The organism is Agromyces sp. CF514 (assembly GCF_900113185.1).
Classification (GTDB): Bacteria; Actinomycetota; Actinomycetes; order Actinomycetales; family Microbacteriaceae; genus Agromyces.
Genome location: NZ_FOZD01000001.1, coordinates 2,116,327 through 2,861,451, shown reverse-complemented (window position 1 = coordinate 2,861,451; position 745,125 = coordinate 2,116,327). Strand labels below are relative to the sequence as shown.

Sequence of the window (745,125 nt, the reverse complement as noted above, 5' to 3'; positions counted from 1 at the left end):
ACACATTCCGAACCCGGAAGCTAAGACTCGCAGCGCCGATGGTACTGCAGGGGGGACCCTGTGGGAGAGTAGGACACCGCCGGACAACCATTACCGAAGAGCCGCCCACCACGTGGGCGGCTCTTCGCATTTAACACACCAACCGCTCAGAAGCAGCACAGTACGGTTGGATGACACCGAACTTCACAGATGACGGGAATATCGTGAGCGACACGAACGACGAAACCAACCGGGGAGAGGCGCGCAACCGCGCCCCCCGTGGCGAAGGGCGACCGCAGAGCAGCGGACGTGGCGCATCCGGTTCCCACCAGTCCCGACCGTACGGTGACCGTCAGCGGTCCGGCAGCTCCGGTCAGCGACCTTCGTACGAGAAGCGCGACGGCGACAAGCGTCCCTACGAGAAGCGCGACGGTGCGCCGCGATCGTACGGGGACCGCGACGGGAACAAGCGTCCGTACGAGAAGCGCGACGGAGAACGTCGGCCCTACGGTGACCGCCAGGGCGGCCAGAGTCCGTATGAGAAGCGTGAGGGCAATCAGCGTCCGTACGGCGACCGCGAGGGCAGCCAGCGTCCCTATGCCGACCGTGAGGGCAGCCAGCGTCCGTACGGCGACCGCCAGGGCCATCAGCGTCCGTATGAGAAGCGTGACGGTGCTCCGCGTTCGTACGGCGATCGCGACGGGAACAAGCGCCCGTATGAGAAGCGTGACGGTGCTCCGCGTTCGTACGGGGACCGCGATGGGAACAAGCGTCCCTACGAGAAGCGCGATGGCGACAAGCGACCGTACGAGAAGCGCGATGGCGACAAGCGACCGTACGAGAAGCGCGACGGTGCGCCGCGTTCGTACGGGGACCGCGACGGGAACAAGCGTCCCTACGAGAAGCGCGATGGTGCGCCGCGTTCGTATGGGGATCGCGATGGGAACAAGCGTCCCTACGAGAAGCGTGACGGTGAGCGTCGTCCGCACGAGAAGCGTGACGGCGACAAGCGTCCCTATGAGAAGCGCGATGGTGCGCCGCGTTCGTACGGTGATCGGGACGGGAACAAGCGTCCCTATGAGAAGCGCGATGGTGCGCCGCGTTCGTACGGGGACCGCGATGGGAACAAGCGTCCCTATGAGAAGCGCGATGGTGCGCCGCGTTCGTACGGCGATCGCGACGGGAACAAGCGTCCCTACGAGAAGCGCGACGGCGACGAGCGTCACTACGGCGACCGCGACGATCGTCGCGGGTCGGGTGCACCGCGCGAGGAGTACCGACGCGAGAGCGACGGAGCCTCGAGCCTGGCGATCCGTCCGCGTCACGACGATCCGTACATCCCCGAGGACATCGAACCCCGTCAGCTCGACAAGGGCGCTCGCGCCGAGCTCAAGACGCTGAGCAAGGAGAACGCGGACTGGGTCGCTCGACACCTCGTCGCGGCATCCCTGTACCTCGATGACGACCCCGAACTGGCGCACCAGCACGCGCTGTCGGCCGGCCGTCGTGCGGGCCGCGTCGCCGTCGTGCGTGAGACCCTCGCGATCACGGCGTACGCCACCGGCGACTTCGCCCTCGCGCTCCGCGAGCTGCGCACCTACCGCCGGATCTCGGGCAGCAACGACCAGTTGCCGCTCATGGTCGACAGCGAGCGCGGCGTCGGCCGTCCCGACCGCGCGCTCGAGGTGGGCCGTGCGGTGGATCGCTCCGAGCTTCCGGCAGCGGTGCAGGTCGGACTCGCGATCGCGATGTCCGGCGCGCGCCTCGACCTCGAGCAGCCCGAGCTGGCCCTGGCCGAGCTCGAGATCCCGCAGCTCGACCCCGATCGCGCATTCACCTACAGCCCGGCGCTGTTCTCCGCCTACGCGGAGGTCCTCGACGAGCTCGGACGGTCGACGGATGCCGCTGAGTGGCGCGCACGTGCGGCCCGCGCCGAGGACGCGCTCGGCGGCGCAGAGCTCGATCTCGTCGAGATCTACGAGGTCGAGCTGGAGTCAGCGGAGTTCGACGTGCCTGCAGGCGAGATCGAAGACGCCGACGAGGCATCCGACTCGGTCGATGTCGACGACGCCGATGCGGATGTCGAGGTCGAAGCTGAGGACGTCGTGGACGAGAAGGCTGATGAGACCGAAGTCGAGGCTGTCGACGAGGTGGAGGGCTCCGGCGACCCGGCCGACGTGCTCGAGGACGACGTGCGTGCCGTGCTCGCCGAGGGCGACGCCGACGACGAGGCCCAGGCCTGAGGGTGGGGCTGTTCCGCCAGAAGTCTGAGCTTCCCGCGCCGCTCGACGGTGCCGACGCGGTCTTCGCCGACCTCGACGGCGTCGTCTACGCAGGTGCCGGTGCGATCCCGCACGCCGTCGAGAGCCTGAACCTCGTCAAGGAGCGGATGCCCGTCGGATACATCACGAACAACGCGTCGCGAAGCGATGCATCCGTCGCCGCGCATCTCTCCGAACTCGGCCTGGCGGTGCAGCCGACGGATGTCGTGACCAGCCCGCAGGCGGCCATGCGCCTGCTCGAGGAGCAGGTCGCACCCGGTGCACTGGTGTTCGTCGTCGGCGGCGAGGGCATCGTCGTCGAGCTCGAGAAGCGCGGCTACCGCGTGACGCGTTCGGCGGATGACGCGCCGGACGCGCTCGTGCAGGGGTTCACGCCCGAGGTCGGCTGGAAGGAACTCGCCGAGGCGTCGTTCGCGCTCAACTCGAACGGCGGACCCGGGTCGGAGACGCCCGGGATCCCGTGGATCGCCACCAACACGGACTGGACGATCCCGGTCGCGCGGGGCATCGCACCCGGCAACGGCACGCTCGTCTCCGCGGTGCATACGGCCGTCGGTCGTCTGCCGCTCGTGGCCGGCAAGCCCGAGACGCCCATCTTCGACGAGGCGAAGCGCCGGTTCGATGCCGCGAGCCCGCTCATGATCGGCGATCGGCTCGACACCGACATCCTCGGGGCGAATCGGGCGGGCATGACCAGCGTGCTCGTTCTGACCGGCATCGACCGGGCGAAGCAGGTGCTCGCAGCGGACGCCTCGAGCCGTCCCGACTTCCTCGTCGGGGACCTGCGCGCACTCCACGAGCCGTACCCGGCGACGGAGGAGGTCCGCGGCGCGATCCGCGTGCGCGGCGCGCGCGTGCGGGTCGACGGCCGACGTGTCGTCATCGAGTCCGAGGGCGAGGACCGCCTCGACCTGCTGCGCGCGGCGTGCGCGGCGATCTGGCGGTCGGGTACGGCGATCCACGTGCTCGACGTGCCGCCGTCGCTGTACAGCTGACGCGCGGGTTCCCGCGGGCGTCGGCGGCCTCGGGTAGCGTGGTGGACGTGACGAGTGAAGACGAACAGGGCGCGCCGTCCGCAGAGACGCGCGACGCGCTCGAGGCGATCGAGTCGTTGCCGCTCGAGGAGCGTGCCGCGGGCTACCTCGCCCTCGCCGAACGGCTGCGCACCGAACTGGAGCACTCCGACCCGTCACGGCAGTCCGACTGACGCATGGCATCCCGACGTCTCGACGCCGCACTCGCCGACCGCGGGCTGGCCCGTTCGCGCACGCACGCGGCGACCCTGATCGCAGCCGGAGTGGTCACGATCGACGGCCGGCCCGTCGTGAAGCCCTCGACGAAGGTCGACGACGACCAGGTCGTCGAGGTCGCGGCATCCGATCACTACGTGTCGAGGGCTGCGCACAAGCTCATCGCCGCGCTCGACGGGTTCGACGTCGACCCGGCCGATCGAGTCGTGCTCGACGCCGGCGCGTCGACCGGCGGTTTCAGCCAGGTGCTGCTCGAGCGCGGCGCCCGAGTCGTGCTCGCGGTCGATGTCGGGCACGGCCAGCTCGCCGCCGAGCTCCTCGGCGCGCCCGGGCTCGTGCTCGTCGAAGGCTGCAACGTGCGAACACTCGATCGGGCGACGTTGGCGAGCCTCTCGGGCGTCGGCGAACCGCCGTCGCTCGTCACGGCCGATCTCTCGTTCATCTCGCTGACGACCGTGCTCCCGGCGCTCGTCGCGACCGCCGCCGACGACGCCGAATTCGTGCTACTCGTGAAGCCGCAGTTCGAGGTCGGTCGTGCGGGCGTGCGCGAGGGCATCGTGCACGACGCGGCGCTCCGGTCCGAAGCCGTCGCCGGGGTACTCTGGGCCGCGCACGATCTGGGCGTCGGCACCGCCGGGGTCTTGCCCTCCCCAATCGCCGGAACCCGCGGAAACCATGAGTACCTCGTGCACCTCACCGCCGCGCGCGGAACCAATCCGACAGAATGGTTGCCCGCCATTGAGCGGCTCACGGGTTCCGCCTAAAAACTAGAAATAGCGGGATGCCTCCAGGGATCAGGCTAGTGTCCCGTGCCCCGATTTGGGCATGAATTTGGGCATGAAGAAGCCCCCGGCGTCTCTCATCCCGAAGTATCCGCCGAGGGCACTTCGATTCTAATTGAGAATCGTTGTCACCAAGAGTTTTCCAATATGGCTTACTCTGGCCGGGACGTTCGGGATGCAATAGCTGAACATCTGGCGCAGGGCCAGTAGGGACCACCCTCAGGTGGGGGACGTTGAGAAATCCGCCCCTGCGCCAGAAAACAAAACGCCCCCAAATACGACCAAGCACGGGGAGCGTTTCAAGAAGGATCTCTAATGTCCAACGTAGTGGGCTTCGTCCTAGCCGCCCCGGCTCTCGAAGAGCTGACGACTTCTCGCTCAGGGGTGTCAAATAACGTACTCCACCCGGAGGGTGGTCCATCAGGATCGATACACGCGTGGGTGAGCACAGAGCGCTATCAAACACCCAAAGGCTTCAAGACTCGACGTGCGCCAGATCCGGCGAAGCCGGTGAATGTGCGATACGAGCACGGAAGGAAGATCCGAGAGGACTACACCTACCGGCTCAATCGCTACCTCTGTCGTGTCGGTCAGGATGTCCTGAACTACCAGTTCCATGTCGTCGGATCAGCTCTGCCTCCAACACTCGATGAGTTCACTCGAACGCTGCTCGAAGTACTGGAATCCAAGGCCCGGATTCAGGATGACTACACGAGGGCCACGAGCGGCAAAGACCCGCTGTCGATCTCGTACGCGACTGCCGAAAGGTTGAGTCGAAGCGCAGCGGAATACGTCTCGGAAATGTGGGATCCGGCGTTCTATTCGAAGGCAGCCGCACGGGGTCACTCCGGGGGCCTGAAGAGCCGCCGAGGGCCGAAGTACACCCCTTCCGACCTCGCACGCGTTGAAGGCCTCACGAAGGCGCAAGCAGCAGTGGAGCTGGGGTGCTCGGAAAGCACGATTGCCAGACTCCGGCGAGCCCCGCGCTCTCTCGATTGAGTAGCCGATTCTCGATTTCGCGATCCGGCGTAGAGACGCGATCTCAGAAGTTGAAATGACCCTCTGACCCGTTCTCGAAACGGATTTCGTGAACATTTCTCTCTTTGTACGACAGTAGTAAGAGAGCAGGAAACACGAGGGATTCAGCATGGGACGACCGAGCACAATCGAGAGCCACGAGCGGTTCAACGATATCTCCCACGCACTCGACCGTGGGGACACCCTCACCGAGGTAAGTAGCCGATTTGGTGTGTCCGTTCAAGCGCTCAGCCGGTGGAACATTTCTCGTAAGTCCCAGCTCGCCGCACAACTGGACGACGACGCACTAAACGTTCCGGATCTCCTGCAGCGTCTGACCGACGTAGCCGACGATGCCCGCCTTGCACGACGCGAGTCGAAGCACTTCACCCCTGCTGCACGTAGCCGTGCCATCGAAGCCGAGAGCCGGGTTCTCGCAGGGATTATTGACCGACTCGGGATCGACGATCTGACCATCTCGGACGCGCTCACGGTGAACGCGATGTTCACGCAGACAGTCGCGGCGTGGGTGCAGGCGGAACCAGAGCACTCCCGTTCGCTTGTGAGGCAGCTCCAACGACATGACCACGACCAGATCAGCGCGGCGGGAAACACCCTCGCCGCTCGACTTCCGGAGGAAAGACGATGACCCGTAACCTTGCCGATCTCATCGATTGGGACGCGATCAATAGAGAAGACCAGGCGGATGAACCGGGGTTCTCTCCTGGCAAGCTCGTGCCGGGAGACAGAATCCACTTCCTCGCGACAACAACGGTGGTTGTCCGCGACAGCTTCGCAGGCGGCGAACTGGTTGAGCGAGGCCAGACCGTGACCATCACTCAGGCGATTCTTGATTTGAACTCAGGGCGCGACGGGTTTTCATGGCTCGCACTTGTGGATGACGAGGAGGCACAGGAAGCCCGATGGGGCCACGTGCTGTTCCGTCGTGGCCCATGGCCGGAGGGGAAGCGCAAGACGATCCCCGGCACGCTAGAAGCGCTGTGGGAGGCCCAGGTCGCGCACGACGCGGCATCTCGTATCGCGGACGAGACAGAACGGGCCAAGGCGATGTCGGAGCTTCGAGCGGTCTACGGCGTGCGTTCGACGCAGACGAGCACGGAGTACCGAAGATGACCCCCACAGCCGCTGTAGTGGCTTCTGAGGCTCTAGCGAAGCCCGTTTCGACCGTCACTCTTCCCGAGGCGCTAGAAGCCGCCCTTGGTCTTCTCGAAAAGATCGACCGGCGCGAGGTGCGAGCGACGAAGGAGCAGCGAGCTGTCATCGCGGACGCGCTACACGTGATCTCAGAACTCGCGCTGTTGGACGCACTGTCCTCTTAGCAGCACAGAGCTTCCCCTTCGACTCCGGCTGATTTCGGAGGGGAAGGCCGGGGATCTTGTCCACGTGCGCAGCCGAGATCCCCGGGTCAACAACTTCACACAGACTCCGCAACGAGTTTCTTCTTCTTCCATTTACTCTTTGCGGCCCGTCTCAAGCTCAGAAACGCCTTCCATGCCCGGGGTGTGCTTGGTCGGGAACCGAAAGCCCTCGCGCTGTACCTGCCAAGTCCGCGAGGGCTTTCGTTGTTCTGTTTAACGTCCTACCTGTATCGGAGACTTCCAATGTGTGCGTGCCCGATATGGTGAGGCGTAGCTAGCGTTGAGAGAGGCATAGATGGCTCACATCAGGTCGTTCACCGTGGTCAACCTCGCAGGACGGGGCGGGCGGGTGCATCAAGTCTTGGATCGGCACGTCAATGTCTTTTGGGGATTGAACGGCACCGGGAAAACCACGTTGCTGAAGATCCTGGACGCCGCGTTGGCAAACGAAACGGACGGTCTGGAGACGCTGCCGTTTGATTCTGCTGAGGTGGTTTTCTACGCCGATCAATGGGACGCGTACATTAGGCGGACCTTCCAACAGGTCCACGCGACGGATGCTGACGACCTTGACGATGAGATTCTCTTTGAGCTTCTTGAATCACAAGAGATTGAGGTGCAGCGCGAGATGCGCGGCATCGCTCGCGAGAGCGGTGAGTGGGTAACCCAGATCATCAGGGGAGAACTGCCAGCGCGAGCACACGAGCAGTACTACTCGCACTCCTACTTGCCAATTTCACGGGTGGTCGATCCCCGAGGTCGTAACCGATACCGCGACCCATATCCGCCGAGTGCACAGGCGGTCGGACGGCCTTCCCCAGATCGCAGCTTCGTTCAGCAAGTCCGGCAGGTGTGGGGGAGTTATGTCGCCCGCAGCAATGCGCAGATTCGTGCCGTGCAACAGCAGGGCCTGGCTTCCGTGCTCGCGACGCTGTTCGGCGGTGCATCGGGTGCGGGTGTCGAACGTGCCGATGTGGTCGGCCCCGGCGAGGCTTACGAGGTCGTTACTCGATTCCTACGAGAGCAAGAGCTCGTTCTAAGGGTCGGGCGGGCCGACTTCCTCAAGCGATACGACGAGTCCGCCGAGAATCGGATGGTGGTATCCCAGATTCAGGAGGTCTACGAGCGCGTCGAAGCTATTCTTGCCCCGCAGCTTGAGCTGCAGGCCGTAATTGACGAGATGTATCTCGGCAACAAGCACCTCGTGCTAAGCCAACGCGCCGACGCTCTGCAAGTGATGCTCGCTGATAAGCAGATTCCGCTCGCATCCCTCTCATCGGGTGAAAAACAACTCTTGCAGGTCTTGCTGGCGGTTCTTGCTGTCGGTGGCTCTACCGTGATGATCGATGAGCCGGAGTTGTCCCTTCACGTGGACTGGCAGCAAAGGCTCGTCGCGTCAATGCGCAGGATCAATCCACGCGCTCAGCTCTTGCTTGCCACCCACTCTCCCGAGGTGATGGTGGACGTGCCGGAGGAGCATGTGTTCGAGCTATGAGCAAGTTGCGACAAGATGCCCGTGCCTTCAGGCAGCGGGTGAAAATGGGTCGCACCCGTCTTTGGGTGATCGTGGAGGGGGTGGGTCATGATCGAGCCTTCTATGACGACGTTGTTCATGCAGCCACACAACCAGCGGTGCCCAAGTACTCGATTCGGCTTGCAGAGAGCATTTCGTTGGATGGCGTCTCAGCGGGTGGGAAAGCCCATGCGCTTTCGCTTTACCAGTACTTCGAGAAATCAAACGCATTGGTCCAGGAAAATGCCGAAGTCCGGGTTGCTGTTTCGTTCTTCCTAGACCGCGACGACGACGAGTTCGCAGGGAGCCTGGTGAAGAACGACCATGTCGTCTATACGAAGCATTCGGACGTCGAGGCTGAAATCTTCGCGAATGGTGATGCGTTCCGCGCCGTCGGCAACGCCTTTGGCGTCGGACGCACACTGGTCGATCCAATTCGAGACGCTACGGGCAGTCCGCTCAACGCCCTGGCAGAGGTGTGGCGAGACTGGATTCGCCTGAGGCTGCTTGCGATTGCCTGTGGGGCCGTTCAAGGCAACCGATTCTCGCAAGGGTCAAAAATCAACGAACAGCAGTACGGCGTTCTTGATCAAGAGGCAGCTCAAGACCTTCTCGACGCGATGTCGCGAACAGTGGCGGACGGCAGTTGGGAAGCGCGAGTTGCCGACGTGGATGCGTACCTGGAGCAGGTGTACTCGCGTCAAACGGAGGCCACCCTTGTTCGGGGGAAATGGCTCGCCGGATACCTAAGGCACTTGTTGAAGACGGGACTACCCAAAGAACAATTGCCCGCCAATGTGACTGATCACGCCATCGTTGTTGCTTGCCTCGCCTCAATCGATTTTGGAGAGCCTTGGGTCGATCACTACCGCGAAGGAATCAGTCGAATCCTCACTTCGTGATCCTCCAGAGCGGAGTGGCCTCGAAGTTTGAAACAGAACATCCGCGTACGTAAACGATCATTTTCGGTCGCCGCTCTTGAGACCTCAGAAACGGCCTGAACTGGCGTCCAAAACCCGTGAACGAAATCTATTCACACAAACCTCCGTTTTCGTTACACTCGGAACATGACCACTCAGCGCATTTCCTATGGCCGCGTTTCGACCACCGACCAGAACCCGGACAGTCAGCGTGACGCACTCACCAAGGCTGGGTCGGATCAGACATTCATCGACTTCTACACAGGCACCAAGAGCAGCCGCCCGGAGTGGGACAAGGTGAAGACCATTCTTCGCAAGGGTGACACTCTGGTGATCACCCGACTGGATCGACTCGGGCGCAGCTCCAAGGATCTGCATGAGATCGCGGCATGGCTGGAGCAGCAGGGCGTAAATCTTGAAGTGACTGAGCAGAACATCGACACGAGCACGCCCGAGGGGCGTCTCTTCTTCTCGATTGTCGCCGCGTTCGCTCAGTTCGAACGGGATCTGATCGTTAGCCGCACTCGTGACGGTCTGGCAGCGGCTAAGGCCCGGGGTCGTGTCGGCGGTCGTAAGTCCAAGCTGACTCAGAAGGACAGGGACGGCATCCGCCACCTGTACAACGTCGGACAGATGAACGTGCAAGAACTCGCGGCAGCGTTCAAGGTCTCCCGTCCGACGATCTACCGGGCGTTGGAAGAGGCCTGAGGCCATGCGAGAGTCGGAACCGGAGTGGGTGCACGAAGTTGACTACGGCGCACCGGCATTCGGAGGCGTGATCGTCGGCTTAGCGCTCATCGTCTGAGCCATCGTGGTGGGAGCAGTGAAGCTCGTTCGCCGCAGGATTAGAATCAAGCCGCCTGGTAAGCCGCTCTCAGGATTCGGAGACGAGGTCTGCGGAATCGATCCACCTGGATAGGAGACTGAACGCTGCGAGCGCTTCAAGTGCTTCGGCTTCACGGATGTTGTGCTGGCTCGCATCGACGTGGTTGAGCGTGTTCCGAACGGCCGAGTACAGGCCCTTTCCGAACAGTGCGGCTCCGACGTGCATGTCCTTGAACAGATCAGGATTGGAATCGTCGCACAGCCGGAGCCTGGGCTTCCCCGCCTCTGGCACGCTTGTGCTGAATGCCTGTTCAAGCAGCTTGCTTTCGCCCAAGTCCCTCCGCCCCACCTTTTGCTGGAGCCGGGAGTTCACGTTGACCGCTGCGGCCCAGACCGCCGCGTCATGATTGCCGCTCTCCCAGTGTGGTTGAGCAGCATCCCAAACCCACGGGTGGAGTTGTTTGCCGGTGAAGCTGGGTGGAGGATCACCCATCCCCAGCTTGGCTCGCACACTGTCGCCCTCCTTCAGTTCCCAGAGCAGGCGTTCGGCCCAGTCCGCGTTCACCCATCGCGGTCGCCCGCCTTGAAGCACCACCTCGGCGATAGTGGCCACGGTGTGCTCACTCCGTCGAATCTCGTCATCTGTACCGCGTCGGCGGGTCTTCCTATTCGGTCTGACTTCCTCGGGTGGGAGCGGTACGCGCTCTAGGAGACGCAGATAGTTTTCGAGCTGCTCCACTGCCCACTCAACATCCATGTCGAGAGCGTATGGGCTGGGGAGGTCTCAACAACGACGAGACATGCGAAAGGGTGGGCCACCGATCACACCATCAGCAACCCACCCCGGGCGATCTCAGCGGCGATCTAGCGTGCCGCAGTCCTCGCAGTAGTACCCGGTTCCCAGCTCGGTACGAGACCAGACAGCAGGGGCAGGGCAGTTCGAACAGGTGATCTCATCCGGTACCGGAGAGATCGGGGAGTGGAACGGCACGTGAAGCTTGTCGGCTTCAAGGCCCGCGACCGCAATCAGCAGGTTGTCGCGGTCTTCAACGGGGTCACCCGGGAGTACAGTTCGGCTCTTTGAATTGCCGGATCCGGGACGAATATGTGCGAAACTTGGAATCAGAACGTTCTCCTCATCTGCCAGTGAACATGTGTTTTGTGGTGATTCGCAGTCTACTAGCGGTGGGCGACGTTCGGCCCGTGAGACAGCCCCCTCCATGTGAGGGGGCTTCTCTTTTGGGTGGCAGATGTCCAAGGTTGGACCGCGTTTGGATTCGTTCGGATTCGTTTGGATTCGGTTGGCAGCATTTCGATTCTGTTGAAAGAAATCTTCTCGACACGGCGTGTCGCCTGTGTTCTAGGGAGATGTGCGAGGCCCCTAGATCGCGAAAGAAGATTCTGCAAAGCAGTCAAACAAGAATTTGAAGACTCAAAGAAGAATCCAAGTCCTGTCGAACTGAAGCTGTGGAAACACTTGTGGCACGGAACTATCCACAGGTCTCCACTGGCCCAGCGAGCTATCAATCTAGATTGTTCGGATGCCCGACGAGCTAGCCTCACCCAACTGCCTGTCGTGCCTCATTCCGATGGCTCCTGTCGGCTCCGGCGAGCGCGTCAGATGGCTCTGTCCGGAGTGCCGTTCTATCCGCCTCTCCTAGGCCGTGTTGCTGAACAAGGTGTTTGGCAACACGGCCCTAAGCGGCTGTGGCTGCGGTGGGGGCATCGATGGCGTTGTGGGGTTGTCGGTTGAGCACCTTGGCGACGCTGGATGGTCTCGCGTTGCGCCTCCAGGCCGAGGCCAGATGCCGCCTGCTCATTGGTGGACACACGCAGGTATCCGATCATCGTGGTCATCTCTCGTCCTCGCTGTTTCGGTGGAAGGGACTCCTGAAGGTGTAGGTGACTCCGTGAACCGAGGCCCCTGACGGTGGTGACCTCTTTTATACGATTGCTCCAGTCCGCCGCATCCGCTCACCCATGGCCGCAGAGATTGCTGCATCTCGCTGGAGGTTGGTGTGTTGGTACCGCATCATGCTTCGCGGGTCGGTGTGACCGGCACGGGCCATGGTGTCTTTCTCGTTGGCACCGGCTCGAAGGTATTCGGTCAGCGACGTGTGCCGGAGATCGTGGACGTGTGCCCACTCCAGCCCTGCCGCTCCTCTCAGGGCATCCCACTTATCCCAGACCCAGCGACGCGAGAGCCGTCGTCCGAAGGAGTTCTGAAAGATCGGCACATCACCGATGGCGGGATTTTTCTTCAGATAGGTAGCAAGGGCTTCGGTCACGTCCGGTGAGAGAGTGATCTGTCGTCCTGCTCCGGTCTTCGTTCCCTCAGCCAGCACCATGCCACCCGGTTCCACCTTGAACTGCTGCTCAATGGTGACGGTTCCAGTCTTCGCATCGAAGTGCTTGCGGTTTAGTCCGGTGATCTCGCCCGTTCTCATCGCGCTGCCGACCATCACGAGTAGGAAAACTTTGAACTGCTCGTCAGCGAGGTCGTAGAGCGCGTAGAAGTCCTTCATCGTCAGCTCAGGGCGTGGCTTGCTAGCGTCCTTTCCAGCGCCCTTTACACGGCAGGGGGACTTCACCACGATTTCGTCATCGATGGCGTGCTTGAAGATCGAGCTGAGCACCATGTACGCGTTGCGTCGAGTCGGCGTCGCGGGCATCTTGCCCCACCACGCCTTCACGGAGGTGGCCCTGATGTTCTTCATCTGCATGTCGCCGAACGCCGGGTTCAGTCGAAGCCTGATGTGCGTCTCGAAGTTTCGCAGGCTTGACGGCGTGAGTTCCCCGCGTCGCGCTTCGAGAACCGTTGCCGCGTAGTCTCGGAACAGAATCTTTCCAACGTCTTCGTTTGTCCACACACCACGGGAGATATCTGCGATGGCCTTTGCGATGGCACCCTGTGCTTCCGACTTCAGCCTGTAGGTGCCAGCGCTCTTGCGGGTTCCATCCGGTGCTGTGTATCGCGCCTGCCACCTGCCGTTCGGCAGCTTCCGTGGTGTCTCCATGATTCCTCCTCTACGTCGGCTTCGAGGTGGTGCCTCTACTTGCCTCATACGGCGAAATTCGGGTCAAAAGCACATGCGGCCCAAACTGGTTGTTGGGCATGAATGGGCACGAACCGAAACTCCGGGAGGTGGATCCGCGCTATTGCTGGGATGCAGCGAAATCCGTATTCAGCCGACAGAATGGATGCGACAGGTCGAGCAGATGACGGGAGGCGAGACGCCGTGAACGACGCACGACACTTCCTCGTGGTCTCGCACACGGGTCGCCGCAACGCCCTCGAGGCGACCGGTGAGGTCTGCACGCAGCTGCTCGCGGCCGACGCGGTCCCGGTGATCCCCGACGACCAGTGGGAGGACGTGCACGACTTCGTCCCAGAACTGAACGGCCGCGTGGCGCGGCTCGAGTCGATCGACCCGGCGCTCATCGAGCTCGTGATCGTGCTCGGCGGCGACGGCACGATCCTGCGCGCGGCCGAACTCGTGCGCGAGCTCCCGGTCCCATTGCTCGGCGTGAACCTCGGGCACGTCGGGTTCCTCGCCGAGAGCGAACGCGACGACCTCGGGTACACCGTGCAGCGCGCGCTGGCGCGCGACTACGCGGTCGAGGAGCGCATGACGCTGTCGGTGCGAGCCAAGATCGACGACGAGACCGTGTTCGAGAGCTGGGCGTTGAACGAGGTCTCGGTCGAGAAGGCCGAGCGCGAGCGCCTGATCGAGGTCGTCATCGAGGTCGACCGCCGGCCGCTCTCGTCCTTCGGTTGCGACGGCGTCGTGATGTCGACGCCCACGGGGTCGACCGCCTACGCGTTCTCGGCGGGCGGTCCGGTCGTCTGGCCGGGCCTCGAGGCGTTGCTGCTGGTGCCGCTCAGCGCGCACGCGCTGTTCGCGCGACCGCTCGTGGTCGCAGCCGATTCCTCGCTCGCGGTCGAGGTGCTGCGCCGCACCGAGGCGTCGGCCGTCATCTGGTGCGACGGTCGCCGGACCTTCGACCTTCCGGCCGGTGCCCGAGTCGTCGTGCGGCGCTCGCCCGTGCCGGTGCGACTGGCGCGGCTGCACGAGGCGCCGTTCACCGACCGGCTCGTGAACAAGTTCCAACTCCCGGTGACGGGCTGGCGAGGACCGGTGGGCCATGATTGACGAACTCGGCATCCGCGACCTCGGCGTGATCGCCGAGGCGACGCTTCCGCTTGGCCCAGGCTTCACCGCCGTGACCGGCGAGACGGGTGCTGGCAAAACCATGGTCGTCACGGCGCTCGGGCTGCTGCTCGGCGCGCGCGCCGACGCCGGTGCGGTCCGTTCCGGGGCCAAGCAGGCCTGGGTCGAGGGCCGCTGGCTCGTCGACGACACCGGTGCCGTCGCCGAACGCGTCGCCGAGACCGGCGGCGAGATCGAGGCAGGCGAGCTGCTGCTCGGGCGGTCGGTTTCCGCAGAGGGGCGCAGTCGTGCGGTCGTCGGCGGCCGGAGCGCGCCCATCGGCGTGCTCACCGAACTCGGCGACGAACTCGTCGTGGTGCACGGGCAGGCCGACCAGCAGCGGTTGCGATCCGCCGTGGCCCAGCGCGATGCGCTCGACCGGTTCGCCGGCGCCGAACTGCAGGCCGCCCTCGCCGAGTACCGCGCCGCCTTCACCTCCTGGCATGCCGACGTCGCCGAGCTCGAGCGACTCACGCTCGCCAGAGACGACCGCCTCCGCGAGGCTCGGTCGCTCCGCGAGGCGCTCGACGAGATCGAGGCGGCAGACCCCCAGCCCGGCGAAGACGTCGAGCTCGCCGAACGAGCAGACCGGCTCTCGAACCTCGAAGACCTCCGTCTCGCGGCGTCGCAGGCGCACATGCTCGTCTCGGCCGACGAGATCGTCGACGACGCCCCAGACGCGGTGACGCTCGTCGACGGCGCCAAGCGGCACCTCGAGCGGGTCGTCGAGCACGATGCGACGCTCGCGCCGATCACCGAGGCGCTGCAGAGCGCGGCCTTCGTGCTCGCCGACGCGGCCGCCGAACTCGGCGCGTACCTCGCGAGCCTCGATGCCGACGGTGCACGAGAACTCGAGGTGGTGCAGGAGCGCAGGGCGCTGCTCATCTCGCTCATCCGCAGGCACGGCACGACGCTCGACGACGTGCTCGACTTCGGTCGAACGGGCGGGCTGCGGCTCGTCGAACTCGACGGCGACGACGAGCGCATCGAGCAGCTCGCGGCATCCGTCGACGAACGCGCCGTCACGGTCGACCGGCTCGCGAGCACCCTCACCGAGCTGCGCACCGACGCCGCCGGCCGGCTCGCCCATGCCGTCACGATCGAACTCGCGGCGCTGGCGATGCCCGACGCCCGCCTAACCGTTACCGTGGACTCCGAGCACGAACCCGCACTGCACGGACGCGATCATGTCGCGATCCTGCTGCAGCCGCACCCGGGCGCGGAGCCGAGATCGGTGTCGAAGGGCGCTTCGGGCGGCGAGCTCTCGCGGGTCATGCTCGCGATCGAAGTGGTCATCGCGGGCAACGACCCCGTGCCGACGTTCGTGTTCGACGAGGTCGATGCGGGTGTGGGCGGTGCCGCGGCCATCGAGATCGGACGGCGGCTCGCCCGGCTCTCCGATCGGTCGCAGGTGATCGTGGTCACCCACCTCGCTCAGGTCGCGGCGTTCGCCACGAATCACCTGAGCGTGGTCAAGGGCACCGACGGTCGCGTGACCGAGTCCAGCGTGCGGCGACTCGAGGGCGCTGATCGCGAGGCCGAGATGGCTCGACTGCTCTCGGGTCTCGCCGAATCCGAGAGCGGGCTGGCGCACGCCCGCGAGCTGCTCGGACTCGCGGCCGAACGGGCGACGGCGGGCTGAACCGAGGCCGAGGCAGGGTGGGAGAAGTCCGGCGGGAATCCGCCGGGCGAACGACGAAGGGGGAGCTCGTGCAGGGTGTCGGGGAGAGTTCGCAGAAACGTGGCTTAGACTATAAGCCCGTGGTGGAAGATCGCGGACAGGCGCAGAGCGCAGACAATTCAGACCCTCAGTCGACCAACGACGTGACCAAGCACATCTTCGTGACCGGTGGCGTCGTTTCCTCGTTGGGCAAGGGCCTCACGGCGGCCAGCCTCGGCAACCTGCTCACGGCGCGCGGGCTGCGCGTCGTCATGCAGAAACTCGATCCGTACCTCAACGTGGATCCCGGAACGATGAACCCGTTCCAGCACGGCGAGGTCTTCGTCACCGACGACGGCGCCGAGACCGACCTCGACATCGGGCACTACGAGCGGTTCCTCGACATCGACCTGAGCCAGGCGGCCAACGTCACGACCGGCCAGATCTACTCGACGGTCATCGCCAAGGAGCGTCGCGGCGAGTACCTCGGCGACACGGTGCAGGTGATCCCGCACATCACCGACGAGATCAAGCGACGCATGCGCCTCCAGTCGACCGAGTCGCCCAAGCCCGACGTCATCATCACCGAGATCGGCGGCACGGTCGGCGACATCGAGTCGCAGCCGTTCATCGAGTCCGCGCGCCAGGTGCGCCACGAGCTCGGCCGCAAGAACGTGTTCTTCGTGCACGTCTCGCTCGTGCCCTTCATGGGCGCCTCGGGCGAGCAGAAGACCAAGCCCACGCAGCACTCCGTCGCGACCCTGCGTTCGATCGGCATCCAGCCCGATGCGCTGGTGCTCCGCAGCGACCGCCCCGTCACCGAGGCGAACAAGCGCAAGATCGCGCTCATGTGCGACGTCGACGAGGGCGCCGTCGTGAACGCGGTCGACGTGCCGTCGATCTACGACATCCCCACGATGCTGAACGACCAGGGTCTCGACGCGTACATCATCGACACGCTCGGCCTCGGGGCGAAGGCCGGCGAGGTCGACTGGTCGGGCTGGAGCGGTCTGCTCGACGTAGTGCACGACCCCAAGCACGAGGTCACGATCGGGCTCGTCGGCAAGTACATCGACCTGCCCGACGCGTACCTGTCGGTCACCGAGGCGCTGCGGGCCGGCGGCTTCGCGAACGACGCCAAGGTCAAGATCGAGTGGATCCCGTCCGACGAGTGCCGCACGCCCGAGGGCGCGAAGAAGCACCTGTCGCACCTCGACGGCATCTGCGTGCCGGGCGGCTTCGGCGTTCGCGGCATCGAGGGCAAGCTCGGCGCGCTGCGCTACGCCCGCGAGAACGGCATCCCGACGCTCGGCCTCTGCCTCGGCCTGCAGTGCATGGTCATCGAGTACTCGCGCAACGTCGCGGGCCTCGAGGGGGCCTCGTCGAGCGAGTTCGACCCCGACACCGAGTTCCCGGTCATCGCGACCATGGAGGAGCAGGTCGAGATCATCGCCGGCGGCGACCTGGGCGGCACCATGCGCCTCGGGCTCTACCCGGCCGCCCTCGCCGAGGGGTCGATCGCCGCAGAGGTGTACGGCTCGACGCTCGTCTCCGAGCGCCACCGTCACCGCTACGAGGTCAACAACTCCTACCGCGACCGCATCGCCGAGGCGGGACTCGTGTTCTCGGGCACCTCGCCCGACCGGCACCTCGTCGAGTTCGTCGAGCTGCCGCGCGACGTGCACCCGTACTACATCGCGACGCAGGCGCACCCCGAGCTGCGCAGCCGCCCGAACAACGCGCACCCGCTGTTCCGCGGGCTCGTCGCGGCCTCACTCGACCGACAGAAGGCCAGCCTGCTCTTCGACGACGCGAATGCCTGAAGCCCTCGCGGGTGACCGCGAAGCCGAGCCGCTCGCCGATGAACGGGTGCTGGTGCCCGTCACGGCGAGCGAGCTCGTCTTCGAGGGGCACGTCTGGGACGTTCGTCGTGAGACGTTCGACCTCGGCGACGGGCCGATCGTGCGCGACTTCATGGACCACCCTGGGGCGGTCGCCGTACTCGCGCTCGACGACGACGACCGGGTGTTCCTGATCCGCCAGTACCGGCACCCGGTACGGCTGCGCGAGTGGGAGATTCCGGCGGGCCTGCTCGACGTGTCCGGGGAGGACCCGCTGGCGGCGGCGAAGCGCGAGCTGGCCGAGGAGGGCGACCTCGAGGCATCCGAATGGTCGGTGCTCTCGGACTTCCTCACCACGCCGGGCGGCAGCGACGAGGCGCTGCGCATCTACCTCGCACGAGGAGTTCGGCCCACGGCGCAGCCGTACGCGCGCGAAGACGAAGAGGCGCACATCGAGACGCGGTGGGTGCCGCTCGACGAGTGCGTCGACGCCGTCCTGGCCAGACGCGTGCAGAACCCTTCGCTCGTCATCGGCGTGCTCGCGGCCGACGCCTCGCGTTCGCGGGAGTGGCGGAGTCTCGGCGAGGCGGATGCCGCGTGGCCGACGAGGTCGACCCCGCGCGGCACCGCGGCCCACCGATCCGCAGTCGGCAGCGGGTCATCCGGCGGCAGCCGACCGCACGACGCGACGGCCGAAGGCGCCGCCGGAGCATGAGCGCAGAGCGGTGACCGCAAAGACGGAGGTCGACGCCTACCTCAGGCACCTCACGGTCGAGCGTGGCCTCGCCCGCAACACGATCAGCTCGTACCGTCGCGACCTCGCGATCTACACGGGGTGGCTCGGCGAGCGCGGATTCGACGGTCCGGGCGCGGTCGCGGAGCAGGACCTGTCGGACTTCATCCGCCATCTCGGCGCCGAGCGCACGCCGACGCTCGCCCCGTCGTCCATCGCGCGCGTGCTGTCCGCGGTCCGTGGCCTGCACCGCTTCCTGGCAGACGAGGGCACGCTGCCGGCCGACGTCTCGCGCGAGCTGCGTCCGCCGAAGCTGCCCATGCGCCTGCCCAAGGCGATCTCGGTCGCCGATGTCGAGGCCCTCATCGCGGCGGCCGCGGGCGAGGAGGCCGACCGGTTGCGCGATGCCGCGCTGCTCGAGGTGCTCTACGGCACGGGCGCGCGCGTGTCGGAGGCGATCGGCCTGAACGTCGACGACCTCGTCGACGACGAGGTGATCCGCCTGTTCGGCAAGGGCGGCAAGCAGCGAATCGTGCCGCTCGGCTCGTATGCGCGACGCGCGGTCGACGCGTACCTCGTGCGCGCGCGGCCGCTGCTGTCGGTGCGGGGCACGGCGACCCCGGCGCTGTTCCTCGGCATGCGAGGGCGGCGGATGTCGCGACAGGCCGCGTGGGAGGCGATCCACGGTGCGGCCGAACGGGCGGGGCTCGCGGCATCCGTCTCACCGCATACGCTGCGTCACTCGTTCGCGACGCACCTGCTCGAGGGGGGCGCCGATGTCCGCGTCGTGCAGGAGTTGCTCGGACACTCGTCGGTCGCGACCACGCAGATCTACACGCTCGTCACAGCCGACACACTCCGGGAGATGTACACGTCGGCCCACCCGCGTGCTCGCTAGAATCGACCAAGCAACTCGCACGACGAGGGGCCGGCAGGCCGGAGGAGAGACCACACGTGACCCAGCAGACGCACGAGGCGGCGAACGCCATCGGTTCGCTGGAAACGGAACTCGGTCCCACGGGGCGCCCCCATCGCGAGTTCCCCGAGCCGAAGCCCCTGCGATCGCACGGGCCCGCCCGCATCATCGCGCTCTGCAACCAGAAGGGCGGGGTCGGCAAGACCACGACCACGATCAACCTCGGCGCGACGCTCGCCGAGTACGGCCGCCGCGTGCTCGCGATCGACTTCGACCCGCAGGGCGCGCTCTCGGCCGGTCTCGGCGTGCAGACGCATGAGGTGCCGACGATCTACGACCTGCTGCTCTCGCGGGCGATCGACCCGAACGACGCGATCCAGAACACCAGCGTCGACGGCCTCGACGTGATCCCCGGCAACATCGACCTGTCGGCCGCTGAGATCAACCTCGTCAACGAGGTCGCGCGCGAGCAGATCCTCGCGGGCGTGCTTCGCAGGGTGTCGGCCGACTACGACGTGATCCTCATCGACTGCCAGCCCTCGCTCGGGTTGCTCACCGTCAACGCGCTGACGGCCGCGCACGGCGTCGTGATCCCGCTCGAGTGCGAGTTCTTCGCGCTGCGCGGCGTCGCCCTGCTCATCGAGACCATCGACAAGGTGCGCGACCGCCTGAACCCGGCGATCACGCTCGACGGCATCCTCGCGACCATGTACGACTCGCGCACGCTGCACTCGCGCGAGGTGCTCGAGCGCGTCGTCGACGCGTTCGGCGACGACGTGCTCGAGACCGTGATCACGCGCACGGTGAAGTTCCCTGACGCGACGGTCGCGGCGACGCCGATCACGCAGTTCGCGCCCGAGCACCAGGCGTCGAAGTCGTACCGGCAGCTCGCGAGGGAGCTGGTCTTCCGTGGCGCGGTCGCCTGAGGCCGTTCCGGTCTCGGGGGAGCAGACGCCGGCGGGCGGCACCGAGCCGTCGAGCGAGGCCGGCGCGTCGGACGTCGGCGACGCCACGACCGATGCACCGACCGATGCACCGACCGACGGTCGTGCTGGCGCGCCCGGCGGAGTGCCGGATGACGCGCCCGCCGAGGCCGGGTTCCGCGTCGCGCTGACCAACTTCGAGGGCCCGTTCGACCTGCTGCTCTCGCTCATCGCGAAGCACGAGATGGACATCACCGAGGTCTCGCTCTCGGCGGTGACCGACGAGTTCATCTCGTACCTGCGCGGTCTCGACTCTGCCGAAGAACTCGACCGCGCGTCGGAGTTCCTCGTGGTCGCGGCGACGCTGCTCGACCTCAAGGTCGTCGGCCTGCTTCCGCAGGGCGAACTCGTCGACGCCGAAGACGTCGCATTGCTCGAGGCGCGCGACCTGCTCTTCGCACGGCTGCTGCAGTACCGGGCCTTCAAGGAGGCCGCGCGCTGGTTCGCGTCCAACCTCGACGCCGAGGCGCGGCGGCACTCGCGCACGGTTCGCCTCGAGGACAAGTTCCGCCAGCGGGCGCCAGAGTTGCGCTGGACGCTCAGCGCCGACGACTTCGCGGCACTCGCGGCACTCGCCCTCGCGCCCCGCGAGATCCCGACCGTGGGCCTCACGCACCTGCACGCCCCGCTCGTGTCGATCCGCGAGCAGGCGGCGCACGTCGTGGCGGTGCTGCGGCGCGGCGAGCCCGTGAGCTTCCGCCAGCTCATCGCGGGCGTCACCAGGCCGGGCGTCGTCGTGGCGCGGTTCCTCGCGGTGCTCGAGCTGTACCGGCACGCGGCGATCGGCTTCGACCAGGTCGAGCCGCTCGGCGAACTGACCTTGCACTGGGCCGCGGCGACGTGGTCCGACGCCAACCTCGAAGCCCTGGGGGCCGACTATGACGAATGAGATCGACGAGACGGATGTCGCGGCGAACGCGCTCGACGACGAGACCGAGGGCCCAGAGCTCTCGGTCGTGACGCCGCTCGACGTGCCCGGGCAGCCGCACCTCGACCTCGATCGGGCGCTCGAGGCGATCCTGTTCATCGCCGACGAGCCGCAGAGCGTCGTGCACCTCGCGGCCGCCGTCGCGCGTCCGGTGGCGGAGGTGCGTGCGGCGATCGCACGCCTGCGTGCCGACTACGACGGCACGGGCGTCTCGGGGGAGCCGCGCACCGACGCGGCCGAGGCGGACACCGAGGCGAGCGGCATCCGTCGTGCCTTCGAACTGCGCGAGGTGGGCGGCGGATGGCGGTTCTACGTGCGCGGCGAGTACGACGCGCTCGTCTCGGATTTCGTGATCGCGCAGACGTCGACGAGACTTTCGCAGGCGGCGTTGGAGACGCTCTCGGTGATCGCGTACAAGCAGCCGATCTCGCGTTCCCAGATCGCGTCGATCCGTGCCGTGAACGTCGACTCGGTCGTGCGCACGCTGCTCGGCCGCGGGCTCATCACCGAGGTCGACACCGACGCCGAGACGGGCGCGCTGCTCTACGGCACGACCGAGCTGCTGCTCACCAACCTCGGCATCAACTCCCTCGACGAGCTGCCCCACATCTCCCCGTTGCTCGACGACGGCCAGGAAGGATTCGATCGTGACTGACAAGCATCGCGGCGGCGGCCAGGAGCCCGCCGCCTGGTTCACCGAGCCCGAGGGCGTGCGCCTGCAGAAGGTGCTCGCCGCCGCAGGTGTCGCGAGCCGCCGCGTGGTCGAGCAGTACATCGTCGAGGGGCGCATCGAGGTCAACGGCGTCGTCGTGACCGAGCTCGGCCGCCGCGTCGACCCCGAGCACGACCTCGTCGCGGTCGACGGCGTCGCGGTGCAGCTCGACCCCGGCAAGCGCTACTACATGCTCAACAAGCCGCGCGGCGTGGTCTCGTCGATGCGTGACGAGAAGGGCCGCCCCGACCTCCGGCAGTTCACCGACGACCTCGAGGAGCGCGTCTACAACGTGGGCCGCCTCGACGGCGACACGAGCGGCCTCCTGCTGCTCACGAACGACGGCGACCTCGCGCACGTGCTCGCACACCCCTCGTTCGGCGTCGAGAAGACGTACATCGCGAAGGTGCAGGGCCGCGTGTCGCCGCAGACGCTGCAGAAGCTGAAGCAGGGCATCGAGCTCGAGGACGGCCCGATCAAGGTCGACCGTGCGAAGATCCGCCAGCACCAGGGCGACGACCGGCACTCGATCGTCGAGCTCACCCTGCACTCGGGCCGCAACCGCATCGTGCGCCGCATGATGGCCGAGGTCGGGCATCCGGTCGTCGAGCTCGTGCGTCGCAGCTTCGGGCCGCTGCACCTCGGCACGCTCCGCGTCGGCGTCATGCGCGAGCTCACCGACAGCGAGCGAGGCCTGCTCCTGACCATCTCGCGTGAGGCGGATGCCGCGCGCGGGCGCAGCGATGCGGCATCCGGTTCGTCCGCGGCCGAAGCCGACAGCGCCGCCGAAGCCGACGGCGAAGAAACCGACGGCGCTGCCGAGGGGGAATCGTGACCGATTCGCGTGCGACCGAGGCCCGCGTCGCCGGGCCCGTGCGCATCGTCGGCGTCGGGCTGCTGGGGGCCAGCATCGGACTGGGCCTGCGCGCCAAGGGCGTCGAGGTCGTGCTCGCCGATGCCTCGCCGACGCACCTCGCGATCGCGGCCGACTACGGTGCCGGGCGCCCGGCGACCCCCGACGACGTCCCGCAGTTGGTGGTGGTGTGCGTACCGCCCGACGTCACGGCCGATGTGGTCGCGGCCGAGCTCGCGGCGAATCCGACGGCGATCGTGACCGATGTCGCGAGCGTGAAGCTCGCGATCTACGACGACCTCGCGGCGCGCGGCGCCGACCTGTCGCGCTACCTCGGCACGCACCCCATGGCCGGCCGCGAGGTCGGCGGACCGATGTCGGGTCGCGCCGACCTCTTCGTCGGGCGCCCCTGGGTCGTCGCCGCGCACGAGGGCATCTCGTACCGTGACGCGTCGGTCATCGACGACCTCATCCTCGACCTCGGGGCCACGCTCATCGAGCTCACTCCCGAGCAGCACGACCGCGCGGTCGCGCTCGTGTCGCACGTGCCGCAGGTCGTCTCGACGCTCATGGCGCGACGCCTCATCGATGCCCCGCACGCGTCGGTGAACCTCGCCGGTCAGGGCATCCGCGACGTCACGCGCGTCGCCGCGAGCGACCCCGAGCTGTGGGTGCAGATCCTCGGACAGAACGCGTCGCCCGTCATCGAGATCCTCCGCGGCTACCGCGAGGACCTCGACCGGTTCATCTCCGCGCTCGACGACCTCGACGCGCCGGGCGCGCGTCGTCGCATCGCCGAGGAGCTGTTCGGCGGCAACACCGGCGTCGAACGCCTGCCGGGCAAGCACGGCGTCGATCGCCGCTACGCGAGCCTCATCGTGATGGTCGACGACCGGCCGGGGCAGCTCGCCAAGCTCTTCAACGACGTCGGCGACGCCGGCGTCAACCTCGAGGACCTCCGCCTCGAGCACTCGCCGGGCGCCCAGGTGGGCCTCGCCGAGATCTCCGTGCTCCCCGAGGTGCTCGAGCGCCTCACCGACGAGCTGGCCGCGCGCGGCTGGCGGATTGCAGGCTGAACGTGTCGACCCCCGTACATCCCGTCGTCGTCGCGATCGACGGCCCGGCCGGCAGCGGCAAGTCGAGCGTGTCGAAAGAGGTCGCCAAGCGCCTCGGGTTCGGCTTCCTCGACACCGGTGCCGCGTATCGGGCGCTCGCCTGGCACGTGCAGGCATCGGGCATCGATACGGATGACGCGGCATCCGTCATCTCGTCGCTCGCGACCTTCGACTACCGCATCGGCACCGACCCCGCCGGATACGCCGTGCACGTCGGCGACGTCGACGTGACCGCGGCGATCCGCGACCCTGCGATCTCGGCCGTCGTGAGCCGCGTGGCCAGAGTTCCCGAGGTGCGCACGCACCTCATCGAGTTGTTCCGCGGCATCATGGCCGCCGAGCCCCGACCCGGCGTGGTCGTCGAGGGACGTGACATCACCACGGTCGTCGCCCCCGATGCGCCCGTGCGGATCCTGCTCACGGCCTCGCCCGAGGTGCGGGCCTCGCGCCGATCGGCGGAGCTCGTCGGGTCGGCGACCGCGGCCGTCGGCGACGCACTGCGAAAGCGCGACGAGGCCGATTCGAAGGTCGTCGACTTCATGACGGCCGCCGTGGGCGTCACCACGGTCGACTCGACCGAGCTCGATTTCGAGCAGACGGTCGACGCCGTGATCGAGGTCATCACGGTTCACACAGCCCGTGACTGATTGAATAGAGCGGGGCACGTGTCGATCAGACGCGCCCGAAGACTTGAGGAGACACCCATGACCGACCAGCGCGACGAGTACGACGACGAGTCCGTCGTCGACGACCGCCTCGCCGAACGCCTTTCAGACGTCGACGACGAGCTGGCAGATCAGCGCGCCGCGGCGCTGCGTTCGGGGCTCTCCGACTACGACCTCGACGACGACGACCTCGACGTGCTCGAGCACTCCGAAGACGGCGAAGACGCCATCCGCTACCTGCCGGCCCTGCCGGTGATCGCGATCGTCGGCCGACCCAACGTGGGCAAGTCGGCGCTCGTGAACCGCATCCTCGGCCGCCGCGAGGCCGTCGTCGAAGACACCCCGGGCGTCACGCGCGACCGCGTCTCGTACAAGGGCGAATGGCTCGACCGCCGCTTCACGCTCGTCGACACCGGCGGATGGGAGCCCGATGCGAAGGGCATCGACGCCTCCGTCGCCGCACAGGCCGAGGTCGCGATCGAACTCTGCGACGTCGTGCTGTTCGTCGTCGACGCGACGGTCGGGGCGACCTCGACCGACGAGCACGTCGTTCGCCTGCTGCGCAAGACCAACCGGCCCGTGTTCCTCGTGGCCAACAAGGTCGACGATGCCCGTCAGGAGTCCGAGGCCGCCGCGCTCTGGAACCTGGGCCTCGGCGAGCCGCATCCGGTCTCGGCCCTGCACGGCCGCGGCGTGGCCGACATGCTCGAAGCCGTCTTCAAGGTGCTGCCGCAGGTCTCGGCCGTCGCGAAGGACGAATTCGGCGGACCGCGCCGTGTCGCGATCCTCGGCCGCCCGAACGTCGGCAAGTCGAGCCTGCTGAACAAGACCGCCGGTGAAGAGCGCGTCGTCGTGAACGAGCTCGCGGGCACCACGCGCGACCCGGTCGACGAGCAGATCGAGCTCGGCGGCAAGATCTGGCGCTTCGTCGACACCGCCGGCATCCGCCGCCGCGTGCACCTGCAGCAGGGCGCCGACTTCTACGCGTCGCTGCGCACCCAGGCCGCCCTCGAGAAGGCCGAGGTCGCCGTGGTGCTCCTCGACGTCTCGCAGCCGATCTCCGAGCAGGACGTTCGCATCATCGACCTCGTGCTCGAGTCGGGCCGCGCGCTCGTGCTCGCGTACAACAAGTGGGACCTGCTCGACGACGACCGTCGTCGCTACCTCGAGCGCGAGATCGAGAAGGACCTCCACCACGTCGCCTGGGCGCCGCGCGTGAACATCTCGGCCAAGACGGGGCGTCACCTCGAGAAGCTCGTGCCCGCCCTCGAGACCGCACTCGAGTCGTGGGACACCCGCATCGCGACGGGCAAGTTCAACGCGTTCCTCACCGAGCTCACGCAGGAGCACCCCCACCCGGTGCGCGGCGGCAAGCAGCCCCGCATCCTCTTCGGCACGCAGGCCGCGAGCCGCCCGCCGACATTCGTGCTCTTCACGACCGGGTTCCTCGACCCCGGCTACCGCCGGTTCATCCAGCGGCGCCTGCGCGAGATCTACGGCTTCGAGGGCTCGCCGATCGTCATCAACATGCGTGTGCGCGAGAAGCGCCAGCGCTAGTTCGTCGTTGCGTCGCCTCGGCCGCGCATCGGGATCTTCGGATGCCGGTGCGCGGCCGTCGTCGTCTGGGGCCGGGGCGGTGCCCGGTGCTGGTGCCGTCCAGTGCCGTGGCGCGGCCGGTCTGCGCCCCCTCCGCGACGGGTGGACGGCGCGTGCCGCCAGGTCAGTCGAAGCGCACCTGCATCACCGCGCGGCTCGGCGTCGGGCGCGCCACCTCGATGAACCCGGCGCGCTCGAACATCGAGACGGTGCCCGGGAAGAGGTCGGCCGCGGGCACCTTGGCCCGGGCGGTCGGATCGACGCCGTACGCCTCGAGCACTCGGGCGCCCTGCTCGCGCGCGTAGGCGACCGCGGCCTCGGCCAGCGCCCCGCCCACACCCTGCTTGCGGTGGGCGCGGGGCACGACGAAGCATGTGACCGCCCAGACGGACTCGTCGTCGAACTCGTGCTCGAGACTGCCCGTGGTGACGATGCGCTTGCGCTGCAGGCGGGGGAGCGCGGGTCGCGGTTCGACGGCGCACCAGCCGACCGGTGTCTCGCCGTCGTAGGCCACGAGACCGGGGCCCCCGTGCTCGGCCGTCTCGATCTGCCGCTCGAGCTTGGCCGCGAGTTCGGCGGGTTCGTCGCGCCAGTCGCTGCCCGGGATCTTGTACCACTGGCACCAGCAGGTGGACGGATCGCCTCTCGTGCCGAACACCGCCTCGATGTCGGCGAACGGCGCCTGCTGCGCAGGGACGATGCGGAGTTCGGACGGATGGGCGTCGGCGCCGACCTGGGACTGCATGCGGGCCACGATAGCGGGCCGGTGCGACATCCATCCGTCCCCGAATATCGTGAAGAGAGGTAATGATGAAGTACGATCACGATATGCCCTCGAAGATGCCGTCGCCCACCGTGCTCGATCGCCTGCTCGAGATCGGCGAGCTGTTCCAGCACGACATGGCGACGGCATTCGACGGCACCGGCCTCACCCCCGCACGCGTGCGCGTGCTGTGGGTCGTGCAACACAGCGGCCCCATGACCCAGCAGGCGCTCGCTTCGGCGCTCGAGGTCAGCGCACGCAACATCACCGGGCTCGTCGACGCCCTCGAGCAGGGCGGGCACGTCGCTCGATCCGCTCACCCCACCGACCGACGAGCGACCCTCGTGTCGCTCACCCCGGCCGGGGCGCGGCGCATGGCGCAGATGCAGCGCGACCACGCCGAACTCACGGCCGATCTGCTCGGCGCCGTCGATCCCGCCGATCGTGCGGCCCTCGAGCGCGGCGTCGACGCCATCGCCGAGCGCCTTCGCGCGCTCATCGCGGCGGACGCAGCACAACGGGCCGCGCGCGCGGAGGAGCGCAGCGCGTGAGCGTGACGAGCGAACGGCGCGCCGCGGCATCCGCCCTGCCTCGTTTCGGTCGCATGCTCCGGCGCGCGCTCGTCGTCGAACTTCGCATCTACGCGAACATCGGCAGGTTCATCGCGCGGCGCCCGGCGATCGCCCCGGGCGCCGTCGGGTTCAGCACGCACAAGCCCGTCTTCACCGTGCTCATGATCTTCATCGTGCTGTCGGCCGTCGAGATCCCGATCGTCGACCTCGTCGTGCATCGCTGGCCCGCCGTGCGCATCGCGTTCCTCGTGCTCGGCATCTGGGGCGTGACCTGGATGTTCGGGTTGCTCTGCGCCCACCTGATGAGGCCGGTCACGGTCGGTCCCGACGGCATCCGCGTGCAGCAGGGGCTGGAGCTCGACGTGCACCTGACGTGGGACGACATCGCGTCGGTCGCGCGCCGCAAGGTGGTCGACGAGCCCAAGTCGCTCCGCATCGTCGAGACGGATGTCGCGCGCACCCTCGCGCTGCGGATGCACGACGAGACCAGCATCACGATCGAACTCGAACGACCCACCGTCGTGCGCCTACCCGGAGAACCGCCGAAGGGCGGCGATCAGGAGATCACCGCCCTTCGGCTGTGGGTCGACGACCCCGCGGGGTTCCTCGACGAGGTGCGTCGGCACCTCTGACGCCCATGCGGGCGTCCTCGTGCGTCAGGCCTTGGGAGCCTCGGGCGCGGCCGGCGCCTCGGGGGCCTCGGGAGCGGCGGGCGCAGCAGGGGCTTCGGCAGCGGGAGCCGCGGCGGCGGGAGCGGGGGCGTCGACCGGCACCTCGACGTCGGCCTCGTCGACCACGAGGTCGAGCTCCTCGAACTCCTCGTCATCGATGTCGCCGAACACGGCGTCGAACTCGGCGGCCGCAGCCTGTGCCTGGATCGCGGCGGCGCGGTTGCGGGCCTGCGTCGCGAGCGCGAGGAGGATGCCGACGACACCGGCCGCGAGCAGCAGGCCGCCGATGGTCGACTGCGAGATGTTCGCGAGGTACAGGGCGTACTCGGAGCCCTGCGCGGTGTAGAACGCGACCTGGGCGGCGTTGCCGGCGAGGAGGAGGTACGCGCCGATACCGGTCACGATGACCGCGACGGCCCAGAGCAGGATGAGGGGGAGGTTCAGCGTGGACTGCTTCGCGGCAGTGGCGGTGTTCGACACGAGATTCCTTCGGAGGGTTGGGCTGGGATGGATCCCGCGATGCGGGGCGGGTCGCCGTCGAAGACCGCGACTCGTCGAGCCTAGGGGAATCTGCTATGAATCGGTTATGTGCTGGTCGGACGGTCGATCGTGGATCGCCGTCGGACGACGACGGCCCTGATGGTCAAAACAGCTCTTCGGATGGCGCTATGATTGACAAGTTGCCTCGGCGGGTTCGCCGGAGCATCGGGCTGTGGCGCAGCTTGGTAGCGCACTTGACTGGGGGTCAAGGGGTCGCAGGTTCAAATCCTGTCAGCCCGACCGAGTGAAAAAGTCCCGGTGAGAAGCTATTTCTCGCCGGGACTTTTCTGTTTCCGGCAGCATGGTCGAGAGCGCTCGACGAACAGCCGGCGACAGAGTGAAATGGTCGGACACGGGGCTGATAGGCGCCGCGGATCCGCGTGATTCCGGGGGAGTTGGCGCCTACCAGCTCGTCGGCCGAGGCGTCAGGGCGCCTTGATCGGGTGGCATTAGATTCGTAAGTCGGCGGGTCGCAGGTTCAAATCTGAAGTAAATGGCGCTGACCGGGCTTTTTCTCGGGTGGGGCGGCGCGAAAGCGGTGTGCGACTGACCACTGCTCGCGCGTCCGGTTGAGATCGCCATTCGCGCCTCGACATTCGATGCGAGGGGAGAGAGTCGTGGGCTCGTTCCCACGGACGATCGGAATTCCGGGCCGCAGACTCCTCTCTTGCACCCTGCCAGCAGAAGACACTGCTAAATGATCGAGGTTCAATTCTTGTCGCGGAAAGGGCACCGTCACCGGGCAGTAACGCGGGCGGGCCATGCGGGAATCGATGCCGGCTGACTGTCGTCGGAGGCTCTGACTAGATCGCAGCATCGGTGGGGGACCGGCTTGCGGGCGGCTGCGCTATCGGAGCGTGAGCTCGCGCTCGGTGCTGTCTTCCTCATACGTGACTCTGACGGTCACGGGTCTCCCGGTCACCTCGGGTGGGAGATCGAACACGTGCGTGGTCGCCGCGATGTCTGCAGTGCACGGGTCATGCGGCGAAGGTCTGAGCACGATGCTCACGTCATCGGAGTCGATCACCTTCAGTTCGTCGGCAACTACTGGGCAGCTGCTGCTACCGAACGTGACCAGTCCGAGCTCGGTCTCGCCCACCCAACCAACGATCGGGTCGCCGGTGCGTAGGTCTGGGTTCGGTCCGTCCCAATCGTCAGGAAGCCCGCGCACCGCCCTGGGGGCTTCTGAGTCAACGTCTGATGGACGTCTCTCTTGCTCAGCCGGAGCGCAGCCCGTCAGGATCGTCACGCTCGCCAAGACAACGACGCCCGCCATCTGAAAGTGTCGTGAGGGCTCGCTGCGCACTCGAACATGTTCAACACGGAGATCGGCCATACCTGATCTCATCGCACCAACCGGCGGACGTGTGAAGTGCACGCATTCTGTTGCCGAATTGGTTTCCAAACGAGCTCGAACCGAGATCGCACCGACACAACGTCCCATCACGCTCACTCGTCCGCGATGTTCGCGATGGCCGATCCTCTTGCGGATTTGGGATCGGTCTCGGCTCATCCGGCGTCGAGACATGCCTTGGCTGCGTCGACGCCGGGTTCGTTTTCGGTGAGTTTTATGCCGTTGATCTCGTTGGGCCAATCGGTAAAGAGGTCCGCGAGCGGATCCACCGCGAGAATGGGCGGCGCCTCAGAGCTGTCGAGCGAATCGACCGCCCAGACGCCAACCTTCGTCCCGCCATCGGCGATGTCCACCGAACTGAACTCCATCGCAACCACGTAGCTGCCGTCCGGATGAACGTCGGTGAAGTCGTCGACCTCGACTGCAGCGGCCGCGACTGGTTCGATGGGCGTCATGTTTGCGCCCTCGGCCAGCGTGGCCATGAGCTCATCGTCGACGCCATAGCATTCAGTCTTCGAGCTCGACTCAGAACCTGCACTTGAGTTCGAGCATCCGGCGAGGCCGATCGCTGCTAGCACGAGCAGCACAGCCGCAATGATCTTGTGTTCCCCCATGCGGGTGAGCGTAGCGCGAAGCTCAGTGTAAGCGGCCGGGTTTGCCGCCGGTAGCCCGTGGTGAATCCCGCTGGACGTGAGGTTCGGAGTCCGGGGGCACTATCGAAGGGGCCGCAGGAGGAGTGTCGGACGGTTTGGGTCGGCTTCGCTCTCAGTGTCGGCACTGATGTGTCAGCATTGAGTGAGGTCCAAGGTCAGCAGCATGAACAGGCTGACGAGGGCCGGGTTGATCGTTGGTGTGATGCTGCTGTTCACAGGTTGCGCCTCGAGTGGGCCAGGCGATGCCGCAGAGTCTCCATCACAGACTCCTACTCCGACGCCTGAGTTCGCGACTGAGAATCAGGTTGCGTCGGTGATTGCTGGATACGAGGCGGACTGGCGTGCGGTGATGGATGCTGCAACCTCTTGCCGTTCTGATTGGGTGTTCAGTCCCGGGAGCATCACGGGCATGACATGTTGGATCACTGAGCAGACGATGTCGATCACTACGGAGACCGCGTTGCGGGATCTGGATGCGCTCGAAGTTCCTCCGTCGATGGTCGACCTGGTCACCGATACCAAGACGGACTTGAAGGGGATCGTTGCAGTAGATGTGACATCGGTGTGTGGTGACGCACCCGAGGGTCCGGTCGAGAGTGACGCGTGCAACGCTGCCTTGGGGCAGTTGAACATGTTGTACGTCGGCTTCGAGTCCACACTCGACAGCTGGGGTCCGTACTTGTAGCAGCGCAACATACTTGCACGGTGGACGATCCACCTGCGGGCATCCAGGCCTGCGCGACTACGTTCCCCCCGGCCGAGTTCAGGGACTAGGTTGTTGCCGGATGAAGCTAACTGCGATTGGCGACAGCGGAGCAGACCTTCCAGACGGCGCCCGCTCCGCCTACCACTCGCACGAAATGACGAGATATCGACTTGTAGTCGGCCGCACGTACAGCCCATTTGCGATGGCGCTGATCCGGCAGATGGGCCTCAAAGTCCTCATTCTGGACGAATCTGGCCGGCCCAATTGGCTCCCACTTCCCTTGTTCGCTGTCAATGGGCACAGCCTCCCCGATTCCTGGCTCTTCGCCGTGACGGAAGTCTTGAACGCACCCGCAGTGGCTGCGATTTGGGGGTACCGGGATCTCGTGATGGATCCTGCCCATTTCGAGGCACTGATTGAGCGAAAGCTTGAAGCGTGGGAGGCGTTTCTCGATGCCGCCGACGGCAGGAGCGATCTTGAGCCTCACGAGCGAGATGCAGTATCAGTTGCTCGCGCAGAGGTCGAGAAGAGCCGTCAATCGCACCATGACAGCCGCCCTTAGGCCGGTCGGTTATTGATCAGCGAAGGATCCAACCCAAACGTTCTGCGGCTCGGCAGTCAGGGGGGCATCAGAACTCTGACCGAGTCCTAGGTTCCCCAACCGCCGAGCGTTCCGCTTCCTGGTTTGGTTCAAGATCTAGGACCTGCGCAACCGTAGGGTCGTGGCTGATCACGTGGCCGATACCGACGACTCGGTACGAGTTCGCCTTGTCTGGATGACCGTCGCCACAGAGTGCGCACCAGTCCCGATCTGGGCGGGTCACGTAAAGAACCGGGCGGCTCCGGTCAAAAACGTGGGTGCACACGTATGACTTCGTCTCAGCTGAGATCTCGGGGTATGAACCTCGAAGGGTCACGGGCATCCAATCGGTCGGATCTGGGCGGCTTCAGGGCCCTCTACGCCAGGTGCCCGAGAGCCTTGAGAAGGTCGCCCAGCCACACCAGTTCGAACGTGATGGTGGAGTCGAGGTCTTTGCCGTGGAGGTTGGCCCATGATTCGGTGAGTTGACCGATTGTCGGGGACGGCGGGCCGTTCAGAATGTCGTAGATTTCCGGATACGGCATCGAGTAGAAGTAGTCCTCGTGCAGTGTGACGGAGGTACCTTTCGTCTGCTCCAGGTGAGTGACCAACCGCTCGAACACCTCGCGGAGTTGGCCGGTGTCGATTATCAATCCGTTCCACGGTTCCATACACCGACGCTAGTGGGCCCGCGACTCCATTACGGCTGACCGCAAGCCGGTCCCCGAATGGGCGCGAAAAGGGCACCGTCATCGGGCAGAATCTCGGGCGGGCCATACGGGAATCGAGGCCAGTTGACTGTCGTCGGAGACTCTGACTCGATCGCAGCATCGGTGGGGGACCGTTTTACGAGCGCCCGCGCGCGGACTCTCAAATCGGGCGTCGGGCTCTGCGCTGCGGCAGCCGTACTATGACGGCCTACGCTGGCATTTAGTATCGCCTGGTGGACCGATTTGCGTTCGTGAATTGCGCGGGGTTCGGCTTAGGTGCCGCCGTCTCCTTCTTCATGTATGTGCGCATTCGGGCAGGTCGGTTTCACCCGAATCCGTGGCTCGGTGTCGCGACGAGCGTGACCCGGCGCAACGGAAACGTCTGGGAACGTGCGCACAAGGCTGCCGCACCTTGGATTCGCCGCGCCGGCGTGGTGGCCCTGCTGGCGTCCGTGCTTTCAGGGGCTGGTCTGATTGCAGGAACTGAAGGCGGGCTCGGTTGGTGGTTCACGATCGCGGGCGCCGGGATCGGGTCCGTGGCTGTGCTGATCTTTAAGTTCGGCGCAGAGAGTTCGGCCCTCGATGCGGCCGGCCGCGGTCGCGACTAGGGAGCAATCCGCGCCTGCTTTGGAGGACCGCAAGCGGACCGGCTTGCAGGCTCAGGAACCGAACGACCAAAGCGCCGCACTGAAGGTGTCGGGGTCGGCTCGGGTCTCGTCAGTCACGAGCAGGGCATGCGGGCCGATCACTCTGGTGAATGAACCGTGACACGGGATCGTCACGATCTTCGTTAGTCCGTGCCGCCACGCATTTACGAGTGCGTCAAGGGACTGCCGCTCGGGTTGCTTCTCGGCCGAGGTCGAGCGTGTGGCCGCCCGCCGCTCGAATTGCAGCGCCTGCCAATGCTGAAAAGACTCGAGGCCGGCGTTGCCGAACCGATCCTCCCAGGAGGGTCCGGTGAGCTGGGCAAGCAACGTCATGCGTTCCGGCGAGTAGCCAGCTGTGTCGCGGAGCGCGTCGAAGAGCGCGGGGTCCTGGATCATGCCAGCGTGCCGCAGTGTGGCATCCCAGAGCGCTGGCCAAGTCCCTCGCCAGGCTTCGAGATCGATCTCGACCGCTCTGTCTCTCGGCCGGCCGGGTGAGTCGACAAGCTGTGGCGGAGCATCGTCATGGTCAGGATGCAGGCCCCAAGCGTCGCGGATCCACAGCAGCTCGACCAGCGCAACGGGATCGTCATCGACGGTGATCAGCATGTCGTGCGGCCACGGATCCCCGGGAATCGGCACGGATGAGCGCACAGACACCTCCACAGCTTGTAACCCACGTCTGTCAGACCGTCTCACAACATGACCCGAGCACGCCACAGCTGGAATGCTCCGCGCGTCCAACATGTCAGGATCCGCCTGCGGGCGCTCACCAGGTGACGCGAAGAAGCCTCCAGTCGATCAGTGTTCGGTGCGCTGCCCGTGTCAGGCTTGAGGTATGACCAACGCGGTGCTCTTCGATGTCGACGGCACGCTCATCGACGCGATCGAGGGCCAGCGCCGGATCTGGGGGCAGTGGGCGCGCGAGTTCGGCCTCGACCCGGCCGTGGTCTACGAGATCGCGCTGCGCACCAGGCCTATCGATACTGCGGCAGCGGTCTTGCCTCACCATGATCCGCGGGCTGCGGCTGCTCGCTTCGACGAGCTCGAAGACATCGATGCGGCGCACGGCAAGGTCAGCGCGATGGACGGTGCCACGTCGCTACTCGCCGCATTACGAGGGCGTCAGTGGGCGCTCGTGACCTCAAATGCAGAGCGTCGCGTCGTGCAGCGGTTCGAGCGGCTCGGCCTCGCACTGCCCGACGTCATCGTCGACAACGCAGCCACCTCGCGTGGCAAGCCCGCGCCCGATCCGTACCTCAGGGGCGCCGAGCTGCTCGGCGCGGACCCCGGCGACTGCCTCGTGATCGAGGACTCGCCGTCAGGCGTCACTGCTGGCGTGGCTGCGGGCATGACCGTGTGGTGCGTGAATCGGGCCGACCCGGTGCCCGGTGCCGAACGGTGGTACCCGACGCTGCGCGATGCGGCATCCGACATCCTTAGGTTTGCCGCGGGGTAACGAAACGCGAAACGCACCGCGCCGAGGCGGAAGGCTATCGCTCAGAACGATCCTTCAGCGTGCGAGTCGCACGCCTTTCCCGGTTGCGCCGCGGCGAGGGTGTGGGCGTCGTCAACCTAGACTTCGGGCGTGGAACAACACGAGACCCGGAGCGCCCGAATCGAGCACCGGTGGCCAGCGGTCCTTGCGCTCGTCGTCGCGCTCGCCATGTACGGCGCGCTGCCGAACGATCTCATCACGGTCCAGCGGTACGTGACGGTCGCGATCGGCATCCTGCTGCTGATCCCGCTGATCATCCTCAACCCGCACCGCTTCAACAAGCAGACGAAGTGGTCGCGCATCGCCTCGCTCACCCTCGCGATCATCGTGGTGCTCTCGAACCAGATCACGCTGGTCTCACTGGTCCTGGTCCTCGTCCGCGGGAGCGGCGACGGCCCGTCATTGCTGCAGTCCGCCCTGCAGGTCTGGGTGGTGAATGTGATCGGCTTCGCCCTGCTGTTCTGGGAGATCGATCGAGGTGGACCAGTCATGCGGACGATGGCCAAGCGGTCGGACCTGCCGACCGCCGACTTTCGCTTCCCGCAGGACGAAGATGACGACACCATCGTCGAAGTCGCGGCAGGCTCATCGCTCAAGTCGGACTGGACAGCCGGATTCGTCGACTACTTCTACTTCTCGCTGTCCAACTCGATGGCGTTCAGCCCAACCGACACCATGCCCCTCACCACCCGCTCGAAGCTGCTCATGTCACTCGAGTCGTTCGGCGGATTCGTCCTGCTCGCCCTCGTCATCGCACGCGCCGTCAGCCTCATCGGATAGGGCAGACCCGTCCGGCCCGCGAGCGCATCGAGCGGGGCATTGAAGCCGTCGTTCGTCGATGGAAATCGAAAACACATCGAGAACGCTTCCTGGACACCATGGCTCAGCTACTTGCGGGTCAAGAAGGCGAGCTCGACGATCCAGTGATTCTTCCGCTTCTCCGTTCGGGGATCGGTGACGTAGATCTCGCAGCGGGCGGCGAAGAACTCGCCACCCGGATCCGGGCGGGAGTCGAGCGTGATCCCTTGCTCGATCACCCAGGCATGCAGACGTCGGTTTGCCGCCATCGACTTCGCCCGATAGGCCAGCACGGCATACTCGCCGGACGGAAGCACCCCCGATTTCACCCGTCTATCCGCGGCGTCGTTCGAAGCGACAACCCCGACCTCGATCTCCATGAGTCCCTGCATGTCGACGACGTGCAGTCGCAGGAAGAACGGCCCCGGCGGTTGCACTCCGTGCACCGATAGCCAGTCGATCAGTTCGGCCAGCAGTCGGTCCCGGTTCGAGAGCATCGTGCGAAACGGGACAGACTCCCGTATCCCGAGCGTCGCGACTTCCGGGCGGCTCTCCAGCCGCGGTCCGCTCACGATGTCGAGCTCGTCTGCGATCACGACAGCATTCTGACAGGCAGGCGATCGGCGAGGGTATGTCTTCCAAATGGTTGAGCAGCGGGCGACTTCGGGTCGAAGCATCCGCACGGGTCGGTCCGGGTGTCAAGCCGTTGATGACACGGACGAGTCGAGGTGGGCTTGCAGGATGAGCGACGCAGGCAAGCAGAACACGCATGGCACTCCGGGCGAGAACGAGGAAGCCGACACGGCATCCGGCGGCGCACCCGAGAAGCCCGACTCCAGCGAGCACGAGGACGATCCAGACGGTGAGGGGGATCAGTAGCGTCGGGAACCGAGGCCGTCCGCTCTGCTTCGCACGGCGTCGCGGGGCGGCCGCCACTGATCGCACAGATCGCCGAACGGCAACATCGATCGAAGGAGGGGCTGATGCCCGACACCCAGAAGACCGAGCAGGATCGCATCATCGAACTCGCCCGCGGCATCCCGTACGGGTGGCTGACGACGGTGAACAGCGGGGGGCACCTGGTCGCCCGCCCGATGGCACCGCGTGAGGTCACGGATGCCGGCGAGCTCTGGTACTTCGCCGAACGCGACTCCCGTGATGCGAGCGAGATCACGGCGAACCCGAATGTCGGCGTGACGCTCAACTCCGGTTCGACGTTCGTGTCCTTCGCCGGCACCGCCGAACTCGTCGACGACCCGGCGAAGAAGGACGACCTCTGGGATGCCGCAGTCGAGGCGTGGTTGCCCGACAGCCCGCAGAGTCCGAAGGCCGTGCTCATCAAGGTCACCGCAGACTCGGGTGAGTACTGGGACACCCCGGGCGGCCGCATCGCGACGCTGATCAGCTTCGTGAAGGCGAAGGTGACGGGCGAGCGCTACGACGGTGGCGAGAACGAGACGGTCGACCTGTGACTCCGCGACCGCTCCGAGCCGTGGCGTTGGTCTGCACGCTGAAGACCTCCGGCACCGAGTCCAGCAGTGAGAAGCTCGCCGGCGAGGTGCTGCTCGAACTCGCCCGCCATGAAGTCGTCGGACAGGCCTTCCGCGTCGCGGACTACGACGTGCGACCGGGAGTGGCCGTCGATGAGGGCCACGGCGACGAGTGGCCCATCCTTCGCCGCCACATCGTCGACTCCGACATCGTGATCCTCGCGACGACGTGCAACAGGCGTTGAACGACATCGGCTTCACCCTGCCCGCGCAAGGCTGCACCTACTGGAACGGCGAGGCGATGGGTTCCACCGACTACCTCGACCTGCCGGAGACTCCCGCGTCGACCGCATCGGCAACCGCGACCGCCGCCGCGAACGCCGTGCACCTCGCGCGCCTACTCGCCGACACGCCGTACCCTGCGCCTGAGCAGTGACCCAGCGCCCACGACTTCGGCGCGTCGGCACTGTCCGGCGACGTCGTCGGATCCACGCTCCACGTCGACGGCGGCAGGCCTCCGTGAGGCACATCCATTCGGTGCCCGATCGACCCGCACATCCCCCGAATGGGGGTGCTTGAAGGTAGCGTCGAGCATGTCTTCGACCCTCGGCACCGGATCGTTCGACGGAACCCGTGCTGACGTGACGTGATCGTCGATGCAGCGAAGTCAAGCCCTGCCACGAACGCGCGTTCGACCGTAGCTTGAGACTGCCACCCATAACTGAATCGAGGCAGTGACATGAACAACGGCCCTGACCCTACGCAACGGGACGAGCAAGACATGGCCGACGAGGCGCTCGCCGCTGCCGAACAGCATCAGCAGGCAGAAGAAGACGCCGACGAGCATGAACAGGTCGTGCTCCGCGACTCCCATCGCGGCGGCACCGACGAACGACCCGCCCAATGAGTTCACTCATCGAGGACCCGCACCACCAGCGGACATCCCAGCTCACCAGGTTGCCGCCGATCGGCCTGTGGTGGCCCATGCTGGAACCCGTCCTTCGAAGCGAGATCCTCGAGAATCCGCGGGCCAGATTGCGCCCGGTCGTCGTACGCCGCATCTTCGATCTCTGCGAACTCGATCCGATCGTCCCCCCGCGGTCCGGCGTTCACCTCACCGAGAACGAACGGGCGTACATCGCAGGCTGGTCGCACTCGATCGACTGGCGCTGACGATTCGGTCGTGCAGGCCGCCCCGCTCGGGGGCATGCTCATGCGCCTCGCGCGACACGGTTCTCGGCGCTGACCATCCACGCGTACTGCTCGAGCTTCTGGAGGATCGCGTGCAGGATGTCGGCGCTGGCGGGGTCTTCCTCGTCGACCGCATCGTGCACCTCGCGACACGTCGAGACCGTCGCCTCGAGGCGTTCGGTGACCAGGTCGATGACCGCAGCGGTGTCGAGTTCGCCCGGCGGGAACTCGGGAAGCGTGGTGGTCTCCGCGATGGTGTCGCTGCGTCCGTCGGGCAAGGCGTGGAGGGCGCGCATCCGCTCGGCGACGGTGTCGCTGAACTCTCGCGCGGAATCGATGATCTCGTCGAGCTGCCGGTGCGTGTCGCGGAAGTTGGACCCGACGACGTTCCAGTGCGCCTGCTTGCCCTGCGAGGCGAGCTCGATGAGGTCGACGAGCACCTTCTGCAGGTTCTCGCTGAGCGCCTTGGACGCCGTGAATCCGCTCTCGGCGTTCTGCTCGTCGGTCAGGCTCGCGCCGCGAGCGGGACGGCGCTTGTTCCGGGTGGCGGACGAACTGTTCGAACTGCTCTGCTTCGCTGGCATGTCCCGAGGCTACGCAGCGGGAGGACGGCGGTCACCGGATTGCCCGGGGCTCGGCCGTGTGCTAACCGCGATTCGACCGCGCGCCCATACGGCACTGCGAACGCCAACAGCCGCAACCGCGCGGACTGACAGGGGCCCGGACCATCCGGGGTTGCGCTAGGGAATCGAGAACCGACCGGCCTTGCGATCGATGCGGAGTTGGTCGTCTCAGCTCGCCGTGACAGCCCGGCCTTCGGAGCGTGCCCGTCTGACCGGGTCGGGTGCGAATTCGAGGCGACGGATGCTGCCATCGGGCCAGAGGAGCTTCAGGTAGACGAAGACGAGTGCCACGATGAGCACGCGGGCGAGCATGCCCGGGATCCCGCCCTCTGGGCCGTACGCGCCGCCGTTCAGGAGTTCGTCGCCGATCGACGTCGAGGTGACCCATCCGGGCCATTCGGTGAGTCCGCTGACCGGGAACCCCCAGAGCGCTTGGCTCAGGTTCCACGACACGTGCAGGAACAGGGGCAGCCAGATCGTGCGGGTCGCAAGGTAGGCGATGCCGTAGATCACGCCGCCGAGCGCAGTGCCGAACGCGCCGATCAGGGTTGCGCCGTCGTTCGCGAGGTGGGCTGAGCCGAACACGAGGGCGGCGGAACCGACCGCGATCCAGCGGCCTGCGGGGATGCGGCGGAGCAGGATCACCAGGGCGCCGAGCATGAAGACGCGGAAGACGATCTCCTCGATCAGGGCGAACCCGAGCACCTGGCCGATCACGCCCGCGATGCCCGACCAGTCGTCTGCGCCGCCGGTGACCTCGATCGCGCCCAGCGCCTGCTCGACGAGGAAGACCAGGGTGATCGCGACGAACGGAACCACGAGGCCCACCGCGATGTCGGGCAGGGTCCACCGGTTCGCGGTCAGGCCGAGGCTGCGCCACACGGGTCGGTGGTGGCGTCGGTACCAGACGATGACGAAGATGCCGGACAGGAGTCCGACGACGTTGAGGATCAGGCTGATCATGGGCAGACGCCGACCGGCTCAGATCAGTTCTCGGCGGACGCGGAGTCGGACGCCGATGCCGGCACCGCGGGCGCCGTGGATTCCGGGCTGCGCGCGGCATCCCATCGCCGGAAGACGACGAATGCGACCGCGGTCGCGATGAGCAGCACGATGACCGCCGGGACGCTCGCCTCGGTGCCGAAGTCGCCGCCGGTCAGCCAGTCGGGTGAGCCCTCGGTCGGCTGCAGGTAGATCGCCGATGTCGTGAGCGGCGGGAGGCCGCTCACGGGGATGCCGTAGAGGTTGCCCATCGCGAAGTTCCAGCCCGCGTGGAACCCGATCACGATCCACAGGGCGCCCTGGCGCAGCACGATGAACGTCGCGAACAGCGCGTAGAGAAGGATCATCGAGAACGGCAGTGGATGCAGCAGCACGCCGTGGATGAGCGTGAAGATCACGGCCGGCAGCAGCACCGCGAGCCAGCCCGGCAGTTTCAGCGCACCGTTCTGCAGCAGGAACCCGCGCACGAGCAGCTCCTCGGAGCCGCCCTGCACGAAGAAGGTCAGCGCCAGCAGCACGAGCAGGCCCGTCGCGGCCGCGCCCGACGTCGACTCGGCGGGGGCTTCGACCTGCTCGTAGGCGCCGATCGCCCAGAGGAACAGGGCCGGGATCGAGAGCAGCACGATGCCGCCGACGAAGCCCAGCAGCATCGTGACCACCCCGCGGCCCGGCCGACTGAACCCCAGCGTGCGGATCGCACGCCGTTCGAACAGCATGACCCACAGGATGATGAACAGCCCGGCTGCGGCGAACGAGATCGACTGCTGCAGCTGCGCCTCTGGCGAACCCGTCGGCACCTTCCAGACGCTGATGAGCACGCCGAGCACCGCGGACTGCACGATGAAGATCCCGCCGAGGAACACGAGGATGTACGCCAGCCACCAGGGCGTCACGCGCTTGCCGGTCGCGGCATCCTGGACGAACTGCGTACTGCGAACCGACATCGGGCACTCCTCTGAAGGGAAGGGCGGGAAAGCGTCGCATCCACGCTAGCGGGATCACTGACCTGAGAGTTGGAGCGGCGAATCCCGGCGCGTCCGACCGGGCTGGTCGCTCTCACGTGGGCACCCGTCCTGACTCGAGGCCGGGATTGGTACAGCGATGAGGCGCATGGGACGCTCCACGCGAAAGGTTGGCCACGGCGTAAGAGGCGGCTCCCCATTCCTATTCGACCGAATCCGTCGCACTCACCGGCGCGCATGCTATGCGCATCGAGAACGGGACGTGGCAGTGTGAGGGGTCCAGTGCGGCTCATGGTGCCTCGATGTCTTCACCCTGAACAGGTCACGCCGGATTCCGGGGGAGAGGCCGCTCCATGAGCCGCCGAATCGACCCGATTCGGCGGGCGTTTCGTGCTCGGTTTCACGCGCCCCCGGACGGGGGCTGATCGGCAGAAGCGGTTCACCTCGGTCGCCTGGGCCCGCTCGATGCTCGCGACGGCGAGATCGGCCTCGAGGCGGCCGGCTCAGGCTATTGGATCGCTCGCTTGCTCTCCGCCCCCGAATGGGGGGTCTTTTATCAGGTTCTCTCTACGACCGCAGTGTCCCCGGGCACTTTGGTGGAAAAAGGTGAGGATTCGTCCAGAAAGCCCCTGCAAACTGCCCTCTACGCTTCGGCGGTTCCCCCTGTACTTCGAGTGAATCGAGATCGCGCCCCGCACGACCAGCAGCGTGCGTCGGCGCCAGAGAGCCTATGCAGACCCCAAACCCCAACCGACACGCACACCGAACCAATACAGAAACCATCCCCATCGATCGATCCCGACGCACGAACGTGCGGATCGGACTCGTGCTCAGTGCCGTCGTCGCCGCTGCGGCGATGATCGGGGCCGATGGTGCCGCTCAGTCCGCGCTCGCAGCCTCGTCCCAGACGGCGGCTCCGGCAGGCTCGGTCCGGGCGGCCGCGACCGCGTTCTCCGGGTCGGCATCGCCCACGATTTCAGGCACGCCGTCGGTCGGTGCGCCGCTGACGATCGTCGACGGTTCGGATTGGGCGCCGTCTCCGGATGTCGCCTGGTACCAGTGGTACCGGTCGGGCTCCGCCAAGCCCGGCGGGAACTGGGTGATGGTCGACGAGGGTGCCTCGTCGAAGTCGTACACCCCGACGGCAGCGGATGCCGGCAAGTACCTCCACGTCGGCGTCGTCTACGCCAAGGCAGGGTACGCGAACCGGGTGTGGTCGGGCGGTGCCCCGGTGAAGGTCGCCGCGGTGACCACTCCGACCCCTGCGGCCGGGACGTCGTTCTCGGGTTCGGCGTCGCCGAGCATCTCGGGGACGCCGTCGGTCGGTGCGCCGCTGACGATCGTCGACGGTTCGGATTGGGCGCCGTCTCCGGATGTCGCCTGGTACCAGTGGTACCGGTCGGACTCCGCCAAGCCCGGCGGGAACTGGGTGATGGTCGACGAGGGTGCCTCGTCGAAGTCGTACACCCCGACGGCAGCGGATGCCGGCAAGTACCTCCACGTCGGCGTCGTCTACGCCAAGGCAGGGTACGCGAACCGGGTGTGGTCGGGCGGTGCCCCGGTGAAGGTCGCCGCGGCGACCACTCCTGTCGCGCCGACGCCGACGCCGACCCCGACGCCGACGCCGACGCCGACCCCGACGCCGACCCCCACCCCGACCCCGACGCCGACGCCTACGCCCACGCCCACCCCGACCCCTGGTGGCACGGCCGGTGCGCCGGCGTCCGTGTCGAGCCTCGAACCCGATGCCGGCGCGGCGCCGCTCGGGAGCACCGACTACGCGATTCCCGCGGGTGCGAAGTTCGTCGACCCGAAGGCGTCGGCTGGAGGCGACGGCAGCATCGGCAAGCCCTATCAGACGCTCAACGCGGCGCTGAGCGGCACCGCGGCCGGCGGCACGATCGTGCTCCGCGGCGGCGAGTACCACGAGTCGGTCGCCGTCTACAAGGCGGGCATCACGATCCAGGCGTATCCGAGCGAGACCGTCTGGATGGACGGCACCGTTCCCGTCGACGGCTGGGTGCGTGACGGCTCGGCCTGGCGCCATACCGGCTGGACCGTGTCGCTGGATTCCAGCCCCACCTTCACGCGCGGGGCAGCGGACAACACCGAGGGCAACTGGGGCTTCGTCAACCCGTCGTACCCGATGGCTGCCCACCCCGACCAGACCTACGTGAACGGCGTGGAACTCCAAGAGGTGCAGAACCGCGCCCAGGTGGTCGCGGGCACGTTCTGGGTCGACGACGCGAACGACGCGCTCGTCGTCGGGACCGACCCGAGCGGCAAGTCCGTGCGATCGGGTGACACGACCCGCGCGATCTCCGTCCGCGCCGACGACGTGACCGTCCGCGGCATCGGCATCCGCCGCTACTCGACCCCGAACCCCGACATGGGCTCCGTCACGCTCGAGTCGACGAACGCGACGCTCGAGAACGTGATCATCTCCGATTCCGCCACGACCGGACTGTTCGTCGGCAACTCGGGTGCCACGATCAGGAACGTCACCGTCGAGGACGCCGGCATGCTCGGCGTGAACTCGAACAAGTCCGATGACCTGCTCATGGACGGGGTGAAGGTCGACGGCAACAACACCGAGCACTTCAACATGGCTCCGAGTGCGGGCGGCATCAAGCTGAACCGGGCTCGCGGCGTCACGATCGAAGGGTCCGACGTCACCGGCAACGGCGGAACGGGCATCTGGTTCGACGTGTCGTGCTTCCAGGTCGCCGTGAGCGGCACCCGCGTGAGCGACAACGGCAACCACGGCGTCTACTTCGAGATCTCGTCGCGCGGCGTGTTCGCGGGCAACCTGATCGAGGGCAACGCCGGGAACGGCATCCGCATCAATGACGGGACCAAGTCGATCATCACCCGCAACGCGGTGTCCGGCAACGGCAACGGCAACGTGGTGATGCTCCAGGACAACCGCGTTCCCGTGCCCGGGCACTACGGCGTCGACAGCCGGTTCAGTGCGCCCGACCCCACCATGCCGTGGTTGAACACCGAGATCCAGGTCATCGGCAACACGATCGTCGGCGCGAACGCGACGCCGCTGATCTGGTCCGAGGACTACACGAGCGCGCGCAGCTGGGCGGATCAGGGCAACGTGGCGAACGGCAACCTGTACGTGCGCACGAACGGGGCTCCGGCTTCGCCGTTCAAGTTCAATACCACGAGCCGCGGGACGGTCCTGTACGGCACGCTCAGCGCGTTCCGGGCTGCGACCGGGCAGGAGAGCGCCGGCGCCGAGGCGGGCACGCCGCCGGCCGCGGGCAAGGCGAAGGTCGCCTGGCCGGATTGGGCGCTGAAGGCCTTCCCGGACATCGCGGTCGATTGAGGTCCTGGCGCCGGCCGTTCACCGCACGCGGTGAACGGCCGGAGCCATGTTCGGCGGTGCCAGTGATGGGACACGTTCGGAGGATCGCGAGTCAGGGATATCACCGATTCGCCCGGAGGGCGCCTGGCGCTACTCTGGGTACCCGCATCGACGAAGGCATGAAATTCCCGTGCCGTGGAGCGGAACCACGTCGTTTCAGGGAGGACGAAGATGTCGGACAGCACGCCCGCTCAGGACCGGCCGTTGACTGCACGTCCGATCTTCTGGGTCGTCGTCGCTGCGGGAGCCGTGATCCTCGCGCTGCTCGCGGTGATCGTCACCTTGCTCTCAGCGCCGCCTCGAGGGGATGCGGCGGCGCCCACGTCGACCCAGTCCGCGGCGCCGAAGACGCCGCTGCCGGCCACTCCCACCCTCGCCGCGGTCGACGACTCGACTGCCGCGCCAGAACCCGCGGTCATCCCGGCCGTCTGCGATGACCTCTACACGCACGACCTCACCGATTCCTTCGACGGGCTCGTCCTGAACCCGGCCTGGACCACCGAGGACCTCGACCACCGCATGTGGAGCAGCAACGAGGCCGCGAACGGAGTCCTCGCGAGCGAACGGGCCGTCACGTGCATCTGGGGCAACCCGGCCGGCGGCAGCGACCGATCGCTCGTCACGGTCGTCGCACCGATCGACGTGCCCATGGAGGCTTCGATGCCCCTGAGCCTCGCTTCGGACGGATTCGAGTGCTACGAGGAACTCGACGGCGTCCGATGCGTCTCCGAGACCCCGCCGTCAGACGACGGGCAGAGCGGCGAGTCGCACTTCTTCCGAGACGGCGTCTGGATCGCCACCAGATGGTCCAACGCCGGCCCCGACGGGTACACGCACGACATCGTGACCGCGATCTTCGGCTGACGCCGGCCCTCCTGCAGAGACGGGCATCGATGCCGACATCGAGGAGCTCATCGGCATGGACCCCCGCGGGGCACGGGTGATCGGCGCGGCGGCGAAGGTTGCGACGGCGACGAGCGCGACCGCGGTCCCGATGGCGCACACCACGGTCATGGCGCGGCCCGTTGTCGTGCCGAGTGCGCGTCGCAGCAGGACGGCGAGCGCGAACCCGACCAGCCCGCCGGATGCGTTCATGATGACGTCGGTGAGGTCCGAGCGCCCGATCGCGAGCGCGAACTGGGCGGCCTCGAGCATCGCGCTCGTCGCGGCGACGACCGCCGTCGCCTTCCACCACGGCATCCTCGGCGCGAGCAGGCCCAGGTAGAGCCCGAACGGGATGAAGGCCAGCAGATTGCCGGTCACCTCCCACATGGCGCTGGCTCCTGCGCTCGCCGTGGAGACGAACGGCACGAGCTTCACCACGCGCTCCACGCCGCCGACCGACGGCACCTGGAGCTTCCAGAGCACCAGCCAGACGAGCAGGAACAGGTAGATCGCGAACAGCAGCGACAGCGCAGTGCGGGTCGTCGAGGTCGTGCTCGTCGACGCCCCGATGGGCTCGGCGCGGGTCATCCCTGCATCCGCGGATCGAAGGTGGGGTCGAAGTACAGGTCGGGGCACTCGCCCTCGACGGCCTCGGGGCGCAGCTCGAAGTGCCACGGCTCGTTGTCGTAGATCTGGCACAGCCCGTAGTCGGCCCCGTGCTCGGACAGCCACTCCGCGGCATCCCATGGACCGATGTCGATCGCGTCGCCGTGCACGTGCGGCGAGGTCTCGGGCGTGGCGACCCACCGCGCCGCCTCGGCCTCGGAGCCGTATTCGACCACGGCCTCGTGCAGCAATCGCTCCTGGTACTCGGGGGAGCGCCAGCCGTCGTTCACCTCGAATGCGACTCCGTCGAGGGACGCATCGGCGGCAGCACGTCGAATCGCGTCGAGCAGGCCCGGTTCGAGGTTCGTGACGGCCGCCACGTCGTCGAAGACGGTCGTGCCTTCTGCGACGTCTCCGTCATCGCCGGCCGCCCGATCGGCGAGGGCCGGTGCGGCGGGCGAGGCCGACGACGGGGATGCCGCCGACAGGCGCCCGACGAGCACTGCGACGACGGCTGCGGCGGCGAGCGCAACGACGACGAGCAGCACGGATGTCGCACGGCGGGTCGTTCGTGAGGGTTCTCTGAGCATGGTCCCAGCCAACGCGAGCGCGTGTTGCCGGGGCGTTCGCGTTTTCCGATACGCCGGCGATATGCGACGGTTCGTACCATGGGGGAGTGCGAGTGCTGATCGTCGAAGACGAGCCCTTCCTGGCGGAGGCGATCCGCGACGGCCTGCGCCTCGAGGCGATCGCCGCCGACATCGCGGGCGATGGCGACACCGCGCTCGAACTGCTCGGCCTCAATGCGTACGACATCGCGGTGCTCGATCGCGACATCCCCGGGCCCTCGGGCGACGAGGTCGCGGCACGCATCGTCGCGTCGGGCAGCGGACTGCCGGTGCTCATGCTCACGGCCGCCGATCGGCTCGACGACAAGGCCTCGGGGTTCGAGCTCGGTGCCGACGACTACCTCACCAAGCCGTTCGAGCTCCGCGAGCTCGTGATGCGGCTCCGGGCCCTCGCCCGCCGGCGCGAGCACGCGAGGCCGCCCGTGCTCGAGGCGGGCGGATTACGCGTCGACCCGTTCCGGCGCGAGGTGTACCGCGACGGACGCTACGTCGCGCTCACCCGCAAGCAGTTCGCCGTGCTCGAGGTGCTCGTGGCGGCCGACGGCGGCGTGATCAGCGCCGAGGAGCTGCTCGAGCGCGCGTGGGACGAGAATGCCGACCCGTTCACGAACGCCGTGCGCATCACCGTCTCCGCGCTGCGCAAGCGGCTCGGCGAGCCCTGGCTGATCGCCACGGTGCCGGGCGTCGGCTACCGCATCGATGCGGGCACGGATGCCGCGGCCGAGGCCGGATCCCATGCATAGGCAGCCAGGGCCGAGCGTCCGACTGAAGCTCGCGCTCAGCTATGCGGGGTTCCTGTTCGTCGCCGTCGTGCTGCTGCTCGCGGTCGTGTGGGCGTTCCTGCTGCGGTACGTGCCTGCGGAGGCGATCGCCACGATCGGCGGATTCGTGCCCGGCCGTGACGACCTCGTTCGCGCGTTCGCGCCTGCGGCGACCTGGGTCATCCTGTTCCTGCTGGTGTTCGGGCTGCTCGGCGGATGGATCCTGGCCGGTCGCATGCTCGCCCCGTTGACCCGCATCACGCGCGCGACCCGCAGGGCGGCCGACGGCTCGCTGTCGCATCGGATCGAGCTCGCCGGGCGCCGCGACGAGTTCCGCGAGCTGGCAGACAGCTTCGACGCCATGCTCGGCCGCCTCGAGGCGCAGGTCGACGAGCAGCGACGGTTCGCCGCGAACGCATCGCACGAGCTCCGCACCCCGCTCGCGACATCTCGGACCCTCCTCGAAGTCGCCCGAACCGATCCCGGGCGCGATGTCGACGTGCTGCTCGAGCGGCTGCAGGCGGTCAACGCCCGTGCGATCGAGCTCACCGAGGCACTCCTGCTGCTCAGCCGGGCCGACCAGCGGTCGTTCGATGTCGAGCAGGTCGACCTGTCGCTGCTGGCCGAGCAGGCGGCCGAGACGCTGCTGCCGCTCGCGGAGCGGCGTCGTGTCGCGCTCGAGGTCTCGGGCGAGCTCGCGAGAACGGTCGGTTCGCAGCCGCTCCTGCTGCAGCTGATCACCAACCTCGTGCACAACGCGATCGTGCACAACCTGCCGACCGGCGGCGTCGTGCGGGTCACCACGGTGCACCGTGCGGATGCCGCCGCGCTCGTCGTCGAGAACACCGGCCCCGAGGTCGCTCCCGAGCTGCTGTCGACGCTGACCGAGCCGTTCCGCCGTGGCACCGACCGCATCCGCAGCGATGACGCGGGGGTGGGGCTCGGGTTGGCGATCGTGCAGAGCATCGTCCGTGCGCACGACGGCGCCCTGATGCTGGCGCCGCGCGACGGCGGCGGACTGCGGGTCGAGGTGAGGCTGCCCGTCGGGTGAGGCAGCCTGTCGGGTGAGGCGGGACGAACGGATGACGTGATCGCGCGACGCCGGACGTATCGTCGGCGTCGGCGTCGGCGTGTCGGCGTCGCTCTGAGATCACTCCGTCGGAGTGTGCGACCCCTCTGCCGGGGCGGGAAGCGGCTCCACGTCGTCGTGGTCTTCGACGGCGACGAGCATGCCGGTCAGGAACCGGGCGATGGTGGAGATCTCCTCGGGCTCGAGCTCGTCGACGACGGCGATCATGCGTCGGTGCATCGCGCCGAGCGTGGCCCGCACCTCCTGATCGGTGTCGACGGTCGGCACGACGATGACCGCGCGCCCGTCGGTCGGATGGGGTTCGCGTGCGACATGGCCGCTCTTGGCCAGGCGATCGACGAGGGCGGTCGTCGACGCGGCGGAGATGCCGAGCAGGTTCGCGAGGTCGCGCTGCACCATGGGTCGTCCTTCGCGCTGCGCTCTGAGGAGGTAGCGGAGCGCGAGCAGGTCGGTCTCGCCCATGCCCATGTCGGCCCTGGTTCGCACGCGCATCGCCGCCTCGGCGTTGCGGTAGCGCCTGAGCAGGTTGAGGACGTCGACATTCTCCGCGGCGTGACCGGATGGATACCAGTAGCCCGAACTCTGCTTGGATTCCGCGGACTGGTCCATGCGTGTGCTCCTCTCGAGGTCCCCGCCTCGTCGTCGTGCCCACTGAGGCGGTGGCGCCTCGCGAGGAGGCGCCACCGACCTCAGGCCGCTGAGCTCGCCCCCGCGAGCGCAACGCCCCTATTCGCATCGATACCCACCGATCGATACGAACTTCTCTTCCGCCCGGATGTCGCGATGACGCCGGCGGCAGTCGTCGGTTCCGGTCCGTCGTCTTCGTCGACGATGCGCAGTCCGGCGCCGCTGTTGGCGGTCATCATGAGGCGCTCGAGCCAGGCGGGATTCATCTGCTCGGGCTCGGTGCTGTCGAACCTGAACCGGATCGGGATCGTCGGGTGGAACCACAGGGACTCGGGTACTCCGTCGCTCACCCACGTGAACAGGAAGGGCTCGTTCCGTCGCAGCTTCGTGATGATGACGACCTTCAGGTGGGCGAGCGTGCGATCGTCGAAATCGATCCGAACGCCGGCCGGGCTGTAGGTCAAGGTGCCCATCATCCGCTCCATTCGTCTCGACCGTCGGCACGGCTGCTCATATAGGTAGTTTATCTAACTAACTGAATCCCGCAAGCCGACCTTCCTGGAGCAGCGAAGGTCATCTCACGCGGAGTGCGGACGGTTGGATCTCGACGGTGATCCCCGTCGCATCGCCGATCTCCTCGCCGTCGACTTCGAAGGCCCTGGCCTCGGGCAGGGAGACGTGGAGCTTCTGCGCGCGTCCGTGGGTGATCGTGTCCGAGTCGGATGCTTCGCCGCCGGTGATCATGCGCCGGAGACCGTTGTCCCAGACCATGGTCTTCAACGTTCCCAACCACTGCGCCAGTCCTTCGGCGCTCAGGAGGACGAAATCCAGCTCGCCGTCGGCCGGGTCCGCGTCGGGCAGGAGGGCCAGCCCGCCCTGGAGGGTGCCGCAGTTCGCGACGAGCAGCGTGTGGCCCTCCTCGTCGTGAGACGGCCCATCGTCGATCGCGAGGCGGAACGGCAGGACGTCGGTCGCGGCCACCGCGCGGCCGAGCGACTCGACGTAGGCGAGCCAGCCCGCCTTGTCCTTGAGGTCGTCGTCGGTCTCGGCGATCATGTGGGCGTCGATGCCGAACCCGATCATCACCACGAAGGCGTGGCGCTCGGTGCCGTGCTCGAGGTCGACGTCGACCCAGCCGACGTCGACCGGTCGCCCGTCGCCCGTCAGCGCACGCTCGACCGCTGCCGGGATGTCGTTGAGGGGAACGCCGAGGTTTCGAGCGAGCAGGTTCCCGGTGCCCAGCGGGACGATGCCCAGGTCGACCCCTGCTCGCGCTTCGGCGAGGTGCTCGGCGACCGCCCGCACGGTGCCGTCGCCGCCCGCGACGAGCAGGAGATCCGGGGCCGTGGCCAGCGCACGTGCTGCCGCACCCTGGCCCGGGTCCTCGACGCTGGTCTCGAACCAGCTCACGTCCGACCCGGGGTCGAGCGAGGCGATGAGCGGCTGCTCCAGTTCCCGCCGGTCGGTCTTGGACGGGTTCCAGACCACTGCGGTGCGTTTCGACATGATGCCGTTCCCCTCGAAGGTGTTCGTCGGTGCGTTGCTCTGAGCGACCGGGTCGCGACCGTTCACTCGGGGGCGAACGGGATCCACGACTCGTCGTGACCGACCGAACGGGCCTCGAGATAGGCGCACAGCTCGGCCGCGACCTGGAGTTCCGACGCCAGCGCGTGGAGCTGATGGCTGCTCAGCGAGGTGATGTCGGGCCGCGGTTCGAGCGTGATCCGCCAGGCGGCACCGCCGAGATCGACCGGCTCGATGTAGATCGAGACCGTCGCGTGGGTGAGCGGCACGACGACCAGGCCGGTGTCTCCGCCGTCGGAACCGTCTTGGAGGGCCACGCGGATCAGCTCACCGGCGCCACGCGCCTCTTGGAACTCGTCGAGCCAGCGCTCGAGAGTCCTCTTGCTTCGAAACGGCATGCAGTTGATCGTAGGCAACCCATCGGCGGCGTCCGGGGGGTTGTCAGCCGCGTGCACCTGTAGTAGCCGGCGGCGGCGACTGCGGCCGATCGGCGACCCGCTCCGTCACGAGCCGACGCCGTGCCTGATGCTCTCGAGCTGCGCTCGATTCGGGGGAAGTGGCCCCCAACCGTCGACGTCGTGGCGATGCTCCCACGCCTGCAGGGCGAAGAACACGGCGAAGCAGGTGAGGCCGATCGCCTCGACCGCGAACACCCCGGTCGGGGCGAAGGCGGGGTCGAACCACTTCTGCCGGACGATCACGACGACCGCCGCCGCGATGTCGAGCGCGAGGGCGACCGCGATGATCGCATACGCGATCGCGAGCGCCCGCGACCCATGCTCCTTGTCCTCGGCATCGCCCAAGATCGTCGACCGCGGTCGCCATTGCCGCACCGCCTCGATCCACACCACGGTCGCGACCAGCACGAAGAAGGCTCCGGCGATCAGGAAATGCGCCGACGCGTGGAACCACGGCTGCGCCAGGAATCCGGTGACCAGGAGCACGGCCCACACGCCCGCCGCCACGAGGAGGGTCGCCCAGCGCAGGGGAGGCACCGGCCTCTGCTGCCTCGGATGCCGCCGAGCCAGGACCGCGCGCCGCACCGCCTGAACGATGCCGAACGCGATCGCGAGGCCCGCGATCCACAGCCAGACCTCGAAGCCGAGCCGCACGTCGCCGAAGTCGCCCGGCGGGATGCACGCGTCGTCGGGCCGGCCGCACTTGGGATCGAACGCCTCGATCTGCGCCAGCCGCACGGGGGTGGGGATCAGGGCGATCAGCGGTGCGAGGAGCGCGGCGATGTCGAGGATGTAGCTCTGGATGCCGGCTCCGGCGAGGGCGAGCAGCGCGAGGGATGCCGCGCAGAGCGCACCCACGAACACGATCTTGGCCGGCGTGTAGTAGTAGTGGCTGATCGAGCTCAGCGCGCCCTGGCCCTTCGGCAGCAACGCCGCCGGCGTGAGTGCCACGGCGAGGCCGATGGCGATCACGGCGCCGACGAGGCCCGTTCGCAGGTACAGGTAGGTCTGCGTCACCGCGGCCGCGTTCTCGCCCCCGAGACGGGCCGTCGGCTCGAGGGTCGGAGTACGGGAGGTGTCGACTGTGGCCACACAGCGGAACCTAGCGCGGCATCACTCGCCGGCGCAACGACCGCGACGACGTGGGTGCTGGGCGCCGATGGGTGGCCGGACCGGGGCTCAGGCGCCCCAGAACCCGCGGTGCACGTCGGCCGCCTCGGCGATGAGCGCGGGGCCGGCCACGTGGACCGCGCGACCGCCGCGGGCGAACACCTCGCGGCACGGCAGGTCCATCGTGGGCTCGCCGTCCTGGCTCGGCACCATGGCCGCGAGCTCCTGCTCGGGCAGGGCGTAGACGACGCGCCCGATGCCCGACCAGTAGATCGCGCCGGCGCACATCGCGCACGGCTCGGTGCTCGTGTACAGGGTGCTGAGCGCGAGCCGCTCGGCCGGGATCCGAGCGCTCGCCAGCCGCACGAGGTTCGTCTCGGCGTGGCCGGTCGGGTCGCCCGCGGTGACGACCGAGTTGAGGCCCTCGAGCACCGTGCCGTCGGGCGCGACGAGGATCGCGCCGAACGGGTGGTTGCCTTCGGCGCGCGACCTGCGGGCGACCTCGATCGCGTGCAGCAGGCGGGTCTCGTCTTCGACTGAGACGCGTGTCGGATCGGTGGTCACGGCATCCATGGTGGCACGGCCCGGCAGGAGAGCGGATGCCGGTGCCCGGGGCCCGTGCGCCGGGGGAGGGAGCGGCAGGCCTTCGCTGCCATGGTTCCAGCCTGGTCGAGGGCCTCGGATGCTCGGGGGTCACGGATCGCACAGCTCGAACCGATGGGCCGGGTCGCCGGGCACGGTCAGGTCGCGATCGCGGAGCACGAGCGACGCCGGCGCATGGGGATCCGCGCACATCTCGGCGAACGGGCGGGGGAGCTCGTCGGGGTACTCGATGGCGATGACGCGGTCGCCGTACGCCTCGGTGTAGGAGTCGCACTCGTCGTAGGCCATGCACTCCTCGACCACGGCGAAGTCGAAGCCCGCCTCGTCGTGCAGGCGCTCCGTAGCCTCGGCGGCGTTCTTCTGGCCCGCGGCCAGCCCTTCGGCGTGCGCGATCCCGACCAGTGTCGTCGCGAGCGCGAGGTTGTCGTCGAGCGTCAGCGCGCCGCCCGAGCGCGTGTACGAGTCGAGGTTGTCGAACTCGACGGCGTCGAATCCGTCGTCGGCGCAGCCACGGATCCACGGGCCGACGGTGGTGGCGATGGTTGCCCGCCGTGCCGCGGTCGAGGTGTCGAGCAGCGCCTCGTCGGGCCAGTCGGGGTCGACGACATCCGTGCCGTCGCTGGTGAGCACGACGCCGTCGGGCCAGAGGCCGCGCTCGCCCGGTTGCGTCTGGAAGCCGTTGACGTAGCAGATCGAATAACGCTCCGGGTCCGGATCGCTCGTGCGGTCGCGGGCCACGATGCCGACGGCGGGGTCGGGTTCGTAGGCGCCGCCGAGCTGGTAGTCGGGTGCTGCGCCCGCAGGCGGCGGCGTCACCTCGGCGGCATCGTCATCGCCGGTCGACGAGCAGCCGCAGAGGAGCGTGGCGGCGAGCGCGACGGCGAGCGCGCAGCGTGCGAGGCGTGGGCCGGCTCGGTGGGTCATCGTGACCCATGCTCGCACGCGCGGGTGCTCAGGCGGCGAGGGTCGCCGGAGCGGTCGCCGCCACCGGGACGACCGGACGGGCGTCCGCCTCGTCGCCCTGCGATGCCGAGGGGGGCGGCATGCGGCATCCGTCGTCCGGCGCGATCGCCCTGCGGTGGCCGGGCGCATTGAAGACGAGCACTCCCGACACGATGATCGCCATCGCCACGACGATGCCGGCCGTGATCGGCTCGCCGAGCAGCGGCACGGCGAGGCCGGCCGCCACGACAGGGCTCAGCGCGCCGGCCGTCGCGGCGATGCCGCTGCCGAGCACCCGGACGGCGTGGGCATAGGCGATCGTGGAGACGACGCCCGTGCCGATGCCCTGCAGCACGGTGAACAGCACGACGTCGCCGGGGCGAGCGGACCCCGCGAGCAGGTTCGAGGGCATCGCCCCGGTCACGGCGAGTGCGCCGGCGATGAGCGCCGACGGCGCGCAGATCACCAGCACGGTGCTGGTCAGGCTCAGCGAACTGCGCTTCAGCCCGAGCGTGTAGACCGCCCAGACGAACCCCGCGGCCAACAGCGCGGCGAGGCCGAGCGGCGGCACCGAGTCGGCCATGAGCAGGGCCGCAGCAGCGACCCCCGCGACGATGAGGGTGACGGATGCCGCCTGCCGCACGGGCATGCGGCCGCGCAGGGTCGCGAACGCGATCACGGTCACGAACAGCGGCACCGTGCCGGGGATGATGAGTCCCACGAGCGCCGCGGGCGCGAGGTGCCCGCCGAGCGCCGAGACGAGGAAGTGCGGGAGGCCGCCGACGAGCAGCAGCACGAGCGTCGCCCGCCGTTCGGCGCCGACCTCGCGGACCGCCCGCGGGATCCAGGGCGCGAGCACGACCACCGGGGCTGCGAAGCGCAGCATGCTCAGGTCGACGGTCGTGAGCGACGAGCCGCCGACGCCGCGGAGCGTGAGCGCGAACGAGGCCCAGAGCAGGATCGCGGTCGCCATCGCGACGACTCCGACGATGAGGTCGCGGCGAGCAGGGTGCTGGGGCATGCCGCAACGATAGGAAAACCCCCGGCGCAGCCGATTGCCGATCGTGCTGCGAATCGGGCCGGGCTTGGCAGAATATGCCAATGCGCACCCTCGACGCCATCGATCGCCACATCCTGCTCGAACTCCAGCACGACGGCCGGCTCACGAACCAGGAGCTCGCCGACCGCGTCGGCCTGTCGCCGTCGCCCTGCCTGCGCCGCGTGCGCCAGCTCCAGGACGACGGCATCATCACGGGGTACACCGCGGAGATCGCCGCGGGCGCCGTCGGCCTCGCGATCACCGCGTTCGTGCGCCTGCGGCTCTCGTCGCACGCGACCGACGTCGTCGACGCGGTCGAGGAGCGGCTGCGCACGATTCCCGAGGTCGTCGAGGCCTACCTGCTCGCGGGCGACGACGACTACCTCGCGAAGGTCGCCGTGGCCTCGTTCAGCGAGTACGAGGAGCTCATGCGCACGCAGCTCCGAGCGATCCCCGCGATCGCGGGCATCACCACCACGTTCGCGTTCGGGGTCACGAAGCCGCGCTCGCCGCTGCCGTTGGGGTGAGCCGGCAGCGTGGCCGTAGGGGACGGCCGACGGCGGCCCGCGGCATCCGCTCGCTCACACGTGCAGGGTCGTGGCGCGCTGCGATCGCTGCCGCTGGGCCGCCAACTGCTCGTCGAACTCCGCCCGCCAGTCGGGGCTGATCGCGATGCCACGCGTGCGGGCCTCCTCGGTCGAGAGCTCGACCGGGAACCCGAACGTGTCCGAGAGCAGGAACAGCTCACGACCGCTCACCCCGGTGGCGCGGTAGGACTCGAGCTGCCTGAGGCCCTTGCGGAGCGACCGTCGGAACGCCTGCTCCTCCTTGGCGAGCACGGCCGTCACCTCGTCGACGTGCGCACCCACCTCGGGGTAGTGCTCCTCGTAGATGCCGGCGATCGTCGGCACGACCTCAGTGAAGAAGTCCTGCTCGAGCCCGAGATCCGAGGCGAATCGGATGGCGCGGCGGATGAGGCGGCGCATGACGTAGCCCTGCGCCTTGTTGCTCGGCCGCACGCCGTCGACCCCGAGGAACACTGCTCCCCGGAGGTGGTCGGCCACGACGCGCATCGCCCGCGTGTCGTCCTCGTACGAACGCCCCGTGAGCTCCTGGAGGCGCTCGATGATCGGCCAGAGCAGCGTGATGCGGAAGACGTCGGGGCTGTCCATCGCGGCGGCCGCTATGCGCGCGAGCCCACCTCCGTAGTCGACGTTGCGTCGCGGGAGGTGCTCGAACCCGGTCTCGGTGCGGCGGTACTCCATGAACACCGAGTTGCCGAGCTCGATGAAGCGGCCGCAGTCGCAGTTCTGGTGGCAGTGCTCGCCGTAGGAGCGGTCGTGCTCGACGTTCGGGAAGAGGTAGAAGATCTCGCTGTCGGGACCGCCGGGCTCGCCGACCGGCATGTCGGCGGCCGAGCCGCCCCGGCACCACCAGTTCTTCTTGCCGTAGAACGCGATACGGGCGCCATCGGTGCCGACGGCCGCGGCGTGCTCCTCGGTGCCGACATCGACGCGGTCGGCCGAGACGCCGGCCTCGTCGAACAGGCGCGTCCAGACGTCGGCGGCCTCCTCGTCCTTCGGGATGCCGTGCTCGGGGTCGCCGCTGAAGCACGACACGTAGATGCGGTCCGGGTCGAGCCCGACTCTCTCGGTCAGGAAGGTCCAGATCTGCGGGATCTGCTCATCCTTGAAGTAGTCGCCCAGGCTCCAGTTGCCGAGCATCTCGAAGAAGGTCGTGTGCCGGTTGTCGCCGACCTCCTCGATGTCCTGCACCCTGAGGCAGGTCTGGCTGTCGGCGAGGCGGCTGCCCGCCGGATGCTCGGCGCCGAGCAGGTAGGGCAGCAGCGGCTGCATGCCGCTGCCGGTGAACAGGGTCGTCGGGTCGTCCCGTGGAATGAGCGGTGCGCGGGGGATGACCTCGTGGCCGCGCTCGGTCATGTAGTCGAGGAACGCCTTGCGGATCTCGTCTGCCGTCACGAGCCCATTCGACCTCAGCGGCGTGCCGACGCGGGCGCGGCGCGCCGTCGGTCGCCGTTCGCCCTGCTTCGTGCCCTTCAGGCGGGCCGGATCAGGCGCCGGCCCACACGTCGCCGATCGGGAGTTCGCGGCCGAGCACGTTCGACGCCGCCCGATGACCGGAGAGGAGCGCGGCGGGCACCGTCGCCGGGTCGTCGGTCCAGGTCGCCTCGCCGGCGAGGTGGAGCACCCCGCCGATCGGCGTCGCGAGATCATCGTGGTCGGCCGTCGTCGAGCCCACGGTCATGTACGCGTAGGAGCCCAGTGCGAACGGGTCGCCCTGCCAGTCGGTGCGGTGCACGCGGGTCGGCTGCTCGACGCGGTCGCCGTAGAGGCGCCGCAACTGCGCGAGGACCGAGTCGACCAACTGCTCGTCGCTCCAGGCGCGCGTCTCGTTGCCGGTCGGGCCCGCGGCGAACGTCAGCAGGGCGGGCGAACCGTGCAGGGCGGTGAGGTCGTACCACGAATGCCAGCGACGGCTCTCGGGGCCCTGCTGCCGGATCGCGTAGACGCCGTCATCCCAGAACTTCGTCTCGAAGCGCAGGAAGACCTTCTCGAACGCGTTCATCTCGAGTCGGCCGAGCGCGCCGGCCACGGGCTCGGGCAGCGGCGGCTCGATCGCGAAGTCCGGCGACTTGAGTACGCCGACGGGCACGGTCACCACCGACGTGTCCGCCGCGAACGGGCCTCGATCCGTCGTGACGAGGACGCCGTCCGCCGACCAGCGCACCTCGGTCACGACGTGCTCCAGGCGGATGTCGAGACCCGCCGAGAGGTGGTCGGGCAGGCGGTCGTAGCCGTCGGGGAACACGACCTCGTCGCCGTCGATCGAGTCGTCGTCGAGGCCGTGCGCCGCGAGGTCCTCGATCCAGGCGCCGTACTGCTCCTCGGAGCGGTGCTCGAGGTACTCGCGCACGCGCTGCGCGCGATCCTCGTCCCAGCCCTGCGCGACGAGCGCGGCCTCGGTCACGTCGCGGTACGACGCGTCGGGCGCCGAGGCGGCGACCACGTCGAGCAGGGTGGCGTCGACGGCGTGCACGTCATCGGCGAAACGCCGTGCCGCGGCATCCGAGAGCCGTGCACCGTCGGGGCCGTAGTACGCGATCGGCCTGCTGTCGGGCTGGTAGCCGCCGACCGTGAACTCGACGGTTCGCATGCCGAACGCGTCGGCGGCCGCCGCGACCGGACTGTCGACGACGCCGTGGATCCACGAGGCGCCGAGGTCCGTGACGAAACCGTCGGCTCGATCGGTCCAGACCCTGCCGCCGACGCGGTCGCGCGCCTCGAGCACCACGACGCGCCGCCCGGCGCCGGCGAGTAGTCGTGCCGTGGTCAGCCCCGCGACCCCGGCGCCGACCACGATCGTGTCGAAGCGTTCCATGTCCGTCACCCTCCATCGTCGGCTGCCTCGCGCACCCACTCCGACGTTACCGTCCGCAGTGCCGCACCCCTATCGCTCGCGGTCGCTCGGATATATCGTTGAGTATCGTTCACGTTGCGGAAGAGGTCATCATGAGCAGCTCGTATCCCACCGGCGGATTCGGCGCAGGGTTCCCGACCGAGGGCATCTGGCAGGCCTTCGAGCAGTTGCGCTCGACATTCGAGAAGCGTGCGGGCAGCCGCGTCGCCCGGGGCGACGTGCGCGCCGCGGTGCTCGCGCTGCTCGCCGAGCAGCCGATGCACGGCTACCAGATCATCAGGGAGATCGAGGAGCGCAGCGGCGGCACCTGGAAGCCGAGCGCCGGCTCGGTGTACCCGACCCTCCAGCTGCTCGCCGACGAGGGCCTCATCAGCGCCGAGGAGTCGAACGGTCGCAAGACCTTCTCGCTCACCGACGCCGGACGGGCGGCGGTCGACGAGGCCGGCGGCGCCGCGCCGTGGGATCCGCAGAGCTCCGGCGACGGCAGCGGCACCGGGTACTCGGCCCTGCCCAAGGCCGGGTTCGAGCTCGCGCAGGCCGCCGCCCAGGTCGGCCGCACCGGAACCCCCGAGCAGGTGCAGCAGGCCGTGGCCGCGCTCGACGAGACGCGCCGACGGCTCTACGCGATCCTCGCCCAGGACTGACGCGGGTGGCCACCGATCGTCGGGTTCGAGGCGACTCGACACCCGGTGCCGGCAACACGCGCGCCCGCTACCGCCGCATCCTGCGGTTCGCGGGCCGCAACCTCGCCGTCATCTGGTGGTACGAGCTGTTCCTTCCCCGCATCGGGCTGGCGAGTGTCGCCGAGCGCACCCGATCCAGGCGGATGCGGCGCTTCGCCCAGCGCTTCCACGCGCTCGCCGTCGATCTCGGCGGGCTCATGATCAAGGTCGGGCAGTTCATGTCGTCGCGCCTCGACGTGCTGCCGCCAGAGATCACGGCCGAGCTCGCCGGCTTGCAGGACGAGGTGCCCCCGGTGCCGTTCCCGGCGATCCGCGCGCTCGCCGAGGCCGAGCTCGGCATGCCGCTCGACCGGGCGTACGCCTCGATCGACGAGTCGCCCATCGCGGCCGCATCGCTCGGGCAGGCCCACCGGGCGGTGCTCGGAGCACTCGACGCGGCCGACACCGGGCTCAGCGACGTGGTCGTCAAGGTGCAACGGCCGGGCATCGATGCGATCGTCGACGTCGACCTCGCGGCGCTGCGCAAGGTCGCCGGGTGGCTCAGCCACGTGCGGATCGTCGCCGATCGGGTGAACACGCACGCCCTCGTCGAGGAGTTCGCGCAGACGAGCCTCGAAGAGATCGACTACTTGCACGAGGCCGCGAACGCCGAGCGCTTCGCCGCCGACTTCGCCGACGACGACCGCGTCGCGGTGCCGGTCATCGCGTGGGAGCGCACGACCCGGCGCGTGCTCACGCTCGAAGACGTGACCGCCATCAAGATCACGGATGCCGCCGCGCTCGCCGAAGCCGGCATCGACCCCGCCGAGGTCGCTCCCGTGTTCGCGGCCGTCATGTTCGACCAGCTGTTCACGAACGGGTTCTTCCACGCCGACCCGCACCCGGGCAACATCTTCGTGACGCCCGTCGCCCTACCCGTCACGATGGGCGCGAGTGCGGGCGACGGCCCGGCCGAGGCATCCGCCGGGCCGGCCTGGAAGCTCACGTTCATCGACTTCGGCATGATGGGCGAGGTGCCGCCCGGCACCCGACGGGGCCTCCGCAAGCTGCTCATCGCGGCCGCCTCGCGCGACGGCAAGGGGCTCGTCGACGCGGTGCGCGACGTGGGCGTGCTGCTGCCGTCGGCCGACACCGCCGAGCTCGAGCGGGCGATGACGCAGTTGTTCGCCCGCTTCGGCGGCATGGGCTTCGCCGAGCTCCGCGAGGTGGACCCGCGCGAGTTCCGCGAGTTCGCGGTGCAGTTCGGCGACGTGGTGCGCTCGCTGCCGTTCCAGCTGCCCGAGAACTTCCTGCTCATCATCCGCGCGATGTCGCTCACGTCGGGCGTGTGCAGCGCGCTCGATCCGGGGTTCAACCTCTGGGACTCGATCGAGCCCTACGCGACGAAGCTCCTGAAGGACGAACGCGGCAACGTCGTGCAGGATCTCGCGAAGCAGGCGCTCGAGACGGCCGGCATCGCCTGGCGGCTGCCCAAGCGCCTCGACGACCTCGTCACGCGGGTCGACGAGGGGTCCGTCGTCGTCACGAACCCGACGCTCGACCGCCGGGTCGCCCGGCTGGAACGCACCGCGCGGCGCACGGTCTCGGCCGCGATCTTCGCCGGCCTCCTCGTCGGCGGCGCCGTGCTGCGCGCCGACGAGGTCGTGTTCGGCACGGTGCTCATGGCGGCTTCGGCGGTGCCGTTGCTGCACGCCCTGTTCGCGGGGCGCTGGGGGAGATGAGCGTGCGAGGGCGTCGAGTCGGCGTGATCGTCGCGGCATCCGTCGTCGCCCTGCTCGGCGCGCTCGTCGCCGTCGAGCTGATCCGCGTGGCGGGCGACGCGGCCGAGCAGCCGGGGCTCGCCGACTTCTACGAGCAGCCGGCCGGCGCCGCCGACGGCGAACCGGGCACCCTGGTGCGCAGCGAGGCGCTCGAGGGCGTGCCCGCGGCATCCGAGGCCTGGCGCATCATGTACCGCTCGACCGACCTGCACGGCGACCCGATCGTCGTGACGGGCATCGTGGTGACGCCCCTCGGGCCGGCGCCGGAGGGGGGCCGCACCGTGCTCGCGTGGGGGCATCCGACCACGGGAACGGATGCCTCGTGCGCGCCGTCGCGCGCCTTCGACCCGTTCATCGGCATCGAGGGCCTGCGGCTCATGCTCGACCGCGGCTACACCGTCGTCGCGACCGACTACGCCGGCATGGGCACCGACGGGCCAGACTCCTACCTCGTCTCGCAGACCGCGGCGCGGAGCGCGCTCGACGCCGTGCGCGCCGCGCAGCACCTCGACGGCGCCGCCGCGGGCGACCGCGTGGTGCTGTGGGGGCACTCGCAGGGCGGGCAGGCCGTGCTCGTCGCCGCCGAGCAGGCCCCCGACTACGCGCCGGAGCTCACCGTCGCGGGCGTCGCGGCCGCCGCGCCCGCCGCCGACCTGACGGCGCTCATGGGATCCCACCTCGACGACATCTCGGGCGTCACGATCGGCTCGTACGCCTTCCCGGCATTCGCCTCGGTGTACGGGCCGACCGTGCCGGGTGCCGAGCTCGCCGACATCCTCACGCCGGCCGCGGTGGCCGCGTCTCCCGAGATGAACCGGCTCTGCCTGCTGACGAACCTCGACCGGCTGCACGAGATCGGGCAGCCGCTCATCGGCGACTTCTTCGCACACGACCCGACGAAGACCGAGCCGTGGGCGACCCTGCTCGCGGACAACTCGGCCGGACAGCGCGCCGTCGAGGCGCCCGTGTACCTCGCGCAGGGCGCCGACGACGCGCTCGTGCTGCCGGCAGACACCGCGAAATTCGTCGAGCACGTGCGTGCACTGGGCGACGACGTCACCTACGAGGTCGTGCCGCTCGCGACCCACAGCACCATCGCCTACCTCGCGCTCCCGACGCTCGAGGGCTGGCTCGACTCGCTCGACTGACCCGCAGCGGGGCGAGGCCGCCGGTCCGGGCCCCCTCCACAGGGGCCTCACGCCGACGCGCGGCATCCGGCACACTGTGTGCATGTCAGCGTTGACCACCATCGGCCTTCCCGTGGCCCTGGGCATCATCATGTTCGGTCTCGGGCTCAGTCTGACCCTCGGCGACTTCGCCAGGGTCCTGAAGCAGCCGAAGGCGGTGATCATCGCCCTGCTCTGCCAGCTCGTCGTGCTGCCCGTGATCTGCTTCGGCCTCGTGCTCGCGTTCCAGCTGCCGCCCGTGCTCGCCGTCGGCATGATGATGCTCGCGGCCTCGCCGGGCGGCACGACCGCGAACCTCTACAGCCACCTGTTCCGCGGCGACGTGGCCCTGAACATCTCGCTCACCGCCGTCAACTCGGTGCTGGCCGTGTTCACCCTGCCGATCATCACGAACCTCGCGATCCTGTACTTCAACCCGTTCGACGACCAGCTCGGCCTGCAGTGGTCGAAGACCCTCGAGGTGTTCGCCATCGTGCTGCTGCCGGTCGCCCTCGGCATGCTCGTGCGGCGCTTCGCGCCGACGTTCGCCGACCGCATGGACAAGCCCGTGCGCATCGCCTCGGTCGTGATCCTCGTGGTCGTCATCGCGGGGGCCGTGGCGTCGAACTGGGCGCTGCTCGTCGCGAACTTCGCCCAGCTGGCGCTCGTGACGGTCGTGTTCTGCCTCATCAGCCTGACGATCGGCTACCTCGTGCCGCGCTGGCTGCGGGTCGGCAAGCGGCAGGCCATCGCCTCCTCGTTCGAGATCGGCATCCACAACGCGACCCTCGCGATCGTGATCGCCCAGACGGTGCTGCTCTCGACCGAGCTGAGCCTGCCCGCCGCGGTCTACGGCGTGCTCATGTTCTTCATCGCGTTCGGCTTCGGGTTCCTCATCCGCGATCGAGCGGATGCCGCGGCCGGCGCCCGCGACGATGCGGCCGAGGAGCGGGCGACCGTCTGAGTCGGGCAGCGCTCGGGCGGCGCGGGGCGGTTCTGCGGTGCAGGCCGGTCGCCCCGCCCGGCGACCGCGCGTCCCGTAGCATCGCACGGGTGACCGGCGCAGCCTCCGACCAGTACCACGATGCCCTTCGACCGCCCGTGCTCCGCCTCGACGAGGTCGTGTTCGTGCGCGAGGGCCGTACGATCCTCGACCGGGTGAGCCTCACCGTCGAGGCCGGGGAGCACTGGGCGCTGCTCGGCCCGAACGGCGCGGGCAAGAGCACGATCCTCGGGTTCTGCGGTGCGGTGACGCACCCGACGTCGGGGTCGGTCGAGGTGCTCGGCGGTCGGCTCGGACGCGTCGAACTGCAGGCGCTGCGACGTGAGATCGGGCATGTGAACCCGAGGCATCCGCTGCGCTCGCCGCTCTCGGTGCGCGAGGTCGTGCTCACCGGGTTGACGGGCACGATCGAGACCGCCATGCGCTGGGGGGCTTCGGCCGACGAGACCGCCCGTGCCGACGCGCTCATCGAGACGCTCGGCCTCGGCGGCAAGGCCGACTCCGTCTGGCCGACGCTGTCGCAGGGCGAGCGGGGCCGCACGCTGATCGCGAGGGCGCTCGTCTCGGAGCCGAGGGTGCTGCTGCTCGACGAGCCGTCGACCGGTCTCGACGTCGCGGCCCGCGAGCAGCTCCTCGAGACGATCGACCTGCTCGAGCAGACGCATCCCGAGGTCGCCTCGATCCTCGTCACGCACCACCTCGAGGAGCTCCCGAGCACGACGACGCACGCCCTGCTCATCGCGCACGGGCGCGTAGTCGTGAGCGGCGATGCACGAGAGGTCATCACGAGCGAGCACGTCACCGCCGCATTCGAGCATCCGATCGACGTCGAGTACCGCGACGGCCGCTGGGGTGCGCGGGCGCGACGAGCCGTGCGGGCTCCGCGCGCGCCTCTTCCGCGGCAGGTCGGGCGGCGATAGGTTGAGCGCCAGAGGCACGGCCGAGTACGTGTCCCGATCGAAAGGGCTCGCAAATGGGGATGTTCGCCACCGTATGGGACTGGATCTGGTTCAGCTTCTGGATCTTCGCCTACGTCGCCTACCTGTTCATCTTGATCTACATCGCCGTCGACATCTTCAGGTCGCGCGACATCGGCGGGTGGATGAAGGCGCTGTGGATCGTGCTGCTCGTCTTCCTGCCCTTCCTCACCGGCGTCGTCTACCTCATCGTGCGAGGGCAGGGCATGGCCGAGCGCTCGGCGGGCACCCGGCCCGACATCGTCGAGTACTCCGACGACGAGGTGCGCAAGGTGTCGTTCGCGAACCCGTCCGACGAGATCGCCAAGGCCGCAGCACTGCGTGACCAGGGCATCATCACCGCGGGCGAGTTCGACGCGATCAAGGCGAAGGCGCTCGGCGAGAAGTACTGACCCGTGTCCGCGCCGTTCGACGTCCGGGGTTTCGCACGCACCGCGCAGGGGAGCCTGCGCGACGGGCTCGACCTCGAGGCGGCGGCGGCCGCGGGCCTCGCACCCGAGGTGCACCGGGTGGTCGCGATCCTCGCGGCGCTCGAGGGCGCCACGATGGAGCACCTGCGCAACGTGCTCGTGACGCCGACGCACAAGGACGCCAGGGTCACGGCGTTCCTCGTGTCGTGGGCGTACGAGAAGTACTGGATCGCCGACGCGATGCTGGCGATCGCAGATGCGACCGGCGGTCACGGGTCGACGGATGCCGCGGCGCACGCCCGCGCCGCGGCATCCGCTGCGCCGGCCCGCCGGGGCTCCACCGGCCGCGGGCCGATCCGTCGGGCGCTGGCCGGCTTCGCGCAGGGCTTCGACGTGATCGGTGCGCATCTCGCGCTCGGCTACGTCGACGACCTCGTGCTCGACCTCGCATACGCGCGGCTGGGGGCGATCGCCGCGGCGCCCGCCGCTGCGAACGACGTCGTGCGCCCGAACCCCGCCCTCGCCGACGCGGTCGCCCGCATCCGCGACATCAAGTCCAGGCACACGGCCTTCTTCGAGGGCGAATGCGCTCTGCGGCTCGGCTCGTCGGTCCGCGCGGCCCGGCTCGCCCGTCGTGAGCTCGCCCGGTCCGCGTGGCCGCTCGGCGCGGCGGTCGTCGGCGTCGACGAGCGGCGGGCGTTCGCCCGGTTCGCCCTGCCCGACGGCGACGCGCGCGCCTCGCTCGTCCGCGGCATCCGCTCGCTTCCCGGCATCGACGAGCGCACCGCGACCGCGGTCCTGCGCCGCCTCGGGTCCTGACGAGGGAAGGGAGCGCTCCGCATGGCCTTCGACATCGACCGCTACACCGCGACGTCCGTGAGCGTGGCCTGGGGCGATCTCGACCTCGAGGTGTTCCGCGACGATCCGTTGCCCGAATCGTCGCTGCGGACCCTTCGGTACATGGCCGACGTCGAGTACCACACCGTCTGCTACACGCGCGACCTGCTGACGACGCCGTCGCACCGCGAGGCCGACGTGAGCGCTTTCATGACGATGTGGAACCGCGAGGAGTTCTGGCACGGCGAGGCGCTCGCCGCCGTGCTCGCGGTGCACGACATCACGGTCGACTACGACGCCCTGAAGGCCAACCGCATGAAGCTCGGCTGGAAGGACCGCCTCGACCCCATCAAGCAGTCCGTGCTCGGAGGCCTCGTCGGCCAGGACTTCGTCGCGGTGCACATGTCGTGGGGTGCGGCCAACGAGTGGTCGGCGATCACCGCCTATCAGCGCATGGCCGAACTCGAGGAGCATCCCGTGCTCGCGGAACTCCTGCGGCGTATCGCCAAGCAGGAGGCCAGGCATGTCGCGTTCTACACGTCTCAGGCGCGTGAACGGCTCGCGGCGAGCACGAAGGCGCAGAAGGTGACGCGGTTCGCGCTCAGCCGGTTCTGGGCGCCCGTCGGGTCGAGCATCTCGACCGAGGACGACGTGCGGCACGTCATGACGCACCTCATGAGCGGCCCAGAGGGCCGTCGTGCGGCTCGCAAGGTCGACGACAGCATCAGCGGCATGCCGGGGCTCGCCGACCTGACGATCGTGCAGGACGCGCTCGACCGCCTCGGCGTCAGCTGAGCAGGGCCGCGATGAGCGTGCCGATCGCCGTCAGCGCGATGATGGCGACCAGCCCGTAGCGGCGAAGCTGCACGGACAGCAGCGCGACCGAGACGGGCCGGCGGCGACGCCGCCTGCGTCGCGGGGGAGTCGGCTCGGTCATCACGCCTGCGGCGAATCGTCGTGGAGCACGTGGAAGCGACGGTCGCGGTAGACGAGCGACGGCGAACGCTCGCCGAGGTGCACGTCGAGCACCTCGGCCACGACGAGGGCCGAGCCGCCGACCGGCAGGGTGTGCGCGATGCGCGCGCGGAGCGCCACGGGCGCGGCGGCGAGCCACGGCTCGCCCGTGGGCAGCGACGACCAGCCCTGGTCGGGCGTGAAGCGGGGTGCGCCCGAGCGGGCGAAGGCGCGCGCGACCTCGACCTGCTCGGCCGAGAGCAGGTGCACGACGACGGCCTCCGCGGCGAGCAGGCCGCCGGCGGAACCCGTGGCGCGCGTGACCGAGAACGAGAGCGCCGCAGGCTCGGCCGACACCGAGGCTACGCTCGAGGCCGTGAGCCCGACGGGTCCGAGCGGGGTCATCGCCGTGATGAGCGCCACACCGGCGGGGTGGTCGCGGAACGCGGCCTTGAAGGCCTCGGCGTTCGCCTCGAGGAGGGTCGGCGGCGCGGCATCCGTCGGCAGGGAGTCTGCGAGGGGATTCGGATCGGGCACGGCCATGACCTCAAGCCTACGTTCGCGAAGCTGCGCGTCGGCACCACGCGGAGATGACGGATGCCCCGCCGAACCGGGGTTCGACGGGGCATCCGCTCGGATCAGGCGCTACGCGACGGTCTCGGCGTCGCGCTTGGGCAGCTTCCACCCCGGGCGCACGTAGTGGCACGTGTAGCCGTTGGGGTACTTCTCGAGGTAGTCCTGGTGCTCGGGCTCGGCCTCCCAGAACGGGGCGGCCTCCTCGATCGTGGTGACGACCTTCGCCGGCCAGAGGCCCGACGCGTCGACATCGGCGATCGTGTCGAGCGCGACCTCCTGCTGCTCGAGGCTCTGCGGGAAGATCGCCGACCGGTAGCTCGTGCCGATGTCGTTGCCCTGACGGTTCAGGGTCGACGGGTCGTGCACCTGGAAGAAGAACTCCAGCAGCTCGCGGTAGCTCGTCACGGTCGGGTCGTAGACGATCTCGATCGCCTCGGCGTGGCCCGGGTGGTTGCGGTACGTCGGCTCGGCGTTCGTGCCGCCCGTGTATCCGACGCGCGTGGACTCGATGCCCGGGCGCTTGCGGATCAGGTCCTGCATGCCCCAGAAACAGCCGCCGGCGAGGATCGCGGTCTCGGTGTTCGTCATGATGCGTTCTCCTTCTCGGATGCCGCGGCCGCGCCATCCGTCGTCGTGAACAGGCTGAGGAAGTCCCCGTAGCCCTGCTCCTCGAGCTCGGCGACGGGCACGAAGCGCAGCGCCGCCGAGTTCATGCAGTACCGGAGTCCGCCGGCGTCGGCGGGCCCGTCGTCGAAGACGTGGCCGAGGTGGCTGTCGGCACCCGACGAGCGTACCTCCACGCGCTTCATCCAGAGCGTGCGGTCGACATGCTCCGTCACGGCGGTGGCGTCGAGCGGCTTGGTGAAGCTCGGCCAGCCCGACCGGCTGTCGTACTTGTCGGTCGAGGAGAAGAGCGGCTGGCCCGACACGACGTCGACGTAGATGCCCTCGTCGTGGTTGTCCCAGTACTCGTTGCGGAATGCCGGCTCGGTGCCGTCGCCCTGGGTGACGCTGCGCTGCAGCGGCGTGAGGCGGGCGATCGCCTCGGGAGTGCTGCGGTAGTCGTTCGACATGTCGTTCCTCCTTCATGGGGCACCGCTGGCTGCGGCATCCGCTGGGTCGGTGGTCGCGGTGCGAAGCGCGACATAGAAGAAAACCATCGGGACGCGCGTGCTGTTCCGGATGTCGCGCCTGCACGCTGTGACTTCGCTGTGAGCGAGTGCGGGCACGCGGCCGACTGGTCGTGACAGGTCGCCGACCGTGCGCCAGACTTTCCCCAGCGTCGCGTGTCGGACCTCGCATCGGGCCGGCGCGGTGGGTCGGACCGGCGCGGTGGATCGGGCCGGCGCTGTGGAGGGAGGGCCCGTGGAACTGCTCATCGTGGCCGTGCTCGGACTGCTCGGCATCGCGGCCGCCGCCGTGTTCGGCCCGCGGCTCGGGGTCGCCGCACCGCTGCTGCTCGTGATCGTCGGCCTGTTCGCGAGCCTGCTGCCGTTCGTGCCCGACGTCGAGATCGACCCCGAGTGGATCCTCGCGGGGGTATTGCCGCCGCTGCTCTACTCGGCCTCGGTCTCGATGCCGGCGATGGAGTTCCGCCGGGAGTTCAGCGCCATCGGCGGGCTGTCGGTCGGACTCGTGGTCGTGAGCTCCGTGCTGCTCGGACTCCTCTTCGTGTGGCTGATCCCCGGCATCGGGCTCGCGGCCGGCATCGCGCTCGGTGCGATCGTGAGTCCGACCGATGCGGTCGCGACCTCGATCGTGAAGCGCATCGGGGTGAGCCCGCGCATCGTCACGGTGCTCGAGGGCGAGAGCCTGCTCAACGATGCGACCGCGCTCGTGCTGCTGCGGTCGGCGATCGTCGCGGCCGGGGCATCCGTCACCTTCTGGGACGTGCTGGGCGACTTCGTCTTCGCCGTGGTCGTGGCGCTCGCGATCGGCTACGTGGTCGGCAAGGCGAACCTCTGGGTGCGCGAGCGCGTCGTCGACCCGACCGCGAACACGGTCATCTCGTTCACGGTGCCCTTCCTCGCGGCGGTGCCGAGCGAGGCGCTCGGCGCGTCGGGCCTGGTCGCGGCCGTGGTCGCCGGCCTGGTCACCGGGCGCGGCGCGCTGACGCGGCTCTCGCCGCAGCACCGCGCATCGGACACGCAGGCCTGGCGCACCGTCGAACTGATCCTCGAGGGCGCGGTGTTCCTCGTGATGGGTCTCGAGATGTCGGCCATCGTGGCCGACGTGCAGGGCGGGCGCTCCGGTATCGCCTCCGGGCTCCTCATCGCCGGCTTCGCGCTGCTCGCGGTGATCGCGGTGCGCGCGCTCTACGTGCTGTCGACGCTGAGCCTGCAGCGGAGTCGAGCGCGGCGCGGCGCGGAGGTGCGTGCACGTCTCTCCGCCATGCAGCATCGGCTGGACGGCGTCGGCCGGCGGCAACCGCCCGGGTCCGAGTCCGGGGGAATCCCGCAGCCGGCCTCGTCGCCCGGCGTGCAGGGCGCCGGCACCCGGGGCGTCGGACGGTCCACCGATCGGCTCGCGATGTTCCGTACGAGGATCCGACGCAAGGTCGCCGACATCGACTACTTCACGGCCGAACCGCTCGGGTGGCGCGAGGGGAGCGTCATCGTCTGGGCGGGCATGCGCGGCGCCGTGACCCTCGCGGCCGCGCAGACGCTGCCCTCGGCGACGCCCGAGCGGTCGCTGCTCGTGTTCGTGGCGTTCGTGGTGGCCGCCGCCTCGCTCATCGTGCAGGGCAGCACGCTGCCGATGCTCGTGCGCTGGGTCAAGCCCGCGCTCTTCGACCGAGCGGCCGCCGACGCCGACCGCGAGGAGATCGACGACCTGCTGCGCGACATCGCACGGCGGGTGGCGGCCGAGACCGCCGCACAGGAGGCCGCCGGACGCGCCTCGGACGCAACCGCGGAAGCCACCGCCGAGGAGGCGCTCGCGCCTGCCGGAACGACCCCCGCCGAGGCATCCGTCGCCGTGGACGACGCGGGCGCTGACCGTGCCGAGGACGCGAGGGCGCGCACGGCGCGCGGTCTGCGTCTGCGGTCTCGGTTGCGCGCGATCGACGAGCAGCGCGCGGAACTCTCGCGTCAGCGCGATGAGGGTCGATTCAGCTCGACGGCGCTCACCGAGGCCCTGCAGACGTTGGACGCCGTGCAGATCAGCCTCGAATTGCGCCTTCCATCAGGCGATGTTTCCAAAACGTGATCATTGAGGTTTCGTCAATACCTCTGATGACATTCACAGGAAGAAGTGAGGGGTTGTTCAGAACCTCTCGGCAGACTGGCGACTTCGCCCGGCCGCCTCCGCGACCGTGGAACGCCGAGTACAGGTTCGAAGCGCCCCCCCGGTGCGACGTTCCGCCCGTGTGAAAGACATGCAGAACCAGACTCCTTCCCCCGAAAACACCCAGATCGTCGAGACCGAGGCCAAGCGCAGCGGTCGACGTGCAGCAGGGACCGTCCGCCGGTTCAAGGCCCCGCTCATCACCGCAGGCGCCATCGTCGCCGTCGGTGCCCTCGTCGGCAGCGGCTACGCCGTGCAGGGCGAGGCGACCGCGAAGGCGCAGCGCGTCGAGGAGACGGCCGCCCTCTCGCTCGCCGCCGAGCGGGACTCGCGACAGGGCCTCGCCGTCGACCACGGTGCCGTGCTCGACGTCCGCGCGGCGAAGCAGGCCGAGGACACCCTCACCGTCGCGACCAAGGCCATCGCCTCGGCCGCCGGCAAGGCCGACGCCTCTGCGCTCGCCACGACCGTCGCCGCGCTCGACTCGTACGAGCGCCTCAGCCCGAGCAAGGTGTTCGAGCTGGTCGACACGACGAAGAGCCAGACCGATCAGGTCGTCAAGGCCGTCGCCGAAGCAGACCGCGTGGCCGCCGAGAAGGCCGCCGCCGCAGCCGCCGCCAAGGCGAAGGCCGAGGCCGAGGCCGCAGCCGCCGCCGAAGCGGCCGCCGATGACAGCGCCTCGTCGGGCTCCACCGGCGGCGGGACTCCGAGCGCCCCCGCGAACCCGAGCGAGGCCCAGGCAATCGCGCGCGACATGATGGCCTCCCGCTACGGCTGGGGCGAAGACCAGTTCGGCTGCCTCGTCGCGCTCTGGAACAAGGAGTCGGGCTGGAACGTCTACGCCTCCAACCCGAGCGGCGCCTACGGCATCCCGCAGGCTCTGCCCGGCAGCAAGATGTCGTCGGCCGGTGCCGACTGGGCCACCAACCCCGCCACGCAGATCTCGTGGGGCCTCGGCTACATCGCCGGCCGCTACGGCAGCGCCTGCGGTGCCTGGAACACCTCGGAGTCGCAGGGCTGGTACTGACCGCCCGCTGATCCGCGCGATGGCGTCCGAGCTGCGGCTCGGACGCCATCGGCGTCTCCGGCGACGGGTCGCGCGCGCGTCGGCCCCGCCGCGGTTCGACGAGCACCCGGCGCGCCCGACGTCAACCGCCTGCGCCGCGGCATCCGCGCTCGATAGCCTGACCGCATGGGTGGTGCAGACTCCGAGCCGGAGCGGATGCCGGCGACGACCGGGTTCATGGCCCGCGTGCGCGGGGCGATCGAGTGGGCGACGGCGCGCAAGCCGGTACGCGCCTACATGCTGTACCTGCGCTACCACGGCGCCGTGCTCGCCGACAGCGTCACCTACCGCACGCTGTTCTCGGTCTTCGCAGGCGTCTTCCTCGGCTTCGCGATAGCCGGGATCTGGCTCGCCGGGAATCCCGACGCGATGGATGCGCTCGTCGCGACCGTCGAGCACGCGATCCCGGGACTCGTCGGCGAGGGCGCCCTCATCGATCCCGACGACCTCGTGCAGCCCGTCACGCTGAGCATCGCCGGTGCGATCGCGCTGATCGGTCTCGTCACCGCAGCGATCGGTGCGATCGGCTCGATGCGCGTGGCGATGCGCCGGCTCGGCGGACAACCCGACCCGCAGGGGTTCTTCGTCTGGGTGATGCTTCGCGACCTGCTCCTGGCCATCGGGTTCGGCGCCGCGTTCGTCGTCGCGGCCGCGGTCACGTTCTTCAGCACCGCCGCCCTCGACGTCATGTTCGGATGGCTCGGCATCTCGACGCAGGAGGAGGGCTACGCGTTCCTCACCGGCGCGCTCTCGATCGTCGTGATCTTCGCGATCGACACGCTCGCGATCGTCGGCATGTTCCTCATGCTCTCGGGCCTGCGACCCCGCGCTCGCGAGCTCTGGATCGGGGCGCTGATCGGCGGAGTCGGACTCACGGTGCTGCAGGAGCTCTCGGGGCTGTTCGTCGGCGGCGCCACCTCCAACCCGCTGCTCGCCTCGTTCGGCGCGCTCATCGCGCTGCTGCTGTGGCTCAACCTCTCGGCCCAGGTGATCCTGCTGGCGTCGTCGTACATCATCACGGGCATCGAGGACCGGCGCACGCGCGAATGGAGCCGTGAGCAGCGGCGCGTGCTCGAACGCGTCCGCACGCGACGCGTCCGACGTCCGAGTGGCCGAGGCGACGGGCTTCCGGCGGAGCGGCGCCCGTCGGTCGTGCTCAGGGTCGTGCGCGGCGTGGTCGCGCCCATCACGAGGACCAGGGCGTTCCGGGCGACCGCGCCGGTCGTGCTCCCGCCGGTCGAGGCGTTCCTCGGGTGGATCACGGGCGGACGCGTGCAGTTGAGCGCGCTCCTCGTGCCCTCGCTCGTGCTCCGCACGGTCGGCGCGAAGTCGGGGGAGCCGCGTGAGACCTTCCTCATGTACACGCCCGACGGCCGCGGCCGCGCCATCGTCGCCGGCACGACGTTCGCGATGGAGCACCACCCGGGCTGGACCTACAACCTGCTCGGGCATCCGGATGCCGAGATCACCGTCCGGGGTCGCGCCCTCGCCGTGCGGGCCACCCTGATCGACGACGACGCGGAGCGCGAGCGCGCGTGGGCGCTCATCCAGGCCCAGTGGCCCGGATACCGGGCCTACGAGCGCGACTCGGGCCGCGTCGTGCGGCTGTTCCGACTGCAGCCGGTGCGCGGCACGGCGAGCCCGGTCGAACCTCCGCACCGCGACGCCCAGACGACTCGGTGACCTGGGCCCGGCGTCCTGGGGTCCCTGCGTCCTGGTCCATGCGTTCGGCCGTCCTTCGCCGTACGCTGGTCGCATGACCCGACGACGCGCCAGTGAGCCTGTCTACAGCACGGCGATCGCGGCGGGCCTCGGGCTCTTCGCGGGGCTCGGCATCAAACGCCGCGTCATCGGCGCCGAGCACGTGCCCCTCACCGGTGGCGCGGTGCTGGCGATGACGCACTTCGGCTATCTCGAGTTCGCGCTGGTCGAATGGGTCACCTGGCTCGCCACGAGGCGACGCATCCGGTTCATGGCGAAGCAGAGCGTCTTCGACAAGCCCGTCGTCGGTGCCCTCATGCGCGGCATGCGGCACATCCCGGTCGACATGAAGGCGGGCGCCGCGGCCTATGCGAAGGCCGTCGAGGCCCTCCGCAGCGGCGAACTGCTCGGCGTGTTCCCCGAAGCGGGCGTCAGCGCCTCGTTCACGGTCCGCGACTTGAAGACGGGGGCGGCCCGGCTCGCGGCCGAGGCCGCCGTGCCCATCATCCCGGTGGCCGTCTGGGGCGGTCAGCGCCTGCTCACCAAGCGTCACAAGGTCGGGTTCTTCGAGCGGTTCGGGGTGCCGGTGCACTTCGCCTTCGGCGCCCCCATCACCGTCGGCGCCGATGAGGACCCGCACGCCGTCACCGACCGGCTGCGGCTGCGCATGCAGGGCCTGGTCGACCGCCTCCAGCGCGAGTACCCCGTCGACGGCACGGGCGCCTGGTGGCAGCCCCGGTCGCTCGGCGGCACGGCCCCCACGCCAGAGGAGGCCGCCGCCGCCGATGCCGAACGGGAGCGCGAACGCGAGGCGCGCCGGCCGTAGGGTAGCGTCGCACGCATGGCAGGCGAAGCCGCACAGCTCACCGTTCCCGGACCCGAGGGCGAGCGCCAGGTGCGCGTCTCGTCGCCGTCGCGCGTGCTCTGGCCCGACGTGGGCATCACGAAGCTCGAACTTGCCGAATACCTCGTCGCGGTCGGCGGGCCGTTCATCGAGGCCAACGGCGATCGCCCGGTGTCGCTCCAGCGGTTCCCCGAGGGGGTCGACGGCGAGCAGTTCTTCTCGAAGAACCCGCCGCGCGGCGCCCCCGACTGGCTGCGATCCGTCACCGTGACGTACCCGAGCGGCCGCCGGCATCCGCAGGTCGTGCTCGATGAGCCCGCTGGCGCGGTCTGGGCCGCGCAGATGAACACGGTCGTGTTCCACCCCTGGGCCTCACGCGCGGAGAACACCGACAACCCCGACCAGCTGCGCATCGACCTCGACCCGCAACCGGGTACGGGGTTCGCCGAGGCGGTGCCGATCGCGCTCGCCCTGCGCGACCTGCTCGACGAGGTCGGGCTCACCGGATTCGTGAAGACCTCGGGCAGCCGCGGCATCCACGTGTTCGCACCGATCGAGCCCGAGCACGAGTTCCTCGACGTGCGGCACGCGGTCATCGCACTCGGCCGCGAGCTCGAGCGGCGCCTGCCCGACCTCGTCACCACCAACTGGTGGAAGGAGGAGCGCGGCGACCGCATCTTCATCGACTACAACCAGGCCAACCGCGACCGCACCATGGCGGGCGCGTACAGCCCTCGACCCCTCGCGCACGCGCCCGTCTCGTGCCCGCTCGAGTGGTCCGAGCTCGAGACGACCGATCCCGCCGCGCACACGATCCGCACGGTGCCCCGGCGACTCGCCGAGCGCGGCGACCCGTGGGCGGGCATGCACGATCGCCCCGGCCGACTCACGACGCTGCTCGGGTGGTGGCAGCGGGACCTCGACGACGGGCTCGGCGAGCTCCCGTTCCCGCCCGACTTCCCGAAGATGCCCGGCGAGCCGATGCGCGTGCAGCCGAGCCGGGCCAGGCACGACGACGCCGCCGAGCCCGGCGGAGCGGACTGACACCGCCGCTCCGGTCGCCCGGAGCGGCGGCGGCGTGCCGCGCCTCGTCGTTCAGTCGTTCGTGACCACGAGGTTGCCGAGCGTCGAGCGTCCCCACGCGCCGGTCGCCTCGTGCACCCGGTGCAGCGGGTACTGGCGATCGAGGAGCACCTCGAGCTCTCCGGATGCGGCGAGCTCGGCGAGCGCCGCGAGGCCGGCCTGATCCGGGTAGGCCGCGATCGGCGCGAACTCGAGACGTTCGTCGCCCAGTTGTTCGGCCGACATCAGGATGGGCGACACGAACACCCCGCCGTCGCGGACGAGCGGGGCGATCTCCTGCGGGTCGCCGGCGAGGTGGATCGCCGCGTCGACGCCGTCGGGTGCGAGAGCGTGCACCGGGCCGGCCAGTCCGCCCGTGTAATCGACCGGCTCGGCGCCGAGGCCGGCCAACCGCTGACGCCCGGCCTCGGTGCGGCCCGTGGCGATGACCCTGGCGCCCGCGCGGGCCGCGAGCTGGATCGCGAGGGTTCCGACGCCGCCGGTCGCTCCCACGATCAGCACCGTCGCGCCGGGCAGGTCGATGGCGTCGAGACAGGCCAGCGCGGTCGTGCCGGTGTGGCCGAGCGCCGCCGCCTCGAGGTCGGAGAGGTCGTCAGGCGTGTGGGTGACCGCCGAGAGCACGGGCACGGTGGTGAATTCGGCGAACGTGCCGTCGGCGAGATGCGCACGGGAGACCACGCCGAACACGCGGTCGCCGGTGGCGAATCCCTCGATGCCGGGCCCGATCGCATCGACGGTGCCCGCGAAGTCGCGCCCGATGACCACCGGGAACCGGTACTCGAAGTACGGGGCCATGTACCCTGCGGCGACCGCGAGGTCGAACCCGTTGACGGAGGCCGCGGTGACCCGCACCCGGACCTCGCCGACACCCGGTTCTGGGACGGGGAGTTCATGGAGCTCCGGAGCGGCTCCGGATTCGTGGATGGCGAATGCCTTCATGTGTCGTGCTCCTCATTTCTCGGGATGAGGATGCGAGATGAGGAGGCGTGGAGCGCGAAGGGCGCCGTGAACTCGCACCGATCATCATTGGCCCGGGCTAGCCAAGTGGTATCGCGTCGCCGTGGTCGTGCGCAAGGGCGGAATTCGCGTCGGCCTGCTCGGACCCGTGCGCGGCGTCGACGTCGAGGTCCACGAGCGCCGCCGTCTCGGCGTACGACGGGATCGTTCCCGTCCTCGCGCCGGAGTCGAACATGCTGCCGAGCGCGTCCTCGATCGCGCCGAGGGCGGCGCGGAAGAGGGCCGAGCCCGTGCTCACGCGCGCCACCCCGGCCGCGGCCAGTCCGGCGAACGGCACTCCCGGCTGGGGCAGCACGTTGAGCGGCGCAACCACCTCGCCGGCGATCCGCGCGATCACCTCGATCGGCATCGTGCCGGGCACGAACACGCCGGAGGCTCCGGCGGCGACGTAGCGCTTCGCGCGAGCGATCGCCGACGACTCCCGGTCGGCCTCCGAGTCTCCTGCGCCGAGCCAGAACACGTCGGTGCGCGCGTTCACGTACAGCTCGGGCGCGGCCGCGACGACGGCTGCCACCTTCGCCGCCGCGAGTTCGGGATCGATCAGGGCGCCGGTCGCGTCGGCATCCTCGAGGTTCACGCCGAGCACGCCGAGCTCGCTGAGGCGCCGCACGAAGCGGGCGACCTCGTCTGGATCGTCGGAGAAGCCGGACTCGATGTCGACCGTAACGCCGATGCCCGCGGCGGTGAGCCGCTCGGCGAGGCGCATCGTCTCGGTCGCCGCCTCGCCCGCTCCGTCGTGCAGGCCGTTCGCGACCGCGACGCCGAGGCTCGTCGTGGCGATCGCGTCGTACCCGAGGGCGACGAGCCGGTAGGCGGATGCCACGTCCCACGCGTTCGGTAGCAGCAGCGGAGTGCCGGGCCGGTGCCGCGCGGCGAATTCGGCCGGCGTGATCACCTGGTGCTCCCGTCGGCGGTGTCGTCCGTGGCGGCGGAGCCGGCGGGAGCGGTCCGCAGCACCTCGACGACCGCCGAGGCGATCGCCAGGGCGTGCACCGGCGCCGGACAGGCGCGTGGGCCCGCGCCGAACGCGAGCGACTCGGTCGACGTTCGGATGGCATCGGCATCGGCATCGGCATCGGCATCGGCATCGGCATCGGCATCGTCGTCGGGGGTGGCGAGCGAGAGCACGACGAGCGTCCCGTCGGGGGCGACGCGCCTGGTGACCGGCACGGGCGGATCGCGGTGCAAGGCCCGGGCGAGCGCCTCCCGGGTGGTCAGCGAGGAGGTGTCGTCGAGCGCGCGCATCGCCGACCCGATGAGGGCCGCGGTCGCGAGATGCGCCTGCACGAGCAGTTGCGCGGTGAGTGCGCCGTCGGCGTCGACGGGCACCGCGGCGAGCAGGGAGCCCGCCGCGTCGTCGGTCGCCTGCGACGCGCTCCCCGTCGGGTAGTCCCGGGCGACGTCGGCCACGAGGTCAGGCATCGCCTCCGGATCCGCGAATCCGAGGTGACGGGCGAGACAGGCGACCGGCACGTTCCGGGCCACGAGCGCGATCACGTCATCCGTGCCGCCGCCCGTCGTGCCGCCGCCCGTCGTGCCGCCGCCCGTCGTGCCGCCGCCCGTCGCGCGGACGGCCCGGTCGAGCTCGCTCCGCGCCAGGCGGCCGGCCGTCTCCGCCAGCCCCGCCGGATCGAGCGCCGCGAGCCGGCGCTCCAGGATCGCCCGCCGCTCGGCATGCGCGCGGCCGTTCACGAACCTCGAGGCGGCGGCGCGGAACCGCTCCGCCGGGCGGTCCGACGCGGCATCCGCCTCGGGGACGAGATGATCGGGGGCGGCGAGGCGCCGTCGCACCTCTGCGGGTTCGGTGGTCGTGGTCGTGGTCGACATGCTTCGACGCTATGCCAGCGAAGGTTCGCCCGGCGGCGAAACGTGCCCGGCGTACGCTGGCCACGTGGACGGCGACGCGGATCTCTCGTACCCTGCCAGGCTCATGGGCGAACCGGCCAGGGCGGCGATGCTCGTCGCCCTGCTCGACGGCGGTTCGCGTCCGGCCGGCGAGCTCGCGGCCATCGCCGGGGTCGGGGCGCCGACCGCCAGCGCGCACCTCGCACAACTGGTCGAGGGCGGGCTGCTGGTCGATCGTCGCATCGGCAGGCACCGGTACTTCTCGCTCGCGGACGCCGACGTGGCCGACGCGGTCGAGGCGTTGCAGCGCATCTCGCCGCGCCAGCGGATCCGGTCGCTCCGCCAGTCGACGACCGCGCTGCGCCTGGCCGAGCTGCGCTCCTGCTACGACCACCTCGCCGGCCGGGTCGCGCTCGTCCTCGCGGACGCGCTCGTCGACGAGGGATCGGTCGCGCCGCTCGTGGCCGGGCGCGTGGGCGAGATGACCGGCGAGGGACCGGTCGCACGGCGACTCGGGCTCCGTGCCGCTGCGCCGACGGGGCGTCGACCGGCCGTGCGCGGCTGCCTCGACTGGACCGAGCGTCGTCCGCACGTCGCGGGCGCGATCGGCGCGCAGGTCCGCGAACGCTTCCTCGAACAGGGCTGGGCGACCGCGATGGCGCACGATCGCTCGCTCAAGCTGACCGATGCCGGACGAGACCTGCTCGCCGGGTTCGCCTGAACGCAGCGCCGGCCGAGAGGCCGAACGCCGTCGGTCTCACACCGCGACCGGTCGGCTCCCGGTCGATCGGTTCGAGCCGCCGCCGTGCAACTCGCGGTGCAGCCGCTCCATGCGGGCGTCGAGTTCGGAGGCCGTGCGCGCGGCATCCGTCAGGTCCTCGAGTAGCGCCGCCGGAACCTGCCGGTCGTACTTGTAGTAGATCTTGTGCTCGAGGCTCGCCCAGAAGTCCATCGCGATCGTGCGCACCTGCACCTCGACGGGCACGAGGTGCGTTCCCGTCGAGAGGAACACGGGCACCTCGACGATCAGGTGCAGGCTCTGGTAGCCGTTCGCCTTCGGAGAGGCGATGTAGTCCTTCTTCTTCAGCACCCGGATGTCGCCCTGCGCGGTGAGCAGTTCGGCGACCCGGTACACGTCGGAGACGAAGCTGCACGTCACGCGCACGCCGGCGATGTCGGTGATCGTCTCGCGGATCGAGTCGAACGTCGGGTCGACGCCCTTTCGGTCGAGCTTCTCGATGACGCTGTCGAGGCTCTTCAGTCGACTCGAGATGTGCTCGATCGGGTTGTACGCGTGGGTCTGGCCGAACTCCTCGCGGAGGATCGAGAGCTTGGTGATCACCTCGTCCATGCCGAACTTGTAGCGCTGCATGAACCGCTCGGTCTCGTCGCGGAGGCTGCGCATCTCTTCGAGGGTGCTGCCGTCGATGCCCTCGATCGCGCGCTGCGCGCGTTCGGTGAGGCCACGGGAGCCGGCGTCTCGGTCGGCGGTGGGTTCGATCGCAGTCACGTCGACCACGCTACGAGGCGAACCTCTGCATTCCCTTTGATCGTGTCCGAGCCGGCCGAGCCGGCCGAGCCGGCCGAGCCGGCCGAGCCGAGCCGAGCCGAGCCGAGCCGGGCCGCAGGTCGGACCCCTCCGGCTCGCGGCCGTCGCGTTACGCTCGATCCATGCCGACCTGGACCCTCGTCGCCGAAGGCGTGCATCAGCGCCGCGGAGGCCCGTTCGACCTCTCCGTGGTCGTCGTCGAGGGCGACGCCGGCGTCCTCGTCGTCGACGCGGGCGGCGACCCGGGCGAGGGCGCCGAGATCCTCGCCGACGTGCGTGCGCGATTCGACCGGCCGATCCTCGGGCTCGTCAACACCCACGCGCACTTCGATCACACGTTCGGCAACCAGGCGTTCCGCACGGCGGGGGCGGATGTCCCGGTCCATGGCCATGCGTCCATCGCCCGCCACTTCGAGCGCTACGAGGGGCCGAGGCTCGCCGCGTGGCGCGCCGACCCGTCGCGCGAGCCAGAACGCGCGTGGGCGGATGTCGCGCTCGTGGCGCCGACGCATCCGGTGCGATCCTCGACGGAGCTGGATCTCGGCGGGCGCACGGTGCTGCTGCTGCCGCAGCCGCCCGCGCACAGCGACACCGATCTCGTGCTGTTCGTGCCCGATGCGCGGGTCTGGATCCTCGGCGACCTCGTCGAGGAGTCGGGGCCGCCGATGTACGGGTCCGGCTGCTACCCGCTCGAATGGCCCGCAGTGCTCGACACGCTCGTCGCGGACATGCGCGAGGGCGATCTCGTGGTGCCCGGGCACGGCGCGGTCGTCGATCGCGCGTTCGTCGCCCGGCAGTCCCGCGATCTGCGGACGATCGCCGATCGACTGGTCGATGCGCACAGGCGCGGCGTGCCGGCCGAAGACGTGCTGGCGGCGGACGCCGACTGGCCGCTCCCGGTCGACGGGCTCTCCGGCGCCGTGGAGCGCGCGTTCCTCGCGCTCGACGGAGCCCCGCTCGAGACGGGCGGCGTCGACGACGCCTGAGCGTCCGGGTCGCGACGCGTGGATCCGCGCGAGGGCGCGAGCCGACTGATCAGTCGAGCGCGGCGACGTAGAACCACCGGCCCGCTTCGCGCACGAACGTGCTCACCTCGTGCTGCACGCCGCGCTCGCCGTCATGGCGGTAGGACGCCTCGAACTCGACGACGCCCGTGCGGTCGAGCGGCCCGCCGAGCTCGGTGCGCAGGATGTCGAGCCGGAACCATCGGAGCCCCGGATCGAGGTCGAGCCCGGTCGGCCTGGTCGACGTATGCCAGGTCGCGAGCAGGTGGGCCGGGAGGCCGATCGCGAACGCCGTGAACCGGGATCGCATGAGCTGCACCGCGGTCGGCGCAGGCCGGATTCCGCGGACGACCGGGCCGCAGCACTCACCGAAGACGAGCCCGCTCGTGCACGGGCACCGGCCGTCGTCGGCCGGGAACTCAGGGGATTCGGAGGTTTGCGCCATCCCCCCAGTATTCCGGGGGATGCGCGGGTGCGGTCATGCTCCGCACAGGCAGAAGTGAGGATCCGTACAGAAATCCTCGGCAGAGTTTGTGCCTTGTGCCCCGAGCTCGGCGGGCGCCCCCCATTTCCCCCGATCTCCGAGCACTCAGGATTCATGCGCACCACTACGAACTCGACCTCGATGTCAGAACGCTCGAATACCACCCCCGAACCCACCACCCGCCGCGGCAACCGGTCGCGCCGCATCGGCCGTCGTCGCCTCATCGCGGCCGGCACGATCGCCGCACTCGGCCTCGTCGTCGGCACCGGCTTCGCCGTGCAGGACGCCGTCAAGACGCAGGAGCGCATCGACGCGACCGCGCAGCTCACCGCGTCGACCGGCCTCAGCCGCGACGGCCTCGGCGTCTACAAGGGCATCGCCGCGGCGAAGGCCGCCGACCAGGCCGAGGACACCCTCACCCTCGCGAACGCGACGCTCGCCGCCGCCGACGGCAAGGTCGACGCCTCCGGCCTGCAGGCCTCGGTCGCCTCGCTCAGCGAGTACCAGATCATCCCCACGTCGGACGTGGTCGACCTCACGAAGCAGACCAAGGCCGAGGCGGCCAAGACCGTCGCCGCGACGAAGGCCTACGACGAGCAGCAGCGCGCCGCCGCAGAGAAGGCCGCAGCCGAGGCCGCGCAGGCCCTCGCGAACGCGAACACGCCCGACGGCGCCCGCGCGACCGCACGCTCGCTCGCCGCGTCGATGTACGGATGGGGCGACGACCAGTTCCAGTGCCTCGACAGCCTGTGGGCGAAGGAGTCCGGCTGGTCGTACACCGCCTACAACGGCTCGAGCGGCGCCACCGGCATCCCGCAGTCGCTGCCCGGCAGCAAGATGGCCACGGCCGGCGCCGACTGGGAGACCAACGCCGCGACCCAGATCAAGTGGGGCCTCGGCTACATCGCCGGGTCGTACGGCTCGCCGTGCAGCGCCTGGTCGCACTCGCAGTCGGTCAACTGGTACTGATCATCCGGTTCTGACCGTGCAGGGTCGCGGTGCGCAGACCGCACCGCGACCCGCAACCGCATCCTGCTCCGCTCGGTGCCCGGCCGTCAGGCCGTGCGCGGGCGGAGCAGTGCCGTCCGCTCGGGGTGCCGATCGAACCACTCGGCCACGTACCAGCAGCTCGGCACGACGTGCCGCGACGACGTCGACTCAACGTCGTCGACCGCGAAGGCGACGAGTTCGCCCGCGAGGCCGGATCCACGAAGGCGCGGATTCGTGAACGCTCGCGTCATCGCGATCGCGTCGCCCAGGAGCCGGTAGTCGAGCACGCTCGCGATCTCGTCGCCGAGGCGCAGCACGTAGCGGTCGGCATCGGGCTCGTGACTGAACTCCTTCTGCATCCGTTCAGGCTACGCCTCGTTCAGGCGTCGCGCCCGCGAAGCCGCTCGAGGTCGCGACGCTCGCGCTTCGTGGGGCGGCCGGCGCCGCGGTCGCGCACCGGCAGGATCGCGATCGTCTCGCGCGGCGGCGGCGGGGGAGTGCGGTCCTCGACCGCGGTGGCCGCGATCGTGGCCGACACGCGCTTCACGAGGGTCTGCCGCACCACGAGCTGACGGTCGAACCCGTCGACCCTGACGCGCACCTCGTCGCCCGGCCGCACCGACTGGGCCGCCTTGGCACGCTCGCCGTTCACGCGCACGTGTCCGGCGCGGCACGCGGCCGTGGCGGCCGAGCGGGTCTTGTACTGTCGCACCGCCCAGAGCCAGGCGTCGATGCGCACGGGGGCGTCGGAGATCGGCGTGGGCATGCGGCAAGCCTACGCGCGCACCGCCGCCCACCAGATGAGGAGCATCGTGACGAGGAACCCGACCGCGTAGTTGAGGGCGATGAACCGCCGCCAGCCGCGGTTCGCCTCGCCCGAGTGCTCGTCGTCGACCGAGCGGAACGGCCACACGACCACGAGGTACGGCAGCACGAGCAGGCCCGCCAGGGGGCCCGGCCATTCCGTCGCGAGCATGAGCAGTCCCGCGAGGGCCCAGAGCGCCAGCGCGAGGCGGACCGTCGCCCGCGCGCCGAACGCCGTCGCGATCGACGCGATGCCGGCCTCGCGGTCGGGCGCGACATCCTGCACCGCGCCGAATGCGTGGCTCGCCATGCCCCAGCAGAAGAACGCGGCGAGCAGTGCGGCCAGTTGGGGGGTGGCCGCCGCGCCGGCCACCGCGAGCCCGTAGAGCGCCGGGCTCACGAAGTGGAAGCTCGAGGTGATCGAGTCGAGCACCGGGCGCTCCTTGAAGCGGAGACCCGGCACCGAGTACGCGAAGACCGCGAACAGGCTGAGCGCGAGCACGACCCAGGACCACGGATGCCCCGTGCCGGCCGACCACAGCATGACGACGAGGCACGGGGCCGCCGTCACGATGCCCGCCCAGACGACCGTGCGGTGCAGCGAGGGGTCGAGCAGCGCACCCTCGGCGCCGCCCTTGCGCGGGTTGCGCAGGTCGGACTCGTAGTCGAACACGTCGTTCACGCCGTACATGAGCAGGTTGTAGGGCACGAGGAAGAACAGCGTGCCTGCGATGAACGTCGCATCGACGAGCCCGGTCGTGAGCAGGAACGCGGCCGCGAACGGGAACGCCGTGTTGATCCAGCTGACGGGGCGCGACGACAGGACGACCTGCGCGACGCGCGACCGAGCCGCCGACCCGGCGTTGCTCGCGGCCCCGGCCCCGGCCGCCGCGCTCACGACGACTCCTCGCCGACGCTCCGCGGTCCCTGTGCGCGCCGCGATGCGCGTCGACGCCCGGCGACGATGGTGAACACGGCGGGCACGAGCAGCACGGCTGCGAGCGGATACGCGAAGTCCTCGACGGGTGCGAGGCCGACCGTCGGCCCGAGCCGCGTGCCGTCTGCGTATCCGAAGAGTCCGGCGGAGATCATGATCGAGTCGAACACGGCCGTGAGCACCAGCAGCACCGCCGCGCCGATCGCCGTCGCCAGGATCCGACGCGAGCGGGCGGGCGCCGGCATCCGTCGCAGGGAGATGAGTGCCGTGATCGCCGCGACCAGCACGAACGGGATGCAGATGAGCAGGTAGGTCATGCGCGCACCTCCCGCTCGGGAGCGGTATCCCGGTCCGCCGCCTGCGCGGGGTCGTCGTCGTTCGAACGGACGGCGAGCATGCGTTCGGTTCCGAGCACGGCGACGAGCGCGAGGTAGCAGAGGAAGGCGAGGAACACGGGCTCCTCGACGGGCAGCTCGGGCGCGAGGAGCACTCCCGTCGCCCAGATCGACTCGCCGCGGAAGAACACGCCGAACCCGATGCCGACGAGGTCCCATACGAGCAGCAGCGCGGTCCCGGCGCCGACCGCGGCCGCAGCGCCGAGCGGATGCCGCCAGAACGCCAGGCGCCAGCGGAAGTCGACGAGCGCCATCGCGCCGATCGACGCCAGCAGGGCACCGAGGTACACGAAGCCGGTCACCGCACGGCCCCCGCCCGACCGGAGGCCCGGGCCGCGTGGGGCGGCGAGCCCGAGCCGGCCACCGGTCCCTCGGGTTCGGCCAGGGGTCCGCTCGTCCGATCGCCGCGGACGCGCTTGACCACGTTCTCGGCGCTGATGAGGCACATCGGCAATCCGACGCCGGGCACGCTCGACCCGCCCGCATAGAGGAGCCCGCGCACCCGCCGAGACCGGTTCGAGCCGCGCAGGAACGCGCTCTGCTTCAGCGTGTGGGCCGGTCCGAGCGCCCCGCCGCGCCATGAGTTGAGGTCTGCGGCGAAGTCGGCGGGTCCGACGGTGCGCCGCACGACGATGCGCGACGCGAGATCGGGTGCGCCGGAGGCATCCGCGATGCGTGCGATCGCCCGGTCGGCGGCCTCCTCGACGAGCCGGTCGCCGCGGCCGTGCTCGCCGCCGCGACCGATCGAGACGTCGGCGGGCACGGGCACCAGCACGAACAGGTTCGTGTCGCCCGGCGGTGCGACCGAGGCATCGGTCGCGCTCGGCATGCAGACGTAGAACGATGCGGGGTCGGGCACCGACGGGTCGGCGCCGAAGATGCGGCCGAAGTTCTCGCGCCAGTCCTCGGTGAAGAAGAGCGTGTGGTGCGCGAGCCCCGGCACGCGGCCACGCACGCCGAGCATCGCGAGCACGGCGCCCGGGCCCGAGGTGCGCCGGTCCCACCAGCGCTCGGGATAGGTCTGCGCGTGCGGCGGCAGCAGCTCGGTCTCGGTGTGATGCAGGTCGGCCGCCGAGACCACGCGGTGCGCGGGCACCCTGCGCACCGCGCCCGACGCCTCGCGGAACCGCACGCCCGTCACCGCGGGGTCGGCGTCGCCCGTGATCTCGATCTGCTCGACCCGCGCGTCGCAGACGATCTCCACGCCCGCGTCGGCGGCGATCGAGGCGATGGCCGCGATGAGCGCCGAGAACCCGCCCTGCGGGTAGAAGACGCCCTGCTCGAGGTCCATGTGGCTCATCAGGTGGTACATGGCAGGCGTCATCGACGGCGAGGAGCCGAGGAAGACGGCCGGGTAGCCGAGCACCTGCCGCAGGCGACGATCGTGCACGGCGCGAGCGGCGAACCGGTCGAGCGGCGTCGTCAGCAGTCCGGTGAGCCGCACTGAGCCGCGCAGCACCTCGGGGGAGAGGATGCCGCGCAGGCCGTCGAAGTTCGTGTAGAGGAACCTGCGCCGCGCGATGTCGTACGTCGAGGCGGCGGAGTCGAGGTAGCGCTCGAGCGCTGCGCCCGACCCGGGTTCGATCGACTCGAACAGCGCGACGTTCTCGGCCCGCGTCGCCCGGATGTCGATGGGGTCGTCGTACCCGTCGGCGTACACGCGGTACCCGGGGTCGAGCCGGGTCAGCGAGAGCACCCGATCGGCGCTCGTGCCGAACAGGCGGAAGAAGTGGTCGAACACCTCGGGCATCAGGTACCACGACGGCCCCGTGTCGAACCGGAACCCGTCGCGGCTCCAGGAGCCGGCACGGCCGCCGACCGTGGGGGAGGCCTCGAGCAGCGTCACCCGGTGCCCGTCGCGTGCGAGCAGCGCGGCGGTCGCGAGCCCGGCGATGCCGCCGCCGATGACGGCGATGCGTTCCGAGCCGTCGATCATCGCGTTCCTCCACCCTGGCCGGCCGCGGCGATCATCGAGCGGGCGACGATCGCGAGCTTCGCGGCATCCGGAACCCTGATGCGCGTGGACATGAGGCGATCGGCCGGCGTCGCACGGCAGCGCGCCGCGAGCCCGGCGAAGAGCCCATGGGCCGCGAGCACGGCACCGCGAGCACGGCGGGGCAGTTCGGGGATCGACCGGCCCGCGAGATCGAGGTCGTGGTCGATGTCGTCGAGGATGCGCGCCTTGTCGGACTCCGTGAACGCCTCGGGGTCGCACCAGGGGAAGTAGTTGCGACCGAGGGTGCGCCAGTCGGTCTCGAGGTCGCGCAGGAAGTTGATCTTCTGGAACGCCGCACCGAGGTGGGTCGCCCCGACCTCGAGGCGTTCGCGCCTGGCCGCGTCGGGCGCCGCAGCCGCTGCGGGACCCGAAGCCCCTGCAGGCGCCGAACCAGGCGCCGAACCCGGCGCAGACCCTGACCGCGAGGCCGCGGCCTCCTCGGCCAGGAACACCGCGAGGCACATGAGTCCCACGACCTCGGCCGACCCGTGGATGTAGGGGCCCACCTCGTCGGCCCGGATCGGACTGGGGTCGAGGTCTCGTCGCATCGACGCGAAGAACGGACGCGTGAGCGTCTCGTCGATGCCGGACGCCGCCGCGGTGTCCGCGAACGCATGCACGACGAGGTTCGTCGAGAACCCGCGTGCCATGGCCGTCTCGGTCTCGGCCTCGAGCTCGTCGAGCAGCGCGTGCAGCTCGGCCCTCGACAGGCCCGCGTCCTCCGCCGTGCCGTCGACGAGCTCATCGGCGACCCGCACGAGCGCGTAGATCGAGCGGATGCCTCGTCTCGTCGGGGCATCGAGCAGGCGGGCCGCCGCGCCGAACGAGGTCGAGTACCGGCTGATCACCTTGGCCGCGCTCGCCGCGGCCGCGTCGTCGTATCGCTCGAGCAGCGCGGATCGGGCCGGAGTACGGGTCGTGCGGCTCATCGGGCCCGCTCCACGGCGCGCCGGGCGATGGCGCCGAGTCCGGCGGTGAGCTCGGCCGGCAGGTCGGCGTTGTCGAGTTCGAAGCGAGCGAGCGTGACGTGCTCCTCGGCCAGGGCGAGCGAGGCGTCGAGCGCGCCGCATGCGCGAAGCGCCTCGCGGAGCTCGTCGGCCTCGGCGTCGTCGAGCGAGGGGTCGCCGAGTCCCGCGGCGATGCGCGGCCACTCCGCGGTCGTCGCAGCGTGCGCGATGAGCGCGGTGCGCTTGCCCTCGCGCAGGTCGGATGCCGCGGACTTGCCCGTGACGGCGGGATCGCCGAAGACGCCCAGCACGTCGTCGGTGATCTGGAAGGCGATGCCGATGAAGCGCCCGAAGCGCTCGAGTGCGGCGATCGACGCCTCGTCGGCGCCCGCGAGCACCGCGCCCGCCGCGAGCGGGCATTCGAAGGAGTACACGGCTGTCTTCTGCTCGAGGGTCGTGAGCACGCGCGGCATGCTCGTCGGTTCGGGGGCGCCGGCGTTCACGACGTCGGCGAGCTCGCCGGCGGCCGAGACGAACACGGCCCGGTCGAGGATGTCCAGCAGCCGCTCGCGTCGCCCCGGCTCGATCGGCAGCAGCGCGATCTCGCGATGGGCGAGGCTGAGCGCGAGATCGCCCGCGAGCACGGCCGCGGTCTCGCCCCACACGGCGCTCGTGCGTTCGTCGGTGCCGTTCCGCAGGGCGCGGGCGGCGAACCGCGCGGCGATGTTCGGGTCGCCACGGCGCACCGTGTCGCGGTCGATGACGTCGTCGTGGATGAGGAACGCCGTGTGCAGCAGCTCGAACGCGACCGCGACCCGGGTGACGAGCCCCGTGTCGGTGCCGCCGAGCCCGTCGTAGGCGAGGCGCACGAGCTGCGGGCGGATGCGCTTGCCTCCGGAGCTCTGCCGAGCGAGCGAGTTCCACAGCGCGGCGTAGTGGGGGTCGAGATCGCCGGCCCGGCGACGGGCGTCGGCGAACAGCGCGCCGAGCTCGTGCTCGACGCCGGTGTCGACGACGTCAGTCACGGTAGAGCTCCAGCAGGCCGACCTGCAGGGTGAGCCACGGGCTGAAGGCCCACGGCGCTGCGGCGATCGCCCGTCGGAGGTCGTCCGGGCGCACCCACCGGTACTCGGCGACCTCGCGAGGGTTGGGATCCGGCTCGCCGTCGACAGTCGCGAGGTACACCGGGCAGATCTCGTTCTCGACCGTGCCGTCGGCGTCGACCGCCCGGTAGCGGAACGTCGGCAGCGCGAGGTCGAGGGCGATCGGCTCGAGCCCGAGTTCGAAGTCCGCGCGGCGGCGCACGGCCGCGGTGAGCGGCTCCGACGGCCGGGGGTGCCCGCAGAACGAGTTCGTCCACACGCCGGGCCAGGCCTGCTTGCCGAGTGCGCGACGCGTGACGAGCACCTCGCCGTCGGCGTTGAGCACATGGCACGAGAAGGCGAGGTGCAGGGCGGTGTCGGGGCCGTGCGCCGCCGTCTTCGGGGCGGTGCCGATCGGCGTGCCGTGGTCGTCGAGCAGGACGACGTGGTCGTCGATCAGTTCGATCGCGGTGGTCATCGGGCCTCCCGGGGGTCGCGGGCCAACAATCACTAACTTGGTTAGTGAAACTGACGTTACCATTGCAGGGTGCCTGACGGAACAATCGAAAGTTCGACTCACGAGCGCTACTGGTACGGCGACGGCGACGACCGCACCGTGGCGCTCCTCGAGGCCGTGCGCCGGCACCGTGCCGCCGAGGTCGAGATGCGCCGGCGCCTGCGTGTCGACATGGACATGGGCGACACGGATGCCGCGGCCCTCCGCTGGATCGTCGCCGAGGAGCGCGCCGACCGCCGCGCGACGAGCGCCGGCCTCGCCCGGGAGCTCGGCGTCACGACCGCCGCCACCGTGAAGATCGTCGCGAGGCTCATCGCGAGCGGCGACCTGGTGCGGGAGCCGCACCCCACCGATCGCCGCGTCCTGCTGCTGCGTGCCCTGCCCCAGGCGCACGCACGACTGCGCCGCACGCTCGGCCGGATGCACGAGCGCATGCGCGGCGTCGCCGAGTCCTTCGACCCCCGCGAGCAGCTCGTGCTCATCCGATTCCTCGACGACCTCGCCGCAGCCATCGCGCCGCCGGTCGAGCCCGACGCCGAGCACGATCCCGCGCCTGACGTCGCGTCCTGAGCACCGTGGCGCCCCGGCGTCGTGCGGCGCACCGGCATCGCGCGCCACCCGGCGTCACGGAATGGCCGGCCCGGGGCATCCGTGGGCCATGCTTGGAGCATGAGCGGAGCGAGCGGGGACGGCTGGGTCGAGGGGCCCGACGGGGCGAGGTACTGGGGGCGCTTCGGCGCGGCAGGACTGCTGGTCGTGAGCCCCGATCGCGAGGTCCTGCTGCAGCATCGCGCCGAGTGGAGCCACTTCGGCGGAACGTGGGGCATGCCGGGCGGTGCGCGCCACGAGCACGAGAGCGCCCGCGAGGCCGCGTTCCGCGAGGCCGGCGAAGAGGCCGGCGTGCCGGCCGACGCCCTCGCGGTGCGCTTCTCGAGCGTGCTCGACCTCGGCTACTGGTCGTACACGACCGTCGTCGCCGACGCCGGACGCCGCTTCGAACCCGTCATCGGCGACCCGGAGTCCATCACCGTCGCGTGGACCCCCATCGACGAGGTCGACGCGCTGCCGCTGCATCCGCGGTTCGCGGAGGCCTGGCCGGGCCTGCGCGCACGGCTCTGAGCGAGGGTCGTTCGGGCTATCCCTCGGCCGAGACCGACGCGCCCGCGCGCACCGCCTTCGGGAACCAGGGCACGATCGGCGACACCCGCGCCCGGTAGGCGTCGTAGTCGGGGTGACGACCACGCGAGATCGACTCGGTGAAGACCGTCGACCCGACGAACAGCACCGTCAGGAGCACCGCGCCGGCGATCGTCCAGTGCAGCCAGACCCCGGTCGCCGCGATCGCGAAGCCGTAGAACACCCACCACTGCGCCTGTTCGAAGAAGAAGTTCGGATGCCGCGACACGCCGAACAGGCCGGTCTGCAGGAAGCCCGGGGTCGGCGTGCGCCCGGCCGCCCGCTCGGCGGCCTTCCACTGGTGGAACCGCCACTGCTGCTCGTCGGCGACGGTCTCCCCGACGAGGAAGGCGACGAACACGACGGCGAGCACCGCATCCCATGCGCCGAGCGGCATGCTCGCCTCGTCGGCGACCGTGAGCGCCGGCAGCGTGATGAGCAGGATCAGCGCGTTCTGGTAGATCGAGATGAAGAACAGGTTGAACGCCTCGAAGCCGAGCCGCGGCATCCGCTCGCGCAGGATCGCCCACCGGTAGTCCTCGCCGCCCGAGCGATAGCCGCCCTTTCGAGCGAAGTTGAACGTCAGGCGTGCACCCCACAGGGTCACCAGGACCGCCATGAGCACGAGGCGTGCGTCGAACCCGGTCGATGCCGCGAACACCCACGCGTACGCGATGGGCGCGATCGACCAGATCCGATCGACCCACGAGTGCTCGTTCGTCAGGAGCGAGAGGATCCAGGTCGCGGCGGTGATGGCGGCGCAGAGCGCCAGACACACGGCGAAGGCAGTCATGGCTGGATTCTAGGGGTCGATAGGATCGGCCTGTGGCTGGGCGGAGCGCGGGGGCGGTCGGAACGCAGGTGTGGACGATTCCGAACGTCCTCAGCATGCTCCGACTCGTGCTGGTGCCCTTCTTCCTCTGGGCCGTCGTCGCCGGCGACTACGTGACGGCGCTCGTGGTGCTCGTCGCGGCGAGCCTGACCGACCTGCTCGACGGGTACCTCGCGAGGCGCCTGAACCAGGTCACCCGCCTCGGGCAACTGCTCGACCCCGCGGCCGACCGGCTCTACATCTTCGCCGCGCTCGTCGGCCTCGCCGCGAACTCGCTCGTGCCGTGGTGGATCGTGATCGTCATCGTCGCGCGCGACGTGTTCCTGCTCATCCTCGGAGTCGTGCTCGCGAATCACGGCTACGGCCCGCTGCCCGTGCACCAGCTCGGCAAGGTCGCCACCTTCGCGCTCTTCTTCGGGCTGCCGGTCATCATGCTCGGGCTCGCCTTCCCGGCCGTCGAACCGGTGAGCGCTCCCGTCGGCTGGGCCATCACGATCTGGGGCGCGTTCCTCTACTGGTGGGCCGGCGTCATCTACGCGATCGAGACGGCGCGGGTCATCCGCATTCCACGGGTAGCGGATGGGTCTCGATCCGATACGCTTGAAGAGGGAGGCTAGCGTGGCGGATACCGATTTTTCAGAGGCTGGCGGCGTCGAGGGCGACCGCAGCACGTCGAGCGGCGAGTTCGGCGACAGCAACACGGCCGGAACGACGATCGGCTTCAGCCGTGAGGCCGCTGCGCAGCTGTCGATCGTCGATTCCGACATCACGGCCGAAGAGCAGGAGGCGATCGCGGCACTGCCGTCCGGTTCCGCACTGCTCGTGGTCCGTCGCGGGCCGAACAGCGGGGCCCGGTTCCTGCTCGACACCGACGTCACGACGGTCGGCCGTCACCCCGATGCCGACATCTTCCTCGACGACGTCACGGTCTCCCGTCGGCACGCCGAGTTCCTCCGCCACCGCACGGCGTTCGAGGTGAAGGACCTCTCGTCGCTGAACGGCACCTACTTCGACGGCGTCCGCATCGAGACCGCGCTCCTGAGCGACGGCGCCGAGGTGCAGATCGGCAAGTTCCGGCTCACCTTCTACGCCTCGCGACGCGACCTGGCTCCGCTGGCGAGCAGCTAGTGTCGGGCCACGCCGCCTCCACGCACGCGAGCGGCTCGGCCCCCCTGCTCGGCATCGGTCAGGTTCTCGCACGCCTGCAGCCCGAGTTCCCCGACCTGACGCCGTCGAAGCTGCGCTTCCTCGAAGAGCAGCGACTCGTCTCCCCGGCGCGCACCGCGGCCGGGTACCGCAAGTTCTCCTCCGGCGATGTCGACCGCATCACGCTCGTGCTGTCGATGCAGCGCGACCACTACCTGCCGCTCAAGGTGATCCGCGCCCACCTCGACTCCATCGACGCCGGCGAGACGCCCGCCCTGCCGGGGGCGACCGACGCGAGCGGCTTCCTCGGCGCGAGGCGGTACTCGCGCGATGAGCTCGTCGCGACCGCCAAGGCTCCGCGATCCCTCCTCGACGACGCGGTCTCCGCGTCGCTCATCACGGCCTCCGATTCGTACGACGCCGAAGACCTCGGCGTGCTCGAGTCCCTCGTCGCGCTGCGCGAGGTCGGCATCGAACCGCGGCACCTGCGGGCGTTCCGGGCCGCGGCCGAGCGCGACGCCGCCCTCATCGAGCGTGCACTCGCGCCGTCGAGGCGAACGGATGCCGCGGGCAAGGCGCGTGTCTCCGAGCATGCCGCCGAGCTCGCCGCCCGACTCGAGGTCGTGCGCGCCGAGGTCGTGCGGGCCGCCCTGGCGAGGCTCGCACGCTGACCCTGCGCTGGGCGTCGCCTGTGCACGATCGCGACACGCCGAGACGTTCGGCCGGATGTGTTTGGTCGCACCGGCTCCGCTCGATAGCGTGGACGATGCCCGTCAGGGTGACGAGCCGAGAGTGAGGGGATCGCATGAGTGAGCTCGACCGGAGCGCGCGCGATCGATACGACCTCGGTCTGCTGTTCACCGACGGCATGCCCGCGCACGAAGACGGCACCGGGTACCGCGGTGCGGTCGCCGCGGGGGCAGCGGGCATCAGCTACCGCCAGCTCGACTACTGGGCGCGCACGCAGCTCGTCGAACCCACCGTTCGCGGCGCCGCCGGCTCCGGGTCGCAGCGCCTCTACGGCTTCCGCGACATCCTGGTGCTCAAGCTCGTCAAGCGGCTGCTCGACACGGGCATCTCGCTTCAGCAGATCCGCACGGCGGTGACGCAGTTGCGCGAATCGGGCGTCGAGGACCTCGCGCAGACCACGCTCATGAGCGACGGCGCGAGCGTGTACCTGTGCACGTCCGACGACGAGGTCATCGACCTCGTCAACCGCGGTCAGGGCGTCTTCGGCATCGCGGTCGGCAAGGTGCTCCGCGAGGTCGAGAACTCCCTCGTCGAGCTCGACACGCAGCCGGTCGATGCCATGGACGAGCTCGCCGCCCGTCGCGGCGCGAAGTCCCGCCGCATCTCCTGACGCCGCCGCCCGCATCGACGGGATCTTCTGCCCGTCTTCTGCACGCGGCATCCGTTTGCTGCATCGATCGGTTCTGCATCGGTCGCTCGAGGTGACGGGCTTCGAGGCTCGCGCCGCGGCTTCGCCGATGCGAACCCGCTCGGCGCGAACTGGCCCTGCGCGAGCTAACACCGCGCGACCGGGTTCAGCGAACCCGGGCCCGGATCAGAGCGTCGGCGACTCGAGCTCGTACGGTGCGGCGCCGGCGAAGTCGCCGATGCGAGCCGTGCGCAGCACCCGCTCGAGCAGCTGGTCGAAGTTCGCCGACATCTCTTCGGCGGACTCGCCCGGCCACATGTGCAGCGGCTTGGCCGCACCCTGAGCCTGCTGCAGCGACGTGCGCTCGGGCAGCTGCGGGGAGAGCACGAGCGGCCCGAACATGTCGCGCAGCTCCTTGATGCGGAACTGGTGTTCGAGGGACTGCACGCGGGCGCGGTTCACGATGATGCCGAGCGGCTGGAGCCTGGGGGAGAGGCCTCGCCGGATCTCCTCGATCGCGCGCAGGGCGCGGTCGGCGGCGGCGACCGAGAACAGGCCGGGCTCGGTGACGACGGCGACGCGGTCGCTCGCGGCCCACGCGGTGCGCGTGAGCGCGTTCAGCGAGGGCGCGCAGTCGATGAGCACGAGCTCGTAGTCGGACTCGACGTTCGCGAGGGCCTCTTCGAGCTTCCAGATGTCGCGGATCGACGGATGCGGGCCGTCGAAGTTGATGGCCGACGGGCTGCCGATCATGACGTCGATCGTGGACTGCGGGTTGGAGCGCGCCCAGCCGCTGGGAGCGATCGCCGAACGGACGATCTTCTCCTTCGGGGAGGCGAGCACGTCGGCCACGTTGAGGTGGCCTGCGACCTGGATGTCCATGCCCGTGGACACGTCGGATTGAGGATCGAGGTCGACGACGAGGGTCCGGACGCCGCGGGCGAACGCCGCCGACGCCAGTCCGAGGGTGACGGTCGTCTTGCCGACACCGCCCTTGAGGGAACTGACGCTGAGTACGTGCACGAACAGATACGCTACCTCTATTGCTTGGGCGAAACCTAAACGTTCGCTGTGCGGAAACCCCCACCGAAAGGCCTGCATGTTCTCGAAGATTCTGGTAGCCAACCGCGGAGAGATCGCCATTCGGGCGTTCCGTGCCGCCGTCGAACTCGGTGCGAAGACGGTGGCGGTGTATCCCTTCGAGGACCGCAACTCGCTGCATCGGCTGAAGGCCGACGAGGCGTACCAGATCGGCGAGCCGGGGCATCCGGTGCGCGCCTACCTCGATGTCTCGGAGATCATCCGCGTGGCCCGCGAGTGCGGCGCAGACGCGATCTACCCGGGATACGGGTTCCTGTCCGAGAACCCCGAGCTGGCGCAGGCCGCCGCCGAGGCGGGCATCACCTTCATCGGGCCGCCCAAGCAGGTGCTCGAGATGGCGGGCAACAAGGTCACCGCGAAGGAGCATGCGATCGCCGCGGGCGTGCCCGTGCTGAAGTCCACCCCGCCCTCGCGCGACATCGAGGCGCTCATCGCGCAGTCCGACGAGGTCGGCTTCCCCATCTTCGCGAAGGCCGTCGCGGGCGGCGGCGGTCGCGGCATGCGCCGCGTCAACACGAAGGACGACCTGCGCGCCGCGCTCGAAGAGGCCATGCGCGAGGCCGACAGCGCCTTCGGCGACTCGACGATGTTCCTCGAGCAGGCCGTGCTGCGCCCCCGTCACATCGAGGTCCAGGTGCTGGCGGATGCCTCCGGCGAGACCGTGCACCTCTTCGAGCGCGACTGCTCGGTGCAGCGTCGTCACCAGAAGGTCATCGAGATCGCGCCGGCGCCGAACCTCTCCGACGACGTGCGGGAGTCGCTCTACCGCGATGCGATCGCGTTCGCCCGGTCGATCGGCTACGTCAACGCGGGCACGGTCGAGTTCCTGCTCGACACGGCGGGCGATCGCGCGGGCCAGCACGTGTTCATCGAGATGAACCCGCGCATCCAGGTCGAGCACACCGTGACCGAGGAGGTCACCGACGTCGACCTCGTGCAGTCCCAGATCCGCATCGCCGCCGGTGAGACGCTCGCCGAGCTCGGACTCGAGCAGGGCGACATCCGCCTCCGCGGTGCGGCGCTGCAGTCCCGCATCACGACCGAGGACCCCACCGCGGGGTTCCGGCCCGACACGGGCCGGATCACGACCTACCGCTCGCCCGGCGGGGCGGGCATCCGCCTCGACGGCGGAACCGTGAACCCCGGCGCCCAGATCAGCCCCCACTTCGACTCGATGCTCGCGAAGCTCACGTGCCGCGGCCGCGACTACCCGGCCGCCGTCGCACGCGCCCGTCGCGCCCTCGCCGAGTTCCGCATCCGCGGCGTCTCGACGAACATCCCGTTCCTGCAGGCCGTGCTCGACGACCCGGCATTCATCGCGGGCGACCTCAGCACGTCGTTCATCGACGAGCGTCCGCAGCTGCTGCGCGGTCGCGTCTCGAAGGATCGCGGCACCAAGATCCTCAACTGGCTCGCCGACGTCACGGTGAACCAGCCGAACGGCGCCGCGCCCACGACGGTCAGCCCCGCCGAGAAGCTGCCGGCGATCGACCTCGCGGCGCCGGCGCCGGCGGGTTCGCGGCAGCGACTGCTCGAGCTCGGCCCGGTCGGCTTCGCCGCCGAGCTCCGCGCGCAGACCCCGCTCGCCGTGACCGACACGACCTTCCGCGACGCCCACCAGTCGCTGCTCGCCACTCGCGTGCGCACGAAGGACCTCGTCGCCGTCGCGCCGTACGTCGCGCGCATGACCCCGGAGCTGCTCTCGGTCGAGGCGTGGGGCGGCGCGACCTACGACGTCGCACTCCGCTTCCTCGGCGAAGACCCCTGGGAGCGGCTCGCGGCCCTGCGCGAAGCCCTGCCGAACGTGAACATCCAGATGCTGCTCCGCGGCCGCAACACGGTCGGTTACACGCCGTACCCCACCGAGGTCACCGACGCGTTCGTGCGCGAGGCCGCCGCGACCGGCGTGGACATCTTCCGCATCTTCGACGCCCTGAACGACGTCGACCAGATGCTCCCGGCGATCCAGTCGGTGCTCGCGACCGGCACCGCGGTCGCCGAGGTGGCCATGTGCTACACGGGAGACCTGCTCGATCCCGCAGAGGACCTCTACACGCTCGACTACTACCTGGGCCTGGCCGACGAGATCGTCGCTGCCGGCGCGCACATCCTCGCGATCAAGGACATGGCGGGGCTCCTGCGACCCGCGGCCGCCGAGAAGCTCGTGGCCGCGCTGCGCGAGCGCTTCGACCTGCCCGTGCACCTGCACACCCACGACACGGCGGGCGGCCAGCTCGCGACGCTCCTCGCCGCGAGCCGTGCGGGCGTCGACGCGGTCGACGTCGCGAGCGCTCCGATGGCGGGCACCACGAGCCAGCCGTCGGCCTCTTCGCTCGTCGCCGCGCTCGCCCACACCGAGCGCGACACCGGCATCTCGCTGCAGGCCGTCTCCGACCTCGAGCCCTACTGGGAGGCGGTGCGCCGCGTCTACAAGCCGTTCGAGTCGGGTCTGCCGGGCCCCACGGGTCGCGTCTACCACCACGAGATCCCCGGCGGACAGCTCTCGAACCTCCGTCAGCAGGCGATCGCGCTGGGCCTCGCCGACGACTTCGAGCTCATCGAGGACATGTACGCGGCAGCCGACGCCATCCTCGGCCGCGTGCCGAAGGTGACGCCGTCGTCGAAGGTCGTCGGCGACCTTGCCCTGCACCTCGCGGCGGTCCGCGCCGACCCGGCCGACTTCGCCGCGAACCCCGAGAAGTACGACGTCCCCGATTCCGTCATCGGCTTCATGGCCGGCGAGCTCGGCGACCTCCCCGGCGGGTGGCCCGAGCCGTTCCGCACCAAGGTGCTCGCGGGCCGCGACGTGCGCATCGGCGTCACCGAGCTCACCGACGAGCAGGTCCAGGCGCTCGGCGCCGACAGCGTCACGCGTCGCTCGATGCTGAACAACCTGCTCTTCCCGGCGCCGACGCGTCAGTTCGAGCAGATCCGCGAGCTCTTCGGCGACCTGTCGGCCGTCGACACGCTCGACTACCTCTACGGGCTGCGTCAGGGCTCGGAGCACGTGGTCGAGATCGACCGCGGCGTTCGCCTCTACGCGGGCCTCGAGGCCATCGGCGAGGCCGACGACAAGGGCATGCGCACCGTCATGACCATCCTGAACGGCCAGCTCCGGCCCGTCTTCGTGCGCGATCGCGGCATCGAGGTCGACACGCGCGCGGCCGAGAAGGCCGACGCATCGCAGCCCGGGCACATCGCCGCGCCGTTCTCGGGCGTCGTCACGCTGCAGGTCGAACCCGGCGCCGAAATCGCCGTCGGACAGAGCATCGCGTCGATCGAGGCCATGAAGATGGAGGCCGCCATCACGTCGCCCGTCGCGGGCGTCGTCGAGCGCGTCGCCATCCCGAAGACCCAGCAGGTCGAGGCCGGTGACCTGCTCGCGGTGGTCCGACCGCTGTAGGCTGAGCGTGAGCTCACGGTAACGTGAGCTCACGTTCGCACTGAGGAGGGGTTATCGGTGGCTGACAACAGGGGAGAAGATGTCGCGGGGTCGAGGCGTGAGGGTGGTCGCACGACGGCGATGGATCGATCGGTCCTCGACGCATCGGGCGGCGCACACGCTGCATCGGCCGTTCCCGACAGCCTGAACATCAGGGTCGACCTTCCGCCGTCGCCGCGCCCGATCATGCCCGACGACGAAGTCGCCGTGGCGATCGACGATGTCGCCGTCGACCCCGGCGGACTCGTCGCCGGTCCGACGACGACCTCGGTCGAGGTGATCACGCCCCCTCTCGCCGGCGCTGCCGCCCGATCCGGAGCCCACGCCGACCCGTCGCCCTACGGCGCACTGCTCGCCGCCGACGCCTCTCGACTGCGTCGCGAGCGGGTCAGCACCGACACCGGCAGCCATGTCGCCATCGTCGACGTGCCGACGGATGCCGCGACTCCTGCCGAGGTGCCCGAGACGTCGGAGTCCCTCACCGCCGACCGCCTCATCGACCTCAACCGCACGACGAGACCGGCGCCGCACGGCGGCTTCAACCGCTTCGTCTACGAGGCGTCGCTGCACCTCGTCAACCTCGGCGACTCCGCCAAGGCGCGCGCCTACAAGGAACTGAGCGCCCGCATCCAGCGCCGGTTCGACGGCGGAGCCCGGTTCGTGCCGGTGCTCACGCGCAAGGGCGGCGTCGGCAAGACGACCATCACGACGCTGCTCGGCATGGCCCTGGCCGACGCTCGCGACGACCGCGTCATCGCGATCGACGCGAACCCCGACCGTGGCACGCTCGCCGAGCGGGTCGACCGCCAGACACGCGAGACCGTGCGCGACGTCGTCACCCGGGCGTCGTCCATCGGCGGCTACACCGACTTCTCGGCCTTCGTGTCCCGTGACGAGACCCGTCTGGACATCCTCGCGTCCGACACCGACCCGACGCTCTCCGAGGCGTTCAACGATGACGACTACAACGTCGTCGCCGGGCTCGCAGCGCGCTACTACTCGCTCGTGCTCACCGACTGCGGCACCGGCATCGTCCACTCCGTCATGCGCGCCACCCTGCAGCGAGCCGATTCGATCGTGATCGTCTCCGGGGGCAGTGTCGACGAGGCCAGACTCGCCTCCGAGACGCTCACCTGGCTCGAGGCGAACGGCTTCGGCGAACTCGTGCGCAACGCCATCGTCGCGATCAACCTCGCGACGCAGGGAACGCACCTGGTCAAGGTCGACGAGATCGAGGCGCACTTCCAGTCGCGGGTCCGCGAGATCGTGCGCATCCCGTACGACCCCCAACTGGCCGCCGGATCCGTGGTGCACTGGGACGAGCTGCGTCCCGTCACGCGTCACGCCGCACGCGAGCTCGCCGCGCTCGTCGTGGAGGGGCTGCCCGTAGACCGCGGCGGCCATTGAAACGGAGCGGCATTGCCGGAACGACCCATTCGCCTGTTCGGCGACCCCGTATTGAAGACCGTGTCAGCACCCGTCGAACAGGTCGATGAGCGCGTGCGTTCGCTCGTGACCGACCTGCTCGACAGCGTCCGGGTGCCCGGGCGCGCGGGCGTCGCCGCGTCGCAGATCGGCGTCAACCTGCGGGCCTTCAGCTACAACGTCGACGGCGAGGTCGGCTACATCATCAATCCCGTCGTCGTCGAGACATCCGGCGACCTCGAGCTCATCGACGAGGGCTGCCTCTCGGTGCCGGGCCTCTGGCAGAAGACGCCGCGCTACCCGTTCGCGCGGGTTCGCGGCATCGACCTCGACGGCAACGAGATCGAGCTCTCGGGCGAGGGGCTCATGGCGCAGGCGCTCCAGCACGAGTGCGATCACCTCGACGGGCTGCTCTACCTCGACCGCCTCGAGAAGGACGAGCGCCGTGCCGCGATGCGCGCGGTGCGCGAGTCCGACTGGTTCTGATCGCCGGGCACGGCGCAACGGGCAAGGGCCTCGCGGATGTCTCCGCGAGGCCCTTGCCCGTTCGTCGCCCGATCGTCAGCGGATGATCGAGTGCCCCTCGGTGGCGGGGGCGCCGGAGTACATGCCTTCGATCTGGCTCGCGAAGTCCTGGAGGATCACGTTGCGCTTGATGCTGAGCTTCGGCGTGAGGTGACCGCTCGCCTCGGTGAGCTCGCCCGGGAGGATCGCGAACTTGCGAATCGACTCGGCGCGGGACACATGGTCGTTCGCGACGTCGATCGCACGCTGCACCTCTGCGAGGACGGCCGGGTTCAGCGCGGCCTCCTCGACCGACATGGCGGCGTCTTCGCCGTTGTTGTTCAGCCACACGGGCAGCATCTCGGGGTCGAGCGTGATGAGGGCCGAGATGAACGGCTTCTGGTCTCCGACGACGACGACCTGGCCGATGAGCGGGTTCGCGCGGATGGGGTCCTCGAGCATCGCGGGGGAGACGTTCTTGCCGCCGGCGGTGACGATGATCTCCTTCTTGCGGCCCGTGATGGTGAGGAAGCCCTCGTCGTCGAACGAACCGAGGTCGCCCGTCTTGAACCACTCGCCGTCGAACGCCTCGGCGGTCGCCTCGGGATTGTTCCAGTACTCCTTGAAGACGTCGATGCCCTTGACCTGGATCTCGCCGTCGTCGGCGAGGCGGACCGAGACGCCCGGCAGCGCGGGGCCGACGGTGCCGATCTTCGACCGGGTCGTGAGGTTGACCGTCGCCGGAGCGGTGGTCTCGGTGAGGCCGTAGCCCTCGAGGATCGTGATGCCGAGCGCGTGGTAGAAGTGGCCGAGACGCGGGCCGAGCGGGGCGGAGCCCGAGACGGCGTACTTGACGTTGCCGCCCATGGCCTCGCGGAGCTTCGAGAACACGAGCGCATCGAAGAGCCTGAACTTGAGCTTCAGGCCGAGGGGGATGGCGGTGCCGGCTTCCTTCGCCGTCGAGTACGCGACGGCGGTCTCGGCCGCGGCGCGGAAGATCTTGCCCTTGCCGCCGGCCTCGGCCTTCTGCTCGGAGACGTTGTAGACCTTCTCGAACACCCGGGGCACCGCGAGGAGGAAGGTCGGCTTGAAGCTCGCGAGCGACGGCAGGAGCTGCTTCGTGTCGGCCTGGTGCCCGACGCGCACGCCGGCGTGCACGCTCAGCACCGCGATGAAGCGCGCGAAGACGTGCGCGGTCGTGATGAAGAGCAGCGTCGAGGCGCCGTTCGGGTCGGCCACGACGTCGGAGAGCGCCACACCCGCGTTGCGGGAGAGCTCGACGAAGTTCGAGTGCGTCAGCACGCAGCCCTTGGGCTTGCCCGTGGATCCGGACGTGTAGATGAGCGTTGCGATGTCGGAGCCGACCGCGAGGTTGCGGCGGCGCTCGATCTCCTCGTCGGGCACGTCGACGCCGGCGGCGGCGAGCTTGTCGAGGTCGCCGAGGTCGATCTGCCAGGTGTTGCGGATCGCGGGCAGGTCGGGGTGCACCTCGTCGAAGCGGGTGAAGTGGTCGGGCGTCTCGAGGATCGCCGCGATGGCGCCGGAGTCGCTGAGGCTCCAGCGCACCTGCGCGGGCGAGTTCGTCTCGTAGACGGGCACCAGGATGCCGCCGGCGAACCACATCGCGAAGTCGATGAGGGTCCACTCGTAGCGCACCTTGCTCATGAGGCCGACCTTGTCGCCCGGCTGGATGCCGGCGGCGACGAAGCCCTTGGCGAGGGCGATGACCTGGTCGTAGAACTCCCGCGTGGTCACGGGCGACCAGCCGCCGTCGGCGGTCGGCAGGGAGAACAGCACGGAGTCGGGGGTCGCCGCGACGCGCTGGACCAGGAGGTCGGTTGCGTTCGCTTCGGGATCGGCGGGAACCACGACGGGGGTATCGAACTGAATCACGGTAGCTCCTTCGGCACCGGGGTCGAGCGGGGGGCGTCCGAGCGCGGGTAGGGACACGTCCGGGTCCACTACACTCTAGTGGTTGCCCTCGGATCTCAGCGGCCGTGCGGCCAGCACCCCTCCCCGAAGCCCAACGGAAAGGCGCTCCAGCGTGCACGCGATCGGCATCGACATCGGCGGAACCAAGATCGCGGGAGCGGTGGTCGACGAGGCCGGCGGCATCGTCCGCAGCGAACGGGTGCCGACACCCGCAGGCGACGCGCAGCTCCTCGAAGACGCGGTCGTCGAGATGATCCGCACGCTCGCCGACGGCGCGACCGAGGAGGTCGTGGTCGGCGTCGCCGCCGCCGGGTTCATCGACGCCGCGCAGTCGACGGTCTACTACGCGCCGAACATCGACTGGCGCAACGAGCCGTTCCGGGCGAAGCTCGAGGCCAGGGTCGGCGCGACGGTCGTCGTCGACAACGACGCGAACGCGGCCGGGTGGGCCGAGTTCCGCTTCGGAGCGGGCCGCATGGTGAGCGACATGGTCATGCTGACGATCGGCACCGGCGTCGGCGGGGCGATCGTGGCGGGCGACCACCTGTTCCGCGGCGGATTCGGCGCTGGCGCAGAGCTCGGCCACCTGCGCGTGGTCCCGGGCGGCCTGCCCTGCGGGTGCGGGCAGCGCGGGTGCATCGAGATGTACGGCTCCGGCCGCGCACTGCTCCGCATGGCCAACGAGATCGCGGATGCCGGTGGCATCGGCCTGCAGCTGGCGCGCGCCCGCGAGGCGAACGGCGCGCTCGACGGCCGCATCGTCGGCGAGATGATCCAGGCCGAGGATCCCGGAGCGATCGCGGCGCTGCGACAGCTCGGACACTGGCTCGGAGAGGCCGCGGCGTCGATCTCCGCAGTGCTCGACCCGCAGCGCTTCGTGTTCGGCGGCGGCGTCGCTGCGGCGGGCGAGCTGCTGCTCGGCCCGATCCGCGAGGCCTTCCTCGAGCACCTCCCGGCGCGCGGCTACCACCCCGAGCCCGATTTCGTGATCGCGGAGCTCGTCAACGACGCCGGCGTCGTCGGCGCCGCCGACCTCGCGCGCGTCTGGGCGGCCGAGCACGCCTGAACCCCAGCGGCGGTAGGGTTGAGCGGTCGAGCGGAAGGAGACACGGCGCGGTGTTCTACTGGATCATGAAGCACATCGTGGTCGGACCGATCCTCCTCGCGATCTTCCGGCCATGGGTCGTCGGGCTCGAGCACGTTCCGAAGGACGGCCCCGTGGTGCTCGCCAGCAACCACCTGTCGTTCATCGACTCGATCTTCCTGCCGCTCATCGTCGACCGTCCGGTCGTGTTCCTCGCGAAGAGCGAGTACTTCACCGGCAAGGGACTCAAGGGCTGGGCGACGAAGATGTTCTTCCAGGCCGCCGGCCAGCTGCCGATCGACCGTTCGGGCGGCAAGGCCTCCGAGGCGTCGCTCGAGACCGGACTCCGCGTGCTCGGCGGCGGGGGCATCCTCGGCATCTACCCCGAGGGCACCCGCAGCCCCGACGCCCGGCTGTACCGCGGTCGCACGGGCGTCGCCCGCATGGTGCTCGAGGCGGGTGTGCCGGTCATCCCGGTGGCCATGATCGACACCGAGAAGGTCATGCCCATCGGCACGCGCCTGCCGAAGGTGCGCCGCATCGGCATCATCATCGGACCGCCGATCGACTTCACGCGCTTCGAGGGGCTCGAAGGCGACCGCTTCGTATTGCGGTCCGTGACCGACGAGCTCGTGCACTCGCTCCGTGCGTTGAGCGGGCAGCAGTACGTCGACGTGTACGCCAGCTCGGTGCGCGAGCAGCGGGCCGCGCAATCGGGGTAGGCTCGATCTGCGGTGGCGCGCTCGCGTCGCCGATCGTCATTTCACGGCGCAACAGCGCCCCGAACCCCTCAGGACATACCCGTGGTACAGCTCGTCGAGCCCGTCGTCAATGCAGATCCCTCCGTGATCGACGGCCTCGACTATTGGCGCACACTGCCGATCAAGCAGCAGCCGCAGTGGCCAGACGCCGTCGCGGCCGCTGCGGCATCCGCCGAGCTCGCCTCGCTGCCGCCGCTGGTGTTCGCTGGCGAGGTCGACAACCTGCGCGACCGCCTGGCCGCGGCCTCGCGCGGCGAGGCGTTCCTGCTGCAGGGCGGAGACTGCGCCGAGACCTTCGCGGGCGCCACGGCCGACCAGATCCGCAACCGCGTGAAGACCGTGCTGCAGATGGCCGTCGTGCTCACGTACGGCGCGTCGATGCCGGTCGTCAAGATGGGCCGCATGGCAGGGCAGTTCGCCAAGCCCCGATCGAGCGACACCGAGACCCGTGGCGACGTCACGCTGCCCGCCTACCGCGGCGACATCGTGAACGGCTACGACTTCACGCCCGAGTCGCGCAACGCCGACCCGGCCCGGCTCGTGCGCGGCTACCACATGGCCGCGTCGACCCTGAACCTCATCCGCGCGTTCACGCAGGGCGGCTTCGCCGACCTGCGGCAGGTGCACTCCTGGAACCAGGGATTCGCCGCGAACCCGGCGAACGCCCGGTACGAGACCATGGCGCGCGACATCGATCGTGCCGTGCGATTCATGGACGCGTGCGGCGCGGACTTCGAGGCGCTCAAGCACACCGAGTTCTACACCGGCCACGAGGGCCTGCTCATGGACTACGAGCGCCCGATGACGCGTATCGACTCGCGTACGGGCACGCCGTACGACACGTCGGCGCACTTCATCTGGATCGGCGAGCGCACGCGCGAACTCGACGGCGCGCACGTCGACTTCCTGTCGCGGGTGCGCAACCCGATCGGCGTGAAGCTCGGCCCGACGACGTCGCCCGAGACGATGCTCGAGCTCATCGACAAGCTCGACCCGAACCGCGAGCCCGGCCGCCTCACCTTCATCACCCGCATGGGCGCCTCGAAGATCCGCGACGGCCTGCCGCCGCTGCTCGAGGCCGTCAAGGCGAGCGATGCCACGCCGCTCTGGGTCACCGACCCGATGCACGGCAACGGCATCACCACGCCGAACGGCTACAAGACGCGTCGTTTCGACGACGTCGTCGACGAGGTCAAGGGCTTCTTCGAGGCGCACCGCGCTGCAGGCACGTACCCCGGCGGCATCCACGTCGAGCTCACCGGAGACGACGTCACCGAGTGCCTCGGCGGCTCCGAGCACATCGACGAGGCGACCCTCGCCACGCGCTACGAGTCGCTCTGCGACCCTCGCCTGAACCACATGCAGTCGCTCGAGCTCGCGTTCCTGGTGGCCGAGGAGCTGTCGGCTCGCTGATCGGGCTCGCGAAGGGCGCGGTGCATCCTCGGATGCCCGCGCCCTTCGTCGTCGGTCGGCCGGACGCGAGAGCGCGCAGCGGCCCCCTTGCCCGAGACCCTCGCCCCGAGCCGCGGACAGCCTGGAGCCGCGTGCCGGACCAGGGATGCGTCTCTCCGGACCGGCTGCCGGCAGCCGGGCTCAGAAGCCCGAGAAGTTGACCGTGACGGTCGAACCGCGGCGCGGGGGGTCGTCGGTCGCCGCGGGACTCGTCTTGGAGACGACGAACGCCGCGGGGGCGACGTCGGCGATGATGTTGTAGTCGAGCTCGAAGCCGGCGTCGCGCAGCAGGGGCCCGGCCTCCGCCCAGTTCAGGCCGACGACGTCGGGCACGGCGACGACATCGGGACCCTTCGACACCGTGAGCACGACCTTCGAACCGGGGACCATGGGGTCCTCGGTCCAGTCGGCGGTCTTCACGTGGTCCTTCGGCACGGCGTCGTCGAACACGGCTTCGGCGTACTCGACCGTGAGGCCGGCCGCGGTGAGCTCGGCCTCGGCGTCGGTCGCGAGGTCGCCCTCGACCGGCGGCACGGGGCCGACTGAGACCACGAGGCTGAGCTTGCCCCGCTCGGGGTACTCGCCGGGCACGGGTTCGCCCTCGGAGGTGAGCACCGCGATGACCGAACCGCTCGGCACGTCGCCCGAGAACTGCTCGATCGACTTCTCCGCGACCGCGAACCGGGCGAGCTGGGTACGGGCGTCGGCCTCGGCGGCGCCGACCACGTCGGGGACGGCGATGATCGCGGGCCCCGTCGAGACGTACATCGTGACCTTCGACCCGCGTTGCGCCTGCTCGCCGGGCGCTGGATCGCTGCCCGAGACCTTGCCTGCGGCGACCTCGGGGTCGGCACGTTCGGCCTGCTCGACCGTGAATCCGGCGTCGACGAGCGCCGCCTCGGCGTCGGCGGGCGCGGTGTCGACGATCTCGGGCACGGTCGCGTAGGAACCGGGACCGGCGCCGAAGTACCACCCGGCGCCGCCGGCGACTCCGGCGAGCAGCAGCACGAGTGCGAGCAGCCAGTAGCCGCGTCGACGTCGTCGGGACGCGGCGGCGGTGAGGGCTGCCGCGTCGGGGCCGTCGCCGTCGGCGTCGGACGGCGGGAACTCGGGCGGCGCGAGCGGGCTCGGTGGCGCGATCGCGCCGGAGAGCACGGTGGTCGCGGCCGTCGGGCTGCCCATCGCGGATGCCCCGAACCCTGCACCGATGAGCACGGTCGTCGCCTGCGTCACGTGGGCTTGGCCGCCCCGGACTGCCGGCTCGATCTGCCGGAGCCGGTCGAGCATGTCCTTGGCATCGCGAGGGCGTGCCTCCGGATCGCGCGACGTCGACCAGAGCACGAGCTCGTCGAGCTCGACGGGCACCGAGGGATTCTTGGCGCTCGGCATGGGCACCTGGTCGTTGGCGTGCTGGTAGGCGATCTGCATGGGCGCCTCGCCCACGTAGGGCTGCTCTCCGGTGAGCATCTCGTAGACCATGATGCCGACGGCGTAGATGTCGCTCCGGGCATCGGCGATGCCGCGGGTGACGAGCTCGGGGGAGAGGTAGGCGATGGTGCCGAGCAGGGCCTGGCCCGTTGCGGTGTTCGCGCTCGCGGCCCGCGCCAGCCCGAAGTCGCCGAGCTTGATGCGGCCGTCGTCGGCGAGCAGCACGTTCTCGGGCTTGAGGTCGCGGTGCACGATGCCGGCCTTGTGCGCGGCGGCCAGCCCGGCGAGCACGGCGTCGAGGATGTCGACGGTCTGCTCGGGGGTCAGCTTCTTGTAGTCCTTCAGGAGGTCGCGGAGCGTGATGCCGGGCAGGTACTCCATGACCAGGTAGGCCATGTCGGAGTCCTGGCCCTGGTCGAACACATTGACGACGTTGGGGTGAGCCAGTCGTGCGGCAGAACGCGCCTCTTGCACGAAGCGCGTCTTGAACGTGTTGTCGTCGGCGAGGTGGCCGTGCATGATCTTGATCGCGACGCGCCGTTCGAGCCGGAGGTCGGTCGCGAGGTACACCGTGGCCATGCCTCCGCGCGCGATGCGCGAGCGCACCTGATACCGGCCGTCGATGAGACGTCCGATCATGGGGTCGGCGGGCGCAGTGGTCACCAGACGAGTGTACGAACTCGTTCATGCCTCTTGCTGACTACACACCGTGCGCCCGGCGATCGAAACCGCTTCGTGATGCGACCCGAGGGGTCAGCGGGAGGCGGTCGGGCCGGGGCGACGGCCTCAGCCGAGTTCCGCGAGCCAGGCGCGCGCCGCCCGCTCCCACTTCGCGTACTTCTCGGGATGGGCCGACTTCTGCACGGCCTGAGCCGCGGCGGCCACGGGCATGGCGTCCCATGCCTCGACGTCGAGCAGGCCGGGGGCGCGGCCGACGTTCGGGCCGTCGGGTCCGCCGTAGAAGGATCGCGCGGCGTGGGCGGGGTCGGAGACCTCCTCGACCGTTCCCCAGCCCTGGCTCGGCCGTTGCTGGAACAGTCCGAGCGAATCGAGGTCGCCGGAGTCCACGTCGCTCAGGCCGCTCTCCTGTGCGGCTGCGACGAGGGCCACCACGATGCCGGCGTCGGGCACGCCGAGCGACCTGCCGACATCGATCACGACCTGCGCGTTCGTGCGCATCTCGTCGGTGAGCGTGGCGGGCCGATCCGCCTCGGGCTGCACCTGCGCGACGGGTTCGGCCGCGACGGGTTCCGCGGGCGCCGGCGCTGGAGCAGGAGCAGGAGCAGGAGCAGGAGCAGGACCCGGCGCGGGAGCAGGAGCCGCAGCCTGCGCCGCGGCATCCGTCGTCCCGATCGCGTTCGGCAGCACGATCTGCTCGCCCGGGAAGATGAGGCTCGACGCGCTCAGCCCGTTCGCGCTCAGCACCTGGGCCGTGTCGAGACCGTATCGCGCCGCGATGCCGCTGATCGTGTCGCCGGAGGCGACCGTGTGGCGACGGATGTCGGGTTGGGCGGTTGGTTTCGGGGCCACGGGCGTCGACGCCCCGGGCAGCGCAAGTCGTTGCCCGGGGAAGATGAGGCTCGACCATCCGAGCCCGTTCGCGGCCAGCACCTCGGCGGTCGCGAGCCCGTAGCGTTCGGCGATGCCGCTCACCGTGTCGCCCTCGGCCACGACGACCTCGGCCGGGGGAGCGGATGCCGCGGCCACCGCCGTGCGGCGCACGTCGGCGCCGGTCGCACGGTCCTTTGCCAGGCGCTTCGGGGTCTGCGGGGCGGCCTCCGCCGGCTGCACGATGCCGAGCGACACCGCGATGGTGCCGACGATCGCGATCGGCAAAGTGGTCAGTCGACGGATGCCGCGCGGTCGCCGTGCGCGGGCGAGCTCCCGCCTGGTGGCGGGCGCGCCGGTGCCGCCCGGTTCCCCCTCGACCGCTGCGTCGCGGTTCGTCATGTCGCCCCCTCGTCCGACCCCCATCGGCTTGGCGACACCGTTCCACAGCAGGGTGGACGTGTCAACGACATGCGCGCGTGTCCGTCGGAGCCGTCCGCGGAACCGGCAGCGCGGCGTGCGTGCATCGATCGGCGGGTACCGCGTCGATGGGCGCTCTGGCTAGGCTGGAGCGGTGACCGATGCGACTTCGACCGATCCGACCGCGACCGAGTGGCTGACCGTGCCCGACCTCGTCGAGCTCTTCGATTCGACCCCCAGCCGGGTGCGTCGGCTCATCGACGACCGGCACCTGCTCGCCGCCCGCATCGACGGCGTGCTCAAGGTCCCCGCCGTGTTCATCAAGGACGGCCACCCGCTGCCCGAGCTCCACGGCACGATCATGGTGCTCGGCGACGGCGGGTTCAGCGACGCCGAGGCGCTCGACTGGCTGCTGAACGAAGACGACAGCTTGGGCGTCTCGCCCATCGCGGCGCTGCTCGCCGGACGCAAGGCCGAAGTGCGGCGCGTCGCCCAGGCGCTCGCCTGATCAGCTGCTGCGGCGGCTGACGGTCGTCGCGAGCGAGGCGAGCTCGGTGCGAGCCGCGGCGCTCAGCGGCGCGTCCTCGAGCGCGGACCGGGCCTGACCGACCTCGGCGGCGATCATGGACTCGATCTCGTCGACCGCGCCGGTCTCGGTGATGGTGCGCTGCAGCATCCGGATCTGGGCCTCGCTGAGCTCGGGGTCGCCGAGCAGTTCGTCGAGCAGGTTGCGCGGGCCGTGCGCGAGCCGCTCGCGCGCGATCGCGACGAGCATGGTGCGCTTGCCCTCGCGCAGGTCGTCTCCGCTCGGCTTGCCGGTGACCGCGGGGTCGCCGAACACGCCGAGGAGGTCGTCGCGCAGCTGGTAGGCCATGCCCAGCGGCAGCCCGAACGCGCGCAGCGCGTCGATCTGCGCCGCCGTGCCGCCGCCGATGAGCCCGCCGAGCGCGAGGGGCGACTCGACCGAGTACTTCGCGGCCTTGTAGGTGATGACGCGTTCGGCGGTCGCGCGCTGCTCGTCGTCGCGACGCGTGTGCCAGGACTGCTCGGCGAGGATGTCGAGGTACTGGCCGGCGGTCACCTCGGTGCGCATACGCACGAACTCCGCGCGAGCGGCCCGTGCGGCGACGCGATCGGGGAGCGCGTCGAGGCCCTCGTCGAGCAGCTCGTCGCTCCACCCGAGCAGCAGGTCCCCGAGGAGGATCGCCGACGCGCGTCCGAACTCGTCGCTGCTGCGGAGCCAGCCTGCCTCGGCGTGCAGCGCCTCGAACAGTCGGTGCGCGGCCGGGGCTCCGCGGCGGGTGTCGGAGTTGTCGATGATGTCGTCGTGCACGAGGGCCGCCGCGTGGAACACCTCGAGCGCCGAGGCGGCCGAGACGACCGGGAACGCGTCGCGTTCCGCCTCGCCTCCGAACGGGTCGAATCCCTGCCCGACCACGGCCGCCCAGCCCCAGTAGCAGAACAGTGCCCGGAAGCGCTTGCCCCCGCTGAGAAAGCGCCTTGAGAACTGGTCGAGCGGCGCCAGCTCGGTCGTGATCGAGCGGAGAATGGTGCTGCGCTCGTCGACGAACCCATCGATGCGCGCTTGAACCAGATCGACGAGTCGAGAACCTTGAGCCACCCGCCTAGCCTACCGAGGCCGCGCGGCGCTAGAATGGCCACGGATGCGTCGGTCCCGAGCCTGAGGGGAAAGAGATGCCGCTTTCAGAGCAGGAGCAACGTCTTCTCGAGGAGATGGAGCGGAACCTCTACCGCAACGATGCGGACTTCGTACATGCGGTCGGGGGAGGCCGTGGGCGACGCCCGAACTACCGAGCGATCGTGCTCGGTGTCCTGCTCGCCGTGGTCGGCGCCGGTGCGTTGATCGCAGGGGTGGCGCTGCAGATGCTCATCGTCGGCATCATCGGTTTCGCGATGATGTTCGCCGGCGTGCTCGTGGCCATCACGCCCGGCAAGCGCGGGGCAGCCGCTCCGGCGCCCGAGGAGGGCGCATCGAAGTCCGGCAAGCCCCAGGGCGGCCAGTCCGCCGGGTTCATGGACCGCCTCAACGAACGATGGGACCGCCGCCAGGAGCGCGGCGACTAGTCCTCCACGTTCCTCCACCGTCGACGGGTCGATCTTCGGATCGGCCCGTTTTTCGTGCGCCCTCCGGCGAGATCGTGCTGATCGGCGGTCCTCCCGGTCGTCGGCGGCGCTGACGACGCGCGGCTGAAGGCGGCATCCGGCGCGTTCAGGGCGCGCGGACGACGTGATTCCTCCTCGACGCGCGCATATCCCTCCACCCTCCTCCACGCCCGGAATCCCCGTCCTTCCGGGGGTTCGAGGCACCGATTTCTCATCGATCGTCGGCCTGTCGTTGTCTGGGGGATGGGAGTGGAGTAAAGTGGGGCTACCTGGATCCTGGTCGGAGGAAAGGGGGTGGTGCGGTGTTCCTCGGGACCTACGAGCCGAAGCTCGACGAGAAGGGCCGCGTCATTCTTCCGGCCAAATTCCGGGACGAACTCTCGACCGGTCTCGTGCTCACGCGCGGGCAGGAGCGCTGCATCTACGTGTTCAGCGCGAGGGAGTTCGAGCAGATGAACGAGAAGATCCGCCAAGCCCCCGTGACGAGCAAGCAGGCGCGCGACTACATGCGCGTCTTCCTGTCGGGCGCCTCAGCGGAGACCCCCGACAAGCAGCACCGGGTCACCGTCCCAGCAGCGCTTCGCAGCTATGCGGGCCTCGGCCGAGACCTCGCGGTCATCGGTGCGGGCAGCAGGGTCGAGATCTGGGATGCCACGGCGTGGCAGACGTACCTCGCCGAACAGGAGGCGGCCTTCGCAGAGACGGCGGAGGAGGTGATTCCCGGGCTCTTCTAGCCCGACGGGTTGCGACTCCCAGCCGTACGCGCCTGCTGCACTTCCCCGCAACAGGACGAACGGATGGGCATCGGAATCCGTCGGACACGATCCCGGAGGCATCATGGACATCGAACGCATCCACACACCCGTCATGCTCGAGCGCACGCTCGAGCTCCTCTCGCCGGCGCTCGGACGCGACGGCGCGGTCGTCGTCGACGCGACGCTCGGCATGGGCGGCCACACGGCTGCGATGCTCGAGCGCTTCCCGTCGCTCACGGTGATCGGCCTCGACCGCGACACCGACGCACTGGCGATCGCGCGCGAACGCCTGGCCCGCTTCGGCGACCGCGCACGATTCGTGCACACGGTCTACGACGGCATCCTCGACGCGATCGCCTCCGAGGGATTCGACGAGGTCGACGGCGTGCTCTTCGACCTCGGCGTCTCGTCGCTGCAGCTCGACCGCGCCGAGCGCGGGTTCGCGTACTCGAAGGACGCGCCGCTCGACATGCGCATGGACGGCACGACCGGACGCACGGCGGCCGACATCATCGCCACCTACAGCGAGACCGAGCTCCGCCACATCTTCCAGGACTTCGGCGAGGAGAAGCTCGCCGGGCGATACGCGAAGGCGATCGTGAAGGCCCGCGAGACCGAGCCGATCCTCCGATCCGCCGAGCTCGTGTCGATCATCCACGACGCGACCCCGGTGGCCGTGCAGCGGCAGGGGCACCCTGCCAAGCGCGTCTTCCAGGCGCTGCGCATCGAGGTCAACGAGGAGCTGTCGGTGCTGCAGCGGGCGATGCCCGCCGCACTCGACGCGTTGAGCGTCGGGGGCCGGATCGTCGTGCTCGCGTACCAGTCGCTCGAGGACCGCATCGTCAAGCGCGTGCTGCAGGCCGCCTCGACCTCGTCGGCACCCGCCGACCTGCCGATGGAGCTGCCCGAGCACCGTCCGCAGTTCAAGCTGCTGGTGCGTGGCGCCGAACTCGCGAGCGAGGCCGAACAGGCCGAGAACCCCCGGGCCAAGCCCGTGCGCCTGCGCGCGGCCGAGCGAGTGAGGAGTGCGACGTGAGCGCCCTTCCCGCGCAGAGTGCACCGAGTCCGATCCGGCGGCGCGCCTGGATCCCCGAGGTCCTGCGCCCCGCTCCCGATCGCGCAGCCAGGTCGAAGCCGCGACTCGCCTACGCGGTCATCGCGGTGGGAGGTGTGGCGGTCATCGCGCTCGCGCAGCTCATGCTGTCGATCGCCGTCACCCAGGGCGCCTACGAGATCGACGGATACCAGCTCAGCCAGGCGAAGCTCTCCCGGCAGCAGCAGACGCTCGCAGAGGACCTCGACCGCGTGCAGTCCCCGCAGTACCTCGCCGGCAACGCCGAGGCGCTCGGCATGGTGCCGAACGCGAACCCGGTGTTCCTGCGACTCAGCGACGGTGCCGTGCTCGGCCAGCCGACGGCCGCGGGCGGCGGGGTCGCGGCATCCGCAGCCCTGGTTCCCAATTCGCTGATCAGCGGCGTGCCGCTCGTGACCGAGCAGCCGGCGGGGGAGACTGCACCCGTGGGCGGTCAGGGGGCTGGACTCGGCGGGGCCGTGGCCGTCGACCCGGTCGAACCCGCGACGCCCCCGATCACCGACTCGCTCCCGACGCCGACGACACACTGACGATCAGCAGACGACCGACGACGCCCCGAAGCCCCCGACGAACCGACGTACCGACCGTGTTGAACCGAACCACCGGAGGGGGATCCAGGTGAACCGCATCAGTCGTCACCCGATGCGGAGGATCCTCGCAGCGGGCTTCGTGCTCGTCGTGCTCGTCGGGCTCTTCGTGGTTCGCCTCGTCGACATCCAGGTCCTGCGGGCGTCGGCGCTCAACGAGCAGGCCGACGAGGTGCGCTCGACCGCGCCCATCACCGTGTACGGCGCCCGCGGCGACATCCTCGACCGCAACGGCGCCGTGCTCGCCGACAGCGTCATGCGCTACGACGTGGCCCTGTCGCCCAAGAACGCGAAGAAGGGCGATGTCGTACGCGAGGAGCCCGATCCCGCCGACCCGACGAAGACCGTTCGCGTCGAGGTGCCGCTCGAGCAGATCGCGGCCGAGCTGGGCGCGGTCGTCGGGCTCACCGCGGACCAGGTGCTCGGCATCATCGCGTCGGCGCTGGCCGAGGACCCCGACTCCGACTTCGCGTACGTGGCGAAGCTCGTCGACGTCGACACCTACGAGAAGGTCGATGCGCTCGGCATCCCCTGGGTGGTGCAGTCCCGGCATCCGAGCCGCAGCTACCCGAACGGCGCGGTCGCCGGAAACCTGCTGGGCTTCGTCGGCGAAGACGGCGGCGCCCAGGCCGGACTCGAGCTGGGCCAGGACGCCTGCCTCGCAGGCGAGGACGGCGAGGTCACGTTCATCCCGAGCCTGCAGGACTGGGTCGAGATCCCCGGAACCGAGGTCGTGCACAAGCAGGCGAAGGACGGCGGCACGCTGAAGCTCACCATCGACGCCGACCTGCAATGGGAGGTGCAGCGCATCGCCCAGGCCCAGCGGCTCGCGGTGGGCGCGCAGTGGGCGACCGTGACGGTCATGGAGGCGAAGACCGGCAAGCTGCTCGCCGTCGCGGACGTGCCGACCGTCGATCCCAACGACCCGTCGGCGACCGACGCCGCCGACCGCGGCTCGCGCACGTTCACCGCGCCGTTCGAGCCGGGCTCGACGTTCAAGGCCATCACCGCGGCATCCCTCATCGACGCCGGAAAGGCGAACCCGCTGAGCCAGGTGATCGCCCCCTACTCGTACGACGCACCGAACGGCGCGAACTTCCGCGACAGCTTCTACCACGACGACACGCCGTACACGCTGACGGGTGCGCTCATCGACTCGTCGAACACCGCCACGGCGAAGTTCGGCGAGCAGATGGACGACCAGGCGCGGTTCGAGTACATGCAGAAGTTCGGCTTCGGTCGCGTCAGCGAGGTCGGGTTCCCCGCCGAGGAGTCGGGCGACCTGAACGGCGGTCCCGACGAATGGGACAACCAGACGAAGTACACGACGATGTTCGGCCAGGGGCTCACGACGACCGCCGTGCAGATCGCGAGCGCCTACCAGACCATCGCGAACGACGGCGTGCGCATGCCCGTGCAGCTCGTCGAGAGCTGCACCGATGCCGACGGCACGGTCACCAAGCCGTCGGCCAAGGGCACGCGCGTGATCAGCGAGCAGGCGGCGAACGAGACGAGCCAGATGCTCGAGAACGTCTACACCAAGGGCTGGCTCGCCGACGAGTGGAACATCCCGGGCTACCGGGTCGCCGCGAAGACCGGAACCGCCCAGGTCGCCGACGGCAACGGCGGGTACCTCACGGGGTATCTCGTGTCGGTGTCGGGGTTCGCGCCGGCCGACGATCCCGAGTTCGTCGTTTCGGTGAGCATCATGGATCCCGTTAAGATGAATTCGTCCGCCGCATCGGCTCCCGTCTTCCAACAGGTCATGAGCCAGGTGCTGAAGAAGTATCGGACCATTCCATCCGGCGCTGCGGCGCCTGACCTGCCAGCAAACTGGTGAGAAAGTTGGGTTCGTGACCGGATCGCCTCCCACGGCCCTCCGGCCGCAGCACCCCGCGCCGCGATCGCTCCGCGGCCTCGCCGACTCGTTCGGCCTCGAGGTGCGCGGCGAGCTGGGCGAACTCGAGGTCACCGGCGTCGTGCTCTCGTCGAACACGGTGCGCCCGGGCGACCTCTACGTCGGCGTGCCCGGGCGCAACGCGCACGGGGCGCAGTACGCCGCCGCAGCTCGCGACGCGGGCGCCGTGGCCGTGCTGACGGATGCCGCGGGCGCCGAGCTGGCCGCGGAGTCCGGCCTGCCGGTGCTCGTCGCCGATGACGCCCGCGCCGCGCTCGGCGACGTCGCGGCCTGGATCCACCGCACCGACGAGAACCCGGCGACCCTCTTCGCGGTCACGGGCACGAACGGCAAGACCAGCGTGGTCTACCTGCTCTACGGCATCCTGCGACAGCTCGGCGTCGTCGCCGGACTCACGTCGACCGCCGAGCGCCGCATCGGCGACGAGGCGGTCACGAGTTCGCTGACGACGCCCGAGGCGAGCGAACTGCACGCACTGCTCGCACGGATGCGCGAGGTCGAAGTCCGTGCCGTCGGTGTCGAGGTCTCGGCGCAGGCGCTGTCGCGGCACCGCGTCGACGGACTCGTGTTCGACGTCGCCGGGTTCACGAACCTCACGCACGACCACCTCGACGACTACGCGTCGATGGACGTCTACTACGAGGCGAAGCGCGACCTGTTCCAGCCCGAGCGCGCCAGGCGCGGCGTGGTCACCGTCGACTCCGCATGGGGCCGCCGGCTGGTCGAAGACGCGCGCGTGCCGGTGACCACGCTGACGACGAAGCCCGACATCGAGGCCGACTGGCGCATCACCGTGCTCGACGAGCAGCCGGCGTTCACGGCGTTCCGCCTCGACGGGCCCGACGGGCGAAGCCTCGAGACCCGCGTGCCGCTGCTCGGCTGGTACATGGCCGCGAACGCGGCGCTCGCGATCGTCATGCTCGTCGAGGCAGGCTACGACCTCGACCGCATCGCGGCGGCGCTCGGCACCGAGGGCATCGACGCGTACATCCCCGGCCGCGCGGAGCGCATCTCGGGCGACCAGGGCCCGATCGTCTACATCGACTACGGCCACAGCCCCGACGCGTTCCTGCAGACGCTCGACGCGATCCGCCGCACCACCACGGGGCGCGTCATCATGGTGTTCGGCGCCGACGGAGACCGGGACACCACGAAGCGCGCCGACATGGGCGCCATCGCCGCCCGCGGCGCCGATGCCGTCGTGATCACCGACTTCCACCCGAGATGGGAGGACCCGGCGGCGATCCGCGCGGCGCTCATCGAGGGTGCGCGAGCCGCGGTACCCGACCGCGAGCTCCACGAGATCGCCGATCCGCGCGCCGCGTTCCGCGCCGCGCTCGCCCTCGCGGGCGACGGCGATGCGATCCTCTACGCCGGCCCGGGCCACGAGGACTACCACGAAGTGAAAGGCGTCAAGATCCCCTACTCAGCACGAGACGATGCGCGCGCGGCCCTGCGCGAAGCCGGTTGGCCTGCATGATCTCCCTCAGCCTGCACGAGATCGCCACGGCGATCGACGGGTCCCTTCGACTTCGTTCGACGGATGCCACGGCGGACACGATCGTCGACGGCGCCGTGACCACGGATTCGCGGGAGATCGCCTCCGGCGACGTCTTCTTCGCCAAGCGAGGCGAGTTCGACGACGGACACCGCTTCGCTCCGGCCGCCGCTGAGCAGGGTGCGGCCCTGCTGGTCGTCGAGCAGGAGCTCGACCTCGAGGTCCCGCAGATCGTCGTCGACGATTCGGTCGTCGCGCTCGGCGCCCTCGCGACCGAGGTGGTCGCACGCGTCCGCGCGGCGGGGGACCTGAAGATCGTCGGAGTCACGGGTTCGAACGGCAAGACCACGACGAAGAACCTGCTGCGCGCCGTGCTCGAACGCGTCGGCCCCACGGTCGCCGCGCGCGCCTCGTACAACAACGAGGTCGGCGGACCGATCACGATGCTCGCCCTCGAGGCCGACACGAAGTACCTCGTGGCCGAGATGGGCGCGTCCGGCGTCGGCGAGATCGCCCGACTCGTGCGCATGGCCCGGCCCGACATCGGCATCGTGCTGAAGGTCGGACTCGCCCATGCGGGCGAGTTCGGCGGCATCGAGCAGACGGTCCGGGCGAAGTCCGAGATGGTCACGGACCTGCTGCCGACGGATGTCGCGGTGCTGAACCTCGACGACCCTCGCGTGGCCCCGATGGCCCGGCTCACCTCGGCTCGCGTCGTGACCTTCGGCCTCGGCTCCGGTGCCGACGTGCGCGCGACCGACGTCCAGGTGCACGCGCGCGGCACCGAATTCACCGTGCACGTGCCGGGCGGCGAATCCGCATCGGTGCGCTTCGGCGTGCTCGGCGAGCACCACGTCATGAACGCGCTCGCGGCCGTCGCGGCATCCGTCGAGCTGGGCGTGCCGCTCGCAGACATCGTCGCGGCGCTCGAGCAGGTCACCCTCGCGGAGCGATGGCGCATGCAGGTCATGGGCGGCCGAGACGGCATCACCGTGATCAACGACGCCTACAACGCCAGCCCCGACTCGATGAGCGCGGCGATCAAGACCCTCGCCCAGGTGAAGGCGCCCGGCACGCAGACGATCGCCGTGCTCGGCGAGATGAGCGAGCTGGGGGAGTTCTCTGGCGAGGAGCACGACCGCATCGGATTGCTGGCCGTGCGGCTCGGCGTCTCGCAGCTCGTCGTCGTCGGCCCCGGTGCGCGTCGGCTGCACATCACGGCGATCAACGAGGGATCGTGGGACGGCGAGTCGGCCTACGTCGAGACGGCCGACGAGGCGTACGACCTCGTCGTCGCGTCCGCCCGGCCCGGTGACACCGTGCTGGTGAAATCGTCGAACTCGGCGGGTCTGCGCCACCTCGGCGACCGACTGGGAGAATGGTTCTCGTGAGAGCACTTCTGAGCGCCGGCGCCTTGTCGCTCGCCTTCACGCTGTTCCTGACCCCGCTGTTCATCCGGCTCTTCGTGAAGTTGGGCTGGGGCCAATTCATCCGCGACGACGGCCCGCAGAGCCATCACGTCAAGCGCGGCACGCCCACCATGGGCGGCATCGTCTTCATCCTGGGCACGCTGTTCGGCTACTTCGTCGCGACCCTGCTGCTCAGCAACGAGAAGCCCACGGCTACCGGACTCCTCGTGCTGTTCATGATGGTCGGGCTCGGGTTCGTCGGCTTCCTCGACGACTTCCTGAAGACGCGCAAGAAGCAGAGCCTCGGGCTCGGCGGCTGGGCGAAGGTCGCCGGGCAGACCGCGGTCGCGGCCGCGTTCGCCCTGCTCGCGATCAACTTCCCGAACGCCGAGGGCGTGACGCCCGCGAGCACGAGCATCTCGTTCATCCGCGACCTGCCCCTCGACTTCATGGTCTTCGGGACGGTCCTCGGCACGATCATCTACGTCATCTGGATCTGCCTGATCACCGCTGCCGCCTCGAACGGCGTCAACGTGACCGACGGTCTCGACGGCCTCGCCGGGGGCGCATCCGTGCTCGCGATCGGGTCCTTCATCATCATCGGGTTCTGGCAGTTCAACCAGTCCGCGTTCGGACCGAACCTGAATCCGAGCGACGCGTACCGCGCCTACGACGTGCGCGACCCGCTCGACATCGCGATCGTCGCGTCGGCGATCGTCGGAGGCCTCATCGGGTTCCTGTGGTGGAACACGAACCCGGCGAAGATCTACATGGGCGACACGGGCTCGCTCGCCCTCGGCGGTGCACTCGCGGCGCTCGCGATCGTGAGCCAGACCGAACTGCTCCTCGTGCTCATCGGCGGCATCTTCGTCATCGAGACCGGCTCGGTGATCGTGCAACGCGCGTACTTCAAGCTCACCGGCGGCAAACGCATCTTCCTGATGAGTCCGATCCATCATCACTTCGAGTTGAAGGGCTGGGCGGAGGTCACGATCGTCGTGCGCTTCTGGCTCATCGCGGGCATGTTCGTCGCCGCGGGCGTCGGCGCCTTCTACTTCGAGTGGCTGCAACGATGACCGGAGCGGATGCCGGTGGCGGCCGCCTCGACTCCCTGACGAGCTGGCACGCCGACTGGAGCGGCCTGCGCGTGCTCGTGCTCGGCGCCGGCGTCACCGGCTTCGCGGTCGCCGACACGCTCGCGGAGCTCGGCGCCGAGGTGCTGCTCGCTGCGACGAACGTCGACGACGAGCGCGGCCGGATCCTCGACGTCATCGGCGTCCGGGTGCTGCGGCATCCGCTGGACTCGGTGCCCGACGACATCGTCGGCTTCGCGCCCGAACTCGTCGTCGCCTCGCCGGGGTTCCACCCCGACAACGCCGTGCTCGAGTGGGCCGCGTCGTCGGCCGTGCCCGTCTGGGGCGACATCGAGCTCGCCTGGCGCGTGCGCGACAAGGTGAACGCGGCCGACTGGATCCTCGTCACCGGCACGAACGGCAAGACGACGACGACGCAGCTCGCCGCGACCCTGCTCGCGGCGAACGGGCTGCGTGCTGCGCCATGCGGCAACATCGGCGTTCCGGTGCTCGACGCCGTGCGCGATCCCGGCGGGTTCGACGTGCTCGTCGTCGAGCTCTCGAGCTACCAGCTGCATGCGCTGCCGATCGAGGGGCCGGGCGCGCTGCATCCGCTCGCGAGCGTGTGCCTGAACGTGGCCGACGACCACCTCGACTGGCACGGCTCGGCCGACGCCTATCGTGCCGCCAAGGCGAAGGTCTACGCCAATACGCGCATCGCCTGCGTGTTCAATCGCGCCGACGAGGCGACGCGTCGCATGGTCGAGGACGCCGAGGTCGAGGAGGGAGCCCGCGCGATCGGCTTCGGACTCGACGTGCCGGGTCCGAGCGACTTCGGCCTGGTCGAGGGCATCCTGTGCGACCGGGCGTTCCTCGACGAACGGCACTCCACGGCGCTCGAGATCATCACGGTCGACGAGCTCGAGCCGCGCGGGCTCGCCGCGCCGCACATCGTCGCGAACATCCTCGCCGCCTCGGCCCTCGTGCGAGCCGCGGGCGTGCCGGTCGGCGTCATCCACGACGCGCTCGGCGAGTTCACGCTCGACGCGCATCGCATCCAGACGGTGGCCCTGTCGGGCGGCATCCGCTGGGTCGACGACTCGAAGGCGACCAACCCGCACGCGGCGGAGGCGTCGCTGCGGGCGTTCCCACGCGTCGTGTGGATCGTCGGCGGCCTGCTGAAGGGCGTCGACGTCGACGGGCTCGTCGCCGCGCACGCCGGGCGCCTCAGGGCCGCAGTCGTGATCGGCGTCGATCGGCAGGCGCTCGTCGCCGCGTTCGCCCGACACGCGAGCGACGTGCCGCTGTTCGAGGTCGATGCCGATGACACTGGAACGGTCATGGCACTGGCCGTCGGATTCGCCGAGTCGATCGCCGAAGACGGGGACACGGTGCTGCTGGCACCGGCCGCCGCGTCGATGGACCAGTTCGCCGACTACGCCGATCGGGGCCGGCGGTTCCAGCAGGCGGTACGAGCACGATTGGATGGTGAGGCGGATGCCGACTCCGCCCCGCACGGCCCGCACGAACCCGATACCCGAGGCTGATCGCGGCGGCGTCGCGGCCCGCATCCGCCTCGGCCGGGTACTCAGGGTCGAGTCCAAGGACTACCTGCTGCTGCTCAGCACGGTCGTCTTCCTCGTGCTCTTCGGCCTGGTCATGGTGCTCTCGTCGTCCACGGTGGAGTCGCGCCTCGAGGACGGCGGCTTCTTCGTGCAGGCGACCAGGCAGGGGATGTTCGCCCTGATCGGACTGCCCGTCATGCTCATCGCGAGCCGCATGCCCGAACGATTCTGGATGCGGATGGCCTGGCCGTTGCTCATCGGGGCCTGCGTCCTTCAGGTGCTCGTCGTCGCGACGCCCCTCGGCGTCGAGGTCGGCGGCAACACGAACTGGCTCGACCTCGCCGGCGTGCAGTTCCAGCCGTCCGAGATCATCAAGGTCGCGCTCGTCATCTGGCTCGGCCTCATCGTCACCAAGAAGCAGGCGTACCTGGGCGACTTCGGTAAGGGCGTCCTGCCGATCCTGCTCGTCGGCGGCGGCGCGATCGGCCTCGTGCTGCTCGGCGGCGACCTCGGAACCGTCATGATCATGGGTGCGATGCTGCTCGGAACGCTGTTCCTCATCGGCGTGCGGTTCCGCCTGCTCCTGCCGCCCGTGCTGATCAGCGCCGCGGTGTTCGTGATCGTGGCCGTCTCGAGCGACAACCGCATGCGCCGCATCACCGCGTTCCTCCAGGAGAACTGCGAGCAGGGATCCGGCGACGACTGCTGGCAGATCCAGCACGGACGCTTCGCGCTCGCGAACGGCGGGATCTTCGGCGTCGGCCTCGGCAACTCGACGGCGAAGTGGTCGTGGCTGCCGGCAGCGGACAACGACTTCATCTTCGCGATCATCGGCGAGGAACTGGGCCTGATCGGGGCCATTGTCGTGATCGCGCTGTTCGTGCTGCTCGCGGTCGCGTTCGCGCGCGTGCTGCGCTCGGCGCAGACGCCGTTCGCGAAGACCGTCACGGCCGCCGTCATGGTGTGGGTCATCGGCCAGGCATGTGTCAACATCGGTGTCGTGCTTGGTGTCTTCCCCGTCCTCGGCGTTCCGCTCCCGCTCGTCTCAGCGGGCGGAACGGCGCTCGTCACGACCCTCTTCGCGATCGGCGTCGTGCTCTCGGTCGCCCGCGATCCCGCCGCGACCGCGCGCGCGGCCGCACGGTTCGCAGCCCGGTCCGCCGCTCGCGCCGGGCGCACGCGATGACCGTCTACCTGCTGGCCGGCGGAGGCACCGCCGGCCACGTGAACCCGCTGCTCGCCGTCGCCGATCGGCTGCGCGAGCGCGACCCGGGTGCCGAGGTGCTCGTGCTCGGCACGGCCGAGGGTCTCGAGGCGCGGCTCGTGCCGGCTCGCGGCTACGAGCTCCTGACGATCGCGAAGGTGCCGTTCCCGCGTCGTCCGAACGGGGCGGCGGTCCGGTTCCCGAAGCGCTTCCGCGACTCGGTCGCAGAGGTGCGCGAGATCATCACGCAACGGGGCGTCGACGTCGTCGTCGGATTCGGCGGCTACGTGTCGACGCCGGCCTACCTCGCGGCGCGACGTCTGGGCGTGCCCGTCGCGATCCACGAGGCCAACGCGAAGCCGGGCCTCGCGAACCGGCTCGGTTCCCGGTGGGCCGAGACCGTCGGCGTCGTGTTCAGCGGCACCCCGCTGCGGCACGCCGAGGTCGTCGGCATGCCGCTGCGCCGCGAGATCGAGCAGCTCGACCGCGCCGCGCTGCGGGGCACCGCTGCGGAGTTCTTCGGCCTCGATCCCGACCGGCCCGTGCTGCTCGCCACCGGCGGATCCCTCGGCGCACGGCGCATCAATCGCACGATGACGGCCTCGGCCGAGGCGGTCACGGCTGCGGGCTGGCAGGTGCTGCACATCACGGGTGCGAACTCCGACGTGAGCGATCCCGGCATCGCCGACTACCGCATGCTCGAATACGCCGATCGCATGGACCTCGCGCTCTCGGTCGCCGACGCGGCCGTGTCCCGAGCTGGCGCGGCGACGGTGAGCGAGCTCGCGGCGCTCGGCATCCCGTCGGTGCTCGTTCCCTACCCCGTGGGCAACGGCGAGCAGCGGTTCAACGCGGCCGACGTGGTCGCCGCGGGCGGGGCCGTCCTCGTCGACGATGCGGACTTCACGCCAGAATGGGTCGCCGAGACCGTGCTGCCGCTGCTCGCCGACGAGGGGCGCGTGGCCGGTATGGCGGCAGCGGCGGCATCCGTCGGCCACCGCGACGGCACCGATCGCATGATCGACCTCATCGACGCCGCGTCGGGTGCGAATGCCGGCGGCACCGCCGCAGACGCGTAACGTGGAGGTGTCGGATGCCGCGGCATCCGACGCTTAAGAACCTTCGGCCGCAGCCCGATGACGCCGGCCCGTGCAGCACCGCCCAGAGCCCAGAGAAAGCAATGCCGTGACCATCAAGCCCGACCTGTCCACCTCGATCCCGTCCGAGCTCGGCGCCGTGCATTTCGTCGGCATCGGCGGTTCGGGAATGAGCGGCATCGCGCGCCTGTTCCTCGGCGCCGGACACCGCGTCACAGGCTCTGACGTGCGCGACTCGGCGAACGTGGGCGCGCTTCGCGAGCTCGGCGCGGAGATCGCGATCGGGCACGATGCCGCGAACCTCGGCGACGACATCGACACCGTCGTCGTGACGGGCGCGCTCTGGCAGGACAACCCCGAGTACCGGCTCGCGCTCTCGCGTGGGCTGCCGGTCCTGCACCGGTCGCAGGCGCTGGCCGCGCTCATCGCCGGGCAGCGCCTCGTGTCGGTGGCGGGCGCGCATGGAAAGACGACCTCGACGGGCATGATCGTGACCGGCCTGCTCGCGCTCGGCGCCGACCCGAGCTTCGTGAACGGCGGCGTGCTGGCCGACCTCGGACTGAGCGCGGCCTCGGGCGAGGGCGAGCTCTTCGTGGTCGAGGCCGACGAGTCCGACGGCTCGTTCCTGCTCTACGACACGTCGGTCGCGCTCATCACGAACGTCGATCCCGACCACCTCGACCACTACGGTTCGCGTGACGCGTTCGAGCAGGCGTTCGTCGAGTTCGCCGACCGGGCACGCGAGTTCGTCGTCATCTCGAGCGACGACGCCGGCGCCGTGCGCGTGCACGAGCGACTGTCGCACGATCGCGTCGTCACGTTCGGCGAGGCGGCCGACGCGACGGTCCGCGTGCACTCGGTCGTCACCGACGGCCCGGTCGCGTTCGCCGTGGACTACGAGGGGGCGACCTACGAGGCCCGCCTCGCGATCCCCGGGCACCACAACGCCATCAACGCCGCCGGAGCGTTCGCCGTGCTCACGGGCCTCGGGTTCGACCCCGCAGCGGCCCTCGCGGGCATCGCGCGCTTCGCCGGAACGGGCCGCCGGTTCGAGCTGCACGGCGAGGTCGGCGGCGTGAGCGTCTACGACGACTACGCGCACCACCCGACCGAGGTCGCAGCGGCCCTGGCCGCCGCGCGCACGGTCGTCGGCGACGGACGGATCATCGCGGTGCACCAGCCGCACACCTACAGCCGCACGCAGGCGTTCGCGAAGGAGTTCGCGGAGGTGCTCGAGCAGTACGCCGACGAGACGGTCGTGCTCGACGTCTACGGTGCACGTGAGGACCCGGTCCCCGGTGTCACGGGTGCACTGGTGAGCGAGCGCTTCGCGCACCCCGAGCACGTCGCGTTCATCGCCGACTGGCAGGCCGCCGCGGACCACACGGCGCAGATCGCGCGGTCGGGCGACTTCGTCATCACGCTAGGGTGCGGCGACGTCTACCGCATCGTGCCCCAGCTGCTCGGCTCGCTCGAACGCGAGCTCGGATGAGGGCGCCCACCGCGTGAAGCGGCCGCAGGGGTTCGAACGCCCGGCGCAGCCGCGCCAGGCGGCTCCCGACGCGGCGCAGCGCAAGGCGCAGGCCGACGCGAGGCCGACGGCGCCCCCTGCGTCGAACGAGTCCGCCGCACGTCGTCGGCGAGCGGATGGCGCGTCCCGACGGCCCTCGACGGCCGCACCGGGCGCCGGTTCCGATCCGGCCTCCGCCTCGGCGCGCACCGAGCGCATCGAGCCGCTCCGGGCACAGAGACCACTTCGCGCGAGCGACCCGCACGAGGATTCCGAACGACCCGTCGGCGCCGACACTGCGGCCGGCACGGCCGGAGCAGACCCGATCGGGGCGGCATCCGTCGGCGCGGAGACGGCCCGTGCGACCTCTGCGCCACCGTCCGGGACGCCCGGCGGCTGGGCTGCGCGGCGCGCACTGGCGAAGGCGACTCGGGCCCGACGCCGGTACGAGCGGGCGGAGGTGCGCCGCTTCACGGTCAGGTCGAGGCGGCGAAGGCTCGCGTGGGGCGTCTCGCTCGGTGCGGTCGGCCTGCTCGTCGTCGCCGTGCTGATCGGCGCCTACTCGCCGATCATGGCGCTGCGCGACGTCCGGGTCGAGGGTGCTTCGAGGGTGCAGGCGGCCGACGTCGCCGCCGCGTTCGAGCCCATGCTGGGCACGCCGCTCGCCCTCGTCGATCGCGCGAGCGTGCAGGAGGCGATGTCGGGGTTCCCGCTCATCGAGACGTACCAGACCGAGGCGGTGCCGCCCGGCACGCTCGTGGTGCGCATCGTGGAGCGCACGCCGGTGGGCGTGATCGAGACCGACGACGGACTCGCGCTCGTCGACGCCGCGGGCGTCGTCATGGATCGGCCCGAGTCGAGGCCCGAGGGCCAGCCGCTCATCACGGTCGACGGGGGCGTCTCGGGCGACGGGTTCCGCGCGGTCGCGAGCGTCGTCCGTGCCCTGCCGGCCGACGTCAGGGCCCAGGTCACGGCGGCCTCGGCCGAGACCGCCGACGATGTCACGCTGCAGGTCGGCGACGCGAAGGTCGTGTGGGGGAGCGCCGAGGAGTCGGGCCTCAAGGCCGACGTGCTGGCCGCGCTCCTCGCCGCCGCGCCACCGGGGTCGGTGTCCCTGTACGATGTCTCAGCGCCGACGAGTCCGGTCACGATGTGATCGGGGGTTCGCTCGTGCTTCCGCTTCGTCGTGCGCGTCAATCGAGCGAGGGTGTTCGCGACACGCCCGCGTGCCTTGCCGCACGAGGTGCGCGATCCGCTTACCTTCGAAACCAGGAATTGCATACTCGGCAAGACTTTAACCTTCGACTTGAGGTTCAAAGTTCAGAGTTCGCACGGAGGGCCGGAGATGTCGACTAACCAGAACTACCTCGCCGTCATCAAGGTGGTCGGCATCGGCGGCGGCGGCGTCAACGCCGTCAACCGCATGATCGAGCTCGGCCTTCGCGGCGTCGAGTTCATCGCGATCAACACCGACGCGCAGGCGCTGCTCATGAGCGACGCGGACGTCAAGCTCGACGTCGGTCGCGACCTGACCCGCGGCCTCGGCGCAGGAGCCGACCCCGAGGTCGGTCGCCGGGCTGCCGAAGACCACGCCGAGGAGATCGAGGAGGCGCTGGCCGGCGCCGACATGGTCTTCGTCACGGCCGGAGAGGGCGGCGGCACCGGCACGGGCGGCGCGCCCGTCGTCGCACGCATCGCCAAGTCGATCGGCGCGCTCACCATCGGTGTCGTCACCAAGCCGTTCGGCTTCGAGGGCAAGCGCCGACAGACCCAGGCCGAGCAGGGCGTCGCCCGCCTGAAGGAAGAGGTCGACACCCTCATCGTGGTGCCGAACGACCGCCTGCTCGAGATCAGCGACCGCGGCATCTCGATGCTCGAGGCGTTCGCGACGGCCGACCAGGTGCTCCTCGCCGGTGTGCAGGGCATCACCGACCTCATCACGACCCCCGGTCTCATCAACCTCGACTTCGCCGACGTCAAGTCGGTCATGCAGGGCGCGGGTTCCGCGCTCATGGGCATCGGGTCCTCGCGGGGGGCCGATCGAGCCATCAAGGCGGCCGAGCTCGCGGTCGCGAGCCCGCTACTCGAGGCCTCGATCGACGGCGCGCACGGCGTGCTGCTCTCCATCCAGGGCGGTTCGAACCTCGGCATCTTCGAGATCAACGACGCCGCGCGGCTCGTGCAGGAGGCCGTGCACCCCGAGGCCAACATCATCTTCGGTGCCGTCATCGACGACACGCTCGGCGATGAGGTGCGCGTCACGGTCATCGCCGCCGGTTTCGACGGCGGCGAGCCCAACGCGAAGCCGGTCGAGGTGCGACGCGAGCAGCTCGTGCCGGCGGCCGCCTCGGTGGGGGTCGGTGCAGGCGCTGCTGCGGGCGGCGGAGCCGATTCCGCAGACGTCATCGGCGAGATCGACATCGACGAGCTGGTGGAGACCGCGAACTGGGGCGGGCCCGAGACCTCGACGGCCGACCAGATCGTCTCCGACCCGGCGTTCGACTCCGCCGACGACGACCTCGACATCCCCGACTTCCTGAAGTGACCGACGAGCGCTCCGCGGGAGTCGACGACCTGCGAGCGCGACTGCGGGCCGTCGCGTCGCGCGTCGGCGAGGCCGCCCGCCTCGCCGACCGCGACCCGGCCGGCATCCGGACCATCGTGGTGACGAAGTTCCATCCCGCCTCGCTCGTGCGCGACCTCGCGACCCTGGGCGTGACGGATGTCGGCGAGAACCGGCATCAGGAGGCGCAGGCGAAGGCCCTCGAGCTGGCCGACCTCGATCTCAGCTGGCACTTCATCGGACAGCTGCAGAGCAAGAAGGCCCGCCAGGTGCGCGCGTACGCGGATGCGATCCACTCGATCGACCGTGCCGCCCTCGTCGACGCGCTGCGCTCCGACGAGACCTCGATCGACTGCTTCGTGCAGGTGAACCTCACCGACGACCCCGGCCGCGGAGGCGTCGCCCCCGACGAGCTCGAGGGGCTCGTCGAGCACGTGCTCGCGACGCCCGGCCTGCGGTTGCTGGGCCTCATGGCCGTCGCGCCCCTCGACGAACCGGCTCGTCCGGCCTTCGCACGTGTGCGCGAGCTCTCCGAGCGATTCGTCCTGCCGATGGCGCCCGAGGCCCGTTCGCTCTCGATGGGGATGAGCCACGATCTCGAGGACGCCGTCGCCGAAGGCGCGACACACCTGCGGATCGGCACCGCAATCACCGGCAATCGGCCGATCGCCGGTTAGCCTCGAAGAGACGGAACACAGACGGAGGCAGCGATGTCCAACCCGCTCAAGAAGACCATGGTCTACCTCGGCCTCGCAGACGAGGAGTTCGAGGCCGAGCCCAGAGAGTCGCCGGCACCGGCGACGCCGGTCGTGCACGCAGCGCCGGCCCCGAAGACCGGTGCGGCCGTCACGCCGCTCCGCAAGGCCCACATCCAACCGAGCACCCCGCAGGCGGAGATGAACGAGATCCTCACCGTGCACCCGCGTCAGTACCGCGACGCGCAGGTCATCGCCGAGTCCTTCCGAGAGGGAGTCCCGGTCATCATCAACCTCTCCCAGATGTCCGACGGCGACGCGCGTCGACTCATCGACTTCGCCAGCGGCCTGTCCCAGGGCCTGCACGGCAAGATCGAGCGGGTCACGAGCAAGGTCTTCCTGCTCTCGCCGTCGCACGTCGTCGTGTCGGGCGAGACGGGTGAGGCCGAAGGCGACGTCGATGCGTCGTTCTTCACGCACGCGTAGTCGTCGGTAGGCGTGTTGTCCGTCGTCTGGAACATCCTCTACTCGTTGCTCGTCCTCTACTTCTTCGTGATGTGGGCGCGCTTCGTGCTCGACCTGATCCGCACCTTCAACCGATCCTGGCGTCCCCAGGGCGGTTGGCTGGTCGTGGTCGAACTCGTGTACACCGTGACCGACCCGCTCGTCCGGCTCTTCAGGCGGTTGATTCCTCCGATCCGGATCGGGCAGGTCGCACTCGACCTCGGGTGGTCGCTCGCGATGCTCGTGGTCATCGTCGCGATGACCGTGGTCTCCTGGCTCGCGGCCGTCGCCTGACGATCTCCTGCGAACCCGGTGCAACGCCTGTGGGCGGCACTGGGGGAACCGGGTGGACTTTGCTACCGTTTAGCAGAACGCAACGAACAGTTCGAAGATGTGAGGGTGAGAAGCCATGGCGCTAACTCCGGAAGATGTGGTCAACAAGCGCTTCCAGGCGACGAAATTCCGCGAGGGGTACGACCAAGACGAGGTCGACGACTTCCTCGACGAGGTCGTGGTCGAGCTTCGTCGGCTGAATCAGGAGAACGAAGAGCTGCGCCAGCGCGTCTCGGCCGCAGAGGCACGGGCCGCAGAGGCAGCCAAGGCCGCAGCGTCCGCGCCGGCCGCAGCCGCACCTTCGTTCACGGAGCCCGCACCGCAGCCGCCGACCGTCGCCGTGGCGGTGCCCGCACCCGTCGTGCAGTCCGAGATCGACGAGCAGACGAGCACCACCAACCTGCTGCAGCTCGCGCGCCGCCTCCACGAGGAGCACGTGCGCGAGGGCATCGAGAAGCGCGACGCGCTCATCGCCGAGGGCCACGCGACCGCGGCCCGTGTCGTCGCCGAGGCCGAGGCCAAGCAGCGTGCGCAGATCGGCGTGCTCGACCAGGAGCGCCAGGCGCTCGAGAAGCGCGTCGACGGCCTTCGCCTGTTCGAGCGCGAGTACCGCCAGAAGCTGAAGAGCTACATCGAGGGCCAGCTCCGCGACCTCGACACGGCCGCACCGGTGCAGGTCTCCGACAACCAGGGCTTCCAGTCCCCGTCGGGCATCTCCAACGAGCAGGCACCCACGCCCACCTTCCAGGGCTTTGGAGTCTGAGCGGGGCACCAAGGCCGGAACCTCGACCGCACTCGTCGTTCTCGCCATCGGTGCCCTCTCGGTCTACGGGCTCGATCAGCTGGCGAAGTTCCTCGTCGTCTCCAACCTCACCGAGGGCGAGACGGTGCCGGTCCTCGGCGACCTGCTTCAGTGGCATTTCGTACGCAATCCGGGAGCTGCCTTCTCGCTCGCGAGCGGCATGACGTGGATCTTCACGATCCTCGCCGCAGGCGTCATCACGTTCATCATCTGGTTCGCCCGGCGCATCCGCTCGAAGGCATGGGGGCTCGTGTTCGGCCTCCTGCTGGGCGGCGTCCTCGGCAACCTGACCGATCGCCTGTTGCGTGAGCCGAGCTTCGGCCTCGGGCACGTGGTCGACTTCATCTCGACGCCGTGGCTCATCCCCGCCATCTACAACGTCGCCGACATGGCGATCGTGTCGAGCATGGTGCTGTTCATGATCCTCACGATCCGGGGCGTCGGCCTCGACGGCACGCGCGAGGTGAAGGGCGGCGCGAAGGGTGCCGAGGCCGATGAGGCCGCTGCATCCGAAGACGCACCGCGGGGCGATGCCCCCGAGCGCGGGGTCGCCGAGGGCGGAACGCCCGCAGGCGGCGTCGCGCCCGTCGTCCGCGAGGCCTGAGCGTCATGGAGTCCCGTTCCGTTCCCGTCCCCGACGGGCTCGAAGGCATCCGCGTCGACCAGGGCCTCGCGAAGCTGCTCGGCTTCTCCCGCACGCAGGCGGCCGAGATCGCCGCGGCCGGGGGCGTCGTGCTCGACGGCCGCACGCTCGACAAGTCCGATCGGCTCCGCGCGGGCGGCTGGCTCGAGGTGAGCTGGCAGCCGCCGCGCACGGTCGAAGTCGTCGCGATCCCGGTGCCCGACCTGGGCATCGTGCACGACGACGACGACCTCGTGGTCGTCGACAAGCCGGCGGGCGTCGCAGCGCATCCGTCGCTCGGCTGGGAGGGTCCGACCGTGGTCGGCGCCCTGGCCGCCGCGGGCTTCCGCATCTCGACCTCGGGCGCTCCCGAGCGCCAGGGCGTCGTGCATCGGCTCGACGCCGGCACGAGCGGCCTCATGGTCGTCGCGAAGTCCGAGCGCGCGTACACCGAACTCAAGCGGCAGTTCCACGACCGCGAAGTCGAGAAGGTCTACCACACGGTCGTGCAGGGGCACCCCGATCCGCTGGCCGGCACGATCGACGCGCCGGTCGGCCGGCATCCGCGCTCCGAATGGAAGTTCGCGGTGACCGCCGACGGCAAGCACGCGGTGACCCACTACGAGACGCTCGAGGCGTTCCCGTTCGCCTCGCTGCTCGAGGTGCACCTCGAGACCGGGCGCACCCACCAGATCCGCGTGCACATGGCCGCACAGCGGCATCCGTGCGTGGGCGACGCCATGTACGGCGCCGACCCCACGATCTCGGCACGCCTCGGACTCACCCGGCAGTGGCTGCACGCGCACCGCCTCTCGCTCACCCATCCGGCGACGGGCGACTGGGTGACGTTCGAGTCCGAGTACCCCGCCGACCTCGCGGCGGCGCTCGAGACACTCCGCGGCGAGTGACCGGGCCGTGTCGACCGGGCCGTGCTGACGGCGGGTCGGCCTAGACTCGAACCACCCCCGAGAACCACCCCGCAGCATCCGAAGAGGAGCCCAGTGGCCACCGATTCCTTCGTCCACCTGCACGTGCACAGCGAGTACTCGATGCTCGACGGTGCGGCCCGGGTCGGTGAGCTCGTCACCGCCGCCGCGGAGCAGGGCATGCCGGCCGTCGCGGTCACCGACCACGGGAACGTGTTCGGCGCCTACGACTTCTGGAAGCAGGCGACCGACGCGGGCATCAAGCCGATCATCGGCACCGAGGCGTACATCACCCCCGGCACCCACCGCGGCGACAAGACGCGCATCCGCTGGGGCAACGGCGGCGGAGACGACGTCTCCGGCTCGGGTGCCTACACGCACATGACCCTCCTCTCGCAGAACACCGAGGGCATGCACAACCTGTTCCGGCTCTCGAGCCGAGCCTCGATCGAGGGCTACTACTTCAAGCCCCGCATGGACCGCGAACTGCTCTCCACGTACTCGTCGGGGCTCATCGCCACGACGGGGTGCCCGTCGGGCGAGGTGCAGACCCGTCTTCGGCTCGGGCAGTACGACGAGGCGTTGCGCGCGGCATCCGACTACCGCGACATCTTCGGCAAGGAGAACTACTTCGCCGAGATCATGGACCACGGGCTCGGCATCGAACGTCGCATCATGAGCGACCTGATCCGGCTGTCGAAGGAACTCGACCTGCCGCTGGTCGCGACGAACGACCTGCACTACACGCATGCGCACGACGCCAAGAGCCATGCGGCGCTGCTCTGCGTGCAGTCGGGATCGACGCTCGACGACCCCAACCGGTTCAAGTTCGACGCCGACGAGTTCTACCTGAAGACCCCGGCCGAGATGCGGCAGGTGTTCCGCGACCACCCCGAGGCCTGCGACAACACGCTGCTGATCGCCGAGCGGTGCGACGTGAAGTTCAACACGAGCGCCAACTACATGCCCCGGTTCCCCGTGCCCGACGGTGAAGACGAGCAGAGCTGGTTCGTGAAGGAGGTCGAGCGCGGTCTCCACGTGCGCTACCCGAACGGCATCCCCGACGCGGTGCGCAAGCAGGCCGACTACGAGGTCGGCGTCATCTCGCAGATGGGGTTCCCCGGCTACTTCCTCGTCGTCGCGGACTTCATCAACTGGTCGAAGAACAACGGCATCCGCGTCGGCCCCGGCCGTGGCTCGGGTGCGGGTTCGATGGCCGCGTACGCGATGCGCATCACCGACCTCGACCCGTTGCAGCACGGCCTCATCTTCGAGCGGTTCCTGAACCCCGACCGCGTCTCGATGCCCGACTTCGACGTCGACTTCGACGAGCGCCGGCGCGGCGAGGTCATCCGCTACGTGACCGACAAGTACGGCGACGAGCGCGTCGCGCAGATCGTCACGTACGGCACGATCAAGGCGAAGCAGGCGTTGAAGGACTCCGGCCGAGTGCTCGGTTTCCCGTTCTCGATGGGCGAGAAGCTCACGAAGGCCATGCCGCCGGCGGTCATGGGCAAGGACATCCCGCTGACGGGCATCTTCGACACGAAGCATCCCCGCTACAAAGAGGCCGGCGACATCCGCGCGATCGTCGAGACCGACCCCGAGGCGAAGACCGTCTTCGAGACCGCGCTCGGTCTCGAGAACCTGAAGCGCCAGTGGGGCGTGCACGCGGCAGGCGTGATCATGTCGAGCGATCCGCTGATCGACATCATCCCGATCATGAAGCGCGAGCAAGACGGACAGATCGTCACGCAGTTCGACTACCCGGCGTGCGAGTCGCTCGGCCTGATCAAGATGGACTTCCTCGGGCTCCGCAACCTCACGATCATCGACGACGCGCTCGACAACATCGAGGCGAACCGCGGGATCCGCCCGGTGCTCGAAGACCTCGAGCTCGACGACGCGGGTGCGTACGAGCTGCTCGGCAGGGGCGACACGCTCGGCGTGTTCCAGCTCGACGGCGGGCCGATGCGTGCGCTGCTGCGCCTCATGAAGCCAGACAACTTCGAGGACATCTCGGCCGTCATCGCCCTGTACCGCCCCGGCCCCATGGGTGCGAACTCGCACACGAACTACGCCCTGCGCAAGAACGCCCTGCAGGAGATCACGCCGATCCACCCCGAGTTCGCGGAGTCCTTGAAAGACATCCTCGACACCAGCTACGGCCTGATCATCTACCAGGAGCAGGTCATGGCGATCGCGCAGCGCGTCGCCGGGTTCTCGCTCGGTCAGGCCGACATCCTCCGTCGCGCCATGGGCAAGAAGAAGAAGTCGGAGCTCGACAAGCAGTACGAGGGCTTCGCAGGGGGCATGAAGGCGAACGGCTACTCCGAGGAGGCGATCGGCAAGCTCTGGGAGATCCTGCTCCCGTTCTCGGACTACGCGTTCAACAAGGCCCACTCGGCCGCCTACGGCGTGCTGAGCTACTGGACCGCGTACCTGAAGGCGCACTACCCGGCCGAGTACATGGCTGCGCTCCTCACGAGCGTCGGCGACGCCCGCGACAAGCTCGCGCTCTACCTCAACGAGTGCCGACGCATGGGCATCAAGGTGCTGCCGCCCGACGTGAACGAGTCGATCGGCTACTTCGCCGCCGTCGGCGAGGACATCCGCTTCGGGCTCGGCGCGGTGCGCAACGTCGGCTTCAATGTGGTCGACGCGATCCGCGGCGCGCGCGAGACCAAGGGCCGATTCGAGTCGTTCCAGGACTTCCTCAAGAAGTCCCCGCTCCAGGTCGCGAACAAGCGCACGGTCGAGTCGCTCGTGAAGGCGGGGGCGTTCGACTCGCTCGGCCATACGCGTCGTGCGCTCGTCGAGATCCACGAGGGCGCGGTCGAATCGGTCGTGAAGGAGAAGCGCGCCGAGGAGGTCGGCGACTTCGGCTTCGACTTCGACAGCCTCTTCGACGACCACGAGCGCGACGCCGCGCCGTCGCTCGTGCCCGATCGCCCCGAGTGGCCGAAGAAGCAGAAGCTCGCGTTCGAGCGCGAGATGCTCGGGCTCTACGTCTCCGAGCACCCGCTCGACGGTCTCGAAGCCCCGCTCGCGAAGCATGCGTCCACCACGATCCTCGACCTCACCAGCTCCGACACGACGCAGGACGGCGACACCGTGACGGTCGCCGGCCTCGTCACGAGCGTGCAGCACCGCATCGCGAAGGCCTCGGGCAACCAGTACGGCATGATCACCGTCGAGGACTTCTCGGGCGAGATCACCGTGATGTTCATGGGCAAGGCGTACCAGGAGTTCGCGCCGGGACTGCAGTCGGACTCGATCGCGGTCGTGCGGGGTCGAGTCAGCATGCGCGACGACGGCATGAACCTGCACGCGTACAGCGTCATCACCCCCGAGCTCGGTCAGGACGAGGACACCGGCATCGTGCGGATCACGATCCCGGACCATCGGGCGACGCACGAGACGACCCAGGCCCTGCGCGACGTGCTCGTTCGCCATCAGGGCGACACCGAGGTGCGCATCACGCTGACGAAGGGGCGCACCGGGCGCGTCTTCGAGGTCGGCCAGTATCCCGTCAAGGTGACCGCCGACTTCTACGGCGAGCTCAAGAGCCTGCTCGGGCCCGGCTGCCTCCTGTGACGATCGGGCCCGGCTGCCTCCTGTGACGATCGGGTCGGGCGCCGCCCGGCCCGATCGGTACGCTGGTGGGATCATGCTGCGCACCATCGATCTCCGCGGATCCCGTCCGACCCCTGCCGAGCTGCTCGCGCTCGTCCCGCGCGCCGAGACGGATGTCACGGCCGCCCTCGCGCCGGCCGGCCGCATCATCGACGAGGTGCGGGAGCACGGCGAACAGGCGCTGCTCGAGCAGGCAGAGCGCTTCGACGGCGTGCGCCCCGCGGCGATCCGCGTGCCCGCCGACGAACTCCGGACGGCGCTCGAGTCGCTCGACCCCGAGGTGCGCGCAGCCGTGGAATCCACGATCGCGCGCGTGCGCGCGGCCAGCGCCGCCCAGGTGCCCGCACCGGTGCGGACCGTGCTCGCGCCCGGTGCCGTCATTGAACAGCGCTGGCAGCCCGTCGAGCGGGTCGGCCTCTACGTGCCGGGCGGTAAGGCCGTGTACCCGTCGAGCGTGGTCATGAACGTCGTTCCCGCGCAGGTCGCGGGCGTGCGGTCGATCGCCTTGGCCTCGCCCGCGCAGGCCGATCACGGGGGTCGCATCCACCCGACCATCGCCGCGGTCGCCGCGCTGCTCGGCGTCGACGAGGTCTACGCCATGGGCGGGGCCGGGGCGATCGGCGCCTTCGCCTACGGGGTGCCCGACCTCGGGCTGCTGCCCGTGCAGCGCGTGACCGGGCCGGGCAACGTGTTCGTCGCCGCGGCGAAGCGCCTCGTCGCCGGAGTCACCGGCATCGACGCCGAAGCGGGGCCCACCGACATCCTCGTCATCGCCGACTCGAGCGCCGACGCCGACTTCGTGGCCGCCGACCTCGTGAGCCAGGCCGAGCACGACGAGCTCGCGGCATCCGTGCTGGTGACCGACTCGGCCGACTTCGCCGAAGCCGTGAGCGCCAGGCTCGAGGCGCGCGTGGGCGCGACCAAGCACTCGGCGCGCGTCCGGGCCGCGGTCGAGGGTCCGCAGTCGGCGCTCGTGCTGGTCGACGACCTCGAGCAGGCCGCGGCCTTCGCCAACGCGTTCGGCGCCGAGCACCTCGAGATCCAGGTCGCCGACGTCGACGCGACGCTCGCGCGCATCGAGAATGCCGGCGCGATCTTCATCGGTCCGTACTCGCCCGTGAGCCTCGGCGACTATGCGGCGGGTTCGAACCACGTGCTGCCGACCGGTGGCACGGCGCGGCACGTGTCGGGGCTCTCGGCGGCGACGTTCCTGCGCCCGCAGCAGGTGGTGCGCTACGACGAGGCCGCACTCCGCGAGGTCGCTCCGGTGATCGCGACGCTCTCCGACGAGGAGGACCTGCCCGCCCACGGCGAGGCGGTCACGGCGCGGTTCGAGCGGTAGCCCGGCCGACCGTCGGCGCCGGTGGTCCGTGCTGCGGGCTCTCGCCCGCACGCTCCGGGCGACCGCCTTGCGTAACCGGCTCGGGTTCCTGCTCCGCCGGCCCCGCTAGGCTTGGTCCACCATGTACTGTCCGTTCTGCCGTCACCCGGATTCCCGAGTCATCGATTCCCGCACGAGCGACGATGGGCTCTCGATCCGCCGTCGTCGCCAGTGCCCGGAGTGCGGCGGGCGGTTCTCGACCACCGAGACGGCGAGCCTCTCGGTGATCAAGCGCAGCGGCGTCACCGAGCCGTTCAGCCGCGAGAAGGTCGTGCTCGGCGTCAAGAAAGCTTGTCAGGGGCGCCCGGTGACGGACTCCGACCTCGCGCTGCTCGCGCAGACGGTCGAGGAGACCATCCGGTCGACCGGCACCTCGCAGATCGAGGCGAACGACATCGGCCTGGCGATCCTGCCGCCGTTGCGCGATCTCGACGAGGTCGCCTACCTGCGGTTCGCGAGCGTGTACCAGGCCTTCGAGTCGCTCGACGACTTCGAGGCCGCGATCGACCAGCTGCGCGAGGTGCACGGGCGCCTTCCGGCCCGCCCGGTCGAGTAGGGCGCGTTCGACGGGTCGCGAACTCCGATAGCCTGTCAGGCGGTATGTACCGACTCCTCTTCTCCCTGTTCCTGTCCAAGATGGATCCCGAGAACGCGCATCACCTCGCGTTCCGGGTGATCCGCGCGCTGCCCACGCTCGGATTCGGGCGGGTGGTCGAGCAGTTCACGAAGCCCGACCCATCACTCGCGGTCGAGGCGCTCGGCCGCTCGTTCCCCTCGCCGTTCGGCGTCGCGGCGGGGTTCGATAAAGACGGGTTCGGCGTGCGCGGCCTCGGCAACCTCGGCTTCGGCCACGTCGAGGTCGGCACGATCACGGCCGTCGCGCAGCCGGGCAACGAGCGCCCGCGACTGTTCCGCCTCGTCGGCGATCGCGCCCTCGTGAACCGCATGGGCTTCAACAACGGTGGTGCGGATGCCGCGGTCGGCCGCCTCTCGCGGCTCGCGCGCCGGCGGCACCGGCCGGTGCTGGGCGTGAACATCGGCAAGAGCCGCGTCACGGCCGTCGAGGACGCCGTCGGCGACTACGAGCGCAGCACGCGCGTGCTGGCGCCGTACGCCGACTACCTGGTCGTGAACGTGAGCTCGCCGAACACGCCGGGCCTGCGCGGCCTGCAGGAGCTCGACGCGCTCGCACCCCTGCTCGAGACCGTCCGCGCGGCGGCCGGGCAGACGCCGCTGCTCGTGAAGATCGCACCCGACCTCGTCGACGACGAGATCGCGCGCATCTGCGAGCTGGCGACGCGCCTCGGCCTCGACGGCATCATCGCGACGAACACGACGATCTCCCGCGAGGGCCTTCGCGCCTCCGCGGCAGAGGTCGAGCGCATCGGCGCCGGCGGGCTGTCGGGCGCGCCGCTCGCGGCACGTTCGCTCGAGGTCCTCCGCCTCGTCCGCGCACACGTGTCCGACGCGATGTGCGTGATCTCGGTCGGCGGCGTCGAGACGGCAGACGACGTGCAGGAGCGCCTCGACGCGGGGGCGAACCTCGTGCAGGGCTACTCCGCGTTCATCTACCGCGGGCCGCTCTGGGGTCGGCAGGTCAATCGCGGACTCGCGCGCATCCGCCGCGAGCGTGCAGCCGAGGCATCCGTCACCGTCTGATCGTCACGTTCGGGCGCTGATCGTCACGTTCGGGCGCCCTGGCACTGGTCGTGCCGGTGCCGTGCGTCGCGACGCGGCTAGAGGATGCCGGCCTCGGCGAGCTGGTCGGCCATGGTCGACCCGTCGCTCGCCGACACCCACGGCACGCGGACCTCGACCTGCGAGGCCTTGCCGCGCCCGCCCGCGAGCACCGCTTCGCCCTTGGAGAGCTGGCGGATCGCGATCGCGGCGACGTTGTCGGGGTGCTCGGCCGCGAAGTCGGCGTAGATGACCTCGTCGTGCTGCCCGTCGTCGCCGATGAGGAGCCACTTCACGCCCGGGAACTCGCCCGCGAGGCGGCGCAGGTTCTCCTCCTTGTGGGCGCGGCCGCTGCGGAACCAGCGGTCGTGCGTCGGACCCCAGTCGGTGAGCAGCAGCGGCCCGCTCGGGTAGAGGTTGCGCGAGAGGAAGCGGTTGAGCGTCGGAGCGACGTTCCATGCGCCGGTCGAGAGGTACAGCACGGGGACGCCCGGGTGTGCGCGCACGAGGCGCTCGTAGAGCACCGACATGCCCTGCGTGGGCATGCGGGCGTGCTCGTCGAGCACGAAGGTGTTCCAGAAGGCCACGAACGGCCGGGGGAGTGCGGTGACCATGACCGTGTCGTCGACGTCGGAGATGATGCCGAACGAGACCTCGGGGTCGAGGATCTGGATCGGAGCAACGACCTGTTCGGAGCCCGGCGTGCTGAGCGTCGCCTGGTGCCAGCCCGGTGCCAACGAGACCGGGATGCGCGTATCGACCACGCCGCCTCGGTCGGTGCGGACCTCGATGCGCTGCCCGCCGACCTCGATGGTCACCGGCACGTCGCCGACCGGGGCGCTCGTGAAGCTGCGCCAGCCGCGGATGCCCTGCTCGCGCCGCTTGCGGCGGCGCGGCGACGTCTCGTCCGCCGAGATCTGCCTGCTGAGCAGCACGCGGCAGAGCACGCGCACCCACTCGGTCGAGCCGTAGCCCGTATACGGGACCACCGTGGGCACCTGCCCACGGCGGCGAGCCCAGCGCACGTGCAGATCGTGGACCCAGTCCTCGACGCGCGCGGCACGGTGCCGGACCTGGCGCTCGGGGGATCCGGCCGGATCGGGGGGATTGGCCGGCATCCCCTCAGTCTGTCATGCCCAGTGGAACGTACGTGAAACGCACAGCTTGCGTGGTCATCCGACGCCTTCGACGGCCGGTAGAGTTGAGCCCGCAAACTGAGGAGGTTCCGTGCCGAATGTCGACCTGATCCTCGGGGCCGATTCGAGCAGGAAACGCTCAGTCCGCACCGAGCCCACGCAGCGACGCAGCTCGCAGCGACTCGACGCCCTGCTCGACGCAGCTGCCGAGATCGTCGACGAGTCCGGCTTCGAGCGCCTCACGACCCAGATGGTCGCCGAGCGCGCCGGCGCCTCGATCGGCACGGTCTACCGGTACTTCCCCGACCGCGTCGCGGTCGTCGACGCCCTGCGCGAACGGGCCATCCAGCGCTTCCGCGAGCGCGTGGCCGACGAGCTCGCCAGGCAGGCGCCCGCGACCTGGTGGGAGCTCATCGACATCTCGCTCGACGCGTGCATCGCGCTGTATCGCGACGAGCCCGGGTTCACGGTCGTGCACGCCGGACGTCGCGATCGCGGCGACGACCACGAGCCCGAGTTCGCAGCCCGCATGGCCGAGCTGATCGCCGACGAGTTCGAGATCGACCTCGCGCCCGACGAACTGCGGTTCCGCATCGGCATCGCGCTCGAGGTCGCCGACTCGCTCATCAATCGCGCGTTCGAGCGCACGGTCGACGGCGACGAGCGCTACCTCGACGAGGCACGCGCGCTCGTGCAGTCCTACCTCCGCGAGCACCTCACGGCTCCGCGCGCGGCCAGCAACGCCGCCTGATCGGAGCCTGACGGCCGCGGCCGCCTGCCGCGCGCTTCGCCGACCATGCGCGCCTCGACGTCGCCGTCGCCGGACGCGTGCGCCCGCCGGATGCGTCGGCCGCCGGCATCCGTGACGCCGTCTTGCGACGCGCGCGCCCTTCGCGTTGCCTGACTCCGCATTCGGTGCTTGGCTGGTGGCTTGAGGTTCGAACGATCGTTCGAACAGGGTGTGAGGCGGCCATGATCGAGTTCCGCGGTGTCACGAAGCAGTACCCCGACGGCACGCTCGCGATCGAGCACGTCGACATCGTGATCCAGCCCCGTACGACGACCGTGCTCGTCGGGTCGTCCGGTTCGGGCAAGACGACGCTGCTGCGCATGATCAACCGCATGGTCGACCCGACCGCCGGACAGGTGCTCATCGACGGCACGGATGTCGCGACGCTCGATCCGGTGCGACTGCGCCGCGGCATCGGCTACGTGATGCAGAACTCCGGCCTGCTGCCGCATCGCACGGTCGCGGAGAACGTGGCGACCGTCCCGATGCTGACGGGCGTCCCGAGGCGGCAGGCCCGCGGCCGGGCGCTCGAACTGCTCGACACGGTCGGGCTCGACCGGTCGCTCGCCGACAAGTACCCGTCGCAGCTCTCGGGCGGGCAGCAGCAGCGCGTCGGCGTGGCCCGTGGGCTCGCGGTCGACCCGAACATCCTGCTCATGGACGAGCCGTTCGGCGCCGTCGACCCGATCGTGCGCGCCGAGCTGCAGCAGGAGCTGCTGCGCCTGCAGGCCGAGCTCGGCAAGACGGTCGTGTTCGTGACGCACGACATCGACGAGGCGTTCCTGCTCGGCGACCAGGTCGTGATCATGCAGCAGGGCGGGCGCATCTCGCAGGCGGCCTCGCCTGCCGAGATCCTCGCCTCGCCGGCCGACGCGTTCGTCAGCGACTTCGTCGGTGCCGATCGCGGCAAGCGCGCCCTGCACCTGACCGAGGTCGAGGGCCGCCAGGTCGTGGTCGACGGCGACGGGCGACCCGCAGGGGTGCTCGCCTCGTGACGTGGTTCTGGGCGAACCTCGACCACGTCGGCGAGCTCATGCTCGTGCACCTCGCATTGTCGGTGCCTGCCATCATGCTGAGTTTCGTGATCTCGATCCCGCTCGGGTGGGTCGCGCACCGGTACGCCTGGTCGCGCGGCGTGCTGCTCTCGGTCGCGGCGGTGCTCTACGCGATCCCGTCCCTCGCGCTCTTCGTGTCGCTGCCCGCCATCACCGGGTTCGGCGTGCGTTCGCCGCTCAACCTCGTGATCGCGCTGACGATCTACGGCGTCGCCGTGATGGTGCGCACCGCGGCCGACGCGTTCGACTCGGTCTCGCGCGACGTGCGCCAGTCGGCGACCGCGCTCGGCTACGCGGCATCCGGGCGGTTCTGGGGGGTCGAGCTGCCGCTCGCCGGGCCGGTGCTGCTGTCCGGGCTGCGGGTCGTGATCGTGAGCACCGTGAGCCTCGCCACGGTCGGCGCCGTCATCGGCGTGCCGAGCCTCGGCAGTCTCTTCACCGACGGGTTCCAGCGAGGCATCCAGGCTGAGATCATCACGGGCATCGTGGCGACGATCGTGCTCGCGGTCGTGCTCGATCTCGCGGCGGTGCTCCTCGGGCGAGTGCTGCTGCCCTGGACCACGACGCCGAGGGTCGGGCGGCGCGGGCGGATGCCGCGGGCGGCCGCGTCCTCCGCTGCGGCCGGTTCGGGGCAAGCCGACTCCGACACGGCCGGCTCCGAGCCGGCCCGCACCTCGGGGGCGGGCGTCGCATGAACTACTTCGCCGAGGGGTTCGCCTGGATCCTCGACCCCGTCAACTGGACGGGGCCTGGCAGCATCCCGCAGCGCCTGACCGAGCATCTCGCGGTCTCGGGCGTCGTGCTCGTGATCGCCGCGCTCATCGCCCTGCCGGTCGGCGCCCTGATCGGGCACACCGGCCGCGGGCGAGAGGTCGCCGTCATGGTCTCGGGCGGGCTGCGCGCGCTTCCGACGCTGGGCGTGCTCACGCTGTTCGGGCTGTGGATCGGCATCGGGCTCACGGCGCCGATCCTCGCGCTCGTGATCCTCGCGATCCCGCCGCTGCTTGCCGGAGCCTATGCGGGGTTCGAGTCGGTCGACCGCCGAACCGTCGACGCGGCGCGGGCGATGGGCATGCGGGAGATCCAGATCGTGGGCGGCGTCGAGCTGCCGCTCGGCCTGCCGATCCTCGTCGGCGGCATCCGCTCGGCGTCGGTGCAGGTCATCGCGACGGCCACGCTCGCGGCCTATCTCGCCGACGAGGGGCTGGGGCGTTACATCTTCGAGGGGCTGAAGACAAGGGATTACGCCGAGATGCTCGGCGGTTCCATGCTGGTGATCGCGCTCGCACTCGTGGTCGACGGCGTCTTCGCACTCCTCCAACGAAGCGTCGTCCCCGCTGGTGTGCGGGCGACGCGAACCGCAGAGCTCCGTTCGAGGCCGGCCCGGCCCCGAACGGTCACGGGGTGACCCGAACCGAAGGGAAATGCAATGTTCACAGCAGGAAAAGGCCGGCTCGCCGCGCTCGCGGCGGTCGCGGTCGGGGCGACAGTGGCCCTGGCAGGGTGCTCGTCTGGTGATCCGCTCGACAGCGGATCAGGAGATGCGAGCGACTCGCCGACGATCGTGATCGGCTCGCAGGACTACTACTCGAACGCGATCATCGCCGAGATCTACGCGCAGGCCCTCGAGGCGAACGACATCACGGTCGATCGCCAGTTCCGCATCGGCCAACGCGAGGTCTACATCCCCGAGATCGAGGGCGGGTCGATCGACCTGTTCCCCGAGTACACCGGAAACCTCCTCCAGTACTACGTGCCAGACACCACCGCGAAGACGAGCGACGACGTCTATGCGGCACTGGCCGACGCGCTGCCCGAGGGCCTGCGCGTGCTCGACCAGTCGCCCGCGACCGACCAGGACTCCTACAACGTCACGAAGGCGTTCTCCGACGCGAACGGCGTCACGAGCCTCGAGGACCTGGCCGGCGTCACGACTCCGATCACGCTCGGCGGCAACTCCGAGCTCGCGACGCGGCCCTACGGGCCCGAGGGCCTGAAGTCGGTGTACGGGGTCGACGTGGCGTTCACGCCCATCGAGGACAGCGGCGGACCGCTCACCCTCAAGGCGCTCGTCGACGACCAGGTGCAGATGGTGAACATCTACAGCGCCGACCCGAACATCGGATCGAACGACCTCGTGACGCTGGCCGACCCGAAGGGCCTGTTCCTCGCCTCGAACGTCGTGCCGGTCGTCAGCGACAAGGTGACCGACGACATCGCCGCGATCATCAACACCGTGAGCGCGGCGCTCACGCCCGAAGACCTGGTCGCGCTGAACGGGCTCAGCGTGAACGAGCAGCAGTCCGAGGAGCAGATCGCGTCGGACTGGCTCGCCGAGAAGGCGCTATTCTAGGGGTCGCGTCCGTGTCGGCGCCTAGGCGCTGAGCGACGGATTCGGAGGGTCGGATGCTGCGGCATCCGGCCCTTCGTCGTCTGCACCGTCGGGCCGCGCGGCGTCGTCTGTCGCGATCGACGACGGGTCTCCCGCGCCGGCTTCGGCAGGGGCGGCATCCGTCATGTGACGCGCTTCGGAACGGAGGAGCCAGCGCTTGACGGCCCACGCGACCAGCAGGAACGCGACGATGACCGCGACGAAGAGGTAGCCCGCCCAGTGCAGGTCTCGGCTGATCTCGCGGTAGCCGCCCGCAGCCGCCGAGCCGACGGAGACGTAGGCGAACGCCCAGAGCACGCATGCCGGCACGGTCCAGGCCATGAACTTGCGGTAGCGCATGTCGCTCATGCCGACCGTGAGCGGGATGAGGGAGTGCAGCACGGGCAGGAAACGGGACACGAAGACCGCCGGACCGCCGCGGCGTGCGAGGTAGACCTGCGCGCGATGCCAGTTCTGCTCGCCGATGCGCCGGCCGAGCCGCGAGCGCTGGATGTGGGGGCCGAACCAGCGGCCGAGCGCGAAGCCGATGCTCTCGCCGACGAGGGCGCCGACGATGACCGCGAAGGTGAGTGCGAGGTACTCGACGACCCCGTCGACGGCGGTCGATGCGACGAGCACGATGGTGTCGCCCGGAACCACGAGCCCGACGAGCACCGAGGTCTCCAACATGATGCCCAGGCCGGCGAGCAGCGTGCGTGCGATCGGGTCGACGCTCTGCACCGTGCTGAGGATCCAGTCGAGGATCTCGTTCATCGTTCGAGCGTATCCGCGGGCGCTGAACGGTGCATCAGACTACGGGGTGATTCCGAGGCGCGCGAGGCGCGCGTCGAGCATCGCGCGATCGGGCGCGACGCCGCCCGAGTCGGCGTAGGCACCGGGCTCGCCCGACGTGCCGACGAGCACCATCGCGGAGTACAGCGTGGGGTCGCCGACTTCGCGCCTGGCGACGTCGTCGGCGAGCATCTCGGTGAGCAGCGCGACGGCGCGTTCGGCGCGGTTCGCGATCGGGAACCACGGCAGGGCGCTGTGCCAGGCCCGGAACGAGAGCAGCACGAGGTGGTGGAACTGGTCGAGGTGCGCGCGTTCGTGCGCGATGACGGCGGCGAGCTCCTCGGGCCGCAGTGCGTCGACGAGGCCGTCGGTGATGACGGTCGCGGTGCGGATGCCGGGCACGCAGTAGGCGAGCGGTTCGGGGTGGGCGAGCACGCGCGTGCGGGGGACGCCGGGCATCGGGTCGCCGAGGAGTGCGACGAGCTGGTGCTGCCGGCGGCGCTCGCGTTCGGCCCGCACCATGGTCTGGCCGAGGTTGAGCAGCAGATGCATGGCGAGGCCGATTGCCAGGGTGATGGCCGCGAGGTGGATCACGGCGTACTCGGGCGGGATCGAGCCGTGCAGCAGCGAGGGCACGAGATGTCCGACCGCGGCGCCGAGCGAGCCGGCCGGGGATGCGCCGAAGGCGAGCAGCGAGCCGATCATCGAGAGCGCACCGGCAAGGGCGATCGCCTGCCAGAGCGCGAGCGCGAGTGCGGGGGAGCGGGCCGGCCACGCGGCGCGCGAGAGCGCCACCGGCACGGGCCAGGCCAGGGCGACGGCGAGCGCGCCCAGCGCAGCGGCGAGGGCGAGCACGATCAGTGGTTCGCGAGCTCGTCGAGCAGGCGGCGCAGGGTGGCGGCCTCTCGCGCGCTGGCGGTGCCGACGAATCGGGCGAGTGCGGCATCGCGGTCGCTCGAACGGTCGAGCACCTCGTGCATGAGTTCGGCGGTGTGCTCCTCGCGGGAGAGCAGTGCGCGGTAGCGGTGCGGTCGCTGCTCGCGGGTGCGGGAGACGAAGCCCTTGCGCTCGAGGCGCGAGAGCACGGTGAGCACGGTCGTCGTCGCGACCGCCCGGCCCGAGGCGTCGGCGCGGAGCGCCAACGCGTCGCGGAGTTCGTTCGCGGACAGGTCGGCGTCGGTGTTCCAGAGCATCTCCATCACGGATCGCTCCAACTCGCCAAGACTCGCCATGGGTCAAGGCTACCGCCGACTGCCTGAATGTTCTACGCTCTGTAGAAGAACGACCCGCGAGGTCGACTCCCGTCGAAAGGGGCATCCGTGAACGACCTGCTCGATCCGCTGCTGTTGGCCAGGTGGCAGTTCGGCCTGACGACGGTCTACCACTTCCTCTTCGTGCCGATCACGATCGGCCTGGCGACGAGCACCGCAGTCTTCCAGACCGCGTGGTTCCGCTCCGGCAAGGCGGAGTACCTGCGCATCACGCGGTTCTTCGGCAACATCTTCCTCATCAACTTCGCGATGGGCGTCGTCACCGGCATCGTGCAGGAGTTCCAGTTCGGCATGAACTGGTCGGAGTACTCGCGGTTCGTCGGCGACGTGTTCGGCGCGCCGCTCGCGATGGAGGGGCTGCTCGCCTTCTTCTTCGAGGCGACCATGATCGGCCTCTGGATCTTCGGCTGGGACAAGCTGCCGCGCGGCATCCACCTCGCCACCATCTGGGCGACCGCGGTCGGCACCATCCTCTCGGCCTACTTCATCCTCGCCGCGAACGCGTTCATGCAGAACCCGGTCGGCTTCGAGCTCAACGCCGAGAGCGGTCGAGCCGAGCTCGTCGACATCGGTGCGCTGCTGACGAACCGCGTGGCCCTCGCGGCGTTCCCGCACACCATCGCCGCGAGCTTCATGGTGGCCGCCGGCCTCATCATCAGCGCCGCCGCCTGGCACCTCGCGCGCAACCAGCACATCGACACCATGCGGCCCGCGCTGAAGTACGGCCTCTGGCTCATGGTCGGGTCCGGCGTGCTCACGACGCTCTTCGGCGACCAGTTGAGCCTCGCGATGGTCGCGACCCAGCCGATGAAGATGGCGGCGGCCGAGGCCACGTTCGACACCGTGTGCGGCGCCGACGCCTCGTTCTCGATCTTCACGCTCGGAACGCCCGACGGCTCGAGCGAACTGTTCTCGATCCGCATCCCGTACCTGCTCTCGTTCCTGTCGACGCACACGTTCGACGGCTGCGTCGAGGGCATCAACGACCTGCAGGCGGAGTACACCCAGCAGTTCGGCCCCGGCGACTACACGCCGATCCTCTGGGTCACCTACTGGGCGTTCCGCTGGATGATCGGCCTCGGCCTCGCGCACGTGCTCATCGCGGTCGTCGGCCTCTGGCTCACGCGCAAGGGCCGCATGCCGAAGCAGGCATGGGTCTGGAAGGTCGCGATCTGGAGCTTCCCGCTCTCGCTGCTCGCGATGAGCGTCGGGTGGGTCTTCACCGAGATGGGCCGGCAGCCCTGGATCGTCTTCAGCCTCATGAAGACCGAGTCGGGCGTCTCTCCGTACGTCACCGGCCTCGACGTGCTCATCTCGCTCGTGGCGTTCACGCTCATCTACGGCATCCTCGCGGTGGTCGAGGTGCGGCTCATCATCCAGGCCATCCGCAAGGGGCCACCCGAGGTCGGCGATCCCGATCCCGAGACCGGCAAGATCGAACCCGCGACGACGGTGTACTAGGAGGCGATGGAGATGGATCTCGCAACACTCTGGTTCTGGATCGTCGCGTTCCTGTTCGTCGGGTACTTCGTGCTCGACGGGTTCGACTTCGGCGTCGGCATGTCGCTGCCGTTCCTCGGCAAGGACGACACCGATCGTCGCGTGCTCATCAACACCATCGGCCCCGTGTGGGACCTCAACGAGACGTGGGTCATCGTCGCGGGCGCCGCGCTGTTCGCGGCGTTCCCCGAGTGGTACGCCACGCTCTTCTCGGGCTTCTACCTCGCGCTGCTGCTGATCCTGCTCGCGCTCATCGCCCGCGGCGTCTCGTTCGAGTACCGGCACAAGCGCCCCGACTCGAAGTGGAAGGCGTGGTTCGACGGCATGATCGTCGTCGGGTCGGCGGTGCCCGCGCTGCTCTGGGGCGTCGCCTTCGCGAACATCGTCGCCGGCGTGCCGCTCGACGCCGACCACAACTTCACGGGCAACCTGTTCACGCTGCTGAACCCGTACGCGCTGCTCGGCGGGCTGACCACGCTCCTGCTGTTCTTCACGCACGGCGTCGTGTTCGCCTCGCTCAAGACCGAAGGCGACCTGCGCGAGCGTGCGCAGAGGCTCGCGGTGCGCTCGGGCCTCGTGACGATCGTGGTCGCCGCGAGCTTCCTGCTCTGGACGGGCCTCGCGTTCGGCACGTTCTGGTTCTGGGTGTTCGCCGCGGTGGCCGCGCTCGCGCTCATCGGCGGCTGGCTCGCGAATCTGCGGGGTGCTGAGGGCATCGCGTTCACCTTGCTCGCGGTCACCGTCGCGACGGCCGTGCTCGCCCTGTTCTCGGCGCTGTTCCCCGATGTCATGCCGGCGTCGAACGACCCCGCGAACAGCCTCACGATCGAGAACGCTTCGAGCACCGAGTACACGCTCACGGTCATGAGCTGGGTGGCGCTGTTCACCCTGCCGATCGTGCTGCTCTACCAGGGCTGGACGTACTGGGTGTTCCGCAAGCGCGTGTCGCGTGCCTCGGTCGAGGCGGCGGTCGCGCACTGACGTGAAACCCCTCGATCCACGCCTCGTCCGGCGTTCGCGCGCCGCCCGCAGGTTCCTCGTCGTCGGCGCACTGCTGGCGCTCCTGCAGGCGGCCGCGACGATCGGGCTGGCCTACGCGCTCGCCTCGCTCGTCGCGGGCCTCATCGACGGCGAGCGGATGTCGCAGGCGTGGCCGTTGCTCGTGCTGCTCGTTGCCGCGGCATCCGTTCGCGCCCTCGCCTCGTGGGCCTGGGAGCTCGTCGGCTCGGCGGGCGCGATGCGGGTGAAGCAGGAACTCCGGCGCGACGTGCTCGAGGCGACCGAGTCGGCGCCCACCGGGGTGCCGGGCTTCCCGAGCTCGCGCATCGCGACGCTGCTCGGCCCGGGGCTCGACGCGCTCGACGCGTACTTCGGCTCGTACCTGCCCCAATTGGTACTGACGGTCGTGGCGACCCCGATCCTCATCGCGGTGGCCTGGATCGTCGACCCGCTCTCCGGCCTCGTCTTCGTCATCGTGCTGCCGCTCATCCCGGTCTTCATGGCGCTCATCGGCATGGCGACCGCGGGCGTGCAGCGACGCCAGTACGACACGCTCGCGTCGCTGTCGCACGGCTTCCTCGAGGTCGTGGGCGGGCTCTCGACGCTCATCGTGTTCGGCCGGGCGCGCCGTCAGGTCGAGCGCATCCGCGCAGTGACAGACGACTTCCGCAAGCGCACGATGGCCGTGCTGCGGGTGACGTTCCTGTCGGGCTTCGTGCTCGAGATCGCGGCGAGCCTGTCGGTCGCGATCGTCGCGGTCTCGATCGGATTCCGGCTCGTGTGGGGCGAGATCGACCTCATGCCGGGCCTGCTCGTGCTGATCCTCGCGCCCGACATCTTCCTGCCCGTGCGGAACGTCGGCGCGGCGTTCCACGCGTCGTCGGCCGGGGTCACCGCGTCCGACGATGCGTTCGAGCTGTTCGAAGCCGCCGCGAAGGCCGCGCCGGCACCTGGCGCTCAGACGGCCGCCGATGACAGAGTTCCGGATGCCGCGGCCGACCCGGTGGCGTCCGCCCCTGCCGTCGGCGCCTCGGCGGCCGGCCTCAGGCTCGCAGGCGCGCGGGTGCGGCGCGACGGCAGGGTCGTGATCGACGGGGTGGACCTGGCGGCCGCCCCCGGAGACCTCGTCGCGATCACCGGACCCAGCGGTATCGGCAAGTCGAGCCTGTTCGCCGGCCTGCTCGGCTACGCGCCGATCGAGGGCGAGGTGCTCGTCGAGGGTGAGCGGCCGGGGCCGACCGCTCGCGACTCGATCGCGTGGGCGCCGCAGGCGGCGACGCTCTTCGCCGGAACCGTCGCCTCGAACGTGCGCCTCGGCACCGAGGACCTCGTCGATGCCGACGGTGCCGTGCTCGCACGCGCGATGCGGCTCGCGGCGGTCGACCTCGATCCGGCGACGCAGATCGGACCCGCCGGCACCGGACTCTCCGGCGGGCAGGCGCAGCGCGTCGCGATCGCACGCGCCCTGCATCGCTCACTCGCGGCAGGGGCCCGCATCGTGCTGCTCGACGAGCCGACCTCGGCGCAGGATCCCGCGCGCGAAGCCGCGATCGCCTCCGGCCTTCGGGAGCTCGCCGACGACGGCCGCGTCGTGATCGTGGCGACCCACCGCGGCGGGCTGGCGGCCGCAGCCGATCGCACGCTCGAACTGGCGGTGGCGCATGTCTGAGCGCGGCATCGCCACCCTTCGGGCAGCCGTCCCGTCGGCCGGTCGACTCGCGCCTTCGGTGCTCGCCGGCATGGCGTCGGGCCTGTCCGCGATCGCCCTGCTCGCGTGCTCGGCGTGGCTCATCGCGCGCGCCGCGGAGCAGCCGCCCGTGCTCTACCTCTCGGTCGCCGTCGTCGGGGTGCGCGCGTTCGCACTCGGCCGTGCGGTATTCCGCTACCTCGAACGGCTCACCGGCCACGACGCGTCGTTCCGGCAACTCGCGTCGATCCGCACCGGGGTGTTCGAGCGCATGCTCCCGCTCGCGCCCGACGGGCTCGTGGGCACGCGGCGCGGCGACCTCCTCGCCCGGTTCGTCGACGACGTCGACGAACTCCAGAACGTGCCGCTCCGGGTCGTGCAGCCGCTCGTCAGCGCGGCGATCGTGCTCGTCGCGGCGATCGTCGGCGTGGCGCTGCTCGCTCCGGCCTCGGCGCTCGCGGTGCTCGCGTGCCTCGTGGCGGGCATCGGGCTGACGCTGCTGGCGCAGCGTGCGGCCGCGGTCAGGGCGCAGCGCGAGCTCGCCCCCCTCCGCGGCGACCTGCAGGCGGCCGTCCTCGAGCACGTGCAGTCGGTCGACGTGCTCGTCGCGTTCGATGCGGCCGACGCGAGCCGCGCACGCATCGAGCAGCTCGGCGAGCGGCTCGCCCGGGCGACCAGGTCGCGGGTCATGGCGGCGGGCGCGGCGTCCGCGTCGATGACCGCGATCGGCGGGTTCGCCGTCGCCGCGAGCCTCGCGGCAGCCGCCCCGTTGCTCGAAGCGGGACGCATCGACGGGCCGACGTTCGCGGTGCTCGCGCTCGTGCCGCTCGCGATCGCCGAGGTCGCCGCGGCGATCCCGCTTGCGGCGACAGCCTGGCGCCAGGCCCGCGCGAGCGCGGCGCGCGTCGAATCCGCGGTGCCGCAGCAGGTGCCCGCGTGCATCCCGGTCGCGCCGACGCACCCCGTCAGCCCGGCCGGTGGCCGCGTGCCTCCGAGCATCCGACTCCGCGACGTCCGCGCGTCCTGGCCCGCAGCGGTCGACGGGCGCGACGAGGCGGTACCCGGTGTCGAGTCGGAACGGCGGACCACCGCGACATCCGGGACCGCGCTCGAACACGTCGACCTCGACCTCGAGCCGGGGGAGTGCGCGCTGCTGCGCGGGCCGTCGGGCGCGGGCAAGACGACGCTCGCGCACGTGCTCGTGCGCTTCCTCGACTACGACGGCTCGTACCGGATCGGCGACGTCGAGGCGTCGCGGCTCGACCCCGACGCGCTGCGCAGCCTCGTCGGGCTGGTCGAGCAGCGACCGTGGCTCTTCGACGAGTCGGTGCGCCAGAACCTGCTCTTCGCCCGCGACGACGCGAGCGACGCCGACCTGCTCGACGCGCTCGACCGCGTCGGCCTGCGCGAGTGGGTCGCCGAACGCGGCGGCCTCGACGCGATGGTGGGCGAGCGTGGATCCCTCGTCTCCGGCGGGCAGGCTCAGCGCATCGCCCTCGCGCGTGCGACCCTCGCAGGCTTCCCCGTGCTCGTGCTCGACGAGCCGACCGCGAACGTCGACGCGGCGCAGGCCGATGCGCTCATGCACGACCTCGTGTCGGCTGCACGCGGGGCCGGGCGCACCGTGCTCGTCATCTCGCACGCGCCCGTCGACGAGCGTCTCATCGACCGCACGTTCACGATGGCGGAGGGGCGCGCCGACGGTCGCTCCACGACGTAGGCTGAACGGATGCCGCGCCGAATCCGACGCCGCCGGCTCGACGGGTGGCTCGATCCGCACCTGCTCTTCCGCGCGCACTGCACCGAAGCCACCCATGTCGTCTGGCTCGACGGCGGCGCCGACGCGACCTCGGGCATCAGCGTCATCGCGGTCGCGCACGCCGGCAGCGAGCTCCTGACGGCGGATGTCGCGGCCGGCACGATCAGCACATCGCGGCCCGTGGCGATCGACCATGCGGCGCGGGTGCGGCCCGCCGTCGTCGGCGAGGTGTTCGAGGTGCTCGCCGAGCGCCTCGCGGAGCACCGGACGAGCGGACATGGTGGCGCGCGATCGGACGACGCCGACGCCGACGCCGATGCCGGGCCGCTCGGCTGGTTCGGCTGGTTCGGCTACGAGCTCGGGGCCGAGCTCGTGGGAGTTCCCGCGGCCGTGGCCGAGACGCCCGACGCCGCGTTCCTCTGGATCGACCGGGCCGTCGTGTTCGACCACGCCCAGCGCACGGCCCAGCTCGTGTGGCTCGACGGCGACGGCGACGCCGACGGTGACGGCGCCTCCGACGCGGGCGTCGAGGCCTGGGCCCACGACCTGGTCGCCGTCTGGGAGCGCCTCGGCCGCCCGGACCCCGAACGGGGCGGGGCCGCCGCGCCGGCGCAGCCGGAGGCATCCGCTCGCCCGTCGTCGGCCCCGACGCCGGCACCCGCGACCGCGCGCTGGCGTCACGACGCGGAGACCTACACGCGCCTCATCGGCGAGTGCCAGCAGGCGATCCGACGCGGCGACGCGTACCAGCTGTGCCTCACGAACCGGGTCGACGTCGACGTGGCGCCCGACCCTGCGAGCACGTACCTCGCGCTGCGGGAGTCCAGCCCGACGCACCACGGCGGCTACCTGAGGCTCGGCGAGCACGCCCTGCTCAGTGCCTCGCCCGAGCTGTTCCTGCACGTCACGCCCGACGGCGTCGTCTCGACGAAGCCGATGAAGGGCACGCGCCCGAGGCATGACGATCCCGAGCACGACCGCCGCCTGCGCCGCGAACTCCACGAGAGCGACAAGGAGCGCGCCGAGAACCTCATGATCGTCGACCTCATGCGCAACGACCTCGGTCGCATCGCCGAACTCGGCACGGTCGAGGTGCCGAGCCTGCTCGCCGTCGAGGAGTATCCGCACGTGCACCAGCTCGTGTCGACCGTGCGCGCTCGCCTGCGGCATCCGCTCACCGCGGTCGACGCGGTGCGCTCGGCCTTCCCGGCGGGCTCGATGACGGGCGCGCCGAAGCACAGCGCGATGCGCATCCTGCACGACCTCGAGGGCGGCCCGCGCGGCGTGTACTCGGGGGCGTTCGGCTATCTGGCGGTCGACGGATCGCTCGACCTCGCAATGGTCATCCGGTCGATCGTGCTCGGTCCGACGGGCGCGTCGATCGGCACGGGCGGCGGCATCACGGCCCTGTCGGTGCCCGACGAGGAGGTCGAGGAGACCCGCGTCAAGGCCCGCGCGCTGCTCGCGGTGCTCGGCGCGAACGACGCCTGAGCGGGTCGACGGCGACACGCGGAGCGCGACGCAGGAGGGCTCGATTCGCGTGAGGCGAGCGCCCAGCGCGAGTGAGTAGGCTTGATGCTCGGTGCGCCGACGTCTGGCGCGCCCCGAACGCAGTGCGGGCAGCCCGCATATCGACACGAATGAGAGTCACGTGGCACACGAGCAGCACGAGGTCGACCCCGGCGCATACGACTTCGCCGCCATTCAAGAGAAGTGGCTGCCGGTATGGGACGAGGCGAAGCCGTTCGCGGCAGGGCGCCCCGGTGACACGAAGCCGCGCAAGTACATCCTCGACATGTTCCCGTACCCCTCGGGCGACCTGCACATGGGCCACGCCGAGGCGTTCGGCTACGGCGACACGGTCGCGCGCTACTGGCGCCACCAGGGGTTCGACGTGCTGCATCCCATCGGCTGGGACTCGTTCGGCCTGCCCGCCGAGAATGCGGCCATCAAGCGCGGTGTCGACCCTCGCGGCTGGACCTACGAGAACATCGACCAGCAGAAGCGGTCGTTCCGCCAGTACGCGCCGTCGTTCGACTGGTCGCGCGAGCTGCACACGAGCGACCCCGAGTACTACCGCTGGAACCAGTGGCTGTTCCTGAAGCTCTACGAGAAGGGCATCGCGTACCGCAAGGCCGGCCAGGTCAACTGGTGCCCCAACGACCAGACCGTGCTCGCCAACGAGCAGGTCGTCGACGGCCACTGCGAGCGCTGCGGCGCCGTCGTCACGAAGAAGGCCCTCACGCAGTGGTACTTCCGCGTCACCGACTACGCCGACCGCCTCCTCGACGACCTGAACCAGCTCGAGGGCGCCTGGCCGTCGAAGGTCATCTCGATGCAGCGCAACTGGATCGGTCGTTCGGCCGGCGCCGACGTCGAGTTCGAGATCGAGGGGCGCGACGCGCGCATCCCGGTCTTCACGACCCGCCCCGACACGCTCTTCGGCGCGACCTTCATGGTCGTCGCGCCCGACTCCGAGCTGGCCGCGGAACTGGCCGCCGGGGCGACCGACGAGGTGCGGGCCCGCTTCGAGGGCTACCTCGAGTCGGTGCGCACCGAGAGCGACATCGACCGCCTCTCGACCGAGCGTCCCAAGACGGGCGTGTTCCTCGAGCGGTACGCGATCAACCCCGTCAACGGCGAGCGCATGCCGATCTGGGCCGCCGACTACGTGCTGGCCGACTACGGCCACGGTGCGATCATGGCCGTGCCGGCGCACGACCAGCGCGACCTCGACTTCGCGCGTGCCTTCGACCTGCCCGTGCGCGTGGTCGTCGACACGAACCAGCCCGTCACGGGCGTGATCCCGGTCATTCCGCTCGACGAGAACGGCGTGCCGTACCTGCCCGACGACCTGCCGCCGCTGAACCCTGCCGAGACGGGCCTCGCGCTCACGGGCGAGGGCCGCCTCATCAACTCGGGCCCGCTCGACGGCCTCTCGAAGTCGAACGCGATCCGTCGGGTCATCGAGCTGCTCGAGCAGCGGGGGCTCGGCCGCGCCGCGAAGAACTTCCGCCTGCGCGACTGGCTCATCTCGCGCCAGCGCTACTGGGGCACGCCCATCCCGATCATCCACTGCGCCGACTGCGGCGAGGTGCCCGTTCCCGAGAGCGAGCTGCCGGTCAGGCTTCCGGATGCCGCGGGCCTCGACCTCAAGCCGAAGGGTTCGAGCCCGCTCGGCGCCGCCGAGGACTGGGTCAACGTCTCGTGCCCGAACTGCGGTGGGGCCGCGCGACGCGACTCCGACACCATGGACACCTTCGTCGACAGCTCGTGGTACTACCTGCGCTACCTCAACCCGACCGACGAGGGCGTGGCGTTCGACCCGGCCGAGGCCGAGAAGTGGGCGCCCGTCGACCAGTACGTGGGCGGTGTCGAGCACGCGATCCTGCACCTGCTGTACTCGCGCTTCATCACGAAGGTGCTCTTCGACGAGGGCTACCTGGGCTTCACCGAGCCGTTCACGTCGCTGCTCAACCAGGGCATGGTGCTCATGGACGGCTCGAAGATGTCGAAGTCGAAGGGCAACCTCGTCGAGTTCGCGTCCGAGCTCAAGGCGCACGGCACCGACGCGCTGCGCGTGACGCTCGCGTTCGCGGGCCCGCCCGAAGACGACATCGACTGGGCGGATGTCTCGCCGACCGGTGCCGCGAAGTTCCTCGCCCGTGCGTGGCGCATCGCCGGCGAGGTCACTTCGAGCCCCGACGTCGAGTGGAAGAGCGGCGACACGGCGCTCCGCCGTGTCACGCATCGCCTGCTCGCCGACGCGCCCGGCCTCATCGAGGCGTACAAGTTCAACGTCGTCGTGGCGCGTCTCATGGAGCTCGTGAACGCGACCCGCAAGACCATCGACTCTGGCGTCGGCGCCGGCGATGCGGCCGTCCGTGAGGCGGCAGAGGTCACGGCGATGATCCTCGACCTGTTCGCGCCGTACACGGCCGAGGACATGTGGGAGCGCCTCGGCTACCAGCCGACGATCGCCCTCGTACCGTGGCGCAAGGCCGACCCGGCGCTGCTCATCGAGGAGTCGGTCACGGCCATCGTGCAGGTCAACGGCAAGGTCCGCGACCGCATCGAGGTCTCCCCGAAGATCTCGGGCGACGAGCTCGAAGCGCTCGCGCGCGCGTCGGAGGCCGTCGTGCGCACCATCGGCGACCGCGAGATCGTGAAGGTCATCGTGCGCGCACCGAACCTGGTGAACATCGCCATCAGGGCCTGACCGCTTCGGTCGCCCTCGGCGCATCGGCATCGGCCGGTCGGACTCGGTCCGGCCGGCCGATGCGTCAGGCCAGACCCATCGCCGCCAGGACGTCCGTGTGGGTGCGCGTGTTCGCCTGCACCTGCACGTCGTCGCCCCACGCCTCGGTGACCGAGTACTCGCCCGATGCGCCCAGGACCGGGGGCGCGCCGAAGAGCGACGTCGCCGCAGGCTCGAGATCGGCTTCGAGCCACGTGATGTCCGAATCGGCGTCGCCGTCCTGAGCGATCTCGTCGTCGGAACGACCTGGTACGACGCGCACCACGACGCCCTGCTGCTCGCCGACGGGCACGACGGCGACGAGCACGTCGCGGAGCACCTGTTCGGGCACCGGGACGCGCCCGGTGTCGTCGACGGCCGCCTGCAGGGCGTCGACCGCGCCCACCGGCACGATCGCGACCTCGACGCGCAGCGAGCAGGAGCCTTCGCAGTTGTTCGAGCCCGAGCGTGCGTCGTACCTCCACGCGCCGTTCGCCGTGTCGACGTCGTCGAGGGCGGACTGCACCTCGGGGAGCGCCGCCGTGATGTCTGAGCGACTCGTTCCGAACGGATCGTCGAACGGCGACCGGCCGTCGAGCAGCGGCACCATGAAGCATCCGGACAGCGCGATCGTGGTGACCGCCGCGATGACGGCGGCGGTGGCGGCGCGCGTGAGGAACCGGAGGTTGTCGGGCATTCGTGAGTTCCACTCTCGATCAGCGGGCGTTCGACGCGCCTTCGAGCTGCGCGACCTTCACCCTAGCCCGACCGGCGACGGCGAGACGACGGCGCGGCGGGTCCGGGTCGGGATGACGAGACCTCCTCCCCAGAGCCGCCATGCGCCGGTCGCTCGGACCTCGCCGCACGCGGCGCGAGAGACCTGCCGGAGGACAGTACCGTGCGGGCATGCCCGCCGACTCAGCTCCGCACCCAGACGCGCTCGACCCGCTCGATCACGATGCCTTCGACGCCCTCGACCCCGCCGCGCGACGAGCGGGGCCCCGAGTGCGGCTCGCCGTGGGCGCGGCGGTCGTGCTCTTCGTCGCGGCGGTCGCCGTGGCCGCCGTCCTGTCGTTCGCCTCGGGCGGGGGCGGGGCGCAACAGGCCATCGGCGGAGCCGGGGCGTCGTCCGGGGGCGTCGGCGATCGCGGGGGAGCCGATGGTGCCGGCCTGTCCGGCGCGGCGGGCGACGCTGCCGCCGGGTCCGGCGGCGGCGTCGACGAACCGCTGCCGCTGCTCGTGCACGTGCTCGGCGCCGTCGCGCGCCCGGGGCTCGTCGAGCTCGATCCGGGCGCCCGGGTGGTCGACGCCGTCGCCGCGGCGGGCGGGTTCGGTGCCGACGCCGATCCGGCCGGCGTGAACCTCGCCCGCCCGGTCGTCGACGGCGAACAGCTCGTCGTGTACGCGGTCGGCGAGGCTCCGGTCGCAGGCGGCGCCGGTGGGGGCGGCGGCGCCGCGGCATCCGACGGGCTCGTGCACCTGAACACCGCGGGCGTCGCCGAGCTCGACACCCTTCCGCGCATCGGACCGGCGCTCGCGCAGCGCATCCTCGACTATCGCGACGCGAACGGCCCGTTCACGAGCGTCGACCAGCTGAACGACGTCACCGGCATCGGCGATGCGGTGTTCGCGGGTCTCTCCGACCTCGTGGCGCTCTGAGTGCACGACCTCCGCATGCTGCTGCCCGCGTGCGCGACGTGGGCGACGGCGTGGGTCGCGGTCGTGATGCCAGCTGCGGGTGCCGAGGCGTCAGCGATCGCGTTCGTACTCTGGACCCTCGCGGTCGTGGCCCTCCTCGTGCTCGGCTGGTCGGTGCTCGCCCATCGTCGCGGCATCGCCGGAGGCGCCGCCCGACTCGCTCGCCGCGATCGCACGGTCGGCCCTTCGACCTGCGGCCGCGGTCGACGGACTCGGGCCGTCGTCTCGAGCGTGGCCGCCATGCTGCTCGTCGTGCTCGCCGGGGCGGCCCTTGCCGCGACGAGCGCTGCGACGGGGCTCGCCTCACGCGAGCGGTCGCCGCTCGTCACGATCGCCGAGACCGGGGGCACCGTCGACGTGGTGATCGAGGCCACCACTGCGCCCCGGCCGATGCGCGCCGCCGTCTGGGCAGCCGACGAGCCGATGGTCCGCGTCGACGGCGCGCTCGTGAGCGTCGACGGCGTGGCGTCCGCCGTGATCCCCGTCACGGTCGGATTGCCGGCATCGACCGACGTCGAGTGGGGCACGCGCCTGGCCCTCCGTGCGAGGGCGCAGCAGCTTCCGGCCGCGGAGCCGAACGCCTTCCGACTCGTCTCGCCCGATCAGGTCGAGGTGGTCGGCGCGCCGCCGCCGTGGCTCGAGTGGGCATCGGAGCTCAGGCGTGGATTCGCCGATGCCGCAGCAGGCCTCGACGGCGACGGTGCGGCGCTCGTGCCCGGACTCGCGATCGGCGACACGTCGGCGGTCGGCGCCGAGTTCGACGCCGCCATGAAGGCGAGCTCGCTCACGCATCTCACGGCGGTCTCGGGGGCGAACTGCGCGATCGTGACGGCGGCCGCGTTCGGCCTGGCCGCGGCGTGCGGCCTGGGCCGGCGCACACGGGTCTTGGTCGCGCTGCTCGCCCTCTCGGGCTTCGTGGTGCTCGTGACGCCGCAGGCCAGCGTCATCCGGGCCGGGGCCATGGCTGCGGTGATCCTGGTGGGCGTCGCGTCCTCCCGGCGCTCGGGCGGCGTCTCGGCGCTCTCCGTCGCCGTCACGGTCCTGATCGTGCAGGATCCCTGGCTCGCCCGCGACTACGGCTTCGCCCTGTCGGCGGCGGCGACCGCGGGGCTGCTCCTGTTGGCCGGACCCCTCGCCCGCCGGCTGTCCGACCTCATGCCCGTGCCGCTGGCCGTCGTGCTCGCGGTCCCGGTCGCGGCGCAGCTGGCGTGCCAGCCGGTGCTCATCCTGTTGGATCCCGCCGTGGCGGTCTACGGTGTTCCGGCGAACCTGCTCGCGGCTCCTGCGGCGCCGGTGGGCACGATCGTCGGCATGATCGGATGCCTCGTGCTGCCGTTCCTGCCGTCGGTCGGCTTCGCCTTCCTCCAGGTCGCCTGGCTGCCGGCCACGTGGATCGCGCTCGTCGCGCACGGTGCCGCGGCGATGCCCGGGGGGCGACTGCCCTGGCTTCCCGACGCACTCGGCGCGGTCACGATGCTCGCAGCGACCGCGGCCGGACTCTGGCTGCTCCTCGGACGTTCCCTGAGGCCGGCGCTGCGCCGAACGGTGACGGCGTCGTTCGTGCTCCTGGTCGCCGTGCCGCTCGGCCTCGTGATCGGGCCTTCGGTCGTCGCGAGGGCCACGCACCCGGCGGACTGGGATGTCGCGGACTGCGACGTCGGGCAGGGCGATGCGGTGCTCGTGCGCTCCGAGGGGGCGACCGCGCTCTTCGACACCGGACCCGACCCCGCGGCGTTGGACAGGTGCCTCGACCTGCTCGGCGTCGAGTCGATCGACGTGCTCGTGCTCACGCACTGGGATGCCGATCACGTCGCCGGCAGCCCCGCCGTGGTCGGCATGGTGACGACGGTCGTGCACGGCCCGCTCGACGGCGATCGGTCGGCCCGCGTGCTCGACCCGCTCGTCGCTGCGGGGGCGGATGCTGTTGAGGTGACCGCCGGTCGCCGGGGCGGGCTCGGCGACTCGCGCTGGCGCGTGCTCTGGCCGCCCCCTGAGACCGCGCCCGGCAACGACGCGAGCGTCGTCCTCGAGATCGAAGGCCGGCTCGGTCGGGCGGTGTTCCTCGGCGACCTCGGCGAAGAGGCCCAGGCCCGCCTCCTCGGCTCGAACGCGATCGGGCCGGTCGACCTCGTGAAGGTCGCGCACCACGGCTCGGCCGACCAGAGCGAGCGGCTCTACGAGGAGCTCTCCGCGACGGTCGGCGTCATCGGCGTCGGCGTCGACAACGGCTACGGGCACCCGACCGATCGACTGCTCGACCTGCTCGTTCGGGTCGGCACGGTGCCGGTGCGCAGCGACCGCGCCGGCACCGCCCTGCTCACGGCGACGGGAGACGGGCGGTTCGCCCTGTGGACCGAGCGCGACTCGGGCACTGTCTCACCTCGCCCGTAGACTTGAGCGGAAAGGGAGGTGCCGTGGCAGCTCGAACCGGTGGCGCTGGGCGCGGCAACGCGCGAGCCAAGGCGGCGGCGATCCCGCAGCTGACGTACGACCAGGTTCGCCCGGCGCCGATCGTGCTCGTCTCGGGCCCAGAAGACGTGCTGGCCGAGCGTGCGTCGAACCGGCTCCGTGAGCTCCTCCGTGCCGAGGACCCCGCGCTCGAGGTCAGCGAGATCTCGGGCGACGCGTACCAGCGCGGCGAGCTCCTCACGCTCGCGAGCCCCTCGCTCTTCGGCGAGGCACGGCTGATCCGCATCGACGGCGCCGAGAAGGCGACCGACGACCTGATCCTCGACATGGTCGACTTCGTCGGCCAGCCCACCGAGTCGGTCACGGTCGTCGTGCGGCACCGCGGCGGCGTCCGCGGCAAGAAGATGCTCGACGCGATCCGCTCCGGCGAGGGCTCGGCGATCGAGATCGTGTGCGCCGAGCTCAAGCGCGAATCCGACAAGCAGGCCTTCGTGCAGACCGAGATCCGGGCGGCCGGCCGTTCGATCGCGCCCCGGGCCCTTCGCGCGCTCGTCGCGGCCTTCGCTGACGACCTCGCCGAGCTCGACGCCGCATGTCGGCAGTTGCTGGCCGACACCCCGGGCGACATCACCGAGGCGGTCGTCGCCAAGTACTATGGCGGCCGCGTCGAGACGAACGCCTTCGAGGTCGCCGATGCGGCGATCGCGGGCCGATACGGCGACGCGCTCGTGGCGCTCCGGCACGCGCTCGACAGCGGCGCAGACCCGGTGCCGATGGTCGCGGCGTTCGCGATGAAGATCCGCACCATGGCGAAGGTCTCGGGCGTTCGCGGTGGCGGCCCCGGGGTGGCGTCCTCGCTCGGGCTCGCGCCGTGGCAGGTCGACCGTGCCCGGCGCGATCTCGCCGGCTGGACCGACGAGGGCCTCCAGCAGGCCATCGTGCAGCTCGCGCGCACCGACGCCGCGGTCAAGGGTGCTGAACGCGATCCGGTCTTCGCGCTCGAGCGGCTCGTCGGCGTCATCGCCGCACGCGGCCGCAGCTGAGCACGCAGCCTGACGGACAGGGGCACGCCGGCCGCGGCTCGTCCGATCGCCCGACCACGCACCGCGAGAAGCCCGCCCGACCGCGCACTCCGAGAAACGACGAACGCCCCGCACGACGCGCGTGCGGGGCGTTCGATCAGACGCTGCGCCTTAGAGGGCGGCGACCTGCTTCGCGATGGCCGACTTGCGGTTCGCGGCCTGGTTCTTGTGGATCACGCCCTTGCTGGCGGCCTTGTCGAGCTTGCGACCTGCGACGCGGACGGCGGCGGTGGCCTTGTCCTTGTCACCGGTGGCGATGGCCTCGCGAGCAGCACGGACGGCGCTCTTGACCTCGCTCTTGACGGCCTTGTTGCGCTCCTGAGCCTTCAGGTTCGTCTTGATGCGCTTGATCTGCGACTTGATGTTTGCCACGTGGTTCGTCTTTCGTTCTTGTGCGGGTACCGGATGTGCCGAGCGAAGGTAGAGGGGCCTCGCGCGGCGAATCGTGCGGGGTGGGACCCACACGCAAGCCAACAGACAACGATACCAGCAACGCGCGCATGGCACCAATGCGGTGGCCGCGGCATCCGATCGGCCCGATCCGGGGAGTCGGAGCTGCTGAGTCGGTGGGTCGGGTCGGCGTCGGTTCGCTCAGTTCGAGCGGATGATGCCGAGGTCGCGCGCCCGTGCGACGGCGGCCGTGCGCGACCCGACCTCCAACTTGGCGAAGATGTGTACGAGATGCGACTTCACGGTCGCCTCGCTGAGGAAGAGCGCCTTGCCGATCTCGCGGTTCGTGTAGCCGCTCGCGACGAGCCCGAGCACCTCGGCCTCACGGCCGGTCAGACGCTCGAGGCCGCCGTTCGCGTCGAGTCGGGACGACACCCCCGGCGCGAACGCAGGCTCGCCCGTCGCAGCGGTCCGGATCGCCGCGACGAGTTCGGCGGGCGGCGCGTCCTTCAGCAGGTAGCCGCTCGCGCCCGCCTCGATCGCGCTCAGGATGTCGGCATCGGTGTCGTAGTTGGTGAGCACGAGCACGCGCGGCGCATCGGCGTGCGAGCGGATGTGCCTCGTCGCCTCCGCGCCCTGCATGGCGGACGGGAACTGCAGGTCCATGAGCACGACGTCGACCCCGCCCTCTGCGGCGCGCCTGACCGCGGCATCCGCCCGGTCGACGTCGGCGACGACCTCGAGGTCGGGTTCGGCCTCCAGCATCGCGCGTACGCCGGCGCGCACCACGGGGTGGTCGTCGGCGATCACGAGCCGGATGCCGCGGCGCACGCCCGCGCGGTCGTCGCCCGCGTCGCCCGCCTCGCCCGCGGCGCTCACGCGGTCACCACGGGGATGCGCACCGACACGGCCGTGCCGTCGCCGTGATGGGACTCGACCTCGATCGACCCGCCCTCGCGTTCGGCGCGTTCGCGCATCGCCCGCAGTCCGAAGCGGAGCTCGGATCCGGGCTCGTTCGCGATCGCGGCGGGGTCGAACCCGATGCCGTCGTCGACGACGTCGAGCGCGATCTCGTCGCCCAGGTAGCTGAGCGTCAGCTCGGCCCGGGTGGCGCGCGCATGCCGCAGCACGTTCGCGAGTGCGCCCTGCGCGATGCGCAGGAGCGTGGCGTCGATCGACATGGGCAGGGTCACGGGGTCGCCGCTGGTGGCGAACGAGACGCGGGTGGCCGACCCGGCCTGCGCTGCCTGCTCGTCGACGGCCGCCGCGAGTCGCCGCAGCGCCGACGGCAGCGTCTGCTCGTCGAGCGAAGGCGGGCTCAGCTCGCGGATGAACCGCCGCGTCTCGGCGAGGTTCTCGGAGGCGGTCTCGCGGGCGAGCCGCAGCTTCTCGAGCGTGCGCTCGTCGGCCACGTCGCGTTCGGCGGCGTGCAGCAGCATCTGGATGCTCGAGAGCCCCTGGGCGACCGTGTCGTGGATCTCGCGGGCGATGCGCTCGCGCTCGGCGAGCGTGCCGGCCTCGCGGCTGGCCGTCGCGAGCTCCTCGCGCGTGGCGATGAGGTCGAGGATGAGGGCCTGGCGGTCCTTCGTCTCCTGCGCCATGGCCCGGTATCCGAGGCCGATGACGATCGCGACGCCCGCGCTGATGAGCGGGCCGAGGATCGTGCCGACCTCGAATCCGAGGTGGGTCGCCGTGCCCCACACCGAGAGGCCGAACGTGACGATCACGAGCGGCACGGCGAGCGGGGCGGCGAGCACGTGCAGCTCGAGGAAGAAGAGGGGGAACGCGAGGAACGCGGCATCCGGGGTCAGCGCGGACATGGCGGCCCAGAGCGCGAGCAGCGCCGTGAGCCAGAGCACGCGCGCCCACTGCGGCAGGTTGCGGTGGGCGGTCGCGACGCCGGCGCCGTAGCAGGCGAGGAACGCGATCGTGAGGATCGTGACGGGCACCTCGTTCGCGCCGTCGGCGAGGAGCGCCCGGATCATGACGAACAGGGCCAGGCCGACGACGAGCACGTGCAGCCCGAATCGGAGCGTGACGAACACCGGTCGGAGCGCCGACGGCGACACCCTCCCGAAGTCGAGGAGGGGGAGCGGTGCGGGTGCTGCTGACGCGGTCATGGTGCGTGTCAGCGTAGTCGCGGGCACCTGCGCGCGGCATCCGTCGAAAGTGCGAAGGAAACTCGTGGGAGAATCGTCGGGATGTCTCCGAGAGCCCATACCCCGCCGGTGCCCGCCGCCACCGACCCCGCGCTGATCCGCAACTTCTGCATCATCGCGCACATCGACCACGGCAAGTCGACCCTCGCCGACCGGATGCTCGGCATCACGGGAGTCGTGAGCGACCGGGACATGCGCGCGCAGTACCTCGACCGCATGGACATCGAGCGCGAGCGCGGCATCACGATCAAGAGCCAGGCGGTCCGCATGCCGTGGCAGGTCGGCGACACGTCCTTCGCGCTGAACATGATCGACACCCCCGGTCACGTCGACTTCAGCTACGAGGTGTCGCGTTCGCTCGCCGCGTGCGAGGGCGCGATCCTGCTGGTCGACGCGGCGCAGGGCATCGAGGCCCAGACGCTCGCGAACCTCTACCTCGCGCTCGAGAACGACCTCGAGGTGATCCCGGTGCTGAACAAGATCGACCTCCCGGCGGCCGAGCCCGAGAAGTACGCGCGCGAGCTCGCCGACCTCATCGGCGGTTCGCCCGAAGACGTGCTCAAGGTCTCGGGCAAGACCGGGCTCGGCGTCGAAGACCTCCTCGACCGCGTCGTCGAGCGCATCCCGGCGCCGGTGGGCGACGCCGACGCGCCGCCGCGCGCCATGATCTTCGACTCGGTCTACGACAGCTACCGCGGCGTCGTCACCTACGTGCGCATGGTCGACGGCCAGCTCAACCCGCGCGAGCGCATCCAGATGATGTCGACCAAGGCGACCCACGAGATCCTCGAGATCGGCGTGAGCGCGCCCGAGCCGACCCCCACCAAGGGTCTCGGCGTCGGCGAGGTCGGCTACCTCATCACGGGCGTGAAGGACGTGCGCCAGTCGAAGGTCGGCGACACGGTGACCACGGCCGTGAAGCCGGCGACCGAGGCGCTCGCGGGCTACACCGAGCCGCTGCCGATGGTCTTCTCGGGCCTCTATCCGATCGACGGCAGCGACTACCCCGAGCTGCGCGAGGCGCTCGACAAGCTGAAGCTCTCCGACGCGGCGCTCGTCTACGAGCCCGAGACCTCGGTCGCGCTCGGCTTCGGCTTCCGCGCCGGGTTCCTCGGCCTGCTGCACCTCGAGATCGTCACCGAGCGACTTCGCCGCGAGTTCGGGCTCGACATCATCAACACCGCGCCGTCGGTCGTCTACGAGGTCACCACCGAAGACAAGAAGACCGTCACGGTCACGAACCCGAGCGAGTTCCCGACGGGTGCCAAGATCAGCGAGGTGCGCGAGCCCATGGTGCGCGCCGCGATCCTCGCACCGAAGGACTACGTCGGCACCATCATGGAACTCTGCCAGTCGCGTCGCGGCGCGCTCCTCGGCATGGAGTACCTCGGCGAGGACCGCGTCGAGATCCGCTACAACATCCCGCTCGGCGAGATCGTGTTCGACTTCTTCGACCAGCTCAAGTCGAAGACCGCTGGCTACGCGTCGCTCGACTACGAGCCGGTCGGCGACCAGGCCGCCGACCTCGTGAAGGTCGACATCCTGCTGCAGGGCGAGCAGGTCGACGCGTTCAGCGCCATCGTGCACCGCGACAAGGCCTACGCGTACGGCGTGCTCATGACGGGCCGCCTGCGCGAGCTCATCCCGCGCCAGCAGTTCGAGGTGCCCATCCAGGCCGCGATCGGCGCGCGCATCATCGCGCGCGAGTCGATCCGCGCCATGCGCAAGGACGTGCTCGCCAAGTGCTACGGCGGTGACATCAGCCGCAAGCGCAAGCTGCTCGAGAAGCAGAAGGAGGGCAAGAAGCGCATGAAGATGGTCGGCCGGGTCGAGGTCCCGCAGGAGGCGTTCATCGCTGCCTTGAGCGGCGACGTCGAGAAGAAGGACAAGAAGTAAGCAGGTTCCCGATGACCCGACGCAGCACCTTCACCGATCAGTCCGTCACCTACGGCTCGATCGGCGCGACGCTCGAACCCGACCTCATGCGTTATCCGCCGACGGGCTATCGCCCCGCCGAAGACGCGGTTCGGCTCGGCAGCGGCGTCGAGCGCTTCCAGCGTGCGGCCGAGGCCCTCATGACCTGGGGCATCCAGCGCGGCGCAGGGTACGAGGTGACGGATGTCTCCGCCGGCACGGGCGCCCAGTATCCGGGCATCGTGTACGACGCCGAGGGTGCACCGCTCGCCGAGCAGCCGGGCCCGCGCACCGAGGACCGCTTCGGCGAAGACGGAACCGCGTACATCGCGTCGGGAATGCAGGCGACGCTCGTGCGACGCGGCCGGTTCCGCTCGCACCCGACGCCCGTGCTCGTGGTCTACGTGATCGACGAGCCCGACCGCGTGGGCTACGCGTTCGGCACGACGGCCGCCGGTCTCGAGAGCGGCGAGGAGTCGTTCGTGCTCGAGCGCCGCGACGACGACACGGTCTGGCTCACGATCCGCTCGTTCCGCGCGACCGCGGGCGGCTCGAAGCGCGTCCTCGCGCCATGGGTGCGCCGACGTCGTCGCGAGCTCACGCGACAGCAGCTCCGGGCCCTGCACCCCGCCGGCGGCGTGTAGGCGTGGGTTCCGCGCTGCCGCTCGGCGAGCCGGCGCCGCTCGACGGCCTGCTGCCCGCCTCCGCGGCCGACGGCGCGCAGGAGCGCGCGCTCGGCGTCTACGTGCACGTGCCGTTCTGCCGCGTGCGCTGCGGGTATTGCGACTTCAACACCTACACCGCGAGTGAACTCCGTGGTGCCCGGCAGGTCGACTACGCCGACCAGGCCATCGACGAGGTCCGGATGTCGCGGCGCGTGCTCGCGGCATCCGGCGTCGTCGCGCGCGAGGCCGAGACGGTCTTCTTCGGGGGCGGCACGCCCACGCTGCTGCCCGCCGACGACCTCGTGCGCATGCTCGGGGCGGTCCGCGACGAGTTCGGCCTGGCGCACGGCGCCGAGGTCACGACCGAGGCGAACCCCGACTCGGTCGGCCCCGACGACCTGCGTCGCCTTGCCGAGGGCGGGTTCACGCGCGTCTCCTTCGGCATGCAGTCGGCGGTGCCGCACGTGCTCGCGGCGCTCGACCGCACGCACGACCCCGCCCGGGTGCCGCTCGTGGTGCGCTGGGCGCGCGATGCCGGGCTCGACGTGAGCCTCGACCTCATCTACGGAACGCCCGGAGAGTCGCTCGACGACTGGCGTCGCAGCGTCGAGGCGGTCGTCGCCGAACGGCCCGACCACGTGAGCGCCTATGCGCTCATCGTCGAGGACGGCACGAAGCTCGCGCGGCAGATCCGCCGCGGCGAGCTCGCCCAGCCCGACGACGACCTCGAGGCCGACATGTACGAGCTCGCCGACGAGGCGTTCGCCGAGGCCGGTTTCGAATGGTACGAGGTGAGCAACTGGGCGACCGATGCGGCCCACCGCTCCCGGCACAACCTCGGGTACTGGCGCGGCGACGACTGGTGGGGCGTCGGACCCGGAGCCCACAGCCACGTCGGCGGGGTGCGCTGGTGGAACGCGAAGCATCCGGCCGCCTACGCCGAGCGGCTCGCCGCCGGGCACTCGCCGGCCGTCGGACGCGAGGTGCTCGACGCGCCCACGCGCGAGACCGAGCGCGTGCTGCTGCTCACGCGCATCCGCGAGGGCATCGACATCGCCTCGTTGCACACGGGCGGCCGGCACGCCGTGGCGGGCCTCATCGCCGACGGCCTCGTCGACGCGAAAGCCGCCCTCGCCGGTGGCTTGACGCTCACCAGGCGAGGACGGCTGCTCGCGGACGCCGTCGTACGGCGCCTGCTCGAGGACTGAACCCCGTTCGAGGACGAAGCCCCGGTCAGCTCACGAACTTGATCGAGAGCGGGTACGTGTACGCCTCGCCCTGGTTCGCCTTGACGGCCGCGATGATGCTGAACACGATCACCACGATCGCGACGGCGATCGAGAGGAAGATGCCGATGACGACGAGCCAGAGGATGCTGCTCACGATCGCGGCGATCGTCATCGTGATCTGGAAGTTCAGCGCGGTCGCGGTGTGCGCGCGCACGAACGGGCCCTTGTCCTTGAGGACCAGGTAGCCGATCAGCGACGGGATGAAGCCGAAGAAGATGCCGCCGATGTGCACGAGCGTGGCCCAGAGCTTCTCATCGTTCGGGCTCAGCTGCGGGCTCTGCTCGTAGGGGTTCTGCGGCGGCGGAGGGGGAGGGGGCAGGTCGGACATCGTCTTCTCCTGTTCGGATGCGCCGATCCGGCGCGGTGACTGCGGACGCCTTCATGCTGGCACAGCAACGCCCGCCGCGGGAGGTGACGCTCCCACGGCGGGCGATGTGCGCGCGCTCCGACTACTTGATGAGTCGGATGGCGAAGGGGTAGCGGTAGTTGCGACCCTCCTTCGCCTGGAGGAAGGCGATGATCGAGAAGACGACGCCCACGATCCACACGGCCCAGGAGAGCAGGACGAGCACGCTGCCGAGGCCGAAGGTGACCACCGTGATGATCGAGGTCAGGATGAAGATCGCGATCTGGGCGAACACGAGCGTGATCTGGAAGTTCAGCGCCTCCTTCGCCTCGGTGTTCGTGAACGAGCCGCGGTCCTTGAAGACGAGCCAGATGATGAGCGAGGGCAGGAAGCCGAGGATTCCGCCGAGGTGGGCGAACGAGCCCCACTGGATGTCCTGCTCGCGCGAGAGGGGTGCGGCGGGCGCGCCGGGCTGCGGTGCGGCCGGCTGCTGCGGCGGCGTGGGAGGCAGGTTGGGATCTGCGGGGCCTGCGTTGGGATCTGACATGGTGCGCGCCTTTCGGGGTCGGGGGTATCGTCCGCTGCGGCGAGGGGGTGGCCGCAGTTCTCTTGCGGAACAAGCCAAAGCTAGCGCTGGCGCCGAGTGTCGGCAATGGGGATTACCCTGAGTTCCGCGGTATGATTGGCACTCAGGTCGAATGAGTGCTAACCGCACGGCGAAAGCGAGGAACATGGTCTCCGAACGCAGCCTCGCCGTGCTCAGGGCGATCGTCCAGGACTACGTCGCATCACGCGAACCGGTCGGGTCCAAGGCCATCGTCGAGCGGCATTCGTTCGGGGTCTCGGCGGCGACGATCCGCAACGACATGGCCCTCCTCGAAGAGGAGGAGCTCATCGCGGCGCCGCACACGTCGTCCGGCCGCATCCCCACCGACAAGGGCTACCGCGTCTTCGTCGACCAGCTGACCGAGGTCCGCCCCATGACGCGTGCGCAGCGGCACGCGATCGAGACCTTCCTCGGCGAATCCAGCGACCTCGACGAGCTGCTCGCGCGCACGGTGCGCCTCGTCGCGCAGCTCACCAAGCAGCTCGCGGTCGTGCAGTACCCGAGCTTCGGCAGCGCGCGCGTGCGTCACGTCGAGCTCGTCTCGCTCGCGCCCGAGCGCGTCATCTGCATCCTCATCACGGACTCGGGGCAGGTCGAGCAGCGTGTCGCCGAGCTGCCCTTCCCCGTCGACGAGGCGACCCTCGCCGCGCATCGCGCCCGCCTCAACGAGCTCGCCGGCGGTCGGGCCATGGCGGATGCCGCGGAGTCGCTGTCGACCGGGTTCGCCGACGTCGCCCCGGCCGATGCCGCCGTGCTGCACACGCTCGCGGCGACGCTCGCCGACCAGGCCCGCGCCCAGCGCCAGGATCGACTGGTCGTCGCGGGCGCCGCGAACCTCGTGCGCACCGAACAGGACTTCGCCGGCTCGATCCTCGGCGTGATCGAGGCCATCGAGGAGCAGGTGGTGCTGCTGCGCCTGTTCGGCGAGATGGCCGCAGACGAGCACGCCGTCGCCGTGCGCATCGGCCGCGAGAACGCGTCGTTCGGACTCGGCGAGACGTCGGTGCTCTCGAGCGCGTTCGAGATCCCCGGGCGCGACGTCTCCAGGCTCGGCGTCGTCGGTCCGACGCGCATGGACTACTCCCACAGCATGGCCGCCGTCCGCGCGGTCGCCCGATACCTCTCCCGCACCCTCGGCGAGAACTGAGCAGCCGGCCCCCACCGGCATCCGCTATCGAAAGGACACGCCCTCCGTGGCAGACCACTACGAGGTCCTCGGCGTCGCACGCGACGCATCCCCCGACGAGATCAAGAAGGCGTACCGCCGCCTCGCGCGCGAACTGCACCCCGACGTCAACCCGGGCGCCGAGGCGTCCGAGCGGTTCAAGTCGGTCACCCACGCGTACGACGTGCTCTCCGACCCGAAGCAGCGCCAGCAGTACGACCTCGGTGACCAGGGCGGGTTCGGCGGCGCCCAGGGCTTCGGCGGCTTCGGAGACATCTTCGAGACCTTCTTCGGCGGCGCGCAGCAGAGCCGCGGACCGCGCTCGCGCCGCGAGCGCGGTCAAGACGCGCTGATCCGCGTCGAGGTCGGGCTCGACGAGGTCGTCTTCGGCACCCACCGCGACATCGAGGTCGACACCGCGGTGGTCTGCGGCACGTGCAACGGATCCTGCTGCCAGCCCGGCACGTCGCCCGTCACCTGCGACATCTGCGGCGGCACCGGATCGATCCAGCGGGCGGTGCGATCGCTGCTCGGGAACGTCATGACCTCGAGCCCGTGCGGCACGTGCCGCGGCTACGGCACCGTCATCGCGACGCCGTGCGTCACCTGCCAGGGCCAGGGCCGGGTGCGCGCGCGCCGCACGGTTCCCGTCGACATCCCCGCCGGCGTCGACACCGGCGTTCGCCTGCAGATGCCCGGATCGGGCGAGTCCGGCCCCGCCGGCGGACCGAACGGCGACCTCTACCTCGAGATCAAGGTCAAGAACCACGACGTGTTCAGCCGCAATGGCGACGACCTGCTCGCGACGCTCTCGGTGTCGATGACCGACGCGATCCTCGGCACCACGGCGAAGATCGAGGCGCTCGACGGCGACGTCGAGGTCGAGATCAAGGCGGGCCTGCAGAGCGGTGAGATCCTCACCGTGAAGGACCGCGGCGTCTCCAAGCTCCGCGGCACCGGCCGCGGCGACCTCCGCATCGGAGTGCAGGTCGTCACGCCCACCAAGCTCTCGACGAAGGAGCGCGAGCTCGTGCAGCAGTTCGCTGCAGCGAAGAAGGCGCCGTCGCCCGAGCTCGCCCACTTCCAGCAGGGCCTGTTCGCGCGGCTGCGCGACAAGTTCCTCGGCTGACGGACCTCGCGATGAGCCACCTCTACCTCGACGAGAGCCTCGACCTGGCCGGTGCCTCCGCGGGCGAGCTCGTGCGCCTGACCGGCGACGAGGCGCGCCACGCGGTGACGGTGTCGCGCGTGCGCGTCGGCGAGCAGCTCTCGGTCGGCAACGGGCGAGGCTCCCTCGCCGCGGCGACCGTGGTCGAGACGGCTCCCCGCGAACTCGTGCTCGAGCTCGGCGCCGTCGTGACGACGCCCGCGCCCAGCCCGCGCATCACGCTCGTGCAGGCCCTCGCCAAGGGCGACCGCGACGAGCTCGCGGTGCAGGCGGCGACCGAGCTCGGCGTCGACGCGATCGTGCCGTGGTCGGCGAGCCGGTCGGTCTCCCGCTGGGACGGCCCGAAGGCCGAGAAGGGCCGCGCCAGGTGGGCGAGCATCGTCCGCGAGGCGACCAAGCAGTCGATCCGGCCCTGGATGCCAGAGGTCGCGCCGCTCATGGCGACCGCCGGCCTCGCGAGGCTGCTCGACGGCGTGCGCGTGCTGCTGCTCGAGCCGACGGCCACGACGCCGCTCACCGGCATCCGTACCGACGGTGACGGCGACGGCGACGCCCGCGACCTCGCCCTGGTGGTCGGACCCGAGGGCGGCATCGCGCCGGCCGAGATCGAGCGGCTCGTCGCCGCCGGAGCCGAGACCGTGCGCCTCGGCGACTCGGTGCTGCGCACCTCGACGGCCGGTCCGGCGGCGATCGCCGTGTTGAACGCCCGACTCGGGCGGTGGTGAGGCATCCCTCGCTACGATGGAGACATGACCGCAACCGCCGAGCCGACCCTGTTCGAGCGCATCGCCGCGCGTGAGATCCCCGCGAGCATCGTCGCCGAGACGGCGAACGTGATCGCGTTCCACGACATCGCGCCGAAGGCCCCGGTGCACGTGGTCGTGACGCCGAAGTCCGGCGCCTATCGCGACGTCGTCGAGCTCGCAGCCGGCGATCCCGCGCTGCTCGCCGAGCTCGTCGAGGTGGCCAGAGGCATCGCCGCCGACCTGTCCGACGGAGATTTCCGGCTCGTGTTCAACACGGGTGCGGGCGCCGGGCAGACCGTCTTCCACGTGCACGCGCACGTGCTGGCCGGCGGACTCGAGGAGGCGTCGCTTGGCGGCTGACCCGCAGGGCGAGCACCCCGACCGCAGCGACCACGACGTGCGTCCCGCAGAGGCCGCACCCCACGACCGACGCACTGACCAGCCCGTCGACGAGGGCACGACCACGCGCGCCGACGAGGAGCATCTGCGCATCGACGGCATCGCCATGGTGCGACTGCTCGGCCCCCAGGACCGCCTGCTGACCACGATCCAGCGCGAGTACCCCGACGTCGAGGTGCACGTGCGCGGGAACGAGATCGGCATCCGCGGCGAGGCATCCGAACGCCGCAGGGTGCGCAGGCTCATCGAAGAACTCCTGGAGCTCGTGCGAGCCGACCAGGATCCCACCCCGACCGAAGTGAGGAGTTCGGCCCGCATGCTCGAAGCCGATCCCGATTCCCGACCCTCCGAGCTGCTCGGACAGGTCATCGTCGCCTCGCGCGGCAAGACGATCCGCCCCAAGACCGAGGGGCAGCGCGCCTACGTCGACGCGATCGACGAGCACACGGTCGTCTTCGGCATCGGCCCCGCCGGTACCGGCAAGACCTACCTTGCGATGGCCAAGGCCGTGCAGGCGCTCCAGCGCAAGGAGGTCAGCCGCATCATCCTGACGCGACCGGCCGTCGAGGCGGGTGAGCGCCTCGGGTTCCTCCCCGGCACGCTGACCGACAAGATCGACCCCTACCTTCGGCCCCTCTACGACGCGCTCAACGAGATGATGGACCCCGAGATGGTGCCGAAGCTCCTCGCGTCGGGCACGGTCGAGGTCGCACCGCTCGCGTACATGCGCGGCCGCACGCTGAACGACTCGTTCGTGGTGCTCGACGAGGCGCAGAACACGACGCCCGAGCAGATGAAGATGTTCCTGACGCGCCTCGGATTCGGCTCGAAGATGGTCGTCACGGGCGACGTCACCCAGGTCGACCTGCCGGGCGGCGCGAGCGGTCTGCGCCTCGTCACCCGCATCCTCGACCGCATCGACGACATCCACTTCGCGCACCTCACGAGCGCCGACGTCGTCCGGCACACGCTCGTCGGACAGATCGTCGACGCGTACACCGAGTACGACCAGCGCTCGCAGGCGCAGCGCTACGAACGCGACCAGGCGCGCGAGTTCGCGAACCGCGCCGAGCGGCGCGGGCACGCAGGCCCGCGCGACCACCTCCCTCGAAAGGGCATCAACTCGTGAGCATCGAGGTCAACAACGAATCCGCCATCGAGGTCGACGAGGCGGTGCTGCAGCGCCTCGCCGTCTACGTGCTCGACGCGCTGCACGTGCACGCCGACGCCGAGCTCGCGATCGTCCTCGTCGACGAGGGCGCCATGGAGCAGCTGCACGTGCAGTGGATGGACGAGCCCGGCCCCACCGACGTGCTGAGCTTCCCGATGGACGAGCTCCGCCCGGGCAGTGAAGAGAACCCGGCCCCGCCCGGGCTGCTCGGCGACGTCGTGCTCTGCCCGCAGGTCGCCGAGGCGCAGGCGCGAACCGCGGGGCATCCGCTCATCGACGAACTGCTGCTGCTGACGACGCACGGCATGCTGCACCTGCTCGGCTTCGACCACGCCGAACCCGAAGACGAGAAGGAGATGTTCGGCCTGCAGCGCGACCTCCTCGTCGGCTTCACGATGCAGGAGCGTCGTCGCTGAACATGCAGCCCTGGCTCTTCCTCATGGCCGCGTTCGCGTTCGTGGCCTTCGGCGGCCTCATGGCGGCCGTCGACGCCGCGCTCGGCGCGACGAGTCGTGCGGATGTCGTCGAGCTCGCGTCGGGCTCCCGTGCGCGTCGCTCGTTGCTGGCGATCGCCGACGACACGGGCGCGCACGTGAACGCGGTGAACTTCGTGCGCATCATCACGGAGACCACCGCGGCGGTGCTGGTGACCCTGGCGTTCGTCTCGTTCCTCGACAACGTGTGGTGGGTGCTGCTCTGGTCGGCGCTCATCATGACGGCCGTGTCGTTCGTGCTCGTCGGAGCGAGCCCCCGCAGCGTCGGCCGCGCGCATGCGGCGGTCGTGCTCCGGCTGACCGCACCGGTCGTGCACTTCCTGCGGGTGCTGCTCGGCCCGCTCGCCAACGCGCTCGTGTCGCTCGGCAACCGCGTGACGCCGGGGCGCATCAGGTTCGCGGGCGTGTCGAGCGAGGAGCAGCTGCTCAGCATGGTCGACGAGGCGACGGAGCTCGAGGTGCTCGAAGAGGGCGACCGCGAGCTGATCCACTCGATCTTCGAGTTCAACGACACCGTCGCCCGCGAGGTCATGGTGCCGCGCACCGACATGGTCACGATCGAGTCGACCGCGCACCTGCCGCAGGCGATGGCCCTCTTCCTGAACGCCGGGTACTCGCGCATCCCCGTGATCGGCGAGGACGCCGACGACGTCGCCGGCATCCTGTACCTGCGCGACCTCGCGCGACTCGGGTTCGAACGGCCGCTCGACGCCGCCGACCTGACCGTCGGCGAGCTGGCGCGCCCAGCAGTGTTCGTGCCCGATTCGATGAAGGCCGATGCCCTGCTGCGGCAGATGCAGCTCGCCTCGAACCACCTCGCGATGGTGGTCGACGAGTACGGCGGCATCGCGGGCCTCGTGACGCTCGAAGACGTGATCGAGGAGCTCGTTGGCGACATCTCCGACGAGTACGACCGCGCGGCCGAGCAGATCGAACAGCTCGACGCCGGCCGGTTCCGGGTGAACGCGCGCCTGCCGATCGACGAGCTCGGCGACTTGTTCGGCCTGGAGCTCGACGACGAAGACGTCGACTCGGCCGGCGGCCTGCTCGCGAAGGAGCTCGGCCGTCTCGCGCAACCGGGCGAGCAGGCCGTGGTCTCCGGGCTCGTGCTCCGCGCGGAGCGCACCGAGGGCCGCAGAAAGCGCATCTCGACGATCCTCGTCGAACGCGACCAGTCGCTCATCGACGCCCAACTGGCGTTCGATTCGGGCGATGCCGAAGGAAGGAAGCACCGTGGCTGAGTACCGCGCAGGATTCGTGTCGTTCGTCGGGCGCCCGAACGTGGGCAAGTCGACGCTCACGAACGCGCTCGTCGGCGAGAAGGTCGCGATCACGAGTTCGAAGCCCCAGACCACGCGCCGCGCGATCCGCGGCATCGTGCACCGCGAGCACGGCCAGCTCATCCTCGTCGACACGCCGGGTCTGCACCGCCCGCGCACGCTGCTCGGCGAGCGCCTGAACTCGTTGGTGCAGTCGACCCTCGGCGACGTCGACGTCATCGCCTTCTGCGTGCCCGCGAACGAGCCGATCGGCCCGGGCGACCGGTACATCAACGAGCAGCTCGACCAGTATCCGCGCGCGAAGAAGGTCGCGATCGTCACGAAGACGGACGCCGCGGGCAAGGCGAAGATCGCCGAGCAGCTGCTCGCGGTCTCGCAGCTGCGCGAGTGGGATGCCGTCATCCCGGTGTCCGCGCCGCGCGGCGAGCAGCTCGACGTGCTCGTCGACGAGTTGCTCTCGCTGCTGCCGGTCTCGAGCCAGCCGCTGTATCCCGCCGAGATCCTGACCGACGAAGACACCTCGGAACGCATCGCCGAGTTCATCCGCGAGGCCGCCCTCGAGGGCGTGACCGACGAGCTGCCGCACTCGATCGCGGTCGTCGTCGACGACATGGTCGAGCGCGAGGACAAGGACCTGCTCGAGATCTACGCCAACCTCTACGTCGAGCGCGACAGCCAGAAGGGCATCATCATCGGCAAGGGCGGTGCGCGCCTTCGCGAGGTCGGCGCGACCGCGCGTGCGCAGATCGAGGCACTGCTCGGCCGCAAGGTCTACCTCGCCCTGCACATCAAGGTCGCGAAGGACTGGCAGCGCGACCCGAAGCTGCTCGGCCGGCTCGGCTTCTGACGCCTCGCCCGGGTCCCGCACCGGGCCGCCCGTACGACTCGAGGATGATTCGGGCGCGCTGACGGGGCATCCGGAGCACGCAGCGCGTACGGTGGATCGGTGCCCGAGTACCGAATCAGCCGCGCGAAGCTGACGACCGACATCGTGCTGGCCGTGGTCTTCGGCCTGATGTCGCTGCCGTTCGCGCTCATGGGCAACGGGGCCGATCTCGCGGCGATGGTGCTGTTCGTCACCGCGCTCGCGGTGCGGAGACTCGCCCCGGCATGGGCGCTCGGCATCGCCTGGGCGGCCGCGACCGTGCAGATGGCCGCGCTCCGCGACCTGCAGTTCTACGACTTCGCCGTGCTCGGAGTGCTGTACTCGACGGCGGCCCACGGCGGCCGACTGGTGAAGTGGCTCGGGCTCGTCTCTGCGGGCGCCGGCGCGCTGATCGCCACGCTGTACCTGCAGGTCGTCATGCCCGTCTTCGACGGCGTGGGCGGCCTCGGCCCCGAGAACCTGTTCGCCGCGGCGTTCATCTTCGTCGCATCCGTCGCGGTGCTCGTGCTCGCATGGACCGCCGGGCTCCTGGCGCGTTCGGTGCGCGACGGCCGCGAGGTGCGCAGGCGCGAGGAGGTCGCGAACCGCGAGCGGGCGCTGGCCGAGTACCGCTACACGGTCGAGCAGGAGCGCAATCGCATCGCGCGCGACATGCACGACGTCGTCGCGCACTCGCTCGCGGTCGTGATCGCGCAGGCCGACGGCGCGCGGTTCGCCGCACGAACGAGGCCCGACGCGGCATCCGAAGCGCTGTCGACGATCTCGGGCGTGGCCCGAGGCGCGCTCGGCGACGTGCGGGTGCTGCTCGCCGAGCTGCGCCACCGCGAGGGCGGCGCGCCGCAGCCGGTGCTCGACGACCTCGGCGGCCTCATCGCGGGCGTCGTCGATGCCGGGCTCGACGTGCGGCTCGTCGAGACCGGCGAGCGCCGCGAGCTCGGCACCGGCCACCAGATCGCGGTCTACCGCATCGTGCAGGAGGCGCTCACGAACGCGCTGCGGCACGGTGACACGACGGCTCCGGTCGACGTGCGGCTCGACTGGGCCGACGACGGCATCGGTCTTGCGATCTCGAACCGCATCATGGCGGATGCCGCGGGCAGCGCGGCGGCTTCCGGCGCCGGGCTCGCCGGGGCGGCCACGACCGCGACGAGGCACGGCATCACGGGCATGCGCGAGCGCGCCCAGCTCGTGGGCGGTGCGCTGACCGCAGAACCCGGATCCGACGGCGTGTTCCGCGTCGTCGCGCGCATTCCCGCACAGCCCAGGACCCCCGAGCCGAGGAGCACCCCGTGAACGCCATCCGCGTCGCGCTGATCGACGACCAGGCCCTCTTCCGTTCGGGGGTGCGCATGCTCGTGGAGTCGCAGCCCGACCTCGAGGTCGTCGGGGAGGCGGGCGACGGGCTCGCCGGTGCCGCCCTCGCGGCCACGACCCGCCCGGATGTCGTGCTCATGGACGTGCGGATGCCGCTGCTCGACGGCATCCAGGCGACCGAGCGGATCCTCGCGGAGGCCGAGCGCGACGGGCGACGTGCTCCGCGGATCCTCGTGCTCACGACGTTCGACCTCGACGAGAACGCGGCCAAGGCGATCCGGGCGGGTGCGAGCGGATTCGTGCTCAAGGACGCGGATCCCGAGTTCCTGCTCGCGGCGATCCGCACGGTGCACCAGGGCAACCAGGTCATCGCGGCGAGCGCGACGCGCGAGCTGTTCGCGCATCTGGCCCGGGGGAGCGGCAGGCGGCCGGCGCCCGCATCGTGGGCCGAGCTCACGCCGCGCGAGCGCGAGATCTTCGGGTTCGCGGCGCGCGGCATGTCGAACTCCGAGATCGCGGCCTCCGAGTTCCTCTCCGAGGCGACCGTCAAGACGCACGTGAGTCGCATCCTCGCGAAGCTGGGGCTCCGCGACCGCGTGCAGCTCGTCGTGTTCGCCTACGAGCACGACCTCGGCGCGACCGATCATCCTGGGGGATGACGCGAGGCCATCCCGTGGCCCGATGACCGCCGCCGGGTGCGTCCGTAGCGTCGAAGGCATGCAGATCCAACCTTCAGACCTCGGACTCATCGCGCGCGTCACGAACCTCGGCAAGCGGTACGGAACCGGAGCGGGCTCGGTCATTGCGCTCGACGACGTCTCGCTCGGCCTCCGCCGCGGCGAGTTCACGGCGATCATGGGCCCGTCGGGTTCGGGCAAGTCGACGCTCATGCACATCATGGCCGGCCTCGACTCGCCTTCGTCGGGTCGTGCGTGGCTCGGCGACACCGACATCACCGAGCTGCCCGACGGCGAGCTCACCGTGCTCCGGCGTCGGCGCGTCGGGTTCGTGTTCCAGTCGTTCAACCTGGTGCCGACCCTCGACGTGCGCGCGAACGTGATGCTGCCGTTCGAGCTCGACGGCCGCCGGCCCTCGAAGGACGAGCAGGCGTGGATCGACGAGCTGCTGGACGCGCTCGGCCTCGCGGGCCGCATGAAGCATCGCCCGCACGAGCTCTCCGGAGGTCAGCAGCAGCGCGTCGCGATCGCCCGCGCACTCGGGACCCGCCCCGACCTCGTGTTCGCCGACGAGCCGACCGGCAACCTCGACTCGCGCACCGGGCGCGAGGTGCTGGCGTTGCTCGCGTCGGCGTCGTCGCGGTACGGCCAGTCGATCGCGATGGTCACGCACGACCCCGTCGCCGCGAGCCACGCGGACCGCATCCTGTACCTCGCCGACGGCCGCATCGTGCGTGACACGGCGCGCTCGACCGCCGAGGAGATCGGCTCGTACATGCTCGCGATGGAGACCGCGGCATGACCCGCGTCAAGGACCTCCTCCCGACGCTGCTGGTGGCCACGCTCGCCGCGGCGTTCGGCGTCGCGCTGCTCCAGGTCACCGGCATCCTGACCGCGGCCATCACGGCCGAGAACGGCCTCGCCGAGAGCGGCACCGTGCAGCTCATGCTCGGGCTCGTGGCCGGGGTGTTCATCACCATCGCGGTGTACGTCAGCGCCGTGGTCACGGCGAACACGGTCGCGACCGTCGTCGCCGGACGCACGCGTCTCATCGCGCTGCTCCGGCTCATCGGCTCGAGCGCCCGGGCTCAGCGCGCCGCGATCGCGCGCGAGGGCCTGCTCATCGGCCTCGTGGGTTCGGTGCTCGGCGCATTCGTCGGCTCGGCCGTCGCGTGGGGGCTCGGCGAGATCGGCATGGCCCAGGGCACGATTCCGCGCGTCGAGTACTCGCTGCTCGACCCGCTGCTGCTCGCGCCCATGGGCGCGGTCGTCGTGACCACCTGGCTCGCGGCGTGGACCGGCTCGCGGCGGGTGCTCTCCGTCCGCCCGGCCCAGGCGCTCGGCAACGCGACCGAGGCGGACTTCGACGAGGTCTCCTCGCGCCGGGGCCGTGCGATCGCGGCCTGGATCCTGGGCGTGCTCGGCATCGGCCTGCTCGGGCTCGGCGTGGTCGTCGGACTCGTGCGCCCCGAGGGCGTGCTCATCGGCCTGCTCGGGGGCATCCTCTCGTTCACCGCCATCGTGCTCGCGGCGCACCGCGTCATGCCGCCCGTGCTGCGGCTCGTCGGGCGGGCCTTCGGCGACCGTCCGGCCGCTCGCCTCGCCGCCGAGAACGCCGTGCGGCACCCCGAGCGATCGTCGCGCATGACCATCGGGCTCGTGATCGGCGTGACGCTCGTCACGACCTTCGCCGTGACGATGGAGACCTACCGCGAGATGCTGCTCATCGCCACCGAGGACCGGCCCGAAATGCAGGCCGCGCTCGGCCCCGTCATCGACGGCACCATCGCGGTCTTCTCGACGCTCATCGGCTTCAGCGCCGTCATCGCGGCCGTCGGCCTGGTGAACACGCTCTCGATCAGCGTCATGCAGCGCACGCGCGAACTGGGGCTGCTGCGCGCGCTCGGGTTCGACCGCCGTCAGATCCGGGTCATGGTGCTCGTCGAGGCTGCGGCGCTGACGGTCGCCGCGACGCTCACCGGGCTCGTGCTCGGCATCGCGTACGGCTGGGTCGGCGCCCAGTCGATCCTCGGCTCGGTGGGCAGCGGCCCTGGCATCGTCGCGCCGGTGGTGCCGTGGCCGATCGTCGGCATCGTCGTGGGCGCCGCCGCACTGCTCACGCTCGCGGCATCCGTCGCCCCGATGCGGCGCGCGGCACGCGTGTCGCCGGTGGTCGCGCTCGCGATCGACTAGCAGGCACCTCCGGCGGCCGGGTGGGAGGGCGGACGGATGTCTCGGGGGAGCGTCCGTCCGCCTCGTCGTGCGCGCCACGCCGCAGCAGTGTTAGCCTTGGTGTGTGTCTTACGGCCTGCTTCTCCTTAGCTGCCGCAGCGAGTCCTAGTTTCCAGGCCTCCCTCGCTGCGGAGTTCGTCGTCGGCTGAACGCATCCGAGAAGCGAGAAGAGCACCTCATGAAGAACACCCAGAAGCCCTCGGCGATGCCCGTCCACCGGTATCGCCCGTTCCACCAGCAGATCGCAGTGGACCTGCCCGACCGCACTTGGCCGTCCAAGCGCATCGAGGTCGCCCCGCGCTGGTGCGCCGTCGATCTGCGTGACGGCAACCAGGCGCTCATCGACCCGATGAGCCCCGAGCGCAAGCGCATCATGTTCGACCTGCTCGTCAAGATGGGCTACAAGGAGATCGAGGTCGGGTTCCCGAGCGCGAGCCAGACCGACTTCGACTTCGTGCGCAGCCTCATCGAAGAAGGCGCGATCCCCGACGACGTCACCATCCAGGTGCTGACCCAGGCGCGCGACCACCTCATCGAGCGCACGTACGAGTCGATCCAGGGCGCGAAGCAGGCCATCGTGCACCTGTACAACTCGACGAGCATCCTGCAGCGCGACGTCGTGTTCCGCACCGACCGCCAGGGCATCATCGACATCGCGCTGCACGGCGCGCGCAAGTGCCGCGAGATGGAGTCGACCGTTCCCGGCACCGACGTGTTCTACGAGTACTCGCCCGAGAGCTACACGGGCACCGAGCTCGAGTTCGCGGTCGACGTGTGCAACCAGGTCATCGAGATCTTCGAGCCGACGCCCGAGCGCAAGGTCATCATCAACCTGCCCGCGACGGTCGAGATGGCCACGCCCAACGTCTACGCCGACTCCATCGAGTGGATGAGCCGGCACCTGGCGCACCGCGAGAACGTCATCCTCTCGCTGCACCCGCACAACGACCGCGGCACCGCGATCGCCGCCGCCGAGCTCGGCTACCTGGCCGGCGCCGACCGCATCGAGGGATGCCTGTTCGGCAACGGCGAGCGCACGGGCAACGTCGACCTGGTCGCGCTCGGCATCAACCTGTTCACGCAGGGCATCGACCCGCAGATCGACTTCTCCGACGTCGACGACGTCAAGCGCACCGCCGAGTACTGCAACCAGTTGCCCGTGCACGAGCGCAGCCCGTGGGCCGGCGACCTCGTCTACACGGCGTTCAGCGGATCGCATCAAGACGCCATCAAGAAGGGCTTCGAGGCCATGGCCGTCGAGGCCGAGCGTCGGGGCGTCACGGTCGACGAGCTCGAGTGGGCGGTTCCGTACCTGCCCGTCGACCCGCGCGACCTGGGCCGCAGCTACGAGGCGGTCATCCGCGTGAACTCGCAGTCGGGCAAGGGCGGCGTCGCCTACCTGCTGAAGAACGACCACGCGCTCGACCTGCCGCGCAAGCTGCAGATCGAGTTCTCGGGCGTCGTGCAGGCCAAGACCGACGAAGAGGGCGGCGAGGTCTCGAGCGACGAGATCTGGAGCGTCTTCACCGACGAGTACCTGCCCGCGCCCACCGAGCGCCCCGACGACAAGTGGGGTCGCTTCGAGCTGCTCTCGCTGCGCACCGAGAGCGATCTCACCGGCGAGGTCCGCGTGCGCGTCGGGCTGCGCGACGGCGACGAGCGCGTCGACGCCGAGGGCAGCGGCAACGGTCCCATCGCGGCCTTCCTGTCGGTGCTCGGCGCCGAGGGCGTCGACGTGCGTGTGCTCGACTACAGCGAGCACGCCATGTCGGCCGGCGGCGACGCCGTGGCCGCGGCCTACGTCGAGTGCCAGGTCGGCGACCGCACCCTCTGGGGTGTCGGCCTCGACGCCGACATCTCCACGGCATCGCTGAAGGCGGTCGTCTCGGCCGTCAACCGTGCGATCCGCGCCCGCGTCGCAGTCGACGAACTCGAGTCCGTCGGCGTCTGATCCGAACGGCGACCCAGCGGAACGGCGGATGCCGCGTGCTCACCCGGCACGCGGCATCCGCCGTTCCCGGGAGTTTCGAGGCAGTGGCCGATGGTCGGTGCCGGCCCGTCAGTTGCGGATGATCGGCAGCATGCCGGTCTCGGTCGCGACCTTGCGCCGGTAGAGCATGCGCTGCTCGGGCAGCGACACGTCGAAGATCACGGCGAGCCACCGGATGACGGCCGTCACCGCGACGCAGACGATGCCGCCGATGAACAGCGGAACGCCGAACAGGTCGAGCACCGCGAGCGCGATGCAGCCGGCTCCGGCGGCGACCGCGTAGAGCGATCCGACGTGCATGATCGCGATGGGCAGGCCCATGAGCATGTCGCGCAGCACGCCGCCCCCGGCGGCCGCGGCCACGCCGACGAACACGGCGGGCAGGATCGGGAGCCCGAGGGCGAGCGCCTTCGACGTGCCGAGCGCCCCGAACATGCCGATCACGATCGCGTCGAGTCCGACGATGAGGCCGTTGACCTTCGTGAGCGGCCCGGCCAGGAGCATGCCGATGAGCGCGGCGGCGATCGCGACGATCAGGTACCAGTTGCTCTGCAGCGCCCGCAGCGGCTCGTTCAGCAGCAGGTCGCGGATCATGCCGCCGCCGAACCCCATGACGATGCCGACGAGGGCGACGCCGAGCAGGTCGAGGCGACGTTGGCCCTGGAAGCCCGAGGCGAACAGGGCGCCCTGCACGCCGCCGAGTCCGACCGCGGTGAGATCGAGCCAGAGGGGGATGAAGAACTGCTGGGTTTCCACGAGGCAAGTGAACCAGACGGATGCCGCGTGCGGGCCATCCGCGCGGTGCGCCGTGCCGTCGCCGGCGGGTGGGAGAATGAAGGGTGCCCGTCTACCGAGATGAAGCCGTCGTGCTGCGCACCCACAAGCTGGGTGAGGCCGACCGCATCGTCACGCTCCTGACGAGGCGGCACGGCAAGATCCGCGCGGTCGCGAAGGGCGTGCGGCGCACGGGCTCGAAGTTCGGAGCCAGGCTCGAACCGTTCATGGTCGCCGACCTGCAGCTCTACGAGGGCCGAACCCTCGACGTCGTGACCCAGGCCGAGTCGCTCGGCTCGTATGGCGCCGAGATCAGCGCCGACTACGCGGCCTACACGGCCGCGAGCGCCATGGTCGAGGCGGCCGACAAGCTCACCGAGTCCGAGGGGTCGCTGCAGCAGTACCTGCTGCTCGTCGGCGCCCTGCGCTCCCTCGCGCGCGGCGAGCACGGGGCGACCCTCACGCTCGACTCGTACCTGCTGCGCGCACTCGCCCTCGCCGGATGGGCGCCGAGCTTCGACGACTGCTCGCGGTGCGGGCGCCCAGGCGAGCACACCGCGGTCGTCGTGCAGCTCGGCGGCGTCGTGTGCGACGAGGAGTGCGCGCCGCCGGGAACCCCCCGCATCGCGCGGTCGACGGTCGCCCTGCTCGGCGCGCTCCTCGCTGGCGACTGGGCGTTCGTCGACGCCTCCGCACCGGGCGACCGCAACCAGGCCAGCGGCATCGTCGCGGCCTACACCCAGTGGCACCTCGAACGGGGACTCCGTTCGCTGCCGCACGTCTCGAGAGAACCCACCGCACCGTGACCCCCAAGCCCTACACGCACCGCGACGCCGTCGCCTACAAGCCGCTCGACTGGACCGGCGTGCATCCGCCCGCGTTCCCGAAGGGCGCCGTGCCGAACCACGTCGCGATCGTCATGGACGGCAACGGCCGGTGGGCGAACCGCCGGGGGCTCACCCGCATCGAGGGGCACAAGGCGGGCGAGGCCGCGCTGCTCGACGTCGTCGCCGGGGCGATCCAGGCCGGCGTCAAGCACCTCTCGGTGTACGCGTTCTCGACCGAGAACTGGAAGCGCAGCCCCGACGAGGTGCGCTTCCTCATGGGCTACAACCGCGACGTGCTGCACCGCCGACGCGATCAGCTCAACGAATGGGGCGTGCGCATCCGCTGGGCCGGCCGCAAGCCGCGACTCTGGGCGTCGGTCATCAACGAGCTGCAGTTCGCCGAGAAGCTCACCGCGGGCAACGACACCCTGACGCTCACGATGTGCGTCAACTACGGCGGCCGCAACGAGATCACCGATGCCGTGCGCTCGATCGCCGACGACGTGGCATCCGGTCGCATCAGGCCGTCGGCGGTGTCCGAGAAGCTCATCGCCAAGCGCCTGTACGTGCCCGAGATGCCCGACGTCGACCTGTTCGTGCGCAGCTCGGGCGAGCAGCGCACCTCGAACTTCCTGCTCTGGCAGTCGGCCTACGCCGAGATGGTGTTCCTCGACCAGCTGTGGCCCGACTTCTCGCGCACCGACCTGTGGCAGGCGATCGAGCTCTACGCGTCGCGCAACCGACGCTTCGGCGGCGCGGTCGACGCGCCGACGACCGCCTGACCGGCCTCGAGCCAGCGCTCGGCTTCGCGCGGGCCAGCGATGCGCACGACTTCGAGCGAGGGATGGCGGGTGGCCACCTCGGAGTACTGCCACTCGATGACCCACTCGGGTTGCCGGGTGAAGGCGTCGACGTCGTCGAGGAACGACGCGCGAGGCTGCCATCCCGGGCCGTGCCTGAGCGCATCGATCTCCTGATACGGCAGATCGGATGCTGCGGCGATCCGCCGGGCCAGCGTCGACTTGCCCGAGCCGCTCGTGCCCGCGACGAGGACGCGGCGCGGGGTCACCGCGGCGTCCGGGTCGCGCGCACCTGGTCGTGCAGGAGCCGCGCAGCGTGACCGAGGGCCTGCTCCGCACCCGGTTGCAGGCGCGCGGGCACCGAGGACTCGCTCAGCACGGCGATCGCGAACACCCCGCCGTCGGCGTGCTCGAGCACGCCGACCTCGTGGCGCAGGTGCAGGAAGGTCCCCGTCTTCGAGAACCAGGCGGCGTCGTCGGACTCGAGGTCGGGCGCGAGGCGATGCCGCATCAGGTTCATGCCGAGCAGGCGTCGGAGCGGGGCGCGCTCGCGGGCGAGCCGCGGGTCGGTCCAGATGCGCTCGAGCAGGTCGACGACCGCGCGGGAGGTGCCCGCGTTCGCATGGGTCACGTCGAGCTGCGGCACGAGGTGGCCGCCGCCGCGGGTGGAGGCCTGGATCGCGAGGGCGAGGGCCTGCGGCATCTCGTCGGGCGTCAGCCGCGCGGCGAGCGTCTCGTGCAGGTCCTGGATCGAGTGGCGTACGGTGATCTCGGCGATGCCGAGCTCCCGCAGCAGCGCCGTGACCTCGGCGGGCGGGAATCGCGCGAACAGGGCGTCGGCCGCGGTGTCGTCGCTCACGCACATCGCCAGGTAGAGCAGGTCCTCGACCGCGACGCGGGCCGGGTGCTCGAACCGGCAGAGCCCCGTGAGCCCCGGAGTCCGCGCCGAGGGGTCGAGTTCCACGGCCGCGTCGAGGGCGCGCACGTCTCCGCCGTCTCCGTCTGCGCCGTCTCGGGTGCTCGCACGGCGCAGCACGGTGAGCGCCAGCGGCAGCTTCACGACCGAGGCCAGCGGGTACGCGACATCCGGATCGAGTGCCAGCTCGCGGCCGGTGCCGAGGTCGCGCACCGTGATCGATGCGGTCAGCCCGGCGTCGTCGAGGGTCTCGGCGGCGTCGCGCAGCACGAGACGGTCAGGACGCATGCGTGTCTGTGGTCGGTGCCGCCGTGCCGAGCAGGCCGGGAAGCAGGGCGCCGGTCGTCTCGAGGAACCGCTCGGCGAGGTCGCCGTCGCGGTACACCAGCGTGTAGCCCCGCATGAGGTGCAGGTCGCCGAGCGGATGCCACGCGAGGTCGGCCTCATCCGCCTCGGACCGCGTGCACAGCACGAGGTCGCCGTTGCCGATGGCCTTCGCGATGGCCGTGACGAGCGAGGTCGCCAGCCGCAGGTGCCCGGCGGCGAGCCCGGCCCCGTTGCGGACGCGCTCGAGGCGGTCGCGCACGTTCGGCACGTCGTCTTCGGGCTGCAGCCAGAGCAGGCGTCGCTCGGGGGTGCCGCGTCTCGGACGGAGCTCGGCGAGGTAGAACGGCTCGTCGCCGCTGTCGGCGCCGCGGGCGAATCCGACGCCGAGCGGCGTCAACCAGTCGGCCCGGTCGGGCTCGACGTGCTGGAGGGCGAGCTGGGCGCGTCCCGAGCTCATCCAGTCCGCGCGCTCGCGCGGGGCGCCCTCGAGCAGTTCGACCGTGAGCGCCTGATCGGCGGCGGCCGCGCACACCCGTGCAGCCGCGGCGGGGGAGAGGTGGCGGGGAACCGCGACCGTGACGGGCAGGGCGCGGGCGTGGTCGGCGTCGTCGGTGAACTCCTGTGCGGCGACGACGAGGCGCGTCGCACCTGGCAGCACGCTGCGGCCGAACGCCGTGAGCGCGACCCGCCGGGACGAGCGTTCGAAGAGGCGCGCGCCGAGGTGCGCTTCGAGTGCCGCGATGCGACGGCTGGCGACGGATTGGGTCACTCCGGTGCCCATCGCCCCGGCGGTGAAGCTCTCGCGCTCGGCCACGGAGACGAAGGCCTCGCAGGCCGAGAGGAGGTCGAAGTTGCGGGCCATGGATGCGATTCTGGCATGGATAGGGCCGTTTCGTGCTTTGCCTGCATGCGACCTGCATCGCAAGACTGCGATGCATGAGTCCATCACCTGAATCCACGTCGTTCTCCCGCCGATCACTGCTCGCGCTCGGAGGTGCGACGACCGCCGGCGCGGCTCTCGCGGCCCTCTCCGCATCGCCCGCCCTCGCCGCGCCGACCGAGGCATCGGCCGACGCCTCTCCGACTGCGGCGTCCGGCCGGATTGCACGGGAGCTCGCCGCGCTCGAGCGCGAGACCTCCGTCACCGTCGGCGTCGTCGCGCGCACCCACGGCGATCGGCGCGCGTTCCGGTACCGCGCCGACTCGGTCTTCCCGATGTGCTCGCTCTTCAAGACGCTGGCCGCCGCCGCGCTGGTTCGCGAGCGCGGATACGACGAGGTCTACTGGTCGACCCCGATCCCGTTCGCGGATGCGGTCGTCGACTCGCCCATCCTCGGCCCGAAGGCACCGGGCCGGGCGACGCCGGAGGAGATCGCCGATGCGGCCCTCCGCTACAGCGACAACACGGCCGGCAACCTGCTGCTGGGCGAGCTCGGCGGCCCGCAGGCGATCACGGCGTTCGCGGCCTCGCTCGGCGCGACCCGCACCCGCCTCGACCGTTGGGAGCCCGACCTCAATGCAGCAGTTCCCGGCGATGCGCGCGACACGACCACGCCCGACGACATCGCTGCGCTGTACGAGGCGCTGCTGCTCGACGATGCGGCCGGCGTGCTGGCCGGTGCCAGGCTCCGCGAGTGGATGCTGCGCAACACCACGTCGAACGCGCGCATGCGGGCCGGACTGACCCCGCCGTACGAGCTCGCCGACAAGACGGGCGGCGGCGAGTACGGCGTCGTCAACGATGCGGGCGTGCTCTGGCGCGAGGGTCGGGCCCCGGTGACGCTCGTCATCCTCACCCGCACCGATCGGCCCGATGCGGTGCGCAACAACGAGGTGGTCGCTCGGGCCACGCGCATCGTGATCGGCGACTGAGGCCGCCGTGGGCGTTACGCTGGCCGCGTGACCGCCTCGACTTCGCCAGCCCGCCCAGCCGCTGCCGCCCCGAAGCGGGCCTTCGCACTCGTCTGGGCGGTGCTGCGCGTCGTGATGGCCGTCGCGATCGTCGCAGCGACGATCGTGACCTACCAGGGGTCCTACGGCTTCTGGATCGAGCAGGGCTTCGACGACCTGGTCACCCTGAACGTGAACTTCTTCAGCTACTTCACGATCGAGTCGAACCTGCTCGCGGCGTTCGTGCTGGTCGTCGGCGCCGCGTTCGCGTTCGGCGGACGACTGCCCGACCCCACGTGGTTCGCGGTCGTGAGAGGCTGCGCGACCACGTACATGGCGATCACCGGCATCGTCTACAACCTGCTGCTGCGCGGGCTCGCCGTCACGGGCGGCGGCGACTCGCAGCCGTGGACCAACGAGGTCATGCACGTCATCGCGCCGGTCTTCCTCGTGCTCGACTGGCTCCTCGCCCCTGGTCGCCTGAGGCTCGAATGGCGCCGTGTCTGGATCATCCTCGCGTTCCCCATCGCCTGGGTCGCCTACACGCTCCTGCGCGGACCGTTCGTCTACGACCAGGTCAAGGCCGTGCAGACCTGGTACCCCTACCCGTTCCTGAACCCCGAGCGGCAGGAGAACGGATACCTCGGGGTCGCGTTCTGGGTGCTCGTGATCGCACTGGCATTCGCCGTGGTGGCCACGCTGGTCGTCTGGGTGTCGCGCCTCGGCGCCAAGGATCCGAGCGATACGGATGCCGCGGCATCCGCTCGTTCCGAATCGCGAACCGAGGTCGGGAATACCGATGCGTCCGCATCGGTTTCCCCTCACCGTGAGTGAACCCATCAAGATCGACATCTGGTCCGACATCGCCTGCCCGTGGTGCTACATCGGAAAGCGCCACCTCGAGGCGGGCATCGAGGCGCTCGGGGCCGATGCGCCCGACGTCGAGATCGAGTACCACTCGTTCGAACTCTCTCCCGACACCCCGCTCGACTTCGAGGGTTCGACCGTCGAGTACCTCGCCGAGCGCAAGGGCATGCCGGTCGAGCGCGTCGAGCAGATGCTCGAGCACGTCACGGGCGTCGCGGCGAACGCCGGTCTCGACTACCACTTCGAGAAGGTCGCGCACACGAAGACGCTGAAGGCGCACGAACTGCTCCACTTCGCGAAGTCGCATGGCAAGCAGCTCGAGCTGAAGGAGCGCCTGCTGAAGGCGTACTTCGTCGAGGGCGGTCGCGTGAACCGCATCGACGAGCTCATCGGATTCGCGACCGACGTGGGCCTCGACGCCGACGCCGCCCGCGAGGCGCTCGAGTCGGGCCGCTACGCGACCGCCGTGCAGGCCGACATCGCCCAGGCCGGTGCCTACGGCATCCAGGGCGTGCCGTTCTTCGTCATCGACGGCAAGTACGGCATCTCGGGCGCGCAGCCAGCCGAGGTCTTCTCGCAGGCGCTCGCGCAGGTCTCCGGCGAGCGCGTCGCGTGAGCGACGTTCCCGCGAACGCCGTGCCTGCGGCATCCGACTCGGCGATCCAGTCGACGGATGCCGCGGCGTCGCCGTTCACGATGGTGACGGGCGACCCGACGGCCATGGTGTGCGAGGGCGACGTCTGCTTCATCCCGGGCGCGTCGACCGAGTAGGTCCGGCGCTACTCGGGGTCAGAGGTGGTCATCGATGATCCTCAGGTAACAGCTCCCTCCTGGATGCGGCGAGGAAGTCTGCTCGCGCGATCTGGAAGCCGCGAAGCGCATCGAGGTAGTCCGGGCTGCCGTATGGGGCTCGAGCGTCGATCGTCGACTTGAACGACCGAAGCTGATCGAGCACCGCACGTGCGGAATCACGGAGACGGTCGTCGGCGATCAGTTCAAGCCGACGGAGCGAACGGGCGACCTCGCTCTCTGATAGCCAGTAGGCCGCCGACGCATCCGCCAGGGGGTGTGGGCAACCCGGGGCGGTTCGACCGAGCAGATGGGCCGCGTTGTGTGCGGCGTCCAGGAATTCCCGGCAGGAAGCGGCAAGCTCGACGAGCAGTGCATCGCTTCTCGTCTCCTTGCGGTCACGACGATGTTTGGCTGCGTCCGCCAATGCCGCCAAGCCGGCTCCGAGTAGGAGCGTCCCGATCGGCAGCAGCGTTTCGAAGGTGTCCACGCGCCGATTCTGTCAGGGGCCGAGATGTCTCGTTGTTGCGTGGCGCTACTCCGGGTCGCTCAGGTCGGCGACGATCGCATCGAACGCCTCGATGAGCCGGTCGGCGTCGACGAAGAGGCTCCGGCCGTGCTCGCCGGCGCCCATGGACACCCGGCGTCCGACGACGGACTCGTCGATGTAGACGGGCCACGCCGTGGTCGACCCGAGCGGCGTGATCGTGCCGCGCTCGTAGCCCGTCGCGGCGAGCGCGAGCGAGGCGTCGGGCAGCTGCAGCTTGTTGACGCCGACGAGCGCGCGGAGCTTCGGCCACGAGATCTTGCGGCCGCCGGGCACGAGCGCGAAGAGGTAGGTGTCGTCGCTGCGCTTGACGACGAGCGACTTGACGATGTCGGCGGGCGTGATGCCGAGCAGTTCGGCGGCCTCCTCGAGGCTGCGTGCGGCCGGTCGATCGATGATCTCGACCTCGAGGCCGCGCGCCTCGGCATCGGCCCGAACCCGCTCGGAACCCGTGATCGTCTCGCCCATGCTCGTCCTCCCCAGGTGGTCTGATGGCGATCCTAGGCGGGCCGATCGCGCTCCGGGCGGGATGTCAGCGGATTCTGGGAGAATCGATGCTGATGTCACTCACTTCAACGACCCCTGCGGGCCCGCTTACCATCGGCGGGCTCGAGCTCGACGTGCCCGTCGTGCTCGCGCCCATGGCCGGAATCACGAACACGGCCTTCCGCCGGCTCTGCCGCGAATTCGGTGCCGGCCTCTACGTGTCCGAGATGATCACCTCGCGCGCGCTCGTCGAGCGCACGCCCGAGTCGATGCGGCTCATCACGCACCACGAGTCCGAGACACCCCGTTCGATCCAGCTCTACGGCGTCGATCCCAAGACGGTCTCCGAGGCGGTCACGATGCTCGTCGCCGAAGACCGCGCCGATCACATCGACCTGAACTTCGGATGCCCCGTCCCCAAGGTCACCCGCAAGGGGGGCGGCTCCGCCCTGCCATGGAAGACCGGGCTCTTCCGCGACATCGTCGAGGGCGCGGTCACGGCTGCCGGAGACATCCCGCTCACGATCAAGATGCGCAAGGGCATCGACGCAGACCACCTCACCTACCTCGAGGCCGGGCGCATCGCCGAGGGCGCCGGCGTCGCCTCGATCGCGCTGCACGCCCGCACCGCGGCCGAGTTCTACTCGGGTCAGGCCGACTGGCCCGCGATCGCGAAGCTCAAAGAGACCGTGACGGGCGTGCCCGTGCTCGGCAACGGCGACATCTGGTCGGCCGACGACGCCCTGCGCATGGTCGCCGAGACCGGGTGCGACGGCGTCGTCGTCGGTCGCGGATGCCTCGGTAGGCCATGGCTCTTCGGCGATCTCGCCGCCGCCTTCCGGGGCGAAGAGCAGAGCTTCCGCCCGTCGCTCGGGCAGGTCGCGCAGACCTTCCGGCGCCACGCAGAGCTGCTCACCGAGTTCTTCGACAGCGAAGAGCGCGGCTGCCGCGACATCCGAAAGCACGTCGCCTGGTACTTCAAGGGCTATCCGGTGGGCGGCGACCTGCGGGCCCGACTCGCGACGGTCGAGTCGCTCGCACAGCTCGACGACCTGCTCGGCACGCTCGACTGGTCGATGCCCTACCCGGGCGAGGGCGCAGAAGGCCCTCGAGGCCGCGCGGGCACGCCCAAGAACCCGGCACTGCCCGACGGCTGGCTCGACTCGCAAGAACTCGCCGGTCACGAGGCCGTCACCCTCGTCGACGCCGAGCTCGACACGAGCGGCGGCTGAGGTGGCATCCGAGCGACTGTTCGGCGGCTACCACGACGTCGACACCGAGCGCCTCCTGCCTGAAGAGCACACCAACCGCCGCAGCGACTTCGCGCGCGACCGCGCGCGACTGCTGCATTCGAGCGCCCTGCGCCGACTCGCAGCGAAGACGCAGGTGCTGAGCCCGACCGCGGGCCTCGACTTCGCGCGCAACCGCCTGACGCACTCGCTCGAGGTGGCGCAGGTCGGGCGCGAGCTCGCGTCGTCGCTGGGGCTCGACCCCGACGTCGTCGACACGGCGTGCCTCGCGCACGACCTCGGCCATCCGCCGTTCGGCCACAACGGCGAGAAGGCGCTCAACATCTGGGCGGCCGACATCGGCGGCTTCGAGGGCAACGCGCAGACCCTTCGCATCCTCACCCGGCTCGAGCCCAAGGTCTTCGACGGCGAGGGGCGCGGCTACGGCCTCAACCTGACACGCGCCAGCCTCGACGCGAGCTGCAAGTACCCGTGGCCCGAGGCGACCTCGGTCGCCGACCCGAGCGGCCGTGCCAAGTTCGGCTTCTACCGCGACGACCTCGACGTCTTCACCTGGCTCCGCCGCGGCGCGCCCGAGCGGCGGCTCTGCATCGAGGCCCAGGTCATGGACCTCTCCGACGACATCGCCTACTCGGTGCACGACTTCGAAGACGCGATCGTCAACGGCTACCTCGACGTCGAGACCCTCGGCGAGCGCGTCGACCACGACGCCCTCGTCACGTCGATGTACGAGTGGATCGGCGGCGCCTACTCGCACGACGAGCTCATCGCGGCGTTCGACCGACTCGACTCTCTCGACGGCTGGATGGACTCCTGGAGCGGCAGCCGACGCGACCAGGCGCAGCTGAAGAACCTCACGAGCCAGCTCATCGGCCGGTTCGCGAGGGCGGCGACCGAGGCGACGCGCTCGGCGTTCCCGCTCGCGAGCCTCATCCGCTTCGACGCCGACGTCGTCGTGCCCCGCGAGGTGCAGGCCGAGATCGCCGTGCTCAAGGGCATCGTCGCGGCGTTCGTGATGTCGCGCAACAGTCGGCAGCCGATCTACACGCAGCAGCGCGAGGTGCTCATCGAGCTCGCCGACACCCTGCTCGAGACCGAGGCCCGCGACCTCGACCCCGGGTTCGCCGAAGACTGGGCCGCCGCGTCAGACGACACCGCCCGCCGACGTGTGGTCGTCGACCAGGTCGCGAGCCTGACCGACCAGTCCGCGCTGGCTTGGCACGAGCGCCTCGTGCGTCGGTGACGCGTCTCGACCGGCGTCGGTCGAGACCTGTCGACCGACGCACCTCCCCGTCGGCGTCCCGGTCCGGGTGCCGGTCCGCCCGAACCGGCCGCACCTCGCTCTCGGCGATCTAGGATGAGAGCCATGGCCGGCCGTATTCGACAGAGTGACGTCGATGAGGTGAAGGCCCGAACGAACATCGCCGATATCGTCGGCGACCATGTCAGCCTGAAGTCGGCCGGCGTCGGCTCGATGAAGGGCCTCTGTCCCTTCCACGACGAGCGCAGCCCGAGCTTCCACGTGCGACCCGCGCTCGGGTACTACCACTGCTTCGGCTGCGGCGAGTCGGGTGACGCGTACACGTTCCTCCAGCGCATGGACCACGTCTCGTTCACCGAGGCCGTCGAGCGCCTCGCGGGCCGGCTCGGCTACGAGCTCCACTACGAAGACGGCGGTCAGGCGAGCGACCACGGCAACCGTGCCCGCCTGCTGGCCGCGAACCAGGCCGCATCCGAGTTCTTCGTCGAACAGCTCGGCTCGGCAGAGGCCGAGGTCGGCCGTCGCTTCCTCGGCGAGCGCGGCTTCGACGCCGAAGCTGCGCGGCGGTTCGGCGTCGGCTTCGCGCCGAAGAGCTGGGACACGCTGACGAATCACCTCAAGGGCCGCGGCTTCTCGACCGAAGAGCTGAGCGCAGCGGGGCTCGTGTCGCAGGGCGACCGTGGCGTCTACGACCGGTTCCGAGGGCGGCTCGTCTGGCCCATCCGCGACGTCACCGGCCAGACCGTCGGATTCGGCGCGCGGCGCCTGCTCGACGACGACAAGGGCCCGAAGTACCTGAACACCCCCGAGACCGCGATCTACCACAAGGCACAGGTGCTCTACGGCCTCGACCTCGCCAAGCGCGAGATCTCGAAGTCGCACCGCGTCGTCGTGGTCGAGGGGTACACCGACGTCATGGCGTGCCACCTCGCCGGAGTCACGACGGCGATCGCGACGTGCGGCACGTCGTTCGGCGTCGACCACATCAAGGTGCTGCGGCGCGTGCTCGGCGACGACTCCGGCGTGGGTGAGGTCGTCTTCACGTTCGACGGCGACGCCGCGGGCCAGCAGGCCGCGATGCGCGCGTTCGCCGAGGAGCAGCGGTTCGCCGCGCAGACCTTCGTCGCGGTCGCCCCCGACGGGCTCGACCCGTGCGACCTGCGCCTCGCGCGCGGCGACGGCGCCGTGCGGTCGCTCGTCGAATCCCGCACACCCCTCTTCGAATTCGTGCTCAGGCACACCGTCGAACGCTACGACCTCGAGACCGTCGAGGGGCGGGTCGCGGCGTTGCGGGCCGCGGCTCCGGTGATCGCCGACATCCGCGATCCCGCGATGCGCCCGGGCTACACGCGCGAGCTCGCGCGCATGCTGGGCGTCGAGCTCGCCGAGGCGACACGCGCCGTTCGGCAGGCGCAGTCGCGATCGCGCGACGGCGCCGGGTCGCGAGGCCAGGGCCAAGGCGCCCAGAGCCGCGACGGCGCTCCTCGTGACGGCGGGGGCAGCGGTGCGCAGCAGCAGGGCGCGCGGGTCGCGCTCGACTCGGGCCGGCAGGTTCCCGAAGCCGCCGAGCGGCCGTTCTCGATCGTCGACCTGCCGAGCGACCCGGCGACGCGGCTCGAGCGCGACGCGCTGCAGGCCATGCTGCAGTACCCGTCCGAGATCGGCGACGACCTGTTGCGCCATGCGGTCGACTGCCGCTTCACGAACCCGTCGCTCTCGGTCGTGCGCGACGGCGTGGCCTCCGTGCTCGCCTCGGGCGATGCCGTCGTTCGCGTCGATCGCGTGGTCGACGAGGTGCCCGCACCGTTCCAAGGGGTCGTGCACCAGTTGGCGGTCGCGCCGGTGCCGCAGCGCGGCAACGCCGAACTGACGGTCTACCTGCGCGGGGTCGTGAGCGCGCTCATCGATCGCGAGCTGCTGCGGCAGAAGTCCGAGCTGCTCGGGCGACTGCAGCGTACCGACCGGGCCGACACCGAGACGTTCCAGGCGCTCCAGCGCGGACTCGTCGAGCTCGAACGCGAACGTCGAGCGCTTCGCGGCGACTGAGCGGCACCCGCGCGCACGTCGGGTTCGCGGCGTACCACGCCGACTCCTGATGGTGCGTTCCCTCGCCGGGCAGGTGCGCGGCCAATCACGGTCGCGTTGCAGAACGATAAACATTCAGGCACGAAATCTGCAGACCCTGCGACATGCGCGCATGCCTGTGCTACTTCTGAGGGAATACGCACACGCGACGCGGTTCTTCCGCGCCCGCGTTTCCTGACAGGAAGAGGTAGACGGATATGTCATCCGCATCCACGAACCGGCGCCGCACGCTCATCGCGGCAGCCGGCGTCTCGGTCGCCGCGCTCGCGCTGGCCGGTTGCACCGCGTCGTCCGGCGGCGACGACTCGACCGGCGGCACGCTGACCATCGGCACGACCGAGCAGGTCACCGCGCTCGACCCGGCCGGCTCGTACGACAACGGCTCGTTCGCCGTGATGAACCAGGTGTACCCGTTCCTGCTGAACACCCCGTACGGCAGCCCCGACGTCGAGCCCGACATCGCGGAGTCGGCCGAGTTCACCTCGCCGACCGAGTACACGGTCAAGCTCAAGTCGGGCCTGAAGTTCGCCAACGGCAACGACCTCACGGCCTCCGACGTGAAGTTCACGTTCGACCGCCAGACCGCGATCGCCGACGAGAACGGCCCGTCGTCGCTGCTCTACAACCTCGAGTCCACCGAGGCCGTCGACGACACGACCGTCGTCTTCCACCTGCTCAGCGAGAACGACCAGATCTTCCCGCAGATCCTGTCGAGCCCGGTCGGCCCGATCGTCGACGAGGACGTCTTCTCGGCCGACTCGCTGACCAGCGACGACGACATCGTCGCCGGCAACGCGTTCGCCGGCCAGTACGTCATCACGAGCTACGACTTCAACAACCTGATCTCGTACAAGGCGAACGCCGACTACGACGGCCTCCTGGGTGCCGCGAAGACCGACACGGTCAACGTGAAGTACTACACGGATGCCTCGAACCTGAAGCTCGACGTGCAGGAAGGCAACATCGACGTCGCGAACCGCACCCTGAGTGCGACCGACATCGAGGACCTCCGCGGCAACGACAAGGTGAAGGTCGTCGACGGCCCCGGCGGCGAGATCCGCTACCTGGTCTTCAACTTCAACACCATGCCGTTCGGTGCGACGACCCCCGAGGCCGACCCGGCCAAGGCGCTCGCCGTCCGCCAGGCGATCGCCGACCTCATCGACCGCGACGCGATCTCGGAAGACGTGTACAAGGGCACCTTCACCCCGCTGTACTCGTACGTTCCCGAGGGCCTGACCGGTGCCAACGAGGCCCTCAAGGGCCTCTACGGCGACGGCAACGGCGCACCCGACGCCGACAAGGCCGCGGCCACGCTCGAAGCGGCCGGCGTCACGACGCCGCTCGACATCTCGATCCAGTACGTGGCCGAACGCTACGGACCGTCGTCGAGCGACGAGTACGCGATCATCAAGGAGAACCTCGAGGAGAGCGGCCTGTTCACCGTCGACCTGCAGTCGACCGAGTGGGTGCAGTACTCGAAGGACCGCGTCGCGGACCTCTACCCGGCCTACCAGCTCGGTTGGTTCCCCGACTACTCCGACGCCGACAACTACCTGACGCCGTTCTTCCTCAAGGAGAACTTCCTCGCCAACCACTACGACAACCCCGAGGTGAACGACCTCATCCTCGAGCAGGCCGTCACGGCCGACCCGGCTGCGCGTGCCGAGCTCATCGGCGAGATCCAGGACAAGGTCGCGGCCGACCTGTCCACGATCCCGTACATGCAGGGCGCGCAGGTCGCGGTCGTCGGTGCGGATGTCGAGGGTACCGAAGACACCCTCGACGCCTCGTTCAAGTTCCGCTACGCGGCGCTTTCGAAGGGCTGATCCGACCGTCTAGGCTCGGTTGAAGCTCTTCGACGGGGACGACCTGCACCAGCGGGTCGTCCCCGTTCCCCTGTACCCCTGAGGAATCCATGAGCACTGTCAACACCCTCTCCACCGCGGAGGGGCCGGCGATCCCGCGCCCCAAGCCCAAGGCGCAGGGCGGCGGCTTCGCCCGCTACCTGCTGGTCCGCTTCCTGCTGATCTTCCCGACGATCTTCATCCTCGTCACGCTCGTGTTCTTCCTGATGCGCACGACCGGTGATCCGATCACGGCGGCGCAGGGCGGACGCCTGAGCCCCGAGGCGCTCGCAGAGCTGCGCGCCGCCGCCGGGTACGACCGTCCGCTGCTGATCCAGTACCTCGAGTACCTGGGCCGCATCGCCGTCTTCGACCTCGGAACGACGGTCACGACGAACCGTCCGGTGGTCGAGGTGCTCGCGACGTACGGCCCGGCGACCTTCGAGCTGGTGTTCTACTCGCTCATCGTCGCGTTCTGCGTCGGCATCCCGCTCGGCCTCGCCGCCGCGTACTACCGCGACAAGGCGCCCGACGCGTTCTTCCGGGTGCTCGCGATCTTCTGGTACGCGATCCCCATCTTCTTCGCGGGCCTGCTGCTGAAGCTCATCTTCGCGGTCTGGCTCAAGTGGCTGCCGGTCGCGGGTCGCGCCAGCGTGGGCGCAGAACTGCAGTTGCAGACGCTGCCGAACAAGACCGGCTTCTACACGATCGACGCCCTCATGACGGGCGATCCGGCGGTGCTCGGCGACGTGCTCGCCCACGCCGTCCTGCCTTCGATCGCGCTCGGTCTCCTGACCGCCGGCATCTTCCTCCGTCTCGTGCGCACCAACGTCATCGGCACGCTCTCGACCGACTACGTGGATGCCGCCCGTTCACGCGGCGTCGCCGAGTCGCGACTGCTGCGCAAGCACGCCTACCGGCCGGCGCTGATCCCGATCATCACGGTCATCGGCCTCCAGATCGCCCTGCTGCTCGCGGGCGCCGTGCTCACCGAGACGACCTTCGAATGGAAGGGCCTCGGCTTCGCGCTGGCCGAGTTCCTCGAGTCGCGCGACTTCGTGGCCGTGCAGGGCATCGTGGTGCTGCTCGCGATCATCGTGGCGCTCACCAACTTCATCGTGGACATCATCGCCGCGTTCATCGACCCGAGGGTGAGGTTCTGAGATGACCGCGACTTCCGCGACGTCCGTCCCTCCGGTGCCGAAGCGCCGGCTTCGCGACCGCCTGCCGGTCGTGCACCAGCTCCGCCAGAGCGTCGGCCTCCAGCGGGGCATGCTCGTGGCCGGCCTCGTCATGATGGCCGTGTTCATCCTGTCGGCCTTCCTCGCGCCGGTGTTCGCGCCGTACGGGTTCGCCCAGCGCAAGGAGGACGGCGTCTCGTTCGGTACGCAGCAGCCGCCGTCGATCGAGCACCCGTTCGGCACGACGGTGGGCGGCTACGACGTGCTCTCCCGCGTCATCTGGGGTACCCAGACCGCGATCCTCGTGATCGTCGTCGCCGTGCTGCTCTCGATCTTCATCGGCGTCGCGCTCGGCCTGTACTCCGGCTACTTCGGCGGCTGGCTCGACCGCGTGCTCGTCGTCGTGTGCGACGCGATCTACGCGTTCCCGTCGCTGCTGCTCGCGATCGTGCTGTCGATCGTCATCTCGGGCGGCCAGTCCGACCTGTGGGGCGGCGTCCTCGCCGCGGCCGGCTCGATCACGGTCGTCTTCATCCCGCAGTACTTCCGGGTCATCCGCGCCGAGACCGTGCGCATCAAGGCCGAGGCCTACGTCGAGTCCGCGAAGGTGCTCGGCGCGTCGAACTCGCGCATCGTGTTCCGGCACGTGCTCCGCAACGCCACCCGCACGCTGCCGCTCATCATCACGCTGAACTCGTCCGAGGCGATCCTCACGATGGCCGGACTCGGCTTCCTCGGCTTCGGCATCGAGCCGACCGCGGCCGCCGAGTGGGGCTACGACCTCAACAAGGCGCAGTCCGACGTCACGAGCGGCATCTGGTGGACCGCGCTGTTCCCGGGCCTCGCGATCGTGTTCACCGTGCTGGGCATCACGCTCGTCGGCGAGAGCCTCAACGACCTCGCCGACCCGCGCCTGCGCGGCCGCCGCCGAGTGGCGAAGGCGGCCGGCCAGGTCGCCGAGACCTCCGTCGTCCCCGGCGGCACCCTGTCCGCCGGTCCCGGAGGCCTTGCGGGCCTCGAAGACGGGGAGACGTTCGACGAGCACGGAATCGAGGTCAAGTCATGAGCACGGTGGTCGACATCAGGAACCTCGGCGTCTCGTTCGCGACCGACGCCGGTGCGGTGAAGGCCGTCGACGACGTGTCGCTCACCGTGAAGCGCGGCGAGGTGCTCGCCATCGTCGGCGAGTCGGGCAGCGGCAAGACCGTGACCGCCAAGACGATCCTCGGGCTCCTGCCCGAGACCGCCACGACCAGCGGCGCCGTCGTGCTCTCCAACCGGGCGGGCACGCACGAGAACGACGTCATCTCGGTGTCGAAGCAGCGACTCCGCGACATCCGCGGCACCGACGTCGCGATGGTGTTCCAGGAGCCGTCGACCGCATTGAACCCGGTGTACACGGTCGGCTGGCAGATCATCGAGGGCCTGCGTGCGCACGGCGAGATCTCCAAGGCCGATGCGCGGGCGAAGGCCATCGAGATCCTCGGCCGCGTCGGCATCCCCGACCCGGCCGAACGCATCGACCACTTCCCGCACCAGTTCTCAGGCGGGCAGAAGCAGCGCATCGTCATCGCGATGGCACTCGTGCTGGAGCCCGGCCTCATCGTGGCCGACGAGCCGACGACCGCGCTGGATGTCACGGTGCAGGCCGAGATCCTCGACCTGCTGCGTCGGTGCCGCGACGAGTTCGGCGCGGCGATCGTGCTCATCACGCACAACATGGGCGTGGTGGCCGACCTGGCCGACCGGGTCGCCGTCATGTACCAGGGCAACCTCATCGAGCAGGCGCCGGTCGACCAGCTGTTCGCGAACCCGCAGCGGGACTACACCAAGGCGCTGCTCGCCGCGGTGCCCTTCGTCGGACACGGAACGGTGCGCGCCGAGGCGCGTGCCGCCGCCCGCCCCGAGGGCTGGGCCGAGCAGACGCCCGTCGTGCAGGCGACCGGGCTCGAGATCGAGTACCCGGGCAGGTTCGGCCGATCCGGCTTCCGCGCCGTGCAGGGCGTCGACCTCGTCATCCGTCCGGGCGAGGTGCTCGGGCTCGTGGGCGAGTCCGGCTCGGGCAAGACGACGATCGGGCGCGCGATCGCGGGGCTGACGAAGGTCACCGGTGGCTCGCTCAGCGTGCTCGGCGCCGAGATGAACGGCATCCGCGAGCGCGAGTTCCGGCCGCTGCGCAGCCGCATCGGCTTCGTCTTCCAAGACCCGGCGTCGAGCTTCAACCCGTTGCTCACGATCGCCGAGTGCGTGGCGGAGCCGCTCATCATCCACGGTCGGGCGCGCGACGCGCGAAACGCCAGGCACCGCGTCGACGAGCTGCTCGAGGCCGTGCAGCTGCCGCGGGCGTACGGCGACCGCTACCCGCACGAGCTCTCGGGCGGCCAGCGTCAGCGCGCGAGCCTCGCACGCTCGCTCGCGCTCGAACCCGAACTGCTCATCGCCGACGAACCGACGTCGGCGCTCGACGTCTCCGTCCAGGCGCGTGTGCTCGAGCTGTTCGCCGAGTTGCAGCGCGAGTTCGGGTTCGCCTCGCTGTTCATCAGCCACGACCTCGCGGTCGTCGACATCCTCGCCGACCGCATCGCGGTGCTCTACCACGGCAGGCTCGTCGAGGAGGGCACGGGCACCGAGGTGCTGGGGTCGCCGCAGCAGCCGTACACGCAACGCCTGCTCGCGTCGTTGCCGGTGCCCGACCCGGTCGCGCAGGCCGAACGACGCGAGCAGCTCCGGCGTCTTCGAGAGGCGGACTGATGGCGCCCGCCGAACACGGCTACCCGATCGTCGTCAGCGATCTCTCGCTCGAGTACCCGGCGAAAGGGCCGAGCCCCGCGCACGTCGCCCTGCACGGCCTCAGCCTGACGATCGCGCCCGGCGAGGTCGTCGGACTGCTCGGCAGCGCCGGCAGCGGCAAGAGCACGCTCGCGAAGGTGCTCTCGGGCGCGGCCTTCGATCCGCGGTCGGCCGACGCGCGGCCGGTCATCACGGGCGGCGACGCCTCCGTGCTGGGGCACCGGCTGCGCGGGCTCCCGAAGCGCAAGCTGCCCGAGCTGCAGTTCCACGTCGGCTACCTCGCCCAAGACGCGGGGTCGCGCCTCGCCGCCGATCGCAGCGTCGCCGAGATCATCGCCGAGCCGATCCTCGAGCGTGATCGCCGCTACAACCGGCGCGCCCTCGAGACCCGGGTCGCGACGATGCTCGACAGCGTGCGGCTGCCGCTGGGCTACCTGCAGAAGTACCCCTACGAGCTGAGCGGCGGGCAGCGACAGCGCGTCGCGCTCGCCCGGGCGCTCGTACTCGGCCCGTCGGTGCTCATCGCCGACGAGCCCACGGCGGGCATCGACCTGACCGTGCGCGACGCCGTCGCCCAGCTCATCGGCGAGCTGCGCGAGCGGCAGCGGTTCTCGGCGCTGCTCATCAGCCACGACCTGCCCGTGCTGCGCAGCACCGCCGACCGCATCGCCGTGCTCGATCGCGGCAGCCTCGCCGCGATCGGCACGATCGACGAGGTGTTCCACGACCCGAGCCACCCGTACGTCGCGGCCCTCGCGGGCGCGCTCGACGACGGGCACGCGATCATCGACGAGCTCGACGGCGGCCTGGGCCGGTGACGGATGCCGGTGGCGCGGCGCCGCTGGTCGGCGCCGTGTCGGTGCTCCCGCACGCCGACCCGTCCGTCGTCGCCGCAGTGCGCCGGGCGGGCGGCGAGGTCGTGCCGCTCGGCGTGCGCACGCGCGGGCTCGTCTGGGTCGCCGCCTCGGGGGCGGGCGAGCTCGAAGACGCGCTGACGCGGCATCCGCAGGTCGAATGGGTGCAGCTGCCGTGGGCGGGCGTCGATGCGTTCGCCGGCATCCTGGCTCGATACCGCGACGACGGACGGGTCTGGACGAGTGCCAAGGGCTCGTACGCGCGCCCGGTCGCCGAGCACGCGCTCATGCTCGCCCTGAGCGTGCTCCGCGAGGTGCCGCGTCGGGCCCGCGCGACCGCGTGGGAGGCCGACGAGCGGGGGCGGAGCCTCTTCGGCATGCGCGTCGTGATCGTCGGCGGCGGCGGCATCACCGAGGAGCTCCTGCGCCTGCTGGCGCCGTTCGGCGTGCACGCGACCGTCGTGCGCCGCCGCGCGGAGCCCGTCGAGGGTGCTGCACGCACGGTGACGGATGCCGACCTGCACGAGGTGCTCGTCGACGCCGACCTCGTGGTCCTTGCCGCCGCGCTCACCGAACGCACGCGCGGCATGATCGGCGCGCCGGAGCTCGCGTTGCTGCCCGACGGCGCATTCCTCGTGAACATCGCCCGGGGCGGCCTCGTCGACACGGATGCGCTCGTCGCCGAGCTCGGGAGCGGGCGGCTCGGGGGAGCGGGGCTCGACGTGACGGATCCCGAACCCCTGCCGCCGCTGCATCCGCTCTGGGGGCTCGACAACGCCCTCATCACGCCGCATGTGGCCGACACCGAGGCCATGACCGTGCCGCTCTTCGCGGAGCGCGTGGCGGCGAACACGGCGGCGTTCCTCGGCGAGGGCGACTGGGTCGGTCGCGTCGACCTGCACGCCGGCTACTGATCGCTCCGACCAGTGGTCGGTCGACGGACGAAGCCTCCGGAGACCAGCCGGCGTTCAGGTGAGAAGGCTAGGGTGAAATCACGTCTGGTCAGGGAGTCCGCCGCGGATCCACGACCTGCGCATTGTCGAGGGTCTCTCGAATTGGTGAGACGCCCGCTTCTTGCTAGAGTGAATCCGCTGCGAAACGCAGAAATGATCCTCCATAGCTCAATTGGCAGAGCAATCGGCTGTTAACCGGTAGGTTCTTGGTTCGAGTCCAAGTGGGGGAGCCAGCGAGGCCCCGCATCCGTCAGGATGCGGGGCCTCTTCGTTTCCGCGACGCGTCCTCAGGCGGCGTGCTCAGCGCGAGACATCCGCCGCGAGGTACGCCCAGGCGTCGCGGCCCGATCCGAGCACGACCGGCGTTCGCACGTAGTCGTCGACCTCGTACGCGTCCGTCGCCGCGAGGTCGACGTCGTCCAGCTCGAGGTACGCGCCCTCGACGACGTCGTGTCGGGCTCCTCGGCGGAGGATGGGATGACGGTCCGATCCGCTCGTGGCGATGACCGCGGCATCCGTGATCCGGATCCAATCGAGCCGGTACCCCGGAAGCGTGTCGGCGATCGTGGGCACCGCCCGTCCGTAGAGCGCCGCCTGCACGTCGGGCTGGCGGAGGGTGCCGTACGAGAACACGCGGTGGGTCATGCCAGCAGCCTACGGGCGGCCTGCTCGGGCGATTGCGGACCTGCCCTAGGCTTACGCGAGGTGTCGTTTCGGCTGGCCGTCGTCGACACCGCGCCGGTCGAACGGGTCGTCCGGTCCGAGTCGCGGGAGGCGCACGTGCACGACGATCGCGCCGACGACGCGGCCGGAGCCGCCGCCGAGACCGGACCCGCAGGAGCCGACGCCGGAGCCGCCGCCGAGACCGGACCCGCAAGCGTGTCCGCATCCGCGGCCGGTCCCAGGAACGCCGTCGTGCGCGACTCGCTCTCGGTCGGGCTCGCGACCGCCGCCTACGGCATCTCGTTCGGGGCGCTGTCCGTGGCATCCGGCCTCGACGTCTGGCAGACGATGTTCCTCAGCCTCGTGATGTTCACGGGCGGCTCGCAGTTCGCGCTCATCGGCGTGCTCGCTGGCGGTGGCGCGGCATCCGCGGGCCCGGCGATCGCCGCGGCCACCCTGCTCGGCGTGCGCAACGTCGTCTACGGCATGCGCATGAAGCCGCTCGTCGACCGCGGCGGCCCCGTGCGACGTGTCGCCGCTGCCTGGATCACCATCGACGAGTCCACGGCCGTTGCGCTCGCGCAGTCCGAGGAGCGCTCGGCGCGGCTCGGGTTCTGGCTGACGGGCGCGATCGTGTTCGTCGGCTGGAACATCACCACGCTCGTCGGAGCGCTCATCGGCGACGCGTTGGGCGACACGCGTGCGTGGGGGCTCGACGCGGCCGCCGCGGCGGCGTTCCTCGGCCTGCTCTGGCCGCGACTGAAGCGCGTGCAGGCGGGGGCGGTGGCGGTCGGCGCTGCCGTCGTGGCGACGATCGCGACGCCCGTGCTCGTGCCCGGGCTGCCCGTGCTCGTCGCGGCCGTGGTCGCCCTGATCGTGGGCTGGTTCGACCTCTTCGACCGGAAGCGGCCGGCATGACCACCTGGCACGTGATCCTCATCGCGTCGGCTGCGACGCTCGCGCTGAAGCTCGGCGGCTACGTCGTGCCCGCCGGGTTCCTCGAGCGCGAGCGCCCCGCCCGCATCGCCGACCTGCTCACGGTCGCGCTGCTCGCGGCGCTCATCGCCGTGCAGACGCTCGGCGCCGGCCAGGCGATCGTGGTCGACGCCCGCGTGCCGGCCGTCGTCGTCGCCGCCGCGCTCTACGCGCTGCGCGTGCCGTTCGTGATCGTCGTCATCGTGGCCGCGGCGGTCGCCGCCGGCATCCGCGCGTTCACCTGAACGACCAGGAGAGCGGATGCCGCGGGCGGCCGTCGCGTCGAACGGCGCCGGCGCGCGACATCCGCAGTCTGAAGCCTGCTACCGGCTCAGCCCTCGAGGTCGTCGACGCCGGGCATCCACGAGACGCCGGGCTCGCCCCAGCCGACCTTGCGGCAGATCTTCGCGACGATGCGCTGCTCCTTGTCGGTGAGCCGGTCGGTGTAGAGCGTGCCGTCGAGGTGGTCGAACTCGTGCTGGAAGATGCGGGCGAGCCACCCCTCGGCCTGGATCTCGAACGGCTCGCCGTCGAGGTCGGTCGCGCGGAGGATCGCGCGCTCGGCTCGCCGGAGCGGGAACCGTTCGCCCGGGAACGACAGGCAGCCCTCGGACTCGAAGTCGGGATCGGGGTGCCCAGGCTCGAGCGGGGTGATCCACAGCTCGGGGTTGATCGCGACGCCGCGCCACGACGCGCCGGCCTCTTCGTCGGCCCACGTGAACGTGAAGATCCGCAACGGCACCCCGACCTGCGGGGCGGCGAGGCCGACGCCGGGCGCGGCATCCATGGTCTCGTACAGGTCGCGCACGAGCGTGCGGATGTCGTCGTCGATCGTCTCGACGGGGAGCGCGGGGGAGTGGAGCACCGGTTCGCCGGTGATGCGGATGGGAAGCACGGCCATTCGCCAAGGATATCGACGCCGGGAGGGTAGGGTCGTTTCGTGGATCCAGACCTGAGCGACCTGACCGAGCAGATCGCGCTCGACCCGACTCAGTTCATCGGCATCCCGCTGGCGCTCGTCGGCGCCGTGTTCCTCTCGCTCGGCGCCCAGTTCCAGCACCGCGGGGTGACCAAGGTCGAGGCGCACACGGCCGACGCACTCGGCAAGGGCCTGAACGTGGGCCAGCTCTGGCTGCTGCTCTCGCGCCCGTCGTGGGTGATCGGCACCGTCATGCTCGGGTTGGCGATCGTCTTCCAGCTCGCGAGCCTCTCGTTCGCGCCGATCATCGTGGTGCAGCCGCTCGGCGCGATCGCGCTCGTGATCACGTCGATCCTGAACTCGCGGGTCAACAAGGTCAAGCTGAACTCGAAGTCGATCACGGCGATCTTCATGTGCGTCGGCGGCGTCTTCCTGTTCGTCGGCGTCGCGGCCTTCACCGCCGTCGACAAGCCTGTGACCGACCGGCAGCTCATCACCATCCTGACGCTGCTCGCCGTCGTGCTCGTGGCTGCCGCACTGGCGTTCTGGTTCTTCCGCAGCCGGATCCGTGCCACCTTCTACGTCATCATGGCCGGCCTGCTCTACGGCTTCGTCGCCACGCTCGCCAAGGTCGTCATCGGGCGCGTGCAGCAGGGCGAGTTCGAATGGCTCACCTTCACCTGCGTCATCGGGCTGCTCGCCGCCACCGCGCTCGGCGCGTACTTCGTGCAGAACGCGTACGCCTCGGGCCCGCCCGACCTCGTGATCGCGGGCCTCACCGTCGTCGACCCGATCGTCGCGGTGCTCATCGGCATCGTCGTACTCGGTGAGGCGTCGCAGGCCGCGCTCTGGGCCAACATCACGTTCGCGATCGCGGGGGCCATCGCCGTGTGGGGCGTGTTCCTGCTCGCGCGCAACCATCCGCAGACCCGGCTCTGACCGCCTTCACCGCCCCGCCCGGCCGATTCGAGCGACGGATGCCGGCGGCGGGCCGGTTCTCCACAGGCATCGGCGCCCGGCTGCACGACATGCCCGATGAGCCGCCCACGACCCCGCCTGCGTAGACTATCTTCGAACTCAACGCCCGCGCCCACGTACAGCGTCGCGCCGCGCTCGGCCGACACGGCCGCCCCCGAACTGTGAGGAACATCTCCACGTGTCTGACACTCCCGGTGCGTCATCTCCCGATGGCGCCGACCGCGCAGAGCCGGAACGCCCGCTCAGAATCCTGATCGGTGCCGACACCTTCGCCCCGAACGTCAACGGCGCCGCCCGCTTCGCCGAGCGCCTCGCCGCAGGCCTCGTCGAGCGCGGGCACGAGGTGCACGTCATGGCGCCTGCCGCGAACCGCAAGAGCGGCACGTGGCGCGAGGTGCACGAGGGCCAGGAGATCACGGCGCACCGCCTCTACAGCTGGCGCTGGTACCCGCACGACTGGCTGCGCTTCGCGCTGCCCTGGCGCATCAAGCAGAACAGCGCCCGCATCATCGACGCCGTCAAGCCCGACGTGGTGCACTTCCAGTCGCACATCATCGTCGGCCGCGGTCTGTCGATCGAGGCCGAGAAGCGCGGCATCCGCATCGTCGGCACCAATCACTTCATGCCCGAGAACATGCTCGAGTTCACGCTGCTGCCGAAGGCCTGGCAGGACTGGGCCGTCGGGCTCGCCTGGAAGGCCGCCGGTCGCACGTTCGGCCGCGCCGAATCCGTCACGACGCCCACGCTCAAGGCCGCGCAGTTCCTCGAGAAGCACACCGGCCTCGAGGGCGTGCACGCCATCTCGTGCGGCATCGACGCGCACAAGTACTCGCCCAACTGGGAGCCGCGCACCGAGAACCGCATCCTCTTCGTCGGCCGGGTCACGGGCGAGAAGCAGATCGACGTGCTGCTGCGCGCCCTCACCCTGCTGCCCGCCTCGCTCGACGCCAAGGTCGAGATCGTCGGCGGCGGCGACCAGTTGAAGAACCTGCAGAACCTCGCCGTCGAGCTCGGCATCGCCGACCGCGTCACCTTCACCGGCTACGTGACCGACGAGCAGCTCCGCGAGGCATACCACCGCGCATCCGTGCTCGCGATGCCCTCGATCGCCGAACTGCAGAGCATCGTCACCATGGAGGCCATGGCCTCGGCGCTCCCCGTCGTGGCCGCGAACGCCATGGCGCTGCCGCACCTCGTGCACGACGGCCAGAACGGGCACCTCTTCGAGCCGAGCAACCCGCAAGACCTGGCAGACAAGCTGCGTGACGTGCTCGAGGCCTCGCCCGACGTCTACAACGCGATGAAGGCCTCGTCGCTCAAGTTCATCAAGGCCCACGACATCACCCGCACGCTCGACACGTTCGAGAGTCTGTATCGTGGTGAGCGCGTGACCGATCCGGTCACCGAGTCGATCCCGGTCATCCTTCCCGACTGAGGTCGCTCGCGGGGCGGTAGCTCAGCCGGTTAGAGCAGTGGACTCATAATCCATCGGTCACGGGTTCAAGTCCCGTCCGCCCTACAAGATAGATATTGCTTCTGATCAGGCATTTCTCATTCTTTTCCGAGCCCGGCATGTTTGCGGAGAGAGTGTATTCGAGATGCCGCATATCGGCTTGATCAGGGGTTTTTCGTTGGACTTGAACCCAAGACCAGAAGATTCACGCATCAAGTGCCGGCCGTTCGGATTCGCATCTTGATCTGCGGTTTTTCAGGAGCATTTCCACCGGATCGGGTGCGTTCACGTTTATCCAACGTTTATTCGGCGGCTGCCACCATGCTGAGGCGCTCGGTTGCTGACTGGGTTCCTTGTGAACGAAGCCGGGTCTGCGATCGCGTCAGCCGGCGACGGCCAACTCGTGGAGCGCTTCTGTAATCGAGATGCGTTCCTGTTCGATCCGGCGGAAGGCCACGTTGCCCGTGGTTGCGATGGCTGCGTAGGCGTCGTTCTCGGCAGCGGTGAGATTACCTAGTCGGATGCTGGACGGCTTGAGGGCGGCGCCGTGCTTGTCGCGGATGACGCCGAGATGTGCGAATCGCGTGAGCGCGTTGAAGTCCATGAGGATCGACTCGAGTCGGATTCCCGAGGTTGCGAAGGCTGCCCGAAGGTGATCGAGGATGGCGTAGCCGTCAGCGTCCATGTCACCCCAGTAGTAGACCCTCTCGGCCGCTCGGATCCATGCGACGTCTGCGAGCAGCGACGATGCCGCCTTGCCGCCGCCTTCGACGACGATGGTGCCCGGGGCGTGCGGGAACCAGAGTCGGCAGTCACGGTTCTCGACGATGAGCACGGTCTGAGGGGCGTAAGCGGGTTGATGGGTGTCGCCGGTGGTCCAGGCGTCGTGGCGTCGTTGTTCGGTTGCGAGGTAGTCGGGGTCGACGTAGGTGAGGTGGGCGACGGCAAGACGCGGGCGGGTCTCTCCAGAGATATCGCGCCCGAGCAGATCTCGTAGGAGCGCTCGATGTGCGTCGAGCCACTTCGTGTGCATCTCAGGGATCGGAAGTTGCCGTGTCGTCCATTCACCCAGATCAGGATGCGCGGCAAGCCACGTGATGGCGCTGATGACCACCTCGACGTCGGCGTCGTCGAGTCGAGCAGTCCGCGCCAGGGCGTTCGCGGTGAGGGCGGCTCCTACGGTGCTGAGACGACGCCCAATGCTGCGGGCCCGGTCGATGTCGACGCCGAACGGCGCACCGCCGAGGCGTTCGAGCACTTGCGTCGCAGCCTGCAGCGATCGAACCCTCAAGCGGAACGGCGCCTCCTGGGGGACACCTGCGACGGTCACCGCGCGAAGCTCGACCTCGGCGCCCGAATGGTCGAGCTCGACGCGACTCCAGGCCTGGCGCCAGTCATTCCAGGCGCCGTGTCCGAGGCCCGCGACGTCGTGCGACCGGCTGACTCCGGGCCTCAGGCTGATCTCCTTCGGTTCCTCAGCGGAGCGTGTCAGTTCCGCGCAGAGCCGGCTGGCCCAGGTATCCGTCAGGTGGGCCCTCAGCGTGGTGGCTGCGTCGTCGGGCCAGACGAGCCGCGGACTCATTCGTGAGCCTGGGGCAGGGCGACTTTCGGCTTGGCCCAGGAGCGCCCGAGGGTGTCTTTGAGGATGTCGTATTCGACGTCGACGTGCGGTTCGATCGCGCTGTACTTGTCGTTCGGAGCGCCGATAATGAGTTGGAAGCCGAGGCCGCGCCACGCGCCGATGGCGCGTTTGGTGAAATGCGCGTCGGCCTTGATCAGTGCTTCGTCGAGGAAGACTGGCGCGTAGCGGGGTCGCTCCGAGCCTGCGTCGCCGAGCTGGTAACGGAGTGCAGCGCCGACGATGAACGCGATGAGTTCCTGCGATTCGCCGCCTGACTTCTCGCCGATGTGGTCGTAGAGCGCGACATGCTGCTTCGTCTGCGCGTGGATGCGTTCGGCGCTGACCCGTACGTGGTTTCGCACATCGACGACCTCAGCGAACTCTGGTGCGTGCCGGCGGAGCCGTTCGATCAGGCGGGACATCCGGCGGTAGATGCGCTCGCGATCCTCTTCGCTTGTGGCCGCCTCGATCTGGGCGCGGACTTCGCGGAGGTCCCGTCGGAAGCGGCGGCGGACCTCGGATTGGTTCTCGCGCAGGGTGATCTGCAGCCGGTGTTCGTCGTCGTAGAAGGGGAGGTCCTGCATGATCTGGTTGATCGGCGTGATGCGATCGCGGATTTCTCGAAGTGCCCGACTGAGTGTCGAGTCGAGGTTCGTCAGGTCATTTCCCGAGAGCTTCAGCAGGCTGTCGCGCCATTCGGTCTCGAGTTCGTGGAGCCCGCTCGTTTCGAGGTCGATGAGGGTCCGTTCGAAATCGGCCAGTGATCGGTCGGGGTCGGCGAGCAGGTTCGGATTCGGCCAGTGGTCGAGGAATGAGGTCATGGTGTGCCGGACGCGTTCGCGCTGCTCGACGAGGGCCTGTTCCGCATCGCGCTGATCGTCGCCGAACCGTCGCGCGGCCGAGTCGAGCTCGGCGTCGAAGCGAGCGAGCACATCTGCCCTCGTGGACGTGTCCTCATGGTCCAGCGCCGTGATCTTGCCGTCTAGATAGGTCGCCTGTTCCGTGGTGAGTGCGCGTGATGCGGACTCGGCCGCATCGATGACGCTCTGTGCTGCGTCGACTTCGTCGGTCGTTTCGGTCCAGGTATCAGCGAGGCGCTTCTTCTCGGCCTTGATCTGGCCGATCTGTTCACGCAGTGCGGCGGTCTGTGCGCGCTTCTGATCGATCTGAGTCTGGATGCTCGCGAGATCAGGGTTCTCGGCGGTGACCTCGAGGATGACTGCCTCCCATCGCTCGCTCTCGGACACGATGGAGGCGACGTCGACCTGTTCCCAGGAGAGATCCCGAAGGGTACCGAAGGCGGCGAGCCGTGCGTCGACAGCATCGAGCTCGGCCTCGGCGCTTTCAGCCTCGGCAGTAGCCGTCACGTGGGCGGTGCGCGCGTCGCGTAGCAGGACCGCGAGCTCGCCGAGCCGTCGCTGTGTCGAGAACCCGAGGACATTGGCACGCCCGTGGCCGCCGTGCGCGCCGCGAGCGCCCTGGGAGATCTGGCCGGAGATCGTGAGCGCCATCCGGTGGGCGCTGAGTTGATCGGGTGAGTCCACGCAGACGAAACCGAACCGCTTCTCGAGTTCGTCCTCGAGCCACCCGGTGAAGGGCGACGCCTTGTAGTCGAGCCGGCCGGGCAGCGTGTGCGGGTCGGCGGCGTTTCGCGGTCGAAGTCCGGTGTGAACGCCCTCGAAACGAAGGCGCTCTCTGATCGACACGGTGTTGATCGCCGCCCGAAACGACGGGAGGTGCGCGGTATCGATCAGCAGGGTCGTCGCGAAGCCGCCGAGTGCGAGGTTGAATGCCTCGCGCCACGGTTCGAACTCGGTGCGTACCTCGATGAGTTCTCCGACGAACGGAACTTCGCCCGGTTCGAGGCCGGCGGTGTGCGCGAGGAGGTCGCGTGCGGCGCGAAGCGGCTCGGGGATGTTGTCTTGGCGGCCCTTGATTTGTTGCTCTTCGGTTTCGAGGGAGTCGACCGCCCCCTTCGCGGTCTTGAGGGCGTTCAGCGCCGTTGCATACTTCGTGCGTGCGGTCTGCTTGGCTTCTGGGTCGGCGAGCTCTTCGACCACGCGGGCGGACAGGTTGTGGAATTCCTCCGCCGTCGTGACCGTGTCGTTCAGTATTTCGAGCGCGGCGTCGAGCTTTCGGCGCTCGCGTGCTGCGCCTTCGAGTCTCGGCGTCAGTGCCCGGAGTTCGCGCTTCGCGGTTTCGAGGCGGTCGCCTCCGGCGGCCCGGCGCACTTCGAGCAAGCCTTCGTACTCGGCCTCGGCAGCATCAGCCAACGCCGCGGCTTCGCTCGATCTCGCTGCGGCGTCATGCGTTTTCGATCGGAGTTCGGTTTCGAGGTCGCGGAGGAGTTCCAGGCGCTTCGATGCCCGCCACAGCGACGCGAGCGAATCCGGGTCGGTGAACCGACCGACTTCGTCCAGCACTCGGAGTCTGTCAGCGGCCGCTTCAATGCGTTCGCGGGCGGTCCGGATCGGTTCGAGCGCGCGTACCTGCTGCTGGGCGGTGAGCATGCGCGTGCGGGTGCTTTCGAGGCTGTCGAAGTGGGTGACCACGTCGTCTGCGGCGGCAAGCGTTGCCGGCTCCTCGAGGACCATCCGCTTGTAGAGGTCATCGACCGTCGTGATCTGCTGGCCCGCCTGAATGCGGGCGAGCAGACTCATCGCTTTCGCCCCGGCACCCGCCGCACCGATGCCGAGCACGTTGTGCAGGCGTGCCGAGAATTCGCGATCGGTCGGCAAAGTGTCGAGCCCGGTCGCCTTCACCGATGCGTCCGTGAGTCGCTGCTGCGCTGCGCCCTCGAGGCCGCTCAGGTCGAACGAGCCGCCGACGGTCGCGCGGACGCGGACCGCGTCTTCGAGGACGCGGGCATTCGCAGGGATGTACCACGCGCGGACCGCGGTGAACTGCGAACCATCGTGGTCGAGCCAGGTCATGGAGATCGCGGTCCACGTGTCAACGCCATCGCCGCGGAGCACAGTGAGCTTCGTGCCTTCGTCGGTGCGGGTCTCGTCAGTCTTGCCGCGCCCGTACGAGAGGATGTTGCGCTGGTCCTGACCCCGCGGGCGACCGATCACGGCACCGTTCGACGCGCCGTTGAAAGGCGTGGTGTGCGGCATCATGAGTGCAACGTAAGCGTCCATGAGTGTGGATTTCCCCGAGCCGGAGCCGCCGCAGAGCAGGGTCGCAGTGGGGGAGAAGCGCACCCGGTGGTGGCCGTCGTATCCGCCCCAGTTCACCAGTTGCAGGTCGCCGGCGACCCACTGCTGCCCGCGGGAGGCGGCCGGGATGAGACCGAAGAGAGTGTCGAGCATCGTCATCGGATGACCTCCGTACCATCAGCGTCGAAGTCGTCGGCGGCGGCCTCGTCTGATTCTTCGGCGTCGAGGTCGAGCGCTCCCGCCTCACCGGCTTGGCTTCGCTCTTCGAGCCAGTCCTTCAGTTCGTTCAATCGCGGAGAACTGAGCACGATCTCCACGAGCGGGCTGATGCGGTAACGGCCCTCTGACTCCTCGTCGAGGATCCCGTCCTGTCGAAGACGGTTGACTGCGCCGCGAATCGTCTTCTGGCGGCGGGCGGTGTCGCCATCGGCTGCGGTGAAGTACGTCAGGGCAGTCTGTTCGATCTCTTCGATGTCGACGCGTGCCGAACCTTCGCCTGCCGTCGTCTCGCGCTGGTAGACGGTGCGCAAGTGGACCAGCACGAGGGTCTCGGCACGTGAGTACGCCTCGTCACGGAGCAGGATGGGGATCTCCAGTTCGTCGGAACGCACCTGCTCCTTGTAGGCGACACCGCGATCGTGATCGACGACGAGGCGCACGAACAGGTCGTGCAGCCTGGATTCGATCATGTGCTGGTTCTCGAGCAGCACCGCCCACTCCGAGCGACTGCGATCGGCGAGTAGGAATCGCCGCTGCAGGAGCCGGACGAGCACACGGCGCACCTCGGGATCAAGGACGCCGCGGTCACCCGCGAAGAGCTCATCCGCGTCGTTCTCCATCGCCACGGGTGCGATGAAGGCCGCATCGGCCGTCGCATCCACGTCGTCCCTCGGGTCCAGCTCATCTTCGAACTCGCGACGATCGAATTCAGTGGTGGGTGCGAGGTCAGTCATTCTCGAGTTCCTTCTGACGCTGGACAGTGATGGAGCCGAAGGCGAAGCGTCGCCGCGTGCCATCCGGACGCAGCGCCTCAACGACGGAAACGGACTCGCCTTCCGTCATGCCAGCGCGATGCGCAATTTCAAGCAGGCCGAGGAGATCGACCGGGCGCCGGTTCGCGTCCTCGATGCCCTCGAACGCGGCCGCGAGGTCGAACTGGTCACCGAGTGTCGCGGTGTAGTCCTCGAGCTCGGCGTAGTGAGGCCCGCCCCAGGCCCGGGTATCGGCGTCCACGAACTCGGCATCCTTCGAGGTCGACAGTGGCTCAGGTGCACCGGGCGGGCGAAGATCGCTGAGCGACTGGCGAAGATGCCCCACATCCGCGACCGGCAGGGTGTGCAACGGCTCGACGCGTTCGCTGGATCGGGAGACGCGCATCCAGGCATGCATTCCGGACATGACGCCGCGAAGCAGGTCGTCCACTTGGCGGTCGCGAATCGGGTCGTGGGTGCGGACCTGCGCGGTGATGATCTGGGAGGCTCGTCGCTGCGCGGTGAGTACGTCCGCGACGCCCTGCTCGACCTGCCTGCCGATCGCGTCGAGGTCTGCACGCTGCGCCGGCGCCATCAGGTGAGAGAACGGCTGAGCGAGCAGGGTGGCCAACTGCCCGGTCAGTCGATCGATGCGTTCAGGATCACCGAGCAGCCGCAGAGCTCCCTCGAACGCGCGGCCTTCAGGCGTCGACTGCATCACGTGCTTGCCGCGCTGCAAGTACTCGCGCAGCACATCACCCGTGGGGCGCTCGTCGCGCCGCAGCTCGGCGACCACATCGCGCTGCATCGCCTTGATCGACTCCGCCACACGGGAGAAGTCGGCCGGCAACTCACGCGAGAGGTGGAGTACGTTCTCGGCTTCCTCAAGAAGTTGCTCGTCGTCGATCGGGGCAGCGCCATCACGCTGCAGTCGTTCGATCTCGGCATCGAGCGCAGCTCGCTCATCGAGAAGCCGCTCGAGCCGCGCGGCGGGGTCGGATTCGGCATCCATAGCCAAGCGGTCGACAGCCTCGAGCAAGGTGCGAACTCGCGACCGTGAGACGCGAGCTCGCCCACCACCAGTACGACCGGCGATCTCGAGCGCACCCACCGCGTGCGCGGTCAGGCGATACACCTCGACGTCGCCCTCGAGCTGTGGAGCGAGCCACCCACCCCGAACCCATTGCCGGCAGATCTCACGCGCACTGCCCACTGGGAGCCGGCGATCATCCTCGTCGTACCCAGCCGCCCGAAGCTCGTCGAGGGCCTCGCCAATCTCCGCGTGTGCGTCAGCAACCGCGACAAAGGGACGATCGGTAGCAAAGACCAGAGAGAGGACCGCGACGACGAACGGTGCGAAGCGGCCATGCAGAAGGTCGAGCGTGGGGTCTCGGAAAGTCGCGAGGGCGCGTTGGTACGCCGCTTCAGCTCGGGTGCTTGGCATCGGATCGACTTTAGCCACCACCTCAGACACGCCTGTACGAATCGCCGCACACGGTTGCAGACCCACGCCTTGGCCGACCTGGAAGAGCTCCCACTTGCTTCGGGGGGAGCCGGGATGACACCTCACCCGACGCCAGCACGGCCTACGGAACCGCGCCTCCGTCGGGAATGGTGCTCAGAAATCTCGGCTCAGGTATCGCAGCCGATGCCGTCACCGTCGCGGTCGAATTTGGACTGCCACCCGGGGTCGCCCGGGTGAATCGGCGCAGCGCCTGCAGCGCGGACCGCGTCGCAGTTCTGGTAGTACGGTGCCGGTGCCGAAACCCCGACGCCGCACGCGGTCAGGTAGTCGGCGGTCTGCACGGTCTCGGTCGTGTAAAAACGGAGACTGCTCCTTCAGTCCAGCATCACAGTCGTTGAGCCACGTTTCGGTCAGTCTTCGACACCACTTCGGGGGCAGAACTGCGAGCGAACTCGCCGGCCGCGGGGGACCCCAATCGACTGGGCGTAGATCAGCGGACAGGGGTTAGGGCATGTCGGATGCGAGGGATTGCCGGGCGCTTCTCGGGAGCCCGGTTGGGACGAACCGCGACTCGTGATCGTCTGAGCTTCAGTTCGTGCGGCTCCGCAAGACCCTTGAAGTTCCGAACCCAACTGCGCCGGCCGACAGCAGCGCGATCGCGACCAACACCCACGGAAGCGGCTGTGCTCCCGCCGATGGCAACGAACCAGACACCACCGGTGTCGACCGGGAGGCGCCTGTGCCAGCCGCTCCAGTCACTGGGCCAGGCGCGGGTGTCGGTGGAGGGTCCGTCGCTGGAGGCGTAGCTGCCGACAGGACCTCCAGTTCGTACGTCACCTCCGTGAACCCGCCGTTCGCGCCTGGTCCGTAGAGGACGAGTTCGTGCGTCCCGGGTTCCGCGTCGGTGGGGATCGTGACAGTTGCCTCGAGGGTCCCGTCCGCGGTCGTTGGCACCGCCCCCAGCGGCCTCGGTGTCGAGAACATCGTGAGTGAGATCAGAGTCAACGGGCCGAAACTGAGCGGGCCCACCCTGACAGTCGAGCCGGCCATCACCTCACCAAGCGACGGCCCGTCAACGTACACCGCTTCCGGGTGTGCCTTCACGGTCGGGTTCGCAAGCGGGTGCGGCCCAGGGGGACCGGTGGTGTCCTTCAACAGCCCGACGCTGCCCCACGCTCCTCCATACCCGTACCAGGCTGTGTCTTCCACATTGACGAGGTTCTGCCAGGTTCGCCAGTTCGCCCCGTTTTCAGAGCAGTCATCGAGTGTCTGCATGCTGGAGTCCTCGGTCGAGACGAAGAAGTTACAGTCCAGCGACCAGTACGAGCCGTGCCCTTCCTCCGCGGCGTACACGTGCGGATGGGTTCCGCCGAGCTTGGTCACTTCGCCCCACGGGACAACGTGGGACCAGTGATGGAAGAAGTACTCGACGGCTAGCGGTTCGTTCTCCGTATCGAGCCTGACGACGATGTGCTCCCAGTCGCCTTGGTGCTTGATGCCGGCGACACCGGCCGCGCCGGACCCGGGGACACTGTTCGGGAAGAAGAACCAGTACGCGATATAGCTCCCCGGGACGTACTGTGTGTACACCGGCACGCCCCCGGACTCGACTTCGAGGTCGGTCGCACCGGCCAGGATCCCTGAATCGAGCGCACTATCGGTCAGATCGAGGTAGAACCCTTCGGCTTTATGCCCGATGTCCGGGCTCTTGCACTGGCCTGTCGGTGAGGCCGGGGACTCGCAGAGCGGCATCCGTGGTCGGGTGACCTCGTTCGAGCTGAACGCGCGTGTTGCCTTCCCTGGGACAGCGTCAGTGGCGGGGTCGTACAAATACCCGCCATCGCCGAGCGTCACAAGGTTCGGCGGCCCGAATGAGTAGTACGGCGCTTCGGCCTTCTTCGCCCACTTCAAGATGGTGTTCGCAGCGAACTTCTCGGCGGGCATTGGGTTGGAGTCCTCGTTGTCGTGGATGAACACGAGCGGGGCGTAGCAGACGACCGGGTTGTCCTTGCAGGGATCTTCGGGGCATCCATCGACCGTGCCCGGAGCAGGGACGGTAGGGCAGTCGTCCCGGTGATCCGGGACGGCGTCACCGTCACTGTCAGGGCATCCCGTCATAGATCCTCCGCCAGGAGTGGTGACGCATTCGTCTCGGGTGTCAGGGACACCGTCGCTGTCGGTGTCGACCTCCTCGCAGTCATCGCCCGGGACGATGGGGCAGAGGTCGACATCGTCGTCGATCCCGTCGTCATCGGTGTCGACGTCTGACGGGTCGGTCCAGATTTCATACTCCAGGCAGTCGCCGAGGCGGTCGCCATCGGAGTCGACTGTGGTGTCGCAGTCAGCGCGTTGGTACCGGAAGAAGTTCTCCTCAACATAGAACCCCGGCTGATCTCCGTCGACCTCGTAGTAGAGGTAGCAGTGGCCGACGGCAGCTTGCGCCTCTTCGGACGCGACTGGGTAGCCAGGAGTTGGCCGGCCGGGTTCGTAACACGAGTTCGGGATCCATGTCTGGGCTTGATCGAACGTGGTCCCGGTGCTGTCGTTTCCACATCCCACAGTCTTGTGCTCTATCGCGTAAGGGTAGGCGTCGCTCTTGAACCAGGCATCGACGAACAACCCGTCGATGTCCATCGTGAACTCTCCGAACCCGCCAGCGAGTGCGTCGATAGTGTCTGTCTCAACCTGTGTGCAGGGTGGGCCGTGGAACACCACCCGATAGTTGCCCTTCACCGCACCGCTGTAGCGTGCTTCGCACACCCCCTCGCCGGAACCGGTCGTCACCCACGTCCTCACCTCGGAGCGATCCGATGTCCAATTCGAGGTCGGTCGTTCCTCGTAGGAGAAGGCCCACATCTGCCCTTCGCCGTACCACTCGCACCCCTCGCCAGGAACGGGTTCCGGGAGTTCTCCCGGTGTCGGCCACTGATACGGGGCAGGGAGCGGTTTCGGTGCTCGACCTGCCGATGTGCTGGCAGCAACGGAGAGCTCGGCCGCAGCTGCAGCCGACTCGCCTGCGACATCGCCTGCCGGTGTGACCGTCATGGAGAGTCCTGCGACCATCGCCAGTACCGCGGCCGCAGCGAACAACGTTTTCAGCCGCACGAGGGCTCCGGAGTATCCGCGCAGATGGTCCGGGTTCGGGGTCTCGGGTTGTGGGTTGACCTCACGGTGGCACACCTCAGCCGCTCTGGTCGGGTCACCCCCATGGTCGCAGAAAGCCCTCCGATTGGAGCACCCCCAGAACTGGTTGCTTCCCCGGCTTATCACGATCGCTTGGGTGGTCACACGGGCGAGACGGTGCGCCGCATTCCTCACAGGAGACCCCACCCCGCCGCTGCTCGAATTCCGCGCGACATTAGCCATCGGTATGGTCGACTTGTGCACCGCATCCTTCCCGAGTACCCCTCACTCAGTCGGTCGGAGGTTGCCGAGGGTGCGGCGAAACGCCTTGCCAAGTCGCGACGCAAATTCATAGGGCAGGGCAGCCGATACCCCGCAGAAGAGCCGTGGATTATCGACGCCGTCGGTCGCGCTGGTGCATTTGATCATGCCTCGACTTCAGTGATTCATGAATGGCTCAAGGGTTGGCGAATTCCGACTCGGGATCCCGCCATCCTCGACGTCCAAACATCGTTGGCGGTGTTTGTGGGTGTGATCGAATCGAAGGGGATGCCTGAGACAAGCCCATTGCAAGGTGGTGCACCGTTTGTCACAATCAGTTCTCACTTCGTTGAGATCTGTTCTCGGATTGCGGATTTATTCCCGTTCTTCGCGTCATTGGTGGCTCGAGGCCCGAACGTCGATCAAATGAATACTGCTCGTTGGTTGCCTGCGGAGTACCTCGATCCTGAGGTGTCTGCTTCGAGGGAGGCGCTCGAACTCATTCGTGGGCACAAAGATGGGCTGTTCACCGCTCGGACAACTGCAGCCGCGGTTCGATGGGCTATCGCCCACGAGATGGCGCATGCGGTGGCATCCAAAGCGGAGCGGCGCGAAGCTTACGAGCAAACAGCGGTTCTGTGGTCCGGTCTGGAAGAGGAGCAGTGGTTTCCCAAGCGTCACCACCTTGCCAATTTCAGGGAGTCCATTGAGCGCTACCGCGATGAAGTTGCCTGCGACCTCCTGGCGAACAAGTACGTGCTCATGTCGCCATTTGGCGTGGATGATCTCGTGACGCAAGTCTCTGGTGCACTACTTGCGCTCGAGGCGATCAAGTGGGACGGCTGGACACAGGACGGCTCTGCGATTTCCCAGACGCATCCGTCACCCGCGCTGCGGTTCAAACTCATCTGGCTAAGTTGGCTCGACACACTCCAGGATCCGGAGACGTGGGCTGGCCGTGACGCGCCCGGTCCATTGGGTCTGCAAGACTTCGCACACTGGCGAGCCTATGAGAAGTGGATTTCTGGCGCGTACCGCGATGGCCGCGAGGGCGCGGCGTGGGATCGCGACATCAGTGAGACGCTAGATTTCCTGCGGATGCGTGAGATCCCCGTCGCAGCTGACCCCGTTTATGTTCGAGACCACAATGGCGCGGTGCAACTGGTACGTCCAGGTTGACCGAAATCAGAGCACACCACTGCGCGGGCCGCCGCTCCTTCTCATAGACGGATGCCGATCTCCAGAGTTGGTTGATTCACGCGACGCCAGCGCCCGCGAGCGCCGCGGTCCCGTGTACGACCCATACCCCAAGCCGTGCCCGCGTCGCGGTCTGGGGCGTTCAGCACGTTTTCTGCAGCAACGCGAGCGAATGAGACCCAGACCGCCCTACGGTGCGGTCGTCAGAGCATCCGGTTCGACGGCCGAAGGTGTTGCTGCGCGCCCTACGCCATCGTTTTCCAAGGCGGTCAATCATCCGCGTCGGCATCTGGCAGGTCGAACATGGGAGACCGGTAGGTGCGCTCGCCGTCGAGGACGCCAATATCGCGACGCATGAGCTCGTACACGGCAGACCTCGCCGATTGAACCTCGTTGGAGGTCGGCATCGTGTGACCTAATGCCCATGCCTGCTGAATCTCAGCCATGCTCCAGTTGAATAGCTCCCGTGCGGCAACTAGGACGTCGGCGCTACTGACGAGGCTGAGTCGAGCCGTTGACCTCGCCCATTCGTCCCGGAGGCCCTGCTCGATCGTTCGCAGCGCGTCTCTTTGCGCGTCGATCGCGTGAGCTTCGACCTCCGCCCCGTCGCGGTGTCGCAGGATCCGCTGGGTGGCGAAGGCCCGCACGTCCTCTCGGAGGTCGATCCAACGATCGAAGCAATCGAGGTATTCGGCGTACACGACACGTCGCGCGTCCCGGATGGCTTCGAGGGAGGCGTGCGCAAGTTGAGCCTGAAGCGATCGACGTTGACTGCGTGCGCTCACCATGGCGACCACCACGGCGAATATCGCGGTGATTAGCGCGCCTGCCAGGGTGCCGACAACTGCCACCACGGACGAAGTGGCCCCCGCCGACTCTGCGCTCAGCATGACGGAACGCTAGCGCTATATGCGCCCCGGAGAAAGGAGGACGTCATAGATGGGGCCCAACGGGCCCTCCATCGCCGGGCTCAGTGCGCCTGCTGGATGCGGTTGAAGCGCTCGGCCTTCCCGTTCTGCCATGGGCGCTGGACCCGTGAGTTTCCGCCTCTGCGTCAACCCCGCGAGGGTGACCAGAATAGATGTGTCATAGGGGCGAATACCTGGCCGACTCCGACCAAGAAGGGAACGACTATGTTGCCGTCGCGCCTCATCCGCTGCGCCTGCTGCCAGGCGTGGTCTAAACGCTAGGCTCTGGCCCGTGGAGTCTATCGAGTGGGGCAGTATTGCTGATTGGTTTGCAGCGGTCGGAACAGTGGGCGCTCTATTCGCAACTCTCTATGTCATTAGGTCCGACCAGAAGTCGAAGCGGCGGCAATTAGCTGATCAGGTAGTGACGACGCTCAATCTGGCGGGCCGATATAACGGATCGACTACCGAGTACAGTCTCCTCTTCAACGTCTCCAATTTCAGCCCGCTTTCCGTTATCGGTATTGCTCTCATCGGACCGAACGTGGATGTACGGAACGACGGAACAGAAGAGCATGCAGAGGCGATGTACTTCGAGGCCATCGTTCCTGACCACGAGGAAATGGATCGTCAGCTCGAAGGTGAGGCCGATACCAATGCCCATGGACTTCCTCCGGGGGAGTCTCGGTCGCGCACTTTCGTATCCACGTTTCGGCCTCCATTTGAGGAGTTCTACGTGATGATCGTCGATGGCCAGGGACGGCGATGGATGCGGTCAACCCTCACAGCGGAGTACGTCTCTGGCCGCAAGTCCAAGAGGATCGTTCAACGCGCAATGGATAACCAGTTTTAGGGCCATGGATTCATCTGAGTGGGGAGTTGTCGCTGACTGGTTTGCAGCGATTGGAACCGTTGGTGCGTTAGTAGCCACGCTCATTGTGATACTTCGTGACCAGAGGTCTCGCAAGAGAGAACTCGTGGATCAGGTCGTCACTGAGCTGAGCGGAAACTACAACAGGCAGTCCGGTCACGACATCAGCATCAACGTGGCCAACTACAGCCCCATGGCGCTGCTCAGCGTGTACCTGATAGGCCCGGACTTAGATGCGAGGGTTCGACTAAAGGACGCTGAGGAGGATTGGTCCGAGGCGATGCTGTACATCCAGGCTGTCCCCGATCCGTTGCGAGAGATTGAGCACAAGTCTGGTTTCCACGTCCTTCAGCCAGGCAATTCAGCGAGGCAGGAGATCTACCAGAAGCACTACTCAGACTTGACTGACTTCTACATCGAGCTACTAGATGGTCGTGGTCGGCGTTGGGTGCGAGGCGCATTGTCTCGTGAGTATGTGAGCGCACGCAAAGCTCGGAAGGTCGTAAAGCATGCCCGAGACAATGCGACCTAGAAGGGCCAGCTAAGGTCCTGCTCTCTACTCGTCTTGTTCGTGCGACGTTTGCAGCATGAGCACGAGGAGAAACACGAGGCCGCCGAGCAATGCCCCGACGAGATACGGAGCCAACGAGTTGTCGAGGAATGGGGCGACCAACTGACATGACACCGTACTGAACGAAGAGAGATCGCCGTGGGCGGGATTCGTCGATGAGATCTGCAACCCGGCGATCGGCGGTGTCGTGTCGCCCGTGCAGTACCAGAGCGTCCGAGCGAGGAAAGCCAGCACTGCCGCACCAGCGGCTGAGGCGAGGCCGAGGAAAGTTACGCCGCCGTGGCGGCTCGCTTTGTCCCAGCTGTCTCCATGGTCTGCTTGGTCCGTTCTGTGCTGACGGGGTTCACCGGATGCCCGGAAGGGTGGTCCTGGCCGCTTCTGACGGCACCATACTGAATTGCGCTGACGCCGAAGCTCTGTTTGCGCGTTTGGTCTGTCGCTATCTGCCCGAACGGGCGGTTCGATTGGGGAGCGAGCTGTGAGATGAGTGCGCGTCTGACTCTCAGCCAAGCGTGACGACCCCTGCGAGCCGGTAGCACAATCATCTCCGTCTCCGAATCAAAAGGCTCAATCACCTTCACAATGTGGAGTAGTCATGCTGCGAATCCACCTTCTGGGACATACCTTCGGTGGGCGTAGCGCAGCATCGCGATCTGATCAACGTTCCAACGGTCCAGGAACTCCATCGCAAACATCGCCTCGTCCGCGGTCCGCACCTTCTCATTGCATGTTCGCATTCGTCTTCGCGATCGTTCAGCGTGCGCTGCACGGGCCGATGCCGACCAACATCCTGCTCGAAGCGATCACACCCATCGCGGACTCAGGTCGGGCGTCCCGGCGACGCTGGTCCCGGTGCGGTGTGGCCCGGCATGATTCGGCCTGGGTTTCGTTCCTATCAGAACGAAATCCAAGCCGCTTCAGATTGAACGCCAACCGCAAGCCGACCGATTCCAAAGGTCTTGATAGTCCGGGATAGAGTCGCGCACGTGATGACGGAACTCGTGCCCGCGTGGTCGTGAAAGTTGAGGAGTCCTGGTATTCACAGCTGCGAGAGCGGTGGAGGCCGCAACATGTCAGGCTGCTGATGATCGCCGAGAGCCCGCCCGACGATGGCGGGGACCTCCTTCATCGGCGATTCTTCTACGCGGACAGGCTTGGTGCTGACAACCTCTTCCGTGGCGTCGTCGATGCTATCTTTGGGACCACGAAGGATGAGCTGAAGCGAACGGGGAAGCGCCCATGGCTGGAGCGCCTTCAGGCTGAAGGGTTCTTCTTGATCGATCTGGCACCGTACCCGGTCAACGGTCTCAGCGGTGCAGCACGTCGGCGTGCCCTGCTTGACGCTGTTCCCGGGTGCGTGTCCCGCGCAGCGAGACTTTCGCCCGACGGCGTTGTCGTAATCAAGGCAGATCTGTACCCGATGCTCGAGGGTCCCCTCCGCGACGCCGGCCTCGCGCTCCTGCAAGACGGCCCGATCGCGTTTCCCCTTGGGAACACACGTGCCGAGTTCGTCGACGGGTTCAACCGGGCTCGGTCGAATCTCGGGGCGTGAACCCGTAGACGCGAGGTCAGCGGGCTGCCTGTCGTCGACCGCTGCCGCGTTTTTGCACGGTTCGATTTGTCAGTGATGGTGGGACTGCCGTCCGCTACAAATCCGTGACCATGACCAACGAAGGAGCAGCTGTGACAACCGAGTCGATCTACGCGAACACCCTGGATAATTCCGCCCGCTTCCTGCTCGGCACAGAGGGCGAGAACCCGCTCATCGTCGTCGGTGTGAACCCGAGTACCGCAGCGCCTGGTGATCTCGACCTCACGGTCACCAAAGTGACAGAGTTCGCCAGGCGCAACAACTTCGATAGCTGGGTAATGCTCAACCTCTATCCGCAACGTTCGACCGATCCGACGGATATGCACGACGTACTCGACCCCGCGCTGCAGGCCGAGAATGAGCGACACATCGCCGCGTTCATCAACGGCCGTCCGCTGACGATCCTGGCTGCGTGGGGCGAGCTGATGGACTCCCGGCCCTACCTGCCTACGCTGCTCGCTGGGATCCTCACCTTGCCCGAGCTATCGAACTGCACCTGGATGTCGATCGACGAACTGACTGCGACGGGTCACCCGCGCCACCCCTCACGCGCGGGCTATGACTGGCCGCTTCGACCCTTCGACGTCGTGCCCTACCTCGCAATCGTCACGGCCCGAGCCGAAGCCAAAGCGAAGAGAAGATCCGGCCGTGCCGCGACGTTGCCGCGGACATGAACCACACGCCGCCGCCAGTACGCTGCTGGCCCCCCGGAGTAGTCGTGGCGTGTTTCGCGCGCCGAATCACGCAGTTCACTAGTGGCAAGGCGACTGTGGATAGCTTGGAGGTCAGGTCGGCTCGGCCGTTCGCCTCTTCGCCCGACCGTCACCTTCCCAGGCTGTGGGCGCTTGCCCAATCGGTGCGGCCAAATTCTCTAGGAGCGTGGCACAAGCGCTATCCGCGACCGTCGCCCATGCTTCGATAGACGGGGTAGCCCAAACGAGCCGATCTCGAGCGCTACCCTGTGCACATGCCCAAGTACGAAGCCTCCCCTGAAGAAGCCGAAGCGAGCCTGCGTGAGAGCGGTGAAGCAATCTTCACGCTGGAGAACGCACTCGCCGTAGCTGAGGAACGCTCTGAGCAACTGGAGCAAGAGATTGGTGATGCCTTCGACATCGGGGACTCCGGGCGACAGGCAAGCCTTGAAGCAGAGATGGAGCGGGTGCAGCAGGAAATCCAGAACATCAATACTGACCTCGAGGGCGCGAACCAGCACCACATCGACAACCAGACGTTCTGGGGCTTCTGAGCCGGCCGGGGGAACGTAATTGGAGGGCTCTGTCTCGAGCGATCCGATTCACGAGGGTAGTGAGTGACGTTCAGAACACCCATCGACGGCGAGTCGATTCTTCCCCAGGACGTGCCAGATTTTCGAACGCAAGCTAGGCACGATCCATGGCCGACTGATGCCGGCCACCCGGAGTTGCCATTGGGAGTCTCGCCGACAGGTTGAATTCTGGCGCGAAATTCAGGTTCGAGTCCACGTATAGGGTGCGGGACTTGATGCGTCAACGTTTATCCAACGTTTATTCGATCCGAGCCTGGTCGAGAAGCTTCGAGGCATCCTGGGTAATCTGGAGTCGTAGTTTCAGGATCGGCGAGAAATCCCCGGTCATGTCGAGATCGATCGAGCCGTAGCCGAGATTCCGAGGCAGGCCAAACGAGCCTGGGCGAGTCCATCGGTCACGGGTTCAAGTCCCGTCCGCCTACTCGTCAGATTAAGCCTTTGATCAGGGGTTTCTCTATTTGTGCCGTCGCGGGCATGCGCTTAGATGAACTAGATCAAGGTTTCAGAACATTGCCCTGATCAGGTTTTTTGACTGGGACTTGAACCCAAGTCCAGAAGATTCTCGCATCAAGTCCCGTCCGTTCGAATTCACCATTCGATCTGGGGTTTCTCAGCATCGTATTGACCGCTTCGCGCGCGTCAACGTTTATCCAACGTTTATTCGGTGCACGCCACACGGAACTACTCGGTGAGTACACCGTCCGCTGCTCGCGCGAAACCCCCGACTAGGGCAACTAACGAACCCAGTGATGACCGGAGCGTGGATTGGCTGCTTCGATGACTGCCGGCGGGACTCGCCCCGACTCACGGCGCGCGCGACGTCGGGCAGCAAGCGGAATCGGGCCCAACCGCGGCGCGCACTTATGTTCCACCTTCAGGCACGTGCGTGCCACCTTCCGTCGATCCGCCGGACCAGAGCGCACGCCCACGGTCCATCCACCCTTCACGGCGCGGAAACGCTCACGGCTGCTCGCTGCCGTGAGCACCCCTCATCATCGAGACCGTGAGGGCGATTTCCTGTGCTCGGGTCTGCGCGCGCTGCTCAGTGCCGCCCGACGGGGACCGGCTGGCGCGCCGGGACGGTGCAACCGAACTCGTGCGCCCCACTAGTGACCTCGTGCGTCGACCCGTCGGGCAGCACGACCGTGCAGGTCGTCGAGACCGGAACCTCGACGCGCAGCGCGAAGGCGTCGCCGTCACGGGTCCACGAGGACGATGCGCGGCCGTACGGCGTCTCGACGATGCCCTCGGCCGAGGTGAGTCCGCCGCCCATGAGCGGTGCGACGTGGAAGCTGCGGTATCCGCCTGAAGTCGGCTCGATGCCCGCGATGCGGGTGTAGAGCCAATCGCCGACCGCGCCGGCGGCGTAGTGGTTGAACGAGACCATACCGCCGGTGTCCTTGCCGGTATTTAGGTCGATGGTGTTGACGGTGCCGTCGGGGCGCAGGGCGTCCCATCGTTCCCAGATCGTCGTGCCGCCAGCATCCACCATGTAGAGCCAGGAGGGAGGACCGGTCTGCAGCAGCAGGTCGAACGCTTCGTCGATGCGGCCGTGGTCGGAGAGGGCGAACAGGATGTAGGGCGTGCCCGGGAACCCGGTCGCGAGATGGCCGCCGTTGCCCTCGATGAGGCGCACGAGGTTGGTCGCCATCGCCTCGGTCTCGGCGCCCACGGTCATGCCGAAGTACAGCGGCAGCACGTAGGCGGTCTGGAAGTCGCCCTTGCCGGTGAGCGTGCCCGCGCCGTCGGTGAAGACGTTGCGGTAGGCGCGGATCGTGTCCTCGCGCAGGGCCCGATAGCGAGCCGCGTCGGCATGCTCACCGAGGAGGTCGGCGATCTCGGCGACGATGCCGCAGGAGTTTGCGAACGCGGCGGTGCCGATCCACTTGCCCTTCTGGATCCACTCCTTGGCCGACCCGTCGGGCGAGGTCCAGTCGCCGAAGTGGAACGGAAACTGCCAGATGTGTCGGTGGTCGCCGATCGAGAGCAGGCCCGACCACCAGTCGGCGGCCTGGAGGAACTTCCGCATCATCGGGTACGTGCGCCGCAGCAGCCCGAGGTCGCCGCGCGCACGATACTCGGCCCAGGGTGCGAGGACGCACGCGTCGCCCCAGAACGACGTGGCCATGATCGGGAAGCCGTTGCCGGAACGAGGGACGACCATCGGGATGCCGCCGCCGCGGGCCTGCTCGGCCGCCATGTCGCGCAGCCACTTGTCGACGAAGCGGCCCATGTCGAAGTTGTAGCTCGCGGTCGTGGCGAAGACGGCGTAGTCGCCCGTCCATCCCTCGCGCTCGTCGCGCTGGGGGCAGTCGGTCGGGATGTCGACGAAGTTCGAGCGGCCGCCCCACTCGATCGCGGATTGCAGTTTGTTCAGCCGCTCGTTCGACGAGGTGAAGGTGCCGGTGCGGTGCAGGTCGCTGTGCAGCACGAGCGCGGTGAGCTCGAGGTCGTCGGGGTCGATGCCCGTCACGCCGACGTATCGGAAGCCCATGTACGTCAGTCGGGGCGAGTACACCTGCGAACCGTCGACGCACGTGTAGGTCGCGGTGGCCTTCGCGGTGCGGAGCGACTTCACGAACAGCTCGCCGTCGACGAGCACCTCGGCGTGGCGGAACACGACGGTCTGCCCGTCGCGCCCGAGCAGGCGCGCGTGGATGACGCCGGCGAAGTTCTGCCCGAAGTCGTAGACGACCTCGCCGCTCGGCGCGACCGTGCGCGAGACCGGTTCGAACGTCCGCTGCACGCGCACGGAGGGGCCGTACTGCGCGAGCAGCTTCGGCGTGCCGCGCGGAGCGGTCACGTCGGCCGTCTTCCATGTCATGTCGGCGCCGGTGACGCGTGCGTCGACGGTCTCGCCGTCGTACCACTCGGCCATGCGTACCGGGCCGTCGGTCGAGACCTCCCAGTTCGGTCCGGTCGCGATCACGTCGCCCGTGCCGTCGGCGTACTCGATGTGCAGTTCGGCGAGCAGGGCCTGCCGGTCGGCGTCGATCTTGTTCTTGCGCGCGAAGGTGTACGAGCCGACCGCCCAGCCCCCGGCAACGGTGGCGGCGAGCTCGTTCGAGGATCCGAGTCGGTCGGTGACGTCGTAGGTCTGCACCTGGATCTGGTGCGCGTACGACGTGAATCCGGGGGCGAAGTACTGGTCGCCGACTTTGGTGCCGTTCAGCTCGAGCTCGTAGACACCGAGCGCGGTGGCCTCGATCCATGCGCGCCGCACGGGTTTCGCGGCCGCGAAGCGGGTGCGGAACACCATCGGCACCGGGGAGGCATTCTTCGGTGTACGGTACGCGGCATCCGTGATCCAGCGCGCCACCCAGGGGCGGTCGAGCCGGGCTGTGCGGAAGGATGCCTCCGCAGTCGCGACCGCGCCGCTCGTACCCGTCGCGGTGACCTCGACGCGGTAGTCGGTGTAGGGCGCGAGCGGGCCGTCGTAGCTGATGCCGACCTGGTCGGACGTCTCGACCGACCAGTCGCCGACGCGGACGGTCGCCGTCGCGAGGGCTTCGCCCGCGACATCCGACGCGAGCGCGAAGGCGAACACGGGTGCTTCGTCGGTGATGCAATCCGACTCGAGGCCGTCGACGGTGAGGCGGGTGATCTTCATCGGGTCTCCTGGTCGGTGCGAGCGGTCGCGGTGCGTGGCGTCGAGGGACGGGCGAGCATGCGCCGGATGCCGCGGATCCGGTGCCCGTTGTCGAGATCGGCGAGCGCCTGCGCGATGTGATGGGCGAAGCCCCCCGAGGAGGCCATGGCCATCGCCCGCAGCGACATCGACGGCATCATGCGCGCGACGAAGTTGGAGCTCTTCACCTTCGCGTCACGCTCGAGCGAGTCGGGCAGCGCGAGCGCCGAGTCGAGGTCCTTCTGCACACGCCCCACGACGGTGCGGAGGAAGACGCGGCCGAGCCAGGTGCCCTGCGCATCGCCGAGTCGGGTCTCCATGCCGAGCCGGCCGGTCGACGTGGGCGACGGCACCGGCCGCCCCAGGAGGTCGGCGAACTCGGCGGGCACGCCCGTCGGAGGAGTCGCGTACGCACGGTCGACGGCGGGGGAATACGGCGAGCGCGATTCCCGTCCTTGCGTGACGGTGAGGGGGGCGGTGAGGCGGATGTCCGCGGCCGATGCCGCGGCGATCACCTCGTAGTCGCCGTTCTCGAGCACCCAGTCGTGCTCGGCGACATCCCAGTACGAGAGGTCGGCGAGGGCGAAGGCGAGGTCGACGCGCTCGGCTGCTCCGGCCGCAATGCGCAGCTTGGCGAACGCGCGCAGTTCCTTGTCGGCCTTGAACACGCGGCCTCGGTTGTTGCGCACGTACAGCTGCACGACCTCGGCACCGTCGCGGGTGCCGGTGTTCTCGATCGTGAGGCTCGCGCGCACCTGATCGCCGTCGAGCTGTACGTCGAGGTCGCGGTAGACGAAGGACGTGTACGAGAGGCCGTGCCCGAACGCGTGCGCGAGGTCGGTGCCGGTGGCGTCGTGGGAGCGGTAGCCGACGTAGATCGACTCTGCATACCGGGCGACCTCGCTCGTGTTGTAGTCGAGCGCGCTCTGGTCGGCGGCGCTGCGCGGCCAACTCTCGGTGAGCTTGCCCGACGGGTTCGCCTCGCCGAGCAGCAGTCGTGCGGCCGCTTCGCCGCCGTGCATGCCGGGAAGCGAGAGCAGCAGCACGGCCGCCAGTTCGCCGGCGCGCGGGATCTCGATGGGTGCACCCGCGGAAACGACGAACACCACCTTCGCGCCGGTGCCGACGAGCCGCTCGAGCAGGCGCACCTGGGCTGGCGCGATCGCCATCGTCGTGCGGTCGAAGCCCTCGCTCTCCTCGAGATCGCCCAGTCCGCCGAAGAAGAGCACGGTGTCGGCGTACGCCGCGGCTGCGAGCGCTTCGCGTTCGAGATCGGCATCGGGGGTAAGGTCGAGGCTGCGGTAGCCGCGCGCATACGAGTAGCGGATGCCCCGACGGTCGAACGCGTCCTTCGGGGAGGTGGTCTCGGGCGGGCTGATGAGCGACGAGCCGGCACCCTGGTACCGCATGCGCTCGAACTGCTCGCCGACGACGAGCAGGCCGCCCGCGGCATCCGCCCTCTGGTTCTGCTGGGGGATCGCGTCGATCGGCAGCGTGCCGTCGTTCGCGAGCAGCACCGCCCCCTCGACGGCGACGCGCGTCGCGAGCTCGGCGTGGGCTTGCGGGTCGACCGGCCCAGCGGGATGGATGAGGCCGTGCGAACACTGCTGGACGAGCTCGAGCACGCGGGTCACGGCCTGATCGAGCAGCTCCGTGGGCAGGCTGCCGTCCTGCGCGGCGGCGACGATCGAGGCGCGGTTGTGTGCGACCTGCCCGGGCATGTCGAGGTCGCAGCCCGCGATGATGCCTGCGACGCGATCGTTGGTCGCACCCCAATCGGTCATGACGAGCCCGTCGAAGCCCCACTCCTCGCGCAGGATGCCGGTCAGCAGGTCGCGGTCGTCGGAGCAGAACGTGCCGTTGAGCTTGTTGTAAGCGCACATGACCGTCGCCGGCGCTGCCTCCTTCACGATGCGCTCGAACGCGCGCAGGTACAGCTCGCGCAACGCGCGCTCGTCGACGACGCTGTCGCCGACGAAGCGGTAGTCCTCGTTCGAGTTCGCGGCGAAGTGCTTGACGCTCGTCGCGACCCCTTCGGACTGCACGCCCTGCACGAACGCGCTGCCGAACACGCCGGAGACGAGCGGGTCCTCGGAGAAGTACTCGAAGTTGCGCCCGCAGAGCGGGCTCCGCATGAGGTTGACGCCGGGCGCGAGCAGCACGTCGACGCCGAGCGCTGCGCTCTCGCGGCCGATCGCCGCGGCGACGGCGTACGCGAGTTCGGGATCCCACGTCTTCGCGAGCGTCGTCGAGGTCGGGAACGCCGTCGAGGGCTCGGCTTCGGCCAGGCCGAACGCGCCGAGGTTCTGCCGCACCTTCCGCACGCCGTGCGGCCCGTCGGTGAGGAACAGTCGGCGGATGCCGAGGCGTTCGACGCCGTTCGTGTTCCAGGCGTCGACGCCCTCGAGCAGCAGCGCCTTCTCGTCGAGCGTGAATTGGGCGACGATGTCGGCGGCGGGCCGCGCGGTGACGGTCGGTGCGGGGGTGGTCATGTCAGCGGATACCTCGGACGAAGAATGTGGTGAAGCCCGTGCCGAGCGCGATGACAGCGCCGGCCAGGAAGAGTGCGGTGTAGTTGCCCCCGGCGGGATCACCGAGCAGCAGGAGTGCGGAGCCGATCAGCGGGGCGATCGCGCTCGGCAGTGTGGCGGCGATGTTGTAGATGGCCATCCATCGGCCGGCCTGCTCGCGGTCGGGCACGAGGTCGCTGGCCATCGCGACGTCAGAGGCGCCGAACATGCCGGCGGCACCGAGCACGAACAGTACCGCGGCGAAGAACAGGCCAAAGCCGTCTGCGAACGCCATGAGGGTGAGACCGATCGCGGTGAGCGCCACCGAGCCGATGACGAACGGCTTGCGTCGGCGGAGCTTGTCCGACACGATCCCCGTGAACATGGCGAAGGACATCGTGACGAGGATTCCGATGCCGCCGACGAGCGCAAGTTTCTGGCCCGCCTCCTCAGCGGTGAATCCGAGGCGGTCCGAGAGGTAGTAGAGCTGGTAGGTGGTGAGGAAGGCGAGTGCCGTCTGCATGAGCAGCTTGCCGAGCCAGACGAGCGAGAAGTCGGGGTGCTTCCGAGGGTTGAACACGAGTGATGCGAACGTCTCTCGGATGCCGACGTGCTCTGCGGGAGCGACGGAGTCGGGGAACTTGAGCGAGTAGATGAGTGCGAAGACCGCGAGCACGACGACGGGCAATGCGAACAGGAGGACGAGGTTGCCGGTGAGCATGCCGCCGATCGTGTACCCCATGACGCCTCCGAGCTGGGTGGCGACGCCGCCGATGGCGGCTGCGGTGCCGCGCTGGGCCTCCGGCACACGTTCGGCGACGATCGGGGCGGTGGCGGCGGTGGTGCCTGCGCCGCCGACGCAGACGACGACCCACGCGCCAATCAGCAGCGGCACCGACGGTGCGATCGCGACGAGAATCGAGCCGACGAGTGCGACCACGATGCCGCCGAACAGCCACGGGCGGCGTCGACCCCAGCGAGAGGTGGTGTGGTCGCTCAGCACGCCGGCGACCGGACCGACGACGATCGAGACGATGGCGCCGACCGTGGCCACGATGCCGAGCGTGAGGGCCTTGTCGTCGGGTGCGAGGAGCTGGATCTTGTACGGGAGGCTGAACAGCGCCGGCATCATGACGAGCAGGAACTGCCCGAAGATCATGAGGCCGTAGAGCGTGTAGAAGAGCCCGTTGACCTTCTGGGGTGCGTCGGCGGCTGGGGCGGTGGGTTCGACGACGGTCTGCGTCTCGTCGGTGGGGGCCATGGGGACTCCGATGTCTCTCAAGGGTTCGCGCTAGCGCGCGCTAATTGCCAGCGTACGCGGCATCACTAGCGCGCGCAAGTGACCGCCCGGGAAAGTACCTGTTTGCGGCCCGCGCACACTGCCGAGCTCGGGGTGCGGGTCCACTCGGCGTCCGCTCATCGTGCGCCAGTACGAGGAGGTCGCGATCAGGCCTTCGAGGTCGATGACGCCGCGTACAGCAGCAGTCGCATGAGTGACTCGATGTCGTCGTTCTCGAGGCCGCCGGCGATGTCGGTCAGCCTGACCGATCGGTGCCGACCGGTCACCCACTCTGCCGCTGGACCGGCCGCGTCACGTGGTCTCGCGGGCGATGATCTCGCTCGTGGCGCGCGGTCGGTCGGTTGGCACCGGTGCGCCGTCGGCGGCGTTCAGCGCCATCTGGGCGAAGAAGCGGCCGAGGCCCGCGATGTCGATGCGCACCGTCGTGAGGGAGGGCACGATCAGGCTCGCGACCGGCGTGTCGTCGTGACCGACGATCCCGACTCGACCCGGTATGTCGATACCGGACCGGAGTGCTGCACCCAGCAACCAGGCGGCGACGTCGTCGTTGTACGCGACGATGGCGTCGGCGCCGGCTTCGAGGAACTCGTGCAGGCGCTCGGTCGCGCTCGCGGCGTCGAGATCGGCGGAGGCCACGAGCTCGATGCCCGGGGTGCGTTCGATCTCGGCCCGCGCGATCGAGCGGCGGAGCTCCCGCAGATCGGCCAGACGCGGATCGGATGGCCCGGCGAGCGCCAACCGGGTGCGGCCGCGTTCGACGAGGTGGCGCACTTGCTGGGCGGGGCCGTCGCTCAGGTCGTCGAGCGCGGTGCCGTCTTCGAGCGGGATATCGGGCACGATGTGCTCCACGCCCGCGGCACGGAATCGTGCGATCTGCTCACGTGTGAACGGCGTGAGGCCCATCACGACGTCGGGGTTCAGCGTCTCCCACAACGGCTGAGCCTTGCCGCCGGCGTGGGGCGTCATGGTGACCAGCGAGTACCCTGCTTCGTCGAGTGCGAGGGAGGCCTCGTCGAGGTTCGTGCGCAGGTTGTGGTCGAGCGGCCAGTCGGGCATCACGAGTAGCACGATCCGGCTGCGGCCGCTCGCGAGTGCGCGTGCGGCGTTGTTCGCGCGGTAGCCGAGCCGCCTGGCCTCGGCGATCACGCGGTCGCGCGTGGCGTCGGAGATCTTCTGGCCGGGTGTGTCGTTGAGTACGAAGCCGACCGTCGCGCGCGAGATGCCGAGCGATCTGGCGACATCTGCTGCGGTGACCCGCTTGGCGGTGGTGGTGGTGGGCACGGAGGCGACTCCCGTCTTGACTTGCACGCGCTAGTCAATTCAACGTAGCATCGAACTCAAAACTAGCGCGCGCTAGTTTCTGTGACGAAGGAGTCCGATGACCGCCGACCGCGACCACGGTGCGAACCCTTACCTGCCCGAAGGCGTCTACATCCCCGACGGAGAGGTGCACGTATTCGGCGATCGCGCCTACCTGCTCGGCAGTCAGGACCGCTTCGGTGGCCCGCTGTTCTGCATGGAGGACTACGAGGTGTGGTCGGCGCCCGTCGGAGACCTCACCGAGTGGACGCGCCACGGCGTGGCATACCGCAAGGAGCAGGATCCCTACAACGACGGTTCCCACCCGAATCCGTCGAACGACGCCGAAGGCGGCATGCACGATCTCTACGCCCCTGACTTCTGCCGAGGGCTCGATGGACGCTACTACCTCTACTACTGCCTCGCCGAGATCTCACGCGTCGGAGTCGCGGTGGCCGACGAACCGATCGGCCCCTACGAGTTCCTCGACTACGTGCGCGACGCGTCCGGGGCCATCGTCGGGGAGCGCCCCGGCGATCTCTTCCAGTTCGACCCGGCGGTGCTCGTCGACGAGGGCCGGGTGTATCTCTACACCGGGTGCGGGCCGATGAACCGCGCGCAGCGCTGGTTCCAACCGTCTGCCGAACGACACTCCATGGTCACAGAGGTCGCGGCAGACATGATCACCGCGATCGGGGACCCGCACCGACTCATCCCGAACATCTTCGACAGCCTCGGAACCGGATTCGAGGGGCACGAGCTGTTCGAGGCATCGTCGATCCGCCGCGTCGGCGATGCCTACTGCCTCGTCTACTCTGACGTGCACCTCCACAATCTCGTGCACGCGACCGCCGATCACCCCATGGGCCCGTTCACCTATCGCGGGGTCCTCGTCTCGAACGGTGATTTCGGTCTCGACGGGCGGAGCGGCCTCCTCGGCGGATCGATGCCCTACGGGAACAACCACGGCTGCGTCGAGCAGATCGACGGCCGCTGGTACGTCTTCTCGCACCGGCACACCGACGGCAGGCAGGCCTCACGTCAAGCCTGGGGCGAGCCCATCGACCTCCTGTCCGACGGTTCGTTCGCGCGCGTCAGGCTCTCGAGTTCCGGGCTTCGAGGCGCGCCGCTTCCGGGTGTCGGTCGCTACAGCGCCCGCATCGCGAGCAGGCTCACCGCCTGGTGGGGCGGCAGCACCTTCTCGATGCTCAGGGAACGGCTGCAGCCGCGACTCACTCAAGAGGAGGGGCCGGACGGCCCCCGCCAGTACATCGACGGGTTGACGAGCGGGTCGACGGTCGGATTCCGCAGCTTCACCGAGCTCGGGTCGGCCCTGAGCGTCGCGTACCGAGGCACCGCACGCGGGCGGATCGACGTCACCTCGCGCGGAGGCGACCTGCTCGCCCGTATCCCGGTTGCACCGTCAGAGCACTGGATCGACAGTGCACCGCAGGTGATCGATCAGCCGAGCGGGGAGGTCGAGCTCGAATTCACCTTCCGAGGCCGAGGCCGGTTGGCTTTCGTCGCCTTCGAGCTGACGGGAGAACCGGGTTCATGATCGAGCGAACCGAAGATCATCTCGGTGCCTACCGACGAGTCCGCACGGGCCGCGGCCGCGCGCGACGACCGTTCGTCGACACAGCCGGACTCGATATCCGCCACGACACCGTCGACGGCAGTACCGGCGCGGTTCCGGTCCGCCGCTACCGCACGTCAGGCGTTGGCGAGGGCTCGGTCGCCCCGACTGTCGTCTGGGTGCACGGCGGGGCGTTCTCGCACGGCGGCCTCGACCAACTGGAGTCGCATGCCGTGGCGGTCGCGCTTGCACGCGGAGGAGTCGACGTGGTCGCGGTCGACTATCGGCGAGTGCCACCGTGGAATCCGTTCCGCGACGCCGGCCCGGCGCCGCTTGCCGGCATCCGCTACCCGCTCCCACTCGACGACGTCGCCGCGTCGTTCGAGGCGGTCCTCGCCGCTGTCGATGCGGCCGGCGGCGCGGTGTTCCTCGGCGGCGCGAGCGCTGGTGCATGCCTCAGCGCCGCGGCATCCCTTCGCGCTGTCCGAACCGGCCGACGCGTGCCTGCCGGCCTCCTGCTCGCCTACGGCACCTATCATGCCGAACTCCCCCCGATCACGTCGGAGTTGCGCTCCCGAATCCGCGGCCGCCACAGCCTCGTGCAATTCCGTCCCGCGACCGTGCGCCGCATGAACCGCAACTACGCCGGAACCGTTGAGGCCGTCCGTGACCCTTTCGCGTTCCCCGGCGGGCACGATCTCACCGGAATGCCGCCCGTGCTGATGCTCGACGCCGACCGAGACTCGCTACGGGCATCCGGCGACGCGTTCGCCGATGGACTCGCCGCCGCGGGCGTACCGGTCGAGCGGCACGTGATCGCCGGATCGACCCACGGATTCCTCGACCGACCAAGAACCGACGGCTTCGACGAGGGCATCGACCGAATGCGAGCCTGGCTCGCCCGACCCACCGAACGGACCGACTCCGCATGACGACCTTCAGACGAACCGCACTGCTCACCGGCGCCACCGGCAACTGGGGTCGCGCGACCCTGCGCGAGTTCCGCGCGCACCCCCAGGTGCGGGTGCGCGCCTTCGCGCAGCCGACCGCACGCGATCGGGTGGTGCTCGCCGAGTTCGCCGACATGCCGAACCTCGAGGTCTTCTGGGGCGACCTCACCAGATACGAGGATGTCTCGCGCGCGATCGACGGCGTCGACATCGTGCTGCACGTGGGGGCCGTCGTCTCACCCCTCGCCGACGAACGGCCGAAGCTCGCCCAACGTGTCAACATCGGGTCGATGCAGCACCTCATTCGTGCGGTTCGCGCTCTCCCCGACCCATCGTCGGTCGCGATCGTCGGCATCGGCTCGGTCGCCGAGACAGGCGACCGGCAAGCGCCCGTGCACTGGGGCCGCATCGGCGACCCGATCCGCGTGTCGCAGTTCGACGAGTACGGCCAGACCAAGGTCGTCGCCGAGCGATTGCTCGTCGACTCGGGCCTGCCGAAATGGGCATGGCTACGTCAGACCGGCATCTTCCACCCCGGCATGCTCGAGATCCGCGACCCGATCATGAGCCACTCGCCGTTCCACGGCGTCATGGAATGGGTGTCGGCCGAGGACTCGGCGCGCCTCCTCGCCCGCATCGCCGACGGCGACGCGCCCGACGAACTCTGGGGCGGCATCTACAACATCGGCGGCGGCGAAGGCTGGCGGCTCACGAACTGGGAGCTGCAGCTCGCGATCGGCGGCGCCATGGGCGTGCGCGACGTGCGCGCCTGGTACGACCGCAACTGGTTCGCGACCCGCAACTTCCATGGGCACTGGTACACCGACAGCGACCGGCTGGAGGAACTCGTGCCGTTCCGCGAGGACACCTTCGATGTCGCGCTCGCCCGTGCGATGGCGGCGGCGCCCGCCTCCGTGCGCTCCGCGGGCAAAGTGCCCGCGTGGATCGTGAAGCACCTCGTCATGAAGCCGCTCACCCGCAAGCCGCGCGGCACGATGCACGCTGTGCGCAACGGTCTCGACGACGAGATTCGGGCCCACTTCGGCTCGATGGAGGCGTGGCAGGCCATCGAGGGCTGGTCGAGGTTCGAACCACCCGCACCCTCCAAGGTGCCGATGTCGCTCGATCACGGCTACGATGCGGCCATTTCGCCGGATGCCTGGGACGCCGACGTGTATCGCGATGTCGCCGGATTCCGCGGGGGAGAGCTCCTGAGCGCCGGCGTCGAACGCGGCCGTCCGGCCACACCGCTCGTCTGGCGATGCGCCGTCGGCCACACGTTCGCCGGTAGCCCGCGCCTCGTCCTCACCGCTGGACATTGGTGCCCGGACTGCGTACGCGACAGCGCGGCGTACGAGGTGCAGGCCGAGCGGAACCCGTTCCTCGCGCAGCTGTACTCCGGCGTGGGAACAGCCGTCATGTGATCGTGCGCGGGTGTTGAGTCGGCATCAGACTTGATGGGTCAACGTTTATCCAACGTTTATTCGATCCGAGCCCGGTCGAGATGCTCCGAGGCATCCCGAGTAGTCTTGAAGCCACAGTTTCAGGATCGGCGAGAAATCCCCGGTCATGTCGAGATCGGTCGAGGAATCGCCGCGACTCGGACGTCGGGGGAGTTGACCCGGGTGAGTCCATCGGTCACGGGTTCAAGTCCCGTCCGCCCTACTCGCCTTGTATTTCCCCGATCAGGCTTTTCTCCTTGTTCCGCCGATCGCATGCGTTCACGAACGCGTGATTGCACATTGCCGTATATCGCTCTGAACTGGGGCTCTTCCGCGGACTTGAACCTGAATCCAGTGATTCATGCATCAAGTCCAGGTCGTTTGAATATGCCCTTGATCTGGGGTTTTCAGGATCATTTCTCCTGGCTCTGTCGCGATCACGTGTATCCAACGCTTATTCAGCTGGTGCCACCAGTTCCGATGCGCTCGGCGCCACTTGAGTTTCTGTCTGAACGAAGCCGGAGCGATCCTCTCGGTCAGGCGGCGCGGCAAGCTCGCGGCGCCGCTGCGAACCCATAGCGCTGCGAGCGGCGCGGATCAACGAGACAGCTCAGTCTTCGGGACATGAGACTCCGCGAACCGGTGCCCGCCCCCGTCCTCCCATGACAGCGCCACATTTATGCCGTGCTGCAACCCGGTGTCGTACGTGAAGTAGATCACCTCGGTCTCCTGGCCTGCCGCGAGCTCAGCCGTGACAGCGCGATCGGCGGTGACAGAGAAGTACTCGCTCTTGGTGCCATCCCGATCGATCAGCATCGGCTCGTCCGGGCCGCGTCTCGGCGAGAGCCTTTCGCCGAGATAGATCCGGGTCGCGGGAGCAGGGCCGAGGTTCACGAGCTTCATCCGAACCTGTTGGGAGCCTCCGTTTGTTCCCCGGGCGAGCACGACCATCTCGGACGGTCTGACGTCGGCCCGGGAAGCGGACGCGAGTGCAAGGTCCCTGGCTTCGACCTCGTCACCGCGACGCGCCTCCTCGATACTGGTGAGCCGGTCGGAGTTCGTCTTCTGGGCACGGTGGGAGAGAAAGGACACCAGGAGTGCGCCGACTGAAACCAGGAACGCGGCAACGGCGACAATGAATCCGGCCCAATCAGCACCCATCGTCCACTCCACCTGTTGCGTCGGATGGGCTCACGGTATCCCCGCCAGACGGCGGCGTCTAGCCGCATCGTTCCGCTGCGCGCCGAAGCTCGCAGGCGCACACGTGAACACGAGGAGATTGAGCGAGGCGCTGACGATGAACAAGACGAGGGTGCCGACGATGGCGCCGAGGGTCATGATCAGTCGGGCCCGCGATCATCGAGCCACCGGCCGACGAGGATGCCGGCTACTGCCGACGCGATGAGCCCGCCAGAGAAGCACAGGGTGATCGCCGCGATTCCCCAGCCGGTCGCGTCGGCAACAACGGGGCGGCGACGATCAGGGCGTAGGAGAGGATGCCCCAACTGATGACCTGACCGATGGAGAGTGCAGCGAGCCGTGCGCCGAGCGGATACCGCGACACAGCCGGCGTCGGGCTGCGGTCAGCGGGACGCGGTGACGTCGAGCAGCCGCGAGAGCTCCCCGAGGGCGCCGGGCAGCAGCTTGTAGTACGCCCACGTGCCGCGCTTGCTGCGTGACAGGAATCCGGCATCCATCAGGATCTTCAGGTGGTGGGACACGGTCGGCTGACTCAAGCCGACTGGCTCGATGAGGTCGCAGACGCATGCCTCGGCTCCCTCGGACGAGGCGACGATGGAGACCAGTCGAAGTCGGGTCGGGTCCGCCAGGGCCTTGAGCTTCTTCGCGAGGCCTTCCGCACGCTCGGCGTCCATGGCTTCGCTGGTCAGCGGCGTGCAGCAGGATGCGGCATCGGGCTGGATCATGGGCAGGAGCGTGGTGGACATGCCACCATCCTATCTAAATATTGACAAACATCGATGAACTGGGCACGATCAATATCGAAGTTCATCGATGCCTAGGAGGCGCACACCATGACGCTGATCGATCTGACCGCCCCGAGCGTGCAGCAGCGCCGGTTCGACACCTTGCCTGTCGCGATCATCGGCGCAGGCCCGGTCGGACTCGCGGCGGCCGCGAACCTCGTCGAGCGGGGCATCGACTTCGTGGTCTACGAGGCCGGCGACCAGGTCGCGTCCAGCATCCGTCAGTGGGGGCATACACGGCTGTTCTCGCCGTGGAAGCACGTCGTCGACCCGGCATCGCGTCGCCTTCTCGAAGCGACCGGCTGGCAACTGCCGGCACCCGAAAGCCTCCCCATGGGCACCGAACTCGTCGAACGCTACCTCGAGCCGCTCGCCGCGCTCGACGAGATCGGAGGGCGCATCCGCACCGGAGTCCAGGTCGAAGCCATCACGAGACAGGGCATGGATCGCACTCGAACCGCACGCCGCGCGTCGACGCCGTTCCTGCTCAGGGCCCGCACGGTCGCCGGCGTCGAGGAGTTCACCGCACGCGCCGTGATCGACACCTCGGGCACCTACGCGCACCCGAACACCCTCGCCTCCTCCGGACTGGACCCGCTCGGCCTCGCCGACGTGGCCGACCGTGTCAGCCATGCCCTCCCCGACGTGCTCGGACGCGAACGCGACCGCTTCGCCGGCCGCCACACCACCGTCGTCGGGGCCGGCCACTCCGCTGCGAACACGCTCCTCGCGCTGGCCGAACTCGCCGAACAGGAACCGGACACACGCATCACCTGGCTGATCCGCAACGCCGGCGCCGTCCGCGTCACCACCTCCGAGGACGACGGACTGGCCGCCCGCGCATCCATCGGCCGCCGCGTCGATGCGCTCGTCGCCGCCGGTCGCATCGCCGTCGTCGACCGGTTCGAGATCGTGCGACTCGGCCGTACCGACGATGGTGTCCGCCTGATCGGTGCGCGACGCGGTGAACCGGTCAAGCACCACACCGACGTCGTCGTCAGCGCCACAGGGTTCCGACCCGACCTGGACATGCTCCGCGAGATCCGCCTCGAACTCGACGAGATCGTCGAAGCACCCAAGCGCCTCGCACCGCTGATCGACCCGAACGTGCACACGTGCGGAACCGTCGAACCCCATGGCTTCGCCGAGCTCACCCACCCAGAACCCGGGTTCTTCCTCGCGGGCATGAAGAGTTACGGTCGTGCGCCGACCTTCCTGCTCGCCACCGGCTACGAGCAGGTGCGTTCCATCACCGCGTGGCTGGCCGGCGACCTCGCCGCGGCGAGCGACGTCGAGCTCGTCCTGCCCGAGACCGGCGTGTGCTCGACGAGTCTCGCTCCCGACGGATCGTCGTGCGGCACGAGTGAGGGCACGAGCGCGGCCTCGAGCTGCTGCTCATGACGAGCATCCGGCCGATGGAACCGTCGGACTGGCCGGCAGTGCACGCGATCTACGCTGCGGGCATCGCCACCGGCAACGCCACCTTCGAGGCGGAGCCGCCGACTTGGCAGGCCTTCGATGCCTCCCGCATCGACGACGTCCGGTTGGTGGCGTCCAGTGGTGACGGGCAGGTGATCGGGTGGGCCGCAGCCTCCTGGGTGTCCGCGCGCGAGGTGTACCGGGGTGTCGTCGAGCACTCGATCTACATCGCCCCCGACGCGCAGGGAACCGGAATCGGACGGCAGCTCCTCACGGCGTTCCTCGAGGCAGCGGACGCGGCCGGGTACTGGACGATCCAATCCTCGATCTTCCCCGAGAACCTGCCCAGCCTCGCCCTCCATGAACGAGCCGGCTTCCGCACCGTCGGCCGCCGGGAACGCATCGCTCGCATGGGCTACGGCCCGCACGCCGGCAGCTGGCGGGACACCATCCTGATCGAGCGTCGCCGGGAAGATGGCGCCGATGTGGGGGAGGCCACGTCGAGCTGACGGGCGATCGCGCCAGCATGCGCCTTAGATAGACTTTGGTCTATGGATGCTTCGGCGGACTCCGCGCGCGAACTGCGACTCGTTGCAGATCCCACCCGAGCGCACATCCTGCGCAGCATCCTCGAAGCCTCCGACGGTCGGGTCCTGGTGGGGCGTCTCGCAGAGGAACTCGAGCTGCGTCAGCCGACCGTGAGCCATCACATGAAGGCGCTGCTGGACGAGGGTCTCGTCACGAGGCGGCCCGACGGACGACGCACCTGGTACTCGCTCGCAGACGGGCATGCCGACCGCCTCGCGGAAATCCTCCGCGCCGAGAATCCACCCGTGCCGGTCGACCCTGTGCTGGAGCGAATCGTTCGGGACCTCAGCGACCGGTACCGCGGCACCTTCGGCCCTGAGACGGTCGAGCGCTACGTGCGGGAAAGCTACGACCTGCTCGCAGAGCGGCCGGCGCCTGGCCGGCGCCTGCCCTCGCTCACGGCCCAGTTCGCCGCCGATCGACTCGATGCGCTCGCCCGCGTGGCACCGACCTCGAGCCCGGCCGTTCCCGAGGTGCTCTTCGTCTGCGTGCAGAACTCCGGCCGATCGCAGATGGCCTCGGCCATCCTCCGGCACCTGGCCGGCGACCGGGTGCACGTCCGGACCGCGGGCTCGGACCCGGCCGGCGAAGTCCGCAGCTCCGTCCTCACCGCGCTCGACGAGATCGGCGTGCCATTGGCGGGCGAGTACCCCAAGCCCCTCACCGATGAAGTCGTCCGCGCGGCAGACATCGTGATCACCATGGGCTGCGGCGACGCCTGCCCGATCTACCCCGGGCGCCGCTACCTGGACTGGGACCTGCCTGACCCCGTGGGCAAGCCGCTCGCCGAAGTACGACAGATCCGCGACGACATCGAGCGCCGCATCCGCGACCTCCTCGACACGCTCTGATCCCGAGCCCTCGCCTGGCTCGACATCTCGAACGACGCATGTGGAGGGTGAAGAATCTGCTTCAGGTAGTCAATTGATAGATAACCATCTATCATTTGACCATGAGCACTGAGAAGCCGTCCGTCTTGTTCGTCTGCGTCCACAATGCCGGGCGTTCCCAGATGGCCGCCGGCTACCTCCGCGAGCTCGGAGGCGACCGGGTCGAGGTCCGGTCTGCCGGGTCCGAGCCGAAAGACCGGATCAACCCTGTCGCCGTCGAAGCCATGGCTGAAGCCGGAATCGACATCACCGGCAACATGCCGAAGATCCTCACCGTCGATGCGGTGAAGGAGTCCGATGTCGTGATCACGATGGGCTGCGGCGACGCCTGCCCGATCTTCCCCGGCAAGCGCTACGAGGACTGGGTGCTCGAGGACCCGGCCGGCCAGGGCATCGAGGCGGTCCGCCCGATCCGTGACGAGATCCGCCGTCGGGTCGAGGAACTCATCGGCGAACTGCTGCCAGCCCGAACGGGCGTCTGATGTTCCCAGACCGCCGCCGCTCCTGACATCCGATCCCACCGTCAGCGCGGTCGTGAATCGCGCTGTGCTCACGCCGATCCGCTGGCCGCCTGCTGGCTTCGGATTCCTTGAAGCATCGACCGGAATCCGTCGCGGGCGGCCGCGACGATGCTGTGCGGCCGGGTCGCGGTCATGCGCCATGGCCGCCTGGTCGAGATCGGCGACTCCCGTGCCGTGCTCACGGAACCGAGGGACGAGTACACCCGTCGCCTGATCGCGGCGGCACCCGTGCCCGACCCGATCGTGCAGCGAGCGCGGGTGCGCAGCGACGGTTGACCGGTCACTGTTCAGAGCGATCCCGAGATCGAATTGGACGACTGAAGGTTCGATCGGCGCCATCGCCTGCATTGCCCGTAGCGCGGATCATTTTCGCGGGAATCGGCCGGATGCAGCCACCTGAGCCAGGACGACTAGGTCGTCACCGCTTCGTCGACCGGCTCCTCCTCGTTCGCGACGATCTCGGCGGGGAGATGTCGCGACAACAGCAGCGAGAGCACGAGCAGGGCGAGGACGATGAAGAGCGCCTGCTTGAGCGCGACGATCTGCGAGTCGGCGTATTCCTGGGCGACTGCCGCCGCGGATTCCTCGGAGCCTCCGGCAGCGACGATGAGATCTTCGGCCTGCTGCTGCGAGATGATCGGCACTCCGCCTTCGATGTAGGCGCTCACCGCCTGGCGCTCTTCGGGGGTGATCGTGGCGTTGTTCTGGACCGCCGTCGTGAAGCCCGAGGCGAGGAGGAGGATGAACATCGATCCGACGATCGCCGTGCCGAACGACGAGCCGAGGTTCTGGAAGGTGCCCTGCAGTCCGCCCACCTCGGAGGTGTCGTCCTTGTCGACGGCCGACATGTTCACGTTGCCGAGCTGCGAGGCGAGCAGGCCGAAGCCGCCGCCGATGATGAACATCCCGATCGCGAACGGCCAGCCCTGGAGTTCGGGCTGGATCGCCACGAGCACGAACAACAGTCCCACGGCCATGGTGATCTGGCCGATCTGGGCGATCCGCTTGGCGGACCGGCGCGACGTCGCCCACGAGCCCAAGGCCGAGAAGACGACGAGCCCGGCCGAGAGCGGCAGGATCTTCAGCCCCGTCTCCAGCGCGTTCTGGCCGAGCATCGTCTGCAGGTAGACCGGAATCACGAAGAAGAGGGCGGCGATCGCGAAATACTGCACGAGGAACCCCGAGAGGCCGCTTCGCAGCGCACCGATGCGGAAGAGGCTCACCTTGAGCAGCGGCATCCGTCCCGCTGCGATGAGCGAGCGCTGGCGCTGGACGAACCACCACAGCACCACGATGCCGAGGATGATCAGGTACGTGACGGGGGAGATGCCGAGCGGCGCGAACTCGACCCCGTTGATCTGGGGCGGATTGAGCGGCACGAACCAGCCCCACGTCTTGGACTGCAGCACGCCGAACACGAGCATCGCCATGCCTCCGGCCGAGAGCACCACGCTCAGGATGTCGATCTTCACGTTCGGGTTCGCCGCGACGTCCTTGATGCGACCCGAGAAGACCAGGACCACGATCATGACGATGGTCTCCGCGACGAAGACGTACCTCCACGAGGAGTACGTCGTGACGAGACCGCCGATGAGCGGTCCGGCCGCAGCGGCGAGACCCGTGGCGGCTCCGAGGATCGAGAAGGCGGCGACGCGGGCCTTGCCCGTGTAGTTGATGGCGGCCAGAGCGGCGATCGCAGGGATCACGAGGACGGCGCCGAGCCCTTCCACGAGCGACCACCCGAACAGCAGCACCGTCAGGTTGGGGCTGATCGCCGTGATGAGCGATCCGAGCCCGTAGATCACGGCGCCGATCTTGAGGGCGCGCGATCGACCCCACTTGTCGCCGAGCTTGCCGCCGGTCAGCATGAACGCAGCCATCGTCAGCGTGTAGAAGGTGATCGCGGCCTGCATGCCCGTGATCGTCGTGTCGAGGTCGGAGGCCACCTGCGTGATCGACACGTTCATCACGGTGCTGTCGAGGACCATCACGAACTGGGACACCGCGAGGAGGACGATCACGAGCCAGTTCTTCTTCATGGCCGGAGCATAGACCCGGATGACTCCGCGGACGTGGATCGCAACTCGTGCAAGCAGCAACGAGGTTTGCGATCAGCGAGTTCAGGCGGTCGGCTCGTCGATCACGCGGACGGCGGTGAGTACTTGCAGGGCGTGGGCACCCCCGTGGCGCGAAAGCGCTTGATGCACGGGCAGGAATCTCGAGACAATCTCGCATCCGCGGGCTGGGCGGGCATATTCTTCGGGTGACAGTACCCGCATCGCCGCGGTCGGCACGTCGGCCGACGGGTGTACGACCACCGACCTGGAGGTCCAGTGTCCCGCCCCCGCACTCGCCCCCGCACCGCTCGCCGGACGCTGTCGGCCCTCACAGCGCTCGCCGTCGGCGCGGCGCTCGCCCTCGTGGCAGCGCCGCTGGCAGCATCAGCCGACGGCCCGACGACGTTCACCAGCACCGCATCCATCGCTGTGCCCGCGACCGGTTCCGCGAATCAGATCGGTCCGGCGAGCCCGTATCCCTCTGACATCACCGTCTCGGGGATGTCCGGAGCGGTCTCTGCGGTGACCGTCACGCTCACCGGGCTGACGCATGGCGCGCTCAACGACGTCGATGCGCTCCTGGTCGCCCCGACGGGCGACAACCTGATCGTGCTCTCCGACATCGGCGACCCGAACCAGCTGGCCACGGCGTCGAACGCCGACTTCACGTTCAGCGACGGCGCGGCATCGAACGTGCCGCCCCAGGTCAACGTGCCCTCAGGCACGTACAAGCCGACGGACGTCGATCCGGGCGGCGCGGCGGACGCCTTCCCCGCACCGGCTCCGGCGCCGTCGACCCAGACGACGTTCGCGGGCGCGTTCTCGGGTATCGCCCCCAACGGCTCGTGGAGGCTCTTTGTCGTCGACGATGCGACCGGAGACATCGGGTCGATCTCGGGCGGCTGGAGCCTCACGCTCACGACCACGGCGGCGGATGTCGCGACGACAACGGTGATCACGACCTCGGCCACGCCCAGCCAGACCGGCGCCCCGGTCACGTTCACCGCGACGGTCGCAGCAGCGGGCGGGCCCGTCACCGCGGGCTCGGTGCAGTTCTCCGATGGAGTGACGAATCTCGGAGCGCCCGTTGTGCTGAACGGTTCAGGACAGGCGAGTCTCACCACTTCGGCGCTTGCGGAGGGCACGCACCAGATCCGTGCCGTCTACAGCGGGGCGACGGGCTTCCTGACCAGCAACGGCGCACTCGCGCAGCGCGTCGACAACGTCACGGTCGTGACCGGCAACACGTACTGCAACACGGGCGTCATCACCGTTCCCATGGTCGGCACCGCGTCGCCGTATCCCTCGAACGTCTCCGTGACGGGACTCACGAGTGCGGTGACGAAGGTCACGGTCGCGCTCAAGGGGGTGTCCCACACGTCGCCCGTCGATCTCGACATCCTGCTGTCCGGACCGGTCCCGACCACGAACGCCGTGCTGATGAGCGACACCGGGGGCACGACTCCGATCTCCTCGGTCGATCTCACCTTCGACGACGCTGCAGCGAGCCTCGTGGGCAGCGCTCCGGCCACAGGCTCCTACAGGCCGACCGATGTCGAACCCGGTGATTCCTTCCCGGCACCGGCGCCCGCGGCGAGCGGTGCGACCGCGCTCTCGGTCTTCGCAGGCGGGAGCAGCAATGGAACGTGGAGCCTCTGGGTCGTCGACGACGCGACGGGTGATGCCGGGTCGGTCTCAGGCGGTTGGTGCCTCACGATCGAGACGCAGGTCGCGACCACCACCGCGGTCACCTCCAGCGCGAACCCGTCCACGGTCGGCACCGGCGTGACGTTCACCGCCGCGGTCACGGCAGGGGGTGCTCCCGTGACCGCCGGGACCGTGCAGTTCAGCGACGGTGCGACGCCGCTCGGCGGCCCGGTCGCGGTCGCCGCCGACGGGACCGCGACCTTGACCACCTCCGCGCTCGCCGCGGGCGTGCACCCCATCTCCGCAGAGTATGGAGGCTCGCCCGCGTTCGGCGCGAGCTCGGGATCGCTCACGCAGACGGTGGGCACGCTCGCCACTGCCACGACGCTCACGGCGGCTCCAGATCCGTCCACGGTCGGCGACAGCGTGACCTTGACCGCCACCGTCGTCGCCGGCGGCGCTCCGGCTTCGGCCGGGACCGTGCAGTTCAGCGACGGTGCGACGCCGCTCGGCGGCCCGGTCGCGGTCGCCGCCGACGGGACCGCGACGCTCACCACTTCGACGCTCGCCATCGGCTCGCACGCGCTCACCGCGGCGTACGGCGGCACTGCCGCCCTCGGCGGAAGCAGTGGATCCACGACGCTCGAGGTGCTCCCGGTCGTCGACGCGGGCGGGCCGTACGCGGTCGCCGAGGGTGCAGGCCTCTCCCTCGACGGCAGCGGCTCGACGCCGGGTGCGGCCTACGCCTGGGACGTTAACGGCGACGGCGACTTCTCGGATGCCACGGGGACATCGCCGACGCTGGCCTGGGCGCAGCTGGAGGAACTCGGCATCGACGACGGTCCGACCACCGTCCCGCTGAGCCTGCGCGTCACCGTCGACGGGGTGAGCGCCACCGCGGCCACCACGCTCGACGTGACCAACACCGCCCCGACGGCCGTCAACACGGGCTCCCTCGACGCGATCGCGGGCACGCCGTTCACGACCAAGGTCGGTGCCGACGACCCTTCATCGGCCGACCTGGCGGCCATGTTCACGTACACGATCGACTGGGGCGACGGATCGCCCGTGGAGACGGTCACCGGACCGGCCGACCCGCCGGTGACCCACACCTACTCCACGGAGGGCACGTTCGCTGCCGCGTTCACCGTAGAGGACAAGGACGGCGGCAGAAGCAGCGTGACCACCGTGAACGTGCGGGTCGCGCCGGCGGCGGTCACGCCGACGCCCACTCCGACACCCACGCCCGAGCCCGCGCCGACCCCGAGTCCGACGCAACCGCCGCTCGCGGTCACCGGCGGAACCGTCTCGGCGGTGCCTGCACTCCTCGGCGCGCTCGCGGTCCTGGCGGGCGTGGCCGCCCTGTTCCTCGAGCGACGTCGACGCGCGAGCTGACCCGACGATGTGCGGTCCTGCGGTCGGGTCGTCGTCGAGGATTCGGGCCTCAGGTGGCCCTGGGCGCGCGTCGGGCCTCGCACCGGTCAGGCCGAAGGTGGCGCACAGCGCACCGCCGGCCGGAATGCCGCGGCCCGAATGCGTGCGGCCGAGGGCCGCGGCATCCGTGTCAGATGACGGCCTGGAACTTCGGGCCGGCGCCGGCCCCCGCAGGGCGCTCGCCTGCGAGCAGGGGTGCGAGGTCCTCGAGTTCGACGGTCGCGGCGATGAGCGGGCGAGGATCGACGGCTCCTGAGGCGTACGCCTCGATCGCGCCCTCGAGCCCCCCCGAGGCGCTGAGGATGCCGACGGCGGTGACGTCCTTGATGGCGATGGTCCGGGTGTCGACGAGGCTCGGGCTGCCAGCGAGCCCGATGAAGACGACGCGCCTGCCGGGCTCGACGAGGTCGACCGCCTTGGCCGGCAGCGCCGGGTCGTTCGAGGCGTCGATCACGGCATCCCACGGCAGGTCGGGCAACTCGTCGGCCTGACCGACGTGCTCGAATCCCAGCGCGCGGGCGAAGTCGAGCGAGCGAGTGCTGCGGCCCACGAGGTGCACCTCGGCACCGCCGGCCCTGGCGAACATCGCGGTGAGCAGGCCGATCGTTCCGGCGCCGAGCACGAGCGCCCGATCACCGGGTCGGAGCGCTGCGCCTCGCACCGAGCGGAGCGCGTTGCCGCCCGGCTCGATCATGGCGCCCATCGCGTCGTCGACGTCGTCGGGGAGGGCGTGGAGCGCGCGCGCCGGGATGGCGACCCGCTCGGCGAGCGCGCCGTGTCGGCCCCCTCGGATGCCGACCTCCGCCCGGAACTCGCAGACGTGCTGCCGGCCGTCTCGGCAGCGGGGGCAGACGCCGCAGCCGAGCATGGTGTCGCCGGTGACTCTTCGCCCGAGCCAGCCGCGCTCGACGCCGTCGCCGAGTGCCGACACGGTGCCGGACCACTCGTGTCCGATGCGCATGGGAAATCCGGCGTGGCCCTCGTGGAGGTACTGCATCTCGCCGGTGAAGAACTCGACGTCGGTGCCGCACACTCCAGCACGGGCGACGTCGACGACGACCTCGCCAGGGGCCGCGACGGGCGGCGGAACGTCTTCGACGCCCGCATCATGCGGCCCGCGGATGACGAAGGCCTTCATCGCGGTGCGCGCGGGTGCGGTCGTGGCGGGCGGCTCATGAGGTCCCTTCCCGGGCCGGTGGCAATCGACCGGACCAGAGCGGCTGAGGAGCACCGGCGACGCCGGGACGGACGGTGAAGAGCCGGCCTGAGTCCGGGTACCTGGTTCGGCCGACGTCGTCGAGGTCGCGGTACGAGGTCGTGATGACGAGCGTCGCGAGGTCGGCGCCGGCGAAGGCGACGCTCGAGGTGAACGGCGCAGGCACGTCGATCACGCGCACGAGGTCGCCGGCGGGGGAGTACCGGTGCACCTGGCCGAGTCCCCACACGGCGATCCAGAGGTGATCTTCGGCATCGATCGTCATGCCGTCGGGGTGGCCGTGGGTGAGGGTCACGTGCACCTCGCGCGTTCCGGATGCGCCGGTCGCGACATCCCACGACCGTCTGAACACCGTGCGCCGGCCGGTGTCGATGCTGTACAGGGTGCCGCCATCGGTCGACCATGCCAAGCCGTTCGAGAGGCTGAGGTCGGCATCGAGCGTGCGGATGCCACGGTCGTCGACGACGACCAGCACCTCCGACTCCGATGCGCCGTCCATGCGCAAGGAGCCGACCACGTAGCGACCGGCGGGATCGGGCCTGCCGTCGTTGAGCCGGCGGCCGCTGCCTGCGGCGACCACTTCGACGCCGACCGCGACCTCCCCGGTCGGACGCCGTCGCACGAGCCGGCCGTCGAGCGCGACGATCCAGTCGCCGTTCTCCGCAGGAGCGACCGCGCCGACCCTGCCGTCGAACTCGACCCGGTGGACGACCCCGAGGGTGCCGTCGTCGGCCAGTTCGCCGCAGAGCACCAGGCCGGATTCGATGTCGACCCAGAGCAGTCGCCCGCGCCGGTCATCCCAGCAGGGCCCCTCCGCGAGCACGTACGCGTCGGTCGTGGCGACCTGCACGGCGGCGATTTCGGTCACGACATCCTCGTTCTCTCGGTCGACGGCGACGAGACTGGGGGATCGAGGGGATCTCGATGCGTCATCCGATATCGATGCCTCCGGAACATATGCTTAGCACGGTTCCAAGTACTCGTCTCGAGGTTGCGAGGGGTGCAGCATGACGAACGGCCTCAGGAGCTCGGAATGGTATGCGGGCGATGATCGCAACGCGTACATCCACCGGGCGTGGATGCGTCGCGGCGCGCCCGAGAGCGCCTTCCATGGTCGCCCGCAGATCGCGATCGCGAACACCGCGTCCGACCTGACGCCCTGCAACGCCCACCTCGACGAGGTCGCGCAGTCCGTGAAGAACGGCATCTACGAGGCGGGCGGGATCCCGCTCGAGCTGCCCGTGGTCTCCCTCGGTGAGACCCAGGTGCGCCCGACGGCGATGCTCTGGCGCAACATGGCCGCGATGGCCACCGAGGAGATGCTCCGCGCGAACCCCATCGACGGCGTGGTGCTGCTCGGCGGATGCGACAAGACGATCCCGTCACTGCTCATGGCCGCGGCATCCGTCGACCTGCCTGCCGTGGTGGTGCCGGGCGGGCCGATGCTCACCGGCCACTTCCGCGGCGAGGCGCTCGGCTGCGGCACGGACGTGTGGCGGCTCAGCGAAGAGGTGCGGGCCGGAACCCTCAGCCAGGACGACTTCCTGAAGTCGGAGTCTGCGACCATCCGGTCGAAGGGGCACTGCAACACCATGGGCACCGCCTCGACGATGGCGCTCGTCGCGGAGGCGCTCGGCACGATCGTCCCGGGCTTGGCCGGAACACCCGCTCCCGACGCCCGACTGCTCGAGGCGTCGCACGAGACCGGTCGGCTCGCCGTGCAGTTGGTCGCCGATGACCGACGGCCGTCGACGTTCCTGACGAAGGCGAGCTTCCACAACGCGATCGTCGCGCTCGCCGCGATCGGCGGGTCGACCAACGCCGTCGTGCATCTGCTGGCGATCGCCGGTCGGCTCGGCATCGACCTGGAGCTCGACGACTTCGATCGCATCGGTGCCGAGGTGCCGCTGCTCGTCAACCTCCGGCCCGCCGGTGCGTACCTGATGGACGACCTGCACCGCGCAGGCGGGTTCCTCGCGGTGCTCCGCGAGGTCCGCGACCTGCTCGATCCCGACGCGCTCACCGTCACCGGGCGGCCGTTGGTGTCGTACCTCGACGAGGCGCGCATCTGGGATGCCGACGTCATCACGCCGCGCGACGCCCCCCTGCAATCGGCGGCCGGCATCAGCGTGCTGCGTGGATCGCTCGCGCCCGGCGGGGCGATCATCAAGCCGTCGGCGGCGTCGCCCCACCTGCTGAAGCATCGCGGCCGGGCCGTCGTGTTCGACTCGATCGAGGACTTCCACGCCCGCATCGACGATCCGACGCTCGAGATCGACGCCGACAGCGTCATGGTGCTTCGCGGATGCGGCCCCAAGGGCTACCCGGGCATGCCCGAGGTCGCGAACCTGCCGCTGCCGAAGAAGCTCCTCGAACAGGGTGTGCGCGACATGGTGCGCATCTGCGACGGCCGCATGTCGGGCACCGCGTACGGCACGGTCGTGCTGCACGTGACGCCCGAGGCCGCGGTGGGGGGCCCGCTCGCCCTGGTGCAGACGGGCGACTGGATCACGCTCGATGTGCGCGCCCGCAGGCTCGACCTCGAGGTCGCCGCCGCCGACCTCGCCGCGCGCACGCCCAATCGGGCGACGCTCGAGGGCTTCGCGAAACCCCGGGGCTGGGAACGCCTCTACGTCGACCACGTGCAGGGCGCCGACACGGGCGCCGACCTCGACTTCCTGGTCGGCGGGAGCGGTTCGAGGGTCAGCCGCGAGTCGCACTGACCCGATGCGACGGCCGTTCGCGGCAGCCCATCGTGATCACCACGTCGGATCCCCTCACCGCATCGACCGTGAGGATCTTCGGCGTGCTGCCGGTGATGTCGATTCCCGCCTCGGCCATGGCGACGACGGCGACGGGGTTGATCTGTTCTTTCGGCTCGGACCCGGCGGAACGGACCTCGATCCGATCTCCTCCGAACGCTCGGAGGATGCTGCGCAGGATATGCGCTCGTGTGGGATCGGCGACGAGCCGCAGTTCGCGAGCAGAATCCACCGAGACATCCAGAGACCAAAGTCATCTAACGGGCATCGGAGGCGGCGGCGCCGGTGTCTACGGGCTGAAGGCGAACTCGATGAACTCGGCCGTCGGCACGCCGCCGTCGACCACGAAGTAGATCGCGTGCCTGCCGGACACCGGGGCGGTCGTGGCCGAGAACGTCGCCGCCTCGTCGCGCGACGAGACGCCCAGGGGGATCTCGGCGATGCGCTCGCCGTCGGGCGCGTCGAGACGCACCTCGATTCGACCGCCCGCGGTGGCGCGCATGCCGACCGCGACCGTGGCGGGCGCTGCCCGCCCCGAGCCGAAGTCCAGGTACTTGACGCCGATGACCGCCCCGGGCGTGAGGTTCGTCACGACCTGGGTCACGGGATGCCTCGAATGATCGTCGATCGCGCCTTCGGCGTACCGGACCTGTTCGATGCGCGGCGCTGCGGACCGCTTCGCCGGCCGCCGTCCCCTGCGGTCGGTGAGCACGCAGGCCATCGCCGCCGGCCAGACGCGGAACGCCGGAAGCGCGTCCTTCGTGAAGCCGAGACTCGTGTACTCCGCATGCCCGAATCCGGTCGGGGTTCGCTCGAGTGCGACCGCGGTCGCCTGACGGCTGCCCGGGAGTCGACCGGTCTGGCGGTGGTACATGAGGTACCACGTGTCGCCGAGCTGCACGAGGCCGCCGTGCGTGTTCCCGACCTTGTCGGTCGGGCGCTTCTGGCCGCCGTGGCGCACGTTGCCGAGCGAGACGAGGATGCCCTGATACTCGAACGGCCCGCGCGGATCCGTCGCCGTCGCGTAGCACATCGCGTTCGTCGAGCCCGGACCGACCGCGTAGTACACGAGCACGTAGCGGCCGTTGATCCGGCGGATGCTCGGGCCGTTGGCCATGGCCATGCCGCGGGTCCTGATGAGCCCCGGCCAGGTGGACGGCACCATCATGCTCGGCACCAGGACGTTGGACGCGTATCGGCCGGTCTCGGGATCCGCGAGCACCGTCCGCATGTCGCGCACGTCGAGTTCGACGACGCGGCAGGAGGCGAGGCCGAAGTAGAGGAAGAGCCGTCCCTGATCGTGGATCACGGACGGGTCGTACATGAAGTGCTTGGCCTTGCGCGGGCGGATCCGCAGGCCCCTGCCGTTCGGGCGTTCGATGACCGCGATCCCGCCCCCGAACGCCATGTCGCCGTCGTCGATTCCGTCGTGGTCGTCGATCCAGCCATCGGGCTTCTCGCTGTCCGGGTAGCGCACGCGCCCGAGGTATTCGAAGGGCCCGACGGGGGAGTCCGCGACCGCCACGCCGATGCCTGCGGACGAGAGTCCGACGCCGTAGTACAGGTAGTAGCGGCCCTTGACCTCGATGACGTCGGGGGCGAAGAGGGAGTGCATGAGCGGGTCGACGGTGCCCGCCGCGAGTGCGGCCGCGAGGAACGGGTCCTGGTCGCGGCGGTAGATGATTCCCTCGTACCGCCAGGTCGACGGGTCGTCGACGGATGCCGACCAGGTGACGTAGTCGCCTTCGCACATGCTGCCCGTGCCGACGAGGTCATGGGAGCCGTAGAGGTAGACCCGATCGCCGAACACGCGGGGCTCGGGATCCGGGACGTACTCGAAGCTCGGCAGCACCGGGTTGATCGAGGAGGTGTCGGGCCCGTAGTCCACCTCGGTCGGGTCGATACCGCTCATGTCCGTCGTCGTCCTCTCCACGGCTGCCTCATTGCGTTACCTACATTAGCGTAGGTAAGCCGAGCTCGTGGACCGACGATCCAGTCAGGGCATGCGGTGGAATGCGACCGTCGTCGCGCCGCCGTTCACGACCGCACCGCCGTTCTCGGCGCGATCGCCGTCCGTGGCGCGTCGGCGGGTGAAGAGGTCGTCGGCGAAGGCCGCCCACTGTTCGAGGAAGTCGATCGAGGGATCGCGCAGCCAGTTCTCCTGCAGGCCGTCCATGAACGAATGGATCTCGATCGCGACCTCGCGGGCCGGTCGCTCGAACCCCTCCAGGAAGTCCGTGAGGTACCCGATCGTGCGCACCCAGCGCTCGATGAAGTAGTCGTGCGCAGGGTGCTCCGGATCGAGCGCTTCCGCCGAGAGCACGGTGTACAGCCGGATGATCTCGGGCTGGGCGAAGTTGCGCCGGACGAGCGTGTCGAGCATCGCGCGGACATCGCGTGCAGGCATCCCGGAGCTCTGGAGCACGGCCTGTGCGTCGTTCTCGTCGCGGGCGGCGAGCACCGCGAGGAGGATCTCCTCCGCGGATGCGAAGTGGTGGAGCACGCCGGCCCTCGTGATCCCGCATGCACGGGCCAGGTCCGTGATCGTGAATCGGCGGAAGCCGACCTCGGAGATGAGCCGGCTCGCCTCCTCGACGAGCTGCGCTCGCCGCTCGGCCGGGAGCATTCTTCTTCGCGCGATCTCGGTCACCCCTTCAGCATCCCATCCCGGGCCATTCCCGTGCCCGCTTCGGCGCCGGGCGGCGCGGCATCCGCACGCGGTGGAACGGATGCCGCGCCGGATTCAGCGGGTCGCCTTGATCGGCCACACGGCGAACGCGCCGAGGATGCCGAGGACGATCGCGATGGGGAACAACCCCGCGTAGCCGAACGTCAGCACGATCACGCCGGCGAGACCGGGTGCGAGCGCCTGCGGGAGGGTCGCGGCGATGTTCACGACGCCGAGGTCCTTCGCGAACGACTTCGCCGACGGCAGCACCTCGCTCATGAGTGCCGTGTCGACGGCCTGGAACATGCCGAAGCCGAAGCCGGCGATGAAGGTCATGATGAACCACGAGGTGATGTCGGGCCAGATCCACGGGAGCAGGAATCCGAGGCTCACGACCGCGGCGGACGCGAAGACGAAGGGCTTGCGGCGCCCGAACCGGTCCGACAGCGGACCCGAGACGACCGTCGAGATAATGATGCCGACGAGGCTCAGGATGCCGAGGATCGGGATGACCTGCTCCGGGTGCTCGATGTGGAAGTAGTCCGTGAGCAGGAACAGCTGGTAGCCGGTGACGGCGAAGTAGCCGGTGTAGAGCAGCAGTCGGCCGGTGAACGCCCAGAAGAAGTCGGGGTGCTTGATCGGGTTGACCCAGAAGGTCTTGAGGAAGTCGACGAACTTGAACGGCTCGGGCTGCATGTCCCTGCTCGAGTAGTCCGGATTGAAGATCACGAACGAGGTCAGGATGGCGACCGAGACGACCGCGAGGAGGACGTAGCCCGCCGCGATGTCGTTGAAGAACATCGAGCCCAGGATCTGGCCGCCGAGCGCGCCCACCATGAGGCCGACCCCGCTCAGCGCGGAGAACGTCCCGCGACGCTTGAGCGGCACGCGGTCGGGCAGCACCGCCGACAGGGGGCCCTGGGCGAAGTTGTAGCAGATCTGCACGAGCGTGGCGGCGATCACGACGCCGACGTACGACGTCGCGAACGCGAGTCCGACCAGGCACAGGGCCCCGGCAAGGGACCCGATGATGATCCAGGGCGCGCGGCGCCCGAACTTCGACCGCGTGCGGTCCGACACCTGGCCGGCGACGGGCTGCGCGATGAGCGCCGAGATCGCGCCGATGGTCGAGGCGATGGCGAGGTTCTGGACCTTGTTCTCCTCGCCGAACATCATCGTGATCTGCTGGGGCAGCATGATGAACAGGAACGCGCCCCAGATCATGAAGATCCCGACGTTCGCCGGGACGACCCAGACCATCAGGCGACGCAGGCCCTTGATGGGTGTGGGCGGGTCGTCGTTGCCGGCGGCCTCGGCGATGAAGGTCGCCTCGGTCATGGGCTCGACGAGGGGGCTGGGGGTGTCGGACATCGTCGTCGCGTCTTCCTTCTGGCATTCGGGGATGCCCTCGGCAAGGCCGGGCGTCGCCCGGACCGCTCGTTGGATCCCGTTCGAGGTCTCTTCGGGTCGAGTCCGGCGAACGGGTTACCTACGTCGATGTAGGTAGGAGGGATGCTAAGCGCAGCGTGCCCCCGACGCAAGTCGCCTGCCGCCGGTTGCGCAGCGGATGCGACGGCTTGCGCGGATCGCGGGGGCGTGCGTACCATCGCTTACCTACGTTGATGTAGGTAAGCACTTGGAGGACACATGTCGATGACGTCAGAACAGGTCCGGACCTTCGCGGATTCCGTCGCACGAATCCGCGAGGGCGAGGATCTCGCCGCCGAGACGGAGGCGCTGCTCGCACAGCTGACGCCGGAGGAGAAGCTCTGGTTGCTCGACGGCGACGTCGACTTCTGGCCCGGCATGGGTTCGATGATGCAGGACGGGTACAACCGGCGCCCGATCGAGATGGGTCGCATCGATCGCCTTGGGATCCCGGGCCTGAGGTTCAGCGACGGCCCGCGCGGCGCCGTGGTCGGGGCCTCGACGGCCTTCCCCGTCGCGATGGCCCGCGGCGCGACCTGGGACGTCGACCTCGAGGAGCGCATCGGCGTGGTGATCGGGCGCGAGCTCCGCGCGCACGGTGCGAACTTCTTCGGCGGCGTCTGCATCAACCTCCCGCGGCATCCCGCGTGGGGCCGTGCGCAGGAGACCTACGGCGAGGACCCCTACCTCCTGGGCGAGTTCGGTGCGGCGCTCGTGCGCGGCATCCACCGCAACGCGATGGCCGTGGCCAAGCACTATGCGCTCAACTCGATGGAGAACGCGCGCTTCAAGGTCGACGTCCGAGCAGACGACGCCACGCTCCACGAGGTGTTCCTGCCCCACTTCCGTCGGGTGGTCGAGGAGGGCGTCGACGGCATCATGACGTCGTACAACGCGGTCAACGGCGAGTGGGCCGGCCAGAACGAGCAGCTCATGGAGGGCATCCTGCGCAGCCGGTGGGGGTTCGAGGGCGTCACCGTTTCGGACTTCATCTTCGGGCTCCGCGACGGCGCGACCTCGCTCGCTGCGGGCCTCGATGTCGAGGAGCCGTTCCGCCAGCAGCGCGCGCAGCACCTCTCCGAGGATCTGGAAGCCGGACGCGCGTCATGGGATCACGTCGATCGCGCCGCGCGCCGGATCCTGCGCACCCAGCTCGCATTCCACGCTCGCGAACTCGAAGCCGAGCCGGGCCTCGACACGGTGTTCAGCGACGAGCACCGGGCGCTGGCTCGCGAGGCGTCCCGTGCGTCGATCGTGCTGCTCCAGAACGAGCGCGTCGACGGCACGCCCGTGCTGCCGCTCGAGGCCGACGCGCTCGAGTCGGTCGCGGTCATCGGCCGCCTCGCCGACCTGCCGAACACGGGCGACGAGGGCTCCTCCAACGTGCGCTCGCCGCACGTCGTGACCGCGCTCGAGGGGCTCACCGCCGCGCTGCCGCACGCGCGCATCACGAGCGTCCTCGAAGACGATCCGGATGCCGCGGCCGAAGCGGCGGCCTCGGCCGATGTCGCGATCGTCGTCGTCGGCTACACAGCCGCCGACGAGGGCGAGTACCTGGGCGCCGAGTCGATGGCGGATCCCGCCCTGCTCTCGCTCTTCCCGCCGCTTCCAGACGGCGCCCCGGCATTCGACCTCTCTGGCGCCGCCGGCGGCATGGGCACGGCGGCCGGCGGAGACCGGGAGAGCCTGCGTCTGCGGCCGATCGACGTCGAGGTCGTCCGCGCGACCGTCGCGGCCAATCCCCGGACGATCGTCGTCGTGGTGACGGCGGGCGCGGTCATCACCGAGGAGTGGCGGCACGAGGTCCCCGCGCTCGTGGTCGGCTGGTACAGCGGTGCCGAGGGCGGGCACGCCCTCGCCGACGTGCTGCTGGGCGAGTCGGATGCCTCGGGGCGTCTGCCGTACTCGATCCCGACGACCGAGCAGCACCTGCCCTTCTTCGACCGCGATGCGGCGAGCATCGTCTACGACCGCTGGTTCGGCCAGCGCCTCCTCGACCGCGACGGTCGCGCCGCCGCCTTCCCGCTCGGATTCGGGCTGTCGTACACCTCCTTCGCCATCGAGGAGATCACCCCGCCCCAGATCGCCGGCGAGTCGTTCGAGACGACGGTGCGCGTGACCAACATCGGCTCGCGCTCAGGGCGCCAGGTCGTGCAGCTCTACGGAGTCGTCGACGCCGAGGACTTCCCCCGTCGGGTGCTCCTCGGCTTCGCACCGGTCGAACTCGCGGCCGGCGAGACCGTCGAGGTCGTGGCCGAGGGCTCGCTCCGACCCTTGCAGCGGTGGACCGACGAGGGCTTCGTGCCCGCGGCCGCCACGGCGGTCCTCGAGGCCGCGTCGCACGCAGGAGATCCGGATGCCGCGGTGACGCCGCTTCGACTCCGCTGATCGCGACCGGCCGACCGACCGACCGGACCGGAGGTTCGTTCGCGGGAGCGCGCCTGCGAACGGACCTCCGGCTCGTCGACGATCGGTTCGTCAGTTCCTCGCGGCGAGCGAACCGAGGGCAGTGATGCACACGGCCACGGCACCCACCCCGATGGCGAGCGCAGGCCAGCCGCCGATGGCGAATGCCGAAGCGCCGAGCACGCCGAACACGCTGGCGCCGACGTAGTAGACGACCGAGTAGAGCGCGACGGCGTGCTGGCGCCCCTCACCGGCCACCCGGGGGACCGTGCCGCTGGCGGTGGCGTGGGCTAGCGAGACGCCCATGGTGAGCAGGGCGATGCCCGCGACGACGAACCAGAGCGCCCCGAGCAGCGTCACCGCGATGCCGGCCGCGATCGCCGCACCGGCGACGGCGAAGGTCCAGCGCGGGCCCATCGCGCGGGAGGCGGCGCTCGACAGGCGCGAGGCGAGCGATCCGCCGAGGTAGCAGAGGAACACGAGCGACACCACGCCGGGCGCGAGCTCGTACGGCGCAGCCTCGAGCCGGAAGACGACGCTGTTGTACACGGCGACGAGCACGCCGATCGCGAGGGCGCCGATCGCGTACAGCGGCCAGGCGGTGGTCGAGCGGGATTGGCGGGCGAGCAGGCGGATGCTGCGTGCCAGCGGCTCCCGACGGATCGGCGTGCGGGGGAGCAGGAGCGCCAGCGAGCCGCACAGCACCGCGGCGACGGATCCGACGACGAGCAGCGACATCCGCCAGCCGAACGCCTCGGCGAGCGGGGTGACCGCGAGGCGCCCGATCAGGCCGCCGGTCGTGGTCGCGGCCACGTACGCCGCGGCGAGCGCCGCCGACCGCTGCGGCGCTGCGGCCTCGTGCAGGTAGGTGATGGCCAGCGCCGGGATGCCGCCGAGTGCGGCCCCGAGCAGCACCCTGCCGACGATGAGTCCCGCGAATCCGGGAAGGAGGGGGCCGGCGACGGCCAGCGCGGCCGCGAGCAGGAGTGCGATCTGGAGTGCTCGGTGGCGGCCGATCCGATCGGACAGCAGCGCCCAGGGGATCACCGACGCGGCGAGGCCGAACGTCGCCGCGGCCACGACCCAGGAGGCGTTCGACGAGGCGAGGCCGAAGTCGACGGCGATCTGCGTCAGGACTCCCTGCGGCGCGTAGAGCAGGGTGAAGGTCGCGATGCCGGCGCCCCAGGCGACGACCCGCATGCGCGCGCCGGAGTCGGCACGGGGATCCGTGACCGGGGGAGAGGCGATGAGCGTCGACACGGAACGACCTTACGAATCGAGATTCATGCCTGTCCAATACCATTTCACCAGTTCCGATATCATTTGCGCATGAATGATCGACGCGTTCGAGCGCTGCTCGCGCAGCTGCCGCTCCTGGTGTCCCTGGCCGACGAGGAGCACGTCACTCGGGCCGCCGAAGAGGTCGGCATGCCGCAACCCGCCGCGAGTCGCGCGCTGCGGAGCCTGTCGGAACGGCTGGGCGGGCCGGTGACCGCGCAGGTCGGGCGCGGCATCCGCCTGACCGACGCGACGCGTGCCCTCGTGCCGTTCGCGCGCATCGCGCTGCGTGCCGTCGAAGACGGGCTTGCGGCGTGGGACGCGCAGACCGAGCGCGCCGCGTCGACGGTCAGGCTGGCGTTCCAGACCTCGCTCGGCTCCCGCATCGTCCCCGAGCTCATCCGCGACGTGCGCTCATCGCACCCGGACATCAGGTTCGAACTGCATCAGGGTTCGCGCGGCATGTGCGCGGCGATGTTCGAGGACGGGCTCGTGGACATCGCCGTCGTGTCCGACTACGAGGCTGCGGCAGCCGGGGTCGACGTCCATCTGCTGTTCACCCAGCGCCTGATCGCGATCGTGCCCGACTCGTCGCCGCTGGCCGGACGCGCGTCGATCCGGGCGGACGCACTGCTCGACGACGACCTCGTGGCGCTCAAGCCGGAGTACGGCCTGCGCAGGTCGGTCGACGAGCTGTTCGCCGTGTACGGTCGCCGCCCGTCGATCGCCTTCGAGGGGCAGGATGTCACGATCGTGGGCGGCCTGGTCGCAGCCGGCGTCGGCGTCTCCATCGTGCCGGAGGGCACGGATCTCCCCGACGGCTGCTCGCCGATCGCGCTTGAGGACGCCGGGGCGGTCCGCCGCATGGTCGCGCTGTCGCGCCCCGCGGTCGCCGCTCCGTGGGCGCGCCTGGTGGGCGACTCGCTCGAGGCCGCCGTGTCGCGGGTCGGGGTGGGGGAGCCCGCGCGACGCGGCTGAGGCGGCTCGCCGAGCGCGGCGGCCCGCTCGCGCTCGTGGCGAAGCCGATCGGTCGGGAGATCGACCGGCCGGGAGTTACTCGTGCGGGAGGAACGGCTCGTGGTGATACCCCGTGTCTTCGAGGATCACGGCGGTCGACTCCGGTACCTCGAGGAACGCTCCGGGCAGGTCGTTGAGCGGCTCCGAGACGACCACGCGCGCGTGATCGCCGAACGTCGAGAGCCGCTCCACATCGGGATACATCTCCCGGAGGGTCGGGATGTCGGCCGAGTGGAACAGCGAGCGGGTGCGGCCCTGGCTCGAGTACCGGAACGCCCACAGCGTCGCCCCGTCCGAGACGGCGACGGTGCCCTGCATCGGGAAGGCCACGCCGGAGGCATGGCCGGTCTCCTCGACGAATCCGATCGCCTTCCGCATTCCCTCGACGGGGTCGTCCCGGAGCCCGAAGGTCAGGGCCAGATGGAAGAGCACCTCCGAGTCCGTGGTCCCTCTGATGCTCGGGTAGAGCGACGGATCGACCGCGAACGTGAGGTCGCGCTTGAGCAGGCCGAACTGGGCGATCGTGCCGTTGTGCATGAACAGCCAGCGGTCGTGGCGGAACGGATGGCAGTTCGTCTGCTGGATCGGCGGGCCTCCGGCCGCTCGGACATGGCTGAAGAACAGCGGGCTCTCGATCGCCTGGGTGAGTTCGCGCAGGTTCTCGTCGTTCCACGCCGGCTCGGTGCTGTGGAAGAGGGAGGGCAGGCCGCCCTTCGCCTTGTCCTTCGGGTACCACCCGAAGCCGAACCCGTCGCCGTTCACCGTCTCGGCGCCGAGCGGTGAGTCCAGCGACTGGGCGACCAGCGAGTGCTGCGCGTCGAGCACCAGGATCGACGGTTGGAGCGGTTCCCCTGAGTAGGCCAGCCATCGACACATCTCGCGACCCCCTGAACGTCATCGTCGGGCCGCGGCGCCCGCGACGAGCGCCGCGCACAGCGCAAGCGTAGACCCGCGCGCGACGGCCCGCATCCATCCGGGCGCAGGCCGTGCGGCCCTTCCGGAACGGGGCGCCGGAGGTGACAATGGGCAGGAGGCGCAGACCGGTGCGGATCGATCAGGCGGACGGACCGGGCGCCTCGGTGACCAGGGAGTCCCGATGAGGACGTTCGGCATCGAAGAGGAGTTCCAGTTCCTCGAACCGAAGGCGCTTCGGCCCGCGGACGTCGGAGCCGAGGCCTTCAGGCGCCTGACCTCGCTCGACGCGTGGCGCGAGGTCACGCATCGGGAGTTCCTCGCATCCCAGGTCGAGCACGCGTCCCGGGTGTTCGACCGACTCGACGTCGCAGAACACGCGCTCGCCGGATTCCGTCGCCTCGTCGCACGGATCGCCGCCGACCTCGGCGTCGTCGTGGGAGGCACGGGCACCCCGCCGGACACGACGCCGTTCCCGTCCGTCGCGGACGTCGATCGCTATCGGTCGATCGTCCGCGAGATGGACGGCATCATCGCCGACCACCAGCTCAGCGGGCTGCACGTGCACGTGGGCATCCCCGATCGCGAATCGGGGGTGGTCGTGCTGAATGCGGTCCGTCCGTGGCTGCCGCTGCTGACCGCGATCACGGCGAACTCGCCGTTGTGGCGCGGGCACGACACCGGATACGACAGTTGGCGCACCGTGCTCCTTCGACGGTGGACGACGTCGGGCGCTCCGCCCGCCTTCGTCGACGCGGCGGACTACGACCGACGCACGTCGAAGCTGCTCGGCATCGGCGGCACGGTCGATCTCGCGGTCATCATGTGGGATGTCCGGATCTCGGCGCACCTGCCGACGGTCGAGTTGCGCATGGGCGATGCCCAGCTCGACGCCGACACGACGCTCTTCGTCGCAGCGCTGTGCCGAGCGTTCGTCGCGCATGCGCTCGAGCGATCGGATGCCGCGCACGCGGCAGCAGCGGATTCGGCACGGATGCCCGCCGAACTCCTGTCGGCCGCCCAACTGCACGCGGCCCACTCCGGCATGCGCGGGTCGGTCTTCGATCCGATCACCGCCGGGATGCAGTCGGCCGGTGAGACGCTCACCGGGTTCTTCCGCATGCTCGAGGCTTCGCTCGCCGCGACCGGGGACCTCGAGCGGGCGGGCGAAGCGCTCGATCGCATGCTGGTCGACGGCACCGGCGCCGGGCGCCAGCGGGCCGCGTTCGAGCGGGGCGGCACGCTCGGCCTGCGCCGCCTGTACGACGGCACGATCGCGGGTGGGCAAGTCGACTAGCCTCGGAGCATGAGCCGCACCGTCTGGACCGTACTCGGCGTGATCGCCGCCGTCATCATCGCGTGGGTGCTGGTCGACGTCGTGTTCAGCGTGGTGTGGTTCCTGGTGAAGGCCGTGATCGTCGCGCTCGTCGCCGTCGTGGTCTTCTTCGTGCTGCGCTCGCTGGTGCGTCGCGGCGAACGCGACGGGTCGACCCGCTTCTGACGATCCGTCAGGCCTGTTCGGGGTCCTCTTCGGGGATCCCGAGTCCGCGAGGGAACACGCTGTGCCGGAGCGGTGTCTCCATGGCTGCGACGATGTCGGTGAGATCGACGGCGCCGAGGTCGGCGGGCCGCCATTCGGGCAACGTGTCCTGATGCAGCGTCTCGGTGTTCTGGGCGACGAGCGCCTGCACGCCGGTGAACAGGTCGGGGTGGGTCGTGAACCACCGGGCGAGGCGAAGCTCGCGTTCGAGGGCGTCGCGCAGGTCTTCGCCGTCACGGGCGGCGCGCACCGAACGAAGGGTCGCGACGAGGGCGGTCGGCGAGAGCCTCAGCAGCGTGTCGGCTGCGGACGCGGCGTTCGCCGCGGCCTCGGGGTCGTCGGAGTCGGCCGCGCGAAGGCCCGCGACCTCGTCGCCGTTCGAGAACGCCCAGAGGCGCTCGAGGATGGCCTCGACGGTGTCTGCGGCGTAGCACGCATCGATCCAGTCGCGACGCGCGAGCACCGGCGACGGGCCGGGGTCGACCGCGAATCGGCGCACCTTCTCGTCGGGTGCGGCCTCGTCGTCGGCGTCGAGGAGCGTGGCCTTGAGTTCGTCGATGCGCTCCGACGGCACCATCACGTCGGCGAAGCCGAGCGCGATCGCGTCGGCGGCGGTCAGGTCGATGGAGTTGAGCGCCACATGCGTGCCGATCTCTCCGGGCGTGCGGGCGAGTCGCCAGGTCGCGCCGCCGTCGGGCGCGAATCCGTATCCCGTCTCGGGTTGTCCGAGCTTGACGCGGTCGGTGACGACACGGGTCGTGACGTGGCCGGCGAGCGAGATTCCGCCGCCCATGGTCATGCCGTGCATGATCGAGACGACCGGCTTGGGGAACTCCGCGAGCTTCGCGATCAGCCGGTACTCGTCGCGGAAGAAGACCGTGCCGATGGTCATGCCCTCGGCTGCGCGCTCGAGGATCTCGCGGAAGTCGCCGCCGGCGCAGAATCCGTAGTCGCCCACGCCGTCGAGCAGCACGGCCGAGACGGCAGGGTCTTCGGTCCAGGCGTCGAGGGTCTCGGTCATGGCATGCATCATCTCGAGGTCGATCGCATTGATCGACTCGGGACGATTGAGGCTCAGATGGCCGATTCGGCCGACGACGGCGGTGTTGACAGTCGAGTGCACCTGCACAACGGTATCTGGTGCGAGGGGGTCGCGATGACGCACGCGAATGTCGCGCCCCTGAGCACTGGTGCAAATTGTTCAACAATCCTAGAATGGAGTCGTACCCGGAACCACCGATCCGGGCGAACGACCCACCTGACACACCTTGGGGGAATCGCAATGTCCGACGCCACGACCATGAAGGCAGCCGTCGTCCACCAACTCGGAGCACCGCTCTCGGTCGAGAGCCTCGAGGTGCCTGTGCCCGGACCGGGCCAGGCGCTCGTCGAGAACCTCGCGACGGGTGTGTGCCACACCGACCTGCACGCCGCGCGAGGCGACTGGCCGGTTCCGCCGAAGGCCGACCTCGTCCCCGGCCACGAGGGCGTCGGCCGCGTCGTCGCCGTCGGCGAGGGCGTCACCACGCTCGCCGTGGGCGACCTCGTGGGCAATGCGTGGCTGTGGAGCGCCTGCGGCGTCTGCGAGTTCTGCCGCAAGGGCATGGAGACGCTCTGCCCGAACGCCCAGTACGGCGGGTACACGATCAACGGCTCCTTCGGCGAGTACATGCTCGTCGACGAGAAGTTCGCCGCGCGCATCCCCCAGGGGGCCGACCCCGTCGAGGTCGCCCCGGTCCTCTGCGCGGGCGTCACCGTGTACAAGGGTCTCAAGCAGGCCGAGGTCCGCCCCGGCGAGTGGGTCGTCATCTCCGGCATCGGCGGTCTCGGCCACGTCGCCGTGCAGTACGCCGTCGCCATGGGAATGCGAGTCGTCGCGGTCGACGTCGCAAACGACAAGCTCGAGCTCGCCGCGAGGTTCGGGGCGGAGGTGCTCGTCAACGTGACCGAGGGCGACCCGGTCGCGAAGGTCGTCGAAGCGACCGGCGGCGGTGCGCACGGCGTGCTCGTGACCGCCGTGCACCCGTCGGCCTTCGGCCAGGCGATCGGCATGACCCGCCGGGCCGGGACCGCCGTCTTCGTCGGCCTGCCGCCCGGCGACTTCCCGGCCGCGATCTTCGACATCGTCCTCCGCGGCATCACGGTCCGTGGATCGCTCGTCGGCACGCGTCAGGACCTCGAGGAGGCGCTCGACTTCTACGCTCGCGGACTCATCCACCCCACCGTGACCGAAGACCGGATCGAGAACATCAACGAGATCTTCGAACGTCTCGAGGCGGGCAAGGTCGACGGGCGCATCGTCGTCACCTACTGACGCGGCCCGAACGTCCGCGGGGTCCGGCATCGCCGGGCCCCGCGTCTCATGCGCCGAGCGGATGCCGCGGACCCGATCGCCGGTGACGCAGCCGGGGAGGCCTCGCGCTCCTGCGGGGCGACCCGATGCGCGTCATCGGTGGCGCATCGATCGCCTGACGCTCGAGGCGTAGTCGTCGAGCACGTCGAGGATGCCCGCGTGCTGCCAGACGCGGTTGCGCGCACGGCCCGATCGCTCGACGAGGACGCCGCGCTCCACGAGCGTCTCGATGGTGCGCTTGGCCGTGACGTCGTTGTACCCGAGCTGCCTGGTGAGGTACCTGCTGTTGATGATCGGCTGGGCGATGAGCCGCGGCAGGAGCGACCACGCGCGTGAGACCGAGCGGACGCCCGCGAGCTTCTCGCGCGAGGCCTCGAGCTGGTCGGAGAGTGCGTCGACGAGACGGCGGCCCGAGACCGCCGCGAAGCGGGAGGCGTCGGCGAAGCTGTGCGTGATCGGGCCTGCGTCGCCGTCGCGGAAGGCGCCGAGGGCCTCGAAGTAGCGGCCCACGTCGGTCAACAGGCCGGCCGACAGCGGCACCGTCGTGTGGGTCGCGAGCCCCTTGTTGCGCAGCATCGCATGCGCGAGGGCGCGGCCGGTGCGGCCGTTGCCGTCGACGAACGGGTGGATGGACTCGAACTGGGCGTGGGCGACGGCGATCTGCAGGATGGCCGGAAGGTCGACGCGATCGGCGAACGCGACGAGGTCGGCGATCGCAGGCCGGATGTGCTCGGGTTGCGGGGCGATGTAGTCGGCGCCGCGCGGACCGGCGTTGTCGCGCCCGCCGATCCAGACGAGCTCGTCGCGGAACCTTCCGGCCTGGTCTTCGAGGCCCGCTTGACTGCGCAGGAGTTCTCGGTGCATCGACAGGATGCCCGCCTCGTCGAGGTGCTCCGAGAGCGCGAGCGCCGCCTCCATCGCGCGGACGTTGCCGATCACGGTCGCGGAGTTCGCACGATCGCCCTCGTCGAGCTCCGCGAGTGCCAGCTGCCGCGCCGACGCGGTGAGCTGCTCGATCTGGCTGCTCGAGGCGCTCTCGGTGCGCAGCAGGATCGCCGACATCGGTCCGAGCGCGGGGTGGTCGGCGCCGAGCGTGATGAGCGCGTAGCGGTCGAAGTCGGCGAGGGCGAGGGCCGCCTCCTCGGCGTCCGCGGTGTCGATCGCGGACAACCGAGGCGTCCAGTCCGAGAGCGTCGCGGTGCGCGACGACTCGTACGTGCCCGTCTGGCGTCGCACCTCGGCGTTGGAGAAGCCCGCCGGGTTGCGCGGCGTCCAGGCATGCAGTTGCTGCCGGACCGGCGGAATCGGGATGCCGTCGGCCGGCAGGTCGTCGCTCGCGTCTGCAACCATACGAGCATCTTACTGACATTCAGGCGTTTATGTGTAAGTAACTTTGCAAACGGCCTCAGATTGCAGCAGGTGCACCCATCGATGGCGGGGGCTGCCGGAGGCGTTCGTCGTGAACGACGAAGCGTCGGATGCCATGGGCCGGCATCCGACGCTTCGGGGAGGTCGCGGGGCCGGCGGAAGACCGGCGGAGACGGGGAGTGCTACTTGACCGCCTCGCTCGACTTCACCAGCTGCCCGCCGGCGAGGCCGGAGAGGATCGAGCTGACGTCGAGCCCGGTGAGCGACTTGACGACCTCGGTGCCCTCGCCGAGCACCTGGCCGACCGTCTTCGTGATGGCACTCGCGCCATCGGTCGAGACGACGGTGAGCTTGTCGATGTTCGAGATCGGCTCGGCCGCAGCACGCACGATGTCGGGCAGGCGCGAGATGATCTCCTGCGCGAGGGCGGCCTCGCCGTACTTCTGCAGGGCGAGGGCCTTCGCATCGGTGGCGGATGCCTCGGCGAGGCCCCCCGCCTCGATGGCGGCGGCGCGCGCCTCGCCCTCGGCTCGCACGCCCGCGGCGAGGGCGACCTGACGGTCGCGCTCGGCCTCGCCGGCGAACCGGACCGAGGTGGCCGCCGCCTCGGCGTCCTGCACGGCCGCGACCTTGTTCGCCTCGGCGATCTTGGTGCGCTTGTACGCCTCGGCCTCGGTGCTGGCATTCGCGGCGTCGCGCTTGGCGGTGGCGCGCTGCACCTCGGCGTAGGCCTCGGCCTCGGCCGGCTTGCGGATCTCGATGTCGAGGCGCTCCTGGGTCACGAGCGCCTGCTCCTGTAGGGCGTCGCGCTCCTGCACGGCGACGAGCTTGTCCTGCTCGGCGGTCGCGAGCTGGCCGGCGGCCTGCGCCTCGGCGTTGGCGCGGTCGGTCTCGGCCTTGATGCCCGCCTGCTTGAGGCTCAGGGCCTTCTGGCGCTCGGCGATCTGCTCTGCGGCCTCGATGCGCGCGAACTCGCTCGCGCGTGCTGCTTCGGCCTCGCTCACCTCGGCGACCTGACGGGCCCGTGCGGCCTCTGCGCGACCGAGGTTGGCGAGGTAGTCGCTTCCGGGCGTCGAGATGTCGGAGATGTTCAGCAGGTCGACCTGGAGGCCCTGCTCGACGAGGTCGGTCTTGGTCTCGGCCACGACCCGGTCGGACAGGCTCTTGCGGTCGGAGATGATCTGCTCGATCGTCATGTCGCCGACGATGGAGCGCAGGGAGCCCTCGAGGGATTCCTTGATGATCTCGGTGAGCAGCTCCTGCTGCGAGAGGAATCGCTGGGCGGCGCGACGGACGCCGTCTTCGGTGCCGCTCACCTTGAAGTTGATCGAGGCCTTGATCGCGATCTTGATGCGGTTCTTGTCGACGCCTTCGACGGTGATGCCGATCTGGCGCTGCTCGAGCGAGATCGAGAAGCCCTGCTGCAGGATCGGCCAGACGAAGGTGCGCCCGCCGATCACGACGCGCTGGCCGATGCCGGCCTCGGCGTCGCGTCGGCCCGCGCCGCGCCCCACGATGACGAGCGCCTCGTTCGGCGGCACGCGGCGGATGCGACGGGCGATGAAGACGAGCAGGGAGAGCAGGGCGATGACGATCGCGAGGATCGCGATCACCTGGATCGCGGTCGGGTCCAGCAGCAAGATGGTGCCTTTCGGGTGCGTGGGCGGAGCGTTCGGAGCAGGGTGCGCGAACGGGGCGTGCTCGAGGGCGTGCGATCGGGCGGGCGGCCTCAGCCGACGGCGACCTTGACCCGGGTTCCGACGTGCTCGACGACGACGATGCGGGAGCCCTCGGGGATGGCGTCGTCGGAGTACGCGAGTCGGCGTTCGATCTCGCCGGGGCCGTCGAGGCTCACCTCGCCGCCCGCGGCGGAGACATCCGATCGCGTGACGCCCGAGAGTCCGACCGCCGAGGCGGGCACCCCGTCGGACGAGTTCGTGAGGTTGCGCACGACGAGCGCCGAGAGCACGTAGCCCGCGAGGCCGAGCACGATCGCCAGCGCGTAGGCCCAGACGAGGTCGAGCCCGGTCGTCGCGGTGAGGGCCCCCGATGCGCCGAAGACCACGAGGCCGACCGAGAGCGCGGTGCCCGAGATCGCGCCGTCGCCCACGTCGAAGTGATCGAGGATGTCTCCGAGCACCAACGAGATGAGGAGCAGCACGAGGCCGACTCCGCCGACGATGAGAAACGGGAGGAGCATCCGCTGGCCCTTCTGCGCGCGCGAGACCGCGCGGGAAGTGCACGGGTCTCGCCACGCTATCGGGTTGCGGGCATCGGTGCGGGGATTGTCCACAGCTGCGCCATGGATCGCCGCCGACCGCGGCGAGTCAGGACGCCGCCGAGCCGACGACCGAGATCGCGTCGACGGCCGCATCGCCGCGCAACGCACGCATGCGGGCGACCACGGCATCGACGACGGCGGGGGAGAGCGCACGGCACACGACGCTGTTCGGCCCGAGCGACGCGAGTCCGCCGGCGCGGATGCGGATCACCTCCCACCCGACCTCGGCGAGCGCCTCGTCCTTCTCGAGGTCGGAGGCCTCCTTCATGCCGAGGTGCGCGCGTCGTGAGCGCCCCGGGTCGTCGTACTCGACGGCGATGCGCAACTGCGGCACCAGCACGTCGGGCCACACCTCGCTCCGCCCGAAGAACGTGCGGGCGATGTGCACCGCGTTCACCCGGTGGTGCAGCCGGATGCGCTCGCCCAGCATCGTGCGCAGCCGCTGCTCGGTCATCGAGGTGCGCGTGCGCAGCCCGGGCTTCATGAACGCCAGGCCGGCTTCGCGCAGCGCTGCGGGCGCTGCGGCGTTCGCACGGCACTTCGCGCAGCCCGTGCCGGTGAGCACGTCGTTGACGGTCGCGGGATACCGGTCGTGCCCGCGGGGGCACTGCCACTGGTACTCGACGCCGATGCGGGTCTCGACGGCGAGCGCCGCCCGCTGCGGGGGAGCGACCTTGCGCAGCAGTTCGGCTCGCGAACGCTGGGTCTCGGCGATGAGCATGCAGAGGGGGCAGACGCGGCGCAGGGCGACCACGGCGGGGTCTGCGGGGTCGGCGCCGTGTCCGCAGTGGAACCTCACGGCGACCACGGCGACTCCTTCGGATCTGGCATGTGCCGATGCTGCACGCACCCACCGACACCGTCGCTCGGCCGGACGCCATCCGGTGTCGGTGCCGGGCACGAGAATGGGGGCATGCAGATCGCCGTGGGCATCGGCGACGACGGTCGTGTCGAGTTCGTCGACCCCGAGCACCCTGCTGAACCGGTCGCAGAGGCCGAGTACACGGCATCCGCCCCCGTGTTCGCACGACTCGAGCGCGAGTTCGCCCCGCGCTGGGTCTGGGCCGACACGCGGCAGTGGTACCCGGGGCTGCTCGCGAGCGGCGTGCGCCTCGCCCGATGCCATGACCTGCGCCTGTGCGGGGCGATCCTCGACCACTCCACCTCCACGGCCGAGATGCGCACGCGCGGCGGGCACCCCGCGCCGGCCTGGCTGCCGCCCGGGCCGACCATGGTGGAGGCCGTCGTGACCGCCGGCGCGCCGGCGGGCGCACAGCACGAGACGCTGTTCGACCTCGATCTCGACCTCGAGGGCCCGTCGGCCGATCACGCCGAGGTGCACGGGCGGGCGGATGCCGCGGGCGGCCGCGTCTCCGCGTCATCCGTCGCCGACGAGTACCGCCGCCAGATGGCGCTCGTCGAGGGCGGCACGGCTCCCGCGGCCCTGCGCCTGCTCGTCGCAGCGGAGTCGGCCGGGGCCCTGATCGGAGCCGAGATGCGCGCCGCGGGCCTGCCGTGGAGTCGGCTCGTGCACGAGTCCGTGCTCGAGGCGACCCTCGGCGCACGCCCGGCACCCGGCCGCAAGCCCGCGCGTATGGAGGAGATCGCCGCAGAGGTTCGAGCCGAGCTCGGGGCGCCCACGCTCAACCTCGACTCCCAGGTCGATGTCCTGCGCGCGCTCCGCACGGCGGGCGTGCCGACGTCGTCGACCTCGCGCTGGGAGCTTCGCGAGCACGATCACCCGGCGATCGAGCCGCTCATCGCCTACAAGAAGCTCGCGAGGCTGCTGAGCGCCAACGGATGGACCTGGCTCGAAGACTGGGTGCGCGACGATCGATTCCGCCCCGAGTACGTTCCCGGCGGCACGGCGACCGGTCGCTGGGCGACCTCCGGCGGCGGGGCGCTGCAGCTGCCCAAGCTCGTGCGCAGCGCGGTCGTCGCCGACGCCGGGTGGACCCTCGTCGTCGCCGACGCGGCACAGCTCGAGCCGCGTGTGCTCACCGGCATGTCGCGCGACAAGGCGATGGAGCGGGCGGGCCACGGCCGCGACCTCTATCGGGGGCTCGTCGACTCGGGCGTCGTCGCGACGCGCGACGAGGCGAAGGTCGCGATCCTCGGCGCCATGTACGGCGCCACGACGGGCGACAGCGGGCGCCTCGTGCCGCGCCTGGCCCGGGCGTTCCCGCACGCCATGCGGCTCGTCGACGCCGCGGCACGCGACGGCGAGCGAGGCCTGCAGGTCACCACGCTGCTCGGCCGCTCGTCGCCCGTGCCGCCGGCCGAATGGCGGGCGACGCAGGCGAGTGCGAGCCAGCCCGACGCGACGCCCGCCGACGAACGTCGAGCGCGCTCGAGCGCACGCGACTGGGGTCGCTTCACCCGCAACTTCGTCGTGCAGGGCAGCGCGGCCGAATGGGCGCTGTGCTGGATGGCCGACCTGCGCACGCGGCTCGACGCGATCGGCCGCACGGTGTCAGAGGGGGTGCGCCCGGCCGCGGCATCCGGTCCCGTCTTCGACCGTGTGCCGCACCTCGTGTACTTCCTGCACGATGAGATCATCGTGCACACGCCGGTCGAGCACGCCGAGGCGGTCGCCGAGGCCGTCCGCGCGTCGGCGGTCACGGCGGGCAGGCTGCTGTTCGGCGGATTCCCCGTGGAGTTCCCGCTCGATCTGGCCGTGGTCGACAGCTACGCGTCGGCCGACGCCTGACTCGCCGCGCCGAAGTCCGCCGAAGCCGAGCCCGACGTCGAAGCTGCCGTCGAGGCCGCAGCGGACACGCTCGTCGTCGCGTCGGCGAGCAGGGTCGCGGGCGTCCGGCCCGGCCGGCGTCCCCGTCGCGGACGCGTCGTGCTCGGCTCGAACACGAGCCGAGCGTCGCGGGCGAGCGGCTCCGAGGAGACGAGCCAGGTGACGGCGGCCTCGGCCCGCACGAGATCGGCGGATGCCGCGAGGCGGGCGAGTCCGGCCATCGCCGCCGATCCGGGCCGGGCGTCGTCGCCGATCGGGACCGAGGCAGGCGTTCCATCCACGTCCGAGTGCACGGAGGAGTCGCCGTCGTGCGCGGAGCCGGACTGGCTACGGGCGAGATCGAGGCGCTCGCGCCAGCGTCGTGTCTCGGCCGCGATGACGGATGCCGCGTCGAACCCCGGCAGCGACGCCGCGATGAGCACCCGGTCGACGGTCTCGTCCCACGGGTCGGCGCCCGCGGCATCCTGGCCGTCGAGCCACGCCTCGACGGCCAGGCGCCCGGTGTCGGTGAGTCGATGCAGGGGGAGCCCGTCGTCGGTCGTGCCGGCGGGCTCGACGAGGCCCTGCCTGGTGAGCCGTTCGAGCGTGGCGTAGGTCTGGCCGACGTTCACGGTGCGCCGCCCGCCCGTGCGCTCGGCGAGGCCGCCGTGCAGCGCGAAGCCGTAGGCGGGGCCAAGGGTGAGCAGTGCGAGCAGTGCGTCGCGCACGGCCATGGCGCCTCCTTCGGCGATCGATCGCAAGCGGGCGACTCGGAACGTTTCACCGAGCATATAGTTCTCCTGCGCCGCTGACCCGGACCCGCGGCGCGCGGCGCGAATCTTGTCAGGCGCCCGGATCCGCGGCATAATCGCCCGTGACGGTCACGTCGATAATCGAACACCAGCCATCCGGGCTCCCGAGGTCGTAGGGGAAGACGCACCTCGAGAACGGAGACGGAGATGGCCGAGAAGCTGACGCGGGTCGTGCGCCCCGCGCAAGGAGTGCTGTTCGTGCACTCCGCACCGCGCGCGCTGTGCCCGCATGTCGAGTGGGCTGCTGGTCGCGCCCTCGGTGTTGCCGTGAACTTCGACTGGAGCGACCAGCCGGTCTACCGCGGTCTCCTGCGCGCCGAGTTCCACTGGGAGGGCGAAGCCGGTTCCGGTGCGAGGATCGCATCCGCACTCCGCGGGTGGGAGCAGCTGCGCTACGAGGTGAGCGAGGACCCCACGCCCGGTTCCGACGGTGCGCGCTGGATGCACACGCCCGAGCTCGGCGTGTACTTCGCGCAGACCGACGTCGCCGGCAACACCCTCATCGGCGAGGACCGCATCCGCTACGCCATGGAGGTCGCCGGCACCGACCCCCACGAGCTGCACCGCGAACTGCGACTCGCCCTCGGGCAGGCGTGGGACGACGAGCTCGAGCCCTTCCGCCACGCGAGCGACTTCGCCCCCGTCGTCTGGCTGCACCAGGTCGGGTGAGCGCCGTGACGTGACAGACCTCGGCCCGCGCGCTGGCGCCCCGCGATCGTCGGAGAGGAGCTCCCGGTGGACGCACGGACGAAACCCGCTGGCCGTCGACGAAGAAGACCCCGGTGTCGTGCGACACCGGGGTCTTCTTCGTGAGCGGATGCCGCGGCATCCGCGAGCGGACTACACCGAACGGAAGACCGCGACCGCGTTGTGGCCGCCGAACCCGAACGAGTTCGAGATGGCCACCTGGGGGCCGTCGCCGAGCGGCTGGGCTTCGCCCGAGATGCGCAGCGGGATCGCGGGGTCCTGCGTCGTGAGGTTGATCGTCGGCGGTGCGAGGCGGCTCTCGAGCGCGAGCACGGTGAAGACGGCCTCGAGCGCACCCGTGCCGCCGAGCAGGTGACCGGTGGAGGCCTTGGTCGCCGACACGGGGATCTCGTGCACGCGGTCGCCGAACACGCTGAGCAGTGCCGTGTACTCGGCGATGTCGCCGACGGGCGTGCTCGTGGCGTGCGCGTTGATGTGCGTGACCTCGTCGGGCGTCGCACCGGCCTGCGCGAGCGCATCGAGCACGGCACGGCTCGCGCCCCGGCCCTCGGGGTCGTTCGCGGTGATGTGGTACGAGTCGGCGCTGACCGAGCCGCCGGCAAGTTCGGCGTAGATGCGGGCTCCGCGTGCGAGCGCGTGCTCCTCGGTCTCGATCACGAGGCTCGCAGCGCCCTCGCCCATAACGAAGCCGTCGCGGTCGACGCTGTACGGCCGCGAGGCGTGGGCGGGGTCGTCGTTGCGCTTGGACAGCGCCTGCATCGACGAGAACGACGCGAGCGTGATGGGGTGCACGGCCGACTCGGAGCCTCCGGCGATCACGACGTCGGCGAGGCCGAGCTGCAGGTGCTCGTAGGCGTTCGCGAGCGACTCGGTGCTCGATGCGCACGCCGAGGCGACCGTGCGCGCGAAGGCGCGGGCCTCGAAGTGCATCGAGATCGCCGCCGAGGCCGCGTTCGGCATGAGCATCGGAACGGTCATGGGCAGCACGCGACGGGGACCGCGCTCGCGCAGGGTGTCCCACGCGTCGAGCAGGGTCCAGATGCCGCCGATGCCGGTGGCGTAGTCGACGCCGAGGCGCTCGGGTGCGACGTCGGGGGATCCGGCGTCGGCCCAGGCCTCCATCGCCGAGATCAGGGCGAACTGGCTCGAGGGGTCGAGTCGCTTGGCGACGGGACGCTCGAGCACCTCTTCGGGACGCACCTTGGCCGAGGCCGCGAAGTGCACGGGCAGGTCGTATTCGGCGACCCAGTCGTGCTCGAGCGTGCGAGCACCGGATTCGCCGGCGAGCAGGGCATTCCAGCTGTCGCGTGCGGTGCCGCCGAGCGGCGAGGTCGCACCGATGCCGGTGATCACGATCTTCTTGGTCATACGAGAAAGACTCCGATGGGGAGGAAAACGATCAGGCTGATCGAGCGGGCCGGGCGTTCGCACGCCGGCCCGCTCCACGCATCGACTAGGCGGAGGCCTTGACGATGTAGTCGACGGCGTCGCCGACGAGCTTGAGGTTCTTGACCTCTTCGTCGGGGATCTTGACGTCGAACTTCTCTTCGGCGTTGACGACGATGGTCATCATCGAGATCGAGTCGATGTCGAGGTCGTCGGTGAACGACTTGTCCAGCTCAACCGTCTCGGTCGCGATGCCGGTCTCGTCGTTGATGAGCTCGGCCAGGCCGGCAAGCACTTCTTCGGTGGACAATGCCATGGTTCTTCTCCTTGAGGGTGTCTCGTTTGACCGAGAGTCAGTCTAGATGGACAGAGGTCGGCGGTTCAGGGCAGAACCACCACTTGGGCGCCGAACACGAGGCCGGCGCCGAAGCCGATCTGGAGGGCGAGGCCCCCGGAAAGTTCAGGGTGCTCCTCGAGCAGGCGGTGCGTCGCGAGCGGGATGGATGCCGCGGAGGTGTTGCCCGTCGTGGCGATGTCGCGTGCGATCGCGACCGTCTCGGGCAGTTTGAGCTGCTTGGCGAACTCGTCGATGATGCGCATGTTCGCCTGGTGGGGGATGAACGCCGCGAGGTCGGCGCTCGTCACGCCGGCGGCGTCGAGCGCCTGCTTGGCGACCTTCGCCATGTCCCAGACCGCCCAGCGGAACACGGTCTGCCCCTCCTGGCGGAGGGTCGGCCACTCGGCCGTGCCGTCGCGGAAGTCGACGAGCGTGCCGTTCATGCCAACGGCGCCGGCCTTCGAACCGTCGGAACCCCAGATGGTGCGTGCGATGCCCGGGAAGTCGCTCGGGCCGATCACGACCGCGCCCGCGCCGTCGCCCAGCAGGAACGAGATCGAGCGGTCGGTCGGGTCGACGACGTCGGAGAGCTTCTCGGCGCCGATCACGAGGGCGTAGTGCGCGACGCCCGTGCGGATGAGCGCGTCGGCCTGCGCGACGGCGTAGGCGTATCCGGCGCAGGCCGCGTTCGCGTCGTAGGCGGCCGCCGGGTTCGCGCCGACGCGGTCCGCGACGACGGCGGCCATCGACGGCGTCTGCTGCACGTTCGAGATCGTCGCGACGATGACGAGGTCGATGAGCTCGGGCGCGACGCCGGACTTCTCGATGGCTTCGCGTGCGGCATCCGTCGCCAGGTCGAGGGCCGACACGTCGGCACCGGCGCGCGTGCGCGTGATGATGCCGGTGCGCTGCTGGATCCACTCGTCTGAGGAGTCGATCGGGCCGATGAGGTCCTCGTTCGGCACGGCGTTCTCGCCGCGCGCGGCTCCCACGGCGTAGATGCGCGTGTAGGCGGGGCCGTGGGACTGCTGCAGGGTGGGCTTGGTCATGTTCGACATTCTCTCGGTGCGTCGGGCGATGCCGCGAATCAGGCGGACTGCTCGATGAGCTCGATGGCGGCGGCCAGGTCGTCGGGGGTCTTCACGGCGACCGTCGGCACGCCCTTGAGCGCGCGCTTCGCGAGGCCGACGAGTGCGCCGGCCGGCGCGACCTCGATGATGCCGGTGACGCCCGCATCGGCGAACGAGGCCATGCAGAGGTCCCAGCGCACCGGAGACGAGACCTGGCCGACCAGCAGGTCGACGAACTCGGTGCCGGATGTCACGACGCGGCCGTCGTTGTTGGTCCAGAGCGTCTGCGCGGGGTCGGCGGGGTTCAGCGTCGCGGCGACTTCGGAGAGGTGGGCGACGGCCGGAGCCATGTAGCGCGTGTGGAACGCGCCCGCGACCTGCAGCGGGATCACGCGGGAGCCGGCTGGCGGCTCGGCCTTGAGCGTCTCGAGGGCGTCGAGCGCTCCGGCGACGACGATCTGACCGCCGCCGTTGAAGTTGGCGGGCTCGAGTCCGAGTTCGGCGAGCCGTGCGAGCAGTGCGGACTCGTCGCCGCCGAGGACGGCGCTCATGCCGGTCGGCGTCTGCGCCGCGGCATCCGACATCGCGCGACCGCGCTCACCGACGAACCGCATGGCGTCGTCGGCGGAGAGCACGCCCGCGCCGGCGGCGGCGGCGATCTCTCCGACCGAGTGCCCGGCGATGCCGCCGATCTTCTCGGCGCGGCCGTCGGCCAGCAGCGCGTCGAGCGTCAGCAGGCCGGCCGCGACGATGAGCGGCTGCGCCACCGCGGTGTCGCGGATGGTGTCGGCGTCGCTCTCGGTGCCGTGCAGACCGAGGTCGACGCCTGCGGCGGCGGAGTACGAGGCGAGGCGCTCGGCGCGCGAGGCGTCCTCGATCCAGGGAGCGAGGAATCCGGGGGTCTGGGAGCCCTGACCAGGGCAGACGACGACGATCACGTCCCTAGTCTGCCAATCGCACGCCACGGGCGTGTGTGCCGATGCGACAAGCTCTCACGAAAAGGCTTGTGCGCGTCCCACAGCGGCGATCGCGTCAGGGGCGGCGTCGCGGCGGGTGCTCGTGATCGCTCATCGATCCGATGATGAGGGCCGACTGCAGGATCAGGGCCTCGCGCGCACCGGTGGCATCCCATCCGATGACGTCGGAGACGCGCTTCAGGCGGTACCGCACCGTGTTCGGGTGCACGAACAGTTCGCGGGCCGTTGCCTCGAGCGAGCGGCCGTTGTCGAGGTAGCTCCAGAGCGTGGTGAGCAGCTCGGTCGAGTGCGCCTGGAGCGGACGGTAGATGCGGTGCACGAGCGTCGCGCGTGCGAGCGGGTCGCCAGCGAGCGCGCGCTCGGGCAGCAGGTCGTCGGCGTGTACGGGCCGGGGCGCATGCCGCCACGACCTCGCGACGGCGAATCCCGCGAGCGCGGCCTTCGCGCTCTTCGAGGCATCGACGAGGTTGGGCACCTCGTGTCCGAGCACCAGGTGCCCGGGGCCGAAGTGCCCCTCGAGGGCCGTGGCGAACTCCATGAAGGTCATCGCGGGGGAGGTGCCGACCTCGTCGGGCTGGCGCCCGAGCTCGGACCGGCCGATGACGAGCACGAGCCGATTGCCCTGCACGCCGATCAGCACGTCGGCCTGCATGTGCCGGGCGACGCGGCGGACGTGGTCGACGTCGAGCTGCTTCGGCGCCGTGCCCACGAGCACGGCGACCTCGCCATGACCGTGCCATCCGAGCGCGGCGATCCGGCTCGGCAGCTCGTCGTCGTATTCGCCCGAGAGGATCGAGTCGACCACGAGCGCCTCGAGTCGCGCGTCCCAGAGACCGCGGGCCTCGGCCGCCCGCGCGTAGACGTCGGCGGCCGCGAAGGCGATCTCCCGCGAGTACAGCAGGATCGCCTCGCGGAGGGGCTCGCCGCCGTCCTTCACACGGTCCTCGACGACCTCGACCGTGACCCGGATGAGCTGCAGCGTCTGCTGCAGGCTCACCGACCGGAGGAGCTCGCGAGGTGCCGCGCCGAACACGTCGGCGGCGATCCACGGCGTCGAGCGGGGGTCTTCGAACCAGGCGATGAACGACGAGATGCCGGCCTGGGCCACGAGCCCGACCGCCGATCGGCGGCTCGGCGGCATGTCCCCGTACCAGGGCAGCGTGTCCTCCAGACGCTTCAGCGTCTGCGTCGACAACTCACCCGCGATGGTTCGCAACCATGCGAGCGTCTCTGCCTTGGTACGGGGCTTCGCCACCTCGGGTCAGCTCTCGCCGCCGGCGGAACCGGTGGTTCCGGCGTTGACGTCGTGCAGACGGTACTTCGCGATCGCCTGGGCGGGCACCGAACGGTCGATCTCGCCGCGCGCGACGAGCTGCTCGAGCGCGCGAACCACGACCGAAGGGCCGTCGATCTTGAAGAAGCGACGGGCGGCGGCACGCGTGTCGGAGAACCCGAAGTCGTCGGCGCCGAGCGTCGCGAAGTCGCCCGGCACGTACGCGCGGATCTGGTCGGGCACGGCGTGCATGTAGTCGGACACCGCGACGAAGGGGCCGTTCGCGCCCGCGAGCTTGCTCGTGACGTACGGCACGCGCGCCTCGGCGTCGGGGTTGAGGAAGTTGTGCTCGTCGGCGGCGAGGCCGTCGCGGCGGAGCTCGCTCCAGCTCGTGACCGACCAGACGTCGGCGGAGACGCCCCAGTCGTCGGCGAGCAGCTGCTGCGCCTCGAGGGCCCACGGCACGGCCACGCCGGAGGCGAGGAGCTGCGCCGAGGGACCGCTGCCGTTGCCGGCGGCGACCTTGTGGATGCCGCGGAGGATGCCGTCGACGTCGACGCCCTCGGGCTCGGCGGGCTGCACGATCGGCTCGTTGTACACCGTGAGGTAGTACATGACGTTCGGGTCCTGGTGCTGGCCGCCGTACATCCGCTCGAGGCCGGCGCGCATGATGTGCCCGATCTCGTAGCCGTACGCGGGGTCGTAGGCGAGCACGGCCGGGTTGGTCGACGCGAGCAGCGGCGAGTGGCCGTCGGCGTGCTGCAGGCCCTCGCCCGTCAGCGTGGTGCGGCCGGCGGTCGCGCCGATGATGAAGCCGCGCGCCATCTGGTCGCCCGCGGCCCACATGGCGTCGCCGGTGCGCTGGAAGCCGAACATCGAGTAGAAGACGTACACGGGGATCAGGGGCTCGCCCTGCGTGGCGTACGACGTGCCGATGTTCGTGAACGCCGCGAACGCGCCGGCCTCGTTGATGCCGACGTGCACGATCTGGCCCTGCGGGCTCTCCTTGTAGGCGAGCAGTAGTTCGCGGTCGACCGACGTGTAGTGCTGGCCATTCGGGTTGTAGATCTTCGCGGTCGGGAAGAACGCGTCGATGCCGAACGTGCGGGCCTCGTCGGGGATGATCGGCACGATGCGGTGGCCGAAGTCCTTCGAGCGGATGAGGTCCTTCAGCAGGCGGACGAAGGCCATGGTCGTGGCGATCTCCTGCGTGCCCGAGCCCTTCTTCGCGATCGCGTAGGCCGAGTCGTCTGGCAGCGAGATGGCGACGTGCTTCGAGCGGCGCTCTGGCACGTACCCGCCGAGCGCACGGCGGCGCTCCTGCAGGTACTGGATCGCCTCGTCGCCCTGGCCCGGGTGGTAGTACGGGGGCAGGTACGGGTTCTCCTCGAGCTGCGCGTCGGAGATCGGGATGCGCATCTCGTCGCGGAAGCCCTTGAGGTTGTCGAGCGTGAGCTTCTTCATCTGGTGGGTCGCGTTGCGGCCCTCGAAGCTCTTGCCGAGGCCGTAGCCCTTGATGGTCTTCGCGAGGATGACCGTGGGCTGGCCCTTGTGCTCGGTCGCGGCCTTGAACGCGGCGTAGATCTTGCGGTAGTCGTGGCCGCCGCGCTTGAGACCCCAGACCTCGTCGTCGCTGAGGTGCGAGACGAGCTCGAGCGCGCGCGGGTCGCGGCCGAAGAAGTTCTCGCGCACGTAGGCGCCCGACTCGGTCTTGTACGTCTGGTAGTCGCCGTCGGGCGTGACGTTCATGAGGTTGCGCAGCGCGCCGTCGTGGTCGGCGGCCAGCAGCGAGTCCCACTCGCGGCCCCAGACGACCTTGATGACGTTCCAGCCGGCGCCGCGGAAGAAGCTCTCGAGCTCCTGGATGATCTTGCCGTTGCCGCGCACGGGACCGTCGAGACGCTGCAGGTTGCAGTTGATCACGAAGTTGAGGTTGTCGAGGCCCTCGTTCGCCGCGACCTGCAGCTGGCCGCGGCTCTCGACCTCGTCCATCTCGCCGTCGCCGAGGAACGCCCAGACCTGCTGGTCGGAGGCGTCCTTGATGCCGCGGTTGGTGAGGTACTTGTTGAGCTGGGCCTGGTAGATCGCGTTGATCGGGCCGAGGCCCATCGAGACGGTCGGGAACTGCCAGAACTCGGGCATGAGTCGCGGGTGCGGGTACGACGAGAGGCCGTGCGGCGCACGCGACTTCTCCTGGCGGAAGCCGTCGAGGTCGGCGTCGCTCAGGCGGCCCTCGAGGAATGCCCGGGCGTACATGCCGGGGGAGGCGTGGCCCTGGAAGAAGACCTGGTCGCCGCCGCCGGGGTGGTCCTGGCCGCGGAAGAAGTGGTTGAGGCCGACCTCGTAGAGGGACGCGGCGCCCGCGTACGTGGAGATGTGGCCGCCGACCGCGATGTCGGGTCGCTGCGCGCGGTGCACGAGCACGGCGGCGTTCCAGCGGAGCCACGCGCGGTACCGGCGCTCGATGTCCTCGTCGCCGGGGAACTCGGGCTCGTTCTCGGGAGCGATCGTGTTCAGGTAGTCGGTGGTCGGAACCATCGGCACGCCCAGGTGCAGCTCCTTCGAGCGCTTGAGCAGGCTCAGCATGATCTCGCGACCCCGCTGGTGGCCCTTCTCGCTCACGAGCGCATCGAGGGATTCGGCCCACTCGGATGTCTCGTCGGGGTCGGAATCCATGGCCTCGACGGAGTAGGGGTCCTGGTCGTTGACAGTCACAGTCGACCTTTCTCTACGGCAGATCTGCCGGGCGCATCTGTTGCGCGCGCGCGACGAACGGCCGGGTTTCGACCGATCACACTTGGCCATACTAGTGACATTCGCACAACGTTTCGGCTCGGTACGCTGTGCCTTCGCTCACCGTTCCACAACGCAGAGGAGAGAACGGATGCCGCTGCCCGCCGGTGCCCTCGCCCCCGGGTTCGAGCTGGTCGACCAGCTCGGCCGGACCGTGCGCCTCGCCGACCGCCTGCACGCCGGCCCGGTCGTGCTCGTGTTCTTCCCGCTCGCGTTCTCGCGAACGTGCGAGGGCGAGCTGTGCGCGCTCCGCGACGACTTCTCGGTCTTCGAACAGGCGGGCGTGCAGTTGCTCGGCGTCTCGGTCGACTCGAAGTTCGCGCTCCGCGCCTGGGCCGAGGAGCAGGGCTACGGCTTCCCGCTCCTGTCGGACTTCTGGCCGCACGGCGAGGTCGCCCGTGCCTACGACGCGTTCCTCGACGACCGCGGGTACGCGGCCAGGGCCACGTTCGTGATCGACGCCGAAGGGGTGGTCCGCGCGAGCTTCGCGACCGGTCCCGGTGAGGCCCGCAGCCTCGATCAGTACCGCGAGGCGCTCGCGGCGCTCGGCGATCGCTGAGACCGGCCGGGCCCCGCGCGAATGTCGGGCCGACGATGCCCGCTCGCCCGCGGCATCCGTCCCGAGCACGTCGGCACGCGCGATAGCATTGCGGATGCGTCGCTCGCGCGGCGGGCCTTTAGCTCAGTTGGTAGAGCGCCACGTTTACACCGTGGATGTCGTCGGTTCGAGCCCGGCAGGGCCCACTCCACGTCGGACTCCGCTCGATCCCAGTCCACTCCAGGTCATCGGGTTCCGCTTCCGCGGGTGTGCGGCAGGCGCACGAAGGCGGCCACGAGCACGGCGGCGACTCCCGCGATGACGGCGTTCACGCCGATCGCGACCTGGAGACCGGGCAGCAGCGCGGTGGTGGCGGCTGCCGTGACGATCGCCGACATGAGCGGCGTGCCGAGGGCGATGCCGACCTGCTGGCTCAGCGTGACCAGCCCGGTGGCGAGTCCCTGCTGCTCGGCGGGGACGCCCGCCGTCGACGTCACGGTGTAGCCGACGATCGCGACGAGGTTGGCGACGCCGCCCGCGAAGGTCAGGACGAGCAGCGGGATGAGCCATCCGCGGCTCTCCGAGACGAACGCGAGCGGGATCGTCGCCGCCGCCTGCACGGCGAGGCCGATGACGATCGCGGTCTTCGCGTTCGTCCGGCCGATGATCCTCGGTGCCATCAGGCCGCCCAGCACGGTGCCGATGCCGAGGACGCCGAGCACGAGCCCGGCGGCGATCGCGCCGGAGCCGAGGACCTCCTGCAGGTACAGGCTCAGCAGGAACACGAGCGACGTCTCGGTGGCGAAGGCGAGGAGACCGGCGGCGTTGCCCCACACGACGCTGCTTCGCCTGAGGAGCGCGGGCTCCACCAGGGGCTCTCGCACGGAGGACTCCACGGCGAGGAAGACCCCGAAGAGCGCGAGGGCGGCGACGATCGGACCCCAGACGCCCGGATGCGTCCAGCCCGCATGGCCCGACATGTCGATCCCGTAGACGAGCGCGACGAGGGCGAGGGTGATCAGGATCGCACCGGCGACATCGAGCCGCGGGCGCGTGCCGCGCGCGGGTTCGCGCAGCACCAGCGGGCCGATGACGAGCACGGCGAGTGCGACGACGACGTTGACGAGGAACGCCCAACGCCACGACACGGTGCCGGTCAGCAGCCCGCCGAGCACCGCGCCTGCGGTGAATCCGGCGGCCATGAGCGCGCCGTTGAATCCCAGTGCCCGAGCGCGGGCGGGGCCCTCGGGGAACATGGTCGTCATCAGCGCCAGGGCCGCGGGAGCGACCATCGCCGTCGCGATTCCCTGTCCCGCCCGAGCGGCGATGAGCAGGGCCGGATCCTGTGCGAGGCCTCCCGCGAGCGACGAGGCCCCGAGCAGCGCCATGCCGATCAGGAAGAGCCGGCGGCGGCCGAAGAGATCGGCGACGCGGCCGAAGAACAGGGTGAATCCGGCCGCGCAGAGTGCGAGTGCGGTGAAGACCCACTGCAGCCCGGAGACCGTGAACCCGAGGTCAGCCCCGAGGCGGGGCAGTGCGACGTTCAGGATCGAGAAGTCGACGGCGAGCGTGAGGTTCGCGGTGAGCAGGACGGCCATCGCGATGGTCTGCGCCCGGGTCGGGCGGCGGCCGGCGGGCGACGCCGGCGACGCGGGCAGAGGTGGACGGGACGGGGTCGACGAGGCGGTATCGGTCATGGGATCGACGTTGGCCCGGACGATTCCGGTGAGCCAGTACCCCCGTTCGACGACCCTGCGCATGCCTGGCACCGGCAGGGACAGGCTCCGGCGAGGCGGGGAGGACGACAATGGCGTCATGGATGCTCACGGAATCGATGTGCAGCCGGCGGACGCGGATCGCCCGGTGACCGAACTCGGCGAGTTCCTGCGCTCACGCCGCGACCGGCTCACGCCGCGCGAGGCCGGAGTCGACAGTTATGGTCGTCGCCGCGTCCCCGGGCTGCGCCGAGAGGAGCTGGCCCAGCTCGCCGGGGTGTCGATGACGTATCTCACACGCCTCGAACAGGGGCAGTCGCAGAACGCCTCCGACTCGGTGATCCATGCTCTTGCGCGGGCGCTGCAACTCGACGCCGATGAGCGAGCGCACCTGTTCGTGCTGGCCCGCCCGGCCCGACCGAAGCGACCCCGCGCGTCGGAACCCGAGTCGGCGAAACCGGGAGCGGAACAGCTCCTGCACGCGATGGGCGAGGTGCCGGCGGTCCTGCTCGGCCGGTTCAACGATGTGCTGGCGTGGAACCGTGCCGGACACCTGCTGCTGGCCGGGCACCTCGATGCCGACGCGCCCGCCCGGCCCGAGGAGCGACCGAACCAGTTGCGACTCCTCTTCCTCGATCCGCACACCCGCGATCTCTACGTCGACTGGGACGACGAGGCGGCACTCGCCGTCGCGTCGCTGCGATACGTGGCCGCGCAGTTCGCCGACGACCGTCGCCTGGCCGAGCTGGTCGGCGAGCTGAGCGTGAACAGCCCCGACTTCGCCCGGCTGTGGGCCGGGCACGATGTCCGGCTCTGCACGAGCGGCGCGAAGCGATTCCGGCACCCCGAGGTCGGCGACCTCGAACTCGACTACGAGGTGCTGCACCTGCCGGAGGGCAACGGGCAGCGCATCCTCGCCCACAGCGCCCGGTCGGCCAGCACGTCGTCGGCCGCGCTCCGCCTGCTCATGACGGCATCCTGACGCCCGGGCGCCCGTGCAGGCGAACTCCGAAGAGCAGGCTCGAGCGCATCCCCGAACGCACGGCATCTCGTCGGCGGGCCGGTGCCCGACGGTAGGCTGGGCACGTGCCAGCTGCCCTCGCCGACGTCCTCGCCACGATCGAACGCCTCTGGCCGGTCTCCGGTGCGGAGTCGTGGGACTCGGTCGGCCTCGTGGCCGGCGACCCGCGGGCGCAGGTGCGGCGCGTGCTCCTCACGGTCGACGCCGTCGGCGACACGGTCGACGAGGCGCTCGAGTGGGGCGCCGACCTCGTGATCGCGCACCATCCGCTGCTGCTGCGCGGGGTGACGACGGTCGCTGAAGACCGCTACAAGGGCTCGATCCTCTCGCGGCTCATCCGCGCCGACTGCGCGCTCGTCGCCGCGCACACGAACGCCGATGTCGTCGATCGCGGCACGTCGGCGGTGCTCGCCGAGCGCCTCGGCCTCGTCGACGCACGCCCGATCGTGCCGAGCGCGGGTCCGGGCGCCGAAGCCGGCCACGGCCTCGGGCGCGTCGGCCGTCTCGCGGAGCCCACCACGCTCGGCCGCCTCGCCAGACAGCTCGCCGAGATCCTTCCGCCGACGGCGACGGGTGTCCGCGCCGCGGGCGGATTCGACGACCCCGTCGAGACGGTGGCGCTCTGCGGCGGCGCCGGCGATTCGCTGCTCGGCGACCCTGCAGTCCGCGGGGCCGACGTCTACATCACCGCCGACCTGCGCCATCACCCCGCGTCCGAGTCGCGGGAGCAGTCGAAGCTCACGGGCGGGCCTGCGCTGATCGACGTGTCCCACTGGGCGAGCGAGTGGCTGTGGCTGGAAGCCGCGGCCGCCCAGCTGGGCGACGCCCACCCCGAACTCGAGCTCCGCGTGAGCGAGCTCCGCACCGACCCCTGGGACTTCCAGGTCGTGCAATGATGACCATCCGCACCGCGAATCCCACAAGGAGCACCACGTGAATGCAAGCCCCGCCGACCAGCAGCAACTTCTGCGCCTCCAGGCCGTCGACACCCGACTGCAGCAGATCGCGCACCGGCTCGGAAGCCTGCCCCAGTCGGCTCCCATCGCCGAGCTCGCGACCCGCGACACCGCGGTGCGCTCGCGCCGTGCCGAAGCGCAGGGCGCGCTCGAAGACGCGCGCGCCGAGCTCAAGCGCATCGAGTCCGACGTCGCAGTGGTCGAGGCCCGCATCGCCCGCGACAGCGACCGGCTGCAGCACACGTCCTCGACGAAGGACGTTGCGGCCCTCGACTCCGAGCTCGTGTCGCTCCGCAAGCGCCTCTCCGACCTCGAGGACCAGGAACTGATCGTCATGGAGCGCGTCGAGGGCGCCGAGGGCGTCGTCGCCGGCATCGACGGCGAGCGCGCCGCGATCGCCGCCGAGACGGCGGCCCTCGAGGTCGAGCGCGACGAGGCATCCGCCGGCCTGGTGGTCGAGCGCGACGGCACCGAACGCGACCGCGTCGTCGTCGCGGGCGAGATCCCCGCAGAGCTGCTCGCGTACTACGAGCAGCGTCGTGCCCGCGGGGCCGGCATCGGCGCCGCGCTGCTGCGCCAGCGCACGTGCGGCGGCTGCACGATGACGCTCACGGGTTCCGACCTCGACGTCGTGCGTCGCGCCGCGCCCGACGAGGTGCTGCTCTGCCCCGAGTGCGACCGCATCCTCGTGCGCACCGACGAATCGGGCATCTGAGCCGAGCGGATGCCGCGTGCCGGGCCCCGGGGCTCGCACGCGGCCGTTCGGCCCGGTCGCGGCCTGTACGCTTGGCGTGTGAGCGGGTCGGCAAGACGGCCGCGTCATCCGAGCGATCGGATGCCGAGGAACGTCCGGGCTCCGCAGGGCAGGACGGTGGGTAACACCCACCCGGGGCAACCCGCGAGACAGTGCCACAGAAAGCAGACCGCCCGGTGCGCGAGCGCCGGGTAAGGGTGAAACGGTGGGGTAAGAGCCCACCAGCGGCCGCGGTGACGCGGTCGGCTCGGTAAACCTCGTCCGGAGCAAGGCCAGACAGGGAACGATGGGGCTGCCCGTCCCGTTCCCGGGTAGGCCGCTGGAGGGGCACGGCAACGTGTCTCCGAGAGAGATGGTCGTCCAGCCGGTGTCGCGCAAGCGCCCGGTGAACAGAACCCGGCGTATCAGCCGGCCCGCTCACACTCCGACGCCCGATGGCGTCCGGCACACCACGCCCGTGCGCGCGGAGCGCTCAGTCGAGCGCGAGCGCGGCGGCGCCGATGATGCCCGCGTTGTTGCGGTGCACGGCGGGCACGATGGGCGTGCGCAGGTCGAGCAGCGGCAGGAAGTGCTCCTGGTGCTTCGACACGCCGCCGCCGACCACGAAGAGGTCGGGCGAGAAGATGAACTCGACGTGCGAGTAGTAGCGCTGCAGGCGCTTCGCCCAGGCCTCCCAGTCGAGGTCCTCGCGTTCCATGGCGGAGTACGCCGCACGACTCTCGGCGTCGTGGCCGTCGATCTCGAGGTGCCCGAGCTCGGAGTTCGGCACGAGCACGCCGTCGTGGATGAGCGCCGAGCCGATGCCCGTTCCGAGCGTCGTGAGGATCACGAGCCCGTCGACGCCGGCCGCGGCGCCGTAGCGCAGTTCGGCGACGCCGGCGGCATCCGCGTCGTTGATGAAGTGGATGTCGCGGCCGAGCGCCTGCTCGAAGAGCTCCTCGGCGGGCAGCCCGATCCACTTCTTCGAGATGTTCGCGGCCGAGAGCGTGTGCCCGCGCTTGACGATCGCGGGGAAGCAGACGCCGAGCGGGAGCCCCTCGAGGTCGAAGTCGCCGCCGACCTGCTCGAGCAGTTCGGCCGTCGACGCGATGATGCCGTCGGGTTCGCCGCCGTCGGGAGTGAGGACCTTGCGTCGCTCGGTCACGAGTGCACCCGTCGCGAGATCGACGACCGCCCCCTTGATGCCCGTTCCGCCGATGTCGATCCCGATCGCGTGCTTGGTCGCCATGCGGCCACACTATCGCGGGCGGCTGCGAGGTCGGCTCAGGGAAGCGTGAGGATCTCAGCGCCGCGTTCGGTCACCACGAGCGTGTGCTCGAACTGCGCCGTGAGCGAGCGGTCGCGCGTGACGACGGTCCAGTCGTCGGCCCAGACATCCCACTCGACGGAGCCGAGCGTGAGCATCGGCTCGATCGTGAAGACCATGCCCGGCTCGATGACCGTGTCGAACTGTGGGGCGTCGTAGTGGGGGATCACGAGACCCGTGTGGAATGCGCGGCCGACCCCGTGGCCGGTGTAGTCGCGCACGACGCCGTAGCCGAACCGCTTCGCGTACGCCTCGATCGCCCGGCCGATCACGTTCACCTGCCGACCAGGGGCGACGGCGCGGATGCCGCGGGCGAGCGCCTCGCGCGTGCGCTCGACCAGTAGCGCCGCCTCCTGGCCCGCGTCGCCGACGAGGAACGTGTGGTTGAGGTCGCCGTGATAGCCGTCGAGGTACGCGGTCACGTCGATGTTGACCAGGTCGCCGTCTTCGAGCGCGGTGTCGTCGGGGATGCCGTGGCAGATGACCTCGTTGATCGACGTGCACGAGGACTTCGGGTATCCCCGATAGCCGAGGGTCGACGGGTACGCGCCGTGCGAGACGACGAACTCGTGCGCGACCCGGTCGAGCTCGTCGGTCGTGACGCCCGGGCGGATCGCGGCCGCCGCGGCCTCGATCGCACCGGCGGCGATCCGCCCCGCCGCGCGGATGCGCTCGACCTCGTCGGGGGAGTACCGGTCGCCCTCGGTGTTCTGCGCGGGCGCCGCACGCCCCACGTACTCGGGTCGGGCGATCGTGGACGGCACCTGGCGCGTGGGCGAGAGTCGTCCGGGAATCAGGTGGCCAGCGGCATCCTTCGGCATAGGATCAAGCCTATGACCGAGGACATCGAACACCGGTTCTGGTACAACCTCAAGACGGGCGCCGTCGAGCAGGGCTTCCAATCGCCGTCGATCGATCGGGCCGGCCCGTTCGACACGCGCGAGGAGGCCGAGCACGCGCTCGAGAAGCTCCGCGCGAACAGCGAGAAGTGGGCTGCGGAGGACGCGGCCGACGACTGAGCCCGGCACGCGTCGCGCTCCGCGTCTGCGGTGGTGCGCCGCAGCGCCGCGCTACTCGTAGCTGTGCTCGGCGCTCGGGTACTCGCCCTTCGCGACGTCGTCGCGCCATTCGACGGCGGCCCTGCCGAGGATGCCCGCGAGATCGGCGTACTGCCGCACGAACTTCGGCACGCGGCCCGTCGTGAGGCCGGCCCAGTCGGTCCAGACGAGCAGCTGCCCGTCGGTGTGCGGGCCTGCGCCGACGCTGATCGTCGGGATGTCGAGGCGCTCGGTGACCTGGCGCGCCGCGTCGGAGGGCACCATCTCGAGCACGACGGCGAACGCACCGGCATCCTGCACCGCCTCGGCGTCGGCGAGCAGTTGCGCGACGCCCTCGCCGCGACCCTGGATGATGTGCCCGCCGAGGCCGTGCTCGCTCTGCGGCGTGTAGCCGATGTGCGCCATGACCGGGATGCCGGCCTGCACGACGCGGCGGATCTGCTCGGCGCTGCGCACGCCGCCCTCGAGCTTGACCGCGTGCGCGCCCGTCTCCTTCATGAAGCGGATGGCGGTGTGCAATGCCTCCTCGGGGCCAACCTCGTAGGAGCCGAACGGCATGTCGGCGATGACGAACGCCCGCTTGACCGCGCCCGCGACGGCGCGCGTGAGCGGGATCAGCTCGTCGACCGTGACGGGCAGCGTGGTCTCGTACCCGAACACGTTGTTGCCCGAGGAATCGCCGACGAGCAGGAAGTCGATGCCGGCCTCGTCGAAGATGCGGGCGGTGAGCTGGTCGTAGCTCGTGAGTCCCGTGATCTTGATGCCGTCGCGCTTGGCGTTCTGGAAGTGCCTGGTGCGCACCCGCTTGGGGCCGCCGGCCGCTGCGCCCCCGTACGGTGTCGTCTCGGTGACCGGTTCGGACCGCCCCGCCGTGTTCGGCGCGTCGGGGGCGGCGGGAGTTGCAGGCTGCTCTGACATGTCGAAAGTCTCCCATACGTGCCGCGGCGAACGGCCCGACGTGAGCCCGCTTACCGCTACCCTGAGTAGAGCGAGAGAGGGTGTGGATGGACAAGCAGCGTGACTTCGTTCTTCGGACGATCGAAGAGCGGGGGGTCAAGTTCGTCAGGCTCTGGTTCACCGACGTCGTCGGCACCCTCAAGTCGGTGGCGATCGCCCCGGCCGAGGTCGAGGGCGCGTTCACCGAGGGCATCGGCTTCGACGGCTCGGCCATCGAGGGGCTCAGTCGTACCTACGAGTCCGACCTGCTGGCCTACCCCGACCCGACCACGTTCCAGACGCTCCCGTGGCGCGGCGACATCGATCCGACCGCGCGCATGTTCTGCGACATCACGACGCCCGACGGCGAGCCCGCCGTCGCAGACCCCCGCAACGTGCTCAAGCGCACGCTCGCGCGCGCCGCCGACCGCGGCTTCACGTTCTACACGCACCCCGAGATCGAGTTCTACCTGCTCAAGTCGTCGAAGTTCGGGCCCGAGGGTCCGCAGCCCGTCGACTCGGCCGGCTACTTCGACAACGTTCCGGGCGGCACGGCCCACGACTTCCGCCGCCGGTCGGTGCGCATGCTCGAAGACCTCGGCATCTCGGTCGAGTTCAGCCACCACGAGGCCGGCCCCGGCCAGAACGAGATCGACCTCCGGTACGCCGACGCACTCACGACGGCCGACAACATCATGACCTTCCGCACGGTCATCAAAGAGGTCGCGATCGAGCAGGGCGTCTACGCCACCTTCATGCCGAAGCCGTTCTCGCAGTACCCCGGCAGCGGCATGCACACGCACCTCTCGCTCTTCGAGGGCGACGCGAACGCCTTCTACGAGGCGGGCTCCCAGTACCAGCTCTCGAAGATCGGCCGCCACTTCATCGCCGGTCTCCTCCGGCACGCCAACGAGATCTCCGCGGTCACGAACCAGTTCGTGAACTCCTACAAGCGGCTCTGGGGCGGCGACGAGGCACCGAGCTTCATCTGCTGGGGCCACAACAACCGCTCGGCCCTCGTTCGCGTGCCGCTCTACAAGCCCAACAAGGGCCAGAGCGCACGCGTCGAGTACCGCGCCATCGACTCCGCGGCCAACCCGTACCTCGCGTTCTCGCTGCTGCTCGCGGCAGGCATGAAGGGCATCGAAGAGGGCTACGAGCTGCCGGCCGAGGCCGAAGACGACGTCTGGGCCCTGACCGACAGCGAACGCCGCGCGCTCGGCTACAACCCGCTGCCCGCGAGCCTCGACCACGCGATCGAGTACATGGAGGAGTCCGAGCTGGTCGCCGAGACGCTGGGCGAGCAGGTCTTCAACTACGTGCTCGCCAACAAGCGCGCCGAATGGCGCGACTACCGTTCGCAGGTGACCCCCTTCGAGCTGCAGCGCAACCTCGAGATCCTCTGACGCGCTCCGGATGTCACGCCAAGCACCAACCCTCGGTCGTCTTGCGCGTGCCGGGTTCGACGACCTCTCCGCCGCGGCGGCACGACTCGAGTCGCTCGCGACCCTGACCGGTCTCGACGAGGAGCACCTGCTCGTCGCCTTCGCGAACGCCGCGGATCCCGACGAGGCGCTCGTCGCCACCGAGCGGTTGCACGCCCGTGCGCCGCACGAGGTCGCCGCGGTGCTCGCGCCCGAGGCCTCAGCCGACCGGTTCGCCCGTCTCGTCGGGGGCTCACGGGGATTCGCGGACTTCCTGCTGCGGCATCCGTCGGAGATGGCGCTGCTGCAAGAGGTCCCCGGCCCGCCTCTGTCGGCCGACGAGGCGCGCGGCCTGCTGCTCTCGACGGTCGAGGGCGCATGGTCCGCGGCGCCCGGTTCGCAGGATCGCGTCGCCTCGGCACTGCGCGTGCGCTACCGCAGCCTGCTCGCACGCATCGCGGTGTACGACTTCACGAGGGTCGACGCGGTCGACGCCGTCGAGACCGTCGCCGCCGGACTCGCCGACCTCGCCGGTGCCACGCTCGATGCGGCGTTGGCTGCGGCGCGCCTGGTCGCCTCGCGCGTCCCCGGCACGCCCGCGGCGCCGGGCATGTTCCCGGCGGCCGAGGTCGAGGCATCCGCGCTGGCGATCATCGGCATGGGCAAGGCAGGCGCCCGCGAGCTCAACTACGTCAGCGACGTCGACGTGATCTTCGTGGGGGAGTCGGCCGACGACGCGGTCGTCTCGAGTGCGCGTGCGATCGAGATCGCCACTCGCCTCGCGATGCTCACGATGCGCATCATCTCCGAGCCCGGCATCGAGCCGCCGCTCTGGGAGGTCGACGCCAATCTCCGGCCCGAGGGCAAGGACGGCGCGCTCGTGCGCACGTTGGAGTCGCACCTGCAGTACTACGACCGGTGGGCCAAGAGCTGGGAGTTCCAGGCCCTGCTGAAGGCGCGACCGCTCGCAGGCGACCCCGACCTCGGCGCGCGCTACGCGGCGGGGGTTGCGCCCAAGGTCTGGACGAGCTCGGGCCGCGACGGATTCGTCGAGTCCGTGCAGCGCATGCGCGAGCGCGTCTCCGAGCACATCCCGGCCGACGAGGTCGGCGTGCAGCTGAAGCTCGGTCCGGGCGGCCTTCGCGACATCGAGTTCACGGTGCAGCTGCTGCAGCTCGTGCACGGGGCATCGGATGACGCCATCCACCAGCGGGGCACGCTGCCCGCCCTCGAGGCGCTGGCCGACAACGGCTACGTCGGACGCGAGGAGGCCGCCGAGTTCTCGCGGGACTACCGACTGCTTCGCGTGCTCGAGCACCGCCTGCAGATGGAACGCCTGCGCCGCACCCACCTCATGCCGCGCGACCCCGCCGGCCTCCGACGGCTCGCGCGCGCTTCGGGCATCGCGCCGGACGCGGCGCGCCTCACCGAGGTCTGGCAGGCGACCCGCCAGCGCGTGCGCGGCCTGCACGAGCGCCTGTTCTACCGGCCGCTGCTCTCAGCGGTCGCCGCTCTGCCGGCGTCGGGCCTCGAGCTCACGAGCGCACAGGCCGAGGCGCGCCTCGCCGCGATCGGGTTCCGCGATCCCAAGGGTGCGCTCGCGCACATCGGCGCGCTGACCTCCGGGGTCTCACGGCGCGCTCAGATCCAGCGCAATCTCATGCCCGTGCTCATCTCGTGGTTCGCCGAGGGCACCGATCCCGACTTCGGCATGCTGTCCTTCCGCCGTCTGAGCGACACGCTCGGCACGACGCACTGGTATCTCGGGCTGCTCCGCGATTCATCCGATGCAGCGCTCAACCTGACGAAGGTGCTCACGGGTTCGCGATACGCGGCGAAGCTCCTCGAGCGCAGCCCCGAGGCCGTGGCGTGGCTCGAAGACCTCGACGAGCTGCGCCCTCGCTCGCTCGACGCACTTCGCGCCGAGACCGGTGCCGTGCTGCAACGGCACACCGACCCCGAGGCCGCGGCCAAGATCTTCCGCGCGATCCGTCGACGCGAGGTGCTCCGGCTCGCCCTGGCGGCGATCCTCGACGTCTGCACGGTGCAGGAACTCGGGTGGGCGCTGAGCGACCTCACCGAGAACCACATCGCCGCGCTCGTGTCCGCGATCCGCGGCGAGGCGCCCGACGGCATCGAGTTCGCCGTGATCGGCATGGGGCGGTTCGGCGGTCGAGAGCTCGGCATCAGCAGCGACGCCGACATCATCTACGTCTATCGGGCGACGGATGCGGCACCCGACGCCGCGCACTCGCGGGCGTTGCGCATCGTCGCCGACCTGGTGCGGCTGAGCGAAGACGCACGACTGCCGTTCGAACTCGACGCCGACCTGCGGCCGGAGGGGCGCAACGGCGTCGTCGCGCGCTCGCTCGACGCCTATCGGGCCTACTACGCGCGCTGGTCGCTCACCTGGGAGGCCCAGGCGCTGCTGCGTGCGCGGGGGGTCGCGGGCGACGCCGCGCTGCTCGCCGACTTCGCCGAGCTCGCCGACACCGTGCGGTACCCCGAGCAGATCTCCGAGCGCGACGTGCGCGAGGTCAAGCGCATCAAGGCCCGCGTGGAGAACGAGCGCCTGCCGCAGGGCGCTGACCCCACGCGCCACCTCAAGCTCGGACGCGGATCCCTGAGCGACGTCGAATGGTACGTGCAGTTGCTGCAGCTCGAGCACGCCGCAGAGGTGCCCGCGTTGCGGACGACGTCGACGCTCGACGCCCTCGACGCGGCCGTCGAGCAGCACCTCGTCACCGCCCCCGACGCCGAGACGCTGCGCAGCGCATGGGTGCTCGCGTCGCGAGCGCGCTCGGCGCTGACGCTGTGGCTCGAACGCACGAGCGACGTGCTGCCGGTCGAGCGCACCCAGCTCGAGGGCGTGGCCCGGATCATGGGCTACCCGCCCGGCTCGGCATCGCAACTCGAGAGCGACTACCTCGGGGTCACGCGACGTGCGCGCGCGGTGTTCGAGCGCGGCTTCTACGGCGAGGAGCAGCAGCGACGCGAGCCCACCACCGGCTGAGCACGAGGCCCACCCCGTCCCACGACTGTCACGGGGCGCCCGCTTCGGCTAGGCGTACTTCGAGACCTGCGGGCGGAATCGTGACTCTGACGGCCCGAAGTCGATGCGCTTGACTGCCTCGAGGATCTTGGCGGCTCGTTGTGCTTCACCTTGAGCGTGTGCGGCGGCCGTGTCGTCGAGTGCGCGCTGTTCTGCGCGAGCTCGAGTGCCGATGTCGAACAGCACCTCACCGATGAGCGAGGCGAGCCCCCCGGAGAGCTCCGCGAGACTGGTGTGCCCGATGACGAGACGCCGATCGACCGGCTTCAGGGTCACGTGCGCATAGCCTTCGTCGCGCAAGGTCGCCCCCACGTTCGGCGCAGCCAGCATCGTCAACTCCGCCGGTGTCGGCCGCCGACTGAAGACGGCTGAGACGCTGTAGTGGTCGGGCTCCTCGGGCGTGCCGAGCGTGGAAGGCAGTTCGTTGACCAGGACGTGCGTGACGCAGAAGTGATCGTCAACGGCGGGATGCGAGGTGGGGGACATCATGACCTGGTCTCGTGCGAGGTTGCAGCCCATGACACACGGGCGCGGTCTGCCCGGGGGGTTCCGCTGTCGGGATCATCTCCGACGTGCGTCCAGAACCGGTTGTCACGAACTCCGGCCTGCAGTGCTCTGCGGCGAACAGCAGACGCGCGAGGCGCCGGGCTTTGCTGAGTGTCCTTCATTTTCAGAGCATGGACGCCCAACATGTGCTCGCTCACAGGTTGAACCCCACAAGGCAGGCGGCGGGCCCGAGACGGCGCTGAAGAAACCATCCTCGATGCTCGCCACTTGCCGAGCGTAGACGCAGAGAACCCCCGCCGGGGCGACCTGGCGGGGGTTCTCGTGGGACTCGTGCGGACTATCTGCGGACGAGGGGGAGGGGGGTTCGCAGAAACACCCGGTCAGAGCCGCTTCTTCATCAGACGCCGTAGTAGAGCTCGAACTCGAACGGGTGCGGACGCTGAGCCAGCGGCTTCAGCTCCTTCTCGCGCTTGTAGTCGATCCAGGTCTCGATGAGCTCCTTGGTGAACACGCCGCCCTCGAGGAGGAAGTCGTGGTCGGCCTCGAGCGCGTCGAGCACGGCGTCGAGCGAACCCGGCACCTGGGGGATCGTCTTGGCCTCCTCGGGCGGGAGCTCGTAGAGGTCCTTGTCGACGGGCTCGTGCGGCTCGATGCGGTTCTTGATGCCGTCGAGGCCGGCCATGAGCTGCGCGGCGAACGCGAGGTACGGGTTGCCCGAGGCATCCGGCGCACGGAACTCGATGCGCTTGGCCTTGGGGTTGGTGCCCGTGATCGGGATGCGGATCGCAGCCGAGCGGTTGCCCGCCGAGTAGACCAGGTTGACGGGGGCCTCGAAGCCGGGCACGAGGCGGTGGTACGAGTTCACCGTCGGGTTCGTGAAGGCGAGCACGGCGGGAGCGTGCTTGAGGAGGCCGCCGATGTACCAGCGGGCCAGGTCGGAGAGGCCGCCGTAGCCGGCCTCGTCGTAGAACAGCGGCTTGCCCTCGCTCCAGAGCGACTGGTGCGTGTGCATGCCAGAGCCGTTGTCGCCGAAGAGCGGCTTCGGCATGAACGTGGCGGACTTGCCCCACTGCTCGGACGTGTTCTTGACGATGTACTTGAACTTCAGGATGTCGTCGGCCGCGTGCACCATCGTGTCGAAGCGGTAGTTGATCTCCTGCTGGCCACCCGTGCCGACCTCGTGGTGCGAGCGCTCGAGCACGAAGCCCGCCTCGATGAGGTTCAGCGTGATGTCGTCGCGCAGGTCGGCGGTCTTGTCGATCGGGCTGACCGGGAAGTAGCCGCCCTTGTAGGGGGTCTTGTTGCCGAGGTTGCCGCCCTCTTCGGTGCGGCCCGAGTTCCAGGCGCCCTCGTCGGAGTCGACCGAGTAGAAGCTCGAGTGCTGGTTGACCTCGTAGCGCACATCGTCGAAGATGTAGAACTCGGCCTCGGGGGCGAAGAACGCGGTGTCGGCGATGCCGGTCGAGGCGAGGTACTTCTCGGCCTTCTTGGCGACCTGACGCGGGTCCTTCGAGTAGATCTCGCCGTTGCGCGGGTTGTAGATGTCGAAGATCATCACCAGCGTGCGCGCAGTGCGGAACTGGTCGATGTACGCGGTCGTCACATCGGGGATGAGCTGCATGTCCGACTCGTGGATGTTCGCGAACCCGCGAATCGAGGAGCCGTCGAAGAGCTGGCCGACCGTGAAGAACTCCTCGTCGACAGTCGACGCCGGGATGTTGAAGTGCTGCTGCACACCCGGGAGGTCGGTGAAGCGGATGTCGAGGAACTTGACATCCGTCTCCTTGATGAACTTGAGCACTTCAGAGGAATCACTGAACATGGGGTGGTATCTCCAAGGGGGCGAGTTGAACCGGCGAGGCCGGACGGACGTGCACAGCCGTAGTCGACCGTACCGAGTGGTGGTTACCCGGCCGTGACGCCATTGTTTCAGACGTGTTACGCAGCGCACGGCTCGGTAGAATCGACGGATGCCTGACGCGACGCCCACGACCTTCGGCCAACTCGAACCCAGCCGGTGGCCGGGCGAGCGGCTCGGGCTCCCCGACGAGGGGCCGAACTCGGTCGCGCGCGTCGGTCGCCGCATCGCGGCGATCGTCATCGACTGGGGCGTCGCGATCCTGATCGCCCTGCTCTTCGCGCCCTACAGCTCGCTGCTGCACTCGTGGCTGACGCTCGGCATCTTCGTCATCATGCAGGTCCTGTTCATCCCGACCATCGGCGGCAGCGTCGGGCACCGGCTCATGGGCCTGCGCATCATCCCGATCGCCGGCGGATGGGTCGGCCTCTGGCGCCCGGTCGTGCGCACCCTGCTGCTCGCGATCGTCGTGCCCGCGCTCGTCTGGGACTCCGACCAGCGCGGCTTCCACGACAAGGTCGCCGGCACGGTGCTCGTGCGGGCCTGAGCCGCATCGACGGAGACCGGGCCGCCGCACATCGCTGAAGCGCAGCTCCGACGAACGGCTCCGACGAACGGCGGCTCGGGGCATCCGGAGTCCGAGTCCTCGCCTGAGACCACGAACGCGGTACCCGACCAGGTCGGATGCCGCGTTTCGGCGTGGGTGGGTACGGTCAGCGCATCTTGCCGCGCTGCGGGCGCGCCTTCATGGGGTCGATGCCCTTCGGGATCGGCAGGGCGCTCTGCAGCGAGTTGAGGCGGTTGGACACCGCGAGCACCTCGGGCTTGGTCAGCGAGCGCTTGATCTTGCGCAGGGCGGCGGGCAGTCGGTGCAGCTCGACCTCGCCTTCGTCGTGGCCGACGGCGATGAGCGTGATCGGCACGTTGGGCAGCACGCGGGCGATCTTGCGCTTCTCGTCGTCGAGCATGCGCTGCGTCCGGGTCTGCGGGCCCTCGCTGATGAGCGCGACGCCGCCGCGGCCGACCGAGCGGTACACCGCGTCCTGGGTCTTGCCGTTCACGGCGACGGGCATCTCATTGCCGATCCAGCCCCCGCGGAGGCCGCTGCGGAGCACCGCGCCGACCGCACCCGGCTGACCGTCGATCTGCGCGTAGGCGGCACGCTCGGCACGCCTTCCGAGGACGATGAGGGCGAGCAGCAGGCCCGCGAGCACGCCGGCCACGATCCAGAGCGCGATCGTGAAGCCGTTGCCCTCGCTCAGCCAGAGCGCGAGCCCGAGCCCGACGATCACGGGAGCGAGGAACACGAGCAGCATGAGCCACTGCGCGTTCGGGTCGTAGCGGCGGGTCATCTGGAAGACCTGCCACATCTGCTTCAGACGCCCGGGCTCCTTCGGAGTGGACGAATCCTTGGTGCGTGCCATGTGCACAAGGATACCGGCGCGCGGGGCAGCCTCCGACCGCGTTCTCGGAGGGCGGAGGCTGCTTCCGGATGCCTCAGCCGACCGCCTGCGCGAAGCCCAGCGACGGGTCGGCCAGATGCGCCAGTTCGTCGGGCAGGGGGCGCCCCTTCGCGTGCATCGACTGGGCCCAGAGACGACCGGCGCGGTAGGAGGAGCGCACGAGCGGGCCCGCGAGCACGCCGAGGAACCCCATCTGCTCGGCCTCGGCCTTGAGCTCGACGAACTCCTCGGGGCGGACCCACCGCGCCACGGGCAGGTGCCGCGGGCTCGGCCGGAGGTACTGCGTGATCGTGATGATGTCGGTGCCGGCCTCGTGCAGGTCGCGCAGCGCCTGGGAGACCTCGGCGCGGTCCTCGCCCATGCCGAGGATGAGGTTCGACTTGGTGATGAGGCCTGCGTCGCGACCCTGGGTGATGACGTCGAGCGACCGCTCGTAGCGGAACGCCGGCCTGATGCGCTTGAAGATGCGCGGCACGGTCTCGACGTTGTGCGCGAAGACCTCGGGCGCGGCGTCGAAGACCTGCCGAAGCAGGTCCGGCTCGCCGTTGAAGTCGGGGACCAGGATCTCGACCCCGGTGCCCGGCGACTGGCGGTGGATCTCGCGGATGGTCTCGGCGTAGAGCCAGGCGCCGCCGTCGGGAAGATCGTCCCGCGCGACTCCGGTGACGGTCGAGTAGCGCAGCTGCATGCGCTCGACCGATTCAGCGACGCGACGCGGCTCGTCGACGTCGTAGTCGGCCGGCTTGCCCGTGTCGATCTGGCAGAAGTCGCAGCGACGCGTGCACTGCGAACCGCCGATGAGGAAGGTCGCCTCGCGATCCTCCCAGCACTCGTAGATGTTGGGGCAGCCCGCCTCCTGGCAGACGGTGTGCAGCTCCTCGCTCTTCACGAGCGTCTGAAGTTGGCGGAACTCGGGCCCCATCTTCGCCCGGGTCTTGATCCACTCGGGCTTGCGTTCGATCGGAGTCTGGGCGTTGCGGACTTCGAGGCGCAGCATGCGGCGCCCGTCGGGTGCGGTGCTCATGCGGCGATCGCCGCCTCGAACTCGGCGCGGAACCGGGCCGTCACGGTGTCGATGACGTCGGCGGGGGAGACCTCACGACCGAGTTCGCGCGAGATCGTCGTGACCCCCGCATCGCGGATGCCGCACGCGACGATGCGGGTGTAGGGATCGAGCGAGTTCGAGCAGTTGAGCGCGAAGCCGTGCATGGTGACCCCCTCGGCGACCCTGATGCCGATCGCGGCGATCTTCTCTTCGAGCCCGGCCGGGCCGACCCACACCCCCGATCGACCGTCGACCCGGTGGCCGTCGATGCCGTGGTCGGCGAGCACGTCGATGAGCACGGCCTCGAGGCGGCGCACGTAGCCGACGACGTCGATCGGCTCCGCCAGGCGCAGGATCGGATAGCCGACGAGTTGCCCTGGTCCGTGCCAGGTGATCTTGCCGCCGCGGTCGACATCGATGACGGGGGTGCCGTCGGTCGGCCGCTCCTCGGGAGCTGTTCGCTTTCCCGCGGTGTAGACGGAGTGGTGCTCCAGAAGGAGGACGGTGTCGGGGCGTTCGCCCCCGACGACCGCGCGATGGACGGCGCGCTGAAGGTCGAGACCCTCGATGTACGGCACGGAGTTGGCGCTTAGCCCCGCGACGACGAAGTCGAGCATGACCCCAGTGTAGGCATGGATGCCGCGTGGTGCCGCTCATGGTCGGGTGCGGCCTTCGTGCGACTCGTCCTCCCCAGCCGACGGTCGGCGCAGGACCGTGCGGTCGGACAGCGGCCGCGGCGTGACACGCCGCTCGCACGGGCGACGGTGGAGGGATGAGCGGATGGCTGATGCGCGGGCGTGCAGGGCGGGACGAGGGGCGTGCGGATGTCGACGCCGATCCGCTCGCGACCGTGGGTTCCGGCGTCGCCGGGTACCGCATCATCCGCCGGATCGGCAGCGGGGGGCGGGCAGAGGTGTTCCTCGCCACCCTCCGGCAGGCGGAGACGTCGACCCACGACCGGGGTCCGGCCGACATCGGCCACCCGGACGCCCCGTCGGCGACGCCTGTCGAATCCCCGCTCGTGGTCGTGCGGATCTACCGCGACGAGGTCGACGATCGCTCGATCGCCTGCGAGCTCGATGCGATGCACGCGGCTCCTGAATCCGGCATGCCGGCGCTGTTCGACGTCGCGACGTCGGCTGCGGGGGAGCGGGTCGCGGTGGTCGAGCGCATCGGAGGGGTCGGCGTCGCGCAGCTGATCCACGACCGACGTCTCGAGCCTGGCGAAGCGGTGACCCTCGTCGCGCCGGTCGTCGCCGGGGTCGCACGGCTCGCCGCCGCCGGCTTCGTGCACACACGGTTGTCGCCGGGCGACGTGCTGCTCGACGCGACCGGACGACCTCGCCTGCTCGGCCTCGGAGCGCTCCGGCGCCTGCCGTCCGACGACCCGGCTGCGGCCTACGCGTTCCGTCGCGACGGCCTCGCGGCGCTCACCGACTACATCGATCAGGTCGTCGCCGCAGTGCGGCCGGCCGGCGTCTTCGACGGAGCCCTCCGGCTCGCCCGCGCCTCGCTCGAGGCGCGCCCCTTCGTGCCCTTCGAGGCGGAGCTCGAGCGCGCACTGTTCGCCGCCGCCTCGCCGGCCCCGGTTGCCGGACTCCCGCCCGTGCGAGAGGCCCGGCTGCCGACGCGCATGCTCGCGCCCCTCCGATCCGATCCGGCCGCACCCGAACCGGCGCCTCGCGTCGGCGTGCGCAGCGCCGCGCGATCGGGCGTCGCGGGCAGCATGATCGAGCTCGCAGAACTGCCGCCGACGGTGCTCGAGCAGTTGGCCGAGTCGGCGGACACCGACCGGATCGGCGAGGTCCGACGTCGAGCATCGAGGTGGTTCTCGGCCCGTCGCCGACCGCTCGTGGTCGCGGCGCTCGTCGGTGCCGCCGCACTCGTGCTCCTGCTGACGGCCGTGCCGTCCGACGAGGCGGGCGGCGTCGGCGGAGGGGCTGCGGGTGAGCCGGATCCCGGCTCGGCGTCGGCCGGGGTCCCGTCGGACGATGGCGCACTCCTCGAGGAGCCAGCGGCTGCTGCGGCCGGGGATTCCGCGGAGGACCCCGCACCCGATGACACCGGCACGCGCGACGCGCTCGACGGCGCCGCGGGTGACGACCCGGTGCTGGCGGCGCGCGGCCTGCTCGAGGCGCGCGAGGCGTGCTTCGCCGACCTCGATCCGGCATGCCTCGCGACCTACGTGCAGGCGGGTTCGCCGCTCGAGGACGCGGACTGGAACCTCATGCTCGCGGCGCGCGACGGCGGCAGCGGCATCCGCGCACTCGATCTCGACCGCATCGAGGTCGTGACCGAGATGGGCGCGGCCGTGCTCGTGCGCGTCGCGGGGCCCGCAGATGCAGAACCGGCCTCGCTCCTCATGGTGAGGAACGAGGCCGGTTGGCGTCTGCGCGAGATCTTCGACTAGATGCCGAGGTCGGCCTCGAAGTCGCCTGACTCGAGACGGTCCTTGACGGCCGTCAGGAACCGTGCGGCGTCTGCGCCGTCGATCGTACGGTGGTCGTACGAGAGGGCCAGGTAGACCATCGACCGCACGGCGATCGCCTCGGAGCCGTCGGTCGTGACCACGACCGGTCGCTTGACGACGATGCCGGTGCCGAGGATCGCGGACTGCGGCAGGAAGACGACGGGAGTGTCGAACAGCGCGCCGCGCGAACCGGTGTTGGTCAGCGTGAAGGTGCCGCCCGAGAGTTCGTCGGGCTTCAGCTGGTTGTTGCGCGTGCGGTCTGCGAGGTCGGCGATCTGCGCTGCGAGGCCGGCGATGTCGAGGTCGCCCGCGTTGCGGATGACCGGCGTGAGCAAGCCGCGCTCGGTGTCGACCGCGATGCTCAGGTTCTCCTGGGCCGGGTAGACGATGGCGTCGCCGTCGACCGTCGAATTGATGATCGGGAAGGCCTGCAGAGCCTCTGCGGTCGCGAGCGCGAAGAACGGCAGGAAGCTGAGCTTGTTGCCCGTCTTCGCGAGGAAGTCGCCCTTGACCTTGTCGCGCAGGCGCGCGACCTTGGTCACGTCGACCTCGACGACCGAGGTGAGCTGTGCGGTCGACTGCATCGAGACGACCGCGCGCTCGGCGACGACCTTGCGCAGACGCGTCATCGGAACGGTCGTGCCGCGCAGCGGCGAGGGCTCGAGCGGCGTCCGTGCCGGTGCCGCAGCGGCGGCCGGTGCGGCGTTCGCCGAGATGACGTCCTGCTTGCGGATACGGCCGCCGACGCCCGTGCCGGTGACGCTGGCGAGGTCGACGCCCTGCTCGTTGGCGAGCTTGCGCACGATGGGCGTGACGTAACCGGGTGCGCCGGCGTGCGATCCGGGCGCAGCCGGAGCGGCGGGTGCGGCAGTGGGTGCCTCGACCGGTGCCGGTGCGACAGGTGCTGCCGGAGCGGCTGCGGGGGCTTCGACGGGTGCCGGTGCGGCGGGCGCTGCCGGAGCGGCAGGCGCAGCAGCGGGTGCCTCGACCGGTGCCGGTGCCGGTGCAGCAGGTGCTGCCGGAGCCTCGACGGGTGCCGGTGCGGCGGGTGCTGCCGGTGCGGCTGCGGGTGCCTCGACCGGTGCCGGTGCGGCGGGCGCTTCCGGGGCAGGCGCGGGCGCCTCGACGGGGGCGGGGGCCTCGGCGGCGGGCGCCTCGGCGGGTGCCGCAGCGGCGGAGCCGTCGCCGATGGTCACGAGTGCCGTGCCGACCTCGACGGTCTCGTCCTCCTGGACGAGGATCGCCTCGATGACACCGGCGACCGGCGACGGGATCTCGGTGTCGACCTTGTCGGTCGAGACCTCGAGCAGCGGCTCGTCGACCTCGACACGGTCTCCCACGTTCTTCAGCCAGCGGGTGACCGTGCCCTCTGTGACACTCTCACCGAGTGCCGGGAGGCTGACGGATTCGCTCATGCGCTTGTCTCCTTCACAGCGTTGGGACGCTTCTAGCTTATTGCAGTCGTATTGGGGGTTGCAGGATCAGAGCGCGTGCAGCGGCTTGCCCGCGAGCTTCAGGAACGCCTCGCCGAGCGCCTCGTTCTGCGTGGGGTGCGCGTGGATGAACGGGGCGACGTCTTCGGGGTAGGCCTCCCAGTTCACCGCAAGCTGCGCCTCGCCGATCAGCTCGCCGACGCGGCCGCCGATCATGTGCACGCCGACGATGGGACCGTCGTTGACGCGGACGACCTTGATCGACCCGCTCGTCTCGAGGATGTGGCTCTTGCCGTTGCCGGCGAGGTTGTACTCGTAGGACGAGACCTGGTCGGCGCCGAACTTCTCGCCGGCCTTCGCCTCGGTGTAGCCGATGGAGGCGATCTCGGGCTCGCAGTACGTGACCTTCGGGATGTTCACGTCTTCGACGACGATCGGGGCGAGGCCCGCGATCTCTTCGGCCACGAAGATGCCCTGCTGGAATCCGCGGTGCGCGAGCTGGAGGCCGGGCACGATGTCGCCGACGGCGTAGACGCCGGGCACGTTGGTCGCGAGGCGCTCGTCGGTGAGCACGAAGCCGCGGTCCATGGCGATGCCGGCCTCTTCGTAGCCGAGACCCGCGGTGACGGGGCCGCGGCCGACGGCGACGAGCAGCAGCTCGGCCTCGACGGTGTCGCCGTTCTCGAGCGTCACGACGACGCCGTTCTCGTGCTGGGTGACCGACTGGAAGCGGACGCCGAGCTTGTAGTCGATGCCGCGCTTGCGGAACGCCCGCTCGAGCTGCTTGGAGATCGACTCCTCCTCGTTCGGGACGAGGTGGGGGAGCGCCTCGATGATCGTGACCTCGGCGCCGAACGACTTCCAGACGCTCGCGAACTCGACGCCGATGACACCGCCGCCGAGCACGGCGACCTTGCCGGGCACGAAGTCGAGCTCGAGCGCCTGCTCGCTCGTGATCACGCGGCCGCCGATCTCGAGGCCGGGGAGCGAGCGGGAGTAGGAGCCCGTCGCGAGGATCACGTTCTTGCCGATGATGCGCTGGTCGCCGACCTGCACGGCGTTGGGCGCGACGAGTCGGCCCTCGCCCTCGATGACGGTGATGCCGCGAGCCTTGACCAAGCCCTGCAGACCCTTGAACTTGCTCGAGACGATGCCCTCGCGGTAGGCGGTCACGCCGGCGACGTCGATGCCCTCGAACGTCGCGCGCACGCCGAACCTGGCGGACTCGCGCGTGTGCTCCGCGATCTCGGCCGCGTGGAGCAGGGCCTTGGTGGGGATGCAGCCGCGGTGCAGGCACGTGCCGCCGAGCTTGTCCTTCTCGATGAGGCCGACCGTGAAGCCGAGCTGTACGGCGCGCAGTGCGGCCGCATAGCCGCCACTGCCTCCACCGAGGATGACGATGTCGAAGTTCTGCTCGGACAAACCGGATTCTCCCTTGCGCGCCTGTTCTGCGACACGGACTGCCCCGGGAGCGTGACCTGGGGCAGAGTGAAGGGCGAGGATCTCGCCCATACGACCTTACTACCCGGCGGCGAGGTCCTCGCCCAGCGCGACGAGCGTGCGGACGCCGATCGCGGTGCCGCCCGATCCGGTGTGCCCCCAGGCTCCACCCGTGTTGAACGAGGGGCCCGCGATGTCCAGGTGCGCCCACGGGATCCGCTCGGCCGAGTCCTCGCGGCGACCCACGAACTCGCGCAGGAACACGCCGGCGACGAGCATGCCGGGGATGGTCGTGCCGAGCCGGGTGTTGGCGAGGTCGGCGACATCCGACTTCAGGTTCGCCTTCAGGTAGCCGGGCAGCGGCATCGGCCAGAAGGCCTCGTCGACCGACTCGGCCGCATCGCGCACGCGCGCGACCAGGGCGTCGTCGCCCATCAGCCCGCCCAGCCGATGGCCGAGCGCGACGACCTGCGCGCCCGTGAGGGTCGCGACGTCGACGATGGCGTCGGGCTGCTCCTCGCTCGCGGCGACGAGGCCGTCGGCCAGCACGAGGCGGCCCTCGGCATCCGTGTTCAGCACCTCGACGGTCTTGCCGCCCCGGATACGGAGCACGTCGTTGGGGCGGATCGCCGTGCCCGAGGGCATGTTCTCGGCGAGGCACAGCCACGCGGTGACCTTGACCGGCGTCTCGAGCGCGGCGAGTGCGAGCAGTGCGGAGAGCACGGTCGCCGCGCCCGCCATGTCGGACTTCATGCCGACCATCGAGTTGCCGGGCTTCAGCGAGAGGCCGCCCGAGTCGAAGGTGATGCCCTTGCCGACGAGCGCGAGGTGCTTGGCGGCTCCGGCAGGGGCGTACTCGAGGCGCACGAGCCGCGGGCCGCGGACCGATCCCTGCCCGACCCCGAGGATGCCGCCGAACCCGTCGGACTCGAGCGCCTCCTCGTCCCACACGGTCGAGGTCACGCCGGCGGCGTCGGCCGCGTTCACCGCGATCTCCGCGAGGCGCGCGGGGGAGAGGTCGGCCGGCGCGGTGTTCACGAGGTCCTTCGTGCGGTCCACGGCTCGTGCGATCACGCGCACGCGTTCGACGTCCACCAGTGCGGCGGATGCCGCGGCGTGCAGGGTGACCACCGCGACGGGCGTCTTCGGCTCGGAGCGGTACGCGGTGAAGAGGTAGGCGCCGAGCGCGGCGCCCTCGAGCATCGCCTCGGCGGTGGCCGTGGCATCCGCGTCGTCGGGGATCGGGATCGGGACGACGACGGCGACGTGCCCGACGCCGGTGAGCTGGCGGACCGCGCTGCCGACGGCCAGGCGCAGCGCCGCGGCATCCGCTCGCTCGCCGGCACCGGCGACCGCGACGACGGCCGGGCCGTCGACCGACGACGGCAGGCGCACGAGGTCGTCGGCGGCGCCCGTCGCACCGAGGCCCGCGAGCAGCGGCCCGACCCATTCGTACCCGTCGATCTCGAGGAGCCGCGGGCCGTCGGCGGTGCTGACGGCCGTGAGGAGCACGACGTCGGCCTCGGAGGCGGTGGGCGGGAGATCGGTGACGCGGAGTTCGGGGACGCTCATGCTGCGAATGGTACGTGTTCGCTCTGAGCATCCGGTGGGATCGCCGAGACGGGCGGGAGCGTCGGGCCCGCTCAGTAGGCTTGACGTATGCGCGATCCACGTTCCCTCTACGAGCTGAACCCCGGCGTCGAAGTGCCGGCCGGGCTGCCGCTCGTCGCGGGTCTCACCGGGTTCGCCGATGCCGGAGCGGCCGTCGCGCAGACGACGGAGTTCCTGCTCGCCACGCTCGAGAACGTCGAGGTCGCCGTGTTCGACGCCGACGAGCTGCTCGACTATCGTGCGCGTCGTCCGATCATCCTCTTCGAGGAAGACCACATCACCGAGTACCGCCCGCCGCGCCTGCTGCTGTCGCTCGCGCGCGACGAGATCGGCCAGCAGTTCCTGCTCCTCACGGGCTACGAACCCGACTTCCAGTGGGAGCGGTTCGCGGCCGCGGTGCTGCAGGTGATCGAGCGCTTCCAGGTCTCCTCGACAACGTGGATCAACTCCATCCCCATGCCGGTGCCGCACACGCGCCCGATCAGCATGACCGTGAGCGGCAACCGCGCGGAGTTCGTCGAGGCGATGTCCGTGTGGCGGCCGACGACCGAGGCGCCGGCCAACGCCCTGCACCTGGTCGAGGTGCGGCTGCAGGAACTCGGGCACCCGGTCGCCGCGTTCGTGCTCCTCATCCCGCACTACCTGGGTGACACCGAGTATCCGGCTGCCGCGGTCGCGGCGATCGAGGCGGTCTCCGCGGCGACCGGCCGCATCCTCCCGACCGACAGCCTGCGCGAGGCCAACCGCGACTTCGTCTCCCGCATCGACGAGCAGGTCGCGGGCAACGGCGAGCTGGGCAAGCTCGTCGGCACGCTCGAAGAACGCCACGACACCTACATGCAGGAGAACTCGTTCCGGTCGCCCCTGACCGACGAAGGCGGCGAGCTCCCCTCGGCCGACGAGATCGCGGCCGAACTCGAGAAGTTCCTCGCGGTGCGTCGCCGGCACGACGACGAGTCTCCGCTCGGCGGCTGATCCGCCCGGTTCTCGTCGCCTGCATGAGCCATCCTCGGGAATGCGGATGCCGCGGCCGGCGTTGTCATGAGGGAGTCTGCGGGTGCCCGGGGCCGCGATCCGGGAGAAACGCGATGCCCGCGTGGACGTGAGGCGCAGTTGACGGCTGTATAATGGCAGAAGGACCCGTTCTGGTCCGCGGGCACGTTCGCGTGCCGAGGTCGCGGACTTGACATGGGTCCTCATAGTGTCCGAAAACGATCGGACCCACCACGAGCCGCGACCCCTGCCGGGCATGCGCCGTGCGATGTAGGAGAGGTTCAACCAATGGCAACGACGAAGGCTGCGACGTCCGCGAAGGACGAGGCCGAGAAGCCCGTCGCTCGTGCGACGGCTGCGAAGTCGACCACGGCCAAGGCCGGTGCGAAGACCACGACCGCGAGCAAGACGCCGCGGAAGACCACCGCGAAGGCGGCGACGAAGACCCGTGGCGCTGCGAAGGGCGCTGACGACGAAGGCGACGAGGAAGAGCTCGAAGTGGTCGACGTCGACGTCGACGTCGAGGTCGAGGGGGCCGAGGGCGGCGACGCCGCGGCATCCGACGACGACGAGAAGCCCGTCGCCGTCGAGCCGCACCCGACCGGTGCGCTCGTGCTGCGCGCGGTCGACGACGAAGACGAGGTGCCGGTCTACTCGAGTGCCATCACCGGCGCGACGGCCGACCCCGTCAAGGACTACCTGAAGCAGATCGGCAAGGTCGCCCTGCTCAACGCGGCCGAAGAGGTCGAGCTGGCGATGCGCATCGAGGCGGGCCTCTTCGCCGAAGAGAAGCTCTCGCACATGACCGACGCCGAGAAGCGCTCGCAGCTCGGTCGCGAGCTGCAGTGGGTCGCGAAAGACGGCCAGCGCGCGAAGAGCCACCTGCTCGGCGCCAACCTGCGCCTCGTGGTCTCGCTCGCCAAGCGCTACACGGGCCGAGGCATGCAGTTCCTCGACCTCATCCAGGAGGGCAACCTCGGCCTCATCCGCGCGGTCGAGAAGTTCGACTACACCAAGGGCTTCAAGTTCTCGACCTACGCGACGTGGTGGATCCGCCAAGCGATCACTCGCGCCATGGCCGACCAGGCGCGCACCATCCGCATCCCCGTGCACATGGTCGAGGTCATCAACAAGCTCGCCCGCGTGCAGCGGCAGATGCTGCAGGACCTCGGTCGCGAACCCACGCCCGAGGAGCTGAGCCGCGAACTCGACATGACCCCCGAGAAGGTCATCGAGGTGCAGAAGTACGGCCGTGAGCCCATCTCGCTGCACACGCCGCTCGGTGAAGACGGCGACAGCGAGTTCGGCGACCTGATCGAGGACACCGAGGCGGTCGTCCCGGCCGACGCGGTGGGCTTCACGATGCTGCAGAAGCAGCTCGAGTCGCTCCTCGACTCGCTCTCCGAGCGCGAGGCCGGCGTGATCCGCATGCGCTTCGGCCTCGGCGACGGCATGCCGAAGACCCTCGACCAGATCGGCGACACGTTCGGCGTCACGCGCGAGCGCATCCGCCAGATCGAGTCGAAGACGATGGCGAAGCTGCGCCACCCGTCGCGGTCGCAGTCGCTGCGCGACTACCTCGAGTAGGCCGCCGGTGTCCGCTGGTTCTCTTCGTTACGGGCCGGCGATCCTCGCCGGCAGACTCACCCGATTCGCCGCACGGCTGCGCAAGCCGGGCGGCGGATCGGCCGTTCCGGGGCTGGTCGTCAACCGCCTCGCGCCGGGCTACCTGAAGCGCACCCTGTCGGGCTTCCCGCAGGGGCTCGTGGTGGTGTCCGGATCGAGCGGCAAGTCGACGACCACGAAGATGCTGGTCGCGATCCTCCGCGCCCATGGCGTCGACGTGTTCACCAACCCCTCGACCGCCAACATCAGCCAGGGCCTCACCTCGGCCTTGCTCGAGCGCGCCGACTGGCTGGGCCGCGTACCCGGCGAGATGGCCGTGCTCGAGATGGACGAGGGCCACGGCGCGCTCGTCATGCAGGGGGTCGACGCCCGCACCGTGACGCTCATGAACGTCATGGTCGACCAGGTCGACCGCTTCCACGACTCCGAGATGGTCGCCGGCATGCTCGCGCGGATCGCGGCACGCGCGCAAGGGTCGGTCATCGTGAACGCCGACGACGCCTACCTCCAGCAGCTCGCGGCACGAGTCGGGGCGGATGTCGCGGTCGAGCGGTTCGGCGCCTCCGAGGCGGTCGTCGCCGCTGCACCCCGCGGCCTCGGCTACGCGAAGACGGCCGAGGCGCGGCTCGCCGAGGGCGAAGGCGTCCGGCTCGAGTCCGTCGACGGCCGGTCCGCGGTGATCGACGATCACGGCACTGCCGTGGCGATCACGCTTCCGGCTCGCGGCACCCACTACGGGGTCGATGCGACCGCGGCCTACACGACGGCGAAGTCGGTGCTCGGCGCCGGGTTCGACCGCGACGTCGCGGCGGCGGCGCTCAGCGCGATCCCCGCGGTCTTCGGGCGCGGCGAGCGCGTGCAGGTGCGCGGTCAGGAGGTCGATTTCGTGCTCGTGCAGAACACGGCGAGCTACCAGCTCAACGTCGACAGCATCGAGCCCGGCACCTCCGACATCCTCTTCGCGATCGGCTCCGACGTGCGCGACCCCTCGTACTTCTGGCCCGCCGACGCCTCGTCGCTCGGCCGGGTCTCGATCGTCAGCGGGTCCAAGGCCGCCGAGGCGGCGCTCATGCTCGCCTACGACGGCGTCGGGATCGACCGGGTCGAACCCGACCTCGCCCGGGCGGTCGACGAGTTCCTCGCGGCTCCCGCCCCGGCATCCGGAACGAAGACGATCGTCTTCTCGGCCGACTCGATGCGGCGCACGCGTGCGCACCTCGGACTCACTGGAGCGGAATGACCCTCACGATCGCGACGCTGCTGCCGTCGCTGCAGAACACCAACGGCGACGCCGAGAACGCAGCGGTGCTCGCGCAGCGCGCGACCTGGGCGGGCCTCGACGCGCGCGTGGTCGCGGTCGAGTCCCGCGACGACCTGCCCGACCACGTCGACGCGGTCGTCATCGGCTCGGGCACGGATGCCGCGCTCGAAGCCGCGCGAACCCGACTGCTCGAACTGCACGACGAGCTGCGCCGATGGGGCACCGAGGGTGTGCCGATCCTCGCCGTCGGAACCGGGTGGGAACTGCTCTCGTGGGGCATCGAACTGCCCGACGGCACGAACATCGAGGGGCTCGGCATCCTGCCGGGCCGCGCCGTGCCGCATCGCGAAGGGCGCATTACCGGCGATCTCGTCGTGGCCGAGCGCGGATCCCGTGAGCTGCTGGTCGGCTTCGAGAACCACGCGCGCGCCTACGTCGGCGCCGAGGGGTCGCCCCTCGGGAGGGTTCGTTCGGGTCAGGGCAACGCGCAGGGTTCCGGGCAGGAGGGCGTCGTCATGGGCGAGGTCATCGGCACGCACCTGCACGGACCCGTGCTCGCGAAGAACCCGGTGCTCGCCGACCGCATGCTGCGGGCCATGGCCGAACGCGCCGGGCTCGACTACTCGCCCGGAGAGCAGACGCTCGTCGTCGACGGCTACGCAGACGACGCGCGGCGTGCGCATCTGGCGGCAGCGGGCGTCGACACCGAATCCGTCGTGGCGTCATCCGTCGTTGCGCCCTCGTCGGCGAACGAAGCCTGACCGACGCGCACCATCGATCGCGTCCGCACGAACGACGAACGCCCCCGGGAGTCCTCCCGGGGGCGTTCGCGTTTCGAAGGCGTCGTGCTAGGCGCGCTCGTCCAGCCGCGACGACTCGTCGTGCCAGCTGTGCGCGATCTGCGAGAGCTTCTCCTGGTGCTTGCGCCCGTGGTGGGCGCAGAAGAGCAGCTCGCCGGTGCCCACCACCACGCGGATGTAGGCCTGGGCGCCGCACGCATCACAGCGGTCGAGGGCCGTGAGCTCGTACGGGGTCTCGAGTGCATCGACCGCACCGTCGGTTTCGGTGTACTGCGTCATGGCTCCTCCTCCTGGCTCACTGCGCGAAATCCGTTCATCAATGTAAACACGTCTTCGGCGGTGATCCTTCCGTTCCGTCGGGCATTTCGCTCACCGCGTAGCGCCTGCACGCGAGGGTCGGTGGCGCTCAGTAGGCTTGTGCGACGTGAGCTCCGACTATTCCGCCCGCCATCTCTCCGTGCTCGAGGGCCTCGAGGCCGTGCGCAAGCGACCAGGCATGTACATCGGCTCGACCGACTCCCGCGGTCTCATGCACTGCCTCTGGGAGATCATCGACAACTCGGTCGACGAGGCGCTCGCCGGGCACGGCAGCGAGATCGGCGTGCGCCTGCACCCCGACGGCAGCGTCGAGGTGCGCGACCGCGCCCGCGGCATCCCCGTCGACATCGAGCCGAAGACCGGGCTGTCGGGCGTCGAGGTCGTCTTCACCAAGCTCCACGCGGGCGGCAAGTTCGGGTCCGGCTCCTACGCGGCATCCGGCGGCCTGCACGGCGTCGGCGCCTCGGTCGTGAACGCCCTGTCGGAGCGCCTCGACGTCGAGGTCGATCGCGACGGCAAGACCTGGGCCATGTCGTTCCACCGCGGTGAGCCCGGCATCTTCGCCGATTCGGGGTCGCCGTCGCCCGACGCGCCGTTCACGCCCTTCGAAGACCGCAGCGAGCTCCGCGTCGTCGGCAAGGTCGCCAAGGGCGTCACGGGCACGCGCATCCGCTACTGGGCCGACCGGCAGATCTTCACCAAGGGCGCCGAGTTCCAGTCCGACGACCTCACCGCGCGGGCACGTCAGACCGCGTTCCTCGTACCGGGGCTCGCGATCGACGTGACCGATGAGCGCGGCGAGGTGCCCCACACCACGTCCTTCCAGTTCGAGGGCGGCATCTCGGAGTTCGTCGATCACCTCGCGGCCGACTCGGCGCTCACCGACGTGTGGCGACTCACGGGCGTCGGCTCGTTCACCGAGACCGTGCCGGTGCTGACCGAGGGCGGCGCGATGGTGCCGACCGAGCTCAAGCGCGAGTGCGCCGTCGACATCGCGTTGCGCTGGGGCACGGGCTACGACACCGTCGTCAAGTCCTTCGTGAACATCATCGCCACGCCCAAGGGCGGCACCCACCAGACCGGGTTCGACCAAGGGCTGCTCAAGTTCCTGCGTCAGCAGGTCGAGCAGAACGCGCGCCGCCTGAAGGCCGGCAGCGACAAGCTCGAGAAGGACGACGTGCTCGCAGGGCTCACCGCGGTCATCACCGTGCGCTTGCCCGAGCCGCAGTTCGAGGGCCAGACCAAAGAGGTCCTCGGCACGCCCGCAGTCCGAGCGATCGTCTCGAACGTGCTCTCGAAAGAACTCGGCCTCCGCTTCACGTCGACCAAGCGCGACGACAAGGCGCAGTCCGCGCTGCTGCTCGACAAGGTCGTCGCCGAGATGAAGTCGCGCATCTCCGCCCGCGCCCACAAAGAGACCCAGCGTCGAAAGAACGCGCTCGAGAGCTCGTCGCTCCCGGCGAAGCTCGTCGACTGCCGGTCGACGGATGTCGCGCACAGCGAGCTGTTCATCGTCGAGGGCGACTCGGCGCTCGGCACCGCCAAGCTCGCGCGCGACAGCGAGCACCAGGCGCTGCTGCCGATCCGCGGCAAGATCCTCAACGTGCAGAAGGCGAGCGTCTCCGACATGCTCGGCAATGCCGAGTGCGCGTCGATCATCCAGGTGATCGGAGCCGGTTCGGGTCGGAGCTTCGACATCGCGACCGCGCGATACGGCAAGGTCATCCTGATGGCCGACGCCGACGTCGACGGCGCGCACATCCGCACCCTGCTGTTGACGTTGTTCTTCCGGTACATGCGCCCGATGATCGAAGAGGGACGCGTGTTCGCCGCGGTCCCGCCGCTGCATCGCGTGATCGTGATGAATCCTGGCTCGAAGCCCAACGAGACGATCTACACCTACTCCGAGGCCGAGCTGAACGGCGTGCTGACCGGACTCGATCGGCAGAAGAAGCGGTACCAGGACCCGATCCAGCGTTACAAGGGACTCGGTGAGATGGACGCCGACCAGTTGGCGACCACGACCATGGATCGGCGTCAGCGCACGCTCCGTCGCGTCGGACTCGGCGATGCCGAGGCGGCCGGACGCGTCTTCGAGCTTCTCATGGGCAACGAGGTCGCGCCGCGCAAGGAGTTCATCGTGTCGAGCGCGGACGCGCTCGAACGCGATCGCATCGACGCCTGACCGACTGGCCAGGTGAGACGAACGAACGCGGCGGCCGTGAGGCCCGCCGCGTTCGTTCGTTCGGTGGTGTCTACTCGATGCGCGTGCCGATCGCGGCGACGTGCGCTTCGAGCGGCTGGCCCGACGCATCGCGCTTGGCGCCCGAATCCGGCAGCTGACGGGCCGAACCGTCTGCGGCGACCGCGAGCGCCGGCGCCGGGCCGACCCAGGCGAGGTGCAGGGCGTCCTCGCCCTTGAGGAACCGTTGCGCCCGCACGCCGCCGGTCGCGCGGCCCTTGCCGGGGAACTCCGCGAACTCGCTGACCTTCGCGCTGCCGGAATCGACGCCGAGGAGGGTGTCGTTGCTCGCGGCGATCGTGACCACGACGGACGTGTCGAGGCGCTCGGCGGGCAGGCTCGTGAAGTGGATCGCGTGCGCGCCTGCGCTGAGCTTGACACCTGCCATGCCGCCGGCTGGGCACCCCTGGGGGCGAACGGACGCGGCCGCGAAGTGCAGCAGCTGCGCATCGGAGGCGACGAAGACGAGTTCGTCGGTCTCGCCGCCCTGCACCGCGCCGATGACCTCGTCGCCGGCCTTCAGGCCGATGACCTCGAACTCGGGCTTGTTGGGATACGCGCCGGTGGAGACTCGCTTGACGATGCCCTGCTTGGTGCCGAGCACGATCGAGCGATCAGAGGTGAGCGACACGAGGGCGAGCACCTTCTCGTCGCGGTTCGGCAGCGCGAGGTATTCGCCGATCTTGACGCCGGCACCGAGCTGGACCGAACTCGGCGGCAGCATGGGGAGTTCCATCGGCGTGAACCGGATGAGCCGGCCCAGGTTCGTGACCGCGCCGATCTCGGAGCGGCTCGTCGTCTCGAGCGTCGAGCGGATCGCGTCGTGCTTGCTGCGTCGCGCCGGCACCGTGATCGCGGGAACGCCGTTCTCTGTGGGGGAGAGGTCGACGCGGGCGATTCGCCCGGTCGCCGAGAGGAACAGCTTGCACGGTACGTCGGCGAGTTCGAGCACCGCTGCGGCCCGCTTCGCCGCCGCGGTCGTCGCGATGGGTCGGGCATCGGTCAGGAGCGTGCGACGCGGGGTTCCGTACTTCTCGGCGATCTCGCCGAGCTCGTCGGAGACGAGGAGCTCGATGCGATGGCGGCTCGCGAGCAGCATCTCGAGCTCCGCGATCTCGGCCCGCAGCTTGTCGCGCTCGGCCTCGAGTTCGATGCGCGAGAACTTCGTCAGGCGACGCAGCTGCAGCTCGAGGATGTAGTCGGTCTGCACGAGGCTGAGGTCGAAGACCTCCATGAGGCGCGTGCGTGCGGCCGCCGTGTCGTCGCTCGAGCGGATGACCTGGATGACCTCGTCGATGTCGAGGATCGCGATCAGCAGGCCGTCGACGAGGTGGAGGCGCTCCTGCCGCCGTGCGAGGCGGTACTGCGAGCGACGCGTGACGACCGAGATGCGGTGGTCGACGTAGACCTGCAGGAGCTCGCGCAGACCGAGGGTCTGCGGCCCGCCGTTCACGAGTGCGACGTTGTTGATGTTGAAGGAGTCCTCGAGCGGCGTGAGGCGGTAGAGCTGTTCGAGCACCGCGTCGGGACTGAAGCCCGTCTTGATGCCGATGACCAGCCGCAGGCCGTTGGTGCGGTCGGTGAGGTCGGTGACGTCGGAGATGCCGCTGATCTTCTTGGCGTTGACGCCGTCCTTGATCTTCTCGATGACCTTCTCGGGGCCGACGAGGTAGGGCAGCTCGGTGACGACGAGCCCGGTCTTGCGGGCGGTGATCGACTCGATGCTGACCTTCGCGCGCGTCTTGAAGCTGCCGCGGCCCGTGGCGTAGGCGTCGCGGATGCCAGCGAGGCCGACGATCGTGCCGCCCGATGGAAGGTCGGGCGCGGGCACGAACTCCATGAGCTCGTCGAGCGTCGCGTCGGGGTTCGCGATCAGGTGGCGAGCGGCCGCGACGACCTCGATGAGGTTGTGCGGCGCCATGTTGGTCGCCATGCCGACGGCGATGCCGCTCGCGCCGTTCACGAGCAGGTTCGGGTAGGCGGCGGGCAGCACGGCCGGCTGCATGAACTGGTTGTCGTAGTTCGGCACGAAGTCGACGACGTCCTCGTCGAGGCCGTCGTTCATCGCGATCGCGGCCGCGGTGAGCCGCGCCTCGGTGTAGCGGGATGCAGCCGGGCCGTCGTCGAGCGAACCGAAGTTGCCGTGCCCGTCGACGAGCGGGACGCGAAGGGTGAAGGCCTGCGCCATGCGCACGAGCGTGTCGTAGATCGCGGTGTCGCCGTGGGGGTGGTACTTGCCCATGACCTCGCCGACGACGCGCGAGGACTTGACGTGCCCGCGGTCGGGGCGCAGGCCCATCTCGTTCATGCCGAAGAGGATGCGTCGTTGCACGGGCTTGAGTCCGTCGCGCGCGTCGGGCAGCGCGCGCGAGTAGATCACGGAGTACGCGTACTCGAGGAACGAGCCCTGCATCTCGGTGGCGACGTCGACGTCTTCGATGCGTTCGACGATCGGTTCTTCAGCGGGCGGGTTCTTGGCTCGGGTCATCCGTGTTCTCTGCTGCTGGCGGCGTGGGGTGCACGCGGGAACGAAGGGCGCGCCCTGCCTGTGCGAGACTGGGCGCGATGCCTGCCATGCTACCGGTGCCCACCGACGCCGTTCCGCGCCCCACCGGGGTGATGGGCAGTTCGCTCGCCAGCCTCACGGGCGTCGGGAACCCGTTCGGGCTGCCCGCGGCATCCGGCGTCGTGGTCGTGGTGGTCGACGGGCTCGGCGCCTCGAACCTGCAGGCGCGGGCCGGGCACGCCCGGTTCCTGTCGTCGCGCATGGCCAAGCGCGACGTGATCCGCACGGTGCTCCCGTCGACCACCGCCGCGGCGCTCGCGAGCCTGACGACCGGTCGGCTGCCCGGGGAGCACGGACTCGTCGGCTACCGGGCGCTCGACGCCGCCAACGATCGACTCGTCAACCAGTTGAGCGGGTGGGATGCCGCGATGGTGCCCGAGACGTGGCAGCGCTGCCCGACGATCTTCGAGCAGGCCTCCGACCGCGGCATCGAGACCTTCGCGATCGGTGCCGCGCGGTACGCCGACTCGGGGTTCACCCGTGCCGTGCTGCGGGGCGCCGAGTACCGGGTCGCGGCGTCGATCGAGGACCGCTTCGCCGAGGCGCTCGACCTGCTGAACGGCGGCCCCGAGCGACTCGTCTACCTCTACGTGCCCGAACTCGATCAGGCGTCGCACGCGCACGGCTGGGAGTCCGACCGCTGGTTGGGGCTGCTCGAACAGGTCGACGCCGAGATCGCCGCCTTCGAGCAGCGGATGCCGCGGACGGCCGGACTCCTCGTCACGGCCGACCACGGCGTGGTCGACGTGCCGGCCCACCGCCACGTGCTGATCGACTCGCGACCGGACCTCGTCGACGGCGTCCGGCACGTCGGAGGCGAGCCCCGGTTCCTCTCCCTGTACCTGGAGCCCGACCTCGGCGCGGGGGAGCGGGCGGCCATGCTCGACCGATGGCGCGAGGCCGAGGGGCACCGTGCGTGGGTGCTCTCCCGCGACGAGGCGATCGACGCGGGCGTGTACGGACCCGTCGACGACGACGTGCGGCCCCGCATCGGGGACATCCTCGTCGCCGCCCGAGCCGGCATCGCCTATTACGACGCCCGCGAGCCCGATCGCAGGGCCGAGTCGATGATCGGGCAGCACGGCTCGCTCACCGATGAGGAGACGCGGGTGCCGCTCGTCAGGGGCGGCGCGTTCCGACGGGCATGACGACGCGTGCACCGGGCGTCGCGACATCCGCTCGGTGATGCCGAAGACGGCCGGGGCATCCGCCGCCGGCCGTCCTCCGTGCATTCGCGTCGCGACGCGTCGAGCTTCGATCAGCTCGGGTACTGCCCCCGCTTGACCTGCGGCTTCGGCAGGCGCAGCACGCGCAGCTGCAGCGCGCGCATCGCCGCGTACCACCGCACCTTCTCGACCTTGTCGCCGTAGCGTTCCCGGAGCTTGCGGCTGAGCACCGCGCCGAGGATGATCACGTCGATCACGGCGACGAGGAAGAAGGACCACAGCGCGATGATGCCGATCGCCTGCACCTGGGCGCTCGGGATGAACGTGAGGATGATGACCAGGAACATCACCGGGATCAGGATCTCGCCGATGCTGAAGCGCGCGTCGACGTAGTCGCGCACGAACTTCTTCTGCGGGCCGCGGTCGCGCAGCGGAAGGTAGCGCTCATCGCCGGCGGCCATGCCGACCCGCGCGCGCTCGCGCGCCTCGGCCTCCTTGGTGCGCGCCGCCTTCTTCGCCTCTTTGCGGTCGTCGGGCACGAGCGGCCGCTTGCGCGCGGCCTCCTGCTGGGCGCGACTGGGCGTCGGAGCGCCCTTGCCGGACTTCAGTCGCGCCTGCGTCTCTTCGAGCGTCTCGGCGCTCGGCTGTTCGCTGTTGGTGGGGTTGTTGGCCACGGGGATCCCTCGAATCGGTTCCCCTTAAGATTACCGGCATGACCGAGCACCAGCCCACCGATCACGAATCCTCCGGCACCGTCGATCTCGTCGCCGCGATCCGCGACGCCGTCGACGTCGGCTTCCCATCCACCGTCGCCGACCTTGCGAACCTCGTCCGCATCCCGTCCGTCTCCTGGCCGGCGTTCGACCCGGCCCACGTCGCGCAGAGCGCAGAGGCCGTGGCCGCGCTCCTCCGCGACACCGGCGTCTTCGACCTCGTCGACATCCGCCGTTCAACCGTCGAAGACGGCTCGGAGCTCGGCCAGCCCGCGGTCGTCGCGAGTCGACCCGCCAGGAACGGGCGGCCCACCGTCCTGCTGTACGCGCACCACGACGTGCAGCCGCCCGGCAAGGAGGGCGACTGGGAGACCTCGCCGTTCGAGCCCACGCAGCGAGGCGACCGCCTGTACGGGCGCGGCGCCGCCGACGACAAGGCCGGTGTCATGGCCCACGTCGGTGCGATCCGAGCCTTCGCCGAGGCGGCCGGCGACTTCGATCTCGGCATCGCGGTGTTCATCGAGGGCGAGGAGGAGTGGGCGTCGCGTTCGTTCGCGAACTTCCTCCGCGACAACCGCGACCTGCTGGCCGCCGATGCGATCGTCGTGGCCGACTCGGGCAACTGGGATCTCGAGACGCCGGCCATCACGGTCGCCCTTCGCGGCGCGGTCGCGTTCAACGTGCGCATCCGCACGCTGGCGCACGCGTCGCACTCCGGCATGTTCGGCGGTGCGGTTCCCGACGCGATGCTCGCGGCGATCCGCCTGCTCGACACGCTCTGGACCGCCGACGGCTCCGTTGCCGTCGACGGGCTCACGAGCGCCGACCTCGAGCCGCCGGCCTACGACGAGGCGCAGCTCCGGTCCGAGACCGGCCTGGTCGACGGGGTCACGCCGATCGGCGACGGCCCGATCCTCTCGCGCATCTGGGCCAAGCCCGCGATCACGATCACGGGCATCGACGCACCGGATGTCGCGAATGCGTCGAACACGCTCGTCCCCGAGGTGCTCGTGCGCGTGAGCGCCCGAATCGCCCCCGGCCAGGACGCCGCGACGGCGTTCGACGCGATCCGCTCGCACCTCGAGGCCAATGCGCCGTTCGGCGTGCAGCTCGGCTTCGAGGGCGTCGACCTCGGGCAGGCCTTCCTCGTCGACACGAGCGGCTGGGCGGTCGCAGACACGCGTGCCGCGATGACGGATGCCTGGGGCCGGCCGCCGGTGGACATCGGCGTCGGCGGCTCGATCCCGTTCATCGCCGAGCTCGTCGACGAGTTCCCGGAAGCCCAGATCCTCGTCACGGGCGTCGAGGACCCCGACTCGCGCGCGCACAGTCCCAACGAGTCGCTGCACCTCGGCGTCTTCAAGCGCGCACTGCTCAGCGAGGCGCTGCTGCTCGCACGCCTCGACGCGCGGGGGAGTGAGGCATCCTGATTCCGGGCCTCTTCGCAGCACGCGGGGTTAGACTTCACCCAGACATGAGGCGTTCTTCGACGCACCGAGGAGAGACATGAGCGACACGATCACCGAAACCACGCACGGCGTGAAGCTGAGCGAGCCCGCGGCCGACAAGGTGCGCAGCCTGCTCACGCAGGAGGGTCGCGACGACCTCCGCCTGCGTGTGGCTGTGCAGCCCGGCGGCTGCTCGGGCCTCATCTACCAGCTCTACTTCGATGAGCGTCTGCTCGAGGGCGACGCCGTCGTCGACTACGACGGCGTCGAGGTCATCGTCGACAAGATGAGCGTGCCGTACCTCGACGGCGCCTCGATCGACTTCGAGGACACGATCCAGAAGCAGGGCTTCACGATCGACAACCCGAACGCCGAGGGCAGCTGCGCCTGCGGAGACTCGTTCCACTGAGGATCATTCAAGACCCCGCGAAAGGGAGGCTGCCGCTGGCAGCCTCCCTTTCTTTCTTTGCGCAGATGGTGACCGAATTCTGCGCGCTCGAGGGCCCGAAACGGACCCGGGATGCACACTGGCGGCGCTGAGTCGGAGTAGGCTGTCCAACGATCATGCGCTTCGCTGTGAAGCGCCTTCGAGTCTCCCGAAAGGTCACCGGTGCGCCACAACCGCCGTCTCCGATGGGCTGCAATCCCGATCGCAGCGTCACTCAGCCTCGTTCTCGCGGGGTGCACGCAGGCACAGCTCAACGGGTTCCTGCCGGGCTTCGAGGAGGGGCAGCCTCCCGTCACGAACCACACCGAGCGCGTCTCGGGCCTGTGGGTCACGTCGTGGATCGTGCTGCTCGTCGTCGGTGTCATCACCTGGGGCCTGACGATCTGGGCGGTCATCGCCTACCGTCGCCGCAAGGGCCAGACCGGCCTCCCAGTGCAGCTGCGTTACAACATGCCGATCGAGGTGTTCTACACGATCGTTCCGCTGATCCTCGTGCTGGGCTTCTTCGCCTTCACCGCACGCGATCAGGAGGCGATCGAGCAGCGCTTCGCCGACGACGACATCGACGTCAAGGTCGAGGTCATCGCCAAGCAGTGGGCATGGGACTTCAACTACGTCAACGAAGACGTGTACTCGCCCGGCATCCAGGGCCAGCTCGACGACGAGGGCCCCAACGGTTCGCTCGTGCAGTCCGAGCTCCCGACGCTCTACCTGCCGGTCGGCAAGAATGTCGAGATCGAGCTCGAGTCGCGCGATGTCATCCACTCGTTTTGGGTCGTGGACTTCCTCTACAAGAAGGACATGTTCCCCGGCAAGACCAACTACATGTCGTTCGTCCCCGAACGCGAGGGCACGTACGAGGGCAAGTGCGCCGAGCTCTGCGGTGAGTACCACTCGCTGATGCTCTTCAACGTCAAGGTCGTCTCCGAAGCAGAGTACGACGCGTACATCGACTCGCTGCGCGACCTGGGCCAAGAGGGCCAGCTCTCGAACGAGTACGACCGCAACCAGAACCTGCCCGGTACGGGCGCGCCCGAATTGAAAGAGGAGCACGAAGGCGAATGAGCACCACGACCGCACCGGCTCGGCCGCAGTCGAGCAGCCTTCCCTTCGGAGCCTCGAAGGTCGAGCGCAAGGGCAACATCCTCGTCAAGTGGGTGACGTCGACCGACCACAAGGTCATCGGGTACATGTACCTGATCGCCTCGTTCATCTTCTTCTGCATCGGCGGCGTCATGGCGCTGATCATCCGAGCCCAGCTCTTCGAGCCCGGCCTCGAGATCGTGCAGACGCGCGAGCAGTACAACCAGCTGTTCACCATGCACGGCACGATCATGCTGCTCATGTTCGCGACGCCGCTCTTCGCCGGCTTCGCGAACGTGCTCATGCCGCTGCAGATCGGCGCCCCTGACGTGGCCTTCCCGCGACTGAACGCGTTCGCCTTCTGGCTGTTCTCGTTCGGCTCGCTGATGGCGGTCGCGGGCTTCCTGACCCCGCAGGGCGCGGCGTCGTTCGGCTGGTTCGCCTATCAGCCGCTCGCCTCGACGACCTTCTCTCCAGGCGTCGGCGGCAACCTCTGGATGCTGGGACTCGGCCTGTCCGGCTTCGGCACGATCCTCGGTGCGGTCAACTTCATCACCACGATCATCACGATGCGCGCGCCCGGCATGACCATGTTCCGCATGCCGATCTTCACGTGGAACACGCTCGTGACCTCGATCCTCGTGCTGATGGCGTTCCCGGTGCTCGCCGCCGCGATGCTGGCAGCCGCAGCCGACCGCGTCTTCGGAGCCCACATCTACGACCCCGCCAACGGCGGCGTCATCCTGTGGCAGCACCTCTTCTGGTTCTTCGGCCACCCCGAGGTCTACATCATCGCCCTGCCGTTCTTCGGCATCGTGTCCGAGATCTTCCCGGTCTTCAGCCGCAAGCCGATCTTCGGCTACACGACGCTCGTGTATGCGACGATCGCGATCGCCGCCCTCTCGGTCACGGTGTGGGCCCACCACATGTACGTCACCGGTTCGGTGCTCCTGCCGTTCTTCTCCCTGATGACCATGCTCATCGCGGTTCCAACGGGTGTGAAGATCTTCAACTGGATCGGCACGATGTGGCGAGGCTCGATCACGTTCGAGACCCCGCTCGTCTGGTCGGTCGGCTTCCTCATCACGTTCGTGTTCGGCGGCCTGACCGGCGTCATCCTCGCGTCGCCGCCGCTCGACTTCGCAGTGTCCGACACGTACTTCGTCGTCGCCCACTTCCACTACGTGGTGTTCGGCACCGTCGTGTTCGCCATGTTCGCCGGCTTCTACTTCTGGTGGCCGAAGTGGACCGGCAAGATGCTCAACGAGACGCTCGGCAAGTGGCACTTCTGGCTGCTCTTCATCGGCTTCCACACGACCTTCCTCATCCAGCACTGGCTGGGTGTGGTGGCCATGCCGCGTCGGTACTACTCGTACCTTCCCGAAGACAACATCACCTGGATGAACCAGCTCTCGACGATCGGCTCCGCGATCCTCGCGATCTCGCTGATCCCGTTCTTCCTGAACGTGTACATCACGGCGCGACGCGCGCCCAAGGTCACCGTCAACGACCCGTGGGGCTACGGCCGCTCGCTCGAGTGGGCGACCAGCTGCCCGCCGCCGCGCCACAACTTCACCTCGATCCCGCGCATCCGCTCGGAGTCCCCGGCGTTCGACCTCAACCACCCCGAGGCCGGCATCCCCGTCGGCATCGGAGCGGGCAAGGACGCTCCCGACGCGCCCGTGTTCGATGTCGAGACGAAGGAAGTCAAGTAGATGCGCGCCAATGTGGTCCTGTTCTGGATCCTGTCCGGGTTCTTCGCGGTCGCGGCCGCCATCTACATCTTCTGGACGACCCTGAGCGGCATCGAGCCGAACGGGGGGCCTGAATGGGTCGGCCTCGTCGCGATCTCGCTGAGCGCGGTGCTCGCTGCGTTCATCGCGTTCTACCTCGGCCGCGTGCACAAGGCGCAGGGAGCTGAGCTTCCTGAAGACCGCCTCGACGCGAACATCGACGACGGCGACCCCGAGCTCGGCTTCTTCAGCCCGTGGAGCTGGTGGCCGATCCTGCTCGCCGCCTCGGCAGCGCTGCTCTTCCTCGGACTGGCCGTCGGCTTCTGGATCTCGTTCATCGCCGTGGGCGTGGGCGTCATCAGTCTCGTCGGGTGGGTCTACGAGTACTACCGCGGCAACTTCGCGCGCTGATCCGCCACCGAAGCGGCCCCTGCATTCGTGCAGGGGCCGCTTTCGTGTGCCGGGAGCTCAGAGACACCGGCAGTCGACTCTGGACATGGCGCCCCCCGACTGCACGCCCGCCGCAGCGAGCCTCGAACGATGGCGCGACTGGACCGGTCCGAGCGCGCGTCAGCGGCGCACTGACGGGTCCACGCGGCCTCGACGACTTCCGGGTCGTCTCGAGGCGCACGCGGGCCCTGAGGGCACTTCGGTGGCTGATGAAGGTCGATCCAGGAGCTCGACGCGAGCGAGCTGGCTGTCTCGTGCCGCTAGAGCGTCGCGGTGCGGCGGAATGCCAGCACGTCGACGGAGACGGTCACCTGTCGCGGTGCGGATCCGTCGTCGTCTGAGGCCCGCTCGCGCAGGTGGTGCGCCGAAGGGCCCATCGCGACGAGCATGGCGCGCTGTTCGGTCGTGACGGATGCCTCGTACTCCACGTGGTCACGAGCCGCCACCTCGAAGCCGGCGGCAGTGAGCGCCTCGGCCACGACGCGCTCCTTGTCGGGCGGTACCGACAGCACCGATCCGTCGCGTCGAAGTTCGGCGAGATGGGTCTCGCGGGGCACGACGACGATCAGCGCACCGCCTGGCCGGAGCACGCGGGCATACTCGGCCGGGTTGCGCGGAGCGAACACGTTGAGCGCGAGATCGGCCGAGCCGTCGCGGAGGGGGAGTGGTTGCCAGATGTCGAGGACCACGCCCGTGGCGCCTGCGACGCTCCGCGTCGCCATGCGGACGGCGACGGGTGAGCGGTCTGCGAGCAGTACTGAAGATGCGGAGGTCGCGTCGGCGACTCGCGATGCGTAGTACCCGGTGCCGCATCCGAAATCGACCAGGCGCGGACCGGGTACGTCGTCGACGTCATCGGAGCCGGGCCGGGAACCGGACGTCGCGAGCGTCGCGACGGAGTCGACGATCGGCAGGTACAGCGCCGAATCGAGCAGCGTCGCTCGAGCTGTCAGCATCTGATGGTCGTCGCCGATGGTGCGCGGGGAACGCGGGGGGAGCAGGGTGACCGTGCCCTGGCGTCCCACGTCGAATCGATGACCGCTCTCGCAGCCGAGCACCAACGGCTCGACCGGCGCGAGCGGCGAGAAACAGTTCGGGCACCGGAACCAGGTCGCGTCGAACGACATGGTCACGGTGCCCGAACCGATGAACGGTGAATCAGTGGTGGCCGTCGTGGCCGGACTCGAGCTCGCCCTTGGTCACGGGAGCGATGCGGTCCTCGAAGAACCAACGTGAGATCGAAGCGCGGAAGCGCTGGCCGATCGTGATCTTGCCACGAGCATTCGGGCGGATCATGAGCGGCTCGTACGTGTCGAAGCTCACCAGGCGCCAGCGGTCGTACTCGTCGAGCTGCTCGTGGACCTCGATGAACTCGCCGCCGGGGAGGCGCACGATGCGACCCGACTCGAAGCCGTGCAGGACGATCTCGCGGTCCTTCTTCTGGAGTGCGATGCAGACGCGCTTGGTGATGAAGAACGCGACGAACGGTCCGAGGATCACCACGGCCTGGAGGAAGTGGATCACGCCCTCCATGGTCAGGTGGAAGTGCGTCGCCAGGATGTCCGAGCTCGCCGCGGCCCACAGGCCCGCGTAGAACGTGACGCCGGCGGCGCCGATCGCGGTGCGGGTCGGAGCGTTGCGGGGACGGTCCGCGATGTGGTGCTCGCGCTTGTCTCCGGTGATCCACGCCTCGATGAACGGGTAGAGGAGCACCAGGACGATGAAGATTCCGATGGCGATCAGCGGCACGAGGATGTTGAACGACCACGTGCGGTCGAGCCAGACGAACTCCCATCCCGGCGGAATCAGGCGGAGCGCACCGTCGGCGAAGCCGATGTACCAGTCGGGCTGGGTACCGGCCGACACGGGGGACGGGTCGTACGGGCCGTAGTTCCAGATCGGGTTGATCGTGAACAGCGAGGCGATGAGCGCGATCACGCCGAAGATGATGAAGAAGAATCCACCGGCCTTGGCGGCGTACACGGGGAGCACGGGCGGGCCGACGGCGTTCTGCTGCGTCTTGCCGGGACCTGCGTACTGCGTGTGCTTGTGCACGACAACGAACACGAGGTGCAGGGCGATGAACGCGATGACGAGTGCCGGCAGCAGCATGATGTGCAGCGAGTACAGGCGGCCCACGATCTGCGTGCCCGGGAACTCGCCGCCGAAGAGCAGGAACGAGATCCAGGTGCCGACGAGCGGGATGCCCTTGATCAGGCCGTCGATGATGCGGAGGCCGTTGCCCGAGAGCAGGTCGTCGGGAAGCGAGTAGCCCGTGAAGCCTTCGGCCATCGCGAGGATGAAGAGCGTGAAGCCGATCACCCAGTTGAACTCGCGCGGCTTGCGGAACGCGCCCGTGAAGTAGATGCGCAGCATGTGCAGGCCGATGGCGGCCACGAAGAGCAGCGCGGCCCAGTGGTGCATCTGGCGCACGAACAGGCCGCCACGGATGTCGAACGAGATGTCGAGGGTCGACGCCATGGCGACCGACATCTCCACGCCCTTCAAGGGCACGTAGGAGCCGTCGTAGTGGACCTCGGCCATCGATGCCTGGAAGAAGAACGTCAGGAACGTGCCCGAGATCAGGATGACGACGAACGAGAAGAGCGCGACCTCGCCGAGGAGGAACGACCAGTGGTCGGGGAACGCCTTGCGACCGAGCTCCTTGATGAAGCCGGCGACGCTGGTGCGCTCATTGACGTAGACGGCCGCCGCGGTCGTGAACGAACGCTTCTGCGTGCCGGTGGTGGGCGATGCGGTGCTCAATGACGCTCCCAGAAGCTCGGGCCGACGGGTTCGGTGAAGTCGCTCTGCGCGATGAGGTAGCCCTCGTCGTCGATGGCGATCGGCAGCTGCGGCAGCGGTCGCTTCGCCGGGCCGAAGATGACCTCGCAGTGGTTCGCGACGTCGAACTGCGACTGGTGGCACGGGCAGAGCAGGTGGTGCGTGTGCTGCTCGTACAGGGCCACGGGGCATCCGACGTGGGTGCAGATCTTGGAGTACGCGACGATGCCGTCGTAGGACCAGTTCTCGCGCTCGGGGAGCTGGTTGAGATCCGCCGGGTCGAGGCGCATGAGGAGGACGGCGGCCTTGGCCTTCTCTTCGAGCTTGCCGTGCTCGAGCTCGGCGAGGCCCTCGGGAATCACGTGGAAGGCGCTGCCGATGGTGACGTCGGACGCCTTGATCGCGACGCCGCTCGGGTCGAGGGCGAGGCGCGTGCCCTTGCGCCACATGGTGTGGCTGAGGAGCGGCACGGGCAGTTCGTCTTGAGGCGCGAAGCCACGGAAGAGCACGACCGCCGGAAGCGGGAAGACCACCAGTGCACCGATGAGGCTGTTGCGGATGACGGCACGGCGCGTGAAGCCCGATTCGCGGTCTGCGTCGGCGAACACCTTGGCCGCTGCGGCCTGGGTCTCGGGCGAGCCGCCGACCTCGTGGCGCTCGTCGACGAGCTCGACGTCGACCATGACCGCCTTGCCCCAGTGGACGATGCCGATACCGAGCGCGAGGAGCGCGAGCGTCGCGCCGAGTCCGATGAACAGGTTGTTCAGGCGCACGTCGCCGACGTTGTTCGACTCCATCGGGAACAGCATGTACGCGGCGACCGCCCACAGGCTCCCGAGGAGGGAGAGGTAGAAGAGCGTGTAGACGGTGCGCTGCGCGCGCTTCTCACGCTTGGGGTCTTCGTCGGTCACACGGGGGCGATGCGGCGGGAATCCGGGGTTCGTGAAACCGTCCTGAACGATCAGCGCGGTGCCGGGCGAGGCATCGGATTCGTGCTCGGCATGCGACGAGTCGGCAGCGGCGAGCTCAGCTCCGCTGTGGTCGTCCTGGGCCATGGTTCTCCTTCTTCAGGTACTTCGGTACCGACGTGCGCTTAGTTGGACTTCGCCGTGATCCACACGGTGATCGCGACGATCGCGCCGAGACCGAAGATCCAGATGAACAGGCCCTCGGCGACGGGGCCGAGCGAGCCGAGCTCGAATCCGCCGGGGGAGCGGTTGTCCTGCACGTACTTCAGGTACGTGATGATGTCGCGCTTGTCTTCGGGCGAGATGTTCAGGTCGCTGAAGACGGGCATGTTCTGGGGGCCGGTGACCATGGCCGCGTAGATGTGGGATCCGCTGGTCTCGGTGAGTGCGGGGGCGAACTTGCCCTCGGTGAGCGCTCCGCCGGCGCCGGCGACGTTGTGGCACATCGCGCAGTTGATGCGGAAGAGCTCTGCGCCGTTCGCCGCATCGCCGCCGCCGTCGACGAGGTGGGCGGGCGCGATGCCCGGGCCGGGGCCGAGCGAGGCGACGAACGCCGCCAGCTGCTTGACCTGCTCGTCGGTGAACTGAACCGGCTTGACCTGGGCCTGCGGGCCCTGCATCTGCATGGGCATGCGGCCGGTGCCGACCTGGAAGTCGACCGAGGCAGCTCCGACGCCCACGAGGCTCGGGCCGGTCTCGGTGCCTTCGGCCGAGAGGCCGTGGCAGGTCGCGCAGTTCGCCTGGAAGAGCTTCTTGCCTTCGTCGATCGTCTGCTGCGAGGTGAGGTCGGTCTCGGCCTGCGCGGTCGTGCCGGCGCTCAGGGCGGCGTAGGCGCCGCCGGTGAAGACGAGGCCGATCGCAAGCAGTGCGACCGTCGCGAGCGGGTGCCGGCGGCCTGTGCGTCGCTTCTGGCGGTTCATGGGGTTCTTCCTGTTCACGGGCATGCTGGGTTGGCGCTCCTGCTTGCGTTTACTTGAGGACGTAGATGACCAGGAACAGGCCGATCCAGACGACGTCGACGAAGTGCCAGTAGTACGACACGACGATCGCGCTCGTCGCCTCCTTGTGGCCGAAGTTCTTCACGGCGAAGACGCGGCCGATGACGAGGAGGAATGCGATGAGGCCGCCGGTCACGTGCAGTCCGTGGAAGCCGGTGGTGAGGTAGAAGGCCGACCCGTAGGAGTCGGAGGAGAGCGAGATGCCCTCGGAGACGAGCGTGGCGTACTCCCAGACCTGGCCGGCGACGAAGACCGCGCCCATGGCGAAGGTGAGGAAGAACCACTCGACCATGCCCCACTGCGTCGGCTTCCAGCCGGTGGCGTAGGGCTGCATGCGCTCGGCCGCGAAGACGCCGAACTGGCAGGTGACGGACGAGAGCACGAGGATGATCGTGTTCGTCAGCGAGAACGGGAAGTTCAGCACGTCGGTCTGCGCCGCCCACAGTTCGGGCGACATCGACCGAAGCGTGAAGTAGATCGCGAACAGGCCGGCGAAGAACATGACCTCGCTGCCGAGCCAGACGATCGTGCCCACCGCAACGGTGTTCGGTCGCTTGATCACCGGCGCGCTCGCCTGAAAAGTCATAGAGGTGCTCGTCACGATGACCATTATGGCTGAAATCAGCACTGAGTTTTCGTCATCCTCGGGACTCGTGTCCTGCTCGGCCCGGTAAGGCAAACCTAACTCAACGTGTGAAGAGCCCGTGAATCGGCCCTGAATCGATGGCTAGGATCGTCACCATGTCCGCCGAACAGACCTGGCCCGCGATCCTGACCGCCCTCCTCGACGGAGAGGACCTCAGCGTGTCGGATGCCGCGTGGTGCATGGAGCAGGTCATGACGGGGGTCGCCACCGAGGCGCAGCTCGCCGCGTTCCTCGTCGCGCTCCGCGCGAAGGGCGAGACGGTCGACGAGGTCGTCGGATTCCGCGACGCCGTGCTCGAGCACGCCGTTCCGCTCGACGTCGATCCCATGGCCCTCGACATCGTCGGCACCGGCGGAGACCGGTTCGGCACGGTGAACGTCTCGACCATGGCCTCAGTCGTCGCCGCGGCATCCGGCGTCCCGGTCATCAAGCACGGCAACCGAGCGGCGAGTTCTGCATCGGGCTCCTCCGACGTGCTGGCCGCTCTCGGCATCGACCTCGCGCTGCCCGCCGAACGGGTCGGGCAGGTGCTCGACGAGGCCGGCATCACGTTCGCCTTCGCGTCGGCGTTCCACCCCGGCTTCCGCCACGCCGGGGCCGTGCGCGCCCAGTTGGGCGTTCCGACCGTCTTCAACTTCCTGGGCCCGCTCTGCAACCCGGCGCGGCCCGAAGCCTCGGCGGTCGGCGTCGCGCACCTCGACCGGGTTCCGCTCATCGTCGGCGTGTTCCAGACGCGCGGCGCGACTGCGCTCGTGTTCCGGGGCGATGACGGTCTCGACGAGCTCACGACGACCGGGCACAGCCATGTGTGGGAGGTCTCGCGCGGCACGGTGAAGGAGCACGACCTCGACCCGCGCGACCTCGGCATCGCCCGCGCGAAGATCGACCAGCTGAAGGGCGGCGACGCCGCATTCAACGCCGAGGTCGTGCACCGCGTGTTCGCCGGCGAGACCGGGCCGGTGCGCGACATCGTCGTGCTGAACGCGGCCGCCGGACTCGTGTCCTACGCACTCGCGAAGGATCCCGCGCAGGTGCAGCGCTCGATCCTCGACCGGTTCGCCGAGCAGATGCTCGTCGCGGCCTCGACGATCGACAGCGGGGCTGCCGCCCGCAAGCTCGAGGAGTGGATCGCCGCGACCAAGCGGTGAGCGCGGCACGGCCGGACGCACGACTCGGGCCCCGCGACATCCGCGGGGCCCGAGTCGTTCATCGGACGGCGATCAGGTCACGTCGCCGTCGACCCAGTCGAAGGTCTTCGTCACGGCCTTCTTCCAGAGGCGGATCTGACGGTCGCGCTCGTCGGCGTCCATCTTCGGCTCCCATCGCGAGTCCTCCTGCCAGTTGGCGCGGAGCTCGTCGAGGTCGGACCAGAATCCGACCGCGAGGCCGGCGGCGTAGGCCGCGCCGAGCGCCGTCGTCTCGGCGACGACCGGACGCACGACCGGCACGCCGAGGATGTCGGCCTGGAACTGCATGAGCGTGTTGTTGGCGATCATGCCGCCGTCGACCTTGAGCTCCGTGAGGTCCACGCCGGAATCGGCGTTCACGGCGTCGAGCACTTCGCGGGTCTGGAATGCGGTCGCCTCGAGCGCCGCGCGCGCGATGTGGCCCTTGTTGACGAATCGGGTGAGGCCCACCAGTGCGCCGCGCGCATCGGATCGCCAGTACGGTGCGAACAGGCCCGAGAATGCCGGAACGAAGTACGCGCCGCCGTTGTCCTCGACCGACTTCGCGAGCTCCTCGACCTCGGGAGCGCTCGAGATGAGCCCGAGATTGTCGCGCAACCACTGGATCAGGGATCCGGTGACCGCGATCGAACCCTCGAGCGCGTAGTGGGCCGGCTGGTCGCCCAGCTTGTAGCCCAGCGTCGTGAGCAGTCCGTTCTTCGAGTGCACGATCTCGGTGTCGGTGTTGAAGATCAGGAAGTTGCCCGTGCCGTAGGTGTTCTTCGACTCTCCGGCGTCGAACGCGGCCTGGCCGAAGGTCGCGGCCTGCTGGTCGCCCAGGATGCCGGCGACGGGGACCTCGCGCAGGAGGCTCGAGGGCTCGACGGTGCCGTAGACCTCGGAGGACGACCGGATCTCGGGCAGCATCGACTTCGGAACCCCGAACGCCTCGAGGATGTCGTCGCGCCACGAGAGCGTCTCGAGGTCCATGAACAGCGTGCGGCTGGCGTTCGTCACGTCGGTCGCGTGCACGCCGCCCTCGACGCCGCCGGTCAGGTTCCAGAGCACCCAGCAGTCGGTGGTGCCGAAGAGCAGGTCGCCGGCCTCGGCCTTCTCGCGTGCGCCCTCGACGTTCTCGAGGATCCAGACGATCTTCGTGCCCGAGAAGTAGGTCGCCAGCGGGAGCCCGACATCCTGCTTGAAGCGCTCGACGCCGCCGTCGGCCGCGAGCCGGTCGACGATCGGCTGCGTGCGGGTGTCCTGCCAGACGATCGCGTTGTAGACGGGTTCACCGGTGTTCTTGTCCCACACCACGGCCGTCTCGCGCTGGTTGGTGATGCCCACTGCGGCGATGTCGTGGCGGGTGATGTCGGCCTTGCCGAGGGCCTGGCCGATCACCTCCCGGGTGTTGTGCCAGATCTCCATCGGATCGTGCTCGACCCAGCCGGCCTTCGGGAAGATCTGCTCGTGCTCCAGCTGCCCCGTGGCGATGATCGACCCCTGCTTGTCGAAGATGATCGAGCGGGTGCTCGTGGTTCCCTGGTCGATCGCCAGGATGTAGTCGGCCATGACTTCCTCTCTGCGTGCGGCCCCGTTCCGCGAGGCGCGCGAATACGTGATCGCGGGCCCGCGCCGGGTCGGCGCGGGCCGCCCTGTTCACCCGCTCGCGAGGAGCGGGCGCCGCTCAGCTGAGAACGGGCAGGAGGACCAGCGCGGCCCAACCTGCGATGAGGCCGCCGATGATCGGACCGACCACCGGGACCCAGGAGTACCCCCAGTCGCTCGCGCCCTTGCCCTTGATGGGCAGCAGGGCGTGCGCGATGCGCGGGCCGAGGTCGCGCGCAGGGTTGATGGCGTAGCCGGTCGGGCCACCGAGGGACGCGCCGATCGCGATCACGAGGAACGCGACGGGGATGGCGCCGAGCTCGGCCGGAGTGCCGCCGTAGGAGAAGCCCAGGATGACGAACACCAGCACGAACGTGCCGATGATCTCCGTGATGAGGTTCCAGGCGTACGAGCGGATCGCCGGGCCGGTCGAGAACACGCCCAGCTTGTTGGCGGGCTCGGGTTCGGCGTCGAAGTGCTGCTTGTACGCCAGCCAGCAGAAGACCGCTCCGATGAAGGCGCCGACCAGCTGCGCGCTGATGTAGGTGAGGATCGACGCCCCGTCGACGGGGATGCCCGGAACGAACTCCGTGACGCCCTTGCCGAGGTAGTTCGCCGTGAGGCCCAGCGTGACGGCCGGGTTCAGGTGGGCACCCGACGCGTAGGAGACGATGACGCCGGCGAAGACCGCGAGGCCCCAGCCGATGTTCACCATCAGGAACCCGCCGTTGTGTCCCTTGTTCTTCGCGAGCGCAACGTTCGCGACGACACCGGTACCGAGCAGGACCAGCATGGCCGTGCCCACCATCTCCGAAAGGAAGATGATCCCGAGATTCATTGCTACCCCCTTCGCGTGCGCCGCGGCGTTGCGGTGCATTGTCACCATATCCCCGTGGCCCGTTCGCGGGGAATGCCCGCGCGCGAGTTCGCAGACCCTCTTCCACGCCGTGCGCCTGCTGGCGTAGGTTTGCGAAGGGAGTGCTGCGTCGGGGCCGATGCACAGTCGCTCGGCATCCTGCAGCCCGGGGGAGAGGATGAGCGTGAAGAAGATCATCAACGATCCGAGACGGGTGGTCGAGGAATCGGTCGCCGGATTCGGACGGGCGCATTCGGACCTGGTGCGAGTCGAACTCGACCCGGTGCACGTGGTGCGGGCGGACGCCCCCATCGCCGGCAAGGTCGGCATCGTCAGCGGCGGCGGCAGCGGGCACGAACCCCTGCACGCGGGCTACGTCGGCTTCGGCATGCTCGACGCAGCCGTGCCCGGCGCGGTGTTCACGTCGCCGACGCCCGACCCGATCCTCGCGGCGACCAAGGCAGTCGACGGCGGAGCCGGTGTGCTGCACATCGTGAAGAACTACACGGGTGACGTGCTCAACTTCGAGACCGCGGCCGAGCTCGCCGGCATGGACGGCATCACGGTGCGCGCGGTCGTCACCGACGACGACGTCGCCGTGCTGGACTCGCTCTACACCGCCGGCCGTCGCGGCGTCGGAGGCACCGTGCTCGTCGAGAAGATCGCCGGCGCCGCTGCCGAGCGAGGCGATTCGCTCGACGAGGTCGCCTCCATCGCCGAACGGGTGAATGCGAACGCGCGCTCCATGGGCCTCGCGCTCACGGCCTGCGTCGTGCCGCACGCCGGAGAGCCGAGCTTCGACATCGGCGACGACGAGATCGAGATCGGCATCGGCATCCACGGCGAACCCGGACGCGAGCGCATCGGCCTCGAACCCGCCGATCGTCTCGTCGACCGACTGCTCGATCCGATCCTGGCCGACCTGCCGTACGGCGAGGGCGACCGCGTGCTGCTCTTCGTGAACGGTATGGGAGGCACGCCCCAGGTCGAGCTGTACCTGGCGTACCGCCGCGCCGACGAGGTGCTGCGCGAGCGCGGCATCACGGTCGAGCGTTCGCTCGTGGGCAACTACATCACGGCTCTCGAGATGCAGGGCATGTCGATCACGCTGCTGAAGCTCGACGACGAGATGATCGGTCTCTGGGACGCGCCCGTTCAGACTGCGGCGCTGAGATGGGGGCGTTAGGCGCGTGGGACTCGACATCACTTGGGCGGTCGACTGGGTCAGGCGAAGCGCCGACGTCATCGCCGAGCATCGCGTCGAGCTGATCAGGCTCGATCGCGACATCGGCGACGGCGACCATGGTGAGAACCTGGACCGGGGGTTCACCGCCGTGGTCCCGAAACTCGACGACCTCGCCGCCGGGTCGACGCCGGGTGACGTGCTGAAGCTCGTCGCGATGACCCTCATCTCGACGGTCGGCGGTGCCGCTGGTCCGCTGTACGGCACGGCGTACCTGAAGGCCGCGGCGTCGGCGGGTTCGGAGTCCTCGCTCGACGGGGAGGCGGTCGCCGGGCTGCTGACCGCCGCACGCGACGGCATCGTCTCCCGGGGCAAGGCCGAGTCCGGCGACAAGACCATGGTCGACGCGTGGACGCCCGCCGTGGATGCCGCGACGGCTGCCGCGGCATCCGGTGCCGATGCGACCGCCGTGCTCGAGGCGGCGGCTTCGGCTGCCGAAGCTGGCGCGGTGGCGACGGAGCCGCTCGTGGCCCGAAAGGGGCGGGCGAGCTACCTGGGCGAGCGATCGGTCGGCCATCGTGATCCCGGCGCCCAATCCACCGCCCTGCTGCTGCGAGCCGCGTCCGACGCCGCGTCGGACGCGACGGGTGCCTGAGGTGGCCGACGGGGAGCGCGTCGGACTGGTGTTCGTCTCGCACTCGGCGAAGATCGCCGAGGGGCTCGTCGACCTCGCCGCGCAGATGGCACCGTCGGTCGCCCTCGTCGCCGCGGGCGGCACAGACGACGGACGCATCGGCACGAGCTTCGACCGGGTGAGTTCCGCGATCGGCGAGGCGGACGCAGGTGCGGGCGTCGTCGTGCTCTGCGACCTCGGGTCGGCGATCCTCACGACCGAGACGGCGCTCGACTTCCTCGACGACGAGGTGCGGTCGCGTGTCGTGGTGGCCGACGCACCGCTCGTCGAGGGTGGCGTCGCGGCGGCCGTCGCGGCCGAGGCCGGCGAGGCTCTCGACGCCGTGGTCGCGGCCGCGCGATCCGCAGTCGGCCCCGGGGGCGACGGCGGCGCAGCGGATGCCCCTGACGGGCGAGGCGACGGCGGCGCAGCGGCATCCGTGGCCCCGTCCGACGCGATCAGCGCCTCGACCGGTCATGTGCGGCGCGAGACCATCACGAACGACGACGGACTGCACGCACGACCCGCCGCGGAGCTCGTGAAGCTCGCAAGCACGTTCGACGCGCGCGTCACCGTGAACGGCACCGACGCACGGAGCCTGCTCGCGATCATGGCGCTCGGGCTCACGAAGGGGGCGACGATCGAGATCGCGAGCGACGACCCCGACGGCGGCGCGGCGGTCGACGCGGTCGCCGCCCTCGTGCAGAGCGGGTTCGGCGAGCACTGACGGACCGTACGCGGCCTGCGACACGACGTGGCATCGTCGGGTCGCCGGCCGCGTCGGCATCCGTGCCGGCAGTGGTGCCGGGTGCGCACGCCCGCTCTGGGAACCGCCGAGCGGCTCAGTTGCCTCCGGTGATGCGGATGTCGGCGCCCGACGTGTAGGAGGCGTCGTCGGAGAGCAGGTAGGCCACGGCGCCCGCGATCTCGTGCGGCTCGCCCGGGCGGCGCATCGGGATGCCCGGTGCACGCTCGTCGGGCGCATCCGGCCGGCCGGCGGCCGCGTGGATCTCGGTGCGGGTGGTGCCGGGCGACACCGTGTTGACGCGCACCCCGACGGGGCCGAACTCCTTCGAGGCGCCGATCGTGAGCGCGTTCAGCGCGGCCTTGCTCATGGCGTACGTCACGTAGGTGTTCGGCGATCCGCTCGTCGCCGCGCCGGAGGAGATGTTGACGATGCTTCCGCCCACGCCCCCGCGGTCGGTGGCCATGTGGGCGACGGCCGCCTGCGTGAGCAGGGTCGGCGCCAGCACGTTGATCCGGAACACGCGCTCGGTCTCCTCGATGGGTGCGTCGAGGAACGGTCCGATGCGCGCGGTGATGCCCGCATTGTTCACGAGATTCGACACGGTGCCGAACCGGGCGATCACGGCGGGGAGGACGATCGCCGCGGCATCCAGGTCGTTCATGTCGACCTGGAGCAGCATGACGGTCGCACCGTGCGACTCGCACTCGGCCTGGACGGCCTCGGCTTCGGCGCGGCGATCGCGGTAGGTGAGGGCGAGGTCGTGCCCGTCTGCGGCGAGCCGGGTCGCGATCGCGGCGCCGATGCCGCGGCTGGCGCCGGTGATGATGGTGACCGGGCGACTGGTGCGCGCGTCGGCAGGCGTTCGAGTGGGCATGCCTCCCAGCGTAGAACGGATGTCCCGGGGGTGCTGGCGGCCGCAGGCGGGCAGGCGTAGCATCCGCGCATGGTGCGCACAGAGGCGAGCCCGCCTGAGGGCAAGACCGGAAACCCGTTGTCCCGGATGGTCGATCGGGTCGGCCATTCGATGGCCGGGACGCTCGGCGGCACGCAGGCCGCCGATGAGAATCCTGAAGACCCGCGACCGATCGCCGAGCGACCGTGCCCACTGTGCGGACATGCGATGGGCGAGCACTTCGTCGACCACTCGACGCCGAACTCGATGCTCGTGTGCCCGACCTCCGAGCGCCTGCCGGAGCGGGCGATCGACACGCCGCTGAACGAGTTGGGGATGCCCATCGATCGGTGAACGGAGGCGAGCGGCATCCGTTCGCGTTCCGCACTGGCGTTCGACCATTCATGTGGTCGTTGCATGAGTGCGCGCTGTTCAATTCCCGGAAAGCGATGATCGGAGCGCGCGATCTCCCTGATGGTCACCGGATGCTGGCGAGGGGTAGAGTGCTCGACGAACGTGACACGATCCGAGGAGGTGAGCCCGATGCACGCACTGTCCATTCCGGGCGCTCCCTCGAGTTCACGATCGCGCGACTGACGTAGCCGTCGCAGGGGAGTGCTGCACGCACGCTCAGAAAGCGATCACGATGAACCACTCACTTCAGTCCCACCGCGAGACGACACCGGATGTCTCGGCCCACCCCGCTCGAACGGCCCTCGTCCTCGGCGGCGGCGGCTCGACGGGCAACGCCTGGCTGATCGGCGTCATCGCCGGCCTTCACGAGGCCGGCCTCGACGTGACGGACGCCGACCTGACCGTCGGCACCTCCGCCGGCGCGACGGCCGCGGCCCAGATCGCGGGGGCGGGACCCGGCGACCTGTACACCGCGGCCCTCGCCCCGATGTCACCGCGGCCGCCTCGGCCTGTTCGGCCCGCGGGAGACGCCGGGTCGAGTACGGGCTCGGGCTCGGGCGGCGCCGACGGCCCCACGGGCACCGGACGCCTCACGGTGAACCACCTCGCCCGCCTGCAGGCGACGATCGCCGAGGCCGACTCGATCGACGACCTCCGCCGCCGAATGGGTCGCCTGCTCGAGGCGGATCCGGCCTCGAGCCCCCAGGCGGGGGTGCAGTGGCGTGCGACCGTCGCAGCCAGGCTGCCCCGCAACGCATGGCCTGACCGGCGGGTCCTCATCACCGCCGTCGATGCGACGAACGGCGAACCCGTCGTGTTCGATCGGGGGAGCGGCGTCGACCTGGTGGACGCCGTGGCCGCGAGCTGCGCGGGCGGATTCGCCTATCGAATCGGCGAGGGCCGATTCATCGACGGCGGGTATCGATCGAACGCCGAGAACGCCGATCTCGCCGTCGGATACGAGCGGGTGCTGGTGCTGTCGCCGCTCGGGGGCAGGTCGCTGCATCCCTTCGCATGGGGCACCCACCTGTCGACGCAGGTCGATGCGCTGCGCGCGGAGGGCAGTCTCGTGCAGGTCGTCGTGCCGGACCCTGCCTTCGAACACCTGTTCGGTGCCAATGCGATGGTTCCGTCGTTGCGGCCGGATGCCGCCCGTGCCGGCTATCAGCAGGGGAGTGCGCTCGCGGAGGCGCTGGCCGGGCACTGGCGCTGACCGAAGGACCCGGCGGGTACGTCACCCGGCGCGCGTCGACGGCCCGGCGAAGGCTGGCGGCCCGACGAGGGCTGGACGGAGTCGCCGCGCGGCGGTTCAATGAACGACGTGCGCGAACTCGATGCCGGATCAGGGGATCCTGGAGGAGGCGCACCGAAGCAGGGGAGCACCTCGTGGGCAAGGTCGTCATGTACAGCTCGGTGTCGGTCGACGGATTCATCGCCGATGAGGACGGCCAGCCCGGACCTCTCTTCGACTGGTTGTTGAACGGCGACGTGCCGTTAGACGAGAGCGGTGTGTTGCAGGTGTCGCAGGCCTCGTTCGACTACACCAGGCCGTACTGGGACGCGATCGCGGTGACGATCGTCGGCCGCGACGTCTTCGACCTGACGGACGGATGGGACGGGAAGCCTCCCGCGGGGGTCGATCACGTGGTCGTCGTGACGCACCGCCCGGCCCCCGAGGGCTGGGATCCCGAGGCGCCGTTCCACTTCGTCGACGGCATCGAGGCGGCCGTTGCCACGGCTCAGGAGCTCGCAGGGGACCGCATCGTCGAGGTGGCTGCCGGCGAAGTCGGGGGCCAGGTGCTCGCAGCCGACCTGGTCGACGAGGTACGCATGGATGTCGCACCCGTCGTGTTCGGGACCGGCAAGCGCTTCTTCGGATCGGTCGATGCGCAGCACCTGCTGGAGGATCCGGACGTGGTGATCCAGGGTGATCGGGTGCTGCACCTGAGCTTCCGCGTGCGCCGCTGATCGGTCAGACGGACGGATCCCAGTCCGCGAGCTGATCGAAGATGCGGCGGTCGCCTTCGAACGTCAGCGAATCCAGCGAGATTCGGCCGTAGAAGAACAGCACCAAGTCGCTGGCCGTGCCACGGGCGGTGGCATCGGCGGTGCCGGGGCCCTCGCCGGCGCCGGCACTGACGCCCGGGGTGAGGCGGGTGACCTGTGCGCCGTGGTCGGAGAGCCGGAGGCGCCAGGAGCGGCCCTCGGCGGCGTGGTAGTCGACGATGGCGGGGTCGTGCGGCCAGGCGACCGTCGTCGCGCAGAGGGTGAACTGGCAGTCGTCGAACCCGTCGAGGGCGATCTCCTCGGGTATCGGCTGCGGTGCGCCGACAGCGAGCTGGACATCGGAGGTGTGCACCGCGATCTCGTGAAGCTGGCGTCGCGCCCAGGCCCCGGATGTCTGCGGTGACGGCGAGTCCTCCCACCAGGTCCAGCACTCGCGATCGGGGCCCGCCTCACGCAGCACGCGCACGACGTGCTCGACGGACTCGTCCCACCAGGCCAGGAGCGCGTCGCGTTCCCGCGGCGCCCCTGCGCCACCGGCCCATTCGGACTCCGCCGGGGGAGCGTCCGCCGGTCCGGCGATGACGATGGCGGCGGTCTTGCGGCGGCCCATGCCCACGTGCTGCACGTGATCGAACAGCGTCCGCTCGGGATTGGTCGGCATCCGGATGTCGAGGCCGGGTGCCGAGGCGACCGCGGCGCGGAAGGCGGCCGACCGTTCGTCGATCAGCCGCAGCTGATCAGGGAACGCGAGGATGCTGCTCACCCCGGCTTTCTACCACAGCGCTCCGGTGACCGGGCGGCATGCTTCGATGCGAACGCGTGAGGGCATCGGCCCGCACGGACGGAGGGGCGGAGGAGTCCCTGGTGTCGGCGCAACGCGCGGGATCTGACCGAGCCATTTTCCTCGATCGGACATAATGCGCATTATCGGCGCAATGTCCAGAATCGCGACCTCCTGATCAACCGGCATTTCCAGTCGACGCATGCGAGCCCAGCACACGGCTCAGGATCGACCTCAGTGCAACCAGGTCCTCCGAGTCGACGGCATGGAACACGTCGTCGGCGACCCGTCGTGTGTGCAGCTGCGCCTCGCGCAGCGCATCTTCGCCGGCAGCCGTCAGCCTGAGTATCGTGACGCGTCGGTCGCTCGTCGACGGCGTCCTCGAGACGTACCCGAGCCGATCGAGATCGTCGACCATCCGGACCATTCCCGTCTTGTCGGTGTTCAGCCGGGCGACGAGATCCCGCTGCGTCTCGACGCCGTCTCGGATCAGGAACATCACCGCCGCATGGCGGCTGTTCAGGTTCATCGGCTGCAGTGCCGTGTTCAGGCGTTCGGTCGCCGCCGAGTGGACCTGGTTCAGCAGCACTCCCACCTCGATCGAGATCTGGGCCCGGTCTTCGCTCATGGCTCGATTCTCCCCTAATTAGATCCAAATGCAATTGATTCATTTGGATCTAATCGGTATGGTCCCCCTATGACCCTCTCTGATGAAGCAAGCCGCGACCCGCAGCGATGGCCTGATCGGCTCCTGCGCGTCTGCCTGATCGCGACCGCTGTGCTCATGTTCATGCAGTCAGTGCTGGCAGGACTGTTCATGGGCGGGATGCACTGGGCCTTCGCGGCACACCGCGAACTGGCCACGATCGCCGGCGTCGCCGTGATGGTGAGCATCGTCGCGGCGATCCTCGCCCGACGGTTCGGGCAGGCGCCGAGGTGGCCGATCGCTGCGACGATCGGGATGCTGGCGCTCATGTCGTTGCAGGCGTTCGCCGGGTTCCGGTCCCTGACCGCGCTCCATGTTCCACTGGGCGTGATCGTGATCCTGTTGTCCGTCCTGTTCGCCGGCTGGTCGCTGCGCGCCCGCGTGCCGCATCCGGCTCGCAGCGCACCTCGCCGACCGGAAGGCCTCCCGTCGGAACGTGCGGGCGTGCTCGAGTAGCGCCTTCGGTGCGGTGCGGTGTGGTGTCCGTCGGCGGCTGCGTCACGCGTGCAACGACGCCCCCTTCACGAGGCGATCGACGGCGTTCCGAGGGCCGCGCAGGGCGATGCCGACGAGATCGAGGTCACCGGATGCCACCGCGGCGACGGCGGCCCGGTTCGCCTCGTCGTGGCCGGTGGCGAACAGGTCCTTCGTGTAGACCGCGAGCGGGATGCCGCGGGCGACGGCCTTCGTCCGGATCGAGCCCAGGCGCTCGGCGTCGCCGGTCATGACGACGACCGGCTGCCGCAGCATCGGCAGGTAGGCGTTTCCGTCGCGGTCACGGTACGGCTCCCCCGTGACGCCTGCTTCGCTGGTCGCGATCCCGCTCATGAGGAACGCGGTCACATTGAGCTCCTGCCATGCCGCGAGGTCGTCGCGCAGGACCACCACGATCTTCGTGTCGAAGCGAGGGGCGGTCGCGGAGTTGGTCGGATCAGCGGCGGCGGCGCTGGTCGACGCGGTCGGGGTGTGCGGGTCTTCGAGCGCGAGCGCGCTCCCGGCGGTGTGAGGCATGATCCCAGTCTTCGCCGAGGCCCTCAGGCGCGTCTTGTACGTTTCTTGCATGGTCGACTCGGTTCGCGCATGGCATCCCGACGTGCCGTCGGTGCGCGAGGTGCTGCACGCCAGCTTCGACCACCACGCCTATCCGGCGCACACGCATGACGACTGGACCGTGCTGCTCATCGACGAGGGCGCGGTCGCCTACGACCTCGACCGGGTCGCGCACCACGCGAGTCCGGCCTCGATCACCTTGCTGCCGCCCGGCGTTCCCCACGACGGGCGTTCGGCGCTCGACGGTCGGGGCTACCGCAAGCGCGTGCTCTACTTCGAGTCCGGCTGGCTGCCTGCGAACGCTCCGGATGCCGCGGCGCGGCGTCCCACGATCGGAACCGCCGACGCGGTCGCCGCCGTCCGTCGCGTTCACGCGGCGCTCCGCTCCCCCGGCGACGCCCTCGCCGCCGAGCACTGGGCGCTCGAGTTCCGCCGCCATGCGCTCGCGAGTCTCGGTACGCCGCCGCCCGGCCTTCCTGACGCACCGCTCGCGCGGCGACTCCGCAGGCTCCTCGACGACCGTCTCACGGAGTCGTTCACGATCGCCGAGGCCGCGATCGAGCTGGGTGCGCATCCGAGCCATCTCGTGCGGGTGTTCTCGCAGGCGTACGGCATCGCACCGCATCGGTATGTGACGGGCCGCCGGGTCGACCTCGCACGGCGGCTGCTGGTCGACGGCCACTCGCCCGCCGAAAGCGCGGCGATCGCGGGGTTCCACGATCAGGCGCACCTGACCCGTCACTTCCGTCGGATCCTGGGCGCGACGCCCGGGGCTTTCGCAGCCTGATCGGTCAGCACCCGCAGCAGGCGGCACCCGAAGCCACCCGGCTCGAGGCGGTGCAGGAGGCCGAGCGACGGACCCGCAACCGGATGGACGGCTACCCCTGAGCGAGGCGCGACTCGCGCATTCGGTCGGATCCGATCCGCTTCACGCGCCGCACTCACCGCCTGCCGGCTGCTGCTGCGGCGGGTCGCCGGTTCCCTGCGCGATCACGAGCCGGTGCAGGCGAGCGGCGTCCCGGCGGTACATCGCAGCATGCTGCGGAAGGTCGTCGCGCCCGGTCTCTCCAGCACGGGCGTCGGTGAACACGGCGAGCTCGACGAGTCGGTCCGCGGCGGCGCGCAGCACCGTCGCCGTGTCGTAGGCGATGCCGTAGGCCTCGATGAGGCGCCGCAGCCGTGCGAGGCGTTCGTCGGGCGTCGTCGCACTCTCGTCGAGCGCGTCCTCGGCGAACGGCGCGATCCGATACGCCAGGTAGGCGAGGTCGCGCACGCGCGGCCCGGGTGACGCGAAGTCGAAGTCGATGACGCCGGTGAGCCGATCGCCCCGTACGAGCAGGTTGTACGGGGCGAAGTCGTTGTGGCAGACGACCTCGACCGGTTCACGCGTCGGAGATCGCCAGGTCAGGTCGTCGAGCTCGAGTGCCGTGCTCGCATCGTGCACGCGGCGCAGGAGCGCACCGGCCTGCTCGAGCATCGACGTCGACCAGCGCTCCGCCGCCGGGACGTCGTCGAGGACGGCGCCCGGCAGGTAGGTCAGCACCTCGCGTCCGAACTCGTCGAGGCCGAGCGGGCGCGGCGCCTCCGCCACTCCCCCGGCCTTCAGCACGTCGAGCAGCGCGTGCACGGCGGGGGTCCACGGTCCTGCGATGCGGCGAACGGTGCCTCCGACCCTCACGACCGCCTGCATGTTGCCCCCGGTCAGCGCCTCTTCGGGCTCGGAGGCCTCGAATCGGACGTCTGGCACGTCCCGATCATGGCATGCCGGCTAGAACGCCCGCTTCGAGGCTCCGGCTGCGTGCGCCGCGGCGATCGCCTCGCTGTTGAGGCGGTCGCCGGGCATCGAGGCATCGGCGTCGCTCGGCGCCTGACGGGTGCGACGTTCGCGTAGCACGACGATGGTCGTTCCCGCGACGAGCATCGCCGCGACGACGACCGATCCGATGACGAACTCCATGGCGACCTCCTCGGTTGCGCACTGCGATGCGTACGGTCAGCATGGCAGGGCGTCGGGCTCGTGTCACGGACGCCCTGCCGGCGGCATCCGATTCGATCAGTTCGGCTGCTGGATGCGGACCATGTTGCCTGCGGGGTCGCGGAAGGCGCAGTCGCGCACGCCGTAGGGCTGGTCGATCGGCTCCTGGGCGACTTCGGCACCGCTCGCGGCGACCTGCTCGAACGCGCCATCGACGTCGGTCGTCGACAGCACGATGCTCGCGTACGTGCCCTTCGCCATCATCTCGGCGACGATGCGGCGCTCGTCGGCGGTCGTGCCGGGGTCGGGCGTGGGCGGCGTGAGCACGATCGACGTCTCGGGCTGGCCGGCGGGCCCGACGGTGATCCACCGCATCTGCTCGTATCCGACGTCGTTGCGCACCTCGAAGCCCAGCGTGTCCCGGTAGAACGTCAGGGACTCCTCGGCATCGGTGTGCGGGAGGAACGTGTACTGAATCGTGATGTCCATGCCGCCACGCTACGGCGCAGGCGTCGTCGGCGCTTCTCGATTCCTGACCGGTCTCGCGACCCGCTTGGCGAGCACCGAGGGCACGCCCTCGAAGATGCCGTCGGGCTGCTGCCGGTAGACGCTCGGCGAGACGCCGACGAGCTCGGTGAACCGGGTGCTGAAGGTGCCGAGCGACGAGCACCCGACCTCGAAGCACACCTCGGTGACGCTGAGGTCGCCGCGGCGCAGCAGCGCCATGGCGCGTTCGATGCGCCGGGTCATCAGGTAGCTGTAGACGGACTCCCCGTAGGCCGCCTTGAACTGGCGGCTGAAGTGCCCGGCCGACATGTTGACTCCGCGCGCGAGCTCGTCGACGTTCAACGGCTGGGCGTACTCGCGGTCGATGCGATCGCGGGCCCGTCGCAGCAGCGCCAGGTCGCGCAGCCGCTGCTCTCCCCCGGAACCGCTGGTCACGTTCCGATCCTGCCACAGCGTCGACCGCCCCGGCCCGCCTGTGGACGGCGACGGATGCCTCGGCGCGGCCGTGACGAAACGCGGCGTCAATCGACGAGACTCGCCGTCACGTCCGCGCCGGCGCCGGGATCTGGGAATACGCTGAGCGTGCCTCACCTGTCGTCCATCGAAAGGATTCCCCATGTCGTCGCCACAGCAGTCCGCGGTCTTCGCGGCATTTTCGCTCGATTCCGAGAACCTGTCGAAGTCGGGCATCAACACGGTGCGCACGGCGCTCGGCGTCTCGGGCGCCGTCGCGCTCATCATCGGCATCTTCATCACGTTCTGGCCCGAGAAGTCCGCCATCGCGTTCGTCTACCTCATCGCGATCTACCTGATCATCGCGGGCATCGCGTACCTGGGCCTCGGCATCTTCTCCCGCGGGATCTCGGGCGGTGCGAGAACGCTCGACATCATCCTCGGCGTGCTCTTCATCATCGGCGGCGTGCTCGCCCTGGCCAATGCGCAGGGGGCGGCGACGGCGCTCGCGATCTTCCTCGGCATCCTGATCGGCGTCCTGTGGATCATCGAGGGGATCGTCGCGCTCGTGCAGTCGGGCGACGCGCCGTCGCGCGGCTGGGCGATCTTCTTCGGCCTGCTCAGCATCCTCGCCGGCATCGTGCTGCTCTTCAGCCCGCTGTACGTGGTGGTGCTCTGGTGGATCCTCGGCATCGCCCTGATCGTGCTCGGCCTCATCCAGATCGTCCGCGCGTTCCGGTTCGGTCGTGGAGCGGCTGCCGCGGTGGCCTAGCACCTCGGATCCGACGACGGAGGCCCGGTCGCGAACGCGCATGCGCTTCGCGGCCGGGCCTCTCTCGTGGCGGGTTCAGGCCTCGGGTGCGAAACCCGAGGTGTCGCCGACGTAGCGCGTGTGGTCGGCGGGGATCTGGTCGACCGCCGCGGCCGCGACCTCTGCCGCGAACTCGGCCACGTTGTAGAGCTTGCCCGCGTCCTCCTTGCGGGCGGCGATCGCACCGGGGTTCGCGCGCTCGAGCAGCGTCGCCGTGATGGTGCCTTCGATCATGTCTCCGGACACGACCACGAACTCGACGCCCGCTGCCTCGAACTCGGGGAGCTTGGCGCGGAGCGCGTCTTCGCCGGCGCGCTTCGACAGGGCGACGGGCACGTACTCGGCCATGGTCGGCGTCGTGCGGATGAAGTGCGCCTGGTGGCTCGTCACGAAGACGATGCGTGCGCCCTCGGCGAGGTGCGGCAGTGCGTTGTCGACGACGTTGACCTGCGCATCGCGGTTCAGGCGCATGGCGTAGTCCTCGCCCATGCCGGTCTCCATGCCGCCGGAGGCGTTCAGCACGAGCACGTCGACCGGGCCGAAGGCGGCCACGGCCTGCTCGAACATGGCGGTCACGGATGCCGCGTCGGTGAGGTCTGCGCCCACGGCGATCGCCCGGCCTCCCGCGGTGGCGATCTCGGCGACGACCTTCTCGGCGCGCGGAGCCTTGCTGCGGTAGTTGATGACGACGGCAGCGCCGGCGCCCGCGAGGTACTTGGCGGTGTCGGCGCCGATTCCGCGCGACGAACCCGTCACGAGAGCGACCTTGCCGGTCAGGGATCCAGGGGCGAGTGGGTTGGTCACGTTCGAGGCTCCTCGGGAGGTCGGATCGGACCGTGCGGTCCGCGGCGTAGCGCCGCACCGAGGATATCAACTCCCCCGTGGCATCCCTCGCCCTGCTAGTTTCGAAGGTGGGGCCCGTGCGAAGGAGAACGAAGTGGATGTGCTCACCCAGTACGCGTGGATCGCCTGGTTGGTGCTCATCCTCGTCTTCGCCACGATCGAGGTGTTCACGCTCGAGATGACGTTCCTGATGCTCGCGCTCGGCAGCGTCGCGGGGCTCCTCTCCGGGCTCTTCGGCATTCCGTGGTGGGCGCAGTTCGTGGTCGCCGCGGTGGTGGCGATCGGCCTCATCCTCACGTTGCGGCCCTCGTTGCTCAGGGCCCTGCAGCGCGGAGCCGATCCGGCCCGCAGCAACATCGACGCGCTCATCGGCGTCGACGGCAGCGTCGTGCGCACCGTGAGCCCCGTTGGCGGCCAGGTGCGCCTGCAGAACGGCGAGGTGTGGACGGCACGCCTCTCCCCCATCACCGAACAGGCCGATGTCGCGGTCGGCGAGCGTGTGCTCGTCACGGGCATCGATGGCGCGACCGCCGTCGTCGTGCCGCTCGAGAGGAGCACTCCCCAGTGAATGTCGCATCGGTGATCTCGACGGTCATCGTCGTCGCGATCGTCATCTTCGTGATCGTGGTGATCGCGCGGTCGATCCGCATCGTGCCGCAGGCCTATGCGGGCGTCGTCGAACGGCTGGGTCGCTACCACAAGACGCTCACGCCGGGCCTGAACCTCCTCGTGCCGTTCATCGACCGGCTGCGCCCGCTCGTGGACATGCGCGAGACGGTCGTCTCGTTCCCGCCGCAGCCGGTGATCACCGAAGACAACCTCGTCGTCTCGATCGACACGGTCGTGTACTTCCAGGTGACCGACGCGCGCGCTGCGACCTACGAGATCGCGAACTACCTGGGTGCCGTCGAGCAGCTCACGACCACGACCCTCCGCAACGTCGTCGGCGGGCTGAACCTCGAAGAGGCACTGACCTCGCGCGACAACATCAACGGCCAGCTGCGCGTGGTGCTCGACGAGGCCACGGGCAAGTGGGGCATCCGCGTCTCGCGCGTCGAGCTCAAGGCGATCGACCCGCCCCTCTCGATCCAGGACTCGATGGAGAAGCAGATGCGCGCCGAGCGCGATCGTCGCGCGCTGATCCTCACGGCAGAGGGCACGAAGCAGTCGGCGATCCTCACGGCAGAGGGTCAGCGGCAGGCCGCGATCCTGCAGGCGGAGGGCGACGCCAAGGCCGCTGTGCTCCGCGCACAGGGCGAGGCCGAGGCGATCCTCACGGTCTTCGACGCCATCCACAAGGGCGACCCCGACCCCAAGCTGCTCGGGTACCAGTACCTGCAGATGCTCCCCCAGCTCGCCGAGGGGCAGGCCAACAAGCTCTGGATCATCCCGAGCGAGCTGACCGAAGCGCTGAAGGGCATCGGCAAGGCGTTCACGCCGCCCGCGGGTCCCACCGCTCCCGATGCCGGCGGGGTGCCCGGCGCGAGCGGCACGACCTCGTTCGGTCGCAGCTGACGGCGACGGTGGCGTCGCACTACCTCGATGCGCCGAGGCCGCGGGTGTTCGCACACCGCGGCCTCGCGCTGGAGGCCCCCGAGAACACGCTGCTCGCCTTCGAGCTCGCGCTGGCGGCCGGCGCCGCGTACCTCGAGACCGACGTGCGACTGACACGCGACGGCGTCGTCGTCATCGCCCACGACGCGACGATCGATCGTGTCGCCGGCACCTCGGCCGTGGTGGCCGACCTGACCATGCCCGAGCTCACGGCCGTCGACCTCGGCTTCGGGCAGACCTTCTGCACCCTGGCCGAGGCACTCGAGCGCTTTCCCCGAGCACGGTTCAACATCGACGTCAAGGTGGCCGAGGCGGTGCTGCCCGTCGCCGAGGTGATCCGTTCGGCCGCGGCATCCGATCGGGTGCTGCTGACGAGCTTCTCCGATGCACGACGCCGTCGTCTCGCCGAACTCGTGCCCGGCGTCGCGACCTCGGTGGGCCAGGCCGGCGTGATCGGCGCGCTGCTGGCGACCTGGCTCGGCTCCCCCTCGCTCGTACGACGGGCGCTCCGCGGCGCGGTCGCGTTGCAGGTGCCCGAGCGCTTCGGCCCCGTGCGCATCGTCTCCCGGCGATTCGCGAAGGTCGTGCATGCGGCCGGAGCCGAGGTGCACGTGTGGACCGTGAATGATCCGGCCGACATGGAACGCCTGCTCGATGTCGGCATCGACGGCCTCGTGAGCGACCGTGCGGACCTCGCCGTCGCGGTGGTCGCCCGCCGAAACTGAGAATTCCCCGGGATTCACCCAGCCTCCGGAAGGGGAACGCACAGCTTGATCGTTTATACCTATAGACGATCGAGAGGAGTACGCCATGGCGGACCGGAGCCTACGAGGCATGCGCATCGGCGCTCAGAGCCTGCAAAGTGAAGACGGCGTGATCTTCGCAGACCGCGCGCAGTACACGTACCGCTGCGAGGCATGCAACCACGAGACGGTCATGATCTTCTCGACCGAGGCCGAGACTCCCGAGGAGTGGGAGTGCCGCAACTGCGGCGCGTCCGCAGTGCTCCTCGTCGACTCGAAGCCGGTCGAGATCGACCGTTCGGGCGAGAAGGTCGCCCGCACCCACTGGGACATGCTGCTCGAGCGCCGTACCCGCGCCGAGCTCGAAGAGCTGCTCGAGGAGCGCCTCGCGTTCCTCCGTGCGCGCCGCGGGCAGAAGCAGAGCGCCTAGTCGCGCTGCACCATCCATCGACGCCGTCTCCCTTCGGAGGCGGCGTTCGTGGTTTCGGCGGCGACGCGTCGCCGAGGTCAGCCGCGGTCGCGTCGGCGTGCGAGTACGCCCGCTGCGAGGAGACCGAGCACGGCACCGCCGACGACGAACCACGGCACCCACTGCCCGAGCACGACCGCGGGCGTGCGCCCGTCGCGCAGCGCGACGTCGGTCACCATCGCGCCGGGCTCGTACGCCGGAAGCGAATCGATGGTGCGCCCGGCCGGGTCGATCACCTGACTCGTGCCGACCGTCGAGATGTTCACGACCGACCGACCCGTCTCGATCGCGCGGAGCCTGGCGATCGCGAGCTGTTGCTCGTTCTCGTCGGTTCCCCGGAAGTCGGCGTTGTTCGTCTGGAACATGAACACCTGCGCGCCGTCGTCGATGCCCTCCCAGATGAGGTCGTCGTAGATGACGTCGAAGCAGATCGCGAGTCCGGTCACCGCGTCGCCGAGGTCGAACACCGGCGGGTTGGTGCCGGGCGTGTATCCGCGCTGGACGAGTCCGATCAGGTCGGGCGCGAGCGCGTACCAGAAGTCGCGATCGGGGATGTACTCGCCGAACGGCACCGGGTGGCGCTTGTCATAGGTCGCGACGGCGCCTTCGCCTGAACGCCACAGCATCGACGTGTTGAAGTACTGCGCGCTCGCCTCGTCGTCGCCCTCGACCGTCACGGTGTTCAGCAGCACGGGCGCGTCGAGGTCGTCGCTCAGCCGGTCGAAGACCCGTGCCACGCGATCGGATCGGAGCGGGTCGATGTCCGAACCGCCCTCGGGCCAGAGCAGCACGTCGATGCCCGGCTCGTCGAGCACGGGCTCGGTGGCCTCGAGCTGGGCGAGCAGCACGTCGCCCTGCTCGCGCTCGTCGAAGTAGCCCGCAGGTCCGTTGCCCTGCACGCTGGCCACGCGCAGCGTGCCGGCATCCGTCGTCTGCCATTGGGGCACGAGCAACGCGACGAGCGCGACGGCCACCACGGGGATCGCCGTACGCAGGTCGCGCCAGCCGGCCGCGCGCACCCACTCCACGATCGCGGCCACGAGGAAGACCATGACGAAACCGAGGCCGGTGCTGCCGGCCCACGAGACGACCTCGGCGAACGGGCTCTCGGACTGGCTGAGCGCCGCACGTCCCCAGGGGAACCCGCCGTACGGGAACGATCCGACGACCGCCTCGCGGAGGCACCAGAGTCCCGCGACGAGCGCCGGGAGCACGTACAGGCGCACCCAGCGCGCGTCGCTGGCCCGCGGAACCCAGCGATACGCGAGCGTGATGAGCACGGCGCCGCCCGCGACGAAGGCGGACTCGAGCACCGAGAGCGCGAGCCACGGGACCGGTCCGAGGTAGAGGGCCGTCCACGAGACCTGCTGCAGGTAGAAGGCGAGGCCGAACGCGAAGCCGACGAGCAGGGCAGCCCACGTCGAACGGCCGATGAGGCTCAGGAGCGCGAGCGCGATGCCGACGAACGCGAGCGGCCACCACGAGACGCCCGGGAACCCGAGGTCGTAGATCAGGCCGCCGGCGACGGCGGCGACGACGGCCGCCCACAGCGGCATCAACGGTCTCGGGGCGGGCACCAGATCAGCCTAGGCGACGCGACCGAGCCCGGATGCGCGGCCGGATCCGAGGCTCCGACGCCGATCGGGCCGGCAACCCGGCACAGCCGGCCGGTTCAAACGGTCGAGCCGTACGCGACGACGCCCCGGCGCACCGCATCGATCGCCGCGCGAGCCGTGGCGCCGAGCTCGGCGTCGGCCACGATCGACACCTGGTCGAGCAGGTCGACGACCTGCTTGGCCACCCGCACGAAGTCGCCCGCGGCGAGATCGGTGTCGGAGAGCACGGCGCCGAGGCCTGCACCCGAGGCCCACGCGTGCATGGCCATGGCCAGCGCGGGCGAGGGCACGTCGCTCCCCTTCAGGCGGTTGTCGCGCTCGAGGTCGTCGAGCTCGCTCCATACATCGGTCGTGCGGTCGAACGCGTCGCGGAACCGGCCGCGCGGCAGGCGGAACTGCTCGCCGCTGTCGTCGCGTCGCGGCTCGTAGACGAGCGAGACCGCCATCGCCGCGACCGACGGCACGTCGAGGCCGTTCCAGAGCCCGTGGCGCAGGCACTCGGCGACGAGCAGGTCTCGTTCGCCGTAGATGCGCTTCAGGATGCGCCCGGCGGCCGTGGAGACCATGCCCCCGTCGGCGGTGCGCTCGAGGTAGCCCAGATGCTCGAGCACGTCGGCGACGCGATCGAACTGCTTCGCGATCTGGCCCGTTCGCGAGTGGATCTGCCGGGAGAGCTGCTCGTGCTCGCGGTGGAGCCGCCACCATCGCTCCGCCCAGCGGGCGTGCTGCTCGCGCTCGGCGCAGCCGTGGCACGGGTGGGCGCGCATCTGCTTGCGGGCTGAGGCGAGGTCTCGCTGGATGCGCTCGCGCTGCGTGTGCGTCGGATTGCCCTTCGAGTTCGACCGTTCGAGGTCGCCGATGCGCCGGCGGATCGCCGCGTACTCCGCGAAGTCGCCCAGGTGACAGCGCATGGCCTGCTCGAAGCCCGCCATCGACTCCTCCTGCTTGCGCAGGGTGCGCGCGAGGTCGACGACCGCCCGGTCGGCCTGGAACTGCGCGAACGAGAGTTCGAGCACCTGACGCGTGCGCTCGCGCCCGAACTGGTCGACCAGGTTCACGGCCATGTTGTAGGTCGGCTTGAAGCTCGAGTTCATCGGGTAGCTCCGCCGGGAGGCCAGCGCCGCGACGGCCTCGGGGTCGAGTCCGTCGACCCACTGGATCACCGAGTGACCCTCGACGTCGATGCCGCGTCGGCCGGCACGGCCCATGAGCTGGGTGTACTCCCCCGGTGTGATCGGCACGCGCGCCTCGCCGTTGAACTTCTCGAGCTTCTCGAGCACGACCGACCTCGCCGGCATGTTGACCCCGAGTGCGAGCGTCTCGGTCGCGAAGACGACCTTTACCAGCTTGCGCTGGAAGAGCTCCTCGACGACCTCCTTGAACGCCGGGAGCATGCCGGCGTGATGCGCCGCGACCCCGCGTTGCAGGCCCTCGAGCCAGTCCCAATAGCCGAGCACCGCGAGGTCCTCGTCGCGGAGCATCTGCACCCGCGACTCGACGACGGCTCGGATCTCGTCGCGCTCGGCGGTCTCGGTGAGGCGGATGCCCGACCTGAGCACCTGGCGGACGGCCTGGTCGCACCCGGCACGCGAGAAGATGAAGAAGATGGCGGGCAGCAGGTGCTTGCCGTGCAGCAGGTCGACGACCTCGGGCCGGTCGATGCGCCCGGTGCCCTGCGCGCCGCCCTGGTGGAACCGCCCGCGGTCGCCGCCGCGTCGACCGCGGGCCGATCGCGACGAGATCGAGCGGCCGCCTGCGCGAGCGAGCTGGATCAGCTCGGGGTTGACCCGATTGGTCGCCGCATTGCCCGACGAGTCGAACAGGTCGACGAGCTTCGCCTTCACCAGCACGTGCTGCTCGAGCGGCACGGGGCGGTCCTCGGAGACGATGACGTCGGTGTCTCCTCGCACGGCCTGGAGCCAGTCGCCGAACTCCTCGGCGTTCGACACGGTCGCCGACAGGGAGACCAGTCGCACGTCTTCGGGGAGGTGGATGATGACCTCCTCCCACACGGCACCGCGGAAGCGGTCGGCGAGGTAGTGCACCTCGTCCATGACCACGTAGGCGAGGCGGTCGAGCGTGGGCGACTCGGCGTACAGCATGTTGCGGAGCACCTCGGTGGTCATGACCACGATGCGCGCGTTGGAGTTGATGTTCGTGTCGCCGGTCAACAGGCCCACGTCTTCGGCGCCCCAGGTCTCGACGAACTCCTGGTACTTCTGGTTCGAGAGCGCCTTGATCGGCGTCGTGTAAAAGACCTTCGCGTCCGCCTGCTGCATCGCGAGGTACACGGCGAACTCGGCCACGACGGTCTTGCCCGCCCCGGTCGGCGCCGCGACGAGCACGCTCCTGCCTTCGTCGAGCGCACCGCACGCGGCATGTTGGAAGGCGTCGAGGTCGAATCGTTGGGATGCCGCGAAATCCTGGAGTCGGGGACGTCGACGCTGTTCGCGCGACATCGCATACCGTTCCGCCGGCGAGAGGCTCATCACCCTCTCAGCCTAGACAGCCGCGCCGAACTCCTCGCTGTTTCGACGCTCGACACGGCGGTCGTGCAGGTGCGCGATGAACCACGCCAGGAAGTAGAGGCCGATCATGGGGATCGCCAGCATGAACATCGACACGATGTCGGCCGACGGCGTGGCGATGGCGGTGAACAGCACGATGACGAGGATCGCGACGCGCCACGACTTGATGATCGACGCGGCGCTGATGACGCCCGCGAAGTTCAGCAGCACGATGAACACGGGCAGCACGAATGCGATGCCGATCGCGAGCACGAGCTTCTGCACGAAGTCGAGGTACTCCTTGGCCGTGAGCAGCGTCTCGCCGCCCTCTGGCACGAAGCTCGTCATGAGCTTCACGATGTTCGGCAGCACGAACCAGCCGGCAGCGCAGCCGGCGAGGAACAGCGGGATCGCCGAGAGGAAGAACCCGAGCGTGAACTTGCGCTCGCGCGTGTTCAGCCCCGGGACGAGGAACGCGAAGATCTGGTAGAGCCAGACCGGGCTCGAGATGACGAGGCCGATCGTGAACGCCAGCTGCAGGCGCAGGTCGAACGCGCTGGAGATCGTCGGGAAGACGATGCTGGCAACCTGCGGGACGTCTTCGCCGGGGTGCGCTGCCGCATACGCCTCGGCCTGCGCCTTGGCGACGCTGACCACGGGTTGCTGGATCGCGTCCCAGACGAACCATTCCGTGAGCAGCCACCCGGCGATGCCACCGACCACGATGGCGATCGCCGCGATGAACAGCCGCTTGCGGAGTTCGATCAGGTGCGCCCCGAGCGACATCCGCCGCTCGTGGTTCTTCTCACCGCGCGCCGTTGTCGCGGTCATGCGTCAGGCGCCTGGAGTGGAATCGGGCTTCTTCGCGGTGCCGTCGGTCGCGTCTGCGCCGTCGGCGCCCGTGCCGCCTGCGGCCGGGTCGCCCTTGCCGTCGGTGTCGCGCACCTCGGTCTTGAGGATCTTCATCGACTGCCCGAGGCTCCGCGCGAGCGCCGGGAGCTTGGGCGCGCCGAAGAGCAGCAGGATGATGACCAGGATGATCAGGAAGTGCCATCCGGTGAGGTTTGCGAACATGCGGCGTCCAATTCTGACGGGGATGTGGAGGTCAGTCTAACCGGTCGACGCGAACGCGAACGCGCTCAGCGGACGGATGCCTCGTCGTACCCCTGCAGGCCGGCCGCGGCCCACTCCGCCACGACCTGTCGTGCATCGGCCGGCGCGACGACCGTGACGAGGCCGGGAAGCCCCGCGACCAGTCGCTTCAGCCCGTGCACGTGGGCGAGTCGCAGCGTCACCCGGAGGCGTCCGTCGACCTCCTGCGTCGACGAGTCGGCCAAGTAGTCGGAGAGCAGGGGCAGTGCCTCGGCGGCGACGTCGACGACCACGTCGAGATCGGATGAGGATCCCTGGAAGAGCGTCTCGGGCACGTCGAGGTCGTCGTGGTCTCCGACGGGCAGGTCGAGCACGTCGAGCGCGCTCATGCGGTCGACGCGGAAGTTGCGCACGTCTTCGCGGGTGTGGCAGTAGGCCTGGAGGTACCAGTCGGCGTCTTGGGAGATGAGGCGCAGCGGATCGGTGCGCCGCCGTCCTGCCTCGCCCCTGGCGTTCAGGTAGTCGAACTCGAGCTGCACGCCGCCCGTGATGGCGCGTCGGATGAGCGCGAGCGAGGCATCCGCCGCGGGTTCGGCGATCGCGAGTCCGGACGGCGCGGAGGAGGCGCCCGCCCTGAGCTTGCCCATGAGCGAGGCGAGCGCCGTGCTGTCGGCGTTCTCGGGCAGGGCCGCGAGGTACTGCAGGCCGGCGATGAGCGCGGCGGCCTCGCGTGCGGCGAGCCGCGGCGCCTCGTCGATCGCCACGTGGTGCACGATGACGATCTCGTCGTGCTCCTCGAAGGCGTCCCAGTCGATGTCGAAGAGGTCGTTGGACTGGTAGGTGCCCGTGTCGCCCGGCAGTCCGGACATGGCGATCAGGCGCACCGCATCGCGGATCTGGTCGTCGGTCGCGCCGAAATGCGTCGCCGCCTCGGACACCGTGACCACCTGCTGCTCGATCAGGTAGGGCACGAGCGAGAGCAGGAACACGAGCTTGTCGGGAGCGCGCAGTGCGGCGCGTCGCTGGGTCATCTCGAGCCCTCTGTTCGCGGAGCGGAAGGAGTGCCGTACGCGTTCGGCCGAGCGTCTGCGTTCGGGCCGGCCGCGTGCGCCTCGGCGACCATGCGCAGCCGGTCGCGCACGGCGTCGCGGAGGTCTGCTGGGCCGAGCACGCGCACCTCGGGACCGTAGGCGGCGAGCTCGTCGGCGAACACCGCGACATCGGTGAAGTGCAGGCGGATGACGCCCGCGTCTTCGTCGCCGAGGACTGCTCGCTTGCCCAGGCGGACCTCGGCGTCGCTGCCGGCCGTCACGGCGAGGTCGGCGACGTTGCTGAGGCGCAGCTCGTCGAGCTCGGCGAGGATCCGGTCCTGCACGCCCTCGGCGGGCGGCTCGAACGTGGCGCCCGCGACGACCTCGACCCTGCCGATGATGCGCGAGAGCAGGAACGTGCGGAGGCCGTCCGCGTCGACGTCGCGGCCGTGCAGGTGCCACCGGCCCTCGTGGAGCACGACCGCGTACGGATCGACGCGGCGCTCGCGCGGGGCAGTCTCACCGGGCTTGAGGTAGGCGAATCGCACGCGCTGGCGACGATCGAGCGCGGTGCGCAGCGGTTCGAACGCCGCATCGCGCACCCGCAGCCTCGGCGCGTAGCCGATGACCGGTTCGCGCGGTTCGATGCCGAGCCCGCGGATCTTCGTGAGGGCCCTGCGCGAGTCCTCGGAGAGCGAGGCGCCGCGCCAGACCTCGCCGGCCAGCGCCAGCAGGGCGAGTTCGTCGGGCGTGAACCGCACGGCGTCGGGCAGGTCGTACTGGCCCTTCGGGATGCGGTAGCGCAGCGCCTGGTTGTCGCCCGGGCGGTCTGGCGACTCGACGGTCTCGAGCGGGATGCCGAGCTCGCGCACCTCGTCTTTGTCGCGCTCGAACTGCCGCTCGAGGTTCGCGTTGCCGCCGTGCGGATCGTAGCGCTCCGCGTACCCGCGAACCGTCGAGAGGATCTCGGCCTTCAACAGTCCGGTCTCGGTCGCGAGGAGCGCGAGCACGAGACTGAACAGGCGGTCTTCGACCGGGATCTTCACGTCTCTTCGTTCGCCGCCGGTCACAGGAGCGATCCTACCCATGCCGGTGCGACCGGTCGCCGGATCGAGGCGAGTCGGGACGTCAGACCACGCCCAGGATGTCGATGACGAAGAACAGCGTCGAGTTCGCGGGGATCGCACCCTGCGCCTGGTCGCCGTAGCCCTCGGACGGCGGGATGATGACGCCGATCTGCGAGCCGACCTTCTGGCCGACCACCGCGGTGGAGAAGCCGGGGATCACCTGGCCGCCCGTGCCGACGACGAAGGTCGCAGGCGTGCCGTTCTCCCAGCTGGAGTCGAACACGGTGGCCTTGCCGTCGTCGCCGAGCTCCCACAGCACGCCCGTGTACTGGACCACGACGGTGTCACCGTCTTCGACGACCTCGCCGTCGCCCTGGAGCAGGGTCTCCTGCTGGAGCGACTTCGGCGGGTCGATCTTGGGCACGGTGATGCCGGGGCGGCCGTCGGGTGCGAGCACCACGGCGGGGAACCTGTCGCGCGTCAACTGCGGCGTGCCGTCGGCGCGCGACGGGAATGCGCGCTGCACGTCGACCACGAACACGATGCTGTCGCCGGGCTCGATGCCGAGCGACTGGTTGCCGTTCGGGCCGAAGCCGTCCTTCTCGGGCACCACGACGACGACCCGCGAGCCCTCGCGCGCGCAGGTGAGACCCTTGGCGATGCCGGGCATGGTCGCGGAGGCGTTCACGTTCAGCGGCACGGCGTCGTCCTTGCCGAAGCCGGAGACCTGCAGTTCGTCGCCCGTCGCGCCGTTGAACGCCGCGAGCCCGACCATGGCCAGCTGCCCCTCTTCGAGCACCGGACCCGTGCCCACGATGATCTCGGTGCACTGGGTCTCTTCGGGAGCCAACGGCGTCGGGAAGGAGACCTTGGGCTCCTCGCCGAACTTTCCGGTCACCACGACCGCGGCGGACGAGTCGCCCGGGGTCGCCTCGGGCACCGGGGCCGAAGCGGCGCATCCGGTGAGGGCGACGGCGACGAGGCCGGCGGTGGCGATGAGCGCGAATGACGAGCGCACTGATCCTCGATTCTTCGTGGGGTCGCGTGGGGGCGGGAAAAGCCTACTCGGCTTCGGCCGGGGGTTCGGTCGGTGCGTCGTCGGTGGCCGCACCCTCGCGCGAACGCGCGGCTGCGGCATCCGCGAGCCTCGCGCGCTTGCGCAGCACCTTGTCGCTCACCTGGCGTTCGCCGAGCGCGCCGGGGGTCCAGAGCTCGACGTCCTCGTCGCTGAACTCGGTCTTCGACGGACGGCGCTTGAGCTCCGGCAGCACGGTGTCCGGCGCGAGCCGGCGTGCGGTGAGCAGGAACCCGGTGTGCGCGATCATGCGGTGGTCGGGGCGCACGGCGAGGCCCTGCACGTGCCAGCCGCGCACCATCGTCTCGGACGACTGCGGCTCGGTGTACTCCCCCGTGGCGCGGATCGCCTCGGCGACGCGCGAGAGCTGCGTGACGGTGGCGATGTAGCAGAGCAGCACGCCGCCCGGCTTCAGCGCGGTCGACACGGCGCCGAGGCACTCCCAGGGTGCGAGCATGTCGAGCACGACGCGGTCGACGGATGCCTCGGGCGCGACCTCGGGCAGCGCCTCGGCGAGGTCGCCCAGCGTGATGGTCCAGTTCTCGGGGTCGGCGCCGTGGAACGTCGCCACGTTGCCGCGGGCGACGGCGGCGAAGTCGTCGCGGCGCTCGAACGAGTGCAGCCGGCCCTCGGGGCCGATCGCCCGGAGCAGCCAGAGCGAGAGGGCGCCGGAGCCGACGCCCGCCTCGACGACGGTCGCGCCCGGGAAGATGTCGGCCTGGGCGAGGATCTGCGCGGCGTCCTTCGGGTAGACGATCGCCGCGCCGCGCGGCATCGACATGACGAAGTCGCTGAGCAGCGGGCGGAGCGCGAGGTACTCGATGCCGACCTGGTTCGCGACGACCGATCCGTCGGGCAGGCCGATGATCTCGTCGTGGGCGATGATGCCCTTGTGGGAGTGGAACACCTTGCCCGGTTCGAGGGTCACGGTGTGCATGCGACCCTTCGGGCCGGTCAGCTGTACCCGGTCGCCGACCTGGAAGGGGCCGCTGCGTTCGCCGCGGGACTCGCTCATGCGCTCGCCTTTCGTGAGTGGGCGAGCGCGGCGACGTCGGCCACCGTTCGCCCGTGGAGGCTCGGCCAGAGCACCGTCGCCGGCGTCTCGTCGAGCGAGAGGATGTTGGGCACGCCCACCGTGATCGCGCCGGCGGCCGCCGCCGAGGCGACGCCGGTGGGCGAGTCCTCGAACGCGACGCACTCGGCGATGTCGACGCCGAGCTCCGCCGCTGCGGCGAGGTACGGCTCGGGATGGGGCTTCGCGTTGGTCACCGAGTCGCCCGTCACGATCGCATCGAACGCGTGGAACGGGATCGCCCTGATGACGTCGTCGGCCATGGAACGCACCGACATGGTCACCAGCGCCGTGGGAACCGACGCGTCGCGCAGCGCCTCGAGCAGTTCGCGGGCACCGGGCCGCCACGGCAGCCCGAACTCGTTCAGCTGCTCGCGTACGCGCTCGGTGAGCCACGCGACGATCGCGTCGGCGTCGAGGTCGACGCCGTGCTCCTGGAAGATGCGCGCCGACTCCCAGAGCCCGCTGCCGACCAGCTGGACGGCGTCGTCGTGGGTCCAGGTGCCGCCGAAGGATCCGACGAGCTCCTCTTCGGCTGCCATCCAGTAGGGCTCGGTGTCGACGATCGTGCCGTCCATGTCCCAGAGGACTGCGGCGGGAAGGCGAGTGGTCACAACCGTCAAGTCTACGGGCACGGCCTATTGTGGAGATGTCCGGGCGCTTTCCCCGGCGGAGAGCGGGGCACCGAGCGTGAATCAGGCGGCCGGATTCGAGGGCGGCAGACTGCTGGTCGTCGCGTTCGAGGGGTGGAACGATGCGGGCGAGGCGGCGACGGGAGCGGCGAAGCTGCTCTCCGAGCGGCTGGGGCTCGTCGAGATCGCCGCCGTCGACCCCGAGCTCTACTTCGACTACCAGTTCACTCGGCCCAGCATCGTGCAGGGCGACGACGGCTCGCGCCGCATCGAGTGGCCGGGCGCCGCGCTGAGCGGGCCGGCGACAGCGGCCTCGTCAGAGGCGGATGCCGCGGCATCCGTCGTCGAGATCGGCGACGACGAACGCGTCACCGGGCCGGGGGCCGACACGCTGCACGTGCTGCTCGGCGCCGAGCCCGCCCGCAGCTGGAAGAGCTTCGCCGCCGAGCTCGTCGACCAGGCGCTCGCCGCCGACATCGAGGGCGTGATCCTGCTCGGCGCGATGCTCGCCGATGCCCCGCACACGCGCCCCCTGTCGGTGTTCGCGTCGAGCGAGAACCGCGAGCTGCGCGACCGCCTCGGCCTCGACCGCTCGACGTACGAGGGGCCCGTCGGCATCCTCAGCGTGCTCGCCGATCAGGCCGAGCGCGCCGGCATGCCCACGATCTCGCTCTGGGCGTCGGTGCCGCACTACGTGCACAACGCGCCCTCCCCCAAGGCGGTGCTCGCCCTCCTCGGCAAGCTCGAGGAGCTCACGGGACTCAGCATCCCGCGCGGCACGCTCGAGGAGGAGGCGAAGACGTGGGAGTCCGGTGTCGACGCGCTCGCGGCCGAAGACGAGGACATGGCCGGCTACATCGAGCAGCTCGAGCGCGCACGCGATGCGGTCGACGCACCCGAGGCGAGCGGCGAGGCGATCGCGCAGGAGTTCGAGCGATACCTGCGTCGGCGCGGCGATGGGCCCGACGGTCGCGACGGCCGGGGCGAGCCGCCGCGCGGCGAGGGCCCGCGCGACGAGCCCTGGCGCCCGCGCGACGCCTGAGCGGGCTGCGGCCGCCCGGCCGCGGCATCCGTCGTCCGGCTCGTCAAGGCGAGCGGATGCCGCGTGGCCGGCGGGTCAGGGCTGGATGACGCCCATGCCGAGGAGCACGAACAGGGTTCCGCCGAGCAGCACCCGGTAGATCACGAACGGCAGGAAGCTGCGCTTCGAGATGTAGCTCATGAAGAACGCGATGACGGCGAGCCCGACGAGGAAGGCGACGACGGTCGCGGCCCCCGTCTCGACGAGGGAGTAGACCGACGGCTCGCCGAGGCTCTTCGCGAGCTGGTAGAGGCCGCTGCCGAAGACCGCGGGGATCGCGAGCAGGAACGCGTACCGGGCGGCGGCGGCGCGTTCGTAGCCCAGGAAGAGGCCGGCGGTGATCGTGCCGCCCGAGCGGGAGACGCCCGGGATGAGCGCGAGCGCCTGCGCGAAGCCGAAGACGATGCCGTGCCCGACCGTGAGGTCGTCGAGCTTGCGCCGCTTGGCGCCGGCCCAGTCCGCGAGCCCGAGGATGAGGCCGAAGACCACGAGCATCGTGGCCGTGATCCACAGCGAGCGGAGCGTCGTCTCGATCGCGTCCTGGAAGACCAGGCCGAGCACGATGATCGGCAGCGAGCCGACGATGATGAGCCAGCCCATGCGGGCGTCGGGGTCGTTGCGGGGCACTCGGCCCGTGAACGAGCCGAACCAGTGCGAGACGATGCGCACGATGTCGCGCCAGAAGAACACGATGACCGCGGTCTCGGTGCCGAGCTGCGTGATCGCGGTGAACGCCGCCCCGGGGTCTTGAGCCCCCGGCAGGAACTCGCCGAGGATGCGCAGGTGGGCGCTCGAGGAGATGGGGAGGAACTCGGTGAGTCCTTGGACGAAACCGAGGATGAGCGCTTCGATCACGTGGCTGGGCCGCCTTTCCGCTCCGGCTACCCGGAGTTCAGACCGTCAGTAGTCGAGGAGGAGGTCGCGGAGGACCTGTCTTCCGAAGAATAGTGCGTCCAGCGGCACCCGCTCGTCGACGCCGTGGAACATCGCAGGGAAGTCGAGCCCTTCAGGCAGGCGCAGCGGTGCGAAGCCGTAGCCCGTGATGCCCAGCCTGCTGAGCGACTTGTTGTCGGTGCCGCCCGAGAGCAGGTACGGGAACACCGGCGCCCCGGGATCGTGGGCGTGGATCGCCGCGTGCACCGCGTCGACGAGCGCACCCGACGTGGGCGACTCGAGGCCGACGTCGCGATGGACGATCTGGATCTCGATGTCGTCGCCCGCGATGCGCGCGATCTCGGCGAGCACCGCGTCCTCCTCGCCAGGCAGCGTGCGGATGTCGACGAGCGCCTCTGCGCGGTCGGGGATCACGTTGTGCTTGTAGCCCGCCTCGAGGCCGGTCGGGTTCGAGGTCGTGCGCAGGGTCGCCGTGATGAACCCCGACGCGGAGCCCGTCGCGAGGGCGAGCTCGTCGGGCGAGACCTGCTGCGGGTCGACGCCCAGCACGTCGGCGACCCGGTCGAGCAGTTCGCGCGTGGTGCCGGTGAGGCGCACCGGCCACTCGGTCGATCCGATGCGCGCGATCGCGCCCGCGAGCTTCGTGATCGCGTTGTCGCGGATCAGGCGCGAGCCGTGCGCGGCCGTGCCGCGGGCGACGAGCCGCACCCAGAGCAGCGACTTCTCGCCAGTCTGCAGCAGGTAGGCGCGCGTGCCGCCGACCGTGATCGAGTAGCCGCCGACCTCGCTGATGGCCTCGGTCGCGCCCGCGAACAGTTCGGGGTGGTCGTCGACGAGCCGGCTCGCGCCCACGCCGCCCCCGGCCTCCTCGTCGGCGAAGTACGCGACGACGATCTCGCGCTCGGGCAGTCGGCCCGAGCCCAGGATGTCGCCGAGCGCCGTGAGCATCATGGCGTCCATGTCCTTCATGTCGACGGCGCCGCGGCCCCACAGCATGCCGTCGCGGATCTCGCCCGCGAACGGGTCGACGCTCCAGTTGCGGGCGTCGGCCGGGACCACGTCGAGGTGCCCGTGCAGCACGAGCGCGGGCTTGTCGGGGTTGCGTCCGGGAACCCGGGCCACGACGCTCGTGCGGCGCGGCTCGGGTTCGAACATCTGCGGCGAGAGGCCGAGCGCCGACAGGCGCGCCTCGACGTACTCGGCGGCCTCGCGCTCGCCCTTCGCCTTGCCCTCGCCGTAGTTCGACGTGTCGAACCTGATCAGGTCGCGTGCGATGCGCGCCGTCTCCTCGAGCTCGGGTTCGAGGTCGCGTTCGGGTGCGGGCTCGGCGCGGTCGCGTGCGGGGTCGGACTCGGACTGCGGTGCGGATGTCTCGGCCATGCCCTTCACCGTAGCCGCCGTGTCCGATCGGGGCGACGGATGCCGCGACACGACGACATGCGAAAATCGGAACATGCCGCTGATCTGCGGTTCGGGTCCGCGAGGTCGCCGTGAGCCGCGTTCGATCGGCCCCCGTGGTCAAAAGCACGCTCGGAACCGTGATAGTGTTTCATCTCGTTGCCGAGCGAGAAATCGCAAGGCGGACACAAGCGCGGGTGGCGGAAATGGCAGACGCGCTAGCTTGAGGTGCTAGTGCCCTAACGGGCGTGGGGGTTCAAGTCCCCCCTCGCGCACGCTTGTGTCGGGAAGGCCCGGATCGGTTTCGATCCGGGCCTTCTTGCATTTCCGGGGGCGTTTCGGTTGTCATTCGCGGCGGTCACGCGATTGCGGACGATCGGCGCATCCGACTTGCCGTGTTCGAACATATGTTCGAAACTGGAACGGTGACCATGACCGCTCCCCTCGACGATGCCTCGCCAGGCGTCGGCGCCCCACGGGCCGACGCGCTTCGCGCCCAGGCATCCCGTGGTCAGGCACCCCGTGCGGCGCGCGTCGAGGAGCTGCAGGCCCGTATCCGGGGCATGCAGAGCACGCGTCTCGAGACCAAGGCCGTGCCGACGCATCCGGTCTTCGCCGACGTGCTCCCGGGCGGCACCCTCCGCGAGGGCACGATCGTGCAGGTCGAGGGGTCGATGACCCTGCTCATGGCCCTGCTCGCGGGTCCCAGCGCCGACGGACGCTGGGCGGCGATCGTCGGCATGCCCGAGTTCGGCGTCGAGGCCGCCGCGAGGTTCGGCATCGCGCTCGAGCGGCTCGCGCTCGTGCCCGATCCGGGCGACCAGTGGCTCGCCGTCGCGGCTGCGCTCGCAGACGTCATCCCGGTGGTGGCCGTGCGGCCGACCGGGCAGGTCTCCCCCGCCGAGGCGAGTCGCCTGCAGGCGAGGCTCCGCCAGCGCGGCACGACGCTGCTCGTCACCGGCGCCTGGCCGGGCAGCGACGCCAGGCTCGGGGTCGAGGCGAGCGAGTGGCACGGGCTCGAACGCGGGCACGGCCACCTCGTCGATCGCGAGGTCGTCGTGCGGGTCGCGGGTCGCGGCGAGTTCGTGCGCCGTGCCGGGTCGCGTCTTCGGCTGCCGGGGCGGCACCTCGAGTTCGCCTCGATGCCCGAGCCCGTCGTGCCGGTCGTCCCCGTGCGTGCGAGCCCGACGTCCATCGACCCCCGCTCGGGTCCCGGTCGGGCCGCCCCGCCGCTCGGCCTCGTCGGCGAAGCGCGCCGGAGGGCCGGATGATCCCCGAACCCGGCCGCACGATCGTGCTGTGGTGCCCCGACTGGCCGATCCGCGCCGCGCGCCGCGAGGCGGGGCTCGACGAGGGCATGCCGATCGCGCTCATCGCGCAGGGGCTCGTGTTCGCATGCTCGGCCGAGGCGCGCAGGCACGGCGTCGCGCGCGGGCTGAAGCTCAGGGAGGCGCAGCTGCGCTCCCCCGGCCTGCTCGTGCTCGACTACGACGCCGAGCTCGACGTGCGCGTCTTCGAGCCGGTCGTGCGCCGGGTCGAGCAGACCGTGCCCGGCGTGCAGGTCGTCCGGCCCGGCACGCTCGCCATGCGGGCCCGCGGCCCGGCGCGGTACTACGGGAGCGAGCGGGCGGCGGCGTCCGCCCTGCTCGCGACGCTCGACGAGCTGGGGCTCGTCGGCGCGCGCGTCGGCATCGCCGACGGGCCGTTCGCGGCCGAGCAGGCGGCCCGTGTCGGAGTCTCCGGGGCTGATGCCGGGGCCGGCGACGGCGTGCACGTGGTCGACCCCGGGGCATCCGCCGCCTTCATCGCGCCGTTGCCCGTGGGGCTCGTGACCGACCAGCGCACGACGATCCTGCTGAACCGGCTCGGGGTGCGCACGCTCGGCGAGTTCGCCGCGCTGCCAGAGGCCGACGTGCGGCGCAGGTTCGGCGCGGCCGGCGCCTTCGCGCACGACCGGGCCGCGGGCCGTGAGCAGGCACGCGTGCTCGCGCGGACTCCACCGCCCGAGTTCGAGGTCGAGCAGCACTTCGAGCCGCCGCTCGACCGCATCGACCAGCTCGCGTTCGCGTTCCGCGTGAACGCAGAGGCGTTCATCCAACGCATGCGCGACGTGCGTCTCGTGTGCACGGGCCTGCGCATCGAGCTCGACGACGAACGCGGGGGGCACTCGAGCCGCAGTTGGCTGCATCCGCGCTGGTTCACCCCCGCCGACGTGGTCGACCGGGTGCGGTGGCAGCTGCAGGGCTCGGGCACGGCCGACGCGGGGCTCGCGTCGCCGATCGTGCGGCTCCGCGTGATCCCCGAGCGCATCGACTCCACGGGCAACCACGAAGACGGCCTCTGGGGCGGCGGACCCGACGAACGCGTGCACCACGGCCTCACACGCGTGCAGAGCATGCTGGGTCACGACGCCGTCGTGACCGCCTCGGTCGGCGGCGGTCGCATGCTCGCCGACCGGCAGGTGCTCGTACCCTGGGGCGACCGGGCGCCCGAGCGCGCGGCCGGGCGGTCGGGCGACGCCCCGTGGCCCGGCAGCCTGCCGGCCCTCGCACCCGCGAGCGTGTTCCGCGAACGCCGCCCGGTGGCGCTGCTCGATGCCAGGGGCGTCGAGGTCTCGATCGACGCCCGCGGAGCGATCTCCGCGGTGCCCGAGCGGTTCGCGGTCGGTGACGGCGGGTCGGGCGCCGCCCGTCGCACCGACGGCTTCGGAGCCGTGCCCGTGCGAGCCTGGGCGGGTCCGTGGCCCGTCGTCGAGCGCTGGTGGGATCCGAGCGCGGCCAAGCGCGTGCACCGCTTCCAGATCGTCGACGACGACGGCTGCGCGTGGCTGCTCGTGCGCGACGGCGACGGCTGGTGGGCAGAGGCGAGGTACGACTGATGGTGCGACGGATCCCCAGCCGGTCGATCGACGGGCCGTCGAAGGGCCGGTGCCGCTGATGGGCTGGAACAATCCGGGCATCCCGTGGTCGGAGCTCGAACGCAAGCTCTCCGACCGACGGCGGCCGGGGGCGCCCTCGCTCATCGCCGACGGCGGCGACGGTCCGGCGTTCAGCCGCAAGCGGCATCCGTACCGCCCGTCAGCCGACCTCGAAGCGCCGACCGGGCCGGTCGTGCCGTACGCCGAGCTGCACGCGCACTCGACGTACAGCTTCCTCGACGGCGCCTCGGCGCCAGAGCAGCTCGTCGAAGAGGCGCACCGGCTCGGGCTCACGGGGCTCGCCGTCACCGATCACGACGGCTTCTACGGCGTCGTGCGCTTCGCCGAGGCAGCCGAGAGCTTTCCCGAGCTCGAGACCGTGTTCGGCGCCGAGCTCTCGCTCGGCCTCACCGAGCCGCAGATGGGCGCCGCCGACCCCGAGGGCGAGCACCTGCTCGTGCTCGCGAGGCAGCAGGAGGGCTACCACCGCCTCGCGAGCGCGATCACCGAGGGGCAGCTCGCGGGCGGCGAGAAGGGTCGACCCGTGTACTCGCTCGAGGCGCTCGCCGAGCATTCCGGCGGTGAATGGATCATCCCCACCGGATGCCGCAAGGGCATGGTCCGTCGTGCGCTCGCGAGCGGAGGAACGGATGCCGCGTGGCGCGAGCTCGATCGGCTGATCGCCCTCTTCGGGCGCGACCACGTGGTCGTCGAGCTGTTCGACCACGGGCATCCGCTCGACCAGCGGGCGAACGACCAGCTCGCCGCGCTCGCCGAACGTGCGCGCCTGCCGCTGCTCGCGACGAACGCCGTGCACTACGCCACGCCGGGCGAGCACCGGCTCGCGTCGGCGCTCGCCGCGGTGCGCGCCCGGCGCAGCCTCGACGAGCTCGACGGGTGGCTGCCGGCATCCGACGGCCTGCACCTGCGCTCGGGGGCCGAGATGGCCGAGCGGTTCGCGCGCTACCCGGGCGCCGTCGCGCGTTCGGCGACGCTCGCGGCCGAGCTCGGGTTCACGTTGCGCAGTGCCAGGCCGCGGCTGCCGAAGCAGAAGGTGCCAGACGGGCATACGCCCATGAGCTGGCTGCGCGAGCTCACCTGGCGAGGCGCCGCCGAGCTCTACCCCGGCGTGCCCGAGCACGTGCGCGAACGCCTCGCGCGCGAGCTCGACGTGATCGAGCAGAAGGACTTCCCGGGCTACTTCCTCATCGTGCACGACCTGGTGCACGAGGCCCGACGGCGGGGCATCCTCTGCCAGGGGCGCGGGTCGGCGGCGAACTCGGCGGTCTGCTACGTGCTGCGCATCACCGCGGTCGACTCGATCTTCTACGACCTGCCGTTCGAGCGGTTCCTCTCGGCGCTGCGCGACGAGGAGCCCGACATCGACGTCGACTTCGACTCCGACCGGCGGGAGGAGATCATCCAGTACGTCTACGAGAAGTACGGGCGCATGAACGCCGCGCAGGTCGCGAACGTCATCAGCTACCGGCCGAAGGCCGCGGTGCGCGACATGGCCAAGGCGCTCGGCTTCTCGACGGGCCAGCAGGATGCCTGGAGCCGGCAGGTCGAACGGTGGGGCGCCGTGGTCGACAGCGACGACCACGACATCCCGGCACCAGTGGTCGAGCTCGCCTCGCAGCTGCTGAGCTTTCCACGTCACCTCGGCATCCACTCGGGCGGCATGGTGCTCACCGACCGGCCGGTGGGCGAGGTGTGCCCCATCGAACACGCCCGCAAGGAACGACGCACGGTGCTCCAGTGGGACAAGGACGACTGCGCGTGGATGGGCCTCGTGAAGTTCGACCTGCTGGGGCTCGGCATGCTCGCCGCCCTGCAGTACACGTTCGACCTCGTGCGCGAGCACACCGGCGAGACCTGGGAGCTCGCGACCATCCCCAAAGAGGAGGCCGCGGTCTACGACATGCTCTGCCGCGCCGACTCGATCGGCGTCTTCCAGGTCGAGTCCCGTGCGCAGATGGGCACGCTCCCCCGGCTTCAGCCGCGCTGCTTCTACGACCTCGTCGTCGAGATCGCGCTCATCCGCCCCGGCCCCGTGCAGGGCGGCGCCGTGCACCCCTACATCCGGCGTCGCACCGGCGAAGAGGCGGTGAGTTACCTGCATCCGAAGCTCGAACCCGTGCTCGAGCGCACGCTCGGCGTGCCGCTCTTCCAGGAGCAGCTCATGCAGATGGCCGTCGCCGTGGGCAACTGCAGCGCGGCCGACGCCGATCTGCTGCGCCGCGCCATGGGCTCCAAGCGCGGGGTCGAGAAGATCGACCGGCTCCGCGCGAAGCTCTACCAGGGCATGGCCGAGAACGGCATCGAACCCGAGGTCGCCGACTCCATCTACGCGAAGATCGAGGCGTTCGCGAACTTCGGCTTCGCCGAGAGCCACGCGCTGAGCTTCGGCCTGCTCGTCTACGCGAGCTCGTGGCTGAAGTTGCACCACCCGGCGGCGTTCCTCGCGGCGCTGCTGCGTGCGCAGCCCATGGGCTTCTACTCGCCCGCGACGCTCACCGCCGACGCCCGTCGCCACGGCGTCGAGGTGCGCCGGCCCGACATCCTGCGGTCCGGGGTGCATGCGGGACTCGAGCCGCTCGCGCCCGCCGGCGTGCACGGGGCGCCCGCGGCATCCGGACCCACGAGCGACGACGGACGCCGCGAGCCGACCGGCATGCACTCGTGCGTCGACGCCGTGCAGCCGCCCGTCGAGAAGTTCGTGCGCGAGGCGCCCGACCGCTCGGCCGAGCACCGCCGCGACGGCGCCTTCGCGGTGCGACTCGGGCTCGCCGACGTCTCGTCGATCGGTCTCGCCGTGGCCGAGCGCATCGTCGCCGAGCGCGAGGCCAGGGGCCCGTACCGGGACATGGCGGATGTCTCGCGGCGGGCGGCGCTCTCGGCCGAGCAGCTCGAGGCGCTCGCCGCGGCGGGGGCGTTCGCGGGCTTCCGCCTCGGGCGCCGGCAGGCGCTCTGGATGGCGGGCGAGGCCGCGCAGGACCGCGAGGAGTTCCTCGCAGGCTCGGTGGTCGTGGTGCAGCCGCCCCTGCTGCCGATCCTCTCCCCCGCCGAGCAGGTCGTGTACGACCTGTGGGCCACCGGCATCTCGCCCGACGACCACCCGATGCGACACATCCGCGAAGGACTCGACGCGCGCGGCGTGCTGCGCAGCGACCTGCTCCGCACCACCGAGAACGGGCGACGCATCGAGATCGCCGGCGTCGTCACCCACCGTCAGCGTCCGGCGACCGCGAGCGGCATCACGTTCATGAACCTCGAAGACGAGTCGGGCACGGTCAACGTGATCGCGAGCGTCGGCGTCTGGCAGCGTTACCGCAGGGTCGCGAGGGAGGCGCCCGCGATGATCATCCGCGGCATCCTCGAACGCTCGGAGCAGGGCGTGGTGAACCTCGTCGCCGACCGGTTCGAACGGCTCACCGTGTCGGCGCCGTTGCGGTCGCGCGACTTCCGTTAGCCTCGTCCGGTGCCGAACCCGACCCACACCTCCAACGGACCCGACCGCTACGGCGACGACGTGCTCGCCGGCGACTGGCGGGCACGTGGCCGCAAGGTCATCCCGACCGTCGAAGCCGAGCGCGACCTCGTCGTCGAGCTCGCGTCCGACGGATTCTGCGGCGCGGTCGTCGCGGTGAACGCGCAGCACGTGACGCTCGAGGACCGCCTCGGCAAGACCCGCCTGTTCCCACTCGGGCACGGGTTCCTCGTCGACGGCGAGGCCGTGCAGCTCGTGCGCCCCAAGCCCAAGGCCCCGGCCGGTCGGCTGCGCACCGCGTCGGGCTCGTTCGCCGTCGACCCGGCGCAGGCCAAGGCCAGGGTCGCGCTGCCGAGCCGCATCTTCGTCGAGGGGCGGCACGACGCCGAGCTCGTCGAGAAGGTGTGGGGCGCCGACCTCCGCGTCGAGGGCGTCGTCGTCGAATACCTCGAGGGCGTCGACGTGCTCGCCGAGCACCTCGACGAGTTCCGGCCAGGGCCCGGGCGTCGCGCAGGCATCCTCGTCGACCACCTCGTACCCGGCTCGAAGGAGCAGCGCATCGCCGACGCCGTCATGCGCGGCCCCCACGGCGCGAACGTGCTCGTCGTCGGCCACCCGTACATCGACGTCTGGCAGGCCGTGAAGCCCGCGCGGGTGGGCCGCGAGGCCTGGCCGGTCATCCCCCGCGGCACCGAGTGGAAGCACGGCATCTGCGAGGCGTTCGGCTGGCCGCACGCCGAGCAGGCCGATATCGCACGGGCCTGGCAGCGCATCCTCGGCCAGGTGCGCGGCTACGGCGACCTCGAGCCGGCCCTGCTCGCCCGCGTCGAGGAGCTCATCGACTTCGTCACGGCGCCCGCCTGAGGCATCCGCTCGCCTGAGCGACGGCGGGTCTAGACCGAGTACCCGCCGTCGCTGTGCACGAGCTGCCCCGACACCCATCGCCCCTCGTCCGAGACGAGCCACCGCACGAGCCGGGCCACGTCGTCTGGCGTGCCGAGCCGGCCGGTCGGCTGCTGCGCGGTGATCGCGGCGCGGGTCGGGCCATCCATCCATCCCGTATCGACCGGACCCGGATTCACGAGGTTCGCGGTGATGCCGAGGTGCGCGAGCTCGCGGGCCGACGCCGTGATGATGCGATCGAGGGCTCCCTTCGACGCGCCGTACGGCACGTTGCCGACCACGTGGTCGCTCGTGAGCGCGACGATGCGGCCTCCCTCGGCCGGCACCTGCTCGGCGAACGCCTTCACGAGCAGCCACGATCCGCGGGTGTTCACGGCGAAGTGGCGGTCGAAGCTCTCGAGCGAGGTGTCGAGCACGCCGGAGTCGACGCTCTGCGCGTGCGAGAGCACGAGCGCGCTCACGGGCCCGAGGGCCTCGGATGCCGCGGCGACGAGCCGTGCCGGGACCTCGGGGTCCGCGAGGTCCGCGTCGAGCCCGATCGCCCGTGCGCCGAGGGCGCGGAGCTCCCGCTCGAGCGCGGCGGGGTCGCGATCGGGGTCGCCGCCGAGCGGCATCCGTCGGTCGTAGTCGCCGAGGTGGCTGAACGCGACGTCCCAGCCGTCGCTCGCGAGGCCCGTCGCGATCGCCCAGGCGATCGTGTTGCGTCGGCCCGCTCCGGTGATGAGTGCGACAGGTCTGGTCATGCTGCTCCTAGGCGAGGCTGGTGCCGAACGCGAGGCCCAGCACGTAGGTGACGGCCGCGGCGCCGAGGCCGATCGCGAGCTGCCGCAGCGCCCGCTTCAGCGGCGAAGCGCCCGACAGCAGGCCCACGATCGCACCCGTCGCGAGCAGCGCGATGCTGACGAGCACCGTCGCCGTGGCGATCGCGGCCAGCCCGGTCATGCCGAAGAGGTACGGCAGCACGGGGATCAACGCGCCGGAGGCGAAGAAGCAGAAGCTCGACAGCGCGGCGGCGAGCCCGGTGCCGACCGCCTCGTCGTCGTGATCGACGACCGAGAGCGCATCGGTGGGTGCGTGCGCCTCTTCGGCCGCGTGCACACGCGCCACGACGAGCGCGGCGTGCTCGACGGCCTCCTGGGGCTCCATGCCGCGGGCCCGGTAGACGAGGGCGAGCTCGTTCGCGTCGACGTCGAGGTGCGGCAGGGCTTCGCGGGCGGTCGGGTCGGGGGCGGATGCCTCGAGCAGCTCGCGCTGCGAACGCACCGACACGTACTCGCCCGCGCCCATCGAGAGGGCGCCAGCGAGCAGGCCCGCGATGCCCGTGAAGAGCACGACGCCCGGGGCAACGCCCGTCGCGCCGATGCCGAGCACGAGCGCGAGGTTCGAGACGAGCCCGTCGTTCGCGCCGAACACCGCGGCGCGGAACGTGCCGGCCAGGCGGCGTCGGCCTCGCGCCGCGAGCCCGCGCACGACCTCGCCGTGGATGCGCTCGTCGGCGGCCATCGCGGCCGTGGCGTCCGGGTCGGTCGCGTACGGGGAGCGGGCCTCCGCGCGCTGCGCGAGCGCGAGCACGAAGATCGAGCCGAACCGTCGCGCCAGTGAGGCGAGCATGCGGGTGCGCAGGTCGGCGCGGGGCACGCCGCCGTCGTCGCCGCCCAGCAGCTCGAGCCAGTGCGCCTCGTGCCTGCCCTCGGCGGCGGCGAGGGCCAGCAGGATCTCGCGTTCCTCGCCCTCGCGGCGGGCGGCGAGCTCTCGGTAGACGGCGGCCTCGGCGCGCTCGGCGGCGAGGTAGCGGCGCCATCGCGTGCGATCCGCGGAAGTGCCCTTGATCGGCTCGTCGGTCATGGGTGCTCTCCTCCGTCGTCACGGGCGCGCGGGCGGGGTGGAGGCCGCCGGGTCCCGCGCCATCGCGCGGCCGCGGTCGCGGCCGACGTTCACGCTATCGGTCGGTCCGGCGCGATCGGCGTGATTCCGCGGGATTGACAGCATTTCGGAGCGCCGAACGGCGGATGCCGCCGCAACCGAACGGCGGATGCCGCCGCAACCGAACGGCGGATGCCGCCGGCAACCGAACGGCGAGGGGACTCAGCCGACGAGCTTGTTCCATCCGTCGCCGTCGACGTGCTCGAAGATGAGGTTGGTCTCGGTGTGGGCGACGGCGGGATGGCCCGTCAGGTGCGCGAGCACGAACTCGCGCAGCTCTTCGGCATCGCGCGCGGCGACATGCAGCAGGTAGTCCTCGGCACCGGCCATGTGGTACACCGACAGCACGCCGGGCAGGTGCGGCACCTGCTGGCGGAACGCGTCGATCTCCGAGCGGTCGTGCTTGACGAGTCGGATCGCGATCAGCGCCTGCAGTGAGACGCCGAGCGAGGCGAGATCGACCTCGACGCGGTATCCCCGCACGGTGCCGAGGCTCTGCAGTCGGCGCAGGCGCAGCGAGACCGTGGACTCGGCGACCCCGACCTCGGACGCGAGTGCGGCACCGGAGGCGCGGGCGTTCGTCGAGAGCGCCTGCAGCAGGGCTCGGTCGACGCGATCGAGTTCGGGCTTCTCGGCCATGGGGGTGCCTCCAAGGGTCGGGTTGCCGGACCTCTCGCCGAGCGGCCCGTCCCCGAATCATACGAGGCCGTGCGCGCGCGGCCCGCCAGATGACGGCGCGACGGGCGCTCGCAGCGGGCGCCTCCGTCTACACGCGCGTCGCGGGCGGGGCATCCGTCACCGGCTCGACGTGCGGATTTCGGATGCCGAACCAGGACACCAGCCCGCCGATCACGAGCGACACGGCGACCGCGAGGGCCGTGCGACGGTACCCCGCGACGTCGAGCTGCGACCCCGCCACGACGCCGATGCTCGCCACGGCCACGAGCCCGGCGATACGTGCGACGGCGTTGTTCACGGCCGAGCCGATGCCGGCGTGCACCGGATCGACGGCGCCGAGGATCGCGGCCGTCAGGGGTGCCACGGTCATCGCCATGCCGAGCCCGATCACGAGGATTCCGGGCAGGAACTGCCACCAGTAGACGAACGCGTCCTGCACCGCGAGCGTCAGCAGGTATCCCGCGCCGACGATGATCGGTCCCGCGGTCATGAAGAGGCGCGGGCCGAGCCGCCCCGAGAGATCGCCGAACCTCGAGCCCAGCAGCACGAGCATGATCGTCGGCGGGAGGGTCGCCAGACCGGCCATGGTCGCGCTGAGTCCGCCCGACTCCTGCAGGAAGATCGTCATCGCGAACGGGCCGAGCGTGAACGAGGCGTAGATGAACACGGTGGCCAGGTTGCCCGCGGCGAAGTTGCGTCGGCCGAAGAGCCCGAGCGGGAGCATCGGATGCCGCGAGCGACGCTCCTGCAGCACGAACAGCACGAGCGAGACGAGTCCGACGACGAGCGGCACGGCCACCACGGGCGACGCCCACCCGTAGCGCGACTGCTCGATGAGTGCGAACACCGTGCCTGCGAGGCCGATCACGCCGAGTGCCGCACCCAGCCAGTCGATGCGGACGCGTTCGGTGCGGGGCTCGTCGCGGCCGAGCGGATGCATGAGCACGAGGGCCACCGCGATCGGCAGCACGTTGATCCAGAACACGAGTCGCCAAGATGCGAGGTCGACGAGCACGCCGCCGAGCAGCGGGCCCACGAGGAATGCGGCGGTCGTCCAGGCCGTCCAGCGACCGATCGCATGGCCCTGGGCGGCCGGCGCGAACGTCGCGATGATCAGGGCGAGCGAGCTCGGCACGAGCAGGGCCCCCGCCGCCCCCTGCAGCGCGCGCGAGACGATGAGGAACTCGCCCGTGGGCGCGATCGCGCACAGCACCGACGTGACGGCGAAGCCCCACAGTCCGATGCGGATGATGCGCAGCCGTCCGAACGAGTCCGAGAGCGAGCCCGCGAGGAGGATCAACGAGCCGAGGGTCAGGAGGTACGCGTCGACCGCCCACTGCTGCAGGGCGAGACCGCCGTCGAGGTCCTCGGCGATCGACGGCAGTGCGACATTGATGACGGCGCCGTCGAGGAACGCGATGAACGAGACGATGATCGCGACCGTGAGCACGCGCGTGGTGCGGTCCATGCCGCCATGCTGGCAGATCGAGGGCGGTTCGCGCTCGCGCGGCGCCGCGAGGGCTCAGTTGCGCCCGAGGCGCCGACGCAGCAGTTCGATGCGCGCCTGCAGCTGCGTCACGGTCGCCTGCGCGACCGCGGGGCCGCCGCACACGCGCCTGAGTTCGGCATGCACGAGCGAGTGCGCCTCACCGGTGTGGCGCGCCCAGAGCCCGACGAGGCTGTTCAGCAGCGCCCGCTGCTCCTTCAGGGTGCGGTAGAGCGCGACCGGCTCGGGGTTCTCCTCTTCGGTGACCTGCTTGCGCCGCTCTCCGGCACGCCGCGACTGCCGCGCCTGGCGGTGGCGGAGCAGCTCGGAGACCTGTTCGGGCTCGAGCAGGCCGGGGATGCCGATGAAGTCGAACTCCTCGTCGCTGCCGGGCTCGGCGAGCGTGCCGAACTCGGTGCCGTCGTAGAGCACGCGGTCGAACGAGGCATCCGACTCGATGGCCTGCCAGGTGCCGAGCTCGAGTTCTTCGGAGGCGCGCTCCTCGCGGTTCGCCGATTCGAGCAGGCTGTCGTCGAGCCCGTCGTCATCGGCGTCGTCGCCGCCCCGCCGGTCGAGGGCGTGATCGCGCTCGAGCTCCATCTGCGAGGCGAGCGCCATGAGGATCGGCACGTTCGGCAGGAACACGGATGCCGTCTCACCGCGCCGGCGAGCACGCACGAAACGCCCGATCGCCTGTGCGAAGAAGAGCGGGGTCGAACTGCTCGTGGCGTAGACGCCCACGGCGAGGCGCGGCACGTCGACGCCCTCGGACACCATGCGCACGGCGACCATCCACCGACGGGTGTTGCCCGAGAACTCCTCGATGCGCGCGCTCGCCTCCTTCTCGTCGGAGAGCACGACCGTGACCGGTTCGCCGCAGATGTCCTCGAGGATCTTCGCGTAGGCGCGCGCGACGGTCTGGTCGGTCGCGATGACGAGTCCGCCCGCGTCGGGGATGCCGTGTCGCACCTCGGTGAGGCGCCGATCGGCCGCGGCGAGCACCGCGGGGATCCACTCGCCCGTGGGTTCGAGTGCCGTGCGCCAGGCCGACGAGGTGATGTCCTTGGTGTTGTCCTCGCCGAGCCTCGCCTCCATCTCGTCGCCGGCCTTCGTGCGCCAGCGCATGTGGCCCGCGTAGACCATGAACAGCACCGGACGCACGACGCCGTCGGCGAGGGCCCGGCCGTAGCCGTAGGCGTAGTCCGTCTGCGAGAGGCGCACGCCGTGCGCGTCCTGCTCGTACTGCACGAACGGGATCGGCGCGGTGTCCGAGCGGAACGGGGTTCCCGTGAGCGAGAGGCGCTTGGTCGCGGGATCGAAGGCCTCGCGGATCGCGTCGCCCCATGACAGCGCGTCGCCGCCGTGGTGCACCTCGTCGAGGATGACGAGCGTGCGGCCGGAGACTGTGAGCTCGCGGTGCAGTGCGGGCCGCATCGCGACCTGCGCGTACGTCACCGCGACGCCATGGAAGTGCCGCGCGATGCTGCCGTGCGCGTTGCGGAACCCCGGGTCGAGTCGGATGCCGGCGCGCGCCGCGGCGTCGGCCCACTGCCGTTTCAGGTGGTCGGTCGGGGCCACGACCGTGATGCGGTCGATGATGCGCCGGGAGCGCAGCTCGGCCGCGAGGCGCAGGGCGAAGGTGGTCTTGCCTGCGCCCGGTGTCGCGGCTGCGAGGAAGTCGCGGGGCAGGTCGGCGAGGTACTGCTCGAGGGCCTCGGCCTGCCAGGCGCGGAGCTTGCTCGCAGTGCCCCACGCCGCGCGTTCGGGGAAGGACGGGGAGAGGTGCTCGGCGGCCGAGGTACCCGGCTGGGCACCGGAAGGGGTCGCTGTGCTCACTGGATTCGAGGGTAGTCGAGCCCCCCGACATCTTCGAAACCGAGGTTCAGTCGACGGTGCCCGACTGCCGCGCGCCGAGGGCCGCCCGACCCGGATACGCGAGTGCCGCGGCCGCGCCGATGAACGCGATGGCCGCGAGCACGGCGAACGCGGCATGCAGGCCGGCGAGCTGCCCGGTGGAGGCGTCGCCCGAGCCTCGGCCGATCGCTGCCGCGGCACCGGTCGAGAAGGCGACCGCGACCGAGGTCACGATCGCGATCCCGAGTGTGCCGCCGATCGTGAACGACGTCTCCTCGAGCCCAGAGGCGGCACCGGCATCGTCGTCATGCACGCCCGTGACGGCGGCGATCTGCCCGGCCACGAACGCACCGCCCATGCCGGTGCCGAAGACGAGCAGTCCGCCGACCAGCAACGGCAGGGCCGACCCGTCGGCCGGCAGCAGGGTGAACGATGCGCACGAGACGCCCAGCATCGCGAGGCCGACGACCGCGACGGGCCGTGGACCCGCGCGGGACACCAGCGACTGGCCGACGGCTACCGCCACGATCGAGCTCACGGTCATCGCCGCGAGAGCGAGGCCGAAGACCATCGCCGAGAGACCGAGCGTCCGCTGCAGGTACACGGTCGTGAGCGCGAGCAGGCCGTCGACCGCGATGCCGCCCGTGAGCACGACGACGTTGCCGATCACCACCCCGCGTGCGCGCAGCAGCCGTGCGGGCAGGATCGGGTCGTCGCTCCGCCGCTCGACGACGCCCAGCACGGCGGCGAAGGCCGACGCGCCGACGAGCAGCGCCCAGGTCTGCGCGGCCCATCCCGCCCGCGAGAGCTCGAGCAGGCCGGCCGTCAGGAGCACGAGCGTCGCCGACACGAGGAGCCCGCCCGGCAGGTCGAACGGGCGGCGCTCGCCGCGGCGCGACTCGGCCAGCAGCCGCGGCGCGAGCACGACGACCGCGGCGCAGACGGGAACGTTCACGAGGAACACCCACGGCCAGCCCGCGGTAGCCGTGACGAGTCCTCCGAGCAGCAGTCCGACGGTCGCGCCGAGCCCCCCGAGGCCGCCCCAGATGCCCAGCGCACGGTTGCGCTCCGGCCCCTCCGGGTACATCACGAGGAGCAGTGCGAGGGCGGCCGGGGTCAGGGCGGCGGCTCCGAGCCCCATGACCGCCCGGGCGGCGATGAGGACTCCCCCGGTCGTCGCGAGGCCGCAGACGAGGGACGCGAGTCCGAACACGGCGACGGCGGCGATGAACGTCCGCCGGCGACCGAACACGTCGGCCATGCGGCCGAACGGGAGCATGAACCCGGCGACGACGACCCCGGAGACGGTCACGACCCAGACGAGGGCGGCCGGGTCGAGGCCGAGATCGTCGCCGATCCGGGGAAGCGCGGCGAACAGGCTCGTCGAGTCGAGCACCCCGAGGAAGAACGCGGCGCACAGGAGCGCGAGCGCGAGCGGGCGCCGCACCCCGACGGTCCCTCGAGGATCGGACATCAGCCCGCGCCCGCGGCGCCCACGGTCGGGTCGGGCGTGCGATCGGCGTGCGGGTGGACGGGCTCGGGCAGCGGGAAGCATCCGATGATCCGCGGCAGCAGCTCGCGTCGACCGTGCACGGTCAGCACGCCCTCCCGTCGGGCATCGTCCACGGGTCGGCCGAGGTAGAACACGGGCGCGAGCGAGGCGCCGGCACCGACGCCCGTGCCGGCGCCGAGTTCGAGGTCGACCTCGGCATCGTGGTCGCGTTCGACGCTCAGCGTACGGTCGGCGATGGCGCCGACGAACCGCTCGCCGCCGACGGTCACGGCGAATCGAGCCACGACCCCTTCCGCCGACGCGGGGTCGAAGTTCGTCAGGAGCGAGAGCGCGAACGACGCCGGACTGAGCGGTCGTGACGGATCGATCGGCGTGCGGGCGCCCCACCTGCCCAAGCCGAGCACGACCTCCCGGAGTTCCGCACCCCAGGGTGTCAGCTCGTACACGTCGACCGGCGTCGGGGGCGGCAGGCGCCGCTTCCGGATCACTCCGCTGTCGCCGAGCTCGGCCAGTCGGGCGCCCAGCACGTTGGTGCTGATGCCGGGCAGCGCGGTCGCGAGGTCGGCGTACCGCTTCGGGCCGAGGAGCAGTTCGCGCACGACGAGCAGGGCCCAGCGCTCGCCGACGAGGTCCATCGCCCGGGCGACGCCGCACGAGTCCGAGTAGGTTCGCATACCCGTGAGTCTTGAAGAACAAGTGACCACTTGCAAAGAAAGAGTGCCATTCGTCCGCATCGATCTCGCCACCGGCGCCCCACGAGGTGCTCGACGGGTTGGCAGAATGGAGGACATGGTCACGCAGCAGCACCCCTGGTCCAGGTACGTCGCGATCGGCGACTCGTTCACCGAGGGCATCGGCGACCCCGAGCCCGGCGTTCCGGGCGGCAACCGCGGCTGGGCCGACCGCGTGGCCGAGGTCCTGAGCCAGGGCACCGAGGACTTCGCCTACGCGAACCTCGCCGTGCGCGGCAAGCTCATCCGCCAGATCATCGACGAGCAGCTCGAGCCGGCCCTCGCGCTGCGACCCGACCTCATCACCATCTCGGCGGGCGGCAACGACGTCATCCGCCCCGGCACCGACCCCGACGAGATCGCCGCACGGTTCGAGTACGCGATCGACCGGCTCTCGCGCGATCACGCCACGATCGTGATCTTCACGGGGGTGGATGTCGGCTTCTCCCCCGTGTTCCGGAGCCTCCGCGGCAAGGTCGCGATCTACAACGAGAACCTGCGCATCGTCGCGAAGAAATACGACTGCATCGTCGCCGACCAGTGGGCCCTCACCGAGATCCAGGACCAGCGCATGTGGGCGCCCGACCGCCTGCACCTGAACTCGCTCGGCCACCACACCGTGGCGCGCATGGTGCTCGAGGCGCTCAACGTCGAGAACTCGCTCGAACCGTCGAGCCCCGAACCCGTGCCCGACTCGACGTGGCGCCAGGCGCGCGTCGAAGACCTGTCGTGGGCACGCGAGTACCTCGTGCCGTGGGTGCTCCGCCGGGTGCGGCACCAGTCCTCCGGCGACTTCATCACGGCCAAGCGACCGGATGCCGGTCCCTACTCGGTCTCGGACTGAGCCGACTGCTCGTCGAGCGCCCCGGGGTTCGTGAGCCGCCACCAGGCTCCGGGGTCGGTGAGCGTCGCGTCGAGCACGAGCGGCACCGTGATCTCCTGGGATCCGGCGCGCACGATCGCCGTGCCGACCTCGTCGCCGCGATCGGCCAGCGTGATCGGTTCGGAGTGCACCTCGACATCGACGGGCGTGTCGTTCCAGACGACGAGCGTGGCCCCGTTCGCGGCGCGTGCGCGTGCGGTCTCGCCCCACGGCGTGTCGTACTCGGCGAGCACCTGGTTCGCCGCGAGCGGGGCGACCTCGTGGAATCCGGGGGCGATGGAGTCGAGCATCGCGGCGATCGCGTCGTCGATGACCGCGTGGCTCTCGCCGCCGAGCAGCACGCCGACCACGGTGACCGTCGACGCCCCGACGGCGTAGTCGGCCGTGAAGAGCAGGTTCGCCGCGTCATCCGTCGTGCCGGTCTTCATGCCGTCGACGCCGTGCGTGCCGAGCAGCTTGTTCGAGTTCGTCAGCGTGCCGAGCTCGGGGATGTCGACGCTCTTCGAGGCGACGATGGCGGCGATCGTCGGGTCTTCGAGGGCGATCTCGCCGAGCCGCACCATGTCGGCGGCGGTGCCGACGTTGTCGTCCGAGATGCCGCTCGAGTCGACGACGTGGGTGTTCGCCAGCCCATGCTCGGCGAGCCACGCATTCGCCTGCTCGGCCAGTGCCGCCTCGGAGCCGAACGCCCAGTTCGAGAGCGAGACGCCGTAGTTGTTGCCCGACGGGATGAGCAGGGCCTCGAGGCTCTCCTTCAGCGTCAGCGTCGCGCCCGCCTCGACCGGGGCGACCGAGCCGTTCTGGGCGATCATATCCCAGTAGATGTCGACGTCGGCGTCGGTGTATTCGATGTCCGGCCCGTTCTCACCCTCGGGGATCGGATGCTCGCCGAGGATCGTGAGCGCGGTGATCACCTTGGTGATGCTCGCGAGCGCCATGGGCGTCTGGTCGTTGCCCGCGGCGAGCAGCCCGTCGAAGCCGACCGCTCCGACCGCGTAGGCGCCGAATCCCGGCAGCACGAGTTGCTGGGCGGCTGCGGCGACCGGTTCGGGGTCGTCGACCAGCGGCGAAGCGGCCGGGATCGGCGCGCCGAGGGCGTTCGAGGTGTAGACGCCCGCCGTGGTGAGCAGGCCGAGGAGCACGGCTAGGGTCGTGAAGACGACGATGCGCCGCCTGCGGTACACCCGCGCGCTCGGGCGCTGCTTCGCCTCGGTCTCAGTCATGCTCGCCCCGGGGGTGCGCGGGCAGTGCGTAGAGCACCACGGCTGCCGCGGCGGCGACGTTCAGCGAGTCGACACCGTGCGCCATCGGGATGCGCACGACTTCGTCGGCAGCTTCGAGGGCCGTGCGGCTGAGGCCGTCGCCCTCGGCGCCGAAGACGAGCGCGAGCCGTTCGGGCGCCTCGGCCGCGAGCCGCTGGAGCGGGATCGAGCGGTCGGCGAGGGCGAGGGCCGCGATCGTGAAGCCCGCGCCGTGCAGCAGGTCGACCGCCTCGCCCCACTCGGGAAGCCGGGTCCACGGCACCTGGAAGACCGTGCCCATGCTCACGCGCACGCTCCGTCGGTAGAGCGGGTCGGCGCAACGGGGGCTCACCAGCACCGCATCGGCGCCGAGCGCCGCGACCGAGCGGAAGATCGCCCCGACGTTGGTGTGGTCGACGATGTCCTCGAGCACGACGACGCGTCGTGCGCCCGCGAGCAGTTCGGCGGGGTCGGGCAACTCGGGCCGTTCGAACGCGGCCAGGGCGCCCCGGTGCACGCGGTAGCCCGTGATCGCCTCGAGCTGATCGGCGTCGGCCAGATGCACCGGCACGTCGAACGGCGCGAGCTCGGCTTCGAGGCCGGCGAGCCACTTCTCCTCCATGAGCACCGAACGCGGACGGTGACCGGCCCGGATCGCTCGCGTGATGACCTTCGCGGACTCGGCGATGTACAGGCCGTTCGCGGGCTCGTGCGCGCTGCGCAGCGTGACATCCGTCAGGCTCGCATAGTCGGCGACGGCGTCGGATGCCGCGTCGCGGACTCGTTCGATGTGCATGGTCCTCCCAGACTGCCAGTCGCCGAAACAATCCCGAAAACCGACGCGAATAGAATCAGACGATTCGAAGGGAGAACCGGTGACATCCGACCTCGAAATCCCCGTGCGCGGCGACGCGGCCATCGACCGAGCCATCGAGGTGCTGCGCGGAGCGCGTCTGGCGGTGCTCACGGGCGCCGGGCTCAGCACCGACTCGGGCATCCCCGACTATCGCGGCGAGGGCGCACCCGTGCGTACCCCGATGACCTTCCAGGCGTTCCTGGCTTCCGAGGGCGCCCGCAAGCGGTACTGGGCCGGCAGTCACCTCGGTTGGCGGGCCTTCGGCGCGGCTCGGCCGAACGACGGCCATCGGGCGCTCGCGGCCCTGGAGTCCGCGGGCATCGTGAACGGGCTCATCACCCAGAACGTCGACGGCCTGCACCGCAAGGCCGGCAGCCGACGGGTCGTCGAACTGCACGGAGGCATGGACCGGGTGCTCTGCCTGACCTGCGGGCAGCAGTTCGCCCGCGAGGCCATCGCCGACCGGCTCGCCGCGCTCAATCCCGATCTCGAGGTCGAGGGGGCGATCCGCACGAACCCCGACGGCGACGTCGAGGTCGACGACGCCGCGTCGCTGGTCATCCCAGAGTGCACGGTGTGCGGCGGCATCCTGAAGCCCGACGTCGTGTTCTTCGGCGAGTTCGTGCCCGTCGAGGTGTTCGAGGCTGCGGCTTCGATCGTGCGCGGGTCCGACGTGCTGCTCGTCGCGGGCTCCTCGCTCGTGGTGAACTCCGGCATGCGGCTCATCGAGCTCGCACGGCGGCGGCGCATGCCGATCGTCGTCGTGAACCGCGGCATCACGAAGGGCGACAGCCGCGCAGCCGTCAAGGTCGACGCAGGCACGAGCGAGACGTTGACCGCGTTCGCCTCAGCGCTCATCGGCTGAGAAGCCGACGGGCAGACGCGCCGGCGCGCACCGACAGGGCCGTCGCGTGCGCGCCGATCGGCGTCATGGCTCGTCGTCATCTGCCAGAGTGTGAGGATGACGAACGCCGCACTCCCCCGCACCGCGTCGACCCGACTCGCGCTCGTGCGTCACGGCGAGACGGACTGGAACGTGGCGCGCCGCATCCAGGGCGCGACCGACATCCCATTGAACGACGCCGGCCGTGCGCAGGCCGTCGCCGCCGCGATGTCGCTCGACGAGGTCGAGTGGCGGGCCGTCTACTCCAGCACGCTCTCGAGGGCGGTCGAGACCGCCGAGATCATCGCCGCCGAGCTCGGGCTGCCCGACCCCGTCGAGGTCGCCGAGCTCGCGGAGCGCAGCTACGGCGTGCTCGAGGGACTCGACCACGGGGGCCGCGCCGCGGTCGAGGCGCAGGCGGCGACCATCGACGGCCTCGAGCCGCGATCGGCCGTGATCAGCCGCGCACGTGAGGCGCTCGTCGAGATCGCGGCCGCGCACCCGGGCGACGACGTGATCGTCGTGACGCACGGCGGCGTGATCCACGCGCTCATGCTCGACCTCAGCGGTTGGACCCTGCCGACGGCCGACTACGTGATCGGCAACGGCTCGGTGCACGACGTCGTGGTCGACGGTGCCGAGCTCACCCTGGTCATGCCCGGTGCGGTGTCCGGCACCGAGGGCTGAGCGCCAGACCAGGTTCAGCGACGCCGGCGGGAGCGCCGTCTGCGCGAGCCGGGCGTCGCGGTGCGGCGCATGAGATCGAGCAGTCGTTCGGCCGAGGCCGCCCAGGTGTACTTCGCGGCCACGTCGACGGATGCCGCCGATCGCCGCTCCCACTCGTCGCCGCGTTCGAGCGCCCAGAGCGCCGCGACCAGCGACTGCGGCGAGTCGGCGTCGAAGTACATGGCCGCGTCACCACCGATCTCGCGGAAGATCGGGATGTCGCTCACGACCACTGGGGTTCCGAGTCGCATGGCCTCGACGAGCGGGATGCCGAAGCCCTCGGCCCGTGATGCGTGCACGAGCGCGGTCGCGCCGCCCAGCAGTTCGGCGTACTCGGCATCCGTCACGCCGTTGTGGAAGACGAGCCGGGCCTGCGGGGCGAGCCGCGTGAGCCTGGTGCGCTCGTCGCGGCCGATCTTGCTCAGCAGGTGCAGTTCGTGCTCGGGCAGCGCGCCGACCGCCCGAACGAGCGTGTCGACGTTCTTGTAGGGCATGTAGGAGCCCATGTAGACGAGCCGGTGGCCGGTCGGCCTGACGCGCGGCAGGTCGGGCACGGCGAGGTCGTCGGCGGCATTCGGCACGACGGTCACCGGGCGGTCGGTGAGTTCGTGTTCGCGGATGAGCCCCGCGGTCGTCTCGGAGACCGTGACCACGGCGTCGGCGCGGTTGAGCAGCAGGCGCTGCGGCCACCACGCGAGGTGGTAGAGCCGCCAGAGCACGCGCACCGGAAGCGGCAGGTCGCGCGGCGGGGTGGGGTTCTCGTAGTAGATGAGGTCGTGCAGCGTGAGCAGCAGCTTGTAGTCGCGACCCCACGAGCCCATGGTCTGCATGGGCGAGAAGACGATGTCGGGGCGCAACCGTCGCACCTGCAGTGCGACGAGCGGCTCGCGGATGCTCGTCGGCGAGCTCACGAGCTGCCACGGCAGGTCGGGCAGCATCTCGAGCTGTCGGTGGTCGTTCACGAGCATGGTGAGCGGATGCCGCTTGGCGAGCTCCGTGACGATGCCCGCGGTGAAGCGGCTGATGCCGTCGTGTCGCCCGATGCGGGTGTAGCGGCAGTCGACGACGATCTTCACGCGCGAGCCTCGGAGTCGAGATGGTCGGAGCCGAGGAAGTCGAGGATCATCGCGGCGGCCGCCTGCGGCGTCTCGTAGTGGATCAGGTGGCCGACGTCGGGGATCACCTCGAGTCGGGCGTCTGGGAAGAGCGTGACGAGGCGGCGCTGCGCGGCGAGCGGGGTGACGTCGTCGCGTTCGGCCGCGACGAGCAGCGTGGGAACGCGGATGTCGGCGGCGACCTCGCTGACGTCGTGGCTCACCGAGGTCGTGAACCCCTCGAGCACGGAATCGCGAGTGCCGAACGCCGAGAAGTAGGTGTCGTGCTGATCGTGGATCCACCGGCGGAGGGGCTTCGACTTCGTCTTGGCCATGGTGACGCTCATGACGCGCACGATCGCGCCGTTGCGCAGCAGGGCGAAGCCCGGGCGCTCGGGCAGTGCTGCGGCCGCGCGGTAGTAGAGCACCGCGAGCTTCGTCATGACGCCGCGGGGGCCCTCGAGCGCCGGTGCCCCGATGGGGTTGACGAGGATCAGGCGCTCGGGCGCGAGACCGCGGGCGACCGCGGCCGAGGCCACGATCGAGCCGAACGAGTGGCCCAGTAGCGTGTAGGGGCCGTCGATGCCGACGGTGCGGATGAAGGCACCGAGCCAGGCTGCGTACGCGTCGAGGTCGTGCTCGCCGGTCGCGAACGTGTCGGATGCGCCGAAGCCCGGAAGGTCGGGCGAGACGATGCGGAAGCCCGGCAGTTGCGCGACGACGGGCTCGAGGCCGTGGTGGTCGCCGCGGAACCCGTGCACGAGCACGATCACGGGAGCATCGGCGGGGCCGTACTCCCACCAGGACGTGGCAGTGCCTTCGACGTCGAGCCGGTGCTCGCGGACGGGGATGCGCGCGAGTTGCTCGGCGTACGGGGAGGGGATCATGACCTCGACAGTCTACGGCGCCGCTCCCGGGAGCTCGCCGCTGTCCACAGGCGGTCGAGCGCGCCGACCGCGTCGCCGTCCCCCGCGGCTCGGATCACCGGGCGATCGGCGGGACACGCGTCGCGCTCCCCCGTCGATGTCGGTGCGCGACCGTAGCCTTCGAGCATGGATTCCGCGAACGCCGCCAGCTGGGCCGACACCCTCGCCGTCTTCGACCTCGAGACGACGGGCATCGACGTCGACACGTGCCGCATCGTGACCGCGCACGTCGGCGTCATCGGCGCCGACGGTCGCGAGCTCGAGCGCCGCCAGTGGATCGTCGACCCGGGCGTCGAGATCCCGACGGCGGCCACGCTCATCCACGGGGTGTCGACCGAGCGCGCCCGCCTCGAAGGCGCGGCCGCGCCCACGGCCGTCGCCGAGATCATCGCCGCCCTGGCGGATGCCGCGGCTCGCGGCCTGCCCATCGTCGCGTACAACGCCGCCTACGACCTGACGGTGCTCGCCCGCGAGGCCGAGCGGTATGCGCTCGTCGGGCTTCCAGGTCCCGACGCCGTCATCGACCCGCTCGTCATCGACAAGGCCGTCGACAAGTACCGTCGCGGCAAGCGCACGCTCACGGCGACCTGCGAGCACTACGGCGTGCGGCTCGACGATGCGCACGACGCCGGCGCCGATGCCGTCGCGGCGGGCCGGGTCGCCCAGGCGATCGCACGCACCTTCCCAGAGCTGGCGGCGGTCGCCGTCGCCGACCTGCATTCGCGCCAAGTCGACTGGAGCCGCGAGCAGGCCGAGAGCTACCAGGCGTGGCGCCGTCAGAACGGCGAGCCCGAGTTCACGACGTCGGGCGCCTGGCCCGTCCGCTGACGCGCCACCCGCGCGCACCGGGCATGACGAAGGGGCGGTCGACATGAGTCGACCGCCCCTTCGTGCGGCAGGGTTCCTTGCGGAACTTACTTGCCGAAGTTCTTGAAGCGCTGGTTGAACTTCTCGACGCGGCCGGCCGAGTCCATGATGCGCTGCTTGCCCGTGTAGAACGGGTGCGACTCCGACGAGATCTCGACGTCGATGACCGGGTAGGTCTCGCCGTCGAGCTCGATGGTCTTGTCGCTGGAAACCGTCGAACGGGTGAGGAAGGTGGCGCCCGAAGCGAGGTCGCGGAAGACGACGGCGGCGTACTCGGGGTGGATGTCGGTCTTCATGGAGACTTCCTTGCTGATCGGATGGATTTCTACAGAATCCCGCCGGCGACGTGTGCAGCACGGCAGGAAAGCATGAATGGCCCGGGGGCCAGCTATCGATTCTAGCAGAAACGAGAGCGGTTGCCGGTCAGGCGGTGGCGCGCGCCGTGTACCGGCCGTTGGCCTCGCTGAGCTCGATCGGGATGCCGAACGCGTTCGTGAGCGTCTCGCCCGTCAGCGCCTCGGCGAGCGGACCCGCCGCGACGACCTTGCCCTTGGCGAGCAGGAGCGCGTGCGTGAACCCGTTCGGGATCTCCTCGACGTGGTGCGTGACCATGACGATGGCGGGCGAGGCCGACGACGACGCGTAGCCGCCGAGCAGGCCGACGAGCTCCTCGCGGGCACCGAGGTCGAGGCTCGCGGCCGGCTCGTCGAGCAGCAGCAGCTCGGGGTCGGTCATGACCGACCGGGCGATCTGCACGCGCTTCTGCTCACCGTCGGAGAGGCTGCCGAATCGGCGGTCGGCGAAGCCCTCGAGGCCCCACTCGGAGAGCACGCGCTGCGCACGACGGACGTCGATCTCCTCGTACTCCTCGTTCCAGCGGCCGGTGACCGAGTACGCGGCCGTGAGCACCGAGTCGATGACGGTCTCGTTGCGCGGGATCTTGCGGGCCATCGCCGTCGAGGCGAAGCCGATCATCGGGCGGAGCTCGAAGACGTCGGCCTTGCCGAGCTGCTCCTCGAGCACGGACGCCTCGCCGCTGGTCGGGTGCATCGCCGCTGCGGCGATCTGCAGGAGCGTGGTCTTGCCGGCGCCGTTCGGTCCGAGCACGACCCAGCGTTCGTCGGATCCGACGCTCCAGGTCACCGAATCGAGGATGGGATTCCCGTCGCGAACGACCGAGACATCCCGGAACTGCAGCACCGTACTCGCCATGTCGACCATGCTATCGGGCGCTCGGACCCTCGAAGCGCACGTGCCCTCGGCGAAGGCCCGTGCTCAGCGCGCGAGCACCCGGTCGTAGACCTCGCGCGTGCGTGCGGCGATCGCGTCCCACGCGAAGTGCTCCTGAGCACGGATGCGTCCGGCCGCGCCCATCTCGGCGGCGCGCGCGGGATCCGACACGACCGCGATGAGCGCCGCGGCGAGATCGGCGACGTACCGCTCGGGGTCCGTCGGGGTCCCGGTGCCGTCGTCGGCCTGGTCGATCGGCACGAGCACGCCCGTGACGCCGTCGTCGACGACCTCGGGGATGCCGCCGGTCGCCGTGCCGACGACGGGCGCACCGCACGCCATGGCCTCGAGGTTGACGATGCCGAGCGGCTCGTAGATCGACGGGCACACGAACGCGGTCGCGGCGGTGAGCAGCGCGGTGAGCTCGGGCCGGGGCAGGTGGCGGTCGATCCAGACGACGCCGTCGCGTTCGGCGCGGAGCTCTTCGACCAGTCCCCTGACCTCGGCCATGATCTCTTCGGTGTCCGGCGCCCCCGCGCAGAGCACGAGCTGCACCTCGGGCGGCAGCAGTCTCGCCGCGCGCAGCAGGTAGGGCAGGCCCTTCTGCCTCGTGATGCGGCCGACGAAGATGATCGACGGGCGATCGGGGTCGACGCCGAGGCTCCTCGCCAGTCCGGCGTCGGGGTTCGGCTTCCAGTCGTCGAGGTCGATGCCGTTGTAGACGACCTCGACCTTCGCAGGGTCGATCGCCGGATAGGCGCGCAGGATGTCGCGGCGCATGCCCTCGCTCACGGCGATCACCGCGTCGGCGTCTTCGAACGCCGTTCGCTCGACCCACGACGACAGTCGGTAGCCGCCGCCGAGCTGCTCCGCCTTCCAAGGCCGCAGCGGCTCGAGGCTGTGCGCCGTGACGACGTGCGGGATGCCGTGCAGGCGCTTGGCGGTGAAGCCGGCGAAGTTCGCGTACCAGGTGTGCGAGTGCACGAGGTCGGCGCCCTCGGCATCCGCGGCCATGAGGAGGTCGACGCCCATGGTGCCGACGGCCGCGTTGCGCCCCTCGAAGTCTTCGGGGGTCGCGTAGCCGTGCGTGCCGGGCTCGTCGCGGGGACCCCCGAACGCGCGGACGACGACCTCGATGTCGTGCCGCAGCGCGCGCACCAGTTCGGCGACGTGCACCCCCGCGCCACCATAGATCTCGGGCGGGTATTCACGGGTGAGCAGGTCGACGCGCATGCAGCACACGCTAGCGCAGCGGCATCCGACATGCGTCGACTTCCGCGCCCGCGAGGGCCCTGCGCCTGACTACGCTTGGGGCATGGTCACGCGCAAGGTTTTCGGCATCGTTCTGGCAGGCGGCGAGGGCAAGCGCCTCATGCCCCTCACCGAGGACCGGGCGAAGCCCGCGGTGCCGTTCGGCGGGCAGTACCGCCTCATCGACTTCGCGCTGTCCAACCTGTTGAACTCGGGCCTGCGGCAGATCGTCGTGCTCACCCAGTACAAGTCCCACAGCCTCGACCGGCACGTCTCGCAGACCTGGCGCATGAGCGGGCTGCTCAACTCGTACGTGGCCTCCGTGCCCGCCCAGCAGCGCCTCGGCAAGCGGTGGTTCTCGGGCTCGGCCGACGCGATCCTGCAGAGCCTGAACCTGATCTACGACGAGCAGCCCGACATCATCGTCGTGGTCGGCGCCGACCACGTGTACCGCATGGACTTCAGCCAGATGATCGACGCGCACATCGCGTCGGGCGCGGCGGCGACCGTCGCGGCCATCCGGCAGCCGATCTCCCTCGCCGACCAGTTCGGCGTCATCGAGGTCGACCCGAAGAATCCCGAGCACATCCACCGGTTCCTCGAGAAGCCCACCGACCCGGTGGGCCTGCCCGACTCCCCCGGCGAGGTGCTCGCCTCGATGGGCAACTACGTCTTCAACGCCGACGCGCTCATCGACGCGGTGCTCCGCGACGGCGAGCTCACCGACTCGAGCCACGACATGGGCGGCGACATCATCCCGGCGTTCGTCGCGCAGGGCGCGGCCGGCGTCTACGACCTGCAGCGCAACGACGTGCCCGGCTCGAACGATCGCGACCGCTACTACTGGCGCGACGTGGGAACGATCGACTCGTTCTTCGAGGCGCATCAGGACCTGATCTCGGTGATGCCCGTCTTCAACCTGTACAACCGCGAGTGGCCGATCTTCAGCCAGCAGCTCAACTCCCCGCCCGCCAAGTTCACGCGTGACGCCCGCGGCACGCTCGGCACCGTCATCGACTCCATCGTGTCGCTGGGTTCCGTGATCTCGGGGGCGCACGTCGAGCGAAGCGTGCTCGGGCCGTGGGCGGTCGTCGGCTCCGGCGCCCACGTCGCGGACTCGATCCTGTTCGACCGCGCGCGCATCGACGCCGGCGCGACCGTGCAGCGCGCGATCCTCGACAAGGAGGTCGTCGTCGAGGCGGGCGCGCGCATCGGCGTCGACCGCGCCGAAGACCTCGCGCGCGGCTTCATCGTGACCGACAGCGGCATCACGGTCGTCGGCAAGGGCTCCCGGGTTCGGGCGGCCGGCGCGTGAGCGTCGCAGCACCGGGCCGCCGGCTCGGCGGCCCGCTCGTCGTGCTCGACGCCGACTCCACGCTCATCCGCGAAGAGGCGATCGAGCTGCTCGCAGAGGCGGCCGGCAGCCTGCCGCTCGTCGCCGAGGTCACCGAGCGCGCGATGCGAGGAGAGCTCGACTTCGCCGCCAGCCTGCGCGAACGCGTCGCGACGCTCGCGGGCCTGGATGAAGACGACCTCGCGCTCGCACGCACGCGCATGACCCCCACGCCCGGCGTGCAGGAACTCATCGACGGCGTGCACGCCGCGGGCGGCGTCGTCGGCGTGGTCTCCGGAGGCTTCCACGAGCTGCTCGACCCGCTCGCCGAGCGCCTCGGCCTCGACTTCTGCCGTGCGAACCGACTCGAGCGCGACGCCGACGGGCGCCTCACGGGCGAGGTCGACGGGCCGATCATCGACGCCGAGGCCAAGGCCGTCGCGCTCGAGGAGTGGGCGGCCGCGGCATCCGTTCCGCTGAGGTTCACGATCGCGGTCGGCGACGGCGCGAACGACCTGCGCATGCTCGCGAAGGCCGGGCTCGGCGTCGCCTTCTGCGCGAAGCCCGTCGTGCGCGCCCGGGCCGACGTCGCGATCACGACGCCCGACCTCGCCCAGGTGCTCGCACTGCTCGGGCTCCGAGGCTGAAGGCACCGAGGCCCGAGGCGCCGAGGCATCGACCCTGATCGCTCGACTTCGGGGCGAAGACCGGACCCTGGCGACGAAGGCCGCGGCACCGAACGGTGCGCGCGGCCTTCGCGGTCTGCGAGGTGACCCGGCGGTCAGTGCCCCATGCCGAGGCCGCCGTCGACCGGGATGACCGCGCCCGAGATGTAGCCCGCGTCGTCGCCGGCGAGCCACGCGACGACCCGCGCGACCTCGTCGGGCGAGGCGAACCGGCCGAGCGGGATGTTCTTCTTGTACTCGGCCTGCTGGGCCTCGGGCAACTCGTCGGTCATGTCGGTCTCGATGAATCCGGGGGCGACGACGTTCGCCGTGATGTTGCGGGCGCCGAGCTCGCGCGTGAGCGAGCGCGCCATGCCGACGAGCGCGGCCTTCGACGCCGAGTAGTTGACCTGCCCGGGCGACCCGTAGAGGCCGACGACGCTCGAGATGAAGACGACGCGGCCGAAGCGGGCCTTGAGCATGCCCTTCGATGCGCGCTTGACCACGCGGAACGAGCCGGTCAGGTTCGTGTCGATGACGCTGGTGAAGTCCTCTTCGGTCATGCGCAGCAGCAGCGTGTCCCGCGTGATGCCCGCGTTCGCCACGACCACCTCGACCGGGCCGAGCGCGGCCTCGATCTCTCCGAAGGCACGGTCGACGGATGCCGCGTCGGTGACGTCTGCGCGGACCGTGAGCGTTCCCTCGGGGCCCTCGCCCGAGCGGGCGGTCACGGCGACGCGGTGCCCCTGGGCGACGAACTCGCGGGCGATGGCGTAGCCGATGCCGCGGTTTCCGCCGGTGACGAGGACGGTGCGGGGCGTGGTCATGCGGGGACTCCATTCACGTGGGATCTTGGTCTCGAGACGAGCCTGTCTCAGCATAGTGAGGCCCGCATGCCGCGCCGGGTCCGCGACGGCGGCGGCCACCGGCATCCGCTCGTCTCATGAGGCGAGCCGTGCGTCTTCGCCATGCAGCCGCAGGGCGCCCGGCGACGTAGGCTTGACCGAGAGGAGCGCCGCACCGACCTGCGACGACGTTCATGAAGCAGCAATCGATCACGAGTCTGCCGCCCTCCCCCGAGGCGGAGCGGCGTTCGCGCATGATCAAGTACTCGATCGCCATGTCGGTGCGCCTGCTGTGCATCTTCGCGATGCTGTTCGTGCAGGGCTGGTGGCTCGCCGTCTGCGCGGTCGGCGCGATCGTGCTGCCGTACATCGCGGTCGTGATCGCCAACGTCGGCGGTCCCGGTCTGGGTGGCGCGGTCGAGCGCCCCGGCGGCATCGTGCCCGTGTCCGGGCCTGGATCCGCATCGCCGGGCGCCGCGTCGCAGGGATCCCCGTCCCAGGGCGCTCCCGGCCCCGCCACGCCGGAGGGCGCAGCGCCACCCGCAGGAGATCCGACGGACGAATCGACGGGCGGTTCCGAGCGGATGCCCCGGCACGACGACGATCGGCACGCCGCGTGATCGGCGGCATGCAGCCCGACGGCGCGGTGTGCTCGCGCGCGGCGTGCCACGAGGCCGCGACCTGGCGCATCGACTGGCAGAACCCCCGCATCCACACGGGCGAGCGGTGGAAGACCTGGCTCGCGTGCGACGAGCACGTCGAGTACCTGCGCGGCTTCCTCGAGGCGCGCTCGTTCCCGGTCAGGGTCGACGCGTTCACCGGCTCGCTCGACGAGGCGGCGGAGGTCGACTCGTGACCGACTGGTCGTTCCTGCGATCGCGGCGGTGGGCCGGATACCTCGCGCTCGTCGTGGTGTTCGCGATCGTCTGCTGCGCACTCGGCATGTGGCAGTTCGCGCGTCGCGCCGAGGCGCGCGCCGAGATCGCGCGCATCGATGCGAACTACGACGCGCAGGCGATCCCCGTCTCCAACGCATTGCCCGAGCTCGGCGGGTTCGACGTCGACCAGCGCTGGCAGGTCGTCGCGCTGTCGGGCGAGTACCTCGCAGGCGACGAGGTCGTCGTGCGCAACCGCCCCGGGCAGGGCGGCAGCGGCTACGAGGTGCTGACGCCCATGCTCCTCGACGACGGCAGCGTGTTCGTCGTCGATCGCGGGTGGGTCGCGCAGGGTTCCGACGGCCGCCCGAGCGAGTACGCGGCTCCCCCGGCCGGACCGGTCGACGTCGAGGCGCGGTTGAAGGCGGGCGAGGGGCAGATCAACGGACGCACCTCCGCCGGCGACGAGTTCGCGACGATCGACCTCGACGAACTCGCCGGGCGACTCGACGAACCGACCTACACGGGCGCGTACGGACTGCTCGTGCAGTCCGGAGCGGATGCCGCGGAGCCGCCGATCGCCGCGACGCGACCCCTTCGCGACGAAGGCCCGCACCTGTCGTACGCGTTGCAGTGGTTCGTCTTCGCGATCATGGGATTCATCGGCCTCGCCTGGGCGGCGAACCGGGAGCGCAAGGCGATCGCCGAGGCATCCGGAGTGCTGCCCGACCGCCGACGCCCCGTGCAGCGGCAGGTGAACCGCACGCAGCGTCGGGACTCCGACGCCGACCTCGAGGACGGCGTGCTCGACCGGCGCTGATCGCCAAAGCGCTGCGCTGATCGTCGAGCGTCGCGCTCTCAGGCCAGCTCGATGAGCTCCTGGTAGTCGGCGCTCCAGTGGTCCTCGGTGCCGTCGGGCATGATGAGCACGCGCTCGGGGTTCAGCGCCTCGACCGCGCCCGGGTCGTGCGAGACGAGCACGACCGAGCCCTCGTAGTGCGCGAGGGCGTCGAGGATCTCGGCGCGGCTCGCGGGGTCGAGGTTGTTCGTGGGCTCGTCGAGGAGCAGCACGTTCGCGCCTGACACGACGATCATCGCGAGGGCCAGTCGCGTCTTCTCGCCGCCCGAGAGCACGCCTGCCGCCTTGTGCACGTCGTCGCCCGTGAACAGGAACGAGCCGAGCACCTTGCGCGCCTCGGTCTCGGTGAGGTTCGGCGACGAGCTCACCATGTTCTCGAGCACGCTGCGCTTGACGTCGATGGTCTCGTGCTCCTGGGCGTAGTAGCCCACCCGCAGGCCGTGCCCGGCCTCGACCGTGCCCGTGTCGGGCTGGTCGACGCCCGCGAGGATGCGGAGCAGCGTGGTCTTGCCCGCACCGTTGAACCCGATGATGACGACCTTCGAGCCGCGGTCGATCGCGAGGTCGACGGCCGTGAAGATCTCGAGCGAGCCGTAGCTCTTCGACAGGTCGCTCGCCGTGATGGGCGTGCGGCCGCAGGGCGCGGGCGTCGGGAACCGGAGCTTGGCCACCCGGTCGACGGCGCGCACCTCGTCGAGGCCCGCGAGGAGCTTCTCGGCACGGGCGACCATCTGGTGCGCGGCCGCGGCCTTCGAGGCCTTCGCGCCGAAGCGGGCGGCCTGCATCTGCAGCACGCCTGCCTTCTTCTCGGCGTTGGCGCGCTCCTTCTTGCGGCGCTCCTCGTCGGCGGCGCGCTGGCGCTGGTAGTGCTTCCAGCCCATGTTGTAGATGTCGATGACCGAGCGGTTCGCGTCGAGGTAGAAGACGCGGTTGACGACCTCGTCGACGAGCACGACGTCGTGCGAGATGACGATGACGCCGCCCTTGTAGCCCTTCAGGAACTCGCGGAGCCAGACGACCGAGTCGGCGTCGAGGTGGTTCGTCGGCTCGTCGAGGATCATCGTGCCGGCGTCGGAGAAGAGGATGCGCGCGAGCTCGATGCGACGGCGCTGGCCGCCCGAGAGGGTCTTCAGCGGCTGGTCGAGGATGCGGTCGGGCAGGTTCAGGTTCGAGGCGATCGAGGCGGCCTCGGCCTCGGCCGCGTACCCGCCGAGCGCGTTGAAGCGGTCGGTGAGGTTGCCGTACTTCTTCATCGCCTTCTCGGCGGTCGCGGGGTCTTCGCTGCCCATGTCGATCGACGCCTGATGCATGTCGAGCACGATCGACCCGAGGCCGCGCGCGTCGAGGATGCGCGTGCGGGCGAGCATCTCGGGGTCGCCCGAGCGGGGGTCCTGCGGGAGGTAGCCGATCTCGCCGGAGCGGTCGATGCGGCCGTCGGTCGGCAGCGTCTCGCCGGCGAGGGTCTTCGTGAGCGTCGTCTTGCCGGCGCCGTTGCGGCCGACGAGGCCGATCTTGTCGCCGTCGGAGACGCGGAAGTTCACGTGCTCCATCAGGACGCGTGCGCCGACGCGGATCTCGAGATCGTGAACGGCGAGCACAGGGAGCCTCCGGCGGAAGTGGTGGTGGGATCGTGCCGACGTGGCACAGCCGCCCAGTCTATCGTTCGTCGAGGCCCTTCGAGGCCGATGTCGGCGGTGCACGGCAGACTCGCAACATGACGACGGATGCCGCGGCCGACACCTCGACCCGCGCCCTTCGGGCTGCCCGGCTCGCTGCGCAGGGCCTCGGCGACGGCTTCGACGCGCCGGGCGACGCCGTGCAGCGCCTGGTGTGCGTGCAGGCGCAAGACCTGGCCGCGGCGAAGTGGGTGCTGGGGGCGAGGGTGCCGGGCTCGGTCGAGGCGACCATCGACGGGGCCATCGAAGATCGCTCGTTCGTGCGGTCGTGGCCGATGCGGGGCACGCTCCACTTCGTCGCACCCGGCATGCTGCGCCCGATCCTCCGTCTCACGGCGGCTCGACTCATGCAGCGCGCGGCGAAGAGCCATCGCGACGAGGGCATCGATGACGAGGTGCACGCCGCGGCGCGCGCCGTGGCGATCCGCGAGCTCGAGGGCGGCCGGTCGGCGTCGCGCGAGCAGCTGCAAGACGCATGGCAGGCCGCGGGCATTCCGACCGCGGGCCAGCGCGGCTACCACCTGATCTGGCGGCTCGCGGTCGAGGGACTGCTGTGCTGCGGCCCGGTCGAGACGCGCGCGAGGCAGCGGTTCGTGCTGCTCGACGAGTGGTCGCCCGCCGCGCCCGACGAGCCCGAGACGGCCGAAGAGACCCTGGCACTGCTCTTCGCCGGCTACCTGCGCGGCCACGGGCCGGCGACGGTTCGCGATTTCGCGTGGTGGACCGGGCTCACGCTCACCCAGGCGCGAACGGCCGTCGATGCCGCGGGCGATGCCGTCGTCGCCGTCGCCGACGGTCGGTTCGTCGCGGCGGATGCCGCGGATCCGGTGGTGCGCGCGGCATCGAGCCGGCACGTGCTGGCCCCGTTCGACGAGTACTTCCTCGGGTACGGCGATCGCACGGCGTTCTGCTCGCCCGACGACGCGCTCCGGGTCGTGCCGGGCAAGAACGGATTGTTCCTGCCGATCCTCGTGTCCGCCGGTGAGGTCGTCGGCACCTGGCGGCGCTCCCCCGAGCGGCGCGGCGCGACATCCGTCGCCGTGGCGTCGTTCACGGGCGCCGTCGATCTCGACGCGTTCCGTCCGGCGTTCGAGGCCTGGGCCCGATTCTGGTCGACCGACCTCGGCGACCTGTCCGTCGCCGATCGCTGAACCCGACGGCCGCGCGAATCGCTCCCGACCTGTCGGCCATGTACGGCGAAGGGCCGGATGTCGAGGCATCCGGCCCTTCGTCGATCGCTCGCTCGCGGGGAGCCTACTGCTGCAGGGCCGCCTGCAGCTCGAGGGTGATGGTGACCTTGTCGCCGAGCAGCACGCCGCCGGTCTCGAGGGCTGCGTTGTAGGTGAGGCCGAAGTCCTCGCGGTTGACGACGGCCTTGGCCGTCGCGCCGCCCTTGTAGTTGCCGTAGGGGTCGCCGCCGAAGCCGCCGAACTCGAAGTCGAAGGTGACGGGCTTGGTGATGCCGCGGATGGTGAGGTCGCCGTCCACCTTGAAGTCGCCGTCCTCGACGCGCACGCCGGTCGAGACGAAGTCGATGGTCGGGTAGGTCTCGGCCTCGAAGAAGTCGCCGGTGCGGAGGTGGCCGTCGCGGTTCGGCTCGTTCGTGTTGACCGAGGCGACCTCGGCCGAGGCGGTCACGGTCGAGTCGAGGGGGTTCTCGGCGGTCACGAAGGTCGCCTCGAAGCGCTCGAACTTGCCCTTGACCTTGCTGATCATGATGTGACGGATGCTGAAGGCGACCTCGCTGTGGGTGGGGTCGATGATCCAGGTGCCGGTGCGGTAGCCGGGGATCTCGATGCCGGTGGCGGTGTTCGTCATAGTGTGCGTTCTCCGTGTGTTCGATGTCGTTGTGGCGCGCATGCCACATCAATGCGAACGCATGGAAATGCGCGGGTATTCCGGAGTTCAGGAACTTTCTTCGACGAGCGTGCGACGCAGGGTCAGCACGCGCTCGACCGCATCGTCGAGCCGTTCCTGCGGGATGCGGCCGGATTCGACAGCCCCCGCGATCGCGCCGACGAGCCCGTCGACCGAGATGCCGGAGTCGGCCGGGTCCGCCGGCAGCACGTACAGCAGCAGGTCGGAGCCGGAGGCGACGGCGCGTATCGCGTTCTCGTTCGGGTCGGCGTACTCGGGCAGCCCGTTGGCGCCCAGCATGAGCATGTCGTCGGTCACGACCACGCCGTCGAAGCCGAGGTCCTCGCGGAGGATCCGATGCCACTCGGGCGAGAGCGACGCCGGAAGCGGATCGACCGCCGGGTACGCGAGGTGTCCCGTCATCACGAGATCGGCGCCCGTCTCGATGCCCGACCGGAACGGCGCCGCCGGGCCCGTGCTCCACTCGTCGAGCGTGAGCGGAGCGCTCGGCACGCTCGAATGCGAGTCGCCCGGCGCCGCGCCATGCCCCGGAAAGTGCTTGAGCGTGCTGAAGACGGTGCCGCGCTCCCCCACGACCGCCGCCGCGACGCGTTCCGAGGCCGAGGCCGGGTCGGTGCCGAGCACGCGCGACCAGATGAACGAGTCCGGGTCGTCGGTGACATCCGCGACCACGCCGAAGTTCAGGTTGACGCCGGATGCCGCGAGCGTCGCCGCCCTGGTCGCGAACGCGTCGGTCGTGGCGGACGCCGGCTCGGCACGCAGCGCCTCGGCGCCGGGCGCGGCATCCCACGGCAGGCGCTGCACGTCGCCGCCCTCCTCGTCGATCGCGACGAGGGCGGGCAGCTCTGCGTCGACCTGCGTCCCCTCGGTGAGCGCGGCGAGCTCCTCGGGCGTGCCGGGCACGTTGTCGCCCATGAGGATCAGCCCGGAGGCCCCTCGTTCCACGTAGGCCCGCAGCGGCGCCGGATCGAGGCCCGGGGCGTGCAGCATGAGCACGGCGGCGGCCTTCTGCTCGAGGCTCAGCTGCGACATCCGGGAGGCGACGAAGGCCGCGACCGGATCGGTGGGCGCGGGCGTCGGCGACGGAGTCTCTGGCGCGCTGGGCGCGGATGTGCGCTCGACGGCCGGGGCCGCCCCGGAGCATCCGGAGAGGATCGTGATCGCGAGCACGGCCGTGGTGCCGAAGAGGAGCCGGGTGCGCATCCGGGCGAGTCTACGCTGCGTGTCCAGCCGCCGACTGGGGAGACGCTGGGTAGACTCGCCGGGCTCGAAGGGGGTGTTCGTGCGTGTGATCAGGCTGTTGGCCGTCGTGTCGGTCGTCGTCGCTGCCGTCCTCGTGCCGGTCGGCGGAGCGAGCGCCGAGGACTACCCCACCTGGGACGAGGTCGAGGCCGCGAAGGCCGAGGTCGGTGCGAGCGAGGCCGAGACGAAGCGCATCACGGCCTTCGTCGACGAACTCGAGGCCGAGGCGGGTCGCCTGGGCGATGCCGCGGTCGCCGCGGCTGCCGCGTCCGCCCTCGCAGAGCAGGCCAGGGCGGATGCCGCGGCCAGGGCGTCGGCGCTCGCGACGCAGGCCGAGGCGGCCGAAGCCGATGCCGAGGCGGCCTCCACCGCGCTCGGGCGCACCGGCGCCGTGCTCGCGAGGTCCGGAGGGGCGGATGTCGGGCTGAAACTGCTCCTCGACGGCGACGAGACCGGCCGACTCCTCATGGGGCTCTCCCGCGCGGCGCAGCTGGCCTCGGTGATCGGCGGGGTCGCCGCGAGGGCCGAGGCCGCGCAGGCGACGGCGGCATCGGTGCGCGACCAGGCGGATCGGGCGGAGACCGAGCGAACGCGGCTCGCCGCCGAGGCCGTCGTGGCGGCCACGGCCGCAGAGGCGGCGCACGAGGCCGCGCAGGCGCGCGTCGCCGAGCAGCGCTCGGCGCTCGAGACGCTCTACGCCCAGCTCGCGAGCCTGCGCGACCGATCCGTCGAGGTCGAGCGGCAGTTCCGCATCGGCGAGCAGGAGGCGCGCGAGCGCGCGGCCCGGGAGGCCGCTGCCGCCGCAGCAGCCGAGGCCGCAGGCGAATCCTCGGGCTTCACCCCTGCTCCCCCGCCGGGAGTCGAGGTCGACACGGCGGGAGCCCAGGCGTACGCCGCGGCGGCCGTGAGTCGATACGGATGGGACTCCGGGCAGTACCAGTGCCTGTACCTGCTCTGGATGCGGGAGTCGAGCTGGCGCGCCGACGCCTACAACGCCTCGAGCGGCGCGTACGGGATTCCGCAGTCCCTCCCGGGCAGCAAGATGGCCGTCGCCGGCGCCGACTGGCGCACGAACGCGGCGACGCAGATCGAGTGGGGCCTGTCGTACATCGCGTCCCGCTACGGCAGCCCGTGTGCTGCCTGGGCGCACTCCGAAGCCGTGAACTGGTACTGACCTCGCCGCCGAACTGGTAGTGATAGGACATGGACGCCGCCCACGATGACCATGCGGTCTTCCGCGCTCACGGGGCCGAGGCCGTGCTGCTCCTCGGCGGCGCTGCGGCGATCCTGCTGCAATTGGCCGATCCGCGCGTCGCGCGCGGCGTCGCCAGGCACAGCGATTTCGCGACCCGTCCACTCGATCGACTGATCGGCACGCTCGATTACGTCTACGCGGTCGGCTTCGGCGACGACGAGATCGCGGCGGCAGCGGTGCGGCGGGTCAACGCGCGACATGCGCCCGTGCGCGGCGGGGGCGAGCGCCAGCATGGGCGTGCGCGTGGGCGTGACGACGCCGCCGATGCGAATGGGGACGATGCACGAGTCGGCACCGACGGTCCGTCATCGGATGGCGCATACAGCGCGTTCGACGCCGACGCGCAGCGATGGGTCGCCTCGACGCTGCTAGCCGTCGCCCTCGACATCCACGAACGCGTGTACGGTCGGCTGCCGATCACGGAAGCCGATGCCATCGTGCGCGGATACGCGCCGCTCGGGTCCCGGCTGCAGGCCGGCCGCGAAGGATGGCCCGACACCCGCGCGGAGTTCGAGGCGTGGTGGAACGCCCGCCTCGCGACGCTGACGGTCGGCGAGGAGGCTCGCCACGTCGCGCGGACGCTGCTCTCGACATCCGACGCCCTGCCCGGCCTCGCGATCCTGCTGCCGCCCGTGCGGCTCGTCACCGCCGAATTGCTGCCCGCGTCACTGCGGGCCGCCTACGGGTTCCGGTGGACGCCCCGCACCGCACGCGTCGCCCACGCCTGGCTCGCAGGCATCGGCGCGATCTGGCCGTGGCTCCCCCGACCGCTGCGCCACGCCCCGATGCGGATCTCGCTGCACCGGGCCCGGCGCCGGTACGCTGAGGATGAGCACCGAGGACGATGATGACCGAGCATGCGGCACACCATGGCGAGGCGATCGACAGCATCGATCGTCGCATCGTCGCGGAACTCAGCCGCGACGGCCGGCTTTCGGTGCGAACGCTCGCAGAACGCGTCCACATCTCCCGCACCGCCGCGCACAATCGCGTGCAGCACCTCGTCGACCGCGGCGTCATCACAGGGTTCGGCGCCAAGATCGATCGCACGTCGATCGGCCTGCGCATCTCGGCGTTGGTCGTCGTGCGCACGGCACCCGACGCGGACTGGGAAGCCGTCGCGTCGCGCCTCGCCGAACTGCCCTTCGTCGAGAAGGTGCAGGCCGTCTCCGGCGACATCGATCTCATGCTGACGGTCAGCGCACCCGATCACGATCAGCTGAGCCAGGCCATCCTCCGCGACATCCACGTGATGCCCGGGGTCGTCTCGACCCGATCCCACCAGATCCTCGCCGAATTCGACGGGCGGCCCCCGGCGCAGTCGCTGGACATCTGGCGTGCGTGATGCTGCGCTGATCGCGGCGCCCGGCCGCGATCAGCGCGACATCCGCTCGATCAGTCGCTCAGAAGAACTCGTCGGGCGTGCCCGCCGCGCGCTCGACATCGCTCGTGCCGATGCCCGCGCCCTTCAGCTTCGAGACCGCGACGCGCAGGCCGGACTCCATCTGCGCCGCCCAGGCATCGGAGTCGTGGGCGCTGGACTCGGCGGCACGTGCGCGCGCCTCAGCGGTCACTGCGGCATTGCGCGCATCGGCCACCTGCCTGAGCGCGAGCGAGATGCCGTAATAGGCCGCGACCATCGTCGCGATCGGCGCGGCGATGACCGCGAGGGCGCTGATCGCCGCACCCGTGGGGCTGAACGCGATGAGGAGGGCGAAGGCGAGGAACAGCGCCGCGATCGCGGCCAGCACGACGAGCATGAACCGGAGGTCGCGGCTCCAGGAGCGACGTTCGGGGTCTTCGGGCAGCGGGTCGGTCGGGGTGACGGTGTCGGAATCACCCTGTTCGACCGCCTCAGGCGCCGGATCCCCGAGCGGATCCTCCTGGCTGTACACCGGACGAGTGTTCGCGTCGCTCATGTTCCCCCTGCTTCCTGCGTTGTTCGACACCCAATTGTGGGCCGCACCCGGAAGGGGGTCAAGGAACCGCGCCGTGCAGCGGCATCCGCCCGCCCGGCCGATCGGACCGCAGCTCGGACGGCTCCTCGGACGGCCGCGGATCAGCCGTCGGCGTCACCGGACGACGGCCGCGGGCGCAGCGCCGGCGACACCCGGTGCAGCACGTGCGTGACGAGCGGTGCGGCGAAGAGCAGCAGCACCCACAGCATGCCGACCGCCGGCACCAGGTACGCCAGCACGCCCGCGATCACCAGCACGGCGAGCACGGCGACGGTGCGGCCCAGGTCGAATGCCGCATCTTCGTCGATGAGCTCTGGATGCCTCAGCAGTTCGATCTCGATGAGCAGCATCGCCGTCGTGGTCACGAACATCGTGGCGATGTAGACCGCGTCGAAGCTGCCGTTGTCGGTGTCCATCGACGACACCGCATTGGCGGCGAAGGGCAGGAACACGATGCTGGCCAGCCAGAGCATGTTGACCCAGACGAGACGCGCCGAGTAGTCGCGTACTGACTCGAACACGCGATGGTGGATGACCCAGAACCGTCCGATGACGGCGAACGTGACCACGAAGGCGATGAACGCGCCGAAGTTCTCGGCCGCGAACTCGTCGAACCGGGCTCCCTCGAGATCGCCCGCCAGATCGACGAGCGGCAGGATCAGGAGGGTGATCGCGATCGCGACGGTCGCGTCGGAGAAGTTCACCAGGCGGTCGAGGCCGCGTTCGGTTCTCGCGTGCATCACCTGCACGCCGTTCGAGTCGCCGACGTCGAGCGGCGCGGACTTCGCATCATCCGACGATTGTGGCGCAGGAGCACCGTCGAGCGACAGGTGCACCTCGAATTCGAATCGTTCGCCGGAACGGGAAAAGCCCCGGTGAACTCTCGTTCACCGGGGCTTCTCGGTGGATCTGAGGGGACTCGAACCCCTGACCCCCTGCATGCCATGCAGGTGCGCTACCAGCTGCGCCACAGACCCGGATCGGCTCTCACCGACTCGTTCTCGCCGTGTCTCAGGCGATGATTTGAGCTTACACCAGCCTCCCGCCACAAATGAAATTGAGGGATGCTCCGCCGGTGCGGGGCCCGTTCAGCCCGCCAGGAGCGGCGCCACGGGCACGGCCGGGCAGTCGAGCCAGAGTCGCTCGAGGCCGTAGTACAGGCGGTCTTCGGGGTGGAAGACGTGCACCACGAGATCGCCGAAGTCGAGCAGGATCCAGCGGCCGGTGCTGTGGCCCTCGCGGCGCAGCGTCGAGATGCCGGCCTCGCGCAGGGTGTCCTCGATCTCATCGGCGATCGCGACGACGTTGCGTTCGGAGTTGCCGTTCACGAGGAGGAACACGTCCGCGAACGGCAGCGGCCCTGAGACATCGAGCGCGACGAGGTCGTCACCGCCCTTGGAGTCCGCCGCGCGTGCTGCGAGGGCGAGGGCGTCGAGTGCCTGGTCGGATGCGGTCATTCGCTCATTTCCGGTCGTCGTGCGGGGAATCGAAACTCAGAAGAGGCCGGTCAGGGCGCCGACGACGAGCGTCGCCACCACTCCGAGAGCCAGGACGCCCGCGGTCACCGCGAGCACGAGGGGCACGTTCATGCCCTCTTTCGAGGGCGGGGCGACGACGGCCTTCGTCGCGCTCTGCGTGCTGATCGCACGGGTCGCAGCGATCGGTGCGCCGACGCCGGCACCGTCTTCGACCTGGTCGAACAGGCGGTCGACGTCGGAGGAGTCGATCTGGCTCGGGTGCACGCCCGTCGCGCCGTAGCTCCGCGGCAGGTCGATGGAACCCGTGACGATCACCTCGCCGTTGCCGTTGTTCGTGAGCGGGGTCGGAAGCCCGGCGTGGTCGGGCAGCGACGGCAGGATGAGCGCGTTCGTCGTGGTCGGAACGCCTCGACCGACGCCGCCGCGGGAGAGCATCTGATCGAACGGTTGCGCCTGCTCGACCGGTGCGTCGAGCTGCGCGGTCCAGTGACCGACCGGCTTCGGCGCGGCGACGGGCTGCTCGGCCAGTGCGGCGGATTCGGCCTGGTGCGGCGCGGCCTGGCGGTGCGGGGGCTCACCCTGCGTCGGCGCGGCCGGCTGCGTCGGGAACGGGGCCGGCGGGCGCGGGGCGCCCATCGCCGAAGCGCCGGCGATCTCGTGATCGAGGTCGTCGAGGTCATCGCCGTCGATGGGGGCGTCGATGTCGAGCATCGCCCGCAGTTCGCGGCGGGTGAGCGTTCGTTCGGGGGTCGAAGCCTGGCGCGGCGTCGGGGCCTGCTGGGGCGTCGGGGCCTGCTGGGGCGCAAGTTGCTGTTGCGACGGCGCGGGCGCGACCGGAGTGGACCCCTGCGCCGGCTGGGCCGGCGGAACCGGGGCGGCCTGGAAAGGGGGCGCAGGCGGGGCGACCGGAACCTGGGGGCTCTGCGTCGGCACGACCGGCACCGGAGCGAACGCCGAAGGCTGGCCTACGGGCTGCTGGGGGTTCGCGGGGTACGGGGCCGACACTGCGAACCCGGTTGCCGGAGCGGGCGAACCGAACGGGGATCCCTGAGCGGGTGCAGGAGCCGCGGGCGTCGGCGCCGTAGCGCTGTAGACCGGTGCGGGTGCAGGGACGGGAGCAGGCGCGGCCGGGCTCTGCGGCTCAGGAGCGGGGGTCGGCGAAGCAGCCTGCTCCTGCAGGCGTTCGCGCTCGCGCATCTCGCGGCGCGTCAGCTGTGGTTCCTGCGACGACGTCATGCGACACTCCGATAAAGATGGTGCTTGGAGATGTACTGGACGACCCCATCGGGCACCAAGTACCACACCGGGAAACCCCGGCGCACCCTTTCCCGGCAATCGGTCGACGAGATCGCCAGAGCCGGGACTTCGAGCAAGCTTACGTCTTGCTCCGGCAATCCGCGAACGGACAGCACATGTCCCGGCCGACTCACAGCAACGAAGTGGGCGAGATCCCACAACTCCGAGACGTCCTTCCACGAGAGGATCTGCGCGATGGCGTCTGCACCCGTGATGAAGAAGAGGTCTGCGTCGGAGCGTTCGCGACGCAGGTCGCGCAAGGTGTCGATGGTGAAGGTCGGCTTGGCGCGGTCGATGTCGACCCTGCTCACGGTGAACCGCGGATTCGAGGCCGTTGCGATCACCGTCATGAGATAGCGGTGCTCTGCCTGCGTGACGTTCGACTTGTAGCTCGGCTGCCCGGTCGGCACGAACACGACCTCGTCGAGATCGAGCGACTGGGCGACCTCGCTCGCCGCCACGAGGTGACCGTGGTGGATCGGGTCGAACGTGCCGCCCATCACCCCGACACGCGGTCGGCGCCGCTCAGCCTCGGTCACGGTGCGCTGACTCCGCTCAGTGCCCGCCGTGCTCTTCGGCGCCGTGGCGTGCCGCGTAGGCCTCGGCCTTGGCGCGGTGGCGGTTGGCGACGTCGCGGTAGGAGGCGGTCACGAATGCGAGCGCGCCGAAGATGATGAGCGCTACGAGCCCGTAGGCCCACGTCGCCATCGGCAGTTCGACCGCGTGCACCGACTCCGACGTGAGGATGCCGGTCAGTGCCGTGCTCGTGAAGCTCATTCGTGTTCCTTTCGAAGCCTGCTGTGTTGCTCGTGACAGTCTAGCGAGGTCACGCTCGCACGTGCCCGGCGCCGCGCACGATCCACTTGGTGCTCGTGAGCTCCGGAAGCCCCATCGGGCCGCGCGCGTGCAGCTTCTGCGTCGAGATGCCGACCTCGGCTCCGAACCCGAACTCCGCGCCGTCGGTGAACCTGGTCGACGCGTTGACCATGACGGCCGCGGAGTCGACCTCGTTGAGGAACCGCTCGGCGTTCGAGAGGTCGTTCGTCACGATGGATTCGGTGTGCTTCGTCGAGAAACGACGGATGTGCTCGAGCGCATCGTCGAGCGAGTCGACGACCGCGACGGAGATGTCGAGGCTCATGTGCTCGGTGGCGAAGTCCTCGTCGGTGACCGGAAGCACGTCGGGGCGGATCGCGCGCACCCGTTCGTCGGCGTGGATCGTCACGCCGGCGTCCGTGAGCCGGTCGAGCACCGCCGGAAGCAGGCGCTGCGCGGCATCCTGATGGACGAGCACGGTTTCGAGCGCGTTGCACACGCTCGGGCGCTGCACCTTCGCGTTGTGCACGAGCTCGACGGCCCATTGCTCGGGGGCCGAGGCATCGAGGAACATGTGCACGACACCCGCGCCCGTCTCGATGACGGGTACGCGCGCCTCGTCGACGACGGCGCGGATGAGGCCGGCACTCCCCCGCGGGATCAGGACGTCGACGTAGTCGCGGGCCTGCATGAGGTGTCGCGCGCCGGCTCGACCGAAGTCGTCGACGGTCTGCACGGCCTCGGCGGGAAGCCCGACGGCGTCGAGCGCCTCGCGGAGCACGTCGACGAGCACCCGGTTGGTCTGCTCTGCCGCGGTGCCTCCGCGCAGGACCACGGCGTTGCCGCTCTTCAGCGCGAGCACGGCGATGTCGATCGTGACGTTCGGCCGAGCCTCGTAGATGGCGCCGACCACGCCGAGCGGCACCCGGATCTGGTCGATGCGCACGCCGCTCGGGAGCGTGCGGCCGGACAGCGTCTCGCCGATCGGATCGGTCAGGCCGATGACGTCGAGCACCGCGTCGGCCAGGGCGTCGATGCGGCGCGCGTCGAGCGCGAGGCGATCGAGCAGCCCCTCGCCGAGACCCGCCGCACGACCTGCCTCGAGGTCGAGCCCGTTCGCCTCGATGACCTCAGCGGCACGCGCCCGCAGATCCGACGCGATGCGCTCGAGCGCCGCGTCCTTCTCGGCGGTCGTCGCGCGCGCGAGGCGGTAGGACGCCTCTTTCGCCGCGGCGAGCCGGGCGTCGATCACGGACGTGTCGAGGTCGGGCTGCTCCATGGCATCAGCCTAGGCGAGCGGTACCGCTTCGTCGGCCGTGTGACGTTCGGGGGCCGACTCGAACCAGGTGCCGACGTGCTCGCCGCCGAGGGCCTGCGCGACCAGCGGCGTCGCCGTGATGAGCACGGCCGCGCCGGAGCTCGCAGCGATGCGCGCCGCGGACACCTTCGTCTCGGCTCCCCCGGTGCCCACGCCTGCGCGTCCGACCGATCCGATCTCGATTCCGGCCAGCTCGTCGCCGAAGGGCACGTGCTCGATGCGCTCGGCACCGTCGAGGTGGGGCGGCTTCGTATAGAGCGCGTCGACGTCGGAGAGCAGCACGAGCAGGTCGGCGCCGATGAGCTCGGCGACCAGGGCCGCGAGCCGGTCGTTGTCGCCGAACCGGATCTCGTGGGTCGCGACGGTGTCGTTCTCGTTGACGATCGGCAGGATCCTCAGCGCGAGCAGACGATCCATGGCCCGCTGCGCGTTCGAGCGCGGCGTCGCGTTCTCGAGGTCGCCGGCGGTCAGCAGCACCTGTCCGGCGAGCACGCCGTATCGGTCGAGACTCGTCTGGTAGCGCCACATGAGCACGTTCTGCCCGACGGCCGCCGCTGCCTGCTGGGTTGCGAGGTCGGTCGGGCGCCCGTCGAGGCTGAGGAACGGGATCGCGGTCGCGATCGCTCCGGACGAGACGAGCACGACCTCGGTGCCGCGCGCGTGCGCGGCTGCGAGCGCGTCGACGAGCGGACCGATCTGCTCGGCGTTCTCACCGCTGATCGACGAGGAGCCGACCTTCACGACGATGCGCTGCGCCGACGGGATGTCGGCGCGGGTGCGCAGCGTCACCGGTCGTCCTCCGCCTCCGCCGAGGTGGACGACGACGGCGCGGGGGCGTCGACGGGCTCGTCGTCGGCCCAGAGGCCGGCCTCGCGCTCGCGATCGAGCTCGGCCCGTGCCTCGGCCTTGGCATCCATGCGGTCGTGGTAGTCGCTGCGACGCTCGGCGCGCGTCGCGCGTCGGTTCTCGTCGAGGCGCAGGTCGGTGCCGCGGGGTGCGGTGATGAGCTCGGCGGTGGAGGTGAGCGTGGGCTCCCAGTCGAACACGACGCCCTGGCCCGGCCCGATGACGACCGTGGATCCGGCGACGGCGCCCGCGCGCACGAGTGCGTCTTCGACACCGAGTCGTGCGAGGCGGTCGGCGAGGAAGCCGACGGCCTCGTCGTTGGCGAAGTCGGTCTGCTGCACCCAGCGTTCGGGCTTGCCGCCGACCACCCGGTAGATGGTGCCGTAGCTGCCGCCCTCGGCCTTGACGACGTAGTCGACCTCGTTGACGGCCTTCGGGCGCATCACGATGCGCGGGGCCTCGACCACGGATGCCGCAGCCTTGCGCTCCTCTTCGACGAGCGCGCCGAGCGCGAACCCGAGCTGGCGGAGGCCTTCGTGGCTCACCGTCGAGATCTCGAACACCGTGAAGCCGCGCGCCTCGAACTCGGGCTTGACCATCTCGGCGAGGTCGCGCGCCTCGGGCACGTCGACCTTGTTGAGCGCCACGAGCTGCGGGCGCTCGAGGAGCGGGGTCTGCCCTTCGGGCACCGGGTAGGCGGCGAGTTCGCCGAGGATGACGTCGAGGTCGCTGATCGGGTCGCGGCCCGGCTCGAGCGTGGCGCAGTCGATGACGTGCAGCAGCGCGGAGCAGCGTTCGACGTGGCGCAGGAACTCGAGTCCGAGTCCCTTGCCGTCGCTCGCTCCCTCGATGAGGCCGGGCACGTCGGCGACGGTGAAGCGGTGATCGCCGGCCTCGACCACGCCGAGGTTCGGGTGCAGCGTCGTGAACGGGTAGTCGGCGATCTTCGGCCGAGCGGCGGACATGGCGGCGATCAGGCTGGACTTGCCGGCCGACGGGTAGCCGACGAGTGCGACATCCGCGATGGACTTGAGCTCGAGCCGGATCTCCGTCTCGGTGCCGAGCGTGCCGAGCAGCGCGAAGCCCGGGGCCTTGCGCTTCGTCGACGAGAGGGCCGCGTTGCCGAGACCGCCCTGTCCGCCTGCGGCCGCGACGAAGCGCGTTCCGGGCTCGGTCAGGTCGGCGAGCTCGACGCCGTCGGCGTCCTTCACGACGGTGCCGACCGGGACGGGCAGTTCGAGGGGCTCGCCGAGCGCGCCCGAGCGGTTGTCGCCCATGCCGGGCTGACCGTTGCCGCTCGACCGGTGGGGCCGCCCGTGGTAGGCCAGCAGCGTGGTGACCTGGGGGTCTGCCACGAGCACGATGTCGCCGCCGTTGCCGCCGTTGCCGCCGTCGGGCCCCGCGAGGGGCTTGAACTTCTCTCGGCGGACCGAGACGCATCCGTTGCCACCGTGTCCGGCGCGCAGGAACAGCGTCACCTCATCGACGAAGCTGACCATCGACGTGCCTTTCTGTTCTCGAAACACGTGAGGGCGAGCCGAAGCCCGCCCTCACGAAGAAACCTGTCGGTCGACTATTCGCCGGCCGCCACGATGTTGACCACCTTGCGGCCGCCCTTGGTGCCGAACTGCACCGAGCCGGCCTCGAGTGCGAACAGCGTGTCGTCGCCACCGCGACCGACACCCGCACCGGGGTGGAAGTGGGTGCCGCGCTGGCGGACGAGGATCTCGCCTGCGCTGACGACCTGGCCGCCGAAGCGCTTCACGCCGAGGCGCTGTGCGTTCGAGTCACGACCGTTGCGAGTGGAGCTCGCTCCCTTTTTGTGTGCCATGTCTGATTCTCCTTGCGAGCCGCAGCTGTTACTTGATGCCGGTGACCTTGACGCGCGTGAGCTCCTGACGGTGGCCCTGGCGCTTCTTGTAGCCGGTCTTGTTCTTGAACTTCTGGATCACGATCTTGGGGCCGCGGAGGTCGTTGAGGACCTCGGCCGTGACCGTGACCTTTGCAAGCGACTTGGCGTCGGAGGTGATGTTCTCGCCGTCGACGAGGAGGACCGCGGCGAGCTGGACGTTGCCGTCCTTGTCTGCCTTGATGCGGTCCATCGTGACGATGGTGCCGACTTCGACCTTCTCCTGCCGACCGCCGGCGCGCACTACTGCGTAAACCACTACTCGTACCTATCTTTGGGGAACCAAGGGGGTTCCGACTGTCTGATGGGATGTCACTGCGCGGTCGCCCCAGCGGGAAGAAGGGTGGTGACTGCCAGAAAACTGTGTGGGCACGCCGTGATAAGCGGCGGCACCAACGGTCGAGTTTACCGGATGAGAGGCACTCGGTCAAACGGGCGGCCCCCGGCGCGTCGCGCGCCGTCCCGCCTAGGATCAGGGCATGACCGTACTCATCGACACGCCGCTCTGGCCGAAGCACGGCACGGTGTGGGCGCACCTCGTGAGCGACGAGTCGATCGCCGAGCTCAAGGCCTTCGCCGACGCGGCAGGCCTGCCCCCCAGGGGCTTCGACCTCGACCACTACGACGTCCCGGTCGAACGGTACGACGCGCTCGTCGCAGCCGGTGCGGTGCCCGTGCCCCCGCGCGAACTCGTGCGACGGCTGGCCGCGAGCGGCCTGCGCGTGCTCCCCCGTGACCGCCGGATCCGTCGGGAGCGCGATCGGGCCGGCACCGACTGACGCGGATGCCGACCCGATCGAGCGCTGCTACTCGGAGTCGGACTGCTCGCCGGAATCGGCGGGCGACCCATCGGCGCGCGTGATGACGGGGGCTCCGCCCGCGGGCGACAGCGCGGCCGTCGAGACGCGGCGGCTGCGCGAACGGCCTTCGCCGGCCTTCTTCGGAGCGGGCAGGGCGTCGAGCACCGAGTCGAGCAGCTCGGCGGTGCCGGCCGCCGGTTCGGGGCGGGTGCGCGGCGCGGACACCACGGGCAGATCGAAGATCGCGGCGACCGCGGGCGTCGGCTCGGCGGCCGAAGGACTCGCATCGGCGGCCGAGGCCTCGACGGCCGGTGCGGACTGCGCGGCAGGAGCCTGATCGGTCGGCGCGGCATCCGACACGGCCTGCTCACGCGGTTCGGCCGAGGCCGCCGACGGCGAGTCGGCACCGGACTCGGATGCCGCGGCGCCGGCCTGCTCGCGCGATGCACGACGCCCGCGCCCGCGGCGTCGACCCTGCCGGGGTGCAGCCGCCTCGTCATCGGACCTGGCCTCGACGGCGGGTGCCGCGACGGGCGTGGACTCCGTGGCCGGCGCGTCGCCCTCGCGGTGCTCGGTGTGCGGGATCGTCGATGCGGCGATCTGCGCGAGCGCGTGCTTCACGTCTTCGGTGATGGCGTGCGTGCCGGTGTGGGCCTTCGGCTCGGTCGGGTGCGCATGCTGCGAACCGCCGCCGGTGCTGCCACCGCCGCCGTTGCCGCCGGTGGCGCCGCCGGTGCCGGAGCCCTGAGGTGCACGGCCGCCGCGACGGCGGTCGGACTGCGGCTGCTGCGGTGCACTGCGGTGCTTGAAGACCGGCTCGTGGTGCACCACGATGCCGCGACCCGCGCAGACCTCGCACGGCTCGCTGAAGGTCTCGAGCAGGCCGAGGCCGAGCTTCTTGCGCGTCATCTGCACGAGGCCGAGCGAGGTGACCTCGGCCACCTGGTGCTTCGTGCGGTCGCGCGACAGGCACTCGATGAGTCGGCGGAGCACGAGGTCGCGATTGGACTCGAGCACCATGTCGATGAAGTCGACCACGATGATGCCGCCGATGTCGCGCAGACGCAGCTGGCGCACGATCTCTTCGGCTGCCTCGAGGTTGTTCTTCGTGACGGTCTCCTCGAGGTTGCCGCCGGAGCCGACGAACTTGCCCGTGTTGACGTCGACCACGGTCATGGCCTCGGTGCGGTCGATCACGAGGGAGCCGCCCGAGGGCAGCCAGACCTTGCGGTCGAGCGCCTTCTCGATCTGCTCGCTGATGCGGAAGGAGTCGAACGAGTCGCGATCGCCCTCGTAGGCCTCGACGCGCTCGAGGAGGTCGGGAGCCACGGCCCGGAGGTAGCGCTCGATGGTGCCGCGCGCCTCGTCGCCCTCGATGATCATCTTCTGGAAGTCCTCGTTGAAGACGTCGCGGACGATCTTGATGAGCAGGTCGGGCTCGGAGTGCAGCAGCGCGGGCGCCTGCGCCTTCTCGAGCTGGGCAGAGATGTCGGCCCACTGCGCGAGCAGGCGGTTGACGTCGAGCGTCAGCTGCTCCTCGGTGGCGCCCTCGGCGGCGGTGCGCACGATCACGCCCTGGTTCTCGGGCAGCACCTCCTTGAGGATCTTCTTCAGGCGGGCGCGCTCGGTGTCGGGGAGCTTGCGGCTGATGCCGTTCATCGAGCCGTTCGGCACGTACACGAGGTATCGGCCCGGCAGGGAGATCTGGCTCGTCAGGCGCGCGCCCTTGTGCCCGACCGGGTCCTTCGTGACCTGCACGAGCACGCGGTCGCCGGGCTTCAGCGCGAGCTCGATGCGGCGCGGCTGGTTCTTCTCGCCGTTCTCGGCTGCCGCGTCCCAGTCGACCTCTCCGGAGTAGAGCACGGCGTTGCGGCCGCGGCCGATGTCGACGAAGGCTGCCTCCATGCTCGGCAGCACGTTCTGCACGCGGCCGAGGTAGACGTTGCCGATGAGCGATGCGTCCTGATTGCGGGCGACGTAGTGCTCGACGAGCACACCGTCTTCGAGCACGCCGATCTGGATGCGCCCGCTCTTCTCGCGGACGATCATCGAGCGATCGACCGACTCGCGACGGGCGAGGAACTCGGACTCGGTGATGATCGTGCGGCGACGACCGGCATCGCGGCCGTCGCGGCGGCGCTGCTTCTTCGCCTCGAGGCGGGTCGAGCCCTTGACGCGCTGCGGCTCGGTGATGAGCTCGGGTTCGCGGGGCGTGCGCACCTTGACGACGGTGTTCGCGGGCTGGTCGCCCGTCGACCGGGCCTCCTCGCCGCTGCGGCGCCGAGTGCGGCGACGTACGCTCGAACCCTCGTCGTCGCTGTCGGTGCCCGGGAAGTCGCCGCGGTCGGAACGCTCACCGCGCTCGGGACGATCGGGCTGCACGAGCACCGGCGGTGCGTGGAAGATCAGCGACGTGGTCGAGAGGTTCGCCGGGATCGGCGAGGCTGCGGCCTCGGCCTGGATCTCCGCGGATTCCGCATCGACGTCGTCTGCGGCGGGGCCGCCGACGTCGGCGCCCGCCCCGGTCACCGCGACGTGGCGGCCGGCATGGTGCGCTGCAGCCGACACGGGTGCGGGCACGTCGACGACCTCTGCGGGCGTCTCGGTCGCAGGTGCGGCCTCGACGGCGTCGGGGACGGTCGCCTCGGGCTCCTGCTGGGCCGCGCGGCCGCGGCCGCGGCGTCCGCCGAAGAGGCCGCCGCGCCGCTTGGGCGTGGCCTTCGGGTCGGGTCGGTTCTGGTGCTCGTTGCCTTCCACCATCTCTGGTGCACTCCTACACAGGTCGGGGCGGCCGCGCCGTCCCTTCCGTACTCTCAGGTGCGGTTCCGCGTCGTACGCAGAACCGCCAATTCTCAGCTCGCGACCGGCAGGGTTGCCCTGTCGCCACATCGTGCGGTGCGTTTCACCGCTCAGTCGGATGCGCGGCATCCGGGAAGTTTCGTCTGTCGCCGTTTCCGGGCCCGGCCCGGTCGGCTTCCTCGATTATCGCACGACCGGCGCCGAACCCGCCGATTCGCCGTGTCAGAATCGAGTCATGTCGGATGCCCGCGCTCGCCCGAAGCCCATCGCCCTCGCCGTCAGCCTCGTCGTGCTCGGCGCTTTCGGACTCCTCGCGGCGTGGGAGCTCTCGGTCGAGAAGGTGCTCGTGCTGATGGATCCGTCGCACGTCCCGAACTGCAATGTCGGCGTGCTCGTCGGCTGCAGCACGAACCTCGCGTCGTGGCAGGGCTCGGTGTTCGGCTTCCCGAATCCCTTCGTCGGCATGATGGCCTGGCCCGTGGTGATCACGATCGGCATGGCCCTGCTCGCGGGCGCGACGTTCTCCCGTTGGTTCTGGATCGCCTTCAACGTCGGCGTCGCGGGCGCACTCGTCTTCGTGGGCTGGCTGATCTACCAGAGCATCTACGTGCTCGACGTGCTGTGCCCGTGGTGCATGCTCACGTGGGCCGTCACGATCCCGACCTTCTGGCTCGTGACGCTGCACAACCTGAGGTCGGGCAACCTGCCCGCCTCGGTACGGGTACGCCGCCTCGCCGGCGCCTGGTACGGCTGGATCCCGGTCATCACGGTCGTCTGCTACGCCGTCGTGATCCTGCTCGCGCAGGCGCAGATGAACGCGATCCCGCGGGTGCTGATCGACCTCCAGAACGCCTGGCGCTGATCCTCAAGGTCCTCCGAAACGACGGATGCCGCGTCGACGCGAGGTGCGTCGACGCGGCATCCGTCGTTCGGCCGGTGTGCGGCCCGCGGCTCAGGCGAACCAGAGGCCGAGCTCGCGCTCGGCGGACTCGACCGAGTCGGAGCCGTGCACGAGGTTCTGCTGCACCTTGAGGCCCCAGTCGCGGCCGAAGTCGCCGCGGATCGTGCCGGGGGCTGCCGTCGTCGGGTCGGTGGTGCCGGCGAGCGAGCGGAATCCCTCGATCACGCGGTTGCCGGCGACGCGGATCGCGACGACGGGGCCCGACTCCATGAACTCGACGAGCGGCTCGTAGAACGGCTTGCCCTCGTGCTCGGCGTAGTGCTCGGCGAGGAGTTCGCGGTCGGCCTGCACGAGGCGGATGTCGACGAGCGAGTAGCCCTTGGCCTCGATGCGGCGGAGGATCTCGCCGGTGAGGTTGCGAGCGACGCCGTCGGGCTTGACGAGCACGAGGGTCTCTTCGATTGCGGTGGTCATTCGTGTTCCTTTCGGTAGTCGGCGAGGGCCGCCGACTTCTCTCGGTCGATGCGTTCGCCGACGATCATGCAGTAGGTCCAGATGCCGCCGAAGAGTGCTCCGATGAAGAACATCCCGGCGTTCAGGAACCCGGCGAGGAGGATGAGCGCCTGCACGGCCCAGCCGAGCGCGTACGCCCAGCGGTGCTTGAGCAGGCCGATGGTGGCGATCATGAGCACGATCACGATGCCGCCCGCGACGAGCGACGACCAGCGCGGCAGTCCGAACGCGCCGCCGTCGTCGGGCGTGAGGCCCCAGATGACGAGCGAGGCGAGGAAGACCACGAGCAGCTCGAAGCCGAGCACGATCGAGGCGAGGCTCGCGCGCACCGAGCGAGGGGCGGATGCCGCGGCGGCGGCCTGCGCCTCGGCAGCGGTGCTCTCGTCGGACGCCCGGTCGCTGGGGGTCGCCTCGTTGTCGGGAGTCGGGTCGCCGGGCAGGCCGCTCATCGGGCTCCCCAGCCGCGGTCGGAGGCGATCGCGATCGCCTCGCCGACCAGCAGCACGGATCCGGTGACGACCACCGCGCGCTTGTCGCCCTCGGTGGCCCAGTCGCGGGCCTCGTCGAGGGCGTCGTCGAGCCGGTCGATGACGGTCACGCGGTCGGAGCCGACCTTCGCCGCCACGATGCCCGCGAGGCGCTCGGCGTCGGTCGCGCGGTCCGAGTCGGGAGTCGTCACGATGAACTGCGCGTCGAGGCCCGCGAGCACGTCGACGATGCCGTCGGCGTCCTTGTCGCCGAGCACGCCGAGCACGATCGCGACCTCGTCGAAGTCGAACGATTCGCGGAGGGAGGCGACGAGCGACCTCGCGCCGTGCGGGTTGTGCGCGGCGTCGACGATCACGGTCGGGCCGGATCCGACGATCTGCAGCCGGCCGGGCGACGTCACGCTGCCGAGGCCGACCTCGACGACCTCGTCGGCGAGGCGCACGCTGCCGCTGCCGATGAACGCCTCGACCGAGGCGACCGCGACCGCGGCGTTCTGTGCCTGATGGCTGCCGAACAGCGGCAGGGCGAGGTCGTGGTACGACCCCGCGAGCCCCCGGATCGAGACGAGCTGGCCGCCGACGGCGACCGTGGTCGAGATGACCGAGAACGCGTCGCCCTCGACGGCGAGCGTCGACTCGGTGAGGTCGGCCGCGTACTCGAGCACCTGGAGCACGTCGTCGCGCTGCTGCGCGGAGACGACCGAGGCCGACGGCTTGATGATGCCCGACTTCGTGCGGGCGATCTCGACGACGTCCTTGCCGAGTCGGCTCTGGTGGTCGAGGTCGATCGGCGTGATCACGGCGACCTGGCCGTCGGCGACGTTCGTGGAGTCCCACTCGCCGCCCATACCGACCTCGAGCACCATGACGTCGACGGGCGCGTCGGCGAAGCAGGCGAATGCCAGCACCGTGAAGGCCTCGAAGAAGGTCAGCGGGGACTCTCCGGCGCCCTCGAGCTCGGCGTCGACGATCGCGATGAACGGCTCGATCTCCTCCCAGTTGCGGGCGAGCGCCTCGTCGCTGATCGACTCGCCGTCGATGCGAATGCGCTCGGTGAATCGCTCGAGGTGCGGGCTCGTGAGCAGGCCGGTGCGCAGGCCGGAGGCGCGCAGCAGGCTCTCGATCATGCGGCTCGTCGAGGTCTTGCCGTTCGTGCCCGTGAGGTGGATCACCGGGGCCGAGCGGTGCGGGTCGCCGAGGAGCTCGACGGCACGCCGGGTGGGCTCCAGGCGCGGGCGCGGGGACCCCTCGCCGACGCGCCCGAGCAGGTGCGCGTAGACCGCGTCGGCCGCATCGCGGGCCTCTGCGTCGAACGCCTCGTCGGCCTCGGACCCGTCGATGCCGTTCGCCTCGGCGCCTGCGGCTGCCGCGGGTTCGCCGTCGTCGGACAGGCCGAGCGCGTCGAGCGCCTCGCGCGCGTCGAACGGCTCGTCGTCGGGATCGGGAGTCTGGTCGGGTGCGTCGGTCATGCCTGCTCCACTCCGATGGTCGCCTTGGTGCCGCCCGCGAGCGGCTGGATGCCGGAGGCCGCCGCCTCGTCGAGCTCGACGAGGTCGAGCGTCACGGCGAGCGTCTCCCGGGTGATGAGTTCGCGGTGGGTCGCCGCGGCTGCGAGCGATGCGGCGTCGAGCGCAAGCGTCAGCGCGATGCGGTCGCCCACCTCGAGCCCGGCGCCCTTGCGGGCCTCCTGCACGGCGCGGACCAGGTCGCGCGCGATGCCCTCGGCCTCGAGCTCGGGCGTGGTCTCGGTGTCGAGGATCGCGAAGCCGCCGTCGGCGAGCAGCGCGAGTGCGCGCGAGCCGGCGCCCGCTCCCCCGGCCTCGAGCACGAGGTCGTACTCGCCGGGCTCGAGCGCAATGCCGCCCGCGACGACCGTGTCGCCTTCGAGGTTCCAGTCGCCCGAGCGGGCCGCCTGGATCGCCTGCTGCACGGTCTTGCCGAGACGGGGTCCTGCCGCACGCGCGTTGACGCTGAGTCGCTTGGTCACGCCGTACGTCTCGGCGCTCGAGGCGTCGAGCTCGACGAGTTCGACGGCCTTGACGTTGAGCTCGTCGCGCAGGATCGCCTCGAACGGCGCCAGCGCCGCGGCATCCGTCGTCACGACCGTGAGCGATGCGAGCGGAAGCCGCACGCGCCGGGCCGCCTGCTTGCGCAGGGCGAGCACCGAACCGCTGATCTCGCGCACCGCGTCCATCGCGGCCACGAGCGCGTCGTCGGCCGGGTAGTCGGAGGCCTCGGGCCAGTCGGTCAGGTGCACGCTGCGCCCGCCGGTGAGCCCGCGCCAGACCTGCTCGGCCGTCAGCGGCAGCAGCGGCGCGGCGAGACGCGTGAAGGCCTCGAGCACCGTGGAGAGCGTGTCGAACGCCTCGCTCGAGGTCGCCTCGGCGTCGACGCCCGCCCAGAACCGGTCGCGCGAGCGGCGCACGTACCAGTTCGTGAGCACGTCGGCGAAGTCGCGCAGCTTTGCGGCCGCGAGGGTGGAGTCGAGCTTCTCGAGGTCGGTGGTCACGCCCTCGACGAGGTCGCGCAGCTTGGCGAAGAGGTACCGGTCGAGCACGTCGGTCGAGTCGGTGCGGGCAGATGCCTCGTAGCCGCCCTCGCGCGCCGTGTTGGCGTAGAGCGAGAAGAAGTACCACGTGCTCCAGAGCGGCAGCATGACCTGGCGCACGCCCTCGCGGATGCCCTCCTCGGTGACGATGAGGTTGCCGCCGCGCAGCACCGAGCTCGACATGAGGAACCAGCGCATCGCGTCGGAGCCGTCGCGGTCGAACACCTCGGACACGTCGGGGTAGTTGCGCAGCGACTTCGACATCTTCTGCCCGTCGCTGCCGAGCACGATGCCGTGGCTGATGACGTTCTTGTACGCGGGGCGGTCGAACAGCGCGGTCGAGAGCACGTGCATGACGTAGAACCAGCCGCGGGTCTGCCCGATGTACTCGACGATGAAGTCGGCCGGGTGATGCGTGTCGAACCACTCGCGGTTCTCGAACGGGTAGTGCACCTGTGCGAACGGCATCGACCCCGAGTCGAACCAGACGTCGAGCACGTCGGGGATGCGGCGCATCGTCGAGCGGCCGGTGGGGTCGTCGGGGTTCGGCCGGGTGAGGTCGTCGATGTACGGCCGGTGCAGGTCGGGCTCGCCGGCGGCGTTGCGCGGCAGGCGGCCGAAGTCGCGTTCGATCTCCTCGAGCGATCCGTAGACGTCGACGCGCGGGTGCTCGGGGTCGTCGCTCTTCCAGACGGGGATCGGCGAGCCGAAGTAGCGGTTGCGGCTGACCGACCAGTCGCGGGCGCCGGCGACCCACTTGCCGAACTGCCCGTCCTTGACGTTCTCGGGGACCCACGCGATCTCCTGGTTGAGCTCGCCCATGCGGTCGCGGAACTCGGGCACGCGGATGAACCAGCTCGAGACCGCCTTGTAGATCAGCGGGTTGCGGCAGCGCCAGCAGTGCGGGTACGAGTGCTCGTAGCTGGCCTGGCGGAGCAGGCGCCCCTCGGCCTTCAGCAGCTGCGTGAGCGGCTTGTTCGCGTCGCTCCACAGCTCGCCCGCGACATCCGTCACCTCGTGCTTGAACCGGCCGCCCTCGTCGAGCGAGAGGATCACCGGGATGCCGGCGGCTTCGCCGACCTTCTGGTCCTCTTCGCCGTAGGCGGGTGCCTGGTGCACGATGCCGGTGCCGTCTTCGGTGGTGACGTAGTCGGCGACGAGGATCTGCCATGCGTTCTCGAGGCCGTACGCCTCGACGTCGGCGTAGTAGTCGAACAGGCGGTCGTACGTGACGCCCTCGAGCTCTGCGCCGCGCACGGTGCGCGAGATCGCGGCACGCGCGTCGTCGACCGAGTCGTAGCCCAGGTCCTTCGCGTAGCCGCCGACCAGGTCGGTCGCGATGAGGTACTCGCCGCCCAGGACCTCGGTGTCGGATGCCCCGCCCGCCGCCTTCTCGCGCAACACCGTGGCGTCGGGCGTGCCGTTGGGTCCCGCAGGCACCACGGCGTACTCGATGTCGGGTCCGACCGCGAGCGCGAAGTTCGTCGGGAGGGTCCATGGCGTGGTCGTCCAGGCGAGCGCGCGCACGGCGGTGAGCCCCAGCGTCTCGGCCTTGGCGCCCGTGAGCGGGAACGTCACGGTGACCGTCTGGTCTTGCCGCATCTTGTAGACGTCGTCGTCCATGCGCAGCTCGTGGTTCGACAGCGGCGTCTGGTCGCGCCAGCAGTACGGCAGCACGCGGTGGCCCTCGTAGGCGAGCCCCTTCTCGTGCAGCTGCTTGAACGCCCAGATCACGGACTCCATGTAGGTCGTGTCGAGGGTCTTGTAGTCGTTGTCGAAGTCGACCCAGCGCGCCGAGCGGGTGACGTACTCCTGCCACTCCTTCGTGTAGCGGAGCACCGACGAGCGCGCGGCCTCGTTGAAGGCGGCGATGCCCATCTCCTCGATCTGCGCCTTGTCGGTGATGCCGAGCTGGCGCTCGGCCTCGAGCTCGGCGGGCAGGCCGTGCGTGTCCCAGCCGAAACGGCGGTGCACCTGCTTGCCGCGCATGGTCTGGAAGCGCGGGAACACGTCTTTGGCGTAGCCCGTGAGGAGGTGGCCGTAGTGGGGCAGGCCGTTCGCGAACGGCGGGCCGTCGTAGAAGACCCACTCGGGCGAGCCCTCGCGCTGGTCGATCGACGCCTGGAAGGTGCCGTCGGCGTTCCAGTACGCGAGCACGTCGCGCTCGCCTGCGGGGAAGTCGGGCGACGCGGCGACGCCGGACTCGTCGGGGGTACGCGGGTACACGCGGGCTCCTTGGATGACGGATGCTTCACGAGGACGCCGGCTGCTCGTCGAGCCACCGCCGCGGTACCACCTCGCTTGTCGCGCGACCTGCGCCGCACGACCTCTCTGACGGCTGTGACGGGCCGACCCGTTCGGCTCTACTGACGAGCGGCGGCCGTGGCATCCGTTCGCGTTCTTCCGAAGACTCCCCGGTGATGGCCGGATCGATGTCTGTCACACGATTGTACGCGTCGCGACGCCGCGATAGGCTCCGGGTTGGTGGTGAGAGCGCTCTCACGCATCCGCCCGCCGCACCGACCCACGCTGCTCGACTTCGACGACGAACTCCGGAGCCCCGATGACCGACTCCCCCGCACGCCCGGCCACGACCATCGCACGCCGCGGATTCCTCGCGCTGAGCGGATCGGCGGTCGCCGCGGCCCTCGCCGCCTGCACCGCGTCGCCCTCGCCGACGGGTGCGACGCCGACCCCGACGCCGTGGACGCCGCCCGCCGAGCCCATGACGTTCCCGTCCGACTACGTCTGGGGCACGGCCACGAGCGCGTACCAGGTCGAGGGTGCGACGACGCTCGACGGGCGCGGGCCGTCGGTCTGGGACACCTTCACCGCGACGACGGCCAACATCAAGGGCGGGGCCACGGGCGAGCCGGCGGCCGACCAGTACCACCGCTACGAGGCCGACGCCGACCTCATGGCCGACCTCGGGGTCGGCGCCTACCGCTTCTCGGTCTCGTGGTCGCGGATCCTGCCGACCGGGTCCGGAACGGTGAACCAGGCGGGCGTCGACCACTACCGGGCGGTGGTCGACGCGCTCGTCGCCCGCGGCATCCGTCCGGCGATCACGCTCTTCCACTGGGACCTGCCGCAGGCGCTGCAGGATGCCGGCGGCTGGACGAACCGCGACACGACGGCGCGGTTCGCCGAGTACGCGCGCGTGCTGTTCGACGCCCTCGGCGACGTCGAGGCCGACTGGTTCACGATCAACGAGCCCAAGACGCACGCCTTCGTGGGGCACTGGTACGGCGTGCACGCCCCCGGGCTGACCGATCCGGATGCCGCGGCCGCAGCCGTGCACCACCAGCTCCTCGCGCACGGGCTCGCGGTGCAGGCCTTCCGAGCCTCGGGCGCGAAGGGTCGCATCGGCATCGCGTTGAACCTGCTGCCCGCGTACCCGACGGATCCGGATGCCACCGGCGGCGCCGAGCGCGTCGACGCGAGCGAGAACCGCCTGTTCCTCGATCCGGTGCTGCTCGGCGCGTACCCGACCGACGCGATCGGCCCGTACCCGGGCTCGCTGCCGGCCGATGCGACGGCCTTCGAGGCGCTGCAACTGACGGGCGACCTCGACGTGATCTCGGAGCCGTGCGACCTGCTCGCGATCCAGTACTACGGAGTCACCGGCGTGGACGCGAACGGCAACACCGTGACGATCGAGCCGACCTCGGCCGCGAGCTGGCAGCAGATCCGCGCCGACGGGCTCTACGACCTGCTCACGCGCCTGCGCGACGACTACCCGCAGATCCCGATCCTCATCACCGAGAACGGCATGCCCGACCCGCTGCCGGCCGTCACCGTCGACGATCCGTACCGCATCGACTACCTGCGCACGCACTTCCAGCAGGCGGCCCGCGCGATCGGAGACGGCGTGCCCCTCATCGGGCATTTCGTCTGGTCGCTGCTCGACAACTTCGAGTGGGCCGAGGGCTACGCGCAGCGCTGGGGCATCGTCGCGGTCGACTTCGTCACGCAGGAGCGCCTGCCGAAGGCCAGCGCCGGGTTCTTCTCGGACGTCATCGCGGCGAACGCGGTCTCGCCCGACTGACCTGGCCGCCGGGAGGGCGCCCGGACTCAGTCAGCGGGTGCGGGGTCGAGCAGGGTCGCGAAGCCGCGGCACACGGGGCCTGCTGCCCGCGCGACCTCGGCCGCGAGGTCTCCGCGCTCGACGCCCTTCAGTGCCCACCCGCCGGCGGCGGTAGCCGCAGCGGCCGTCGCCGCGTTCGCGGCCGCGCGCACGATCGTCGGGTCGACGCGGTCGTCGACCCGCTCGGTCAGGAACGCGGCCAGCGCGTGCCCGACCGCGAGGTACCGGCCGAGGCCGGCCGAGAGGAACTCGTCGTAGGTGGCCATGGGCTCGCGCTGGCTGAGGGCGATGGGCACGGCGCCATGCGGATGCCTCGCGGCGAGCGCCGTGAGGGCGTGCTCGAGGGCATCCGATGGGTGCACGTCTTCGGGTGCCCGCTCGAGGATGCCGGGCAGCGCCGCGATGGTCTCGTCGGCGTCGAGCCAGAGCAGGTCGGACTTCGCGGCGAAGTAGTTGAAGAAGGTGTTGCGCCCGACGCCCGCGCGCTGCGCGATCTGGTCGATGGTCGTGCGCGCGTACCCCTGCTCGAGGAACAGCTCGCTCGCGGCGTCCTCGAGCGTGCGGCGCGAGGAGGCGCGAGGGCGGCCGCCGCGGGCGCGCGGGGCCGGTTCCGCGTTCGCGGCGATTCCGGGGCGCGTGCCGAAGGGCTCGGAATCCGTCATAGACTCATTATGGACCGAGTACCGAAACTCCTCCGTCCACTCCCCCATCGTCGCCCCACCAGAGGAGTCGCGCCCGCATGACGTCGCGCCCAAGCATCCGCCCCCTGACCCTCGCCGCACTGGCCGTGGCGAGCGCGCTCGTGCTCGCCGGCTGCACGCCGTCGGGCGACGCAACCGAGGCCTCCGGCGATCCGGTGACCGGCGGCACGCTCGTCTACGCGTCCGGCGATGCCGAGCCCAGCTGCCTCGACCCGCACGTGGGCGGCAACTACCCGCAGGCGCTCATCGCAGGGCAGTTCCTCGAATCGCTCGTCTCGCTCGACGAGTCGGGCGAGGTGATCCCGTGGCTCGCGACCGAGTGGACGGCGAGCGACGACGGGCTCACGTGGGACTTCACGCTCCGCGACGACGTGTCGTTCACCGACGGCACCCCGTTCGACGCCGAAGCGGTCAAGGTCAACGTCGAGCACCTGAAGGACCCGGCGACGCAGTCGTCGACCGGCTACCTCGCGCTCGGCAAGGTCGAGTCGGTCGAGGTCGTGAGCGACACCGTCGCACGGTTCCACCTCAGCGCCCCCGATAGCGCGCTGCTCGAGTCGCTCACGCAGCCGTGGAACGCGATCGAGTCGCCCGCCGGCATCGCCAGGGGCATGGAGGAGAACTGCGCAGCGCCCATCGGCACCGGCCCCTTCATCGTCGACGAGTGGATTCCCCAAGACCACGTGTCGCTCGTGCGCAACGACGACTACGTCACGGGCCCCGCCGATCGCGCACACGAGGGCGCCGCCTACCTCGACGGCATCGAGTGGAGGTTCATCCCCGACTCCGCCTCGCGGTACGCCGCACTGCAGGCCGGTGAGGTCGACATCATCGACAACGCCCAGCCCGACACCCTCGACCAGGCCGCGAAGTCCGGCACCCTCGTCGAGATCGACGCGCCGCGGCCCGGCGCCTCGAACCGCATCGAGCTGAACTCGGGTCAGGCGCCCTTCGACGACGTGCGCGTGCGCGAGGCGTTCATCCGTGCGGCCGACGTGAACGACGGCATCGACGCACTGTTCTTCGGCACCGCCGAGCGCTCGTACTCCGTGCTCTCGAGCGTCGAGCCGCTCGCCTTCTCCGACGACTCGCTCTTCGCGACCGACCTCGACCAGGCGAACGCCCTGCTCGACGACGCCGGCTGGACCGAGCGCGACGCCGACGGCATCCGCTCGAAGGACGGCGTGCCCCTGACCGTGCGCTTCCCCGTCTCGACGAACCAGTCGATCCCGGCCGAGCAGTCGCTTTTCGAGCAGATCCAGGCGACGGCGAAGGAGGCCGGCTTCGACGTGCAGCTCGAGCCGCTCGACCTCTCGGGCTGGTACGGCGCCCTGTTCGCCCACGAGTACGAGGCCGTGAGCGCCCCGTACACGAAGGTCGGTCCCGACGTGCTGCGGATCCTCTACCACTCCGACAGCATCACGCCCGCGCCGAGCGGCTACTTCGCGAACCTCGCGCAGCTCGACGACCCCGAGCTCGACGCGCTGCTGACCGAGGCCGCGTCCGAGTCCGACCCCGATGCACGCGCCGACCTGTACGAGCAGGCGCAGCAGATCATCCTCGGCGGCTTCTACGCCCTGCCGCTCTACGACCAGCAGAACCACTTCCTGCACTCGCCGAAGCTCGAGGGCGCGCGTGCGATGCCGACCGTGTCGACGCCCACGTTCGCCGACGCCTGGCTGGCAGACTGAGCGGATGCCACGAAGCCGAACGCTCCGGCGGGTCGCACTGCGACTCGCCGGAGCGCTGTTCGTGCTCTGGGCCGTCGCGACGCTGACCTTCTTCGCCGTGCACCTCGTGCCGGGCGACCCCGCGCAGGCGATCCTCGGCGGCCCGGGATCGCAGGCCTCGCAGGAGGCGCTCGACCAGGTGCGCGCCGACTACGGCCTCGACCAGCCGCTCGTCGTGCAGTACCTCGCCATGCTCGGCAGGCTCGCAGCGGGTGACCTCGGCGACTCCTATGCACTGAAGACGCCCGTCGCCGACCTCATCGCCGGCCAGCTGCTCGGCACGCTGACGCTCGCGTTGATGGCCCTCGTCGTCGCGTGGGTGCTCGCGATCGGGCTCGCGCTGTGGTCGACGTCGGCCGGTCGCATCGGCCGGGCGATCGCGGCGGGCATCGAGCTCACCGCGGCCGCCCTCCCCCACTTCTGGCTCGCGACCGTGCTCATCGCCGTGTTCTCGACCTCCCTCGGCTGGTTGCCGCCCGTCGCGAACGACCAGCCGTCGGGGCTGGTGCTGCCCGTGCTGACGCTTGCGGTTCCCCTGGCCGGGTTCCTCGCCCAGCTCATGCGCGAGCAGATGCTCGAGGCGCTGGAGCAGCCCTTCACGACCTCGGCGCTCGCGCGCGGCGAGTCCGCGGCCGGCATCCGCCTGCGGCACGCCCTGCGGCACGCGGCGCTGCCGGCCGTGAACCTCTCGGGCTGGGCGGTCGGCTACCTCATCTCGGGAGCCGTCGTGGTCGAGACGATCTTCGCGAGGCCCGGCCTCGGTCGCACGCTCCTGCGCGCGACCGAGCTGCGCGACGTGCCGGTGGTCATCGGCGTCGTGCTCGTGGTCGCGGTCGTCTACGTCGCCATGACCGTGCTCACCGATGTCGTCTCGCGAGCCGTCGACCCCCGCATCGTCGTGGAGGAGCGCGCATGAGCGACCTCGAGCTCTCCAACCGTGCGGTCTCCGGGCGCGCGCTGCCGCGGCCGCCCCGCGCCGGGACCGTCCTCGCCCTGGCGTTCGTGGCCTTCCTGGCGGTGGCGACGATCGCCCCCGGCCTGCTGCAGACCGCCGATCCGCTCGCCATCGCACCGCGCGAGGCGTTCGAACCGCCCTCGGCCGCCCACTGGTTCGGCACCGACGAATCCGGTCGCGACGTCTACAGCCGCGTCGTCGAGGGCACGGGCACCTCGCTCCTGATCGGCGTGAGCGCGACCGCGATCGGACTCGCGCTCGGCCTGCTGCTCGGCGCACTCGCCGGGCTCGGCGGGCGCGTGCTCGACTTCGTCGTCGGGCGCGCGAACGAGGTGCTCTTCGCCTTCCCCGGCATCCTGCTCGCGTTGCTGATCATCGTGCTCTGGGGACCGGGCCCGGTCACGGCGACGATCGCCGTCGGGCTCTCGACCGCACCCGGCTATGCACGCATCATCCGCGGCGAGCTCGTGACCGTCCGCTCGTCGGGCTACGTCGAGGCCGCGCGCGTGCTCGGCCACGGCCGCACGCGGATCCTCGCACGGCACATCCTGCCGAACGCGCTCGCGCCGATCGTCGTGCTCGCGACGCTCGGCATCGGACAGGCCGTCGTCTGGGCCTCGGCGCTCAGCTACCTCGGCCTCGGGGCGCAGCCGCCCGCGCCCGAATGGGGCGCCATGCTGTCGGCCGGACGCACGTACATCACGACCGCATGGTGGCTCACGGTCTTCCCGGGCCTCATGATCGTGCTCACGACCATCACGACCACGGTGCTCGGCCGAGGGCTCGCCGCGCGCGACGGAGCCCGCCGATGACCCCCCGCGTCCCCGTCCCCGCGCCCGAGCCCGCCGCGCCCGAGCCCGGCGTGCCCGAGCCCGGCGTGCCCGCGGCGGCCCCGTCGGTGCTCGACGTGCGGGGGCTCACCGTGTCGTTCCCGGGTGACCGCGCCAGCGGACGACGGGAGGTCGTGCGAGCCGTCGACCTCACCGTCGAGCCCGGGCAGTGCGTCGCGATCGTCGGCGAGTCCGGGTCGGGCAAGTCCGTCACTGCCAGAGCACTGCTCGGCCTCGCCGGGCCGGGGTCCCTGGTGCGGGCCGATCACCTCGTCGTCGCCGGCGCCGATCGACGCGGCGCGACCGAGCGCGACTGGCGGCGCACCCGCGGCGTAGGCGCCGGACTCGTGCTGCAGGACGCCCTCGTCTCGCTCGACCCACTGCGCACCATCGGCCGCGAGATCGGCGACCCGCTCCGCATCCATCGGCGGATGTCGCACGCCACCGCCCGTGCGCGCGCGATCGAGCTGCTCGAACTCGTGGGCATGCCGCACCCGACCCTCACGGTCGACCGGCGCTCCGGCGAGCTCTCGGGCGGCATGCGCCAGCGCGCGCTCATCGCCTCGGCGCTCGCGCTCGACCCGCCCCTGCTCATCGCCGACGAGCCCACCACCGCGCTCGACGTCGGCGTGCAGGCCCGCGTGCTCGGCCTGCTCGACGAGGCCCGCTCGCGCGGCACGGGCGTGCTGCTCATCAGCCACGACCTCGCCGTCGTCTCGCGCATCGCCGACCGCGTGATCGTGCTCGACCAGGGAACCGTGGTCGAGCAGGGGCCGACGGGCGAGATCCTCGGCGCGCCACGGCATCCGATCACGCGTGCGCTCATCGCGGCCGTGCCGACCGAGGTGCCGCGAGGGCGGCGACTGGTCGTCACGGAACGCCCCGAAGCGCCAGGCGCCGTCCGGGAGCACGGGCAGACGGATGCGACGGCGACGGCGACCGCGGAGCCGACGACCGCGAAGCCGACGACCGCAGATGCCGTGCACGACGCGCTCGGGTCCGCGGGAGGGGCTGCGCCGGCCCTCGAAGGCATCGGCCTCTCGAAGTCGTTCCGTGCAGGCGCGGGCACCACGCACGCCGTGCAGGACGTCTCGTTCCGCGTGGAGGCCGGTCGCACGCTCGGCCTCGTCGGCGAGTCGGGCTCCGGCAAGACGACGCTCGCCCGCCTCGCGCTCGGCCTCACCGCACCCGACGCCGGCGAGGTGCGGCTCGCGGGCGAGCCGTGGGCGCCCCTGCCCGAGCGCGACCGCACGTCGCGGCGATCGCGCATCGGCGCCGTCTACCAGGACGCGTTCGGCTCGTTCGATCCACGGTGGAGCGTGCGGCGCATCCTCGGCGATGCGCTGGCCGCCGCCCGGCACGAGGCGACGGACGCCGCGATCACGGCCCTGCTCGACCAGGTGCACGTTCCCGCGGACGCCGCCGCGCGGCATCCGCTCGCGCTGTCGGGAGGGCAGCGCCAGCGAGTGGCGATCGCCCGCGCCCTGGCCGGATCGCCCGAGGTGCTCGTGTGCGACGAACCCGTGTCGGCCCTCGACGCGACGGTGCAGGCGCGCGTGCTCGACCTCCTCGACGAACTCCAGCGCGAGCACGGCCTGGCGCTGCTGTTCGTCTCGCACGACCTCGGGGTGATCCGGCACATGAGCGACACGGTCGCCGTGATGCGGAACGGGCGCATCGTCGAGCACGGCGAGACCGAGCGTGTCTTCACCGCACCCGAGCACGAGATCACGGCGGCGCTCATCAGGGACGCGCCGAGGCTCGTGCGCGGCGGGGGCCCGGCCTCGTTCCGCTAGGCTTGAGCGTCGCACATTCAGGCACCTCACCACGGACTCGGTGCCGCAGATATCGAACCGGAGCATCATGACCGACACGTCGCGCATTCCCGACAAGCCCGCCCTCGAAGGGCTCGAGACGGTCTGGGCCGACGCGTGGGAGCGCGACGGGGTGTACACCTTCCCCCGTTCCGAGGCCACCCGCGAGACGATCTACTCGATCGACACGCCCCCGCCCACGGCATCCGGCTCGCTGCACATCGGGCACGTGTTCTCGTACACGCACACCGACGTCATGGCGCGGTTCCAGCGCATGCGCGGCAAGAAGGTCTTCTACCCGATGGGCTGGGACGACAACGGCCTGCCCACCGAGCGACGCGTGCAGAACTACTACGGCGTGCGCTGCGACCCGACGCTCCCCTACGAGGCCGGCTTCGTGCCGCCGTTCGAGGGCGGCGACGGCAAGTCGACCAAGGCCGCCGACCAGAAGCCGATCAGCCGCCGCAACTTCATCGAGCTGTGCGAGCGGCTCACCGTCGAAGACGAGAAGCAGTTCGAGGCGCTCTGGCGCACGCTCGGCCTCTCGGTCGACTGGAAGCAGAGCTATCGCACCATCGCCGACGAGGCGATCTTCACGTCTCAGCTCGCGTTCGTGCGCAACGTCGAGCGCGGCGAGGCCTACCAGGCGCTCGCGCCGACCCTGTGGGACGTCACGTTCCGCACGGCCGTGGCGCAGGCCGAGCTCGAGGACCGCGAGCAGCCCGGTCACTACCACCGGGTGTCGTTCCACCGCCCCGACGGCGGAACGATCGAGATCGAGACGAGCCGCCCCGAGCTCATCGCCGCCTGCGTGGCCCTCGTCGCGCACCCCGACGACGAGCGCTACCAGCCGCTGTTCGGCACGACCGTGACGAGCCCCGTGTTCGGCGTCGAGGTGCCCGTGCTCGCGCACCACCTCGCCCAGAAGGACAAGGGCACCGGCATCGCCATGATCTGCACCTTCGGCGACGTCACCGACGTCGTGTGGTGGCGCGAGCTCGACCTGCCGAACCGCGCGATCATCGGGTTCGACGGTCGCGTGATCGCCGAGGCGCCCGCGGCCATCACGAGCGAGGCCGGCCGCGCCGCGTTCGCCGAGATCGCCGGCAAGACGACCTTCTCGGCCAAGCAGGCCGTCGTCGACCTGCTGCGCGCATCGGGCGACCTGCTCGGCGAGCCCAAGGCCATCACGCACCCCGTCAAGTTCTTCGAGAAGGGCGACCGCCCGCTCGAGATCGTCTCCACGCGACAGTGGTACATCAGCAACGGCGCCCGCGATGCCGGCCTGAAGGAGCGCCTGCTCGAGCACGGCCGCGGCATCGACTGGCACCCCGACTTCATGCGCGTGCGCTACGAGAACTGGGTCGGCGGCCTCTCGGGCGACTGGCTCGTCTCGCGCCAGCGCTTCTTCGGCGTGCCGATCCCCGTGTGGTACCCGCTCGACGAGGCCGGCGACCCGAAGTTCGACGAGCCGATCGTCGCGACCCGCGAGCTCCTGCCCGTCGACCCGTCGTCGGCGCCCGCGCCCGGGTTCGACGAGGCCCAGCGCGGTGCACCGGGCGGCTTCATCGGCGAGCACGACGTCATGGACACCTGGGCGACCTCGTCGCTGACCCCGCAGCTCGCGGGCGGCTGGGAGCGCGACCCCGAGCTCTTCGACCTCGTCTACCCGTACTCGCTGCGCCCCCAGGGCCAGGACATCATCCGCACGTGGCTCTTCAGCTCGACGCTGCGCGCCGAACTCGAGCACGGCACGGCGCCGTGGACGAACGCCGCGATCTCGGGCTTCATCGTCGACCCCGACCGCAAGAAGATGTCCAAGTCGAAGGGCAACGTGGTGACCCCCGCCGGCCTGCTCGAGCAGCACGGGTCCGACGCGGTGCGCTACTGGGCCGCGTCCTCGCGCCTCGGCACCGACGCGTCGTTCGACCCGCAGAACCCGACGCAGGTCAAGATCGGCCGTCGTCTCGCCATCAAGGTGCTGAACGCCGCGAAGTTCATCCTCGGCTTCGAGGGCGCAGCGGATGCACCCGTGACCGAGCCCGTCGACCGCAGCATGCTCGCCGAGCTCGCCGAGGTCGTGGCCAAGGCGACGAAGTCGCTCGAGGCCTACGACCACGCGCGTGCGCTCGAACTCTCCGAGACCTTCTTCTGGACGTTCTGCGACGACTACCTCGAGCTCGTCAAGGAGCGCGCCTACGGCGAGGCCAGCGCCGAGCAGGCTTCGGCGGTGGCGGCGCTCAAGACCGCGCTCGCGGTGCTGCTGCGCCTGTTCGCGCCCGTGATCCCGTTCGCGACCGAAGAGGTCTGGAGCTGGTCGAACGAGGGCTCGGTGCACCACGCGTCGTGGCCCGGTGCCGATGAGCTCGCCGCACGCGGCGAGGCCGGCACCGAGCTGCTCGTCATCTCGAGCCTCGCGCTGACCGGCATCCGTCGTGCGAAGACCGCCGCGAAGGCGTCGCAGAAGACGCCCGTGACCCGTGCGGTGATCGCCGCACCCGCCGCGACCGTGGCTCTGCTCACGGCCGTGGCATCGGACCTGCGTGCGGTGGGGCGCATTGCAACGCTCGAGTTCGTCGAAGCCGACGAGTTCGAGGTCCGAGACATCGAACTCGAAACGCCGGAGGCATAGGGGGCCACATGACACACGAGATCCGACTCGCCGCCGAAGAGGACTTCTTCGGCTGGCTGCCGCTGTTCGAGGCGTACTGCCGGTTCTACGAGACCGAGCTCGACGACGCGAAGGCGCTCATCGTCTGGAACTGGATCAGCGACGAGCACGACCCGCTGCACGCCGCCCTCGCCGTCGACGAAGACGGCAAGCCGGTCGGGCTCGCGCACTTCCGGGTCGTTCCCGACAGCCTCTCGGCGACGAAGGGCATGTACCTCGACGACCTGTACGTCGACGAGGAGGCACGCGGCTCCGGCCTCGGCCGCGCGCTCATCGAGTTCGTGCACGCGCGTGCGGCAGAGGTCGGCACCGGCGGGGTCTCGTGGATCACCGCCGCCGACAACGAGCCGGCGCAGCGCATCTACGACGAGGTCGCCACCCGCACCAGCTGGGTGACCTACGAGATGCACGCCTGATGCAGCTCGGCACACGATGGACGGTCGGCGCCGAGCCGCCCGCTTCGGTGCCCGGCGACCTCCGCGAACTCATCGCCGCAGTCGAGGCGGAGCGAGCGGATGCCTCGGGCCACTGGACCCTGACCTGGCTCGAGGGGCGGCCGATCGCCGAACTCGACGACGGCACCCGGGTCACCCTCGCCGGCGTCGTCCCGCCGCAGTCGGCCGACGACTCCGACGACGAGTGGTGATCCAGGCCGAGTAGGCCGTGAACCCAGCCCGCGGCGCGACCAGATCGCGCCGCGGGCTGTTTCGTCGATCACGCGCGAGCGATGACCTCGGCGTGCGGCATCAGCATCCAGCCGTCGGAGTCGGCCGTCCATTCGCGCCATCCGGCCGAGATGCGCTGGAGCTCGCCGACATCCGAATGCCCGGATTCGATCGCGTGGGCGGCGAACGCGGACTCGGTGGCACGCAGCGCCCACGACTCGCCCCACCATTCGCGCTCGGCGTCGGATGCGAAGACCCAGACGGATCCCGTCGCGGTCACCTCGGTGAACCCTGCGGCGCGCACCCAGGACTTGAGGTGGCGCCCCGCATCGGGCTCGCCGCCGTTCCATGCATGCACCGCATGGTAGAGCTCCAGCCAACGCGTGAGCGCATCGCTCGCGGGCGAGGTGAGCACGCCGCCGTAGTCGACGTCGCGCACGGCGAGCACGCCGCCGGGGCGAAGCACCCGACGGAATTCCTTCAGTGCATCGATCGGGTGCGCGAGGTGCTGCAGCACCTGGTGCGCGTGCACCACGTCGAACGAGGCGTCGTCGAACTCGAGCGCGTACGCGTCGCCCACACGGAACTCGACGTTCTCGACGCCCGAGCTCGCCGCCAGGCCTGACGCCTGGGCGACGATCTCAGCGGAGGCGTCGACCCCGATGACCTGTCCGGGGCGAACACGGCGCGCGAGGTCGAGCGAGATCGTGCCGGGTCCGCTGCCCACGTCGAGCACCGCGAGTCCCTCGCGGAGGTGCGGCAGCAGGTAGGCGGCCGAGTTCTCGACGGTTCGCCAGGTGTGCGAGCGCAGCACGCTCTCGTGGTGACCGTGCGTATAGGCGTCGCGGGCGGTCGGGTCCTTCGGGGTGGTGGCGGTCATGTTCCGACTCTATGCCGGTAGGGTCGGCGGATGGCCGACGCGACGAACCCCCTCCTCGAACCCAGTCCCCTGCCCTACCGGCTGCCGCTGTTCGGCCTCATCCGCCCCGAGCACTTCGCCGAGGCGATCGAGGCCGGCATGTCCGCCCAGCGCGCGGCCGTCGACGCGATCGTGGCCGATGCCGATGCCGCGACGTTCGCCAACACCATGCTGCCGTTGGAACGATCCGGACTCGCGTTGGATCGCGTGCTGGCGGTGTTCGAGAATGCGAGCTCGGCCGACACGAACGACGAGCTCGAGGCCCTCGACGCGCGGTTCGCTCCGCTGCTCGCGGCCCACTCCGACACCATCCGCCTCGACCAACGGCTCTTCGCACGCGTGCAGTCGCTGTTCGACCGGCTCGATGAGCTCGATCTCGCGCCGGACGAGCGATACCTCGTCGAGCGCACCCACCACGACGCCGTGCTCGCGGGCGCTGCACTCGACCATGCCAGCCGAGCCCGGCTCGCCGCGATCAACGAGCGGCTCTCCGTGCTGACCACCGCATTCCAGCAGCACCTGCTCGCCGACACGAACGACCTCGCCCTCCGGTTGACGGATGCCGCGGCCGTCACCGGACTCGACGCGGGCGCGCGCTCCGCGGCCCGTGAGGCCGCAGCGTCGCGGGACCTCGACGGATGGCTGCTCACGCTGGTGCTGCCGACGGGGCAGCCGGCCCTCGCCTCGCTCGAGGACCCGACGACGCGCGACGCCCTGCTCGCCGCGTCCCGTGCGCGCGGGATCCGCGGCGGGGCGCACGACACCCGCGCCGTGCTCCTCGAGATCGTGAGCCTGCGGGCCGAACGCGCCGCACTGCTCGGGTTCGACTCCCACGCCGCTGCGGTGACCGCCGGGCAGACCGCGGGCACTCCGGAGGCGGTCGCCGCGCTGCTGTCCGAACTCACCGGTCCGGCCATGCGCAACGTCGAGCGCGAGCGGCGGCAGCTCGCCTCCCAGGCGTCCGCCGCGGGCGCGCGCGGGCTCGCGGCCTCCGACTGGGCGTTCCGGGCGGAGCGGGTCGCGGCCGCCGAAGACGCATTGGACCCCGCCGAGGTGCGCCGCCACCTCGAGTTCGAGCGCGTGCTCGTCGACGGCGTGTTCCACGCGGCGCACCTGCTCTACGGGCTCACGTTCACGGCGCGGCCCGACCTCATCGGCTTCCACCCCGACACGCGCGTCTACGAGGTGTTCGAGCACGACGGCGAGCCGGTCGGGCTGTACCTGCTCGACCTGTACACGCGCGACTCGAAGCGCGGCGGCGCGTGGATGAGTTCCCTCGTCGAGCAGTCCGACCTCACCGGCGACCTGCCCGTCGTCGTCAACAACCTCAACATCCCGAAGCCCGCGGCCGACGAGCCGACCCTGCTCACCTTCGACGAGGCGGGCACGCTCTTCCACGAGTTCGGGCACGCCCTGCACGGCCTGCTCGCGCGAGTGCGCTACCCGTCGCAGGCCGGCACCAGGGTCTTCCGCGACTTCGTCGAACTGCCGAGCCAGGTGAACGAACTCTGGCTCATCCGACCCGAGATCCTCGCGAACTTCGCCGTGCATCACGAGACGGGCGAACGGATGCCGCAGCAGATGCTCGATCGGCTGCGGTCCACGGCCGGCATCGAGTCCGGCTTCTCGACCGCCGAGTACCTCGCTGCGGCGGTGCTCGACCAGGCCTGGCATCGCGTCACGGCCGGAGCCGCCCCCGATCCGGGCGATCTCGAGGCCGTCGCCGCCTTCGAGGAGGCGGCCCTCGAGGCCGCAGGACTCGCACACCCGCTCGTGCCGCCGCGCTACGCGAGCACGTACTTCGCCCACGTGTTCGCCGGAGGCTACGACGCCGGCTACTACTCGTACATCTGGAGCGAGGTGCCCGGCGCCGACATCATGGCGTGGTTCGAGGAGCAGGGCGGCGCCACGCGCGCGAACGGCGACCGGTTCCGCAGCGAGATCCTCGCGCCAGGCGGCTCGCGCGATCCGCGGGACTCGATCCGGGCGCTGCTCGGGCGGGAGGCGTCGATCGAGCCGCTGCTCGCACGGCGCGGCCTGGCCTGAGCTGGAGCGCCCGGCGCCCGAGGGCGGCCCCGGAACGACGGATGCCGCGTGCAGCCGAGCTGCACGCGGCATCCGCGATTCGAATCGATGCGCCTCAGATGGCGAAGCCGAGCGCGCGCATCATGTCGCGCCCGTCGTCGGTGATGCGCTCGGGGCCCCACGGCGGCATCCACACCCAGTTGATGCGGAACGCCTCGACGACCCCGTCGAGCGCTTCGGCGGTCTGCTCCTCGAGCACGTCGGTCAGCGGGCAGCCGGCGCTCGTGAGCGTCATGTGGATGATGAGCGCGTTGTTCTCGTCATCCCAGCCGAGGTCGTAGATGAGCCCGAGGTCGACGACGTTGACGCCGAGTTCGGGGTCGACGACGTCTTTCAGCGCCTCTTCGACCTCGTCGTATCGCTCAGGTGCGAGTGAGGTGGCCATGAACGGGAGTCTACTCGCGCTTACTCGGCCGCCGACTCGGCGACCTGGTAGCGGTCGTAGCCTTCCTCTTCGAGGCGGTCGGCGAGCTCGGGGCCGCCCTGCTCCGCGATGCGGCCGGCGACGAACACGTGCACGAAGTCGGGCTTGATGTAGCGGAGGATGCGCGTGTAGTGCGTGATCAGCAGGATGCCGAGCCCGGTGCTGGCCTTCGCGCGGTTGACGCCCTCGGAGACGATCTTCAGCGCGTCGACGTCGAGGCCGGAGTCGGTCTCGTCGAGCACGGCGAACTTCGGCTTGAGCAGCTCGAGCTGGAGGATCTCGTTGCGCTTCTTCTCGCCGCCCGAGAAGCCCTCGTTGACGTTGCGCTCGGCGAACGCGCTGTCCATCTTGAGGTTCTTCATCGACTCGCGCACGTCCTTGACCCACGTGCGGACCGAGGGGGCCTCGCCGTCGATCGCGGTCTTCGCGGTGCGGAGGAAGTTCGTCACGGTGACGCCGGGGATCTCGACGGGGTACTGCATGGCGAGGAACAGGCCGACGCGCGCACGCTCGTCGACGGTCATCTCGAGCACGTTCTCGCCGTCGAGGAGGATCTCGCCGCCGACGACGGTGTACTTGGGGTGACCGGCGATCGTGTACGCGAGGGTCGACTTGCCGGAGCCGTTGGGGCCCATGATGGCGTGGATCTCGCCCTCGTTGATGACCAGGTCGACGCCGCGGAGGATCTCGCGGGTGCCCTGGTCGGTCTCGACGTTGACGTGCAGGTTCTTGATCTCGAGCACGGACATGGTGATGGGGATTCTCTTTCGTTGATCGGCCGCGCGGGCCGGAAGCTGATTCAGACGGTCAGGGTGACCGCGGGGTCGATGTGCACGTCGCCGTCGGTGATCTGCACCTGGTAGACGGGCACGGGTTCGTAGGCGGGGAGCGTGAGCGGCTTGCCGGTCTTCAGCGAGAACTTCGACCCGTGCGCCCAGCACTCGAGCGTGTCGTCTTCGACGAACCCCTCGGCGAGCGAGATGTCGCCGTGGGTGCAGGTGTCGCCGATGGCGAACACCTCACCCGCGGAGTCCTTGACGACGGCGATCGGAACGCCTTCGAGCACGAAGCGGGATGCCTCGTTCTCGGCGAGGTCGGCGACCGAGCAGACACGAACGGAGGTCACGTCAGCGCCCTTCCAGCTCGGCCTCGACGGCGGCCGTCAGGCGCGCCTCGAGCTCGGGAGAGCCGATCTTCTGCACGATCTCGGTGAGGAATCCGCGCACGACGAGTCGACGCGCCTCGGCCTCGGTGATGCCGCGGGCCATGAGGTAGAAGAGCTGCTCGTCGTCGAAGCGCCCGGTGGCGCTCGCGTGGCCTGCGCCGGCGATGTCACCGGTCTCGATCTCGAGGTTGGGCACGGAGTCGGCGCGCGTGCCGTCGGTCAGCACGAGGTTGCGGTTCTGCTCGTAGCTGTCGGTGCCCGGCGCGCTCTGCGCGATGAGCACGTCGCCGATCCAGACGCTGCGCGCGCCCGCACCCTGGAGCGCACCTTTGTAGGTGACCCGGCTGCGCGTGTGCGGTGCGTCGTGGTGCACGAAGACCTGCTGCTCGAGGTGCTGGCCGGCGTCGGCGAAGTAGAGGCCGAGCGCCTCGATGTCGGCGCCCTGCTCGGCGAGGTGCGTCGACGGGTTCACCCGCACAACCTTGCCGCCCAGCGAGACGACGATGTGCTTCAGGAACGCGTCGCGCCCGATGCGGGCGAACTGGCTCGAGAGGTGCACCGCGTCGTCGTTCCATTCCTGGAGCGAGACGACGGTGAGCGATGCGCCCTCGCCGACGATGATCTCGACGTTCTCGGTGAGGCGGGCGTCGCCCTCCCCGCCGAACACGATGAGTGCGCGGCTGTTCGGCGTGATCTCGATGACGGTGTGCGCGCCGCGCGGTGCCGTGCCGAGGGCGGTGCGGGTGATCACCGCGACCTTCTCGTCGTCGCCGGTCACGCGGATGAGCAGGGCCTCGTCGAAGCTGGACCAGGCGTTGGCCGACGCGCGCTCCTCGGGGACGCCGGCGCGACCGATGCGCTCGTCGTCGCGGGCGATCCACGAGAGCTCGACGCCGTCGACGGCATCGGTGCGCAGTTCGAGTCGACCGCCGTCGAGCTCTCCGGCGGTCAGGTCGGCGAAGGCGGCGACGGGCGAGAGCTTCCACTCGTGCTCGCGGCCGGTGACGGGGGCGAAGTCCTCGACGTGCACCGAACGGAAGCGCTCGGAGCGCGTCTGCACGGGCACGAATGCGCCGTCGGAGTGCGCGACGAGTCCGTGCTGCTCAGCCGTGGGCAGGGCTGTGCTGGTCATCTGGGCGGTCACTGCTAGCCCACCGATCCTTCCATGCCCATCTCGATGAGCTTGTTGAGTTCCATCGCGTATTCCATCGGCAGCTCGCGCGCGATCGGCTCGATGAAGCCGCGCACGATCATGGCCATGGCCTCGTCTTCGGGCATGCCGCGGCTCATCAGGTAGAAGAGCTGCTCCTCGCTGACCTTCGAGACGGTGGCCTCGTGCCCGAGCACGACGTCGTCGACGCGGATGTCGATCGCGGGGTACGTGTCGGACCGGGAGATCGTGTCGACGAGCAGCGCGTCGCAGCGCACGGTGTTCGCCGAGTGATGGGCGTTCGCATCGACTCGGACCTCGCCGCGGTATCCGGCGCGACCGCCGCCGCGGGCGATCGACTTGGAGACGATCGAGCTCTGCGTGTACGGCGCCATGTGGATCATCTTGGCGCCGGCGTCCTGGTGCTGGCCCGGGCCCGCGAAGGCGACCGAGAGGGTCTCGCCCTTGGCGTGCTCGCCCATGAGGAAGATCGACGGGTACTTCATCGTGACCTTCGAGCCGATGTTGCCGTCGATCCACTCCATGGTGGCGCCCTCGGCTGCGGTGGCCCGCTTGGTCACGAGGTTGTAGACGTTGTTCGACCAGTTCTGGATCGTCGTGTAGCGAACGCGGGCGTTCTTCTTCACGATGATCTCGACGACGGCCGAGTGCAGCGAGTCGCTCTTGTAGATGGGAGCCGTGCAGCCCTCGATGTAGTGCACGTAGCTGCCCTCGTCGGCGATGATCAGCGTGCGCTCGAACTGGCCCATGTTCTCGGTGTTGATGCGGAAGTAGGCCTGCAGCGGGATCTCGACGTGCACGCCGGGCGGCACGTAGACGAACGAGCCGCCGGACCAGACGGCCGTGTTCAGCGCGGCGAACTTGTTGTCGCCCGCCGGGATCACGGTGCCGAAGTACTCCTCGAAGAACTCGGGGTGCTCCTTCAGGGCGGTGTCGGTGTCCATGAAGATGACGCCCTGGCGCTCGAGCTCTTCGTTGATCTGGTGGTAGACCACCTCGGACTCGTACTGCGCGGCGACACCGGCGACGAGGCGCTGGCGCTCCGCCTCGGGGATGCCGAGCTTCTCGTACGTGTTCTTGATGTCGTCGGGCAGGTCTTCCCAGGTCTGGGCCTGCTTCTCGGTCGAGCGCACGAAGTACTTGATGTTGTCGAAGTCGATCTCGCTGAGATCGGCACCCCACGTCGGCATGGGCTTGCGCTCGAAGAGCTGCAGCGCGCGCTGGCGTCGCTGGAGCATCCATTCGGGCTCGTTCTTCAGTCCGGAGATGTCGGCGACGACCTCCGGCGAGATTCCGCGTCGCGCGGATGCTCCTGCTGCGTCGGAGTCGGCCCACCCGAACTCGTACGTGCCGAGCCCTTCGAGTTCCGGCCGGTCGATCAGTACGTCCGTCATGCTCTCCCTCTTCTCCTCCCGTGCAACCGGCTATCAGTCCGGCCCATCGCCTCCCGTGAGTCGAGGCGCTCTTCGAGTTGGTGATGATGTGCGGGTGGCGTCTCTGCGAACCTAAGATGGCTGGGTACCCGCATCGCGCGTTCTCGCGCGCCTCGCGGAGCCTCCCAACCCATCAAGTCTATAGGGTCGCGCCGCCGCTCGGTCCGTACTCCCAGCGGCGGCACAGCAGATCCGGAGCAGGACCTCCCAGCGTGAACCGCTTCATCGCGTGGCTCCCCCAGCGCGTCGACCGCCGCATCCGCATCTTCGCCTGGCTCTCGTTCGTCGCGCAGACGACGATCATCGCCACGGGCGGCGCGGTGCGCCTCACCGGTTCGGGGCTCGGCTGCCCCACCTGGCCCACCTGCACGCCGGGCTCGCTCGTGCCGACCGAGGAGCTGTCGTACCACTCGCTCATCGAGTTCGGCAACCGCCTCATGACGGGCGTCGTCGGCATCGTCGCACTGATCCTCTTCATCCTCGTCTGGCGCATCCGCGCCGAACGTCGCGACCTGTTCACCCTCTCGTTCATCGTCGGCGCGGGCATCGTCGCACAGGCCCTCGTGGGCGGCATCACGGTCTGGACGGGCCTGAACCCGTTCATCGTCGGCTTCCACTACGTGACCTCGCTCGCCCTGGTGTGCGTGGCGGCCGCCTTCCTCGTGCGCATGGACGCGGTCCCGGGGCCGCGTGAACGAGCCGTGCCCGGCTGGTACCTCGGGCTCGCGCACGCCACGAGCGCCGTCATGGCCGTCTCGATCGTGTTCGGCGTGCTCACCACGGGCGCCGGCCCCCACTCGGGCGATGCCGAGGCCGGGCGCAACGGCTTCAACGCCGAACTGCTCGAGCATGTGCACGCCTGGCCCGGATACGCGTTGTTCGCGCTCACCGTCGCACTCGTCATCGGCGCGTGGTCGCAGAAGCTGCCGACGCTCCGATGGACCCTCGTGCTGTTGGCCGTCGAGCTCGTGCAGATCGGGGTCGGGCTCTACCAGGCCCGCAACGGCCTGCCGCCGCTCGCCGTGGGCATCCACATGGTGCTCGCCGCCCTGAGCGCGGCCGCGATGACCGTCGTGATCCTGCACCTCAAGCGCCCGGTGGCGACGGATGCCGAGGCAACCGCCTCGCCCGTCGCGGCTTCCGCTCGCTGATGCTCGTCCGCCATCGTGGTCGCGAGCCGTTCGTCTCTCCAGCGGCCACGGTGGCTCCCGGCGCGATCCTCTCGGGCGACGTGGTCGTCGAGGCCGGAGCGCGCATCATGCACGGCGCGGTCCTGACGGCCGAAGACGGCGAGGTCCGCATCGGGGCGGAGACCGTTGTGCTCGAGCATGCCGTGATCCGCGGCCGATCCGGACATCCGGCCGTGATCGGCTCCCACGTCATGATCGGCCCGCACGCGCACGTCAACGGGGCGTCGATCGCCGACGACGCATTCATCGCGACGGGCGCTTCGGTGTTCCCCGGCGCGGTCGTCGGCGAGGGTGCCGAGGTGCGCATCAACGCGGTCGTGCACGTGAACACCGTGCTCGCACCCGGGCTCGTCGTGCCGATCGGCTGGGTCGCGGTCGGCTCGCCTGCACAGTTGTTCAGCCCCGACCGCCACGACGAGATCTGGGCGGTGCAGCGGACCCTCGACTTCCCCGGCACCGTCTACGGCGTCGCGCGCGAGGACGGCACGGCCGAGATCCTCCGACGGCAGTCGGCCTTCTACGCGGCCCACGACGACGACGTGATCGTCGACGAGGCGGACTGACGCGACATCCGACATCCGCCCGCTCCGATGCGCAGCGCCGCAGACGGCGCCGAGCGGCCTCAGAAGGGCAGCAGCGGGTCGATGCCGACCGCGAGGAAGACCAGCGTCAGGTAGGCGATCGAGCCGTGGAACACGCGCATCGGCGAAACCTGCTCGTGCCGGATCGACAGGTCGTAGAGGCGGTGCGTCTCGTAGATGAACCACACGCCCGAGACGAGCGCGACGCTCGTGTACAGCAGCCCCATGCCGGCGATCGGCACGAGCAGCAGCGAGCACGCGACGGTCGCCCATGCGTAGAGGATGACCTGCAGGCCGACCTGGGCGCGACCGCGCACGACGGCGAGCATCGGCACGCCGGCCGCCGCGTAGTCGTCCTTGTACTTCATCGAGAGCGGCCAGTAGTGCGGCGGCGTCCAGAGGAAGATGATCAGGAACAGGATGAACGGCGGCCAGCTCAGGTCGCCCGTCACCGCGGCCCAGCCGATGAGCACGGGCATGCAGCCGGCGATGCCGCCCCAAACGATGTTCTGCGCCGTGCGGCGCTTGAGGATCAGGCTGTAGAAGACGACGTAGAGCAGGATCGCGGCGAGCGAGAGCGCCGCGGCGACCCAGTTCGTGAAGATGCCGAGCCAGACGATCGACGCGATGCCGAGTCCGTAGGCGAAGACGAGCGCCTCGCGGTCGGTCAGCTCGCCCGTGACGAGCGGGCGTCCCTGGGTTCGCTTCATCACCCGGTCGATGTCGCGGTCGATGTAGCAGTTGAACGCGCCGGCGGACCCGGCGCTCATCGCACCGCCGATCAGGGTCGCGATCATGAGCCAGAGGCTCGGGAGCCCGTTCTGCGCGAGGATCATCGTCGGAGCGGTGACCACGAGCAGCAGTTCGATGACGCGCGGCTTCGTCAGCGCAACATACGCCGCGAGCTTGCGCTTCAGGGTCGGTCGGGCGGTCTCTTGCCGCGTCTCAACTGCTGCCTGCATCGCTCCTCTTCCGCGCGCGGGCACGCCGAACACGACGCGGCCCACACGGCATTCTATGTCATCCGGCGTCATCGGCATCGTCGACCCGAGGGCGGCCGGTTTCGGGGCCTGAGCCGACCTCACACGTCTGTGCACGAGCCGTGAACCCGTCGTCACGTCCGCGAAACTGAGCCTTTCCATATACTTTGAGCATGCGGGCCACCCCGCGTTGTTCACGACCCACACACTCCCCCGGAATGTGGTCGTGCGCGCAAGTTGGCAACGTCGCCGCGTGATTTCCCTGGCCGACCGAGAATCTCGGGGCCGCTCACCATCGGAAGGAACACTCCACTCGTGACTCACCTGAACTGGGAGACCATCGACGACCGCGCTGTCGACACCGCCCGGATCCTGGCGGCCGACGCCGTCGAGAAGGTCGGCAACGGCCACCCCGGCACCGCGATGAGCCTCGCGCCCGCCGCCTACCTGCTGTTCCAGAAGGTCATGCGGCGCGACCCCGCCGACCACCAGTGGCTCGGACGCGACCGCTTCATCCTCTCGGCGGGCCACAGCTCGCTGACCCAGTACGTGCAGCTCTACCTCGCGGGCGACGGCCTCGAGCTCGACGACCTGAAGTCGCTGCGCACCTGGGGCTCGAAGACGCCCGGCCACCCCGAGTACGGCCACACCGACGGCGTCGAGATCACCACGGGCCCGCTCGGGCAGGGGCTCTCCTCGGCGGTGGGCTTCGCCTACGCCTCGCGCTTCGAGCGCGGCCTGTTCGACCCCGATGCCGCGGCCGGCACGAGCCCGTTCGACCACTTCGTCTACGTGGTCGCCGGCGACGGCGACCTGCAGGAGGGCGTGACCAGCGAGGCCTCCTCGCTCGCCGGCCACCAGCAGCTCGGCAACCTCGTCGTGATCTACGACTCCAACCAGATCTCGATCGAGGACGACACCAACATCGCCTTCACCGAGAACGTCGCCGAGCGCTACGCGGCCTACGGATGGCACGTGCAGACCGTCGACTGGAAGAAGACCGGCCAGTACGTCGAAGACGTCGCCGAGCTGAACGCCGCGATCGAGGCCGCCAAGGGCGAGACCTCGAAGCCGTCGATCATCATCCTCAAGACCATCATCGGCTGGCCGTCGCCCGGCAAGCAGAACTCGGGCAAGATCCACGGCTCGGCACTCGGCGCCTCGGAGTTGGCCGCCACCAAGGAGGTGCTCGGCTTCGACCCCGAGCAGACCTTCGTCGTCGCCGAAGACGTCATCGAGCACACCCGCGGCGCCCTCGAGCGCGGCGCCGCCCTCAAGGCGGAGTGGCAGGTCGGCTTCGACGCCTGGGCCGCCGCCAACCCCGAGCGCAAGCAGCTCCTCGACCGCCTCGAGGCGGGCGAGCTGCCCGAGGGCCTCGCCGACGTCCTGCCCGTGTTCGAGTCGGGCACCGAGGTGTCCACGCGTGCCGCGAGCGGCAAGGTCATCAACGCGCTCGCACCGCAGCTCCCCGAGTTCTGGGGCGGATCGGCCGACCTCGCGGAGTCGAACCTCACGACCATCAACGGGGCGGCCTCGTTCATCCCGGCCGAGTGGTCGACGCACGAGTTCTCGGGCAACCCCTACGGCCGCGTGCTGCACTTCGGCATCCGCGAGCACGCCATGGGCGCCATCCTGAACGGCATCGTCCTGCACGGAAAGACCCGCCCGTTCGGCGGCACGTTCCTGATCTTCAGCGACTACATGCGCCCCGCGGTGCGACTGGCCGCACTCATGAAGGTGCCCTCGATCTTCGTCTGGACGCACGACTCGGTCGCGCTCGGCGAAGACGGCCCGACGCACCAGCCGATCGAGCAGCTCGCGACGCTCCGCGCGATCCCCGGCTTCTCGGTCGTGCGTCCCGCCGACGCCAACGAGACCGCCGCCGCCTGGCTCGAGATCCTGAGCCGGCGCGACGCCCCTGTCGGCATCGCGCTCACGCGCCAGAACATCCCCGTGTTCCCGCGCGGCGAGGGCGAGGCTTCGGGTGACGTGTTCGCCTCGACCGCTGGCGTCGCCAAGGGCGCGTACGTGCTCGCGGATGCCGCGTCGGGCACGCCCGACGTGATCCTCATCGCCACTGGCTCCGAGGTGCAGCTGGCCGTCGCGGCCCGTGAGCAGCTCGCGGCGGAGGGCATCCAGGCGCGCGTCGTCTCGGCGCCCAGCCTCGACTGGTTCGCGGAGCAGGATGCCGCGTACCGAGAGTCGGTGCTGCCCGCAGCCGTGACCGCACGCGTGTCGGTCGAGGCCGGCGTCGCGCTCAGCTGGGCGAAGATCGTCGGCGACCGCGGTCGCTCGGTCTCGATCGAGCACTTCGGCGCGTCCGCCGACTACAAGACCCTGTTCCGCGAGTTCGGCATCACGACCGAAGCCGTCGTCGCCGCTGCCAAGGAATCGCTCGCGTCGGCCTGACGAGAGCACGAAGGAGATTCGAGAATCATGACCACCACCCCCACCGCAGACCTCTCCGCCGCCGGCGTGAGCATCTGGCTCGACGACCTCTCGCGCGAGCGCATCGCCTCGGGCGGGCTCGAGAAGCTCATCGCCGAGCGCAACGTCGTCGGCGTGACCACCAACCCGACGATCTTCGCGGGCGCCCTCACCAACGGCGCCGCCTACGCCGAGCAGGTCGCAGCGCTCGCCGCCGCAGGCGCCGACGTCGACACCGCCGTGTTCGAGATCACCACCGACGACGTGCGTGCGGCATCCGACATCTTCCGCCCGGTCTACGACGCGAGCAACGGCTACGACGGCCGCGTCTCGATCGAGGTCGCACCCGACCTCGCGCACGACACCGCGGGCACCATCGAGTCGGCCAAGGCGCTCTGGGCGAAGGTCGACCGCCCGAACGCGATGATCAAGATCCCCGCGACCGTCGAGGGCCTCGACGCGATCACGGCCGCGATCGGCGCCGGCATCAGCGTGAACGTCACGCTCATCTTCAGCCTCGACCGCTACCGGGCCGTCATCGCGGCGTACCTCGCCGGCCTCGAGATCGCGAAGGATGCGGGCATCGACCTGTCGACCATCCACTCGGTCGCGTCGTTCTTCGTGTCGCGCGTCGACTCCGAGATCGACAAGCGCCTCGAGGCCATCGGCACCGACGAGGCGCTCGCGCTCAAGAGCAAGGCCGGCGTCGCCAACGCGCAGCTGGCCTACGAGCTCTTCGAGCAGGAGTTCGCGGGCGAGCGTGCCGCGGCCCTCCTCGCGGCCGGTGCGAACAAGCAGCGCCCGCTGTGGGCCTCGACCGGCGTCAAGGACCCGTCGCTGCCCGACACGCTGTACGTGACCGGCCTCGTCGCCCAGGGCGTCGTCAACACGATGCCCGAGAAGACCCTCGAGGCGACCTTCGACCACGGCGTGGTCGAAGGCGACACCGTCACCGGCGCCTACGCCGCCGCCGGCGCCGTGCTCGACGCACTCGCCGCCGTGGGCGTCGACTACGACGACGTCACCGCGCTCCTCGAGCGCGAGGGCGTCGAGAAGTTCATCGTCTCGTGGCACGAACTCCTCGACACCGTCACCGGCGCACTGGAGGGTGCACGATGAGCTTCCGCATCGCCGTCAGCGGCGCCGCGGCCGACGCCGTGCGCGCGAACGTGCCCGGGCTCGTCGCCGACCTCGTGGCGAGCGGCATCACGGCGCAGGACCCGGCCCTCTGGGGCCCGGCGGCCGAAGAGGAGTCGGCGAAGCGCCTCGGCTGGACCGAGGCCGTCGCCATCTCCCGCCCGCTCGTCGCCGAGATCGAGGCCCTCCGCACGCAGCTCCGCGCCGAGGGCGTCGAGCACATCGTGCTCGCGGGCATGGGCGGCTCCTCGCTCGCGCCCGAGGTCATCACTCGCACCGCGCGCGTCGACCTGACGGTCCTCGACTCGACGGAGCCCGGCCAGGTGCGCGCCGCACTCGCCGATCGGCTCGCGGTCTCCGCCCTCGTCGTGTCGTCGAAGTCCGGCTCGACGGTCGAGACCGACAGCCAGCGCCGGGTCTACGAGCAGGCCTTCACCGAGGCCGGCATCGACCCGCGCTCGCGCATCGTGATCGTGACCGACCCCGGTTCGCCCCTCGACGAGTCGGCTCGCGCGGCCGGCTACCGGGTGTTCAACGCTGACCCGAACGTGGGCGGGCGCTACTCGGCCCTCACCGCGTTCGGCCTCGTGCCCTCCGGCCTCGCGGGCGTCGACATCTCCGAGATCCTCGACGAGGCCGAGACGATCGAGCTCTCGCTCGCGATCGACTCCCCCGAGAACCCCGGCCTCGTGCTCGGAGCGGCCATCGCGGCGGCGAATCCGCGTCGCGACAAGCTCGCGATCGTCGCCGACGGCACGCACATCGTCGGCTTCGCCGACTGGGCCGAGCAGCTCATCGCCGAATCGACGGGCAAGGAGGGCACCGGCATCCTCCCCGTCGTGCTCGAGGCAGACGCACCCGAGCTGTCGGGCGAGCTCCCCGACGTCCAGGTCGTGCGGATCGTGAGCGACGCCGGTGACGAGCAGCTCGTCGACGACGGCACCGACGAGATCCGCGTCTCCGGCACGCTCGGCGCGCAGCTGCTCGTGTGGGAGTACGCGACCGCGGTCGCCGGACGCCTGCTCGGCATCAACCCGTTCGACCAGCCCGACGTGGAGTCGGCCAAGATCGCGGCTCGCGGCCTGCTCGACGCACGCCCCGAGCCCACGCCCGCAGCCTTCGTGGCCGAGGGCATCGAGGTGCGCGGCACGCCCGAGGTCATCGGCGCGTCGAGCGACCTCGAGTCGGCGATCGAGGTCCTCCTCGAAGAGCTCCCGGCCGACGGCTACCTCTCGGTCCAGGCGTACGTCGATCGCGTCGCGCACCCCGAGCTCGAAGAGCTGCGTGCGCGCCTCGCGGCGCGCGCCGGCCGTCCCGTCACCTTCGGCTGGGGACCCCGGTTCCTGCACTCGACCGGGCAGTTCCACAAGGGGGGCCCCGCCGTCGGCGCGTTCCTGCAGATCACCCAGGCGGTGGCCGAGGACCTCGCGATCCCCGAGCGCCCGTTCACGTTCGGGCAGCTCATCGCCGCGCAGGCGTCCGGCGACTCGAGCGTGCTCGCCGAGCACGGGCGACCGGTGCTGACGCTCACGCTCACCGACCCGTCGGTGAACGTCGCGACGCTCTTCGACGCTATCGGCTGAGCCAGGAAGGGTCCACATGCCTCCGGCAACCATCTCCGCGGGTCACAACCCGCTTCGATCCCCGAAGGACTACCGGCTCAATCGCATCGCCGGTCCCTCGAGCCTCATCATCTTCGGCGTGACGGGCGACTTGTCGCGCAAGAAGCTGATGCCCGCCGTGTACGACCTCGCCAACCGCGGCCTGCTGCCGCCCGGATTCGCGCTCGTGGGCTTCGCCCGTCGCGACTGGGCCGACCAGGACTTCGAGAAGGTCGTGCACGACTCGGTGCGCCAGTACGCGCGCACCGAGTTCCGCGAGGACGTCTGGAAGCAGCTCGCACGCGGCATCCGCTTCGTGCAGGGCGACTTCGACGACGACGCGGCGTTCGACCGCCTGCGCGGCGTCGTGGCCGACCTCGACGCCGAGCGCGGCACCATGGGCAACCACGCGTTCTACCTGTCGATCCCGCCGAAGTCGTTCCCGCTGGTCACCGAGCAGCTCAAGCGATCCGGCCTCACCGAGCAGAAGAACGGCCAGTGGCGACGAGTCGTCATCGAGAAGCCGTTCGGCTCCGACCTGAAGTCGGCTCGCGAGCTGAACGACGTCGTCGCCTCGGTGTTCCCGCCCGACTCGGTGTTCCGCATCGACCACTACCTGGGCAAGGAGACGGTTCAGAACATCCTCGCGCTGCGGTTCGCGAACCAGCTCTACGAGCCCATCTGGAACGCGAACTACGTCGACCACGTGCAGATCACGATGGCCGAGGACATCGGCGTGGGCGGCCGTGCCGGGTACTACGACGGTATCGGCGCTGCCCGCGACGTCATCCAGAACCACCTGCTGCAGCTGCTCGCGCTGACCGCGATGGAGGAACCCATCTCGTTCGAGGCCGCCGACCTGCGCGCCGAGAAGGAGAAGATCCTCGCAGCGGTGCGCCTGCCGGAAGACCTCGCGACGGGCACCGCCCGGGGCCAGTACGCAGGCGGATGGCAGGGCGGCGAGGAGGTCATCGGCTTCCTCGATGAAGACGGCATGAACCCCGAGTCGCTCACCGAGACGTACGCGGCCATGAAGCTGACCATCGGCACCCGCCGATGGGCCGGCGTGCCGTTCTACCTCCGCGCGGGCAAGCGGCTCGGCCGCCGCGTGACCGAGATCGCCGTGGTCTTCAAGCGTGCGCCGCAGCAGCTCTTCGCCGACAGCCAGACCTCGCAGCTCGGCGAGAACGCGCTCGTGATCCGCGTGCAGCCCGACGAGGGCGTCACCATCCGCTTCGGCTCCAAGGTGCCGGGCGCGGGCATGCAGGTGCGCGACGTCACCATGGACTTCGGCTACGGCCACGCCTTCACCGAGGCGAGCCCCGAGGCCTACGAGCGGCTCATCCTCGACGTGCTGCTCGGCGACCCGCCGCTGTTCCCCCGTCAGGAGGAGGTCGAGCTCTCCTGGAAGATCCTCGACCCGATCGAGGAGTTCTGGTCCACGCAGGGCCAGCCCGAACAGTACCGCCCCGGCACGTGGGGGCCGTCGTCCGCCGACGCCCTGCTCGCCCGCGACGGCCGAACCTGGAGGCGCCCGTGATCGTCGACCTGCCCGACACCACCACCAGCAAGGTCTCGAAGGCGCTCGTCAAGATCCGCGAGGAGAACGGCGTCGTCGCGCTCGGACGTGTGCTGACGCTCGTCATCGCCACCACGCCCGGCGTCGAGGAGGAGGCCATCGAGGCCGCCAACGACGCGTCGCGCGAGCACCCGATGCGCGTCATCGTCGTCTCCTCCGATCCCGATGAGGCCGACGGCGTCGCACCGCGTCTCGATGCGGAGATCCGCGTCGGCGGCGACGCGGGCGCGAGCGAGGTCATCGTGCTCCGCGCCCACGGCCCGGTCGCGCACGACGAGGAGAGCCTCGTCATGGCGCTGCTGCTGCCCGACGCCCCGGTGGTCACCTGGTGGCCGAGCGTGGCGCCCGCGGTGCCGGGCACCTCGCCGCTCGGCCGCATCGCCCAGCGACGGATCACGGATGCCTCGAGCCAGCCGGATCCGCAGGCGGCCCTCCGGGCGCTCGTCGACAGCTACACGCCGGGCGACGCCGATTTCGCGTGGACGCGCCTCACGCTGTGGCGCGCCCAGCTCGCGGCGGTGCTCGACCAGCCCCCGTTCGCCCCTGTCACCCGGGTGCACGTCACGGGCGCCGCCGACTCGCCGTCCACGACGCTCCTCGCGGCGTGGCTGCAGCTGCAGCTGGATGCCCCGACTGGGTACGTCCTCACGGACGTGTCCGAGGGCTCGCACGGCATCCACGGCGTCACGCTCGAGCGCGAGACCGGCGTGATCGAGCTCACGCGCGACCAGCCCGGTGTCGCCACCCTCCGCCAGCCCGGGCAGCCGTTGCACGACGTGGCCCTGCCCCGCCGCAACCTCCGGGACTGCCTCGCCGACGAGCTCCGTCGTCTCGACCCCGATGAGCTGTACGGTGAAGTCATCAGGAGCGGCCTCGCGCTGCTCAGCGAGCCCGAGGCCGAGGGAGCCCCCGCATGACGAACGAACGCCGAGTACTGGTGCACCCCGACAAGGGGTCGCTGGCCAGTTCGGTGGCGGCACGGTTCATCACGAAGATGCTCGACATCCTCGACGACCAGCCGATCGCGCACGTCGTGCTCACGGGCGGTTCGATGGCGGGTGCGGTGCTCGAATCCGTCGCCTCCTCCCCCGCCCGCACGAGCATCGACTGGTCGCGCGTGCACTTCTGGTGGGGCGACGAGCGCTGGGTTCCGGCCGGCAGTGAGGATCGCAACGACTGGATCGCCGATCGCGCGCTGCTCGACGACCTCGACATCCCCGACGCGAACGTGCACCGGTTCCCGGCGTCGGACTCGGGCATCTCGCTCGACGACGCCGCGGTCGCGTTCGAGGCCGAGCTCTCCGAGTTCGGCGGCGACGGCGGCGACGCGCCGTCGTTCGACATCACGTTCCTCGGCGTCGGACCCGACGGCCACATCGCGTCGCTGTTCCCGCATCGCTCCGGGATCCAGGTCACCGATCGCACGGTCATCGCGGTGCGCGACTCCCCCAAGCCGCCGCCCGAGCGACTGAGCCTCACCCGCCCCGTGCTCAATGCGTCCCAGCGCGTCTGGTTCGTGCTGTCCGGGGCGGACAAGGCGTCGGCCCTGGGGCTCGCCCTCGCGGGCGCCAGCCGCGACGAGGTGCCCGTGGCGGGCATCAAGGGCCGCCGTCGCACGGTGTTCTTCGTGGATTCGGATGCCGCAGCAGAGGTTCCCGAGGAGCTCATCGCGCGCGACTACTGAGATCGTGCTTCGTGCCTCGCGCACGAAGAAGGGGCGAGCCGTTCGGCTCGCCCCTTCTTCGTGTGTGCGGACGTCGTGCGACGTCGTCGGTCGACTACTCCTTGGGAGCCTGACCGCGGCGCGTGCGCAGCTGCGTCAATGCCTCTTCGAGGAGCGCGGCGGCTTCTTCGTCGCTGCGGCGTTCCTTGACGTAGGCGAGGTGCGTCTTGTACGGCTCGAGCTTGGAGACCGACGGCGGGTTCTCCTTGTCGCGGCCGGCCGGCAGACCCGTGGACGGGCTGTCGATGACCTCGGGGATCTCCTCTTCGGGCAGGCTCGCCGCGAAGTACCGCACGGTCTCGTTGCCCTGGGCATCCCAGTAGCTCACGGCGACGCGGTCGGCGTGGAAGCCGCGATCCTGCTCGCCCATGGGGCCGGCGCCGACGCGCGAGCCACGGATGGCGCTGTTTCCGGAAGCCATGTCAGATCCCCGAGTCGAACTTCGTGATCAGGCCGAGGATGACGATGCACGTCACCCACACGAGACCGAGGATCACGGTGATGCGATTGAGGTTGCGCTCGGCAACGCCGGAGGCGCCGAGGCTGGACGTGACGCCGCCGCCGAACATGTCGGACAGACCGCCGCCGCGGCCCTTGTGCAGGAGGATGAGCAGCGTCAGCAGGAGGCTCGTGATACCGAGCAGAACCTGCAGCACGACCTGGAGAATCTCCACGGTGAACCTTTCCGGGCACGACGAGGGGGGTCGGTGCCGATATACGAGTATAGCGGGAGCGAACGCGCGGGGCCGGAGACACGCGTCTCAGGCCCCGCGCGGTGTCGGGATCAGGCCCCGACGTGCTTCTTGAACCGGACGATGCTCGAGAACTCGTCGATGTCGAGGCTCGCACCGCCCACGAGCGCACCGTCGACGTTGGGCTCGCGCAGGAACGAGGCGATGTTCGCCGCCTTCACCGACCCGCCGTAGAGCACGCGCGTCGCAGCGGCCACGTCTTCTCCGAACAGTTCGCGGAGCACGCCGCGGAGCGCCTCGCAGACCTGCTCGGCCTGCTGTGGCGTCGCCGCCTGGCCCGAACCGATCGCCCAGACGGGCTCGTACGCGATGACGAGCCCCTTCGAGCCGTCGACGCCCTCGAGGGCCGCTCGCAGCTGCGCGACGGGCACGGCGCTCGGGCCGTGCGCCTCGAGGTCTTCGGCCGTCTCGCCCACGCACAGCACGGGCACGATGCCGTGGCGGTGGGCCGCGAGCACCTTGGCGTTCACGTCGGCGTCGGTCTCGCCGTGCAGCGTGCGACGTTCGGAGTGCCCGATGATCACGTACGCGCACTCGAGCTTCGCGAGGAACGCCCCCGAGATCTCGCCCGTGTACGCGCCCGAGTCGTGAGCCGAGACATCCTGCGCGCCGTAGGCGATGGGCAGGTTGTCGGCCGCGATGAGCGTCTGCACCGAGCGGATGTCGGTGAACGGCGGGAAGACCGCGACCTCGGCGTCTGCCGGGTCGTGCTTCGCGTCCTTCAGCGACCACGCGAGCTTCTGCGTGAATGCGACCGCCTGCAGGTGGTCGAGGTTCATCTTCCAGTTGCCTGCGATGAACGGGGTGCGCTTCACTGCCATCCGAGGACCTCCAGTCCGGGGAGCTTCTTGCCCTCGAGGAACTCGAGGCTTGCGCCTCCGCCCGTCGAGATGTGACCGAACTGGTCGTCTGAGAATCCGAGCTGACGCACGGCCGCGGCCGAGTCGCCTCCGCCGACGACGCTGAGTCCGTCGACCTCGGTGAGCGCCTGGGCGACCGCACGGGTGCCGGCGGCGAAGGGCGCGAGCTCGAACACGCCCATCGGGCCGTTCCAGAACACCGTCTTCGACCCGCGGATGTGCTCGGCGAAGACCGCTGCCGTCTCGGGCCCGATGTCGAGTCCGAGGCCCGAGGCGCCGAACGGCGTCTCCTCGATCGCATCGGCGGCGGCGACCACGTGGTCGGCCTCCGCCGAGAACGACGCCGCCACGACGACATCCGTCGGGAGCACGATCGAGACGCCGCGCTCGGCGGCTTCGGCGAGGTAGCCCCGCACGGTCTCGATCTGGTCGGCTTCGAGCAGGCTCGAGCCGACCTTGTGGCCCTGGGCCGCGAGGAAGGTGAACAGCATTCCGCCGCCGATGAGCAGGGTGTCCACCCTGGGCAGCAGGTGCGCGATCACGCCGAGCTTGTCGGACACCTTCGAGCCGCCGAGCACGACCGCGTAGGGGCGCTCGGGGTTCTCGGTGAGGCGGTCGAGCACGTCGAGCTCGGAGGCGATGAGCAGGCCCGCCGCGCTCGGACGCAGCTCTTCGAGCTCGAAGACGCTCGCCTGCTTGCGGTGCACGACGCCGAAGCCGTCGGAGACGACGGCGTCGGCGAAGTTCGCGAGCTGTTCTGCGAATGCGGTGCGCTCGGCGACGTCCTTCGAGGTCTCGCCCGGGTTGAAGCGGAGGTTCTCGAGCACGAGGATCTCGCCGTCGGCCAGGGCCTCGACCTTGGCCGCGGCATCCGCGCCGACGGTGTCGGTCGCGAACGCCACCGGCACGTCGACGAGCTCGCCGAGGCGGGCGGCGACGGGCGCGAGGCTGTACTTCGCGTCGGGAGCGCCTTCGGGGCGGCCGAGGTGGGAGACCACGACCACGCGCGCCCCCTGGTCGGTCAGCGCGGTGAGTGTCGGCAGCGACGCCCGAACACGACCGTCGTCCGTGATGACCCCGTCCTTGAGAGGAACGTTGAGGTCACAACGGACGACGATGCGCGTTCCGGCGAGCGAACCGAGGCTATCGATCGTTCGCAGGGTCACGATGTCCCGATTCAGAGACGTTCGGCGACGTACTCGGTGAGGTCGACGAGACGGTTGGAGTAACCCCACTCGTTGTCGTACCAGCTCGAGAGCTTCACCTGGTTGCCGATGACGCGAACGAGGCCCGCGTCGAAGATCGACGAGTGCGGGTCGGTGACGATGTCGCTCGACACGATCTCGTCTTCGGTGTACTTGAGGATGCCCTTCATGGGACCCTCGGCGGCGGCCTTGTAGGCGGCCTTGATCTCGTCGACCGTGACCGGGTTCGGCGTCGTGACCGTGAGGTCGGTGATCGAACCGGTGGGAACGGGCACGCGGAGCGCGAAGCCGTCGAGCTTGCCGATGAGCTCGGGCAGCACGAGGCCGATGGCCTTCGCCGCACCGGTCGAGGTCGGGACGATGTTCACGGCGGCCGCACGCGCACGACGGAGGTCCTTGTGGGGGCCGTCCTGCAGGTTCTGGTCGGCCGTGTAGGCGTGCACCGTGGTCATGAGGCCGTGCTCGATGCCGAAGGCGTCGTTGAACACCTTGGCGAGCGGCGCGAGGCAGTTCGTGGTGCACGAGGCGTTCGAGATGATGTGGTGCGTCGCGGGGTCGTACTCGTGCTCGTTGACGCCCATGACGAACGTGGCGTCCTCGTCGGTCGCCGGAGCCGAGATCAGCACCTTCTTGGCGCCGGCCTCGATGTGCTTGCGCGCATCGGCGGCCTTCGTGAAGAAGCCGGTCGACTCGATGACGATGTCGACGCCGAGCTCGCCCCAGGGCAGGTTGGCGGGGTCGCGCTCGGCGAACGCCTTGATCGCGGTGCCGTTGACGATGATGTTGTCGTCGTCGTAGTCGACCGTCGCGTCGAGGCGGCCCGTGATCGAGTCGTACTTCAGCAGGTGTGCGAGCGTCTTGTTGTCGGTGAGGTCGTTGACCGCGACGATCTCGAGGTCTGCGCCCTGGGCGAGGGCTGCACGGAAGTAATTGCGGCCGATGCGGCCGAAGCCGTTGATGCCGATCTTTACAGACACGGATCTCTCCTGATGTGACGGTGCGCGAGCGCGCGTTGTTTGGGAAGATTCGGACAACGGTGTCCTCGGACGATGCCCGAGGACACCGTCACGATTACGACAGTAGCAGCAGCCCTGAGGTCTTCTCGTTTGCTGCGGCGAAGCGCAGCTGCACGTTGTCCCAGTCCGCGATCGTCCAGAACGCCTTGACGTAGTCGGCGCGCACGTTGCGGTAGTCGAGGTAGTACGCGTGCTCCCACACGTCGAGCATCAGCAGCGGAACGATGCCGGCCGGGAGGTTGCCCTGCTGGTCGAAGAACTGCACGATGATCAGGCGCTGGCCGAGCGAATCCCAGGCGAGCACGGCCCAGCCAGAGCCCTGCACGCCGAGGGCGGTCGCGGTGAAGTGCGCCTGGAAGGCGTCGAAGGAGCCGAACTGGTCGTCGATCGCGGCCGCGAGCTCGCCGGTGGGCTTGTCGCCGCCGTTCGGCGAGAGGTTGGTCCAGAAGATCGAGTGGTTGATGTGACCGCCGAGGTTGAACGCGAGGTCCTTCTCGAGCTTGTTCACATTCGCGAGGTTGCCCGTCTCGCGCGCCTCGGCGAGCTGCGCGAGGGCGGTGTTCGCACCCGTCACGTACGCCTGGTGGTGCTTCGAGTGGTGCAGCTCCATGATGGTGCCGCTGATCGCCGGCTCGAGCGCCGAGTAGTCGTAGGCGAGATCGGGCAGGGTGTAGTCAGCCATTGCTTCTCCTTGTCAGATGCCGGGCGTTCCGGGCCTCTGCCCGGTGTTCCGCGGCTGCGCCTTCGAGTCTATGCCCGCTGCTCGGCCCCACCACCCGGGTTGACGTCCGATGACACCCGGCTCCGGGCGCGCGACGGGTCGACGGAACGACGGATGCCGCGGCATCCGTCGAATCGATCGGCGAAGGCCTAGACGTCGTCGAGGTCGGCCGGCAGGCTCGCCTCGGTGCCGGGCACGCCGAGGGCCGCAGCCCGGGTGTCGGCCATGGCGAGCAGGCGCCGGATGCGTCCGGCCACGGCGTCCTTCGTCATGGGCGGGTCGGCGTGGTGGCCGAGCTCGTCGAGGCTCGCGTCGCGGTGGGCGAGCCGCAGCTCCCCCGCGTACTTGAGGTGCTCCGGGATGTCGTCGCCCAGCAGTTCCATCGCCCGCTCGACGCGCGCGCAGGCGGCGACCGCGGCCTGCGCGGATCGGCGCAGGTTGGCGTCGTCGAAGTTCACGAGCCGGTTCGCCGTGGCGCGCACCTCGCGACGCTGGCGCAGCTCCTCCCAGTTGCGCACCGTGCCGCTGGCACCCATGAGCGAGAGCATCGAGCTGATCGCCTCGCCGTCGCGGATGACGACCCGGTGCACTCCGCGCACCTCGCGAGCCTTCGCCGAGATGCCGAGCCGCCCGGCCGCGCCGACGAGCGCCATGGCCGTCTCGTTGCCGGGGCACGTGATCTCGAGCGCGGCCGAACGGCCGGGGTCGGTGAGGCTGCCGTGCGCGAGGAACGCACCCCGCCACACGGCCGCGACCTCGTCGCGCGAGCCGGTCGTCAGCTTGTTCGGCAGTCCGCGCACCGGTCGCCTGCGAGCGTCGAGCAGCCCGGTCTGGCGCGCGAGCGTCTCGCCGCCGTCGAGCACCCGCAGCAGGAACTGGTTCGAGCGGCGGATGCCCGACGGTGCGATGACCGAGACGTCGGGGCGCACGCCGTAGAGTTCGCCGAGGTCGCGTGTGACGCGCTTCGCCGTCGTCGGCGAATCGAGTTCGGCCTCGATCGCGATCCGACCCGAGATGATGTGCAGTCCGCCCGCGAAACGCAGCACGGAGGCCAACTCGGCCGCGCGGACACTCGTCTTCGACACCTCGACGCGTGCCAGTTCTTCTTTCACATCCGCGGTCAATGCCACCTCGTGATCCTTCCTGTGGGTGGATGCGCGGGCGTGATGCCCTGCGCGTCATGAACGATGCGGACGCTCACTCGCGTCCGAGGTCGCGATGGCGGACGCTGACGGCGATGTCGGGGAACGCCTCGAGTCGGGCGGCCAGCTCTCGAACGATCGCCACCGAGCGGTGCTTCCCGCCCGTGCATCCGATCGCGATCGTGGCGTGCCCCTTGTTCTCGCGTTGGTAGCCGCTCAGCACCGGTTGCAGCGCGGCGACGTAGGCGTCGATGAACTCCTGGGCACCCTGCTGGTGGAGCACGTACTCGGCGACGGCGGGATCCTCGCCGGTGAGGTTCCGCAGCTCGCCGATCCAGAAGGGATTCGGGAGGAACCGGGCGTCGGCGACGAGGTCGGCGTCCGTCGGCAGCCCGTACTTGAAGCCGAAGCTGAGCAGCGTGACCCGGACGCCGGCCCTGCCGGCCTCGGCGAAGGTCTCGGTCGTGAGCGTGGCGAGCTGGTGGATGTTGAGCTCCGACGTGTCGACGACGAGGTCTGCGGCCTCGCGCAGCTCGGCGAGGCGCGAGCGTTCGGCGCCGATGCCGTCGAGGAGCGTGCCGTTGCCCTGCAACGGATGCGGGCGCCGCACGGCCTCGAAGCGGCGCACGAGCACCGCGTCGGTGGCGTCGAGGAACACGACTCGGACGTTGACGCCGGTTCGGAGCGCCTGGATGATCTCGCGCAGCTCGGCGAAGAAGTCGCGGCCCCGGATGTCGACGACCGCGGCGATGCGGGGCAACGAGGCACCGGCGCGTTCGACGAGCTCGACGAGCGGGCGCAGCATCTGGGGCGGCAGGTTGTCGACGACGTACCAGCCGAGGTCCTCGAGGGCGTTCCCGACGGTCGAGCGGCCGGCTCCCGACATGCCGGTGACGATGAGCATCTCCTGCTCGAACTCGGTTGCCATCGCCCCGATCTCACCTTCCCCCATGTCGAGCAACCAGCCTATCGGGGTTGGGCCTCGGCACCGGCGTGCAGCTCGCCGTGCACGACCGCGGCCAGTGTCGGACCGAAGCCGTCGACGGTCGAGATCTCGTCGACGGATGCCGCGCGCAGGCGCTTCACCGAGCCGAAGTGCCGGAGCAGGACCTTGATGCGGGTCGGCCCGAGCCCCGGGATCTCGGCGAGCACCGACGAGATGTCGCGCTTGCGGCGCTGGCGTTGGTGCGTGATGGCGAACCGGTGCGCCTCGTCGCGGACGCGCTGGAACAGGAAGAGCGCGTCGCTGTTGCGCGGGAGGATCACCGGGTAGTCGGAGTCGGGGGTCCAGATCTCCTCGAGTCGCTTCGCGATGCCGCAGAGGTAGATGCCCTCGACTCCGGACTCGGCGAGGGCCCTGGCCGCGGCAGCCACCTGCGGCTCGCCGCCGTCGACGACGAGCAGGTTCGGCCGGTACGAGAACTTGGAGCGACGAGCGCCCTCGACCGGGGCCGCTTCATCGGTGCCCGTGCCGGCCGGGGTCGCCTCCGGCACCCGGGATTCCTCGGGCGAGGCGAGGTACGCGAGCCGTCGGGTGAGCACCTGGTGGATGGAGTCGGTGTCGTCGGTCGACTCGGGGATCGTGAACCTGCGGTACTCGTCTTTGCGGGGCAGGCCGTCTTCGAAGACGACCATGGATGCCACGATGTTCGTGCCGCTCAAGTGCGAGACGTCGAAGCACTCGATGCGCAGCGGGGCATCCGCCATGCCGAGCGCCTCCTGGATGTCCTCGAGTGCGCGCGAACGCGTCGTGAAGTCGGCGCTCCGACGCGTCTTGTAGAGCATCAGGGACTGCTTGGCGTTCTGCGTCGCCGTCGCGAGCAGGGCCGCCTTGTCGCCACGCTGGGCAGCCCGCAGCCGGACCTTGCGCCCGGCGCGCTCGGCGAGCCACGTCTCGAGCGCCGCCGCGTCGTCGGGCAGCTCGGGCACGACGACCTCGCGCGGCGGCGTCAACTGCCCGCCGTACGCGTTCTGCACGACCGAGTCGACGAGCTCGCCGATCGGGACGTCGAGCTCCTTGTCGACGGTCCACGAATGCACTCCGCGCACGCGTCCGCCCCGCACGATGAAGATCTGCACTGCGGCGGCGAGCTCGTCGTGATCGATGCCGAACACGTCGACGTCGACGTCGTCGCGCAGCACGACGGCGCTCTTCTCGAAGAATTCGGTCGCGGCCTGCAGCTGATCGCGCCGACGGGCCGCGGTCTCGTACTCGAACGCGGCCGAGGCCTGGAGCATCTGCTGCGAGAGCTCGTCGACGATGCGGCGATCCTGGTTCGTCATGAACGACACGAACCGGTCGACGTTGGCGCGGTGCTCCTCGATGCCGACCCGACCCGAGCAGGGGCCGAAGCACCGCCCGATCTGGCCGGCGAAGCACGGTCGACCCGTCGCCATCGCCCGACGGTAGTCGGAGTCCTTGCAGGTGCGGATCGGGAAGAGCTTCAGCAGCAGTTCGAGGGTCTCGTTGACCGCCCAGACCTTCGGGTACGGACCGAAGTAGCGCGCACCGGGGATGCCGCTCCGACGGGTGACGATCGCACGCGGCGCTTCATCGGCGAGGGTGACCGCGAGGTACGGATACGACTTGTCGTCGCGGTACTTCACGTTGAACGGCGGATCGAACTCCTTGATCCAGGTGTACTCGAGCTGGAGCGCTTCGACGTCGTTGCCGACGACGGTCCATTCGACGGAGGCGGCCGTCGTGACCATGCGCCGCGTCCGCTCGTGCAGCGTGCGAAGTGGCGCGAAGTAGTTGGAGAGCCGGGCACGGAGGTTCTTGGCCTTGCCCACGTAGAGCACACGACGGTCGGCATCGCGGAACCGGTAGACGCCCGGCGCGGTCGGGATCTCCCCCGCCTTCGGGCGGTAGGCGAGCGCGTCGGCCATGGTCAGCTGGCGACTTCGACGCCCGGTCGCGCGGCGTCGAAGATCTCGCGCAGGAAGAACCCGGTGTGGCTCTCGGCCACCTCCGCGACCTGCTCGGGCGTGCCGGTCGCGACGACCTGCCCGCCGCCGGAACCGCCCTCCGGGCCGAGGTCGATGATCCAGTCGGCCGACTTGATCACGTCGAGGCTGTGCTCGATCACGATCACCGAGTTGCCCTTGTCGACGAGCTTGCCCAGCACCTTCAGCAGCTTGCGCACGTCCTCGAAGTGCAGGCCCGTCGTCGGCTCGTCGAGCACGTAGACGCTGCGACCGTTGGAACGACGCTGCAGCTCGGTCGCGAGCTTGACGCGCTGCGCCTCGCCGCCCGAGAGCGTCGTCGCGCTCTGCCCGAGCTGGACGTAGCCGAGTCCGACATCGACGAGGGTCTTGAGATAGCGGTGGATCGCCGAGATGGGCTCGAAGAACTCGGCCGCCTCGCTGATCGGCATCTGCAGCACCTCGGCGATGTTCTTGCCCTTGTAGTGCACCTGGAGCGTCTCTCGGTTGTAGCGCTGGCCGCCGCAGACCTCGCACGCGACGTAGACGTCGGGCAGGAAGTTCATCTCGATCTTGATCGTGCCGTCGCCCGAGCACGCCTCGCAGCGACCGCCCTTGACGTTGAAGCTGAACCGGCCCGGCAGGTATCCCCTGGCCTTCGCCTCGGTCGTCTCGGAGAACAGCGTGCGGATGCGATCGAACACGCCCGTGTAGGTGGCCGGATTCGAGCGGGGCGTGCGTCCGATGGGCGCCTGGTCGACGTGCACGACCTTGTCGAGGTGGTCGAGCCCGGTGACGCGGCGGTGCCGGCCCGGCAGCTTGCGGGCACCGTTCAGCCGGTTGGCCAGCACGCGGTAGAGGATGTCGTTGACGAGCGAGGACTTGCCCGACCCGCTCACGCCGGTGACGGCCGTGAACACGCCGAGCGGGAAGTCGACGTCGACCCCGCGGAGGTTGTTCGCCTCGGCGCCGTGCACCGAGATCATGCGCTCGGGGTCGATCACCCGCCGCCGCTCGGGGATCGGGATCTCCTTGCGGCCCGACAGGTAGTCGCCGGTGAGCGAGCGCGTGTTCTTCACGAGGTCCGCGTAGCTGCCCGAGTGCACGACGGTTCCGCCGTTCACGCCAGCGCCCGGGCCGATGTCGACGATCCAGTCGGCGGTGCGGATGGTGTCCTCGTCGTGCTCGACGACGATGAGCGTGTTTCCGAGGTCGCGGAGCGCGACGAGCGTGTCGATGAGGCGTCGGTTGTCGCGCTGGTGCAGGCCGATGCTCGGCTCGTCGAGCACGTAGAGCACGCCCGTGAGCCCTGAACCGATCTGCGTGGCCAACCGGATGCGTTGCGCCTCGCCGCCGGAGAGCGTCGCGGCGGCACGCGAGAGATCGAGGTAGCTGAGTCCGACGCGGATGAGGAAGTCGAGCCGCAGCTTGATCTCGCGCAGCACCTGCGCGGCGATCGTCTGCTCGCGTTCGGTGAGCTCGAGGCGGTCCATGAACGCGCGAGCGTCGGTGAGGCTCAGCAGGCCGACATCGGCGATGCTCGCGTCGTGGATGAGCACCGAGAGGACCTCGGGCTTCAGCCGCTTGCCGTCGCAGACGGGGCACGGCACTTCGCGGAGGTACTCCGACCACCGCACCCGCTGTGCATCGGTCTCGGCTTGGAGGTACTGGCGCTCGATGTAGGGCACGACGCCTTCGAAGCCCGAGGTGTAGCTCATCTCGCGGCCGTACCGGTTGCGCCACTTGACCTTGACCTCGAAGTTGTCGCCGCGGAGCACTGCATCTCGGGCGGCGCCGTCGAGCTCCTCCCACGGAGTGTCGAGCGAGAAGCCGAGATCACGGGCGAGTCCGACGAGCAGCTTCTCGTAGTAGTTGTAGAGGCTCTTGCCCTGCGAGGTCCAGGGGATGATGACGCCCTCGGCGATGCTCAGCGCCGGGTCGCCGAGGAGCAGCTGCTCGTCGACCGCCATGCGCGTGCCGAGTCCGGAGCACTCGGGGCAGGCGCCGAACGGCGCGTTGAACGAGAACGTGCGCGGCTCGATCTCGGTGAGCTGGATCGGGTGCTGGTTCGGGCAGGAGAGCTTCTCGGAGAAGGTGTCCCACGCGTCGGGACCGGACTCGTCGACGTAGTTGATCTGCACGAGCCCGTCGGTCAACCGCAGCGCCGTCTCGAGGGAGTCGGTGAGGCGGCCGAGCACGTCGGGGCCGGCGACCAGCCGGTCGATGACGACCGAGATGTCGTGCTTGACCTGCTTCTTCAGCGTCGGCGGCTCGTCGAGTCGGATCAGTTCGCCGTCGACCACCGCACGCGAATAGCCGCCGGCGGCCAGTTCGCGGAACAGGTCGACGAACTCGCCCTTCTTCTGCGACACCACCGGGCTCAGCACCTGGAAGCGCACGCCGTCTTCGAGTTGCATGAGCTGGTCGGCGATCTGCTGCACCGTCTGCCGCTGGATGCGTTCGCCGCACACCGGGCAGTGCGGCACGCCGATGCGCGCCCACAGCAGTCGCATGTAGTCGTAGATCTCGGTGATCGTGCCGACGGTCGAACGCGGGTTGCGATTGGTGGACTTCTGGTCGATCGAGACGGCCGGACTCAGGCCCTCGATGAAGTCGACGTCGGGCCGGTCGACCTGGCCGAGGAACTGCCGTGCGTATGCGGACAGCGACTCGACGTAGCGACGCTGCCCCTCGGCGAAGATCGTGTCGAACGCGAGCGAGGACTTGCCGGAGCCCGAGAGCCCGGTGAAGACCACCATCGCATCGCGTGGGATCTCGACGTCGACGTCGCGGAGATTGTGCACGCGGGCACCGCGGACACTCAGGTGCGAATGGGCATCGAGACGTGAAACAGGCACCCTCCGAGTCTAGGCAGCCCCACCGACACGAACGCCGTGAGGGCACGCGCTCTGAGCGAACATATGTTCGATTCAGGCGAGATGGCCCGCCTTCTCCATCTGACGGAGTTCGCGTTTGAGCTCGGACACCTCGTCGCGAAGGCGAGCCGCGAGCTCGAACTTCAGCTCGCCGGCGGCCACCAGCATCTGGTCGTTCAGGTCGCGGATCAGCTCTTCGAGGTCGTTCGCGCCTTCGGCTGCGATGCCCTCGCGGCGCAGGTTCGGCACCGGGGACTTCTTGCGGGTGTCGCGCCCTGCGAGCAGCGCTGCAGTGTCGGCCTCCTCGCGTGCGAGGAGCTGGGTGATGTCGGCGATGCGCTTGCGCAACGGCTGCGGGTCGATGCCGTTCGCGCGGTTGTACTCGATCTGGCGCTCGCGTCGGCGCTCGGTCTCCTCGATGGCGGCGTTCATCGAGTCGGTGAGCACATCGGCGTACATGTGCACCTCGCCCGAGACGTTGCGCGCCGCGCGCCCGATGGTCTGGATGAGCGAGGTCGACGACCGGAGGAAGCCCTCCTTGTCGGCGTCGAGGATCGCCACGAGGGAGACCTCGGGCAGGTCGAGGCCCTCGCGCAGCAGGTTGATGCCGACGAGCACGTCGTAGACGCCCGCCCGAAGCTCGGTGAGCAGTTCGACGCGACGCAGCGTGTCGACATCCGAGTGGAGGTAGCGGACTCGCACCCCGGCCTCGGTGAGGTAATCGGTGAGCTCTTCGGCCATGCGCTTCGTGAGCGTCGTCACGAGCACGCGCTCGTCTCGCTCGGCGCGCACCCGGATCTCCTCGAGGAGGTCGTCGATCTGCCCCTTGGACGGCTTCACGACGATCTGCGGGTCCACGAGACCGGTCGGGCGGATGATCTGCTCGACCACGCCGTCGGCGATGCCCATCTCGTAGCGACCCGGCGTGGCCGAGAGGTAGACGGCCTGACCGATGCGGTTCTTGAACTCGTCGAACTTCAGCGGGCGGTTGTCGAGCGCGCTCGGCAGTCGGAATCCGTGCTCGACCAGCGTGCGCTTGCGCGACGAGTCGCCCTCGTACATCGCGCCGATCTGGGGAACGGTGACGTGCGACTCGTCGATGACCACGAGGAAGTCGTCGGCGAAGTAGTCGAGCAGGCAGTGCGGGGCCTCGCCGGGTGCACGTCCGTCGATGTGCCGCGAGTAGTTCTCGATGCCGGAGCAGAAGCCGATCTGCTCCATCATCTCGAGGTCGAAGGTCGTCCGCATGCGAAGTCGCTGCGCCTCGAGCAGCTTGCCCTCGCGCTCGAGTTCGACGAGCCGCTCTTCGAGCTCGGTGCGGATGGTGCCGATGGCCCGCTGCATGACGTCCGTGCTCGCGACGTAGTGCGAGCCCGGGAACACCGGCACGGCGTCGGGCTTCGCGACCACCTGGCCGGTCAACGGGTGCAGGGTGTACAGCGCCTCGATCTCGTCGCCGAACATCTCGATGCGGATCGCGAGCTCCTCGTAGACGGGGATGATCTCGATCGTGTCCCCTCGCACGCGGAACGTGCCGCGCGAGAAGTCGACGTCGTTGCGCTGGTACTGCATCGACACGAACTTGCGGATCAACCAGTCGCGGTCGACCTGCTGGCCGACCTGCAGCGGCATCATCGCCTTCAGGTACTCCTCGGGGGTGCCGAGACCGTAGATGCACGAAACGGTCGAGACGACCACGACGTCGCGCCTGCTCAGCAGCGAGTTCGTCGTCGAGTGCCGCAACCGCTCGACCTCAGCGTTGACCGAGGAGTCCTTCTCGATGAAGGTGTCGGTCTGCGGCACGTAGGCCTCTGGCTGGTAGTAGTCGTAGTACGAGACGAAGTACTCGACCGCGTTGTTGGGCATGAGCTCGCGGAACTCGGTGGCGAGCTGTGCCGCGAGCGTCTTGTTGTGCGCGAGCACCAACGTCGGACGCTGCACCTGCTCGATGAGCCATGCGGTGGTCGCCGACTTGCCGGTGCCGGTCGCTCCGAGGAGCACGACATCGGTCTCGCCGGCGTTGATGCGGCCCGCGAGTTCGGCGATCGCAGCCGGCTGGTCGCCGCTCGGCACGTACTCGCTGACGACCTCGAACGGTCGGACGGATCGGGTGGCCTGCATGCTCTCAAGTCTAGGTTCGACCTCTGACACGACGGCCGGCTCCGCAGGACTCCCGGCCTATGCTCGGGCGCGCTGCTCTTCGACGACGCGGAGCCACAGCGCGTCGGCCTGGCTCATGGTGTGCGCGAGCGTGCCGTCGGTGTCGATGACGACGTCGGCGATCGCGAGGCGCTCGGTGTTCGCGACCTGGGCGTCGACTCGGGCCTCGGCCTGCATGGGGTCGAGTCCGCGATCCTCGACGAGTCGCCTCAGCTGCGTCTTGCGGGGGGCGCTCGTCACCACGATCAGGTCGAAGGGATGATCGACGGATGCCTCGACGAGCAGCGGCACGTCGTAGACGACGACCGCGTCGGGGTCGTCCGCCTCGGCCTTCGCGATGAGCCGCGACGAGAGTTCGCGGACGGCCGGATGCACGATCGCGTTGAGCTTCGCGCGAGCCTCGTCGTCCGTGAACACGAGCTCGCCGACCCTTGCGCGGTCGAGCGAGCCGTCGGGACGGAGGACCGCGGGCCCGAACGCCTCGGCGACCGCCGCGAGCGTGGACGTGCCGGGTTCGACCACGCGCCGAGCCAGCTGGTCGGCGTCGATGTGCACCGCGCCGTGCTCGTAGAGTCGCCTGGCGACCGTGGACTTTCCTGAGGCGATGCCGCCCGTGAGGCCGATCAGATACACGACTCCACTCTAGTGACGCAGACCATCGCCCCGCGGCCTGGAACGCCGGAAGGCCGGCCCCCGATGGGGACCGGCCTTCCGTGTGCGGATCGGATCCGTACTAGTTGCTCGACAGCTTCTCGCGCAGCGCAGCGAGCGAGGCGTCGTCGGCGAGGGTGCCCGCGCCGGCCGATTCGCTCGAGTACGAAGCGGAGCCCGAACCGAACGAGTCGTCGGCAGCAGCAGCAGCGTTCGCCGAGGCGACCTGCTTCTTGTGCGCTTCCCAACGCTCCTGAGCGGCAGCGTAGTCCTGCTCCCACTTCTCGCGCTGGGCCTCGAAGCCCTCGCGCCACTCGTTGGTCTCGGGGTCGAAGCCCTCGGGGTACTTGTAGTTGCCCTGCTCGTCGTACTCGGTGAGCATGCCGTAGAGCGCCGGGTCGAACTCGGTGCCCTCGGGGTCGACGCCCTCGTTCGCCTGCTTCAGCGAGAGCGAGATGCGGCGACGCTCGAGGTCGATGTCGATGACCTTGACGAAGACCTCTTCGCCGACCGACACGACCTGCTCTGCGAGCTCGACGTGCTTGCCCGACAGCTCGGAGATGTGGACGAGGCCCTCGATGCCGTCGGCGACGCGAACGAACGCACCGAACGGAACGAGCTTCGTGACCTTACCCGGTGCGACCTGGCCGATCGCGTGGGTACGGGCGAAGACCTGCCACGGGTCCTCCTGCGTCGCCTTGAGCGACAGCGAGACGCGCTCGCGGTCGAGCTCGACGGAGAGCACCTCGACGGTGACCTCCTGGCCGACCTCGACGACCTCGCTGGCGTGCTCGATGTGCTTCCACGAGAGCTCGGAGACGTGCACGAGACCGTCGACGCCACCGAGGTCGACGAACGCACCGAAGTTGACGATCGACGAGATGACACCCTTGCGGATCTGGCCCGGGTGCAGGTTGGCGAGGAACGTCGAACGCGACTCGGACTGCGTCTGCTCGAGGAGCGCGCGGCGCGAGAGCACGACGTTGTTGCGGTTCTTGTCGAGCTCGAGGATCTTGGCCTCGATCTCCTGGCCGAGGTACGGCGTGAGGTCGCGCACGCGGCGGAGCTCGATGAGCGACGCCGGGAGGAAGCCGCGGAGGCCGATGTCGACGATCAGGCCGCCCTTGACGACCTCGATGACCGTACCGGTCACGACGCCATCGGCTTCCTTGATCTTCTCCACGTCGCCCCACGCGCGCTCGTACTGCGCACGCTTCTTCGACAGGATGAGGCGGCCTTCCTTGTCCTCCTTCTGGAGAACGAGCGCCTCGACGGTGTCGCCGACGCCGACGACCTCGCTGGGGTCGACATCGTGCTTGATGGAAAGCTCACGCGAGGGGATGACGCCCTCGGTCTTGTAGCCGACGTCGAGGAGGACCTCGTCGCGGTCGATCTTCACGACGGTGCCCTCGATGAGGTCGCCGTCGTTGAAGAACTTCAAAGTCTTCTCGACCGCGGCGAGGAAATCGTCAGCAGATCCGATGTCGTTGATAGCGACCTGCTTGGGTGCCTTGGTCGTTGCGGTTGTCATGTAGTGAATGCTCCGTAAAGGACAGAATCGAGCCCATCGCGCGGTAGAGCGTTATGTTGGTTCCGCGATGGGCATGCGGACAGGATCGTCACAGAAGTGACATTCAATCCTAGCGGACTCCGAGCGAGCACGGCAAGCCGGGCGTGTCGCGGCGTGTCACCCGCCGGCCGGTCAGCCGAGCAGGCTCGAGCGGAGGGTGTCGAGGCCCACTCCCCCGAGATCGAGCGCACGACGGTGGAACTCCTTGATGTCGAAGTCCGCGCCCTCTCGGCGCCGTGCGTCGTCGCGCAGCTGCTCCCAGATGCGCTGGCCCACCTTGTACGACGGCGCCTGACCGGGCCATCCGAGGTAGCGGTTCACCTCGAAGTCGATGAAGCCCTGCTCCATGTTCACGTTCCGCCCGAGGAACTCGAAGGCGTACTCGCCGGTCCAGACGCCCTGGCCGTCGGGGCGCTGCTTGCCGAGGTGCACGCCGATGTCGAGCACCACCCTGGCCGCGCGCATGCGCTGGCCGTCGAGCATGCCGAGCCGGTCGGCGGGATCGTCGAGGTATCCGAGTTCCTGCATCAGGCGCTCGGCGTACAGGGCCCAGCCCTCGGCGTGGCCCGAGGTGCCGGCCAGCTGGCGTCGCCACGTGTTGAGCTTGCCTCGGTTGACGACCGCCTGCCCGATCTGCAGGTGGTGGCCCGGCACGCCCTCGTGGTAAACCGTCGTGAGCTCCCGCCAGGTGTCGAACTCCGTGACGCCCTCGGGCACCGCCCACCACATGCGTCCGGGCCGCGAGAAGTCGTCGGTCGGGCCGGTGTAGTAGATGCCGCCCGACTGGGTGGGCGCGATCATGCATTCGAGCGTTCGGATCTGCTCGGGGATGTCGAACTGGGTCGCCCCGAGCTCTGCCACCGCACGATCGCTCACCTCCTGCATCCAGCGCTGCAACGCGTCGGTGCCGTGCAGCTTGCGGCTGCCGTCGTTGTCGAGGAACGCGATCGCCTCGGCGACGGATGCCCCTGGCACGATCTCCTGAGCGATGGCCTCCTGCTCCGCGACCATGCGCGCGAGCTCCTCGATGCCCCACTCGTACGTCTCGTCGAGGTCGATCACGGCACCGAGGAAATGCCGGGACTGCAGCGCGTAGATGTCGCGGCCGACCGCGTCAGCGTCGCCTGCTGCCGGCAGCAGCTCCTGCTCGAGGAACTCGGCGAACCGTCCGTACGCCTCGCCTGCGCCGCCGGCGCGGGCATCGAGCTCACCGCGCAGCGAAGCGGGCAGGCTCTCGGGAGCGCCCTGCACGAACTCGGCGAAGAAGCCGTCGACCCGCTCGAGCTTGCGCGCCTGGGCGGCGACCTGGCGCACCTGGCGCTTGGCCGGGACCGTGCCGCGTTCGATGCCGAGCCGAAGGGTTCGCACGTACCCGTCGAGCGCACCGGGCAGCGCGTCGAGGCGCGTCGAGATCGTGCCCCAGTCGTCGGCGCCGTCGGTCGCCATGAGGTCGAACACCTCGCGGAGTTCCTGCGAGGGGCTCGCGATCACGTTGAGGTCGCGGAACGGAAGGCCCGCCTCGTGCGCCTCGACGTCGAGCGCGAGTTCCGCGCGGAGATCGGTGAACGTCACGGTGTCGACGTCGTCGGCGATCGCAGCCGCGTCGAGACGGGCGATCGTGCGGCGCTTGGCCTCGACCACCTGCTCGATCCCCTCGGGCGAGAGATCGCCGAAGCGTGCGTCGGCGTCCTTCCGGCCGATGTAGGTGCCGAGCGTCGGGCTGAGGTCGACGATCGTGTCGACCCAGTCCTCCGCGATCCGATCGATTTCAGTGGGGATGCGCTCGCTCGATGACATGACCACGAGCCTACTCAGTGGGCGGCATCCTCCCAGTCGCTGCCCCGGCCCACCGAGACGTCGAGCGGCACGAGCAGGTCGGCCGCGCCGGCCATGCGCTCGCGGACGACGGCCTCGAGGACCTTCGACTCGCCCGCCGCGACCTCGAAGATGAGCTCGTCGTGCACGGTGAGCAGCATGCGGCTCGACATGCCGCGCGCCGCGATCTCGGCCTCGACGGTCGTCATCGCGATCTTCATGATGTCGGCCGCCGAGCCCTGGATCGGCGAGTTGAGCGCAGCGCGCTCCGCGTTCTCGCGGTGCACGCGGTTGGGGCTCGTGAGGTCGGGGAACGGGCGGCGACGACCGAAGATCGTCTCGGTGTACCCGTCGATGCGCGCCTGCTCGACCACGCCGCGGAGGTAGTCGCGTACGGAGCCGAACCGCTCGAAGTACTCCTTCATGAGCTGGGTCGCCTCGGCGCGATCGATGCGCAGCTGCTTCGACAGGCCGAAGGCGCTGAGCCCGTAGGCCAGGCCGTAGGACATGGCCTTGACCTTGGTGCGCATGAGCGGCGTGACATCGGCGGGGTCGACCGAGAAGACGCGGGCGCCGACGAAGCGGTGGAGGTCTTCACCGGCGTTGAAGGCCTCGATGAGCCCCGGGTCGCCTGAGAGGTGCGCCATGATGCGCATCTCGATCTGCGAGTAGTCGGCCGTCATCAGCTCGACGTACTCCGCGCCGTGGCGGAACGCCTTGCGGATGCGGCGCCCGTCTTCGGTGCGCGTGGGGATGTTCTGCAGGTTGGGGTCGTTCGAGGACATGCGACCGGTGGCTGCGCCGATCTGGCCGTATGTCGTGTGGATGCGCCCGTCTGCTGCGACCGACTTGTCGAGCGACTCGACGATCTGGCGGAGCTTCGTCGCGTCGCGGTGCTCGAGCAGGAACCCGAGGAACGGATGCGGGTTCGACTCCTGGAGGTCGATCAGCGCGCTCGCGTCGGTCGTGTAGCCGGTCTTGGTCGCGCGCGTCTTCGGCATGCCGAGCTGGTCGAACAGCACCTCCTGCAGCTGCTTGGGCGAGCCGAGGTTCACCTCGCGGCCGATCTCCGCGAACGCGGCTGCGGCCAGCGCCGCGGCGCGATCACCGAGCTCGGCCGACAGCGCGCCGAGTTCGCCGCGATCGACCGTGACGCCGCGGAGTTCCATGGCGGCGAGTACCGGCACCAGAGGCATCTCGACGTCGGCGAGCAGTTCGCGCGTTCGCTCGGGCAGCGCGCGGAGGATCAGCGGAGCCAGGCGGAGCGTATACCAGGCGAATTCGGGGGCACCCGCGTCGGAGCCCTCTTCGGGCACGAGCAGCGCAGGATCCGCCTGCGGGAGGGTCTCGCCGAGGTGAGCGTCGACGAGGTCTGCGAGCGAACGCTCGGTGAGGCTCGGTCGCAGCAACCAGGCTGCGACGAGCGTGTCGAGCACGAGGCCGTCGACGGCGAGCCCGGAGCGGGCCATGGCCTTGAGCTGCCCCTTCGCATCGGTCATGACCTTGGGCGACGGACCGGCGAGCCAGCGCTCGAACGGGGCGAGGCCTTCGTCATCGGGGCGCCAGGACAGGCGGACGCTCTCGGTCGATGTCGCGATGCCGGCGCCGATGACCTCGCCGTCGAGCACGTCGACGCTGAGACCGAGGCCCGCGGGCTCGGCCTCTTCGGCACGCTCGAGCCAGGCTGCGAGTTCATCGCCGGTCAGCGACTGAGCCGTTGGCGCCTTCGGCGCCGAGGCCGTCGGGGCCTCGGGCTCCGCGGAGTCGTTCGAGCTGGTCGAGGCGCCCGTACCGGCGGCGTCGACGAGTTTCGCGAGCCGCTCGAGCAGCGTGCGGAACTCGAGGCGTTCGAACAGCGGCCGCACGTCGTCGAGCACGATCGGCTTCGCCTCGAGGTCGTCGAGCTTCACGTCGAGTTCGACGTCGGTCACGAGCCGGTTGAGGCGACGGTTCCGGATCGCGTTCTCGCGCTGGTCGCGGAGGTTCTGCCCGACGACGCCCTTGATCTCATCGGCGTGCTCGAGGATGCCGTCGAGGTCGCCGTACAGGCCGAGCCATTTGACCGCGGTCTTCTCGCCGACCTTCGTGATGCCGATGAGGTTGTCGCTCGTCTCGCCGACGAGGGCGGCGACGTCGGGATACTGCTCGGGACGGATGCCGTAGCGCTCGGTGACGGCGGCCGGGTCGTAGCGCTTGAGCTGGGACACGCCCTGCGTGTTCGGGTAGAGCAGCGTGACGTCGTCGTTCACGAGCTGGATCGTGTCGCGGTCGCCCGAGACCAGCAGCACCCGGTATCCGTCGGCACGGCCGCGCTTCGCGAGGGTCGCCAGGATGTCGTCGGCCTCGAAGTCCTCCTTCTCGAGGGTCGTGATGCCCATGGCCCGCAGCGCCTCCTGGAGGAGCGGCACCTGCCCCTTGAACTCGACGGGCGTCTCGCCCCGCGTGCCCTTGTACTCGGGGTACTCGCGCGTGCGGAACGACGAGCGCGACAGGTCGAACGCGACCGCGAGGTGCGTCGGGTTCTCGTTGGCGAGCAGCAGGAGCAGCATCGAGAGGAACCCGTGGATGGCGTTCGTGTGCTGCCCGTCGCGCGTGGTGAAGCTGTCGACCGGGAGGGCGTAGAACGCCCGGAACGCCAACGAGTGGCCGTCGATCACGAGAAGGGTGGGCTTGTCTGCGTCTGGCACCCGCCAAGCCTACAAGCGGCCGCCGACACCGGGACGCGCCCGACCGGCCCGCGACCCGGTCGCGACGTCGACGGTGATAGGCGATGGTGATAGGCGATGGTCGGCGGAACGACGGATGCCGCGACGAGGCGTCTCGTCGCGGCATCCGTCGTTCGTTCGGGGTGGTCTACTTCTTCGCGGCCAGCTGTTCGATGATGGCCTGCGAGACGTCCTTCATGGTGAGACGACGGTCCATCGACGCCTTCTGGATCCAGCGGAACGCCTCGGGCTCGGTGAGGCCCATCTTCTCGTTGAGCAGGCCCTTGGCCCGGTCGACGAGCTTGCGCGTCTCGAACCGCTCGACGAGGTCGCCGACCTCGGCCTCGAGGGCGATGATCTGCGCGTACCGGGCGAGGGCGATCTCGATCGCCGGAAGCAGGTCGTTCGGCGTGAACGGCTTGACGACGTACGCGAGCGCACCCGCCTCGCTGGCTCGCTCGACGAGCTCCTTCTGGCTGAACGCCGTGAGCAGCACCACCGGGGCGATGTGGCCCTTCGAGAGGCGCTCTGCGGCGGAGATGCCGTCGAGCTGGGGCATCTTCACGTCCATGATGACGAGGTCGGGGCGGAGCTCGGTGGCGAGCTGGACCGCAGTCTCGCCGTCACCGGCCTCACCGACGACCTCGAAGCCGTTGTCACGGAGGATCTCGACGATGTCGAGTCGGATCAGCGACTCGTCCTCTGCCACGACGACGCGGCGCGGGGCCGACTGGGTCTGTTCGCTGTCTGTCACGGAGGAAAGCCTACGGTATTCTGGGCGAGGCCTCTGGCCGGTGTGGCGGAATGGCAGACGCGGAGCACTCAAAATGCTTTGCCCGAAAGGGCGTGTGGGTTCGACCCCCACCACCGGCACCGTCTCGACGCGACCCCTCGGTCATTCCTCGCGTGCCGACGGATGCTGCGAGCCCCGGTGGATCTCGTACAACCGCGCATGACCCGGCGACTCCGGGTCGTCGACGATGGGCCGATCGGCCATGAACAGCCTGATCAGGTGAGCGAGTTCGCCCGAGTGGCTGAAGTTGATGGCGTGCGCCGCGCCCTCGATGCGGACCAGCAGCAGCCGGTTGTCGGTCTGCTGGGCGACGGTGCGGACCCGCTCGTGTCCGGGCATGAGCGGATCGCGATCCCCCAGCACGGCGAGGGTCGGCACGTGCAGGGCGAGCAGCCGCTCGAGCGACGGATACGACGTGAGCGCCTTGAACATGCGAACCGTGCTCGGCACGCCGAAGCGCAGATAGTCGGGCGTGACGACCCGCATCAACCCGACGGGCTCGCGCGTGCCGTCGCGGCTGATCTGCGCCATGGCCCTGCGGAGCGGCTGGTTGAAGACCCCGCCGGCGGGAGAGACGAGCACCGCGCGCTCGATGCGGTCGGGGTAGTGATGCGCGAACTCGCAGATGACCGGGCACCCCATCGAGTTGCCGACGAGCGTCACGCGCTCGATGCCGCGATCGTCGAGGAACCTGGCCGCGGCGTGGGCGAGGTCCGGCACGTCGAGCGCCGTCGCCGACTTGCCGCTGCGACCGAATCCCGGCAGGTCGGGCACGAGCGTGTGGAAGTCGTCAGCGAGCCGTTCGGCCGTGGGAAGCAGGTACCGACCCGAGAGCCCGAATCCGTGCACGTGCATCATCGCCGGGCGGCCTTCGGGCGGATCCGGGGACTCGCGGTAGAACACGTCGACGCCGTCGACGCGCGTCCAGCGCTCTGCAAGCGTCGTCTCCGAGTGCCTCGGCCTCCGACGCGAGCGACCATCGACATCGTCGGGCTGCGCCGACACCGGGCCTCGCATGACGCCAGTCTCCCACGCGCGCACCGCTCGCGCACGACCTCGCGCACGACCTCGGGCCGTGGCGTGCCCCGTGCGGTCGGCCACGAGCCACGAGCCGGCCGCGGCGCCGGAGACGGCGATGGCCCGCCGGCTCCTCGCGGAGCGGGCGGGCCATCGACGGTTCGGCTCAGAGCACCTCGCCGACGACGTGCACGCGCACGTCGTTCGTGGTGCCCGGGATTCCGGGAGGGGAACCCGAGATGATGACGACCTTCTCGCCCTTCGCGGCGCGGCCCGTGCGGCCGAGCGCCTCGTCGACCTGGCCGACCATCTGGTCGGTGTGGGTCACGCGCTCGACGACGAACGACTCGACGCCCCAGTTCAGCGCCATGCGGCGCCGGATGGCGGGGTCGGGCGTGAACGCGAGGATCGGGATGTCCGAGCGCAGGCGCGACATGCGGCGCACCGTCTCGCCCGATTCCGTGAACACGCAGAGGTACTTCGCCTCGACGAAGTCGGCGACCTCGACGGCCGCGAGGGTGATCGCACCGGCCTGCGTGCGCGGCTTGGTGCCGAGCGGGGCGATGCGCTCCAGGCCGTGCTTCTCGGTCGACTCGACGATGCGCGCCATCGTCTGCACGGTGATGACGGGGTACTCCCCCACGCTGGTCTCGCCGGAGAGCATGACCGCGTCGGCGCCGTCGAGGATCGCGTTGGCGACGTCGGAGGTCTCTGCACGGGTCGGCACGGGGCTGTGGATCATCGACTCGAGCATCTGCGTCGCGACGATGACCGGCTTCGCGAGGCGACGCGCGATCTCGACCGCGCGCTTCTGCACGATCGGCACGGCCTCGAGCGGAAGCTCGACGCCGAGGTCGCCACGGGCGACCATGATGGCGTCGAACGCCTCGGTGATCTCCTCGAGCGCATCGACCGCCTGCGGCTTCTCGATCTTGGCGACCACGGGCACGCGGCGTCCGACCTCGTCCATGATCTCGTGCACGCGCTCGATGTCGGCCGCGTTGCGCACGAACGAGAGCGCGATGAGGTCGGCGCCGAGTTCGAGGCCCCAACGGAGGTCGGCCTCGTCCTTGTCGGAGAGCGCGGGGACGTTGACCGCGACGCCGGGCAGGTTGATGCCCTTGTTGTTCGAGACCGGACCGGCGACGATGACCTTGGTCGTCACGACCACGCCGTCGGTCTCGACGACCTCGACGCGCACCTTGCCGTCGTCGATGAGCAGGAAGTCGCCGGGCTTGACGTCCTGGGGCAGGCCCTTGAACGTCGTGCCGACGAGCTCCTTCGTGCCGACCACGTCTTCGGTGGTGATCTTGAAGATGTCGCCCTCGGCGAGCTCGTGGGGACCGTCGGCGAACTTGCCGAGACGGATCTTCGGGCCCTGCAGGTCGACCAGCACGGCCACGGCCTTGCCGCTGTCGTTCGCGGCCTTCCGCACGTTCTGGTAAACGCCCTCGTGCACGTCGTAGCTGCCGTGACTGAGGTTCATCCGTGCGACGTCGACGCCCGCATCGATGATCGCGCGGATCTGCTCGTAGCTCGATGTCGCCGGCCCGAGGGTGGCGACGATCTTCGCTCGTCTCATGTGGTTGTGCTCCAAGCTGTATCCCCGCGGGAAGTCGGGGGTTGGGGTGGGGTGACGCGCAGGCTGCGCATCGGGGTCAGATGGCGAACGCTCGAGCGGTCGCAGGCACTGGACTCGGCAGGTCCGTCTTTCCTTCAAGGTACCGGTCGACGGCGGATGCCGCAGCACGGCCCTCGGCGATCGCCCACACGATGAGCGACTGGCCGCGCCCGGCGTCGCCGGCCACGAACACGCCGGGCAGCGAGGTCGCGTAGTCGGCGCCACGGGCGAAGTTACCGCGGGCGTCGGACGGCAGCTCGAGCTGCTCGTCGGTCAGCGCGGTCTCGGGCCCGGTGAAGCCGAGCGCGAGCAGTACGAGGTCGGCGGGGAGCTCTCGCTCCGTGCCGGCCTTCGGCACGCGTCGACCGTCGACGAACTCGGTCTCCGCGATGCGGATGGCCCGGAGCTCGCCGCTCTCGTTCGAGAGGAACTCGACCGTCGACGCCAGGTACTGGCGCTCGCCGCCCTCTTCGTGGGCGCTCTGCATCTCGAAGAGCGTCGGGTGCATCGGCCACGGCTGGTGGTCGGGGCGCTCCGCTCCGGGCTGCCGACCGATCGCGAGGTTGGTGACCGAGAGCGCACCCTGACGGTGCGCGGTGCCGATGCAGTCGGCTCCGGTGTCGCCGCCGCCGAGGACGATCACGTGCTTGCCCTCTGCGGAGATCTGGTCGAAGACCTGGTCGCCGGCCACCGTGCGGTTGGACTGCGTCAGGTACTCCATGGCGAAGTGCACGCCGGGCAGGTCGCGCCCGGGGATGGGAAGGTCGCGCGGCACCATCGCACCGGTCGCGACGACGACCGCGTCGAAGCGCTCCCGCAGCTGCGCCCACGTCAGATCGACGCCGATGTCCACGCCTGCGCGGAAGCGCGTGCCCTCTGCGGTCATCTGCGCGATGCGCAGGTCGATGTGCTTCTTCTCCATCTTGAAGTCGGGGATGCCGTAGCGCAGCAGCCCGCCGATGCGGTCGTCGCGCTCGTAGACGGCGACCGTGTGACCGGCGCGGGTCAGCTGCTGTGCCGCCGCCAGTCCCGCGGGGCCCGAACCGACGACCGCGACGGTCTTGCCGGTCAGGCGCCCCGGGGGTTGGGGCTGCACCCATCCGCTTCCGAACGCCTGGTCGATGATCGAGACCTCGACCTGCTTGATGGTCACGGCGGGCTGGTTGATGCCGAGCACGCACGCCGACTCGCACGGGGCCGGGCACAGCCGGCCCGTGAACTCGGGGAAGTTGTTCGTGGCATGCAGGCGTTCGACGGCAGCGCGGCCCTCGCCGCGGTACATGAGGTCGTTCCACTCGGGGATCAGGTTGCCGAGCGGGCAGCCCTGGTGGCAGAACGGGATGCCGCAGTCCATGCACCGACCGGCCTGCCGACGCAGCTGGGCGGGGTCGCCCTGCTCGTAGACCTCCTTGAAGTCCATGATGCGAACCGGCACGGGGCGCCGCTTGGGCAGCTCGCGCTCGGTGACCTTCAGAAAGCCCTTCGGGTCAGCCACCAGGCACCTCCATGCAGTTCGTGGGTGCAGGTCGAGTCCAGATCACCGTCTGCTCAGCCACCCGTCACCTCCAGGATTCGAGTCCAGACCACGTCGCCGTCGGGGTCGAGCCCCTCGTCGACCGCGCTCTGGCGGGTACGGAGCACTGCGGCGTAGTCGCGCGGCAGCACCTTGGTGAAGCGTTCGAACGCGGTGTCGCCCTCGGCCAGGAGGGCTGCCGCCACCGTCGAATCGGTGTTGGCGACGTGCTGCTCGAGCAGGTCGCGCACGATCTCGTGATCTGCGCTGCCCAGCGGGTGCAGTTCGAGCTCGCCGGTCTTCAGCGCCTCGATGTTCACCCGTTCGGGGCGGAGCCCGAGCACGTAGGCGGTGCCGCCGGACATGCCGGCACCGAGGTTGCGTCCGGTCTCGCCGAGGATCAGCGCGAGGCCGCCGGTCATGTACTCGAGGGCGTGGTCGCCGACACCCTCGACGACCGCGGTCGCTCCGGAGTTGCGCACGAGGAACCGCTCGCCGACGATGCCGCGGATGAACATGCTGCCGCGCGTCGCGCCGTAGCCGATCACGTTTCCGGCGATGACGTTGCGCTCAGCGGCGAACCCGCTGTCGCGTGCGGGACGGACGACGATCTGCCCGCCCGAGAGGCCCTTGCCGACGTAGTCGTTCGAGTCGCCCTCGAGTCGGAGGGTGATGCCGCTCGGCAGGAACGCCCCAAGGCTCTGGCCGGCCGAACCGTGCAGCGTGATGTCGATCGCGCCGGTGGGCAGACCGTGTTCGCCGTGCCGGACGGTGACCTCGTGTCCGAGCATGGTGCCGACGGCGCGTTCGGTGTTCTTGACGGGCAGCTCGATCTCGACCGAGCCACCGTCCTCGAGCACGATCGCGCTGCGGCGGATGAGCTCGTTGTCGAAGTGCCGGTCGAGCTCGTGGTCCTGGGTCCGGGTGTTGCGGCGCGGGTCGGAGTCCGAGAAGTCGGGGCCGACGAGCACGGGCGTAAGGTCGAGACCGGATGCCTTCCAGTGGTCGACCGCACGGTCGATGTCGAGCAGCTCGCGCCGGCCGATGATCTCGTCGAGCGAGCGGTAGCCGAGCTCGGCGAGGTACTCGCGCACCTCCTGTGCGATGAACTCGAAGAAGTTGACGACGAACTCGGGCTTGCCCGTGAACCGCTTGCGCAGTTCGGGGTTCTGCGTCGCGACGCCGACGGGGCAGGTGTCGAGGTGGCAGACGCGCATCATGACGCAGCCCTGCACGACGAGCGGCGCGGTTGCGAAGCCGAACTCCTCGGCGCCGAGGAGGGCGCCGACGATGACGTCTCGACCGGTCTTCAACTGGCCGTCGACCTGCACCACGACGCGGTCGCGCATGGCGTTCAGCATGAGCGTCTGCTGGGTCTCGGCCAGGCCGAGCTCCCACGGCGTGCCTGCGTGCTTCAGGGAGTTGAGCGGGCTCGCGCCGGTGCCGCCGTCGTGGCCGGAGACCAGGATGACGTCGGCCAGCGCCTTCGCGGTGCCGGCGGCGACCGCGCCGATGCCCGACTGGCTCACGAGCTTGACGTGCACGCGGGCCTTGGGGTTGGCGCGCTTGAGGTCGAAGATGAGCTGCTTGAGGTCCTCGATCGAGTAGATGTCGTGGTGGGGAGGCGGCGAGATGAGGCCGACTCCCGCGGTCGCGTGCCGCGTGCGTGCGACCCACGGGTAGACCTTCGTCGGGGGCAGCTGGCCGCCCTCGCCGGGCTTCGCACCCTGGGCGAGCTTGATCTGGATGTCGTCGGCATGCGTGAGGTACATGCTCGTGACCCCGAACCGACCGGAGGCGACCTGCTTGATCGAGCTGCGGCGCTCGGGGTCGAGCAGTCGCTCGACGTCCTCGCCGCCTTCGCCAGTGTTCGACTTCGCGCCGAGCCGGTTCATGGCGATCGCGAGCGACTCGTGCGCCTCCTTCGAGATCGAGCCGTAGCTCATCGCGCCGGTCGAGAAGCGCTTCACGATCGACTCGATCGACTCGACCTCGTCGATCGGCACGGCCGGACGCGTGCCGTTGCGGAGCGCGAACAGTCCGCGGAGCGTCATGAGCTCCTCGGCCTGCGAGTCGACGAGCGAGGTGTACTCGCGGAACACGTCGTAGCGACGGTTGCGCGTCGAGTGCTGCAGGCGGAAGACCGTCTCGGGATTGAAGAGGTGCGGGGAACCGTCGCGACGCCACTGGTACTCGCCGCCCGTCGAGAGTCGCTCGTGCGCGCGCACCGCGGCGTCCTCGGGGTAGGCGGCCCGGTGGCGGGCCAGGTTCTCGGCCGCCACGACGTCGATGCCGACGCCGCCCAGCTTCGAGACCGTGCCGGTGAAGTACTCGGCGATGAAGTCCTGTGCGAGGCCGACGGCCTCGAACGCCTGGGCGCCCGCGTACGACGAGATGGTCGAGATGCCCATCTTCGACATGATCTTCAGCACGCCCTTGCCGAGCGCGTAGATGACGTTGCGAACGGCCTTCTCGGGCGTGACGCCCGTGATGACGCCGGCGCGGACCAGGTCTTCGCAGGTCTCCATGGCGAGGTAGGGGTTGACCGCTGATGCGCCGAACCCGACGAGCAGCGCGACGTGGTGCACCTCGCGCACGTCGCCGGCCTCGACCACGAGGCCGACCTCCATGCGGGTCTCGGACCGGATCAGGTGGTGGTGCACGGCCGAGAGCATGAGCAGCGACGGGATCGGCGCCAGCTCGGCCGTCGAGTCGCGGTCGCTCAGCACGACGAAGCGGGCGCCGTCGGCGATCGCCTGGTCGGCCTCGACGCAGAGCTCGTCGAGTCGCGCGCGCATCGCCTCGGGGCCGTCGTCGACCCGGTAGAGGCCCTTGAGGGTCTTCGTCGTTCGCGATCCGCCGTCGCGGGGATCGATGTGCACGATCTTCGCGAGCTCGTCGTTGTCGATCACGGGGAAGTCGAGCGAGACCTGGCGCGCGTGGTCCGGACCCTGCGCGAGCAGGTTGTGCTCGGGGCCGAGCGACGTGCCGAGCGAGGTGACGACCGCTTCGCGGATCGAGTCGAGCGGCGGGTTCGTGACCTGGGCGAACTGCTGCGTGAAGTAGTCGAACAGCAGCCGCGGGCGCTGGGACAGCACCGCGACCGGGGTGTCGGAGCCCATGGCGCCGAGCGGCTCGGCACCCGTGCGCGCCATCGGGGCGAGCAGGATCTTCACCTCTTCCTCGGTGTAGCCGAAGGTGCGCTGGCGACGGTTGACGGATGCCGGCGGGTGCACGATGTGCTCGCGTTCGGGCAGTTCCGCGAGGCGGATGCGGCCCGAGTCGAGCCAGTCGCCCCAGGGTGCGGATGCCGCGAGGTCGGCCTTGATCTCGTCGTCCTCGATGAGGCGACCGGCGTCGGTGTCGACGAGGAACATGCGCCCGGGCTGCAGGCGTCCCTTGCGCACGACCTTCGACGAGGCCACCTCGAGCACGCCGATCTCGCTGGCGAGCACGACGAGGCCGTCGTCGGTGACGACGTAGCGGCCCGGGCGGAGCCCGTTGCGGTCGAGCGTCGCGCCGACGAGCGAGCCGTCGGTGAAGACGATCGCGGCGGGGCCGTCCCACGGCTCCATGAGCATCGAGTGGTACTCGTAGAACGCGCGACGTTCGGGCGAGATCTCGGTCTGGTTCTCCCAGGCTTCGGGAACCATCATCATGATGGCGTGCGGCAGGCTGCGGCCGGCGAGCGTGAGCAGCTCGACCACCTCGTCGAACGAGGCCGAGTCGCTCGCGCCCGGCGTCACGATCGGCAGGATCGGGTCGAGGTCGCCGAGCACCTCGGACTCGAGCTGCGACTGGCGCGCCCGCATCCAGTTGCGGTTGCCCTGGATCGTGTTGATCTCGCCGTTGTGCGCGATCATGCGGAACGGCTGCGCGAGCGGCCACGACGGGAACGTGTTCGTCGAGTAGCGCGAGTGCACGAGCGCGAGCTTCGAGGCGAAGCGCTCGTCGGAGAGGTCGGGGTAGAACGGCTCGAGCTGCAGCGTCGTGACCATGCCCTTGTAGACCATGGTGCGGCTGGACAGCGACATGAAGTAGAGCTCGAGCTCGCGCTCGGCGCGCTTGCGCAGGCGGAACGCGAGACGGTCGAGCGCGATGCCCGACAGGCGACGGCCCTTGTCGTCGACCGCGGCCGACTGCACGAACAGCTGGTGCACGGCGGGCATCGCGGCGCGGGCCAGCGTGCCGAGCTCTTCGGGGCGGACCGGCACCTCGCGCCAGGCGATGATGTCGAGGCCCTCGGACACGGCGATCGCGCGGAGGCTCTGCTTGATCTTCGAGCGGAGGCTCGGGTCGATCGGCAGGAAGGCGTTGCCGACGGCGTACGCGCCCTCGGCGGGCAGCTCGGCGTCGACGACCGCACGGAGGAAGGCGTCGGGGATCTGCGTGATGATGCCTGCGCCGTCGCCGGTGCCGGCGTCGGAGCCGATGGCGCCGCGGTGCTCGAGGTGGCGCAGGGCCTCGAGCGCGGTCTCGATGATGTCGTGCCCTGCGGTGCCGCGAAGCGTCGCGACCATTGCGAGTCCGCACGCGTCTTTCTCGGCGGCAGGGTCGTACATGCCCTGGGCGGCGGGGATCGTTCCGAACCTCGCGAAGGGTGGAGTGAGCGACACGTGTGACCGTCCTCATCTACTAGGTGGCAGCGGGGGACGACATCGGCCCAGCGGAGAGAAAGGGCGACGCAAGGTGCGGCGTCGCTTCGGAGAACGGGGGCGGTGCGCCTAGGGGGTGGTGGACCTGTGCGTGCTTGTGGCCGCGGTCTCGCCGTCGGTGTTCTCACTCTCGACCACGTCGTCGAGAGAGTCGGAGTCGGACTCAATGTCCGAGTCTAGCGCAGGGTCAGGACGCTTCCACTCACGTCCGGCCACGTAGGGCGTCGCCTCGGAGCCGGTGTGGCGGCGGTGCTGCACGATGAGCAGGACGACGCCCACGAGGATCGCCGCGAACGAGGCCCAGACGTTGACGCGGATGCCGAGGAACATCTCGCTCGGGTCGAGTCGGATGGACTCGAGGAACGAGCGGCCCAGGCCGTACCAGATGAGGTACACCGCGAAGGCGCGGCCCCATCGCATGTTGAACGCGCGCTCGAGGAGCAGGATCACGACGACGCCCGCGATGTTCCAGACGATCTCGTAGAGGAAGGTCGGGTGGAAGAGCGTGCCGTCGGCGAGGCCGGCCGGGAAGGCGGCGTTGTCGGACGAGATCTCGAGACCCCACGGCAGATCGGTGGGTGCGCCGAAGAGCTCGTGGTTGAACCAGTTGCCGAGCCGGCCGGCGGCCTGGGCGAGCAGCAGGCCAGGGGCGAGCGCGTCGGCGAAGGAGAGGAATCGGATGCCGGTGAAGCGGCATCCGATCAGCACGCCGATGGCACCGCCGATGAGGGCGCCGTAGATGGCGTTGCCGCCCTCCCAGATGTTCCAGATGGCACCGGGGGCGAAGGGGTTCCAGACGTTCGCGCCCGCGTAGAAGTAATCGGCCGGGTGCGTGAAGACGTGGTACAGGCGCGCGCCGATGATGCCGAGCGGCACCGCCCAGAGCGCGATGTCGAGCACGATGCCGGGCTCGGCACCGCGCTTGGTGAGCCGGCGCGACGTGATGATGACCGCGAGGATGATGCCCACCAGGATGCAGATCGCATACATGTGGATCGTGAACGGCCCGATCTGGAACGACTGCCACTCGGGATTCGGGCTCGGGATGCTCAGCGGTGCGATCACGCGGACTGCTGCCTTTCGTCTGGGGCTTCGGCCACTCGGGCCTCAGTCAGCGTACTTCACTCGGAACGCGTGCCGCGCGCGAGGTCCGCGGCCAGCGCACCGGCGGCGGCGACGCCGCCCTCGGCCAGCGCACGCACGAGCGCCGAGCCCACGATCGCGCCCTGCGCGTACTCGAGCACCTCGGCGACCTGGGCGGCCGTCGAGATGCCGACGCCGACGCAGCTCGCCTCGGAACCGGCCTCGGCGAGGCGGCCGACGAGCGTGCGTGCCGCCGCGTCGACATCGGCGCGGGCGCCGGTGATGCCCATGGTCGAGACGGCGTACACGAATCCGCGGCTCGCCTCGATCGTTCGCGCCAGGCGCGCATCGGTCGAGGTCGGGGCCGCGAGGAACACGCGGTCGAGCCCGGTGCGCTCGGAGGCGGCGATCCAGTCGGCGCCCTCGTCGGGGATGAGGTCGGGCGTGATGAGCCCGGCTCCCCCGGCGGCGGCCAGGTCGTCGGCGAAGCGGTCGACGCCGTACTGCACGACGGGGTTCCAGTAGGTCATGAGCAGCACCGGGGCATCCACGCGCTCGGTGACTCGGCGCACCGCCTCGAAGCCGTGCGAGAGCCGGAATCCGTTCGCGAGCGCCTGCTGCGTCGCCGCCTGGATCACGGGCCCGTCCATGACGGGGTCGGAGTACGGCAGGCCGAGCTCGAGCACGTCGACGCCGTTCTCGACGAGCGCGACCGCGGCCTCGACGCTCTCGTCGAGGGTCGGGAAGCCGACCGGGAGGTAGCCGATGAGCGCGCCGTTCGCTTCTTCGTTGCGGCGGCGGATGACGGGAGCGACCGTTCTCACTTGGCGTCCTCCTGGTCGTAGAGCTCGAAGTACTTCGCCGCCGTGTCCATGTCCTTGTCGCCGCGCCCGGAGAGGTTCACGAGGATCGTCGCCTCTGGGCCGAGCTCGCGACCGAGCTCGAGGGCGCCCGCGAGGGCGTGCGCCGACTCGATGGCCGGGATGATGCCCTCGGTCCGTGTGAGCAGGCGAAGCGCCTGCATGGCCGCGTCGTCGGTGACCGGTCGGTACTCGGCGCGCCCGATGGCCGAGAGCCACGAGTGCTCGGGTCCGACGCCCGGATAGTCGAGGCCGGCCGAGATCGAGTGCGACTCGATGGTCTGGCCGTCTTCGTCTTGCAGCATGTAGCTGCGAGCCCCGTGCAGGACGCCGGGGCTCCCCTTGCTGATGGTCGCGGCGTGCCGGGGCGTGTCGACGCCCTCGCCGCCGGCCTCGAAGCCGTAGATCTTGACGTCGGCGTCATCGAGGAACGCGTGGAAGAGCCCGATCGCGTTCGAGCCTCCTCCGACGCAGGCGGCGATCGCGGTGGGCAGCGAACCCGTGAGGTCGAGCACCTGCTGTCGCGCCTCTTCGCCGATGATCTTCTGGAAGTCGCGCACCATCTCGGGGAACGGATGCGGGCCTGCGACCGTGCCGAAGATGTAGTTCGTCGTCTCGACGTTCGTGACCCAGTCGCGCATGGCGTCGTTGATCGCGTCCTTCAGGGTGCGCGAACCGGTCTTCACCGCGATGACCTCTGCGCCGAGCAGGCGCATGCGGGCCACGTTGAGGGCCTGGCGCTCGGTATCGACCTCGCCCATGTAGATCGTGCAGTCGAGGTCGAAGAGCGCCGCGGCGGTCGCGGTGGCGACACCGTGCTGGCCTGCCCCGGTCTCGGCGATCACGCGCGTCTTGCCGATGCGCTTCGTGAGCAGCGCCTGGCCGAGCACGTTGTTGATCTTGTGCGAGCCCGTGTGGTTCAGGTCCTCGCGCTTCAGGATGATGCGGGCGCCGCCCGCGTGCTTCGCGAATCGCGGCACCTCGGTGATGATCGAGGGTCGACCCGTGTAGCTGCGGCCGAGCTCGGCGAGCTCTTCGTCGAATGCGGGATCGAGCTTCGCGAGGTCGTAGGCCTCGCCGAGCTCGTCGAGGGCGGCGATGAGGGATTCGGGCACGAAGCGCCCACCGAAATCGCCGAAGTACGGACCGGTCTGCGCTCTGAGCGCCATGTCACACCGCCAGGAAAGCTGAGAGGTTGGCCATCGGGTCGCCCGTGACGAGCGCCTCGCCGACGAGCACGACGTCGGCGCCGGTCGCACGGTAGTGCGCGACATCCGCCGCGGAGAGCACCGCGGACTCGGCGACGCGGATGGCATCTGAGGGGAATCGGTCGGCGAGCCGCCCGAAGAGGTCGCGATCGAGCTCGAAGGTCGAGAGGTCGCGGGCGTTGACGCCGATGAGGCGCGCCCCGACGGCCTTCGCACGCTCGAGCTCGTCGGCCGAGTGGGCCTCGACGAGCGGCGTCATGCCGAGCGACACGATGAGCTCGAACAGCTCGCGAAGCGTCGCGTCGTCGAGCGCCGCCACGATGAGCAGCACGAGGTCGGCTCCGGCTGCACGGGCCTCGAACACCTGGTACGGCGTCGCGATGAAGTCCTTGCGCAGCACGGGGATCGCCACTGCCGCGCGCACCGCCTCGAGGTCGTCGAGGGATCCCTTGAACTTGCGGCCCTCGGTGAGGACGCTGACGGCGCTCGCGCCGCCCAGCTCGTAGGTGCGGGCGAGTTCTGCGGGATCGACGATGCTCGCGAGCGCGCCGCGCGAGGGGCTCGCCCGCTTGATCTCGGCGATGACCTTCACATGCTCGGCCGGACGAAGCGCCTCCAGCGCGTCGAGCGCGGGCGCGCGATCGAGGGCCGCGCGCTCGACCACGTCGAGCGGGCGGACCTCACGGCGCGCGAGAGCGTCGGCGACCGAGTTGGCCGTCAGGTCGGCGAGCACGCGTCAGTGCGCCTTCGCGGCGACCTTGTCGCCGCCGACACCGTATCCGGCCCGCCCGAGCAGCCAGCCGACGAGGAGGCCGACGAGCACGATGACCGCCGAGGCCCAGACGAGCCAGACGATCTCGAACCAGAAGGCGAACGTGCCGATGGTGAAGCCGAGCAGCATGATGATGACGGCGGTCCACGCCGCGGGCGAGTGTCCGTGGCCAGGGTCTGCGGTCTCAGTGCTCATGTTGCTCCTTCGTGCTGGGGGTTCACCGCAAGTCTAGCGGCTGGGTTCGGTGGGGCTCTCACGCCCGTCGGGCGTCGGGTCGGCGTGGTCGCCCGAGTCGGTGGGATCGTCGCCTCGGCTGAGCTCGTCCCACGCGTCGACGGCGCGGTCGGAGGCCCGACGGCGTGCATCGGTCCGAGGCAGCGCTGCCTCACCCGACTGCCGGGGCGCGTCGCCGTCGGCGTGGGCAGCGGCATCCGCCTCGACGAGTCGGGTGGTCGAGTAGCGACGCGAGGATCCGGGCCAGCGCGAGCCCGTCACGAGGGCGGCGATCCCGGCGAGCACCACGAGCACTCCGCCCGCGACGGCGACCCACGGCCAGGCGGTCGCGTCGACGGATGCCACGAGGGCGGCCGTCGGCCCGGCACCGGCGACGCCCGTGGCATCCGTCACCGCCGGCGCGACCGCCTTGACGGGGTCGCCGAGGGCGATCGCGCTCGCGAGCACGATCGCACCGCCGAGCAGCACCTGGATCACGGCGAGCACGACCCGGATGAACGGCCCGGCGATCGCGAGCGCCGCGACGAGCGCGAGTCCGGCGAGCCCGAGTGCCGCGAGCGCCGGCGAGGCGACGCCGCCGCCGACGGCGATGGGGTCACCGCCGCCCTCGGTCGCGGCATCGAGGATGCGCAACTCGAACCAGGTCTGGCTCCACGAGAGGAGCGCCAGACCCGCGCCGACGAGCGCGACGAGCAGGCTGAGCGACTTCAGCCGCCCGCCGCTCACTGCACGCTCCGCAACGCGTTGGCGATGGCGACCGCGCGCAGGGGGGCCGCGGCCTTGTTGCGCGACTCCTCGAATTCGGACTCGGCTACCGAGTCGGCCACGAGCCCGGCGCCGGCCTGCACTCGCGCGACTCCCCCGCTGATCGTCGCCGTGCGGATCGCGATGGCGAGGTCGGCGTCGCCGCCGAAGCCGAAGTAGCCCACCACGCCGCCGTACAGTCCGCGCTGGGCGGGCTCGAGTTCGTCGATGATCTCGAGGGCCCGGGGCTTCGGCGCGCCCGACAGCGTGCCGGCCGGGAAGGTCGCGCGGAAGACGTCGACCGCGTTCGCCTGCGGGGTCAGGTCGCCCTCGACCGAGGAGACGAGGTGCATGATGTGGCTGAACCGCTCGACCCGCATGAACTCGGTCACCTCGACCGAGCCGGCACGGCAGACCTTCGCCAGGTCGTTGCGTGCGAGGTCGACGAGCATGAGGTGCTCGGCCTGCTCCTTCGGGTCGGCCACCAGCTCCGACTCGAACTCGGCGTCGGCCTCTGGCGTCGCCCCCCGAGGCTTGGAACCGGCGATCGGATGCGTGAAGACGCGACCCTGCTGCACCTTCACGAGCGCCTCGGGAGACGAGCCGACGACGTGGATGGGGTCGCCGGAGGCATCCGTCACGTGCAGGAAGTACATGTACGGGCTCGGGTTGAGGGTGCGCAGCACGCTGTAGACGTCGAGCGGGTCGGCCGTCGCCTGCTGCTCGAACCGCTGCGAGATGACGACCTGGAACACGTCGCCCTCGCGGATGTACTCGCGGGAGCGCTCGACCGCGCCGAGGAAGTCGGCCTGCTCGGTGCGATGCATCGGGGTCGAGTCCACGTCGAGGTCGATCGTCGCGAGGTGGGCCTCCGACGGACGCGAGAGGTCGCGTTGCATGCGGTCGAGGCGCTCCTGCGCGGCGACCCACATGGCGTCGGGCTCGTCGACGCCGTCGTTCAGCACGGATGCCACGAGCTGCACGGTGCCCGTGCGATGGTCGATCACGGCGAGCTCCGCCACGAAGCAGAACGCCTGGCCCGGGAACGCGTAGTCGGCGGGCGGACGGTTCGGCAGGTGCTCGATCTGCCGGATCGCCTCCCAGCCGATGAATCCGACCAGCCCGCCCGTCAGGGGCGGCGCACCCGGCACGTCGTCCGAGCGCCACCGCTCGTAGAGCGACTCGAGCGCGGCGAGCGGCTCGAGCTGCGCGGCATCGCCGAGGGCGCGCTCGGCATCGAGGCCGAGCCCGTGGTCCTGCCACTGCACGCCGCCCTCGTGCTCGACGAGGACGCCGTACGAGGAGACGCCGACGAACGAGTATCGCGACCAGATGCCGCCCTGTTCGGCGGACTCGAGGAGGAAGGTGCCGGGTCGGTCGCGCGCCAGCTTGCGGTAGATGCCCACCGGCGTCTCGCCGTCGGCGAAGAGCTCGCGCACGACGGGCACGACCCGCCGCCCCGGCAGCAGGCCGCGGAACTCGTCGAACGTGGTGGTGGCTGGCACTCGGGCTCCTCGTCAGTCGGCGGGCGGGAAGCCCTGGACGACCTCGAGCGGGTCGCCCACGAAACAGGTGCGGGTACCGGTGTGGCAGGCGACGCCGACCTGCTCGACGGTCACGAGCAGGGTGTCGGCGTCGCAGTCGAGCGCAGCGGCGCGCACGTACTGGGCGTGGCCCGACGTGTCGCCCTTGCGCCAGTACTCCTGCCGCGACCGCGACCAGAACGTGACGCGGCCCTCGGTGAGCGTGCGGCGCATCGCCTCGCGGTCCATCCAGCCGAGCATGAGCACCTCGCCCGTGCCCTCCTGCTGGATCACGGCGGGCAGCAGGCCGTCGTCGTTGAACGCGGCCCGGTCGAGGGCGGCCTCGAGAACGTCGCTCATCGGACGATCCTTCCGTCTGCCGCGAGCGCGGCCTTCACCTCGCCGATGGTCAGCTCGGCATTGTGGAACACGGATGCCGCGAGCACCGCATCGGCACCGGCCGCCACGGCCGGGGCGAAGTGCTCGACCGCGCCGGCTCCGCCGGAGGCGATCACCGGCACGTGCGAGAGTTCGTGCATGAGGCCGACGAGCTCGAGGTCGAATCCGGCCTTGGTGCCGTCGGCGTCGATCGAGTTGACGAGCAGCTCGCCCGCTCCGAGCTCGATCGCCAGGCGCGCCCAGTCGAGCGCGTCGAGGTCGGTCTCGGTGCGGCCGCCGTGCGTGGTGACGACGAAGCCCGAAGGCGTGCGCTGCGAGCGCTTGACGTCGAGCGAGAGCACGAGCACCTGTGCGCCGAACCGGTCGGCGATCTCGCCGATGAGGGCCGGGCGCGCGATCGCGGCGCTGTTGACTCCGACCTTGTCGGCACCGTGGCCGAGCAGGCGCGCGACATCGTCGTTCGAGCGGATGCCGCCGCCCACCGTGAGCGGGATGAACACCTGCTCGGCGACGCGCTGCACCATGTCGTACGTGGTGGCCCGATCGTCGACCGTGGCCGTGACGTCGAGGAAGGTGAGCTCGTCGGCTCCCTGCTCGCCGTAGCGCGCGGCGAGCTCGACGGGGTCTCCGGCATCGCGGAGGTTCTCGAAGTTGACGCCTTTGACGACGCGGCCGGCCGCCACGTCGAGGCACGGGATCACGCGGACCGCGAGCGACATCAGTGCCTCACAACCGCGCGGCGTGGATGGCGCTCACGAGGATCGCGCGTGCGCCGATCTCGTAGAGCTCGTCCATGACGTGGTTCATGTCGGTGCGCGGGATCATGACGCGCACGGCGACCCACTCGGGGTCGTGCAGCGGCGAGACCGTCGGAGACTCGAAGCCGGGCGCCGCGGCCGTCGCGCGCTCGAGCAGCGCCGCAGGCACGTCGTAGTCGAGCAGCACGTACTGGCGCGCGACGAGCACGCCCTGGAGGCGGCGCAGCAGCGTGGCCGCGCCCGGCTTGTCGGCGCCGGAGCCGATGAGCACGGCCTCGGACTCGAGGATCACGGGACCGAAGATGCCCAGGCCGGCCTGACGCAGCGTCGCCCCGGTCGAGACGACGTCGGCGACGGCATCGGCGACGCCGAGACGCACCGCAGATTCGACGGCGCCGTCGAGCTTCACGAGCTTCGCGGGCGTGACGCCCTGCCCGGCGAGGAACGCGCCGACGAGTCCGGGGTAGCTCGTGGCCACCCGCACGCCCTCGAGGTCGGCGAGGTCGGCGAACTCTCCGGCCGGACCGGCGAACCGGAACGTGGAGTCGCCGAATCCGAGCGGTGCGATCTCGACCGCGTCGGACCCGGAGTCGAGCAGCAGGTCGCGGCCGGTGATGCCGACGTCGAGCGCGCCGGAGCCGACGTACGTGGCGATGTCGCGCGGACGCAGGTAGAAGAACTCGACCCCGTTGCGGGGGTCGGCGGTGTGCAGGTCGCGCGGGTCACGACGGCCGGTGTACCCGGCCTCCCAGAGCATCTGCGCGGCGGTCTCTGACAGCGAGCCCTTGTTGGGCACGGCGATTCGAAGCATTTCTGTGACTTTCGTGTCGACGGTCTGACGGGTCGGAGCGCGATCAGAGATGTCGGTACACGTCGGCCGGAGCGAGGCCCTTGGCGAGCATCAGCACCTGCAGGTGGTAGAGCAGCTGCGAGATCTCCTCGGCAGCCTCGTCGTCGGTCTGGTACTCGGCGGCCATCCACACCTCGGCCGCTTCCTCGACGATCTTCTTTCCGATGGCGTGCACGCCTGCATCGAGCTCGCGCACGGTGCCGGAACCCTCTGGACGGGTGCGGGCCTTCTCGCTGAGCTCGACGAAGAGTTCGTCGAATGTCTTCACGGTTTCAGACTACCGGTGCCCGGCCGAGCGTCGTGCCGATGTGTCGCCGCGAGGTCGCGGAGGGCCGCGATGCGTTCGGCGGGCACCTCCGCGCCGAACACCGCCGAGCCCGCGACGAACGTGTCGGCGCCCGCCTCGGCCGCGATGCCGATGGTGTCGAGCGAGATGCCCCCGTCGACCTGCAGCCAGACGTCGAGGCCCGCCGCGCGCACGGCCTCGGAGACGCGGCGGAGCTTGGGCATCGTCTCGTGCATGAACGACTGGCCGCCGAACCCCGGTTCGACGGTCATGATCAGCACCTGGTCGAATTCGTGCAGCACGTCGAGGAAGGGCTCGACATCGGTTCCGGGCTTCAGGGCGATGCCCGCACGCGCTCCGATCGAGCGGAGCCGGCGCGCCAGCTGCACCGGACCGTCGGACGCCTCGACGTGGAACGTCACCGAGGCGGCGCCGAGCTCGGCGTATCCGGGCGCCCAGCGGTCGACATCCGAGATCATGAGGTGCACGTCGAGCGGGATCGGGCTGACGTCCTGCAGCCGGCCGACCATCTGCGGGCCGAACGTGAGGTTCGGCACGAAGTGGTTGTCCATGACATCGACGTGCACGAGGTCGGCGCTCGCGATCCGGGCGAGCTCGGACTCGAGGTTCACGAAGTCGGCAGCGAGGATGCTCGGGTTGATCCGCGTCGTCATGCCGTCAACCCTATCGAGCGGCCGGGGCCGCGTCGGCGGGTCCGACCGGTCGCGTCTCAGGCGATCGTCACGGGCGATCGGCGCACGAGCGCGATGAACATCGCATCCGTTCCGTGCCGGTGCGGCCAGAGCTGCACCGTCGCGGCATCCGATGCCAGGTCGAGCGGATGCCTCGACACGGCCTGCACGACCGAGCTCGTGTCGAGCGGCTCGGCGTCGGCGCCCCAGCGTGCGAGCGCCGAGCGCAGCGAGCCGTAGGTCTCGGCCGTGTGCGGGGAGCACGTGACGTAGGCGAGCACCCCACCGGGCGCGAGTGCCGCGAACGCCGCATCGAGCAGTTCGCCCTGGAGGCGGGTGAGCTCGGCGACGTCCTGGGGTCGCTTGCGCCACCGCGCCTCGGGGCGCCGTCGCAGCGCACCCAGACCCGTGCACGGAGCATCGAGCAGGATGCGGTCGAAGCCTCCGGGCGCGCCGAAAGCGGCAGCATCGAGCTCGCGTCCGTCGCCGACGCGCACGTCGACGTCGAGCGGAACGCCCGCGATCGCCGCGCGAACGAGCTCGGCCCGAGCGGGCACGACCTCGTTCGCCGAGAGCACCGCCCCGCCCGCGAGCGCCTCGGCCGCGAGCACAGCCGTCTTGCCGCCCGGACCCGAGCACAGGTCGAGCCAGCGCTCCCCCGGCCGCACCGGAGCGAATCGGCTGAGCGCGAGCGCTGCGAGCTGGGAGCCCTCGTCCTGCACCCGGATGCGGCCGCCGGCGGCCTCGATGACCGCGATCGGATCGGCCGCCGTCGCACCGATCGGCGAGTACCGGTCGGGGGCGAAGCCCTCGATCGCCGCCAGCTCGCCGAGCTCGCCGATGACGGTGCCCTCGTCGACGATGCCCGGCAGCACGGCGAGGTTCACGCGCGGCGACGAGTTGTCGGCCTGGAGCAGCGCCTCGAGCTCGTCGCCACGGCCTTCGTGCTCGAGCGCCGCGCGGAGGGCGCGCACGACCCAGAGCGGATGGCTCTCGAGGCGCGCGAGCCGTTCGTCGTCGCTGGGCGCACCCTCGGCGACGAGCTCGCGCCAGGCCTCGGCGTCGGTGCGGGAGACCGTGCGGAGCACCGCGTTGACGAACCCGGCCGCCTTGGGCACGACGCTGCGCACGAGGTCGACCTGTTCGTTCACGGCTGCGTGGGTCGGCACGCGCGTCGCGAGCAGCTGGTGCGCACCGAGGCGCAGCACATCGAGGACGGCCGGGTCGATCGCATCCGCGGGTCGATCCGCCGCGAGCTCGATGACGCGGTCGTAGTACCCCTGCCGGCGCAGCGTGCCGTAGGTCAGTTCGGTCGCGAAGGCGGCATCCGGCTGCGTGAGTCGGGCCCTGCGGATGCGCGCCGGGAGCAGCAGGTTCGCATAGGCCTCGTCGACGCGCACCGCCTCGAGCACCTCGAAGGCGACTCGCCGGGCCGGCGAGACCCGCGGTGCTCGCGGCGCGTCGGGCCGACGGCGGCCACCGGCTGACTGCCCTCTCGGTGCGCTCATGCGGCGACCACCCCATCGCGTCCGGCTCCGCGCCACCAGTCGGCGGCCGCCATTCCCGTGCGCCCCGCGGGTTGCACGCGGCGAACCTCGACGGGCGTATCGGCCGTTCCGATCAGCAGCCGTCTGGCGTGCGCGGCGATCTCGCCCGCGGCGAGCGTCGGGCTGTCGACCGCGAGCTCGGGAGCGAGCGCTGCGAGTTCGAGCACCTTCAGTCGTTGGCCGTCGATCGTGGTCCAGGCGCCGGGTTCGGGCGTGACCCCTCGGAATCGCGCGAGCACCTCGGACGAGGACCGTGACCAGTCGAGGCGCGCATCGTCGATGCCGAGCTTCGGAGCGAAGGTGGGCGCACCCGACTGAGGCACGGCATGCGCCTCGCCTCGGGCGATGGCGTCGACGACCGTTGAGAGCAACCCGGCGCCGGACTCCGCGAGCTCGTCGAGGAGCGATCCGGCGGTGTCCGACTCCACGATCGGCCGACGGAGCTCGGCGAACACGTCGCCGGCGTCGAGTTCGGGAACGAGCTGGAACACCGCCGCGCCGGTCTCGGCTTCGCCGGCGATGAGCGCGTGCTGCACCGGCGCTGCGCCGCGCCAGGCGGGAAGGAGCGAGAAGTGCAGGTTGATCCATCCGTGCTGCGGCGTGGAGAGGAGGGGCTCTCGCACGAGGCCGCCGAACGCGACGATCACGCCGAGATCGGGCTCGGATTCAGCGAGCCGCTCCGTGACCTGGGCGTCGAGTCGCGCCGCCTCGATCACCTCGAGCCCGAGGCGCTCCGCGGCCTGCGCGACCGGTGACGGGGTGAGCACCCGCTTTCGCCCGAGCGGCGCCGCCGGGCGGGTCACCACCGCAACGATCTCGTGGCCGCTGGCGGCGAGCCGTTCGAGCGAGGGGACGGCGGCCGCCGGAGTACCGGCGAAGACGAGTCGGAGCTTCTGCACACTCCATTGTCGCCGACGCGGGCAGCCGCAGACCATCGATGCGTCGACCGCATCGATCAGGCACGACGCATGCAACGAAGGCGACGACGGTACGCGGAACGGCGCGATCGCGGAACGCTTCGTCGACCGAGCGATGCCGTGGAGGCATTCATCGCATGGATCGGCCGGTTCGCACGCGCGCCCTGCGGTCTACGGCACCTCGGGGTCGTCGACGCGCACCCTGAGCACCGGAGGCCGGCGCACCGGCCTGCCCGCGACCGGCCTGCGACGCTCGGTCGCGACCCGGATCATCTCGGATCTGAGCTCCTTGGCGACCCGACCGCCCGAGCCGTAGTCGAACCGTACGAGCGCACGCTCGAGCCCGTCGTCGACCGGCACGGGCCCGAGCACGTCGACCCCGACGGCCGACTCGGCCGCCGCGATCGCCGCGGCGACGAGGGCCGGGGCGGCGGTCACGCTCGCGACCCGGACGGCCGGCGGGAACCGCAGCGCCCGGCGCGAGGCGAGCTCGGACGTCGCCCAGTCGGCCTGACGCCAGGTCGTGAGCGCGGTCGCGAGCGCCCCTCCGACGCCGACCAGGAACACCGGGGAACCCGGGGCGACGAGTGCGGCCGCGTTCGACCACCAGCGCAGGCAGTCCTCGGCCACGCGCAGCGACTCGCGCAGCAGCATGCGCTCGCCGTCGAGCAGCAGCACTGCCCGGTATCCCCCGTCGGCGATCGGCTCGGCCCCCCTCGTCGCGACCACGAGCGCCGGCTCGGCACCGACGCGGAGCACCGGCCTCTCGCCGTCGGAGAGCACGACCCTCGTGTTCGGGAACGCCCGCCCCAGCTCATCGGCCGTGCGACTCGCGCCGATTGTGACCGCCCTCAGGCGGGTGCCCTCGCACGTCGGACAGGACCAGCCCGACGCCGCGGTGCCGCACAGCACGCACCGCGCCGCTCCCCCGGACCTCGGGATCGCGAGCGACCCACCGCACGCGGCGCACCGCGCCGGCTCGCGACAGCGGTCGCACGCGAGCAGCGGCGTGTTGCCCGGACGCGCGACCTGCACGAGCACCGGCCCGGACCGCACCGCCTCCTGCGCCTGCCGCCATGCTGCGGTCGGAATGCGTGCCGAAGCGGCGTCGGGCGCCTGCTGGTGCTCGGTCGCGATCACGCGCGGACGCGCCTGCCTGGCGACCGGGACCTCGTGGATCCAGCCGATCTCGACGAGTCGCGCGACCTCGACGCTGCGCGAGTGCGAGAGCATCAGGAGCGCAGCGCCCGACTGCTCCTGCCTGATGAGCGCGGCATCGCGCGGGTGCACGCCGGGCGACAGCGGCTCGTTCATGAGCGAGTCGCCGTCGTCCCACATCGCGATGAGGCCGAGCCGGCTCGCCGGCGCATAGACCGTCGAGCGGTTGCCGATGACGATGCGCGCAGCGTCGCCCGTCGCGTCGAGGAAGGAGCGGAAGCGGGCGCCACCGGCCTGCCTGGCGTCGGTGCGCAGCACACGTCGCTCGTCGACCGTCGCCGCAAGCGCCGCCTCGAGCTGCTCCTGGTCGCGGTAGTCGGGCACGACCAGCAGGCTCGATCGGTCGGCTGCGAGGGCGTGCGCAGCGGCCTGCGCCAGCATGAGCGCCCACGCGCCGACCCAGGCTCCCGTCGACAGCTGCACCGGCCGCGGATCGGCGGCCAGCGACATCCGCTCTCCTGCGGCGATGCCCGCCTCGACACGGCCGGGTGCTGCGCCGTGCACGGGAGCGGGAGCGACGGGAAGGTCACCCGGATCGGGTGCGGCCGCGCGCCAGGCGCGCTCGACGCGGACGTACCGCGACGGAACCGCGAGCCGCAGCACGTCGCTCGCATTGCCGGCCGCGCGATCGGCGGCCGCTCGCGCGAGCGCCCACACCTCGGGCACCAGCAGCGGCACCTCGGACACCACGTCGTCGAGGTCGCTCAAGCGGCCCTCGAACTCGCTCGTCTCGGCGAGCTCGACGAGCCAGCCGTTCGCGATGCGGCCCCCCGAGCGCAACGGCGCGCGCACGCGCACGCCCGGCCGAGCCTGCTCGCGCAGTCGCTCGGGCACCCGGTAGTCGAAGAGCTGGTCGAGCTGCGGCAGCGGAGAGTCGAGCAGCACCCTGGCGACGGAGCCGCCCGGCACGTCAGAGCCCGGCGATGGCGCGCAGGTCGTCGACGCGGTCGAGTCGCTCCCACGTGAAGTCGGGCAGTTCGCGACCGAAGTGCCCGTAGGCGGCCGTCTGCGCGTAGATGGGGCGCAGCAGGTCGAGGTCGCGGATGATCGCCGCAGGGCGCAGGTCGAACACCTCGCGGATCGCGCCGATGATGCGCTCTTCGGGAACGTGCGCCGTGCCGAAGGTCTCGACGTAGAGGCCCACCGGGGCCGCCTTGCCGATCGCGTAGGCGACCTGCACCTCGAGGCGGTCGGCGAGACCCGCCGCGACCGCGTTCTTCGCGACCCAGCGCATAGCGTACGCCGCGGAGCGGTCGACCTTCGAGGGGTCCTTACCGCTGAACGCGCCGCCACCGTGCCGACTGGCGCCGCCGTACGTGTCGATGATGATCTTGCGCCCGGTGAGGCCGGCGTCGCCCTGCGGACCGCCGATCTCGAAACGGCCGGTCGGATTGATCAGCACCGAGAGCTCGGGGCGCGCGAGCTCGACGGTGTCGAGGACGGGCGTGATGATGAGCTCTTCGACCTCGGCGCGCAGCTGCTCGGTCGAGACCTTCGGGGAGTGCTGGGTGGAGAGCACGACCGTCTCGATCGTGCGCGGGACCTGACCGTCGTAGCCGACCGTGACCTGGGTCTTGCCGTCGGGACGCAGGTAGTCGAGCTCTCCGGCCTTGCGCACCTCGGTCAGCCGCTCGGCGAGGCGGTGCGCGATCCAGATCGGAACGGGCATGAGCTGCGGGGTCTCGCGGGTCGCATAGCCGAACATGATGCCCTGGTCGCCTGCGCCCTGCTTGTCGAGCAGGTCTTCGCTCGAGTGCTCGCGCGACTCGAACGCATCGTCGACGCCCTGGGCGATGTCGGGCGACTGCCCGCCGATCGACACCGAGACGCCGCACGAACGCCCGTCGAACCACACGTCGGACGAGTTGTAGCCGATCGACGTGACCCGCTCGCGCACGATGGCGGGGATCTCGACGTACCCCGACGTCGTGACCTCGCCCGCGACGTGCACGAGTCCGGTCGTCACGAGCGTCTCGACGGCGACCCTGCTGTGCGGGTCGACGGCCAGGAGCGCGTCGAGGATCGAGTCCGAGACCTGGTCGCAGATCTTGTCGGGGTGACCCTCGGTGACCGACTCGGAGGTGAACAGTCGAAGCTGGCTCATGGTCGCGGTTCTACTTTCGTCGTGGGGCGAATGCGGCTCGGGCGTCGGCTCGGGGCCGGGGCGCTCAGCCGGACGGTGCCGGCTGTTCGCGTGCGACGCCCGGATCGGGTGCCGCCTGCTCGCGCAGGTGCTGCACCGCGACATCGAGGATCCCGTGCGCCACCGACATCTTGCTCCCGTCGGCGCGGGCGCGCACCCCATCGCGTCCGAGTATGACGACGCGGTTGTCGTCGCGGGCGAACCCCTCGGCCCATCCGACGCGGTTCACGACGAGCAGGTCTGCGCCCTTGGCCTCGAGCTTCGCGGCGCCGAGCGCGAGGAGACGTTCGTCGTCGGGCTCGGTCTCGGCCGCGAAGCCCACGAGCAGGGTGCCTTCGTGCGGCGCATGCCCCAGCCCGGCGAGGATGTCGGGATTGCGCACGAGCTCGAGGGTGAGCCCGTCGTCGCCCGGTTGCTTCTTGATCTTCGACTCGCTGACCTCGGCCGGCCGGTAGTCGGCGACGGCCGCCGCCATGACCACCAGGTCGGCACCGGCCGCGGCCTCGGTCACCGCTGCCTGCAGCTCGCGAGCGGTCGATACGGAGCGGATGTCGCACCCGCCGGGAGCGGCGACCTCGAGGTTCGCGGCGATCAGGGTGACCTGCGCGCCCCTGGCCCGCGCCGCCTCGGCGATCGCGACGCCCTGCTTGCCGCTCGAGCGGTTGCCGAGGAACCGCACCGGGTCGAGCGGCTCGCGCGTGCCGCCGGCGGTCACCACGACGCGACGGCCCGACAGGTCGTCGCGCGGCAGCCCGGCGGCGGCCGCGGCACGGGCCAGGGCGGCCGCGACGATGACGTCGGGCTCCTCCATGCGACCCGGGCCGCTGTCGGCTCCCGTGAGCTGGCCGACCGCCGGGCCGACGATCGTGACCCCGCGCTCGCGGAGCGTCGCGACGTTGGCCGCGGTGGCCTGGTTCAACCACATCTCGGTGTGCATCGCCGGTGCGATCACGATCGGCGCCTCGCTCGCGAGCACCGTGTTGCCGAGCAGGTCGTCGGCGAGGCCGGCCGCGAGCTTCGCGATCGAGTTCGCCGTGGCCGGCGCGATCACGATGAGGTCGGCGGCCTGGCCGATCGCCACGTGGCGCACCTCGGCCACCCCCTCGTAGAGGTCGGTGTGCACCGGGTTGCGTGAGATCGCCTCGAGCGTGGGCCGCCCCACGAAGCGGAGCGCACCCTCGGTCGGCACCACGTGCACGTCATGGCCGGCGAGCACGAGTGCCCGCACGACCCCGACGGCCTTGTACGCCGCGATGCCGCCGGTGATGCCGACGACGATGTTGAGCCGCGACATCCGTGCCGTGCTTACTCGCCGATCGGGCGGAGCACCAGCTTGTCTTCGTTGATCTCGTGCATCGCCACCGAGAGGGGCTTGTCGTCGATCGACGAGTCGACCAGCGGGCCGACGTTGTCGAACAGGCTGCCCTCGTGCAGGTCGGCGTAGTAGTCGTTGATCTGACGGGCGCGCTTGGACGCGAAGATCACGAGCTGGTACTTCGAGTCGACCTTCGACAGCAGGTCGTCGATGGGCGGGTCGATGATGCCGGACAGCTTCTCAGCCATGGAGATACTCCTTACGAAACGAACATGCGCACCTCGCGTGCGCCGGAAAACCGTGACCCGGGCAGCTCAACGCCGCCCTGAACGGGGCCTCATCAAGTCTACGACCTTTTGCGCGGCCTCGGGCACGTCGTGGTTGACGACCTGGTGATCGAACTCGTCGACGGCCGCGAGCTCGACCTTCGCGGTCTCGAGACGCCGCTGCTGCTCGGCCGGGGACTCGGTGCCGCGGCCCACGAGTCGGCGCACGAGCTCGTCCCACGAGGGCGGGAGCAGGAACACGAGCGTCGCCTCGGGCATGGCCCGTCGCACCGAGCGCGCGCCCTGGATGTCGATCTCGAGCAGCACGCTGTCGCCGGCGGCGATGGCCTGCTCGACCGGGCCGCGCGGCGTGCCGTAGCGGTACGCGTTGTGCACCGTGGCCCATTCGAGCAGCTCGCCGGCCTCGACCATGCGGTCGAACTCGGCGTCGTCGACGAAGAAGTAGCTCTCGCCCTCGACCTCGCCGGGACGCGGTGCGCGCGTCGTCGCCGAGACCGAGAGCCTGACGTCGGGGTGGTGACGGCGGATGTACGACGCGACCGTTCCCTTGCCGACGGCCGTCGGGCCGGCGAGCACCACGAGGCGATCGCCCGTGCCGCCGTGCGAGGCGACCCAGCCGGCGACGAACTCGCGGAGTCGGCGCCGCTGGAGGCGACCGAGGCCGCCCAACCGCTTCGCCGTCGAGATCTCGAGCTCCTCGAGGATCCTGGCGCACTTCGTCACGCCGATCGCCGGGATCGAGGTCAGGTACTCGGTGACGCGAAGCCGCCCCTCGGCGGACTCGGGCTCGGCGAACGCGACCCGCAGCACGTCGAGCGGGCTGCGCGAGCCGGAGGCGATCTCGGCCTTCACGCTCGCGCGGGCGCGGCGCGCCGCCACCGCGGCACGGGACGCCGCGACGCGATCGACCTCTGGAGGCGTCGACCTGGTGTTCGTCTCAGGCACCGGCGGCTCCGTACTCGTCCGCACGACGGGCGATCGCATCGGCCAGGCCGTCGGGCCCGGCGGAGAGCAGCGAGCGCGACTCGTTCGCGATGACGCCGCCGGCATAGCCGCCGAAGCGCAGGCGCAGGTCACCGGGCTCGGCACCCTGGTGCCCGAATCCGGGCGCCAGCACGGGCAGGCCGGGCCGGGGCGGCTCGACGTCGGTGGGGATACCGGCGGCGGACAGGTCGGTCGTCGCGCCGAACACGACGCCGACCGATCCGAATGCGTTCGCCGAGGCATCCGCTCGCCCGGCGTTCCAGCCGATGACGCCCTGCGTGATCGCGCCGGCGACGGTGTGCCCCGCGCGCGTCGACTGCTGGAGCACGGCGCGCTGGATCGCAGCGGCCTCGGGGTTCGAGGTCGCGGCGAGCACGAACAGTCCCTTGCCCGCAGCATCGGCGGCGATCATGACCTGCTCGATCGAGCCGAGCCCCTGGTAGGCGCTGATCGTCATCGCGTCGGCCTCGAGGCTCGAGCCCGGGCGCAGCCACGCCTCGCCGTAGGCATCGACCGTGCTGCCGATGTCGCCGCGCTTCACGTCGGCGATGACGAGCAGGCCCGCCTCACGCGCCTCGCCGAGCAGCCGCTCGAGCACCGCGTAGCCCGCGGCGCCGTGGCGCTCGAAGAACGCGATCTGCGGCTTCAGGATGCCGACGCGATCGGCGGCCGCCTCGATGACGCGCAGGCCGAACTCGCGCAGGCCCTCGGCCGAGTCGGGCTGGCCCCACCGGTCGAGCAGCGCCGCATGCGGGTCGAGCCCCACGCAGAGCCGCCCGTACGCCGCGAAGACCGCCGCGAGGCGCTCTCCGAACGGGATCGGTTCGCTCATGCCGTCGCCTCGCGTCGCGTCGCGTACTCCTGCAGGCTCGTCACCTCGAAGGCTTGACCGCCCTCGTCGATCGACGCAACGGCGGCCGAGAGCTCCGCGATCGTCGTGAACAGCGGCACGTCGGCCGAGACGGCCGCCGCGCGGATCTCGTAGCCGTCGGCGCGCGCCGAGCGACCGCTCGGCGTGTTGACGACCACGTCGACCTCGCCCCGGTGGATCAGCTCGACCACCGAGATCGCGTCGTCGTCGGACTTGTCGCTGTACTTCAGCACCTCGCGCGCGGCGATGCCGTTGCGGCGCAGCACCTCGGCCGTGCCTTCGGTCGCGGCGATCTCGAAGCCGAGCTGCTGGAGGCGCAGGATCGGCAGGACGATCGCACGCTTGTCGCGGTCGGAGACCGAGACGAACACCGTGCCGCCCGTCGGCATGCCGCCGTACGCGGCGAGCTGGCTCTTGGCGAAGGCCCGCGGGAAGTCGCGGTCGATGCCCATGACCTCACCGGTCGAGCGCATCTCGGGGCCGAGCACCGAGTCGACGATGAGGCCCTCCTTGGTGCGGAACCGGTGGAACGGCAGCACGGCCTCCTTGACCGCGACCGGCGCGTCGAGCGGCACGCGCGAGCCGTCGACCGCGGGGAGCATGCCCTCGGCGACGAGCTCGGCGACCGTTGCGCCCACCATGATGCGCGACGCGGCCTTGGCGAGCGGGATGCCGAGCGCCTTCGACACGAACGGCACCGTGCGGCTCGCGCGCGGGTTCGCCTCCAGCACGTAGAGCACGCCTGCGCCGATCGCGAACTGCACGTTGAGCAGGCCCTTCACCCCGATGCCCTCGGCGATCGAGCGGGTCGCCTCGCGCACGCGGTCGATCTCGGCACGGCCGAGCGTGACGGGCGGGAGCGTGCAGCTCGAGTCGCCGGAGTGGATGCCGGCTTCCTCGATGTGCTCCATGACGCCGCCGATGTAGAGGTCGGTCCCGTCGTAGAGCGCGTCGACGTCGATCTCGATCGCGTCGTCGAGGAAGCGGTCCACGAGCAGCGGGTGCGTGGGACCGACGATCCCCTGGCCCTCGATGCGCGCGAAGTAGTCGGCGAGCGACGGGGTGTCGTAGACGATCTCCATGCCGCGGCCGCCGAGCACGTAGCTCGGGCGCACGAGCACCGGGTAGCCGATCTCCTCGGCGACCTGCACGGCGCCGGCGAGCTCGGTCGCCGTGCCGTTGCGAGGCGCGAGCAGCCCTGCCGACTCGAGGATGCCGGCGAACAGGCCGCGCTCCTCGGCGAGGTCGATCGCGTCGGGGGTCGTGCCGAGGATCGGCACGCCGGCCGCCTCGAGGCCCTTCGCGAGGCCGAGGGCGGTCTGGCCGCCGAGCTGCACGACGACGCCCACGAGCTCGCCGGACTGCGACTCGGCGTGGATGACCTCGAGCACGTCCTCGAGCGTCAGCGGCTCGAAGTAGAGCCGGTCGCTCGTGTCGTAGTCGGTCGAGACCGTCTCGGGGTTGCAGTTGATCATGACGGTCTCGAAGCCGGCATCCGACAGCGCGAACGAGGCGTGCACGCACGAGTAGTCGAACTCGACGCCCTGGCCGATGCGGTTCGGGCCCGAGCCGAGGATGACGACCTTGCGGCGGTCGGACGGCTCGACCTCGGTCTCGAAGTCGTAGCTCGAGTAGTGGTAGGGCGTGAGGGCGGGGAACTCCCCCGCACACGTGTCGACGGTCTTGAAGACCGGGCGGATGCCGAGGATGTGCCGCACCTCGCGCGCGTCGGCCTCGCCGAAGCCGCGGAGCTGGCCGATCTGCGCGTCGGAGAACCCGTGGTCCTTCGCGAGCAGCAGCAGGTCGGTGTCGAGGTTCTCGGCGGCGGCGACCTCGGCGGCGACCTCGTTGATCAGCACGATCTGGTCGAGGAACCACGGGTCGATCTTCGTCGCCTCGAAGGCCTGCTCGATGGTCGCGCCCTTGCGGAGCGCCTGCTGCACGACGACGATCCGGCCGTCGGTCGGCACCTTCGCGATCTCGAGGAGCTCTTCGGCGGTGCGCGTCTCATCGCCCCAGTGGAACGAGGATCCGCGCTTCTCGAGCGAGCGGAGCGCCTTCTGCAGCGCGGTCGCGTAGTTGCGGCCGATGGCCATGGCCTCGCCGACCGACTTCATGGTGGTGGTGAGGGTCGGGTCGGCGGCCGGGAACTTCTCGAACGCGAACCGGGGCACCTTGACGACGACGTAGTCGAGCGTCGGCTCGAAACTCGCGGGGGTCACCTTCGTGATGTCGTTCGGGATCTCGTCGAGCCGGTACCCGATGGCGAGCTTCGCGGCGATCTTCGCGATCGGGAAGCCGGTGGCCTTCGAGGCGAGCGCCGACGAGCGGGAGACGCGCGGGTTCATCTCGATGACGATGATGCGGCCGTCGGTGGGGTCGATCGCGAACTGGATGTTGCAGCCGCCCGTGTCGACGCCGACCCGACGGATGATGTCGATGCCGATGTCGCGGAGGTTCTGGTACTCGCGGTCGGTGAGCGTCAGCGCGGGCGCGACGGTGATGGAGTCGCCCGTGTGCACGCCGACGGGGTCGACGTTCTCGATCGAGCAGACGACGACCGTGTTGTCGGCCGTGTCGCGCATGAGCTCGAGCTCGTACTCCTTCCAGCCGAGGATGGACTCCTCGAGGAGCACCTCGGTCGTCGGCGAGTCGTGCAGGCCCTGCGTGACGATGCGCACGAGGTCTTCCTCGGTGTACGCGAAGCCGGAGCCGAGGCCGCCCATGGTGAACGACGGGCGTACGACGAGCGGGTAGCCGAGGTCCTCGGCGAACGTCTTCGCCTCGTCGAGGGTCTTCGCCACGTGCGAGCGGGCGACGCCGGCGCCGGCCTCGATCACGAGGTCCTTGAAGAGCTGGCGGTCCTCGCCCTTGCGGATGGCGTCGACCTTCGCGCCGATGAGCTCGACGCCGTGCTTGGCGAGGATGCCGGCCTCTTCGAGGGCGATGGCCGCGTTGAGGGCGGTCTGGCCGCCGAGGGTCGGGAGCACCGCGTCGGGGCGCTCCTTGATGATGATCGACTCGATGATCTCGGGCGTGATCGGCTCGATGTACGTCGCGTCGGCGAAGTCGGGGTCGGTCATGATCGTGGCCGGATTCGGGTTCACGAGGATGACGCGGACCCCCTCGGAGCGGAGCACCCGGCACGCCTGGGTGCCCGAGTAGTCGAACTCGGCCGCCTGTCCGATGACGATCGGACCGGATCCGATGACGAGGACGCTGTTGATGTCGTCGCGCTTGGGCATCAGGCCTGGTTCTCCTTGCTCGCGATGACCATGTCGCGGAACCGGTCGAAGAGGTAGTTGGCGTCGCGCGGGCCGGCCGCGGACTCGGGGTGGTACTGCACCGAGAAGGCGGGGATGTCGAGGCAGTTGAGGCCCTCGACAACGTTGTCGTTGAGGTCGACGTGGCTGACCTCGACTCGGCCGAAGCCCTGGCTCGACTCGCTGACGCGGTCGATGGGGGCGTCGACGGCGAAGCCGTGGTTGTGCGCGGTGATCTCGACACGGCCGGTGGCCCGGTCGATCACGGGCTGGTTGATGCCACGGTGGCCGAAGGGCAGCTTGTAGGTGCCGTAGCCGAGCGCGCGCCCGAGCAGCTGGTTGCCGAAGCAGATGCCGAAGTAGGGCACGCCCGCACGGAGCGCGCTGCGGAGGATCTCGACATGGCGGTCGGATGCCGCGGGGTCGCCGGGTCCGTTCGAGAAGAACAGGGCGTCGGGCGACGTGGCGAGCACCTCCTCGGCGGTGACCGACTGCGGCAGCACGTGCACGTCGAATCCGCGCTCGGCGAGGAAGTTCAGCGTCGACGTCTTGACGCCGAGGTCGAGGACCGCGACCGTTCCGACGCGCTCGCCCGTGGCCGGCAGCCGGTACGGCTCGCTCGTCGAGACGGAGCCCGAGAGGTTCTGGCCGCTCATCTCGGCCGCGCCCTGAACGAGTTCGAGCTGCTCGCCGTGCGTGAGCGAGAACGCGTCGCCCGAGAACACGCCTGAGCGCATCGCGCCGGCCGAACGCAGGTGACGGGTCAGCGCACGCGTGTCGATGCCGCTGATGCCGACGACGCCCGCCGAGGCGAGGTCGTCGTCGAGGCTCCGCTGCGAGCGGAAGTTCGAGACCACGCGGGAGGGGTCGCGCACGATGAAGCCGGCGACCCAGATGCGGGCGGATTCCATGTCCTCGTCGTTCATGCCCGTGTTGCCGATGTGCGGCGCGGTCATCATGACGATCTGGCCCGCGTACGACGGGTCGGTCAGGGTCTCCTGGTAGCCGGTCATGCCGGTCGCGAAGACCGCTTCGCCGAGGGTGCGTCCGCGGGCGCCGTAGGCACGGCCCTCGTAGCGGGTGCCGTCCTCGAGCACGAGCACCGCGGGCTCGTGCAGGCGTGTGGTGGTCTCAGTCATCCGAGGCCTCGCTCTCATGGTGGGGCTGCGTCACGGTGCGTGCTGCAGCGATGTCGTTGACGGCGGCGATGATGCGCGCCGAGTCGCCCGGGTGCCGGGCTCGGAGGTAGCTGTCGACGTAGGGCGCGACCTGGTCGGGCTCGCCGTCGTGGAGGTCGACGATCCAGCTGAGCGCGACGAGGCCCCCTGGCTCGACGCCCCGGTCGATCGCGTACGTCGCCTCGCCCGCGGAGACGAGACGGGCTGCGGGCACGAAGGAGGGCTGCTCCCCCGCGATGCGGAGCACGACGCCCTCGGGGAGGACCTCGATGCGCCCGGCGCCGCGAAATGCGAGTCCCTGCACGGCGAGCCGTTCGAGCGGCGAGCCGATCGGGGTGGTCGCGACGTAGAGCACCTCGACCTCGAGGATCGGTTCGCCTTCGAGCCGCGGCAGCGGATACGCCGAGAGCGTCGCATCGCGCCGCTCGCGCTTGCGCCACGCCCGGTAGGCGAGCCAGAGCAGGCCGCCCACCACGACGAGCGCGACGAGGGCGCCGATCCACTTATCCACGGGCACCTCCGACGGCGGCGGCGCGACGCGCGACCTCGTCGGCCGGCTGCACGACGCCGTCGAGCAGCGTGGCGTAGCCCGCGTGGAACGTCGCGACGACGCGGCCGGGCAGCGTACGGCCGAGGTACGGCGAGTTGATGCTGCGCCCGGCCAGCCGGTCGAGCGCGAACTCGGATGCCGCGGACGGGTCGTACAGCGTCAGCTCGGGCGCCGCGCCGGCCTCGACGGCCTCGCCCTGGCCGCGCAGGCGGCCGATTCGCGCAGGCGCCTGCGAGAGCACGCGTGCGACGTCGGACCAGTCGAGCAGCCCGTTCTCGACGACCGAGGCGTGCACGACCGACAGGGCGGACTCGAGCCCGACCATGCCGTTCGCCGCGGCATCCCATTCGCTCTGCTTGGCCTCGATGGGGTGCGGGGCGTGGTCGGTGGCGACGATGTCGATCGTGCCGTCGGCGAGGGCTGCGCGCAGCGCCTCGACGTCTTCGGCACGACGCAGCGGCGGGTTCACCTTGTACCGGGGGTCGTAGCTCGAGACCAGGTCTTCGGTGAGCAGCAGGTGGTGCGGCGTGACCTCGGCCGTCACGTCGATGCCGCGGGCCTTCGCCCAGCGGATGACCTCGACCGACCCGGCCGTCGACACGTGGCACACGTGCAGCCGACTGCCGACGTGCTCGGCCAGCAGCACGTCGCGCGCGATGATCGACTCCTCGGCGACCGCGGGCCACCCGGCGAGTCCGAGTTCGCCCGAGAGCGCACCCTCGTTCATCTGGGCGCCCTGCGTGAGGCGCGGCTCCTGCGCGTGCTGCGCGACGACGCCGTCGAAGGCCTTCACGTACTCGAGGGCACGGCGCATGAGCAGCGGGTCGAACACGCAGAAGCCGTCGTCGCTGAACACGCGCACGTTCGCCCGGGAGCGGGCCATCGCACCGAGCTCGGCGAGCTGCTCGCCCTTGAGCCCGACCGTGACGGCGCCGATCGGCTGCACCGTGGCGTAGCCCGCGGCGCGGCCGAGGCTGAGCTCCTGCTCGACGACGCCTGCCGTGTCGGCGACGGGCGAGGTGTTGGCCATCGCGAAGACCGCGGTGAAGCCTCCGGCCGCTGCCGCCTGCGTGCCGGTGAGCACGGTCTCGCTCTGCTCGTAGCCCGGCTCGCGGAGGTGCGTGTGCAGGTCGACGAGACCGGGGAGTGCGATGAGGCCGTCGGCGTCGACGACCGTCGCGCCCGCGGCATCCGCGATGCGACCGACCTCGGCGATGATGCCGCCCTCGAGGCGGATGTCGGCGCGCTCGCCCGTGGGGAGGGTCGCGCCCGTGATGAGGAACGACTCGGTCATCGGACGTCACCCCGCTCGCCCGACAGCAGCAGGTAGAGGGCGGCCATTCTCACTGATACTCCGTTCGCGACCTGTTCCCTGACCGTGGACTGCGCTGAGTCCGCCGCGAGGGCGGAGATCTCCAGCCCTCGGTTCATCGGTCCGGGATGCATGACCATCGTAGTCGTGGGCAACTGGGAGAACCTGGCATCGTCGAGACCCCAGGTCCGGGCGTATTCGCGGCTGTTCGGGAAGAACGAGCCGTGCATGCGCTCCGCCTGGATGCGGAGCATCATCACCACGTCGGGCTTCGTCGCCAGCGCCTCGTCGAGGTCGAAGGCGACGGATGCCGGCCAGCCGGCCATGTCGACGGGCACGAGGGTGGGCGGCGCGACGAGGGTCACCTCGGCGCCGAGCGTCGCGAGAAGCCAGACGTTGGAGCGTGCGACGCGGGAGTGCAGGATGTCGCCCACGATCACGACGCGCACGCCGTCGAGGCCCCTGCCGCGACTGGCGGCGCCGTGCAGGCGGCTGCGCATGGTGAAGGCGTCGAGCAGCGCCTGCGTCGGGTGCTCGTGCGTGCCGTCGCCAGCGTTCACGACGCCGGCGTCGATCCAGCCGCTCGTGGCGAGCGTGTACGGCGCACCCGAGGCGTGGTGGCGGATCACGACGCCGTCGGCGCCCATGGCCTGCAGGGTCTGGGCGGTGTCCTTGAGGCTCTCGCCCTTCGACACGCTCGAGCCCTTGGCGCTGAAGTTGATGACGTCGGCCGAGAGGCGCTTCGCGGCGGCCTCGAACGAGATGCGCGTGCGCGTCGAGTCCTCGAAGAAGAGGTTCACGACGGTCTTGCCGCGCAGGGTCGGCAGCTTCTTCACCTCGCGGTGCTGCACGGCCGCCATGTCCTCGGCGATGTCGAGCAGCGCGATGGCGTCGTCGCGGGCGAGTTCGCGGGTGCTGAGCAGGTGCCTCATTCGTCGCCTCCCTCGATCGTGACGTGGTCCTCGCCGCCGTCGACCTCGGCGAGGCGCACGTTGATGCGCTCGCTGGCCGCGCTCGGCAGGTTCTTGCCGACGAAGTCGGCCCGGATCGGGAACTCGCGGTGCCCGCGGTCGACCAGCACGGCCAATCGCACGGCCCGGGCGCGTCCGAGATCGCTGAGCGCGTCGAACGCGGAGCGGATGGTGCGGCCCGAGTAGAGCACGTCGTCGACGAGCACGACCGTCCTGCCGTCGATGCCGCCGGGCGGCAGCTCGGTGGGAGCGGGCATGCGGACGCCGCGGCGCGAGAGGTCGTCGCGGTACATGGTCACGTCGAGCGACCCGGCGAGCTGCACCGGAGCGGTGGGCTCGATGCGCTGGATGGTCTCGGCGATGCGCTTGGCCAGAACGGTGCCGCGCGTCGGAATGCCGAGGATCACGAGCTCTTCGGCGCCGCGATTGGACTCGAGGATCTCATGAGCGATGCGGGTCAACGCCCGCGATATGTCAGCGTGATTGAGCACTGTGCGCGCCATCAGACCGACTCCCTTCTCCGCCTCACGGGACGGCCTTAAAGGTTGCCAACTCCCCCAGCCTATCAGCCGCTGATCAGGCTCGACACGAGGTGGGCGCCTCCGGCGCGTACCATCGTCCGGTGCACGATTCCGCTCCGCCCGCCCCCGCCGATGCGGACCACTCGATCGACCCGACGGCCGGTCCACGTCGCAGGTTCGTCGACCTCGCGCCGCTGAAGGCCTCACCCGCCTTCGCACGCCTGTGGATCGGCGGCATCATCTCGGGCATCGGTGCACAGCTGACGGTGCTCGCGGTCGGCCTGCAGGTGTACGAGATCACGCGGTCGACGCTCGCGGTGGGACTCGTCGGCGGCATCGCCCTCGTGCCGATGATCATCGCCGGACTCTGGGGCGGGGTGCTCGCCGACGTCTTCGACCGCCGACGCGTGCTCATCACGAGCGCCACCGTGACCTGGGTCGCGACCGCGGGCCTCCTCGCGCTCTCGGCGGCGGATGTCGCGGTGCGGGCGTCCGGCGGGCGGGTCGAGGTCTGGCCGTTCTACGCGTTCACGACCGTCATCACGGTCGCCGGCACCGTGTCGGGGGCCGCCCACATGGCCGTGACGCCGCGGATCCTGCCGCCCGGGCTGGTGTCCCGCGCCGCCGCGCTCTCGGGGATCGGCGCGGGCGTCCAACTCACGGTCGGACCCGCACTGGGCGGCGTGCTCGTCGCGACGGTCGGATTCCCGATCACCTTCGGCATCGACCTGGTGCTGTTCGCGTTCGGGTTCCTCGGCATCTTCATGCTGCCGCGCATCGCCCCCGAGGGCGAACCGCGACGCGCGTCGCTCCGCACCCTCGTCGATGGACTCGCATTCCTGAAGCAGGCTCCGAACATCCGCGCCGGGTTCGTGATCGACCTCATCGCGATGACGTTCGGGCGACCGTACGCGCTGCTCCCCGCGGTCGGCGCGGTCGCGATCGGCGGCGGCCCGGTGACCGTCGGCATCCTGACGGCCGCGTTCGCGGTGGGCACGTTCATGACGAGCCTCCTGAGCGGCCCGGTCGCGCACGTGCACCGGTACGGCGTGGCGATCGGCCGGTCGGTGATGGTCTACGGCGCGTGCATCGCCGGATTCGGGGCGGTCGTGGCCGTCGCACTCCTCCAGGGCGGCGCCGGGCCGGCCTTCGAGGACGTGAACGCGGTCGCGCTCGTCGCGGCCGCGGTGCTGCTGGCCGGCGCCGGCGCATCCGACGAGGTGAGTGCGATCTTCCGCAGCACGATGCTCATGACCGCCGTGCCCGACGAGATGCTCGGCCGCATGCAGGGCGTGTTCGTCGTGGTGGTCGCGGGCGGCCCCCGCCTCGGCGACCTCTGGGTCGGCGTGCTCGCGACCTCGCTCGCCCTCTGGTTCCCGCCGCTCGCAGGCGGACTGCTCATCGTCGCGCTCGTCGCGGTCCTGGTCCGGTTGCAGCCGGGCTTCCGCGGCTACGACGCCTCCGATCCGCGCCCCTGAGCGCGACGTCGACGGCCGGTCCGGCACCCGTTCAGCGCACGGGATCGGCCCCCGCGAGGCGAGGGCCGATCCGAGGTGGGCGGATGCCGGTCAACGGCGCCCGATCGGTCGCTGGAGCGCCTTGGCGGCCACGACCATGGCGGCACCGACCAGCACGACGTCCTTCAGGACGTATTGCGCGGTGAGGGTCGGGCCGGTCGTCGTGAACAGCTCGCCCGCGAAGAACACGAGCGGGGAGAAGATCCCGACGAAGGTCGCGGCGAGCACCAGCAGGCCGACACGCACGAACACGCCGGTCACGAGCGTGAGCCCGATGATCACCTCCATCGAGGCGGTGAGGATCATGGCGAGCTGCGGACCGACGAGACCGAAGCTCAGCGCCCCCCAGGTGGCCACGACGAGCTCTTCGACCGGGCTCACGCCGGGCAGGAACTTGAGCGCTCCGAAGACGAGGAAGACGAGACCGAGGGCGACGCGGAGCGTGGGGAGCCCGGCCTGGGCGAAGAAGCGCTGGAGCACGACCTGTGCGCGGTTCGCCTGGTCGAGGATCGAATCGAGACCGGCCGCCGTGGAGGTGCGGCCGCTTCCGATGGCGGTGGTGGACATGGAGGATCCCTTCGAGATCTGATGTGGACGTTCGCGCCGGATTCGGCGACGGTGATCATCACATCGGAGGTCGACTCCCGCCTCGTCAGGAGGAGCGCTGAATCCCCCTCAGCCGATGCCCTGACCGCGTTCTCGGTGCGAGCACCGAGCTGCTCATATGAGCAGAGCCTCGGGTCAGGACGGATGCGCTCCTGATCAGGGGCGGATACGGTCGACGCAAGCACGTTCGCAACGGACCTGAAGTGGGGATGCCGCATGGTCGACGTCATGCTCGAGGCGATGCCGTTCCACGGCCACGCCGTGCCGATCTCGGCGGTCGCCGCCGCCTTCACGGAGGCGGGGCACCGGGTTCGCGTCTACACGGGCTCGGCGCAGGCGCGCGTCTTCGCAGGCACGGGAGCCGAGGTGGTCGTCTGGCGGTCGGCGCCGGACTTCGACGAGCACGACCAGGCCGCGACGTTCCCGAACCTGCTGGGTCGGAAGGGCCCGGCGCAGATGCTCGTGAACGTGCGCGACCTCTTCATCGGCACGGCGGCACCGCAGGCCGAGGACCTCGCCGACGCGTGGGCCGAGCGACCGTGGGACGTGATCCTCGGCGATGAGTTGAGCCTCGGCGCGCGCTTCGCAGCCGAGCGCACGGGCACCCCGTGGGGCACGATCGCGGTCACCCCCCTCACGCTCGCGAGTCGCGACCTGCCGCCGGTCGGGCTGGGCGTGCGCCCCGGCCGCACCTGGCTCGGCCGCACCCGCGATGCAGGGCTCCGACGCGCGAGCGGCCTGCTCGTCGCCCCGCTGACGGCGGCCTACCGGCGGCAGCGCGCGCTCGCCGGGCTCCTCGATGACGGGCTCGGATTCGACCAGTCGACCTACTCCCCCGCACTCACCTGCGCGTCCGGAATCCCCGAGCTCGACTGGCCGCGATCCGACCTGCCGTCATCCGTGCACTACGTCGGAGCGCTCGCGATGCAGGGTTCGCCCGACGCCGCGATGCCGCCCTGGTGGGCCGAGGCGCTCGTCGACCCGCGGCCGCTCGTACTCGTCACCCAGGGCACGCAGAACACCGACCCGCACGACCTCGTCGAGCCCGCGTTCGCCGCACTCGGCCGCCAGGACGTGCAGATCGTCGCCGTCACCGGGCGTTCCGCCGTCGACCGGTTCCCGTTCCCGGCGCCTCCGAACGCCCGCATCGCGGGCCGCATCCCGTTCGGGCCGCTGCTCGACCGGGCGTCGGCCGTCATCACGAACGGCGGGTGGGGCGGAGTGCTCGCGACGCTCGCGCGCGGCATCCCGCTCATCGTCGCCGGCGGCGACCTCGACAAGCCCGAGATCGCGGCACGGGTGCGCGCCTCGGGCGCGGGCATCTCGCTCGGCACCGGCCGGCCGCGGGCCCGCGCCGTGCTCGACGCGTGGCGGAGCATCAGCACCGATCCCGGGTATCGCGACGCCGCCGAACGGCTGGCGCGCTCCTTCGCACAGCACGACGGCCCGCGCGAGGTGGTCGCGCGGGCCGTCGGGTTGGCGGAGTCGGGCGTCAGCCTTTGGAGTGCGAGATCGCAGCCAGCAGGCCGTTGACGAACCCTGCCGAGTCGTCGGTCGAGAGCACGGTGGCAGCCTCGACGGCCTCCGAGATCGCCACGGGATCCGGCACCTCGTCGTTGTAGAGGATCTCCCAGGCGCCGATCCGGAGCAGTGCGCGGTCGACCGCCGGCATGCGTTCGAGGGTCCAGCCGCGCGAGTGCGTCGTGATGAGCTCGTCGATCTCCTCGCGGTGGTCGACGACGCCGTCGACGATCTCACGCGCGTACAGCCAGGAAGCCTGTCGCTCGGGCTCGCCTGCGGCGCGCTCGGCCTCGGTCGCCAGCATCTGCTCGACCGGCACCTGCCGCATGTCGGCGGAGTACAGCAGGTCGAGGGCGCGCTTGCGCGCCTTCGTTCGTGCGCTCACTAGTCGTTCACTCGCCCGAGGTAGGAGCCGTCGCGCGTGTCGACCTTGACCTTGGTACCGGTCTCGAGGAAGAGCGGAACCTGGATCTCGTACCCGGTCTCGACGGTCGCGGGCTTGGTGCCGCCGGTCGAGCGGTCGCCCTGCAGGCCCGGCTCGGTGTAGGTGATCTCGAGCACCACGGAAGCCGGGAGTTCGACGTAGAGCGGGTTGCCGTTGTTCAGGGCGATGGTCACGGCCTGGTTCTCGAGCATGAAGTTCTTGGCGTCGCCGACGACCGTGCCGGGCACGGTGATCTGGTCGTAGTCGCTCGTGTCCATGAACACGAACCCGTCGCCGTCGGCGTAGAGGTACGTGAAGTCGCGGCGGTCGACGTTCTCGACCTCGATCTTCGCCCCGGCGTTGTAGGTGCGGTCGACGACCTTGCCCGACACGACGTTCTTCAGCTTGGTGCGCACGAAGGCACCGCCCTTGCCCGGCTTGACGTGCTGGAACTCGATGACGCTCCAGAGCTGCCCGTCGATCGAGAGGACGACGCCGTTCTTGATGTCAGCGGTGCTTGCCATGCGAAATACGATCCATTCAGTTGCGAAGAAGCTCGGCCGGAATCGGCCTGAGAAAGTTTCAGTCGATCGAGTTTAGTCGGTCGGCTCCGAGGGCGCCAATGCGCCGGAAGATCGCGGCCGGGCGCACGCGGTCAGCCGTCGGCCTGTCCGGTGATGACGTCGACGAGCCGGACGACCGCCGTCTCGTACCCCGGAACGCCCTCGCCGACCACGTGCACGACCGCGACATCCGCCACATAGGAGTGATGACGGAACGCCTCGCGCTTCGACACGTCCGAGATGTGCACCTCGGCGACCGGCAACGCCACCCCCGAGAGCGCGTCGCGCAGCACGACGGAGGTGTGCGTGAGCCCACCCGGGTTGATCACGATGCCTGCGCAGTCGAGCCGCGCCTCGTGGATCGCGTCGATCAGCACGCCCTCGTGGTTGCTCTGCACGGCGCGAACCTCGAAACCGTGCGCGGCCGCGGCATCCGTCACGATGCGCTCGACGTCGGCGAGCGTCTGCGACCCGTAGATCTCGGGCTCGCGCGTGCCGAGCAGGTTGAGGTTCGGCCCGTTGACGAGCAGCAGCCGGCGCTCGCTCACGAGCCGATCTCCTGGTAGGCCGCGAACAGCAACGACTGGTCGGGCGCCTGCATGACCGTGGGCTTGGCGAGGTCGTCGAGCACGATGAAGCGCAGCTGGCCGCCGCGGGACTTCTTGTCGCGCTGCATGGTCGCGAGCAGCGTCGGCCACCGGCCCGCCGGGTAGCTGGTGGGCAGTCCGAGCAGCTCGAGGATGCTGCGGTGCCGGTCGGCGACCTCGTCGGAGAGCCGGCCCGACAGGCGCCCGAGCTCGGCCGCGAACGCCATGCCCACCGAGATCGCGGCACCGTGCCGCCACTGGTAGCGCTCGGCGTGCTCGACCGCGTGGCCGAGCGTGTGGCCGTAGTTCAGGATCTCGCGGAGGCCCTGCTCGGTCAGGTCCTCCGAGACGACGTCGGCCTTCATCTGGATCGCGAGCTCGACGACTCGGCGGAATTGCGGCGTCGTGGGGTCGGTCGCGGCCACGGGGTCGGCCTCGATCGTGTCGAGGATCTCGGGGTACCGGATGAAGCCGGCCTTCACGATCTCGGCGAAGCCCGCGAGGATCTCGTTGCGGGGCAGCGTGTCGAGCAGGTCGAGGTCGCAGAGCACCGCGGCGGGCGGATGGAACGCCCCGACGAGGTTCTTGCCCTCGTTCGTGTTGATGCCCGTCTTGCCGCCGACGGCGGCGTCGACCATGCCGAGCACGGTCGTCGGCACCTGCACGACCCGCACTCCGCGAAGCCAGGTCGCCGCGACGAACCCCGCGAGGTCGGTCACGGCTCCCCCGCCGAGGCCCACGACCGCGTCGGTGCGGGTGAAGTCGGCCTGGCCGAGCACCTGCCAGCAGAACGCCGCGACCTCGATGCGCTTGCCCGCCTCGGCGTCGGGGATCTCGGCGAGGAGCACCTCGAACCGGTCGGCGAGCGACTCCCGGAGCGCCGCAGCGCGGGCGCCGAGCGTCGAAGGGTGCACAACGAGCACCTTCCTGACCGCCGGGCCGAGTGCATCGCCGAGCCCGGCGAGCACGCCGTTGCCGATCACGACGTCGTAGCCGTCGGCTCCCCCGACGCGGATGCTCGTGCTGGATTCGGCTGCGGTCATCGTGTTCCTCCGAAACGCTCGGTGATCTGTTCGACGATACGGCCGACCGAGCGTCGGGACGTGTCGATCTCGAGGTCGGCCAGCGCTGCGTAGACGGGCTCGCGCTCGGCCTGGATCGCCTTCCACCGCTCGAGTCCGCCGCTGGCGAGCAGGGGGCGGTTGCCGCCGACCAGACGCGGCGCGACCGCCTCGGCCGAGACCGTCAGCCACACGACGGCCACATCGCCGAGGTCGGCGCGCGTGTCGAGGTCGAGCACCGCACCGCCGCCGAGCGAGACGACCGCACGCTCCGCGAGCGCCTCGGCGACGACCTCGCGTTCGATGCGCCGGAACGCGATCTCGCCGTCGCGCTCGAAGATCTCCTCGATCGGTCCGTGGCGCTCCTCGATGCGCGCGTCCGTGTCGACGAAGGGCACGCCGGCGGATGCCGCGAGGCGGGCGCCCACACGCGACTTCCCGGCTCCCATGGGGCCGATGAGCACGAGCGGCAGTTCGAGCTTCGGCGCGACGTCGTCAGACACGACTGGTGGCTGCGGCATCCGCCGAGACGACCTCGGTGCGGAGCGCGTCGGGGATCGCCGCCAGGTACGACTCGAGGTTGCGGCGGGTCTCGCCGACGGAGTCGCCGCCGAACTTCTCGAGCACGGCGTTCGCGAGCGTCAGCGCGACCATCGCCTCGGCGACGACGCCGGCCGCGGGGACCGCGCAGACATCCGACCGCTGGTGATGGGCCGCTGCGGCCTCGCCCGTGGCGACGTCGACCGTCGGCAGGGCGTGCGGGATCGTCGCGATCGGCTTCATGCCGGCGCGGACGCGCAGCACCGTGCCGGTCGACATGCCGCCCTCGGTGCCGCCCGCTCGGTCGCTCGAACGCACGATGCGCCCGTCCGACAGGTGCAGCTCGTCGTGGGCGGCTGAGCCACGACGACGCGTGGTCTCGAAGCCGTCGCCGACCTCGACGCCCTTGATCGCCTGGATGCCCATGAGGGCGGCCGCGAGCTGCGAGTCGAGACGCCGGTCCCAGTGCACGTGGGAGCCGAGCCCCGGCGGAACGCCGTAGGCGAGCACCTCGACGACGCCGCCGAGCGTGTCGCCGTCCTTATGGGCCGAATCGACCTCGGCCACCATGAGCGCGGAGGTCTCTGCGTCGAAGCAGCGCAGCGGGTCGGCGTCGAGCGCGTCGACGTCGGCCGGAAGCGGCAGCGGCCGCCCCTCGGGCACGCGCACCGGGCCGATGGCGATCGTGTGCGCGACGAGTTCGATGCCGAGCTCGGAGAGGAAGCTGCGCGCGATGGCGCCGAGCGCGACACGCGCAGCGGTCTCACGGGCGCTCGCTCGCTCGAGCACGGGGCGCGCCTCGTCGAAGTCGTACTTCTGCATGCCGACGAGGTCGGCGTGGCCGGGACGGGGGCGCGTGAGTGCGGCACCTCGGCCACGGCCGAGGCGTGCAGGGTCGATGGGCTCGGGGCTCATGACCTCCTGCCACTTCGGCCATTCGGTGTTGCCGACGCGCACGGCGATGGGGCTGCCGAGGCTGAGCCCGTGCCGGACACCGCCCGAGATGGCCAGTTCGTCCTGCTCGAACTTCATGCGCGCTCCACGGCCGTAGCCGAGTTTGCGGCGCGCGAGATCGGCGCGGAGGTCGTCGAGTGAAACGGGGATACCGGCGGGAAGACCCTCGAGGATCGCGACCAACTCGGGGCCGTGCGATTCTCCGGCAGTGAGCCAACGGAGCATGGGTTCTATCCTTCCACAGCCGCGTCAGAGGGTTTCGCGCATGACGGCGAGCACGTCGCGCTCGTCGGCCAGCGGAACCGTCGGGTCGCCGCCGACGAAGACCCGCACCTGCAGCAGCGCCTGGTGCAGCAGCATCCCGCTCCCGTCGATGACGCGGCCGCCTGCGGCGAGCCACTGCGCGGCGAGCGGGGTCGGCCACGGCGCGTAGGCGACATCGAGCAGCAGCGCGGTGCCGACGAGGGCTTCGGATGCCGCGACGCCGGCGTCCGTGCCGCCGGGCAGCGTGCTGACGACCACGTCGATCGCTTCTTCGCCCTGGACGCCGAGCCCCTCGATGTGCTCGGGTGTGACGCGCACGCCCGCGGAGCGGCCGAGTTCGACCAGCGCTGCCCCGGCCTCGGGGCGGCGCAGCAGCAGCCGAACGTGCGCGACGCCGAGCTCGGCCAGCGCCACCAGGGCGGATGCCGCGGTCGCTCCCCCGCCGACGACGATCGCGGTGCGCGCCTGCACGACGCCGGCCTCGCCGAGCGAGCGGACGATGCCGCCGACATCGGTGTTGAAGCCGAGTCGATGTCCACCGTCGAAGAGCACGGTGTTCGCCGCCCCCGTGAGGCGGGCGATCGCGTCGAGTTCGTCGAGCACGGGCAGCACGTCGTACTTCAGCGGCATGGTGAGCGAGAGTCCCCGCCACGCGGCGTCGCGACTCAGCACGAACTCGCCGACGCCCGCGCCGTCCATCTCGATGCGTTCGTAGGCCCAGTCGAGCCCGAGTCGACGGTAGGCCGCGAGGTGCAGCCCCGGACTCTTCGAGTGCGCGATCGGCTTGCCGAGCACGGCGAGTCGCGCCGTGGGCTCACTCACAGTAGGCCGCATTCTCCTCGCTGGCCGCGCACCACTCCTGGAGCTGCGCGACCGCCGCTTCGTGCTCCTCGACGGTGGTCGAGAAGACGGTCTCCCCGGTCGCGAGGTTCACCGGCACGAAGAAGAGCCAGGTGCCCTCTGCAGGGTGGAGCGCGGCATCGATCGCGACGCTGCCCGGATTTCCGATCGGCCCGACCGGGAGCCCGGGATTCGCGTACGTGTTGTAGAGGTTGCTCGCGTCGGCTCGTTCCTCGTCGGTCGTCCACACGGTGTGCATGTTGCCCGTGCCGTAGGCGACGGTCGCATCAGACTGGAGGTTGATGCCCTGATCGAGGCGGTTCTGGAAGACGCGGGCGATCTTCGGGAAGTCGTCGAGGTTCGAGCCGGCCTCGCGCTGCACGATCGAGGCGAGGACGATGGTCTTCCACCGATCGGCCGGCGCGACGCCTGCCGCGTCCAGTGTCGCCATCTGGCTGTCGACCATCGTCTGGAGCACGCCGCGGGCGTCGACACCCGGGTCGAGGGTGTAGGTGAGCGGGGCCAGGAATCCCTCGAGGGTGGTGGCCTCGGCCGGAAGTCCGTAGGACTGCGGCGACTCCGCTGCCGCCGCCTGCAGTTCCTCGAGGGGCACGCCGGTGCCTTCGGATGCCGAGACGAGCACATCGGGCAGGGCCGTGCCCTCGGGAACCACGTACGTGTTCTCGAGCTTGTTGGCCGGGTCGACCAGCGCATCGAGCGCTGCTTGCGAGCTCATCCGGGAGGCGAGCTGGTAGGCCCCCGGATGGAACTCGGGCTCGGGCGACTGCTCGAGGAGCAGGTCGTAGAACGCGTCGTACGATGCCACGACGTCCTGCGCGGCGAGGTTCTCCGCGATGGTCGACCCGGTGTCGCCCTCGTGGATCATGAACACGACCTCACCCGTGCCGGCCCCGTCGTAGTCCTCGGCGGGCGTGAAGTAGGCGACGACCGACGCGATCGGTCCCTGCAGGAAGAACGCGGCGCCCGCGACGAGTGCGGCGACGACGAGCAGGCCGATGAGGCACCCCCATGGTCCCCTGCGCTTCTTCTTCGGCTCGTGGTACTCGTCGAACGCGTTGGCACGCCGATCGGTTCGGGAGGCGGCGAACGGATCGACGGGCTGCGCGGGCTCTGCCGGCTTCGCGCCGGACGCCTCCTGGTCGGCGGCGTGCCGGTCGGCGGGCAGCGCCTGCTGCGGCCCGGTCGACGCCCGCACGGCGAGGCTCGCGGTGATGGGGTCGACCGTCGCGTGCTCGTCGTGGCCGGTGCGGGCCATGGCAGCGTCAGCGGCCGCCTGCTCGCGTGCGCGGAGCTCGCGACGAGTCAGCGGCCGATCCGGGTCGCCGACCGGTGCCGCAGGCGCGGGACCGGCGGCGGTGCCGGGGTCGGGAGCCGCACTCGGCGCAGCCTGCGTCGCAGGTCGCGCTGGAGGCGCCGTCGCCTCGCCGTTGAGCACCGCGTGCCAATCACCGGCAGCGCGTTGCGGAGTGGAGTGGGGTTCTCGGCGCTCTGGGGGGAGCTGAGTCACAGGGTGGAGGGCCCTTCGTCGGTGTCGAGTGCGCGTCCGGGCGGATTGCCCGACGCACGCTCGCTGTCGAGTGCATGTTGCAAAATGATAACGGCCGCAACCTGATCCACCACCGGACGTTGCGTGCGAGTCGACCGTCCGGACGCCCGCAGCGCCTGCTGCGCGCTCACCGTCGACAGGCGCTCGTCGACGAGCCGCACCGTCGCGCCGGTGTCGGCGAGGCGCTGCGCAAACGCGACCGCGTCATCGGTCGAGGGTGTCGCAGCACCCGACATCGACAGCGGATGTCCGACGACGAGCTCGAACGCACCGTACTCTTCGGCGAGGTCGAGCACCCGGCGGATGTCGGCATCGCCGGTGGCGGCGCGGGGCACCGTCTCGATCGGCACCGCGAGCATTCCGGCGCCGTCGCTGCGGGCGACGCCGATGCGGGCTCGACCGACGTCGATGCCGAGCCTCGCACCGGAACGCATCGCGCTCAGCTCGCGAACGTGCGACGGACCGCGTCGAGCGCGGCGGGGATCGCCGAGAGGTCGCTGCCACCGCCCTGCGCGAGGTCGGGCTTTCCGCCGCCGCCACCGCCGAGCACCCCGGCCATGGTCTTCGCGAGCGCGCCCGCGTTCGCACCGGACTCACGGGCGGCCGGCGAGGTCGCGACGATCGCGACGGGCCTGCCGCCGACATCGGCGGTCAGGGCGACGACGGAGGCCGCATCGCCGAGCTTGCCGCGGACCGCGGTCGCGAGCGAACGCAGCTCGTCGCCGGACCCCAGCGAGCCGACGGTCTCGGCCACGAGCAGGACGTCTCCGGTGCGCACCGCGTTCGCGGCGAGGGCCGGAACGCGATCAGTGAGCGCCTTCGCCTCGAACTGCGCGATGCGCTTCTCGGCCGTCTTCAGATTCGCGACGAGGTCGCCGATGCGCTCGACGAGCTGGTCGGGGCGCGTCTTCAGGTTGGTGCTCAGCTCGGAGACGAGCGCACGTTCAGCCGCGAACCGACGGAACGCGTCGAGGCCGACGAGCGACTCGACGCGTCGGTTCGACGCGCCGACCGAGGACTCGCCGATGATGTTGATCATGCCGATCTCAGCGCTGGAGCGCACGTGCGTGCCGGCGCAGAGCTCGCGCGACCAGGGGCCGCCGATGTCGACGACGCGGACGACGTCGCCGTACTTCTCGCCGAAGAGGGCCATCGCGCCGAGCGCCTTGGCCTCGTCGAGCGGCAGCTCGCGCGTGACGACCTCGAGGTTGTCGCGGACCGCGTTGTTCGAGATCTCCTCGATCTCGGAGCGGGTCTCGGCCGAGAGGGCCTGGTTCCAGCCGTAGTCGAGGCGCAGATACCCGGCCTTGTTGTACGAACCGGACTGGTGCGCGTTCGGGCCGAGCACCTCGCGGAGGGCCGCATGCACGAGGTGCGTGCCCGAGTGCGCCTGTGTCGCGCCGCGGCGGTACTGCTCGTCGACGACGGTGGTCGCCGACACGCCGACGCCGACCTCGCCCGAGAGCACCTTCACCGTGTGGCTGATGAGCCCCTTGACCGGCTTCTGCACGTCGAGCACCTCGAGTTCGAACCCGTCGCCCACGATGCGACCCTGGTCGGGCGCCTGCCCGCCGGACTCGGCGTAGAGCGAGGTCTCCGCGAGGATCACCTCGGCGGTCTGCCCGGCCACGGCTGCTGCCGCCGGCTGGCCGTCGACCAGGATGCCCAGCACGCTGGATTCGGTCAACAGGTCGGTGTAGCCCGTGAAGACCGTCTCGCCCTTGGCCCGGAAGTCCGCGTAGACCGAGAGGTCGGCGAGCACCTTCTTCTTCGACTTCGCGTCGGCCTTGGCGCGGGTGCGCTGCGCGGTCATGAGCTCGTCGAACGCGACACGATCGACCGTGATGCCGGCCTCGTCGGCCATCTCGAGGGTCAGCTCGATCGGGAACCCGTAGGTGTCGTGCAGGAGGAACGCCGTGTTGCCCGCGAGCTCGGCCTTGCCCGCCGCCTTCGTCTCGCCCACCGCACCGTCGAGGATCGACGTCCCGGCCTCGAGCGTGCGGAGGAAGATCGCCTCCTCGCCGAGCGCGAGCTGCTCGATGTGCGCGTAGTCGCGCTCCACCTCGGGGTAGGCGGCCTTCATCGCATCGCGCGAGGCCGCGAAGAGCTCGCGGAAGGTGGGGCCCTCGACGCCGAGCAGGCGCATCGCACGGATGCTCCGGCGCAGCAGGCGGCGGAGGATGTAGCCGCGGCCCTCGTTCGACGGCGCGACGCCGTCGCTCATGAGCATGAGCGCAGAGCGCACGTGGTCGGCGATGACGCGCATGCGCACGTCGTCGTCGTGGTTCTCGCCGTACGCGCGGCCCGACAGTTCGGCCGCGCGGTCGAGCACCGGGCGGACCTGGTCGATCTCGTACATGTTCTCGACGCCCTGCTTGATGAAGGCGACTCGCTCGAGGCCCATGCCGGTGTCGATGTTCTTCTTCGGCAGCTCGCGCACGATGCGGAAGTCGGTCTTCGACTTCACGTCGTCGATGAGGTACTGCATGAACACCAGGTTCCAGATCTCGACGTACCGGTCGTCGTCGGTGGCGGGGCCGCCGTCGATGCCGTATGCGGGGCCGCGGTCGAAGAAGATCTCCGAGCAGGGGCCCGCCGGGCCGGGCTGGCCGGTGTGCCAGTAGTTCGTGTCCTTGCCGAGGCGCTGGATGCGCTCGTCGGGCAGGCCCGCGACCTTCTTCCAGAGCTCGATGGCCTCGTCGTCGTCTTCGTAGACCGTGACCCAGAGGTCTTCGGGGGCGAAGCCGTAGCCGCCGTCGGCCTCGGAGGACGTGAGCAGCTCCCACGCCATCGAGATGGCGCCTTCCTTGAAGTAGTCGCCGAACGAGAAGTTGCCGTTCATCTGGAAGAACGTGCCGTGACGAGGAGTCTTGCCGACCTCCTCGATGTCGTTCGTGCGGATGCACTTCTGCACGCTCGTCGCGCGCGGGTACGGCGCGGGCACGATGCCGGTGAGGTAGGGCACGAACGGCACCATTCCGGCGACCGTGAAGAGCAGCGTCGGGTCGTCGGAGACGAGCGAGGCGGACGGCACCACCGTGTGGCCGCGGCGTGCGAAGAAGTCCAGCCAGCGCTGGCGGATGTCTGCGGTCTGCATGATTCCGTTCTGGGTTCTGCTGCCGGAGTCGCCCCCGGATGGGATGGAGGGAGGTCGGCGTCTCAGTCGACGAGGTCGTCGACGGCCGACTTGAGCTCGGCCTCGCGCTCGTGGTAGCCGTCGGCCACGGCGCGCCCGAAGGCCTTGGCCTTGGCGTCGACCGATGAGAAGAACTCTCGACCCTGCGAGGTCTTGTTCACCTGGTGCGCGACGACGAAGCCGGCGACGATTCCGGCGCCGAACCACAGAATGCTCTTCACGAAGTGCTCCCTCGGGGTGTTGTCGTACCGGCGGGTCACGCGGGCGCATCGCGCCACGGCGGATCGCCGCGTCTTCCCGATCAGTCTAGTGGCGGTGCCGGATGCGGCGGGCCGCCGCGGAGACGACGCAGGGGCCGCGGAGAGAACTCCGCGACCCCTGTCTCGACGAACGCTGGATCAGCGAGCGGCGTAGTACTCGACGACGAGCTGCACTTCGCAGGTCACGGGGACCTCGGCGCGCTTCGGACGGCGAACGAGCTTCGCCTGGAGCTTGTCGAGCTCGACCTCGAGGTAGCCCGGGGTCTTGGGGAGCACGTCGACGTGACCGCCGGCAGCGGCGACCTGGAACGGCTCGGTGCCCTCGGAGCGCGACTTGACGTGGATGAGCTGACCCGGCTTCACGCGGAAGGAGGGGCGGTCCACGAGCTGGCCGTCGACGAGGATGTGGCGGTGCACGACGAACTGGCGGGCCTGCGTGATGGTGCGGGCGAAGCCGGCGCGCAGCACGAGGGCGTCCAGACGCATCTCGAGCAGCTCGACCAGGTTCTCACCGGTCTGGCCGGAGGTGCGCTTGGCCTCGACGTAGGCGATCTTCAGCTGCTTCTCGCGGATGCCGTACTGGGCGCGCAGACGCTGCTTCTCGCGCAGACGGACGGCGTAGTCGCTGTCCTGCTTGCGCTTGGTGCGACCGTGCTCGCCGGGAGCATAGGGGCGCTTCTCCATGTAACGCGCGGCCTTCGGGGTCAGGGCGACACCGAGGGCGCGGGAGAGGCGGGTCTTGCTACGTGACTGGTTCGACACGAATGTCCTTTCGGAAGAATCTCAAGTGAAATCACGGCGCGAACGTGCGCCGGAAACTGTGTCAGAGGGATTCGCCAAGGGTGGATCGGCTACAGATCGCACCCGTTCGCCGGTGACTCCCTCGCAGCCGCGCTCGGGAATCAGGCTTCAGGCCAGCGACAATCGTACCACGACGGATGCCGCGGCCCGACGACCGCTCACGACCGGCCCGTGTCTCCGCCGCGCACGATGCGGCGCAGCTTCGCGAGGCGGGCGGACACCTCGCGTTCGTTGCCGTGCTCGGTCGGCTCGTAGTACACCGCGCCGCGGAGCGGCTCGGGCAGGTACTCCTGGCGGACCACGCCGATCGCATCGTCGTGCGGGTACAGGTAGCCCTTTCCGTGTCCGAGGCGCTTGGCGCCCGGGTAGTGCGCGTCGCGCAGGTGCTTGGGCACGCGACCGGCCTTGCCCGCCCGGACGTCGGCGATGGCCTTGTCGATGCCGAGGTAGGCCGCGTTCGACTTCGGCGCCGTGGCGAGGTGCACGACCGCCTGCGCCAACGGGATGCGCCCCTCGGGCATGCCGATGAACTGCACCGCGTCTGCGGCGGCGACGGCGACGCCGAGCGCGCTCGGATCTGCGAGCCCGATGTCCTCGGAGGCCAGCACGATGATGCGTCGTGCGATGAACCTGGCGTCTTCGCCGGCCTCGATCATCCGCGCGAGGTAGTGCAGTGCCGCGTCGACGTCGCTCCCCCGCACCGACTTGATGAAGGCGCTGATGACGTCGTAGTGCTCGTCGCCGTTGCGGTCGTACCGCAGGAGCGCACGATCGACGGCGCGCGCCACGAGCTCGGCGGTGATGACCGCGCGAGGCCGCGCCGCGGCATCCGCCGGCGTCTTCCCTTCGGCATCGGACCCGGCATCGGACCCGGAGTCGGACTCGGCGGCGGGCGGCTCGGATCCGCCCGCCTCGTCGTCGTCGTTCGCCTGCGCGACGGAATCGGCGCCGGAGGCCAGTTCGGCGGCGACCCCGGCCGCCGCCACGGAAGCCGCCTCGAGCGCCGTGAGCGCGCGCCGGGCGTCGCCGGACGCCAGGCGCACGATCGCCGCCCGCGCGTCGGGTTCGAGGTCGACCGCACCGGCGAGCCCGCGCGCATCGGAGACCGCCCGATCGACGAGCATGCCGAGGTCGTCGTCGGAGAGCAGTTCGAGCGTGAGCAGCAGCGAGCGCGACAGCAGCGGCGAGATGACCGAGAACGACGGGTTCTCGGTGGTCGCGGCCACGAGGATGACCCAGCCGTTCTCGACTCCGGGCAGCAGCGCGTCTTGCTGGGCCTTCGTGAAGCGGTGGATCTCGTCGAGGAAGAGCACCGTCGAGAGGCCGTAGAGGTCACGGCTCGCGCGCGCCTCGTCCATGACCTGGCGGACGTCGCGCACGCCGGCGGTGACGGCGGACAGCTCGACGAACTTGCGACCCGACGACCGGGCGATCGCCTGGGCGAGCGTCGTCTTGCCCGTGCCGGGCGGGCCCCAGAGGATCACCGAGACCGAACCCGACTCACCCGTGCGATCGCCCGCGAGGGCGACCAACGGGGATCCGGGTGACAACAGGTGACGCTGCCCCGCCACCTCGTCGAGGCTCGCGGGCCGCATGCGCACGGCCAGGGGCGTCGCGCCGGAGCGCAGGCCCTGCGCGGAGTTCACCATGCGTTCCAGCGTAGCCGCGGCATCCGACACCGACCGGCGCGCCTCGGAGCCGACGTGAGGCGCGGAGCGGGCGATTGGTGCCGGAACCCGCGCTTGCGTAGAGTCTGCTCGCAGGAGTCCCCCAGAAGGAGCATGCGTGGCATCCAACGACCGTCAGGCGCGCGAGGAACGAGCGCGACTTCGCACCTACCAGGCACGACAGCAGGTACACGAGGGCAAGCTGCGACGACGCACGCGCGACAACGTGATCGCCGCCGTCTCGCTCGTCGTCGTGCTCGTGCTCGCGACCGCCGCGCAGCTGCTCTACTTCAGCGGCGGCCCCGGCTCCTCCGAGCCGGTCGCGAGCCCCGAGGCGACGACCGCCCCGCCGACCGATGCCGCCGGCCAGAACACGGGCGACGTCCCTTCGCCCGACATCGCCGAGGGCCGCACGTGGACGGGCACGCTCACGCTCAACGACATCCCGCTCGGCATCGAGCTCGACGGTGCGGCGGCGCCGCAGGCGGTCTCCAGCGAGATCAGCCTGATCCAGTCGGGCTTCTACGCCGGAGTCGGATGCCACCGTCTCACGACGGAGGGCATCTTCGTACTCCAGTGCGGCGACCCGAACGGCGACGGCTCAGGCGGCCCCGACTACAGCTACGGCCCGGTCGAGAACGACCCCGAAGACGGCGTGTACCCCGCGGGCACGATCGCCATGGCCCGCCAGAGCGGCAACGGCTACAGCCAGGGCAGCCAGTTCTTCATCGTCTACGCCGACACGACGCTGCCGGCCGAAGACGGCGTCGGCGGCTACACCGTGATCGGCAAGGTCACGAGCGGACTCGATCAGCTCAAGGCCGGCGTGATCGACGCCGGGGTCGTCGACGGCGGCACCGACGGCGCGCCCGTCGTGCCGGTCACGATGACGTCCGTGACCGTCCAGTAACAGCACGACGCCCTCGCACCCTTCCGGCGGTGCAATAGGGTTGAACCGACAATGCCGCCGAAGGGCGGCTTCCGAGCACGACAGGGTGAGGCCGTGACCGATTCAGCACAGCAGCCGTGGGGCCGCGTCGACGAGACGGGCACCGTCTTCGTCCGCACGAACGACGGTGAGCGCGAAGTCGGGCAGTACCCCGACGCGACCCCGGAAGAGGCACTGGCCTACTTCGAGCGAAAGTACGCCGACCTGGCCGGGCAGGTGACCCTGCTCGAGCAGCGGGTCCGGCGCGGCGCGCCCGCGGCGGATGTCGCCAAGGCCGTCAACTCGCTCAAGGAATCCGTCGCAGCGGCGCACGCCGTCGGCGACCTCGACGCACTGTCGACGCGCCTCGAGGCGCTTTCGGGCACCACGAAGGAACTCACCGAGCAGCAGCAGGCCGAGGCCAAGGCCGCGCTCGCCGACGCGCTCGCCGAGCGCACGCGCATCGTCGAGCAGGCCGAGGTCCTCGCGGCACAGGACCCGGCGAAGACCCAGTGGAAGCAGACGACCGCCGAACTCGACGGGCTCTTCGCCGCGTGGCAGCGCCACCAGCAGGACGGACCGCGTCTGCCCAAGAACGACGCCAACGATCTCTGGAAGCGGTTCCGCGCCGCGCGCTCGACCATCGAGACGCATCGCAAGGCCTTCTTCGCAGATCTCGATGCGGCGCACCGCGATGTCCGCACGCGCAAGCAGCGCCTCATCGAGCGCGCCGAGGCGCTCGCCCCGCGCGGTGCCGACGGAATCGGCGACTACCGGCTGCTGCTCGACGAGTGGAAGCAGGCCGGCAGGGCGGGCAAGAAGCTCGACGACGCGCTCTGGGCGAAGTTCAAGGCTGCGGGCGACGTGCTGTTCGGCGCCAAGGCCGAGATCGATGCACGCGACGACGAGGAGTATCGGGCGAACCTCACGGCCAAGCTCGCGCTGCTCGACGAGGCCGACAAGATCCTGGGCGAGAAGGAGCCGAAGCCGGCTCGCGCCGCGCTCAACAAGGTGCAGCGCGAGTGGGACGAGATCGGCCGTGTCCCGCGCGACCAGGTCCGCACGGTCGAAGACCGGCTGCGCAAGGTCGAGAACCACGTCCGCTCGCTCGAAGACGAGCGCTGGGAGCGCGAGGACCCCGAGAAGAAGGCCCGCTCCGAGGGCATGCTCGGTCAGTTGCACGACGCGATCGCCAAGCTCGAGTCCGAGCTCGCTGCAGCCGAGGCTGCCGGCGACGCGCGGGCCATCGCCGAAGCTCGCGAGGCGCTCGAGGCTCGTCGCGCCTGGCTCAAGGCCGTCGGCGGCTGATCGCCGCACCGACATCTCCGAGAACGCCCCCTGGTTCGCATCCGAGCCAGGGGGCGTTCTCATTCGTCGGCCCTACGGATCCGCGAATTCTCCACATTCGAGTGCCCGCCCGACAGCGACCGCACGGCGGCCGCCAAGATGATCTGCATGGCCAGACTTCCCTCGGTGCTCGGCACCGACGACTTCTCGATCGCAGAACTGTGCGCCGCGCGCATCGACGGCGACCTCTTCGCCGTCGCCGAGGCCTGGGCGCCGATCGACGAACCCGATGTCGCGGCGTTCCGCGCGCTCGCGGTCGCGCACAGCGCACCGCGCGACCTCATCGTCGAGCGGATGTCGGCCGCCTGGGTCCACGGCGCCTGCATGGCTCCCCCGCGTCGTGCGCAGTTCTGCGTGCCGACCGATGCACGCATCTCGGCGATCTCCGATCCCGGCATCGTCGTCCGGGAGGTGCGGATCGACGAGGCCGAGGTCGTGCTGCTCGGTCCGGTGCGATGCACCTCGCTCGTGCGCACGACGTTCGACCTGCTGCGCGACGCCACGCTCGAGGATCTCGCGTCGATCGACGTCGTCGCAATGCTCCTCGCCGAGCATCGCGGTCTCGAGGCAGCGGCCAGGCTGCGACTCGATGCCGCGGCCCGAGTGCCGTTCAAGGCGCGTGCCTCGGCCAGGCTCGACCGCGCGTCCGACGCCTGCCGTCGAGGTGTGCCGGGCCTCAGCCGTCGCTGACGCGGTATACGTCGTAGACCGCGTCGATGCGCCGCACCGCGTTCAGCACCCGATCGAGGTGGGTGGTATCGCCCATCTCGAAGACGAACCGACTGAGTGCGAGGCGGTCGGTCGACGTGGAGACGTTCGCGGAGAGGATGTTCACGTGGTGCTCAGAGAGCACCCGCGTGACGTCGGAGAGCAGGCCGGCGCGGTCGAGCGCCTCGATCTGGATCTGCACCAGGAACACGCTCTTCGAACTCGGCGCCCACTCGACATCGATCATGCGTTCGGGTTCGCGCATCAACGACTGCACGTTGTGACATGTCGACTGATGCACCGAGACTCCGGAGCCGCGCGTGATGAAGCCGACGATCTCGTCGCCGGGCACCGGCGTGCAGCATCGAGCCAGCTTGACGAGGATGTCGGGCGCCCCCCGCACGAGCACGCCGGAGTCGGAGTGACGCTGCGGCGTTCGCGAGCGGGTCGGGATGGGCAGCTCGGGCTCGTCGCCCTCCTGCACGTCGCGCACGAGCGCGACCACCTTCTCGAGCACCGACTGCGTGGAGACATGGCCTTCGCCGACGGCCGCGTACAGTGCCGAGACGTCCTCGTAGCGCAGCTGCGCCGCGACCTCGGCGAACGAGTCCTGGCTCATCAACTTCTGCAGTGGCAGGTTCTGCTTGCGCATCGCCCGCGCGATCGCATCGCGCCCCTGCTCGATGGCCTCGTCGCGGCGTTCCTTGGTGAACCACTGACGGATCTTGTTGCGCGCACGGGGGCTCTTGACGAACCCGAGCCAGTCCTGACTCGGGCCCGAATCGGGGTTCTTCGAGGTGAAGACCTCGACCACGTCGCCGCTGGCGAGCGTGCTCTCGAGCGGCACGAGACGGCCGTTCACCTTGGCGCCCATCGTGCGATGACCGACCTCGGTGTGCACCGCGTAGGCGAAGTCCACTGGTGTCGCCCCTGCCGGAAGGCCGATGACGCGACCCTTCGGCGTGAAGACGTAGACCTCCTTCGCCCCGATCTCGTATCGGAGCGAATCGAGGAACTCACCGGGATCCGCGGTCTCGGCCTGCCAGTCGGAGATGTGGGCGAGCCACGCCATGTCGGTCTCGTCGGCGCTCGTGCTCGCGGAGTCGGCGCGGCCCGTGGCCATGCGCTCCTTGTACTTCCAGTGCGCGGCGACACCGTACTCGGCACGCTGGTGCATGTCGTGGGTGCGGATCTGGATCTCGACCGCACGGCCCTTCGGACCGATGACCGTCGTGTGCAGCGACTGGTAGAGGTTGAACTTCGGCGTCGCGATGTAGTCCTTGAACCGGCCGGGCACGGGAGTCCACCGGGCGTGGATCGAGCCGAGCACCGCGTAGCAGTCGCGCACCGAATTGACGAGGACCCGGATGCCGACGAGATCGTAGATCTCGTCGAAGTCACGACCTCGCACGATCATCTTCTGGTAGATCGAGTAGTACTGCTTGGGCCGCCCGGCGACCTTGCCGCGGATGCGCGCGCTCTTGAGGTCGTCGTTGACCAGGTCGATGACCTGCTGCACGAACTCCTCGCGTTGAGGCGTCCGCTGCTTGACGAGGCTCTCGATCTCGGCGTAGAGCTTCGGGTAGAGCACCGCGAACGAGAGGTCCTCGAGCTCCCACTTGATCGTCTGGATGCCGAGACGGTGCGCGAGCGGGGCGTAGATCTCGAGCGTCTCGGTCGCCTTGCGCGTCGCGGATGCGGCCGGCACGAAGCCCCAGGTGCGCGCGTTGTGCAGGCGGTCGGCGAGCTTGATGATCAGCACGCGGATGTCCTTGGACATCGCGACGATCATCTTGCGGACGGTCTCGGCCTGCGTCGAGTCTCCGTACTTGACCTTGTCGAGCTTCGTGACCCCGTCGACGAGCATCGCGATCTCGTCGCCGAAGTCGGCGCGCACCTGGTCGAGCGTGTACGCCGTGTCTTCGACGGTGTCGTGCAGCAGTGCCGCTGCGACGGTCTTCGAGCCGATGCCGAGGTCGGCGAGGATCTGCGCGACCGCGACCGGGTGCGTGATATAGGGCTCGCCGCTCTTGCGCTTCTGGCCCTCGTGCGCGCGTTCCGCGACCGTGTACGCACGCTCGACGAGCGCGAGATCGGCCTTCGGGTGGTGCATGCGGACCGTGCGGAGCAGGGTGTCGACTGCGCCGGATGGCGTGGCCTTCGAGAAGATGCGCGGCACGAGCCGGCGCAGCGAAGCCGTCGAGTTGACCCCAGTCTCAGTCATGCGCACACCTCCGGAACTCAATTATCGTCGCTCCGGAGGCATGCACATGCCGATCTCGCCGAGGGCGGACATCACGCGTGCGCGGGCTCCGCATCGGTACCGGCGGTTTCGCCTGCCCGCTCGCGATCCTTCAGCACCTTCTGGTCGTGGCGACGGATCACCGGCTCGCCCTCTCGCAGCTGCGAGTAGAGCGGAGCGGCGAGGAACACGGTCGACCAGGTGCCGACGAGGATGCCGATCAGCAGCGCGAGCGAGATGTCGCGGAGCGTGTCCGCCCCGAGGGCCCCTGCGCCGATGAAGAGGATCGACGCGACCGGCAGAGCGGCGACGACGCTCGTGTTGATCGAGCGGACGAGGGTCTGGTTGACCGCCAGGTTGACGGACTCCGCGAACGTGCGCCGCGACTCGTGTCCGTCTTCGGCCGTGTTCTCCCGGATCTTGTCGAACACCACGACCGTGTCGTACAGCGAGTAACTGAGGATCGTCAGGATGCCGATGGTCGCGGCAGGGCTGATCTCGAAGCCGACCGCGGCGTAGAGCCCGACGGTCACCACGAGGTCGGCGATGAGCGCCAGGATCGCGGCGAGCGACATCTTCCAGGTACGGAAGTAGATCGCCATGATGATGCCCGCGAGCAGCAGGAACGCCCCGAGGCCGACGAGCGCCTGCCTCGTGACATCCGCGCCCCAGCTCGGACCGATGAACGACGACGTGACCTCGGACGGAGGCACGTCGTAGGCCTCGGCCAGTGCCGCGCTCACCGCGAGCGAGTCGCTCTGCTCGAGCTGGTCGGTCTGCACGCGGATGCCGTCCTGGCCGACGACCTGGACGGTCGTGGTGGCCTCGGGCACCACCGATGCCACCGCGTCCTGCGCGATGGCGGGATCGGGGTTGGCCACATCGGCGATCTGGAACTGCGATCCGCCACGGAACTCGATGCTGAAGTGCACGCCCCGGATCACCGGGATCGCGATCGTGAGCACGATCAGCACGGCGGCGATGATGTACCACTTCTTGCGGCCGCCGACGAAGTTGAACGAGCGCTTGCCCGTGTAGAGGTCGTTACCGAATGTGGTCAGACGGCTCGCCATCAGGACTCCTTGCCTTCACTCGAACCTGCGCCGACGGTCGCGTCGGCCTTGCGCTCCGCGATGGTCTGACGACGCTGTGCTTCCTTCGAACTCGACGCCACCTTGCCGGCGGGTACCGCGACCGGCTTGCGGAACTCCGCACGGCCACGGTAGACGGCACCGAGTGCGGTCGGGTCGAGGCCGGACCACGGGTTGCCGCTCGAGAAGAACTTCGTCTGCGCGAGCAACTGCAGCATCGGGTGGGTGAACAGGATCACCACGACCACGTCGATGATGGTCGTGAGACCGAGCGTGTAGGCGAAGCCCTTGACGCTGCCGACCGCGAGGACGAAGAGCACGACCGCCGCGAGCAGGTTGACGCCCTTCGACGCCAGCACGGTGCGGAAGGCGCGCTTCCATCCGGCCTCGACGGCGCCCACGAGCGGGCGGCCGTCGCGGAGTTCGTCGCGGACACGTTCGAAGTAGACGATGAACGAGTCGGCGGTGAAACCGATCGCCACGATCAGACCCGCGATGCCGGCGAGCGAGAGGCGATAGCCCTCGCGCCACGACAGGATCGTGATCATCAGGTAGGTGATCACGCCCGCGATCACGAGCGACGCGATCGTCACCGAGCCGAGCGCCCGGTATTGGAACAGGGTGTAGATCACGACGAGGATGAGGCCGATGAGGCCCGCGAGCAAGCCCGCCTGGAGCTGTGAGGTTCCGAGGGTGGGCGAGATCGTCTCGGACGACTGCACGCTGAAGCTCAGCGGCAGTGCACCGAACTTGAGCTGGTCGGCGAGGGCCTTCGAGGACTCCTGCGTGAAGTTGCCGGTGATCTGCGGACGGCCGTCGGTGATCGCGCCGTTCATCGACGGGGCGGTGAGCACCGCGCCGTCGAGCACGAACGCGAACTGGTCGCGCGGGGTCTGGCCCGAGAGACCGTACAGGCGCGTGCTGACGGACGCGAAGTCCTTCGTGCCCTGGTCGTCGAACTGGATGTTGACGGCCCACTGGCCCGTGCTCGCACCGGTCTGGGTCTGCACCTGGCCGTTGGTGGCGTCGACGATGTTCTCGCCGCTCGCCTCGACCGGTCCGAGCAGGTACTTGACCGTGCGCGACTGGTCGCACGTGACGAGCGGCTCGTCGGCCGGCGCCACGTTCGTCTCGGCGTCGTCGAGCGTCGAGCAGTCGAACGTGTCGAACTCCTCCTGCAGAGCGGGAGTCACCCACGACGGGTCGCTGCCGTCGGTCGGCTCGGCCGTCGGCGTCGACGAGAGCTCTTCGGCGGGCTCGGTCGCGGCGGGGTCGTCGGTCGGGCTGATCGCCTGGTTCGTCGCGGCATCGGAGAGCAGCACCGCACGAAGCTCGAGCTTGGCCGACGACTCGATGCGCGCACGCGTCTGGTCGTCGAGCTCGCCGGGGATGCGGACGACGACGTTCGACCCCTCGGTGTTGATCTCGGGTTCGGCGACACCGGAGGCGTCGACGCGCTGGCGGATGATCGAGACCGCCTGGTCGAGCTGCTCCTGGGTGGCCGTCTGCCCGCTCTCGAGCTGCGGCTCGAGGATGATCTGGGTGCCGCCCTCGAGGTCGAGCGCGAGCTTGGGCGTCCAGGAACCACCGCCCCAGATGACGCCCGCGGCGTTGATGGCGAAGAGGCCGACGATGATGACGCCCAGCCAGGTGAGGGATCGCCAGGCCTTGCGAACGGACGCCGGACGCGACGACCGCTTGGAGGGTGCAGCCACAGGTTCTGCTTTCTTTGCAGGAGCCCACGCCGAAGCGGCGTGGGCCGTTCCTCGGGAGTAGGGGTTTAGTCGTCCGACTTCTTGGTGTCGGGAGTCGTGTCGTTCGGGTTCTCGGTGCGGTGCGCCTCGTCGCGCTCGCCGAACTCGGGCTCGCCCTCGATCGACTCGTGCGCGCCGGCCTCGTCGTCGACGACGGCGGGCTCGACCACGCGGGCGATGGTCTGGCGGTGCACCGTGAGCACGGTTCCGGGTGCGGCCTCGAGCTGCACCTGGTTCTCTTCCTCGTCGATCGAGACGATCGTGCCGAACACACCGAAGTTCGTCATGACCCGGGCACCGGGGACCACGTTCGACTGCAGCTTCTGGGCCTCGGCCTGACGCTTGCGCGAGTTGCGGAACATGAAGAAGATCAGGACCGCCAGGACGGCGAGCATGATGATGGTGAACGGATCGAGCGTCATGAGGGGGGAGAACCTTCCGGAGTGCGGCGAACCGCACGAAGTCGACGGCGGTGAGGACTGAGCCTCAATGGATTATAGGTCATCGATCGGAAGTGCCGTGTCGCCGTTCGCGAGGCCGAAATGCCGCCACGCGGCCGGGGTCGCCACCCGCCCACGGGGAGTTCGCGTGATCAACCCGATGCGTACGAGGAACGGCTCGACGACGGCCTCGATGGTCTCGGACTCCTCGCCGACCGAGACGGCCAGCGTGTTCAGTCCGACCGGCCCACCGCCGAACCGGGTCAGGATGGTCTGCATGACGGCCCGATCGAGACGGTCGAGCCCGAGTGCGTCGACGTCGTAGAGATCGAGGGCCGCCTGCACGGCCGAGACGTCGGCGTGCCCCGTGTGCACCAGCGCGTAGTCGCGTACGCGCCGCAGCAGACGGTTGGCGATGCGCGGCGTGCCGCGGCAGCGGCCCGAGATCTCGACGAGCGCCGCGCGGTCGATGTCGAGTCCGAGCAGCACGGCCGCGCGCGCCAGCACCTGCTCGAGCTCCGCGTCGTCGTAGAACTCGAGATGGGCGGTGAAACCGAACCGGTCGCGCAGGGGGTTCGGCAGGAGGCCGGCGCGGGTGGTCGCACCGACGAGGGTGAACGGCGAGAGGTCGAGCGGCACCGAGGTCGCTCCGGCTCCCTTGCCGACCATGATGTCGATGCGGAAGTCCTCCATGGCGAGGTAGAGCATCTCTTCTGCCGAACGCGCCATGCGGTGGATCTCGTCGATGAACAGCACTTCGCCGGGCACGAGCGAGCTCAGGATCGCGGCGAGGTCGCCCGCGTGCTGGATCGCCGGCCCGCTCGACATGCGCAGGGGCCTGCCGCTCTCATGCGCGACGATCATCGCGAGCGTCGTCTTGCCGAGCCCGGGCGGACCTGCGAGCAGGATGTGGTCGGGCGTGCGCTGCTGCAGCGTCGCGGCGGTGAGCAGCAGTTGCAGTTGCCCGCGTACACGGGTCTGTCCGACGAACTCGGCGAGGCTGCGCGGGCGCAGGGCTCCTTCGAAGGCCAGCTCGGCCTCGGAGGCGAGCACGGGATCGGTCAGGTCGAGATCGGCTCCCCCGGCGTCGGTCATCGCGCCCGCCCGGCAGTCTGGGCGGGGCCGAGTCGTGCGAGCGAGAGCCGCAGGACGGCGGGCACCGACGCGGCATCGGCCGGAGTCGCCTCGGCCATGACCTCGTCGACGGCCTCGACCGCGGCACGCTCGGTCCACCCGAGACCGGTCAGCGCGGCCAGCACGCTGTCGGCGACACCGCGCGGGACGGCGGCCGAACCGGCCGACGTCTCTGCGGAGCTCGGCGCGACGAGCTTGCCGGCGAGCGAGACGGTGATGAGCTTCGCCGTCTTGGGGCCGATGCCCGAGACCTTGCGGAACGCGGCGTCGTCGTCGGCGGCGATGGCCGTGGCGATCTGCGACGGCGACATGGCCGACAGCACGCCGAGCGCCGAGCGGGGGCCGACCCCCGTGACCCCGATGAGCAGTTCGAACACCTCGAGCTCGTCGCGCGTGCCGAACCCGAACAGGGTCAGCGCGTCTTCGCGGACGATGAGGCTCGTGTGCACGAACAGCTCGTGCCCCTCGCGCGAGGTCAGCACGAGCGCGGGGGTGGTGTGCACCAGCATGCCCACCCCTCCGACGTCGAGGACGAGCGTGGTGCCTGCGGCGACGAGCACCGGACCGCGGAGGGAGGAGATCACTCCTTCACCCTACGGGCCGCCCCCGACACGGCCGCGGACCGTTCGGCGGCGAGCCATGCCCGTTGCGCGGGCGTGAGGGCGCTCTGCGCCGCGGCATCCGGATTCGCGGCATCGGCGACGGCGGCGCCCGCGACGCCGCCGGTTCGCCAGGCGTGGCAGATGGCGAGGGCGAGCGAGTCCGCGGCATCCGCCGGCTTCGGAACGGACTCGAGGCCGAGGATGCGCGCGACCATCGCGCCGACCTGCGCCTTGTCGGCACGTCCGTACCCCGTGATCGCGGCCTTCACCTCGCTCGGCGTGTGCAACGCGACCGGCAGCTTGCGACGAGCCGCGAGCAACATGGCGACGCCCGAGATCTGGGCCGTGCCCATGATCGTCGACACGTCGCTGCGGGCGAAGACCCGTTCGAGCGCGACGGCCTGGGGGCGATGCTCGTCGAGGATCGCCTCGAGCCCCTCGGCGATGCGCACGAGTCGGTTCGGCGTGTCGAGGTCGGCCGGCGTTCGCAGCACGACCACGTCGACGAGCCGCGCCGTGCGGTTCGGCTCGACGTCGACCACGCCCACCCCGCATCTGGTGAGGCCGGGGTCGATGCCGAGCACCCGCACGGCGGTCGGCCTACTCGTCGGTCTCGAGCTCGGCCTGCACCTCGGCGGTGAGGTCGAAGTTCGCGTACACGTTCTGCACGTCGTCGCTGTCTTCGAGGGCGTCGATCAGGCGGAAGACCTTGCGCGCGGCGTCGGCGTCGATCTCGACCTTGAGGTTCGGCACGAACTCGATGTCGGCGGACTCGTAGTCGAGGCCCGCCTCCTGCAGGGCCTTGCGCACGTCGACCATGGCCGACGGGTCGGTGACGACCTCGAAGCCCTGCGGGTGCGACTCGATCTCCTCGGCGCCGGCCTCGAGGGCGGCCAGCATGACGTCGTCTTCGGTCGTGCCCTCGCCCGACACGATGATGACGCCCTTGCGCGAGAAGTTGTAGGCGACCGAACCCGGGTCGGCGAGCGTGCCGTTGTTGCGGTTCAGTCCGGTGCGCACTTCGGCGGCCGCGCGGTTCTTGTTGTCGGTGAGCACCTCGATCATCAGGGCGACGCCCGACGGGCCGTACGCCTCGTACGTGATGCTCTGGTACTCGACGGCCTCGCCGCCGATGCCGGCGCCGCGCTTGATGGCGCGGTCGATGTTGTCGTTCGGCACCGAGGTCTTCTTGGCCTTCTGCACGGCGTCGTACAGGGTGGGGTTGCCGTTCATGTCGGCTCCGCCCATCTTGGCGGCGACTTCGATGTTCTTGATGAGCTTCGCGAACGACTTGGCACGGCGCGAGTCGATGATCGCCTTCTTGTGCTTGGTCGTCGCCCACTTGGAATGCCCGGACATGCGTCTCCTGAATCGATCCTCCGCGACCGATGCGTTCCGGTTCGCGCCAGCCCATTCTAGTCAGCGCCCGTTCACGGCGCCTTCATGCGAGCAGCTTGTCGAGCGTGCGCAGGTTGCGATTGGTGGTCGTGGGCTTGAACCTCGCCTTCGCGGCGAGCTTCGCGAACGCGCTGTCGACCCCCCGCTCGCGCCGGTTGTGCCAGTACAGGACGCCGTCGCCCGCCTGCACGACGTCGTCCGCCGGATCCAGGTCGGCGGCCGCCTGCAGCAGGTCGGCGAGGTCTGCGGCGTCCGACCCGAAGAGCACGTACGGATGCCAGCCCTCGCGCTCGGCGTCGAAGGGGAACGCCGCGACGACGCCCTCGAGTTCCTCTCGGGTGATGAGCACGATCCACGCCTCGTAGCCGAAGCGCTCGCCGAGCGCGTGCTCGATGCGCGACTTGAGGGCGACGGATGCCGCGGCCGGGCCTCCATCGCTCGAAGCGGGGTCCTCGAAGGCGACGTTGCCGCTCGCCAGCACCGTTCGCACCGCGGTGAACCCGAGGGACTCGAAGAGCGTGCGGAGCTCGGCGGACTTCACGGTGATGCCGCCGACGTTCACTCCGCGGAGGAGCGCGATGTACGAGGTCATGGGCCGAGCGTACGACGACCCGTCGCGGAGCGCCTCCCGGTGCCGCGGGCCAGGATCACGCCATCGCGGGAACGACGCCCGAGGCCCCGGCTGCGCCCCGCCCGATCGCGCGAACGCGCGCGATCGCCCGCTCGTACTGACGGCGGCCGACCGTGCGGTACGCGACGCGGATCGGAGCCGGGAGCTCCTTCGCCACCCATGCGGCGCGCTCGGACTCGGGAACGCTGTCGATCATGAGCCCGAGCAGCACGAAGATCGGCATCGGCGGCTTGTGGCGCTGCGCGTGCTTGTGGATGTCGTCCCATTCGGCGTCCGAGAGGATCGCGTCGAGCACGGGGAAGGCTTCGCGCTCCTCGTCGGCCAGGTGTTCGAGGAGCAGCCGATCGACCTCGTCGAGCTCGGCGGCGATGCGGGCGGCCGTCGGTGCATCGGCCCGGTACGCCCAGCGGTCGACGAGCGCATCCGCGACGTCGAGGCGATCGGAGACGGCGCCGTGCTGGCGGCGCATGAGCTCGACGTGCAGTCCGCAAGCCGGAGCACGGTCGGTCATGACGTCCCAGAAGTACTCGTCCTCGGTGCGGTGATGCACGTGCAGGAGGGCGATGATGCCGTGGAGGTGCTTCGCGACGCGCTTCGCGTGCGACGTGTCGTCGGGGGCGACGCCGCGGACGAGCGCGGGCGCTTCGGCGAACAGGCGGCGGAACAGCCGATGGATGACGACGACCTCGTCGCTGCGACAGGTCGTGCCGGGAGTGACGGCGCGATCGGGCGCGCCGGTGCTGGGAAGGCGAGTGGTCATGCCGGCAACGCAACCGCATCGCACGCACGGCGGCACCGGGGACATCCCTGCTCTCCGGTCGGGGATGTCCCGCGACGATCACCCCGGGTGGGCCCTGAGCCCGGCTCCGAGCCGCAGGCTACGCGGCCACTGCTCGGGACCGGACCTTGTCGAGGAAGTACTCGTGGAAGCGGTGCTCCCCCGTGATCTCGGGGTGGAAGCTGGTGCCCAGCAGGTTGCCCTGCTCGACGGCGACCACGCGACCGTCTGCGAGCGCCGCGAGGGCGGTCGCGTTCGGACCGACGGACTCGACGACCGGGCCGCGGATGAACACCGCGTGCACGTGCGCGTCACCGAGGGCGGGCACGTCGAGGTCGGTCTCGAACGACTGGTTCTGCGATCCGAAGGCGTTGCGGCGCACCTCGACGTCGAGTCCGCCGAGCGACTCCTGTCCGGCGATCGCGTCGAGCACGGTGTCGGCGAGCATGATGAGGCCCGCGCACGTGCCGTAGACCGGCAGTCCGGCCGCGATCGCCTCGCGGAGCGGTGCCTGCAGGCCGAAGATGCGGGAGAGCTTGTCCATGACGCTCGACTCGCCGCCCGGGATGACGAGCCCGTCGATCTCCTCGAGCTCTCCGGGTCGGCGCACGAGGGAGACCCGCGCTCCGAGGGCGGCCAGCACCCTCGCGTGCTCGCGGAAGTCGCCCTGCAGGGCGAGCACGCCGACGCGGGGGCCGGCCGAGGCCGGGTCCCCCGCGTCGAGCGATTCGCTCAGGAGGTTGGTCGTCACCAGCCGCGCTCGGCGAGGCGGTGCGGTGCGGCGAGGTCGGCGACGTTGATGCCGACCATGGCCTCGCCGAGTCCGCGCGACACCTCGGCGATGACGGACGGGTCGTCGTAGAACGCGGTCGCCTTGACGACGGCCGCTGCCCGCGCCTCGGGGTTGCCCGACTTGAAGATGCCCGAACCCACGAAGACGCCGTCGGCGCCGAGCTGCATCATCATCGCGGCATCCGCCGGGGTGGCGACGCCGCCCGCGGTGAAGAGCACCACGGGGAGCTTGCCGGTCTCGGCGATCTCGACGACGAGGTCGTACGGGGCCTGCAGCTCCTTCGCGGCGACGTACAGCTCGTCCTTCGTCATGGAGCGGAGCACGTTGATCTCGGACCTGATCTTGCGGATGTGCTTGGTCGCCTCGGAGACGTCGCCCGTTCCGGCCTCGCCCTTCGAGCGGATCATGGCCGCACCCTCGTTGATGCGGCGGAGCGCCTCGCCGAGGTTGGTCGCGCCGCAGACGAACGGGGTGTTGAAGCCCCACTTGTCGATGTGGTTGACGTAGTCGGCCGGGGAGAGCACCTCGGACTCGTCGATGTAGTCGACGTCGAGGGCCTGGAGCACCTGCGCCTCGACGAAGTGGCCGATGCGGGCCTTCGCCATGACGGGGATGGAGACCTCGGCGATGATGGCCTCGATGAGGTCGGGGTCGCTCATCCGGGCGACGCCGCCCTGGGCGCGGATGTCGGCGGGCACGCGTTCGAGCGCCATGACGGCGACGGCGCCGGCGTCTTCGGCGATGCGGGCCTGCTCGGGGGTGACGACGTCCATGATGACGCCGCCCTTCAGCATCTCGGCGAGGCCGCGCTTCACGCGGCTGGAGCCCGTCTCGGGTACGGTCACTGGGGATCCCTTCGGAGGTGCGCGCGGGACGACGCGCAGCATTTCAGACAATGAGGATGTTTGTCCTAGGCCAAAAGGTAGCATGGGCGGCAAGCCACCGCAGACGGAAGGAGGACGGTGACGTGATCGTCGACATCGAGGGCCGTTCCGCATCCGAGATCGCCGAGAGCCTGCGCACGCTCATCGAGCGCGGCGAGCTACGCCCCGGCGATGCCCTGCCCCCGGTCCGCGCCCTCGCCGAGCAGCTCGGAGTCAACCGCAACACCGCGGTGTCCGCCTATCGGCAGCTCATCAACGCCGGGGTGGTCGTCACCCGCGGCCGCGGCGGCACGCGTGTCGCCGGCGCCTCCCCCGTCGCGCAGGAGGGCTTCGCCGCCGACACGGCCCTCCGCGACCTCGCCACCGGCAACCCGGATGCCTCGTACATCCCCGACCCGTCCGACGCCCTCGCGGGCATCGCCCGCCGTCCGGTGCTCTACGGCGAGCCCGTCATCGACCCCGGCCTCGACGACTGGGCGAACGAGTGGATGAGCGCCGACCTGCCGTCAGGAACCCCGATGCGCATCACCGTCACGAGCGGCGCGGCCGATGCCGTCGAACGCCTGCTGGCGCAGGCGCTGACCCGCGACGACGCGGTCGCACTCGAGGATCCGTGCTTCCTCACGAGCATCCACACCGTCCGCGTGGCGGGCTACCGGCCGGTCCCCGTGCCGGTCGACGACGAGGGCATGACCGTCGAGGGGCTGCGCGCCGCGCTCGAGCAGGGCGTCCGCGCGGTCATCTGCACGCCGCGGGCGCAGAACCCGACGGGGGCAAGCCTCTCGGAGCAGCGCGCGGCCGAGCTGCGAGCCGTGCTCGCGGAGCATCCGTACGTGCTCGTGATCGAGGACGACCACTACTCGCTGCTCTCCCGGCAGCCGAAGCACTCCATGATCGGTGTTGGCCACCGTCGCTGGGCGCTGGTGCGCTCGGTGTCGAAGTTCCTCGGTCCCGACATGTGCCTGGCGGTCACCGCGTCCGATCCCGAGACGGCCGACCGGCTCGCGATGCGCCTGACCCCGGGCACGACCTGGGTCAGCCACCTGCTGCAGCGCCTCGTGCACGCCCTCGTGACCGATTCCGACGTGCGCGCCGGCATCGAACGGGCCGGGGTGCACTATGCCGAGCGCAACGCGCGGTTCGCCGAGCTGCTCACGCGCCAGGGCGTGCATGCCGCCCCCGGCGACGGCCTGAACGTCTGGGTTCCGCTCGGGGCGCCGGCACGCGACGTGTCGGAGCAGCTCATGCGCCGCGGATGGCTCGTCCGCCCGGGCGACGAGTTCGCGCTCGGCGACCGAACGCCGTCCGAGCGCCTCCGGCTGACGGTGCACGAGCTTCCCGACACCGACCTCTCGAAGCTCGCCGCCGACATCGGCGCCTCGGTCCGCGCCGTTCGCGACCAGCAGCGGATGGCGGGCTGAGCACGCACGTCGAAGGTGCGATGATCGATCGGTGAAGATTCTCTCGATCCAGTCGGCGGTCGCCTACGGCCACGTCGGCAACTCAGCCGCCGTCTTCCCCCTGCAGCGCATCGGCGTCGAGGTGATGCCGGTCTACACGGTCAACTTCTCGAACCACACCGGGTACGGCGCCTGGCGCGGCCCGCTCATCTCCCCCGACGACGTGCGCGAGGTCATCACCGGCATCGAGGAGCGCGGGGCGTTCCCGACCACCGACGCCGTGCTCTCGGGCTATCAGGGCGGCGAGGGCATCGCCGACGTCATCCTCGACGCCGTCGCGAGGGTCAAGGCCGCGAATCCCGACGCGATCTACGCGTGCGACCCCGTCATGGGCAATGCGAAATCCGGATGCTTCGTGGCGCCGGCCATCCCGATCCTGCTCCGCGAGCGCGTGGTCCCCGCCGCCGACCTCATCACGCCGAACCAGTTCGAGCTCGGGTTCCTCACGGACACCGAGCCCGACACCCTCGAGTCGACCCTCGCCTCGGTCGACCTCATCCGCGCCACCGGTCCGTCGATCGTGCTCGTCACGAGCGTCGAGCGCCCCGATCGCGAGGAGGGCACGATCGAGATGCTCGCCGTCGACGACCACGGCGCGTGGATCGTGCAGACTCCCCTGCTGCCGATGAAGGCCAACGGCTCCGGCGATGTCAGCGCCGCACTGTTCACGGCGCACTACCTGCGCACCCGCGACGCCGCAGACGCGCTCGCCCGCACCACGTCGAGCGTGTTCGACCTGCTCGAGCGCACCTACGAGTCTGGCGAGCGCGAGCTCCAGCTCGTCGAGTCGCAGGAGTCGTACGCCAACCCCCGCATGCAGTTCACGGTGCGTCAGGTTCGCTGACCACCGGCATCCGCTCGTCGCGACTCGTCGGGCGGATGCCGCGCGCCGGCGCCTCTGGCCCCGTCACCGCGAGGCGGCCGACCGCGCAGTGCGCGGGCGGGACCGCTCCGCACCTACGCGGGCCAGGCCTCGGAGACCGCTACGCGCACGTCGCCGAGCAGCTGCGGAAGCGCCTTGGTGCGCGCGATGATCGGGAAGAAGTTGGCGTCCGACGCCCAGCGGGGCACGACGTGCTGGTGCAGGTGCTCGTCGACGCCCGCACCTGCGACCGCCCCCTGGTTCATGCCGATGTTGAAGCCGTCGCAGCGCGAGACCTCGCGCAGCACGCGCATGCCGGTCTGCGTGAGCTCGCCGATCTCTGCGACCTCCTCGGGCGTCGCCTGGTCGTAGGTCGCGATGTGCCGGTACGGGCAGACCAGCAGGTGCCCGGAGTTGTACGGGAACAGGTTCAGCAGCACGTAGGCGGTGCGGCCGCGGTGAACGATGAGCCCGTCGGCGTCGGACTTCTCGGGAGCCGCGCAGAACGGGCACGCCGAACGCATCGCGTCGGCGCCGGCGTTGATGTAGGCCATGCGGTGGGGCGTCCAGAGGCGCTGGAACGCGTCGGGCACGCCGGGCAGGGTCGCCGCATCGACGAGCCCCTCTGCTGCGGCATCCGCAGGGTCGGGGCTCGTCGAGCGGTCGGTCACGCGAGGTCCTCGGCCGTGTTCACGAGCTTGCGACCGGAGATCGCGTCGAGCACGAGCGCGATCGCGTCGTCGACCGGCACGCCGTTGGTCTGCGAGCCGTCGCGGAACCGGAACGACACCGTGCCGCCCGAGCGGTCCTGCTCGCCGGCGATGAGCTGCAGCGGCACCTTCTGGGTCGTGTGGGTGCGGATCTTCTTCTGCATGCGGTCGTCGGAGTGGTCGACCTCTGCGCGCACGCCATGCGCCCTGAGCTTCGCGATGATCTCGTCGAGGTACTCGGAGTACTGCTCCGCCACCGGGATGCCGACGACCTGCACGGGTGAGAGCCACACGGGGAAGGCGCCCGCGTAGTGCTCGAGCAGGATCGCGAAGAACCGCTCGATCGAGCCGAAGAGGGCGCGGTGGATCATGATCGGCCGGTGGCGCTCGCCGTCGGAGCCCGTGTACTCGAGGCCGAAGCGCTCGGGCAGGTTCGGGTCGACCTGCACCGTCGAGAGCTGCCAGGTGCGGCCGATGGCGTCGCGGGTCTTCAGGTCGATCTTCGGGCCGTAGAACGCCGCCTCGCCCGGCACCTCGGTGAGCTTCAGCCCGCTCGCGACCGCGACGTTGCGCAGCGCGTTCGTGGAGTACTCCCAGAACTCGTCGGAGCCGATCCACTTCGACTTCTCGTCGTCGCGCATCGACAGCTCGAGCTCGAAGTCCTCGAGGCCGAAGTCGCGCAGCATCGAGATGACGAACTCGAGCACGCGGGTCGCCTCGGTCTCGAGTTGTTCGGGGGTCACGAACAGGTGCGAGTCGTCCTGCGTGAAGCCGCGCACGCGCGTGAGCCCGTGCAGGGCGCCCGAGAGCTCGTTGCGGTAGACCGTGCCGTTCTCGGCGAGCCGCATCGGCAGGTCGCGGTAGCTGCGCCCGCGCTCCTTGTAGATGAGGATGTGCATCGGGCAGTTCATGGGCTTCAGGTAGTAGTCCTGGCCCTGCTTGGTGATGTTGCCCTCGGCGTCGCGCTCCTCGTCCATCACGATGGGCGGGAACATGCCCTCCTTGTAGGTGATGAGGTGGTTCGAGGTGAGGAAGAGGTCTTCCTTCGAGATGTGCGGCGTGTAGACGTAGGTGTAGCCGCCCTCGATGTGACGACGGCGCGCGTGCTGCTCCATCTCGCCGCGGATGACCCCGCCCTTGGGGTGCCAGACCGAGAGGCCCGAGCCGATCTCGTCGGGGAACGAGAAGAGGTCGAGGTCCTTGCCGAGCTTGCGGTGATCGCGCTTGGCGGCCTCCTCGAGGCGGTGCTGGTAGGCGCGCAGCTCGTCCTTCGTGGGCCAGGCGGTGCCGTAGATGCGCTGGAGCTGCGGGTTCTTCTCGCTGCCGCGCCAGTAGGCGCCCGCAACGCGCTGCAGCGCCCAGCCGTTGCCGATCATGCGGGTGTTCGGCAGGTGAGGGCCCCGACAGAGGTCCTTCCAGGCGACCTCGCCGGTCTTGGGATCGACGTTGTCGTAGATCGTGAGCTCGCCTGCACCGACCTCGACGGACTCGTGGTCGTCGCCCGAGCCCTTGCCGTGCCCGCCGGAGCCCTTGAGCCCGATGAGCTCGAGCTTGTAGGGCTCGTTCGCGAGCTCGGCGCGGGCCTCGTCGTCGGTCACGACGCGGCGCACGAAACGCTGACCCGAGCGGATGATGCGACCCATCTCCTTGTCGAGGGCCTTGAGGTCCTCGGGGCTGAAGGCCTCTGCGACGTCGAAGTCGTAGTAGAAGCCGTCGGTCACGGGCGGGCCGATGCCGAGCTTCGCCTCGGGGTTGATCGACTGCACGGCCTGCGCGAGCACGTGGGCGGCGGAGTGGCGGAGGATCGAGAGCCCGTCGGGCGAGTCGATCGTGACGGCCTCGACCTCATCGGCATCCGTCACCGTCGTGGCCAGATCCTTGAGCTCGCCGTTGACGCGCATCGCGACAACGGAACGATCGGTGAAGAGCTCGAAACCGTCGGCCACTGTGAACCACTCCCTGTGAGTTGAGATGAACCCTTCAACTGTAGTCGGGCGCGGGCGGGCGATTCGCCCGCGCGCAGGACCCGATCGCCCCGTGCCGCCGCCGGGCGGCTTGCGCGGCGGCTTGCAGCGAACGGCCGGTTCGGGCGACCCGACTTGCGGCCGCTTGCGTGCGCAGTCGCAAGAACTCGACATTCTCTCGACAATCCGCGATGAACCCTTGTGAGCGTCGAAGGCGCGGCCGTACATTCGCCTCACTCGACGGGATCGCACCCGTGTCCGATGACGTACACCACGAGAGGAATCGAGTCGATGACGACCCGTGCCAGTTCCGAAGCCGCGCCTCCGCGCACCAGTCCGCCCCGTTCCGCTCGCCGGCGTTCGGCCGTCGCGGTCGCGATCGCCGCACTCGCGGTCGCAGGCGTCGTCTCGACTCCGCTCGCGGCCTCCGCCGCGCCGCCGAAGCCCGCGCCGGTCGTGACCCGCGCCTCACTCGATCCGGCACTCGTGCAGGGCCGGGGCGCCGACGTGCCGTTCCTCGAGCAGGAGGCCGAGAACGCGACGACCACCGGCTCCGTCATCGGCCCCGCACGCGAGGCGTACACGTTGCCCGCCGAGGCGTCGGGACGCAGTGCCGTGCAGCTCGATCCGGGCGAGTACGTCGAGTTCACGCTGCCGGCCGCCGCCAACGCCGTCACGGTGCGCTACAGCATCCCCGACTCCCCCGACGGCGGCGGCATCCAGGCGCCGCTCGCGGTCTCGGTGAACGGCGGCCGCGCGCAGACCATGACGCTCACGTCCGAGTACTCGTGGCTGTACAACCAGTACCCCTTCACGAACGACCCGAACGCCGACCTCCTGCACCCCGACTGGTGGGTCACCGAGTGCGGCTGCGTACCGGGCGCCGGGTACGCCGTCTCCAAGCCGTTCCGGCCGATGCACTTCTACGACGAGCAGCGGATGCTGCTGGGCAAGACGTATCGGGCAGGCGACGTCGTGCGGCTCACCGCCCCGAAGAACTCCCCCGCGGCCGTGACGACGATCGACCTCATCGACACCGAGCGGGTCGCCGCACCGCACGTGCGGCTCAAGGCGGCGAACGTGCTCCTCTTCGGCGCCGACCCGTTCGGCAAGCGCGACGCGGCCGGCGCATTCGACCGGGCGATCGCCTTCGCGAAGGCGCACCGGCTGCCCGTCTACGTGCCGCCCGGCGTCTACTCGATCAGCCGGCACATCATCGTCGACGACGTCACGATCGAGGGCGCGGGCAACTGGTACACGACCATCCGCGGGCGCGAGGTCTCACTCGGCACCCCCGCACCCGACGGCTCCGTGCACACGGGGGTCGGGTTCTACGGGAAGGATGCCGCGGACGGCGGCAGCACGAACGTGCACCTCTCGGGTTTCGCGATCCAGGGCGACGTGCGCGAGCGGATCGACACCGACCAGGTCAACGGCATCGGCGGCGCGATGAGCTCGTCGAGCATCCGCGGACTGCACCTCAGCCACACGAAGGTGGGCATGTGGTTCGACGGGCCGATGCACGACCTCGTCGTCGAGGACAACATCATCGTGAACCAGGTCGCCGACGCCCTGAACTTCCACACGGGCGTCACCGACTCCACGGTCTCGGGTAACTTCGTGCGGAACACGGGCGACGACGGCCTGGCCATGTGGTCGGCGCACATCGCGAACGCCGGCAACACCTTCGACCGCAACACGGTGCAGTCGCCCTCGCTCGCGAACGGCATCGCGATCTACGGCGGTACCGACACGACCGTCTCGAACAACCTGGTCGCCGACCCCGTGCGCGAGGGCAGCGGGATCCACGTCGGATCGCGCTTCGGCGCCGAGCCGTTCACGGGCACGCTGTCGATCGCCGACAACACGACCGTCCGTTCGGGCACCTACGAGCTCAACTGGAACATCGGACTCGGCGCGATCTGGTTCTACGCGCTCGACCGCTCGATCGACCAGGCCGACATCGTCGTGAGCGGCGACCACTTCCTCGACAGCACCTACAGTGCGATGATGCTCGTCACCGAATGGGGCGTGAAGGACGCGTACCGCATCGACGGCGTGCAGTTCCGCGACATCCGCGTCGACGGCACCGGCACGAACGTCGTCAGCGCCCGGACGGCGGGCTCCGCGAGCTTCGAGAACGTCGACGTGCGCGGCGTCGGGCACTGGGGCGTGAACAACTGCGGTGCCTTCAACTGGGACTGGGTGAACGGATCGGAGTTCTCGCTCGCCGACCTCGGAGGCAACGACGGCGTGGACGCGAACGAGTACCACCCAGGTACCCCGTGGCTCGCCCCGTACCTGCCGAACCTGATCACATGCAACGATCGGCCGCCGGTCGTCGCTCCCCCGGCGCCGTCGACCTGGTGACGTCGCCGACGCGGCTCTGCCCGATGGCAGCCCGCACATGACGAAGGCCCCGGCTCATCGAGCCGGGGCCTTCGTGCTTCGTGCGCGATACTGGGATCGAACCAGTGACCTCTTCCGTGTCAGGGAAGCGCGCTACCGCTGCGCCAATCGCGCGAAAGCGAAAACCCCCGGCGCGAACCAGGGGCTTCGTTTCGGTGGGCGATACTGGGATCGAACCAGTGACCTCTTCCGTGTCAGGGAAGCGCGCTACCGCTGCGCCAATCGCCCGAAATCAAGACAGGTCTTGATTTTGGAGGTGGATACGGGATTCGAACCCGTGTATACGGCTTTGCAGGCCGCTGCCTCGCCTCTCGGCCAATCCACCGCGTCTGGGTTCTCCACCAAAGAACAGGATCGAGGCGGGGCCTTGATCCTGATCAGAGCGGATGACGAGATTCGAACTCGCGACCCTCACCTTGGCAAGGTGATGCGCTACCACTGCGCCACATCCGCGTTGCTGTGCATTTCTGCGTGCAGAGAGACTCTAACCGATAGTCCGATCGATTCACAAACTGAGCGGTGTTCACCCCTCGTTCAGCCCGGTGACGGGCGGAATCCGGCCGCGCAACCCGGGCGTGTCGCCCGCTCCAGCGCCTCGAACGGCCGACCTGAGCGGCATGCCGGCGACCTCCGGAGCGGCCCGCGCGGCCCCTCGACACGCCACGATTCGCTCGATGTGCATTTGCGCGCGTTCGTCGCTAGTATCGATTCCGCGCGGTCACCCCGGTGAGCCGCGAATCCCACATGGGCGATTGGCGCAGCTGGTAGCGCGCTTCCTTCACACGGAAGAGGTCGTCGGTTCGAGCCCGGCATCGCCCACGAAGGCCCCCACTCCACTGGGGGCCTTCTTCAGTTAACGCGCACCGGCCTTCAGGTAGCGCGCACCGACCGGTGCTTCATGAGGCGCACCGACCGGCGACGCCCACTGACCTGCCCCGCACGACTGCGCGGCGCGCAGGTGCAGCTCAGCGCCAGCCGTACCTGGCGTTGAGCGCCTTCGCGAGCTTCAGGTATCGCTCGGCGTCGAGGGATGCGGCCTCGCGGCGCATGCCTCCCGTGTGCACCTCGAACACGCGGTCGATGTTGGCCCAGCTCGGGCGCCCTGCGGAGTCCCACGCGCCCGCACCGAGCGGCACGAAGTCGCGCGAGCCCTCGTGCGCCTTGCTCGTCAGCTGCACGGCCAGGAACGTGTCCGAGCCGGCTGCCGCGACCACCACGACCGGACGGTCCTTGCCCCGCCCGTCGCGCTCCTCGTAGGGCACCCACGTCCAGACGATCTCTCCGGGATCGGGCTGCCCGTCGGGCGACGGGGCATAGGCGAGGTCGACGCGACGAAGCCCCTTGGGATCCACCTCGACCGTGGCCGACGGCCCCGCTTGGCCGGGCGACAGCAGTCCGGTCGAGACGGACGCGCGGCCCGCGGAAACGGACATGCGCCCCGAGGCATCCGTCTTCCGAGCGGTGCTCGTCGAGCTTCCGAAGAGGCCGCGGATGGCACGACGAAGGGCGGTGAGGAAGCGGCCGGTGTCTGTCACACCCGCACACTACCCCACCGCCCTCGCGGTGGATCAGTGGATTCAGACGGTCTCGAGCTTGTACGCGTCCTCGCCGTGGACGGCGGTGTCGATGCCCGCGATCTCGTCCTCGTTCTTCACGCGGAAGCCGATCGTCTTCTCGATGACCCAGCCGATGCCGAAGGCCAGCACGAACGAGTAGAGCAGCACGGCGCCTGCGGCGATCGCCTGCACCATGAGCTGCGTCGGGTCACCGCTGTAGATGAGGCCCGTGCCGTTGGCGAAGAAGCCGAGGTACAGCGTTCCGATGAGGCCGCCGACGAGGTGGATGCCCACGACGTCGAGCGAGTCGTCGAAGCCGAACTTGAACTTCAGGTCGATCGCCAGGGCGCAGACGGCGCCGGCGACGAGGCCGAGGACGATGGCCCAGCCGGGCGTCAGCGAGGCGCAGGCGGGCGTGATCGCGACGAGACCCGCGACCGCACCGGATGCCGCACCGACCGAGGTGGGCTTGCCGTCCTTGAGCTTCTCGACGAGGAGCCAGGCGAGCAGGGCTGCGGCGGGAGCGGCGAGCGTGTTGACCCAGGCGAGCGCGGCGGTGCCGTCGGCGGCGAGCTCGGAGCCCGAGTTGAAGCCGAACCAGCCGAACCACAGCAGGCCGGCGCCGAGGAGCACGAAGGGCGGGTTGTGCGGGACGTGCGCGCCCTTCGAGAAGCCGACGCGCTTGCCGAGCACGAGCGCCAGGGCGAGTGCGGCTGCACCGGCGTTGATGTGCACCGCGGTGCCACCGGCGAAGTCGATGACGCCGACGCCGAACGCCTCCTGCATGCCGAACGTGGTCCAGCCGCCGTAGGCGAAGGAGCCGTCGTCGGCGAGGCCGAAGTTGAACACCCAGCTCGCGACCGGGAAGTAGACGATGGTCGCCCAGATCGCGGCGAAGATCATCCACGCGCCGAACTTGGCGCGGTCGGCGATGGCGCCCGAGATGAGCGCGACCGTGATGATCGCGAAGGTCGCCTGGAACGCCACGAACGCGAGCGGCGGGAAGGCGGCGTCCTCAGGGACCTCGAGGAGGCTGGTGAGGCCGATGGCCGACCAGTCGATGGACCAGGGGGCGACGAGGCCCTCGGCACCGGGGAACGCGATCGCGTAGCCGTAGAGCACCCACAGCACGCCGATGAGGCCGATCGCGCCGAAGCTCATCATCATCATGCTGATGACGCTCTTCGCCTTCACCAGACCGCCGTAGAAGAACGCGAGTCCGGGGGTCATGAGCAGCACCAGTGCCGCCATGATCAACAGGAACGCGGTGTTGCCTTGATCCATCTCGAACCTCTCTCGGGGAAAACAGGCCGGGGAACCTGTGTCGCCAAGTTTCACGAGAGGACGTTTCGTGCGGGACCGTGTTCTGTTTCGCGGGTGTTACGTGCTGGACCTCAACGTAAACAGCGCGTTTCGCGCCGCTCGCCGAACGATGTGAGATCGCACGGAAACGGCCGGGATCGCGGCGTCGAGGGTCAGTCGTGCGGCGGGAGTTCGCCCGTGGTCAGGGCGATCATGCGGCTCATGGCGCGCAGGTACTTCTTGCGGTAGCCGCCGGCCATCATGTCGGCGTCGAAGACCTGGTCGAGCGCGAGCCCGCTCGCGATGATCGGCACCTCGGCGTCGTACACGCGGTCGATGAAGGCCACGAGGCGCAGGGCGGCGTTCTGGTCGGAGAGCTCGTGCACGCCGCTCAGCGCGATGAACTCGACGCCGTCGAGCAGCTTCACGTACTTCGAGGGATGCACGGTGGCCAGGTGCGCGATCAGGCCGTCGAACGCATCGAGGGAGACGGCGTGACCGCGGGCCGCGAGCGCCTGCGCCTTGGCGGCGACATCCGCTTCGCCCTCGAGCGTCGTGGAGCGGCCCTCGGTGTCGCGACGGCGGTAGTCGAGCCCGTCGATGCGCAGGGTCTCGAAGTTCGACGAGAGCGCCTGGATCTCTCGCAGGAAGTCGGCGGCCGCGAACCGCCCCTCGCCGAGCGCGTTCGGCGGCGTGTTGCTGGTGGCCGCGACGCGGGTTCCGCTCGCCATCAGCTCACCGAGGAATCGGGTCATGAGCATGGTGTCGCCCGGGTCGTCGAGTTCGAACTCGTCGATGCAGACGAGCTTCGCCCCGCGCAGCAGTTCGACGGCCTGCGCGTACCCGAGCGCTCCGACGAGCGCCGTGTACTCGATGAACGTGCCGAAGTACTTCGGCCCGTGCGCGACGTGCCAGAGCGATGCGAGCAGGTGCGTCTTGCCGACGCCGAACCCGCCGTCGAGGTACACGCCGGGAAGCTCGATGCGGGCCGGGCGCTTGCGCGAGAAGAATCCCCCCGGGCGCTGGGCTGCGCGCCACGCCCCGGCGAACTGGTTGAGCCGGTCGAGCGCGGCCTGCTGGGAGTCGAAGTCGGGGTCCGGTCGATACGAGTCGAACGAGGCGTGCGCGAACTGCGGCGGCGGCACGAGCTCCGACGCGATCTCGGCGCCCGAGATCGACGGGTTCCGGTCGACGAGGCTGATGAGGGCGTGGCTCGCTGCCGTGGTCATGGGTGATTGGCTCCCGTGTTGCACCGGATGACCCGGGCGGTGTCTTCGACATGCACGCCGCGTAGATTCGACGTGGATCAGGTCAACAGCCTAGACCGCCAGCCCCGCACCCCCGTCCGACCGGACGATCACAGGAGGTTCAGATGTCCGCCGAGCTCGATGCATCCCCCAAGTTCGCCGAGTACGCCCACCCCGGGCGACTCGTGTCCACGCAGTGGCTCGCGGACCACCTCGGCGAACCCGGTCTCGTGGTCGTCGAGTCCGACGAAGACGTGCTGCTCTACGAGACCGGGCACATCCCCGGCTCGGTGAAGGTCGACTGGCACACCGAGCTCAACGACCCGGTCGTGCGCGACTACCTCGACGGCGAGCAGTTCGCCGCATTGCTCGGCTCGAAGGGCATCGCCCGCGACTCGACCGTCGTCATCTACGGCGACAAGAACAACTGGTGGGCCGCCTACGCGCTCTGGGTGTTCACGCTGTTCGGGCATGAGGACGTGCGACTGCTCGACGGCGGGCGCGACCTCTGGATCGCCGAGGGCCGCGAAATCACGACCGACCCGACGAGCGTGGTCCCGGTCGAGTACCCCGTGGTCGAGCGTTCCGACGTCGAGGTGCGCGCCTTCAAAGAGGACGTGCTCGGACACTTCGGCAACCCGCTCATCGACGTGCGCTCCCCCGAGGAGTACACCGGAGAACGAACGAGCGCACCGGCCTACCCCGAGGAGGGAGCGCTTCGGGCCGGACACATCCCGACTGCGGCATCCGTTCCCTGGGCACGGGCCGCGGCCGGCGACGGCACCTTCAAGGATCGCGCGGAGCTCGACGCGATCTACCGCGACGAGGTCGGCCTCCAGGACGGCGACGAGGTCATCGCGTACTGCCGCATCGGCGAACGCTCGAGCCACACCTGGTTCGTGCTGACCCACCTGCTCGGCTTCGAGCACGTGCGCAACTACGACGGCTCCTGGACCGAGTGGGGCAGCGCCGTGCGGGTGCCGATCTCGACGGGCACCGAGCGCGGCGAGGCGCCGACGCGCTGAGCGAGCGGATGCCGCGGGGCGGGCGACGCGCGCGTCGACCGCCCCGTGCAGCTCCGGCCGTGCAGCGGCGGCTCCATCCCTGCAGCGGAATGCGAGAATGAACGGGATGGATGCCACGGCCCTGCCCCCACGTCTCGCCGAGACACGAGACGACTTCCTCGCGCTCGGCGTGAAAGACCGACTGCAGCTCCTGCTGGAGTTCTCGAACGAGCTTCCCGCACTGCCCGAGCGGTACGCCGAGCACCCCGACCTGCTCGAGCGTGTGCTCGAATGCCAGTCGCCGGTGTTCATCTTCACCGAGCTCGACGACGGGCATGCGCACCTGTACGCGACCGCGCCGGCCGAGTCGCCCACGACGCGCGGGTTCGCGTCCATCCTCGTGCAGGGCATCGACGGACTGACCGCCGACGAGGTGCTCGCGATCCCCGACGACTACCCGCAGACGCTCGGCCTCGGCGAGGCCGTCTCCCCGCTGCGCGTCCGCGGCATGACGGGCATGCTCGCCCGCATCAAGCGGCAGGTCAGGGCGCGGCAGGCGGAGTAGCCGCAGCAGCGTCGGCGCCGGCCTCCGTGCTGTCGGCCGGATCCCTGGGCGAGGTCGCTGCCAGTTCGGCGAGCCAGCCCGTGATGAGCCGCGTCCACCGCTCGGGGTCGTGGTTCCAGAGCTTCGTGTGCCTGGCGCCCGTGAACTCCTCGAACCGGATGAGGTCGGGCCGCGCCTCGGCCAGACGTCGGGAACCGTCGATCGGCACGAACCCGTCGTCGACGCTGTGCATGAGCAGCATCGGCACGTCGAACTCCCCCGCTCGCGCGACGGGGTCGAGCTCCTCGACGGCCACCGGCGCTGCGAGGCCGGTGAGGCCGCCGCTCCACGGCTCGCCGAGCACGTGCGCGACCGCGTCGCCGAGCCCCGTGGGCAGGCCGAGCGCACGGCCCTGGAACCTCAGGATGTCCACCCAGTCGATGGCGGGTGAATCGAGGATCACCCCGACCAGTCGCTGCCGCACCTCCGACGAACGCAGCACGGCCTGCAGCGAGATCGAACCGCCCATCGACCAGCCCATGAGCACGATGCGCCGGGCACCGTGCTCGGTCGCGTATCGGACGGCCGCCTCGACATCCGCCCACTCGGTGCCGCCGAGGCCGTATCGCTTGTCGACGCTCTCGGGCGCCTCGCCGTCGTTGCGATAGCTGATGAGGAGCGTGGTCCAGCCCGCATCCGTGATCGGCTCGATCGCTCGGAGACCCTCGTGGCGCTTCGCGCCTCGCCCGTGCACCTGGATCACCCAGTCGGCGGACTCCGCGCCCGCCTCGTCGACGGCCGGCACCAGCCACGCGGGCGCCGGGCCGAGCGCGGTCGGCACGACCACGTCGCGGTAGGGCCGGTCGAGCTCCCACGGGCCGAGGCGCACCCACCCGCTCATGCGACCGTGGGTCGCGCGATCGAGCCGGCCGAAGTCGACGGCCTGGATGCGCCGGCGGACGACACGGCCGTCGTCGGCGACCACGTCGCCCAGGCGCGCATGCCCGGCATCCGTGTCGAACCAGAACCCGTACGTGCCGCGCATGCGCGTCTCGTCCGTCGCCGCCAGCGCGATGGTCGAACGGGCCAGGTCGACGCCGACGATGCGTTCATCGCCTCGCTTGGCGGGCTCGGGGGTCACGACCCGCCTCGCGAACACGATCGCGAGCACGGCCGTGACCGCTGCGAACACCGCGCCCGTCACCGCCGCGAACCCGATCAGCGAACCGATCACCCTCGTCGCACTCGAACCTCGACCCATCGCCACCCTCCCGCAGACGCCGTTCCGATGCGTGTGTCGCCGGGGGCGGCGTGCCGCCGCGGCGCACCCCATCCGAGACTCTAGTCTGCACTCGTGCCCGACTCCTCGACGCATCTCCCCCCAGAGTTCGAGGCCGCGATCGCGTCCCTGCGTGCGGCCTCGCCCCGCGCCGAACTGCGCGTGCAGGAGATCCCAGCACCCGGTTCGCTCGCCCCGTTCGCCCTCGCCCTCTCCGCCGACGTCTCGCCGGCCGCGACCGGGCACGGCGACGACTCCGACCTCGGCACCGGCCGTCTCGTGCTGCTCTACGATCCGACGGAACCCGAGGCGTGGGGCGGCCGCTTCCGCATCGTCTGCTTCGCGCAGGCCCCGCTCGAGACGGACATCGGCCTCGATCCGTTCCTCGCGGATGTCGCATGGTCCTGGCTCGTCGATGCGCTCGACGCCCGAGGGGCCGCATACATCTCGGCGTCCGGCACCGCGACGAAGATCCTCTCCACCGGATTCGGCGAACTCGCACGGCAGGGCGACGGCGCCCAGATCGAGTTGCGCGCCTCCTGGACGCCGCTCGACGCCCAGATCGGTCCGCATGTGGAAGGCTGGAGCGAACTGTTGTGCATGTTGGCAGGCCTGCCTCCCCGATCAGAGGGGGTGACGCCCCTGCCAAGACGGAGGACGAATCGTGGATGAATTGCGGGTGATCGAGACACCCGCCGAGTTCGACGAGGCGGTTCGTCGTCTCCTCGACGGCGAAGGGCCCGTCGCCGTCGACGCCGAACGCGCGAGCGGCTTCAAGTACTCGCAACGCGCCTACCTCATCCAGATGCACCGTCGCGGCTCGGGCACCTTCCTCTTCGATCCGCCGCAGATCCCCGACTTCTCGTCGCTGCAGTCGGCCATCGTCGACGCCGAGTGGGTGCTGCACGCGGCCAGTCAAGACCTCGCCTGCCTGCGCGAGGTGGGGCTCGACCCCTCGCTGATCTTCGACACCGAACTCGCGGCGCGCCTCCTCGGCATGCCCCGGGTGGGCCTCGCCGCGGTCGTCGAGGACCTGCTGGGCGTGCACCTCGCGAAGGAGCACTCCGCCGCCGACTGGTCGACCCGCCCGCTGCCGCAGTCGTGGCTGACGTACGCGGCCCTCGACGTCGACCTGTTGGTCGACGTGCGCGACGGCCTGGTGCAGCGGCTCGCCGATGCCGGCAAGTCCGAGCTCGCCGCAGAGGAGTTCGAGGCCGTGCGCACGCGCGAGCCGAAGCCGGCCAGCGCCGAGCCGTGGCGCCGTCTCTCCGGGATCCATGCCGTGCGATCGCCCCGCAACCTCGCGGTGGCCCGCGAACTCTGGCTCGCCCGCGACGCGTTCGCCTCCGAGTCGGATGTCGCGCCCGGCCGCCTCATCCCCGATGCCTCGATCCTCGCCGTGACCAAGGAGCTCCCGCGCACGCGCAAGGCGCTCGCCGACCTCCGAGCGTTCAACGGCCGTGCGAGCCGCACCGAGCTGGAGCGCTGGTGGGGCGCCGTCGAGCGCGGACTCGCGAGCGAGGACCTGCCCGCGACCCGGGTGCCCGCCGATGCACCCCCTCCGCCGCGTGCCTGGGCGATGCGCAACCCCGAGGCCGACGCCCGACTCCGACTCGCGAAGGCCGCCGTGACGGAGATCGCCGAATCCATGCAGATGCCGGTCGAGAACCTCCTCACGCCCGATCACCTGCGCCGCGTCGCCTGGACCCCGCCCGCGTCGACCGATGCCGACGCCATCGGCGACGCCCTCGCCGAGCTCGGCGCACGGCCCTGGCAGGTTGCAGCAACAGCACATAAGATCGCCCTCGCTTTTGTCGAGGCATCACAAGCCGTTCACGACGCCGAGAAGCCCGCTTCGTAGGAACCGTCAAGCGATGCAGGCGTCGCGGAGCCGCTTCGTAGGATCGACGTAATCCAGATCGAAAGTGAGCTGCAGCGTGGCACATCAAGCTGATGTCGTCTTCGTCGACGGAGTCCGGACTCCGTTCGGCAAAGCCGGTGAAAAGGGCATGTATTGGAACACTCGGGCCGATGACCTCGTCGTGAAGGCGATCGTCGGACTACTCGAGCGCAACCCGAACGTCCCGAAGGATCGCATCGACGACGTGGCCATCGCCGCGACGACGCAGACCGGCGACCAGGGCCTGACCCTCGGGCGCACGGCCGCGATCCTCGCGGGCCTGCCCAAGACCGTTCCCGGATTCTCGATCGACCGCATGTGCGCCGGCGCGATGACCGCCGCCGCGATGGTCTCGGGTTCGATCGGATTCGGCATGTACGACCTCGCCATCGCCGGTGGCGTCGAGCACATGGGCCACCACCCGATGGGGTCGGGCGTCGACCCCAACCCCCGCTTCCTGAGCGAGCGCCTCGTCGGCGAGGACGCACTCGTCATGGGCGCGACCGCCGAGCGGATCCACGACCGCTTCCCGCAGCTGACCAAGGAGCGCAGCGACCGCTTCGCCCTCGCCAGCCAGCAGAAGACCGCCGCCGCCTACGCGGCGGGCAAGATCCAGCAGGACCTGGTGCCGGTCGCGATCCGCACCGAACAGGGCTGGGGGCTCGCCACGCACGACGAGGTCATGCGTCCTGAGACGACCCTCGAGGGACTCGCGGGCCTGAAGACCCCGTTCCGCCCCCACGGCCGCGTCACCGCGGGCAACGCGTCGGGCCTGAACGACGGCGCGACCGCTGCGCTGCTCGCCTCGGGCGACACCGCGAAGGAACTCGGCCTGGCGCCCAAGATGAAGCTCGTCAGCTACGCGTTCGCCGGCGTCGACCCCGAGATCATGGGCATCGGCCCGATCCCGGCCACCGAGAAGGCGCTCCGGAAGGCGGGCCTGACCATCGACGACATCGACCTCTTCGAGATGAACGAGGCCTTCGCCGTGCAGGTGCTCTCGTTCATGGACCACTACGGCATCGACGACGAGGACCCCCGCGTCAACCCGTGGGGCGGCGCCATCGCCGTCGGACACCCGCTCGCGTCATCCGGTGTCCGCCTCATGAACCAGCTCGCGAGCCAGTTCGCCGAGCGCCCCGAGCTCCGGTACGGCATCACCAGCATGTGCGTCGGCCTCGGACAGGGCGGCACCATGATCTGGGAGAACCCGAACTTCGACAAGAAGGCGAAGAAGCGCGCATGACCGACTACTCGACCATCGACTTCGACTCGCTCGTGGCCCTCGCCGGAGACGACGAGGTCGTCACGCACTCCTACGTGCGCGACATCCGACTCGCCTCTGGCAAGACGCTCGCGCTCCTGACCCTCGACAACGGACGCGACCACACCCGGCCGAACACGCTCGGCGCGGCGACCCTCCTCGAGTACGCGGCGACGCTCGACGCGCTCAAGGCGCGCGCCGCCGCGGGCGAGATCGACGCGGTCGCCGTCACGGGCAAGCCGTTCATCCTCGCCGCGGGCGCCGACCTCTCGAAGGTCGCCGAGATCCCCGACAAGGCGACCGCGAAGAAGTTCGTGCAGCTCGGACACTACGCGCTCGCCAAGCTCGGCGAGGTCGGGGTGCCGTCGTTCGCCTTCACGAACGGACTCGCGCTCGGCGGCGGGCTCGAGATCGGCCTGCACGCCGACTACCGCACCGTCGACGCGTCCGCACCCGCGCTCGCGCTGCCCGAGGTGTTCCTCGGCCTCATCCCCGGATGGGGCGGCGCGACGATCCTGCCGAACCTCATCGGCATCGAGAACGCTCTCAAGGTCGTCATCGAGAACCCGTTGAAGCAGAACCGCACGCTCAAGGCGAAGGACGCCTTCGACCTCGGCCTCGCCGATGCGATCTTCCCGTCGGTGAACTACCTCGAGGACTCGCTCAAGTGGGCCGACGGCGTGATCAACGGCACCGTCAAGGTCAAGCGTCCCAACGAGCCGGGCAAGCTCGAACGGCTCGCCAAGTGGGACATCGCCATCAAGATCGCCCGCGACACGCTCGCGAAGCGCATCGGCACGGTGCCCCAGGCGCCGTACGCGGCACTCGACCTCATGAAGGCGGCCAAGAGCGGTACGCGCGCCGAGGGCTTCCAGCGCGAAGACGAGGTGCTCGCCGAGCTCATCGCCGGCGACCAGCTGCAGGCGTCGATCTACTCGTTCAACCTCGTGCAGAAGCGCACCAAGCGGCCCGCCGGGGCTCCCGACAAGGCCCTCGCGAAGAAGGTCACCAAGGTCGGCGTGCTCGGCGCGGGGTACATGGCCAGCCAGCTCGCGCTGCTGTTCGTGCGCCGCCTGCAGGTGCCCGTCGTGATCACCGACATCGACCAGGCGCGCGTCGACAAGGGCGTCGCCTACATCGCCGGCGAGATCGACGCCCTGCTCGGCAAGGGCCGCATCTCGCCCGACGAGGCGAACCGCCTCAAGGCGCTGGTGACCGGTACGACCGACAAGGCCGACTTCGCCGACTGCGACTGGGTCATCGAGGCCGTCTTCGAAGAGCTCGAGATCAAGCAGAACGTCTTCGCCGAGGTCGAGCAGTTCATATCCCCCGAGGCCGTGCTCGCGACGAACACCTCCTCGCTGTCGGTCGAGCAGATCGGTTCGAAGCTCGCCCACCCCGAACGGCTCGTGGGCTTCCACTTCTTCACGCCCGTCGCCCTCATGCCGCTGATCGAGGTCGTGAAGACCTCGCACACCGACGAGTCGACGCTGTCGACCGCGATGGTCACCGCGAAGAACCTGAAGAAGAACGCCGTCATCACGGCCGACACCCCTGGGTTCGTCGTCAACCGCCTCCTCGCCGTCCTCCTGGGCGAGGCGATGAAGGCCGTCGACGAGGGCACCTCGTTCGAGACCGTCGACCGGGCGATCGCGCCGCTCGGCCTGCCGATGGCTCCCTCGGCGCTGCTCGACCTCGTCGGGCTGAAGGTCGGCGCGCACGTGCTCGACACCCACCACGCCGCCTTCCCCGACCGCTTCTACCGCAGCGAGAACCTGCACCGGCTCGCCGAGTACGGCACGCTGCTCGAGAAGGACGACAAGGGCAAGGTCAAGGGCTTCGACAAGGGTGCGCTGAAGCTCGTCGCCGGCGGCAAGAATCCCCGCACGGCCGAGGAGATCCTCGTCGCGCTCGAAGACGGACTCGCCCGCGAGGTCAAGCTCATGCTCGACGACGCCGTGGTGGCCGCCCCTGAGGACATCGACCTGTGCATGATCCTCGGCGCCGGTTTCCCGTTCCAGATGGGCGGCGTCACGCCGTACCTCGACCGCGTGGGCGCGTCGGAGCGCGTGTTCGGCGGCACCTTCCACAACCCGCCGATCCGGGGCGTCGAGGCGTAGCCGACGGCACGACGAACAGAGGGCCGGATCCGCACTGCGGATCCGGCCCTCTCGCGTTCGCTCGGACGAGCAGGTCGCGTCAGCGGTCGCCGGCGATGATGGCCGTGGAACCCGTGTCACTCGAGACGGCGCGGGCGTGCGGCAGCTTCGAGCCGAGCACCATGCCCATGACGTCTTGCGCGATGTGCTGCGGGGTCAGCCGGGTGCGCTCGAGGATCTGCGCGCGCGAGGCGTGGTCGAGGAACTCGTCGGGCAGGCCGATCTCAGTGACTGCCGTGTCGACGCCCGCTTCGCGCAGGTCCTGCCGGATGCGGGTGCCGATTCCGCCCACGCGGATGCCGTCCTCGATGCAGACCACGAGACGATGCTCGGCCGCCATGTTCACGATGCTGCCGGGAACGGGCACCACCCAGCGGGGGTCCACGACCGTGGCGCCGATGCCCTGCGCAGCGAGCCGCTCGGCGACCTCGAGCCCGGTGCCCGCCATCGGCCCGACGGTCACGATGAGCACGTCCTTCGTGGGAGCCTCCCGCAGCACGTCGACCCCGTCTTCGGTGCGGCGCACCGCGTCGAAGAATGCGCCGACACTGCCCTTCGGGAACCGGATCACGGTCGGACCGTCGTCGACCGCGACGGCCTCGGCGAGCTCCTCCTCGAGCCGCGCGGAGTCGCGCGGAGCTGCGAGTCGGATGCCGGGCACGACCTGCAGGATCGCGAGATCCCAGACCCCGTGGTGGCTCGGCCCGTCCGGCCCGGTCACGCCGGCACGGTCGAGCACGAACGTGACGCCGGCCTTGTGCAGCGCGACATCCATGAGCACCTGGTCGAAGGCCCGGTTCACGAAGGTCGCATAGATCGCGACGACCGGATGCATGCCGCCGTAGGCGAGACCGGCAGCGGACGTCGCCGCGTGCTGCTCGGCGATGCCGACGTCGATCACGCGGTCGGGGAAGCGCTCGGCCATCTTGTGGAGGCCCGTGGGACGGAGCATCGCGGCGGTGATGCCGACGATGCGATCGTTCTCGGCGGCGAGCTCGACCAGCTTGTCGCCGAAGACGCTCGTCCAGCTCGCGGCGCCGCCGGTCTCGAGGGACTCGCCCGTTTCGGGATCGATCTGGCCGACGGCGTGGAACTGGTCCGCGGCGTCTTTCAGGGCGGGCTCGTAGCCGCGGCCCTTCTCGGTGATCGCGTGCACGATGACCGGTGCGTCGTAGTTCTTGGCCTGTTCGAAGGCCTCGATCATCGCGCCGACGTCGTGGCCGTGGACCGGACCGATGTACTTGATGTCGAGGTTCGAGTAGAGCGCCTCATTGTTCGAGAATCGGGCCAGGAACCCGTGCGTCCCGCCGCGCACGCCCCGGTAGATCGCGCGGCCTGCGCCGCCCATGCGGTCGAAGGCGCGCCGAGACGTGAGGTAGAGGTTGCGATAGCTGCGCCGGGTGCGGACGCCGTTGAGGAAGCGCGCCATGCCGCCGATCGTCGGCGCGTAGGAGCGGCCGTTGTCGTTCACGACGATGATCAGGCGACGGTTGTTGTCGTCGCTGATGTTGTTGAGCGCCTCCCACGTCATGCCGCCCGTGAGCGCTCCGTCGCCGACGACCGCCACGACGTAGCGGTCGTTCTGGCCGGTCATGGAGAATGCTCGCGAGATGCCGTCGGCCCACGAGAGCGAGCTCGACGCATGCGAGCTCTCGACGATGTCATGCTCGGACTCGGACCGCTGCGGGTAGCCGGCGAGGCCGCCCTGCTGTCGCAGCGTCGAGAAGTCCTGACGCCCGGTCAGGAGTTTGTGCACGTACGACTGGTGCCCGGTGTCGAAGACGATGGCGTCTCGCGGCGAATCGAAGACCTTGTGCATCGCGATCGTCAGCTCGACGACGCCGAGGTTCGGTCCGAGGTGCCCGCCCGTCTTCGCCACGTTGCGGACCAGGTACTCGCGGATCTCGGCGGCCAGCTGCTCGAGCTGCTCCTTCGAGAGAGCGTCGAGGTCGCGGGGACCTCTGATCGACTCCAGAAGGGACATCGAGACCACCTTTCGATTCTGCACCGGGAGGCCCGGAGCATCACGCCATTCTACGCGGTCGGCCATGTCCCACCCCGACGCCATGGCGTCGAGCGGACGTGGATCCGCGCGCCGCGCGGGCGGCCCGGACACCGCTCGCAGCGCCTGTCGCTCGCTGCGCGAGCCCAGGTCGAAGGGCTCGATCCGGCCCCTGGCGCGCAGGTCGGCCGACCGCGGCGAGTCCGCCGAACGCCGAACGCCCGCTCCCCCGAGGCCGGATCGGATCCGGACGGAGGAGCGGGCGTTTCGAGTCGCGAGGCTCAGACGAGCGAACGCAGCACGTACTGCAGGATGCCGCCGTTGCGGTAGTAGTCGGCCTCTCCCGGGGTGTCGATACGGACGACCGCGTCGAACTCGATGGTCTGCTTGCCCGCTGCCGAGAACTCGCTCGGTGCTGCCGTCACGCGAACGGTCTTCGGCGTGGTGCCCTCGTTCAGCTCTTCGAGACCGGAGATCGAGACGATCTCGGTGCCGTCGAGACCGAGCGAAGCCCAGCTCTCGCCCGCCGGGAACTGCAGCGGGACGACGCCCATGCCGATGAGGTTCGAGCGGTGGATGCGCTCGAAGCTCTCGGTGATGACCGCCTTGACGCCGAGGAGGCTCGTGCCCTTGGCCGCCCAGTCGCGCGAGGAACCGGAACCGTACTCCTTGCCGCCGAAGATGACGAGCGGGGTGCCCTGGGCCTGGTAGTTCTGGCTCGCGTCGTAGATGAACGACTGCGGGCCGCCCTCGACCGTGAAGTCGCGGGTGTAGCCGCCCTCGACACCGTCGAGGAGCTGGTTCTTCAGGCGGATGTTCGCGAACGTGCCACGGATCATGACCTCGTGGTTGCCGCGGCGAGAGCCGTAGGAGTTGAAGTCCTTGCGCTCGACCCCGTGCTCGGCGAGGTACCGGCCGGCCGGGCTGTCGACCTTGATGTTGCCGGCCGGGGAGATGTGGTCGGTCGTGACCGAGTCTCCGAGCTTCGCGAGCACTCGCGCTCCGACGATGTCGGTGACCGGGGTGGTCTCCATCGTCATGCCGTCGAAGTACGGGGGCTTGCGCACGTAGGTGGATGCCTCGTTCCACTCGAACGTGGAGCCGGTGGGCGTGTCGAGGCCCCGCCAGCGCTCGTCGCCCTCGAACACGCTCGCGTACTGGGTGACGAACATGTCGGTGTTGATCGAGGTGTCGATCGTGCGCTGCACCTCTGCCGCGTCGGGCCAGATGTCCTTCAGGAAGACGTCGTTGCCGTCGTGGTCGGTACCGAGGGCGTCGGCCTCGAAATCGAAGTTCATCGACCCTGCGAGTGCGTACGCGATCACGAGCGGCGGGCTCGCGAGGTAGTTCATCTTGACGTCGGGGTTGATGCGACCCTCGAAGTTGCGGTTGCCCGAGAGCACCGCGGTCACGGCCAGGTCGGAGTCGTTGACCGCGGTCGAGATCTCGTCGAGCAGCGGGCCGGAGTTGCCGATGCAGGTCGTGCAGCCGTACCCGACGGTGTAGAAGCCGAGCGCCTCGAGATCGTCGGTGAGACCGGCCTTCTCGTAGTAGTCGGTGACGACCTTCGAACCCGGCGCGAGCGTGGTCTTGACCCACGGCTTGGCCTTGAGGCCCTTCTTCGCCGCGTTGCGGGCGAGCAGGCCGGCGGCCAGCATGACCGAGGGGTTCGACGTGTTGGTGCACGAGGTGATGGCCGCGATCGCGACGGCGCCGTGATCGAGCACGAAGTTCTCGCCCGAGGCGAGCGTGACATCCGTCGGCTTCGACACGGTCGCCGGCGCGTGGCTCCGGTGCGTGTGCAGGTGGTGCGAGTACTCGTCTTCGGGCGAGTTGCCCGGGGCGTCGGACGCGGGGAACGACTCGGAGCCCTCGAGGTCGACGAGGTCGTGCTCGACCGTCGCGTAGTCGAGCAGGGCGCTCTCGAACGCGGACTTCGACTCGGACAGCTCGATGCGGTCCTGCGGGCGCTTGGGGCCGGCGATGGACGGGACGACCGTCGAGAGGTCGAGTTCCATGTACTCGCTGAAGGCCGGCTCGTTGCCGGCGTCGTGCCAGAGCTTCTGGACCTTCGCGTAGGCCTCGACGAGCGCGACCTGCTGCTCGCTGCGACCGGTGAGACGCAGGTAGTCGAGGGTGACGTCGTCGATCGGGAACATCGCGGCGGTCGACCCGAACTCGGGGCTCATGTTGCCGATGGTCGCGCGGTTGGCGAGCGGCACGGAGGCCACGCCCTCGCCGTAGAACTCGACGAACTTGCCGACGACGCCGTGCTTGCGCAGCATGTCGGTGATGGTGAGCACGACGTCGGTCGCGGTCACGCCCATGGGGATCGCGCCCGAGAGCTTGAAGCCGACCACCTTGGGGATGAGCATGGAGACCGGCTGGCCGAGCATGGCGGCCTCGGCCTCGATGCCGCCGACGCCCCACCCGAGCACGCCGAGGCCGTTGACCATCGTCGTGTGCGAGTCGGTGCCGACGCAGGTGTCGGGGTAGGCGCGGAGCACGCCTTCGACGGTGCGGTCGTAGATGACCTTCGCGAGGTGCTCGATGTTCACCTGGTGGACGATGCCCGTGCCCGGCGGCACGACCTTGAAGTCGTCGAACGCGGTCTGGCCCCAGCGGAGGAACTGGTAGCGCTCGCCGTTGCGCTCGTACTCGATCTCGACGTTGCGCTCGAGTGCGTTCTCGGTGCCGAAGAGGTCGGCGATGACCGAGTGGTCGATGACCATCTCGGCGGGAGAGAGCGGGTTGATGCGGTTCGGGTCGCCGCCGAGCGCCACGACGGCCTCGCGCATGGTCGCGAGGTCGACGATGCACGGCACGCCCGTGAAGTCCTGCATGACCACGCGTGCGGGCGTGAACTGGATCTCGGTGTCGGGTTCCGCCGTCGGGACCCAGGAGCCGAGCGCCTCGATCTGCTGCTTCGTCACGTTCGCGCCGTCTTCGGTGCGGAGCAGGTTCTCGAGGAGAACCTTGAGGCTGAACGGAAGCTTCTCATGGCCGGGCACCGTGTCGAGACGGAAGATCTCATACGATTCTTCGCCGACGCGGAGCGTGTCCTTCGCCCCGAAACTGTTCACTGCAGACACGATGTCCTCTCCTTCACGGATGCCGCGCGAAGCACGCGCAACACTCCATCATCACCGTCGAACATGGGGCTGTTCCAGCAAGGGTAACCTAAGCGCCACCGTGCCCGACAGGCTCCGCATCACCGCGGAATTTATCTTGACGTCGAGATAACTGTATCACTCGGCAGTGCGAGCGGATGACGGATAGACGGCCCGCACCACGAGCCAGGAGAACACGAGCACGAGCGCATAGAGCGGCACGCCCATGAGCAGCCTGGAGACGCCGAGCGCTGCGACGTTGTCGACGAGGTACAGCGGGACCTGCACGATCAGGCGCGCCGCGAACAGGCCGATCCAGACGATCGTGAGGAACTGGGCGGCACGCATCTTGCGACGGTCCTGACGCCAGGCGGTGCCGTCGCCCATGAGGAACCCGACGATGATGCCGATCGCGGGCCAGCGCACGAGCAGGGACACGAGCAGGGCGAGCGCGTAGGCGGCGTTCGTGAAGAAGCCCAGCACGTAGTTGTCGCGCGCATCGCCGGACCAGAGTGACAGGGCTGCGGAGGCGAGCACGCCGATCAGTCCGGCGATCGCCTGGGTCGGCTGGCCCTTCGTCACGATCCGCGCGATCGTGAACACGACCGCGAGCCCGACGGATGCCGCGAGTGCCGGCACCAGCGCGTCCTGCGTCGCCCAGCCGGCGAGGCTCGTGAGCACCGCGTAGGTCACGAGGAAGACGAGTCCGGGCAGGAGCGCCTCGAGGAGACCCCTGACGCCGCCGACCGCCTTCAGCAGGTCGCCGCCGCTCAGCCGCTCGTCGCGTGCGAGAGCACCGAGCCCGCTGCGCTCGGCGGCCTCGGCCATCTGCCGCGCGAACTCATTCGAGTTCGACCGGTCGGCCCCGGCATCCGCTCGCTCCTCGTCGGCGGGCCTGCGCGCGTCGGGATCTGCCATCGTCACGCGGTGGGAGCGCCGGCCGAGGTGCTCGGCATGCGGAGCGGGATCAGGTCGCGCGGCGGCATCGGCGTGGAGCCGCGCACGACCACGATCGACCGGAAGAGGTCTTCGACCTTCGCCGCGGCGGCCGGATCGACCGCGGCCTCGCCGGCGATGACGCCGCGGAGGAACCAGCGCGGGCCGTCGACGCCGATGAACCGGGCCAGGCGCTGGTGGCCCGTCTGACCCTCGGCCGCGGCCACGGGGATCTGGGCCAGCACCTCGGGGCCGAACGTGCCCTCGCGCACGGTGGTCGTGCCGCCCTGGCGAGCGATCTGCTCGGCGATCTGCGACCGGATCTCGTGCCAGAGGCCGCTGTTGCGGGGCGCCGCGAACGGCTGCACCTGCAAGGTCGAGTTCGCGTAGTCGAGGCCGATCGCGACGACGCGCTTCGTGCCCTCCTCGACCTCGAGGCGAACGTGCAGGCCCTCGCGTGGCAGGACCTTCAACCCGCCGAGATCGACGTACGGGCGAACCGGGTTCGCCTCGGACTCGTCGAACGGGCCCGCCGACGCACGGTCGTCTGGTGCGGACTTGGGGTGGTCGACGGGGACCTCGTCGACGTTCTCGATATCGCTCACGCGTTCACTCCTGACTTGTGCTCCCCGAATCCGGTGGAGCCGAATCCCCCCTCGCCTCGCTGGCTCTCGGGGAGCCGCTCGACTTCGACGAACTCCGCACGGCTCACCGGCATGACGACGAGCTGGGCGATGCGGTCGCCGACCTCGATCGTGTGCGGCTCGCTCGCGTCGGTGTTCAACAGTGCGACCTTGATCTCGCCGCGGTAGCCCGCGTCGACCGTTCCGGGTGCGTTCACGATGGTGATGCCGTGCTTGAAGGCGAGCCCCGAACGCGGGACGACGAAGCCGACGTGGCCGTCGGGCAGCGCGATCGCGACCCCGGTGCCCACCGTCGCGCGTTCGCCCGGCTGGAGCACGAGCGCCTCTGCGGCGTGGAGATCGGCACCCGCATCGCCGGCATGGGCGTAGGCGGGAACACGGTCTGCGGTGATGAGCACCTCGACGGAATCGGTCACCGTTCGAGGGTAGTGCAGAAGTCTGATCGAATAGAGCCATGCCCGTGTATCGCGAACGCCTCTGGCCCACCCCGTGGATCTACATCGCCACCCTGCTGCTCGTGCCCGCGAGCATCCTGGTGCTCGCGCCGGTGTCGATGCCGGCCGGGATCGTCACGGGCATCGTGCTCTACGGCGCGTGCGTCGGCGTGCTCTCGATCACGTCGCCGGTGGTCGAGGTGGCCGATGGCGTGCTGCGTGCCGGGCGCGCGGAGATCGCCCTGTCCCAGACGGGCCGGGCCATCGCCGCCGACGAGGTGCAGGCACGAGTCGAGATGGGCACCGGACTCGACGCCAGGGCGTACCTCGTCACTCGCGGGTGGGTCAAGACCCTGGTGCGCGTGCCGATCGAGGACGCGACCGACCCCGTGCCCTACTGGCTCGTCTCGAGCCGCCGGGCAAATGAATTGGCCGCCGCGATCAACGGATCACGGCGGCCAGAGCACGGGGAGGACGCCGACTAGGCGGCGCACTCCAGGCAGATCGGTCCGAGCTTGGACTCGTGGTCGATCTGCGAACGGTGCTTCACCAGGAAGCAGTTCACGCACGTGAACTCGTCAGCCTGCGGCGGGAGCACGACGACGTCGAGCTCGACGTCTGAGAGGTCGGCACCGGGCAGGTCGAAACCACCGGGGTTGTCGGCGTCTTCGACGTCGACCACACCGGACATCTTGTCAGGCACGCGCTCCTTGAGGGCCTCGATCGACTCGGAGTCGTCTTCGGTCTTCCGTGGTGCGTCGTAATCCGTTGCCATTCCCATCCATTTCCGTCAGCGCCGAAGATTCGGCGGCCATAGTCTGCATCAAAACGTCATCATTGGCAAACCTTTCCGACTGGTCTACCATTTGCCCCGTTCAACTTCCGGCGCGCCCGGCGTATTCCCAGAACGGCCGCTCGCGACATGGCATCCTTGTGCGGAGACTGAAGCACGGAAGGGCTTGTCGAGATGCAGGAACTGAAAGTAATCGGAGTCGAGAACGGCGCCCTGGTCGCCGCGTCCGACGATGGCGCACGTTTCCGGATCGAGATCGACGACGTGCTGCAGTCCCGGATCCGCCAGGCGCAGCCCGAGATCCACACCGGGCCGAAACCCTCCCCGCGCGAGGTGCAGGCGCTCATCCGCTCCGGCCTCTCGGCCGAAGAGGTCGCGCAGGTCACCGGCGCGTCCGTCGACTACGTGCGCCGCTTCGAGGGTCCGGTCGTCGCCGAACGCGAGCACATGGTCACGAGCGCCCTCGCCGTGCCCGTGCACGCCGTGATCGAGCAGGACTCCGACGAGCCGGTCACGTTCGGTCTCGCGATCCGCGACCGTCTGGCCAAGCTCGGTGCGCTCGGCGAGCGTTGGGCGAGCTGGAAGGACGAGGAACGCGGCTGGATCGTGAAGCTCGAGTTCACGGCCGACAGCATCGACCACGACGCGCGCTGGGGCTTCGAGCCGCGCAAGCAGTCGCTTCACCCGTTGAACTCCGAGGCGACGACCCTGTCCCAGCAGGGCGAGTTGCGGGGCGGGCTGATGCCGCGCCTGCGCGCGGTCGGCCCCGACAACGAGGAGTCGCGCTTCGACAGCGGCGCCTTCACGTTCGAGGAGCCGGTCGACACCGCACTCGACACCGCTCCGCACCTCGAGCCGCTTCCGTACGCACGCACGACTCCCTCGGTCTCGAGTCCGGCTGCATCGCGTGCCGCGATCAAGCGTGCCGACGAGCCCGCACAGGCGCTCGGCGAGACCGCCGACCTGCTCGAGGCGCTGCGCCGACGCAGGGGCGAGCGCGAGGCCGCGACGACCGAGGTCGAGCAGCCCGAGCTTCCGTTGCCCGCAGATCCGGCTCCCCTGTCTCAGGCGGCAGAAGAAGAAGCGCCCGATGAGCGTCCGTCGGGCGCCGCCCGCTCGATCTGGGGCGCCAAGGCGACGACGGGAGCGACGAACTCCGGTGCCTCCGGCACGCAGCGCGGTGCCAAGAAGGGCCGTGCATCGATGCCGAGCTGGGACGAGATCGTCTTCGGCGCTCGCACCGACGACGACCTCGCCTGACCGCTCCACGACTCGCCCGACCCGGCCCGGCAGCGCCTCGATTCGATCAGGCGGCGACTCGGCGTCGTGGCCGCAGCCAGACGAGCAGCACTCCCCCGACGAGCAACCCCCAGAACGCCGAGCCGATGCCGACCACGGCGACGCCCGACGCCGTGACGAGGAACGTGCCGATCGCGGCGATGCGGGAATCGACGGCCTCGAGCGCGCCGGTCACCGCCGCGACGAGGGCTCCGAGGAGCGCGAGCCCGGCGACCGCGGTGATGATCACGGGCGGGGACGCCTGCACGATCGCCGCAGCCAGTCCCGCCGCAGCGCCCAGCACCAGGTAGGAGACGCCCGCCGACACCGTGGCGACCCAGCGCTTGGCCGGATCGGGATTCGCCTCCGGGCCGGCCATGATGGCGGCCGTGATCGCCGCGAGGTTGATCGCGTGTCCGCCGAACAGCGCGGCGCCGACTCCGGCCGCGCCCGAGCTCACGAGCACGGGCCGTGGCGGCACCTCGTAGCCGAACGTCGACATGACGGCGAACCCCGGAACGTTCTGCCCGGCCATCGTGACGACGAAGAGCGGGAGCCCGAGGCTCACGATCACCGCCGGGTCGAAGGCGGGCGCGACGAACTCGAGCGAAGGGGTCACGGTCGGCGCGGCGAGCACCGCCGGCCCGGCGATGATCGCGATGCCCACGACCGCGACGCCCATGGCGGCGGGCACGGCCCAGCGGGGCGCCAGCCGGGCGAGGAGCAGCCACACGAGCACCATCGGCACGGCGATCGCGGGCTGCTCGACGGTCGCCGTGACGGGTGCGAGGCAGATCGGGAACAGGATGCCGGCGAGCATCGCACTCGCGAGCGGCTTCGGGATCGACGTGATCAAGCGGCCGAACGCGGGCCACAGGCCGGCGACCACGATGAGCGCGCTGCACACGAGGAACGCCCCGATCGCGGCACCGAACTGCTGGGTGGTCGCGGACGCCGAGACGAGCAGCGCCGCCCCCGGCGTCGACCACGCGAACGAGACCGGCATCCGAAGCGCGATCGGCAGTGCGATGCACAGCACGCCGGTGGCGATGCACAGGGCGAAGAGCCCCGACGCGGCCTGCGCGTCGGTCGCGCCCACGGCGACGAAGCCGGCGATCACGAGCGCGAAGGAACTCGCGAACCCCGTGATGGCGGCGATGACCCCCGCGACGACCGTGTGGAAGATGGTCGTGCCTGGGTCAGGCGGACTTCTCGGCGCGGCGCGGCTTGTGCGGCACGATCGTCGGCGCGGCGTTGTCGAGCACCGCCGCCTTCGTGACGACCACGCGTGCGACACCGGTGGATGAGGGCACCTCGAACATGATCGGCCCGAGCACCTCTTCCATGATCGCGCGGAGGCCGCGGGCGCCGGTCTGTCGAAGCACCGCGAGGTCGGCGATCGCCTCGAGCGCGGCCTCTTCGAAGTCGAGCTGCACCCCGTCGATCTCGAACATGCGCTGGTACTGCTTGACGAGCGCGTTCTTCGGTTCGGTGAGGATCTCCATGAGCGCCTCGCGGTCGAGCGGCGTCACCGTGGCCACGACGGGCAGACGGCCGATGAACTCGGGGATCAGGCCGAACTTGTGCAGGTCTTCGGGGAGCACCTCGCTGAAGAGCTGCGCGTCGCTCTCCTTGTTGTGCAGCGGTGCGCCGAAGCCGATGCCGCGCTTGCCCGCACGCGAGGAGATGATGCTCTCGAGCCCCGAGAAGGCGCCGGCGACGATGAACAGCACGTTCGTCGTGTCGATCTGGATGAACTCCTGGTGCGGGTGCTTGCGCCCGCCCTGCGGGGGCACGGAGGCGACGGTGCCCTCGAGGATCTTCAGCAGCGCCTGCTGCACGCCCTCGCCCGACACGTCGCGCGTGATCGACGGATTCTCGGCCTTGCGGGCGATCTTGTCGACCTCGTCGATGTAGATGATGCCGGTCTCTGCGCGCTTGACGTCGTAGTCGGCGGCCTGGATCAACTTGAGGAGGATGTTCTCGACGTCTTCGCCGACGTATCCCGCCTCGGTGAGCGCCGTCGCGTCGGCCACGGCGAACGGCACGTTCAGCTGCTTCGCGAGGGTCTGCGCCAGGTAGGTCTTGCCGCAGCCGGTCGGGCCGATCAGCAGGATGTTCGACTTGGCGATCTCGACGTCGTCGTGCGCACGGTCGGCCGTCGTGAGCGTGGACTTCGCGCGAACCCGCTTGTAGTGGTTGTAGACCGCGACGGCGAGTGCCTTCTTGGCGGCCTCCTGGCCGATGACGTACTCCTCGAGGAAGCCGAAGATCTCCTTCGGCTTCGGGAGCTCGAACTCCCCCGCCTCGGTCTCGCCGGACTCGGCGAGGCGCTCCTCGATGATCTCGTTGCAGAGCTCGACGCACTCGTCGCAGATGTAGACGCCCGGCCCAGCGATCAACTGCTGGACCTGCTTCTGGCTCTTTCCGCAGAACGAGCACTTGAGCAGATCGGCGCTCTCCCCGATGCGTGCCATCGAACCCTCCCTGTCGACGAGTCTGCAACGAGCCTAGCCCGAGAACGGCGCCCCACGGCCAGACGCGCCCGGAATGATCCCGGGGGCGTTTCGCGTCGGGCGAACGCGCACGCCGGTTTCATCCGGCGGGCCGGCGGGCGGCCGGAATGCGACGGATGCCCCGGCGAACCGCCGGGGCATCCGTCATGCGTCGCGCCTCAGCGCACCGCGATCAGCGCGTGATCGCGGGCAGCGCCTTGCGCGAGGTGAGCACCTGGTCGATGAGCCCGTACTCGAACGCCTCCTGCGCGGAGAGGATCTTGTCGCGGTCGATGTCGGCGTTGACCTGCTCGGGCGTGCGGTTCGAGTGACGCGAGAGCGTCTCTTCGAGCCACGTGCGCATGCGCAGGATCTCGGCCGCCTGGATCTCGATGTCGGACGCCTGACCGTGCCCGGCCTCGCCCATGGCGGGCTGGTGGATCAGCACGCGCGCGTTCGGCAGCGCCAGGCGCTTGCCCGGCGTGCCGGCCGCGGCCAGCACGGCTGCGGCGGAAGCCGCCTGCCCGAGCACCACGGTCATGACCTCGGGCCGGATGTACTGCATGGTGTCGTAGATCGCCGTCATGGCCGTGAACGACCCGCCGGGCGAGTTGATGTACATGATGATGTCGCGGTCGGGATCCATCGACTCGAGCACCAGCAGCTGCGCCATGATGTCGTCGGCCGACGCGTCGTCGACCTGCACGCCGAGGAAGATGATGCGGTCCTCGAACAGCTTGGCGTAGGGGTCCTGGCGCTTGTAGCCGTAGGCGGTGCGCTCCTCGAAGCTCGGCAGGATGTAGCGCGAACCGGGAGCCTGCACGCCGTTGAAAGCGGTGCCTCCGAACGCGGGGCCACCGAAAGTAGGTACTGACATTCGCTCGTTCTCTCTTCTCTCGATGCCTACGCCTGGGTTCCGCCGCCGCCGGCGACGTCGAGCGCCGACTCGCGGATGTGGTCGACGAACCCGTACTCGAGCGCCTCCTGGGCGGTGAACCAGCGGTCGCGGTCGCCGTCGGCGTTGATCTGCTCGACCGACTTGCCGGTCTGGGCCGCGGTGATCTCGGCGAGACGGTTCTTCATCGAGACGATGAGCTGCGCCTGCGTCTGGATGTCGCTCGCGGTGCCGCCGAAGCCGCCGTGCGGCTGGTGCAGCAGCACTCGGGCGTTGGGGGTGATGTAGCGCTTGCCCTTGGTGCCCGCCGTGAGGAGGAGCTGACCCATGGACGCGGCCATGCCGATGCCGACGGTCACGATGTCGTTCGGCACGAACTGCATGGTGTCGTAGATGGCCATGCCCGCCGTGATCGACCCGCCGGGCGAGTTGACGTAGAGGTAGATGTCCTTCTTCGGGTCTTCGGCCGCGAGCAGCAGCAGCTTGGCTGCGATCTCGTTGGCGTTCTCGTCACGCACCTCGGAACCGAGCCAGATGATGCGGTCCTTCAGCAGTCGATCGAAAACTCCGGTGCCGGGTGTCGCTTCGGCCATGTGTCGCTCCTTCTGCGTTGTCGCGTTGTGTCGAATCTATCCGGTGCAACACGCGGGAACGGGGCTGTTCGCCCTCGGCGGATGCCGCGTCGCGCCTGGTTCGCCCACAGCGGAGCGGCGGCCGTTCGAGGCTCGGTCAGTCGACCAGGTCGCGGGCGTAGTTCGACACCGAGCGCGTGTAGCGCCGGAGGTGCGGTGCGAGCGCGAGCAGGGCGACGGATGCGGCACGGCGGGCGTCTCCGGAGCTCGCGAGCGCCAGCGCGAGGAACGCGGCGACCTCGTCGCGGAACGGGGCGTCGGCGTGATCGCGGAGCTCCGACTCGAGCAGGTCGAGCGCACGCGCGTCGTCGCCGAGGTTCCGGATGCTGCTGGCCATCTGGATCACCGCCTGCGGGCGGTGCTCGTCGTCGAGGCCGAGCGCGAGTGCACGCTCGTAGAGCGGCACGGCCTCATCGGGCCGCCCGGCCGAGTCGCGTGCGCCGGCGCGCTCGAACACGGCCCGGGCGTCGTCGCCGCCGCGTTCGGCGGCGACGGCGTCGATGCGCGCGATCAGCTCGTCATCGCCGATCGTGCCCGACGCATCGTTCCAGATCGCGTCGATGCGCTGCTGCCACTCGTCCATGAGCCCTCCCGGGAACGACGCGGGGCCGGGCGTTCAGACGCCCGGCCCCGCGGTGATGATCGATCGACCGAGTGGTTACTCGGCGTCGGCCTTCTTCGGCGCGCGCTTGCGAGCCGGCTTCTTCTCTTCAGCCTCGGCCTCGGCCTCGGCCGGAGCCTCGGTCTCGGCGGCGGCCTTCTTGGTCGCGCGCTTCTTGGGGGCCGGGGCCTCTTCAGCGGCAGCCTCGTCGGCGGCGGGGGCCTCTTCGGCGGCCTCGTCGTCGCCGGCCACGGCCGTGAACTCCGAGAGGTCGACGGCCTTGCCTGCGGCATCCGTCACCTTGGCCTTGCCGAGCGCGATCGCGAGCGCCTTGTTGCGGGCGACCTCGCCGACCATGGCGGGGATCTGGCCCTGCTGGCTCAGGATCTGCACGAACTCGTTGGGGTCCATGCCGTACTGCGCGGCACCCTGCACGAGGTACTGCGAGAGCTCCTCCTGGCTGACCTTGACCTGCTCGGCCTCGGCGATCGCGTCGAGCACGATCTGGGTCTTGAAGGCCTTGGTGCTCGCCTCGGTGACCTCGGCGCGGTGCTCGTCGTCTTCGAGGCGGTTCTCGCCCTCGAGGTGACGGTGCACCTCGTCTTCGATGACGGCGTCGGCGACCGGCACGTCGGCGAGCTCGAGGAGCTTGTCGACGAGGAGGTCGCGGGCCTGCGTGCCCTGGCCGAACGACTTGTTGCGGGCGACCTGCTCGGACAGGCTCGCGGTGAGCTCGTCGAGCGTGTCGAACTCGCTGGCGATCTGCGCGAAGTCGTCGTCGGCCGCGGGAAGCTCGCGCTCCTTGACGGCGCCGACGGTCACTGTGATCTCGGCGGTCTGGCCCTCGTGCTCGCCGCCGAGCAGCTTGGACGCGAACGTGGTGGTCTCACCGGCGGTGAGGGAGTCGAGCGCCTCGTCGATGCCCTCGAGCAGCTCGCCCGAGCCGAGCTCGTAGGAGATGCCGCTGGCGGTGTCGACCTCGACGCCCTCGATCGTGGCGACCAGGTCGAGCGTCACGAAGTCGCCGTTCGCGGCCGGACGGTCGACGGTCGCGAGCGTGCCGAAGCGGGTGCGCAGGCGCTCGAGCTCTTCGGTGACCTCGTCGTCGCCGACCTCGACCGAGTCGACCGTGATCTCGAGGCCGTCGTAGGCGGGCAGCTCGATCTCGGGGCGCACGTCGACCTCGATGGCGAGGAGGAGGTCTCCGGAGAAGTCCTTGTCGCTCGGCCACTCGACGATGTCCGCCTCGGGGCGGCCGAGGGGGCGCAGCTCGTGCTCGGCGACTGCGGCGCGGAAGAAGCCGTCGAGGCCCTCGTTGACGGCGTGCTCGAGCACGGCGCCCTTGCCGACGCGCTGGTCGATGATGGGCGGCGGCACCTTGCCCTTGCGGAAGCCGGGCACGTTGACCTGCTCGGCGATGTGCTCGTACGCGTGGGCGATGCTGGGCTTCAGCTCCTCGGGCGTCACCGAGATGGTGAGCTTGGCGCGAGTGGGGCTCAGCTTCTCAACCGAAGTGGTCGGCATGTGAAGATCTCCTGTTTGGTGGAAGTTCGTGTCGAGTCTCACGACCCGTCGGGGCGACAGGATTCGAACCTGCGACCTCCCGCTCCCAAAGCGGGCGCTCTAGCCAAGCTGAGCTACGCCCCGAGTCGCTGACTCAACTCGTCAGTCCACTCGCTCCGAGGCACGCCGAAGCGGGCACGTGCGCGGGTGGACCCCCGAAAGTCTACTGCACGGCGACGTGCGGTTTCTGCGCGGGGCGACGCGCCGGCCGACCGGCCGATGAACGGGAGCGCCGCCGCGATGTACTACGATGATCCAGTGCCCGGAAGCGGGTCACGGGGATGTAGCTCAATGGTAGAGCCTCAGTCTTCCAAACTGATCACGCGGGTTCGATTCCCGTCATCCCCTCCGTTCGACGCCCCGCCCGGTCTGCATCCGGCGGGGCGTTCGTCGTCTCCGGGACGCGTCGCGGGGTCCGCGCATCCGCTCTCAGCGAACAGGAAGCCCAGATCAGTCGAGCCTTCCCTTCCTTGAAATACTCGCCCGGATGCGTAGCGTTGTACCTGACAGACGATCAGAAGCTTCAGGGAAGGTGGACCAGATGACCGACATCCAGACCGCACCGCAGACGGGATCCACGGCCGACGTCGCCGCCGGAGCCGCACAGTTCCTCACCCCCGTCGTGCACGAGCTCATCGCGCTCGCCGTCAACGGCAAGCAGGCGCACTGGCACGTTCGCGGCGCGAACTTCATCGCCGTGCACGAGCTGCTCGACGACGTCGTCGCCCACGCGCAGGAGTGGTCCGACACGGCCGCCGAGCGCGTCGTCGCCCTCGGCCTGCCGATCGACGGGCGCCTCGCGACCGTCGCCGAGAAGAGCGCGGGCGCGAACCCGGCCCTCGGCTTCCTCGGGTACGAGGAGACCATCGCCGACGTGGTCGCGCAGATCGACGTCGTCACGCAGCGCGTGAACGCGGCCATCGAGGGCCTCGCCGAGCTCGACCCGGCCAGCCAGGACGTCGTGATCGAGATCCGTCGTGGCCTCGACAAGGACCGCTGGTTCCTCTCCTCGCACGTCGCGGTCGCGTAACGCGCGACGCTGGCGGGTTCACGGGCCCGGGTGCAGAATGCCGCTATGGCGGCCGATGCACCCGGGCCCGTTCCGTCGTCCGGCGAGGCCGACGACGATCGTTCCGCCGCGGCATCCGCCAGTCCCCCGGCTGAGGCGGTCGACCTGACCGACGCCCAGAAGTCGTTGCGCGCGCAGATGCTGGCCACCGAGCACTGGAGCCTGCTCGCCTCGCGGAGCACGACGCAGAGCGAGGTGCTGACCCGCATCGCGATCTTCCTCACGCTCGTATCGGCGGGGCTCGTGACCCTCGGCGTGCTCGGCAACGCGACCGGCTTCCGCGGCTGGTTCGGGCTCGCGGCGATCGGGGTGCTCGTGCTGCTGTCCCTGCTCGGGCTGGTCACGCAGGTGCGCGTCTTCAACACCGCGACCGAGGACCTCGCGTACGTGCTCGCGATGAACCGCCTGCGCGGGGCCTATCTCGATCTCGACCCCGGCATCGGGCCGTACTTCCTCATGGGTACGACCGACGACGGCCCCGGGATCGACCGCACCTACTACCCGTTCGCCGTGCGCGACCGCACGCAGGTCTTCGGCAGCTCGATGATGGTGATGCTCGTCGTGAACACCGCGCTCGGCGGGCTGCTCGTCGGCGCGCTCGTGTACGCGATTACGGAATCCCCCGGATGGTCGGTCGCGTGCGGCGCCGTCGTCGCGGTCGTCGCATTCGTGCTCTGGATGCTCTGGGGCTACCGCGGGTACGCCGAGGTCATGCGGGTGCACGTGCCGCTCCGCCGGAGTTCCGAGCGGGCCGGGCGGCGCGGGGCGGGCCTGGCGGAAGGCGACTAGCGCTGCAGCCAGGCGAGCACGGCCAGCACGCGGCGGTGGTCGGTGCCCGAGTCCTCGAGGGCCAGCTTCTGGAAGATCGAGGTCACGTTCTTCTCGACCGCGCCGACGCCGATGAAGAGTTGCTTCGCGATGCCTGCGTTCGTGCGCCCCTCGGCCATGAGCGCCATGACCTCGCGCTCGCGCGGCGTGAGCGAGGCGAGCGGGTCGCCGCGGCGTGCGAGCAGTTCGCGCACGACCTGCGGGTCGAGCACGGTGCCGCCCTGGCTGACGCGCTCGACGGCGTCCTGCAGTTCGTCGAGCGAGGCCACCCGGTCCTTCAGCAGGTAGCCCATGCCGCCGTCGCCCGAGGAGAGCAGTTCGTTGGCGTACGTGCCCTCGACGTACTGGCTCAGCAGCAGCACGCCCGCCCGCGGCATCCGGCGCCGGATCTCGATCGCGGCGCGCACACCCTCGTCGCGGAAGGTCGGCGGCATGCGCACGTCGAGCACCGCGACGTCGGGCGAGGTCGACTCGAGCTCGGCGAGCAGGGCGTCGGCGTCGCCGTATGCGGCGACCGTCTCGAACCCGGCCTCGCCGAACAGGCGCACGAGGCCCTCGCGGAGCAGCACGGAGTCCTCGGCGAGCACGATGCGAAGCGGGCGGGCCGTATGGTCGGTCATGCCCTCACACTATCGGCGGGCATCGCGCCGGGCGGGTCTCGAGACGCTGCGCCCGCGACCGCTCGACCGGCGCGGCGATCAGGGCTGATCGGATGCCGCGAGCGCGACGTACGGGATGTGCGCGCCGATCGAGGTCGGCCCGCCGATCGGGCTGTCGACGACGAGCACCCCGTCGAGCCCGCGCACGCGCTCCTCGAGCCCGGCGAGCCCATGGCCGGGCAGCGGGGATGCGCCGCCGCGACCGTTGTCGGTGACCCACAGGTCGATCCAGCGACCGGTCGCGCCGGTGTCGCGAAGGCCCACGCGCAGACGGATGCCGCTGGCCTCGGCGTGCTTGACCGCATTCGTCAGGAGCTCGGCGGCCACGAAGTACACGTTGCGCTCGATCGAGGCCGGCAGCGCGGCATCCGTCGGCAGTCCGATCTCGACGGCGACCGGGATGACGCTCCTGGCCGCGAGCGATTCGAGGGCGACGGCGAGCCCGCGGTCCTGCAGGATGGGCGGCGCGAACCCCCGCGAGAGGGCGCGCAGCTCGTCGAGCGTCTCGCGGGCCTGTTCGCGCGCCTCGCCGAGCATGCCGCGTGCAGCCTCGGGATCGCGCTCGATCGCGCGCTCGATGCTCGCCAGGTCCATCTGGAGGCGCACGAGCCGCTGCTGCGGGCCGTCGTGGATGTCGCGTTCGAGGCGGCGCAGCGACGCGTCTTCAGCCTGCACCGCGGCGCCGCGGGATGCGGACAGGCGCGAGACCTCGGCCTCGAGCACCTCGCTGCGCCACGCGCCGAGCGTGCCACGGGCGATCACGTCGTGCAGGAGGGTGAGGCTGTGGAACACGTACGGCAGCGTCGCGAGGAATGCGAACCCCACCACGATCTCGAACACCGTCTCGCCGAGCGCCGGATCGATCGCGAAGGCGTTGTTCGGGAAGAGCCAGTCGAGCACGACCTCGTGCACCCAGAAGTCGGTCTCGTAGTCGGGGATGAAGCCGCGCCAGATCCAGCTCGTCGTGCCCGCGAGTGCGGTCGAGAGCCAGACGATCGTGAGGCTCCACGTCACGACGCTCACGATCGGGTTGATGATCAGCGTGTGCAGCAGGTGGAGCCAGTAGTGTCCGTCGGCGAAGGGCGCGAACAGGGAGCCCCAGAATCCTCGCTCGCGCCCGTCGCGGTTCCACACCGGCTGGGCGATCGCCGGGCGGCCCGCCCAGCGCAGGCGCACGAGCTCGAGCACGCCGAAGCCGCGCGCGATGTACAGCGCGGCGACGGTGACGAAGATGCCGAACACCAGTGCGATGGTGCCGAGACCGGTGAAGAAGACGGTCGAGACGAGCACGAGACCCGTGATCGCGATCGGCATCGTGAGGATCAGGAACCCGAGCTCGCGCGGCACGCCGGCCCAGAGGCGCCAGTAGCCGCGTCGGCGCGGCGCGGCATCCGCCTGCGCGAGGGTCGCCGACGCCGGCGATGGGAGGTCGGTGTCAGTGGTCATGGTGGGTTCCTTCGCTCATCGTCGCACGCTGACCGGGCTCGACGACGGCGAACTGCCCCATCATCCCCTGGTCCTCGTGCCACAGCAGGTGGCAGTGGTACATGTACGGCGTGCTCGGGTCGGCGTAGTCGTCGAAGCGCATGAGCAGTTCGTAGGTCGTCTCGGGTTCGGCGAAGATCGTGTCCTTCCAGCCCGCGAGCTCCGGCGGAGGCGCCTCGCCGTCGATGGAGGCGATGCGGAACTGCACGTCGTGCACGTGGAAGCTGTGCGGGACGGCGTTGCTGTTCTCGACGACCCAGCGCTCGAGGGTGCCGACCGTGACGGTCTCGTCGATGCGTGCCAGGTCCATGGCCTCGCCGTTGATCTCGAAGCTGTCGCCCAGGTCGAAGGTGCGGGTGGTCGCGACGTCTGCGGGGTCGAAGTCCTCGATGCTCGCGAGTGTCGAGGGCACGGATGCCGCGGGCGCGAGTGCGTCGGAGGCGCGCACCTCGAGCACGTCGAACGCGTCGGTGCCGCCGTTCATCGAGGCGACGACGGGCTCGAGGCCCGAGATCGCGGCGGTCATGCGGGACTGCAGCACGACCCGCTCGCCCGGCGAGACGCGCAGCAGCACCTCGGCGCGCTCACCTGGCGAGAGCCGCACGTGATCGAGGGCGACGGATGTCTCGAGCAGCCCGCCGTCGGTCGCGATGAGGTCGACGGGGCGCTCGTCGCTCCACGCGAAGGCGTAGGTGCGCGCGGTCGACGCGTTCAGCAGCCGGAGCCGCACGAGTTCGCTGCCCACCTCGAGGTACGGGCCGCGCGTGCCGTTGACGACGAGTTCGTCGCCGAGGCCCCCGGCGTAGCCGCGCTGCGGGTCCTCGCGCACGCCTTCGGCCGAGAACCCGGTGTCCTGCACGATGACGGGGATGTCGTCGACGCCGTACTCGGCGGGCAGGCCGAGCGCGCGTTCCGCGTCGTCGTGCAGCAGGAACATGCCGGCGAGCCCCATCGCGACCTGCGCCTCCGTCTCGCCGTGCGGATGCGGGTGATACCAGAGCGTCGCCGCGGGCTGGTCGACGACCCACTCGGGCGACCATGCGGCATCCGGTTCGACCATCTGGTGGGGGCCGCCGTCCATCGCGGCCGGGAGGTGCATGCCGTGCCAGTGCACGCTCGTCGGCTCGTCGAGGGAGTTCGTGACGTCGACCCGCACGCGCTCGCCGCGGTCGGCGACGATCGTGGGACCGAGGTACGAGCCGTCGAATCCCCAGGTCACGCTCGGCACGCCCGGCGCGAAGTCGGTGGTGCCGGCGCGTGCGTCGAGCGAGAACACCCGCGTGCCGTCGTCGTCGACGTGCGACTCCGCGAGCGGTGGGATGGCCAGGGGCGTGCCGAAGTCGACCTCGCCGACGGTGTCGACCGGCGCCGGCGCGACCACGCCGCAGCCCGCGAACGACAGGGCGACCAGGCCGCCTGCGGCCAGCACGGCGACGGCGCTGCCGATCGTCGCGCCTGGTCTGCGGAGTCGGGTCTGAAGCATGGATCCAGCCTCGCGACCGGCGCGACCCCGGACCAGACGGCGGGCGCCCCGAAGCGGAGGGGGGTTTTCCCCCGCTCGGCGGCGTTACCCGAGCGTGTCGTGCGTGAAGCGCCCGCCGAGCAGGGTGGCGGCGACGGGCATGACCCGCAGCTCGTCGGTCGTGCACGCGAGCGGATCGAGGTCGACGACGGCGAGGTCGGCAGGGGCGCCCTCGCGCACCTCGGACCCCGCGCCGTTCGTCGACGCCGCGAGTGCGACGCGCGCCTCGATCGCCTGCTCGGGGTGCCACGGCTCGCGCCCGTCGCGCGTGCGGCCGACGGCGGCGGCGATCGCGACCCACGGGTCGAGCGGGGCGACCGGCGCGTCGGACCCGAGCGCGAGCTCGACCCCCGCCGCCGCGAGCTCGGCGAGCATGAACGCCCGGTCGGTGCGCCCGGCCCAGTAGCGCTCCGCGACGTCGCGGTCGTCCATGGCGTGCTCGGGCTGCACGCTCGCGACGACGCCGAGGGCGGCGAAGCGGGCGACGTCGTCGTGGCGCAGCAGCTGCGCGTGCTCGATCGAGCCGCGGCACCCGACAGCCTCGAAGGCGTCGAGCACGCGCGCGTTCGCCCGATCGCCGATGGCGTGCACGGCCGGCGTGAGTCCTGATCGCGAGGCGGTGCGCATGAGCGGCACGAGGTCGTCGAACGGAACGGTCGAGAGGCCGAACGGGTGCTCGTGCCCCTCGAGGCCCGGGTACGGATCGAAGCACCACGCGGTCCGCGTGTTCAGCGAACCGTCGGTGATGACCTTGTGGCCGCCGACGGTCACGAGCCCCGCGGTGCCCTCGATCTCGTCGCCGGTGCGAAGCCCCTCGGCGATCGCCCGGTCGAGGTGCTGCGTGTAGACGCCGAACGACACCCTGAGCGAGCGGATGCCGCGTGCGGCCCGCCTGGCCCAGTCGTCGCGGTTCCACCGCATCTCGTAGTCGGTGACGCCGACGACGCCGCGGGCGGCGGCACGCTCGGACGCCTCGCCGACCCAGGCGTCGAGCACATCGTCTGCGATGTCGTCGAGTTCGCGCACGAGCGCGAAGCACTCGTCTTCGCGCAGCAGGCCCGACTCCCCCACGGCATCGTGCACGCCGTGGCGACGTGCGGCCGCCGAGTTGAGCCAGCACGCGTGCAGGTCGGCGGCCACGAGCACGACGGGCACGTCGCCCGAGACGGCGTCGAGCCGCGCGAGGGTCGGAGCGTCGGCCCACAGCCCGTCGCGATAGCCGAAGCCGACCACTTCGACGGCACCGGCGTCGACGGATGCCGCGACGAGCGCCGCGGCGTCGGCGGCCGACCCCGCCGACGCGAGGTCGAGCCTTCGGGAGACCATGGCCCACTGCGACGCGTGCACATGCCGGTCGTGCAGGCCGGGCACGACGAAACGGCCGCCGAGGTCGACGCGCCGCGCAGGCCCCGTTTCAGCGGCGCCGTCGCCGTCGGCCGTTCCGGTCGGCCGGATCGACGCCACGCGGCCCGCGACGACGTGCAGGTCGACGAGCCCCGGGGAGCCGGGCAGTCGTGCGCCGACGAGCAGCAGCGGCTCGGCGGCATCCGCTCGCCCCGTCTCGCTCATGCCTGGCACCGCGGGCACCAGTAGAGCTTGCGGGCGCCCATCTCCTCGAGCACGATGTTCGTGCCGCACACTCGGCACGGCTGTCCCTCGCGCTTGTAGACCCAGTGCCGGTCGTCGCGGCTGGCCATCGCGGCGCGGTAGGCCTCGGGGTCGAGGTCGTCCATGGTCATCATCTGACCGGTCTCGACGCCGATCGCGAGCAGCTTCGCCCAGTCGCGCCAGAGGTCTCGCACGACCTCCTCGGGCACGAGGCGGCCGGGGGTGTGCGGGTTCAGCCGTGCCCGGAAGAGCAGCTCGGCGCGGTACACGTTGCCGATGCCGGCCACGACGTTCTGGTCCATGAGCAGCAGGCCGATCGGCGTCGGCTTGCGACGGACCACGCTCGTGAACCGCTCCTCGGAGTCGGGCCCCGGGTCGAGCAGCGGGTCGGGGCCGAGCTTCGCGACGACGGCCTCGACCTGCGCCGGGTCGAGCACCTCGCACGCCGTCGGCCCACGGAGGTCGGCGCAGACCGTCTCGGTGAGCAGACGCACGCGCACCTGGCCGATCGGCTCGGGAGGGAAGGTCTCGAGTCGCGCGCCCTCCTTCTCGGACTCGGACATGCGCAGGCGCGTGCGCCGCGGTGCCCCGATCGACGTCATCGAGTTCTCGCCGGCCGAGTCGAACACGACCGCATCGGGGTTCGGCGCGTCGAGGAACGTGCCCCGCTGGTTCGTCTGCCCCATGCGGCCGTTGGCCGATGCGATCGTCGCGTCCATCAGGATGTCGCCGGCGAAGTCCCACGCGCCGTACATGCCGAGGTGCACGCGCAGCCAGCGGTCGCCCTCGAACCCGAGGAACATCTGCTTGCCGACGGCGCGCGCATCGGTCACGAGGCGCCCGTCGAGATCGGCGGCGCCCTGCGCGAACCGCCCCTGCGGGCTCGAGGCGCGCACGACGTGCCCGACGAAGTTGCGCTCGAACTGCCGGGTGATGCGGTGGACGGAATGCCCCTCGGGCACGCGGCCGCCTACGCCTCGTTCGCGGCGGGCCGGTTCACGCCCTTGCCCGCGATGTCGCCGGTGGTCTCGTACTCCGCGAGCTGCGCGATGCGGCGCACGTGCCGCTCGTCGCCCGAGAACGGCTCGGCGATGAACGCGTCGATGTAGCGGATCGCCTCTTCGACGGTGTGCTGGCGCGCGCCGATCGAGATGACGTTCGCGTCGTTGTGCTGGCGCGCGAGGATCGCGGTGTCCATGCTCCAGACGAGGGCCGCCCGGATGCCGACGACCTTGTTCGCGGCGATCTGCTCGCCGTTGCCCGAACCGCCGAACACGATGCCGAGCGCGTGCACGCCCGATGCCTGGTCGGCGGCCACGGCGAGCGCGGCGTTGATGCAGAAGGCCGGGTAGTCGTCGAGGGCGTCGTACTCGGCGGGTCCGTGGTCGAGCACCTCGTGACCGGCGTTGGTCAGGTGGTCGACGAGGGTACGGCTGAAGTCGAGGCCGGCGTGGTCGGTCGCGATGTGGATGCGCATGCGGCAAGTCTAGGGATTCGGCGCCCACGTGACGGCCCGCCCGTGCGGCTGCGCCCACGCGAGCTGCACGCCGTCGAGGGCGAGCACGAGGTCGCTGGACTCGTTCGGCACGTCGTCGCGGACGCGGATGCCGCGGATGACCCTCCGCCCCTCGACCGAGAGCCAGTGCCCCGGAAGTTCTCGCACCTGTCGGGCGAAGCGCTCGCGCCCGTCGTCGTCGAGGTACATGAGCACCGCGGTGTGGAAGACGACGAGCGTCGCGTCGACGGGTGCGGTCGCGGCGAGCGCGGCCAGACGTTCGTTCAGGTCTCCGGCGACGAGGCGCGGCGGGTCGGCGGCGGCGATGTCCGCCGCGGCGCGCAGGCGTGCCCGGCGTTCGTCGTGCTCGGGCCAGATGAGCGCGTCGAGCCAGGCGACATCCGCTTCGGAGCGGACGTCGAGCGGGTTGAGGTCGATGCCGGCGCGCCAGACGACCTCGGGCATGCGGCTCGGCACGGGAGCCGGGGTCCCGCCCCGCACCACGCAGTCCAGCACCACCGGACTCGGTCCGTCGACCGGGTCGAGGCGGCGATGCTCCGTGTACCGGTAGCTGTACCGGTCGGGGTAGAGGCAGAGCCCGGCGGATGCCCCGACCTCGATCAGGGCGATGGGACCCGGGATCGTGGCGAGCGCAGGCAGGTGCAGCGCGCAGCGCGCGGCCTCGTTCGTCTGCGTCGCATGCGTGAGGGCGATCTCGCGCACCTCGCTCCAGTGCTCGGCGAGCCAGTGCGCGAACTCCGGGTAGTGGCCGGGTTCGGCGCCGAGCAGCCGTGCAGCCGAGAACACGAGGTTGGGCTGTCGCTTCGGCGGCGGCAGTTCGTCGATGAGCGCCTGCACCGCCGCATCCGTCGCCACCCCCTCGGCCCAGGCCTCGTAGGCGTCGGACATGCCGCGCGCCTCGACCTCGGCGAACGAGCGGTACCGGTCGGCCGTCGAGGCCGTGCCGTCGGTGCTGGTGCTCATGGCGTCACGCTACCCTCCGCCGTCGATTCCGCTCACAGGCGGCCGTCGGGCTGCGGACCGTAGAATCCTCGGATGCCCTCCGACGCCTCCGAACCCGCCAGCGCGCCCACGATCGACCCGCGCGACCTCGAGACGACGCTGCGCGTGCTCGCCGCGCTCAGCGAGCTCGACGAGGACGACCCCGACGTGGACACCGTGCGCCACGCGACAGCGAAGATGTTCAAGGCCGTCAAGTTCGCGAGGCGCGCGCGCAAGCGCCAGGCGATCCAGGAGGCCGACAAGGCCGTCATCGCAGCCACCGCGACGGGTGCACCCACCCGGATCGACGACGAGACCCGCGGGGCGGACCTCGTGAGCGGCACCGACGCACGAACCGCCGGCGAGTTGCTGGTGGCCCGCCCCTGCTACATCTGCAAGCAGCGGTACACGCTCGTCGACGCCTTCTACCACCAGCTCTGCCCGACCTGCGCGGCCATGAGCCACGCCAAGCGCGACGCCCGCACCGACCTCACGGGCAAGCGGGCCCTGCTCACCGGCGGCCGGGCGAAGATCGGCATGTACATCGCGCTGCGCCTGCTGCGCGACGGCGCGCACACCACGATCACGACCCGGTTCCCGCGCGACGCCGCCAGGCGCTTCGCCGCGATGCCCGACGCCGACCAGTGGCTGCACCGCCTGCGCATCGTGGGCATCGACCTGCGCGACCCCGCCCAGGTCATCGCGCTCGCCGACGACGTCGCGGCCCAGGGCCCGCTCGACATTCTCATCAACAACGCGGCGCAGACCGTTCGCCGCTCCCCCGGCGCCTACTCGCCGCTCGTCGAGGCCGAGTCCTCGCCCCTGCCCGACGGGCCGATGCCCGAGCTCGTGAGCTTCGGACACACGAACGACGCGCACCCGCTCGCGCTCGCCGACTCCGTGTCGAGCCATCCGGTGCTCTCGTCCGGCCTGTTCGCCGGCACCATGACGGCCGACGACCTCACGGCACTCGCGCTCGCACCCGGGTCGAGCTCGCTCGCGCGGCTCGCCGACCGCACGGCGATCGACGCGGGCGGGCTCGTGCCCGACCTGCACCATGAGAACAGCTGGAGCGCGGTCGTGCAGGACGTCGACCCGCTCGAGATGCTCGAGGTGCAGCTGTGCAACACGACGGCGCCGTTCATTCTGGTGAGCCGCCTGCGCGCCTCGCTCGTCGCGTCGTCGGCCCGACGCACGTACGTCGTGAACGTCTCGGCCATGGAGGGCGTGTTCAGCCGTGGTTACAAGGGGCCAGGGCACCCGCACACGAACATGGCGAAGGCCGCGATGAACATGCTGACGCGCACGAGCGCCAAGGAGATGCTCGCCGACGGCATCCTCATGACGAGCGTCGACACGGGCTGGATCACCGACGAGCGCCCGCACCCCACCAAGGTGCGCCTCGCCGAAGAGGGATTCCACGCCCCGCTCGACCTCGTCGACGGCGCCGCGCGCGTGTACGACCCCATCGTGCGCGGCGAGGCCGGCGAAGACGTCACCGGCGTGTTCCTGAAGGACTACGCGGCCTCGGGCTGGTGACGCACCCCCAACGCTGGGGACGGCGGCGCGGGGCTCCGCGGCGCTAGGCTCGCGAGCATCCACGAGGAAGGTGGGTGCCCGTGCTGCTCATGGTCGTGTGCGGGATCCTGCTCGCGGTCGGCGTCGCGGTCGCGCTGCGCTGGTCGGGCGAGCGGTTCGTCGCGCCGCAGCGGCCCGCGGCCGTCGCACGGGGCCCCGATGCGGCATCCGATCCGACCCGATGGATGCCGCGGCACCTCGCCGGGCTCAGGATCTACGCGTGGTGGGCGACCGTGTTCACCGCGATCGGCACGTTGTCGGGCTTCCTCGTCGTCGGCGCGGGTGGACGGCTCGTGATGCGGCTGCTCGCGGCCACCTCGCCCGATGCGACCGGCCGGAGCACCGAGGCGCAGGCGATCGTCGGCGAGATCTCTCCGGAAGGCACCCTCGCCTATCTGGTCTTCGGCGCACTGCCCTTCGCCTTCGCCTCGGCCGCCCTGTACCTGCTCGTCGAGCCGTGGCTGCCCCGAGGACGCCTCGGCGGGGCATCCTTCGGCCTCGTGCTGCTCGTCTGCGTCGGCCCGTTCATCGACCCGCTTCGGGCGGCGAACGTCGACTTCGACGTCGTCGGACCCGGCTGGCTCGCGGTGCTCGCGTTCGCGGCGCTCGCGGTGCTGCACGGCGCATTCCTCGCCGCGGTGGCCGGCCGCCTCTCGCACGGCCTCCCGCTCGTCTCGCGCGAGCGCTGGGCCGGTCCGATCACGCCACTGCTCGCAGCTGTCGTGCTGTTCCCGGTCGGGTTCGTGCTCGCGATCGGCGCGCTCGTCGCCTTCATCGCGCCGCGACTGCTCCCGTGGTTCCTCGACCTCCGGGCCTCGAGACCCGGCGTGCTCATCGGACGCGTGCTGCTCGGGCTCGCCGTGCTCGCCGCGCTGCCCGCGTTCGTCAGCGCGGTCTTCTCGATCGTGCAGCGTTGACGGCGGCGCGACGGGCGCGACGCCGGCGCGCGGCATCCGCTCGCCCCGAAGCGCTCGGCTGCGGGCGAACACACCGTGTCGGCGACGGGCGCGACGGCTAGGCTGGTTCGCGTTGCCCGCGGCCACGAGCCGCGCAGATATCCGCGAAGGAGCCCACGTGCCTGGAGAGAATCTCACCCGATCCGAAGCCGAGGAGCGCGCGGCGCTCGTCACGGTGCACGACTACGACGTCGTGCTCGACGTGACGACCGGCCCCGAGGTCTTCAAGACCACCACGACGGTCCGGTTCGACGCCACCGTCGGCGCCTCGACGTTCATCGACGCCATCACGGCGACCGTGCACGAGGTCGCGCTCAACGGCGTCGCGCTCGACCCCGCCGAGGTCAGCGACGGCGTGCGCATCCAGCTTCCGAACCTGGCCGCGCAGAACGAGCTGCGCGTCGTCGCTGACGGCGCCTACATGAACACGGGCGAGGGCCTGCACCGGTTCGTCGACCCCGTCGACGGCGAGGTGTACCTCTACACGCAGTTCGAGGTGCCCGACTCGCGCCGCATGTTCGCGGTGTTCGAGCAGCCCGACCTGAAGGCGGCGTTCCGCTTCACGGTCACGGCGCCCGCCCATTGGGAGGTCGTGTCGAACTCGCACACCCCCGAACCCGTCGACGCCCACGAGGGCGCGAAGACGTGGGCGTTCGAGCCGACCCAGCGCATCTCGAGCTACATCACCGCGCTCATCGCCGGCCCGTACGCGGTCGTGCGCGACGAACTCACGAGCGCCGACGGCCGGGTGATCCCGCTGGGTGTGTTCAGCCGCAAGAGCCTCTCGCAGTACCTCGACGCCGACTACGTCTTCGAGAAGACGAAGCAGGGCTTCGAGTACTTCGAGGCGAAGTTCGGCGTGCCGTACCCGTTCCCCAAGTACGACCAGCTGTTCGTGCCCGAGTACAACGCCGGCGCCATGGAGAACGCGGGCGCCGTCACCTTCACCGAGGCCTACGTCTTCCGGTCGAAGGTGACGGACGCGATCCGCGAACGCCGCGTCGTCACGATCCTGCACGAGCTCGCGCACATGTGGTTCGGCGACCTCGTCACCATGAAGTGGTGGAACGACCTCTGGCTGAACGAGTCGTTCGCCGAGTGGGCGTCGACCATCGCCACGGCCGAGGCCACCGAGTGGACCGAGGCCTGGACCACGTTCAACTCCATGGAGAAGAGCTGGGCCTACCGCCAGGACCAGCTGCCCTCGACGCACCCGATCGTCGCCACCATCAACGACCTCGAAGACGTGCTCGTGAACTTCGACGGCATCACGTACGCCAAGGGCGGCTCGGTGCTCAAGCAGCTCGTCGCGTGGGTCGGCATCGACGCGTTCTTCGCGGGCGTCTCGGCGTACTTCCAGAAGCACCAGTGGGGCAACACGACCCTGGCCGACCTGCTCGTCGAGCTCGAGGCCGCGAGCGGCCGCGACCTCACCGAGTGGTCGAAGCTGTGGCTCGAGACGTCCGGGGTCAACACGCTGCGTCCCGAGATCGAGACCGACGCCGACGGCGCGATCACCGCGTTCGCCGTGCTCCAGTCCGCCCCGGCCGACTACCCGACGATCCGCCCGCACCGCCTCGCCATCGGCTTCTACAACCTGGTCGGCGGCAAGCTCGTGCGCGAGCACCGCGTCGAGCTCGACGTCGACGGCGAGCGCACCGAGGTCGCCGAGCTCGTCGGCCGTGCACGCCCCGACCTGGTGCTGCTGAACGACGACGACCTCGCGTACGCCAAGATCCGCCTCGACGAGGCTTCGCACGGCGTCGCGCTCGCGAACCTCAGCGAGATCGAGGACCCGCTGGCCCGCGCCCTCGTCTGGAGCTCGGTGTGGGACGCCACGCGCGACGGCGAGACCCGCGCGAGCGACTACCTCGCGCTCGTGCTCGGCAACATCGCGAGCGAGACCGAATCGACGACGCTGCGCATCGTGCTCGCGAACGCGGCGCTCGCCGCCGGCGCGTACACCGAGCCGTCGCGTCAGGGCGAGGCGCTCCGCCAGGTCGCAGACGGCTTCTGGCGTCTCGCGCAGGAGGCCGCGGCCGGCAGCGACGCGCAGTTCCAGTTCACGACGAGCTTCGCCGGACTCGCCGAGCACGGGTCGTACGTCGACCGGCTCGAGGCGCTCTACGCCGGAACCCTGCAGCTCGACGGCCTCGAGATCGACACCGACCTCGGATGGCGCCTGCTCATCGCGCTCGTGGCCGCCGGTCGCGCGGGCGACGCCGAGATCGACGCGCGCCTCGCGGGCGACAACACGGCCACCGGCCAGCAGTCCGCCGCCCACGCACGCGCCGCGATCCAGACCCTCGAGGGCAAGGAGCGCGCCTGGGCGTCGCTCGTCGACGTCGACACGGCGACGAACACGGTCGTGCGCGAGACTGCGGCCGGCTTCGTGCGGGCGACCGACCCGGCGCTGCTCGAGGCGTTCGTCGAGCGCTACTTCGGCATGCTCGAGGGCATCTGGCAGGCGCGCAGCTACGCGATCGCCGAGAAGCTCGTCGACGGCCTCTACCCGTCGCCGCTCGCGAACCGGGCACTCGCCGACGCGAGCCGCGCCTGGCTCGAGGCGCACCCGACCGTGCCGGCGCTGCGTCGCCTCATCGTCGAGCGGCTCGCGGGCGTCGACCGTGCGCTCGTGGCGCAGGAGCGCGACGCGCAGCAGGCGTAGCCGAACCGGCGACTCCGCCTCGGGGCGGGTCCGCGTGGTCCTCCAGGACCACGCGGACCCGCCCCGAATCATTCTCCGGACGGATGCCGCGGCATCCGCCCGTCCCTAGCCTTGAAGGATGATCACGGCAGAAGGGCTCGTCAAGCGCTACGGCGCGAAGACGGCCGTCAACGACATCAGTTTCACGGTCAGGCCCGGGCAGGTGACCGGGTTCCTCGGTCCGAACGGCGCAGGCAAGTCCACCACCATGCGCATGATCGTGGGGCTGGACCGCCCGAGCGCCGGGCGCGTCACCGTCAACGGCCGGCCCTACGCCGAGCACCGCGCACCGCTGCACGAGGTCGGCGCCCTCCTCGACGCGAAGGCCGTGCACACCGGCCGATCGGCCTACAACCACCTGCTCGCCATGGCGGCCACGCACGGCATCGGCGCGAGTCGCGTGCGCGAGGTCATCGAGCTCACGGGCCTCGAGGCGGTCGCGCGCAAGCGCGTCGGCGGCTTCTCGCTCGGCATGGGCCAGCGGCTCGGCATCGCCGCCGCGATGCTCGGCGACCCGGCCACCCTCATCCTCGACGAGCCCGTCAACGGCCTCGACCCCGAGGGCGTGCTGTGGGTGCGCCAGTTCGTGCGCCACCTCGCCTCCGAGGGCCGCACGATCTTCCTCTCCTCGCACCTCATGAGCGAGATGGCGCTCACCGCCGACCACCTCATCGTGCTCGGGCGCGGAGAGATCATCGCCGACGCCCCCGTCGGCGACATCATCGCCGGCGGAACGCGCACGCGGGTGCTCGTCCGCTCGCCGCAGGCCTCCCAGTTGGCCGACCTGCTCGCCGCACCCGACGTCGCGGTCATCCGCTCCGAGGCGGGCACGCTCGAGGTCACGGGCGTGGCGGCATCCGGCATCGGCGACCTCGCCGCGCAGCACGGACTCGCGATCCACGAACTCACCCCGCTCAGCGCGTCGCTCGAGGAGGCCTACATGGCCCTGACCGCCGACGCCGTCGAATACCGCACGGAGGCCGTCCGATGACCGCGACCACCACCCCGCCCGCCGCGGCGGCCACGCTCGCCCGATCGACCCGGCTGAGCTTCGGCGGGGTGCTGCGCTCCGAGTGGATCAAGCTCCGCAGTCTGCGGTCGACGACCTGGTCGTACCTCATCGTCGTCGCGATCTCGCTCGGCATGGCGCTCATCATGTCGCTCAGCATGGTCTCGATGATCGAGGGCGACGCCGGGGCGGCACCAGCAGGCGAGCAGGGCGGCATCCTGCTGCAGTCCTCGGTGTTCGGGGTCTACTTCGGGCAGCTCGTCGCGGGCGTGCTCGGCGTGCTCGTGATCAGCGGCGAGTACACGACGGGCATGATCCGCTCCACGCTCACCGCGGTGCCCAAGCGCCTGCCGGCGCTCGCGGGCAAGGCCGTCGTGCTGTTCGCGGCCACCTTCGCGGTAGGCGTCGTCGCGAACCTGGCGGCGTTCGCACTCTCGTCGGCGGTCTTCGCCGGCATCGGCGTCTCGGCGAACCTCCTCGAGCCGTCGGTGTTCCTGCCGCTGCTCGGCGGGGCGCTCTACCTCGCGCTCGTCGCGGTGTTCGCGCTCGGCGTCGGCACGATGCTGCGCAGCAGCGCCGGCGGCATCGCCGCGGTGCTCGGGCTCGTCCTGCTCGCACCGACCGTGCTGCAGCTGATCCCCGCCGACTGGGCGCACGACCTCATCCCGTACCTGCTCTCGAGCGCGGGCATGAACCTGTTCACCACGACCACGGCGATGCCGAACGGCGACGACCTCGGCGTGTGGGTGAACCTGCTGATCGTGCTCGGCTGGGTCGCGGCCTCCGCGATCGGGGCCGCGGTGCTGCTCAAGCGGCGCGACGCATAGGCACGCCGCGGCAGCCGACACCTGCCGCCGACGCCTCGCCCCCGGATGGCCCGCACCGGCCGTTCGGGGGCGAGGCGTTCCGTCGCCCGCGAGACGCGACGCCCACGAACGGCCCGCCGCGAGTCAGTAGGCTGGCGTGTCTACGACCAACGGAGGCCCTGCACATGCCCGCTGCCGATCTCACCCGAATCGAAGCCGAGGAACGCGCCGCGATCATCGCCGACGTCTCGTACGAGGTCGAGCTCGACCTCACCGGCGACGACGACACGTTCGCCTCGACGACCATCGTGCGCTTCACCGCAACCGAGGGCGCTGCGACGTTCATCGAGGCGACGACGCGCGAGGTGCACGGGATCACGCTGAACGGGCGCACGATCGACCCCGCCACGGCTTCCGACGGCCGGCGCCTCGTGCTCGACGGCCTCGAAGCCGTGAACGAACTGCGCGTGGTGAGCACCTGCGCGTACACGAACACGGGCGAGGGCCTGCACCGGTTCGTGGACCCCGTCGACGAGGCGGTCTACCTGTACACGGAGTTCGCGGTGGCCGAGGCGAACCGCGTCTACGCGGTGTTCGACCAGCCCGACCTGAAGGCCGCGGTGCGCTTCACGATCACGGCGCCGGCGCACTGGGTCGTGCTGAGCAATGCGCCGACGCCCGAGCCGACTCCGTCGACCCCGGCGACCCCGCAGTCGGCTGCCCCGCGGTCGGCGACGGATGCCGCGGTGTGGGCGTTCGAGACCGGCCCGGTGATCTCGAGCTACATCGTCGCGATCGTCGCCGGCGCGTACGCCCGGTGGCACGGCAGCGCCACGAGCACCGACGGCCGCGAGATCCCGCTCGGCCTGTTCACGCGCGCCTCCCTCGCGCAGCACGCCGAGCCCGACGTCATGTTCGACACCGTGCAGGCCGGCCTCGCCTTCTACGAGCAGGCCTTCGGCGTGCCCTACCCGTTCGGCAAGTACGACCAGATCTTCGTGCCCGAGTACAACTGGGGCGCCATGGAGAACGTCGGTGCAGTCACGTTCAACGAGAGCTACCTGTTCCGCTCGCGCGTCTCCGACGCCCGACGCGAGCAGCGTGCGATCGTCGTGCTGCACGAGCTCAGCCACATGTGGTTCGGCGACTCGGTCACGATGCGCTGGTGGAACGACCTCTGGCTGAACGAGTCGTTCGCCACCTGGGCGTCGACCCTGGCCACCTCGCAGGTCACCGAGTTCACCGGCGTCTGGGCGACGTTCGCGAGCGACGAGAAGACCTACGCCGCCGAGCAGGACCAGCTGCCGTCGACGCATCCGATCGTCGCCCCCATCGAGTCGCTCGCAGACGTCGAGGTCAACTTCGACGCGATCACGTACGACAAGGGGGCCTCGGTGTTGAAGCAGCTCGTCGCCTGGGTCGGCCTCGAGGCGTTCCAGGTCGGCGTCGGCGCGTACCTCCGCGCACACGGAGGCGGCAACGCGACGCTGCGCGACCTGCTCGACGAGCTCGAGCGCGCGAGCGGCCGAGAGCTCACCCGGTGGTCCGAGCTGTGGCTCGAGACGGCCGGCGTCAACACCCTCCGCGCGGTCCTCGAGACCGACGACGCCGGCATCATCACCTCGGCCGCGATCGAGCAGACGGCGACCCCCGCGCATCCGACGCTCCGACCCCACCGACTCGCGATCGGGTGCTACTCGGGCGATCCGGCCGATGACGGAACCGGCTCGCTCGTGCGCACGCGCCGCCTCGAGATCGACGTCGACGGTCCGACCACCGCGGTGCCCGAGCTCGTGGGTCTCCCCCGCCCCGACCTGCTCCTCGTGAACGACGACGACCTCACGTACGCCAAGGTCCGCCTCGACGACGTCTCGTTCGCCACGGCCGTCGAACGCCTGAGCGACGTCGGCGACCCCGTCGCGCGCGCCGTGATCCTCGGTTCGGCCTGGGACGCCGTGCGCGACGCCGAGTTCGCCGCGACCGACTTCGTGCGCCTCGTGCTCGGCAGCGTCGGCCACGAGACGCAGTCGTCGGCCCGCGGGCTCGCACTCACGCGACTCGACACCGCGCTGTCGCGCTACCTCGCCGACGAGCACCGCGAACGGGCGTCCGCCGAGGCCGGCGATGCCGTGTGGGCGCTGGCCGAGCTCGCCGACCCCGGCTCGGATGCGCAGCTGCAGTTCGTGAAGGCGTTCACGCAGCTCGCGAGCTCCCCCGCGCACGCCGATGTGCTCGGCAGCCTCCTCGACGGCTCGATCCGGCTCGCGGGCCTCGAGATCGACATCGACCTGCGCTGGGAACTGGTGATCGCGCGCGCGTCGCTCGTCGCGGCATCCGAAGAGGTCGTCGACGACGAGATCGCCGCGGCGCTCGCGCTCGACGACACCGCGAAGGGGCAGCGCCTCGCGGAGACCGCGCGGGCTGCCAGACCCGATCAGGCGGTCAAGGATGTCGCGTGGCAGCGCGTGGCCTCCGACACGACGATCTCGAACGACCTCGCGCGCGCGATCGCCGACGGATGGCGGCGCACGTCCGCGCCCGCCCTGCTCGCTTCGAGCGTCGAGCCGTACTTCTCGAACCTGCAACGGGTGTGGGCGGAGCGCAGCTTCACCATGGCCTCGCTCGTCGTGAAGCGGCTCTTCCCGTCACCGCTCGTGTCCGACGAGGTCGCCGAGGCCGCACGTACATGGCTCGCCGCCAACCCGACGCCCGCGCCGTTGCACCGTCTCGTGTCCGAGCAGCACGACGAGCTCGAGCGGGCCCTCCGGGCACGGGCGCGCGACGCCGACGCGCTCGGCTGACTCCCGGACGACGCTGCGTAGACTCGCTTCGATGTTCGACAACACCCTGCCCCGAACCCGGCTCGCCCACCTGGCCGAGGTGAGCGCCGCATGAACGTCTGGACCGACTTCATGTCCTACTGGGCCGAGAACGGCGGCGAGATCGTCGGCAAGGCCATCCAGATCGTCGTGATCATCGCGGTCGCGCTCCTCATCCGCTGGATCCTGCATTTCGTCATCGAGCGGGTCGTCGGCCAGATCGTCTCGGGCGTCAAGCGCAAGCAGGACGTCACCGACACGCAGGCGCTGCAGGCCTCGCCGCTCGCGGCGGTCCGCGTCGTGCAGCGCACCCGCACGCTCGGGTCCGTCTTCACGAACGTGGTCAACGTCACGCTGTTCATCATCGTGACCCTCATGATCGTCAGCACGATCGATTCCGGCATCCTCGGCTCGTTCGCCCTGCTCTCGGCCGCGATCGGCGCGGGCCTCGGTTTCGGGGCCCAGAACATCGTGAAAGACGTCCTGAACGGACTCTTCATGGTCGTCGAAGACCAGGTCGGCGTGGGCGACGTCGTCGATCTCGGGCCGGCGACGGGCATCGTCGAGGAGGTGCAGATCCGCATCACCAAGGTGCGGGACGTGAACGGCACGCTCTGGTTCGTGCGCAACGGCGAGATCCTCCGGGTCGGCAACATGTCGCAGGGCTGGGCCCGCGTGATCGTCGACCTCGCCGTGCCGTACGAGGCCGACGTCGACGAGGTCGAGTCCGAGCTCCTGAAGACCGCGAACGAGTTCGCGCAGTCGAGCAAGTGGCGCGCACGCATCCTCGAGCGCCCCGAGATCTGGGGCCTCGAGTCGATCTCCGACGATGCCATGGTGCTCCGGGTCGTCGTCAAGGTGCGCACCTCGTCGAAGGACGACGTCGCCCGAGAGCTGCGGGTGCGGCTCAAGCACGCCGTCGACGGCATGGGTCTCAGGCTGCCGAGCCTCGGCTCGGTCGTGCTGACCGGGTTCGACGGCGCCACCCGCGTCAAGGGCGCGAAGCCGCCGAAGACCTCGCCGAACGCCGTGCTCACGAACGAGGCGGTCAAGGCGTCGACCGCGAAGGCCAAGAAGGCGCAGCGCGCGAAGGCCGCCCCGAAGCCACCCTTCATCCCGCCCACCGATCCGCCGACGACCCCCGGAGCCCCATCGTGACCGACGAACAGCAGCCACCGGCATCCGTCCCGCTGACCCCGGTGCCACCGGCATCCGTCCCCCTGCGCGGCAGCGAGCACGGCGCGGCGCTGGGCGCGTCGTTCTACGAGACCGTCGGCGGCCGCCCCACCTTCGAGCGACTCGTGCACGAGTTCTACCGCGGGGTCGCCGACGACCCGGTGCTGCGCCCGATGTACCCCGAGGCAGACCTCGGTCCCGCCGAGGAACGCCTCCTGCTCTTCCTCGAGCAGTACTGGGGTGGGCCCGGCACGTACAGCGAGCAGCGCGGTCACCCGCGGCTCCGCATGCGTCACGCCGGGTTCAAGGTCAACCCCGACGCCCGCGACCGCTGGCTCGCGCACATGCGCACCGCCGTCGACGCGCTCGAACTCCCGCCGTTGGCCGAAGAGACTCTGTGGGATTATCTTCAGCGTGCGGCGTTCGCGATGGTGAACACGTTCGAGGAGTGACCCGGCCCTCGTGCGCCCGAGCCGCACACGAGTGAGACGAAGGAGTCCCCCAGTGCCCGCAACCCCCGCCGCGCGCCCAGAACCCGCTGGCCGCCCCGAACCCGCCGCGATCATCGTCGGGGCGGGCCTGTCCGGCCTCGTGGCCGCAGCCGAGCTCGTCGACGCGGGCAAGCACGTCCTGATCGTCGACCAGGAGCCCGAGGCGAGCCTCGGCGGCCAGGCGCACTGGTCGTTCGGCGGCCTGTTCCTCATCGACTCCCCCGAGCAGCGCCGCATGGGCGTGAAGGACTCCCTCGACCTCGCCAGGCAGGACTGGGACGGCACCGCCGGCTTCGATCGCGACGACGACGAGTGGGGTCGCAAGTGGGCCGACGCCTACCTCGACTTCGCAGCGGGCGAGAAGCGCGCCTGGCTGCACGGCAAGGGCGTGCGGTTCTTCCCGGTCGTCGGCTGGGCCGAGCGCGGCGGCTACAACGCCATCGGCCACGGCAACTCGGTGCCCCGCTTCCACATCACCTGGGGCACCGGTCCGGGCGTGCTCGCACCCTTCATCGCACGCGTGAAGGCGGGCGAGGCGGCCGGTCTCGTCGAGTTCAAGCACCGCCACCGCGTCGACGAGCTCGTCGTCGAGGGCGGCGCGGTCGTCGGCGTGCGCGGTTCGGTGCTGGCTCCGGATGCCGCGGGGCGCGGCGAGTCGAGCAACCGCGACGTCGTCGGCGACTTCGAGCTGCGCGCGCCGGCCGTGGTCGTCGCCTCGGGCGGCATCGGCGGCAACCACGACCTCGTGCGGCAGGCGTGGCCCGAGCGCCTCGGCACCCCGCCCGAGCACATGCTCTCGGGGGTGCCCGCGCACGTCGACGGCCGCATGCTCGGCATCTCGGAACAGGCCGGTGCGCGTCTCGTCAACGGCGACCGCATGTGGCACTACACCGAGGGCATCACCAACTGGGACCCGATCTGGCCGATGCACGGCATCCGCATCCTGCCCGGCCCGTCGTCGCTCTGGTTCGACGCCGAGGGCAATCGGATGCCGGTGCCGCTGTTCCCCGGATTCGACACGCTCGGCACGCTCGAGCACATCCAGACCACCGGACACGAGCACACGTGGTTCGTCCTGACGCAGAAGATCATCGAGAAGGAGTTCGCACTCTCGGGCAGCGAGCAGAACCCCGATCTCACGGGCAAGGACCTGAAGCTGCTCGCACAGCGCGTCGGTCCCGGCGCCACCGGCCCCGTCGAGGCGTTCAAGGAGCACGGGGCCGACTTCGTCGTCGCCGACACGCTCGACGAACTGCTCGAGGGCATGCGCGCGCTGTCACCCGAAGTCGAGCTCGACACGTCGAACATCGAGCGCGAGATCGTCGCGCGCGACCGCGAGGTCGACAATGAGTTCTCGAAGGACCTCCAGCTGACCGCCGTGCGCGGCGCCCGCAAGTATCGCGGCGACAAGCTCATCCGCGTGGCGACCCCGCACCGCATCCTCGACCCCAAGGCCGGGCCGCTCATCGCGGTGAAGCTGCACATCCTCACACGCAAGAGCCTCGGCGGCATCCAGACCAACCTCGACGCGCAGGCGCTCGACGCCGAAGGCGCTCCCGTGCCCGGCCTCTACGCCGTCGGCGAGGCGGCCGGCTTCGGCGGCGGCGGCGTGCACGGCTATCGTGCGCTCGAGGGCACTTTCCTCGGCGGATGCCTCTTCACGGGCCGTACCGCCGGCCGCGCGATCGCGCGCGGCTGAGACGACGACGCCGGGCGGTCCTGACAGGGGATCGCCCGGCGATCCGCCCGGCCGGCGCTACGCCTTGAGCGTCCAGGGCTTGCGACGCACGAGCACGTGCCCTCGACGCGAACTGAGTCGGGTCCACGGGCCCGTCTCGAAGAGTTTGACCTCGTCTTCGCCGAGGAAGCCGAGGCTGAACGCCGCGAACGCCGCACCGGTCGGCAGGTACTCGAGGCCTTCGACACCGCGTCCCCACACCTCGGAGCGCACACGCTGCACGAGCTGCTCCCCCGTGCCCGCCGGAATGGCGGCGGCGACCTCGTCGATGCCGGCGCGTGCCGCGGACTCGAGTGTCGCGGCATCCGTCGCTCCGAGAGGGCGCCAACCGCCACGGGGCGGCGAGATGCCCGCCCACGTCACCGTGTTGACCTCTGGCGGGCGCGACATGGTCACCGGTCGCGACTCGTCGTCTTCGCCGAGGTCGCCGCGGGCGCGCACGATGCGGTCGACGAGCGAGCGCATGGGCACCACCGAGTCGAAGTCCTCGGTGTCGACGAGCGAGAAGGTTCGCAGGCCGAGCACCGTCGGGCTCTCGTCGAGGATGCCGCGCGGATACAGGATCGCCGTGTACACCGCGAGGATGCCGGAGCCGGCGATGAGTCGTACCGACCCGTCTTCGACCCGACCCGCGCGTTGCAGGTAGGTGTGCAGGTCGCCGAGCGAGAGGCTGTCGGCAAGCGTGAATTGAGAGACCATCTGCTGTCTAAACTACCAAGTGCGCGCCCGCGTGCGGTTCGTACGCGCGCGCCGGATGCCGCGGACGGCCCTCGAGCGACTTCGGAGACTTCATGAACGGACCCATCGACGGCCTGCTGAGCACGCTTCGGCTGACCAACACCGGCGCGCGCACGACTGAAGACATCTTCACCGGGCCGTCGCAGTGGATGCCGCTCGGCCGCGTCTTCGGCGGACAGGTGCTCGCGCAGTCCCTCATCGCGGCGATGCACACCGTCGATGAAGCTCGCGTGCTGCACTCGATGCACGGCTACTTCCTGCGCCCCGGCGACGTCGACCACCCGATCACGTTCTCGGTCGATCGGCTGCACGACGGGCGATCGTTCTCGACGCGCCGCACGCACGCCTTCCAGAATGGCGAGCCGATCCTCTCGCTCATCGCGTCGTTCCAGACTGAAGACGAGGGCGTCGAGCACCAGGTCGACATGCCGACCGACATCCCCGACCCCGAGACCCTGCCCTCGACGGCCGACCTGATCGGCCACCTCGACAACGCCATGGCGCAGTTCTGGTCGTCCGAGCGCGCGTTCGACGTGCGGCACATCCCCTCGCCGATCTACCTCAGCGTCGAGGGCGAGCGCGTGCCGCGTCAGGCCGTGTGGATGAAGGCCGTCGGCCGCCTGCCCGACGACCCGAAGCAGCACCGCGCCGCGCTCGCGTATGCGAGCGACTACTCGATCCTCGAGCCCGTGCTGCGTGCACACGGAACTCCCTGGGCGACGCCGGGCCTGCGCGTCGCGAGCCTCGACCACGCCATGTGGTGGCACCGCGACGCCCGCGTCGACGAGTGGCTGCTCTACGTGCAGGAGTCGCCGTCGGCGCAAGGCGGCCGCGGCCTCGCGATCGGCCGCATCTACACGCGCGAGGGCGTGCTCGTGGCGAGCGTCGCGCAGGAGGGCATGGTTCGGGTGCCCGGCGCGCACTGACCCCGACCTGCGGATGCCGCGGCGACCGCGGCGCCCATGATCCTCCAGGAGGCGCGTCGACGGAGGGCGCCTGCGGCACGCGTGGCGCGCGCCTCTCGCGCCCGGCGCGGTTCCGTTCCAGAATGGCTGGTGTGCGCGGTCGCGCGCGACGCGGAGCGAACGAGGAGATCTCATGGCTGATGTCACCCAACCGGCTCGACGCACGATCCTCACCCTCGGGGCGACCGGGGCCTTCGGCGGCGCACTCGTGCTCGCCGGATGCTCGCCGTCGTCACCGTCGGCCTCGAACACGGCACGTCCCTCGACGTCGAGCACGCCCGAGGTGACCAACGAGCCGCCGGTCGAGTCGGCGGGCCCAGACCAACCGGCGACCGGCGAGGACATCGCCGCCCTCGCCGACGTGCCGGTGGGAGGGAGTATCGACGCGACGATCGACGGGGCGCCCGCGCTCGTGTCCCAGCCGACCGAGGGCGCGGTCGTCGCGTTCAGCGCGATCTGCACGCACCAGGGCTGCATCGTCGCGGCGGCGGGTGCCGAGTTCGACTGCCCGTGCCACGGGTCGCGCTACGACGCCGCGACCGGCGAGGTGCTGAGCGGTCCGGCGATCGACCCGCTGGCACCCATCGCGGTCGCCGTCTCGGGCGACCGCATCGTCGCGGCCTCCTGAGAGCGAAGACGTGGACTACGTCTTCCAGGGCCTCCCGCTGCACGTGCTGCTCGTGCACGCGATGGTCATCGCCGTGCCGCTCGTCGCCGTGCTGCTCGTCGTGCTCGCGGCATGGCCCGGTGCCAGACGCGTGCTGTGGATTCCGACGCTCATCGCCGCCGCACTGCTCGTGCCGCTCGGACTGGTGACGATCGAGGCCGGCAAGTGGTTGCGGGACCGGGTGCCCGACGCACCCCTCATCCAAGCGCACACCTCATTGGGCGAGAGCATCGTGCCGTGGCTGTACGCCGTGCTGGGCATCGCCGTGCTGGTGGCCGCTTGGCAGGTCGTCACCGTGGTCGCCCGGCGACGCGGCGCGGATTCCGAGCACGCGGTGGGCGCTCGACGCACCACCGCGGTCGTCGTCGGGATCGTGCTCACGCTCGCCGCGGCCGCCGTCGCGGCGGGTGCGATCTGGACGGTCGTGCAGATCGGCGAATCGGGCAGCCGTGCCGTCTGGCAGGGATCGTTCAGCGACACGCCCCTCGAGCGCTGACGCGCCCTGCGGCCGATCACCGCCGACGGAAGGCGATCGGCTCCTCGAGATACGGGGTCCAGGCTTCGCGCTCCACCTCGGTGATGCGACGCGGACGCTCGGTCGCCGCGTCGACGAGCACGATCGTGGTCGCGGCCCGCGTGTGCAGCACGCGCGGATCGACGCCGGCCGGCGAGTACACCTCGTAGCAGACCTCGAGGCTCGCACCGCCGAGGTTGCCGATCCACAGCTCGATGTCGAGCGGGAGCCGCTGGTACGGGATCGGCGCGAGGTACTCGACCTCCTGTCGCGCGATCAGCGAGAGCGTGCTCGACCCCGGGGTGGCGTCGAGCACGGCCGTCGACGCGCCGACGGCGTGCTCGACGGTACCGTCGTCGTTCACCCAGAACGCCTGGATGCGAGCCTCCTCGAGGAGGCTCAGCATCCGGGCGTTGTTGACGTGCCCGTACGCGTCGAGATCGCTCCACCGCAACGGGGTGGGCACGTGCAGGCGCATGATCAGTCGCGCGTGAGCTTGCGGTACGCGGAGCGGTGCGGCTTCGCGGCGTCGGGGCCGAGTCGCTCGACCTTGTTCGCCTCGTACGACTCGAAGTTGCCCTCGAACCAGTGCCAGTACGACGGGTTCTCGTCGGTGCCCTCGTACGCGAGGATGTGCGTCGCGATGCGGTCGAGGAACCACCGGTCGTGGGTGATGACCACAGCGCAGCCGGGGAACTCGAGCAGCGCGTTCTCGAGGCTCGACAGCGTCTCGACGTCGAGGTCGTTCGTCGGCTCGTCGAGCAGCAGCAGGTTGCCGCCCTGCTTGAGCGTGAGCGCGAGGTTCAGACGGTTGCGCTCACCGCCCGAGAGGATGCCCGCCCGCTTCTGCTGGTCGGGGCCCTTGAAGCCGAAGGTCGAGACGTAGGCACGGCTCGGGACCTCGGTCTTGCCGACCTGGATGTAGTCGAGTCCGTCGGAGACGACCTCCCACAGCGTCTTGTTCGGGTCGATGCCGCCGCGCGACTGGTCGACGTACGAGATCTTCACGGTCTCGCCGATCTTGACGTTGCCGGCGTCGCTCGGCTCGAGCCCGACGATCGTCTTGAACAGCGTGGTCTTACCCACGCCGTTGGGGCCGATGATGCCGACGATGCCGTTGCGCGGCAGCGAGAAGCTGAGCCCGTCGATGAGCGTGCGGTCGCCGAAGCCCTTCTTCAGGTTCTTGACCTCGAGCACGATGTCGCCGAGACGCGGACCCGCGGGGATCTGGATCTCCTCGAAGTCGAGCTTCCGCGTGCGCTCCGCCTCGGCCGCCATCTCCTCGTAGCGCGCGAGACGGGCCTTGGACTTCGCCTGACGGCCCTTCGCGTTCGAGCGGACCCAGTCGAGCTCCTCGGAGAGGCGCTTGGCGAGCTTGGCGTCCTTCTTGCCCTGGACGGTGAGTCGCTCCTGCTTCTTCTCGAGGTAGGTCGAGTAGTTGCCCTCGTAGGGGTAGAGGCGTCCGCGGTCGACCTCGCAGATCCACTCGGCCACGTGGTCGAGGAAGTACCGGTCGTGGGTCACGGCGAGCACGGCGCCGGGGTACTTGGCGAGGTGCTGCTCGAGCCAGAGCACGCTCTCGGCGTCGAGGTGGTTGGTGGGCTCGTCGAGCAGCAGCAGGTCGGGCTTCTGGAGCAGCAGCTTGCAGAGGGCGACGCGGCGCTTCTCACCGCCGGAGAGCACCGAGATCTGCTCGTCGCCTGGTGGGCAGCGCAGGGCGTCCATCGCCTGCTCGAGCTGGGCGTCGAGGTCCCACGCGTCGGCCGCGTCGATGGCCTCCTGCAGCACGCCCATCTCGGCGAGCAGCGCATCGAAGTCGGCGTCGGGCTCGGCCATGGCCAGGCCGATCTCGTTGAAGCGGTCGAGCTTCGCCTTGATCGGGCCGACGCCCTCCTGCACGTTCTCGAGCACCGTCTTGGTCTCGTCGAGGACCGGCTCCTGCATCAGGATGCCGACCGAGTAGCCGGGGGTGAGCTTGGCCTCGCCGTTGGACGGCTGGTCGAGCCCGGCCATGATCTTCAGGATCGTGGACTTACCGGCACCGTTCGGGCCGACGACGCCGATCTTGGCCCCTGGGAGGAACGCCATCGTCACGTCGTCGAGAATGACCTTGTCGCCGACCGCCTTGCGGGCGCGCACCATCGAGTAAATGTAATCCGCCATGTCGCCTACCAGTCTATGGGTCGTGTCTGCCCGACGAGACAGCCGCCGGTGCCGAGCGCGGGCTGGACGACTCCGTGGTAGCCGCCCGACTTCGGACCGTACTGCCCGACCAGGCACTCGTCGTTGAAGGCGACCGCGAACTGCACGGAGTCGGCGGGCTCGCCGAGCGAGGTCTGGTCCGAGGTGACCTGCATCGCCGCCTTGTCGAATCCGGCGGCCACGAGCGCGTCGATGAAGTCGCGACCCGCAGCGGCCCCGTTCGCGGCGACGACCTTCTGGTTGACCTGGTCGAAGTACGGGAGGTTGTCGGCGGCCGGGAGATCGGGGTGCAGCCCGACGGGCTCCGCGGTCGCCTCACCGCTCGGTTGGGGGCGCGAGGTCGACGGCGAGGGCGTCGGCTCGGGCGACGGCGTGCCGGTGCACCCGGTCAGGACGGCGACGAACAACGCGGCCCCGGCGATCGCCAGGGCCGCGGAAGCGCTGTGCCGTGCCATCGTTCCCCCATCGAGATGCCTCGGATGCATCCGAAGGCGAGTCTAGGCGGTGCGGGCTTCGGGACGAGGTCAGAACGGGAGCGCTGCGGTGTGATCGTCGAGGATGCGCTCGCCGTCCGACGCGTCGGCGAGCCCCTCTGCGGAGTCGTCGTCGGACGCGAACGCGGCCACGGCCCGCGCGTCGAGCTCGACCGACGGCTCGGTCGAATCGGTCGGCCAGCCGTCTGCGGTCGCAGTCGCGTCACCGGCTGCCGAGGCATCCGGTGCGCCCGACGACGCCGTCGACCGCGTCTTCGAGAGCGACGTCGTGCCCCAGGTGAGGTCGTGGCCGACCGCCTCGGCGTCGATCTCGATCGCCGTGCCGGCCTTCTCGCCGCTCTCCCACGAGCGCAGCCGCAGCCGCCCGTGCACGACGACGCGATCGCCGCGCCGGATCGAGGCCGAGGCGTTCTTCGCGAGCTGGCGGAACGTCGAGACGGTGTACCAGTTGGTGTCGCCGTCCTCCCAGGTTCCCTTCGCCCGGTCGTAGACGCGCCGGGTCGAGGCGAGGCGGAACGAGGTGATCGTGAGGCCCTGGGGCGTCGTGTGCACGCGCGGGTCGCTGCCCACGGCGCCGATCACGGTGATGTTGTCGGTCATGTGTCTGCTCCTTGTGGTTGCTGCCGACATGGTCGGCTCCGGTGTCGTTGCCGCGGCATCCGGCGCCTCGTGCCGTTTCAGCACCGGATGCCGCGTGCCCCGACTCTCCTCGCTCCAGGGCGACGCGCCCCGGCCCGCGGGCCGGTCGGTGCGGAGCCGCTCGTGCCGGCCCGCCGGGGAGGACGAGTCGGCGCCGCCGCTCGTCGGACGCTCGCAATAGAGTCGACGCATGACCTTCCTGGCAGACCCGACGCGCTACGACGACATGCAGTACAACCGAATCGGCCGCAGCGGACTCAAGCTCCCGGCCCTCTCGCTCGGCCTCTGGCACAACTTCGGGCACGACCGTCCGCTCGACACCCAGCGCGCGATCGTCCGCCGCGCATTCGACCTCGGAATCACGCACTTCGACCTCGCGAACAACTACGGACCGCCCTACGGCAGCGCCGAGGAGAACTTCGGCCGCATCCTCGCGACCGACCTCGCCCCGTATCGAGACGAGATCATCGTCTCGTCGAAGGCCGGCTACGACATGTGGCCCGGCCCCTACGGCGACCACGGCTCCCGCAAGTACCTGCTCGCCTCGCTCGACCAGAGCCTCGGGCGCCTCGGCCTCGACTACGTCGACATCTTCTACTCGCACCGGCCCGACCCCGAGACCCCGATCGAGGAGACCATGGGCGCGCTCGTCTCGGCGGTGCGCCAGGGCAAGGCCCTCTACGTCGGCATCTCGAACTACTCGCCCGAGCAGACCGCCGCGGCGGCCGCGGCGCTCGCGGCCGAGGGCGTGCCGCTGCTCATCCACCAGCCGCGCTACTCGATGTTCGACCGCCACATCGAAGAGGGGCTCTTCCCGGTGCTCGAAGAGGTCGGGGCCGCGAGCATCGTCTTCTCGCCGCTCGCACAGGGCCTGCTCACCGACCGATACCTGTCGGGCGACGTGCCCGCAGACTCGCGTGCGGCGACCAGCCGGTTCCTCTCGCCCGACCGCATCAGTGCCGAATACCTCGAGCGCGTGCGCGGGCTCGCGACCATCGCCGAGGAGCGCGGGCAGAGCATCGCGCAGCTCGCCCTCTCGTGGGTGCTCCGCCAGCCGCTCGTCGCGAGCGCGCTCATCGGCGCGTCGAGCGTCGCACAGCTCGAGCAGAACGTCGCCGCCCTCGACGCGCCGCCGCTCACCGAAGACGAGATCGCACGCATCGAGCCGTTCGCCGCGCACGGCACGGTCCTCGGCTGACCCGGCTCGCCGCCTGCGGCTGAGACGGTGCGCGCGTCGGGATCGACGCGCGCACCGTCGGCACGCCGGGCGCCCTGCCGGGCGCATGCCGTGCCAGCGGTTAGCCTTCGCTCATGCAGTGGTGGAACGATCTCATCTCATGGCTCACGTCGAGCGAAGCGGAACCGATCATCTTCGCGGCCGGAGTGCTCTTCGTCGCGGTCGTGGTCGCGGCATTGCTCGGCGCGTGGATCGCGACGGGCGCCGTGCGCCGGATCGTCGATCAGCGCGACCGCGAACTGAAGACCGCCGCGATCGCCGCACTCGTCGACGCCGCGACCGAGGCGTCCGTGTGGAACTCGCTCACACCGCAGGAGCAGGTGCTGGCCGACCGCACCGTCGGCCAGGCCGACATCCACGTGCGGCTTCTGCCCATCCGCGGTTCGGATGTCGCGGCGAACTGGGCGGCGCACCAGCTCCACGAGCTGAAGCGCGCGTCGGCGACGTTCGGCTACCAGCTCGACCCCGCGGTCGCCGAGTTCCGCGACCGCCTGCTCGACTGGCAGCGCCACCCCTCGCGGGCGCGCAAGCAGTTCCAGAACGACCTCGCGCGTTGGCGCGCACAGCGCCAGGATCCTGAGCAGACCGAACTCGAGGCGCAGGACACCTGGGTCGCGGAACAGCACCACGAGCGCTACCGCTCGGCCACCGAGATCGCGACCCCTGCCGAGCCCGCACGCGACACCGCACCCACGCCGACCCAGTCCGCGACGCAGCCCGTGGCCCAGCCGCTGGACGACGCCCGCGCCTGACCGGACCCGCGCCTGCGTGACGCCCCGCCCGCTCAGGGCGGGGCGTCACGCGTTTCCAACGATGCCGGTCAACGCCACCAGTCGTCGAACATCGACACCGGCACGGTGCGCTTGTGCCTGGTCTGCAGGAACCTGGCCTCGATGCGCTCGGCGATGTCGGGGGCGATCTCCTCGCCCTCGAGGAAGGCGTCGATGTCGGCATAGCCGAGTCCGAGGTTCGCCTCGTCGGCCTGACCCGGATCGCCGTCGAGCAGATCGGCCGTCGGGGTCTTCAGGTACAACCGGTCGGGCGCGCCGAGGTACTGCAGGAGTGCGCGGCCCTGTCGTTTCGTGAGGCCCGTGAGCGGCAGCACGTCGGCTCCCCCGTCGCCGAACTTGGTGAAGAACCCGGTCACCGCCTCGGCAGCATGATCGGTGCCGACCACGAGCAGGCCGGACTCCCCCGCGAGCGCGTACTGGGCCACCATGCGCATGCGCGCCTTGACGTTGCCCTTGCCGAAGTCGCTGATCGGCTGCCCTGCGGCATCCGAGAAGTCCTCGGCGAGTCCGTCGACGCCGTGTCGGACGTTGAAGACGACGGTCTCCTGCGGCTCGATGAACTCGAGCGCCAGCGCGGCATCCGCCTCGTCGTGCTGCACGCCGTACGGGAGCCGCACGGCGATGAACCTCGCCGGCAGGCCCTCGGCGACGAGCTCGTCAACGGCGATGCGGCAGAGCCGACCCGCGAGCGAGGAGTCCTGGCCGCCGGAGATGCCGAGCACGAGCCCGGAGGCCCCGGTGACGCGCAGGTAGTCCTTCAGGAACTCGACCCGAGCGCGCACCTCTTCGGCGGGCTCGACGACGGGCTTGACGTTGAGTTCGGCGATGATGCTCGCCTGCAGGTCTCGCATGCGACGACGATACCGCCCACGTGTTTCGCCCGGACTACGGAGGGGCGCCCCGAGCGGTAGCATCGGCCCCGGGGTGCGCGCTCGCCGCACGGGGGCGAGGAGAGTGGTTCGTGGAGATCTCGATCGGCACCATGGTGCTCATCCCGTTGGTCGCGGTCACGGCGCCGCTGCTGGTGCGGGCCGTCGGGCACTGGGTGGCCGTGCCGCTGGTGGTCTTCGAAATCGTGCTCGGGATCCTGCTCGGACCCTCGGTGCTCGGGTGGATCCAGCCCGACGACTTCGTCAAGCTGCTCTCCGACCTCGGCCTGGCCATGCTCTTCTTCCTCGCGGGAAACGAGATCGACTTCCGCACGATCCGGGGTCGTCCGCTGACGCGGGCCGGCGTCGGTTGGCTCGTCTCGCTCGCCGCGGGGTTCGGCATCGCGGTGCTCTTCGCGCCGGACATCCCCTCGGCCGCGTTCGTCGGCATCGCGCTGACCTCGACCGCGCTCGGCACGATCATGCCGATCCTCCGCGACGCGGGCGACCTGAAGACGCCGTTCGGGATCTCGGTCATCGCGCTCGGGGCCATCGGCGAGTTCGGCCCGCTGCTCGCGATCTCGCTCTTCCTCACGGGGCGCACGCCCGCGCTCGCGGCGATCGTGCTCCTCGTCTTCGCACTCATCGCCGGTCTCGCGATCTACATGGCGGCGAAGGGCCACGGCAAGCGGCTGCACGTGGTCATCACCGCGACGATGCACACGAGCGCCCAGTTCGGCGTACGCCTCGTGATGCTCGTGCTCATCGCCCTGCTCGCGCTCAGCATCGTGCTGGACCTCGACATGCTGCTCGGCGCGTTCACCGCGGGAGTGCTCTACCGCGTGCTCCTGTCGGGAGCACCCGAGCGCGACCACGACCTGCTCGAGATCAAGGTCGAGGCGCTCGGCTACGGATTCCTCGTGCCCGTGTTCTTCATCATGACGGGCGTGACGTTCGACCTCGGAGCGCTCGCGAACCCCGCGACGCTGGCACTGGTCCCCGTGTTCGTGGGGTTGCTGCTCGTCGTGCGCGGCATCCCGTCGATGCTCGCGGCCCCCGCAGGATCCGACCGCTGGACGGTGGCCGCGACCGCGCTGTTCGGTGCGACGGGCCTCCCGATCATCGTCGCGGTGACCGGAATCGGCGTCGACACCGGCGACATCTCGACGGGCACCGCGGCTGCCCTCGTCGGGGCCGGCATGATCTCGGTGCTCCTGTTCCCGCTCATCGGCCTCGCGCTCAGGAAACGTGCTCCGGATGCCGCCGGGAGACCCGTCGACGACGACACCGAGGTGCCCATCGAAGGCTGAGCCCCTGAAGCCCGGTAAGCTTGGCGAACCGGCCCCCGTAGCTCAGCGGATAGAGCAGCAGCCTTCTAATCTGACGGTCGCAGGTTCGATTCCTGCCGGGGGCACACCGATCAGTCACCACTTGTCGCACCAGCCCGAACCCGCCCCGCGGGTTCGGGCTGTGCTGCACCGACCGGCAGCGACGCCACCGATCGGCCCCCGAGTCCGTCGGTCCGCCACGACCGGGCCGCTTGCGGGCCGAGCCGTCCCTCTGGCGCCAGCGGTCGCAGACGAGCATGCTGATTCCGGCGGCACCGGCATCCACGTCGCTCGGACACGTGACCGGTGATCGCACGGGGAGGTCTCGATGGGAACGCTCGACGTGCTCTTCGTCAGCGCGGACATCGGCGGGAACGTCCCGCCGACGATCGCGGTCGCCCGCGAACTCGCGGCACGGGGGCACCGGGTCACGATCGCCGGGCTGAGCCCCCGCCGCGGCGACGACTGGCCGGACGCGATCGGCACCGTGCCGATCCGCGCCCTCGCCGGGCTCGACGTCACACGGCCGGCGGGGCCTGCGGGGCATGCGCCGGCCCTCGGCCGAATGGCCCTGGGGCGCTCGGTCGCCCGTGAGGTGCGCGCGCTCCTCAGCGCGCACTCCGCCGACGCGGTCGTCATCGACGGCACCATGCTCGGCTCGATGCGCGAGTCGATCCGTGCTGGGCGCCCGACGGCCGCGCTCTTCCACTCGTTCGGGGCGTTCTGGAGCGACGGGTTGGGGAACCCGGCGGTCAACGCGGCGCTCCGCCCCGTCGGGCTGGCCCCACGCCGGCTGCTGGACCGCGTGGACGCCCTCCTGCTGCCGCCCGACCCGGCCCTGGACCCCGCGCACGGCACCGACATCCGGTTCGCGTTCGACTGGCTCGGCACGACCGAGCACGGGGCGCCTCCGGCCCCTCGATCCGACGATGCCCCGCGGCTCGTGCTCGTGAGCCTCAGCTCCGCCTGGCAGCGCAGGCAGGGGACGTGTACCGGAGGATCATCGCCGCGCTCGGCACGCTCGCCGACCAGCGGCCCGGGGTGGGGGCGATCGTCACGACCGGCGGCGCCGCCGTCGACGGCGAACTCGCCGCGCTCCCGAACGTCGAGATCCGCGGCCGCGCACCGCACGCCGAGATCATGCCGCACGCGGACCTCGTGATCGGCCACGGCGGCCACTCCACCACGATGCGCGCGCTCGCGCACGGAGTCCCGATCCTGGTGCTCCCGCTCGATCCGACCTCGGATCAGCGGATGACCGGCGGAATCGTCGAGCGAGCCGGCATCGGGCGGACGCTCCCCCGCGATGCGTCGGCCGAGACGCTGCGCGACGCCATCACCGCGATGCTGTCGGATCCCGACCTCCGCGCCCGCGCCGCCCGCACGGGCGAGCGGCTCCGGGGCCAGCACGGCGCGACCCTCGGGGCGGAGCGCGTCGAGGCCATCGCCACCCGACCGTGACCGGCACGGACCGGCACGCGACATCCGCTCGTGTCGGAGCTCACCGGTAGACTCGCGGGCATGGCAACTGCGAGCGACCGTCTGGTCTGGATCGACTGCGAGATGACCGGCCTCGACCTCGAAGTCGACGAACTCGTCGAGATCGCCGTCGTGATCACGGACTACGACCTGAACCCCGTCGACGAGGGGCTCGACATCGTCATCCGCCCCGACGCGAGCGCACTCGAGAACATGGGCGAGTTCGTGCGCAACATGCACACCGAATCCGGCCTGATCGAAGAGATCCCGAACGGCGTGAGCGTCGCCGACGCCGAGTACCAGGTGCTCGAGTACGTGCTCAAGCACATCCCCGAAGAGCAGAAGGCGCCGCTCGCAGGCAACTCGATCGGCACTGATCGCGCATTCCTCGCGCGGTACATGCCCCGCCTCGACGGGCACCTGCACTACCGCAACGTCGACGTGTCCTCCATCAAGGAGCTCGCACGACGCTGGTATCCGCGGGCGTACTTCCAGTCGCCTGCGAAGAACGGCGGGCATCGCGCCCTCGCCGACATCCTCGAATCGATCCGCGAACTGCGGTACTACCGCCGTGCGGTCTTCGTGGCCGACCCAGGGCCGACGAGCGCCGAGCTGCACGACATCGCCGAGGCCGTCGTGAACGAATTCGACGCAAAGGTGTAGTAAGCTCGTTGAGTTGCCTGATCGCGAGACGAACAGGCGCATGGTGGGTATAGCTCAGTTGGTAGAGCGCCTGGTTGTGGTCCAGGAGGTCGCGGGTTCAAGCCCCGTTACTCACCCCACGTATATACTGGCCTGTAGGCCCATTAATACAGCGAACACTACATCGCACACTACATCGGGCCTCAGGAGGTTCCGATGAGTACTTCAGTCGCCGAGCGAACGGTCATCGCGGAGATCATTCACCGCTACCCGGAGCCCGATCAGGTGATCTACCACCTTCGCGAGGGCTACTCGGTCAACGAGTTCCAGCCCGTGAAATGCGGTGGCGGGATCAACATGCACGGTTCGCCCACCAAGGTTCCGGTGTCTGACGTCTGCCCCGACTGCCTCAGCGGTCGACGGACGATGTAGCGATGCCTAAGGCGCGTCCGTTCAAGCTCAAGTCGGGCGAAGTCGTCTGGCGGATTCAGTTCCGCATCGACGGCAAGGTCAAGACCGAGACTCTGCCCGACAAGGGAGCCGCCGACCAGTTCGCAGCATGGGTGGGCAAATACGGTGGGAAAGCCGCGCGCGAACTCCTCGCCAAACGTGACGCATCCGGGCACCAGATCCCCACCCTCGCCGAATGGACAGCAACCTACCTATCCCCCGAATCAGGCATCCTCACAGGCATCCAACCCGGCACCAGGCGCGGCTACGAACGCATGACTAACGCGTTCCTCCCCCTTCTCGGCGACCACCCCATCGACGCCATCACACGAGACGACATCGGCCAATGGGTGCACTGGGTCGAACAGCAACCATCAGGCTCGCGCAAAGGGCAGACTGTCGCACCAAAGACGGTCGCGAACTATCGTGCGCTCCTGTCCAACATCTTCACTGCCGCGAAGGAACGCAAACTCATCAGCGACAACCCCGTGTCCGGTGTGCGCATCACCAGGGGGCAGTCACGTGAGGGAGTGTTCCTCACACGCGACGAATTCGACGTCATCCTCGAGCACGTCCCCAACCACTACAAGCCGCTCGTCATCTTCATGGCAAACACCGGATGCCGTTGGGGTGAAGCGACCGCGCTGACATGGTCCGACATTGACCGCTCCAAGCGAACCCCAACCGTGTCGATCAACAAGGCATGGAAGAAGGGTGTCGATGGTGTGCCCGTTCTGGGTGTGCCGAAGTCCGCGAAAGGTCGCAGGTCCATCCCGCTCCCCCAAGAGGTAGTAGATAGCCTTCCGCCGCGTCAGGGTGGAGACCAGCTCGTGTTCCACGGTGTCGAGGGTGGACGCCTCTGGTACGGCATGTTCAACACGCGCATCTGGAAACGTGCCGTCGAGAAAGCCAACGTCGGCAAGACACCCAACATTCACGACCTGCGCCACACGTACGCGTCGTGGCTGCTCGCAGCCGGCGCACCCCTAAACGCCGTTCAGAACAAGCTCGGGCACGAGAAGATCGACACCACGATCAGCGTGTACGGTCACCTCGCACCCGGTGTCGATGAAGACATTGTGCGCGTGCTCGATGCCATGAACCGACAGCGCCGCGCGATCGAGGCTTAGTCCCCGTTCCCGTTCCCGTTCCTCGCTTTCCATGCACGGTCGGCTTTGATGAGTCCGGGTTCGGTCATACCCAGAATCTGTGCAATCTCACGCCATGTCACGTTCTCGCGTCGTGCCCTATGGACGAGTTCAGCACGCCGATCCTTGAGAGTGTTTTGCAATTCGGCTAGCTGCTCGAGCTCGTCTCTAATCCCCACAAACGGCCAGCCTATTGGGACGCCTGAGTTCATTAATCGGGTTGCTGAACTGGGTTTAATCCCTTAACGCAGAAAAGCCCCCGCCCCACCCTGAGGGTGAGACGGGAGCCGTCCTCTTAACTGATGATGCGTGCCCGTGGGGACATCGCCCACACGTTGCCTTTGAGCGTGTAGTCGTAGTCGCCGGGGCTGAGTAGACCAACCTCGACGACGTTGGCGGACGAGTTGTACACGAGGGGTGTCGACGGTGATGCTGCTGTGCCTGATAGCCGGAACTCGCCCTGGATGACAATGTTCTTCCCACCCGTGACGTGGATGACACCGAGCGAAGTCGTGCCGGGGTTGTTCATCTGCCCCTTGAACGTGCACCCAATGATCTGCACGTTGTTGCCCGCGGTGATGCGAATGTTTGCGCCCGCGGTGGGTGCACCGTCTGGGGCGTCGAACTGGGTGCCCATGACGTGCAGGTCGTTGCCACCCTCGATGGAGAGTTGGTACGAGTTGCCGCGGGCGCTGATCATCGCGTTGCCGATGTACGACTTCTGCATGATCGACCGAATGTACGGTTTCCCCGATGCAGCCCACGCTGCGGTCGAGTTGTCGAGTAGTGCGTGCCCGCCGGCGAAGATGTTGTTTTCTGACCCGCCGATGAAGAACGTCGAGTCCGCAACGGCCTGCGCATGGAACTCACCACGAACCGTGCACCCGGTCATGAAGCCCCAGAAGAACGTGTCAAACCCGACAACACCGCAGTCAATGATGGAGAAGTACCAGGCACGCTTCCCGGAGCTTGCGGCGTAGTTCAGCGGGTCAACTTTCTCGAACACGTGACGGCCAGCACCGCCACGGAACTCGAGACCCTGCACGATGACGTCCCGCGGGGAACCGTCTGACGGGTACCCCTGCCCTGACTGGGTGCCGGTGTAGGCGAACACAGCAGTACCGGATGCGCCCTGCCAGTTGATGACGGTGCCGCGCCCGAACTCTCGTGTGGGGAGGCCGGCTGAACCGCGCAACCGGAGACCGGACCACAACTGGATGGGGACGCTGATGTTGTATTGGCGTAGGGCGAACTCGAACACCGTCTTGCCGCTGTTCGCCTGATTCGACTGCGCGAGGGCGTTGAGGGCGGTGATTCTTTCGTTGTCCGTCGTGCCGAGCGTGTCGACAAGGACCGTCGTCCCTGCACCACCAGCACCGGGCGCACCGGGTTCGCCGTCTTTGCCGGGTTCTCCGGGATCACCCTTGTCTCCCTTGTCACCCTTGGCGCCGTCGATACCGTTGCGTCCCGGCAGGCCAGGGGCACCGTCCTTACCGTCGATACCGTCGCGTGCTACCGGGAGTGCTTCGATCTTCGCGTCGACCTCTTCGGACGTGTAATAGCTGATAGGCATGAGACTCCTAAACCACCTTGAAAGGGCCGTCAACGACCAGAAAAACGTCCTCAGGAACATCAGTCACCCGCGCCCAGCAGTAATACGTGCCCGCCGACTGGGGGGCATCAACAAGGAGTTTGAGCAACCGGTCAGCGGTTGTCGCACCCTGCACGTTCACGTCCGGCGCAACCCATGATGCGGGCGGTGTCGAACCAGACTGGGAAAGCCCAACCAGGAACGTTGCCCCAGTGATATCGGACCCGTCCTGTGCGGTGACCGTGCCGCCCACATACTCCTTCTCACCAGCAGTGACGTAGATGGTCGCGTTGCGGGTCATAGTTCCTCCGTGGTCCAACGGTCGGGCAGCGGGGATGCTGTGAGTTGTGCGGTGAGCGGTGTTGGTGTGAACCGTTGCTCGAGTTGTGTGGGCAACCATTGGTCGGTGAGTGGTGTGGCCTCGAGTGTGAGGTCACGCATCTCGCCAACAGATGCAGACGCGGTGAGTGTGACGGTTGCCGTCTGTGTTGCGCCGGCCCGTGATGTGAGGGCTGCACCGGCAGTGAGCGTCACCGTTGCGGCGAGTGTGCCTGCACCTTGTGTGGTGCGGGTGGCGGCTGCTGTTCGGGTGGTGGTGACAGTCGTTGTAGCGTCACCGAACGTGACCCTCGACGCTGCTGCCGTCCTGCCAGCCGTCACCGTTGTTGAAGCCGCGCCAGTAGTCGTCCGTGATGCCGCAGAGGTTTGAGTGCTCGTGACATTGAGTGAAGCATCCGCCGTCACAGAGGATCCGCCACCAGTAACAGTCGCGTCGGCTGTGAGCGTCACCGTCGCAGTGGTGGACGCTCCCCCACTGGTCGTGCGGGTTGCTGAACCTGTGACGGATGCTGTGACGGTGGTCGAGCTCGCACCGGTCGTGTTGCGTGTAGCGGCAGAAGTTGCGGAGACTGCGACGCTGGTTGATGCGTCACCCGTGCGCCCGTTCGACGCACCAGCGCTTGCCGTGGCTGTGACCGTCGTGGAGGTGTCACCGGTCGTCGTCCGTGCTGCATCACCAGTCAGTGACGCCGTGACCGTTGTGGACGCGTCGCCGGTCCATGCCGTAGACACCGGCCCCAGGAATGTGGTTGCGGTGTCCGAGACTGCAATGTCGTCGATGTAGTAAGTGGCAACCTGTGCACCGTTCGACGCTTTACCGAACCGGTGGTTGACGACTGTGGCGGTGAACGTGGAGGTGCCCGACGACGACTCAACCGCAGTGGACGAGTCGCCAAGGTAGTAGGCGAAGGCCCACGCACCCGTCGTCGTGTTCACCGTGTACTCGACCCGGTACCACGTCGACGTCGACAACGCTGATGCGGCGGTGAACACGGTGCCGGCGTTCGCCAATCGCAGGTTCCCGGTTGACGTGATCTGTGCCTGCGCAATGTTCGCATTCGCGGCAGTCAACGCCTGAGCAACAGCCGTCGTCGTCGTAAACGCGGTCGACGTGTACAGGTAGAACCTGACCGCTGTTGTGGCCGACGACGTTTGCGCGAGTGGCGCAATGGTGAACTGGGATGCGGCTGTTACGAACCGGTACGACAGCGACCCGTGAGCTGCAACCGTGTTCGAGAACACGAACGTCGACCCGGCACCGATCGTCGGTGTACCGAACGCAGTACCCGACGCGCCACCCGAGTTCGCTGCACTGACCGTGGTGCCGTTGGTGCCGCCTTCTGCGTTGTTCGTGACGACGGCCATCGGTTACCCCCTGCTTATGCTGCGAGCGGTGTGAGCGCGAACCCGAGGGTGGTGAAGGTGAGCGTGTCACCATTCACGACCGCCTTCGAGGACGACAGCGCGGCAGTCCACAAACAGTTGCCTGCCGAAACGTTGTCCCAGATTGAGACGTGCGACACGGTCTCGGTGGTCGTCATCGAGAACGCCGGCGAATTCGTCAACGCCACAGCACCCGCAGACGGTGCACCCAACGTTGCAGCCTGACGCGTCGTCACAGCAGCAGCATTAGCCGTACCAGCCGACCCAGGATCACCAACATGCAGTTTGATGTAGATCGCTGCGGGGGCCGTGTACGAGGTTCCCGCACCGCCACCACGGATCGTGTTCAACCACGAGTTCGTCAACCCAACAAGTCCAACAGTCATTCGTCTACCTCTTCCTCAATGTGGGTGACTTCCGCATCAGCGGTAAACGTCAACACGAACTCATTCATCAGATGGCCCCTCAATGTCGTGGTGGTCAAACACTGGTTCCCGCCTCGCCATCCAAAGAAGCGAGGCGGGAACCCTCTGCCTACGCGTCACCCGTGTTGCCCGCGACCCGGACACCCGTCAACGTCGCCCCCGTTGTGGTGACCGTAGCGAGTTGCGTCGGGGAACCCTGCAAGTCGTAGATGTCATTGTTTTGGATTCGACCACCCTCGACAGTGGTGCCCGACTCTACGAGGATCCCCGACCGATCGCCCGACACAGCACCAGTGCCGTTAGCCACAATCTGGTTGCCGTGGATAGCCGGGTACCTGATCTTGAACGTTGCGGCCGAAACAAGCCTCACCCCGGAACGCCCATTGGCTCGAATCTGGTTCCCGTGGACGACCACACCGTCGATGTGTACGCCACCTGCCGAGTTGATGGAAACACCCCACGACTTGTTCTCGAAGATTTGGTTTCCCTCGATGATGGTGTGCAGGTTCGACCGCAGGTTAGTGAACGATGACGTCGGGGTGTAGATCGTGATTCCGATTCCGTCTGTAGAGCCCGGACCCGTGCACCCCCTGACTATGTTGTTGGCGATGATGGTGTGGAGTCCGGGGTACGCGGCCGAGAGTGTCGTCTTAGCTAGACGGATTCCCCGCGAACATCCAACGATCGTGTTTCCCTGGATCAGTGTCCCGGTCGAACCAGTGTCGCTGATGCCGTAGTACATACCGATCACGACGTTGTTCAGGATCCGGTACCCGGTGACGCCAAGATCGGGGTCGGCGCCCGTCTGTGCCTCTGTGAAGATGCCGTTGTGCCCCGGCCCGTTCGCACCTGACGTTTGTGTTCCGATGATCACGTTGTTCATGATCAACGTCGGTTCTGTCGAGCCGGTCCCCTTCGTACCCGCACCAATCCCGGAGCCGCCTGGTCCGTCGTTCGGGGCGAGGCGCCCAGGGGAGATGATCACGTTATCCGCGATCACGACCTGATCATACGAATGGTCGAACGGGATGGCTGTTGCTGGGGTGTGCCATACGTTCATGCGCCGGATGGAGCAGCGCTTCACGTAGTAGATGTTCAACGGTTTGATCGCTGACCCGTAACCGGCCGTGTGGATCATCGCTTCTGCCTCAATGCCGAAGTCTGAGAAGTCGGCCCCGATCAGCGGGCTTGAGGCGTCACGTCCAGCGCATGTCAACCAGTCCGACGTTCCTGCCGTCGATGCGTCCCCTGCCCTGTCTGCCACGACATGAACCCAAGACAGTTCGCGTCCCGCACCGGCCCATGAGACATAGTTCTGCACGTTCAATGGGGCCGTGACGATAGTTCTTCCAGGCGGGATGTACACGGTTCCACCACCCGCGGTGGTCGCCGCAACCTGCGTGTTCGCGATTGCAGTGTCATCGGGTGTGCCGAAGATGCATCGGGAGCCGGTTGTTGTGGAGGTTGCGCTCGAGGCTAGCGTGGCGACACCTGATGCCACAGACAAGATGGTGCTAATCCAGACGCCATCGTTGGAGTTCGCGACGACTGGGCCAGCCCCCATGACGGCTATCGTTTTGCCGACGTCGCCGGCCACGAAGGGGCGAGCAGCTGACGAGACAGTTGCCAATCCGCTTGATGTGGCTGCGTCCGTCAAGAGGATGGCGTCCATTTTGGCGCCGTAGTCTGCAATGTTGAAGCGGCGGTTTCCGGCTGCAACACCGCCAATTTCGGCGCGCATCGAATCGGAGAACTCGACGTCCTCAGGGAGTTTAAGGCTCTCGTCTACCGCGATCATCTTCTTGTCACCGACCGGCCAGTCGGGCATCCACTGCCAGATCGCAATGTTCGGGGTTGTCGCGCTCGAGTTGCCGTAGACACCAGCGTTGGTGCCGATCTCGTAACTGACCTGTTCACCGGCGGTGAGCGTGTATGTGAGGATCTGGATCCCGTTGACGTGCAGTTTCAGGGTGTGGTTGCGGAACTCGAGGTCGACTACATCTCCGGGTTGGGCGACCTGCGTCGATGCTACGAGTGCGGTTCCGCTTCCGGGGAGTACCGTTCCGGAATGCTTCGACAGTACGTACGCGCGGGTCGTTGCGGAGAGACCCCATTTCAGCATTCGTGCGTCGCCTGTCACGAATCGTCCGCACAGGAATCCGCCGATGCCTTGGGTTGATCCGATCGACGCGAGGGTACCGATGACGGACCGGCTGATACCAACCATTGAGGCAACGTCTACATACATGGGCACGGTTGCGCCGCCCGCTGTCGGGTACATTGCGGCTCCGTCGCCGGTGACGGTGTATACGCCGACCGGTGCAGCGTCGGGCTTCACAATGATGGGCGTCGCGCCGATGGTCGTGTTTTGGCCTTCGAGGGTAGAGGAGGCGGTGTAGTGGGTTGCGTTGATTTCATATGTGATCGTTTCGGTGCCCGCTGAACCGGGGAAGTCGTAGAGTCCTCCGCCGCCGTTGAATGAACCTTCTAGGGCCGTATTGACTGCCGCCTCAGTGGTTGCCGCGAGGACGACACCTTCGGGGGTTCCGGGGTCGGCAAGATCCGCTGCGAGCCGGTTTCGCGTTTTCAGCGGCAGCCGGTACAAGGTGCTATCGGTGGACGGAATGATGTCGACCATGCGACCCCCTCAAAGTCTGTGTGTAAGTGGTTTCGTGCGTTACTTACGGGTGTTCGCAGCCGCCAACCCGCCAACGGGGATGCCCAGGTAGGCGAGGACGGCGACGGATGCTGACAGCCATGCGGGTGCTGCGATGCCGAGGTCTGCGAATGCGACTTGTGCGCCGCCTGCCGCAACCAACGCGAGGACGTAGCCGCCGTAGATGATCTTCCGTGCACGCCCTGACGAGACGATGACGCCGAGGTCGTTGACGGTGGGAACATGTGCGGGGTTCGTGTACGTGCCACCGTTGAACGTGTTCGTCGTGTTAGTCACAAGCGGGTCAAAGTCAGTCATCAGTTCAGTCCAATCAGCCAGTTCAACAACGTCGTCAACGCAGACGCACCCGCCAACGCAGCCAACACGCCGCCCCACAACTGGGCAGGCGAAACAAACCGTCGCGACTCCTGAATACGAAGCCGCGTCTCGTGATCCTCAAGGCGGGTGCCATGCTGACCCAAAACGAGGTCCACCTTCGTCTCGAGCCGTACCGCCCACGCCGGCATCGAGTCCTCCGCGTCACCCACGAACAGTCCTGTTCTTCCGCATGAGCGTCCCTCACAATCTCAGGGCTAGCCCTGTTTAATGCCCGGTCGGGCAGGTTAAACTCAGTTTCATGAGCAACAAATGGGGGCGTATCGCAGTAGCCGGGGTGGCTGTTGCAGCAACAGGGGCACTCGCAGTCGGTGGGGTGCTGTTCTTCACACCCGCCACGGCAGACAGCACCGAACCTGCACTGGTCGTTTCGTCGTACACGACCGAAACCGTGACCACTGCCGACTACCTCACCGCGGCCCGCAACGACAAAGCAGCACGTGTTGAAGCGGCCCGTGTGGCAGCCGAAGCCGAAGCGGCACGTGTCGCAGCAGAAGCAGCGGCGGCAGCACAGGCGGCAGCAGATGAAGCCGCACGTGTTGCCGCCGAACAAGCAGCCGCCGAAGCCGACACGTGGGAAGAACCCTCCGGCGACGAAACTGCTGGTGTCCCGGAACCCGAAACCCCCAGCCTCATCCCCCTGCCGTGGGTAGACCTCGGCAACGGCACCGGCTACTGGGACACCAGCGGATGCCCGACAGGTTCCGGCATGACCGGCCCTGACGGCGGGCAGTACTGCTACACCGGCTAATCAGCCTCGAGCGTTCGCACGCGGGCCGACAACTGCTGAACCGCGAGCATCAGCGTGAACAGCAGCGGGCGATCCTCGATCGACTCCGGCAGTCCCTCCGCGTCCTCACCGACCGTGTGCGCCAACCCGGACTGAGCAAACTGCTCCGCGATGCCACCCAGAACGTAGGGTGCGTCCTCGCCAAGAGCGTCAACCGCGGCGATGTAGCGGAACCACTTCACAACACCCGAGTCCACAGCGGCGACCGCATCAAAGGTTGCCTCTGATTCGTCCTGCTTGTACCGACGCGACGACGGCACATGCCCCAGCGCCCCATCCACACCCGTGACGTACACGTTGCGGTAGTCGACGGACAGAATGTTGCCGTACACGTTGCCGCCGCGAATGTACCCGGCAGCGTTCATGTCGCCGCCCGTGGTGACCGTCCCGCCGAATGAACCGGTGCCAGATGCGGTCACGTTCCCTGGTGCAATGTTCCCCGGCGACGCAACCTTCGCATCAATCTCCGACGTGTTGTACGTGAACGCGTCCACGTACGCGGCAACCAACGCCTCAACCGTCGCATCCAACTCGGCAAGCTTCGCCTGAACCTGAGCCACCAACGATGCGTTCTGTGTGCCAGACGGAATCTCCAACTCACGCAGACGCCGTTGAATCTCCCGAATGTCCTGGATAAGGACATCCAAACCGTCACCACGACCCCGCTGATAACCGCCACTCATGACGACCTCCTCGGGGCGCACTGCACACGAATCACGTCACCGATAGCGTCACCCGAAATCGCAACAATGCGGTGACGGAACGTGCCACCCTCACGGATGTACGGGTCGCCGGCAAGGTTCGACCGGACCGTCTCACCACCAGACGAGTAGTAGCCCGGTTCAACTTCTGTCAAACCGTCTGTGGTGTAGTAGTCGGTCTCAACCTCTGTCATGCCGTCGTCTGGGGCGAAGTAGTCCGATTCGGCGAGGGCGAGACCGCCTGACGGGTAAGGGTGCGTCCCGTAGGGGGCGATGTCGAGCTCGCAGTAGTCGCCCTCAAAATACGAACCAACGGACGGCGCCACCGACGTTTCAACATCAAACGACCACGTCTCAACCGGTGCGGAACCCGTGTCAACAAGCTCCCCCGCATGCCCATCCAACGTGGACTGCACAACCACGCTCGAACGTGTCGAATCCATGCCCTCATAGAGCGGGTACCCAAGCCCGGTCAGATGTGTGGACTGCAACCGTGACACCAACACTTCATCGGCGGAACGGCCACCAGTCACCCAACCCAAATCGACAAGGTCGGACGCATCCTCATCAATGTTCAGGTTCGACACGGGCGAGTCTGTGGCGGTGACATCCCACCTGTGCGTCACCGTTGATGCGAGCAACGGTTCAGCCTGTGTACCCGTCTCGAGCACCCATTCGATACCAAGACGGTCTGCTGTGAAGCGGGGCATGAACCGCACGTCCGGGCCACCCTCAACTTCCTGCAACTGCCGCAGAACGTCACCCACAACTTTGAAGTCCGACCCCTCATAGGTGCGCTCATGGATGCCAGCACGGTCAGCCTCGAACACGATGGGCAGCGCGCCACCCGGCCACGAGTGGGCCTGCTGCACTATCCGTTTCGCGATCGTCCCAAGCTCGAGGCCCGTGTACGCCGTTTTCAACGCAGGGTTCGGCATCGTCTTCCCAGACTCATCAGGATCGGGGACGGTGAAGTCCGTCAGCGGTACTGTCGCGGCCACAGGGGGAAGGATGTGGCGTCGGTCGTAGTACGACCACACACCCTTTGCCGTCAACGTCATCGTCGTACCGTCGTGCCCGTACGATCGCACCCAGATCGGGCCGGCAGCGAGGATGACGTCACCCTCAGCAACAGCCAGCACCGTCTTACCGGTCGCGGTCGTGTTCCTAGCACCCAACGCGATCACGTCAGGGTCGTTCAAATCCAGCGTGCATTCGATGTTCTCGGGACGGTTCAGCAACCGCTCCCAACGGCCTGCCATGACGGGGAGGTCGAGAATTTGTCGTCCGGTACGCAGATCAGCCAGAAACCAACGCGACATGCGGCCCCCCTCAGATAACAGTCGTTCAGCGAGTCAGTGCGGTAGCGATCCGGTCGAACTCAAGGCGAGAAACCCCGCGCACCGCTTCCTTCTCCGTCTTCCCGATCCCCTTCAACAGGGCGTTGACCTCGTTCATGGTCTGAATGTGGGAGAAGCCGGACTTGCTGCCCATCACGCCGTAGCGCGCCTTCTCACCATTCGGAACACCCGCGATTTCCTTGATGATCTGAATAGCCATCTCGTCTTCCTCCTGAATCAATTCCGCATCGAGACCGGCCACAGAACCGGACACGTACCCCTGCGCCATACGCACCAGACGGTCAAGGTCGATACCGCCAGGGCACGCAGTCGGATACGAACCGCCATCACCCTGCGCCGACCCCTCACGATGCCCACGCACCGTCGTACGGTTGATCGGGATACCCGCCCAACGCGAATCCTCCGCAATGGTCTTCGCAACCTGCTCATACGCACGATCCGAAATAGTCCAACCCGGTTCACCCGAATCGTTCGCAATCTCGAACGTCAACGACGAAGCATCCCAATCAGAATTCGACGCCGACCACGAACGGCTCTCACGCGGAACAACACCCCACACGTCACCGTTCTGCATCACCTGATAGTTCGCAGAAACCTGCTTCTTACCCGTGCGCATCAGCTCAAGCACATACGAACCACCCGTGGCGGCGTTGTGGTGAATGATCCAACCCGTGACTTTGCGGCCGAAACGCGGAGACTGGTTCGGGGAGTTCACCGACCCGGCAATAGTGCTAGCCCAAGACATGCGGCCCCCTCCTAGATTTCGTCGACGCGGTACGAGACACGCGTCGTAGCGTTCACCGCAACCGAAGCCGCAGACTGCGACTGCACACGCGGCTTAATCGCCGTCGACCCCGCAGCAACACCCGTAATGTCACGCACCGCCGTCAACGTCCCGTAAAACGGTGCAGTCGGAACAACCTGCGCAGCCACCACATAGTCGGTACCCGCAATGTTGATCACCGCCGACAACACCTGCGCCGCACCCGACGAGAACACGAACGGGATCTGCATCGACACCCGCAACGTTGTTCCGGCCGAATGCTTCACGAACGTCATATCCAACGCGTCCTTGTCGGCCGTCTGCGTGAAATCAGACGGTGTCGTCGGGTTCGTGAACGTGTTCGTCGTACCAACAGCACGGTTCCTGGTATCAGACGAACCAGCCACAACACGCCACACACCAGACACACGGTTCAGCAGCGCACCAGTGTCCAACCGCCAACCCAACGAACCGTCAGCCGGCGACCACGCATCCTGCTCAGCCTGATTCCGCAACCGCACAACACCACCAGACGACGCCGTGCACGCATACGTCTGCGTAATCACCACACCGCCACCAGTCGTCGCAGTCACACCCGTAGGCACAACCACCGTCGCCAGCTCGAGCGCACCAACCGGAATCGACGGCTTCACAGGAGAACCCGAAGGCGTACCCGTCACCACATCAATGACAGCCGTATCCGAACCATCCGACATGGGTGCGGCAGACTCGTTCTGCCGCGCATACACGACATCGATACGGGAGTTCGCAACAGGTGCCGTCGCAATCGATACAGCAACCGTGCCGTCATTCTGCATCCACAACGGGCCACCCTGACGGACCAACGCAGCCTCAAACGCAGCCACATTCACCGTCATCGGACCAGTCGAAGCAGTCGCCGTCACCAAAGCATTCGAATGCCGCGGAAACACGCCATCACGTGGCGCACCCGTCGTATCACGGGCAATCAGACCCGCAAGGTTCTTACGAAGCTCAAGCGAATCCACCTCACCACTCGGGCCAGGGAACGAAGGAATAGCCGTCATCACGCCTCCAAAAGGGCAGCACAAAGAAACCGCGACAGCGGCAAACAGAAAAAGGGGCGGGGGTTAGAAAGCAGGACGGGTGCGCGCAGTCAACGACGGCACACCAGACACGCCACCCCACGTAGAAAACTGAATCTCCTGAGACACCCCAGCAGGCACCGACCACCACTCACGCACCGTCAAAAACCCGGTCACATCGTTATCCGGCACATCCAAATACGCGCGCCCAGTACGAGGGTTCAAGAACACTGTCGAACCCAACGGGATCAGACGCTCAAACCGCAAACGACGACCCGAAGCGATCTCCTTCAACTCGAAGCCCGCATCCAAACCGCCCGCAACCTCGAACAACGAGAACGACTCCTGCCGGCCCGAATTCGACACCGTCACACGCCCCGGATCACCCGCAGTCCCATACGTGATCGGGTAAGTGATCGGATACGTGATACCCGTACCCGACGCCGGCAACCCAGACGACGCAACCAGCTCCGGCCCATACTTACGGGCATCCGCAGCAAACACATCAAACGCGAACTTGAAAAACGGCGAAAACAAACCCTCATCCGGCGTCGGCTCCGTCAACAACTCCACCATGCACGAACGAGTCCCCAACTCATCCGTCACAGCAAACTCAGACGACAACCCATCAGCCTGCAACGACTCCAACCGGTCACGAGCCGCATAAGCATCCGCGATGGAAGAGCCAATATACGACCCCTCCACCGTGATCACCCTGCCGTCACGAAAAAACCGGGCAGACCCAAACGCACCATCATTCTGCGGGCGCTTCCGAATCGTGTCACCACGCCTAGACGGTGCACCCCGATACCAGCCCGACATGTCCGCCAACGTGAACCCCGACACTGCCTGGTCGTCGAACGTGAACCCGCCAAAGGTTACGACAGTCATCCCGCCACCTTTCGTGCGAACTCGCGACCAAGGATCGTCGCCTGTGTGCGGGGGTCGTTGTCACGGATAGCGGGGAACGTGGGCGACAGGTTGTAATGGATCTCCGTCTTGCCGCCCATTTCACCGCCGAGACGCTTGTACGCCTCGAGCGCATAGCCGCGGTTCTGGGCTTCCTTCCCCGGCTTCCCAGAGATGAACGCCTCCCAACCAACCTCAGGCTCAGCGAACTTGTACAACGCACCAGCACGACCCGAATAGAAACCCTCGCCGAAACCACCGTCCGCGTACGAGTACATGCCACCGTTCGCGTTACCCGGATACGCAGCACCAACCTCACCACGCGGACGGCCAGTCTCCTGAACAACCTGGTTAATGACGATGTCGCGGTAACCGGGGATCGAATTGATCGCACGAGCAACCGCGTTGGCCTCAGCAATCGCCTGAGCCGCATTCGACTTGTACAACGTCTCAACGTCACCCGGAATCAGGTCAAGCTGATCCGCGTACGCATTCGCCTGCTCAGCCGACAGCCCAGCAGCCATACCAGCCTTCACGATCGCGTCACGACCTGCCTGAATGACCGGGATTGCGTCTTCCTGCTTACCGGTCTGCTCGACGGTCGCAGCCGCAGCGGTCTTGTACGACTCAGCGATCGCATCCAACGCGGCCGAGTTTTCCCGGCCCGCCTCAGTCGTGATGTCGAGCGTCTGACCGTTCTTCTCAATCGACGCCTGGAAGTCATCCAACGACGACTCAACCTTGCGGTTCGCATCATTCAGAGAGAGCTGCGTATCACCCAAGCCGCGCAGAGCATCCACGAAATCGCTGACAGTTTGCGTCGCCGAATCTGTCGCCGCCGTGAACGTGTCAACCTCTTCCGACGCATCCTCAGTCGCCGTAGCCGCACCATCTTGAGCCGACGAATACTCCGGCAAAAGATCATTCAGCTTCCCAAGCGCATCCTTCGACCCATTCGTCTTCGCAGCCAAAGCCTCATACATTGCCGCAGCCTCATCAGGCTTCCCATCAGCAACCAGCTTCGACATCGCATCATCAGCCAACGACAACTGCGCCGTCGTCAACTGCGACTCAGAACCCAACAGTTTCCAAATCGGCATGAAGTTCGAAATACCCTGCACAGCCTCAGACGCACCACGAGTCACATCCGAGAAGAACCCGTTATCCGTGAGCGTGCCGATACCGTTCAGGTCGTCACCAATAAGGTTGTCGACCGTTGTCTTCGCGCCGAGCTCGTCCAACGAACCAATCAACGAATCAACGGTTTCCTTCAACCCGAGCGCTTCACGAGCCGAGTCAATGAACCCGCCCGTAGCCTCAGCAGCCCACGCACCAACACCAACCGCAGCCAGGATCGTCATACCCGTTTTGAGGTTCGCAACCGCAGCGTTCGTCTTCGCAGCCGAAATACCCAGAGCCTCGAGCGACGCCTTGAACGCCGCCACCTTCGGCACCGCGATCAGCGCTGCACCACCAGCCAAACCAACAGCAGCCGTCAACCCGCCAAGAGCCAACGCCGTCGTCTGCACAGCCTGAGGTGCATCACCGAACGCATCCACAACCGACGTGACACCCTGCACCAAACCACGCAACGCATCGTTCGCAGCCGACCCGGTCTTAATCAGGGCCGTATCGAACGCGCCACCGAGCTTCTCAATATCGCCCGACAGGTTATCCATCCGCAACGCGGCAGTCTCAGCCGCGTACCCGGAATCGTTGACCTTCTCAGACCAGTCCGCGATACCAACAGAACCCTCGTTGTACAGGGCCGTAGCAGCACGAACCGCATCGGAACCGAACATGATCTCAAGCGACGCCGAACGCTGCTCATCCGTCAGACCCGACAGGCCCTGCTTCAACTGGCCGGCGAAGTTCTCGAGCCCGATGAACTTGCCGCCAGCATCGAACGCGCTAATTCCGAGACGTTCCATCTCGTCGCGCGCCTTAGCCGTGTTCGGCGTCAGAGCACCGAGCATCGTCTTGAACGACGTACCAGCGTCCGAACCCAACAGGCCCTGCGACGCGAACGCGGCGAGCGCGGTCGTCGTCTCCTCAATCGTGAGACCCGCACCGTTCGCAACCTGACCGACCTGAGCCAAAGCAGCCCCAAGATCGGACACGTCACCAGACGCCTTACCCGCGCCCGCAGCCAACAGGTCAGCAACATGCTCCGTCTTCGAGCCGGCAAGGTTGAACTGGTTCAGCGTCTTCGCCGCAACCTCAGCGGCATCCGCAACATTCATCCCAGACGCGGCAGCCAGAGACAGCGCACCATCGAGTGCGCCACCAAGGATCTCCGACGTCGACAGACCAGCCTTCGCCAACTCCTCAATCGCCGACGCCGACTCAGTGGCCGAGAACACAGTCTCAGCACCAGCATCCAAAGCCGCATCACGCAGCAGAGCCATGTTCGCGGCAGACTCGTGCGTTGCAGCCTGCACCGCCGACATCTGCTTATCGAACTCAGCAAACTTCGCCACAGCCAAACCAACGCCAGCAGCAGCCAACGCGCCAACAGCCATCGACGCCTTACCGATACCGGTAAACGCCTCCTGCTGAGCCCGCAACTTCCCAGCCGCCGTATCCAGATTCCTGGTCGCGACAGCAGCCTGCGTCATCCCCTGCACATAGCCAGAAACGACCGCATCAAGGGTGACCTTAGTGACTCTCTCCGGCATGAGCGCTCCTCAACAAATCAGGGGTGGCACGTAGCCGGAAAAAGCGCCCAAGCGCTACAGTGCGGACATGACCGAGAACCAGTTCTCCGAATACCGGCACACCACGCCGACCCGCCCCCGCTGGGCAAACGCACTGATCATCGCCGCCGTCATCTTCGGAGCCGGCCTGATCTTCGTCGTCACATCCGGAATCGGAACAGCGGTCTGGTTCTTCGGCGCGGCACTGATCACCGCACTCATCGCCGGAATCCTCGCGCTCGTGAACCTCGGGTCTTAACCCTCTTCACGGCCCTTCACATACCAGATGTGTGCCGGGCGGTCCTTGCGAACGTCAGGATGCGCCTCGTAGTAGCGCTCCTGCTCTTGGTTGAGCTTGAGCTTCACGTAATCCACACGAGGCTTATCGTTAGTGATCCACTGACCCGCGTACGCTGCGTCCGTCGCCTCGGACATTGGGATGCCATGCGTGCCCATATCCGCCTCGAGCCGCAGCGCCGCAAGATGCAAGGCCACCACGTCAGGCGTCCACTCAGGTTCACGCACCGTGACAGCTCGCACCAGACGGTCGCCGTCATACTCGAACGTCGTAACCTCAGCCGGCTCCCAACCACCCAGACGGCGGACTGAAACGTTCTGAGCTGCGGCTAGCCGGACTTCTTCCGCGAGACGGGGCGACGCTTGGATGCTTTTTTTGCGTCCTCAATCTCCCGCTCCGCATCAAACTCATGCAGATGCCACACCGACGCCTCAATGTCACGAGCAGACGCCGGAGCAATGACAGTCCAGAAATCAACCCAATCCTCGGCAGGCATCTGAGTCTCGACATCGCCCTCGAGCACCCGGCCGTACTTCGCGGAAATCTCACGCGAAACACCAGCAAGGTCGTACCCGTTCTTGCGATCCAACGCGACATCCATGCGCGGCAGATGCTTCATCGCCGCATGCGACCAATCCACGGACGACGCACGGTAGAACACCACCTGGTGAAGCTTGCCGTGAACCGCCACCTCAATCACCGGAGACTTAGCCGGCGCAACGGCAGCCTTAGCCGCTGCCAAATCATCCTTGAAACTCAATGTCCTACTCCCCACAAGTCGAAACCCCACGAGTGTTTGAAGCCGGGGCGGGTTGTGGGGGAACCCGCCCCGGCCGTCTCATTTACGCGACCAGAACGCCACCGTTCACAGTCGGCAAAACCGGGTACAACGTGTACGCAACCGTGTCGACACCGTTCTCAACAGGTGCCTGCGGGCGACGCGTACCAACAACGACCGTGTGAATGTCAGCAATCTGACCGATCGTGTGAGTCGTCGCATTGTCAACAGCACGACGCACGTTGAGCTGGATCGTCGCACCCGAGATTGCGAGAGCCGAGAAGATCGCATCCGCCGTGTCAGCAACAGCCGACTCAACACACTTGACCTCCCACGTCTCAGTCGTCTTACCCGGACGGGCAAGGTTCGCGATCAGGGTCAGACGCTTGTCCTCAACGGTCGCCTGCGTCTTGCTGTAGTTCCAACCGTCAGCGGTCAGACCGTACGTGATGGGCTTCGACGTGGCACCATTCAGAATCGCAACGCTGAGCGCGTTCGAACCGATCGGGACCGTCGTAATCCGCCATTTACCATCGGACTGGGTAGATGCCGGGACAGTTTCTGCGGGCATACGTTTCTCCTTCTAGATCGAGTCCTGGCAGGAGACCCGCAGGACCGGGTTACCCACCGGGTTTGGCGGGTCGCTTAAATGCGAAAACCCCGCACAAGGGCGGGGCTCTCTAAGTAGTTCGGGTCAGGCAGATGGTTCCGAGTAAAGGTCGAACACGATCACACCGAACGGCAAAGGGAACGGGCCATCCTTGTCGAGGATGACGGGGCGGGCATACCACTCGGCCGGCTTGCGAACATTCCGGCCCGTAACAGTGAGCTGGTAGTCGAGCAGCTGGGCTTCGATACGCCCACCAACCCAACGCGCCTGAGACGCAACCATCCCCACGCAATACACGTAATGCCGCGTCAGAAGGCCAACCTTGCCGCCACTAAAACGCGCCTGAGAACGCTGCCCCAAATCCGACTGCACAACCACATACCGTGACGGTGCAGGATCCGGAACCTCACCCAACTCGTACGTCGTCGCCGTCAACTGTGAATCAGCACGAATACGGGCCATGATCGCCGCGTGATGGAGTTCAGCAGTCATAGCTCAATCTCCCCCGCCTCGTTAATCGCGTCCTCAAACTTCTGCTGATTACGGAACAACGCCTCAGCACCAAAGCCCCGCGCACCAGTCTTCGGAGTGCCGTACTCGAGCATGCCGACAAGCGGACCCTGGCCACGCAAAACCGGACCGATCTCCGCCGTCACAGCCGACATGCCAGTGATCGCAGAAGCGGCGCCCCGCAACTCGTGCGTCACAGTCCCAGCACCACCCGGCACATGCTCCGACCCAGACAACGGCTCACGCCAGTCATCCCGAACCGCAATCGCCGTAGCCTCAACCGCAGCAATGATCTTCGGAGCAGCCTTCGCAGGAGCCCTACCAAGATCCGCGGCCAACTTCGTCACCTCGTCGAAATCGAAGCTGAAACCGTCACCCATGTCAGCTCCAAACCTCGACCGGCAGACGTCGGGCAGACTTCAACGACTGATCAAACCGGCCAGCAACACGACCCGTAACACCAGCCGTCTCACCCGCCGTAATCGTGAACTCATCATCCGCACGCACCCCAGACGTACCCGCAACAGGCACATCCAGACGCGGACCCTGCACCGCCAGAAGCTGAGACTGCGCATCAACATCACGCACAACACCCGAACGCAACACCAGACGACACTTGCCGCTGTAGATCGTCGACCATGTGAACTCGAGCTCACCAGTCGACGGATTCAAAACCTTCGGCCCCTTACGACGAATCAGAACCGTGTCGACCATCAGAGACTCCGCGAGCGCCTGCCCCCACGCCTGCGCACCAGCAACAATGCTCACCGCGTACCCCCCACATGAACATCCGTGGAGTACTGCCGGCGAATCAAAGCCACATTCCGGTCAGACAGGCTCATGCCCGTCCCCTCGCCACCATCAGCAAACGCAGCCTTGAAATCATCCAAAGCAACCGACGACAACCCGCCAACCGTCAAACCCAAATTCAGCTCAAGCGGAATCAACGCCTGCGACACCAACACACACGCCCAACGCTTCAACCCCTCAGGAGCCGACGCATACCCATACGTGAACGTGACCGTCACCTCATCATCCGTGTCAACAAACAACACGCCATCACGAAGCACAAACCCAATCTCAGTCGCACCAACAAACACAGTCGGCGCACCAACCACAGGCTGCTGAGGCAAAACAACCTCACCATTCGACGGCCACGCAGTAAACGTCACCGTCGACTGCGGGAACACCTGCAACCCAATAACATCCTCACGAAGATAGGTGGACGCATCCTCCAACAGCGTCGTGATCCACTCCTGCTCATCAACAGAAAAGACCCGATTCAACCGGGCCTCAAGATCCTGAAACGTTGCGAATGCGTCCACCGTTACTCCTTAGGAAGCAGGCAGGTAGGTCTGCACCGACGTAGCGCGCAGAACCTTCGTGCCGTACACGTTCAGACCACGGATGTAGTCAGCGAACTTGTTCTCCATACGACCAGCCTCGGTCTTCTGGATCTGACCGACATACGCCACCGAAGGGGCGTGGAAGCCGATAGCCGCAGGACGGTTCGACGTGTGGGTGAGCTGCGGGTGCTCAACGACCGTGAAGCCGAGGAGACGACCGAGGACACCGTTACGGATGGGCTGGTCACCCACCGGGTCAAAGCTGGTCAGCTTCGACGCCGAACCGAGCAACAGCGACGCAAACTCGGGCGAAACCGCAAGGATACGGTCGGACGAGGGAACGTTCGCCTTCACAAGGTTCTGACGGATCGACACAACAGCCGCATACGCAAGGTCAGCGGTCGTGATCGCCCCAGTACCAGCCGAAGTGCCGTTCGCCTTAAGCGCCGCAATAACGGTCGCCTCAGCATCCTCAGCAAGCGCAGCACCAGCATCACGGGTGACAGGCTCAAACGAACCAGCCGACTGCACCCGGTCAATGTCATCAACGATGAACGAGAACGCCTTCTCCTGGTTGATGACCAACGACTGAGTCGTGTCCGACATCTGAGCCGGCGTGATCACACGCGAAGCCGCAGCATAGTCAACGATCGTCGGAGTCGTAACAGCGGTGATCTTCACCGTGTTACCAGCCGAAAGAACACCCTCGTACTGGTGGTTCAACGCCGGAATCAGAATGTTCGAGGTGTTGAAACGCTCAAGAAGAGCGGCATCCCACACCGTAGGAATGAAGTTGGTAATAGCCATTAGCGGCTACCGCCTTTCTTTAAGAATCGATGCCGAGAGCCCGGTTCAAACGCCCTTCACGGCGTGCCTGGTTCACCTCAGCGAGAGACATGTTTTCGAGATCCGCAGCCGACAACTGCGTGAGACGCTGCGGCACCTGCGCACCCTGATCCGCGGCACCATCGAAACGGCGCTTATCCGCAGCAAGATGCGGTTTGCGTGCCAACAGGTCGTCGATCGCAGCGAGCAGCGCGTCAGAATCGACATCGCCGTCATCCGACACTTCAAAATCGTCAAGATTGATGTTCAGGAGCGCATCGGACACGTCCGCGAGCTTCCCCTTCGCCTCGAGCTTGAGCTGCGCGGCAAGGATCCGCTTGTTAGCCGCAGCCAACGCGTCATCCTTCGCCCGCTGACGCTCCTGCTCCGCAGCATGCTCAGCCTCACGGCCCTCAAGCTTCGCAGCCAGTTCAGCAGCCCTAGCCTCAGCAGCCTTCGCACGATCATTCGCAGCCTTGCGCTCCGCCTTCATCGCGTCGAGAGCCTTCTTCCCCGCATCACCAAGAGCATCAGCACCCTCAATAGGCGCCTCACCATCAGCAGGGGTCTCAACAATTTCAGTGTCGACAGGGTCGACGATTTCTTCCGACATGGAATTGCTCCTAGTTGGTTGGTTGCCGCGTTGCGCGGCCTGTCCCGCGAGGAGCGGGAAGTCAAACGGACGGGCGGATAAAGCCCTCCATAGTGAGGAGACGGATCGCGTCGGCACGCGTACCCGCATTCCTGTAGATGTCGTCGACCGTCAACCGGTACGGGGTGCCGAACTTCCGGTGAGACGTCTCAGTACCAAGGCCACGCAGGCGCACGTTCTCGACACGGTTCATGTCCGCGCCGTCACGGATCGCCTGAGCACCATGCTTCGTGAACACACGATCCTGCTCGGCCCCGGACAGTGAGTCGAAGTACGCCTGAGGGTCCGTACGGAAATCACCCGCACGGTTCTCCGACGACGGAATGTGCATGCAATCGCACCGCGGATGCCGCTGGAATCCCTGAGACCACCGGTACCAGCGACCCGCCAACATGACGCACCTCGAGCACGAAGGCGTATTCAGCATCCGCGTATACCCGGCAACGCCAGGACGCTGCGTGATGTCCGCCGAATACACCTGCCGGCGAGTATCCGCCAACACGGTCAGAACGTCACGGATCAGATGCGAACCACCCGACTGCAACGCCTCATCGACGGATGTGCCCTGCTTCACCGCAACCTTCGTCGCGATGACCGACTCATCCAGAAGAGAACCCATCGGACGACCATCCGGGGCAGCCACCGTGAACCGGGTGGGATTAATCTCGCCCACACCAGACGCAACCTGATCCGTCTCCACCAACACAGCAGCCGTATACGGTGCCGCCAAACGAACAGCCGCATCACGCCCCTGCTGCACCACCGCAAGAACGCGAGGGCGGGCGTACACCCAGTCATTCGAGAAATCGTCCCCGAGTGTCCGCCACAACTTCTTGACGCTAGCTGCCGTCGCCCCCGCCACTACCTGCTGACGACGGTACTGATCCTGAGCCGCCTGAGGAATCATCAAGCCCCCTCATGGCAGCCGCAATCTGCGGGTCATTCAGCTCTTCCTCACGCATCTTCAACACCCGCGCAATATCGACCGGGTCCAACCCGTCAACTTCCATCAGGTACTCGAGCGGGTAACCAAGCTGCTTCTTCTTCAACAAGGCATCCGCAAGCTGCGCCTCAGAACGAATCTCCGGGTTAGCCCAAGTGACCGTCGCCAAACGTGCGGCCTGCGCCAACGACTGGTCACCCAACACCAACGCAACCAGCCGGTACACCTCACGAATCGCAGGCGACGCAAACGACTGGAACTCGAGCGACTTCTTCACCAACCCAATCTCGGAAGCCTTCAACCCCTCGCCGTTCACATTCGACATGCCCGCCGTCGACACCAGATACGTCGGAGGCGTACGCGTCTGAGCCGCAATATGCCCGACCGCCTTCTCAATAACCCCCGTGAAGACGTCCAACTTCGCAGACTCCCACGAATCAATCGCAGTGTCAGCACCCGACAAATACAGGAGCCGCTTCTCAGCAAGATCCTTAATATCGACAGCCTTCTCACCAATCTGCTTACCCTCAGAATCAAGGACAGGCATCTTCGGCGGACCCTGATGCAACACCACACGCGCCGGCATCGACGCATAATCAGCAGCCAAAAACAGGTACGCCCACAACAGGTTGATCGCGTTCTGCATCGGAATGACACCCTGAATCTCAGACCGCGGGTCACCCTTCAACGTCGGACGGTTCGCGAACTCCACAACAGGCACAACACCCATCGGGTTCACCAACGGCCACGGCTCACCATGCACCTCACGAGCCACCCAGCCGCCCGTAGAGCCCGCGTTACGCACCCGCGACTGATCCGCCTGTGACGCCTCCGCAACACGCGCCTGAGACCGCAACCGCTGAAACTTCCACACCCAATTCGGCGTGTACAACGTCGCATACTCGAACCCAGAATCAGCCCACGTCTTCAACGCCGCCGTACGAACCCTCGAGTTAGCCCAGTCATACTCAATCTCAACGTCAGCGCCATGCTCCCAAGAGATCGTCGGCTGCTGCGTGAACGGGTCAGCCCACACAATCACATACGACCGCGACGACGTCAAAGACGCCACAAACCCCTGCGACGACTGCATGTCCATCTCGTTCAACAACCACTGCTCATGAAGCTTCTTCGCCGCATCCCCATACGTCGACTCATCCAACTTCACACCCGTATACCGCAGACGCTCAGCCTCAGCATCAACAACCGAACCACACCAGTTATCCGAAAAATCGGCATACCTGGACGCATTCGCCCGCTTCCACTCCTCAGTCGCAAACGTCAAAGGCTGATTGCCCTCGTAATACTGTTCACGCTGATCAAACTCAGGCCGGCGACCATTCAGGCGGGCATACAGGCGGTTCACCATGTGGAGGGCGTCCGTGGCACTCATAGAGCCTCCAACTAGGTCTCAGAAATACACGTATTCGTCTGGATCTTCCTCAAGCGCCCCACCAGCAATGGCATCCATCACCGCGTCATGGGCGAGCACCGACGACATTGCGTAGTCGATCTTCTGGTGTTCCTCCGGCTTACCGATGATGTACTGACGTTCCTTCGTCAAACTGTTCATCGCACGCGAACGCACCACCGCATTCCGGATATGCGCGGCAACCGTCTCATCACCGTCATGCGTGAACGGCGACTCCGCATTCCCCACATCAGTCTTGAACCGCTCGAGAGAAGCCCACATCTGACCGATACGGTTCGTCGGCCACTTAATGAACACCTTCTCGCCATACTTCGACGCCCAAGTGTCAATCTCGGTCTCCCAAAACTGCGGGTCACAGTACGCACGCACAATCTCGAACTGTGTCGCAAGCTCATCAACAGCAGCGTTCACCTCCGCACGAGGCACACGACCAGACCACTTCCGCGGATCCCACAACGTCGGCAAAGACGCCGCACCATACGTCGGCGTGAACTGATACTGACCCAACGTCTCCAACCGGATACCCGTGTGGTCGTTGTTATCCGAACCGTCGAACCCCAGACACACCTTCGTCCGAAACGACACCGTGACGGGAGCCTTCGCCTTACGGTCAGCCCACTTCACCATGTCGAACCATGCACCCGAGCCGGCCACAATCCGGTTCCCGAAGAACCGCTCCGCATCCGCAGCGTCCGTCTCCATCAACTCCGAAGCCTCAGCCTCGACAGCATCGACGGACACCCAGGGAGCCGCCGCGTAGTTGATCTCGAAGATGCGTCGGCGATCGGCCTTGTTCTTGAAGTCAAGGTTGGCGGGGGGCTGCTGGAAGTCCTTGTTGATGTCCTTCGCCAACGACTCGTGCGTCCGCTGAGCGACACTGTTCTCAGTCGGATTCCACGAGTTCGTCGTCTCAATCGAACGACCACCCATACCAGCAAGACCACGACGCTGATTCTTCGACAGCTTCCAACCGCCATTGGTCTCGAGCCACAAACCAGTCTCATCCTGCACAGCAAACGTGATGCGCTGACCAAGACGTGAAGTAGCCGCAGACGTCACAGCATCAATGCGACCACCACCAGGCAGACGAATAAACTCCTCACCCGTCTTCGGAATCACATCCGACAACGGGCCGAGCTCAATCATCGGCCGCAAAGCGTCATACGTGTTCGCCGTCTGATCCTCAGACGTCGCAGTGATCTGGATAAGCGGCGACGACCACGGCGAACCCATCGGCTCGCCGGCCTCATACACGTACGACCAACCGCAACCGCAGCGATAGTCGCGGCAGTCATACACCTCACCACCACGAGCGAACCCGGCAAACGTCACAGGCCCGACACCCTCAACGCACACAAACGCGGCGACCAGCGGAGACTTGCCCCACTTCTGTGCGCGCACAAGCTGCGAACGCCTGTACACGAATGCGGGAGCCTTCTCACCAACCTGCGCGGTGTCCTTCACCCGGTAATGGTTGGCCATGAAAGCCAACTGCTCATCACCCAGCAGAAACGGTTCCCCACGGTGATCCTGGTCAGGGATGACACAGTGAGCCTCAACCCACTCAACAGCAACCATCAGCGGCTTAGCCATTGATAGCCCTCAACCTGTCCCGCGCGCTCACCGCCCGCTGCTTTTCCTGCCGAACCTCAGCAACCTCATCCTCAGCGAACTTCCACCCGAGACGAGTCATCCCCGGAATCGACAGACCCAACTCCGCCTCCATGCGAAGAACACCCGTCTTCAAACCGTTCACAGCACCCGGCTCAACCGACTCAAGGTACGCACGCACATACGCCGCAACCTGGAACTTCAAACCGAGCTTCGACCACATCGCAGCCTGCGGCTTGAGCCAAAGCTCATCCCAAAGGGCCGACTCAGTCCCCGTCAGCAACTCGAGCGGCCACGCCGGCGCATCACCGTCAAAAACAGTCGGCAAAGTCACCCAAGCACCATCATCAGCACGATCCCGACGCAACGCATTCGGATCACGCGCCGGACCACTATTACCGTGTCCACCACTAGGCATCAGAACCTCCAATTCCGCATTGCGCGGGCATGAAAAAGGGCCCCCATTGCGGGGGCCTCGAAGATGTTTGACCTGACAGACCCGACGATCACCTCTCCGGCGGTTCTGTAGCACGCGTTGTACCAGGGTCTCCCCCCACCCCTACGCGCACCCCGGAGCGGTGTCAGAGCGTGTGCCAGCCACCGGGTTGGTGTTGTGCTGTCTGTGTGTCGTGACAGTGCTTGCAAAGTCCTCTGCCGTGCCGTGGGTCGTTAGCGTCCATGTGTAGCTCGAGTAGTTCTTTGCGTGAGCGTGGGTGGTGGTCTGCGATGGTGGCTTGGGCTACACCACATAGGACACAGATGGGGTCTCGTGTGAGTACCGCATCACGGAAGCGCTGGTGTCCTTTGGATGTGTAGCCTCGCTCAGTTGCCGTGCCCCTACCCTTGTCCGCCATGCGGGTGTGGGTGGGGCAGCGGGAGGATGTGCTGTCGTAGATGGTTGGGCATCCGTGTACTGAGCAGACACGCATGATGGTTCACCACCTATTGGCTGTTGGTGGGGTGAGGGATGGGGGTGGCACTTCTGCCCCCGGTTGTCCGCTGCCCTGGTATGCCCCTGCTGTCACACCCCTAGTCGCGGTGGTTGGGGTTGTAGCGTGCGAAGTAGTCGCGTGTGTTTGCTGCTTCTGTTTCGCATTGTTCGACGCAGGCGAGCATGGCTGAGACTGATGCTGATTCGGATCCGCAGAGGTCGCAGATGTGCATCATTCCCCTAGCAGTTGTTCGATGTGGTCTGCTGCGTCTTCAACGGCGAGCGTGTTGGGCGTCGAGTCGTGAGGGTCGACAGTCCATCCGTGTGTTGTTGCGTCGACGGCTGCGAATAGTTCTTCGACAGCGGCGTTGAGTTCGGCGAGGAGTTCTGCCCGGTTCATAGCCATCCTCTTGCTCTAAAGACTTTCTCGAATGAGCTGGGTACGACGGCGCCTGCTGGTCGGTAGTCGTGGAAGACGTGGATGTTGCCTGCCTGCAATGCGAGGTCGCAGAGTTGTGAGCAGATGAGGCGTTCATCGTCTTCGACGTACGCAGCCAACCAGTCGGGTGTTCTCGTGCGGGTGATGATCGCAATGCCGGCTGCGATGAAGTCGGCGGTTGCGTATGGGGTACCGATGCGACTAACCGCGTATCGCACGATGCGGCGTCGCTGCCATGTGCGCAACGGGTATCGCGACCACACAATGCCGGGGTAGAAGCTGATGGGCCTGACTCGTGCGCCGCCTGGTTCTGCACTGACGCACTGGTTCTCGTTGATCGCAACAACAATGTGCGTGTACTGGGAGCCAGTGACCCATGCGATGAGGCGTGAGAACCAGTAGCCGTCTTGCGGGATGAGGCCAACTTGTCCTGTGATCATGTTGGCCTCCCACTGTTTAGGTGTTGGCGAGTGTTTCTGCGGCGTCGTGTTCGCCGGCGTTGTGGAGGTTGGCGATGACGAGTGTCCAGTCGGTTCGGCCTGTGTTGTTGGCGTCGTATTCGCTCATTCGGGTAGTCCTTCGATTTCGATTGCTTCTGCCATCCATCGCAGTGAGGTGACGAACTCTTCGGGTCTGGGTTCGTGTCGTTTCACTTTGTGTTGGACGGCGATGATGTTGCCGTCGTCGTTGCGTTGGAGGGTGATGAAGCCGATGAGTGGTGCGTCTTCGTCGCAGAGTTGCTGGAGAAGGAACTCGATCATCACCACTCCAACGCTTCGATTGCCTGCCACTCGGTGTACGGGCGTTTGATTCGTATGCCTGCGCATGCAGGGCAGGTTGGTAGGGATGATGCGGTCACGGCCCGGTTGGATTCGTCGACGTAATAGTGAGCGTGTCGGGGGCAGAGTGCGGCACCGCATTTGCATGACCGGTCGGCTTTATTTGAGCATGTCCGGCAGTCGGCCATTTAGAACATCTCCTCGCAGAAGCATTTGTGTTCTGTTACGTCGGGGTGGCCTGTGGTGCGCACGCAGACGTGTCCTTGGCATTCGGCGGCGCACCTGTTCGCAACAACCGGCTCATGCCACTCACGCGACATCTTCACCCACATGACAGTCGGTCCCGAGCAGCCAGTCGCCCTCTCCGTCATACAGGACACGGTGCGGCTCATCCACGGTCGCCGGCTCACGGTAGAACGTGCGGCCGATGATCCGTTCAACCGCTGCAACCTGATCCATCATCAGTCGATCTCTCCGGTGTCGCGTGCGATCCGGTAGCACCTCTCGCAGCACCAGACATCCCCGTCTTCTGTCTCGAACATGCTTTCGCGGTCGCCCTCAGGCATTGATCCATTCCGTTTCGTCGAGGTGATACATCGATCGCTCCAACAACGAGGCCGGAGCATTCTGGAAGTGGTGACCGCACGCCTGGATGAACACAGGCTTAGGTGTGGCCTCGAAATAGATGCGCGCATAAGCTGCCGCACCACAACCACGCCAATCGCAACGGTCGGCGGCTGTCAGGTACCGGTCAACTGGCATCACGCGACCACTGTTCAATAGCCGTTTCGAGTGTCATTTCTGGTCGGACATGCACACCAAACACGCCGACCAACAAGACCGACGCGAGCACGACGAACCCGTTGTACGTGAACGACGCCCAAACAGCCGCCACAAACGCAACAACCCACCAAACACGAACACGCACAACACCACCCCCGGAAAAAGAGCGAACGGGATAAAGCCACAACGGTTGTTATCAGCGGATGAACTCATACGGGTTCACACCAAACTCAGGTCAGACACGCGACCAGCAGACGTCGTATACACCAGACCGCCCTTAGCCGCCGTACCACCCGTGTTCTCCTCAAACCACTCAGACGCACCCTCGAACGTGGCACCACAAATGCGGGTACGGTTCCCGGTCGTCTCGAGCTCCCACGCATGCCAATGGCCGTGCGCGAGAATGTGAGCCGCACCAGGATTACCGCCATTGAACGTGTGCCCCTGCCACCACTGCATCGCACCATTACGGCGCCACTGGTGACCGTGGACAATCGTGAAGATCGTGTCCCCCGCCGCGACAGTCATGTGTGACTTGTCTTCGGATGGGATCTCAACCTTGACGTGCCCGTAAGCGTCACCGTTCAACGCGATAGCGTCGGACACTGCGACGGCAGCTTCGGTTGCATGGTTGTCGCCGGGCTTCGTGGCTTGGAAGCGTTGTACCTCGTCGTGGTTGCCACCGACAACACGAACAAGAAGTTCGTCAGTAAGTGGCGCAAAGGCGGACACCGTATGCATTAGCAGACGGCGAAACACTCGAACCTGCTCGGTAATCGTCAGGTCGGTGCGCCAAAAGTTGCGGCCGTTCTGCGACTGGTTGCCCTCGATACAGTCGCCGGGGAACATGAGGTTGATGGTTCCGATATTGCGTGTTTTCCGCAGGCGGCGAAATTCGGCTTTAGCCGAATCCACGGATGCAAGGTACCGCTCAACGATTCCTTCGGATCCGCCCGCGTCCACTTTGCCGAGCTGCAAATCGCCAGCCTGGAAGTTGAACACCGACGAACCGACACCAACCGGCTTGTGCGCCCGGTGCTTCTTGATGATCGCGTACAGGTCTTCAACACGGGAGTCGTGGACGGGTTCGATTGTGAACCGGTACGACGACAACCAACGTTCGTCGTACGTCTGCCACTTCGATACACGCGGCGCACCAGTGATGCGAACCTCGGCCGGGTCGTACCCGAACAGCTCGAGGAGTTCCGTGTGCGACTTCGGTGCTTCTGCTAGCGGGCCAGTCTGAATGAACCCAGACTGGCCATCGAACTCGGTGCGGGGCGTGTAAGGCGTCTCTTTCGCGGTGGGCTGCTTAAGCCGATCTGACAAAGCCACGGGCACGCCTCGCAATCGCAATCGTGTCTTTCCCAGCCGGGTAACCCGTGAAGTCGTCGTCCTCGTCGTCGTCACGGATCCAGTCAGCGATGCGCTGGTTTGAAATGTTCAGGTCCGCCAACCATCCGTCGATGACGGCACGGTTGCTGGTGGAGAGCGAATCGATCCACCGTTCGAATGCGGGCTTTTTGTCGTCGAGCTGCTTACGGTCTGCAAGCGCCATGATTGTTCGCCCTCCTCAGGGGAACCAGAGTGAAGGTGACCATGTTGAGTTGTGGCCGGAATGCGTCTGCCGGCCCAGCACTTATGAACGGATAGCCCTGAGATGCGGCACGCCAGCCATCCCGGTTTGGGGTTCACGTTGTTTATGAGTCCCGGTGGCGTGATTCGAACACGCACTGAACGCGACTTGAAGGCGTTGCCTCTTCCGTTGGGCTACACCGGGGCACACGAAGCGGGGCCGCGAGGCCTTAGTGAGGTGGCAGCACCTCTGGTTGTCTCGCGCGCCCCGCTTACGTGGCGGATGTCTGCGATTGCTCACTGTGCTCTCAGCAGGGCCGACATACAGCCCCCGACGCCCAACACCCCTAAGGGGCATGAGACACGTCGCACTCCCGACAAGGAGCGATTACGCCGCAATCAGTCGCGGCTAGTCACCCACCAACCCTTGTGAGGCTGACAGGGACGATGATCCCCGGACCACAAGTTCGCGTGATAACCAAAGGCTCACCGCACAACCATGGGTTGCGGGTGGCTCCACATACGTTTAGGCGAACGTGCCGAGGAAGCAGAAAGCGCCCTGAGGACAGAGTCCTAGAGCGCACTCTCAGTTTAGCCAGAATTTCGCAGAAACGCAAGCAACGCTGCCGGGTCAGAATCAATCTGCGCCCTCAACAGCCTCACAGCCATTTCACCTTGCCATTCTGCGAAGCATTCAGCAGACCTGCACGACGCCGCAACGGTAGTCAACGGGTCTTCCGGGTGGTAAGTCAGCAGCACCGGTCTCGGATGCTCAACACCGTCCAGATCGGCCCACACGGTCGCCCCGCACTCCGGGCATGCACCCGAAACCTCGAGCGCCTTCGTGGGATCCATCTTCGCCCGGATGAACTCAGCCCACCCAACGAGCTGTGCAGTATAGAACTCGCCGGCATCCGGGCTGGCTGCATGCCACGCAACCAGATCAGCCGATGCATCACGGGTCGGCTTCACCCCCGCGAGTCGACACCACGAACCAATCGCATCCGTAATGAGCATTGACTGGTACAGGGCTGCCGGGTCGAGCAGGTTCCTGGTTGACGCGAGACCGGCACCGGACATGCTGCCCCCGATGGATGAACGGATTGCTTCCTCGAGCTGCACGAGCAACGGCGCATCCTCGAAGACGTGCGACTTCTTGCCGCCATGTTGAGGGCATGTGCAGTCGATGAGTTTCCGTGTTTGTGTCACCGTCAACGCGGCAACAGCAGCCTGCAAGTCGTCAGTCACGAATCGCCTCCCAACCAGTCGTGTAGCGCAACCACTTTCCGGGCTTGGCCTTCACGGGCGTGTCGTTCCCTGCGAGGACAACCGTGCGCCGATCTTCTTGCAGCCCGATAGCGTCGAGCGCAGCATTCGCGAGCGTGTACCAAATCTCGGGCGGTGGGCCAAGCGTCTGCCCCCCAATGCCCCTGCCCACTGTCTGCGCATCGAACATCGCAAACGCAACCTTCTCGACGAGTGCTTCTGGGTAGTCCACGTTTGTCTCCTTCTGGGAACAGTTCGGGGCCGCCACCCAGTAAGTGACGACCCCGTGTTTGCGGATACGAAAATGGTCAGAACGGCGTTTCGTCCGTGTATGCGGGTGCAGCAGTCCACGTGTCAGCAGCCGGTGCCACAGACACACCGACAGGCTCACGGTTCGACTGGAACGGCACGACGCTCTCAGCCTTCACGATCAGGTCGTAAAACTTCTTCCCCTGGTACTCGCGAACCTCAGTCGATTCCTTACCAACCACCTTGACCTTGTCGCCCTTCGCAAAGATGCCGAAATTGATGGTCGTCTCATAAGCAGCCTTCACCGTCCGAAACGTACGACTAACGGTCTGCCACTGACCTGACTCGTCCTTACGCGAATGAGCCTCAGCCGTCTTCAAACCCCACGCGCCGTTCTTCCCATCAAGCACGTCCTCCACGAACGCAACAAACGAAACCTCAGCCATTAATTTCTCCCCTTTTCGTAAGCCTCAATCGCCGCCTCAACAGCCCGAAACATCGACTGCCCCGGATGCGATTGAAAAAACCTGAACATCCGCAACTCGTCGTCATACATACGCTCCGGACCAACACCAGCCAGGAACGCGGTAAACAGTGAGTCCGACGTCATCTCCTGATAGGTCATCAGATTGCCTCGCATCTGAGACACGGCAACGGATACCCCGCATGCGTGCTGCATTCACGAGACGACGCCTCAACAGCGTTCAACGGCAACCGGTCCCTACGTGCACGGTGAGCGTTCGCAATCACATGCGCCGGCATAATCCACGCCGCAGACTCCTGACGGTGCATACGGACACCAGCAATCGCATCAGCGAAGTCGAGGTGCCCGATCGTGTCCGCCCACTCGTTCAACACAAGCTCGTCAACCTGCCGGTTGTCGCCCAGCTGGATCTTCGCCAACACCTTCGCAACCTCATGCCTGTTCATCAGCCGCCTTGTATCTGTAAACAGTCAGCGACCACCCGAAGTTATGACGAGACCAATTGGAGCCCTCCCACCCATCGGAAGCCCTCTCAGCCCAAGCGATCATCTCGTCGCTGGGCTGCCGGCCAAGATGTCTAACGAACTCCTTCGGCAACGGGACCGCCTCGTGCACGTATTGCTGAGAGACGCGCGAATACCGGCCATCCGAAAGCAGATCAGCCTCCACCTTCGCCCCCCGATTACTCATCAAGCCCGCGAACTCTTCCGCTGTGAACTCCGCTTCGAACACGCGCATACCCGACGCCCGATCCGTCGCTTCCAATCGGCAGAAGTTGTCGAAGCGGTTTGACGATTGCGGCCATGAGAGCCTGAACTCGAGCACCGCTTTCTTCCCGAAATACGTCATGCTTCCAACTCCCCTACCAAATCTGTTGCCAACATCACAGTCCGACGAGCCTTCTCAGACGGCGACGGACGACGACCCGACGAATCCGACTGCTTCCGACGCATCCAATTCCGCCACGTCGCCGACCAGTCCCGTTTGATGCCCTTCGTGCCAGGAACAGCCACCCAGTAATCGACAAACACCGCATGCTCGCGTTGAGGGTCAACGTCCGGGCACTCGCTCTTGATTTTCGCTACATCGTCAGCAGAGGGAAGCCATGAAGGATCCAACCGTGACCCCCGCGAAGCGGGAGTGTTCTCCTTCTTCGTAGAAGAAGGTGTCTCTGTCTCTGTCTCTGTTAATAGCTTGGAAGGTGCTTGAGCATCCGCCTTAGCATGTGCTTGAGCACGTGCTAGACCACCCGCACGACCCGCCTCCCGCTTCTTGTCAATATCCGCGCGGGTCTGCTGATGCTCGGCGAAGTCGTGGATGCGAAATCCGCCATCGACACGAATCAGTGACGGCTTTTCTGTGTCGTTGATACACAGTTCATCGACCGCTTTCTTCTTCCACTTCTTTGCCACAATGCGCGCGTCAACGAACCCGTCATCCAACATGCGCCGTGAATGCAAAGTCATCTCGACCAGGGTCCGAAACGCGATGTCTGACAGGGGGGCAATCTTCGGCGAATCAGCGAAATCGAGTGTGAACCTTCCATACAGGCGATCATCTTTCGGCACTAACTCACCTCCTTGTCAGCATGTGAAACTCTTGCCCCTCGATCACGCATGGGTGGCAGAAAACGTGTGCGCTTCCGGCATGAGAACCACAACGCGCGCAATCCTCCGACGTTAAGAAGAAGTCAGTCATGCGGCGACTCGCTTGCGGGCGGCCAGTGATCGGCGTGGGTCTCGTACTTGCCCCAGTCGCGGCATTTCACACATTCGGTCATGCGGCCACCTCCATCAGGTGTGTCATCAGTTGGTGCCCAATGAACTCCGTGTACGCGGGCGGGATTGCCTGGGCGAGCTCGTGTTCGTTCATCCAGTCGATACCCATTAGTTCGCGCCTCACCGTCAGTGCGGGCGTGTAACCGCCGCGTCTCTCCGGGTTGTCTCGATGCTCCGGCTTCCGGTGGCGACTTCCCGTGTACGAGCCTGCGATCTGTGTCCCGTCGTGGCGGCAACCCCCGGCCCCCATGAGCCACACGTTCGACTCGAACAGTCGATGCCGTTTCAGCGCGAGCTCGACACCATCCACGTCTGGGGCTCGAAGACCGAACTCGCTAGCGCAGAGCAACAGCGGTTCCATTAGTGGTGCGCCCTCGACGTTCTCGATCACGTACGGTTTGTCGGACGCGACAAGTGCCTCCCTGGTCGGTCCGACAAGATCAGGATGCTCGTTGGTGTGAGCATTGCTCGTAATCGAGTACAGCTGGCAGGGGGGTGAAGCGTGGATTGCGTCGAACTCGTGACCGTGCTCTGACAGATACTCGATCGCGTCAGCCTGGTGAAACTCGAACGGGTAATTTCGTTGAGGTTTCACATCGATGCCAACAACGTCGAAGCCGGCGCGGGAATACCCAACGCCGGCTCCTCCTGCACAGCAGAACAGGTCGAGTATTCTCATGCGCCGTCCTTTGCTTTCTGGTAGCCGGCACGGATCTTGTCGACGACCGTTTCCGACGCTCCTGCTGTGCGTGCTGCTTTGCCGAGTGCTTCGAGTGCTGTGACGTCACCCCCGGCGAGCTCGAGCTCCGCCAGCCAGTCGCGTACGGGTGTGACGGTGAGCGGCTGAACGACGAACGGTTTCCGTTGTCCGCGGGTCACCGTCAGATTCACGGTGAGCGGCTTGTCGATGTGACTGAGTGCGCGAATCCTGATGCCCCCGACAGCGTCTTTCCCGAACCGGATGGTTGGGTCGCCGTAGAGTTCGAGGGTGCGTCCGACGTATACGGATGCTTCTGCACCCCACGCCTGGATGAGTACGCGTCGCATGGATTTGCCGGGTTTGTAGGGTCGTCCGGGGAACTCGACGAGGTGGAGTTCGACGGGCTGTTCTGCTGTGCCGGGTCGCGCTTCACTGATGGTGACGGTTTTTGATGCAACTGCGAGGTCGTCGAAGTTGAGCTGGTCGGAGCGCGGTTCAACAGTTCGTGAGATGTCCATCAGAATCGGATCTCCTCAAGTTCGGGTCGCCGTTCGGTCATTGGTAGACCTTGGGTGGCGTTCGTGAAGTTGTTGACGATTGCGGTCACGTTTTCCTCGAACGCACGTGCGGCAGTGTCGATGGCGTCGTACCAGCGCTGCTCGGGGTAGACGCGCGACACCCACAACGGGAGTCCGCCGCTGAACGACACGTAGTCGCACCATTCACGGCCGGTGATGTACATGCCGGCCTGCATTTGGGCCATGTTGTAGAGCGGTGGTTTGCCTGCGAGAACATGGGCAATGTGCTTGTCGGGCTTACGGGACTTGATCTCAATTAGCCCGTCGTCGCCCACGTACCCGTCTGGTGAGTAGCCGATGGTGTAGCCGTGTTGTTCGAGTGTGACGAACCCGATTTCTTGGACGGGTGCGTTGTGGTCGGCGTATACGGCTCGGGCTTCGGGTTCGTCCTCTGTGCCGCGTTGCATGTCCAACGTGGGGTGCACATATTCGACGTGACCGGTAATGCGTTCGGCTGCGAGTGTGAGGGTGAGTCCGCGTGACGTGTCGTTGTCCGCGGTCTTGAGCGTTGACGGTGTGATGAGGCGTCCGATGGTGGATGCGGTGAGTAGACCACAACGGGCAGCCAACCATTCGTCGCTGCCCTGCTCGAGCTCGGCGTAAGTCGTGATCACTGGTAGTCCTTCCGTTTGGATTCTTCGGCGTCGTATCAGGCCCAGTAGTCTGCGTCGGCACGTTCGAAGGATTCGTCGTCGAGGTAGTGTTCACGGCGCGGTTCGAACCCGTACGCGTACGTCATGCTGTCTTCTTCCGTCGTAGTGCGCGGCGTTCGTCAACATCCATGCCGCCCCAGATGCCGTGTTGTTCGTTGTTGCTGAGTGCGTGTTGGAGGCATTGTTCGCGGACGGTGCAGCGTGTTTGGCAGACGGTTTTTGCGCGTCGTGCGGTGTGTGGGTCGCCGTCTGGGGAGAACCACATGTCGGGGTCGTATTGGGTGCATTCGGCGTCGGTCATCCAGGGGTGGAAGCCGGGGTCAGGAAGATGTACGCGTGTCACTCTTCCCACTCCCCCGCGGAGACGACACGCCAACCGTGTGCGTGCCAGACGGTGGTGTACCAGTTGGTGCCGTTGACGGTGATGGTGCCGGGTTCGTCGGACATGCGTGCGGGGTGTTCGACGCCTGTCTGCCGGTCGCCGTACTCGTCTTCGAGCACTACCTTTCTGCGCATTACCGTTCCCCTTTGTAGATGGCGATGGACACAACAACCCCGGCTCTGTCGCCTGCGTGTTCGTGCCCTGTGATGTCGAGTTTTCGGATTTGTCGGTCGTCTACCCACGCGTACCCGTTGAGGGCGTCGGCGATGAGTTTGGTGATGTTGTCGAGGTCGGCGACGCGTCCGTGTTGGAAGCAGACGTCGAGGGTGAGTCGGACGTCTTCCAACGTGGGTTCCCAGAGTGGGCATGCGAGTTCGAAGAGATCGATGACGTTCTTCTCGGCGTCCCGTGTGCTCTGCGGCGTGTACGCATGGCCTGTGCGTGTGAAGCGGGGCCGGCCTTTGGGTTTGGGTCTGCCGGGGATGATGAAGGTCGTTATTGGTTCCCAGATATCCATGCGCGGTACTCCCCGCAAGCTCGGCACGCGCAGTCCCGCATGAATCGTGGGTGGCTGCCTGACGTGCATGAATGATGAAATGGGCCGATCGCGTACGCTCCACACAGGGTGCAGACGGTGTACACGTTCAGCCCGGAACGGTAGGTGTGGAACTCGGTCAAGGTGTCTCGCTGACCCGTTCTTCGTGGAGGATTTCGATGGACCGGGCGACTGCGAGGGCGAGGAGTAGTGACGCCCACACACGGACCGCGACAATGTCTCCGGCTTCTGCGGACAGAACGATGGCCACGATCATTACGATCGCGGCCATGATGAACAGGGTTGAGATGAGCGGTCTCATGACGGTTCACCCAACGCTGAGATGAGTGCGGATTCGACGGCGTCGAGTTCTTGCCGCAAGACGATGCGGTTGCCGGATTCTTTGAGTGCTTCTGCCTGGTGGTAGGCGATTGAAGCGTCGGTTTCGCGGATCATTTGTTCGAGTGCGTCGGATTCTTGCTCCAACTCCTCAATCGTCTTGATCATCGGCCTGATCCTGCCTTCTCGATCTGGAACGCTTCGACGTAGTACTCGTCGGTCTGGTAGATGCTGTTGAGCTCGACACGTTTCGCAATGGCCTCGTCCAGACTCTTGAAGCCGTAGAGAACGGTCTCCCAGTCGCCTCGCCGCAGTTTGACCAACCAATTCATCACTGCACCTCCACGTGTTCGTGCCCGCATTCGGGGCATGTCCAGACGGCTCGCATGTCTTCGAGGTCGTCGCAGATTTGTGTGTCACCCGACCAACCACAACGGCAGTCGGCTTGAATGTCCGCCCACGAACGGTAAAAACCAGACGTCATCACAGGTTCCGAATACGCCAGTGATCGCGCACATAGCCGAGGCATTCAGTGCAAAGGCAGGCGGGAAGAGCCATGGTCCGGTCGACGTACTCGGCCGAAAGAGAGCAGATGGGGCGCTCACCTTTGCTCGAGCATGAGCGTTGAAACATGGCCACGACATCGCCGCTGCAACGCGGGTTGTAGTCGCCGCGGTGGATCGCCTCACACTTCATGTCTTCGGAGTACGCATCCTCGAGCATGCGTATCTCTTCGACACTTTCGACGGCCATCTTTTCGACGGGTTGCATGCCTTGCGTCCAATGCATCGCACGCATCCCCGGAAGATCAAACGGCATCATGACTCCCCCTCGATGAACTTCACGAGACGCAGGATGACCGCTCGAGCATGCTCAATTTCGTCCTGCCTCGCGATGCTCTCCCACTGCCACGAGTTGTGGAGCGAAAGCGAACGGAGGTAGCCGTCGATCGGCCAGTGTCCTTCGTTGCCGCGGTAGTTCTCAAGGATCGGGTTAGCTGGATTCGCGAGTGGTCGATGCATGGGCAGACCCGTTCGCGTGATGACGTCGGCATGCTTCCCGCTGCTGAACTGAGTCATGGCGTCACCAGTCCGAGCATTGCGAAGAGTTCCGCGAGTGATGCTTCTTCGGTGACGAACTTGCGCACACGAGCCTCAGCAGCAGCACGCACCTCATCGGGTACGGGTGTGTAGGCGTCGTCGAGCAAATGTTTCGTGTCGTACCGGTCATCAGGTTGACGCGTCCAACGACCAGCCGTCGACAAGGTGCTCATGACTTGCTCCTTACTGCGTTTCGGAGCTCAACCAGCTCCACACTCGACGTCGCCTGCACTACGTCGCCAGACGGATCCCACATGCGCCGGCACTGACGCTCAGCCTCAACAAGGGCCGCCGTCCAACCCGCAGCGAACATGAGGCGTACGTCGTCACCCATCACGACGACACCGCATTCGACTTGAACGAGTTGATTGCCGCGAGATTGTCGTCAAGACGCGGACGATTGCGAAGGTCGGTGTACTCATACCGGTCGTTGATGAAAGAAACCAGGTCGGCCTTCAACGTTTCCTTCGAGTGAAACGAGACGAAATCGCCGAGGGTGTAATAGTCGTCGGTCAGGCTGTTGCAGGAGCACCCGGACCCGCTGGCGACGAAGTACATCCGGCGTGTCGGCGAGTACCATGCGACCCAATCCGTCCAGTCGTAACCGCCACTGTCGTTGAAGTGGGTGACGAGCTCGAAGTCGTCGGTCCCCGGGATGGTGTAGTACATGGCCGGGTAGAGCGGGTTGCCGCCGCTGTCGTTGTACTCACGAACCGTGATCATGACCGTTCCTTTCTCAAGAGCAGCCGGGATTCGAACCCGGGAATGTCCTCGGCGCTTGCCACGCTTGGCTCATAGGCGGGCATACGATCCCGCGAGCACTTGGGCAGCAGTCCCGAGGCGCGTGTGCCACCTCGCCTCCGCAGTACGCGCCACGGCCTCGAACCGTGGAGGTTGCCAATCGCGCCACCATCGACCACCAAGTCGATAAAGGTTGAGCCGTTCCTAAACCGCGCCGCGCAGCCCTATGCGCTTACCGGTTCGTGTAGCAATCACGTCTCCCGAAGGAATGAGCGAACATGACTCCCGTAGCTCTCAACCAGCCGGGTAAGGGTCAGCCCCTATAGACCCGGCGTTACTTCGTTCGGTAAAGTCAGCCGCGACCGCCAAGTCACGTATCACCGAAGATCTCCCCACCGTGGGGATCACATCCCATGCCGTGTCCGCCTAAGCGCCGGCTTTGGGTTTCCGCCTACCCTGCTCTGAACACGCCATCATCACGACGGTGCGCAGTGGTCACAGGTTCGACTTAGCTGCTGTGTAGTTGTGTTGGTGCCCTAAACGCGTTCGACGGCGAGAAGGGCTATCGCGACCAGACGCCTTGGTCGGTCTTCAAAAACGTGACGACATGGCCCGTCGCATTCACTACCGCGGCGACACCGTTGAGGGTGTGCACCATGCAGCCGTCCGTGTACGTCGGGCTGAGGTTCTCCCGCTTGGTCGCGGGCTTGAGGATCAGGCGGCGGATGAACTCCGCCTCGAGCCCCATTTCGAGTGCGCGCTGCACGGCGTGGCGTGAGAGTGAGAAATCCATCAGGACTTCCTCCGCCGCGAACGAGGTGCAGCGAACGGGTCAACAACCTCGGCCGTGCGCTGTGCGTGGAACTCGGACAGGAAGAACCGCCACGTCCCACCCACCTTGTGAGCTGGGATAGCACCAGACTTTGCGTGCTCACGAACCGTGTACGCAGACTTCTTCAGATACGAAGCCATCTCGTCAACGGTCAACGGCTCTTCACGAATGTCCATCAGCGGACACCCGTCATGAGGTATGCCACTGACACGTTGAGAGCTTCGGCCATGTCCCAAACGAGCCCGTACGAAGGGCCTTCATGGAACGACCGGAGAATGGTGTGCGGGTCAACCCCGACTTCAGATGCCAACCATTCGATACCGCGGCCGGCGAGCTCTGCTTCCACTCTGTGATGGATGCCTGAGGTGATTTCCTCGACGCTGGGGAACTTGGTCATATTCCCAAGATAGGCCCACATCTACAGTGTGTCTAGGGATATTTCCCATCTTTTGCGAGGTAATCACAAGGTTCGGTGAAACCTCTAAGTGTTAGCCCTGAACTTGCTAATAATCCCTACAAAGGAAGCCACATGAACCCATAAACTGGGTTAGTGACCAATGGAAAGCTCCACCCCGATGCGCCCAGGATTGTCCTGCAACGCTTCGTCCGTGAGGCGAAAAAGAGTGGGCTTACTCAAGAAGCCATCGCCACCGCTGTGGGAGAACGATCCGACTCGTTCTCCAAAACACTGAACGGTGCGCCCTCTTACGCTTTGAACAGTCCCCTCATCATCCAGGTACTGAACGTCATAGGGAGAGACTTCCTTGACTTCGCCAAAGCGGTCGAAATTGAGAGCATCAAGCTTTACGCCGGCTGAAGCGCCTCGAGGACTTCCTTGACGAGTTCGGCCGGTTCCGGGCAGATGCGCCCCATGCGCATTACCGGGCACGTCTTCTCGCATGCCGCCCCATTGCCGCACACGATCGGGTTGTCTGTCATGCTGCCCCCCAATGGCATTTCCGGATACTTGAGTCCGCTTCCGAATTGGTTCGAGGCTAGCCGTACCTACCGACCGGGGGGCTTGTCAAACCCGAGCGGTGGAAAGCAAAAGCCGCAGTAAACTGAGTTTCACCCCCAGACTGGGGGTACGAACTGGAAAGCCGAAGGCGTGGCGAGGTCATGGAAGACTCGAAGTGGCTTCTGTGGTTGCGCGCAACCACAGGGGAGGAGTCTTTCCGTGGGATTGCGCGTGCGACGGGTGTGACGCATCCGACTGTGGCTCGGTGGGTGAGTAAGGGTATCCCTGCGGAGACTGTTTGGGAGTTGACAGTCAGGCTCAATGGTGACCCGATCGCGGCGCTCATTCTCCTGGATCGGATCAAGCCTGCCCAGACTGGGGATCTGAACTATTCGGCGATTGTGAAGTATGCGCCGGAGCATGCGTTGACGTCGGAGTTGCATAGGCGTGCGGTGAAGCGTCACCGTGATCAGTCGTTAGGTAGGAGTGATGCGCTGGCTCGTCAGTCGTTTCGCCTGACAGCCCGCTAGGTGTAGTGGACACTACAATTCGACCCGATCTGTTGGGACATTTCCCAAGAACATGCCATACGACTGGGTGCTTGCTAATATTCACAGGAACGGTCGAAACCCCTGATGAGACTAGGGATTAACCCCATTTTCACCCGTACTGATGCTACGCATTCAAGCCCCGTTACTCACCCCAATACGTTCGATCGGAGCCGTCCGTGAACCTCGACGCCGAATCCTTCGAGGCGATCGTGGTCGACGAGCTCGATCAGTTGCCCGATGAGATGATCGACGGTCTCGAGAACATCGTGTTCGTCGTCGAGGATCGACCAGAAGACGGTTCGCTCGATCTGCTCGGCCTCTACGACGGTTACGCACTCACCGAGCGCGATCGCTACGGCCTGGGCGAGATGCCCGACCGCATCATCCTCTACCGCGAGCCCCTGCTCGCCATCTGCGAAGACGAAGACGAGTTGCGCGATGAGATCCACATCACCCTCGTGCACGAGATCGCGCACTTCTACGGCATCGACGACGACCGGCTGCACGAGTTGGGCTGGGCATGATCCCGGCCCGGATACGCTGAGAACATGAGTTCCCCCGCTCGCGTGCTCGGCATCGTCGTCGGAGCGATCGCGATCCTCGCCGTCGGCGTCTACGCGCCTGCGATGCTGCTCGGCCCGCTCCCCGCGGTGACCGTCCAACAGGTCTCCGCGGCCGGTTCGCCCGAGTCCGCACCGCTCGCCCTTCCCGCCGACGGTGCGACCGCCCTCGCGGTCGTCGGCGACGACGGCACGAGCAGCGTGCTGGCCACGGCCGGCAGCACCGAAGCGGTGCCCATGGGCGGCGCGGCGAAGCTCGTCACGATCCTCGCGACGCTCGAATCGCTGCCGTTGCCCGCGCCCGGCGAGGGCGAAGGCCCGTCGATCAAGATCGGCCCCGCCGACTACACCGATTACCTCCGCTACCAGGCCGACGGCTCGCGCGCGCTGCAGGTCTCCCCCGGCGATTCGTGGACCCAGCGCGATGTCGTGCGTGCGATCCTGCTGACCTCGAGCAACAATCACGCCGACACGCTGGCCCGATGGGCGTTCGGCACGGTCGACGCGTACGTCGACGGTGCGAACTCCTGGCTCGCCGACCAGGGACTCACGACGACGAAGGTGGCCGACGCCACCGGACTGTCCGGCGACAACGTGACCACGGCCGAGGAGCTCGCGAAGCTCACGGGCCTGCTGCTCGCGAACCCGAGCCTCTCGGCGATGCTCGACGATCCCGACGCGACCGAGCTCGGAGCCCACGCCGCGCCCGACCTCGTCGATCGCTCGAGCGGCGACGGCGTGCGCGAAGTCACCCGCAGCTACACCGACCAGGCCGGTCTCTCCTCGGTGTTCACCGCCGAGGTCGAACTCGACGGCGCCGCCGACGGCGCGGGCCGCATCATCGGCGTCATGCTGCTCATGCCCGACTACGAAACGCTCGACCCCGCCATCGAGGCCGCTGTCGCGTCGGTGAAGGCCGCCGCGGTGCCGGTCACGATCATCACCGAGGGCACCGCCTACGCGAAGGTCCGGTCGGCCTGGGGCGCCTCGTCCGACGTCGTCGCGACGGTGACCCGCACGGAGTCCTCCTGGGGCGCCACCTTCGACGAACCGACCGTGACGATCGACCCGTTCACGACCTCCTCGGACGCACGCGACGTCGGTCGGGTGACCATCTCGACCGGCGCCGCCGACGTCTCGTCGCCACTGCGGCTGAGCAGCGCGATCCGCGACCCCGGTCCGATCTGGCGCCTCACGCACCCGTTCCCGGTCATCTCCGCGTTCGTCGAGGCGCAGGCCCCCTGAGGCGGCGGCCCGGCGCGCTCCATCGGAGCGCAGTCGGTCATTCCAGTCGCAGCCTGATCGCGGCGTGCGATCCTGCGTCCAGTCGGCGCTCGTAGCGACGCCACTGGCGTTCCCAGAGGTCCCAGTACGGGTCGAAGGCGCCGGCGTCCCTCGTGAGGGCGCGGTCTCGCCGCTCCACGTACGGCGCGTCGATCCAGACCCGCACGGCCGTGCACGACCCGGCGGTCGTGCCGAACGCACCGCAGCCCTCGATGACGAGGGCATTGCCCGGCGCCAACGTCGTGAACGCCGTGGGGCGCGCCAGCACCCAATCCCACCCGCGCCGCCGCCCCGTCGCACCCCGCAACCACGGCCGCACGAGCTCACGTTCCACGTGCCGGACCGCCGGGTCGAGCCCCTCCCAGCCCGGGTAGACCTCGTCGAGGCGCACGAGGTCGGGCGCGCGGCCCGCCCAGTCGGCGAGGAGCAGATCGGCGAATGTCGACTTGCCAGCGCCGCTCGGCCCGTCGATGAGCACGAGCGGCCGACGGATGCCGCGCACGGCCGCCCGTACCCGGGCGAGCGCGGCGCCGACCGGTCGTGTCAGCGCCACCGCGTCACGACCAGACGACATTCCAGCTGCCCGTCGCGACGGCCACCGTGGCCGCGAGCGCCGCGACGAGGCATCCGACCGCGATGACCGCCCACTCGACGTACCCGAATCGCGCAGGCCTCGCCCACGTCCGCTCGCCGACGGCACCGAAGCCGCGCGCCTCCATCGCGGTCGCCAGCGTGCCGCCGCGTCTGATCGAGAGCACCAGCAACGCGAACGCCTGCCCGGCGAACCGCACGATCGGACCGCGGTCGGCGATGCCGCGCGCACGTCGTGCGAGGTTCAGGGTTCTCCAGTCGTCGATCGACGAGCCGACCAGTCGCAGGGCCGCGAGTGCGCCGAGCACGAACCGCGCGGGAAGCCGGAGCGTCTGCGCGAGTCCGTCGGCGAAGTCGGTCGGGTCGATCGTGAGGAAGAGCACGACGGCCGGGAGCGCGATCGCGATGACTCGGGCGGTCGTCGCGAGCCCGATCTGCACGGATCCCTCGGTGACGTGGATGAGTCCGAAGTCCCAGAGCGTGGCACCCGAGGGTGCGCCGTAGAGCACCATGCTGAGGCCGGTGAGCGGTGCGGCGATCCACACGGGCAGGGTCCGCGGCGACCAGAGCAGGCCGCCGAGGCCGACGAGCGTGAACACGACGATCTCGCAGAGGATCGCGACGCTCGCAGAGACGACGTCGAGCGTGAGGATCAGCACGAGGCTGAGCGGCACGGTCGCGGCGACCTTGGCGACGGGGTTCACGTCGGCAAGCGGCAGTCCTGGGCGGATGGTCGCGATGCTCATCGCCCGCCCTCCCGACGAGCGGCCGACGACGACGACGACGCGACGGAATCGGGTCGGGCTGGTCGCAGGTCGAACCGATCGTCGGCGATCGCCTCGACGAAGGCCTCGTCGTGCGTCACCGCCACGAGGCCGACGCCCTCATCGCGCAGGGCGATGAGCAGCTTCGCGAGCTCGCGCCAGGTCGTGGCGTCCTGGCCGAAGGTGGGCTCGTCGAGCACGAGCAGTCGGGGCCGCGTGGCGATCGCCGTCGCGACCGAAAGGCGGCGCTTCTCGCCGCCGCTCAGCGTGAACGGGTTGGCACCCGCGAGGTGGGCGAGCCGCAGCGCGGCGAGGAGCTCGTCGACGCGCTCGCGGCGCGCGCGTTCGCCGAGTTTCAGCGCACGGGGGCCGACCTCGAGTTCCGCGCGGACGGACCCGGTGAGGAACTGGTGCTCGGGGCTCTGGAACACCGTGCCGATACGTCTGAGGAGGTCGCGCGAGCGCCACCTCGCGGGTTCGGGGCGAAGCCCCTGCGCGAGCAGGTCGGTCGCCTCGAGGCTGCCGCCGATCGGGGGCAGCAGGCCGGCGAGCGTGAGCGCGAGCGTCGACTTCCCGGCGCCGTTCGGACCCGCGATCGCGAGCACGCGGCCGGCGTCGACGCGCAGGTCGAGCCCGCGCTGCACAGGCACCTGCGGCGTACGTGCGATGTCGAGGCCCGCAGCCTCGAGCAACGGATGCCGCGCGCTGCCGGTCGGCGCGGGTGCACGCCACGGCACCTCGTCCGGCAGCCACACGCCGGCCGACCGCAGTTCTGCGGCACGCTCCGAGAGCACGGCGCCGGGCGACCCGTCTGCCAGCACCCCGCCATCGGCCCCGAGCACCACGACGCGGTCGACGACGGGGAGCCACGTCGCGACCCGATGCTCGACGACGACGAGCGTGGCGCCGGTCGCCGAGGCCACGGATGCGACGGCGTCGCGCACCTCGCGCACGCCGTCGGGGTCGAGGTTCGCCGTCGGCTCGTCGAGCAGGATCAGGCCCGGCCGCATGGCCAGCACGCCCGCGAGTGCGAGCCGCTGGCGCTGCCCGCCCGAGAGCTCGGCCGTCGCATGCTCGAGCGGCAGGCGCAGGCCGACGGCGTCGAGTGCGGCGCGCACCCGAGGCCAGATGAGCTCGCGTGCGACCCCGAGGTTCTCGAGGCCGAACGCGACGTCGTCGCCGACGCGGGCCATCACGATCTGCGAGTCGGGGTCCTGCAGCACGAGCCCGGAACGACCGCGCGCCGAGGCCGGATGCCGACCGTCGACGAGCAGCTCGCCGAGCGTCTCGCCGTCGTCGTCGCCGCCGAGCACACCTGCCAGGCCGTGCAGCAGGGTGGACTTGCCCGCACCCGAGGCGCCGAGCAGCAGCACCCGTTCGCCGGGCTCGATGTCGAGGTCGAGACCGCTGACGGCGGGGCGGCGCCGACCGCCGTGGCGCCATCCCCAGTCGCGCGCACGGACTGCGGCGGCCGGCGAGGAGAATTCGCCGAACACGACGGTTCAGACCTCCCGGAGCTCGCGCCCGGCCGCGAATCGGTCGAGGGCACCGGCCCGCGCGAGCCCGCGCACCGCGAGCCACGAGAGCCCGCCTGCGATGAGCGCGCCGCCGACGACTGCGGAGATCGTGTAGATCGTGGCGAAGGCGGGAGCCGCGCCCGCGTACCAGAGCACGAGGTCGTTGATCGCCATCGCGAGACCGGCGCCCGCGCCCGCGAGGAGCGCGACCGGCAACCGCCAATTGCGGTAGAGGAAGATCGCGAAGACCAGTTCCGCGCCGAGGCCCTGCACGAGACCGGCCTCGATCGTGAGGAGGCCGCCCCACTGGCTGCCGATGAGCGCCGAGACGACCGCAGCGACCAGCTCGGTGTAGAGCGCGGCGCCGGGCTTGCGGATGATGAGGCCGCCGAGCACGCCGGCGACGACCCACAGCGCGGCGGGTGCAGCCTGGAGGCCCGGGAGCAGCGCCTCGATCGGCGCCGAGATCGGCCCCCACACCACCCCCCAGGCCCAGAAGACGACGCCGACGGCCACGCCGACGACGCTCGCGACGACGATGTCGACGACCCGCCAGCGCAGACGCGGCGAGTTCGTGACCGAGGTTCCGGATGCCGCGACGTTGGTGGCGGATTCGGCGGAGATGTTGTGCACTGGCGTGCCCTTTCGTCGGAGGAAAGCGGCACGGGATGTTGAGATGTGGATGCCTCCCTGCGCTGGCATGATCCAGATCAGGTTCGACGGTCGAAGGTTGAGAACCTTCCTCTCAGCCCGGCTCACCGGACTCCCGTGTTCGTGCACCAGCGTACACGCCGGCGGGGTCGCTCAGCGCTTCAGTGCGCGGATCACCGATTTGAGGGCGTGGCCGACGACGAACACGAACGGCGTGGCGACCAGCACGAGGCCGATGAGGTTCGCCTCGAACTTCACGCGCCCGCCCTCGCCCACATAGGCGCCGAGCGGAACCGAAAGGCCGCCGCCTCCGCCGCCACTGCCGCTGCCGGTGAAGTTGGACGTCGCGTCGCCGCTGCCGATTCCGCCTCCGAACCCGTAGTAGCCGAGGGCCACGGGCACCACCTCGACGCCGTCGATCTCGATCTTGTCGCCGTATGCGGTCTTCACCCCGACGCCCGCGACGCGCTCTGCCAAGTCCAGTACGAGTTCAGCCATGTCGGCCACGCTACCCGTGCGGCGCGCGGGCTACCAGCCCCAGCCTGCGGCTGTCGGGTCGAACGGCGCCTCGCCGTCGCCGGACCCGCGGCTGCGACCGTCGCCTCCTGCGCTCTGCTCATCGGCGTCGTTCCGGGCTCTCGCCTCACGGCGCGACCGCTGCTCGCGCTCGCGCTGCACGAGCGATGCCGGCCGCACCGCTCCGCGCCCGAACTTCGCAGAGACCTCGTCGATCGTGCGCTCGGCATCGCGCCACTCCTCGTCGGGGTCCCAGAGCATGGCGCCCGACCCCGACTCGCGCAGGTTCTCGGCGCGCACGCCGATGAGGCGCACCCGTTCGCCGTCGCCGACGAGCCCTTCGAGGGCTTCGGATGCCTCGTCGTAGATGCGCCGTGCGACATCGGTCGGCTCGGCGAGCGTGCGCGAACGGGTGAGGGTGCGGAAGTCGCCGTACCTGAGCTTGAGCGACACGGTGCGCGCGACGAGGCCCGCCTTGCGCAGGCGGACCGCCACGTTGCCCGAGAGCTGCAGCAGTTCTCGCCTGATCTCGACGGGGTCGACGAGGTCGTGTCCGAAGGTCTGCTCGTGCCCGATGCTCTTCTCGACCCGGGACGTGTGCACGGCACGCGGGTCCTCGCCGCGCGCGAGATGCGCGAGCCTCGCCGCGAGCGCCGGCCCGACCGCACGTTCGAGCGCCCCGGGCGGCATCGCGGCGACGTCGCCGACCGTGCGGAGGCCCAACCGCAGCAGGGACTCCTCGGTCACCCGGCCCACGCCCCAGAGCGCCGAGACCGGCAGCGGATGCAGGAACGCGACGGTCTCGTGCGCCGGCACGACGAGCATGCCGTCGGGCTTGGCGCGGCTGGACGCCACCTTCGCGACGTACTTCGTGGCGGCGACGCCGATGGAGCAGGTGAGCCCGGTCTCGGCCTGGACGCGCTCGCGGATGGTCCACGCGATCTCGGCCGGCGTGCCGTGCAGGCGACGCGCGCCGGAGACATCGAGGAAGGCCTCGTCGATCGACAGCGGCTCGACGAGCGGCGTGATCTCGCCGAAGATCTGCATGACGCGCTTGGAGTACTTCGAGTACGAGGGGTAGTCGCCGCGCAGCACGATCGCGTTCGGGCACCGCCGGAGGGCCACCGACATCGGCATGGCCGAGTTGACGCCGTACCTGCGCGCCTCGTAGCTCGCAGCCGCGACCACGCCGCGGCCTGCCGTGCCGCCCACGAGGACCGGCTTGCCACGAAGTTCGGGACGCGAGAGCAGCTCGACGGAAACGAAGAACGCGTCCATGTCGACATGGAGGATCGGGGTCGCCGAATCGTCGACCGGCCCTGTGGTGACCTGCCTCGACGAGCCGTCCTGCTTGCTCACGTGGCGACCCTACCCGCTGCCACCGTCACGGGAACCCGAGGTCGGCCGCGGCGCTGAACTGATGGACTGATGCCCGGCCGGGACGGCGTCAGAAACCGAAGTCGCCGCCGCCGAAGTCACCGCCGCCGAAGTCACCGCCGAGATCGCCGTACCCGCCGTACCCGCCGTCTGCAGCGGACGCCTCGGTCGTCGCGCCCGCGTCGCTCCCACCCGTTCCGACGTCACCGGCCACGTCGGCTCCGAAGTCGGGGCCGGGCAGAAAGGCCTGTGCGATCATCGAGCCGACGACGACGCCCGCGACCGTGCCGAGCATCGAGCCGCCGACCATCGACCCGAACGACGGGCCTCCGTACGCGGCACGCCCGCCCGCGGCATCCGTCGCCCGGAAGGTTCGCTCCATCGTGCCGGGCGAGCGCAGCTCTGCGCGGGTCGCGGCGCGTGCAAGGGCCGACGGTTCGTCGGACACGAGACGCTCGCCAGCCGGAGCCTCGGCGGACAGGGCCCGGAAGACCTGCGCGCGCTGGTCGGGCGTGAGCTTGGCGAACGCCTCGGCGTGCACGGCCTCGATCGACTCGGGCGGCGCAGTGCGGAGCAGGTATCGGTAGCGCTCGATCGCGCGCTCGTCATCGGACTGCGCGCGCGGTGCCTGCGGAACCCTGGGCACGGATCGCGATGCCTCGGGGTCGGGGGTGCCGAACAGTCGATCCAGAAAGCCCATGGTGTCCTCGCCAATCGCTCAGGGGGCACCAGCGTACGGCGCACGGCCATGAACCGGCTGTGAGGTGAGGCCGCCGACGACGGGCGCCGGTGCCGTGCCGAACGCCCGACGGCGAACGGGCGGTGCACCGACGACCGTCGGTGCACCGCCCGGAAACGCGATGGAGGCTGAAGCCGAGGCTGAGGGACTACTCGGCCGTCGCCCGCTCGAGCACGAGCTCGCGGACGCGCGCGGCATCCGCCTTGCCCTGCATGGCCTTCATGACCGCGCCGATGACCGCGCCCGCCGCCTGCACCTTGCCGTCGCGGATCTTCTCGAGCACGTCGGGCTGCGAGGCGAGCGCCTCGTCGATCGCTGCGATGAGCGCGCCGTCGTCGGACACGACCGCGAGTCCGCGTGCGTCGATGATCTGCTGCGGCGAGCCCTCGCCGGCGATCATGCCCTCGAGCACCTGGCGCGCGAGCTTGTCGGTGAGGGTGCCGGCGTCGACGAGTTGCTGGAGCTCGGCGACGGCCGCGGGCTCGACGAGCTCCGCGGGCTCCTTGCCCTCGGCGTTCGCGATGCGCAGGAGCTCGCCGGTCCACCACTTGCGGGCCGATGCGGGCGACGCGCCGGCCGCGATGGTCGCCTCGACCTCGGCCAGGAGGCCCGCGTTCACCACGCCCTGGAACTCGATGTCGGCGAAGCCCCATTCGGCCTTCAGGCGACGCCGACGAGCGGCGGGCGCCTCGGGCAGTGCCGCGCGCAGCGACTCGACGAGCTCGGCCGACGGCACCACGGGCACCAGGTCGGGCTCGGGGAAGTACCGGTAGTCGTCGGCGTCGGACTTCGGGCGACCGGGACTGGTCGTGCCGGTGTCCTCGTGCCAGTGGCGCGTCTCCTGCGTGATCGAGCCGCCCTTGGCGAGGATCGCCGCCTGGCGCTGGATCTCGTAGCGGACGGCACGCTCGATCGACCGGAAGGAGTTCACGTTCTTCGTCTCGGTGCGCGTGCCGAGCTTCTGCTCGCCGCGAGGGCGGAGCGAGACGTTCGCGTCGCATCGGAGGTTGCCGCGCTCCATGCGCGCCTCGGAGATGCCGAGCGAGATCGCGATGTCGCGGATCGTCGAGACGTAGGCCTTCGCGAGCTCGGGAGCATCGCCCTCGGCGCCGAAGATCGGCTTCGTGACGATCTCGACGAGCGGCACGCCGGCTCGGTTGTAGTCGACCAGCGAGTACTCGGCGCCCTGGATGCGACCGGTCGCGCCACCGACGTGCGTGAGCTTGCCCGCGTCTTCTTCCATGTGGGCGCGTTCGATCGGCACCTGGAAGACGCGGCCGCCTTCGATCTCGACCTCGACGGAGCCCTCGAACGCGATCGGCTCGTCGTACTGCGAGATCTGGTAGTTCTTCGCGAGGTCGGGGTAGAAGTAGTTCTTGCGCGCGAAACGGCTCGACTCGGCGATCGAGCACCCGAGCGCGAGGCCGAGCGAGATCGACTTCGCAACCGCGTCGCCGTTGACCACGGGCAGCGAACCCGGGAGGCCGAGGCACACGGGCGACACGAGCGTGTTCGGTTCGGCGCCGTGGTACTTCTCGTTGGCCGGGTTCGGCGCGGGCGAGAACATCTTGGTCTCGGTGTTCAGCTCGACGTGCACCTCGAGGCCGATCACCGGCTCGAAGAGCTCGAGCGCCTTCTCGAAGTCCATCAGTTCGACGCGGGTCATCAGAGTGCGCCTTCCTCGGCCGCAGCCATCTCGTGGGAGGACAGGTCGGGAGCGCGGCTCAGCAGCGGCGCACCCCACTCGGCCTCGAGCAGGCGCTCGAGCGCGCCGCCGACGTTGTAGAGGCGCGCGTCCTGGCGCGCCGGGGCGAGGAACTGGATGCCGACGGGCAACCCGTCTTCGGGCGCGAGGCCCGCGGGCAGCGAGATGCCCGGCACGCCCGCGAGGTTGGCCGGGATCGTCGCGACGTCGTTGAGGTACATCGACAGCGGATCGTCGAGCTTCTCGCCGAGCTTGAACGCGGTGGTCGGCGCGGTCGGCGTTGCCAGCACGTCGACCTTCGCGAACGCCGCGTCGAAGTCGCGCTGCACGAGCGTGCGCACCTTCTGGGCGCTGCCGTAGTACGCGTCGTAGTAGCCGGCGGAGAGGGCGTAGGTGCCGAGGATGATGCGGCGCTTGACCTCGGGTCCGAAGCCCGCCTCGCGCGTGGCCGCCATGACCTGCTCGACGGTTCCGCCGCCCTCGGGCGAGACCCGGAGCCCGAAGCGCACCGAGTCGAACTTCGCCAGGTTCGACGAGGCCTCTGCGGGGAGGATCAGGTAGTACGCGGCGATCGCGTACTCGAAGCTCGGGGCATCGATCTCGACGATCTCGGCGCCGTTGCGCTCGAGCAGCGCGAGCGCCTCGTGGAAGCGCGAACGCACGCCCGCCTGCACGCCGTCGGAGTCGAGCTGCTTCACCACGCCGATGCGCACGCCCGCGACATCCGCTCGCCGGACCGCGTCGGCCATCGACGGCCACGCCTCGGGGAGCGAGGTGGAGTCGTGCGGGTCGTGGCCCGCGATGACGTCCTGCAGGAGTGCCGCGTCGAGCACGGTGCGCGTAACCGGGCCGATCTGGTCGAGGCTCGAGGCGAGCGCGATCGAGCCGTATCGGCTCACGGCGCCGTAGGTCGGCTTGACACCGACCGTTCCGGTGACGTGCGCTGGCTGGCGGATCGAGCCGCCCGTGTCGCTGCCGAGCGCGAGGGGTGCTTCGAAGGCCGCGACGGATGCCGCCGAGCCGCCGCCCGAACCACCGGGGATGCGGTCGAGGTCCCACGGGTTGTGGGTCGGGCCGTAGGCGGAGTGCTCGGTCGACGAGCCCATGGCGAACTCGTCCATGTTGGTCTTGCCGAGCGGGATCATGCCTGCCTCGCGCACGAGTCGCACCGGCGTCGCGTCGTAGGGCGGGATCCAGCCCTCGAGGATGCGGGAGCCGGCGGTCGAGGGCATGCCCTCGGTCACGAGCACGTCCTTCACGGCGATGGGCACGCCCGCGAGCGGGCCGAAGGCCTCGCCTGCGGTGCGGCGCCGGTCGACGTCGGCGGCAGCGGCGAGCGCGCCCTCGGCGTCGACGTGCAGGAAGGCATGCACCGCGCCGTCGACGGCGGCGATGCGGTCGAGGTGGGCGCGGGTGGCCTCGACCGACGAGACGTCGCCCGCGGCGATCTTCGCGCCGAGCTCGGCCGCGGTCAGGCGGATGATGTCGCTCACTGCTCCTCCCCGAGGATCGCCGAGACGACGAATCGCGAGCCGTCGACCTCGGGCGCGCCGGCGACCGCCTGCTCGGCGGTCAGCACGTCGGCGCTGACGACGTCGGCCCGGAACACGTTCTGCAACGGGATCGGGTGGCTGGTCGGCGGCACGTCGGGCGTGGCGACCTCGCTGACCTTCTCGACGGCCTGCATGATCTGGCCGAGCTCCGTCGTGAGGTGCGCGATCTCTTCTTCGGTGAGCGCGATGCGAGCGAGGTTCGCGAGATGCGCGACCTGCTCCGCATTGATTTCGGACATGCTGCTCCGTCGTCTCGTGGTGGGGATGCATCGATTCTATCGGGGCGGCGTCGATCGGACCGGTCGCGTTCGGCCGACGAGCGGCCGCGCCCGCGACCCCGGCAGGCAACCGCGACTACCCCTGCACGCCGAAGAGGCCCTCGCCGTACTTGTGCAGCAGCCGGTACGCGTCGGCGTAGGTCTCGGGTTCGGGCTCGTCCGCCTGCCCGAAGCGCGCGAGCAGCAGTCCGAGCAGGCCCCGTGCCGGCGGACTCAACGGCTTGTCCTTGTGCGCGTGCGCCGGGTGCGGCGGTGTCGCCTGCGGGTTCGGCGGCAGGTACTGGGGCGTCGTCGAGGGCCAGGACGACGGATGCCGCGGCGCGTCGAGCGTGACGGCGTTGAACAGGTTGTTCGCCCCGGCGTCGCGGCGGGTGAGCGGCTTCAGCCCGTGCAGGCGGGAGAGGGTCGCGATCACCGCGGCGTGATGCATCTCGTCGTGGATCACGGTTCCCGCCCGGGTGTAGGCGGAGACGGCGATGGCCGGCACGCGGCATCCGAGCCGATCGAAGGCGAAGCCCATCTCGCCGGGCTCCTCGTCTTCGTGCGGCGGGGTCGCCGCCGGGGGCGGCACGTGGTCGTAGGTGCCGCCGTGCTCGTCGAACGTGATGAGCAGGAGCGTGTTCAGGGCGTTCGAACCGCCCTGCGTCGCACTCGCCTTCACGGCCTCGTAGACCTGGTGCACGAGCAGCTCTCCGGCCCGCACGTCGGAGATCGCGCTGTCGATCACCTCGGCGCCGTCGAAGTCGGACTCGCGCAGCTTGCCGAACGGCGGGTGGAAGTCGTTGTGGTTGTAGACCATGCGCGGCTCGATGAACGCGTAGGCCGGGAGCGTGCCCTTCTCGACGTCGTCGTAGAACTGCTTCATGGTCGCGAACCGCTCGGTGCGCCAGTACTGCTCGAGCACCGGGGCGTGCAGCACGCCCGTGAACGAGACGAGCTGCAGCTCGTCGAAGTAGATGCGCCAAGTCACGCCCGCGGCCTCGAGCCGGTTGAAGATCGTCGGCGTCGCAGCGGCGTCGAGCCACTTGCCGTACCCGCCGTCGTGCTGGTTCGTCACGAACCCGTGCGAGGTCGACGCGTGGAAGAACGAGCGGTTGCAGAAGGTCTGCGACGGCACCCCGCAGTGCCAGGCGTCGTAGACGGCGAAGTTCTTCGCCAGCGTCGAGAGCACCGGCAGCATCTCGGGCGAGAACGACCCCATGATCTGGTTCGCCTCGTCGGCCGTGGGCTCCTTGCCCTTCTTCAGTCGTTCGTAGTTGATGACGTAGTCGTCGAGGAACCCCTGCATCGCGGGCTTCTGACCCGGCTTCGGCGCGTTGTAGGGCTCGTCCATGTCGCCGACCTCGACCTCGGCGTTCGAGGCAGGCTCGACGATGCCGAACAGCTGCGTGTTCACGTGCGGGTACTCCTCGCCCGGGTCGGGGTTCGGCTTGCCCATGATCTCGTCGGTCGTGCCCTCGTACACGTGCACCGGCACTTCGGTGCCATCGGGCCCGGTGTTGGAGTAGGTGCCGAACGCGAGCCCGTCGAAGCTCTGGCCCGCCGGCAGGTCGTCGGGCGTGTAGAGCCAGCCGAGCAGGTTGTCGAACGAGCGGTTCTCGCCCATGAGCACGACCAGGTGGTCGAACCCGGCCTTCTCGCGCGGGGTGAGCGCCGCGAACTCGTCGGCGCCCTCGGCGAATCCGCGCGCGTGTCCGACGGCGAGGCCGACCGCCGCGCCGGCACCACCGCCGACGACGGCGCCCGCGGCGGCGGCACCGCCGAGCTTCAGGAAGTCGCGTCGTGATGCGCCCGACGGAGGCGAAGGCTGGGACGGGGGCGATGCGATCGTCTCGGGCGCCCGGGTCTCTGCTCCGTCAGCGGCCCCCTCGGGCTCGGCTGAACTCGGCGGTCTCTCGTCTGCCATGCGCTCCCCCCGTCTGATGCGCCTCCGTGCCGCCCGCCCCGACGACCGTCCTTCACGTTCTCGCGCGAGGACTAGGGTTCGAACGCGGCGGGCCCCTGTGTCACGAGTATGGCGAACTGCGCCGCATCGAGCACGCGGATGCCGAGTTCTTCGGCCTTCGCGAGCTTCGACCCGGCGCCCGGCCCTGCCGCGACGAAGTCGGTCTTCTTCGAGACGCTCGAGGCGGCCTTGCCGCCGGCGTTGATGATCGCCTCTTGGGCGCCGTCTCGCGTGAACCCCTCGAGGCTGCCGGTCGCGACGACGGTGAGACCTGCGAGCACTCCCCCGGCTGCGGCCGCCGCCCCCGGCCCGGGGTGCCCCTCGGTCTGCCACTGCACACCCGCCGCGGTCCACTTCTCGATGATGTCGCGATGCCAGTCGACGCCGAACCAGTCGATGAGCGAGTCGGCGATGATGCCGCCGACGCCGTCGACCTCGGCGAGCTCGTCGCGCGTCGCCTCGCGGATCTTCTCGAGCGAACCGAACCAATCGGCGAGCGCGCGAGCGGCGACCGGCCCGACGTGACGGATGTTGAGCGAGACGAGCAGGCGCCAGAGCGGCTTGGTCTTCGCCTTCTCGAGCTCGGCGAGGAGCTTGGTCGCGGCCTCGGACGGCCCCACCTCGCGGAAGTCCTTGCGCACCCCGGCAGCACGGCGCTCGGCCGGCGTCATCGCTTCGGTGCCGGGCGGGTAGGTGATGCGCACCTTCTGGAACGGCGCCCGCCTGACCGGCTCGCCGGTCGTCTCGTCGAACTTGGACTCGCCCGTCTCGGCGTCGCGCACGATGACCTCGATCGGCACGAGCTCGTCGAGCGTGAGGTCGAAGAGCCGAGCCTCGGTCGCGAGCGGAGGTTCGACCGGGAACGAGGGCTGCGTGAGCGCAGCCGCGGTCACCTCGCCGAGCGCCTCGATGTCGAGACCGCCGCGTGAGCCGATGTGCTCGACCCGTCCGCGTACCTGCGCGGGGCAGGACTCCGCGTTCGGACAGCGCAGGTCGATGTCGCCCTCTTTCATGGCCCGGAGCTCGGTGCCGCACTCGGGACAACACTCGGGCATGTGCCACTCGACCTCGCTGCCGTCGCGCAACTGCTCGACCGCCCCGAGGATCTCGGGGATCACGTCGCCCGCCTTGCGCAGCACGACCGTGTCGCCGATGAGCACGCCCTTGGCGCGCACCACCTGCTGGTTGTGCAGGGTCGCCTGGCGCACGGTCGAGCCGGCGACCTTGACGGGCTCCATGACGGCGTACGGCGTCGCGCGCCCGGTGCGGCCGACGCCGACGACGATGTCGAGCAGCTTCGTGTGCACCTCTTCGGGCGGGTACTTGTAGGCGATCGCCCAGCGCGGCGCACGGCTGGTCGCACCGAGCTCGGCATGCAGTTCGAGTTCGTCGATCTTCACGACGATTCCGTCGATCTCGTGCTCGACGTCGTGACGGTGCTCACCGCGGTCGACGATGTAGTCGGCGACGTCGTCGACGGTCGAGAAGACCCGGGAATGCGGCGAGACCGGCAGCCCCCACGACGCGAGCAGGCCGTAGATCTCGGACTGCGCGGTCGCCTCGGGATGCGCCCATGCGCCGATGCCGTGCAGGTAGAGCGAGAGCCGGCCGAGGCGCTCGCGCATGAGGGCGAGCTCGGTCTCGCCCTTGTTCTCGCGGCGCTGACGCAGGCTGCCGGCCGCGGTGTTGCGCGCGTTGGCGAACTCGGCGTACCTCGTGGGGATGGCGTCGGCGTCACGACCACGAGCGACCCACTCCGTCTCGAACGCGGCCTGGAGTTCGTGCTGTCTGGCGTTGAGCGCCTCGAAGTCGACGGTGCGCAGGAACACCTCGCCGCGCACTTCGAAGAACGGAGGGAACCCGGCGCCCGACAACCGCCGCGGGATGACCGGGATCAGGTCGACGTTCTCGGTGATGTCCTCGCCGACGCGACCGTCGCCTCGCGTCGTCGCGGTCTCGAGCACGCCGTCGCGGTAGGCGAGGCTGATCGCGAGCCCGTCGATCTTCAGCTCCGAGAGCCAGTGCACCGGACGCCCGGCCGCGGCTTCGGCCTTCGCGGCCCATTCGCGGAACTCGTCGATCGAGAACACGTTGTCGAGGCTCAGCATGCGTTCGGCGTGCTCGTGCTCGGGGAAGCCCGCGGAAGCGACCGCCGCGCCGACCTGCTGGGTCGGGCTGTCCTGCCCGACGAGCTCGGGGAACGCGCGCTCAAGCGCCTCGAGGCGGTGGAAGTCGGCGTCGTACTCCGCATCGGAGAGCGTGGAGTCGCCGTCGCCGTAGTAGGCGAGCCGCGCCGCCTCGATGCGCGCCGTGATCGCCTCGGCCTCGGCACGGGCCGTCTCGAAATCGGTCGGAAGGTCGGTCTCAGCCGGGGTCTCGCTCACATGATCATCCTATGAGCGGCCTCCGACGTCGCGGGGAGCACCACTACGGGCACGGGGCCGACGAGCCGGACGAGCCCGTCGAGCGGTCGGATGCAGATCGGATGCCGCGGGCGCCCGCTCGCGGCATCCGGTCAGGTCGCGTCCCAGAGCGCCCGGTAGAACGCGATCCGCTCGGGGTCGGGCGCGATGCCGTACGCCTCGAAGAAGGCGGGCTCGAACCCGGCGCCGTAGTTCCACTCGAGGCTCCAGCTCGCCACCGCGAGGTCGGCCCACCGGTCGGCGACGCCGAGTCGCGCGACGTCGACGATGCCGGCGAAGCGACCCGCTCGATCCACGAGCGTGTTCGGCGCGCACGGGTCGCCGTGGCAGACGACGAGACGGTCGACCGGCGGCGCGTGGTGCATCCGCTCGGGCACCACGAGTCCGGATGCCCCGGCCACCGCGATGCGCGCTCCGACCGACCAGTCGAACGGACAGTCCGCAGGGTCGAGCGACCCGTGCAGCAGGCGGAGCCCCTCGCCGACGGCCCGTGCCGCGACATCCGCCCGCTCGGTCCAGTGCGGCGCCACGGCGGACTCGGCGTCGATCGCCGCCGTCGCGAGCCATTCGCCGCGCTCGTCCCGGCCGGAGGCCAACACCTCGGGCGCCGGGAACCGCCCGCGCAGCCACGAGAGCCGCTGCTCCTCGTCGCCGAGCGACTCCCCCGAGCCGCTCGGGTTCCACTTGACGAAGCACGCACCTCCGTCGACGGCCGACCGGTCCACGCGGAAGGTGAGTCCGCCCACGGTGTTGCGCCACACGGGCACGGGTTCGGCTCCGCCCGCGAAGGCCGCCACTGCGTCGGGCACCTCGACGTCGGAGCCGGGCGCGCCGGCGAGCTCGCGCGTCACGCGAGCTCGCCGGGGTGCGGGGGCGTCGACCGGATCAGGACTCCTCGACGAACCCGGCGCGATCGACGCGGCGGTGGTACCGCGTGCCCGCCATTCCGCCGAGCACGGCGCCGGCGAGGCTCGCCGCGAGCACGATCGCCGCGACGACGAGGCCTGCGACGGTGAACTCCTCGGCGCTCATGGTGAGACGCGGGTAGAGGTTGGCGTTCGCGAGCACGTCGACCTGGCTGCCGATGATCACGCTGACGAGCGACACCACGATCGCGATCACCAGCGCCCACACCCACACGGCGAGTCCCTGCACGGCGCCGTTGAAGCGCGCCATGCGCGCGGCGACGTAGCCGCCGCACCAGTACGACGCGAGCAGGATGACGGCCAGCACCGCGACCGCGACCCAGCCGACGTCGCTGGAGGCCACGCCCGTGAGCACGGCCGCGCGGCCGGCGGTGTCGATGCCGAGCGCGGTGCTCGCCCCGGCCACGGTGCCGGTGAGGATCGCCGCGGTGCCGGTGGCGGTCAGCCAGCCGAACAGGGCGGATCCGAGCTTCACGCCGCCGAACGCCTCGCGTTGACGGCCGACCACGGTGCGGCGGGCGGCGGCGCCCGAGAGGGCGGCGGCTGAGCCCTCGGCCGCCTCGGGCCGATCGGACGCCGCGGGGCGGTCGTCCGTCGTGGCGGAGTCGCCGGGGCCGGCGGGGCCGGCGGATCCGGCCCCGTGAGCGGGAGCCGGGTACGCGACGGTGTCGCGCTCATCGGGCGCGGGCTCGTCGATCACGGCGGCGGCGGGTGCGGGGTGCGTGGCGCTTCGTTCTGCGGGAACTCGGGGGGTGGTCACGTCGTCCTCCTCGGGAATGCGCCGCCGTCCGGCGGCGTGCACGTCAATCTAGGGGAGGTGCGACATCGGTCGTGGGGCCTTGACACGGCGCGCGGCCAACGGGTATCTCATGCGCGAACGGGCCATGCTCCACCGGCGCCCGTGCAGGCGGGGCGATCGGTCGACGGTGCCGCAGCGACCTCAGATGCCGACCGGCACCGCGCTGACCGTGCGGTCGATCGTGAACTGGCCGAGCACGCGCGTGCCGACGTAGATCACGGCCGTCTGGCCGGGGGCGACGCCGTCGAGCGGGACCTCGGGCGTCACGACGAGCTCCGCCGTGCCCGCGGCATCCGTGACGACCAGCGCGACGGCCCGCACGGGGTCGGCGTGCGCGCGGATCTGCACCTCGCAGTCGAACTCCGCGGCCGGGTCTGCGGGCGCGAGCCCGGCCCACGTGAAGCGGGAGCCCGCGATGAGCGCCGTCGCGAGCGCCTCCTTGGGGCCGACAACGACCGTGTTCTCCTTCGGACGCACCTCGAGCACGAAGCGCGGCTTGCCGTCGGCGGCCGGCGTGCCGAGCCGCATGCCGCGGCGCTGGCCGACGGTGAACGAGTGCGCACCCTCGTGCGAGCCCACGACGGCGCCGGTGCGGTCGACGATGTCGCCGGTCGCGGTGCCGACCTTGTCGGCCAGCCACCCCTTGGTGTCGCCGTCGGGGATGAAGCAGATGTCGTACGAATCGGGCTTCTGCGCGACGCTGAGCCCGCGACGCGCGGCCTCCTCGCGCACGAGCGCCTTCGACGGGGTGTTGCCCAGCGGGAAGTACGCGTGCGCGAGCTGCTCGGCCGTGAGTACGCCCAGTACGTAGGACTGGTCCTTCGCCTCCGCACTCGCACGGTGCAGCTCGAGCGCACCCGACTCGCCCGGCAGGACCTTGGCGTAGTGCCCCGTGGCGACCGCGTCGAAGCCGAGCGCGAGCGCCTTCTCGAGCAGGGCCGAGAACTTGATGCGCTCATTGCAGCGCATGCAGGGGTTCGGCGTGCGGCCGGCCGAGTACTCGGCGATGAAGTCGTCGACGACGTCGGCCTTGAACCGCTCCGAGAAGTCCCACACGTAGTACGGGATGCCGAGCACGTTCGCGGCTCGCTGGGCGTCCATCGAGTCCTCGATGGTGCAGCAGCCGCGGCTGCCGGTTCGCAGCGTGCCGGCGTTGCGACTGAGCGCCAGGTGCACGCCGACCACCTCGTGGCCCGCCTCGACGGCGCGCGCGGCTGCGACGGCGCTGTCGACGCCGCCGCTCATCGCTGCGAGAACCTTCATCCCTCCAGTGTAGGCAGGGCCGCCTGAACGGATGCCGCGCGCAGGCGCAGCGACTCGCGGCGCAGCGACTCGGCGGGCGTCAGCGGTCGAACGACGTGGCGCGCGCTGCGAGCCCGGCCTTCACGGCCTGCGCGTGCGCGGCGGGCAGGGCTGCGAGGAACGCGTCGACATCGTCACCGGTTGAGTCGTGGCCGAGCGTGATGCGCAGGGCGCCGCGCGCATCCGCCTCGGAGCGCCCCATGGCCATGAGCACGTGCGAGGGCTCGGGCACGCCGGCCTGACACGCCGACCCGGTCGACACGGCGACGCCGGCGGCGTCGAGCAGGAAGAGGAGCGAGTCGCCCTCGCATCCGTCGAACGAGAGGTGCACGTTGCCGGGCAGCCGGCCCTCGGAGTCGGGGTCGCCCGAGAGGTGCACGCCGTCGACCGCGGCGAGCGCGCCCGCGATGAGCCGGTCGCGGAGGGACGCCATGCGCGCGGCGTCGACGGCGAGGTGGGCCTGCACGGCCTCGGCGGCGGCGGCGAAGCCCGCGGCGGCCGCGACGTCCTGCGTGCCCGACCGCACCTTGCGCTGCTGCCCGCCGCCGTGGATGAGCGGCTCGAGCGCGGCCGACCGGTCGAGCACGAGCGCGCCGATGCCCGTGGGCCCGCCGATCTTGTGCGCCGAAACGCTGAGCGCGACGAGCCCGGCGCCGCGCGGCGCGTTCGTTTCGCGACGCAGCGCCCGCACGTCGATCGGCACCTGCCCGTACGCCGACACGGCGTCGACGTGCAGCGGCACGCCCGCCGCGGCCGTCAGGCGCGCGACCTCGGCGACCGGCTGGATCGTGCCCACCTCGTTGTTGGCCCAGAGCATCGTGACGAGGGCGACGGATGCCGCGTGCTCGGCGAGCAGCGCCTCGAGCACGTCGAGCCGAAGTCGCCCGATCGCGTCGAGCGGCACCTCGTCGATCACGGCGCCCTCGTGGGTCGCCAGCCACTCGACCGTGTCGACGGTGGCGTGGTGCTCCCCGGCCGGGACGATGAGGCGCGGGCGCGAGGCATCCGTCTGCCGGCTCCACCAGAGTCCCTTGATCGCGAGGTTCACGGCCTCGGTGCCGTTGCCGGTGAAGACAACCTCGATGCCGTCGACGCCGAGGGTCGCGGCGATGCGCTCGCGGCTCTCCTCGAGCACGCGCTTGGCCTGCTGCCCGGCGCTGTGGATGGACGCGGGATTGCCGACGAGGCGCATCGCGTCGACCATCGCCTCGATCGCCTCCGGCCGTACCGGCGTGGTCGCCGCGTGGTCGAGATAGACCGGCATGCGCCCTCCAACCAGTTCGTGGTCCTACTCTAGATCGCATGTCTGAGAGCGATCCCCTGCACGACCTCGGTGTGCGCACCGGCCCCGACGGCGGCACGGTCCGCGTCTGGTCGGCGAACGCGACCTCGGTCGAGCTCGAGGTCTTCGATCGCGCCGACGCCGGGTGGGCGACCGACCGCGTCGAACTCGCGCGCGACGACCACGGCGTGTGGCAGGGGTCCTCTGCGGCGCTCGTGCACGGTGCCAGGTACGGATTCCGCGTCGACGGCCCCACCGGGGTGGAGCACGCCTTCAACCCCGCGCAGACGCTCCTCGACCCGTACGCGCGCGGACTCGCCGCGGTCGGCGGAGGGTCATGGCACGGCGTCGCCCTCGATCCGCTGGTCGGCGGCACGGGCGGAGGCGCCGATGCGGACGCCTTCGACTGGGCGGGCACGGCCAAGCCGCGGGTGCCGCTCGACCACACGGTCGTCTACGAGGCCCACGTGCGCGGGTTCTCCAAGCTGAATCCGGCCGTGCCCGAGACGCTTCGCGGAACGTACGCGGGCCTCGCCCACGACGCCTCGCTCGAGTACCTGACCGGGCTCGGCGTGACCACCGTCGAACTGCTGCCCGTGCACGCGTTCCTGTCGGAGCACCGTCTGAAGCGCCAGGGCCGCACGAACTACTGGGGCTACAACACGCTCGCGTTCTTCGCCCCCCACGCGCCGTACGCGACCGCGGCCGCCCGCGCGCAGGGCGCGGGAGCCGTGCGCCGCGAGTTCGCCGAGATGGTGCGGAGCCTGCACGCCGCCGGCCTCGAGGTCGTGCTCGACGTCGTCTACAACCACACCGCCGAAGAGGGTCGGCAGGGCCCGACGTACTCGTTCCGCGGCATCGACAACGCCGCGTACTACCGCCACGACGCGCACGGCCGGTACGTCGACACGACCGGGTGCGGCAACACGCTCGACTTCGGACGCACCGAGCCGCAGCGTCTCGTGCTCGACTCGCTCCGGCACTTCGCAGACGAACTCCAGGTCGACGGGTTCCGTCTCGACCTCGCAGCCACGCTCGGCCGGGACGACCACGGCGCCTACACGCCGGATCACCCGCTGCTGCAGGCGATGCTCGCCGACCCGGTCATCGGGGCGACGAAGCTCATCGCCGAGCCGTGGGACGTCGGCCCCGGCGGCTGGCAGACCGGCAACTTCCCGCGCGGCTTCGTCGAGTGGAACGACCGCTACCGCGACCGCATGCGCGATTTCTGGCTCGGCGACCTGCGCCGCGAACGGCAGACGGGCGACGCGGGCAGCGGCATCGGCCGCTTCGCGACACGCCTGGCCGGGTCGTCGAACACGTTCAGCCTCGAACGGGGCCCGCTCGCGAGCCTCAACTTCATCACCGCGCACGACGGCTTCACGCTCGCCGACCTCACGGCCTACGACGTCAAGCACAACCTGGGCAACGGCGAGCAGAACCGCGACGGCACCGACGGCAACAACTCCTACAACCACGGAGTCGAGGGCGAGACCGACGACGTCGAGGTGCTCGCGGCGCGTCGGCGCAGCATCCGGAACCTGCTCGGAACGCTGCTGCTCTCGGCGGGCGTGCCGATGCTCACTGCCGGCGACGAGTACGGGCGTTCGCAGCGGGGCAACAACAACGCGTACTGCCAGGACTCCGACCTCACCTGGCTCTCGTGGAGCGCCGACGAACGCGATGCGGGCCTCGAGGCCACGACCCGCCGGCTCGTGGCCCTGCGTCGCGACAACCCGGCGATCAGGCCCGTGCGTTTCGGCGTGTTCGGCGAGACCACGCCGAGCGCGTCGCAGATGGACTGGTACAACGCCGACGGCGAGACCATGACGATCGACGACTGGAACGACCCGGCCGAGCGCACGCTGCAGTACCTCGCGGCGTCGACGCCCGAGGTCGAGGCGTTCAACCGCATCCTGCTCGTCGTGCACGCGCACGAGACGCCCACCGAGGTCGTGCTGCCCGAGCACGACGGCGTCACGGGCTACATGCTGCTCTGGGACTCCAACGACGAGCACCCGGTGACCGAGGCGAGCGAGCACCTGCCGGGCGAGCGCATCGCGGTGCCCCCGCAGGCGATGCTGCTCTACCGGGCGCTCGGCGAGGCGTCGAGCGCGGCATCCGATGCGATGTCCGTCATCGATCCCCCGGCCTCCGACGACCCGGTCGGCGACGCTCGGACCGCCGGCTGATGGCCAGGCGAGCGGATGCCGCGGCCGGCACGCCCGCGACCCTCGCGTTGACCCGGGCGGGCGTCGACTTCCGAGTGCACGCCTACGAGCACGATCCGCGTGCCGCCGCCTACGGCCTCGAGGCCGCCGAGAAGCTCGGACTCGACCCCGAGCGCGTGTTCAAGACCCTGCTCGCCTCGGTCGACGGTTCCCTCGCCGTCGCGATCGTGCCCGTCGCGATGCAACTCGACCTCAAGGCGCTCGCGCAGGCCCTCGGCGGCAAGCGGGCCGAGATGGCCGATCCGGCCGTCGCCGAGCGCAAGACCGGCTACGTCGTCGGCGGCATCAGCCCCATCGGCCAGAAGACGCCGCTGCCCACCGTGCTCGACGAGTCCGCGATCGTCTGCGAGACGGTCTACGTGTCGGGCGGTCGCCGGGGACTCGACCTCGAGCTCGCGCCCGACGACCTCGTCGCGATCACCTCGGCCGCCTACGCGCCCATCGCCAGAGCCCGCTGACCGGGTTCGTCCGGCCTGCGCTCGCAGGCCGGACGGCGCACGCCTCAGTCGGCGAGGGCGACGAGCCCCAGTTCCGCCGGGGAGACGAGCAGCGCGTGCCGCGGAACGACGCGCACCGTGTAGCCGAAGGAGCCGGCGCGATCGAGCACGATCGTGCCCGTGTACAGCTGCGGACCCCCGACGGCGGCGCCGGCATCCGTGCCCGTGATCGCGGGCGCCAACGGCGTGCGCTGCGCGTGTTCGATGCGCTCGTCGGACCTGCTGCGACCGTGCACGGCCTCGACCGTCACGTCGTCAGCGGAGAGCCCGCCGAGATCGACGTGCGCGCGCAGCTGCAGTTCGTCTCCCACGTGCGGCGCGTCGACGCCGCCCGACTCCACATGCCCGACCCGCACGCTCGGCCAGGCGGCCCGGACGCGCTCGAGGTACGCCGCGAGGTCCTTGGCGCCGCGGTCGTTGTCGGCGGCGACGCGCTCGGCCTGCTCGGCGGCCGGACGGTACAACTCCTCGACGTACTGCTTGACCATGCGATCGGCACCGAGCTCGGGTGCGAGCGTGTCGAGCGTCGTCCGCACGCGGCGCACCCACTCCTCGGGGACGCCGTCGTGGTTGCGCTCGTAGTACCGGGTCGCGACGCGGTGCTCGAGCAGCTCGTAGAGCGAGGCCGCCTCGAGAGCGTCGCGTTCGCCGGCGTCGCCGGCGGCATCCGCCGACGGGATGACCCAGCCGTAGTCCTCCCCCTCGTATTCGGCCCACCAGCCGTCGAGGATCGAGAGGTTGAGCGCGCCGTTCATGGCGGCCTTCATGCCCGACGTGCCGCACGCCTCGAGCGGGCGGAGCGGGTTGTTCAGCCACACGTCGCAACCGGGGTACAGCAGTTCGGCCATGCCCATGTCGTAGTCGGGCAGGAACACGATGCGCTCGCGGAGCTCGGGCTGCGCGGCGAACTGCACGAGCTTCTGGATGAGCCGCTTGCCCTCGTCGTCGGCGGGGTGGGACTTGCCCGCGATCACGAACTGCACGGGGCGCTCGGGGTTCGTGAGGATGGCCTTCAGCCGCTCGGGATCCTGCAGCATGAGCGTGAGGCGCTTGTAGGTGGGCACGCGACGCGCGAACCCGACCGTAAGCGTGTCGGGGTCGAGCACCTGTCGCACCCACTTCGGCGGCTGGGCGCCGGCGTGCTGCTCGCTCCACGCCGCAGCGAGGCGGCGCCTCGCGTCTTCGACCAACTGCAGTCGCATGCCCCGCTTGACGCCCCAGAACTCGGCGTCGGAGACCGCCTCGCTCCGCCAGTCGGCGTGCTCGGTGTCGCCGGTGCCGAGGTTGGACTCGGCGAGCGCGACGAGCGCCGGATCGGTCCACGTCGGCGCGTGCACGCCGTTCGTGATCGACGTGATGGGCACCTCGTCACTGTCGAAACCGGGCCACAGGTCGCCGAACATGCGCCGGCTCACCTCGCCGTGCAGCTTCGACACGCCGTTCGCGTGCTGGGCGAGCCGCAGCCCCATGACGGCCATGTTGAACGCACTCGTGGCCGGGTCCGCGCCGGGCTCGACCCCCAGAGCGAGCGCGTCGGCGAGCTCGACGCCGGGCAGCAGCGACGAGGTGAGGTAGCGCTCCACGAGCCCGCGGTCGAAGCGGTCGATGCCCGCGGGAACGGGGGTGTGCGTCGTGAACACGGTGCCCGCGCGCACGAGCTGCAGCGCCTCGGCGAACGAGAGCCCCTCGCCGATGAGCGTCGAGATGCGCTCGAGGCCGAGGAACCCGGCGTGCCCCTCGTTCATGTGGAACACGTCGGGCGCGGGCCGTGAGGTGAGCTCGGTGTAGGCCTTGACCGCCCGCGCTCCGCCGACGCCGAGCAGGAGCTCCTGCAGCAGGCGGTGTTCGCCGCCGCCCCCGTAGAGACGGTCGGTGACCGACCGCAGCGCATCGGTGTTCGCCGGGATGTCGGTGTCGAGCATCAGCAGCGGGATGCGTCCGACGGCGGCCGTCCAGACGCGCGCGTGCAGCGAGCCGTCGTCCGGCAGCGCGAGCGTGACCTGCACGGGCGATCCGTCGGGATGCCGCAGCAGTGACAGCGGCAGCCCGTCGGGGTCCAGCACCGGGTAGCGCTCCTGCTGCCAGCCGTCGTCGGTGATCGACTGCGAGAAGTAGCCCGCCTTGTAGAACAGGCCGACGCCGATGAGCGGCACGCCCAGGTCGGAGGCGGCCTTCAGGTGGTCGCCTGCGAGGATGCCGAGTCCGCCGGAGTACTGCGGCAGCGCCGCCGTGATGCCGAACTCGGGCGAGAAATACGCGATGGTGCGGGGCACCTCGGCGCCGAGCGACTGGAACCAGCGCGGCTCGTCGAGGTACGCGCGGAGCCCCGCGCGTTCGCGCTCGGCCCAGTCGACGAATCCTCCGTCGCCGGCGAGCGCCGCGAGCCGTTCGGGCGCGACCTCGCCGAGGAGTGTCACGGGGTCGCGGTTCGAGGCGCGCCACAGTTCGGGATCGATGGCCTCGAACAATCGCCGGGTCGGTTCGTGCCACGACCAGCGGAGGTTGGCGGCGAGCTCCTCGAGTGCCGAGAGCGGGGCAGGGACGACGGCGCGGACGGTGAACTTGCGAATCGGCTTCACGGCACCAACCTACGTGCCGTGCATGTCGAATGTGTGAACGTCGGCACGCCCCGGCGAGGCATTCCGCGCTACGGTCGTTCACGTGAGCACCCGATCCGTTCGCGCCGGTCGCATCCCCGTCACCCGGCTCTCCCCCGCCGTGCCCGACCCCCGTTGGCATCCGAAGGCCTTCGACGGCGAAGTGGTGCCGTTCCGGGCGAACGTGTTCCGCGAGGGGCACGATCAGGTCGGAGCAATGCTCGTGCTCACCGCCCCGTCCGGGCTGGTGCGCCGCGAGCGCATGTCGCTGACGGCGCCCGGCACCGACCGGTGGGAGGCGAGCGTCCTGCTCGACGAGATCGGCGAATGGCACTGGCACGTCACGGGCTTCGACGACGAGATCGGCACCTGGCGGCACGACGCCGCGCTGAAGATCGACGCCGGAGTCGACGTCGAGCTCATGTTCGAGATCGGCGCGAGGCTGCTCGACCGCGCGGTCGCCGACAAGTCGCGGCCCGCGGCCGCCCGCAGGCGCCTGACGGCGATCGCGGCGAAGCTGCGCGACCCCGCGGCATCCGTCGCCGGCCGTCGGGAGCTCGTCGACGACCCCGCGCTCGGCGAGTTCGTCACCCGACCGCTCGCCGAGCTCAGCAGCGACTCCGACGAGCACGCGATCCTCGTCGAGCGCCGTCGCGCGGGCGTCGGGTCGTGGTACGAGTTCTTCCCCCGGTCCGAGGGTGCGCGGCGGCTGAAGAACGGCACCTGGAAGTCGGGCACGTTCCGTTCGGCGGTGAAGCGCCTCGACGGCGTCGCGGCCATGGGGTTCGACGTGCTCTACCTGCCGCCGATCCACCCCATCGGCGTGACGAACCGCAAGGGGCCCAACAACACGCTCGACCCGGCACCCGGCGACCCGGGTTCGCCATGGGCCATCGGCGGCCCGCTGGCCGACGGCACCATGGGCGGGCACGACGCCGTGCATCCCGATCTCGGCACGCTCGCCGACTTCCGCGCCTTCGTGCGCCGCGCGAACGCCCTCGGCATCGAGGTCGCGCTCGACCTCGCGCTGCAGGCCTCGCCCGACCACCCCTGGGTGACCGAGCACCCCGAGTGGTTCACGGTACTTCCCGACGGCAGCATCCGCTTCGCCGAGAACCCGCCGAAGAAGTACCAGGACATCTACCCGGTGAACTTCGACCTCGACCCAGAGGGCGTCTTCGCCGAGGTCGAGCGCATCGTGCGGCACTGGATGAAGCAGGGCGTGCGCATCTTCCGCGTCGACAACCCCCACACCAAGCCGCTCGCCTTCTGGGAGCGGCTCATCGGCGAGATCAACGCGACCGATCCCGACGTGGTCTTCCTCGCCGAGGCGTTCACCCGCCCGTCGATGATGCAGGCCCTCGCGATGGCGGGCTTCCAGCAGTCCTACTCGTACTTCACCTGGCGCAACACGAAAGAGGAGCTCGAGGAGTTCCTCACCAGCGTCTCGCAGCAGACCGCCGACTTCATGCGGCCCAACCTGTTCGTGAACACGCCCGACATCCTCACCGAGTACCTGCAGTTCGGCGGCCCGGCCGCGTTCACGGTGCGCGCGACGATCGCCGCGACCGCCGCGCCGAACTGGGGCGTCTACTCGGGCTTCGAGCTCTTCGAGTCCGTCGCGCGTCCCGGCGCCGAAGAGGCGATCGACAACGAGAAGTTCGAGTACAAGCCCCGCGACTTCGCCGCGGCCGAGGCCGAGGGCCGCTCGCTCGGCCTGTATCTCGGCATCCTGAACGGCATCCGCTCCGCTCACCCCGCGCTCGGGCAGCTGCGCAACATCAGGTTCCACACCAGCGACGACGACGCCGTGCTCGTCTACTCGAAGCATCTCGAGGGCCGATTCACCCCCGACGGCGTCGACGACACGATCATCGTCATCGCGAACGTGGACCCGCATTCCGTGAGGGAGACCACCGTGCACCTCGATCTCGAGTCCATCGGCATCGCGCCGGGCGCGCGATTCGCCGTCGAAGACCTGGTCACCGGGCATCGCTGGGAGTGGGGCCACTCGAACTACGTGCGCCTCGACGCGTTCACACGGCCCGCGCACGTGCTGCACGTCGTGCGAGGCGCGCATGTCTGACCGGATGCCGGCGGCCGGCCCCACGGTCCCCGACGACGTGCTGACGGCGGTCGCCGAGGGCCGTCACGCCGACCCGCACTCGGTGCTCGGGCAGCATCCGATCGTCACGGGTGCGGCGGGCGACGGGCGAGCGGATGCCGCAGCCACCGTGATCCGCACGCGCCGCCCGCTCGCCGACACGGTCGAGGCGCTCTTCGCGGACTCGCCCCCGCTCCCCCTGCAGCACATCGGGCACGGGGTGTGGGCCGGCGTCGCCGATGCCACGCCGCGCGACTACCTGATCCGAGCGACCTACGGCGACGACGAGTGGACGAGCGACGAGCCCTACCGGTTCGTGCCGAGCATCGGCGAGCTCGACCTGCACCTCATCGGCGAAGGCCGGCACGAGGAGCTCTGGCGCGTGCTCGGCGCCCATCGACGCTCCCACTGGGGCGTGGCGGCGCCGGTCGAGGGCACGTCGTTCACCGTGTGGGCGCCGCGCGCCCGTGCGGTCCGCGTCGTGGGCGGGTTCAACCGGTGGGACGGCACGTCGCACACCATGCGCAGCATGGGCTCGTCCGGGGTCTGGGAGCTGTTCGTCCCCGATGTCGAGCCGGGCGCGACCTACAAGTTCGAGATCCTCACCGCCTCGGGCGAGTGGATCATGAAGGCCGACCCGATGGCCCGTCAGGCCGAGGTCTCACCGGCGACCGGCTCGATCGTCGAGGTCTCCACGCACGAGTGGGACGACGCCGACTGGATCGCCGAGCGCGCCCGCACCAACGCGCACGAACGCCCGATGAGCATCTACGAGATGCACCTCGGCTCGTGGCGGCCCGGCCGCTCCTACCGCGACGTCGCCGACGAGCTCATCGAGTACCTGGGCTGGCTGGGCTACACGCACGTCGAGTTCATGCCCCTCGCGGAGCATCCGTTCGGCGGATCGTGGGGGTATCAGGTCACCGGCTACTACGCCGTGACCAGCCGATTCGGAAGCCCAGACGACCTCAAGTACCTCATCGACCGCCTGCATCAGGCCGGGTACGGCGTCATCATGGACTGGGTTCCCGGCCACTTCCCCAAAGACGGCTGGGCGCTCGCGCGCTTCGACGGCGAGGCGCTCTACGAGCACCCCGACCCGCGCAAGGGCGAGCAGAAGGACTGGGGCACGTACGTCTTCGACTACGGCAACCCGCGCGTGCGCAACTTCCTCGTCGCGAACGCCCTGTTCTGGTTCGAGGAGATGCACGTCGACGGCCTCAGGGTCGACGCCGTGGCATCGATGATCTACCTCGACTACTCGCGCGCCGACGGCGAATGGGAGCCGAACATCCACGGCGGTCGCGAGCACCTCGAGGCCATCGGATTCCTCCAGGAGGCGAGCGCCACCGCCTACAAGCGCAATCCCGGCATCGTCATGATCGCCGAGGAGTCCACCTCGTTCCCAGGAGTCACCGCCGCGACCTCGAACGGCGGCCTCGGGTTCGGCTACAAGTGGAACATGGGGTGGATGCACGACACGCTGCAGTACATCTCGAAGGACCCGATGTACCGGTCGCACCACCACCACGACCTCACCTTCTCGTTCCTCTACGCGTTCAGCGAGCACTTCGTGCTGCCGATCAGCCACGACGAGGTCGTGCACGGCAAGGGCTCGCTCATCCGCAAGATGCCCGGCGACCACTGGCAGCAGCTCGCGAACGTGCGCGCCTACCTCTCGTTCATGTGGGCCCATCCCGGCAAGCAGCTGCTCTTCATGGGTCAGGAGTTCGGCCAGCTCTCCGAGTGGAGCGAGGAGCGCGGGCTCGACTGGTGGATCCTCGAGCAGCCCAGCCACAAGCAGCTCGCCGAGTTCGTCGGCGCGCTCAACCGCGCATACCGCGAGCAGGCCGCGCTCTGGCAGCTCGACGACGAGGCCGCAGGCTTCGAGTGGATCGAGGGCGGAGCGGCCCAGCAGAACGTCGTCGCGTTCCTGCGCTACGACCGCGAACGCCGCCCGCTGCTGTGCATCGTCAACTTCTCGGGCGTGCCGCACGAACGCGTCCGCTTCGGGCTCCCGATCACCGGCCGCTGGCGCGAGATCCTGAACTCGGATGCCGCGCAGTGGGGCGGATCCGGCGTCGGCAACCTCGGCGGGGTCGACGCGACGGCGACGCCGTGGGCTGGGCGGCCGGCGTCGGCCGAGTTCACGCTTCCGCCGCTCGGCGCCGTCTGGTTCACGCTGGACTGAACGCGCGCAGACGACTCGGGCCCCGCCTCACGGCGGGGCCCGAGTCACGAAGGGCGAGCCTGCGACATCCGGAACGGCTCAGAAGAGCAGGTTCGTGAGGCGTCGCCGGGCCACGGCGACCCGCGGGTCCTCGGTGCCGACGACCTCGAAGAGCTCCACCAGGCGCTCGCGCACGAGCTTCTTCTGGTCGGCGTCGAGCTTCGGGAACACGCTCAGCAGGCGGTCGAACGCGTCGTCGACGTGTCCGCCCGAGAGATCGAGGTCGGCCACGTCGAGCTGGGCCGACAGGTCTTCGGGGTTCGAAGCGGCGGCGTTGCGGATCGCCTCGAGCGTCTTGCCGTTCAGCCGACCGAGCAGGTTCGCCTGTGCGAGCCCCGCCACGGCCATCTGGTCGCGGGGGTCCTGGGCGATCGCCTTCTTGTACGCGGCCGCAGCCGCAGCGAAGTCTCCGCCCTCGATCGCCTCGTAGGCCTCCTGGTGCAGGGGCGGCAGCGGCGGCTCCTCGGGTGCCTGCGGCGCGGCATCGGGGTCGCCCGCGCCGTCCGTCGCCTCGACCGTGCCGGTCACCCCGTGCTGCGAGGCCAGTTCGAGGAGCTGGTCGAAGACCTGCTCGATGACCTCGTCGGGCTGGATGCCGGCGAAGAGCGGCACCGGCTGCCCGGCGACCACGGCGACGACCGTCGGAACGGACTGCACCTGGAACGCCTGCACGAGTTGCGGGCTGCGATCGGCATCGGCCGTCGCGAGCACGAGTCGACCCTCGCGGGCGCGCACCAGGCGTTCGAGCGACGCGACGAGTTCGACCGAGGGCTCGCTCCACGAACCCCAGACCGCGACGACGACCGGAACGGTGCGCGAGAGCTCGAGCGCCGCTGCGAAGCCCTGGTCGTCGGTCGCGAACACGACCCGACCGTCGGGCGCGGCCGCGGGGGCGGCACCTGCCGGCTGCTGCGATCGCTGCACGAGCGACGAGAGGTCGACCGCTCCGCGGAGCGCTGCGTGGGGAGTGGGGTCGGTCACGGTACCTCCGATGCGCCGATGAGTCCCTCGGACCACCCGAGGAGCCGGATCTTCTCGTCCGAGCCGACGGCCGGAACGTAGAACACCATCTGGATGCCGATGATGCGCTGAACGCCCTTCGCGCTCTTGCCCGTGAAGCCGGACAGCGCGGCGCCGGGCGCCCCCTCCTGGAAGCCGATCGTGCCGCCGTCGTTCGGCGTCACCTTCTCGGTCTGCTCGATCGACGCCGTGACGAGTGCGCCGGAGTCGTTCGTCGCGAGCGCGATCGTCGGGCCGTCGCCCACGCCGTTCGAGAACGCGATGTCGGCGGTCGGCGAGGTCGCATGCAGGTCGTCGCGGATCACCTTCTGCCCCGCGACGCCGAGCTGCTCGCGCAGCAGGTCGCCCTCGGGATCGAACATCGCCGCCCACTGGGAGTCATCGCCCTTGAGCAGCACGTCGGCGTACGCAGCGCTCACCTGGTCGGGCTGCATCACGAGTCCCTTGAACTCGGGCGAGATGAGCGGCGCGCCGATGCTCGCCGGGGCGACCTCGGGCACGTCGGCGTCTGGGGCGAGGGACATCGCGTAGACGACCTTGTAGTTCTCGCGGGGCGAGGCCTGCTGCAGGTACAGGGCGGTCGGCGCGACGGTCGGGTCGTCGGAGGCCTTCTCGATCACGAGCACGGTGCGTCCGGTCGCGGGCCAGCCGGCGACCTGCTGCGGGAGGATCAGCGTCGGAGTCGTGGCGGGCACGGGAACGGGGCCGGCCTGATCGGGCAGGGTCTTCCGGATCGCGTAGTTCGCGCGACGGGCCTCGAGCGCGGGGCCGATGAAGCGATCCGCGGCGAGGTCGCCGTCGAGCGCCTCGTCGGCGGCCGCAGCGCTCTCGGCGACGCGCGCCATGATGCGCTCCATCTGCGGCACCGTGACCGCGGGCACCAGCGGATCGGTCGCGGGCTCCTCGCCGTCGGGCGCGTCGGTCGAGACCGGCTCGACCGGAGGGGCCGTGGTCGCGGGCGCCGTCGTGGCCGGCGGTTGGTCGAAGCTCGGCCAGTAGTCGGGCGAGCACGCCGTCAGCGCGAGCGCCGGCAGCAGCAGCACGGGGATGATCGCGACGCGCTTGGATCGCCCGATCGAGCGCCGTCCGCCGCCGATCGGTCCCCGGCGCAGCTCAGCGGGCTTCGGACCGCTGCCCGCACGGCCCTTCGGCAGGTTGCGACGCGGTCCGCGAGAACGGCGGTGGTGCACGAAGCCCGAGATCACGAGGGCGACGCCCACGAGGAACAGCAGGCCGCCGCCGAGCAGCAGCGGGCCGGCCCACGGCGTCGCGTTGTCGAGCGGCCAGGTGAGCGTGAGTCGCGAGGGCGCGGGGTTCGTGCCGTCCGATGCGATCAGCACCGCGATGTCGTCGGGCACATCGATGGTCGTCGTCACGGACTGCTCGCCCGAGAGTTCGTCGAGCCAGAGGTCGGAGCCGACCGGGGAGTTCGCCGGAACGGGTTCGAGCGCGCCGCCGGCTGCGGCATCGGTGCCGGCCTCCGCGTCGGCGGTACCGGTCGGCTCCGGAGTCGGAGTGGGCGTCGTGGTCGGCGACGGACGCGAGGTCGCCTCTTCGCCCTCCTCGGCCGCGCCGTCGTCACCCGTGCCGTCCTCACCCGTGCCGTCATCGGTGCCGCTCGCCGCGTCGCGCGAATCGGTGGCGACCAGTTCGTCGGCCTCGGCGTCGTGGGTGATCGCGACGTACGGCGCTTCGCCGATCCAGGACTCGATGTCGTCGAGACGTCCGTATGCCAGGAACACGGTGTCGGTGCCCGCCGCGGTCAGGGTCTGCTTGCCCGGGTGCGCTGCGAGGGCCCCCGGCTCGACGACGACGTATGCGGCATCCGACTCGATGCTCGACGACAGCGAGACGCGGTCGGGTTCGAGGAACACCGTGCGCTGCGCGATGCCGAATCCGATCATCACGGCGGCTGCGGCGAAAGCCAGAATGGCGAAGACGAATCGCACGTTACCTCCGGTACCGCCTGTGGCGGCATTGAACAAAGACATCCAACCCTACCGGGATCCGCCTGTGAGTCGCCTCCGCCGCGACCGATCGTCACTCGGAGCGATCTCGGAGCAACTCGTGCCCGACGGGCTCCCGCGCACCCGTAGAATCATGTGATCCCGCACGAGCCCCCACGAACGCGGGACAGAGCCCGGAGGAAGAATTGGCCGTCGAAGAGACCGAGTTCACGCAGGTATTCCGTGGATATGACAAAGACGAAGTCGACAAGTCCATCAACGGACTTCGCCGTGACGTCATCACCGCGAACAACCAGCTGACCGAGCAGGCGAAAGAGAACAAGCGGCTGCTCGCCCGCATCGAAGAGCTGAGCGCAGAGCTCGAAGAGGTCGGCAGCCCGACCTTCTCGGGTCTCGGCACCAAGCTCGAGAACACGCTCCGCGTCGCAGAGGAGCAGTCCACCCGCCTGATCGCCCAGGCCGACATCGACGCCGAGAAGCTGCGTCGCGCGGCCGATGACGAGGTGCACCTCCTCCGTTCCGACGCGAACGAGCTCGCCGAGCGCACGCTCGCCGAGGCCCGCGCCCAGGCGGCCCGCCTGCTCGAGAACGCCCGCGCCGAGGCCGACGACATGGTCTCCCGCGCGCACGAGTCCAGCGAGCAGCTCCGCAACGACGCCGCTCGGGATGCCGCAGCCATCCGCGGCGCAGTGGCCACCGAGGCTGCCGACCTGCGTTCCAGCGGCAAGCGCGACGCAGCCGCAGCCGTGGCCGCAGCCGAGCGCAAGGCCTCCGAGATCCTCGTCTCGGCCAACGACGAGGCCTCCGAGGCCCGTGCCACGGCCGCCGGACTGACGCAGGAGACCGAGCAGACCCGCGCCGAGGTGGCGATCGAGCTCGACCGCGCCCGCGCGGAGCTCGCGAAGGAGACCGAGCAGGCCCGCATCGACCTCGCCTCCGAGACCGAGCAGGCGCGCCTCGACCTCGACCGCGACAGCGCCGACGCGCGTGCCGCGCTCGAGGCCGAGATCACCGAGCGCCGCGCCGCGCTCGTGCACGAACTCGAGCAGGCCCGCACCGACCTCGACCGCGAGCTCGACGCGAGCCGCGCCGAGGTCGCGCAGCAGCGCAAGCAGGCGACCGTCGATATCGAGCGCGAGGCCGAGATCGCACGCGTGAAGCTCCAGAGCGAGCTCGACCGCCTCCGCGCGAAGCACGCCGCCGACCTCGAGCAGATGCGGGCCGACCTCACCCTCGAGCAGGAGCAGGCACGCGCCGACTTCGACGCCGAGTCCGAGCAGTCCCGCATCGACCTCGACAACCAGCTGACGTCGATGCGCAAGAAGACCACGCACGAGGTGAACCGCATGCGTCGTGAGATCGAGAAGGCGCACCTCGACCTCGAGGCGGAGCTCGCCACGAAGCGCGACGAGGCCGAGCAGGAGCTGCTCGCCAGCCACCAGGAGGCCACCGCGCAGACGCAGAAGTTCCTCGAGGACGCCAACGCCGAGCTCGCCGAGGCGACCGCCCGCACCGCCGAGAGCCGCGCCGAGGCCGACCGTCTCGAGACCGACGTGCGCGGTGACATCGCGAAGCTGCGCGACAAGGCCGACGACGAGGCGCGCGAGCGCATCGCCGACGCCCACACGCAGGCACGCAAGCTCATCGCCGACGCCGAGGAGCGCACGCGCGCGCTCGTGGCAGATGCCGAGGACCGCCTGTCGCAGATCAAGATCGAGCGCGACGCGGTCGCGGGCTACTTCGAGAGCCTGCGCGGCGTGCTCACGCAGGCCGAGCAGGTCGCTGCGGCGAGCCGCGGCTAGCCCGGTCGGCGAGGCTCGATGAAGATCCAGAACGCGTTCCGAATCGGCCTCGTCGGCACGCTCGGCGTCGGCGTCGGCATCCTGATCCTCTCGGCGATCGCGAGCCTGTCGACCGTGCTGACCTACGTCGGCGCCGCACTCTTCCTGGCCCTCGGCCTCGAGCCCGCCATCAGCTGGCTCGAGCGCCGGGGGCTTCCGCGTTGGGCGTCGATCCTCATCGTCATGACGGGCGTCGGGCTCCTGGTCGCCGCCCTCGTGCTGGCGGTCGTGCCGATCGTCGCAGATCAGGTCGGCCAGCTCGTCGAGGAGATCCCGGCGATCGCGACGCGCGTGCAGTCGACCGATTGGGTCGAAGAGCTCTCCAAGCAGTTCCCCCAGGTGCCGATCGTCGACATCACCCGCCAGGTCACCGAGGCCATCACCGACTTCTTCACGAATCCCGAGAAGTTGAGCGAGCTGGCGGGCGGCGTGCTCCAGGTCGCGTTCGCGCTCGGCGCCGGCATCTTCGCCGTCGTGATCGTCTTCATCCTGACCCTGTACTTCTCGGCTTCGCTGAGCGCGATGAAGCGCACGGCGTACCAGCTCGTACCCGCATCGCGTCGGGCCCGCTTCGCCGACCTCACCGAGCAGATCACGCAGTCGGTGGGCCGCTACGTGCTCGGGCAAGCGGGGCTCGCCGCATGCAACGGCGTACTGAGCTTCATCTTCCTCTCGATCATCCAGGCGCCGTTCCCCGCCGTGCTCGCGTTCCTGGCGTTCGTCTTCTCACTCGTACCCCTGGTGGGCACGTTGACGGCCTCCATCGTGATCGTGCTCGTCTGCCTCATTCCGGGCCTGGGTTCGCCGCTGACCGCGCTCGTCGCGGCGATCTACTACCTGGTCTACATGCAGGTGGAGGCATACGTGCTCAGCCCCCGCATCATGAACCGCGCGGTGCGGGTGCCCGGCGCGCTCGTAGTGATCGCGGCGCTGGCCGGCGGAACCCTGCTCGGCCTGCTCGGCGCCCTCGTGGCGATCCCCGTCGCCGCGTCGTTCCTGCTCATCATCAAGCAGGTCGTGATCCCGCGCCAGAACGAGCTCTGAGGGCGCGAGCGAACGTCTGACAGGGCGTGCTCACGCCCCGCGGGCGCAGGCTCAGGCGTGCCCCTGGGATGCCGGAGGCCACGTCGTCGGCAGCGGCAGCGCCGACGGGTTCACCGCGGCCACGATCTCGTCGAGCACGCGCCGGGTCTGGGTCTCCCCCACCCAGAGGTGGCGTCCGCCCTCGACGTCGACGCGGGCGATGCGCGGGGTCACCGCGAAGCGCTCCGCCGCGGCATCCGGTCGCAGGTAGTCGTCGAACTCGGGGATCACGGCGATGACCGGCACGCTGACGTCGTTCCAACGGCGCAGCTCTTCGACCGAGGTGCGGTGCAGCGGCGGGGAGAGCAGCACGGCGCCTGCGATGTCGTGCTCGAGTCCGTACTTGAGCGCGAGTTCGGTGCCGAACGACCACCCCACCAGCCACGGGTCCGGAAGCCCGCGCTGCGCGACGAAGGCCATGGCAGCCGCGACGTCTTCTCGTTCAGCGACCCCCTCGCCGAACGAGCCGTCGCTCGTGCCGCGCGGCGAGGTCGTGCCGCGGGTGTTGAACCGGAGTACCGCGAGATCAGCGAGGGCCGGAAGACGGGCGGCCGCCTTGCGGATGATGTGCGAGTCCATGAACCCGCCCGCGGTCGGCAGCGGATGCAGCGTGACGAGCGTCGCGACGGGTGCAACGCCGACCGGGGTCGCGAGTTCGCCGACGAGGGTGAGGCCGTCTGCGGTGTGCAGTCGCACCTCTTCACGGATCGCGGGCAGTTCGACCGATGCGCGGATCTCGAACGGCGTCGATTCGGGAGTGCTCATCTGGTTCCGATCCTCCAACAGTGCTGGTGCCAGTGCCTGCGGCTCGCGAGGTCCGCCGCGTCGCCGAGCACGCCATCGGCGCGCCAGATGACGAGGTGGGCTACCCCGGGTTCCACGTCGAGCCCGCAGCCCGGGCACACATAGCGTTTCACCGCCTGAACCTCGGAGACGGGCTGCACGTTCCATTCACGGCCGTTGCGAGACTCGGTGCGCCGCCAACCGGCGCTCAACCGGTCGACGTCCAGTTCGGGGTGCGGTTCGCGAGCCTTGGCGGCGCGACCATGGGAACGGTTCGAGCGCGGCATGTCTCAAGTGTGGCACGGATGCCGCATGCGCTCGCCCGCCTCCGACGAACGTCGGGCCGCGCCCTGGACGGGTCCGCGTCAGTACCAGCCGATGGTCTCGGAGTGCGCCCACGCGCCGCAGGGCGTGCCGTACCGGCCCTGGACGTACCCGAGACCCCACTCGACCTGCGTCGCCGCGTTGGTCTCCCAGTCGGCGCCGGCGGACGCCATCTTCGATCCGGGAAGCGCCTGCGGAATGCCGTACGCACCGCTCGAGGCGTTGTACGCGTTGACACGCCAGCCGGATTCCTTGCTCCAGAGCGCCACGAGGCAGTCGAACTCTGTCGTCGCCCACCCTCGCGCGGCGACGGCGGTCGCCGCGTAGGCCTGCGCCGAACCGGGGTCCGGTGTGACCGCGGGCGGCGCCCACCCGCTCTCCTCGCTCGTGGCGGCGGGTTCGACGTATGCGGGCTTGGCCTCGGCCACGTAGCCCTCGCGGGATGCGTTGATCGTGTAGTCGCCGTCGACCTCGAGCGCCTGGATCTCGGCACCGCCGAAACGATCACCGCTCACGCGATCCGGGGTCGCAGTGGCGCCGGCGTTCGGGTCGACCAGGTTGATGCCGACGAAGCTCAACGCCGCACAGAAGGCGAACACGACCGTCACGCCCTGCTTGAGCGCGCTGCGCGTGCTCGAGTGCGTTCGAAGAGGTGCGGCAGGCGTCACGCTCTGCTCGGATCCGGTATGCCTGCCCACGATGGGTCGAGTGTATCGGAGGTCTCGGCGCTCACGCGAACGCCGACCCCGCGCGGGCCCGCTCAGCGGACGGCCTGCATCACGTCGACGACGGCGTCGAGCACGAGGTCGACCTGCGACTCGCGGTACCCCCCGCGCTGCGTCGAGAACACGATGCTTCGGACGTCGTCGATGGAGATCGGCCATCCGTCGCGGAAGTACCGGGTGAGCTTGTCGGCGAACTTGTCGACGTCGCGCACGCGATACCCCAACGCGAGCGGGCTCACCCGGTCGAAACGGTGCCCCTCGTCGCGTGCGAGGCGATTGGCGACCACCTGCGCCGTGGTGCGCGCCTCGGCGAGCCAGACCTCGTCGCCGTGCAGGCGCGCTGCGACCTGACGCTCCTCGGTCGCGAACGCGTCTTCGAGTCGCTCCATCGCCGCATCGACTGCAGCGGTGACGTAGCCGCCCTTCTGCATGGAGAACGCGGTGAGGCGGATGCGCTCCGAGTTCAGCGGAGGATCGGACGCACGAGGACTGCCGTCGTACGCGCGGCGTGCGACCTGCAGGAACTCGTCGACCTGCTCGGTGTCGTAGCCGCGCTGAGGTTTGCGGGTGCGGGGGAAGGTGGAGTCCACCGACCCATTATCACCGAGCTTCACCCGAAGACGCGGAACGCCACGAACGCGACCGCAGCCGAAGGCAGGATCGAGTCGAGGCGATCGAGGAACCCGCCGTGGCCCGGGAGCCAGGAGCTCATGTCCTTGATGCCCAGGTCGCGCTTGACGAGCGACTCGGCCAAGTCGCCGAGCGTCGCGGTCAGGAAGATCGCGACACCGAAGATCAGGCCGAACCACCACGTGTTGCCGAGCATGAAGAGCGACAGCAGGACGCCTGCGATCACACTCGCCGCCGCACCGCCGGCAAAGCCCTCCCACGTCTTCTTCGGACTGATGACCGGGGCCATCGGATGCCTGCCGAACGCGAGGCCCGACGCATACGCGCCCGTGTCGGCGGAGATCGCGACGATGACGAACGCGAGTGTCCACCACTGCCCGCCGTCGGCCGCGGTGAGCACGACGGCGAACGTCGCGAGGAACGTCACGTACCCCTGTACGAAGGCGCTCGCACCGAGGTCTCGGAGCAGGGCACGTGCCGAGGTGCGACGGGTGGACGAGAACTGCTCGAGCAGTCTCCACAGCGACACCAGCAGGATGCCGCCGAGCACCGCGAGCAGTTGGCCGCCCGCGCCGCCGAAGTAGGCGAACGGCACCACGGCAACCGCAACGGCCACCGTCGGGATGCGGGGCACGTCGAAATCGCCCTTGCGAAGGGCCTGGGCGAGCTCGTAGCTCGCGAAGGCGACGATCACCACCGCGAAGACCAGGAAGAGTTCCTTGATCACGAGCAGGCTCAGCAGCAGCGCGCCGCCGAAGACGAGTCCGATCGCGATCGCGAGGATCAGATTGCGGCCCGTCCGGGCGTTGATCTTCTCCTGAGCCTGATCGAACTGCGCCTTCGACGCCTCGAACTGACGCTCGATGTCCACGCGCTTCGCGTGCACCTGCGACCGGAACTCGTCGCGAGCGCTGCGTTCATGCCCACCGGCATCCGCATCGTCGTGTTCAGGGACGCCCGACATGGTCTTCCCTCAGACCTCGAGGAGTTCGGCTTCCTTGCGCTTGAGCGCGTCATCGATGGCGTCGACGTTCGACTTCGTGACCTGCTCGAGCTCCTTCTCGCCGCGCGCGACCTCGTCGTCTCCGACCTCGCCCTTCAGCGCGTCGAGATCGTCCTTCGCCTTGCGACGGATGTTCCGGACCGACACGCGCGCGTCTTCGGCCTTCGCCTTGACGATCTTCACGAACTCCCGACGGCGCTCCTCGGTCAGCTCGGGAAGCGTCACGCGAACGAGGTTGCCGTCGTTCGTGGGGTTCGCGCCGAGGTTCGGGGTGTCGCGGATCGCCTGCTCGATGTCGCGGATGGCGCTCTTGTCGTACGGCGTCACCACGAGGGTGCGCGCCTCGGGGTTCGCCAGCGACGCGAGCTGTGCGAGCGGCGTCGGGGTGCCGTAGTAGCTCACCATGATCTTCTGGAAGAGCTGGGGGTTGGCACGGCCGGTGCGAACGGAGGCGAAGTCGTCTTTCGCGACCTCGACCGCCTTCTGCATGCGTGCGTTGGCATCGGACAGTACATCCGCGATCACGGGGGCTCCTTCGTTCGGTGCTCGGTACAGTCTATCGAGTCGCCGACGACTCGCTGTTGCTGACGATGGTGCCGAGATCGGCGCCGAGGATCGCCGCGGTGACATTGCCGCCGGGCTCCATGCCGAACACCTGCATCGGCATGCCGTTGTCCATGCACAGGCTGAACGCCGTCGAGTCGACCACCTTGAGCCCCCGCTGGAGGGCCTCCTGGTAGGTGATGCGATCGATCTTGTGCGCATCGGGGTTCGTGCGGGGGTCGTCGGAGTAGACGCCGTCGACGCCGTTCTTGGCGACGAGCACGACCTCGGCGTCGATCTCGAGCGCGCGCTGCGCAGCGACCGTGTCGGTCGAGAAGTAGGGCAGGCCCGCGCCGGCGCCGAAGATGACGACGCGGCCCTTCTCGAGGTGACGCTCCGCGCGGCGCGGGATGTACGGCTCGGCGACCTGCGTCATCGAGATCGCCGACTGCACGCGGGTCTCCGCGCCTGCCTGCTCGAGGAAGTCCTGCAGTGCGAGCGAGTTCATGACGGTCCCGAGCATGCCCATGTAATCGGCTCGTCCGCGGTCCATGCCGCGCTGCGAGAGCTCGGCGCCGCGGAAGAAGTTGCCACCGCCGACGACGATCGCGATCTCGACCGTGCGGGCCGCGTCCGCGATCTCGCGTGCGAGCGCACTCACCACGTCGGGGTTCACGCCGAGGGATCCACCTCCGAACGCCTCGCCCGAAAGCTTCAGCATGACCCTGCGTCTACGTTCCGTCATCCCCGACCGTTCCTTCCCCTTGGGAGTAAAGCTAGTGGTTCCCGGGTCCCGGCGCAGTGCCGGAACGCGGTCTTTCCGAGACCGTTGGGCCGTCGGAGTTCCGGAGTGGTCCGGACACAGCAAAGGAGCCCGGATCGCGAGGCGATCCGGACTCCTTCACATCGACTTAGGCGCCGACCTTGAAGCGAGCGAAGTCGCTCACCGTGATACCGGCGTCCTGGAGGACCTTGGACACGCTGAGCTTGTTGTCCTTCGCGTAGTCCTGCTCGAGCAGGGCGACCTGCTTGAAGAACGCGCTGACGCGACCCTCGACGATCTTCGGCAGGGCAGCCTCGGGCTTGCCCTCCTCGCGGGTGATCTGCTCGACGAGCGCGCGCTCCTTCTCGACTGCCTCGGCCGGGACATCCTCACGGGTGAGGTACTCGGGCGCGGCGAACGAGATGTGCTGTGCGATCGACCGGGCGGTCTCTGCGTCTGCGCCGGTGTACCCGACGACCACGCCGACCTGCGGGGGCAGGTCCTTCGAGGTCTTGTGCAGGTAGATCGAGAACTGGTCGCCCTTGACGAGGCGGACACGCCGGAGCTCGACCTTCTCGCCCAGGATCGCGGCGTCGGCGTCGATGACGTCGGCGACGGTCTTGCCCTCGGCGGGCGCGGCCAGACCGGCCTCGACCGAGTCGGCGTGCGACGCGGCCACGGCGGCGAGCACGCGGTCGGCGAGTCCGACGAACTTGTCGCCCTTGGCGACGAAGTCCGTCTCGCACGCGAGCTCGATCAGCGTGGCGGTGCCGTCACCGTTGTCGACGGCGGCGACGAGGCCCTCGCTCGTGGAGCGGTCGGCACGCTTCGCGTTGCCCTTCGCACCCTTGAGGCGGAGGATCTCAGTGGCCTTCTCGAGGTCGCCGTCGGCCTCCTCGAGCGCCTTCTTCGTGTCGACCATGCCCGTGCCGAGCTGCTCGCGCAGGGCCTTGATGTCGGCGATGCTGATTGCCATTTCCGGCATTCTCCTTTGAGTTGAAGTGGAGCGGCTGAATTACTCGGCAGCGGCCTCGGGCGCGGCCTCTGCGACGACCTCAGCGGCCTCGACCTTGGCCTCGGCCTCCGTCTCGGCGACCTTCTCGGTCTCGGCCGAAGCCTGCTCGGGAGTGGTCTCCGAACCGGCCTGGAGGAGCTCCTGCTCCCACTCGGCGAGCGGCTCGACGGCCGAGACGTTGCCGGCCTCTTCGGGCTTCTGGTGGCGCTCGATGAGGCCCTCGGCTGCGGCATCCGCGATGATGCGGGTCAGCAGCGCGACGGAACGGATCGCGTCGTCGTTGCCCGGGATCGGGTACTGGACCTCGTCGGGGTCGCAGTTGGTGTCGAGGATGCCGATGACGGGGATGCCGAGCTTCTTGGCCTCGTCGATCGCGAGGTGCTCCTTCTTGGTGTCGACCACCCAGAGCGCCGAAGGCGTCTTCGACAGGTTGCGGATGCCGCCGAGCGACTTGTGCAGCTTGTCGAGCTCGCGCTTCTTGATGAGGAGCTCCTTCTTGGTGAAGCCGCTCGTGGTGCCCTCGAAGTCGAGCTCCTCGAGCTCCTTCATGCGCGCGAGGCGCTTGGAGACCGTCTGGAAGTTGGTGAGGAGCCCGCCGAGCCAACGCTGGTTGACGTAGGGCTGGCCGACGCGGGTCGCCTGCTCGGCGATGGACTCCTGAGCCTGCTTCTTCGTGCCGACGAAGAGGATGGTGCCGCCGTGGGCGACGGTCTCGCGGACGAAGTCGTACGCCTTGTCGATGAAGGCGAGCGACTGCTGCAGGTCGATGATGTAGATGCCGGAACGCTCGGTGAAGATGAACCGCTTCATCTTCGGGTTCCAACGGCGGGTCTGGTGCCCGAAGTGCACGCCGCTGTCGAGCAGCTGGCGGATGGTGACGACGGCCATGAGCCGTACTCCTTTGTTCTCAGTTGACGCCCCGACCGGCGGTCGGAGCCCTGGTGCCCGGCACGGCTCCGCCGCCTCCGGTTCGTGAGAACTGAAGTCGGACCGAGTGGAGTCGTCTGCCGAAATGGCACGCGTAGTCACCCCGACGCGCGGGGTGCTCTCGGAAGTCTAGCACCGGCACCGGTCCTCCCCAACACGGCGCGGGCGGGCCGCTCCCCCCGTGTGCGGCGGAACCCACCACGGCGCGGACGCGCCCGGGGACCATGAGGGCATGAAGTCGGCGCATCGTCTCCACAGCCATCGACGGATGGGTCGCGCGCTCCCCGCCGCGACGCTCCTGACCTTGCTCCTCGGCGCGACGGTGTTCGCCGACGCTCCCGCGAGCGCGACCCCACCCCGCCGCGACGCACTCGCGATCCTCGCCGACTGGAGCTGGCCCACGAGCGCGCCCATCGTCGTCGAGAATCCGTTCCGTGCACCCGAGACGCCCTACGCCGCCGGCCATCGCGGGGTCGATCTCCGAGCGGCGACCGGTGAGCCCGTCACCGCCGTCGCCCGGGGCGTGGTGTCGTTCTCCGGGATGGTGGCGGGGCGCCCCGTCGTCTCGATCGACCACGGCGGCGGCCTCGTGAGCTCCGTGGAGCCGGTCGTCGGGAACGTCGTCGAGGGCGAGGAGGTGCTCGAGGGCGATCCGCTCGGCAGCGTCGCGAGCGGCGGGCACTGCGACGCGAGATGCGTGCACCTCGGCGTACGGCTGCACGGCGAATACGTCTCACCGATGCTGTACCTGGGCGGGGTGCCGTGGGCGGTGCTGCTCCCGGATTGATCCGCACCGTTTCACGCGCGGGCCTTCGCCGGCTCCGTCAGGCGCGCGGATGCGCGGTGCGATAGCTCTGCTTGAGGCGCTCGGCCGACACATGGGTGTAGATCTGCGTGGTGCCGAGGCTCGCGTGTCCGAGGAACTCCTGGACCGCGCGAAGGTCTGCGCCGCCGTCGAGCAGGTGGGTCGCCGCGGTGTGCCGAAGCGCGTGCGGACCGCTCGGGCCGGTGCCCGGGATCTCGGCCAACATGGCTGCGACGAGCCGGTGCACGCTACGGACCCCCATGCGGCCGCCGCGGGCTCCGAGGAATACCGCCGAACCTGGACGCGGCGGACCTGTCCCCGATGCGTTCGCCGACGCGGCGGCTGCCGCCGAGATCAGCGGACGCGCGTGCTCGAGATACCGATCGATCGCCCGAGCCGCGGGTGCCCCGTACGGAACGACCCGCTCCTTCGAACCCTTGCCCATGACGCGCACGGTTCGTCGTTCGCGATCGACGTCACCGAGCTCGAGACCGACGAGTTCGGAGACGCGCAGCGCAGAGGCGTACAGCAGTTCCACGATGGCGACATCGCGTTCCGCGATCGGCTCGGATTGCGCGGCCGGCACCTCGAGGCGTCGGATCGCGTCTTCGAGCGCGGACTGCGAGACCACGCGCGGCAGGGTCCGCGCCGGTCGGGGCGCCCTGAGGCGGGCCCCCGCGTCGTGCTCCGCCAAGCCTCGTCGCGCGAGCCAGGCGGTGAATCCGCGAGCGGATGCGGCGTGCCTGGCGATGGTGGCGCGTGCCGCCCCGCGCTCGGTGGCAGCCCACAGCCAGTCCCGGAGCAGCGCGAGGTCGAGGTCGCGGACGTCGACGAGGCCTCGGGACTCGGAGAAGGCGATGAGGTCGCCGAGGTCCGCGGCGTACGCGGCGACGGTGTGCTCGGAGTACGCGCGCTCGGTCTTCACGTACGCCGAGTACTCGTCGAGGGCGGCGTCGAGACTCGTCACGTCGCCAGCCTGCCCGCTCTCGGCTCCCGCCGCGCCGCCGACGCGCCCGCTGCCGGAATCAGGCCGGTCGCTTCCGGGAGAAGCGCTCGACGCGGTCGGCCGGACTGAGGGACTCGATCTCGTCGAGGAAATCCGCCTCGAAGCCCGCAACCCGTGCATGGCGGCCGATCGGCACGACCGAGGTGACGACGTGCCCCTCGAAGAGGTGGACGAGGTTGAACGAGCGCCCGCCGTCGACGCCCACGAGCGCGCGGGCGGGCGCCGACACGTCCATGGTGTAGGCGGTGGCGCCGGCCACGGACACCGGGATGCCCGCGAACGAGCCGTTCGTCGGGTAGTGGAGGTGTCCGCCGAGGATGAGCCGGACGTCGCGGCCTCGGATGACGTCGGCGAACTCGTGCTGCCTGCGGAGTTCGAGCACGTCCATCAGCGCGATCGGCGTGGGAATCGGCGCGTGGTGCAGCGCGACCACGGTGCCCTGCGGCGCCGGATCGGAGAGCTGCGCGTCGAGCCACTCGAGCGTCTCGGGCTCGAGCGCACCGTGATGATAGCCCGGCACACTCGAGTCCAACGCGATGAGTCGCACTCCGCCGACCTCGGTGACGTGGTTCACCGGCGCATCCGCGGCGGGGTCCTGGTCGAGGAGCCCCACCCGGAACGCGTCGCGTTCGTCGTGATTGCCCATGACCCACACGAGGCTCGCATCTGCGGCAGCCGCTAGCGGTTCGAGCACGGCACGGACTCGTCGGTAGGCGTCGGGTTCGCCGATGTCCGCCACGTCGCCGGTCACGACGATGGCATCGAGTGCGGACCCGAGATGCTCGAGGTGCGCTGCCGCCTGCGCGAGCGCACCGACCGTGTCGACACGACCGCCGAGCGGCGCCCCGCCGTCGAGGAAGTGCGTGTCGCTGAGGTGGGCGATGACGTGCGTCGCCGCCGGGTACGTGCCGAGCTGTACTGCCATGCTGACCTCCGCCGAAAGCCTACGACCTGCCCACGACGACGACTCGTCGGCACGGCCGTCGCACGGACATCGCACGATCACCGAGCCGACCGTCGAGCTGTCGCCGCCGCCCGGCTTTCACGCGCTCACCCCGCACGTCGCCGCCGCACCCACCCGGCGGCCCGCTGGCGGACGACGTCGTCGAGCTCGAGCACGCCGAGCACGGCCATGACCTCGCGTGCGCCCAGGCCGCTGCGCCGGGCGAGGTCATCGATGTCGCGAGGCGCCCGCATGCTGAGTGCGTCGAGCACTCGGACGGCCGTGGGCGAGGCCTCCGACCCGGTGCCCGCGGGCACGACGGGCATGCCCTCGGCGACGCCCTCCTCACCGGAGGCGGCCGTACTCTCGGCCCGTGCGATGCCACCCATGAGCTCGACGACCTGGTCGGCGTTCACGACGCACACCGCATCGAACTCGCGAAGCAGCCGGTGGCATCCGGCCGATGCCGGACTCGTGACCGGACCGGGGAGGGCCCCCAGCGGACGGCCGAGGGCGGCTGCATGCGCCGCCGTGTTGAGCGACCCCGACCGCGCACCCGCTTCGAGCACGACCGTCGCTGCGCTCGCGGCGGCGATCAGCCTGTTGCGCTGGAGGAATCGCCACTTCGTCGGCGAGGCGCCGCACGGCAGCTCGGACACCACGGCACCGGTCTCGGCGATGCGCTGCAGCAGGCCGTCGTGCCCGACCGGGTAGAACCGATCGACGCCGCCCGCGAGGAAGGCGACCGTGGCACCTTCGCTGGCCAGCGCGGCGCGGTGCGCCATGCCGTCGATGCCGTACGCGCCGCCGGACACGATCGTGAGTCCGCGATCGACGAGCCCCGCCGAGAGCTCCATGGTCATGTGCTCGCCGTATCCGGTCGCTGCGCGTGCACCGACCAATGCGACGGCAGGCGCGTCGGGCCGGAGGTGCCGCACGTCGCCTCGAACCCAGAGCCCGAGCGGGGCGTGCACGCCGAGGTCGTCGACGCCGACGGGCCACGACGCGTCGCCGGGTACGAGGAAGGCGGCACCGACCCGTTCGGACTGCGCGAGCCCGCGCACGAAGGAGGCATGGTCGATGCGTGGGGTCCATCTTGCGAGCGCGGTTTCGACCTCCTTCGCCGTGAACGACTCGCCCCCGTCTGCGGCCTCGCCCGTGATCCGGTGGACGGATGCCGCCTCGAGCAGGAGGTCGGCCGTTCGGGTCGCGCCGAGCGCGGCGATCAGGCGCCCGAGTGCTCCATCGCCGGGTTCGGCGAGCGTGCCGAGCACCGCTCGCGCGAACGCCTCGACCCCGGCGGGCGAGTGCAGGTCGGCTGAGGATCCTGACGATCCCGATGAGTCGGACGATTGCGGCGATTCCACGACCTGCGACGATGCGCTCGACGGCCTGACCAGCGCGAATTCGCGCTGCAGGTGAAGCGCCGCGCGTGCGACGACGCTCATCGCGCGATGCCCTGGCGGTAGAAGAGCGCCTGGCCGATGTGGGATGCGTCCGGCCTCGGCGCGCCTTCGAGATCCGCAAGCGTCCATGCGGTCTTCAGCACGCGGTCGTACCCGCGCATCGTGATGCCGCCCCGTTCGAGCGATCGGTCGAGCGCGGTGGTCGCGCGACCGCCCGGGTGCAGGCCGCCTGCGCCCCGGAGCCACGGTCCGGGCATCTGCGCGTTCGTTCGCCACGGCGTGCCGCGAAGCCGTTCCGCGGCGGTCGCCCGCGCCTCGCCGACCTTGGCCCTCGCCTGGGCGCTGCTCATGCCGGGCCGTTCTCGTGTGGCGCGCAGGCCGGCGGCCGTCAGGCGCGGCACCTTGAGCTGCAGGTCGATGCGGTCGAGCAGGGGCCCCGAGATGCGCGCGAGGTAGCGTCGACGCGCGTTCGGCGGGCAGGTGCACTCGGCCGTGCCGTCGAGGCCGCACGGACACGGATTCGCGGCGATGATCAGCTGGAAGCGGGCGGGGAAGCTCGCGACCGCGTTCGCCCGGTGAATGCTGATCGTGCCGGACTCGAGCGGTTGACGGAGCACGTCGAGCACGGCGGACGGGAACTCCGGCGCCTCGTCGAGGAACAGCACGCCGTGGCTCGCGCGGGCCGCGGCCCCCGGCCTGATGAGCCTGCTGCCGCCGCCGACCATCGCCGCCGCGGTCGCCGTGTGGTGGGGCGCCTCGAACGGCGGCCGGAACGACAGGCCCGAGCCGACCGGGTGGCCCGAGAGCGAACGCAGGCACGAGACCTCGAGCGCGGCATCGGCATCGAGATCGGGCAGGATGCCGGGCAGACGCGACGCCAGCATCGTCTTGCCTGCTCCGGGCGGACCGATGAGGGACAGGTGGTGGCCTCCGGCGGCCGCGGTGAGCAGCGCCTCGACGGCATCGGTGTTGCCTGCGACGTCGGCGAGGTCGCCGGCTGCCTCGGCCGTGCCCGCCGGGTCGGCTCGCACCACGGGCACTGCGAGGGCGTCGCGTGCCTCGAACCGGCCGCCGTGGTGGATCGCCGCGTCGAGCAACGACACGACTCCGACGATGTCGATCTCGGGTACGAGGGAGGCCTCGTCGGCGTTCGACTGCGGCACCATGACGGTTCGATGGCCGGCGCGCGCCGCAGCGAGCACGGCGGGGAGGATGCCGTCGATCGGGCGCAGGCGGCCGTCGAGGCCCAGCTCGCCGAGGTGCACGACGCGTGCGACGGACTCGACCGACACCTCGCCCGCGGCGGCGAGGCATGCGACGGCGATCGCCAGGTCGAATCCGGACCCGTGCTTGGGCAGCGCGGCCGGTGAGAGGTTGACCGTGAGCTTGCGCTGCGGCAGCGGGCACCCCGCGTTGACGGCCGCGGCGCGCACGCGCTCGCGGGCCTCGCCGAGCGCCGCGTCGGGCAGCCCGATGATCGAGAAGCCCGGGAGCTGGGCCGACAGGTCGGCCTCGACCTCGACGATCGATCCGGTGAGCCCGAGCAGGGCGACGGCGTGGGTTCTGGCGACGACCATCAGCCGATGCCCTCGAGGTGCTCGATGATCGCGGGCGCGTCGGCCGGGGCGAGCACCGCGACCGCATCGATGCGGATGCGTGCGACCCCCGCCTCCGTCGCCTCGCACCATGCGATCGCCAGCCGGCGCAGTCGGGCGAGCTTCGGGGGCGTGATCGCGGCGAACGGGTGGCCGTAGTCGTGCGAGGTCCGCGTCTTCACCTCGACGAAGACCGTCGCTTCGCCGTCGCGCGCGACGAGGTCGATCTCGCCGTGCACGCACCGCCAGTTGCGGTCGATCACGCGGAGTCCGCGTGATTCCAGGTGATCGGCTGCGAGTTGTTCGCCGCGCCGACCGAGTTCTGCATTGTGGGCCATCAGCACCACCTCCGCCATCAGCGTGGCGGCGATGCCGGCGGCATCCGCTCGGAGGACGCGGCGCGAGCAAGGCCCGTGGCATCAGCCCCGTTGTGGAGGACGACTGGGCGAGCGATTCGCTCGGCGCTCGGCGTTGCGGCTACTCGTCGAGCGCGAGCTCTTTCGGCAGCTCGAACTCGCGCGTGGCGAGCTCTTCGACGTTGACGTCCTTGAAGGTGAGCACGCGCACCGACTTGACGAACCGGTCGGCACGGTAGACGTCCCAGACCCAGACGTCCTTCATCGTGAGCTCGAAATAGAAGTCGTGCTCGGTGTCGCGGCGCACGAGCTCGACCTCGTTCGCGAGGTAGAAGCGCCGCTCGGTCTCGACGACGAACTTGAACTGCGAAACGATGTCGCGGTATTCGCGGTACAGGGCCAGCTCGACCTCGCGGTCGTAGTCTTCGAACTCGTCTTCATCCATCGGGATTCATCCTACGCCGAGGTCGAACAGTGCGGGCGCCTCGACGGGGCGCTCGTGCAGCCAGGTGCGCCGGTGGATCGCGCTCGGGCCGTGCTCGGCGATCGCGTCGAAGTGCGCGCGGCTCGAGTAGCCCTTGTTCTCGTTCCACGCGTACAGCGGCAGGCCGTCGTGCGCGGTGTGCATGAGGCGGTCGCGATGCACCTTCGCGAGCACGGATGCCGCGGCCACCGAAGCGCAGTCGCGGTCGGCCTTGATGCGGGTGCCCACGCGGGCGCGGTGGTCGATCGCGCGGCTCAGCCAGTCGTGGTTGCCGTCGAGGATGAGCGGCGCGCCATCGAGTTCGGACGCCGTGCCGGCGGCGGTCTCGGCCGCGTGGAGTGCCGCGAACGCGCGAGAGCCGGCGAGCCCGAGGCACGCCATGATGCCGAACTCGTCGATCTCGGCGGCGGATGCCTCGCCGACCGCCCAGCCGCGCACCCACGCGGCCGCGCGCGGGGCCATGAGCTCGCGCTTGGGCTCGCTCAGGAGCTTCGAGTCGCGCAGGCCGGTCGGCATGCGCCGGACGGTCGGATCGATGACGACCAGCCCGACGGCGACGGGCCCGGCGAGCGCGCCCCGACCCACCTCGTCGCACGCGAGCACGACGGGGGCTCCGGACTCGAAATGCTCGCGTTCGACCTTGAGGTTGGGGATGGCGACCGGAGGCACGTCAGTCGCCGCCCTGCACCACGTCGTCCGGCTCGGCCGCGTCGCCGTTCTCGGCGGCATCCTCGACGCCCGCGAAGGTCTCGGGATAGTTGCCGAGCCAGGCCCAGTGCGACACCGGCCAGCTCACGACGAATGCGCGCCCGACGACGTTCTCGACCGGCACGAAGCCCTTGAGCGGGGTGTCGCCGTTGTAGCGCGAGTCCTTCGAGTTGTAGCGGTTGTCGCCCATGACCCAGAGCGAGCCGTCGGGCACGACGACGTCGAAGTCGTCGCGAGAGACCTTCGTGTCACCCGCGGGCAGCACGACGTAGGGCTCGTCGAGGGGAACGCCGTTGACGCTCATCTGGCCGAGGGCGTTGCAGCAGGTCACGTGGTCGCCCGGCAGGCCGATGACGCGCTTGACGAGGTGGTCGTTCGAGTCGGGAGCCGAGAGGCCCACGAACGCGAGGAACCAGTCGACCGCGGCCGCGAGCGGCGGCGTCTCGGGTTCGACGCGGGCTGGCAGCCATCCGCCGGGATCCTTGAAGACCACGACGTCGCCGCGTTCGAGCGGCGTCACGCCCGGCACGAGCTGGTTCACGATGATCCGGTCGTCCTTGACGAGCGTCATCTCCATCGACTCCGACGGGATGAAGAACGATCGGATCAGGAAGGTCTTGATGAGGAACGAGACGAGCACGGCCACCACGAAGATGACCAGCAGGTCGCGGAGGAACAGCAGTGCCCCTCGCCTGCGACGGTTCGTCGATGCCCCCTCGTGATCGACGCGAGTGGTACTGATGTCTTCTGTCATTTAACCGCCTGAGCTCCTCACCCCAAGTGTAGGGGTGAGGAGCTCAGGTCGAAGGCCGTGGCCCGCGCGACGCGCGGGCGGCGACGCCGGATCAGGCGTCGCGCTTCTCCTTGATCTTCGCCTTCTTGCCGCGGAGCTTGCGCAGGTAGTAGAGCTTCGCGCGACGCACGTCACCGCGGGTGACGACCTCGATGTGGTCGATGACCGGGGAGTGCACCGGGAACTTGCGCTCGACGCCGACCTGGAAGCTGACCTTGCGGACCGTGAAGGTCTCGCGGACGCCTTCGCCCGAGCGGCCGATGACGACGCCCTGGAAGACCTGGATACGCGCGCGCGTACCTTCGATGATGTTCACGTGCACCTTGACGGTGTCGCCCGCGCGGAAGTCGGGGACGTCGGAGCGCAGGCTCGCGGCGTCGACGTGGTCGAGGATATGCATGATGGTTCGCTCTCTGCGCCCGCCACCGGTCGAACGCGGATCAATGAATGGAAGATTGCGGTGCCGCCCGCGCGATCACTCGCGCTGTGCATGCTCCCCGGAGGCAGAGTCCCGCGGCGGCACAATCCTCTATTGTGCCATGTTCGGGCCCTCCACGCCAAAGCGGGGGCCGCCGAAGCACCTCGGATGTCGCCAGCATGCGTCGGTGTGCGCCCGCACCGCGGGCACGCGACCGCGTCAGTCCGACTGCCGTCGCTCCTCGACGACGATGACCTCGCCGATGTCGTAGGGCTGCTGCACCGGAGGACGGCCGGCTCCGGGAACCGAACCGGCCTGCGCCGCGCGCTCGTACTCGGCCATCTGGGCCTGCATGTGCTGGGCCCCGTCGCGCACGAGCTGCACGATCGAATACCAGAACGCGACGAGCGCGAGGGCGATCGAGAGCACGGCGAACGATGCCATCGACGGCCCGGAGAAGCCGAAGCCGATGATCGCGGCGTGCCAGGCGCCGAGGATGCCCACGTCGATCCACGAGACGGCTCGCGTCTCGCGGACGGTCGGGCGCATCGAGACCAGCAGCGCGATGACGGCCAGAGCGACGAAGGTCACCGGTACGGTGATGACGAGACCCAGCGTGCCCCATCCGCCCCCGCCGAACACGGCCCATCCGACCACGAGCCAGACCGGCAGCACGATCGTCGCGGCCTGGATCCATCGGAAGAAGATGCGCCGGAAGAGCATGGTCACAGGATAACGCGGCGACCTGCGGCGGGCGCCGGGTGTTCACTCAGGGCGGAGCCGCCAGAATGGACGAGGAGAGGAACACCGTGATCGAACTGAGGACCCCCGCCGAGATCGACGAGATGCGCGCCGCAGGGCGCTTCGTCGCGAGCGTGATCGAGGCGACGTCGCAGGCGGCCGCCGTCGGCGTCAACCTGCTCGACCTCGACGCCCTCGCGCACGAGATGATCCGCAAGGCGGGCGCCGAGAGCTGCTACATCGACTACCACCCGTCGTTCGGGGCGAGCCCGTTCGGCAAGGTCATCTGCACCTCCGTGAACGACGCCGTGCTGCACGGGCTCCCCCACGACTACAAGCTCCGCGACGGCGACCTGCTGAGCCTCGACTTCGCCGCCTCGGTCGACGGCTGGGTCTCCGACTCCGCGATCTCGATCGTCGTCGGCACGCCGCGCGAGACCGACCTCCGCCTCATCGACACCACGCAGCGCGCACTCGACGCGGGCATCGCCGCGGCGCGCCCCGGCAACCGCATCGGCGACATCTCGCGCGCCATCGCCGACGTCGCGAAGGCGGGCGGCTACACGATCAACACCGACTTCGGCGGCCACGGGGTCGGGCGCACGATGCACGGCGACCCGCACATCCCGAACAACGGGCGCCCCGGTCGCGGCCTGCCGCTGAAGCCGGGCCTCGTCGTCGCCATCGAGCCCTGGTTCCTCGAGACCACCGACCGGATCTTCACCGATCCCGACGGCTGGACCCTCCGCAGCGCCGACGGCTCGCGCGGCGCGCACTCCGAGCACACGATCGCGATCACCGACGGCGACCCGATCGTGCTCACGAAGCGCGGCTGAGAACGCCCGAACGCCGCGTCGCGGCATCCGATCTCCGGATGCCGCGGCGCGGCGTCCTGCTGTTCGCGGGCGGCCCGGCGGCCGGTGCCGCCAGACCTCAGGCCGCCGCTCGGACCTCGACCTCGACCACGCCGTCGACGACCCGCGAGGCGAAGGTGCGCAGCGCGAGCGTCTCGTTCGTGTAGCACTCCCCCGTCACGAGGTCGTAGACCTCTTTATGCAGCGGCGACGCGATGGTGAGCCGATCGCCCCGGGAGCCGGTGATGCCGCGGGCCATCACGGGCGCGCCGGTATGCGGGTCGTGGTGGTCGACGGCGTAGACCTCGTCGTCGCCGAGGCGCACGAGCGCGACCTGGTCCGCGCCGAGGAGCGCCACCTCACCCCACCCGGGCTCGAGGTCCCCGATCTCGCAGACCCGGACCCAGCTCGCGCCCGTCGCGACCGCGGAGGTCCCGTCGGTGCTCGTGTCGCTCGTCGGTTCGATCGTGATCGTCATGTCGCGCTCCTGCCGTTCGGATGCCCCGAACGTACGGCGCAGGTGTTTCCGCGCGCGGCAGCGGGTGTTTCCTCGAGGTGAAACCCCCCTCACACGAGCACCGGCAGGAAGAGAGGCACGATTGCGGTCGCGGTTACGCCGCCGTAACAGGGCCGAAACCGCCCGGTCCTACGTTGGCAGCATTCGAGCCCACGGAGGCAGCATGACCGAGAACAGCCCGGCCGGCATCCGCACGCGCGACGTCGTCATCGTCGGCGGCGGCCCCGCCGCCCACCGACTCGCAGACAGCCTGCACATGCGCGACGAGGAGCGCACGCTCCGCGTCACGGTGATCGGCGACGAGCCGCACCTGCCGTACGACCGCGTCGCGCTGAGCACCCGGCTCGCCGACGGCGCCGCCGACCTCACGCTGCAGCCGACCGCCATGTGGGACGAGTCGCGCGTGCGGCTCATCACCGGCGAGCGCGTCGACGTGATCGACTCCGCAGCACAGACCGCGACGACCTCGGCCGGCACCGTGGTGCACTGGGACGAGCTGGTGCTCGCGACCGGGTCGAGCGCGCCCGTGCCGCCCATCCCGGGCGCCGAGGGCATCCGCGTCTACCGCACGATCGAAGACGTCGACAACCTCGTCGCAGAGTCGAGGCAGCTCGCCGAGCTGCACGGCCGGCCGACCCGGGTCGTCGTCGCGGGCGGCGGACTGCTCGGCCTCGAGGCTGCGGGCGGGCTCGCCAAGCTCGGCGCGCACGTCGCCGTCGTGCACTCGGGCGGCTGGCTCATGTCGGCGCAGCTCGACGAGGGCGCGGGCCGTGCGCTCGGTCGCATCATCTCGGGCCAGGGCATCGGCCTGCACCTCGGGGCGCGGCCCTCGGCGGTCCGCCTCGACCACGGCGCGGTCACGGCCGTCGAGCTCACGAACGAACGCGTCATCGACGCCGACCTCGTCGTCTTCGCGATCGGCATCAGCCCCCGCGACGAACTCGCCCGCGACGTCGGACTCGAACTCGGCCCGCGCGGCGGCGTCGCGATCGACCGCGCATGCGCGACATCCGCCCCCGGCATCTGGGCGATCGGCGAGGTCGCGAGCTTCGAAGGACGCTGCACCGGCCTCGTGGCCCCGGCGAACGCGATGGCCGAGGTCGTCGCGGATCGCCTGCTCGGCGGCGCGGCGGAGTTCACGACCATCGACGACGCGACCAAGCTGAAGCTCTCGGGCGTCGACGTCGCGAGCTTCGGCGATGCACTCGCTCGCACCGAGCAGGCGCTCGAGATCGTCTACGCCGACCCCGCGCGCGGCCTGTACCAGAAGCTCGTCATGACCGACGACGCGAAGACCCTGCTCGGCGGCATCTTCGTCGGCGATGCCTCGCCGTACGCCTCGCTCCGGCCCATGCTCGGCATGCAGCTCTCGTCGGAACCCGCGGCCTACCTGTCGGCCTCGGGCATGGAAGCCCCCGCAGGCGACGAACTGCCCGCCTCCGCGCTCGTCTGCGCCTGCAACAACGTGGCCGCCGGAACCATCCGCGACGCCGTCAACGGCACCGAGCACGCCGAGGGCTGCACGGACCTCGGCGAACTGAAGGCCTGCACGCGCGCCGGCACCCAGTGCGGCTCGTGCGTGCCGCTCGTGAAGAAGCTGCTCGAGGCCGAGCTCACGAAATCGGGCATCACACCTTCGCGGGCGCTCTGCGAGCACTTCGAGCTGTCGCGCCAGGAGCTCTTCGAATCGATCCGCGTGCTCGAGCTCACCTCGTTCGAGGAGATCATCGCCCGCATCGGCACCGGGCGCGGGTGCGACGTTTGCAAGCCCGTGATCGGGTCGATCCTCGCGACGCAGCACGGCTCGTACATCCTCGACGGCGGCCGCGGCGGCCTGCAGGACACGAACGACCGGGCCATGGCGAACATGCAGAAGGACGGCACCTACTCGGTCGTGCCACGCATCCCCGCCGGCGAGATCACCCCCGACAAGCTCGCCGTCATCGCCCAGGTCGCGACCGACTACGGTCTCTACACGAAGATCACGGGCGGCCAGCGCATCGACCTGTTCGGTGCGCGACTCGACCAGCTGCCCGACATTTGGAAGCGCCTCGTCGACGCCGGATTCGAGTCCGGCCAGGCCTACGGCAAGGCGCTCCGCAACGTGAAGAGCTGCGTCGGGTCGACCTGGTGCCGCTACGGCGTGCAGGACTCCGTCGCGATGGCCGTGCAGCTCGAGCTCCGCTACCGCGGCCTGCGATCGCCGCACAAGCTCAAGTTCGGCGTCTCGGGCTGTGCGCGCGAGTGCGCCGAGGCCCGTGGCAAGGACGTCGGCGTGATCGCCACCGACCAGGGCTGGAACATGTACGTCGGCGGCAACGGCGGATTCCAGCCGGCTCACGCCCAACTGCTCGCGAGCGACCTCGACGACGAGACCCTGCTGAAGTACATCGACCGGTACATCATGTACTACGTGCGCACCGCCGACCGGCTGCAGCGCACGGCCCGCTGGATCGAGGACATCGAGGGCGGCCTCGACCACGTGCGCGACGTCGTCGTGCACGACTCGCTCGGCCTCGCCGAAGAGCTCGAACGCGCGGTCGACCGCCACGTCGACTCCTACGAGGACGAATGGGCCGCCACGCTGGCCGACCCCGAACGCCTGCGTCGCTTCCGCTCGTTCGTGAACGCGCCGAACACGCCGGATCCCTCGGTCGCCCAGGTGCCCGACGGGCGGGGGCAGATGCGACCCGCGACCGCCGCAGAGCGCGAGCGCGGCGAGGCCGTGCTCGTGGCCGGCACGACCATCCCGGTCCGCGGGGTGGACGCGTGACCGGCAGCGCGGTCGACGCCGCTCGAAGTGCCGGAGGCGTCGGCAGCGTCATGCTCGTCGGCGGCGGCCCAGGGCGCGAGGACCTGCTGACGCTCGCCGCGGTGCGCGCCCTGCGCTACGCCGATGTCGTGCTCTACGACCGACTCGCGCCGCACGACCGGCTCGACGAGCTCGCGCCGGGCGCGTTGCTCGTCGACGTCGGCAAACGCCCCGGACACCACGCGATCCCGCAGTCCGAGATCGAGGCGCTGCTCGTCGAGCACGCCCTCTCGGGCTCCCGGGTCGTGCGACTGAAGGGCGGCGACCCGTACGTGCTCGGCCGCGGCGGCGAGGAGGTGCTCGCGTGCCACAAGGCCGGCGTTCCGGTCGAGGTGATCCCCGGAGTCACGAGCGCGATCTCGGTGCCGGGCGCCGCCGGCATCCCGCTGACGCATCGCGGCGTCAGCCACCTGTTCACGGTCGTGTCCGGACACCAGCCGCTCACGGCATCCGAACTCGAGCACCTCGCCGGGCTCGGCGGCACGATCGTCGTGCTCATGGGCGTCAACACGCTGCCCTCGCTCACCGCCGGCCTCGCCAGAGCAGGCATGACCGAGCGGATGCCGGTGGCGATCGTCGAGCGCGGCTTCTCGTCCGAGCAGCGCACGACCATCGGCGAACTGGCCGACATCGTGACGACCGCGGGTCGTGCGAGAGTGGCGTCGCCCGCCGTCGTCGTGATCGGCGAGGTGGTGCGCCTCGCGCACGACGGCGACCAGAGCGCGGCCGAGCTCATGGAGCGCGCGGCCGGATTCGCGGCGGTGGCCGGATGACCGACCTGCTCGAACTCCCACCCGGGTTCCGGGTCGACCAGCTCGTGGGCTTCCGCATCGGCGTCACGAGCGACCGGCGTTCGGCCGACCTCATCGACGCGCTCGCGCGTCGTGGCGCGACCGTGGTGCACGCGCCGACGCTGCGCATGACGAACGCCCTCTCCGACGACCCGGTGATCGCCGACACCCGGGCGATCATCGCCGCACGGCCGGAGGTGCTGCTCGCGACGACCGCGTACGGGGTCCGGCGCTGGTTCGAGGTGGCGGATGCCGCGGGGCTCGGCGAGGACCTGCTCGACGCACTCGCCGACACCGCGATCCTCGTTCGGGGGCCGAAGGCCCGCGGAGGCATCCGTGCCGCCGGATTGAACGACGTGGGCATGAGCGCAGAGGAGACCACCGAGTCGCTCATCGACCACGTGCTCGAGCACTACTCGGCCGGGCTCACCGTCGCCGTGCAGTTGCACGGGTTCCTCGAGGCGTCGCAGCTGCAGCGCCTGAGCGATGCGCACGACCGTGTGCTCACCGTCGCCCCGTACCGCTGGGTCGAGGTCGACAAGGCCGACGACCGTGTCGAGCGGCTCATCGAGGCCGCCTGCACGGGCGGGCTCGACGCGATCACGTTCACGAGCGCGCCCGCCGTGCACGCGCTCTTCGGCGCCGCCGAGGAACTCGGTCGGCACGACGACCTCGTCGACGCGATGTGCGGGCCGGTCGTCGCGGCGGCCGTCGGCCCGGTGACGGCACTGCCCCTCATCGCGGCGGGCATCACTCCGGTGCAGCCCGACCGGTTCCGCATGGGCGCGCTGATCCGGCTCGTGTGCGAGCACCTCGAGACCAACCGCGTCATCCGCCTCGAGACCGCGCACGGCCCGCTCGCGATCCGCGGCAACGTCGTCGACGTCGCCGATCGCAGGGTTGCGCTCGCCCCCGTGGCCCTCACGATCCTGCGGACGCTCGTGCTCGCGCGCGGCTCCGTGGTCGCCCGCGACCGCCTCGCCGCCGGGCTGCCCGGAACGAGCGACGAGCACGCGCTCGAGGTCGCCCTGAGCCGGCTGCGGCAGACGATCGGCGTGCCCGGGCTCATCGCCACGGTCGTGAAGCGCGGGTACCGCATCGACGTGTGACCACCGCCTCACACCCCCTCCCGCTCCGGGTGAGCAGGTGGAGACGCAGGGTTTACGACCGGACCGAATCGCGGAAACACGACCTCAATAGCTTCGAGTCGAAGGCTCCACCACGTGATCGACACCTCGGAGGCACCCATGACCCAGACCACGAGCAGCGCTCCCCCGGCCGCCACGACCAGTCCGGCGGTCGGTGCGCCGGCCACGACCGACGCACCGCCGCTGGCCTTCCGTCCGAGCCGGTGGATCGACGGCTGGGATCCCGAGAACACCGCGCAGTGGGAGTCGCAGGGTCGCGCGATCGCACGACGCAACCTGAACTGGTCGATCTTCGCCGAGTTCCTCGGCTTCGTGGTCTGGCAGCTGTGGTCGATCGTCGCCGTCTCGCTGCCGGCGGCCGGGTTCGACCTCTCGACCGGCGAGATCTTCTGGCTCATCTCGATCCCGAGCCTCGTCGGCGCCACGCTGCGCATCCCCTACTCGTTCCTGGTGCCGAAGTTCGGCGGCCGCAACTGGACGATCATCTCGGCCGCGCTGCTGCTCCTGCCGACCACCGCGATGGTCGTGTGCGTCTCCAACCCCGAGACCCCGTTCCCGGTGCTCCTGGCCGCGGCGGCGCTCGCGGGCTTCGGCGGCGGCAACTTCGCGAGCTCGATGTCGAACATCACGTTCTTCTACCCGCAGCGCGAGAAGGGCTGGGCGCTCGGCCTGAACGCCGCCGGCGGCAACCTCGGTGCCGCGGTCGCGCAGTTCGTGGTCCCGATCGTCATCACGATCGGCGCTGGGGCGACCCTGAACCTCCCGGTCGCCGGCTGGATCTGGATCCCGTTCATCCTGGTCGCGATGCTCGGCGCCGCCCGCTACATGAACAACCTCTCGAACGCGAAGGCCGACTTCACGGGCTCGGCGGCCGCGCTCAAGGAACCGCACCTCTGGCTCCTCTCGCTGCTCTACATCGGCACGTTCGGCTCGTTCATCGGCTTCGCGAGCGTGTTCCCGAAGCTCATCGCCGACCAGTTCCCCGAGTTCTCGACCATCGCCGTCGGCGGCGCGTCGGTCTCGCTCGCGTTCCTCGGCGCGCTCGTCGGCTCGCTCGCCCGTCCCTACGGCGGCCGGCTCTCCGACCGGTTCGGCGGCGCTCGCATCACGATGACCGCCTTCGCGGCGATGGCGCTCATCACGGTCGCCGTGCTCCTCACCCTGCCCCTCGGCAACTTCTGGCTCTTCCTCGGCCTGTTCCTGCTGCTGTTCGCCTCGGCCGGCATCGGCAACGGCTCGACCTACCGCATGGTGCCCGTCGTGTTCGCCGTGCGCGGCGGCGGCACGGGCGACGTGTCCACCCAGCGCAAGGCCGCCGCCGCGTTGGGACTCATCTCCGCGATCGGCGCCTACGGCGGCTTCCTGATCCCCCAGGCGCTGAACCTCTCGTTCCAGTCGACCGGCGGCTACGGCGCGGCGTTCGCAGGCTTCATCGCGGCGTACGTCGTGCTGCTCGTGCTCACCTGGGCCGTCTACGTCCGCTCCGGCCGCCTCAGCGCCCACAAGATCTGAAACGAGACGCATTGACCCACTCCGCCGACACGCACTGCCCGTACTGCGCCCTGCAGTGCGCGATGACCCTGACCCCGACGGATGCCGCGGCGCACGCCACGCACGAGGCCACGGCGCCGGTCGTGGTCGCCGGCCGCGACTTCCCGACGAACCGGGGCGGGCTGTGCAAGAAGGGGTGGACCTCGGCGGAGCTCCTGCGTGCTCCGTCCCGCCTCGGCGCCCCGCTCGTGCGGGGCGCCGACGGCGTGCTGCACGAGACCTCGTGGGACGAGGCGCTCGACGTGGTCGCGGCGTCGCTGCGCGGCATCCGCTCATCGCACGGTGCCGACGCGGTCGGCGTGTTCGGAGGCGGCGGGCTCACGAACGAGAAGTCGTACCTGCTCGGCAAGTTCGCGCGGCTCGCGCTCGGCACGAGCCGCATCGACTACAACGGCCGCTACTGCATGTCGTCGGCGGCAGCGGCGGGCAATCGGGCGTTCGGGGTCGATCGGGGGCTGCCGTTCCCCCTCGAGGACCTCGACGGGGCGGAGACGATCCTGCTGCTCGGCACGAACCCCGCCGAGACCATGCCGCCGTTCATCGGCCACCTCGCGGGCGCGCAGGCCGCCGGCGGGCTCGTCGTCGTGGATCCGCGTCGCACCGCGACCGCGCGGCTCACCGACGACGGCCGGGGCCTGCACGTGCAGCCCGCCCCCGGCACCGACCTGCCACTGCTGCTCGGCCTCATCCACGTCGTCATCGCCGAACGCCTCGTCGACCTCGAGTACGTCGAGCACCGCACGGTCGGCTTCGACCGGGTGCGCCGGAGCGTCGCCGCCTGGTGGCCCGAGCGCGTGCAGTCGGTCACGGGGGTCGCTGCGCTCACGCTCAAGCGGCTCGCGCGCCGGCTCGCCTCGGGGGGCCGCACGTACGTGCTCACGGGGCGCGGCGTCGAACAGCACGTCGACGGCACCGACACCGCGACCGCGGCGATCAACCTGGCGCTGCTGCTCGGCCTGCCGGGCCGCGCAGGCAGCGGGTACGGCACGCTCACCGGGCAGGGCAACGGACAGGGCGGGCGCGAGCACGGCCAGAAATGCGACCAGCTGCCCGGGTACCGCAAGATCGCCGACCCCGAGGCACGCGCGCACGTCGCCCGGGTCTGGGGTGTCGACCCCGCCGTCCTGCCAGGCCCCGGAGTTCCCGCGATCGAGCTGCTGAAGCTGCTCGGAGCGCCAGGCGGCGTGCGCGCGCTCATGGTGCACGGCTCGAACCTCGTCGTCTCCTCGCCCAACGTCCGCGAGGTGCGCGCCGGCCTCGAGCGGCTCGACCTGCTCGTCGTCTGCGACTTCTTCCTCTCCGAGACGGCGGCGCTCGCCGACGTCGTGCTGCCGATCACGCAGTGGGCCGAGGAGGAGGGCACCATGACCTCGCTCGAGGGCCGCGTCATCCGCCGCCGCCGCGCGATCACCCCGCCGTCGGGCGTGCGCGACGAGCTCTGGATCCTCCACGAGCTCGCCGAGCGCCTCGACTGCACGGCGGCCTTCGACACGGACCCCGAGGCCGTGTTCGAGGAGCTGCGTCTGGCCTCGGAGGGCGGCATCGCCGACTACTCGGGCATCGACTACGAGATGCTCGACCGAGGGGATGCCGCGTACTGGCCCTTCCCGCGGGGCAGCCGCGGCACGCCACGGCTGTTCGCCGACCGCTTCGCACACCCCGACGGGCTGGCGCGCCTCGTGCCCGTGACGGTACGGGAGACGGCACGCCCCGTGCCCGGACACGGTGAGGTCACCCTCGTCACCGGGCGCCTGCTCGAGCACTACCAGAGCGGCGCGCAGACGCGTCGGGTGCCGGAACTGCTCGACGCGCAGCCCGCGGCGGTCGCCTCGATGCATCCGGCCACGGCCCTCCGGCTCGGCATCGACGACGGCGACGAGATCGAGGTCGCCAACCACCGCGGGGTCGTGCGCTGCCGTGCCAGGCACACCCCCGACATCCGCCCCGAAGCGGTCTTCCTGCCTTTCCACTACGGCGACGGGCAGGCCGCGAACCTGCTCACCTCCGACGAGGTCGACCCGATCTCGTCGATGCCCGAGTTCAAGACGAACGTGGTCCGGGTGCGCCGGATCTCGCCCGCCGAGGTCGTCGCTCGCGCCGAAGAGACCGGAGTGCCCGCATGACCAGCAGGAACCCTCTGAAGATCGTCCTCGTCGGGTACGGCCCGGTCGGCGCCCGGTTCGTCGAGGAGGTGCTGCCGGGCGTGCAGGCCGGCGCCGTCGAGCTCACGGTTATCGCCGGTGAGGACGTCGAGGCGTACAACCGGGTGCTGGTCGCCGAGTACGCGGTCGGCAACGCCGACCTCGACGGCATGCTCGTGGGCGACCGCATCACCGCCGAGGAGGCCGGCGCTCGCGTGATGCTCGGGGTCGCGGTGACCGCGATCGACCGCGCAGCGCGCACGGTGCGCCTCGACACGGGCGAGCAGCTCGCCTACGACCGGCTCGTGCTCGCGACGGGTGCGCGGGCGAACGTGCCGACGCTGGACGGCGTCGAGCGCCACCGCCGCGACCTCGCCTCGCTCGAGAAGTACGGCCGGCAGCTCGTCGCCCGCGACGACGCGCTTCCGGCGGGCATCACGGCGCTCCGCGACCTCGCCGACGCCGAGCGCGTGCTCGAGGCGGTGCGCGAACGACGCCGCATCATCGTGCTCGGCGCGGGCGTGCTCGGGCTCGAACTCGCCCTCGCCGCAGCCCACGCGGGGGCGCAGGTCTGCGTCGTGCACCACGGACCGCACCCGATGCCGCGCAACCTCGATCGCGGCGGCGGTCAGGTGCTGCGCTCGGCGCTGCGGCGCACGGGCATCCAGGTGATCGCGCACAGCCGCGCCGAAGCCGTTGCGTTCCGCACCGACGACGAGGGCGTGCGCCGGTTCGACATGCTCGTCACGGCCGACGGCAAGCAACTGCGCGGCGACCTGCTCGTGCTCTCGTGCGGTGTGAGCGCGCGCACCGAGCTCGCGGTGCTCGCCGGGCTCCGGACCGCTGCCGGCATCGTGGTGCACCCGCACCTCGCGTCGTGGACCGATCCGGCGATCTTCGCCATCGGCGACTGCGCCCAGGTCGTCGAGCGCACCGAGGAGCTCGCCGGGCAGCGCACGCTCCCCGGTGCCCCGTCCGGGCTCGTCGGGCCGGGGTGGCGGCAGGCTGCGTGGCTCGCCGCCTCGTTCCTCGCGGAGGCGGCGGAGCGCGAGCACGACGTCGCCACGCCGGTCGAACGCGACGCGCTCGTGATGCTGAAGGCCGAGCACATCGACGTCGTCGCCGTCGGCGACATCTCGGGCGATCCGTGGGACGACGACGGCCTGCACCCGCGCCGGCGGATCGCGCAGTGGGCCGACCCCGAGCACCTCCGCTACGTGAAGATGGTCACCGAAGACGGCGTGCTCACGGGCTTCGTGAGCGTCGGGATGCCGCGCACGGCCGCCGAGCTCACGCTCCTGTTCGAGCGGGGCGGCGAACTGCCGGCCGACCGCTCGCTGCTCCTGCGATTCGACGGCCCCGACTACGACCCGGCAGCCGACGCCGACGCCTTCGCGCCGACGACGACGGTGTGCTGGTGCAATGCCGTCACCGTCGGCCGCATCGAGGAGTCCGCGGCGTGCGGCAACACGACCGTCGAGTGCGTCGGCCGCGACACCAGGGCCGGCACCGGCTGCGGCGGCTGCCGGTCGCGCATCGCGGAGGTGCTCGCGCGCGTCGCCGACGCCGACGGCACGCCGACGCTCGCGGCCTGAACGACACGGCTGCGGATGCCGCGGCGCACGCGTGCTCGATGACGCCGCGCCGCGGCATCCGTCGTTCGCAGGAGCGACCGAAGGCGCGGCAGGCGCAGCCGGCGCCGATGCCCCTTCCCCGGGCGCCCGGGCGCCCACGCCTCGACGACGCGGCCCGCCGAAGTCGGTACGCCGATCAGGCGTAGTGGCGTCGTTCGGCCTCCACCGCGGCGTATCGGTCGAGCACGACCTCGACGAGCGCGTGCGGCACGGGCCGGCCAGGCGCGATGAGCGGCTCCGCGATGATCTCCGCGTCGACCGCGGCCGCGGCGTCGTAGAAGGTGCCCGGCGCGAGCAGGTAGGCGGCGACGGCGATCCGCGTGCCCGGGTGCACCTCGCGGATCATCTCGATCGCGTCGGGCAGGCGCGGGATGGCCGCGGCGATGAACCCGACCGTGACCGGGCGTCCGAGGCGGTGGCCGAGCCGTCTCGCGGTCTCGAAGCACTCGCGCACCGCGCGCGGGTCGTTCGAGCCGGCGGCGGCGAGCAGCACCGCGTCGCCCTCGTCGAGTCCCGCTTCGTCGAGCCGCTCGGCGAGGATGGCGACCAGGCGGTCGTCGGGTCCGAGCTCGGCGGCGAGGCGCACGCCGCCGCCGATGCGCTCGAGGCCGAACGCGAGCCCCGTACGCACGTGGTAGCCGGCCGAGAGCGTGAGCGGCACGATGACCGCGTCGACGCTGCCTGCTGCGGCGACGGCTGCGGCGATGTCGGCGCTCTTGGCGTCGACGAACTCGATGGCAACGTCGAGTTCGGGTTCTGCGGTCGCGACCCGGTCGACCAGGCGCATCACGGCCTTTCGGTTGGCCGTGGACGGCGAGCCGTGCGTGGCCGCGATCAGGCGCAGCGGCGGAGCGGCGTCGGAGTCCGACAGGGGGTCATCGTCACTCGGCCCGGCCATCGACATCCCGCGCTTTCCGGCGGGTATTCGCTGTGCACCGCCGGTATCGACGCTATAAACGGCGTGTTTCGCGACGCGCACCCGACTGTTTCGGGCGCGTGAAGAAGACCTCACGCGACCCGGCACGGCGCGCGAACGCCCAGGCGCGGGGTGCGCCGTCGTCAGCCGCCCACGGTCAGTCGTCGAGCAGCTCGGGCCGCACGCGGCGCGTGCGCTCGACCTGCTGCTCGCGGCGCCAGGCGGCGACCGCGCCGTGGTTGCCCGAGAGCAGCACGGGCGGCACCTCGAGGCCGCGCCAGACGGCGGGCTTGGTGTAGCTCGGGTACTCGAGCAGGCCGTCTTCGTGCGACTCCTCGACGAGGCTCTCGGGATTGCCGACCACGCCTGGCACCAGACGCCCGGCGGCCTCGATCATGGCCATGACGGCGACCTCGCCGCCGTTCAGCACGTAGTCGCCGAGGCTGATCAGGCGCACCCGCATGCGCCCCTCGTAGTGGTCGGTCACGCGCTGGTCGATGCCCTCGTAGCGTCCGCAGGCGAACACGAGGTGCCGCTCGGCGGCCAACTCGCGGGCCACCGCCTGCGTGAACGGCTCGCCCGCAGGCGACGGCACGACGAGGAGCGCCTCGGATGCCTCGGGGCCGACGATCGAGTCGATCGCCTCGCCCCAAGGCTCGGGCTTCATCACCATGCCGGCGCCGCCGCCGTACGGGGTGTCGTCGACCGTGCGGTGACGGTCGTGCGTGAACGAACGCAGGTCGTGCGCCTCGACCTCGATGATCCCGGCCTGCCTGGCCTTGCCGAGCAGGGAGATGTCGAGCACCGAGAAGAACTCGGGGAAGATCGTGACGATGTCGATGCGCACGGCGGCCGGCCTACTCGGCGGACGCGTCGGCGTCGGCCGAACCGGCCCCGCCCGCGGCATCCGTCGCGGAGGTCTCGGTCGCTTCGTCGTCGGCGATCTCCTCGAAGAGACCGGACGGCGGCGTGACCGTGACGACGCCCGCCGCCACGTCGACCTCGGGCACGATCGCCTGCACGAACGGCACCATGACCTCGCCGGTCGGCGTCTTCACGATGAGGAGGTCCTGCGCCGGGAAGTGGTCGACGCGGACGACCTTGCCGACCTCGACGCCATCGCGGTGGACCGCGAGGCCCACGAGCTGGTGGTCGTACCAGGCGTCGGGTTCGGCCTCTTCGAGGTCGACGTTCTCGACCCAGAGGATCGCCTTCAGCAGCGCCTCGGCGGCCGTGCGGTCGTCGACGCCCTCGAAGAAGGCGACCGGCATGCCGTTGTACCACCGGAGGTCGCGCAGCACGAGGTGCTTGCCGTGCCACGGGGAGTCCGTGGGGACCTGCAGCGAGAACTCGGCCCCCGGCACGAAGCGCCGCTCGGGGTCGTCGGTGTAGAGCTCGACCTTGATCGCGCCCTTCAGGCCGTGCGCCTTGGTGAGGCGACCGACCCGCAGTTGGGTCCTGGGTGCGTCGGCCACGTCAGTCGTCGGTGTCGACGACGTCGACGCGAACGCGGCGTCCGTCGGCGAGCGCGGTGACGAGCGTGCGGAGCGCCTTCGCGGTGCGACCTGCGCGGCCGATGACGCGACCGAGGTCCTCGGGGTTCACATGAACCTCGAGGACCTCGCCACGTGCGCTCGACGCGGAGACGACCTTCACGTCGTCAGGGTGATCGACGATCCCCTTGACGAGGTGTTCGAGCGCGGACTGGAGCAAGACTTACGCCTCGTCCGTCGACGCGTCAGCAGCGACCTCGGCCTCTTCGGCCTTCGGCGCGGGCTTCTCCGACTTGGGCTTCAGCACCGGCTTCTTCTTGTCGTCGGCGACGAAGGCCGCCTTCGGCTCGGCGACCTTGACGGTCGAGACCGCGTTCTTGTCGCCCTTGAACTTGCCCCAGTCGCCGGTCAGCTTGAGGATGGCCTCGACCTGCTCGGTCGGCTGCGCGCCGACGGAGAGCCAGTACTGGGCACGCTCGGAGTCGACCTCGATGAACGAGGGGCTCTCGGTGGGGTGGTACTTGCCGATCTCCTCGATCACGCGACCGTCGCGCTTGGTGCGCGAGTCGGCGACGACGATGCGGTAGTACGGCGCACGGATCTTGCCGAGGCGCTTGAGACGAATCTTGACAGCCACAATTCTCCTGAAATGTTGTGAGTTGGGTGAACTGACAGCCGTGAGCGTGGGGTGCACACTCGGCGGAAGCTCTGAGTGGCTCTGCGCGCCGGATAGAGGGTCGGGCGCAACAGAACTCGACTGACCATTCTTGCAGATTACGCCCAAGAAGGATAATCGCCGGGTCTGCATGTCATGATGGGCCGACGGTGCCGGATGCGCCGTGCGAAAGGGGCAGGCATGCCGATCGAGTTCGCCCGATCCCCCCGATCGACCGTCGGTATCGAGTGGGAGATCGCCATCGTCGATCGCACGACCGGTGAACTCGCCTCGGTCGGCGACCGCGTGCTCGAGGTGCTGCACGCCCGGAGCGAGGGCGGGCGGCATCCGTCGATCACCGAGGAGATGCTCACCAACACGGTCGAGCTCGTGAGCGGCGTGCACGAGCGTGTCGCCGACGCCGTGGCCGACCTGCAGGGGCAGCTCGACGAGGTGCGCGCGGTGGTCGACGAGCTGGGCGAGTACGAGCTCATCTGCAGCGGCTCGCACCCGTTCAGCCAGTGGTACGACCAGCACCTCACCGACAAGCCCCGGTACCACAAGCTCGTCGACCGCACCCGCTGGTGGGGCCGCAACATGATGATCTGGGGCGTGCACGTGCACGTGGGCATCGAGGACCGGGCCAAGGCCCTGCCGATCCTCGACGGCCTGCTCGCCTACCTGCCGCACCTGCAGGCGCTCTCGGCGTCGAGCCCGTTCTGGGCGGGCGTCGACACGGGCTACGCGTCGAACCGCGCGCTCATGTTCCAGCAGCTGCCGACGGCAGGCCTGCCGTACCCCCTCGCCGACTGGGCGGCGTACGAGCGCTACGTCGACGACCTCGTTCGCACGGGCGTCATCGAGGACTACACCGAGGTGCGCTGGGACATCCGCCCCTCGGCGAAGTGGGGCACGGTCGAGGTGCGCGTCTGCGACGGGGTCTCGACCGCCGACGAACTGGCCGCGATCGGAGCCCTCGTGCAGTGCCTCGTCGAGTGGATGTCGACGCGTCTCGACGACGGCCAGACCCTCACGGTGCTGCAGCCCTGGTACGTGCGCGAGAACAAGTGGCGCGCTGCGCGCTACGGGCTCGACGCCGAGATCATCACGGATGTCGCGGGCACCGAGCGCCTCGTCTCCGACGACCTGCGCGATCTCGTCACCACCCTCGTGCCCGTCGCCGAGCGGCTCGGGTGCGCGAGCGAGTTGCAGCTCGTGCGAGGCATCCTCGACGGCGGAGGCAGCTACCGTCGCCAGATCGCGGTCGCCGAGGCGAACGACGGCGACCTGACCGCGGTCGTCGCCCACCTCGCGCGCGAGCTGCGCGGCGACGAGCGATCGCAGCGGACGGATGCCGAGGCATCCGCCCGCTGAATCGAACCGCCCGCGCAAGCGGGCGTGACGGTCAGGCCGACGGGACCGGCGCGTCGGGGATCGCGCGTGTGCGGATGAGCTCCGCGTACCAGAGCGCGGAGTCCTTCGGCAGGCGTTCGAAGGTGTCGTAGTCGACGCGCACGATGCCGAAGCGCTTGGAGTAGCCGTAGCCCCACTCGAAGTTGTCCATCAGCGACCACACCTGGTAGCCCCGCAGGTCGACGCCGCGCTCGATGGCCCGGTGGGCGGCCGTGAAGTGCCGGCGCAGGTAGTCGGTGCGCTCGACGTCGTGCACGGCCGGGCCGTCGGGGCCGTCGACCACGGCGTCGGCGAAGGCCGCACCGTTCTCGGTGACCATGAGCGGCAGCCCGGGGTAGGCCTCGTGGAGCGAGACGAGGAGGTCCTCGAGGCCCGACGGGTCGATGTTCCAGCCCATGTCGGTGTACGGGCCGGGCTGCTCGAGGAACTCGACCTGCCCGGAGCCGGGCCACGCGGTGCCGCCCATGTCCTTGTGCCCGTCGGCGTTGACGCGGGGGCTCTCGCCGTCCCACATGCGCACGGTGACGGTCGAGTAGTAGTTCACGCCGAGCAGGCTGATGGGCTGGCGGATGAGCTCGGTGTCGCCGGGCTTCACGAACGCCCAGTCGGTCACGTCGGCCGTGTCGGCGATGACGTCGGCCGGGTACTCGCCGTCGAGGAGCGGACCGAGGAACACCCGGTTGGCGAGTCCGTCGATGCGGCGCGCGGCCTCGGCACCGGTGGGCCCGGACGGGCGGATGACGTGCAGGTTGAGCGTGATCGAGTAGCCCGGGTCGTTCGTGACGACCTCGCGCAGGGCCTTGATCGCGAGGCCGTGCGCGAGGTTCAGGTGGTGCACGGCCGCGAGCGCCTTCGCGCCGTCCATGAGCCCGGGCGCGTGCGCCCCGGAGCCGTAGCCGAGGTACGACGAGCACCAGGGCTCGTTCAGGGTGGTCCAGACGTCGACGCGGTCTCCGAGGCGCTCGCCCAGGATGCGCGCGTAGTCCGCGAACGCCTCGGCCGTGGCGCGGTTCGTCCAGCCGCCCTCGTCTTCGAGCGCCTGCGGGAGGTCCCAGTGGTAGAGCGTCGCGATGGGACGGATGCCGCGGGCGATGAGCCCGTCGACGAGGCGCTCGTAGAACGCGAGTCCGGCCTCGTTGGCCGGCCCGCGCCCGGTGGGCTGGATGCGCGGCCATGCGATCGAGAAGCGGTACGCCTCGAGGCCGAGTCGCACCATGAGGTCCAGATCCTCGTCGAGGCGGTGGTAGTGGTCGCATGCGCGGTCGCCGGTGTCGCCGTTCCAGACCTTGCCCGGAGTGTGGCTGAACGTGTCCCAGATGGACGGGCCGCGCCCGTCTTCGGTGACGGCGCCCTCGATCTGATAGGAGGCCGTGGCCGATCCGAAGAGGAACTCGGGGCCGAAGGCGAGGCCCGAGTCGCGGTAGTCGACGTTGCCCTGCGACACGTGTTGTCCTCCCGTTCGAGACGGCGCGACGCGGTTGCGCGGCGCCGGATCCACCTTATCGGCTCGGCGGAACGAGGCCTCGCCCGATGACGTCGCCGAGGCCGATGCCCCGGTCACCGGAGACGACTGTCCGGTATTGGTCAGGAACACTGTCTCATTGCCGATCCATAGCCTAGAGTTCCGTGTGAACGTGCCGACCCGAGCACGGATCACCTGCACTGAAGGACCCGAAATGAAACGTTCACGCGTCGTCGTCGCCGCAATCGCGGCGGCAGGCTCCGCTGCCGCAGTCCTCGCACTCGGCATCTCCCCCGCAGCCGCGGCAACCCCTCCCGGCAACCAGTACTTCCTGACGAACGGCACCACCGGCGGCGCCGCCGACATCGCCTTCGCCTACGGCCGCGCCGACGATGTCGTGCACGTCGGCGACTGGAACGGCGACGGCACTGACACCCTCGGCGTCCGCCGCGGCAACCAGTACTACCTCACCAACAGCACCACGGGCGGCTCGGCCGACCTCAGCTTCGCCTACGGCAAGGCCGGCGACGTCGTGCTCGTCGGCGACTGGAACGGCGACGGCACCGACACCCTCGGCGTCCGCCGCGGCAACCAGTACTTCCTGACGAACGGCACGAAGGGCGGCACCGCCGACATCACGTTCGCTTACGGCAAGGCCGGCGACGTCGTGCTCGTCGGCGACTGGAACGGCGACGGCACCGACACCCTCGGCGTGCGTCGCGGAAGCCAGTACTTCCTCACCAACGGCACCACCGGCGGTGCAGCGGACATCACCTTCGCGTACGGCAAGGCGGCAGACGTCGTGCTCATCGGCGACTGGAACGGCGACGGCACCAACACCCTCGGCGTCCGCCGCGCCAGCCAGTACTTCCTCACGAACGGCACCACGGGCGGCTCGGCCGACATCAGCTTCGCCTACGGCAAGGCCGACGACGTCGTCCTCGTCGGCGACTGGAACGGCGACGGCACCGACACCCTCGGCATCCGCCGACCCGCAGTCGTGCGCGCCACCATCCCCGCGGCATCGGCAGGCCAGGAATGGAGCGTCTTCAACGTGCCCGGCACGGTCAAGCCCACGCTCTACAAGTCGACCAACGCCACGGCGGACTGCGTATGGGTGACGGCCGACGCCGCCGATCAGGAGATCGGCTACGGCTTCGGCTACGGCGCCGGTCACTCGGCCTACGTCCAGATCGGCTCGGACGCCAGGTACTTCTACGAGAAGCCCATGTGCGGCACCTGGACCGAGGCGCTGCCCTATGACACCAAGACGCTGGCGACGTCGGTCGGCAACGGTCAGTACCGCGTCGGCATCGACATGGCGACCGGCATCTACCAGACGACGGTCCCCGCAGGCAGCGGCATCGACGGCTGCTACGTGTCGTCGATCGCGGACTTCCGCGGCGTCGACGCGACCAGCATCCTCGACAACTACCGCGGTTCGGCCGGCGAGACGCTCCGTTGGGCCGTCCTGCCCGAGGAGGCCGGCTTCGAGACCGACGGCTGCGGCACGTGGACGAAGGTCGGCGAACTCGACGAGCTCGCAGACGCACCCGCGGCGCGCTCGAGCAGCCCGGCGGTGCCCAACGTGCGCGGCACCACGCCCGTGCAGCCCCGCCACTCGGCGGACATGGAGCCGTTCATCGGCTGATCCAGTCGCATGAGCGCGGAACGGCCCCGGTCCCCACAGGACCGGGGCCGTTCTGCGTCTCTCCAACGCCCGCGCCGTCCCGCAGTCGGACTCCCGTCCCGGCGTAGGGTGAGGGGATGCAGCACCGGGAACACGTCCTCGACGCACCCGACCTCCGCGCCGAGCTCCTGCCGGGCCGCGGAACCAACGGCGGATACTCCCTCGTCGTCGACGGCGTCACGCAGTCGCACGTGAACCCCGCAGACCCTCGCGACCTGCAACTCGAGTACACGCGTTTCGTCGCTGCGATCGCCGACGGATGCCGCGAGCAGGCCGAACCCGTTCGGGTGCTGCACCTCGGCGCAGGCGCGCTGACCCTTGCCAGGTACCTCGGCGCGACGCGCCCGGCATCCGTGCATCACGTGGTCGAACTGCACCGAGCGCTTCTGGAGTTCGTGCTCGACACGCTTCCCGTCGACCCGGCCGTGCCCATCACGTTCGAGTTCGACGACGCCCGCACGGCCGTCGAACGCGCTGTGAGCCACGGTGCCGAGTTCGACCTCGTCATCGCCGACCTCTTCAGCGGCAGCCGCACGCCCGAGCACCTCTCGACCGAGGAGTTCTTCGACGACCTCGGCCGGTTGCTCTCCCCCGGTGGCGTGCTCATCGTGAACACCATCGCGACCGCGGGACTCGGGGTCTCACGCGAAGTCGGTGCGACCCTGCTCGAGGTCTTCGCCGAAGTACTCGCACTCACCTCCCCCACCGTCGTGGCCGACGCCGGGCTCGGCAACGTCGTGTACGCGGCTTCACACGACGAGCTGCCCCGACGCCGTATCCGTCGGCGCATCGATCAGACGCACCGGCGCATCGAACTGCTCGAGGGGGCGCCGCTCGCCGCCTACGTCGGGCAGGCGCGCACGCTGCGCGATGACCAGGCCGATGTCCAGGTGCAGCGGGACTGAGCTCGGAGTGTGCGGACGGCGGGCGCAGGACTCGAGGACGCTTGCCGGGTTTCGTTCCGTTCTGCTCCGTTCGGCTCCGTTCCGCACCGGCGAGCGGGTGCAGTAGGTTCGCTCTGGACGTGCACCCGAGCACGAGCCTCTGAAGGAGCCCTGCATGCAGCGACGTCGCGCGCGCGCCGTGATCGGAACCGTCGGCATCGTCGCGGTCGACCTGGCCCTCAGCCTGACTGCGGGTGGTATCGCCCCCGCTGTCGCGGCCGACGGCCCCGGTAACCAGTACTTCCTGACGAACGGCACCACCGGCGGTGCCGCGGACCTCACGTTCACGTACGGACGCGCCGACGACGTCGTGCAGATCGGCGACTGGAACGGCGACGGCACCGACACCCTCGGCGTCCGCCGCGGCAACCAGTACCTCCTCACGAACGACACCAAGGGCGGCACCGCGGACCTCACGTTCGCGTACGGTCGCGCCGGCGACGTTGTGCTGGTCGGCGACTGGAACGGCGACGGCACCGACACCCTCGGCGTCCGCCGCGACAACCAGTACTACCTCACCAACGGCACCACCGGCGGTGCAGCCGACATCAGCTTCGCCTACGGCAAGCCCGGCGACGTCGTGCTCGTCGGCGACTGGAACGGCGACGGCACCGACACCCTCGGCGTGCGCCGCGGAAGCCAGTACTTCCTCACCAACGGCACCACCGGCGGTGCAGCGGACATCAGCTTCGCCTACGGCAAGCTCGGCGACGTCGTGCTCGTCGGCGATTGGAACGGCGACGGCACGAACACGCTCGGCGTCCGCCGCGGAAGCAGCTACCACCTGACCAACGGCACCAAGGGCGGCGCCGCAGACCTCGGCTTCGTCTATGGACGGGCCGACGACGTCGTGCTCGTCGGCGACTGGAACGGCGACGGCACCGACACCCTCGGCATCCGCCGGCCCGTGGAGATCCGTTCGAAGATCCCTGCGATGCCGCCCGGCGTCGAACGGAAGACCTATGCGGTGCCCTCAGAGGTCAAGCCCGGCCTCTACCGAAGCCTCGACGTGCGATGGTCCGATTGCGCATGGTCGACCGTCTTCTCGGACGGCTGGGTGGATACGCACACCTTCGCCATGGGCAGTACCGAAGGCGACCCGACGTACGTCCAGATCGGCCCTCAGGCCATCCGCTTCACGCAGATCGCCTACCCCCAGGCCGACGGCACCATTCCGCACTGCGGCGGGTGGACCGAGGCGCTCCCGACCGATCCGGTCGCGATCCGCTCGTCGGGCGGGAACGGCGCGTACCGCCTGGGGATCGACGTGAATCCAGGTACGTACCGGTTCGCCGCCGGCAGGCCGTGCAGGGTCGAAGTGGTGCGTGACTTCGAGGCTTGGCCGATCGGCATGGACAACCGAAGCGCGATCGCCGCATGGGACGTGAGCAGTTACAGCGACACGACCCTCGTGCTGAAGCACACCTACGGCGGCGTCGCCGCACGCGGGTACATCTTCTCCGAGAACTGCAGCTGGGTTCGGGTCTGAGGGGTCGCTCGGGCCGCGAACTGCGGGCCCGAGCGGCCGCCCGGATCAGCGCCCGAGCAGCTTCTGCATCGTCGCGAGGTCCTCGGCCGACGGGGTCGGCGCGGCGCCGCCCTTCGCGCCGAGCCCGAGGCCGAAGCCCGAACCGGCGGGTGCTGCGGCGCCGGGCGTGAGCGGACGGCCCTCGGCGATGGCCTGGTTCTCGGTCGCACGCTTCGCGGGGTTGCCCGAACGCGAACCGCCCGACTTCTTCTTGTTCTTGGCCGCCTGGCGCTTGCCGCCGCCGTGGGCGCCGCCGCCCGGCATGGGCCCCATGCCCGGGATCTGCGGCATGCCGCCGCGCGCGACGGTCTTCATCATCTTCGCGGCCTGCTCGAAGCGCTGCACGAGCTGGTTGACGTCGGTGACGGTCATGCCGGCACCGCGCGCGATGCGCAGGCGGCGCGAACCATTCAGGAGCTTCGTGTTCTTGCGCTCGGCCGGGGTCATCGACTGGATGATCGCCTCGGTGCGCACGATCTCGCGCTCGTCGAAGTTCTCGAGCTGCTGCTTCATGCCGCCCGCACCGGGGAGCATGCCGAGCATCTTCTTGATCGAGCCCGCACCGCGCAGCTGCTGCATCTGGGCGAGGAAGTCCTCGAGCGTGAACTGCTCGGTCGCGAGCTTCTCGGCGACCTTCAGCGCCTCTTCTTCGTCGAAGGCCTGCTGGGCCTGCTCGATGAGCGTGAGGATGTCGCCGAGGTCGAGGATGCGGCTGGCCATGCGGTCGGGGTGGAACGCCTCGAAGTCGTCGAGGCCCTCACCCGTCGAGGCGAAGATGATCGGGCGGCCGGTGACCGACGCGACCGAGAGGGCGGCACCGCCGCGTGCGTCGCCGTCGAGCTTGGAGAGCACGACGCCGGTGAAGTCGACGCCCTCCTGGAAGGCCTTGGCGGTGGTCACCGCGTCTTGGCCGATCATCGCGTCGATGACGAAGAGCACCTCGTCGGGGTCGGTGGCCTTGCGGATGTTCGCAGCCTGCTTCATCATCTCGGCGTCGACGCCGAGGCGTCCGGCGGTGTCGATGATGACGACGTCGTGCTGGGCACGGCGGGCCTGGTCGACTCCGGCCTTCGCGACCTTCACGGGGTCGCCGACACCGTTGCCGGGCTCGGGCGCGAAGACGGGCACGCCCGCCTGCTGCCCGACGACCTGCAGCTGGTTCACGGCGTTCGGGCGCTGCAGGTCGCTCGCGACGAGCAGCGGCGTATGGCCCTCTTTCACGAGGTGCTTCGCGAGCTTGCCCGCGAGGGTGGTCTTTCCGGCGCCCTGGAGGCCTGCGAGCATGATGACGGTCGGCGGGTTCTTGGCGAACTGCAGGCGGCGCTGCTGGCCGCCGAGGATCGCGACGAGCTCCTCGTTGACGATCTGCACGACCTGCTGCGCCGGGTTCAGCGCCTTGTTGACCTCGTCGCCCAGCGCGCGCTCGCGCACGTGGGAGGTGAACTGCTTGACCACGTCGAGCGAGACGTCGGCGTCGAGCAGCGCCCGACGGATCTCGCGGACGGTGCCGTCGACGTCGGCGGCAGAGAGCTTGCCCTTGGTGCGGAGATTCTTGAAGGTCTCGGCGAGGCGGTCAGACAGGTTTCCGAAGGTAGCCATGGTGCTTCGATTCTAAGCGACCCCGGATGCCTCGCCGCGCCGACGTGGGAACGGTGCGGTCAGCCCTCGAACCGCACGTCGCCGATGTCGCGGCCGACGTCGACCGTCGCGATGAGGCGCTCGTCGGTCTCGTCGGGGGCGAGCGCGTACTCGAATTCGGCGAACGCCTCGCCCTCGCCGAACAGCTCGGGCCGCAGGTCGACGCGCACGAGCGACATCGAGCGCAGCGCGTCGATCTGTCGGTCGCCCGAGTCGCGGCCGATCGCGTCGTCGATCTCGTCGGCGATCTCGGAATCCGGGTCGAGCAGTGCGTTCAGGAACTTCACGACCGGCGAGCTGCCCGAATCGAGCTGCCCGACGAACGCGTTGCGCACCTCGTCGTCGGCGAACTCGAGCTCGCTCACGAGGGCCGCCGCGGCATCCAGCGCGGGCTTCGGAACCTCATCGTCTTCGGTCTCGAGGACGACCTCGACGCGCTGGTCGGCGTACTCGATCATCTCGGACCAGTAGTCGCCGACGATGCCGAAGTAGTCGTGTTCGGTGGCCATGCGCCGCCCTCCCTGTCGTGGCGCCGGCGTCAGCCGACGAGTTTCTGCGCGAAGACGTGGGGCGTGAAGCCCGTGAGGTCGTTGATGCCCTCGCCCTGGCCGATGAGCTTGATCGGCAGGCCGGTCTTCTCCTGCACGGCGAGCACGAAGCCGCCCTTGGCGCTGCCGTCGAGCTTGGTGAGCACGAGCCCGGTGACGCCGCCGTGCTCGATGAACGCCTCGGCCTGCGCGAGCCCGTTCTGCCCGGTGGTCGCATCGAGCACGAGCAGAACCTCGCTGATCGGCGCCTGCTTCTCGACGACGCGGCGGATCTTGCCGAGCTCGTCCATGAGCCCGCCCTTGGTGTGCAGGCGGCCCGCGGTGTCGATGATGACGATCTCGATGCCCTCGCGCTTGGCGCGGTCGACGGTCTGGAAGGCGACGGATGCCGGGTCCTGACCCTCGCGCTCGGGGCGCACGATCTCGACGCCCGCCCGCCCCGCCCACGTCGCGAGCTGGTCGACGGCCGCCGCACGGAATGTGTCGGCCGCGCCGACCACGACCGTGCGGTCGAACGTACGGAGGAACCTCGCGAACTTGCCGATCGTCGTGGTCTTGCCGACGCCGTTCACGCCGACGACGAGCACGACCGCGGGCCGCTCGGTGAGCTTCAGCGTGGGGTCGTACTTCGCGAGCCGCTCCTCGACGATCTCGCGGAGCATCCGCTGCACGTCCTTCGGATCGGTCGTCTTGTACCGGTCGACCTGCGCCTTGATCGTGTCGACGATCTCTTCGGTGACGGCCGGCCCGAAGTCGGCGCGGATGAGCGCGGCCTCGAGGTCGTCCCAGGTGTCCTCGTCGATGGTCTTCGCGCCGAAGACCCCGCGGAGGGCCGCGCCGAGCGACCACGATGCACGTTCTGCCATGGGTCAAGCCTACGGGCCGGGCCGCACGCCGCGCGCCCGGTCAGCTGGCGGCGGCCACCGGCTGCTCCTCGCGCACCCGCTGGCCGACGACCGCCGAGACCCCGTCCTGGCGCATCGAGACGCCGTACAGCGCATCGGCGATCTCCATCGTGCGCTTCTGGTGCGTGATCACGATGAGCTGGCTGTCGGCGCGGAGGTCCTCCATCGTCGTGAGCAGGCGACCGAGGTTCGCGTCGTCGAGCGCGGCCTCGACCTCGTCCATGATGTAGAACGGGCTCGGCCTGGCCTTGAAGATCGCCATGAGCAGGGCGACGGCGGCGAGCGAGCGTTCGCCGCCCGACAGCAGCGACAGGCGCTCGATCTTCTTGCCGGCGGGACGCACCGAGACCTCGATGCCGGTGGTGAGCATGTCGTCGGGGTCGGTGAGCATGATGCTGCCGGTGCCGCCCGGGAAGAGCACGGGGAACACCTTCGAGAAGGCCTCCTGCGTGTCGTCGAAGGCGTCGCGGAAGATCGTCGACATCTTTCCGTCGATCTCCTCGATGATCGTGAGCAGGTCCCTGCGCGTGTTCGCGAGGTCGGTGAGCTGCTCGGTGAGGAAGAGGTGGCGCTGCTCGAGCGCCGCGAACTCCTCGAGCGCGAGCGGGTTCACGCGTCCGAGCTGCGAGAGCTTTCGCTCGGCCGCGGCGTAGCGACGCTGCTGCTCCTCGCGTCGGTACGGGCGGGGTTCCGCTTCGGGGTCGTCGGGGTCGTCGGCCGGGATCGGCACGTCGGGGCCGTACTCGGCGACGAGCACGTCCTCCTCGAGCCCGAGCTCGGACTCGGCGCGTTCGACCAGGCTGCCGACCTGCAGCTTCTTCTCGTAGATGCGCAGCTCGAGGCCGTGCACGTCTTCGGTGACGGCGTGCAGGCGCTCGCGCACGCTGCTCTCGTCCCGTCGCAGCGCCTGGAGCTCCTCGTTGCGGGCCGAGCGCTCCGCCTCGGCACGGCCGAGCGCGAGCCCTGCCTCGGCGACCGAGGCGTCGACCGACGCGAGCGCCGCCGGCAGCCATGCGGCGACCTTCGTCGCCGCCTCGAGCTGGGAGCGACGCACCACTGCGCGGCGCGCTGCCTCGGCCGCGGCGCGTCGTTCGGCGTCGTGCTGCGCCTGCATCGCCCGGATGCGCGCTTCCTCGGCGCGCACGCGCTCGCGTGCGGTCTCGAGTCGCAGCTTGGCCTCGACCTCCGCCTCGCGGGCGCGCTCGAGGGCCGCGGATGCCGCATCGCGGGCACTCGGGTCCAGCACCGGCCGCGGCACCGACCTCGCTTCCTCGAGGGCGCCCTTCGCCGTCGCCGCGGCCGCCTCTGCCGCCGCAACGCGTTCCTCGGCGTTCGCGGACGCGGCGCGCAGGCGCTCGGAGTCGGCCTCGGCGGCCTCGGCCTGCACACGCGCACGGTTGAGTCGCTCGGTGCGCTGGGCGAGCTGCGCGTCGAACTCCCGCAGCGCGGTCAGCGCGTGCTTCGCGGCCTCCTTCGCGCGGGCATGCAGCTCGCGCTGCTCGCCGAGCTCTGCTCGACGACGCTCGATCTCGCTTCGGACCTCGTCGAGGCGGGCCGCGGCACGGTCGCGCTCGGCGAGCAGTTCGATGCGGCTCTGCTTGCGGCCGGTGCCGCCCCGCACGACGAAGCGGCCGACGACCGTGCCGTCGCGCGTGATCACGGTCGGCGGCACGGCCCTCGACGCGAGCGCGGACTCGACCTCGCGGACCGCCGCGAGGTCGTCGGCGATGAACACCTCGGCGAGCAGGCCCAGTACTCCCGCGGGTGCGGTGACCACATCGGATGCCGCGACGAACCCGTCGGGCAGCGGCTCGACGTCGTCGCGGGCGCCGCCGACGGGCTCGGCCAGCACGAGTGCCACGCGACCGAGGTCACCCTGCTCGACGTGCGCGAGGGCGCGATGCGCCGCGCCGAGGTCGTCGACGAGCACGGCATCGCTCAGCGAACCGAGGGCCGCGGAGATCGCGGCCTCGAAGCCCGGCCGCACCTGCATGGACTCGGCGAGCAGGCCCCGCACGCCCGTGAGGGCGGCGCCGGCGACCGCGGCGGATCCGTCGCGCTGGTCCAGTGCGAGCGAGAGCGCCTGCGTGCGCGCGGAGAGCGCGCCATGCTCGCGTTCCCGCTCGTGCAACTCCTCGCGCAGCCGCTCGATCTCGGACTCCGCCTCGAACACCGCGGACTGGGCCAGCTCGTACGCCTCGTCGAGATCGGTCTCGGCGGACTGCTCGATCTCGGCCTCGGCCTGCGCCTCGGCGAGCGTCGCAGCGGCCTGCTCGCGGCGCCCTGCGGAGGCCTCGAGCGCGTTCGCGTGGCGCAGCACCTCACCGCGCACGGCGGCGAGCTTCGAGGCCTCGGAATCGGCTTGACCCGACAGCTTCGAGAGCGCGAGGTCGTACGCCTGCACCTCGGCGCTGCGCCGTGAGATCTCGAGGTCGACGGCATCGAGCGCGGAACGGGCGTCGTGCGTCACGTGCTGGGCCTCGTCGAGCGCGGATGCCGCGACGTCGATGCTCTCGCGGATCTCGTCGAGCTCGACGAGCGCGTCGTCGATCATCGACCTGGTGACGGTGGGCGCGGTGTCGGACGCGTCGTCGGCGACGGAGAGCAGCGCGATGCGCTGGTTGGCCAGCGAGTCGAGCGAGCGGAGCGCGGTGCGGGCCTGCTCGAGCGCGAAGTTCGTGGCGCGGGCCGTGTCGACGTCGTCGCCGAGATGCGACTGCTCGAGGGCCGTCACGCGGGCCTGCCGCTGCTCGAGCTGGTCCTGCAGCACGAGTCGCTCGGCGTGCCGCTGCTGTTCGGTGGCTCCGTGGTCCTCGAGCGCGCGGCGCAGGCCGATGACGTCGTCGGCGAGCAGTCGGGCGCGGGCGTCGCGCACGACGGCGGCGATGGTCGCGGCTTCGCGGGCGACCTCGGCCTGGCGACCGAGGGGCTTCAGCTGACGCCGGATCTCGCCGGCGAGGTCGGAGAGTCGCGTGAGGTTCGCCTGCATCGCGTCGAGCTTGCGGAGCGTCTTCTCCTTGCGACGCCGGTGCTTCAGGATGCCGGCGGCCTCCTCGATGAAGCCGCGGCGGTCTTCGGGCGTCGCCCGGAGCACGGCGTCGAGCTGGCCCTGGCCGACGATGACGTGCATCTCGCGTCCGAGCCCCGAGTCGGAGAGGAGTTCCTGAACGTCGAGCAGCCGGCAGGTCTCGCCGTTGATGGCGTACTCGCTCGACCCGTTGCGGAACAGCGTGCGCGAGATCGAGACCTCGCTGTACTCGATGGGCAGCGCGCCGTCGGAGTTGTCGATCGTGAGGCTGACCTCGGCTCGGCCGAGCGGCCCGCGGGTCGAGGTGCCCGCGAAGATGACGTCCTCCATCTTGCCGCCGCGGAGGGTCTTCGCGCCCTGCTCGCCCATGACCCAGGCGAGCGCGTCGACGACGTTCGACTTGCCGGAGCCGTTGGGGCCGACGATGCAGGTGACGCCCTGCTCGAATGCGAAGGTCGTCGGCTGGGCGAAGGACTTGAAGCCCTTCAGCGTCAGGCTCTTGAGGTACACGGCCCACCCTTCCGACTTGCGAGAGCGCTGCGACGAGCGTAGTCGAGGTCGGCGGATGCACCGGACTCCCCCGCCGTCTGCGGCGGCATCCTGCGCGGACCCGTGCAGACCCGGTTGCCGGCTCCCGACCCCCGCGATAGCCTGATCGGCTGCGCCGGACACCCGCCGCGCGGCCTCGAAGCGAGGAGGACGGACGCATGCCCATCGAGATCAGGCCCGTGCCCGTGCCATCCGAACTCGGCATCCCCGAGGCCGCGGAGTTCGAAGCCGCCGCCGAGACCGCGGCGCTCGTCGAGGAGTCGGTCTGGGGGCACCGCAAATTCGCATGGGATGCCCACGAGCTGCTCCCCCGCTACCGGGACGACGCGTACCAGGGTCTCGCCGCCTACGCCGCGTGGGACGGCGATCGCTGCGTCGGGCGGGTGGAATGCGACTGGGAGCGCGGCTCGGACGCGGAGACGGTCGACTTCGTGCTCGGCGTACTGCCCGATGCGCGACGACGCGGCGTGGGCAGCGCCCTGCTCGACGCGGCACGGGCGCACGCCGCCGGTCTCGGCCGGTCGGTGTTCACGGCCATGTCCGATGTGCCCGCAGCGGCCCTCGACGCACCGGGGGCCCGGCTCGAGGCACGCGACGGCAGCGGCTCGATCCCGGCGTCCGACGCGGGTGCGGCGTTCGCCGTTCACCACGGATTCCGACTCGCTCAGCTCGAGCGCCTGAGCGGGCTCACGGTGTCCGGTCGCGCCGCCGAGTTCGCCGCGGCATCCGCCGAGCACGAGGCCGCCGCGACCGCCTACCGGCTCGTGAGCTGGATCGACCACGCACCCGACGAGCTGCTCGACGAGCTCGCCGTCGCCCACGCGGCCATGTCGACCGACCCGCCGTCGGGCGAGGCCACGTTCGACCTCGAGCACTGGGATGCCGCCCGCGTCCGAGCCGTCGAGGAGCAGACGATCGCCGGCCGACGCACGAGCCTCGTGACGGCCGCGGTGGACGACGACGGGCGGGTTGCCGGGTTCACCGCCCTCATGCTCTCGGCGGAATCCACCTCGGCGTTCCAGTGGGACACGATCGTGCTGGAACCGCACCGCGGTCATCGCCTCGGCATGCGCATGAAGCTCGCGAACCTCGTGCTGCTCGGCCGCACGGCGCCCGAGCGCACCGACGTCTACACCTGGAACGCCGACGAGAACGAGCACATGCTCGCGATCAACGTCGCGCTCGGCTTCACCGTGCGCGGGCTCAGCGCGCTGTGGCAGCTCGGCCCGACGCGGGTCGACGGCGCAGCCGCTGGCAGCGCGGACACCGGTGCGAGGACCGGTTCATGAACGCCTCGCGCACCATCGGCGTGCCGCACCGCGGGCACGGCAGGCCGCTGCGCCCGTAGGCGTTCAACGAGTGCGCGAAGTATCCGGATGCGCCGTTGACGTTGACGTACTGCGCATCGAAGCTCGTGCCGCCCTCGTCGAGCGCCTTGCCGAGCACGTCGCGCACGGCCTGCAGCAGCTCGGCCGTGCGCCGCTTCGAGATCGAGGAGGCCGGCTGCTCGCCGTGCAGGCGAACCGCCCACAGGGATTCGTCGGCGTAGATGTTGCCGATGCCGCTGACGACCGCCTGGTCGAGCAGCACGCGCTTGACGCCCGACGCGCGACGCGACATCCGTTCGAGGAAGAGCGCGTCGTCGAAGGCCGGATCGAGCGGGTCGCGGGCGATGTGGGCGACCTGGGTCGGGATGCGGAGCGCCCACGGGCCGGTCACCTCGGCGCTGAACCCCGCGACCGCGCCGTCGGGCGTCGGCACCATGCGGTCGACCGCGAGGGAGCCGAAGGTGCGCTGGTCGACGAAGTCGATGCGCAGTTCACCGTGCTCGGGGTGCTCGAGGTGGATCCGCACGCGCGCGTGCCGGTCGTCGCCGGGGTGCTCGGGCGTGCGGAGCAGCATCTGGCCACTCATGCCGAGGTGCCCCACGATCGCCCGGTCGCCGCCGATGGGCAGCCAGAGGAACTTGCCGCGCCGCACGGCCGCGGCGATGCGCGCGCCGGTCGCGAGCGCCTCGAAATCGCCGGATGCCCCGTCGTGCCGCGTGAGCGCACGCTCGTCGAGCACGTCGACCGCCGCGATGCGGGCACCCGTCACCGCGGGCGCGAGGCCGGCGCGGACGACCTCGACCTCGGGGAGTTCGGGCACGTCAGCGCACGTCGAGCATCGTCCAGGCTTCGAGCGCTGCGGCCATCTCGGCCTGCTTCTTGCTCGAACCCTCACCGGTGGCCTCGACCAGCGTGCCGACGGCGACCGTCGCGACGAAGTGCTTGCTGTGGTCGGGCCCGCTCTCGGAGATCGTGTAGACGGGGGGCGGCGCACCGCGCTTCGCGGCGATCTCCTGCAGACTCGTCTTCGGGTCCATCGATGCGCCGAAGCGACCGGGGTCGCTCATGAGCGGCGCGATGAGGCTCAGCACGAACGGCGTCGCGACGTCGCCGCCCCGATCGAGGTACACCGCGCCGATGATCGCCTCGACCGTGTCGGCGAGGATGGACGGCTTGTCGGCGCCTCCGGTGAGCGTTTCACCGCGGCCGAGCCGGATGTACCGGCCGAGTCCGAGCTTTCGCGCCACCTCGGCCAGCGCCGCACTCGAGACGAGGCTGGCGCGCCGCTTGGCGAGCTCGCCTTCGTCGAGTTCGGGATGGTCGCGGAAGAGTCGGAAGGTGACGGCCTGCCCGAGGATCGAATCACCGAGGAACTCGAGGCGTTCGTTGGTGGCGATGCCGCCGTTCTCATACGCGAACGACCGGTGCGTGAGCGCGAGGAGCAGGAGCTCGGGATCGATCTCGACCTGCAGCAGTTGCTGCAGCTCGACGAGATTCGGCTCCGCGAGCCCTGTGCGCTCCGTGCGCGTCACGACCGGTCGTTGATGCTGCGAGGGCCGTCGACTAGACGTCGGCGACCTTGCGGCCCTTGTACTCGAGGAACAGCGGGGTGCCCGCCGAGTCCTCCACGACCTTCGCGCGGTGCGGAAGGCTGTAGGTGACCTTGCCGTTTTCAACGGTCTTCACCAGCGTGGGGGCCTCAGCCTTCCACTGCGAACGACGCGCGTGGGTGTTTGCTCGCGACTTCTTCCGCTTCGGAACAGCCATGACTCTCTCTCAATCTCTCTTCGGGTCGGCGTCGGATGCGACATCCGTGCCCTGGTCTTCGGAAACCTGCAGCCCTGCGAGCGCGGCCCATCGTGGGTCGTGCGCGGTCGGGGTGTCGAGTTCAGGATGATCAGCCAGTCGCAGCCCGGTCACTGGGTCGAGACCAGGGCAGTCCGGCCGGCATACCGGCTGGAACGGCAGTGACAACACCACCGCATCTCGGATGAGCGGTTCAAGATCCACGTGGTCGTCTTGAACCTCAAACTCGAAAGCTTCTCCAGAATGATACGCGAAAAGCTCCTGGAACTCGACTTCGACAGGCAGCGACACGTCGATGAGGCACCGACCGCACTCGCCTTCGGCCACGGCATCGATGTTCGCAGACACGAGGATTCCCTCGTGGACGGACTCCAAGCGCACGTCGACATCGACCTCCGAACCCTCGCGGACGGCGACGAGCGCCTCGCCGAAGGGTTCGCGAACGACGACCTGGAATCGATGCTCGCGCATCTCACCGGGTCGGTTGAGGAGATCGCGCACGTTCACACGGAACGGCGAATGCTGAATGGCCACGAAGGGAGATTCTACGCGCCATCCGCTGTGCGAACGCCGGACGCGCGCCGAACGCCGTCTGCGAGCGACATCGGAAGGAACGCGGCCCTCAGGCGCTCGGCGGGTCGCGCATCACTCGCCAGGGTCCGGCACACGAGGTCGACATCGGCTCGGAGCGCCGCGGCCGCCTCGGGTTCTGCGACCGGGCCGACGGCGTCGGGTCCGAAACGCGCGCGCTCGACGGCGTCACGCAGCCGCGTGAGCGCGGCGATCCTCGACGCGCCGGCCGCATCCACCCGGAACGCCGGCCTCTCGGCCAGGTGGGCGGCGAACACGCGGGGCGTGACGGCCCCCGCTGCCTCCGCACCGAGATCCCTCGCCGTCGCCGTGACCTCGTCCCACGCGGCATCCGCGGGCGCCCGACCGGAGCGGATGCGTCGGCGACGCGTCGCCCGCTGCAGCACGCGGAGCCCCGCGGGCAGGAGCAGGAGCGCCAGCACGGCGACGAGGAGCACCGAGGCGCGAAGCGACGCGGCGTCCTGCCCCTGCCCCGACGTGCTTCCGGCGAGTCCGCGGTCGGGGTCGAGTTCGGGTCGTCCGGTGGCGGGCGCGGTCGACGCCGGCGCGTTGGGCAGGACCGACGTCTGGGACTGTCCCGCGCCGGGGCGCGAGTACTCGGGCACTGCGCCACGACCCGGAGTCGGCTCGAAGGGCACCCACCCGACGCCCTCGAAGTACAGTTCGGGCCACGCGTGGAGGTCGTGCGAGTCGACCTCGACGCGCTGCACGCCGTCGACCCGCTCGGTCGAGGGCGACCCCGACGTGTAGCCCACCGAGATGCGCGACGGGATGCCCGCCTCGCGGGCCAGCACCGCCATGGTCGAGGCGAAGTGCACGCAGTAGCCGCTCTTCGCCTCGAGGAACGCGGCGATCACGTCGAACCCGCCACCGTCGTAGCCCTCCTCGACCGGCGCATCCGTCGAATACTGGAACGCCGACGAGCGCAGGAAGGCCTGGATCGCGACCGCGGCGTCGTAGGGGGTGGCCGCCGAACCCGCGAGCTCGGCAGCCGTGTCGGTGATGATGGCCGGCACGTCGTCGGGCAGGTCGAGGAACTTCGGATCGACGGATCGGGGATCGCCCGCGGTGCGGAGCTGCTCCACCGTCGGCTCGACCTCGAGGCGAGTCACCTCGTAGCTCTGCCCGGAGGTGTTCGTGTCGACGCTTCGGACCGTCAGCGGGCCGTCGTCCCAGTACCAGGAGCCCGAGAGCCCGTCGACGCGCGTCGACGGGTAGGGCACCGGAAGCCAGGTCGTGCGCACCTCGCTCACGAGCACGTCGATCGGATGCTCCGACGTGGCGACCTCGGGGCCGAGCCCGTCGGGCGCACCGATGGCGTCGACCGTGTTGTCGCCGTCGACCGGGGTCTCGGTCACGGCCCACACGTCGCCCTCGAACCGGTCGAGCGTCAAGAGCGTGAAGTTCGGACGGTCGCCGTCGCGTGCCAGATAGCGGAACGCCGGCCGCGCCTCGGGCCTGCGCAGGTCGCGTCCGAGGTCGATGAACGGACTCACGCCTCGCGCGAACAGCGCCCCCTGCGATCCGTTGCCGAGCAGCAGGCTCGTCGCGATGCTCGGCGTCGACGCGGCCAGGATGGATGCCACCACGAGCCCGGTGGCGGCCACGCCGAGCGAGGCGCCGAGCGTGGAGGCGACCGGCACGCGTTTGGGAGCCGAGACAGTGGCGACCTCGTCGTCGCCGCCGCCTGCGGTCATGCGCGCCCTGCGCGAGACGCGCACGTCGACGCGGAGCAGGAGCAGGTACGCCGCGGCCGCGCACACGAGCACCGGGATCTCGGCTCCGTCTTCGACGAGGAATCCGGGGATGACGACGGGCACGAAGGCCGGCACCGCCGCGAGCGCCGGTACCCGGGCGATCTGCACGAGCAGGTCGAGCAGGATCGAGAGCAGCCCGACGCCGAACGCCAATGCGAAGCTGAGCGCCGGCACCGCGACCGCCGGCACGGTCTGCTGGGCGATCGTGCGCTGGGACCCGCTGAACAGCTCGCCGAAGACGCCGAAGGTGTCGGGCGTGGGCACGATGAACGCGATGCTGGTGGCACCGCCGAACAGGAGGGTGAGCAGGAGCACGAGCACGACGCCCTCGAGCACCGGCACGAGGGCCGACGGCACCCGCAGGGCGCGCAGGCCCGCACCTCCGAAGAACACCCCGGCCGAGACGAACGCGCAGAGCCACCACCATCCGCCGCCGGCGATCAGCGGGCCGAGCGACATGGTCGCCACGACCATGAGCAGGAACGACGCCGCGGTGAGCGCGAGCCGCCCGCCGAGCGTGAGCGCAGCCGATTCAGGACGCATCGTGCGCCCCCGCACTCGTGGCTCCGACGGCCGACCACGCCGCGCCGATCTCGACCGCGCGTCGTACGCCGACCACGGTCCAGTCGGCCTCCTCGAGCATGCGCCTGACCGCGGAGGACACCGACGCGGTCGCGAACGCGATCGCCGGCTCGAACCCGGGGCGGAGGGCGACGAGGGCGGCGGCATCGGCGGGATCGGGGTCGACGAGCACCGCGAACCCGGGTTCGCGCGCATTGCGATTGCGCGTGCGCACCTCGCCTGGGGAGTCGTGATCGTCGCCCGTCGTGGACCGGCCCTGACCGTGGCGGCCCCCCTCGCGACGCCGGCCCGGATTCACCCGCGCGAGATCCTCGAGGAGCAGGTGCTCGCCGCCCGGCATGCGGTACTCGCCCCCGAGGGGCGCGGTCGGCACGATGCCCTGCTCGGGATCGACGACGCTCGTGCACCGCACGCGGAAGCCGCTCGCGAGCAGGTGCACGCCGATCGAGGCCGCGACCTCCATCGCGAGCTCGACCCGTTCGTCGGCCTCGCCGTCGCGCTCGCGGTGCACCGCGAGCCCGTGACGGCCGTCGCCGGGGAGATCGATGAGGATGCGCGCCTCGGGGTCGCCCCGTTGCTCCTCTTCACGGACCATGAGCTCGCCGCGGCGTGCCGTCGCCGGCCAGTTGACGCGCCTCAGGGGGTCGCCGTAGCGGTACTCGCGAGCGATGAGCTCGTCGGAGTTGGGGTGCGTGCGCCGTTGAAGGCCGTGCACCACGCCGTCGATGCTCGCCGCGGTCGCGAGGGCGTCGGCGAGCGGCGTCACCCGTGGCGTCACGACGACCTCGTGTGCGGCCCCCGTCTCGCGTTCGATGCCCGCGAGTCCGAAGGGGTCGGCGACCCCGATGCGGAGCGGCCCGACCGGGTAGACACCGCGCCGCGGCATCCGGAGCCGGTACTCGACCTTCACCCGGTCGTCGCCGGAGGGCATGACCGACTCGTAGGGACCGAGTGCCGGCAGCAGGGCGGGCGGCGGGCCGATCGTGCCGTCGGGCGACTGATCGCGCCAGTGGGCGCCGTCGAGCGTGCGCCGGCTGCGGTTGGCGACGACGAGCGCGACGGTGGTCGCCTCGCCCGCCGAGACCACCGCTGGCGAGAAGGTGCGCTGCACCGCGAGGCTGGGGCGTCGCAGCATCACGAACACGGCCGCGACGAGCGGCATCGCGAGCCCGACGAATGCGAGCAGCAGGATGTCGCGCAGGTCGAACCAGAGCGAGACCCCCACGAGCACGACTCCGACGACCACGAGGGCGACGCCTCGGCGGGTCAGGTGCGGCCTCGCGATCGAACGCAGGCGGATGCGGGACATGGTCAGTTCCTTCGCGCACTCCCGACGGGAACCGCGGTCTGTGCGACGATGCGGCCGACGATCGCGTCGATCAGGGGCCCGCTGTCGCGGTCGTGGGAGCCGACGGCCCGGCTCGTGGGCACGAGGCGATGCGCGAGCACGGCCACGGCGAGGGCATCGACGTCGTCGGGCAGCACGAACTCGCGGCCGTGCATGGCCGCGTGCGCCTTGGCCGCGCGGATGAGCTGCAACGTCGCGCGCGGGCTCGCGCCGAGGCGGAGCTGGCGGTCCTCGCGCGTCGCGCGCGCCAGTTCGACGGCGTACTCCTTCACGGGCTGCGAGGTGAACACGTGCCGCACGGCCCGGATCATCGCGCGCAGTTCGTCGAGCGTGACGACCTCTTCGAGCCGGTCGAGCGGGCTCGAGGTCTCGCGCGTCGAGAGCATGGCCAGTTCGTCTGCGGCAGCTGGGTAGCCCATCGAGACGCGGGCCATGAAGCGATCGCGCTGCGCCTCGGGCAGCGGGTACGTGCCCTCCATCTCGACCGGGTTCTGCGTCGCGACGACGGTGAACGGCAGCTCGAGGAGGTAGGTCGTGCCGTCGGCGGTGACCTGCCGTTCCTCCATGCACTCGAGCAGCGCGGCCTGCGTCTTCGGGCTCGCACGGTTGATCTCGTCGCCGATCACGATGTTCGAGAACACCGGGCCGCGCTTGAACTCGAAGCCCCGGCTCGCCTGATCGAACACCGAGACACCGGTCACGTCGCTCGGCAGCAGGTCGGGCGTGAACTGGATGCGGCTCACCGTGCTGCCGACCGAGCGCGCCAGCGCCTTGGCGAGCATCGTCTTGCCGACGCCGGGCACGTCTTCGATGAGCAGGTGCCCCTCGGCGAGCAGCACGGTCAGGGCGGCCGTGACGGCGTCGCGCTTGCCTGCGATCACGGTCTCGACATTGGCGACGATGCGGGCGGCGAGCGCTCCCACCTCGTCGATGGGCATGACGGATGCCGCGTCGGCCCCGGCATCGATCGCGTCGCCCGTGCGGCCCGCGGGCGTCTGGGCCACCGGTGCCGCGCTCGCAGCCGCCTCGTTCATACCGTCATCGCCGTGTGCAGGTATTCGGCGACGGCCGCGGGAACGTATGGCGCGACGTCGCCGCCGAGCGCGGCGACCTGGCGCACGAGCGAGCTCGACACGTGGGCATTGCCCGGATCGGGCAGCAGGAACACCGTCTCGACGCCCGCCAGATGCCGGTTCACGATCGCCATCGGGGTCTCGTATGCGACGTCGATCTGCGAGCGCACGCCCTTGACGAGCACGCTCGCGCCGACGTCGCTGCAGTAGTCGACGAGCAGGCCCATGCTCCACGAGGCGACGACGATGCGACCCTGGATGCCCGCGTCGGCGATCGACCGCTCGATGAGCGCGACGCGCTGCGCGATCGGCAGCAGGGCGTTCTTGTCGGGGTTGTGCACGACGACGACATGCAGTTCGTCGAAGATGCCGGCAGCACGCTCGATGACGTCGAGGTGCCCCTTCGTGACGGGGTCGAAGGAACCGGGAACGACGGCGATCCGCTGCATACGCAACAGCGTAGTGCTCGTCGAGACCCGCGTACGGGGTGCCCGAGACTCTCAGCCCTTGCTCAGGAATCCGCTCGAGTCGTCGTCGAGACGTCGGCGCACCTCGGCGGCCAGCGCGGGGTTGCGCACCAGCTTCGAGTCGCCGTCGAGCAGGGCTGCGGCGATCGCCCGCGCGTCGGCGATGACGTCGCCGTCGCGTGCGACGCGCAGCAGCTTCAGCGACGAACGCCCGCCCGACTGGGTGGCCCCGAGCACGTCGCCCTCCTGCCGGAGCTCGAGGTCGACCCGTGCGAGCTCGAACCCGTCGAGCGTCGCGGCCACCGCGTCGACGCGCTGCCGGGCGAGCGAGTCCGGTTCGGCCGCGGTCACGAGCAGGCACAGGCCCGGCAGGCCGCCGCGACCGACGCGCCCGCGCAGCTGGTGCAGCTGCGAGACGCCGAACCGGTCTGCGTCGACCACGACCATGGCGCTGGCGTTCGGCACGTCGACGCCGACCTCGATGACCGTCGTCGCGACGAGCACGTCGATCTCGCCTGCGGCGAAGGCGCGCATCGTGGCGTCCTTCTCGTCGGAGGACATGCGACCGTGCAGCGGCGCAACTCGGAGATCGGCGAACGCGGGGAGCTCGGCGAGCTCGGCGAGCACCGACGCGACCGACGCGACCGGGCGGGCCGCGGCATCCGCCCCGGCGTCGTCGTTCGCGACGGGCGGCTCACCGGCCGCCGGGTCGGCCTCTTCGGCGACGCGCGCCTCGATCGCCGGGCACACCACGAAGCCCTGCCTGCCCGCGGCGACCTCCTCGGCGAGACGGGCCCACACTCGGGCGCGCCAGCCGGGACGCTCGGCGAGCGGCACGACGTGCGACTCGATTCCCGCGCGCCCCGCGGGAAGCTCGCGGATCGTCGAGATGTCGAGGTCTCCGAACACGGTCATCGCCACCGTGCGCGGGATCGGCGTCGCCGTCAGCACAAGCACGTGCGGCGGCTGCCGGCCCTTGAGCCGCAGCGCCTCGCGCTGCTCGACGCCGAAGCGGTGCTGCTCGTCGACGACGACGAGACCGAGATCGGCGAACGAGACCGTCTCGCCGATGAGCGCGTGCGTGCCGACGACGATGCGCGACTGCCCGGCCGCGGCCCGCAGCAGCGCCTTGCGGCGCTCGGCGGCCGGCAGCTGACCCGTGAGCAGGGTCGGCACGAGCGAGGCAGAGAGCTCGGGGCCGAGCATGCGCACGATCGAGCGGAGGTGCTGGGCCGCGAGCACCTCGGTCGGGGCGAGCAGCGCCGCCTGGCCGCCCGAATCGGCGACCGCGAGCATCGCCCGCAGGGCGACCACGGTCTTGCCGGAGCCGACCTCGCCCTGCACCAGGCGGTTCATGGGCACGGGCTCGCCGAGGTCGTCGGCGATGGCCTTCCCGACCTCGACCTGGTCGCCCGTGAGGGCGAACGGGAGCGAGGCGTCGAAGCGCTCGAGGAGTCCGCCGGGCGACGGATGCCGCGCGGTCGTCGCCTGCGCCCGCAGCTCGGCCCTGCGCTGCAGGAGCGCCGTCTGCAGCACGAGCGCCTCGGTGAAGCGCAGGGTGCGCCTGGCCGCCTTCCACTCGGACTCGATCTCGGGCCGGTGCACCTGCTCGAGCGCGCGGCGCTGGCTCAGCAGCCCGTGCGACGCGCGCACCGCCTCGGGGATCGGGTCGCCGGCGGCATCCGTCGCCTCGAGGCCGTCGAGCAGGAGCGCGATCGCCTTGGCGAGCTGCCAGCTCGCGAGCGTGCCCGTCGCGGGATAGATCGGGATCGGCGCCTCGGCCCAGCGCTTGACCGAGGCATCGGTGGGCGAAGTCGGCGTCGCCTCGTCGAAGAGCTCGTAGTCGGGGTGCGCGAGCTGCCTCGCACCGCGGTAGTCGCCGACCTTGCCCGCGAAGATGCCACGCGCCCCGGGCACGAGCTCGCGGGACCGCCACGCCTGATTGAAGAACGTCAGCGTGAGGATGCCCGTGCCGTCGGTGATCTTCACCTCGAGGATCGAACCCCGACGTGATCGCATGGTGCGCTCGCGCACCTCGATGACCTCGGCGACGATCGTGACGTTCTCGTCGAGGGGCAGGCTCGCGAGCGCGGTGAGCTCGCCGCGGAGCGCGTACCGGCGGGGGTAGTGCCCGAGCAGGTCGCCGACGGTGCGGTAGCCGAACGCCCGCTCGATCGCCTGAGCCGTGCGCCCGCCCAGCGCCCCCGTGAGGCGCGAGTCGAGCGAGTACCGGCCGACGGCGGAGGCTGGGTCTGGCTCGTCGGCGGTCATGCCTCGATCGTAGGCTCCCCCGCCGTCAAGGCCTCGATCTCGGCCTGCACGTACGGGTCGTCGGGTCGGAGCGCCGCCAGCGAGCGCTGCAGCTCGAGCGCCTCGTCGGTGCGCCCGAGCGTGCGCAGGCACCGGCCGACCGACCAGCGGGTGACCTGCTGCTGCTCGGCCGAGCCGTAGCGGTCGGCGATCTCGACGGCGCGCTCGAACTCGACGAGTGCTGCAGCCGTACGACCGCCGTCGTGCTTGACCCACCCCAGGTTGTGGTGGAGTGCGATGCCCCAGCGGAGCGTGCGCGGATCGCGCCGGCCCTCGAGCAGGTCGAGGCCCTCGGCAGCCCACTCCTCTTCGTGGCCGGCGTCGTGCAGCGCGAGCATGTGCAGCGCGTCGAGGACGAGGAACGGCGACCCGGCCTGCGCCGCCTCGCGCACCGCGAGGGTCAGGTCGGGCACCGAATCGGCGGGCCGTCCGTCGGCGACGTGCAGGCGGCCGCGCTCGATCGCGACGCGAGCGCGGACCTCGGCGGGCACGGGACCCCCTCCGGCCGGAGCGACGGATGCCGCGTCGGGGCCGTCCACGGCCTCCTGAACCGGTTCGAACGACCCGGCGATGCCGTCGAGCACGGCGAACGCCTCGCCGAACCTGCCCTGCAGGCCGAGGGCGCGCGCGAGCTGCGTCGCGAGGACCGCGCGCTCGACGGTCGGGCGGAGCCCGTCTTCGGACGCGGCGCGGAACCGCTCGGCACTGACGTCGGGATCGGCGAAGTCCCACATGCGGTCGATCAACGCCTGATCGACCGGCTCGAGACTCACGGGGTCGACGCGATCGCTGGAGGTAAGGGCATCCACCACCCCATCATGGCAGCGCTCGGCGACCGGGTCATCCCGGCGACGGCGCCTGCCCCACCGATATGCTTCGAGCAGCATGACGCGCATCATCGCCGGCGCAGCCGGATCCCTCTCCCTCGCCGTGCCGCGTTCCGGCACGCGGCCCACGAGCGACCGTGTTCGCGAGGCCATCTTCTCGGCGCTCGAGGCGCGCGACGCGATCGACGGCTCGGTCGTGCTCGACCTGTACGCAGGCTCCGGCGCGCTCGGGTTGGAGTCCGCGAGCAGGGGCGCCGCCGAGGTCGTGCTCGTCGAGCGCGCCAAGCCCGCGGCCGACGTGTGCCGGCGCAACGCCGACGCGGTCACCCGCGCGATCGGCCGGGGAGCCGCCCGCATCCGCGTCGTCGTGAAGCCCGTCGCCGGTTACCTCGAGACGGCGCAGGCGGGAGTCGACCTGGCGTTCATCGACCCGCCGTACGACCTCGAAGAGCGCGCCGTCGCACGCGACCTGGAGCTGCTGGCCCCACTGCTGGCGCCCGATGCGACGATCGTCGTCGAGCGCAGCTCCCGGTCGCCCGAACCGTCGTGGCCCGACGGCATCGAACTCGAGCGGCGCCGGGACTACGGTGAGACCACGCTCTGGTGGGCCGTCGCCGCCGTCTCGGGTCAGCCGACGCGGCCGTCCCAGCCCGAATAGGGGTCCCAGCCCTCGGCCCGGATGTCGCGGCCGTCGAGCAGCATGCGCCCAGGGCCCTCGACCACGTGCCCGATGACCTCGAACGGCGCCGGGATGTCGCCGTCGGCCGGGAACGTCGCGAGCATGCCGTGGTCCTCGCCGCCCGAGAGCGCCAGCCGCACGCGCTCGACCGCCGCGTCGGCGTGGGCCACCTCAGCACGGCCGTCCTCGCCGCCCGCGTCGAGGGCCGCCGAGTCGAAGTCGAACCCCACGCGGCTCGCCTCCGCGATGCGCCGCCCGTCGCGCGCGAGGCCGTCGGAGACGTCGAGCATCGACGTCGCCCCGGACGCGGCCGCGACGATCCCGGCCCAGACCGGGGGGCGTGGCGCGAGCTGGGCGAGCACGAGGTCGGGCTCGCGCTCGCGCAGGGCAGCGGCGAGAGCCGCATCGGGCTCGCCCGCGGCATCCGTCGCCTCGGCGAACAGCAGGGCGAGGCCGCGCGCCGCGGCACCCCGGCGGCCGGCGTGCGCGATGACGTCGCCGACGCGCGCACCCGATCGGAGCACCGGCGCACGGCCCTCGAGGTCGCCGAAGGCCGTGACCGCGATCGTGAGCACCGACGATGCCGAGAGGTCGCCGCCGACGACGCCCGCACCCGGTGCGAGTTCGGCGAGCCCCTCGCGCAGGCCGTCGGCGATGCCCTCGAGCGTCGACACCCGGGTCGACGGCGGGGCGGCGATCGCCACGACGAGCGCCGTGGGCCTCGCACCCATCGCCGCGACATCGGTCAGGTTCGTGGCGGCGGCCTTCCAGCCGAGCTCGAACGGCGTCGACCACGCGAGGCGGAAGTCGGGTCCGTGCACCAGCAGGTCGGTCGTCACGACGAACCGGCCATCGGATGCCGCGACCAGCGCGGCGTCGTCGCCGGGACCGAGCAGTGCATGCTCGCCCGACTCGAGGCGGGGCAGGATGCGACCGAGCACCGCGATCTCGCCGAGCTCGCCCGACGTCGGATCGTCGTGCCCGACGGCAGCCCCGCGAACGGTGTCGGTCCCGTCGTCGGATCGAGCGGGGCTGGCTGCACTGGACGAAGCTGACACGCCGCAAGCCTAGAACAGGCTCGCACGCACGCGCCTGCGCACGTGCCCTGAACGGGGGTCATGTGTCAAGCAAGTAACGGATGCTTACAAAACCCCTCCACCTGCCGTACGCTGATCTGGCCTCCCCCAGGCCGCGTACCCGAACCGCGGTGGCACCGACGTTGCTCACCGTGCAGCAATGGAGCCCAAGTGAGTCGACGCAGCGAACGAGCCGAACGCGAGATGTCGCGCCGCCGCCACCGCCGGGTGGTCATGATGGTGGTCGCCGCGGTCGCGGGCGTGGCGCTCGTGGGCGGCGCGGGCGCGGCGTGGGCCGCCGGGTCCTTCGACACGTGGCTCTCTGCCGAGCCGCGGTGCGACGCACCCGTCGAGCTCACCGTGGTCGCCGACACCGCCATCGCGCGGCCGGTCAAGGCCATCGCCGCAGAATACGACGCACGCGAAGACGCCTGCTCGCGCACCGACGTCGTCGCCCAGGACAGCGCAGACACCGCCGCACTGCTCGCGTCGGGCAACGGATCCGACATCGACGCCTGGATCCCCGACTCGCCGGTCTGGCTCGTGCGCATGGCCGCCAGCGCCCGGTCGCTCGGCCGCGACGTGCCGAACCTGGCGCTCGAGCGCTCGATCGCCTCGAGCCCGGTCGTGTTCGCCGCGACCGTCAGCGGCGCCGACGCGTTCGCCGGCCGATCGCTCAGCTGGACCGACGTGCTCTCGGGCGACCTGCCGACCCTGCTCGCCGACCCCGAGGCGTCGTCGGCGAGCCTCAACGGCCTGCAGGCCATGGAACGCGCGGTGCCGATCGGGCAGGCCCGGCAGTTCCAGAATGCGATGATCCGCCTGAGCGACGGCGCCCCCGCGAGGGTCGACGCCGCGTTCGCCTCGCTCGTCGTCAGCCCTCCCGGCACGGTCGCGATCGCCAGCGAACAGCAGGTCGCGATGCACAACCACGACGACGCCTCGTCGCCCATGCTCGCGCTCTACCCGTCCGACGGCACGCTCGCGCTGCAGTTCCCGTTCCTCCGCCTGCTCGACGAGTCCGAGCTCGCGAAGAACCTCGACGCCGGCGGCGAGCCCGAGGGCGACGAGGACACGCGCGCCGAGCTCGAACAGCGCGCCCGACAGCTCGACGCCCTCAAGATCGCCCTGTGGGACGACTCCGACCGCTTCGCCGCCGAGGGCTTCCGCGACGGCACCGGCGGCGGAGAGCTCGACCAGGACGGCGTCATCGCGGACGCCACCGAAGTGGGGTCCGCCGCGGCATCCGCCCAGGTCTCGATCCTCCGAACCTGGGGCGTGGTGAGCCTGCGCTCCCGGATCCTGTCGGTCATCGATGTCTCCGGGTCAATGGAGGAGCCGACGGTCACCGGCCTCCGCCGCATCGACCTACTCCAACAGGCCGCCTCCAGCACGGTCTCGCAGCTCTCCGAGGCCGTCGACGTCGGCGTCTGGGCGTTCTCGACCACCCGCATCGGCGACCAGGACTGGGAGGACCTCTCCCCCATCGAGCCGCTCGCCGACGAGTCCCATCGCACGCAGGTGCTCGACGTGCTCGCCTCGCTGCCGGCCCGACTCGGCGGGGCGACCGGCCTCTACGACACGACGCTGGCCGCCGTGAAGCAGGTGCGCGCGGCGTACGACCCCGAGACCGTGAACTCCGTGCTGCTGCTCACCGACGGGCGCAACGAGGACGAGAACGGCATCAGCCGCGACCAGTTGCTCGACGAGCTCGCCGCCCTGGGCGAAGACGGCAAGCAGGTGCCGGTCGTGCTCGTGGGCATCGGGCCCGACACCGACCTCGAGTCGATGCGCCTCATCGCCGAGGCGACGGGCGGCGCCGCGTACTCCGCGCAGCAACCGCAGGACCTCAAGACCGTGCTGACCGACGCGCTGTCGCAGCGCTCCTGCCGTCCGAACTGCTGACCGCGGATCGCCGCCGCCCGCGCACGTCGGGAGCGGGTCAGGCGCGACCCGGGTGCTCGACGGCGCGGGTCCGGAGCGCCCGAGCCCGCGAGGTACGCTGGTGCGGATGTCTCAGCACGCCGTGAACCCGTCGAACCGCCGTCGTATCCGGGTCGCCGGCGCCACCCTCCTCGTCGCCGCGGCGGCCGCGGCGACGCTCACGGGCTGCACGCCGATCGTGACCATGCAGGCGGCACCCGAGGCGATCGACACCGCATGCGCCGACCTCGTCGTGCGGCTGCCCGACGAGGTGGCCGAGCAGCCGCAGCGCGAGACCGACGCGCAGGGCACCTCCGCGTGGGGCGACCCGGCCTCGGTCCTGCTCCGCTGCGGAGTCGCAGCCCCCGGACCGACGACCGACCGCTGCGTGAGCGTCGACGGCGTCGACTGGGTCATCGACGAGTCCGACGCCCCGCGCTACCTGTTCACGACCTACGGCCGCACCCCTGCGGTCGAGGTCTTCATCGACAGCGACGTCGTCTCGGGCACGACCGTGATCACCGATCTCGCGCAGGCCGTCTCGGTGATCCCGTCCGACGGCGCGTGCACGTCGGTCGACGACTCCGTCCCGACCGACTGACTCCCCCGAACGCGAACGGCGCCGGGATGCCGGAGCATCCCGACGCCGAAGGTCGAGCCGAACGACGCGTCAGCGCGCGCCGCGGGCGTGTCCGACGTCGATGAGCTCCCCGATGAGCTCGGGGTAGCTGAGCCCGGTGTTGAGCCAGCAGGTCGGGAACATCGAGATGGGCGTGAAGCCGGGCATGGTGTTGATCTCGTTCACGACGAAGCCCTCGTCGCCGAGGAACACGTCGACGCGTGCGAGGCCCTCGGCGCCGATCGCCTCGAACGCCCGACGGGCGATGCGCTCGAGCTCGAACGTCTCGCCGTCGCCCAGCTCGGCCGGGCACACGAGGTCGACGCCGGGTGCGTCGAGGTACTTGGCCTCGAAGTCGTAGAAGTCGCGGCCGGTCACGACGACCTCGCCGGCGACGCTCACGCGCACGCCCTCGCGCCCCTCGAGCACGGCGATCTCGATCTCGCGACCGGGTACCGCCTGCTCGACGAGCACCGTGCGGTCCTCGGCGAACGCCACGTCGAGCGCCGCGTCGAGCTCCGACCAGTCGGAGACCTTCGTCACGCCGACCGACGAACCGGCGCGTGCCGGCTTGACGAACGCCGGGAGGCCGAGTGCGTGGACCCGGCGGGTCCAGAGCTCGGCATCGGCTTCGAGCGCGGCGCGCGTGAGCGTCACCCAGGGCGCGACCGGGATGCCGGCAGCCTCGAGCGCGGTCTTGGTGAAGTGCTTGTCCATGCCGAGCGCCGAGGCAAGCACGCCGTTGCCGACGTACGGGAGCCCGACGAGCTCGAGCAGGCCCTGCACCGTGCCGTCTTCACCGAAGCGGCCGTGCAGGATCGGGAACACGACGTCGACCTCGCCGAGCGAACGCTCGCCGGCGGCATCCGTCACCCGCAGCTCGCGTGAGGCGGAGCTCTCGGGCCAGCGCACACGGGATCCGTTGTCGACGACCTCGGGCAGGCGCCCGGGATCGAGCGCGAAGCGCGCGGGATCGTCGCTCTCGAGCACGAAGGCGCCGTCGCGGGTGATCCCGACCGGGATCACCTCGAAGCGATCACGGTCGATCGCTCCCAGCACTCCGCCCGCCGTCGCGCAGCTGATCGAATGCTCGCTTGAACGCCCTCCGAAGAGCAGAACCACCCTGAGCTTGTCCATCCATCGTCCTTTCGCCCTGCGGCTCGTCATCGGTCGTGAGGTGAGGGGCGAGGTCGCGCGGCGCGAGGGTGCCCGCGAGCACCTGGCGCACCTGCTCGACGATCGGCATGTCCACGCCCTTGGCGCGCGCCAGTTCGAGCACGGGGCCGACGGACGCGAGGCCCTCGGTCGTCTGGTTCATCTGGTTCACCACGTCGGCGAGGTGATAGCCCTGGCCGAGCAGGCGCCCGGCCGTGTTGTTGCGCGAGAGCGGCGACTGGCTCGTGGCGATGAGGTCGCCGAGGCCTGCGAGGCCGGAGAGGGTCTCGTTGTGCGCTCCGTACGCGACGGCGAAGTCGGTCATCTCGACCAGGCCGCGCGTGATGATCGAGGCCTTCGTGTTCTCGCCGTAGCCGACCCCGTCGACGATGCCGATCGCGACGGCGATGAGGTTCTTCAGCACGCCGCCGAACTCCGTGCCGATCACGTCGGTGTTCACGAACGATCGGAAGTACCGGTTTCGGGCGACGGATGCCACGGCCTGCGCGGTCTCGAGACTCGACGAGGACACGACGGCCGCGGTCGGCTGCTCCTTCGCGATCTCGAGCGCGAGGTTCGGCCCCGAGATCACGGCGATCCGCGACGGATCGATGGGCAGCACGTCGGCGATGACCTCGCTCATGCGCAGGCCCGTCGACTTCTCGACGCCCTTCATGAGCGAGACGATCGTGGCGTTCGCCGGCAGGAAGGGCTCGGCCGCGATGAGGTTCTCGCGCAGCGTCTGGCTCGGCACCGACACGAAGACGTGCTCGGCGCCCGCGAGCGCCTCGTCGAGGCGGCTCGTCGCTCGGAGCCCGAGCGGGAGGTTCACGCCGGAGAGGTAGTCGCTGTTGCGCTTGGCCTCCTGGATCTCCTTCGCCAGCTCTGGGCGACGCGCCCAGATCACGACGTCGGCGCCGCCGTCGGCGAGGATCTTCGCGAACGTCGTGCCCCAGCTGCCGGCACCCAGCACGGCGACGCGGACCCCGCGCACGGGCTTGCCTGCCGCCCTAGCCATCGAGGCGCCCCGTCTCCTTCTGCCCGTGCTTGGCCGGGTCCCACCGCTCGGCCGGTGCAGGCTGCTCGCGGAGCTCGGCCAGCAGGGCGGCGATGGCGTCCATGAGCACGTTGGTCGCCTCGAGCAGCAGCGACTGGGTGATCGGCTTGTCGCGATATGCCGAGAGGTCGAGCGGTTCGCCGATGATCACGTCGATGGTCTTGCGAGGGAAGGGCTTCAGCTTCTTGCCGTATCGGCCCATGAGCTCCTGCGTGCCCCAGTGCGCCGCCGGCACGATCGGGATGTCGCGTTCGAGCGCGATGCGCACGGCGCCCGTCTTGCCTCGCATCGGCCACAGCTCGGGGTCTCGCGTCAGCGAGCCCTCGGGGTAGACGACGACCATGCGCCCCTTCTCGACCAGCTCCTCGGCCGCACGCAGGGCAGCGTGGCTCTTGCTGCCCGAGCGTTCGACCGGGATCTGGCCCGACGTGCGCAGGAACCACCCGACCACGGGGTTCTTGAACAGCGACGCCTTCGCCATGAACCGGGGGGCGCGGCCGAGGTGCCATGCCGCAGCGCCCATGACCACGGGGTCGATCTCGCTGTAGTGGTTGGGCGCGAGCACGAAGGCGCCCGCCTGCGGCATCCGCTCACGATGGTGGAAGCGGTACTTCACCATGAGGCTGAGCACAGGGAGGATGAGGCCCGCGAGGACCCAGAAGAACGAGGGCCGGCGGGTCTCCGAACGCGCCTTCACAGGATGAACGGGAGACGGGTCGTCGTGTTGCACTCACCCATTATGCGTCGAGTTCGAAGTCCGCCCCGAGGAGCTCGAGCTTCGTGATGAAGTTCTCGTACCCGCGCGCGATGATGCCCACGTTCGAGACCGTCGAGCGGCCGTCGGCCGAGAGCGCCGCGATGAGGTGGCTGAAGCCGCCGCGCAGGTCGGGGACCTCGACGTCGGCGCCCGTGAGCTTCGACGGACCGGAGATCACGGCCGAGTGCTTGAAGTTGTGCTGCCCGAAGCGGCACTTCTTGCCCGTGAGGCACTCTTTATGCACGTCGATCGTGGCGCCCATCTCGACGAGCGCGTCGACGAAGCCGAACCGCTGCTCGTAGACGGTCTCGTGCACGATCGAGACGCCCTTGGCCTTCGTCAACGCGACCACGAGCGGCTGCTGCCAGTCGGTCATGAAGCCGGGGTGCACGTCGGTCTCGATGATGACGGGCGAGAGTTCGCCGCCGGGGTGGAAGAAGCGGATGCCGTCCTCTTCGATCGAGAAGTCGCCGCCGACCTTGCGGAAGACGTTGAGGAAGGTGAGCATCTCGGCCTGGCGAGCGCCGCCGACGAAGATGTCGCCGTCGGTCGCGAGCGCGGCCGCGGCCCAGCTCGCGGCCTCGTTGCGGTCGAACAGCGCCCGGTGCGTGTAGCCCTGGAGCTTCGACACGCCCTCGATGCGGATCACGCGGTCGGTGTCGACCGTGATGATCGCACCCATCTTCTGCAGGATGTTGATGAGATCCATGATCTCGGGCTCGATCGCCGCACCCGTGAGCTCGGTGATGCCCTCGGCCAGCACCGCCGTGAGCAGCACCTGCTCGGTCGCGCCGACGCTCGGGTAGGGCAGCGCCACCTTTGCGCCGTGCAGGCCGGCAGGAGCCGACATGCGGATGCCGCTCGGGAGCTTCTCGACGATGGCGCCGAAGTTGCGCAGCACCTCGAGGTGGTAGTCGATCGGGCGGTCGCCGATGCGGCAGCCGCCGAGGTCGGGGATGAAGGCCTCGCCGAGGCGGTGCAGGAGTGGACCGCAGAACAGGATCGGGATCCGGCTCGAACCCGCGTGCGCGTCGATGTCGGCCATGTGCGCCGACTCGACGGCGGTGGGGTCGAGGATGAGCTCGCCCTCGTCGACGCCGTCGGTCACGCGAACGCCGTGCACCTCGAGGAGGCCCCGCACGATGCGGACATCGCTGATGTTCGGAACGTCTTTCAGCACGCTCGGCGTATCGCCGAGGATCGCCGCGACCATCGCCTTGGTGACGAGGTTCTTCGCGCCCTTCAGCTCGATGCGTCCGACCAACGGCTTGCCGCCGTTGATGGTGATGCGATCGACGTTGAGTCCGACCGCAGATGCGTGGTTCTTGGCATCCTGCCCGAGTGTGTTCACTGAACTCCTGATTCCGCCGACTCCCGGATGGGGAGTGTCTTCGGCCGCCAGGCCTCTCGATGCGTCTCGAATTCGGCGATCGCCGCTTCGTCACGCAGGGTCAGCCCGATGTCATCGAGCCCTTCGAGAAGCCTCCACCGAGTGTAGTCGTCGATGTCGAACGGCACGGTCAGCGTTCCGACGCTGACCGTACGCTCAACCAGATCGACCGTGACCGCTATTCCCGGAGAGGCTTCGACGACCTCCCACAGGCGCTCGACGTCCTCGTAGGCGACCTGCGCGGCGAGCAGTCCCTGCTTGCCCGAGTTGCCGCGGAAGATGTCGCCGAAGCGCGAGCTGATGACGACGTCGAACCCGAAGTCGCGCAGCGCCCAGACGGCGTGCTCGCGACTCGAGCCGGTGCCGAAGTCGGGTCCGGCGATGAGCACGCGAGCACCCAGGTACGCCTGCTGGTTCAGGATGAACTCGGGGTCCTGGCGCCAGCTGT

At 69.6% G+C, this 745,125-nt stretch carries 704 protein-coding genes, 17 tRNA genes, 1 rRNA gene, 1 other RNA gene, 3 pseudogenes and 1 riboswitch (1 of these 727 only partly in view); of the genes and pseudogenes, 313 read left to right on the top strand and 413 right to left on the bottom strand.

Features of this window, described 5'->3' with window-relative positions:
• Positions 1-85 (top strand): 5S ribosomal RNA (gene rrf / locus BM342_RS12885); the annotation flags it as partial.
• A 61-nt stretch (positions 86-146) separates the two neighbouring features.
• Here the strand turns inward: rrf and BM342_RS19955 are convergent.
• Entirely contained in the window at positions 147-1,466 is a 1,320-nt protein-coding gene (locus tag BM342_RS19955; protein WP_177232161.1) for a hypothetical protein, read from the bottom strand.
• Between the two features lie 39 nt (positions 1,467-1,505).
• Between BM342_RS19955 and BM342_RS19950 the strand changes: the two genes are divergently transcribed.
• From BM342_RS19950 to BM342_RS12850, 11 genes are all read left to right on the top strand, one after another.
• Positions 1,506-2,222, top strand: coding sequence for a hypothetical protein (locus BM342_RS19950; RefSeq protein ID WP_177232160.1), 717 nt, complete (start codon positions 1,506-1,508; stop codon positions 2,220-2,222).
• Between the two features lie 2 nt (positions 2,223-2,224).
• Positions 2,225-3,256: an HAD-IIA family hydrolase gene (locus tag BM342_RS12875; protein WP_092966293.1), complete on the top strand. Its 1,032-nt coding sequence runs from the start codon at positions 2,225-2,227 to the stop codon at positions 3,254-3,256.
• Between the two features lie 47 nt (positions 3,257-3,303).
• On the top strand, positions 3,304-3,468 hold the full coding sequence (locus tag BM342_RS19945) for a hypothetical protein (protein WP_177232159.1): 165 nt from the start codon (positions 3,304-3,306) through the stop codon (positions 3,466-3,468).
• Positions 3,469-3,471: 3 nt separating this feature from the next.
• Positions 3,472-4,275, top strand: a complete 804-nt coding sequence (locus BM342_RS12870; protein WP_092966291.1) for a TlyA family RNA methyltransferase — start codon at positions 3,472-3,474, stop codon at positions 4,273-4,275.
• Positions 4,276-4,608: 333 nt separating this feature from the next.
• Complete coding sequence (locus tag BM342_RS19615; RefSeq protein WP_143109867.1) at positions 4,609-5,292, top strand: RNA polymerase sigma factor sigma-70 region 4 domain-containing protein; 684 nt, start codon at positions 4,609-4,611, stop codon at positions 5,290-5,292.
• A 148-nt stretch (positions 5,293-5,440) separates the two neighbouring features.
• The gene (locus BM342_RS12865) at positions 5,441-5,959 is read left to right on the top strand and encodes a LysM peptidoglycan-binding domain-containing protein (protein ID WP_092966290.1); all 519 of its coding nucleotides are present in this window, start codon (positions 5,441-5,443) and stop codon (positions 5,957-5,959) included.
• The gene (locus BM342_RS12860) at positions 5,956-6,444 is read left to right on the top strand and encodes a hypothetical protein (protein ID WP_092966288.1); all 489 of its coding nucleotides are present in this window, start codon (positions 5,956-5,958) and stop codon (positions 6,442-6,444) included. The genes BM342_RS12865 and BM342_RS12860 overlap by 4 nt, the downstream gene beginning before the upstream one ends.
• The gene (locus tag BM342_RS19610; RefSeq protein WP_143109866.1) at positions 6,441-6,650 is read left to right on the top strand and encodes a hypothetical protein; all 210 of its coding nucleotides are present in this window, start codon (positions 6,441-6,443) and stop codon (positions 6,648-6,650) included. Before BM342_RS12860 ends, BM342_RS19610 begins: the two co-directional genes overlap by 4 nt.
• Positions 6,651-6,984: 334 nt before the next feature.
• Complete coding sequence (locus tag BM342_RS12855) at positions 6,985-8,184, top strand: AAA family ATPase (protein WP_092966286.1); 1,200 nt, start codon at positions 6,985-6,987, stop codon at positions 8,182-8,184.
• The gene (locus BM342_RS19605; RefSeq protein WP_143109865.1) at positions 8,181-9,104 is read left to right on the top strand and encodes a hypothetical protein; all 924 of its coding nucleotides are present in this window, start codon (positions 8,181-8,183) and stop codon (positions 9,102-9,104) included. Before BM342_RS12855 ends, BM342_RS19605 begins: the two co-directional genes overlap by 4 nt.
• A gap of 165 nt (positions 9,105-9,269) precedes the next feature.
• Complete coding sequence (locus tag BM342_RS12850; protein ID WP_092966284.1) at positions 9,270-9,830, top strand: recombinase family protein; 561 nt, start codon at positions 9,270-9,272, stop codon at positions 9,828-9,830.
• A gap of 166 nt (positions 9,831-9,996) precedes the next feature.
• Here the strand turns inward: BM342_RS12850 and BM342_RS12845 are convergent, their stop codons facing one another.
• Positions 9,997-10,704, bottom strand: coding sequence for a TIGR02391 family protein (locus BM342_RS12845; RefSeq protein WP_092966282.1), 708 nt, complete (start codon positions 10,702-10,704; stop codon positions 9,997-9,999).
• Positions 10,705-11,890: 1,186 nt separating this feature from the next.
• Entirely contained in the window at positions 11,891-12,964 is a 1,074-nt protein-coding gene (locus tag BM342_RS12835; protein WP_177232158.1) for a tyrosine-type recombinase/integrase, read from the bottom strand.
• A gap of 180 nt (positions 12,965-13,144) precedes the next feature.
• Here BM342_RS12835 and BM342_RS12830 point away from each other — a divergent pair, with 180 nt between their 5' ends.
• From BM342_RS12830 to der, 12 genes are all read left to right on the top strand, one after another.
• Positions 13,145-14,101 carry an NAD kinase gene (locus BM342_RS12830; protein WP_092966277.1) on the top strand — a complete coding sequence of 319 codons (957 nt, stop codon included), beginning with the start codon at positions 13,145-13,147 and terminating at the stop codon, positions 14,099-14,101.
• Positions 14,094-15,800: a DNA repair protein RecN gene (gene recN, locus BM342_RS12825; RefSeq protein ID WP_092966275.1), complete on the top strand. Its 1,707-nt coding sequence runs from the start codon at positions 14,094-14,096 to the stop codon at positions 15,798-15,800. The genes BM342_RS12830 and recN overlap by 8 nt, the downstream gene beginning before the upstream one ends.
• A 182-nt stretch (positions 15,801-15,982) precedes the next feature.
• Positions 15,983-17,641: a CTP synthase gene (locus tag BM342_RS12820; protein WP_177232157.1), complete on the top strand. Its 1,659-nt coding sequence runs from the start codon at positions 15,983-15,985 to the stop codon at positions 17,639-17,641.
• A complete protein-coding gene (locus BM342_RS12815; RefSeq protein WP_092966271.1) occupies positions 17,634-18,374 on the top strand; it encodes an NUDIX domain-containing protein in 741 nt (246 codons plus the stop codon). The genes BM342_RS12820 and BM342_RS12815 overlap by 8 nt, the downstream gene beginning before the upstream one ends.
• Positions 18,375-18,384: 10 nt before the next feature.
• Positions 18,385-19,290, top strand: coding sequence for a site-specific tyrosine recombinase XerD (gene xerD / locus BM342_RS12810; protein WP_177231992.1), 906 nt, complete (start codon positions 18,385-18,387; stop codon positions 19,288-19,290).
• A gap of 56 nt (positions 19,291-19,346) precedes the next feature.
• The gene (locus BM342_RS12805) at positions 19,347-20,234 is read left to right on the top strand and encodes a ParA family protein (RefSeq protein WP_092966267.1); all 888 of its coding nucleotides are present in this window, start codon (positions 19,347-19,349) and stop codon (positions 20,232-20,234) included.
• Between the two features lie 142 nt (positions 20,235-20,376).
• Entirely contained in the window at positions 20,377-21,180 is an 804-nt protein-coding gene (locus tag BM342_RS12800) for a segregation and condensation protein A (RefSeq protein ID WP_092966877.1), read from the top strand.
• On the top strand, positions 21,170-21,874 hold the full coding sequence (locus BM342_RS12795; protein WP_092966266.1) for an SMC-Scp complex subunit ScpB: 705 nt from the start codon (positions 21,170-21,172) through the stop codon (positions 21,872-21,874). The genes BM342_RS12800 and BM342_RS12795 overlap by 11 nt, the downstream gene beginning before the upstream one ends.
• The gene (locus BM342_RS12790) at positions 21,867-22,766 is read left to right on the top strand and encodes a pseudouridine synthase (protein WP_092966264.1); all 900 of its coding nucleotides are present in this window, start codon (positions 21,867-21,869) and stop codon (positions 22,764-22,766) included. The genes BM342_RS12795 and BM342_RS12790 overlap by 8 nt, the downstream gene beginning before the upstream one ends.
• Positions 22,763-23,860 (top strand): prephenate dehydrogenase, encoded by a 1,098-nt coding sequence (locus BM342_RS12785; protein ID WP_092966262.1) that lies wholly within the window; start codon positions 22,763-22,765, stop codon positions 23,858-23,860. Before BM342_RS12790 ends, BM342_RS12785 begins: the two co-directional genes overlap by 4 nt.
• A gap of 2 nt (positions 23,861-23,862) precedes the next feature.
• Positions 23,863-24,546 (top strand): (d)CMP kinase, encoded by a 684-nt coding sequence (gene cmk / locus BM342_RS12780; protein ID WP_092966260.1) that lies wholly within the window; start codon positions 23,863-23,865, stop codon positions 24,544-24,546.
• 57 nt (positions 24,547-24,603) lie between these two features.
• Positions 24,604-26,121, top strand: a complete 1,518-nt coding sequence (gene der, locus BM342_RS12775) for a ribosome biogenesis GTPase Der (RefSeq protein ID WP_092966258.1) — start codon at positions 24,604-24,606, stop codon at positions 26,119-26,121.
• A 163-nt stretch (positions 26,122-26,284) separates the two neighbouring features.
• On the opposite strand, the gene BM342_RS12770 is transcribed toward der, so the two are convergent.
• Complete coding sequence (locus tag BM342_RS12770; protein ID WP_092966256.1) at positions 26,285-26,905, bottom strand: GNAT family N-acetyltransferase; 621 nt, start codon at positions 26,903-26,905, stop codon at positions 26,285-26,287.
• Positions 26,906-26,988: 83 nt separating this feature from the next.
• On the opposite strand from BM342_RS12770, the gene BM342_RS12765 reads away from it, so the two are divergent.
• Together BM342_RS12765 and BM342_RS12760 are read left to right on the top strand one after the other, a co-directional pair.
• Entirely contained in the window at positions 26,989-27,474 is a 486-nt protein-coding gene (locus tag BM342_RS12765; RefSeq protein WP_255368731.1) for a MarR family winged helix-turn-helix transcriptional regulator, read from the top strand.
• Positions 27,471-28,127 carry a hypothetical protein gene (locus BM342_RS12760; protein WP_092966254.1) on the top strand — a complete coding sequence of 219 codons (657 nt, stop codon included), beginning with the start codon at positions 27,471-27,473 and terminating at the stop codon, positions 28,125-28,127. The genes BM342_RS12765 and BM342_RS12760 overlap by 4 nt, the downstream gene beginning before the upstream one ends.
• A 24-nt stretch (positions 28,128-28,151) precedes the next feature.
• On the opposite strand, the gene BM342_RS12755 is transcribed toward BM342_RS12760, so the two are convergent.
• Positions 28,152-28,646, bottom strand: a complete 495-nt coding sequence (locus BM342_RS12755) for a hypothetical protein (protein WP_092966252.1) — start codon at positions 28,644-28,646, stop codon at positions 28,152-28,154.
• A gap of 226 nt (positions 28,647-28,872) precedes the next feature.
• Here BM342_RS12755 and BM342_RS12750 point away from each other — a divergent pair.
• Positions 28,873-28,946: transfer RNA gene (locus tag BM342_RS12750), tRNA-Pro, on the top strand.
• Between the two features lie 607 nt (positions 28,947-29,553).
• On the opposite strand, the gene BM342_RS12745 is transcribed toward BM342_RS12750, so the two are convergent.
• Together BM342_RS12745 and BM342_RS12740 are read right to left on the bottom strand one after the other, a co-directional pair.
• Entirely contained in the window at positions 29,554-29,805 is a 252-nt protein-coding gene (locus tag BM342_RS12745; protein WP_092966250.1) for a hypothetical protein, read from the bottom strand.
• A 410-nt stretch (positions 29,806-30,215) separates the two neighbouring features.
• Positions 30,216-30,674 (bottom strand): hypothetical protein, encoded by a 459-nt coding sequence (locus tag BM342_RS12740; RefSeq protein WP_143109864.1) that lies wholly within the window; start codon positions 30,672-30,674, stop codon positions 30,216-30,218.
• A gap of 202 nt (positions 30,675-30,876) precedes the next feature.
• On the opposite strand from BM342_RS12740, the gene BM342_RS19595 reads away from it, so the two are divergent.
• Complete coding sequence (locus BM342_RS19595; RefSeq protein ID WP_143109863.1) at positions 30,877-31,398, top strand: hypothetical protein; 522 nt, start codon at positions 30,877-30,879, stop codon at positions 31,396-31,398.
• A gap of 100 nt (positions 31,399-31,498) precedes the next feature.
• On the top strand, positions 31,499-31,981 hold the full coding sequence (locus tag BM342_RS19590; protein WP_143109862.1) for a hypothetical protein: 483 nt from the start codon (positions 31,499-31,501) through the stop codon (positions 31,979-31,981).
• A 395-nt stretch (positions 31,982-32,376) separates the two neighbouring features.
• Here the strand turns inward: BM342_RS19590 and BM342_RS12730 are convergent, their stop codons facing one another.
• Positions 32,377-32,670: a hypothetical protein gene (locus BM342_RS12730; RefSeq protein ID WP_143109861.1), complete on the bottom strand. Its 294-nt coding sequence runs from the start codon at positions 32,668-32,670 to the stop codon at positions 32,377-32,379.
• A gap of 272 nt (positions 32,671-32,942) precedes the next feature.
• Between BM342_RS12730 and BM342_RS12725 the strand changes: the two genes are divergently transcribed.
• Positions 32,943-33,317: an SdpI family protein gene (locus tag BM342_RS12725; RefSeq protein WP_143109860.1), complete on the top strand. Its 375-nt coding sequence runs from the start codon at positions 32,943-32,945 to the stop codon at positions 33,315-33,317.
• A 51-nt stretch (positions 33,318-33,368) separates the two neighbouring features.
• Here the strand turns inward: BM342_RS12725 and BM342_RS12720 are convergent, their stop codons facing one another.
• Entirely contained in the window at positions 33,369-33,962 is a 594-nt protein-coding gene (locus BM342_RS12720; protein ID WP_092966241.1) for a hypothetical protein, read from the bottom strand.
• 229 nt (positions 33,963-34,191) lie between these two features.
• Here BM342_RS12720 and BM342_RS12715 point away from each other — a divergent pair, with 229 nt between their 5' ends.
• Positions 34,192-34,812, top strand: coding sequence for an HAD family hydrolase (locus BM342_RS12715; protein ID WP_092966239.1), 621 nt, complete (start codon positions 34,192-34,194; stop codon positions 34,810-34,812).
• Positions 34,813-34,941: 129 nt separating this feature from the next.
• Positions 34,942-35,631, top strand: a complete 690-nt coding sequence (locus BM342_RS12710) for a hypothetical protein (protein ID WP_092966237.1) — start codon at positions 34,942-34,944, stop codon at positions 35,629-35,631.
• Between the two features lie 107 nt (positions 35,632-35,738).
• Here the strand turns inward: BM342_RS12710 and BM342_RS12705 are convergent, their stop codons facing one another.
• Positions 35,739-36,245 (bottom strand): GyrI-like domain-containing protein, encoded by a 507-nt coding sequence (locus BM342_RS12705; RefSeq protein WP_092966236.1) that lies wholly within the window; start codon positions 36,243-36,245, stop codon positions 35,739-35,741.
• A 145-nt stretch (positions 36,246-36,390) separates the two neighbouring features.
• On the opposite strand from BM342_RS12705, the gene BM342_RS19940 reads away from it, so the two are divergent.
• The 6 genes from BM342_RS19940 (at position 36,391) to BM342_RS12690 (ending at position 38,312) form a co-directional block, all read left to right on the top strand.
• On the top strand, positions 36,391-36,528 hold the full coding sequence (locus BM342_RS19940; RefSeq protein ID WP_177232156.1) for a hypothetical protein: 138 nt from the start codon (positions 36,391-36,393) through the stop codon (positions 36,526-36,528).
• A gap of 104 nt (positions 36,529-36,632) precedes the next feature.
• Positions 36,633-37,121: a pyridoxamine 5'-phosphate oxidase family protein gene (locus BM342_RS12700; protein ID WP_092966234.1), complete on the top strand. Its 489-nt coding sequence runs from the start codon at positions 36,633-36,635 to the stop codon at positions 37,119-37,121.
• Positions 37,118-37,384 carry a flavodoxin family protein gene (locus tag BM342_RS20300; RefSeq protein ID WP_369823143.1) on the top strand — a complete coding sequence of 89 codons (267 nt, stop codon included), beginning with the start codon at positions 37,118-37,120 and terminating at the stop codon, positions 37,382-37,384. The genes BM342_RS12700 and BM342_RS20300 overlap by 4 nt, the downstream gene beginning before the upstream one ends.
• The gene (locus BM342_RS20295; RefSeq protein ID WP_369823142.1) at positions 37,381-37,575 is read left to right on the top strand and encodes a hypothetical protein; all 195 of its coding nucleotides are present in this window, start codon (positions 37,381-37,383) and stop codon (positions 37,573-37,575) included. Before BM342_RS20300 ends, BM342_RS20295 begins: the two co-directional genes overlap by 4 nt.
• Before the next feature lie 345 nt (positions 37,576-37,920).
• Positions 37,921-38,046: a hypothetical protein gene (locus tag BM342_RS20195; protein WP_255368730.1), complete on the top strand. Its 126-nt coding sequence runs from the start codon at positions 37,921-37,923 to the stop codon at positions 38,044-38,046.
• A complete protein-coding gene (locus tag BM342_RS12690) occupies positions 38,043-38,312 on the top strand; it encodes a hypothetical protein (RefSeq protein WP_092966232.1) in 270 nt (89 codons plus the stop codon). Before BM342_RS20195 ends, BM342_RS12690 begins: the two co-directional genes overlap by 4 nt.
• Before the next feature lie 38 nt (positions 38,313-38,350).
• Here BM342_RS12690 and BM342_RS12685 read toward each other — a convergent pair whose 3' ends face one another.
• The 3 genes from BM342_RS12685 to BM342_RS12675 form a co-directional block, all read right to left on the bottom strand.
• A complete protein-coding gene (locus BM342_RS12685) occupies positions 38,351-38,914 on the bottom strand; it encodes a Dps family protein (protein WP_092966230.1) in 564 nt (187 codons plus the stop codon).
• A 207-nt stretch (positions 38,915-39,121) separates the two neighbouring features.
• The gene (locus BM342_RS12680) at positions 39,122-39,916 is read right to left on the bottom strand and encodes a CPBP family intramembrane glutamic endopeptidase (RefSeq protein WP_092966228.1); all 795 of its coding nucleotides are present in this window, start codon (positions 39,914-39,916) and stop codon (positions 39,122-39,124) included.
• Positions 39,917-39,939: 23 nt separating this feature from the next.
• On the bottom strand, positions 39,940-40,899 hold the full coding sequence (locus tag BM342_RS12675) for a CPBP family intramembrane glutamic endopeptidase (protein WP_092966226.1): 960 nt from the start codon (positions 40,897-40,899) through the stop codon (positions 39,940-39,942).
• An 844-nt stretch (positions 40,900-41,743) separates the two neighbouring features.
• On the opposite strand from BM342_RS12675, the gene BM342_RS19935 reads away from it, so the two are divergent.
• Positions 41,744-44,254, top strand: coding sequence for a right-handed parallel beta-helix repeat-containing protein (locus tag BM342_RS19935; protein WP_177232155.1), 2,511 nt, complete (start codon positions 41,744-41,746; stop codon positions 44,252-44,254).
• A 780-nt stretch (positions 44,255-45,034) separates the two neighbouring features.
• Here BM342_RS19935 and BM342_RS12650 read toward each other — a convergent pair.
• Together BM342_RS12650 and BM342_RS12645 are read right to left on the bottom strand one after the other, a co-directional pair.
• Positions 45,035-45,766: a VanZ family protein gene (locus BM342_RS12650; RefSeq protein ID WP_092966216.1), complete on the bottom strand. Its 732-nt coding sequence runs from the start codon at positions 45,764-45,766 to the stop codon at positions 45,035-45,037.
• Positions 45,763-46,374 (bottom strand): M15 family metallopeptidase, encoded by a 612-nt coding sequence (locus BM342_RS12645; RefSeq protein WP_092966214.1) that lies wholly within the window; start codon positions 46,372-46,374, stop codon positions 45,763-45,765. Before BM342_RS12645 ends, BM342_RS12650 begins: the two co-directional genes overlap by 4 nt.
• Positions 46,375-46,460: 86 nt before the next feature.
• On the opposite strand from BM342_RS12645, the gene BM342_RS12640 reads away from it, so the two are divergent.
• Positions 46,461-47,156 (top strand): response regulator transcription factor, encoded by a 696-nt coding sequence (locus BM342_RS12640; protein WP_092966212.1) that lies wholly within the window; start codon positions 46,461-46,463, stop codon positions 47,154-47,156.
• On the top strand, positions 47,149-48,225 hold the full coding sequence (locus BM342_RS12635; RefSeq protein WP_092966210.1) for a sensor histidine kinase: 1,077 nt from the start codon (positions 47,149-47,151) through the stop codon (positions 48,223-48,225). Before BM342_RS12640 ends, BM342_RS12635 begins: the two co-directional genes overlap by 8 nt.
• A 99-nt stretch (positions 48,226-48,324) precedes the next feature.
• Here BM342_RS12635 and BM342_RS12630 read toward each other — a convergent pair whose 3' ends face one another.
• The 8 genes from BM342_RS12630 to BM342_RS12595 all read right to left on the bottom strand — a co-directional run bounded on the left by BM342_RS12630 (position 48,325) and on the right by BM342_RS12595 (position 54,549).
• On the bottom strand, positions 48,325-48,873 hold the full coding sequence (locus BM342_RS12630) for a MarR family winged helix-turn-helix transcriptional regulator (RefSeq protein WP_092966208.1): 549 nt from the start codon (positions 48,871-48,873) through the stop codon (positions 48,325-48,327).
• Between the two features lie 80 nt (positions 48,874-48,953).
• Positions 48,954-49,364, bottom strand: a complete 411-nt coding sequence (locus tag BM342_RS12625; protein ID WP_177232154.1) for a DUF7882 family protein — start codon at positions 49,362-49,364, stop codon at positions 48,954-48,956.
• A 100-nt stretch (positions 49,365-49,464) separates the two neighbouring features.
• Positions 49,465-50,397 (bottom strand): diacylglycerol/lipid kinase family protein, encoded by a 933-nt coding sequence (locus BM342_RS12620; RefSeq protein ID WP_092966873.1) that lies wholly within the window; start codon positions 50,395-50,397, stop codon positions 49,465-49,467.
• A gap of 62 nt (positions 50,398-50,459) precedes the next feature.
• Positions 50,460-50,813 carry a hypothetical protein gene (locus BM342_RS12615; RefSeq protein ID WP_092966206.1) on the bottom strand — a complete coding sequence of 118 codons (354 nt, stop codon included), beginning with the start codon at positions 50,811-50,813 and terminating at the stop codon, positions 50,460-50,462.
• A gap of 105 nt (positions 50,814-50,918) precedes the next feature.
• Positions 50,919-51,965 carry a hypothetical protein gene (locus BM342_RS12610; protein WP_143109857.1) on the bottom strand — a complete coding sequence of 349 codons (1,047 nt, stop codon included), beginning with the start codon at positions 51,963-51,965 and terminating at the stop codon, positions 50,919-50,921.
• Between the two features lie 87 nt (positions 51,966-52,052).
• Complete coding sequence (locus tag BM342_RS12605; RefSeq protein WP_255368727.1) at positions 52,053-52,547, bottom strand: nucleoside deaminase; 495 nt, start codon at positions 52,545-52,547, stop codon at positions 52,053-52,055.
• 129 nt (positions 52,548-52,676) lie between these two features.
• On the bottom strand, positions 52,677-53,510 hold the full coding sequence (locus tag BM342_RS12600) for an endo alpha-1,4 polygalactosaminidase (RefSeq protein ID WP_092966200.1): 834 nt from the start codon (positions 53,508-53,510) through the stop codon (positions 52,677-52,679).
• A gap of 28 nt (positions 53,511-53,538) precedes the next feature.
• Positions 53,539-54,549, bottom strand: coding sequence for a DMT family transporter (locus BM342_RS12595; protein WP_092966198.1), 1,011 nt, complete (start codon positions 54,547-54,549; stop codon positions 53,539-53,541).
• A gap of 80 nt (positions 54,550-54,629) precedes the next feature.
• Here BM342_RS12595 and BM342_RS12590 point away from each other — a divergent pair, with 80 nt between their 5' ends.
• Positions 54,630-55,094: an Lrp/AsnC family transcriptional regulator gene (locus BM342_RS12590; RefSeq protein ID WP_092966196.1), complete on the top strand. Its 465-nt coding sequence runs from the start codon at positions 54,630-54,632 to the stop codon at positions 55,092-55,094.
• A gap of 54 nt (positions 55,095-55,148) precedes the next feature.
• On the opposite strand, the gene BM342_RS12585 is transcribed toward BM342_RS12590, so the two are convergent.
• Both BM342_RS12585 and BM342_RS12580 read right to left on the bottom strand, forming a co-directional pair.
• On the bottom strand, positions 55,149-56,546 hold the full coding sequence (locus BM342_RS12585) for an alanine--tRNA ligase-related protein (RefSeq protein WP_092966194.1): 1,398 nt from the start codon (positions 56,544-56,546) through the stop codon (positions 55,149-55,151).
• 91 nt (positions 56,547-56,637) lie between these two features.
• Positions 56,638-57,966, bottom strand: a complete 1,329-nt coding sequence (locus BM342_RS12580; protein WP_092966192.1) for a flavin monoamine oxidase family protein — start codon at positions 57,964-57,966, stop codon at positions 56,638-56,640.
• A gap of 131 nt (positions 57,967-58,097) precedes the next feature.
• On the opposite strand from BM342_RS12580, the gene BM342_RS12575 reads away from it, so the two are divergent.
• From BM342_RS12575 to BM342_RS12540, 8 genes are all read left to right on the top strand, one after another.
• Positions 58,098-58,649 (top strand): PadR family transcriptional regulator, encoded by a 552-nt coding sequence (locus BM342_RS12575; RefSeq protein ID WP_092966190.1) that lies wholly within the window; start codon positions 58,098-58,100, stop codon positions 58,647-58,649.
• Positions 58,650-58,654: 5 nt separating this feature from the next.
• Positions 58,655-60,409 (top strand): ABC1 kinase family protein, encoded by a 1,755-nt coding sequence (locus BM342_RS12570; protein ID WP_092966188.1) that lies wholly within the window; start codon positions 58,655-58,657, stop codon positions 60,407-60,409.
• Between the two features lie 2 nt (positions 60,410-60,411).
• On the top strand, positions 60,412-61,596 hold the full coding sequence (locus BM342_RS12565; protein WP_255368725.1) for an alpha/beta fold hydrolase: 1,185 nt from the start codon (positions 60,412-60,414) through the stop codon (positions 61,594-61,596).
• An 82-nt stretch (positions 61,597-61,678) separates the two neighbouring features.
• Positions 61,679-62,578, top strand: a complete 900-nt coding sequence (locus BM342_RS12560) for a bile acid:sodium symporter family protein (RefSeq protein ID WP_092966184.1) — start codon at positions 61,679-61,681, stop codon at positions 62,576-62,578.
• A gap of 89 nt (positions 62,579-62,667) precedes the next feature.
• On the top strand, positions 62,668-63,537 hold the full coding sequence (locus tag BM342_RS12555; RefSeq protein ID WP_092966182.1) for an ABC transporter ATP-binding protein: 870 nt from the start codon (positions 62,668-62,670) through the stop codon (positions 63,535-63,537).
• 59 nt (positions 63,538-63,596) lie between these two features.
• On the top strand, positions 63,597-63,986 hold the full coding sequence (locus tag BM342_RS12550) for an SHOCT domain-containing protein (RefSeq protein ID WP_092966180.1): 390 nt from the start codon (positions 63,597-63,599) through the stop codon (positions 63,984-63,986).
• A gap of 3 nt (positions 63,987-63,989) precedes the next feature.
• Positions 63,990-64,823, top strand: coding sequence for a hypothetical protein (locus BM342_RS12545; RefSeq protein ID WP_092966178.1), 834 nt, complete (start codon positions 63,990-63,992; stop codon positions 64,821-64,823).
• A gap of 21 nt (positions 64,824-64,844) precedes the next feature.
• Positions 64,845-65,636, top strand: a complete 792-nt coding sequence (locus tag BM342_RS12540) for a ferritin family protein (protein ID WP_092966176.1) — start codon at positions 64,845-64,847, stop codon at positions 65,634-65,636.
• Here the strand turns inward: BM342_RS12540 and BM342_RS19930 are convergent.
• From BM342_RS19930 to msrB, 4 genes are all read right to left on the bottom strand, one after another.
• A complete protein-coding gene (locus BM342_RS19930; protein ID WP_177232153.1) occupies positions 65,629-65,778 on the bottom strand; it encodes a hypothetical protein in 150 nt (49 codons plus the stop codon). The two genes, BM342_RS12540 and BM342_RS19930, sit on opposite strands and share 8 nt — an antisense overlap.
• Complete coding sequence (locus tag BM342_RS12535; protein ID WP_092966174.1) at positions 65,778-66,338, bottom strand: flavin reductase family protein; 561 nt, start codon at positions 66,336-66,338, stop codon at positions 65,778-65,780. Before BM342_RS12535 ends, BM342_RS19930 begins: the two co-directional genes overlap by 1 nt.
• A 102-nt stretch (positions 66,339-66,440) precedes the next feature.
• Positions 66,441-66,959: a peptide-methionine (S)-S-oxide reductase MsrA gene (gene msrA, locus BM342_RS12530; RefSeq protein ID WP_092966172.1), complete on the bottom strand. Its 519-nt coding sequence runs from the start codon at positions 66,957-66,959 to the stop codon at positions 66,441-66,443.
• Positions 66,956-67,444, bottom strand: coding sequence for a peptide-methionine (R)-S-oxide reductase MsrB (msrB, locus tag BM342_RS12525; RefSeq protein ID WP_092966170.1), 489 nt, complete (start codon positions 67,442-67,444; stop codon positions 66,956-66,958). Before msrB ends, msrA begins: the two co-directional genes overlap by 4 nt.
• A 292-nt stretch (positions 67,445-67,736) precedes the next feature.
• Between msrB and BM342_RS12520 the strand changes: the two genes are divergently transcribed.
• From BM342_RS12520 to ligD, 5 genes are all read left to right on the top strand, one after another.
• Positions 67,737-69,578: a cation:proton antiporter gene (locus BM342_RS12520; RefSeq protein WP_092966168.1), complete on the top strand. Its 1,842-nt coding sequence runs from the start codon at positions 67,737-67,739 to the stop codon at positions 69,576-69,578.
• A gap of 169 nt (positions 69,579-69,747) precedes the next feature.
• Positions 69,748-70,683: an aggregation-promoting factor C-terminal-like domain-containing protein gene (locus BM342_RS19585; protein ID WP_177232152.1), complete on the top strand. Its 936-nt coding sequence runs from the start codon at positions 69,748-69,750 to the stop codon at positions 70,681-70,683.
• A gap of 165 nt (positions 70,684-70,848) precedes the next feature.
• Complete coding sequence (locus BM342_RS12510; RefSeq protein WP_092966166.1) at positions 70,849-72,405, top strand: YhjD/YihY/BrkB family envelope integrity protein; 1,557 nt, start codon at positions 70,849-70,851, stop codon at positions 72,403-72,405.
• A gap of 73 nt (positions 72,406-72,478) precedes the next feature.
• On the top strand, positions 72,479-73,249 hold the full coding sequence (locus BM342_RS12505; RefSeq protein WP_092966164.1) for a lysophospholipid acyltransferase family protein: 771 nt from the start codon (positions 72,479-72,481) through the stop codon (positions 73,247-73,249).
• Positions 73,250-73,264: 15 nt separating this feature from the next.
• A complete protein-coding gene (ligD, locus tag BM342_RS12500; RefSeq protein WP_092966162.1) occupies positions 73,265-74,311 on the top strand; it encodes a non-homologous end-joining DNA ligase in 1,047 nt (348 codons plus the stop codon).
• 51 nt (positions 74,312-74,362) lie between these two features.
• On the opposite strand, the gene BM342_RS12495 is transcribed toward ligD, so the two are convergent.
• The 3 genes from BM342_RS12495 to BM342_RS12485 all read right to left on the bottom strand — a co-directional run bounded on the left by BM342_RS12495 (position 74,363) and on the right by BM342_RS12485 (position 77,194).
• Positions 74,363-75,289 carry an NADP-dependent oxidoreductase gene (locus BM342_RS12495; protein WP_092966160.1) on the bottom strand — a complete coding sequence of 309 codons (927 nt, stop codon included), beginning with the start codon at positions 75,287-75,289 and terminating at the stop codon, positions 74,363-74,365.
• 97 nt (positions 75,290-75,386) lie between these two features.
• The gene (locus BM342_RS12490) at positions 75,387-76,262 is read right to left on the bottom strand and encodes an isocitrate lyase/PEP mutase family protein (protein WP_218154908.1); all 876 of its coding nucleotides are present in this window, start codon (positions 76,260-76,262) and stop codon (positions 75,387-75,389) included.
• Positions 76,259-77,194, bottom strand: a complete 936-nt coding sequence (locus BM342_RS12485) for a cytochrome P450 family protein (RefSeq protein WP_092966158.1) — start codon at positions 77,192-77,194, stop codon at positions 76,259-76,261. The genes BM342_RS12490 and BM342_RS12485 overlap by 4 nt, the downstream gene beginning before the upstream one ends.
• 64 nt (positions 77,195-77,258) lie before the next feature.
• On the opposite strand from BM342_RS12485, the gene BM342_RS12480 reads away from it, so the two are divergent.
• Positions 77,259-77,933, top strand: coding sequence for an ArsR/SmtB family transcription factor (locus tag BM342_RS12480; RefSeq protein WP_218154907.1), 675 nt, complete (start codon positions 77,259-77,261; stop codon positions 77,931-77,933).
• Positions 77,934-77,969: 36 nt separating this feature from the next.
• On the opposite strand, the gene BM342_RS12475 is transcribed toward BM342_RS12480, so the two are convergent.
• Positions 77,970-78,617, bottom strand: a complete 648-nt coding sequence (locus tag BM342_RS12475; RefSeq protein WP_092966869.1) for a GTP pyrophosphokinase — start codon at positions 78,615-78,617, stop codon at positions 77,970-77,972.
• Between the two features lie 266 nt (positions 78,618-78,883).
• On the opposite strand from BM342_RS12475, the gene BM342_RS12470 reads away from it, so the two are divergent.
• On the top strand, positions 78,884-79,747 hold the full coding sequence (locus BM342_RS12470; RefSeq protein WP_092966154.1) for an MBL fold metallo-hydrolase: 864 nt from the start codon (positions 78,884-78,886) through the stop codon (positions 79,745-79,747).
• Positions 79,748-79,796: 49 nt separating this feature from the next.
• On the opposite strand, the gene BM342_RS12465 is transcribed toward BM342_RS12470, so the two are convergent.
• Complete coding sequence (locus tag BM342_RS12465) at positions 79,797-80,210, bottom strand: YchJ family protein (protein ID WP_092966152.1); 414 nt, start codon at positions 80,208-80,210, stop codon at positions 79,797-79,799.
• Between the two features lie 153 nt (positions 80,211-80,363).
• Between BM342_RS12465 and BM342_RS12460 the strand changes: the two genes are divergently transcribed.
• Positions 80,364-81,218, top strand: coding sequence for an aggregation-promoting factor C-terminal-like domain-containing protein (locus BM342_RS12460; protein ID WP_255368722.1), 855 nt, complete (start codon positions 80,364-80,366; stop codon positions 81,216-81,218).
• An 86-nt stretch (positions 81,219-81,304) separates the two neighbouring features.
• On the opposite strand, the gene BM342_RS12455 is transcribed toward BM342_RS12460, so the two are convergent.
• Genes BM342_RS12455 through idi form a run of 9 tightly spaced genes read right to left on the bottom strand, consistent with a single transcriptional unit; the run spans position 81,305 to position 87,878 of the window.
• Positions 81,305-81,598 (bottom strand): GNAT family N-acetyltransferase, encoded by a 294-nt coding sequence (locus tag BM342_RS12455; RefSeq protein ID WP_092966150.1) that lies wholly within the window; start codon positions 81,596-81,598, stop codon positions 81,305-81,307.
• 20 nt (positions 81,599-81,618) lie between these two features.
• The gene (locus BM342_RS12450; protein ID WP_255368721.1) at positions 81,619-82,005 is read right to left on the bottom strand and encodes an RNA-binding S4 domain-containing protein; all 387 of its coding nucleotides are present in this window, start codon (positions 82,003-82,005) and stop codon (positions 81,619-81,621) included.
• 9 nt (positions 82,006-82,014) lie between these two features.
• Positions 82,015-82,941: a prenyltransferase gene (locus BM342_RS12445; protein ID WP_092966148.1), complete on the bottom strand. Its 927-nt coding sequence runs from the start codon at positions 82,939-82,941 to the stop codon at positions 82,015-82,017.
• Positions 82,938-83,297: a lycopene cyclase domain-containing protein gene (locus tag BM342_RS12440; RefSeq protein ID WP_092966146.1), complete on the bottom strand. Its 360-nt coding sequence runs from the start codon at positions 83,295-83,297 to the stop codon at positions 82,938-82,940. Before BM342_RS12440 ends, BM342_RS12445 begins: the two co-directional genes overlap by 4 nt.
• The gene (locus tag BM342_RS12435; RefSeq protein ID WP_092966144.1) at positions 83,294-83,677 is read right to left on the bottom strand and encodes a lycopene cyclase domain-containing protein; all 384 of its coding nucleotides are present in this window, start codon (positions 83,675-83,677) and stop codon (positions 83,294-83,296) included. The genes BM342_RS12440 and BM342_RS12435 overlap by 4 nt, the downstream gene beginning before the upstream one ends.
• Entirely contained in the window at positions 83,674-85,311 is a 1,638-nt protein-coding gene (crtI, locus tag BM342_RS19925) for a phytoene desaturase family protein (RefSeq protein WP_177232151.1), read from the bottom strand. The genes BM342_RS12435 and crtI overlap by 4 nt, the downstream gene beginning before the upstream one ends.
• The gene (locus BM342_RS19920) at positions 85,308-86,300 is read right to left on the bottom strand and encodes a phytoene/squalene synthase family protein (RefSeq protein WP_177232150.1); all 993 of its coding nucleotides are present in this window, start codon (positions 86,298-86,300) and stop codon (positions 85,308-85,310) included. Before BM342_RS19920 ends, crtI begins: the two co-directional genes overlap by 4 nt.
• Positions 86,297-87,343 carry a polyprenyl synthetase family protein gene (locus tag BM342_RS12425; protein WP_092966142.1) on the bottom strand — a complete coding sequence of 349 codons (1,047 nt, stop codon included), beginning with the start codon at positions 87,341-87,343 and terminating at the stop codon, positions 86,297-86,299. The genes BM342_RS19920 and BM342_RS12425 overlap by 4 nt, the downstream gene beginning before the upstream one ends.
• Entirely contained in the window at positions 87,336-87,878 is a 543-nt protein-coding gene (gene idi, locus BM342_RS12420) for an isopentenyl-diphosphate Delta-isomerase (protein ID WP_177232149.1), read from the bottom strand. The genes BM342_RS12425 and idi overlap by 8 nt, the downstream gene beginning before the upstream one ends.
• 69 nt (positions 87,879-87,947) lie before the next feature.
• Between idi and BM342_RS12415 the strand changes: the two genes are divergently transcribed.
• A complete protein-coding gene (locus tag BM342_RS12415) occupies positions 87,948-88,487 on the top strand; it encodes a MarR family winged helix-turn-helix transcriptional regulator (RefSeq protein ID WP_143109856.1) in 540 nt (179 codons plus the stop codon).
• Between the two features lie 99 nt (positions 88,488-88,586).
• Entirely contained in the window at positions 88,587-89,036 is a 450-nt protein-coding gene (locus tag BM342_RS12410) for an NUDIX domain-containing protein (RefSeq protein WP_092966138.1), read from the top strand.
• Between the two features lie 16 nt (positions 89,037-89,052).
• Here the strand turns inward: BM342_RS12410 and BM342_RS12405 are convergent, their stop codons facing one another.
• Positions 89,053-89,886, bottom strand: a complete 834-nt coding sequence (locus BM342_RS12405) for a DUF1295 domain-containing protein (RefSeq protein ID WP_092966137.1) — start codon at positions 89,884-89,886, stop codon at positions 89,053-89,055.
• A gap of 32 nt (positions 89,887-89,918) precedes the next feature.
• On the opposite strand from BM342_RS12405, the gene BM342_RS12400 reads away from it, so the two are divergent.
• The 4 genes from BM342_RS12400 (at position 89,919) to BM342_RS12385 (ending at position 92,431) form a co-directional block, all read left to right on the top strand.
• The gene (locus BM342_RS12400; RefSeq protein ID WP_092966135.1) at positions 89,919-90,542 is read left to right on the top strand and encodes a CDP-alcohol phosphatidyltransferase family protein; all 624 of its coding nucleotides are present in this window, start codon (positions 89,919-89,921) and stop codon (positions 90,540-90,542) included.
• Positions 90,543-90,639: 97 nt separating this feature from the next.
• A complete protein-coding gene (locus BM342_RS12395) occupies positions 90,640-91,053 on the top strand; it encodes an FHA domain-containing protein (RefSeq protein WP_255368781.1) in 414 nt (137 codons plus the stop codon).
• Complete coding sequence (locus BM342_RS12390) at positions 91,053-91,742, top strand: transcriptional regulator FtsR (RefSeq protein ID WP_092966131.1); 690 nt, start codon at positions 91,053-91,055, stop codon at positions 91,740-91,742. The genes BM342_RS12395 and BM342_RS12390 overlap by 1 nt, the downstream gene beginning before the upstream one ends.
• 134 nt (positions 91,743-91,876) lie before the next feature.
• The gene (locus BM342_RS12385; protein ID WP_092966128.1) at positions 91,877-92,431 is read left to right on the top strand and encodes a MerR family transcriptional regulator; all 555 of its coding nucleotides are present in this window, start codon (positions 91,877-91,879) and stop codon (positions 92,429-92,431) included.
• Between the two features lie 204 nt (positions 92,432-92,635).
• On the opposite strand, the gene BM342_RS12380 is transcribed toward BM342_RS12385, so the two are convergent.
• Positions 92,636-93,472 carry a ParA family protein gene (locus BM342_RS12380; RefSeq protein ID WP_092966126.1) on the bottom strand — a complete coding sequence of 279 codons (837 nt, stop codon included), beginning with the start codon at positions 93,470-93,472 and terminating at the stop codon, positions 92,636-92,638.
• Between the two features lie 76 nt (positions 93,473-93,548).
• Between BM342_RS12380 and BM342_RS12375 the strand changes: the two genes are divergently transcribed.
• The 3 genes from BM342_RS12375 (at position 93,549) to def (BM342_RS12365) (ending at position 98,903) form a co-directional block, all read left to right on the top strand.
• Positions 93,549-96,953: a pyruvate carboxylase gene (locus BM342_RS12375; protein ID WP_092966124.1), complete on the top strand. Its 3,405-nt coding sequence runs from the start codon at positions 93,549-93,551 to the stop codon at positions 96,951-96,953.
• Between the two features lie 225 nt (positions 96,954-97,178).
• Entirely contained in the window at positions 97,179-98,399 is a 1,221-nt protein-coding gene (locus BM342_RS12370) for a MinD/ParA family ATP-binding protein (RefSeq protein WP_369823140.1), read from the top strand.
• 12 nt (positions 98,400-98,411) lie between these two features.
• Complete coding sequence (def, locus tag BM342_RS12365) at positions 98,412-98,903, top strand: peptide deformylase (RefSeq protein WP_092966119.1); 492 nt, start codon at positions 98,412-98,414, stop codon at positions 98,901-98,903.
• A gap of 75 nt (positions 98,904-98,978) precedes the next feature.
• Here the strand turns inward: def (BM342_RS12365) and BM342_RS12360 are convergent, their stop codons facing one another.
• The gene (locus BM342_RS12360) at positions 98,979-100,814 is read right to left on the bottom strand and encodes an AMP-dependent synthetase/ligase (protein WP_092966117.1); all 1,836 of its coding nucleotides are present in this window, start codon (positions 100,812-100,814) and stop codon (positions 98,979-98,981) included.
• Positions 100,815-100,965: 151 nt separating this feature from the next.
• Here BM342_RS12360 and BM342_RS12355 point away from each other — a divergent pair, with 151 nt between their 5' ends.
• The 3 genes from BM342_RS12355 to BM342_RS12345 all read left to right on the top strand — a co-directional run bounded on the left by BM342_RS12355 (position 100,966) and on the right by BM342_RS12345 (position 104,111).
• Positions 100,966-101,919: an ROK family glucokinase gene (locus tag BM342_RS12355; RefSeq protein WP_092966115.1), complete on the top strand. Its 954-nt coding sequence runs from the start codon at positions 100,966-100,968 to the stop codon at positions 101,917-101,919.
• 50 nt (positions 101,920-101,969) lie between these two features.
• The gene (locus BM342_RS12350; protein WP_092966113.1) at positions 101,970-102,659 is read left to right on the top strand and encodes a lysophospholipid acyltransferase family protein; all 690 of its coding nucleotides are present in this window, start codon (positions 101,970-101,972) and stop codon (positions 102,657-102,659) included.
• 81 nt (positions 102,660-102,740) lie between these two features.
• Positions 102,741-104,111, top strand: a complete 1,371-nt coding sequence (locus tag BM342_RS12345; protein ID WP_369823139.1) for a class II 3-deoxy-7-phosphoheptulonate synthase — start codon at positions 102,741-102,743, stop codon at positions 104,109-104,111.
• Between the two features lie 180 nt (positions 104,112-104,291).
• Here the strand turns inward: BM342_RS12345 and pknB are convergent, their stop codons facing one another.
• Both pknB and BM342_RS12335 read right to left on the bottom strand, forming a co-directional pair.
• Positions 104,292-106,241 (bottom strand): Stk1 family PASTA domain-containing Ser/Thr kinase, encoded by a 1,950-nt coding sequence (pknB, locus tag BM342_RS12340; protein ID WP_092966111.1) that lies wholly within the window; start codon positions 106,239-106,241, stop codon positions 104,292-104,294.
• A 123-nt stretch (positions 106,242-106,364) separates the two neighbouring features.
• On the bottom strand, positions 106,365-107,528 hold the full coding sequence (locus BM342_RS12335; RefSeq protein WP_092966109.1) for a lytic transglycosylase: 1,164 nt from the start codon (positions 107,526-107,528) through the stop codon (positions 106,365-106,367).
• 172 nt (positions 107,529-107,700) lie between these two features.
• Between BM342_RS12335 and BM342_RS12330 the strand changes: the two genes are divergently transcribed.
• A complete protein-coding gene (locus BM342_RS12330; RefSeq protein ID WP_092966107.1) occupies positions 107,701-108,054 on the top strand; it encodes an Rv2175c family DNA-binding protein in 354 nt (117 codons plus the stop codon).
• Here the strand turns inward: BM342_RS12330 and BM342_RS12325 are convergent, their stop codons facing one another.
• Positions 108,055-109,167, bottom strand: coding sequence for a polyprenyl synthetase family protein (locus BM342_RS12325; protein WP_092966105.1), 1,113 nt, complete (start codon positions 109,165-109,167; stop codon positions 108,055-108,057).
• 74 nt (positions 109,168-109,241) lie between these two features.
• Here BM342_RS12325 and BM342_RS12320 point away from each other — a divergent pair, with 74 nt between their 5' ends.
• The 24 genes from BM342_RS12320 (at position 109,242) to BM342_RS12205 (ending at position 136,500) form a co-directional block, all read left to right on the top strand.
• Complete coding sequence (locus tag BM342_RS12320) at positions 109,242-109,631, top strand: DUF3040 domain-containing protein (RefSeq protein ID WP_092966103.1); 390 nt, start codon at positions 109,242-109,244, stop codon at positions 109,629-109,631.
• 341 nt (positions 109,632-109,972) lie between these two features.
• Positions 109,973-110,404 (top strand): division/cell wall cluster transcriptional repressor MraZ, encoded by a 432-nt coding sequence (mraZ, locus tag BM342_RS12315; RefSeq protein ID WP_092966101.1) that lies wholly within the window; start codon positions 109,973-109,975, stop codon positions 110,402-110,404.
• Between the two features lie 103 nt (positions 110,405-110,507).
• Positions 110,508-111,461: a 16S rRNA (cytosine(1402)-N(4))-methyltransferase RsmH gene (gene rsmH, locus BM342_RS12310; RefSeq protein WP_092966099.1), complete on the top strand. Its 954-nt coding sequence runs from the start codon at positions 110,508-110,510 to the stop codon at positions 111,459-111,461.
• Positions 111,458-112,048 carry a cell division protein FtsL gene (locus BM342_RS12305; protein ID WP_092966097.1) on the top strand — a complete coding sequence of 197 codons (591 nt, stop codon included), beginning with the start codon at positions 111,458-111,460 and terminating at the stop codon, positions 112,046-112,048. Before rsmH ends, BM342_RS12305 begins: the two co-directional genes overlap by 4 nt.
• A gap of 88 nt (positions 112,049-112,136) precedes the next feature.
• Positions 112,137-113,945 (top strand): peptidoglycan D,D-transpeptidase FtsI family protein, encoded by a 1,809-nt coding sequence (locus tag BM342_RS12300; protein WP_255368719.1) that lies wholly within the window; start codon positions 112,137-112,139, stop codon positions 113,943-113,945.
• Positions 113,946-113,958: 13 nt separating this feature from the next.
• Complete coding sequence (locus BM342_RS12295; RefSeq protein WP_092966095.1) at positions 113,959-115,503, top strand: Mur ligase family protein; 1,545 nt, start codon at positions 113,959-113,961, stop codon at positions 115,501-115,503.
• Complete coding sequence (murF, locus tag BM342_RS12290) at positions 115,500-116,912, top strand: UDP-N-acetylmuramoyl-tripeptide--D-alanyl-D-alanine ligase (RefSeq protein WP_092966093.1); 1,413 nt, start codon at positions 115,500-115,502, stop codon at positions 116,910-116,912. The genes BM342_RS12295 and murF overlap by 4 nt, the downstream gene beginning before the upstream one ends.
• On the top strand, positions 116,909-118,006 hold the full coding sequence (gene mraY / locus BM342_RS12285; protein WP_092966856.1) for a phospho-N-acetylmuramoyl-pentapeptide-transferase: 1,098 nt from the start codon (positions 116,909-116,911) through the stop codon (positions 118,004-118,006). Before murF ends, mraY begins: the two co-directional genes overlap by 4 nt.
• Positions 118,003-119,550, top strand: coding sequence for a UDP-N-acetylmuramoyl-L-alanine--D-glutamate ligase (gene murD, locus BM342_RS12280; RefSeq protein ID WP_092966091.1), 1,548 nt, complete (start codon positions 118,003-118,005; stop codon positions 119,548-119,550). Before mraY ends, murD begins: the two co-directional genes overlap by 4 nt.
• Complete coding sequence (gene ftsW / locus BM342_RS12275) at positions 119,501-120,754, top strand: putative lipid II flippase FtsW (RefSeq protein WP_092966089.1); 1,254 nt, start codon at positions 119,501-119,503, stop codon at positions 120,752-120,754. Before murD ends, ftsW begins: the two co-directional genes overlap by 50 nt.
• Positions 120,751-121,851, top strand: a complete 1,101-nt coding sequence (murG, locus tag BM342_RS12270) for an undecaprenyldiphospho-muramoylpentapeptide beta-N-acetylglucosaminyltransferase (protein WP_092966087.1) — start codon at positions 120,751-120,753, stop codon at positions 121,849-121,851. The genes ftsW and murG overlap by 4 nt, the downstream gene beginning before the upstream one ends.
• 106 nt (positions 121,852-121,957) lie before the next feature.
• The gene (gene murC, locus BM342_RS12265) at positions 121,958-123,361 is read left to right on the top strand and encodes a UDP-N-acetylmuramate--L-alanine ligase (RefSeq protein ID WP_092966085.1); all 1,404 of its coding nucleotides are present in this window, start codon (positions 121,958-121,960) and stop codon (positions 123,359-123,361) included.
• A 13-nt stretch (positions 123,362-123,374) separates the two neighbouring features.
• A complete protein-coding gene (locus BM342_RS12260; protein WP_092966083.1) occupies positions 123,375-124,535 on the top strand; it encodes a cell division protein FtsQ/DivIB in 1,161 nt (386 codons plus the stop codon).
• A 189-nt stretch (positions 124,536-124,724) separates the two neighbouring features.
• The gene (ftsZ, locus tag BM342_RS12255) at positions 124,725-125,924 is read left to right on the top strand and encodes a cell division protein FtsZ (protein ID WP_092966081.1); all 1,200 of its coding nucleotides are present in this window, start codon (positions 124,725-124,727) and stop codon (positions 125,922-125,924) included.
• Complete coding sequence (locus BM342_RS12250) at positions 125,921-126,619, top strand: YggS family pyridoxal phosphate-dependent enzyme (protein ID WP_092966079.1); 699 nt, start codon at positions 125,921-125,923, stop codon at positions 126,617-126,619. The genes ftsZ and BM342_RS12250 overlap by 4 nt, the downstream gene beginning before the upstream one ends.
• Positions 126,620-126,652: 33 nt before the next feature.
• Positions 126,653-127,123, top strand: a complete 471-nt coding sequence (locus BM342_RS12245) for a cell division protein SepF (protein ID WP_092966077.1) — start codon at positions 126,653-126,655, stop codon at positions 127,121-127,123.
• A gap of 12 nt (positions 127,124-127,135) precedes the next feature.
• Entirely contained in the window at positions 127,136-127,435 is a 300-nt protein-coding gene (locus BM342_RS12240) for a YggT family protein (RefSeq protein ID WP_369823138.1), read from the top strand.
• A gap of 115 nt (positions 127,436-127,550) precedes the next feature.
• Entirely contained in the window at positions 127,551-128,237 is a 687-nt protein-coding gene (locus BM342_RS12235) for a DivIVA domain-containing protein (protein WP_092966075.1), read from the top strand.
• On the top strand, positions 128,227-128,880 hold the full coding sequence (lspA, locus tag BM342_RS12230) for a signal peptidase II (protein ID WP_092966073.1): 654 nt from the start codon (positions 128,227-128,229) through the stop codon (positions 128,878-128,880). The genes BM342_RS12235 and lspA overlap by 11 nt, the downstream gene beginning before the upstream one ends.
• A 5-nt stretch (positions 128,881-128,885) precedes the next feature.
• A complete protein-coding gene (locus BM342_RS12225) occupies positions 128,886-129,806 on the top strand; it encodes an RluA family pseudouridine synthase (protein ID WP_092966071.1) in 921 nt (306 codons plus the stop codon).
• 141 nt (positions 129,807-129,947) lie between these two features.
• A complete protein-coding gene (gene dnaE / locus BM342_RS12220) occupies positions 129,948-133,421 on the top strand; it encodes a DNA polymerase III subunit alpha (protein ID WP_369823157.1) in 3,474 nt (1,157 codons plus the stop codon).
• Positions 133,422-133,494: 73 nt separating this feature from the next.
• Positions 133,495-134,802 (top strand): histidinol dehydrogenase, encoded by a 1,308-nt coding sequence (gene hisD / locus BM342_RS12215; RefSeq protein ID WP_092966852.1) that lies wholly within the window; start codon positions 133,495-133,497, stop codon positions 134,800-134,802.
• A 121-nt stretch (positions 134,803-134,923) separates the two neighbouring features.
• Positions 134,924-135,397, top strand: a complete 474-nt coding sequence (gene nrdR, locus BM342_RS12210) for a transcriptional regulator NrdR (protein WP_092966067.1) — start codon at positions 134,924-134,926, stop codon at positions 135,395-135,397.
• Between the two features lie 44 nt (positions 135,398-135,441).
• Positions 135,442-136,500 (top strand): quinone-dependent dihydroorotate dehydrogenase, encoded by a 1,059-nt coding sequence (locus BM342_RS12205; protein WP_092966065.1) that lies wholly within the window; start codon positions 135,442-135,444, stop codon positions 136,498-136,500.
• A 77-nt stretch (positions 136,501-136,577) separates the two neighbouring features.
• Here the strand turns inward: BM342_RS12205 and BM342_RS12200 are convergent, their stop codons facing one another.
• Positions 136,578-137,636 carry an App1 family protein gene (locus tag BM342_RS12200; RefSeq protein WP_092966063.1) on the bottom strand — a complete coding sequence of 353 codons (1,059 nt, stop codon included), beginning with the start codon at positions 137,634-137,636 and terminating at the stop codon, positions 136,578-136,580.
• A 109-nt stretch (positions 137,637-137,745) separates the two neighbouring features.
• Between BM342_RS12200 and BM342_RS12195 the strand changes: the two genes are divergently transcribed.
• The 5 genes from BM342_RS12195 (at position 137,746) to BM342_RS12175 (ending at position 141,852) form a co-directional block, all read left to right on the top strand.
• Entirely contained in the window at positions 137,746-138,405 is a 660-nt protein-coding gene (locus tag BM342_RS12195; protein WP_092966061.1) for a TetR/AcrR family transcriptional regulator, read from the top strand.
• Positions 138,406-138,626: 221 nt separating this feature from the next.
• Positions 138,627-139,439, top strand: coding sequence for an ABC transporter ATP-binding protein (locus tag BM342_RS12190; protein ID WP_092966059.1), 813 nt, complete (start codon positions 138,627-138,629; stop codon positions 139,437-139,439).
• Positions 139,436-140,194 carry an ABC transporter permease gene (locus BM342_RS12185; RefSeq protein WP_092966057.1) on the top strand — a complete coding sequence of 253 codons (759 nt, stop codon included), beginning with the start codon at positions 139,436-139,438 and terminating at the stop codon, positions 140,192-140,194. Before BM342_RS12190 ends, BM342_RS12185 begins: the two co-directional genes overlap by 4 nt.
• Positions 140,191-140,907 (top strand): ABC transporter permease, encoded by a 717-nt coding sequence (locus BM342_RS12180; protein WP_092966055.1) that lies wholly within the window; start codon positions 140,191-140,193, stop codon positions 140,905-140,907. The genes BM342_RS12185 and BM342_RS12180 overlap by 4 nt, the downstream gene beginning before the upstream one ends.
• A 21-nt stretch (positions 140,908-140,928) precedes the next feature.
• Positions 140,929-141,852, top strand: a complete 924-nt coding sequence (locus tag BM342_RS12175) for an ABC transporter substrate-binding protein (protein WP_092966053.1) — start codon at positions 140,929-140,931, stop codon at positions 141,850-141,852.
• A gap of 21 nt (positions 141,853-141,873) precedes the next feature.
• On the opposite strand, the gene BM342_RS12170 is transcribed toward BM342_RS12175, so the two are convergent.
• Genes BM342_RS12170 through BM342_RS12160 form a run of 3 tightly spaced genes read right to left on the bottom strand, consistent with a single transcriptional unit; the run spans position 141,874 to position 143,894 of the window.
• The gene (locus BM342_RS12170) at positions 141,874-142,644 is read right to left on the bottom strand and encodes a DedA family protein (protein WP_092966051.1); all 771 of its coding nucleotides are present in this window, start codon (positions 142,642-142,644) and stop codon (positions 141,874-141,876) included.
• Between the two features lie 39 nt (positions 142,645-142,683).
• A complete protein-coding gene (locus tag BM342_RS12165; RefSeq protein ID WP_092966049.1) occupies positions 142,684-143,517 on the bottom strand; it encodes a M56 family metallopeptidase in 834 nt (277 codons plus the stop codon).
• A gap of 2 nt (positions 143,518-143,519) precedes the next feature.
• Positions 143,520-143,894, bottom strand: coding sequence for a BlaI/MecI/CopY family transcriptional regulator (locus BM342_RS12160; RefSeq protein WP_092966047.1), 375 nt, complete (start codon positions 143,892-143,894; stop codon positions 143,520-143,522).
• Between the two features lie 87 nt (positions 143,895-143,981).
• On the opposite strand from BM342_RS12160, the gene BM342_RS12155 reads away from it, so the two are divergent.
• The 6 genes from BM342_RS12155 (at position 143,982) to leuS (ending at position 154,097) form a co-directional block, all read left to right on the top strand.
• Positions 143,982-145,394: a cytochrome ubiquinol oxidase subunit I gene (locus BM342_RS12155; protein WP_092966045.1), complete on the top strand. Its 1,413-nt coding sequence runs from the start codon at positions 143,982-143,984 to the stop codon at positions 145,392-145,394.
• A gap of 12 nt (positions 145,395-145,406) precedes the next feature.
• Positions 145,407-146,414, top strand: a complete 1,008-nt coding sequence (gene cydB / locus BM342_RS12150; protein ID WP_092966850.1) for a cytochrome d ubiquinol oxidase subunit II — start codon at positions 145,407-145,409, stop codon at positions 146,412-146,414.
• A gap of 1 nt (position 146,415) precedes the next feature.
• Entirely contained in the window at positions 146,416-148,101 is a 1,686-nt protein-coding gene (gene cydD, locus BM342_RS12145; protein ID WP_177232148.1) for a thiol reductant ABC exporter subunit CydD, read from the top strand.
• Positions 148,094-149,839, top strand: a complete 1,746-nt coding sequence (gene cydC, locus BM342_RS12140) for a thiol reductant ABC exporter subunit CydC (RefSeq protein ID WP_092966041.1) — start codon at positions 148,094-148,096, stop codon at positions 149,837-149,839. The genes cydD and cydC overlap by 8 nt, the downstream gene beginning before the upstream one ends.
• A 9-nt stretch (positions 149,840-149,848) precedes the next feature.
• Positions 149,849-151,369: an aminodeoxychorismate synthase component I gene (gene pabB, locus BM342_RS12135; RefSeq protein WP_092966039.1), complete on the top strand. Its 1,521-nt coding sequence runs from the start codon at positions 149,849-149,851 to the stop codon at positions 151,367-151,369.
• A 160-nt stretch (positions 151,370-151,529) separates the two neighbouring features.
• Positions 151,530-154,097: a leucine--tRNA ligase gene (gene leuS, locus BM342_RS12130; protein WP_255368715.1), complete on the top strand. Its 2,568-nt coding sequence runs from the start codon at positions 151,530-151,532 to the stop codon at positions 154,095-154,097.
• A gap of 64 nt (positions 154,098-154,161) precedes the next feature.
• Here the strand turns inward: leuS and BM342_RS12125 are convergent, their stop codons facing one another.
• On the bottom strand, positions 154,162-154,812 hold the full coding sequence (locus tag BM342_RS12125; RefSeq protein ID WP_092966038.1) for a hypothetical protein: 651 nt from the start codon (positions 154,810-154,812) through the stop codon (positions 154,162-154,164).
• A 209-nt stretch (positions 154,813-155,021) separates the two neighbouring features.
• On the opposite strand from BM342_RS12125, the gene BM342_RS12120 reads away from it, so the two are divergent.
• From BM342_RS12120 to holA, 3 genes are read left to right on the top strand one after another with little or no spacing between them, the layout of a single operon-like run.
• On the top strand, positions 155,022-155,774 hold the full coding sequence (locus BM342_RS12120; protein WP_092966036.1) for a ComEA family DNA-binding protein: 753 nt from the start codon (positions 155,022-155,024) through the stop codon (positions 155,772-155,774).
• Complete coding sequence (locus tag BM342_RS12115; RefSeq protein WP_092966034.1) at positions 155,775-158,204, top strand: ComEC/Rec2 family competence protein; 2,430 nt, start codon at positions 155,775-155,777, stop codon at positions 158,202-158,204.
• A 23-nt stretch (positions 158,205-158,227) separates the two neighbouring features.
• Complete coding sequence (holA, locus tag BM342_RS12110; protein ID WP_092966032.1) at positions 158,228-159,265, top strand: DNA polymerase III subunit delta; 1,038 nt, start codon at positions 158,228-158,230, stop codon at positions 159,263-159,265.
• 150 nt (positions 159,266-159,415) lie between these two features.
• Here holA and rpsT read toward each other — a convergent pair whose 3' ends face one another.
• From rpsT to BM342_RS19910, 3 genes are all read right to left on the bottom strand, one after another.
• Positions 159,416-159,676, bottom strand: coding sequence for a 30S ribosomal protein S20 (gene rpsT / locus BM342_RS12105; protein ID WP_092966030.1), 261 nt, complete (start codon positions 159,674-159,676; stop codon positions 159,416-159,418).
• 219 nt (positions 159,677-159,895) lie between these two features.
• Complete coding sequence (locus tag BM342_RS19915; protein ID WP_304528492.1) at positions 159,896-160,573, bottom strand: response regulator; 678 nt, start codon at positions 160,571-160,573, stop codon at positions 159,896-159,898.
• Positions 160,570-161,814: a sensor histidine kinase gene (locus tag BM342_RS19910; RefSeq protein ID WP_092966028.1), complete on the bottom strand. Its 1,245-nt coding sequence runs from the start codon at positions 161,812-161,814 to the stop codon at positions 160,570-160,572. Before BM342_RS19910 ends, BM342_RS19915 begins: the two co-directional genes overlap by 4 nt.
• An 81-nt stretch (positions 161,815-161,895) precedes the next feature.
• On the opposite strand from BM342_RS19910, the gene lepA reads away from it, so the two are divergent.
• From lepA to hemW, 3 genes are read left to right on the top strand one after another with little or no spacing between them, the layout of a single operon-like run.
• Positions 161,896-163,749 carry a translation elongation factor 4 gene (gene lepA, locus BM342_RS12090; RefSeq protein ID WP_092966026.1) on the top strand — a complete coding sequence of 618 codons (1,854 nt, stop codon included), beginning with the start codon at positions 161,896-161,898 and terminating at the stop codon, positions 163,747-163,749.
• 11 nt (positions 163,750-163,760) lie between these two features.
• Entirely contained in the window at positions 163,761-164,411 is a 651-nt protein-coding gene (locus BM342_RS12085) for a DUF1990 family protein (RefSeq protein ID WP_092966024.1), read from the top strand.
• Between the two features lie 2 nt (positions 164,412-164,413).
• On the top strand, positions 164,414-165,640 hold the full coding sequence (gene hemW / locus BM342_RS12080; RefSeq protein ID WP_092966022.1) for a radical SAM family heme chaperone HemW: 1,227 nt from the start codon (positions 164,414-164,416) through the stop codon (positions 165,638-165,640).
• Positions 165,641-165,665: 25 nt separating this feature from the next.
• On the opposite strand, the gene BM342_RS12075 is transcribed toward hemW, so the two are convergent.
• Complete coding sequence (locus BM342_RS12075) at positions 165,666-166,049, bottom strand: DUF4870 domain-containing protein (protein ID WP_092966020.1); 384 nt, start codon at positions 166,047-166,049, stop codon at positions 165,666-165,668.
• A gap of 121 nt (positions 166,050-166,170) precedes the next feature.
• On the bottom strand, positions 166,171-166,614 hold the full coding sequence (locus tag BM342_RS12070) for a DUF4870 domain-containing protein (protein WP_092966018.1): 444 nt from the start codon (positions 166,612-166,614) through the stop codon (positions 166,171-166,173).
• A gap of 184 nt (positions 166,615-166,798) precedes the next feature.
• On the opposite strand from BM342_RS12070, the gene hrcA reads away from it, so the two are divergent.
• The 13 genes from hrcA to leuA all read left to right on the top strand — a co-directional run bounded on the left by hrcA (position 166,799) and on the right by leuA (position 180,157).
• Positions 166,799-167,821, top strand: coding sequence for a heat-inducible transcriptional repressor HrcA (gene hrcA / locus BM342_RS12065; RefSeq protein ID WP_092966016.1), 1,023 nt, complete (start codon positions 166,799-166,801; stop codon positions 167,819-167,821).
• A 46-nt stretch (positions 167,822-167,867) separates the two neighbouring features.
• Positions 167,868-168,968 (top strand): molecular chaperone DnaJ, encoded by a 1,101-nt coding sequence (gene dnaJ, locus BM342_RS12060; RefSeq protein ID WP_092966014.1) that lies wholly within the window; start codon positions 167,868-167,870, stop codon positions 168,966-168,968.
• Between the two features lie 11 nt (positions 168,969-168,979).
• Positions 168,980-169,732 (top strand): 16S rRNA (uracil(1498)-N(3))-methyltransferase, encoded by a 753-nt coding sequence (locus tag BM342_RS12055; RefSeq protein WP_092966012.1) that lies wholly within the window; start codon positions 168,980-168,982, stop codon positions 169,730-169,732.
• A gap of 24 nt (positions 169,733-169,756) precedes the next feature.
• On the top strand, positions 169,757-170,113 hold the full coding sequence (locus BM342_RS12050) for an HIT domain-containing protein (protein WP_092966010.1): 357 nt from the start codon (positions 169,757-169,759) through the stop codon (positions 170,111-170,113).
• Positions 170,114-170,258: 145 nt separating this feature from the next.
• A complete protein-coding gene (locus tag BM342_RS12045; RefSeq protein ID WP_092966844.1) occupies positions 170,259-171,281 on the top strand; it encodes a PhoH family protein in 1,023 nt (340 codons plus the stop codon).
• Complete coding sequence (gene ybeY / locus BM342_RS12040) at positions 171,278-171,739, top strand: rRNA maturation RNase YbeY (RefSeq protein ID WP_092966008.1); 462 nt, start codon at positions 171,278-171,280, stop codon at positions 171,737-171,739. The genes BM342_RS12045 and ybeY overlap by 4 nt, the downstream gene beginning before the upstream one ends.
• Positions 171,740-171,741: 2 nt before the next feature.
• Positions 171,742-173,058 (top strand): hemolysin family protein, encoded by a 1,317-nt coding sequence (locus BM342_RS12035; protein ID WP_092966006.1) that lies wholly within the window; start codon positions 171,742-171,744, stop codon positions 173,056-173,058.
• Entirely contained in the window at positions 173,030-173,944 is a 915-nt protein-coding gene (gene era / locus BM342_RS12030; RefSeq protein ID WP_092966004.1) for a GTPase Era, read from the top strand. Before BM342_RS12035 ends, era begins: the two co-directional genes overlap by 29 nt.
• 99 nt (positions 173,945-174,043) lie before the next feature.
• A complete protein-coding gene (locus tag BM342_RS12025) occupies positions 174,044-175,276 on the top strand; it encodes a sensor histidine kinase (RefSeq protein WP_218154906.1) in 1,233 nt (410 codons plus the stop codon).
• Positions 175,273-175,956 (top strand): response regulator, encoded by a 684-nt coding sequence (locus BM342_RS12020; RefSeq protein ID WP_092966002.1) that lies wholly within the window; start codon positions 175,273-175,275, stop codon positions 175,954-175,956. The genes BM342_RS12025 and BM342_RS12020 overlap by 4 nt, the downstream gene beginning before the upstream one ends.
• Before the next feature lie 58 nt (positions 175,957-176,014).
• Positions 176,015-176,776, top strand: coding sequence for an ABC transporter ATP-binding protein (locus tag BM342_RS12015; RefSeq protein WP_092966000.1), 762 nt, complete (start codon positions 176,015-176,017; stop codon positions 176,774-176,776).
• Positions 176,773-178,167, top strand: a complete 1,395-nt coding sequence (locus BM342_RS12010; protein ID WP_092965998.1) for an ABC transporter permease — start codon at positions 176,773-176,775, stop codon at positions 178,165-178,167. Before BM342_RS12015 ends, BM342_RS12010 begins: the two co-directional genes overlap by 4 nt.
• A gap of 217 nt (positions 178,168-178,384) precedes the next feature.
• The gene (gene leuA, locus BM342_RS12005; RefSeq protein WP_092965996.1) at positions 178,385-180,157 is read left to right on the top strand and encodes a 2-isopropylmalate synthase; all 1,773 of its coding nucleotides are present in this window, start codon (positions 178,385-178,387) and stop codon (positions 180,155-180,157) included.
• A 108-nt stretch (positions 180,158-180,265) separates the two neighbouring features.
• On the opposite strand, the gene BM342_RS12000 is transcribed toward leuA, so the two are convergent.
• The gene (locus BM342_RS12000) at positions 180,266-180,952 is read right to left on the bottom strand and encodes a trimeric intracellular cation channel family protein (RefSeq protein WP_092965994.1); all 687 of its coding nucleotides are present in this window, start codon (positions 180,950-180,952) and stop codon (positions 180,266-180,268) included.
• 83 nt (positions 180,953-181,035) lie between these two features.
• On the opposite strand from BM342_RS12000, the gene recO reads away from it, so the two are divergent.
• Positions 181,036-181,776 (top strand): DNA repair protein RecO, encoded by a 741-nt coding sequence (recO, locus tag BM342_RS11995; RefSeq protein WP_092965992.1) that lies wholly within the window; start codon positions 181,036-181,038, stop codon positions 181,774-181,776.
• Entirely contained in the window at positions 181,773-182,579 is an 807-nt protein-coding gene (locus tag BM342_RS11990) for an isoprenyl transferase (protein ID WP_092965990.1), read from the top strand. Before recO ends, BM342_RS11990 begins: the two co-directional genes overlap by 4 nt.
• Here BM342_RS11990 and BM342_RS11985 read toward each other — a convergent pair.
• Genes BM342_RS11985 through BM342_RS11975 form a run of 3 tightly spaced genes read right to left on the bottom strand, consistent with a single transcriptional unit; the run spans position 182,522 to position 184,702 of the window.
• Positions 182,522-182,866, bottom strand: coding sequence for a P-loop NTPase family protein (locus BM342_RS11985; protein ID WP_092965988.1), 345 nt, complete (start codon positions 182,864-182,866; stop codon positions 182,522-182,524). The genes BM342_RS11990 and BM342_RS11985 overlap by 58 nt on opposite strands.
• The gene (locus BM342_RS11980; protein WP_092965986.1) at positions 182,863-183,801 is read right to left on the bottom strand and encodes a serine hydrolase; all 939 of its coding nucleotides are present in this window, start codon (positions 183,799-183,801) and stop codon (positions 182,863-182,865) included. The genes BM342_RS11985 and BM342_RS11980 overlap by 4 nt, the downstream gene beginning before the upstream one ends.
• Positions 183,791-184,702 carry a LysR family transcriptional regulator gene (locus BM342_RS11975; protein WP_177232147.1) on the bottom strand — a complete coding sequence of 304 codons (912 nt, stop codon included), beginning with the start codon at positions 184,700-184,702 and terminating at the stop codon, positions 183,791-183,793. The genes BM342_RS11980 and BM342_RS11975 overlap by 11 nt, the downstream gene beginning before the upstream one ends.
• 74 nt (positions 184,703-184,776) lie before the next feature.
• Here BM342_RS11975 and bla point away from each other — a divergent pair, with 74 nt between their 5' ends.
• From bla to BM342_RS19905, 4 genes are read left to right on the top strand one after another with little or no spacing between them, the layout of a single operon-like run.
• Positions 184,777-185,712, top strand: a complete 936-nt coding sequence (gene bla / locus BM342_RS11970; protein ID WP_092965984.1) for a class A beta-lactamase — start codon at positions 184,777-184,779, stop codon at positions 185,710-185,712.
• A gap of 27 nt (positions 185,713-185,739) precedes the next feature.
• Positions 185,740-186,564, top strand: a complete 825-nt coding sequence (locus BM342_RS11965; RefSeq protein ID WP_218154905.1) for a Pr6Pr family membrane protein — start codon at positions 185,740-185,742, stop codon at positions 186,562-186,564.
• The gene (locus BM342_RS11960; RefSeq protein WP_092965982.1) at positions 186,557-187,213 is read left to right on the top strand and encodes a DsbA family oxidoreductase; all 657 of its coding nucleotides are present in this window, start codon (positions 186,557-186,559) and stop codon (positions 187,211-187,213) included. Before BM342_RS11965 ends, BM342_RS11960 begins: the two co-directional genes overlap by 8 nt.
• Positions 187,210-187,368: a hypothetical protein gene (locus BM342_RS19905; protein WP_177232146.1), complete on the top strand. Its 159-nt coding sequence runs from the start codon at positions 187,210-187,212 to the stop codon at positions 187,366-187,368. The genes BM342_RS11960 and BM342_RS19905 overlap by 4 nt, the downstream gene beginning before the upstream one ends.
• A gap of 28 nt (positions 187,369-187,396) precedes the next feature.
• Here the strand turns inward: BM342_RS19905 and BM342_RS11955 are convergent, their stop codons facing one another.
• Both BM342_RS11955 and BM342_RS11950 read right to left on the bottom strand, forming a co-directional pair.
• Complete coding sequence (locus BM342_RS11955) at positions 187,397-187,876, bottom strand: hypothetical protein (protein WP_092965980.1); 480 nt, start codon at positions 187,874-187,876, stop codon at positions 187,397-187,399.
• 45 nt (positions 187,877-187,921) lie between these two features.
• Positions 187,922-188,401 carry an aminoacyl-tRNA deacylase gene (locus BM342_RS11950; protein ID WP_092965978.1) on the bottom strand — a complete coding sequence of 160 codons (480 nt, stop codon included), beginning with the start codon at positions 188,399-188,401 and terminating at the stop codon, positions 187,922-187,924.
• A gap of 92 nt (positions 188,402-188,493) precedes the next feature.
• Between BM342_RS11950 and dusB the strand changes: the two genes are divergently transcribed.
• The 10 genes from dusB (at position 188,494) to BM342_RS11900 (ending at position 200,873) form a co-directional block, all read left to right on the top strand.
• Positions 188,494-189,651 (top strand): tRNA dihydrouridine synthase DusB, encoded by a 1,158-nt coding sequence (gene dusB, locus BM342_RS11945; RefSeq protein ID WP_092965976.1) that lies wholly within the window; start codon positions 188,494-188,496, stop codon positions 189,649-189,651.
• Between the two features lies 1 nt (position 189,652).
• Positions 189,653-190,912, top strand: coding sequence for a deoxyguanosinetriphosphate triphosphohydrolase (locus tag BM342_RS11940; protein ID WP_092965974.1), 1,260 nt, complete (start codon positions 189,653-189,655; stop codon positions 190,910-190,912).
• A 123-nt stretch (positions 190,913-191,035) separates the two neighbouring features.
• Complete coding sequence (gene dnaG, locus BM342_RS11935) at positions 191,036-192,976, top strand: DNA primase (protein ID WP_092965972.1); 1,941 nt, start codon at positions 191,036-191,038, stop codon at positions 192,974-192,976.
• Positions 192,977-193,212: 236 nt separating this feature from the next.
• On the top strand, positions 193,213-194,844 hold the full coding sequence (locus BM342_RS11930; protein WP_092965970.1) for an ABC transporter substrate-binding protein: 1,632 nt from the start codon (positions 193,213-193,215) through the stop codon (positions 194,842-194,844).
• Positions 194,845-194,933: 89 nt separating this feature from the next.
• Positions 194,934-196,025, top strand: coding sequence for an ABC transporter permease (locus BM342_RS11925; protein WP_092965968.1), 1,092 nt, complete (start codon positions 194,934-194,936; stop codon positions 196,023-196,025).
• Position 196,026: 1 nt separating this feature from the next.
• Positions 196,027-197,109: an ABC transporter permease gene (locus BM342_RS11920; RefSeq protein WP_092965966.1), complete on the top strand. Its 1,083-nt coding sequence runs from the start codon at positions 196,027-196,029 to the stop codon at positions 197,107-197,109.
• Complete coding sequence (locus tag BM342_RS11915; protein WP_092965964.1) at positions 197,106-198,794, top strand: ABC transporter ATP-binding protein; 1,689 nt, start codon at positions 197,106-197,108, stop codon at positions 198,792-198,794. Before BM342_RS11920 ends, BM342_RS11915 begins: the two co-directional genes overlap by 4 nt.
• Positions 198,794-199,651 carry an ATP-binding cassette domain-containing protein gene (locus BM342_RS11910; protein ID WP_092965962.1) on the top strand — a complete coding sequence of 286 codons (858 nt, stop codon included), beginning with the start codon at positions 198,794-198,796 and terminating at the stop codon, positions 199,649-199,651. Before BM342_RS11915 ends, BM342_RS11910 begins: the two co-directional genes overlap by 1 nt.
• Complete coding sequence (locus tag BM342_RS11905; protein WP_255368712.1) at positions 199,648-200,601, top strand: NAD(P)-dependent oxidoreductase; 954 nt, start codon at positions 199,648-199,650, stop codon at positions 200,599-200,601. The genes BM342_RS11910 and BM342_RS11905 overlap by 4 nt, the downstream gene beginning before the upstream one ends.
• A gap of 196 nt (positions 200,602-200,797) precedes the next feature.
• A tRNA-Asn gene (locus BM342_RS11900) sits at positions 200,798-200,873 on the top strand.
• Positions 200,874-200,940: 67 nt separating this feature from the next.
• Here BM342_RS11900 and BM342_RS11895 read toward each other — a convergent pair.
• Positions 200,941-201,285 (bottom strand): gamma-glutamylcyclotransferase family protein, encoded by a 345-nt coding sequence (locus tag BM342_RS11895; protein ID WP_092965960.1) that lies wholly within the window; start codon positions 201,283-201,285, stop codon positions 200,941-200,943.
• A 234-nt stretch (positions 201,286-201,519) separates the two neighbouring features.
• Between BM342_RS11895 and BM342_RS11890 the strand changes: the two genes are divergently transcribed.
• Positions 201,520-202,221, top strand: coding sequence for an AzlC family ABC transporter permease (locus BM342_RS11890; protein WP_092966836.1), 702 nt, complete (start codon positions 201,520-201,522; stop codon positions 202,219-202,221).
• Entirely contained in the window at positions 202,218-202,523 is a 306-nt protein-coding gene (locus BM342_RS11885) for an AzlD domain-containing protein (protein WP_092965958.1), read from the top strand. Before BM342_RS11890 ends, BM342_RS11885 begins: the two co-directional genes overlap by 4 nt.
• Before the next feature lie 86 nt (positions 202,524-202,609).
• Here BM342_RS11885 and def (BM342_RS11880) read toward each other — a convergent pair whose 3' ends face one another.
• Positions 202,610-203,179, bottom strand: coding sequence for a peptide deformylase (def, locus tag BM342_RS11880; RefSeq protein WP_092965956.1), 570 nt, complete (start codon positions 203,177-203,179; stop codon positions 202,610-202,612).
• 39 nt (positions 203,180-203,218) lie between these two features.
• Between def (BM342_RS11880) and BM342_RS11875 the strand changes: the two genes are divergently transcribed.
• From BM342_RS11875 to BM342_RS11865, 3 genes are all read left to right on the top strand, one after another.
• A complete protein-coding gene (locus BM342_RS11875) occupies positions 203,219-204,136 on the top strand; it encodes a DMT family transporter (RefSeq protein WP_092965954.1) in 918 nt (305 codons plus the stop codon).
• Between the two features lie 217 nt (positions 204,137-204,353).
• Positions 204,354-205,610, top strand: coding sequence for a glycosyltransferase (locus BM342_RS11870; protein WP_255368710.1), 1,257 nt, complete (start codon positions 204,354-204,356; stop codon positions 205,608-205,610).
• Between the two features lie 10 nt (positions 205,611-205,620).
• Positions 205,621-205,694, top strand: a tRNA-Ile gene (locus tag BM342_RS11865).
• Between the two features lie 316 nt (positions 205,695-206,010).
• Here BM342_RS11865 and BM342_RS11860 read toward each other — a convergent pair.
• The 6 genes from BM342_RS11860 to BM342_RS11835 form a co-directional block, all read right to left on the bottom strand.
• The gene (locus BM342_RS11860) at positions 206,011-207,210 is read right to left on the bottom strand and encodes a Wadjet anti-phage system protein JetD domain-containing protein (RefSeq protein ID WP_092965952.1); all 1,200 of its coding nucleotides are present in this window, start codon (positions 207,208-207,210) and stop codon (positions 206,011-206,013) included.
• A complete protein-coding gene (locus tag BM342_RS11855; protein WP_092965950.1) occupies positions 207,207-210,566 on the bottom strand; it encodes an ATP-binding protein in 3,360 nt (1,119 codons plus the stop codon). The genes BM342_RS11860 and BM342_RS11855 overlap by 4 nt, the downstream gene beginning before the upstream one ends.
• Entirely contained in the window at positions 210,563-211,360 is a 798-nt protein-coding gene (locus BM342_RS11850; protein ID WP_092965948.1) for a DUF4194 domain-containing protein, read from the bottom strand. The genes BM342_RS11855 and BM342_RS11850 overlap by 4 nt, the downstream gene beginning before the upstream one ends.
• Positions 211,353-212,822, bottom strand: a complete 1,470-nt coding sequence (locus BM342_RS11845; RefSeq protein ID WP_092965946.1) for a DUF3375 domain-containing protein — start codon at positions 212,820-212,822, stop codon at positions 211,353-211,355. The genes BM342_RS11850 and BM342_RS11845 overlap by 8 nt, the downstream gene beginning before the upstream one ends.
• A 188-nt stretch (positions 212,823-213,010) precedes the next feature.
• Positions 213,011-213,184, bottom strand: a complete 174-nt coding sequence (locus BM342_RS11840; protein ID WP_092965944.1) for an excalibur calcium-binding domain-containing protein — start codon at positions 213,182-213,184, stop codon at positions 213,011-213,013.
• A gap of 247 nt (positions 213,185-213,431) precedes the next feature.
• Positions 213,432-215,888: a thrombospondin type 3 repeat-containing protein gene (locus BM342_RS11835; protein WP_177232145.1), complete on the bottom strand. Its 2,457-nt coding sequence runs from the start codon at positions 215,886-215,888 to the stop codon at positions 213,432-213,434.
• Between the two features lie 336 nt (positions 215,889-216,224).
• Between BM342_RS11835 and BM342_RS19575 the strand changes: the two genes are divergently transcribed.
• Positions 216,225-217,406 (top strand): hypothetical protein, encoded by a 1,182-nt coding sequence (locus BM342_RS19575; RefSeq protein WP_143109854.1) that lies wholly within the window; start codon positions 216,225-216,227, stop codon positions 217,404-217,406.
• A 76-nt stretch (positions 217,407-217,482) separates the two neighbouring features.
• Here BM342_RS19575 and BM342_RS20290 read toward each other — a convergent pair.
• Both BM342_RS20290 and BM342_RS11825 read right to left on the bottom strand, forming a co-directional pair.
• Positions 217,483-217,551 (bottom strand): annotated as a pseudogene (locus BM342_RS20290) (hypothetical protein); the annotation flags it as partial.
• Positions 217,552-217,693: 142 nt separating this feature from the next.
• A complete protein-coding gene (locus BM342_RS11825; RefSeq protein WP_143109853.1) occupies positions 217,694-218,314 on the bottom strand; it encodes a hypothetical protein in 621 nt (206 codons plus the stop codon).
• A 310-nt stretch (positions 218,315-218,624) separates the two neighbouring features.
• Between BM342_RS11825 and BM342_RS19570 the strand changes: the two genes are divergently transcribed.
• From BM342_RS19570 to BM342_RS11795, 5 genes are all read left to right on the top strand, one after another.
• Complete coding sequence (locus BM342_RS19570; RefSeq protein WP_143109852.1) at positions 218,625-219,185, top strand: hypothetical protein; 561 nt, start codon at positions 218,625-218,627, stop codon at positions 219,183-219,185.
• Positions 219,186-219,189: 4 nt separating this feature from the next.
• Positions 219,190-219,735, top strand: coding sequence for a hypothetical protein (locus BM342_RS11815; protein WP_143109851.1), 546 nt, complete (start codon positions 219,190-219,192; stop codon positions 219,733-219,735).
• 1,123 nt (positions 219,736-220,858) lie between these two features.
• Positions 220,859-221,326 (top strand): hypothetical protein, encoded by a 468-nt coding sequence (locus BM342_RS11805; protein ID WP_143109850.1) that lies wholly within the window; start codon positions 220,859-220,861, stop codon positions 221,324-221,326.
• 110 nt (positions 221,327-221,436) lie between these two features.
• Positions 221,437-222,039 (top strand): DUF1643 domain-containing protein, encoded by a 603-nt coding sequence (locus BM342_RS11800; protein WP_092965928.1) that lies wholly within the window; start codon positions 221,437-221,439, stop codon positions 222,037-222,039.
• 293 nt (positions 222,040-222,332) lie between these two features.
• On the top strand, positions 222,333-222,611 hold the full coding sequence (locus BM342_RS11795; RefSeq protein WP_092965926.1) for a hypothetical protein: 279 nt from the start codon (positions 222,333-222,335) through the stop codon (positions 222,609-222,611).
• A gap of 1,081 nt (positions 222,612-223,692) precedes the next feature.
• On the opposite strand, the gene BM342_RS11790 is transcribed toward BM342_RS11795, so the two are convergent.
• The 4 genes from BM342_RS11790 to BM342_RS11775 all read right to left on the bottom strand — a co-directional run bounded on the left by BM342_RS11790 (position 223,693) and on the right by BM342_RS11775 (position 231,369).
• Positions 223,693-226,260, bottom strand: a complete 2,568-nt coding sequence (locus tag BM342_RS11790; RefSeq protein WP_092965924.1) for an alpha-L-rhamnosidase — start codon at positions 226,258-226,260, stop codon at positions 223,693-223,695.
• A complete protein-coding gene (locus BM342_RS11785) occupies positions 226,257-228,770 on the bottom strand; it encodes a glycoside hydrolase family 3 N-terminal domain-containing protein (protein WP_092965922.1) in 2,514 nt (837 codons plus the stop codon). Before BM342_RS11785 ends, BM342_RS11790 begins: the two co-directional genes overlap by 4 nt.
• A gap of 1 nt (position 228,771) precedes the next feature.
• Positions 228,772-230,049 (bottom strand): MFS transporter, encoded by a 1,278-nt coding sequence (locus BM342_RS11780; protein ID WP_092965920.1) that lies wholly within the window; start codon positions 230,047-230,049, stop codon positions 228,772-228,774.
• A 330-nt stretch (positions 230,050-230,379) separates the two neighbouring features.
• Positions 230,380-231,369, bottom strand: a complete 990-nt coding sequence (locus BM342_RS11775) for a LacI family DNA-binding transcriptional regulator (protein WP_092966832.1) — start codon at positions 231,367-231,369, stop codon at positions 230,380-230,382.
• Between the two features lie 97 nt (positions 231,370-231,466).
• Here BM342_RS11775 and BM342_RS11770 point away from each other — a divergent pair, with 97 nt between their 5' ends.
• The 3 genes from BM342_RS11770 to BM342_RS11760 are packed head-to-tail and all read left to right on the top strand — an operon-like array spanning position 231,467 to position 235,337.
• Positions 231,467-232,945, top strand: a complete 1,479-nt coding sequence (locus tag BM342_RS11770) for a family 43 glycosylhydrolase (RefSeq protein ID WP_092965918.1) — start codon at positions 231,467-231,469, stop codon at positions 232,943-232,945.
• Positions 232,942-233,895, top strand: coding sequence for an alpha/beta hydrolase fold domain-containing protein (locus BM342_RS11765; RefSeq protein WP_092965916.1), 954 nt, complete (start codon positions 232,942-232,944; stop codon positions 233,893-233,895). The genes BM342_RS11770 and BM342_RS11765 overlap by 4 nt, the downstream gene beginning before the upstream one ends.
• Positions 233,892-235,337, top strand: a complete 1,446-nt coding sequence (locus BM342_RS11760) for an NAD-dependent epimerase/dehydratase family protein (protein ID WP_092965914.1) — start codon at positions 233,892-233,894, stop codon at positions 235,335-235,337. The genes BM342_RS11765 and BM342_RS11760 overlap by 4 nt, the downstream gene beginning before the upstream one ends.
• 615 nt (positions 235,338-235,952) lie before the next feature.
• Here BM342_RS11760 and BM342_RS11755 read toward each other — a convergent pair.
• Both BM342_RS11755 and BM342_RS11750 read right to left on the bottom strand, forming a co-directional pair.
• The gene (locus BM342_RS11755) at positions 235,953-236,516 is read right to left on the bottom strand and encodes a hypothetical protein (RefSeq protein ID WP_143109849.1); all 564 of its coding nucleotides are present in this window, start codon (positions 236,514-236,516) and stop codon (positions 235,953-235,955) included.
• Between the two features lie 422 nt (positions 236,517-236,938).
• Positions 236,939-237,301, bottom strand: a complete 363-nt coding sequence (locus BM342_RS11750; RefSeq protein ID WP_092965910.1) for an ArsR/SmtB family transcription factor — start codon at positions 237,299-237,301, stop codon at positions 236,939-236,941.
• An 87-nt stretch (positions 237,302-237,388) separates the two neighbouring features.
• Here BM342_RS11750 and BM342_RS11745 point away from each other — a divergent pair, with 87 nt between their 5' ends.
• From BM342_RS11745 to BM342_RS19900, 5 genes are all read left to right on the top strand, one after another.
• Positions 237,389-238,741 (top strand): NAD(P)-binding domain-containing protein, encoded by a 1,353-nt coding sequence (locus BM342_RS11745; protein ID WP_092965908.1) that lies wholly within the window; start codon positions 237,389-237,391, stop codon positions 238,739-238,741.
• Positions 238,738-239,268 carry a GNAT family N-acetyltransferase gene (locus BM342_RS11740; protein WP_177232144.1) on the top strand — a complete coding sequence of 177 codons (531 nt, stop codon included), beginning with the start codon at positions 238,738-238,740 and terminating at the stop codon, positions 239,266-239,268. The genes BM342_RS11745 and BM342_RS11740 overlap by 4 nt, the downstream gene beginning before the upstream one ends.
• A gap of 42 nt (positions 239,269-239,310) precedes the next feature.
• Positions 239,311-240,198, top strand: coding sequence for a metalloregulator ArsR/SmtB family transcription factor (locus BM342_RS11735; RefSeq protein ID WP_092965906.1), 888 nt, complete (start codon positions 239,311-239,313; stop codon positions 240,196-240,198).
• Positions 240,199-240,299: 101 nt separating this feature from the next.
• Complete coding sequence (locus BM342_RS11730; RefSeq protein ID WP_092965904.1) at positions 240,300-240,719, top strand: arsenate reductase ArsC; 420 nt, start codon at positions 240,300-240,302, stop codon at positions 240,717-240,719.
• 171 nt (positions 240,720-240,890) lie between these two features.
• Positions 240,891-241,034, top strand: a complete 144-nt coding sequence (locus BM342_RS19900) for a hypothetical protein (RefSeq protein WP_177232143.1) — start codon at positions 240,891-240,893, stop codon at positions 241,032-241,034.
• Positions 241,035-241,168: 134 nt separating this feature from the next.
• On the opposite strand, the gene BM342_RS11725 is transcribed toward BM342_RS19900, so the two are convergent.
• Positions 241,169-242,797 carry an MFS transporter gene (locus BM342_RS11725; protein WP_092965902.1) on the bottom strand — a complete coding sequence of 543 codons (1,629 nt, stop codon included), beginning with the start codon at positions 242,795-242,797 and terminating at the stop codon, positions 241,169-241,171.
• A gap of 519 nt (positions 242,798-243,316) precedes the next feature.
• Between BM342_RS11725 and BM342_RS11720 the strand changes: the two genes are divergently transcribed.
• Entirely contained in the window at positions 243,317-245,857 is a 2,541-nt protein-coding gene (locus BM342_RS11720; protein WP_143109848.1) for an Ig-like domain repeat protein, read from the top strand.
• Positions 245,858-246,026: 169 nt separating this feature from the next.
• Here the strand turns inward: BM342_RS11720 and BM342_RS11715 are convergent, their stop codons facing one another.
• Positions 246,027-247,034, bottom strand: coding sequence for a zinc-dependent alcohol dehydrogenase (locus BM342_RS11715; RefSeq protein WP_092965898.1), 1,008 nt, complete (start codon positions 247,032-247,034; stop codon positions 246,027-246,029).
• Positions 247,035-247,068: 34 nt separating this feature from the next.
• A complete protein-coding gene (locus BM342_RS11710) occupies positions 247,069-247,980 on the bottom strand; it encodes an SMP-30/gluconolactonase/LRE family protein (protein ID WP_092965896.1) in 912 nt (303 codons plus the stop codon).
• Positions 247,981-248,119: 139 nt separating this feature from the next.
• Between BM342_RS11710 and BM342_RS11705 the strand changes: the two genes are divergently transcribed.
• On the top strand, positions 248,120-249,835 hold the full coding sequence (locus tag BM342_RS11705) for an IlvD/Edd family dehydratase (protein WP_092965894.1): 1,716 nt from the start codon (positions 248,120-248,122) through the stop codon (positions 249,833-249,835).
• Positions 249,836-249,857: 22 nt separating this feature from the next.
• Here the strand turns inward: BM342_RS11705 and BM342_RS11700 are convergent.
• The 4 genes and pseudogenes from BM342_RS11700 to BM342_RS11685 form a co-directional block, all read right to left on the bottom strand.
• Positions 249,858-250,043: pseudogene (locus tag BM342_RS11700) on the bottom strand (heat-shock protein HtpX); the annotation flags it as partial.
• Positions 250,044-250,163: 120 nt separating this feature from the next.
• A complete protein-coding gene (locus BM342_RS11695) occupies positions 250,164-251,786 on the bottom strand; it encodes a family 43 glycosylhydrolase (protein WP_143109847.1) in 1,623 nt (540 codons plus the stop codon).
• Between the two features lie 84 nt (positions 251,787-251,870).
• Positions 251,871-252,524, bottom strand: a complete 654-nt coding sequence (locus tag BM342_RS11690) for a TetR/AcrR family transcriptional regulator (RefSeq protein WP_143109846.1) — start codon at positions 252,522-252,524, stop codon at positions 251,871-251,873.
• Between the two features lie 93 nt (positions 252,525-252,617).
• Positions 252,618-253,913 (bottom strand): MFS transporter, encoded by a 1,296-nt coding sequence (locus BM342_RS11685; protein ID WP_092965886.1) that lies wholly within the window; start codon positions 253,911-253,913, stop codon positions 252,618-252,620.
• A 282-nt stretch (positions 253,914-254,195) separates the two neighbouring features.
• Between BM342_RS11685 and BM342_RS11680 the strand changes: the two genes are divergently transcribed.
• Positions 254,196-256,358: a glycoside hydrolase family 3 protein gene (locus BM342_RS11680; RefSeq protein WP_255368708.1), complete on the top strand. Its 2,163-nt coding sequence runs from the start codon at positions 254,196-254,198 to the stop codon at positions 256,356-256,358.
• A gap of 90 nt (positions 256,359-256,448) precedes the next feature.
• On the opposite strand, the gene BM342_RS11675 is transcribed toward BM342_RS11680, so the two are convergent.
• Positions 256,449-257,636: an MFS transporter gene (locus BM342_RS11675; protein ID WP_092965882.1), complete on the bottom strand. Its 1,188-nt coding sequence runs from the start codon at positions 257,634-257,636 to the stop codon at positions 256,449-256,451.
• A gap of 69 nt (positions 257,637-257,705) precedes the next feature.
• On the opposite strand from BM342_RS11675, the gene BM342_RS11670 reads away from it, so the two are divergent.
• Positions 257,706-258,632: a LysR family transcriptional regulator gene (locus tag BM342_RS11670; protein ID WP_092965880.1), complete on the top strand. Its 927-nt coding sequence runs from the start codon at positions 257,706-257,708 to the stop codon at positions 258,630-258,632.
• Between the two features lie 75 nt (positions 258,633-258,707).
• Here BM342_RS11670 and BM342_RS11665 read toward each other — a convergent pair whose 3' ends face one another.
• Positions 258,708-259,547 carry a class II glutamine amidotransferase gene (locus BM342_RS11665; protein ID WP_092965878.1) on the bottom strand — a complete coding sequence of 280 codons (840 nt, stop codon included), beginning with the start codon at positions 259,545-259,547 and terminating at the stop codon, positions 258,708-258,710.
• A 220-nt stretch (positions 259,548-259,767) separates the two neighbouring features.
• Here BM342_RS11665 and BM342_RS11660 point away from each other — a divergent pair, with 220 nt between their 5' ends.
• Together BM342_RS11660 and BM342_RS11655 are read left to right on the top strand one after the other, a co-directional pair.
• Positions 259,768-260,880: a carboxylate-amine ligase gene (locus BM342_RS11660; RefSeq protein ID WP_092965876.1), complete on the top strand. Its 1,113-nt coding sequence runs from the start codon at positions 259,768-259,770 to the stop codon at positions 260,878-260,880.
• Between the two features lie 9 nt (positions 260,881-260,889).
• Positions 260,890-261,084, top strand: coding sequence for a hypothetical protein (locus BM342_RS11655; protein ID WP_092965873.1), 195 nt, complete (start codon positions 260,890-260,892; stop codon positions 261,082-261,084).
• 7 nt (positions 261,085-261,091) lie between these two features.
• Here the strand turns inward: BM342_RS11655 and BM342_RS11650 are convergent, their stop codons facing one another.
• Positions 261,092-262,246, bottom strand: coding sequence for an enoyl-CoA hydratase/isomerase family protein (locus BM342_RS11650; protein ID WP_177232142.1), 1,155 nt, complete (start codon positions 262,244-262,246; stop codon positions 261,092-261,094).
• Positions 262,247-262,405: 159 nt separating this feature from the next.
• On the opposite strand from BM342_RS11650, the gene adhP reads away from it, so the two are divergent.
• Positions 262,406-263,437 (top strand): alcohol dehydrogenase AdhP, encoded by a 1,032-nt coding sequence (gene adhP, locus BM342_RS11645; RefSeq protein WP_092965869.1) that lies wholly within the window; start codon positions 262,406-262,408, stop codon positions 263,435-263,437.
• A 132-nt stretch (positions 263,438-263,569) separates the two neighbouring features.
• Here adhP and BM342_RS11640 read toward each other — a convergent pair whose 3' ends face one another.
• The 4 genes from BM342_RS11640 to BM342_RS11625 all read right to left on the bottom strand — a co-directional run bounded on the left by BM342_RS11640 (position 263,570) and on the right by BM342_RS11625 (position 267,933).
• Positions 263,570-264,826 (bottom strand): Fic family protein, encoded by a 1,257-nt coding sequence (locus BM342_RS11640; protein WP_092965867.1) that lies wholly within the window; start codon positions 264,824-264,826, stop codon positions 263,570-263,572.
• 200 nt (positions 264,827-265,026) lie between these two features.
• The gene (locus BM342_RS11635) at positions 265,027-266,481 is read right to left on the bottom strand and encodes a flotillin family protein (protein ID WP_092966827.1); all 1,455 of its coding nucleotides are present in this window, start codon (positions 266,479-266,481) and stop codon (positions 265,027-265,029) included.
• Between the two features lie 92 nt (positions 266,482-266,573).
• Complete coding sequence (locus BM342_RS11630) at positions 266,574-267,044, bottom strand: NfeD family protein (protein WP_092965865.1); 471 nt, start codon at positions 267,042-267,044, stop codon at positions 266,574-266,576.
• 127 nt (positions 267,045-267,171) lie between these two features.
• Positions 267,172-267,933 (bottom strand): hypothetical protein, encoded by a 762-nt coding sequence (locus tag BM342_RS11625; RefSeq protein ID WP_092965863.1) that lies wholly within the window; start codon positions 267,931-267,933, stop codon positions 267,172-267,174.
• 105 nt (positions 267,934-268,038) lie between these two features.
• Here BM342_RS11625 and BM342_RS11620 point away from each other — a divergent pair, with 105 nt between their 5' ends.
• Complete coding sequence (locus BM342_RS11620; RefSeq protein ID WP_092965861.1) at positions 268,039-269,835, top strand: bifunctional 3'-5' exonuclease/DNA polymerase; 1,797 nt, start codon at positions 268,039-268,041, stop codon at positions 269,833-269,835.
• On the opposite strand, the gene BM342_RS11615 is transcribed toward BM342_RS11620, so the two are convergent.
• Positions 269,814-270,587: a PadR family transcriptional regulator gene (locus BM342_RS11615; protein ID WP_177232141.1), complete on the bottom strand. Its 774-nt coding sequence runs from the start codon at positions 270,585-270,587 to the stop codon at positions 269,814-269,816. The two genes, BM342_RS11620 and BM342_RS11615, sit on opposite strands and share 22 nt — an antisense overlap.
• 225 nt (positions 270,588-270,812) lie before the next feature.
• Here BM342_RS11615 and BM342_RS11610 point away from each other — a divergent pair, with 225 nt between their 5' ends.
• Positions 270,813-271,334: a DUF3145 domain-containing protein gene (locus BM342_RS11610; protein ID WP_092965857.1), complete on the top strand. Its 522-nt coding sequence runs from the start codon at positions 270,813-270,815 to the stop codon at positions 271,332-271,334.
• A 171-nt stretch (positions 271,335-271,505) separates the two neighbouring features.
• On the opposite strand, the gene BM342_RS11605 is transcribed toward BM342_RS11610, so the two are convergent.
• From BM342_RS11605 to aceE, 6 genes are all read right to left on the bottom strand, one after another.
• Positions 271,506-272,741 carry a beta-ketoacyl-[acyl-carrier-protein] synthase family protein gene (locus BM342_RS11605; RefSeq protein WP_092965855.1) on the bottom strand — a complete coding sequence of 412 codons (1,236 nt, stop codon included), beginning with the start codon at positions 272,739-272,741 and terminating at the stop codon, positions 271,506-271,508.
• 85 nt (positions 272,742-272,826) lie between these two features.
• Positions 272,827-273,075, bottom strand: coding sequence for an acyl carrier protein (locus BM342_RS11600; protein WP_092965853.1), 249 nt, complete (start codon positions 273,073-273,075; stop codon positions 272,827-272,829).
• Positions 273,076-273,140: 65 nt separating this feature from the next.
• Positions 273,141-274,145: a beta-ketoacyl-ACP synthase III gene (locus tag BM342_RS11595; protein ID WP_092966825.1), complete on the bottom strand. Its 1,005-nt coding sequence runs from the start codon at positions 274,143-274,145 to the stop codon at positions 273,141-273,143.
• A 38-nt stretch (positions 274,146-274,183) separates the two neighbouring features.
• Positions 274,184-275,104 carry an ACP S-malonyltransferase gene (locus BM342_RS11590; RefSeq protein ID WP_092965851.1) on the bottom strand — a complete coding sequence of 307 codons (921 nt, stop codon included), beginning with the start codon at positions 275,102-275,104 and terminating at the stop codon, positions 274,184-274,186.
• Positions 275,105-275,198: 94 nt separating this feature from the next.
• Positions 275,199-276,338 (bottom strand): PucR family transcriptional regulator, encoded by a 1,140-nt coding sequence (locus tag BM342_RS11585; protein ID WP_255368706.1) that lies wholly within the window; start codon positions 276,336-276,338, stop codon positions 275,199-275,201.
• Between the two features lie 66 nt (positions 276,339-276,404).
• Positions 276,405-279,131, bottom strand: coding sequence for a pyruvate dehydrogenase (acetyl-transferring), homodimeric type (gene aceE, locus BM342_RS11580; RefSeq protein ID WP_092965848.1), 2,727 nt, complete (start codon positions 279,129-279,131; stop codon positions 276,405-276,407).
• Between the two features lie 169 nt (positions 279,132-279,300).
• On the opposite strand from aceE, the gene BM342_RS11575 reads away from it, so the two are divergent.
• Both BM342_RS11575 and BM342_RS11570 read left to right on the top strand, forming a co-directional pair.
• Complete coding sequence (locus BM342_RS11575) at positions 279,301-279,768, top strand: peroxiredoxin (protein ID WP_092965846.1); 468 nt, start codon at positions 279,301-279,303, stop codon at positions 279,766-279,768.
• 112 nt (positions 279,769-279,880) lie between these two features.
• Positions 279,881-279,953, top strand: a tRNA-Val gene (locus BM342_RS11570).
• A 39-nt stretch (positions 279,954-279,992) separates the two neighbouring features.
• Here BM342_RS11570 and BM342_RS11565 read toward each other — a convergent pair.
• A complete protein-coding gene (locus BM342_RS11565) occupies positions 279,993-281,444 on the bottom strand; it encodes an MFS transporter (protein WP_092966823.1) in 1,452 nt (483 codons plus the stop codon).
• Between the two features lie 166 nt (positions 281,445-281,610).
• On the opposite strand from BM342_RS11565, the gene BM342_RS11560 reads away from it, so the two are divergent.
• The 4 genes from BM342_RS11560 to rnpB all read left to right on the top strand — a co-directional run bounded on the left by BM342_RS11560 (position 281,611) and on the right by rnpB (position 284,613).
• Positions 281,611-282,444, top strand: coding sequence for a helix-turn-helix transcriptional regulator (locus tag BM342_RS11560; protein ID WP_369823137.1), 834 nt, complete (start codon positions 281,611-281,613; stop codon positions 282,442-282,444).
• Positions 282,445-282,548: 104 nt separating this feature from the next.
• Positions 282,549-283,379 carry a Nif3-like dinuclear metal center hexameric protein gene (locus BM342_RS11555; RefSeq protein WP_092965842.1) on the top strand — a complete coding sequence of 277 codons (831 nt, stop codon included), beginning with the start codon at positions 282,549-282,551 and terminating at the stop codon, positions 283,377-283,379.
• Between the two features lie 37 nt (positions 283,380-283,416).
• Complete coding sequence (locus tag BM342_RS11550) at positions 283,417-284,154, top strand: zinc ribbon domain-containing protein (RefSeq protein ID WP_092965840.1); 738 nt, start codon at positions 283,417-283,419, stop codon at positions 284,152-284,154.
• Between the two features lie 83 nt (positions 284,155-284,237).
• Positions 284,238-284,613, top strand: an RNA gene (gene rnpB, locus BM342_RS11545) — RNase P RNA component class A.
• Positions 284,614-284,665: 52 nt separating this feature from the next.
• Here rnpB and ppgK read toward each other — a convergent pair.
• A complete protein-coding gene (ppgK, locus tag BM342_RS11540; protein WP_092965838.1) occupies positions 284,666-285,421 on the bottom strand; it encodes a polyphosphate--glucose phosphotransferase in 756 nt (251 codons plus the stop codon).
• Between the two features lie 35 nt (positions 285,422-285,456).
• On the bottom strand, positions 285,457-286,320 hold the full coding sequence (map, locus tag BM342_RS11535; protein WP_092965836.1) for a type I methionyl aminopeptidase: 864 nt from the start codon (positions 286,318-286,320) through the stop codon (positions 285,457-285,459).
• Between the two features lie 12 nt (positions 286,321-286,332).
• Between map (BM342_RS11535) and BM342_RS11530 the strand changes: the two genes are divergently transcribed.
• Positions 286,333-286,518, top strand: a complete 186-nt coding sequence (locus BM342_RS11530; RefSeq protein WP_092965834.1) for an SPOR domain-containing protein — start codon at positions 286,333-286,335, stop codon at positions 286,516-286,518.
• Between the two features lie 51 nt (positions 286,519-286,569).
• Here the strand turns inward: BM342_RS11530 and panB are convergent, their stop codons facing one another.
• Positions 286,570-287,475 (bottom strand): 3-methyl-2-oxobutanoate hydroxymethyltransferase, encoded by a 906-nt coding sequence (gene panB, locus BM342_RS11525; protein WP_092965832.1) that lies wholly within the window; start codon positions 287,473-287,475, stop codon positions 286,570-286,572.
• An 86-nt stretch (positions 287,476-287,561) separates the two neighbouring features.
• Here panB and glnA (BM342_RS11520) point away from each other — a divergent pair, with 86 nt between their 5' ends.
• Both glnA (BM342_RS11520) and BM342_RS11515 read left to right on the top strand, forming a co-directional pair.
• Positions 287,562-288,899: a type I glutamate--ammonia ligase gene (glnA, locus tag BM342_RS11520; protein ID WP_092965830.1), complete on the top strand. Its 1,338-nt coding sequence runs from the start codon at positions 287,562-287,564 to the stop codon at positions 288,897-288,899.
• Between the two features lie 10 nt (positions 288,900-288,909).
• A complete protein-coding gene (locus tag BM342_RS11515; protein WP_092965828.1) occupies positions 288,910-291,930 on the top strand; it encodes a bifunctional [glutamine synthetase] adenylyltransferase/[glutamine synthetase]-adenylyl-L-tyrosine phosphorylase in 3,021 nt (1,006 codons plus the stop codon).
• 48 nt (positions 291,931-291,978) lie between these two features.
• Here BM342_RS11515 and BM342_RS11510 read toward each other — a convergent pair whose 3' ends face one another.
• Both BM342_RS11510 and glnA (BM342_RS11505) read right to left on the bottom strand, forming a co-directional pair.
• Positions 291,979-292,458, bottom strand: a complete 480-nt coding sequence (locus BM342_RS11510) for a hypothetical protein (protein ID WP_143109845.1) — start codon at positions 292,456-292,458, stop codon at positions 291,979-291,981.
• 415 nt (positions 292,459-292,873) lie between these two features.
• Positions 292,874-294,298, bottom strand: a complete 1,425-nt coding sequence (gene glnA / locus BM342_RS11505) for a type I glutamate--ammonia ligase (RefSeq protein WP_092965824.1) — start codon at positions 294,296-294,298, stop codon at positions 292,874-292,876.
• Between the two features lie 148 nt (positions 294,299-294,446).
• Here glnA (BM342_RS11505) and BM342_RS11500 point away from each other — a divergent pair, with 148 nt between their 5' ends.
• Positions 294,447-294,881 carry an RDD family protein gene (locus BM342_RS11500; protein WP_092965822.1) on the top strand — a complete coding sequence of 145 codons (435 nt, stop codon included), beginning with the start codon at positions 294,447-294,449 and terminating at the stop codon, positions 294,879-294,881.
• A 166-nt stretch (positions 294,882-295,047) separates the two neighbouring features.
• On the opposite strand, the gene BM342_RS11495 is transcribed toward BM342_RS11500, so the two are convergent.
• The 3 genes from BM342_RS11495 to lipB form a co-directional block, all read right to left on the bottom strand.
• Positions 295,048-295,758 carry a DUF4191 domain-containing protein gene (locus BM342_RS11495; protein ID WP_092965820.1) on the bottom strand — a complete coding sequence of 237 codons (711 nt, stop codon included), beginning with the start codon at positions 295,756-295,758 and terminating at the stop codon, positions 295,048-295,050.
• Positions 295,759-295,831: 73 nt separating this feature from the next.
• On the bottom strand, positions 295,832-296,821 hold the full coding sequence (gene lipA / locus BM342_RS11490) for a lipoyl synthase (protein ID WP_092965818.1): 990 nt from the start codon (positions 296,819-296,821) through the stop codon (positions 295,832-295,834).
• Positions 296,818-297,459 (bottom strand): lipoyl(octanoyl) transferase LipB, encoded by a 642-nt coding sequence (gene lipB, locus BM342_RS11485; protein WP_092965816.1) that lies wholly within the window; start codon positions 297,457-297,459, stop codon positions 296,818-296,820. The genes lipA and lipB overlap by 4 nt, the downstream gene beginning before the upstream one ends.
• A 155-nt stretch (positions 297,460-297,614) precedes the next feature.
• On the opposite strand from lipB, the gene BM342_RS11480 reads away from it, so the two are divergent.
• On the top strand, positions 297,615-299,252 hold the full coding sequence (locus BM342_RS11480; RefSeq protein WP_092965814.1) for a hypothetical protein: 1,638 nt from the start codon (positions 297,615-297,617) through the stop codon (positions 299,250-299,252).
• Here BM342_RS11480 and sucB read toward each other — a convergent pair.
• From sucB to BM342_RS11465, 3 genes are all read right to left on the bottom strand, one after another.
• Positions 299,249-300,727: a 2-oxoglutarate dehydrogenase, E2 component, dihydrolipoamide succinyltransferase gene (gene sucB, locus BM342_RS11475; RefSeq protein WP_092965812.1), complete on the bottom strand. Its 1,479-nt coding sequence runs from the start codon at positions 300,725-300,727 to the stop codon at positions 299,249-299,251. The genes BM342_RS11480 and sucB overlap by 4 nt on opposite strands.
• Positions 300,728-300,793: 66 nt before the next feature.
• Positions 300,794-302,167: a dihydrolipoyl dehydrogenase gene (lpdA, locus tag BM342_RS11470; RefSeq protein ID WP_092965810.1), complete on the bottom strand. Its 1,374-nt coding sequence runs from the start codon at positions 302,165-302,167 to the stop codon at positions 300,794-300,796.
• A gap of 99 nt (positions 302,168-302,266) precedes the next feature.
• Positions 302,267-303,757, bottom strand: coding sequence for a leucyl aminopeptidase (locus BM342_RS11465; protein ID WP_092965808.1), 1,491 nt, complete (start codon positions 303,755-303,757; stop codon positions 302,267-302,269).
• 87 nt (positions 303,758-303,844) lie between these two features.
• On the opposite strand from BM342_RS11465, the gene BM342_RS11460 reads away from it, so the two are divergent.
• The 4 genes from BM342_RS11460 (at position 303,845) to BM342_RS11445 (ending at position 308,437) form a co-directional block, all read left to right on the top strand.
• Entirely contained in the window at positions 303,845-304,771 is a 927-nt protein-coding gene (locus BM342_RS11460) for a proteasome assembly chaperone family protein (RefSeq protein ID WP_092965806.1), read from the top strand.
• 306 nt (positions 304,772-305,077) lie between these two features.
• Positions 305,078-306,376, top strand: a complete 1,299-nt coding sequence (locus BM342_RS11455; protein ID WP_092965804.1) for an RNA polymerase sigma factor — start codon at positions 305,078-305,080, stop codon at positions 306,374-306,376.
• A gap of 7 nt (positions 306,377-306,383) precedes the next feature.
• Positions 306,384-307,655, top strand: a complete 1,272-nt coding sequence (locus BM342_RS11450) for a Mur ligase family protein (RefSeq protein ID WP_092965802.1) — start codon at positions 306,384-306,386, stop codon at positions 307,653-307,655.
• On the top strand, positions 307,652-308,437 hold the full coding sequence (locus tag BM342_RS11445) for a type 1 glutamine amidotransferase (protein WP_092965800.1): 786 nt from the start codon (positions 307,652-307,654) through the stop codon (positions 308,435-308,437). The genes BM342_RS11450 and BM342_RS11445 overlap by 4 nt, the downstream gene beginning before the upstream one ends.
• Positions 308,438-308,524: 87 nt before the next feature.
• Here BM342_RS11445 and BM342_RS11440 read toward each other — a convergent pair whose 3' ends face one another.
• On the bottom strand, positions 308,525-308,755 hold the full coding sequence (locus BM342_RS11440) for a DUF7455 domain-containing protein (protein ID WP_092965798.1): 231 nt from the start codon (positions 308,753-308,755) through the stop codon (positions 308,525-308,527).
• 145 nt (positions 308,756-308,900) lie between these two features.
• Here BM342_RS11440 and BM342_RS11435 point away from each other — a divergent pair, with 145 nt between their 5' ends.
• Positions 308,901-310,979 carry a DNA gyrase/topoisomerase IV subunit B gene (locus tag BM342_RS11435; RefSeq protein ID WP_092965796.1) on the top strand — a complete coding sequence of 693 codons (2,079 nt, stop codon included), beginning with the start codon at positions 308,901-308,903 and terminating at the stop codon, positions 310,977-310,979.
• Positions 310,980-311,049: 70 nt separating this feature from the next.
• On the opposite strand, the gene BM342_RS11430 is transcribed toward BM342_RS11435, so the two are convergent.
• A complete protein-coding gene (locus tag BM342_RS11430; protein ID WP_092965794.1) occupies positions 311,050-313,524 on the bottom strand; it encodes a DNA gyrase/topoisomerase IV subunit A in 2,475 nt (824 codons plus the stop codon).
• A 77-nt stretch (positions 313,525-313,601) separates the two neighbouring features.
• Here BM342_RS11430 and BM342_RS11425 point away from each other — a divergent pair, with 77 nt between their 5' ends.
• A complete protein-coding gene (locus BM342_RS11425) occupies positions 313,602-314,750 on the top strand; it encodes an alkaline phosphatase family protein (protein WP_255368703.1) in 1,149 nt (382 codons plus the stop codon).
• A 110-nt stretch (positions 314,751-314,860) separates the two neighbouring features.
• On the opposite strand, the gene BM342_RS11420 is transcribed toward BM342_RS11425, so the two are convergent.
• Complete coding sequence (locus BM342_RS11420; RefSeq protein ID WP_092965792.1) at positions 314,861-315,442, bottom strand: DUF3043 domain-containing protein; 582 nt, start codon at positions 315,440-315,442, stop codon at positions 314,861-314,863.
• Between the two features lie 38 nt (positions 315,443-315,480).
• Here BM342_RS11420 and BM342_RS11415 point away from each other — a divergent pair, with 38 nt between their 5' ends.
• From BM342_RS11415 to BM342_RS11395, 5 genes are all read left to right on the top strand, one after another.
• Entirely contained in the window at positions 315,481-316,911 is a 1,431-nt protein-coding gene (locus BM342_RS11415; RefSeq protein WP_092965790.1) for a dipeptidase, read from the top strand.
• 76 nt (positions 316,912-316,987) lie between these two features.
• Complete coding sequence (gene erpA, locus BM342_RS11410) at positions 316,988-317,338, top strand: iron-sulfur cluster insertion protein ErpA (RefSeq protein WP_092965788.1); 351 nt, start codon at positions 316,988-316,990, stop codon at positions 317,336-317,338.
• Positions 317,339-317,539: 201 nt separating this feature from the next.
• Positions 317,540-318,442, top strand: coding sequence for an aa3-type cytochrome oxidase subunit II (coxB, locus tag BM342_RS11405; protein WP_092965786.1), 903 nt, complete (start codon positions 317,540-317,542; stop codon positions 318,440-318,442).
• Positions 318,439-320,175 carry an aa3-type cytochrome oxidase subunit I gene (ctaD, locus tag BM342_RS11400; protein ID WP_092965784.1) on the top strand — a complete coding sequence of 579 codons (1,737 nt, stop codon included), beginning with the start codon at positions 318,439-318,441 and terminating at the stop codon, positions 320,173-320,175. The genes coxB and ctaD overlap by 4 nt, the downstream gene beginning before the upstream one ends.
• Positions 320,176-320,604 carry a cytochrome c oxidase subunit 4 gene (locus BM342_RS11395; protein ID WP_092965782.1) on the top strand — a complete coding sequence of 143 codons (429 nt, stop codon included), beginning with the start codon at positions 320,176-320,178 and terminating at the stop codon, positions 320,602-320,604.
• Positions 320,605-320,903: 299 nt separating this feature from the next.
• Here BM342_RS11395 and BM342_RS11390 read toward each other — a convergent pair whose 3' ends face one another.
• From BM342_RS11390 to BM342_RS11370, 6 genes and pseudogenes are all read right to left on the bottom strand, one after another.
• The gene (locus BM342_RS11390) at positions 320,904-321,599 is read right to left on the bottom strand and encodes a methyltransferase domain-containing protein (protein ID WP_177232139.1); all 696 of its coding nucleotides are present in this window, start codon (positions 321,597-321,599) and stop codon (positions 320,904-320,906) included.
• A 48-nt stretch (positions 321,600-321,647) separates the two neighbouring features.
• Positions 321,648-321,770 (bottom strand): annotated as a pseudogene (locus BM342_RS20285) (hypothetical protein); the annotation flags it as partial.
• 31 nt (positions 321,771-321,801) lie between these two features.
• Positions 321,802-323,409: a cytochrome bc1 complex cytochrome b subunit gene (locus BM342_RS11385; RefSeq protein WP_092965779.1), complete on the bottom strand. Its 1,608-nt coding sequence runs from the start codon at positions 323,407-323,409 to the stop codon at positions 321,802-321,804.
• Positions 323,406-324,482, bottom strand: a complete 1,077-nt coding sequence (locus tag BM342_RS11380; protein WP_092965777.1) for a cytochrome bc1 complex Rieske iron-sulfur subunit — start codon at positions 324,480-324,482, stop codon at positions 323,406-323,408. The genes BM342_RS11385 and BM342_RS11380 overlap by 4 nt, the downstream gene beginning before the upstream one ends.
• 38 nt (positions 324,483-324,520) lie before the next feature.
• A complete protein-coding gene (locus BM342_RS11375; protein WP_092965775.1) occupies positions 324,521-325,315 on the bottom strand; it encodes a cytochrome bc1 complex diheme cytochrome c subunit in 795 nt (264 codons plus the stop codon).
• A 49-nt stretch (positions 325,316-325,364) separates the two neighbouring features.
• On the bottom strand, positions 325,365-326,003 hold the full coding sequence (locus BM342_RS11370) for an aa3-type cytochrome oxidase subunit III (protein ID WP_177232178.1): 639 nt from the start codon (positions 326,001-326,003) through the stop codon (positions 325,365-325,367).
• A 131-nt stretch (positions 326,004-326,134) separates the two neighbouring features.
• Between BM342_RS11370 and trpD the strand changes: the two genes are divergently transcribed.
• Positions 326,135-327,187 (top strand): anthranilate phosphoribosyltransferase, encoded by a 1,053-nt coding sequence (trpD, locus tag BM342_RS11365; protein WP_092965773.1) that lies wholly within the window; start codon positions 326,135-326,137, stop codon positions 327,185-327,187.
• A gap of 72 nt (positions 327,188-327,259) precedes the next feature.
• Here trpD and glpK read toward each other — a convergent pair whose 3' ends face one another.
• Both glpK and BM342_RS11355 read right to left on the bottom strand, forming a co-directional pair.
• Positions 327,260-328,774, bottom strand: coding sequence for a glycerol kinase GlpK (gene glpK, locus BM342_RS11360; protein WP_092965771.1), 1,515 nt, complete (start codon positions 328,772-328,774; stop codon positions 327,260-327,262).
• 115 nt (positions 328,775-328,889) lie between these two features.
• On the bottom strand, positions 328,890-329,648 hold the full coding sequence (locus tag BM342_RS11355) for an MIP/aquaporin family protein (protein WP_092965769.1): 759 nt from the start codon (positions 329,646-329,648) through the stop codon (positions 328,890-328,892).
• Between the two features lie 202 nt (positions 329,649-329,850).
• On the opposite strand from BM342_RS11355, the gene dhaK reads away from it, so the two are divergent.
• The 3 genes from dhaK to dhaM are packed head-to-tail and all read left to right on the top strand — an operon-like array spanning position 329,851 to position 332,249.
• Entirely contained in the window at positions 329,851-330,852 is a 1,002-nt protein-coding gene (dhaK, locus tag BM342_RS11350; RefSeq protein ID WP_092965767.1) for a dihydroxyacetone kinase subunit DhaK, read from the top strand.
• 4 nt (positions 330,853-330,856) lie between these two features.
• The gene (gene dhaL / locus BM342_RS11345; protein WP_092965765.1) at positions 330,857-331,504 is read left to right on the top strand and encodes a dihydroxyacetone kinase subunit DhaL; all 648 of its coding nucleotides are present in this window, start codon (positions 330,857-330,859) and stop codon (positions 331,502-331,504) included.
• Positions 331,497-332,249, top strand: coding sequence for a dihydroxyacetone kinase phosphoryl donor subunit DhaM (gene dhaM / locus BM342_RS11340; RefSeq protein WP_255368701.1), 753 nt, complete (start codon positions 331,497-331,499; stop codon positions 332,247-332,249). The genes dhaL and dhaM overlap by 8 nt, the downstream gene beginning before the upstream one ends.
• Positions 332,250-332,364: 115 nt before the next feature.
• Here dhaM and BM342_RS11335 read toward each other — a convergent pair whose 3' ends face one another.
• On the bottom strand, positions 332,365-333,144 hold the full coding sequence (locus tag BM342_RS11335) for an SDR family NAD(P)-dependent oxidoreductase (protein ID WP_092965763.1): 780 nt from the start codon (positions 333,142-333,144) through the stop codon (positions 332,365-332,367).
• Between the two features lie 69 nt (positions 333,145-333,213).
• Between BM342_RS11335 and BM342_RS11330 the strand changes: the two genes are divergently transcribed.
• From BM342_RS11330 to BM342_RS11320, 3 genes are all read left to right on the top strand, one after another.
• The gene (locus BM342_RS11330; protein WP_143109843.1) at positions 333,214-333,516 is read left to right on the top strand and encodes a hypothetical protein; all 303 of its coding nucleotides are present in this window, start codon (positions 333,214-333,216) and stop codon (positions 333,514-333,516) included.
• Between the two features lie 292 nt (positions 333,517-333,808).
• Positions 333,809-334,789, top strand: coding sequence for a patatin-like phospholipase family protein (locus tag BM342_RS11325; protein WP_092965759.1), 981 nt, complete (start codon positions 333,809-333,811; stop codon positions 334,787-334,789).
• A 173-nt stretch (positions 334,790-334,962) separates the two neighbouring features.
• Positions 334,963-335,544, top strand: coding sequence for a dihydrofolate reductase family protein (locus tag BM342_RS11320; protein WP_092965756.1), 582 nt, complete (start codon positions 334,963-334,965; stop codon positions 335,542-335,544).
• A 4-nt stretch (positions 335,545-335,548) separates the two neighbouring features.
• On the opposite strand, the gene BM342_RS11315 is transcribed toward BM342_RS11320, so the two are convergent.
• Together BM342_RS11315 and BM342_RS11310 are read right to left on the bottom strand one after the other, a co-directional pair.
• Positions 335,549-336,346: a maleylpyruvate isomerase N-terminal domain-containing protein gene (locus tag BM342_RS11315; protein ID WP_092965754.1), complete on the bottom strand. Its 798-nt coding sequence runs from the start codon at positions 336,344-336,346 to the stop codon at positions 335,549-335,551.
• Between the two features lie 196 nt (positions 336,347-336,542).
• Positions 336,543-336,992, bottom strand: a complete 450-nt coding sequence (locus tag BM342_RS11310) for a MarR family winged helix-turn-helix transcriptional regulator (RefSeq protein WP_092965752.1) — start codon at positions 336,990-336,992, stop codon at positions 336,543-336,545.
• A gap of 69 nt (positions 336,993-337,061) precedes the next feature.
• Between BM342_RS11310 and BM342_RS11305 the strand changes: the two genes are divergently transcribed.
• A complete protein-coding gene (locus tag BM342_RS11305) occupies positions 337,062-337,526 on the top strand; it encodes a hypothetical protein (RefSeq protein ID WP_092965750.1) in 465 nt (154 codons plus the stop codon).
• Positions 337,527-337,568: 42 nt separating this feature from the next.
• Here the strand turns inward: BM342_RS11305 and BM342_RS11300 are convergent, their stop codons facing one another.
• Entirely contained in the window at positions 337,569-338,081 is a 513-nt protein-coding gene (locus BM342_RS11300) for a DUF2000 family protein (protein WP_218154904.1), read from the bottom strand.
• 49 nt (positions 338,082-338,130) lie between these two features.
• Here BM342_RS11300 and BM342_RS11295 point away from each other — a divergent pair, with 49 nt between their 5' ends.
• A complete protein-coding gene (locus tag BM342_RS11295) occupies positions 338,131-338,907 on the top strand; it encodes a helix-turn-helix transcriptional regulator (protein WP_092965746.1) in 777 nt (258 codons plus the stop codon).
• 141 nt (positions 338,908-339,048) lie between these two features.
• Here BM342_RS11295 and BM342_RS11290 read toward each other — a convergent pair whose 3' ends face one another.
• The 4 genes from BM342_RS11290 to BM342_RS11275 form a co-directional block, all read right to left on the bottom strand.
• Complete coding sequence (locus BM342_RS11290) at positions 339,049-339,867, bottom strand: phosphotransferase enzyme family protein (protein WP_255368699.1); 819 nt, start codon at positions 339,865-339,867, stop codon at positions 339,049-339,051.
• A gap of 21 nt (positions 339,868-339,888) precedes the next feature.
• Positions 339,889-340,077, bottom strand: coding sequence for a hypothetical protein (locus BM342_RS11285; protein ID WP_092965744.1), 189 nt, complete (start codon positions 340,075-340,077; stop codon positions 339,889-339,891).
• 96 nt (positions 340,078-340,173) lie between these two features.
• Positions 340,174-340,584 carry a VOC family protein gene (locus tag BM342_RS11280; RefSeq protein ID WP_092965742.1) on the bottom strand — a complete coding sequence of 137 codons (411 nt, stop codon included), beginning with the start codon at positions 340,582-340,584 and terminating at the stop codon, positions 340,174-340,176.
• Between the two features lie 9 nt (positions 340,585-340,593).
• On the bottom strand, positions 340,594-341,037 hold the full coding sequence (locus BM342_RS11275; RefSeq protein WP_092965740.1) for a helix-turn-helix transcriptional regulator: 444 nt from the start codon (positions 341,035-341,037) through the stop codon (positions 340,594-340,596).
• Positions 341,038-341,218: 181 nt separating this feature from the next.
• Between BM342_RS11275 and BM342_RS11270 the strand changes: the two genes are divergently transcribed.
• Positions 341,219-341,827: an HdeD family acid-resistance protein gene (locus BM342_RS11270; RefSeq protein WP_092965738.1), complete on the top strand. Its 609-nt coding sequence runs from the start codon at positions 341,219-341,221 to the stop codon at positions 341,825-341,827.
• Between the two features lie 75 nt (positions 341,828-341,902).
• Here BM342_RS11270 and BM342_RS11265 read toward each other — a convergent pair whose 3' ends face one another.
• Complete coding sequence (locus BM342_RS11265; RefSeq protein ID WP_092965736.1) at positions 341,903-342,670, bottom strand: SDR family oxidoreductase; 768 nt, start codon at positions 342,668-342,670, stop codon at positions 341,903-341,905.
• Between the two features lie 133 nt (positions 342,671-342,803).
• Between BM342_RS11265 and BM342_RS11260 the strand changes: the two genes are divergently transcribed.
• From BM342_RS11260 to BM342_RS11245, 4 genes are all read left to right on the top strand, one after another.
• Positions 342,804-343,277, top strand: a complete 474-nt coding sequence (locus BM342_RS11260) for an NfeD family protein (RefSeq protein WP_092965734.1) — start codon at positions 342,804-342,806, stop codon at positions 343,275-343,277.
• The gene (locus BM342_RS11255) at positions 343,274-344,224 is read left to right on the top strand and encodes an SPFH domain-containing protein (RefSeq protein WP_092965732.1); all 951 of its coding nucleotides are present in this window, start codon (positions 343,274-343,276) and stop codon (positions 344,222-344,224) included. The genes BM342_RS11260 and BM342_RS11255 overlap by 4 nt, the downstream gene beginning before the upstream one ends.
• Positions 344,225-344,268: 44 nt before the next feature.
• Positions 344,269-344,988 carry a glycerophosphodiester phosphodiesterase family protein gene (locus BM342_RS11250; RefSeq protein WP_255368696.1) on the top strand — a complete coding sequence of 240 codons (720 nt, stop codon included), beginning with the start codon at positions 344,269-344,271 and terminating at the stop codon, positions 344,986-344,988.
• An 85-nt stretch (positions 344,989-345,073) separates the two neighbouring features.
• On the top strand, positions 345,074-345,436 hold the full coding sequence (locus BM342_RS11245; RefSeq protein ID WP_092965728.1) for an RNA polymerase-binding protein RbpA: 363 nt from the start codon (positions 345,074-345,076) through the stop codon (positions 345,434-345,436).
• Positions 345,437-345,513: 77 nt separating this feature from the next.
• Here BM342_RS11245 and lnt read toward each other — a convergent pair whose 3' ends face one another.
• The 9 genes from lnt to BM342_RS11200 all read right to left on the bottom strand — a co-directional run bounded on the left by lnt (position 345,514) and on the right by BM342_RS11200 (position 355,549).
• Positions 345,514-347,052: an apolipoprotein N-acyltransferase gene (lnt, locus tag BM342_RS11240; RefSeq protein WP_255368695.1), complete on the bottom strand. Its 1,539-nt coding sequence runs from the start codon at positions 347,050-347,052 to the stop codon at positions 345,514-345,516.
• 95 nt (positions 347,053-347,147) lie between these two features.
• Positions 347,148-349,580, bottom strand: a complete 2,433-nt coding sequence (locus BM342_RS11235) for a DEAD/DEAH box helicase (RefSeq protein WP_092965724.1) — start codon at positions 349,578-349,580, stop codon at positions 347,148-347,150.
• Between the two features lie 12 nt (positions 349,581-349,592).
• Entirely contained in the window at positions 349,593-350,429 is an 837-nt protein-coding gene (tatC, locus tag BM342_RS11230) for a twin-arginine translocase subunit TatC (RefSeq protein ID WP_369823136.1), read from the bottom strand.
• Positions 350,430-350,432: 3 nt separating this feature from the next.
• Positions 350,433-350,672 (bottom strand): twin-arginine translocase TatA/TatE family subunit, encoded by a 240-nt coding sequence (gene tatA, locus BM342_RS11225; RefSeq protein WP_092965720.1) that lies wholly within the window; start codon positions 350,670-350,672, stop codon positions 350,433-350,435.
• Positions 350,673-350,737: 65 nt separating this feature from the next.
• On the bottom strand, positions 350,738-351,721 hold the full coding sequence (locus BM342_RS11220) for a helix-turn-helix transcriptional regulator (RefSeq protein WP_092965718.1): 984 nt from the start codon (positions 351,719-351,721) through the stop codon (positions 350,738-350,740).
• Positions 351,718-352,791 (bottom strand): helix-turn-helix transcriptional regulator, encoded by a 1,074-nt coding sequence (locus BM342_RS11215; protein ID WP_255368694.1) that lies wholly within the window; start codon positions 352,789-352,791, stop codon positions 351,718-351,720. The genes BM342_RS11220 and BM342_RS11215 overlap by 4 nt, the downstream gene beginning before the upstream one ends.
• A gap of 58 nt (positions 352,792-352,849) precedes the next feature.
• The gene (locus BM342_RS11210; RefSeq protein WP_177232138.1) at positions 352,850-353,806 is read right to left on the bottom strand and encodes an FKBP-type peptidyl-prolyl cis-trans isomerase; all 957 of its coding nucleotides are present in this window, start codon (positions 353,804-353,806) and stop codon (positions 352,850-352,852) included.
• Positions 353,807-353,849: 43 nt separating this feature from the next.
• Positions 353,850-354,878, bottom strand: a complete 1,029-nt coding sequence (locus BM342_RS11205) for a tRNA (adenine-N1)-methyltransferase (protein ID WP_092965712.1) — start codon at positions 354,876-354,878, stop codon at positions 353,850-353,852.
• Positions 354,875-355,549 carry an HAD family hydrolase gene (locus tag BM342_RS11200; protein WP_255368692.1) on the bottom strand — a complete coding sequence of 225 codons (675 nt, stop codon included), beginning with the start codon at positions 355,547-355,549 and terminating at the stop codon, positions 354,875-354,877. The genes BM342_RS11205 and BM342_RS11200 overlap by 4 nt, the downstream gene beginning before the upstream one ends.
• 76 nt (positions 355,550-355,625) lie before the next feature.
• On the opposite strand from BM342_RS11200, the gene BM342_RS11195 reads away from it, so the two are divergent.
• Positions 355,626-356,609 carry a proteasome assembly chaperone family protein gene (locus BM342_RS11195; RefSeq protein WP_255368691.1) on the top strand — a complete coding sequence of 328 codons (984 nt, stop codon included), beginning with the start codon at positions 355,626-355,628 and terminating at the stop codon, positions 356,607-356,609.
• 75 nt (positions 356,610-356,684) lie between these two features.
• On the opposite strand, the gene BM342_RS11190 is transcribed toward BM342_RS11195, so the two are convergent.
• Both BM342_RS11190 and BM342_RS11185 read right to left on the bottom strand, forming a co-directional pair.
• Positions 356,685-357,503, bottom strand: a complete 819-nt coding sequence (locus BM342_RS11190; RefSeq protein WP_092965706.1) for an undecaprenyl-diphosphate phosphatase — start codon at positions 357,501-357,503, stop codon at positions 356,685-356,687.
• Positions 357,504-357,548: 45 nt separating this feature from the next.
• On the bottom strand, positions 357,549-358,922 hold the full coding sequence (locus BM342_RS11185) for a M20/M25/M40 family metallo-hydrolase (protein WP_092965704.1): 1,374 nt from the start codon (positions 358,920-358,922) through the stop codon (positions 357,549-357,551).
• Positions 358,923-359,131: 209 nt separating this feature from the next.
• Here BM342_RS11185 and BM342_RS11180 point away from each other — a divergent pair.
• The 5 genes from BM342_RS11180 (at position 359,132) to BM342_RS11160 (ending at position 366,211) form a co-directional block, all read left to right on the top strand.
• Positions 359,132-359,215 (top strand) — tRNA-Leu (locus BM342_RS11180).
• A gap of 156 nt (positions 359,216-359,371) precedes the next feature.
• A complete protein-coding gene (locus tag BM342_RS11175) occupies positions 359,372-360,211 on the top strand; it encodes a hypothetical protein (RefSeq protein WP_092965702.1) in 840 nt (279 codons plus the stop codon).
• On the top strand, positions 360,208-361,818 hold the full coding sequence (locus tag BM342_RS11170) for a DNA polymerase Y family protein (RefSeq protein WP_092965700.1): 1,611 nt from the start codon (positions 360,208-360,210) through the stop codon (positions 361,816-361,818). Before BM342_RS11175 ends, BM342_RS11170 begins: the two co-directional genes overlap by 4 nt.
• 58 nt (positions 361,819-361,876) lie before the next feature.
• Positions 361,877-365,329, top strand: a complete 3,453-nt coding sequence (locus BM342_RS11165) for an error-prone DNA polymerase (protein WP_092965698.1) — start codon at positions 361,877-361,879, stop codon at positions 365,327-365,329.
• A gap of 9 nt (positions 365,330-365,338) precedes the next feature.
• Complete coding sequence (locus BM342_RS11160; protein ID WP_092965696.1) at positions 365,339-366,211, top strand: DUF3097 domain-containing protein; 873 nt, start codon at positions 365,339-365,341, stop codon at positions 366,209-366,211.
• A 29-nt stretch (positions 366,212-366,240) separates the two neighbouring features.
• On the opposite strand, the gene BM342_RS11155 is transcribed toward BM342_RS11160, so the two are convergent.
• The 7 genes from BM342_RS11155 to BM342_RS11125 all read right to left on the bottom strand — a co-directional run bounded on the left by BM342_RS11155 (position 366,241) and on the right by BM342_RS11125 (position 374,378).
• On the bottom strand, positions 366,241-366,993 hold the full coding sequence (locus tag BM342_RS11155) for an SDR family oxidoreductase (protein ID WP_092965694.1): 753 nt from the start codon (positions 366,991-366,993) through the stop codon (positions 366,241-366,243).
• A 7-nt stretch (positions 366,994-367,000) separates the two neighbouring features.
• On the bottom strand, positions 367,001-368,095 hold the full coding sequence (locus BM342_RS11150; protein WP_092965692.1) for a VIT1/CCC1 transporter family protein: 1,095 nt from the start codon (positions 368,093-368,095) through the stop codon (positions 367,001-367,003).
• Between the two features lie 240 nt (positions 368,096-368,335).
• Complete coding sequence (locus BM342_RS11145) at positions 368,336-368,812, bottom strand: Lrp/AsnC family transcriptional regulator (protein WP_092965690.1); 477 nt, start codon at positions 368,810-368,812, stop codon at positions 368,336-368,338.
• A 127-nt stretch (positions 368,813-368,939) separates the two neighbouring features.
• Positions 368,940-370,319, bottom strand: coding sequence for an MFS transporter (locus BM342_RS11140; RefSeq protein WP_092965688.1), 1,380 nt, complete (start codon positions 370,317-370,319; stop codon positions 368,940-368,942).
• Positions 370,320-370,373: 54 nt separating this feature from the next.
• On the bottom strand, positions 370,374-372,173 hold the full coding sequence (locus BM342_RS11135) for a DEAD/DEAH box helicase (RefSeq protein ID WP_255368690.1): 1,800 nt from the start codon (positions 372,171-372,173) through the stop codon (positions 370,374-370,376).
• Positions 372,174-372,219: 46 nt separating this feature from the next.
• Positions 372,220-373,665: an MFS transporter gene (locus BM342_RS11130; protein WP_177232137.1), complete on the bottom strand. Its 1,446-nt coding sequence runs from the start codon at positions 373,663-373,665 to the stop codon at positions 372,220-372,222.
• Positions 373,665-374,378, bottom strand: a complete 714-nt coding sequence (locus BM342_RS11125; protein WP_092965682.1) for a winged helix-turn-helix transcriptional regulator — start codon at positions 374,376-374,378, stop codon at positions 373,665-373,667. The genes BM342_RS11130 and BM342_RS11125 overlap by 1 nt, the downstream gene beginning before the upstream one ends.
• 115 nt (positions 374,379-374,493) lie before the next feature.
• Here BM342_RS11125 and BM342_RS11120 point away from each other — a divergent pair, with 115 nt between their 5' ends.
• Positions 374,494-375,279, top strand: a complete 786-nt coding sequence (locus BM342_RS11120) for an SGNH/GDSL hydrolase family protein (RefSeq protein WP_092966815.1) — start codon at positions 374,494-374,496, stop codon at positions 375,277-375,279.
• Here the strand turns inward: BM342_RS11120 and BM342_RS11115 are convergent.
• Together BM342_RS11115 and BM342_RS11110 are read right to left on the bottom strand one after the other, a co-directional pair.
• Positions 375,261-376,541 (bottom strand): D-alanyl-D-alanine carboxypeptidase family protein, encoded by a 1,281-nt coding sequence (locus BM342_RS11115; protein ID WP_092965680.1) that lies wholly within the window; start codon positions 376,539-376,541, stop codon positions 375,261-375,263. The genes BM342_RS11120 and BM342_RS11115 overlap by 19 nt on opposite strands.
• Positions 376,534-377,355 carry a TrmH family RNA methyltransferase gene (locus tag BM342_RS11110; RefSeq protein WP_092965678.1) on the bottom strand — a complete coding sequence of 274 codons (822 nt, stop codon included), beginning with the start codon at positions 377,353-377,355 and terminating at the stop codon, positions 376,534-376,536. The genes BM342_RS11115 and BM342_RS11110 overlap by 8 nt, the downstream gene beginning before the upstream one ends.
• Before the next feature lie 79 nt (positions 377,356-377,434).
• Here BM342_RS11110 and BM342_RS11105 point away from each other — a divergent pair, with 79 nt between their 5' ends.
• Together BM342_RS11105 and BM342_RS11100 are read left to right on the top strand one after the other, a co-directional pair.
• Positions 377,435-378,280: a Sir2 family NAD-dependent protein deacetylase gene (locus tag BM342_RS11105; RefSeq protein WP_255368687.1), complete on the top strand. Its 846-nt coding sequence runs from the start codon at positions 377,435-377,437 to the stop codon at positions 378,278-378,280.
• Between the two features lie 96 nt (positions 378,281-378,376).
• Entirely contained in the window at positions 378,377-378,985 is a 609-nt protein-coding gene (locus tag BM342_RS11100; protein ID WP_092965675.1) for a histidine phosphatase family protein, read from the top strand.
• Between the two features lie 14 nt (positions 378,986-378,999).
• Here the strand turns inward: BM342_RS11100 and BM342_RS11095 are convergent, their stop codons facing one another.
• Together BM342_RS11095 and BM342_RS11090 are read right to left on the bottom strand one after the other, a co-directional pair.
• Complete coding sequence (locus tag BM342_RS11095) at positions 379,000-380,100, bottom strand: glycosyltransferase family 4 protein (RefSeq protein ID WP_092965674.1); 1,101 nt, start codon at positions 380,098-380,100, stop codon at positions 379,000-379,002.
• Positions 380,097-381,005 (bottom strand): alpha/beta fold hydrolase, encoded by a 909-nt coding sequence (locus tag BM342_RS11090; protein ID WP_092965673.1) that lies wholly within the window; start codon positions 381,003-381,005, stop codon positions 380,097-380,099. The genes BM342_RS11095 and BM342_RS11090 overlap by 4 nt, the downstream gene beginning before the upstream one ends.
• Positions 381,006-381,170: 165 nt before the next feature.
• Between BM342_RS11090 and BM342_RS11085 the strand changes: the two genes are divergently transcribed.
• Positions 381,171-381,872 (top strand): exonuclease domain-containing protein, encoded by a 702-nt coding sequence (locus BM342_RS11085; RefSeq protein ID WP_092965672.1) that lies wholly within the window; start codon positions 381,171-381,173, stop codon positions 381,870-381,872.
• A gap of 86 nt (positions 381,873-381,958) precedes the next feature.
• On the opposite strand, the gene BM342_RS11080 is transcribed toward BM342_RS11085, so the two are convergent.
• The 3 genes from BM342_RS11080 to glgA form a co-directional block, all read right to left on the bottom strand.
• Entirely contained in the window at positions 381,959-382,207 is a 249-nt protein-coding gene (locus BM342_RS11080) for a type B 50S ribosomal protein L31 (RefSeq protein ID WP_055857778.1), read from the bottom strand.
• A 127-nt stretch (positions 382,208-382,334) separates the two neighbouring features.
• Positions 382,335-383,123 (bottom strand): ABC transporter ATP-binding protein, encoded by a 789-nt coding sequence (locus tag BM342_RS11075; RefSeq protein ID WP_092966813.1) that lies wholly within the window; start codon positions 383,121-383,123, stop codon positions 382,335-382,337.
• Positions 383,124-383,186: 63 nt separating this feature from the next.
• Positions 383,187-384,374 (bottom strand): glycogen synthase, encoded by a 1,188-nt coding sequence (glgA, locus tag BM342_RS11070; protein ID WP_092965671.1) that lies wholly within the window; start codon positions 384,372-384,374, stop codon positions 383,187-383,189.
• An 82-nt stretch (positions 384,375-384,456) separates the two neighbouring features.
• Between glgA and BM342_RS11065 the strand changes: the two genes are divergently transcribed.
• Both BM342_RS11065 and serB read left to right on the top strand, forming a co-directional pair.
• Positions 384,457-385,707 carry a glucose-1-phosphate adenylyltransferase gene (locus BM342_RS11065; protein ID WP_092965670.1) on the top strand — a complete coding sequence of 417 codons (1,251 nt, stop codon included), beginning with the start codon at positions 384,457-384,459 and terminating at the stop codon, positions 385,705-385,707.
• Positions 385,704-386,372: a phosphoserine phosphatase SerB gene (gene serB / locus BM342_RS11060; RefSeq protein WP_255368685.1), complete on the top strand. Its 669-nt coding sequence runs from the start codon at positions 385,704-385,706 to the stop codon at positions 386,370-386,372. Before BM342_RS11065 ends, serB begins: the two co-directional genes overlap by 4 nt.
• Before the next feature lie 134 nt (positions 386,373-386,506).
• On the opposite strand, the gene BM342_RS11055 is transcribed toward serB, so the two are convergent.
• Positions 386,507-387,217 carry a beta-ketoacyl-ACP reductase gene (locus BM342_RS11055; RefSeq protein WP_092965668.1) on the bottom strand — a complete coding sequence of 237 codons (711 nt, stop codon included), beginning with the start codon at positions 387,215-387,217 and terminating at the stop codon, positions 386,507-386,509.
• A 212-nt stretch (positions 387,218-387,429) separates the two neighbouring features.
• Here BM342_RS11055 and BM342_RS11050 point away from each other — a divergent pair, with 212 nt between their 5' ends.
• From BM342_RS11050 to BM342_RS11040, 3 genes are read left to right on the top strand one after another with little or no spacing between them, the layout of a single operon-like run.
• Positions 387,430-387,855, top strand: a complete 426-nt coding sequence (locus BM342_RS11050) for a DUF3099 domain-containing protein (RefSeq protein WP_092965666.1) — start codon at positions 387,430-387,432, stop codon at positions 387,853-387,855.
• Positions 387,852-388,091: a hypothetical protein gene (locus BM342_RS11045; protein WP_369823133.1), complete on the top strand. Its 240-nt coding sequence runs from the start codon at positions 387,852-387,854 to the stop codon at positions 388,089-388,091. Before BM342_RS11050 ends, BM342_RS11045 begins: the two co-directional genes overlap by 4 nt.
• Complete coding sequence (locus BM342_RS11040) at positions 388,088-388,930, top strand: SURF1 family cytochrome oxidase biogenesis protein (RefSeq protein ID WP_092965664.1); 843 nt, start codon at positions 388,088-388,090, stop codon at positions 388,928-388,930. Before BM342_RS11045 ends, BM342_RS11040 begins: the two co-directional genes overlap by 4 nt.
• A 38-nt stretch (positions 388,931-388,968) precedes the next feature.
• Here BM342_RS11040 and BM342_RS11035 read toward each other — a convergent pair whose 3' ends face one another.
• Entirely contained in the window at positions 388,969-390,567 is a 1,599-nt protein-coding gene (locus BM342_RS11035; RefSeq protein WP_092965662.1) for an ABC-F family ATP-binding cassette domain-containing protein, read from the bottom strand.
• 116 nt (positions 390,568-390,683) lie between these two features.
• Between BM342_RS11035 and BM342_RS11030 the strand changes: the two genes are divergently transcribed.
• Positions 390,684-391,796, top strand: a complete 1,113-nt coding sequence (locus BM342_RS11030; RefSeq protein ID WP_092965660.1) for a winged helix DNA-binding domain-containing protein — start codon at positions 390,684-390,686, stop codon at positions 391,794-391,796.
• A gap of 103 nt (positions 391,797-391,899) precedes the next feature.
• Here the strand turns inward: BM342_RS11030 and BM342_RS11025 are convergent, their stop codons facing one another.
• Together BM342_RS11025 and BM342_RS11020 are read right to left on the bottom strand one after the other, a co-directional pair.
• The gene (locus BM342_RS11025; RefSeq protein WP_092965658.1) at positions 391,900-392,463 is read right to left on the bottom strand and encodes a YceI family protein; all 564 of its coding nucleotides are present in this window, start codon (positions 392,461-392,463) and stop codon (positions 391,900-391,902) included.
• A gap of 87 nt (positions 392,464-392,550) precedes the next feature.
• Positions 392,551-393,726: a glycoside hydrolase family 3 N-terminal domain-containing protein gene (locus BM342_RS11020; RefSeq protein WP_092965656.1), complete on the bottom strand. Its 1,176-nt coding sequence runs from the start codon at positions 393,724-393,726 to the stop codon at positions 392,551-392,553.
• Between the two features lie 79 nt (positions 393,727-393,805).
• Between BM342_RS11020 and BM342_RS11015 the strand changes: the two genes are divergently transcribed.
• Genes BM342_RS11015 through BM342_RS11005 form a run of 3 tightly spaced genes read left to right on the top strand, consistent with a single transcriptional unit; the run spans position 393,806 to position 396,365 of the window.
• Entirely contained in the window at positions 393,806-394,939 is a 1,134-nt protein-coding gene (locus tag BM342_RS11015) for an aggregation-promoting factor C-terminal-like domain-containing protein (RefSeq protein WP_143109841.1), read from the top strand.
• A gap of 29 nt (positions 394,940-394,968) precedes the next feature.
• The gene (locus BM342_RS11010) at positions 394,969-395,868 is read left to right on the top strand and encodes an oxygenase MpaB family protein (RefSeq protein WP_092965652.1); all 900 of its coding nucleotides are present in this window, start codon (positions 394,969-394,971) and stop codon (positions 395,866-395,868) included.
• On the top strand, positions 395,868-396,365 hold the full coding sequence (locus BM342_RS11005) for an Lrp/AsnC family transcriptional regulator (RefSeq protein WP_092965650.1): 498 nt from the start codon (positions 395,868-395,870) through the stop codon (positions 396,363-396,365). The genes BM342_RS11010 and BM342_RS11005 overlap by 1 nt, the downstream gene beginning before the upstream one ends.
• Positions 396,366-396,423: 58 nt before the next feature.
• Here the strand turns inward: BM342_RS11005 and BM342_RS11000 are convergent, their stop codons facing one another.
• The 12 genes from BM342_RS11000 to rplU form a co-directional block, all read right to left on the bottom strand.
• Positions 396,424-396,939, bottom strand: a complete 516-nt coding sequence (locus BM342_RS11000; protein WP_092965648.1) for a hypothetical protein — start codon at positions 396,937-396,939, stop codon at positions 396,424-396,426.
• A gap of 140 nt (positions 396,940-397,079) precedes the next feature.
• Positions 397,080-397,718, bottom strand: a complete 639-nt coding sequence (locus BM342_RS10995; RefSeq protein WP_255368684.1) for a TMEM175 family protein — start codon at positions 397,716-397,718, stop codon at positions 397,080-397,082.
• Between the two features lie 164 nt (positions 397,719-397,882).
• Positions 397,883-397,955, bottom strand: a tRNA-Ala gene (locus BM342_RS10990).
• A 111-nt stretch (positions 397,956-398,066) separates the two neighbouring features.
• Positions 398,067-398,435, bottom strand: coding sequence for a ribosome silencing factor (rsfS, locus tag BM342_RS10985; RefSeq protein ID WP_092965646.1), 369 nt, complete (start codon positions 398,433-398,435; stop codon positions 398,067-398,069).
• Between the two features lie 36 nt (positions 398,436-398,471).
• Positions 398,472-399,692 carry a hypothetical protein gene (locus tag BM342_RS19565; protein WP_143109840.1) on the bottom strand — a complete coding sequence of 407 codons (1,221 nt, stop codon included), beginning with the start codon at positions 399,690-399,692 and terminating at the stop codon, positions 398,472-398,474.
• Positions 399,689-400,291, bottom strand: coding sequence for a nicotinate-nucleotide adenylyltransferase (gene nadD / locus BM342_RS10975; protein WP_092965642.1), 603 nt, complete (start codon positions 400,289-400,291; stop codon positions 399,689-399,691). Before nadD ends, BM342_RS19565 begins: the two co-directional genes overlap by 4 nt.
• A 16-nt stretch (positions 400,292-400,307) precedes the next feature.
• Entirely contained in the window at positions 400,308-400,529 is a 222-nt protein-coding gene (locus tag BM342_RS10970; protein WP_092965640.1) for a hypothetical protein, read from the bottom strand.
• A 49-nt stretch (positions 400,530-400,578) separates the two neighbouring features.
• Positions 400,579-401,847, bottom strand: a complete 1,269-nt coding sequence (locus tag BM342_RS10965; protein ID WP_092965638.1) for a glutamate-5-semialdehyde dehydrogenase — start codon at positions 401,845-401,847, stop codon at positions 400,579-400,581.
• 9 nt (positions 401,848-401,856) lie between these two features.
• The gene (gene proB, locus BM342_RS10960) at positions 401,857-402,675 is read right to left on the bottom strand and encodes a glutamate 5-kinase (protein WP_092965636.1); all 819 of its coding nucleotides are present in this window, start codon (positions 402,673-402,675) and stop codon (positions 401,857-401,859) included.
• Entirely contained in the window at positions 402,672-404,231 is a 1,560-nt protein-coding gene (obgE, locus tag BM342_RS10955; RefSeq protein WP_092965634.1) for a GTPase ObgE, read from the bottom strand. Before obgE ends, proB begins: the two co-directional genes overlap by 4 nt.
• A gap of 74 nt (positions 404,232-404,305) precedes the next feature.
• A complete protein-coding gene (rpmA, locus tag BM342_RS10950; protein WP_055857715.1) occupies positions 404,306-404,563 on the bottom strand; it encodes a 50S ribosomal protein L27 in 258 nt (85 codons plus the stop codon).
• Between the two features lie 28 nt (positions 404,564-404,591).
• The gene (gene rplU / locus BM342_RS10945; RefSeq protein WP_074401007.1) at positions 404,592-404,900 is read right to left on the bottom strand and encodes a 50S ribosomal protein L21; all 309 of its coding nucleotides are present in this window, start codon (positions 404,898-404,900) and stop codon (positions 404,592-404,594) included.
• Positions 404,901-405,120: 220 nt separating this feature from the next.
• Here rplU and BM342_RS10940 point away from each other — a divergent pair, with 220 nt between their 5' ends.
• Entirely contained in the window at positions 405,121-405,420 is a 300-nt protein-coding gene (locus BM342_RS10940; protein ID WP_092965632.1) for a DUF4031 domain-containing protein, read from the top strand.
• Positions 405,421-405,447: 27 nt separating this feature from the next.
• On the opposite strand, the gene BM342_RS10935 is transcribed toward BM342_RS10940, so the two are convergent.
• The gene (locus tag BM342_RS10935) at positions 405,448-408,201 is read right to left on the bottom strand and encodes a ribonuclease E/G (RefSeq protein WP_092965630.1); all 2,754 of its coding nucleotides are present in this window, start codon (positions 408,199-408,201) and stop codon (positions 405,448-405,450) included.
• Positions 408,202-408,475: 274 nt separating this feature from the next.
• Here BM342_RS10935 and BM342_RS10930 point away from each other — a divergent pair, with 274 nt between their 5' ends.
• On the top strand, positions 408,476-409,102 hold the full coding sequence (locus BM342_RS10930) for a vitamin K epoxide reductase family protein (RefSeq protein WP_092965628.1): 627 nt from the start codon (positions 408,476-408,478) through the stop codon (positions 409,100-409,102).
• 90 nt (positions 409,103-409,192) lie between these two features.
• On the opposite strand, the gene ndk is transcribed toward BM342_RS10930, so the two are convergent.
• Genes ndk through ileS form a run of 4 tightly spaced genes read right to left on the bottom strand, consistent with a single transcriptional unit; the run spans position 409,193 to position 414,916 of the window.
• The gene (ndk, locus tag BM342_RS10925) at positions 409,193-409,615 is read right to left on the bottom strand and encodes a nucleoside-diphosphate kinase (RefSeq protein ID WP_092965626.1); all 423 of its coding nucleotides are present in this window, start codon (positions 409,613-409,615) and stop codon (positions 409,193-409,195) included.
• Positions 409,612-410,103 carry a DUF4233 domain-containing protein gene (locus BM342_RS10920; RefSeq protein WP_092965624.1) on the bottom strand — a complete coding sequence of 164 codons (492 nt, stop codon included), beginning with the start codon at positions 410,101-410,103 and terminating at the stop codon, positions 409,612-409,614. The genes ndk and BM342_RS10920 overlap by 4 nt, the downstream gene beginning before the upstream one ends.
• A complete protein-coding gene (locus tag BM342_RS10915; protein WP_092965622.1) occupies positions 410,100-411,611 on the bottom strand; it encodes a bifunctional folylpolyglutamate synthase/dihydrofolate synthase in 1,512 nt (503 codons plus the stop codon). Before BM342_RS10915 ends, BM342_RS10920 begins: the two co-directional genes overlap by 4 nt.
• Entirely contained in the window at positions 411,608-414,916 is a 3,309-nt protein-coding gene (ileS, locus tag BM342_RS10910; RefSeq protein ID WP_255368680.1) for an isoleucine--tRNA ligase, read from the bottom strand. Before ileS ends, BM342_RS10915 begins: the two co-directional genes overlap by 4 nt.
• A 337-nt stretch (positions 414,917-415,253) precedes the next feature.
• Between ileS and BM342_RS10905 the strand changes: the two genes are divergently transcribed.
• On the top strand, positions 415,254-416,738 hold the full coding sequence (locus tag BM342_RS10905; protein ID WP_092965618.1) for a GH1 family beta-glucosidase: 1,485 nt from the start codon (positions 415,254-415,256) through the stop codon (positions 416,736-416,738).
• A 26-nt stretch (positions 416,739-416,764) separates the two neighbouring features.
• On the opposite strand, the gene BM342_RS19895 is transcribed toward BM342_RS10905, so the two are convergent.
• Positions 416,765-417,439 carry a TetR/AcrR family transcriptional regulator gene (locus tag BM342_RS19895; RefSeq protein ID WP_092965616.1) on the bottom strand — a complete coding sequence of 225 codons (675 nt, stop codon included), beginning with the start codon at positions 417,437-417,439 and terminating at the stop codon, positions 416,765-416,767.
• Between the two features lie 77 nt (positions 417,440-417,516).
• On the opposite strand from BM342_RS19895, the gene BM342_RS10895 reads away from it, so the two are divergent.
• From BM342_RS10895 to BM342_RS10865, 7 genes are all read left to right on the top strand, one after another.
• Positions 417,517-419,169 carry an ABC transporter substrate-binding protein gene (locus tag BM342_RS10895; RefSeq protein ID WP_092965614.1) on the top strand — a complete coding sequence of 551 codons (1,653 nt, stop codon included), beginning with the start codon at positions 417,517-417,519 and terminating at the stop codon, positions 419,167-419,169.
• A 4-nt stretch (positions 419,170-419,173) separates the two neighbouring features.
• Positions 419,174-420,124, top strand: coding sequence for an ABC transporter permease (locus BM342_RS10890; RefSeq protein ID WP_092965612.1), 951 nt, complete (start codon positions 419,174-419,176; stop codon positions 420,122-420,124).
• Complete coding sequence (locus tag BM342_RS10885; RefSeq protein WP_092965610.1) at positions 420,121-420,975, top strand: ABC transporter permease; 855 nt, start codon at positions 420,121-420,123, stop codon at positions 420,973-420,975. The genes BM342_RS10890 and BM342_RS10885 overlap by 4 nt, the downstream gene beginning before the upstream one ends.
• On the top strand, positions 420,972-422,789 hold the full coding sequence (locus BM342_RS10880) for a dipeptide ABC transporter ATP-binding protein (RefSeq protein WP_092965608.1): 1,818 nt from the start codon (positions 420,972-420,974) through the stop codon (positions 422,787-422,789). Before BM342_RS10885 ends, BM342_RS10880 begins: the two co-directional genes overlap by 4 nt.
• A gap of 67 nt (positions 422,790-422,856) precedes the next feature.
• The gene (gene valS, locus BM342_RS10875; protein WP_092965606.1) at positions 422,857-425,439 is read left to right on the top strand and encodes a valine--tRNA ligase; all 2,583 of its coding nucleotides are present in this window, start codon (positions 422,857-422,859) and stop codon (positions 425,437-425,439) included.
• Positions 425,440-425,447: 8 nt separating this feature from the next.
• Positions 425,448-425,894, top strand: a complete 447-nt coding sequence (locus tag BM342_RS10870) for a GNAT family N-acetyltransferase (protein ID WP_092965604.1) — start codon at positions 425,448-425,450, stop codon at positions 425,892-425,894.
• Complete coding sequence (locus tag BM342_RS10865) at positions 425,894-426,124, top strand: hypothetical protein (protein WP_092965602.1); 231 nt, start codon at positions 425,894-425,896, stop codon at positions 426,122-426,124. Before BM342_RS10870 ends, BM342_RS10865 begins: the two co-directional genes overlap by 1 nt.
• Before the next feature lie 68 nt (positions 426,125-426,192).
• Here the strand turns inward: BM342_RS10865 and BM342_RS10860 are convergent, their stop codons facing one another.
• The gene (locus tag BM342_RS10860; RefSeq protein ID WP_092965601.1) at positions 426,193-427,023 is read right to left on the bottom strand and encodes a methyltransferase domain-containing protein; all 831 of its coding nucleotides are present in this window, start codon (positions 427,021-427,023) and stop codon (positions 426,193-426,195) included.
• A gap of 30 nt (positions 427,024-427,053) precedes the next feature.
• Here BM342_RS10860 and BM342_RS10855 point away from each other — a divergent pair, with 30 nt between their 5' ends.
• Entirely contained in the window at positions 427,054-429,108 is a 2,055-nt protein-coding gene (locus tag BM342_RS10855) for a M3 family metallopeptidase (protein ID WP_092965599.1), read from the top strand.
• Positions 429,109-429,202: 94 nt separating this feature from the next.
• On the opposite strand, the gene BM342_RS10850 is transcribed toward BM342_RS10855, so the two are convergent.
• Genes BM342_RS10850 through sufB form a run of 5 tightly spaced genes read right to left on the bottom strand, consistent with a single transcriptional unit; the run spans position 429,203 to position 433,301 of the window.
• Positions 429,203-429,532, bottom strand: coding sequence for a metal-sulfur cluster assembly factor (locus BM342_RS10850; RefSeq protein ID WP_055857683.1), 330 nt, complete (start codon positions 429,530-429,532; stop codon positions 429,203-429,205).
• A 20-nt stretch (positions 429,533-429,552) separates the two neighbouring features.
• Positions 429,553-430,320: a Fe-S cluster assembly ATPase SufC gene (gene sufC / locus BM342_RS10845; RefSeq protein WP_092965597.1), complete on the bottom strand. Its 768-nt coding sequence runs from the start codon at positions 430,318-430,320 to the stop codon at positions 429,553-429,555.
• A 50-nt stretch (positions 430,321-430,370) separates the two neighbouring features.
• Positions 430,371-430,697, bottom strand: coding sequence for a non-heme iron oxygenase ferredoxin subunit (locus BM342_RS10840; protein WP_092965595.1), 327 nt, complete (start codon positions 430,695-430,697; stop codon positions 430,371-430,373).
• A gap of 1 nt (position 430,698) precedes the next feature.
• A complete protein-coding gene (sufD, locus tag BM342_RS10835) occupies positions 430,699-431,868 on the bottom strand; it encodes a Fe-S cluster assembly protein SufD (protein ID WP_143109839.1) in 1,170 nt (389 codons plus the stop codon).
• Between the two features lie 14 nt (positions 431,869-431,882).
• Positions 431,883-433,301, bottom strand: a complete 1,419-nt coding sequence (sufB, locus tag BM342_RS10830; protein ID WP_092965591.1) for a Fe-S cluster assembly protein SufB — start codon at positions 433,299-433,301, stop codon at positions 431,883-431,885.
• A 251-nt stretch (positions 433,302-433,552) separates the two neighbouring features.
• Here sufB and BM342_RS10825 point away from each other — a divergent pair, with 251 nt between their 5' ends.
• Positions 433,553-434,491, top strand: coding sequence for a COX15/CtaA family protein (locus BM342_RS10825; protein ID WP_255368672.1), 939 nt, complete (start codon positions 433,553-433,555; stop codon positions 434,489-434,491).
• The gene (locus tag BM342_RS10820; protein WP_092965587.1) at positions 434,491-435,093 is read left to right on the top strand and encodes a gamma carbonic anhydrase family protein; all 603 of its coding nucleotides are present in this window, start codon (positions 434,491-434,493) and stop codon (positions 435,091-435,093) included. The genes BM342_RS10825 and BM342_RS10820 overlap by 1 nt, the downstream gene beginning before the upstream one ends.
• A gap of 59 nt (positions 435,094-435,152) precedes the next feature.
• Here the strand turns inward: BM342_RS10820 and BM342_RS10815 are convergent, their stop codons facing one another.
• On the bottom strand, positions 435,153-436,073 hold the full coding sequence (locus BM342_RS10815; protein WP_092966805.1) for a heme o synthase: 921 nt from the start codon (positions 436,071-436,073) through the stop codon (positions 435,153-435,155).
• Between the two features lie 333 nt (positions 436,074-436,406).
• Between BM342_RS10815 and tkt the strand changes: the two genes are divergently transcribed.
• From tkt to pgl, 6 genes are read left to right on the top strand one after another with little or no spacing between them, the layout of a single operon-like run.
• Entirely contained in the window at positions 436,407-438,500 is a 2,094-nt protein-coding gene (tkt, locus tag BM342_RS10810; RefSeq protein ID WP_092965585.1) for a transketolase, read from the top strand.
• A gap of 27 nt (positions 438,501-438,527) precedes the next feature.
• Positions 438,528-439,637, top strand: coding sequence for a transaldolase (gene tal / locus BM342_RS10805; protein WP_177232136.1), 1,110 nt, complete (start codon positions 438,528-438,530; stop codon positions 439,635-439,637).
• On the top strand, positions 439,634-441,238 hold the full coding sequence (locus BM342_RS10800) for a glucose-6-phosphate isomerase (protein ID WP_092965583.1): 1,605 nt from the start codon (positions 439,634-439,636) through the stop codon (positions 441,236-441,238). The genes tal and BM342_RS10800 overlap by 4 nt, the downstream gene beginning before the upstream one ends.
• Before the next feature lie 16 nt (positions 441,239-441,254).
• Entirely contained in the window at positions 441,255-442,796 is a 1,542-nt protein-coding gene (gene zwf, locus BM342_RS10795) for a glucose-6-phosphate dehydrogenase (RefSeq protein ID WP_092965581.1), read from the top strand.
• On the top strand, positions 442,793-443,752 hold the full coding sequence (locus tag BM342_RS10790) for a glucose-6-phosphate dehydrogenase assembly protein OpcA (protein ID WP_092966803.1): 960 nt from the start codon (positions 442,793-442,795) through the stop codon (positions 443,750-443,752). Before zwf ends, BM342_RS10790 begins: the two co-directional genes overlap by 4 nt.
• Positions 443,749-444,519, top strand: a complete 771-nt coding sequence (gene pgl, locus BM342_RS10785) for a 6-phosphogluconolactonase (RefSeq protein WP_092965578.1) — start codon at positions 443,749-443,751, stop codon at positions 444,517-444,519. Before BM342_RS10790 ends, pgl begins: the two co-directional genes overlap by 4 nt.
• A gap of 94 nt (positions 444,520-444,613) precedes the next feature.
• On the opposite strand, the gene BM342_RS10780 is transcribed toward pgl, so the two are convergent.
• The 16 genes from BM342_RS10780 to BM342_RS10705 all read right to left on the bottom strand — a co-directional run bounded on the left by BM342_RS10780 (position 444,614) and on the right by BM342_RS10705 (position 465,710).
• On the bottom strand, positions 444,614-444,979 hold the full coding sequence (locus BM342_RS10780; protein ID WP_092965576.1) for an RNA polymerase-binding protein RbpA: 366 nt from the start codon (positions 444,977-444,979) through the stop codon (positions 444,614-444,616).
• Between the two features lies 1 nt (position 444,980).
• A complete protein-coding gene (secG, locus tag BM342_RS10775; RefSeq protein WP_055857657.1) occupies positions 444,981-445,232 on the bottom strand; it encodes a preprotein translocase subunit SecG in 252 nt (83 codons plus the stop codon).
• 110 nt (positions 445,233-445,342) lie between these two features.
• A complete protein-coding gene (tpiA, locus tag BM342_RS10770; RefSeq protein ID WP_092965574.1) occupies positions 445,343-446,131 on the bottom strand; it encodes a triose-phosphate isomerase in 789 nt (262 codons plus the stop codon).
• Entirely contained in the window at positions 446,122-447,336 is a 1,215-nt protein-coding gene (gene pgk, locus BM342_RS10765; protein WP_092965572.1) for a phosphoglycerate kinase, read from the bottom strand. Before pgk ends, tpiA begins: the two co-directional genes overlap by 10 nt.
• A gap of 11 nt (positions 447,337-447,347) precedes the next feature.
• On the bottom strand, positions 447,348-448,352 hold the full coding sequence (gap, locus tag BM342_RS10760) for a type I glyceraldehyde-3-phosphate dehydrogenase (protein WP_092965570.1): 1,005 nt from the start codon (positions 448,350-448,352) through the stop codon (positions 447,348-447,350).
• A 94-nt stretch (positions 448,353-448,446) separates the two neighbouring features.
• Positions 448,447-449,073 carry a superoxide dismutase gene (locus BM342_RS10755; RefSeq protein WP_092965568.1) on the bottom strand — a complete coding sequence of 209 codons (627 nt, stop codon included), beginning with the start codon at positions 449,071-449,073 and terminating at the stop codon, positions 448,447-448,449.
• 188 nt (positions 449,074-449,261) lie between these two features.
• A complete protein-coding gene (gene whiA / locus BM342_RS10750) occupies positions 449,262-450,242 on the bottom strand; it encodes a DNA-binding protein WhiA (RefSeq protein WP_092965566.1) in 981 nt (326 codons plus the stop codon).
• A 67-nt stretch (positions 450,243-450,309) separates the two neighbouring features.
• Positions 450,310-451,182, bottom strand: coding sequence for an RNase adapter RapZ (gene rapZ / locus BM342_RS10745; RefSeq protein ID WP_092965564.1), 873 nt, complete (start codon positions 451,180-451,182; stop codon positions 450,310-450,312).
• A gap of 38 nt (positions 451,183-451,220) precedes the next feature.
• A complete protein-coding gene (gene uvrC / locus BM342_RS10740; protein WP_092965562.1) occupies positions 451,221-453,143 on the bottom strand; it encodes an excinuclease ABC subunit UvrC in 1,923 nt (640 codons plus the stop codon).
• 2 nt (positions 453,144-453,145) lie between these two features.
• Complete coding sequence (gene uvrA, locus BM342_RS10735; protein WP_092965560.1) at positions 453,146-456,037, bottom strand: excinuclease ABC subunit UvrA; 2,892 nt, start codon at positions 456,035-456,037, stop codon at positions 453,146-453,148.
• 72 nt (positions 456,038-456,109) lie between these two features.
• Positions 456,110-458,176, bottom strand: coding sequence for an excinuclease ABC subunit UvrB (gene uvrB / locus BM342_RS10730; protein WP_092965558.1), 2,067 nt, complete (start codon positions 458,174-458,176; stop codon positions 456,110-456,112).
• Positions 458,177-458,233: 57 nt separating this feature from the next.
• On the bottom strand, positions 458,234-458,848 hold the full coding sequence (gene coaE, locus BM342_RS10725; protein WP_092965556.1) for a dephospho-CoA kinase: 615 nt from the start codon (positions 458,846-458,848) through the stop codon (positions 458,234-458,236).
• A 100-nt stretch (positions 458,849-458,948) separates the two neighbouring features.
• Complete coding sequence (rpsA, locus tag BM342_RS10720; RefSeq protein WP_092965554.1) at positions 458,949-460,397, bottom strand: 30S ribosomal protein S1; 1,449 nt, start codon at positions 460,395-460,397, stop codon at positions 458,949-458,951.
• A gap of 171 nt (positions 460,398-460,568) precedes the next feature.
• Complete coding sequence (locus BM342_RS10715; RefSeq protein WP_092965552.1) at positions 460,569-462,233, bottom strand: DUF885 domain-containing protein; 1,665 nt, start codon at positions 462,231-462,233, stop codon at positions 460,569-460,571.
• A 14-nt stretch (positions 462,234-462,247) separates the two neighbouring features.
• A complete protein-coding gene (polA, locus tag BM342_RS10710; protein WP_092965550.1) occupies positions 462,248-464,938 on the bottom strand; it encodes a DNA polymerase I in 2,691 nt (896 codons plus the stop codon).
• Positions 464,939-465,104: 166 nt separating this feature from the next.
• Positions 465,105-465,710 (bottom strand): ANTAR domain-containing response regulator, encoded by a 606-nt coding sequence (locus tag BM342_RS10705; protein WP_092965548.1) that lies wholly within the window; start codon positions 465,708-465,710, stop codon positions 465,105-465,107.
• A 36-nt stretch (positions 465,711-465,746) separates the two neighbouring features.
• Here BM342_RS10705 and BM342_RS10700 point away from each other — a divergent pair.
• A tRNA-Leu gene (locus BM342_RS10700) sits at positions 465,747-465,829 on the top strand.
• Positions 465,830-465,851: 22 nt separating this feature from the next.
• Here the strand turns inward: BM342_RS10700 and BM342_RS10695 are convergent.
• From BM342_RS10695 to pyrR, 30 genes are all read right to left on the bottom strand, one after another.
• A complete protein-coding gene (locus BM342_RS10695) occupies positions 465,852-466,766 on the bottom strand; it encodes an alpha/beta fold hydrolase (RefSeq protein ID WP_092965546.1) in 915 nt (304 codons plus the stop codon).
• Between the two features lie 166 nt (positions 466,767-466,932).
• Positions 466,933-468,348 (bottom strand): pyruvate kinase, encoded by a 1,416-nt coding sequence (gene pyk / locus BM342_RS10690; RefSeq protein WP_092965544.1) that lies wholly within the window; start codon positions 468,346-468,348, stop codon positions 466,933-466,935.
• Positions 468,349-468,424: 76 nt separating this feature from the next.
• On the bottom strand, positions 468,425-469,882 hold the full coding sequence (locus BM342_RS10685) for a glutamate synthase subunit beta (protein ID WP_092965542.1): 1,458 nt from the start codon (positions 469,880-469,882) through the stop codon (positions 468,425-468,427).
• Between the two features lie 53 nt (positions 469,883-469,935).
• Positions 469,936-474,462, bottom strand: a complete 4,527-nt coding sequence (gene gltB, locus BM342_RS10680) for a glutamate synthase large subunit (RefSeq protein WP_092965540.1) — start codon at positions 474,460-474,462, stop codon at positions 469,936-469,938.
• Between the two features lie 162 nt (positions 474,463-474,624).
• The gene (gene lgt, locus BM342_RS10675) at positions 474,625-475,620 is read right to left on the bottom strand and encodes a prolipoprotein diacylglyceryl transferase (RefSeq protein WP_092965538.1); all 996 of its coding nucleotides are present in this window, start codon (positions 475,618-475,620) and stop codon (positions 474,625-474,627) included.
• A 56-nt stretch (positions 475,621-475,676) separates the two neighbouring features.
• Positions 475,677-476,462 carry a tryptophan synthase subunit alpha gene (trpA, locus tag BM342_RS10670; protein ID WP_092965536.1) on the bottom strand — a complete coding sequence of 262 codons (786 nt, stop codon included), beginning with the start codon at positions 476,460-476,462 and terminating at the stop codon, positions 475,677-475,679.
• On the bottom strand, positions 476,459-477,667 hold the full coding sequence (gene trpB, locus BM342_RS10665) for a tryptophan synthase subunit beta (RefSeq protein ID WP_092965534.1): 1,209 nt from the start codon (positions 477,665-477,667) through the stop codon (positions 476,459-476,461). Before trpB ends, trpA begins: the two co-directional genes overlap by 4 nt.
• 1 nt (position 477,668) lies before the next feature.
• Entirely contained in the window at positions 477,669-478,439 is a 771-nt protein-coding gene (trpC, locus tag BM342_RS10660) for an indole-3-glycerol phosphate synthase TrpC (RefSeq protein ID WP_092965532.1), read from the bottom strand.
• A gap of 3 nt (positions 478,440-478,442) precedes the next feature.
• On the bottom strand, positions 478,443-478,673 hold the full coding sequence (locus BM342_RS10655; RefSeq protein WP_092965530.1) for a DUF6704 family protein: 231 nt from the start codon (positions 478,671-478,673) through the stop codon (positions 478,443-478,445).
• Positions 478,674-478,706: 33 nt separating this feature from the next.
• Positions 478,707-479,438 carry a Trp biosynthesis-associated membrane protein gene (locus tag BM342_RS10650; protein WP_092965528.1) on the bottom strand — a complete coding sequence of 244 codons (732 nt, stop codon included), beginning with the start codon at positions 479,436-479,438 and terminating at the stop codon, positions 478,707-478,709.
• A complete protein-coding gene (locus BM342_RS10645; protein ID WP_092965526.1) occupies positions 479,435-480,961 on the bottom strand; it encodes an anthranilate synthase component I in 1,527 nt (508 codons plus the stop codon). The genes BM342_RS10650 and BM342_RS10645 overlap by 4 nt, the downstream gene beginning before the upstream one ends.
• 12 nt (positions 480,962-480,973) lie before the next feature.
• Positions 480,974-481,339 carry a phosphoribosyl-AMP cyclohydrolase gene (gene hisI / locus BM342_RS10640; RefSeq protein ID WP_092965524.1) on the bottom strand — a complete coding sequence of 122 codons (366 nt, stop codon included), beginning with the start codon at positions 481,337-481,339 and terminating at the stop codon, positions 480,974-480,976.
• The gene (hisF, locus tag BM342_RS10635) at positions 481,336-482,097 is read right to left on the bottom strand and encodes an imidazole glycerol phosphate synthase subunit HisF (protein WP_092965522.1); all 762 of its coding nucleotides are present in this window, start codon (positions 482,095-482,097) and stop codon (positions 481,336-481,338) included. Before hisF ends, hisI begins: the two co-directional genes overlap by 4 nt.
• Before the next feature lie 7 nt (positions 482,098-482,104).
• The gene (gene hisG / locus BM342_RS10630; RefSeq protein ID WP_092965520.1) at positions 482,105-482,947 is read right to left on the bottom strand and encodes an ATP phosphoribosyltransferase; all 843 of its coding nucleotides are present in this window, start codon (positions 482,945-482,947) and stop codon (positions 482,105-482,107) included.
• A 43-nt stretch (positions 482,948-482,990) separates the two neighbouring features.
• Positions 482,991-483,254, bottom strand: coding sequence for a phosphoribosyl-ATP diphosphatase (locus tag BM342_RS10625; protein ID WP_092965518.1), 264 nt, complete (start codon positions 483,252-483,254; stop codon positions 482,991-482,993).
• Positions 483,251-483,946, bottom strand: coding sequence for a ribulose-phosphate 3-epimerase (rpe, locus tag BM342_RS10620; protein ID WP_092965516.1), 696 nt, complete (start codon positions 483,944-483,946; stop codon positions 483,251-483,253). Before rpe ends, BM342_RS10625 begins: the two co-directional genes overlap by 4 nt.
• A 56-nt stretch (positions 483,947-484,002) precedes the next feature.
• Positions 484,003-485,472, bottom strand: a complete 1,470-nt coding sequence (locus BM342_RS10615) for an RsmB/NOP family class I SAM-dependent RNA methyltransferase (RefSeq protein ID WP_092965514.1) — start codon at positions 485,470-485,472, stop codon at positions 484,003-484,005.
• On the bottom strand, positions 485,469-486,410 hold the full coding sequence (gene fmt / locus BM342_RS10610) for a methionyl-tRNA formyltransferase (protein WP_255368668.1): 942 nt from the start codon (positions 486,408-486,410) through the stop codon (positions 485,469-485,471). The genes BM342_RS10615 and fmt overlap by 4 nt, the downstream gene beginning before the upstream one ends.
• A 189-nt stretch (positions 486,411-486,599) precedes the next feature.
• On the bottom strand, positions 486,600-488,555 hold the full coding sequence (locus BM342_RS10605; RefSeq protein ID WP_092965510.1) for a primosomal protein N' family DNA-binding protein: 1,956 nt from the start codon (positions 488,553-488,555) through the stop codon (positions 486,600-486,602).
• A 1-nt stretch (position 488,556) separates the two neighbouring features.
• Positions 488,557-489,750, bottom strand: a complete 1,194-nt coding sequence (gene metK / locus BM342_RS10600; protein ID WP_092965508.1) for a methionine adenosyltransferase — start codon at positions 489,748-489,750, stop codon at positions 488,557-488,559.
• A gap of 64 nt (positions 489,751-489,814) precedes the next feature.
• The gene (gene coaBC, locus BM342_RS10595) at positions 489,815-491,083 is read right to left on the bottom strand and encodes a bifunctional phosphopantothenoylcysteine decarboxylase/phosphopantothenate--cysteine ligase CoaBC (RefSeq protein ID WP_092965506.1); all 1,269 of its coding nucleotides are present in this window, start codon (positions 491,081-491,083) and stop codon (positions 489,815-489,817) included.
• Positions 491,084-491,094: 11 nt separating this feature from the next.
• Positions 491,095-491,352: a DNA-directed RNA polymerase subunit omega gene (rpoZ, locus tag BM342_RS10590; protein WP_092965504.1), complete on the bottom strand. Its 258-nt coding sequence runs from the start codon at positions 491,350-491,352 to the stop codon at positions 491,095-491,097.
• Between the two features lie 66 nt (positions 491,353-491,418).
• On the bottom strand, positions 491,419-492,336 hold the full coding sequence (gene gmk, locus BM342_RS10585) for a guanylate kinase (RefSeq protein ID WP_255368667.1): 918 nt from the start codon (positions 492,334-492,336) through the stop codon (positions 491,419-491,421).
• Positions 492,329-493,207 carry an orotidine-5'-phosphate decarboxylase gene (gene pyrF / locus BM342_RS10580; protein ID WP_092965500.1) on the bottom strand — a complete coding sequence of 293 codons (879 nt, stop codon included), beginning with the start codon at positions 493,205-493,207 and terminating at the stop codon, positions 492,329-492,331. The genes gmk and pyrF overlap by 8 nt, the downstream gene beginning before the upstream one ends.
• Entirely contained in the window at positions 493,204-496,491 is a 3,288-nt protein-coding gene (gene carB, locus BM342_RS10575; RefSeq protein WP_092965498.1) for a carbamoyl-phosphate synthase large subunit, read from the bottom strand. Before carB ends, pyrF begins: the two co-directional genes overlap by 4 nt.
• Positions 496,491-497,648 (bottom strand): glutamine-hydrolyzing carbamoyl-phosphate synthase small subunit, encoded by a 1,158-nt coding sequence (gene carA, locus BM342_RS10570; RefSeq protein WP_177232135.1) that lies wholly within the window; start codon positions 497,646-497,648, stop codon positions 496,491-496,493. The genes carB and carA overlap by 1 nt, the downstream gene beginning before the upstream one ends.
• Positions 497,641-498,198, bottom strand: a complete 558-nt coding sequence (locus tag BM342_RS10565; protein WP_092965494.1) for a PH-like domain-containing protein — start codon at positions 498,196-498,198, stop codon at positions 497,641-497,643. The genes carA and BM342_RS10565 overlap by 8 nt, the downstream gene beginning before the upstream one ends.
• Complete coding sequence (locus tag BM342_RS10560) at positions 498,191-499,531, bottom strand: dihydroorotase (protein WP_092965492.1); 1,341 nt, start codon at positions 499,529-499,531, stop codon at positions 498,191-498,193. Before BM342_RS10560 ends, BM342_RS10565 begins: the two co-directional genes overlap by 8 nt.
• The gene (locus BM342_RS10555) at positions 499,528-500,481 is read right to left on the bottom strand and encodes an aspartate carbamoyltransferase catalytic subunit (RefSeq protein ID WP_092965490.1); all 954 of its coding nucleotides are present in this window, start codon (positions 500,479-500,481) and stop codon (positions 499,528-499,530) included. Before BM342_RS10555 ends, BM342_RS10560 begins: the two co-directional genes overlap by 4 nt.
• A complete protein-coding gene (gene pyrR, locus BM342_RS10550; RefSeq protein ID WP_092966801.1) occupies positions 500,478-501,026 on the bottom strand; it encodes a bifunctional pyr operon transcriptional regulator/uracil phosphoribosyltransferase PyrR in 549 nt (182 codons plus the stop codon). The genes BM342_RS10555 and pyrR overlap by 4 nt, the downstream gene beginning before the upstream one ends.
• Before the next feature lie 116 nt (positions 501,027-501,142).
• On the opposite strand from pyrR, the gene BM342_RS10545 reads away from it, so the two are divergent.
• Complete coding sequence (locus tag BM342_RS10545; protein ID WP_255368666.1) at positions 501,143-502,519, top strand: MFS transporter; 1,377 nt, start codon at positions 501,143-501,145, stop codon at positions 502,517-502,519.
• Positions 502,520-502,609: 90 nt separating this feature from the next.
• On the opposite strand, the gene BM342_RS10540 is transcribed toward BM342_RS10545, so the two are convergent.
• Positions 502,610-503,125: a DoxX family protein gene (locus BM342_RS10540; protein ID WP_092965488.1), complete on the bottom strand. Its 516-nt coding sequence runs from the start codon at positions 503,123-503,125 to the stop codon at positions 502,610-502,612.
• Between the two features lie 255 nt (positions 503,126-503,380).
• Here BM342_RS10540 and BM342_RS10535 point away from each other — a divergent pair, with 255 nt between their 5' ends.
• Positions 503,381-504,697 carry a glycosyltransferase gene (locus BM342_RS10535; RefSeq protein ID WP_092965486.1) on the top strand — a complete coding sequence of 439 codons (1,317 nt, stop codon included), beginning with the start codon at positions 503,381-503,383 and terminating at the stop codon, positions 504,695-504,697.
• Here BM342_RS10535 and nusB read toward each other — a convergent pair.
• The 13 genes from nusB to BM342_RS10470 all read right to left on the bottom strand — a co-directional run bounded on the left by nusB (position 504,657) and on the right by BM342_RS10470 (position 517,331).
• A complete protein-coding gene (gene nusB, locus BM342_RS10530; RefSeq protein ID WP_092965484.1) occupies positions 504,657-505,070 on the bottom strand; it encodes a transcription antitermination factor NusB in 414 nt (137 codons plus the stop codon). The two genes, BM342_RS10535 and nusB, sit on opposite strands and share 41 nt — an antisense overlap.
• The gene (gene efp / locus BM342_RS10525) at positions 505,070-505,633 is read right to left on the bottom strand and encodes an elongation factor P (RefSeq protein ID WP_092965483.1); all 564 of its coding nucleotides are present in this window, start codon (positions 505,631-505,633) and stop codon (positions 505,070-505,072) included. Before efp ends, nusB begins: the two co-directional genes overlap by 1 nt.
• Before the next feature lie 131 nt (positions 505,634-505,764).
• The gene (aroQ, locus tag BM342_RS10520) at positions 505,765-506,220 is read right to left on the bottom strand and encodes a type II 3-dehydroquinate dehydratase (RefSeq protein WP_092965481.1); all 456 of its coding nucleotides are present in this window, start codon (positions 506,218-506,220) and stop codon (positions 505,765-505,767) included.
• On the bottom strand, positions 506,217-507,302 hold the full coding sequence (gene aroB, locus BM342_RS10515; RefSeq protein ID WP_092965479.1) for a 3-dehydroquinate synthase: 1,086 nt from the start codon (positions 507,300-507,302) through the stop codon (positions 506,217-506,219). The genes aroQ and aroB overlap by 4 nt, the downstream gene beginning before the upstream one ends.
• Positions 507,299-507,823: a shikimate kinase gene (locus tag BM342_RS10510; protein WP_255368665.1), complete on the bottom strand. Its 525-nt coding sequence runs from the start codon at positions 507,821-507,823 to the stop codon at positions 507,299-507,301. The genes aroB and BM342_RS10510 overlap by 4 nt, the downstream gene beginning before the upstream one ends.
• On the bottom strand, positions 507,816-509,039 hold the full coding sequence (aroC, locus tag BM342_RS10505) for a chorismate synthase (protein WP_092965477.1): 1,224 nt from the start codon (positions 509,037-509,039) through the stop codon (positions 507,816-507,818). The genes BM342_RS10510 and aroC overlap by 8 nt, the downstream gene beginning before the upstream one ends.
• Before the next feature lie 24 nt (positions 509,040-509,063).
• A complete protein-coding gene (locus tag BM342_RS10500; protein ID WP_255368664.1) occupies positions 509,064-509,900 on the bottom strand; it encodes a shikimate dehydrogenase in 837 nt (278 codons plus the stop codon).
• Complete coding sequence (gene mltG / locus BM342_RS10495) at positions 509,893-511,194, bottom strand: endolytic transglycosylase MltG (protein WP_143109838.1); 1,302 nt, start codon at positions 511,192-511,194, stop codon at positions 509,893-509,895. The genes BM342_RS10500 and mltG overlap by 8 nt, the downstream gene beginning before the upstream one ends.
• Positions 511,195-511,442: 248 nt before the next feature.
• Positions 511,443-511,919, bottom strand: a complete 477-nt coding sequence (ruvX, locus tag BM342_RS10490; protein ID WP_092965473.1) for a Holliday junction resolvase RuvX — start codon at positions 511,917-511,919, stop codon at positions 511,443-511,445.
• A 5-nt stretch (positions 511,920-511,924) separates the two neighbouring features.
• Positions 511,925-514,582 carry an alanine--tRNA ligase gene (gene alaS, locus BM342_RS10485; protein WP_092965471.1) on the bottom strand — a complete coding sequence of 886 codons (2,658 nt, stop codon included), beginning with the start codon at positions 514,580-514,582 and terminating at the stop codon, positions 511,925-511,927.
• A gap of 62 nt (positions 514,583-514,644) precedes the next feature.
• Positions 514,645-514,842, bottom strand: a complete 198-nt coding sequence (locus BM342_RS10480; protein ID WP_092966793.1) for a hypothetical protein — start codon at positions 514,840-514,842, stop codon at positions 514,645-514,647.
• A gap of 177 nt (positions 514,843-515,019) precedes the next feature.
• Entirely contained in the window at positions 515,020-515,643 is a 624-nt protein-coding gene (gene rpsD, locus BM342_RS10475; protein WP_092965468.1) for a 30S ribosomal protein S4, read from the bottom strand.
• A gap of 197 nt (positions 515,644-515,840) precedes the next feature.
• Complete coding sequence (locus tag BM342_RS10470; protein WP_092965466.1) at positions 515,841-517,331, bottom strand: replication-associated recombination protein A; 1,491 nt, start codon at positions 517,329-517,331, stop codon at positions 515,841-515,843.
• A 136-nt stretch (positions 517,332-517,467) separates the two neighbouring features.
• Here BM342_RS10470 and BM342_RS10465 point away from each other — a divergent pair, with 136 nt between their 5' ends.
• The 3 genes from BM342_RS10465 (at position 517,468) to BM342_RS10455 (ending at position 520,314) form a co-directional block, all read left to right on the top strand.
• Complete coding sequence (locus BM342_RS10465) at positions 517,468-518,259, top strand: peptidylprolyl isomerase (protein ID WP_092965464.1); 792 nt, start codon at positions 517,468-517,470, stop codon at positions 518,257-518,259.
• 93 nt (positions 518,260-518,352) lie between these two features.
• Entirely contained in the window at positions 518,353-519,585 is a 1,233-nt protein-coding gene (locus BM342_RS10460) for a DUF349 domain-containing protein (protein ID WP_255368663.1), read from the top strand.
• Between the two features lie 147 nt (positions 519,586-519,732).
• Complete coding sequence (locus BM342_RS10455; protein ID WP_143109837.1) at positions 519,733-520,314, top strand: hypothetical protein; 582 nt, start codon at positions 519,733-519,735, stop codon at positions 520,312-520,314.
• Here the strand turns inward: BM342_RS10455 and BM342_RS10450 are convergent.
• From BM342_RS10450 to pdxS, 12 genes are all read right to left on the bottom strand, one after another.
• Positions 520,301-522,556, bottom strand: a complete 2,256-nt coding sequence (locus BM342_RS10450) for a RelA/SpoT family protein (protein WP_092965458.1) — start codon at positions 522,554-522,556, stop codon at positions 520,301-520,303. The genes BM342_RS10455 and BM342_RS10450 overlap by 14 nt on opposite strands.
• 71 nt (positions 522,557-522,627) lie before the next feature.
• Entirely contained in the window at positions 522,628-523,647 is a 1,020-nt protein-coding gene (secF, locus tag BM342_RS10445) for a protein translocase subunit SecF (RefSeq protein ID WP_092965456.1), read from the bottom strand.
• Entirely contained in the window at positions 523,647-525,380 is a 1,734-nt protein-coding gene (gene secD / locus BM342_RS10440) for a protein translocase subunit SecD (protein ID WP_255368662.1), read from the bottom strand. Before secD ends, secF begins: the two co-directional genes overlap by 1 nt.
• 65 nt (positions 525,381-525,445) lie before the next feature.
• Positions 525,446-525,841: a preprotein translocase subunit YajC gene (gene yajC, locus BM342_RS10435; protein WP_092965454.1), complete on the bottom strand. Its 396-nt coding sequence runs from the start codon at positions 525,839-525,841 to the stop codon at positions 525,446-525,448.
• Between the two features lie 72 nt (positions 525,842-525,913).
• Complete coding sequence (gene ruvB / locus BM342_RS10430; protein ID WP_092965452.1) at positions 525,914-526,954, bottom strand: Holliday junction branch migration DNA helicase RuvB; 1,041 nt, start codon at positions 526,952-526,954, stop codon at positions 525,914-525,916.
• Positions 526,951-527,577 carry a Holliday junction branch migration protein RuvA gene (ruvA, locus tag BM342_RS10425; protein WP_092965450.1) on the bottom strand — a complete coding sequence of 209 codons (627 nt, stop codon included), beginning with the start codon at positions 527,575-527,577 and terminating at the stop codon, positions 526,951-526,953. The genes ruvB and ruvA overlap by 4 nt, the downstream gene beginning before the upstream one ends.
• Positions 527,574-528,185, bottom strand: coding sequence for a crossover junction endodeoxyribonuclease RuvC (ruvC, locus tag BM342_RS10420; RefSeq protein ID WP_092965448.1), 612 nt, complete (start codon positions 528,183-528,185; stop codon positions 527,574-527,576). Before ruvC ends, ruvA begins: the two co-directional genes overlap by 4 nt.
• A gap of 10 nt (positions 528,186-528,195) precedes the next feature.
• Complete coding sequence (locus tag BM342_RS10415; RefSeq protein WP_092965446.1) at positions 528,196-528,954, bottom strand: YebC/PmpR family DNA-binding transcriptional regulator; 759 nt, start codon at positions 528,952-528,954, stop codon at positions 528,196-528,198.
• Positions 528,955-529,036: 82 nt separating this feature from the next.
• Positions 529,037-529,585, bottom strand: coding sequence for a DUF1697 domain-containing protein (locus tag BM342_RS10410; protein WP_092965444.1), 549 nt, complete (start codon positions 529,583-529,585; stop codon positions 529,037-529,039).
• 55 nt (positions 529,586-529,640) lie between these two features.
• Positions 529,641-530,384: a hemerythrin domain-containing protein gene (locus tag BM342_RS10405; protein ID WP_177232133.1), complete on the bottom strand. Its 744-nt coding sequence runs from the start codon at positions 530,382-530,384 to the stop codon at positions 529,641-529,643.
• Positions 530,385-530,502: 118 nt separating this feature from the next.
• Positions 530,503-531,153 (bottom strand): pyridoxal 5'-phosphate synthase glutaminase subunit PdxT, encoded by a 651-nt coding sequence (pdxT, locus tag BM342_RS10400; protein ID WP_369823129.1) that lies wholly within the window; start codon positions 531,151-531,153, stop codon positions 530,503-530,505.
• Positions 531,150-532,082 carry a pyridoxal 5'-phosphate synthase lyase subunit PdxS gene (gene pdxS / locus BM342_RS10395; RefSeq protein WP_092965440.1) on the bottom strand — a complete coding sequence of 311 codons (933 nt, stop codon included), beginning with the start codon at positions 532,080-532,082 and terminating at the stop codon, positions 531,150-531,152. Before pdxS ends, pdxT begins: the two co-directional genes overlap by 4 nt.
• 80 nt (positions 532,083-532,162) lie before the next feature.
• Here pdxS and BM342_RS10390 point away from each other — a divergent pair, with 80 nt between their 5' ends.
• The gene (locus tag BM342_RS10390; RefSeq protein WP_255368661.1) at positions 532,163-533,500 is read left to right on the top strand and encodes an aminotransferase class I/II-fold pyridoxal phosphate-dependent enzyme; all 1,338 of its coding nucleotides are present in this window, start codon (positions 532,163-532,165) and stop codon (positions 533,498-533,500) included.
• A gap of 31 nt (positions 533,501-533,531) precedes the next feature.
• The gene (pdxY, locus tag BM342_RS10385) at positions 533,532-534,383 is read left to right on the top strand and encodes a pyridoxal kinase PdxY (RefSeq protein ID WP_092965436.1); all 852 of its coding nucleotides are present in this window, start codon (positions 533,532-533,534) and stop codon (positions 534,381-534,383) included.
• A 113-nt stretch (positions 534,384-534,496) separates the two neighbouring features.
• Here the strand turns inward: pdxY and BM342_RS10380 are convergent, their stop codons facing one another.
• Complete coding sequence (locus tag BM342_RS10380) at positions 534,497-535,072, bottom strand: HIT family protein (RefSeq protein ID WP_177232132.1); 576 nt, start codon at positions 535,070-535,072, stop codon at positions 534,497-534,499.
• The gene (thrS, locus tag BM342_RS10375) at positions 535,069-537,012 is read right to left on the bottom strand and encodes a threonine--tRNA ligase (RefSeq protein WP_218154933.1); all 1,944 of its coding nucleotides are present in this window, start codon (positions 537,010-537,012) and stop codon (positions 535,069-535,071) included. Before thrS ends, BM342_RS10380 begins: the two co-directional genes overlap by 4 nt.
• A 354-nt stretch (positions 537,013-537,366) precedes the next feature.
• Between thrS and BM342_RS10370 the strand changes: the two genes are divergently transcribed.
• Positions 537,367-539,445 carry a glycosyl hydrolase family 28-related protein gene (locus BM342_RS10370; protein ID WP_092965432.1) on the top strand — a complete coding sequence of 693 codons (2,079 nt, stop codon included), beginning with the start codon at positions 537,367-537,369 and terminating at the stop codon, positions 539,443-539,445.
• Between the two features lie 81 nt (positions 539,446-539,526).
• On the opposite strand, the gene BM342_RS10365 is transcribed toward BM342_RS10370, so the two are convergent.
• From BM342_RS10365 to BM342_RS10350, 4 genes are all read right to left on the bottom strand, one after another.
• Positions 539,527-539,598, bottom strand: a tRNA-Val gene (locus BM342_RS10365).
• A gap of 42 nt (positions 539,599-539,640) precedes the next feature.
• Positions 539,641-539,712: transfer RNA gene (locus BM342_RS10360), tRNA-Val, on the bottom strand.
• 23 nt (positions 539,713-539,735) lie between these two features.
• Positions 539,736-539,809 (bottom strand) — tRNA-Cys (locus BM342_RS10355).
• A 56-nt stretch (positions 539,810-539,865) separates the two neighbouring features.
• Positions 539,866-539,937, bottom strand: a tRNA-Gly gene (locus BM342_RS10350).
• 293 nt (positions 539,938-540,230) lie between these two features.
• Between BM342_RS10350 and BM342_RS10345 the strand changes: the two genes are divergently transcribed.
• Positions 540,231-540,303 (top strand) — tRNA-Val (locus BM342_RS10345).
• 146 nt (positions 540,304-540,449) lie between these two features.
• Here the strand turns inward: BM342_RS10345 and BM342_RS10340 are convergent.
• The 3 genes from BM342_RS10340 to zapE all read right to left on the bottom strand — a co-directional run bounded on the left by BM342_RS10340 (position 540,450) and on the right by zapE (position 543,571).
• Positions 540,450-541,019: a type II toxin-antitoxin system PemK/MazF family toxin gene (locus BM342_RS10340; RefSeq protein ID WP_255368660.1), complete on the bottom strand. Its 570-nt coding sequence runs from the start codon at positions 541,017-541,019 to the stop codon at positions 540,450-540,452.
• 42 nt (positions 541,020-541,061) lie between these two features.
• Positions 541,062-542,324 (bottom strand): ammonium transporter, encoded by a 1,263-nt coding sequence (locus BM342_RS10335; RefSeq protein WP_092965430.1) that lies wholly within the window; start codon positions 542,322-542,324, stop codon positions 541,062-541,064.
• Positions 542,325-542,515: 191 nt separating this feature from the next.
• A complete protein-coding gene (zapE, locus tag BM342_RS10330) occupies positions 542,516-543,571 on the bottom strand; it encodes a cell division protein ZapE (RefSeq protein WP_092965428.1) in 1,056 nt (351 codons plus the stop codon).
• A 143-nt stretch (positions 543,572-543,714) separates the two neighbouring features.
• Here zapE and BM342_RS10325 point away from each other — a divergent pair, with 143 nt between their 5' ends.
• Together BM342_RS10325 and BM342_RS10320 are read left to right on the top strand one after the other, a co-directional pair.
• Positions 543,715-544,614: a sulfurtransferase gene (locus BM342_RS10325; RefSeq protein WP_092965426.1), complete on the top strand. Its 900-nt coding sequence runs from the start codon at positions 543,715-543,717 to the stop codon at positions 544,612-544,614.
• 106 nt (positions 544,615-544,720) lie between these two features.
• Complete coding sequence (locus BM342_RS10320; RefSeq protein WP_092965424.1) at positions 544,721-545,158, top strand: SufE family protein; 438 nt, start codon at positions 544,721-544,723, stop codon at positions 545,156-545,158.
• Here the strand turns inward: BM342_RS10320 and BM342_RS10315 are convergent.
• Positions 545,136-546,398, bottom strand: coding sequence for an alpha/beta hydrolase family protein (locus BM342_RS10315; RefSeq protein WP_177232131.1), 1,263 nt, complete (start codon positions 546,396-546,398; stop codon positions 545,136-545,138). The genes BM342_RS10320 and BM342_RS10315 overlap by 23 nt on opposite strands.
• A 93-nt stretch (positions 546,399-546,491) precedes the next feature.
• On the opposite strand from BM342_RS10315, the gene BM342_RS19555 reads away from it, so the two are divergent.
• From BM342_RS19555 to BM342_RS10300, 4 genes are all read left to right on the top strand, one after another.
• Positions 546,492-547,088: a DUF3000 domain-containing protein gene (locus tag BM342_RS19555; protein ID WP_143109835.1), complete on the top strand. Its 597-nt coding sequence runs from the start codon at positions 546,492-546,494 to the stop codon at positions 547,086-547,088.
• 7 nt (positions 547,089-547,095) lie between these two features.
• A complete protein-coding gene (locus tag BM342_RS10310; RefSeq protein ID WP_369823128.1) occupies positions 547,096-548,277 on the top strand; it encodes an HRDC domain-containing protein in 1,182 nt (393 codons plus the stop codon).
• A gap of 76 nt (positions 548,278-548,353) precedes the next feature.
• Positions 548,354-549,562, top strand: a complete 1,209-nt coding sequence (locus tag BM342_RS10305) for a thiolase family protein (RefSeq protein ID WP_092965418.1) — start codon at positions 548,354-548,356, stop codon at positions 549,560-549,562.
• The gene (locus BM342_RS10300; protein ID WP_092965416.1) at positions 549,559-551,700 is read left to right on the top strand and encodes a 3-hydroxyacyl-CoA dehydrogenase NAD-binding domain-containing protein; all 2,142 of its coding nucleotides are present in this window, start codon (positions 549,559-549,561) and stop codon (positions 551,698-551,700) included. The genes BM342_RS10305 and BM342_RS10300 overlap by 4 nt, the downstream gene beginning before the upstream one ends.
• 79 nt (positions 551,701-551,779) lie before the next feature.
• Here the strand turns inward: BM342_RS10300 and dxs are convergent, their stop codons facing one another.
• The 5 genes from dxs to dut all read right to left on the bottom strand — a co-directional run bounded on the left by dxs (position 551,780) and on the right by dut (position 558,847).
• Positions 551,780-553,723 (bottom strand): 1-deoxy-D-xylulose-5-phosphate synthase, encoded by a 1,944-nt coding sequence (dxs, locus tag BM342_RS10295; protein ID WP_092966783.1) that lies wholly within the window; start codon positions 553,721-553,723, stop codon positions 551,780-551,782.
• Positions 553,724-554,022: 299 nt separating this feature from the next.
• On the bottom strand, positions 554,023-556,833 hold the full coding sequence (acnA, locus tag BM342_RS10290) for an aconitate hydratase AcnA (RefSeq protein WP_092965414.1): 2,811 nt from the start codon (positions 556,831-556,833) through the stop codon (positions 554,023-554,025).
• A 156-nt stretch (positions 556,834-556,989) separates the two neighbouring features.
• A complete protein-coding gene (locus tag BM342_RS10285; protein ID WP_092965412.1) occupies positions 556,990-557,769 on the bottom strand; it encodes a DUF3159 domain-containing protein in 780 nt (259 codons plus the stop codon).
• Positions 557,770-557,771: 2 nt separating this feature from the next.
• A complete protein-coding gene (locus tag BM342_RS10280; RefSeq protein ID WP_092965410.1) occupies positions 557,772-558,392 on the bottom strand; it encodes a DUF3710 domain-containing protein in 621 nt (206 codons plus the stop codon).
• On the bottom strand, positions 558,389-558,847 hold the full coding sequence (gene dut / locus BM342_RS10275) for a dUTP diphosphatase (RefSeq protein ID WP_092965408.1): 459 nt from the start codon (positions 558,845-558,847) through the stop codon (positions 558,389-558,391). Before dut ends, BM342_RS10280 begins: the two co-directional genes overlap by 4 nt.
• Positions 558,848-558,885: 38 nt before the next feature.
• On the opposite strand from dut, the gene BM342_RS10270 reads away from it, so the two are divergent.
• On the top strand, positions 558,886-559,350 hold the full coding sequence (locus tag BM342_RS10270; protein ID WP_092965406.1) for a DUF3093 domain-containing protein: 465 nt from the start codon (positions 558,886-558,888) through the stop codon (positions 559,348-559,350).
• Here the strand turns inward: BM342_RS10270 and BM342_RS10265 are convergent.
• Positions 559,347-559,640 carry a DUF4193 domain-containing protein gene (locus BM342_RS10265; RefSeq protein WP_092965404.1) on the bottom strand — a complete coding sequence of 98 codons (294 nt, stop codon included), beginning with the start codon at positions 559,638-559,640 and terminating at the stop codon, positions 559,347-559,349. The two genes, BM342_RS10270 and BM342_RS10265, sit on opposite strands and share 4 nt — an antisense overlap.
• Positions 559,641-559,832: 192 nt before the next feature.
• Between BM342_RS10265 and sepH the strand changes: the two genes are divergently transcribed.
• Positions 559,833-560,918 (top strand): septation protein SepH, encoded by a 1,086-nt coding sequence (sepH, locus tag BM342_RS10260; RefSeq protein ID WP_092965402.1) that lies wholly within the window; start codon positions 559,833-559,835, stop codon positions 560,916-560,918.
• Between the two features lie 46 nt (positions 560,919-560,964).
• On the opposite strand, the gene BM342_RS10255 is transcribed toward sepH, so the two are convergent.
• The 7 genes from BM342_RS10255 to BM342_RS10225 form a co-directional block, all read right to left on the bottom strand.
• The gene (locus BM342_RS10255) at positions 560,965-562,122 is read right to left on the bottom strand and encodes a benzoate/H(+) symporter BenE family transporter (RefSeq protein ID WP_092966781.1); all 1,158 of its coding nucleotides are present in this window, start codon (positions 562,120-562,122) and stop codon (positions 560,965-560,967) included.
• Between the two features lie 13 nt (positions 562,123-562,135).
• Complete coding sequence (gene clpX, locus BM342_RS10250; RefSeq protein ID WP_092965400.1) at positions 562,136-563,413, bottom strand: ATP-dependent Clp protease ATP-binding subunit ClpX; 1,278 nt, start codon at positions 563,411-563,413, stop codon at positions 562,136-562,138.
• Positions 563,414-563,624: 211 nt separating this feature from the next.
• Entirely contained in the window at positions 563,625-564,308 is a 684-nt protein-coding gene (locus tag BM342_RS10245; RefSeq protein ID WP_092965398.1) for an ATP-dependent Clp protease proteolytic subunit, read from the bottom strand.
• A gap of 26 nt (positions 564,309-564,334) precedes the next feature.
• Positions 564,335-564,955 carry an ATP-dependent Clp protease proteolytic subunit gene (locus BM342_RS10240; protein ID WP_255368772.1) on the bottom strand — a complete coding sequence of 207 codons (621 nt, stop codon included), beginning with the start codon at positions 564,953-564,955 and terminating at the stop codon, positions 564,335-564,337.
• A 100-nt stretch (positions 564,956-565,055) separates the two neighbouring features.
• Positions 565,056-565,541, bottom strand: a complete 486-nt coding sequence (locus BM342_RS10235; RefSeq protein WP_092965394.1) for a tetratricopeptide repeat protein — start codon at positions 565,539-565,541, stop codon at positions 565,056-565,058.
• A 75-nt stretch (positions 565,542-565,616) separates the two neighbouring features.
• Positions 565,617-567,083, bottom strand: coding sequence for a trigger factor (tig, locus tag BM342_RS10230; protein ID WP_092965392.1), 1,467 nt, complete (start codon positions 567,081-567,083; stop codon positions 565,617-565,619).
• 48 nt (positions 567,084-567,131) lie between these two features.
• Positions 567,132-567,206: transfer RNA gene (locus BM342_RS10225), tRNA-Pro, on the bottom strand.
• Between the two features lie 193 nt (positions 567,207-567,399).
• Here BM342_RS10225 and BM342_RS10220 point away from each other — a divergent pair.
• The 3 genes from BM342_RS10220 (at position 567,400) to BM342_RS10210 (ending at position 568,980) form a co-directional block, all read left to right on the top strand.
• Positions 567,400-567,470 (top strand) — tRNA-Gly (locus tag BM342_RS10220).
• A 193-nt stretch (positions 567,471-567,663) separates the two neighbouring features.
• A complete protein-coding gene (locus tag BM342_RS10215; protein WP_092966779.1) occupies positions 567,664-568,152 on the top strand; it encodes a Dps family protein in 489 nt (162 codons plus the stop codon).
• 45 nt (positions 568,153-568,197) lie between these two features.
• Positions 568,198-568,980 (top strand): hypothetical protein, encoded by a 783-nt coding sequence (locus BM342_RS10210; RefSeq protein WP_177232130.1) that lies wholly within the window; start codon positions 568,198-568,200, stop codon positions 568,978-568,980.
• Here BM342_RS10210 and BM342_RS10205 read toward each other — a convergent pair.
• The 7 genes from BM342_RS10205 to BM342_RS10175 form a co-directional block, all read right to left on the bottom strand.
• Positions 568,977-569,639 (bottom strand): response regulator transcription factor, encoded by a 663-nt coding sequence (locus BM342_RS10205; protein WP_092965390.1) that lies wholly within the window; start codon positions 569,637-569,639, stop codon positions 568,977-568,979. The genes BM342_RS10210 and BM342_RS10205 overlap by 4 nt on opposite strands.
• A 78-nt stretch (positions 569,640-569,717) precedes the next feature.
• Complete coding sequence (locus tag BM342_RS10200) at positions 569,718-571,124, bottom strand: sensor histidine kinase (protein WP_092965388.1); 1,407 nt, start codon at positions 571,122-571,124, stop codon at positions 569,718-569,720.
• Positions 571,114-572,646: a multicopper oxidase family protein gene (locus BM342_RS10195; protein ID WP_092965386.1), complete on the bottom strand. Its 1,533-nt coding sequence runs from the start codon at positions 572,644-572,646 to the stop codon at positions 571,114-571,116. Before BM342_RS10195 ends, BM342_RS10200 begins: the two co-directional genes overlap by 11 nt.
• An 84-nt stretch (positions 572,647-572,730) precedes the next feature.
• Entirely contained in the window at positions 572,731-574,254 is a 1,524-nt protein-coding gene (locus BM342_RS10190) for an amidohydrolase (RefSeq protein WP_092966777.1), read from the bottom strand.
• The gene (locus tag BM342_RS10185; RefSeq protein ID WP_092965384.1) at positions 574,251-575,255 is read right to left on the bottom strand and encodes an Fpg/Nei family DNA glycosylase; all 1,005 of its coding nucleotides are present in this window, start codon (positions 575,253-575,255) and stop codon (positions 574,251-574,253) included. The genes BM342_RS10190 and BM342_RS10185 overlap by 4 nt, the downstream gene beginning before the upstream one ends.
• A gap of 8 nt (positions 575,256-575,263) precedes the next feature.
• Positions 575,264-575,770, bottom strand: coding sequence for a ribose-5-phosphate isomerase (locus BM342_RS10180; RefSeq protein ID WP_092965382.1), 507 nt, complete (start codon positions 575,768-575,770; stop codon positions 575,264-575,266).
• 9 nt (positions 575,771-575,779) lie between these two features.
• Positions 575,780-576,772 (bottom strand): DUF2332 domain-containing protein, encoded by a 993-nt coding sequence (locus BM342_RS10175; protein ID WP_092965380.1) that lies wholly within the window; start codon positions 576,770-576,772, stop codon positions 575,780-575,782.
• A gap of 72 nt (positions 576,773-576,844) precedes the next feature.
• Between BM342_RS10175 and BM342_RS10170 the strand changes: the two genes are divergently transcribed.
• The 9 genes from BM342_RS10170 to BM342_RS10130 all read left to right on the top strand — a co-directional run bounded on the left by BM342_RS10170 (position 576,845) and on the right by BM342_RS10130 (position 590,031).
• Complete coding sequence (locus tag BM342_RS10170; RefSeq protein ID WP_092965378.1) at positions 576,845-578,329, top strand: SDR family NAD(P)-dependent oxidoreductase; 1,485 nt, start codon at positions 576,845-576,847, stop codon at positions 578,327-578,329.
• A 74-nt stretch (positions 578,330-578,403) separates the two neighbouring features.
• Positions 578,404-579,285 (top strand): hypothetical protein, encoded by an 882-nt coding sequence (locus tag BM342_RS10165; RefSeq protein ID WP_092965376.1) that lies wholly within the window; start codon positions 578,404-578,406, stop codon positions 579,283-579,285.
• Positions 579,286-579,442: 157 nt separating this feature from the next.
• On the top strand, positions 579,443-581,992 hold the full coding sequence (gene pepN, locus BM342_RS10160) for an aminopeptidase N (RefSeq protein WP_092965374.1): 2,550 nt from the start codon (positions 579,443-579,445) through the stop codon (positions 581,990-581,992).
• 118 nt (positions 581,993-582,110) lie between these two features.
• A complete protein-coding gene (locus BM342_RS10155) occupies positions 582,111-583,022 on the top strand; it encodes an ABC transporter ATP-binding protein (protein ID WP_092965372.1) in 912 nt (303 codons plus the stop codon).
• Positions 583,019-583,867: an ABC transporter permease subunit gene (locus BM342_RS10150; RefSeq protein ID WP_092965370.1), complete on the top strand. Its 849-nt coding sequence runs from the start codon at positions 583,019-583,021 to the stop codon at positions 583,865-583,867. Before BM342_RS10155 ends, BM342_RS10150 begins: the two co-directional genes overlap by 4 nt.
• 164 nt (positions 583,868-584,031) lie before the next feature.
• Entirely contained in the window at positions 584,032-586,647 is a 2,616-nt protein-coding gene (gene pepN / locus BM342_RS10145) for an aminopeptidase N (protein ID WP_092965368.1), read from the top strand.
• 90 nt (positions 586,648-586,737) lie between these two features.
• The gene (locus tag BM342_RS10140) at positions 586,738-587,823 is read left to right on the top strand and encodes a mechanosensitive ion channel family protein (protein ID WP_092965366.1); all 1,086 of its coding nucleotides are present in this window, start codon (positions 586,738-586,740) and stop codon (positions 587,821-587,823) included.
• A 62-nt stretch (positions 587,824-587,885) separates the two neighbouring features.
• Positions 587,886-588,293: a globin gene (locus BM342_RS10135; RefSeq protein WP_369823155.1), complete on the top strand. Its 408-nt coding sequence runs from the start codon at positions 587,886-587,888 to the stop codon at positions 588,291-588,293.
• 52 nt (positions 588,294-588,345) lie between these two features.
• Positions 588,346-590,031, top strand: a complete 1,686-nt coding sequence (locus BM342_RS10130) for an FAD-binding dehydrogenase (RefSeq protein WP_092965364.1) — start codon at positions 588,346-588,348, stop codon at positions 590,029-590,031.
• Positions 590,032-590,088: 57 nt separating this feature from the next.
• Here BM342_RS10130 and BM342_RS10125 read toward each other — a convergent pair whose 3' ends face one another.
• Positions 590,089-590,769 carry a DUF8185 domain-containing protein gene (locus BM342_RS10125; RefSeq protein ID WP_092965362.1) on the bottom strand — a complete coding sequence of 227 codons (681 nt, stop codon included), beginning with the start codon at positions 590,767-590,769 and terminating at the stop codon, positions 590,089-590,091.
• A gap of 92 nt (positions 590,770-590,861) precedes the next feature.
• Between BM342_RS10125 and BM342_RS10120 the strand changes: the two genes are divergently transcribed.
• From BM342_RS10120 to BM342_RS10110, 3 genes are all read left to right on the top strand, one after another.
• Positions 590,862-591,734: an acyl-CoA thioesterase gene (locus tag BM342_RS10120; RefSeq protein WP_177232129.1), complete on the top strand. Its 873-nt coding sequence runs from the start codon at positions 590,862-590,864 to the stop codon at positions 591,732-591,734.
• 172 nt (positions 591,735-591,906) lie between these two features.
• Positions 591,907-592,401 (top strand): QcrA and Rieske domain-containing protein, encoded by a 495-nt coding sequence (locus BM342_RS10115; protein ID WP_092965360.1) that lies wholly within the window; start codon positions 591,907-591,909, stop codon positions 592,399-592,401.
• 10 nt (positions 592,402-592,411) lie between these two features.
• Positions 592,412-592,936 (top strand): hypothetical protein, encoded by a 525-nt coding sequence (locus tag BM342_RS10110; protein ID WP_092965358.1) that lies wholly within the window; start codon positions 592,412-592,414, stop codon positions 592,934-592,936.
• 16 nt (positions 592,937-592,952) lie between these two features.
• Here the strand turns inward: BM342_RS10110 and BM342_RS10105 are convergent, their stop codons facing one another.
• The 4 genes from BM342_RS10105 to ssb form a co-directional block, all read right to left on the bottom strand.
• On the bottom strand, positions 592,953-593,432 hold the full coding sequence (locus tag BM342_RS10105) for an acyl-CoA thioesterase (protein ID WP_092965356.1): 480 nt from the start codon (positions 593,430-593,432) through the stop codon (positions 592,953-592,955).
• A gap of 2 nt (positions 593,433-593,434) precedes the next feature.
• Complete coding sequence (gene ettA, locus BM342_RS10100) at positions 593,435-595,117, bottom strand: energy-dependent translational throttle protein EttA (RefSeq protein ID WP_092965354.1); 1,683 nt, start codon at positions 595,115-595,117, stop codon at positions 593,435-593,437.
• 5 nt (positions 595,118-595,122) lie between these two features.
• Complete coding sequence (locus tag BM342_RS10095; RefSeq protein WP_092965352.1) at positions 595,123-595,611, bottom strand: DUF6993 domain-containing protein; 489 nt, start codon at positions 595,609-595,611, stop codon at positions 595,123-595,125.
• 69 nt (positions 595,612-595,680) lie between these two features.
• A complete protein-coding gene (gene ssb / locus BM342_RS10090) occupies positions 595,681-596,250 on the bottom strand; it encodes a single-stranded DNA-binding protein (RefSeq protein WP_177232128.1) in 570 nt (189 codons plus the stop codon).
• 229 nt (positions 596,251-596,479) lie between these two features.
• Here ssb and BM342_RS10085 point away from each other — a divergent pair, with 229 nt between their 5' ends.
• Positions 596,480-597,487 (top strand): aldo/keto reductase, encoded by a 1,008-nt coding sequence (locus BM342_RS10085; protein ID WP_092965349.1) that lies wholly within the window; start codon positions 596,480-596,482, stop codon positions 597,485-597,487.
• A gap of 113 nt (positions 597,488-597,600) precedes the next feature.
• On the top strand, positions 597,601-598,278 hold the full coding sequence (locus BM342_RS10080; RefSeq protein WP_092965347.1) for a hypothetical protein: 678 nt from the start codon (positions 597,601-597,603) through the stop codon (positions 598,276-598,278).
• Positions 598,279-598,346: 68 nt separating this feature from the next.
• On the opposite strand, the gene nadE is transcribed toward BM342_RS10080, so the two are convergent.
• Positions 598,347-599,168, bottom strand: coding sequence for an ammonia-dependent NAD(+) synthetase (gene nadE, locus BM342_RS10075; protein ID WP_092965345.1), 822 nt, complete (start codon positions 599,166-599,168; stop codon positions 598,347-598,349).
• Between the two features lie 110 nt (positions 599,169-599,278).
• On the opposite strand from nadE, the gene BM342_RS10070 reads away from it, so the two are divergent.
• From BM342_RS10070 to BM342_RS10040, 7 genes are all read left to right on the top strand, one after another.
• Positions 599,279-600,496: a cation:proton antiporter gene (locus BM342_RS10070; RefSeq protein WP_092965343.1), complete on the top strand. Its 1,218-nt coding sequence runs from the start codon at positions 599,279-599,281 to the stop codon at positions 600,494-600,496.
• A 31-nt stretch (positions 600,497-600,527) separates the two neighbouring features.
• Positions 600,528-600,600 (top strand) — tRNA-Arg (locus tag BM342_RS10065).
• Between the two features lie 901 nt (positions 600,601-601,501).
• Positions 601,502-601,975 (top strand): glycosyltransferase, encoded by a 474-nt coding sequence (locus BM342_RS10060; RefSeq protein ID WP_143109834.1) that lies wholly within the window; start codon positions 601,502-601,504, stop codon positions 601,973-601,975.
• Between the two features lie 60 nt (positions 601,976-602,035).
• On the top strand, positions 602,036-602,656 hold the full coding sequence (gene orn, locus BM342_RS10055) for an oligoribonuclease (RefSeq protein ID WP_092965338.1): 621 nt from the start codon (positions 602,036-602,038) through the stop codon (positions 602,654-602,656).
• A gap of 43 nt (positions 602,657-602,699) precedes the next feature.
• Positions 602,700-602,775, top strand: a tRNA-His gene (locus tag BM342_RS10050).
• Between the two features lie 76 nt (positions 602,776-602,851).
• A complete protein-coding gene (locus BM342_RS10045) occupies positions 602,852-603,067 on the top strand; it encodes a hypothetical protein (protein WP_092965336.1) in 216 nt (71 codons plus the stop codon).
• A 2-nt stretch (positions 603,068-603,069) separates the two neighbouring features.
• Positions 603,070-604,215, top strand: coding sequence for a tyrosine-type recombinase/integrase (locus tag BM342_RS10040; protein ID WP_092965334.1), 1,146 nt, complete (start codon positions 603,070-603,072; stop codon positions 604,213-604,215).
• A 313-nt stretch (positions 604,216-604,528) separates the two neighbouring features.
• On the opposite strand, the gene BM342_RS10035 is transcribed toward BM342_RS10040, so the two are convergent.
• The 3 genes from BM342_RS10035 to BM342_RS19545 are packed head-to-tail and all read right to left on the bottom strand — an operon-like array spanning position 604,529 to position 607,528.
• Complete coding sequence (locus tag BM342_RS10035; protein ID WP_143109833.1) at positions 604,529-605,806, bottom strand: collagen-like protein; 1,278 nt, start codon at positions 605,804-605,806, stop codon at positions 604,529-604,531.
• Between the two features lie 7 nt (positions 605,807-605,813).
• Positions 605,814-606,125: a hypothetical protein gene (locus tag BM342_RS19550; protein WP_143109832.1), complete on the bottom strand. Its 312-nt coding sequence runs from the start codon at positions 606,123-606,125 to the stop codon at positions 605,814-605,816.
• Entirely contained in the window at positions 606,122-607,528 is a 1,407-nt protein-coding gene (locus tag BM342_RS19545; protein WP_143109831.1) for a hypothetical protein, read from the bottom strand. The genes BM342_RS19550 and BM342_RS19545 overlap by 4 nt, the downstream gene beginning before the upstream one ends.
• Before the next feature lie 30 nt (positions 607,529-607,558).
• Here BM342_RS19545 and BM342_RS19890 point away from each other — a divergent pair, with 30 nt between their 5' ends.
• On the top strand, positions 607,559-607,771 hold the full coding sequence (locus tag BM342_RS19890; RefSeq protein WP_177232127.1) for a hypothetical protein: 213 nt from the start codon (positions 607,559-607,561) through the stop codon (positions 607,769-607,771).
• 309 nt (positions 607,772-608,080) lie between these two features.
• On the opposite strand, the gene BM342_RS10025 is transcribed toward BM342_RS19890, so the two are convergent.
• From BM342_RS10025 to BM342_RS10015, 3 genes are read right to left on the bottom strand one after another with little or no spacing between them, the layout of a single operon-like run.
• On the bottom strand, positions 608,081-610,609 hold the full coding sequence (locus BM342_RS10025; protein ID WP_092965328.1) for a right-handed parallel beta-helix repeat-containing protein: 2,529 nt from the start codon (positions 610,607-610,609) through the stop codon (positions 608,081-608,083).
• 39 nt (positions 610,610-610,648) lie between these two features.
• A complete protein-coding gene (locus BM342_RS10020) occupies positions 610,649-610,945 on the bottom strand; it encodes a hypothetical protein (RefSeq protein ID WP_143109830.1) in 297 nt (98 codons plus the stop codon).
• Complete coding sequence (locus BM342_RS10015) at positions 610,945-611,175, bottom strand: hypothetical protein (protein ID WP_092965324.1); 231 nt, start codon at positions 611,173-611,175, stop codon at positions 610,945-610,947. The genes BM342_RS10020 and BM342_RS10015 overlap by 1 nt, the downstream gene beginning before the upstream one ends.
• 89 nt (positions 611,176-611,264) lie before the next feature.
• On the opposite strand from BM342_RS10015, the gene BM342_RS19540 reads away from it, so the two are divergent.
• Positions 611,265-611,774, top strand: a complete 510-nt coding sequence (locus BM342_RS19540) for a hypothetical protein (RefSeq protein WP_143109829.1) — start codon at positions 611,265-611,267, stop codon at positions 611,772-611,774.
• Here BM342_RS19540 and BM342_RS10010 read toward each other — a convergent pair.
• The 6 genes from BM342_RS10010 to BM342_RS09985 all read right to left on the bottom strand — a co-directional run bounded on the left by BM342_RS10010 (position 611,771) and on the right by BM342_RS09985 (position 619,289).
• Entirely contained in the window at positions 611,771-612,496 is a 726-nt protein-coding gene (locus BM342_RS10010; RefSeq protein ID WP_143109828.1) for a hypothetical protein, read from the bottom strand. The two genes, BM342_RS19540 and BM342_RS10010, sit on opposite strands and share 4 nt — an antisense overlap.
• Positions 612,493-613,836, bottom strand: coding sequence for a hypothetical protein (locus tag BM342_RS10005; RefSeq protein WP_143109827.1), 1,344 nt, complete (start codon positions 613,834-613,836; stop codon positions 612,493-612,495). Before BM342_RS10005 ends, BM342_RS10010 begins: the two co-directional genes overlap by 4 nt.
• A 25-nt stretch (positions 613,837-613,861) precedes the next feature.
• A complete protein-coding gene (locus tag BM342_RS10000; RefSeq protein ID WP_092965318.1) occupies positions 613,862-614,620 on the bottom strand; it encodes a peptidoglycan recognition protein family protein in 759 nt (252 codons plus the stop codon).
• A gap of 11 nt (positions 614,621-614,631) precedes the next feature.
• Positions 614,632-615,645 carry a hypothetical protein gene (locus tag BM342_RS19535; protein WP_143109826.1) on the bottom strand — a complete coding sequence of 338 codons (1,014 nt, stop codon included), beginning with the start codon at positions 615,643-615,645 and terminating at the stop codon, positions 614,632-614,634.
• 102 nt (positions 615,646-615,747) lie between these two features.
• On the bottom strand, positions 615,748-616,593 hold the full coding sequence (locus tag BM342_RS09990) for a phage tail family protein (protein WP_092965314.1): 846 nt from the start codon (positions 616,591-616,593) through the stop codon (positions 615,748-615,750).
• Positions 616,590-619,289 (bottom strand): phage tail tape measure protein, encoded by a 2,700-nt coding sequence (locus tag BM342_RS09985; protein ID WP_092965312.1) that lies wholly within the window; start codon positions 619,287-619,289, stop codon positions 616,590-616,592. Before BM342_RS09985 ends, BM342_RS09990 begins: the two co-directional genes overlap by 4 nt.
• A gap of 67 nt (positions 619,290-619,356) precedes the next feature.
• On the opposite strand from BM342_RS09985, the gene BM342_RS09980 reads away from it, so the two are divergent.
• Positions 619,357-619,566: a hypothetical protein gene (locus BM342_RS09980; protein ID WP_092965310.1), complete on the top strand. Its 210-nt coding sequence runs from the start codon at positions 619,357-619,359 to the stop codon at positions 619,564-619,566.
• Here BM342_RS09980 and BM342_RS09975 read toward each other — a convergent pair.
• The 40 genes from BM342_RS09975 to BM342_RS19485 form a co-directional block, all read right to left on the bottom strand.
• Positions 619,563-619,832 carry a hypothetical protein gene (locus BM342_RS09975; protein WP_143109825.1) on the bottom strand — a complete coding sequence of 90 codons (270 nt, stop codon included), beginning with the start codon at positions 619,830-619,832 and terminating at the stop codon, positions 619,563-619,565. The genes BM342_RS09980 and BM342_RS09975 overlap by 4 nt on opposite strands.
• Positions 619,833-619,933: 101 nt before the next feature.
• A complete protein-coding gene (locus BM342_RS09970; RefSeq protein ID WP_143109824.1) occupies positions 619,934-620,365 on the bottom strand; it encodes a hypothetical protein in 432 nt (143 codons plus the stop codon).
• An 82-nt stretch (positions 620,366-620,447) separates the two neighbouring features.
• Positions 620,448-620,954 (bottom strand): phage tail tube protein, encoded by a 507-nt coding sequence (locus BM342_RS09965; RefSeq protein ID WP_092965304.1) that lies wholly within the window; start codon positions 620,952-620,954, stop codon positions 620,448-620,450.
• A 123-nt stretch (positions 620,955-621,077) separates the two neighbouring features.
• Entirely contained in the window at positions 621,078-621,485 is a 408-nt protein-coding gene (locus tag BM342_RS09960) for a hypothetical protein (RefSeq protein ID WP_092965302.1), read from the bottom strand.
• Complete coding sequence (locus tag BM342_RS09955) at positions 621,482-621,883, bottom strand: hypothetical protein (RefSeq protein WP_092965300.1); 402 nt, start codon at positions 621,881-621,883, stop codon at positions 621,482-621,484. Before BM342_RS09955 ends, BM342_RS09960 begins: the two co-directional genes overlap by 4 nt.
• A gap of 1 nt (position 621,884) precedes the next feature.
• Positions 621,885-622,271: a DUF6093 family protein gene (locus BM342_RS19530; RefSeq protein ID WP_255368655.1), complete on the bottom strand. Its 387-nt coding sequence runs from the start codon at positions 622,269-622,271 to the stop codon at positions 621,885-621,887.
• A complete protein-coding gene (locus BM342_RS09950) occupies positions 622,268-622,828 on the bottom strand; it encodes a hypothetical protein (protein ID WP_092965298.1) in 561 nt (186 codons plus the stop codon). The genes BM342_RS19530 and BM342_RS09950 overlap by 4 nt, the downstream gene beginning before the upstream one ends.
• Before the next feature lie 9 nt (positions 622,829-622,837).
• Positions 622,838-623,656 (bottom strand): phage major capsid protein, encoded by an 819-nt coding sequence (locus tag BM342_RS09945; RefSeq protein WP_143109822.1) that lies wholly within the window; start codon positions 623,654-623,656, stop codon positions 622,838-622,840.
• 19 nt (positions 623,657-623,675) lie between these two features.
• Positions 623,676-624,287 carry a hypothetical protein gene (locus BM342_RS19525; RefSeq protein WP_143109821.1) on the bottom strand — a complete coding sequence of 204 codons (612 nt, stop codon included), beginning with the start codon at positions 624,285-624,287 and terminating at the stop codon, positions 623,676-623,678.
• A 61-nt stretch (positions 624,288-624,348) separates the two neighbouring features.
• Positions 624,349-625,116 (bottom strand): hypothetical protein, encoded by a 768-nt coding sequence (locus tag BM342_RS09935; protein ID WP_143109820.1) that lies wholly within the window; start codon positions 625,114-625,116, stop codon positions 624,349-624,351.
• A gap of 49 nt (positions 625,117-625,165) precedes the next feature.
• Positions 625,166-626,662, bottom strand: a complete 1,497-nt coding sequence (locus BM342_RS09930) for a phage portal protein (RefSeq protein WP_092965290.1) — start codon at positions 626,660-626,662, stop codon at positions 625,166-625,168.
• An 18-nt stretch (positions 626,663-626,680) separates the two neighbouring features.
• The gene (locus BM342_RS09925; RefSeq protein WP_092965288.1) at positions 626,681-628,294 is read right to left on the bottom strand and encodes a hypothetical protein; all 1,614 of its coding nucleotides are present in this window, start codon (positions 628,292-628,294) and stop codon (positions 626,681-626,683) included.
• Entirely contained in the window at positions 628,287-628,646 is a 360-nt protein-coding gene (locus BM342_RS09920) for a hypothetical protein (RefSeq protein ID WP_092965286.1), read from the bottom strand. Before BM342_RS09920 ends, BM342_RS09925 begins: the two co-directional genes overlap by 8 nt.
• Before the next feature lie 829 nt (positions 628,647-629,475).
• Positions 629,476-629,643, bottom strand: a complete 168-nt coding sequence (locus BM342_RS19885; protein WP_177232126.1) for a hypothetical protein — start codon at positions 629,641-629,643, stop codon at positions 629,476-629,478.
• The gene (locus BM342_RS19520) at positions 629,640-630,122 is read right to left on the bottom strand and encodes a hypothetical protein (RefSeq protein ID WP_143109819.1); all 483 of its coding nucleotides are present in this window, start codon (positions 630,120-630,122) and stop codon (positions 629,640-629,642) included. Before BM342_RS19520 ends, BM342_RS19885 begins: the two co-directional genes overlap by 4 nt.
• A gap of 123 nt (positions 630,123-630,245) precedes the next feature.
• Positions 630,246-630,443, bottom strand: a complete 198-nt coding sequence (locus BM342_RS19515) for a hypothetical protein (RefSeq protein WP_177232125.1) — start codon at positions 630,441-630,443, stop codon at positions 630,246-630,248.
• Positions 630,444-630,770: 327 nt separating this feature from the next.
• Positions 630,771-630,923 (bottom strand): hypothetical protein, encoded by a 153-nt coding sequence (locus BM342_RS19880; RefSeq protein ID WP_177232124.1) that lies wholly within the window; start codon positions 630,921-630,923, stop codon positions 630,771-630,773.
• A gap of 540 nt (positions 630,924-631,463) precedes the next feature.
• Positions 631,464-632,579 (bottom strand): hypothetical protein, encoded by a 1,116-nt coding sequence (locus BM342_RS09905; RefSeq protein WP_143109816.1) that lies wholly within the window; start codon positions 632,577-632,579, stop codon positions 631,464-631,466.
• Complete coding sequence (locus tag BM342_RS09900) at positions 632,557-632,802, bottom strand: hypothetical protein (RefSeq protein WP_092965280.1); 246 nt, start codon at positions 632,800-632,802, stop codon at positions 632,557-632,559. The genes BM342_RS09905 and BM342_RS09900 overlap by 23 nt, the downstream gene beginning before the upstream one ends.
• 149 nt (positions 632,803-632,951) lie before the next feature.
• Positions 632,952-633,024: transfer RNA gene (locus tag BM342_RS09895), tRNA-Leu, on the bottom strand.
• A 386-nt stretch (positions 633,025-633,410) separates the two neighbouring features.
• Positions 633,411-634,067: a hypothetical protein gene (locus BM342_RS19505; protein WP_143109815.1), complete on the bottom strand. Its 657-nt coding sequence runs from the start codon at positions 634,065-634,067 to the stop codon at positions 633,411-633,413.
• Complete coding sequence (locus BM342_RS09890) at positions 634,060-634,317, bottom strand: hypothetical protein (RefSeq protein WP_092965278.1); 258 nt, start codon at positions 634,315-634,317, stop codon at positions 634,060-634,062. Before BM342_RS09890 ends, BM342_RS19505 begins: the two co-directional genes overlap by 8 nt.
• A 76-nt stretch (positions 634,318-634,393) precedes the next feature.
• Positions 634,394-634,780 carry a hypothetical protein gene (locus tag BM342_RS09885; protein WP_092965276.1) on the bottom strand — a complete coding sequence of 129 codons (387 nt, stop codon included), beginning with the start codon at positions 634,778-634,780 and terminating at the stop codon, positions 634,394-634,396.
• Positions 634,781-635,250: 470 nt separating this feature from the next.
• Complete coding sequence (locus BM342_RS09875; RefSeq protein WP_092965272.1) at positions 635,251-635,667, bottom strand: hypothetical protein; 417 nt, start codon at positions 635,665-635,667, stop codon at positions 635,251-635,253.
• On the bottom strand, positions 635,664-636,386 hold the full coding sequence (locus BM342_RS19500) for a hypothetical protein (protein ID WP_143109814.1): 723 nt from the start codon (positions 636,384-636,386) through the stop codon (positions 635,664-635,666). The genes BM342_RS09875 and BM342_RS19500 overlap by 4 nt, the downstream gene beginning before the upstream one ends.
• A gap of 208 nt (positions 636,387-636,594) precedes the next feature.
• A complete protein-coding gene (locus tag BM342_RS09870; protein WP_092965270.1) occupies positions 636,595-637,275 on the bottom strand; it encodes a DNA cytosine methyltransferase in 681 nt (226 codons plus the stop codon).
• On the bottom strand, positions 637,272-637,814 hold the full coding sequence (locus BM342_RS19495; RefSeq protein ID WP_143109813.1) for a hypothetical protein: 543 nt from the start codon (positions 637,812-637,814) through the stop codon (positions 637,272-637,274). The genes BM342_RS09870 and BM342_RS19495 overlap by 4 nt, the downstream gene beginning before the upstream one ends.
• Entirely contained in the window at positions 637,814-638,488 is a 675-nt protein-coding gene (locus tag BM342_RS09865) for a lambda exonuclease family protein (RefSeq protein ID WP_255368652.1), read from the bottom strand. The genes BM342_RS19495 and BM342_RS09865 overlap by 1 nt, the downstream gene beginning before the upstream one ends.
• Positions 638,489-638,609: 121 nt before the next feature.
• Positions 638,610-638,828, bottom strand: a complete 219-nt coding sequence (locus BM342_RS20280; protein ID WP_092965266.1) for a WhiB family transcriptional regulator — start codon at positions 638,826-638,828, stop codon at positions 638,610-638,612.
• Between the two features lie 38 nt (positions 638,829-638,866).
• On the bottom strand, positions 638,867-639,043 hold the full coding sequence (locus BM342_RS19875) for a hypothetical protein (RefSeq protein WP_177232123.1): 177 nt from the start codon (positions 639,041-639,043) through the stop codon (positions 638,867-638,869).
• Positions 639,043-639,426, bottom strand: a complete 384-nt coding sequence (locus BM342_RS09855) for a RusA family crossover junction endodeoxyribonuclease (RefSeq protein ID WP_177232122.1) — start codon at positions 639,424-639,426, stop codon at positions 639,043-639,045. The genes BM342_RS19875 and BM342_RS09855 overlap by 1 nt, the downstream gene beginning before the upstream one ends.
• 336 nt (positions 639,427-639,762) lie before the next feature.
• Positions 639,763-639,951, bottom strand: a complete 189-nt coding sequence (locus BM342_RS09845) for a hypothetical protein (RefSeq protein WP_092965260.1) — start codon at positions 639,949-639,951, stop codon at positions 639,763-639,765.
• Positions 639,948-640,115: a hypothetical protein gene (locus BM342_RS19870; RefSeq protein ID WP_177232121.1), complete on the bottom strand. Its 168-nt coding sequence runs from the start codon at positions 640,113-640,115 to the stop codon at positions 639,948-639,950. Before BM342_RS19870 ends, BM342_RS09845 begins: the two co-directional genes overlap by 4 nt.
• A gap of 151 nt (positions 640,116-640,266) precedes the next feature.
• Positions 640,267-640,605: a hypothetical protein gene (locus BM342_RS09840; RefSeq protein ID WP_092965257.1), complete on the bottom strand. Its 339-nt coding sequence runs from the start codon at positions 640,603-640,605 to the stop codon at positions 640,267-640,269.
• Complete coding sequence (locus BM342_RS09835) at positions 640,602-640,862, bottom strand: hypothetical protein (protein ID WP_092965255.1); 261 nt, start codon at positions 640,860-640,862, stop codon at positions 640,602-640,604. The genes BM342_RS09840 and BM342_RS09835 overlap by 4 nt, the downstream gene beginning before the upstream one ends.
• Positions 640,859-641,056, bottom strand: a complete 198-nt coding sequence (locus BM342_RS19490; RefSeq protein ID WP_143109812.1) for a hypothetical protein — start codon at positions 641,054-641,056, stop codon at positions 640,859-640,861. The genes BM342_RS09835 and BM342_RS19490 overlap by 4 nt, the downstream gene beginning before the upstream one ends.
• 160 nt (positions 641,057-641,216) lie before the next feature.
• Complete coding sequence (locus BM342_RS09830) at positions 641,217-641,606, bottom strand: DUF7574 domain-containing protein (RefSeq protein WP_092965253.1); 390 nt, start codon at positions 641,604-641,606, stop codon at positions 641,217-641,219.
• A gap of 580 nt (positions 641,607-642,186) precedes the next feature.
• Positions 642,187-642,417 (bottom strand): hypothetical protein, encoded by a 231-nt coding sequence (locus tag BM342_RS09825; RefSeq protein ID WP_092965251.1) that lies wholly within the window; start codon positions 642,415-642,417, stop codon positions 642,187-642,189.
• Positions 642,417-642,632, bottom strand: coding sequence for a helix-turn-helix domain-containing protein (locus tag BM342_RS20275; protein ID WP_143109811.1), 216 nt, complete (start codon positions 642,630-642,632; stop codon positions 642,417-642,419). Before BM342_RS20275 ends, BM342_RS09825 begins: the two co-directional genes overlap by 1 nt.
• Positions 642,632-642,853 (bottom strand): hypothetical protein, encoded by a 222-nt coding sequence (locus BM342_RS19485; protein ID WP_143109810.1) that lies wholly within the window; start codon positions 642,851-642,853, stop codon positions 642,632-642,634. Before BM342_RS19485 ends, BM342_RS20275 begins: the two co-directional genes overlap by 1 nt.
• A gap of 153 nt (positions 642,854-643,006) precedes the next feature.
• Here BM342_RS19485 and BM342_RS19480 point away from each other — a divergent pair, with 153 nt between their 5' ends.
• The 3 genes from BM342_RS19480 to BM342_RS09810 all read left to right on the top strand — a co-directional run bounded on the left by BM342_RS19480 (position 643,007) and on the right by BM342_RS09810 (position 645,770).
• On the top strand, positions 643,007-643,273 hold the full coding sequence (locus BM342_RS19480) for a hypothetical protein (protein ID WP_143109809.1): 267 nt from the start codon (positions 643,007-643,009) through the stop codon (positions 643,271-643,273).
• A 934-nt stretch (positions 643,274-644,207) separates the two neighbouring features.
• Positions 644,208-644,489, top strand: a complete 282-nt coding sequence (locus tag BM342_RS09815; protein WP_369823154.1) for a metallopeptidase family protein — start codon at positions 644,208-644,210, stop codon at positions 644,487-644,489.
• Between the two features lie 24 nt (positions 644,490-644,513).
• Positions 644,514-645,770 (top strand): D-alanyl-D-alanine carboxypeptidase family protein, encoded by a 1,257-nt coding sequence (locus BM342_RS09810; protein WP_092965247.1) that lies wholly within the window; start codon positions 644,514-644,516, stop codon positions 645,768-645,770.
• Positions 645,771-645,807: 37 nt separating this feature from the next.
• Here BM342_RS09810 and BM342_RS09805 read toward each other — a convergent pair whose 3' ends face one another.
• The 16 genes from BM342_RS09805 to BM342_RS09730 form a co-directional block, all read right to left on the bottom strand.
• Entirely contained in the window at positions 645,808-646,362 is a 555-nt protein-coding gene (locus BM342_RS09805; protein ID WP_092965245.1) for a nucleoside/nucleotide kinase family protein, read from the bottom strand.
• A gap of 4 nt (positions 646,363-646,366) precedes the next feature.
• Positions 646,367-647,146, bottom strand: a complete 780-nt coding sequence (locus BM342_RS09800; RefSeq protein WP_092965243.1) for an energy-coupling factor transporter transmembrane component T family protein — start codon at positions 647,144-647,146, stop codon at positions 646,367-646,369.
• Positions 647,143-648,660 (bottom strand): ABC transporter ATP-binding protein, encoded by a 1,518-nt coding sequence (locus BM342_RS09795; RefSeq protein WP_092965241.1) that lies wholly within the window; start codon positions 648,658-648,660, stop codon positions 647,143-647,145. Before BM342_RS09795 ends, BM342_RS09800 begins: the two co-directional genes overlap by 4 nt.
• Before the next feature lie 6 nt (positions 648,661-648,666).
• A complete protein-coding gene (locus BM342_RS09790) occupies positions 648,667-649,314 on the bottom strand; it encodes an ECF transporter S component (RefSeq protein WP_092965239.1) in 648 nt (215 codons plus the stop codon).
• A gap of 35 nt (positions 649,315-649,349) precedes the next feature.
• A riboswitch (TPP riboswitch) is annotated at positions 649,350-649,461 on the bottom strand.
• Positions 649,462-649,485: 24 nt separating this feature from the next.
• Positions 649,486-649,830, bottom strand: a complete 345-nt coding sequence (locus tag BM342_RS09785; RefSeq protein ID WP_092965237.1) for a hypothetical protein — start codon at positions 649,828-649,830, stop codon at positions 649,486-649,488.
• Between the two features lie 30 nt (positions 649,831-649,860).
• Positions 649,861-651,207 (bottom strand): DNA polymerase IV, encoded by a 1,347-nt coding sequence (locus BM342_RS09780; protein ID WP_092965235.1) that lies wholly within the window; start codon positions 651,205-651,207, stop codon positions 649,861-649,863.
• An 88-nt stretch (positions 651,208-651,295) separates the two neighbouring features.
• Complete coding sequence (locus BM342_RS09775; protein ID WP_092965233.1) at positions 651,296-651,925, bottom strand: hypothetical protein; 630 nt, start codon at positions 651,923-651,925, stop codon at positions 651,296-651,298.
• 187 nt (positions 651,926-652,112) lie between these two features.
• The gene (gene gatB, locus BM342_RS09770; protein WP_092965231.1) at positions 652,113-653,630 is read right to left on the bottom strand and encodes an Asp-tRNA(Asn)/Glu-tRNA(Gln) amidotransferase subunit GatB; all 1,518 of its coding nucleotides are present in this window, start codon (positions 653,628-653,630) and stop codon (positions 652,113-652,115) included.
• A complete protein-coding gene (gene gatA / locus BM342_RS09765) occupies positions 653,630-655,162 on the bottom strand; it encodes an Asp-tRNA(Asn)/Glu-tRNA(Gln) amidotransferase subunit GatA (protein ID WP_092965229.1) in 1,533 nt (510 codons plus the stop codon). The genes gatB and gatA overlap by 1 nt, the downstream gene beginning before the upstream one ends.
• Entirely contained in the window at positions 655,159-655,461 is a 303-nt protein-coding gene (gatC, locus tag BM342_RS09760) for an Asp-tRNA(Asn)/Glu-tRNA(Gln) amidotransferase subunit GatC (RefSeq protein WP_092965227.1), read from the bottom strand. The genes gatA and gatC overlap by 4 nt, the downstream gene beginning before the upstream one ends.
• 115 nt (positions 655,462-655,576) lie before the next feature.
• Entirely contained in the window at positions 655,577-657,406 is a 1,830-nt protein-coding gene (locus tag BM342_RS09755) for an alkaline phosphatase family protein (RefSeq protein WP_092965225.1), read from the bottom strand.
• Between the two features lie 71 nt (positions 657,407-657,477).
• On the bottom strand, positions 657,478-659,829 hold the full coding sequence (gene ligA / locus BM342_RS09750; RefSeq protein WP_092965223.1) for an NAD-dependent DNA ligase LigA: 2,352 nt from the start codon (positions 659,827-659,829) through the stop codon (positions 657,478-657,480).
• A 131-nt stretch (positions 659,830-659,960) separates the two neighbouring features.
• Positions 659,961-660,719, bottom strand: coding sequence for an aminoglycoside 3'-phosphotransferase (locus BM342_RS09745; RefSeq protein ID WP_092965221.1), 759 nt, complete (start codon positions 660,717-660,719; stop codon positions 659,961-659,963).
• A 34-nt stretch (positions 660,720-660,753) separates the two neighbouring features.
• On the bottom strand, positions 660,754-661,554 hold the full coding sequence (locus BM342_RS09740; protein WP_143109808.1) for a hypothetical protein: 801 nt from the start codon (positions 661,552-661,554) through the stop codon (positions 660,754-660,756).
• A 180-nt stretch (positions 661,555-661,734) separates the two neighbouring features.
• Positions 661,735-662,856, bottom strand: a complete 1,122-nt coding sequence (gene mnmA, locus BM342_RS09735) for a tRNA 2-thiouridine(34) synthase MnmA (protein WP_092965217.1) — start codon at positions 662,854-662,856, stop codon at positions 661,735-661,737.
• A gap of 79 nt (positions 662,857-662,935) precedes the next feature.
• A complete protein-coding gene (locus BM342_RS09730) occupies positions 662,936-664,159 on the bottom strand; it encodes a cysteine desulfurase family protein (RefSeq protein ID WP_092965215.1) in 1,224 nt (407 codons plus the stop codon).
• 38 nt (positions 664,160-664,197) lie between these two features.
• On the opposite strand from BM342_RS09730, the gene glgX reads away from it, so the two are divergent.
• Positions 664,198-666,369: a glycogen debranching protein GlgX gene (glgX, locus tag BM342_RS09725; protein ID WP_092965213.1), complete on the top strand. Its 2,172-nt coding sequence runs from the start codon at positions 664,198-664,200 to the stop codon at positions 666,367-666,369.
• The gene (ybaK, locus tag BM342_RS09720; RefSeq protein WP_092965211.1) at positions 666,369-666,866 is read left to right on the top strand and encodes a Cys-tRNA(Pro) deacylase; all 498 of its coding nucleotides are present in this window, start codon (positions 666,369-666,371) and stop codon (positions 666,864-666,866) included. Before glgX ends, ybaK begins: the two co-directional genes overlap by 1 nt.
• A gap of 44 nt (positions 666,867-666,910) precedes the next feature.
• Here the strand turns inward: ybaK and glgP are convergent, their stop codons facing one another.
• The gene (glgP, locus tag BM342_RS09715; RefSeq protein WP_092965209.1) at positions 666,911-669,484 is read right to left on the bottom strand and encodes an alpha-glucan family phosphorylase; all 2,574 of its coding nucleotides are present in this window, start codon (positions 669,482-669,484) and stop codon (positions 666,911-666,913) included.
• 82 nt (positions 669,485-669,566) lie between these two features.
• Here glgP and BM342_RS09710 point away from each other — a divergent pair, with 82 nt between their 5' ends.
• Positions 669,567-671,588: an alpha-1,4-glucan--maltose-1-phosphate maltosyltransferase gene (locus tag BM342_RS09710; RefSeq protein ID WP_092965207.1), complete on the top strand. Its 2,022-nt coding sequence runs from the start codon at positions 669,567-669,569 to the stop codon at positions 671,586-671,588.
• Positions 671,581-673,797: a 1,4-alpha-glucan branching protein GlgB gene (gene glgB, locus BM342_RS09705; RefSeq protein WP_092965205.1), complete on the top strand. Its 2,217-nt coding sequence runs from the start codon at positions 671,581-671,583 to the stop codon at positions 673,795-673,797. Before BM342_RS09710 ends, glgB begins: the two co-directional genes overlap by 8 nt.
• Before the next feature lie 78 nt (positions 673,798-673,875).
• Here the strand turns inward: glgB and BM342_RS09700 are convergent, their stop codons facing one another.
• Together BM342_RS09700 and BM342_RS09695 are read right to left on the bottom strand one after the other, a co-directional pair.
• On the bottom strand, positions 673,876-674,817 hold the full coding sequence (locus BM342_RS09700; protein ID WP_092965203.1) for a tetratricopeptide repeat protein: 942 nt from the start codon (positions 674,815-674,817) through the stop codon (positions 673,876-673,878).
• Entirely contained in the window at positions 674,814-676,805 is a 1,992-nt protein-coding gene (locus tag BM342_RS09695; protein ID WP_092965201.1) for a DUF8094 domain-containing protein, read from the bottom strand. The genes BM342_RS09700 and BM342_RS09695 overlap by 4 nt, the downstream gene beginning before the upstream one ends.
• A 203-nt stretch (positions 676,806-677,008) precedes the next feature.
• On the opposite strand from BM342_RS09695, the gene BM342_RS09690 reads away from it, so the two are divergent.
• Positions 677,009-678,625, top strand: coding sequence for a coiled-coil domain-containing protein (locus BM342_RS09690; RefSeq protein WP_092965199.1), 1,617 nt, complete (start codon positions 677,009-677,011; stop codon positions 678,623-678,625).
• Positions 678,626-678,643: 18 nt separating this feature from the next.
• On the top strand, positions 678,644-679,708 hold the full coding sequence (locus tag BM342_RS09685) for an AI-2E family transporter (protein ID WP_092965197.1): 1,065 nt from the start codon (positions 678,644-678,646) through the stop codon (positions 679,706-679,708).
• Positions 679,709-679,759: 51 nt separating this feature from the next.
• Here BM342_RS09685 and BM342_RS09680 read toward each other — a convergent pair whose 3' ends face one another.
• The 9 genes from BM342_RS09680 to rpsB form a co-directional block, all read right to left on the bottom strand.
• Positions 679,760-680,512, bottom strand: a complete 753-nt coding sequence (locus BM342_RS09680) for an alpha/beta hydrolase (RefSeq protein WP_092965195.1) — start codon at positions 680,510-680,512, stop codon at positions 679,760-679,762.
• Positions 680,509-680,817, bottom strand: a complete 309-nt coding sequence (locus BM342_RS09675; protein WP_177232119.1) for a hypothetical protein — start codon at positions 680,815-680,817, stop codon at positions 680,509-680,511. Before BM342_RS09675 ends, BM342_RS09680 begins: the two co-directional genes overlap by 4 nt.
• Positions 680,818-680,895: 78 nt before the next feature.
• Positions 680,896-681,552, bottom strand: a complete 657-nt coding sequence (locus tag BM342_RS09670) for an aggregation-promoting factor C-terminal-like domain-containing protein (protein ID WP_255368650.1) — start codon at positions 681,550-681,552, stop codon at positions 680,896-680,898.
• A gap of 62 nt (positions 681,553-681,614) precedes the next feature.
• Positions 681,615-682,169 carry a DivIVA domain-containing protein gene (locus BM342_RS09665; protein WP_092965191.1) on the bottom strand — a complete coding sequence of 185 codons (555 nt, stop codon included), beginning with the start codon at positions 682,167-682,169 and terminating at the stop codon, positions 681,615-681,617.
• A gap of 20 nt (positions 682,170-682,189) precedes the next feature.
• Positions 682,190-683,173: a phosphatidate cytidylyltransferase gene (locus BM342_RS09660; RefSeq protein ID WP_092965189.1), complete on the bottom strand. Its 984-nt coding sequence runs from the start codon at positions 683,171-683,173 to the stop codon at positions 682,190-682,192.
• Between the two features lie 9 nt (positions 683,174-683,182).
• Positions 683,183-683,737 (bottom strand): ribosome recycling factor, encoded by a 555-nt coding sequence (gene frr, locus BM342_RS09655; protein WP_092965187.1) that lies wholly within the window; start codon positions 683,735-683,737, stop codon positions 683,183-683,185.
• Positions 683,738-683,768: 31 nt separating this feature from the next.
• Positions 683,769-684,500, bottom strand: a complete 732-nt coding sequence (pyrH, locus tag BM342_RS09650; protein WP_092965185.1) for a UMP kinase — start codon at positions 684,498-684,500, stop codon at positions 683,769-683,771.
• Positions 684,501-684,666: 166 nt separating this feature from the next.
• Complete coding sequence (gene tsf / locus BM342_RS09645) at positions 684,667-685,494, bottom strand: translation elongation factor Ts (RefSeq protein ID WP_092965183.1); 828 nt, start codon at positions 685,492-685,494, stop codon at positions 684,667-684,669.
• A 39-nt stretch (positions 685,495-685,533) separates the two neighbouring features.
• Positions 685,534-686,421: a 30S ribosomal protein S2 gene (gene rpsB, locus BM342_RS09640; RefSeq protein WP_092965181.1), complete on the bottom strand. Its 888-nt coding sequence runs from the start codon at positions 686,419-686,421 to the stop codon at positions 685,534-685,536.
• 307 nt (positions 686,422-686,728) lie between these two features.
• On the opposite strand from rpsB, the gene BM342_RS09635 reads away from it, so the two are divergent.
• Positions 686,729-687,247, top strand: coding sequence for a murein hydrolase activator EnvC family protein (locus BM342_RS09635; protein WP_092965179.1), 519 nt, complete (start codon positions 686,729-686,731; stop codon positions 687,245-687,247).
• 37 nt (positions 687,248-687,284) lie between these two features.
• Here BM342_RS09635 and BM342_RS09630 read toward each other — a convergent pair whose 3' ends face one another.
• The 10 genes from BM342_RS09630 to BM342_RS09585 form a co-directional block, all read right to left on the bottom strand.
• On the bottom strand, positions 687,285-688,232 hold the full coding sequence (locus BM342_RS09630) for a tyrosine recombinase XerC (protein ID WP_255368648.1): 948 nt from the start codon (positions 688,230-688,232) through the stop codon (positions 687,285-687,287).
• Positions 688,233-688,290: 58 nt separating this feature from the next.
• Entirely contained in the window at positions 688,291-689,196 is a 906-nt protein-coding gene (locus BM342_RS09625; RefSeq protein ID WP_092965175.1) for a phosphodiesterase, read from the bottom strand.
• Between the two features lie 125 nt (positions 689,197-689,321).
• Positions 689,322-690,662, bottom strand: coding sequence for a DNA-processing protein DprA (gene dprA / locus BM342_RS09620; protein ID WP_092965173.1), 1,341 nt, complete (start codon positions 690,660-690,662; stop codon positions 689,322-689,324).
• Entirely contained in the window at positions 690,659-692,197 is a 1,539-nt protein-coding gene (locus tag BM342_RS09615; protein ID WP_092965171.1) for a YifB family Mg chelatase-like AAA ATPase, read from the bottom strand. Before BM342_RS09615 ends, dprA begins: the two co-directional genes overlap by 4 nt.
• A complete protein-coding gene (locus tag BM342_RS09610) occupies positions 692,197-692,562 on the bottom strand; it encodes a YraN family protein (protein WP_369823153.1) in 366 nt (121 codons plus the stop codon). Before BM342_RS09610 ends, BM342_RS09615 begins: the two co-directional genes overlap by 1 nt.
• Positions 692,563-692,692: 130 nt before the next feature.
• Positions 692,693-693,016 (bottom strand): DUF2469 family protein, encoded by a 324-nt coding sequence (locus BM342_RS09605; RefSeq protein WP_022887853.1) that lies wholly within the window; start codon positions 693,014-693,016, stop codon positions 692,693-692,695.
• Positions 693,017-693,022: 6 nt separating this feature from the next.
• Complete coding sequence (locus BM342_RS09600; RefSeq protein ID WP_255368646.1) at positions 693,023-693,724, bottom strand: ribonuclease HII; 702 nt, start codon at positions 693,722-693,724, stop codon at positions 693,023-693,025.
• Between the two features lies 1 nt (position 693,725).
• Complete coding sequence (gene lepB / locus BM342_RS09595; protein ID WP_092965167.1) at positions 693,726-694,517, bottom strand: signal peptidase I; 792 nt, start codon at positions 694,515-694,517, stop codon at positions 693,726-693,728.
• A 91-nt stretch (positions 694,518-694,608) separates the two neighbouring features.
• A complete protein-coding gene (rplS, locus tag BM342_RS09590) occupies positions 694,609-694,956 on the bottom strand; it encodes a 50S ribosomal protein L19 (protein WP_092965165.1) in 348 nt (115 codons plus the stop codon).
• Between the two features lie 237 nt (positions 694,957-695,193).
• A complete protein-coding gene (locus BM342_RS09585; protein ID WP_143109807.1) occupies positions 695,194-695,697 on the bottom strand; it encodes a hypothetical protein in 504 nt (167 codons plus the stop codon).
• Positions 695,698-695,783: 86 nt separating this feature from the next.
• Here BM342_RS09585 and map (BM342_RS09580) point away from each other — a divergent pair, with 86 nt between their 5' ends.
• Positions 695,784-696,551 carry a type I methionyl aminopeptidase gene (map, locus tag BM342_RS09580; protein ID WP_092966763.1) on the top strand — a complete coding sequence of 256 codons (768 nt, stop codon included), beginning with the start codon at positions 695,784-695,786 and terminating at the stop codon, positions 696,549-696,551.
• 97 nt (positions 696,552-696,648) lie between these two features.
• Here map (BM342_RS09580) and nirD read toward each other — a convergent pair whose 3' ends face one another.
• Positions 696,649-697,047, bottom strand: a complete 399-nt coding sequence (nirD, locus tag BM342_RS09575; protein ID WP_092965161.1) for a nitrite reductase small subunit NirD — start codon at positions 697,045-697,047, stop codon at positions 696,649-696,651.
• Positions 697,048-697,249: 202 nt separating this feature from the next.
• Between nirD and nirB the strand changes: the two genes are divergently transcribed.
• From nirB to BM342_RS09545, 6 genes are all read left to right on the top strand, one after another.
• Positions 697,250-699,859, top strand: a complete 2,610-nt coding sequence (gene nirB, locus BM342_RS09570; protein WP_092965159.1) for a nitrite reductase large subunit NirB — start codon at positions 697,250-697,252, stop codon at positions 699,857-699,859.
• Positions 699,856-700,671 (top strand): uroporphyrinogen-III C-methyltransferase, encoded by an 816-nt coding sequence (gene cobA, locus BM342_RS09565; RefSeq protein WP_369823126.1) that lies wholly within the window; start codon positions 699,856-699,858, stop codon positions 700,669-700,671. The genes nirB and cobA overlap by 4 nt, the downstream gene beginning before the upstream one ends.
• Positions 700,668-701,798 (top strand): uroporphyrinogen-III synthase, encoded by a 1,131-nt coding sequence (locus BM342_RS09560; RefSeq protein WP_092965157.1) that lies wholly within the window; start codon positions 700,668-700,670, stop codon positions 701,796-701,798. Before cobA ends, BM342_RS09560 begins: the two co-directional genes overlap by 4 nt.
• Positions 701,799-701,936: 138 nt before the next feature.
• The gene (locus BM342_RS09555) at positions 701,937-703,349 is read left to right on the top strand and encodes an MFS transporter (RefSeq protein ID WP_092966759.1); all 1,413 of its coding nucleotides are present in this window, start codon (positions 701,937-701,939) and stop codon (positions 703,347-703,349) included.
• A gap of 11 nt (positions 703,350-703,360) precedes the next feature.
• Positions 703,361-705,511, top strand: a complete 2,151-nt coding sequence (locus BM342_RS09550; RefSeq protein WP_092965155.1) for a molybdopterin oxidoreductase family protein — start codon at positions 703,361-703,363, stop codon at positions 705,509-705,511.
• Complete coding sequence (locus tag BM342_RS09545) at positions 705,508-707,124, top strand: FAD-dependent oxidoreductase (protein ID WP_092965153.1); 1,617 nt, start codon at positions 705,508-705,510, stop codon at positions 707,122-707,124. The genes BM342_RS09550 and BM342_RS09545 overlap by 4 nt, the downstream gene beginning before the upstream one ends.
• Positions 707,125-707,299: 175 nt before the next feature.
• Here BM342_RS09545 and BM342_RS09540 read toward each other — a convergent pair whose 3' ends face one another.
• The 5 genes from BM342_RS09540 to rpsP form a co-directional block, all read right to left on the bottom strand.
• A complete protein-coding gene (locus tag BM342_RS09540) occupies positions 707,300-708,061 on the bottom strand; it encodes a sirohydrochlorin chelatase (RefSeq protein WP_177232118.1) in 762 nt (253 codons plus the stop codon).
• 175 nt (positions 708,062-708,236) lie between these two features.
• Positions 708,237-708,926, bottom strand: coding sequence for a tRNA (guanosine(37)-N1)-methyltransferase TrmD (gene trmD / locus BM342_RS09535; protein WP_092965149.1), 690 nt, complete (start codon positions 708,924-708,926; stop codon positions 708,237-708,239).
• A gap of 10 nt (positions 708,927-708,936) precedes the next feature.
• Positions 708,937-709,554 carry a ribosome maturation factor RimM gene (rimM, locus tag BM342_RS09530; RefSeq protein WP_255368645.1) on the bottom strand — a complete coding sequence of 206 codons (618 nt, stop codon included), beginning with the start codon at positions 709,552-709,554 and terminating at the stop codon, positions 708,937-708,939.
• Position 709,555: 1 nt separating this feature from the next.
• Positions 709,556-709,792: an RNA-binding protein gene (locus BM342_RS09525; protein ID WP_056651189.1), complete on the bottom strand. Its 237-nt coding sequence runs from the start codon at positions 709,790-709,792 to the stop codon at positions 709,556-709,558.
• A gap of 3 nt (positions 709,793-709,795) precedes the next feature.
• A complete protein-coding gene (rpsP, locus tag BM342_RS09520) occupies positions 709,796-710,209 on the bottom strand; it encodes a 30S ribosomal protein S16 (RefSeq protein WP_092965147.1) in 414 nt (137 codons plus the stop codon).
• A 219-nt stretch (positions 710,210-710,428) separates the two neighbouring features.
• Here rpsP and BM342_RS09515 point away from each other — a divergent pair, with 219 nt between their 5' ends.
• Positions 710,429-711,601: a glutamate--cysteine ligase gene (locus BM342_RS09515; RefSeq protein WP_092965145.1), complete on the top strand. Its 1,173-nt coding sequence runs from the start codon at positions 710,429-710,431 to the stop codon at positions 711,599-711,601.
• 31 nt (positions 711,602-711,632) lie between these two features.
• Here the strand turns inward: BM342_RS09515 and BM342_RS09510 are convergent, their stop codons facing one another.
• A complete protein-coding gene (locus BM342_RS09510) occupies positions 711,633-713,084 on the bottom strand; it encodes a GH1 family beta-glucosidase (protein WP_255368644.1) in 1,452 nt (483 codons plus the stop codon).
• Between the two features lie 232 nt (positions 713,085-713,316).
• Here BM342_RS09510 and BM342_RS09505 point away from each other — a divergent pair, with 232 nt between their 5' ends.
• The 3 genes from BM342_RS09505 (at position 713,317) to BM342_RS09495 (ending at position 717,225) form a co-directional block, all read left to right on the top strand.
• Positions 713,317-714,753, top strand: a complete 1,437-nt coding sequence (locus BM342_RS09505) for a hypothetical protein (RefSeq protein ID WP_143109806.1) — start codon at positions 713,317-713,319, stop codon at positions 714,751-714,753.
• A 116-nt stretch (positions 714,754-714,869) separates the two neighbouring features.
• The gene (locus BM342_RS09500; RefSeq protein ID WP_092965141.1) at positions 714,870-715,697 is read left to right on the top strand and encodes a spermidine synthase; all 828 of its coding nucleotides are present in this window, start codon (positions 714,870-714,872) and stop codon (positions 715,695-715,697) included.
• 154 nt (positions 715,698-715,851) lie between these two features.
• Positions 715,852-717,225 carry an autotransporter outer membrane beta-barrel domain-containing protein gene (locus tag BM342_RS09495; RefSeq protein WP_092965139.1) on the top strand — a complete coding sequence of 458 codons (1,374 nt, stop codon included), beginning with the start codon at positions 715,852-715,854 and terminating at the stop codon, positions 717,223-717,225.
• Positions 717,226-717,270: 45 nt separating this feature from the next.
• Here the strand turns inward: BM342_RS09495 and ffh are convergent, their stop codons facing one another.
• The 4 genes from ffh to smc are packed head-to-tail and all read right to left on the bottom strand — an operon-like array spanning position 717,271 to position 723,893.
• Positions 717,271-718,863 (bottom strand): signal recognition particle protein, encoded by a 1,593-nt coding sequence (gene ffh, locus BM342_RS09490; protein WP_092965137.1) that lies wholly within the window; start codon positions 718,861-718,863, stop codon positions 717,271-717,273.
• Between the two features lie 59 nt (positions 718,864-718,922).
• Positions 718,923-719,411 (bottom strand): DUF2004 domain-containing protein, encoded by a 489-nt coding sequence (locus BM342_RS09485; protein ID WP_092965135.1) that lies wholly within the window; start codon positions 719,409-719,411, stop codon positions 718,923-718,925.
• 29 nt (positions 719,412-719,440) lie between these two features.
• Positions 719,441-720,316: a signal recognition particle-docking protein FtsY gene (gene ftsY / locus BM342_RS09480; protein WP_092965133.1), complete on the bottom strand. Its 876-nt coding sequence runs from the start codon at positions 720,314-720,316 to the stop codon at positions 719,441-719,443.
• A gap of 40 nt (positions 720,317-720,356) precedes the next feature.
• The gene (smc, locus tag BM342_RS09475) at positions 720,357-723,893 is read right to left on the bottom strand and encodes a chromosome segregation protein SMC (RefSeq protein WP_092965131.1); all 3,537 of its coding nucleotides are present in this window, start codon (positions 723,891-723,893) and stop codon (positions 720,357-720,359) included.
• A gap of 197 nt (positions 723,894-724,090) precedes the next feature.
• Here smc and BM342_RS09470 point away from each other — a divergent pair, with 197 nt between their 5' ends.
• On the top strand, positions 724,091-725,221 hold the full coding sequence (locus BM342_RS09470; RefSeq protein WP_092965129.1) for a GNAT family N-acetyltransferase: 1,131 nt from the start codon (positions 724,091-724,093) through the stop codon (positions 725,219-725,221).
• Here BM342_RS09470 and mutM read toward each other — a convergent pair.
• From mutM to BM342_RS09420, 10 genes are all read right to left on the bottom strand, one after another.
• Complete coding sequence (gene mutM / locus BM342_RS09465; protein ID WP_092965127.1) at positions 725,136-726,080, bottom strand: bifunctional DNA-formamidopyrimidine glycosylase/DNA-(apurinic or apyrimidinic site) lyase; 945 nt, start codon at positions 726,078-726,080, stop codon at positions 725,136-725,138. The genes BM342_RS09470 and mutM overlap by 86 nt on opposite strands.
• Position 726,081: 1 nt before the next feature.
• A complete protein-coding gene (gene rnc, locus BM342_RS09460) occupies positions 726,082-726,792 on the bottom strand; it encodes a ribonuclease III (protein ID WP_092965125.1) in 711 nt (236 codons plus the stop codon).
• 31 nt (positions 726,793-726,823) lie between these two features.
• Entirely contained in the window at positions 726,824-727,027 is a 204-nt protein-coding gene (gene rpmF / locus BM342_RS09455) for a 50S ribosomal protein L32 (RefSeq protein WP_055857210.1), read from the bottom strand.
• A 9-nt stretch (positions 727,028-727,036) separates the two neighbouring features.
• Complete coding sequence (locus BM342_RS09450) at positions 727,037-727,537, bottom strand: YceD family protein (RefSeq protein ID WP_092965123.1); 501 nt, start codon at positions 727,535-727,537, stop codon at positions 727,037-727,039.
• A 74-nt stretch (positions 727,538-727,611) separates the two neighbouring features.
• A complete protein-coding gene (locus tag BM342_RS09445) occupies positions 727,612-729,957 on the bottom strand; it encodes a transglutaminase TgpA family protein (RefSeq protein ID WP_143109805.1) in 2,346 nt (781 codons plus the stop codon).
• Positions 729,947-731,305, bottom strand: a complete 1,359-nt coding sequence (locus BM342_RS09440) for a DUF58 domain-containing protein (RefSeq protein ID WP_092965119.1) — start codon at positions 731,303-731,305, stop codon at positions 729,947-729,949. Before BM342_RS09440 ends, BM342_RS09445 begins: the two co-directional genes overlap by 11 nt.
• A 2-nt stretch (positions 731,306-731,307) precedes the next feature.
• A complete protein-coding gene (locus tag BM342_RS09435) occupies positions 731,308-732,282 on the bottom strand; it encodes an AAA family ATPase (protein ID WP_092966753.1) in 975 nt (324 codons plus the stop codon).
• A gap of 92 nt (positions 732,283-732,374) precedes the next feature.
• On the bottom strand, positions 732,375-732,866 hold the full coding sequence (gene coaD, locus BM342_RS09430; protein WP_092965117.1) for a pantetheine-phosphate adenylyltransferase: 492 nt from the start codon (positions 732,864-732,866) through the stop codon (positions 732,375-732,377).
• 51 nt (positions 732,867-732,917) lie between these two features.
• On the bottom strand, positions 732,918-735,155 hold the full coding sequence (locus BM342_RS09425) for an ATP-dependent DNA helicase RecG (RefSeq protein WP_092965115.1): 2,238 nt from the start codon (positions 735,153-735,155) through the stop codon (positions 732,918-732,920).
• On the bottom strand, positions 735,152-736,003 hold the full coding sequence (locus BM342_RS09420) for a tetratricopeptide repeat protein (RefSeq protein ID WP_177232117.1): 852 nt from the start codon (positions 736,001-736,003) through the stop codon (positions 735,152-735,154). Before BM342_RS09420 ends, BM342_RS09425 begins: the two co-directional genes overlap by 4 nt.
• A 76-nt stretch (positions 736,004-736,079) precedes the next feature.
• Here BM342_RS09420 and BM342_RS09415 point away from each other — a divergent pair, with 76 nt between their 5' ends.
• Positions 736,080-736,679, top strand: a complete 600-nt coding sequence (locus tag BM342_RS09415) for an RsmD family RNA methyltransferase (protein WP_092965113.1) — start codon at positions 736,080-736,082, stop codon at positions 736,677-736,679.
• On the opposite strand, the gene thiL is transcribed toward BM342_RS09415, so the two are convergent.
• Positions 736,649-737,647, bottom strand: coding sequence for a thiamine-phosphate kinase (gene thiL / locus BM342_RS09410; protein ID WP_092966751.1), 999 nt, complete (start codon positions 737,645-737,647; stop codon positions 736,649-736,651). The two genes, BM342_RS09415 and thiL, sit on opposite strands and share 31 nt — an antisense overlap.
• A gap of 300 nt (positions 737,648-737,947) precedes the next feature.
• Here thiL and BM342_RS09405 point away from each other — a divergent pair, with 300 nt between their 5' ends.
• Together BM342_RS09405 and BM342_RS09400 are read left to right on the top strand one after the other, a co-directional pair.
• The gene (locus BM342_RS09405; RefSeq protein WP_177232116.1) at positions 737,948-739,681 is read left to right on the top strand and encodes a substrate-binding domain-containing protein; all 1,734 of its coding nucleotides are present in this window, start codon (positions 737,948-737,950) and stop codon (positions 739,679-739,681) included.
• A 106-nt stretch (positions 739,682-739,787) separates the two neighbouring features.
• Positions 739,788-740,300 (top strand): DUF3515 domain-containing protein, encoded by a 513-nt coding sequence (locus tag BM342_RS09400; RefSeq protein WP_092965109.1) that lies wholly within the window; start codon positions 739,788-739,790, stop codon positions 740,298-740,300.
• Positions 740,301-740,369: 69 nt separating this feature from the next.
• Here the strand turns inward: BM342_RS09400 and BM342_RS09395 are convergent, their stop codons facing one another.
• The 5 genes in view from BM342_RS09395 to leuD are tightly spaced (at most 40 nt apart) and all read right to left on the bottom strand, a layout consistent with a single transcriptional unit that may run on beyond the window.
• A complete protein-coding gene (locus BM342_RS09395) occupies positions 740,370-741,455 on the bottom strand; it encodes a D-alanine--D-alanine ligase family protein (protein ID WP_092965107.1) in 1,086 nt (361 codons plus the stop codon).
• A complete protein-coding gene (locus tag BM342_RS09390) occupies positions 741,355-742,491 on the bottom strand; it encodes an NAD(P)H-dependent glycerol-3-phosphate dehydrogenase (RefSeq protein ID WP_092965105.1) in 1,137 nt (378 codons plus the stop codon). The genes BM342_RS09395 and BM342_RS09390 overlap by 101 nt, the downstream gene beginning before the upstream one ends.
• Positions 742,484-743,227: a lysophospholipid acyltransferase family protein gene (locus BM342_RS09385; protein ID WP_255368642.1), complete on the bottom strand. Its 744-nt coding sequence runs from the start codon at positions 743,225-743,227 to the stop codon at positions 742,484-742,486. The genes BM342_RS09390 and BM342_RS09385 overlap by 8 nt, the downstream gene beginning before the upstream one ends.
• 40 nt (positions 743,228-743,267) lie before the next feature.
• Positions 743,268-744,638, bottom strand: coding sequence for a UDP-N-acetylglucosamine 1-carboxyvinyltransferase (murA, locus tag BM342_RS09380; RefSeq protein ID WP_092965103.1), 1,371 nt, complete (start codon positions 744,636-744,638; stop codon positions 743,268-743,270).
• Positions 744,635-745,125, bottom strand: partial view of a 3-isopropylmalate dehydratase small subunit gene (gene leuD / locus BM342_RS09375; protein WP_092965101.1) — the 3' portion only. The gene runs 130 nt beyond the window's last position; only the last 491 of its 621 coding nucleotides appear in the window; its start codon lies off the right edge, out of view — the gene reads right to left on this strand; the stop codon is at positions 744,635-744,637. The genes murA and leuD overlap by 4 nt, the downstream gene beginning before the upstream one ends.

What these genes read in the sequence shown, in the direction of transcription:
- BM342_RS12870 (WP_092966291.1), top strand. Translation starts at nt 3,472, where the DNA reads ATGGCATCCCGACGTCTCGACGCCGCACTCGCCGACCGCGGGCTGGCC.
- BM342_RS19615 (WP_143109867.1), top strand. Translation starts at nt 4,609, where the DNA reads ATGTCCAACGTAGTGGGCTTCGTCCTAGCCGCCCCGGCTCTCGAAGAG.
- BM342_RS12865 (WP_092966290.1), top strand. Translation starts at nt 5,441, where the DNA reads ATGGGACGACCGAGCACAATCGAGAGCCACGAGCGGTTCAACGATATC.
- BM342_RS12860 (WP_092966288.1), top strand. Translation starts at nt 5,956, where the DNA reads ATGACCCGTAACCTTGCCGATCTCATCGATTGGGACGCGATCAATAGA.
- BM342_RS19610 (WP_143109866.1), top strand. Translation starts at nt 6,441, where the DNA reads ATGACCCCCACAGCCGCTGTAGTGGCTTCTGAGGCTCTAGCGAAGCCC.
- BM342_RS12855 (WP_092966286.1), top strand. Translation starts at nt 6,985, where the DNA reads ATGGCTCACATCAGGTCGTTCACCGTGGTCAACCTCGCAGGACGGGGC.
- BM342_RS19605 (WP_143109865.1), top strand. Translation starts at nt 8,181, where the DNA reads ATGAGCAAGTTGCGACAAGATGCCCGTGCCTTCAGGCAGCGGGTGAAA.
- BM342_RS12850 (WP_092966284.1), top strand. Translation starts at nt 9,270, where the DNA reads ATGACCACTCAGCGCATTTCCTATGGCCGCGTTTCGACCACCGACCAG.
- BM342_RS12845 (WP_092966282.1), bottom strand. Translation starts at nt 10,704, where the DNA reads ATGGATGTTGAGTGGGCAGTGGAGCAGCTCGAAAACTATCTGCGTCTC.
- BM342_RS12835 (WP_177232158.1), bottom strand. Translation starts at nt 12,964, where the DNA reads ATGGAGACACCACGGAAGCTGCCGAACGGCAGGTGGCAGGCGCGATAC.
- BM342_RS12830 (WP_092966277.1), top strand. Translation starts at nt 13,145, where the DNA reads ATGGATGCGACAGGTCGAGCAGATGACGGGAGGCGAGACGCCGTGAAC.
- recN (WP_092966275.1), top strand. Translation starts at nt 14,094, where the DNA reads ATGATTGACGAACTCGGCATCCGCGACCTCGGCGTGATCGCCGAGGCG.
- BM342_RS12815 (WP_092966271.1), top strand. Translation starts at nt 17,634, where the DNA reads ATGCCTGAAGCCCTCGCGGGTGACCGCGAAGCCGAGCCGCTCGCCGAT.
- BM342_RS12795 (WP_092966266.1), top strand. Translation starts at nt 21,170, where the DNA reads ATGACGAATGAGATCGACGAGACGGATGTCGCGGCGAACGCGCTCGAC.
- der (WP_092966258.1), top strand. Translation starts at nt 24,604, where the DNA reads ATGACCGACCAGCGCGACGAGTACGACGACGAGTCCGTCGTCGACGAC.
- BM342_RS12770 (WP_092966256.1), bottom strand. Translation starts at nt 26,905, where the DNA reads ATGCAGTCCCAGGTCGGCGCCGACGCCCATCCGTCCGAACTCCGCATC.
- BM342_RS12765 (WP_255368731.1), top strand. Translation starts at nt 26,989, where the DNA reads ATGCCCTCGAAGATGCCGTCGCCCACCGTGCTCGATCGCCTGCTCGAG.
- BM342_RS12740 (WP_143109864.1), bottom strand. Translation starts at nt 30,674, where the DNA reads ATGGGGGAACACAAGATCATTGCGGCTGTGCTGCTCGTGCTAGCAGCG.
- BM342_RS19595 (WP_143109863.1), top strand. Translation starts at nt 30,877, where the DNA reads ATGAACAGGCTGACGAGGGCCGGGTTGATCGTTGGTGTGATGCTGCTG.
- BM342_RS19590 (WP_143109862.1), top strand. Translation starts at nt 31,499, where the DNA reads ATGAAGCTAACTGCGATTGGCGACAGCGGAGCAGACCTTCCAGACGGC.
- BM342_RS12730 (WP_143109861.1), bottom strand. Translation starts at nt 32,670, where the DNA reads ATGGAACCGTGGAACGGATTGATAATCGACACCGGCCAACTCCGCGAG.
- BM342_RS12720 (WP_092966241.1), bottom strand. Translation starts at nt 33,962, where the DNA reads ATGCTGATCACCGTCGATGACGATCCCGTTGCGCTGGTCGAGCTGCTG.
- BM342_RS12715 (WP_092966239.1), top strand. Translation starts at nt 34,192, where the DNA reads ATGACCAACGCGGTGCTCTTCGATGTCGACGGCACGCTCATCGACGCG.
- BM342_RS19940 (WP_177232156.1), top strand. Translation starts at nt 36,391, where the DNA reads ATGAGCGACGCAGGCAAGCAGAACACGCATGGCACTCCGGGCGAGAAC.
- BM342_RS12700 (WP_092966234.1), top strand. Translation starts at nt 36,633, where the DNA reads ATGCCCGACACCCAGAAGACCGAGCAGGATCGCATCATCGAACTCGCC.
- BM342_RS20195 (WP_255368730.1), top strand. Translation starts at nt 37,921, where the DNA reads ATGGCCGACGAGGCGCTCGCCGCTGCCGAACAGCATCAGCAGGCAGAA.
- BM342_RS12690 (WP_092966232.1), top strand. Translation starts at nt 38,043, where the DNA reads ATGAGTTCACTCATCGAGGACCCGCACCACCAGCGGACATCCCAGCTC.
- BM342_RS12685 (WP_092966230.1), bottom strand. Translation starts at nt 38,914, where the DNA reads ATGCCAGCGAAGCAGAGCAGTTCGAACAGTTCGTCCGCCACCCGGAAC.
- BM342_RS12680 (WP_092966228.1), bottom strand. Translation starts at nt 39,916, where the DNA reads ATGATCAGCCTGATCCTCAACGTCGTCGGACTCCTGTCCGGCATCTTC.
- BM342_RS12675 (WP_092966226.1), bottom strand. Translation starts at nt 40,899, where the DNA reads ATGTCGGTTCGCAGTACGCAGTTCGTCCAGGATGCCGCGACCGGCAAG.
- BM342_RS12650 (WP_092966216.1), bottom strand. Translation starts at nt 45,766, where the DNA reads ATGACCCGCGCCGAGCCCATCGGGGCGTCGACGAGCACGACCTCGACG.
- BM342_RS12645 (WP_092966214.1), bottom strand. Translation starts at nt 46,374, where the DNA reads ATGCTCAGAGAACCCTCACGAACGACCCGCCGTGCGACATCCGTGCTG.
- BM342_RS12635 (WP_092966210.1), top strand. Translation starts at nt 47,149, where the DNA reads ATGCATAGGCAGCCAGGGCCGAGCGTCCGACTGAAGCTCGCGCTCAGC.
- BM342_RS12630 (WP_092966208.1), bottom strand. Translation starts at nt 48,873, where the DNA reads ATGGACCAGTCCGCGGAATCCAAGCAGAGTTCGGGCTACTGGTATCCA.
- BM342_RS12625 (WP_177232154.1), bottom strand. Translation starts at nt 49,364, where the DNA reads ATGGGCACCTTGACCTACAGCCCGGCCGGCGTTCGGATCGATTTCGAC.
- BM342_RS12620 (WP_092966873.1), bottom strand. Translation starts at nt 50,397, where the DNA reads ATGTCGAAACGCACCGCAGTGGTCTGGAACCCGTCCAAGACCGACCGG.
- BM342_RS12615 (WP_092966206.1), bottom strand. Translation starts at nt 50,813, where the DNA reads ATGCCGTTTCGAAGCAAGAGGACTCTCGAGCGCTGGCTCGACGAGTTC.
- BM342_RS12600 (WP_092966200.1), bottom strand. Translation starts at nt 53,510, where the DNA reads ATGACCCACCGAGCCGGCCCACGCCTCGCACGCTGCGCGCTCGCCGTC.
- BM342_RS12595 (WP_092966198.1), bottom strand. Translation starts at nt 54,549, where the DNA reads ATGCCCCAGCACCCTGCTCGCCGCGACCTCATCGTCGGAGTCGTCGCG.
- BM342_RS12590 (WP_092966196.1), top strand. Translation starts at nt 54,630, where the DNA reads ATGCGCACCCTCGACGCCATCGATCGCCACATCCTGCTCGAACTCCAG.
- BM342_RS12580 (WP_092966192.1), bottom strand. Translation starts at nt 57,966, where the DNA reads ATGGAACGCTTCGACACGATCGTGGTCGGCGCCGGGGTCGCGGGGCTG.
- BM342_RS12575 (WP_092966190.1), top strand. Translation starts at nt 58,098, where the DNA reads ATGAGCAGCTCGTATCCCACCGGCGGATTCGGCGCAGGGTTCCCGACC.
- BM342_RS12560 (WP_092966184.1), top strand. Translation starts at nt 61,679, where the DNA reads ATGTCAGCGTTGACCACCATCGGCCTTCCCGTGGCCCTGGGCATCATC.
- BM342_RS12550 (WP_092966180.1), top strand. Translation starts at nt 63,597, where the DNA reads ATGTTCGCCACCGTATGGGACTGGATCTGGTTCAGCTTCTGGATCTTC.
- BM342_RS12540 (WP_092966176.1), top strand. Translation starts at nt 64,845, where the DNA reads ATGGCCTTCGACATCGACCGCTACACCGCGACGTCCGTGAGCGTGGCC.
- BM342_RS19930 (WP_177232153.1), bottom strand. Translation starts at nt 65,778, where the DNA reads ATGACCGAGCCGACTCCCCCGCGACGCAGGCGGCGTCGCCGCCGGCCC.
- BM342_RS12535 (WP_092966174.1), bottom strand. Translation starts at nt 66,338, where the DNA reads ATGGCCGTGCCCGATCCGAATCCCCTCGCAGACTCCCTGCCGACGGAT.
- msrA (WP_092966172.1), bottom strand. Translation starts at nt 66,959, where the DNA reads ATGACGAACACCGAGACCGCGATCCTCGCCGGCGGCTGTTTCTGGGGC.
- msrB (WP_092966170.1), bottom strand. Translation starts at nt 67,444, where the DNA reads ATGTCGAACGACTACCGCAGCACTCCCGAGGCGATCGCCCGCCTCACG.
- BM342_RS19585 (WP_177232152.1), top strand. Translation starts at nt 69,748, where the DNA reads ATGCAGAACCAGACTCCTTCCCCCGAAAACACCCAGATCGTCGAGACC.
- BM342_RS12510 (WP_092966166.1), top strand. Translation starts at nt 70,849, where the DNA reads ATGGGTGGTGCAGACTCCGAGCCGGAGCGGATGCCGGCGACGACCGGG.
- BM342_RS12505 (WP_092966164.1), top strand. Translation starts at nt 72,479, where the DNA reads ATGACCCGACGACGCGCCAGTGAGCCTGTCTACAGCACGGCGATCGCG.
- ligD (WP_092966162.1), top strand. Translation starts at nt 73,265, where the DNA reads ATGGCAGGCGAAGCCGCACAGCTCACCGTTCCCGGACCCGAGGGCGAG.
- BM342_RS12495 (WP_092966160.1), bottom strand. Translation starts at nt 75,289, where the DNA reads ATGAAGGCATTCGCCATCCACGAATCCGGAGCCGCTCCGGAGCTCCAT.
- BM342_RS12485 (WP_092966158.1), bottom strand. Translation starts at nt 77,194, where the DNA reads ATGTCGACCACGACCACGACCACCGAACCCGCAGAGGTGCGACGGCGC.
- BM342_RS12475 (WP_092966869.1), bottom strand. Translation starts at nt 78,617, where the DNA reads ATGCGCAGCCTCCGCGACGAGACCGAGCGGTTCATGCAGCGCTACAAG.
- BM342_RS12470 (WP_092966154.1), top strand. Translation starts at nt 78,884, where the DNA reads ATGCCGACCTGGACCCTCGTCGCCGAAGGCGTGCATCAGCGCCGCGGA.
- BM342_RS12465 (WP_092966152.1), bottom strand. Translation starts at nt 80,210, where the DNA reads ATGGCGCAAACCTCCGAATCCCCTGAGTTCCCGGCCGACGACGGCCGG.
- BM342_RS12460 (WP_255368722.1), top strand. Translation starts at nt 80,364, where the DNA reads ATGCGCACCACTACGAACTCGACCTCGATGTCAGAACGCTCGAATACC.
- BM342_RS12455 (WP_092966150.1), bottom strand. Translation starts at nt 81,598, where the DNA reads ATGCAGAAGGAGTTCAGTCACGAGCCCGATGCCGACCGCTACGTGCTG.
- BM342_RS12450 (WP_255368721.1), bottom strand. Translation starts at nt 82,005, where the DNA reads ATGCCCACGCCGATCTCCGACGCCCCCGTGCGCATCGACGCCTGGCTC.
- BM342_RS12440 (WP_092966146.1), bottom strand. Translation starts at nt 83,297, where the DNA reads ATGACCTACCTGCTCATCTGCATCCCGTTCGTGCTGGTCGCGGCGATC.
- crtI (WP_177232151.1), bottom strand. Translation starts at nt 85,311, where the DNA reads ATGATCGACGGCTCGGAACGCATCGCCGTCATCGGCGGCGGCATCGCC.
- BM342_RS19920 (WP_177232150.1), bottom strand. Translation starts at nt 86,300, where the DNA reads ATGAGCCGCACGACCCGTACTCCGGCCCGATCCGCGCTGCTCGAGCGA.
- idi (WP_177232149.1), bottom strand. Translation starts at nt 87,878, where the DNA reads ATGACCACCGCGATCGAACTGATCGACGACCACGTCGTCCTGCTCGAC.
- BM342_RS12410 (WP_092966138.1), top strand. Translation starts at nt 88,587, where the DNA reads ATGAGCGGAGCGAGCGGGGACGGCTGGGTCGAGGGGCCCGACGGGGCG.
- BM342_RS12405 (WP_092966137.1), bottom strand. Translation starts at nt 89,886, where the DNA reads ATGACTGCCTTCGCCGTGTGTCTGGCGCTCTGCGCCGCCATCACCGCC.
- BM342_RS12385 (WP_092966128.1), top strand. Translation starts at nt 91,877, where the DNA reads ATGAGTGAGCTCGACCGGAGCGCGCGCGATCGATACGACCTCGGTCTG.
- BM342_RS12375 (WP_092966124.1), top strand. Translation starts at nt 93,549, where the DNA reads ATGTTCTCGAAGATTCTGGTAGCCAACCGCGGAGAGATCGCCATTCGG.
- BM342_RS12370 (WP_369823140.1), top strand. Translation starts at nt 97,179, where the DNA reads ATGCCCGACGACGAAGTCGCCGTGGCGATCGACGATGTCGCCGTCGAC.
- BM342_RS12335 (WP_092966109.1), bottom strand. Translation starts at nt 107,528, where the DNA reads ATGACGAACCGCGACGCAGCGGTCGAGGGGGAACCGGGCGGCACCGGC.
- BM342_RS12320 (WP_092966103.1), top strand. Translation starts at nt 109,242, where the DNA reads ATGCCGCTTTCAGAGCAGGAGCAACGTCTTCTCGAGGAGATGGAGCGG.
- rsmH (WP_092966099.1), top strand. Translation starts at nt 110,508, where the DNA reads ATGGACATCGAACGCATCCACACACCCGTCATGCTCGAGCGCACGCTC.
- murF (WP_092966093.1), top strand. Translation starts at nt 115,500, where the DNA reads ATGATCTCCCTCAGCCTGCACGAGATCGCCACGGCGATCGACGGGTCC.
- murD (WP_092966091.1), top strand. Translation starts at nt 118,003, where the DNA reads ATGACCGGAGCGGATGCCGGTGGCGGCCGCCTCGACTCCCTGACGAGC.
- ftsW (WP_092966089.1), top strand. Translation starts at nt 119,501, where the DNA reads ATGCCGACTCCGCCCCGCACGGCCCGCACGAACCCGATACCCGAGGCT.
- murG (WP_092966087.1), top strand. Translation starts at nt 120,751, where the DNA reads ATGACCGTCTACCTGCTGGCCGGCGGAGGCACCGCCGGCCACGTGAAC.
- ftsZ (WP_092966081.1), top strand. Translation starts at nt 124,725, where the DNA reads ATGTCGACTAACCAGAACTACCTCGCCGTCATCAAGGTGGTCGGCATC.
- BM342_RS12245 (WP_092966077.1), top strand. Translation starts at nt 126,653, where the DNA reads ATGTCCAACCCGCTCAAGAAGACCATGGTCTACCTCGGCCTCGCAGAC.
- BM342_RS12235 (WP_092966075.1), top strand. Translation starts at nt 127,551, where the DNA reads ATGGCGCTAACTCCGGAAGATGTGGTCAACAAGCGCTTCCAGGCGACG.
- BM342_RS12225 (WP_092966071.1), top strand. Translation starts at nt 128,886, where the DNA reads ATGGAGTCCCGTTCCGTTCCCGTCCCCGACGGGCTCGAAGGCATCCGC.
- dnaE (WP_369823157.1), top strand. Translation starts at nt 129,948, where the DNA reads ATGCTCGACGGTGCGGCCCGGGTCGGTGAGCTCGTCACCGCCGCCGCG.
- hisD (WP_092966852.1), top strand. Translation starts at nt 133,495, where the DNA reads ATGCTGCGCACCATCGATCTCCGCGGATCCCGTCCGACCCCTGCCGAG.
- nrdR (WP_092966067.1), top strand. Translation starts at nt 134,924, where the DNA reads ATGTACTGTCCGTTCTGCCGTCACCCGGATTCCCGAGTCATCGATTCC.
- BM342_RS12205 (WP_092966065.1), top strand. Translation starts at nt 135,442, where the DNA reads ATGTACCGACTCCTCTTCTCCCTGTTCCTGTCCAAGATGGATCCCGAG.
- BM342_RS12200 (WP_092966063.1), bottom strand. Translation starts at nt 137,636, where the DNA reads ATGCCGGCCAATCCCCCCGATCCGGCCGGATCCCCCGAGCGCCAGGTC.
- BM342_RS12190 (WP_092966059.1), top strand. Translation starts at nt 138,627, where the DNA reads ATGATCGAGTTCCGCGGTGTCACGAAGCAGTACCCCGACGGCACGCTC.
- BM342_RS12180 (WP_092966055.1), top strand. Translation starts at nt 140,191, where the DNA reads ATGAACTACTTCGCCGAGGGGTTCGCCTGGATCCTCGACCCCGTCAAC.
- BM342_RS12175 (WP_092966053.1), top strand. Translation starts at nt 140,929, where the DNA reads ATGTTCACAGCAGGAAAAGGCCGGCTCGCCGCGCTCGCGGCGGTCGCG.
- BM342_RS12170 (WP_092966051.1), bottom strand. Translation starts at nt 142,644, where the DNA reads ATGAACGAGATCCTCGACTGGATCCTCAGCACGGTGCAGAGCGTCGAC.
- BM342_RS12160 (WP_092966047.1), bottom strand. Translation starts at nt 143,894, where the DNA reads ATGGCGAGTCTTGGCGAGTTGGAGCGATCCGTGATGGAGATGCTCTGG.
- cydB (WP_092966850.1), top strand. Translation starts at nt 145,407, where the DNA reads ATGGATCTCGCAACACTCTGGTTCTGGATCGTCGCGTTCCTGTTCGTC.
- cydC (WP_092966041.1), top strand. Translation starts at nt 148,094, where the DNA reads ATGTCTGAGCGCGGCATCGCCACCCTTCGGGCAGCCGTCCCGTCGGCC.
- pabB (WP_092966039.1), top strand. Translation starts at nt 149,849, where the DNA reads ATGCCGCGCCGAATCCGACGCCGCCGGCTCGACGGGTGGCTCGATCCG.
- BM342_RS12125 (WP_092966038.1), bottom strand. Translation starts at nt 154,812, where the DNA reads ATGCCCGACAACCTCCGGTTCCTCACGCGCGCCGCCACCGCCGCCGTC.
- BM342_RS12120 (WP_092966036.1), top strand. Translation starts at nt 155,022, where the DNA reads ATGCCCGCCGACTCAGCTCCGCACCCAGACGCGCTCGACCCGCTCGAT.
- BM342_RS19910 (WP_092966028.1), bottom strand. Translation starts at nt 161,814, where the DNA reads ATGACCGCGTCAGCAGCACCCGCACCGCTCCCCCTCCTCGACTTCGGG.
- lepA (WP_092966026.1), top strand. Translation starts at nt 161,896, where the DNA reads ATGTCTCCGAGAGCCCATACCCCGCCGGTGCCCGCCGCCACCGACCCC.
- BM342_RS12085 (WP_092966024.1), top strand. Translation starts at nt 163,761, where the DNA reads ATGACCCGACGCAGCACCTTCACCGATCAGTCCGTCACCTACGGCTCG.
- BM342_RS12075 (WP_092966020.1), bottom strand. Translation starts at nt 166,049, where the DNA reads ATGTCCGACCTGCCCCCTCCCCCTCCGCCGCCGCAGAACCCCTACGAG.
- BM342_RS12070 (WP_092966018.1), bottom strand. Translation starts at nt 166,614, where the DNA reads ATGTCAGATCCCAACGCAGGCCCCGCAGATCCCAACCTGCCTCCCACG.
- hrcA (WP_092966016.1), top strand. Translation starts at nt 166,799, where the DNA reads ATGGTCTCCGAACGCAGCCTCGCCGTGCTCAGGGCGATCGTCCAGGAC.
- BM342_RS12055 (WP_092966012.1), top strand. Translation starts at nt 168,980, where the DNA reads ATGAGCCACCTCTACCTCGACGAGAGCCTCGACCTGGCCGGTGCCTCC.
- BM342_RS12050 (WP_092966010.1), top strand. Translation starts at nt 169,757, where the DNA reads ATGACCGCAACCGCCGAGCCGACCCTGTTCGAGCGCATCGCCGCGCGT.
- BM342_RS12045 (WP_092966844.1), top strand. Translation starts at nt 170,259, where the DNA reads ATGGTGCGACTGCTCGGCCCCCAGGACCGCCTGCTGACCACGATCCAG.
- BM342_RS12035 (WP_092966006.1), top strand. Translation starts at nt 171,742, where the DNA reads ATGCAGCCCTGGCTCTTCCTCATGGCCGCGTTCGCGTTCGTGGCCTTC.
- era (WP_092966004.1), top strand. Translation starts at nt 173,030, where the DNA reads ATGCCGAAGGAAGGAAGCACCGTGGCTGAGTACCGCGCAGGATTCGTG.
- BM342_RS12015 (WP_092966000.1), top strand. Translation starts at nt 176,015, where the DNA reads ATGCAGATCCAACCTTCAGACCTCGGACTCATCGCGCGCGTCACGAAC.
- BM342_RS12010 (WP_092965998.1), top strand. Translation starts at nt 176,773, where the DNA reads ATGACCCGCGTCAAGGACCTCCTCCCGACGCTGCTGGTGGCCACGCTC.
- leuA (WP_092965996.1), top strand. Translation starts at nt 178,385, where the DNA reads ATGAAGAACACCCAGAAGCCCTCGGCGATGCCCGTCCACCGGTATCGC.
- BM342_RS11980 (WP_092965986.1), bottom strand. Translation starts at nt 183,801, where the DNA reads ATGCGTCCTGACCGTCTCGTGCTGCGCGACGCCGCCGAGACCCTCGAC.
- BM342_RS11975 (WP_177232147.1), bottom strand. Translation starts at nt 184,702, where the DNA reads ATGGCCCGCAACTTCGACCTCCTCTCGGCCTGCGAGGCCTTCGTCTCC.
- bla (WP_092965984.1), top strand. Translation starts at nt 184,777, where the DNA reads ATGAGTCCATCACCTGAATCCACGTCGTTCTCCCGCCGATCACTGCTC.
- BM342_RS11950 (WP_092965978.1), bottom strand. Translation starts at nt 188,401, where the DNA reads ATGGGCGAGACGATCACGGGTTCCGAGCGGGTTCGGGCCGATGCCGAG.
- dusB (WP_092965976.1), top strand. Translation starts at nt 188,494, where the DNA reads ATGTCACTCACTTCAACGACCCCTGCGGGCCCGCTTACCATCGGCGGG.
- dnaG (WP_092965972.1), top strand. Translation starts at nt 191,036, where the DNA reads ATGGCCGGCCGTATTCGACAGAGTGACGTCGATGAGGTGAAGGCCCGA.
- BM342_RS11930 (WP_092965970.1), top strand. Translation starts at nt 193,213, where the DNA reads ATGTCATCCGCATCCACGAACCGGCGCCGCACGCTCATCGCGGCAGCC.
- BM342_RS11925 (WP_092965968.1), top strand. Translation starts at nt 194,934, where the DNA reads ATGAGCACTGTCAACACCCTCTCCACCGCGGAGGGGCCGGCGATCCCG.
- BM342_RS11920 (WP_092965966.1), top strand. Translation starts at nt 196,027, where the DNA reads ATGACCGCGACTTCCGCGACGTCCGTCCCTCCGGTGCCGAAGCGCCGG.
- BM342_RS11915 (WP_092965964.1), top strand. Translation starts at nt 197,106, where the DNA reads ATGAGCACGGTGGTCGACATCAGGAACCTCGGCGTCTCGTTCGCGACC.
- BM342_RS11910 (WP_092965962.1), top strand. Translation starts at nt 198,794, where the DNA reads ATGGCGCCCGCCGAACACGGCTACCCGATCGTCGTCAGCGATCTCTCG.
- BM342_RS11895 (WP_092965960.1), bottom strand. Translation starts at nt 201,285, where the DNA reads ATGACCCACCGCGTGTTCTCGTACGGCACCCTCCGCCAGCCCGACGTG.
- BM342_RS11885 (WP_092965958.1), top strand. Translation starts at nt 202,218, where the DNA reads ATGACCACCTGGCACGTGATCCTCATCGCGTCGGCTGCGACGCTCGCG.
- def (WP_092965956.1), bottom strand. Translation starts at nt 203,179, where the DNA reads ATGGCCGTGCTTCCCATCCGCATCACCGGCGAACCGGTGCTCCACTCC.
- BM342_RS11860 (WP_092965952.1), bottom strand. Translation starts at nt 207,210, where the DNA reads ATGAGTCCGCGGCTCGTCTGGCCCGACGACGCAGCCACCACGCTGAGG.
- BM342_RS11855 (WP_092965950.1), bottom strand. Translation starts at nt 210,566, where the DNA reads ATGACGATGCTCGACACTCTCTTCGGTCTCATCCCGGCCGCCTCCCGC.
- BM342_RS11850 (WP_092965948.1), bottom strand. Translation starts at nt 211,360, where the DNA reads ATGACTGACCTCGCACCCACCACTGAATTCGATCGTCGCGAGTTCGAA.
- BM342_RS11845 (WP_092965946.1), bottom strand. Translation starts at nt 212,822, where the DNA reads ATGCCAAGCACCCGAGCTGAAGCGGCGTACCAACGCGCCCTCGCGACT.
- BM342_RS11835 (WP_177232145.1), bottom strand. Translation starts at nt 215,888, where the DNA reads ATGACGGTCACACCGGCAGGCGATGTCGCAGGCGAGTCGGCTGCAGCT.
- BM342_RS11825 (WP_143109853.1), bottom strand. Translation starts at nt 218,314, where the DNA reads ATGCTGAGCGCAGAGTCGGCGGGGGCCACTTCGTCCGTGGTGGCAGTT.
- BM342_RS11815 (WP_143109851.1), top strand. Translation starts at nt 219,190, where the DNA reads ATGGATTCATCTGAGTGGGGAGTTGTCGCTGACTGGTTTGCAGCGATT.
- BM342_RS11805 (WP_143109850.1), top strand. Translation starts at nt 220,859, where the DNA reads ATGATCGCCGAGAGCCCGCCCGACGATGGCGGGGACCTCCTTCATCGG.
- BM342_RS11800 (WP_092965928.1), top strand. Translation starts at nt 221,437, where the DNA reads ATGACCAACGAAGGAGCAGCTGTGACAACCGAGTCGATCTACGCGAAC.
- BM342_RS11795 (WP_092965926.1), top strand. Translation starts at nt 222,333, where the DNA reads ATGCCCAAGTACGAAGCCTCCCCTGAAGAAGCCGAAGCGAGCCTGCGT.
- BM342_RS11790 (WP_092965924.1), bottom strand. Translation starts at nt 226,260, where the DNA reads ATGAAGATCACCCGCCTCACCGTCGACGGCCTCGAGTCGGATTGCATC.
- BM342_RS11785 (WP_092965922.1), bottom strand. Translation starts at nt 228,770, where the DNA reads ATGACCACCCCCGCACCGACCGTCACCGCGCGGCCCGCCGCCGACATC.
- BM342_RS11780 (WP_092965920.1), bottom strand. Translation starts at nt 230,049, where the DNA reads ATGGCCCCCACCGACGAGACGCAGACCGTCGTCGAACCCACCGCCCCA.
- BM342_RS11770 (WP_092965918.1), top strand. Translation starts at nt 231,467, where the DNA reads ATGACCGCCGACCGCGACCACGGTGCGAACCCTTACCTGCCCGAAGGC.
- BM342_RS11765 (WP_092965916.1), top strand. Translation starts at nt 232,942, where the DNA reads ATGATCGAGCGAACCGAAGATCATCTCGGTGCCTACCGACGAGTCCGC.
- BM342_RS11760 (WP_092965914.1), top strand. Translation starts at nt 233,892, where the DNA reads ATGACGACCTTCAGACGAACCGCACTGCTCACCGGCGCCACCGGCAAC.
- BM342_RS11755 (WP_143109849.1), bottom strand. Translation starts at nt 236,516, where the DNA reads ATGGGTGCTGATTGGGCCGGATTCATTGTCGCCGTTGCCGCGTTCCTG.
- BM342_RS11750 (WP_092965910.1), bottom strand. Translation starts at nt 237,301, where the DNA reads ATGTCCACCACGCTCCTGCCCATGATCCAGCCCGATGCCGCATCCTGC.
- BM342_RS11745 (WP_092965908.1), top strand. Translation starts at nt 237,389, where the DNA reads ATGACGCTGATCGATCTGACCGCCCCGAGCGTGCAGCAGCGCCGGTTC.
- BM342_RS11740 (WP_177232144.1), top strand. Translation starts at nt 238,738, where the DNA reads ATGACGAGCATCCGGCCGATGGAACCGTCGGACTGGCCGGCAGTGCAC.
- BM342_RS11735 (WP_092965906.1), top strand. Translation starts at nt 239,311, where the DNA reads ATGGATGCTTCGGCGGACTCCGCGCGCGAACTGCGACTCGTTGCAGAT.
- BM342_RS11730 (WP_092965904.1), top strand. Translation starts at nt 240,300, where the DNA reads ATGAGCACTGAGAAGCCGTCCGTCTTGTTCGTCTGCGTCCACAATGCC.
- BM342_RS19900 (WP_177232143.1), top strand. Translation starts at nt 240,891, where the DNA reads ATGCGCCATGGCCGCCTGGTCGAGATCGGCGACTCCCGTGCCGTGCTC.
- BM342_RS11725 (WP_092965902.1), bottom strand. Translation starts at nt 242,797, where the DNA reads ATGAAGAAGAACTGGCTCGTGATCGTCCTCCTCGCGGTGTCCCAGTTC.
- BM342_RS11720 (WP_143109848.1), top strand. Translation starts at nt 243,317, where the DNA reads ATGTCCGGAGCGGTCTCTGCGGTGACCGTCACGCTCACCGGGCTGACG.
- BM342_RS11715 (WP_092965898.1), bottom strand. Translation starts at nt 247,034, where the DNA reads ATGAAGGCCTTCGTCATCCGCGGGCCGCATGATGCGGGCGTCGAAGAC.
- BM342_RS11705 (WP_092965894.1), top strand. Translation starts at nt 248,120, where the DNA reads ATGACGAACGGCCTCAGGAGCTCGGAATGGTATGCGGGCGATGATCGC.
- BM342_RS11695 (WP_143109847.1), bottom strand. Translation starts at nt 251,786, where the DNA reads ATGAGCGGTATCGACCCGACCGAGGTGGACTACGGGCCCGACACCTCC.
- BM342_RS11685 (WP_092965886.1), bottom strand. Translation starts at nt 253,913, where the DNA reads ATGTCCGACACCCCCAGCCCCCTCGTCGAGCCCATGACCGAGGCGACC.
- BM342_RS11680 (WP_255368708.1), top strand. Translation starts at nt 254,196, where the DNA reads ATGACGTCAGAACAGGTCCGGACCTTCGCGGATTCCGTCGCACGAATC.
- BM342_RS11670 (WP_092965880.1), top strand. Translation starts at nt 257,706, where the DNA reads ATGAATGATCGACGCGTTCGAGCGCTGCTCGCGCAGCTGCCGCTCCTG.
- BM342_RS11665 (WP_092965878.1), bottom strand. Translation starts at nt 259,547, where the DNA reads ATGTGTCGATGGCTGGCCTACTCAGGGGAACCGCTCCAACCGTCGATC.
- BM342_RS11660 (WP_092965876.1), top strand. Translation starts at nt 259,768, where the DNA reads ATGAGGACGTTCGGCATCGAAGAGGAGTTCCAGTTCCTCGAACCGAAG.
- BM342_RS11655 (WP_092965873.1), top strand. Translation starts at nt 260,890, where the DNA reads ATGAGCCGCACCGTCTGGACCGTACTCGGCGTGATCGCCGCCGTCATC.
- adhP (WP_092965869.1), top strand. Translation starts at nt 262,406, where the DNA reads ATGTCCGACGCCACGACCATGAAGGCAGCCGTCGTCCACCAACTCGGA.
- BM342_RS11640 (WP_092965867.1), bottom strand. Translation starts at nt 264,826, where the DNA reads ATGGTTGCAGACGCGAGCGACGACCTGCCGGCCGACGGCATCCCGATT.
- BM342_RS11630 (WP_092965865.1), bottom strand. Translation starts at nt 267,044, where the DNA reads ATGCTCCTCCCGTTTCTCATCGTCGGCGGAGTCGGCCTCGTGCTGCTC.
- BM342_RS11620 (WP_092965861.1), top strand. Translation starts at nt 268,039, where the DNA reads ATGCAGATCGCCGTGGGCATCGGCGACGACGGTCGTGTCGAGTTCGTC.
- BM342_RS11615 (WP_177232141.1), bottom strand. Translation starts at nt 270,587, where the DNA reads ATGGCCGTGCGCGACGCACTGCTCGCACTGCTCACCCTTGGCCCCGCC.
- BM342_RS11610 (WP_092965857.1), top strand. Translation starts at nt 270,813, where the DNA reads ATGGCCGAGAAGCTGACGCGGGTCGTGCGCCCCGCGCAAGGAGTGCTG.
- BM342_RS11605 (WP_092965855.1), bottom strand. Translation starts at nt 272,741, where the DNA reads ATGACCAAGAAGATCGTGATCACCGGCATCGGTGCGACCTCGCCGCTC.
- BM342_RS11600 (WP_092965853.1), bottom strand. Translation starts at nt 273,075, where the DNA reads ATGGCATTGTCCACCGAAGAAGTGCTTGCCGGCCTGGCCGAGCTCATC.
- BM342_RS11595 (WP_092966825.1), bottom strand. Translation starts at nt 274,145, where the DNA reads ATGACCAAGCCCACCCTGCAGCAGTCCCACGGCCCCGCCTACACGCGC.
- BM342_RS11575 (WP_092965846.1), top strand. Translation starts at nt 279,301, where the DNA reads ATGCCGCTGCCCGCCGGTGCCCTCGCCCCCGGGTTCGAGCTGGTCGAC.
- BM342_RS11565 (WP_092966823.1), bottom strand. Translation starts at nt 281,444, where the DNA reads ATGACCGATACCGCCTCGTCGACCCCGTCCCGTCCACCTCTGCCCGCG.
- ppgK (WP_092965838.1), bottom strand. Translation starts at nt 285,421, where the DNA reads ATGGCGACCAAGCACGCGATCGGGATCGACATCGGCGGAACGGGCATC.
- map (WP_092965836.1), bottom strand. Translation starts at nt 286,320, where the DNA reads ATGCCGAAGGATGCCGCTGGCCACCTGATTCCCGGACGACTCTCGCCC.
- BM342_RS11530 (WP_092965834.1), top strand. Translation starts at nt 286,333, where the DNA reads ATGACCGAGGACATCGAACACCGGTTCTGGTACAACCTCAAGACGGGC.
- panB (WP_092965832.1), bottom strand. Translation starts at nt 287,475, where the DNA reads ATGTCAGAGCAGCCTGCAACTCCCGCCGCCCCCGACGCGCCGAACACG.
- glnA (WP_092965830.1), top strand. Translation starts at nt 287,562, where the DNA reads ATGGACAAGCAGCGTGACTTCGTTCTTCGGACGATCGAAGAGCGGGGG.
- BM342_RS11515 (WP_092965828.1), top strand. Translation starts at nt 288,910, where the DNA reads ATGTCACGCCAAGCACCAACCCTCGGTCGTCTTGCGCGTGCCGGGTTC.
- BM342_RS11510 (WP_143109845.1), bottom strand. Translation starts at nt 292,458, where the DNA reads ATGATGTCCCCCACCTCGCATCCCGCCGTTGACGATCACTTCTGCGTC.
- glnA (WP_092965824.1), bottom strand. Translation starts at nt 294,298, where the DNA reads ATGTTCAGTGATTCCTCTGAAGTGCTCAAGTTCATCAAGGAGACGGAT.
- BM342_RS11500 (WP_092965822.1), top strand. Translation starts at nt 294,447, where the DNA reads ATGCCTGACGCGACGCCCACGACCTTCGGCCAACTCGAACCCAGCCGG.
- BM342_RS11495 (WP_092965820.1), bottom strand. Translation starts at nt 295,758, where the DNA reads ATGGCACGCACCAAGGATTCGTCCACTCCGAAGGAGCCCGGGCGTCTG.
- lipA (WP_092965818.1), bottom strand. Translation starts at nt 296,821, where the DNA reads ATGAGCACCGCACCCGACGGGCGCCGCATGCTGCGCCTCGAAGTCCGC.
- lipB (WP_092965816.1), bottom strand. Translation starts at nt 297,459, where the DNA reads ATGCTCGACTTCGTCGTCGCGGGGCTAAGCGCCAACTCCGTGCCGTAC.
- BM342_RS11480 (WP_092965814.1), top strand. Translation starts at nt 297,615, where the DNA reads ATGAGCGGATGGCTGATGCGCGGGCGTGCAGGGCGGGACGAGGGGCGT.
- sucB (WP_092965812.1), bottom strand. Translation starts at nt 300,727, where the DNA reads ATGAGCGAATCCGTCAGCCTCCCGGCACTCGGTGAGAGTGTCACAGAG.
- BM342_RS11465 (WP_092965808.1), bottom strand. Translation starts at nt 303,757, where the DNA reads ATGAGCGTCCCCGAACTCCGCGTCACCGATCTCCCGCCCACCGCCTCC.
- BM342_RS11460 (WP_092965806.1), top strand. Translation starts at nt 303,845, where the DNA reads ATGCGCGATCCACGTTCCCTCTACGAGCTGAACCCCGGCGTCGAAGTG.
- BM342_RS11455 (WP_092965804.1), top strand. Translation starts at nt 305,078, where the DNA reads ATGGCAACGACGAAGGCTGCGACGTCCGCGAAGGACGAGGCCGAGAAG.
- BM342_RS11445 (WP_092965800.1), top strand. Translation starts at nt 307,652, where the DNA reads ATGACCCTCACGATCGCGACGCTGCTGCCGTCGCTGCAGAACACCAAC.
- BM342_RS11440 (WP_092965798.1), bottom strand. Translation starts at nt 308,755, where the DNA reads ATGACGCAGTACACCGAAACCGACGGTGCGGTCGATGCACTCGAGACC.
- BM342_RS11430 (WP_092965794.1), bottom strand. Translation starts at nt 313,524, where the DNA reads ATGACCCGAGCCAAGAACCCGCCCGCTGAAGAACCGATCGTCGAACGC.
- BM342_RS11425 (WP_255368703.1), top strand. Translation starts at nt 313,602, where the DNA reads ATGCCTGCCATGCTACCGGTGCCCACCGACGCCGTTCCGCGCCCCACC.
- BM342_RS11415 (WP_092965790.1), top strand. Translation starts at nt 315,481, where the DNA reads ATGACCGAGCACCAGCCCACCGATCACGAATCCTCCGGCACCGTCGAT.
- erpA (WP_092965788.1), top strand. Translation starts at nt 316,988, where the DNA reads ATGAGCGACACGATCACCGAAACCACGCACGGCGTGAAGCTGAGCGAG.
- ctaD (WP_092965784.1), top strand. Translation starts at nt 318,439, where the DNA reads ATGAGCACCACGACCGCACCGGCTCGGCCGCAGTCGAGCAGCCTTCCC.
- BM342_RS11395 (WP_092965782.1), top strand. Translation starts at nt 320,176, where the DNA reads ATGCGCGCCAATGTGGTCCTGTTCTGGATCCTGTCCGGGTTCTTCGCG.
- BM342_RS11390 (WP_177232139.1), bottom strand. Translation starts at nt 321,599, where the DNA reads ATGCTGACAGCTCGAGCGACGCTGCTCGATTCGGCGCTGTACCTGCCG.
- BM342_RS11380 (WP_092965777.1), bottom strand. Translation starts at nt 324,482, where the DNA reads ATGGCCCAGGACGACCACAGCGGAGCTGAGCTCGCCGCTGCCGACTCG.
- BM342_RS11375 (WP_092965775.1), bottom strand. Translation starts at nt 325,315, where the DNA reads ATGAACCGCCAGAAGCGACGCACAGGCCGCCGGCACCCGCTCGCGACG.
- BM342_RS11370 (WP_177232178.1), bottom strand. Translation starts at nt 326,003, where the DNA reads ATGGTCATCGTGACGAGCACCTCTATGACTTTTCAGGCGAGCGCGCCG.
- trpD (WP_092965773.1), top strand. Translation starts at nt 326,135, where the DNA reads ATGTCCGCCGAACAGACCTGGCCCGCGATCCTGACCGCCCTCCTCGAC.
- glpK (WP_092965771.1), bottom strand. Translation starts at nt 328,774, where the DNA reads ATGGCCGACTACATCCTGGCGATCGACCAGGGAACCACGAGCACCCGC.
- BM342_RS11355 (WP_092965769.1), bottom strand. Translation starts at nt 329,648, where the DNA reads ATGAATCTCGGGATCATCTTCCTTTCGGAGATGGTGGGCACGGCCATG.
- BM342_RS11335 (WP_092965763.1), bottom strand. Translation starts at nt 333,144, where the DNA reads ATGCCCACTCGAACGCCTGCCGACGCGCGCACCAGTCGCCCGGTCACC.
- BM342_RS11330 (WP_143109843.1), top strand. Translation starts at nt 333,214, where the DNA reads ATGGTGCGCACAGAGGCGAGCCCGCCTGAGGGCAAGACCGGAAACCCG.
- BM342_RS11325 (WP_092965759.1), top strand. Translation starts at nt 333,809, where the DNA reads ATGAACCACTCACTTCAGTCCCACCGCGAGACGACACCGGATGTCTCG.
- BM342_RS11310 (WP_092965752.1), bottom strand. Translation starts at nt 336,992, where the DNA reads ATGAGCGAAGACCGGGCCCAGATCTCGATCGAGGTGGGAGTGCTGCTG.
- BM342_RS11305 (WP_092965750.1), top strand. Translation starts at nt 337,062, where the DNA reads ATGACCCTCTCTGATGAAGCAAGCCGCGACCCGCAGCGATGGCCTGAT.
- BM342_RS11300 (WP_218154904.1), bottom strand. Translation starts at nt 338,081, where the DNA reads ATGCCTCACACCGCCGGGAGCGCGCTCGCGCTCGAAGACCCGCACACC.
- BM342_RS11295 (WP_092965746.1), top strand. Translation starts at nt 338,131, where the DNA reads ATGGTCGACTCGGTTCGCGCATGGCATCCCGACGTGCCGTCGGTGCGC.
- BM342_RS11285 (WP_092965744.1), bottom strand. Translation starts at nt 340,077, where the DNA reads ATGGAGTTCGTCATCGGATCGGTCGTCGTCGCGGCGATGCTCGTCGCG.
- BM342_RS11280 (WP_092965742.1), bottom strand. Translation starts at nt 340,584, where the DNA reads ATGGACATCACGATTCAGTACACGTTCCTCCCGCACACCGATGCCGAG.
- BM342_RS11270 (WP_092965738.1), top strand. Translation starts at nt 341,219, where the DNA reads ATGTCGTCGCCACAGCAGTCCGCGGTCTTCGCGGCATTTTCGCTCGAT.
- BM342_RS11245 (WP_092965728.1), top strand. Translation starts at nt 345,074, where the DNA reads ATGGCGGACCGGAGCCTACGAGGCATGCGCATCGGCGCTCAGAGCCTG.
- BM342_RS11235 (WP_092965724.1), bottom strand. Translation starts at nt 349,580, where the DNA reads ATGAGCCTCTCGCCGGCGGAACGGTATGCGATGTCGCGCGAACAGCGT.
- tatC (WP_369823136.1), bottom strand. Translation starts at nt 350,429, where the DNA reads ATGACCGCGACAACGGCGCGCGGTGAGAAGAACCACGAGCGGCGGATG.
- tatA (WP_092965720.1), bottom strand. Translation starts at nt 350,672, where the DNA reads ATGTTCGCAAACCTCACCGGATGGCACTTCCTGATCATCCTGGTCATC.
- BM342_RS11220 (WP_092965718.1), bottom strand. Translation starts at nt 351,721, where the DNA reads ATGACCCAGCGACGCGCCGCACTGCGCGCTCCCGACAAGCTCGTGTTC.
- BM342_RS11205 (WP_092965712.1), bottom strand. Translation starts at nt 354,878, where the DNA reads ATGAGCGAGTCCCGCGGCGAACGCAGCGGCCCCTTCCAGGTCGGCGAC.
- BM342_RS11185 (WP_092965704.1), bottom strand. Translation starts at nt 358,922, where the DNA reads ATGGCCGAGACATCCGCACCGCAGTCCGAGTCCGACCCCGCACGCGAC.
- BM342_RS11175 (WP_092965702.1), top strand. Translation starts at nt 359,372, where the DNA reads ATGACCGCTCCCCTCGACGATGCCTCGCCAGGCGTCGGCGCCCCACGG.
- BM342_RS11170 (WP_092965700.1), top strand. Translation starts at nt 360,208, where the DNA reads ATGATCCCCGAACCCGGCCGCACGATCGTGCTGTGGTGCCCCGACTGG.
- BM342_RS11165 (WP_092965698.1), top strand. Translation starts at nt 361,877, where the DNA reads ATGGGCTGGAACAATCCGGGCATCCCGTGGTCGGAGCTCGAACGCAAG.
- BM342_RS11155 (WP_092965694.1), bottom strand. Translation starts at nt 366,993, where the DNA reads ATGACCAGACCTGTCGCACTCATCACCGGAGCGGGCCGACGCAACACG.
- BM342_RS11150 (WP_092965692.1), bottom strand. Translation starts at nt 368,095, where the DNA reads ATGACCGACGAGCCGATCAAGGGCACTTCCGCGGATCGCACGCGATGG.
- BM342_RS11145 (WP_092965690.1), bottom strand. Translation starts at nt 368,812, where the DNA reads ATGGCCGAGAAGCCCGAACTCGATCGCGTCGACCGAGCCCTGCTGCAG.
- BM342_RS11140 (WP_092965688.1), bottom strand. Translation starts at nt 370,319, where the DNA reads ATGGACCGCACCACGCGCGTGCTCACGGTCGCGATCATCGTCTCGTTC.
- BM342_RS11130 (WP_177232137.1), bottom strand. Translation starts at nt 373,665, where the DNA reads ATGTCCGATCCTCGAGGGACCGTCGGGGTGCGGCGCCCGCTCGCGCTC.
- BM342_RS11125 (WP_092965682.1), bottom strand. Translation starts at nt 374,378, where the DNA reads ATGCGAACCTACTCGGACTCGTGCGGCGTCGCCCGGGCGATGGACCTC.
- BM342_RS11120 (WP_092966815.1), top strand. Translation starts at nt 374,494, where the DNA reads ATGGTCACGCAGCAGCACCCCTGGTCCAGGTACGTCGCGATCGGCGAC.
- BM342_RS11115 (WP_092965680.1), bottom strand. Translation starts at nt 376,541, where the DNA reads ATGACTGAGACCGAGGCGAAGCAGCGCCCGAGCGCGCGGGTGTACCGC.
- BM342_RS11110 (WP_092965678.1), bottom strand. Translation starts at nt 377,355, where the DNA reads ATGCACATCGAACGAGTCCGCGACGCGGCATCCGACGCCGTCGCCGAC.
- BM342_RS11100 (WP_092965675.1), top strand. Translation starts at nt 378,377, where the DNA reads ATGACGAACGCCGCACTCCCCCGCACCGCGTCGACCCGACTCGCGCTC.
- BM342_RS11090 (WP_092965673.1), bottom strand. Translation starts at nt 381,005, where the DNA reads ATGATCCCCTCCCCGTACGCCGAGCAACTCGCGCGCATCCCCGTCCGC.
- BM342_RS11085 (WP_092965672.1), top strand. Translation starts at nt 381,171, where the DNA reads ATGGATTCCGCGAACGCCGCCAGCTGGGCCGACACCCTCGCCGTCTTC.
- BM342_RS11080 (WP_055857778.1), bottom strand. Translation starts at nt 382,207, where the DNA reads ATGAAGACCGACATCCACCCCGAGTACGCCGCCGTCGTCTTCCGCGAC.
- BM342_RS11075 (WP_092966813.1), bottom strand. Translation starts at nt 383,123, where the DNA reads ATGGCGAGTACGGTGCTGCAGTTCCGGGATGTCTCGGTCGTTCGCGAC.
- glgA (WP_092965671.1), bottom strand. Translation starts at nt 384,374, where the DNA reads ATGCGCGTCGACCTGCTCACCCGTGAATACCCGCCCGAGATCTATGGT.
- BM342_RS11065 (WP_092965670.1), top strand. Translation starts at nt 384,457, where the DNA reads ATGGTCACGCGCAAGGTTTTCGGCATCGTTCTGGCAGGCGGCGAGGGC.
- BM342_RS11055 (WP_092965668.1), bottom strand. Translation starts at nt 387,217, where the DNA reads ATGACCACGCCCCGCACCGTCCTCGTCACCGGCGGAAACCGCGGCATC.
- BM342_RS11050 (WP_092965666.1), top strand. Translation starts at nt 387,430, where the DNA reads ATGAAGCAGCAATCGATCACGAGTCTGCCGCCCTCCCCCGAGGCGGAG.
- BM342_RS11030 (WP_092965660.1), top strand. Translation starts at nt 390,684, where the DNA reads ATGACGACGGATGCCGCGGCCGACACCTCGACCCGCGCCCTTCGGGCT.
- BM342_RS11025 (WP_092965658.1), bottom strand. Translation starts at nt 392,463, where the DNA reads ATGACGAACACCGCCACCGGCATCGAGATCCCCGGCTACCGCACCGGC.
- BM342_RS11020 (WP_092965656.1), bottom strand. Translation starts at nt 393,726, where the DNA reads ATGCGCACCCGGCTCCTCTTCGGCACCACGGCCGTGCTCGCGATCACG.
- BM342_RS11010 (WP_092965652.1), top strand. Translation starts at nt 394,969, where the DNA reads ATGGACGCCGCCCACGATGACCATGCGGTCTTCCGCGCTCACGGGGCC.
- BM342_RS11005 (WP_092965650.1), top strand. Translation starts at nt 395,868, where the DNA reads ATGACCGAGCATGCGGCACACCATGGCGAGGCGATCGACAGCATCGAT.
- BM342_RS11000 (WP_092965648.1), bottom strand. Translation starts at nt 396,939, where the DNA reads ATGAGCGACGCGAACACTCGTCCGGTGTACAGCCAGGAGGATCCGCTC.
- BM342_RS10995 (WP_255368684.1), bottom strand. Translation starts at nt 397,718, where the DNA reads ATGCACGCGAGAACCGAACGCGGCCTCGACCGCCTGGTGAACTTCTCC.
- rsfS (WP_092965646.1), bottom strand. Translation starts at nt 398,435, where the DNA reads ATGACCGCATCCGACCAGGCACTCGACGCCCTCGCCCTCGCAGCACGC.
- BM342_RS19565 (WP_143109840.1), bottom strand. Translation starts at nt 399,692, where the DNA reads ATGACGTCGTCGCAGGAACCACAGCTGACGCGCCGCGAGATGCGCGAG.
- BM342_RS10970 (WP_092965640.1), bottom strand. Translation starts at nt 400,529, where the DNA reads ATGAGCTTCACGAGCACGGCACTGACCGGCATCCTCACGTCGGAGTCG.
- BM342_RS10965 (WP_092965638.1), bottom strand. Translation starts at nt 401,847, where the DNA reads ATGGAGCAGCCCGACCTCGACACGTCCGTGATCGACGCCCGGCTCGCC.
- obgE (WP_092965634.1), bottom strand. Translation starts at nt 404,231, where the DNA reads ATGGTCAGCTTCGTCGATGAGGTGACGCTGTTCCTGCGCGCCGGACAC.
- rpmA (WP_055857715.1), bottom strand. Translation starts at nt 404,563, where the DNA reads ATGGCACACAAAAAGGGAGCGAGCTCCACTCGCAACGGTCGTGACTCG.
- BM342_RS10940 (WP_092965632.1), top strand. Translation starts at nt 405,121, where the DNA reads ATGACCGTACTCATCGACACGCCGCTCTGGCCGAAGCACGGCACGGTG.
- BM342_RS10935 (WP_092965630.1), bottom strand. Translation starts at nt 408,201, where the DNA reads ATGGTGGAAGGCAACGAGCACCAGAACCGACCCGACCCGAAGGCCACG.
- BM342_RS10930 (WP_092965628.1), top strand. Translation starts at nt 408,476, where the DNA reads ATGTCGGATGCCCGCGCTCGCCCGAAGCCCATCGCCCTCGCCGTCAGC.
- ndk (WP_092965626.1), bottom strand. Translation starts at nt 409,615, where the DNA reads ATGACCACCGCAATCGAAGAGACCCTCGTGCTCGTCAAGCCCGACGGC.
- BM342_RS10920 (WP_092965624.1), bottom strand. Translation starts at nt 410,103, where the DNA reads ATGAGCGGCCTGCCCGGCGACCCGACTCCCGACAACGAGGCGACCCCC.
- BM342_RS10915 (WP_092965622.1), bottom strand. Translation starts at nt 411,611, where the DNA reads ATGACCGACGCACCCGACCAGACTCCCGATCCCGACGACGAGCCGTTC.
- BM342_RS10905 (WP_092965618.1), top strand. Translation starts at nt 415,254, where the DNA reads ATGACCGACTCCCCCGCACGCCCGGCCACGACCATCGCACGCCGCGGA.
- BM342_RS19895 (WP_092965616.1), bottom strand. Translation starts at nt 417,439, where the DNA reads ATGACGGATTCCGAGCCCTTCGGCACGCGCCCCGGAATCGCCGCGAAC.
- BM342_RS10895 (WP_092965614.1), top strand. Translation starts at nt 417,517, where the DNA reads ATGACGTCGCGCCCAAGCATCCGCCCCCTGACCCTCGCCGCACTGGCC.
- BM342_RS10890 (WP_092965612.1), top strand. Translation starts at nt 419,174, where the DNA reads ATGCCACGAAGCCGAACGCTCCGGCGGGTCGCACTGCGACTCGCCGGA.
- BM342_RS10885 (WP_092965610.1), top strand. Translation starts at nt 420,121, where the DNA reads ATGAGCGACCTCGAGCTCTCCAACCGTGCGGTCTCCGGGCGCGCGCTG.
- BM342_RS10880 (WP_092965608.1), top strand. Translation starts at nt 420,972, where the DNA reads ATGACCCCCCGCGTCCCCGTCCCCGCGCCCGAGCCCGCCGCGCCCGAG.
- valS (WP_092965606.1), top strand. Translation starts at nt 422,857, where the DNA reads ATGACCGACACGTCGCGCATTCCCGACAAGCCCGCCCTCGAAGGGCTC.
- BM342_RS10870 (WP_092965604.1), top strand. Translation starts at nt 425,448, where the DNA reads ATGACACACGAGATCCGACTCGCCGCCGAAGAGGACTTCTTCGGCTGG.
- BM342_RS10865 (WP_092965602.1), top strand. Translation starts at nt 425,894, where the DNA reads ATGCAGCTCGGCACACGATGGACGGTCGGCGCCGAGCCGCCCGCTTCG.
- BM342_RS10860 (WP_092965601.1), bottom strand. Translation starts at nt 427,023, where the DNA reads ATGACCGCCACCACCCCGAAGGACCCGACCGCCCGCGACGCCTATACG.
- BM342_RS10855 (WP_092965599.1), top strand. Translation starts at nt 427,054, where the DNA reads ATGGCCGACGCGACGAACCCCCTCCTCGAACCCAGTCCCCTGCCCTAC.
- BM342_RS10850 (WP_055857683.1), bottom strand. Translation starts at nt 429,532, where the DNA reads ATGGCCACCTCACTCGCACCTGAGCGATACGACGAGGTCGAAGAGGCG.
- sufC (WP_092965597.1), bottom strand. Translation starts at nt 430,320, where the DNA reads ATGTCCGTGCTCGAGATCAAGAACCTGCACGTCAACGTCGAGACCGAC.
- sufD (WP_143109839.1), bottom strand. Translation starts at nt 431,868, where the DNA reads ATGACCAGCACAGCCCTGCCCACGGCTGAGCAGCACGGACTCGTCGCG.
- sufB (WP_092965591.1), bottom strand. Translation starts at nt 433,301, where the DNA reads ATGACGGACGTACTGATCGACCGGCCGGAACTCGAAGGGCTCGGCACG.
- BM342_RS10820 (WP_092965587.1), top strand. Translation starts at nt 434,491, where the DNA reads ATGCTCGTCCGCCATCGTGGTCGCGAGCCGTTCGTCTCTCCAGCGGCC.
- BM342_RS10815 (WP_092966805.1), bottom strand. Translation starts at nt 436,073, where the DNA reads ATGCAGGCAGCAGTTGAGACGCGGCAAGAGACCGCCCGACCGACCCTG.
- tal (WP_177232136.1), top strand. Translation starts at nt 438,528, where the DNA reads ATGACCACCACCCCCACCGCAGACCTCTCCGCCGCCGGCGTGAGCATC.
- BM342_RS10800 (WP_092965583.1), top strand. Translation starts at nt 439,634, where the DNA reads ATGAGCTTCCGCATCGCCGTCAGCGGCGCCGCGGCCGACGCCGTGCGC.
- zwf (WP_092965581.1), top strand. Translation starts at nt 441,255, where the DNA reads ATGCCTCCGGCAACCATCTCCGCGGGTCACAACCCGCTTCGATCCCCG.
- pgl (WP_092965578.1), top strand. Translation starts at nt 443,749, where the DNA reads ATGACGAACGAACGCCGAGTACTGGTGCACCCCGACAAGGGGTCGCTG.
- BM342_RS10780 (WP_092965576.1), bottom strand. Translation starts at nt 444,979, where the DNA reads ATGGCTTCCGGAAACAGCGCCATCCGTGGCTCGCGCGTCGGCGCCGGC.
- tpiA (WP_092965574.1), bottom strand. Translation starts at nt 446,131, where the DNA reads ATGGCAGTGAAGCGCACCCCGTTCATCGCAGGCAACTGGAAGATGAAC.
- BM342_RS10755 (WP_092965568.1), bottom strand. Translation starts at nt 449,073, where the DNA reads ATGGCTGACTACACCCTGCCCGATCTCGCCTACGACTACTCGGCGCTC.
- rapZ (WP_092965564.1), bottom strand. Translation starts at nt 451,182, where the DNA reads ATGGCAACCGAGTTCGAGCAGGAGATGCTCATCGTCACCGGCATGTCG.
- uvrC (WP_092965562.1), bottom strand. Translation starts at nt 453,143, where the DNA reads ATGGCCGACGCGCTCGCCTACCGCCCGAAGGCGGGGGAGATCCCGACC.
- uvrB (WP_092965558.1), bottom strand. Translation starts at nt 458,176, where the DNA reads ATGCAGGCCACCCGATCCGTCCGACCGTTCGAGGTCGTCAGCGAGTAC.
- rpsA (WP_092965554.1), bottom strand. Translation starts at nt 460,397, where the DNA reads ATGACAACCGCAACGACCAAGGCACCCAAGCAGGTCGCTATCAACGAC.
- BM342_RS10715 (WP_092965552.1), bottom strand. Translation starts at nt 462,233, where the DNA reads ATGTCATCGAGCGAGCGCATCCCCACTGAAATCGATCGGATCGCGGAG.
- BM342_RS10695 (WP_092965546.1), bottom strand. Translation starts at nt 466,766, where the DNA reads ATGCGAGGCCCGGTGTCGGCGCAGCCCGACGATGTCGATGGTCGCTCG.
- pyk (WP_092965544.1), bottom strand. Translation starts at nt 468,348, where the DNA reads ATGAGACGAGCGAAGATCGTCGCCACCCTCGGGCCGGCGACATCGAGC.
- gltB (WP_092965540.1), bottom strand. Translation starts at nt 474,462, where the DNA reads ATGTACGACCCTGCCGCCGAGAAAGACGCGTGCGGACTCGCAATGGTC.
- trpB (WP_092965534.1), bottom strand. Translation starts at nt 477,667, where the DNA reads ATGGCGCTCAGAGCGCAGACCGGTCCGTACTTCGGCGATTTCGGTGGG.
- BM342_RS10655 (WP_092965530.1), bottom strand. Translation starts at nt 478,673, where the DNA reads ATGAGCACTGAGACCGCAGACCCTGGCCACGGACACTCGCCCGCGGCG.
- hisI (WP_092965524.1), bottom strand. Translation starts at nt 481,339, where the DNA reads ATGAGCGACGTTCTCGAGGCCGCCCTCGACCGGGCCGCGTTCAACGAC.
- hisF (WP_092965522.1), bottom strand. Translation starts at nt 482,097, where the DNA reads ATGTCGCTCGCGGTCCGCGTGATCCCGTGCCTCGACGTGGCGGCCGGC.
- hisG (WP_092965520.1), bottom strand. Translation starts at nt 482,947, where the DNA reads ATGCTTCGAATCGCCGTGCCCAACAAGGGCTCGCTGTCAGAGACCGCC.
- rpe (WP_092965516.1), bottom strand. Translation starts at nt 483,946, where the DNA reads ATGACGACGCGGATCAACCCGAGCATCCTCGCTGCCGACTTCGTGAAC.
- BM342_RS10615 (WP_092965514.1), bottom strand. Translation starts at nt 485,472, where the DNA reads ATGAGCGCACCGAGAGGGCAGTCAGCCGGTGGCCGCCGTCGGCCCGAC.
- metK (WP_092965508.1), bottom strand. Translation starts at nt 489,750, where the DNA reads ATGAGCCAGCTTCGACTGTTCACCTCCGAGTCGGTCACCGAGGGTCAC.
- coaBC (WP_092965506.1), bottom strand. Translation starts at nt 491,083, where the DNA reads ATGTCGCGGCTCAACATCGTCGTCGGCATCACCGGCGGCATCGCGGCG.
- rpoZ (WP_092965504.1), bottom strand. Translation starts at nt 491,352, where the DNA reads ATGGCTGAGAAGCTGTCCGGCATCATCGACCCGCCCATCGACGACCTG.
- pyrF (WP_092965500.1), bottom strand. Translation starts at nt 493,207, where the DNA reads ATGAGCGAACCGATCCCGTTCGGAGAGCGCCTCGCGGCGGTCTTCGCG.
- carB (WP_092965498.1), bottom strand. Translation starts at nt 496,491, where the DNA reads ATGCCCAAGCGCGACGACATCAACAGCGTCCTCGTCATCGGATCCGGT.
- carA (WP_177232135.1), bottom strand. Translation starts at nt 497,648, where the DNA reads ATGACTGAGACCACCACACGCCTGCACGAGCCCGCGGTGCTCGTGCTC.
- BM342_RS10560 (WP_092965492.1), bottom strand. Translation starts at nt 499,531, where the DNA reads ATGACCGAGTCGTTCCTCATCACGGGCGCGACCCTCCCCACGGGCGAG.
- BM342_RS10555 (WP_092965490.1), bottom strand. Translation starts at nt 500,481, where the DNA reads ATGAGGCACCTGCTCAGCACCCGCGAACTCGCCCGCGACGACGCCATC.
- BM342_RS10540 (WP_092965488.1), bottom strand. Translation starts at nt 503,125, where the DNA reads ATGTCCACCACCGCCATCGGAAGCGGCCGCACCTCCACGGCGGCCGGT.
- BM342_RS10535 (WP_092965486.1), top strand. Translation starts at nt 503,381, where the DNA reads ATGGTCGACGTCATGCTCGAGGCGATGCCGTTCCACGGCCACGCCGTG.
- efp (WP_092965483.1), bottom strand. Translation starts at nt 505,633, where the DNA reads ATGGCAAGCACCGCTGACATCAAGAACGGCGTCGTCCTCTCGATCGAC.
- aroB (WP_092965479.1), bottom strand. Translation starts at nt 507,302, where the DNA reads ATGACCGCAGCCGAATCCAGCACGAGCATCCGCGTCGGGGGAGCCGAC.
- aroC (WP_092965477.1), bottom strand. Translation starts at nt 509,039, where the DNA reads ATGCTCCGTTGGCTCACTGCCGGAGAATCGCACGGCCCCGAGTTGGTC.
- mltG (WP_143109838.1), bottom strand. Translation starts at nt 511,194, where the DNA reads ATGGCCCGCACCGGCCACGACGAGCACGCGACGGTCGACCCCATCACC.
- ruvX (WP_092965473.1), bottom strand. Translation starts at nt 511,919, where the DNA reads ATGCGTTCCGGTGCGAGGCTCGGCATCGACGTCGGTCGAGCCCGCATC.
- alaS (WP_092965471.1), bottom strand. Translation starts at nt 514,582, where the DNA reads ATGCAGACCGCAGACATCCGCCAGCGCTGGCTGGACTTCTTCGCACGC.
- BM342_RS10470 (WP_092965466.1), bottom strand. Translation starts at nt 517,331, where the DNA reads ATGGTGAACTCCGCGCAGGGCCTGCGCTCCGGCGCGACGCCCCTGGCC.
- BM342_RS10455 (WP_143109837.1), top strand. Translation starts at nt 519,733, where the DNA reads ATGGCCAGACTTCCCTCGGTGCTCGGCACCGACGACTTCTCGATCGCA.
- BM342_RS10450 (WP_092965458.1), bottom strand. Translation starts at nt 522,556, where the DNA reads ATGACTGAGACTGGGGTCAACTCGACGGCTTCGCTGCGCCGGCTCGTG.
- secF (WP_092965456.1), bottom strand. Translation starts at nt 523,647, where the DNA reads ATGGCGAGCCGTCTGACCACATTCGGTAACGACCTCTACACGGGCAAG.
- yajC (WP_092965454.1), bottom strand. Translation starts at nt 525,841, where the DNA reads ATGACGCTCGATCCGTTCACCATCATCATGCTCGCCGTCCTGGCGGTC.
- ruvB (WP_092965452.1), bottom strand. Translation starts at nt 526,954, where the DNA reads ATGACCGACGCCGGGGGAGCCGATCTCGACCTGACCGATCCCGTGCTC.
- BM342_RS10415 (WP_092965446.1), bottom strand. Translation starts at nt 528,954, where the DNA reads ATGTCCGGGCATTCCAAGTGGGCGACGACCAAGCACAAGAAGGCGATC.
- BM342_RS10410 (WP_092965444.1), bottom strand. Translation starts at nt 529,585, where the DNA reads ATGACCTCGTACATCGCGCTCCTCCGCGGAGTGAACGTCGGCGGCATC.
- BM342_RS10405 (WP_177232133.1), bottom strand. Translation starts at nt 530,384, where the DNA reads ATGACCACTCGCCTTCCCAGCACCGGCGCGCCCGATCGCGCCGTCACT.
- pdxS (WP_092965440.1), bottom strand. Translation starts at nt 532,082, where the DNA reads ATGCTGCGCGTCGTCCCGCGCGCACCTCCGAAGGGATCCCCAGTGACC.
- thrS (WP_218154933.1), bottom strand. Translation starts at nt 537,012, where the DNA reads ATGCGCGTCAACGGCGAGCTCAAGGATCTGGCCACGACGGTGACGGAT.
- BM342_RS10370 (WP_092965432.1), top strand. Translation starts at nt 537,367, where the DNA reads ATGACGACCCGTGCCAGTTCCGAAGCCGCGCCTCCGCGCACCAGTCCG.
- BM342_RS10335 (WP_092965430.1), bottom strand. Translation starts at nt 542,324, where the DNA reads ATGGATCAAGGCAACACCGCGTTCCTGTTGATCATGGCGGCACTGGTG.
- zapE (WP_092965428.1), bottom strand. Translation starts at nt 543,571, where the DNA reads ATGACCACGGCAGCGAGCCACGCCCTCATCAGCCTCGTCGACCGGAAC.
- BM342_RS10325 (WP_092965426.1), top strand. Translation starts at nt 543,715, where the DNA reads ATGTCCGCCGAGCTCGATGCATCCCCCAAGTTCGCCGAGTACGCCCAC.
- BM342_RS10320 (WP_092965424.1), top strand. Translation starts at nt 544,721, where the DNA reads ATGGATGCCACGGCCCTGCCCCCACGTCTCGCCGAGACACGAGACGAC.
- BM342_RS10315 (WP_177232131.1), bottom strand. Translation starts at nt 546,398, where the DNA reads ATGGGTCGAGGTTCGAGTGCGACGAGGGTGATCGGTTCGCTGATCGGG.
- BM342_RS10300 (WP_092965416.1), top strand. Translation starts at nt 549,559, where the DNA reads ATGACCGACTACTCGACCATCGACTTCGACTCGCTCGTGGCCCTCGCC.
- dxs (WP_092966783.1), bottom strand. Translation starts at nt 553,723, where the DNA reads ATGTCCCTTCTGGAGTCGATCAGAGGTCCCCGCGACCTCGACGCTCTC.
- BM342_RS10285 (WP_092965412.1), bottom strand. Translation starts at nt 557,769, where the DNA reads ATGGCAGATCCCGACGCGCGCAGGCCCGCCGACGAGGAGCGAGCGGAT.
- BM342_RS10270 (WP_092965406.1), top strand. Translation starts at nt 558,886, where the DNA reads ATGCCCGTGTATCGCGAACGCCTCTGGCCCACCCCGTGGATCTACATC.
- BM342_RS10265 (WP_092965404.1), bottom strand. Translation starts at nt 559,640, where the DNA reads ATGGCAACGGATTACGACGCACCACGGAAGACCGAAGACGACTCCGAG.
- sepH (WP_092965402.1), top strand. Translation starts at nt 559,833, where the DNA reads ATGCAGGAACTGAAAGTAATCGGAGTCGAGAACGGCGCCCTGGTCGCC.
- clpX (WP_092965400.1), bottom strand. Translation starts at nt 563,413, where the DNA reads ATGGCACGCATCGGGGAGAGCGCCGATCTGCTCAAGTGCTCGTTCTGC.
- BM342_RS10245 (WP_092965398.1), bottom strand. Translation starts at nt 564,308, where the DNA reads ATGTCAGTACCTACTTTCGGTGGCCCCGCGTTCGGAGGCACCGCTTTC.
- BM342_RS10235 (WP_092965394.1), bottom strand. Translation starts at nt 565,541, where the DNA reads ATGGACGAGTGGCAGCAGCGCATCGACGCGATCTGGAACGATGCGTCG.
- tig (WP_092965392.1), bottom strand. Translation starts at nt 567,083, where the DNA reads ATGCCGACCACTTCGGTTGAGAAGCTGAGCCCCACTCGCGCCAAGCTC.
- BM342_RS10215 (WP_092966779.1), top strand. Translation starts at nt 567,664, where the DNA reads ATGACCGACATCCAGACCGCACCGCAGACGGGATCCACGGCCGACGTC.
- BM342_RS10210 (WP_177232130.1), top strand. Translation starts at nt 568,198, where the DNA reads ATGGCGGCCGATGCACCCGGGCCCGTTCCGTCGTCCGGCGAGGCCGAC.
- BM342_RS10205 (WP_092965390.1), bottom strand. Translation starts at nt 569,639, where the DNA reads ATGACCGACCATACGGCCCGCCCGCTTCGCATCGTGCTCGCCGAGGAC.
- BM342_RS10200 (WP_092965388.1), bottom strand. Translation starts at nt 571,124, where the DNA reads ATGACCACTGACACCGACCTCCCATCGCCGGCGTCGGCGACCCTCGCG.
- BM342_RS10195 (WP_092965386.1), bottom strand. Translation starts at nt 572,646, where the DNA reads ATGCTTCAGACCCGACTCCGCAGACCAGGCGCGACGATCGGCAGCGCC.
- BM342_RS10190 (WP_092966777.1), bottom strand. Translation starts at nt 574,254, where the DNA reads ATGAGCGAGACGGGGCGAGCGGATGCCGCCGAGCCGCTGCTGCTCGTC.
- BM342_RS10180 (WP_092965382.1), bottom strand. Translation starts at nt 575,770, where the DNA reads ATGCGCATCCACATCGCGACCGACCACGCCGGCCTCGACTTCAGCCGT.
- BM342_RS10175 (WP_092965380.1), bottom strand. Translation starts at nt 576,772, where the DNA reads ATGAGCACCAGCACCGACGGCACGGCCTCGACGGCCGACCGGTACCGC.
- BM342_RS10170 (WP_092965378.1), top strand. Translation starts at nt 576,845, where the DNA reads ATGCCCTCCGACGCCTCCGAACCCGCCAGCGCGCCCACGATCGACCCG.
- BM342_RS10155 (WP_092965372.1), top strand. Translation starts at nt 582,111, where the DNA reads ATGATCACGGCAGAAGGGCTCGTCAAGCGCTACGGCGCGAAGACGGCC.
- BM342_RS10150 (WP_092965370.1), top strand. Translation starts at nt 583,019, where the DNA reads ATGACCGCGACCACCACCCCGCCCGCCGCGGCGGCCACGCTCGCCCGA.
- pepN (WP_092965368.1), top strand. Translation starts at nt 584,032, where the DNA reads ATGCCCGCTGCCGATCTCACCCGAATCGAAGCCGAGGAACGCGCCGCG.
- BM342_RS10140 (WP_092965366.1), top strand. Translation starts at nt 586,738, where the DNA reads ATGAACGTCTGGACCGACTTCATGTCCTACTGGGCCGAGAACGGCGGC.
- BM342_RS10125 (WP_092965362.1), bottom strand. Translation starts at nt 590,769, where the DNA reads ATGGTCTCTCAATTCACGCTTGCCGACAGCCTCTCGCTCGGCGACCTG.
- BM342_RS10120 (WP_177232129.1), top strand. Translation starts at nt 590,862, where the DNA reads ATGAACGGACCCATCGACGGCCTGCTGAGCACGCTTCGGCTGACCAAC.
- BM342_RS10115 (WP_092965360.1), top strand. Translation starts at nt 591,907, where the DNA reads ATGGCTGATGTCACCCAACCGGCTCGACGCACGATCCTCACCCTCGGG.
- BM342_RS10105 (WP_092965356.1), bottom strand. Translation starts at nt 593,432, where the DNA reads ATGCGCCTGCACGTGCCCACCCCGTTGCGGTGGAGCGATCTCGACGCG.
- ettA (WP_092965354.1), bottom strand. Translation starts at nt 595,117, where the DNA reads ATGGCGGATTACATTTACTCGATGGTGCGCGCCCGCAAGGCGGTCGGC.
- BM342_RS10095 (WP_092965352.1), bottom strand. Translation starts at nt 595,611, where the DNA reads ATGGCACGGCACAGCGCTTCCGCGGCCCTGGCGATCGCCGGGGCCGCG.
- ssb (WP_177232128.1), bottom strand. Translation starts at nt 596,250, where the DNA reads ATGACCGACAACATCACCGTGATCGGCGCCGTGGGCAGCGACCCGCGC.
- BM342_RS10085 (WP_092965349.1), top strand. Translation starts at nt 596,480, where the DNA reads ATGACCTTCCTGGCAGACCCGACGCGCTACGACGACATGCAGTACAAC.
- BM342_RS10080 (WP_092965347.1), top strand. Translation starts at nt 597,601, where the DNA reads ATGCAGTGGTGGAACGATCTCATCTCATGGCTCACGTCGAGCGAAGCG.
- nadE (WP_092965345.1), bottom strand. Translation starts at nt 599,168, where the DNA reads ATGCGAGACCTGCAGGCGAGCATCATCGCCGAACTCAACGTCAAGCCC.
- orn (WP_092965338.1), top strand. Translation starts at nt 602,036, where the DNA reads ATGGCAACTGCGAGCGACCGTCTGGTCTGGATCGACTGCGAGATGACC.
- BM342_RS10045 (WP_092965336.1), top strand. Translation starts at nt 602,852, where the DNA reads ATGAGTACTTCAGTCGCCGAGCGAACGGTCATCGCGGAGATCATTCAC.
- BM342_RS10040 (WP_092965334.1), top strand. Translation starts at nt 603,070, where the DNA reads ATGCCTAAGGCGCGTCCGTTCAAGCTCAAGTCGGGCGAAGTCGTCTGG.
- BM342_RS10035 (WP_143109833.1), bottom strand. Translation starts at nt 605,806, where the DNA reads ATGCCTATCAGCTATTACACGTCCGAAGAGGTCGACGCGAAGATCGAA.
- BM342_RS19550 (WP_143109832.1), bottom strand. Translation starts at nt 606,125, where the DNA reads ATGACCCGCAACGCGACCATCTACGTCACTGCTGGTGAGAAGGAGTAT.
- BM342_RS19545 (WP_143109831.1), bottom strand. Translation starts at nt 607,528, where the DNA reads ATGGCCGTCGTCACGAACAACGCAGAAGGCGGCACCAACGGCACCACG.
- BM342_RS10025 (WP_092965328.1), bottom strand. Translation starts at nt 610,609, where the DNA reads ATGGTCGACATCATTCCGTCCACCGATAGCACCTTGTACCGGCTGCCG.
- BM342_RS10020 (WP_143109830.1), bottom strand. Translation starts at nt 610,945, where the DNA reads ATGACTGACTTTGACCCGCTTGTGACTAACACGACGAACACGTTCAAC.
- BM342_RS19540 (WP_143109829.1), top strand. Translation starts at nt 611,265, where the DNA reads ATGAGCAACAAATGGGGGCGTATCGCAGTAGCCGGGGTGGCTGTTGCA.
- BM342_RS10010 (WP_143109828.1), bottom strand. Translation starts at nt 612,496, where the DNA reads ATGAGTGGCGGTTATCAGCGGGGTCGTGGTGACGGTTTGGATGTCCTT.
- BM342_RS10005 (WP_143109827.1), bottom strand. Translation starts at nt 613,836, where the DNA reads ATGTCGCGTTGGTTTCTGGCTGATCTGCGTACCGGACGACAAATTCTC.
- BM342_RS10000 (WP_092965318.1), bottom strand. Translation starts at nt 614,620, where the DNA reads ATGTCTTGGGCTAGCACTATTGCCGGGTCGGTGAACTCCCCGAACCAG.
- BM342_RS09990 (WP_092965314.1), bottom strand. Translation starts at nt 616,593, where the DNA reads ATGACTGTCGTAACCTTTGGCGGGTTCACGTTCGACGACCAGGCAGTG.
- BM342_RS09985 (WP_092965312.1), bottom strand. Translation starts at nt 619,289, where the DNA reads ATGCCGGAGAGAGTCACTAAGGTCACCCTTGATGCGGTCGTTTCTGGC.
- BM342_RS09980 (WP_092965310.1), top strand. Translation starts at nt 619,357, where the DNA reads ATGACCGAGAACCAGTTCTCCGAATACCGGCACACCACGCCGACCCGC.
- BM342_RS09965 (WP_092965304.1), bottom strand. Translation starts at nt 620,954, where the DNA reads ATGCCCGCAGAAACTGTCCCGGCATCTACCCAGTCCGATGGTAAATGG.
- BM342_RS09960 (WP_092965302.1), bottom strand. Translation starts at nt 621,485, where the DNA reads ATGACTGCTGAACTCCATCACGCGGCGATCATGGCCCGTATTCGTGCT.
- BM342_RS09955 (WP_092965300.1), bottom strand. Translation starts at nt 621,883, where the DNA reads ATGGGTGACGGTTTCAGCTTCGATTTCGACGAGGTGACGAAGTTGGCC.
- BM342_RS09945 (WP_143109822.1), bottom strand. Translation starts at nt 623,656, where the DNA reads ATGGCTATTACCAACTTCATTCCTACGGTGTGGGATGCCGCTCTTCTT.
- BM342_RS19525 (WP_143109821.1), bottom strand. Translation starts at nt 624,287, where the DNA reads ATGTCGGAAGAAATCGTCGACCCTGTCGACACTGAAATTGTTGAGACC.
- BM342_RS09930 (WP_092965290.1), bottom strand. Translation starts at nt 626,662, where the DNA reads ATGAGTGCCACGGACGCCCTCCACATGGTGAACCGCCTGTATGCCCGC.
- BM342_RS09925 (WP_092965288.1), bottom strand. Translation starts at nt 628,294, where the DNA reads ATGGCTAAGCCGCTGATGGTTGCTGTTGAGTGGGTTGAGGCTCACTGT.
- BM342_RS19885 (WP_177232126.1), bottom strand. Translation starts at nt 629,643, where the DNA reads ATGAACCGGGCAGAACTCCTCGCCGAACTCAACGCCGCTGTCGAAGAA.
- BM342_RS19520 (WP_143109819.1), bottom strand. Translation starts at nt 630,122, where the DNA reads ATGATCACAGGACAAGTTGGCCTCATCCCGCAAGACGGCTACTGGTTC.
- BM342_RS19515 (WP_177232125.1), bottom strand. Translation starts at nt 630,443, where the DNA reads ATGATCGAGTTCCTTCTCCAGCAACTCTGCGACGAAGACGCACCACTC.
- BM342_RS19880 (WP_177232124.1), bottom strand. Translation starts at nt 630,923, where the DNA reads ATGATGGATCAGGTTGCAGCGGTTGAACGGATCATCGGCCGCACGTTC.
- BM342_RS09900 (WP_092965280.1), bottom strand. Translation starts at nt 632,802, where the DNA reads ATGGCGCTTGCAGACCGTAAGCAGCTCGACGACAAAAAGCCCGCATTC.
- BM342_RS09885 (WP_092965276.1), bottom strand. Translation starts at nt 634,780, where the DNA reads ATGGCTGAGGTTTCGTTTGTTGCGTTCGTGGAGGACGTGCTTGATGGG.
- BM342_RS09875 (WP_092965272.1), bottom strand. Translation starts at nt 635,667, where the DNA reads ATGACGTATTTCGGGAAGAAAGCGGTGCTCGAGTTCAGGCTCTCATGG.
- BM342_RS09870 (WP_092965270.1), bottom strand. Translation starts at nt 637,275, where the DNA reads ATGAGAATACTCGACCTGTTCTGCTGTGCAGGAGGAGCCGGCGTTGGG.
- BM342_RS19495 (WP_143109813.1), bottom strand. Translation starts at nt 637,814, where the DNA reads ATGGACATCTCACGAACTGTTGAACCGCGCTCCGACCAGCTCAACTTC.
- BM342_RS20280 (WP_092965266.1), bottom strand. Translation starts at nt 638,828, where the DNA reads ATGACCGACGCCGAATGCACCCAATACGACCCCGACATGTGGTTCTCC.
- BM342_RS19875 (WP_177232123.1), bottom strand. Translation starts at nt 639,043, where the DNA reads ATGCGCAGAAAGGTAGTGCTCGAAGACGAGTACGGCGACCGGCAGACA.
- BM342_RS09855 (WP_177232122.1), bottom strand. Translation starts at nt 639,426, where the DNA reads ATGGATATCTGGGAACCAATAACGACCTTCATCATCCCCGGCAGACCC.
- BM342_RS09845 (WP_092965260.1), bottom strand. Translation starts at nt 639,951, where the DNA reads ATGATCAAGACGATTGAGGAGTTGGAGCAAGAATCCGACGCACTCGAA.
- BM342_RS19870 (WP_177232121.1), bottom strand. Translation starts at nt 640,115, where the DNA reads ATGAATTGGTTGGTCAAACTGCGGCGAGGCGACTGGGAGACCGTTCTC.
- BM342_RS09840 (WP_092965257.1), bottom strand. Translation starts at nt 640,605, where the DNA reads ATGATGCCGTTTGATCTTCCGGGGATGCGTGCGATGCATTGGACGCAA.
- BM342_RS09835 (WP_092965255.1), bottom strand. Translation starts at nt 640,862, where the DNA reads ATGACTCAGTTCAGCAGCGGGAAGCATGCCGACGTCATCACGCGAACG.
- BM342_RS19490 (WP_143109812.1), bottom strand. Translation starts at nt 641,056, where the DNA reads ATGAGCACCTTGTCGACGGCTGGTCGTTGGACGCGTCAACCTGATGAC.
- BM342_RS09830 (WP_092965253.1), bottom strand. Translation starts at nt 641,606, where the DNA reads ATGATCACGGTTCGTGAGTACAACGACAGCGGCGGCAACCCGCTCTAC.
- BM342_RS09825 (WP_092965251.1), bottom strand. Translation starts at nt 642,417, where the DNA reads ATGGATTTCTCACTCTCACGCCACGCCGTGCAGCGCGCACTCGAAATG.
- BM342_RS20275 (WP_143109811.1), bottom strand. Translation starts at nt 642,632, where the DNA reads ATGGACATTCGTGAAGAGCCGTTGACCGTTGACGAGATGGCTTCGTAT.
- BM342_RS19485 (WP_143109810.1), bottom strand. Translation starts at nt 642,853, where the DNA reads ATGACCAAGTTCCCCAGCGTCGAGGAAATCACCTCAGGCATCCATCAC.
- BM342_RS09815 (WP_369823154.1), top strand. Translation starts at nt 644,208, where the DNA reads ATGATCGACGGTCTCGAGAACATCGTGTTCGTCGTCGAGGATCGACCA.
- BM342_RS09810 (WP_092965247.1), top strand. Translation starts at nt 644,514, where the DNA reads ATGAGTTCCCCCGCTCGCGTGCTCGGCATCGTCGTCGGAGCGATCGCG.
- BM342_RS09800 (WP_092965243.1), bottom strand. Translation starts at nt 647,146, where the DNA reads ATGAGCATCGCGACCATCCGCCCAGGACTGCCGCTTGCCGACGTGAAC.
- BM342_RS09785 (WP_092965237.1), bottom strand. Translation starts at nt 649,830, where the DNA reads ATGGCTGAACTCGTACTGGACTTGGCAGAGCGCGTCGCGGGCGTCGGG.
- BM342_RS09775 (WP_092965233.1), bottom strand. Translation starts at nt 651,925, where the DNA reads ATGGGCTTTCTGGATCGACTGTTCGGCACCCCCGACCCCGAGGCATCG.
- gatB (WP_092965231.1), bottom strand. Translation starts at nt 653,630, where the DNA reads ATGACCCGCGTCGAACTGATGGACTTCGAGAAGGCGCTCGAGCTCTTC.
- gatC (WP_092965227.1), bottom strand. Translation starts at nt 655,461, where the DNA reads ATGTCCGAAATCAATGCGGAGCAGGTCGCGCATCTCGCGAACCTCGCT.
- BM342_RS09755 (WP_092965225.1), bottom strand. Translation starts at nt 657,406, where the DNA reads ATGGCAGACGAGAGACCGCCGAGTTCAGCCGAGCCCGAGGGGGCCGCT.
- mnmA (WP_092965217.1), bottom strand. Translation starts at nt 662,856, where the DNA reads ATGAAGGTTCTCGCAGCGATGAGCGGCGGCGTCGACAGCGCCGTCGCA.
- BM342_RS09730 (WP_092965215.1), bottom strand. Translation starts at nt 664,159, where the DNA reads ATGCCGGTCTATCTCGACCACGCGGCGACCACGCCGGTACGGCCGGAG.
- glgX (WP_092965213.1), top strand. Translation starts at nt 664,198, where the DNA reads ATGTCTGAGAGCGATCCCCTGCACGACCTCGGTGTGCGCACCGGCCCC.
- ybaK (WP_092965211.1), top strand. Translation starts at nt 666,369, where the DNA reads ATGGCCAGGCGAGCGGATGCCGCGGCCGGCACGCCCGCGACCCTCGCG.
- glgB (WP_092965205.1), top strand. Translation starts at nt 671,581, where the DNA reads ATGTCTGACCGGATGCCGGCGGCCGGCCCCACGGTCCCCGACGACGTG.
- BM342_RS09685 (WP_092965197.1), top strand. Translation starts at nt 678,644, where the DNA reads ATGAAGATCCAGAACGCGTTCCGAATCGGCCTCGTCGGCACGCTCGGC.
- BM342_RS09680 (WP_092965195.1), bottom strand. Translation starts at nt 680,512, where the DNA reads ATGAGCACTCCCGAATCGACGCCGTTCGAGATCCGCGCATCGGTCGAA.
- BM342_RS09675 (WP_177232119.1), bottom strand. Translation starts at nt 680,817, where the DNA reads ATGCCGCGCTCGAACCGTTCCCATGGTCGCGCCGCCAAGGCTCGCGAA.
- BM342_RS09660 (WP_092965189.1), bottom strand. Translation starts at nt 683,173, where the DNA reads ATGTCGGGCGTCCCTGAACACGACGATGCGGATGCCGGTGGGCATGAA.
- pyrH (WP_092965185.1), bottom strand. Translation starts at nt 684,500, where the DNA reads ATGACGGAACGTAGACGCAGGGTCATGCTGAAGCTTTCGGGCGAGGCG.
- tsf (WP_092965183.1), bottom strand. Translation starts at nt 685,494, where the DNA reads ATGGCAATCAGCATCGCCGACATCAAGGCCCTGCGCGAGCAGCTCGGC.
- rpsB (WP_092965181.1), bottom strand. Translation starts at nt 686,421, where the DNA reads ATGGCCGTCGTCACCATCCGCCAGCTGCTCGACAGCGGCGTGCACTTC.
- BM342_RS09635 (WP_092965179.1), top strand. Translation starts at nt 686,729, where the DNA reads ATGGGTCGCGCGCTCCCCGCCGCGACGCTCCTGACCTTGCTCCTCGGC.
- BM342_RS09625 (WP_092965175.1), bottom strand. Translation starts at nt 689,196, where the DNA reads ATGGCAGTACAGCTCGGCACGTACCCGGCGGCGACGCACGTCATCGCC.
- dprA (WP_092965173.1), bottom strand. Translation starts at nt 690,662, where the DNA reads ATGAGCGTCGTCGCACGCGCGGCGCTTCACCTGCAGCGCGAATTCGCG.
- BM342_RS09615 (WP_092965171.1), bottom strand. Translation starts at nt 692,197, where the DNA reads ATGGTCGTCGCCAGAACCCACGCCGTCGCCCTGCTCGGGCTCACCGGA.
- BM342_RS09605 (WP_022887853.1), bottom strand. Translation starts at nt 693,016, where the DNA reads ATGGATGAAGACGAGTTCGAAGACTACGACCGCGAGGTCGAGCTGGCC.
- lepB (WP_092965167.1), bottom strand. Translation starts at nt 694,517, where the DNA reads ATGACAGAAGACATCAGTACCACTCGCGTCGATCACGAGGGGGCATCG.
- rplS (WP_092965165.1), bottom strand. Translation starts at nt 694,956, where the DNA reads ATGCATATCCTCGACCACGTCGACGCCGCGAGCCTGCGCTCCGACGTC.
- BM342_RS09585 (WP_143109807.1), bottom strand. Translation starts at nt 695,697, where the DNA reads ATGCTCTTCCGGCGCATCTTCTTCCGATGGATCCAGGCCGCGACGATC.
- nirD (WP_092965161.1), bottom strand. Translation starts at nt 697,047, where the DNA reads ATGACGATCACGATCGAACCGACGAGCGACACGAGCACCGACGGGACC.
- nirB (WP_092965159.1), top strand. Translation starts at nt 697,250, where the DNA reads ATGACCGAGAACAGCCCGGCCGGCATCCGCACGCGCGACGTCGTCATC.
- BM342_RS09560 (WP_092965157.1), top strand. Translation starts at nt 700,668, where the DNA reads ATGACCGACCTGCTCGAACTCCCACCCGGGTTCCGGGTCGACCAGCTC.
- BM342_RS09555 (WP_092966759.1), top strand. Translation starts at nt 701,937, where the DNA reads ATGACCCAGACCACGAGCAGCGCTCCCCCGGCCGCCACGACCAGTCCG.
- BM342_RS09545 (WP_092965153.1), top strand. Translation starts at nt 705,508, where the DNA reads ATGACCAGCAGGAACCCTCTGAAGATCGTCCTCGTCGGGTACGGCCCG.
- BM342_RS09540 (WP_177232118.1), bottom strand. Translation starts at nt 708,061, where the DNA reads ATGGCCGGGCCGAGTGACGATGACCCCCTGTCGGACTCCGACGCCGCT.
- BM342_RS09515 (WP_092965145.1), top strand. Translation starts at nt 710,429, where the DNA reads ATGCCGATCGAGTTCGCCCGATCCCCCCGATCGACCGTCGGTATCGAG.
- BM342_RS09505 (WP_143109806.1), top strand. Translation starts at nt 713,317, where the DNA reads ATGAAACGTTCACGCGTCGTCGTCGCCGCAATCGCGGCGGCAGGCTCC.
- BM342_RS09500 (WP_092965141.1), top strand. Translation starts at nt 714,870, where the DNA reads ATGCAGCACCGGGAACACGTCCTCGACGCACCCGACCTCCGCGCCGAG.
- BM342_RS09495 (WP_092965139.1), top strand. Translation starts at nt 715,852, where the DNA reads ATGCAGCGACGTCGCGCGCGCGCCGTGATCGGAACCGTCGGCATCGTC.
- ffh (WP_092965137.1), bottom strand. Translation starts at nt 718,863, where the DNA reads ATGGCTACCTTCGGAAACCTGTCTGACCGCCTCGCCGAGACCTTCAAG.
- BM342_RS09485 (WP_092965135.1), bottom strand. Translation starts at nt 719,411, where the DNA reads ATGGCCACCGAACACGACTACTTCGGCATCGTCGGCGACTACTGGTCC.
- ftsY (WP_092965133.1), bottom strand. Translation starts at nt 720,316, where the DNA reads ATGGCAGAACGTGCATCGTGGTCGCTCGGCGCGGCCCTCCGCGGGGTC.
- BM342_RS09470 (WP_092965129.1), top strand. Translation starts at nt 724,091, where the DNA reads ATGCCCATCGAGATCAGGCCCGTGCCCGTGCCATCCGAACTCGGCATC.
- rpmF (WP_055857210.1), bottom strand. Translation starts at nt 727,027, where the DNA reads ATGGCTGTTCCGAAGCGGAAGAAGTCGCGAGCAAACACCCACGCGCGT.
- BM342_RS09450 (WP_092965123.1), bottom strand. Translation starts at nt 727,537, where the DNA reads ATGCGCGAGCATCGATTCCAGGTCGTCGTTCGCGAACCCTTCGGCGAG.
- BM342_RS09445 (WP_143109805.1), bottom strand. Translation starts at nt 729,957, where the DNA reads ATGCGTCCTGAATCGGCTGCGCTCACGCTCGGCGGGCGGCTCGCGCTC.
- BM342_RS09440 (WP_092965119.1), bottom strand. Translation starts at nt 731,305, where the DNA reads ATGTCCCGCATCCGCCTGCGTTCGATCGCGAGGCCGCACCTGACCCGC.
- BM342_RS09435 (WP_092966753.1), bottom strand. Translation starts at nt 732,282, where the DNA reads ATGCCCATCGACGAGGTGGGAGCGCTCGCCGCCCGCATCGTCGCCAAT.
- coaD (WP_092965117.1), bottom strand. Translation starts at nt 732,866, where the DNA reads ATGCAGCGGATCGCCGTCGTTCCCGGTTCCTTCGACCCCGTCACGAAG.
- BM342_RS09425 (WP_092965115.1), bottom strand. Translation starts at nt 735,155, where the DNA reads ATGACCGCCGACGAGCCAGACCCAGCCTCCGCCGTCGGCCGGTACTCG.
- BM342_RS09415 (WP_092965113.1), top strand. Translation starts at nt 736,080, where the DNA reads ATGACGCGCATCATCGCCGGCGCAGCCGGATCCCTCTCCCTCGCCGTG.
- BM342_RS09400 (WP_092965109.1), top strand. Translation starts at nt 739,788, where the DNA reads ATGTCTCAGCACGCCGTGAACCCGTCGAACCGCCGTCGTATCCGGGTC.
- BM342_RS09395 (WP_092965107.1), bottom strand. Translation starts at nt 741,455, where the DNA reads ATGGACAAGCTCAGGGTGGTTCTGCTCTTCGGAGGGCGTTCAAGCGAG.
- BM342_RS09390 (WP_092965105.1), bottom strand. Translation starts at nt 742,491, where the DNA reads ATGGCTAGGGCGGCAGGCAAGCCCGTGCGCGGGGTCCGCGTCGCCGTG.